Raw genomic sequence first — 733,305 nt, forward strand, 5'->3', positions numbered from 1 at the left:
CCATCGCGGGCAGGAACATCTCCGGAGTGACCTCGCGGTGTGCGAGGAACGTCTGCAGCGTCTCGACCCACGGGTACAGGTATGCGTCGTACTCGATGCCCGACGCGCGCAGCACGTCCAGCGGTACCGCGGCCAGCTGCTGGATCAGCACGTCATCGCGCTGAATCACGGCGAGCCAAGCCGCGGTGAGCCAAGCCGCCGGGCCGGTGTGCGACGTGGGGCCGGTGGCGGCGAAGCGCCGCGGCCTGCCGATTACTGCCTCGACCTCTTGCCCCTCTGGCGCGCACGCCGCGGTGAACGCAGCGGCTGCGCCCTGAGCGGCGAGCTCGAGATCGCCCCAGGTGTCCGGGTCCTCGGCGTCCGGGTCGACGACGCTGCGGTACTGCCCGAGCATCAGTTCCCGGCGCACGATGTTCGCCAGCACGCCGGTGTCCTGCGCGAGGTAGTCGAAGTAGAAGGCCACCTGCGGCGACAGCTTCTCGACCTGCTTCCACGCGACGTCGACGCCGACGGAATGCCGGGCAACGGCAGTCCCGCCCTGGTCCGCGAGCGGCACGGTCATCCGCCGACGACGATGTCCTGCGCCCACGGCGGCAGGAAATCGGACCCGGTCTCGCGCATGACCTCCAGGCGCTCGCGATACCGCTCGACGTCCGGAGTGATGGCCTTGAACCACGCGCTGACTGAAGTCCAAGCGACGCGCGCGGGCTCGTCTTCGGTGAGCAGCCAGACCCGCGGGTCGTCCTGATCGGCGTCGGCGCCGTCGACCACGTGGTAGGTGTACCCGCCGTGCGCGGCCAGCACCAGTGCGCCGTCCACATCGGACAGTTCGGCGTTCTGCGCGTTCGCGGTGGCGACGGCGTGGTTCTTGGCCTCGCCGCGCACCGCGGCCACGCCCAGCGAACTGCCCGGCAGCCACAATCCGTGCGTCGTGCCGATGAGGCGCAGCACTTCCCTGGCCGCGCCGGGCACGGCCCGGGCGCGCTGGTCTTGCGCCATCGCGTCGATCTCGGCATCGGATGCTCCGCGCACCGATTCCGCGCGCAAACCGGCTTCGACCGCACCGGCGAAGATCGCGCGAACCAGTTCCGCGCCGTCGCCCGGAGACGCCGTCATCACATCAACCTTTCACCGGCGAGGTTGACGACCTCGACCCGGACATTCGGGAAAAGCTGCTTGTACTGCAGGATAACATCGGTGCAGGAGTCGCAGATCTGGTACTCGTTCGGAATCATGTCCCGCTTGGTCGACGGCAGGTCCACCACCATCCGCAGGTCGCCGCTCATGTCTTCGCGCGTGACCGGCGTGTAGGTCTGCCCGTTCTGGTGCGCGCGTTCCGCACCGCGGCGGTTGATTTCCTCGAGTGCGCCGTCCATTCGGTCCCGAGCCCGCGCGGTGTCGCCGCGAAGGCCGTCGCGGTACATGTTTTCGTTGTTGGCTTTGAGGTACGCCGCTTCCTCGCGCCGGGATTTCTCGATTTGCTTCTTGACGATGTCGTCGATTTCGTCGCGGTCGAGTCCGGAACGGGCGGCGAAATTGTGCCGCACCATTTCTTCGAGCAGCTTCGGTTCCGAGTCGTGGGTGCGGCCGAACTTGCCGTCGGGGTCGGGCATGCCGAGTTCGGGCCGGTACGGACCGGCGTCCTTGGTGCCGAACAGCCGCTCGGACTTCGGCCACTCGGGACCGTCCTTCGCCGGCGCCCAGTCGTGGGACTTCCCGCTGAAGCTGTAGAGATCGACCGTTTCGCCGTTCGCGTCGCGGTACCTCGCCGTGGTGAGGGCCCGTTCGTGCGGGCGGCGCACGTCGTCGGTGAGCGGGTTGCGGTTCCCGTTCAGGTCTCGCACGTCGTCGAGACCCTCGGCGCGGCGGTCGCGGTTCTCCTGGCGGAGATCGCGCACGTCCTGGTCCCGCTGTTCCTGGTTGAACGGCGGCTGTCCGCGGTCGACGGCGCTGTCGGCGTCGATGTCGTGCGGGTCGTGGTGCTTGCCGTCCGGGGCGAAACCGTCGTCGCCGACGTGGTGCGACGTGCCGTCCGGACGGTGCACCGACCATTCGCCGTCCGGCGGGATCCGCGGCCGCATCCGTCCGTCCGGCCCGATTTCGTAGTTGGACGAGAAGACACGGCCGTTCGAATCGGTCCACGCCGGCTTGCTCGGGGCCATCACCTCGGTGTCGAGGTCGCGCGACAGCCGGTGCGCGAAGTCGTTCGACCCCGCGTCGCAGCCGATCAGCCGGATCGGCCTGCCGTCGTAGTTCCCGTTGCGCCGCAGGATGTCCGCGAACTCTTCCGGCGTGTACAGCCGGTCGCCGATGCGGGCGTGGCCGTCCGCCGTGACGTGCACGTCCACCGTGTAGCGCCCGTCCGGGTCCGGCTGGACGCGGTGCGGCAGGTCGCCGAGTTCCGGGTCGCCGCGGTGGTACGAGCTGCCCGCCGGGGTGTCTTCGGCGTGCCGGTGGTTGACCTCGTCCGGCGACAGCGGCTCGTCGTGGTGCGGCGGAGTGCCGTCGTGGTCGGGGTTGTCGTGGTGGTTCGACCCGTCCCCGTCGTGGTGCTTCGGGTCCTGGTGCTTGGGCTCCGGGTCGGCGTGGTCCGGCTTGCGCTCGGGCGCGTCGCGATCCGGTTTGTGGTCGGACTTGTCGTTGCCCGGCTTGCCTTTCGCATCGTCGTGCTTCTTGTCCGGGGCGGTGTTCTCGGGTTTGCCGCCGTCCTTCGGCTTTCCTGGCTCGTCGGCGTTCGGTTTCCCAGTCCGTTGTGGACTGTTGGCTTCGCCGGGCCTGGCGGGCGGCGCGTCAGTGCGAGCGCCGCCGCGTGCGACGGGTTCGGTGGAGCCGTCGGGACGCCGTGCGCCGCCTGCCTCCGTGCCGCGCTGGGCACCGCCGGGACCGGTCGCGACAGCCGCCGCGGCCGGGGGTGCGGAACCGTCGCCGGACCCGCGGTTCGCCGACGAGGGCGATCCGCCGCCGGACGTCGGAGCGGGCTCCGAACGGCCGAGACCCGGATCCGTACCAGGCCGTTTGGGCTGTCCGACGTCGCCGCCGTCGCCGGGACGCTGCGGACCGCTCGACGAATCCGCCGGACGCTGCGGCGAAGATCCGCCACCGCCGGAGGAATCGCCAGAGCGCGGCGTGGAGCCGCCGTCCGATGGCCGACTGGATCCGCCGTCGCCGGTGCGCGGCGTGGAGCCACCGTCCGACGGCCGACCGGACCCGCCGTCGCCGGTTCGCTGCTCCGGGGCCGGGGAACCGCCGTCACTGGGCCGCTGCGGCGCGGGCCCGGAACGATCCGGAGTGCGGCTCGGCCCGCCGCTGTCCGCCGGGCTCGGCCCGCCGCTCGGCCGCCGGCCGGAAGGACCGCTGTCCGGAACCCGGTTCGGCGCGACGTCAGGAGCCCGCGACCCCGGGGTCCCGGTCCAGCCGCTGCCGGTGGGCCGAGGCGACGGACTGCCGCCGCTGGCCGGGGCGCTGGTCGGGCTGCCGCCGCCACCCTGCTGCGGGATTCCGCCGCCCGCCGGGCTCTGGTTCGGTGCCGAACCGCCGCCGTCGTTCGAGCGAATGTGCTGCGGGGGAGCGGCTTGCGGGGAAGGAGCGTCCGCGCGAGGCGGGGCGTAGCCGCTCGCCGACGTCGAATCGTTGCTGCTCGAATGATGCGAGCTCGGCTCGCTGCCGCCGGAATGCGTGCCGCCGCCCGACGACGAGGACCCGCCGGAATGCGGTGCCCCGCTGGAATGGCTGGGCGGAGCGCTGACCGAGGATGGGCCGTCGCTGTGCGAAGAGCTTTGCGGCGAGTAAGAACTGTCCGGGGCACTGTTTCCGACCCCGGACGTCGGGCTCGAATCGCCGGCGAACGTCGACGGGCTGGAGTCGGCGTGGCTCCCGACCGGGCTGTCGGAACCGCGCCGGGGCGACGACGTCGCAGTGTCGATTGTGGACGGTCCAGTGCCATCCGGCGACGACGAAGGCGAACTGTCGGCCGACGGGCTGTCACTGCTGGGACTGTCGGATCCGTCGGAGCTGCCGGAATCCCCTGAGCGATCACCGGGCGCATCGGAGCCGTCAGCACCATCCGAACTGTTGTGGCCGCTGTTCGGACTGTCGCCGTCCGCACCGTCCGACCCGTTGGAGCGACGCGAACCGGACGGCGAACCGGGATCCGCGTCCCCGTCGCCGGATCCGGTGTGGGGCCCGCCGCCGGAACCGCCCGTACCGCCGCCGGAGCCGCCGCGGTGGAAGAAGCCGCCCGCCTTGATGTTCTTCGTGCTGATCACGTCGAGGCCGGTGACCTTGCCGGCCAGCTTGCCCAGCACCTTGATGATCTTCGTGAACACCTCGGCGAGCTTGCCGAGCAGCGGCGAGACCCGGCGCATCGTCTCGCACAGCTTCGTCAGCAGCTCGCTGATCTTCTCGCCCCACTTGGAGATCGCCGTGACAGCCTGCGCGACCACCAGCGGCGTCCCGAACCCGAGCGAGAACACCTCCTCCATGACCCAGGAGATCAGCTTGCCCACCAGGTCCGCGATGAGCTGGCGCACCAGGCCGCGCACGAAGGCCACGACCTGGCCCATGATCATCGTGACGGTGCCGATCGCGCTCGCGACCGTCGCCGCCCCGCCGATCGCCTCGGCCGCCTCCGCCGCGGACTTCCGGTACGCGTCCGCGCCGTCGCCCTTCCACTCCGCGGTGCCGGTCTTGACCGCGTTCTCGAGGTCTTTCTGCCGTTCCTGCAACGCCTTCGCGACGTTGCCCCAGGTGTCGGCATACGACTGGATCACCGGCGGGTTGCCCGCGACCGAGTCCAGCATGTCCTTCAGCGGCTGCACGTGCTCCATGAGGAACGACGCCACCGACGACATCAGGTAGCCGAACGGGTCGATCGCCGCGCCCGCGATCTCGCCGGCGAGGCTCGCGACGCCGAGACCGCCGGAAACCCAGTCGCCGTCCGCGATCCCCTTGAACGCGTCGGTGGCCGATTCGGCGATGTTGATGCCGGTGGCGTAGCCGTAGTCGCCGTTGCCCTCGGTGAACGGCCCCGGTCCGTCGCCGTCCTTTTTGGACTCTGCGACCAGCGGATTTCCTTCGGGCATCAGTCGCTCGCCTTCATCGAACCGGCGGCTTCGCTTTCGTAGCTGTCGTACGCCTTCGCCGCGTCGCGCACCTTCTGCGCCTGCGCGTCCATCGCCGTGACGGTGTTCTCCAGCGCGTTGATCCCGTAGTTCTCGACCGGGTCGAGCATCATCCGGAACGGCTGGCAGAGAATGCCGTACGCGTCGGTCGGCATGCTGACCTGGTTCGCGGCGTCGACAGCCTGCTTCAGCCCGTCGGCGATCCCGTCGAGCTGACGGGCGTGCGCCTCGAGATCGCCGCCGATCTCATAACCCCTGGGTGCCATGGTTTTTCTTCCCCCTGGAACGGCTTGAAGTCAGGACAGGATCGATCCGCCGAAGTCGTCGTCATCGTCCGACGAGCTCCGGCGGCGGCGTTGCTGCTGAGGCGGTGGCGGTGGCGTCGGCGGGCCAGCCGGACGCGCCGGCGGCGGTGCGGGGGCACCGGTTTCTTCGGCGTCCTCGGGCAGAAACCGGCGCACCCGGTCGGACGCGGACTCGGCCTGCTCCTCGACCGGCGGCGCGGGGAACGTCCGCTGCGCGTCGGCCACCAGGGTTTCCGCGGTCTCGTCGCCGCCGACGGTCTCGGCCGCGGCCTGCTGCAGCAGCTCGGGAATCCGGGCTTGCGCGCGCTGCACGAGCCGCATCACCTCGGCGGAAACCTCGGCCATCTTCTTGCCTGCCGCGGAGTCCGCGAGCACCAGGTTCTTCAGCAGCCCCTTGGCATCCACGGTGACCTCGACCGCACCGTCCTTCGACCGCTCGGTGACGGTTTGGCCCTGCATGCGCTCGGCCATCGCCTGGTAGCGGGCAGCAGTCTGCTGGAGTTGCTTGGTCCAGCCCTCGATCATCTGCTCGCTGGCGTCGACGCTGTCCGGCATCGGGCCCCTTTCTCCGCGGTGACTTCTCCAGAATGACGGTCGCGCGGCCCCGTCGGTTCCGCGCGGTTCCGAATTGTCCGCACGGCGCGGTTTGGTATGTGATGTCGACTACTGTACGCGAACTTACGGTTGCGCGCTGTGAAATAAAACGGCCCGCCCGCGAGGTTCGCGGACGGGCCGGGGAAAGGGAGGGAGCGGATCAGAGGTTGCCGCGGCGCTCCTGCTCCCGCTCGATGGCCTCGAACAGGGCCTTGAAGTTGCCCTTGCCGAAGCCGAGCGAACCGTGCCGCTCGATGAGCTCGTAGAACACGGTGGGCCGGTCGCCGATCGGCTTGGTGAAGACCTGCAGCAGGTAGCCGTCCTCGTCGCGGTCGACCAGGATCCGGTGCTCCTTCAGCGTTTCGATCGGCACGCGCACCTTGCCGATCCGGGCGCGCAGCTCGGGGTCGTCGTAGTACGAGTCCGGGGTGTCGAGGAATTCGACGCCCGCCTCGCGCATCGCGGTGATGGTGGCGATGATGTCGTTGGTGGCCAACGCGATGTGCTGGCAGCCCGCGCCCTCGTAGAACTCGAGGTACTCGTCGATCTGCGACTTCTTCTTCGCGATCGCGGGCTCGTTGAGCGGGAACTTGACCCGGTGGTTGCCGTTCGACACCACCTTGCTCATCAGCGCCGAGTAGTCGGTGGCGATGTCGTCGCCGACGAACTCCGCCATGTTCACGAAGCCCATGACGCGGTGGTACCAGTCGACCCAGTAGTCCATCTTGCCGAGTTCGACGTTGCCGACGCAGTGGTCGACCGCCTGGAACAGCCGCTTCGGCGCGCCCTCGGGCCGCTTGACGGTGCCCTCGCGCGGCTCGTAGCCGGGCAGGTAGACGCCGTTGTAGCGGGACCGGTCGATGAGCGTGTGCCGGGTCTCGCCGTAGGTCGCGATGGCCGCGCGGCGGATCGTGCCGTGCTCGTCGGAGACGTCGTGCGGCTCCTCGAGGATCGTCGCGCCCTCCTTGCGGGCGTGCTCGATGCACTTGTCGACGTCGGTGGTCTCCAGCGCGAGGTCGATCACGCCGTCGCCGTGGCGGCGGTGGTGGTCGAGCAGCGGGGAGTCCGGCTTCACGCCGCCGGTGATCACGAAGCGGCCGGAACCGGACTTGAGCACGAAGGCCTTGTGGTCGAGCTGTCCCGTTTCGGGGCCGGAGTACGCGACCAGCTGCATGCCGAACGCGACCTGGTAGAACCACGCGGTCTGGGTCGCGTTGCCCGCGATGAACACCACCGCGTCGAGGGCCTTGACCGGGAACGGGTCGGTCGAGGCGTCGTGGTCCACCAGTCCGACGAGCTGGCGGAGCTGGTCATAGCTGACGTCGTCGAGTGCGCCGTGCGGATCCATCGTGGAGGTCATGCACTGAGCATGAGTCGCGCCCGGCAAGCTGCGCAACGGTTTCCGTTTCAGCTGGACAATGTGCTCAGCTTATCCTGGAGCAGCTCGGTCATCTTGGACAACCTGCGCAGGGAGAAAACCGGTGCTTGACTCGCTCGACGCGCGACTGCTGCTGTTGCTCACCGACTCGCCGCGGCTCGGCGTGCTCGAATGCGCGCGCCGGCTCGGCGTCGCGCGCGGCACCGTGCAGGCCCGGCTGGACCGGCTCACCGAACGCGGCATCCTCGGCGGCTTCCCGCCCGAACTCGATCTGGCCGCGATGGGGTACAGCCTCACCGCGTTCGCCGTGCTGGAAATCGCGCAAGGCAAACGCGCCGGTGTCGCGGAGGCACTGGCTGCGATCGACGAAGTGTGCGAAGTGCACGCCACCACCGGACAAGGCGACCTCTTCGTACGCCTTGTCGCGCGCGACAACGACGATCTGCAACGCGTTATCGACGAAGTGGTTGGCGTGCCCGATGTTTTGCGTACGTCGACTTCGATCGCGTTGTCGACACCAGTGCCGCCGCGAGTGCGGCCGTTGCTCGAACGAACGGCTAGGACACGTACGTGAGGTAGCGCTTCGCGGAGCGCTGTACGACGTTATGGCCGTCTGTACGCACGATGGCGTCCCACCAAGCGCCGTAGATGGCGTCGAACGCGTACGGCTCCAACAGTTCCGCGGCGTGCCGTACGACGCTCGGCCGCTCCGGAATGAGGTTCGGGTAGCTGTACATGAAACCGACGTGCGTACGGTCCGGGATGACCTGCACGATGTCGCCGGTCAGCAGCGCGCCGCGGCCTTCCTCGCCGTCCGGCCAGTGCAGCACCGTGCCGCCGGCGAAGTGCACGCCGAGGTTGATCAGCTGGAGATCTGGAGAGACATCGAGCGTCGTGCCGGTCCACAGCTGGATCGACGGGTCCGGACGGCCGATCCACTGCTGGTCGTTCTCGTGCAGGTAGACCGGGACGTCGAAGGCGTGCGCCCATTCGACCATCGTCGTGTAGTAGTGCGGATGGCTGATCGCGATGCCGGTGATGCCGCCGAGTTCGGTGATCTTGCCGATCAGCTCATCGTCGAGGTAGGCGGAGCAATCCCAGAGGAAGTTGCCGCTCGCCGCGCGGACCAGCAGCGCGCGCTGGCCGATCGCGAACTTCGGATCCGAACCCACTCCGATGAGCCCTGGCCCCTGCTCCTCGACCCGCGGCTTGAGGTTGCCGTCTGCGCGGAGCGTGGCCAGGTCGGTCCACTTCTGCCCGCCCGGCGGCACGTATTGGCGCTCGTCCTCGCAGATCGGGCAGTCCGCGCGCGGGGCCGCGTACTGCATCCCGCAGGTCAGGCAGAGCGGTCGGGTGCTCATCGGTGTCCTCCAGTGGTTGTGCTGGAAGACACGCTAGACCGCCGAACGCGCGCCGGGCCACGGAAAACCGGGCGGGCGCGCGTTCGGCGGAAACGAGTCAGGACTCGCTGTAAGGCACCGCCTTGACCAGGGTGACCTTCATGGTCTTGCCGTTGGGCAGCTCGTACTCGCGGGACTCGCCCTCCTTGGCGCCGAGCAGCGCCTTGCCGAGCGGCGACTCGGGGGAGTACACGTCGAGCGCGCCCTCCGCGCCCTCTTCCCGGGTGGCGAGCAGGAACTTCTCCTCCTCGTCGTCCCCGTCGTACTTGACGGTGAGCACCTTGCCGGGGCCCGCCGTGCCGTCGTCGTCCGGAGCCTCGCCGACCTTCGCGTTGCGCAGCAGCTCCTGGAGGTGCCGGATCCGGGCTTCGGCCTGGCCCTGCTCTTCGCGGGCCGCGTGGTAGCCGCCGTTCTCCTTGAGGTCGCCCTCTTCGCGGCTGTCGTTGATGCGGGCGGCGATGACCGGACGATTCTCGATCATTTCGTCGAGCTCGTGCTTGAGCCTGTCGTAGGCATCCTGGGTCAGCCAGGTCACCTTGGTGTCGCTCACGGTCACCATCTCCTCGTAGGGCCTGCCAGGCTTGGGTGTACAAGCCGGCCACCGCGTACGCACGCGGCTGAGATAAAGGAAAAACACGGCCCGTCGGGGGCCGTGCTGGTGTACGAGCGTATCACGGCAGGACAGGTCGACGCCGGTCCATTTCACGCCGCGCGGACGCTCGCCGCGCATTTCACTCCGTTGGCCGCTACGGGGTTGACAGATAGCGTGGTATGGAATACGAGCAGCCGAACACGTCGGCGGTCACCGGGGTCCCGATGCTCTTCACCACTGTGTTCACCCTGCTGTGGCCGGCCCCGGCGGGAACCAGCACCTCCCGGCGGCCGCTTTCGGTGCCGGACTTGTCGCGCACCCGGACGACGCACACGCCGGGCTTGCTGTCGTCGTCCCGAGTGACGTTGATGGTGACCTGCATCGCGTCGCCCGGCCGCTCCTCGAAGCCGATGCGCTCCGCTTCGATGGGAGTCGTGCCGAGATTGAGGTAGTAGACGAAGCCGATCGCGCCGCTCACGACCAGCGCGATGGCCACGTAAAGCCACCTCCGCCAGCGTTTCGACGGCTTGCCCTTGCCCGCGGTGCCGTACCGGTCCGCGGGCCGCGCCGGCACGGCGCCACCCTCGGCGGTCACGGTCTCCCCGCTCTGCAAATCCGGGCCTCCGGTCAAACTTGTCGTACCCCTGGGGACAATAGGCAGTGCGGCCGGTCCGGGGCACCACCCTGGTCGAGTATCCGCGACCCGTTCCGGCGGCGCGGAGCCGGGGCGGTTTACCGCGGCGCAACCAGGTGTCACGGAATAACAGGACAGGAAAGGGCCGTTCGGACCATGGTGGGAGCCGACGAGCTGACAACAGAAGACCGCAAGCAGCGACTGCGCCTGATGGCGGTGCACGCCCATCCCGACGACGAGTCGAGCAAGGGCGCCGCCACGATGGCCAAATACGTCGCCGACGGGCACGAGGTCATGGTCGTGACCTGCACCGGAGGCGAGGCGGGCAGCATTCTCAACCCGGCCATGGACCGGCCGGACGTGCTCGCGAACATGACCGAGATCCGCCGCGAAGAGATGGCGCGCGCGGCGAAGATTCTCGGCGTGAGCCACCGCTGGCTGGGATTCATCGACTCCGGGCTGCCCGAGGGCGACCCGCTTCCGCCGGTGCCGGAGGGTTCGTTCGCGGTGATCCCGCTGGAGGAGTCCACCGAGGCCCTGGTGCGCGTGATCCGCGAGTTCCGCCCGCACGTCATCACGACCTACGACGAGAACGGCGGGTACCCGCACCCGGACCACATCCGCACGCACGAGGTGTCGATGGCGGCCTTCGACGCGGCGGGCGACCCGGAGCGGTTCCCGGAGGCGGGCGAGCCGTGGCAGCCGCTCAAGCTGTACTACATGCACGGGTTCTCCAAGGCCAGGATGGTGGCGTTCGACACCGCGCTCAAGGAGGCCGGGCTGGAGTCGCCGTACGAGGAGTGGCTCAAGTCCTGGGACCCGAACCGCGCCGACATCATGGAGCGGGTGACGACCCGGATCGAGTGCGGGGAATACTTCGAGGTGCGCGACGAGGCGCTGAAGGCGCACGCCACGCAGATCGACCCGACCAGCCGCTGGTTCGCCGTTCCGCTGGAGATCCAGCGCGAGGTGTGGCCCACTGAGGAGTACGAGCTGAATCGCTCCCTGGTGGACAGCACGCTGCCGGAGGACGATCTGTTCGCAGGCATCAAGGAGAAGGTGAGCCCATGAGTTTCGGTGTGCCGGCCGTCGCGGTCGTCCCGCTCACCGCGTCGGCGCTGGTGCTGGCCCAGCAGCCGGACAGCGGGGACAACGGCGGCCAGGGCGAGGACTTCGGCAAGTCCTCGCCGGTCGGCCTGCTGGTGCTGATCCTGTTCCTGGTCGCGGTCGTCTTCCTGGTCCGCTCGATGAGCAAGCACCTGAAGAAGGTGCCGCAGAGCTTCGACAAGGAAGAGACCGCTTCCGAGGATGGTTCGGCTGAGGCCGAGCCCGCCGCCGAGGCAGAGGCAGATGAGGCACCGGCCGCGGCTGCGGCTGCGGCTGCGGAGAAGAAGCCGGACGCGGCGGCGGCCAAGAAGAGCGACTGACCTCCCGCGACGGGGCTGAACTAGCTGGTCAGCCCGTCGCGGAGGGCCGCGATCTTGTCCGTGAGCAGGCTGTCCTCGCCGGGCAGCACCGTGATGTACCGGTTTCCCTCGGGCCCGGAAACCTCGAACGCGACGCGCCCGTCGGTGAGGTCGAGGTAGCTCAGCGGCCCGGCTTCCGCGCGCCCTGGTTCGCGCACCACCACGGTTATCTCGCCGACGCCGAACCAGGTCTGCTGGAACAGGGCGTCGACAGCGCGGGCGGCCGGGCTGCGATCGTCGGTGAGGTCCGCCTGGAACTCCTCCTGGGGCAGGGAGAACGCGCTCAGCCGGGCCGGCCGGTACCGCGGCAGGCTCGCGACCAGCGCACCAGCCGGAGTACGGGTTCCGTCCAGCACCTTCAGCCGCACCCGATCGCCGGAACAGAGCACCTTCACGCCGGTCCGTCCCCGCACGGCGACCAGCACGCCGTAGCGGATGTCCTGATTCTCGACGTGGGCGACGTACTCGGTGTCCGCGCGGCCCAGCGCGTACAGGACGTCCTCGAACTCGTCGACGAACCGTCCGTGCTCGAGCAGGCCCAGCCAAGCCAGCTCCTCGCGGGCCGCTTCGTCGAGCCGCTGGTCGCCGGGCGTGAACCGAAGCCGTCCCGAGAACACCGGATGCGGTTCGTCGAACCCGGCTTCCCGGAGCGCGCCGAGGAGGGCGTCCAGGGACAGCTCGGTCGCGCGCACCGCTGATTCCTCCCCGGCGGCCTAGCGGGCCGGCCGGTCCCCGATCACCGGAGGCGTCGGTGTGCCGTCGCTCCCGCCGAACACGTCCGGATCGGTCTCGCGGAGGTAGTGCGGCGCGGTTCTCTCTTTGTCCTCTTCCTTGCTTTTGCCGGGCATTCCGCCACCGAGCACACTGCCGGATTTCCCTTGCGCCCCAGGCGTTCCTGAGGTGCCGCTGCGTGGCGGAGTTAATGTGCCGGGCGCGCGGGTGCCGACCCGGTTTCCTGCGCCGAGACCTCCGTTTGTGCTGCCTCCAGGCCCGCGGGGGACGTAGCCGTTTTCCGGATCGAATCCGCTGGTGCCGAGAGGATTGACCGGCTGACCGGACGGACCGAACTGATATCCCGGCGGCGAGGCGGGCGGGCTGGGACTGGAGGAACTGGTGCGAGTCGACTCGGGTTGCTCAACTGGTTCGGCCGACGTCGCCGAAGGCCTGCTTCCCGTCGCATCGGGCCCGCGGCTGCCGGGGTGATTCTCTGGATGCTCGCTGCCTGTCACCGGCTTACGCGGGTTCGGAACCGGACCGGTCGGTCCCGCTGCTCCAGGAGGAGGTTCGACCGGGCCCGGATGGTGACGGTCGGGAGGCCCGCCGCCGACCGGTTTGCGCGGAGCCCTGGCGAGTTCAACGGACGCTCCGGTGTCGCTCAGTTCCGCGTAGCGCGCCGGAATGCGGTCGGAGTTGGCACCGGTCGCCGAGTGGTATCCGGTGTAGGCGTCGATGTTGTGCTGGGCGTCGGTCTGCCATTGGTTCAGTTTGGCGAAGTAGGCGAGTTTTCCTTGAAGCAGGTCGTATACGTGTTGTGCGCCGATTTCCGGGCGGTCGCCGATCGGTTTCACCGTGTTTTTGACAGTCTGAAAGGCCGAAATCTGCCCGTCCGCCGCAGTTCGCGCGAACACGAGATTTGTGCCGATCGACGCGGAAGCGGCCATCAGCGGAGCTGCCGAGTCAGCGGCTTCCTCGGCGGTGGCTCCGTGCCATCCGGCACGCACTTTCTCCGCGAGGACCGCGATTTCGTCGATCCGCCGCGTCAAGTCCTGGCTGAGATCCGCCGCGGACTTCGCGGTCTCGCCCAGCGATTCGGGCCCCTGCCCGCCGGTGATGCGCTGGTAGATTTCCGCCGGGGTCAATGATCGACCGGCCATCAGCGTCCTCCTCGCAGATTGCCGAGTACTTTCTCCGCGACCTCGCGCGCTGATTCGCACGGATCCTTCTCGCCTTTGTGTGCCGGCGATTGAGTGATTGACACATCAACGGTTTCACGATCGCTCGTTCCCAGCGCGACATTGCACTCGCCGAGCCGGGCCCGCACGTCTTCTGTCCCGTAGGCGACGACCGGATACCCGTCCACTGGGGCGAGGGGCACAAAGAACGGATAGGCGTTGCCTTTGGCGCGATAGACCGAGGTCAGGCCCAGTTTGTCGACGTTCGGGAACAGCACCACGATGTGCGCCTCGGAGAACCAGCCGCAGCCGGGCCCGCCCGCGCCTTTCGGGTCCGGCACGATGCGTGTGCCGTCGCCGAGCAGGCCCGAAGTCTGCTCGGCGGTCAGGGAGGCGCAGGGATTCTGCTTGAATCTGGTGATGTCGATCGGGTTCGGCACTTTCGGCACGCCAGGGCCGGGAACCTCGTCCGCCGGTGTGCTTCTTGACGTCGGTTGACCGGTGCTCTCGGCCGGGACGGCTTGTCCCGGGGTCGTACCCGAGCAGCCGGCGAGGGCGAACAGGGTCAAGGGGGCTAGTGCCAGGGCTCGTCTCACAGACTTCCCCCGGTCCGGTGCATTTCGGTCGAATGCGCGTCCTCGGCGTCCGCGTATTTTTTGAGTGCCGCGCGATGTTTGGCGGCTTGATCGCGACAGTATCGTTCGCATTGCTCCAGCGAGCCTCGCAGGACTTCGCCGGAGCTTCGGAAGACGACCGCGTTGTCCGTGCTGGAAAAATCCAGCCCGGGCGGCTGGGTTCGCGCGACGACCCCTGCGTGATCCTTGTCGAGGGCGAACTTGTCGGCGAGGTTTTCGTAAAGGTCCGCGATTTCTTTGAGTGTCGCTCTGTCGTACGAGTACCCGTCGCCCGGCAACGGCGCGGCCGCCGTCGTCCTGGTCGACGCGGCAGCGCGTGTCCGGTCCGGAGGCAGGTTGGACTGCCGATTGTCGGTCACGATGTACGCCTCCCCGTGCGTAGATCGTCCCGGGTCCGCTGGGCCCAGGTGCGTTTCATCACCCTGTGGAGCCGGGCAGTTACTCTAGTCGCCACGATTAAGCCTGTCTGCAATTGCTAACTGCAAATGGCAGGCGAGTTCGCGTTTTGCGGCCTGAGCAGGACGGCTGACCTGCCGCCAACAGCAGCTTCACCCGGATGACCTAGACCGTCGGCCTCGGGGAGGAACGGGATCAGCTCGTCAGTGCCGTTCGGCCAGTTGCTCGTCGTAAAGACTCTCCGGCAGCAGATGCTTTCCCGGCGACGCGATCTCGCCGCTCCGGTGCCCCGCCGGCGGCTTGTCCTGCGTTCCGGTGCACCCGAGCGCCCAGTTGTGCGCGGTCGGCGGGTTTTCCACGAGATACGAACCGGTGCCGCAGTTCCACAGCACCGAATTCGCGCCTGCCCAGCCCTGGCCGCTGCCCATCCACTGGCGGTCGGACAGCTGGAGGTGGCCCGACGGCGGACTCATGGTGACGTCGTCGTAAAGCGTGCCGCTGGCCCAGCGCTGGTGCGGGCCCGCGTCGAGAATGCGGGAGCCGGTGTTGGTCGCGGTGCAGCGGCTGACCACGTTCGGGCCGGGCACCCTGGCCTGCGTGATCCAGGCGTGCACGTTGCTGCCCGTGACGACGCAGTGCCGCACCAGGGTTTCCTGGCCGCTGATCGTGTAGGCGGCGGGCTGGGCATGGATGTCCTGGGGGACGGACTCGTCGAGCGACGAGGTGCGCAGCAGGCTGATCCGCAGCGCGTTCTGCCCGATCGTGAAGGCGGAACCGAAATGATCCGCGACCACGTCGTCGACCCAGCTGTCCTGTGCGGCGTCCACGGATACCAGCTGGGAATTGAAGTAACCGTTGTCATGCCAGGCGGGGTCTTGCTCGAACGCGGCGCCGTCCGCGGACAGGTGGGCGAGGCCGGAACCGCTGATCCGGCCGGGATACGCATAGCGGGTGACGGTGGCGTGGGTGTACTGGCTTTCCAGCGCATTGGTCAGCGGCACGTCGAACTGGACGGTTTTGCCGGTGACGGCGGTGATCGTCCGGTCGAATTGCAGACCCGAGTTCGGCGTCCACTGCTTGCTCGGCGTGCCGTCCGGCCGCGGCGGGATCTTGTCCATGCCGATCGCGTGAATCCACGACTGTTCCTGCGGACGCTGCACGATGACGTGGTCGCCGACGTGCAAGGACGACGCGTCGCTGACGTCGAGCCGATCCGCGCCGACCGGGACATAGCTGCTGGCAACCGGGATCGCTGAACCGACCGAGGTGCGCGAACCGGTGCCAGCGATCGTGACCAGCGTGTGCAGCTTGCCCGCGGCGACCAGCTTGGTTCCGTTCGAGCCGCTGCCCGCGCCGCGCAATTCGACGTTGCTGGCGCTGATCCGCAGCGTGCCTTCGAGCCGGTACGCACCGGCCGTCAGCTGTACCGCGCCAGGTTTGCCGCTGTTCGCGACATGGTCGATGGCCTGCTGAATACGCGCGGTGTCGTCACCTGACGGCTGCGGGCTGAGCGTGGCCGCGACTGGCAGATCAGGCAGCGGAGCGTCGCCATTCCGGTAGCCGACGCGGGAGAAATCCGGGATCCGGTTGCCTTGTGCGTCAGTGCCGTAGGCGAGGCGGCCGTTCGCGAAGCTGATCCAGTTCGGAGCCGCGGATGCCGCAGAGGTGCCGCAACCGGACAAGCCAAGACATCCGATGAAAACGATCGCGACAACGGACTTCCGGGAGCCAGCGCCAAGGGATCGCCTCATGAAGGCGGACTGTAGCGATCTTCTGGTCAGGAAACCAAGGCCAAAGGTCGGATTTCTCAGTGTTCGCTCAGCGGATCGACCGCGGGATCACCCGTTCCGCGCAAGCCAGTCCCGGAGCTGCTGTGCGTATTCCGGCGCGAATTGCGGGGTCCAGCGCCGGAAATAGACGTGCATGTTCAGTGCGTGCAGCGCATGCGCGAGTTCCACCCGTCGCTCCCAGTCGGCCGGCAGCGGGAACGTGGCGGCGTAGGCCTGGAGGAAGACGGCCCGGCCTTCCGGGAATCCGCCGAAGATGTGCTCGCCCAGCTTGCCGAAGTCGCGGAACCGGTCCGCGTACGCAGCGTGTTCGAGGTCGAGGACGCAGGCGATCCGCCCGTCGCGCACCAGGATGTTCGGGAGCCAGAGGTCGCCGTGCGTGAGCGCGGGGACGCTCGCGGACTCGTCGAGCTCTGCCACGGCGCGGGCGAACGCGGACCGGAGGGCGTCGGCTGGACCGGCCTGTCCGGCATCCGCTTCGGGTAGCAGGGCTTCGACCTCGGCCGCGATCGATTCCCGCAGCGACGCCGCCTGGCTTCCGCCCAGCACGTCGCCGAAATGCGGTCCGGTGATGGCGTGCAGCCGACCGGTGACCTCGCCGAGGTCTTCGAGCAGGACCCTGCGCTCCCTCTCGGACAGGGACTCCCACACGTCGCTGGCCGCGTCGCCCTCTTGGTACTCCTGGATGAGCACGGGGCCGCCCAGTGCGGGCTCGTGCGGCACCAGATTCCGGTAGCGCACCACGGGAATCCCGCCCTCGGCCGCCGTCCGTGCGCTGGCGACCAGCCGCCGGAGATGGGCGGGATCCCGATCGCGTTGCGGTGCCTTCACCAGCAGCCGGCCGTCTTCGGTGTCGGCCACCCACTGCTTGCTCGTGTAGCCCTTGTCGAGGAAGCGAACCGACCTGACGTGGCTCTTCGGGTACTCCCTCTCCAGGATCTGCTTGATCGCAGTCGTCTCTTCTGTCGGCATGAAGATCAACTTAGGTGCCGCGGCGACGTTTCTTCCACTCAATTCAAGCCCGCCCGCCGCGAGTGCTCCCGACCGGAATGAGGCACACTCGGCACCATGTCGAACCGCCTCGCCGAAGCGACTTCCCCGTACCTCCTGCAGCACGCCGACAACCCGGTCGATTGGTGGGAATGGGGGCCGGAAGCGCTGGCCGAGGCGCGCCGGCGCGGGGTGCCGATTCTGTTGTCCGTCGGGTACGCCGCGTGCCATTGGTGTCATGTCATGGCGCACGAGTCCTTCGAGCACGAGGGCACCGCGACCCTGATGAACGCGCATTTCGTGAACATCAAGGTCGACCGCGAGGAGCGGCCGGACATCGACGCCGTCTACATGGCCGCCACGCAGGCCATGACCGGGCAGGGCGGCTGGCCGATGACCTGCTTCCTCACGCCCGAGGGCGAGCCATTCCATTGCGGCACTTACTATCCGCCCGCGCCGCGCCCCGGGATTCCGTCGTTCACGCAGCTGCTGGTGGCGGTCGCGGAGGCGTGGGAGGAGCGGCCGGACGACTTGCGCGAGGGTGCGAAACAGATCGTCGGGCACCTTGCCGAGCAGAGCGGTCCGCTGAAGGAGGCCGCCGTCGACGCCGACGCTTTGGCGGAAGCGGTGACGAAACTCGCGCAGGAGGCAGACCCGGTGCACGGCGGTTTCGGTGGTGCGCCGAAGTTTCCGCCGTCCATGGTGCTGGAGTTCCTGGTTCGCCACCACGAACGTACGGGTTCGGCGCAGGCGCACGCGCTCGCCGAGTCCGCTGCGGACGCGATGGCTCGCGGCGGCATTCACGACCAGCTTGGCGGCGGGTTCGCGCGCTACTCCGTGGACGCGGAGTGGATCGTTCCCCACTTCGAGAAAATGTTGTATGACAACGCGTTGCTGCTCCGAGTGTACGCGCATCTCGCGCGTCGCGGGTCGGCGTCGGCGCGGCGGGTGACGGAAGGGATCGTCCGGTTCCTTGAGCACGATCTGCTTACGCCGCAAGGAGGTTTCGCGGCTTCGCTCGACGCGGACACCGAAGGCGTCGAGGGATTGACGTACGTGTGGACTCCCGCGCAGCTCAACGACGTCCTCGGCGAGGACGGCCCGTGGGCGGCCGAGCTGTTCAGCGTCACCGAAGAGGGCACCTTTGAAGAAGGCGCATCGACCCTTCAGCTGCGGACAGATCCGGATGATTTCGACCGCTTCGAGCGCGTCCGGCAGGCATTGCTCGAAGCGCGCGCGGAGCGTCCGCAACCGGGACGGGACGACAAGGTAGTCGCGGCCTGGAACGGTCTCGCGATTTCCGCGCTGGCCGAAGCGGGCGTCGCACTGGAGCGTCCACAGTGGATCGAACTCGCTCGTGGCGCGGCGTCTCTGCTGCTGGACCTGCACGTCGTGGACGGACGACTCCGCCGCAGCTCGCGGGACGGCGCGGTCGGGACGCCGGTCGGCGTGCTGGAGGACTACGCCTGCCTCGCTGACGGTCTTCTCGCCCTCCACCAGGCCACTGGCGAACCGCGCTGGCTCACCGAAGCGACCCGGCTGCTGGACGTCGCACTGGCGCACTTCGCGTCGGATTCCGCGCCCGGTGCGTATCACGACACCGCCGACGACGCCGAAATCCTGGTGCAGCGCCCGTCTGATCCGACGGACAACGCGAGCCCGTCCGGCGCTTCGGCGCTGGCTGGCGCACTGCTCACCGCGTCCGCGCTGGCCGGGGCCGACCAGGCTGCGCGCTACCGCGACGCTGCTGAACTCGCGTTGCGTCGCGTCGGTCTGCTCGCCGCGCGGGTGCCGCGGTTCGCTGGGCACTGGCTGTCCGTGGCGGAGGCGGCGCAGTCCGGGCCGGTGCAGGTCGCGGTCGTCGGCGCGGACCGCGCGGAGCTGGTGACCGCCGCCGCGCAGCACATCCACGGCGGCGGCATCGTGCTCGGCGGCGAGCCGGACGCGTCCGGTGTCCCCCTGCTGGCCGACCGGCCGCTGGTCGGCGGCGAGGCGGCGGCGTACGTCTGCCGCGGCTACGTCTGCGAGCGCCCGGTGACCGCGGCGGACCAGCTCATCGCCCAGCTCTGACGAATTCCGCCCCTGGTGAACGCGCTACCTGCCACGGTGGAATCAGCGTAGCTTCAGTAGTGACGTAATCATGTAATCAAGGATGGTGGACGTCATGGGGCGAGGTTGGAAAGGCCGGGGCTGGCAGCAGGCCGAGGCGCCGTCGGCGGACGACGCGGCCGCGTGGTTCGGCGGACGGCTCCCGGACGGCTGGTTCACCGGCGACCCGGAAATCACCGTGGACCGGGAAGAGATCCTGATCGTCGGCGAGCTGCCCGCGCTGACCGGCGAATACGCCGACGACGCGGCCCGCGCGGCCGCCGAGGACGGGCGGATCAGCCGGTTCCGCGAGGAAACCCGCGACGAGCGGATCGAGATCGCGCGGCAGGCTGAGCACCGCTACCAGCGCAAAGTGGCGTGGGGCGCGAAGCTGGGCGGCACGACGGTGCACTTCACGACGCTGTCGGTGCCGGTGATGACCCGGCTGCGGCAGCCCGAACGGCTGGTCCTCGACACGCTCGTGGACGCCGGCGTCGCGCGGTCGCGGTCCGAGGCGCTGGCCTGGGCGGTGCGGCTGGTCGGCGAGCACGCGGACACGTGGCTGACCGAACTGCGCGAGGCGATGACCAAGGTCGACGACCTGCGGTCGAAGGGGCCCGATTTGGGCTGAGCTGCGGAAGATCCTCCGCTGCGGCAGGCTGGTGGCACCCTGCTGCATCGGAGGAACCGTGGACGTCCCTGCTGTGCCCGAGAAAGTGGACCCGGACGCGCTGACCGCAGTCCTCGACGGACGCTGGGCCGGGTTGAAGCGCGACGTCCGCGCGCAGATGAGCACGGAGAAGTTCCGGGACACGATCGGTCTCGACGTCGAGGCGCACCGCGTCCAGGCGCTGGACCAGCTGCGGAAACTCGCCGAAACCGACCGTCCCGCGCTCGGCTTCGACGCCGCCTACGGCGGGCTGAGCGACGTCGGCGGGTCGGTGATGTCGTTCGAGATGCTCGGCTACGGCGACCTGTCGCTGATGGTCAAGGCCGGGGTCCAATGGGGCCTGTTCGGCGGCGCGGTGCAGTTGCTCGGCACCGCGAGGCACCACGAGAAGTACCTGCGCCGCATCATGAACCTGGACCTGCTCGGCTGCTTCGCGATGACTGAGCATGGGCACGGTTCGGACGTTCAGCACCTGCACACCACCGCGACCTACGACCCTTCGACGCGCGAATTCGTCGTGCACAGCCCAGATCCCGGCGCCACCAAGGAATACATCGGCAACGCCGCCCGCGACGGACAACTCGCGGTGGTCTTCGCGCAACTGATCACCGGCGGCGAATCCCGTGGCGTACATGCCTTCCTGGTCCCGATCCGCGATGATTCCGGTGCACCGGCTTCTGGCGTCACCATCGCGGACTGCGGCATAAAAGCCGGTCTGAACGGCGTCGACAACGGACGGTTGACCTTCGACCACGTCCGCGTGCCACGGGAAGCGCTGCTGAACCGCTTCGGCGACGTAGCCGAGGACGGCACCTACACGAGCCCGATCGAAAGCGACGGCCGCCGCTTCTTCACGATGCTGGGCACGCTCATCCGCGGCCGCGTGAGCGTCGGCGGCAGCGCAGGATGCGCCACTCAACGAGCCCTGACGCTGGCAGTGCGCTACGGCGACCAGCGGCGGCAGTTCCAGCGTCCGGAAGGTGACGAGGTGGTCATCCTCGATTACCTGGGGCACCAACGAAAACTGCTGCCAGCCTTGGCGAAGACTTACGCTCTGCACTTCGCGCAAGAGGAACTGGTCGCTGCCCTGCACGACATCGCGTCCGACGCGCCGGAAGAAGAACAACGCGAACTGGAATCCCGCGCCGCCGGCCTGAAGGCTCTCAACACCTGGCATGCAACCGCAGCGATCCAAACCGCCCGCGAAGCCTGCGGCGGCAGCGGATACCTGTCCGAGAACCTGCTTGCCGGTCTGAAAGCCGACACGGACGTCTTCACCACCTTCGAAGGCGACAACACTGTGTTGTTGCAGCTGGTCGCGAAGGGCTTGCTGACGCAGTACAAGGAACACTTCGAAGACCTCAGCCCGCTTGCGACTGCGCGATTTGTCGCTGAACAGCTGGTGGATACCGTGAAGGAACGCTCGGCGGCGTGGAAGTTCCTGGAACGCCTGACCGAGTCAGACGATGCCTCGGTCCTCTTCGACCGCGAGTGGCAACAGCGTCTCTTCGAGGACCGTGAAGAGCATGTGCTGAGCGGTGTGGCCAACCGTCTCCGCGGAGCTGCTTCGGATCCCTTCGGCGTCTTCAACTCCGTACAGGATCATGTGCTGCTCGCTGGCCGCGTACACGTGGACCGCTTGATCCTCGACGCCTTCGCGCGCGCAGTGCCCGCGTGCCCCGACCCGGACGCTGCGGCGCTGCTGGACCGGGTGTGCGACCTGTACGCCCTGTCGACGATCGAAGCGGACCGCGCTTGGTTCCTTGAGCACGGACGGATCTCCGCAACCCGGTCCAAGGCGGTGACCGCGGCGGTTAACGCATTGTGCGGGGCTTTGCGGCCACATGCGCGGACGTTGGTGGACGGGTTCGCGGTTCCGGAGCAGTTCTTGGCGGCCCCGATGCTGAACGGCTGAACTCGGTACGCTCGGCGAAGTGTCAAAAATCTTCGGAGACCACGCCGAGCGATACACGAGTTTTGCCGAGAACAGCGGGCCGAACGCGCACTACGAACGTCCGGCGATCCTGCGTCTCGCCGGTGACGTGGCCGGGAAGCAGATCCTGGAACTGGGCTCCGCAGGCGGCGGTCTGACCGAGCAGCTGTTCGCCGCCGGTGCCGAGGTCGTGGGGCTGGACCACGACCCTCGCCTGGTCGAGATCGCGAGGAAACGTCTGGGCGCTCGGGCCAGGTTCGAGACCGCGGACCTGAACGAGCCGCTGACCATGGTCCCGAGCGCCTCGGCGGACCTGGTGGTGGCGTCGCTGGTCCTGCATTACGTGGCGGACTGGGGACCGCTCCTGGCTGAACTGCGTCGCTGCCTGAAACCGGGCGGTGCGCTGGTGTTCTCCATCCATCACCCGATCACCGGCTGGCTCCGTTCCGACCGTGCGGACTACCACCGCGTCGAGCTGATCAGCGAGGACTGGGATTGGAACGGCGTGACGGTGACCGGGCAGATGTATCGACGCCCGGTGTCCGCGGTCTTCGCCGCGTTGCTGGAGGCCGGGTTCGCGATCGACGCGGTAGAGGAGCCCCAGCCGACATCAGGGATGGAGGACGCGAAACTGGCGGAGGTTTTGCGGACAAAGCCGGTGTTTTTGTTCGTGCGGGCGGTTCGCTAGGAGTACATCGCGGTTAAGCCGGATCAGGCTCACGCCGCGCGAACGGCAGGGGCAGGTCGTGCGCACGCAGCGCGGCGCAGTACTTGTCGAGCAGGGCGTCGAGGTCCGCGAGGAGCGATGCCCCCGATTCGTGTGCCTCGGCGAGATCTCCCTCGGCGCAGGACTCGACAAGGTCGGCAAGGTCGTCGCGAAGAATCGAGAGGCTGTCGCCCTGGATCAGGACGCCGGGGAACTTGCGCCCCGGCAACCTGACGACCGCGTTGTTGCCGGGATCGGTGAACAGTTCGGCCTCGATGCGTCGCATGTCCGGCATGCAACCACGAACCGGAGCTACGAGTACATCGCCAACCAGATCGCAATATAGTGAGACACCGCAGCCAACACCGTGCACGCGTGGAAGAACTCGTGGTACCCGAACGTCTCCGGCCAATGATTCGGCCACTTCACCGCGTAAAAAACCGCCCCCACGGTGTAAAACAGCCCACCCACGCAAAGCAGCACCAAAGCCGCAACTCCGGCATGGCTCAGCAGCTCCGGCAGCACGAACACCGCGACCCACCCGAGCGCGATGTAGATCGGCACCCCGAGCCAGCGCGGTGCGTGCGGCCACAGCATCTTCATCGCCACACCCAGGATCGCGCCGCCCCAGACGATGCCCAGGACGATGTATCCCGTTGGCTTCGACATGGCCAGCAGGGTGAACGGCGTGTACGTGCCGGCGATGAAGAGGAAGATCATCGAGTGGTCGGCGCGCTTCATCCACTTGTACGCGCGCGGGCTCCACAGCCTGCGGTGATACAGCGCGCTCACGCCGAAAACGCCCAGCACGGTGAGGCCGTACACGGACGTCGCCAGTGCGGCGACCGGCGAGACCGTCGACGCGGCGAGGCTGATCAGCGTGGCGGCCGCGGCGACGGCGCCGAAGAACGACCAGAAGTGGATGTGGCCGCGCAGCCGAGGCCGGGTGTCCTCGGGCACGGGCGGGGGCTCGATCGTCACGCTCACCTCGCCAAGGCTACGGGACCGTAGGTTTTTCGCCAGCCCCCGTGGCGCGTCACACCCTTGCTCCAGGGGTGCGTACGCTCGGGCGACGTGAGCCTCCGGTCCTTCATGTCCGACGTTGTCTACAGCATCTACAGCCGCCGTCTGATCCAGCAGTCGGCAGGCCGTCATCCGCGGCATATCGCGATCATGCTCGACGGCAATCGCCGCTGGGCTCGCGAGGCCGGGTTCACCGACGTGGCCGACGGGCACCGCGCCGGGGCCAAGAAGATCGCCGACTTCCTCAGCTGGTGCCAGGAGGCCGAGGTCGAGGTCGTGACGATGTGGCTGCTCTCCACCGACAACCTCAACCGCGATCCGGACGAGCTCACGCCGCTGCTGAAAATCATCACCGACGTCACCGACGAGCTCGCCGGGGCCGAGGCGCCGTGGCGGCTGCGCATCGTCGGCGCGCTCGATCTGCTGCCGCTCGAGGTGGCGCAGAAGCTCACCGCCGCCGTGGCGCGGACCGAGAACCACTCGGGCATGGAGGTGAACATCGCGGTCGGCTACGGAGGGCGGCAGGAGATCGCCGACGCGGTCCGCAAGCTTCTCCTGCAGCACGCCGACGAGGGTACTTCGATTCGCGAACTCGCGAAAATCCTCGACGTCGACCACATCTCGGAACATCTGTACACGTCAGGCCAACCGGATCCGGATCTGATTATCCGAACATCCGGTGAACAGCGGCTTTCCGGATTTCTGCTCTGGCAGTCCGCGCATTCGGAATTCTGGTTCACCGAGGCTTACTGGCCGGCATTCCGGCGGGTCGACTTTCTCCGCGCGATGCGCGACTACGCCTGGCGGCACCGCCGGTTCGGGGCCTGACGCGGCGAACCGGCCCGGCGGACCCACCCAGCCGGGCCGGTCGACCCGGCCGCTAACGCCGCGAAGGCCCCGGAGCCGGGCTCCGGGGCCTTCGCGCAAGACGGCTCAGCCGTGGTGGTGCTCCATCGAGTGGGCCACCAGCGCCGGGGTCAGCGCGATGCCGGTGTAGGCACCCGCGACCAGCGAAGCGGCACCGTAGCCCAGCGCGCCGCCGCCCTCGATGAAGGTGGCGTAGGCGTCGCCGAACGTCGGGTCCGGAGCGCCCTGGGTGGCGGCCGGGGAGGCGAACGCCGTCCCGCCGATCATCATCAGGCCCGCGGCCGCACCGGCGACAATTCCAGCCTTCTTCAGCACTTCGCACACTCCTAGGTAGAGATACTGGGATTCGGGGCACCGGAGTGTTCCGGTGGTGTGTCCCGCAGTAAGGAAATTACCCCCGAATGGCCTCTAGCGAATGGTGCGTACGCCCATTGTGTGAGCGCTGGAAGGTCCAGTTCACTCGGTACGGTTCAGTGTCCAGGACGCGAAATGCATTCCGGTCTTCCCCGTGGTACAAGGCCCTTTACCTGGGAATTGCCTGCACTCGGTGATTAATTTTCCATGATCATCCATCTGTGCGACCCCCTGATCGCCGGACCCCGTGACGCTGAGTGAGCACTGTGGACACTCTGTTTCGGGCGACCGACGGTGGGATGACGAATCGGCGAATCACCTGTGTGGCTGCCTGCACGACGGGGCGGACGTAGGTACCTTCCGGAATAGAGAGTTCGCGTTCCGTGCGGATTCTCGCGGGAGGCCCTGGTCGTGGCGTTGATCGAGGGGGCGGCTCAGCCGCCCACGAGATGCACGAGGGGGCCGGCACCCGGCCCTCGTGGCCGTGCCGCCTGACGCAGCCAGCGTCAGGGAGTGCGGACCCAGCCAGGGAGGTGCCCGGCCCAGCGAGTGCGGGCGTGGGGTGCACACGCCCTCGAGGGAGATGCCGTCGTGACTGCGCAGCGTTCACCCCGCAAGGCCTCAGGCCGTTCTTCGACCGGTGCTCAAGCGCCGGAGAAAGCCTCGATCTCGCCCGAATCCCCACGCATCACTTATGTGCTCGACACGTCGGTGCTGCTCTCCGACCCGTGGGCGGTCACCCGGTTCGCCGAACACGCGGTGGTGCTCCCGCTGGTCGTCATCAGCGAACTGGAGGCCAAGCGCCACCACTCCGAACTCGGCTGGTTCGCCAGGGAATCCCTCCGGCTGCTGGACGACCTCCGGCTCAAGCACGGCAGGCTCGACGCCCCGATCCCGATCGGCGACCAGGGCGGCACCCTGCAGGTGGAGCTGAACCACACCGATCCGTCCGTCCTCCCGGTGGGCTTCCGCACCGATTCGAACGACCACCGCATCCTCGCGTGCGCGCTCAACCTCGCGACGGAGCAGCTGGCGGTCGTCCTGGTGACGAAGGACATCCCGCTGCGGGTCAAAGCGGGCGCGGTCGGGCTCACCGCGGACGAGTACCGGGCGCAGGAGGTCACGCCGTCGGGCTGGACGGGCATGGCGGACGTGGACGCGCCGCAGGAGCTGATCGACGCGCTCTTCTCGGGCGGTTCGGCGGATCCGGCGGAGTTCGGTCTCGGCGAGGTGGGCGAACTGCCGTGCCACACCGGGTTGCGGCTGCTCGCGGGCAGTTCGAGCGCGCTCGGCCGGGTCACGGCGGACAAGCGGGTGCGGCTGGTGCGCGGCGACCGCGAGGCGTTCGGCCTGCACGGCCGCTCGGCTGAGCAGCGCGTGGCGCTCGACCTGCTGCTGGACTCCGACGTCGGCATCGTCTCGCTCGGCGGGCGCGCGGGCACCGGCAAGTCGGCGCTGGCGCTGTGCGCGGGCCTGGAAGCGGTGATGGAACGCCAGCAGCACCGCAAGGTCGTGGTGTTCCGCCCGGTCTACGCGGTCGGCGGCCAGGATCTCGGCTACCTGCCCGGGTCCGAGAGCGAGAAAATGCAGCCGTGGGCGCAGGCGGTGTTCGACACGCTCGGCGCGCTGGTCAGCCAGGACGTGCTGGACGAGGTCTTCGACCGCGGCATGCTCGAGGTGCTGCCGCTGACGCACATCCGGGGTCGCTCGCTGCACGACACGTTCGTGATCGTGGACGAGGCGCAGTCGCTGGAGCGCAACGTGCTGCTGACCGTGCTGTCCCGGCTCGGTTCGGCGTCGCGGGTGGTGCTCACGCACGACGTCGCCCAGCGGGACAACCTGCGTGTCGGCAGGCACGACGGCGTCTCGGCGGTGATCGAGAAGCTGAAGGGGCACCCGCTGTTCGCGCACGTGACCCTGACCCGCTCGGAGCGCTCGCCGATCGCGGCGCTGGTGACGGAGATGCTGGAGGACCACGGCTGACCTAGGACCGGAAAAGGCCCCTCGAGGAACTTCCTCGAGGGGCCTTTCCAGGACTGCTTACCAGCCGGAAGGCAGCGGGCGACCCTCGGCGAAACCGGCTGCCGACTGCACGCCCAGCACCGCGCGCTCGTGGAACTCTTCGATCGTGCGCGCGCCCGCGTACGTGCAGGACGAGCGGACGCCCGAGCAGATCGAGTCGATCAGGTCTTCGACGCCGGGCCGGTTCGGGTCCAGCGCCATCCGCGACGTGGAGATGCCCTCCTCGAACAGCGCCTTGCGCGCGCGGTCGAAGACGTTGTCCGTGCGCGTCCGGGCCCCGACGGCGCGCTTCGACGCCATCCCGAACGACTCCTTGTACGGACGGCCCTGCTCGTCGTAGCGCAGGTCGCCGGGGGATTCGTGGGTTCCGGCGAACCACGAGCCGACCATCGCCGCCGACGCGCCCGCGGCCAGTGCCAGCGCGACGTCGCGCGGGTGTCGCACGCCGCCGTCGGCCCAGACGTGTTTGCCCAGCTCACGCGCGGCAGCGGCACATTCCGCGACCGCCGAGAACTGCGGGCGGCCGACGCCGGTCATCATCCGCGTGGTGCACATCGCGCCGGGGCCGACGCCGACCTTGATGACGTCCGCGCCCGCGTGGATGAGGTCGCGGGTGCCTTCGGCGGTGACGACGTTGCCCGCCACGACCGGCACCTTCGGCGACACCGAACGAACCGCCTTGAGCGCGGCGATCATCTTTTCCTGATGCCCGTGCGCCGTGTCGACGACCAGCGTGTCGACGCCCGCCGCCAGCACCGCTTCGGCCTTCGCCGCGACGTCGCCGTTCACACCGACCGCGGCGGCGACGCGCAGCTTCCCGTCAGCGTCGGCGGCCGGGGTGTAGATCTCCGAGCGCAGCGCGCCCACTGCGGTCAGGACACCGGCGAGGCGACCCTCGGCGTCGAGACCGAGAGCGAGCCGTCCGCCGTGGCTGTGCAGGAGTTCGAAAACCTCGCGCGGCGGCGTGTCCAGCGGCACGGCGACGACAGCGGGCTCGGCGACGTCGGCCAGCCGCGCGAAGCGGTCGACACCGGCGCAGGCGGCCTCGTCCACGACCCCGACCGGCTTGCCGTCCCCGTCGACGATGACGACCGCGCCGTGTGCTCGCTTGTGCACGAGGTTGAGGGCGTCGGCCACCGCGTCGCCGCCGGTGAGGACCAGCGGCGTGTCCCAGACGGCGTGTCGGGACTTCACCCAGGAGACGATTTCGGCCACCGCGGCCGTGTCGACGTCCTGCGGAAGCACGACGAGCCCGCCGCGGCGAGCGACGGTCTCGGCCATCCGCCGCCCGGCGACGGCCGTCATGTTGGCCACCACCAAGGGGATCGTCGCGCCAGTGCCGTCCACAGTGGACAAGTCGACGCCGAAGCGGGATTCCACGTCCGAACGGTTCGGCAGCAGGAACACGTCGTCGTAGGTCAGGTCGTGAGCGGGCACGTGCCCATCCAGAAAGCGCACGAGTCACCAGGCTACGTGGCTTGCGCGCGGGACGCTAACCCGGCGTGGCCCGTGGGACAATGGCCAGGTGGACAGCCGTGATCGCGACGACCAGGGGCGCGCCCGCAACGCCCGCCCTCGTGATGGCCTTGGCCGCCCGTTGCCCTACGGCTCCGACGGCGTGCCGCGCCAGCCGGAAGGCGTGCAGCGAACCCCGGAGGAGACCCTGGCGGAGGCGCAGGACCTGCTGGACGCCGGCCGCCCGTTCCACGCCCACGAGGTCTTCGAGGACGCGTGGAAGACGACGGACGGCCCGGAACGCGAACTGTGGCGCGGCCTGGCCCAGCTGGCGGTGGGGCTGACACACGCGTTGCGGGGGAACGGGAACGGGGCGGTAGCGTTGCTGGAGCGGGGTGCGGAGAGCATCGCGCCGTTCGCCGAGGTACCGCCGCACGGGATCGATGTGGCCGGGCTGCGGCGGTGGGCGCAAGCGCTTGCGGCGGAGGCTCGGGAGCGGGCTCGGGTGGAGCCGGAGGTTCCTCGGCTGGCTCCGTAGGCGGGTTGCTTCGGGGGCTGATCGGGCTGGTTTGCCTGCGCTGAGGGTTTCGCTGCGGTATCTGGGCGCTCGGATTGTGCGGCGGGCTTTGGTGCGGTTCCGCGCGACGGCAGGCCGGGCGGTCGCGCGGGCTTTGTCCGACTCAGCGCGGCTGCGGTCGAGGTCGAGCGAGTATGTCGTGCAGCGCGAGCGGTAACGCGCGCTTTGGTGCGGCGGTGTGGTTCGGCGCGGCTGCCGGCCGAGGTCGGGCGGCTACGTGGCGCGGCTCAAGCGGCGACGCGGGCTGATCCGGTAGCAGGCAGCGGCCGGTCGTGAGCTGGACGGTTCGGCGGGCGCGGTTCTGTGAGGCGGCACCGCGCGCAGATCCAGGGTAGACAGGCTGGCTGGGCGCAAACGCTTCCGCCAGCCGATCTCGTAACTCGCCGGGCAGGGCGACAGCCATGCCGCCCCGCCCGGCGAGACAGGGTGGTCAGGCGGCGGGCCAGTCGGCCGATCCCGCTTTTTCCTTGCCGATGGTCGTCGCTTCGCCGTGGCCGGTGCGGACGATCGTCGCGTCGGGGAGGGGGAAGAGGCGGTCTCGGATGGACTTCACGATGGTCGGGTAGTCGGAGTACGAGCGGCCGGTCGCGCCGGGGCCGCCGTTGAACAGGGTGTCTCCGGTGAAGAGGACTTCCAGGTCGGGGCTGTGCAGGCAGATCGCGCCGGGGGCGTGGCCGGGCGTGTGCAGCACGGTGAGGTCGGTGCCCGCGACGGTGATGACCTGTCCGTCGGCCAGGTCGCCGTCCGGGGCGCGGTCCGGGTGGGTCAGGTCCCAGACGACGCGGTCGGCCGGGTGCAGCAGGATCGGGGCGCCGGTGCGGTCGGCCAGCGCGGGGGCGGCGTTGACGTGGTCGTTGTGCGCGTGGGTGCAGACAATCGCGCGGACTGTGCGTTCTCCGACTACGTCCGCGATGGAGTCCGCGTCGTGCGCGGCGTCGATCACGATCACCTCGGAGCCGTCGCCGACTATCCAGACGTTGTTGTCCACGTCCCAGCTGCCGCCGTCGAGCTCGAACACGCCCGACGTGACCAGGTTCTGCACTATGGCCGTCATGCCGCAGACCCTAGTGGCCCGCGAGGCATACCGCCGGTACCTACTTTCGAGTATCCTTACTCGCGGTAAGTTAGCCGCGACGACGGGACTGCTCATGACCGACCCCCGGGATCTGCTCGCCGAACCGCTCAAACTGCACTGCGGGGCCGTGCTGCCGCATCGGATCGCGAAGTCCGCGCTCAGCGAGCAGCTCGGCGACCGTCGCAACGCGCCTTCGGCCGAGCTCGCGCAGCTGTACCGGACCTGGGCGCGCGGGGGCGCGGGTCTGCTGGTGACCGGCAATGTGATGGTCGATCCCACCGCGCTCGGCGAACCGCGCAACGTCGCGGTGCCCGCCGAACCCGACCCGGCGGCGTACCGGTCGTGGGCGCGGGCCGTCGACGGCACGGACGCGCAATTGTGGGTGCAGCTCAACCATCCCGGACGGCAGAGCCCGCGGTATTTGTCTCGCCAGCCGGTCGCGCCGTCGGCGGTGCCGTTCGGTGGCCGAGGCGTGCGGACGGCGTTCGCCGCGCCGCGGGCGTTGACCGGGGACGAGATCGAAGCGGTGGTGGCGAGGTTCGCGGTGTCGGCGCGGACGTTCGTCGACGCCGGGTTCGCCGGGATCCAGATTCACGGCGCGCACGGGTACCTGATTTCGCAGTTCCTGTCGCCGTTGGTGAACCGTCGCGACGACGAATGGGGGCGCGACCGCAGCCGGTTCCTGCTTGAGGTGGTGCGTGCGGTCCGGGACGCGGTGGGGGATCGCGTGCCGGTTTCGGTGAAGCTCAACAGCGCCGACTTCCAGCGCGGCGGCTTCGACGAGGACGAGTCGTTGCAGGTGGTCCGGGCGCTGGGCGAGGCCGGGATCGATCTGTTGGAGATTTCCGGCGGCACCTACGAGCGGGCCGTGATGATGGGGTCCGGCCGGGCGAGCACGCAGCGGCGGGAAGCATATTTCCTGGACTACGCGGCGAAAGCCCGCCAGATCAGCGACGTCGCGCTGATGGTCACCGGCGGGTTCACCACGGCGGCGGGCATGGCGGAGGCGCTGGAATCCGGTGCGCTGGACGTGATCGGGATCGGTCGTCCGTTCACTGTGGACCCCGGCTTGCCGGGCCGGTTGCTCGCGGGCGAGGACGTGCGGGCCGAACGCCGTTGCCCGCGCACGGGAATCCGGCTCGCCGACAGCCTGCTCGAGATCCAGTGGCACACCCAGCAGATGCACCGCGTCGCCGCGGGCAAGCCGGTGGACCTGAAGCGCGGCGCGTTGCGAGCGTTCGCCCAGGCCGGGCTCAGCGATCCGCTGAACGCGTTTCGGCGGGTCCGCGCCTGAGCCGCGGGTCGGCGGCCCGGGCACCGCTGGCGAGTGCGATGAAGAAGACGCCGATGAGCAGGCAGTTCAGCGCGACCTGCCCGTAGCCGAGGTTGTCGGCGTTGACGAACGGGTACGGGTAGTAGCCGTCGATCGCACCGCGGACGAGCGTGAAAGCCAGCCACACCAAGGGATAGGCGAGCGACCACCAGACGGTGCGCCATGTCAGCACCCGCGGAGCGAAGAGCAGCCAGCCGAGCACGCACAGCACCGGGCTGACGCGGTGCAGCAGGATGTCCGCGGCGAGGCCGAGCCCGTGCAGCTGGTACAGCCCGGCGAGCGCGACCTGGTAGACGACCCCGGTCACCACGATCCCGACCAGCGCGTCGAGCCACAGCACGCGCATCAGCGGCGAGGTGCCGCGTCCGCGGGCGAAAGCCGCGCTGGTGACGAGGACGAGGACGTTCGAGATGATCGTGAAATAGGTGAACAGGTTCGCGACTCGTCCGCCGAAGCTGACGTACCGTCCCTGCGGCGGCACCAGCGCGACGATCTGGATCACGAGCGCGGCCACCACGACCACCGCGGTCACCCCGAACCACAGCCGGGCCAACGCTTTCGACGACATACCGCTGACACTACGGCTCCGGAGCGGGTCCGCCCGGCCCGACCCGACCATGTTCGGTCGAGCCGGGGCCGGGCGAACCTGCCCGGATGCCCGCCCGCGGCGCGGGGACTACCGCATCACCGCACCGCCTTCACCAAAGCGGGCACGAAGACCGACGCGTCGATCGTGCCCCAGCCGCTCGCGATGTCGTAGCCCGGACCGGCCTTGAAGCCTTCGACGTCCCACTGGCTGTTGTCGCCCTTGGTGACGTCGACGATCCCGGCCGCGGTGCCCTTCGGACCCAGCTTCGAGTACAGCGCCGGGTTGATCTGGCCCAGCCGCCCGTGGTTGGCCTGCACCGCCAACGCCAGCACGCCGGCGAACAGCGGCGCCGACTGCGACGTGCCCTGGACGCCTTCCATGCTGATGTCCGGGTACGACCGCATCGTGCTGCCGGTGATCTTCTTGACGCGGTTCTGCCAGGACGGCCGCGCGTACGCCTTCGACAGGCCCGCGCCCTCGCTGAACCCGTTGTCCGCGGCGTTGACCAGGTCGTCGGGCTGGGTGCGGACGCCGTTCGCGTCGAGGTGCAGCTGGGTGCCGCCGAGCGCGGTGACGTTCGGGTCGCTGGCGGGCCAGCTCGCCACGCGGTACGGATACCGGCCGGGGCCTTGCAGGTACGCCCCGGTCGGGCCGTCGTCGCCCGACGACGCCACCAGCGTGACGCCCGCCTTGCTCGCCCGCTCCAGCGCCGGGTCGAGGGTCTTGATCGACTCGAACGACGGGAAGTTCTCCTCGGTGGTGCCGAAGCTCATCGAAACCACGTCGGCGATGCGGTGCTCGGTCATGTAGTCGACCGCGTGCATCATTTCCGGCAGGCCGGCGAAGCCCTGCGTCTCGGCGACCGGGGTGGCGGCGACGACGATCTTCGCGCCCGGAGCCATCGCGTGCATCATCGTGACGTCCAGATCGGTTTCGCCGCCCCACGACTGGCAGGTGGCGGTGTCCACCCCGGGATCGGTGCACGCGGGCACCGCACCGGACGGCTGCAGCACCTCGACGTTCGCCGGCGGCAGACCGTGCTGCCGGGAGTACTCGTCCAGCACCTGCTTGACCTTGTCGTCGCCGAACGACACGAGCGTGGCCACGGTGGACCCGGCGCCGGTGATGCCCTGGTTCCACAGCTTCGTGGCGTTGTACGCGCCGCTTTCCTTCGGCAGCTTGGCCATCGCCGCGTTGAGCCGTGCCACCCGCTCGCGCACCGTGGTCGCGCCGACGAACGACTGCGCGGCAGCCGAGAAGTGGTGTCGCGGCGGCTGCTGCGGCGGCGCCGGCGCGGCACTGGCCGGTGCCGCCACCACGGTGGCGGCGAGCGCCACGCCCGCCAGCAGGGTCATCGGCCGCCCGAGTCCCCGGACGGCTGATTTCACCCGGAACGTCATGCTTTTCTCCTATCGACGCAGGCCAGTGCTCCCACTCTCGGGTACGCGGCCACGCGTGCGACATCGACTTTCGTCGGGCGTTTTCCTGAGCACAGCGGGGAAAACTGCCCGATGTCCGTAATGTGCCCACTCATCCGGAGGGCGGGCGCGGCGATCATCATCCGGATGCCTCCTCAGAGCCGGACTGCTCCGCCTGGCTGGCGTCCGTCGCCGGACGGCTACCGCGCAGCAGCCCGCGGACGGTGTCGATGGTGTCGGCCTCGCCGGGATCCTTGTCCGGCCGGTACCGCACCACCCGCGCGAACCGCAGCGCCAGCCCGCCCGGATACCGCGTGCTGACCTGCGCCCCGTCCAGTTCGATCTCGACCACCGTCTCCGGCCGCACGTGGACGGTCCACCGGTCGCGGTGCGTTTCGATCTCCTGGAACCGCTCGGTCTGCCAGGCCAGCAGCTCGTCGGTGAGGCCCTTGAACGTCTTGCCCACCATGATCGGCGGCCCGCCGTCCGGATCGCGCGCGCCGAGGTGCAGGTTCGACAGTTTCCCGGTGCGCCGCCCGTGGCCCCATTCCGCCGCCAGCACCACCAGGTCGATGGTGTGCACCGGTTTCACTTTCAGCCACGCGCGCCCGCGCCGTCCGGCCGCGTAGATCGAGTCGAGGTCCTTCACCATCACGCCCTCGTGCCCGGCGTCCATCGCCGCGTCGAGCACCGCCGCCGGCGATTCCGGCCGGACCGAGCCCGGGATCACGTGCTCGCCCGCCACCCGGCGCAGTGCCTCGTTTCGTTCGGACAACGGCGCGTCGAGCAGATCGACCCCGTCCAGATGCAGGCAGTCGAAGAAGTACGGCCGCAGCAGCAACGCCCGCACCTGTTCGTCGCGCGTGCTGCCGAACCGGCTCATCGTTTCCTGGAACGGCCGCGGCCGCCCGTCGTCGGTGAGCGCGAGGGTCTCGCCGTCCAGCACCACCGATTCGCACGGCAGCGCCCGCACCAGCTCGACCAACTCGGCGACGCTGCCGGTGATTTCCCGCAGCGTACGCGTGTACACGTGCACTTCCGCGCCGCGCCGGTGCACCTGGATCCGCGCACCGTCCATTTTGTACTCGACGATCGCGTTCCCGTGCTCCGTCACGGCTTCCTCCAGCGATTCCGCCGGCGACGCGAGCATCGGCCGCACCGGACGGCCCAGCTCCAGCCCGAATTCCGCGAGCGCCGCCGCGCCCCCGGTGAGCGCCGCCTGTCCGGTGACCGGCAGCCGCCCGGACAGCATGAACGCACGCCGCACCTGGTCGACTTCGACCTCGGCCGCCGCCGCGACCGCGTCGACCATCACGCCTTCCAGCGCGCCCTGTCGCAGTTCCCCGGTGACGAGCCGGAACACGAACTCCTGCTCGGCCCTGGTCAGCCGGGAGAACAGCGCGGCGAGCACCTCCGCCCGGCGCTTCACCGAACCCGCGCCCGCCGCGGCCGCGACCTCGGTGAGCGCGACGTCGACCTCCGCCACCGAGACGGCAGGCGCGGCCGCGGGTTCGACGGCGAGGTCGGCGAGCGTGCGCCAGCCTGCGCCGAGCCGGTCCTGTGCGGTCTGCCCGGTGAGATACGCGATCACCGCGGGCAGTTCGCCGGGTTCGGCCGCGCGCAGCACGGCGGCCAGCACGGCGATCTTCGTTTTCCGTGACCGCGTGGCCGCCAGTTCGGCGGAGGCGGTGACGAGGTCGGTGAACAACACCCGGCCATCATCGCCCCCGCCACCGACAAAAACTCCCGCTCCAGCCTCGACTGGGTGAAAAAGAGCTGGTCAGGCATCCGGACGAGTGCAGTACTGGTCCAGCAGCCCCTGTTTTGTCACGCACGGCGTGTACCCTGCGTCCTGCAGTTCCGCCCGCGCCGTGCTGCTGCGCAGGTAGTCGAGGAACTGCTTCAGCAGCGAATCGTTCTCCGGCACGCCCTTGGTGTAGAGGTACTCCACCGTCCAGAAGCGATAGCCGGCGTCGATGCTGGTCACGTCGGGGTAGCGGTCGTCGAGTTTCGCCATCGCGACGCGGCCGCCCGCCGCGGCGATCTTGGCCGCGGGCACGTCCGCGTAGCCGATGGCACCGGGGGTGTCGCCGACCGCGCGCAGCAGTTCGTCGGTCTTGCCGCGTTCGCAGCGCACCACGGTGGCGTGCGGGTCGCGGGTCGGGGTCCGGCAGTCGTCCGAGGACAGTCCCGGCTCTGCGGCACCCAGCACTTTCTGCTCGAAAGTCTTGCGCGTACCCGATTCCTGCCCGCGTCCGACAACCCGGATCGGGATCGACGGACCCTCGCGCAGTTGCGCCCAGTTGGTGTACTTCCCGCTGAAGATGCCGCGCACCTGCTCATTGCTCAGCCGGTCGACGCCGACGGCGCTGTTCACCACCAGGCTGTACACGAGCACTGCGACCGGTTGTGTAACCAGATCCGGCCCGGCGTCGGAAGCCTTGCCGTCGGAAAGCACTGCCATGCTGTCCTTTTGTTCCGCGGGCAACGGTCCCAGTTCGCGCACCGCGGACACGCTTCCGTCCGCTTGCGTCGTGATCGTCGCGCCAGGACACAGCTTCTGGTACTCGGTCGCGACGCTGTTCATGATGGGCGCGAACGCGCTGGATCCGTGCACCGCGAGGGATCCGTTGCCGCAGCCGGGTTCGGACCCACGCGACACGGCGACGAGGAGCATGCTCAGCAACGCCCCGGTCAGCAGCACCCCGATCGCTCCCGTGACCACCGGCCACGACAGCCAGCGCTGTTTGCGTTCGTCTTTGATCCGCCCGCCGCTGAGCCTTCCGGTGACGTCCAGTTCCTTGGACAACGGCCCGCCGCGCCAGTCGTCCGGCTCGCGCAGCACGACGACGAGTTTGAACTTTTCCCGCCGCTTCAAGGAAAGTTGTTCGAGACGGACACCGTGCCATTGCGGTGCCGCCGCTGCCGGTGCGTCGGCTTGCCGCAGCAGCGCGGTCAGCCGCTGCGGCAGCAACGCTCGCACGCCGGACAGTCGCGCGGTTCCGTTTTCCGGCGTAGGCTGATCATGAGTGAAGAATTCAAGCCCGTTCCGTACCACCTCACGCAACCCGTCTTTGGCATCGGATACGCGCGCGTCCCACACCACCCGCCTGCCGAAGGTGAACTGCAGTGGGTGTTCCCAGTCGTCCGGAGCGATGTCGAAGCTGCCGGTGTTGCGGATGCGGATCACGACCACGCTGAGCGGTTCCAGCAGCTGCACGGTGCGCACAAGTTCCGGATCCGCTTGCACCACACCGTTGTCCGAGTCGCTGAGCGTCACCGGGTTGAGGCCGATCTTGGAGTTGTAGAGCTCCCGGTAGATCACGCGCCTGCGGCGGATCACGTAGCGGTCGATGACCGGAGCGAGGATGGTCGCGCCCGCGACGACGGCGATGGGCACGATGCCGCGGCTGGACGTGAGCACGTCGGCGAGTGTTCGCACTATTTCCCCGAAGCCCACGGTCGCCTCCCCCTTGCCTGCTCCCGAGAAGGTCAACCCTAAGCGTCAGCAACGGGACCCCTCCCCGGTGCACCAGGTGTTCACCAGCGGTTCAACCGGCCGACGCGATCCGCTCGACGGCGGCGCGGAGCCGGTCCGGCGGGAGCGCGGCGTACCCGAGCACGAGGCCCGGATATCCGGCTGAGGTATGGGAATAAGTCGACAAAGCCGGGGCGTGCACGCCTGCCGCGGCGAGTTTTTCCTGCAGCCGCACGTCATCGGTACCGTCGGGCAGCCGGACGACGAGGTGCAGTCCGGCGGCGATTCCGACCGGCTGCCACTGCGGAAGGCGCTGGGTCAGGGCTTCGATCAGCGCGTCGCGACGAACGCGGTACAGCCGTCGAGTGCGGCGCAGATGCCGGTCGTAACCGCCGGTGGCGATCAGATGCGCGAGCGCGGCTTGCGGGAGCGGCGGGCAGCCGAGGTCGTGCATTTCCTTGACCCGCGCCACGGCGTCGCGCAGCCGTCGCGGCGGAATGAGCCAGCCGATCCGCAACGCTGGCGCAAGAACTTTGCTGACGCTGCCGATGTACGCGACGTGATCCGGTGCGAGCGCGCGCATCGCGCCCAGCGCGGGACGGTCGTAGCGATGTTCGGCGTCGTAGTCGTCCTCGAGGATGAGCCCGCCGGTTTCCGCTGCCCAGGCAAGCAGTTGCCGACGGCGTTCCGGATGCAACGCGACGCCGAGCGGGAACTGGTGTGCGGCGGTGAGCAACACGACGGAGCAGTCTGAAGTGGACAGTGCGTCGACGTCGATGCCCTTGTCGTCGACCGGGATTCCGACCGGGGCCAGCCCGTGGTCGCGCAGGAGATTCGCTTGGCCGTGGTGGCTCGGGTCTTCGACGGCGATGCGCTGGTCTGGCAAGGCGTCGGCCAGCAACGACAACGCTTCCGCGGCTCCGCTGGTGATCACGATGTCGTCCGGGTTCGTCGGCAGCGCCCGGACGCGGCCGAGGTAGGCGGCCAGTTCCGCGCGCAACGCGGGGTGTCCGGTTGGATCGGGGTAGCCGAGACCGAGATCTGGCGTCGCGTTCAGGGCTTCTCGTTCGGCGGCAAGCCATTCTGCCCGCGGGAACGCCGACAACGCGGGCAGTCCCGGACGCAGGTCGAACTCCCAGGTCTGCGTTTTCGCTGCGCTGACCCGAGGATTCGGCGCGGGATCGTCGATCGGCGCGACGCGAGTGCCTGACCCGTGCTTGCTCAGCAGGTAACCCTCGGCGGTGAGCTGCTCGTACAACGCGGTGACGGTGCCGCGCGCGACCCCGAGCTGGCGCGCGAGATCGCGGCTCGACGGCAGCCGGGTGCCGACCGCCAGCCGCCCGGTGCGGATCGCGTCGCGCAGCGCGGCCTCGACGGCGCGGCCCCGGCGTCCGCCGGTGGCGGCGGGCAGGAGCAACTCCCGGATGGTCTCCACGGCCACGACAGTACGGCCAAGTGGTCCAGTTAGGCCAGTGTTGAGTGGTCCTTCTGAATAGACCACTCTCCGCTGAAGACTGAGCGGCGTGAAACGGTCGATGGTGCTTTCAGGGGTGGCCGGCGCGGTGCTGGTCGGCGGATCGGTGCCGGTCACCGGCATGCTGGACGGGTATCCGGTGATCACCGGGCAGGCGTTGCGGTACGCGCTGGGCGGGCTTCTGCTGCTGGGCTGGGCGAAGGTCACGCGCAGTCCGCTGCCGCGGCCGAAACTGGGCGATCTGCCGACTCTGCTCGGCCTCGCCGCGACCGGGATGATCGGGTTCCAGGCCTGTCTGCTGCTGGCGCAGCGCTACGCGGAACCCAGTGCGGTGGCGGCGTTTCTCGGGGCCAGCCCGCTCGTGCTCGCGTTGATCGCGCCGATGCTGGACGGTCGCCGTCCGTCCGCCGCGCCGGTCGTCGGGTCGGTACTGGCCGGGCTCGGCATCGTGGTGCTGTCCGGCGGCGGATCCGCTTCCGCGCCAGGGCTGTTGCTGGCTGCGCTGGCGATGTTGTGCGAAGCGTCGTTCACCCTGCTCGCGGTGGGATTGCTGCGTCGGCTCGGGCCGTTGGCGACCTCGACGTGGGGCTGTTTCACCGCTGCGGCAAGCGGTTCCGTGGTGGGGACGGTGGTCGATCCGGCTGGAGCCTGGCGGTGGCCGAACGCGCGTGAACTCGTCGCGTTGCTGTTGCTGGCCGTCGTGGTGACGGCGGTGGCTTTCGTGCTCTGGTACAGCTGCGTCGTCGAGTTGGGGGCGGACCGGGCGGGCGTGCTGATCGGGCTGATGCCGGTGTCCGGGCTGGCCGTGGCGGTGTTGATCGGGGCGCAACAGTTCGAACTCAAGGACCTGGCCGGGGTCATCCTGGTCGCTGCGGGAGTCGCATGTGGACTGTGGAAACGCGAAGCGGCTCGCCCGGAATTGTCCGAGCGAGCCGCTACGATCGGCTAACCTCTACTTGCCGCCACGCGCCATCCGCAGCACATCGAGTGCCTCGTCCAGCTGTGCCTCGGTGAGCTTGCCGTCGCGGACGTACCCGCGCTCCAGCACGACCTCGCGGATCGTCTTGAGTTCCTTGAGCGCCTGCTTCGCCACCGCGGCCGCTTCCTCGTAGCCGATGTACTTGTTGAGCGGCGTGACGATCGACGGCGACCCCTCGGCGTACTGCCGCGCGCGCTCGACGTTCGCGGTGACCCCGGCGAACACCTTGTCCGCCAGCAGCCGCGAGACGGCCGCGAGCAGCCGCGCCGATTCGAGCACGTTGCGCGCGATGACCGGCAGGTTCACGTTGAGCTGGAAGTTGCCCGCCGCGCCAGCGAACGCGACCGCCGCGTCGTTGCCGACGACCTGCGCGACGACCTGCAGCGTCGCTTCCGGGATGACCGGGTTGACCTTGCCCGGCATGATCGACGAACCCGGCTGCAGGTCCGGCAACGCCAGCTCGGCCAAGCCGGTGCGCGGGCCGGAACCCAGCCAGCGCAGGTCGTTCGCGATCTTGTTCAGCGACACCGCGACCGTGCGCAGGTGCCCGGAAGTCTCGACCACGCTGTCCTGCGTCGCCTGCGCCTCGAAGTGGTTGCGTGCCTCGGTGAGCGGCAACCCGGTGATCTGCGCCAGTTCGGCCGACACCGCCGCGCCGAAACCATCGGGCGCGTTCAGGCCGGAGCCGACCGCGGTGCCGCCGATCGGCAGTTCGCCCAGCCGCGGCAGACCGGACTGCAGGCGCTCGATGCCGAACCGGATCTGCGCGGCCCACGCGCCCGCCTCCTGGCCGAGCGTGATCGGCACGGCGTCCATCAGGTGCGTGCGGCCGGACTTCACGACGTCCTGCCACTCCTCGGCGCGCGCCTCGATCGCGCCGGCGAGGTGCTCCAATGCCGGGACGACGTCGGTGAGGACGGCCTCGGTGGCGGCGACGTGGATCGTCGTCGGGAAGGTGTCATTGGACGACTGCGACGCGTTGACGTGGTCGTTCGGGTGCACGTCGCGGCCGAGCGCGCGAGTGGCCAGCGTCGCGATGACCTCGTTCGCGTTCATGTTGGACGACGTGCCCGAGCCGGTCTGGAAGACATCGATCGGGAAATGCTCGTCGTGGCGGCCCTCGGCGACCTCGTCGGCGGCCTTCGCGATCGCGTCGGCGACGTCGGCGTCCAGGACGCCGAGGCGCGCGTTCACGCGGGCGGCGGCGGCCTTCAACAGGCCCAGCGCGCGGATCTGGGCGCGCTCGAGACCGCGGCCGGAGATGGGGAAGTTCTCGACGGCACGCTGCGTCTGCGCGCGGTAGAGCGCGTCGACCGGGACGCGGACCTCACCCATCGTGTCGTGTTCGATCCGGTATTCCTGTTCAGCCATACCCCCGATTCTGGCCCCGTTTCGCGCAACCGGCCGGGTGTTGTCGCCCACCCCGGTACGCTCGGTTGTGTTCTCGATCACCGCCACCCACCACTGGCATGGAGCGAGCCTCATGGATTACGACCTCGTCGTCATCGGAGCCGGACCCACCGGCCTCTTCGCCGCCTACTACGCGGGATTCCGCGGCCTGTCGATGGCCGTCGTCGATTCGCTGCCCGAACCGGGCGGGCAGGTCACCGCGATGTATCCGGAGAAGATGATCTACGACGTCGGCGGGTTCCCCGCGATCCGCGGCCGTGATCTCGTGCAGGGCCTGGTGGACCAGGCCGCGCCGTGGAAGCCGGATTACCTGCTCGGCCGCAAGGCGGAGAAGCTGGAGAGCGTCGACGGCGGTCTCGAACTGACTCTCGACGGCGGCGACGTGCTGCGCGCGGGCGCGGTCCTGATCACGGCGGGCATCGGCGAGTTCACGCCCCGTCCGCTGCCCGCCGGAGACGGCTGGCTCGGCCGCGGAATGGTCCACTTCGTCCCATCGCTGGCAGCTCACGCGGGCCAGCACGTCGTCGTGGTCGGCGGCGGGGATTCGGCGTTCGACTGGTGCCTGGCGCTGCATCCGGTCGCGGCGAGCGTGACGCTCGTGCACCGTCGCGCGAAGTTCCGGGCCGCGGAGTCGATCGTGCGGCAGGTGCAGGAGCTGGGCGTGCGGCTGGTCACGGACGCCGAGGTGGCCCGATTTGTCGAAGCTCCGGACGGTTCGCTGACGGCGGTCGACGTGACGGTGAAGGGCGGCGCGGACGAGCAGCTGCGCGCGGACGCGGTGGTTGCGGCGTTGGGCTTTACCGCGGATTTGGGGCCGATCGAAAGCTGGGGCTTGGAAATCGATCACCGCGCGATTTCGGTGGGTTCGACGATGGCGACGGCCCGGCCGCGCGTTTACGCCGCTGGGGACGTGGCGGCGTATCCGGGGAAGGTGAAGTTGATCGCGACCGGGTTCGGCGAGGCGGCGACGGCGGTGAACAACATCGCGGTGGCGTTGAATCCCGAGGCGCATTTGTTCCCGGGGCATTCGAGCAACGTCGAGTGACTCAGCCGGTTTTCTCCGCGATCCACGGCTGATACGCCACCGCCGAGGTCGCGATCGACGGTGCCGATCCGCACGTCGACGAGCGGTTTCCCGGGCGGCTGACCATCCCGGCCAGCGTCCACCGGTCGCTGTCGCGGATCAGTTCCGGGCCGCCGGAATCGCCGTAGCACGAGCCGGATCCGCCGGGGCTTTCCGTGCACAGCTCGGAGGTTCCGTCGAACGCCGCCGTGCATTTCGCGCCCTCCACCAGGTGCGTGTCCAGCTGGCGCAGCGTCTTCGACACCGGGCCGCAATTCGGCGTCGCGCACGTCTGGCCCCAGCCGATCACCCGGACCGCCGTGCCTGGCGACGCCGAACCGCCGATCGCGATCGGCGCTGCCTTCACCGGGGCGGTCAGCCTGATCAAGCCGACGTCGCCGGTTTGCGTTTCGGCGTTGAAATGCGGGTGCAGCACGAATTCCGCCGCTTTCGGAGTTTCCCCGCCCTCGTCCGCGTCGTTGCTGCCGACGCGCAATCCGATCGTCGCCGGGTCTTTCGCGGACAGGCAGTGCGCCGCGGTGACCACCCAGGTCGGCGTGATCAGCGCGCCGCCGCAGAACAGCGCGCCGCCCGAGGTGTGCAGGGACACCGCGAACGGGTAAGGCTGGTCCGCGTCGGTCCCGCCGACGATCGAGGGCCCGGCGAAAGCGCTGCCCGCGCTGAGCACGACTCCGGTGAGGACAGTCAGCACCAGCGCGAACAGCCGTTTCGACACCGGGAAACTCCTTGGCAGATCAGGGAAGCGGAGGCACCGCGCCCTCGTCGAGTTCGAGGTTGCCGTCGAAGTTGACGGACGAGTACGCCCGCAGCTTCTCGAGCCGGTGGTAGCCGTCGATCATTCTGACCGTCCCGGACTTGGACCGCATGACGATCGACTGCGTCGTCGCGCCGCCCGCCCGGTAGTGGACGCCGCGCAGCAGGTCGCCGTCGGTGACGCCGGTCGCGCAGAAGAACACGTTGTCGCCGGTGACCAGGTCGTCGTTGAGCAGGATCCGGTCAAGGTCGTGACCGGCGGCGAGCGCCTTCTCGCGCTCCGCTTCGTCCTTCGGCCACAGCCGGCCCTGCAGTTCGCCGCCGAGGCACTTCATCGCGCACGCGGCGATGATGCCCTCGGGCGTGCCGCCGATGCCGAGCAGCATGTCGACGCCGGTGGTCGGCCGGGCCGCGGCGATCGCGCCCGCGACGTCGCCGTCCGAGATGAACCGGATCCGGGCACCCGCCTCGCGGACCTCTTTGACCAGCTGTTCGTGCCGCGGCCGGTCGAGGATGCAGACCGTCACGTCGCTGACGCTGGAGTTCTTCGCCTTCGCCACGCGCCGGATGTTCTCCGCGACCGGGGCGGAAATGTCCACCTTGCCCGCCGCGTCCGGGCCGACGGCCAGCTTCTCCATGTAGAACACCGCGGACGGGTCGAACATCGCACCGCGCTCGGCGACGGCGAGCACGGCCAGCGCGTTCGGCATGCCCTTCGCCATGAGCGTGGTGCCGTCGACCGGGTCGACCGCGACGTCGCAGTCCGGGCCGTCGCCGTTGCCGACCTCTTCGCCGTTGAACAGCATCGGCGCTTCGTCCTTCTCGCCCTCGCCGATGACGACGACGCCGCGCATCGAGACGGTGGAGACGAGCTGGCGCATCGCGTCGACGGCAGCCCCGTCGCCGCCGATCTTGTCGCCTCGGCCGACCCAGCGGCCGGCCGCCATCGCGGCTGCCTCGGTCACCCGCACCAGTTCCATGGCGAGGTTGCGATCAGGCGCTTCGCGTCGGCTGCGGTCACTGGCGGTGGTCATGGTGGCCTCCCGGAACACGGTTCGTCAGCGGGTGCCCAGTCTGTCAGATCCCTAGACCACCTGACCGATTCAGCAACGCATGGTGCACGTCACTCTGTGTCGTCGTCGGTCTCCACCGAGGCCAGCGCGGCCTCGATCCGCTCGCGGGCGCCTTCCAGATGCCGTTCGCACACCTTGGCGAGCCGCTCGCCCTTCTCCCACAGCTCGAGCGACTGCTCCAGTGACAGCCCGCCTGCCTCGAGTTCCTTCACCACTTCGACGAGCTGATCGCGGGCCTGCTCGTAACCGAGTCCGGCGGTGTCTGCTTCGCTCACGTTCTCCGACCTTGTGGTGCACGGGGCTGTCGGCGCAGACTACCGCGCTCGGCCGACATTCCCGGGGAACCGGGTCCGGCCCGATGCGGGCCCGCGACCACCGCGCTCGCCATCGCGTGGTCGTATCCGACGAAGGCCAGCGCGAACTCCTGCCCGTCACCGTCCGCGATGGCGTCCTCGAGGTTCTCCTGCGCACTCGCCACGCGTCGCCGATGGCCGGTCCCTTCGGCGAACCACCACCGGACGCCGACGTGCTCGGACGTCGCCTCGGACAGCCGCCTGAGCTGCGGGGCCAGCCCGCGCCGGGCCGCGGTGCCGCAGCCGGCGAGCAGGGCGGTCCAGCATTCGTCGGCGGCCCGGTCGGTGACCAGGGCCTGGCGCAGCAGGAGACCGGCGTCGAGCCGGGCGGCGGCGTCCACCGTGAGCGGGAGGAACGCCGGGGCCCGGTGCATCACGGCCGGTCTCCTTCCGGTGCGGGTGTCGTCGGCTCGACGGACTCGGCCACCGCGTGGACCGCCCCGTCGGCGACCCGTACGCGCAGCTGCGCTCCGTCCTCGATCTGGGAGACGGAGCGGAGCACGTGGAGGTTGCCTGCGGAATCCGTGAACTGGACGACGGCGTACCCGCGCTCCATCGTGGCCGCCGGGCCGAGCGCGGCCAGCTTGCCCCGCGCGTTCGCGACTTCCGCCTGGTCCTTGGCGAGCAGGCTGAGCATCGCGCGCCTGCCGCGTTCGCGGTGCATCTCGAGGTCGCTGAGGCGGCGTTCGATCGGGCCCAGCGGGTCGGCCAGCGACGGACGGCTGCGCAACTGGGTCAGCAGCCGCGTCTCCCGGTCGACCCAGCCGTGCAGCGCACGCCGGCCGCGGTCGCGCATCTGCCGGACCCGCGCGGTTTCCTCGCGGACGTCCGGCACGATGCGCTTGCTCGCGTCGGTCGGAGTGGAACAGCGCAGGTCGGCGACATAGTCGAGCAGGGGAGTGTCGGGCTCGTGCCCGATCGCGCTGACGATCGGCGTGCCCGCGGCCGCGACCGCCCGGCACAGCGCCTCGTCGGAGAACGGCAGCAGATCCTCGACGCTGCCGCCGCCGCGGGCGATGACGATCACGTCGACGTCCGGGTCTTTGTCCAATATGGACAGTGCGCGGAGGATCTGCGGCACCGCCTGCGAACCCTGCACGGCGGTGTTCAGCACCTTGAACAACACGTGCGGCCAGCGTGCCTGCGCGTTCGCCAGCACGTCCCGCTCAGCGGCCGACGCGCGTCCGGTGATCAGCCCGATTCCCTTGGGCAGAAAGGGAATCGGGCGCTTCCGTTCGCGGGCGAACATGCCCTCGGCGGCCAGCAGCTTGCGCAGCCGTTCGATCCGCGCGAGCAGTTCGCCGATGCCGACCGCGCGGATCTGGTCCGCGCGCAGGCTCAGCGTGCCGCGTCCGAAAAAGAACGACGGCTTGGCGTGGATGACCACGCGGTCGCCTTCGCGCAGCGGCGTCGGCAGCTCGCGCACCAGCCACATCGGACAGGTGACGGACATCGAGACGTCCGCGGACGGGTCGCGCAGGGTCAGGAACGCGGTCTGCGTGCCGGGCCGCGCGTTCATCTGCGTGACCTGGCCTTCGACCCAGACGTCGCCGAGCCGGTGGACCCAGTCGCCGATCTTGCGCGCGACAGTGCGGACCGGCCACGGATTCTCCGCGCTGGTGGCGGGGTCGTTGCTCACTGGCCTTCCGCGGGGTCGCCCGGCTGTTCCTCGGCCTTGCGTGCGTTGCCGATCCGCCGCGCGAGCATGCCGACGAACGACGCCCGGTCGGCGTGGGACTTCTCGTACTCCAGCAGTTCTTCCAGCTGGGGCACGGTCAACCGGCGCAGCCGAGCGCGCAGCTGCGGCAGGGTCAGCTCGTCGTAATTGCCCAGCCCGGCCGGGCCGGAGGAGCTGTCGTTCTCGCCCTCGGAGTGTTCCTCGGCGAGCGCGCGGGTCTCCTCGACCCACGGATCGTCGATGGTTTCCGCGGCGAGATCCGGCGGCTGCGCGCGATGGCCGTTGGTGCGCGGCTCGGGCAGGTCGTCGACCGGCACGAGCGTGGGCCGGGACGGGGCGAACTCAGGCTCGGCGTCCTCGTCGAACGTGGCCCAGCTGGGCGTGTCCTCGACCGGACGCAGCATCGACAGCGCGTCGTCGCCCTTGATGGCCAGCTCGGTGACCTGCTGCTGGACGCGCATGGACAGCTGCAGCACCTGGCTCACGACGGTGACCGGCAGGCCGGTGAGCTGCTTCGGGAGCTCACGAACCCGCTCGGCGGTGGTGACGGCGAGGCCCGCGGCGACCCGGAGGGGGAGCGGGAGTGGCTTCATGGGTCCAGCGTGCCGCATCAGGGCTGTTCTGCCCAACCGAACGGGTGGCCAGGGGCACCGGACGTGACGCCCGGCACAGCCTGAACGGCCGCCGCCATCATCCGAACGAGGACTTCAACCCCGGATCGGCACTGCCCGTACCCTGGAGGCATGACTTCTGCGAGTCCCGGAACCGAACCCGCCGGTACCCCGACGATCTCCCGGTCCGGCGCCGCCAAACGCGTGCTGCTCGCGAAGCCGCGCGGGTACTGCGCCGGCGTTGACCGCGCGGTCGTCGCCGTCGAGAAGGCGCTCGAGCTGTACGGGCCGCCGGTGTACGTGCGCAAGGAAATCGTGCACAACCGGCACGTCGTCGAAACCCTGCGCGAACGCGGCGTGATTTTCGTCGACGAGACGTCCGAGGTGCCCGAGGGCGCGCTCGTGGTGTTCTCCGCGCACGGCGTCTCGCCCGCGGTGCACGCCGAGGCCGAGGAACGGAACCTGCGCACCATCGACGCGACCTGCCCGCTGGTCACCAAGGTGCACAAAGAGGTCAACCGCTTCGCCAAGGACGACTACGACATCCTTCTCATCGGCCACGAGGGCCACGAGGAGGTCGAAGGCACGGCTGGCGAGGCACCGGACAAGGTGCAGTTGGTCGACAAGCCCGAGGACGTCGACAAGGTCGACGTGCGCGACCCGTCGAAGGTGATCTGGCTGTCGCAGACCACCCTGTCGGTGGACGAGACGATGGAACGCGTCGACCAGCTCCGCGACCGCTTCCCGACCTTGGCCGACCCGCCCAGCGACGACATCTGTTACGCCACGACCAACCGCCAGGTCGCGGTCAAGGCAATGGCCCCGGAATGCGACCTGGTGCTGGTCGTGGGCTCGAAGAACTCCTCCAACTCGAAGCGGCTGGTCGAGGTCGCTTTGAAGGCTGGCGCGTCGGCCTCGCACTTGATCGACTTCGCTTCGGAGGTCGACGAGGCGTGGCTCGAGGGCGTCTCGACGGTCGGGGTCACGTCTGGGGCTTCGGTGCCGGACGTGCTGGTGATGGACCTGCTGAAGTGGCTGGCCGAGCGCGGGTACGGGCAGGTGGACGAGGTGACTACGGCGAACGAGAAGATCGCTTTTGCGTTGCCTAAGGAGCTTCGGAAGGCTGTTAAGTCGGAGTCCTGAGGTTTTCGTTCGGTGCTGCGGCAGCCGGAGCGTTTGGCGCGCCGCTGAAGCTTTCGCCGCGGAGTCGTGCGAGCCGCTCCGGTCGATTTGGCCGCTGAGCCGTGCAGTAGTTCGTGCTGAGTCACGACCCGGACGAGAGAATTCCTTTAGTCGCAACGAAAAGGCCGCCGATCCCGGTGTGGGGATCGGCGGCCTTTCTCGTTTGCCTTGTGCTGCCAGCTTGCGACGTGAGTTGGGCGCCCAGCCTTCGGCGGATGGTCCGGTTCCTGCGTGGCTTGCGCGCCCGGTCGGCCGTCGTCGGGTGGTCCAGCTCCGGCCTGACTTGCGTGCTCGGTCAGGTTTGTCGAGTGGTCTGGTTTCGACCTGCCCTGCGCGCCCGGTCAATCCTCGTTGGGTGGCCCGGCTCCGGCGTGACTTGCGTGCCCGGTTTGCTCTCGTCGGGTGGTCCAGCTCCGGCGTGACTTGCGTGCTCAGCCAGCTTTCGTAGGGTCGCCCAGTTTCGGCGTGACTTGCATGCTCGGTCAGCCTTCGTCGGTTCGCCCGGTTCCAGCGTGGCCTGCGCGCTCGGTCAGCCCTCGTCTTCCCAAGGACGTTGACGGCGCGGCGGTTCCCGGCGAGGCGGACGCGGACGTCCGGGCGGTGGCTCGTCCCCGCGCGGCCGACGACGCGGCGGCGGAGCGTCACCCCGCGGATCACGACGGCGCGGATCGCCCTCCGGCGGCCGGGGCCGACGCCCTTCCGGCGGCGGCTTGCGACTACCGCGCGGAGCGTTCGGGTCCATCGGCTCACGACGCGGTCGGGCACCCGGCTCGCCAGGCGGACGCGGCCGTCGCGGCGGGGGAGCGTCGAGATCCCGCGGCGGACGGCGACGGTTGCCCGGAGGCGGCGTCTGACCGGACTGCCCCGCGCGACCGGCAGGCGGCCGCGAGCGCGGACGGTTGGCGGCTTTGTCGTCGTCCTCGTCCCGACCGCGCGGGACTTTGCCGTCCTTGATCTTGACCGGTGCGTCCGGGTCGCGTTCGCGGTAGATGCGGAAGAAGCCGAACAGCAGCGTGACACCGGTGGTGACCGCCATCGTCGGGAAGCCCTTGATCAGCGGCGTCCCGATGTTGAGCAGCTTCGACAGGGTGTCGCTGGCTTCCGGACCCCCGCCGGTCAGCAGCACCACACCCGGCACGGTGACGGCGAGCACCAGCGGTGGCTGCACCATCGGACCGAACAGTCCGCGTCTTTGCACCGCGCCGACCGCGATCACGGCCCCGAGGAAGTAGCCCGCCTTGAAAACAAAACCGAGGCTGCCGGTGGACTTCTCGTCGATGATGGCGCCGAGCACTGCCAAGCCGAAGCCCACGAGCACAGCCGCCCACCAGGGCAGGCCGCGCCTCGTGCCGACGACGAGACGCTCGTCCCACGGCACGGGGGCGTCATCGGCATCGGGATCGCTCTGGCGATCGCGTATCGCGGTCACGAGGCACACCGTAGCCCGTACTTGTCACGATCTTGTTGGCACTGCCGAGGACAGCACGAAGCAGCCACTCGACCGCATGACATTTCGTACGGTCGAGCGGTACCCGCGGTACGGCCTTCCCGCACCGCTCCGCCGAACGAGGAACCAGTGGACCAGACCTCTGACCAGCGGTGATACCGACGGTATGGTCCGGCTGCCCGTTTCCCGGCCCTGCGCTGACCCCAGGCTATGCCACCAGCCGACGACCGCGACGGCGGCGCCACCGGTCCTGTTCCGGAACATTCGCCGTTCTGGAACTTGACCGGGAATTGACGTTCCCGTGAGCCGCCTGAGCGTCCGGATCCTGCCCGCGCGACGTCGGAACCATGCCCTTTCGCTCGCCCCGGCGGCAGTGTCCAACCTGGACTTCGCCGTTCGTTCCGGGCAATCCGGACCTTGGTACCCGCTCGCCGCACTCAGCTGCAAGCCGCCGACCGTCGGCGCTGCGGACGATGACCACTTGGGCCGCGTCACCGTGTTGGCTGCCGACGCGTGACCTCCGGCCTACCGCTCACCGGGACGTCGCTGGGCGCTCCTCGGACGCCTGCCGCGTCACCGCCCGAGCGAGACCACGCTCCTCCGCGAAGAGCGCCAGGGGGCGAGCCGCACCACGCCAGGCCGCGCAGCTGCTCCCTCGACCGGGCTCACTCCCTCCGGACGACGTGGAGGCAAATCGCGCCGCCGAGGCCCGCTCTGCCGGATCGCGCCATCTGACCCGCGCCGCCAAAGCGCACTGCCGTGGCTGGCTCGGCCAGATCGCGCCGCCAGCGGCCATGCCGCCAGATCGCGCTGCAGGGGTTCGACTCGTCGGGACGTGCCACCGGATTCGTGTCCCGAAGGCATGCCGCCGAACCGTGTCACCACGCTCGCGCCAGCCAAGCCCGCGCAGATCGTCGCGCCAGACCAGGCAACCGCAACCTCGCCCTGCCCAACGTCAAGCACGCTCCATGTGCGAGAGCATCAGCCCACGGCCGTCATCTGACGTCAGGAAGCCCCGTTGCGGAGCCCGCCCGTGGGAGCACACCGTCGATTATCCGATCGCGACTGTCGAGCCCGCGGCCATCGCGCCGTGACCTCAACCAGCTGCCACCTCGTCTCCCTTCCGAAGCTGCGGCACCGGCGCCGGACTGCCCGACGCGTCGGTGAGCGGCGCGACGGTCGCGCGGAACGACTCCAGCGCCTCGAGTTCCCGGCGGCGGGCCGAGACGAAGCGCTGCAGGTGCGTGGAGGACAGATTCAGCGCCTCCACCGCATTGCCCGCGGCTCGGTGTGCGGCGGCGGCGCCCGCGCGCACTTGCTCGACGTCCTCGACAAGCGCCCGGTCGCTGGCGGCGAACAGCGCTGCCGACGCGAGCACCCCGAATCCCGTGGGGCCGCACAGGAAGACGCGGCGGTCGATCAGCCAGCGCAGCAGTTCGGGATCGGTGTCGAGCGCGGCGACGACGGCCGCGTCGGACGGGACGAACATGATGGTGCCGTAGATCGCGTCCGCCCAGCGCTGGTAGCCCTTGCCCGCCAGCTCCGCCGCGCGGGAGCGCAGCTGCCGGACGTGGACGCGCAGCGCGTCGAGCCGTTCTTCCGGGTCGTCGGTCTCGACTGCCTCCGCCCAGATGGCCATGCTCGCCTTCGCGTCGACCGGTACCGCTCGGCCGCCGCCGACATTCAGCACCAGGTCGGGCTTCGCGCTTCCGCCGCCGCCCAAATCGGTCTGCAGGGTGAAGTGCAGTCCCTCCCGCAGTCCGAGTGCGCGCGCGGTTTCCACGAGCACCTGTTCGCCGAGTTCGCCGCGGCCGTGGATCGACGCGAACGCCACCTCGTACCGGCGCAGCGCGAGCTGCTGCTGGTCGCCTTTCGCACGCTCCGCCGCCACGAGCCGCGCGGCCGCGTCGGCGCGGCGCATTCCGTCGTTGTACAGCCGCCACAGCGCGACTACCGCGACGCACAGGAGCAGCGCGAGCACGACGGCCGCGGTGGTGATCACCGTCTCCACCCGGTCCTCCTCTCCGTCGGGTCCGGCGGGTGTCCGGACGCGAGACATCATGGCGGACCCCACCGACAAAAACCGGCACCCGCGGTCGCGCTGCGTAGCTGACCTGCGACTTTCCAGATTCGAGGCTGGGCGTGTCCGCGACGGACCTGATCGGCTTCGTACACACGTTCGAGTGGGGTACCGGCGTGCCTCCCCGATTTCGTCGGGGTCTGCTCCTAACGTGGTCGCCGTGAGAGTCCTCCATACCTCTGATTGGCACGTCGGCCGCACGTTCCACGGCGCCGATCTGCTTACCGAACAGGAGGCCGCCCTCACGCACATCGCCGAACTCGTCGACCGCGAGTCGGTCGACGTCGTGGTGGTGGCCGGTGACATCTACGACCGAGCGGTGCCGTCCGCCGAAGCTGTCCGCGTCGCCACGGCCGCGATGACCCGCATTCGGCGGGCAGGCGCGGAACTCGTGGTCACGCCTGGCAACCACGATTCGGCCGCTCGGCTGGGCGCGTTCGCCGAATTCGCGGCGGCGGGCGGGCTGCACGTCCGCGCGACCGTCGAAGGCATCGCGGAACCCGTTGTGCTGCACGACGAACACGGCGCGGTCGCGTTCTACGGCATCCCGTATCTCGAACCCGAGCCGTCGCGGCACGCGCTGGGTGTGCCGGAGGCGCGCGGCCACACCGGCGTGCTCGGCGAGGCGATGCGGCGTGTGCGGGACGACCTGGCCAGTCGTCCGGAGACTCGGTCCGTAGTGCTGGCACACGCTTTCGTCACCGGCGGCGAGGCCAGTGAATCGGAACGAACCATCGCGGTGGGCGGAGTCGAGCAGGTTCCCGGCTCGGTGTTCGACGGCGTGGACTACGTCGCGCTAGGGCACCTGCACGGGCCGCAGACGCTCGCGGAACATCTCCGGTACTCCGGAAGTCCGCTGGCGTACTCGTTTTCCGAAGCGCGGCAACGGAAATCAGTGTGGTTCGTGGATCTCGACGCCACCGGCCTGGCCGAGGTCCGCAGGCACGAGCTGCCGGTGCCGCGCCCGCTCGCGACGCTCTCCGGCGAGCTCGCCGCTTTGCTCGAGGACCCGGAACACGAGCAATGGCGCGAGCATTTCCTCTCGATCACGGTCACGGACCGAGTGCGCCCGATCGATGCGATGCGGTTGCTGCAGGACCGTTTTCCCTATGCGGTGCACATGGATTGGCGACCCGACGGCGGGGTCGCCGGCACCGAACTGAAGTACGCCGAGGCGGTGCGCGGGCGCAGCGACATCGAGATCGCGCGCAGTTTCCTCGACGATTGCCGGGGTGCTCCGCCGACCGAACGCGAGGAGCGGCTCGTGCACCTGGCGCTCGAAGCAGCGAACCGGGCGGCGGTGGAGAAGCTGTGAGACTGCATCTGCTGGAGGTGGAAGCTTTCGGCCCCTACTCGGGACGGGAGGTGGTGGACTTCGACGCCCTTGGCGCCGACGGTCTCTTCCTTCTCCACGGCGACACCGGAGCGGGCAAAACCACGCTGCTCGACGCGATCGCGTTCGCGTTGTTCGGCGTGGTGCCGGGCGCGCGCGGCGACGTCAAGCGGTTGCGGTGCGACCTCGCCGAACTGGATCGGCAGACGGAGGTCGTGCTGGAGCTGACCGTGCAGGGTCAGCGGTTGCGGATCGTGCGCAGCCCGGAGTACCAGCGGCCGAAGAAGCGCGGCGACGGATTCACCACCCAGCAGGCCCGGGTTTCGCTGACCTGGGTCGGCGAACCGCCCGCCGGGCTGCCGCCGGACGGGAGCATCCGCATCGACGAGGTGGCGCGCACCGTCGAGCGGCTGCTGGGCATGACTGCAGCGCAGTTCTTCCAGGTTGTGCTGTTGCCGCAAGGAGAATTCGCGAAGTTCCTCCGCAGCGACACCACGGAGCGCGAGAAGCTGCTGGAGCGGCTTTTCGGCACCGAGCGGTTCTCCGACGTCGAACGCTGGTTCGCGGACCTTCGCGCGGAACGCGGCCGTGCGCTGGAAAAGCGGCAGCAGGAGGTCCGTGAGCTGCTCGCCCGCTACGCCCAGGAAGCGCAGCAGGAACCGCCGGAGGAAGGGCAGCCGGAGTGGGTAGAGGCGGTGCTGACCGAGATCGCCGCCCGGGCCGAGGCGGCGGAAACCGAGGCAGCACAAGCGCGTTCGGCAGCGAAGTCCGCTGAGGTCGCGCTGCGAGAGGCCGAAGAGGACGCGGAAAAGATCCGCCGGGTGCGCACCGCGCACACCCGGCTGACGCAGATCGCCGAGCAGGCGACCGAACGTGCTGAGTGGACGGAAGAAATCGCGGCGGCTCGGCGCGCTGCCGCGGTGGTTCCCGAGGCCGAGCTGATGGACCGGCGCACGGCCGAGCTCGGTGATGCACAGGTGCTCGTGGCCGATCGGATCCGAGATCTCGCCGACCTCGGTTTCGATGCGGTCGGGCTCGCCGTCGCGGACCTGCGCGAGCGCGCGGGCTCCGTTCGCGAGGAGGCGGGCGCTCTCGCCGAATTGGCTGCGGAAGCCAACCAGCAGAAGAGCGACGAGCAACGTCGTGCGGAGCGGCAGAAAGCCGCGGAGAAAGCCGCCGAGCAAGTTGCTGGGCTTGCGGAGCGGTTGGCCGAGCTGCCCGGTCGGATTGCCGCTGCGCGCACCGAAGCGACGGTAGCCGGGGAAGCGGCGGCGAAGCTGGACGGCGCGAAATCCCGCGTTGAAGAGCTGACGGTACTCACTCGCGCGGCCGAGGAGTTACCGCCAGCTGAAGCCAGAGTCGAGCGCGGCGAAGCGAAACTGCGCGAAGTGGTCGACGAGCACCAGGCGGCTCGGCAACGTCGGCTGGATCTCCGCGAACGGCGTCTCGACGGCATGGCGGCAGAGCTGGCTGCTGGCTTGGCTGAGGGAACGGCGTGCCCGGTGTGCGGGTCGGCCGAACATCCGGCACCGGCGAACCACGACGCGCCATTGGTGGACGCGGCGGAAGAACGTGCCGCGGAAGAAGCCGAGCAGAAGGCGTCGGCGTTGCGCCAGCGAGTGGTGTCCGCGTTGGAAGAGGCCAAGGCGCGGGTTGTCTTCCTGCGCGAACGGCTGGACGGACGCACTGCGGAGGAGATCGTGACCGCGCTGGCCGAAGCCAGGACGGTCGTCGCGGAACTCTCCGGAAAGGCGCAGCGCAAGGCTCAGTTGAACGCGAAGGTCGCTGAACTCGAGCGCGGTGCCGAGCAGTTGGCCGAACAGCGGCGCCTCGCCGAACAGACGGTCACCGAGGCGAACGGCGAGATCCGGGCGTTGGACGAACGGATGGCCGAACGCGAGCAGCGGCTGGTCGCGGGCCGGGGAGAGTTCCCGGACGTTCCTGCCCGGCGGCAGCACCTGCTCACGTTCGCCGGCGCGCTCGACTTGGCGGCGGAGGCGCACACCGCGGTGTCGGGAGCGGAGACTCGGCTCGCGGAGCAACGGGATCTGGTGGAGATCTCGTTGCATGCCAAGGGGTTCTCGACCCTGGAGGAAATGCGCGCCGCCGTCCGGACCGACGAGCAGATCACGAAGCTCGAACAGGGTCTCGCCGAGGCGGAAGCGACTGCCGCCGGTGCGCGGGAGATGCTCGCGCAGCCGGAACTGTTCGGGATCTCGCCGGACGACGCGGTAGAAGTTGCGCCGCTGGCGGAGCGGGCGAAGGAGACGCGGGCTCGGGCGGATACCGCTTTTGCCGCGCAGCAAGCGGTTTCGGCGCAGCGTCGCGAGCTGGTGAAGCTGGCCGGACGGTTGAGCAAGGCGCTGTCGGAGCTGGAGCCGTTGGAGGAGGAATACGCCGAACTCCGGGCACTGTCCGAAGTGGTCAATGGACGAGGGCAGAACGCGCGGAAAATGTCGCTGCGCTCGTATGTCCTGGCGGCTCGGCTGGAAGAGGTCGCGCTCGCGGCGACCGCGCGGTTGCGGACTATGAGCCAGGGGCGCTACTCGTTCGTGCACTCGGACGCGGCCGGCGCGCGCGGCACGAGGGGCGGCCTCGGCCTGGATGTGCTGGACGACTACTCCGGTGCCGTGCGCCCAGCGAAAACCCTGTCGGGCGGCGAGTCGTTCCTCGCGTCGTTGTCGCTCGCGCTGGGGTTGGCCGATGTGGTGGCAGGCGAAACCGGCGGTGCGCTGCTCGACACTCTCTTCGTGGACGAGGGTTTCGGCACCCTGGACGCCGAAACCCTGGACGTGGTGATGAACATCCTCGACGAACTCCGCGCCGGCGGCCGCGTGGTGGGCCTGGTGTCGCACGTCGAGGAACTCCGCCAGCGCATCCCCACGCGGCTGCGGGTGCGGAAGTCCCGCGCCGGGTCGAGAGTGGAGTTGCAGATGGCTTGACGAGAGCAGGGCGAGTCTGCGCCGGATGACGGGTGGCTCCTGCACCGAGGTGCCGCTGGGCGGGCCGCGTGGCCGGACAGCTGGGCGGCTGATCGGCCGGGTGGCTCGGGCGGCCGGGCGTCTCGCACGTGGGACGTGTGATGGCTGGGCGGCCGGACGGCTTGGCAGCCCGCTGACTGGGTCGGCGCGGCGGCCGAATGGTTGGTGCAACTCGGATGCTGGATGTCTGGGGCGGTGCCGGATAGTTGGCTGGCTGGGGAATGTCGACCGCGAGGCATGGTGCCCGGTCGCAGCCGCGGTGAGGCTGGTGCTGAGGGAGGCGCGACAGTCAACGTCGTGGTGCTCGCAGTTCGCCTAGCCGGGTGCCGTTCGCCGGTGAGCGCGGCTGGTCACCTCGGCGGGCGGCTGGTGCGGTCGCGGGCTGAGCGATGTAGCGGGATGCTGCTGAAGTGGCGGGCTCAGCCCGGGCACTTCAGCAACACTTGCCCCATCGGCCCGGCCACCTCAACCACGCTCGCCGCGTCGGTCAACCCGGCCCAGTGAACTCGCGCCGACCGACACCCCGCGCATACCCGTCAGGCGGCCTCTTCGTGGTGCAACAGCCACCGCTTAGCGGGCACGCCCCAGCGGAAGTTGCCGATCGCTCCGCCGGTCCGGACGACGCGGTGGCAAGGCACGAACAGGGCCGCCGCGTTGCGGGCGCAGGCGGTTGCTGCGGCGCGGACTGCGGAGGGGTTGCCGGATAGGGCGGCGTACTCCGCGTAGCTCACTGGGCTGCCTGCTGGGACCTTGCGCAGCATCTCCCAGGCGTGCTCGCGGAACGGGCCGGAGCGTTGGCGCACCTCGATGTCGGCGACGGCGTCGAGGTCGCCGCCGTGGTAGCTGCGGATTGCGGTCGTCACCGGGCCAAGGTCGCGGCGTTCGGTCAGGGTCGTCGGAGTCAGGGACGGCGAGATGAGGGGCGTCAGCTCGGCGACGTCGGCGGTCCAGCCGGAGGCCAGTACGGCGCCGTCGCCGGTCACTACTGCGGTGAATGGGCCGATGCGGGTGTCCAAAGTGGACCAGAAGGCGGTGGGCACGAGGAAAGTCTCCTTAAACGGTCACGGAACTGAGATACCGGCTGGCGTACGAGCTCCACGGCTGCCAGTCGCGCGCGGACGTCGCCAGGTCGATGCCCAGCTCGGCCGCGCCGTGGCGGACGGCTGGGTCGGCGGTCAACAGGACGTCGGGGGCGCCGAGCAGGCGCATCACGACGTAGTCGGCGATGGCGGGATCGACGCCGGTCGCGAGCATTTCGGCGCGGAGTTCGTCGGCGTCGCGGCCTACGTGCGGGTCCAGTTCACCGGCGACGATGGCCGCGGCGACCTTCTTGACCAGCGGTTTCACATCGGCTTCGGCGAGGGCGGACGGGGTCGGGAAAAGAGTCGTCAGGGTGTCCATGGGCGGGTCGGCGGGCGGGACGGGCTCGCCGAGGGCGACAACGTCGGCCATGTCCTCGCCGAGCAGGGTGCGGAGCAGGACTTCCGGGCCGTCGACGGCGCCTGGCACGCGGATGCCTGGCGTGGCGGCGACCAGCGGGGCCAAGGCCTCGTCGGCGGAGAGCACGCGCGAGACGGCTTCCGGGTCGGCGTCCAGGTCCAGCAGGCGTCGTACGCGGCTGACGGCGCTGCTCAGGTCGCGCAGGTCCGAGAGCGCTAGGTCGCACTGCACATAGCCAGCGCGCGGGCTGACCCACACTGACGCCGGGCCGTGCGGGAGGCGCAAGGTGCGGCCGTAACCGTCCTCGGAGACGGCTTCGATGCCTGGCAGCGCCCGCGAGGCGTGGTAGCCCAGCACGCCCGCGGCGTCGAACGGGGCACGGAACGGCAGGCGAAGGCTGAGCCGCGTCGCGCCGCTGGGTTCGTTGCGGTTTCCGCGGCGGAGCGAAGCCGCGCGCAGCTGCGACGGCGTCGTCGCGAACACCTCGCGGATCGTTTCGTTGAACTGCCGGATGCTGGAGAACCCGGCCGCGAACGCGACGTCGGTGAGCGGCAGCTGCGACATCTCGATCAGCAAGCGCGCCGAATGGGCTCGATGGGCTCGGGCGAGGCGGATCGGGCCCGCGCCCAGTTCGGCGGTCAGCACCCGTCCGAGCTGGCGTTCCGAGTAGCCGAGTTGACGGGCCAAGCCGGGCACGCCTTCGCGCTCGACCAGGCCGTCCGAGATCAGCCGCATCGCGCGGGCGGCCAGGTCGGCGCGCACGTTCCAGTCCGGCGAACCGGGGACCGCGTCCGGCAGGCAGCGGCGGCAAGCGCGGAAACCACCGGCTTGTGCGGCGGCCGAAGTCGGGTAGAAGCGGACGTTCTGCGCCTTCGGCGTGAGTGCCGGGCAGGACGGGCGGCAGTAGATGCCCGTGGTGCGCACCGCCATGATGAACTGGCCATCGAACCGCTGGTCGCGGGCGGTCACCGCGCGGTAGCAGCGCTCGGTGTCGCGCCAGATCGGAATGGTCGAGGTAGCCATGCGGTCGATGATGCCAGCAGGTGAGAGCCCTGACTGGCGGAAAACCGACACGACGTTACCGGGTCGGCGACGGTTCGCGCGCAGCACGTAGACTTACCGGCCGTGAGTCTCACCCTCGGTATCGTCGGCCTGCCCAACGTCGGCAAGTCCACCCTGTTCAACGCGCTGACGCGCAACGACGTGCTCGCCGCGAACTACCCGTTCGCCACGATCGAGCCCAACGTCGGCGTCGTGCCGCTGCCGGACCCGCGGCTGGACAAGCTGGCCGGGGTCTTCTCGTCGGAGAAGATCGTGCCCGCCGTGGTGTCCTTTGTGGACATCGCGGGCATCGTGAAGGGCGCGTCCGAGGGCGCGGGGCTCGGCAACAAGTTCCTCGCGAACATCCGCGAGGCCAACGCGATCTGCCAGGTCATCCGCGTGTTCGACGACCCGGACGTGGTGCACGTCGACGGCCGGATCGACCCGATGTCCGACATCGAGACGATCAACACCGAGCTGATCCTCGCCGACCTGCAGACGCTCGAGAAGGCGCTGCCGCGGCTGGAGAAGGAAGCGCGCACCAAGAAGGAAGCGCGGCCGGCGCTCGAAAACGCCCAGAAGGCCAAGGAGATCCTCGATTCCGGGCGCACGCTGTTCCAGGCGCAGAAGGACATCGACGGCGAGGCGCTGCGCGAGCTGAGCCTGCTCACCACGAAGCCATTCCTGTACGTCTTCAACGCCGACGAAGCCGTGCTCACCGACGAGGCGCGCCGCGAGGAGCTGGCGAAGCTCGTCGCCCCGGCGGACGCGGTGTTCCTCGACGCGAAGGTCGAGGCCGAGCTGCTGGAGCTGGACGACGAGGAGTCCGTGCGCGAGCTGCTGGAGTCCGTCGGCCAGCTGGAGCCGGGCCTGAACGCGCTCGCTCGCGCGGGCTTCCACACGCTCGGCCTGCAGACGTACCTCACGGCCGGTCCGAAGGAATCCCGCGCCTGGACGATCCCGCAGGGCGCGACCGCCCCGCAGGCGGCCGGCGTCATCCACACGGACTTCGAGCGCGGCTTCATCAAGGCGGAGGTCGTGTCGTTCGAGGACCTCGTCGAAGCGGGCTCGATGGCGGCTGCGCGTTCGGCGGGCAAGGTCCGCATGGAGGGCAAGGACTACGTGATGGCGGACGGCGACGTCGTGGAGTTCCGCTTCAACGTCTGACCGGTGTCGCGGCCGAGCACGGGCGCGAAATTGTCGGTCCTGGTTCGTAGGATCGGCCTATGCCCGTGCTCTTCACCCCGTCCTTGCCGGATCGCGCGGACGGAGGCCGTCTTGGTGGTGCGCCGCCCGTTGCGATCGAGGCGCATCCGCTCCTCGCGACCCACCGCTATCTGCTGACTGTTCCCGCAGCTCCCTGGGCGCAGGGTTACGAGGTTTCCGTGGTGCTGCGCAACGGATTCGACATCGGCGACAGCGACGTCCAGTACCCGGACATGGCGATGCGTGCGCTGGTGCACCTGCCCTCGCCACGCGGGGAGCGGGCTGACCTGGGGTGGCCTGGGCTTCGCTCGGCGGCGCTCTCCGAGATGCCTGACGAGGAAGACGCGATCGCGCTCGTCCAGTTCGGGGACGAGCCGGTGCTGATTCAAGACGAGCCGAGCTACGCCGACGCCGTACGTGCCGACGGGCATCAGTTTCTCTTTCAGGTCAACGAAGAGGGCTGGCCGACCGAGGGCGAGCTCGAGGATGTGATCGAGGAGTACCTCTGGGGCTACGGGTCGGTCTACTTCTACGGCACTCCGGGATCCGACGGAGTGGTGCGGGAGGTGGTCGCGGGGTTCATCGACTTCTGACGGACCGGTCTCGGCAGGAGAAGGCCCGCCGAGACCGAGAGCGAGGTTCAGTTCAGTTCGGCAACACTCGGCACGACAACGCCGTAAAGATCCCCGATGGTCGCCAAAGCGCTGTTGTGCAGCTGATCCGCGCTGACTTCCCCAGCAGGAGTCGGCAATGGACGAGTCGCGCAGGCGTCGGCGACGACGGTCGGGTGGTTGCCGCGCAGGAACGCGCCTTCGGTGGTGAACGTGACGCACATGTTGGTCATGAACCCGGCGATCACCACGTTCTTGTGCCCGGCTTCGTCAACCAGTGAGCCCAGGTCGGTGTTCACGAAGGAGTTCGGCGCGCCCTTGACGACGACCGGTTCGCCTTCGACCGGGGCGACGTCCGGGTGGATGCTGCCGATCTCGGCTCGGACGTCGTACGGCGTGCCCTCGCCGCTGTCGTGGACGACGTGGATCACCTTCGCGCCGGCGGCGCGGGCCTTGGCGAGCAGATGCCGAGCCGCGGTCAGCGCCGGACGCCAGCCTTCCAGCTCCATCACGCCGCGGGTGTAGGTGTTCTGGTAGTCGACCAGGATCAGCGTCGCGTCGGCCAGCGTTGCCGGGGTCTGGTCGAGACCGTTCAGCTCCCGCAGCGTTTTCCGTGCCATGGTGGGGTTTCCTCTCGTTTCCGTTCCGCACGACCGACGCTAGACTCGGCTCCGAATGTCGGCAATGACATGCAAAGCGCAGAAACCGACACAGGGGCGCGAATGAAGAGACTGGTGGTCGTCGTTCTGTTCGACCGGATCGACCTGCTCGACGTGACCGGTCCCGCTGAGGTGTTTTCCTTGCTGCAGCGGGAAATGGACCGTCCGACGGGCTACGAGGTGGTGCTCGCCGCCGAGACGCTGGACCCGGTGACCACCTCGGCGGGAGTGCGCGTCTTGCCCGACGTGACGTTCGCTGAGCTGGGGAGAAAGGCGATCGACACGTTGATCGTGCCCGGTGCCGTGACGACGGGCGGCAAAGGCGAGGTCGTCGCTCAATGCGACCCGGCCGTGGTCGAGCAGGTGCGCAGAATGGCTGGGCGGACACGCCGGGTGGCGTCCGTCTGCGTCGGCGCGCACATCCTGGCGGCGGCGGGGCTGCTCGACGGCAAACGCGCCACTACGCACTGGTCGACGGCCCGGCAGCTGGCCGCGGAGCATCCCGAGGTGACGGTCGACGCGGACCCGATCTTCATCCGCGACGGGTCCGTGTGGACGGGCGCCGGGCTGAGCGCCTGCCTCGATCTCGCGCTGGCGCTGGTAGCCGACGATTTCGGGCCGGAATCAGCCTCGCGGGTGGCTCGTCAGCTGGTGATGTTCCTGCGCCGGCCCGGCGGGCAGAGCCAGTTCAGCGTGTCGCTGGAGCCCGCGTCCGCGACCCGGCGGGTCGACGAGCTGCGGCAGTACATCGCGGCCCACCTCGCGGATCCGCTGACCGTGTCCGACCTCGCCGCGCACGCGCATGTGACGGACCGCCAGATCACGCGCGTGTTCAAGGCGGAGCTGGGGATGACCCCTGCCGCCTACGTCGAGCACGCCAGGGTCGAGGCCGCGCGGCATCGCCTGGAGACGACCGACGAGACGTTGTCGCGGATCGCCGGGACGTGCGGGTTCGGCACGGTGTCGACCTTGAACCGGTCTTTCCGGCGGACGCTGAACACGACGCCCAGCGAGTACCGGGAGCGCTTCCGGATCGTCTCGACCGCCTGACCCGCGCCGGGGCAATTTCGGCGAAACGTCCTACTCGCCCCGGTCACCCGGCAAAGATGCCCCGGTGCGGATCGTTCTCTACGCCGTCTGGGGCGCTTAGGTCGTGCTCAGGCTCATCGGAATCGCCAGGTTCTGGTTCATCCGGATGTTCCCGCTGCCGTGAACCGGCCGGGGCTCAGCCGAGCAGGCCGAGCACCACCATCGACAGGAGGACGACAGCGGTCGAGAACACCGCGACCCACGTGCGCTGTGCGGCGGTGAGCTGGGCGGATGTGCTGTTCATGGCGAGTCCTAGCGGGGCGAGTGCCGATGATTCCGCTGGGATAGCGCCTTGATCTAGCTCACTGTTACCGCTTGTGATCAAGGTCACGTCGGTTGCGCGCGGTGTGCCACAGCACGCCTCCCGCGGCGGCCACCATCAGGCCGAACGAACCCATTCCCACTACGAGTGCCTGGACCATGAGGCCTCCTTCCGTCGCGTCTGTTCGGAAGACGCGCGAAGGGGCCGTTCATGTTGCCAGGGTTGCCGACATCACACCTGGTCAGCGGGCCGCCAGTACCTCGTCGATCTGGCGGGCCAGCGCGAAATCGCGTTCGGTCAGGCCGCCGAGGTAGTGAGTGCTGAGGCGGAAGGTCAGGGTGCGCCAGCGGATGTCGATGTCCGGATGGTGGTCGGCTTCCTCGGCGAGTTCGGCCACCCGGTCCACCACCTCGATCGCCGCCGGGAAGGACGGGAGTTCGACCGTCCGCACGATGACGGCGTCCTCGCGTTGCCACTCCGGGACGGTGCCGAGGGCCTCTTCCACCGCTGAGTCGTTCAATAGCTGCGTCATCACTCCATGGTGTCGGCTACGCTGCGGCATTGCCACGGGAGTCCGGTACGCCGGGCTGAGAGGCGGGCCGTCAACCCGCGACCGTTCGCACCTGGATCCGGATCATGCCGGCGTAGGGAGGCCGTATCGCTCTCCCTCATCCGGCGCAGTGCAGGAGGGGAAGAATGATGTCGCGGACCGTCCGCACGGTGGCAGGCCTCGCCGGGGTCTCGATGCTCGCCAGCGCCTGCTCGCTGTCCAGCGGCGACTCGGGCGGGTCGTCCGCGAGCCAGGACCAGCAGACGCCGACCGTCACGCTGGTCACGCACGATTCGTTCGCCGCCCCGCAGGACGTGCTCGACGCCTTCCAGCGCCAGTCCGGGATCAAGCTCAAGATCCTCAAGTCCGGCGACGCCGGCGCGCTCACCAACAAGCTCGTGCTCACGAAGGGCAACCCGATCGGCGACGTCGCGTACGGCGTCGACAACACCTTCGCCTCCCGTGCGCTCAGCGAGGGCGTCTTCCAGCCCTACACCAGCCCGGAGGCCGACCGCGGCCCGCAGCGCTATTCCGTCGACCCGCAGCACCGGCTGGCGGCGGTCGACCTCGGCGACGTCTGCGTGAACATCGACCCGGCCTACTTCGCGAGCAAGGGCCTCCCGGAGCCGAAGAGCTACGACGACCTCGCCGACCCCAAGTACAAGGACCTGACCGTCGCGGAGAGCCCGGCCACCGCGTCGCCGGGGCTGGCCTTCCTGCTCGGCACGGTCGCGAAGTACGGCGAGAACGGCTGGCAGGGCTACTGGCAGAAGCTGAAGGACAACGGCCTCAAGACCGTCAGCGGTTGGGAGGAGGCCTACACCAAGGACTTCTCCGGCTCGTCGGGCAAGGGCCCGCGGCCGATCGTCGTGTCCTATGCCTCTTCGCCCGCCGCTGAGCTCGGCGAGGACGGCAAGCCGCGCACCAAGGCGCTGCTCGACACGTGCTTCCGCCAGGTCGAGTACGCGGGCGTGCTCACCAACGGCAAGCAGATCCCGCAGGCGCAGAAGGTCGTCGACTTCCTCTTGTCGCAGCAGTTCCAGACGACGGTCGCGGCGAACATGTACGTCTACCCGGCGCGCCAGGGCGTCGAACTGCCGGCGGGCTGGGCCACCGCGGCTCCGCTGCCGCAGGCGCCGGCCACGATGCCCGCGGACAAGGTGCAGGCTGGCCGGGAGAAGTGGATCGGGGAATGGCGCTCGCTCATGGGCGCGTGATCCCCGCGCGCACTGTCGGGCTCACGCTGCTCGGTCTGCTGCCGGTCGCGTTCCTGGTGGTGTTCTTCGCCTGGCCGGTCGTGGCGATCGTCGGCCGGGGGTTTTCCGCGGGCGGCGTCGACACCGTGCTCGGCGACCCGCAGACGTGGCGGCTCGCCGGGTTCACGCTGGCCAGCGCGGCCGCGTCGACCGTGGTCGCGGTGCTCGCCGGGCTGCCGGTGGCGTACCTCCTGGCGCGGGTGCGGCTGCCCGGGGTCGGGCTCGCGCGCACGATCGTGCTGGTCCCGTTCGTGCTGCCGACGGTCGTCGTCGGCTTGGCTTTCCGGGCGATCTGGCCGGACGGCGGCGTGCTGCCGCTCGTGCTGGCCAACGCCTTCTTCAACGTCGCCGTCGTCGCGCGGACGGTCGCCGGGCTGTGGGCGCACCTCGATCCGCGAGCGACCGAAGCCGCGCGGGCGCTTGGAGCTTCGCCGTGGCGGGCATTCCGGTCGGTGACGCTGCCGGCGCTCGGCCCGGCCGTCGCGTCCGCCGCCGCAGTGGTGTTTCTGTTCTGCGCCACCAGTTTCGGCGTGGTGCTGATCCTCGGCGGCGGGAGCTACCGGACGCTCGAGACCGAGATCTATCTCCGGACGGTCGACCTGCTCGACCTCTCCGGCGCGGCCGCGTTGTCGCTGATCCAGTTCGCCGCCGTGGTCGCCGCGCTGGTGCTCGGGGCGATGGCGCGCCGCAAGCGGGAGAACGCGGTGAAGCTGCGGTCCGCGCAGGTCACCGCACGTCGGCCGCGCGGCGGGGAGTGGTGGACGGTCGGTGCCGCGGTCGTGGTGCTCGGGCTGCTGCTGACGCCGATCGTCTCGCTGCTCGTCGAGTCAGTGTCCGGCTCGGACGGATGGAGCCTCGCCGGATACCGGGCGCTGAACACCGTCGGGCAGAACGACGCATTGCAGGTGTCCGGCTGGATCGCGGCGCAGAATTCGCTCGCCGCGGCCACGGACGCGACGCTGTTGGCGATGGCCGTCGGACTGGTCGCCAGCGTCGTGCTGGTGGCGCTTCGGCGTTCGCCCGGCGGGCTCGCGCGCGGGATGGGCGAGACCATGGACGTCGCGTTGATGCTCCCGTTGGGCGTGTCCGCGGTGACCGTCGGCTTCGGCTACCTCGTGACGCTCGACGCGCTGCCCGGCGACCTGCGTACGTCGCCGCTGCTCGTGCCGTTCGCGCAAGCCCTGGTGATCATGCCGCTGGTGGTGCGGATGATCCTGCCGGTGCTGCGCGCGGTCGACGTCCGGCTGCGCCAGGCCGCTGCGACGCTCGGTGCGAGTCCGGCGCGGGTGTGGCGGGAGATCGACTTTCCGCTGGTCGCGCGGTCGGTGGTGGCCGCGGCGGGCTTCGGGTACGTCGTCGCGCTCGGCGAGTTCGGCGCGACCAGCTTCCTCGCCCGGCCGGACGCGCCGACGCTGCCGGTGGCCGTCGCGACGCTGATCAGCAGGCCGGGGGAGCTGAACAACCAGATGGCGTACGCCTCGTGCGCCCTGCTCATGGTGGTGACTGTGGTGGCGGTGGCGTTGATCGACCGGTTCGGCTCGGTCCGCGGCCGCAGCACAGTCGGGGAGTTCTGATGGCGTTAACGGTACGGGATCTGACTGTCCACTATGGATCGTTCGCCGCGGTCCGCGACGCGAAGCTGGACATCGCCGACGGCGAGGTGCTCGCGTTGCTCGGACCGTCCGGTTCGGGCAAGTCGACGCTGCTGCGCGCGATCACCGGGTTGGAGCCGGTGTCGTCCGGTTCGGTTTCGTGGGACGGCACTGATCTCGCTGCTGTGCCGGTGCACAAGCGCGAATTCGGCCTGGTGTTCCAGGACGGACAGCTGTTTCCGCACCGCGACGTCGCCGCGAACATCGCGTTCGGCCTGCGGATGCACGGCGTGCCCCGTGAACGGCACGCGGCACGCGTCGAGGAACTGCTCAAGCTCGTCGGTCTGGAAGGTTACGAACGGCGACGGGTGACCGAGTTGTCCGGCGGGCAGGCGCAGCGGGTCGCGTTGGCTCGTGCGCTCGCGCCGGAACCGCGCTTGCTGCTGCTGGACGAGCCACTGTCCGGATTGGACGCCGGACTCCGCGAGCAGCTGGCGATCGACCTGGCGGATCTGTTGCGGCGCAGCAAAATCACCGCGCTGCTGGTGACGCACGATCAGGAGGAAGCGTTCACGCTCGCCGATCGTGTGGCGGTGCTCGATGCCGGGGAAATCCGGCAGGAGGGCGCGGTCCGGTCGGTGTGGAACAAGCCGGTGGACGACGACGTGGCGCGCTTCCTCGGCGTCACGACGTTTCTGGACGGCGAAGCGGCTGACGGCGTGGTGCGGACCGAACTGGGCTCCGTCGAACTCTCCGGAGTGGACGACGGTCCGGTGAGGCTCGGACTGCGCCCGCACGGCTTGAAAGTGTCCGCCGAAGGGGTTCCCGGCGAAGTGACCGCCGCGGTGCACCGACGCGAGCATCTGCGGCTGGTCGTCCGGTGCGGAGAGTCCACTGTGGACGCGATCGCGCCGGCCGGGGCGGACTTCCGGGCGGGCGATCCCGTCCGGCTCGAACCGGATCCGGACGGGATCGCCGTGGTGGGCTGAACCCCCAGGTCAGCCGTCTCGGGTGACGAGGCGTCCGTAGGCCAGCGACAGGCCGACCACGATGTAGCAGGCCGCGCGGACCGCGCCCTCGCCGAACGTCGTCAGCATCATCGGATCCTGGAGCACTGCCGCCGGGGCGATCGTCCAGTCCTTGGTGAGCAGGAACGGGTGCAGCCACTTCAACGAGCTGAGGAAGCCGAGGATGGTGAAGACGATGTTCATGGCCAGCACCGAGGCGACCACGAGCATCGGGTGCTCGGTCCAGCTCGACACCGCCAGCGCGACCGCGCCGACCGCCCACAGCTGCAGCACGATCCAGCCGCCGACGAGCAGGATCCGCAGCAGCGCCTCGCCGAGCGACAGCGTCGTGCCCGACAGCGTGAACAGCGAATCCGTGCCGTTGATGATCAACCCGGTGACCACACCGGTCACGCACATCGAGAGCACCGCGACCACGGACACCGTCGCCACGCCGAACGCCTTGACCGCCAGCAGCCGTCCCCGGCTCACCGGCGCGATGAGCCAGCCGCGCAGCGTGCCGTGCGCGGCCTCGCCGGCGATCGCGTCCGCACCGGCCATCGCGGAGGCGAGCGGCAGCAGCAGGGTGAGCGTCAGGACCATCGCGGCGATCGGCAGTACGAACGCGTTGTTCACCGCGGACGCCAGCAGCGCGCCGCCGCTGTCGTCCGGCGCGTCGCTCCCGGAGCTCTCGCCGACCAGCGTGAGGCCGATCCCGACCACGATCGGCACCAGCGCCAGCAGCCCCAGCACGGCGAGCGTGCGCGGCCTGCGGAAGATCCAGCGCAGTTCCGCGGCGAACAGCCGGAACAACGGCACCGTGTCGTGCCCGGTCCGGCTCACCGGAACGGCGACCGCAGCGGTAGTCATGCGTCCCCCTCGGATTCGTCGCCAGCCGCCGATTCCCCTTCGGTCAGCCGCGCGAACAGGTCTTCCAGCCCGGTCCGCGCCCGGGTCGCCTCGTGCACCTCGACCCCCGCTTGCACGAGCACCTGCAGCACTCGCGGCGCGGCCGTCGCGGTGAGGTCGACGCGGACGCCGTCCGGGGTCAGCCGGGCCCCGATCCGGTTCTCCCGCAACGTTTCCACCGCGTGCTCGGCGTCCGGGGTGCGCACCAGCAGCGCGGCGTTCCCGGATTCCAGCAGATCCGACAGTTCGCCCTGCGCGACCACCGTGCCGGACTGCAGCACCGCCACGTGCGTGCAGGTCGCTTCGACCTCGGCCAGCAGATGCGAGGACACCACCACGGTCACGCCGTCGGCGTGCAGATCGGCGATGATACGGCGGATCTCCCTGGTACCCGCCGGATCCAGCCCGTTGGTGGGTTCGTCGAGCACGACCATCCGGCGCGGCACCAGCAGCGCGCTGGCCAACCCGAGCCGCTGCTTCATGCCGAGCGAATAGCCCTTGTACCGGCGGCGCGCGGCGGCGGAGAGCCCGACCCGGTCCAGCGCGGCGTCGACCGCGCCGGGGATCGCGGACGACGCCAGCCGCGGTTCGGCCGCGGCGAACCGCAGCAGGTTGTCGCGTCCGGACAGGAACGGGTGGAAGCCCGGCCCCTCGACCAGCGCGCCGACGTCCGGCAGCGCGTGCGCGGATTCCTCCGGCATCTTCCGGCCGAGCAGTTCGACCTCGCCCGCGGTCGGGCGGACGAGCCCGAGCAGCATCCGGATCGTGGTCGTCTTGCCCGAACCGTTGGGCCCCAGCATGCCGAGCACGGCGCCCTCGGGAACGTCCAGGTCCACGTGGTCCACCGCGACTGTGCCGCGGTAGACCTTGCGCACCCCTCGGGTGCGCGCGGCCAGCGGGATCGCCGGGGCGGGCGCCTCCTCGGAGACGCCCGCCCCGGTTTCGACCGCGGTGCTGGTCACTTGGCGCCCAGCGCTTCGTAGAGGACCTGCTCCGGGACCGCGCCGGCGGCGAACCGGCCGTCGTCGGTCAGGACCGCGCCGCCCACCTTCGTGGTGAAGAGGTAGCCGCTGCCCCACGGGCCGTTGACCCGCTTGGCGAACCGGCTCAGCATCTTCTGCACGTCAGGGCCCTTTTCCTGGCCCTGCGCCTGCTGCTTCGCCTGCATCAGGTCCGCGGGCACCTTGCCGGTGACGACGGTGTCCCAGCCGTCGCCGACGAGCTTGGTGTCCTGCTTGGCCTCGTTCGCCAGCGCCTTGTCGCGCTCGTCGATCTTGGCCTGCTTCTCGGTCACCTTCGCGCCCTTGGGCGGGGTGAAGGCGAACAGGTCGGCCGACTGGCCGGCGAACTCGATCTTGCTGAACGCCAGCTCCAGCGCCGGGGCGGTGGTTCCGTTGCTCAGCACCGAAAGCCGCAGCGGCATCCGGGTCTGCGAGTCGACCGCGACGCGGATCTCGCGCAGCAGCGTGCGTTCGGTCGGCTTCGGCGTGAGGACCAGCTCGTACGCCGGCCGGTCGGCGACCGTGGCCGTGCCGTCGACCGCGACATTGCTGCTCTCGCGCACCTTGGCCAGCAGCTGCTTGGCCGCGGTGGCCGGGTCGGGGGACTGGCCCTCGACCGGCTGGTGCTTGGTCGCGACGTCCGCCGGGATGGTGGTCTTGGTCGCGCTGTTGGTCTTGGAGTCGTAGTCCCACACGGTGTTGCCGTTGTGGACGATCGTCTCCTGCGTCTGCCCCTTGGTCAGCGACACCTTCGTCTTGCCCGCGCCGTCGCTGAACACCTGCGCCGAGTCGATGCCGAGCGCGCTCGCCCCCGGGACCGCGCCGGTCGCCATTTTCGGCAGGCCGAGGTCGTTGCTCACCGTCACCGTGCCGTCGAACGGCACGGGCTTCGCGGCGACCACTGACTGGACCAGTTCCTCCGCGCTGACCTGAGGCAGCTTCGGCGCGTCCCCCGCCGAGGCAGGCATCGCCACCACGACCAGTCCGCCCACGCCGAGCGCGGTGCCGACGACGGCCGCGGTGATGGCCTTCTTCTTCGGATCCATCTCGTCTCTCCCTGTGTTCCCGGGCTTTGGCGGGCCCGGCTCCCGGTGCAGACGTTCCACTGCCGAGGCTGAGATACCCCTGAATGTTCGGCCCGTTCAGCTGAGATGGCACTGAGAGTACGCGCGTCAACTGCACAAACCGGCCATGATGAGGATCGTGAAACCTCGGGTGCTGGTGGTCGACGACGAACCTGGTGTGCGCAAGGCGCTGCAGCGCGGCTTGCGCGCGGAGGACATGGACGTGGTCACCGCCGCGGACGGACCGACCGGGCTGCAGCTCGCGCGCACCGGTTCGTTCGACGTCGTGCTGCTGGACATCATGCTGCCCGGCTTGTCCGGCTACCGCGTGCTGGAACGGCTGCGCGCGGAGAACGTGACCACGCCGGTGCTGCTCGTGTCCGCGAAAGACGGCGAGATCGACCAGGCCGACGGCCTCGACCTCGGCGCGGACGGTTACCTCGTGAAGCCGTTCTCGTTCGTCGTGCTGGTCGCGCAGGTGCGGGCGGTGCTGCGTCGTGCCGGGCCGGACGCGTCGCGCGGCGCGCTGAAACTCGGTGCGCTGGAGGTCGACCGGGCGCTGCGGCAGGTGCACTGGAACGGGCAGGACGTGCCGTTGAGCCCGCGCGAATTCGGCTTGCTGGAGGTGCTCGTCGGACGCGCGGGGACGGTCGTGACGAAGGACGAGCTGCTGCGCGCGGTGTGGGGCGAGGAGCAGGCCGTCACGCGGAATCTCGTTGAGGTGTATGTCGGTTACGTGCGGCGCAAGCTCGACGCGGTCGGCGCGGGTTCGATCCTGCGGACGGTGCGCGGGCACGGCTATCTCGCCTCCGACGACCAGCTTGACGAGGTCAGGTGACCGGCTCGCCGTCGTCGTGGTGGGGCCGCCGGTCGCTGCAGGTCCGGATCACCGTGCTGGCCGCGGCGATCACCCTCGGCTGCCTGCTGGGCCTCGCCGCGCTGGCGGCGAACAAGCTCGACCCGCTGCTCACGGATTCGGTCGACGAGGAGCTGTCGGCCGCGCTCGTCCCGGCGACCGGCGCGGTTTCCGCCGGGACGCCGCTCGCCGCGGCGGACCCGGTGACGGTGCGGGTGCTGGACATCGCCGGGAATCCGGTGGACGGCCAGGCGCGGCCGAAGCTGACCGGCCAGGAGGTCTCGCAGCTCAAGGCGGGGTTGCCGGTGCAGTCGGACGGATCGCGTTGGCGCGGCCAGGTGGTCAGCGCGCCGAACGGCAGCCAGCGGCTCGTCGTCGCCGGGGCCGGGCTGGTCGGGTTCGCCGCCGCGGTGCATTACGGCGGGCTGTGGCTGGTCGTGGTCGCGCTGGTCGGTGCGCTGGTGGCAGCACTGGCGACCTGGCTGGTCGTGCGGCTCGCGCTGCGGCCGGTGGCGCGGATGCGCGGTCTGGTGCGCGCGCTGCCGCCGGGTTCGCGGCTGCCGCTGCCGACGTCGCACGACGAAATGCGCGCGCTGGCCGAGGAATTCAACGCGCTGCTCGAACGCCAGGAGGAGGTCAGCCAGCGGCTGCGCCGGTTCACCGGCGACGCGGCGCACGAGCTGCGGTCACCGGTCGCGTCGATCCGGGTGCAGGCCGAGGTGGCGGTGACGAATCCTGATCCGGAACTGTCGCAGGAGACGCTCTCGGACATCCTCGAGGAGTCGGAACGGCTGTCCGGCCTGCTCGACGGCCTGCTCGCACTGGCTCGTTCCGACGCTGGCGAGGTGCCGCCCGCAGAACCGGTCGAGGTGGTGTCCGAGGTCCGCGCGGCGGTGCGCCGGTTGCCGTCCGGGGCACCGGACACGCGGGTGAGCAGCGCGGTGGCGCAGGCCTGGGCGTCGGCGGCGCACCAGGAGGTCGAGCTGGTGCTGGACAACCTGTTGCGCAACGCCTGCCGGTACGCGTCCGGGCAGATCGTGGTGTCCGTGCTGGCCTCGCGCTCGAAGGTGCGGGTCGTGGTGGACGACGACGGTCCCGGCATCGCGCCCGAGCACCGGAGCAAGGTGTTCGACCGGTTCTACCGGGTGTCGGACGACCGGGCGCGTTCGTCCGGCGGAACCGGCTTGGGCCTGGCGATGGTCGCCGAAACCGTGCGCCGCCGCGGCGGCAACGTACGGGTCGGCGAATCGCCGGACGGCGGCGCGCGGTTCGAGGTCACCTGGCGGGCGGGCGCGGACCGGTGAATCCGGTGGGGGAGACTGAGCGCATGGACGCGGTCATCGTCGGGGCGGCACTGGTGCGCGACGGCAAGCTTCTTGCCCAGCAACGGGCTTGGCCGCCGCATCACGCAGGCCAGTGGGAACTGCCGGGCGGACGCGTCGAGGAGGGCGAGACCGAGGCCTTCGCGCTGGCCAGGGAATGCCACGAGGAACTGGACGTGGTGGTCACCGTCGGCGACCGGGTCGGCCCGGAAATCCCGCTGCCAGGCGGAAAAGTGCTGCGCGTGTACTCCGCCGCGCTGCTGTCCCCTGGCGACGAGCCGCGCGCGGTCGAACACACCGCACTGCGCTGGGTCGGACACGACGAACTGAACGAACTGGACTGGCTCCCCGCGGACCGGGACCTGCTGCCCGCGCTGAGCGCTCTCGTGAGTGCTGGCTCTCAGTAGAACCAGCACTCACGAGGCCCTTCAAGCAGCCCCGACCATCCGCAGCGCCGCCGACACCCGGTGCGAACTGCGATCGATCGCCCGCTCCGCCCCCGCCTTGCGCACCCGCTCCAGCTCGGCGACGTCGTCCAGCAACGCGCGCGTGCCCTCCCGCACCGGACGCAATTCCTCGATCACCGCGTCCGCGACAGCGTCCTTGAGCACGCCGTACGACGGATACTTCTCGGCTAGCTCGGCCGGATCACCGCCCCCGCACGCAGCCAGGATCTCGAGCAGGTTCGAGATCCCCGGCCGATTCTCCGGGTCGTAAACCGGCACCGAATCACCGTCGGTGCGCGCCTTGCGAATCTTGCGCCGCACCTGATCCGGCTCGTCCAGCACGAACACCACCCCGGCGGAATCCTGCGCGGACTTCGACATCTTCCGCGTCGGCTCAGCGAGGTCCTTCACCCGAGCCCCGGCAGGCGGCAACGTCGCCTCCGGAATGACGAACACCTCGCCGTAGGTGGAGTTGAACCGCCGGGCAAGCGTGCGAGCCAACTCGACATGCTGCCGCTGATCCTCGCCGACCGGCACTTCATCCGCCCCCTGCAACAGGATGTCGGCCGCCATCAGCACCGGATAAGTCAGCAAACTGAGCCGCACTCCGGCCTGCCCCTTGGATTTCTCCTTGAACTGGATCATCCGCGCCGCCTCGCCGTACGAGCAAGTGCACTCCAGCACCCACGTCAGCGCCCCGAGCTCCCGGGCAAGATCGGACTGCACGAACACCCGCTCCGGCGCGATTCCCGCAGCCACCAGCACGGCAAGCTGCTCCGTCGCCAACGACCGCAACTTCGCCGGATTGTGCGCGGTAGTCATCGCATGCAGGTCAGACACGAAATACAGATCGTCCGGCCCGCCTTCCGCAGCCCACCGCCGCAACGCGCCGAGGTGGTTGCCGAGCTGAACGTGACCGGACGGAGTGATGCCGGACAACTGGACCATTGGATTTTCCCTCTCCCTTGGATGTTCGCCCCCGGGAGCAGGCACAAAAAAAGCCGCCCACCGGGGCGGCCTTCGCTGGTTTTTCAGCGCAGAGCTTCAGGGCCGCCAACGGGCGGCCACCACTGAGTGCTCTGGAAACGCATGCGACGAGCCTAGCACCGGACTACGGTTCGAACCATGTTCGTCGTCGTGCTCACGTACATCGTTCCGCTAGAGGAAATCGACCGCGCCCTGCCAGCGCACAACGAGTGGCTCACGAAGCAGTACGAAGACGGCCACTTCCTGGCCTCCGGAGGCCAACGCCCCCGCACCGGCGGCGTGCTGATCACCCGCCCCATGGAACGCGCACAGCTGGACGCGATCCTGGCCACCGACCCCTTCGCGATCGGCCAGCTGGCCACCTACGAAATCATCCACTTCCAGCCCACCAGGACGGCCCCCGAACTGAACCTGGTGAACGAACTCTTGGACAAGAACTAGCGAATTCCGTGAGGGCCACCCTCACAGCCGCTAATTCCCGTCGCGCCCCGCGGCTGGTCCGTGAGGGGCTCCTTGAGGGACTTAGATTCCCTGAAGGAGCCCTTCACGGCTTTTGGCGTACGTGAGGGTCGCCCTGAGGGAATCTGATTCCGTGAGGGTTCCCCTCACGACCCGCTCGCCGACCCCGCGCCCGTCCGCTGCCTGCTCGGGATGCGCCCAATGCGGCATTGGGTGCGTCAGATGCACCGAACGCCACATTGGGTGCGTCAGATGCACCCAACGCCACATTGGGGCGCAAGCCCCGCACCGCGAGAAACCGCCGCCGGTGCACCCAACGATCGGTGCACCCACACCACCCCCGCACCCCGATACGAAGCTCTCCTGCGGTCTGGGGTGGCTTGTCAAGGCATCTTTCCCGCCTTGACAAGCCACCCCAGACCGTCAGCACAATCAAGCTTCGGGGTGCCCCACCGCACTACCCAAGAGCAATGTCGCCGCCAGGCGACGAGCCGAAGACCAACGGCGATCAAGCAGCCTTAGCCACCTGCTTCTTAGCCTTCTTCAACGCCAAAACCGGACACTTCTTACACCGATCCTTAGACCGGCAGCACTTCTTCTTGACCTTCCCGGCCTTCATCAACTTCCGCACCACAGCCCGAGGATCGTCCGCGCCCTTTTTCCCCACCGCGCACTCCTCAAACCGGCCGTCAAGAACACCCACAAGGTTAGGTGAGCCTAACCGATCATAGGGCGTGGCGCTCCTCACACCAACCCAACAGGTATCCTGGTTGAAGTCCGCGTGTGGCCAAAGCCGGTCAGCGAGAGCCGGTCGCTGTGTCCGGTGCCCGTCATCCCGTCGCCGCGCGGTGCCACCGCCTTTATTCTTCGAAGTTCAGGAGTCTTCGCGTGCCCGCAGCCAGCGCCACCGCGGTCGAAACCGGCCGCGCGTCCGGCAAGACCCGGCCCGACCTGCGCAACGTCGCGATCGTCGCCCACGTCGACCACGGCAAGACGACCCTGGTCGACGCCATGCTCCGCCAGTCCGGCGCCTTCGCCGAACGCGCCGAGCTGGTCGACCGCGTGATGGACTCCGGTGAGCTCGAGCGGGAAAAGGGCATCACCATTCTCGCGAAGAACACCTCGATCCACCGCCAGACCCCCGAGGGCACGGTCACCATCAACGTGATCGACACCCCGGGCCACGCCGACTTCGGCGGCGAGGTCGAGCGCGGCCTCTCCATGGTCGACGGCGTCGTGCTGCTGGTCGACGCGAGCGAGGGCCCGCTACCGCAGACCCGCTTCGTGCTGCGCAAGACGCTCGAGGCGAAGCTGCCGGTGATCCTGCTGGTCAACAAGGTCGACCGGCCGGACGCGCGGATCTCCGAGGTCGTCGAGGAGACCCACGACCTGCTGCTCGACCTGGCCGGCGACATCGAGGACGCCGACCTCGACGCGATCCTCGACCTCCCGGTCGTCTACGCCTCCGCGCGCGCCGGCAAGGCGTCGCTCGAGCAGCCCGAGGACGGCGGCCTTCCCGACAGCGAGAACCTCGACCCGCTGTTCGAGACCCTGCTCCAGCACGTCCCGGCCCCGGCCGCGGACCTGGACGCCCCGCTGCAGGCGCTGGTCACCAACCTCGACGCGTCGAACTTCCTCGGCCGCATCGCGCTGATCCGCATCCACGCCGGCAAGCTGCGCAAGGGCCAGACCGTGGCCTGGATGCGCGAGGACGGCACCGTGCAGAACGTCCGGATCTCCGAGCTGCTCGTCACCGAGGCGCTCACCCGCGTCCCGGCGTCCGAGGCCAGCGCCGGCGAACTGGTCGCGATCGCGGGCATCCCGGACATCACCATCGGCGACACCCTCGCCGACGCGGAGAACCCGGTCGCGCTGCCCCGGATCACCGTCGACGAGCCCGCCATCTCGATGACCATCGGCGTCAACACCTCGCCGCTGGCCGGGCGCAACGGCGGCGACAAGGTCACCGCGCGGCTGGTCAAGGCCCGTCTCGACCAGGAACTGATCGGCAACGTCTCGATCCGCGTCCTGCCGACCGAGCGCCCGGACACCTGGGAGGTGCAGGGCCGCGGCGAGCTGGCGCTGGCCATCCTGGTCGAGCAGATGCGCCGCGAGGGCTTCGAGCTCACCGTCGGCAAGCCGCAGGTGGTCCTGCGCACGATCGACGGCAAGCTGCACGAGCCGTTCGAGCGCCTGTACATCGACTCGCCCGAGGAGCACCTCGGCGCGATCACGCAGCTGCTCGCGTCCCGCAAGGGCCGCATGGAGGACATGAGCGGCAACGGCACCGGCCGGATCAAGCTGGTCTACGTGCTCCCGTCGCGCGGCCTCATCGGCTTCCGCACCGACTTCCTCACCGAAACCCGCGGCACCGGCATCGCGAACCACGTGTTCGAGGGCTACTTCCCGTGGGCGGGCGAGATCCGCACCCGGCACAGCGGCTCCTTGGTCGCCGACCGGTCCGGCCCGATCACCGCGTACGCGATGATCCAGCTCGCCGACCGCGGCACGTTCTTCGTCGAGCCCGGCGCGGAGGTGTACGAGGGCATGGTCGTGGGCGAGAACCCGCGCTTCGAGGACCTCGACATCAACATCACCAAGGAAAAGAAGCTCACCAACATGCGGCAGTCCTCGGCCGACGTGATGGAGACGCTGGCTCGCCCGCGCAAGCTCAGCCTCGAAGAGGCGCTGGAGTTCTGCGCGAGCGACGAATGCGTCGAGGTCGCGCCGGAGGTCGTGCGGGTCCGCAAGGTCACGCTCGACATCAACACCCGCGCCAAGGAGCGCTCGCGGGCCAAGAGCCGCGACAACAACAGCTGAACCTCTCGCAGGTGAAAAAGGGCGCCTCCCGTTCCCGGGAGGCGCCCTTTCGCGTGAACCCCGGCAGCGGTTCGTGCGTCCACTCTTATGGCGGTATCCACTCCGGTGTCACGGAGAGGCGGCCGATGTGGGAATCTCGATGCCGGCCCCCGCCCTGGCGTGGCAGCATGTCCGCTCGGACCACGGAGCGCGGCGGGAACTTTCAGGAGGACGAGCGTGCGATTCGGACGCCGGCTTGCGCCGGTCCTGGCGCTGGCGGGAGTACTGCTCGCCGCGTGTTCGAACACCCCGCCGCCCCCGGTGGTCACGTCGGCCCCGCCGTCGAGCACGACCAGCGCGGCGTCGTTGTCGCAGATCGTGGTCGGCGTGGACGACGTGGTCGGCGGCTACAACCCGCACAGCATCGCGGACTCGTCGACGATCACCACGGCGCTGTCGCAGCTGCTGCTGCCCTCGGTGTTCCGCCAGTCTGACGACGGCACGCGCACGCTCGACAAGACGCTGATGGTCTCCGCCGAGGTCGTCTCGCAGGTGCCGTTCACGGTCAAGTACGTGATCCGCCCGGACGCCTCGTGGTCCGACGGCGCCCCGATCGCCACCGAGGACTTCATCTATCTCGCCAACGCGATGAAGACGAACCCCGGCGTGATCGACCCGGCCGGGTACCGGCTGATCTCGGACATCGAATCCCGTGACGGCGGCAAGGGTGTCGAGGTCACCTTCAGCAAGCCGTATCCGGCCTGGCAGACGCTGTTCGACAACCTGCTGCCGCAGCACCTGCTCAAGGATTCGCCCGGCGGCTGGACGAACGCCCTCGCGACGAGCTTCCCCGCGGTAGCCGGACCGTTCGCGATCAAAACGATCGACACCGCCCGCGGCGAAGCGACCCTCCAGCGCAACGACCGGTACTGGGAAAAGCCGGCCGCGGTCGACACGCTGATCCTGCGCCGCTCCGACGCGTCCGGCATCGCGACCGCACTGCGCAGCGGCAACGACCAGTTCTCCTTGACCCGCACCGATTCCACCGGCCTGCAGCTGCTGAACGACCTGGGCTCGGCGGTCAAACTGCACACGGTGCCGCGTCCGCTGACCGCGTCGGTGCTGCTGCGCCCGGTGAGCGCGACGCTGTCCGACCCCCAAGTCCGCGCGGGCATCGCCGCGCTGCTGGACCGCGGAAAGCTGATCACGACCGGCGCGAAGGGCGGCCCGTCCGCGACGCTCAAAGCGGACGCCCAGGTCCTCCCGCCTTCGGCGAAGGGATACGCCCCCACCATTCCGGCAGGCCCGCCCGCCGCGCCGGACGCGACCAAGGCCGAGCAGTACTTCACCGCCGCCGGGTACAAGAAGGAAGCCGGCGTGTGGCGCAAGGGAAACAAGACGCTGTCGATCGTCCTCGCGTCGCCCGGCGAACAGGAACCGTACGCGTCGATCGCGAAGGAACTGGCGTCGGAACTGGTCGCGGGCGGCATCGAGGTCAACCAGATCAAACCGCAGCCGCGTGACCTGTACTCGTCGCTGCTGGCAATGCCGGTGGTGAACGGGAAACAGCAGGCGAGCCCGGACTCGAACAGCACCGTCGGCGTCGACATCGCCGTCGTGGGCCAACCCGTCGGCGGCGACCCGGCGACGGTACTGGCCTCCAGCTACGGCTGCGCCCCCGAATCCGCGCCGGTGGACAAGACGAAGCCCGTGATCCCGGCGAATCCCGCGGGAATGTGCGACCAGAGCCTGCAGGCGACGATCGACTCCGCCCTTACCGGTTCGGCGACGATCGCCGACTCGCTCAAGACGCTGGAACCGCAGCTGTGGTCCCAAAATGTCGTGATCCCGCTGTTCCAGGAAGCCGAGACTTTGGCGGTGGGCAAGGGGATTTCCGGCCTGACGCCCGGTCCGCCGATGCAGGGGCCCTTCGGCTCGGCGGTGAACTGGACCCGCGGCGCGACCTGATCCGGTACGCGCTGCTTCTCCGCTCCTCCTGACGTCCGTGAAGGGCTCCTTGAGGGAATCAGATTCCCTCAAGGAGCCCTTCACGGACCTCGCCATCGCACGCCAGCCCGCAGCGGCGGGCGGGACCCTCGCGCGAAGTCGCTGGTTGAGGACCGCGCTCGGCTCGGTACGTCAGCGGAAGCGGGGGAGCCATGCCGCGCGGCCGACGCTGCGCATCGCCCTAACGAGGCCGCGCGCCACACCCCCCCGGGCTCGGCCGGTCATGCAAAAGGGGCCCCGCACCGTTAAGCGCGAGGCCCCCTTTTCGCATACTGCGTCAGATCAACTGCAGACTCTCCGCGAAGTGGCAAGCCACCGGGTGCGCGTGCCCCCGGTCCACCAAAGCGGGCTCCTCCGTCTTGCACTTCTCGCGTCCGGCGTCGTCCAGCTGGTTCGCGAACTTCGGGCACCGGGTGCGGAACCGGCAGCCCGACGGCGGGTTGGCCGGGCTGGGCACGTCGCCGGTGATCACGATCCGCTGCCGGGTCCGCTCCTTGCGCGGGTCCGGCACCGGGATCGCCGAGATCAGCGCCTGCGTGTACGGGTGCGCCGGGGTCTGGAACAGCTCCTCCGACGGCGCGGTCTCGACGATCTTGCCGAGATACATCACCGCGATCCGGTCCGCCACGTGCCGCACCACCGAGAGGTCATGGGACACGAACAGGTACGACAAGCCGAGTTCCGCCTGCAGGTCCTTCAGCAGGTTCAGCACGCCGGCCTGGATCGAGACGTCCAGTGCGGACACCGGCTCGTCCAGCACCAGCACCTTCGGCTTCAACGCGAGCGCGCGGGCGATGCCGATGCGCTGGCGCTGGCCGCCGGAGAACTCGTGCGGGAACCGGTTGCCGTGCTCCGGGCGCAGGCCGACGGTCTTCATCAGGTCACGGACCTGCTGCTTGCCGCCCTTTTCGTACAGCCCGTGGATGCGCAGCGGTTCGGCGATGATCTCGTTCACCGGCAGACGCGGGTCGACCGAGGCGTACGGGTCCTGGAACACGATCTGCATGCTGCGCCGCAGCCGCTGCAGTTCGCGCTTGCCCATCGTCGCGAGGTCTTTGCCCTCGTAGGTCACCTTGCCGCTGGTGAGCGGCTGCAGTGCCAGCGCGACCCGGGCGGTGGTCGACTTGCCGCAGCCGGATTCGCCGACCAGCGCGAGCGTCTCGTGCGGGTAGATGTCGAACGACACGTCCGACACCGCCTGCACGGCCCCCGAGACGCGGCGGATCAGGCCGCCGCCGCGGATGGGGAAGTGCTTGACCAGGTTCTGCGCGGAGAGGACGGGCGCCTGCCCCGTCGTGGCCTCGCTCATCGGTTCGTCTCCGTGTCGGTCGCGGCGGCCTCCACAGCGACCGGGACGGCTGCCGCGTCGGCCGAGGTGGCGCTGAACAGCTCGGCCGGGTCCTTCCCGACGACCTGCTCGGTGAAGTGACAGGCCGCGTGCTGGCCGTTGGGTCCCGCCACGAGCGCGGGCTCCTCCTCGTCGCAAATCGGCTGCGACAGCGGGCAGCGCGGGCTGAACGGGCAGCCCGGCGGCATGTTCTGCGTGGCGGGCGGCGAACCGGTGATCGGCGTGAGCCGGTCGGTCTTCACGTCCAGCCGCGGCAGGCTGCCGAGCAGGCCCAGCGTGTACGGCATCCGCGGGTTGTAGAAGATGTCGTCGACCGTGCCGGACTCGACGACCTTGCCCGCGTACATCACGTGCACCCGGTCCGCCTGTCCCGCGATCACGCCGAGGTCGTGCGTGATCAGCACCATCGCCGCGCCGGTTTCCTTCTGCGCGGCCTGCAGCGCCTCGAGGATCTGCGCCTGCACCGTCACGTCGAGCGCGGTGGTCGGCTCGTCCGCGATGATCACGTCCGGGTTGTTGGCCATCGCGATCGCGATCACCACGCGCTGGCGCATGCCGCCGGACAGCTGGTGCGGGTACTCGTCCGCACGCTGCGCCGGGTTCGGGATGCGGACCAGGTCGAGCAGTTCGATCGCCTGCTTCTTCGCGACGTCCTTGCGCACGTCGTGGTGCGCGGTGATCGCCTCGGCGATCTGGTCGCCCACGGTGTACACCGGGTTCAGCGAGGTCATCGGGTCCTGGAAGACCATCGCGATGCCCTTGCCGCGGACCCGGTTCAGTTCCTTCTCGTTCGACTTCAGCAGGTCCTGCCCGCCGAACCGGATCGAGCCGGACACCTTCGCGGTCTTCGGCAGCAGGCCCATCACCGCGAGCGAGGTCACCGACTTGCCGGAACCCGATTCGCCGACGATGCCGAGCACCTCGCCGCGGCGAAGCTGGTAGTTCACGCCGCGCACGGCGCTGACCACGCCCTCGCTGGTCGGGAACTGCACGGTCAGGTCCTCAACGACGAGGACGGGATCGCCGCCGCGTCCTTGCGAGCCGTTCTCGGTCATGCGCGCACCTTCGTCTGCTGGGGGTCGAACGCGTCCCGCAGGCCGTCCCCGATGAAGTTGATCGTCAGCGCGATCAGGATGATGAAAATGCCCGGGAAGTAGAACAGCCACGGCCGCGTGTCGATCGCGGTCTGCGCGCTGCTCACGAGGAGCCCGAGCGAGGTGTCCGGCGGCTGCACGCCGAAGCCGAGGAACGACAGCGCCGTCTCGAGCAGGATGGCGATCGACACGAGGATCGTCAGGTTGACGATGATCGCGCCGAGCGCGTTGGGCACCAGGTGCCGGAAGATGATCCGGCTGTCGCTCGCGCCGAGCGCCTTCGACGCCTCGACGAACTCCTTCTCGCGCAAGGAAAGCACGACACCGCGCGCCACCCGGGACACATACGCCCAGTAAAGCCCGCCGATGACGACCGCGATCAGCCACCACGTGCCGCCGGACTGGTGGCCGAGCACCGCGGCCACCGCGAGCAGCGGCAGCGTGAGCACGAGGTCGGCGATGCGCATCAGGACCGTGTCGAGCCAGCCGCGGTAATAACCGGCGACCGCGCCCCACACGGTGCCCACGACGGTCGCGAAGATCGCGACGAGGATCGAGATCTGCAGCGAGATCTGCGTCCCGCGCATGACCTGCGCGAGGGTGTCGTGGCCGACCGCGTCGGTGCCGAACGGGTGGTCGCCCGAGGGCGGCGCCGAGTTCTGGTCGGTGATGTCGGCCGCGTTGTACTTCCAGATCGCGGCTCCGACATAGGCGAACAGGATGATCAGCACGAACACGACGAGGCTGATCATCGCGAGCCGGTGCTGCAGGAACCGCCGGAAAACCAGCTGCGCCTGGCTGCGCTCCTTGACCGTGAACTCGCGTTCCGGCGCGCCCTGCGGGGTCTGCGGGTCGTCCGGAGCGAACCGAGCGCCGCCCAGGGTGGTGGGCGGGGTGTCGAATACGTCGTTAGGCATAGCGGATCCTCGGGTCGAGCAGGCCGTAGAGCAGATCGGCGACCAAGTTGAGCAGGATGATGAACGTGGCCGCGATGAGAAGCCAGGCTTCCACCGCGTACACGTCGCTTCGCTTGATCGCGTCCAGCAGGAAAGCGCCCGCGCCTTGCCATTGGAACACGGTCTCGGTCACCACGGCACCGCCGAGGATCGAGCCGATGTCGAGAGCGGTCACTGTCGTCAGCGGGATCAGCGCGTTGCGCAGCGCGTGCTTGCGCGTCACCGTCCAGCGCGGCAGGCCCTTGGCCCGGGCGAGACGGACGTAATCGCTGTTGAGCACCTCGAGCATGGACGCGCGCTGGTAGCGGCTCCAGGCCGCGTAACTGGTCAGCGCGAGCGAGATCGTCGGCAGGATCAGGTGGCCGAGCACGTCGCCGAACTGGGACCAGAACCCGCCCGCGGCGACCACCGACGAGGAACCGATGGTGTAGAAGACCTGGTCGCCGACCGTCGTGTTGATCGAGATGCCGATCTGCTTCAGCACGAGGGCGAACCAGAACGACGGCATCGACAGGAAGAGGAAGCCGAAGAAGGTCGCGGTGTAGTCGAACTTGGAGTACTGCCGCGACGCGCTGATCACGCCGATCAGCACGGCGAGGATCAGCGCCACCACCATGGCGAGCACGATCAGCCGCAGCGTCACGCCGAACCGGCCGAACACCTCGCTGCCGATGTTCATGGTGGACTGGACCGAGGGCCCGAAATCACCGTGCAGCACGCCGGTGATCCAGTGCCAGTATCGCTCGAGAATCGGCTGGTCGAGATGCAGCCGGATGCGTTCGAGCTCGATGGTGCGAGGGGGCGGCGGCGGGTTTCTCGCGATCAGCGGGGTCAACGGGTTGGCCGAAAGCGACACCATCACGAAGACGACGAACGTCGACACGATGAGGATCGGCACCGAGACGAAAAGCCGGCGCAGTGCGAAGGCAAGCATGGAGGTCTTCCTGCTCTGGACGGTGTTCTGCCGGCGCCCGCCGCTCGTGGTGGCAGGCCTTGGCGACGTAACGGGGCAATCGTGGTGTTCGGGAACTAAAAGGGCAATTGTTCGCGGATACGGTGAAGGGCCGGCTTTGCGGCCGGCCCTTCACCGGTTGTCCTGCGGGAATCTACCGGTCGTTGATCACTTCCGGATGCCCCACTCCGCCATGTTGTACACCGGCCCGTCGAGGGTCGAGTTGTTGCGGATGTTCGCGATCTTGTCCGACGAGGCGATGAAGGTCGGCTTCTGGTACAGCGGAAGCACGTAAGCGTCCTCGGACATGATCTGGTCGGCCTGGTTGAGCAGGTCCGCCGCCTTGGTCTGGTCGGTCTCGGCGTTGGCCTGCGCCATCAGGCTGTCGACCTGCGGGCTGCTGTACTTGCCGTAGTTGTTGCCCTGCCCGGTGCCCCAGTTCTGGATCGCGCCGCCGAACGGGAACGGCGAAGCGACCCACGCGAACACGATGACGTCGTAGTCGCCGCTGGTGGTGGTCTGGCCGAGGTCGTCGGTGGACTGGACCTTCACCTTGACGCCCAGCTGAGCCGCGGTCTGCGCGAACAGCTCGCACTCGTTCTGCCGGATCTGGTTGCCGACGGTGTAGCGGATGCGCAGCTCGGGGACCGGCTTGCCGCTCGGGTCGGACAGCTGGTTGTTGGCCAGCTTGTAGCCCGCGTCGGTCAGGATCTTCTTGGCCTTCTCGATGTCACCGGAGCCCTGGCCGGTCGCGCTCACCGTGTCCTTGTAGCCGGTCTGCTGCGGCACGAAGTTGTGGTTGTTGAGCGGCTCGACCTTGTTGGTGAACTGGCCGACGGTCTTGGCGATCATGTCCTTGCGGTTGACCGCGGTGAACAGCGCCTGGCGCAGCGGCTTCTGGGCCAGCGCCGGGTTCTTCAGGTTGAAGTCGAAGTGCTCCCAGGTCAGGCCGAGGCCGATGAACGAGGAGATGTTCGGCATGTTCTTGACCTGGTTGATCAGGTCGACCTGCGGCTGCGGGTAGATGACCTGCACCTCGTTGTTCTGCAGTGCGGTCGGCTCCTGCGTCGCGTCGGTGATGACGCGGAAGATGACGCTGTTCAGCTTCGGCTTCGCGCCCCAGTACTTGTCGTTCGGGACCTCGGTGACCGACTGGTTGTTGACGAACTTCGAGATCTTCCACGGGCCGCCCGACCAGGTCGGGACAGTCGTGCCGAACCACTTGAAGGACGACGCGAGGCCGGCCGGGGTGTTGGTGTCGCCGTGCTGCTTGGCCAGGTGCGCCGGGTACATCGCGCCGCCGGAGCTCCAGAGCAGCTTCCAGTCGGTGAACGGCTTGTCGAACACGACCGTCACGGTCTTGCCGTTGTCGGAACCGGTGACCGACTTGACCTGGTCGTAGCCCGCGGTGCTGGCCGCGGCGCAGTCGGGGCAGTCCTTGCCGTTCTGGACCTTGTAGTTGTAGATGAAGTCGTCGGCGGAGAACGGCGTGCCGTCCGACCAGACGGCCTTCGGGTTCAGCTTGTAGACGACCGTCTGCGGGCTGGTGCTGGTGACCTCGGCCGACTCGACGAAGTCCTTGTTCAGGACCGGCTTGAGGTCGGGGGTCGCGTAGAAGGTGTAGGGCAGCAGGCCCTTGGTGACCTCGCCGGTTTCGAAGACGTTGCCCTCGGCCGAGATGACGTTCCAGTTCGGGACGTTCTTCTCGATCGCGTAGGTGACGTCGCCGCCCTGCTGGAGCTGATCGGCCTGTGCCGCGTTGCAGGTGTTCGGGTTCTTGTCGCAGTCGGCGAATGCCTGCCCGGTCTGCACCGCGCTGTTGCCGCCTCCGCCACCACCGCATGCGGAGAGCAGAAGGGCCGCGCCCGCGACGAACGCGCCGAGTTTCGCGGCGCGCGACCTAGTCGTCACTAACATTCATTCTCCTTGCTCGACGCCGTCGCGGGTTTGCGAGGCGGCTCTTCCTGACGCGCAAGCACCGATCGGTATCGCGTTGCTCACCGTAGCCGTGAAACTTAGGCATTGGACAGACGGCAAACCTATCGATCCGGACACTCTCAGTGAGATCGTTGCGGAACAGATATCTCGTGCCCCCTGGTTGCACCGTGGTTTCCGCACTTGATCGACTACGGTCAGTAGTTGATCACGGAAATTCGGAACCGGTTCGAGTGGCAGTTCAGTCCAGCGGACCGATAGGCCCGGCGGACAATAACCGCCCCGTTCCGTACGCGGTACCCCAGCTAATGGAGTAGTCACGCGGCCGCGACGAACCCGAAGTGACAAGAAATTGGTCCGATCTCGTGAAGCGAAAGAACGCGCCCGTCGCCGAACGCGGACACGGCGGCCCGGACGGCGAGAGGTGCTCGGTGGGTGTTCCGAGCATCTTGCGTCCTTGCCCGCGTATTCCGAACCGCGGAACGTTCCGCGGAAGGGAACGCCCACGGTCCGGGACGCTGGTCCGACGTGGTGGGATGCGGATGCATTTTCCCGTGCACGCCGCCGATTTCCGGTCCCGAGCGCCGCGCCGGGGGTCGGCCTCCCGGGCGCGGACGCGACGGTCATTAACCTGAGGGCGTGAAGCGGAAGCTGCTGCTGGTCCACGCGCACCCGGACGACGAAAGCATCGCCACCGGCGGCGTCATCGCCCGCTACGGCGCGGAAGGCGCCGAGGTGTGCGTCGTGACCTGCACGCTCGGCGAAGAGGGCGAAATCGTCCCGCCGCGGCTGGCGCTGCTCGTCGCGGCGGAGGCCGACCAGCTCGGCGGGTACCGGTCCGGGGAAATGGCCGCCGCGGCCGCCGCGCTCGGCCTCGCCCGGCACGAGTACCTCGGCGGCATCGGCCGGTGGCGCGATTCGGGCATGGCGGGCACGCCCGCCGCCGAGCACCCGCGGGCGTTCACCGGCGGGCCGGAGGCGGAGCAGACCGCTCAGCTGCGGGAGCTCATCGACGATTTCGCCCCGCAGGTAGTCGTCACCTACGACTCCTTCGGCGGCTACGGCCATCCCGACCACATCCGCGCGCACGAGATCACCATGGCGGCGGCCCCGGACGCCCCGTCGGTCCAGCGGGTCTTCCACGTGGTCCAGTCCGAGGCCGCGCTCGCCGCCGGGCTCGCCGAACTGCGCGCCGACGGAACATCACCGTTCCGGGTGGCTGACGACGGCGAGCTTCCGTCCACTCCGGACGGCAAGATCACCACCGTGGTCGACATCTCCGCGCACCGGCAGACCAAGCTGGCGGCACTGCGCGCGCACGAAACCCAGCTGACCGTGGTCGACGGCGCGGTCAGCCACTTCGCGCTGACCAACAGCATCGCGCAGCCGATCCCGTCCGCCGAATACTTCGTGCTCGCCCACGGCGACGCGGCCGGCGCCGAGACCGATCTGTTCGGCGGGTGGTGACGGTGTCCGCCCCGCTCACTCGCGACCAGCGGCTGATGCTGGCGCTGCTCGCGTTCGACGCGGTCGTGCTGGCACTGCTCGAACTGTTCTTCCTCCCGCTGCGGGTCGGCCCGCTCGGCGAGGTGCCGTTGCCGGTCACCGCGGTGGTCGGCGCGGTCACCACGCCGTGGCTCGTGCTGACCGCGGCGAAGCTCGTCCGCCCGGGGTTGTCGTTCGTGCCGCTGCTGGTGTGGGTACTCGTCGTGTTCGGGGTCGGCCTGTTCGGTCCGGGCGGCGACGTCGTGCTCGTCCAGGACTGGCGCGCGCTGCTGCTGCTCGGCGCGAGCGCCCTGCCCGCCGCGTTGGTCCTCGGCGGCGGGCTCGGCCGGGCCGCGGCGAAGGGAGGCGTCCGTGTCTGAGGCCATTTCGGACCGTCAGGTCGTGGCGATCCTGCGTCCGTTCGTCCGGGCCTGCGCGCCGATGATCGACGCGCTGCGCGAGGCCGACCCGTTCGGCATGCAGGCACGCGCCCGGCGCGGCGAGGGCGAATTCGTCGACGCCGGGTTGAAGAAGAAAATGCTCCGCGCCCTGACCTCGGTGAAGGTGCCGGGCACCGCGGGATGGGCGGCGATGGACATCGACCAGCGCGCGAGCTGGTGGGTCAACCGCGTCGGCAGGCTCACCTCGTTGCTGACCTCGATCCCCGGGCTCGGCGGCGCGCTCGCCGACCGGCTGCCGGTGCAGGACACCCTCGGCGCGGCGTCGCAGGGACTGGTGCTGTGCGCGATCGCGGGGGAGTACGGCGTGACCGACGTCGGCAGCCGCGTCCGGCTGATCGCCTCGGTGCTGTTCGAACGCGACATCGACGCCGACCTCGCGTCGGGTGCCAAACACGACAAGTCCGCGAAGTCCGCTGAGGACAGTGAGACCGCGCGGCTCACCGAGGAACTCGACGAATCCCACCGCAAACACGGCAAGGTGACCGCGAAAGCCGTCGCCGGCACGCTCTGGCACCTGGGCAAGTCGCTGTGGGGGATCACCGGCGAACTCGAGAAGCGCCCGCGCGGCCGATGGTTCCACCGGGCACTCGGGATGCTGCCGGTGGTCGGCGCGGCGGGCGACTACCTCGGCGAGCGCTCCGGGCTCAAAAAGGTCTGGAAGCGCGCGCACGCCTGGCTCATGGCCCACCGGGAGTGGGCCTGAGCGGTCAGTGCCAGAAGAGGAACGCCCTCTGCCCGATGTAGGCCGCGGCCGCGTTCCCGCCGAGCGGTTCGTAGATGTGCCCGGCGATCGTCCAGAGCAGATCCGACACCGGCCGGAAAAGGAAGAACAGCGCGAAGAGCACCAGCGGCGCCCACGGCCGCACCCGCGCACCGAACGCCCGCGCCTGCGGCGAGAGGTACGGCTCCAACGCGCCCCAGCCGTCCAGCCCCGGCACCGGCAGGATGTTGATCAGGAAGGTCATCATCTGCAGCAGCGCGAGGTACGACATCGCGTAGAAGAGGCCGGTCGCCATCGGGATCAGCATCGTCGCCAGGCACAGCGCGGCGCCGACGGCGAGGTTGCTGAGCGGACCGGCCAGCGAGGTCCACGAGGCCGTCGCGCGATTGCGCAGCGCGCCGCGGTTGATCCACACCGCGCCGCCGGGCAGCGGGATGCCGCCGATCAGCAAGAAGATGAGCGGAAGCACGAAGGACAGGACGGGGTCGGCGTAGCGCCGGACGTCCAGCGAGAGGTACCCCTTGTGAGCGATCTCGTGATCACCGCCGCGGAAGGCGACGAAGGCATGCCCGAACTCGTGGAGCGTCAGCGACGCCATCCAGCCGCCCAAGACGAGCAGCACGACGCCCGCGATGAACATCGGGTCGCGGGAACCGAGAAGAGTCGTGGAATCACCGTATGCAGCCAGGAAACCACCGGCGACGGCGACGGCGAGGATGCCGAGGAAGATCGGGCTCGGACGCACTGCTGATCTCTGCACCCCACCAGTCTTCCGTATGCCCGGTGTGAAGTCTTCGGCGTGTCCCCTTGCGCACCCGGGCACAGAGATCCCCCGAACTCGCTACTCGGCTTGACCTGGCCGCACTACACAGGTGTAATCACAGTGATGTCATTCGCTGTCGGAGGGGGCAGCGGGTGTCGTTTCACCACCGCCAGCCTGGGGAGTGCGTAGGAGCGAGGAGGCGGACGTGCGGTTGGAAGCGGACAACAGGGAATGGGGGCACGTCGTGGGTTGGGGAGAGAACCCGGAGCAGCAGCTCGGGGATCTGACCGACCTTTTCGACGTCCCCGAGGAGCAGGACTGGCAGGAGCGCGCCCTGTGCGCGCAGACCGACCCGGAGGCGTTCTTCCCCGAGAAGGGCGGCTCGACCCGCGAGGCCAAGCGGATTTGCCTTGGCTGCGAGGTCAAGGACGACTGTCTCGAGTATGCGCTGGCGCACGACGAGCGCTTCGGCATCTGGGGCGGACTGTCCGAACGGGAACGTCGCAAGCTGAAGAAACGGGCTGTCTAAACGGGTTTCGGTTCCCCCGGTCCACGCGGACCGGGGGTGCGCCCCGCCGTCGGCACGGCGGTGAGCGAGTGCTGCGGCCGGCGCGGCACGGCGGGATGGGAGTCCTCGCCGAGGTGGCGTCGGGCACATTCGCCGGATTCGTGCGGCCGTCTCCAGTAGCGGCCATGAGGGCAGAAGTACCGTCACGGCGGCCGGAAAATCGGTGCTGTGCCGTGGTTCTCTTTGTGATCTTCGTCTTCCGCCGCTGAAACCCCGGTGTGCCGCGGATCTCGCGGCTGGATCGGGTGCCGGTTCCTCACGTGAGCGCGCCGGTTCGGCGTCCGCGGACTTTTTCTCGTGCTCGGTTCGTCCACGCGGTGGGATCCGCCGGACGCGCGGCGTGGGCCGGTGCCCGCGGGTTCGCGCAGGCCGTAGGGTGACCGCACCCATCGTCCCGTCCGAGCAGGAGCCGTTCTTGCCTCGCACCGTCGTTCCGCCCGCTGTGCGGACGTTGCCCGTTCTGGCCATTGTGGTCTGTCACGACGGCGAAGAATGGCTGCCGCTGGCGCTTTCCGCGTTGCGGCGCAGCACAGTCCGTCCGCGGCACGTGCTCGCCGTGGACACCGGATCCACCGACCGTACCCCGAAACTGCTCGCCGACGCAGCACAACCGGGCGCGGCCGCCGAGGAGCCGGTGCTGTCGGGAGTTGTCACTCTGACGAGTGAAACCGGGTTCGCGGAGGCGGTCGCCGCGGGCGTCGCGCACGCGGTGGAACGGTGGGGCGACCCGGGAACGTGGCTGTGGGTGCTGCACGACGACTGCGCCCCCGAACCCGACTGCCTCGACCAGCTCGTGCGCGCCGCGGAGGAAAACCCGTCCGCGAAAGTGCTCGGGCCGCTCGGCACCGACTGGACCGATCCGCGGCTGATCGTCGAGGCGGGGCTGTCCACCGACGCCTCCGGGCACCGCCAGCAGATGGCCGCGCCGGACGGCGAACCCAGCGAGGTCCTCGCCGTCCCGAGCGCCGGATCGTTGGTGCAGCGGGAACTCTGGGACGCGCTCGGCGGCTACGACGAGGACTTCCCGTTGCTGCGCGAGGATCTCGACTTCGGCTGGCGCGCCAACGCGGCGGGCTCGCTCGTGCTGTCGGTGCCCTCCGCGCGCGTCAGGCACGCTCGCGCCGTGTCCACCGGACAGCGCACCCCGGACGCCGCCGGCCGTCCGCTGGCCGCGCTGAACCGTTCGCACGGCGTACGCGTCTTTCTCGTGAACTGCTCGACTCCGTCGTTCTGGTTCGGGCTTGTCCGGCTGCCGGTCCTGTTGGTGCTGCGCGCGTTCGTGTTCTTCGTGCTGCGGCGCACCACCGAAGCGGGCGCGGAACTGGCCGCGCTCGGATACTTGTGCGGGGGCAAGGGAAATCTCCGCGCTGCCCGGGCGCGGCGGCGCGAGCAGCCGCGGCCCGGCACTGTCCGCGGGCTCTTCACGAGCCGGATCGCGAGGCTGCGCAACGCGATCAGCGCCGGCGTGGTTGGACTCGTCCGGCGCGGGGTACAGAGCGATGTAGCACTCGGGACGGTGCCGGAAAGCGTCGAGCAGGAGTCGGCGTGGATTCCGCCGGAGGCGCTCGCCGCGTCCGGCGCGCGTCCGGTCGGTCCGGACGCCTTGCCCGCCGGTGCGCTGCGCGGGCTGAGCACGCGCGGCCGGGGACTGCGTCGGCCGGGCACGGTCGTCGCGGTCACGCTGCCGGAAGCGCCGGTGTCCGAAGAGGACACTGAACCGGCCGAGGAGACCGCGGCCCAGCCGTCGCCGTCGCCCCGTCCGGAACCCGCCGCGCCCGAACCGGATCTGGTGTTCGTGGAGGTCAACCGGCGACGCGTGCTCGCCGCGACCGTCTTCGCTCCGCCGGTGGTGTTGGTCGTTCTGCTCACCGCGCTGGCTTTGGTGCTCAACCGCGGCCGGCTCGGTCTCGACCTGTGGGGCGGCCAGCTGCTGCCGGTCGGCGGGCTCGGCGAGATCTGGTCGACGTACCTGTCGCCGTGGCATTCGGTCGCCGGCGGCACCGGTGCGCCCGCTCCCGCGACGCTGCCGGTGCTCGGCACGATCGGCGCGATCTTCGCCCCGATCGGCGGTCCGGCTGCGCTCGTGGCGATCCTGCTCATCGGCGACATCCCGCTTGCCGCGCTGAGTGCGTACGTCGCCACTCGCAAGCTCGCCGTGCGCCGCTGGGTGCGCGCTGCCGTTGCCGCGACGTACGCGTTGCTGCCTGCCGCGACGGCGTCGGTCGCGCAGGGACGGCTCGATGTGGTTGTGGTGCATCTCGTGCTGCCGCTTGTGGTCGCGGGGATCGTTCGGTTGCTGACCCGGCCGGGCACGCGGTGGTTGCACGTCTCGGCGCTGTCGGCGTTCGGGGTCGCGTTGCTGGGCGCGTTCTCGCCGCTCGCGCACGGGCTGGCGCTGGTGGGTCTGCTGGTCGGGTTCGTGGTGCTGCCCGCGCCGTCCGGGCTGGCTCGGCGGGTGGCGTCGGTCGGGATCGTGGTGCTGTTGCCGCTGGTGCTGCTGCTGCCTTGGCCGACTGTGCTGCTGCGGCATCCGGAACTGCTGCTGCAAGGTCTTGGCGGTCCGGCCGCGCCCGCGTCCGCTACGGATCTTGCCGGGCTTACGCCGGGCGGACCGGGGGCGTGGCCGATCGGGGTGGTGGTGCTCGCGGCGACGCTGGTCGCGCTCGTGGTGCGGCCGCGGAAGCAGGTCGTTGGCGGGTTGGCGCTGGCGGTGCTGGGGCTGATCGGCGTCGTGCTGGTGCGGCAGGTGCAGTTGACGCCGATGCAGGGCGGCGCGCCCGCGTCCGGATACGCCGGGGTGCCGTTGCTGGTGGTCGGGGCCGGGTTGTTGTGGGCGGTACTGGCTACTTGGCAGCGGGGCGGTGCGGCGGTGCCTGCGGTTTGGTTGCCGAAGGTGCTCGCGGTCGCCGGGGTTGTGGTGGTGGCTGCGCTGGGTGTCGGGGCGGTCGCGACCGGGTCCGAGGGGCCGTTGACGGCGGCGGCGCGGCCGCAGCTTGCGCCTGAGGTGGCGGCGGATGTCGCGGCTACGGGGCGTTCGGTGCTGGATGTCAGCGCGGGGCAGGTGCGGCAGACCGGTGGTCGGCTGGCGCTCTTCGGGGACGATGAGCTTGCGCCGGTCAAGGGGACGCCCGAGCGGTTGGCTGACTGGCGGCGGGGGTTGGGGCAGGGAGATGTCGCGGCGCTGAAGCGGGTGTTCGCGGCTGCTGCGGCTTCTGGGGTGCAGTACGTGGTGTTGCCGGTGGGGACGGACGCTCGGGCGTTCGCCGCGGCGGCCAGTGATCTTGCCGCGGTGGCTGCGCCGATGTCGGATGGGCGGCCTACGTTGCGGTTGCTCCCGAAGTCTGGGGAGGTGGCGTTGATCTCGCCGGAGTTGGCCAAGCAGGCCGTGACCGGTGGAGGTGCGCCGGGGACTAATCCGGGGATCTCGCCGGTGGCTGCTCGGTTGCCGGACGTGCGGGTGCGGGCTTCTGAGGGGCCCACTGGGCGGTTGCTCGTGCTGGCGGCTGAGCAGGAGGCTGGGTGGCAGGCGAGTGTCGACGGGAAAGCGGTGCCGATCGTGCCTGCTTGGGGGCATCAGGTCGCCGTGTCGGTGCCTGCGAAGTCTTCGGAGGTGTCGGTGACGTTCCCTGGGACTGAGCGGGGGTTGTTGCTGCTGGTGCAACTGGCGGCGGTGTTGTTTACGGCGTTGACGGCTATTCCTTCTCGGGGGCGGGTCGAGTGAGTTTCGGCTCGTCGCCTGGCGGCGACATTGCGCTCGCTGCGGGGGCCCGCCACCCCGAAGTTTTATTGTGCTGACGGTTCGGGGGTGCTTGTCAAGGCGGGAAAGATGCCTTGACAAGCACCCCCGAACCGCAGGGAGGCTTCGGATCGGGGTTGGGGGCGGTGTGGGTGGCCTCGGGCGTGGTGGGTCAGTCAGTCGCCTTCGATGACGTCTGGTTCTACGCCTAGGTAGCCTGCGACCTGCTCTACCAGGACGTCGTGGACCAGGTCCGCCAGTTCTGACGGGTCTTTGGCGCGTGCTTCCAAAGGACGCCTGTACAGGACGATGCGGGCGCGGGTGGGCAGGCCTGCTCGGTCGACCCCGGCTGGGACCAGCCTTGACAGGGGCACTGCGCCGTCGTGCAGCACTCCGTCTGCGGGGGCTCGGCCGTCCATCCGGACTTCGGGGACGTCGTCTACCGCTACGTCCAGTTTCGTCAGCTCGTGTCGCCAGCGGGCCTCGATGGGTTCCAGGGCGTCCAGCACCAGCGCGTCGAAGCGTTCCGCGCGGCTCGCGGCCGCTGGCAGGGTCGCCGGATAGAGCGTTCCGCGCAGGCCCCGGCCGTGCCGGTCCCGTCGCAGCCGCTGCCGTTGTCGGTAGTCACGAGCCGTCGCCACCGGCCAAGTCTATGCGGTCGCCAGGGGAACGCGCGTGTCGCCGGTACTCGCTTGCGGCGACGCGCTATCGTTTCGGATCGTGCGGAGCGTACGGAAATGTTCGCGAACGGGTTGCCTCGAACCCGCTGTCGCCACGCTCACGTATGCCTACCAGGACTCGACCGCGGTCGTCGGACCGCTGGCCACCGCTTCCGAACCGCACTCCTACGACCTCTGCGAGGCCCACGCGCTGCGGCTGACCGTCCCGAAGGGCTGGGAAGTCGTCCGCCACGAGGGGGCCTTCGCCGCTCCGGAGCAGTCCGCCGACGAGCTGACCGCGCTGGCCGAGGCGGTGCGCGAGGCCGGTCGCTCCGACGTCCCGCCCGCGCAGCCCGAGCCCGAAGGGCCCTCCGGCAGGCGCGGCCATCTGCGCGTCCTCCCGGGGCGCGCCTGAGCCATCCTCCCGACCGGTAGGCTTTCGCCCGCGGCGCGAGTGGCGTCGCCACGGAACTAGCGGCGGGGAGAAGGCGTGCCAGACCTTTCGGGCATCGTGAAGGCCTACGACATTCGCGGCGTGGTCGGCGAACAGCTCGACGCCGCCCTCGTCCGGGACTTCGGGGCCGCGTTCGCGCTGCTCATCAAACCCGAGGCGCCGGCCGTGGTGATCGGCCACGACATGCGCGATTCGTCGCCGGAACTGTCCGCGGCGTTCGCCGACGGGGTGACCTCCCAGGGCCTCGACGTGGTGACGATCGGCCTGGCCAGCACCGACCAGCTCTACTTCGCCTCCGGTTCGCTCAACCTGCCGGGCGCGATGTTCACCGCCAGCCACAACCCCGCGAAGTACAACGGCATCAAGATGTGCCGCGCCGGAGCCTCGCCGGTCGGGCAGGACACCGGCCTCGCGGAGATCCGCGACACCGTCGAGCAGGGCGTTCCCGCCTTCGACGGCCAGCGCGGCACCGTCTCCGAGCGCGACGTCCTCAGCGACTACGCCGCCTACCTGCGCAACCTCGTCGACCTCTCCGGCTCGCGGCCGCTCAAGATCGTGGTCGACGCGGGCAACGGCATGGGCGGGCACACCGTCCCGACGGTCTTCGAGGGGCTGCCGATCGAGGTCGTGCCGATGTACTTCGAGCTCGACGGCACCTTCCCGAACCACGAGGCCAACCCGCTCGACCCGGCCAACATCGTCGACCTGCAGGCCAAGGTGCGCGAGGTCGGCGCGGACGCCGGGCTGGCGTTCGACGGCGACGCGGACCGCTGCTTCGTCGTGGACGAGCGCGGCGAGCCGGTGTCCCCGAGCGCGATCACCGCGCTGGTCGCGGTGCGCGAGCTGGCCAAGGAGCCGGGCGGAACGGTCATCCACAACCTGATCACGTCGAAGGGCGTGCCGGAGATCGTGTCCGAGCACGGCGGCAAGCCGGTGCGGACGCGGGTCGGGCACTCCTTCATCAAGGCCGAGATGGCGCGCACCGGTGCGATTTTCGGCGGCGAGCACTCCGCGCACTACTACTTCCGCGACTTCTGGCGCGCCGACACCGGCATGCTGGCCGCGCTGCACGTGCTGGCCGCGCTCGGCGAGCAGAACGGCCCGCTGTCCGCGCTCACCCAGGACTTCTCGCGCTACGCGGCGTCCGGCGAGATCAACTCGACGGTCAGCGACCAGGTCGCGCGGATGCTCGCGGTGAAGGACGCGTACGCGGGCAAGTCCGGCGTCCAGATCGACGAGCTGGACGGCCTCACCGTGCAGCTGCCCGGCGGCGCGTGGTTCAACCTGCGCCCCTCCAACACCGAACCGCTGCTGCGGCTCAACGTGGAGGCCGCCGACCGGGCCGCGGTCGAGGCGCTCACCGCCGAGGTGCTGGCCATTGTCCGGGCCTGACCGGCTGGCGCCGGATTGTGTCCGGAAGGCGCCCTCAACACCCCAACGACGCGTGGTATGGAGGAACTATGGCCATCACGCTTGACGCACAGCTGCTGGAGATCCTCGCGTGCCCGTCGCCGGATCACGCCCCGCTGCGTCCCGGTACGCCGGACGACGCCGAGGCCGACGCGCTGACCTGCACCGAATGCGGCCGGGTGTACCCGGTCCGCGACGGCATCCCGGTGCTGCTGCTCGACGAGGCGACGCTGCCCGGTTCGGCCGCTGACCACGGCGACAGTGCTTGACCATGCTTGACGATTCCCTGCTCGACGACTCCGCGCGGCTGGCCGATGCCGACCGCGCGGGGTTGCTGCGCGCCGCCGCGATGGCCGGTGCGCAGGTGCGGGCCACCGCCGAGGCGGCGGCCGAACTGGAGCTGAGCGAACGGCTGGACGTCGGGCGTCCGCGTTCGCTGGTGCTCATCGACCGGCCAGGGGTGAGCCGCACGCTCACCCGGCTGCTGGCCGCGTTGCTCACGCCGTCGTGCCCGGTGCCGGTCGTGGTGGCCGAATCGGTGCCGGCCTGGATCGGCGCGCTCGACGTGGTGTTCGCGCACACCGACGACGCGGGCGACCGCGAGCTGGCCGCGTCGCTGGAGCGCGCCGCCCGGTTCGGCGCGTCGGTGGTGCTGTCCGCGCCGGCGGAAGGGCCGGTCGCGGCATCGGTGGCGGGCAAGGGCGTGCTGCTCGCGCCGCGCGTGCCGGTGCCGCCGGAGCTGGCGTTCCCGCGCGGGCTGGCGGCCGGGCTGCTCACCGCGAACGCGCTCGGCCTGCTGGTCGCGGACGTGCAGGCGCTCGCCGACCAGCTCGACCTCGAAGCGGAGAAGGACTACCTGGCACGCGAATCGTTCGCCAATCCGGCGAAGGCGCTCGCGCTGCGGGTCGCGGACCGGGTGCCGCTGCTGTGGGGGCTCGACCCGGTCGCGGTGGCGGTCGGCGAGCACGCGGCGCACGCCTTCGCCGCGCACGCCGCGCTGGTGTGCGACGTGGAGGACTACCGGCAGGCGCTGGCCCGCCCGGCGTTGCGCCGGGTCGCGCAGTCCGGCGGGGCGGAGCGCGACATTTTCGCCGACCCGGACGACTCTCCCGGCGGAGTCGCGACCCGGGTGCTGCTGCTGTCGGTGCGGACCGGTCCGGCCACCGAGGCGGCCCGGTACCAGGCCGAGGAGTTCCTGCCGGGCGCGGACCTGATCGCGCCCGCCGAGGAGATCGAGGCGGACGAGATCGTCCGCGCCGCGGTGCTGGCGCTGCGGTTCGAGCTGGCCGCGGTGTACCTGGGGCTGGCGGCGGGCAGCATCGGCGGGGCCGGGAGATACGAACCGGCCTCCGCCTGAGGGAGCAGGGGGGAACGCGGGCAGGCGGTTCCGCCGCCGCGTGCGTCGGCCCAGTGCCGACGGGAAGGATTGGGAGTTGACAGTGGAGCTGTTGCGCAACGCCGTACGGCCCTACGCCTGGGGATCGCGAACGGCCATCCCGCAGCTGCAGGGACGTCCGGTGCCGGCGCCGCACCCCGAGGCCGAGCTGTGGATGGGAGCGCACCCAGGGGACCCGTCGCACGTGCTCGGCCCGGACGGCGCCGAGGTGAGCCTGCTCGAACTCGTCGACGCCGATCCGGTCGGCCAGCTCGGCGAGGACTGCGCGCGGCGCTGGGGCAACCGGCTGCCGTTCCTGCTGAAGATCCTCGCCGCGGAAGAACCGCTGTCGATGCAGGCGCACCCGTCGGCGGCGCAGGCCGCGGAGGGACACGCCCGCGAGGAGAAGCTGGGCATCCCGCGCGACGCCGCGAACCGGAACTACCCGGACCCCACGGCGAAGCCGGAGCTGGTCTGCGCGCTGACGGAGTTCCACGCGCTCGCCGGGTTCCGCGACCCGCACCGCACGGTCAAGCTCCTGAAGGCGATCGAGACGCCCGGGCTGGGCAAGTACACCGGCCTGCTGGAAGCCCAGCCGGACCCCGCCGGGCTGCGCGCGCTGTTCACCACCTGGATCACGCTGCCGCAGTCCGCGCTGGACGAATTGCTGCCCGAGGTGCTCGACGCGTGCGTCCGGCACGTCCAGGACCACGGCGAGTTCGCGACCGAATGCCGCACGATCCTGGAACTGGGCGAAACCCACCCGCGCGACGCAGGCGTGCTGGCCGCGCTGCTGCTCAACCGCCTGACCCTGCGTGCGGGCGAGGCGATCTACCTGCCTGCCGGCAACCTGCACCTGTACCTGCACGGCACCGCGGTGGAGATCCTGGCGAACTCGGACAACATCCTGCGCTGCGGCCTCACCCCGAAGCACGTGGACGTGCCGGAGCTGCTGCGCGTGGTCGACTTCGCGTGCGGGGAAATGCCGGTGCAGCACGGAGAATGCGCCGGCCAGCGGATGGCGGTGTACCACACGGACGCCCCGGAATTCGAACTGTCCCGAATGGAATGGGCGGCCGGGGAGGACACCGAGATCGAGGTCGATTCGGCCGGTCCGCAGATCCTGCTGTGCACCGAAGGGGACCTCCTGGTGCTCGCCTCGGACGGGGAACAGGCGGAATTGCGGAGGGGACAGTCGGTCTGGCTGCCCGCCGCGGATCCGGCGGTGCGGGTGCGCCCGTTGGGCGGGGAGCGGTCGCAGCTGTTCCGGGCTACCGCCGGGGCTTGCGAGCTGTGATCCGACCAGCTGATTGTCAGGCCCAGCGCTTCCCTTCGCCGAGGTTCCTCTAGGCTCCCACCGGGCAATTCGGGCGCGGAGCAGGGAGCGGGAAGTGTCAGCTGGCGGGGGAACCAAGGCGATCATCGCGGCGCTCGCCGCCAACGCCGGGATCGCGGTGGCCAAGTTCGTCGGCTTCCTGGTCACCGGGTCGTCGTCGATGCTGGCGGAGGCGGTGCACTCGCTGGCCGACACGTCGAACCAGGGGCTGCTGCTGCTCGGGCAGAAGACCTCGAAGCGGCGCGCCACCAAGGAACATCCGTTCGGGTTCGGCCGCGATCGGTATTTCTACTCGTTCATCGTCGCGCTCATGCTCTTCACCCTCGGCGCGGCGTTCGCGCTCTACGAGGGCATCCACAAGATCATCGAGCCGCAGCCGCTGGAGACGCCGGTCGTCGCGGTGATCATCCTGCTCGTCGCGATCTGCCTCGAGGGCTACAGCTTCTACACCGCGATGGGCGAGTCGCGCAAGATCAAGGGCAATGCGAGCTGGTGGCGGTTCATCCGCCAGGCCAAGGAGCCGGAACTGCCGGTCGTGCTGCTGGAGGACTCCGGCGCGCTGCTCGGTCTCGTGTTCGCGTTGCTCGGCGTCGGGCTTTCGGTGCTGACCGGCAATCCGGTGTTCGACGGCATCGGCACCGTGTTCATCGGGGTGCTGCTCGGCGTCATCGCGGTCATCCTGATCATCGAGATGAAGAGCCTGCTGATCGGCGAGGGCGCGACCGAAACCGATCTCGCGACCATTGTGGACGAACTGGCCGCGGGCAAGGTCGAGCGCGTCATCCACATCCGCACCCAGTACCTCGGCCCGGACGAACTGCTCGTCGCCGCGAAGCTCGCGCTCGTGCCCGGTCTCGACACCGCCGCGATCGCCGGTGCGATCGACGACGCCGAGGCCCGCGTGCGCGCGAAAGTCCCCGTCGCGACGCTGATTTACCTGGAGCCCGACCTCGACCGCGAGACGCGCTGACTGTCCGGGCAGCTGGCGCCCAACTGACAGGCTAGGGTGGCGCCCGGTCCCCACGAAGGTCACCGCAGGAGGTCAACGTTGCCCGGCACTGGGTTGTGGCGCACTAAGTCGATCGAGCAGTCCATTTCGGACACCGATGAACCGGAGACAAAACTCCGCAGGAACCTGAGCGCCTGGGACCTCACGGTCTTCGGCGTCGCGGTGGTCATCGGCGCCGGCATCTTCACGCTCACCGCGCGCACGGCAGGGGACTTCGCCGGTCCCTCGGTGTCCGTCGCGTTCGTGATCGCGGCGATCGCCTGTGCGCTCGCCGCGTTGTGCTACGCCGAATTCGCTTCCACCGTCCCGGTCGCGGGCAGCGCGTACACGTTCTCCTACGCCACCTTCGGCGAGTTCATGGCGTGGATCATCGGCTGGGACCTGATCCTGGAGCTGGCCGTCGGCGCCGCCGCGGTCGCCAAGGGCTGGTCGTCGTACCTGCAGACCGTGCTGGAGTACATCTTCGGCAAGGGCACCAAGACGTCGATCGATCTCGGCGGCGGTTTCGGCATCGACTGGGGCGCGTTCATCGTCGTGGCCGCGCTGGTGACGCTGCTGGTGCTCGGCACGAAGCTGTCGTCGCGGTTCTCGATGGTGATCACCGGCATCAAGGTCGCCGTCGTGCTGTTCGTGGTCATCCTCGGCTTCTTCTACATCAAGTCCAGCAACTACACGCCGTTCGTGCCCGAGGGCAAGCCCGCCGGATCCGGGTCGAGCGGCGTCGACCAGTCGCTGTTCTCGCTCCTCGCCGGCGGCGGCAGCAGCTCGTTCGGCATCTTCGGCCTGCTGGCCGGCGCGTCGATCGTGTTCTTCGCGTTCATCGGGTTCGACATCGTCGCGACCACCGCGGAGGAGACCCGCAACCCGCAGAAGGCCGTGCCGCGCGGCATTTTCGGCTCGCTGGCGATCGTGACCGTCCTGTACGTCGCGGTGTCGCTCGTGGTCGTCGGCATGGTGCCTTACACCGATCTGTCGACCTCGGCGGGCGACGGCAGCCACAAGACGCTCGCCACCGCGTTCTCCGCGAACGGCGTCGACTGGGCCGCGAACGTCATCTCCGTCGGCGCGCTGGCCGGTCTGACCACCGTCGTCATGGTCCTGATGCTCGGCCAGGTGCGGATCATCTTCGCGATGTCCCGCGACGGCCTCATGCCGCGTTCGCTGGCCAAGACGAGCGACCGCGGGACGCCGAAGCGCGCGACGCTCGTGGTCGGTGCGCTGGTCGCGGCTGGTGCGACGTTCTTCCCGGCGGACAAGCTCGAGGAAATGGTCAACGTCGGCACGCTGTTCGCGTTCATCCTCGTGTCGGCGGGCGTGCTGGTGCTGCGCAAGAGCCGCCCGGACCTGCCGCGCGCGTTCCGCGTGCCGGGCGTGTGGGTCATCGCGCCGCTGGCGATCCTGGCCTGCCTGTGGCTGATGCTGAACCTGACCGTGCTGACCTGGCTGCGGTTCGTCGCCTGGATGGTGATCGGCGTGGTGATCTACTTCGCCTACAGCCGCCGGCATTCGCTGCTGGGGAAGCGGCAGTCGGGCGTCGACCAGGGCGGGGCGGTTTCCGAACCAGCGCCGCCGGTCGCCGACTGACCTGTTTTCGCTGACGAGCGGCCCGTCGCCCCCTGTGGGCGGCGGGCCGTTTCGCATGGTCGGTCACGGATGCGCAACTCGCGGATCTCGGTTCGGGTGGCTACTCGGGCCCACCAGGGAAGGCGTGCTGAGCGTGCGATACCCTCCGCGTCGTCTTCCCTCTGACGGGTTAATCACTCTCGGGTAATTCGCACGAACAGTGGTCGGGGTTCCTACGGAGGGTCGCAGTTCTCCGCGTGTGTTATCCCCCGTTCGGATTTTTCCCTGAGGAGTAACTCCATGCCCATCAGCACCAGACTGCGTGCCGGTTTCACGGTCGCCGCGGTGGCCGGACTCGCCCTGCTCGGCACCGCGACCTCGGCGCTCGCCTGCACCACGGACGACGGCCGGGCGAAGCCGGTCGAGGGCAACGCGACCACCTGCGCCCAGGCGAAGGTGCCCGGCGACCTGCTCGACGCGGGCGACCTCACCGTCACCGGCGGCACGCAGAAGGACAAGTACCTGAACGTCACCGCGGTGGGCGAGGGCGTCACGGTCACCGCGATCGTGGTCAAGGGCGGCCCCGGGTTCAACGTGTACGTGCCGGGTGAGCGCGGCATGTCGGCCACGCCGCCGTGGGAGAAGCTGCGCTCGCCGTACAACCGCGGCGACCAGCTGCCGACGATCAGCCACTGGTTCGCCTGCGGGACCAAGACCACGCCGACCAAGCCGCCGGTCTCGGAGACTCCGACCACGGCTCCGTCGCAGCCTACTTCGGAGGCTCCTAGCACTACGCCTGCGCCGACTACGTCGTCGGTGCCGGGGGGTGTGACTTCTGCTCCTGCTACTACGACCAGTGCTCCGGCTGTGGTTCCGGCTGGGAACCAGAATGGGACTGGGGGCGGGTTGGCTAACACTGGGTTTGACAATGCCTGGCTGTTTTGGGTTGCCGGGGTGTTGATTGTTGGCGGTGGTGCGTTGCTGGTGCTGCTCAAGGTTCGGCGGCGCGGGACTAACTGATTCGGTTCGGGGTGGCGGCTCGTCGCCTGGCGGCGACATTGCGCACGGTTGGTGCGGCGGGCACCCCGAAGCTGATTGTGATGACGGGCGGCGGGTGTTTGTCAAGGCGGGAAAGATGCCTTGACAAACACCCGCCGCCCGCATTTTTGGCTTCGTATCGGGGTGCGGGGGTGGTGTGGGTGCCTCGATGGGTGGGTGCATCGGTTGCGGTTTGGGGCTGGGTGCCTCGATCGTTGGGTGCATCGGCGGCGGTTTCGTTCGGGGTGGGGCTTGCGCCCCAATGTGGCATTGGGTGCATCTGACGCACCCAATGTGGCGTTCGGTGCGTGGGACGCAACGAATGTGGCATTGGGGCCAGCACCCCGGCGGCCGCGGCTGGCGGGGGTGGGCCGTGAAGGGCTCCTTGAGGGAATCCAGGTCCGTGAAGGGGTCCCTCACGGAACTCGCTTGGGTCGTGAGCGGGTCGTGAGGGGAACCCTCAGGGAATCAGGTTCCCTCAGGGTGGCCCTCACGCACGCGAAAAGGTCGTGAGGGGAACCCTGGGGGAATCAGCGGCTGTGAGGGTGGCCCTCAGGACAACGGGGGGCTAGCGGGGGCGGGGCAGGTCGCCGAAGAGGGAGCCTTGTTCGCCTAGTGTGCGGGCGCGGCCGTTGGGGCGGCCTAGGCCTGCGGCCATCGCTACGGCGTTGTCCCACTCTGGGTCGGCCAGGTACTCGGTGTGTTTCAGGACTCCGGGGGCCCATCGGCTGCGGCCGTCGGGGGCTCGCAGGGGGTCGGGGACCCAATGGTCGCCGCCGAGGATGAGGACTCCTGCGTCGTCTGGGGTGGTTTCCAGGGCGCCCCATTTGCCGTCCGGGAGGTAGCCCTCGCCCAGCAGGTGGCCGTTGCTCGTTTGGTGGCGCCAGGTCGTTACGCCGCCGCCGAAGATGTCGGTGCCTCGGCACAGTGCGCGCCAGCGGCCGTCCAGTGACGAGAACAAGTCGGCGAGCGAATCCTGCGGCAGGACGGCGGGGAAGGCGCGCTGGTAGCCCCACTGCAAGGGGGAGCCCGCGGTGAGGAGGCCGACTCGGTCGCGTTCGTTCGGGGGGAGTTCGGCGCTGAGTTGAGCTGCCGTGAGCACGGTGAGGATGCTGCCCAGGTTCAGGCCGGACAGGACGACTCGCGTGCCTGGCTCGGCGAGGTGTTCCTTGACTCGTGCCGCCAGTTCGGGGACGACCTTCAGCGCGTAGCAAGGGGGTACGCCGGGGTGGGCGGCGCGCGGCCAGAACGAGACCAGGTCCGCCAGTGCGCCCAGGTGGCGGCTTCGTTGGGGGGAGCGAGCGGCGGAGTAGACCACTCGCAGCAGGCCGGCGGCCAGCGCGCCTAGGGCGAATACGCCGATCGCCGACACGGTGGTGAACCAGCCTGGCTGCAGGTTGAAACCGAACCGCACGACCAGCAGTGCGATCGCGCCGACGCAGAGGCCCAGCGCGACGATCACGGCCAGGTGGTGCAGGTGGCGGCGTTCCCAAGCCGAGCGGGCCCAGGCTCGGGCGGCGTCTTGTTCTTGTTGTTCGTCGTGTTCCATCAGTTCGACGATGGGCGGGATGCCGCGTCGGCGGCGGCGCAGCGGGACGGCGATGGCGTACCCGGCGATGGCGAGCAGGGCCATCAGGCCTAGACCGCCGCCCCACAGGACGGTGACCAGGTCGTACGTCGTGGGCAGGGCCAGTTTCTCCGCGCGGAGCAGTTTTCGGATGGCGATTGCCAGTCCGGCGCCGAAACCGCCACCGAGGAGGCCGGCGAGTGCGAGTACCGGGGCTGCTGCCCAGCCGCCGAGCCACGGACGGAGCCGGCGTGGGCGGTCGCGCCAGGCGGAGCGGGCCAGCAGCGCGGACGGGATCAGCGCGAGTGCGAACAGCAGGGTGACGACGAGCAGGGCGCCGCCGAGTCCTTCGACGGTGTTGTCGACGCCGGGCAACCGGTTGTCGACGGGGGCGGCCAGCACGGTGGCGAAGATGACCAGCAGCGTCGCGAAGGTGATCAAGCTCCGGCGCGCGATGGTGCCGGTGTCGCTGCCGATCGCGCCTCCGAGCAGAACCGCGAGGACCAGCGCGAGGGTGCAGATCCACGCGATCAACTGCGGGATTTTCGTGGGCACGTGGAAGGGTCCGCCCAGCAGAAGCAAGGAGATGCAGGCTAGTGCGGCGACCGCGTGTGTCGCGGACATTCCGGGCGCTTCCGGATCGGCGCGCAACCGCATCGGGACGCCCTGGCGGACGGGAGGACCGGGCGGGCGGACTCGCCAGTTCGTCGACGAGATCCGGTGCAGGGCGTAGACCAGTGCGAGGAGCACGGCGACCCCGACGCCGATCCGCAGCGGTCCCTTGCGCAGTTCGGGGGTCACCCAGGTGAGGCAGGCGCGTCCGGGTGCCAGGCATTGCGTCGCGACGAGGTCCAGCACCGCCGCCGCGACCTGGCTGACCAGCAGCATGGTGAGCAGCACCGCGGCGATCCGCAGCAGGCCGCGGCACACGCCGCCGAGCCAGCGGCCGCGGTGGACCGGCGGCAGCATCCAGAACGCGACGTTCGCCAGCGAGAACGGGAACAGCAGCGCCCAGGCGGCCTTCGCGACGCCGCCGGACGTCATGCCGCTCCACAGGTAGCCTTCGACGGTGCGCGGGATCGACCGGCCGAGCGCGGGCACCACCGGACCGGGAGCCGGGCGCCGCAGCCGGTCGGCCGGGCGCACCACGCGGCCGAGTTCGTCGCCGGCGACGTCGACGGTCTGGACCGTGTCGAGGAGCGTCTCGCCGCTCGTGCCCACGAGTCCGGACACCCTCATTTCGACGATGCGGGTGTCAGGGCCGGGGAGCGGGGCGGGCACGGTGGTTCTCTCCTCATCCGTTCGAGTCAGGGTCGAGCCGACAACGGTACTGTTCAGGTGCCATCAAACCTTGGAGGAACCGCACTATGACCCCCGAAAGCGTTGTCAAGCGGCACGACACCCGGGGCGGCCTCGAATTCGCCGTCGCCGATCTCGAGGCCGCGGAGTTCGGCCGGAAGGAGATCCGGCTCGCCGAGCACGAGATGCCCGGCCTGATGGCGCTGCGTCGCGAATACGCTGAGGTCTACCCGCTGCGCGGGGCGCGGATCGCCGGGTCGCTGCACATGACCGTGCAGACCGCGGTGCTGATCGAGACGCTGGTGGCGCTCGGCGCGGAGGTGCGCTGGGCCTCGTGCAACATTTTCTCCACCCAGGACCACGCCGCGGCCGCGGTCGTCGTCGGACCGCACGGCACGCCCGAGGAGCCCAAGGGCGTCCCGGTGTTCGCGTGGAAGGGCGAAACGCTCGAGGAATACTGGTGGTGCACTGAGCGGATGCTCACGTGGGAGGGCGAAGGCCCGAACATGATCCTCGACGACGGCGGCGACGCCACCATGCTGGTCCACAAGGGCACCGAGTACGAGAAGGCAGGCGTGGTCCCGCCCGCCGACGACGAGGACCCCGAGGAGTGGAAGGTCTTCCTGGAGCTGCTCCGCGCGTCGGTCGCGGCGGACAAGGGCAAGTGGACCGCCATCGGGCAGAGCGTCAAGGGCGTCACCGAGGAGACCACCACCGGCGTGCTGCGGCTGTACCAGCTGGCGGCCGCGGGCGAACTGCTGTTCCCGGCGATCAACGTCAACGACTCGGTGACGAAGTCGAAGTTCGACAACCGCTATGGCATCCGCCACTCGCTGATCGACGGCATCAACCGCGGCACCGACGTCCTGATCGGCGGCAAGGTCGCGGTGGTCTGCGGTTACGGCGACGTCGGCAAGGGCGCGGCGGAATCGCTGCGCGGCCAGGGCGCCCGCGTGATCATCACCGAGATCGACCCGATCTGCGCGCTGCAGGCGATGATGGACGGCTACGAGGTCAAGCGCCTGGAAACGGTGCTGGACGAGGGTGACATCTACGTCACCACCACGGGCAACAAGAACGTGGTGATGGTCGAGCACATGGCGCGGATGAAGCACCAGGCGATCGTCGGCAACATCGGCCACTTCGACAACGAACTCGACATGGCGGGTCTCGCTCGTTACCCCGGTGTGCGGCGCGTGAACATCAAGCCGCAGGTCGACGAGTGGGTCTTCCCGGACGGCAAGAGCATCCTCGTGCTGTCCGAGGGACGGCTGCTGAACCTGGGCAACGCGACCGGGCACCCGAGCTTCGTGATGTCGAACAGCTTCGCGAACCAGGTCATCGCGCAGGTCGAACTCTTCACCAAGACCGAGGAGTACGACAAGGAGGTCTACCGCCTCCCGAAGAAGCTGGACGAAAAGGTCGCCCGGATTCACCTCGAAGCGCTCGGCGGTGAGCTGACGAAGCTGTCGAAGGAACAGGCGGAATACATCGACGTGGATGTCGAGGGTCCGTTCAAGTCTGAGCACTATCGTTACTGATTGCTGACGCTAAAGCCGCCCTGGAATGCGTTTCGGGGCGGCTTTTGTCTGCATCTGAGAACACGTGATAACTCTAATGGGTTACGTGTTATCATGGTGCGGTGAAGCAATTGATCACTCGCGTCGACGACGAGCTGCACGCTCGGCTGAAGGCCAGGGCCGAGGCTGAGGGGCGCAGCATGAACGACCTGGTCACCGAAGTGCTCAGCAACGCGCTCAACAGGGAAGAGACGCCGGAGGCGTGGAAAGCCCGGCTGCTCGCGGAGGGCAAGCTGATCGCTTTCGAGTCTGAGCGGGAGCCGGTTGGCCTCGACGAACTGGAGCGGCGTTCGGCTGGATGGGGTGCGTCGGTCAGCGAGGCGCTCGACTGGTCGCGGGGTGAATGGTGACTGTCTATTACGCCGATACGAGCGCGGTCGTGCGGGTGTTCTTCGCTGATGAGCCCGAGCACGCCGAGTTGCGCGACCTGCTTGCGAGCGGCCGGAACCGGGTTCTCACCAGTGAGCTGACCCGGATCGAGTTCGCGAGCGCGATGGCGGCGGCCAAGCGGTCCGGGCGCATCCCGGATGCGCGGGAGTTTCTCGACCAGTTCGACGCGATGAGTCGTTCTTCGACGTTGGGTGTGATTCCGTTCCGGCCTGCGCGTGTTTTTCCCGCCGCGCAGCGATTGGTCGTCGAGAACTATTCTCTTCGCACGCTTGATGCGCTTCATCTCGCGGTCGTGATGCGGGAAACCGCCGACCTCACTGGCGGTGAACCCGTCACTGTGGTTACTTGTGACGCGCGGCAGGCTGATGCGGCAAAGGCCAATGGCCTCCTCGTCCGCTAACGCGGATACCGCATCGTCAGCACCGCAGTAGCCGGTCCGCCGATTCCTCGATAAACATGGTCCGTCTCCGCGATAAACGTATGCGTCCCCGCCGCGGAAACCGTCACCGGCGCGTCAACCGGCCCCACTTCAGCCGTCCCGGTCAATACCGTCAAAACCTCCCGCACCCCCGGGCTGTGCGGATGCGACACCTGAACCCGCGCATGGATCGTGAGCCGGTACACCTCGGTCACGCCGTCCGAATCCTCCCATCGGCCGAGCAGTGTCGCCGCCACGCTGTCGCCATGTGCCTCGGCCACCCCGTCGTCGCCGAAGAGCAAGTCGCTCAGCGGGATCGACAGTGCGGTGGCGATGGCGAACAGCGTGTCCAGCGTCGGGTTTCGGCGGCCGTTCTCCAACTCCGACAGCGTTCCCTTGCCGAGACCGCTGTCGGCGGCGAGCGTGGTCAGGCCGACGCCCGCGCGGGTGCGGAGCGTTCGGATGCGGGTACCGACCGCTGCGGCGAGGGCGCGGCCGTCCGGGGCGGGTGACGTCGACATTGGGCCTAGTCTAGTGTTCTGTTTACAGAACAGCTGGAGGTGTGCAGATGTCGGCAGTGCAAAACGTGCAGGACGCGCTCGACGAGGCGGGCGTCGAAGGCAGGGCGCGGACTCTCCCGCAGTCCACGCGGACGGCGGCCGAGGCGGCGGACGCGCTGGGCTGTCCGGTCGGCGCGATCGCGAACAGCCTGGTCTTCATGGCCGACGACGCCCCGCTGCTGGTCTTGACCAGTGGCGCGCACCGCGTGGACACCGAGGCGCTCGCCGCGCGGCTTGAGCGCGGCCGGATCCGTCGGGCCAAGCCGGACGAGGTGCGCGCGGCTACCGGGCAGGTGATCGGCGGGGTGTCGCCGGTCGGGCATCCGGGTCCGCTGGAGACAGTGGTCGACGAGGCGTTGCGCCAGTACACCGAGGTGTGGGCAGCGGCCGGTACGCCGAACGCCGTCTTCCCGACGACGTTCGACGAACTGGTGCGGATCACCAAGGGCACGCCGCAGCGGGTGGACGGATAAAGCTCAGTTCCATTCCACCGCGATGCCGGCCAGCCCTGGTCCGGTGTCGCGGAAATACCCGCTCGTCACGCCGCCGGTGTCGCACGGCAATTCCTCCGCCTCGACCGGCAGCGCGTCGTCGCGGGCGCGGACCTCCCGGGTGATCCGGGCGGGCATCGCGGTGGGCGCGAACTGCAGTTGCAGCAGATAGCTCGCGCATTGGTCGCGCAGCATCCGGTAGTACCCGGGGAACGTCACGGCGGAATTGTCGTGGATTTCGAAGCAGAAAACGTGGATCTCGCCCTCGGCGAGCTTCCGGTCGAAAAGCAGCTCCGTCGCCATCGTCTCGCGCGCCGGATGCCTGCGGATCCGCCCGACGCGGCAGCCTTCCGCGGTGATCAGCTCGACGTCGTCGATCCGGCAGCCGGGGTCGCCGTTGTAGACCGCCACGTACCGGTCCGGTCCGTGCCGCCGCGCGCGGGTGACCAGCCGGGTCCGGAATTTCACCTGATGTTTCTGTTCGTCGATGGTGATCTGGTCGTGCACCGACAGCATCTCCAGGTCGGAGTTCGACTGCCGGGACGCTGGCGCCGCGCCGAGGTCGCTCATCAGCTGCTCGACGATCGCGCCCATCTCGCCCGAGCGCAGGTCGTGGAACGACGCCGCGGCCTGGTGCCCGCGCGGGCGCGCCGTGCGCGGGCCGATCAGCACCACGAGCGAGTCCGCGGGCAACTGCAGCACCGACTCCAGCGCGCGGACCGCGGGCAGCGCCTTCGGCACCTCGGGCTGGCGCAGCCCGCGCTGCCAGTAGCTCAGCGTCGACTGTCCGATGTGGACGCCGCGGAGCGCGAGATGCGCCCGCAGCCGGGCGAGCGACAGGCCGCGATGCGCGATCGCGAGCCGCAGCGCCTGGTGGAATTCACCGGATCGCAGTGCTTCGCCGAGCTCGGGCGGCAGTTCACCCGCGCCGCGCCGGCCAGGTTCCATGATCAGTGGGCCATCCCCGTCTCGTGCCACCGCTGTCCCTTCAACGCCGCCCGTGCGCTGGGCGTGAATGCCGCGGAACGTTCACGTTAGCAGCGCGCGGTAACGGGTCCGGCCCCCGTTTGGTGTGCTTGGCCACGGAAGGGTAACCGTTCCGTGTTCCACCGCGGACCCGGAACACCCTCGTCGCCGGACAGGCATCTTGCTCGGAGTGATCGACCGGTTCACCGTTGTGACCACCACTGGCCACGTCTAGGCGGGAGGTGCGTCATGGGTCTGGGGAAACCGAATCACGTGGGGAGCACTGCCGGGCGGGTCCGGCGGTCCTCGACCACTTGCCGAAGGCACGTCGGACGCTTGCTGCTCCTCGTGGCGTTCACGGGCCTGGCGTTGCCGGTGTCGGCTCCGGGCGCGGGCGCGGCGCAGCCCGCTGACACCGGCAACGCCCACCTTACGGCCGCACCGCGCAGCGAGGTGGTGCAGCGGGACGGCGGCCAGAGCACGCCGGCGCAGCCGCACGGCGACGACTGGATCCCGCTGCTCTGCCTCGCCGGGCTGCTGGTCGCGGTGCCGGTCGGCTACCTCGGCTACGCCCGCGCCCGCCGAGAGACGGCCTGAGCACGCCACCAAGTATCTTCGACGGCGTGGGGCGACTGGTCGTGATCGAAGGTCTGGACGGCGCGGGCAAGCGGACGCTGTCCGAGGGGCTGACTGCTGCGCTGCAAGAGGCGGGCGCGAGCGTCGGCAGCCTCGCCTTCCCGCGTTACGGCCGCAGCGTGCACGCCGATCTGGTGCGGGAAGCGCTGCATCGCGGGCACGGCGACCTCGCCGACTCGGTGTACGGAATGGCGTTGCTCTACGCCCTCGATCGCAGCGGTGCGGCCGACGAGATCCGCGCGCTGCTCGCGGCCAACGACGTCGTCCTGCTGGATCGTTACGTCGCCTCAAACGCCGCGTACGCCGCCGCGCGCCTGCGCGAGCACGCGGATGGCGCTGTGGTGCAGTGGGTTTGGGACCTCGAGGTCACGCGGTTCGGGTTGCCCCGGCCGGACGCGCATCTGCTGCTGCGGGTGAGCCCGGAGGTCGCCGCCGAGCGGGCAGTCCGCCGGGCGGAGTCGGACGCGGCGCGGGCGCGGGACGCGTTCGAGTCGGACGATTCGCTGCAGCAGCGTTGCGCCGCGGTGTACGACGAACTGGCGGCGGCTTCGTGGCTCGCGCCGTGGCATGTGCTGGACGGCGTGGCGGGCGTTGATCTGCCGATGCTGGCGAAGTCTCTGCTCGCTTAACCCAGCGCCGCGGTCGCCTTGCGCAATTCGCTGAGCACTTCGTCGGCCAGCGCCCCGAACTCCCGCCGGTTCCCTGCCTCGACCCAGCGGTGGAACGCCGTCCCGAACGCGAGGCAGCCCAGTTCCGCCGCGACGCGTGCGGTCGGCTCGCTGATTCCGCGTGCCGCGAGTGCGTCGTGCATGGCCTGGACCATCTTGGTGCGCTTGAGCAATTCGCGTTCGAGCAGCTCGCTGTTCGCCGCCACGACCGGCTGCCTCGCCCGGGCCTGAGCCAGCCGCTCGCCGGTGAAAACCGCCGCTGCGGCATCCAATGCCCCGCCGACCGCTTCGAACGGCGTCGCGCCCGCTGGCGTCCCGGCAATGCCCTCGGAGAACAGCCGGGTCAGCTCCTCCTGTCCGCCGAACAGCACCTCTCGCTTGTCGGCGAAATGGCGGAAGAAGGTCCGTTTCGTGAGCCCGGCGCGTTCGGCGATTTCGGCGACCGTGGTCTGGTCGTAGCCGCGTTCGGTGAACAGGTCGAGCGCGGCCCGCTCCAGGCGTTGGCGTGCGTTCGGTTCCCAGCGGCCCATGCCGTCCAGTCTAGGTGATGACACCGGATGACATCAGGCGTACGGTGATGGCACTAGGTGTCATCAACGGGGAAAGGACAGCTCATGCGGGTTTTCGTCACCGGGGCCAGCGGCCACGTCGGCTCGGCCCTCGTTCCCGAACTGCTCTCGGCCGGACACGAGGTAGTCGGGCTCGCCCGGTCGGACGCCTCTGCCGCGGCGCTCGCCGAACGCGGCGCGCAGGTGCGACGCGGCGACCTCGACGATCTCGACGGCCTGCGCGAAGCGGTGGCCGAGGCGGACGGCGTCGTGCACTTGGCGTTCAAGCACGACCTGATGGCCAGCGGCGAGTTCGGCGCGGCGGTCGAGGCGGATCTGTCCGCGCTGAAAGCGCTCGGCGAGACTCTCGCCGGCACCGGCAAGCCACTGGTATCGACCTCCGGAACCCTGATGTTCGCCGGGCTCGGCCGCGCTGGCACCGAGGACGACCGGCTCCCCGGCGGCCCGCGCGTGGACGCGGAGAACTACGTGCTCGGGCTCGCTGACCGCGGTGTCCGGTCGTCAGTCGTGCGGCTGCCGCCGTCGGTGCACAGTTCGCTCGACAAGCACGGCTTCGTCCCGACCATGATCCGCTTCGCTCGCGCGGCCGGGGTTTCGCCGTACGTCGGCGAGGGCACCAACCGCTGGTCCGCCGGGCACACGCTCGACGCGGCCCGGCTCTACCGGCTGGCTCTGGAGGAGGCTCCGGCCGGGACGATGCTGCACGCCGTCGGCGACGAAGCCATCTCGCTCCGGCAGATCGCCGAGACGATCGGCGCGCGGCTCGGGGTTCCGGTGAAGTCCATCGCGCCGGAGGAAGCCGCGGCGCACTTCGCGTTCCTGGTGCCGATGGTGCAGTCGGACGCGCCGACGTCCGCCGCGCGCACGCGTGAACTCCTCGACTGGAAGCCGGAACACCCTGGCCTGCTTGAAGATCTCGCCGGAGAGCACTACTTCGCTACGGCGTGAACCTCGCCGGATCGAACAGCGAGATCGGGTGCCGCGTCTCGCCGTCCACCACCAGGTCGGCGAGGATTTCCCCGACCACCGGCACGAATTTGAAGCCGTGCCCGGAAAACCCGGACGCCACGACCACGCGCGGATGCCGCGGGTGCGGGGCGATCACGAAATGCTCGTCCGGGGTGTTCGTGTAGAGGCAGGTCGCCGCGCGGCGGAAGGTCGCCGGGAGCGTCGGGATCCGGGAGCCGACGACGTCCGCGACCGCGCGCACCTCGTCGTCGTGGATCCGCCGGTCGATCGTGTCGGCGGTGCACGGCGTGCCGCCAAGGTGCACGGCGACTTTGACGCCTTGCGTGGTGTGCGCGGGAAAACCGTAGAACTGGCCGCCTTCGGCGGTTTCCCAAAGATAGACGGGATGATCGGTGAACGGCCGCACGTCGGCCGGTTCGAACCAGTACTGGACCTGGCGGCGCACCTCGAAATCGACGCCTAGGTCCGCGAGCAGCACGGGTGCCCAAGCGCCAGGGCACAGCACGAGCCGCTCGGCGGTGTAGTAGCTCGAAGCGGCGCCGACGCGCACCCCGGTTTCCTTGGTGGTCCACGTGAACACCTGCTCCTCGTGGTGCAATTCGGCACCGTGGCGCGCGGCGAGTTGCAGGTGTGCGGCAACGCTTCCTTCGGGCGATACGAAACCGGCGCCTGGTTCCCACAGCGCCACCTCGTCGTCGGCCGGGGTGATGGTGGGGAACCGGCGCCGGATCTCGGCGGCGTCCAGGATTTCGTGCGGGATGTCGAACTTCTCCGCGGAAAGCGTGCTGCCCGCGATCGTGCGAGACTCCGGCGGTCCGCCCATCACCGCGCCGCAGCGGGTGAACAGCGACCGTCCGGAGTCGCGTTCGAGTTCGTCCCACATCTCATGCGCGCGCAGCAGCAGCGGTACGTAATCCGGACCTTCGAGGTACGCCTGCCGCGTGATCCGCGAGCCGCCGTGGCTCGAACCGAGGTTGTGCACTGGCGCGAACTGGTCGATCCCGAGCACCTTCTGGCCCCGCTGCGCCAGTCGGTAGGCGGCAGCGCTGCCCATTCCGCCGAGGCCGATCACGATCACGTCGTAGTGCGTCATTCACTGCTCCTCAACGGTTCCGCGGCCACCTTCGCCGCGAGCCGTTTCCCGAAGTACTCGATTTCCACCGGCGTCCGCGGCCTGGCGTCCTCGACGGGAAGCCAGGCGTAGGCGAGGTTTTTGTCGATGGTGTAGCCGTACGCGCCGCTCGTGACGTAGCCCGCCGGACGGCCGTCGACGTACACCGGCTCCCGGCCTTGCAGCACCGAGCGCGAGTCGTCGACGGTCAAACACGCCAGTTTCCGCCGTACCGTCGCGGGAGAACGGTGGAGAAGCGTGTCCCGGCCGAGGAAGTAGCCCTTGTCCATCCGCACCGCGAACCCGAGACCCGCCTCGTACGGATCGTGCTCGGTGGTCACGTCGACGCCGCAGTTCCGGTGGCCCTCCTCCATCCGGAGGCTGCGCAGCGCGTCCTCTCCGGCCGCGACGATCCCGTACGGCTGCCCGGCTGACCAGACCGCGTCCCACAGCGCCCGCCCGAGATCCGCGCCGGTGTGCAGCTCCCAGCCGGGTTCGCCCACGTCAGACCCGCGCAGCACGGTCACCGGCACGTCGCCGACGTACGTCCGCCACGCGCGCGAGTCCGATGTGGACAGTTCGGGCAGCACCTGTTCGGCGAGCGGTCCCCACAAGCCGAGGCAGCAGGTACCGCCGGTGGTTTCGCGCAGCTGAACCGAGCCGTCGCCGGGCAGATGACGGCGCAGCCAGGCGACGTCCCGATGATGGTGCGCGGCGACGTGGAACCGCTCGACGCCTAGCCGGGCGACCGTCAGATCGCTGCGGATCCCGCCGTCTTCGCCGAGCAGCAACGTGCTGGTGACCGAACCGGGCGGCCGGTCGAGCTGGTTCGTGGTCATCGTCTGCAGGAACGGCAGCGCGCCGCGGCCGGTGATCTCCAGCCGTCGCCGCGGGGTCAGGTCGAACAACGCCACCCGGCTCCGGGCCGCGACTGCTTCCGCGCGGCTGCCGGACGAGTACCGCTGCGGCCGCGCCCAGCCGTCCACCTCGCGGAACTCCGCGCCCAGCGCGACTTCGCGCTCGTAACAGGGCGTGGTCCGCGCCAGTTCCGTCGCCGGTCGCTGATGGCCCGCCGCCCTCAGGCTCCGCTCCCGCACCCGGCCGGGCGCGAGCTGCAGCCGATCGAACCGGGCGAGGTCGACGGAGTGCAGGTCAAGGTGCGCTTGCCCCTCGATCAGCCAGCGCGTCAGCTCCCGCGCGACCCCGGCGGACCACGCGCAGTCCACCGCTTCGGCGACCCAGAACCCGTCGAGCTCCGGATGTTCGCCCAACAGCGGCAACCCATCCGGCGTGCCCGGGACCAGCTGCCGGACGCCCTCCTCGACCTTCGCATCGGCGAGCGCGGGCACTAGTCCGAGCGCGGCCGTCCACGACTCCTCGAAGCCCGCCGGAGCGAACTCGGCGTCGGCCTCGACCGGACCCAGTGCGCTGATGCCCAGCCGGTCGACGTGCTCGCGCAGCGACAGCCCGGCTCCGCGCAGGATCGGTTTGTCAGCCTCGGTGAAGTGGTCGTTGTCCCCGGCGAGCTGCGCCAACGGCGTGGTCCGCGCGTGCTCGACGGCGATCGGCACCACCGGCACGGCGAGGTCGACCAGCCGGCCGAACTGTGGCGCGCGTACTCCGGCGCAGGAGATGACCACGTCGGCGCGGAACCGATCGGTCGCGGTCGCCACGGCGGTCACCCGGCCCGCCGTGCGCATGATCTCGACAATCTCTTGCCCAGTAAGGAATTTCGCGCCCCGCTCCTTCGCGCGGCGGGCCTGGGCGAGCGCCGCGCGGATCGGTTTGACCAGCCCGTCGCCGGGAATGTGCAGGCCGCCGAACACTTTCGCGGAGTCGAGCAGCGGGTGCAGCTGCGCGCATTCGCCCGGTTCGCGCAGGTAGCCGCGCACGCCGGACGACGTCGCCCAGCCAAGCCGTTGCCGCAGCCGGGAAAGCTGCTCGGGCGTGGTCGCGAGCTCCAGGCTCCCGACCGGCTGGAAACACCAGCCGCCGTCGACGGTCAGCCCGCTGTACTTCTCCGCGGTGTACTTGGCGAACTCGGACGCCGTGCGGTCGGCGTGCGTGCGGAAGAGCAGTCCCGGTCCGGCCGAGGCGAGCGCCGGTTCCGGTTCGAGGACGGTGACGTCGGTCCAGCCGCGTCCGGTCAGCTCGTCGGCGACCGCGCAGCCGAGGAGTCCGGCGCCGAGCACAACCACCCGCGGTCGCACTGCCATCGCGAGGTACCTCCTGCCTGCCGGCCGTCGCGGACGGCCCGGCTCGGGACGAGACAGGCATGCCGGAACGCCCCCGCCGGGGAACGGACGCGTTGCGGATGGAGATCGATGTTCCGTCTGCTGCAACTCACAAATTGCGGGATCGCGGGCGTGCTGTCAAGAGAGCCGCCGCGGCGGCCGCGCTCACGCGGAAAAGTAGCCGAGCTGAGCGGAAAGCTCCCGGGCCGCTTCCGCCATCGGCGCGACGATCTGCCGGATCCGCTGTTTGGACAGCCGGTAGGACGGACCGGACGCGCTCATCGCCGCGACGACCTCGCCGCCGGGGCCGCGCACCGGCACCGCGACCGCGTGCATGCCCAGTTCCAGCTCCTCGAACGAGGCCGCGTAGCCGTCCTCCGCGACGCGGTCCAGTTCGGCCGCCAGCTCGTCCCGGTCGACCGTGGTGCGCGGTGTGTACTGCTCTAATTCGTGCGCGAGCATCCGCTTGCGCTCGGCGTCGTCCATCGCGGCGAGCAGGACCTTGCCGCTGGACGTGGCGTGCAGCGGCGTGCGCTGCCCGGTCCAGTTCTGCGTGGTGATCGCCGCCGACCCGCGCGCCTGGCTGATGTTGATCGCGACGCCGTCGTCGGCGATCGCGATGTTGACCGTCTCGCCCAGTTCCTCGGCGAGCGACTGGCAGGTCTGCCTGCCGAGCTTCGCCAGGTCCATCCGGCCGGTCGCGGCGCCCGCCAGCCGGACGACGCCGAACCCGATCGCGTACTTGCCGCGTTCGCCCAGCTGCTCGACCAGCCCGTGCGCCTCCAGCACGCTCAGCAGCCGGGACGCGGTGGACTTGTGCACGCCCAGCTCGCCCGCGATCTCGGTGATGCCCGTTTCGCCGTTGCGAGCCAGCAGCTCCAGGACGGTGATCGCCCGGTCGACGGACTGCACCGCGCTTCCCGTTGCGTTTCCCGAGTCCTGGTTCCGCATAGCGCAACAGTAACCGCTCGGCTGCGATCTGTTCGGCTGAGCGGGCGAATCCGGCCGCGGCCGGGCGCCCGAGGCGTCCGGATGGCCCAACCGGGTCGGTGATCTTGATCTTTCCGGTGGTCAAACGCGCGGGTCGTGCGCACGGGTGCGGGAGGTAGTGCGAACATGTGGTCATGAAGGCACGTGTCTTGGTGGTCGACGACGACCCGGCGCTGGCGGAGATGCTCACCATCGTCCTGCGCGGCGAAGGGTTCGACACCGCGGTGGTCGCGGACGGTTCGCGCGCGCTTCCCGCGCTGCGGGAGCTGAAACCGGACCTGGTCCTGCTCGATCTCATGCTGCCCGGCATGAACGGCATCGACGTGTGCAAAGCGATCCGCGCCGAGTCCGGCGTGCCGATCGTCATGCTCACCGCGAAGAGCGACACCGTGGACATCGTGCTCGGGCTCGAGTCCGGCGCCGACGACTACGTGGTCAAGCCGTTCAAGCCGAAGGAGCTTGTCGCCCGCGTGCGCGCCCGGATGCGCCGCACCGAGGCCGAGCCCGCCGAATCGCTCACCATCGGCGATCTCGCGATCGACGTTCCCGGACACGAGGTCACCCGCGACGGCAAGGCGATCCCGCTGACGCCGCTCGAGTTCGATCTGCTCGTGGCGCTGGCCCGCAAGCCGCGCCAGGTGTTCACCCGCGAGGTGCTGCTCGAACAGGTGTGGGGCTACCGGCACGCGGCCGACACCCGGCTGGTGAACGTGCACGTCCAGCGCCTTCGCTCGAAGGTGGAGAAGGATCCGGAGCACCCTGAGGTGGTGCTGACGGTGCGCGGGGTCGGGTACAAGGCCGGCCCGCCGTGATTGTGCGATGACCGGTTTCGCGGGGCGGCTCCGCGCCGCCGCCCGCGCCACGGCTCGGCTTTCGGCCCGGGTCGTGGTTTTCGCACGCCGCCGCGCGGTGGCGTTCAACGAGCTGTGGAAGCACTCGCTGCAGTTCCGCGTCACGATCTCGACGCTGGCGCTGTCCTCGGCCGTGGTGTTCGTGCTGGGCATGGTCCTGCAGAACCAGATCACCGAACGGCTGCTGGACACCAAACGCCGCGCCGCGATCGAGCAGACCCAGGCGCTGGCCGACACCGCCACGCGCGAACTGGTCGGGATCGGCGGCGAGTCCCCGGAGGCGCTGCACACGCGCCTGCAGAACGCGCTCAAGAAGATCTCGACCACGTCCTCGTCGCGCGCGGGTTCCACCGCGGGCACCTTCGAGCCGGTGCTGGCCAGCGTCGGCCGCGGCCAGTCGGACGCCGACCCGGTGTACGTCGGGCCGTTCCCCGCGGTGCCGGAGCGGCTGCGCCAGTTCGTCGAGGCCGACCATCTCGCCCGGCTTGAGCACACTGTCGACGAGAACGGCGTCCGGACCACTTACCTGATCGTCGGCACTCCGCTGTCGACCGCGGCCAGTCCGCTGCAGCTGTACTTGCTGTTCCCGCTCACCAGCGAGCAGACCACCGTGTCGACGGTGCAGAACACGTTGTTCGTCGCCGGGATCGTGCTGCTGCTGTTGCTCGCCGGCATCACGAACCTGGTGGTCCGGCAGGTGGTGCGGCCGGTCAGGCAAGCCGTCGCGGCGGCCGAGCAGTTCGCCGGCGGCGACCTCGACCAGCGGCTCGCCGTCGTGGGCGAGGACGACCTCGCCAAACTCGCGGTGTCCTACAACAGCATGGCGGCCAGCATCCAGAACCAGATCCGCCAGCTCGAGGAATTCGGCGGGCTGCAGCGCCGGTTCACCTCCGACGTGTCGCACGAGCTGCGCACCCCGCTGACCACCGTGCGGATGGCCGCCGACGTGCTGCACGCATCCCGCGAGCAGTTCCCGCCGGGCCTCGCCCGCTCGACCGAACTGCTGGTCGACGAGCTCGACCGGTTCGAGGCGCTGCTCGGCGACCTGCTGGAGATCAGCAGGCTCGACGCGGGCGTCGAGGAGCTGTCGGCGGAGTACATCGACGTGCGGCCGATCGCGACGCGCGCGGTCGAGCAGGTGCGGGTGCTCGCCGGGACCGCGGGCAGCGCGGTCGAACTGGTGCTGCCGGACGAGGACACCTCCGCCGAGGTGGACGCGCGGCGCATCGAACGGATCCTGCGCAATCTGCTGGCCAACGCCGTCGACCACAGCGAGGGCAAACCGGTGGTGCTCACGGTCGCGGTGAACGACACCGCGGTCGCGATCACCGTCCGGGACTACGGTGTCGGCCTGCGGGCGGGGGAGGCCGACCTGGTGTTCAACCGGTTCTGGCGCGCCGACCCGTCGCGCAACCGGCGCACCGGCGGCACCGGGCTCGGCCTCGCGATCAGCCAGGAGGACGCGCGGCTGCACGGCGGCGTCCTCGACGCGTGGGGCGAGCCGGGACACGGCGCGTGCTTCCGGCTCGTGGTGCCGCGCAGGCAAGGCGTGCCGATCGCGGACAGCCCGCTGGTGCTGCCGCCGCCGGACGCCGTTTCGGAGATCACGCTGTCGCCGTCGTCGGTCGCCGAACTGCATCCCGCGCCGGAGGCGATCCTCGCCGATCCGGCGCCGGACCGGGAGGAGGTCGGTCAGTGAGGCGAGTGCTCGTCCTTCTCGCCTGCGCACTGGTGCTCGTGAGCTGCGCGAACGTTCCGCAGGAATCGCTGCCGGTCGTGGTGTCGGTCGAAAAGGCGCCCCAGCAGGCCAACAACGCGCCGGAACCGCCGGCCAACGCCGAACCGCTCGACATCGTGCGGCTGTTCATCAAGGCCAACGCCGATCCGCGGTCGGGCAACGCGGCCTCGCGGGCGTTCCTCGACGACAAACAGCGCGGCGCGTGGCGGCCGAACCGCTCGTTCACGATCATCGACAAGACCTTCAGCACGGTCTACGACCCGACGGCCAGCACCGGCGCCACCACGACGCCCACTCCGTCGTCGACCGCACCGGACCCGAACGTCCGCACGGTCACCGTGCGCGGTTCGGTGCTCGGCACGCTGAGCGCGGATTCCGCGTTCATCCCCGGCAGCGGTCCCGCCGAGCAGACCTTCCAGGTGCGCAAGCAGGCCGACGGGCAATGGCGGATCTCCAGCCCGCCCCCGCCGGTGCTGCTGGTGACCGACGACGAGTTCGACGGCAACTACAACCCGGTCGTGGTGAGCTTCTACTCGCCCGACTCCGGATCCTTCGCGCCTGATCTGCGCTACGTCCCGGCGAAACCGCAGTCGGGCATGCCGGGACGGGTGATGGACCTGATCCTCCAGGGCCCGTCCGCCGGGCTCACCGGCGCGGTGAAAAACCTGTTCGGCGACGGGGTGTCGCTCGAGAACAACGTGAAGAACAACGACGACGGCTCGCTGACCGTGCAGCTGAGCGGACTCACCGGCGTCGGCGCGGACACGCGGTCGCTGATCGCCGCGCAGATCGTGCTGTCGATGCAGACGGTCACGTCCACGCGGATCCGGCTGCTCGCCGACGGCGCGCCGCTCGTTGCCGGTCACGAATACTGGCGCAGCACCGATTTGCCCTCGTACAACGCTTCCTCATCGCCGAACGGGCTGATGACGGTCGGCGGCCGGGTCCGGTCGCTCAGCGACGGCGCGCCGATCCCGGGCGCGGTGGGCAACGGCGCGTACCCGGTGGTGAGCGCGGCCGAGTCGATCGACGGCAAACGCCTCGCGGTGGTCGAGCAGGACGGCGACCGCGTGCGGCTGCGCATCGGCGACCTCGGCCGCGACCTGCCGACGGTCGACCTCGGCGGCGGTTCGCTGAGCCGTCCGACCTGGCGTCCGGCGCAGGCCGGGGCCGGGCCGTCGAACGAGGTATGGACGGTCGTCGACCATTCGATCATCGCGCGGATGGTCCTCGACCCGAACGGCCACTGGCTGCGCCAGAGCGTCAACGCGAACGACCTGCTGGCGCTGGGGTCGATCGGCGTCCTGCGGCTTTCCCGGGACGGTGCCCGCGTGGCCGCGACGGTGAACGGCCAGCTGGTCGTGGCGTCGGTGGTGCGCAGTGGCGACACGGTCACCTTGCGCGAGCCGCGGGTGCTGCAGCCCGGCGTGCTGACCGACGTGCTGGACGTGGACTGGGGCTCGACGCCGGACACCCTGGTTGCCGCGACGTCCTCGCCCTCGCAGCCGGTCCAGCGGCTGTCGATCGACGGACGGCGGATGGACGCTTACAACAGTTCCAACCTGACCGCGCCGGTGCGGGCGGTCGCGTCCGCCCCGAGCCAGCCGATCGTGGTCGCGGACGCCGGGGGCCTGTGGACGGCGACCGAGCTCGGCGAGGTGTGGCGGCCGCAGGCGCACTCGATGCAGAACGCGGATCCGTTCTATCCGGGGTGATTTCCGGACTCCGGTGCTCGCGCGGCCGAAAACTGTCGGTGGTCGGGTGCACACTCGGAGTCATGTTGCTGAGACTGCTTTTGAACCTGCTCCTGCCGACCTACTGCGCAGGCTGTGAAACCCGCGGCGCGCCCGTGTGCGCCGGATGCTCCACGACGTGGGGGTCCCCCACTGCGGTATTCCGCGCGCCTTTGGCAGCGCTGGTCCCGGCTTACGCCTTGGCTCGCTACACGGGTGCCGCCAGGCGGATCTTGATCGCCTGCAAGGAACGCTGCCGTCGGGACGTTGCCCCGTTTTTGGGCCGGGTACTGGCGGCTGGGCTGACGGCGTTGCCTTCCGGCGGTCCTCGCGCCAGTCCGTGGTGCCTGGTTCCAGCGCCGAGCCGCCGGATCGCTTCGCGGGTGCGCGGCGGTCCGCACGTCCAGCGAATCGCCTCGGAAGCCGCTCGGCTGACGGGAGCGTATGTCGCGCCTGCCCTGGTGCTGAAGGGCGGCCGGGACGCGGTCGGGCTGAGCAGGGCGGAACGGACGGCCAATCTGGAGGGACGGCTGCGATTCGCCGCGGCAGGGCGTCCACCGCCGGGCACGCGGGTCGTGGTGGTGGACGACGTGATCACCACAGGCGTCACGTCCGCCGCATGCGTCACGGCGTTGAAAAACGCGGGCGTGCCGGTGGTGGCGGTGCTGGCCCTGCTGGCGACAGTCTGAAAGGGAGCTTGTCCCACGTTGAAAGGCGGTCTGCCCCACTTCCGGAACCCGGATGTGCCTTGGCCGTGGGCGAATCCGGCACCCGGATGCGCCTTGGCCGTGCGCGGATCGGGAACCTGAGCGTGCTCTGGCCGTGCGCGGATCGGGGACCCGGATGCGCCTTGGCCGTGCGCGGATCGGGAACCTGAGCGTGCTCTGGCCGTGCGCGGATCGGGGACCCGGATGCGCCTTGGCCGTGCGCGGATCCGGAACCCGGACGCGCGTTGACCGTGCGCGGATCGGGAACCCGGGCGTGCTCTAGCCGTGCGCGGATCCGGCACCCGGATGCGCCTTGGCCGTGCGCGAATCGGGAACCCGAGCACCCCTGGCCGCCCGCGAATCCGCCGCGCGCCCTAGTTCGGCGAGCTCGGAAACCGAAATCCGGTTACGCGGAAACCGATCCTCCACTCCGTGTCCGGCCAAAACGGAACGATTCCAAAAACCGTCCGCCCGAAAACGTCCGTCCGCTTTCTCGCCGGGGAGGCAACTCGCGTTCGCATGCCCACTACCGCCAGGTGTCACCTACACGAGTGATGTCAAGAGGGAACCTCCTGTCCTCGTCGCCCGTTGTCGGGGCATGAGGGTCGAGGCCGGAATCACCCCCGCGACGGGGCAGTCCACCGAGGTGGCGGCTGTGCTGCAGGGGCCGGTCACCCTCGGCGTCCGAGGTGCCGCTCTGTTGAGCCGTCCGCGTGAAACTTGGGCACGCGCGCTCGGCCTTCCGAGCGGCGGTTCCGGGCTGCGCACGCATGATTCACTGCGCCCCGTGACGAGTTCCCGGATCGTGACATCCCCCGGCTCGGGGGCTGTTGCGGACGGCGTGATGAAGCTAACGTGCTCCGCTATCAGCAATACCCGCAGGCAGGGAGGTGTGCAGCCCATGTCCCTGGCGCCGGCGGCCCGCTGAGTCCGCGTTCGCGCTACCGCCACGAGACGTCGTGATCCGGTCGCGAATTCTTTATCAGCCCGCCGAACCCGTGCAGTAGCCGTTCAGTACCGGTGCCGTGAGAACACAACAGCTCGCAGTTTCCTCAGCGAGGGAGGTCGTGTATGGACATCGTCGTTAAGGGCCGCAACGTGGAGGTGCCCGAGCATTACCGGGCGCTTGTCAGCGAAAAGCTGGCCCGCCTTGAGCGCTACGACAAGAAGGTCATCCGCTACGACGTGGAGCTCTTCCACGAGCCCAACCGCAGGCAGGCCAAGAGCTGCCAGCGCGTCGAGATCACCGGGAAGGGCCGCGGTCCGGCTGTTCGCGCCGAAGCGAGCGCAGCCGACTTCTACGCAGCGCTCGACTCCGCCGTCACCAAGCTGGAAAACCGGCTCCGGCGGACACACGACCGCAGGCGCGTGCATTACGGACGCAGCCGTCCGGAGTCGGTCGCCGAGGCGACCTCGATGGTCGGCGGATCCGATGCCGTCGCCGGGCCCGCCATGGGCACGGCCGTCCTGGACGCACCCGACGCGACCGAACCCATGGTGAACGGTTTCGCGGCGACGAGTGCGGGCGACATTCCCCGGCAGGGGCGCTGGGAAGACGAGGACCTGGGCCATCAGCCCGGCCGCGTCGTCCGCGAGAAGCAACACGACGCGGATCCCATGACGGTGGACCAGGCTCTCTACGAGATGGAGCTGGTCGGCCACGACTTCTACCTGTTCAACGACTCCGAGGCCGGCCGGCCGAGTGTCGTCTACCGGCGAAAGGGCTTCGACTACGGCGTGATCCGGCTGGGCTGATCCAGCCAGGGACAAACCGCACCGGCGGCCCGCACGCGAACGCGTGCGGGCCGTCCGCGTGCCCGGAGCACGACCCGCGGCACGACCTTCGTCGGGACCTGTGCAAACCTTCCGTGACCTTCTGCGACGACGTGCGTGCGCGGACCAGGCCGCGTTCCCTACGATGGGGGAGACGGCGGCGGCGCACACGGGCGCCAGCCGTGGCGATTTACTGCCCGGGAACGGCCTGGGCGCGATCATGATCAGCTAGTGAGGTCGACCGGATGGTGCTGAACCGCCTGCTCCGCGCGGGCGAGGGCAAGATGGTGAAGCGGCTGCGCAACATCGCCGATCACATCAACACCCTCGAAGACGACGTGAAGGACCTGTCGGACGCCGAACTGCGGGCCAAGACCGACGAGTTCCGCGAGCGGTACGGCAAGGGCGAATCCCTGGACGAACTGCTGCCGGAGGCCTTCGCCGTCGCGCGGGAAGCCGCGCACCGGGTGCTCGGCCAGCGGCCGTACGACGTCCAGCTCATGGGCGGGGCCGCGCTGCACCTCGGCCAGGTCGCCGAGATGAAGACCGGCGAGGGCAAGACGCTGACCTGTGTCCTCGCGGCCTACCTGAACGCCATCCCCGGGGACGGCGTGCACGTCGTCACCACCAACGACTACCTCGCCAAGCGCGACGCCGAGTGGATGGGCCGCATCCACCGCTTCCTCGGTCTCGAGGTCGGCGTCATCGTCGCCGAGCAGGACCCGCAGGAACGGCGCAAGCACTACAACGCCGACGTCACCTACGGCACGAACAACGAGTTCGGCTTCGACTACCTGCGCGACAACATGACCTGGTCGCTCGACGAATGCGTGCAGCGCGGGCACAACTTCGCGATCGTCGACGAGGTCGACTCGATCCTCATCGACGAGGCGCGCACCCCGCTGATCATCTCCGGCCCGGCGGACCAGTCGTCGCGGTGGTACGTCGAGTTCGCCCGGCTCGCGCCGCTGATGCAGGGCATCGACACCACCACGATGGGCACGCGGGAGCGGGTCGAGAAGGCCAACCTGATCAACTCGAAGTACCACTACGAGACCGACGTCCGGAAGCGCACCGTCGCGGTCACCGAGAAGGGCGTCCGGTTCGTCGAGGACCAGCTCGGCATCGAGAACCTGTACGAGGCGGCGAACACCCCGCTGGTCGGCTACTTGAACAACGCGTTGAAGGTCAAGGAGCTCTACCACAAGGACAAGGACTACATCGTCCGCGACGGCGAGGTCATGATCGTCGACGAGTTCACCGGGCGCATCCTGGTGGGCCGCCGCTACAACGAGGGCATGCACCAGGCGATCGAGGCCAAGGAAGGCGTCGAGATCAAGGCGGAGAACCAGACGCTCGCCACGATCACGCTGCAGAACTACTTCCGGCTCTACAAGAAGCTGTCCGGCATGACCGGTACCGCCGAGACCGAGGCGGCCGAGTTCCACCAGACCTACAAGCTCGGCGTGGTGCCGATCCCGACGAACCGGCCGATGGTCCGCGCGGACCGCGCCGACCTGATCTACAAGAACGAGCAGGCCAAGTTCGAGGCCGTCGCCGAGGACATCGCCGAACGGCACGAAAAGGGCCAGCCGGTGCTGGTCGGCACCACGAGCGTGGAGAAGTCCGAGCACCTGTCGAAGCTGCTGCTCAAGCTGGGCGTGCCGCACGAGGTGCTGAACGCGAAGTACCACAACAAGGAAGCGCTGATCGTCGCGCGCGCCGGCCGGAAGGGCGCGGTCACCGTCGCCACGAACATGGCGGGCCGCGGTACCGACATCGTGCTCGGCGGCAACCCGGACATCATGGCCGACGAGGTGCTGCGCGAGCGCGGCCTCGACCCGGTCGAGCACTCCGAGGAGTACGAGGCCGCGTGGCCGAAGGTGCTCGAGGAGATCAAGGAAGAGGCGCGCGCCGAAGCCGACGTCGTCCGCGAGGCGGGCGGGCTCTACGTGCTCGGCACCGAGCGGCACGAGTCCCGGCGCATCGACAACCAGCTGCGCGGTCGTTCCGGACGGCAGGGCGACCCCGGCGAATCGCGGTTCTACCTGTCGCTGGGCGACGACCTGATGCGCCGGTTCAACGCGGTGCTGGTCGAACGCATCATGACCACCATGCGGCTGCCGGACGACGTGCCGATCGAGCACAAGATGGTCTCCAAGGCGATCAAGAGCGCGCAGACCCAGGTCGAGCAGCTCAACATGGAGACCCGCAAGAACGTCCTCAAGTACGACGAGGTCATGAACGAGCAGCGCAAGGTGATCTACGCCGAGCGCCACCGCGTGCTCGAGGGCGAGGACCTGCGCGAGCAGATCGAGCACATGATCGTCGACGTGGTGAAGGCGTACGTCTCGGGCGCGACCTCCCAGGGCTACGCCGAGGACTGGGACCACGAGCAGCTGTGGACCGCGCTGAAGACGCTGTACCCGGTGAGCCTCGACTGGGACGACCTGATCGAGGACGGCGACCTCGACGCGGAATCGCTCAGCCAGGCGCTGGTCGACGACGCGCTCGACGCGTACGCCAAGCGCGAGGCCGAGATCGACGAACTGGTCGGCGAGGAAGGCTCGATGCGCCGCCTCGAGCGCCAGGTCATGCTCACCGTGCTGGACCGCAAGTGGCGCGAGCACCTCTACGAGATGGACTATCTCAAGGAGGGCATCGGCATGCGGGCGCTCGCGCAGCGCGACCCGCTGATCGAGTACCAGCGCGAGGGCTTCGACATGTTCCGCGCGATGCTCGACTCGCTGAAGGAGGAGGCCGTCGGCTTCCTGTTCAACCTTCAGGTCGAGCGCGCCGAGCCGGAAACCGTGCAGCAGCCGGAACCGTCGGCGCTCCCGGGCGGAGTCACGTCCGCGACCGCCGCGGCGGCGGGCGCCTTCGGCAACCAGGGCGAGGACGAGGGCAAGCACGCCCGCCCCGCCCCGCCGCAGCCGCCGGCCACCGACTCCGATTCGGTCCCGTCCGCCTTGCGCGGCAAGGGCCTCGGCGGCGGCGGTGTCCAATCCGGACTGACCATGTCCGGCCCCTCCGAGGGCGGCGGCGTCGAGTCCCATTCGGACAGCGCGAACGACGCGGACGCCGGAGCCGCGGGCGGCACCCGCCGCGAACGCCGGGCCGCCGAGCGGGCGCAGGCGAAGAAGGGCAAGAAGGGCCCGCGTCGCTGACGCGTGCCTAACTCCGTCCACTGTGGACGGTATCGACTGAGAACGGCAGCACGAGAACGCTCGTGCTGCCGTTCTTTTTGTCTCTACAGTGGACTTGCTGCAGGATCCCTGTCCTAATCTTCAGGACACGTGTCCCACTGGGAATCAGGCCACTGAGGACCGACCAGCCTGCGCGATCTCGGCGCGCGGTGCGAGCACGTGAAACCGCGTGCACACCCACCCCGTCCGCGTGCGCTCGAACCGGGCCGCCAACGCCAGCACCCGGGGTCCGGAGTGGATGATCGTGCTCGTCTCCAACGCGGTCTCGGCCGGACGGCAGACGCGCAACTCCCCGGCGACGTGATGGCGGATGCCCGGCATCAGCCCTTGACTGCTGAGCCGGGAAAACAACGCCTCGTCCACGAGCGGACGGATCTGCCCGGCCGCCCGCCGCCCGGCGAGGACTTCGAGGATGGCGTTGAGCCGCTGGCTCAGCCTCTGCCCGGTAGGCGGATCGGCAAGCCGCACCAGCCGATGCCCAGCAGGCGGCAGTTCGTGCGGCGACGGCCACCGACCGCGCCGATGCCTGCGCCGCCCCTTGACCTCCGGGACCGCAGCCAGCGGCCGGAGGCTGTGGTTCGTCATTGAGTTCCCTCCCCGAAACATGGACGTCCACCCGCGGATTAGTGCGTCCCAGGGGCGGGGGATGGGACGTTGAGTGCCTGATCCGGCGAAAAGGGCAGATTGGCGCAGACGGGATGAGCCTGATGCGCTAGGGGGCCGGACCGACCGGCACCGACCCGCGACCGGTCGAGCGAAACGCGGGCATGGTTCGCGGACTCGCTGCGCACCACGCTGCTGGGAAACCCGACCCCCCAAACAAAACAGTTAGGCTGGCGAAGTGCTGAAAGGCTTGCTCGTCGACTACGCCGGAGTCCTAACCGACCCGGACGCCGCGCTGCTCTACGAATACCTCCGTGACGCCCGTGCGAACGGAACCCGCACCGCGCTCGTCTCGAACGCACCCGGAGCCGCTCCTGGGGTGAAAACCGAGCTGGCGCAATACTTTGACGCGCTCGTCTTCTCCGGCGAGGTCGGCGTCGCCAAGCCGAACCGCGAGATTTATCTTGTCGCGGCTGAGCGGATCGGGCTGGCCGCGCCGCGGTGTGTGTTCGTGGACGACGCCGAGCGGAACGTGCGCGGAGCGGTCGCCGCGGGCATGGTCGGCGTGCATCACCGCAGCGTCGCCGAGACTCTCGACGAGCTGGCCGCGTTGTTCAGCTGACCCCGCGTCGCACCAGTTCGAACGACAGCACGGCAGCGGCGGCGGAGACGTTCAGTGATTCGACGTCGCCGGGCATCGGGATGGACAGCCACTCAGTCACCAACTCGGCAACTGCCTCGCCGACGCCTTCGGTTTCGCCGCCCAGTACGAAGGCCGAACGCTGCGGCAGCTCCGCGTCGAACACCGAGGTCGACGCAGAGGCACCGAGTGCGAACAGGCTGTATCCGGCTTCCACCAGCATTTCCGCCGCCTCGCGCGCCGATCCGCAGCGCAGTACCGGTGCCCGGAAGGCAACGCCCGCTGAGGATTTCACCACCATCGGATCCAATGCGGCGACGCCCCGGCGCGGCACGATTACGCCCGACAGTCCGGCGGCCGTCGCGGTGCGCAGGATCATTCCGACGTTGGCCGGTGTGGTGATGCCGTCCAGGAGCAGCAGCCGGGCCGGTGGGCGGCGGTCGTCGAGGGCCGCGGCGAGGGCTCGCATTCGCGGCGCGACGACGTCGGCCAGTACGCCCTGGTCTTGTTTTCCGTTGCCGGCCAGCACTTTCACCCGGTGTGCGCTCGCTCGCTGCACGGGCACCCCGGCGGCTTTCGCGGCGCGTTGGATTTCCGCGGCGGCGGGGCCGCGCGCGGTGTCGGCGAGGATCACCTTGTCCACGCGCAGATCCGGATCGCCCAGTGCCTCCAGCACGGGTTTGCGCCCGTAGACGGTCAGGAAGCGGTCTTTCGGCGAACCCGCCAGCTCATCACCCACACCGGCCAGTCTCGCATTGTGTAAGGATCGGCTCATGCCCGACCGCCTGTCCGCGCTGGACGCCTCGTTCCTGTACGTCGAGGACCAGACGACGCCGATGCACGTCGGGGGCGTGGCGATCTTCGAACGGCCGTCGTCCGGGTTCACCTACGAGCAGGTCCTCGACCTCGTCGCCGCGCGGCTGGCGTTCCTGCCCCGCTACCGCCAGCGCGTGCTCGGCGTGCCGGGGCACCTCGCGCGCCCGGTGTGGGTGGACGACGTCGACTTCGACCTGAACTACCACGTCCGCCGCTCCGCGCTGCCCCAGCCGGGCAGCGACGACCAGCTGTTCGACCTGGTCGCGCGGCTGATGTCGCGCCGGCTCGCGCCGGAACGCCCGCTGTGGGAGGCGTATTTCGTCGAGGGGCTGGCCGGCGACCGGGTCGCGATGGTGACGAAAACGCACCAGTCCGTTGTGGACGGTGTCGGCACGATCGACCTCGGCCAGCTCATCCTCGACGAGACTCCCGAACCGCCCGAGCCGTTCGAGGACATGTGGGCGCCGCGGCGCGAGCCCAGCCGTGCGCAGCTGGTGCTCGACGCGATGAGCGAGACCGTGCAACGGCCCGGCGAGCTGATCGAAAACGTGCGCTCGATCGCCGGTGACGCGGTGACCACGGTGAGCAAGGCCGTCGAGACGCTCGGTGGCGTCGCGGCGACGATCACGCGACCCGCGCCGCCCGGGCCGTTGAACGTCCGGGTCTCCGGCGGCCGGGTGTTCTCGGTCGTGCGCACGCGGCTGGAGGATTTCCGCAAGATCCGCGCGGACCACGGGGGCACGGTCAACGACGTCATCCTCGCCGCGATCACCGGTGCGCTGCGGGAATGGCTGCTGTCGCGCGGGGAGCACCTCACGCCGACCGAGACCGTGCGCGCGCTCGTGCCGATGGCGGTCACCGACGCCGAAACGGCCGAGTTCGCGACGCCCGCGCTGGTCGGCAACGAGGTCGCGGCCTACCTGATCGACCTGCCGGTCGGCGAGCCGAGCGCGGTGCTGCGGCTGCAGCACATCGGCCACGCGATGGCCGAGCACCTGAATTCGGGAAGATCGGTGGCCGCGCGCGGGTTGCTGAAGGTGAGCGGGTTCGCACCGGCGACGCTGCATTCGCTCGGCGCTCGGGCGGGCGGTTCGCTGTCCGGGCGGATTTTCAACCTGATGATCACGAATTCGCCGGGGCCGCAGGTGCCGATGTATGCCGGAGAGGCGAGACTGGTGGAGATGTTCCCGGTGATGCCGCTGATGCGCACGCAGGCGCTGGCGATCGGGGTCACCTCCTACCACGGCGGTGTCTACTTCGGACTCAACGGCGACCGCAAGGCCGCGTTCGACGTCGGGCTGCTCGGCGGGATGATCGAAGAAGCACTGGAAGAGCTGAAGGGTGCGCACTGGTGAGGGTTTATCTGCCTGCGACGATCGCGATGCTGCGCGACCTGGAGGCCAATGGCGAGTTCCGCGCTCGCAGCGGCACCGGTTTCGCGCTGACGCCCGCCCTGCGCGAGGCGTACGCGAGCGGTTCCGACGAGGAACTGGAATACGCGGCCTTGCTGGACGCGGCCCGTGCCTCGCTGCGCCTGATCGCCGCTGAGGAAAAGGCCGAACCGCGGCGGGCCGTGGTCTCGGTGGACGTCGACGACGCGACGCTGCGGCCGGACCTGGACGCGGCCGTCGTGCGCCTCGCCGGCCCGGTGCCGAAGTCCCAGATCGCGGCGATCCACGTGGACTCGGCCGAGGCCGAGGAAGCGGTGGCCGCCGCGGCGGCGGTGATCGACGCCGCTGACCTCGGCGACGAGGACGCCGAGTTCACCCTCGGCGACGCCGAAGACCACGAGCTGGCCTGGTACGCGCTGCAGGAACTGCCTTTCCTGCTCGAACTGCTTTAGCGGTCCGTGAAGGACTCCTTGCGGGAATCAGATTCCTGGAAGGAGCCCTTCACGGCACGTCAGCCGCCGGTGAGGACGCCGATCTCGGCCGGGGCGGGGGCGTTCACGGTGACCGGGGAGTTCCAGTCCGTGTAGTGCGCCTTGACCGTGGCGACGCCGGTCTGCCCGGTGGCCTGCATGACCGGCGTCAGGTCCAGGACCAGCTGCATCGGCCGGTGCTGCGGGTCCAGCCAGAGGTCGAACGGGACCGTCTTGCCGCGGTCGCCGAGCCGGGTCAGCGCTTCGGCGGGCAGGCCGCCGGGCAGTTCCGAGCCGAGTTTCCCCAGGTCGACGGTCAGGTGATAGTGCTCGGCCGAGGCTCCGTCGAGGGTGGTTTGCTCGCTGGACGCCACGGTTCCCGCCGCGCGGACCTGCGCCAGGGTGCGCGCCGGATCGTTCTGCTCGGCCAGTTGCGCCAGGCTGCCGCCCAGCACCTGCGAGAGCGGATCGGTGCCGTCCGGCGACACCTTCACCCACGCTTTGTGGTCACTGACCTGGTCTCGCGCGCTTTCCGGCACCTTCGCGTACAGCGTCTTGTCCACCAGGCGCAGTTCGATCGGCTCGCCGACGTAGTCCGTCGTCATCGAGAGCGACGTTCCTGCGGGGTCGAATTTCGCCTGGCCCTGGCCGTGGGACACGAGGGTGCCGGTGGTGACGTCAGCGGTGAACTTCGCGGTGTGCCCGGCCAAGGTCGCGGCCGAAGCGGCGTCCGCGAGCGCGCGGGCGTCGGTGAAGCGCTGCGGTTCCGGGGTGCTGGAACAACCCGCCGAGGCGATCGCCAGCAGCGCGGCGACACCCGCCACGGCCGTCCTGCGCATCCGAAAACCCTCTCTGACCGGCCGTAAGGTGCCTCAAGCCAAGCACAACGGGCGGGTCCGCCCCGTTCGGGGGAACGCGTGCTACCGGCAGTAGCGCACAAAAAACGGGCCCCGAGCCGGAGCGGCTCGGGGCCCGCGAAGAGCGGCGGGGTCAGCGCCCCATCTTCTTCATGAGCTCGCCGAAGTCGGTGACCTGGTCGGCGGGCGGCGCGGTCACGTCGACCGGCTTGCCCCAGTCGCTGTACTTGACGTCGATCTTGCCGCCGGCCGCGGCCGCGGCGGGCGAGCCGGTCGAGGCGCCGAGCTGCTTCATCATTTCCGTCTGGTCCATGGTGATCTGCACCGGAAGCTGGTCCTTGTCGATCCAGATTTCGGCCGGGATCTGGATGCTCTTGCCCTCGAGCATCTTCTTCATCTGGGTCTTCACTTCTTCGGGCATGCCCTTGGCGTAGGTCTCCATGGACTTGCTGACGTCCAGCTCCACCTTGTAGTGGTTGACCTTCTCGCCGTTCAGGTCGACCTGGTCGGCCGAGACGATCCGGCCCGCCTTCGAGACCTGGTCGAGGATCTGGGTCGGGTCGCTCTGCTGCGTCGACTGCGACATCATCTTGCTGAACGACTGCGACATCGGGTCGGTGGCGTCCGGCGAGATCTTCAGCCACGGCTTGTCGCTGCCGAACTGCTTGGACTGCGAGGCCGGGACCTTCATGTAGAGGGTCTTGTCGACGTAGCGCATTTCGGTGGGGCCCTGCGGGCTGTCCATCGTCATGGCCATGGCCGAGTTCTCGCCGTCGAAGCGCATCGAGCCTTCGGCCTTCTGGCCCATCATTTCCATCGTCATCTTCGCCGACTTGGCCTTCTCCGTGCCCTGCTTGGCCGCGTCGGCCAGCTTCAGCGCGTCGCTGAACGGCGACGCCAGGCCGGACCCGCCGTCCTTGGACTGCCCGGCCGGGGACGCGGTGCCGTTCTCGGCGCTCGAGCCGCAGCCCGTCAGCACCAGCGCCAGCGCCGCACCTGCGGCGACAGCGAACGTCGTGGTCTTGCGCATGGTTCTCCCCCTAGGAAGGAATCGGTCTTTCACCTGCGTTGCCGCCGGCTGCCTTCGCGGCCGCGTCCTTGCGGTCCGGCGCGCGGGGCGACTCCGCGAGGTTGCTTCTGAGACGCCGTCCGGCGGGAAAAGGTTCCCTCCGCCGGAGAGGTTTTTCCGGTTTACCTTATCCGCCCAGGTTGTCCACCAGATCCGCGGCCGGGGCCGCGACCTCGACCGGAGTGCCCCAGCGGCGGTACTGGACGGTCAGCACCGAGCCGGTCAGATCGGGGTCGAACCGGGCCATGGGCCGTTCGTCCAGGACGACCTTGACCGGTCGCTGATAGTCGTCGAGCCACAGGTCGAGCGGGATCCGCACCCCCTTCCCGGACAAGCGCGTCCGGATCCGGTACTGCGATTCGTCGGAGATGAATCCGATCAGATGGTCCGCGACACGCTCGAAATCGAGCCGCACGCGGTAGTGCGTGAGCTTGCGGCCGTCGAGTTCGACTGGCTCGGACCCGGTCAGTTCGCCGCCTCGGACGAGCTGGTCGACGGTGCGCAGCGGGTCGGTCTGCTCGGCGGTTTGCTCCGCGAGCTTCCAGAACGCCCTGGAGTACAGGTCGGCGGCGAGTGGGAAGACCCGGATCCACCGAGTGCCGGAGTCGGCCTGTGCGGTGGGCGGTTTGACGAAGACCGTCTCGCTGGCCATGCGCAGTTCGGCCCCGTTGGTCATGCGCAGGTCGACCGCGGTGTGCGGGCCGTTGTAGAGAAGGCCGACCTCGACGTCGGCCGTTCCTTTGCCGCTCTCTTCGGACATGGTCAGCCGCACCGTGCCGGTCTTCCCGAGGCTCTGGCGGACAGCCGCGGCGAGCGACCCGAGATCGGTGAACGGGCCCGCCGTCGATGGCGCGGGCGCGCCGCACCCAGCCAGCGCGAGCGCGGCGCAAACGGCCGCGGCGCCAACGCGGAGCCGCATGGATATCCCCCTGGACTTGGAAGCTGTCGCACTCCGTATCGGCGGCCGACGCCAGGGGTTACGCCGTTCAGGTCACGATTCGGTGCGGATGTCCCCGCCGCCCGAACGCGACACCAGGAGCCTGCGCAGCGACGCCAGCCGTTCCGCTCCGGCGTTTCCGTCGGCGACCACGTCGTCCAGCGCGCAGTCCGGGTCCTCGGGCGGGCCGAGGTGGCCGCAGTTCGGCGGGCATTCCTCGGCGGCCGCGGCGAATTCCTCGAAGGCGTTCACGATGTCGTCCGCGGTCACGTGCGCGAGCCCGAACGACCGGACGCCGGGGGTGTCGACCACCCAGCCGCCGCCCGCCAGCGGCAGCGCCACCGCGGCGACCGAGGTGTGCCGTCCCTTGCCGACCGAGCTGACGTCGCCGGTCGCCAGTTCGGCGGCGGGCACCAGGCGGTTGACCAATGTCGACTTGCCGACTCCGGAGTGTCCGACGAGGGCGGTGATCCGGCCGGCGAGGCGTTCGCGCAGGCCCTCGGGCTCCTCGTCGTGCCGGGTGACGATGGCCGGGACGTCGAGCCCCGCGTAGCCGGCGAGCAGCGAATCCGGGCTGGCGAGGTCGGCTTTCGTCAGGCACAGCACGGGTTCCAGGCCGCCCGCGTAGCACGCGACGAGGCAGCGGTCGATGAATCCGGGCCGGGGAAGGGGATCGGCCAGCGAGGTGACGATCAGCAGCTGCGCGGCGTTGGCGACGACCACCCGTTCGTACGGGTCGGTGTCGTCGGCGGTGCGGCGCAGCACGCTGGTGCGCTCGTCGACGCGGACGATCCGGGCGAGCGTGTCCGGCCGTCCGGACACATCGCCGACCAGCGCGACCATGTCCCCGACGACCACCGAGACCCGACCCATTTCGCGGGCTCGCATGGCCATCACGACGCGATCCGGATCGGCGTCGACCGCGCACGTCCAGCGGCCGCGGTCCTTGCCGATCACCATCGCGGTGACCGCGTCGGCGTGCTCGGGCCTGCGCTTGCTGCGTGGCCTGGTGCCCTTGCCGGGACGCACCCGCACGTCGGATTCGTCCAGCCGCCTCCAGTCGCCTCGCCCCAAGCCGCCCACGTCCTCCCGGTCGCCCTTTGCCTGGTCGAATGATCCCATGCCGGTCGCGCCGGGCCCGGTTTGCGTGCGACGATGGCGTTCGAGGCACCCCGAGGAGGTTGGCATGTGCGGCCGTTACGCCGCGACGAAAGACCCGGCGAAGCTGGTCGAGGAGTTCGCCGCGGTCGACCTGACCGAGGGCCGGGCGCGAGTGGACCACAACGTCGCGCCGACCAAGAACGTCGTGACCGTGGTGCAGCGGCACCCCCGCGACGCCGAGGGGCTCGTTCTCGAGGACGAACCGGCGGAGCGCTCGCTGCGGATCATGCGGTGGGGCCTGGTTCCGTTCTGGGCCAAGGATCCTTCGGCGGGTTCGCGGATGATCAACACGCGTGCGGAAACCGCGAAGGAGAAGCCCGCGTTCAAGCGCGCGCTGGCGTCGCGGCGCTGCCTGGTTCCCGCCGACGGCTGGTTCGAGTGGCGGCGCACGGGCAAGGAGAAGGAGCCGTTCTACATGACGGATCCCTCCGGGAAATCGCTCGCTTTCGGCGGAATCTGGGAAAGCTGGCGGCCGAAGGACGACGCGGACGCCGAACCGCTGATCACCTTCTCGATCCTGACGACGGACGCCGCGGGGCAGCTCACCGACGTCCACCACCGGATGCCGCTGATCGTGCCGCACGAGAACTGGGCGGGCTGGCTCGACCCGGACCGGTCCGAAGTGGACGAACTGATGGTGCCGACGTCGCCCTCGGTCGTCGAATCGCTGGAGCTGCGGCCGGTGTCGAGCCTGGTGAACAACGTCCGCAACAACGGCCCGGAACTCTTGCGGCGCACGGAAACCGAACAGTCCGTCGACTCGCTGTTCGACCTGTCATGACCACGCTCGAGATCGACACCGAGCACGGGGTCGCGCGAGCCGAGCTGCATTGCGCGCCCGACGGCGACGCGGTGCTCCTGCTCGGCCACGGCGCGGGCGGCGGCATCGGGGCGAAGGACCTCGTCGCGGTAGCTCGCGCGGCCACCAAGGTCGGAGTGCACGTGGCGCTGGTGGAACAGCCGTACCGCGTGGCAGGGCGGCGCGCGCCCGCTCCGGCGAAGCAACTGGACACGGCGTGGCTCACGGTGGCGGACGAGGTGTCCGCCCGTTTCGACGATTTGCCGCTGATCTTCGGCGGCCGCTCGTCGGGTGCGCGAGTGGCCTGCCGGACGGCTTCGGCCGGGCAGGCGGTCGCGGTGCTGTGCTTGGCGTTCCCGGAGCATCCGCCGGGGAAGCCGGAGAAGTCGCGGCAAGCGGAACTGGACGCGGTCGAGGTGCCCGCGCTGGTGATCCAGGGGGAGCGCGATCCGTTCGGCCGTCCGGAACCCGCGCCGCACCACGAGATCGTCGTAGTGGCGGGAGACCACGCCCTGTCGAGCGACCTGGACGCGCTCGCCCGCGCGGCGGCGGAGTGGCTGGTAAGGATCGTCCGGCCGCATTCGTGACGGCGGCGCTCCTTCAGACAGCGATCTGTCAGCGTTCCGAAAGCGGTGTGGTTTTCGCTGTCCGTACGGCCGCACGCGGGGGCGGCCGACGGACGAAGGGGGCAGGTCGTGCCGGACGGGTATTCGGTGGACCTCGAAGGGTTCAAACAATCGCTGACTGATCATCTGGACCCGGCGGTCGAGCATTTCGCCGCCGGCGCCGACGCGGTGCGCCCGCTCCGCGACCTCGACATGGCCGGCCTGCTCGGTGCCGACCAGGCTGGTCTCAACGTGGCCTTCGCGGTGCGGGCGACCGGCGTGCACAAGCTGATCTCGCAGTCCCAGGACCAGCTGCGGGATTCGCTGCGCGGACTGGACGACGCATTGTGGGAGGCGTACCGCGTCTATTCGAGCACCGAGCAGGCGCACACCGACCGGCTGCACGGAATCGGCAAGGGCTGAGGGGGAGCGATGGCCAACGTCGATCCGAGCGTCTTCGCCGGCCTGGCACCGGAATTCCTGGCAGACCGGAAGCTGCTGGCAGACGTCGCCAACTGGGCGGACCTGTGCACCGCGCCACGGGGAGCGCCGGTTCAGCATCCGGAATCCGGAATCAACAACCACGTCCTGGACGATTCGCGGCAGTGGCCAGACCGTTCCAAGATCATGCAGGACAACCGGCCGGCCAACCTGCCGATGCCGGACACGACGATCAACCATTTCTTCTACCACGCCCGGGTGCTGTCACAGCCCCAGCTGGACAAATTCGAGGATCCGCACCGGCTGCTCGGCGATCTGCTGGTGAACCTCACCGTGAACCTGACCAACCAGCCGGGCGACGTGCACGATCCGCAGAGTCCGGCCCGGCAGGCGAGCGGCGGGCAGATGGGCCTGCACGACGCGCTGGACCATCTCTTCGACAACTGGTCGGGGGCGGCAAAGGACAAGTGCCTTGACTACGCCGGGTCGATCTACGATTTCCTGCAGCACGAGCAGGTGATCGTCGCGGAGGCGGCCGATGCGCTGCTGGCGTACTGCAGCGTGCTCGTCGGAGCGCGGAAGAAGCTGGTCAACCTCATGCGCGGGTTCGTCTCGGCGATGCAGAAGCGGGAAGCAGAGGATGTTTCCGAGGACCAGGCCTTCCCGTGGGGGATCGTCGCGGCCGCGGTCGTCGCGGTGGCGAGCGGCGGCTTCGGGCTGGCCGCGCTGCCGGCGGCGGCCGCGACGGCGGAGATCGTCAACGCGGTCGCCCAGCCGGTTTTGGGGTTGGCCGGGAACGTCGCGGACAAGATGCTGAGCAGCGGGGGCACCAACAGCGTGACCTCGGCCGATTACGAGGCCGCCGCCCGGCAGTACTTCCACGACGCCGACGCGATCATCGAGGATGTCCGGAAGGGGATCACGCAGATCGCGCAGTCGTACGGAGACATGGAATCCCGATATCTCCCGCCGCCGGCTCCGCCGCTGACGAAAGCCGAGTTCGACGCGAATCACCGCGAATTGGAGCCGGAAGCGCGCTGATCACCGCGCCGCCGACCCGGCCCGCACGTCGGCCAGCTCCCGGAAATGGCGCCGGTAGTCGACTGCGATGGTCGGGTTGGCGGCGACCAGTCCGTCGAGTTCCCGTTGCAAGGCACGGGCTCGATCGTGCTGACCCAGCAGGTAGCAGGCGCGGGTCAGGTCGCAGAGCACGCCGCCTTCCAGCGCGGTCGAGCCGAGTTCCCTGGCGATCCGCAGGGCTGCCCCGAGGCTGTGTTCGGCCTCGGGGCACCGGCCCATCCCGAGCAGCGCACGGCCGTGTCCGTGCCGGGCTTCGCCGGTTTCCCAACCCGCCCCCACTTCCTCGCAGATCGCCAGCGCTTGTTCGGCGTGCGTCAGCGCTTCCGCCGGCCGGTCCAGGATGAGCAGGATGTCGCTGAGCACTCCGTTCGCGGCCGCGACGTTGATCGGATTGCCGGAGCGAGGCGCCAACTCCAGAGCGCGGTAGCCGGCATCGAGCGCTTCCTCGTTGCGGTCCAGCACGGTGTACGCCGAAGCGAGGTTGAACAAGCACATCATCTCGCCGTCCACTGAGGACAATGCGCGCCAGGCCGAAAGCGCCTGCTCGTATTCCGCGACGGCTCGGTCCGCTTCGCCCATGCCGAGCAGAGCCAGCCCCAGGCCGTTGCGCATCCACGCTTCGCCGACGCGATCGTCCGAGCGCAGGGCTGCGGCGAGGCCGGTTCGATGCGTTCGGACGAACAGGGTGCACTCTCCGCACATCAGGAACACGTGCGCCATCGTCCGGGCGATCTGCCAGGACTGGCGGTCCAGCCCCGTTTCGTACGCCTGCTGGACGGCCCAGATCAGGTTGGTTTGCTGGGACAGCACCCAGTCGGCGGACGCGTCGGCGCTCGAAAACCGTTCGACCGCCGGGCCGTCCGCGCCTTCCGCTTCGGTGTAGGGCCGGGACGCGTCGAAGGCGTTGACCGCGGACGCGGCGTACCAGTCCACCAGGCGGGCGGTCGCGGTTTCGTCTTTCTCGGCGGTCAGGCTGACCGCGTAGTCGCGCAGGAGGTCGTGCAGATCCCAGCGGTCTGGGTGGCGTTGCTCGGCGAGGTGCGCGGCGGTGAGCTGGTGGAGGAGGCGGCGGGCTTCGTGGACGTCCACCGCGGCGAGCGCGGCGGCCGAGCGCGCCGATACGCCGCCGACCGGATGCAGCCCGAGCAGCCGGAACAGCCGGGCGACCGGTGCAGGGAGCGCAGCGTAGGAATAGGCGAAGAGAGCGGCGAGGTTGCTGTCGTCGCCGTCGTCGAGATCGAAACCGCGCAGGACGGCGTCTTCGTCGAATTCCGCGACGACTGCTTCGAGGGAGCGGCCGGCCTGCCGGTTGACCCGCTCGCCGAGGATCCGGATGGCCAGCGGCAGCCCGGCGCACAGTTCGAGCGCGCGCACCCACGCCGCGGATTCGGGCTGGATGTCCGCGAGCGAGGTTCTGAGCAGTTCGCCGCCGTCGCTCGGGGCGAAGCGCTGGACGGTGATCGGGCGCGCTCCGTGCCGGGTGATCAGGCCGCCGAGCCGGCGTCGGCTGGTGACCAGCGTCAGGCAGCTGGCACCGGGCAGCAACGGCTGTACCTGCGCGGTGTCCCACGCGTCGTCGAGCACGAGCAGATACCGGCGGTCGGCGGTGCGGGACCGCCACAGGGCGGCACGTTCCGCCGGGCCTGCCGGGACTTCCTCGCCGGAGACTCCGATCGCCCAGAGCAACCGGGCCAGCAGCGCGTCCGGGCTCGCCGGCCCGCCCGGCGAGAACCCGGCCAGTTCCAGGAAGAGCTGGCCGTCCGGGAAATCGGCGGCGACCTGGTGGGCGAAGCGGACCGCGAGCGCGGACTTGCCGACGCCCGCGGTGCCTTCGAGCAGCACCACGCCGGACGGCACCCCGTGCAGCTCGGCCAATTCGCTGGTACGCGCGGTGAACCCGGCGACGTCAGCGGGCAGCTGCCGAGGCACCGGCGACGGCGTGGCATGCGGCCGGTGGTCGAGCGCCGGGTCGGCGGTGATGATCGCCTGGCGCACCTCGCGCAGGCCGGGGCCGGGCCGCAGCCCCAGTTCCTCGTCGAGGACAGCGCGGATGCGGTCGAACGCTGCCAGCGCGTCCGCCTGGCGTCCGGCGCGGTACAAGGCGATCATCAGCTGCTCGTGCACGCGTTCGCGCAAGGGGTGTTCGGCGGCTGATTCAGTCAGGACCGGGATCAGCTGCCGGTGCTGGCCCAGTGCCAACATTGCGTCCGCGCGGGCTTCCCGCACTGCTTGCGCTTCTTCGCGCAATGCGGGCACCACGTCCCGGCGCAGTACTTCGGATTCCACATTGGACAGTGGCTCGCCGGACCATTCGGCGAGCGCGGTTTCAAACGCGGCGACGGCCTCGGCGTGCGCACCGCGCTCGGCAGCTGCCCAGCCGCGAGCGGCAGCCGAACGAAACCGGGTCAGGTCGACGGCGTTCTCGGGAACGTCCAGGCGGTAGCCGCCCAGCCCGGTCCGCAGCACATCTGCGGTGCTGAGCATGCGGCGCAGGCGGGAGACGTAGGTATGGACGGACGCGCGGGCGTTGCGCGGCCCGTCGCCGTCCCAGAGCCAGCGCGTCAGCTGTGCGACGCCGACTTCCTGCCCGGGATGAGTCAGCAGCCCGGCAAGCACTACCAGCGGACGCTCGCCCTCGGTGGGCAGCGTGATGCCGTCCTCGACCGCCCGCACCGGTCCCAGCACCTGAAACGTCAGTTCCATGCTCTGCAGTATCGCCGGGGAACAGAGCGAAAACAGCCCCTTGGCGATACTCGCGGCAATCCGGATTTCCTTCGTGAACACCCGGCAAGACTGTTGGCCGTGGATGGCTGCAATTCGGACGTTGTCCCAGCTCAGAGCGAGATCTTTCGGGTTGTCCACAGCTGGGCGGGTCGGTGGGCAACTGTGCGGGTTCTGTGTCGCCAGACCGCTTCACCGTCGAGGTCGCCGGTAATGTCGGTCGCGGGAGCACTGGAAGACGATAAGCAGATCAGCGCGGTCGTCGGCGTCGAACGTCCGGCAGGGTGCGCCGAACATACCGAGGTTCGCGACAGCGGCCACGGCCGCCGGAGCGCGAAGCCGTCCGCTCCGGCGGCCGGCGGCAGCTCGATGGCGCGACGGTCATCGCGTGGGCGGCGTCCATCCGGTCGTGCGTGCGTGGTGACGATGGCGGAGGTCGCTTCGCCTGGATTCGGGTGGCTCCGAACACGGCCGAGCTGATGGCCAGGACGTGCTCGGCGTCGAAGAATCAAGTCGCGCGGCCATGATCGACGGCACAGCCGGGCGGTCGCGCTTTCCCGCACCTCGTCGAAGCTGGTGCGGAGCTGCTCGCCCGGTTCCGTGAACAGGTGCGAGAGGCGATCGAGCACCTCGCTTCGCGACTGGCCGGCACTGGTGCGGCGCGCGGAAACCGAGCCGCCCGTCAGGCAGGCGGTCGCCGTGCTGTGCCTGGCTTTTCCGGAGCATCCGCCGGGGAAGCCGGAGAAGTCGCGGCAAGCCGAACTGGACGCGGTCGAGGTGCCCGCGCTGGTGATCCAGGGGAGCGGGACCCGTTCGGGAGGCCTTCGGCGGCTCCGCATCACGAGGTCGTCATGGTGGCGGAGGACCACACGCTGGCGAGCGATTTGGACGCGGTGGCGCGGGCTGCCGGAGGAGCGGCTGAGGCGGGTTGTCCGGCCGCATCTGTGACGACGCTGGCTGTGGATAGTTTGAGAGCTCGTTTCCGCTGTTCAGGGCTCTTTCTGTGGAGTTGTCCACAACCTGGCCAGCCTGTGGGCAACTGGTGCGGAGACCGGTTCCGGGGCGCTTGTGCCGGGTAGGGTGGGCAGCGACGTCAGGTTGTGAGGTGCCAATCTTCGGCGATGCGCATGATCGCGGGCGCGTCCGGGCAGTGGGGCGACCAGCCCGGGGCGCCGTTCGTGACGTAGGCGACCCACGCCGCGTGGGTGCGCGCAGCCAGCGCGGGATCCGGTCGTGCTGTGCCGAGCAGTCCGGATGGTCCGTAGAGGCTGGGCAGCGCGGCGTGGTCGAACACGAACGGCAGTTCGGCGCAATGGCACGCACCCAGCGGGTGGTCCGGGCTGGGCGGGGGCCAGGCGAACTCGTAGACGTGGGTGGGGTTTCCGGCCCTGCTGTGCGCGTCCGCGAGGAGTCGGTTGCTCGCTTGGTACGCCTCGGTCATCAGGCGCGCGGCCAGGTCGCCGGGGGACGCGCCGGGGTGCCGTGCCCGGGCGCGGGCGATCGCTGCGGCGGGGTCTGGGAACCGGCGGGCCGCCGCGGCCTGGAGTCCGGTGTCGTCGAGGTTCGCGGTGTAGAGGTTCGCCTCGTTGGCGTTGGTGCCGATCAGGAGGCTGACCGGGGCCGTGTTCCCGGACGCGGGTTGGGTCGGCAGGGTCTCCTCGTCCAGGACTGGTTTGTACGGGCTGTTGCCCAGTGACGTATCGCGGAATTCGGCGATCGCCGCCCCGGGCATCGCGGCGGGTGCGGCGACCAGTCGCTCGTCGGGAAGCTCGCTCAGCGCGGCTGCGGTGGGTGCCACGCCAAGCGCGTCGGCTGTGGCGCGCGTGATCAGGTCGGCTTTCTCGACCGGGAAAGCGCATTCGCCGCTGCCGCTCTGGCTGATCGCCCGGCGGAACAAGCCCGCAGCCCCGGGGGTGACGAGCAGGGCGGAGACCAGCATGGCCCCGGCAGACTGTCCGGCCACCGTGACGTTGCCCGGGTCGCCGCCGAACGTCGCGATGTTCTCGGCGACCCAGCGCAGTGCCGCGAGCGCGTCGAGCAGGCCGCGGTTGGCTGGGGCGTCCGGGAGCCGCAACCATCCGGCGACCCCCAGGCGGTACTGCACCGTGACCAGGACGACGCCGTCCCGGGCGAAGGTGTCGCCGTCGTAGAGCTCGGTCTGCCCGGTGCCCGCGGTGAATCCGCCGCCGTGGAAGAAGACCAGCACCGGCAGGCCCGCGTTGGCCGGGTCGGGGGTGCTGACCGTGACCGATAGGTAGTCGGCACCGGGAATCCAGCCGGAACCCAGTACTGGCGTCAGGTCGACCCCGCCGAAATCACGCCGGGCGGCCGGTGCGGTCGGGCCTGGTCGGGTGGCATCGCGTACGCCGTCCCAACGTGGTGCGGGGGCGGGTGCCTGGAACCGCGCGGCACCGGACATCGGTGCGGCGTAAGGAATCGCGCGAAACGTGTGCACCCCGTTCCGCACGGTGCCGCGGACTCGTCCGGCGGCAACGGAAACCACGGTCATGCGTCGGACCCCCATCGATTAACCGCGAACTTCGCACCGTCCCGGACGATTTCCACGGCCGGCCCGGCTCCGACGTGCGCGGGGAAAACCAGGGCGCGGTCGTCGGCGGCCTGGCCGAGCAACCGGTGCCGGGTGGCCGCGGCGCGGGCCGGGTCCTCGCAGAAGCAGCTGCTGAGGCCGGGTTCGGCGAATTGCAGCGGGTGGTGCAGCAGGTCGCCGACGAACAGCGCCCGGTCGGTGCCCGAGCGCACGGTCAGCACGCACGATCCAGGCGTGTGCCCGGGCGCCGGTTCGAGCCGGAGGGCGCCGTCGATGTCGCAGCCGTCCTCCCACAACCGCGCCTGTCCACTGTGGACCACCGGGGCGACGCTGTCGGCGAAGACGTTTTCGTTCGCCCGCGCCAGTTTCGGCCGGTGCGGCCCGGACGGGTCCCAGAAGTCGTGATCGGCGCGCGGCAGCAAGTAGGTCGCGTTCGGGAACGTCGGACGCCATTCGCCGTTGTCGAGCCGGGTGTTCCAGCCGACGTGGTCGGCGTGCAGATGCGTGTTCACGACGAAGTCGACCTCTTCGGGCACGACGCCCGCCGCGGCCAGCCGGTCGAGGAACCCGGTGTGCAACTGGTGAAACGCCGGGGTGCCGGGCCGCTCCTTGCCGTCGCCGGCCCCGGTGTCGACCAGGATCGTGGCGCCCCCGCTGCGCAGCACCCACGTCTGCACGCAGGTGCGCAGCAGCCCGGACTCGCGGTCCCAGGAGTCCGGCGGAAGCCCGGATTCGTGCGCTCGCCACGTGTCCTGCGCGAGGCCGGGGAACATCGCTTCGGGCGGCCGGGTGGTTCCTTCGTACTCGACGACGCGCGTCGCGGCCACCGAGCCCAAGGCGATCGTGTCGGTCATGCGGTCACTTCTCCGTCCGAGACAAGCTCGTTAGGCCGTTTTCCTACATAAAGATTCCATGGTGTGCCGTATTCCGGCAACCAGTAGTGACATTCGCCTGATTCAGTCATGATCTGGCTTGGGTAAGCTGCGCCTGCCCGAACCTGAAGGAGGCGCCCGGTGGCCGACGACGGCGTGCTGGACGACATCGATCTCGATCTGGTCGCCGCGCTGCAGCACGCGCCCCGTGCGCCCTTTGACGTGCTGGCTCGTGTCCTGGACAGCTCGGCGCGCACGGTCGGGCGGCGTTACGGCCGAATGCTGGACGACGGCCTGCTGCGCGTCATCTGCGAGGTCGACTGGTCGCTGCTCGCCGAGGGGCCGCCCGCGCACGTGTGGCTTGGTGCCGAGCCTGGCCGGGCTCGCGAGGTGGCGGAGGCGCTGGCGCGGCGCGACGACACCACACATGTCGCGCTCGCCTCGGGTCGCGGTGAGGTTTACGCCGTCGTCCACGGGATGACCCGCGGCGCCACGGCCCGCGCGCTGGTCGACGAGATCCCCGCCGTGCCCGGCATCCGCTCGGTGCGCGCGGAGTCGGTGTTGCGCAGGCTCACCAGTTCCGCGGCGTGGCGGTTGCGCAGGCTGACGAGCGAGCAAGAAGAGGCGCTCGCAACGCACGCCGGGGCGGCGGCGGAGGAATCCGGCACCGAACTCGGCGCGCTCGAACGCGAAGTCGCGGCAGTCCTGCGCGACGACGCGCGGACGCCGTATTCGGATGTCGCTCGCGTGCTCGACATCTCCGAGTCCCGGGCTCGCCGCGTCGCGACCGCGATGTTCGGCTCCGGGATGCTGCGGCCTCGCGTCGAGATCGAACCAGGCAAGCTCGGCTACCGGGTCGAGGCCGTCCTCGGCATCTCATGCCCGCCGGCCGTGACGACCCGGGTCGGCGCCGCGATCGCCGCGCACCCGGCGACCCGGTTCCTCGCGCTCACCGCGGCGTCGTCCACCTTCGTCTGCGACGGCGTCTTCCGCGGCGAAGACGAGCTGGCCGACTTCGTCAGCGGCGGTTTCCCCGGCAGCGACGACGTCACCGCCGTCGAGTGCACCCTCCAGCTGGAGGTGCTGAAACGCTATTGGCGAGCGCCAGCTGCGTGACCGGAGTCCGTGCCAGGGTGGAGTCCATGACTGCCAACGACTACGACACGTTCGGCGAGGCCTACGCGATCGAAACCGAGCACAGTCTCATCAACGCCTACTACACGCGCCCCGCGATTCTTGACCTCGCCGGCGACGTGGCAGGCCGGAAGATCCTCGACGCGGGCTGCGGGGCCGGACCGCTGGCAGCTTCGCTGCGGGAACGCGGCGCGCAGGTGAGCGGCTTCGATTTCAGCGCCACCATGGTCGAGCTCGCCCGGAAAAGACTCGGCGCGGACGCGGACCTCCGGGTCGCCGACATCAGCCAGCCGCTGCCGTACGCCGACCAGCAGTTCGACGACGTCATCGCGGCCTTGGTGCTGCACTATCTGGAGGACTGGACCGCCCCGCTGGCCGAGCTGCGCCGGATCATCCGGCCCGGCGGACGGCTGATCCTGGCCGTCAACCACCCGGTTCTCTACAAATTCGTCCACCCCGAGGGCAATTACTTCGCCGTCGAACGATGGTCCGAGGAGTACACCTTCAACGGGCAAAAGGGCATCCTCGAGTACTGGCACCGTCCGCTGCACGCGATGACCGACGACTTCGCCAAAGCCGGTTTCCGCATCTCAGTGGTCAGCGAGCCGTATCCGGCCGAGGGGGCGAAGGAGAAGTTCCCCGAGGAAATGCAGGGCAAGGAAGCTTTCCTCTGCTTCCTGTTCTTCGTCCTCGAAGTACCCGAAGCCGCTTAACCCGCCGCGATCCCGGCCACGACCGCGCCGGTCAGCCGGACCAGTTCGGCCGGGTCCAGTTCCACCTCGAGACCGCGCCGGCCGCCGGAGCAGAACATCGTCGGGTGGTCCAGTGCCGAGCCGTCCAGGACCACGGGCAGGCGGCTCCGGTGGCCGAGCGGCGAGATCCCGCCGAGCACGTATCCGGTGGCCCGCTGGGCCGCGGCCGGGTCGGCCATTTTCGCCTTTTTGCCCCCGGCCGCCGCGGCGAGCGCCTTCAGGTCCAGCTGGCCGGTGACCGGCACCACGCCGACGACCAGTTTCCCGTCCACGTCCGCGACCAGCGTTTTGAACACCCGGCCGGGCTCGAGGCCCAGCGCTTCCACCGCCTCCAGGCCGAACGACTCCGCCCGGGGATCGTGGTCGTAGGTGTGCACGGTGTGCGCCACCTTCTGCTTCTGCAGCAGCGCCGTCGCCGGAGTGCCCTTGCCCGCCATGGCGGCGAGTCTACGAAACAGCTCGGGAATGCCTGGTCGGCACACTCTGTTGAAGACAGCGTGACCACCACGCTCGCCACCCCCCGCCCCGCAAGGAGCCGTCCCGGGACCGGCTTTCCGAATCCCCGCGTAAACTCGGTGCTGCCGTATGCGCAGACGCGCATCGACGCCGAACGGGAAGGGAACGGTTTGCCGAGCACCCCCAACTCCGCGCCGGAGACGGCGGCCGACGAACTGGAGCTCGCCGAGCGCTTCGAGCGCGACGCGATGCCCCTGCTCGACCAGCTATACGCGGCCGCGATGCGGATGACCCGCAACCCGTCCGACGCCGAGGACCTGGTCCAGGAAACCTACCTGAAGGCGTACGCGGCGTTCGCGTCCTTCAAGGCGGGCACGAACCTCAAGGCGTGGATGTACCGCATCCTCACCAACACCTACATCAACGGCTACCGCAAGCGTCAGCGGCAGCCGGTGCAGCAGCCGACGGACGAGATCAGCGACTGGCAGATCGCCCGTGCGGAAAGCCACACCTCGAGCGGCCTTCGCTCGGCCGAGGTCGAGGCGATGGACAACCTGCCGGACACCGACGTCAAGGCCGCCTTGCAGAAGCTGCCCGAGGAGTTCCGGCTCGCGGTCTACCTCGCCGACGTCGAGGGCTTCGCGTACAAGGAGATCGCCGAGATCATGGACACTCCGATCGGCACCGTGATGTCCAGGCTGCACCGCGGCCGCGCCCAGCTGCGCGACCTGCTGGCCGACGTCGCGCGCGAGCGCGGCTTCATCCGGGGCAACCGCGAGGAGGTGGCGAAACGATGAGCTCGGAAGACGTGCCCGCGGAGAAGATGCCCTGCGAGGACGCGCTCGCGGAGATCTACCTGCTGCTGGACCGCGAATGCAGTCCGGAGCGGGACGCGGAACTGCGCAGGCACATCGAGGACTGCCCGCCGTGCCTCGAGGAGTACGGCATCGACGAGCAGATCAAGCACCTGCTGGCCCGCAAATGCGGCGGCGACCTCGCCCCGGCGGAGCTGAAGAGCAGGTTGCGCGCCTCCATCCGGCAGACCGTCGCCACGCAGGGCGGCGTCACCGTGGAGCGCACCGAGATCACCGTGGAGCAGCGCACCAGCCGCGACTGACCACACGACAACGGCCCCCGTACCGATCCGGTGCGGGGGCCGTGTCACGTCCGGGCGCGGACTCAGGCGTTGGGCTTCTTGCCGTGGTTGGCGCCGTTCTTCTTGCGGTCGCGACGCTTGCGGGCGCGCTTCGACATGTTCTCTCCTCGGGTGTCCGCTGCATGTCCCGGGGCGGGGTTCGACACACCGGCCGGAACGGGTCAACCGTTCCAGTGTGTCATGCGGCCGCTGAGCTCCTCGGCGGCACCCGCGCCTACGCTCTGGTTGGATGAACTCAGGAGGTGCGCAGGCATGAACGAACACACCGCATTCGAGGGCGGCCGGTAGCCGTGTCGACCCTTTCCGACCTGCTCGCCGAGAACACCGGCCTCCCCGGCGAAGCGGCCGACCACCTGCAGACCGTCGTCGCGGAGTGGCAGCTGCTCGCCGACCTTTCGTTCGCCGACTTCCTGCTCTGGGTCCCGGTTTCCGCCGAGCACCAGCCCGACGGCGGCGATTTCGTGTGCGTCGCGCACGCCCGGCCGACCACCGCGCCCACCGCGCATCCCGAGGACGTCGTCGGCACCCGGTTCACCGTGGACGAGCACCCGCAGCTGGCCAAGGCCATGCGCGAGGTCAAGATCTGCCGCGAGGAAGACCCGCACTGGTACCGCGACCTGCCGATGCGCCGCGAAGCGGTGCCGGTGAGCTTCGGCGGCGAGGTGATCGCCGTGCTGAGCCGCGAGACCAACCTCGCCGCGCCGCGCGTGCCGAGCCCGCTGGAGATCGCGTACCTCGGCAGCGCGGGCGATCTGTGCCAGATGATCGTGGACGGCACCTTCCCGCCCGCCGGCGGCAACCAGACCGACACGCACACCAGCCCGCGCGTCGGCGACGGTCTCGTCCGGCTCGACCAGGCGGGCACGGTCGTGTTCGCCAGCCCCAACGGCCTGTCCGCCTACCACCGGATGGGCCACGAATCCGACCTCGTCGGGCAGCGGCTGGCCCCGCTCACCCGGTCGCTGATCCGCGACCCGTTCGACGCCACCGAGGTGTCGCACCGGATCATCGAGGCCCTCGACGGCAAGCCGTCCACCCGCACCGAGGCCGACTCGAAGCGCGGCGCGGTAGTGCTGTTCCGTGCGCTGCCGTTGCGCCCGGCCGGGCAGCCCGCGGGTGCGTTGGTGCTGGTCCGCGACGTCACCGAGGTCAAGCGCCGCGACCGCGCGCTGATGTCGAAGGACGCCACGATCCGCGAGATCCACCACCGGGTGAAGAACAACCTGCAGACCGTCGCCGCGCTGCTGCGGCTCCAGTCGCGGCGCACCACGAGCGAGGAGGCCCGGCTGGCGCTGGGCGAATCGGTGCGGCGGGTGTCGTCGATCGCGATGGTGCACGAGGCGCTGTCGATTTCCGTCGACGAACGCGTGGACCTGGACAAACTGCTCGACAACGTGCTCCCGATGGTCGGCGAGGTCGCCACCGCGGAATCGAAGGTCGGGATGACCCGCAAGGGCTCGTTCGGCGTGGTCGTGGCCGAGATCGCGACGCCGCTGGTGATGGTGCTCGCCGAACTCGTGCAGAACGCGATCGAGCACGCGTTCCCGCAGGGCAGGCCGGGCAAGGTCGAGCTGATCGTGGAGCGGTCGGCACGCTGGCTGGACATCCTGATCCGCGACAACGGCCGCGGCCTGCCGTCCGGGTTCTCGCTGGAGCGCAGCGACGGGCTCGGACTGCAGATCGTGCGGACGCTGGTGGAATCGGAGCTGCGCGGGTCGCTTTCGCTGCGCCAGGTCCGCACGGACGAGGCGGGCAACCGGGTGCCGGGCACCGAGGCGGCGCTGCGGATTCCGTTGTCGCGGCGGCTCTAGAAAACCCGGCGACAGCCCGCACGCGCCGGATTATTGTCCGGCGCATGCCAGCCCTCGAGTGGCGTCCGCTCACGAAAGCGGACGCCCAGTCCTCGGCCGATCTGCTCAACGCCATCGAAACGGCCGACCGGATCGGCGAGAACTACACCGCCGACGACACTCTCCAAGAGCTGATCGACCCGTTCTCCGATCTCGAACGCGCGAGCCTCGCCGCGTTCGACGGCGACCGGATGGTCGGCTACGTGAAGACCCGGTACAAGCAGCATCCCGAGGAAATCCACCGGGTCTTCCTCGACGGCGGGGTCCATCCGGACTATCGCCGCCAGGGGATCGGCACCAGGCTGGTGGAAGCCGGGATCGCCGGGGCGAAGGCGGTGCACGAACTGCACCATCCGACGCTGAAGCTCGCCGTCGACATCCACAAGGCCGAGCACATCGCCGGGACGAAAGAACTCTTTGCCGCACAAGGTTTTTCGCCCGCCCGCTGGTTCCAGCGCATGGAACATCCACTCGGGACGGTCGGCGAAGGGCCGCTCCCGGACGGATTCCAAGCGGAACAGTGGACCCGGGACCTCGACGAGGAGTTCCGGCTCGTCCGCAACGAGTCCTTTTCAGACCACTGGGGCGCGACCCCGGTGAACACGGACGCGTGGCAGAACAAGTTCACCAACCACACTCTCCAGCCCGAGATCAGTTTTCTGCTGCGGGACAAGGCAACCGGCGCTCCGGTGAGTCTCGTGCTGACCCTGTCCTGGGCAGCCGACACCGAAGCGACCGGAATTCGCGACGCGCACTTCATGGTGATCGGCACCATTCCCGGCTACCGGAACCGAAGACTGGCCAGCGCGGCCATCGCGCACGCGTTACGGGCCGCCGCGGAGCACGGGTACGACCAAGCCAGCCTCACCGTGGACACGGCGAGCGCGGCCGGGGCACCCGGAGTTTTCGAGCGCGCCGGGTTCACGCCGAAGATGCGTTACGTGCGCTGGGCACGCGAAGCCTGAGTGTCCACATCGGACCCCAGACGCGGTGAAGGGCCGGTACCAGTGAAGCTCGGCGGTACCGGCCCGTTCAACGTTCCGCGGGAGGACTTGGATAGTCCTTGGCGAGGCGGCACCCGGATGCGGGGTGGCCGACCTCGGTTGTTACGCTCGAACCGGGTATATGTCGCCATGTGCGGCACGGGCACGCGAATGCCCGCCGGGCGAAAGTCCGGTCCGAGGTGGTGCTTGCGATTTTGGGTGCTGCAGCTGAGTCGAAAAGACTCAGGCGGTGGTACGCGTGCCGATGTGCGTACGGCGGCGCTTGAGCGCGCGTCGCTCGTCTTCGCTCATTCCGCCCCAGACGCCTGCGTCCTGGCCGCTGGCCAGAGCCCAGGCCAGGCAGTCGGAAGCCGCGGGGCAGCGGTGGCACACGGCCTTCGCCTCGGAGACCTGCAACAGAGCCGGACCGCTGGTTCCCACCGGGAAGAACAGCTCGGGGTCCTCGTCTCGGCAGGCCGCGTCGTGGCGCCAGTCCATGTTCGTGAGCTCCTTCACAGTGACGCGGGAGGGCCGCGCCACAGTAGTGGCGGTCGTGTTTTTGGGTGCTTGTGAATGCTTTCACGAAGCACCGCGTTCGACAAGGGTTTCGACAAGATCGGTGAGTCAGCTCACCCGGCCGAGCTATGCCTCTGACCTGCGGTTTCGTTCTGAAAAGCTCCGCTCGCCGGAAGGCCGGTGCGGTGAACGGAGGGTTTGCGTCGCCGAGCGGCAGAACGCACTTTGCCGCGGGCGATCAGTGGTCGCTCGGCTACCCGACTACGGTGAGTGCATCCGGAACGCTCTGAAACTCGACCCGGGTGCGTTGTCCGACGAGGTCCCCGTCGACCTGGAAGTTGACCGGTTCAGCTGCGTCGATGCGGATCAGAGGCACATCGTCGCGACGGAGCAGACGGCGGCCGTGCTGATCGCTCTCCGTGAGCAGAGCTTGCCGTACATGCGTGAACACGGTGGGCAATCGCAGACCGTTCAACGCGAACAGGCCCAATCCGGTCTCGAACGAGCAGCCGGAGTTGAGGTGGACCGGACGTTCCCCGAGGTAAGTCCACGGATCGGTGTTCGACACGAATGCGGTCACCGCCTCGGCCGGTTCCTCGCCCGGGATCCGGACGGTCAGCGCCGGCCGCCCGAGCGGAGGGCGGAAGTAGGAGCGCACCGCGGCCCGCAGATAGAGGCTCGCGCTGGTTTGCTTGCCGCGCCGTTTCGCGACGCGGCCGACGACGTCGGCGTCCCAGCCGAGGCCCGCGTTGAAGGTGAACCAGTGCCCGTCGGCCAGCCCGAGGCCGATCCGCCGGGTCCGTTCGGTCTCCAGCGCGTTGAGCAGCTGGTGGGTCGCCTCGACCGGATCGGCGGGAAGGCCGACCGCGCGGGCGAACACGTTGGCGGAGCCGCCCGGGACGACGCCGAGCATCGGGACGGACCCGGAGCGTCCGGGAGCGCCCGCGGTATCGGCGAGGAGACCGTTGACGACCTCATTGACCGTGCCGTCGCCGCCGTGGGCCACGACCAGGTCGAAACCGTCGCGGGCCGCCGAACGGGCCACCGCGAGCGCGTGCCCGCGGTAGTCGGTTTCGACGACGTCGAGCTTCACCTGGCTGGCCAGCGCGTGCGCCAGCACGTCCCGGCCACCCGCGGTGGTCGAGGTGGCCTGGGGGTTCACGACGAGGATGGCGCGCACTACCGCAGGGTAAGTGCTTTCCGCCCGGCGGACGTACCTCCAGCGCCACATGGTGACGCGAAGCTCAGCCGCTCGCGCGCGCCGTCCCGGCTCGGTGACCTGTGGCGACCCTGTGGCGGGCGGTCCTCCTCTGCAGACGGCGAAAACTCCGCGCGTCGTGACAAGTGCACCCGGGCCGACCGCCCGCTCATCGACGACTACCCCGATTTTCTCCGCGGCCGCCGCCCCGGAAAACGGCCGACCGGGTGGCATACGATCAGTAGTGCTCACGCACGGTGACCCGCGCTGGTCGGGTGGCTGTGCCCGGCGAAGCTTCCCGCAAAGTCCCGCCCCAGCAGCTGAAAGGGCCGCGCCCGTGTCGCATCCCGAGAACCCGCCGCCCACCCCGTTCGAGGTCCGCCTCGCGGGCGTCCTGACCGGAGTGCCCGGGATCGGCCTGCTGGTCTTCGGCGTGGTGCTGCTGGTGCACGGGCTGCAGAACCCGCCGATCCCGGGCAACAACGTGTGGGCCGAGTTCGGCACGTACGCGGTGCTGGCGGTGGTCTTCCTCGCCGCCTCGGTCGGACTGCTGCTGGGCCAGACGTGGGCGCGTTCGCCCGGCGTCGTCGTGGCGCTGCTGCTGATCGGGGTCGGCTGGTACCTGCTCGGACCGTCCGGGCAGCCGCTGTGGGGCGTCCCGATCGGCCTGTGCGGGCTGGCGGCGCTGGTGCTGCTGTTCCGCCGCCCGTCGCGGGCGTGGGCGCTCGGAATGCACGACGACGAGACCGAGGAAGAAGCCGCCGAGCGCGGCGGTCTCGCGGGGCGGCGGGCCGAGCGGGAGCGGCACGAACAGGACTGAACGACAGTGACGTCACGTCATGGCGGACAGGTGACGCGGCGGCACTGGTAGCGGCACCCCTCAGCCGATGGAATCGGGACTGCGCAACCGAATTCATCCGAATTCCGAAGAGGGGAACCCATGAGGAGACTGCGTCTCGTCGTGACCAGCACCGCGGTGGCGGGCGGGCTGCTTGCCGGGGCATTGCCCGCGGCCGCGGACGCCGCCGCGATCCCGGCCCGCTACGCCGGGCAGGCGCTGGACTGGCACGCCTGCGCGCCGGGCGAGCTGGCCGACCTGCCACCGGGCACCGACATCTCGGGCCTCGAATGCTCCGCCTACCGCACGCCCCGGGACTGGGACCGTCCGGCCGACGGGCAGTACCTGACCATCGCGATCAGCAGGCTCAAATCCACCGGGGCCACGACGGCGTCGGTGCTCACCAACCCGGGCGGTCCCGGCGGCGCCGGCCGCTGGTTCCCGGCGATGCTGCGCGGCCAGGGCAAACTGCGCGAGCACCAGGAGATCATCGGCATCGACACCCGCGGCACCGGCCGCAGCACCAACGTCACCTGCGGCGGCGCGGCCGACACCGGAGCCGATCTCGACCCGCGCGATCGCGATCCGCGCAATCTGAACCAGATCGTCGACGCGGTCCGGTATGTCGCGACCGCCTGCCATCGGGCCTCGGGCGAGCTGGGGTCGCTGATCAGCACCTTCCAGAACGTCCGGGACCTCGACCTGCTGCGCACCCTGCTCGGCCGCGACCGGATCAACTGGATCGGGTACTCGGCGGGCACCTGGCTCGGCGCGCACTACGCCCAGCAGTTCCCGCAGCACACCGGCCGGTTCGTGCTCGATTCCTCGACCCAGTTCACCGGCTCCTGGCAGCAGTCGTTCGACTTCCAGCCGGCCGGTTACGAACGCCGCTGGCGGCAGGACTTCCTGCCGTGGCTGGCCCGCTACGACGCCAAGTACCACTTCGGCACGACCGGCGAGGCGGCCCGGCAAACCTATGAAAGCGTCCGGTACGCGCTGACCCGCGAGCCGGTCGAGGTGAACGGCACGAAGCTCGGCGCGGTCGCGCTGGACTCCTTCATCGTCGGCGCGCTCAAGGCCAAGAGCCAGTTCCCGACGATCGCGACCGTGCTGGTCCGGGTCAAAACACTGACCGACGCGCGGTCTTCGGCGCAGGTCAAGGACGACGCTCGCGCGGCGCTCGGGAAGACGTTGTCGGAGGCGAAGAACACGAGTCCGATGGGCGGTGCGGTTCAGACCGGTGCGGACGACGCGATGGTGTCGACGTTGATCACGACGCTGTGCAACGACGGGCCGTGGAAGGGCAACCGGCAGTCGCTGATCCGCCGGTCGCAGGAGTACCTCGACCAGGGCGTGACTGTGCACAGTTCGTTGTGGATGGGGCTCCAGGTCTGTGCCTTCTGGCCCGGGCAGCCGCGGCCGATGCCGGTGCTGAACGGGAAAGGCGTGCCGCCGGTGGTGATCGTCCAGTCCGAACACGACCCGGCCACGCCGATCGAAGGTGCCCGGAAGGCGCACGCCGCGTTCCAGAACTCGCGGATGCTGACCGTCACCGGGGAAGGCGACCACGGGATCTACGGAATTGGCGGGAACAAGGCGGTGGACAAGGTGGTCGACGACTACCTGGTCGACGGGGTGGTGCCGCGGGACCAGAGCCTGCCGGGGCTGCCGTTGCCGACGCCGTAAAAGCTCGTGCGCGCCTAAGCCGGTTCTCACCGGCCTAGGCGCGCACGAGTCTCACGCCTCTTTGGCCAGCACCTGCAACGGTTCGTCAGTCAGCCGGTACACCGACCATTCGTCCTGCGGCAGCGCACCCAGCGCCCGGTAGAACCCGACCGCCGGGTTCCAGTTCAGCACCGACCACTCCAGCCGGTGGTAGCCCTTGTCCACGCATTCCGCGGCCAGCGTCGCCAGCAGCACCTTGCCGAGGCCCGAACCGCGTTGTTCCTCGCGTACGTACAGGTCTTCCAGATAGATCCCGTGCGTGCCGCGCCAGGTCGAGAAGTTCAAGAACCACAAGGTGAATCCGGCGATCTCGCCGTCCACTTCGGCCACGTGGCCGAACAGCGCCGGGGCCTCGCCGAACAGCGCGCCGTGCAGCTGCTCGGCGGTGAGACGACACTCCTGCGGGGCGCGTTCGTACTCGGCCAGTGCGTAGACGAGCTCCACGACGGCGTCGACGTCTTCCGGCCGGATCCGCCGTACGCGGGGGTCGGTCACTTCATCCCTCCAACGCGGGCAGCAGGTTCAGGTGTTCGATCTGCGGTTCGCCGCGCTCGTCGCCGAGCACCGCGAGACCGGCCGGGTCCAGTCCGAAGTGGACACCCGAGGTGCCGGGAAGGCCGAGCCAGCGCGCGACGAGCACGCGGCTGAAGTGCCCGTGCCCGACCAGGACGACGTCGCCGTTCTCGATTTCGCGCCGGGCGCGGTCGAGCACCTTGTCCGCGCGGGCCTGCACGTCGTCCGCGCTTTCGCCGCCGGGGACGGGATGGGTCCAGACGGTCCAGTCCGGAACCGTCTCGCGGATCGTCGGCGTGGTGACGCCTTCGTAGTCGCCGTAGTCCCATTCGGCCAGGTCTTCGGTGACCTCGTCCACGCGCAGGCCGGCGAGTTCCGCCGTGCGCAGCGCGCGGCCGCGCGGGCTGGAAAGCACCAGCCCGGGTCCGCCGAGCAGGGTCCGCAGGGTGCCGCCCGCCGCGCGCGCCTGGTCCTCGCCCGCCGGGGTCAGCGGGATGTCGGTGCGCCCGGTGTGCTTGCCGTTCGACGACCATTCGGTCTGGCCGTGCCGGAGAAGAAAGAGCCGATGTGCCACGCGGCCGAATATAGCCGGGGCGGGTTTGCCCGGCAGGTTCGTCGTGTGTAAGGCTACTGGTGAGTAACTTCACCTGGGAGGTGCCGATGGGTACGCCGTCGACGTACGGGCTGTGGCGCAAACTGGCCGCGAAACCGGGCGGCAAGCAGCTGTTTTCCGCCGCGATGTGCCTCCGGGTGCCCTACTTCGGCACCGTGCTGCCCAGCATCCGGGAGATCCGTCCCGGCCACTGTTCGGTGACCGCGCCGAAGTGGTGGGGTGTCCACAACCACATCCGGACCTTCCACGCGATCGCCGCCTGCAACCTCGCCGAGATCGCGATGGGCATGCTGGCCGAGGCCACCGTCCCGGCCACGCACCGGTGGCTGCCCAAGGGCATGGAAGTGAGGTACGTCGCGAAGGCCGAAACCGGGTTGCGGGCGATCGCCGAATTGCCGGAGATCCCCGAGTTCGGCGACAAGGGATTCGATCTTCCCGTTCCGGTGCGGATCGTGGACGCGCGCGGGACCGAGGTCGTCACCGCGACGATCACGGTGTGGGTCACGCCCCGGAAAGCCGCCTGACCGGCGAAAGCTGGACCTCCCGTTACCCCGGCCGAGTGAAACTTAACACCGTTTACTGGGCAAATGCGAATAGCGTTCGTTTTAGCCTTGCCAGGGTGCTCCGGGCCGCGTCAGCATGCCGGGCATGGCCTCCCTCAACCGTCGCCGATTTCTCGGCCTCGCCGCGCTGAACTCCGCCGCGGCCCTTGGACTGACCAGCATTTCGGCGACGACCGCGCGTGCCGCGACGCCTCCGCCGCTGCCGGACTACTCGCCCGCGGTGGTGATCGGCACCGGGTACGGCGCGGCGGTCACCGCGCTGCGGCTCGGCGAGGCGGGCGTGCCCACGGTGATGCTCGAAATGGGCCAGCTGTGGAACGAACCGGGCCCGGACGGCAAGGTCTTCTGCGACATGCTGAAGCCGGACCGGCGGTCGATGTGGTTCAAGAAGCGCACTGAAGCGCCGCTCGCGTCCTTCCTGTGGCTGGACATCGCGAACCACGACATCGATCCGTACGCCGGGGTGCTGGACCGGGTGAACTACGGCGGGATGTCGGTGTACGTCGGGCGCGGCGTCGGCGGCGGGTCGCTGGTGAACGGCGCGATGGCGGTGCAGCCGAAGCGTTCGTACTTCGAGGAAATCCTGCCGCGGGTGAACGCCGACGAGATGTACGGCAAGTACTATCCGCGCGCCAACGCGGGCCTCGGCGTGAACCACATCGACGAGGACTGGTTCGAGACCTGCAAGTCGTACCAGTTCGCGCGCGTTTCCCGGAAAGCCGCGCAGAAAACCGGGCTGAAGACGACGTTCGTGCCGAGCGTCTACGACTTCGAGTACATGAAGAAGGAAGAGGCGGGCACGGTCGAACGCTCGGCGCTCGCGTCCGAGGTCATCTACGGCAACAACCACGGCAAACGCTCGCTGGACAAGACGTATCTCGCCGCCGCGCTCGGCACCGGGCACGTGACCATCCAGACGCTGCACGAGGTCCGCGAGATCATCCAGCAGCAGGACGGCACGTACACGCTGGTGGTGCGCGAGTCCGACGCGCTCGGCAATGTGCTCGCCACCAAGCACCTGTCCACGAAGTACCTGTTCCTCGGCGCGGGCAGCCTCGGCTCGACCGAACTGCTGGTGCGCGCCCGCGACACCGGAAGGCTGCCGCGGCTGTCCGAAGCGGTCGGACAGGGCTGGGGCACCAACGGCAACGTGATGCTCGGCCGCGCCAACCACGTGTGGGACACGACCGGCAGCCTCGAAGCGGGAATGCCCGCGCTCGGCATCGACGACTGGGACAACCCGACGCATCCGGTGTTCGCCGAGATCGCGCCGGTGCCCGCCGGGCTAGAAACGTGGGCGAGCCTGTACCTGGCGATCACCAAGAACCCCGAACGCGGCCATTTCGCCTACGACGCGGCCAGCGATTCGGCGAAACTGCAGTGGTCGCCGGACCAGGGGCAGCCGTCGATCGACGCGGCGAAATCGTTGTTCGACCGGATCAACAAGGCGAACTCCACGATCTACCGCTACGACCTCTTCGGCGACACGCGGGCGTTCGAGAACCGCTTCACCTACCACCCGCTCGGCGGATTGGTGCTCGGCGAAGCGACCGACGACTACGGCCGGGTGAAGGGGTACCGGAACCTGTACGTGACGGACGGTTCGCTGATTCCGGGCAGCACCGGCGTGAACCCGTTCGTGACGATCACCGCGCTGGCCGAGCGCAATATCGAACGGGTCATCGCCGAGGACGGCGTGCGCGCTTAGCGGTGCGCTGACCGCAGCTTTTCGTAGTACGCCACGCAATCGGCGTACGACGGCAGCAGGCCCTGGTCGAGCGCTTCGGCCAGGGTTGGCGCTGCTTTGTCCTTTTCGGACACAATGGGGGCCAGTCCGGTCGGCCACGGCAGGTCCAGAGCCGGGTCGAGCGGGTTGATGCCGTGCTCGCCCGCCGGGTTGTACGGCTCAGAGCAGAGATAGGCCATCACGGTGTTGTCTTCCAGCGCGATGAAGGCGTGCCCGATGCCTTCCGCCACGTAGACCGCGCGGAACTCGGCCGCATCGAGCCGCACCGCGTCCCATTCGCCGAACGTCGGCGAGCCGACGCGCAGGTCCACCACCACGTCCAGCAGCGACCCGCCCGGGCAGTAGACGTACTTCGCCTGGCCCGGCGGAGTGTCGGCGAAATGCACGCCGCGGATCGAGCCCGCGCGCGAAACGCTGTGGTTCGTCTGCGCGACCCGAAGCGGATGCCCGGTCGCGCGGACCATCGCCTCTTCCTGGAACGGCGCGACGAACAGTCCGCGTTCGTCGGGGAACACGCGCGGGACGAACTCGAACGCGCCGGAGACCTTGAGCGGGCGGAAGTCCATGGCGGCCACCCTATCGAGTGTGTTTCCCGGACCCGGAACGGAACTGCTTCCAAAACCGGACGGACGTCTTGGGAATCGCGAATCTGTGACATGAGCCGCACCGAGGGGTCGGGGCCTGCCGGGGGCCTGTCATGATTGACGGACCGCAGCGTCGGCGGCCATCGCCACACCCCACGGATCGGATGGCCGCGCAGACGCCTCGCCGACAGGCCGGCGCTACCGCGCTGGGCTGCCGTCCGGAGGACGAGTTCCCACTCTCGACGGGCGCTTGCACGCCCGTCGACCAGGTGGTCCCCCGCTCGCAGTCCCAGGAGTACGTTCGATGACCCAGACCCATCCGCCCGCTTCCCTCGATCCCACGACAGGTTTTCCGATGACCGACCAGGCCAGCAGCGTCGCGGCCGTGACCGACGCCGAGATCTTCACCGGGCACGAGGGCGGCAAGCTCTCCGTGGCGGCGACCCGGCCGATCTCCGACCCGCGCGACCTCTCGATCGCCTACACGCCCGGCGTGGCGAAGGTGAGCCGCGCGATCGCCGAGGACGCGGCCAAGGCGAAGCGGTACACCTGGGCGGACCGGCTCGTGGCAGTGGTCAGCGACGGCACCGCGGTGCTCGGCCTCGGGGACATCGGCGCGAGCGCGTCGCTGCCGGTCATGGAGGGCAAGTCGGTCCTCTTCAAAACCTTCGGCGGGCTGGATTCGATCCCGCTGGTGCTCGACACCACCGACGTCGACGAGATCGTCGAGACCCTGGTGCGGCTGCGCCCGTCGTTCGGCGCGGTCAACCTCGAGGACATTTCCGCGCCGCGCTGCTTCGAGCTGGAGGACAAGCTCAAGGAGGCGCTGGACTGCCCGGTCATGCACGACGACCAGCACGGCACCGCGATCGTCACCCTCGCCGCCCTGCGCGGCGCGAACCTGGTGCTCGACCGCGACATCGCCGGCGAGCGGGTCGTGGTCTCCGGTGCGGGCGCGGCTGGGGTGGCCTGCGCGAAGATCCTGCTCGCGGCCGGCGTCGCGGACGTGACGGTGCTCGACTCGCGCGGCATTGTGCACGCCGGGCGCGACGACCTGAACCCGATCAAGCGGCAGCTGGTCGAGACCACGAACAAGGCCGGGCTCACCGGCGGCCTCGCCGAGGCGCTGCGCGGAGCGGACGTGTTCCTCGGCCTGTCCGGGGCGACGATCGACCCGTCTCTGCTGTCGACGATGGCGGACGACTCGATCGTGTTCGCGCTGTCCAATCCGGACCCGGAGGTGCACCCGGCGGTCGCCGCACAGCACGCGGCGATCGTCGCGACCGGGCGGAGCGACTTCCCGAACCAGATCAACAACGTGCTGGCGTTCCCTGGCGTGTTCCGCGGCGCCCTCGACGCAGGCGCGCGCTCGATCACGGAGAACATGAAGCTGGCGGCCGCGGAGGCGATCGTGGCAGTGGCTTCGGATGATCTGGGGCCGGATCGGATCGTGCCCAGTCCGCTGGACCCGCGGGTCGCGCCTGAGGTGGCGGCCGCGGTGGCCAAGGCGGCTGAGCAGGACGGCGTGACTGGCTGAGTTTTGCTTGGGGAAGGGCTCTCCGGCTTTCTGGTGCCGGGGAGCCCTTCTTTGTGGGCTTCTTTTGGACTTGCCAGTCCATTTTTTCGTCGCCACGGTGGTCTTCATGGAGATCGGATTGCGTGGGTACGGCGTGTGGCAGGTCGGGGCGTTGACTACTCCGGCGATGGCTGCGGAGATCGAGCAGTTGGGGTATTCGGCGTTGTGGCTTGGCGGGCCCGGGGTGGATCTGGCTGGGATTGACGAGCTGCTGGCGGCTACCGAGTCGTTGGTGGTGGGGTCGAGCGTCGTCAATGTGTGGTCGGGGGATCCGGCGGTGTTGGCTGAGTCGTATCAGCGGGTGGCTTCGCAGTTTCCCGGGCGGTTTGTGCTCGGGATCGGGGCTGGGCATCGGGAGCAGTCGGCGGGGTATGAGCGGCCGATGGATGCGGTTCGGCGATTTCTTGATGTGCTGGATGCGGGTGGGGTGCCGGTTTCCGGGCGGGTGCTGGCTGCGTTGGGGCCGAGGATGTTGGAGTTGGCTGCGGAGCGGGCTGGCGGGGCGGTGCCTTATTTGGTTCCGCCTCGGCATACTCGGGCGGCTCGGACGGTGTTGGGTGCTGGTGGGTTTTTGGCGCCGGAGCAGAAGGTTGTGGTGACTTCGGATCTGGTTCGGGCTCGGCGCGTGGCTCGGGGGCGGGTGGAGAATCCTTATTTGGGGTTGGGTAATTACACTCGCAATTTGCGGCGGTTGGGGTATTCGGATGAGGATTTGGCCGGGTCTGGGTCTGATCGGTTGATTGACGATTTGGTGGCGTTGGGGGATGTTTCCGCGGTCGCTGCTCGGTTGGGGGAGCATCGGGCGGCTGGGGCGGATCATGTTGTGGTGCAGGTGGTTACGGAGAAGTATCAGCTGCATCCTGGGTTGCCGGGGGTGCGATTGCAGGTTTATGACGATGAGGTGGTGGGGGTTTATCGGGGGTTGGCTGGGGAGTTGTTTTAGTCGGCTCGTCGCCTGGCGGCGACATTGCGTTCTGGCGTGCGTGGGGCACCCCGAAGCTTGATTGTGCTGACGGTCTGGGGTGGCTTGTCAAGGCGGGAAAGATGCCTTGACAAGCCACCCCAGACCGCAGGAGAGCTTCGTATCGGGGTGCGGGGGTGGTGTGGGTGCACTTCGAGTTGGGTGCATCGGTGGCGGTTTGCTTGAGGTGGGGGCTTGCGCCCCAATGTGGCATTGGGTGCATGTGGCGCACCCAATGTGGCGTTCGGTGCGTGGGACGCACCCAATGCCACATTGGGGCGCATCCCGGGGCGGCGGGCGGGGCGGTGTGGTGTGGCCCGTGAAGGGCTCCTCGAGGGAATCTGGGTCTCTGAAGGAGCCCCTCACGGCCCGCCGACGGTCGTGAGGGGAACCCTGAGGGAGTCATAGTCAATGAGGGTGGCCCTCACGACCTATTGCCGGAAGCAGTGATCGCGCGCGAGCCCGGGGCGGCGAGCGAGAAGCGATTGCGCTGGTCAGCGGGCGGATAGCGCAGTCTGGCCGCTGCATTGCCGTCAATCTGGCCGCTAGGTTGACGGCAATCTGGCCGCTACTGGGTCTTCAATCTGGCCGCTCCAGCTGCTTCAACCTGGCCGCCCAGTAGCGGCTGGTGGTCAGCCGGGGAGCAGTTCCGCTAGGCGGTGTCGGGGGACGTCCACCAGGCGTAGGTCCGCCAAATCCTCTGGGACGTTCAGTGCGGCATTAGCCAGCCTCGCGTGGGCGCGGGTCAGCAGTTCGGACGGGTGGTCGACCAGGTCTGCGGCGACGATCGCGTGGCGGTTGTCGGGGGTGCTGCGGAGCAGGCGGAGGCGGTACTTGTCCGCGACCAGTGCGGTCAGGGCTGCTTGCGCGGCTGCGTCCGCGAGGTCGGGGTGGTTGTTCGGCAGCAGCAGTGCCAGGCGTCGGGCGTTCGTGCCCAGCAGGGTGCGCAGTAGCCAGGGGCCTGGGTCGGCGGTGAGGTCCATGGCGACGGCATCGCCTTCGGGGCCGGACGTGGCCCAGCCGACGGGGCGCGTTTCCAGGGCCAGGCCGCCTTCGGAGGCGATTTCTCGGGCGGCCGCCAGAAGGCCCGGCTTGGTGCCGGCTGATTCGACTGATTGCGGGCCGTGCGTGTAGATGGCGGAGCTTCCCTTGCGGGCGAACGATTTCTTCGCCTTCGCGGTTGGTTGGCAGACGTACAAGTCTGCCGCGCTGCCGATTGCTTGGGCGCCGGTGTAGCGGTTGAAGTCCGGGAGGATCGCCTCGTAGGTCAGGCCCAGGGTGGCGAGGGAGCGCTGCACTTGCGCGCCTAGCGCGGGGTGGCGCGGGCTGTAGCCGTAGGCCAGGAGGATTCGGCCTTCGGTGGGTTCGCGCAAGGCTTGCACTGCGCGGGCGGCGAAGAGGCCCATGCCTTCCGGCGTGTAGGGCGGGTCGCTGAAGACCAGGTCTGCTTTGCCGGTCAGGGCCGGGGGCAGGCCGACGCGCAGGTCGGCGTGGGCGGTGAAGATGGTGCGTTCGCCGGTGGTGTCCAGGTAGGACAGGACGCGTTCGTCCAGGTCCACTACGGACAGTTCCGCTTCCGGGCACACCGCGCGCACGGCTAGCGACGTCAGATCGTGGTCGCCGAGGAAGAGCACCTTGCTGCGGCGGAGGTCGTAGCGGGAGTTCAGCCACAACGCGCGGCGCAGCACGGTCTCCGGGGTGGCTTGCACGTGGTCCAAGGCCGCGAGCGGGGGCGGGACGGCGGCGATTCGTTCGGCCAGCATGGTGAGCAGGGCCGGTTGGGCGGCGACCGCGGCGTCGAGGGGGTCGGGCAGGGGCGGCAGGGAGTACGACGCGTAGGTGGCGCGTGCGGGCGGGGCGATGCGGATGCCTGCGGGGGAGCGTTCCAGGTCCGGTTCCAGCGCTGCGAGAAGGTCTTCGACGCTTCGGCGCGGGGCGGCGGTGAGCCGCACTAGGTCGGCCAGTTCGTACGAGCCGCTGCGGAGCAGGGTGAGCACTTCGTAGAGCGGGCGGACGGCGGCGCCATGTGCGGCGAGGACGTCGTCTAGGGCGGTCACGGGGTCCGAGGGTAGTCGGCCACGCTGCGGGACAGGCTGCCAAGGCCGCGCGAGTGGGCTACCGTCGGACTCTGCACCAGGACGTGGGGAGAAGTCTGTGACCATCGAATTCCGAGACGTCGTCAAGCGCTATCCGGACGGCACGGTCGCGGTCGACGGCCTCTCGCTCACCGTGGAAGACGGCACGATCACGGTGTTCGTCGGTCCGTCCGGGTGCGGCAAGACGACCTCGCTGCGGATGATCAACCGGATGGTCGAACCCACCTCCGGCGCGGTGCTGCTGGACGGCAAGGACGTCAGCGAAGGCGACCCGGCGGTGCTGCGCCGCGGCATCGGCTACGTGATCCAGCACGCCGGGCTCTTTCCACACCGGACAGTGCTCGACAACATCGCGACCGTGCCGCTGCTGTCCGGATGGGACAAACGCAAGGCGCGCGCCAGGGCGGCCGAGTTGCTCGAGACGGTCGGCCTGCCGACGGAACTCGGGAAGCGGTATCCGGCGCAGCTGTCCGGCGGGCAGCAGCAGCGCGTCGGCGTGGCTCGTGCGCTTGCCGCCGATTCGCCGGTGTTGCTGATGGACGAGCCGTTTTCCGCGGTCGACCCGGTGGTCCGCGAAGGGCTGCAGGACGAGCTGCTGCGGCTGCAATCCCAGCTGGGCAAGACAATCGTGTTCGTCACGCACGACATCGACGAGGCGGTGCGGCTCGGGGACAAGGTCGCGGTGATGCGCGTCGGCGGGAAGCTCGCGCAGTACGGCACGCCGGCCGAGGTGCTGCGGCATCCGGTGGACGACTTCGTCGCGTCGTTCGTCGGCCGGGACCGCGGGTATCGCGGGCTTTCGTTCCTGCCGGCGAGCGGCGTCGAGGTTTCGCCGGCTCGGACGATCGAGCTCGGCAGCAAGATCGACGGCCCGTCGGAGGGCTGGCTGCTCGCGGTGAACGACGAGAAACAGCCGCGCGGCTGGCTTCCGCCAGGCTCCACAGTGGACGGCTCGTTGGCGGAAACCGACCTCGTGGCAGGCGGATCGCTGTACGTGCAGGGCACGCCGATCCGCGGGGCGCTCGACGCGGCGCTGTCGTCGCCGGCCAGTCTCGGCGTCGTGGTGGACGACGAGAACCGCGTGCTCGGGACGGTGGTCGCGCACCAGGTCTTGGATGTAATCGAGGCCTCCCCGCAGGCGTCCTGATGGGCGACTTCTTCGGCGAACTCGGCCGGTACCTGTCGAGCTCCAACAACCGCGGCGAAATCCTCGCCAATCTGCTCGAGAACATCTATCTCGCGCTGGTGCCGCTGGTCGCGGGCATCGTGCTGGCGATCCTGCTCGGCTGGCTGGGGCATCGCTGGCGGCCCGCGCGCAGTGTGCTGCTGGTGGTGGGGAATCTGCTGTACACGATTCCGTCGCTGGCGCTTTTTGTGGTGATTCCCGGCATTATCGGGACGAAGATTCTCGACAGCGTCAACGTGATCGTCGCGTTGACTATCTACACCACCGCGCTGCTGGTGCGTCCGGTGCTCGACGCGTTGGAAGCCGTGCCGCCGCACATCGTCGCGGCTGCCACGGCGATCGGATATCGCGGGCCGCGCCGGTTCTTCAGCGTCGAACTGCCGCTCGCGGTGCCGGTGCTCGCGGCGGGGGTGCGGGTGGCGTCGGTGAGCAATATCAGCCTGGTGAGCGTCGGTGCGCTGATCGGGACCGGGGCGCTCGGCGTGCTGTTCACCGACGGGTTCCAGCGGGAGTACTTCTCGCCGATCGTGGTCGGGATCGTGCTGACGATGCTGCTCGCGTTGATCGTCGACCTGCTGCTGGTGTTGCTGCGCAATCTGTTGACGCCTTGGGAGAGAGCGGGTCGCGCGCCGGCCGCGGAGGTGGCGGGATGATCGGCGACGTCTTCGCCTGGTTCACCACGGCCGCGAACTGGCAGGGCACGGGCGGCATTCTCGCCCGGCTCGCCCAGCACGTCGGCTACATCGCGCTGGCGCTGGTCATCGCACTGGTGATCGCGATCCCGATTGGACTGTTCGTCGGCCACACCGGCCGCGGCGGCGTCGTGCTGGTCGGGGTGGGCAACGCGATCCGCGCGCTGCCGACGCTCGGGCTCGTGACGTTCCTGTTCCTGCTCTTCACCGAAAGCACCACCGCGACCATCATCGGCCTGGTGGTGCTGGCGATCCCGCCGGTGCTGGCGGGCACGTACGCTGGCCTGCAGGCGGCCGAACACGATGTCGTCGACGCCGCGCAAGGCATCGGGATGACCGGCTGGCAACGACTGTGGAAAGTCGAGGTGCCGATCGCGCTTCCGTTGGTACTGGGCGGAATCCGCAACGCGGTCCTGCAGCTGATCGCGACGGCCGCGGTAGCCGCGTACGTCGGTCTCGGCGGCCTCGGCCGGTTCCTGCTCGACGGACTGGCCATTTTGGACTACACCGAGGTCGTCGCGGGCGCGATTCTCACCGCGTTGCTGGCGATCGTGGTCGACCTGCTGCTCGCCGCCGCACAGCGGGCCTTGGTGCCCAAGGGAGTCCGGCTGGCCGCGCAAGCAGCGTCCGGCCGGGCAGCGGCCGCGGGAGGAGCAGCGTGAAACGGTGGGGGATCCTGGTGGCCGGGCTGGCGCTGCTGGCGTCGGCGTGCGGAAACCCGCTGTCCGGCGGCGGTGAGGGCGGCAGTACCGGCGACATCATCATCGGCGCGTCGGATGTCGGGGAAAGTTCCTTGCTGGCCCAGATTTATGCCGGGGCCTTGCGGAATGTCGGCGCGCACAACGTGACGGTGCGACCGCCGGTCGGCAGCCGCGAGGTCGTGGTGAAAGCGTTGCAGGACAAGTCTTTGTCCGTGGTGCCGGATTACTCCGGGAACCTGCTGCGGTATTTCGACAAGAACACTCCGGCGACGACGTCGGAAGATGTTTACGCACAGCTGAAGCAGAAAATCCCGGGCGGGTTCGAGGTTCTCGACCAGTCGCCCGCGCAGGACAAGGATTTGCTCGTGGTGGGCAAGGAACTCGCGGCCACCGGGGTGAAGACCTTTTCTGATCTGGGACCGCGCTGCAAGGACCTGGTGATGGGCGGGCCGGGGCAGTGGAGCAGCCGGTGGAAGGACCGGATCAAGCAGCTGTACGGGTGCGAGTTCAAGGAAATCCGCACGACGGATACCGGCGGGCCGGTGACGGTGGCGGCGTTGAAGTCGGGTGAGGTGCAAGTGGCGGACTTGTTCAGCACGTCGGCGACTATCGCGTCCAATGGGTTCGTGCCGCTGGAGGACGACAAGCACATGTTCCCGGCGCAGAACATCGTGCCGCTGGTGTCGCGGGGGACGTTGAATGCCGCTGAAACGGCTGCGCTGAACCGGGTTTCGGCGGCGTTGACTACGGAGCAGTTGACTGAGCTGAACGTGCAGTACACGGATGAGAAGCGGAACGCTAAGGATATCGCTGAGGAGTTCTTGCGGCGGAACGGGTTGGCGGCCTCGTGAGTGGCGTTGCCGGTTCTAACCGGATTCGCCACTCACGAGCGCTACCGCCTCAGAGCCGGTCGAAAGCCGCCGCGTAGCGGAACGCGCCGCGGTTTTCCGGGGTGTACGCGGCCAGCGGCAGCGCCTGAAAATGCGGGGCCCATTCCGGTACCGGCGGGGTCACGCCGAGCTTTTCGGCCATGACGAAGCCGAAGCGGGAGTAATAGCCTGGGTCGCCCAACAGCACGATCAGGCGGTAGCCGAGTGCGTTGGCGGCGCCGATCGTTGCGTGGACCAAAGCGGAGCCTGCGCCGCCGCGGTGGCGGTCCGGGTGGACGCCTAGCGGGCCGAAGCCGATGGCGGAGTTTGGGTCGTCGCCTAGGCGACCTGGGCTGGAGCAGGCGTGGCCGATGACCTCTCCGTCGCGGACGGCGACGAGGGAGAGTGCGGGGAGCAGATCGCCGTCGGCGGTGAGTTCGGTGACTAGTTTCGCTTCCGGCATTTCGCCGGTGACATCGGGATTGTGGACGCGGAACGCGGCGGTGTGCACAGCATGGATCGCTGGTGCGTCGGCGGCGGTCGACTGGCGGATCTGCATGCGCCCAGTTTCCCTGAGCGGCGGCTGGAGAGGAAATTCATTTTGGCGGGCCGCATTAGAGTGGGGGGTGATGAGCGAGGTGGCGATAGGGGCGGCGCACGGCGATCGGCTGGTGATCGACGTGCTGGGGCGGATGCATGCGGGGGCGGTCGATTTCTGGGACGGCAACTGGCTTTTCAGCCCGGTTGACCTGGTGGTCGGCGGGTTTTCCGCGCGGGTGCCCGCTGGGTTGCGGGCCGAGGAGTTGCGGAGTTTCCGGGAGCAGCTGGCGAAGGCGTATGCCGACTTCGGCGGGGTCGCTCGGCTGACGTCGATGGAGGAGTGGCTCGATCTGACGGTCACCGTCGCCAAATCCGGGAGGGTTGAGGTCGAGGGAACCGCGACCGACGGGCGGGGGAACCGGCTGTCGTTTCGGATCGGCGAGCTTGATCAGTCTGATCTGCCGGCGATCATCGACGGGTTAGCGTCGATCGAGGCGGAGTTTCCGGTGCTAGGCCGTGACAGTTTGGGGAGCGACCCGGGCCGGGCGGTCGTCTCGCATGAAGAGGAGGACGGCGGCTCCCACGAGCGGTCCGGCGGCCAGGGTGAGGAACGCTGAATAGAACGAGCCGGTCGCGTGGAAGACCGGGCCCACGACGGCGGGCACGATGACGCTGCCCAGTTGCCAGAAGGCGTTCACCGCGCCAGCCGCGGAACCGGCTAGCCGGACACCGGTCAACGCGGGGATCATGGCGGCGGTCAGCGGGCTGTAGGCGTACGCGCCGATGCCGAGAATCGGGGCCACCACTAGGAAAGCGCTGTAACTGCTCAGGGAACCGAAGACCAGCAGAGCGCCGCCGAAGAGGATGAGGACGGCGATGATGGGGATTCGCCTGCCCAGGCCGATTTTGTCGGTGAGCCAGCCGATCAGCGGTTTGATCACTACCGCTGTGCCGGAGAAGATGACCAGGACTACACCGGCCCGTACGGGGTCGATGTGTTCGCCGCGGATCATCAGCGTGTTGGACCACGTGACGAAACCGTAGGTGCCCCACAAGCCGCCGAAACCGGCTAAGCCCAGCAGCAGCAGGTCGCGGTTGCGGAAGAGCGGGCGGGGGTCCGGCAAACCGCGGCGGGTGGACGTGGCGACGTTGCCGTTGCGGATGAAGACCAGGCACAGCAGGCCGAGTACGACGGTGACGCCGCCGAAGAGGTGGTACGACACTGGCCAGCCGCTGGTTTTCACGAGCGTGGGCACGACCGCGTTGGCTACGACTGTGCCCAGCGAGGTCGCGATCATGAAGATGCCGCTCGCGAGTCCGTGCTCCTCCGGGCGGAACCAGGTGGTGATCAGCTTCAGTCCGGCGGAGAAGTCGACTCCCGCGAACAGGCCCAGCAGAGCTTGCAGGACCAGGCCCCAGGCGATGGACGTGGTCGAGCCGAACCCCACCATGAGCGCGCCTGCGACGAAGGAGCTGATGCCCAGGATCGCGCGGCTGCCGAGCCAGTCGGAGAGGAAGCCGCCGGCGGTGTTGGAGATGACGTAGCCGATGTAGTAGCAGGTGGCGAAGATCCCGAGCGCGGCCAGCGGGACGCCGAGCGAATCGCTGACCGCCGAGGACACCGGGCCCCAGGTCGACCGGTCCACCGAGGTCATCGTGAACACAGCCCAGCAGAGCAGCAGGACGACCCAGCGATAGCGGCTCGGCATGGGGCCTCCTTCGACCTGACGGATGATCAGGGAAGGTTCCCGTTACCGGCGGTCGCGGGTCAAGCCAAGGCATCCTGACGGTGCAACTCGGCCCGGATCGCGCGGACGTCGTGGGCTCGGCCGTCGACGTACTGGGCGGCGGCGATCCCCGCGGCGTGGCCGGTCGCGAAGGCGGTGCCCATGACGCGGACGGAGGCGTACGCGTCGTCGTCGGAGCTGGTCAGGCGGCCGGCTGCCCAGAGGTTCGCGGTGTCGGCGGAGCAGATCGCGCCGTAGGGGAGGTCGTACCAGCCGCGGTCGGCGATCGGTTCGTAGCGGGTGACGCCGGGGCCCGCGTGGTCTTCGATCGGCCAGCCGCAGCGGCCGATGGACACGTCGGGGCGTTTGCGGGCGGTCAGGACGTCGCGGCCGGTGAGCTGTTCGCGGCCGACCAAGTGGCGGCCTTCGCGGATGCCTAGCTGGGGGCCGGTTTCCTCGAGGCGCGCTGACGACCAGCCGGCGAGGTGTTTGCGCAGAGCGTCCAGGTATTGCCATGCCTGGCGTCGCGCGTTGGCTTCGTCGCGGCTCAGCGAGGCGGCGTCCAGGACGTCGGTTTGTTCGTCCACCAGGAGGGCGATTACGTTGCGGGTCAACGGAAGATGCACGGCGATGCCGTAATCGCGGGGCAGCTGGACGCCGGTTTCCCGTTGGTACGCGGCGACGGCGGCGCGCAGGCCCTCGCGCGAGAGGTCCGCGTCTTCGGGGACACCGGAGAACCGGCAGACGAGCGTGCTGGTTTGCCGGTCGCGCAGCGGGGCGACGCGGACGGCGGCTCCGGCGGCGGCCAGGAGCGCGCCGTCGCCGCTGGCGTCGACGAACGCACCGGCGGTGACCCGTTCCCGGCCGCCGCGGTGGTGCAGTTCGACCTCGGTGACGATGCCGTGCGTCCGCCGCGCACCGATGAGCTTGGTGTGCAGGAGGACGTCCACGCCGGCGTCGGCGGCCAGCTCGTCGTACACCAGTTTGGTGGTTTCCAGGTCGAGCAAGACGATCTTGTTGCCGGTCCAGCCCATCGTCTTCTCTTCGTAGGCGCCCCGGTGCCGCAGCCGCTGCAGCACCTCCTCGCCGACGCCCGCGACGACCTGCTGGCCGGTCTGGTCGAAGAAACCGCAGAGGGTCAGCACGGAACTGATCGTCGCCGCGCCGCCAAGGTACGGGTACTGCTCGACCAGCAGCACCCGCGCCCCGGTGCGCGCCGCCCCGGCAGCGGAGGCGATACCCCCAGCACCGCCTCCGACTACGACGACGTCGTAGTGCACTCCAGCCCTCCTCGGGTGTTTGGCATCCAGTGAACTGGGTCCGGCCGGGACGTCGCCACTGCCTTTCCGGCACCCCGGGCATACCCGGAAGGTATATCTATGAAGACCAGAAAGTATGAAACTCATACAAGTTGGCGTACGCTCGGGGCATGGACACGAAGGCAGCCGGATACCGGCGCAAGGTCAACACGATCAACCGGGTCATCACCGCCCTGCAGCGCGCGGGGCTCGCGTTCGGGCCGATGGAACTGCTCACCGTCCCCGGGCGGCGCAGCGGCGAGCCGCGGACGTTTCCGTTGGCGGTATTGAAAGTTCAGGGCGGGGAGTACCTGATCCAGGCGTTCCCGAAGGCGGCGTGGGTGGCGAACGTCCGCGCGGCGGGGGAGGGCACGTTGTCGCGGGGACGGCGATCGCGACGGGTGCGGTTCGCGGAACTGCCGGTCGCGGAGCGGGGGCCGGTGCTGCGGGAGGTGGTCGCGGACGGGCCGCCGAGCGTGGGGCGACGTTACGTCACGACGGGGCTGGCGGAGTCCCCGACGCCGGACGGGGTGGCGGCGGCTGCGGGGAGGATCGCGGTTTTTCGGGTGGAAACGATCTGAGAACGGCGAAGGCCGGACGCACGATCGCCAAGGCCCAGGAAACGGCGAAGGCCGCCGCGGGAACGAAGATCAGCCGGACCAGCGGTCGCGGCATGTGCGCGGACGGGGTGGGCACGTTGCCCCCGGGGGCGTGAGTGGGCCGCCGAGCGGGAAGGCGTTAAGCGACGACGGAGCTGCTGACGCCGGGGCGGGGCGGAGGCAGCCGGGTCGCGGTCGTGCGTGGCGATGCCGGTTAGAACCGACACCAGACCAGGAAACGGCGAAGGCCGCCGCGGGAACGAGTCCCGCGGCGGCCTTCTGCGTAACTGAGGATCAGTCGAACGCCTTGGCGATCAGCGCCTTCTGCTCGACGTCGTGCACCTTCGACGAACCCGCCGACGGGGCGGCCATCGGGCGGCGCGCCACCACGTCGAGGCCGGTGAAGAACTCCGGGAACTTCCGGGGCAGGTTGAGGCCGAAGAACGGCCACGCGCCCTGGTTTTCCGGCTCCTCCTGGACCCACGCGATCTGGCTGGCGTTCGAGTAGCGCTCCACCGCCGCCAGCAGCTTCTTCTTCGGCAGCGGGTAGTACTGCTCGATCCGCACGATCGCGACGTCGTCCGCGCCGCGCTTCTCGCGCTCGGCCACCAGCTCCCAGTAGAGCTTGCCCGAGGTGAGCAGCACCTTGCGGACCTTCGCCGGGTCCTGCGTGGCGTCGTCGATCACCGACATGAAGCGGCTCTGGCCGGTGAAGTCCTCGACCGTCGACGTCGCCGCCTTGTTGCGCAGCATCGACTTCGGGGTGAAGACGATCAGCGGACGCTGGATGCCGTCGAGGGCGTGCCGGCGCAGCAGGTGGAAGTAGTTCGCCGGGGTGGACGGCACCGCGACGGTCATCGACGCTTCCGCGCACAGCGACAGGAACCGCTCGATCCGGCCGGACGTGTGGTCCGGGCCCTGGCCCTCGTGGCCGTGCGGCAGCAGCAGCACGACGTCCGAGCGCTGGCCCCACTTGGCCTCGCCGGAGGAGATGTACTCGTCGATCACGGTCTGCGCGCCGTTGACGAAGTCGCCGAACTGCGCTTCCCACATCACCAGCGCCTCGGAGTTCGCCACCGAGTAGCCGTACTCGAAGCCGACGGCCGCGTACTCCGACAGCGCCGAGTCGTAGATCATCACGCGGCCCTGGCCGTCGGCCAGGTGCTGCAGCGGCGAGTACTCCTGGCCGTTCTTGCGGTCGATGAACACCGAGTGCCGCTGGGTGAACGTGCCGCGCCGGGAGTCCTGGCCGGACAGCCGCACGAGACGGCCTTCCAGCGCCAGCGACCCGAACGCCAGCAGTTCGCCGAACGCCCAGTCGACGCCGCCCTCGCGCGACATCTTGTGCCTGCGCTCCATGACCGGCTTGACCCGCGGGTGCGGGGTGAAGCCCTCGGGCAGGTTGACGAACGCGTCGCCGATCTTCTCGACGACCTCGCGCGACACGGCGGTGGTGACCTTCGCCGGGATCTGCTGCTCGCCCTCGACCGACGGGCTCGCCTTCGCCGGGTGCTTCTCGAGTTCGCGCACCTCGTTGAAGACGTGCTCGAGCTGGCTGGAGAAGTCGCGCAGCGCGGCCTCGGCCTCTTCGACGGAGATGTCGCCCCGGCCGATCAGCGATTCGGTGTAGATCTTCCGGACCGAACGCTTCGTGTCGATGATGTCGTACATCGCCGGCTGCGTCATCGAGGGGTCGTCGCCCTCGTTGTGGCCGCGGCGGCGGTAGCAGATCAGGTCGATCACGACGTCCTTGTGGAACGCCTGGCGGTAGTCGACCGCCAGCTTCGCGACCCAGTGCGCGGCCTCGGGGTCGTCGCCGTTCACGTGGAAGACCGGCGCGCCGATCATCTTCGCGACGTCCGTGGCGTACTGGCTCGACCGCGAGTGCTCCGGCGCGGTGGTGAAGCCGACCTGGTTGTTGACGACCACGTGCACGGTGCCGCCGGTGCGGTAGCCGCGCAGCAGCGCCAGGTTCAGGGTCTCGGCCACGACGCCCTGGCCCGCGAAGGCCGCGTCGCCGTGCATCAGGACCGGCAGCACGGTGTAGCCCTCGCCGCCCTTGTCGAGGACGTCCTGCTTGGCGCGGACGATGCCCTCGAGGACCGGGTCGACGGTCTCCAGGTGCGACGGGTTGGACGCCAGCGAGACCCGGGTCTCCCCGTCGCCGAACATCCGGAAGTACTTGCCCTCGGCTCCGAGGTGGTACTTCACGTCGCCGGAGCCGTGCGCCTGGCCCGGGTCGAGGTTTCCCTCGAACTCCTGGAAGATCTGGCTGATCGGCTTGCCGACGATGTTCGCCAGCACGTTCAGCCGGCCGCGGTGCGGCATGCCGATGACGACCTCGTCGAGCTCGGCCTCGGCGGCCTTGTCGAGCACCGTGTCCAGCAGCGGGACCAGGGTCTCGCCGCCTTCCAGCGAGAACCGCCGCTGGCCGACGTACTTGGTCTGCAGGAAGGTCTCGAACGCCTCGGCGGCGTTGAGCTTCGACAGGATGTACTTCTGCGCGGACGGCTCCGGCTTGCTGTGCCGGACCTCGACGCGCTCCTGGATCCAGCGCCGCTCCTCGGGGTCGAGGATGTGCGTGTACTCCACGCCGACCGTGCGGCAGTAGGAGTCGCGCAGCACGCCGAGGATGTCGCGCAGCTTCATCCGCTCGCGGCTGGAGAAGTCGCCGACGGCGAACTCGCGGTCCAGGTCCCACAGGGTCAGGCCGTGGCTGAGCACGTCGAGGTCGTGGTGGCTGCGCTGGCGGTAGTTCAGCGGGTCGGTGTCGGCCATCAGGTGGCCGCGCATCCGGAACGCCTCGATCAGCTCCATGACGCGCGCGGTCTTGTCGACCGGGCCGTCCGGGATGTCGGCGACCCAGCGGATCGGCTCGTACGGCAGCCGCAGGCTGGTGAAGACGTCGTCGTAGAAGCCGTCCTCGCCGAGCAGCAGTTCGTGAATGCGCTTCAGGAACTCGCCGGACTCCGCGCCCTGGATGATGCGGTGGTCGTACGTCGAGGTCAGCGTCATGATCTTGCTGACCGCGAGGTCGACGAGGGTCTTCTCGCTGGTGCCCTCGAACGACGCCGGGTACTGCATCGCGCCGACGCCGATGATCGCGCCCTGGCCCGCCTGCAGCCGCGGCACCGAGTGGTTCGTGCCGATGCCGCCCGGGTTGGTGAGCGAGATGGTGGTGCCCGCGAAGTCGTCCGCGGTGAGCTTGTTCGTGCGGGCCTTCTTGACGATCTCCTCGTAGGCCTGCCAGAACTGCATGAAGGTCATGTTCTCGGTGGCCTTGATGGAGGCCACGACGAGAGTGCGGGAGTCGTCCTTGCCCTTCATGTCGATGGCAAGCCCGAAGTTGACGTGCTCCGGCGTGATCGCGAACGGCTTCCCGTCGATCAGCTTGTAGTGCCGGTTCATGTTCGGGAAGTCCTTCAGCGCCCGCACCATGGCGTAGCCGATGAGGTGCGTGAAGGAGATCTTGCCGCCGCGGGTGCGCTTGAGGTGGTTGTTGATGACGATGCGGTTGTCCGCCATCAGCTTCGCCGGGACCGCGCGCACGCTGGTCGCGGTGGGCACGGAAAGCGAGGCGTCCATGTTCTTGGCGATCGCCGCCGCGGCGCCGCGCAGCTGCTTGGACTCCGGCTCGGCGTCCTTCGCCGGAGCGGACTTGGCGGGCGCGGAAGCCGCGGGCTTCGCGGCCGGGGCGGGCTTGGCCGGGGCCTTGGCCGCCGGGGCGGGCGCTGCCTTGGCGGCCGGAGCCGCCGGGGCCTTCGCGGCGGGGGCGGCGGGCTTGGCGGCGGGGGCCGCCTTGGCTTCCCCGTTCCCTTCCGCCTGGGTGCCGTTGCCGCCCGGAGTGGGCTTGTAGTCGGCGAAGAAATCGTGCCAGGCGGCGTCTACCGACTGGGGGTCCGCGAGAAACCGCTCGTACATTTCTTCGACGAGCCACTCATTGGCACCGAACTGCGATGCGGGACTGCTGCTGGCCACGGCTGGCTCTCGCCTCTATCCATTCTCGATCCGATATCACAAGCATCTGCTGACCGCCAGGCTAGTCCCCTGCCGGTGGCCCGAAACACGCCACCTGGACGCTCGTGAGACAGGTCATTGTCTGGATCGGTTGAGAGGCCCAGCCTGACAGACAGCAGGGCCCACCGTACGCGTCGCAAGGGCCGAATACCGTCACCTCGGCCGGTTTGGGGTGATCCCGGACACAGCGCCGGCCCTCGCGTCAGCTCGCCGCGGCGGGCAGCGAACGCACCGGTGCTGGTCCGAACCACGCGCGCAGGGCTTCGCGCAGATCGGCGGGATCGGTGTCCGGGCTCTCGGCGAGCCAGGCGACGTGCCCGTCCGGGCGGAGCAGGAAGGCGGCGGGGACGTCGCTGGTGCACGGGGTGCCGGACACGAGGTCGAGCCGGTCGAGCCACGGCGCGGCGGTGCGGGCGACGGCGGGGCCGTCGGTGAGGTCGACGAGCACGCCGCGGCCGGAGTGCAGGAGCTTCATCGTGGTCGTCGCGGTGCCGTCCGCGACGATCGACCACTCCGGCACCCGTGTCCCGGCCAGCGGGTGGTCCGAGGCGGGGAAGGTCGGGTAGCGCACGTCGAGCGCGGTGATCATCTCCGCGAGGTAGCGGTTGACCTCGTCGAACTCCATCAGCGTCCCGAACAGCTCGCGCAGCGGGCCGATCTCCGGGCGCGGGTCCATCAGGGCGAGCTGGGCCTGGGTGTTGAAGCAGACGCGCGCGCCGACCGGGTGGCGTTCGTCGTGGTAGGTGTCGAGCAGCTCGTCCGGGCTGCCGTTGACGACCGCGGCGAGCTTCCAGCCGAGGTTCACCACGTCCTGGATGCCGGTGTTGAGGCCCTGTCCGCCCGCCGGGAAGTGCACGTGCGCCGCGTCGCCTGCGAGCATGACCCGGCCCTTGCGGTACTGCGCGGCCTGCCGGGTCGCGTCGCCGAAGCGCGAGAGCCACACCGGGTCGCGCATCGGGAGTTCCTGGTCGGTGACCCGCTTGACCGAGGCGGCGAGTTCCTCCAGTTCGACCGGGTCGTCGCGGTGCGCGGTCGGCGGACGGAACTCGACCGACACGACGCGGTAGAGGTCGCCGCCGAGCGGGACCGTGCCGAACACGCCGCCCTTGCAGCGGGCCAGGTGCGGGCCGTCGGGCACCTGGTCGAGGTGGACGTCGGCGAGCATTGCGTCGATGTTGGAGGCGGTGCCGGGGAAGTCGATGCCGGCCAGTTTGCGGACCAGGCTGCTGCCGCCGTCGCAGCCGACGAGGTAGCGGGAGCGGATCCGGTACTCGCCGTCCGGGCCGGTCACGGTGGCGACCACCGCGTCGGGCCCGTTCTCCAGCTCGGTGAGCCGGTGCCCGCGGCGGATCTCGACGTCCAGTTCCCGCGCGCGTTCTTCGAGGATCGCCTCGGTGCGCGACTGCGGCACCATCAGCGCGTACGTGTGGCGCCCGTTGAGCTTGCTGAGGTCGAGCAGCCGCATGCCGGCGAAGTGCCCCTTCGGCCACACCGGCGCGCCCTCGCTGAAGCGGGGCAGCAGGCCGCGCTGGTCGAGCACCTCGACGGTGCGCGAGTGCAGGCCGAGCGCACGCGACTGCCCGCTCGGCTCGGCGAGCCGCTCGAGCACGAGCACCCGGCCGGGCCGCAGCCCGAGTTCGCTCGCGAGCATCAGCCCGACCGGGCCGCCGCCCACGATCACCACGTCGTACTCGACATCCATCCCGGTGCTCCCCATGTGTCCGTGCCTGTGCTCACTCTGTTGTCAGCACGGACAAGCCTGGAGCACCGCGCGGGTCCGCGGCTATACGCGCTGTGCTGGGGATTCAGCGCTAGCCGAGCGGTCTTGGACGGTCTCCGGGACGGCCTGAGCGGGGCGTCGGCGGAGGTCGAGAGCGTGTTGAGGGGCCTTCGAGACCCGGCCGGAAGCATCGCCGCACACGAAGGTTTCCGCGGCTGTCGTGCGCGCGGACCACCAGATAAGGAAGGCAGGTACGACCCGGGATGACTGCCCACACCACCGTGGACGCGCAGGCGATCGGCCGCCTCAACATGCTGTTCACCCAGTCGAAGATCCTGCACAGCGCGGTCGAACTGGGAGTGTTCGAACTGCTGGCGGACGCGCCGAGGACGATCGACGAGATCCGCCGGGAACTCGGTCTGCACCAGCGGTTCACCGGCGATTTCGTCCAGGCGCTGGCCGCGCTCGGCCTGCTGGAACGCGACGGCGAGAAGTTCAGCAACGCGCCGGCGGCCGCGGAGGTGCTGGTGCCGGGCGCGTCCGGCGGCGGCTACCTCGGCGCGCGCGTCCGCACGACGTCGCAGCGGCACTACGCGATGTGGGGCAAGCTGTCCGAGGCGCTGCGCGACGGCGAGCCGAAGGCGGACATCGGCGGGCACGGCGCGTTCGCCAAGCTGTACGAGGATCCGGTGCGCGCCAAGGCTTTCCTGGTGCACATGGACGCGAACAACGCGTTGGTCGCGCCGCAGCTGGCCGAGCACGTGGACTGGTCGGAGTACAAGAGCTTCGTCGACGTCGGCGGCGCGCGCGGCAACGTCGCGGCGCAGTTGTGCCTCGTGCACCCGCATCTGCAGGGCGGCGTGTTCGAGCTGCCGCCGATCGAACCGCACTTCGACGAGCTGATGGCGGAGCTGGGCGTCGCGGACCGGGTCACGTTCCACCCCGGCGACTTCTTCGAGACGCCGCTGCCGGAGACCGACGTCGTCGTGTTCGGCCACGTGCTGCACGACTGGGACCCGCAGCGGCGCGTGGACCTGTTGGTGCGGGCCAAAAACGCGGTGCCGAGCGGGGGCGCGGTCGTGGTGTACGACCAGATCCTCGACGCCGAGAACCCGGATCTGCGCAGCCTGGTCGGCAGTATCAACGTCGGACTGATCACCGATGGCGGTTCCGAGTACACCGTGCCGCAGCTGCGCGAGTGGCTGGCCGAGGCCGGGTTGGAATTCCGCGCCGCCACCACCCTGCCGAAGGGCAACGACACCGTTGTGGTCGCGGTGAAACCGTGAGTGCGCAAGCGCTGGTGATCGGAGCCGGGCCGGTCGGGCTGACCGCGGCGCACGAACTGGCCCGGCGCGGCGTGCGGGTGCGGATCGTGGACCGGGCCGCCGGTCCGGCGGTGACCAGCCGGGCCCTGGCGACGCATCCGCGTTCGCTGGAGATTTACGACCAGATGGGCGTGCTCGACGACCTGCTGCCGCGCGGGCAGCAGGTGCGCGCGTTCACGATCCACATGCGCGGCAAGCGAATGGTCGGTCTCCGGGCGGACTACTCGCGGCTGCCGACGCGGCTGCCGTTCACGTTGATGGTCGACCAGGTCATCACCGAGGAGGTGCTGCGGACCGCGCTGGCCAAGCAGGGCGTTGAGGTCGAATGGGGCGTCGCGCTGGCCGACTTCACCGACACCGGAGACAGCGTCCAGGTGCGGCTCGAACGCGACGGGGAGATCGAGGAGACCTCGGCGGACTGGCTGGTCGGCTGCGACGGCGGGCACAGCGCGGTGCGCAAGAAGCTGGGGCTGAAGCTCGAAGGCGACTCGTCGGAGACCTGGCTGATCGCCGACGCGCAGGCGGACACCGCGTTGCCGCGCGACAGTATTCATCTCATCCGGACCCCGGGCGGTTCGGTGATGATGGTGCCGTTCCCGGACGAGGGCAAATGGCGGCTGCTCGACACCCGGGACGTCGAGTACTCCGGCTCGGGCGACGACGCGGCGGTCGCGCGGCGATTCTCGGAAAAGGTGTCCGCGGCGACCGGCGTGCCGACCGTGGTTTCCCCGCCGACGTGGGTTTCAGTGTTTTCCATCCAGCAGCGGATGGTTCCGTCGATGCGGTCCGGCCGTTGTCTGGTGGCTGGCGACGCGGCGCACGTGCACAGTCCGGCGTCCGGTCAGGGCATGAACACCGGCGTCCAGGACGCGTACAACCTCGCGTGGAAGCTGGCGATGGTGATCGACGGGCACGCCGACGAGCAACTGCTCGACAGCTACTCGCGCGAGCGCGTGCCGGTGGGCGCGGAGCTGCTGCGCACCACGAAGAAGGCGACTTTCCTGGTGCAGCTGAAAAATCCGTACGTCGCCGCGGTGCTGCCGGTGGCGTTCGGCGTGATGCGCAACGTTTCGGCGCTGCGCGGCAAGCTGGAACGCAAGATCATGGGCGGAATGTCCGCACTGGGCCTTTCGTATGGCGACGGCTCTGCGGCGGCCGGGCCTGGACCGCGACCGGGCGAGCGGCTGTCGGCCGTCGCCGGTGCGGACGCGGAAACCCCGGCGTGGCAGGCGTTGCTGGCGCAATTGCGCGAACCGGGCTGGACGCTGGTGCTCGGCCCGGACGCGGAGCGAGCCGAACTGCCGTCCGTGGGCGGCTGGCTGGTGCCGCAGGTGGCGGGCCCTGGCGGGGACCTGCCGGACGCCGACGGCGCGTTGCGGCGGTCGCTCGGCCTTTCGGCGACGGGCTGGATCCTGACGCGCCCGGACGGCTACGTGGCCGACCGCGGCGACCGGATGTCCGCCGCTGTCGTACGCGCCGTGCTGCGGCACGCGCACATTTCTGTCTGACGGCCCCGCGGGGCCGCGAATTCGAGGAGCGAAGGTGGATCTGGGGCTGACCGGCAAGGTCGTGCTGGTGACCGGCGGCAGCGGCGGGATCGGGGCCGAACTCGCGCGCACGTTCGCCGCCGAAGGGGCCAAGGTCGCGGTGACCTACCGGTCCAACCGCGAGGCGGCCGAGGAGGTCGCGCGCGAGTGCGGGCCGGACCGCGGGCTCGCCGTGCACTACGACCTGACCGAACTGGCCAGCGTGGACGCGGCGGTCGAGACCGTGGAGCGGCACTGGGGCCCGGTGGACGTGCTGGTCGCGAATGCGATCAGTCCCGGCGCGCTGCGCAAGCCGGGAAAATTGTTCGAAGAACTACCTACGGAGGATTGCGCTTCGTTCATCAATGTGAATATCGCGCCGGTGTTCCACACAGTGGCGAAGGTGCTGCCCGGTATGCGCGCGAAAAAATGGGGACGGATCGCATTTATCTCGTCGCGCGCGGCGACCGCGGGCAAGCCGGGCCGCGAGGCTTATGGGGCGGTGAAGTCCGCATTGCACGGTTTCGCCACGAGCCTCGCCTGGGACGTCGGCCGTGACGGAGTGCTGGTCAACACCATTCTTCCGGGCCTGACCGTCACTCCCCGTGTTGCGCAACAGGTTCCGGCCGAGATGCTGGAGCGCGAGCGAGCCATCACGCCCAGTGGCCGATTGAGCTGTCCGGGTGATGTCGCACAACTCGCAGTGTTCCTGTGTTCGGCCGCCAACGGCAATACGAACGGACAGTTCGCAGAAGTATCAGGCGGACGTTAAGTTTTTCCCGCCCGGGATCAGGAAGCCGTTTCTCTGCTAGCGTCGCTGGCGTCTCACTGGGGGAAAGCGAAGCACGCGGGCAGCTGCCTGGCGTGCTCTTTCGGCAGGTATCTGGGGGTCGGATGCAGATCGCAATATTGGGACCGCTGGCCGTACGCGCGGACGGAGTGGGCAAGACGCCGTCCGCGCCGAAGCTCCGCACGGTGCTGGCCATGCTCGCGCTGAACGCCAACCGGGCAGTGCACTTCGAGCAGTTCGTCGAGGAGCTGTGGGAGAACAACCCTCCGGCGAGCGCGGCCACGACGTTGCAGACCTACGTCTACCAGCTGCGCAAATCGCTGCGCCTGGCCGGTTCGGCCGAGGAGGGAGCGACAGTACTGCTAACGCGCCCGCACGGTTATGAACTGCAGGTGCCGCGGGCGGACGTGGTCGACGCGGTGCGCTTCTCGGCGCTGCTCGACCAGGCTCGGGACCGGCACGACGCCGGTGATCTCGAAGCCTGTGCCGAGCTGTCCAGACAGGCGCTCGCACTGTGGCGCGGGGCCGCGCTCTCCGATCTCCCGCTCGGCCCGACCCTCGCCGCGCGGGCGACTCAGCTGGAGGAGAGCCGCAAGGCGGCGCTTGACCTGCGGTTCGAGGCCGAACTGGCGCTGGGCAGGCACCGGCGCGTGGTCGACGAACTCGCCGGGGTGGTCAAGGCGAATCCGACGCACGAGGCGTACTCGGCGAAGCTGATGGTCGCGCTCTACCGCTGCGGCCGCCGGGTCGAGGCGCTCGACGTCTACCACCGGGTGCGCAGCGATTTCATCGCACAGCTGGGCATCGAGCCGTCGGCGACGCTGCGTTCGGTGCACCAGCAGATCCTGGTGGACGATCCCGCGCTCACCCTTCCGGCCCCGCGCGGCTCCAGTGTGAGTGAAGCCACAACTGGTCTAGACAATGGGCAAACCGGGCAGACCACGCAAAATGAGCGCACTGCGGAAGTAGCCGTCCGGAGTATCGACGACAACGACACCGTGACTGAGAGCAGTGTCGTCGAAGTGGTTTCCGTCGTGCGTGCCGATGCGGAGGGTGATCTGGTCCCGCTGCGGCCCGCGGCGCCGGAGGTGCTGGGGCCGAACCACCTCCCGTCCGACGTGCCCGACTTCGTCGGCCGGGACGAGGAGATCCGCGAGCTGGTGCGGCGGTGTTCCGCCGCGCGCACCAAGCTCACCGGCGGCAGCACGGTCGTGGAGATCACCGGCGGACCGGGGGCGGGCAAGACCGCGCTGCTCGTGCACGTCGCGCACCGGGTCCGCGCGACGTTCCCGGACGGGCAGATCTTCGTGTCGCTGACGCCGGTGCACCGCGGCGAGGAGACGATGGCCGACGTGCTCGCCGGCTGCCTGCGCGCGTGCGGTGTTCCGCTGTCGCCGTCGCCCTCGATGTCGGAGCTGGTCAACGTCTACCGCGACTACACCGCCACCCGGCGGCTGCTGGTCGTCGTGGACGACGCCGCCCGGTCTTCCGAAGTGGATCTGTTGCGCCCCAGCGGTTCCGGCAGCTTGCTGCTGGTCGCGAGCAGGCGGCGGCTGTACTTGCGCGGCGTGGTCGCGCCCGTCAACCTGCCGCCGCTGACGGTCAACGAATCGCTGGAGCTGCTCGGCCAGTTCATCGGGCGCCGGCGGATGCTGGAGGACCTCGACTGCGCCAGCGCGCTCGTGCGGATGTGCGGCAGGCTGCCGCTGGCCGTCGCGGCGGTCGGCGGGTACCTGGCCTACCGCCCGGCCTGGTCGTTGCGCCGGATGCACGACCGGCTGTCCCGCGATCCCGGCGCGGTGCTTCGGTTGCCGTGTGGGGAAGGCACGGTCGACGCGAGCGTCCGGGCGAGTTACCGGACGCTGTGCGGACCGGCGCAGGAAGCGTTCCGGCAGCTGGCGAGCATCGACGAGTTCACCGTGCCGGACGCGGTCAAGCTCCTCGGCCGCCCTGGAGAACTGGTGCGCGAAGTGCTCGAGGACCTCGAATCCGCCGGGCTGGCCGAGGAAATCGGCGAACGCGGCGGTTCGGGACCGCACCGGTACCACGACGCGGAGTCCAATGTAGACGTTCTGCGGCCGTCCACGGCGGACGCGGTCTATTGCGTTCCCCGGCTCCCGTCGTTCGCGGGCCGTTGGCTCGCAAGGGAAGCCGAGCCCGCAGCACGCGAGGCGGCGGTCGCCACCGGCTGAGAACGAGGCGGGGTCGAATCCGGCTGGAGCGCGTTCGACCCCGCTTCGATCCGTCTTGGACACCCCGGGCCCAGACTCGACAACAGCGACGTCGGGCGCTCGGAGCGCGAAGGGCAGGTGCAGACGGAGTGAGTACGAGTGCGGGGCACCCCGGGGCAGCGGGAGTGCCGGCGCGGCACGGCAGCGGAGGTCCGCGGCGGGCGGTGATCACCGGGATAGGCGTTGTGGCGCCGGGGAAACCGGGACGCGAACCGTTCTGGGACATGGTGTCGGGCGGGCGGACCGCCACCCGGCCGGTGTCGTTCTTCGACGCCTCCCAGTTCCGCTCGCGGATCGCCGCCGAATGCGATTTCGATCCGGAGGCGGCGGGGCTCGGTCCGCAGCAGGTGCGGCGGATGGACCGGGTGGCCCAGTTCGCGGTGGCGTGCACGCGGGAGGCGCTGGCCGACGCGGGGCTCGCACCGTCCGATGTGGACCCGTACCGGACCGGGGTTTCGATCGGCAGCGCGGTCGGAGCCACGATGAGCCTCGAACGCGAGTACGTCGTGGTGAGCGACGGCGGCCGGAAGTGGGAGGTCGACGCGGACTACGCGGTGCCGCATCTGTTCGACCAGTTCGTGCCGAGTTCGATGGCCAAGGAAGTGGCCTGGGAAGCGGGCGCGGAAGGATCGGTGCAGGTCATCTCGACCGGGTGCACGTCCGGATTGGACTCGGTGGGCCACGCGCGGGACCTGATCGCCGAGGGCAGCGCGGACGTCGTCCTCGCGGGCGGTTCGGACGCGCCGATCTCGCCGATCACCGTGGCGTGCTTCGACGCGATCAAGGCAACCTCGCCGCGCAATGACGAGGCGGCGACGGCGTCGCGTCCGTTCGACAACACCCGCAACGGGTTCGTGCTCGGCGAGGGCGCGGCGGTGTTCGTGGTGGAGGAACTGGGCCGGGCGCTCGCCCGCGGGGCTCGGATCTACGGCGAGATCGCCGGGTTCGCGACGCGGTGCAACGCCTACCACATGACCGGTTTGCGGGCGGACGGCGTCGAAATGACCGAGGCGATCCGGCAGGCGATGGGCCAGGCGCGGGTGACGCCGGAAGCGATCGGCTACGTCAACGCGCACGGTTCGGGCACGAAGCAGAACGACCGGCACGAGACGCAGGCGTTCAAGAATTCGCTGGGAGAACACGCTTATCGCGTCCCGGTGAGCTCGATCAAGTCGATGGTCGGGCATTCGCTCGGCGCGATCGGCTCGATCGAAATCGCCGCCAGCCTGCTCGCCATGCGCGACGGGCTGCTGCCGCCGACGGCCAACCTCAACGAACCCGACCCGGAGCTCGACTTGGACTACATTCCTTTGGTGGCAAGAGAAGCCGCGGTGGACACGGTGCTGACGGTCGGCAGCGGGTTCGGCGGGTTCCAGAGCGCGATGGTGCTCACCAGCAACGTCGGCGGTCCGGCATGAACGCGGTGATCACCGGGCTCGGCGTGCTCGCGCCGACCGGAAGCGGGGTCAAGCAGTTCTGGGAAGCCACCCTCGAAGGGGCCAGCGGAATCGGCCCGGTGACCCGGTTCGACGCTTCGAGTTATCCCAGCTCGCTCGCCGGCGAGGTCGCCGGGTTCAGCGCGAAGGGCATCCTGCCCAGCCGGTTGCTGCCGCAGACCGACCATTCCACGCGGATGTCGCTCGTGGGCGCGGAATGGGCGCTGGCCGACGCCGGCGTCGACCCGGAGGCGCACGACGGGTTCGACCTCGCGGTGATCACCGCCAGTTCGGCGGGCGGCTACGAGTTCGGGCAGCGCGAACTGCAGAACATGTGGAGCAAGGGCGGCAAGTACGTCAGCGCGTACCAGTCGTTCGCGTGGTTCTACGCGGTCAACACCGGGCAGATCTCCATCCGGCACGGCATGCGCGGGCCGGGTGCGGTGGTGGTGTCCGAACAAGCCGGCGGGCTGGACGCGATCGGAAAGGCCCGGCGCGCGGTGCGTTCCGGGACCGCGGTCGCGCTGACCGGCGGCATCGACAGCGCACTGTGCCCGTGGGGCTGGGCGGCGATGCTCACCTCCGGACGGCTCAGCACGAGCAGCGAACCGGCGAAGGCTTATCTGCCGTTCGACCGGTCCGCCGCCGGGTACGTGCCCGGCGAAGGCGGCGCGGTGCTCGTGCTCGAACCGGCGGACTCGGCGCGGGACCGGCAGCCGCCGTACGCCGAGATTGCCGGATACGCGTCCACTTTCGACCCGAAACCGGGCAGCGGCCGTCCGCCGGGACTGCGGCGGGCGATCGAACTCGCCCTGACGGACGCGGGCATTTCCGCCGCCGAAGTTGACGTCGTTTTTGCCGACGCGGCCGGGGATCTCGTGCTCGACCGTGAGGAAGCCGAGGCGATCAGCGCGGTGTTCGGCGAACGCGGTGTCCCGGTCACCGCGCCAAAAGCCGGGGTCGGCCGGTTGGCCGCGGGCGGCGCCGGGCTGGACGTCGCGTGCGCGGCGCTGGCGATCCGCCACGGCGTGGTTCCGCCGACGCCGAACGTCTCGGATCCGGTGCCGGAGCACGGGATCGACCTGGTCACCGGTGCCGCGCGGGAAACGCCGGTGCGGGCCGCGGTCGTCCTCGCCCGCGGCATCGGCGGCCACAACGCCGCGCTCGTGTTGCGCGGAGTGTGAGGGAAGAGTTTTCAAGATCACCCGAACGGCCGAACCGCAAAGCCTTGTCCAGCAAGAAGAACCCACTGACAGCCGCATTCGCGCGGCAGGAGGAGCGATCATGCGCGAGCTGACCTACGAGGATCTGATGGAGATCATCCGCCGTTGCGCCGGAGAGAGCGACGAAATGGCACAAACCACCGACGCGCGCGACATTCCCTTCGCCGAATTGGGCTATGACTCGCTCGCGCTGATGGAGACCGCGAGTATGCTCCAGCGCGACTACGGAGTCGAGCTGCCGGACGAAACGGTGGTCGACATCGACACGCCGCGCGCTCTGGTCGAACTGGTGAACAGCAGGCTCGGTTCCGCGGTGTAAGGGGAATTCCGCCAAAGCCTTCCGAAGGAGGACAGGTGTCCGAGCCTGCCCTGAACCCGCGCCGCTGGGCGATCCTCGCGGTGCTGCTGACGTCCTTTCTGCTCACCGTGCTGGACGCGACGATCGTGACGATCGCCTTCCGCGCGCTCGCCGATCCGGTCGACGGGCTCGGCGCGTCCGCGGACCAGCTGCAGTGGGTGGTCAACGGGTTCACGCTCGTGTACGCCGGCTTGCTGCTGGCGTGGGGCGTGCTGGGGGACCGGCTCGGGCACCGGAAGGTGCTCCTGATCGGGCTCGTGGTGTTCGGCGTTTCCAGCGTGCTGGCGGCGTTCGCGCACTCGCCCGGCGAACTGGTGCTGTGGCGCGTCGTGATGGGCGCGGGCGGCGCGGCGATCCCGCCGACCACGCTCGCGACCATCTCGCACGTGTTCGGCGACAAGGAACGCCCGCGCGCCATCGGGTACTGGGTGTCCGCCGCGGGCATCGCGGCCGTGGTGGCCCCGGTGCTCGGCGGCTTCCTCATCCAGTTCGCTTGGTGGGGTTCGATTTTCCTGGTGAACGGCCCGATCGTGCTCGCCGCGATCGTGCTGACCGTGCTGATGGTCCCGGAGTCCACTTCGACCGCGCGCAAGCTCGACGTGCCCGGCGTGGTGCTGTCGGTCGCGTGGAGCACCGCGCTCGTCTACGGGATCATCCAGGCGGGCAACCTGGCCACGATCGCCGATCCGCGGGTGTACGTCCCGCTGGTGCTCGGCGTGGTGCTGCTGGTCGTGTTCGTCCTGGTGGAACTGCGGTCCGCGGCTCCGGCGCTGGATCTGCGGCTGGTGTCGGACCGCCGGGTCGCGGGTGCGACCAGCGCGGTGTCGCTCGCGTTCTTCGTGAACTTCGGCGTGCCGTTCTTCCTGATCTTCTACCTGCAGAGCGTGCTCGGCGTGAGCCCGCTGATGACCGGCTTGGCGATTCTGCCGCTGGCGCTGGCCCTGGCCGTGTTCTCGCCGCGCTCGGCGACGCTGTCGGCGAAGTTCGGCACCAAGAACGTGCTGGTCGGCGGCTTGCTGCTGCTGGCTGTCGGCGTGGCGATTTTCGCGCTGCTGGACCAGAACAGTCCGTTGTGGCCGGTGTTCGTCGCCGACTTCCTGGTCGGTCTCGCGATGGCCAACGTGATGCCGCCCGCGACCACCACGATCATGTCGGCGGTCCCGCGCGAGCGTGCCGGGGTCGGTTCGGCGCTGACGAACATGGGCCGCAGCATCGGCGGCGCGATCGGTATCGCGGTGCTGGGTTCGCTGCTGACTGTCGTGTACCGCAACGGGGTTGAGCCCGCGTTGTCGGTGCTGCCGGAGCAGTCTCGCGCCGCCGCCGGTGATTCGATCGAAGCGACGAAGGCCGCCGCGGCGGGCCTAGGCGGCAACCAGGGCACTGACTTGTTCGCCGCGGGCGCGGACGCGTTCTCGGTCGCGATGCGCACGACGGCCCTCGCCGCGGCCGGTGCCGCGGTGCTGGCGGCGATCGTGGTTCTCGTGGTGGTGCCGGCCCGGGAACGACGAGCGGCTGAGGTTTCCTGACGCGTTCCCGGGCCTGAGCTCTCAGCTTCGGCGGGTGGCGGAGATCAGCGAGAACTCCTGCGGCAGCGGAGTGATCGCGTCCAGCGCGAACCCGGCTTCCTCGAGCAGCCGGGTCACTTCCGCGGTGGAACGGATCCCGCCCCCGCCGAAGAGCACGTACATCAGGGTGTCGTGGGACAGCAGCAATGCGTTGTCCACGCCCGGTCCGGACACCCGTTCCACCAGCAGCAACCGAGCCCCCGGAGCCGCTGCCGCCGCGCAGTTCGCCAGGATCCGCGCACAGTCCTCGTCCGGCCAGTTCACCAGCACTCGAGCGAGCAGATAGAGGTCGCCGCCTTCGGGAACGGACTCCAGGAAATTCCCGGACGCCACCTCGCAGCGTTCCGTGAGGCCCGCGTCCGCGATGGCCTTTTTCGCGGCCTCCGCGGACTGTTCGGCGTCGTAGACCGTGCCGTGGAGTTGTTCGTGTGCGGCGAGCAGCCGGAGCGCCAGTTCGCCGCTGCCGCCGCCGACGTCGACGAATCGCTGGTGCGCACCGAAGTCGTAGGCGCCGGGCAGCGCGTCGAACAACGCCGTGTTGCCCGCCATCGCGCGGTCGAAAAGCTTTCCGCGTTCGGGGTTTGCGGAGAGGTACTCGAAGAAGCTAGACTGAAATGCGCCTTCAAACGCATTTTGTCCGGTTCGTACGGCGGAGGCGATGTCGGTCCAGGCACGATGGAATTCGGAGCCCGCGATGAGCGTGTACGGCCGCAGGGAGTCTTCCCGGTCGCTGCGCAGCAGCTCGCCGAGCTCGGTGAGGGAGAACGAGCCGTCGTCCTCGCGGAACACGCCCAGCGCGGTCAGGTACTGCAGGAACCGTTGGGTGGCAACAGGATCAGTGCCCGAGTCGGCCGCCACCTGAGCGGCCGTACGCGGCCCGTCGGCGAGCCGGTCGGGCCAGCCGAGCTCGGCTGCCGTGTAGACGGCGCGGGCTTTCCAGTCGCCGATGATGAGATTCATCAGCTCGAGCTGCGGCGTTTTCGCGCGCGCGGAATCGTCGGACATCCGGGTCGTCTCCTCAGCCGTTTCGGGTAGTCGACCGATGCTCGCTGCCGCCGTTCAAAAGGTTCTCGAAGATCTCTGAAGGCGGTGTCGCGGCAACGGTTTCAGCCGATACATTGGCAGAAACGGCTCGCGGAGAAGCCCGGGAGCCCGAAACCGAGGAGCAGCGGGTGGAAGACCAGGTACGCCGCGTCGCGGTGGTAACCGGCGCGGCACGCGGAATCGGCCGCGGCATCGCGGAACGGCTGGCCGCACGAGGCGACCGGGTGGTGATCAACTACCTGACGTCCAAAGAGGCCGCCGAAGAAGCGGTAGAAGCCATCACCGCGGCCGGCGGCGAAGCAATCGCAGTAGGAGCCGACGTCCGCAACGAGGAGGGCGCGCAAGCACTGGTGACCGCGACGGTCGAAGCCTACGGCCGCGTAGACGCACTGGTCTGCAACGCGAACGTCGGACTGGCCCAGGGCTCGGTCGCGGAAATCCCGTGGGAAACGTTCTCCGCCAAGGTGAACGACGAGCTGGCAGCAGCCTTCCACCCCACCCGCGCGGTGTGGCAACTGATGAAGGACCAGGGCTACGGCCGCATCGTCTACCTGGCCGCAGAAGCGAGCAAGGGCCCAGTAGGCGCGGACGTGGTAGCACACGCAGCAGCAAAGTCGGCCCTGATCTCGTACGCGAAGTTCGCCGCCCGAGAAGGCACCCCCAACGGCGTAGTGGCGAACGTAGTCTCCCCAGGCCTAACCCGTACCGACGCCGTAGGCGAGGCCCCGCCAGACTGGTTCTCCGCCTTCGAAAAGCGAATCCCAGCAGGCCGCGCAGCAGAACCAGAAGACGTAGCAGCCCTAGTAGCCTTCTTCACCAGCAAGGACGCAGGCTACATCGCAGGCACAGTAGTCTCCGTAAACGGCGGCTCAGACATGACCCGCTAGCTCCCACTGCCGAGAAGTCCGTGAGGGCCACCTTCATTGACTCTGATTCCCTCAGGGTTCCCCTCACGACCAGCCCGCTAGCCGCCTCCGGCGTGCCCCAATGTGGCATTGGTTGCGTCGGACGCACCGAACGCCACATTGGGTGCATCGCATGCACCCAATGCCACATTGGGGCGCTCGCCTGGCACCCGCGACAAGCACGATCAGCCGAGCCAAGGCAGCCACCCACCAAACCGCACCAACCCACACAGCAGCCGGGGCACCCACACCCCCCGCACCCCGATACGAAGCCAAAAACACGCGCGGAGAGGCTTGTCAAGGTACTCTTTCCAGCCTTGACAAGCCTCTCCGCGCGTAGTCACACTCGGGCTTCGGGGTGCCCCAACGCAACTCTCTTTTCGGCCGAAGGCCGCCCTCTAACGAATGTCATCCCGCGACACTGCACGATACTTAACCTGCCAGGTGTCGCCGACCCGCACCAACTGATCCTCACACAACGTACTGCAGTGAATCCGAGGCTCCCCACCCTTACGCGTAGCAATAATCAACGCATAACACCGAGTATGCAGCTCATCCTCGGACGCCCCAGGGGAAACCGTCAACATCCCCAACCAATGCCGCCTCAACTCATGCACCTCAGCCAGCTGCCGATGCGTAGCCGCCGAAGCCGCCGCAATAGCCGCCCGCCCCTTAACCGGCTCCGGCGCGGCATTAGCCGCGAAAACCCCGTCCTCGGTAAAAGTCTCCGCCCACTCATCAGTACGAGCCTGGTCAAGCAACTGCATCTGCCACGCGTAGTACTGCTGAATCTCCTGATACAACTCGCCCGACACAGTCACGCCTGCTCCTCCGCTCGAGAATCCTGAATATCGTCATGAGTCACCACACGCCGGGCGACCTGCCATCCGTCAGCCCCGCGAACCAACGTGTCCCGGCAAAACGTCGAACGCCACAACCGGGCCTCGCCCCCGGCGGGAATCTCGGCGACCATCGCGTACAACTGCGTCCGCACCTGATCCGCACTGTCTTCGGTCACCACCAGCATCCCAGTCCAATGCCGATGCTGAACCCCGCGCGAAACAACGTCGGCGGCTAGCTTCCGGGCCACCTTCAAAATCAACTCCCGCCCGGTAGCCGGTGCGGGATTCGCGTTGTTCGCGATCGTGGCGTCCGCGGTGAACGTTTCCGCCCACGGTTCCACGTCGCCGTCGTCCATCAGCTGCATCTGCTTGGCGTAAAAGGCCTGCACCTGGTGGTACAGCTCCATTCCCACCCGCGGGTGCGCGGTTGTCGCCACCGTTTCCTCCTCGTCGGCCGCGTGTCGTCCGACAGTCGCGCGGCCGGCTCAAAGTCCCCTCGTGGACCACTCGCGGGGGACGGCCGACTGTGCGTCGAGCCGTTTTGGACCGGCCCGCTGGAGGGTGGCCCGAGGCGGTGCGACAGCGGGAGGGATCGAGTGCGCGAGATCGAAGCGGACGTGTGCGTGTCCGGCGGCGGACCGGCGGGTCTGGTGCTGGCGCTGCTGCTCGCCCGGTCGGGAGTGGACGTCGTCGTCGCGGAGCGCAGCGCGTCGCTGGACCGCGAATACCGCGGCGAGATCATCCAGCCCGGTGCGCTGCGCACGCTTGACCAGCTCGGCGTCCTCGACGGCATCGGCGGTTACCCGATGCGCAGTTTCCAGCTGGTGCAAGGGGAACGCACGCTGCTGGACATCGACTACACGACGCTTCCCGCGCCGTACGACCATCTGCTCAGCCTGCCGCAGCGGCTCCTGCTGGAGCGGCTGCTCGACGAATGCAAGGCGACGCCGGGCTTCCGTCTGCTCAGCGGCTGCTCGACCCGGGCGTTGCTGGAGGAGAACGGCGCCGTGACCGGGATCCGCTGCGGTTCCGGCGACGGTGAGACGGAGGTACGCGCTCGCTGGGTGGTCGCCGCGGACGGCCGGTACTCGAAGACTCGTTCGCTCGCCGGGATCGGCTACGACAAGTTCGAGAAGTTCGAGCACGACGTCGTGTGGTTCAAACTGGTCGCCCCGGAACGGCGCACCAGCGCGGTCCGCATCCACCGCACGGCCGCCGATCCGGTGCTGGTGCACGATTCCTACCCGGACCGCGTCCAGATCGGCTGGACGCTGGCGAAGGGCAGCTACAAAACGGTGGCCGCCAAGGGTATCGAGCACATCCGGGAGCAGTTGGTCGCCGCGGTCCCGCAGCACGCGGACCTGATCCGCGAGCAAGTGACCGCGCTGTCCGAACTGTCGCCGCTGGACGTGTTTTCCGGCCGTGCGCAGGAATGGGTCCGGCCGGGACTCGTGCTCATCGGGGACGCGGCGCACACGCACAGCCCGATCGGCGCGCAGGGCATCAACCTGGCCATCGCGGACGCCGTCGCGCTGCACCCAGAACTCGTCGCCGCCGTAGCCGCGAAAGACAACCGGCCCGCCGCGCTCGCCGGCTTCGAGGCCGAGCGACGCGCGGCTGTGGACACCGTCTTCACGCTCCAGTCGAGGCAGAACAAAGGAATGCTGTCCTCCGGCCGGATCGTCGACGCCGTGCGGCCGGTGATCGCGAAGCTGCTGCCGCACACCCCGATCTTCCGCAAGATCCTCAATCTCGTCGCGTTCGGAGCTCGCCCGCGCGACGTGCGCGCGGACCTGTTCCGCGCGCCGAGCAACCCAGGAGGGACACGATGACCGAACAGAGCCGGGGCGTAGCGCTGGTCACCGGCGGCACCAGCGGGATCGGGCTCGCGGTGACCCGATCGCTGGCGCAGCAGGGCTACCAGGTGTACTTCTGCGCCCGCACCCAGGGATCCGTCGACGACACGGTGCGCGACCTGCGTGCCGAGGGACTGGACGTGGACGGCAGCACCTGCGACGTCCGGGAGAAGGACGACATCCAGGCGCTGGTCGCGGCCGCGGTCGACCGGTACGGCCCGATCGACGTCCTGGTCAACAACGCGGGCCGCAGCGGCGGCGGGCAGACCGCGGAGATCCCGGACGAGCTGTGGTTCGACGTGATCAACACGAACCTCAACAGCGTGTTCCTGATGACCCGCGAGGTGCTCACCAAGGGCGGCATGCTGGCCAAGGACAAGGGCCGGGTCATCAACATCGCGTCCACCGCCGGCAAGCAGGGCGTGGTGCTCGGCGCGCCGTATTCGGCGTCTAAGCACGGTGTCGTCGGCTTCACCAAGGCGCTCGGGTTCGAACTGGGCAAGACCGGCGTCACGGTCAACGCGGTGTGCCCCGGTTACGTGGAAACCCCGATGGCACAGGCGATCCGCGGCCGGTACGCGGCGGCGTGGAACACCACCGAGGAAGCCGTGCTGGAGAAGTTCACCGCGAAGATCCCGCTCGGCCGGTACTCCACTCCGGAGGAGGTGGCGGGCCTCGTCGGCTATCTCGTCACCGACACCGCGGCGTCCATGACCGGGCAGGCGATCAACGTCTGCGGCGGGCTTGGCAACTACTGAGAGGACCGAGCACGTGGCTGCACCACTCCGGATCTACGAGACCGAACACAAGATCGACGTCGCCGCGCCCGCCTCGGCCGTGTACGCGCTGCTCGCCGACGTGACCCGCTGGCCGGTCTACTTCGGGCCGACGGTCCACGCGCGCCAGCTCGAACGCGACGGCACCACCGAGCGAATCCGGTTGTGGGCCACCGCGAACGACGAGCCCAAAACCTGGACCTCGCGGCGCGACCTCGACGAGGACGGCCTGCGCATCGACTTCCGCCAGGAGGTTTCGCAGCATCCGGTCGCGTCGATGACCGGGGCGTGGAACATCCAGCCCGGCGGACCGGACTCGTGCACCGTCGTCCTGGAGCACGCGTTCAGCGCGGTGCGGGACCTGCCGGAGAACGTCGAGTGGGTGAGCAAGGCGGTCGACCGCAACAGCGAGCACGAGCTGGAGAACCTCCGCGGCATCGCGGAAGGCCTCGCCGAGACCGAAGAACTCACCACGGTGTTCGCGGACAGCGTCGACATCGACGCGGACGCGGCGGCGGTCTACGAGTTCCTCTACCGGTCGGACCTGTGGCCGGAGCGGCTGCCGCACGTCCAGCGGCTCGACCTGACCGAGGAAACCCCGGGTCTGCAGGTCATGGAGATGGACACCAAGACCGCGACCGGCGCCGTGCACACCACGAAGTCGGTGCGCGTGTGCTTTGACGACGAGCACGCCATTGCGTACAAGCAGCAGGTGCTGCCCGCGCTGATGACTGTCCACAACGGACTGTGGACGATTGTGCCGCAGCCTGGCGGCGGGGTGCGGGCGACGTCCGAGCACACCGTGGTGATCAAACGCGACGCGGTGGAGAAGATCCTCGGCGAAGGCAAGACGGTCGAGGACGCCAAGGCGTTCGTGCGCAACGCGCTGGGCACCAACAGCACCGCGACGCTGAACCTCGCGAAGGCCTGGGCGGAGGAACGCGCCGATGGCTGACGGTGTCCTCCCGGTCGCGTCGCTGCTCGACACGCCGCTGCTGCCGGACGCGCTGCGCATCCTTGCGGAGAACAGCCCGAACCAGGTCGCGGTCCGGCTCGGCGAGACGGTCCTGACGTTCGCTGAACTCGACCGGGCCGCGTCTGGGTTCGCTGCCGCGCTGGCGGAGCGGATCGGGTCGGCCGGTTCGGTCGTCGCGATGTCGTCGGTGCTGCACCCGGAGTTCGCGATCGCCTACTACGGCACGTTGCGCAGCGGAAACGTCGTGCTGCCGTTGAGCCCGTTGCTGCGGGAAGGCGACCTCGGCCGGGTGCTGACCGAGTCTTCCGCCGCGGCCGCGGTGCTGAACGATTCGATGACCGCGGCGGTCGCTCGTGCTTCCGCGACGCCGGAACACCTGCTGTGCTTCGGGAATGCGGACCGCGCTAATTCGATCGCCGCGCTGGCGGCTGGTCCGGTCGGCGCTTTAACGGAACTGGAGCCGGACGCAGTCGCCTGCATCCACTTCACGAGCGGCACCACCGGGCAGTCGAAGGGCGTGCGGCTCACCCACCGAAACATCGCGGTCAACGCGGTGCAGGTCGCCGAGGCGCACGGGGTGACCGGAACGTCGGTGACGTTCAACCACCTGCCCAGCTATCACCCGATGCACCTGAACTCCGCGCTGATCGCCGGAGCCACCCAGGTGCTCTGCCTGGCACCGGATCCGGTGGCCACGATCGGTCTCGCGGCGGGGGTGACGCACTACTACTCGATGCCGTTCCGCCTGGCCCGGCTCGCCACCGACCCGCGGCTGGCGGGCCTGAAGCTGCCCGGCTGCGAGGTCATCCTGTCCGGTGGTTCGGCGTTGTCCCCGGTGCACGCGGAAACCCTCCGGGTGCAGTTCGGCATCCCGGTCGTGCAGGGCTACGGCCTCGCCGAAACCGCGCCGCTGGTCCTTTCCGACGGCCCGGCGGCACCGCGTCCGGGTTCGGTCGGCCAGGTCGTGCGCGACACCGAGGTGCGCGTTGTCGACTTGACGACCCGGGAGCCGCTGCCGGTCGGCGAGCGCGGTGAAGTCGAGGTGCGCGGCCCGCAGGTGATGCGCGGCTACCTCGGCCGCCCGGACGGCGACGGCGTCGGCGCGGACGGCTGGCTGCCGACCGGCGACGTCGGCTGCCTCGACGAGGACGGATACCTGTTCCTGGTCGACCGCATCAAGGACGTCTTCAAACGCGACAACTGGCTGGTCTCGCCCACCGAAATCGAGGCCGAGCTGCTGCGCCACCCCGGCGTGGCGGACTGCGCGGTGGTCGACCAGCCCGACGAGTTCGCCGGAGCGGTGGCGGCCGCGCTGATCGTCCCGGCCGGCGACGAATGGGTGCCGCGCGCGGGCGAGATCGCCGCGGAGTTCAACGCCGCCCAGCCGTATTACAAGCACCTCGAGCACGTCGAGCTGACCAGGGCGATCCCGCGTTCGCCCAACGGCAAGCTCGTCCGCCGCGAGCTGCGCGAGGCGCTGTCCTCCGTGCGCGGCAGCCAGAATCCCGGAACCGCACTGCTAGGAGCCGATACCGTGGTCACGTTCATCAGCAAGTTCACCGTCAAGGGCGAGCCGGAAGAGTTCGAGAAGGTCTTCACCGAGCACGCGCAGTACATGGCCGAGCAGCCCGGGTTCGTCGCCTACCAGATGGTGCGGTCGCTGCGCGATCCCAAGGTGTATCTGAACATCGGCCAGTGGGTCGACGCGAACGCCCACAAGGCCGTCGTGACCAGCCCGGAATTCCAGGCGCACGTGAAGAAGTTCGTCGAGCTGGTCGACGTCGAGGCGGACCTGTACTCGACGGTCTCCGAGGCGTCGGCGTGAGCGATCTCGGTCTGGCCGGCCGCAGCGTCCTGGTGGTCGGCGCCACCAAGGGGCTGGGGCTGGCCATCGCCCGCAAGTTCTGCGCGAGCGGCGCGCATGTGCTGCTCGACTACGCACACGACGACGAAGCCGCCAAAGCCGCCCTCGCGAGCCTCGAAGGGCTGCCCGGTTCGGCTTCCCTGATCCGCGCCGATCCGTCCACTGAGGACGGTGCGGCACAGCTCGCCGCAGCTGTCTCGGCGGCTGGTCGCGGGCTGGATGTCCTGGTGCACAACGCCGCGTCGTGGCATCCGATGCCCGCTGCCGGAGCGTCGGTTGCCGACCTGCATACCGATGTCGCCACCGCACTGGATCCGTTGCTGCGCCTGGTTCCCGCGCTGCTCGAACACCTTGCGCCAGGCGGTCGAGTGCTCGCGGTCTCCAGCTCCGGTGCGCAGCGGGTCATCCCGCGTTACGTAGCGCTGGGCGTCGCGAAGGCCGCGCTCGAATCGCTGGTGCGCTACCTGGCGGTCGAGCTGGCTCCGCGCGGCATCACGGTCAACGCAGTGACGACCGCGAAGCTGGACAAGGGCGATGAGACCACCCAGCCCGAGATGGTGCAGGTGCTGGCGGCGCGTACGCCCGCCGGCCGGCTGAGCACGCCCGCCGACGTCGCCGATGTCGTCGCGCTGCTGAGCGCACCGGAAGCGAGCTGGATCCACGGCCAGGTGATCACCGCCGACGGCGGGCTCAGCCTGCGGTCTTGACGTAAGGAGAACTCCGTTGCAGCTGATTGACCTGTCCTCCCCGATCGATCCGGAAGGCTGGGAGCCCGAGCCGCTGTCGCTGGTCACCATGTCGGCCCAGGACGGGGCCAAGCACCTGGTGTCGGAAATGCGCGAGCACTTCGGCATGGACCTCGACCCGGAAGTGCTGCGGGACGCCGAATTCCTCACCAACGACACGGTGTCGCTGACCACGCACACCGGCACGCACATCGACGCACCGGCGCATTACGGCGACGCCACGTCGTACGGTTCGGCCCCGCGCACGATCGACCAGATGCCGGTCGACTGGTTCCACCGTCCCGCCGTGGTCCTGGACTTCACCGGCCGCGCGCCGGGCGTCATCACCGCGGACGACGTGCGCGGCGAACTGTCCCGAGTGGACTATCAGCCGAAGGAACTGGACATCGTCCTGCTTCACACCGGAGCCGACCAGCACGCGGGCACGCCGAAGTACTTCACCGAGTTCGTCGGCCTCGACCAGTCCGGGCTGGACCTGCTGCTGGACTTCGGGGTCCGCGTGATCGGCACGGACGCGTTCAGCCTCGACGCGCCGTTCACGCACATCATCGAGACCTACCAGCGGACCGGCGACAAGTCGGTGCTGTGGCCGGCGCACATGCGCGGCCGCGACCGGGAGTACTGCCAGATCGAACGCCTGGCGAACCTGGCCGAACTGCCGCGGGCGCACGGTTTCACGCTGTCGTGCTTCCCGGTGAAACTGGCCGGCGCCGGTGCCGGATGGGCTCGCGCGGTCGCTATCGTCGAGTAGCTTCCGCACGAGAAAAGGCCCCGCGACTCCTCCTCTCGCGGGGCCTTTCCTTGTGCCTTAGTCAGCCCATTCGGGTTTCTCCAGCAGCTCGATCACCGCGCTGCTCCAGGAGAATCCCGCGCCGACGCCCATCAACAGGCACGTCTGCCCCGGCCGCAAGCCACCGGTGCGCACGAGGTTTTCCAGGCTGACGATGTGGTCGCCCGCGCCGAGGTGGCCGATCTTGCTGTCGAAGTCCCACGTGGTTCGTTCGAGGGGAACGTCCATGTGCCGCAGGTAGTTCGACACCAGCCGCCGCCTTCCGAAGTGCGGCAGTACGAGCCGGTCCACATCGGACAGTTCCAGTTCGGCGTCGCTCAGCGCACGTTTCAACGCCTCGCGCTGCCCGTCGAGAATGGCCGCGAGGGTCTGTGACATTCCGGCCTCGGACACGTATGATCGTTTGTGCGCGTCCAGATCGACCAGCTGCCGATTGCTCATCTCGACCTCGCCGAACGCCGCCCCCGCACGGTGCATGCCTTCCAGTTCCGGCCCGCTCACCACCGCCAGGCTGCGCAACCGCGCGAATCCACCCACGCGGGACAGCACCATCGCCGTCCCGCCGTCGGCGTACGCCGTGCCCGGATCGCTGTGCCAGCGGTCGAAATCGGGTCCGTCAAAGCGATCCGCCGCGGTGATCAACGCAGCCTGTCGCGCCGGGTCCGCGAGAAGGTAACTGGCCGCGAGGTCGAGTGCGGCCATGCCGCCGTTGGAAACCTGCCGCACCTCGATCGCCGGACAGGTCCCGCCGACCGCTGCCCGCTGCACGTACGCGGCGGGCGACCACAAGTCGTAGCCCTGATGGAACAACGTCGCGTGCAGCAGCACTGCGATGTCGCCGCGCGCCACCCCCGATCGCGCCAAGGCGACCCGCGCGGCCCGGGCCGCCATCTCCGGCGGCGCGATCCCGTCAGGCGCGACGAGGACCGATTCCATCTCGCTTTTGCGCGCCGTCTCGGCCGAGCATTGCCCGCTCCGCACCGCTTCGGCGGTCGTCGTCGCCGGTGGCAGCCAGCTTCCGAGCCCGGCGAGGTACAGCCCGTCGAATCTCATGCCGCCACCCTTCCCGCGGGCTCTCGACAGCCTGTGGGAACGGACTCGACCTGGCGGTCCAGCAGGGGTCGAGCAGCCGTCGACCGCCGTGCCGCACGATCCGGTTTGTTTCCGGTGCCACCGGGGTTTCGAGCGGAAGGAGTTTCGGGTGATGACCGAGGTCGCACTGCTGTTCCCGGGCCAAGGCTCGCAGCACGTCCGGATGGCCGCCGGCCTGTACGGGCACGACGCCGTCTTCACCGACGCGGTGGACGAAGTCTTCGCCGCGCTGGGCCCCGACGGCACCGCCATCCGCGCCGACTGGCTGACCGACTCGCCCGCTGTTCCCCTCGACCACGTCACCCGCTCGCAAATGCTGCTGTTCACCGTCGGCCATGCCCTGGGCCGGATGATCCTTTCCTGGGGCGTGCAACCGGCCGCGCTGCTGGGCCACAGCGTCGGCGAGGTGGCCGCCGCGACCCTTGCCGGTGTCTTCGAAGTCCCCGCCGCCGCCGAGCTGATGTGGCAGCGGGTGCAGGAATTGGCGTCCGCGCCCGCGGGCGGAATGCTCGCCGTAGCCGCGACCGTCGAGGACGTCGCGCCGGTCCTGACCGATGACGTCGTGATCGGCGCGATCAACGCTCCCCGCCAGCTGATCCTCTCCGGCCCGGAGGCACCCTTGGCGGAGGCGGCGGAGAAGCTGCGCGCCGACGGGCGGATGTGCCTCCTGGTCCCCGCGACGTCCGCCTTCCACAGCCCCTCCTTGGCCGAAGCCGCCGCCCGATGCCTCCCGTCGGTCGCGGCCGCGCAGCCCTCGCCGCCGAAGATCCCGATGGTGTCGGGCTACACCGGCCGCGTGCTCACCGATGCGGAAGCGACGGACCCTGCTTACTGGGCCTCCCACCCGGTAGAACCGGTGCGGTTCTGGCCCGCCGTTGGCACGCTGCTGGGGCCGGACTCGCCGCTCCCGGTTGAGGGACGGCGGGTGCTGGTGGAGACGGGACCGTCGCAGTTGCTGGCCAAGGCTGCGCGCCTCCATCCGACGGTGCGGGCGAAGGAGGCTTCGGTGCTGGCGATGCTGCCCGCGCGAGCTGGCGGCCCGGACGCGGACCTTGCTGCGGTGGCGGCTTGCCGAGAGGCGCTGGAGGCGGCGGGGAGCTGCGGGTGATGGTGGCCGTCGAGCGAAGCGGAGGGCTGCGGATCGCGTGACGGTGCCGCTCCGCTCCCGCCCGTGATTGCCCTCGGCGGGGCCAGCCCCTTCGTCGGCTCCGGCCACAGTTCGCCGGATGAGCCGCGGCGGACTTGCGGGCGGCTGGGCAGTCGGTCTCGCACGGCTGCACCACTCACCTGGGCGATACGGTGCAAGGACGTCCGCCCGTGTTACGGCTGAGTTGAGATCTGCGTAGCGACTCGTTCACTGGCCGGTGTTGTGCTGTCGAAAGGCTGCGGCCTCACCCGGCCGCAGCGATTTCCGAGGCGCGAGGCGGTGGTGACGCGATGTGGCTGGTCGAATGTCCGTCGTTCTGGGACCAGGGTTTGATCCGCCCGCTTGTCACCGAACACGGCAAAGTCGTGCTGATGTGCGATTCCTGCACCGCGGTGTGGCGAACCCCGTCCGGCATTGAGGAGTTCGAGCACGTCGAACCGGAAGCGCCGGAGTGGTCCATCGGCTCGGACACGCACGTCCGCCCCGGGACGACCCGCTGGGCTGAGCTCGCCGACGTCACCTCCGCCGGTTGGGGCGACCTCCGCTGGCGCGAATTGCCCTGAACCTGGGCAGCTGCACGGATTTCCCCCGGCGCGCACGCTGCCGAGACCGCCACGCGTGCCGATCGCTCGCCGCTGAAAGCGCGACTCTGCCGGGCACGCCCGCCGTTCGCATGAGCAAATAGCTCCGTGTCGTTTCGGCGGATCCGGGCTTAGGTTCGGGCGGTGGCGAACGAATTGACCATTCCGCTCCTGCCCTGTCCGTCCATCGACGAGATCGCGTCGTTCTACGACATGCTCGGCTTCGAGATCACCTATCGGCAGACCCGGCCGAACCCGCACGTCGCGCTGCGGCGGGAAGACATCAATCTGCACTTCTTCGGCATGGACGGCTACGACCCGGCGCAGTCGTACAGCACGTGCCTGGTCATCGTCCCGGACATCGGCGAGCTGTTCGAGTCCTTCGCCGCGGGAATGCGTTCCGCGCACGGAAAACTGCTCGTCTCCGGCATCCCGCGGATGACCCGGCCGCGGCTGCGCAACGACCGGTACACCGGGTTTACCGTCGTCGATCCGGGCGGCAATTGGATCCGGATCCACAAGGCGGGCAAAGAACCCGAAGCGCGGACCAAGCTAGCGAAAGCGCTGGAAAACGCCGCGCGGCAGGCGGATGCGCGCGGCGACGCGCGCCAGGGTCTGAAGATCCTGGAAGGCGCGTTGAAGCGGGCGACCGGCGACGAACCGGAGTTCGAGGCGGTGCGGGAGTACCGCGACGAGCTGGTCGAACGGATCAAGGGGGCGGAGCCAAGCGGTTGAGCCCCTCCCTGCCGCCGCTAGTCAGTGTTACTATCTACTGGTACTCAGCAACACTGACTAGCTGAAGGGCGTTCGATGGGCAAGCAGGCGACGGAGATGCTCAAGGGGACCTTGGAGGGCATCGTCCTCGCGATTCTTGCCGGGCGGCCCGCTTACGGGTACGAGATCACCTCGTGGCTGCGCGAGCGGGGATTCACCGATATCGCCGAGGGCACCGTTTACGCGCTGCTCGTGCGGATCGAGCAGCGCGGGCTTGTCGACGTCGAGAAAGTGCCGTCCGAAAAGGGGCCGCCGCGCAAGGTTTACACGCTGAACGCTCCGGGGCGGGCGAGCCTCGACGAGTTCTGGCGGAACTGGCGGTTTCTCTCGGACCGGCTCGAACAGCTGCGCAAGGAGGGGATCGATCATGGGGAATGACGGAAAAAGCAGGTATCTGCATTATCTGGAAGTGGTCACCGGTCCGCTGGAGGACAAGAAGCGGTACCGGCGGTACAAGGCGCGCGTCGAGGAGCTGCCGCCGGACTACCGGGCGGCGATCAAGGCATTGCACCGGTATCTGCAGTACTTCGGGCCGGGGACGGCGGAAAGTCATCTGCGGATGCTGGACGATCTCATCGACCTGTTCGAGCAGAGCGTGGCGAACGGGACGACGGTCCGGGGCATTGTCGGTGACGAGCCGGTCGAGTTCGCGGAGGAGTTTCTCCGGAGTTATCCCGAGGGGAACTGGATTTCCCGCGAACGGACCCGGCTGACCGAATCCATCGACCGCGCGGTGGGCGGTGCGGTATGACGGCGCCGGCGATACGAGTGCGGGGGTTGCGGAAGGCGTACGGAAAGCTGGAAGTGTTGCGCGGCGTCGATTTCGAGGTGGCGCGCGGCAGTATTTTCGCGTTGCTCGGGTCGAACGGCGCGGGCAAGACGACGGTCGTGCGGATTCTGTCGACCTTGCTCAAGGCGGACGCGGGCGAGGCGGACGTCAACGGGTTCGCGGTGGCGAGCCAGGGTGAGGATGTCCGCGAGTCGATCAGTCTCACCGGGCAGTTCGCGGCCGTCGATGAAATCCTTACTGGGCGCGAGAATCTGGTCCTGGTGGCGAAGCTGCGGCACCTCAAGAACGCGGGCGAGATCGCGGACGTGTTGTTGCGGAGATTCGCGTTGACTGAGGCCGGTTCGCGCAAGGTGTCGACGTACTCCGGTGGCATGCGCCGTCGCCTTGACATCGCGATGAGCCTGATCGGGGACCCGCAGGTCATCTTTTTGGACGAGCCGACGACGGGCCTCGATCCGCAGGCGCGCAACGACGTCTGGCGCGCGGTCGAAGAACTCGCGGAGCAGGGCGCGACGGTGCTGCTCACCACGCAATACCTGGAAGAGGCCGAACACCTCGCCGACCGGATCGCGATCCTGCACGAGGGGCGGGTGCTCGTGAACGGCACGCTGGAAGAGCTCAAGCGGCTGCTTCCGCCGGCGAAGGTCGAGTACGTCGAGAAGCAGCCGACGCTGGAAGACGTCTTCTTTTCCCTGGTCGGCACCGGAAACAAGGGGGACGGGCAATGAGCGGCCACTTCATCGCGGACAGTTCGGTCCTGTTAGGACGGTCGCTGCGGCACATCACCCGCAGCCTGGACACGATCATCACGACGACGATCACGCCGATCGCGATGCTGCTGCTCTTCACCTACGTTCTCGGCGGCGCGATCAACGCCGGCTCGGAGTCGTACGTGACCTACCTGCTGCCCGGCATCCTCCTGATCACCATCGCCTCCGGGATCGCCTACACCGCGTTCCGGCTTTTCCTGGACCTGAAGGGCGGCATCTTCGAACGCTTCCAGTCCATGCCGATCGCGCGCTCGGCGGTGCTGTGGGCGCACGTGCTCACCTCGGTGATCGCGAACCTGATCTCGGTCGCCGTCGTGGTGCTCGTGGCGTTCGCGATGGGATTCCGCACCAGCGCGGGACCACTGGCGTGGCTTGCGGTGCTCGGAATCCTGGTGTTGTTCACCCTGGCCCTGACCTGGATCGCGGTGATCCCAGGCCTGACCGCCAAATCCGCGGACGGCGCGAGCGCGTTCTCGTACCCGCTCATCTTCCTGCCGTTCGTCAGCTCGGCCTTCGTGCCAACCGGCACCATGCCCGGCCCGGTACGCGCGTTCGCCGAACACCAGCCGGTGACGTCGATCGTCAACACGATCCGCGACCTGTTCGCGGAGCGCCCGGTCGGCGGCGGGATCTGGATCGCGCTGGCGTGGTGTGTGGGGATCTTGGTGGTGGCGTATTTCTTCGCCAACGTGATTTATCGGCGCAAGATTTCCTGACCGCGGATGCGCGTGGGGTCTCGACGGGCGCGGTGCCGCGGAGGTACGTGAGGGGACCCCTGAGGGAATCAGATTCCCTCAGGGGTCCCCTCACGGCCAGCTCGGTCGTTGCGGACGGGCGAGCTGCGGCGATGCGCGGCACCGGCCACCCGAGCGAGCCTCAGTGACCTATCGCCGCTGACTCATCCCAAAGCCCACAGTCGCGCGTAGTGGCCGTCGGCGGCGACCAGCTCGGGGTGGGTGCCCTGTTCGACGATGCGGCCGTGGTCGAGCACCACGATCCGGTCGGCCTTCGCGGCGGTTGCCAGGCGGTGCGCGACTACGAAGGTGGTGCGGCGACGGGCGAGGTGTTCGGTGGCGCGGAGGACCGTGGCTTCGGTGGCTGGGTCCAGGGCGGCGGTGGCTTCGTCCAGCAGGAGCACGTCCGGGTTGACCAGTTCGGCTCGGGCCAGTGCGACGAGCTGCCGCTGTCCGGCGGACAGGGAGCGGCCGCGTTCGCCTACTGGTTGCCGGAAACCGGCGGGGAGTGCGGCTACTCCGTCCAGCGCGCCGACTGCTCGTACGGCGGCTTCGACTTCCGCGTCGGTGGCTTCGGGGCGGCCGTATCGCACGTTGTCCGCGACGGTGCCGGAGAACAGGTGCGCTTCCTGCGGCACGACGCCCATCCGGGCGCGCAGTGCGGGCAGGTCGTACTCGCGGACGTCGACGCCGTCGATCAACACCGCGCCGCCGGTGGCGTCGTAGTAGCGCGCGACGAGCTTCACCGCCGTGGACTTCCCCGCGCCGGTCGCGCCGACCAGTGCGACGGTTTCGCCTGCTGCGACGTCCAGCGTCAGGTTCTCCAGTGCGGGCTTTTCCGCGCCGGTGTAGGAGAAATCGACGTCCTTGAACCGCACTTCGCCGGACAGGTGTGCGGGCAGTTCGACCGGGTTCTCGGCAGGCGGCACCGACGTCGGCGTGCGCAGCAGGTCGCCGATGCGGCTCAGGCCGACGCGGGCCTGCTGGTAGCCGTCGAACACCGACGACAGTTGCTGGATCGGCGAGAAGAATTGCTGCAGGTACAGCAAGAATCCGAGCAGCACACCGGCTTCGAGCGTGCCGCCAGCGACGCGGTGGGCGCCGACGACCAGCACCGTGGTGGTCGCCAGATCCGACATCAGCGAGACGAGCGGGAAGTACGTCGCGATGTACCGCTGCGCGCGCAGCCGCGACCGGCGGTAGTCGTCACTGCGCGATGCGAACACCTCCGCCGAACGCTCTTCGCGCGTGTACGCCTGGGCGACGCGCAGACCGCTGACGTTCTCCTGCATGTCCGCGTTGACGACGCTCACCTTCTCGCGCGCCTCGCTGTACGCACGCGAAGCGACCCGCCGGAAGATCAGCGTGGCTACGAGCAGGATCGGCAGCATGGCCAGCGCGTAGACGGCCAGCGCGGCATCGGTGACCAGCAGCGCGACTGTGATGCCCACCAAGGTGAGCGCGCTGACGACCGCGGTGGCGAGGCCGGTTTGCAGGAACGTGGACAACGCGTCGACGTCCGTGGTCATCCGGGTCATGATCTTCCCGGACAGCTCGCGCTCGTAGTAGTCCAGCCCGAGCCGTTGCAGGTGTGCGTAGCTCCGCACGCGCAGCGAGTAGAGCACCGTCTCGCCGACGCGGGCGGTGAGCCGGGTTTGCCAGCGCACCACGAACCAGTCGGCTGCCACCACGAGCGCGCCGATCCCGGCCAGCAGCCACACAACGCTCGCCACGCCGGGCAGGACGCCGTGGTCGACCCCGCGTTGATACAGCGCGGGCAGTGCGAGCGAGGCCAGCGCGTCGGCCGCGACCAGACCGATCACGCCGATGAGCGGCCACCGCACCGGACGCAGGATCCGGGACAGCTTGAAGCCGGGGTCCGGGGCCGTGACGTCCACATCGGACAGTCGCGGCCGGTCGGTGGCCGGAGGCAGCCTGCGGACGCCTTCCAGCAGTTCGGGGGTCGGCGGCACGTCGGCGCCGCCGCTGCCCGCGAATCCGGTGCCGCCGCCGGGCACGCCGCCGCGGGACTGCGCGGCCTGGGCGAGAGCATCGACCTCGTCGCGCTCGTCCTCCGGCCACAGCACTGCCGTGGTGCCGTCCGAGCCTGGCTCGAGGTTGTCGCAACGGTGCGGTTTTTCAACGTCGTCGCCCGGCCCGGCGACCAGTTCGCGGAACAGCGCGCACCGCGCCAGCAGCTCCTCCTCGGTGCCGACGTCGACCACCCGGCCCTGATCCATCACCGCGATCCGGTCCGCCAGCTGCAGCGTCGACCGGCGGTGCGCGATGAGCAATGTGGTGCGTTCGGCGGTGACCGCGCGCAGCGTGTCGTGGATCGCGGCTTCGGTGACGGTGTCGATCGCCGACGTCGCGTCGTCCAGGATCAGCACTCGCGGGTCAGTGAGCAGAGCGCGCGCCAGCCCGAGCCGTTGCCGCTGCCCGCCGGACAGCGTGAGCCCGCGCTCGCCCACCTCGGTGGCGTAGCCGTCCGGCAGCGCGCGGATGAACTCGTCCGCCTCCGCCGCGCGGGCGGCCGCGAAGACCTCCTCGTCGCTCGCGTCCGGGCGGCCGTACGCGATGTTGTCCCGCACCGAGGTGGAGAACAGGAACGCTTCCTCGAAGACCACGCCGATCGCCTGCCGCAGGTCCTTCAACGGCACGTCGCGCACGTCCAGCCCGCCGACCCGCACCGAACCCGAGTGCACGTCGTAAAACCGGGGCAGCAGCATGGAAATCGTGGACTTGCCGGACCCCGCCGTGCCCACCAGCGCGAGCGTTTCGCCAGGCCGCGCTTCGAGCGTGAGCCCGTCGAGCACCGGGTCGCTGCGGGTGTAGCCGAACTTCACGTCGTTCAGCTCGACGCCCAGCGTGCCAGGTGGCAACGGCCGCGCGTCGGGGCTGTCGGCGACCTCCGGCTGCGCGTCGATCAGCTCGTACACCCGCTCCGCGCCAGCCCGCGTGAGCTGCGCTTGCACGACCAGCCCGGACAGGAACCGCGCCGGGCCGATCAACGCCGCGAGATACGTGGCGAACGCGAGGAACGTGCCGAGACTGATCTGCCCGTTCAACGCCAGCACGCCGCCGATCGCCAGCACCGCGACCTGACCCGCGGCAGGCAGTGCCGACGTGGTCGCTGTCGGCAACGCGGACAGCTTCGCCGCGCGCAACCGCTCCGCGAACAGCTTCCGTGCCGTGCGCTCCAGCCGCGCGACTTCGCGTGCCTCCTGCCCGAACCCCTTCACCACGCGCACACCGGTGACGGTCTCCTCGACGTGCTGCGCGACATCCGCCGCGCGCTGCTGCGCCGACCAGGTCGCCGGGAACAACCGCCGCCTGCTCAACGCCACGACGATCCCGACCGCGGGCGCGACCACCAGCGCGATGAGCGTGAGCAGCGGCGACATCCACAACATCGCGCCCAGCGACAGCACCGCGAAAATCACCGACCCCGCCGACAGCGGAACCTGCATCAGCAACCCGGTGACCAGCTGCAGATCCGAAATCGCGCGCGACACCACTTGCCCGGTGCGCAACGCGTCCTGCTTCCCGCCGTCCAGCCGCGAGACCGCGCCGAACACCCGGTTCCGCAGATCGTGCTGCACGTCCAGCGCCAGCCGCCCGCCCACGTACCGGCGCAGGAACGCCGACCCGAACGCGACGACCTGCAACGCCACCAGCCCCACCGCGAGCCCGGCCAGCTGCGCCGTATGCCCGGCCACCGCGTCGTCCACCGCCGACCGCACCAGCAACGGACTCGCCGCCTGCACCCCGACGCTCAGCACCGCCGCCGTCATCGCGAGCACGACAACGCCGCGGTGCTCCCAGCAGGCAGCGGACAACCGGCGCACCCAGCCGACCGGTCGGGGCGCCGTCTCAACGATCGGACGGTCTTGACGCGCAGGCGTCGCAGTGGTGGTCACATCACAAGGTTAGGGAGCGGCACCGACAATTTATTCCCGAGCAAGCCGCCGGCCCGGACCAAACGGGCACAACCGGCGCTCCGCCGGACAGAGGTGACGAACGGCACGCCAGCGGGTTCCGCAGGACCCTGGAAGCCCTGCGGAGCAGGGAAACCCTGGTCCGGGCGGCACAGGTGAAAGGTTGAACGTTCACCTGGTCACGGGGAAGAACCCCGGCCAAATCCACCCCCGAACGAGCGCTCCCGCCCAATGTTCTTTAAGCTAGTACCCGGCGACCCGCTCCCAGTGACCCCCAGGCTGGTTGAGCGGGTCGCCCCTTCTTCCCCTTCCCTGCTCGCGCCTGGCGGCGCTTCGCCGGGAAGGGGCGTCGTATTACCCGGGGGGCCGAGCCCCCCGGACCCCCACGGTGCGTTCGGCGGCGGTTGGGTGGGGGGTTGGGTGGAACATAAAGGCGTTGGGGCATAACAAAGCGGCGAGGGCCTTTGGCCCTCGCCGCTTTTGTGGTGGCTGGTTACGCCAGGGCGGTTTCCACGGGGGTGTGGGGGAGGCCGTGGGCGGTGGCTACTGGGGCGTTCGTCAGGGTGCCTGCGTGGGTGTTCAGGCCAAGGGCCAGGGCCGGGTCGGCGGAGAGGGCGGCTTTCCAGCCCTTGTCTGCCAGTTGCACGGCGTACGGGAGGGTGACGTTGGTCAGGCCGTAGGTGCTCGTGCGCGGGACCGCGCCTGGCATGTTCGCCACGCAGTAGAAGACCGAGTTGTGGACCGTGTAGGTCGGGTCGTCGTGCGTGGTCGGGCGCGAGTCGGCGAAGCAGCCGCCCTGGTCGATGGCGATGTCCACCAGAACGCTGCCCGGCTTCATGCGGGAGACCAGGTCGTTGGAGACCAGCTTCGGGGCCTTCGCGCCCGGGACCAGGACCGCGCCGATGACCATGTCCGCTTCCAGGACCGACTCTTCCACCGACAGGCGGTTCGAGGTGACGGTGCGGATGCGGCCGCCGAAGTCGTTGTCGATCTGGCGGAGACGGTCGACGTTCGTGTCCAGGATCTCCACGTCGGAACCGAGGCCAAGGGCGACCCGAGCGGCGTTCAGACCCGCCACGCCGCCGCCGATGACGACCACGCGCGCCGGGTGCACGCCGGGGATGCCGCCGGGCAGGACGCCGCGGCCGCCGCTCGGCTTCATCAGGGCGTAGGCGCCGACCTGCGGGGCCAGCCGGCCCGCGACCTCGGACATCGGGGCCAGCAGCGGCAGCGCGCCGTTCGGCTTCTGCACCGTCTCGTAAGCGATCGCGGTGGTGCCCGCGGCCAGCAGCGCGTCGGTCAGCGGACGGTCCGCGGCGATGTGCAGGTAGGTGAACAGCACCAGATCCTTGCGCAGGCGCGGGTACTCCTCGGCGATCGGCTCCTTGACCTTCAGCACGAGCTCGCCCTCGGCCCACGTCTCGTCCGCGGTGGCGAGCACCTTCGCGCCCGCGGCGACGTACTCCTCGTCCGTGATGGACGACCCGGTCCCGGCACCCGTCTCGACGAAGACGTCGTGCCCGCGACCGACCAGTTCGTGCACGCCTGCCGGGGTCAACGCGACCCGGTACTCGTGCTTCTTGATCTCACGGGGAACGGCGATGCGCACTGTCCTGCCTCCTGGCGGCGGTTCTGTCGAAGGTGTTGCCACTCACGGTGATCTACCCGGACGGCGGTGTCATCATCCCGCCGCCACAGTCTTGCGCCGGGTCAATAGTGCTCCCAGGACAACGCACTTGACCTCGACCGCACTCGAGGTAGTTGGCTGGCACCCGGCGGAGACCTCGAGGAAGGGCTTACATGCGAGCGGTGTGGCTGCGGGAGTTCGGCGGGCCGGCGGTGCTGCAGGCGGGGGAGGCCCCCGATCCGGCTCCCGGGCCGGGACAGGTGCTGATCGAGGTGGCGTTCGCCAACGTCACCTTCGTGGAAACGCAGTTCCGGGCGACGGGGACGGGGCCGTTCGGCAGCACGCTCCCGATGGTGCCCGGCAACGGCGTCGGGGGTGTGATCAGCCGGGCCGGGGAGGGCGTCGACCCGGCTCTGGTCGGAAAACGCGTGGTGACGTCGACCGGCGGCAGCGGCGGTTACGCGCAGCGCGTGGTCGTGGACGCGGCGTTGGTGTTTCCGGTGCCGCACGCGCTGAGCCTCGACGCGGCCGTCGCGCTGCTGGCCGACGGCCGCACGGCGACTGGGCTAGTCCACACGACCGCGGTGGCGCCGGGGGAACGGGTGCTCGTCGAGGCTGCCGCCGGAGGGGTCGGCAGTCTCTTGGTGCAGCTGGCGAAAGCCGCGGGCGCGGAGGTCGTGGCAGCAGCGGGCGGGGCGGAAAAGCTTGCCCGCGCCCGGGAATTGGGTGCGGACCTGGCGGTCGACTACACCGATCCGCAGTGGACCGCGGAGGCTGGGGAGGTGGACGTGGTGTTCGACGGCGTGGGAGGCGCGGTCGGCACCGCGGCGTTCGGACTGGTGCGGCCCGGCGGACGGATGGCGATCTACGGTCTGGCAAGCGGTTCCTGGACCGAAGTGTCCGAAGAGGACGCTGCCGCGCGCGGCGTGAAGCTGATCCGGTCGATCGGCGACGCGGCGGAGATGCGCGGCTACACCGAATCGGCACTGGCGGCCGCCGCGTCCGGACAGCTCACGCCGGTGATCGGGCAGCGGTTCCCACTGGAGCGGGCGGCCGACGCGCACGCGGCGATCGAGTCGCGGGGCACGATCGGGAAGACGCTGCTGGTCGCGTGACCGGTTTCGACGTCGACAGTTTCCTCGCGCAGCCGCTGACCGCACGGGTCGCCACCGCTGGTCCGACCGTCCGGCCCACCTGGTATCTCTGGGAGGACAGGGCGTTCTGGATCCTCAGCGGCCCGTGGTCGCGGCTGCCCGCTCGGGTGCGCAAGGAGCCGCGGATCGCGGTGACGGTGGACGTCTGCGACCTCGCGACCGGTTTGGTGCGTCAGGTGATCGCGCGCGGGTCAGCCGCCCTCGAACCGTTCGACGTGCCGCGCGGACGACGGAAACTGGTGCGCTACCTGGGCCCGGATGAGTCCGCGTGGGATCCGCGGTTCCGCGCATACCTGCTGGACGATCCGGCTGAACGCGGCACGGTGTGGGTCCGGATGGAGCCGGAATCGTTGCGCGCCAACGACCTCAGCTACCAGGTCAGCTCCAGCGGAGTGCGATCAGCTGGGTAAGCAAAGCGAGCCGTACGTCAGGATCATCAAGATTCAACGGAACAAGTTCCAACAGCCGCTTCATCCGGTACCGCAACGTGTTCGGGTGAATGCGCAACCGTTCCGCAGCAGCGCGGGGGTCGCCAGGGTGTCGGAGCCATTCGTAAAGAGTGTCGACGTACCCAGCATTACTCGCGTCGTCGTGCGCGCGCAGCACGCCGAGCGGGCCGAGTTCCGACACCTGCGCCGCCGCTGCTCCGGCGGCGGCGCGGTGCAGGACCAGGGCGGTCCAGGCCTCGTCGTAAGCCACGACGCGGCCCTCGACCAGCCCGGCTCGCAGCAGGCCCAGTGCCTCGTCCGCCTGGGCGCGTGACGCGGCCAGCGCAGTCGGGTCGCCCGGCGCGCCCGCAGCCGCGCGCGGTAGGCCGCCCCGGCGAGACGCGGGTTGGGCGAGCAGCGCCTCCCGCAGTTCCGGCCAGCCGCCCTCGCCGGGGCGGTCCGGAACCACGACGTACAGCAATCCGCCGAGCTCAGCCGCGACCGGGCGGCGTCCGAAACCCTGTGAGATCCGTTCCAGCAACGCCAGCAACAGCCCTTCGGCGTCCCGGCTGTCGCCACCGCTGACGTCCACGACGACGACCCGGTGCGGCTCGTCGGACAGGTCCAGTTCGGCGACCACTCGACGCGGCGGGACCTGTCCTTCCAAGACCGCGCGCAGCAATTCGGCGGAAGCGCGGCGTTGGGCGTCCGTATGCGCGCGCCGTCGCAGCAGGTGCAGCGCGACCACCGGCGCCGCGTCCGCGAAAGCCGCCGCGCGCTCCTCGGAAACCGGGCCGGGGACGACCGCCCACATCGAGCCCAGCAGTTCGCCGCCCATCCGGATCGGCACAATCAGCCGCGGCAGGGTGCCGTCGCGCTGGGCCGGGACGAAGATCGTCTGCCTGCCGCGGGAAAGCTCGCGGAACACGCCGCGCGAGCGGAACCGGGCGAGTACGTCGTCCGGGATGCGGCGGCCCATGATCGTCGCGACGCGCGCCGGGTCGGTGAGGTCCTGGCGCGCGGAGTACGCGAGCACGCGCGAGTTGGTGTCCTCGATCGTCACCGACGCGTCGACCACCGCGGCCACCGCGTCGGCGAGCCGGAAGAGGTCGCCGGAACCGGGGTCGCCCCCTTCTTCGAGTGCTTCGGATTCGTCGGCGAGCGCGTCCAGCACCGTGCGCAACAGCCAGACCAGCTGAGCCCAGGACGTCGCCGCGTGCACCTGGATCAACGCGATCCCGGCCGACTTCGCCGCGCGCCGCACTGACTGTTTCGCCGCCAGCGGCGGTTTCAACAGCACCGCTGCCGCACCCCGTCCGGCGCTCACCCGGACGAGTGCCGCGGCGTCGGCTTGTTCGATCGTGGCGACGCCCAGCACCAGGTCGCCGGCGGCGATGGCGGACTCCGCGCCCGGTTCGGCGATCACCACGTCGCCGACCGCCGGACAGCCTTCGGGCACGAGAAGCGCGTGGAGCAGCGTGGGACCGACCCGGTCCACGACGCTGCGCACCGAAACCACAGCTACCTCCAGCGCTCCTGACGTTCTTGCTGGAACGGTAGAAGACTGCACCGGTTTCGCCACCCGCGGCACTAGTTAGCGCGAAACACCTTCGGCCACGGCTTGAAGTACGACACCAGCGTCGCGCCCAGCAGCAACGTCAGCCCGACGCTCATCGCCCCGGTGCCCGACACCGCACTCGCCCCGACGAGCTCCCCGCGCGAAGCCTGCTCGCCGTGCTCGACAAAAGACGGGACCACCAGCAGGTTGCCGCCGACGAAGAGGGCGAGCGTCGCCACCAGTTTCCACAGCACCCAGTGGTAGCGCACTAGCTTCCACTTCGTGCCGAGGCCGAGCACCACACCGGTGGCCAGTGCGAGCAGGCTGGCCGGGAAGTAGAGCGTGCCGGCGAGGATCCCGGCGATGACGTTCGCGCTGCGCGTGGTCACCGGATCGAAGCCGGCGATCGCGAGAACGCTGCAGATCAGCACCGCGAGCTCGGCTCCGATCCAGCCGACCGACGTGACGACGTGGCCGAACAGGAACCACTTCCGGGTCGACGGCCGCATTCTCCAGTCCATGCTCCTGAGCGTGCGCGTTACCGCATCGTCGCGTCGTCCGTCAGCGCTCGGCACTTGTTCCTACGTCCGGGTGCGTAGGACTCTCATCCCGTGAGAGCTGTTGGGCGTTTCGTCCGGCCTGGTTAGCGTCGCGCCAGCCGACCCGATCCCGACCGCTAGGAGCGAGCAGATGCCGGAAGACACCACGAGCTGGTCCTTCGAGACCAAGCAGATCCACGCGGGGGCGGCGCCCGATCCGGCCACCGGAGCCCGCGCGACGCCGATCTACCAGACCACGTCGTACGTCTTCCGCGACACGCAGCACGGGGCGGATCTGTTCAGCCTCGCCGAGCCCGGTCACATCTACACGCGCATCAACAACCCGACCCAGGACGTCCTGGAGCAGCGCGTCGCCACCCTCGAAGGCGGCGTCGCCGGTCTCGCGTTCGCTTCCGGTTCGGCGGCGGTCACCGCGGCGATCCTGACCCTGGCCAACGCGGGCGACCACTTCGTCACCAGCCCGTCGCTGTACGGCGGCACCTACAACCTGTTCCACTACACGCTGCCGAAGCTCGGCATCGAGGTCACCTTCATCGACGACCAGGACGACGCCGAGCAGTGGCGGGCGGCGGTCCGGCCGAACACCAAGCTGTTCTTCGCCGAGACGCTGGCGAACCCGAGCAGCGCTGTCCTCGACATCCGCAAGGTCGCCGACGTCGCGCACGAGGCCGGGGTCCCGCTGGTCGTGGACAACACCGTGCCGACGCCGTACCTGGTCCGCCCGATCGAACACGGCGCCGACATCGTCGTGCACTCGGCGACGAAGTACCTCGGCGGCCACGGCACGACCGTCGCCGGCGTCCTGGTCGACGGCGGCACGTTCGACTTCGGCAAGGACCCGTCCCGCTTCCCCGGCTTCAACGAGCCCGACCCGAGCTACCACGGCCTCAAGTACTGGGAGGCGCTCGGCCCGGGCGCGTTCGCGGCCAAGGCGCGCGTGCAGATCCTGCGCGACACCGGCGCGGCGATCGCTCCGCTGAACAGCTTCCTCATCCTGCAGGGCATCGAGACGCTGTCGCTGCGCGTCGAGCGGCATTCCACGAACGCGCAGGCGCTCGCGGAATGGCTGGAAGAGCGCGACGAGGTCGAGAAGGTCTACTACGCCGGCCTGCCGTCGAGCCCGTACCACGCGGCGGCGCAGAAGTACCTGCCGCGCGGCGTCGGCGCGGTGCTGTCGTTCGAGCTGCGCGGCGGGGTCGAGGCGGGCCGGAAGTTCGTCGACGGCACCGAACTGCACAGCCAGCTGGTGAACCTCGGTGACGTGCGCAGCCTGATCGTGCACCCGGCTTCGACCACGCACAGCCAGCTCGGCCCCGAGGAGCAGGTCGCCGCGGGCGTCACGCCGGGTCTCGTGCGGCTCGCCGTCGGACTGGAAGGAATCGAGGACCTGAAGGCCGACCTCGAGGCGGGCTTCCGGGCCGCCAAGGCGGCGCTGTGACGGATCCCGGCGCGAGTCTTCCGCCCGTCACCGGCGCGTGGCGGGCGGGCGACCCACCCGGCAGGCGGCAGTGGTTCACCGGTCCCGGCGCGCTCGCGCTGGAGGCCGGTGCGACCCTGCCCGGCTACACCCTCGCGTACGAAACGTGGGGAACGCTCAACTCCGACGCGTCCAACGCGGTCCTCGTCGAGCACGCTCTCACCGGCGACAGCCACGTCGCCGGGCCCGCCGGACCCGGACATCCGAGTCCCGGATGGTGGGACGGACTGATCGGTCCCGGCAAGGCTTTCGACACCGACGAGCTGTTCGTCGTCGCGCCCAACGTGCTCGGCGGCTGCCAGGGGTCGACAGGTCCGTCCTCGCCCGCTCCGGACGGCAAGGCGTGGGGCAGCCGATTCCCGGTCTTGACCGTCCGGGACCAGGTCAAGGCCGAAGCGGAACTCTCGGACGCGCTCGGCATCGACCGCTGGGCCGCCGTCGCGGGCGGTTCGATGGGCGGGATGCGCGCACTCGAATGGGCCGTAAGTCAACCCGATCGGGTCGCCTCCGCGCTCGTTCTCGCCTCGACCGCTCGCGCGTCCGCCGAGCAAATCGCCTGGGCCGCCCCTCAGCTGCACGCGATCCGAGGCGACCGCGCGTGGCACGGCGGCGACTACTACACCGCGGCCGAAGGCCCGTATCGCGGACTGGGCGTGGCCCGGCGGATCGCGCACGTCACCTACCGCTGCGAACCCGAACTGGAGACGCGTTTCGGAAACCGTCCGCAGCGGGACGAGGATCCGCTGGCCGGCGGCCGGTTCGCGGTCGAGTCCTATCTGGACCATCACGCGGACAAGCTCGCCCACCGGTTCGACGCGGGTTCCTACGTGGTGCTCACCGAATCAATGAACACCCACGACGTCGGCCGTGATCGAGGCGGGGTGGCCGCCGCTCTGGGCCGGGTCACCGCGCGCACCGTGGTCGCGGCGGTGGACAGCGACCGGCTCTACCCGCCGTACCAGTCGCACGAGATCGCGGCGGGAGTCGGCGGCGAGGCCACGGTGCTGACTTCGCCGTACGGCCACGATTCGTTCCTGATCGAGACCGAGCAGATCGCCGCACTGGTCAAGACTCTGCTGGGCTGAGACGCGGTGAAGGCCGCCTCGAGCGAACTCGAGGCGGCCTTCACCCAGTCTTGCGAACCGTCAGCCGATCGCCGAGGTCAGCGGCGAGTAGTAGCCGCCCCGCTGCCCAGCGGCAGTCGGGTGGTACGACTCGTCCACCGGCCACGTCAAGCTGTGCAAGTAGTCGCTGGCCGCCGAGCAAATGTTGTGCCCGACGAACGCCGACCGGACGTCCACGAACTTCCCGCCCGCGGCGGAAACCCGCGACGACAGCACCGAGGCCAGCGTGTCCGCCCCGGAGTTGATCGCCGACCGCTTCGTGTCGCTCAGCCCGACGTTGCACGAACCCGGCACGGTGTAGAAGCGCGGATACGAGAGCACGACCAGCTTCGCCCCAGGGGCCTTGCTCTTGGCCGCCGAGTACACCTTGTCCAGCAGCCCGGGCAGGGTGTTCTGGACGTAGGTCTTGGCGGTGTTGACCCGGTCCACGCAGGTCTGGTCGCTGCCGAGCGTGCACGTCTTGATCACGTCGGTGAACCCGGCGTCGTTGCCGCCCACGGTGAGCGTGATCAAGGTGGCGTTGGACGGCATCGAGCTGATCTGGTTCAGCACGTCGCCGGTCTTCGCGCCCGAGCAGGCGAGGAAGGTGAAATTGGTGCCGGAGTGGGCGTTGGCCCACAACTGGCCGTACGCGTTGGCACTGCGTTTGCAGCTGCCGGAATCTCCGTAGCTCCCGGCGCCCACTCCGGAGGAGTAGGAGTCGCCGAGCGCGACGTAGTTTTGCGACGCAGCGCTCGCACCGGTGGCGAAGCCGAGCGAGGCAGCGAGAGCGACCCCCAGGGCCGCGCACATCCGAAGGATGCGTCGTGATGGTTGACGGGTGTTTGCAGCCATAGGTCACTCCTGTCGTGACAGCTTGACGCGGTAAAGCTTTACCAGGTGCAATCCCCACGAGACACCCCTGAAATCCGGGTGCGTCCACTTGGCTCAAGCAGGAAGTAGGACCGGAAGTTAGCGCTCGCTAACCACGGGACCTACTATGTGCGGATGCCGGCGAATTCCCTCCCACTGGTGAACGGCGCGAAGCCGAACAGACGGGAACAGATCCTCTCCGCCGCCGCCGAGCTGTTCGCCCACCACGGTTTCCACGGCGTCGGCATCGACGACATCGGCGCGGCCGTCGGCATCTCCGGTCCCGCGCTGTACCGGCATTTCCGCAGCAAGGACGCGATCCTCGGGGAAATGCTGAACTCGATCAGCCACTTCCTGCTCGAAGGCGGCACCGCGCGCGCCGCGGCGGGCGGCACGCCGGACGAGCTGCTGGCCGCGCTCGTGCGGTTCCACGTCGACTTCGCGCTCGACCATCCGGCGCTCATCACCGTGCAGGAGCGCAATCTCGCGAATCTCACCGACGGTGACCGCAAACAGGTGCGCGCGCTCCAGCGGCAGTACGTCGAGGTGTGGGTGCGGGCGATTCGCGAAGCTGTGCCCGGCCTCGGCGAACGCCAGGCGCGCTCGGCGGCACACGCCGTGTTCGGCTTGATCAACTCGACGCCCTACAACCGCCATCTCGGTGACGGGGCACTCGCCGATCTGCTGTGCCGGCTCGCGCTGGGCGCCCTTTCCGCAGCGGGCTGAGCCCGCGATCCGGGGTATCCCGCCGACCGCCGGTCTGGTGTTTGATAGGCACGTGACCGCGGACCGGAGCGAAGGCGAGCAGCGGCTCGTCGAGAAGGCGCAGCGCGCGCTCGTCGCCATCAGCCTTGGCGAGGACACGGAGGCGCTGGAAGAGGTCACGCCCACGTCGCAGGAGCCGGGCGAACGCGACGAGGAAACCAAAGAGCTGATGCTGCTGCTCTTCGGCGAGTGCAGCGCCATGGTGTCGACCCTCGGCGACGGCGGCACCGCCCCGGTCAAGGTGCAGGTGTTCGACGAGGCGGGCGAAGAGGTTTCGATCGACCAGGCCGACCCGCCGGTCCGCACCGCCGTCCGCACGCTGCTGGCCGAGGTGCACGGCAACACCGCCGCCGCGCGCGAACAGGTCGAGATCGCGCTGGCGAGCGCCGCGCCGAACGAGGTGGACAGCCTCCTGCTGCAGGCACTGCGCTGGACGATCCGGCTGTCGGTCGAATGCCTCGAACGGGATCTGCCGGTGGCAGGCTGGATCTCGGACGCCGTCGCGGGCTGACTGTCTCGTCTCGCCCGTCCGTGTCCGCTGCAACGCCACAGTGGGTTTCCCGAGTGCGGCGTCGTTACGGCGCTGCGCAGGCTCAGGTCGACGGTGCCGCCTGGCCTGGGTCGCGGGTGTGCTGGCCGTGAGGGGAACCCTGAGGGAATCTGATTCCCTCAGGGTGGCCCTCACGGACCTCAAGACGCGGTCATGCCGGGACGAATCGGGCATTCCGGTGGCGGTGGTGTCTCTTGTGGACGGTCCGCGACTGAGGCCACGCGGCTTGTAATAAGTCCCTGGCAACTGAATCAAATGCCGTGAGGGTTCCCCTCGCGGCATCCACGCCAGCACAACCGCGCTCATCGACCGAGGGCGGCTTCGCGCACCGCGTTCGTGGAGGGTTTTGTTCCTTCGGCAGCGGGTGGGCGTGGTGGCGAGGTCCGTGAAGGGCTCCTTGAGGGAATCAGATTCCCTCAAGGAGCCCTTCACGGACCTCGGAGGGAGGAGTCGCCCAGCGCGCCGCAGCACCCTCGCAAGCACCGCTACCCCGAACCCGCCGCACACCGCGCTACCGAGAAAGCCTCACTGGGTATCCCACCCGCACCCAATGTCACACCGTGGTGCGGAGGGCTGGGCTGGACAGGGCGGTTAACGAGCACTAACATCTCCGGCGGAGTTAACGACCGCTAACGTCTCGACGGAGAGCCATGGACACGCCGGTACTGCGCAGTTCCGCGGATCCGAACAGCGACACCTTCACCCGCAGCGTCACTTCGCACGGAGAATTGGTCGAGGATCTGCACAAGCGGCTCGCCGCCGCTCGTCTCGGCGGGCCGGAGAAGTCGCGCGCCCGCCATGTGGAACGCGGCAAGCTGCTGCCCCGCGACCGGGTGGACGCGCTGCTGGACCCGGGATCCCCGTTCCTCGAGCTGTCCCCGCTCGCGGCCACCGGGCTGTACGACGACGAGGCCCCGTCGGCGGGCATCATCACCGGGATCGGGCGGGTGTCCGGCCGCGAATGCGTGATCGTCGCCAACGACGCCACGGTCAAGGGCGGCACGTACTACCCGATGACGGTGAAGAAGCACCTGCGGGCGCAGGAAGTCGCCCTGCACAACAACTTGCCGTGCATTTACCTGGTCGACTCGGGCGGCGCGTTCCTCCCGCGCCAGGACGAGGTCTTCCCGGACCGCGAGCACTTCGGCCGGATCTTCTACAACCAGGCCACCATGTCCGCTCGCGGCATCCCGCAGATCGCCGCCGTGCTCGGCTCGTGCACCGCCGGCGGCGCGTACGTCCCGGCGATGAGCGACGAAGCGGTCATCGTGCGCAATCAGGGCACCATTTTCCTCGGTGGCCCGCCGCTGGTGAAGGCCGCGACCGGCGAGGTCGTCACGGCCGAGGAACTGGGCGGCGGCGACGTGCACTCGCGGCAGTCCGGCGTCACCGACCACCTCGCGGACGACGACGCGCACGCGCTGCGCATCGTCCGCGACATCGTTTCCACGCTCGGCCCGCGCACGCCGCGGCCGTGGGATGTCAAGGCGATCGAGCCGCCCGCCGCGGACGAACGCGAACTGTACGGCGTGGTGCCGACCGATTCGCGCACCCCGTACGACGTGCGCGAGGTCATCGCCCGCGTCGTCGACGGCAGCCGGTTCGCGGAGTTCAAGAAGGAATACGGCTCGACGCTCGTCACCGGCTTCGCGCACATCCACGGCCACCCGGTCGGCATCATCGCGAACAACGGCGTGCTGTTCGCCGAGTCCGCGATGAAGGGCGCGCACTTCATCGAACTGTGCGACCGGCGCTCGATCCCGTTGGTGTTCCTGCAGAACATCACCGGCTTCATGGTCGGCCGCGCGTACGAGGCGGGCGGCATCGCCAAGCACGGCGCGAAAATGGTCACCGCGGTGGCGTGCGCGCGGGTGCCGAAGTTCACCGTGATCATCGGCGGCTCCTTCGGCGCGGGCAACTACTCCATGTGCGGCCGGGCGTATTCGCCGCGGTTCCTGTGGATGTGGCCGAACGCGCGGATTTCCGTGATGGGCGGCGAGCAGGCGGCCTCGGTGCTGTCGACGGTGCGGCGCGACGCGATCGAGGGCCGCGGCGGCGAATGGTCCACAGAGGACGAAGAAACCTTCAAGGACCCGATCCGCGAACAGTACGAGGAACAGGGCAGCCCGTACTACTCCACCGCGCGGCTGTGGGACGACGGCGTGATCGACCCGGCGGACACCCGCACGGTGCTCGGCCTCGCGCTTTCGGCCGCGGCCAACGCGCCCTTGCCCGAGGTCAACTACGGCGTTTTCCGGATGTGATAGGGCATGTTCGAGGGTTCTCTATTTAACACTGTTCTGGTCGCCAACCGCGGAGAGATCGCGGTTCGCGTAATCCGGTCGCTGCGTGCGCTCGGGATCCGTTCGGTCGCGGTGTACAGCGACGCGGACGCCGACGCCCGGCACGTCCGCGAGGCCGACACCGCGGTGCGCCTCGGCCCGGCCGAAGCGGCGAAGAGCTACCTGTCGATCCCGGCGATCGTCGCCGCGGCAAAGGAAACCGGCGCGCAGGCGGTGCACCCGGGGTATGGCTTCCTCGCCGAGAACACCGCGTTCGCGCGGGCTTGCGCGGAGGCCGGGCTGGTGTTCATCGGCCCGCCGCCGGAAGCGATCGACAAGATGGGCGACAAGATCCGGGCGAAGGCCACGGTCTCCGCGGCCGGGGTCCCGGTCGTGCCCGGGGCGTCCGATATGGACATTCCGGAGGGCGGGTTCGCCGAAGCCGCCGCGAAAGTCGGCTATCCGCTGCTGCTGAAGCCGTCCGCGGGCGGCGGCGGCAAGGGCATGCGCCTGGTGCACCAAGAGTCCGAATTGGCCGCTGCGGTCGAGTCCGCGCGCCGGGAAGCGAAGAGCTCCTTCGGCGACGACACACTGCTGATGGAGCGGTTCGTCACCACGCCGCGGCACATCGAGATCCAGGTGCTGGCCGACACCCACGGCACCGTGCTGCACCTCGGCGAACGCGAGTGCAGCCTGCAGCGGCGGCACCAGAAGATCATCGAGGAAGCGCCGTCGGTGCTGCTCGACGAGGCCACCCGGGCGAAAATGGGCGCGGCGGCCGCGGAAGCCGCGCGGTCGGTCGGCTACGTCGGCGCGGGCACGGTCGAGTTCATCATGTCCGCGCACAATCCGGACGAGTTCTTCTTCATGGAGATGAACACCCGGCTGCAGGTCGAGCACCCGGTCACGGAAATGGTGACCGGCCTCGACCTGGTGTCCTGGCAGGTGCGGGTGGCGGCAGGGGAGCCACTCGGGCTGACGCAGGACGACGTGCGCCTCGACGGGCACGCGGTCGAGGCCCGAGTCTACGCCGAAGATCCCGCGCGCGGGTTCATCCCGACCGGCGGCACGGTGCTCGCCGTGCACGAGCCCTCCGGCGACGGTGTGCGGGTGGACTCGTGGATGTCGGTCGGCGCGGTGGTCGGATCGAACTACGACCCGATGCTGGCGAAGATCATCGCGCACGGCCCGGACCGCGCGTCGGCGCTGCAGAAACTGGACCGCGCGCTGGCCGACACCGCGTTGCTCGGCCTCGGCACGAACATCGCGTTCCTGCGCGGCCTGCTCGCCGACGAGGACGTCCGCGCTGGACGGCTGGACACCGAACTGGTGGACCGGCGACTGTCCGATTTGGTCTCCTCGGAAGTCCCGGCAGGCTTTTTCGTCGCCGCGGCCATGGACCGGCTGATCTCGCTGCAGCCGAACGGTGCGGTCGTGGACCCGTGGGACATCCCGAGCGGATGGCGGCTCAGCGGTCCCGGCGGGATCACTTTCCGCTTGCGTACCGGGGAAAACCAGGCCGTGGTGCGGGTCGAGGGCACGCCGTCGGACGCTTCGGTGCGGGTGGACGACGCCGAGCCGGTCCGCGTTTCCGCCCGTCGCGAGGGCGATCTGCTCGAGGTGCGCCGGGCGAACGGCGTGGAGCGGTACCGCTGTGCTGACGGTCCACAACGGACAGTGTGGCTGGCGAGGGAAGGCCGGTCGTTCGCGTTCGCCGACCAGGAATTCACGTTGTCCTCGCGCGGCGAGGCGGCGGGAGCCGGTCCGGTGAAGAGCCCGATGCCGGGAACGGTGCTGGTGGTGAAGGCCGCCGAGGGCGACGCGGTGAGCGCCGGGACGCCGCTGCTGGTCGTCGAGGCGATGAAGATGGAGCACACCGTGACCGCGCCGATCGACGGTGTGGTGACTGAGCTTTCGGTGCGGGTCGGCCAGCAGGTCGCGCTCGACGAGACGCTGGCCGTGGTGAGCGCGGCGGAGGAGAAGCAGTGATCGACTTCCGGCTGGACGACGAGTACGAAGCGCTTCGCAAGACGGTCGAGGACTTCGCGCAGGCGGAGGTCGCGCCGGTGATCGGGCCGCTGTACGAGAAGGAAGAATTCCCGTACGAGCTGGTCGCCAAAATGGGCGAGATGGGCCTGTTCGGCCTGCCGTTCCCGGAGGAATTCGGCGGCATGGGCGGGGACTACTTCGCGCTGTGCCTCGCGCTGGAGGAACTGGCGCGGGTCGATTCCTCGGTCGCGATCACGCTGGAGGCGGGGGTTTCGCTCGGCGCGATGCCCATCTACCGCTTCGGCACCCAGGAACAGAAGGAAACCTGGCTGCCCATGCTGACCACGGCGGAGGCGCTCGGCGGGTTCGGCCTCACCGAACCCGGCGGCGGCTCGGACGCCGGGGCCACCCGCACGCGCGCCCGGCTCGACGGCGACGAGTGGGTCATCAACGGCAGCAAGGCGTTCATCACCAACTCCGGCACCGACATCACGAAACTGGTCACCGTCACCGCGGTCACCGACGTGATGGAGAACGGCCGCAAGGAGATCTCGGCGATCATCGTCCCGTCCGGCACGCCGGGCTTCTCGGTGGCCCCGAAGTACTCGAAGGTCGGCTGGAACTGCTCGGACACCCACGAACTGTCCTTTTCGGATGTCCGGGTGCCCGCGGAGAACCTGGTCGGCAAGCGCGGACGCGGCTACGCGCAGTTCCTGTCCATTTTGGACGAGGGGCGGGTGGCGATCGCCGCGCTGAGCGTCGGTCTCGCGCAGGGCTGCGTGGACGAATGCCTGAAGTACGCGAAGGACCGCGTCGCGTTCGGCCACCGGATCGGCGAGTACCAGGCGATCCAGTTCAAGATCGCGGACATGGAGGTCCGTGCGCACACCGCCCGGCTGGCGTACTACCAGGCGGCGTCGAAGATGCTGCGCGGCGAACCGTTCAAGAAGGAAGCGTCGATCGCGAAGCTGGTGGCGTCGAACGCGGCGATGGACAACGCCCGCGACGCGACGCAGATCTTCGGCGGATACGGCTTCATGAACGAATTCCCGGTCAGCCGCTTCTACCGCGACGCGAAGATCCTGGAGATCGGCGAGGGCACCAGCGAGGTCCAGAAGATGCTGATCGCGCGCCACCTCGGGGTCGGCGCCTGAGACCCAGCGCCGCCGGGGCGTCCGGGCGGAGTCCCGGCGGCGCTGCTTCACCTGTCCCTATGGTGGGGATATGGAGTTCACGATCCGGCCTGGGGCCGCCGGAGACGCAGACGTTTTGCTGGGGTTTTTCGACGACGCCGTCGCATGGCTGGTCGCGCGGGGCAGCGCGGGCCAATGGGGCACCAAGCCGTGGAGCACGAACCCGAAACGCGTCGAACGCGTGCACGAGTTCGCAGCCGAGCCCGGGTTCCGGATGGCGGAGATCGACGGAGAGCCCGCGGGCGCGCTGATCCTCGGACAGCCCATGCCGTACACCCCGCAGGTCGACGAGCCCGAACTGTACGTGCGGCTGCTCATCACCTCCCGCCGCTTCACCGGGCACAGGGTCGGCTCGCGGCTGCTGGAGCACGCGATGGACGAGGCGAAACGGCGCGGGATCGACCTCGTGCGCGTCGACTGCTGGGCGGGCGGCGACGGCGATCTGCCGCGCTACTACGAGAGCCAGGGCTTCAAGCCGACCGAGCAGTTCACTGTCGACGGCTGGCTCGGCCAGGTCCTTGAGCAACGAGTTGGGGGATAGCGGCCCGGACTGATCCGGAGGACGATATTGGCACAGTGTCAATAGACTGAGGAGTCCGCCATGGCGAGGCAGTCGCTCTCCGGAAAGGTCGTTGTCGTCACGGGCGGCGCGCAGGGCATCGGGGCGGCCACCGCCGCCGCGCTGCACCGGCGCGGCGCCCGGCTGGTGCTCGGCGACCTCGATCGGATCCGCGCCGAGAAAACCGCCGGCGAGCTGGGCCCGGACGTGGTCGCGTCGCCGCTGGACGTCACCGACACGGCCGCCTTCACCGCGTTCCTGGACGACGTCGAACGCACCATCGGGCCGATCGACGTGCTGATCAACAACGCCGGCATCATGCCGCTTTCGCCGCTGGACGAGGAGGACGACGCGGCCACGCGGCGGCTGCTGGAGATCAACGTGCACGCGGTCGTGCACGGCACGCGCGAGGCGGTCAAGCGGATGAAGCCGCGCGGTCGCGGGCACATCGTGAACGTGGCGTCGATGGCCGGAAAGTCCGGATTCTCCGGAGCGGCCACGTACTGCGCTACGAAACACGCCGTGGTCGGATTGTCCGAGTCGGTGCGGCTGGAGCTGCGCGGCACCGGTGTCGAGGTGTCGTGCGTGATGCCCGCGGTGGTGCGTACTGAACTCGCGTCCGGGCTTGGCGAGGCGCGGTTCATCAAGTCGGTGGGGCCCGAGGACGTCGCGGCGGCGATCGTCGACGCGCTGGAGCGGCCGAAGTTCGACGTCTTCGTCCCGAAATCGCTCGATCTGACCGGCCGGATCACCCGGCTGTTCCCGCGTGCGTTCGGCGAATGGCTGGTGCGCGCCCTGGGCGGCGACCAGCTGCTCGCGTCGGCCGCGCATTCGCCCGAGCGCGCCGAGTACGAGGGCAGGGCCGCCCGGAGCGCGCCGTCGGCCGTCCCGCCTGGTGGGAGCAGTTGAGGCGGACGTGCGCTTGCCGGGTGCTTGCGGGAGTGGCGTGTTGATGCCGTGCCCGCGCGCACGGCAAGATGCCCGGCAGACGACGAGTTCCAGGAGGCGCAGCATGGTTTCCCCACCGGCCCGGTTGGCTGCCGCGGCGGCCAATGTCGTGGGCAAGGTTTTCCAGGGTGGGGTCGCCGATCTGCGGCCGATGCCGAGGGTGCTGATCGACCAGGGGCCCAACCGGTCGGTGTACCGGATGACGCACGGCGCGGCCACGACCTCGGGCCCGCCGGTGCTGCTGGTGCCGCCGCTGGCCGCGCCCGCGCTGTGCTTCGACCTGCGCCGCGGCTGCAGCCTCGTCGAGCACCTGGTCGAGGGCGGACGGCCGACCTACCTGGTCGACTACGGCATGGTCGCGTTCTCCGACCGCAGGCTCGGCATCGAGCACTGGATCGACGAGGTGCTGCCGAGGGCGATCCGGAAGGTCAGCGAGGACGCCGGCGGACAGGGCGTGCACCTGGTGTCGTGGTCGCTCGGCGGGATCTTCTCGATGCTGGTCAGCGCGGACCAGCCGGGCCTGCCGATCGAATCGATCACCGCGGTCGGCTCGCCGGTCGATTTCACCGCGATCCCGATCGTCGCGCCGTTCCGCCCGCTCGTGGACCTCACCGGCGGGCACCTGCTCACCCCGGTGTACCGGGTGTTCGGCGGCGCACCGTCCTATTTGGTCACCCGGGTGTTCCGCGCCACCGGGATCTCCAAGGAGATCACGAAACCGCTGGCGATCCTGAAAAACCTCGACGACCGCGACTACCTCGCGCAGATCGAGGCCGTGGACCACTTCATGGACAACATGTACGCCTATCCCGGGCGCACGTTCGGCCAGCTGTACCACCGCCTGTTCCGCACCAACGACCTCGCCGAGGGCACCGTCGACCTGAACGGGCGCAAGATCAGCCTGTCCGACGTGAAGACGCCGATGCTGGTGGTGGCGGGCGAAAACGACACCATCGCGCCGCGGGCGTCAGTGGAACGCGTGGTGCAGCTGCTGGAGAACGCGCCGGAGGTCCGGTTCCGCACCGCGCCCGGCGGGCACCTCGGCGTGCTCACCGGACGTCGCGCCCGCGGCACGACCTGGCGGTACCTGGACGAGTTCCTGGACGACCGGGTCAGCTAGCCGAGGGCTGCGCCGGGAAGAACCACGTCCGCACGTCGCGGGTGAGCAGCGCTCGCAGCGCGAGCCCGGAGAAAATCAGCGGCAGCAGACCGGGCAGGCCCTTGCTGAGCAGCGTGACGACGCTGTTCAGCACCAGGAGGCTTTCGATGACCGCGGCGGTCACGTAGGCCCATTGCTGGCGCTTGGGCAATACGACCGCGCACACCGCGAGCGCGATGGCGGTCGCGTAGGTGATCGCGATGTAGAGCTGGGTGAGGCTGATCAGCTCGATCAGCGAAACCCCGGCCATCCCGGCCAGCAGCAGCGGGCCGATCGCGCTGAGCGCGACCTGGATCCACATGAAGATGCGGGCCTGTTTGAGGTCGGCCGGCGCCACCGGAGCGGTCATGCCGGGCAGATTAGGGCATTTCCGCGGCTTTCCGGGTGAATTGCGGACGGCGGAGATCAATCCGATATCCGCGCGAAGTCGGTGAAAAACCGGCGGTACCGTGAAGCGGTGATCGCTGCATACGTGACGTCGCTCGGCGACAGTTCCCAGATCAAGGTCGGGCAACTCCCGGACCCCGAGCCGGGGCCGCGCGAGGTGCTGGTGAAAGTCTCCGCGGTGACGGTGAACCACGTCGACACCTTCATCCGCTCCGGCGCTTATCCCACCGCTCTTTCGTATCCGTTCGTCATCGGCCGGGATCTGGTGGGCACTGTTGTCTCGTCGCCAGTAGACCGCTTCGCTCCCGGCGACCGAGTGTGGTGCAACAGCCTCGGCCACGACGGTCGGCAAGGCTCCTTCGCCGAGTACTGCGCGGTGCCCGAGGAACGGCTTTATCGCTTGCCGGACGGGGTTTCCGACGACGCCGTCGCGGTCCTGCACACCGCCGCCACCGCGTATTTGGGCCTCTTCGAACACGCCGGCGCCGGGTACGGCGAGACGATCGCGGTCCTCGGCGCGGCGGGCGGCGTCGGCAGCGCGGTCGTCCAACTTGCTTCGACCGCCGGCCTGCGCGTCGTCGCGACCGCCCGCGCCGAGGACGCGGAATGGTGCCGGGAATGCGGTGCCGAAGAGGTTTTCGACTATTCCGATCCTGACCTCTACCGCAAACTCCCCGTGGTGGATCTGCTGTGGGACAACGCCGGAAAGCACGACCTGGTCTCGGCGGTGCCACTCCTGTCCCGCGGCGGCCGCATCGTGGCGATGGCCGGAATGGAATCGAAACCGACGCTGCCGATCGGCGAGCTGTACACCCGCGACGCCAGCATCCGCGGTTTCGCCATCAGCAACGCCGGTGTCACCGCGCTGGGTTCCGCTGCCCGCGTCATCAACCGGGGCCTGTCCACCGGAATCCTCCGGCCCCGGATCGGCACTCGCCTGCCCCTGGCCTCGGCGGCGGAAGCACACCGGTTGCAGGAGTCAGGCGAGGCGCGAGGCCGGATCGTGCTGGAGGTCTAATCCCGCGACGTCACACGGTGAGGACGACCTTGCCCCGCAGATGACCGCCTTCGAGCAGCCGATGCGCGTCGGCGATGCGCTCGAACGGGAACGTCTCCTGCACGTGGACCCGCAGCTTGCCCTGCTCGACGAGCGCGACCAGTTCCCGCAGTGCGATCGGATCAGGCTCGACCGCGATGCCGCTGAACCGCATCCCGGCCGCCTCGAACTTCGCGATCAGCGCGGTGTCCTCCTCCGCGACCGCCGTCACCAGGTGCCCGCCTGGCCGGAGCACCCCCAGCGAACGCTCAGCCGCGTCGCCGCCAAGCGTGTCGAGCACAACGTCGATATCTTTGGCAGCTTCGGAGAAATCGACCTTCGTGTAGTCGATGACTTCGTCGGCCCCGAGCCCCTCGGCGAACTCCCGCTTGCTCTCGCTGGCAGTGGTAATCACATGCGCGCCAAGGGCTTTAGCGAGCTGGATCGCAACATGCCCGACCCCGCCGCCACCGCCGTGGACCAGAACCCGGTCGCCCGCCGCCACGCCGCCGAGGTCGACCAACCCTTGCCACGCCGTCAGCCCGACGACCGGCAATGCCGCGGCCTCGACGTGCGAAAGCTCCTTCGGCTTCTTGACGAGATGCAAGGCCGGAGCAGCCACCATCTCGGCGTACGCGTTGGCCGCGCGGGGAAACAACGGCATCCCGAACACTTCGTCGCCAGGCCGGAACCGCCAGCTCAACGCCTCTTCGACCACGCCGCTGACGTCCCACCCGAGCACGAACGGCGGTTCGCCGAGCAACGGAAACTCGCCCTCGCGCAACCGCGCCTCCAACGGATTGAGCCCGATCGCCTTGACGCGCACGAGGACTTCGGTAGGCAATGCCCGGGGCTCCGGCGCGTCCACGATCGTGAGCACTTCGGGACCGCCGAGCTTCTGCTGGGTGATGATTCGCATGACTCTCCTGGTTTCTGGAGGGGTACGAAAACCAGGCTAGGAATCCGATAGGTACCTGCGGGTACCTTGGACTCCATGAGCGGTACCCGCGGCATCTTCCTCGCCGATTGCCCAGCGCGCTTGGCCGTCGACTTGATCACCGACAAGTGGACCGTGGTCGTGCTCGCGGGCCTCAGCGAGGGCCCGGTCCGGCATGGTGACCTGGTCGAGCTGATCGGTGGCATCTCGAGGAAGGTGCTCACCCAGACGCTGCGCCGGCTGGAAGCACACGGGCTCGTTCGCCGCCAGGCGTATGCGGAGGCACCGCCGCGGGTCGAGTACGAGTTGACGTCGCTGGGAGCTACGTTGATCGAGCCCATCCATACGCTGACGGAGTGGGCTCGGGCTAATGGGGACGCGGTTTTGGATGCGCTGGATTCGGCTCAACAGAACAGTTGAGTGACGGCGTCGAATATCCCGATTCCTGCCACGGTTGACCGTTCCGGAGGATCGCGAAACTGTACTTCTTCGGGCAATCGATCGGGAAGAAGCAACTGGACTGATAAGACCGCTCGGCCCACTTCCGGCGAGCGGGCCAGCGGTCTCGATCATTTCAGCTCGGCCGAGGTCTTCCCCAGCACCCGCCGAGCCACGATCAGCTGCTGAATCTGTTGCGTCCCCTCGAAGATATCCAGGATTACTCAGCCGAATTTCGCGGGCCTCTCTCGATTCGCCGCATACGGCCTCCGAGCTGTGCTGATGCGTCTCGTTAGTTCTCGTCATCTGTCGCCTCTGCCCGACCTCTGACGGCTTGGAGACGGCCGGCGGGCCCAGCCGCACCTACCCCTGCATTCCGATACGAAGCCAGCACCCGGCACCACCGGCCGTTGTCACGATCAGGTGCCGGGATGGAGGTCTCCCACAACGGTGTGTAACAGAGATTGAGTCACGAACGACTGCGTATGGCACAGCCGCTCGCAGAGGGAGGCCGACGTTGGCTCTGGGGACCCGTGTGCCGCCGCCGTGCGGCACTGCGCCAGGTGACCCGCTGGCGGCCGCACCGCCCGGCCAGTGGGCGAAGCGGAGCGGCGGCCCGCCGTGTCGGAAGCGGATGCGGCCGCCCAGGCGAGGTGCTACGTAGGCGACAGGCGCGCCACCACCGGCGGCGCGCCGTGATCCTATAGAGTCGAATTCGGCAACTTTGTTCGTAGCTAAGCAGTTGACGGCTGGAGTGTTGAATGACTAAATCGTTCGATCGCTTGTACTTCGGCAAGTCCGCTGCAGAGAACGAAGCCGAGATTGATCCAGTTAAATTCTATAACTCATTCACGGATCTCTGGAACTTGCCGGCCCGAATACTTTCCGGTGAAGTATTTTTGCTCACTGGGCCGAAGGGGGCGGGCAAATCAGCGGTTGCGAAGTATCTTGAGCTGGATACTAAAAAGAAGTTCGGCGAGTCTGGCTCATTTGTTAGACTGACTAACCTAGATGAACTGCAGAAGTCTAGCTTCACCACTGATGAAAAGAAGAACACATCGTCAGAGATCGGCGTCGGCAGTTATCACCTTTCCGATTCGGCCTGGAAGCTATTTATCTGTATTAGGATAATTGAATCACTATTTTCTGATCAGTCGTGCAGGCTCTCGGATGTTGGCAAGCTGCGAGAACTTTTCAAGGCTATGCAGAAGGTTGGTCTTACTGAGGACGATTTCCCGCAGATTTTACGAAAAGTGAGGAAGCGAAGCACTTCGTTTCACGTTCCAAAAATTGCGGACACGACAATTGAGTCTGCGGAAACTGAGTCTCTAAATATTCAACAGCTCGGTGACGCGCTACTTCGTCACATTGAGGCTGCACTAACTGACAACGTGCATATTCTGGTTATAGACGGTCTGGACCGCGCGATAGTTGCATCTAATGCGTACTGGGAGTCAATTTCCAGTCTCGTTAGAACTTGCGAGTCGATTCATTTGAGGCTCAGGGCGAGTAGATCTACTATTCGAATTGCTCTTTTGTGTCGGAGCGATCTGTTTGGTCGTGTTAGGTTTCCGGACGCGCCAAAGATTCGAGAGGACTGGGGTCAGTCCATCGAGTGGCACTATGGAACTGACGAGGCGGAAGATTCGTTCCTGTGGGACGTTGTTGACAATAAAGCGAAGATTGGCCTGCCAGCTAAGATGGACGTCGTCGCCTCGTACTTTCCTGTGACCGTCCCAAAGGGCAAGAGTGGTGCCCCGATCGCAATTCATGAGCATTTGCTACGAATGACTAGGCAGACGCCTCGAGATATTCTCCAGCTAATGCGTGAAATAGCACGCATGTCGCCACAAAGCGTTGAGCTTAGCGGTCGTCAAGTTCGGGCGGGGGTAAACAACTACTGTAGAACCTACTTTGTGGAGGAAATTCGAGCAGAGATGCGAGGGCTTCTGAGCGACGAGGTTCCAGACCGAATTGAATCACTTTTACAGAGAATTGGCACTAGGGTCTTCAATCGCGAGCAATTTATGCGGAGCTTTGATCAGTGCGGGTTGGCTGAGTTTGCTGACGGCGACCGCGTTCTTGAATACCTCTTCTTGGCGGGGGCGATTGGCAACTTGGTTCCAACTCAAAATGAGGATCGTATTCAGTTTTATCACCGTAGAAACACATCTCAGTTGAATGCGCGTGGACCTTTGATTATGCACGGCGCGTTGGTCTACGGGCTAAATCTGTCATGGTCTGGTTGAGTTTGTGCTTGCGCGTTGGCTATGAATAGTGAGTAGGCGTGCCTGGGTTTAGTGCGTGCTCTATGTGTAGCTTTATCGATGGGTGAATTTGGAGGCTCAAAACTTCCACGCGTTGACACCCATAGAACTTCGGAACTTTCAGAGCTTCGACGAGTTTGACTGCTATATGCTTTTGCGCGGAAACGGCGAATGCTGCTCGGCGCGTGTCGCGGGCGTGGCACGAGCTGGCGCAGTCGCGTGGGTTGCCGTGGTGGTGTGTGGCGGCGCTGGAGTCGGCGGCCGAGGGGGTCGCCGACCTGGCCCGGGAATGGGAAGCACATGACGGCAAGGTTGGACGGGCTGGGCCTGCGCTGGACGGTGGGGCGCGGGTACCGAGGTGACGTTGGAGGAGACCGGGACGGGCGCGTCACATCCGCCGGTCCCGGTGCTGGCCGGTGGGCAGGGGCGTGATGATGTTCGCGCTGCGTAAGCGGGGCAAGGAGCGAACCATCCCGCTGTCGGCGGCCATGCTGGCGGAGATCGACGACCACGAAGATCGGTTCCCGTCCGTGGCCGTCACGCTGCCCTGGCAGAGCGCAGACGGTGATCCGGTGACGGCACGGCTGCTGATGACCGGGGAAGGTGGCCGGCTGTACTCCGGAGATCTGTTCACGAAGGTTGTCTGGCACGGAGCGTTCCGGGCGGCCGGGATCAAGTACCGAGGTCGCGGGGACGGGATGCACGCGCTCCGTCACTTCTACGCCTCAACGCTCCTGGCTCGTGCCGTGTCGATTACAGAGCTGGCCGACTACCTTGGCCACGCGGACCCGGGCTTCACGCTCCGGACGTACACCCACCTCGTGCCGTCGAGCCACCAGCGGGCACGGGAGGCCGTAGACGCGGTCTTCGGACGGCCTGCGCTCGATGACGGCCTGGAGGCGGCCTGATCATGAAACCCCGTCCTCGCCGACGCGAAAGCCGCCCGATCGCAGACCCCCGAGAAGGGCAAGCGACCGGGCGGCTTTCCGTTGCGTCACAACTACTTCAACTCAGCCGAGGACTTCCCCAGCACTCGCCGAGCCACGATCAGCTGCTGAATCTGCTGCGTCCCCTCGAAGATGTCCAGGATCTTCGCATCCCGGGACCACTTCTCCAGCAGCGATTCCTCCGTGTACCCATACGACCCAGCCAGCTCGACGCACTTCAGCGTCACATCGACCACCGTCCGCCCAGCCTTCGCCTTTGCCATCGAAGCCTGCAGCGAGTTCGGCTGACGGTTGTCCGCCATCCACGCCGATTCCAGCGTCAGCAGGTACGCCGCCTCGTAATCCGCCTCCAACTGCAGGAAAGTCGCGGCCGCGGCGTGCTGGGTCAGGGCCGGGCGGTCGTAGTCGATGACCACGCCTGCTTCGGTGAGGATGCGGCGGGTTTCGTCCAGCGCGGCACGGGCGACGCCGATTGCCATCGCGGCTACCAGCGGGCGGGTGTTGTCGAAGGTCTGCATGACCCCGGCGAAACCCTTGGCCGTGTCGATTTCCGGCGTGCCCAGGAGGTTTTCCTTCGGCACGCGGCAGTTCTCGAAGCGCAGCACGGCGGTGTCGGACGCGCGGATGCCCAGTTTGTGTTCCACGCGCACGACCTCGAACCCGGGCGTGCCCTTCTCCACCACGAACGACTTGATCGCGGCGCGGCCCTTCGTGCGGTCGAGCGTCGCCCAAACCACGACGGCGTCGGCGCGCTGGCCGGACGTCACGAAGATCTTTTCGCCGTTCAGGATGTAGTCGTCGCCGTCCTCGGTGGCCGTCGTGGTGATGGCGGCCGAGTCCGAACCGCAGCCGGGTTCGGTGATCGCCATCGCGGCCCACAGGCCCTTGAACCGCTCGAGCTGCTCGTCGGTCGCCACCGAGCCGATCGCGGCGTTGCCGAGGCCCTGGCGCGGCATGGACAGCAGCAGGCCGACGTCACCCCAGCACATTTCGATCGTGCCGAGCACCACGTTCAGGTTGGCGCCGTTGCGGTTTCCCTTGGGGCCGTCGTCCTTTTCGGACCGGCGGACGCCCGCCGCGCCCGCACCGCCTTCGCCGGAGGAATTGAGTCCGTCCAGCAGCGCGGCGAACATGTCCAATTCGGACGGATAGGTGTGCTCGGCGCGGTCGTACTTGCGCGAGATCGGCCGGAACACCTCGGCCGCGGCCTGGTACGCCTGGTTGATCAGCGCGCCGGCCTTCTTCGGAGCTTCCAGGTTGATCATGAGTTGCCTTTCGGAGCAAGAAAAAGGATCAGAGGAGGACGGCGCCTTCCATCACGCCGATCGCCCGCAGGTCGCGGTACCAGCGCTCCACCGGATGCTCCTTCACGAACCCGTGCCCGCCGAGCAGCTGCACGCCGGCGTTGCCGATCTGCATGCCCTTGTCCGTCGCGAGCTTGCGGGCGAGCGCCGCTTCCCGCGCGTATTCCTTGCCCTGTTCGGCCCGGGCCGCCGCGCGCAGCGTGACCAGGCGCAGGCCTTCCAGCTCGATCGCGATGTCCGCCACCGAGAACGCGACCGCCTGCCGGTGGCTGATCGGTTCGCCGAACGCGGTGCGCTCGTTCACGTAAGGCACCACGTAGTCCAGCACGGCCTTGCCGACACCGGCGGCGAGCGCCGCCCAGCCGAGCCGGGAAAGCCGGATCACCTCGGTGAACACGTCCGCCTTGCCGCCGCCGAGCAGTGCGCCCGCGGGCAGCGAAACCTTCTCCAGGTGCAGCTTCCCGGTGGCCGCGCCGCGCAGGCCCATCGCGGGTTCGGACTCGATCGTCACGCCCGCGTTGGACGATTCGACCAGGAACAGCGCCGGTCCGCGGCCTTCCAGGTCGGCAGAGACGATGAACAGCTCGGCCTCCGCCGCACGCGGGACGAGCGACTTCACGCCGTCGAGCTGGTAGCCCTTCGGGGTGCGCTTCGCCTTGGTGGCGGGCTTGAACGGGTCGAACAACGGCGTCCGCTCCAGCAGCGCGAGCGCCGCGGCGGGCACCTGCTCGCCGGTGAACGCGGGCACGTAATCGGCCTGCTGCTGCTCGTCGCCCCACGCGACCAGCGCGGTGCTCACCGCGGACGGAGCCAGCACGGCCACCGCCAGTCCGAGGTCGCCGTGCGCGAGCGCCTCCGCGACCAAGGCGTTCGTCACGACCGAACGCTCAGTGCCCGCGCCGCCCAGCTCTTCCGGAATCCCGACGAGGCTGACGCCCAGCTCGGCAGCGCGGCTCAGCAGACCCTCCGGCGCGGCGAGCTTCTCGTCGGCGTCGGCGGCGGCCGGACGCAGCTGTTCGGCGGCGAACTCGCTGACCGTCTCGACGATGAGCTTCTGGTCCTCGTCCGGCGTCAGGTCGAACAGCCCGCGGTCGTCCGGCTTCGCCAGCCGCGCCGGTTTGCCCAGCCGCTGGACCGAGGTGAACGACCTGGTCGCCGCCCCCGCCGCTCGGAACCCGCTGCGGGTCCCCGTCTTGACCAGGTTCTGCACCGGCCCGCGCAGCCCGACCCGGTCGATCGCCTTGCTCCCGGCCAACCGGGTGAGCGCGGCCAGGCCGAGGCCCATCGCGTCTCGTTTCCTTGGCGCAGCCATGCAGCATCTCCCTCGCGTTACCTACTCACGAGTAGGTTAGCGCGGCGATGCGGAATCCGCCAGTGCGGCCCGGCTCACCCGACGACCGGCCGCCGGGCCAGCGACGTGCGTTCGAACGCGATGAGCAGCAGGACCGAGGCCGTGACGATCAGCAGCAGCAAGGTCGCGGGCACGTGTCCCAGCAGCGGGGTGAGGGCGAGCAGCAGCGCCGCGAGCACGAGCCGCTGCCGGTTCCAGCTGCCGAGGTTGCGCCGCCGCAGCGAGCTGAGCGCGACCAGGTACAGCGCGAGCCCGCCGGTCAGCGCCCACAGCGCGACGCCGTGCAGTGCGTCTGCCGGACTGTGGTCCAGGGTCAGGAACGTCTTCTTCAACCCGAGCGCGACGAGCACGATGCCGGCGATGAGCGGCAGGTGCAGATAGGTGTAGGAGTCGGTGGCGATCTTGGTCCGCGCGAGGCCTTCGGCTTGGGCGAGCCTGCGTTCGGCGACGTTCGCGACCAGATCGAAGTACGTCCACCACATCCCGGCGGCGAGCGCGATCCCGCAGATCGCCGACCCGGCGACGAGCCCGGTGATCGGCACGTGCCCGATCCCGATGCCGATCGCCACGACCGATTCGCCCAGCGCGATGATCACGATCAGCCCGAACCGCTCGGCGAAGTGCGCGGGCGAGTGCAGCCGCCAGCCCGCGGGACCGGTCAGATAGACGTTGAGATAGTCCACCGCGAGCGCGACCACCCACAGCGCGGGCTGCCACGGCCCGCCCACGACATCGGCGACGGCCAGCAAAGCCAGGCTCGGGAGCAGTCCGCGCAGCATCTTCAGCAGCACCAGGCGCAGTTCGGCGTCGTGCCGCGCGGCCCCGACGTAGGCGACGATGTGCAGCAGCCGCACGACGCCGTAACAAGCGACGAACAGCAACGGCCCGTCGAGTCCGCCCGGTTGGCTGGTGAGCGCCTGCGGGACGGTGAGCGCGACGAGGAACATCACCGCCATCGCGCCGAACATCGCCAGCCGGGCGATGCCGTGGTCGACGTGGATGGTCGTGCCGAGCCACGCGTAGCTGCACCAGCACCACCACAGCACCATCAGCACCAGCAGTCCCTCGCCGACGCCGAGGAGGCTCAGGTGGCCGGCCATCAGTTCGGTCGTCTGCGTGATGGCGTAGACGAAGACCAGATCGAAGAAAAGCTCAAGGGTCGTGACGCGGTGGTCTTCGTCCGCGCGAACCAGATGCAGCAGTCTCGTGGGCACGGCCGATGCTGACACGGATGGGCGACCGATCGGGGCGGTTTCGCTGACAGCGTGCGACCGACCTCGCGAGGTTCTCTTCTCTCAGAAGTTGTGACTTCACCCCTGAAGTACTTCACTAGTGAAGTTGCAACAACTTTTGAGAGAGAACCACTTGCGAAGTGGTCTGCCCGCCCGTCAGCCGAGCCCGAGAACCGCGTGCAGCACCGCCGTCAGCTCCGTCTGCAGATGCGGCCTGTTCTTGATCCGCCCGGTCCGGCTGAGGTCGTTCGCGATGGTCAGCGCGGCGTGCACCCGGATCTTCGCCTCGCGCGCCGGAAGCTCCGGAAACACCGCGCACAGCAAGGAAACCCACTGGTCGACGTAGTCCCGCTGGACGCGGCGCAGATCGGCCTTGTCCCGCTGCGGCATGGTCGCGCGGTCCGCGGTGAAGGACACCAGCAGTTCCGGCGTGCGCAGCAGAATGTGCACGTACGACGCGGCGAGCCGGCCCAGCGCGGATCGTTCGTCCGGGGCCTGCAGTGCCTGTTCGGCGGCCAGCGCGAGCCGGTCGGCGGCGCGGTGTCCGATCGCGACCATCAGCGCGGCCTTGCTGGGGAAGTGCCGGTACACGCTGGGCCCGGCGATGCCCGCCGCCGCGCCGATGTCCTCCATGCTCACCGTGTGGAAGCCGCGTTCGGCGAAGAGCCCGGTCGCGGCGGTCAGCACCTGCTCGCGGCGGGACGGCGTGCCGAGGCTGCTCGCGACCGGCGGCGCGGGTTCGTCCGGGACCGGGAGTGAGGCGTTGAGCACAGTCTGCGCCAGTTCGACCAGCAGCGGCACGAAGCGTTTGCGCGCCACCGACGTGTGGTGCACCGCGACGCTCCCGAACACCGACAGCGCGGCCCAGCACAGCAGTTCGGCCTCGTCCGCGGACAGCTCGGGACGCAGGGTGAGCAGGGCTTTCGTCCACGCGTCGAGCACGGCGCCGGACCGGCGGCGGATCTCCCGGCGCTGCTCGCGCGGCAGATGCGGACCCTCCCAGCGCCACAGCGCGGCGATCTCTCGGCGCTCGACCGCCTGCGTCGCGAGGCCGGTGAGAAGGGCGTCCAGCTGGGCGAGCGGCGGTGCGGAATCGGCGAGCGCGGCGGCGGTGGCCGACTCCATGTCGTCGATCCCGGCGAGCACGACGTAGGCGAGGATCGCCTGCTTGTCGGCGAAATGCCGGTACAGCGCGGGGCCGGTGACCCCCGCCGCCGCGGCGATGTCATTGATCCCGACGCCGTGGAACCCCCGCGCGCGGAACAGCTCGGCCGCGACGGCAGCGAGCTGGGCCTTGCGGTCGCGAGGGCGCGTGCCGCGGGCGGGATACGTACTCATGGTGAACTGACCATAGCGCTAATCGAAACTACGGCAACCCATTGACACCATGGGGTTCATCGGGCTTATGTTAATGGCCATTAGCACCTACTGGCCGGTATAGTCGGCCGCGAGATACACCGCAGTGTCCATCCATGCCGCTTCGCGGAGGAGTTGTTCAGTGAGTAGCGAGGCCTACATCTACGAGGCGTTGCGCACGCCCCGGGGCAAGAACAAGGGCGGTGCCCTGCACGGCACCAAGCCGGTCGACCTGGTGGTCGGCCTCATCCAGGAGCTGAAGGTCCGCCACCCGAACCTCGATCCGCAGGCGATCGACGACATCGTGCTCGGCGTCGTGTCCCCGGTGGGCGAGCAGGGCGCGGACATCGCGCGCACCGCCGCGCTCGTCGCGGGCCTGCCGCAGACCGTCGCGGGCGTGCAGCTCAACCGGTTCTGCGCGTCCGGGCTCGAGGCCACGAACGTCGCGGCGCAGAAGGTCCGCTCCGGCTGGGACCAGCTGGTCATCGCGGGCGGCGTGGAGTCGATGTCGCGCGTGCCGATGGGTTCCGACGGCGGCGCGCTGTTCATGGACCCGGCCACCGCGTACGACCACTACATCGCCCCGCAGGGCATCGGCGCGGACCTGATCGCGACGATGGAGGGCTTCTCCCGCGAGGACGTCGACGCCTTCGCGGTCCGCTCGCAGGAGAAGGCCGAGGCGGCCTGGTCCGGCGGCTACTTCGCGAAGTCCGTGGTGCCGGTCAAGGACATGAACGGCGTCACGATCCTCGACCACGACGAGCACCGCCGTCCGGGGTCCACTGTGGAGGGTCTGGCGAAGCTCAAGCCCGCCTTCACCACGATCGGCGAGATGGGCGGCTTCGACGCCGTCGCGCTCCAGAAGTACCACCAGGTCGAGAAGATCGACCACGTGCACACCGGCGGCAACTCGTCCGGCATCGTCGACGGGTCGGCCATCGTGCTGGTCGGTTCCGAGCAGGCGGGCAAGACCTTCGGCCTCACGCCGCGGGCGCGCATCGTCGCCACCGCCTCGATCGGGTCCGAGCCCACGATCATGCTGACCGGTCCGACGCCGGCCACCGAGAAGGTGCTGAAGACTGCGGGTCTGACCCCGGACGACATCGACCTGTGGGAGCTCAACGAGGCGTTCGCGTCCGTCGTGCTCAAGTGGCAGAAGGACCTGAACCTTCCGGACGAGAAGATCAACGTCAACGGCGGCGCGATCGCCATGGGCCACCCGCTCGGCGCCACCGGCGCGATGCTGGTCGGCACCGTGGTCGACGAGCTGGAGCGCCGCGAGGCGCGCCGGGCGCTGGTGACGCTGTGCATCGGCGGCGGCATGGGTGTCGCGACCATCATCGAGCGGGTGTGAGGACCGAGATGACCGAGAGCAAGACCATCCGCTGGGACAAGGATTCCGACGGCATCGTCACGCTGACCCTGGACGACCCGGACCAGTCGGCCAACACGATGAACCAGGCCTTCCGCGAGTCGCTCGCCGCGACCGTGGACCGGCTCGAGGCGGAGAAGGACGACATCACCGGTGTCGTGCTCACCTCGGCGAAGAAGACCTTCTTCGCCGGCGGCGACCTGCGCGACCTGATCCAGGCGAAGCCGGAGCACGCGGCGGAGATCACCGCGTCCAGCGGCGCGATGAAGAGCCAGATGCGCCGGCTCGAGCAGCTCGGCAAGCCGGTCGTCGCGGCCATCAACGGCGCGGCGCTCGGCGGCGGCCTCGAGATCGCGCTCGCGACGCACCACCGCATCGCGGCCGACGTCAAGGGCAGCCAGATCGGCCTGCCCGAGGTCACCCTCGGCCTGCTGCCCGGCGGCGGCGGCGTGGTCCGCACCGTGCGGCTGCTCGGCATCCAGAGCGCGCTGCTGAACGTCCTGCTGCAGGGCCAGCGGATGAAGCCGCGCAAGGCGCTGGAGATCGGCCTGGTGCACGAGGTCGTGGACACCGTCGACGAGCTGGTGCCCGCCGCGAAGGCGTGGATCAAGGCCAATCCCGAGGGCGGCGTGCAGCCGTGGGACGTCAAGGGCTACAAGATCCCGGGCGGCACCCCGTCGAACCCGAGCTTCGCGGCGAACCTGCCCGCGTTCCCGGCGAACCTGCGCAAGCAGCTCAAGGGCGCGCCGATGCCCGCGCCGCGCGCGATCCTCGCCGCCGCGATCGAGGGTTCGCAGGTCGACTTCGACACCGCGATCCAGGTCGAGACGCGCTACTTCGTGAGCCTGGCCATCGGGCAGGTCTCGAAGAACATGACCAAGGCGTTCTTCTTCGACCTGCAGACGATCAACTCCGGCGGTTCGCGTCCGGACGGGTTCGAGAAGTTCACCGCCAAGAAGGTCGGCGTGCTCGGCGCCGGAATGATGGGCGCCGCGATCGCCTACGTCTCCGCGAAGGCGGGCATCGACGTGGTCCTCAAGGACGTCTCGCAGGAGGCGGCTGACAAGGGCAAGGGCTACGCGGTCAAGCTCGAGGAGAAGGCGCTCTCGCGCGGCAAGACCACGCAGGAGAAGTCGGACGCGCTGCTGGCGCGGATCAAGCCGACCGCCGACCCGGCCGACTTCGCCGGCGTCGACTTCGTCATCGAGGCCGTGTTCGAGAGCGTCGAGCTGAAGCACAAGGTGTTCGGCGAGATCGAGAGCATCGTCAACGCGGACGCGGTGCTGGGTTCCAACACCTCGACGCTGCCGATCACCACCCTCGCCGAGGGCGTGCAGCGCACCGAGGACTTCATCGGGATCCACTTCTTCTCGCCGGTGGACAAGATGCCGCTGGTCGAGATCATCTGCGGCGAGAAGACGTCGCCCGCCACGCTGGCGAAGGTCTTCGACTACACGCTGCAGATCCGCAAGACCCCGATCGTCGTCAACGACAGCCGCGGCTTCTTCACCTCGCGGGTCATCGGCACCTTCATCAACGAGGCCGTGGCCGCGCTGGGCGAGGGCGTCGAGCCGGCGTCGATCGAGCAGGCGGGTTCGCAGGCCGGTTACCCGGCTCCGCCGCTGCAGCTGATGGACGAGCTGACCCTGACGCTGCCGCGCAAGATCCGCGCGGAAACCCGCGCCGCGATCGAGGCCGCGGGCGGCACCTGGAACGCGCACGCGTCCGAGGCCGTCATCGACACGATGCTCGACAAGTACGACCGCAAGGGCCGTTCCACCGGGGCGGGCTTCTACGAGTACGACGAGAACGGCAAGCGCACCGGTCTGTGGCCGGGCCTGCGCGAGGCGTTCAACTCGGGTTCGGCGGACGTGCCGTTCGAGGACCTCAAGGAGCGCATGCTCTTCGCCGAGGCGCTGGAAACGGTGAAGTGCTTCGACGAGGGCGTCCTGACCTCGATCGCGGACGCGAACATCGGGTCCATCTTCGGCATCGGTTTCCCGCCCTGGACCGGTGGCGTGATCCAGTACATCAACCAGTACGAGGGCGGCCTGCAGGGCTTCGTGGACCGGGCCCGCGAGCTGGCGGCGCGGTACGGCAGCCACTTCGAGCCGCCGCAGTCGCTGGTGGAGAAGGCCGCCAAGGGCGAGATTTACGAGTAAAAAAGAATATTCTCCGCGGGGCCGCTCCGGTTTTTCCGGGGCGGCCCCGTTTTTCATGTCTATTCAGGACGATTTCTGCTGTTTTCGTAAGGTGATCAAGGAATGGTGGTCCGCGGTCGCTCAGCGTGAACTCGGGTCGTCCGGACGGCTGAACCCGGACTACTCGAATGGCCGCTGTCCGAGGGCAGAAACCCTTGGCATGGCGGCATAATTCCGGGACCCCTCCCCTGAGCCGCGTGGTTTACTTCGGCATGGACCAGACGGTGGCAGTCGCGGGGGAGCAGCTCGCGTTCGCTGGTGCGGATCGGCTCGTCAAGCTCATCGGGGCGCTTTACCAACGACCTCGAAGCGGCGACCGGCCGCGGGAATTGCTGGACGACGGGGAATGGCGTCCCGGTTATCACCGGGAGCGCGCCGGGCGGCGCGGGCTGCCCATGGTGTGCCTCGTCGGCGACGCGCGTGCGGGCGTGCTCAAGGAGCTGGCGTCCCGGCTGCAGAACGCGGAACCGGCGGGCACCGTGCGTTCGGTCTATCTGCCCCTCGCCGATCGGCCGGACACCGATTCCGCCGCCGAGGCGACCAAGGAGAGCGTCGACGCCGTGCGCGACCTGCTGTGGCACGTCCGCAACAGCCTCGTCCGCAGTGGCCGCACCCGGGAAAGCAGGTTGCGGTTCCGGCTGTTCACGCTGGTCGATCAGCTCATGGCGAAGCAGTTTCCGGACGGCGACACCGATCCCGAACGCACCCTGTTGCGCGAGCTGCAGGAGAACGGCCTGCTGGTCCGCTTCCGCTCGGCCATCGACAGCGTCAGCCGCGAGCTGGTGCCGCAGCATCCGGCGTGGCGGTTTCCGTTGCTGCTGCTGCGGTTGCTGACGTTCGGCACCTTCCGGCTCGCGGTCACCGGGCGCGTGCCCGGGCTGTCCGGGCGGTACCGGTGGTTCCTGCGCCAGCCGCATCTCGCACCGGAGATGTCCGGCAGTTTCGTGCGCTTCGCGCTGCGGCTCACCGACGGCGAATGGCAGAAGGAATCGCCCGAGTACGTCGCGCGGCTGCTGGTCAACGCGTTCCTGGAAGACCTGCGCCGCGAGTACCGGCTGCGGCCGTGGCAGTTCTGGCGGCGGCGCCGGATGACCTATCCGGTGCTGCTGCTCGACGAGGTCGGTCCCGCCAACGGCGGTTACCGGCTGCTCCGGCTGATGAACGACGTCCGCAACCAGGTCGGCCTCTTCGACCCGCTGCTCGTGGTGAGCGCGAGCCAGGCCCCGCCGCCGGACGCCGCGCCGAGCGAGGACCGGCCGAAGTACCACGCGACCGACGCCGCCGGTGCGTACCGGGTGTGGCAGAACCGGCTCAGCGCGGACCGGCGCGCTCGCCGCCCCACCGCTTGGTACCTGCCGATCGGGCTCGACGTGCCGCAGACGGAGGCCGAGGAAACCGAGGTACGCAAGCGAATGCTGGCGCTCGGCGAGCACTACGACCTGTCCGGCGGACGCGGGCGGGCGGCGTGGTGGACGACGCGCTGGATCCGCGCCGGGGTGCCCGCGGTGGTGCTCGCGCTGGTCGCCGCGTTCGCCGTGGTGCGTTATCAGTCCTTTCTGGACAGTCACTGCGGCACGTCGAGCGAGTGGCTGAGCCGGGTGGACGACCAGTGCGTCGGAGTGTCCGACGGCACCTTCACGCTGTTCTCCCCGGTCGACAAGGAGGGGACGATCCAGCAGGTCGAAGCCGTGGTCGCGGACCAGAACCGGCGGGCCGAGGAACTGCACCAGCAGCATCCGGAACGGCCGTACATCACGCTGGTCGACCTGGAGGCGCTGACGTCGTCGAACGGCACCGCCGAGGGACTCACCGCGGAACGCGAATCGCTGGAGGGCTTCGCGGTCGCGCAGTCGCGGCAGCTCGACGCGACCGCGGCGGCCGAACCGATCGTGCGCATGCTGATCGCCAACGGCGGCAAGGGAATGCTCCAGGGCGCGCAGGTCGCGCGCACCCTGCTGGAGATGGCGAAACAGGATCCCAGCATCGTCGGCGTGGTCGGACTCGACATGAGCAGCGAGCCGACCGCCACCACGATCCGCGCACTCGGCGACGCGGGCATCCCGGTGGTCGCCGCGACCCTCACCGCCGATCAGCTCGCGGACCAGAACCCGATCTACTTCCAGGTCGCACCGCAAAACCGCCGGGAAGCCGCGGTGACCGCGGCCTTTGCCGCCCAGCGCCCCGGCCCGCGCTCGCTTCGCATCTATTACTCCGACGACGACACTGACTTCTACAGTCCCAATCTTCGCGACAATCTGCTGAAAGAGTTCAAGGACAAGGGTTTCGCGGTCGAAGCACGCGCCTTCGTCCCGGACGAAGGGCAAAAAGCGAGGTCCGCGCATCTCCGCTACGGCGACCGGCTCGTAGGCAACGCGGGTGCCGCCGGGCGCGACAGCTGCTCCTACGACGGGTACGCGTTCTTCGCCGGCCGAGGCGTCCCCGATTTCGGAGCGTTCCTGGCTGGGGCCGCACAATGCGGCAGCACCGCGACGATCATCGGCGACGACGACGTCGCGCGTTTCGTCGCCGACTCCGTTGCGCGAGAAGATCATCGCGCGCTGCCGTACTACTATTTCGCGCTCGCGAACGCGCCGGCCACACCCGCGAAAGGTCTCGCGCGTGACTTCTACTCCACGCTCAATGCCAAGTTCTCCTTTGAACACACCGAAAAAGGCCGCTCGTTCGACGGTCACGCCGCGCTGTCCTACGACGCCGCACTGGTGATGATCACCGCGACCGCGTACCTGCGGGAGACGTCGTCGAAAATCCCGGTCACCCCAGGTGCGGTGTGGCGGGAGATCGCCGCGATCCACACCTCGCGGCCGGACGCGAACCAGATCAACAAATACATCGAGGGGGTGAGCGGAACCATCGACTACGGCGGTGACATCGGCAGGCACGTCCCACAGGACAAACCGCTCGCGGTACTGCAGGTCCAAGGCGGAGAAGTCGACCCGGCGCTACAGGGCTTCTGCGGCAAGTCGGTCCTGCGAGCCCCGGACCCGTGGTGTCCCGCGGACGGCTGAGCCCGCGGGCGCGTGAGACGATGCCCACGGAGGAGCCGATGACTGCCGAAGAGCAATTGCCCGTCCTGGACGAACATCGCGTCACCGTGCCCGCCGACGCCGAGACCACCTGGCGCGCGGTCAATCAGGTCGCCGAACGCTTCTCCGGCAGGTTGGCCACCGCGTACGCCTGGGCGGTCCGCTGCGCCGATTGGAAGGCAACCGGTCCGCGTCCGCTCGCGGAAGGATCCACCGTGCCCGGCTTCCGAGTCGTGGTCGCCGAACCGCCGTACCAGCTCGCGCTGGCTGGACGACACCGGTTTTCCGAGTACCGCCTCACGTTCCGGCTCGAATCCGTCTCCGCCGCAGAGACCGTGGTCCGCGCCGAAAGCCGGGCCCGGTTCCCCGGGGTGGCCGGAGCGGGCTACCGCTTGCTCGTCGTCGGAAGCGGCGGACATGTTTTCGGCGTGCGGCGAATGCTGGCGACGATTTCCCGGCTCGCGGAGGACTGACTCGACGGTTGCGTTTCGCGTTCTCCTCGCTGTCGGGCGGCGCGACCGCCCAGTGCAACGACGGCACCTACAGCTACAGCCAGCACCGTTCCAGCACCTGCTCCGATCACGGCGGCGTCGAACAATGGCTGTGAACCCCACAACCCAAGCGAGCATTGGGCCAAACGGACCAGTCCGCTAAGTCGGATCGATCACGAACCGCCCGTTCTGCGCGCCGCGCCCGGTAGCGTGCGAATCCGGTACGGCATACGGAACGGGGGACGTGGTGGCGCGGGCGGGTTCGGGGCCGATCATCGTGGTGCTCGCCTCGTGCGGGCTGGTCGCTTCGTTCATGCAGACGCTGGTCATCCCGTTGATCCCGGCGTTCCCGAGACTGCTCGACACCACGCCGACGGACGCGTCGTGGGTCGTCACCGTCACGCTGCTCGCGGCGGCGGTGTGCACGCCGGTCGCGGGGCGGCTCGGCGATCTCTACGGCAAACGCCGCGTGCTGCTCGTGAGCCTCGCTGTGCTGATCGCCGGATCCGTGGTCTCGGCGCTCACCAGTTCGCTCGCGTTGATGATCGTCGGCCGCGGGTTGCAGGGCTGCGCGATGGGCGTCATTCCGCTCGGCATCAGCATCATGCGCGACGAACTGCCGCCGGACCGCGTGAGCGGCGCGATTTCGCTGATGAGCGCGACGCTCGGAGTCGGCGGTGCGATCGGGTTGCCGGTCGCGGCGATCGTGGCCGAGCACGCCGACTGGCACGTCCTGTTCTGGGGCGCGGCCGGGCTCGGGCTGGGGTGTGCGCTGCTGATCCTGCGGTTCGTTCCGGAATCGCCGGTCCGCACGCCCGCGCCGTTCGATTTCCTCGGCACACTCGGGTTGATCGTCGGTCTCACCAGCCTGTTGCTGCCGATCGTGAAGGGCAGCGAATGGGGCTGGGGGAGTCCGGCGACGCTCGGGTTCGCCGCGACCGCCGTGGTCGTTCTCGCGGCCTGGGGCTGGTACCAGCTGCGTCGGCGTGACCCGCTGGTCGATCTGCGCGTTTCGGCGCGGCGGCCGGTGTTGTTCACGAACCTCGCGTCGGTGCTCGTCGGCTTCGCGATGTACGCGATGTCGTTGTCGTTCCCGCAGTTGCTGCAGGCACCGTCGGCGACCGGCTACGGACTCGGGCTCAGCATGGTCGAAGCCGGTCTGTGCCTCGCGCCGAACGGCCTGGTCATGATGGCGCTGTCCCCGGTCTCCGCGCGGCTGACCAACCGCTACGGCGCGCGCGTCACGCTCATGACCGGCGCGACCGTGATCGCGGTCGGCTACGTCTTCGCGATTTTCCTGATGGCCAACGCGGTCGAGCTGATCATCGCGTCGGTGATCATCGGGGCAGGTGTCGGCATTGCTTACGCCGCGATGCCCGCGCTGATCATGAGCGCGGTGCCGGTCACCGAAACCGCGTCCGCGAACGGGCTCAACTCGCTCATGCGGTCTGTCGGCACGTCGACGTCCAGCGCCGTGATGGCCACGATGCTCGCCCACCTGACGATCACCGTCGGCTCGTTCACCGTGCCCTCGCTCGCGGGTTTCCGCGCCACGTTCGCGGTCGCCGCGGTGGCGGCGGTGGCCGGGCTGGCGTTGACCGCGGTGGTGCCGCGGTTCCGTGCCGCCAGCCCGGAACTCGCCGGGGTCTAGAGCAGCGGCGGAACGGCCGCGTCGATCAGGTGCGGCCCCGGTTCGGCGACTGCGCGCCGGAACTGTTCGGCCAGCTCCTCCGCGGTCGTCGCCCGGGTCGCCGGAACGCCCATGCCTTCGGCGATCTTCACGAAATCCAGGTCCGGCCGGCCGATGTCCAGCAGGTCCTTCGCGCGCGGCCCGTCGCCGGACGCGCCGACGCGCTGCAGTTCCATCCGCAGAATCGCGTACGCGTTGTTGTTGAGCACCACCGTGGTGACGTCGAGGTTCTCGCGCGCCTGCGTCCAGAGCGCGGAGATCGTGTACATCGCGCTGCCGTCGGATTCGAGGTTGATCACCGGCCGTCGCGGAGCCGCGATCGCCGCGCCGACAGCCACCGGCATCCCGTAGCCGATCGCGCCGCCGGTCAGGGTCAGCACGTCGTGCCGAGGCGCGCCCGCGGTCGCGGCGGGCAGCATGAGACCGGACGTGTTCGCCTCGTCCACGATGATCGCGTTCTCCGGCAGCAGCGCGCCGATCACGTCGACCCAGTTCTGCACGGTGAGCGGACCGCTCGGCAGCTCCGGCCGTCCGGCCTCCTGCAAAACCGGCTCGGTGTCCGCGGCGACCAAGGCGGCGACCGCCTCCAGCGCGGCCGGGACGTCCTGCCCGACGTTCGCGAGGACGTGGACGTCCGCGCCTTCCGGAGTCAGCTCGCTCGGCATGCCGGGGTAGGCGAAGAACGACACCGGCGCCTTCGTGCCGGCGATGATCAGGTGCTTGATCCCGTCCAGCTGGTACTTCGCCTGCTCGGCGAGATAGCCCAGCCGTTCGATGTTCGGCAGGCCGGCACCGCGTTCCAGCCGCGCCGGGAACGTCTCGGCGAGCACCTTCACCCCGGTCGCGGCCGCGATCCGGCTGGCCGCGCGCAAACCGGCTTCGCGGCAGGCGGACCCGCCGATCAGCAATGCCACCGGCTCACCGCTGCCGAGCACGTCCGCGATCTTCTGCACGGTCGTCGAGTCGACCGTCTGCGGGACGCGCGGCGGGATCGGCTCGCACGTTTCGCCGCCCTCGCCCCACGACGCGTCGGCGGGAAGGATCAGCGTCGCGACCCGGCCCGGGGCGTCCTGTGCCGCCGCGACCGCCGCCGCGGCGTCCGCGCCGACGTCCTTCGTGTGCCCGGACCGGCGCACCCAGCCCTCGAGCGAGCCCGCGATGGCGTCGATGTCCGACTCCAGCGGGGCGTCGTACTGCTTGTGATAGGTGGCGTGGTCGCCGATCACGTTGACCACCGGCGTGTGCGCGCGCCGCGCGTTGTGCAGGTTCGCCAGGCCGTTCCCGAGCCCGGGACCGAGGTGCAGCAGCGTCGCGGCGGGCTTGCCGGCGACCCGCGCGTACCCGTCCGCGGCACCGGTCACGACGCCCTCGAACAACGCGAGCACCCCGCGCATCTCCGGTACCGAATCGAGCGCGGCGACGAAATGCATTTCCGACGTGCCGGGGTTGGAAAAGCACACGTCGACCCCGCTGTCGACGAGCGTGCGGATAAGGGACTGGGCGCCGTTGAGCGTGCTCACTGTGCTCACTTTCCGGTTTGCGCGAACAGAACGCCGGGGTTCAGGATCCCGGCCGGGTCGAAGCTTTCCTTGACCCGGCGCAGCAGATCGAGCTTCGCCGGGTCTTCGAGTTTGGCGTAGTACTTGGTCTTGGTGCGGCCGAGGCCGTGCTCGCCGGAGATCGCGCCGCCGAGTTCGTACGCGTAACCGAAGATGTCGGTCAGCAGCTGCGAGCGGGTGTCCGGGTCCTTGCAGAAGATCGCCAGGTGGACGTTGCCGTCGCCGGCGTGCCCGCAGCCGATCGCGCCGCCGCCGGCCGCCATCGCCAGCTCGCGGGCTTTGGCCAGGAACTGCGGCATCGCGGTCCGCGGCACCACCACGTCGATCACGTCGTCCGCGCCCGCGGCTTTGGCGTTCCAGAAGGCTTTTTCGCGGGCTTCGATGAGCTTGCGGGCGGCTCCGCCTTCGAGCACGTACGCGTCGATCGCGCCGAGTTCGGTGAGCAGTTCGCCGAGCGCTTCGACGTCCTCGCCGAGCCGGTCGGCCACCCGGTTCTCCAGCGCCACGGCCAGATACGCCTGGGTCCGGTCGCGGATTTCCGCCGGGACGCCCAGTTCGAGCTTGTCGTTGTAGACCATCGCGGCCATCGTCATGTTGTCGATGTACTCGAGGATCTGCGGGGCGAGACCGCTCGCGGCGATCTTCGGCACGGCCGCCATCACCTGCTCGAAATCGTCGAACGGGGCCAGCACCGTCGCGCCGTGCGGCAGCCGGGGCTGCAGCTTCACGATCACCTCGGTCACCAGCGCGAGCGTGCCCTCCGAGCCGATGATCAGCTGGGTGAGGTCGTAGCCGCTGGAGATCTTCGACATCCGGCCGCCGACGCGGATGATCTCGCCCGTCGCGAGCACCGCCTGCAAACCGGAGACGTTGCCGCGGGTGATGCCGTAGCGGATCGCGCGCATCCCGCCGGCGTTGGTGCCGACGGTGCCGCCGACGCTCGCGCTCAGCTCGCCGGGATAAACGGGGTAGGTGAGGCCGTGTTCGGCGGTCTTCGCGTCGAGTTCGGCCAGCGTGACGCCCGGCTGGACGACGGCGACGTGGTTGCCGGTGTCGATCTCGAGCACCGAGTTCATCCGCTCGAACGAGACGAGCAGCCCGCCTTCGACCGGCCGCGCCGCGGCGGACAGCCCGCTGCCGGACCCGCGCGCGGTCACCGGGACGCCCTCGGCGGCGGCGATCTTCACCAGCGCGGAGACCTCTTCGGCGGTGGCGGGTTTCGCGACGTACGCCGGTTTCTGCCCCGGCGTGCTGAGCGCCTCGTCGTGCGCGTAGTCGTCGGAAATCGCGTCACCGGTCAGCAGGTTCCCCGCTCCGACGGCCCCCGCCAGCTGTGCAGCGATCTCGCTCATGCCACTCCCTCGTGCGCGCGTGCTTCGTGGCCGCAGCCTAGCCGTTCTGGTCCGAGGCTGGCCATGAATAGTTTTCACGTTAGCCGACGCGGGCACGAAAAAGGCCACGCCGCGCGCGTGGCCAGGAAGGGGGGAGAACCCAAGCAGGGACCGGCCCGCGCCAACAGGCCGGCCCCTGGGTTAATCCTCGGTGCCGGTCAGACGAGCCAGCCGAGCACGTGCGCCAGGTGCGCGAGCAGACCCGAGATCAGGTCGTGGCCGTGGTGCACGTGCTGGGTGAACATCTGCATTGAGGGGCTCCTTGTTCGGATTGTTCTTCCTTGGTGCTCTCGCGAGGAGCCATCGCAGATTTCCACCGGCCCGCTCGCGGTGTCAAAACGCGGATTTCCCTGTGCTGGCAAGGGATCGGCGGCCGGGGAATCTTCCCATGTTAAACATGTAAGGCTTTCGGGTTTGCCGCCGGGGGTGCACTGTGGACTCTTCGCCACGGTTCGTAGCGAACCTCGGCGTCGATCACCCTGGGTAGCAGACGCGCACTGCGGCAACCGGGCGGCGCGGCCCCTCGAAACGGTGAATGCGAAGCCACGATTGGTGAGTTGCCGAGGTTCACACCGCCGGGTGATCATCAGGGCTGAATCCCTTGTCCGGCCGCGAATCTTGGGCCGCGCTCATGATCGCGGAGGGTTAACCCGGCTTCACTCCGGAGGGACAATCCGGCCCGATCCGGGCAAGCGAAAGGCCGGTCCCTCCGCAGCGGAGGAACCGGCCCTGGAGCGACTGTCAGTCAGCGCGGGCGAACGACAGAGTCTCGCCTTCCACGCCGCGCAGCCACAGATCCTGCGCGGCCTCGGCCATCTCGGACAGGCCCTCCTCGATCGTCGCGAACACGTTGCCGGGCACCCAGCCCGCGTCGCCGTTGATCAGCAGGTTGTTGCGGCCGTAGAAAATCGCGAGATCCGTGGCACCCTGGTCGCTGTGCGCCTCGCTGCCCTCGTCGTAGCCGTACGCCGGATTGCCGATTTCCCATGCCTCGAATCCGAAGTAGACGACGTCGCCCGGAATCGGGGTGATGGTCGGGTTCTCGCGGCCCGGCTTGGGTTCAGCGAAGGGCGGCACGAGCGTGTAGACCTCGTTGCGCGCGTACTTCGCGTGGTAGGCCGAACCGCTCTGCGGCAGCGCGTCCCACACCGCCTTGCAGGTGCGCGGTGCTTCGTCGTCGAGCAGCCGGGCGCGGCAGGTGACGCCGCGCTTGTCGAGGCTGATGGTGATGTAGCGCGCCATGCTTCAGCTCCCCGTGACCGACGTGACGACCTCGCCCCAGATGCGCAGCGCGTCGTCGACTTGTTCCGCGTTGACGACGAGCGGCGGCACCATGCGCACGACGTTCGAGTACGCGCCACAGGTGAGCAACAGCAGTCCGCTCTTGGCAGCTGCCTGCTGCGCGGCCTGCGCGGTGGCCGTGTCCGGTTCGCCGTCCGCTGTCGTGAACTCAGTGCCCACGAGGAGCCCGAGACCGCGTACGTCGCCGATAGCCGGCGTCTTGTCCGCGATGACGCGCGCGCCCTCGAGAAGCTGACGGCCACGCTCCGCGGCGTTCTCGACCAAGCCTTCGTCCTGAATGACGTCGAGCGTCGCGATCGCCGCCGCGCACGACACCGCGTTGCCGCCGTACGTGCCGCCCTGCGACCCCGGGTACGCCTTCGCCATCAACTCTTCCGAAGCGGCAATGCCCGAAAGCGGGAAGCCGCTCGCGAGGCCCTTCGCGATCAGCACGACGTCCGGGTGGACGTCGAAGTGGTCGTGGCCCCAGAACTTGCCGGTGCGGCCGAATCCGGCCTGCACCTCGTCGAGCACCAGCAGGATCCCGTGCCGGTCGGCGCGTTCGCGCAGCCCGGCCATGAACTCGGTGTTGGCCGGGACGTAGCCGCCCTCGCCGAGCACCGGCTCGATGAAGAACGCGGCCGTCTCGTTCGGCGCGGAGACGGTCTGGAAGAGGTAGTCCAGCTCGCGCAAGGCGAACTTCGTCGCGGTCTCCTCGTCCCAGCCGTAGTGGTAGGCGTACGGGAACGGCGCGACGTGCACGCCGGACATCAGCGGCGAGATGCCCGCGCTGAACCGCGTGCCGGAGGTGGTCATGGTCGCGGCGGCGACCGTGCGGCCGTGGAAACCGCCCTGGAACACGATGACGTTCGGCCGCTTCGTCGCCTGCCGGGCCAGCCGCAGCGCGGCCTCCACGGCCTCGCTGCCGGAGTTCGCGTAGAAGAGCGAATCGAGCCCGGACGGCAGCACGTCGCCGAGCTTGCGGGTCAGTTCGAGCAGCGGTTTGTGCATGACTGTCGTGTACTGGCCGTGCACGAGCTTGCCGATCTGCTCGCGCGCGGCTTCGACCACGCGCGGGTGGCAGTGGCCGGTGCTGGTCACCCCGATGCCCGCGGTGAAGTCGAGATGACGTTTCCCGTCCACGTCGTAGAGGTAAACCCCTTCACCGTGGTCGACGACGACGGGCGTTGCCTGCTTGAGCAGCGGGGAAAGCTGGGCCATGCGGCGCCCTCCTGGGTGCGGGTGGAGACGGTTGTCGATTGTTGACAATATCCATAGCATGAGTTCGGGACAACAGGAACAGGAGCGAGCTGGATGAGCGGGATCACCGAGAACGGCGTCGTGAGCGCGGTCGGCAAGGAACTCTTCATCGGCGGCAAGTGGGTCTCCGCGCGCAGCGGCAAGACCTTCGACGTGCAGGACCCCTCCACCGGCGAGGTGCTGTGCCAGGTCGCGGACGCCGGGCCGGAGGACGGCCTCGCGGCGCTCGACGCGGCCGTCGCGGCACAGGCCGACTGGGCCGCGGTCGCCCCTCGGGAGCGCGGCGAGATCCTGCGCCGCGCGTACGACAAGCTCATCGAGCGCCGCGACGAGCTGGCGCTGCTGATGACGCTGGAAATGGGCAAGCCGCTGGCCGAGGCCGCCGGGGAGATCACTTACGCCGCCGAGTTCTTCCGCTGGTTCGCCGAGGAGGCGGTGCGGATCGACGGCGGCTACGCGGTGGCCCCGAACGGCAACGGACGATTCCTGATCACGCGCCAGCCGGTCGGACCGACGCTGCTCATCACGCCGTGGAACTTCCCGATGGCGATGGGCACGCGCAAGATCGGCCCGGCCGTCGCCGCGGGTTGCACGATGGTCATCAAGCCCGCCGCGCAGACGCCGCTGTCGATGCTCGCGCTTACCCAGATCCTCGCCGACGCCGGACTGCCCGAAGGCGTGCTGAACGTCGTCACCACCAAGGACGCGGGCGGCGTGATGGAGCCGCTGATCCGCGACGGACGCGCGCGCAAGCTGTCGTTCACCGGCTCGACCGGGGTCGGGCGCAAGCTGCTGGAACAGTGCGCGGAGAAGGTGCTGCGCACGTCGATGGAACTGGGCGGCAACGCGCCGTTCGTCGTGTTCGACGACGCGGACCTGGACGCCGCGGTCGAGGGCGCGATGCAGGCGAAGATGCGCAACATCGGCGAGGCGTGCACCGCGGCCAACCGGTTCTACGTGCAGCGCGGCGTGGCCGAGGAATTCTCCCGCCGGCTCACCGAGCGGATGCAGGCGCTGCCGATGGGCCGCGGCACCGACGAAGGCGTCGTGGTCGGCCCGCTCATCGACGAGGCCGCGGTGAAGAAGGTGACCGAACTGGTCAAGGACGCCACGGACAAGGGCGCGCGGGTGCTCACCGGTGGCTCGCGGGTCGACGGTCCCGGGCACTTCTACCCGGCCACCGTGCTCACGGACGTTCCGGTGGACGCTCGGCTGGCCAGCGAGGAAATCTTCGGCCCGGTCGCGCCGATCACCCCGTTCGACACCGAGGACGAGGCGGTCGAGAAGGCCAACGACACCGAATTCGGCCTGGTGTCCTACCTGTTCACCAGCGACCTGAAGCGCGCGCTGCGGGTGTCGGAACGCCTCGAGGCCGGGATGATCGGCCTCAACCAGGGCATCGTGTCCAATCCGGCGGCCCCGTTCGGCGGCGTCAAGCAGTCCGGTCTCGGCCGCGAGGGCGGCACGGTCGGCATCGAGGAATTCCTGGAGACCAAGTACATCGCGGTGAACCTGTGACCCATCGGATTGCGAGCATCCCCGGCGACGGGATCGGGGTCGACGTCACGATCGAGGCGCGCCGGGTTCTCGACGCCGCCGCGGACAAGTACGGATTCTCCTTGGAATGGACCGAATTCGACTGGAGCTGCGAGCGGTACGCGAAGACCGGCGCGATGATGCCCGAGGACGGGGTCGAGCAGCTGTCGGGGTTCGACGGCATCCTGCTCGGCGCGGTCGGCTTCCCCGGCGTCGCGGACCACGTTTCGTTGTGGGGCCTGCTGATCCCGTTGCGGCGGGCGTTCCAGCAGTACGTCAACCTGCGCCCGGTGCGGCTGCTGCCGGGGACGTCCTCGGTGCTGGCCGGGAGGAAGGCCGACGAGCTGGAAATGGTGATCGTCCGCGAGAATTCCGAGGGCGAGTACTCGGAAATCGGCGGGCGGCACAACGCCGGGCGGCCGGACGAGTTCGTGCTGCAGGAGTCGGTGTTCACGCGGGTCGGGGTGGAACGGATCATCCGGTACGCCTTCGGACTCGCGCGCACGCGTTCTCAGCACGTCACGTCGGCGACGAAGTCCAACGGGCTGATCCACTCGATGCCGTACTGGGACGAGATTTTCGCGGAAGTCGCGGGCCAGTACCCGGACGTCCGCGCGGAACAGTGCCATGTGGACGCTCTCGCCGCGCGGATGGTGCAGGCTCCGGACCGGCTCGACGTGGTGGTGGCGTCGAACCTGTTCGGCGACATCCTGAGCGACCTCGCGGCCGCGATCACCGGCGGACTGGGCATGGCCCCGTCCGGAAACATCAACCCATCAGGTGAGTTTCCGTCGATGTTCGAGGCGGTCCACGGCAGTGCTCCGGACATCGCCGGGCAGGGCATCGCGAACCCGGTCGCACAGATCCTCGCCGCGGCGATGCTGCTGGAGCACCTCGGGGAAACCGTTGCCGCACAAGCGATCCGCGCCTCGGTCGACGAGGTGCTGACCGCGGGCGAAACGCTCACCCCCGACCTCGGCGGAACCGCTACCACAACCGCGCTCGGCACCGCGGTGGCCGCTTCGCTCCGCTGATTTTTCGTCGGTGCCGCGCGGTTGACTCTTCCCTGACCCGCCGACGGGTCCCCGAGGGGAGGAGGAGCCGATGTGCCAGAGGTGCGAGGAACCGGAAAGACCGGAGGAGCAGTACCTGATCGAGGTGCTCGACGAGATCAGGGAGCACGGCTGGTGCGTCCAGGGCGTGCTGGGAACAGGTTCCCGGCCGCCCTGGGCGTACACCGCGGGCCTGACCGTACAGGGCCTGCCCGAGCTGGTTGTCACGGGATTGCTGCCACACCAGGCAGTGCGGCTGCTGAACGCCGCGGCCGAACACTCGCTGCACGCTGGCCCGCCGGTGCCCGGGCAGCAGTGGCTGCTGCCTCGGTTGCCGCGGGTGGAAATCGTCCAGCTCAGTGCTCCGGCGGCGCACCTGGACATCGCAGTGTGCTGCTATGGCACGGGAATCGAAGCCAGACAGCTCGTGTACGCCGACTCGGCGGGCTGGTTCCCGTGGTCTCCGCAGTACAACTCCGGCCGCGGCGGACAGCCCGTGCTGGGGGTGCGTCGTGCGTGAGTTTTTCTTGCTGTTTCAGGGTTTTCCGTGCCGGCGGCCGGTAGTGTCGAAGCATGCCCGAACTGCTGGCCCCCACCGTCCGCCTGCACTGCTCGTGGCTGGAAGCGCATCGCGAATGGGGCCCGGGCTTGCACGAGGACGGCTTCGGCCTGTCCGCGTCGGATCAGGTCGATTCTCCTGCTGGCTTCGCCGCCTGGGTCGGTTCCTTGGCCGCGGACCGCGCTGTGTACCGCTGGCTGGTCGAGGACGGAGAGGTGCTCGGCGGAATCGCCCTGCGCGCTGGACCGGCCTCGTACGTTCGGTGGGCTGGGCACCTCGGCTTCGGCCTCCGTCCGTCCGCACGCGGCCGCGGTCTCGCTTCTTGGGCATTACGCCAGATGCTGCCCGAGGCCCGGCGGCTGGGTTTGCCTCGCGTGCTCTTGGTGTGCGAGGGGGAGAACCTGGCGTCCGCCAAGACGATCGAACGCGCGGGCGGTGTGCTGGAGGAAACCCGTCAGACCGACCACGGGCCGGTGCGGCGGTACTGGATCACGCTGGAGTCGTCGGCGAGCTGAGCCGCATCTCCTGGTCGCCACGGCGGAGCGGTGCCGACTTAGCCATTCCGTTGCTGCTGCTCGCATTGCCCGGCGGCGCTTCCGGCTTCGTGCTGCACCGGTTCGCCCGCGAGGAACGGACCGCCGTGCGGTTCGCCACCACGGGGGCAAGCGGTCCGGTCAGGTGCGGAGACGACCGCGTCGCCATCCGCCGAGCGCGGATTGCGTGTGCTCATGCGGTAATGGCGCAACGCGGGGTGCGTGCAGGCGTGCTTCCTGCGGTGCGGGGGAGGAGAAGCGGCCGTCCGGAAAACCCGCCCGCCTCACTCCGAAACCGCGACCCCGCCCTTCAGGCTCCGTCCCGGAAGCAACCGGCTGATCGCGTCCTCCATGTGCGCGTCCAGCAGGTGCAGCGCCGTCTCCTCGTCGTCCGACCGAAGGGCTTCGATGATCCTCGTGTGCTCCTCCAGCCGGTCCTCCACGCCCTGATACGTGCTCTGCAGCAGGGTCAGGCACATTCGCGTCTCGATCAGCAGCGTCCGGGCCATCCGCACCAGTCGTTTGCTGCCGGAGGCGTTGATCAGCGCCTCGTGGAAGCGCAGGTCAGCCTCCGACAGCGCGGCCGGATCGTCCGCGGCCGCCGCCATATCGGCCACGTTCTGTTCCAGCATCGCCGCCACTGCCTCGCGGTCGCCGCGGAACGCGCACAGCAGGGCGGCCCGTTCGACCGCCGAGCGGGCGAGGTAGATGTCGAAGACATCCTCCGGTTCGAGGTCGATCACGAACAGGCCCCGGTGGCGTTCGCTGCGCAGCAAACCCTCCGACACGAGATGCTGCATCGCCTCGCGCAGCGGGCCGCGCGAGACCTGGAAGCGGGCGGCCAGGTCGGTTTCGCCGAGCTGGGTGCCCGGCGGCAGCGCGCCGGTCATGATCGCGTCGCGCAGCTGGCGCGCGATCACGGCGGCGGTCGATTCCCGGCTGACCGGCTCTATGTCCGGCAGTGCAACCACGGGTCAGCCCCTCGTCCGGAACAACGCGCCCAGCGAACGCACCAGCCGGGTCGTGCCGGTCAGGCGCAGGCCTTCCCACACGGTCACCTGGTTGGCGGTGAGTACCGGCTTGCCGAGCTTCGCCTCGATGTCGGTGATCTCGCCGAGCGTGCGCATCGCGGTGTCGGGCACCAGGACCGCGTCGGCGTCCGGGTGGTCGTGGCTCACCGCGAGGTCCACCACGGCCTCGGGGGCGAGCTGGCCCACCTCGGCGGCGGTGTCGATGTCGGCGCTCGACATCGAAAGCACCTCGACGCCTCCCGCGGCGAGGAAGTCCACGAACAGCCGCGCGACGTCGTCGGGGTAGCTCGCGGCCACCGCGACTCGTTGCACGCCAAGGGCTTTCGCCGCGTGCACGAAGGCGAACGACGTGCTCGAGGCCGGCACTCCGGCGGCCTTGGCGAGCTGGTCGGCCTGGTTGCGCGCGCCGTCCCAGCCGTACACGAAGCTGCCGGACGTGCACGCCCACACCACCGCTTCCGGCTGGTGTTTCGCGAGCAGCCGCGCGCCTTCGGCGAGCCGGGCTTCGCTGCCGAGGTCGAGCAGTTCCGGCACGGCGTGCAGGTCGGTGCCGTAGATGTGCGCGACCGGCAGGCTGATGTCGCCGTCGGAGCCGCCGAGAAGCTGTTCCGCGAGCGGGTAGTCGTCCTCGGCCGCGTGGTCGGGGTAGATGAAGCCGATCGTGGTCACGAAACCTCCGGGATGCGCAAATTGTCGACAATATTAGCGGGACTGGTCAAGACACCTCCCGCAGCCACTGGCCGGGTCCCACGATGGGCAGCTGCATCCGGCGCAGGCACGCCCACATCGTCAGCTGGTTGGCGGTCAGCACGGGTTTGCCGAGCGCCTTTTCCAGCGGTTCGATCAGGTCGAACGTCGGGAGGTTGGTGCAGCTGACGAAGATCGCCTCGGCGTCGCGGTGGTCCGCGGCCAGGATCCGCTCGGCGATGGTGCGGTAGCTGACCTTCCAGATGCCGCCGCCGAGTCCGAGGTGGTCGCTGGACACCGTGGTCACGCCGACCTCGCCGAGAAAATCGTGGAGTTTGCCGGTGAGGTCGGCGTCGTAGGGCGTGAGCACCGAGACCCGGTGCAGGTCGAGCTGGTGCAGCACCTCGACCAGCGCCCCGGACGTGGTGACCGCGTCGGGCGCGCCCGCGTCGCAGATCGCCTTGGTGAGGGAGCGTTCGTAGTCGATGCCGTTCACGAAGCTGCCCGAGGTGCACAGGTACGCGACCACCTCCGGCTCCACGTGCAGCACGTCGCGCGTGGCCGCGGCGAGGTGCCTGCTGTCGCTCACCAGCTGCGCCATCTCCATGCTCACCGGAACCGGTTCGTAGGGGGTGCGGGCGAGATGCAGCGACACCTCCATCGGCACCCAGCGCCACAGCTCGCGCTCGAGCGCGAGGTCGAACGGCGCGATCACGCCGATGCCGCGCTGGGCGAGCGGGCCCTCGAACGCGAGGAAGTCCAGATCCAAGGTTCAGCCTCCGGAATACGCCTGTGCCGATGCCCGTCCGGTGCTCCGGGGGTGGTCCTCGGATTGTTGACAATCATACGAGCCACTTTTACCGTGTCAATCGTGACCGCTCCGGAAAACCCCGTACTGGCAGTGCTCTGCGGGGCAGACCATCCACCGGACATGGCCGCTATCGAAGACGCGGCGGTAGTTCGTTACACCGACGAGCGCGGCCTCGCCGGTGCGCTGGCCGGGGCGGACGCGCTTTTCGTCTACGACTTCCTTTCCGGGGCCGTCCCCGGCGCCTGGCCCGCCGCGGACCGGTTGCAGTGGCTGCACATCGCGAGCGCCGGCGTCGACCCGGTGCTGTTCCCGGGGCTGCGCGAGAGCGACGTCGTGCTCACGAACTCGCGCGGGGTGTTCGACGACGCCATCGCCGAGTACGTGCTCGGCGTCGTGCTGTCGTTCGCCAAGGACTTCGCGCGTTCGCTCGACCTGCAGCGCGCCGGGACGTGGAAGCACCGCGAGACCGAGCGGATCGCCGGGCGGGAGGTGCTGGTGGTCGGCACCGGACCGATCGGAAGGGCCATCGCGCGGATGCTGCGCGCGGCCGGGATGCGGGTGTCCGGGGCGGGGCGGCGGGCCCGGGTCGGGGATCCGGATTTCGGCGTCGTGCGCGAATCCGCCGGGCTGACGGGGTATCTGCCCGAGTTCGACTACGTCGTCGCGGTCGCGCCGCTCACCGACCAGACCAAGGGCATGTTCGACGCCGCCGCGTTCGCCGCGATGAAACCGTCCGCGCGCTTCGTCAACGTGGGCCGCGGCGAACTGGTGGTCACGTCCGACCTGATCGCGGCGCTGCAGGCGGGGGAGATCGCCGGCGCCGCGCTCGACGTCTTCGAAACCGAGCCGCTGCCCGCCGAAAGTCCACTGTGGACCATGCCGGACGTTCTGCTGTCGCCGCACATGTCGGGGGACTTCCTCGGCTGGCGGCGGACGCTGGTAGAGGTGTTCGCCGGGAACTTCCGGCGCTGGCTCGCCGGGGAACCGCTCTGGAACGTCGTGGACAAACGGCTCGGCTACGTGCCGTCCGAATCGCAGGGAGGCGCCGGATGGGCGACCGGGAATTGACCGCCAGCGAACTCGTCGCCGCCTACGCCACCGGCGAACTGTCGCCGGTCGAGGCGACCAAGAGCGCCCTGCAGAACATCGAGGACCGCGACGGCGAGGTCAACGCCTACTGCCTCGTCGACGCCGAGCGCGCGCTGGAGCAGGCGAAAGCGGCCGAGGCGCGCTGGCGCGACGGGAATCCGATCGGCGCGCTCGACGGCGTCCCGGCGTCGATCAAGGACATCTTCCTCACCCAGGGCTGGCCGACGCTGCGCGGTTCCACGAGCATCCCGGCCGACCAGCCGTGGGAGGTCGACAGCCCGGTGATGGCGCGGATGCGCGAGGCGGGCCTGGTCGTGCTGGGCAAGACCACCACGCCGGAGATCGCCTGGAAGGGCGTCACCGACAGCGCGCTCGCGGGCATCACGCGCAATCCGGTGAACCCGCGGATGACGGCGGGCGGGTCCAGCGGCGGCAGCGCGGCCGCGGTCGCGGCGGCGATGGGCGAATTGTCCGTCGGCACCGACGGCGGCGGTTCGATCCGGATTCCCGCGTCGTTCTGCGGAATCGTCGGCATGAAGCCGACGCACGGCCGGGTCCCGCTGTTCCCGGCGAGCCCGTTCGGCCCGCTCGCGCACGCCGGGCCGATGGCGCGTTGCGTGGACGACACGGCGTTGCTGCTGGACGTCCTCGCGCTGCCGGACCACCGCGATCCGACCGGGCTCGCGCCGCCGATCAGCGCGTACCGCGAGGCAGTGCGGCGCGACGTGCGCGGGCTCATCGCCGCGTACTCGCCGACGCTCGGTTTCGCCGACGTGGACCCGGAAGTCGCGGCGATCGTCCAGTCGGCGGTGCAGTCCCTCGCCGACGCCGGACTGCAGGTGGAGCAGGCCGACCCCGGATTCGCCGACCCGAAGGACGCCTTCGACGTGCTGTGGTCCGCGGGCGCGGCGAAGTCCCTCGAAGCGTTCCCGCCGGGCAGCGAGTCGCGGATCGACCCGGGTCTGCTCCGCGTGTGGGAACAGGGCCGCACCTACTCGGCGGGCGACTACCTCGACGCCACCGCGGAACGCGCCGCGCTCGGCATCCTGATGGGCGAGTTCCACACCCGCTACGACGTGCTGCTCACGCCGACCGTCCCGATCCCGCCGTTCGAGGCCGGCCACGACGTGCCGCCGGGCAGCGGGATGACCGAATGGCCGGAGTGGACGCCGTTCACGTATCCGTTCAACATGACGCAGCAGCCCGCGATCAGCGTCCCGGCCGGGCGCACCGAATCGGGTCTTCCGGTGGGTCTGCAGATCGTCGGTCCCCGGCATTCGGACGACCTGGTGCTGGCGGTGGCGAAGCTGCTCGAGGAGGTCCGGCCCTGGGCCGCGCCGTGACGCCCACTGGGGAGACTCTCGGCACGTTTCGCCGGTGACAAGCTGTGGCAGGCTGTCCCGCATGACCGAGTTCACCGCGCCCATCGACGACCGCTGGTTCGAGGACTACCCCGAGGGATCGGTGTACGAGTTCGGCGACACGACCGTCACCGAGGCGGAGATCATCGAGTTCGCCGAAAAGTACGACCCGCAGAGCTTCCACGTCGACCCGGTGGCGGCGAAGGAGGGCCCGTTCGGCGGGCTGATCGCGAGCGGCTGGCACACGTCGAGCCTGATGATGCGGATGTTCGCCGACCACTACCTGTCGTCGGTCGCGAGCCTCGGCAGCCCCGGCGTCGACGAACTGCGCTGGCCGCGTCCGGTGCGGCCGGGGGACCGGCTGCGGATGCGGGCGACCGTCACCGAGGCGCGGCTGTCGAAGTCGAAGCCCGACCGCGGCCTCGTGCGCACCAAGATGGAACTGTTCAACGGCGACGACGAACTGGTGTTCAGCGCGAGCGCGGTCAACTTCCTGTCGGTGCGACCGGTGCCGCCTGCCGGTTCGTGAGCTGCCGGATCTCCCGGCTGCACAGCGCGAGCCCGGTGGCGACGACGACCAGCACCCCGCACGTGACGAGCACCGTTTCGCGGCCGAAGTGCTGCACGAGGGGACCCGCCGCGATCTGCCCGAGCGGCATCGCGGCGATCGACCCCAGCATGTCGTAGGAATACACGCGGGCGAGCCGGTCCGGCGGGACGTGTTCCTGCAGCGAAACGTCCCAGGCGACGCTGAACTGCTCCATCGCCAGCCCGGCCACCAGCATCGCGATCAGCGCCGGGACGAGCGACGGCCACCAGCCGAGCGTGAGTGCCGGCAGCGCGTCCATCGTCACCAGAGCCACCCCGATGAACAAGGCGTGCCGCGGTTGCCAATGCGCGGCGACGAGCCCGCCGAGCAGCGCGCCCGCGGTCTGCATCGCCAGTGCCAGTCCCCACCCGGACCGCCCGAACGTCTCGTCCGCCACCACCGGCCCGATGACCGTGAGCGCGCCGAAACCGGCGGCGTTGACGACGGCGAACTGCGCCACCACCGCCCACACCCAGGTGCGGGACCGGAATTCGTGCCATCCGGCGATCAGATCGGCGATCGGCCTGCTGCCCGGCGCTCGTTCGGCGCGCGGCAGCCGGACCGCGTGGTAGGCGAGCGCGGCGGCGAAGAACAGCAGCGCGTTGACCGCCAGCGCCCAGCCGGATCCGACCGCCGCCACCGCGACCCCGGCGACTCCGGCCCCGGCGATGCGACCGCCGTTGACCAGCAGCCGCAGCAGCGCGTTCGACGGGGCCAGCAGGTCGCGCGGCACGGTCTGCGGGGTGATCGCCGCCGACGCGGGCAAGGACATCGCCGAGACCGCGCCGTTGACCACGCTCAGCGAGATCAGGAACGGGACCGAGGAGAATCCACAAAGGACACTCGCGGCGATCAGCGCCTGGCTGAGCCCGGCCGCGATCTCGGTGCCCTGGAGGATCACCGCGCGCGGCAGCCGGTCCGCGAGCACGCCGCCGAAAAGCAGGAGCAGCACGTTCGCGAGCGACCGCGCCCCGACGACCAGCCCGAGATCGACCGCCGACCCGGTGCGGTCGAGCACCGCGAACGCGAGCGCGACCGGAGCGACCGAATTGCCGAAGGTGCCGAGCGTCCGCCCGGCGGCGAGGGCACGGAAACTGCGGTGCCGCAACGGCTCCAGGAGGCTCACCGGCCGAGCCTCCCGCGGCTGTCAATCGAATAACCACGCCGTCTCCGGCGCCATCCAGTGCCCGGGCTACCCCCGCGTCGCGAACTCCAGTTCGGCGAGCGCGGTGTCCAGATGCGTCAGGATCCGCTGCAGATGCGGGACACTGCGCCGGCACCCGGTGACGCCGAAGTCGAGATTGTCCCCGTTGCTGGTCAGCGTGATGTTCAGGGCTTGCCCGTCGAGCAGCACCGAAGCGGGGTAGATGCCGTCGAGCGCCGCGCCGTTCCAGTACATCTGCTTGCGCGGGCCGGGCACGTTCGAGATGACCAGGTTGAACGGCGGCCGCGTGTTGCCGACGACTCCGGGGATCGGCGACGCGCCCAGCTGGGCCACGTTGATCCCGGACAGCAGCAGCGTCTGCAACGGCGACAGCTGCGAAAACAGCTTCTTGCCGTTCGACATCGACTCCGAGATCGCGGCCAGCCGCTGCGCCGGATCGGTCAGGTCGGTGGCGAGGTTGCACAGCAGTGCGCCGATGTTGTTGCCGGTCGCGTCGCCGGAGTCGCGGCGGCGCAGCGACACCGGGACCATCGCGACCAGCGGCGCGTCCGGCAGCGCGCTCTGTTCGATCAGGTAGTCGCGCAGCGCGCCGGCACACATCGCGAGCACCACGTCGTTGCGGGACACGCCCGCGGCCGTCGCGACCTCGCGCACCCGGTCGAGCGGCCAGGACTGCGCGGCGAACCGGCGCGCACCGCCGATCGGCACGTTCAGCATCGTCTTCGGCGCCTGCATCGGCAGCGTGAGCCGGTGCTCGCGGAACGCCTCGCGCGCCACCTTCGCCGCGGCCGGCGCGATGCCCGCGACCTGCTCGAACGTCTTGCCCACGAGGGCGAACGGCGACGCGGAGGCACGGCCGTTGCGGTTCGCGGCCGGCTTGTCGCGCGAACCCCACGGAGGCGGGCAGTCCAGGTCAGCGGGGTCGTCCGACAGCGTGCCCTGCAGATGCCGCAGCGCCGAAACGCCGTCCATCAGCGCGTGGTGGATCTTGGAGTACACCGCGAACCGGCCGTCGCGCAGTCCTTCGATGAGGTGCGTTTCCCACAGCGGCCGGTGTCGGTCGAGCAGCGTGCTGTGCCAGCGCGAGGTGAGTTCGAGCAGTTCGCGGATCCGGCCCGGCTGCGGCAGCGCGGAGTGCCGGAAGTGGTAGTCGAGTTCCAGATCGGTGTCGCGCGACCAGCGCACGTGCCCGACGGTGTTCACCGGACGGCTCGGCCGCATCCGGAACACGCCGCGCATGTTGTCCGATTCGAGCAGGGAGCGGCGGAGGTCGCGCAGATAGTCGTCGCCCGCGCCGTCGGGTTTGCGGAACAGCTGGAGCCCGCCTACGTGCATCGGGTGCTCGCGGGTCTCGACCATCAGGAACATCGAGTCGGTCACCGGCATCAACGGCATTCGGCCACCCCTTTCCGCTGCCGCGGGGACCTCGGCGTCCCCGGCACCCGGAGTGTACGCACGAAAAAGGCGGCGCCTCAGATCTCGCGGCCGGACGGGGGACAGCGGGGCCGCGCGGCGATGACAACCCCTGTCCGGTGACGTTGTCTGCAGCTGCTTACGCGAGGCGGATACCATCGCTGGCGTGGCAGGACGGACTGGAGCTCAGCAGCTGGGGGACGCGCTCACGGCTCTCGGGACCGAGGTGGTGTTCGGCCTGCCGGGAGTCCACAACCTGCCGCTGTGGGAGGCGTTGGCGGACACCGGGATCCGGCTCGTCAACGTCCGGCACGAACAGACCGCGGGGTACGCCGCCGACGGTTATGCGCGCAGGACGGGAAAACTCGGCGTCGCGCTCGTGACCACCGGACCCGGCGCGGCGAACACGCTCGGCGCGGTCGGCGAAGCGATGGCGTCCGCGGCTCCGGTGCTGGTGATCGCCACGGACATTCCGTCGACGCTGCGCCGTCCGGGTGTCGTGCGCGGAGTGCTGCACGAAACCTCCGATCAGCAGGCGATGTTCGCCCCGGTGACGAAAGCCGGTTTCACGGTGCACCGCGCGGACCAGATCGCCGCGACGTTGCACCGCGCCGCCCGGCTCGCGCTGATGCCGCAAAGCGGTCCGGTGTATTTGGGCATTCCGACCGATTTCCTCCGCGAGACCACGCCGCCGCGCGAACCGCCCGCGCCGCCCGCCGAGCGCGTGCTCGACCTGCCGGATCTGCCGCGCGCGGCGGAGCTGCTGGCGTCCGCGCGCCGTCCGCTGATCTGGGCGGGCGGCGGCGCGTTGCGCTCCGAAGCGGGCGAAGCGATCGGGCATCTCGCTGAACGGCTGGCCGCGCCGGTGGTCACCACCTTCGGCGCGCGCGGCCTGCTTCCGCCCGAACATCCTTGCCTGGCCCCGAATCCGGTGCACGCGCCGGAGGTCGGCCAGCTGTGGGACGAGGCCGACGTGGTGCTCGCGATCGGCACCGATTTCGACGGCCTGATGACGCAGAACTGGCAGATGCCCGCGCCGCCGAAGCTGATCGCGATCAACGTCGACGCGGGCGACGCGGCGAAGAACTACCGTCCGGACGTCACCCTGGTCGGCGACGCCCGCCGCGTCGTCGAATCCCTGCATCCGGATACGCGGCCCGGCCTGGACGAACTGACCGCGCGGCTGGCCGGGATCGGTCGCCGGGTGCGCAGGCGCATCCGCGACGAGGAACCGCAGGCCGCCGATTTTCTGTCCACTTTGGAGGAAGTGCTCCCGGCGGACGGGACGATCGTCACGGACATGTGCGTCGCCGGATACTGGATCGGCGGCTTCCACCGGGTCCGCGCGCCGCGGCGGCTGGCGTACCCGATGGGCTGGGGCACGCTCGGCTACGGCTTCCCGGCGTCGCTCGGCGCGGGCGCGGCGGCCGAGGCGGCGGGCGGCGGGCGCGTCCTGTGCGTCACCGGCGACGGCGGTTTCCTTTACGCGGTAGGGGATTTGGCGACGCTCGCCGAGGAACAGCTGCCGGTGACGGTCGTGGTCGTCGACGACGGGGGTTACGGCATGCTGCGCTTCGACCAGGACCAGGAAGGACTGCCGCACCGCGGGGTCGACTGGGACAGCCCGGATTTCGTCGGACTGGCCCGTTCGTTCGGCGTGCACGCGGACCGGGTGTCCGGCTTCGGCCGCGCGTTCCGCCGTCTGCTGAGCGAATTCGTCGAATCGGACGAGCCGAACGTGCTGGTGGTGCGCGCGAAACTGAAGCCGCCGCTGAACACTTCGCCGCGCTGGTACCGCAAACCGCGCGGCTGAGCTATCCGCCGTCCCGCAGGGAACTGGCCATGCTCCGCAGGATCCGGAACGCGTCCGCCTGCTCGGCCTCGGTCAGCCCGGACAGCATCCTGACCTCGACAGCCCGGACCGCGGCGCTCGCCTTCTCCAGGCTCCGCCGTCCGCGCGGCGTGAGCCGGGCGGGAAGGGCCTTCCCGACGGGCGCTTCCGCGGGCCTGGTCACGTAACCGTCCCGCTCCAGGGCCTGGAGCAGCACGTTCATCGACTGCCGGGTCACGAACGTGCCGCGCGCGAGTTCGGAATTCGACAGGCCCGGCCGCTGCGCCAGCAGTTCGAGACAGGAGTAGTGCGTCACCGTCATCCCGAGCGGACGCAGCACCTCCTCCATGGCCGCCCGCAACGCGCTCGACGTCTCTTTCAGCAGGTAGCCCAGCGACTTGTCCAGGTCGACCCCAGCGCCGTCTTGACTCATGTCAGGATTCTGACATACAGTGGCTCGTGTCAGGAACCTGACACGAAGAAAAGGAGCAGCACCGTGCCCGCCATCGGCCCCGATTTCCTCTCCCTCCAGGCGCGTGACCTGGACGCTTCCCAGGCGTTCTACGAGCGCTACCTCGGCCTCGTCCGCTCGCCGGCCGGACCGCCGCACGCCGTCGTCTTCGAGACGAAGCCGATCGCGTTCGCTCTCCGCGAGGTCGTTCCCGGCACTGACCTCGCCTCCGTCGCGCAGCCCGGCATCGGCGCCGCGATCTGGCTGCTCGCCACCGACGTCCAGGCCATTCACGACGCGCTCGTCGCCGACGGGCACCCCATCGTCTCCGCGCCGATCGACGGTCCCTTCGGCCGCACGTTCACCTTCGCCGACCCCGACGGCTACCACGTCACCCTCCACGACCGTGGCTGAGGCGAGCACCCTCGTTTTCGGGGCTACCGGAGCACTCGGCCAGCACGTCTTGGACGCGCTGGTCGAGCGGGGCAAGAGTCCCGAGACGATCACCGCGGCCGGACGCAACCCGGCTCGTCTCGCGGAACTCGCGTCCGCCGGGTTCCGTGCCGCGTCCGTCGACCTGTCGGATGAGGCTGGCGTCGCGGACCTGGTCGCGCGGCATTCGGACCTCGTGCTGATCTCGGGCCGCGACGAGAATCGCCTCGCGCAGCACGAGTCGGTCATCGAAGCCGCGAAGAACGTCCGGCATCTCTACTACACCAGCGGAGTCCGAGCCGACGACGACCGGTTCGGAATCAACGCGGACCACCGAGCGACCGAGAAGACCCTTGTCGAGTCCGGCGTGCCGTACACGATCCTGCGGAACACTTGGTACATCGAGAACTACGTCCAGTCGCTGGCCGGCCCCCGCTTCACCGGCGTTCTCGCCGCGGCGACCGGTGACGCTGTTGTCGCGGCGGCCAGCCGGAAGGATCTGGCCGAGGCGTTGGCCGTCGTGGTCACCACCGAAGGGCACGACAACGTCACGTACAACCTTTCCGGCGACACGGATTTCACCTACGCCGACATTGCCGAAGCGATGTCGGTGGTGCTGGAGCGGGACGTCGCTTATCAGCCGGTCACTCCCGGGGAATTGCGGGCGCTGCTCCGCAAAACGGGGATGGCCGACGAGATGGCCGATTTCCTGGTCAGTCTGGACGAAACCATTGCTGCCGGGGTTTTCGCGCGGGTCGGCGACGATCTTTCCCGGCTTCTCGGCAGGCCGACGACCGGTCTGGTCGAAGGGCTGACCGCGAAGTGAACGCCTTTGCCCAGCGCTTCTGGATCAACACCGTCAGCCTTGACCACGTGGAAGCCGCCATCGAGGGCGGCTTCACCCAGGCGGATCACGGTGCGGGCAAACGCCTTCGCCAGCCGCGTCCCGGCGACGAGATGATTTTCTACTCGCCGCGCACGAGCTTGCAGGGCGGCTCGCCGGTCCGGCAGTTCACCGCGTGGGCCACCATCACCGGCGAAAAGCCCTACCAGGCCTACGTCAGCGACGACTTCCGGCCGTGGCGGCTCGCGGCTTCCTTCCACGCTTGCGCGCGGGTGGACGCGAAGCCGCTGGTCGGCCAGTTGTCGTTTGTCACCGACCCCGCGCATTGGGGCCTGCCGTTTCGCCGCGGTCTGTTTCCCGTGCCGCAGCAGGATTTCGCGACGATCCTCGCGCGGATGACCGCGTGAAGTCAGCTATGGTGCGCGTCCGCGTCCCAGCTGAGGAACGCGTCCAGCGTCGCTGACCGGTGCGCCCGCGCGCAGTGCTCGATCCATTCGGCCCCGGAACCGGAGCGGATCAGGTCCAGCAGCTGGTCGTGTTCGGCGACGGAGGCGAGCGCGCGGGCGGGCACGAACGAGAAGGTCGAATCGCGGATCGTGGCGAGCTGGGCCCAGCCCTTCTTGACCAGGTCGACCAGGCTCGGATTGGGGCAGCGGGTGTAGAGCACCTCGTGGAACTCGTGGTTGAGCCGGGTGAACTCGACCGGTTCGAGCTGGCCGAGGCCGGCGCGCATCCGGTCGTTGAGCTCGCGCGCCTCGGCGAGGTCGTCAGCCGTCAGATGGGGCGCGGCGAGCGCGGTCGCCGCGCTTTCCACGATCGCGAGCATCTGCATCGTGTGCTCGTAGCCGACCGGATCGATCGCCGCGACGGTCGCGCCGACGTTGCGTTCGAAGTGCACGAGACCCTCGGCCTGCAGCAGCCGGACCGCTTCCCGCACCGGGACCGTGCTCACGTCGAATTCCTTGGCCAGCGAACCCAGGACGAGCCGGTGCCCGGCCGGGTATTCGCCCGCGGTGATCCGGGACTTCAGCACTTGATACGTGTGCTGGCTCTTGCTCAGCCCCGCCTGCTCGTGCGTGGTGGACATCCCTGTCGCCTCCCCTTCGCCACCCGCCGCGGCGGGGTGTCCAGGCAACCGTAACCGGTCCGTTCGCTCTGCTAAATAATATACCATCTGCCCGCTGTGGCCACTGGCTGGAATCGGCGGGCACGCTGCCAGTTTCGACCACTGTAGACAAAAGGCCTGCTCAGTTACCTGATTGAAGCTTGTCGGGGTGGCGGCTGATTATATACGATCTGGCACGGCCTGAAGCACTGTCAGCAGGGGAGGCGCGATGCCGCGCACGTCCGGGATCAGCAGAGAGCACCGCCGCGTCGTCCTGGCGGCGATGGTCGGCACGACTATCGAATGGTTCGACTTCTTCATCTACGCGATCTGCGCCGGATTGGTGTTCGCGACGCAGTATTTCGCGGTCCTCGGCAAGGACGCGCTGATCGTGTCGTTCGCGACGGTCGGCATCAGCTTCTTCTTCCGCCCGATCGGGGCGGTGATCGCCGGACACCTCGGTGACCGGCTCGGCAGGCGCGCGATGCTGATCCTCACCCTGCTGCTGATGGGGATCTCGACGGTGCTGATCGGCCTGGTGCCGAACACCGCGTCGATCGGGGTGTGGGCGCCGATCATCCTGGTGCTGCTGCGCATCGTGCAGGGGCTCTCGGCCGGCGGCGAATGGGGCGGGGCGGCTTTGCTCGCGGTCGAGCACGCGCCTGCCGAGCGGCGCGGGCTGTACGGCGCGTTCCCGCAGATCGGCGTGCCGATCGGGCTGCTGCTGGCCAACGGCGTCCTCGCGCTGGTCACCGCGCTGACCTCGCCGGAGCAGTTCCTGGCGTGGGGCTGGCGGATCCCGTTCCTGCTGAGCGTGGTGCTGATCGTCGCCGGACTGATGATCCGGTCGCGGGTCGCGGAAAGCCCGGTGTTCGAGGAGGTCCGCGAGAAGAAGGCGCGCTCGAGCATGCCGCTGGTGCAGTTGTTCCGGCACCACTGGAAGCTGGTCGTCGCGGGCGCGCTGCTGTTCGCGGCCAACAACGCCGTCGGGTACATGACCACCGGCGGATACGTGCAGTCGTACGCGACGAAGACCCTGCACCTCGGCCGGTCGACCGTGCTGATCGCGGTGATGCTGTCCGCGGTCGCCTGGCTGGTGAGCACGCTCGTCGGCGGCTGGCTCGCGGACCGGATCGGCCGCGTCCGCACTTACCGGATCGGGTTCGTCATCCAGCTGGCGTGGATGTTCCCGTTCTTCGCGCTGATCAACACGGCCAACGTCGGACTGCTCCTGGTGGCGCTGTTCCTGTTCTCGGTCGGGCTCGGGTTCACCTACGGCCCGCAGTCGGCGCTGTACGCGGAGATGTACCCGACGACAGTCCGCTACAGCGGCGCGGCGATCTCGTACGCGATCGGCGCGGTGCTCGGCGGGGCGTTCGCGCCGACCATCGCCGAAAGCCTGCAGACCAGCACCGGCACGGTCTACGCGGTCGGCGGCTACCTCGCCGTGATGACTCTGATCGGCCTGGTCACCAGCTTCTTCGTCAAGGACCGGAAGGGCGCGTCGCTGAGTTCCGCGCCTTCGAGCGCACAGGCAACCACCGTCGAAAACGTCTGAGCGGGGGCGCGCGATGCGGACCCAGACCCGAAGCGACTACTGCGCGTGGCTCGACGCGGCCGCCCGGGAAGCGCACGACGCGATCAACCGGATCCACGTCGAGGCTTACGCCGATCTGGTCCGCGCCGCCGAGTTGTACAAGGGCGAGCTGGCCTGCCGCCGTCCGGCGCGGCGGCAGGCGCCTGGTCTGCCCGGCCGGGGTCAGCGCCATCGGAGCCATCGGGCCCACGGGCTGCGGGGTTCCGCGATGGCGCGCGTCGAGGGGTCGCGGTTCGCCGATCCCCGGCCGGGCGGGTAGAAAGGGCGGCGGCGGCCGGTCGCCGCTCCCCGCGGCGCCGGCCGGTTGAGCCGACCCCGAGGAGGAGCAATGCCGGACCAGCAGCCGAACCCGCTGTGGCACCCGTTCGCGGACATGGGCGCGGTCGACGGAAACCGGTTCGTGGTGACCCGCGGCGAGGGGTCCTATGTCTGGGACGACGCGGGCCGCCGTTACTTCGACGCCTCCGCGTCGCTGTGGTACTCGAACCTCGGGCACGGCCGCCCCGAGATCACCCGCGCGGTGACCGAGCAGCTGGAGAAGCTCGACGCGTACAACCTGTTCGGCGGCGTCGCGAACGAACCGGCACTGAAGCTGGCTTCGCGGCTGTCCGAGCTGGCTCCGGTGCCGGGGTCGAAGGTGTTCCTCGGCTCGGGCGGCGGCGACATGGTGGACACCGCGGTGAAGATCGCGCGGTCCTACTTCGTCCACACCGGACGCCCGGAGAAAACCCACATCATCAGCCGGACCCAGGGCTACCACGGCACGCACGGATTCGGCACCGCCGCGGCCGGGATTCCGGCGAACGCGGAGGGCTGGGGTCCGCCCGCCGCGGATTTCTCGCAGGTGCCGTATGACAACGCGGCGGCGCTGGAGCAGGAGATCCTCCGTGTGGGGCCGGAACGGGTGGCCGCGTTCTTCTGCGAACCGGTCATCGGCGCGGGCGGCGTGCTGCTTCCGCCGGACGGCTACATCGAGGAAGTGGCGGCGATCTGCCGCAAGCACGAGGTGCTGTTCGTCGCGGACTGCGTGATCTGCGCGTGGGGCAGGCTCGGCACCTGGTACGGCATCGACCGCTGGTCGGTGCAGCCGGACCTGGTGACCACGGCGAAGGGCGTGACGAGCGGGACGATCCCGCTCGGCGTGCTGCTGGTCGCGCCGCACGTGGCGGAGCCGTTCTTCACCGGCCGTCCGGGCGCGCCGATCCTGCGCCACGGCGCGACGTACGCCGGGCACCCCGTCGCCTGCGCCGCGGCGAACGCGACGCTGGACATCTACGAGCGCGACGACATCATCCCGCGCGGCAAGGCACTGGAGAAGCCGCTCGCGGACGCGCTGTCCGGCGCGGTCGGGCACCCGGCGGTGGCGGAGGTCCGGGCCGGGCTGGGATTCCTGGCCGCGGTGGAACTCGCGCCGGACCTGCTGGCCGCGGACCCGGGCGCGCCCGGCAGGCTGCACAAGTTCCTGCTCGAGGAGGGCGTGATCGTGCGCTCGCTCGGCAAGGGGATGGCGGTGTCGCCGCCGCTGGTCGCCGAAGAGGCGGAACTGGACCTGCTGGCCACGGCCGTCCCGCGGGCCTTGGACCGGTTGCTGAAGAACTGACACTCTTACGACACTGCGGCGGCACCGGGTTTTCCGGTGCCGCCGCAGTTGTCTGTCCACAAAGGACTACTTACAGGAGAGCGTTCCGGTGCGCAGGGCGTGGTTGTCGTCGTTGCCGTCGTCGGACCACACGACCTGCTTGCTTCCGTTCGCGCAGGTCGGCGAGATGGCGAAGCCCTCGTTGTTGTAGTTCGACATCCCGGACGGGCGGTCGTACTGCGCGGTGGCCGCGAACGCGCCCTTGGAGTTGACGTCGAGCGTGCTGGTGCGGCCCTTGCAGGTGTTGTCGCATTCGGCCCACAGGTGGCCGGTCGACGGTTCGTACTCGAGATCCATGATCGCCGGGAACCCGCTGTCGATGGTGGCGACGCGCGTGTACTTGCCCCCGGACTGGTCGAGCGCGTACGCGTAGACCTTCCCGTTGTCCTCGAGCCCGACGAAGTACAGGCCGGTCCCGTGGTTCGGATAGCTCGCCGGGTTATAGGCGGCTTTCGTGTGCTCGTCCCGGAATTTGTGCGCGGTGAGCGCCGAGTCCGGGACCCAGGAGATGGCCTCGAGCCCCTTGTTGGGCTCGACCGACGGCAGGTCGGAGGTGAGGTCCCACTCCCCGGTCGCGTTGAGCGACTTGCCCGATCCCGAGGTCGCGTACCGAAGCACGGCGGGCTTGCTCGTGTCGCCGTCGTCGTTGTCGCGCTCGGTGGCGGTGAAGACGCCGTCCGGGGTGAAGACGACCCCTTCGGCGTCCGGGTCGCCGCTGCCGTCGGAGTAGTGCATGGACTTGCCCTCGGACCAGCCGTTGGCGGTGTCGGGCCGCCACTTGGCGCCGTCCTGGACGAGCCGGTACAGGGTGCTGGGGCCGTTCTTCACCGCCCACAACACGGTGGGCGATTCGTACGACACGCCGCTGAGGTTGCTGCCGAAAACCCCGGAGTCGTCGGCGATGGCCACCTTCGACCCGCCAGGCCACGCCGTAGCCTTCGGGGCAGCCGCCGGCGCCGCGTGAGCCGCGCCGGCCCCGACCGCGAGCGCGAGGACCGCCAACGCGACGGTGCCCCGGATTTTTCCACGCCGACTGTTTCCACGCAGATGTGTTCCACGCTGGTGCGCAAGCAAGGAGCCGCTCCTTCTGTCCGTCGGGCACGGATCGCAGGACCGTGCCGAGGTGGTCGCTGCTGACAAGCGGCGGTCCCGCAGACGCGGGACTTACAGCAGTGGGTGATCGACAGTGGAGCACACAGCGTGGCCGGTAAGCAACAAACAGCAGGTGACGTTGTCCCGCTGACCGGCACGACGGTGGTGTGTCGGCGGATTGCCTTGCTGTCGACGGGCAACGGTCTCTCGGGGAGGCTCCGGGCGGCGGTTGAGTGGTGACCGGGTGACGGCCGCTTGGCGACGGTCACCGGACAGCTCGGTGACCTTTGTGCGGGGTGGCCGGGACAGTTGCTCGGGGACCGTCGCCGAGTGGGGCCGTGTCAGACGGATGGCCGCTGTGCCGCTCGCTGCGCGGCGGTCTCCGGACGGCAACTGCCGGGCGTCACCGGGAAGTGCCGCCGGTCGCCGGACGGGAATCGCCGGGCACCGCCGGGACCGCTGCTTGGCGACTGGCACCGAGCGGAAATCGCATCAGGCGGATGGCCGCTGCGACGCCCACTGAGCGGCGGTTGCCGGACGGCAATTGCCGGGCGTCACCGGAAGCCCCACCGGTCGCGGGGCGGGAATCGCCGAGAGCCGCCGGTGCCAGCCGCTCATCGCCGGGCTGCGATCGCGCGGAGCCGTCGGGCGGTGCTGCCGGTCGCTGGACGGCGATCACGGGATGCCATCGGAGAGGATCGCCGATAGCCGGGCGACGATCGCCGGGGAGCCGTCGGGGGAGTGGCACCGGTCGCGGGGCGGCAATCACCGGGGGCCGTCGAGCCGTCGGTGACAGCCGCCCGTTGCCGGACCGCACTCACCGGGAGCCGTCGAGCCACCGGCGACAGCCGCCCGTTGCCGGGCCGCGATCACCGGAAGCCACCGAGCCTTCGGCGACAGCCGCGCGCTGCCGGGTCGCACTCACCGGGGGTCGTCGAGCCTTCGGCGACAGCCGTCCACTGCCGGGCCGCACTCACCGGGGGCCGTCGAGCTGCCGGTGACAGCCGCCCGCTGCCAGGCCGCAATCCCCGGAAGCCACCGAGCCCTCTGCGAAAGCCGCCCGCTGCCGGGCCGCAACCACCGGGAGCCCACCGAGCCACCGCAGAAAGCCGCCCATCGCCGGTGCCGCACTCACCGAGCCACAGTCCGCCACACCGGTACGTTGACGACCGCCGCGGGCATCCCCGGAGCACCGCTGTCCCCGGGGACGATCGTGAACCGCCACTTGTCCACTCCGCCGCCCATGATTTCGGCATAGCGGCGGGCGCCGTCCGCGTTCGCGAAGCGGACCTGCTGACCACTGGCGAGGTGGGTGATCTTGACCGCCACACTGCCTCCTGGGGATCGATCGACGGACACGTTCTGCCTGGGTGCCGGCCCGCGGAGCTTCCCCCTCCGGGGCCGGCCCATCCAGTAGAACACGTGTTCGATTCCCGCGGCAATCCAGGTCCCCCTCCCGAGCGACCCACGCGCGGCTGACGCGGAAAGACCGCCAGCCCGGCAAGGAAAACCCGCGAGACATCGTCGGGTTGGCCGACCAGGCGAGCGGCGGCGAGTGAAGTTCCGGGCAGCGGCCGGAGCGAGTCGGAAGTGTCGTGAGCTCGCTTGCCCCAACGCGGGACTGTCGGACTGATCCGGGGCGCGGGCGACCCCAACGGAATCAGTCCGAACAGCGCCGAAACCGCCTATCCCACACCAGAAACGCGGGAAGACCGCATCATCGCCACCCGAGGCCACCGGTCCAGCCCCCGTGCGATCTCCGCCCGCCGGATCTCCCGCAGTGCCGGACCCTGCTCCTCGTCGGCCAGCACGCGGAATCCGAGCCGCTCGTAGTAGGGCGCGTTCCACGGCACCTCGGCGAACGTCGTCAGCGTCAGCCCGGACAGCCCGCGTTCCGCGGCCCACGCCCCGACCGTCTCGATCAGCGCCCGCCCCAAACCGCGGCGTACGTGGCTCGGCAGCAGCGAAACCTGTTCCACATGCCCGAAACCGTCGACCTCATCGGCGAGCACGTACGCCGCGATCGTCCCGCCGTCGTCCCAAACCCAGCAGCGGCCCGCGGACTGGAACACGGAGAGCTCGTCGACCGAAGGCGGAGCGTCATCGGCGATCTCGGCCATGCCGAGGGTCCGGAACGGTTCTCCGGCAGCACGTTCGAGGTCAGGCAGCGCAGGAAGATCGGCGGGGACAGCGAGACGGATCACTGGCCCGACTTTACGGCTACACGGAGTACTCGGAAATCGCTTTTGCGATCTGCCCGGCGTAGCCGCGCAACGCCATGATCGCTCGTTCGCGCTCCGCGTCGCCGATGCGGGTGGCCGGCCCGACGAAGGTCAGCACGCTCGGCCGGTGCCGGTCGACGTCGACGGGCACCGAGCAGCACCACACGCCGTCCTCGATCTCGCCCCAGCTCTGCACGTAGCGGTTGGCCAGCGCGTCCTTGAGGTCGTCGCGCACCTCGGCGCCGCGTTCCGCGGAGATCCGGGCGACCTGGCGTTCGCGTTCGCCGTCGGGAAGGAGGGCGAGCAGCATCTTCCCGGTCGCGCCGACGCCGAGCGGGGTCGAATGCCCCGGCTGAAATGTGAACCGCATCGGGCGGTCGCATTCCACCCGGTCGCTGCACACCGCGACGTCGCCGAAGTGCTGGAAAAGCAGCACAGTCTCGCCGAGTTCGCGCACCGCCTCCTCCATGAGCGGCCGCGCCACCCTGGCCAGGTCGTTCGCGAGCCGGGCAGCGCGCGCGAGCGGCATGACGCGGCTGGTGAGGTGGTACCGCCCGGACCGCGACTCCTCGAGCAGCTGCAGCTCTTTCAGCAACTGCACGTAGCGGTAGGTGGTGGCGACCGGGCTGCCGACCACCTCGGCGAGTTCCGCCACGCTGGCCTCCCAGCGCTGTTCGGTGAACGACAACAGCAACTGGAGCACTTTCCGGGAACTGTTGGCGCCGGCCGTGCGACGGAGTCCGGGTTCAGACATCCTGAAACCTCTCCGTAGGAGCACCGAATTCAGTCACGAACGCGTCGGTAAATTACCACAGGTCACGGTTTTTCTGACACAGCAAGAAACGGCGTGAGCAATCCGGGAACGGCGGCGTCGGCGAGCGCGAGCCCGGCGCCCTGCTCCACGTCGAGCACGCGGTAGTGCCCGCGACCGGCGGCGACCGGGGCGATGACGGTGACCAGCCCGGCCCGTCGCTGGAACAGCGACTGCTGCACGACGATCCCGGTGAGCCGGTCACGCCGGACCGCGACCGTAGCCCTGGCCAGCGACCCGGAACGGGTCACCAGATACCGGCCGGTGATCGCGTGGCCGAGCGAGCGGTACCGGTCGAAGCCGGCCAGCACCGCGAACGGCAGCAGCACAAGCGCGGCCTGCCACGGCCATTCCGGCAGGATATCGAGCCGGGCCAGCGCGAACAGCGCGGCCGAAAGCGCCAGCACAGCGAACACAGCGCGGGTGATGCGGCGGGTCAGTGCGCGTCGCGAATGCCGCACGAGGGGGACATTGGCGAAGTCCTCGCCGAGCACCTCGCTCGCGATCTCCCGGGCTTTCCCGGCAGGAGCCGGCGGCAGCAACAGGCCGCCGCCGCGGTCCGCGCCCTTGCCCTCGCGCAGTCCGGCCGCGACCGCGACGCACTTCGCGCCGCCGACCATCCGCAGCGGCAACGGTTCCTTGATCTCGACGCCGCGCAACCGGTCCTCCTCGATCGACACCGACCGCGTCGTGATCAGCCCGCGCCGGATGTGCAGCGTGCCGCCGGGTTCGCGGGTGAGCCGGAAGTTCCAGAACGACAACACGTATCCGCCGACCGACAGCACCGACACCAGCACGAGCAGCCCGGCCGCGGCCAGCACCACGGTGAGCCACACCGGTTGCTCGAGCGCGCGTGCGGTGAGGTCGCGGAGCGGCCCGAAACTCGTCGGATCGAAGTGCAGTTCGTGCGCGAAGTGATAGACCGTGCCGAGGATCGCGGCGACCACCGCGAGTCCGGACAACGTGAACGGTGCGTAGCGCACCCAGCGTTTGTCGACCTCGGCGACGAGCGACTCGGGCGGTTGCGCCGCTTCGGTTTCCGCCGGTTTCCGGTGCAGCAACAGGGTCCGCAGCCGCTGCGCTTCGGCGCGGGTGACCGCGTCGAGGACCAACTGGTCCTTGCCCGGACCTTTTCCGTGATCATGGCGTCCGGTACCGATTCGTACCGCAGACAGCGAGAAAAGCCGATGTTTCGGTTCCGAAAGCACGTCTACGGTACGGATTCGATCGAGCGGAATCGCGCGTTGCTTGCGCAGCAGCAATCCGGTGTGCCATTCGATCTGGGTCGCGGTGACGCGATAGCGCGAGGTGAGGCAGTGCGAAATGCCGACGCCGATCGTCACCGCGGTGGCGACGAGACCGATCCACTGCCAGTAGTTCCCGTGGCCGAGCACGAGCGCGCCGACGAGCACCGGCAGCGACTTCACCAGGTCGAGAACCGGGCGGATCAACAACATCCGGCGGTCGAGACGATGCCAGGGCGCGTCGCCGGCGCCTTCGGCCGAGATAGGCGCGGAGGGTGCGGTCGCGTTCACGTCGCGTCCCCGCGCACGGCCTGGGTGGTGCGGGTCAGCTCGTCGGCGAGCGCGACCGCGACGTCGCGGTCGAGTCCGGAGATGCGCAGCGGCCCGGCGGCGGACGCGGTCGTGACGGTGAGCCGGGCCAGCCCGAACAGCTGCTCCAGCGGGCCGCGTTCGACGTCGACCGTCTGGATCCGCGAGATCGGCGCGATCCGCCACTCCTGCTTCAGCCAGCCGGACTGGGTGTAGACGGCCTCGCCGGTGACTTCCCAGCGGTGCACGCGGTAGCGCCACTGCGGCATGACGAGCAGATGCAGCGGGGCCAGCACGCAGGAGAGCAGCAGCGTCACCGTGAGCCACGACGGCGGGTCGTCCGCGGTCGCGACCACCACCGCCTGCACCGCGAGCACGAGCAGCCAGCCCGCCCCCGCGGACGCCGCCCAGTGGCCGATCGCCCGGCGGCTCACCCGGTGTTCGGGCGGGCGCAGCCGCAGTTCAAGCGTGGTGGATTCCTCGATGTTCACGTGCTCAGAGTGCCTGAGCGCGGGGGTCGATGCCCACGACAAGTGTCACGATGCCCCGATCCGGGGTGGCTGGTGAGTGCGGGGCGTTACTATTTCCGCCGCGCGCGGGATGGATTCGCAGCCGGGCCGCGTTGTATCGCGTACGTCCGTGCAAGCGAGCAGCAGGAGGATCCGGTGGGACTCGATCCCGAGGAACTGTACGAGGTGGACTCGGACGTCCCCGACCTGGACGGAGCGGTGCTTCTGCACTTCTTCGAGGGCTTCATGGACGCGGGGTCGGCCGGGCAGCTGGTCACTGACCACCTTGCCGGCGAGGTGGAGAACCGGGTCATCGCGCGGTTCGACGTCGACCGGCTCATCGACTACCGGTCGCGCCGCCCGTCGATGATCTACGCGGTCGACCACTGGGAGGAATACGAGGCCCCCGAGCTGGTCGTGCGCCTGCTGCACGACGACGACGGCATCCCGTTCCTGCTGCTGTCCGGCCCTGAGCCGGACCGCGAATGGGAGCTGTTCGCGGCCGCCGTGCGGCAGCTGGTGGAGCGCTGGGGCGTGCGGCTCACCGTCGGGTACCACGGGATCCCGATGGGCGCCCCGCACACGCGCCCGCTCGGCGTCACCGCGCACGCGACCCGCGAACACCTGGTCGGCGAGCACCAGCCGCTGCCGAACCGCATGCAGGTCCCGGGCAGCGCCGCCGCGATGCTGGAGTACCGCTTCGGCGAATGGGGCCACGACGCGATGGGCTTCGCCGCGCACGTGCCGCACTACCTGGCGCAGTCGACCTACCCGGCCGCCGCGCTGACGATCCTCGACTCGATCGGCAAGGCCACCGGCCTGCGCCTGCCCGACGGCGAACTCCGCACCGCGGCCGAGGTGGCCAAGGCGGAAATCGACCGTCAGGTGGCCGAATCCGAGGAATCCGCCGACGTGGTGCGCGCGCTGGAACGTCAGTACGACACGTTCACCGAAGCGTCCGGGCACAGCCTGCTCGCCGAATCGCAGGAACACATGCCGACCGCGGACGAACTGGGCTCGCAGTTCGAACGATTCCTCGCCGAACAGGGCGGGGACGGCTCCGAACGCTGAGCCGCGAGGTAAGCAACGCCTGCGGACCGGACCGTCTGCCAAGCCCACCAGAGCCGGGCCGCCATGATCGCCACACCGGACATGGTGCGGCCCGCACGTTGCCGCGAGGCTGCGGGGGCGCGTGTGGCGGGTGACATCTGGTGAAGCTAGCCGGTGCGTTGGGCGGCCTGGCACCCGGACCGGCCCCTAACGCTGCCCGGCGCGCTTCCGCGACTGTGCGTGAGGGGGCCCCTCAGGGAATCTGATTCCGTCAGGGTTCCCCTCACGCACAGTCGCGTCGCGAGGAGGCGCACCGGCCAGCGGGTTCACCCAGCGTGCGCCGTATGAGCGTGGCTTGGGGCCGAGTCAGCCCGGCCAGCCAGCGAGATACCGCAACGCCTCGCTGGTCGGCCCGAACGCGTCCCCGAGCAGCGCGTGCAACTCGCGGTTGAACGACTCGATCACCGGCCGCAACCGGGCGATCGTCGCGTTCCCCTCCGCCGTCAGGTCCAGGACCAGCGCCCGGTGCTGTTCCGGATGCTGCTGCCGGACGATCAGCCCCGCGTCGACCAGCCGTCCGGTCATCGCGGTGATCGCCGATTCGCGCTGGCCCAGCTCAGTGGCCAATTCCCGCTGGGTGAGCCCGGGCTGGTCGTGCACCGCGAGCAGAGCGCCGAGCTGCGCGGTCGTCACGCCGCCCGCGGCGAGGCAGCGGCGGTCGCCCTCGACGCGCAGCCGGTGCGCCGCGCTCTGCAGCAGGAAGAAAAGACGTTCGTCGGCGGCCATGCGGGGATCTTGACAGTGTTCTCTCCGCGCCGCCATCCTCACTTCACTACTGAAGTACTTCACTACTGAAGTGAGGACTGAAAATGGACATAGACTTCGCGCGCGCCGGGCTGGCCGCGCAACCGTTCAGCGTTCTGCTCGGCGCGCGGATCGAGGAATTCGGCGACGGACGGGCGGTGCTGGAACTGGACGTCCGCGACGACCTGCGGCAGCAGAACGGCTATCTGCACGGCGGCGTCCTCGCCTACGCCGCCGACAACGCGCTCACCTTCGCCGCCGGAACCGTGCTCGGTCCGCAATTGCTGACGAGCGGCTTTTCCATCGACTACCTCGTGCCCGCGGACGGCGTGCTGCTGCGGGCGGAAGCGACGGTCGTCCAAGCAAGCCGTTCGCGGGCAACGTGCCGCTGTGATCTGTACACAGTGGACGGAGAAGGAAACGCGACGTTATGCGCGGCGGCACAAGGATCCGCGGTGGTCAGGCGGTCGGCGGCTTCCGGGTAGACCGGGCAGTTCGGACGGGTTTCCGGTTGTCCGCTATCGTCCCGGGATGAACCAGGAAAGCCAAGATCGGCTGACGACAAGGACTTTGGGCCCTGCGCTGCGCCGGAAGGCCGGCCTGGTGCTGCGCCGGGCCGCGGCCCGCCTGCACGATCCCCACGCCGAGCAGATCACCGAACTGCGCGCGGAATTGCGCGCGGAACTGGAACGGACGCGCGAGGACCTGCGGTCGGAGGTCGTTAGGCAGGGCGACCGCCTGCTGGACCGCGTGGTCGAGTTCGAGATCCGCAGCCGTCGCGACATCGTGTACGCCGGCGATCAGGACGCGGCGTTGGAGAGCAACGTCTTCGCGCGCGAAAGCCTGATCGGGGCACAGCATTTCGGCAGCCCTAAGGAAACACTGGAATATGCGCTTTCCCTCGCGCCCACCGGCGGGATGGCGCTGGAGTTCGGCGTCGCGTCCGGAAACACGTTGCGCACCATCGCCGCCGCGCGCGAGGCGACCGAGGTGTACGGCTTCGATTCGTTCGACGGCCTGCCCGAAGCGTGGCTCAACGGCATGCCCGCCGGCGCCTTCGCCCGCGACGATCTGCCCGACGTGCCGGGAGCCGAACTCGTCGTCGGACTGTTCTCCGACAGCCTGCCCGGATTCCTCGAGAAGCACTCCGGTCCGGTCGATTTCGTGCACGTCGACGGCGATCTCTACAGCTCGGCGAAGACGGTGCTGGACAACGTCGGCCCGCGGCTGCGCGTCGGCAGCATCGTGCACTTCGACGAGTTCTTCAACTTCCCCGGCTGGAAACGGCACGAGTACCGGGCGTGGACCGAGCACGTCGAGAAGACCGGCGTCGAGTTCTCTTACGAGGCCTACACGTACAACGACAACCAGGTCACCGTGCGGATCACCGGCGGGCCGGGGCTCATGGACTGAAGCAGCCGTGCTCGTTGACCGGTCCGATCGCGGGAAGGATCAGGCCGCACAGGTAACCGTCGATCCATCGGCCGTTGCCGGTGAGATTCGCGGCGAAGCGGACGAGCGGGGCCAGTTCGCGGATTCCGTCCGCGAGCGAGACGCGGTTTCGTTCGAGCAACGCGGTGAGCTGGTCGAGCTGGGCGAGCACCGGGCCCAGTTCGCGGTCGTTGTCGGCGACGAGTCCGGACACCTCGCTGCTCAACCGGCGGGCTCCGTCGAGCAGTGACTGAATAACCGATTCGCGTTTCTGTACCTCGTCCAGCAGCTGGTTGCCGTCGGTGAGAAGCCGGGTCAGCTGGGTGTCGCGGTCGGCGAGAGTGGCGGAAACCGTGCGTGCCTGAGCCAAAAGGTGAGCCAGTTTCGTATCGCGGGCGGAGAGGGAATCGGACAGCCGCGACAGTCCGGTCAGCGTGGCGCGGACGTCGGCCGGGGTGTGCGCGAACGTGTCGGAAATGGCGCGGAAGCTCTGTGAGAGCTGAGTGGTGTCGATGGCGTCGACGGTCGTGGCCAGCTGCCGGAACGCGGGCAGGACGTCATACGGAACCGTGGTCCGGTCGCGCGGAATCGGAGTGTCCGGATCCAGCGACCCGACGCCGACCGGATCGAGCGCGAGATACTTCTGCCCGAGCAACGTTTTGATCCGGATCGACGCGGATGTCCGGTCCCCGAGCCACGCCCCCGACACCCGGAACGACACCCGGACGGACGCGCCGTCGAGCGAAACCTCCGACACCCGGCCGACTTTCACCCCCGCGACCCGCACGTCGTTGCCGGTCTGGAGCCCCGCGGCCTCGCTGAACTCGGCGGCATACGCGGTGCCGTCGCCGATGATCGGCAGATTCGGCGCCTGGAGCGCGGCGAGGACGCCGAGGGCGAGCACAGTCAGCCCGACGAGAGCGGTGCGCACGGGGCGCCGGTCGGGATGCACAGCGTGGATAGTGGCTCGCCCGGCCGGGTGAGGCCACTCACGCCACCCGAATGGGCGCTTTCCTGTTGTGTCCACTTAGGACGCTTGGACTTCCCGCCCTGCGCACGGCCCGTTTCCGGCGGTCGCACCCGGCGGCTCCCGTCGTGTGCCATTCTGGCCTGACTGGCTGACGTGACCGGAGTCATCGGAACATCCGGTGCGGGTCGGCCGTTGAAGGGGTGTGCAGGGAGCGCGGAAAACCCGCGCCCACGCCGATCGGGGAGGAGCCACCATGCGAGACCTGACCACCGGATTGCACCCGGCGCCAGACCTCGTGGACGACACGGACGCGGCCCGGCAGGAGGAACGCCGCCGCAAGGCAGCGCTGGCCGTCGCGTCGCGGGCCAAGGACGCGCAGGAATGCGCCCTGCTGCTGGACATGCTGGGGCTGCACGCCCCCGGCGGCAGCCGCACCGAGGTCGCCTGAGGCGCTCCGGTTCCGCCGGGTTGTCCCGAGGTTCCGGGGGAAGACGCCGCTGCCGGTGCGGGCCGGTTGCGGGATGGTTTGATGCGCCAGCCTGGCCCTGGGGAGGGCCGGGCTGGCTGCGGCCGGGTTGTGACGGGCTGAACGGCTCGGCGTTCGATGCGGGGTTTTGACACTGGCGGGTGGGGTAACCCCGCCGGGAGTTCGGTCAGCGACGGGCTGACCGGGCGGTTGAGCGCGCCTGGCGACCTTGCGGGGCTGCAGCTTGGCTGAACGAACCTCGGTGCCCGGTGCCCGGTGCCCGGTGCCCGGTGCCCGGTGCCCGGTGGGGGTCGCGTCCTTGCCCGAGCAACTCAGTTCTCCGCGGGATCTGGCGGGGGTTGGATCGTGCCTGAGCAAACTCAGGCTTGGCACCGCAAACTTCTTCACGTTGCCAAGCCGCCAATTGCCCCGCCCTAGATTCCCCCGCTCCGCGTGCCGTCCGGCCGCCGTGTGCCGAGCTCCTTCCGCGCGCAAGCCTTCCCTCCCAACGCTTCATCGCTCGCCTGAGAGCAGCCCACCCCGATCCTGCGCCCCCGACTGCGCCAAACGGGTGAAATCGAGCCCGTAAATCAAACCCGAAAACCACGCCGCCCAAGGCAGCCAAGACGCGAACCGCCCGGAGGCCCGCTCCGCTTGCAGGCAACAAGCCCTTGCCATGAAAGCGTTTCGCAATCACCACCCCGCCCACGCACGGGTGTCCACTAAGGCCAGTCACCCAAAGAATGCGGATTCCGCAGCAACCCACCCCATCCGCACCGGCAACCCAACCCAAGCGGCAAGTCCGTTGCGGAAACCGGCCCACGCCCTGAACTCCCGCCAACCACCCGAAGCTGGCCGATTCCTGAGGCACAACAAGGATTCCCGGACTTGCGCGGTCGGGTACTGTCGATGCCCCTGGGTGATATTTTGCTCCGAACGGCTGAGTGTCGCCGACGTATCTGTCACCCTGGTGGAGCATCCTGTACCGGGAAGCGGCCTGGGTCGGGACCGGGCGCAGGGGAGGAAACGCTGTGCAGAACCTGTGGGAAGACGAATATCTCATTCGGCAGCAGCGAGCTCTGGCGGAAATGGCGCGCCTGGGGCGGCGGAAGCGCAGTTTTCAGCTGGCGGAACATCTGGCGGCGGAGGGTGGGGTGCACCGGTCGGACGTCCTGGCCGTGACGGCGCTTTTCCTTGCCTGCCAGGCGGTTCGGCGGGGTGACGCGGCGGCCGTGCAAAGGTTTTCGAGCGCGTTTCGCCGTTGTGAGCGAAGCAGCATGGATCTTGCTCGGCAGCTCATGCGTTTGGAAGCGGGCCGGGAACAGGGATGGCTTCCCCGGGTGCATTATGACGAGCTTTTTTCCTACGCTTGGCGAGAAAACCGGCCCGACATTCTGGTCAAAGCCTCGATGATTCAGCCGCGGGATGTTCCGGCGGCCGGATGGTGGGCTGAGATGGAGCGGAATCTCAGCCTGTTATCGGTCTGAACCGGCGCGTTCACGACCAGTCGATCCGGTCGAACAGGCCGCGCAATTTCGTGCCGCGGGTCGCGTTCGTGGCGCTGACCCACGCGATCCGGCCCAGCAGGTGCGCGCGGAAGTCCGGGTGCTCCGCGCGGTTCTGCGGCGCCGGGCCGGTGCGGGCGCAGTTGTGCAGCACGGCCCGCAGCTCGTCGTACTCGGCGCGGGCGACGGCCGGAGTGGCGTTCACCACCAATCCGGCGACGCGCTGCTGCCGGTAAGCCGGTTTCACTGACGTCTTGTCGTCGCGCAGGCGGAAGCCCTCGTCGGTCACGATCCGCCGGACGCCCGGCAGCAGCCGGTGCAGTGGCAGGCTCGCGTCGCCGGAGAAGGCCAGATCGTCGGCGTAGCGGGTGTAGTTCGCGCCCAGCACGGCGGCGAGGCCGGAAAGCCTGCGATCCAGGTGATGGGTGACCGCGTTGGCGACCGAGGGCGACGACGGCGCGCCTTGCGGGAGGTGCGTGCCGGCGAGATGGCCCAGCATGGCCGATCGGGCGGGCGCGGAGCGCAGGACGTCGACCGGCGTGCGCGTCGTAAGGATCCCGGCGATCGCGGCTGCGACGGCGGGCGGGTAACCGGCCAGGTCGAGCAGCGACCGCACCCGCGTCGCGGTCACGGTCGGGAAGAAGCCGGCCAGATCCAGCCGCACCACCATGTCCTGCCCGGCATGCGGACGGGCGCAGGTGTGGATCGAGCGGCCGCGGCGGAAACCGTGCGCGGCCTCGTGGACCGGCAGCGCGTCGAGGACGTGCCTGCGGACCCGGCGCTGCACCTCGGCCAGCCGGGGTTTCGGCTGCTCGATGAGCCGCGCGCCGCCGGTGGACGTGGGGATCCAGCGGTAGCGGTAATGCCGCAGCACCGGCCGGGACCGCCGGTGCCAGCCGCGTTCGTCGGCGAACCAGGACAGTTCGCCCGGCGTGAGGTCGAGGGCGGCGGCGCATTCGTCGAACGTGGTCCACCGGGCGACCGGCCATCGCCACACCGGCATCGGTTCGAGCAGCGACGCGGAGGCGACTCGTTCTCCGTTCATCCGCGCTGTCTCGCACGCGGAGCGTGCCGCCGCTGCGCGGGGCGCTGTGGGTACGTGTCGTGCTGCTCCCCGGGGTTGCCCCGGAGTGGGTGGTGCTCCACCGGCTCACCTCCGCGTCGCCGAACCCCACCCTAGCCAAGATCACCGACAAAACCGGCGCCCGGGGCGGAACCCCTGGTGACCGAACACACCCTTGACCTGAAGCCTTGTCTATAGCAACTTTTGCACTATGCAAGGTTTGTCGGATGACGTGGCCGATCTCGAGCGGCTGACTCGCGTGCTCGTGGCCGTGGCCTGGGACAGCGCGCACGCCGCCCCGCGCGGCGTGACCTTCCCGCAGGTGCGATTGCTGGTGGTGCTCGACAGCTTGGGACGCGTGCCGTGTTCCCGGCTCGCCGAGGCGATGGGCGTGAACGCGTCGTCGGTCACCCGGCTGGCCGACAAGCTCGAGGCGCACGGGTACGTCGTGCGCGGCGAGGACGAGCACCGTCGCACGGTGGTGACCATGGAGGTCACCGCTGCCGGGCGTGAGGTCGTCGCCGGAGTCGTCGGCCGACGCCAGCGCGCGCTGTCCGAACTGCTGACGGAAATCCCGGCCGCGCGGAACGAGGCGGTCTCGACTGCGGTCCGCGACCTGGTCCTGGCGGCGGAATCGGCACCGGGCGTGCCCACGGCGGGGCCGGGCCGGCTGTGAAGGTTCCAGCGCGGGCCGCGCACCTCGGCGACTTCGCAGTCAATCCTCGAATGCTGTTGATCACCGCGATCGCGCTGCCGGTGGGCGGCGCGGCGGCGGTGGCGGCGTTCGCCCTGCTCAAGCTCATCGGCTTGATCACCAACCTGGTCTTCTACCAACGCGTCGCCACGGATCTCGTCGCGCCGGGCGCGCAGCACCACCCGTGGTGGCTCGTGCTGCTCGCCCCGGTCGTCGGCGGGCTCGTGATCGGCCTGATGGCGCGCTACGGCTCGGAGAAGATCCGCGGGCACGGCATGCCGGAGGCGATCGAAGCGATCCTCACCGGAGGCAGCCGGGTGGCCCCGCGCGTCGCGGTGCTGAAACCGGTGTCGGCGGCGGTCAGCATCGGCACCGGTGGTCCGTTCGGGGCCGAGGGGCCGATCATCATGACCGGCGGCGCGGTCGGTTCGATCCTCGCGCAGCTGCTGAAGCTGTCCGCGGACGAACGCAAGACGCTGCTGGTCGCCGGTGCCGCGGGCGGGATGGCGGCGACGTTCAACGCGCCGCTCGCGTCCGTGCTGCTCGCCGTGGAGTTGCTGCTCTTCGAGTGGCGACCGCGCAGCCTGGTTCCGGTGGCTGCCGCGGTGTGCGTCGCGACGGTGTGCCGAGGGTTCCTGCTCGGCACCGGACCGGTCTTCGGGGTCCCGTTCACCGGGGCCAACCCCGGCCCGGCCGCCGACGGTCTCGCGCTCGTCCCCGGCCTGACCGGCGGGTTGCTGGCGATCGGCGCGACCGCGCTCGTCTACTTCGCCGAGGATCTTTTCGGGCGGCTGCCCGTGCACTGGATGTGGTGGCCCGCGATCGGCGGCCTGGTGATCGGCATCGGCGGCCTGATCGAACCGCACGCGCTCGGCGTCGGCTACGACGTGATCGACACGCTGCTCACCGGGCACGCGACCGCGTCGCTGATCGTCGGGATCCTGGTCGTGAAAACGCTGATCTGGGCGCTTTCGCTGGGATCAGGGACTTCCGGCGGCGTGCTGGCGCCGGTGTTCATGATCGGCGCCGCGCTGGGTGCCGCGGAAGGCGGCTTGCTGCCGCATGTCGCGCCCGGGTTCTGGGCGACCTGCGGGCTGGCCGCGGTGGTCGGCGGCGTGATGCGGTCGCCGTTCACCGGCATTGTGTTCACTTTGGAGCTGACTCACGCATGGAGCTATCTGCTGCCGCTCGTCGTCGCGTCGTTCTCGGCGTACGCGCTTTCGGTGTTGCTGCTCAAGCGTTCTGTGCTCACGGAGAAGATCGCGCGGCGTCGGCTGCACCTCACTCGCGAGTACACGACTGATCCACTTGAGACGTTCTTCGTGCATGAAGTGATGACGCACCAACCGGACGTGCAGATGTCGGCTGATGTCGTCGTGTTCGGGGACGACACTCTGCGCGACGTCGCGAACGAACTGGCGCTCGGGCACACGACGCAGGCGTTGGTGGTCGACCGGCACGATCCGTCGCGGGTGCTCGGCAAGGTGACGTTGGCGCAGCTGCTGCATGCCCGGCGACGGGACCTGCACGAGGAACATCACCGGGAACGGTTGCTGGGCCGGTCGGTCAGCGCTTGAGCCGCTGTTTGTCCACTTTGCCCACGGGGGTCAGCGGCAACTCGTCGCTGAACTCCACAGTGGACGGTACAAAGTGCTCGCCGCCGAGTTCGGCGCGGACCTGGTCGCGCAGTTCGTCAGCGGTGGTGTTTTCGGCGACCACCACGGCGTGCAGCAGGGTTCCGTCCGGTCCCGGCGCAGGGACGACTGCGGCGGCTTTCACCTTGGGGTGGCTGAGAAGTGCGTGCTCCACTGTGGTCGAGGAGACCTTCGTGCCGTGCTCGCCGGTGACGATGACGTCGTCGATCCGGTCCTCGAGGTAGAGGTAGCCGTCCTCGTCGAAGCGGCCGAGGTCGCCGGTGCGCAGCCAGCCGTCGCCGATCGGCGGCTGTCCGTGGTAGCCGTCCATCATGGACAGTCCGCGGACGAGCACTTCACCGTCCTCGATCCGGGCCTCCATCCCGGGCACGATGCGGCCGACAGAACCGAGGAGTTCCGGCCGGGCAAGGACTTCGTCCGCGGAGATGCTGGCGATCATCGGCGCTTCGGTGAGCCCGTAACCCTGTCCGACGACCGGGCCGAACACCTTGAGCGCCTCGGCCAACCGGCTCGGCGGCAGCGGTGCAGCACCGAGGGAAAGCTGCTGCACGCTGGATACGTCCGTAGTGGACAGCTGTGGATGGTCGAGCACGGCGGCGAGGCGGGGCGGGGTAAGGGAAAGCGTCGTGATGCGATGACGCTCCACATCGGAGAGAAGCTTCTCGGCGTTGAACTCCCGGTGCAGTACCACGGTGTTGCCGCAGCAGAGCGCACCCAGAACGGCCGCGTTGCCGGTCATGTGCGTGAGCGGCGCGGTGACGAGCGCGGTTTTGGAGCCGTCGGGTTGGAAGATGTGCGCCACGCCATCGTAGATGCCGCTGTGCCGGATCAGTTTCGGTGTGCCGGTGGTGCCGCCGCTGGGGAAAATCGCCGTGACGCTATTGGGTAAAGTGTCCGGAATAGACGGTTGTGCCGCGGCGAGTGTGTCGAGTTCGACATCGGTGAGCAAGGTCGCCCCGGTTGCCGCGAGCGCCGCCGCCCGCGCCGGACGGCTCGCGGACGCCGCGATCAGCACGACTTCCAGCCCGCGTAGCTGCGCGGCAAGCTGAGTGAGCACCACTTCCGGCCGATTGGCGGCGTCGATCGCCACCATGCCGCGTACCTCGGCAAGTCCGCTGTGCAGCCGCGACAGCAGGTCTGCCGCCGCCCGGTACGTCATGGTGGTGTCGTCGTGGTGGAACAGCACAGTGTCGCCGCCGTCACGAAGTGCGGAAAGGACGCGGGACAGGAAAAAGCTCACCCGGCACACCGTAGTCGCGTGTTGGCCGAGAACGGCGATCGCGGCTAGGTTCGTCGTCATGACCGCTCCGCCCGCGATCGACGCGGACCCGAGAAGCTGGCGTCGAGCCTTCGCTGATCTGCAGGCCGGGTTGCGTGCCCGGGAACTGTGGGCGTTGCTCGCGTGGCAGGACATCAAGCAGCGCTACCGGCGTTCGTCGCTTGGACCGTTGTGGATCACCGTCGGGATGGCGGTCACCGCGCTCGCGCTGGGGGTGGTGAACTCCGCGTTGTTCGGCACCTCCATCTCGACGCTGCTGCCGAGCATCACCACCGGGCTCATCCTGTGGAACTTCATGAACGGTTGCATCGTTGAAGGCTCGGAAACGTTCATCGCGAACGAAGGGATGATCAAGCAGCTGCCGGCTCCAGTGTCGGTGTACGCGCTGCGCACGGTGTGGCGGCAGGCGTTGTATCTGGCGCACAACCTCGTCGTGTACGTAATAGTGCTGGCGATCTTCTTCGGCAAGCTTTCGCACCCGTATCGTTTGGTGGACAAGGGATACGCGTTGCTCCACCCCGGACTCGGCTGGGGAATGCTGCTCGCCGTGCCCGCACTGGTCCTGGTCGTGCTGAACGGTGCGTGGGTGGTGCTGCTGTTCGGCGTGGTGTCGACGAGGTTCCGCGACATCCCGCCGGTGATCCAGAGCTTCATCACGATGCTCTTCTACGCGACGCCGATCATGTGGTCGATGGACCAGGTCCGGGCGATGAACCAGACCTCGCACGAGGGATTTGGGTCGCTCGCGGTGAATTTGCTGCAGCTTAATCCGGTTTATCACTTCGTCGAGATCGTGCGCGCGCCGCTGGTCGGGCAGCAGCAAAGCTGGACGCACTGGCTGGTCGCCGGTGTGGTGACCGTGGTCGGTTGGTCGCTGGCGATGCTGGTGCTGCGCAATTACCGGGCTCGGGTGGCTTACTGGGTTTGATTGTCCATTGAGGACTGTCGGTGTGGTTCGTTGCGAGGAACGGCCAGATGCCGGTACTGCTGGCGTCCGCGGGTGCGTGCAGCAGCGAGCGGTTGCACTGTCGCCGGGAGCCGGGAGCCGGGAGCCGGGAGCCGGGAGCCGGGAGCCGGGAGCCGGGAGCCGGGAGCCGGGAGCCGGGAGCCGGGAGCCGGGATGCCCAGCTCCGCTCGGTCCTTGCCCGGCGCGGGCATGCGGACAACCCACCGCACACCCAAGCCCGCCGACTGACGCGTTGCCCGAGCCCGCCTCCTATCGTATTGCCCGCCATCCTTCCGCCTCACCGCGAACTCGTTCGCCGCGCTAACCCCCATCGGCAGCTGAGCACGCCCGCCCGCCGGGGGTTAGCGTTGTCCTAGGGCTCGCGAACGGAGGTCGCATGAAGCGTCGGAAGGCATTGCTGGCTATGGCCGTGACGGTGCTCGCGATGAGCACGGTCGCCGCCACTCCCGCTGGACTTATGCCGCGGCAACTGGCCGGGCAGCGGGTGATCTACTCCTATCCTGGTCTGACGCCGCCAGCCTCGTTGCTGCAACGAATCCGCGCCGGCGAGGCAGCGGGCGTAATCTTCTTCGGCGAAAACATCTCAAGCTCCCAGCAGATTACCAACGTGGTACGACAATTCCGGGACGCGAACGCGCAAAGCCCGGTGCACCGTCCGTTGCTGCTGATGACCGACCAGGAAGGCGGCAAGGTCCGTCGGCTGCCCGGCGAACCCGTTCTGTCGGAGAAGCAGGTAGCCCAATCCGCGGATCCGTCTGCCGCAGCCAAAGCCGCGGGTACTGGTGCGGGCCAGAACCTCGCCGGGGTAGGTATGAACGTCAACCTCGCGCCGGTTCTGGATGTCTACCGCCAACCGGGGAATTTCATCGACAAATACGGCCGCTCTTACAGCCAAGACCCCCAGGTGGCCGGCGCACTGGGCCGGGATTTCGTCACGGCCCAGCAGTCAACGGGCGTCGCCGCGACAGCCAAGCACTTCCCCGGTCTGGGTGCAGTGCCCGCCGGAAGCAACACGGACGTCGGCCCGGTGACGCTGAACGTGCCCCTGTCCGAACTGCGTGCCAAGGACGAGGCTCCCTACCATCCAGTGGTCGACGCTGGCGTGAAGCTCGTGATGCTCTCGTGGGCTGTATACCCAGCCCTGGACGCCTCCCGCCCCGCCGGACTCTCGCCGACGGCCGTGCAGGAGCTCCGAACCAAGACAAACTTCGCCGGGGTGACCGTGACGGATGCCTTGGAAGCTGGCGCGCTGAAGTCCTATGGCGGACCGGGAAACCGCGCCGCGCTGGCCGCGAAGGCGGGGATGGACCTGATCCTGGCCTCGGCCCGAGACGTGAGCCAGGGGGATGATGCCGCTTCCGCGCTGGCTGCTGGGTTGTCAGACGGATCCCTGCCGAGCGCAGATTTCACTGCGGCGGTGGATCGGGTTTCGGCGCTTCGGGATGGGGTGAAGTGAGTCGTCCGCGGGTGGATGCCGCGGGGCGCGGTGAAGCCGTGTGCCAGATCTTCGGCACCACCCAGTAGCGGACCGACGCAGTCTGCACGACCGTGCCGAGGACGTAGAACCCGGGCGCGCCGTTGCTGAACACGCCCTCTGATCAGATTTTTGGGTGGAGGCCTCGGCGTCGCTGCGAGTTCAGGCGCTCAGCGTCACGAGTCGCGTGTTTCCGCCCCAGCCATTCCAGCCGACATCCTTGTTGTGTGGCGGGTGGCTCTCGATACCAAGATCCGCGAGAGTTGCTGCCCGACGAGGTTCTTCGCACCCGGAGCGTTGCCTCCTCACGGCCCGTCCGTGTGCGAAGCCCGCCGTTATGCGGCCGCTGTGAGCGGAAGCCTCGTTGTTATGCGGCGCTGTTAGCGTCGGTAACGCAGGACCCGTCCGGCACTCCGCGATTATCCAGCAAACAACCCCCCCGTTCCGGTGACACCCGGCGGTGTGGACATCGCGCTGTCCTCAGGCTGAACGGGCACCCTTGCGTGCGACCCACCCACGACGGGAGGACGAATGCAAGCTTGGTGGCTCCTGGTGGCCGTCGCCGCGGTGTTCGTGGTGCTGGCCGTAGTTTTCCTGCGCCGCGCCGCCCGGCGTCGCTCTGCCGTTCCGCCGCCGAATGCTCCGCGAACCTCCTCGCCTGACGACTCGACGCGACGCTGGGTCTCCCCGTCGGATGACGTACCCCGCCGCGCCCGCCACCGATTGGACGAGGCGCACCCCCTGGCGCGCTACCCAGTCGCCCGGCAACGCCCGATGCGGCATCCGCGACCGTCGCCCCAGCAGGAATCCGCCCGGGAACGGCGAGACTCGTAAAGCGCACGATCCGGGGCCAGCTTGACGATGCCGAAGAGTCGCCCTCCAGATACCTGTGCCGTCAGACCACTGCGAAAGTCTCGTCCTGTGTTCATCCTTGTGGGCGAACGCCGAGGCCCCGTTTTTGTCGGTGCCCGCTGAGATGCTTCCGGCATGGTTCCCGCGCTGCTTCTCATCGACGTCCAGAACAACATGCTGCTCCCTCCCACCCCCGTACCAGATGCCGACCGCGTCGCCGCCGCGATCACGCAGGTCCTGGAACGGGCGCGAGCCGCGAGCGCGCAGGTGGTGCACATCCGGAACAACGGCACCGGCGACGACCCCGACGTGCCCGGAACCTCCGGCTGGGAACTAGTGCACGAAGTCCGCCCCGGCGAGCACGTAGTCGACAAACAGACACCCGACTCCTTCGCTGACACCCAGTTGGGCTCCCTGCTGCCGGAGTCGACCCCGCTGGTCGTGGCCGGAATGCAGAGCGACTTCTGCGTCCGAGCGACCGCCTTGGCCGCCCTCGACCGAGGTCATGAAGTCACGCTGGTCCGAGACGCCCACGCCACGTACGACGACAAACTCTCCGCCGCCGAGGAGAGCGCCCGCGTGAACGAGGAACTGTCCACGGCAGGCGTGAAGCTGGTCGGAAGCGAGGAGGTGGTCTTTGCCTGACCCGAGTACCGTCGAGCCGACGGCGACTGTCACGTCGATCAGCCTCCGCGTGGGCGATCGATTTCATCGCTGAATCGCAGCGAAAACAGGTGTTGGACTGGGAGGTCTACGCAAGCCAATACTCAGCGCATGACGTCTGCGCCTGGCGATCCCGCCGAGAACTCCGGCCGAAACGACGACCGGCACCTCGACGGCGACGTGTCGGCGGACCGGTCCGCCGACACCGAAACCGGCCTAACCGGTGGGGGAGACGTGGACGCCCGCGGGATCGCACCGTGCGGCGCTGCCCTCGGCGCGAGAGACGAGCGTGGGAGCGCACCTGAGGACACCACCCTCGCGGCGGCGGGTGATTGCGTGGCGGCCAGCGTCAATGAGGCGACGCGTGACGTGTCGGCCGTCGGCCCGGTGGCGAGCCCCGAGTCCGCGGCGCAGGTCGAGTCGGCAGTCGGCGTCGGGCCGGTGGCGAGCCCTGAGCCCGCGGCGCACGTCGAGTCGGTGGCTGGCACCGGGCTTGCGTACCAGATCGGGTCGGTGGCTGGAGCTGGGTTTGTGGCCGAGATCGAATCGGCGGCTGGCCCCGAATCTGCGGCCGGTGCCGAATCGGTACCTAGCGGCGGGCTTGCGGCCGACGTCGGATTGGTGGCTAGTGCCGAGCCTGCGTCCGACGGCGACTCGGTGGCCAACGTCGACCCGTCGGCTTGCGGCGAGCCGGTGGCGAGCGACCGCCGGGTGCCCAGCGCCAATCCGATGGTCGGCGTCGACTCGGTGGCTGGTGCAGGGTCTGCGACTGACGTCGGCTCGGCGGCCAGCATCAACCTGGCAGCCGAGGTCGAGCAGGTCGACGGAGCTACTCGGGATGTTGTCCGGTTGCTGCGGCGGTTCGGCGGGAGGGCGTTCGCGTTGGCGTTCGTTGCCGGGATTACTGGGTTGACGACCGTTGCGTTGGTGTTGGGATTGGTGGGGTTCGCGTTGGTGCTCGCGCCGGTGCGCGGGGTCAGGCGAGGAGGTGGGCCAGCAGCGCCCGTGCCGCCGGGTTGGTGAGGTTTGCCGAGCGGCCGGTCAGGTAGATCGTGCGGGACAGCGTTGGCTGGGTGAGGTGGGCGAACGGCAATCCCGACCGGGCGGCGACCTGCTCCGGGACCACGGTGACGCCTAGGCCTGCCGCGACCAGGTCGATCAGCAGGGAGACGTTTGTCGCCTCGCAGACCTGATCGCGGTGGACGCCGGCCTCGGTGAAGGCTCGGTCGACCAGGGCTTGCAGGCCGCTGCCGGTGAAATCTACGAAAGGTTCGCCGTCCAGTTCCGCGAGCCGGACTCGGCGCCGCGGCGACAGGCGGTGTCCGGGGTGGGTGAGCAGGACCACGTTCTGCTGCCAGCTGGCGAATTCGGCCAGCTCCTCCGGCAGCGGACCGCCCACATAGGACAGATCTAGTTCGCCGTCGGACACCGCTGCGGTCAGCCCAGGGATAGTGCCTTCCCGGACGCGCAGCCGGATTCCCGGGTAGCGGGCGCGGAATTCGCCCAGCTTCGCGGGCAGATCGATGACGGTCAGGGTCTGGATGGTCCCGATCGACACCCGGCCGCGCGCGAGGCCGGTCACGGCGGCTACCTCGCCTCGGGCGGAGTCGACGTCCGCGGCGATTTGGCGCGCCAGCGGCAGCAGGGCCTCGCCCGCGGGGGTGAGGGTGACCCGGCGCGTGGTGCGGTCGAATAGTTCCGCGCCAAGGTCGGCTTCCAGCTTCCGGATGGACGCGCTGAGAGCGGACTGCACGACGTGCACGTCCTGGGCGGCGCGGGTGAAGTTGCCGTGCCGGACTACCGCCAGGAAGTGTTCGACCTGCCTCAGTTCCACCGGCTTCGCCTCCGTCTCGCCACCCCGGGGGTGGTCCGGTGAACGTACCGCGCGGGCCGGTCGGTGACGGCCGGTTGAGGCAGATGCGGGGATCACGGCAGCGGAGTTCGATGGTGGGCAGGGGTGGGTGCGAAGGGCTCGGCTGGAGGACTGGAGGAACTGGTGCGAGGCGGAGGAAGGCAGGAGGCGTTGCGGGAGGCGGATGAGTGGCGTGAGGCGGAGGAGCAGCGGGAGAAGGTGATGCGAGGCGGTGGGACGAGGTGGCGTGAGGCGGAGGGGCTGCGGGAGGAGGCGGGTGTCGGAGGGCGAGGCCAGCGATGACCTGTGGGCGAATCGGGGCCGTTTCGGAGCGGGCGTGATCGGCCGCTGGGATCGGCGCGAGGCGGAGGGGTCGGAAGGTCCTGAGCGCCGGTTGGGCGAGGGACAAGCGGTGGTCAGAGGGCGGGTCGGGGAAGCCCAGGCCGAAACAGGAGTCGGTGCGAGACAGCGGCTAGGCGGCGGCACGATGTCACCTTCACGGCGCTGGGACTCCCGCCGCCTCCCTCAGGAGCCCCAGCGTCCAAAACAGCCGCCTACTGGGCCGTATAACCCCCGTCAGCCAGGATTTCCACTCCGGTTACATACGAGGACTCTGCCGAGGCCAGGAACAGGATCACGTCAGCGACCTCCTGCACCTCCCCAGTCCGTCCCATCGGCACGCCCTCGACCTGCTTCGCCCGCCACACCGGATCCGTCGAGCCGCGGGACGTTCGCATCGGGGGCAGCAAACCGGGGGCTACCGCGTTGACCCGGATGCCCTCGGCCGCATAGTGGACGGACGCGGTGGTGGTCATCGACTTGATCGCGCCCTTAGAGGCCGCATACCCGAGGTGCACGCCGACTTGTCCGATGGACGCAGAGATCGAGGTCAGGTTCACGATTGAACCTCCGCCTCGGCCGGACATCGCCGCGGTGCCGTGTTTGATGCCCAGGAACACTCCGCGGGCGTTGACTTGCAGCAGGCGGTCGTAGAAAGCCGTGCTGGTCAGGTCGGGGTCGAAGGTGCCGCTGATGCCGGCGTTGTTGACCAGTACGTCGAGGCGTCCGTGCTGGGCCAGGACGGCGGCGATGGCGGTGGTCCAGGAAGTTTCGTCGGTGACGTCCAGGCGGCGGTATTCGGCCTGGCCGCCGTTGGCGCGGATCTCTTCGGCCACGGCAGCGCCGTCAGCGTCTTCGACGTCGGTGACGACGACCGTCGCGCCTTCGCGGGCGAAGGTCAGGGCTGCTGCCTTGCCCATGCCGCTCGAAGCGCCGGTGATCAGGGCGATCTTGTCCGCCAATCGCATGTGGGGTGCCTTTCGCTGGTGGGTACCCCAGTCTGCCGTCGCGCCGAGGGGCGGGCCGGATCAGGCCAGTTCGGCGGAGACGACCGACGAGAGGGCCCGCAGCGCGTCCAGCAGGGCGTCGAGTGCGTCGGGGCTGACCAGGACGGTGCTGACCATGCTGCTTTCCCGGACTCCCTCGCGGACGTCGACGGACAGCTCGTGGATCAGCTTCCCGTGCTGGGTCAGCGTCGCGACCAAGGCGGGGATCTGGTCGATGCCGCCGACGAAGTACGTCGCGATCCGGCGGCGGACCAGCATCGCCGGGGCGGAGGTGTACGGGGCGGAGGAAAAGGTGCTCAAGGACATGGCGTACTCCGGGAGGAAGTTCTGGCGAGGGAAAGAAGGGCCAGGTCCCGAAGCAAAAACCGCATACCGGCATCGCGCGCCGGCAGCCTGGTTCAGCCGGCGCGCCGGGTTACGAGTCGCTCGGACGTCATGAGGCGCAGCACGGCGACAGGCTAACACGGCGCCGCGCGAAGGCAAAAGAATCCACAATGGACTGACGGCTCAGCCGGGCTCGTTCCACGGCAGCCGCTTGCGCAGCGAAGTGGCCGCACGCAGGGCGACTTCCACTTCCAGCCGATGCTCGGCGAGCGGTCGGCCGCACAGTTCCTCGGCCTTGCGGACGCGATAGTGAACGGTGTTCTTGTGCAGGTGCAGCCGGGCGGCGGCGTGCGTGTAGCTGCCGTCGGTGTCGAGGAAGACTCGCAGCGTCTCGCGCAGTTGCTCGGTGCCGGGATCGTCGGCGACGAGGTCTCCCAGGACGCGCGCGATCCAGCGGTAGACGTCGTCGGACTGTTCGGTGAGCAGGGCGGCGATCGCGACGTCGTCGAACAGCACCACGTTCTGGCTCTGGTCCTCGTCGGTCTCCGCGACCGCCCGTGCCCGGACCGCCTCGCGCAGGGAGCCGCGGAATCCGGCCAGCCCGTAGCCGGGCGCGCCGAGGGCCAGTCGCAGGCCGCCGCCGATGGTTGTCACGCCCGAGTGGAGGCGTTCGACCTCGATGTCGTCACGTTCCGTGCTGACTGTCCAGCTCCACAGTGTGCGGTCGTCGGCCAGCATGGTCAGGGCTGGACCTCGCCCGCACACCTCCTGGAGCAATCGCGCCGCGGCCTGCAGTTCGCCCGCGCCCTCGGCGGGCAGCCACGCGACGGCCGCGCAGTGCCACTGCCGCATCGGGAAGGCGAGCAACTGCTGCGCGGCGTCCTCGGTCAGCGTGTCCGAATCGAGCACCAGACGGATCTGCGCCGCCCGTGCGGCTCCGGTGCGGCTGCTCCAGCGCCGGCGTTCGGTTTCGAAGATGTCGATCAGGCCCTCGATGACCTGGTCGATGTAGCGGTTGGTGCGCCGCGACAGTTCGGCGAGCACCGCGAGCGCCAGCTGGGTGTCGATGTTCGGCTGCCGTTCCAGCGCCTCGATCGCCCACTGCTCGAACCGGTGCTCGCCGAGCCGGTACGCGCGCAGCAGCGCCTCCAGCGACAGCTCGTGCTGGGCGAACCGGCGCGCGTACTCGGCCGCGGCGGGCGGGACGGTGATCCGGTCGAGCGGGATGGAATGCGACAGCATGTCGAGGATCGCGACCAGATTCGCCGAGGTGCTGGCGATCATGAGCTTGCGGACCGTCTCGTCGTGCCGGAATTCCGGGATCATCTCGACGAACCAGTCGGTGAGTTCGGTGGTGCGGGCGGCGAGGTCGGCGTCGATGGCGTGCGCGATCTCGGCCACGACGGCGTCGACGGCGTCGGACATGGCGGTCAGGGTAACCACCGGACCGCCTCAGCGACAGGCGAGCGGCGTCGTTCACCCCCTCGGTGCAGGCGGTTGTGACCCCGGCACAACGACCGGCGGACCCTTCGGTTCTGCGGCCTATGGCCTGGGTCACGGCCCGTCCTTACCGTCATTTCCCACCTGAGCCGCACTGGGAAAGGACTTCGACGATGCACCTCGCGGCGCTGCCTGAGGAACGGGCCCGGCGAAACCCGAACCGGCCGTGTCTCGCTGACGAACACGGCGAACTCGGCAACGCCGGTTTCGCGGTGCGGGTGCGCAGCGCGGCGGCCGCGTTGCGGGCCCGCGGGGTCGGCGCTGGCGACGTTGTCGCGGTGCTGCTGCCGAATCGCGTCGAGTTCGCGGTGGTGTTGTTCGCTGCCTGGCGGCTCGGTGCCGCGGTCACGCCGGTGAACCCGGAGCTGACCGACGGCGAAGCCTCGTTCCAGATCGCCGACGCGCGGGCGAAAGTCGTGGTGGGACACGGTGATTCGGACCTGGTGACGATGCGGGTCGAGGAACTGGCGACCGCCGCTCCCGACGACGGTCCGGTGGCCGACGACGACCACGCGGTCGCGCTGCTCATCTACACCAGCGGCACCACGGGACAGCCGAAAGGCGTGGTGCTCGACCACCGCAACGTGCGAGTGATGACCGAAATGATCGTCGACGCGCTCGAACTCGGCCCAGCAGACCACAGTTTGCTGATTCTGCCGCTGTTCCATGTCAACGGAATCGTGGTCAGCGTGCTCGCGCCGCTGCTCGCTGGTGGCCGCTCGACGATCACTGCGAGATTCCGCGCCGACGACTTCTTCGACACAATCGAACGCGTCCGTCCGACGTATTTCTCTGCCGTGCCAGCGATTTACGCCCGACTGGCAGGTCTGCCGGACACCGTGCGCCCGGACACTGCGTCGCTGCGGCTGGCGGTTTGCGGTGCCGCGCCGATGCCCGCCGAGCTGATCCAGCGCGTCGAGGAACGGTTCGACGTGGTGGTCGTCGAGGGCTACGGACTGTCCGAGGGAAGTTGTGCTTCCACGCTGAATCCGCTGGCTGGGCCGCGTAAACCGGGCACCGTCGGGCTTCCGCTGCCCGGGCAGGAAGTCGCGCTGATGGACCCACGAGGACAGCTGGTGACCGATGGTCCCGGCGAGGTCGTGGTCCGCGGTCCGAACGTGATGCGCGGCTACCTCAACCGGCCCGATGCGACCGCCGCCACGATCGTCGACGGCTGGCTGCACACCGGCGACGTCGGGCGGTTCGACGAGGACGGCTACCTCGTCCTCGTCGACCGCATCAAGGACATGATCATCCGGGGCGGGGAGAACCTCTACCCCAAGGAGATCGAGAACGCATTGCACGCACACCCGGCGGTGCTGGAAGCCGCGGTGGTCGGCGCGCCGCATCCGGTGCTCGGCGAACTGCCGGTGGCGACCGTGACGCTGTACCCGTCCAGGACAGCGAGCGAGGCCGAACTGCTTGCACACTGCCGGGAACGGCTGACCAGGGTCAAGGTGCCGGTGCGGATCGACATCGTGCCCGCGCTGCCGCGGAACCCAGTCGGCAAAATCGACAAACCCGCGCTGCGCCGGGTACTCGCCGCGGCCAGCTGATCCGAATCTGAAAGAAAAATCCGTGCCCGCAGTGACGGGCCCGGTCGATGCTGCCCGGAGAAAGGCGGAGAACAATGGGGTTCAAGACAGGGGACTTTCCCCCGGTCGATCCGGAAACCTTCCTGCGGAAGCCACTGTTCGAACGAACCAAGGCACTCGCACTGCACTGGGTCCAGTTCGGATTCGGCTCGCCCAAGATGATTCCGGCCACGTACGTGGTGAAGCTGGTTTTCCTCTACGTGCTGGCCGGGGTCGCGTTGGCGACCGCGACGTCCGGTGTCGGCCCGTTCTGGGACGTCGCCGCGTGGTGGCACGAACCAGTGGTTTACCAAAAGCTCGTGCTGTGGACGGTATTCCTGGAAACGGTCGGCGTCGCCGGCTCCTGGGGTCCGATCGCGGGCAAGTTCAAGCCGATGACCGGCGGGATCCTGTTCTGGGCGCGGCCCGGAACGATCCGGTTGCGGCCGTGGAAGCGTGTGCCGTTCACCGCGGGCGACCGGCGGAACGGCTTCGATGTGCTGCTGTACCTGGCTTTCCTCGCCACACTGCTGACCGCGGTCGTGCTTCCCGGTGTCCCGGACGCCGCGTTGTCGGCCGCATTGCCCGGCAACACCTCCGGACTCGTGCGTCCGGCATTGCTGATCGCGCCGATCGTGCTGTACGTGCTGAATGGATTGCGGGACAAGACAATTTTCCTCGCCGCTCGCGGTGAACAGTATCTGCCCGCGTTGGTGTTCTTCGCCTTCCTGCCGTTCGTGAACATGATCATCGCCGCGAAACTGCTGATCTGCACTGTCTGGATCGGCGCGGGCGTCTCGAAGTTCGGCAAGCACTTCACGAATGTGGTGCCGCCGATGGTGTCCAACAGTCCGTGTGTTCCGTTCAAGTGGTTGAAGCGCGCGCATTACCGGAATTTCCCGAACGATATCCGTCCGTCGAAGCTCGCGTCGTTCATGGCGCACGTCGGCGGGACGACGGTGGAAATCATCACGCCGCTGGTTTTGCTGTTCTCCACCAATCACTGGGTCACGCTCGCCGGGGTCGCGCTGATGGTGGTGTTCCACCTCTTCATCACGTCCACGTTCCCGCTGGCGGTGCCGCTGGAGTGGAACATTCTCTTCGGCTACCTCGCGATCTTCCTGTTCCTCGGCTTCCCGGCGAGCGCTGGGTACGGCGTCGGCGACATGACGCCGGGCTGGCTCGCCGTCGTGATCGCGGCCGCGCTGCTGTTCTTCCCGATCTTGGGCAATCTGCGGCCGGACCTGGTGTCGTTCCTGCCGTCTATGCGGCAGTACGCGGGCAACTGGGCGTCGGCGCTGTGGGCGTTCGCGCCGGGGGCCGAGGCGAAGCTGAACACGCTGCCGCACCGGCCGACGAAGAACCAGGTCGACCAGTTGCAGGCGATGGGTTATCCGGCGGAGGTCGCCGAGATCACCATGCAGCAGACGATCGCCTGGCGGTCGATGCACAGCCAGGGCCGCGGGCTGTTCTCGGTGCTGGCGAAGAACCTGCCGGACCTCGAGACGCGGACCGTGCGCGAGGCCGAGTTCGGCTGCAACTCGATCATCGGGTTCAACTTCGGCGACGGGCACCTGCACGACCTCAGCTTCGTCAACGCGGTGCAGAAGCGGGTCGGCTTCGCGCCTGGCGAATGGATCGTGGTGTGGGTCGAGTCGCAGGCCATCCACTCGAAGGTGCAGCATTACCAGGTGATTGACGCGGCGCTGGGCGTGATCGAACGCGGCCACTGGACGGTGGCCGACGCGGTCAACGAACAGCCGTGGCTGCCGAACGGCCCGATCCCGCTCACCGTCACCTGGACCGCGAGCCCGGCGACGACGAGCAGCGTGCCGGCATGACTACGGCGGTGGTGGTCGGCAGCGGACCCAACGGGCTCGCCGCGGCGGCGGTGCTGGCTCGCGCCGGGGTCGACGTGACGGTGCTGGAGGCCGCCGACGAGATCGGCGGCGGCACCCGCACCTACGAGGCGATCGTCCCCGGCCTGTGCCACGACCACTGCTCCGCGACGCATCCGATGGCGGTCGGCTCGCCGGTGCTGACCGACCTCGGGCTCGACCGGTACGGCCTGCGCTGGCGGCTGCCGGAAATCGACTGCGTGCATCCGCTCGACGACGGCACCGCCGGTGTCCTGCGACGCTCGGTCTCCGGCACCGCCGCCGGGCTCGGCCCGGACGAACGTCGCTGGTCAGCGCTGTTCTCCTCGCCCGCGCAGAACTACGACGCGCTGAGCGAGGACATCCTCGGGCCACTGTTGCGAGTGCCGAAACATCCGTTGCTGCTGGGCCGGTTCGGTCTGCCGACGGTCGCGCCGGCGACCGTGCTGGCCCGGTACTTTCGCACTCCTCAGGCTCGCGCGCTGTGGCTCGGGGTGGCGGCGCACGCGTTCCGGCCGCTCGACCGTCCGCTGTCGTCGGCGATCGGGCTCGGCATCCTCACCGCTGGTCACCGGCACGGCTGGGCGGTCGCCGAGGGCGGGTCGCGCGCGATCAGCGACGCCTTGGCCGCACTGATCGCCGACTTCGGCGGGAAGATCGAAACTGGTGTGCGGGTGGAGTCGGTTTCGCAGCTGCCGCGGGCGGACGTGGTGGTGTGGGACGTCGGACCGAGCACTCTCGCGCAGGTGCTCGGCGACCGGTTGCCGCCGCGGATCCGGCGGGCGTGCGAGAAGTTTCGCTACGGTCCCGGCGCGTTCAAAGTGGACTTCGCGGTGCAGGGCGGGATTCCGTGGCGTTCGCCGGAAGCGCGGGCGGCCGGGACTGTCCACTTGGGAGGACCGGCGGCGGAGGTCGTTGCTGGCGAACGTGAAGTGCACAGTGGACGGATGCCGGAGCGACCGTTCGTGTTGCTGGGACAGCAGTATCTGGCTGATCCGACGCGTTCGGTCGGAGATGTGCATCCGGTGTGGGCGTACGCGCATGTGCCGCATGGATACACCGGTGACGCTACTGAGGCGATCACTGCGCAGATCGAACGGTTCGCGCCGGGTTTCCGGGAGCGGGTCATTGGTTCGGTGACGACGTCGTCGGCGGAATTCGCTGCGGAGAACCCGAATTTCGTCGGCGGCAACATCCTCACCGGCGCGAAAGACCTGCGGCAGCTGGTTTTCGGCCCGCGGACGACGTTGCAGCCGTATGACGTGGGTGTTCCCGGGCATTTCGTTTGTTCCGCGGCCACGCCGCCGGGGCCGGGTGCGCACGGGATGTGCGGCAGCCACGCGGCGGCGCGGGCGTTGCGGTATCTGCGGCGGTGACGGGTCAGCGGAGAAGGACGCCCGGGTTCAGGATCCCGGCTGGGTCCAGGGCGTCCTTCGCCGCGGAGAGGGCTGCGGCGAACGGGTCCGGGCGCTGCCGGTCGTACCACGGGCGGTGGTCGCGGCCGACCGAATGGTGGTGGGTAATCGTGCCGCCGTTGGCCAGGATCGCTTCGGACACCGCGGTTTTCAGCTCGTCCCACTGTGCGACGGTGCTGCCCCAGCGGCCGGTCGCGTAGATGCCGTAGTACGGCGCGGGGCCGTCCGGGTACACGTGGGTGAACCGGCAGGTCACCACGCCCGCGCCGCAGATCTCGGCGATCGCCGCGTTCGCGGCCGTCGTGACCGCTTCGTGCAGGGAGTCGAACGCGTCCCAGGTGCAGGCGGTCTCGAAGGTCTCCACCACCATCGACCGGCGGGCGAGGGCGTCGCGCTGGTACGGCATGCGCAGGAACGCCGAACGCCACGTCGAACCCGACTCGCCGCGGCGGGCGGTGACGGTGCCGCCGTGGTCGGCGGTGAGTTCGAGGGCACGGTCCAGCCAGGCGTCCACCGGATGGTCGGCGGACTCGAACGCGAGCAGAAGCAAACCGTCCGTCTGGACGCCGGTGTTGAGGAACGCTTCGGCGGCGTCGAGGAGACGGCAGTTCGCCGGGTACAGGCCGGACTGGGCGATCGCCCGGGTCGCTTGCACCGCGTCGGAGTACCGGGCGAAGCTGACTGACGATTTCGCTTGCCAGCGAGGGCGTTCTTGCAGGCGCATCCAGGCTTCGGTGATCACGCCGAGGGTGCCTTCCGAGCCGAGGAACAACCGATCCGGCGACGGTCCGGCCCCCGATCCGGGCAGCCGCCGCGACTCGCTGACCCCAGCCGGGGTCACGACGCGCAGCGACTCGGCGAGGTCGTCGATGTGCGTGGCCAGCGTGGCGAAGTGGCCGCCGGCGCGGGTCGCGAGCCAGCCGCCGAGCGTGGAGTGCGTGAACGACTGGGGGTAGTGCCGCAGCGTCAGCCCGTGCGGGCGGAGCTGGTCCTCGAGCGCCGGTCCGTACACCCCGGCCTGGATCCGCGCGGCGCGGCTCGTCCGGTCGATCTCCACGACCTGGTCGAGGCGGCCGAGGTCCAGCGACACCGCGGGCGCGGGGAACCGCGGTTCGATGCCGCCGACGACGGAACTGCCGCCGCCGTAAGGGATTACCGGCGTGCCGTCGGTGGAGCACCAGTCCAGGAGATCGAGTACGTCCTGCTCGGATTCCGGACGCGCGACGACGTCCGGCACCGCTTCGACCCGCCCTTCCAGGTTCCGGACGACGTCGCGGAACGCCTTGCCGCGCGCGTGCGACAGCCGGCCGGTCTGGTCGGTCGAGCACAGCCGCGCCAGTGCGGCGGGCGGGCGGAGCCGGGACGGCGGCACTGGCAGGTCGTCTGGCGGGGGAGGGGCGTGGTCGGTGAAGTCGTGGGCGGGCAGGAAGGCGGCAGTGCGCGCGACCAGCGCCTCCGCTTCTTCGGCGGTCAGCGCTTCCTCGACGTCGCCCCAACCCCACCAGGACCGTGTCATCCGTCTGCTCCCTTCCGAATTGACCCTTGAGTAACTTACTTTAGGGTAATAGGCATTGAGGAGGAAAGATGAGCGTGCTGACCGCTGCCGCGCCGTTCGTGGTGAACAAGCTGCTACCTCGCTTCGACCAGCGGATCGAGGAGTCCGCGAAGCCGTTCGACCGACCCGGTCTGCTGCGGCCGCATCCAGGTTCGCGGACCTGGGCGTGGACGCATTACGGCATTTTCGCGCCGGAGCTGCCGCGGCCGCACCGCTACCTCAACGCCATGATCCTGATCGGCAGCACCGGCGCGGTCTGTTTCGACAACGACTACCTCGCGACCTCCGACGCCCGCCGCACCACGACCGTTCTCTCGTCCACTGCCGCGCCTGGGCACCACCACTACCAGGCTTACGACTCGCGCACCGAATGCCGGTTCGCCGAGGACGGTTCGCGGCTGGAGTGGGATTCGGATCTGGCTATCGAAGCGGCGCATCCGTCGTATCAGGTGCACGCGCGGTACGACGGGTTCTCGGCGGATCTGGCGATCACCGCGACGCCGCAGGTCTCGTGGTTCGTGCGCAATCCGGCTTACGATCACTTGAGTCTGCTCGCCACCTTCACCGGGATGATCACTGACGACACCGGTGAGACGGAAATCGGCGGACTTTGCACTGTGGAGTACGCGCGATCTCTTTCGCCGCAAGCACTTCGGCGTTCGCCGTTGCCGCAGCGGTTCAAGCTGCCGATTGACTTCTTCACCTATCAGATCATCAATCTCGATGACCGGACGCAGTTGTTGCTCACCGATGTCCGCGCGGCTGGGGCGACGGCTTGCCGGCTGGCGCACCTGCGCACGCTCGACGGTGATGCGGCGGTGTTTCGGGATGTGCGGGTCGAGGTGGAGCATCGGGTTGAACCGGAGGTTGATCCGCGGGGGCGGGAGATGCGGGTTCCGGAGCGGTTCCGCTGGACGGTGCGGGACGGCGCGGAGGAGGTCGTGGCGGTGGAGGCGGTTGTGGACAGTCCGCTGCGGTACGGCCATGGGCGCGGTTATGTCGGTGCGTACACGTATTCCGGTGCGTTTCGGGGGCGGCCGGTTTCGGGGAGCGGGTACTTCGAGTGGGTGGATTGCGAGGTCAGCCGCGCAGGGAGGTGAGGATGCGGGCGCAGCGCTGAGTGGTGGTTTCGGCGGGTTCCTCGGGGTGCTCGAGCCACCAGTTGACGGTGGCGGCGACCGCGCCGTACCAGATGCGGGCGAACAGCGAGGCGTCGGCGGGGTCAGCGAAACCGGCTGAGGCCAAGGCTTCCTGGGTGCCTTCCGCGCCGAGCGTGGAGAGTTTGCGGCGGTAAGAGCGGGCTGCTTCGTCCACTGCGGAGCCTGGGGGCAGCGTCGGGTCCCAGAGGACGGCCCAGTCCAGGCGGCGGGGTTCCAGGGTGCGGAAGATCGCTTCCAAGGTGCCTAGGGCGCGGGTGAGGCCGGTGCCGGTTTGGGCTTCGGTGACGGCGTCGACCAGCGGGGCTGCGCCTCGGTGGAGGCAGGCCAGGTAGAGGCCGTCTTTGGATTCGAAGTAGCCGTATACCAGGGGTTTGGAGATTTCCGCTCGGCGTGCGATGGCGGCTACTGAGGCGTGGGCGTAGCCCTGGGTGCCGAACTCGTGGACGGCGGCGTCGAGGATCAGCCGCTCCCGTTCGGGGCGCGGCATTCCTTTGCTGCCTGCTGGGTTTGGCACGTTGTTGAGCATAGCTGATGGGGGCTTGGTCTATTGTGGACGGTTGGTTCGCCGGGGGGTTCGGCTCGTCGCCTGGCGGCGACATTGCGCTCGTTAGGGGGCCCGCCACCCCGAAGTTTTATTGTGCTGACGGTCGGTGGGTGCTTGTCAAGGCGGGAAAGATGCCTTGACAAGCACCCATCGACCGCAGTGGGGCTTCGGATCGGGGTTGGGGGCGGTGTGGGTGCCTCGACGTTGGGTGCATCGGTGCGGTTTCGTTGGTGGCGGGGCTTGCGCCCCAATGTGGCATTGGGTGCATGTGACGCACCCAATGTGGCGTTCGGTGCGTTGAGCGCACCCAATGCCGCATTGGGGCGCATCCCGGTGGGTGCGGGGCGGGCGAGTGGGTCGTGAAGGGGTCCTTGAGGGAATCTGGGTCCGTGAAGGGGTCCCTCACGTACCGGCCGCTGGTCGTGAGGGGGGCCCTGAGGGAATCAGCGGCTGTGAGGGTGGCCCCACGAACCTCCCCGGAGTGGGGGGTGCGCGGATTGGCAAGACCTCTGCCTGCGATGACAAGGCCCTCAGCCTCTAGCAAGCGACACTGGGTCGCTGCGGGGCAAATGGGCGCCTTGTAGCGGATCGGGAGGCCTGGATGGCACAGCAGTCGACACCGGAGGCTGTCGGAGGGCAGCTGCGCGCTAATGCGCTCGGCACTGGCGGGATTGCGTTTCTCGTGCTCGCTGCGGTCGCGCCGTTGACCGGGATGGTGGTGATCGCGGGGCTCGGGATCGCGCTCGGCAATGGCGGCGGGATGCCTGCATCATTCCTGATCGCGGGGATTGTGTTGCTGTTGTTCGGTGTTGGCTACGCGCGGATGAGCCGGTACGTGTCCAACGCTGGTGGGTTCTACGCGTATCTTACTGCGGCCTTAGGGCGTCCGGCGGGGTTGTCCGGGGCGTTTGTGGCGTTGGCTGGATACAACTGTTTCGTCGCGGGGGCGGTGGGGACCTCTGGTGCGTTGACGGGCGGGGTCGTCAACCGGGTCTTTCATTTGGACTTGCCGTGGGAGTTTTGGGCTGCGTTGTCCGTCGTCGCGGTGTTTTTGCTGAGTCGTCGTGGGGTGGACGTTTCGGCGAAGGTGCTTGCGGTGTCGCTGATTCTTGAGGTCAGCATTCTGGTTGTCTTCGACGTTGCGGTGCTCGTGAAGTCTGGGTATTCGCTCAGTGCGTTGTCGCCTGCGGTCGTCACGTCTGGGTCTATCGGGCTTGGGTTGTTGTTTGCTGCCACGTGTTTCATCGGGTTCGAGGCGACTGCGTTGTTCAGCGAGGAAGCGCGCGACCCGAACAAGTCAGTGCCGCGTGCTACTTATATCGCGGTGATCGCTATTGGGGTTTTCGCTGCGATTACCTCGCTTGCGCTGGTCAGCGCGATCGGCGTGGGGAACGCGAAAGCCGTGGCGCAGGATCATCTCGCGGCGGGGGACCTGCTCTTGGCTACCTCGCAGGATGTGCTCGGGACCGTGCTTACCGATGTCATGCAGTTGTTGCTTGTGGTGAGTCTGTTCGCCGCGTTGCTGGCGTTGCACAACTCCGCTAGTCGGTACATTTACGCGCTTGCCCGGGACGGCGTGTTGCCGAAGGTGTTGGGGCGTACGGTTTCTGGTACGCCGCGTAACGCCAGTGCGGCGCAGATCGGGTTCGCGACGGTTGTAGCGGCGATCTTCGCGGTGCTGGGGCTTGATCCGGTCGCGTTCTTGACGTCGTCGATGACTGGGTTCGGGACGTTGGCGATCCTCGTGTTGCAGGCGATGGCGTCGATCGCGGTGGTGGTGTTCTTCCGGCAACGGCGGGATCCGCATTGGTGGAGCACGTTTGTCGCGCCGGGGCTTGGCGGGGCTGGGCTGATCGGCGTGATCGTGCTGGCGGTGCTGAATTTTCCGACGATGGCCGGGTCCGACGCGGCGTGGATCGGGTTGTTGCCGTGGCTGCTGCCGATCCTGATCGTCGCAGGGCTGGCGATGGCGGAGTATCTGCGACGCAAGCGTCCGGAGACGTATGCGGCGCTCGGGCCGGAGGTGCATTGAGTCCGCAGTGGACTCAGCTTTTCTCCTTGGTGCGGTCGTGCGCCCAGCCGGCGAGGACTACCCCGGCGAGGGTAAGCACTACCAGTGCGGCTAATTGTCCGCCCCAGCCGCCGGGGACCCAATCAAGTGCGCCCCACAATTGGCGTGCGTCGTGGTCGAAGAAACTGCGGATCGCGGCCTGTGCGGATACGACGGTGAGCACCATGCCGACGATCTGCACTGCTGAGTAGCCGCCCTTGCTCATGTGTTCTCCCTGAGTCGTGGTGCTCCCAGTGTGTCGGCCGCGGCTACGGTGCGCATCGGACCTGCGGAGCGAACCGGGGCCGACCAAAGTCGAGGGTTACTACTTTGGTCTAGGGCGCGGGGTGTGCCGAGGGCGGCTGCACGGCGGGGGCGGATCGGCGAAGATGGGCTGGTGATCGTTTCGCAGGTCAAGCTCAAGCCGTGGCAGCAGGGGTGGCGGCTGGCCGTGGCCGCGCTGCTCGGCGTGGTTGCCTGGGTGGCGGTCGCCTCTCATCTGCCCGCGGGGTCCGACGACCCGCGGATCGGGTGGCTGATCTTCGGCGACCCGATCATCGGGCTCGGCTGTCTGGTCGCGTCGCTGTGGCGGCGGAAGTATCCGCTCTCGATCGCGACCGGGGTGATCATCGTCTCGGCGGTGTCGACCTCCGCCGGGGGAGCCGCGCTCCTGGTGCTCGGGTCGCTCGCCACTCGGCGCCGGCTGTTCGAGACCACCTTCATCGGGCTGGCGTGCGTCGCTACCGCGGCGGTCACCGAAGGGCTCTACCCTCGCGGTTCCGACCCGGATCCGTGGTGGTGGTCCATTTCGTTCATCGTGCTGGTCACCGGCATCGTCGTGGCGGTCGGAGCGGCGATCGGGGCGCGGCGCGAGGAGTTGCAGTCGCTGCGGGAACGCGCGGAGAGCGCCGAACGCGAGCAGGTCGCGCGGGCGGCCGAGGCGCGCATTGTCGAGCGGCACCGGATCGCGCGCGAGATGCACGACGTCCTCGCGCACCGGGTGTCGCTGGTCGCGATGCAGGCCGGCGTGCTGGGGCATCGCGCCGATCTGCCGCCTGACCAGGTGTCGCTGCTGGCCAGGGGGATCGCCGACGGTGCGCATCAGGCGCTGGAGGAGCTGCGGGAGGTGCTCGGGGTCCTGCGGGCCAGTCCGGGCGGGCTTGAGCCGCCGCAGCCCTCGCTCGCGAATCTGCCCGCGCTGGTCGCTGACGCGCGGGCGCTCGGGGTGCAGGTCAGCTATACCCCGGAGACGGTCGGGAATCCGCCGGATCTGCTGGCGCGCACGGTGTACCGGATCGTCCAAGAAGGACTGACCAATGCCGGGAAACACGCGCCTGGCGCCGACGTGTGTGTCACCGTGGAGGGCGGGGAGGGCGAGGGGCTGCGCGTGACGGTGCGGGATTCCGGAGCGACCGAGAACGTGGCGCCGCCGCCGTCCGCCGGGTTCGGGTTGCTGGGGCTTGCCGAGCGGGTCGAGCTCGCCGGTGGCGACCTTGACCATCACGCGGACCCGGACGGCGGGTTCGTGCTGACCGCGTGGCTGCCGTGGCCTGCCCGCGGCGAAGGGAGCGAGTGAGTGGACCGGGTGCGGGTCGTGATCGTCGACGACGATCAGCTGGTGCGGATGTCGTTGCGGCTCATGCTCGACGGCGAGGCCGACCTGGAGGTCGCCGGCGAGGCCGCGGACGGCGACGCCGCGATCGCCGAGGTCCGCCGGCTCCGGCCGGACGTCGTGCTGATGGACGTGCGGATGCCCGGCCGCGACGGGCTGAGCGCGACCGAAGCCATCCTCAGCTGGCCGGACCCGCCGCGGATCCTCGTGCTGACCACCTTCGACTCCGACGAGATGGTGCTCGGCGCGCTGCGCGCCGGGGCGCTCGGGTTCGTGCTCAAGGACACCCCGCCGCCGGACATCCTGGCCGCGGTGCGCGCGGTCGCCGACGGGAACCCCGCGCTGTCCCCGGCCGCCACCAGCCGGTTGATCACCGCGGCGATGGGGCCGCAGTCGTCGGGGAGCCGGCGTGCCGCGCGCGAGGCGGCGCGGGCGCGGCTGGCCGCGTTGACCGAACGCGAACGGGACACCGCGCGGGCGATCGCGGAAGGGCTGTCGAATGCCGAGGTGGGCGCGCGGCTGCACATCAGCGTGGCGACGGTGAAGGCGCACACGAGCAGCCTGTTCGCGAAGCTCGGCGTGGTGAACCGGGTGCAGATCGCGCTCGTCGTGCGCGACAGCGAGGAATAACCGGAAATCCGCAGTGCCTGGCACGTATTCCGGAATGAATGCGCAGGATGCGAATCTATTCTCGTAATGAGGAATATTCCTGCGGCAATTTACGCTATTTGTCGGAGTGAATCACCTTCGCGTTTCGGTACCATCTTGGCGGCAAAGTCCTTTTTCGCGGACGAATGCAACGAAAGAGGAGCGATGACTTTCGCTGACAACACCGACCCGTTGACCACCGCGGCGGGCGCGCCGGTCGCCGACAACCAGAACAGCCTCACCGCGGGCGCACGCGGTCCGGTTCTGCTCCAGGACCTCTGGCTGGTGGAAAAGCTCGCGCACTTCGACCGCGAGGTGATCCCGGAGCGGCGGATGCACGCCAAGGGGTCCGGTGCGTTCGGCAAGTTCACCGTCACCCACGACATCAGCCGCTACACCAGGGCCGCGCTGTTCAGCAAGGTCGGCAACGAGGTCGAGACGTTCGTGCGGTTCTCCACCGTCGCCGGGGAACGCGGCGCCGCCGACGCGGAACGCGACATCCGCGGGTTCGCCGTCCGGTTTTACACCTCGCAAGGAAACTGGGACCTGGTCGGCAACAACACGCCGGTCTTCTTCCACCGCGACCCGCTGAAGTTCCCCGACCTGAACCACGCGGTGAAGCGCGATCCGCGGACAAACCTGCGCAACGCGGAGAACAAGTGGGGCTTCTGGACCAATCTTCCCGAGGCGCTGCACCAGATCACCATCGTGATGAGCGACCGCGGCATCCCGAAGACCTACCGGCACATGCACGGGTTCGGCTCGCACACGTTCAGCCTGATCAACGACGCGGGCGAGCGGCACTGGGTGAAGTTCCACTTGCGCACCCAGCAGGGCATCGAAAACCTGACCGACGCCGAGGCGGACGCGCTCATCGGCGAGGACCGCGAATCGCACCAGCGCGATCTGTACGACGCGATCGAACGCGGTGACTATCCTAAGTGGACGCTCTATGTGCAGCTCATGCCGGAGGCGGACGCGGCGACCTATCGGTTCCACCCGTTCGACCTCACGAAGGTCTGGAGCAAAAAGGACTATCCGCTCGTCGAGGTCGGCGAGCTGGAGCTGAACCGCAATCCGGAGAACTACTTCGCCGACGTCGAACAGGCCGCGTTCACCCCGGCCAACCTGGTGCCGGGGATCTCGGTCAGCCCGGACAAGATGTTGCAGGGCAGGCTGTTCTCCTACGGCGACGCCACTCGCTACCGGCTCGGCGTGAACCACCACCAGATCCCGGTCAACTGCCCGCGCGCGGCGGCGCTGGTCAACACCTACCACCGCGACGGCGCGATGCGCGTAGACGGCAACCAGGGCGGAGTGCCGGGCGTGCAGCCGAACTCCTTCGGACGGTGGGCGGAGCAGCCGCAGTACGCCGAGCCCGCGGGACCGGGCGGCGAGGTCGCGGACCGGTTCGACTATCGCGAGGACGACGACAACTACTACGAGCAGCCCGGAAACCTGTTCCGGCTGCTGGACGAGGGCGCGCGGCAGCGATTGTTCGAGAACACGGCGCGGGGAATCAAGGGCGCGCGCAGGGAGACGGTCGAGCGGCATATCGACAATTGCGCCAAGGCGGATCCGGCTTACGGCGCTGGGGTGCGGAAGGCGTGCGAGGAGATCGGGGCGTTGTGACCGGTTGGCACGGCTGAGGCGGCGCAGTTGTCAGGCCGTTGCCTGCTCGCGCCGGTCGAGGCCGGGTTCATGCGCGCCTCCTCGCGGTGCGGACTCTGTCGCCAGGATAAGCGACAGCACGGAAGAAGGCCGGGACCAGACGGTCCCGGCCTCCTCCCTCGCCAGTTGGCTCAGACGAGTTTCTGCGCTTCGAGCAGCGTGTCTCGCAGGATCTGTTCGATCTCGTCGAACTCCGCCTGCCCGGCGATCAGCGGCGGAGCGAACTGGACGACGACGTCGCCCCGGTCGTCCGGGCGGCAGTAGAGGCCGCGGTCGAACAGCGCGCCCGGCAGGAAACCGCGGACGAGGCGTTCCCGTTCGTCGGCGTTGAACGTCTCGCGGGTCGCCTTGTCCTTGACCAGTTCGACGGCCCAGAAGTACCCGTCGCCGCGGACGTCGCCGACGATCGGCAGGTCCAGGAGCTTGTCGAGCGTCGAACGGAACGCGTCCTGGTTGTCCAGTACGCGCTGGTTGAGGCCCTCGCGTTCCATCAGGTCGAGGTTCGCGAGCGCGACCGCGGCCGACACCGGGTGCCCGCCGAAGGTGTACCCGTGCGGGAAGGCGACCTTCGAGGCGAGGAACGGCTCCATCACCCGGTCCGACGCGATCAGCGCGGCGATCGGGCTGTACCCGGAGCTGAGGCCCTTGGCGCAGGTCAGCAGGTCCGGCTGGAGGCCGAACTTCTCGCTGGCGAACGTCGCGCCGTGCCTGCCGAACGCGCAGATCACCTCGTCTGCGACCAGCAGGACGTCGTGCCGGTCGCAGATTTCCCGCACGCGCTCGAAGTACCCGGGCGGCGGCGTGAGGCAGCCGCCGGAGTTCTGCACCGGTTCGAGCACGACCGCGGCGACCGTGTCCGCGCCCTCGAACAGGATCGCTTCCTCGATCCGGTCCGCGGCCCAGCGGCCGAACGCTTCGAGGTCGTCGGCGAACTCCGGATGCCGGTACAGGTTGGTGTTCGGCACGCGGAAACCGCCCGGCGCGAGCGGTTCGAAGTCCTTCTTCATCGCGGGCAGCCCGGTGATCGCGAGCGCGCCGTGCGGGGTGCCGTGGTAGGCCACCGCGCGGCTGATCACCTTGTGCTTGCCGGGTTTTCCGGTCAGCTTGAAGTACTGCTTCGCGACCTTCCACGCGGACTCGACCGCTTCGCCGCCGCCGGTGGTGAAGAAGACGCGGTTGAGGTCGCCCGGCGCGAGGTGCGCGAGCCGTTCGGCCAGTTCCGCCGCGGGTTTCGTGGCATAGCCCCAAATCGGGAAGTACGCCAGCTCGTTCGCCTGCTGCGCGGCGACCTCGACGAGTTCGCGACGGCCGTGTCCGGCCTGCACGACGAAGAGTCCGGCCAGGCCGTCGAGGATCTTGCGGCCGCGGTCGTCCCACACGTGCACGCCCTCGCCGCGGGTGATCACCGGGACCGGCGAGTCCGGGTAATTTCCCATGCGGGAGAAGTGCATCCACAGGTGCCGGGCTGCTGCCGACTGAGTGTCCATTGCAGATCCCTCTCAGACGTTCTGCGGGAAACCGAGGTTGAGCCCGCCCTGCTCCGGGCCGGGCCAGCGGGTGGTGACGACCTTGGCGCGGGTGAAGAAGTGCACGCCCTCGCCGCCGTGCGCGTGGGTGTCGCCGAACAGCGAGTTTTTGCGGCCGCCGAACGAGTGGTAGGCCACTGGGACCGGCACCGGCACGTTCACGCCGACCATGCCCGCCTCGACGTCGGCGGAGAACCGGCGGGCCGCGCCGCCGTCGTTGGTGAAGATCGCCGCGCCGTTGCCGTACGGGCCGGCGTTGATGAGCTCGATCGCGTCGGCGAACGTTTCCACCCGGACGACCGAAAGCACCGGGCCGAAGATTTCGTCGGTGTAGATCGGCATGTCCGGGCGGACGTGGTCGAACACCGTGGGGCCGACGAAGAATCCCTCGCCGTCCGCGTCGAATTCACCTTCGCGGCCGTCCAGGACCAGCGTCGCGCCGGCTTCCGCACCGGCGGCGATGTAGCCGGAGACCCGGTCCTTCGCGGCGGCGGTGACCAGCGGGCCCATGTCGCAGGAGCGGGTGCCGTCGCCGGTCACCAGCGTCTTCGCGCGGTCGGCGATCCGCGGCACCAGCGCGTCGGCGACGTCGCCCACCGCGACCACGACCGAGACCGCCATGCAGCGCTCGCCCGCGGACCCGAAACCGGCGCTGACCGCCTGGTCGGCGACCAGATCGAGGTCGGCGTCGGGCAGCACCACCATGTGGTTCTTCGCGCCGCCGAGCGCCTGGACACGCTTGCCGTTCGCAGTGCCGGTCTCGTAGACGTACTGCGCGATCGGCGTCGATCCGACGAACGAAACCGCTTCGATGTCCGGGCTGTGCAGCAGCGCGTCGACCGCGGTTTTGTTGCCGTGCAACACGTTGAACACGCCTTCGGGCAGACCGGCTTCGCGCCACAGTTCGGCGATCCAGTTCGCGGCGGTCGGCACCTTCTCCGACGGCTTCAGCACCACGGTGTTCCCGGCCGCGATCGCGATCGGGAAGAACCACATCGGGACCATGGCGGGGAAGTTGAACGGCGAGATGATCGCGACCGGACCGAGCGGTTCGCGCAGCGACGTGACGTCGATGTCGGTGGACGCGTTGGCCGTCGCCGCGCCCTTGAGCAACTGCGGGATGCCGCAGGCGAACTCGACGACCTCCAGGCCGCGCGCGACCTCGCCCGCTGCGTCGGACAGCACTTTGCCGTGCTCGGAGGTGATGATTTCGGCGAGTTCTCCTGACCGCGCGTCGAGCAGTTCGCGGAACCGGAACAGCACACGGCTGCGCTTGGCCAGCGACGTCTTGCGCCAGGCGGGGAACGCGGCCTTCGCGGCGGCGATCGCGGCCTCGGCGTCCGCGGCCGAGCCGAGCGGCACGCGCGCGGTGACCTTCCCGGTCGCCGGGTTCGTGACGTCCCCGTAGCCGTCCGGCGAGCCTGCTGCCTCGCCGCCGGCGATCCACTGGGACAGCGTCGGCACGGAATCGCTCATCGAGCCACCTTTCTTCCTGGTATTCGCCCTCTGAGGGTCCCTCCCGGACGGGTCTGGGGTAACCGACGGATCGTCACGTTGTTGACGCCTGGCTTTACATTTCGTCGGGTTATGCTGCGCGGGTGGACCTGACCCTGCGAGACGTTCTCGAGCTGCCCGTGATGGCCGCCGGGGCGCCGGTCGTGCGCTCGGCCGCGGACGCGGTCGACGTGCCGGTGCGGTCGGTGCACGTGAGCGAGCTGAGCGACGTAGCCGGGACGCTGACCAGCGACGTTCTGGTGCTCTCGATCGGGCGCGCGTTCGCCGAGCCGGGCTTCGACCCGGTGGCGTACGTGCGTTCGCTGCGCGACGCCGGCGCGATCGGGCTGGTCGTGGACCCGTGGGAGCGGCCGAAGGCGCTGCCGAGCGGATTGGTGCAGGCCGCGCGGGCGGCCCGGTTCCCGCTGGTGGAACTGCGGAGCACGATCCGCTTCATCGAGGTGACCGAGATCGTGCACGCGAGGATCGTCAACGCGCACTATGAGAGGTTGCGGCTGGCCGAGCGTGCGCACGAGGCGTTCAGCACGGTCGGTTCGGCGTCGCAGGCGCCGGACGCGGTCCTCGCGCACGCGGCGGACCTGATCGGGCTGCCAGTGGTGCTGGAGGACCGGACGCATCGGGCGCTCGCGTTCGCCGGGGCCGGTTCGGCGGAATCGCTGCTGCGCGACTGGCCCGCCCGGTCGCGCCGGGTGCCGTTTTCCGCGGCGACCGCGGTCGGCGGTCCGGAGGGCTGGATGTGCACGCCAGTGGGGCCGCCGCGGGAACGCTGGGGCCGGCTGGTCGTGCCCGCGCACTCGGCGGAGCAGCCGTCGGCGTGGATGGTGCTCGAACGCGCGGCGGAGGCGTTGACCGTCGGGAAGCTGCTGGAACGCTCGCCGTTGTCAGTGGAAATCGAGGCGCAGGGCGACTTGCTGCGGGACCTGCTGCATGGCGCGGACGAGGGTTCGGTCCGCGCGCGGGCCAGGGCGTTGGGGCTGGCTGCGGCGGCGTACTACACGGTGCTGGTGTGCCGTCCGGCTCGGGCCGGTCAGGAGCGGGCGCTGCTGGACGCGGTGCTGACCAGCGACGGGATCGGCGGCGTACTGGCGGAAGGCCGGGTGGCGGCGGTGTTCCCGTGCTCCTCGGTGGCTGCGGAGAAAGCGTTGCTGGAGCGCGTGGTCGCCGGGGTTCCGGCTGGCTTGGCGGCGGCGTTCGGGGCGGCCGGACCGGTGCGCCGGCTCGGTGAGCTACCGGCGGCGCTGCAGGAGGCGGTGCACGTCGCGGATGTCGAATCGCCTGGTACGCCTGGACTTCGGCGGGCTGGCGACCTGGGTGTGCGCGGGTTGTTGTGGTGGTTGCGGGAGCATCCGCGGTTGCACGAGTTCACCGAGGCGCAGCTGCGGCCGTTGCTGACGTTGCCGGAACCGCGGGCCAGCCGGGCGTTCGCGACGTTGCGGGCGTTTGTCGAGTCGGGGTACTCGATGACGGAGTTCGCGAAGGCGTTGAACCTGAGCCGTCCGGCGGCGTATTCGCGGTTGGCGACGATCGAGCGGTTGCTGGGTGTGGATCTGTCTGATTCGGACACTCGGCTTTCGTTGCATCTGGCGGTTTTGGCGCATGGGCATCGGGGTTCAGCTTCCGGCTCCCCAGCGCAGTGAGAGGCGGTCGGCGGCGCGTTCGGTGCTGATGTGCATCATGCTGCCGAGGATGGTCGCGCGGTCGATGACGACGATTGTGCCGTCCGGGGTGCTTGTGGTGCGCTCGCTGACCAGGACCGGGGTGGTGACCGGTTCGTCGAGAAGGCGGGCGAGCTTGTCGTCGAGCGCGTCCGGGCGGATGGTTTCGGCGGCGCGGTCCACCACGACGTCCAGTTCGGACAGTGCGGTGTAGAGCGACACCGCGGTGAAATCGGTGTCCCGCAAGCGTTCCCCGTGCGGGGGAGCGATCCACGACACCTGATGGATCGCTCTCCGGCCGCCGAACTCGCGTACTCGTTCCAGCCGCAGGCCGGAATCGGTCGCCCGGGCCTGCAGTCGCGCGGCGATGCGAGTGGGCAACCGGCGTACTGCCTGGCTGACGACCTCGGTGCGCACGACGTAACCCTGATCGCGCAAGTCCTCGGTGAAGCTGCGCAAGGAGCCCAGCTGGTACGAGGCCGGCGTCGGCGCCACGAAGGTGCCTCGGCCGGGTTGTTGCACGATCAGGGCTTCGTCGCTGAGTTCGCGCAGCGCTTGTCGCAGCGTCATGAGCGTGACGCCGTAGGACGCGCTGAGCTCCCGCTGCGGCGGCAGGGCCTCGCCGGGCGCGTACTCCCCGGCGCGGATCTTCGCGGCGAGATCCGCGGCGATCGCTCGGTATCGGGCCATGCGCGTCCGTTCTGGTCCGGTTCTGCGGGGACCAGCGGATTCTAGTCCAGCGCGGCCCGCATGGTCGCGACGTACTCGCCGACCTCCGCTGGACCGGCGCCGTCGAGCACCCGCCGCATGATCGCGGCGCCCACGATCACGCCGTCGGCCACGCGGGCGGCCTCGGTGGCGTGTTCCGGTCGCGAGATGCCGAAGCCGACCAGGACCGGCAGGTGGGTGGAGTTCTTCAGCCGGGTCGCCAGGTCGATCGCGGAGGCGGGCAGGTGGTCGCGTTCGCCGGTGGTGCTCATCGACGAGACGGCGTAGACGAAACCTCGGCTGCGCGCGGCGATCTCGTGCGCGCGGTCGGTCGGCGTCGCGGGGGAGACCAGGAGTGCCAGGTCGATTTCATTCTCGATCGCGGGTACTTCCTCCAGCGGAAGGTCGGGCACGATCAGACCGTCGACTCCGGCTTCTTTCAAGTCAGCGCAGAAACCTTTGCGGACGGCCAAGTTGGCGTAGGTGCTCGCGATGACCGGAACGTCCACTGTGGTCTCCGACAGTACATTGAGGACGCTGCGCGGAGTCGTTCCGTTGGAGAGAGCGACGTTGGACGCCTCCTGAATGGTCACGCCGTCCAGGGTCGGATCGGAGAAGGGGATACCGACTTCGATCGCGTCCGCACCGGCTTCGACCAGCGCCGGAAGATATTCTGTCCACTGTGGAGTAACGCCGCCGGTGATATACGGCATCAGGATTTTGCGGTCGGTTTTCATGCGCGGGACTCCTCGGCGCGGGCAATGAGCGTGGCGATGTCCTTGTCGCCACGACCGGACAGGGTGAGCAGCACCGTGGAACCCGCCGGAAGATCCGGCGTGCCAGCGGCTTCGGCCACCCAGGCAAGCGCGTGCGCGGATTCCAGCGCCGGGATGATTCCCTCGGTCCGAGCCAATTGCGCGGCCGCGGCGACCGCTGCTTCGTCGTTGACCGCGAAGTACTGCGCCCGGCCGAGGTCGCGCAGGTGCGCGTGTTCCGGCCCGACACCGGGATAGTCCAGCCCGGCCGCGATCGAATGGGCTTCGAGGATCTGCCCGTGCTCGTCCTGGAGGAACAGCGACCGCGAACCGTGCAGCACCCCGGCCTGGCCGGACGTCGCGCCCGATCCGCCGATCGCTTCCACTCCGACCAGCCGGGCGCTGGTGTCGGCGAATCCGGCGAACGTGCCCGCCGCGTTGGATCCGCCGCCGACGCACGCGACGACGAAATCCGGCACGGTCCCGTGCTGTTCGCGGGCTTCGTCGCCGATCACGCGCTGGAATTCCCGCACCATCCACGGATACGGATGCGGTCCGACGACCGAGCCGAGGCAGTAGTGCGCCTCCTCGGTCGAGCTGACCCAGTGCCGCATCGCCTCGCTGGTCGCGTCCTTGAGCGTGCGGCTGCCGGAGCTGACCGGGACGACCTCCGCGCCGAGGTAACGCATGCGGAACACGTTGTGCGACTGGCGTTCGACGTCCTGTTCGCCCATGAACACCGTGACCGGCAGGTCGAGCAGCGCGCCCGCGGTGGCCGTCGCGACGCCGTGCATCCCGGCCCCGGTCTCGGCGATCAGCCGCTGTTTGCCCATCCGCTTGGCGAGCAGCGCCTGGCCGACCGCGTTGTTGATCTTGTGCGACCCGGTGTGCGTGAGGTCTTCCCGCTTGAGCGCGACGGTCACGCCGAGTTCCGCGGACAGCCGTTCGGCGGGCGTCACCGGCGTGGGCCTGCCGACGTGCCGGGCGAGCATCGTCTGGAGCTGCTCGCGGAAACCGGGGTCGACCCAGGCCTTCTCGAACGCCTCGGCGACTTCGAGGCAGGCGGGCACCAGGGATTCCGGCACCCAGCGCCCGCCGTACTCCCCGAAGCGTCCTTCCTGGGGTGGGGTGCGCATGAGCGGCTCCTTAGAGTTCTATAACTGTCTCCACTGTTATAGAACTCTTGGCGACGGAGCGCAAGCCCGTCAGCGCTGCCGCAGCACCTCGACGCCGTCCCCGTCCAGGTCGTCGAGGAACCGGGAGCGGCCGGTCATGGCCATGATCAGGGCGAGTGTCGGGCCCGACACGAGGGGTCCCGAGCCGCCGGAAAAGTCACTGTCGGTTGCTTCGAGGCGGAGGCCGCGGACGCGTCCCTTAGCGAGCACGACGAGGTCGGAGCCGAGGTAGTAGCGGGCCACCGCGGTGAGCGTGTCGATCGGATACTCATGGTGGATGCCGAGCGGACGGCGGATGTCTTCGCCGTGCACGACCGTCTCGCCGAGCATCGCCACGACCGGCAGCGGCGGTTTCGTCGTGCTGGTGACGACCCGGCGGAAGCGGGCCAACGTGTCGGCCGGGCTGTCGCCGAGGTGCTCGGCCAATCGCATCGCGACCTGCCGATCGAAGTCGAACCGGCAGCGGAGCACGCCCGCCATCCAGCGCAGCGGCGTGAGCGACGCGCCGGCGGTGAGGTGGGCCAGCACCTCGCGGACGGAGAGCCCCTCGCACAGCGAAGGCGTGCTCCATGCGGCGTCGGACAGATCGTCGGCCAGTGCGGCGCGTTCGGCGTGGATCTGCTGCCAGGTCGCGGTCATTCCAGGTCTCCTCGGTAGTCGTTGCCAGGTGAGACCGGCCGGATGCGGCAGAATCGTCGGTCGTGGGGGAATTTTCTTCGGAAGCCGCGTTCACCCGTGCGGTGGCCCCGTTGCGGGTGGAATTGCGTGCGCACTGTTACCGCATGCTCGGCTCGATCCACGACGCCGACGACGCCGTGCAGGAGGCGCTGCTGCGAGCGTGGCGCGGGCTGCCCGGGTTCGAGGGCCGCAGTGCGCTGCGCACCTGGCTGTTTACAATCGCCACGCGCACCTGCCTGGACCTCATCGAGCAGCGCGGCCGCCGCGCACTGCCGGTCGACCTCGGCCCGGCGAGCGAGCAGGTCGTCCTCGACTCCGCCCCGCGTACCGACGTGGCTTGGCTGGGCCCCTGCCCCGATTTCCCCGCGGCCAGCTACGAACAACGCGAGGCGGTCGAGCTGGCTTTCGTCGCCGCGTGCCGCCATCTGCCGGGTAACCAGCGGGCGGCGCTGCTGCTGTTCGACGTCCTCGGCTTCTCCGCCGCCGAGATCGCCGCGATGATGGAAACGTCCGTGACCTCGGTGAACTCCGCCCTGGCCCGCGCCCGCCGGACCATCGCGGCGCACGTTCCCGCCCGGACTCAGCAGCAGATGCTCGGCGACTCTCGCCTTCACGAGCTGGCGACCGGGTTCGCGACCGCCCTTGCCGAAGGCGACGTCGACGGTCTGGTGAGCCTGCTGACCGAGGACGTCACCTGGTCGATGCCGCCGCTGCCGCACTGGTACCGCGGCCGCGCCGCCGTCACGGAGTTCGCCTTCCAAGTCCCGATGACGCGCTGCCCGAGCTGGCGCTTCCGGCTGACCAGCGCGAACGCCCAACCGGCCGTGGCGTTCTACCTCGGCGGTTCGGCGACTGTCCCGCACGAGGCGTGGTCCATCACGGTGCTGACCCTGCGGGACGACCGGATCTGCGACCTCACGTCCTTCCTCGGCGCGGAGCATTTCCCGGCCTTCGGACTGCCCGCCACGGTCACGCCTTAGGCGCTGCCCGCACGTGCGCGCGCTGCCCCTGCCGTCCGATCAGGCACAGGTACTCCACCGGTTCCGCCGACGCCGCGCCGAACCAATGCGGTACCCGGGTGTCGAATTCCGCAGCCTCGCCCGGAGAAAGCGTCATGTCGTGCTCGCCGAGCACCAGTCGTAACTGTCCATTGAGGACATAGGTCCACTCGTAGCCCTCGTGCGTCCTGGGATCGGGTTCCTGCTTTTTCCGTTGTCCGGGCAGGATGAATTTGTACGCCGGATCCCGCCCGGACGGCGCGTGAGCGGCAGGATCGTCACGCCGTCGGCACAGCTGATCGGGCGGAGGTGGATGCGCGGGTCGCCGGTTTGCGGGGCGTCGACCAGTTCGTCGAGGGTCACGCCGTGCGCGCGGGCCAGCGGCAGCAGTTGTTCCAGGGTGGGCCGCCGGTTGCCGGATTCCAGTCGCGACAGCGTGCTGGCCGCGATGCCGGTCTGCGCGGCCAGTTCGGCCAGCGTGACGTCCCGCTTCCGGCGCAGCTCGCGCAACCGGGGGCCGACTGCGTCCAGGGCTCGGTCGTCGTCCATTTCCCGAGTTTGACAGATTGGCAAGCTTCCTTGCCAGACGTGCCGGAGGGTTTGCAAGGTGGAACCGGGAACCTCAGGAAAGGAACCGTTGTGCCGCACGCATTCGATCAGTCCTATTGGGACGAGCACTGGCATGGTGCCGCCGGACACGCGCAGCTCGAACCGCATCCGCAGCTGGTCGAGGAAGCGGGGAAGCTGCCGCCGGGACGCGCGCTGGACGCTGGCTGTGGCGAAGGAAACGAGGCGCTCTGGCTCGCCGGGCACGGATGGCAGGTGACGGCGGTCGACCTGTCCGAGGAGGTGCTGCGGCACGCGCGCGAACGGTCGAGCGAGGTCGAGTGGGTGTGCGCTGACCTGCTGAAATGGACTCCGGACGGGCAGTTCGACCTGGTCGCCACGCACTACGTGCACGCGGCGGGCCCGCTGTTCGAGCGGCTCGCGGAGTGGGTCGCGCCGGGCGGGACGTTGCTGGTGGTCGGGCATCACCACGGGGAGATGCATCCGCCGGAGTCGACGATCACCGTCCAGGACGTCGGTCTGGATCCTGGGCAGTGGCAGATCACGGTCGCGGAGAACCGGACGCGGAAGGTGCATGGCGGTGAATTGCACGACACGATTCTCTGTGCTCGCAAGGTTTCTTCGCCGAACGCGTAATCGGTGGCGGACGGTGGCGATTCGGTAGTGCACTGGAGTAGTGGCGGGCTATGACGAGATCGCGGACTGGTATGAGGAGGAGTTTCTCCGCGCCCAGCCGGTGAACCCCGGGGCGAGCGCGCTGCGGGATCTTCTCGGCGAAGGCAGCGGGGTGTGCCTGGAGATCGGCTGCGGCACCGGCGTGCACGCGGACCTGGTGCGGGAGCTGGGCTGGATGCCGCTCGGAGTCGACCTGTCCAGCGGGATGCTGCGGCACGCTCGGGCTCGGCTGCCGACCGTCCGGGCCGATGCCGCGCGGTTGCCGATCGGGGACCGCAGCGTCGATGCGGTCGTTTCGGTGCTGGCGCTCCGTGCGTTCGTCGGCGCTGCAGGAACCGAGAACGAGTACGGCGCCAACGGTGTGCTCCAGAACCCCAGCACGACGCACTGGCCGAGCTGTTGAACGGGTTTCTGGCCGCCGGTTTGTCGTTCGACCGGTTCGCCGAGACCGGGTCGCCGGTGCCGATCGTGCTGGCGGTGCGTGCGTTCATCGGCGCGGCAGCATCCGGAGAACAACCATCGCGCCGACAGTGAGCACCAGAATCCCTCCGCACGCCAGCGCGAGTGCGTGCAGCGGTGAGCCGGGCAGGGCGGAGTAGTAAACAGCGCCAATCACCGCGACTCCCAGCGCTCCGCCGATCTGTTGCCCAGTCGCCAGCACGCCGGAGGCCATCCCGGCGTCGGCGCGGGGGACGGCGGCCAGCACGTGGTTCAACAGCGGCGGGACGAGCAAACCCTGACCTGCGCCGATCAAGGCGAGCGCGGGAGCGGAGGACCAGGGGGTGGTCGAAAGCGTGATCAGCACGACGTAGCCGAGCCCGGCAGTCGCAGCCCCGAGGAGCGGCGCGAAGGGCACCCGGCTGCCGAGCAGGCTCAGCGCGAGGAAGGCGGCGGCGAACGGCAGGTACGTGAGCGCGGCGTCGAGCGGGCTGAGGCCCAGACCGTCTTGCAGGGCAAGGGAAAGCACGAGAAAGAAGGAATTGATCCCGGCGTAGGTCAGCAGGACGAGGCCCATGCCGAGACTGAATTCGCGCTGTCGCAGCAGTCCCGGGCGAACCAGCGGAGCGGGGACCCGGCGTTCGACGGCCGTGAAGACTCCGAGTGCGACGGCGCCGCCGGCGAGGCTGCACCAGGACCACAGCGGCCAGCCCGCTTCTCGGCCGGTGATGAGTGGCAGGACGAGCAGGGTGAGTGCGACGGTCAGCACGGCGGTGCCGCGGAGGTCCAGTCGTGCGGTGCCGTTCGGCGGGGTTCGCGGCAGGAAGCGGGCGGCGAGGGCGAGGGTGAGCAGTCCGATCGGGACGTTGACCCAGAAGATCGCCCGCCACGGGCTGCCGAAGAGGTTCGCGGTCACGAGGATCCCGCCCAGCAGCTGGCCGGTGACGCCGGACAGTCCGATGACCGCGCCGAGCACGGCGAACGCTTTCGAGCGCTGTGGGCCGGGCACCACGACGTGGATCATCGCGAGGACCTGCGGGAACATCGCTGCGGCGCCGAGTCCTTGGACGAACCGCGCGGCGACCAGCCACCCGGCGCCGGGAGCGGCGGCGCACGCGGCTGACGCGCCGGTGAACAGCAGCAGTCCGGCCAGGAACACCGGTTTGCGGCCGCGGAGGTCGCCGAGCCGGGCGAACGTGATGAGTGCCACGGCGTACGCGAGCTGGTAACCGGCGAGCAGCAGTTGGAGTTCGGCGGGCGAGGCCCCGAGGTCGGACCGGATGGCGGGGGCGGCGACGAACACGATGAAGGTGTCCAGCACCGCCATGAAAACGCCGGCCAGCAGGATCGCGAGCGCGCGCCAGTGCGGGGAAACGGAGTGCATGGCTTGATCGTCGGCAGCGGGCCGGACGCGGGGGTAGCGGGCGAATATGCTGGTATCGCCACTACCAGGACCGGAAAGGAACGCATGTCGTCTGCATCGCGCCGGCGCGCCCTCGCGGACTTCCTGCGTTCGCGGCGCGATCGGCTCACTCCGGCGGAGGTCGGTCTTCCGGCGGGGCCGCGGCGGCGCGCGCCGGGGTTGCGCCGGGAGGAACTCGCGCAGCTGGCCGGGGTCAGCGTCACCTGGTACACGTGGCTTGAGCAGGCTCGGGACATCACTGTCAGCAGGCAGGTGCTGGCAAGTCTCGCCAGGGAACTGCGGCTTTCGGACACGGAACGGCAGCATCTGTTCGCTCTCGCCGAGGAGCCGCCAGACCATCCCGCGGAGTCTTCGCCGCGGCTGCTGCAGGGCATGGTCGACGCACTGGATCCGAACCCGGCGTACGTGCTCGACCCGCATTGGGACTTCGTCGCGTGGAACCGCGCCGAGGCCGCGCTGATCGGCGATCCGGCGCTGTTGCCCGACGGCGAGCGGAACCTGCTGTGGCTGGTGTTCACCGTGCCGCGGATCCGCACGCTGCTGGTCGACTGGCCGGGGCAGGCCCGAAATCTCCTCGCGCAGTACCGCGCCGACGCCGCGACCCGGGCCGAGGACGCGCGTTCGGCCGAGCTGGTGCGGGCGCTGCGCGAGGCGAGCCCGGAGTTCGCCGAATGGTGGGCCGCCCACGACGTCGCGCCGTTCACCGGCAACCGGCGCGTTTTCGACCATCCGCGGGCCGGGGTGCTCGCCTTCGATTACGTGAAACTGTCCACTATGGACGAAACCGGCCGGAAGCTGTTCACCTGCTTGCCCGCGGATCCGGAGACCGCCGCGAAGCTCCCGTCGCTCGTGGCGTGAAATTCGGATGCGCGCCTTCTCTCGGACGCCTACCCTGGTGATCGTGATACAGCACCAGCTCTACCTCTGAGGGATCACCGCCTCCACCGGTACCGCGCGCGTTCGCGGCACCGGCCCTCGTCCTTGTTGCTGATCACGTTTCATCGGAGGCATTTCCCTCATGACATCTCCGCTTTCGCCTGCGCTCGTGCGCACGGCGCATGTCCGGCTGTCCGACGTCCACGTCTCCTTCGGCGGCCGCCCGGTGCTCGCCGGGGTCGATCTGGTCGCGGCGGCCGGCGACCGGGTCGCCATTGTCGGCGAGAACGGGCGTGGCAAGACCACCTTGTTGCGCGTGCTCGCCGGGACGCAGCCGGTCGACCGCGGCGAGGTTCGCCGCGCGGGCCCGATCGGTGTTGCCGACCAGCAGATTCCCTTGGGAGACCGGGAAACCGTCGGCGATCTGATCGATCTCGAACTGGCGGCCGTGCGCAATGCGCTGGCCTGTTTGGAAGCCGCGACGACCGCGCTCGCCGAAGGGCAACCCGGCGCGGACGACGCGTTCGCCGCCGCGCTCTCGACCGCCGAAACGCTCGACGCGTGGGACGCGGACCGGCGGGTCGAGGTCTCGCTGGCCGCGCTGAACGCGGTCGACGACCGGAGCCGCCCGCTCGGCACGTTGTCGGTCGGGCAGCGGCATCGGGTCCGGCTGGCGTGCCTGCTCGGCGCGGGACATTCCGTGCTGTTGCTGGACGAGCCGACCAACCACCTCGACGCGTCCGGTCTCGCGCACCTCACCGAACGGCTGCGCGCGTACCCGGGCGTGGTCGTGCTGGTGAGCCACGATCGCGCGTTGCTCGCCGACGTCGCCACGTCCGTGCTGGACCTCGACCCGTCGAGCGACGGCCGTCCGCGCGGCTACGGCGGCGGCTATTCGGCGTACGTCGAGGCCCGGCAAGCCGAACGGGCTCGCTGGGAAGCGCTGCACGCCGAGCAACTCGCGGAACGACAGCGGCTCGCGGACGATCTTTCCGCAGCACAGAACCGATTGCGCGACAACTGGCGTCCGGAAAAGGGCCACGGCAAGCACACCCGCGCGACCCGGGCACCCGGTCTGGTTCGCGCCGTGCACCGACGGCAGGAGGAGTTGAACGCGCACGTGGTGGCTGTCCCGCCGCCGCCCGCGCGGTTCGCCATGCCGGAACTGCCGCAGCACCAAGGAACTGTCGCGCTGCGAGCGGCCGGGGTGACCGTCGCCGGACGGCTGGACCATCCGGTCGACCTGACCCTCGGCGGCGCGGACCGGCTCGTCGTCACCGGCCGGAACGGGGCCGGAAAGTCGACGCTGCTGGCGGTGCTCGCCGGAACGCTGGTGCCGACGTCGGGCACGGTCACCCGCGCCCGGTCGGTGCGGATCGGCTGGCTGGGCCAGGAATCCGCCCTGCCAGCCCGGCGGACCGCTGCTGAGCTCCTGGGCTCGGCCGACCTTGGCTTGCTCAGCGGATACGACCGCCACCGCCCGATCGCCGAACTGTCGACCGGAGCCCGGCGGCGGCTGGATCTGGCGCTGGTGCTGGCCGCGCGCCCGCAGGTATTGCTGCTGGACGAGCCGACGAACCACCTGTCGGCAACGCTGGTCGACGAACTGACCGACGCCCTGCACTCGACGTCGGCGGCAGCGGTGGTGGCTACGCACGACCGGCAGTTGTTGCGTGACACGGCTTCCTGGCCGCGGTTGGCGCTCTGACGCGGTGGGCGCGAGGTAACAGCGGCGAAACATCCACAGGGCAGTCTGGGGCAATGCCTCTGCTGATCGAGCGTGCTGACTTCGCGGACCCGCAGCTTCGGCGGTTCCTGCAGGCACACTTGGACGACCTCGCGCCCACCTCCCCGGCCGAGAGCAGGCATGCCCTCGACCTGGCCGCGCTCCAGCGTCCCCACGTCCGGCTCTGGACGGTCCGGGACGACCGGCACCTCGTCGGCACCGCCGCACTGGCGACGCTGGAGCCGCGGCACGAGGAACTGAAAAGCATGCGCACCGACCCCGCACGACGCGGGCAAGGCATCGCCCGCACGCTCCTGGACTACCTGCTCCAGGACGCCAAAGACCGTGGCATCGAGCGCGTCTCCCTGGAAACCGGCAGCATGGACTTCTTCGCCCCGGCCCGTGCCTTGTACACGCGAGCGGGCTTCACCCCGTGCGCGCCGTTCGGGAACTACCGAGACGACCCGAACAGCACCTACCTGTCTCGCCGTCTCTGAAGCTGTCACAGATTTTCCGCGACCGGTGTCCATCCGCTGAAACCCCGAAAGCGGAGGAGGACAGCATGACGACGACAGTGCTCGGCGCGGGATACGCCGGGGTCATGGCCGCGAACCGGCTCGCTGGGCGTGGCGAGGAAGTGGTGCTGGTCACGCCGAACGCGTGGTTCGTCGAGCGAATCCGGCTTCATCGCGTGGCCACCGGTCTCCGGGAGAACGCCCGGCTCGACCTGGAGACCGTGCTGAACCCGGCCGTCGAGGTCGTCCAGGACACCGTGACGAAGATCGGTGAAGACAAGATCCAGCTCGCCTCCGCCGAGAACCTGCCCTACGACACCCTCGTCTACGCGGTCGGATCCGGGACCAGCGTCCACAACGGCACTTACCGGATCGTCTCCGAGGAGGAGACCGAACGGCTCCGCACCGCCCTCGCCGAGGCACCGGACGCGCCGGTCACCATCGTCGGCGCGGGCCTGACCGGCGTCGAGCTGGCCGGGGCGCTGCGCGAAGCCGGACGCGCGGTGAAGCTGGTCTCCACCGCCCCGGACCGCCGCGCGATCCGGGCGCACCTGCGGTTTCTCGCCAAACAAGGCGTCGAGATCGAACTCGGCCGACGCGTCGATCCGGCCGAGCTCGAGGGGCTCGTCGTGGACACCACCGGGTTCACCGTGCCGAGTCTCGCCGCCGATTCGGGACTGCCGGTCGACGAGTTCGGCCGGTTGCTGGTGGACGAGCAGCTCACCGTCCCCGGGCACCCGAACATCCTCGGCGCGGGCGACGCCGTGCACACCTCCTTCCGCGCCGCGTGCGCGACGGCGCTGCCGATGGGCGCGCACGTCGCCGACGTCATCACCGCGCGCCGCGAAGGGCAGGCCGGGAAGCCGTTCCGGATGGGCTACGTGCTCCAGTGCACCGACCTCGGCAGCGGACGCGGACGTGTCCAGTTCCTGCACCCGGACGACACCGAGCGCGCGATCGCGATCGACGGGCGCGCGGGCGGGCTCGTCAAGGAGACGATCTGCCGGATGACCGTGCGGTGGCTGAGCCAGGAACGGGATCGCGCGGGCCGGTACTCGTGGCCGGCCGGCGCCTAGACTTGGCCGGCATGGACCACGGCGACGTCTTCACCGCGCATCGGCCGACGATGCTCGCCGCCGCCTTCCACATCACCGGATCGCGGTACGACGCGGAGGACGTCGTGCAGGACGCGTGGGAAACCTGGTCCCGGGTGGACCTCGAGACGGTCCGCGTCCCGCACGCGTTTCTGTCGGTGATGGTCTCGCGCCTGGCGCTCAACGCGGTCCGCGCGCAGCGGCGCCGGCGCGAGAACTATCCCGGTCCTTGGCTGCCGGATCCGGTGGTCGAGGGGGATTCGCCGGAGTGGGAGGTGCTGCATCGCGACGGTCTGGGCCAGGCGCTCGACTTCGTGCTCAGCACGCTGACCCCGGAGCAGGCGGCGGCATATGTCCTGCGGAAGGTGCTCGACGTCGACTATCCGTCGGTCGCCGAAGTGCTGGAGACAACGCCTGCGGCGGCCCGTCAGCTCGTCTCGCGCGCGCAACGGGCGGTGACGTCGGCGATCGGGGATTCCTTGCCAGACCAGGGGAATCGTGACGCCGAGGCGCTGGCGACGCTCGCCGAGGCGGTGTTGTCCGGCGAGATCGACAAGGTGGCGGCGTTGATCGCGCCGGACGCGGTGCTGTACTCGGACGGTGGTGGGAAGGTGCTCGCCGCGCGCAAGCCGTTGTTCGGCCGGGACCGGATCGCGCAGTTCCTCATCGGAATCTCCACGATGGAGGAGGTGACGATCGTGCCCGCGATCATCAACGGCGGCCCCGGTGCGGTCTTCCTCCAGGACGGCAAGGCGACGACCACAGTCACCGTCCGCGCGGGCGATGCCGGTGTGTCGACGCTGTGTTTCGTGCGCAACCCCGACAAGCTGACCGAGATCACTCTCGCCTAGCCGCGATCCCGTCGTACATCATCCGCCGCACGGCCTCGCTCACCCGGCGCTGCTCCTCGGGGTCCGGGTTGCGCAGCGAAGCGATCGCTGACGCCAGGATCATGCCGTTGATCGCCCGCGCGCTGTTCTCGATGTCGAGATCCGCGCGCAGGTAGCCCAGCTCCACGCCGTGCGACAGATACGCCGCGGTCAGTTCCGTGGCCAGCTCGAAGAAGTCGAGTACGCGCGCCGCCATCGCTTTGTCGATACCGGCGGCCTCGAACAGCAGCAGCCGCGGCACGCGCGGGTCCTCGCCGAAGATCTGCGCGAGCGCGTCGCCGATCCGGGCGGTCTGCTCGCGGTAGGCGTCCAAAGTAGACACCGCGTCCGGCGCGTTTTCCGCGGTGAGCGCGGTGACGATGCGGGCGACCAGGTCGTCGATGACGTGGTCGACGATGTCGCGCTTGTTCTGGAAGTAGCGGTAGAAGGTGCCGTGCCCGATGCCGAGCTTCGTGGCGATGTCGGAGATCCCGGTGGCGTGGTAGCCGAGGTCGGCGAAGCAATCGAACGCCGCGTCGATGATCTCGCGGCGCAGTTCCTGCTTCTTGCGCTCGGCTCGGGTGGTGCGGGGGCTCTCCTGGGCTGTCACGCACTGCAGTGTATTGCCAAGTCCGGCGAAGTGACATACCGTTCCGTTACTGACAAGTAGTTCCGGACGAGAGGTCGGACATGGACGCGCAGTACGACGCAGTCATCGTCGGCGCGGGCTTCGGCGGCATGGGGGCGGCCATCCAGCTCCGCCGCCTCGGCTACCGCGACCTGCTGATTCTCGATCGCGAGGACGACCTCGGCGGGACCTGGCACGTGAACCGGTACCCGGGGCTGGCCGTCGACATCCCGTCGTCCACCTACTCCTACTCGTTCGAACCCAATCCGTACTGGTCACGGCTGTTCGCGCCGGGTGCGGAGTTGAAGAAATACGCCGAGCACGTCGCCGACAAGTACGGTCTGCGCGCCTCGATGCGCTTCGGCGCCGTCGTGACCGGCGCGACCTGGGACGGCTCCAACTGGCGGGTCAGCATCAAGGGCGGCGAGACGGTCACCGCGAAGTACCTGCTCACCGCCACCGGCTTCCTGTCGCAGCCGAAGATGCCCGACATCGAGGGCATCGACCGGTTCGCGGGCAAGGTCATCCACACCACCAAGTGGGACGACAGCTACGACCTGGCGGGCAAACGCGCCGCGGTGATCGGCACCGGCGCGACGGCCGTCCAGCTCATCCCGGAGATCGCCAAGGTCGCCGCGGAACTGACGGTGTACCAGCGCACGCCGATCTGGGTCAGCCCGAAGCCGGACTACGCCGTGCCGAAGCCGCTGCAGCAGGCGTTCGCGAAGCTGCCGCTGGTGCAGCGCGCGGTGCGGCTGGCGGGCAGTTCGGTGCTGGAACTGATGATGATCTCCGGCGTGGTGCAGTACCGGCAGTTCCGCGGCGCCAACCGGATCGCCGAACGCTGGTGCCGCGCGCATCTGTACCGCCAGGTCCGCGACCCCGAACTGCGCCGCAAGCTGACGCCGGACTACTCCTTCGGCTGCAAACGGCCGACGTTCTCCAACGACTACTTCCCGGCCTTCACCCGCCCGCACGTGCACCTCGAAACGACGAGCATCGAACGGATCGACGAAACCGGGATCGTCACCGCGGACGGCAAGCGCACCGAGATCGACACGCTCGTGCTGGCCACCGGCTTCAACCTGTGGGACGTGAACTTCCCGGCGATCGAGATCATCGGCCGCGACGGCAAGAACCTCGGGAAGTGGTGGCGTGACAACCGCTTCCAGGCGTACGAGGGCGTGACCGTGCCCGGGTTCCCGAACCTGGTTTCGCTCAACAGCCCGTATTCCTACAGCGGGCTCTCGTACTTCACGACCATCGAATGCCAGATGAAGCACATCGACCGGCTGTTCAAGGGGATGCGCGCCCGGGGCTCGGACGTGTTCGAGGTGACCCAGCGGGCGAACGACGAGTTCCTCGGCCGGATGAAGCACAAGGTCGGGCACTCAGTGTTCGCGCTCGGCCAGTGCGCGACGGCCAACAGCTACTACTTCAACCAGCACGGCGAGGCGACCCTGCTCCGGCCGACCTCAACAATCAGCGCCCACCGCGAGGCGGCGCGGTTCCCGTTGGAGGACTACAGCTTCGCCTGAGCCGAGGGTGATTTGCGTTCGCCAGGGGAACCCGCGGCTCGCGCGCGGCGTCAGTGTGGCGTGAAGACTGAGCAAGACGTCATGGCCCGCCTCCGCGCGCAGGCCGAACCCGTCCTCGGCAAGGGCGCGGCGGCGCGGATTCGTGCGTTCGAGAACGGCGACCTGTACGTCGAGGCGCGCACCGCTTCCACGCTCTGGGCATGGCTGGTCGACTTCCTCCTGGTCACCGGCCTGTCGGCGGCCGCGGCGGTGGCGTACTACTTCAAGTCGAACGCCTTCGACGCCGCCGTCGGGGCGAGCGTGATCGGGGTGGCGGGGCTGATCGTCGTGCCGCTGCTGTACGGCTGGTTTTACGGCAACGGACGCGGCCTCGGCGCGCTCTTCAACGGGATCCGCCTGGTCCGGCTCCGCGACGGCGGCCGGATCGGGCTCGGCAAGGCGGGCTGGGCGATGCTGATCCGCACGCTCGGGTTCGTGGTCATCGCGCTCGGGGTGCTGAACGGGGACACCACGGTGGGGAGCGGGGTGCGCACGCACCTCGACATCCGCGAGACCGAGCGGCTCCGCGCGGCCGGTTTCGTCCGGAAGCCGTGAGCGGATATCAGGTTCGCGCGGTCGCGGACACTCCCGAGCAACGGCTGCGCGACTACACGACGCGGCTGCAGGCGATCGTCACCACCCGGCGGGTCTACCGGGTGATGACGGCCAGCCTCGCCGGGCTTTTCGGTTTCAGCGGGATTCTGGTCGGGGTGCTGGCTCATTCCGCGGCCGGAGGATTCAGCCTGGCGGGCGGCGGTGTTTTCTTCGCGGTGCTGTGGCTCGGCGGAGTTCTGATCTGGCGGGGCAGGCCCGCGACCGAACGTGCGTTGAACCCGGGTTCGCGCCCACCTGCTGGTCGTACGCCGGGGAATGTGCGGGGCGCTTTCTTTGCCGCAGCGGGGATGGGCTGTTTAGCCGCTGTCGTATGTGGACTGTCCTTTATGTCCAGAAACCCGCCGGACGCCTTGCTGAAACTGGTGATTATCGGGCTCGGCACCTTCGTGGTCTTCGCCGTTTTGTTCGTGCCGCCGGGATATGTCTACGCGCAGTCCGACCACTACTTCGAGAAATGGCTCAACCGCAACCGCGCGGCTTACGAGGCGGCGGCGAGGCGGCTCTAAGGCGTACGACGGCGTAGCGTCGCCGCTCCAAGACCCAGCGCCAGTACCGCGCACCCGAGCACGACGAGGATGTTGCGGGTCAACGTCGTCGTCCAGTCCGCGGAGTGCGTCACCTGCGTGAGCGCTTCGACGGCGTAGGACAGCGGCATCACGTCGGACAGCCAGTGCAGCACCCAGCCCATCTGGTCGCGCGGCTGGAAAAGCCCGCACAGCAACGTTTGCGGCAGCACGAACAGCGGCATGAACTGCACGGCCTGGAACTCGCTCGTCGCGAACGCGCTCACGAACAGGCCGAGCGCCATGCCGAGCAACGCGTCGAGCACGGTGATCAGCAGCAGCGACCACACCGAACCGGCCACCGACAGTCCCAGCCACCACAGGCTGACCGCAGTCGCGACCGCCACCTGCAGCACCGCGACCAGCCCGAACGCCAGCGCGTACCCGGCGAGCAGGTCGAATTTCCCCAGCGGCAGCGTCATCAGCCGCTCCAGGGTGCCCGCGGTGCGTTCGCGCAGGGTGGTGATCGACGCGATCAGGAACATGATCACGAACGGGAACACGCCGAGCAGCGCGGGCGCGATCCGGCTGAACGTCTCGGCCGAGTTGAAGACGAAGCGCAGCAACACCATCAGCAGCGTCGGCACGAGAACGAGCATCACGACGGTGCGCGGATCGTGCCGCAGCTGGGCGAGGATGCGGCGAGTGGTGGCGAGAGTGATCGAGACAGTCATCGCTGGGCCTTCACCAGGTGCAGGAACGCGCGTTCGAGGTCTTGTTCGCCGGTGGCCGCGCGCAGGGCGTCCGGCGAATCGTCGGCGAGCAGCGCGCCGTCGCGCATCAGCAGCAACCGGGTGCAGCGGGCGGCTTCGTCCATGACGTGGCTGGACACCAGAAGCGTGGTGCCCTCGGCGGCGAGCCGATGGAAAACGTTCCACAAATGCTCGCGCAGCAACGGATCCAGCCCGACGGTCGGTTCGTCGAGCACGAGCAGTTCAGGCGTGCCGAGCAACGCGACGGCAAGGCTGGCCCGGCTGCGCTGGCCGCCGGAAAGTCGCCCGACCAGTGCGTCGGCGTGCGAACCGAGGCCGACCTGATCGATCGCCTCGGGCACCGACCGGGACGGCGCGCCCAGTACGGAGGCGAAGTAACGCAGGGATTCGGTGACCGTGAGGTCGGCGTAGACCGCTGGCGCCTGCGTGGCGTACCCGATCCGCTTGCGCAACCGTCGGCTGCCGGCCGGTTCGCCGAGCACCGTGACGGTGCCGCCGTGGGTCACCTGCACGCCGACGACCGCGCGCATCAACGTGGTCTTCCCGCAGCCGCTCGGCCCGAGCAACCCGGTCACCGAACCGGGCTCGACGCGGAAGCTCACGTCGCGCAGCACCTCCCGGCCACCGCGGACGACCCGCAGGACGTCGATGACCACCGCGGAATTAATCATGCGATGAATTCTGCGCGCGCGGAATTTCGGTGTCAAGCCCAGGCGAGTGCGGGGACGCGCGATGCTGAAGTCCGTGAGGGCCACCCTGAGGGAGTTAGGGTTCCATGCCAGGGACTTAAGCCGGTCAGCCTCAGCCTGCGGACTGTCCACACAGGACGCCGCCTCCGCCGCAATGCCCGATTGATACCCGTCTGACCGTGTCCGTGGGTCTGTGAGGGACCCCTTGAGGGAATCAGATTCCCTCAAGGGGTCCCTCACAGACCACACACCGCCCGACCGGCCCGTCTGCCGGCAGGCAGCCCGGTTTTCTCGGCCGGGCCGACGCGCTCCCCATGCATCCGCAGGGCCGCCTTAAGTCCCTGGCATGGGAATCAGATTCCCTCAGGGTGGCCCTCACGGACTTCCCCGGAAACGAAAGCCGCGCTCCGAGGTCAGCCCCGGTCGACGTACTGCTGCACGGCAGGAGCGATCAACCCGACCACGTCCTCGTGCGCGGCCCGCGCGAGCGGCTCGACCTGCACGACGTACCGGACCATCGCGAGCCCGACGAGCTGCGCGGCGATGCCGGTGACCCGCAGCGGCGGGATGTCGAGCGCGTCCGCGATCTTGTCCAGCAGCGCGCCCTGGATGAAGCCGCGCAGCATGTCCGCGGCCTGTTCGGTGGTGGAGACCGAGCGCAGCACGCCGAAGAAGGCGTCGCGCGAAGCGGGGGTTTCCCAGAGCGTCAGGAACAGCCGGACGAGCCGTTCGCCCACCTCGGAGCGAGGGCCGTCGAGGATCGCGGCGACGACGACGCCGGGGTCGGCCGGGAGGTGCAGCGCGGTCGCGAAAACCTGGTCCTTGCTGCCGAAGAAATGGTGCACGAGCGCGGGATTGACGCCCGCCTCCGCGGCGATCGCGCGGATCGTCGCGCCCTCGTACCCGTTCCGGCCGAACAGGTCCCGCGCGGCGGCCAGAATGGCCTCCCGCGTTTCGGTCTGCCCGGGGCGGCGTCCCGTCCGTGCCATCGGCGTCCTTTCGTCCGCTCCAGTATCGCGGGACCATGGGCGGTACAGCTGGCTGTACCTGATCTGTACCCCGCGCGGGATCGCCGGTCGTCCCGCCGGGGCCTTAGGTTCGGGCGACCGGGAGGGCAGGGGGAGCGGGGATGAACGGGACGGCGGTGCACGAGACAGCGGTCCGGGTGCTCATTCGAGCCTCGGATCCCCTGACCGACAACGGGATCCGGAGCTGGCTGCAGGCTCGGCCGGAGTTTTCCGTCGTGACTGACGAGGTGGACGTGATCATCGTCGCGGCCGAGCTGCTGTCGGTGGAGGTGACGTCGGCGTTGCGCGGGCTGAAGGCCACTGTGGACGCTCCGGTGGTGCTGCTCGTCGACGAGCCGGCGGCTGGTTCGGCGGTGCTGACCGCGGTGGAGTGCAACGTGGTCGCCCTGCTGAATCGCGAGCGCACGTCGAGCGAGCAGCTGGCCGCCGCGGTGCTGACCGCTTCGCGCGGCGGCGGGATCTTGCCCCCGGCGGCGCTGGGCACGCTGCTCAGCCATTTCCGCCGGCCGATCGAACCGCGGCCGAAGCACAGTTCCGGCCTGACGCAACGGGAAATCGACGTGCTGCGGCTGCTGGCCGACGGCCTTGACACGGCGGAAACCGCGGAGAAAATCAACTTCTCCGAGCGCGCGGTGAAGAAGGTGATCCACGATCTGTCGCAGCGTCTCGAATTGCGCAACCGGACGCACGCGGTCGCCTACGCGCTCCGGAACGGTGCGATCTGAGGGGTGTTCAGATGATGCCCGTCCGCAGGGCGTACGCGACCGCGTGCGAGCGGTTCCGCAGATCGAACCGCACCAGCAGCGTGCTGATGATGTTCTTGATCGTCCGCTCCGAATACGCCATCCGGTCGGCGATTTCGACCGTGCCGAAACCGTCCGCGAGCAGGCCGAGGATTTCTACCTCGCGGCTCTGCAGCCGGTGCCGGTCGAGGAAGCCGCGCGGGTACCTGGCCTCGCCCTCGCTGGTGTGGAACTCGTTCGTCAGCCGGGTCGCGCGGACGTCTTCCGGCTCGGCCGCCGGCACGCGGGCGGCCAGCGCTTCGAGGATCTTCTCGCGCGTCGCGGAACCGCGGTACAGCACCGCGGACAGGCCGAATCCGCCGAGCCTGCCCAGTTCGGCCTTCTCGATCCGGTCCGCGACCAGCACCGCGCGCACGTCCGCGACGAGCGCGGTCCGCCGGATCCGCGCCAGGTCGGCCAGGGTTTTCTCGCGGACCTCCGGCACGATCACGAGCAGGACGTCCGCGCGCGGGACTTCGCTGGGAGCCATCACGGCGTACCGGGGCGTGCCGCGCAGGTAGGCGGCGGCTCCTTCGCCGCTGATCGGGTCGTTGGCGATGATCGCCACTCGTTCGGGCAATGCGCTCATGTCAGCTCACAGACCAGTCGTTCCGCGCCGCATCCTCCGCTGAGCCGAGGATCCGCGATCCGGTGCGCGAGGTCGATCCCCCGCGCTGCCCGGGCGCGGTAGTGCCTGCGGTACCTCAGCAGCAGTTAAGGACTTAATCGAACGTTAGTGCTTGTAACCTTAGTTGCACGATAGCACTAGACGGGAGTCCAGCGGTGGTAATTGCCCGCACGACCGGGTGGCGTTCACGCGATCCGGTCCCGCGGGCCGACCCCTGCTCAGGCGAGCGCCTGAGCAGGGGGAAGCCGCGCGGCCCGCATCGCCGGATACGCCCCGGCGATCGCCCCGACCGCGGCCGAAACCGCCACCCCGCCGGCGAACGCGACCGGCGGCAGCACCGCGGGCCAGCCCTGGCTGAGCGCATACCCGGCGGTCGCGCCGACCCCAAGCACCACCCCGACGAGCCCGCCCAACCCGGACAGCAGCACCGATTCGGCGAGGAACTGCCCGCGGACCTGGCCCCTGGTCGCCCCGAGCGCGCGGCGCAACCCGATCTCGCGCCGGCGTTCCAGCACTGAGATCACCATTGTGTTCGCCACGCCGACTCCGCCGACCAGCAGCGCCACCCCACCGAGGCCGAGGAACAGCGCGCCGTAGGTGTTCTTGGTCAGCTGCTGCGCGGCGAGCGCGTCAGACGGCCGCTCGACCGCCACCTCGTTCGGCGCGGCCGGGTTGATCGTCGCGGCGAGCACCGAGCGGACCGCGTTGACCTGCGATTCCCGCGCCCGCAGATACACCGTGCTCGGATGGCCGTCGAAGCCGAAGACCTGCTTGGCGACGTCCCAGCCGATCAGCACCGACCGTTCGACCTCCGGCGCGAGCGGCATCGGCGCGAGAATCCCGACGACGCTGAACCACGCCGAACCGATCAGGACCTGCGGCGGCAGCGTCGGATCGAGGTGGTCGATGCCGAGCCTCGACGCCGCCTCCGACCCGAGCACGACCGCCGGGAAGCGCTGGTTCGCCGGGCCGAGGAACGTCCCGGTCCGGACCTTCCCGCCGAGCACCGGCAGCAGATCCGGCCGCGCGGCGAACACCGAAACGCCCGCCGAATCGTCCTTGCCGACCCGGTCGTTGCGGTACACCTTGGCGTTGACCTTGCCGACCTCCACCGCCCCCTCGACCGGCGCGATCCGCCGCACCATCGGGACCGCCGAGTCCGGCAGCTTCGCCGAACCGCCCATGAGCGTCTGCCCGGCCTCGGCGCGGAGCAGATTGGTGCCCATCGCGGCGAGCTTGTCCTGCAGTGCTTGGTCCGCCGACGCCGGGATGGCCAGCACGGCGACCATCGCCGCGACCCCGATGGCGATGCCGAGCGCGGACAGCATCGCGCGCAGCGGGCGGGTGCGCAATCCGTGCGCGCCAAGGGAAAGCAGATCGGCGGGACCGAGCCGGGTCGGGCTGGGTGGGGCTGGTGCGGTCATTGGGGTGCTCCTGCCGGGTGGGTTGTGCTGTTGGCAGGGGGGTGCGGGGCTTTGGTGCGGGGTGGGGCGGGCTGTTTCGGGTTGGGTGCGGTCATTGCGGCGTTCCGGCCGGGGCGGTGGTGGTGTCGGCGGGTGTGCGGCGGGTCGGCGGGACCGGGCTGTTTCGGGCTGGGTGCGGTCATTGGGATGCCTTTGCCGGGTGCGGTGGTGGGGTGGAGTTTGCGGTCGGCAGCAGCGTGCAGCAGGTCGGCGGCACCGAGCCGATCCGGCCCGGGCGCGCTCACTGCGGCACCGCCAGGTCGGCCGCACCAGTGTCGAGGCGTAATTCCCCGTCGAGGATCTCGATTCGCCGCGGCATTCCGGCCGCGATTTCCCGGTCGTGCGTGATCAGCACGACCGTGGTGCCGCCAGCATTGAGTTCCGCGAGCAAGGACAGCACTGCCGCACCGTTGCCGGTGTCGAGGTTTCCGGTTGGTTCGTCGGCGAGCAGGATCGGCGGCGTGTTCACGACCGCCCGGGCGATCGCGACTCGCTGCCGTTCGCCGCCGGACAGTTCGCCTGGCAGGTGTCCGGCGCGATGTCCGAGCCCGACCCGGTCGAGGGCCTCCAGCGCCCGCGTCCGGCGTTTTCGTTTCGGGACTCCGCTGTACAGCAGGCCGCTGCACACGTTGTTCACCGCGGTTTCGCCGTCGTCCAGGAAGAACTGCTGGAACACGAACCCGATCCACCGCGAGCGCAGTGCGGCGAGTTTGCGGTCGGACAGCTGTGCGACGTCGTGTCCGCGGATCTCGATCCGGCCTTCCGTCGGACGGTCGAGCGTGCCCATCAGTTGCAGCAGCGTGGATTTGCCCGAACCGGACGGTCCGACGATCGCCGCCATCTCGCCGTCCGAAAAGGACAGTGAGAAATTCCGCAATGCAGGCACGTTTCCGCCGTAGGTGCGCGACACCCGATACGCGGCCAACACGGGGATCATGACGTCGTCACCACCCGCTGGCCCGCGTGCAGACCGGCGGCCTTGACCTCGACCTGCCCGCCCGAAAACAACCCAGTCTCGACGCCGACCAGCCGCCGCTTGCCCTGCTCGTCGACCTCGACCGCGTATCCGCCCTCGGCGAGCGCGACCAGCGCGCCGACCGGCACCACCAGGACGTCCTGGTGGACCTCCTTGGTGAACCGCACCGATACCGGGACATCGACGACGTCTCCGGCAGCAGCCGGGTCGTCCACCTGGATCTGGACAGTGACCTTCGCCTTGCCGGTTTCCTTGTCCTCCGCGGCGGTGTCGCCGAGATCGGTAATCGTGCCGGTCAGCGTGCGGCCGTTGAGCGAGACGGACACCTTCGCGCCCTTGACCGCGACGCTCTGCTTGGTCGCGTCCAATTCGGCCTCCACGACGCGGGCCGTGCCGGTGTACTTGAAAACCTCGCCCGCGCCGGGGCCGCCGAGCTGGCCGGTCGCCGACGACACCCGGATCTCGCCGGGGGCCAGCACGACGTCGGCCGGATCGAACGTCCCGGTCTGTGCCAAGCCGAGTGATTTCTGCCAGCGTTTGAGCGCGGTCGCGGTCGCGGAGGTGAACTTCTCGTCCGGGGTGCCGAAACCGCCGTATCCCAGTGCTTTCAGGTTCTCTTCAAGCTCTTTGACGTCCGGTCCTTTGTCCACGCCGTCGTTCAGCACGCGATAGAACGGCAGGGTTCCGTAGAACAGCGGCACCGGCTTGGCGTCCACTGTGTACGCCGTCTTGCCGCGGCCGAGCACGTCGCCTCGACCGGGCAGCCAGGTCACGGTGCCGTTCTTCTTGCCGCTCAGCGCGGATTCCTTGCCGTAGCCGAGTTTCCCGGTCGCGTTCTCCTCTTCCTTCAAGTCCGATTTGGTCACTTCGGCGGTCGCCACCGGCTTCGCCGCCGCGGCTGGTTCGCCGCCGGAGGCGACGTGGGTCAGCACGACCGCCGAGGTCGTGCCGAGCACGACGACCGTCGCTCCCGCGGCGATGAACCAGCGTCCTCGTTTCCCGGTCACTTTCCGGCCATTCCCATTCCGCACGCCTTGAGCGCTTCCTCGAATTTGGTCCCGTCGTCCTTCATCGGCAGCGCCTGTGCGCCGCCGTTCGCGTCCGGATCCGGCATGTCGACGCCATGCTCGCGCATGCATTTGGCGTCCTTCCGGGCCTTGTCCAGTTCCTCCGGCGTGAGCTTCTTCGGCATTCCGCCGCCCGGCAGCAGCTTCTTGCAGGCGTCGAGGGCCGCCATGGTCTTGGGATCGTTGGAGAAATTGATGGTCGGGGCTTCGTTCTCGCCCGGATCCGGTGTGTCGACGCCGTGTTCGCGCATGCATTTCGCGTAGGCGCGCATCGCGTCCCGGTCCGCTGCGGGATCGGCTTTTCCGGCGGCGGCGTCCTGCTGCGGGCTTGCCTTCGGGCTGGAGATCGACGGCACCTGCGGCGCGGTTTCCCCGGACGAACACCCGGTGAGCAGCGCCAGCGCGAGTCCGGCTCCGACAGCCGCCAGACGTGCTTTCCGCATCGGGATTCTCCTTCGCTCGGGCGGGTCGTTCCCGCCGGTGGCCCAGTAGTACCGACGCGGCGATACAGGCTCGTTAAGCGATCTTGTTTATCCTCTCCTTATGCCCGGATAGGACAGACTGTCGGCAGCCACGACCTGGGAGGACCCTTGGCCGAGAAGAGCGCAGGCCCGCGCCGGGGGCCGCTGCGGCTGTCCGTGCGGACCCGGCTCACCGCGCTGTACGGCGGGTTCTTCCTGCTGGCCGGGCTCGTGCTGGTGGTGGTGACCTACACCGTCGTCAGCAACGAACTGCCCGCGCCCGCGCAGTATCTCGGCGACGGAGCCTCGCTGAAGCTGAGCCAGGTCGCCGCCGACGTCGAATCGGTCCCGATGGAGGCGACGACGATCCCGATGCAGACCGTCCCCGCTTCCGCGGAGAAAGTGGCGACTGCGGTGCTCACCGATTACCGCAGTTCGACAATGTCCACTTTGGTCCTCGCGTCGGCGATCGCGCTGGTGGTCACCGCCGCGCTGGCGTTGCTGTTCGGCTGGTTCATGGCCGGACGCGCGCTGCGGCCGTTGCACACGATCACCTCGACCGCGCGGCGGCTCGAAGCCGGGAAGCTCGATCAGCGCATCAACCTCGACGGCCCGCGTGACGAATTGAAGGAACTCGCCGACACTTTCGACAGCATGCTGGACCGTCTCGCCGGTTCGTTCGACAGCCAGAAACGGTTTGTAGCCAACGCTTCCCACGAGTTGCGCACTCCACTCGCGGTGCAGCGGACGCTGATCGAAGTCGCCTTGGAAAACCCCGACGCCGGGCCGGTGCTGACCAAACTGGGCGCGCATTTGCTGCAGACCAACGAACGCAGCGAACGGCTGATCGAAGGATTGCTGGTGCTCGCGCGCAGTGATCGCGGCCTGAGTGCACGGGCTCCGGTGCGACTGGACAAAGTGGTCCGTTCCGTAGTGAAACTCACTGCCGCGCAAGCCAAAGAGGCTGGCGTGACCGTGGAGACCCGACTGCGCGCGCGTACGATGGTCGGCGATGCCGTGCTGCTCGAACGCCTGGTGCTGAACCTGGTGAGCAACGCGATCAGCTACAACATCCCGGACGGCTGGGTCTCGATCACCATCGGCGCGACACCCGCCCTGAGCGTCCGCAATTCCGGGTCCAATGTGGACGACAACCAGGTCGCGGGCCTGTTCGAACCCTTCCGGCGGGGAAAACCGGATCGGACCGGCGCGGCGGACCATTCCGGACTGGGGCTGTCGATTGTGCGTTCGGTCGCCCGCGCGCACGACGGGGACGTGTCGGCGCGGGCGAATCCGAACGGCGGTTTGACGGTCGAGGTGCGGCTGCCCGCTTGATCCTTATCTCGGCTTTATCGCCGTTCAGGGCATGATGATCGAATGCGGGTACTGATTGTCGAGGACGAGCCGCTCCTCGCGGATTCGATCGCCGAAGGACTGCGCCGCTATTCCATCGCGGTGGACGTCTGCTACGACGGCAGCGAGGCCCTCGAACGCGTCGCCGTGCACGCGTACGACGTCGTCGTCCTGGACCGGGACCTGCCGACCGTCCACGGTGACGAGGTCTGCGCGGCGATCGTCGACGCGGGCGGCGAGACCCGGGTCCTCATGCTCACCTCGGCTGCCGACGTCACCGACCGCATCGAAGGACTCAACCTCGGCGCGGACGATTACCTGACCAAACCGTTCGTCTTCGCGGAGCTGGTCGCCAGGGTGCACGCGCTGGCCCGCCGGGCGCGTCCGGCGCTGCCGCCGGTGCTGGAGGCGGCCGGTCTGGTCCTGGATCTGCCCCGGCACCAGGCCTCCCGCGACGGCCGCTTCCTGCCGTTGTCGCCGAAGGAGTTCGCGGTGCTGGAGGTCCTGATGCGGGCCGACGGGACGGTGGTGAGCGCGGAGCAGCTGCTGGAAAAGGCGTGGGACGAGCACGCCGACCCGTTCACCAACACGGTGCGGGTCACGGTGATGACGTTGCGGCGGAAACTGGGCTCGCCGCCGGTGATCGAGACGGTCGCCGGAGCCGGATACCGGCTGGCCGCCACGCCCGCTTAGCCCGCCGCCGGTCCGTGAAGGGCTCCTTGCCGGAATCAGATTCCCTCAATGAGCCCTTCACGGACGGTCCGGGACCGGTCCCCTCCGCACCGGGCTAGGTTTGCCGCCTCGGTGGCGAAGGAGGGGCCTGGTGACGGAGCGAACGGTCGAGCGGACGAGGCGGTTACCGGCGGGCGCGGCACTCGCGATCGGGTTCGCGGTACTGGTCGCCGTCCGCGAAACGGTGTTCCTGATCTGGCCGTCCGCCACAGTGGACTCCGTCCAGCCGAGCGGCCGCTGGAACCCGGTCGACGCGCTGTCGTTGATCGCGATGTACGTGCCCGCCGACGACGGCACCCTTTCGGCCAGCATGCTCGGCGGACTCGTCAGCCAGGTCCTCTGCGGAGTGTGCTGCCTGGCTGGCGCGATGCTGCTGGCGCTGCGCAACCCGCTCGGCCGGACGCTCGTGCTGCTCGGCGCGGGCAGCAGACTGCTGGTGGTCGCGGTCGCCATGGTCGTCGCGTTCGTGCCGATCGACGGCAGCCGGGTGCTCGACCCGGGCGGCGCGTCTCTGGTCTCGTTCTTCCTGATCGACGCGGACTGGGTGCTGCCACTGCTGGTGTGCGCGTTCGCGACCGGCCGACGCGTCAAAACTTGGCTGCGTCCGGGCTAAACGGTCTTGAACGTGGCCATCATCCCCATGTCCTCGTGCTCGGCGTTGTGGCAATGGAACATGTACCGCCCGCGGTACCCGTCGAATCGCGCGATCACCTCGACCTCTTCGCCGGGCCGAAGGTCCACAGTGTCCTTCCGGCCCGCGTCGTGCGGCGCGGGATCCTTGCCGCCGCGGGAAAGCACCTGGAAGTGCACCAGATGCAGGTGGATCGGATGGTGCAGATCCGCGACGAACCGCCAGATCTCGACGTCGCCGAGTTTCGGCTGAGCCGCGATCTTCGTCGGAGTGAACGCCTCGCCGCCGATCGTCCAGCCGTGCCTGCCGTTGAACTGTCCACTTCGGAACGCGAACTCGCGGGTCACCGCCGCGTGTGCCCGGTCGAGTCGCTCCATTTCGGACAGTTTCGCCGGAATGTGGCTGTCGTCTTTCGCCCGGCGCGCGACGCGGAAGCGCATTACCTGTGCCGTGGACCCGGTTCCGAGACGGTTGACCAGCGTGACCTCGGTACCCACCGGATAAGCGCCGAAGTCGACCACCATGTCGTACCGTTCGGCAGGTGCGATCGGCAGATGCTCGTGGCCGCGCGGTGCGTCGAGCAAGCCTTGATCCGACCCGATCTGCGTGAACGCGGGTCCGCTCGGCGGTGGCGGGCTGAGGGCGAGATCGTACCGGCGAGCGTTGGAACCGTTGAGGAATCGCAGGCGATACCGGGTCGCCGACACTTCCGCGACCGGCCACGGCGCGCCGTTCACCAGCAGTACGTCGCCGAGAACGCCTGCTGCGTAAGCGTCTTCCACTCCCGGTACGGTTCGCAACGAAGGGTCCAACGACGGGTATCGCATCGATCCGTCTTCGGCGAACGCGCGGTCGGTGATCATGAGCGGGATCTCTCGCTCGCCGCGCGGCAATGGCAGCGCGTCTTCCTCGGCGTCGCGGACGATGTGCAGTCCGGCGAGTCCGCGATAGACGGCCGGTCCGGTGAAATCCATCCGGTGGTCGTGATACCAGAGCATCGCGGCCTTTTGCTGCAACGGATACGTGTACTCGCGGGTGCCGGTGGTGACAACGGCGTCCGGGTCGGCCATCCCCGAATGCCCGTGCCCGGCACCGGCGAGATACCGGCCGTCAGCGGGCAACACGAGGTCAGTGGCGTAACCGTCGGACTCCGGTGGCGTGCGTCCGCCGTGGAGATGCACGACGGTCGGGACCGGAAGTTCGTTGCGGTGCCGGACAATCGTGGTCCGGCCGCTGCGGGACTCGATCGTCGGCCCGGGGAAAGTGCCTTGGTAACCCCAGATCGGCGTGCGCAGTCCAGGAAGAATCTCCGCGGTGCTGGCCCGTTGCACGATCTCGTACCGGTCGACGCCGCCGTCGCGGGAGACCGGATTCAGCACCGGCGGCAGCGGCAACGGCACCTGAAACGGTTGCGGCAGCGGCACTTCGCTGGTCAGCAGCTCGCCGGTGGCTGCGGCCGGCCGCAACAACCGCGGCGTGACGAACCCGGCTGTGAGCACTACTCCGGCACCGCCCGCCAGTCCGAGAAACCGGCGGCGCGACATCCCGCTCATCGCCGTGCCCCGGTCCGCCAGATGCCGAACAGCGTCCCGAGCGCGATCGCGACCAGTGCGACGCCGAGCGGAATGTGCAGGTCAAGAGCACCGGCCTGGCCGGCGAAGTACTGCGCGGTCTCGCCGCCGGCCAGCAGCAAACTCGCCCAGAACGGCCACTGGACGCCGCCGCGCCACCAGTACAGCGCGGCGGGCACGAGCTGCACGAGCGCGACCGTCGACACGATGTTCGCGCCGAGTTCGTGCATCGCCAGCATGCTGTAGTCGCCGATCAAATACGTCCGGCGAACACCGGCTGACCCAGGATCGCGACGGCGTGCACCGTCACGACGACCCGCATCACCACCAGCAACGTCCGCCCGCGTGTCCGGGCCGCTTCGGCCACCGTTCCCCCTAGTGCGCGTAAGAATTCCCCCGTTCAGACGCTAAGCTGAACTTCTCATGCCGTCCAAGACCAAAATCGCCATGTACTCATGACCTCGGAGCTATGAGATGGACCTGCTGCAGCTGCGCTACTTCCAGGCGGTCGCCTACCGCGGCCACCTCAGCCAGGCAGCGGCCGAGCTGCACATCGCCCAGCCGTCGTTGAGCCGGGCGATCGCACGGCTGGAGGCGGATCTCGGCGTGCCGCTGTTCGAGCGCGCCGGACGGGGGCTGCGGCTCAACCAGTTCGGCACCACGTTCCTGCGCCGCGTCGACCGGGCGCTGCGCGAACTCGACGACGCCCGCCAGGAACTCGTCGATCTGGCCGGTCTGGACCACGGCCGGGTCGCCGTCGCGTCGGAAACCCTGCTCACGCTCACCGGCCTGATGAGCGCCTTCCGCGCGGAGTACCCCGGCGTCGAACTGCGGCTGTACCAATCGTCGGCGGAAACCATGGCGCAGCAGTTGTGCGCGGGCGAGGTCGATCTGTGCTTCGCCTCGCAGCCGCTGCGGCAGCCCGGCCTCCAATCGCGGGAACTGTTGCGCGAGGAGGTGATTCTCGCCGTGCCGAGCACGCACCGGCTCGCGCGGCGCAAACGCGTGCGGATGGCGGACCTCGCGAACGAGCCCATGGTGACCACGCGTCCCGGCTACTGGCCGCGCACCCTCTCCGACCGCCTCTTCGCCGAAGCCGGGCTGGAACCGAACTACTCCTGCGAGAGCGACGAACCCGGCGCGACCGGTCAGCTGATCGCGAGCGGGCTGGGGATCGGGCTGGTGCCGGAGGTCGCCCGACAGGCCGCCAAGGACGAGGCAGCCGTCGGGCTGGAGCTGGACGCTCCGGATTGCTATCGGACCTTGACCGTGGTGCAGCGTGCGGACGCGTACCTTTCCGCTGCGGCACAACGGTTGACGGAGTTCGCGATGGACTACTTCGGCACGGGAAGGTACCGGCCCGCGGACTCGAGCGCGATCTGAATCCTCCCGTGCACGCGCGGATTCAACAGCACCGTTCCGTCGAAATCCCCGCTGGACGCGAAGATCGCGACCGGCAGTGTGAGGGCCTGGAAGAACCCGAACAACGGCCGCAGCGCGTGCTCCAGCACGAGTGCGTGATGGTCGCCGCCGCCGGTCGCGGCAAGCAGGACGGGTTTGTCGACGAGCGCGTATTGGTCGACCAGATCGAAGAACTGCTTGAACATCCCGGGATACGAACCGCGGAACACCGGCGTCGCCGCGATCAGCAAGTCGGCTTCTTCGGCGCTCCGCAACGCGGCCTCGACCTCGGGCGGCGCGTCCGAGCGTTCGACGGTTTCGCCGAGCCCCAGCCGGTACACGTCGATCCGGGACGCCTCGACGGGGACCAGCTTGCCGAGCGTTTCCAGGATGACGTCCACCAACCCCATCGTCTTGGACGGCCGGCTCGGGCTCCCGTTGACGACCACCACCCGCAGCCCGCTCACGACGCGATCTCCCACCGCACCACCGGGGCGACCTCGGTGCCGAGCCGTTCGATCGCGGCGAGGTGCTCCTTCTGCGGCATCCCGCCGAACCCGAGCTGGATCAACGCCCGGTTCAGCCCGTAGACCTCGTGGTAGGCAAGCAGTTTCTCGATCAGTTCCGCCGGACTGCCGACCAGCAGCGCTGACCCGGGCGACGCCTGCGCTTCGAAGGCGGACCGGGAGATCCGCATCCCGACCCCGCGCTGATGATTGTTCTCCAGCATGCCCTGCGCGAAGTAGGGATACATGGTTTCGCGCGCCTCCTGACTGGTGCGCCCGACATACCCGTGCACGTTGATGCTGATCGACGCTGGCTCGTGCCCGGCTTCTCGCGCCGCCTGCCGGTAGAGCGCCGCGGTCTCCTCGTGCTGGGTCAACGGTCCCAGCAGAGCCGCCATCGCCATTGGCAGCCCGCGCCGTCCGGTGCTGACCGCCGATGCCGCGGACCCGCCGACACCCACCCAGATCGGCAGGCCGTCCGCGCGCGGCGCGATGTCGGCGTCATCGAGCGGTGCCCGGAACTTTCCCTTCCAGGTCAACGGGTTCTGCTCGCGGATGGCCAGCAGGAGGTCGAGCTTTTCGCGGAAGAGATCGGCGTAATCGGCGAGGTCGTAGCCGAAGAGCGGGAAGGATTCGGTGTAGGACCCGCGGCCCGCGATGATCTCGGCCCGGCCCGCGGACAGCAGGTCGATCGTCGCGAACTGCTCCCACACCCGCACCGGGTCCTCGGAACTCAGCACGGTCACCGCGCTGGTCAGCCGGATCCGCTCGGTTTTCTCGGCCGCCGCGGCGAGCAGGACCGAGGGCGCGGACCCGACGAAGTCGGTGCGGTGATGCTCGCCGGCGCCGAAGACGTCCAGCCCGACCTGGTCGGCGAGTTGTGCCTGCTCGATCGTCTCGCGTGCCCGCTGTCGCGGCGAGGGAAGCGACCCGGTGACCGGGTCTTTGGTGAGTTCGGCGAACGTCAGGATGCCGATTTCGAACGGTCGCGGTCCGGCGGCCGGGAGATTCTGCGGTTCAGCCATCGTCGGTGCTCCTTTCCGGCGCCCGGTCGCACGCCGCGGCCGGGCCTGTCCGGATTAACCTGTCTGCGCAGACAACTATTTCCGGCGAAGGCCGTGCTCACCCGTTTGCCGGGCCCGGTTACCGTGTCGGCATGGCGAGCGACGGGCTGCGAGACCTGGAACAGGAGGCGTGGAGCGGGTTCCTCTTCACGCACGAGCGGCTGTGGCGCGCGCTGGCGGACGGGCTCGCGCCGCTGAACGTGAGCATGGCGGAGTACAGCGTGCTGGCCCTGCTGGCGGAGGCGGGCGACGCGGGCATGCGGATGACCGACCTCGCTCAGCGCCGCCTGATGTCCACCGGCGGCTTCACCCGGCTGGCCGACCGTCTCGTCGGCCGCGGGCTGATCGAGCGCCGCCAATCGGCGGTGGACGCCCGCAGCTTCGACGCGGTGCTGACCGCGCAGGGCCGCGCGCTGATGCGCAAGGCCCGCCGTCGCCACCACGAGGACCTGCGGACGCTGTTCTTCGACCGGCTGGACGACGAGCAGTTGCGCCTTCTGGCGGCTGTCTGGCGCGATCTCGGGGACGGCTGAGCTCGCGCAAGCGGGGTGATTTGTCCGATTCTCGACCATGGACGGTTGTTGCTCGCTCACGAACTGCTCATGCTGAACAGCTATTCGGCACGAGCAGGGGAAGCCAGATGCAGCAGCAGAGCTTGGCGGTCCGGTGGTCGGCGCGAACAGTCCGGTCCGGCCCGTTTCACCGTGCGTTGTCCGAGGCTGTCGACCGGCGCGGGTTGTCCCTGTCGCGGCTCCGCGCGCATCTCGCCGCGCACGGGGTGTCGGTCGCCGAGTCCACGCTGAGTTACTGGCAGCGCGGTTTGCGCAGCCCGTCCGCGCCCCGGTCGCTCGATGTCGTGCGCGCTCTGGAGTCGGTGCTGAACCTGCCGCCGGACAGCCTCGTGGTGCTGATCGGACCGCACCGGAGCGCGGACGCCGACCGCAGGCCGTCGCTGCCGGAACTCCAGCAGAGCTGGGCGGAGACGTTCGCGCTGCGCGACGAGTTGAGCGGAACGCCCGGCGTCGAGGAGAACGCGGACCTGGACGTCGCGACGGTGGTCGACGTGCTGACGCTCGGTGCGCAAGGCCGGACCGCGGAGATCTCGTCGACCATGGTGGTGCGCGCGCGAAGATCCGGCCCGGACAGCTTCCTGGTGACGCACCAGGACGAGGACGGCAGCGACGTCACGGCGACCGAGATCATCGCGGTCGACGGCTGCCGGGTCGGGCGGGTGCGGCGCAGCGCGCGGTCGGCCGGAATGGTGTTCGAATTGCTCTTCGACCGCGGCCTCGCCGAGGGGGAGACGCACACGTTCGGGTTCACCCTGCGTCCCGCCGCCTCGGTCCGGCCGGGGAATTTCCACCGGGTCGTGCGCTCCCGCATGTCGGCATACCTGCTGCGGCTGCGCTTCGACCCGGCCGCGCTGCCGGCGCGCTGCCTGCGGACCGTCCGGCCGAGGGAGGACCTGGAACTGCTGGTCCGCGAGCCGCTGTTCTGCGGGCCGGGGAACACGGTCAGCGCCTACTTCGAGGAACTCGGCGTGGGCATCGCCGGGGTCGACCTCATTTGGGACTGATCCGCCGCTTCCTCCAGCGCCACCCCAGGAACGCGCCGCCGAGCACCACCGCGGAGCCGAGCACGATCAGCCCGACGACCAGCGAACCGGCCGGTCCGGTGTCGCGCTGGAGGGTCTGCTTGAACCCGAGCCCGCCGCCGCGCTGGTAATCCGAGCCGGGCTGCTTGTCGGCGTACCGGGAATGCACCTGCTGCTGGTATTCGGCGATCGGCATGAACTGGCCGACCGGCGACTGCGGAAGGCTGGCCTGGAGCAGCACGACGCCGTCGCGGCCGAGGTCGTACCACCCGTTGATCTGCGGTTCGTTCAGCAGCACCGAACCCGGGCGCAGCCGGGCGCTGAGCGCCTCCTCGTCATTGCCGGACAACACGTTCCCGACCGACCAGCCGGTCGGCGCGGCGTGGTCGGGCGCGGCGCGGAGAGTGGCTTTCGCGCCGGTGGCCGCGGTGGCCGTCACCGCGATCGCCCGCAGCACCCCGGCCGGCGCTCCCGGCTTGTCGGCGACGAAGTCCGGGTTGAGCGTGTAGACCGGGAAACCCTTGTGCTCCAGGGTGATCCGGCCCGGATCGGCGTGCCCGACCTGCCGGAAGTTCGACTTGGCGAAACTGATCGCGCGTGCCGTTTCCGCGGCTTTGACCGCGGCCGCGACGTCCTGCTCCGACGGCGGCGCGACCCACGAGGCCCCGGCGGCCTCGGCGGGACCGGCGGACAGGAGCGCCGCGACCGCGATCGCCGCGCCGGCGGCGAACTTCCGGCAGATCTCACCCATGGCGGCTCGTCAGCCCTTCTTGATGTTGACGATGGTGTCGTTCCAGGTGAACTGGGCGTTGCTGCGGTACTGGTTGTAGTCCCAGGTCTGGTACCGCTCGTAGCTCGGCCACGGGTCGCCGACCATCAGCGACTGGTTCGAGCTGTCGTAGCCGTAGATCACCTCGGCGTGCCCGCCGCCGGAGGTCCAGTAGATGCCGGTCAGGTTCAGGATCCCGGAGTTGACCTGGTTCTGGATCGACGAGTAGCTGATCGGCCCGTTCGCGTCCTGCGCGGAGAACCCGGTGCCCTGGAAGCCCTGCACGATCTCGTAGATCTGGCCGCCCTCGTTCGGGCAGTACCCGGCCTGGGTGCCCTTGCCCGCCGCGCAGAACTCGGCCTGCGAGGCGGTGCCGCCCTGCGACTGCTCGATGCTGGAGCCGTCCGCCGCCCAGCACCACTGGTCGTTTTCCTGCACCTGCTGGTTGTATTCGAGCTGCTTCGACACGGGCAGCGCCGCGGCGCGCAGGCCGCCGCCGACCGGCTGGACCTCGCGCACCTGGGTGTGCGTGGCGGTCTTGATGAGGCCGTTCGGCTGGTGCGCGTCGTTGGTCGGCTGGGCCAGCGCGGTGCCCGGCAGCAACGCCACGGCAAGCGCGGCTGCCCCGGTCGCCGCCGTGATCCGGACTGTCCTCCGGGTGGGTCGGTAATCCATCGAATCTCCTTGTGCCAGACGGGGAAGGGAGCTCGCCGGGATGCCCCGGCCGAGCATCACTGTGTGCTCGCCCACTCCCGCAGAGCAACGGCTCCGGCACGCGGTGTGAGTGTTCACAGCCGGTTCTGCGGGGAAATGACTGGCACCGCCGCGGTTTCGCTCACCGCGGCGACAGGGAATTCGCAATATTCACAGCGCGTTCACAAGCGATGAATCGCGCTCGCGGGGGTTTGTCCACAAGGGACCCGGGGTTACGGCAGGCTTCGCCGCAGCGCGGTGACGAGCAGTTCCGGCGGCGTCGATTCGGGGTGCAGCACCGCCTGCATGGTCAGTCCGTCGAGCAGCGCGGACAGGCGGACCGCTTCGACGGTCAGGTCCAGTTCCTCGGGAAGCCGGCCGAGCGCGACGGCCTCGCGCAGGATTCGCGTGATCAGGTCGCGCAGGTTCTGGTGCTGCGCGTCGGCGCTCGCGCGAAACGCCGGACGGGTGCGCGCGGCGACGGTGAACGCCAGCCAGGCCATCGCCTCGTCCCGGCGTTCGTCGTCGAGCGGGAGGAACTCGGCGAGCAGGTCTTCGACCAGCGTCCGGCGGCCGGTTTCAGCGGCGAGCAGCCGGTCCGCGCGAACCGCGACGCGCTCGCCGATCCGGCGGCCGAGCTGGTCCATGGTGAAGATCATCATCGCCTCGTGGTCGGCGAAGTAATGCCGGATCGACCCGATCGCGAGGCCCGCTTCCTTGGCCACGTTGCTGAGCGTCGCGCCTTCGACCCCGGAGCGGCGCACTACCCGGACCACGGCTTCGCTGACAGCTTTGCGGCGGTCTTCCGGCACCACGACCTTCGGCATGGTTGCGTTTATAGCACGGTGGTGCCACGATGGATTTAGCATGCAAGTGCTAAAACGCATCCTGGGGGAGGGTCCGTGATGAGCGGATGGGTACTCGTGAGCTTGGTAGTCGGTGTCGTAGTGATGCTGGTGTTCCGGATGCTCGGGGAGCCGTTGAACTGGCGTGACACCGTCGCGCCGCCGATCGTGCTGATCGCGATCGGCGTCGCGGGTGTCGTCGGGTTCAAGGGGCTGACCAGCGCTGACGTGTGGTGGATCGTCGGCAGCTGCGCGGTCGGTCTCGCCTTCGGAGCGGCGCGCGGCGCGACGATCCGGCTGTATGCGAAGAAGGGCGAACTGTGGCAGCGCTACCGGAAATCGAGCCTCGCGCTGTTCGTGCTCGGCGTTGCCGTCTCGATCGGATTCACTGTGCTGGCAGTGAAATGCGGCATGCACGAACAGGCGAGGCCCTACCAGTTGGCGATCGGGGTCAGCTTCGCCGGAGAAGCGCTGGTGCTCATCCCGCGCGGGCTGGCCTCGGAGGTGCCATTCGCGAGGGACAAAGAACGGCGATGGCTTCCGTCCCGATGAATCCGCTTAGGACAGTTCGGCCTGGCGTCCCTTCAACTCGGCAATGACCTGATCAAACACGGCGCGATGGGCTTCCAATCGCGAGAGCGTCAGGCTGATCGATTCCTGCACTTCTGGCACGTCCTTGGCGGCGATCTCCACGTGGTCCGCTCGCTCAGCAGTAGTTGTCCCGACGGTCAACGGACGATCGGCGCGCGGAAGAAGCCGCCCTTGCGGTTCCCGATCGAGCCAGGACGCCATGTCCCGCATCTCGTCCTCCAGCCGCACCGTCCACGACTGCCGTTGTCGTTCGGTCCGGCCCGGATCGCGGCGTTCCCAGCCCGCGACGACCATGTCCTCGATGGCCGCGGCGGCGGTGCGGCACGCGACTTCCAGGCGGGGCAACGGATCCAGTCCGACTGCCGAGATCTCCTCCAGGATCGGTTCGCCCGCGGTCCACACCCCGTCGACCGTGTGGGTTTCGGCGACGTCGTGCGCGGTGGCGAGCAACGCGCTGATCGCCTCGCGCACCTTCGCGACATCGGCCGGGTCCAGATCCTCGTCGGTCAGCCGATGCGGTGATTCGGTGCGCGGCGGGCGTTCCTTGGCCGGCCAGGAACGCGTCCCGCCGCGCCGCCGGTAGTGCTGCTGCATCGCCTGTTTGGACCGGTTGCCGTACTCCGCCCCCAGCTGTTCCCAGGTCCAGCCGCGGTCGAGGACCGATTCGATCAGCGTGACCTCAGCGCGGTCCAGGTCTTGCCGGACGTCGGGGACCAGGTGCAACGCGCCCGCCGCGTCCTCGGCGCTCAGGTCCTCGCCGGGCGGGCGGCCGGATCTCGCCGCGCGGACCAGTTCGGCGAGGAAGGGGTTCTCGCGTTGCCGGAAGTACCGGGTGGCCATTGCCTGCACGGAGTCCGTCATGGTCGTCAACGTATCGGTTGACGCAGGCGTGCGTCAACCGATACGTTGACGACAGGTGTCACCAGGTCACGGGCAGTTCGTGAACGCCGTAGATGTTCATGCCGGTCCGCAGCGGCACCTCCTCCGGCGGGACGGCGAGGGCGAGCGTCGGGAAGCGGTGCAGCAGCCCGGCGAATCCCGCGCGCATTTCGATCCGGGCGAGCTGCTGTCCGAGGCATTGGTGCACGCCGTGGCCGAACGACACATGCGTGCGCGCATTCCGTTTGACGTCGAGCTCGTCGCCTTCGGGAAAACGCGAAGGATCGCGGTTGGCGGCCAGCATCGAAATGAGGACGGTCGATCCCTTGCTGATCTTTTCGCCGCCGAGTTCGAGGTCTTCGGACGCGTAACGGAACAGAACGTCGACCACCGCCAGATAGCGCAGCAGTTCCTCGACCGCGCCCGGAATCAGATCCGGGTCGGCGCGCAGTGCGGCCATTTGCCCGGGATTTTCCAGCAGCGCGAAAGTGCCGAGCGCCAGCATGTTCGCCGTGGTTTCGTGCCCGGCGAGCAGCAGCAGGAAGCCGATGCCGACCAGTTCCTCGATGCTCAGGTCGTCGTCGCGGGCCAGGTCGGACAGGATGTCGGCCCCGGGGTCCGCGCGCTTGTCGGCCGCCAGCTTTCCGAGGTATGAAGTGAGCGCCGTCCAGGCAGCCATTTTGTCCTCGATGCTCTGGTCCCGGAGCATCATCTGAGTGGAGTTCTTCTGGAACGTCTCCCGGTCGGAATACGGGACGCCCAGCATTTCGCAAATCACCAGCGAAGGAACCGGAAGCGCGAACTCCTGCACCAGATCGGCAGGCCGCGGACACTCGGCGAGATGATCGAGCTGCCGCTGCGCGATTTCGGCGATGTGCTCCTCGAGCTGTTTCATCCGGTTGACGGTGAACGCGCCGGTGAGCTTCCGGCGCAGCCGGGTGTGGTCCGGCGGGTCCATCGTGATGAACAGGCCGGGCACCTGCGGCGACGGATCGAACTCCTGCTGCGCCTCGGGCATGCTCGGGGTTTCGTAGGGCACGTGCACCGCGCCGAGGTCCTGGCGCGAGCTGAACCGCGGGTCGGCGAGCGCCTGGCGGACCGCGTCGTAGCCGGTGACCAGCCAGCCGTCGTGCCCGTCCGGGAACTTCAGCGGGCTCACCGGCCGGGTCTCCCGCAGCCGGGTGATGGCGGACGGCGGGGCGAACGGGCCTGCGTCGCGTTCGAGCGGCAGGCCGGGCGGGCGGGTCATCTTCGGGTCCCCTCTCGGTGGTGGTGCGACCAGCGTCACCGCGGCGGCTGATATCCCGCTGACACGGCGCTGGCTCGACTACCATCCGCAGACATGCCGGACACGCAGTACGAAGACCTGCTTCAGCACGTGCTCGACACCGGAGCCGCGAAGGGCGACCGCACCGGTACGGGCACGCGGTCGATTTTCGGGCACCAGCTGCGCTACCGGCTGGCCGACGGATTCCCGCTGATCACCACCAAAAAGGTGCACTTCCGGTCCATCGCGTACGAACTGCTGTGGTTCCTGCGCGGCGAGTCGAACGTCACTTGGCTGCGTGACCACGGCGTCACGATCTGGGACGAGTGGGCGGCCCCGGACGGCGACCTCGGCCCGGTGTACGGCGTGCAGTGGCGGTCCTGGCCGACCCCCGACGGCGGACACGTCGACCAGATCAGCGACGTGCTGCGGACGCTGCGCGAGAACCCGGACTCCCGGCGGATCATCGTGTCGGCCTGGAACGTCGGCGACATCCCGCAGATGGCGCTGCCGCCGTGCCACGCGTTCTTCCAGTTCTACGTCGCCAACGGCGAACTGTCCTGCCAGCTGTACCAGCGCAGCGCGGACCTGTTCCTCGGCGTGCCGTTCAACATCGCGAGCTACGCCCTGCTGACGCACATGATCGCCGACCAGGTCGGCCTGCGCGTCGGCGATTTCATCTGGACCGGGGGCGACTGCCACATCTACGACAACCACGTGGACCAGGTGCGCAAGCAGCTTTCCCGGGACGCGCGGCCGTTCCCGACGCTGAGCCTGAAGCCGGCGGAGAGCCTGTTCGACTACCGCTACGAGGACATCTCGCTCGAGGGCTACGACCCGCACCCCGGCATCAAGGCTCCGGTGGCCGTCTGATGATCGGACTCATCTGGGCGCAGGCGGCGAACCGCGTCATCGGGCGCGACAACGCGTTGCCGTGGCACATCCCGGAGGACATGAAGCACTTCCGCACGGTGACCGCGGGCGCGACGGTGCTCATGGGACGCCGCACGTGGGAGTCGCTGCCCGACCGCGTCCGGCCGTTGCCCGGGCGACGGAACCTCGTGGTCTCCCGCACGCCGCAGGAGGGTGCGGAGACGTTCCCCGACCTGGAGCAAGCGTTTGCGGCCGCTGAAGGCGACGTCTGGGTGATGGGCGGCGCGCGGATCTACCAGGAGTCGCTGCCGTTCGCCGACCGGATCGAGGTGACCGAACTCCGGGAGTCCTTCGAGGGCGACGTCTACGCGCCGGAGATCGGCCGGGAACCGGACACGGTCGGCGAGTGGCAGGAGTCGAAGAACGGGCTGCACTACCGGCACCTCAGCTGGGGCGCCTAGCCGACTGCGGGCCTGACGGTAAGCGTGTCTCCGTCGATCTTCGCGACCGGTCCGAGCGGGACCGACAACGGGTCGTCGCCGTGGCCGACGTCGATGCCGCCGAGCACCGGGACGTCCAGCGCGCCGAGCCGGTCGCGCAGCACGTCCAGCACGGTCCAGCCGCGGTCGGTGTAGTCCTCGAACCCGGGGAACCGGCCGAGCGCGACCCCGCGCAGACCGCGCAGCGAACCGGACCGCATGAGGTGCGTCAGCTGCCGGTCGACCTGGCCGAGCCCGATCGCGCGCGGGGCTTCGAGGAACAGGATCGCGCCGTCGAGACTGGGCAGTCCGGCTCCGATGAACCCGATGACGGTGCCGAGATGCCCGCCGACCAGGTTGCCGGTTGCGGTGCCGGGGAACGAGACCGCGGCGGTGAGCGCGTCCGGATCCCGGTGCAGCGTCGTGGGTTCGGTCTCGAACAGCAGCCGCCGGGTCGATTCGGCGGAGCGCGCACCGGCGAGGAAACCGTGGATCCCGGCGATCCGGCAGTGCCGCCAGAGCGCGAGGTGCAGGTTGGTGATGTCGCTGAACCCCATGAGCGGCTTGGGATCCGCGCGCACGGCGGCGAAATCGATCCCGTCGGCGATCCGGTACGCCCCGGCCCCGCCGCGGGTCGCGATGACCGCGCGCACGCCGGGATCGCGGTAGGCGGCGTTGAGATCGGCGAGCCGGTCCTCGTCGAGCCCGGCGAGGTAACCGTGCCGGTCGAGGGCGTGCTCGCCGACCTCGACGGTGAGGCCCCAGCTTTCCAGCGTCCGCACGGATTCCGCGAGCTGTTCTTCGGTGGGCCAGCTGGCGGGGGAGACGAGCCGGACCCGGTCTCCGCGTCGGAGCCGGGGCGGCCGCACGGCGTCGGTCACCCGAGCACTTTCCCAGACTTGCCGCAGTAGCGGACACCGCCTGGCCGCTTCCCCTGCCACCGTGACCTTGCTCAGGAAAGGAAACCGGCACATGCAAATGCGGCTTTTGGCGCGGACCGGGATCAAGGTCAGCGCCTACTGCCTCGGCACGATGAAGTTCGGGCAGATCGGCAACCCCGATCACGGCGAGTGCGTCCGGATGGTGCACCGGGCGCTCGACGCGGGGATCAATTTCGTGGACACCGCTGACGTTTACGGGCCCGGTGGGGAGTCCGAGGAAATCCTCGGCGCGGCGTTGAAGGGCCGCCGCGACGACGTGGTCGTGGCCACGAAAGTCAACGGCTCGATGGGCCCGGGTCGCGGCGGGAGTTCGCGGCGCTGGATCGTCGCGGAGGTGGAACAGTCGTTGCGGCGCTTGCGAACCGACCACCTCGACCTGTACCAGCTTCATCACCCGACCCGGACACCGATCTGGAAGAAACCCTCTCCGCGCTCACCGATCTGGTGCGCAGCGGCAAGGTGCGCGCAGTCGGGTCCTCGAACTTCCCGGCGTCCGAGATCGTCGAAGCCCAGTGGGTGGCGCAACGCGCGGGGCTGGCCCGGCTGCGGACCGAGCAGCCGACGTATTCGCTGCTCAACCGCGGGATCGAGAGCGAAATCCTGCCGGTGTGCGACCGGTACGGCATGGGGGTCCTGGTGTGGAGCCCGCTCGCGATGGGACTGCTGACCGGCCGCTATCGGCCCGGCGGCGAGCGGCTCCGGGAAGCGCAGCTGCGGTTCGTGCCGCGGCACATGAGCGACGAGCGCAAGCACGCGGCGGTCGAGCAGTTCGCTCAGGTGGCCGACGAAGCCGGGCTTTCGCTGACGCATCTGGCGCTGGCGTTCGCGGTCAACCATCCCGCCGTGACGTCCGCGATCCTCGGCCCCCGGACGTTGCCGCAGCTCGACGACCTGCTGGCGGGTGCCGAGACCCGGCTGGACGACGATGTCCTGGACCGGATCGACGAGATCGTCGCGCCGGGCGCCGACGTGGGTCCGATCGACGTGTCGTACGTTCCGCCGGCGCTTACCGACCCGAAGCTCCGCCGCCGCGGCTAATCCGTCCCTGAACCATCGGCGGCACGTAACCGGTCGCGACCACCTCACCGTCGAACCAGGCGGTGAGTTTCGCGGCTTCCTCTTCCAACGCCGCCGCGGCAGCGAGGGACAACGGTTCGATCGGGACGACCGTCACCGTCCCGTCCGGCTGCTGCGTCCAGGTCCCGACGATCCGCCCGTTCCACCACGCGGTCGGACCGGCGTTGCCCGCGCCGTCGAAAAGGTGCGGGCCGTGGTCGCCGAGGTAGAAGTCGCGGCGGCGCCAGCCCATCGTCGTCGGGTCGAGGGTCGGGAGAAGGGCCGCCCAGTCCTGGTCGAGGCGGACCTCCTCGGCATCGTCGGGGTGCAGCCACGCCGGGGTGTCGTCCTCCAGCAGGGCGGGCGTCGCGCCGACGTCGTCCAGCGCCCGGCGGACCGCGGTTTTCGTCGCGCCGAGCCACCACACCAGGTCGTCCTCGGTCCCCGGCCCGAACGACCACAGCCAGCGCCGCACCAGTTCCTGGTAGCCCTCGCGTTCGTCCAGGACGCCTGGATCCTCGCCGAGCCACTGTTCGACCACCGTCCACACTGGACGGGAGACCTGCCAGCGTCCGGCGTTGTCCCCGCGGACTACCGAACCGCTCGACGCCAGCACGGAAAGCACCCGGGAGCCGACCGGGGCGAGCACCGCAGGCCGTCCCTCGGCGGCGATCCGCGTGTTCAGCGAGGGAATGCGATCACGCAACTGTGCGGTAGTGCCGGGTTCTTCGCGGATCGCCTGCAACGCCTCGGCGCACCGCTCGGCGACCCACGCCGGGCCGTCGTCGATTCCGGCGAGTTCGGCGTCTTTGGCCAGCCGTGCGGTCATCTGCTTCGCAACTCGGGCCGACGCACTTCCCCTTGCCGCGGCGAGCAAATCGACCGGAAACGCGAAGACGGTCCGGCGCATCGCCAACTGCCGCACCACCGTCCGCTTGCCGAACAGAGCGTCCGAAATGGACTCTCGATCGGCGCGGGACCGGGCGTACGCGGATAAGTAAATGCTGCTGGCCTCAGTCGCGTGCAAGCACGTGACCGCGCGGACGGCGGCCTCCACTCCGGACGCGGCGGTCGCCAACGCGTGCCGCAGCCCGATCCGGTCACGCCGCTCGGCGTCGGTCACCTTTCGCATGGTTTCGATCATGCCGGAAGTAGCGGTCACTGCCTGACCGCTACTGCTGCGAGTCTCGGTTCCAGCGCGGGAACGAGTCCGGCGCGGGAATCGAGGAGTCGAAATCATGGCAGTGCACGCCGTCGCCCACTTGAACTTCCGGGGCGAGGCCAGGGAGGCGCTCGAGTTTTACCGGTCGGTGTTCGGCGGGGAACTCCGGATCGCCACGTACGGCGACTTCGGCATGCCCCAGGAGGCACCCGACGCGGACCGCGTGGTGTTCGGACAGGTGACGGGCGAGAACGGCTTCCAGGTGATGGCTTACGACGTGCCGGGCGTCGCGACCGCCGCCCCGGTCGGCGAGACCACCCGAGAGAACGGGATGACCATCACCACGGAGAAATTCTTCCTGTCCGTCAGCGGCGATTCCGTCGAGGTCGGCGAGTTCTGGAAGAAGCTGTCCGAGGACGCGACGGTCGTCGAGGCGTTCGGCCCGTCGCAGTGGGCCCCGGCGTTCGGGATGCTCCGGGACCGCTTCGGCGTCACCTGGATTCTGCAGGTCGCCGCGTAGCCCGCCGGTCTGCGGCCGGAGTCCTGCGCCGGCCGCAGACCGGCTTTCACACCGGGCGCGGCGAGAGACCCTGCTCGAACGCGAGCACCCCGCTCGGGTCGTACTTCGCCGCTGCCGCCCGGAGCGCCGGAAGGTTCACCCCGTAGTACGCGGTGGCCCAGTCTTGCTGGTCGTCGTTGATGTAGTTGACGTACGCGCCGCCGGTGGCGATCTCCGCCAGCCGTGCCTGAACGTCGTTCACCTCGTGCTTCGCGGTCTCCCGGTCGACGTCCGGGGCGGCGCTGAGGTAGACCTGCACGTCGCCGAAAACCCCGCGGTGGGCGAACGCGGTGTCGGTGGGCCGCACGTCGGAGACCGCCGCGTCGAGCGGGTTGATCTCCAGCGCGACCTTGGTCTCGCCGGTGACGAGCGCGCTCAGCCGCGCCGGATCGGCCTTCTTCGCCAGCACCCGGGAAGCGGCCATGAACCGGCGACGCTCCAGGCTTCCGGACCAGAAATCCATCGCACCCAGGTAGTCCGTCTCCTGGAAACCGCTGACCGTGCCCTTGACCCCGGCCCGGCGTTCCAGATCGGCGATGAGTTCGCGGGCCTGCTGTTCGCCGCCGAGGAGGCAGCCCGGGACGCCCGCCGCCGGGTTCGGGCCGCCGAGCACCGAGATGTTCGACCAGAATTCCCTTGGCGCGGCGGTGATCCAGTCCTGCCAGGCCCCGTAGACGTCGGTGCCGGAGCCCTCGGGGAAGTTCACCACGAACACGGTGACCCGCGGCGGCGCGGGAACCGTGCGGAAGGTGAACTCCGTGGTGACCCCGAAATTCCCGCCGCCACCGCCGGTGAGCGCCCAGCCGAGGTCCGAGCCCGGGTCGACCGAATGCACCCGGAAGTCGCGCGGCGTCACGACTTTCGCGCCTTCCAGGTGGTCGCAGGTGAGTCCGTATTTCCGCATCAGGACGCCGATCCCGCCGCCGAGCGCGAGCCCGGCGATGCCGACCGAACCGCACGTGCCGCCCGGCAACGCGCGTCCTTCGGCGGCGAGTGCGTGATAGACGTCGAGCAACCGCGTGCCCGCACCCACGACGGCGGTGCCGTTCCGGCGGACCTCGACGCGGTTCATCAACTTGAGGTCCGCGACCAATCCGTTGCCCGGAGTGGAATACGCGACGTAACTGTGCCCGCCGCTGCGCGCCGCGAACTTGACGGTGTTTTCCGCGGCGAACTCGAGGCACTTCCGGACGTCGTCGGCGTCGGCGCACCGGGCGATCGCCGGCGGATAACGGTCGTCGTAGAGAAGGTTGAACGACGGGCGGATTTCCGCGTAGCCGGCGTCGTTCCGCTGCAGCAGCGCGCCGCGCAGCCGCCTGCGCAACCTGGCCCAGTCCGGCTCCTTTTCCGCGGCGTGGGCAACGGTTCCGGTCCCGGCGACGGCCGCGCCCGCCGCGACCGCGGACAACTGCAAAAGACGACGACGGCTTAACGTCATGGACGACCCCTCCACGGCTCGGCGGCCCGCGCGCACGAGAAGAAACCCGCCGGCCCGCCCCGAGATTCCCCTTGTCCGACGCCGCCAGCATAGACTAATCTTTCCGAAATAGAAGACGCATCTACGGTATTTCGAAAATGCGGGATTCGGGGGCGCTGGGGTCGAGGTCGACCGGCCTTGATCCACCATCGGATCAGGAGGTGCGGGCGACATGGGCGCAGACCGCTCCGGCTCGGCAGGCTCGGCCCCGGCACGCTCGGCGCGCCGGTCCGCGGTGCTGGCTTCCAGCATCGGCACGCTGCTCGAGTACTACGACTATTACCTGTTCGGCCTGGCCGCCGCCGTCGTGTTCCCGGCCGTGTTCTTCCCGTCCGAGGACCCGCTCACCGGGCAGCTGTCGTCGTTCGCCACCTTCGCCGTCGGGTTCGTGCTGCGCCCGGTCGGCGGCATCGTGATCGGGCACATCGCGGACCGGTTCGGCCGCAAGAAGGCCTTGATCCTCACCATCGTGCTGATGGGGGTCGCCACGATTCTCATCGGGGCGCTTCCCGGATATCGCCAGATCGGCGTCGCGGCCCCGATTCTGCTGGTGATCCTGCGGCTGCTGCAGGGCTTTTCGACCGGCGGCGAAATGGGCGGCGCGATCTCGCTGGCCGTCGAGCACGCCCCGCCGCGCAAACGCGGTCTCTACGGGGCCCTGCTCCTTTCCGGGGCAGGAGTCGCGCTGCTCATTTCCTCCGGGCTGATGGCGTTGTTCGCCACGCTTCCCGACCGGGATTTCCTGGCCTGGGGCTGGCGGATCCCGTTCCTGCTCAGTTTCGTGCTGCTGGTCGCGGGCTTGATCATCCGGATGCGCGTAGGCGAAACGCCGGACTTCGAACGCGCGCGCAAGAAGGACGCCGGCGCGCGCATTCCGCTGGTCGCTGTGCTGCGCCGACCGCGCAATTTGATCTACGGCGTTCTGTTCGGTTTCGCCAACAGCATCGGCGGCTACGTCATCACCACCTACGGCGCGTCGTATATCAAAAAGGATCTCGGAATGCCCGCGTCCGTGGCGCTCACCGCGACCATGGTCGCCGCCGGCGCGCAGATCGTTCTCGCGCCGACGTGGGGTGCGTTGTCCGACCGGATCGGCCGGAAACCGGTGTTCCTCGGCGGCTGCATCGGGCTCGCCGTGGTGATCTTCCCGGTGTTCTGGTTGTTCGAGACGAAGAATCCGGTCCTCGTGGCGGTCGCGATGGTGCTGGGCTTCTCGGTGTTCGTGATGGCGATGTCCGCGCTGTCCCAGACGATTCTGTCCGAATTGTTCGACACTCGCTCGCGTGTCACCGGCGTCAACCTGGGATATCAGCTGACCGCGGTGCTCGGCGGCGGATTCGCGCCGTACCTCAGCGCGTTGCTGGTCGGCGCGACCGGCGCGGTGTGGGGCGTCGGCATCTACGTCATCGCCGGCTGCGTGCTCAGCGCGATCGCGATGCTGCTGTTGCCCGAACGCGCCGGGCAACCGTTGCCGGAACCGGCCGTTGAACCGAAAGCCGCGACAGTATGACCTTGCTGGGATACGTCAGCGACGAACGCTATCTCGCGCTGCCCGATGTCGCGGTCGAGATCAGCGCCCGCGATGCGCACTGGACCGCGCGCTCCACCGCGACCGGCGCGATCCACGCCGACGTTCCGCCCGGCAACTACCGCGTCACCCTCGCCAAGGACGGCTACGGCGCCAAACACGTCGACCTCGTGCTCGGAGCTGAACCGCACCAGTTCCGGTTGCTGTCCGATCAGATTTTCGGTTACCTGTGGCCGAAATGGGCCCGCAGCGGCGACGAAGGCGAATTCCGGATCCACAGCCCCGAGCCGTACCGCCTGAGCCTGTGGCGATACGGCGCGGTGGCCGAGGAAACCGCGCTGATCGGCTGGTTCGACGAACACGCGCCGCGCGCCACCGTGCAGGTCACTCCCGATGGCGACTACACGCAAACCGGCGTGCGGTTCAACGAAAAAGGATACGTCGATCCGTCCCACCGCCAGTACGTCACGGCTCCGGACCGCAGCGGCCTGTACTACTTCCACGTCGAAGGCGAATCCGGGGCCCGGTTTTCGTTTCCGTGGGTAGTCGCGCCGCGCCAGCCGACCGCGCCGATCGCCGTCGTCGCGTCCACGAACACCTGGAACGCCTACAACAATTTCGGCGGCCGCAGCAATTACATCAACGCCTCCGGTCTGCCTTCCGAGCCAGTTTTGGTGCCCCGCTTGGAAATGCCCCGCTACCTGGAGTCAAGCTTCAGCGAACACGCCCTGCCCGACGACGCGTACCCGCCGCTCTCCTTCGAACGCCCAGAACCGCTGAACCAGCTCAGCGCCGACGCCCAGCCGGAGGACCCGATCCGCGGCAGGCAACCGTGCCACCTGGCCGCCGCGGAATGGCGGCTGCTCAGCTGGCTGGAACGCAACGGCTACGAGTACGACCTCTACTCCGACGCGCACCTGCACGACGGCACTCTGCCGTTGGACAGCTACCGCACGTTGGTCCTGAGTACGCATCCGGAGTATTGGTCCCGCGAGATGTACTCCGCGGTCTATTCCTGGGTGCATGACCGCGGCGGGAAACTGGCCAACTTCGGCGGCAATGTCGCGGACTGCGAAGTGGTGTTCTCTTCGGACGCACTGCGCTTCCGCACCCAGGCAGTCGAGTCCAGTGCGTATGAGAGCCGGATGCACCGCACGTTCCGGCCGACGTCGGAGCTGTTCGGCGTGGTGTTCACCAGCGCAGGCGCGATGACCGGAGCGCCATACGAGGTCGTCGACCCCAGCCACTGGGCTTTCCGCGGCACCGGATTGGACAAGGGAGACCGGTTCGGCGTCCGAAGCCTGCACGAACGGTGTCCAGGCGGCGCTTCCGGACACGAAACCGACAAGACCGGCCCGCACAGTCCACAAGGGACTCACGTACTCGCCCGCGGCTTGAACCCCGGCGACGGCGGCGGCGAAATCGCTTGCTACGCCACGGCCAGCGGCGGCGAGGTGTTCTCCGTCGGATCGATCGCCTGGACGTCCGCCGTACTGGTAGACGACGGCGTCTCCGCGGTCACGGCGAACGTCCTCGACCGGTTCACCGGACGCTCCTGAACCCGGCGGCGATATCGTCAGCCACCTCGACGCCAAGTCCGGGCGCGTCGCCGAGCCGCACGGTCTGGCCGTCGCTGTTCAACGGCGTCTTGAGGATGTCGCGCTCGTAGTAATGCGCGCCGATGATGTCAGACGGAATCCGGGCCGACAGCCCAGGCGCAGCACACGCCGCGTGCAACTGGGCCGCCGCGCCAATGCCAAGCTCCCCATTGGAACCGAGCACAACGTCGAGCCCGAACGCGTTCGCGAGCTGTGCCATCGCCACCACGCGGCCCGGCCCGCCCGCCTTGCCGATGTACAGGCTGACCGCGTCCGCCGCTTCGGCCCGGATCACCGACACGAGGTCTTCCGTGCCGAACACACTTTCGTCGGCCACAATGGACAACCCACGCCCGCGCAACTCCTGCATCCCGGCCAGATCGCCAGGCGCCACCGGCTGTTCGAGAAACGCCGGATCCTGGTCGCGCATCAATTCAATCGTCCGGGCGGCGTCTCCGAGCCGGTAGCCGCCGTTCGCGTCCAGCCCGAGGAACGTGTCTGCTCCGACAAGCTTCCGTGCCTCCGCGAGCCGACGCGCGTCGTCTTCAGGATCGAAACCAATCTTGAGCTTATAACTGCGAAATCCGGCCGCGAAGGCTGACTGGTAGACGTCATGGAGCCGTTGCCCGCTGCCGCTGAGCGAACACTTCACCGGCACTGTAGTCCTCAATGGACCCCCGAGCGCCACCGCGAGCGGGACTCCAAGCATGCGCGCGTACGCGTCCCACAACGCCGTCGAAATCCCGGCTTTGGTGAACGGCGCACCGGCCACCGCCTCGTCCATGCGCCGCTCAAGATCAGCGACCGGAATGAGCGGCCGGCCGAGGATCGCCGGGGCAAGTGCCTTCTTGATGAGATACTCCGCCGTACCAGCGTCCTCGCCGCTCCACTGGAGCGTCGCACTGACCTCGCCTAGCCCGGTCGAACCGTCCGAAGTGGTCACCCGGACCAGGAGGAAGTCGGAATGGTCATGCGTCCCGCGAGCCCCGGCCACGACCAGTTCCGGCCGGACGACCGGGCTGATCGCGGTGACCTCGAGGTCGTCGACGGTGTTCACAGAAACTCGCGGAACTCGGCGAGAAACCGGTCGATCATCCGGATGTCCTCAGCGTCGAGCCGATGCGCGGGCGCGCGGCAGTACGGACTGCCGAAGAACCCACGGCGTACGGAGATCAGTTTCTCCGCCGCGATAATCCGCTCAGTGTCCAGCATCCAATAGGAAATGTAGGGCAGCAGCCGCCGATGCAACTCGTCGCCGCCCGCTTCGTCGCCGTCCTCGAACCGCCGCCAGATCTCGACGTAGATCTCGGTGAACGAACACCCCGGCTGCGTCCCGACCGCCCCGCGCCGGATCGCGTCCGGCAACTGCACGCCCGCATATCCCTCGACCGCAGGTATCGGCGGATCCCCAGCGGCCAGCTCGGCGATCAACGGCCCGGGCGGGCTGGATTCGACCTTGACCAGCTGCAGATTGGCATGCTTGGCGGCGATCTTGCGCAGCACATCCGCGTCAAGACTGGTCCCCGTTTCCTCGGGCGCGTACTGCAACACCACCGGAGTCGGCGCGACCGCGTCAAGCACCTCCCGGATGTGCTTGACCAGCGCTTTCCGGGACGGTTGCAGATAATGCGGCGGCAGAAGATTGATCAAGTCCGCCCCCGCGGCCACGACTTCCTTGGCCCGCTGCACCGCCAGCCGCGTCGCATGGTCCTGAACCGCGATAATGGCCAGGACATCCGACCGCGGGTTCGTCTCCGCCAGCAACACCTCGGTCAGCGTGTGCCGCTCGTCCTCGGCCAACTTGTAGAACTCCGAGGCGAAGCCAGGAAACATCACACTGCCGACCCCGGTCCCGAGCACCTGCCGGATGACCCGCCGGAAGCCGGAAACATCGATGTCGCCGTCGTCGGTGAAAGGCACCTCGAGAACGGGAGACACTCCGCGAATAGGCGTCATCGAATCCCCTTCTGAAGGCCGAGCGCGGCGACCGCGTCCGCGTGAATGATTCCCTCGATCAGTTCGGGCGAGATCTTCGGCAACGCAGTGCCCGCGACGATGTCGTTGACCCGCCGGATCCCGGCGATCGCCTCCGCGGTGGTGGCGATCGGAAAATCCGAACCAAGCAACAGCTTGTGCGGCACGCCCCACTCCTGCGCCGCGAGCAGTGATTCGTAACAGACCCAAGGCCGGAGGTAAATCGAAGACACGTCCGCATACACGTGCGGATGCTTGCGGATGGTCACCACAGTCTCGCGTCCCCAGGGATGGCCCATGTGCGCCATGACGATCCGAAGCTCCGGGAACTGCAGCGCGACCTCGTCGGTGACCAGCGGATACGTGTACCGCAACGGCGCCTGCCGGATCGGCGACGCACCCTGATGAAACAAGATCGGCAACCCATGCCGCTCGCAATAGCCGTAGAACTCCAACGCTTTCGGCCCCAGCGGATCGAAATTCTGATAATTCGGCCCGAGCTTCACCCCGACCAGCCCGAGCTCCCGGCACCGATCAGCCTCGTCGAACACGTCGGCCGCAGTGGGATTGACCGACATAAACCCAATCCGCCGCCCAGGGTCAGCCGTCACAAACGCCGCCGTAGCAGTATTAGTATCCTCCGCCCGATACGGCAGCCCAGTCGCCTCTTCCGGCTCCTCAACAGCAATGTTGAACACAATCGACAGATCGGCGACCTCGGTAGCTTTGTCGTAATCCGCCCAAGAATTCGTAGTGACCACAGCCCGGTCGGTCCGCCACCCTTCGTAAACGCGCCGCTCGTCCTCCGGCACCGCGGCCTGGTGGGTGGGAGTATGAGTGTGCACGTCCACGATCATGGCTTCACAACACCTCCGCCAGCTCGACGAACCGATCCGCGAGCCCGCTGGCGATCCTCTCGAACCACCGCCTGCCCCGATCCAAGGCAGCCAATTCAGGCCGGTCGGTATACCCGTCGATGCTCAGCCAAACCCGCTCGGAATGAATGTCCACATCAGACACGCTGATTGTTGCGGGGAACTCCCTCGCCGCCGGTTCTTGCACCAGCTCCCCGCGAACCGCCATCATCATCGAAGTCTCGAACGCGCCAGCATGCCCAGGCACGATGTCCTCCGGCTCGAGGACCCGCCAGTAGTCAGTGTGCGCCACCGCAAGCCCGTGCCGAGTCGACGCCGCACCAGCGAACGCATGACAGACGCCGACGTTGCCCCCGTGCCCGTTGACGATGACCAGCCGCCGCCCGCCCTGCACCGCGATCGACCGGGCGAGGTCGTCGAGCACCTGCAACAAGGTCTGCGCCGAAAGCGAAAGCGTCCCATTGAACGGCAAATGATGATCGGAAGCCCCGTACGGAATGGTCGGCGCGAGCAACAACGCCCGCCCAGCCCGCGGCGCCGCCAACTCGGCCGCCCGCTCGCACACCGCAGCCGCGAGAAAGCCATCGGTCCCAGTAGGCAGGTGCGGCCCATGCTGCTCAGTCGCGCCGATGGACACCAGAACGAGCGCCTCGGAAAGCACCCCGCGCACCACGGCGCGATCGGCCTGCGCCCAGCGCAACAGTGCGCCCACGACGTCTCCCCGATACTGCGGTTGGCCTATCTTCCGGTATTTCGTAGAAGTCTTCCTGATTCAGGAAGATAGTCGATCGGGGAGGGAGACGCAATGCCGTTGGCGTGACGACAAGAAGCGGCCCGGCCGCAGATGCGGCCGGGCCGTGGTGGCGCGGACTTACCGGTCAGCCGGATCCCGCAGCACGCGCAACGCAGGCTCTGTTCCGTTGGCGGGGCGGGTGATGGCGAACAGCCGCTCGCTGTCCGAGGTCCAGGCGAGTCCTCGTAGGGCGAGGACGCCGTCGCTTGTCGCGTCCAGGGTTCCCAGCGGCGCGCTGCCGCCCACCTTGTAGACGTAAACGTCGTCACGCGGGTTGCGGACACCGCCCGCGAGATACTTGCCGTCCGGCGACGCCGCGACGGAATTCGGGTACTGCCCGGTGTGATAGGCGCCGGCGCGGGTGAGGTCCTTGCTGTTGAAGGCTTCGACCGCGTCGCGCGAGCCGGAGGCGGTGTAGATGGTCTTGCCGTCAGGGGAGAGCGTGAGGTCGGCCAGATCGCTGCCGACGACCGCGCCTGACGCGCGGGATTCGAGTTTGCCCGCGGCTACGGCATAAACGTAGACCGACGATTGGCTGAGTTCCGCTTGCCCCGCGACGAGCGGACCGCCATCGCCGACCCTCGCACCCATAGTCAGCTTGGGCGGAATTGGCAAGCTTGGAAAAGCAGTGGCTGAGTTGCCAGGCGCACTGGAATCGGCGGGCCGCTGCGTCGGAGCTAGTGGGATTAGAGCTCTCCAGGAGTGCGACGGCCCGGGTGACAACGGCGGCAGTGGATCGGACGACTGGTCAGGTATGGATTGGTACAAGTGGAAACCCCAAGGTGTTCGTTCCTCGTGAACTCGCTGAACGGCTGCCGGGAGAGAGTCGCGAACCGTGGCAGGTGCGGAACTGTGGCGAGGTGGCGGCATGCTCGGCTGCAATTTCGCATGGTGCTAAGCTTGAGAATCTGGAAGTTGTATCCGTCCAGACGAACAATGGGATACTGAGACCGCCTTGTGAAAATTGCGCGCGTTGGCTGTATGGAGACAAATGAACGAGCGACCGTCGATCACATTATTGCGACAAGCTGGCTGGGCCCCCGGTCGCGATGTGGACAACTCGGAGGATTTGCGTTCCTTGGCCGAGGCTGGGCTGGAAGCGTTCCCTGCTGCCGCTAGTTTTCTTCGGGAGTATTCGGGTATTAGCATGCAATGGAAGAGGAGCGGCGGATTTCCAGATGAGATGCGGTTCTCCGCGGTCCGCGTGCTCGAGAGCTTCGACCCAAGGTGGGTTGCGAGCTACGCTGATCGCGCGAAAACAGCCCTGGTCCCGGTCGGGGAGGCCAGTAATGGATATCTAGTGCTTTTGCTCGGAAGGAATGGCCACTGGTTTGGCGGGTTCGATGATGCGTTCGGCGAGCTCGGCGGGGACGTTTTGACGTGCATCGATCGCTTGGTCACCGAGAATAAGTTCATGCGAGAGTTGTAATGATAGCTAGCTCGGCGCAGGCGACTGGCCTGTGCGGTCAACGCTAACGGGTGCCGTCACACCGCAAACCCCAACCGCCGTGAGACCTCCTGCCCAACCTGCACCACCCCACGCACCGCGGCCTTCCTCTTCTCTCCAACCAGTTGCCGCGCAAACCCAGTCACCCCAACGGCCCCTGCCACAGCCCCCTCGGCGTCGAAGAACGGCGCAGCAAGGCAGGCGATCTCAGCCTGCTCCTCCTCGCTCTCAATCGCATACCCATCCGCCCGCACCTTCGCCAGCAACGCCAGAAACTGACCCGCATCCGGAGCCGCAGCCTTAGGCCCAACCCCGCGCGAAAGGCGAGACAGCAACGGCTTCAGCTCAGCCTCCGGAAGATGCGCCGCGATAGCCCGACCCAGGGCGGTCAGATCGAACGGCGCGACCTTCCCCCGATAAGTGTCGAACTGGACGAACCCAGGCGTGGATGCCTTGGCGACATAAACCACCGAAGCGTCCTCCAAGATCCCCACATGCGCGGGCATCCCTAGGCTCTCCGCAAGACGTCGCAGGTCGGCTTGGACGAGCGAAGGCAGGTCGACCTTCCGCACCAACTCGATGGCCAAACCGTAAAGCCGCAGGGTGGGACGCCAGAAGTGGCTGCGCCCGACGACCCGCCGCACGGCATACCCCCGCTGCTCCAGCGTGTACGCGATCGACGCGCAGGTGGCGAGCGGCACCCCGGCGGCCTTCGCGAGGGCGGTCAGCGTCAGCGGCTCCTCAGCCCGCACGAGGGCTTCCAACACGGTCAGCGTCCGGTCCGCGGCCGGCGACGCTGCTTTGCCCGATGCGTCGCTCATCCGGCATCAACCTTTCGGATACCTGTAGTCATCTTCGGAACACGGTAGCGTCCGGTCAGCCGGCTGGCTCGATTCGCGCGATGGTCTCTTCGGCCCATGATCGGATGGTGTCGGCCTGGTCGGGGGTCAATTCGTCGAGGAAATGGCGGCGAATGTTGCTGCCGTGCACCACCAACGCCTCCTGGATGACCGAGCGGCCATGTGCGGTGAGGGCGATTCCGGTGCGCCGTCCGCTGGGGCCGCTGCGGGTCGGGGCGACCAGGTCGCGCGACTCCATCCGCGTCAGCTGGTGCGAGACCCGGCTCTTCTCCCAGCCGAGCGCCTCGACCAGGTCGGCGACGCGCGTTTCGTGGCCGGGCGTGCGCCAGAGGGTCACCAAGACACTGAACTCGGCCTTCGAGATGCCGCAGTCACGCTGCAGTCCGCGATCCAGTTCGCGGGTGAGCAGGCGTTGTGCGTGCACCCAGGCGTTCCACAGCTCCCAGTCGTCGGGGGTCATGAACCGGAAGCGTACCCGGGGAGTTGACTCATCAACTCCAGCGGCTCTAGAGTTGATGTATCAACTTTGGGGAGGGTTCATGCGGACATTGCTCCAGAACGGGACCGTGGTCAGTCTTGACCCGGCGATCGGGGATCTCCCGCGCGGGGACGTGCTCATCGAGGACGGGCGGATCGCGGCGGTCGGGCCCTCGATCCAGGCCGACGCCCAGGTCGTGGACGCCTCGGGCAAGATCGTCCTGCCGGGATTCGTGGACACCCATCGGCACACCTGGCAGACGGCGTTCCGCGGGCTCGGCGCGGACTGGACGTTCGCCGAATACCGCGAGGTCATGCACGAACGGCTCCGGCCCCACTACCTGCCGGAGGACGTGTATCTCGGCAACCTGCTGGGGCGGCTCGAAGCGCTGAACTCGGGCGTGACGACGATGCTCGACTGGTTCCACTGCTCCGACCGGCCGGAGCACGCCGACGCGGCGATCGACGCGCTCCAGGAGGCTCCTGGGAGATCCATCTTTTGCTACAGCGCGATGGACCCAGCCGACACCGTCCGCGTGCGGAAGCGGCTAACCGGCGACGAAATGGCCTTCGGGTTGCGTGGGCCGATGCTGACCACAATGGACACGACGGCCGCCGACGTCGCGTTGGCGCGGGAACTCGGCCTCAGGGTGAGCGTGCACATCCACCGCGCGGCCGGTGACTCGATTCCCGAAATGCGCGAACGAAAACTGCTTGACGACCGGACGACGATAGTTCACGGCAACGGTCTCACCGACGCACAGCTGGCGATCCTCGCGGACGCGGGCTGTTCGGTGACGGTCAGCCCGGACGTCGAGCTGAAGATGGGGATGGGATGGCCGGATACCGGACGGTTGCTGGCGGCTGGGATCCGGCCGTCGCTGTCCATTGACGACTGTCCGTCTGCTGGGGGCGACATGTTTTCGGCTATGCGTACGGCGTTTGCCGCGCAGCGCGGTCTCGACGGCGGTCTTGTCGCGCGCGACCTGCTCGAGTTCGCCACTGTGGACGGTGCCCGTACCTGCGGGCGTGGTGACCGGGCGGGCAGTATCAGTGTCGGGAAAAACGCGGATCTGGTGCTCATCGACGCGGAGGATCTGTCGGTGTTCCCGGTCAACGACGCGGTGTCCACAGTGGTCACAGCTGCGCATCCAGGCGTGGTCGACAGCGTCTTCGTCGGGGGCAAGGCGGTCAAGCGGGACGGCCGGTTGCTGGGAGTGGATGTGCCGAAGCTCAGGACCAGGCTGCTGGAATCTCGCGACCGGATCGCGGCGGCGGCCGGATTGGTGGTCGGGTGATAGTTCTGGAGACGGATCGGTTGCTGCTGCGGCGGTTCACCGAATCCGACTTAGACAATCTGGTGCAGCTCGACAGCGACCCGCAAGTGATGCGGTTTCTCACCGGCGAGCCGACGCATCGCGCCGAGATCGAACAAAAGGTGCTGCCCGGAATTCTCGCCGATTACGAACGCGGACCAGCCGGGCGATGGGCGGCGATCGAAAAGGCGACCGGCGAGTTCATCGGCTGGATTTCCTTGCAGCCGCCGGAAGACGGCAGTACGACGGAGCTGGAACTCGGCTACCGGCTGCGGGCGAAGGCCTGGGGTCGCGGGTATGCGACGGAAGGCTCCCGGGCGGCGATCCACAAAGGATTCACCGAGCTCGGCACGCGGCGGGTGTGGGCGCAGACGATGGCGGTGAACACTCCGTCGCGGCGGGTGATGGAGCGGTCCGGGCTGAAGTACGTCCGCACCTTCCACCTGCACTTCGACGATCCATTGCCAGGCACGGAACACGGTGAGGTCGAGTACGCGTTGACCCGCGAAGAATGGGTGGCCAACGGCCGGGGCTGAGCGCGGTGCAGGGGCAACACTCGTGCCCTGCCGTCCATACCGCCGGGTGAGCACGTACGACATCCTTTTCGTCCGGAATACACTCGCCGGGTGAGCACGTACGACATCCTTTTCGTCCGGAATACACTCGCCGGGTGATCAACCTCCTGCGGGTCTCGCGGGCTCGGCACGCGGTGTGGTTCCCCCTGCTCGGGCTGGTGTTGTTCGCCGGATCGCTGCTGCCGTCCCTGCAGACGTTCGGCACGCAGTTCGGCGGGCTGCCGTCGCGGCCGTTCGACGCGCTGGCCGTCGGAGCGGTCGCGTTGCAGTCGTTGTCGCTCGCCGGGTGCCGCCGATGGCCGATCGCGGTGCTCGCGCTGGTGTCGGCCGGGTTCGCGATCGACCAGTTGTGCGGTTACCACTCGTTCGCGGGCTCGGCGTTGCCGGTCGCGGTGCTCAACGCCGGCTGGCGGGCGGATCGGGGACGGCGCGCGGCGGCGATCGGGTTCACCGTGGCATATCTGCTGTTCGTGGCCGCGTTTCCGCTGCGTGGCGGCGGGGAATCGGCGGCGGGAGTGGCCGCGTTCTACCTGTCGCTGGTCGTCGTGTGGGGGATCGGGGCGTGGCTGCGCTCCACCCGCGCCGCGGAGGCCGAACGGCGCCGCCGGGTCGCCGAGGAAACGCGCGCGGCGGAGCGGGCGCGGATCGCTCGCGAGCTGCACGACGTCGTGACCCATCACGTGACCGCGATGGTCGTGCAGACCGAATCCGCGCGGTATCTCACCGGCGAGCGGCTCGACCAGACCCTCGCCACGGTCAGCGGCACCGGCCGCCAAGCCATCGCTGAGCTGCGGAATCTGCTCGACGTGCTCAACCCCGGCGCCCAGCCCGCCCTCGGGCTCGACACGCTGGTCGAGCAGACGCGGCGAGCCGGGCAGCCGGTGGAGTTCACCGAGGTAGGCGCGCCCGCGAACTCGGAGGTGGCGTACCGGGTCGTGCAGGAAGCGCTGACCAACGCCCTCAAACACGCGCCCGGCAGCCCGACTTCGGTTGAGGTCCGGCACGGCGAGGAGGACATCACCGTGGAAGTCCGCACCGAGAGCGAGGTCGACCTGGCGGTCGGCGGCAGCGGGCGCGGGCTGGCGGGGCTCCGCGATCGGGTCGGCGACGTCGGGGGAGACTTCGCCGCGGGGCGCGGCGAAAGCGGCGGGTTCTGCGTCCGGGCCCGGATTCCGGCGTGAGCGCGCCGTTGCGGGTCCTCGTCGCCGACGACCAGGTGCTGGTCCGCACTGGGCTGGTGACGATCATCGACGCGCAGCCGGACCTGGAGGTCGCGGGCGAATGCGGCGACGGGCAGGCCGCGGTCGAGCTGGCTCGCGAGCTGAGCCCGGACGTCGTCGTGATGGACGTGCGGATGCCGGTGCTCGACGGCATCACCGCGACCCGTCTGCTGGCCGGCTCCGACGTCGCGGCACCGGTGAAAGTGCTGGTGGTGACCAACTTCAACCTCGACGAGAACGTCTACCAGGCGTTGCGCGCCGGGGCTTCCGGGTTCCTGCTCAAGGACGCTCCGCCGGACCAGCTGCTGCACGGGATCCGGACCGTCGCGTCCGGCGCGGCGCTGCTCGACCCCGAGGTGACGCGCCAGCTCGTCGGCCGGTACGCCACCCGGATCCGCCCCGCTGCCGCGGATCCGGGCGACGTCCCGCTGGCCCCGCGCGAGCTGGAAGTCCTCCGTCTGGTCGCGGAAGGCCTTTCCAACAGCGAAATCGCCGCGGCGCTCGTGCTCAGCCAGGAGACCGTGAAGACTTACGTTTCGCGCATGCTCGCCAAACTCGGCGTCCGCGACCGGGTGCAGGCCGTCGTTTACGCTTATCGGCACGGACTGGTCGATTAACCCGCGACTCGCGCGGCGACGTCCTCGATTTCCCGCACGGCGACGTCCGGCTGATCCTGGTAAATGTAATGCCCGCTGGTTTTCGCGACGGTCAGTTCGCTGCGGCTGGAAAGCGCGAGCCACTTCACCTGGCCCTCGGTCCACGCCCGCTCCAATCCCGGACCGTACTGCGGCAGTTGCGCGAGATATTCCTTCCCGTGCTTGATCACCTCGACCGGAATGTCCCCGGCGGATTTCACGTCCGCGTCGGCGACGACCAGTTTTTCCGGGCTTTCGCCGTTGAAGACCGCCAGGGTCTGCGCGCGGAGAGCGGCCGCGTCCCCGGTGGCGTCGGCGGGGATTTCCCTGGTCAGGTCCGCGCCCTGGGTCGGCGAGGTGGCGTCCATCAGCACCAGGCCCTTGACCTTGTCCTGGTGGTCCGGGGCGTAGCGGGCGGCGATCAGCCCGCCGAGCGAATGCCCGGCCAGCACGACCGGCGAATCCGCGGCGAGCTGGCCGAGGACGCCGGTCAGCACCTTTCCGGTGGTCTCGAACGTCTGCCGGTCGGCGGGCTGGTCGCTGCCGCCCGCGCCGAGCCGGTCGTAGGAGCACACCCGGTTCTTCTTGCCGAGCGTTTCCTGCAGACTGGCGAATTTGTCCAGCGCGTCGCCGCCTCCGTGCAGCAGAACGACGACCGGTTTGCCTTTCTCGAGCGTTCCCGAACACGATACGTTCACCGATTTGCCGTCCACGGTGATTTTCTTCGCGCCGGTGAACGCGGCCTGGCTGACCGGTGCGCTGCTCGGTGCCGAATCCGCTTCTGTTTCCTCGTCGCATCCCGCCAGAAGCAGACAGGCCGCGATCACCGCCGCGGTTCCCCCGGCCTTGTGCATCGAATACCCCTTCATGCCGGAAAACGCTACTGATCCGGTCGGGCTAAAACGTCCCCGCGCGGTGGACACCTGCGGGTAGCTCTCCTGGGGGACACCGGAGAGCTGCTTTAAACTCCCGGTATGTCGTCGGGCGCCGTGCGAACCGGCCGGGGAGGGGCGGAGCGCGAGCCCGGGTCCCGGCTGGAGTTCGCGGTGCTCGGGCCGGTCCGCGGCTGGTACGGCGGGCAGCCGCTGGAACTCGGGCCGGTGCTGCGGACGACGATGCTGGTCGCGCTGCTGCTGCGGCCGGACGTCACGGTCAGCCGGGCCGAGCTGGTCGACCGGGTGTGGGGCGAGCATCCGCCGGAGAGCGACGGCGTGCCCGGCTACATCTACCAGCTGCGGAAATCCCTGGCCGCGGCCGGCGCGGACGCGAAATCCGTGCTCCGGACCGATCCAGGCGGGTACCGGTTCGCCGGGGCCGGCGTCGGGGTGGACGCGGTGCGGGTCGACGAGATCGCCGCCCAAGCCAAGAAAGCCGCCGCAGCTGGCTCGCTCGCCGCGGCCGCCGACGGGTACGGGCAGGCGCTGGCGTTCTACGAGGGCGTTCCGCTGGCCGGACTGCCCGGCCCTTTCGCCGAACGGGAGCGAAGGCGGTTCGTCGAACGCCGCGTCGGGCTGGTCGAGGGCCGGACGGACGCGTTGATCCGGCTGGGCGACTACGCGTCGGCGATCGGCGAGGTGACGGCGCTGCTCGCCGAGCATCCGGACCGTGAACCGCTGACCGGCCTGCTCATGCGGGCCCTTTACGGGGCCGGCCGGCAGAGCGACGCGCTCGACACCTGGCGCGAGTTCCGTGTCCGGATGCGCGATGAGCTGGGGCTGGAACCCAGCGAAGATCTGCGTCGCGTGCACGAGGCGGTGCTGCGCGGCGATGACGGAGCGCTCGGCGTCGCGGCGCGGCCAGCCACGGCGCCCAGGATCCGGGACGAACTGCCGCACGACGTCGGGGAACTATCCGGCCGCGACGACGAACTCGCCCGGCTCGTCGCGCCCGGAAGCGCAGTGTCCGCAGTGGACGGAGTGCCCGGGTCTGGGAAAACGGCGCTGGCGGTGCGCGCGGCCCAACTGCTGCGCGAGGAACATCCTGACGGCTGCCTGTTCGTCGCACTGCACGGGCACAGCACCAGCCGCGCTCCGCTCACGCCGGTGCGGGTGGTGCGCCGATTGCTGCGCTCGGCGGGCGTCAACGAGCAGAACATTCCGGATGACCTGGACGAATTGTCCGCGAACTGGCGCGCCGCCACCGCTCCGCTGCGCCTGGTTCTGGTGCTGGACGACGCGATCAGCGCCGAGCAGGTCCGCCCGCTGCTGCCCGGCGGAACCGGAAACCGGGTGCTGATCACCAGCCGTCGCCGACTGCCCGGTTTGGACGTTGAACGCCGGATTTCCCTGGGCCCCTTGACTTCCGACGCCGCCGCGGGCTTGCTGGGCCGGATCGTCGGCCCGGCGCGGGCGAGCCAGGAACGCGCGGCCGTGCGCGAACTGGCCAGCCTGTGCGGACGTCTTCCGCTCGCCCTGCGCATCGCGGGCGCCCGGCTGCAAAACCGTCCGATGTGGACCTTCCGCGACCTGGCGGACCGGCTCGCCGACGACACTGACCGGCTCGGCGAACTGACCGCGGAGGAACGCAGCGTCGAGGCCGCGTTCCGGCTTTCCTATGACCAGCTTCCGCCTAAAACTCAACGTGCCTTCCGCACCCTGGGCCGCGCGCCCGCGCCTGAATTCGACGAACTCGTCCTCGCCGCGATGCTCGGCTGTCCCCGGCGCGAGGCGGAAAGCGTGCTCGAAGACTTGGTCGACGCGAACCTGGTGCAAGCGCCCGCCGCGGGCCGGTACCGGATGCACGACCTGGTCGCCGTCTACGCGCGCCGCCTCGCCGCGGACGAACCCGACGTCGCGAGCGGACTAGGTGTCTACCTGCACGCCTGCCGCGCCGCGAGCGAATGGGGCGAACCTGGTTTCCCCAGCGGCCCGGCACCCACCGACTCGCCTTTCACGGGACTCGTCGACGCGTCGGCGTGGCTGGACCAGGCGGGCGACCTGGTGGAAGTCGTCTCGTCCGCAGTCGCCGCGGGCCATCCGGACTACGCGTGCTGGATCGCCGAAGGAGCCGTCGACTACCTCGTGCGCCGCATCCGGTACCGGGAATGCGTTGCCCTGCTGGAAGTTGCTCTGTCCGAAGTAGACAACGTGGCGGACCAGCGGATGAGCACGGCACTGCGGTTCGGACTCGGCTGGGCATACCTCGGGCTGGGCGATCCCGTCCAGGCGAGGGAATGGTGCGAGGAAGGCCTGCGGATCAGCCGGGAAAACGGCGACCGGCGAGAAACCGCACGGGGCTTGTGCGGACTGGGAATGGTCACGATGTTCGCCGGACCGCTGGACGAAGCGGAACAAGTGCTGACCGAGGCCCGGACACTGGCCGAGGAAGTGGCGGACAGCTGGTTAGTCGAACGTGCGGTTTCGGGCCTAGGGTATGTGCACTTCAAGCACGGCGAATACGAACGCTCGCTCGTCCGTTTCGCCGAATCGCGAGAAGTCGCGGTCGCAACGGGAAATCCGGCGATGCTGGGCCGGGCATCCAGCCACATCGGCAGCGTCCGCCTGCATCTGGGCCGCCCAGACGCGGCGGAACCCTTGCGCGAGGCAGTCGAATTGGCTGAGCGACTCGACGACCGGTTGTTACTGGTGAGTTCGCTTTCGCGGCTCGGTTCTGCGGAACAGGAATTGGGGAATCTGGATCTCGCACTCTCGTATCATCTGCGGGCACTGAGCGCGTTGACCGATCAGATGTCGCCGTGGGCAGAGATCGAAGTCCGAAACCGGCTTGGGGCTTGCCGCCAGGCGAGAGGCGAGGAGGCAGCGGCGCGGGAACAGTTCGCTCTCGCTGCGGTCCTCACTGAGGCGAACTGAGCGGCCGGGTTGGCGCGGCGGCCAACCCGGCCGGTCCACTGTCCACTCAGGAAGCGCGAATCGCCTCGATCTCAAGGACGAGTTCGATTTCCTTCGAGACCAGCAAGCCTCCCGATTCCAGCACCATGTTCCAGACCAGCCCCCAATCCTCGCGGTTGATTTTGCCGCGAGCGGAGAACACCGCGCGATCGTTCCCCCACGGATCGCGCGCGTGGCCGAGATACTCGACGGCGAGGGTGACCGGACGCGAGACGCCCTTGATGGTCAGGTCCCCGACCATGGTCGCCTCGGCGCCGGTCACGGTGACCGAGGTCGATTCGAAAGTGGCCCGCGGATGCTGTTCCACGTCAAAGAAATCGCCGGAACGCAGATGGTCGTCCCGGGTCTGATCTCCACTGTCCACAGTGGCCATTTCGATGACCGCGCGCACCGTGGTGTCCTCGATCTTCTCGCCGATTTCCACCGTGGCGTCCACCCCGGTGAACCGGCCGCGGACCTTGGTCAGCAGGAAATGTCTGCCCACGAAACCGACCTCGGCGTGCCCGGGGTCGACGTTCCAGGTCCCCGCGGCGGGAAGTTCCGTTCCGGCGACCACGCGGGTTGCGTCTGTCATGGCGTTTCCGTCCTTTGCTCTCAACGGCCGGATTCGGTCGGCAGTCCGGCCGCGATCCAGTCGGCTTTGCCCTCGTCGTAGTCGAAGACCTGGGTGTATCCGAGTTCCGCCAAATGCTTCGCGACGGTGGCGGAGTTCTGGCAAGGGGAGTCGGCGCAGTAGACGATCACCGCGGAGTCCTTGTGCGGCAACAAGGTCGGCGCGAGTTGCTCGACGTCGTCGACCGGCAGGTTGAGCGCGCCGGGCAGATGCGCCTTCGCGTAGTAGTCGGCGGGCAGCGCCTCGACGACGATCGCCGATCCCGCGTCGATGTGTTTCTTGACCTCGTCGCGCGTGATGGGTTCGACCATCGGTGCCTCCTCAGGATTTAAGTGCGTACGCACGCACTTTACTCATTAAGTGCGCCCGCACGCAATGACCTACACTGGGAGGCGTGAGCGACCCGAAGATCGGCCTGGACGCGTGGCGGGCGATGCTGCTCGCGCACAGCGCCGCGGTGCGAGCCATCGAAACCGACGTGCAGCGGGGCGGGACCGTGCCCCTGGCCTGGTACGACGTCCTGCTGGAACTGAACGCGGCCGGAAAGAAGGGGCTGCGGATGGCGGAGGTCGCCGAACGCGTGGTGCTCAGCCGGACGCGGGTGAGCAGGCTGGTCGACGAGATGGTCCGTGCCGAGCTGGTGACGAAGCGCCCGGAGCCGGACGACCGCCGGGTCAGCTGGGCGGTGATCACCGACGAGGGGGTCCGCGCGCTGCGCAAGACCGCGCCGGTCTACCTGGAGAGCATCGAGCGGCATTTCTCGGCGCACCTCAGCGATGAGGAAGCCGCGGTGATCGGGAAGGCGTTGCTGCGGGTCGCCGAAAGCGGGAAGCCTGGGCTAGCGAAATAGCGGCCGGGCACCGTGGTGAGGGAGTCCCTGCGGTTCAGGAGCCACCTGACATCGGCCGAGAGAGGCCTGTCGTCAGAAACCGGAAAAAGAAGTGAAGAAGATGTGCCCTCGGCAGGATTCGAACCTGCGACACCTGCCTCCGGAGGGCAGTGCTCTATCCCCTGAGCTACGAGGGCTCGCTTGCGCGACTGGACAGAGCCTAGCGCATGCCCCTTTCCGGCTGTGCACAGGAGGGGGCTTAACGCGGTAGCGTCGGATCGTCGACGCGGAGGGAGGCGGCGGTGGGCGCCGAGCCGTTCCAGGTCAGGGTGGCTGAGCAGGACATCGAGGACGTGCGGGCGCGGTTGCGGCGCACGAGGTGGCCGGAGGCGGAGACCGTCGGCGACTGGGCGCAGGGAGTGCCGCTCGGCTATGCCAAGGAGCTCTGTCGCAGCTGGGCCGAGGACTACGACTTCGGGTTCGCCGACCGGCTCAACGTCTTCCCGCAGTTCCGTCAGGAGGTCGACGGTCTCGGGATTCACTTCGTGCACCTCCGTTCGCCGGAGCCGGACGCGTTTCCGCTGGTGATCACGCACGGCTGGCCGGGGTCGGTGCTCGAATTCCTCGACATTCTCGGGCCGCTGACCGACCCGCGGGCGCACGGTGGCGATCCGGCGGACGCGTTTCATGTCGTCGCGCCTTCGTTGCCGGGGTACGGCTGGAGTGACAAGCCGAGCGAAACCGGTTGGGGCGTGCGGAAAATCGCGACCGCTTGGGATCAGCTGATGGTCTCGCTCGGCTACGACCGCTATGGCGCGCAGGGCGGCGACTGGGGTTCGGCGGTCTCGGGGGCGCTCGGCGAGGTGGCGCGGGAGCGGGTCGCGGGGGTGCACGTCAACATGGCGGCCGCGCCGCGAGGCGAGTTCGCGGACGAGACCGACGAGGAGCGCGAAGGGGCGCAGGCGGCGGCCGAGTTCCGGCGCACCGGCCAGGGGTATTCGGGGCAGCAGGGCACGCGACCGCAGACGCTGGGCTACGGACTGACCGACTCGCCGGCCGGGCAGGCGGCCTGGATCGCCGAGAAGTTCTGGGCCTGGACCGACAACAACGGTCACCCGGAGGACGCGGTCACCCGGCAGCAGCTTCTCGACGCGATCTCGGCGTACTGGTTCACCGCGTCGGCGACGTCGTCCGCGCGGCTCTACTGGGAGAGCTACCGCAGCTTCGGCGATCTCGTCACGGCGCCGTCTGGCATCTCCGTCTACCCGCGCGACATCATCCGCCCGTCGCGGCGGCAGGCGGAGCTCAAGTACACCGATTTGCGCTGGTTCGAGCGGCTGCCGCGTGGCGGGCATTTCGCCGCGATGGAACAACCGGCGTCGCTCGTCGAGCAGATCCGCGGGTTCTTCCGGCTCGTGCGCTGATCTTTCCCACCTCGCGGAACAGGGCTGGGGGAAACGCGTCACCAGGCGTTAGGGTGAAGTTAGGCTACCCTGTATTGCACATATGCGCATGTCACTATATATTCCTCTCGACACCGAAACTTGGGAGGCGAGCGATGGGACACGGGCACGGCCACGGGCACACCGCCGCTCCGGCGAGCGCGTCCGGCCGCTACGTCCGCGCGCTGCTGATCGCTCTCGCGGTCGGTGCCGGGTTCATGGTGCTGGAGTTCGCGGTCGGCTTCGCCACCGGTTCCCTCGCGCTGATCTCCGACGCCGCGCACATGTTCACCGACGTTCTCGGCGTCGGAATGGCGCTCGCCGCGATCGTGCTCGCCCGGCGCAGCGGGCCGACGCCCAGCCGCACGTTCGGCATGTACCGGGCGGAAGTCCTTGCCGCGCTGGCGAATGCCGTCCTGTTGTTCGGTGTCGCCGGGTATGTGGCCGTGGAGGCGATTGGCCGGATCACCGACCCGCCGGAGGTGCCTGGCCTGCCGGTGCTGCTCGCCGCGGCCGCGGGTCTGGTCGCCAACATCGTGTCGTTCCTGGTGCTGCGCTCGGGCGCGAAGGAGAGCCTGAACGTCCGCGGCGCGTACCTCGAGGTGCTGGCTGACCTCATCGGCTCGGTCGGCGTGCTGCTCAGCGGCGCGATCACGCTCACCACCGGCTGGCGTTACGCCGACCCGATCATCGGTGTCGCGATCGGCCTGTTCGTGCTGCCGCGCACCTGGACGCTTGCCCGCCGCGCGCTGCGGATCCTGTTCCAGCACGCGCCGGCCGGCGTGGACGTCGGCGAGATCAGCACCGAACTCGCCGCGCTGCCGGGTGTCGCGGACGTGCACGACCTGCACGTGTGGACGCTGACCTCGGGCATGGAGGTCGCGTCGGCGCACCTGACGGTGAAGGCCGACGCCGAACAGTCCACTGTGCTCACCAAGGCGCAGGACCTGCTCTCGGTCCGCTACGAGATCAAACACGCGACGCTGCAAGTCGAGGGACCGCAATGCGCCCGCCGGTGCACGGAGCTGTCCTGGTAGACCGGGGGCTATGCGCAAGGACTTCGACCCCGCACAGCTGGCCCCGAACGCCTTCTACCACCTGATGACCGCGACCGTCGTGCCGCGGCCGATCGCCTGGGTGTCGAGCGTTTCCCGCGACGGAGTGGACAACCTCGCGCCGCATTCGTTCTTCACCGTCGCCTCGGCCGCGCCCGCGGTCCTGCAGTTCACCTCGGTCGGCCGGAAAGACACCCTGCGCAACGTCGAGGCGACCCGCCAGTTCGTGGTCAACCTCGCGCCCGAGCCGCTGTTCGAGCAGATCAACGCCACCGGCGCGGATTTCCCGCCGGAGCTGAGCGAATTCGACGAGGCCGGGCTGACCCGCGAGCCGAGCCTCAAGGTCCGCCCGCCGCGAGTGGCGGAATCACCGGTGGCGTTCGAATGCGAACTGCACAGCACGGTCGGTTTCGGCCGCTCGACGGTGGTGTTCGGCCGCGTCGTGCACCTCGCGGTCAACGAGGACGTCCTCGACGGCGACCACCCGCTGATCGAGCGCCTGCGGCCGCTGTCCCGGCTGGGGCGCGACGAATGGGGAACGCTGGGCGACATCAAGGAGCTGGCGAGGCCCACCTACAAAAACTTGTGAGCGCCCGTCCCGGCCAGAACCGCGACAGGCGCTCACGAGCGGAGGTCAGGAAAAGGGCAGCGGCTGCGCGCCCCGCCCCTTCAGCATGAGCTTCATCTGGTCCATTTCCGCGCCCTGCGACACCAGCATGCTGCGGCACAACGCCTTCACCGCGTCGTTGGACGTGTGGTCCTGCGCGTACTCGGCCATCGCGACGCCGCCCTGGTGATGCCGCAGCATCAGCTGCAGGAACTCGACGTCCAGCGCGCGGCCGGACAGCGACCGCAGTTTCGCGAGGTCCGCGTCGGTGGCCATGCCCGGCATCGGCGCGCCGCCCGCCGGGCTGCTGGTGGGCATCTGCATGCCCGCGTGGCCCATCGGCTCGGTCATCCACGTCATGTACGCGCCGGTCGCCTGCTCGGGCTGGTCCCACAGCATGAGCCAGCCCTTCATCCGCCCGACCTGCTCCGTCTGCGTGCGCTCGATGTCGAACGCGAGCTGGCGGATCTCCGGGTCGGTCGAGTGGTCGCGCGCCCAGCCGGCCATGGTGACCGCCTGCAGGTGGTGCACCGACATGTCCTGGGCGAACCCGACCTCGACCGAACCCGCGCCCGGCGTCGCGGGCACCGCGTCGCTGCCGTCGGTGAGCCGCGTCGCGAAGACCCCTATCGCGGCCCCGACCAGCAGCACCGCGATCAGCGTCCCGCCGATGACCACCCACCGCGACCAGCCGGTCCGTTCCGCCGGAGCGGACTCCTCGGCGAAGTCGGCGGAGGGGGAGGCGGAACGGGCGGTTTCGACGCCGCCCGTCTCGGCCTGGTCAGCGTGGTTTTCGGAGCCCACGGTCACTGCCCGGCCGGCGGCGTCCCCGGCATGCCCGGCTGCTGCTCGGTCTGGGCTCCGGTGCTGCCCTTGTAGTCCATCGGCTTCGCGTCCTTGCCCGGCTTGCTCGGGTCGAACTTCGGCGGGTTGCTCGGGTCGAACATGCCCTTGCCGAGCGCGTCGCACGAGGCGCCGATCTCCGGGTACACGCCGTTCGGGTTGGTCCGCAGCGCGGCGATGAACTGGTCGATGCGCGGGTCGTCGGCGCTGTCCAGCTTCAGCTGGTGGCCCCACGACTGCAGCGAGATCGGCTTGTCCAGGCCCGGGTACGGCGACATCATCATGTACGGCTTGCCCTTGACCCGCGCCTCGAGCAGCGGGATCTGGTCGCCCTTCACCTTGTCCGGGTTGTAGGCGATCCACACCGTGCCGTGCTCGAGCGAGTGCACCATGTTCTCGTTGCGCACCGCTTCCGGGTACACGACGCCGGTGCAGGTGGCCCAGTAGCCGTCGTGCGGGCCGCCGAACGGCGGGCTCTGGTCGTAGGCCACCCGTTCGGTGGGCAGGATGTGCACCGATCCGGTGTATTGCTTGATGACGACGCCGGGGATCTTCTTCGACGGGTCCGGGTTGCTCGCGGTCGGCGCGAAGGAGGCGGCCGCCTCGTCCCGGGCGGCCTGGTCGCGCTTGGGCGCGGAGGCCTGCAGGTAGTAGACGATGACGCCGGCCAGCAGGGCGACCACCACGACGACGCCGATGATGGTGCCCCAGGGCGTGCGCTTGCCCGCGACGACCGAGCGGTTCTTCGCCGCCTTCACCGCGGACGCGCCGGAGCCCTTCTTCTTGGTGGTCCCGTTGGCCATGATTGCCGAGATCTCCTCGTGAGAGCGGGGGAGGGAGCCGGACGGAACCCTGCCGGTAGCCCAGTGTAGAGACCGGGCGTTCGATCACCGTGAACGCCCGCGAGGCGCCCCGGCGAGCGGAACATCCGCCTCCGGTGTGCCCGCCGTCTCGCCAGCCTGTACCGCCGGAGGCGCGCGGCGCGAGCGCACCTAGAATTCGGCGAGTGACTCCCGCCGCTCTCGCCGATCTGGTCCGCAGCTCCGCCGAGCAGGTCCTCGCCGCACGCGGCGTCGACGCCGCCGTGCTGCCGGAGACCGTGACCATCGAACGCCCGCGCAACCCGGACCACGGAGACTACGCGACCAACCTCGCGCTGCAGGTGGCCAAGAAGGCGGGACTGAAGCCGCGCGAGTTCGCCGACGCGCTCGCGGAGGTCGTCGCGGGGGCGGACGGCGTGGCCGCGGCCGAGGTCGCCGGACCGGGCTTCCTGAACTTCCGGCTCGCCGCGGACGCACAGGGCGAGGTCGTGCGCCAGGTGCTGGCCGCGGGCGCGGAGTACGGCCGCGGCGACGCGCTGGCCGGGTGCCGGATCAACCTGGAGTTCGTCTCCGCGAACCCGACCGGCCCGATCCACCTCGGCGGGACGCGCTGGGCCGCGGTCGGCGACGCGCTGGGCCGGGTGCTGGACGCGCAGGGCGCGGACGTGATCCGCGAGTACTACTTCAACGACGCCGGCGCGCAGATCGACCGTTTCGTGCGTTCGCTGATCGCCGCCGCCAAGGGCGAGCCCGCGCCGGAGGACGGCTACGCGGGCGGTTACATCAGCGACATCGCGGCCGAGGTGCTCAAGGCCGAGCCGAGCGCCCTGAGCCTGCCCGAGGACGAGCGGAACGAGACGTTCCGGCGCATCGGCATCGACCTGATGTTCAGCCAGATCAAGCAGAGCCTGCACGAGTTCGGCACCGATTTCGACGTCTACTTCCACGAGAACTCGCTGCACGAGTCCGGCGCGGTCGGCGCGGCCGTGCAGGAGCTCAAGGACTCCGGCAACCTCTACCTCGCCGACGGCGCCTGGTGGCTCCGCTCCAGCGAGTACGGCGACGACAAGGACCGAGTCGTCCTCAAGAAGGACGGCAACCCGGCCTACATCGCGGGCGACCTCGCCTACTTCAAGGACAAGCGCAACCGCGGCGCCGACCTGTGCATCTACATGCTCGGCGCGGACCACCACGGCTACATCGCCCGGCTCAAGGCCGCCGCGGCGGCGTTCGGCGACGACCCGGCGACGGTCGAGGTGCTGATCGGCCAGATGGTGAACCTGGTCAGCGACGGCAAGCCGGTGCGGATGTCCAAGCGCGCGGGCACCGTGATCACGCTCGAGGACCTCGTGGAGGCGGTCGGCGTCGACCCGGCCCGCTACGAGCTGATCCGCTACTCCGTCGATTCCTCTTTGGACATCGATTTGGACTTGCTGCGCAAGCACTCCAACGACAACCCGGTCTACTACGTGCAGTACGCGCACGCCCGGCTGTCGTCGCTGCGGCGCGGCGCGGCGGACCTCGGCCTGAAGGTCGGCGAGTCCGGCGAGGACGTCGATTTCGGACTGCTCACCCTGCCTGCTGAAGGCGACCTGATCCGCACCATCGGCGAATTCCCCGCCGTGGTGCGCCGGGCGGCGGAGATGCGCGAACCGCATCGCGTGGCCCGCTACCTCGAGGAACTGGCCGGCGCGTACCACAAGTTCTACACCGTGGGCCGGGTCCTCCCGCAGGGCGACGAGGAGGCCACTCCCCTCACGTACGCCCGGCTCGCTCTGTGCGAAGCCGCGCGCCAGGTCCTGGCGAACGGCTTGTCGCTGCTCGGTGTCTCCGCTCCGGAACGGATGTAAACCATGGCGCACCCCGCGGGCCCCCGCCACGCCGACGTCTACCCCCATGCTGACGCCTCCGGGTTCCCGCCCGCGAGCGCGGGCGAACTCGACCAGCTGCCCGCGAAAGTGTGGCCGCGCAACGTTTACCGCGCCGCGGACGGCGTCGTCCGGATCGCCGGCGTCGACGTGCGCGACCTCGCGCAGACCTACGGCACGCCGCTGTTCGTGGTCGACGAGGCGGACTTCAAGTCCCGCTGCGCCGACTACGCCGAGGCGTTCGACGACCCGGCGCTCGTGCACTACGCGTCGAAGGCGTTCCTGTCCGTCGAGGTCGCCCGGTGGGTGGCCGAACAGGGACTGAGCCTCGACGTCTGCAGCGGCGGCGAACTGGCCGTCGCGCAGCGCGCGAACTTCCCGGTGGAGCGGATCACGTTCCACGGCAACAACAAATCGGTCGCCGAATTGGACGCGGCGGTCGAGGCAGGCGTCGGCACCGTGGTGGTCGACTCGTACTACGAGATCGCCCGGCTCGCCGAAATCGCCGCCGCGCACGGGATCGAGCAGAAGGTGCTCGTCCGGGTGACGGTCGGCGTCGAGGCGCACACGCACGAATTCATCGCGACCGCGCACGAGGACCAGAAGTTCGGCTTCTCGCTGGCTTCCGGCGATGCCGCCGAGGCGGTCCGCCGGGTGCTGAACGCGCCGTCGCTCAAGCTGGTCGGCCTGCACAGCCACATCGGTTCGCAGATCTTCGACGCCGACGGTTTCGAGGTCGCCGCGCGCCGCGTCGTCGGGCTGCTCGCGGACCTGGCCAAGGAACACGGCCGGGACCTGCTGGAGCAGATGAACGTCGTCGACCTCGGCGGCGGTTTCGGCATCGCCTACACCGAAAAGGACAACCCGCCGCCGCCCTCGCAGATGATCACGCAGATCCGCGAGATCGTCCGCAAGGAATGCGCGTACGCGGAGCTTCCGGTGCCGCGCATCGCGGGCGAACCCGGCCGCGCGATCGCCGGTCCGGGCACGTTCACCCTGTACGAGGTGGGCACGATCAAGGACGTCGCGCTCGGCGACGAGACCGCCCGCCGGTACGTCAGCGTCGACGGCGGGATGAGCGACAACATCCGCACGGCGCTCTACGACGCGGTGTACGACTGCCGGGTGGTTTCGCGCTCCGCCTCCGACGGAAACGAGCCGGTGACCCCGGCGTTGTCTCGCGTGGTGGGAAAACACTGTGAGTCCGGCGACATCGTCGTCCGAGACTGCTGGCTGCCAGACACGCTGGCTCCCGGCGACCTGCTGGCCGTCGCGGCGACCGGCGCCTACTGCTACGCGATGGCCAGTGGTTACAACCGGCTGCCGCGGCCCGCGGTGGTCGCCGTGCGCAACGGCGCCGCCCGGCTGCTGCTGCGCAGGGAGACGACGGACGACATGCTGCGCCTGGAGGTTTGAGAAGTGTCCACTGTGTCTCCGAAAGGCCTGTCTCCCACGGAGCGGTCACCCATCCGGGTAGCGATGCTCGGCTGCGGCACGGTCGGCAGCGAGGTCGCCCGGCTGCTCACCGAACAGGCCGGCGAGCTGGCGGCCCGCGCGGGCGCGCCGGTGGAACTGGTCGGCATCGCGGTGCGGCGTCCGGACAAGCACCCGGAACTGCCCGCCGAACTGCTCACTGACGACGCCGCGGCGCTCGTGGCCCGCGACGACGTCGACGTCGTGGTCGAGCTGGTCGGCGGCATCGACCCGGTGCGCAGCTGGCTGCTCACCGCGCTGAACGCGGGCAAATCCGTGGTCACCGCCAACAAGGCGCTGCTCGCCGAGTGTTCGGCCGAGCTGTTCGAGGCGGCCGACGCCAGCGGTGCGGACCTCTACTTCGAGGCCGCCGTCGCCGGTGCGATCCCGCTGCTGCGCCCGCTGCGCGAATCGCTGGCAGGCGACCGGATCACCCGCGTGATGGGGATCGTCAACGGCACCACCAACTACATCCTCTCCGCGATGGACGCCACCGGCGCGGGCTACGCCGAAACGCTTGACGAGGCGAGCCGGCTCGGCTACGCGGAAGCGGACCCGACGGCGGACGTCGACGGCTACGACGCCGCGTCGAAGGCCGCGATCCTCGCCTCGCTGGCGTTCCACTCGCGGGTCACCGCGAAAGACGTGCACCGCGAAGGCATCGCGGACGTCACGGCCTCCGATCTGGCCGCCGCGCGCACGCTCGGCCGCACGGTGAAGCTGCTGGCGATCTGCGAACGCGTGACCGCGGACGACGGCACGGAATCGGTGTCCGCTCGCGTGCATCCGGTGATGATTCCGCGCAGCCACCAGCTGGCCGGCGTCGGCGGCGCGTTCAACGCGGTCTACGTCGAGGCGGACGCGGCCGGCGAGCTGATGTTCTACGGCCAGGGCGCCGGCGGCGCGCCGACCGCCAGCGCGGTGCTCGGCGACCTCGTCGCGGTGGCGCGCAACCAGGTGCACGGCGGCCGCGGCCCGCGCGAATCGGCGCACGCCGCGCTGCCGGTGCGGCCGATGGGCCAGACGCCGACGCGCTACCACGTGAGCCTCGACGTCGCGGACCGCGCGGGCGTGCTCGCCCAGGTGGCGCAAGCGTTCGCCGCGCACGGCGTGAGCATCGCCGCGGTGCGCCAGCGCGACGCGAACGACACGGCGAGCCTCGTCGTGGTCACTCATCTCGCACCCGACGCGGCTTTGCAGTCCACTGTGGACGAAATCGCGAAACTCGATGTGGTGCACGAGGTTGTCAGCGTGATGCGGGTGGAAGGCGAAGACGCATGAGCGCAGCTTGCAAGCGAATCATGGATATTCATGCTTCCGCCTCGCCGATGAGCATGGTGAAACTCCGAATCGAGGCGGCAGCGTGAGTGGTTGGCCGGGAATCATTGAGGCGTATCGCGACCGGATTCCGGTCCCCGACGGAGCGCGCGTGGTCACGCTCGGCGAAGGAAACACGCCGCTGCTGCCCGCCGCGCACCTGTCGGAGCTGACCGGCTCCGAGGTGTACCTGAAGGTCGAGGGCGCGAACCCGACCGGCTCGTTCAAGGACCGCGGGATGACCGTGGCGATCACGCACGCGCTGGCGAGCGGCCTCAAAGCGGTGATCTGCGCGTCCACCGGCAACACCTCCGCGTCGGCCGCCGCGTACGCCGCGCGGGCCGGGCTCACCTGTGCGGTGCTGGTGCCGCAGGGCAAGATCGCGATGGGCAAGCTCGCCCAGGCGGTGCTGCACGGCGCGCGGATCCTCCAGGTCGACGGCAACTTCGACGACTGCCTCGAACTCGCTCGCAAGACCGCGGCCGACTACCCGGTGACGCTGGTCAACTCGGTCAACCCGGTGCGCATCGCGGGGCAGAAGACCGCCGCGTTCGAGATCTGCGACGTGCTCGGCGAGGCCCCGGACGTGCACTGCCTCCCGGTCGGCAACGCGGGCAACATCACCGCGTACTGGAAGGGCTATTCGGAGTACGCGGCGGACGGTGTGGTCAAGAACACCCCGCGGATGTTCGGTTTCCAGGCCGCAGGCGCCGCGCCGCTGGTACACGGCGAACCGGTTTCCGACCCGGACACCATCGCGACCGCGATCCGCATCGGCAGCCCGGCTTCGTGGGACGGCGCGGTGCATGCGCGCGCCGAATCGAACGGGCTCTTCGACGCGATCACCGACGAGAAGATCCTTGAGGCGTACCGGCTGCTGGCCCGTCGCGAGGGCGTTTTCGTGGAGCCGGCGTCCGCGACGAGCGTGGCGGGCCTGCTGGCCACCGCGGCGGACGGACGGCTGCCGAAGGGTTCGAAGGTCGTCTGCACGGTCACCGGGCACGGCCTGAAGGACCCGGCGACGGCGTTGGAGGGCAACGTCGAGGTGGAACCGCTCGCGGTCGACCCGACGGCCGTCGCGGCGGCGCTGGACCTGCGATGACGGCGCTGCCCGCGTTCCGCGCGACGGTCCCGGCGTCGACGGCGAACCTCGGCCCGGGATTCGACGCGCTCGGCCTCGCGCTCGCCCGCTACGACGTGGTCGACCTGCAGGTCACCGAGGGCGGCTTGAAGATCGAGGTGCTCGACGCGGGAGCGGGCGGCGTCGAGGACGTGCCGACCGACGAATCCCATCTGGTGGTCCGCGCGCTGCGGCGAGCCTGCGAACACCTCGACGTGCGGCCGCCCGGCCTGCATCTCCGTTGCCACAACAGCATTCCGCACGCGCGCGGCCTCGGGTCGTCGGCCGCCGCGGTGGTGACCGGCGTGGCGCTGGGCTACGCGCTGGCGGAGCGTCCGCTCGACGCCGACGCGCTCCAGCTCGCGGCCGAGTTCGAGGGCCACGCGGACAACGCGGCGGCGAGCCTGTTCGGCGGGCTCGTGGTGGCGTGGGCGGAGGACGGCCGGTTCCGTGCCGAACGCGTGGAGCCGAACGCGGCGATCCGGCCGGTAGTCGCGGTGCCGGGGGAGAAGTCGTCCACCAACACGACGCGCGGGCTGCTGCCGGCGCAGGTGCCGCACGCCGACGCGGCGCACGGCGCGGGACGGGCGGCGCTCGCGGTGCTGGCCGTCACCGAACGGCCCGAACTGCTGCTGGCCGCCACCGAGGACCGGCTGCACCAGGATTACCGCGCCGAGGCGTACCCGGCGAGCACGGAATTGGTGCGCACGCTGCGTGCGCAAGGCGTTCCCGCGACCATTTCCGGCGCCGGTCCCACTGTGCTCGCTCTCACGCTGACGGGAATACTCCCGGCGGGCGTGGACGTTACGGGGTTCGACGTCGCCGAATTGCCCGTGGACCGCGATGGCGTGCAGGTTGTGGCCAGGTGACGACCTGGTCACAGGCTGGACGGCAGCGTGCGCCACGCGGGGGGTGGTTGTTGCACCCGGACAGGGCGCGGTCTACCCTCGGGGGCGTTCGATCACCGTGCGTTTCCGCACCCGATGCCGGGCCTGTTCGCCCCTAGCGGCGGCTCCGGTCCGCATCCTTCGTCGATCCGCCGATTCCGCACCGCCCGGCACGCGGGGAGGCGGAGGACGCAGGCGGGTTTCCGGTTCCGGCGGTGCCGAATTCCGCTTTCTCCGTCCGGAGGGGGCAAACACCCTGTGCTGGCGGCGCTTCGCTGTGTCTCGCACGGCTGGGCGCGAGCCGTCCGCATCGGAGGCAGAAGCCGTCTCGCTACCGGCGGCAGTCCGCTGATCCACCTGGAACGTGGATCGGTCAGGAAGGACATGTGTGAGCAACACCGATCTGTTGAGCGGCGACGTGGAGACCCCCGCCGCGGCCGCTGAGACCAATGGGGCCGCGGCCGCTCCGAAGCGCCGCACCGGGGGCCTGTCCGGAATGGTCATCGCCGAGCTCCGCCAGCTGGCGGGCGAACTGGGTGTGGGCGAGACCACCGGCATGCGCAAGGGGGACCTGATCGCCGCGATCCGCGAGCGCCAGGGCAAGAGCAAGAAGCGCACCGCCGCGGCCGACACGCTGCCGCTCGAAGGCGTCGGCGAGCCTGCCAAGGCGGAGAAGGCCGAGAAGCCCGCCCGCCGGGCCAAGGCCGACGCGCCGAAGGCGGAGGCGGCTGCCAAGACCGAGGCGCCGAAGGCGGAGCCGGTCCAGGCGGAGGCTCCCAAGGCCGAGGCCCCGAAGGCGGAGACCGCGCAGGACGGCAAGCCCGCCGCGCAGGAGCGCCCGGAGCGCCACGACCGTTCCGAGGGCCAGTCCGACGGCCAGTCCGAGGAAGGCGGCCGCAACCGCCGCCGCCGCGGCGGCGCGAACCGGGGCGACGGCCAGCGCGACCAGCGCGGCGACCGCCAGGGCGGCAACCGCGACAACAACCGCGACAACCGCGATAACCGGGACAACGGCCGCGACAACCGCGACAACAACCGCGACGGCAACCGGGACAACCGCGGCGGCCAGGACAACCGTCAGGACCGCCAGGACAACCGGCAGCGGAACCAGCAGGACAACCGCGACAACCGGAACAACGGCCCGCAGGACGACGACGAGGAAGGCGGCCGCCGCGGGCGCCGCTTCCGCGACCGTCGCCGCCGGGGCAGCGGGGGCGGCCAGCGCGAGGGCGGCGCTCCCGACACCGAGATCCGCGAGGACGACGTCCTGCTGCCGGTCGCCGGCATCCTGGACGTGCTCGACAACTACGCGTTCGTGCGCACCTCGGGCTACCTGGCCGGGCCGAACGACGTGTACGTGTCGCTGTCGCTGGTCCGCAAGTTCGGCCTGCGCCGCGGCGACGCGATCACCGGTGTCGTGCGCCAGCCGCGCGAGGGCGAGCAGCAGCGGCAGAAGTTCAACCCGCTGGTGCGCGTCGACTCGATCAACGGCCTGGAGCCGGACGAGGCCAAGCGCCGTCCCGACTTCACGAAGCTGACCCCGCTGTACCCGAACGAGCGGCTGCGCCTCGAGACCGAGCCGCACAAGCTCACGACCCGCGTGATCGACCTGATCATGCCGGTCGGCAAGGGCCAGCGTGCGCTGATCGTGTCCCCGCCGAAGGCCGGCAAGACCACGATCATGCAGGACATCGCGAACGCGATCACGACCAACAACCCTGAGGCCCACCTCATGGTCGTGCTGGTCGACGAGCGTCCGGAAGAGGTCACCGACATGCAGCGGTCGGTGAAGGGCGAGGTCATCGCCTCCACCTTCGACCGCCCGCCGTCCGACCACACCTCGGTCGCCGAGCTGTCCATCGAACGGGCCAAGCGCCTGGTCGAAATGGGCCACGACGTGGTCGTCCTGCTCGACTCGATCACCCGTCTCGGCCGCGCCTACAACCTGGCCGCGCCCGCGTCCGGCCGGATCCTGTCCGGTGGTGTCGACTCGACCGCGCTGTACCCGCCGAAGCGTTTCCTCGGCGCCGCGCGCAACATCGAGAACGGCGGCTCGCTCACCATCTTCGCGACCGCGATGGTGGAGACCGGGTCCACGATGGACACGGTGATCTTCGAGGAGTTCAAGGGCACCGGCAACGCGGAGCTCAAGCTCGACCGCAAGATCTCCGAGCGCCGCGTGTTCCCGGCGGTGGACGTCAACCCGTCCGGCACCCGCAAGGAAGAGCTGCTGCTCTCGCCGGACGAGCTGGCCGTCACGCACAAGCTGCACCGCGTGCTGCACGCGCTGGACTCGCAGCAGGCCATCGACCTGCTGATCTCGCGGCTGCGCAAGACGAAGACCAACATCGAATTCCTGATGCAGGTCTCGAAGACCGCCCTCGGCGGCGGAGACGACGACTGAGTTCCCGCTTCACGCACCACGGCCCGCCCCCATCACTTCCGGGGGGCGGGCCGTGGTGCGTGTGGAGGTCCGTGAAGGACTCCTTGGGGGAATCAGATTCCCCCAAGGAGTCCTTCACGGACGTTTCTGCCGCACCGGGGAGGTGGCGCGGCAGAAAACTCAGTGGCGGGGGACGGCGGCCGGGGTCCAGCCGCGGTAGTTGTTGAAGTAGCTCGTGGAGCTGCCGTGGCCGATCTTGCCGCCGACGCTGGTGGCGTAGAAACCGCCGTTGCCGTCCGCGATGCCGACGTGGCCGTAGGCGCTGATGTTCCAGTACACGAACGAACCGGCGGGCGGTTTGCCGCTGGTGTGCTTCGGGCTGGCGCCGTTCCAATGTGCGTTGGCCGACGCCCACACCCCGGTGACGCCGTAGGAATTCTCCGCGGCCTTCTCGCAGTAGTGCTCCCACCCGGTGCTTCCGGCGTGCGCCTTGTACCAGGCGACCGCACCGGCCGGGGTGCCGTCGCCCGCCCCGGTCAGGTTCGCCTCGGACAGCTCCGAGAACGTTCCGGCGGCGGGGTTCACGTCCGCCGCGGTGATGCCGCCGGATGCATTCGCGGCAGGCGCGAAGACCGCGGCGGAAGCGGCGAGGGCGAGCGCCGCGGCCGGCTTCGCGAGCCGGGTGAGCAGGTCGGTCGTGCGCATGTCCGGACCTCCAGAAAGTGAGCGATTCACGAACTCGGCCAGCTTCACGCCAGCGGGTACAAAATCCGTACAATGCGAATGTCCTTCACTACCCACGGTCGCGACCGGCGGCGGAATACCTGGTCACCGGGGTGTGTTGAAGCCCTTGCCGGCACGTCTGGCAGAATGACCCGCTGAAGTCCGGCACCGGTTCACCCCGTACTGGGGACCCGGGGCCAACGAGAGAGGACACCATGAAGAGCGGTATTCACCCCGAATACGTGACCACGACCGTCACGTGCAACTGCGGGAACACCTTCGTCACCCGCAGCACGAAGGAGTCGGGTCAGATCCACGTCGAGATCTGCTCGAACTGCCACCCCTTCTACACCGGCAAGCAGAAGATCATGGACACCGGTGGCCGGGTTGCCCGGTTCGAGAAGCGCTACGGCAAGCGTCAGCAGAAGACCGACGCCAAGTAGCTTGTCCAACGGCGCCCACCCGCACGCCCGGGTGGGCGCCGTTGTTCTGTCCGGGCCTGTTCGCGAGAGGGAGACGGCGAAGTGGATTCGAGTTCGCTCAAGGGGCTGCTCGACGAGCACGCACAGCTGGAACAGCAGCTCGCCGACCCCGCGGTGCATGCCGACCAGGCCAGGGCCCGCAAACTGGGCCGCCGCTACGCCGAGCTGAGCCCGGTCGTGCGCGCGGTGCGCGAGCTGGATCAGACCCGCGACGACCTGTCCGCGGCGAAGGAACTGGCGGCCGAGGACGCGGCGTTCGCCGCCGAGGCCGAGGAGCTGTCGGCGAAAATCCCGCAGCTCGAAGCGAAACTCACCGAACTGCTGCTGCCGCGCGACCCGTACGACGGCTCCGACGTGGTCATGGAGATCAAGTCCGGCGAGGGCGGCGAGGAATCCGCGCTGTTCGCCGGCGACCTGCTGCGGATGTACCTGCGCTACGCCGAACGGCACAACTGGAAGGCCGAGGTGCTCGACTCGACGGAGTCGGACCTCGGCGGCTACAAGGACGTCACGCTGTCGCTCAAGAGCAAGACCGCGGACGTCGAAGGCGTCTGGGCGAGGCTGAAGTTCGAGGGCGGCGTGCACCGGGTGCAGCGCGTGCCCGCGACGGAATCGCAGGGCCGCATCCACACGTCCGCGTCCGGCGTGCTGATTTATCCGGAACCGGAAGAGGTCGAGGTCGAAATCGACCCGAACGACCTGCGCATCGACGTGTTCCGCTCGTCGGGTCCCGGCGGGCAGAGCGTCAACACCACCGACTCGGCGGTGCGGATCACCCACCTGCCGACCGGGATCGTCGTGTCGTGCCAGAACGAGAAGTCGCAGATCCAGAACCGCGCGCGGGCGCTGCAGGTGCTGCAGGCCCGGCTGCAGCAGGTCGCCGAGGAAGAGGCCGCGGCGAAGGCGTCGGACGCGCGCCGTTCGCAGGTCCGGACGGTGGACCGCTCGGAGCGGGTGCGGACGTACAACTTCCCGGAGAACCGGATTTCGGACCACCGGGTGAACTACAAGGCGTACAACCTGGACCAGGTCCTCGACGGGGAACTGGACGGGGTGCTGGACGCGCTGGCGTCGGCCGACCGGGAGGAACGGCTCGCCGCTCAGTCGGGCTGACGAGCACCGAAATCGGTGCCAGCCCAAGCAATCCGAGCGGCGCGCTGTCCGTCCACAATGGAATCGGCGGCCGCGGTTCTCCTCGGGTCAGGCACTCACGAGGTCGCCGCGGCGAACGCCGTCATCCGTTCCTCGTATCCCTTGTCATCCCCGAAATGCACGGCCACCGCGTCCGCCCCGGCGTCCCGGTACGCGCGGTAGGTCTCGACGGCTGTTTCTTCGTCGTACTGCTGCCGGGCGATCCGCCGCACGCGCCGCTCCGGGTCGAGCTGGGACAGCTTCGCGACCCGTTCCGCGAAAGCCTCCGGTGAGAGGCCCGCGCTGAGCCACTGGTCTCCAGCCCGGACCGCCCGGCGCAGCGCGACTGTCGAATTCCCGCCGACCAGAATCGGGATCCGGCCCTCCGGCCGCGGTTCGAAATACCCGCCGGACCGGCCTCGTCCGGTGGTGAACAGCTGATCCAGCAACGAAAGCGTCTCGTCCAGCGTCGCGCCGCGGCGGGGGAAATCCGCGCCGATCTCCGCGAACTCCGGCTCGTTCCACCCCGCGCCGACGCCCAGCACCAGCCGGTGCCCGGACAGCCGGTCGATCGTCGCGGCCTGTTTGGCCAGCAGGTGCGGTTCGCGCAGCGGCACGATCACCACGGACGTGCCCAGCTGCACGCGTTCGGTCGCCGCGGCCAGGTAGGCGAGTGTCGCCAGCGGCTCGTACACGCCGCCGAAGACCTCGCCGAACGGCTCCGGCGGCAGCACGTGGTCCGGCAGCCACACGGATTCGTACCCCAGCTCCTCAGCCAGCCGGGCGAGGTCGGCGAGGCGGTGCGGGGTCAGGTCGGGGGACTCGTTCGGCAGGACCACCTGGCGGCTCATCACTGCACCTTCCGGATCGCGGTGAGCCAGGCTTCCGGCGCTTCCTCGCCGATGCCGTGCCCGGATGCGATTTCGACCAGCTCCGCGCCGGGAATCCCGTCGGCCAGCTCCTGCGAGTGCTTTGGCGGCACGAGGGAGTCCAGCGTCGTGGCGATCACCAGCGTCGGGACCGCGATCGACGCCAGTTCCGCCCGGGTGTCGACCTTCCGGACCAGTTCGACCTGCTTCGCCGTCCCCGCGGGTACCGACGCGGCCAACCCGGCGACCGCCTCGGCGACCTGCTCCGGCGTCAGCGCGGCGAGGAACGGCTCGCTGACCGCGGTCAGCATCAAGTACTTGGCGAGCAGAGTGCGGTCGCCTTTCAGCAACTCTGCCCACACATCCAGCGCCAGTTCCATCCGCGCGTCCGGCCGGGCGAAGCCCGCGGTGAGGATGAGGCCGGTCACGCGCTCGGGATGCCTGGTGGCCACGCGGACCGCGACGGCCGTGCCGAGCGAGTAGCCGAGCACGGCGAACTTCTCGACCCCGGCGTCGACGGCGGTCGCGACCAGTCCGTCGGCGAGTTCGTCGAGTGTGCCGCCCGCGACCGGGTAATCGGCCCCGACCACGGTGTGCGTGCGGGCGAGATCGTCCAGCAGCGGACCGAAATTGGCGGTCACGCCGCCGCCCGCGCCGTGGGCGAGCAGCAGGCCGGGGCCCTGTCCGGCGACGAGGGGCGCGAAATGTTCTGTCATGTTCGCGACGTTAAGGATTGACACCAGTGTGAAGGCCAGAAGCAGGAGAAAATCGGATGCTGATCGGCGAACTCGCGCAGCGCACCGGCGTCGCGCCGCGGCTGCTGCGGTACTACGGCGAACAGGGCCTGCTGGCCTCGGAGCGCAACACGAGCGGGTACCGGGTGTACGACGAGGAGGCCGTCGTCCGGGTGTGCCAGATCCGGAAACTGCTGGCCGCGGGCCTGACCACGGAGATGATCGCCGGGATGCTCGACTGCGCGAGCGGACCCGCCGCGCACCTCGACCTGTGCCCCGAACTGGTGCGCAGGCTGCGCGGGGAACTGGCCGAGGTGGACCGGCGGATCGGGGATCTCGCCCAGCGACGCGAAGTCCTGTCCGGATATCTCGGCCAGGCGTGACCCCCGCGCGGCCGGGGGTCGATACGCTGGGCAGCACCCCCTCCGGGGGCAGTTTCGACGAGTGAAGGACGACCAGTGAATCGGCAGCCGCTGCGCCTGGCCATCATGGAGGCCACCCGGATCCTCACCGAGGCGGGCGTGGAATCGCCGCGGTCGGACGCGGATCTCATCGCCGCGCACGTGCTCGGCGTCGAACGGGGCAGGCTGCCGATGGTGCCGCTGGTCGACCCGCCGGTGATCGACGCGATCGGCCAGCTCGTCGCGCAGCGCGCCAAGCGGATCCCGCTGCAGTACCTCACCGGCTGGGCCGCGCTCGGCAACATCACGGTCAACGTCGGCGCGGGCGTGTTCGTCCCGCGCCCGGAGACCGAACTGCTCCTCGAATGGGGCGTGAAGTTCCTCCAGGGCCGCGAATACCCGGTGGTGGTCGACCTGTGCACCGGGTCCGGCGCGCTGGCGCTGGCGCTCGCGCACGAACGCCCGGACGCGGTGGTCTACGCGGTCGACGTCGACCCGCAGGCGCTCGCCTGGGCCCGGCACAACGCCGACGTGCACACCGCGGCGGGCAACACCCCGATCCGGCTCTACTCCGGCGACATCGCGGATCCGACGATGTTCGCCGAACTCGACGGTCTCGTCGACCTGGTGCTCTGCAACCCGCCGTACGTCCCGGAGGGCACCCCGGTCCCGCCGGAGGTAGGCGAACACGACCCGGCCCGCGCGGTCTTCGCGGAGGAAAGCGGTCTGGCAGTGATCCGGCACGCGATCGCGGCCGGCGCGCGGTTGCTGCGCCCGGGCGGCGGCCTGGCGATCGAACACGACGACACGCATGGTTCGGCGGTGCCCGCACTGGTCCGGGCGCGCCGGGTGCTGACCGGGGTGGAGGACCATCCCGACTACAGCGGGCGCGCACGGTTCGTCACCGCTCGCCGACTGGGCTGAGCCCCGCTTCGCGCAACGCTCGTGAAGGGCTCTTTCACGGACGGTTGTGGGTCGTGAGGGGAACCCTGGGGGAATCTGCGTTCGTGAGGGTGGCCCTCACGGACCTTGCCGTGTCTGGATGTCCGTGAAGGGCTCCTTGAGGGAATCTACGTCCGTGAGGGAGCCCTTCACGGCCCGCAGGCGTTCGTGAGGGGAACCCTGCAGGAATCAGCGTCAGTGAGGGTGGCCCTCACGAACCTTGCCCTGCCCGGACGTCCGTGAAGGGACCCCTCACAGACTCCCCCGCGTTGCTGCCCACCCCCCGCACTGGGCCATTCGCACCTTTGCCTTCGTCTTGCCCGACTTTCGTCGTGCGGCAGCGGGGTGGATTTCGTTCGCTCGCCTAACGATCACCGTTAGCGTCGGGCCTCGGGACCGCCGGGCGGACCGGCGGAGAAGTGAGGAGCGACGATGAGATCCCCCTTACCCCGCCGGATTCACCGCACTCGCACGAGGCGCGGCCGGGTCGCTGTCGTCGTGGCGGTCGCGGCGCTGGCTCCCGCGTTGCTCGCCGGGACCGCCGCGGCTGATCCGATCGGGCGGGGCTGGCCCGCGCCGCTGGACTCCGCGCACTGGGCCGACCAGGCGAGCATGACCTGGCAGGACTACCGCCACGTCCCGGGCACCAACTGGGCCGACCCGTCGCTCAAGCCGACCGTGCGCAAGTTCAAGGGCGCCGTCGTGCTCGCCGACTACCCGGACGCGGATTTCGTCGTCACGAAGCCGCCGCATTCGACCGTCTTCGGCAATCCGTCTCCGTCGGCCAGCAATCTGCCGCGCGAGAAAGTCGCGCAGCATTACCAGGACTTCCTCAACAAACCCGAAACCCTCAACCACGGCCACACCATCAACGAGTACTGGATGGAGGACTCCGGCGGCCGGTTCGGCGTCGACCTCACCGCGTTCGGCCCCTACCGGATGCCGGGCAAATCCTTCGAGTACGGCATGGAAATGCAGCCGCAGGACTGTCCGGCGGACGCCGACTGCACCCGGGACCTGCGCAAGGACGCGGGCGACGCGTGGCGCGCCGACGTCGGTCCGGTCGCCGACCAGTTCGATTTCGTCTTCTTCCTTTCCGCGGGCCAGGACGAAAGCTCGACGTGGCAGGAATTCGGCGAGATGAAATTCGGCTCGAAGGAGAACGTGCCCGCCGAATTCGGCCCGCCGGGCAGCAAACCGGGCGACCAGAACTGGGCGCACACGCGGTACGTGCCCTGGACGTCGTGGGCGTCGGCGTCGACCATCTGGCCCAACGCGGCCAACGGATCCTCGACGCAGGCGGAAAGCTCCGGCCAGGGCGTGTTCGCGCACGAGTTCAGCCACATCCTCGGCATCGGCGACAACTACAACAACCCGTTCGGCGATCCGCCCCGGCGGTCCTACACCGGACCGTGGGAAATGTTGTCGCGCGGCAGTTTCAACGGTCCCGGCGGCCCGCACACGCGCTGGCAGATCCCGGCGACCGAGGGCGGTTCGATGGGCGCGCACCACATGCTGCGCAACAAACTCAAGCTCGGCATCGTCGATCCGAAGTCCGTCCTGAACCTCGACCGGAACCAGCTCGCCACGACCGGTCCGGTCACCGCCCGCGTGACCGCCCGGGAGGCGGTGCCGGAGCAAGGCGCGTACGCGGGCATCACGATCGCGCTCACCGGCGGGGACCGTTCGCCCAAGTGCGATCCCGCGAAGGACCCGAAGTGCGACGGCGGCGGGTATGACCACTACAGCGTGGAGGTCGTCGACCGGATGGGCTCGGACTCGTTCGCCCCGGACTCCGGTGTCCTGCTGGCCAAGACCAAGAGCCGCGACGCCGCGCCGTTTGAATGGATCGTCGACGCCAACCCGCAGGACATCGGCCTGACCGACTACGTCCGCCCGGACGGCACCCCGGTCAAGATCACCGTCGGCGACTACCGGCAGCTCAACGACGCCACGTTCAAGGCGGGCACCGGCGCGTCCAGCGGTTACGAGTACACCGACGAGGCCAACCGGTTGCGGTTCCTCGTCACCGACCTCGACCGCGACAGCCGCGGCGTGCTGTCGTACACGGTCACCGTCGCGTCGCTCGACGGCGCCGGACCGCAAACGCGCGGCGCGTGGTTGTGGCCGGCACTGCCCGCGTTCGCCCGCGGTGGCCTCGCTACCTGCGACTTCCGCCTGTCGAACCAGGGTTCGGCACGCGGCGCGGCAGCCCCGTACGACCAGGACACCTACCGGCTGACCGCGTCCACCGACACCCGCGGCTGGGAAGTCCGGCTCCCGAGCGCGTTGGCCACCGCCAAGTTCGGCGGCTCGACGCAAATCCAGGCGTACGCGAAACGCTCGGCGGGCGCACCGCACACCGCTCGCGTGCGGCTGACCGCGACGTCGATCGCCGACCCGGCGAAGACCACGACGACCGCCTGTACCGCGATCGGGTTCTGAGCCACGAAAGGCGTCATCCGTCCGAACGGCGGATGGCGCCTTTCGACCGGGTTGCCCTGAATCGAGCGACCCCCTACCTTGAGGCGGCCGAACAATCAGACTTCTGGGGGAGTCCATGTTCTTGCGTCATCGCATCACCGCCGGCTGCGGAGCCGCTCTCATCGCCGCCAGCGCGCTCACCGCGAGCGCCACCAGCGCGTCCGCCGCCGCCGGACCGACCACCCTCCCGGCCAGCGAATACACGCTGACCTCGGACTACCACAAGTACGACGCGGTCTACTCCGGCCTCGCGGGGAAGCTGCACACCGTGCCGGTGCACACCGTCATGGACAACGCGAACCACGACCGCCAAGCGCTGCCGTCCACCTTCAAACCGGCCGGGCTCACCGGCGGCTTCCGGTTCGACGACGGCGACAACAGCGACTGCACCAACTACCCGCAGGGCATCACCACCAGCCGCGACGCGGTCGGCGGCGACAACGGCGGCAATTACGACGGGCACCAGCTCGTCGCGGTCAGCTGGTACACGCGCGACAAATGCGGCGGCAAACAGGTCCGCAGCCGGATCACGCTCGCCGACTGGGACGCGACGTACCCGAACAAGTACCGCAAGATCCTGCTCGTCGAACCGACCGGCACGAACGCGTCGCCGAACTACAAGGACATCCCGATCCACGCGGGCGGCGTCTCCTGGTACGGCGACTACCTGTACGTCGCGGACACCGGCGGCGGCATGCGGGTCTTCGACATGCGCAAGATCCTCGAGGTCAACTCGGGCGGCACGGCGGACCAGATCGGCCTGTCCGGCGGCCAGTACTACGCGCACAACTACCGCTACGTGCTGCCGCAGGTGGGCACGGTCGCCGCGCACACGACGTCCGGCACGAACCTGGTCTGGTCGAGCATCTCGCTGGACCGGGTCAGCAAGTCGATCGTGATGACCGAGTACACCTGCAAGGCCGACTGCACCGACTACCCGAACCGCGCCCCGCGCGCGGTGCGCTTCCCGTTCGCCTCGGGAGCGACGACGTTCGCCGCCTCCACGACGGCGAGCCAGGCGCTGAAGCTGCCCTGGTACAACCTCAACGGCGTCGCCTCGCACAACGGCCGCTGGTGGTTCAACTCGTCCGCCGCGAAGCAGCTCTACTACTGGACCCCGACCGCCGGCCCGGCCACGCACTCCTGGGTGAGCAGCGGGGAGAGCATTTCGTACTGGGAGGACCCGAAGGACGCGGATCTGCTGTGGTCGCTGCAGGAGGGCGCGGGAAACCGCAACGTGTTCGCGGTGAAGCAGGCCAGTTACGGCGCCTGACCGCTGACTGTCCGTGAGGGGAACCCGCATTGACTCTGATTCCTTCAGGGTTCCCCTCACGTACCTCGGCAGCGCCCGCCCGGGGCGGCGGGGGATAGGCTTCGCGGCATGAGTGCGGTCTACGACTGCGGCAAGCGCGAATCCCGAGCCGAAGGCCTGTCCGCGGCGGCCGCCGCGGTGCGGTCGAGCCGGCTGGTCGTCCTGCCGACGGACACGGTGTACGGCATCGGTGCGGACGCGTTCGACTCCGGCGCCGTCCAGGCGTTGCTGCGGGCGAAGAACCGCGGCCCGGACATGCCGGTCGGCGTCCTCGTCGGCTCCTGGTCCACTGTGGACGGTCTGGTGCTCGGCGTTCCGCCGCAGGCGCGGGCGCTCATCGAGGCGTTCTGGCCGGGCGACCTGTCGATCGTGCTGCCGCACGCGCCGAGTCTGCAGTGGAATCTCGGCAACTCGCGCGGCACGGTGATGCTGCGGATGCCGCTGCACCCGGTCGCGCTCGAGCTGCTGCGCGACGTCGGCCCGATGGCGGTGTCGAGCGCGAACGTCTCCGGGCGTTCGCCCGCTTCGACCGTCGAAGACGCGCAGGAGCAGCTCGGTGATTCGGTGTCGGTGTACCTCGACGGCGGGTCGAGCGGGGAAACGGTGGCTTCGTCCATCGTGGACCTGACCGGCGACAAGCCGCTGGTGCTGCGCGAGGGCGCGGTCACGAAGGCGGCCATCGCCGAGGTGATCGGCGTCGCCGAGGAGACGCTGGACTGAGCCGCGGAAGTGACTGCCGTTCACCGTGGCCGCACGCGGGCGCGGTAGCGTGGCGCGGTGACTCCGACCTCCCGGCGGGCGTGACGCGGTCATGCCTGTAGTCCAAGGACTTCTCCCGATCCGGGAGTACTTGCTCGTCGCGCTGACCGCGACCGCGGTGACCTATCTGCTGACCGGCGTCGTGCGGCGCGTGGCCATCCGGATCGGCGCGATCGCCAACCCCCGCGCGCGCGACGTGCACGTCAAGCCGATCCCGCGGATGGGCGGCGTCGGCATCTACCTCGGGATCGCCGCCGCGATGGGCCTCGCGCACCAGCTTCCCGCGCTCAGCCACGGTTTCGACGTCTCCTACGACGCGGTCGGCGTGCTGCTCGCGGCGGGCGTCATCTCGCTCATCGGCATCCTGGACGACCGGTTCGAACTCGACGCGTGGACGAAGCTCGCCGGACAGGTCATGTGCGCCGGGATCCTCGTCATCTTCGGCGTGCAGTGGGTGTCGTTCTGGGTGCCGTGGGGCGGCAACGGCGATTCCATCGGCTCGGTGCTGGTGCTGGACAAGAACCAGGGCGCGCTGCTGACCGTCGTGATGGTCGTGGTGATGGTCAACGCGATGAACTTCGTCGACGGCCTCGACGGGCTGGCCGGCGGGCTCGGCTTCATCGCCGCGGCGGCCACCTGCGCGTTCTCGATCGGCCTGCTCGACAACGCGGGCGGCGACTTCGGCGCGTACCCGCCCGCGCTCATCGCCGCCGCGCTCGCCGGGGCCTGTCTCGGTTTCCTTCCGTACAACTTCCAGCCGGCCAAAATTTTCATGGGCGACTCCGGATCGATGATGATCGGGCTGATGCTCGCCGGGGCCACCACGTCGGCGAGCGGACGGGTCAACTACACCCGGTTCTCCGCCTCGGACGCGCTCGCCCTGCTGTCCCCGCTGGTGGTCGTCGTGGCCGTGCTTTTCGTGCCGGTGCTCGACCTCGTGATGGCCGTCGTCCGGCGCACGCGGCGCGGGCAGAGCCCGTTCGCCGCCGACAAAATGCATCTGCACCACCGGCTGCTGGAAATCGGCCATTCGCAACGGCGCGCGGTGCTGCTGATCTATTTGTGGGCCGGAATTCTCTCTTTCGGAGCGGTCTCCATCACGATTTTCGACAGCCCGGTCGTGTTCTGGGCGATTGCCGCCGCACTGGTGGTCGCGGTGCTCGTTTCTCTCGTGCCGCGACTGCGTTCCCGGCACCGCCACGGCGTCTGAGCCCGCGGGCGGTCTATACTGGCGGGTCGAACCGAACGAGGAGCGATTGCAGTGAGCGACACCGAGACGCCGGAGACGACGCCCGAGACGTCCCAGGCCACGGCTCAGGCCAAAGCTGCGTCCTCCGCGGAGAACCCGCACGCCGCTCCGGTGCGCCAGCTCGCGCGCTCGATGACGCGCGCCTCGCTGCTGTTCACGCCGCCGTTCATCCTGGTCTGCATTGTGCTTTTCACCGTCCTCAACGGACTGCACGGCTTCCTCGGCGCCCTGGTCGGCGGCGTGCTGGCGATGGTCGCCTCGCTGTCGACGCTGGGCATGATGAAGGTATCCGCCGGACAGGACCCCTCGCTGGTGATGCTCATCGCTCTCGGCGGCTACGCGGCGAAGGTCATCCTCCTGTTCCTCGCGCTCACTCTGCTCAAGGGCGTCACCGTGCTGCACCCGCTTTCCCTCGGGATCACGATGATCGTCGCCATTCTCGTAGCGGCCGCTGTGGAGTTCGCGACATTCCGCAAAGCGCGTATCCCGACCATCATTCCCGCCTCGAATTGACGGATTCGGGACAAGGGTCCCAGCCGGATCCGGGACTTAGGTCCTGGACCGTTCGGCTGGTAAGGAGTACGCCTGTACGGCAGTGATTGACCTGCTGGTATGGTCCGCGTCATGGGTGGCGGCCTCGGCCGCGCACTCCCGACGACGAACCGCGATCAGCAGTGTGGCGACCGGATGGTTCCGCCTCTCTCACCGGCTGGTCCGAAGTAGACCGCAGGGCAGTGTTCACGCGAGACATCCCTCGAGCGCAGACCGGTGTTTGGCTCCGCGCACGGTGGGTACCGCCGCCTCCGGCGTCCCGATGCGTATCGGGTACGTTAAGTCCAGATCGTGACGATTCCCCCGGCGGAGTGAACGCCGGCCGGGAGAACCGGGAGGAGCCCAGTGGCCGCGCTGGTACTGACCGAGGGTGCGACCTTCGCGCCCCCTGGCGCCGAAAGCTTTGAGCTGCCGCCGTTGTTCGGCTTCGTCACGAAGCCGATGCTCCTGGTGGTGCTCTCGGTGATCATCATCGCGGGGTACTTCCTGCTGGCGACGCGCAAGCTGAAGGTCGTTCCGACCAAAGGCCAGTTCGTGGCCGAAGGCATCTACGACTTCGCGCGCAACAACATCGCCCGCGAGCAGATCGGCTCGAAAGACTTCCAGCGCTTCGTGCCGGTCATCTTCGCGTTGTTCACCTTCATCCTGCTGAACAACCTCTACGGGGTCATCCCGTTGCTGCAGTTCCCCACCATGGCGCGGTTCGGGTTCCCGATCGCGTTGTCGGTGCTCGTGGTCTACCCGATGTACCACTACGCCGGGATCAAGAAGCACGGCGTCCGCGCGTACTTCAAGAAGGAGCTCGCGCCCGCCGGGGTCCCCGGTCCGGTGCTTCCGCTGTTCGCGGTGATCGAGTTCGCGGAAAAGTTCTTCCTCAACCCGCTCACGCTCGCCATCCGTGTTTTCGCCGCCATGTTCGCGGGTCACCTGATCCTGGCGGTCTTCACCCTCGGCGGCACCTTCCTGCTGACCGAGACCTCGAGCATCGCGCTGAAGCCGGTGTCGCTGGTGGCGTGGATCTTCGCCATCGGCCTGACGTTCCTGGAGGCGTTCATCCAGTGCCTCCAGGCGTACATCTTCGCCCTGCTGTCCGCGGGGTACATCGGCGCCGCGCTGGCGTCGGAGCACTGAGAACACCTAAAGACCCCGATCCGCGTGAGTGCGCGGACCGAAGTGAAGGGAAACGCACGTGAGCAACATCGTTCTGGCCCAGCAGGCCGCCGAAGCCGTCAGCATCAACAAGGGCCTCGCCGCGATCGGCTACGGCCTGGGCGCGATCGGCCCCGGCATCGGTGTGGGCCTGATCTTCGCCGCGGTGATCAACGGCACCGCGCGCCAGCCGGAGGCCCAGAGCAAGCTGCAGGGCATCGGTTACGCCACCTTCGTGCTCACCGAGGTGCTGGCCCTGATCGGTATCGTCATCTACTTCATCGCCTCCGCCTGAGTCGTCCGCTCTCGCGTAAGGAGACGTTGTGCTGAAGACCGAAGTGGTGCTAGCGGCAGAAGCCCACAACCCGATCGTTCCGGAGCCCTCGGAACTGATCCTCGGCATCGTCGCCTTCCTGATCCTGCTGTTCATCCTCAAGAAGTACGTCGTCCCTCGTTTCGAGAAGACGTACGAGGAGCGGGCGCAGAAGATCGAAGGCGGGATCGAGAAGGCCGAGAAGGCTCAGGCAGAGGCCGAGAAGGCGCTGTCGGAGTACAAGGCGCAGCTGGCGGACGCCCGTTCCGAGGCCGCGAAGATCCGCGACGACGCCCGGCTCGAAGCCGAGCAGATCAAGGCGGAGCTGCGGGAGCAGGCCGAGGCCGAATCCCAGCGGATCGTGGCGCAGGGCCACGCCCAGCTGCAGGCGCAGAAGGCGCAGATCGTCGCCGAGCTGCGGGCCGAAATGGGCCGCAACGCGGTCGAGCTGGCCGGCCGGATCGTCGGCGAGTCGCTCGAGGACGAGGCGCGCCGTCGCGGCACCGTCGACCGGTTCCTCGCGGAGCTGGACACCGCCGGTGCCACTAACGGAGCGGGGAAGTAACCAGAGATGACGCTGCATGCTGCGAGCCGTGAAGCGCTCGACCTCGCCGAGCGCTCGCTCGGCGAGGTGCTGGCCGGAGCGGGCGCTGACCCCGCGAAGGTCGGGGACGAGCTGCTCTCGGTCGTCGACCTCCTTGACCGCGAAATCGGCCTGCGCCGCGCGGTCGGCGATTCTTCGGTCGCTCCGGAGAGCCGCCAGGGCCTGGTCCGCCGCCTGTTCGACGGAAAGCTGAGCGAGCAGGCCCTGAAGGTGCTCGACACCGTGGCGGGCAGCCGCTGGTCCAGTCCCCGCGAGCTGGTGGACGGGCTCGAGTCGGTCGGCCGTTCGGCGCTGCTCACCGCCGCCGAAAAGGCCGGGAACATCGAAACCGTCGAGTCTCAGCTGTTCCAGGTCGCGCGGATCGTCGCGGGCGCCCCGGAACTCGAGGCGGCGCTGTCCGACCTGAGCGCTCCCGCCGACGCGAAGCGGACCCTGGTCCGCGGGCTGTTCGCGGGCAAGGTCGACGCGGTCGTCGAGACCCTGGTCGAGCAGGCCGTGCAACGCGCCAAGGGGCGCGGCATCGGCAACGGGCTCGACAAGCTGGTCGCGCTGGCCGCGGAGCGGCGCGAACGCTCGGTCGCGTACGTGACCTCGGCGAACGCGCTCACCGACGAGCAGCGGGCCCTCCTCGGGACCAAGCTCGACGGCATCTACGGGCGGCCGATCGCGCTGCACGTCGAGATCGATCCGGCACTCGGCGGCGGCCTCGTCGTCCGCGTCGGGGACGAGGTCATCGACGGCAGCACCTCCGGGCAGCTGGCGGCGGTGCGCCGCACGCTGAGCCGGGCCTGAGCGGCACAACAGACTTTGCACACTGGACAGAACAGAAGCGAGAGCGGGAACGAAATGGCGGAGCTGACGATCTCCTCGGACGAGATCGCCCACGCGATCGAGAATTACGTCTCGAGTTACGCCCCTTCGGTGGAGCGGGAAGAGGTCGGCGTCGTCGCCGACGCCGGTGACGGCATCGCCCACGTCGAAGGGCTGCCCTCGGCCATGGCCAACGAGCTGCTCGAGTTCCCGGGCGGCGTCCTTGGCGTGGCGCTGAACCTGGACGCGCGCTCCATCGGCGCGGCGATCCTCGGCGACTTCGAGAGCATCGAAGAAGGCCAGCAGGTCAAGCGGACCGGCCAGGTCCTCTCGGTGCCGGTCGGCGACGGCTACCTCGGCCGGGTCGTCAACCCGCTCGGCCAGGCCATCGACGGCCTCGGCGAGATCGAGACCACCGGCCGCCGCGCGCTGGAGCTCAAGGCCGCCTCGGTGGTCGAGCGCCAGCCGGTGTCCGAGCCGCTGCAGACGGGCATCACCGCGATCGACGCGATGACCCCGATCGGCCGCGGCCAGCGCCAGCTGATCATCGGCGACCGCAAGACCGGCAAGACCGCGGTCGCGGTGGACACGATCATCAACCAGAAGGCCAACTGGGAGACCGGCGACCCGAAGAAGCAGGTTCGCTGCATCTACGTCGCGGTCGGCCAGAAGGGCTCCACGATCGCCTCGGTGAAGTCGGCGCTCGAGGACGCGGGCGCGATGGAGTACACCACCATCGTCGCGGCCCCGGCCTCGGACTCGGCGGGCTTCAAGTGGATCGCCCCCTACACCGGCTCGGCCATCGGCCAGCACTGGATGTACGAGGGCAAGCACGTCCTGATCGTGTTCGACGACCTGACCAAGCAGGCCGACGCCTACCGCGCGATCTCGCTGCTGCTGCGCCGCCCGCCGGGCCGCGAGGCGTTCCCCGGCGACGTCTTCTACTTGCACTCCCGTCTCCTCGAGCGCTGCGCGAAGCTCTCGGACGAGCTGGGCGCGGGCTCGCTGACCGGTCTGCCGATCATCGAGACCAAGGCCAACGACGTGTCGGCCTACATCCCGACGAACGTCATCTCGATCACCGACGGCCAGTGCTTCTTCCAGTCGGACCTCTTCAACGCCGGTCAGCGCCCGGCCATCGACGTGGGCATCTCGGTGTCCCGCGTGGGTGGCGCCGCGCAGGTCAAGGCGATGAAGAACGTCGCGGGCTCGCTGCGCATCGACCTGTCCCAGTACCGCGAACTGGAGGCGTTCGCCGCCTTCGCCTCGGACCTGGACGACGCGTCGAAGGCGCAGCTGGAGCGCGGCGCCCGGCTGTACGAGGTGCTCAAGCAGCCGCAGTACTCGCCGGTCCCGGTCGAGGAGCAGGTCGCCACGGTGTACCTGGGCACGAACGGCTACTTCGACTCGGTCCCGACCGAGGACGTGCGCCGCTTCAACCTCGAGTTCCTCGACTCGGCGAAGCGCAAGCACGCCGAGGTGCTGGGCGCGATCCGCGACACCGGCAAGTTCGAGGACGACACCCGCGACGCGCTGATCGCGGCGGTGAACGAGTTCAAGAAGGAGTTCACCACCTCCGAGGGCAAGCCGCTCGAGTCGAACGCCGACGCGATGGCCGCCGAGAAGGTCGGGCAGGAGACCGTCAAGGTCAACAAGCCCGCCCCGAAGAAGTGAGCTGGTAGCCCATGGCCGCACAACTCCGGGAGCTTCGCTCGCGCATCAAGGCGACGAAGTCGATCGGCAAGATCACCAAGGCGATGGAACTCATCGCCACCGCGCGCATCACCAAGGCGCGCGCGAAGGTCGCCGCTTCCCGGCCGTACGCGGACGAGATCACCAAGGTGCTCTCGGCGCTGGCCGGCGCGGCGGCCAACCTCGACCACCCGCTCCTGGTCGAGCGCCCGAACCCGAAGCGCGCCGCCGTCCTGGTCGTCACCAGTGACAAGGGCCAGTGCGGCGGTTACAACTCGAACGTGCTGAAGGCGACCGAAGAGCTGCTTGCCCTCCTGAAGAAGGAAGGCAAGGAGGTCGACGTCTACACCACCGGCAGCAAGGGCCTGAACTACTACCGGTTCCGCAACCGCGCGGTGGCGGGCAGCTGGACGGGCTTCTCCGACCAGCCTGCCTACCCGGACGCGGTCGCCGCGGCCGAGACGCTGGTGCAGTCCTTCAACGCGGGTGTCGACGACGCCTCGGGCAACGCGGACGGCATCACGGGCGTGGACGAGATCCACGTCGTCTACACCGAGTTCGTCTCGATGCTGACGCAGCGCCCGGTCGCCAAGCGCGTCGCGCCGCTGGAAGTCGAGTACTCCGACGGCGAGGACGAGAAGCCTGCCGGTCTGCTGCCGAGCTACGAGTTCGAGCCCAGCGCCGACAAGCTGCTCTCCGCGCTGCTGCCGAAGTACATCAACACCCGGCTGTACTCCGCGCTGCTCGAGTCCGCGGCGTCCGAACTGGCCGCCCGCCGCACGGCGATGAAGGCCGCGTCGGACAACGCGAACGAACTGGTGAACACGCTGACGCGGGAGGCGAACCAGGCCCGGCAGGCGCAGATCACCCAGGAGATCTCCGAAATCGTCGGTGGCGCGAACGCGCTCACCGCAGCAGGAAGTGATGACTGATGACCAGTACTGAAGCCCCGCGCGCCAAGGGGCGCATCGTCTCGGTGACCGGGCCGGTCGTCGACGTCGAGTTCCCGCGCGGTTCCGTTCCCGACCAGTTCAACGCGCTCAAGGTCGACATCGAGTTCGAGCAGCTGCGCAAGACGGTGACCCTCGAGGTCGCCGCTCACCTCGGCGACAACCTGGTGCGCACGATTTCGCTGCAGCCGCAGGACGGCCTCGTCCGCGGTGCGGAGGTCACCGACACCGGCGGCCCGATCACCGTCCCGGTGGGCGACAAGGTCAAGGGCCACGTCTACAACGCGCTCGGCGAGTGCCTCGACGAGCCCGGCTACGGCGAGGACCTCGAGCGCTGGGGCATCCACCGCAACCCGCCGCCCTTCGACCAGCTCGAGGGCAAGACGGAGATGCTGGAGACCGGCCTGAAGGTCGTCGACCTGCTGACCCCGTACGTGCAGGGCGGCAAGATCGGCCTGTTCGGCGGCGCGGGCGTGGGCAAGACGGTGCTGATCAAGGAAATGATCACCCGTGTCGCCCGGAACTTCGGCGGTACGTCGGTGTTCGCCGGCGTCGGCGAGCGCACCCGTGAGGGCAACGACCTCTTCCTGGAGATGTCCGAGGACGGCGTCATCAACGACACCGCCCTCGTGTTCGGCCAGATGGACGAGCCGCCGGGCACGCGTATGCGCGTCGCGCTGTCCGCGCTGACCATGGCGGAGTACTTCCGCGACGTCCAGAACCAGGACGTGCTGCTGTTCATCGACAACATCTTCCGGTTCACCCAGGCCGGTTCCGAGGTGTCGACCCTGCTGGGCCGCATGCCTTCGGCCGTGGGCTACCAGCCGACGCTGGCGGACGAGATGGGCCAGCTGCAGGAGCGGATCACCTCGACCCGAGGCCGTTCGATCACCTCGATGCAGGCGATCTACGTGCCCGCGGACGACTACACCGACCCGGCCCCGGCGACGACCTTCGCCCACCTGGACGCCACCACCGAGCTTTCCCGGTCGGTGTTCCAGAAGGGCATCTTCCCGGCGGTGGACCCGCTGGCGTCGACGTCGACGATCCTCGACCCGGCGATCGTCGGCGAGGACCACTACCGCGTCGCCTCCGAGGTCATCCGGATCCTGCAGAAGTACAAGGAGCTGCAGGACATCATCGCGATCCTCGGCATGGACGAGCTTTCCGAAGAGGACAAGCTGACCGTGCAGCGGGCGCGCCGGATCGAGCGGTTCCTGTCCCAGAACATGCTGGTGGCCGAGGCCTTCACGCAGATCCCGGGCTCCACGGTGCCGCTGGCCGAGACGATCGAGTCGTTCGACCGCATCACCAAGGGCGACTTCGACCACTACCCGGAGCAGGCGTTCCTGGGCATCGGCGGGCTCGAGGACCTCGAGAAGAAGTACCACGAGATCACCGGCAAGTGAGTGCGTGAGACCGGCGGGGGCACTGTCCATTGTGGACATCGGCCCCCGCCGTTCTCGTAACCGAAGCAAGACCTATTACACTCGGTGGTGACACCCCGAGCGAAGGAGTGCTACGTGGCTGAGATGTCCGTGGAGCTGGTTGCCGTCGAGCGCCGGCTCTGGTCGGGTACCGCCGCCTTCGTGGTGGCGCAGACCACCGAGGGCGAGATCGGCATCATGCCCGGACACGAGCCGGTGCTGGGCCAGCTCGTCGAGGGCGGCGTGGTGAAGGTGACCACGACGGACGGCGACGTGCTGACCGCGGCGGTGCACGGCGGGTTCCTGTCCGTAACCGCGACCGGGGTGAGCGTGCTCGCGGAGAGCGCGGAACTGTCCGACGAAATCGACGTGGCCGCCGCGAAGGCAGCCCTCAGCACCGGCGACGAGGCCGAGCGGACGAGGGCTTCGGCCCAGCTCCGCGCGGCTGGACAATCGGTCTGAGCGGACTAGACGGGCAGGAGCCGGGCCGTGCAGATCGCTGTGGTGGTGCTAGTGCTCCTGATCGTGCTCGTCGTCGTGGTCGGCTGGTACGGCCAGCGGTGGATCCGGATGCGCCGCGGCGGCGGCGTCAGCGTGGCGCTGCGGTGGCGTCCGGACAGCCCGCGGTCGAGCTGGCATCTCGGCCTCGGCCGGTACGAGGGCGAGAAGTTCGTCTGGTACCGGGTGTGGAGCCTGCGCACCGGCCCGGACCGCGTGTTCCAGCGGGAAAGCATGCAGATCGCCGACCGGCGGGACCCGTCGGGTTCGGAGGCGTACGCGGTGCCTGAGGGCTCGACGGTGCTGCGGTGCGAATCCTCGGACCAGGAAGCGATCGAGATCGCGATGGGACCGGGCGCGCTGACCGGGTTCCTGTCGTGGCTCGAATCGGCCCCGCCGGGCCGAAGGCTGCCGCGGGCTTCTTGAGTTTTCCGGCCCGCCATCGTGTCTCCACGATGGCGGGCCGTTTGCTTCTCGTGCGCCGGGTTGACCGGCGCTACGCTGGGAACATGGACGCCCGAGAACGGGAAGACCGCGCGCGCCGGTGGCAGACCTTGCCTAAGCCGGTGCGGCTCGAGGAGCTGACGGTGGCCCAGGCTGTCGAGCCGGGCCGCGATTCGACCTGGGACGTCGATTACGAGCGCTACTGGGCTGCTCAGGAAGCTAACTGGGCCCGGTAGTCAGAGCACGGAGCGGACGATTCCCGCGAACTGTGCTGGCTTCTCGCCGTGCACGTTGTGTCCGCTGTCCACCCGCACGACCTCGACGTCGACGATCAATGAGGCGATCCGCTGCGCGGTTTTCGGGTCGATCGTGTCTTGGGCCGCGTCCGAGGCCAGCTGGGGCTGCGCAGGTTTGTCGTTCTGTTCATCCGGACGACTGCGGCATTGTTGATCAGTGAGACAGCCGCAGGCCCGGTAGTCAGAGCACGGAGCGGACGATTCCCGCGAACCGTGCCGGTTTCTCGCCGTGCACGTTGTGTCCGCTGTTCACCCGCACGACCTTGACGTCGCCGATCAGCGAGGCGATCCGCTGCGCGTCCTCCGCGTCGATCGCCCCCTGAAGGACGCCGTCCTCGCCGTACTTCCAGTTCGCGTGGATCAGGACCGTCGGCGCTTCGATCTTGCGCAGCGTCGCCTCGTGGTCGAAGCCCTCGTCCCAGGCGCCGGTATAGAACGCGTCCCCGAAGCGCGGGTCGTAGTGCTCGATCGCGCGCTGCATGTCGTTCCAGCTCGGCGGCATGAAGAACACCGTGATAGGCCGCTCCGGATGCTTCTTCCGCCGCTTGAGCCCGGAGCGGATGATGCGTTCCGCGCCGTCGCCGAAGAAGTCCCACAGTTTCTGGTGCGCGAAGAGGTAGGCACCCCAGTCGGATTCGCCGGACTGCAGGTACGTGTGGCAGGCCGTGGCGAGGTCGACCCAGTTCCAGGTCTTCTCCGCCCGCGGCAGCAGGGTGGTGAACAGCGGCGGGTCCTCCAGCACGACCGCCCTCACCAGGTTCGGCCGGTTCCCGGCTAGCCAGGCCGCCAATTGGCCGCCCGACGAATGCCCGGACACGACGACCCGCGTGCCGATGACCTCCTCGACGAACCGCCCCAGATCGGTGCCGACCGCGGTCGCCGTGTACTTCTCCGGCGTCCGCGCGGACTGGCCGTGCCCGTGGACGTCGACCGCGTAGACCGTGAAGTCCCGCGCCAGGTCCGGCAGCACGCGCGCGTAGCTCTGCCAGTCGACGGCCTGGCCGTGGATCAGCAGCAGCGGCGGCTTGTCGCCCGCCGGGCCCTGGGCGTAGTGCAGTTTCGAGCCGTTGACCACCACGTCGTGTTCGGTGAATCCGGCTCGCCGGGTGCGCGCCAGCGCCCAGTCGTACGTCTTGCGGTTGCGTACGGCCCAGCCGCCGGCCGCGAGGCCTGCCGTCGCCAGGACGGAGGCGCCTGCCGCGATCAGCCGCCCGGCTGCCACAGCACGTCGCCTTCGGGGTTGGCCAGGCGGGCGAGGATGAACAGCAGGTCCGAGAGCCGGTTGAGGTACTTGGCCGCGATCGGGTTGGACGTGTCCGGCTCGGCCTCCATCAGCGCCCACGCGGACCGTTCCGCGCGGCGAGAGACCGTGCGCGCCTGGTGCAGGAACGCCGCGCCCGGGGTGCCGCCCGGGAGGATGAACGACGTGAGCTTCGGCAGCCGCTCGTTGAACTCGTCGCACCAGCCTTCGAGCCGTTCCAGGTACGCCTCGGTGATGCGCAGCGGCTCGTACGGCGGGTCTTCCTGGATCGGCAGGCACAGGTCCGCGCCGACGTCGAAGAGGTCGTTCTGGATCCGGCGCAGCACGGCGGCGATCTCGTCGGTGAGCCCGCCGAGCGCGATCGCCAGGCCGAGCACGGAATTGGCCTCGTCGGTGTCGGCGTAGGCGGACAGCCGGGCCGAAGTCTTGGGCACCCGGGAACCGTCGCCGAGCGCGGTCGTGCCGCTGTCGCCGACCTTCGTGTAGACCCGGTTGATACGAACCACCATACGTTCGACTCTACCGGCCCGGGTTCGGGCAAAACTGGGCGAGAGGGCATGATTGGCGGCCATGAGCGAGCACTTCGACGTGCATGGCGGAGCCCGGCTGGTCGGCGAGGTCGACGTGGTCGGCGCGAAGAACAGCGTGCTGAAACTGATGGCCGCGGCACTGCTGGCCGAAGGCACCACGACCATCACGAACTGCCCGCAGATCCTGGACGTCCCGCTGATGGGCGACGTCCTGCGCAGCGTCGGCTGCGAGGTGGAGATCGAGGGCGACACGGCGCGCATCACGACGCCCGCGGAGCTGTCGCACCGCGCCGATTCGGCGGCGATGGGCAAGCTGCGCGCCTCGGTGTGCGTGCTGGGCCCGCTGGTCGGCAGGCTGAAGCAGGCGGTCGTCGCGCTGCCCGGCGGCGACGCGATCGGCCAGCGTCCCCTCGACATGCACCAGAACGGCCTCCGCAAGCTCGGCGCGACGAGCACCATCGAGCACGGCTGCGTCGTCGCGAAGGCCGAGACGCTGGTGGGCACTCAGATCTGGCTGGACTTCCCGAGCGTCGGCGCGACCGAGAACATCCTGATGGCGGCCGTGCTGGCCGAGGGCACGACGGTGATCGACAACGCCGCCCGCGAGCCGGAAATCGCCGACATCTGCACGATGCTGACCGAGATGGGCGCGAAGATCGAGGGCGCGGGCACCTCGACGCTCACCGTCCACGGCGTCGAGTCGCTGCACCCGACGGAACACCGCGTGATCGGCGACCGCATCGTCGGCGCGACCTGGGCGTTCGCCGCCGCGATGACCCGCGGCGACCTGACCGTGCGCGGCGTGAATCCGCACCACCTCGACCTGGTCCTGGACAAACTGCGCCTGGCCGGCGCGGAGGTGACCACCTACGACGACAAGGGCTTCCGCGTCGTCCAGCCGGAACGCCCGAAGGCGGTCGACTGGGTGACGCTGCCGTACCCCGGTTTCGCCACCGACCTGCAGCCGTTCGCGGTCGCGCTGTCGGCGGTGTCCGAGGGCACGTCGATGATCACCGAGAACGTCTACGAGGCCCGGTTCCGGTTCATCGAAGAGATGATCCGGCTGTCCGGCGACGCCCGCACGGACGGCCACCACGCGGTGGTCCGGGGCGTGGAGAAGCTGTCGAGCGCGCCGGTGTGGGCGTCGGACATCCGCGCCGGGGCAGGGCTGGTGCTGGCCGGACTGTGCGCGGACGGCGTGACCGAGGTGTGGGACGTGTTCCACATCGACCGCGGGTACCCGCATTTCGTGGAAAACCTGAACCGGCTGGGCGCCCGGATCGAGCGGGTGACGGGGGAGCCGGAGCGGGCTTGAGCGACGGGTGCTCCGCAGGCGACTACGCGGAGCGGGACGAAGAAAGCTGCCGCGACGTCGAGGTCGTCGACGGGGTAATCCGTGCTCGGCCGATGCGGTCGCGAAGGCATCAGAGAATCACTCGGAGGCTGTCTTACGAACTCGAATCGGCCTGCGGCAGCGATCTCGCCGTCGAGTTCGACGTCGACCTCCGGCTGCGCGATGTCCCGTTGCTGAACCGGCGTCCGGACTTGGTCGTCTACGACGCAGATCTGCCCACCGACGCAGTGCTGCGCCCGGAGCACTGCCGCCTCGTTGTCGAGGTGATGTCGCCAGGATCGATCACTGTCGATCAGATCGACAAACCCGCTGAGTACGCGGCCGCCGGGATTCCGCAGTTCTGGCGGGTCGAGAACACCACCGACGAGGTCGGCGGGCTTACCGTCTTCTGCTACCGACTCGACGCGACCACCCGCTCGTACGTCCCGACCGGCGCGCACCAGGGCACTTTCCAGGTCGTCACTCCGGTCGAAGTGTCGCTGGAACTGAAAACCCTGCTGTAAAGCCGGTTACGCGCTCAACGCCCGCACCACCAAATCCGTCACCTGATCCAAATACCCCTCCTCCGCCGGAACCCCGCGCACGATCAGCCGCCAGTAAACGATTCCCGCGCCCATATCCAGCGCCAGTTCGATATCCGTGTCCGCCGGGATCTCCCCGCGCTCGATCGCTCTCGTGAACACCGCCCGGTTGACCGCCCGCCGGGGGCCGCCGATCGTCAGGCGGGCGAATTCGGCCATGGCCGGGTTCCGGCGGGCTTCCGCGATCAGCCCGGGGAAGATCCGTGAAAACCGCGGATGCGTGATCCATTCGCAGAGTGCTTCCAGCGAGGCCCGGATATCGCCGCGCAGGCTGCCGGTGTCCGGGTCCACCGCGCGCGCCACGCTGAATTCCGCGATGACCGCGCCGATCATTTCGTCTTTCGACGGCCAGCGCCGGTAAAGCGCGCTCTTCCCGACGCCCGCGCGTTTCGCGACCGCTTCCATCGACAGCCTGCCGAAACCGTGGTCGGCCAGTTCGTCGATCACGGCTTCGGTGATGGCGTAAGTGACGTCGGGCTGCAGAACGGCAGCTCCGGTCGGTGTCCGGCGGGTCGTCATGGCGATCAGCATAGCGTGTGGACGGGACGGTACCGTCCCGTGTACGTTGTGGATGAGACGGTACCGTCTCGTCCATTCCTGAGGAGGGGGTTCGATGCAGCTCATCGATCACGCGCTCGACCTGCTGGTCCAGCACGACATGGCCGGATTCGTGCAGTTGTTCGCCGAGGACGCCGTGCTCGAGTTCCCGTTCGCCGCGCCCGGCGAGCCCGGGCGGGTCGAAGGCCGCGCCGCACTGGCCGAGTACCTGCGCAACTACCCGAACCTGTTCGACATCCGCGAGGTCGCCGCCAAGACCGTGCACCAGACGACCGATCCGGAGGTCTCGATCGCGGAGTTCGAACTGGCCGGCATCGCGGTCGCCACGCAGAAGCCGTACCGCCTCGGCTACGTCGTGGTGCTGACCGTCCGGGACGGCCAGATCCACCGGTATCGCGACTACTTCAGCCCGCTCGCGGTGATCGACGTTCTCGGGGTGCCGGGTGTCTGACGTTCTCGTGCTCGGCTCCACCGGCACCACCGGCAGCCGCGTCGTGCGCGGGCTCGAAGCCGCCGGGGTGCGGCCGCGCGCGGCGACCCGGAATCCCGTCGAACCCGGCCAGATCCGGTTCGATTGGGACGAGCCCGCGACGTACGGTCCGGCGCTGGACGGGGTCTCGGCGGTCTACCTGATCGCCCCCGTCGGAGCCGATCCGCAGTCGCTCGTCGAAGAGTTCCTCAAGCACGCGCCGGACGCGCGGGTGGTGTTGCTCAGTTCGTCCGCGGTGGACGAGCACACCCCGGTAGTGGGCGGGCTGCCCGGCCTCGTCCGCCGTCAGCCGGGCTGGGCGGTGCTGCGGCCGTCGTGGTTCATGCAGAACTTCACCGCCGGGCATCTGGTCGGCGACAGCGCCCGCGCGGGCCGGATCGTCACCGCGACCGGGGACGCCCGGGTGGCGTTCGTCGACGCCGTCGACATCGCCGCGGTCGCCGTCCGCGCGCTGCTCGACCCGGAACCGCACAACACCGATCACCTCATCACCGGTCCGCGCGCGCTCAGCTACGCCGAGGCCGCCGAGATCGTCGGGAAACGGCTCGGCCATCCGGTCGTACACGAGCCGGTTTCCACCTCGCAGTACCAGCAATTCCTGGTCCGCGACGGGCTCCCCGAGTCGTACGCCGAAATGCTCGCCTTGCTGGACGAGGCGATTCGCGGCGGCGCCGAGGACCGCGTCACCGACACCGTCGAGCGGGTCGCCGGACGACCCGCCCGTGATTTCCGCACTTTCGCGAAGGAAGAGATCCGATGAAGCCGCTGCTGTTCGAAGACGACCCGCAATTCTGGTTCGAGACCTTGCTCGCGTTCGGCGAGATCGCATACGGGGGCGCGGATTTCGGCGAGATCGTCGCGATCGCGTCGAACATCAAATCCGGTGACTACGACAGCTGGCACGACGCGTGGCTCGCCACCGCTGAGCGGCTTTACGCCGAGGCCGCGACCATGCACCCGGTCAGCGCACGCGACGCGTACCTGCGGGCCTCGACGTACTACCGCCGTGCCGAGTTTTTCTTGCACAGCAACCCGGAAGACCCGCGGATCAACTACGCCTACGAGCGCAACGTCGAGTGCTTCCAGAACGCGATAGCAACGCTCGATCACGTCGAACGGATCGAAATCCCCTACGACGGCCACGTCTTGCGCGGCTACTTCTACCGAGCTCCCGGCGACGGTCCGAAGCCGCTTCTGGTGGCGCACAACGGTTTCGACGGCAGTGCCGAGGATCTGCACTTCATGGGCGCGACAGCGGGCCAGGAACGCGGCTACCACGTGCTGACCTTCGACGGCCCCGGCCAGCCCAGCGCCGTCCACCGCGACGGGATGCTGTTCCGCCCCGACTGGGAGCACGTCGTCGGCCAGGTGCTCGACTACGCCCTCGCTCTCCCCGGCGTGCTCCCGGAGAAGGTCGCGCTGATCGGCTGGAGCCTCGGCGGGATGCTCGCGCCGCGCGCCGCCGCGTTCGAACCGCGGCTGTCGGCCGTCGTCGCCGTGGACGGGCTCTTCGACGCCGGTGCGGCTTTCGTGCAGCAACTCCCGTGGGACCGCGACGAGATCGTCCGCCGCGCGAACGCACCGGAGGACCCTGAACTGGACGCCTTTCTAGCCGGCGCGAAGGAGCAGAACCCGACCGTCCGCTGGGCACTGGGCCACGGCCGCTACGTGATGGGCGGCGCGACCGATCGCGAGTTCCTGGCGAAGTACCTCGAGTACAACCTCTACGACGGCGTGGCCGAGCGCATCACATGCCCGGCGCTGATCTGCGACGCCCCGGAGGACCTGTTCTTCACCGGACAGCCGCAGCAGCTGTACGACCGGATCAGCGGCCCGAAGAAGCTGCTGAACTTCACCGCGGAGGAGGGCGCGGACGCACACTGCCACGTCGGCGCGATGCGGCTCGCGAGCGGTCGGATCTACGACTGGCTGGACGACGTGCTGTGAGTTCTCGTGAGTGTTGAAGCCGGTTCTCACCGGCTGCTGAGTCTCAGGACATCGCCGACAGTTGATGTCTCAGGACATCGCGGACACTCCGTCGTCCGCCAACGCTCACGAGGATTCGAGGGCCAGCGCCGCGCCGAACCCGACCAGCGCGGTGCCGGTCACCCCGTCCAGCGCGCGGCGGACCTTGCGGCGGCTGAGCCACGCGCGGACGCGGTGCACGAAGAACAGCAGCACCAGCAGCCAGATCGTGCCCAGCACGGCGACCGTGTACGCGAGCACCAGTGCGTCCCAGGTCGTCGTGCGCACCGGGTCGAGGAACTGCGGCAGCACCGAAAGGTACAGCACCAGCACCTTGGGGTTCGTGATGTTGGACAGGAACCCCTCGCGCCACCGCCGGAAGCCGCTGGTGCGCTTGCGCTGGGTGTCGGCGACCGCGTCGTAGTTGCCGCGCCAGGCACCGCGCAGCGCTTGGAAGCCGAGGTACAGGAGGTAGGCGGCACCGAGCCACTTGAGCGTGAGGAACACCGGCTGCGAACGGGCGATCACGACGCCGAGCCCGAGCGCCGCGGCCGTGCCCTGCGCCGCGTTGCCGGCGAAGATGCCCGCTGTGGCCAGCAAGCCGCCGCGCGCGCCGCCGGACAGGGCGTTCTTCAGCATCACCATCGTGTCCGGCCCCGGCGCGAGCACGATGAGAACCACGATCACCAGATAACTGCCGTACCCGCTCCACGTCACGTCTGACCACGGTAGATCCCGGACCGGCCGACGTCTCGCGGATTTCCGTCACACCGGTTCGGCAACCTGGGCGAACCGGACGGCGTGCTCTCTTCGGGAGCGAGGAGGGCGACATGTTTCCACTGGCAGAAGGCGAGCACCTGCTCTGGTCCGGGCGGCCGCAGCGGTACCCGCGTCGGTACGCGGACTTTCACGGGTACGTCGCAGCGACGGTGGGCTTCGCCACGCTTGGCGCGCTAGGCGTTTTCGCCACCGTGAAGCTCGGCATGGAGCTCGCCGTCCTTGCGCTGTTGCCGGGCTTCTTCGGCGCGGCGGTCGCGCAGACCGCCGAACGGAACCGGCAGCGAAAGCTGCTGCTCGGCGTGCTGACTTACCTGGTGACCGATCGCAGGCTCGTCTTCGTCGCCGACCGTCCGGGCGGCATCGAGTTCCGCTGGGTGTGGCTTCCCGACCTGGACGAGCCGCGGCTGCGCGACCACGGCGACGGGACCGGCACCGTCAGCTTCAAGGGGCCCTCGCGCGTCCGGCTGCGCGACCAGAAGTTCCAGGCGCAGTCGTCGCTCACGACAATGACGCCCGAACTGATCGCGATCGAGGAGCCGGAGCACGTCGCCGAACTGATCGCTCGAACACTCCGCGCTCTCCAACCGTCGGGTGGAACATCCAGCTGACTCCGGCCAGCCGGGCAACCCGGTCGAACCAGGCGGCGTGCTCTCTTCGGGGAGCGAGGAGGGCGTCATGTACCCACTGGCCGAAGGCGAACAACTGCTCTGGTCCGGGCGACCGCAGCGGTTCGTGCGGCGTTACCGCGATTATCACGGCTACGTCGTTTCGGTGGTGGCCTTCCAGGCGCTCATCGCGATCGGAGTCTTGGGTGTCGCGAAGTTCGAGGTGGATCTCGCCATTTTCGCACTGGTACCGGGCTTCTTCGGCATGCTGATCGGACTGTCCGCCGAACGGAACCGGCAGCGGAAGCTGCTGCTTGGGGTGCTGACTTACCTGGTGACCGATCGCAGGCTCATTTTCGTCGCCGACCGTCCGGGCGGCATCGAGTTCCGCTGGATCTGGCATCCGGACCTGCGCGAACCGAGAGTGCGAGACCACGGCGACGGCACCGGCACCGTCGACTTCCGGCCCACCCTGCGCGAGTGGCTGCGCGATCAGCAGTACCGGGCGCAGTCGTCGCTCTCCATGATGCTGCCCGAACTGCTCGCGATCGAGGATGCGGAGCACGTCGCGGAGCTGATCGTCCGAAACGCTCCGCGCTCGCCGGTCGTCGGGTGAAACGTGCTGGAGGGCGTCATGTACCCACTGGTCGAAGGCGAACAACTGCTCTGGTCCGGGCGGCCGCAGCGCTACGTGCGGCGCTACCGCGATTACCACTACTACCTCGCCGTGGGGGTCCTGCTCCTCGCCACCGCGGTAGTGGCCGCGGCCCTGGACCTGAGTTACGGCGTCCTGATCGGCTGGATCGTCGTGCTCAGCATGTTTCTCAACGCCGGCTTCGAGCGCAACCGCGAGCGTCGCGGTTTCATCGCCGTGACGACCTACCTGGTCACCGACCGCAGGCTGATCTTCGCGTCGGAGTCGCCGCCCGGGATCGAGTTCCGCTGGGTCCAGCTCGCCGATCTCCGCGCGCCGCGCGTGCACGACCACGGCGACGGCACCGGGACGGTCGACTTCCATCCCACGGCCCTCGAATGGCTGCGGGACCAGGGCTTCCGCCCCCGGCCCGCCTGGTTTCCGATCCTGCCGGAGCTGATGGCCGTGCCGGATGCCGCTCGGGTAGCCGAGCTGATCGCCCGGAACGCTCCGCGCGCCCCGGTCGTTGGGTGAAACATGCTGCTGACCTTGCTGGGTCTCGCGCTGCCGGTCGCCACCATCGTGCTGCTGATCGTCGGCGGATGGGAGCTGCGCCGGAGGAACAAGCCGTCGAGGCTCAAGGCGCGGCTGTCCTCGACGTACCTCGACGAGGTCACCGCGTTCCTCTACGGCACCAAGCGCAATGAGCTCGAGCACCGGGATTCGGTGGAGATGACCCTCGAGGAGGACGCGCAGGGAGCGCCTCCGCTGGGTACCGTCGACCTCGACCGCGGGGTAGTGGTCGTCCGGCCCGGGGCTTCACCCGGGAGTGGCCGAATCCACTCCGCCGATTAAGTTACCGGCGGGTACACTCGGGCGGTCGTCTCGGCGAAGAGAGGTGCACCGTGCCGTACCCCACCGACCACGAGCGCGACCGGCCCTGGGTGATGCGCACCTACGCGGGTCATTCGTCCGCCGCCGCGTCCAACGAGCTGTACCGCCGGAACCTCGCCAAGGGTCAGACCGGGCTGTCGGTCGCCTTCGACCTGCCGACGCAGACCGGCTACGACCCGGACCACGTGCTCGCGCGCGGCGAGGTCGGCAAGGTCGGCGTGCCGGTTTCGCACATCGGCGACATGCGGCAGCTGTTCGACGGCATCCCGCTCGCCGAGGCGAACACCTCGATGACCATCAACGCGCCCGCGATGTGGCTGCTCGCGCTGTACGTCTCGGTGGCGCGCGAGCAGGCCGAAGCCGAGGGCCGCGACGTCGACGAGGTGCTGGTCAAGCTCACCGGCACCACGCAGAACGACATCATCAAGGAGTACCTCTCCCGCGGCACCTACATTTTCCCGCCCGGGCCGAGCCTCCGGCTGATCACCGACATGATCGCGTGGACCGTGCACCACGTGCCGAAGTGGAACCCGATCAACATCTGCAGCTACCACCTGCAGGAAGCGGGCGCGACGCCGACGCAGGAGGTCGCGTACGCGCTGTGCACCGCGATCGCCGTGCTGGACGCGGTGCGCGACTCCGGTCAGGTCGACCAGGCCGACATGGAGAAGGTCGTCGCGCGGATCTCGTTCTTCGTCAACGCGGGCGTCCGGTTTGTCGAAGAGATGTGCAAGATGCGCGCGTTCACGCAGCTGTGGGACGAGCTGACGCGCGAGCGCTACGGCGTCGAGAACCCGAAGGCGCGGCGGCTGCGGTACGGCGTGCAGGTGAACTCGCTCGGGCTCACCGAGGCGCAGCCGGAGAACAACGTCCAGCGGATCGTGCTGGAGATGCTCGCCGTGTCGCTGTCGCGGGGTTCGCGGGCGCGGGCGATTCAGCTGCCGGCGTGGAATGAGGCGCTGGGGCTGCCTCGGCCGTGGGATCAGCAGTGGGCGCTGCGGATGCAGCAGGTGCTCGCGTTCGAGACGGATCTGCTGGAGTACGAGGACATTTTCGACGGTTCGCACGTAGTGCAGGCGAAGGTCGACGAGATCGTTTCCGGCGCGCGCGAGGAGATCGCGCGGGTGCAGGACCTTGGCGGGGCGGTGGCCGCCGTCGAGAGCGGTTACATGAAGTCGCAGCTGGTTTCGTCGCTCGCGGAGTACCGGCGGGGGATGGAGAACGGCGAGCGCATTCTGGTGGGGGTCAACAAGTTCGAGACCACTGAGCCGTCGCCGTTGCAGGCGGAGGGGGCCAAAGCGATCGAGACGATCGACCCGGCGGTGGAGAAGGCCGCGGTCGCCGCGGTGGAAAAGTGGCGCGAGGAACGGGACAACGCCGCGGTGGCGAAGGCACTCGCCGCGCTGAAGGCGAAAGCGTCCACTTCGGACAATCTGTTCGAGGCCACTGTGGACTGTGCGCGGGCGGGCGTGACGACCGGGGAATGGTCGGGCGCGCTGCGCGAGGTGTTCGGGGAATACCGGGCGCCGACGGGCGTTTCCGCGGCTTCGGCGGCCGGGCAGGGCAATCCGGAACTGGAGCGCGTCCGGGAACTGGTGCGCCGCACCGAAACCGAACTCGGCGAGCGGCTGCGGATTCTCGTCGGGAAACCCGGGCTGGACGGACACTCCAACGGTGCCGAGCAGGTCGCGGTGCGGGCTCGCGACGTCGGGTTCGAGGTGATCTACCAGGGCATCCGGCTGACTCCGGACCAGATCGTCGCGGCCGCGGTGCAGGAGGGCGTGCACGTCGTCGGGCTGTCGGTGCTGTCCGGGTCGCATCTGGAGGTCGTGCCGCTGGTGGTCGACGGCCTGCGCGCGGCCGGGGCCGGGGACATCCCGGTGATCGTCGGGGGCATCATCCCGCCGGACGACGCCGCGCTGCTGACCGAACGCGGGATCGCGCGGGTGTTCACGCCCAAGGACTACGAATTGACCGACATCATGGCCGGTATCGTGGAATTGATTCGCGAACGGCACGGATTGAGCGGTGCGTAGCCGTTCGGTTCTCCAGTGTGAAACCCCGCGGTGATCGATTACCGTTACAGTGGCGCAATCTTGGCCTGCGGCCGATTTTTGTCCACTGTGGATGATCGAATTCCCGGGGAGCCGCTGCGTCCGGGCGGAATCCTCGATGATCAATTTCCGTCCGCCCGGAAAAATGTGCCGGGAAGCGCGTTTCTAATCGGTAACAGAACCGACCGGGCGCAAAAGAATCTTTGACCGCGCCCCGGCGGGTGCCTACGTTCGATCCTTGTCGGCGTCACTGCCGCCAGCTTCGCGGGGTGGGGTCCCTGGCCGGCCGTGACCGGAAATCGCAGGTCACGGGTTCGTGACCCGATCAGGGCGAAGGGGCCGCGACATGGTTCACGACGAATGGAAGCGACGGGACTTCTTCCGGCTGGCGGCGTCCGGAGCGGTGGTGCTGGGCGGAACCGCGTTCGCCGCCGCGTGCACCCAAGCCCCGCAGGCGGGCGGGCAGGGCGGCGGAGCGCTCGACCGGGCGAAGAAGGCGGGCTCCATCAAGGTCGGCATCGCGGGCGAGATCCCCTACGGCTACACCGACGGCGGCAACGTGACCGGCGAATCGCCCGAGGTCGCCAAGGCGGTCTTCAAGAACATCGGCATCGCGAAGGTCGAAGCGACGCAGGTCGAATTCAAACAGCTCATCCCGGCGCTCGCCGCGGGCCAGTACGACATGGTCGCCGCGGGCATGGCGATCCTGCCGGACCGGTGCAAACAGGCGGCGTTCTCCGCGGTCGACTACGTGACCCCCACGGCTTTCCTGGTGCCGAAAGGGAATCCGAAGCAAGTCCTGAATTTTGAGGACATCAAGGCGAAGGGCGTGAACCTCGCGGTGCTGTCCGGCACGGTCGAGCAGCAGGTGGCGAAGGCGACCGGGATCCCGGACAGCCAGCTGCAGACCTACGACGGCCAACCGCAAATGCTGCAGGCATTGCAGGCGAATCGCGCGTACGCGGGCGCGCTCACCGACATCTCGCTGAAGGCGCTGCTCAAGCAGAATCCGGGTGCCGCGCTGGAGGTCACGAGCGGATTCGTGCCGCAGGTGCAGGGCAAGAAACAGATCCAGGCAGGCGGTTTCGTGTTCCGCAAGACCGACAGCGATCTGGTGAACGCGTTCAACGCCGAACTGGCGAAGCTGCACCAGAACGGCCAATGGCTGGAGATCGTCAAGCCGTTCGGCTTCACCAAGGACAACCTGCCGCCCGCCGACGTCACGACCGAGCAGCTCTGCTCGGGTTCCTGACGGCGGTGGACGGCTGATGTTCGACCACTTCGGACTGTTCGTCTCCACCGTCGCGAACGGACTGCTGCTGACGGTCGAGGCGACGGTCGGCGGCATCCTGGTCGCCACTGTTCTGTCGTTCCTCGCCGGGCTGGCGATGCTGTCGCGGTTCGCCGTTTTGCGTGCTGTCACGCGGATCTACGTCGAGGTGTGGCGCGGGACCTCGGAGGTCGTCCAGCTGTTCTGGATCTACTTCGCGCTGCCCGTGCTCACCGGTTTCCAGATCCTGCCGTTGTGGTCCGGCATCGCGGTGCTCGGCCTGAACTTCGGCGCGTACGGCGCGGAGATCGTGCGCGGCGCTGTGCAAGCGGTCCCGCGTGAGCAGCGGGAAGGCTGCGTCGCGCTCAACTTCACGCCGGCGCAGCGGATGCGGCGGGTGATCCTGCCGCAGGCGCTGGTCGACATGGTGCCGCCGTTCACGAACCTGTTCATCCAACTGCTCAAGGGCACCGCGCTGCTCACCTTCATCACCGTGCCCGAGATGACCTATCAGGCGAGCCAGGTCCTGGTGACGCGCTACACCGGGCAGGCCGCGTTGATCTGGACGATCGTGCTGGTGTTCTACCTGGTCCTGTCGATCCTGATCAGCAGCGGCATGAAACTGCTGGAACGGCGGACAGCGGCGCGGGTAGGCCGCGCACCCGCCCGGCGGCGGGCAGTGCTGAGCGGGGCGGGCACATGAGCTGGGACTGGGCTTATCTGTGGAAGGTGCTTCCTTCGGTGCTGGAGGGGCTCCTGGTGACGTTCGAGGCGACCGTTCTCGGCGCACTGCTCGCCTACGTGCTGGGTTTGGTTTTCGCGATTCTCCGGCGGTCGCGGATTCGCGCGGTCAGCTGGGCGACCTGGCTGGTGGTGGAGTTCGTGCGCAGCACTCCGTTGCTGGTCCAGTTGTTCTTCCTGTTCTTCGTGCTGCCGCAGTTCGGGGTGACGCTCTCGCCGCTGACCGCGGGCGTGCTCGGACTCGGGCTGCATTACGCGACTTACACGTCCGAGGTGTACCGCGCCGGGATCGACGCTGTCCCGAAAGGACAGTGGGAGGCCGCGGTCGCGCTCAGCCTGCCGAAGGCGCGCACCTGGCTGCGGGTGATCCTGCCGCAGGCGATCCCGCGGGTGCTGCCCGCGCTCGGCAACTACACGATCTCGATGTTCAAGGAAACCCCGCTGCTGCTGGCGATCGGCGTGCTCGACCTCGCCGGCGCCGCGTTCGAGGTCGGCTCGCTGAATTTCCGCTACGTCGAACCTCTCACCTTGGCGGGCGTGCTCTTCCTCGTGCTGAGCTACCCGGCGTCCCTGCTCGTGCGATTCCTGGAGCGTCGTTTTGGACTCAGCAGATGAACCGATGATCCGCTTCGACCAGGTGGTGAAGAAGTTCGGCGGCACCACCGTGCTGCGCGACCTCGATTTCACCGTCGCGCCAGGGGAATTCGTCTCGCTGATCGGGCCGAGCGGTTCCGGCAAGACGACCATCCTGCGGTTGCTGATGACCCTGGAGAAGGTCGACGGCGGCCGGATCGAGGTCGGCGGCAAGCCGCTGAGCCACATGCCCCGGCGGGGAAAACTCGTTCCGGCGGACGAGAAATACCTCCGCGGGATGCGCCGGTCGATCGGGATGGTTTTCCAGCAGTTCAACCTCTTCCCGAACATGCGGGTCCTGCAGAACATCACCGAGGCCCCGATCCGCGCCCTCGGCCTGTCCGCGCGGGACGCGACGGCGCGCGCGACCGAACTGCTCGAATTGGTCGGCCTCGCGGACAAGGCGGACGCGCATCCGACGCAGCTTTCCGGCGGCCAGCAGCAGCGCGTCGCGATCGCTCGCGCGTTGGCGATGCGGCCGGAAGTGCTGCTGCTGGACGAGGTCACGTCGGCATTGGACCCGGAACTGGTTGCGGAGGTGTTGCGGGTGCTCCGGGAAATCGCCTCGACCACGGACATCACGATCCTGTGCGTGACGCACGAGATGCAGTTCGCTCGCGATGTGTCGGATCGGGTGATGATGTTCGACCGCGGTCAGGTGTTGGAGGACGCGCCGCCGGATCGGTTGTTCACTGCGCCGGAACACGAACGCACGAAGGAATTCCTGCGCGCTGTCATCGATCGAGAGTGAGAATTTCCTTGGTGGACTTGACCGTCGCGAAACGGTCGCCGTGCAGGTTCGTCGCGGTCGCGCGGTACAGCTCGTCGGCGGTGAGGACGGTGCCGTCCGGGCCTTCCAGGTCGAAGGTGAAGGTCGCGTCGAGGGCGAAAGTGATGTCGTAGCCCAGGTTTCCGCCCATCCGCGCGGTGGTTTCGCAGCAGAAGTTGGTCTGGATCCCGGCCAGCACGAAGCTCGTGATGCCGCGGGTCTTGAACCAGGCGTCCAGGTCGACGTCGCCCAGGAACGCCGAGTTGACCTTCTTGCCGAAGAGCAGGTCCGGGCGGGCGCCGTCGAGTTCGGGTTTGAAATCGTTGCCGGGCTGACCCGGGCGCAGCGGCGAACCGGGCGTGGTCGAATCGTGGTGCACGAGCACGACCGGGTCGCGCCGGTCCTGCCAGGCATGCAGCAGCGCCTTCATGTTCGCTTCCGCGCCGGGGTTGTTGCGCGGTCCCCAGAACTCGGCGTCGTCGAATCCTCGCTGGACGTCGATCAGCAGCAATGCGGTGGTCATGGCTTCGATTCTGTCCGGGGGAGCACGCGGCGGGGAGTGGCACAAGACGCGCGATGCGATACTTTTCTGCCATGCGCACGATCGGGGTGCTGCTCCTGCCGGGCAGCCGGATGTTCGACCTCGCGGTGATCGCGGAGGTGTGGGCGCAGGACCGCACCGACAGCGGGATCGGCCCGTTCGCGGTGCGCGTCTGCGCGCCGGGGCGAGGAAGGACGCGGGTGTCGCCGTTCGGCGAAGTCGTCGCGACGCACGGGCTTTCCGGCTTGGCCGACTGCGACCTGGTTCTCGCCCCAGGACGGGACGATCCGCTGGCCGAAGTACCCGCCGCCGCTCGCGCCGCGCTTCGCCGGGCCCATCGCGCCGGTTCGACGGTGGCTGGGCTTTGCTCCGGAGCTTTCACCCTCGCTGCTGCCGGATTGCTCGACGGCCGCCCCGCGACCACGCATTGGCGGGACCTGGACACACTCGCGACGGCCGCGCCCGCTGCCGAACTCCGCCGCGGCGTGCTCTACACCGAACAGGACGGCGTGCTTACCTCAGCGGGCGTCGTCGGCGGTCTTGATCTTTGCCTGCATCTGGTTCGCCGTGATCATGGAGCCGAGGTCGCCGCGCGGCTTGCCCGGCGGCTGGTGATGCCGCCGGTGCGGGAAGGCGGCCAGCGCCAGTACGCGGAAGCTCCGTTGCCCGCCAACGCTTCCCGGCCGGGTATCGCGTCCACAATGGACTGGGCGCTGACCCGGCTCGCGGACGAGATCGGGGTGCCGGATCTGGTCGAGCACGCCGGGATGAGCCCGCGGACCTTCCATCGCGAGTTCGCTGCCGCGACGGGGAGCACGCCCGGCCGGTGGCTGCTCGTCCAGCGGGTGCAGCACGCGCAGCGGCTGCTGGAGACCACGGATCTGCCGGTCGCCCGGGTGGCCGAGCGGGCGGGGCTCGGCAGCGCCGCGAACCTGCGCCGACGGCTGCGGGCGGAGGTCGGGGTCGGGCCGGATTCGTATCGGCGCACTTTCCGCATCCCGCCGGTCGGGGTTACGGTCGGGGCATGGGCGAGTACGAGCACCTCCTCGTGAAGCGGGACGGGGACACGGTCACCATCACGATGAACCGCGCGGCACGGCGCAATTCGCTGTCCGCCGACCATCTCGGCGAATTGCTCGCCGCGTTCCGCGAGGCGGGCGAGTCCGACGCGACCGGCATCGTGCTGGCCGGCGCGGGGCCGGTGTTCTCCGCCGGGCACGACTTCGGCGACGTCGCCGCCCGCGACCTCATGGGGGTGCGCGAACTGCTCACCCTGTGCACGACGCTGATGCGGACGATGGAATCGGTCCCGCAGGTGGTGATCGCCCGGGTGCACGGCCTGGCGACGGCCGCCGGATGCCAGCTGGTGGCGTCGTGCGACCTGGCGGTCGCGGCGGAGTCCTCGGGATTCGCGCTGCCCGGCGGCAAGGGCGGCTGGTTCTGCCACACGCCCGCGGTGCCGGTGGCGCGCGCGATCGGCCGGAAACGCCTGATGGAACTGGCCTTGACCGGCGACGTGATCGATGCGGCGACGGCGCTGGACTGGGGCCTGGTCAACCGCGTGGTCCCGGACGATTCCCTGGACGAGGCGGTCGCCGACCTGCTCGGCCGCGCGACCCGCGGCAGCCGGGCGAGCAAGGCGATGGGGAAGCAGACCCTGTACGCGCAGCTGGACCGCCCGGAAGCGGACGCGTACGCGATCGCCGTCGAGGTGATGGCTTCGGCTTCGCAACTGCCCGGGGCGCGGGAAGGAATGGCGGCGTTCCTGGAGAAGCGCAAACCCGACTGGACGGACTGACGTCCGGCTCTTCTGCTCCGGAGAAGTCCGTGAAGGGCTCCTTGCGGGAACCAGATTCCCTCAAGGAGCCCTTCACGGACCGGTCGGTCGTGCGGTGAGCGGGAGGGGCGGGCTGCCGTGAGTCAGCGACGTTCGTGCAGCAGCAGCAACGTATAAGCCGCCACCGTCTGCGCGTCCGAGATCTCCCCGGTGGAGATCATCTTCTCGACCTCGGCCCGGCTGAACCACGCCGTCCGCATGTCCTGTTCTTCCAGTTCCCGCTCCGGCTCGCCCTCGGTGAGGCCGGTCGCGAGGTACACGTGCCCGCGCTGGCTGGTCAGCCCGGGCGCGACGTCCAGCATCCCCAGTTCGGTGAACGCCGACGCCCGCAATCCCGTCTCCTCCCGCAATTCCCGTTGCGCCAGTTCGGCGGGCGGGGTCTCGGCGAGGTCGGGCGCGGTGCCCTGCGGGAATTCCCAGCGCCGCATTCCGAGCGGGTACCGGAATTGCTCGACCAGGTGCAGCCGGTCGCCGTCGAGGGGGATGACCAGCGCGTAGGTCGGTTTGTCGACGACGCCGTAGATGCCGTCGCTGCCGTCGGCGCGGCGGATGGCGTCCTCGCGCACCGTCATCCAGTTGTTCCGATACACCTCGCGGGTCGCGACACGCTGAATGGGGTCCACCTCGCCAGTATCGCCGAGCCTGTCCTACCCTCGGCGGGTGCGTCTCGTGCTCCCTTCCCAGCAAGCCGGCCCGCTCCGTGCGGGGCGGGTCCGATGAGGCTCGTCGTCGCCCGGTGCCAGGTCGACTACGTCGGCAGGCTGACCGCGCATCTCCCGATGGCCAACCGCGTCCTGATGGTGAAGGCCGACGGCTCGGTGCTCGTGCACTCCGACGGCGGCTCCTACAAGCCGCTGAACTGGATGTCGCCGCCGTGCTGGCTGATCGAGGACCCGGACGTCTGGACGGTCCAGAACAAGGCGGGCGAGAAACTCGTCATCACCATCGACGAGGTCATGCACGACCTGAAGCACGACCTCGGCGTCGACCCGGGCCTGCAGAAGGACGGCGTCGAAGCGCATTTGCAGGAACTGCTCGCCGAGCACATCAAAACCCTCGGCGACGGCTACACGCTGGTCCGCCGCGAGTACCCGACCGCGATCGGCCCGGTCGACATCATGGCCCGCGACGCCAACGGCGGTTCGGTCGCGGTGGAGATCAAACGCCGCGGCGAGATCGACGGGGTCGAGCAGTTGACCCGGTACCTCGAACTCCTCAACCGCGACCCGCTGCTCGCCCCGGTGCAGGGCGTGTTCGCGGCGCAGGTGATCAAGCCGCAGGCGCGCGTCCTCGCCGAGGACCGAGGGATCCGCTGCGTCGTCTTGGACTACGACGCGTTGCGCGGCACGGATTCGGACGAGTTCCGGCTGTTCTGAGCACCGCCCGGGATCAGGCGGCGAGCGGCTGCCGGTACCGCCGGGCCTGCGTCGCGACCCGGGCGCCGAGGTGGCGTGCGGTGGCGAGGTCGGCGGCGTGGACGGCTTCCGGGCCCTGGTCGTTCCAGGTCTGCGCGCCCGCGCCGAGGTAGAACCCGAGCCGGTTGTCGTCGTGTTCGGTGCTGGTGGTGGTGTTCCAGCCGGGCATGAGGCCGAGGCTGACCCAGTGCATGCCGTGCTGCGCGGCGAGCAGCGCCAGGTACTGCAGCGTGTGCAGTTTGTCGCCGCTCATCGAGCCGGAGTTGGTGAACCCGGACGCGAGTTTGTCCAGCCAGCGCTGGGACATCCAGCGCTTCGAGGTCGCTTCGGCGAACACGTGGAACGCGCCGGACGCCGAACCCATGTAGGTCGGCGTGCCGAAGATGATCGCGTCGCCGGCGTCGAGGGTTTCCCATTTCGCGTCGGTCATTTCGGCTACGTCGACCAGGTCGGCGCGGGTGCCGGGCACTGACTCGGCGCCCGCCGCGACGGCCTTCGCGATCTCGAGGGTGTGCCCGTAGCCGGAGAAGTAAGCGATGGCGACGTGAACAGAGGACATCAGAGGTTCCTTTCGCTGTTGACGTTGATAACGCTATTCCGATGACAGCGTCAGTGTCAACGTCAACAGGAATCTGTTATCGTCGGCACATGGCATCGGACGACCAGCGCGAGCGCATCCTGAGCGAAGCGGTGAAACTGCTGGCGACGGCCGGCCCGTCGGGGCTGTCCACCCGGGCGGTCGCGGCGGCGGCCGGAGTGCAAACTCCGACGCTGTACCGGCTTTTCGCGGACAAGGACGGGCTGCTCGACGCCGTGGTCACCTTCGGTTTCGAGAGCTACCTCGCGGAGAAGCACGCGCTCGAGCCCAGCGAGGATCCGGTCGAGGACCTGCGTCACGGCTGGGAGATGCACGTCGCGTTCGGGCTGGCCAATCCCGCGATCTACACGCTGATGTACGGAACCGTCCGGCCGGGCAAGCAGCCCGCGGCGGCGGCGGAAAACCGGGCCATCCTGTGCGGCATGCTCGAACGCGCCAACGCGCAGGGCAGGCTCCGAGTGCCGGTCGAGGCGGCCGCGGTGGCGATCGAGGCGTCCACGACCGGCGCGGTTCTGCTCCTGCTGGCCCAGCCGGAAGAATCGCGGGACATCGAGGTGATCCGGCCGTTGGGCGACCTGGTGCTCGACGCGCTGATCGACCAACCGGCCCCCGAAAGTTCCCCGGTCGCCGACCGGGCGCAGGCCCTGCTCGGAATCGTCACCCCCACCAAGGACGCCGACCCGGTCACCGAAGCGGGCTTTAGCGTCTTCGAGGCCGGTCTGCTGCGCGAATGGCTCGCCCGGCTCAACGAAGCCAGCCGATGACGCCGGAGGGAATGCGTCAGACCGCCGACCCGGCGCGACGCTGAGCAGCTTTCGCAGCGAACCACGCCTTCACTTCCGCGTGGAACAACGTCGTCACCACCACTCCAGCCAGCACCAGGCCCGCCGCCGCTGCTGCGCCACCGCCCGCCAGGTTGAGCAGTCCGCCGAGCGCGGACGGTACCTCGACCGCGAGCAGGACCCATCGGCCCCAGCCGTAGCCGAGCAGAACCACGATCCCGGCCGTCAGCAGTCCGGCGGCGAAGGCGTACGACAGGTACTCCAGCGAGTACAGAATCGAAAACGGTTCCTCGCCGCCAGCGCGCTGCTTGTCGATTTGCCGATGGGCGAAGACGCCGAACGCGCCGTTCAGCAGCGCTTGCAGGACCACGAGCCCGAAAGCGGCGCGAAGCCGTCCGGGGAGGGGCAGCGCGGGGCCGGTCATCGCCGGGATCTTATGGGCCCGACGCCGAGCAGCACCCCGGAACGAGTGAATCTGTCCCGTTGGTGAGGGGTTGGCGAGCGAAGCGACAGGACTCAACACGGGTGCTTCCGGGCACGCGGAATGCACAGGTCAGCGGCAGGTTGGTGAAAAACCGCGGTGTCGGGGTGCCTCTTCGGAATCCATGCAGTACTGTGCCGGTCTGACAGGAACGATGGTGTTTTCTGTGTGAGAATGTTTGATTCGGAGGTGGCAGGGTGCCGTTCCTCGCCGACGCGAACTTGCGGCTCGACGCGAGTCCGATCGACTACATCGAGTTGGCGTTCTATTTCGTCCTGGTGCTCGGCATCGGCTATCTCGCGCGAAGGCAGGTGTCGAGCAGTCTCGACTTCCTGCTGTCGGGCCGGTCGCTGCCGGCGTGGGTCACCGGTCTGGCGTTCATTTCCGCGAACCTCGGCGCGGTCGAGGTCATGGGCATGTCCGCGAACGGCGTCCTCTACGGCCTGCCGACCGTCCATTACTTCTGGATCGGCGCCATCCCGGCGATGCTGTTCCTCGGCCTGGTGATGATGCCGTTCTACTACGGCTCCAAGGTCCGCAGCGTCCCCGAGTTCATGCGGCGGCGGTTCGGTCCGACGGCACACCTCGTCAACGGCATCAGCTTCGCCGCGGCGCAGATCCTCATCGCGGGCGCGAACCTGTTCCTGCTGGCCAGCGTCGTGAAGCTGCTGCTGGGCTGGCCGCTGTGGGTGTCGATCGTCGTCGCGGCCGCCATCGTGCTCACGTACACCGCGCTGGGCGGGCTGTCCGCCGCGATCTACAACGAGGTGCTGCAGTTCTTCGTGATCGTCGTGGCGCTGCTGCCGCTCACCATCGTCGGCCTGGTCAAGGTCGGCGGCTGGCAGGGCCTGGTGCAGAAGATCACCGACGGCCCCGGCGGCACCGCGCAGCTGCACTCCTGGCCCGGCGACAACCTGACCGGCTTCGGCAACAACTTCCTGTCCGTTCTCGGCATCGTGTTCGGTCTCGGCTTCGTGCTGTCCTTCGGGTACTGGACGACGAACTTCGTCGAGGTCCAGCGCGCGATGGCGTCGAAGAGCATGTCGGCCGCGCGGCGGACGCCGATCATCGGCGCGTTCCCGAAGATGCTGGTGCCCTTCATCGTGATCATCCCCGGCATGATCGCCGGCGTCGTGGTGCCGGAGTACATGCAGGACAAGGGACTTCTGCTGCAGGACAAGACCGCGCCGAGCGGGGTCACCGCGAACAACGCGCTCCTGCTGCTGATGCGCGACCTGCTGCCCAACGGCATCCTCGGCATCGCGATCGCCGGTCTGCTCGCGTCGTTCATGGCGGGCATGGCGGCGAACCTCAGCTCGTTCAACACCGTCTTCACGTACGACATCTGGCAGACGTACGTGAAGAAGGACAAGCCGGACGGCTACTACCTGAGCCTCGGCCGGAAGACCACGGTCGTCGCGACCGTGCTGGCCATCGGCACCGCGTTCGTCGCGTCGCAGTCGGCGAACATCCTGACCTACCTGCAGGACCTGTTCTCCTTCTTCAACGCGCCGCTGTTCGCCACGTTCATTCTCGGCATGTTCTGGAAGCGGATGACCGCGGCGGCCGGGTGGATCGGCCTGGTGGCCGGTACCGCGTCGGCGATCGCGATCTGGGCGCTGTCGCAGCTGGACGTGCTGTCGCTCGCCGGGCAGGGCACCAGCTTCGTGGCCGCGGGCACCGCGTTCGTCGTCGACATCGTGGTGAGCGTCGGGGTTTCCCTGGCCACTCAGCCGAAGCCGGACGCGCAGCTGGTCGGCCTGGTCTACTCGCTGACCCCGCGCGACGCGCTCAAGCACGACAACACGGGCGAGAACGCGGGCTGGTACCGCAAGCCGGGCCTGCTGGCCGGCATCGTCCTCGTGCTCACGATCGCTCTCAACATCATCTTCTGAGGAGGCCCGCATGACCGAGAAAACCTCGCGGCCGCACAAGGCGGGCGCCTTCGACATCCGGCTGATCATCGCGCTGCTGCTCGGCGTCTACGGCGTGATCCTCACGATCATGGGCGCCGGGTTCACCAGCGACGACGACCTCAAGAAGGCCGCCGACGTGAACATCAACCTCTGGTCGGGCATCGGCCTGCTGGTGGTGACCGCGATGTTCGTGCTGTGGGCGGTGCTGCGGCCGCTCGTCGTGCCGCCGAGCACGGAAACGACGGAAACCTCACCCGCCGAATAACCGGGTTGAGCCCACGTCCGGCAGCCTCGCCCGCTAGGTTGCCGGACGTGGTGCACGATCGCCGGTTCGGCCGGTTCCTCAAGTTGTCCGCCCTGGTCGCGACGGGCGTGATCGCGATGTCCGCGTGCGGCGGTCCGAACCTGGGCAAGGAGAACTTCGCGCGCACGACTGTCCCCGCCGGCGGGGACAGCGCCGCGACGTCCGGCCCGATCACCGATCCCGCGGTCGCTCCCGCCGTGCTGCGCGACGTGCTGCCGTGCCAGTTCGTGGACAAGACCGCGATGAGCCCGCTCGGCACGATGCAGGGCGAGGCGACCGCGTCGAGCACGCAGTTCGACTCCTGCGTCGCGAAGGCGACCGACCCGGGCGGCAAGGAAATCCGGGCGAGCGTCGACGTCGGCGGGCTCGTGACGTTCGCCTCCGACAAGACCACCGGCGTGGTCGGCGGGCTGCCGCAGGTCGAGGTGCCCGACCTCGGCGGCGGATCCGGCTGCGTCGTCAGCGCGCTCACCGCGCGGAACCCGGCCATCGGCGTCTCCTTCCGGATCGACTACACCGGCGGCGACGCCTGCGCCGCGGGCCGCAAACTCGTCGCGACGGCGGTCGAGAAGCTGCACAACAACCCGCAGAAGTACACGCCCGGCCCGGGCACGCTGCTCGCCGTCGACCCGTGCACGGTGCTCGACCCGGCCGCGGTGGACGGGGTCGTGAAGGGCGGGAAGCCGCGGCCGTCCGGACTGCACTCGTGCGAATGGGGCCTCATCCCGAGCGTCCGGGTGACGATGTTCCCCGGCGTCGCGCCGAGCGAGGGCGACGGCTGGCTGAAGGCCGACGTCGGCACGCCCAGCCAGGCGTACTCGAAGCAAGGCACCTCCGGGTCGAGCTGCCAGGTCAAATGGCAGCACCGGCAGTGGAAGGAAGAGCGCGTCGAGGTGGTCCAGCTGGAGTACACGAACTCCGACGCGCAGCCGGACAAGGACGACCCGTGCGGCAAGACCGTCGGGCTCGCCAAGCAGCTGGCCGGGAAACTGCCCGCGGCGTGACCAGGGGGCGCTTTGCGGCGCGCCCGGCGACCTCATAGGTTGGGGTCGTCCACGACGCCGAGGTGCCGGAGGTCCGCCATGAAAAAGATCATCAACGATCCGGCGGCCGTCGTCGCCGAATCGCTGAGAGGGCTCGCGGTCGCGCACGCGGACCTGCTGCGCGTGCGCGACGATCCGGCGCTGGTCGTGCGCGCGGACGCGCCGGTGGCGGGCAAGGTCGCGGTGGTGTCCGGCGGCGGGTCGGGGCACGAACCGCTGCACGGCGGGTTCGTCGGCCCCGGGATGCTCGACGCCGCGGTGCCCGGGCCGGTGTTCACCTCGCCGACCCCGGACGCGGTGCAGGGCGCGATCGCGGCGACCACCGGACCGGCCGGGGCGCTGCTGATCGTGAAGAACTACACCGGCGACGTGCTGAACTTCGAGACCGCCGCCGAACTGGCCGCGGCCGAGGACCTGGACGTGCGCAGCGTGGTCATCGACGACGACGTGGCGGTCAAGGACTCCACGTTCACCGCCGGGCGGCGCGGCGTCGGCGGGACCGTGCTGCTGGAGAAGATCGTCGGCGCGGCGGCCGAGCGCGGCGATGTGCTGGATGACGTGGAAGCGTTGGCGCGCAAGGTGATCGGGCAGGTCCGGTCGATCGGGGTGGCGCTGTCCGCGCCGACCGTTCCGCACGCGGGCGAGCCGAGTTTCGACCTCGGACCGGACGAGATCGAGTTCGGCATCGGCATCCACGGCGAACCCGGCCGCGAGCGAATCCCGGCCGAACCGGCGGACGCGCTGGTCGCCCGGATGGTCGAGGCGGTGGTGTCCGACCTGCCGTTCGAATCCGGCGACAAGGTGCTGCTGTTCACGAACTCGATGGGCGGCACGCCGCAGCTGGAGCTGTACCTCGCGCACGGCATCGCCGAGCGGCTGCTGGCCGAGCGCGGGATCCTGGTCGAACGCAGGCTGGTCGGCCCGTACATCACCAGCCTGGAAATGCAGGGCATCAGCCTGACCCTGCTGAAACTGGACGACGAGCTTACGCAGTTGTGGGACGCGCCGGTGCGCACGCCCGCGCTGCGGTGGGGGATCTGATGGCCTGCACTGCCGAAGGGGTCGCGGCCGCGTTGCGCGCCGCCGCCGAAGTGATCGCCGAACACCGCACCGAACTGGTGGACCTGGACCGCGCGATCGGCGACGCCGACCACGGCGAGAACCTCAGCCGGGGGTTCACCGCCATCGTCTCCGCGCTGGAGACCGCGGTGCCGGAAACCCCGGCCGGAGTCGTGAAACTCGCTGCCACCACGTTGATTTCCAAGGTCGGCGGCGCGGCCGGACCGCTTTACGGGACGGCTTTCCTGCGTGCGTCGGCGAAGCTTGGCGACGCGGCGGAGATCGATGTGCCGTTGCTGCTGGACGCGTTGCGGGCAGCATTGGAAGGCGTGCAGGCGCGCGGCAAGGCAGTGGGCGGCGACGCGACGATGGTCGATGCGCTGATCCCGGCGCTCTCCGCGGCTGAAGGCGCTGCGGACGGAACGATCGCGGACGTCCTCACCGCGGCGGCGGACGGAGCGGACCGCGGTGCGGAGTCCACTGTGGACTTGATCCCGCGCAAGGGACGTGCCTCGTACCTCGGGGAACGCGCGGTCGGGCACATGGATCCGGGCGCTCGTTCGACGGCGCTGCTGCTGCGCGCGTTCGCGGAGGCGGCCCGGTGACCGTCGGAATCGTTCTTGTGTCGCACAGCGCGAAACTGGCCGAGGGCCTGGCCGACCTGGCGGCCCAGATGGCCCCGGACGTCCGGATCGTCCCGGCGGGCGGGCTGCCCGACGGCGGCGGCATCGGTACCGACTACGACGAGGTCGTCGCGGCCACTCAGCGGGCGGATTCCGGCGACGGCGTGGTGCTGCTGTACGACCTCGGCAGCGCGCAGATGACCGCTGAGCTGGCGGTCGAATCGCTCGCTGACCCGTCCGCCGCGGTCGTGGTCGACGCGCCGCTGGTGGAAGGTGCGGTGGCGGCGGCCGTCGCAGCGCAGGGCGGCGCGAACGCCAAGGCGGTGGGCGAGGCCGCGGCGAGCGCCGGTGTCGCACCTGACCTGGCCGCGGTGGAGCTGTCGGCGGCCGGCGAGGAAGGCGTGGTGGAGAAGGAATTCACGCTGACCAACGACGTCGGCCTGCACGCGCGCCCGGCCGCGGTCGTGGTGCGCAGCCTGGCGGAATTCGAGGCCGAGGTGTCGATCCGGCTGGGCGAGCAGGAGGCGGACGCGCACAGCGTGCTGGCGCTGATGTCGCTCGGTGCGCGCCAGGGCGACCGGATCGTGGTGCGGGCTCGCGGGCTGCAGGCGGCGGAGGCGGTCGCGAAGGTGGCCGAGCTGGTGGAGTCGAACTTCGGGGAGTAACGCCGGTTTCCGACCGGGTGACTTCGCCCGGACTGACTCGATTCCGATGTGCTTTCGAGGGTCTCGCGTGGCACAGTGAGCGGCAATTACCAGCGGGTAACCTCTGGAGGCCCTGTGGCACGGGAAATCTCGACGGTCGGTGTGGTCGGTCTTGGCACGATGGGCGCGGGCATCGCCGAGGTGCTCGCCCGCAGCGGGCTCGACGTGGTCGCGGTGGAACTCGACGAGGCCGGGGTCGAACGCGGCCTCGGTCACCTGCGGCATTCGACCGAACGGGCGCTCGCGGGCGGCAAGCTCGACGAGGCGGGCCGCGAGGCGCTGCTCGGCCGGATCCGCACCACGACCTCGCTGACCGAACTGTCCGAAGTGGACTTGGTGATCGAGGCGATCCCGGAGAACCTCGCGGCGAAGGCTGAGGTGTTCACCCAGTTGGACCAGGTGACCCGGCCGGACGTGGTGTTCGCGTCCAATACGTCCTCGCTGTCGATCACCGAGATCGGCGTGCACACCGCACGGCCGGGCAAGGTCATCGGGATGCACTTTTTCAACCCGGCTCCGGTGCTGAAGCTGGTCGAGGTCGTGCGCACGGTGGTCACCGAGCCGGACGTGGTGTCCGACGTCGTGGAATTCGCGCAGCGGCTGGGCAAATCGCCGGTGGTGATGGGAGACCGGGCCGGGTTCATCGCGAACGCGCTGCTGTTCGGCTATCTCAACCACGCGGTGCGGATGTACGAACAGCGCTATGCCACCCGCGAAGATCTTGACGCGGCAATGCGTTTCGGCTGCGGTTACCCGATGGGCCCGCTCGCGCTGCTCGACCTGATCGGGCTGGACACCGCGTACGAAATCCTCGACACGATGTACCACCAATCCCGGAACCGGCTGCACGCGCCCGCGCCGTTGCTGAAGCAGATGATCACCGCGGGGCAGCTGGGCCGCAAGAGCGGACGCGGTTTCTACACCTACGACGCACCTGATTCGCCGGTGGTGGTGGATTCGGTCACTTCGTCCGAAGTGGACTCTTCGGTGGCTCGCGAAGTGCGGTCTGTCGGCGTGATCGGCACCGGGACAATGGCGACCGGCATCGCGGAAGTGTTTGCCAAGCGCGGTTTTGACGTCGTGCTCCGGGCGCGAAGCATGGAGAAGGCCGAAGCGTCGGTGGCGAAAGTGAAGAAGTCGCTCGACAAGGCCGTGGTGAAGGGCAAACTGTCCGAAGAGGACGCTGCGGCCGCGCTTGGCCGGATCCGGCCGGTGACGGAATTCGAGGAATTGGCCGACGTCGACCTGGTGGTCGAAGCGGTGGCCGAGGAGCTTTCTGTTAAGCAGGCGGTGTTTTCGGCGCTGGACGAGGTCGTCAAGCCGGGTGCGGTGCTCGCCACCACGACGTCCTCACTGCCGGTCATCGAATGCGCGGCGGCGACTTCGCGCCCCGGTGACGTGATCGGCCTGCACTTCTTCAACCCCGCACCGGTGATGAAACTGGTGGAAGTGGTGTCGACGATCGCCACCGCTCCCGATGTCACCGCGACCGCGACGGCAGTGTGCGCGGCGGTCGGCAAACACCCGGTGCATTGCGGTGACCGGGCCGGATTCATCGTGAACGCGTTGCTGTTCCCGTATCTCAACGACGCGGTGAAAATGCTGGAAGCGCATTACGCGTCGGCGGATGACATCGACACCGCCATGAAGGTCGGCTGCAGTTTGCCGATGGGGCCGTTCGAATTGCTGGACGTGGTCGGGCTGGACGTGTCGCTGGCGATCGAGCGGACGCTGTTCAACGAGTTCCGCGAAGAAGGCTTCGCGCCGGCACCGTTGTTGGAACACCTCGTGACGGCGGGACGATTGGGCCGCAAGACCGGCAAGGGCTTCAAGGACTACTGACGCTTCTATGGGTAGAGAACGGTCCGATCACCGGTCGCGCCGCCGGATGCGCGCGCCCTGCGCGGGTTCGCCGTCCGGCGGCAGCAGCGGGCCGCCTTGCCACTGCTGGAACACGAGGTTGGTGTGCACGCGGGCGACCTCGTCGCGGGAGGTGAGCTCGTCCAGCACCAGCCGCTGCAACTCGGCGGCCGAAGTGGTGGCGACGTGCGCGAGGAAGTCGTCCGGCCCGGTCAGGTGGTAAACCGCGCGGATCTCCGGCAGTGCCAGGAGATGTTCCACGAACTGCTCGACCAGCGGCCGTCGATGCGGCCGGACCTGCACGAACAGGAACGCCTCCAGCGGACGCCCGACCTTCGCCGCGTCGACCTTGGCGTGCTGTCCGGTGATCACGCCGGTCTCGCGCAGCCGCGCCACCCGGTCCAGACAGGTCGACGGCGCGAGCCCGACCGCGGCCGCGAGCTCCTTGTTCGACGTCCGGGCATCGTTCTGCAACACCCGCAGAATCTCAAGATCAACCGGACTCAGTTCGACGGTCTCGCTCATCGCTGAATCTTATCCGAGATCGTTGCGTTGCCGCCGTGTCGTGTCCGAACGTGACTGCCATGACTTCCGCCTTGCGCACCCGAGCCGTCCACGCCGGTCGCGACGATCTCGCCGACCTCGGCCTGCACGCCGCCCCGCTCGACTTCTCCACGACCTACCCCGCGCGCGACAGTGCCGAGGAGGCCCGCCGGATCGACGAGTTCGCCGCGGGCGGGAACGTCACCGGCATCTACGGCCGGATCGGCAACCCGACCGTCGAACGGTTCGAGCAGGCGCTGGCGGAACTCGAAGGCTTCGACCACGCCGTGGCCTTCGCGAGCGGCATGGCGGCGGTCTCCGCGTGCCTGCTTTCCGCGGTATCGCAAGGAAAACGGCACATCGTCGGCGTCCGGCCGCTGTACGGCTGCACGGACCACCTGCTGACCACCGGCCTCCTGGGCACCGAGGTCACCTGGACCGCGCCCGAGGATGTCGCGGAGGCTCTGCGCCCCGACACCGGCCTGGTTTTCGTGGAGACGCCCGCGAACCCGACCTTGAGCGAACTGGACATCGCCACCCTGACCGAGGCCTGCGGCGACGTCCCGGTCCTGGTCGACAACACCTTCGCGACGCCAGTCCTGCAGCGCCCCGGCCGGCTGGGCGCCCGAATGGTGCTGCACAGCGCGACCAAGTTCCTGGGCGGCCACGGCGACGTCATGGGCGGCATCGTGGCCTGCGACGCCGAGGAAGCCGCGCGCCTGCGCTCCCTGCGCTTCGCGACCGGCGGCGTGCTGCACCCCCTCGCCGGATACCTGCTGCTGCGCGGCCTCTCGACACTCCCGCTGCGAGTGAAGGCCGCTTCGGAGACTGCCGCCGTATTGGCTTCGCGCCTGGCTTCGCACCCGTCGGTGAGCGCCGTGCACTACCCCAAACTGGGCGGCCCGCTGGTGGCCTTCGAGGTAACCGGCGACCCCCACGCGGTCATCGGCGCGGTCCGGCTGATCACGCCCGCGGTGAGCCTGGGCAGCGTCGACACGCTGATCCAGCACCCGGCTTCGCTGACGCACCGCATCGTCGCCGAGGACGACCGTACGGGCTCGGGCATCACCCACGGCCTGCTGCGGCTTTCGGCGGGGCTGGAGGATGTCGAGGACCTGTGGCTTGACCTGGATCAGGCGCTGAAGTCCTGCTGATCGGGTGTGCTCGCGGCATCCACCGCCGGGGTTGGCGGTGGATGCCGGGGTTCAGGAGTTCGCCGGACCGGTGAGCACGGGGCTGGGCTGGAAGTTCCGCCGACCAGCTTCGGTGCCGAGCCCCTCGCCAACCGGTCGGCCCGGTCGCGACGTGCGCTGATTGGCTGCGGCAACCGTGCCGGGCTAGGCGGGAAGCTTTGCCGACCAGTTTCGGCGCCGAGCCCTTCGCCAGCCGGTTGGCCCGGTCGCGAGGTGCGCTGATCGGCTGCGGTAACAGTGCCGAGCTGGGCGGGAAGCTCCGCCAGCCAGCCCCTAGCCAGCCGGGCGCCCCAGCCGCGATGCGAGCCGGTCAGCTGCAGCAACCGCCTCCGCAACACCCTCCGCCAGCCGGTGCGGGCGCGGAGGCCGAACCGGTGAGCGCGACCGTCGTGAGGAGCTTGACCGTGTCCGTATGCCCCTCCGGGCACGGGGCGGGCGCGCTGGACTCGGCCATCGGGCGCTGGAGTTCGAACGTCTCGGTGCAGTCGCGGCAACGGTAGGCGTAGGTGGGCATGCGTTGATTATCGCTGGCGGGCCGCGTTGGTGGGAAGCTGTCCGGGTGGATGTGCCTCAGTACGCGGATGTTCCGCACCTCGGCCAGGTCGCTCCCGCCCTGCTCGGCGCGCTGGGCGTGCCCGGCGAGGACGGCGGCCTGGCGCTGCCCGAAGCCCGCAGCGCGTGCGTGCTCCTCATCGACGGCCTCGGCTGGGAACTGCTCGCCCAGCACGCCGCCGACGCCCCCGTCCTCACCGAACTCGCCAGCAGCCCCCTGCGAGTCGGCTTCCCGTCGACCACCGCCGCCGGCGTCGCCGCGATCGGCACCGGTCTGGCGTCGGGCGAGCACGGCATGGTCGGCTACACCTTCGAGATTCCGGGAACCGGCGTCCTGAACGCCTTGCGCTGGCGCTCCCACGATGACGGTAGCGACCTCCGAGGCGCCCTGCCGCCCCGCGAAGTCCAACCCCTCCCGACGACCTTCGAACGCGCCGCCGCCGCGGGGATCGAGGCCGCGGTGGTGTCCTCGGCGCATTTCGCCAACACTGCCCTGACCCAGGCGACGCAAAGCGGTGCCCGATACGCCGGGGTGCACGCGCTGGGCGACCTGGCCGCGCGAACACTGGACATCCTCTCATCTCGCGCGTTTTGCTATGCCTACCACAGCGAATTGGACCTGCTAGGCCACCTTTACGGCCCCGGCTCGACCGCGTGGCGGATGCAGCTCCGGCACGTCGACCGGCTGGTAGAGTCCATTGTGGACGGACTGCCCGCCGGTGCCGTGCTGGCGGTGGTGGCGGACCACGGAATGGTGACCGTCGAGGAGAAACTGAACCTGGAGGACGCTCCGGAGCTGCTGGCAGGCGTCCGCGCGTTCGGCGGCGAGGTCCGCGCGCGGCACGTCTACACCGAACCCGGCGCGACGGCGGATGTGGTGGCCGCGTGGCGTGAGGTCCTCGGTCAGCGGGCCTGGGTTTTGCCGCGCGAGGAGGCGATCGCGGCAGGCTGGTTCGGCGCGGCGGTGAGCGATCGGGTGCGCCCGCGGATCGGCGACGTCGTTGCCGCGGCGACGGGAACCTTCGGCATGGTTCGCGAACTCGCCGAGGCCGTGGAATCGAACCTGGTCGGCCAGCACGGCTCGCTGACGTCGGCGGAGCAACTCGTCCCACTGGCGATCGCCCGAGGCTGACCCCCCTGCCGGAGTTCACGCACCTTCCGCGGCGTCGGCGGGTGCGGCTCGGGGTGTGTGGCCGAACCGTCCCGACGTCCGGTTACCGTGGCTGCGTGCCCAGACGCAATCGACCCGGCCGAGGCCGTCCCGGTCCCGTCGAGCGGCCGGACGCCGGCGCGGTCAGCGGCTGGGCCCGCAGCGAATCCGCCCCCGACGGCGACTGGCTGGTGCGCACGGTCCCCGGCTCGCAGGCCGCGAAGACCTACCGCTGTCCCGGTTGCGACCACGAGATCCGCCCGGGCGTCCCGCACCTGGTCGTGTGGCCCGCGGACGAGACCGGCGGCGTCGCGGATCGCAGGCATTGGCATCGGCCCTGCTGGGAGGCCCGGGCACGGTGGCGGCCGAACCGGCGTTGGTGAACGAGGAAACGACACGAGCCAGCGAGTAAGGCTACCCTTGCTTGTCGTGATCCAGTCTCACCAGATCTGCGGTCCGACCGGCTCCGCCGCGGCCGAGGACAGCCACGCGGCCTACCTGTCGTCGATCGCGTGCGCCGAACCAGGGCCCGACGGGACGGTCCGGCACCGGCTGCGGCCGGAGTTCGGCGACGGCGCGATCGAGGTCACGACGCTGCGCCGCGGGCTGTCGCTCGTCCGCTACGACGTCGAGTTCTCCGGGACGCACCGGGTCGAATACCGGTTCCCCGGCGACCATTTCGAGCTGGAGCACTGCCTCGGCGGGCGGATGCGCATTCGCGAGTCCGGAGCCGGCATTGGCGAGATGCGCGCCAGCGCGGTGTCGCTGAGTTCCCGCAGCGCTCTCGAAGGAATGGTCGAATACGAGGCGGGGGAGCGTTATCGCGCGGTCTCGGTGACCGGGACCTGGACCGGGCTGGAGTCCTACCTCCAGGACCTCGGCGCGTACTCGCTGCCCGCGATCGGGCCGGAACACCTGGCCCGCGAGCGGTATCTGGGCCGCTCGACGGCGTTGCTGCCCGCCGCCGATCCGCTGCGGGAGATCTTCGCGCATCGCCGGGGTTCCGCGGGCCGCCTGCTGTTCCTGGAATCCCGGCTGATGGCCGCGCTCGCCGCACTGGCCGACGGGCTGGGGGCCGCGCCCGCCGAAACCGGCGAACCCGAGCTGGAAGACCACGAGGCGGCCGCTTTGCGCCGCGTCCCCGACCTGTTGTGGCAGCAGCGCCACGACCCGCCGACGCTGGCTCAGCTGGCCAGGGCGTCCGCGATGTCGGTGCGCCGGCTCACCACCGGATTCCGGTCCCTGTACGGGATTCCGGTGATGGAGCACCACCGGCGCCGCTGCCTCGACCGGGCGGCGGTCCTGCTGGTCGAGACGGACTGGCCGGTCGCGCGGATCGCGTCCGAGGTCGGATACGCGTCGGCGAGCAATTTCGGGTACGCCTTCCGCCGGGACCGCGGGAGTTCGCCCGCCCGGTTCCGCCGCGACCGGACCTGACGCCGCAACGGTCTCCACAGCACTGAGCCTCGCGCTCCACACCACAACCGCGCCGAGCCGCCGACGATGACGGCAGCGGTCGCTCGCCGGCCGCGTCGTGGCTCGGACGGAGTGGAGGCTCATGAACGGCGGCATCGACACCGCGACCCCGCGTACCGGAACCGGACGGCTGGTCCTCGTCCTCGGCGGTCTTTCCGCGGTGTCGCCGTTCGCGGTCGACATGTACGCACCGGGATTCCCGCAGATCGTCTCCTCGTTCGGGACCACCACCGCGGCGGTGCAGTTCTCGCTCACCTCGTGTCTCGTCGGATTCGCGGCGGGGCAGCTCGTGCTCGGCCCGGTCAGCGACACGCTCGGCCGCCGTCGGCTGCTGCTCGCCGGCGCCGCGTTGTTCGCGGTCTTTTCCACGGTGTGCGCGCTCGCCCCGAACCTCGCGGTGTTCGACCTCGCCCGGCTGTGCCAGGGGGTGGCGGGCGGCGCTGGGATCGTGCTCGGACGGGCGGTGATCAGCGATCTGTTCACCGGCGCGGGCGCGGCTCGCAGACTGACCGCGCTGAGCGTGATCGGGTCGACCGCGCCGGTGCTGGCCCCGGTGCTCGGCGGGGCGGTCGTCGGGCTGGGCTCCTGGCGGCTGGTGTTCGCGGTGCTCGCCGTGACCGGGATGCTGCTCCTGGCCGGGGTCGGCTACTGGGTGCCGGAATCGCTGCCCGCGCACCGGCGGCTTCCCGGCGGCTCCCGGCGGGCGGCCTCCGCGATGGGCCGGCTGCTCCGGCGGCGCGCGCTGGTCGGGCATCTCCTCGTCGCCGGCTGCGGGATCGGCGCGTTGTTCGCTTACATCAGCGGCTCGCCGTTCGTCTTCCAGGACGGCTACGGTTTGTCGCCCGCCGTCTACAGCCTCGTTTTCGCGACGAACGCGGCCGGCACCGTCCTGGCCGGCGCGTTGTTCGCCCGGCTCGCCGGACGCGTGCGGCTGAACACCCTGCTCACGATCGGCGTGCTCGTGATGGCGTTCGCGACGGGCACGCTCGTGCTGCTGCTTCTCGCCGGTGTCAGCACGGTGCCCACGACCTGGATCTGCCTGTTCGGCGCGACCTTCGGATTCGGCATCGTGCTGCCCGCTTCGACGACGATCATCCTCGCGATCGGCGGGGACGCACCCGGCGCGGCCTCCGGCCTGATCGGCGGCGCGCAGTTCCTGATCGGCGCGGCGGCGGCCCCGCTGCCCGGCGCGGCCGGAGCCACCACCGCGCTGTCCACCGCCGTCGCGGTGCTGGGTTTCGCGCTCGTGGCGGCGGTTGCCCTGTTCGTGCTCGCGCGCCCGGGGGAAGGGAACGGCGAGCCCGAAACCGCATGAGCGAAAGGAGATTCCCGTGCCCGTTCCGGAAGACGAACTGACCGCGGCTCCCGAACTGGAGCTCGCCCGGGCCTGCCCGTATCGGCCCAACGCGCAGCACGTGCGGGTGCGGGACGCGGCCCGCCCGGTGCGGATGCGGCTGCCGTCCGGGATGCCGGTGTGGGCAGTGGCCGGGCACCGCGGCATCCGCGCCGTGCTCGCCGACGACCGGTTCAGCGCCGACCGGCAACGGCAGGGTTTCCCCTTTCCCGTGGACGGCCAGCCGGGCGCCTTCCGCCGCACGATGATCTCCATGGACGGCGCCGAGCACCGCGCCGCCAGATCCGCGGTGGCGGGCGAGTTCACCGTCCGCCGGGTCCGGCGGATGCGGCCGCGGATCGAACGCGTCGTGCACGAATGCCTCGACGCCCTGCTGGCCGGCCCGAAACCCGCGGACCTGGTCCGCGCGCTCGCGTTGCCGGTGCCCTCCCGGGTGATCTGCGAACAGCTCGGGGTGCCCTACTCCGACCACGACTTCTTCCAGTCCCGCTCCACCACGATGCTGCTGCGCACCGCCACCGCGCCGCAGCGGCTGCGGGCGATCGACGAACTGCTGGCCGCGCTGGAGACGCTGATCGTCGAAAAAGAAGCGGCCCCGCCCGACGATCTGCTCGGCCGCCAGATCCGGAAGGGCCGCGAGGACGGCGAATACCGGCGGACGGCCTTGGTGCGGATGGCTTTCCTGCTGCTCGTCGCCGGACACGAGACGACGGCGAACATGATTTCGCTCGGCGCGCTGAAGCTGGCCGAACGGCCGATGTTGGCGGCGGCGCTGCGTGCGGACCCGGCACGCGCTCCGCTGCTCGTGGAGGAGTTGCTGCGCCGCTTCACGATCGCGGAGTTCATCCCGACCCGGGTGGCCACGGAGGACGTGCGTCTCGACGGCGTACGGATCGCCGCGGGGGAGGTGGTCGTACTGCTGTGCAACGCGGCTGATCACGATCCGGCGGTGTTCCCCGGCTCCCGCCGCGGCGCTCGCGACCACCTGGCGTTCGGGCACGGCCCGCACCAGTGCCTCGGCCAGCATCTGGCGAGGGCTGAGCTGGACATCGTCTACACCGCGCTGGCGACCCGGTTGCCCGGCCTGCGCGCCGCGGCGCCCGTGCGGCGGCTGCGGTTCAAGACCGATGCCGAGATCTACGGCATCCACGAATTCCCGGTGACCTGGTGAATCCAGGCGTAGAGGAGGCGAAGATCCGATGTGCGGCATCGCGGGGTGGGCGGATTTCGAACGGTTTCCCGGCCGGGAACCACAGGTGCTCCAGGACATGACCGAGGCGATGGCGTGCCGGGGCCCGGACGCGCACGGCTGCTGGTTCGACGAGCACGTGGCCTTCGGCCACCGCAGGCTTTCGGTGATCGACCCGGCGGGCGGCAGCCAGCCGATGACGCTGGAGCACCTCGGCGCCACGGTGCTGACGATCGCCTACAGCGGCGAGGTCTACAACTACCGCGAGCTGCGCGCGGAACTCACCGCGCTCGGCCACCGGTTCCGGACCTCCAGCGACACTGAAGTGGTGCTGCACGCGTACCTGCAGTGGGGCACCGGGATGGCGCGGCGGCTGAACGGGATGTTCGCGTTCGCGATCTGGGACGCCCGCAGCGAGCGACTGGTGCTCGTGCGCGACCGGCTCGGGATCAAACCGCTCTACTACTGCCCGGCAGGCCGCGGGCTGCTGTTCGGTTCGGAGGCGAAGGCGATCCTCGCGCATCCCGACGTGGCGCCGGTGGTGGACCGGGACGGGCTGCGCGAGCTGCTGGCCGGGGTCAAAACCCCGGAGCACGCGATCTTCCGCGGCATGCGGGAACTGCGGCCGGGACACCTGCTGGTCTTCGGCCGCGAGGGCAGGCGAATCGAGCGGTACTGGGCGTTGGAGGCACGCGAGCATCAGGACGATCTGCACACCACCGTGCGGACTGTCCGCGCGTTGCTCGAGGACATCGTGGAACGCCAGCTGGTCGCCGACGTCCCGCTGTGCACCCTGCTTTCCGGCGGCCTCGACTCCAGCGTGGTGACGGCGCTGGCGGCGCGCTCGCTCGCCGCTCAAGGCACCGGTCCGGTCCGGTCGTTCTCGGTCGATTTCGCGGGCAACGAACGGGATTTCGCCGCCAGCCTGGTGCACGAATCGCCGGACGCGCCGTTCGCCGCGGAAATGGCGCGGCACGTCGCGGCCGAGCACACGAACCTGGTGCTCGGGCTCGGCGAACTCGCCGCTTCTTCGACCCGGGCCGTGGTCCCGAGGGCGCACGACGTGCCCGCGGCCCTGCTCGGCGACGCGTTCGCCTCGTTGTACCTGCTGTTTCGCGCGGTCCGGGAACGGTCGACGGTGGCGCTGTCCGGGGAAGCCGCGGACGAACTGTTCGGCGGCTACCCGTGGTTCCACGTGCCGGAGCTGCGCGACGCGGACACTTTCCCGTGGGTGGCCGCCGGGTACGACCTGCTCCCGGCGCTGTCCGGGCTGCTGGATCCCGGGCTGCTCGCGGACCTGGACGTCGAGGGTTACCGTGCCCAGCGGTACGCCGAGGCGCTGGCGGAGGTGCCGGTGCTGCCCGGCGAGGACGCCGAGGCGCGGCGGATCCGCGAGGTCGGCTACCTCGCGGTGACCAGGTTCGTGCCGATGCTGCTGGATCGCAAGGACCGGATGAGCATGGCGGTCGGCCTCGAGGTGCGGGTGCCGTTCTGCGACCACCGGCTGGTCGACTACCTGTTCAACGTGCCGTGGCGGATGAAGTTCTTCGACGGCAAGGAAAAGAGCCTGCTGCGGGCGGCGGCGGGCGACCTGCTCCCCGAACCGGTGGCGAACCGGAAGAAGAGCGCGTACCCGATCACGCACGACCCGGGATACGACGCGGCACTGCGCGCCGAGTTCGCGCGGCTCGCGGGTTCTCCCGGCACCCCCGTGCACGCGCTGATCGACGGCGGCGCGACGGCCCGGCTCGGGTCCGCGAACGGCTGGCCGGCCCGGTCCGGGCTGGAGTTCATGGTGCAACTGGACTCCTGGCTCGCCGACCACGATCTGGCGCTGTGAACCCGGAAATCGCTGCCGCCGGACTGCCGCGCGGCCGCGCTGCGCACCGACATCCGGTTGCCTCGGCCGAGGCCGCTCCGGTCGCGGCGAGTCCGCGGCGCGCGGACCTCGACCCCGGTGGCCGGACGGGCGTTGGCAACGGAAACCCCTTACGGCGAAAGCATTTCCTTCCGGCGCGCCCGGTGCCTCCGGACCGCGTCGCGGTTGACGCAGGCGTGGGTGCAGTACCGCTGCGTCCCGCTGCGGGTGAAGTCGACGAACGCTCGGCGGCATTCCGCCGCGGCGCAGCGGCCGAGACGGTGCAGGCTGGTCGAGGTCAGGTACTGGGCCGCCGCCACGGAAGTCACCCCGCGCAACACCGCGGGCAGGCGCATCCCGTCGTCCTGGTAGTGCAGATGCCAGCTGTACCCGTCGTGCTCGGTGATCCTCGGGTAGGCGGCGGCCTCGGCCAGCAGGGCGTTCAGCAACCGGACCCGGTCCGCTTCGCCGGTCGAGTCGATGACCTCGACCCACCGGTCCAGGAAGGCGCTCACCTCCGGGAAGTCCTCGTCGGCGACGGGCGGGACCGGGCCCATCTCCGGCTCGTCCCAGCGTCCGACCAGGTCAGCGACGTCCGCCGGGCGATCGTTGGTGAGGCCGGTCACAAACTTGAGGAAACTCCGGTAGTAAGAGTTATGCGTCATAAGCCTATTACACCACGATCTTAGGTATGCCTCACTTGACGAGTCGCGCCGAACCCGCGGTGGCCGCGCCGTCCTGGGTTCCGCTGATCGCCGCGTGCGTCGGCACGTTCCTGCTGCTGGTCTACACCAGCATCGTCACCGTCGCGCTGCCCGCGATCGGAGCCGAGCTCGGTGCGGGATACGGGCAGCTGCAATGGATCGTGGACGTCTTCACGGTCGCGCTCGCCGGTCTGCTGCTGGGTTTCGGCTCGTTGAGCGATCTCCTCGGCCGCAAGCGCGTCTACCTCGCCGGACTGGTCCTGTTCTCCGTCGCGACGCTCGCCTGCGGCCTGTCCGGAACGCCCGGCGAGCTGATCGCCGCGCGGGTCGTGCAGGGCGTCGCGGGCGCGGCGATGTTCGCGACGATCCTGCCGCTGGTCGGGCTGACCTACGAGGGCCGGGACCGGGCCCGTGCGTTCGCGGTCTGGGGAACGGTCGCCGGAGTGGCCAGCGCGGTGGGCACCTTCTCCGGCGGTGTGCTCGCGCAGGTGCTCGGCTGGCGCTGGATTTTCTTCGTCTCCCTGCCCATCTGCGCGGTCGCGATCGTCATGGCGGCGACGTCGTTGAAGGAGGGGCCGCGAGCGCGCGGCCGCACCGTCGACTACCCGGGCATCGCCACGTTCTCGCTCGCCGCGACGGGCCTCACCTATTCCGTCATCACCGGCGGCGATCGCGGCTGGTCGTCTGCTGGTGCGGTGATCGGGTACCTGGTCACAGCGGTCGCCATCGGAGCGTTTGTGGTCGTCGAACGGCGCAGCAGCGCACCCATGGTGCCGACCGCCTTGTTCGCGACGCGCCGGTTCCTCGGAGTTTTGCTCGTCGCGTTCAGCTACTACTTCGCCGGATTCGGTGCGCTGCCGGTGATTTCGTTGTGGCTGCAGAACGGGACCGGCCTCAGTTCGGCGGCGACGTCGGCGGTGCTGGCGCTGCAGGTGGTGGTGTTCGTCGCGGTGTCGGCGCTGATCAGCGGACGGTTGCACGCCAGATCGCCGGGCCGGGTGCTGGGCGGCGCGACGGTGCTGATCGGCTTCGGCTGCTTGACCGCGGTCGCGGTGCTGCTCAGCCCGACCTGGATCGCCTTGCTGCCGGCGTTGGTCCTCACCGGAATCGGTGCGGGCATCGTGTCCCCGGTTTTTCCCGCGGTGGCGATCGCCTCGGTCCCCGCGGAGTACGGCGGCACGGCGGGCGCGGCCGCGAACAGCTCCCGGCAGCTCGGGCTGGCGCTCGGGATCGCGGTGTCCGGTGCGGTCTACGCGACCCGCGGCGAGGGGAGTGCCGGGGCGACGCACGGGGTGTTGCTGGTGTTGCTGGTGTGCGGTGTGCTCGCGGCAGTGAGCGGACTCACGGGCGGCTGGCTGCTGCGGGACGGCTCCGGAGGCAACGCTCAGGGATGAATTGACCGCTGTTTCGTCACCTGAAAGGAGGAAGCTGGAAACGGGGGACGATTGCTATTGTTCGGCCTTGCCAAAAACGTCTGTCCACAATGTACATTCAGCGCACGGGCGAGGTGACAAGTTCACCAGTCGATAGCAGTCCGCGCCGTGCCGCGCAAGGAACTTGGGTCGGTAAAACAGCTTTACCCGGTTGACATTCCCCGTCGGGACAAAACACTTCCAGCGGGTTCGTCCGCGATGCTTGAATGAGGCGGATGGCATTCGACCTGAACTGGGGAGATGTGTTCGGCCGTGTCCAGAAAATTCATCGTTCCCTGTCCTTTGCGCGGCAGCGTGCTGGCCTCGCCCGAGGCTGACGCGCTGGTCGAGCTGGTCACCAGCGAGTCCACTTTGTCCATGGGCGAGCACCGCGGGCGGTTCGAGCGGCAGTTCGCCGCGATGGCCGGGGCCCGGCACGCGGTCTCGGTCACCAGCGGCACGGTCGCGGTGCAGCTCGCGGTCGAGATGCTCGATCTCGAGCCGGGCGACGAGGTCATCGCGACCCCGCAGACCTACCAGGCCACCGTCCAGCCGCTGCTCGACCACCGCGTGCGGGTCCGGTTCTGCGACGTCGATCCGGGTTCGCTCACCGTCGACCCGGCGTCGTTCGAGGCGCTGATCACCCCGCGCACCAAGGCTTTGCTGCTGGTGCACTACGGCGGCTGTCCCGCGGACATGGACGCGATCATGCGGATCGCCCGTGCGCACGGGGTGCTCGTCGTCGAGGACTGCGCGCACGCGCTCGGCGCCGGCTACCGCGGGCGGGCGCCGGGCGGGCTGGCCGACCTCGGCTGCTTCAGCTTCCAGAACTCCAAGAACATCACCACCCTCGGCGAGGGCGGCATGATCACCTGCGACAACGAGGTCTGGGCGCACCGGCTGCGGCGGTTGCGCGGCAACGACTACGACGGCCACCTCAGCACCTCGGCGCTGCCCGGCGAGGACGAACCGCTGCTGCTGCCGTGGATGAAGTACTCCGAAGGCGTATACCGCGACACGGTGCACCGGATCCGCCGCAGCGGCACGAACGCGACCATGTCCGAGGCCGCCGCCGCGGTCGGGGTGGTGCAGCTCGCGCGGTTGCCGGAATTGGCCGCGCTGCGCCGGGCGATCGCCTCGCGGCTGGACGAGGTGATCGACGGATATTCGTTCGTCACCCCGCAATCCGCCCCGGCGGGCAGCACGCACGCCTACCACCTCTACACCTGCTTCGCGGAAACCGCCGAACTGCGCGAGGAAATGGTGCTCGCGCTCGACCGCGGCGGAGTGGAGATCCAGCTCCGCTATTTCCCGCAGCATTTGCTCCCGGAATGGCGCCACCGCGGGCACGGGCCGGGCGAATGCCCGGTGGCGGAACGATTGTGGTTCAGCTCGCTGATCAACCTGCCGTGCCATCCGGGGCTGCGCCTGGCGCAGGTCGACTATCTGGTCGACACGCTGGACCGGGTGCTCGCCGACCTCAACGGGCCTGCCCCGGCGATGCTGGTGGCGGCCGGGGCGCGGGCGAGCGGCTCGTGATCGGCTTCGCGACGCCCGGCGCGGTGCTGTCCGGCGCTCCGGTTTCGCTGCCGGTGCGGAACCTCGTGCTCGGCGGTTCGCCGCGGGTGGACGGCCCGGTCGCCGAACACGTCCGGATGCTGACCGGCCGCGATCCCGCGGTGCTGCCGCCGATCGTCGTGCAGCGCGACACGTTGCGCGTGATCGACGGCGAACACCGCGTGCGGGCGGCGGTGCTGCGCGAGGACGAGCGGATCCGCGCGGTGCTGTGCGAAGGCACCGAATCCGAGTGTTTCCTCTACGCGGTGCGGTCGAACGTCGCGCACGGCCTTCCGCTGTCACTGGAGAGCAGGCGGGCCGCGGCGGTGCGGATCGTGCGGGAATTCCCGGGCTGGTCGGACCACGTGGTAGCGGATCTGGCCGGGCTCTCGGACAAAACGGTGGGCGCGCTGCGGCGTTCGACCGCGGAAATTCCGGGGTCGAACACCGCGCGGGTCGGCCGCGACGGACGGGCGCGCCCGTCCGTCGCGGCCGAGGGACGCCGCCAGGCCGGCGCGCTGCTGGCCGAGGAGCCCGGCCTGTCCCTGCGCGAGGTCGCCCGCCGCGCCGGGATCTCGCTCGGCACCGCGCACGACGTGCGGCGGCGGCTGGATTCCGGCCAGGATCCGGTGCCGGACCAGCGGCGTCCGCGCGCCGAGACCGTGCCGGAAGCGCCGCCGCGGGTGGATGCGGCGCTGTTGTTGCGCCAGCTCCGCACGGACCCGGCGCTGCGTTCGAGCGAACCCGGGCGAGTGCTGCTGCACCTGCTCAACCTGACCGGACAGGCGCTCGGGCGCCGGTCGGACATCCTCGGCGCGGTGCCGCCGCACTGCCTGCCCGCCGTGGCCGCGATGGCCGAGGCCTACGCGCGGGACCTGTCCGGGCTCGCCGAGCAGATCCGCGCGGCGCTGCCGGATCCGCACTGAATGCCTTGCTGTGCCCCGCCGTCCGGAAAACCCCGGACGGCCGCTTCCGAACTCCCGCGCGCCCGGACGCGGGACAAGACCGTGAAAGGTATGGAGAGCTGTGCCATCCTCGCACCCGGCCCCGGCCGCGGAAGAGATCTTCGACCTGCTGACCGAAATCGGCATCGACGCCGAAACCCTGGCCGAGGCGGACTCCTCGACCCGGCTCCGCGCGGACCTCGCGCTCAGCTCGGTCGAGACGACCGACCTGCAACTGGAGCTCACCGCCCGGTTCGGGCTCGCGGTGAACCTGTGGGACACCGAGGACTACACCCTCGGCCGGCTCGCCGAACTGGCCGGTGCGGCGGTGCCCCGATGACCGGGGTGACCGGAGAACGCGCGCGGCGGTACCGGGAATCCGGGCTGTGGAACGACGAACTCGTGGTGACGCCGATCCGCCGGCAGTTCGCCGAAGCGGCAGGCCGGTGCGCTGTGGTCGACGGTGCGCGCCGCCTCGGCTACGCGGAACTCGGCGACGCGGTGGGCGTGGCGCGAGACCGGCTCGCCGGGTTGGGCGTGCGTCCTGGCGATCGGATCGCGGTCGCGCTGACCAACTGCGCCGAGTACGTCGTGCTCGTGCTGGCGGCGCTGGAACTCGGCGCCGCGCCGGTGCTGATCCTGCCTGCCTTCCGGGAACACGAGCTGGACCACGTCGTCGCGGTGACCGGGCCGGTGCTGCTGGCGGTGGACGCGACCGGACGGCGCAAGGAAGCGCTGACCGTCGCCCGGCGGCTGCGAGAACGCCATGCGGGGCTGAAAAATCTGCTCGTGCGCGGCGGGGAGACCGCCGGCGACGAGGTCGATCTCGCGCTGTTGTGCGAACCCGGCGGCGAAACGCCGAGCGCGTGGAAGCCCGCGGCGGCCCCGTCCGACCCGGCGGTGTTCCTGCTTTCCGGCGGCACCACCGGCCTGCCCAAGGCGATCGCGCGGACGCACGAGGGCTACGGCTGCATGATCCGGCACGCGATCACCGTGAACGCGATGACCCGGGACGCGGTGAACCTGGTCGTGATGCCCGCCGAACACGGCTTCGTCATGAACTGCCCCGGCATTCTCGGCGCGTTGTCCGTCGGGGCGACCGTGGTCATGAGTTCGCCCGAATCTCCTTCGGGTGCTTTCGAAATCATCGAACGAGAGCGGGTCACGCACAGCACGCTGGTGCCCTCGGTCGCGCTGCGCTGGAGTGCCGAAGCGAAGCGGACCAGCCGCGATCTGTCGTCTCTGCGCGTGCTGCTGGTCGGCGGATCGCGGCTCGCGCCAGGGACTGCCGACGAACTCCGCACCACGCTCGGCGGCACCGTTCAGCAGTGCTACGGGATGAGCGAGGGGTTGCTCTGCTACACCCGCCTGGACGACCCGGACGACGTCATCCGCGACACCCAGGGAAGGCCGTTGCTGCCCGAGGACGAGATCCGGGTGGTCGCCGCCGACGGTTCGGACGTCGAGCCCGGCGAGGAAGGGGAACTGCTCACCCGCGGGCCCTACACCGTCGCCGGGTACTACGCCAATCCCGAAGCGACCGCCGAAGCGTTCACGCCGGACGGCTTCTACCGCACCGGCGACCTCGTCCGCGTCGATCCCGGCGGAAACCTGGAGATTCTCGGGCGGCTCCGGGACGTGATCAACCGCGGCGGCGAGAAAATCTCCGCCGAGGAACTGGAAGCGATGGCGCTGCGGCATCCCTCGATCGCCCAGGCGGCCGGGGTCGCCGTGCCGCACGAGATCCACGGCGAAACGGTCTGCCTGTGCGTGGTGCCCGCCGCCGGCGCCGAGCGGCCGGGACTGCGCGAGGTCCGGAAGTTCCTGGACGGCCAAGGACTTGCCCGGTACAAGTTCCCCGAGCACCTCGTCGTCCTCGACGCGCTTCCGCTGACCGGCACCGGCAAAGTCGACAAAGCCGCCCTGCGCCGGGACGCGGCCGGGTCGTGGGACGCCGCGATGCTGAGCGGGGCGCGAGGATGACCGGTTCCGCGTGGATCAAACGGATTCCCGGGGAAAGCCCGGTCCGGCAGCAATTGCTCTGCCTTCCGCACGCCGGGGGCGGCGCGTCGGCGTTCCGGCCGTGGCGGCAGTTGCTTCCGCCGGAGGTCGAGCTGCTGGCCGTGCAGTATCCGGGCCGGGAGGACCGGATCGGCGAGCCCGCGCTGACCGATCTGGCGGAGCTGGCCGAAGGTGTGGCCGGCGCACTGCCCGACGCGCTGGACGCGCCGTACACAGTGTTCGGCCACAGCATGGGTGCGCTGGTCGGCTATGAACTGGTGAATGTGGTGCGGCAGAACGGTTTTCCGGCGCCGCGGCGGCTGATAGTGTCCAGCCAGTTCCCGCCCGGGCTGCTGCCCGACCGGGGAGTCCGCGACTTCGGCGACGAAGCGGTGCTGGACCTCGTGGACTGGCTCGCCGGCGGATCCTCCGGCGTCCGGGCCGATTCGCGGCTCAGCGCGTTCGTGGCCGCACTGGTCCGCGCCGACTACGAGGCGGTCGAAACCTACCGGCCGGGCACCGCGGGCATCACCGTGCCGGTCAGCGCTTTCTGCGGGGCCGGCGACCCGGCGGTGAGCCCGGACGAGGTCGACGGCTGGGCCGCGTGGTGCCGGGCGGGTTTCGACCGGACGGTCTTTCCCGGCGGCCATTTCTACTTGCGCGAATCGGCGGCGGAGACGGTCGCCGCGATCACCGGGATTCTTCGACGAGAGGACGTACTGGCATGAGTGCCGAGAAGCATTTCGACGTGATCGTGGCGGGCGGCGGCCCGATCGGGCTGTCCGCCGCGTGGCGGTCCGCGGCCGGCGGCGCGCGCGTGCTCGTCACCGACCGGTTCGGCTTCCTGAACGAGAGCTGCGGATCCAGCGGCGGCGAACGGCATTGGCGGGTGCAGTACACCCAGCCGGACATCTTCCGGCTCACGCTGGCGACCGCGCCGCTGTGGAAGGAACTGGAAGCCGACACGGGACGCACTCTCGTGCACGAACTGGGCAGCCTGTGGTTCGGCGACACCCACGTGCCCACCAACGAGGGCCACATCGCCGACACCGCGGCCGCGATGGACGAGCTGTCCGTGCCCTACGAATGGTTGTCCGGCAAGGAAATCGAGCGCCGCTACGGATTCCGTAACCTGCCCGCGCACTTCGAAGGGTTCCTGCAGCCGAGCGGGGGAGCCATCGACGTGCGCGGCACGCTGGCCGCGCTGGTGCAGCAATGCCACCTGAACGGCGTGCGGATGCAGTCGCCGGAACGGATTCTCGCGGTGGAACCGGGACCGGACGGCGTCGTGGTGCGCAGCGACCGGGCGACCTACCGCGCGGACAAGGTGGTGCTGGCGGCCAACGCGCACGTCAACGAGCTGATCCGGCCGTGGGGCGCGGGCGAACTGGACCTGCACACCTACGAGATGGCGCTGGTGACCTTGCGCGACAACGGCGACGGCGTGCGCAGGCCGTTCTGGTTCGCCTTCCAGGAGCCGACCGCCGAGGACACCAACCTGTTCTACGGTTTCCCGCCCAATCCGTGGGCGAACGACGGGCTCGCCCGGCTCGGCCCGGACTTCGAGGTGGACGCGCTGGCCGACGCCGATCTCGCCACCGGCCGTCCGCGTCCCGCGCACGTCGCACGGGTGTCGGACTGGGTCCGGGCGCACCTGCCGTGGCTTGACCCGGACCCGGTCTCCACCGGCACCTGCCTCGCGGTGCTGCCCGGGGACCCGCGGCGGCAGTTCTACCTCGGCACCGCCGAGGGGCTGGTCGACGGCGGCGAGAACGTCGTGGTCGCCGCGGGCGGCTGGGCGTTCAAGCTGGTCCCGCTGTTCGGCCGGATCTGCGCCGACCTGCTTTCCCAAGGCAAGACCGAGCACGACATCGCCCGGCACGCGTTGACCGGCCTCCGGGCCGCCGTCCAGTGAGTGCGGACCGGCGGATCGCCGTCGTCGGCATGGCGGGCCGGTTCCCCGGCGCGCCCGACACGGCGGCGTTCTGGCGCAACCTTCGCGACGGGGTCGAATCCATCGCTGTGCTCAGCGAAGCCGAACTGCTCGCGGAAGGCGTGCCTGCCGAGGAAATCTCGCACCCGGATTACGTGCCGGTGGCGGCGACCCTGCCGGAGCACGATCTGTTCGATGCCCGCTTCTTCGGCTTCGGCGCGCGCGAGGCGGCGCTGCTGGACCCGCAGCACCGGGTGTTTCTGGAATGCGCCTGGCACGCGATGGAGGACGCGGGGATCCGGCCCGGCGACGCGCGCGGCGGCGGAGTGTTCGCTTCGGCGGGAATGCCCGCGTACCTGATGTCGAACCTGCTGGGCGGGCGTCCGGTGGTGCTCGGCTCGGAGATCTTCGAACTGCAGATCCACAACGACAAGGACTATCTCGCCACCCGGGTCGCGCACCGGCTCGGCCTGACCGGACCGGCGGTCAGCGTGCAGACCGCGTGCTCCGGTTCGCTCGTCGCGGTGCACGAGGCGGTGCGGGCGCTGCGCGCGGGCGAGTGCGAGATCGCGCTCGCCGGCGGGGTGTGCGTGCGGGTTCCGCACCGGGTCGGCTACCGCTGGGAACGCGGCATGGTGTTCTCGCGGGACGGGCACTGCCGTCCGTTCGACGCGGCGGCCTCCGGGACGGTGTTCGGCAACGGGGTCGGCGTCGTGGTGCTCAAACGGCTCGACGACGCGGTCGCGGCCGGGGACCGGGTGCTCGCGGTGCTCGCCGGGTCGGCGGTGAACAACGACGGCGCGGGCAAGGTCGGCTTCACCGCGCCGAGTGCCGCCGGCCAGGAGGCAGTGGTGCGCGCCGCGCTGCGGGACGCGGACTTCGACCCGGAGACGATCACCGCCGTCGAGGCGCACGGCACCGCGACCCCGATCGGCGACCCGATCGAAATCACCGCGCTGAGCCGGGCGTTCGGCGCCTCGCGCACCGGGTTCTGCACGGTCGGCTCGGTGAAGGGCAACGTCGGGCACCTGGAGTCCGCGGCCGGGATCGCCGGGCTGATCAAGGCGATTCTCCAGCTGCGGCACGGGGTGCTGGCCCCGACGGCGCATTTCGCCGAGCCGAATCCGGCGATCGACTTCGCGAGCACGCCGTTCGTGGTGCGGACCGAGGCCAGAGAATGGGAGACCGGCGGGCTGCCGAGGCGGATCGGGGTCAGCGCGTTCGGCATCGGCGGGACCAACGCCCACGTCCTGCTCGAAGAAGCGGCCCGGCCGGAGCGGACGCCGCCGGCGCGCCGTCCGCAAGTGCTGGTGCTGTCGGCGAAAACGAAGGAAGCGCTGGAAACGATGGCCGGTGAGCTGGCCGCGGTGCTTCGGGGGCCGGACGCGCCTGCCATCGCGGATGCCGCCGCGACGTTGCGCCGCGGCCGGGAAACCTGGCGGTACCGGCGCGCGGTGGTGGTGTCCGAGGCGTCCGCCGAGTTCGCGCCTTCAGCGTCCGCGGCGCCGGCGAACAAGCCCCGGGTGGTGTGGATGTTTCCGGGGCAGGGCACGCAGTACCCCGGGATGGGCGCGGAGTTCTACCGGGAACTGCCCGGCTTCGCCGAAGCCGTCGACGAATGCGTCCGGGAGCTGACGCCGCGCCTCGGCGTCGATCTGCGGGAGCTGATGTTCTCGCCGGAGACCGATCCCGCTCGGCTGCGGGCGACCGAACTCGCGCAACCGGCGTTGTTCGTGACCTCCTACGCGCTCGCTCGCCAACTGCTCCGCTGGGATTGCCGCGCCGACGCCATGGTCGGCCACAGCCTCGGCGAACTGGTGGCCGCCTGCTTGGCCGGAGTGCTGTCGCTGCCGGACGCGGCGCGGTTCGTCGCGGAGCGGGGGCGGCTGATGGCGGAGCAGCCGCCCGGAGCGATGCTCGCCGTTTCCGCGGCTGAGGAGCGCGTCGCCGGGCTGCTGTCCGGTGAGGTCACGGTCGCCGCGGTCAACGCACCGGAGCTGTGCGTGCTGAGCGGGCCCGCGGAGGCGATCGCGAAATGCGCTGACGTCCTTGCCGGGCAAGGGATTCCGCACAAACCGCTGCACACCTCGCACGCCTTCCACTCGGCGATGATGGACGGGGTCGTGCCGCGGCTGGCCGATTTCCTCGGCACCGCGCGGCTCAGCAAGCCCGAGGTGCCGGTGTTCTCCGCGGTGACCGGAGCGTTGCTCACCGACGAGCAGGCCGTCGATCCCGGGTATTGGGCGGCGCATGCGAGGAAACCGGTTCGCTTCGCCGCGGCGCTGGCCGGCGCGGGCGGCGGGCTGGTGCTGGAAGTCGGCCCCGGCGCCACGCTCGGCACACTCGCCCGGGCGACGCTCGGCGAGCGGGTCGCGGTGGCGCGCACTATGCCGCGCCCGAACGAAAACCGGCCCGAACTGGAGGTGCTGCTGGGCGCGATGGGCGCGCTTTGGCAGCGGGGTTGCCCGGTCGATCTGGAAGCAGTGCACGACGGAGCCGGGCAGACGGTCTCGTTGCCGGGGTATGCGTTCGCCCGGCAGCGTTACTGGATCGGGAGGCAGCCGGGCGCGCCGGAACCCGCCGCGGTCCCGGCGGACGAAGCCGTCTCCCGGCCGGCCGAGTTGAGCCGGAGTTTCGCCGCGCCGGACACCGAACTGCTCCGCCGGATCGTCGCGGTGTGGGAGGACGTCCTGCAGTACCGGCCGATCGGCGTGCACGACGATTTCTTCGAACTGGGCGGCCATTCGCTGCTCGCCGCGAAGCTGAGCGCCGGTCTCGCCGCCGCGCTGGGCCGCGAGGTCTCGTTGCCGGACGTGCTGGGGCGGCCTACCCCGGCCGCGTTCGCCGAGGCGCTGGAAAAGACCGTGCCCGCTGAACCGAAGGAGTGAAGAGCGTGGTGTCCACGCGACGGTTCCCGAACTGGACCGCACTGTCCGAGCCGCACGGTTCGCTGTTCCGGGAGAGCGTCCCGCTTTCCCGGTTTCCCCGGCTGCGCGCCTTCCGGGCCGGGCTCGGCCTGACCCGGCTCGCCGAGGCGCCCGGACCGGCGGGCGGGGCTCGGGTGCTGGCCAAACACGAGTACGAGAACCCGACCGGATCCGACGCGGACCGGGTGGCTTACGCGCTGGTCTGCCAGGCGATCGGGGCTTCCCCCGGCGAACCGCGATTCGTCGCCGCGGCCGGGCCGGAGCTGGCCCGTGCGCTGAGCCACCTGTGCTCGCTGATCGGCGTGCCGCTGCGGCTGGTGCTCGCCGAGGAAGTGCCGCTCGGTCCGGACGGGGCGGGCGTGCGGGTCGAGCGGACCGATCCGGAAGGCGGGCCGCTCGCCGCGATCGCGCTGGCCGGGGAGATCGCGGAAGCCGAACCGGAGTGGATTCTCCTGGACGCGCATCGTGATCCGGTGTGCGTGGCGATGCACGAGTTCGTGACCGGACGCGAGATCATCGGCCAGCTCGACGGTCTCGTCCCGGCCGCGTGGGTGTGCGGCGCCGGCGCCGGCGGCTGCCTCGCCGGGGTGACCAGGGCGTTGCGCGCGGCGGGTGCGGACCCGGTCGTCACCGGGGTGACCGCCGCGGAGCTGCCGTACGGGTCGGCGGCCGCGCCGAGGTCCGGGCTGCCGGGATGGGCCGGGCTCGGCCACGGCTACCGGCAGCCGCTCGTGGAGGGCGAATTGCCGGACTTGGCAACGGAAAGCGTGAGTGCGGGCGAGGCCCGCGCCGGGGTCCGGGAATTCCGTGCCGCGACGGGTCGCGAGATCGGCCCGGCCTCGGCGGCGAACTGGCTCGTCGCCCGCGCGGTCGCCGCGAAGCTGCCGCCGGAGGACGTCGTCGTCACGATTTTTCCGGACGGCCCGCACGAGGTCACCGCAGTAGTCGACATCTGGGAAAAGACGAAGGGGAAGGGCTGAACGATGGTCACTGTCCGGTCCGTCCGCCCGGCGCCGCCGCGTCGTGCCGAGTCCGGCGCCACCGCGGATTCCGGTCGCCTCGGGGCATTCGCACGGATGCGCGAAGACCTCCGCACGATCGTCGAACGGGATCCGTCGATCGACACGCTCGCCGAGGCGCTGGCCCATTCCACGCTGCCCGCGGTCTGGATCCATCGCGTCGCGCACGCGCTTTACCGGCGCGGGCACCGGATCGCCGCACGGCTGCTGACCAATCTCGCGCGGGTGCTCACCGGCGTCGAGATCCATCCCGGCGCGGTGATCGGCCGCCGGTTGTTCATCGACCACGGCACCGGGGTGATCATCGGGGAGACCGCGGTAGTCGGCCAAGACGTGACGCTGTACCAGCACGTGACACTCGGCGCGGTCGGCTGGTGGCGCGACAACAGAAGGGACGCGGGCGAGCGACGGCATCCGGCGGTCGGCGACCGGGTCACCTTCGGGGCCGGTGCCACGGTGCTCGGCCCGGTCGAGGTCGGAGACGATTCGTTCGTGGGCGCGACCGCGCTCGTGGTCTCCGACGTGCCGGCGGGAAGCAAAGTGCTCGCTGTTCCGCGGACCGCGTAATCGAACGGCGAAAAAAACCGTCGCGACGGAATTTTCCCGGTATTCGTGAGACAGCTCACCGGCACCGGTCAATTGTCGCGGCGCGGCCAGTCCGTTAGGATCGAGGCAAGACGTCGCGATCCGGCGGATGTGGGGGATTTCGTGCAGGCACGGTATCCGATACGAGTAAGTCATGTGCCCGGCCCGGAAGGCAACGCGCTCAGTCGCGGACGTGCGAGCCGGACCGCCCCGTCCGGTTCGCCGCGCCCGGGTTCCCGGCCGTCGGTTTCGCCCGCGGCCAAAGGCGTTCTCGGCGCGTGCCTGCGGCGGCTTTCCTGGTCGCCGGACCGGCTCGCCCGCGAGATCAACCGCAGGCTCGGATCGGGCACGATCAGCGCCAAGGCCCCTTACCACTGGCTGCGCGGGGTCACGCCGCGCGATCCGCTGCCCGCGGTGGTCGCCTCGATCCTTTCCGCTGAGCTGGGCGAGGAAATCCGGCTGGCGAACCTGTGGCCCGCGCTGGCGGCCCGCGACGTCCGCCCGCCCGCACCGGCCCCGGTCCCGGTCGAGCCCCTGATGGTCCGCGCGCTGCGGTCCAGGGTGGATCAGCTGCTGGCACTGGACGGCAGGCTGGACGACCGCGCGCTGCTTTCCTGGGCGGCGCAGGACTTGAGCTGGATCCGGCAGCTCAGCGCGGGCCCCGGCGTAGCCTCGGCAGAGCGGGAACTGCGCCGGATGGCCGCGGACCTTTCCCGGGTGATCGGAAACGTTTCCCTGCGAATCGACGATTGTGCCGGCGGGTGCGATTTCCTGCTGGCGTCGATTGAAGAGTGCGAAACCATCGTGTGAACAGTTCGGCCGTATTCCTTCACCGCATTCCCCGGCCGACGAGCAAGAACAGCAGATACGCCCCGCCGACGATCCCGGTCACCACTCCGACCGGGATTTCGGCGGGCGAACTCAGCGAACGCGCGAGCAGGTCGGCCAGCATCAGCAACGTGCACCCCAGCAACGCCGACGCCGCCAGCGACGGCTCCCGGCGGCCGGTCAGCAGCCGGGCCAATGCCGGGGCAGTGAGTGCCACGAAGGCAACCGGCCCCACCGCCGCCGTGGCGGCCGAAGCGAGCACTGTGGCCGCGATCGTCAGGAAAACGCGGGTCCGGCCCACCTCGACTCCGAGCGAGCGGGCGAGGTCGTCGCCGTGCCCGAGAAGCGTCAGCGGCCGCGCGAACGGCACCACGGCCAATGCCGCCGGGATCGTGAACCACAACAGCGGCACCAGTTCCGGCCAAGACCGGCCGTCGAGGGTGCCGGTGAGCCACACCAGCGCGGCCTGCGCTTCGGTCACCTCGCCGACGGTGAGCAGCCAAGACACCCCGCCGGCCAGCAAGGCCGCGACCGCCACGCCGATGAGGACAAGATTCCGCCCTCGCGCGGTGGCCAGCAGATGCACTGCGCCGGTGGTGACCAGCCCGCCGGCCAGCGCCGCCCCCGACACGGCGGGCCCGGTCCAGCCGAAGAGCAGCAGGGCGGACACCGCGGCCGCCGCGGCGCCGGAGGTCGTGCCGAGCACGTCCGGGCTGGCGAGCGGATTGCGGACCAGGGATTGCACGATCGCGCCCGCCAGCCCGAAGGCCGCCCCGGTCGTCACGGCGAGCAGCGATCGGGGGAGCCGGACGTCCAGGACGAAGAAACTCGCCCGCGGGTCGGCGGTTCCGGCGAGTGCGCGGAGGACGGACGACGGCGAGAGGGGGAAGTCGCCGTAGAGGAGTCCGGCGATGAGAAGACCGGCGACGAGGACGGCGAGGATCGGCAGGACGAGGCGGGCGGTTCGGTTCATGGTGGACTGCCGTGGGGTCGTTGTGCCTGGATTGCGCACGGTGGGCGGGGATGAATGGCGGGAAGCCGCCGGCGGGCGAGGGCGCGAGTCAGGTCGGCCCGCGGGGCGTCGCACCTCAGGTCGCCGAGAGCTTCTTGCGGCGCGCCAGCACGATCAGCACCGGCGTCCCGAGCACCGCGGTCACCACTCCCGCGGGCAGTTCCGCCGGTCCGGCCGCGAACCGGCCGAGGAGGTCGGCGAGCAACAGCAGCAGCGGGCCCAGCACGACCGAATAGCGCAGCACCCAGCGCTGATCGGGTCCGGTGATGAGCCGCGCCAGATGCGGTGCCAGCAGGCCGAGGAAGCCGATCGGTCCGGCGATCGCGGTGGAGACCCCGGACAGCACCACGACCACCGCGCTGGACAGCAGTTTCGCCGGCGCGGTTCGGTGCCCCAGCGAGATCGCGAGGTCCTCGCCCAGCGCCTGCACGTTGAGCGCCCTGCCGAGCAGCAGCCCGCAGCCGAGCGCGGGCACGAGCAGGGCCATGCCGAAAAGGAGGACCGAGACCGGCCGTCCGGTCAGGGAACCGACCTGCCAGAACCGGAACTGGGCGAATGTGCCGCCGTCGGTCAGCAGGACGGCGCCGGTCGCCGAGGTGAGGATCGCGGTCAGTGCGGTCCCGGCGAGCAGGAGCGTCACCGGACCGCGCGACCGGAGAGCGAGCAGGTGCACCACGGCCGCGGCGGCCGCGGCACCGGCCAGGGCGAGCCAAGCGGTCGACGACCCGGTCAGCGAACCCATGGTGGTCAGGCCGAGGACGATCGCCAGTGCCGCTCCGGCGTTGATGCCCAGGATTCCGGGATCTGCCAGCGGGTTTCGCACCGATGACTGCAGGATCGCACCGGCAAGGCCGAGCCCGGCTCCGGCTGCGAGCCCGGTCAGGGTGCGGGGCAGCCGCAGCGTCCGCACGGCGAGCTCATCCAGCCGGGCGGGGTCGTAGTGCAGCAGCGCGTCTAGGACCGTGCCAGGGGAAACGAACGTCGCTCCCGCACACACGCTGGCCAGCGCGACGAGCGCAAGCACCGCGAGCACGGCGGCCCATCCCGTGCCGGGCCGCACGACGGTTCGGTGCGTTCGCTGAGCTTGCGCCATGTTCATCTCCGGAGAAGGCGAGCGGCTTCTCCGTTCGCAGGAGCCGGATTATGGTTAGGCAACCCTAATCCGAGCAAGTGTCCGACGGGGCCGGACGAACACTTTCTCCCTGCGGCACAGGAGGTTTGATGGCGAGGGGCGCGGGCAAGCCCGCCCGGCGGACCGTGCTCTTCGGCGGGATCGCCGCGACCGCCGCGGTGGTCGCACCGCGACTGTCGGCGGGTTCTGCGGAGGCCGGCCCGGTCCGGGAAGTGCCGCCGGGTTCGTGGACGGTCTCCGACGACACCGGTCTGCGGCTGGAATTTCCTTCGGTGCCAAGGAGAATCATCGCTTACGCCACCGTGGCCAGCACTCTGCACGACTACGGCGTCGACGTGGCCGGGGTGTACGGCGGTGTTCTGGCGCAGGGTCGTAAGCTTGATCGCGCGACCCTGGGAAGTCTTGACCGCGCCGTTGTTCTGGGCTCCGCGTGGGGTCAGCTGAACGTGGAACGAGCGGGCGCGCTGAAGCCGGACCTGGTGCTGGACTCCTTGCAGTACGGGCTTTCCCAGCTCGATCCTGGGGTAGGGGCGCAGATGCGGAAATTCTGTCCGGTGGCGTCCTTCGAGAGTTACGCGGCCGAGTTGCCGGATTCGCTGCGCCGGTTCGGCGACCTAGCCGCTTCTCTCGGCGCGTCCGGAGTTGCGGCGCAGCGGGCCGAGTACCTGCGGGCACGTGCGGCACTGCGTGCGGCGGCGCGGCAGGCGCCCCGGGTGCTGTTCGTTTCGATCGATCCGGACGGGATCCGGATCGCACGCACGGGATGGCCGTTGCTGCGGGAGTACCTCGCGCTGGGAGTGCCCGTCGTGCTGCCGCCCGGGGGCGAGTACGCGCTGAAACTATCGTGGGAAAACTCGTTGCGGTACCCGGCGGACGTGCTGATGGTGGACGCCCGTTCCACGAGCCTGCAGCCCGAAGACGTCGCCGGGCATCCGTTCTGGCAACGGCAGAAAGCCGTCCAGGCCGGGCGGGTTTACTCGTGGCAGCCCGAACCGCCGCTGAGCTACCGCGCGGCGGCGAATCAGCTGACTGGCCTGACCCGCGCCCTCACGGGCTGAAGCGTTCAGCCACGGGTGCGGGAAAACGTTGATACGCAAGAAAAAACGGTTACAGTTCGACGCGGTTTCCGAGGCGAGAAAGAGGAGTCATGACGAACGCCTACCAGGACGTGATCGACCTGACGATCGGCGATCCGCTGGACGAGATGTTCGACGAGCGGCTGACCCTGGAACAATTCCCGGCGCTGAAGGAATTCCGGGACCGGCTCGGGCACTCCCGGCTCGTCGAGGTCCCTGGGCCGGACGGTGGTGCGAAGATCTTCGCCAAGTACGAGTTCGAAAATCCGTTCGGCTCAGTGAAGGACCGCACCGCGTACTCGCTGCTATGCGGCGCGGTGAACGCCAACGCCGACCGCCTTGACGACCTGCGCATCGTCGCGGGCTCGGGCGGCAACATGGCGCGCGCCTTGGCTCAGCTGGGCAAACTGGCCGGAATCCCGATCAAGGTCGTGCTGCCGAGTTCGATGGCCGAGAGCGTCGTCGAGGAGATCCGCGGCACCGGAGCGTCGGTAGAATTCTCCCGCGGTTCGGAGTTCGTGCTTGGATTTCTTAAGCTGTCCAAGGAAATCGCCGACGCCGACCCCCGGTGGACGATGGTCGCGCAGCACCGCGACCTGCACAACTTCGCGGTGAACCAGTTTCTCACCGGCCAGGAAATCATCACCCAGCTGGCCGGACGGCGCCCGTCCGCGTGGGTAGCCGCGGTCGGCAGCGGCGCGACCCTCGGCGGAGTCGCCCGCGCACTGCGCACCGAGTACGGCGCCCTCGACGTCGTTGCGGTGACCCCGGCGGAACTTCCTTTCGGCACCACGAGCCCGCCCAACGAAACCTCGAAGTTCCCCGGAGCAGGCGGCCTCGGATACGGGATGCGGCAGCGCTTCGTCAGCGACCTGATCCCCGGAGTCCAGCACCAGACCGTGTCCTACCCCGAAGTCCTGCGCGGCATGCGCGACTTCCGCGCCGCCACCGGCACTGCCATCGGCGGCTCCGCGGCGGCCAACTGGATCACCGCCCGCCGCCTGGCCGCGACCCGCACCCCGGACGACACCGTGGTTACCTTGTTCGCCGACTCGGGTACCGCGGAGGACTGGAAGAACGCCAGCCGCCTCTGAGCCTGCTGCCCCTGGGCCCGCGTTTCCGCGCATCGTCACCGGACGCGGGCTTCCGGGGGCACCGGACGACGCCACTGGCGCGACTCGCGTTGGCCGACCACCGGATGCACCAAGCCCGGCGGCGACGGGTCGCACGCGGCCGGTTCAGGGCGGCTGGGGTCGGGACCTCGGAGTCGCCTTGCGGAGTGTGCGCGACGGGGCGAAGCCTCGCGACGTCGCGCTTGCCCGCCCGCTCCAGAACCGCGGTTACGGGGCAGGCGTTGTCTCGCGATGCCCGCGCGGGGTCGGTTCTGGAAGGCCTGGCGATGTCGCGTTTGTCCGGCCGGTTGGGAACGGCGGGTGCATGCGTTGTCTCGCCAAGCCTATGCCGAGCTAGGACGGAAGACCTCGCGTTCGCCGGGCCCCTTTGGGACGGCGCAGCTGCTGTCTCGCGATGCCCGCGCCGGGTCGGGTTCCGGAAGACGTCGCGATGTCGCGTTCGCCCGGTCGCTTGAGGAACGGCGGTTAGGGGTGCAGGTGTTGTCTCGCGAAGCCTGTACCGAGCTAGGACGGAAGACCTTGCCTTCGCCGGGCCCTTCGGGACGGTGCAGCTGTTGTCTCGCGATGCCCGCGCGGTGTCGGTCCTGGAAGACCCCGCGTTCGCCCGCCCGCTCCGGGAACGGCGATTACGAGTGCATGCGTCGTCCCGCGCAGCCTGTGCTGGCGCGCGGAGCAAAAGACGTAGCGATCGCACGCCCGGCCACTCCGCGACCGCGGCCAGCAGCCGTCAGCGCCCTCCCACGAACCCCGCGCCCGATCGAGAAACACCTCCCAAGCCCCCTCACCGCCGGAAATGCCGCGAAACCGCCCCGTCGTACTCCTCCTCCACGTAATCCGTAAAACCCAGCTTCTCCACCACCCGCAACGACGGCGTGTTCGTCACCGCGACGCTGATCAGCACCGGAATCGCCGGTATCTCCCGCTCCGCCCACTCCACCGACGCCCGCGCGGCCTCCACCGCATAGCCCTTCCCCCACGCCGACGGGCGGAAGCGGTACGCCAGGTTCAGCACCTTCTCGCCCCGGAACTCCCGGTTGCGCACTCCGGCCATGCCGATCACGTCCGACCCGTCGGCGGCTTCCGGCCTGCCTCGCTCCCGGACCGCCAGATACCCATAGCCGAACGTCGCCCAGTGCTCGAGCCAGCTGTCGAACATCACCAGCGTGGTCGCGGTGTCCGGCGGACGCGGGTTGTACCGGTTCGTCTCCGGGTCGCTCTGGATCTCCACCACCGCTTGCCGATCCGCCTCCACGAAGTGCCGCAGCACCAGCCTTTCCGTCACGATCTCTGTCACGCCCCCGACCATAACGACGGGGTCCGACAAAAATCGCGCCCCAAAACAGCGACAATCTCCGCCATGACCGAACTGCCGTTGGTGCTCCTGCACGCCTTCCCGCTCGACGCCCGCATGTGGGACCCGGTCCGCGCGCCGCTCGCGGAACGCTTCCGGGTCATCACGCCTGATCAGCGCGGCCTCGGCCGGAGTCCGCTGCCGGAGAGCGAAGCCGAGCCGGAGCTGGCGGACGCGGCGAGGGACGTCGTCGCGCTCCTGGACAAGCTCGAACTCGACCAGGTGGTTCTCGGCGGCTGTTCGATGGGCGGCTACCTCGCGATGGCCGTCCTGCGGCAGGCTCCCGAGCGCGTCGGCGGGCTGGTCCTCATCGACACCAAAGCCGCCGCGGACACGCCCGAAGCCGCGCAAACCCGGCTCGACGTCGCGAATCGCGCCGAGGCCGAAGGCGTCAAAGGCTGGCTGGCCGACGCGAATCTGCCGAACCTGCTGGCCGACACCGCGTCCGCCGACGTTCGCGCGCGCGTGCGCGAATTGATCGACGCGCAGCCGCCGTCCGGGATCGCCTGGGCCGCGCGGGCGATGCGCAACCGGCCCGATTCCGTTGACCTGCTGCGCGAAACGGACGTCCCGGCGCTCGTCATCGTGGGGGAGCGCGACGCGATCACGCCGCTCGACGCCGCCAACACCATGGTCGAGGCGCTGCCCGACGCGACCCTCGCCGTTCTCCCGGACGTCGGGCACCTGACGCCGCTGGAAGACCCGGCTGGGGTGGTCGAAGCGATCCTCGGCTGGGTCAGCTGAAGTAGTCGACGGCCGCGGCGCGCGCTTCGTCGAGGCGGTGCGGGAAGCGCTGTGCGATCAGAAACCGCCACGTGACCGCGAAGAGCGAGCGAAGCTGCGTACACGTCGCGAGGACGGCTTCGTCCGCTTCGCCCGGGTACGCGGCGAGGAACTCCGAGCCGCCCTGTCGCGCGAGGATCGCCAGGTCCCATTCGAGCGGTCCGCGCCAGGTGTCCTCGAAGTCGAGCCAGCACGGGCCGTCGGCAGTCTCGATGAGGTTGCCGGGGTGCGCGTCGCCGTGCAGGGCCTGGACCGGGCCGGACGGCAGCAGCGCGGCGAGCCGTTCGGTTTCCGCGCCGATCCGGTCGGCGAAGCCGTCCAGCAGCGAGCCGCTGCGGGCGACGGTGTACAGCAGTTCGCCGACCGGGCCGCGGGACGGCAGTTCGCCGGGATAGCCGCGCAACGCGGCGTGGACCCGGGCGAGCGACGCGGCGGTCTCGTCCGGCCTGTGCCGAAGGTCCGGATCGTGCGGGGTCCAGTGCCAGAGCGTGACCGGCAACCCCTCCGCGAAATGCGGTCCGGCCGGGGGATCCGCGGTCGGTGAGACGACGCGCACACCACGTTCGGTGAGGTAGGCCGAAAGGGCGACATCCCGTTCGAGCCACGCCGTCGCGTCCGGCCGCAGCAACCGCGTGGTGGCCGGGACCCTCGCCACCACCGGACCCATCCTCACCAGCACGTTCGAGCGCTCGTGCAGCACCTCGGCCGACCCCGTCGCCAGGCCGAACCGGCGGCCGGCGGCGAGCGCGGAGGAGACCGCCGCGGCGCGGAACGGGTCGGTCATGCGGTGATCTAAGCAGCCGGTGCGAGCGACTGTCGGTACCGAGGGCTACGATCCCCTTGACCGCCCGGATCAGGCCCGCCTGAGCCCGAGCGCCCCGAAGTTGACCACCACAAGGTTGCAGTGTTGGAGGCAGGAGTGACGGCCGTAGCCCCCAAGCCGATCGCGACGCGCCCGTATCCCGCGCGCGAGACGGCAAAGGGTTCGTACCTGCTGCGGTTGTTCCGCACGACGGACCACAAGCAGATCGGGATCATGTATCTGGTCTCGTCGTTCGCCTTCTTCATGATCGGCGGCGCGATGGCCATGCTCATCCGGACGGAGCTCGCCCAGCCCGGGCAGCAGTTCCTGTCCCAGGAGCAGTACAACCAGCTGTTCACCATGCACGGCACGGTGATGCTGCTGCTGTACGCGACGCCGAGCCTCTTCGGGTTCGCGAACTTCGTCCTGCCGCTGCAGATCGGCTCGCCCGACGTGGCGTTCCCGCGGCTGAACGCGTTCTCCTACTGGCTGTTCCTGTTCGGCAGCCTGATCGTGCTGTCCGGCTTCCTGACGCCCGGCGGCGCCGCCGACTTCGGCTGGTTCGCCTACACGCCGCTCTCGGACGCCATCCACTCGCCCGGCGTCGGTGCCGACCTGTGGATCGCGGGCCTGGCGGTGTCCGGTCTGGGCACGATTCTCGGCGCGGTCAACATGATCACCACGGTGGTCTGCCTGCGCGCACCGGGCATGACGATGTACCGGATGCCGATCTTCACCTGGAACATCCTGATCACGAGCATCCTGATCCTGCTCGCGTTCCCGATCCTCACCGCGGCCCTGTTCGGCCTGATGGCGGACCGGCACCTCGGCGCCCACGTGTTCGACCCGGCCAACGGCGGGGTGATCCTGTGGCAGCACCTGTTCTGGTTCTTCGGCCATCCCGAGGTCTATATCGTCGCGTTGCCGTTCTTCGGGATCGTGTCGGAGATCTTCCCGGTCTTCAGCCGCAAGCCGGTGTTCGGCTACAAGGGCCTGGTCTTCGCGACGCTGTCGATCGCGGCGCTGTCGGTGGCGGTGTGGGCGCACCACATGTACGCGACCGGCGCGGTCCTGCTGCCGTTCTTCTCCTTCATGACGTTCCTCATCGCGGTCCCGACCGGTGTGAAGTTCTTCAACTGGATCGGCACGATGTGGAAGGGCCAGCTGTCCTTCGAGACGCCGATGATCTTCTCGATGGGCTTCATCGTCACGTTCCTCTTCGGCGGTCTGACCGGCATCATGCTGGCCGCCCCGGCGATCGACTTCCACGTGTCGGACAGCTACTTCGTGGTGGCGCACTTCCACTACGTCCTCTACGGCACGATCGTGTTCGCGACCTTCGCCGGGATCTACTTCTGGTTCCCGAAGATCACCGGCCGGATGATGGACGAGAAGCTCGGGAAGTGGCACTTCTGGACCACGTTCATCGGCTTCCACACCACGTTCCTGGTCCAGCACTGGCTCGGCGCGGAGGGCATGCCGCGGCGTTACGCGGACTACCTGGCCAGCGACGGGTTCACCACGCTGAACACGATCTCCACGATCGGCGCGTACATCCTCGGTGCGTCCACGCTGCCGTTCATCTGGAACGTGTTCAAGAGCTACCGGTACGGCGAGATCGTCACGGTCGACGACCCGTGGGGCTACGGCAACTCGCTCGAGTGGGCCACGTCCTGCCCGCCGCCGCGGCACAACTTCACCGAACTGCCCCGGATCCGCTCCGAGCGGCCGGCGTTCGAACTGCACTACCCGCACATGGTCGAACGCCTCCACGCGGAAGGCGAGATCGGCTTCTTCGGCAAGGCCAAGCACGTCGGGGCCCCGTCGCAGAAGCTCGTGGACGCCACCATGCCGGGCGACCACAGCAAGGACAACGCGAGCGAGCAGTAACCAGCGCTCGCAGGATGTGCCCGGCGCGTGCCCGGTCGAGGTTTCTCTCGGCCGGGCACGCGCCGTTTTTGTTCCCGGGGTGCCGTGGCTGGAATCGGCGTGAAAGGCCCGCGAGGACCGACTGGGCCGCCAGACCTAGCCCGAGCACCGTTCGCGCGGCCGATCCGTTGCCGCTCGGCCTGCTCTCGTCAGAGACCTCTCGGCGGCCTGAGTCGCCCGCCTGCTGCCGCTGAGGACCGCTCGTGGACCCTTAGCCGTCCGCCGCGCGCACCTGACCCAGCCGCTCAACCCGGCCTCATCCGATCGGCCCCCAGCGCCGTTCATCGCCCGTTCGTGGCACCGGCGGTGTGAAGCACGGCACGGGGGCGTTCTGCCCGCCGCCGCTGGAGGCCAGACTGGGCGTGCCGACTCGCCGTGGCCTAAGCGTCGGTGCCGAGACGAACGAGGGATACCGAACCAGTGAGCCAGACTCCCGTCCTCATCACCACGACCGGTCCGGACAAGCCCGGGGTCTCGTCCGTGCTGTTCGCCGTGCTCACCCGGCACGACGTGGACGTGCTCGACATCGAGCAGGTGGTCATCCGCGGGCAGCTCGTGCTCGGCGTGCTCGCCGGCGTCTACCGCGACCCGGAGGGGCTCCAGGAGTCCGTCGAGCAGGCGATGGCGACCGTCGGCATGGAGGTCGAGGTCCGGATCGGCGACGCGATCGGCGCGGACCCGTTCGCGCTCGGCCGGCGCGATTCGTCGCACGTGCTCGTCCTGCTCGGGCGTCCGGTGACCGCGCGGGCGTTCTCCGAGATCGCGCGGCGGCTGGCGGGCGTCGGGGCGAACATCGACTCGATCCGCAGCGTCGCCGACTACCCGGTGACCGGGCTCGAGCTGTACGTCTCGGTGCGCGAAGACACCGAGGAAACGGACGCCGAACTGCGGTCCATGCTGGCCGACGCGGCGTCCGAGGCCAACATTGACGTCGCCGTCGAGCGCGCGGGCATCACGCGCCGGGCGAAGCGGCTGGTGGTCTTCGACGTCGACTCCACGCTCGTGCAGGGCGAGGTCATCGAGATGCTCGGTGCGTACGCCGGGGTCGAGGAGCAGGTCCGCGAGATCACCGAGGCGGCGATGCGCGGCGAGCTGAACTTCGCCGAGTCGCTGGAGCGGCGCGTTTCGCTGCTCGCCGGGCTGCCCGCCAGCGTGATGGACGAGGTCGCGGCGAAACTCGAGCTGACCCCGGGGGCCCGCACGACCGTCCGCACGCTCAAGCGCATGGGCTTCCGCTGCGGCGTCGTCTCCGGCGGGTTTACCCAGGTCATCGACCATCTCGTGGACGACCTCGGCCTCGACTTCGCGGCGGCCAACGAACTGGAGGTCGTCGACGGCAAGCTCACCGGCCGCGTGGTCGGCGACATCGTGGACCGGGCGGGCAAGGCGACCGCGCTGCGCCGGTTCGCCGGCGAGTACGGGATCCCGCTGGGCGCGTGCGTCGCGGTCGGAGACGGAGCCAACGACATCGACATGCTGGCCGCGGCCGGCATGGGCGTCGCGTTCAACGCCAAGCCCGCGCTGCGCGAGGTCGCCGACACCGCGCTCTCGCACCCGTACCTCGACGCGGTGCTGTTCGTCCTCGGCGTCACGCGCGCCGAGGTCGAGGCGGCGGACGCGGCCGACGGACTCGAACTGGCCCGCCCGTGAACCCGCTGCTCGAACCGCTGCGCGCCCGGTACGCCTCGTGGCTCGGGCTGCCCGCCGAGGACACCTCGGACACGTCCGACGAGAACCCGGACGAGGTCCGCGCGATGCCGATCATCCTGCGGATCGAACGCGCCGAACCGCCCGGCCGCACCGCGCTGCTCGAAGCGGCGGCCGCGGCGGCGCTGGCGGTGTGCCTGGACGACCGCGTCCAGCCCGGCGGCGAATGGGCCGAGCCGGTGCACGCGTGGCTGGACAACCGCATCCGGAAGGTCGCGCGCCGGGCTCGTGGCGCGCACTGGCAGGCGGTGCTCGACCAGCCGGGAATCACCATCGAGGTCGACGGCGCGCAGGCGCGTGCGCTCGTGCCCGGGCTGGTCAGGGAGGCCCCGAAAGAGGTCTCGCGACTGCAGATCTCCGGCAGCGAACTGCCCGCCGACACGCCCGGCCCGGCCCCGGCGGACGTCCCGTTGGTGATGCTGAACCCGGACGTCCCGATGACCGTCGGCAAGGCGTCCGCGCAGGTCGGGCACGCCACGATGATCCTCGCGGCACTGCTGCCGGACGACGAACTGGCGGCCTGGGCGGCGAAGGACTACCGGGTCGCGGTCCGCACGCCCAGCCCGGCCCGGTGGAAGGAGCTGTGCCCGGTCGAGGACCCGGAGGCGGGCTGGCGGGACAACCGCGTCATCGCCGTCCGCGACGCGGGATTCACCGAGGTCGATCCCGGCACGATCACCGTGCTGGCGCAGCAGCCCGGAACATCGGCGTGACCCGCGCGGTTGCGCCAATGCAGTGACCCGACGGGTGGAAAGGCGTCTCGGATGACCTTGGAAGTACAGCGCGAAGGCACGCACAGTTTCGTAGGCCGCAACGAGCGCGGCGCGGAAGTACGGCTGGGCCGGGCCGGCGCGGAGGGCGCGTTCTCCCCGGCAGAACTGCTGCAGATCGCGGCGGCGGGCTGCTCCGCGGTGACGGCGGAACAGCTGATCACGCGGCGAGTGGGCGAGGACTCGAAGTTCAGGGTCTCCGTGACCGCAGACCGGCGCGAGGGAGCCTCGGAACTGGACGCGGTGCACGTCGCGTTCGACGTCGACGTGTCGGCACTGGACGAAACCCAGCGGGAGGCGCTGGCGGGCGCGGTGGACCGGGCGATCGAGCGGCTGTGCACGGTGAGCCGGACGCTGAAGAAGGCGATTCCGGTGACGGAGACTTTCCCGACTGCCTGAGTCTCAGCGGTGGGCCGTCGAATCGCGCTAGTGGGCGCTTCGTGGCAAGGATGTCAGGCCGCGACGGGCGGTTCGTGAGTCGCGCAGTCAAGCGGCCGACGAAGGTCTGCGGTGGAGCGGCGCGGAAGGTCATGCCTGCCGAGCCGCTCCCGCCGACCACAGCAGAGCCGCTGAAACCGAAACCCGCGGACCGCCAACCCTTGCCCAGCAAGGCTTCCCGGCCGGGTCGCTACCAGTAAAGGCAACCCGGCGTCGAGCTGATCCGGCTCAGCTTTGCCACACCACGTACGCCTGGTCGGCGTCCGTGGTCATCGCCTCGATGAACTTCTCGTTGTCGAAGCCGGGCAAGGTCTGCAGGCGTTCGATGAGGGCGTCCGCGGCCGGGTCGCCGCTCGGGACCGCGGTGCCTTTGCCGTCGTTGCCGACCAGCATGAAGAAGACGTCTTCGTTCCAGGGGCCGTCCGGGATGACTCTCACCATGACGGATTGCAGGTCCGACCACGTCACAGCTTCTTCGCTGCCATCGGCGAGCCGGCGCCGGACCCCGGTGTCGTCAACACTGACGGTCCGGGATTGGGCGCTGGACGAATCCTGGGTCAACGGTGCTCCCTGTCGTGTTCGTTCCATTCACCGTACCCGCCTGTCCGGTTCGCTCGGTCAGGCGGGCGCGGCCGCGTCGAGGCGCTTCAGTGCGTCGCGTGCGACCTGCGGATCTGTTGTCGGCCAGAACGGCGGCAGCGACGCGCGCAGGAAACCGCCGTAGCGGGCGGTGGCCAGCCGGGAATCCAGTACGGCCACTACGCCGCGGTCGGTGACCGAGCGGTGCAGCCGTCCGGTGCCCTGTGCCAGCAGCAACGCGGCGTGCGTCGCGGCGACGGTGAGGAATCCGTTGCCGCCTCGGGCTTCCACCGCGCGCTGGCGTGCGGAGGACACCGGATCGTCCGGACGGGGGAACGGGATCCGGTCCACCACCACGAGCTGCAGCGACGGCCCGGGCACGTCCACGCCCTGCCACAGCGTGAGCGTGCCGAACAGGCAGGTGCGCGCGTCTTCGGCGAATTGCCGCACCAGCAACGGCGTGGCGTCGTCGCCCTGGCAGAGGATCGGGTGGTCGAGCCGTTCCCGCATGGCCTCCGCGGCCTGTTTCGCCGCGCGCATCGAGGAGAACAGACCCAGCGTACGGCCGCCCGCGGCTTCGACCAGTCCGGCCAGTTCGTCCATTGTGGACTCCGCGAGTCCGTCGCGGCCGGGCGGCGGCAGGTGCTTGGCGAGGTAGAGGATGCCGTTGCGGCGGTGGTCGAACGGCGAGCCGACGTCCAGTCCGGTCCACTTCGGGCCGCTGTCCTCGTCCGACGGGGCTTCCTTGTCGGTGGCCGTGCCTGGCGACTTCACCACGCGCGGGCCGCTCGGCGGGAGGCCCCATTGCCGTGCCATCGTGTCGAATTCGCCGCCGAGGGTGAGCGTCGCCGAGGTCAGCACGGTGGTGTGCTGGTTGAACACGCGCTCCCGCAACAGCCCCGCGACGCCCAGCGGCGCGACCTTCAACGCGGGCGGACGCGGGTTCGCCGAATACTTGTCGCCGGTCAGCCACACGACGTCGCGTTGGTGCGCCAGATCCTCGTCGTACGCGTCGAGCAGCCGGACCGCGGTGTCGTGCACTTCTTCGAGCAGCGACCGCGCCAGTTTGCGCGCGGTGGCCTCGCCGACGTCTTCCTTGCGATCCGAGCCCAGCGCGGTGAGGCATTCCTTCGCCGCGTCGCGCACCGCCGGGATCGCGCCCTGCAACGGGCGGGGCAGCGCGTCGAGCCTTCCGGCCGGGATGTCGTCGAGGATCAGCGCGAGGCCGTCGGACGACTCCAGCAGCCGGTCCGCGATGCCCGCGTCCATCAGCTTTCCGCAGCGCCGCGCGGCGGCCGACACCATGGCGCTGGTGAGTTCGCCGGTCGCGACCGAGGTGACCCGGTCGACCAGGTCGTGCGCCTCGTCGATGATCACCAGGTCGTGGTCCGGCAGCACCTGGTAGCCCTGCAACGCGTCGATGGCCAGCAGCGCGTGGTTGGTGACCACGACATCGGCGCGACCCGCTTCGGCTCGCGCGCGTTCGGCGAAGCAATCGGTGCCGACCGGGCACTTCGCGGCGCCGAGACATTCCCTTGCGGTGACGGAAACCTGCCGCCATGCCTGGTCGGAGACGCCGGGCACCAGTTCGTCGCGGTCGCCGGTTTCGGTGTCCGACGTCCACTCGTGCAGCCGCGTGACTTCCTTGCCCAGCCGGGACACCGCGAACGGGTCGAACAGCTGCGCGTCCTCGGGCTCGTCGGCCGGGCCGGTGTCGAGCCGGTGCAGGCACAGGTAGTTGCGGCGGCCCTTGAGGATCGCGAAAGTCGGTTCGCGCCCGAGCGGCTTCTTGAGCGCCTTCGCCAGGCGCGGGAGATCGCGGTCGACCAGCTGGCGCTGCAACGCGATGGTGGCCGTGGAGACGACGACGGTGGTGTCTTTCTCCACCGCGTGCCGGATCGCGGGCACGAGGTACGCCAGCGATTTGCCGGTGCCCGTTCCCGCTTGCACGGCGAGGTGTTCGCCGGTGCGGATGGCGTGGCCGACGGCATCGGCCATCTTCACCTGGCCGGGGCGTTCAGCGCCGCCGACGGACTCCACCGCGTGGGTGAGGAGTTCGAGGACGCCGGGGAAATCGGTTCGGGCGGGCACAGCGAGACACGATAGCCGCCAGGTCCGACAGGATCTTCGATCCGGCGCGAACGGACCCCTCGCGCCGGATCGAAGCTCCCGGAAATCCGGCTCAGTCTTCCTTGCGGAAGCGCGAAACCGCGGTCCACGCGAGCGGCAGCACGCCGGCCGCGACCACGGTCTTCAGCACGTCGCCGATGAGAAACGGCGTGACGCCCTTGTCGAAAGCGGTGGCGAGATCGAAGCCGGTGGCGGCCATCAGCCACGGCACGCCGAAGGCGTAGATCGCGACATTGCCGAGCACCATGGTCCCCGCCATGCGCAGCGGGGTGCGGTCGCCGCCGCGGCGGGCGAGCGCGCCCACGAGCGCACCGGCGAACACGAAGCCGACGATGTAACCCGCCGAGGCCCCGGACAGCCCGGACGTGCCGCCCTGGAACCACGGGACGCCGGCCGCGCCGACGAGCAAGTACAGCAGCATCGAAGCCGCACCGCGGCGCATGCCGAGCGTCGCGCCGACGAGCAGCGCGGCGAAGGTCTGGCCGGTCATCGGCACCGGCGTGCCCGGAAGCGGGATGACCAGCTGCGCGGCCGCGCCGGTGAGCACGGCGCCGCCGGCGACCAGCGCCAGGTCGCGCACCAGGGTGCCGGGCACGAGGTCGGCCAGCACCTGACGGCGGGCCGGGAGAGACAGTGACGACACGGGACCTCCAACCACGGAAAACGGACGTCCGGGCAGGTTATCGTCGAGCGAGGCGGCGGAACGAGACAAGTTGCGTTCCTCACCACCCCTGTCTTCCGCCACACGTCCGGGTGAGCTGCGACCGTCGACGTTTGGGACCCCTGCCGCGCTGCCGATGTCGAAGCACGGGCGAAGGGAGACAGGGCGAATGCGCGGACGGATCCTGCTGGTCACCGGGGTTTTCCTAGCGACGGCTCCGGCGGTGGCGCACGCCGATCCGCCGACCTCCACCGGCTGGGGTTCGGCGGGCAGCCTCGACGTGCTGGTGGACCACGAACACGTCGTCACCGGCGAACTGGCCCGGTGCGACGCCGACGGACCGGCCTCCGCGCGCACCCCCGGCGGCGCGGCCGGCGACGTCGCGGTGTTCGGATTCGGCGGCACCACCTGCGAACGGAAGGGCCCGGTCGCGGACGTGAAGACCGGCGGGCAGCGGTTCGAATCCGACCTGCTCACCCGGTACGGCGGGCCGGAGCTGAAGGTCCGCACGTACTCGGTCGGCTGCGCCACCACGACCGATTCGGGCAGCACCGGTTCGATGTCGATCGGCGAGGTCTCCGGCTTCACCGTGCCGTCGTCGATCCCGGCGAACTACCGCGTCACGATCCCCGGCGGCGCGGCGGGCACGGCGCTGGCCACGATCACGCTGAACGAGACCGTGACGCCGCAGCCCGCCGACGGCAGCCTGGTCACGCACGCGGTGCACGTGAAGCTGTTCCCGCAAGGCGGTCCGGCGAGCGGGGACATCTACCTCGGCACCGCGGCGTGCAACCCGTACGGCAAGGGCGGCGCGCCCCAGCAATAACCGATCAGGCGGGCGGCAGGGCGGGCGTGCCGGTGTAGCGCACCCCCGCCTCGTCGAAGTCCTTCAGCGTCGCGTCCACCGTCGGCTGCGAACCGCCGACGGTCAGGTCCAGCAGCACCTGCACGTTGAACCCGGCGCCCGCGGCGTCGAGGGCGGTGGCGCGCACGCAGAAGTCCGTCGCGATGCCGACGACGTCGACGTCGGTCACCTCGTGCGCGCGCAGCCATTCCTCGAGCGTCTTGCCGTCGCCGGACTTGCCCTCGAAACCGGAGTACGCGGCGGTGTACTCGCCCTTCGAGAACACCGCCTCGACCGGCACGACATCCAGCGCCGAGTGGAACGACGCGCCCGCCGTGCCCGCGACGCAGTGCGGCGGCCAGCTGGTGTTGAAGTCGGGCGTGTCGCTGAAGTGGTCGCCCGGGTCGATGTGGTGGTCGCGGGTGGCGACGATGTGCGTGTAGCCGCCCTCGGCCATCTTCTGCGAGATGGCCGCCGCGGCAGCCGCCCCGCCCGGCAGGCCGAGCGAGCCTCCCTCGCAGAAGTCGTTCTGCACATCCACCACGATCAGCGCGGTTCCCATGGTCGGCTCCCTACAGAAAAGTCGTCGGTATCGCGGGCTCGCCGTGCGAGAGCTTGAGGCCCTCCCACGGCAGGCTCACCTGCGCGCGCCGCAACCGGGCCCGCGCGTCGTCCAGTGTGGGCAGATCCTCCACCGGCGCGCCATCTCGCACCAGAGGAATCTGCAGGTCGAGATCGTTCTCGCCGGGTTCAGGGCGGCCGCTCGCGGCGGTCCAGACCACTTCCTCGACCGCGGTCCCGGTGCTGCGGTGGCGGCGCAGCGCGTGCTTGCGCCCGCCGCGGGATTCCTTGTGCGCACTGCGTTTCGCGACCGGGCGGCCGTCGACCTCGACCAGCTTGTACACCATCCCGGCGGTCGGCGCGCCGGATCCGGTGACCACCGAGGTGCCGACGCCGTACGCGTCCACCGGCTCCGCGCGCAGCGCCGCGATCGCGTGTTCGTCGAGGTCGCCGGACACCACGATCCGGGTGTCCTTCGCGCCGAGCGAGTCGAGCTGGTCGCGGGCCTTGCGGGCGAGCGGGCCGACGTCGCCGGAGTCGATCCGGATCGCGCCCAGCTCCGGGCCGGCGACGCGCACGGCCGCCTCGATGCCCGCGGTGATGTCGTAGGTGTCCACCAGAAGCGTGGTGTCCGGACCCATTTTGCTGACCTGGGCGCGGAACGCGGCTTCCTCGCTGTCGTGCAGCAGCATGAAGGCGTGCGCGACGGTGCCGCGGGTCGGGATCCCGTAGCGGCGGCCCGCCTCGAGGTTCGACGTGGTGGCGAATCCGGCCAGGTAGGAGGCGCGCGCGGCGGCGACCGCGGCGTACTCGTGCGTGCGCCGTCCGCCCATCTCGATGATCGGCCTGCCGTGCGCCGCGCCGGACATCCGCGCCGCCGCCGAGGCGATCGCGCTGTCGTGGTTGAGGATCGACAGCACCACCGTCTCCAGCACCACCGCTTCGGCGAAACTGCCGGTCACGGTGAGGATCGGCGAACCGGGGAAGTACAGGTCGCCTTCGCGGTAGCCGTCGATGTCGCCGCGGAACTCGTAGTCGGCCAGCCACGCCAGCGTTTCCGGGTCGACGACCGCGGTCTGCTCCAGCATGGCCAGTTCGGCGTCGGTGAAGCGGAAGTCGGCGATCGCGTCGAGCACGCGCGCGGTGCCCGCGACGACGCCGTAGCGGCGGCCGTCGGGAAGCCTTCGCGCGAAGACCTCGAACACGCACGGCCGGTCGGCCGTCCCGTCCGCGAGCGCGCTCGCCAGCATGGTCAGCTCGTAATGGTCGGTGAGCAGCGCCGTGCTGGCGCTGGTGACCGGCTCGGGGGAACCCATGGGAGCAGCCTATTCACTCACATGGACGGACCTGGCGCGGCGTACCGGGATGGCCCCGTGACACCATGGTGTGCATGTCCACGCCTGTCGCATCCGAACAGACGCAGGTCGATCCACTCGGGGCCGAGCTGGCCGAATCCGACCAGCCCTGGCGGACGATCGTCTGGAACGATCCGGTCAACCTGATGTCGTACGTGACGTACGTCTTCCAGAAGCTGTTCGGCTACAGCCGGGACCACGCCACGAAGCTGATGCTCGACGTGCACAACAAGGGCAGGGCGATCGTGTCGTCCGGTTCGAAGGAGAAGGTGGAGACCGACGTGGCGAAGCTGCACGCGGCGGGCCTGTGGGCGACCATGGAACAGCCCTCGTGAAGGCCTGGCGGCGCAAGGGGGACGCCATCCTCGCCGGGTTCGAACAGCAGGAGGCCGCGGTGCTGCGCGGCCTGGTCGGGCAGCTCGAGGACATGCTCACCGCGCGGGCCGAGGAGGCCCCGCAGGACGAACTGGCCGAGCTGACCGGGATCCGCACCGGGCCCGCCGAATCGCCGGACGACCCGGTGCTGTCGCGGCTGCTGCCGGACTTCCACCGGCTCGACCCGGACAACCCGAGCCGCGAGGACCTCGATTCGGCGGCGGCGATGCGGTCGCTGCACGAACCGGAGCTGCTGGAGAAGAAGGTCGGCGTCGCGAAGATCGTGCTGGACACGCTCCCGCGCGACGGCGGTTCGGTCAAGCTGTCGTTCGAGCAGGCCGACGCCTGGCTCGGCGCGTTGAACGACGTCCGGCTGGCGCTGGGCACGGCGCTCGACGTCACCGAGGACATGCCGGACGAACTGCCGGAAGACGACCCCCGCGCACCCCATCTCGGCGTCTACCATTGGCTGACATGGGTGCAGGAGACGCTGATCCAAGCGCTGACCGCCTGACCGGCGGGAAAATCACCGACGTTCCCGGCGTTCTCGTAGGCCATCACCAACGGCTCGGCGACGGCTGGGCGAGCGGAACCACTGTCGTGCTCGTGCCGGACGGGGCGACCGGCGCGGTCGACCAGCGCGGCGGCGCGCCCGGCACTCGCGAAACCAACCTGCTGGAGCCGGAAAACCTGGTACAGCAGGTGAATGCGGTCTGCCTGTCCGGCGGAAGCGCCTACGGGCTCGCTGCGGCGGACGGCGTGATGCGGTGGCTGTCCGAGCGGAACTACGGGTTTCCCGTTGGCGCGCAGCCGTATGAGGTGGTGCCGATCGTGCCCGCGGCGGTGCTGTTCGACCTGCCGCGCAGCGCGTGGGGCAATCGGCCGGACGCCGATTTCGGTTACGCCGCTTGCGAAGCCGCCGGGGAGACCTTCGCGATGGGCACTGTCGGCGCGGGCTCCGGTGCCGTTGTCGGTTCGCTCAAGGGCGGCATCGGGACGGCGAGCGAGGTCGTCGGCGACGTGACGGTCGGCGCGATCGCCGCGGTGAACGCGGCGGGCCAGGCCGTGGATTTCGCGACGGGGCGGGCTTTTGCCGCTGATCACGAGGTGGACGGCGAGTTCGGCGTCCGCTGGCCGGATCGGCCCGGTGAGGTGCCGGGGCAGCGGACCGATCTGAACACCACGATCGGTGTGGTGGCTTGCGATGCGGCGTTGACGAAGGCAGAGGCACGCCGGTTGACGGTCGCCGCGCAGGACGGATTGGCGCGCGCGGTGCGTCCGGCGCACTCGATGTTCGACGGCGACACTGTGTTCGCGCTGGCGACGGGCGCGCAGCAGTTGCCGGGGGAGCCCGGGTCGTTCGCCGTGGCGGCGCGAGCGGGCGCACTGGACGCCTTGTGCTCGGCGGCGGCGCGGGTGTTCGCGCGGGCGATGGTGCACGGACTGCTGGCGGCGACCTCAGCGGCCGGTATCCCGGCTTATCGGGATGTGTGGCCGGAGGCGCTGACGGTCAGAACGGGTCCTTAGGGAGCGCGTCCTCGCTCCGCTCGAGGTCGGCGGCGCGCACGGTGGCCACGTACTCGTCGTCGATCTCCAGCACCAAGCCGCCGAACGACACCGTCGGCCCGAGCGAGGGATGCAGGTCCACCGGGCCCAGTTCGGTCGAGCGCGGCAAGTGCGCCCACACCGAAACCGGCCTCCACCGGCGGAAAGTGCTGCAGGCGAGCACCGTGACGTGCCGGTCGGTGACCACGACGACGAAGTTCCGGTGCGCGGCCATCATCGAAACCATCAGCGATGTGGCGGGGAACACGTACTGGACGACGTCCCCTTCGGCCAGCAGGCCACGGCAGCGTTCGCGGATCTTCGACGACACCGGCATCCCGTTATTGTGCCCTGACCTGCGGATGAGCGGTAGCTCTCACAGTGTGGACTCGTTCGGTCCACGAACTAAGATGTCCGTGTGCTCCGGATCCGCCGTGAACTCGTCGACGAGATCGTCGCCCACGCCCGCCGTGACCACCCCGACGAAGCGTGCGGGGTGGTGGCCGGTCCTGCCGGCTCGGACCGCCCCGAGCGGTTCATCCCGATGCTGAACGCGGCCCGCTCGCCGACGTTCTACGAGTTCGACTCGGGCGACCTGCTCAAGCTGTACCGCGAGATGGACGCGAACGACGAGGTCCCGGTGGTCATCTACCACTCGCACACCGCGACCGAGGCCTATCCGTCGCGCACCGACGCGAACATCGCCGCCGAACCCGACGCGCACTACGTGCTCGTCTCGACAAGAGAGCCCGATTCGCACGAGTTCCGCTCGTACCGGATCGTGGACGCCGAGATCACCGAGGAGCCGGTCGAGATCGTCGACTGAACTCTCGCGGAATAAAGCGCGGCGTCCGATACGTCAGCGTGTAGGAACCCACCCGGAGGTAGAAAACCATGGCCGTGACCGTGTCCATCCCGACCATCCTGCGCACCCACACCGGCGGCGAGAAGTCCGTCGAGGCGTCGGGCAAGACTGTCCTCGAGATCATCGACGACGTCGAGTCGCGGCACGCCGGGCTGAAGGCGCGCCTGGTCAAGGAGGAGAAGCTGCACCGCTTCATCAACGTCTACGTCAACGACGAGGACGTGCGCTTCTCCGGCGGGCTCGACGCCGAGGTCAAGGACGGCGACACCCTGACCATCCTGCCCGCCGTCGCGGGCGGCGCGCGCTGAGCCGATGACCCGCTACGAGTCCCTCCTCGACGCGCTCGGCGGCACGCCGCTCGTCGGCCTGCCCCGCCTGTCGCCCACCGACGAGGTGCGGCTGTGGGCGAAGCTCGAGGACCGCAACCCGACCGGCTCGATCAAGGACCGGCCCGCGCTGGCCATGATCGAGGCGGCGGAGCGGGACGGCATCCTGCGGCGCGGGTCCACGATCCTCGAGCCGACCTCGGGCAACACCGGGATTTCGCTGGCCATGGCCGCGAAGCTCAAGGGCTACGGCCTGGTGTGCGTGATGCCGGAGAACACCTCGGCCGAACGCAAGCAGCTGCTGCAGGCGTACGGCGCGCGGATCGTGTTCTCGCCCGCCGCGGGCGGCTCGAACGAGGCCGTGCGGCGGGCCAAGGAGCTGGCGAAGCAGAACCCCGACTGGGTGATGCTCTACCAGTACGGCAACCCGGCCAACGCGGACGCGCACTACCGCGGGACCGGGCCGGAGCTGCTGAAGGACCTGCCGACGCTGACGCATTTCGTCGGCGGCCTCGGGACGACCGGGACGCTGGTCGGGGTCGGCCGGTACCTGCACGAGCACAAGCCGGACGTCCAGGTCATCGCGGCCGAGCCCCGGTACGGAGAGCTGGTGTACGGCCTGCGCAACCTCGACGAGGGGTTCGTGCCGGAGCTGTACGACGAAAGTGTGCTCAACGGACGCTATTCGGTGGGGGCGTACGACGCTCTCCGGCGGACGCGGGAGCTGCTGGAGCACGAGGGCATTTTCGCCGGGATCTCCACCGGAGCGGTGCTGCACGCCGCGCTCGGGGTCGCGGAGAAGGCCGCAGCCCGCGGCGAGACGGCGGACGTGGCTTTCGTGGTCGCGGACGCCGGCTGGAAGTACCTGTCGACCGGCGCGTATTCCGGGTCGCTGGACGAAGCGGCGGAACGGCTTGACGGTCAGCTCTGGGCCTGACCTAGCGCTCGTGAGGGGAGCCCGGGCGGGTTCCCCTCACGGCAGCAATCCCTTGACGAGCGCGTGCACGCCTCGTTCGTAATTGTCTTGTGCGGTAAGGGTTTCCCAGCGCGGGCCGATCTGGGCGAGCGCTGGGAATTCCGTCGCGTCCAGTTCCGCGAAGACTCGCTGGCGATAGGTGTCGCCGCCCTGATCGCGCCGTCGCGCGGCGGCCGCGCGTGAGCTGATCTCGCCGAGCGTGTAGTGCCACACCGCTCGGTAGACCTCCACCGCCGCCTCGATCGGCAGCCCGGCTTTTCCCGCCGCCGCAACGATTTTCTCCGGGTACCACAGCCCGCCGACTGACAGCAGGTCGTCGGAGCGCAGCACTTCCACGATCCACGGGCAGTTCGCCAGCCCGTCCCGCATCGCCGTCGCGACCGCCACGATCCGGTCGCACGGTTCCTCGGGGAGGTTCTCCGGCCGAGGCATTTCGCGGTGCGCGTAGTCGTCGAGCAGCAGAAGAAGCAGCCCCTCTTTGTCGCGCACGTGGTGATACAGCGCCATCGCCGTGCTGCCGACCTCCCGGGCGAGGCGGCGCATGGTCAGCGCGTCGACGCCTTCGGAGTCGATGACCCGGTGTGCGGCGGCCACGATGTCGGCCTTGGAGATCTTCGGCGGTCGGCCGGTGCGCGCTGGCATGCCGCCATGCTACTTTTTATACATGTACAAAAACTACTGGGGGACGGTCGCCGCGCTGGCGTTCGCGGTGGCGGTCGGGACTTTGCAGATGACCGTGGTGGTGCCGTTGCTGCCGCAGCTGCAGCTCAAGCTGGGGGTGCCGCTGAGCTCGGTGTCGTGGGCGCTGACCGCGGGGCTGCTGGCGGGCGCGGTCGCGATTCCGCTGGTCGCGCAGCTGGGCGACCTCTACGGCAGGCGCACGATGTCGCTGGTCGTGCTCGCGTTGCTGGTCGGGGGATCGGTGCTGGGGGCGGTCGCGGAATCGTTGCCGCTGCTGGTCGTCGGCCGGATCCTGCAAGGGACCGCCGCGCCGTTGCTGCCGCTGGCGATCGGCCAGGTCAGGAACGTGCTGCCGCCTCGGTCGCTGCCGACCGCGATCGGCGTGCTGAGCGCGACGATCGGCGCGGGCAGCGGCGGCGGGATGATCCTCGCCGGGCTCGCCGGCGGCGATCACCAGCTGGTGTTCTGGGTGCTGGCGGCGCTCGGCGTGGTGGCGTTCGCGCTGGTCGCCGCGGTCCGGGAGGACCGGACGGCCGAGGCCCGGAGCGGTTCGCCGGATCTGCTGGGCGCGGTGCTGGTGTCGGGATGGCTGATCTGCCTGCTGCTGGCGATCAGCAAGGGTTCCGAATGGGGCTGGGCGACCGTCGGGCTCCTGGTCACGGCCGTGGTGCTGGCGGCGGTGTGGGTGGCGACGGCGCGGCGCACGAAGACGCCATTGATTGAGATTCCCATGCTGCTGCACCGAAAAACGGTCGGCGCGACAGTGGCGTCTTTCCTGCTCGGTTTCGCTTTGTTCGCCACGATCATGACGCTTTCCGCGTACGCGCAGGGGATGCTCGGGGCGTCGGTGTTGCAGGTGGGGCTTTATCTCTTGCCGACGACGATCTTGATGCTCGTGGTTTCCGTGCTGGCCGGTGCGTTGATGCGCCGGTTCAGCGCGCCCGCCCTGGTCGCAGGCGGTTCGGCGGTGGTGCTGGTGGCCGCGTTGTGGCTGACGTTGCTGCCTGGCGACGGACTGGGTCTCTATGCCGTCGCAGCGGTGCTGGGGCTGGGCATCGGGCTCGGTTACGCCGCGCTGGGCACGATGGCGGTCGAGCACGTCGAGCCCGCGAAGACGGCCGCGGCGGGCGGGATCAACGCGCTGGTCCGGGTGGTGGGCAGCAGCCTCGCCGGAGCGGTGGGCGCGGTGGTGCTGTCGGCGGGCGGTCCGGGATGGAGCTTCGGGGTGGCGGCGGTGGCCGCGCTGCTTTCCGCCTTGTTCGCCGCCGCCTACGGAAACTTGCTGCGGAAGCCCGCAATGGTCTGACTGGCGGTCCGTGAAGGGGCCCTTCACGACCGAGCCGCCGCCGGGAGGTCCGTGAAGGGCTCCTTGAGGGAATCAGATTCCCTCAAGGAGTCCTTCACGGACGTTCCGGAAGCGGCAAGTCCGTGAAGGGGCCCCTCACGGACTTAGATTCCCTCAGGGAGTCCTTCACGGCCGCGTCACCCGGAGCCCAAGTTCAGGGATTTCTCCCGAGGCCGTCAGCTCGCCCCCGACGTAGCCTGAGGTCGTGAGCACACTGCCTCCCCTCCCGCCGACGTCGCCGCCGCCCGCTGCTGGCAGCGGCAAGCCGGTCGACGCCGCGAAGCGCATCCTGCCGCCCCATCCCAAGGCCGCGGCGTTCGTCGCGCTGGGGTTCGTGGCGGTGCTGTACCTCGTGGAACTGCTCGACGTGATCCTCCCCGGCGAGTTCACTCACGGCGGGATCCTGTCGCGGGAGGCGTCCAGTCTCGACGGGATCCTCTGGGCGCCGCTGCTGCACGCGGGCTGGTCGCACCTGTTCTCCAACACGGTGCCGGTGCTGGTCTTCTCGTTCCTCGCGATGGCGGCGGGCATCGGCCGGTTCGCCGTGGTCACCGCGATCATCTGGCTGGTTTCCGGGCTCGGCGTGTGGCTGGTCGGACCGTCGGGCGCCTACACCGTGGGCGCGTCCGGGCTCGCCTTCGGCTGGCTCGCGTACCTGCTGGTGCGCGGCCTGTTCCACCGGTCGCTCGCGCAGATCGCGGTCGCCGTCGTGCTGCTCGGCATCTGGAGCGGGATGCTCTGGGGCCTGCTGCCCGGCAACCCCGGCATCTCCTGGCAGGGCCACCTCTTCGGCGCGCTCGCCGGCATCCTCGCCGCGTGGCTGACCTCACGCGGGGAACGCGTCAAATCCCCGAAGAGCGAGCCGACGGCCCCGGGTAACCTCGGGATGTGAGTTCTCCAGGCGCGCCCATCGGTGTTTTCGATTCCGGCGTCGGCGGGCTCACTGTCGCACGCTCGATTCTCGAACTGCTGCCTGCCGAACAGCTGCGCTACGTCGGCGACACCGCGCGCAACCCGTACGGCCCGCTGCCCATCGCCACCGCTCGCGAGTACGCGTTGGCTGCTCTCGACGACATGGTCGAGAGCGGTGTGAAGGCGTTGGTGATCGCGTGCAACACAGCGTCTGCAGCTTGCCTTCGCGACGCGCGCGAACGTTACAACGTGCCTGTCATCGAAGTGGTCCTCCCGGCCGCGCGCCGAGCCGCCGTCGCCACGCACAGCGGACGCGTCGGTCTGATCGGCACCGAGGGCACTGTGCGTTCGAGGGCGTACGACGACGCCTTCGCCGCCGCGCCCGATGTACGCCTCACTAGCGTCGCCTGCCCGCGCTTCGTGGACTTCGTGGAGCGCGGCATCACCACCGGCCGACAGATCCTCGGTCTGGCACAGGGTTATCTGCAGCCGTTGCTCGAAGCCGAAGTCGACACGCTCATCCTCGGCTGCACGCACTATCCGCTGCTGTCCGGCGTGCTGCAGATCGTGATGGGGCAGGACGTCACGCTCGTCTCGAGCGCCGACGAAACCGCCAAGGACCTCTACCGCGTGCTGACCGAACTCGACCTGCTCGCCGAACGCGACGAGCCGCCGAAGCACGAGTTCCTCGCCACCGGTTCGCCGGAGCCGTTCGCCCGGTTGGCGCAGCGGTTCATGGGCTTCGCGCCGGGTGCGCTGGACCCGGTCAGCGCGTGACGCTGCGGCGCTGCTGAGCGGAGTTAGGGTGACGGGGTGCGACTGACGATCCTCGGGTGTTCGGGCAGCATCCCCGGGCCGAACGCCGCCGCGTCCGGGTACCTCCTGGAGGCGGAGGGCTACCGGCTCGGTCTCGAGCTGGGCTCGGGCGCGTTCGCCCAATTGCAGACCGTGCTGGACCCGTTCGACCTGGACGCGCTCGTCCTATCGCACCTGCACGCCGACCACTGCGCCGACGTCAACTCCCTCACCGTGCTTCGCCGCTACCACCCCGCGCCGCCGTACCCCGCGCGGCCGCGACGGTTGCCGCTGTACGCACCAGCAGACGCGCCTTCGCGCCTCGCGCACGCGTACGCAGCCGACGCGGCTGAACGAGCCGCCGTGGATCTGTCGGACGTGTACGAGTTCCACGAGCTGCGCGAAGAGCGGATCGAGATCGGTCCCTTCGACGTGACCGCGGTCGCCGTGTATCACCCGACGCCTGCATTCGGCCTACGCATCGCGTACGGCGGCACTATTCTCGCGTACACCGGCGACACCGGACTGTGCCGTGGCCTCGGCGAACTGGCTGACGGTGTCGATGTCCTGCTTTCGGAAGCGTCCTGGACCGATGCCGCCGACCGTCCGAAAGGCGTGCACCTCTCCGGGAAAGAGGCAGGTGAACTGGCCAAGGACGCCGGTGTCGGCCGTCTGCTGCTGACCCACGTCGCGCCGTGGACGGACCGCAACGCCGTCCTGGCCGAGGCCAGAGCGGTGTTCCCGGACGCCGAGCTGGTGACGCAGGGCGCGATCTACGACCTCTGATCGGAAAGTGTCAGAGGTACGTCCTAGAGTGCTCCCCGTGGTGAGAAAAGATGGCAGGAACGACGACCAGCTCCGCGAAGTGAAGCTCACCCGCGGGTTCCAGAAGTGGCCTGCCGGGTCGGTGCTCGTCGAGTTCGGCAACACCAGGGTGCTGTGCGCGGCAAGCGTGACCGAGGGCGTGCCGCGCTGGCGGGCCGGGTCCGGTCTCGGCTGGGTGACCGCGGAGTACGCGATGCTCCCGTCCGCGACCAACACCCGCAGCGACCGCGAAGCGGTCAAGGGCCGGATCGGCGGGCGGACGCACGAGATCTCCCGGCTGATCGGCCGCTCCCTGCGCGCGTGCATCGACCTGGCCGCGCTCGGCGAGAACACGATCGTCATCGACTGCGACGTGATCCAGGCGGACGGCGGCACCCGCACCGCCGCGGTCACCGGCGGGTACGTGGCCCTCGCGGACGCGATCACCTGGCTGGGCGCGGCGAACCGGCTCAACGACCCGCAGCCGCTGTCGTCCTCGGTGGCGGCGGTCAGCGTCGGCGTCGTGGACGGCCGGGTGCGCCTCGACCTGCCGTACGAGGAGGACTCGCGCGCCGAGGTCGACATGAACGTGGTCGCCACCGACGCCGGAACCCTCATCGAGGTCCAGGGCACCGGCGAGGGAGCCACTTTCGCGCGGTCCACTTTGGACACCATGCTCGACCTGGCGCTGGGCGGCTGCGCGGAACTGACCCGGCTGCAGAACGAAGCGCTGGCGCTGCCGTACCCGGGCGAGCTGCCGGAACCGCGGCCGGACAAGAAGAAGGGCCAGAAGTGACCAAGCTGCTGCTGGCCACCCGGAACGCGAAGAAGCTGGGCGAGCTGCGGCGGATCCTGGAGGCGGAAGGCATCCAGGGCATCGAGGTGCTCGGCCTGAACGACGTCGAGGAGTTCCCGGAAGCCCCGGAAACGGCTCCCGACTTCGAAGGCAACGCCGCGGCCAAAGCACGCGACGCCGTGGCCGCCACCGGCTTGCCCGCCATCGCGGACGACTCGGGCCTCACCGTCGACGCGCTGAACGGCATGCCGGGCGTCCTGTCGGCCCGCTGGTCCGGCAAGCACGGCGACGACGAAGCGAACCTGAACCTGGTGCTGGCGCAGCTGACCGACACCCCGGACGAGCGCCGGGGCGCGGCCTTCGTCTGCGCCGCTGTACTGGCCCTTCCGTCCGGCGAAACCACCGTCGTCCGCGGCGACTGGCGCGGCACGCTGACGAGGGAAAAGCGCGGAACCAACGGTTTCGGCTACGACCCGATCTTCGTGCCGGAAAACGAAACGAAAACCAGCGCGGAACTGGCCCCGGCGGAAAAAGACGCCGTTTCGCACCGCGGGAAGGCGTTGCGCGCACTTCTGCCGGCCTTGCGGAAACTGGCCGACGCATAACCGCCGGGTCCGTCCCGGAGCCGCGCTGGTGGCTCCGGGACGGGACTCGGGCTAGTCTCGGCAAGCATGTGCGCCCATATCGTCCTTGCCGAAGACGATCCGAAACAAGCGGAACTGGTCCGCCGCTACCTCGAACACGAGCAGCACACCGTGATCGTCGCGCCCACCGGCGAGGCCGCACTGGCGGAAATCCGCGCGGCGGAACCCGATCTCCTGATCCTGGACGTGATGCTCCCCGGCATGAACGGGCTGACCGTCTGCCGGACCATCCGGGCCTCCTCCGACCTGCCGATTCTCATGCTCACGGCCCGTTCGACCGAGGACGACCTGCTCCAGGGCCTCGACCTGGGCGCGGACGATTACGTCACCAAGCCCTACAGCCCGCGCGAACTCATGGCGCGGGTCCGGACCCTGCTCCGCAGAACGAACTCGGCGAAAGACGGTCCGCTCAAAGTCGGCACGCTGACCGTCGACAAGGAAAGGCACGAGGTCGCGGTAAGCGGAAACCCGATCGAAACGACTCCGGGGGAATTCCGGATCCTGGAGATCATGGCCGCTCGGCCGGACCAGGTTTTCACCAGGGCGCAACTCCTGGAACATCTGCACGGCTTCGACCGCTACATCACGCAGCGCGCCATTGACGTGCACGTCATGAACCTCCGGAAGAAAATCGAAGCCAATCCGAGAAAACCCGCGAAACTCCTGACGGTTTACGGCGTCGGCTACAAACTGACCGCGAAGTCCGATGCCCCGTAGCCTCCTCTTCCGCCTCTTCGCGGTAACCGCCGCCATCGCGGTGTGCGCCATCGCCGCCACCGCCTGGCTGGCCTCCCGGACCACTTCCGGTGCCATCGAACGGGAACAAGGCCAGCTCTTCGCCGACGACGGCACGATCTACCAGGCCCTCCTCTCGTACGCGGCCACCCATCCCACGTGGTCCGGCGCGGCCAAGACCATCAACGACTACGCGGAGAAAACCGGCCGCAAAATCGTCCTGACCACCCTGCAGGGCAAGCTGATCGCGAGTTCGGAACAAAACCCGGGCAAGCTCCCGCCGCAGCCGTCCGCGGTCATCGACCCCTTGGCGGTCGACACCCGGCTGGGCATCAAATCCACCCCCGACCGCATCGACCCCGACGCGGTCGGCCCCTACCGGCTCCCCGCCGACGAACGCGAAGAACTGCAGGAAATCGCCGACAAGGTCCTGTCCTGCACTCAGCGCAGAACCGGCCTGGGCAGCCTGGAAATCTCCCCGAGCGGCCACCCCCGGGTGATCGCGCCCGCGGGCACCGCCCAATGCGGCACCGCTCTCCTGGAACGCCCCACCGAGACCGAGCGAGCCGCCCTGGACAAGCTGTCCGGCCTGATCGACGCCTGCCTCGGCCGGAACGACAGCACGATCCCGGTCGCCAAACTGGGTCTCTTGTGGACCTTCGACGGCCCCGTCGTCCAAGCCACCGACCAGACCATCACCAACTGCGTAACCTCGGCCCGCAAAGAGCAGCTGACCCCCTACGTCGCCCCCGCGGCCTGGCTCTACATCACCGAAAAGGGCACCGACCAGCCCCCGACCGGTTTCACCCTCTCCTCGGGAAACCGCACGAAGCTGATCGCCGTCACCGCCGCGATCCTGCTGCTGACGGTCATCGTCACCGCACTGGCGTCGATCCGCCTGATCCGCCCCCTCCGCGCGTTGACCGGTGCGGCACAACGCCTCAAAGCAGGCGAGACGGGCGCCCGGGTCCGCGTCAAAGGCAAGGACGAGATCGCCCGCCTGGCCACCGCGTTCAACGAGATGGCGCGGGCGAGGGAAGAGCTGGAGAACGCCCGCAAGGCGATGGTCAGCGACGTCGCGCACGAACTGCGCACTCCGCTGTCCACGATCCGAGGCTGGCTGGAAGCCGCGCAGGACGGCATCAGCCAGCTCGACGACGACCTGGTCGCCTCCCTGCTGGAAGAAGCCGTCCACTTGCAACACATCGTGGACGACCTGCAAGACCTGGCCCTGGCCGACGCCGGTGCGCTGCGCGTCCACCCCGAACCCATTGACGCCAACACCCTGTTGACCCACTTGGCCGCCGCGCACGCCCCGCGCGCCGAATCCGCCGACGTCCGTCTTTCCGTCCCGCCTATGGAAAACCCCGCCATCACAGCGGATCCAGTGCGCTTGCGCCAAGCCCTGGACAACCTGGTCTCGAACGCCATCCGCCACACCCCGCCCGGCGGCTCGGTAACCGTCACCGCGAGGCAAGCCGAAAACGACGCGATTTTCGAAGTAACCGATACCGGAACCGGTATCGCCGCCGAAGATCTGCCCCGGGTTTTCGATCGTTTCTGGCGCGCGGATCCCTCCAGAAGCCGAGCGTCCGGCGGCAGCGGGCTAGGCCTGGCGATCGTCCGGAAATTAGCCGAAGCCCACGGCGGCGAAGTCACCGCCGCGAGCACGCCCGGCCGCGGCACCACCTTCACCCTGCGATTCCCTCGGGAGTAGCGCTGGCTGGCGGCTCTCGGCAATGCTTGCTGCGTGGAGTACGTGTCCCAGGTGCCGCGACCGCCGCTGGACGGCCTGATCGACGACCTCTACTACCTGGCGGGCACGCCGCCGTACGCCCGGCTGACGCTGCCGCCGGCACCGTCGGCATTGCTCATCGTCAACCTCGGGGCACCGTTCCGGATCCGCACCGGTCTCGAGACAGCCGAGTACGCCGACGGCTGCGTGATCACCATGCCCACCCGCGCCTACGAATTCGGCTATCCGCCCGGGACCCGCTCCGTCGGCGTGCACTTCAAACCGTGGGGGCTGGCGCCCTTCCTGCCGATGCCCGCCGCCGAACTGTGCGACCGGCCGGTGACGATTGAACAGGTCTGGGGCCGACCCGCCATCGCCGAACTGCGAGACCGGCTAGCCACGGCAACCGGACCGCACGAAATGCTGGCACTCCTTGAAGCCGAACTGATGCGACGGCTGACCGAAACCACGGGGTTGGGCCTGGTCCGCCAGATGAGCAGCATCATCGCGGCCACTCGCGGCGCGGTGGCGATCGGCGGCTTGAGCGAGGCAGCCGGGGTCAGCAGCACCCACCTGGCACAACGGTTCAAGGCACTCGTCGGCGTCACCCCGAAGCGGCTGGCCCGCACGCACCGCTTCACCGCCGCCGTGTTCGCGATCGACCCGGCCGGACCGGTCGACTGGGGCGACCTGGCCGATCGCGCGGGCTACTTCGACCAGGCCCACTTCAGCCACGAGTTCCGGGAGTTCACCGGGTTCACGCCGACCCGGTACCTCGAAGTCCGGCGGCGGTTCCTGCGCGAACATCCCGGCCACACGCTGGACGGCTGGCCGCTGCCCGCCGATTGATTTCTTACAAGAACGACCGCGCGCGACCCGCTAATTTGGGGCCACCTGAAGCAGAGGAGAACCCCCGTGGGCAAGGTCGTCATGTACAGCTCGGTGTCGGCGGACGGCTTCATCGCCGGCGAAAACGACCAGCCCGGTCCGCTGTTCGACTGGTTGACCAGCGGCGACGTCCCGCTGGACGAGAGCGGCGTGCTGAAGGTGTCGCAGGCCTCGTACGACTACACCCGTGCGTACTGGGACCAGATCGGGGTGACCGTCGCGGGCCGCCACGTCTTCGACCTGACTGAGGGATGGGACGGAAAACCGCCGAGCGGAATCGACCACGTGGTCGTCGTGACCCACCGCCCAGCACCCGAAGGCTGGGACGCAGAAGCGCCGTTCCACTTCGTCGACGGCGTCAAGGCAGCCGTGGCCAAAGCACAAGAGCTGGCCGGCGATCGCATCGTCGAGATCGCCGCAGGCGACGTCGGCGGCCAAGCATTAGCCGCGGGCCTGGTTGACGAGGTGCGCATGGACGTGGTGCCGGTGGTTTTCGGATCCGGCAAACGCTACTTCGGCTCAGTCAACGCACAGCACCTGCTGGAGAACCCCGAGGTGGTCCAGGGCGATCGGGTGCTGCACCTGCGCTATCCGGTGCGTCGCTGACCGATCGCGCGGAGAGGCCAGCCCGGCCTCTCCGCGCTTCGGGAACTCATTCAGGCGGAGATCCCCAGATCCCGGATCAACTTCGCCACGTGCCCGGTCGCCCGCACGTTGTAGGCGGCCTTGGCGATCTTCCCCTCCGCGTCCACGATGAACGTGGACCGGATCACGCCCTGCACGATCCTCCCGTAATTCTTCTTCTCCCCGAACGCTCCCCACGCGGACAGCACTTCCTTGTCCACATCGGACAGCAGCGGGAACGTCAGCTTCTCCGCCTCGGCGAACTTCGCCAGCTTCTCCGGCTTGTCCGGCGAAATCCCCAGCACCTGGTACCCCGCGTCGTTCAGTTCCGCGAGGTTGTCCCGGAAATCGCAAGCCTGCTTGGTGCATCCCGGCGTGCTCGCGGCCGGGTAGAAGTACACCACCACGGCCTGGCCGCGGAAGTCGCTGAGCGAGACGTTCTTGCCGGTGCTGTCCGGCAGGGTGAATCCGGGCGCTTCGTCGCCCACGGCAAGTCGCTGGTCGGTCATGGGGACGAGAGTAATTCAGGCGTCTCCGCAATACGTGACGACGGCGGGCTCGCCCGTGCTCGGCCGCACCTGCACGGCCATCCGAGCACTCTCCGCCGGCACCGCGAAAGCCAGCGTGACCTGCGTAGACCGGCCCGGCATCAGGTCCTTGCCCGCGTCGGAAACGCCGCCGAGCCCCTGGGTGGCGTCCACGACCTGCTTCGCCGGCTTCCCGGCGACCGTCGCGGTGACCGAGAGCGCGGAAACGCGGTACGGGTCGGTGCCGTTGTTCGTGACCTGGATGTAGAACGCCGCCGCGCGAGCGCTGCGCGGATACGCCGCCGGGCTCGGCTGGAAGGACTGCGGGGCCGACAGCGAGACCGTGATCCCGCTGGCGAAGCGGTGGTTGGCGCCGAACTGCAGGTCGCCGGAGGCTTGCGCGGCCGCGGGCTGCGCCGCCGGGTTGCCGACGCCCATCGCGGCGGAGCCTTCCCGAGCGTTGACGCCGCCGCAGGCTGCCACGGAGAACAGCAGGCAGGCGGTCAACAACAGCTTCGGGGTGCGCGGGGGCGCCATCGCGGGGGTACTCCAGTCGGGGTGGGGCGGTGTGCCGTTCGGCGTAGTTGCCGGGCGGACCCGCTCCACTCTGGCGGCACTAATGCCGCCACGGTGCGGAAGACGCGGACCTGGTGTACACCCGTGGCCGATCCGTGATCGAAAGAGCACACCGGGTGACAGTCGTCACCCCGATGTCAACGGCCGGAGGTCGGGATTCAGACCGCGAACGCGAACAACAGGATGAACACCGCGACTCCCGCGCCCCAGGCGACCATGAGCCAGCCGAAGTCGCGCACCGGGTCGACCGCGCGGCTTTCCTCGCCGGGGATGTACACGCCGCGGTTTTCGAACCAGTCCGCGCATTTGCGCAGGATCCGCAGCGGATTGCGTTCCGGCACCGCCTGCACCTCCCCGATGTCCGGGCCCAGCCTACGGGTTCGCGGGGGTTTCGCGGCCGTCGAGCCCGGCGATGCGCACGGCGAGTTCGACGAACGAGCGGACCAGCGGCGGCGCGGAGTCCTCGCGCCAGGCGACCACGAGCCGGCTCGGCGGGCAGCCGGCCAGCGGGACCGTCGTGACGCCCTCGGGAAACGAGTGCGCGAGCGGGGCCAACCCGACGGTTCCGTTCCACAGCACGGCTTGCAGGCATTCGTGCACCGTCCGCACGACCGGGCCGCCGGTGCCGCCGCCGCTCCAGAACGCCTGCCACTGCGGGTCGGTGCCGTCGGGAAACCGGAACCACGCCCGGTCGGCGAGCTCCTCCCGGCGCACCTCGGCGCGTCCGGCCAGCGGATCGTCCGCGCGCAGCACGACGCCCATCGGGTCGGAACGCAGCACGCGCGTGCGGATTCCGGTGGTGTCGAACGGAATCCGGGTGAGCGCGACGTCCACGAGCCCGGCGCGCAGGCCGGTGGTCGGGTCGGTGAGATCGGCCTCGCGGACGCTGATCCGCACGCCCGGATGCCGTTCGCGGAACTCGCCGGCGAGCCGGATCCCGACCGGTTCCGAGCTGTCGGCGAGGGTGCCGAGCCTGAGCGTTCCCGGCCCGGCCGCGGCGGCGACCCGCGCGCGGACCTGGTCGGCTCCCGCGAGCAGGGTGCGGGCCTCGTCGTAGAGCGCCGTCCCAGCGGCGGTGAGCGCGACCCCGGACGGCGAACGCTCCAGCAGGATCGCGCCGAGGTCGGTTTCGAGCTGTTTGATCGCGCGGCTCAGCGGCGGCTGGGTCATGTGCAGCCGCGCCGCCGCCCGGCCGAAGTGGCGTTCCTCGGCGACCGCGACGAAGTACCGGAGCGAACGGAGATCCACAACCAGCGACAATACCCTTGCGGTATCGGAAAAAGCGGATCGGTCTTGGACACCGCGCGGGCGCGGCGCTGGACTGGAACGGTCACTGATCCCCGCGCTTTCCGAGGAGCCCCAGGCGATGGCCGACTACCCGTATCCCGATCCCGTCGTGCAGACCTCCCAGGTGCGCGAACTCGCCCGCGACCTCGTCGTGGTCCCGAACCAGGGCGTGCAGCTGGTGCCGAACGTCGGCGTCATCGGCGGGACTCATTCCGTGCTCGTCGTCGAAACCGGCATGGGGCCGCGCAACGCGGAAACCGTGCTGAAGTTCGCGACCGAGTACGCGCGCGGCCGCCGGATTTACTTGACCACCACGCATTTCCACCCCGAGCACGCGTTCGGCGCGCAAACCTTCGCCGGAGCCGCGACCTACCTGGTCAACCGCGCGCAGGCGACCGACCTCGCCGCGAAAGGCCCGGGCTACCTGCGGATGTTCAGCGGACTGGGGGAGCCGGTCGCGCGGCAGCTGGAGGGGGTCGAACTGCCGGCCCCGGACGTCGTCTACGACTCGTCGCACGACCTCGACCTCGGCGGCCGCGTCGTGCACCTGCGCGCCACCGGTCGCGCGCACAGCAAGGGCGACCAGGTCGTCACGGTCCCGGACGCGGGCGTCCTGTTCACCGGCGACCTCGCCGAGACCGGCCAGTTCGCGATCTTCCCGTGGTTCCCGCCGCACGACACCGACGTGTCCGGGATCCGCTGGATCGAGGTCATGCGGAAGCTTTCGCAGCAGCGTCCGGACATCGTCGTGCCCGGCCACGGGGACATCAGCGGTCCGGAACTGCTCGACGACCTACGGGTCTACCTCGAACTGCTGCGCGACGAGACCTGGCGCCGCCGCGATTCCGGGATGGACGAGGCGACCGTGGTCGCGGAAGTGCGGGAGGAGCTGATCAAGCGGCATCCGGAGTGGGAAGGCCGCGAGTGGATCGACACCGCGGTGGCGTGCCTGTGCGCGGAGCACGTCAGTCACGCTTGAGCAGCGGCCCGAGCGTCTTCACGATGGCCTGCCGGGTCGCCTCGGCGCGCTGTTCGGGGGTCAGTTCGTCGGCGCGGTCCAGCATCGCCTGCGACGCTCCGCGCACCGCACCGGCGAACGCGCCGGTCAACGTGCGGGCGGTGAGGTCGTCGAGTTCGTCGGGGAAGGCTTCGGCGAGGATTTCGGCGATCCGGCGCTCGGCGTTGAACTGGATTTGCAGCGCCCGGCCCTGCACGGCGGGCACGGTTTGGAGCAGCCGCATCCGCAACGGGGTCAGCTTGCCGATGATGTCGTCGCTGACCTCGCCGCCGTCGGCGAGGACGCGGACCAGCAGGTCGATCGGCCGGTCGTCCGGGGCGCGGTTCGAGAGGGCCTCGAGCAACGCCTGCACCCGGCTCTCGGCGTCCGGGAACAGCAGTTCTTCCTTGCTGGCGAAGTAGCTGAAGAACGTGCGCGTGCCGATCTCGGCGGCGGCGGCGATGTCGGCGATGGTCGTCTCGTCGTAGCCGTTGCGCTCGAAAAGATCCGTGGCCGCGTCGATCAGGGCCTGGCGGGTGCGGGCGCGCTTGCGTTCACGGAGCGACATGGCGCGAGCATACGGCACCGAGTGCAAACCAGCACTCATTGCAAATATGCACTGAGTGCGGTTACCTTGGGGTGCATGACTCGTGACGTGCTCGTGTGCGGTGCCGGGATTGCCGGTTCAACGCTCGCCTTTTGGTTGGCGCGCAACGGTTTCCGGCCGACGGTGGTGGAACGGGCGGCTGGTCAGCGCAGCAGTGGCAACCCGGTGGACGTCCGCGCGGGCGCGATGGAGGTAGCCGACGCGATGGGTGTCGTGCCGCGGTTGCGAGAGGTCGCGACGCACGCGAAGCGGCTGCGAGTGCTCAACGCGCGCGGGCGTTCGGTGACCACGGTGCGGATGGCGGTGCGCAAGGAGATCGAGGTCCCGCGAGCCGACCTCGCCTCCGCGCTGTACGAATCGGCGCGCGCCGACGCGGAGATTCTCTTCGGGGACACCATCACCGCGTTGCAGCAGGACGACGGCGGGGTCGACGTCACCTTCGAGCACGCTGCTCCGCGCCGGTTCGACCTGGTGATCGGCGCGGACGGTGTGCACTCGGCGGTGCGGCGGCTGGTGTTCGGCGCTGAGGAGAAGTTCGTCCGGCACGCGGGGCTGTACGTCGGGACGGTGTCGCTCGGCGAGGCGTCGGACTATCCGGAGGACGTGGTCATGCTGAACAGCCCGGGCAGGCTCGTGGCGATCCATCCGGTGCGGGGGAATTCCGGGGTCGCGTTCATCTTCCGCGCGCCGGATCCCGGGCAGGGCAAGGAAATCGTGTCCACGGCTTATCGCGGGCTCGGCTGGCGAGTCCCGGAGCTGGTGGCCCGCTTCGAAGCCGCCGACGACGTGTTCTTCGACGCGGTCGCCGTCGTCGACCCGCCGACGTGGCACCGCGGCCGGGTCGCGCTGGTCGGCGATGCCGCCTCGTGCGTCTCGCTGCTCGGCGACGGTTCCAGTCTCGCGATCGTCGGGGCGCACACCCTCGCCGCGGCGCTCGCTGACGGCACCCCCGCCGAGGCGTTCGCGCGCTACGAGGCGACCCATCGAGCGCGCGTGAAGCCCAAGCAGCGCGGGGTCGGGACGGCGGCATCGGTGCTGGTCCCGCGCACGAAACGGGGGCTTGCGGTCCGCAACCTCGCCGCCCGGCTGCTGCCCGGCTGAGACTGGCCAAAAGAATTCCTTGACACGAATATTCGACGTAGTGAATACTTCAGTGCATGGACGGGATCGCCTCAGCACTCGCAGACACCACCAGGTGGCAGCTGGTCGCACTGCTCGCGGAACGGCCGCGGTCGGTCGGCGAGCTGGCTGAGCTGACCGGGCTGCGGCAGCCGCAGACGACCAAGCACCTGCAGACCCTCGCTCGCGCCGGCCTGGTCACCATGGCCCCGCTCGGGCAACGGCGGGTCTACGCGGCCGAAGCGGCTCCGCTGCGGGAGTTCGCGGACCAGCTCCAGAAGCTGGCCGTGACGATCGAGGCGCATGCGGGGGAGCGCGACGTGCTGGACCGCTACCGCGCCGCGATCGAGGCCGACACCGCGGCCGCGAACCGGGATCGCTGGGCCGACGGCCGCGCGTTCTCCTTCGAACGCGTGCTGCCGGTGCCGCCGGAAACGGTCTGGCGGTACTGGACGGACGCCGGGCTGCTGGCGTCGTGGTGGGTCCCGCCGTCCCTGACTGTCACCGAGTGTGTCCTCGAACCGGAGCCGGGCGGGCGCGTCGTTCTCGCCTACCGCGACGCCGAAGGCACTTACCGCTCGGAAGGGCAGGTCCGGACCGCTCGCGAAACCGAGCGGCTCGAGTTCGACCTGTCGGTGCTGGACGCGGCCGGAGCCGTCGCGTTCAGCGGCCACTACGACCTCGCCCTCGCCCCCGCGGCGAACGGCGGCACCCGGCTGCGGCTGGGTCTGGAGATCAGCGCAACGACGGTCGAAGCCGTGTCCGCCATCGCCGGAATCGAAACCGGCTGGGGACAGGTCCTCGACCACCTCACCGAGGTCATCACCCGAAAGGACATCCAGCCATGACCGAGCGTCGCGTCACCGCCAACCTCGCCCTGACCCTCGACGGCCGCTACCACGGTCCGGAAGGCCCCGGCGACATGAGTGCGATCATCCCGTACGTCACCACCGAAACCGCCCGCAACCAGATGTCCCGCATCTGGGAGAACGCGACGACCGCGCTGCTCGGCCGCCGCAACGCGGAAGGCTTCCTCGGCTTCTGGCCGACCGTCGCCGCCGACGAGAACGCCGACCCGCGCGACCGCGGTTACGCGAAATGGTTGGTGGACACGGAAAAGGTGGTCCTGTCGAGCACGCTCACCGAGCCGCCGTGGGAGCGCACGCGCATCGTGAACGCGCCCGCCGCCGAGGTCGTCGCCTCGCTCAAGGCCGACGGCGAGGGCGACATCCTGGTCAACAGCAGCGTCAGCGTGATCAAGGCGCTGCTGGCCGAGGACCTGGTCGACCGCCTGTACCTGACCATCTGCCCGCAGATCGCCGGCGGCGGCCCGCGCCTGTTCGACGACGGCCTGCCGGGTACCAAGTGGACAGTCGCGCACCAGGAGACCGGCGACCTCGGCGAAGTGGCCCTGGTTTACGACCGCGTGCGCTGAGCGGCTTGACCTTCACGCATACGGCAATGTTTAGCGTCGATTCCATGAGTGAAGGACAGTTTGCCGGCAAGGCCGTGATCGTCACCGGCGGCGGAACGGGCATCGGACAGGTCACCGCACGCGAGTTCGCCCGGCGAGGCGCGGACGTCCTCGTCGTGGGCCGCACCGCGGAACGGCTCGCCGAAACCGCGGAGGGCTTCCCGCGGATCCGCCCGTTCGCCGCCGACATCACCTCTCCCGGTGCGGCGGAGGAGATTGTCGCTGCGGCACTTGCCGAATTCGGCCGGCTCGACGTGCTGGTGAACAACGCCGGCATCGTCGAACCGGCCGCGCTGGGCGAAATCAAGCCCGGAGCGTTCGACGGAGTAGTCGCGACGAACCTGCTCGCGCCGGTTTACCTCGTGCAAGCCGCGATGCCGCACCTGAGCGCGGTGGTCAACGTGACGACCGCGATCGGCCAACGCGGTTGGCCGATGGCAGGCCGGGAGTTCTACGCGGCGACGAAAGCCGCACTGGAGTCGCTGACCCGAAGCTGGGCAGTGCAACTCGCCCCGCGAGGCATCCGCGTCACCGCGGTCGCCCCCGGCCCGGTCGCCACGGAGATCTACGCCCGCGAGGGCCTGACCGCCGAAGAAGCCCAAGCACAGCACGAAACCCTGCGCGAAATGGTGCCGCTGGGCCGCCTCGCCCGGCCGGAAGAAGTCGCGCACTGGATCGTCGAGCTCGCGAGCCCCGGCGCCGACTACATCACCGGCGCGGTAATCCCCGTCGACGGCGGCGCAGTGATCGCTTAGCGGCGTACGCTCGGGTCGTGCGGATCGGAGAGCTGGCGAAAGCCACCGGCGTGACGACCAGGGCGCTGAGGTTCTACGAGGAGCAGGGCTTGCTGACCGCGGCCCGCTCCCACAACGGTTACCGGCACTACGACGAGTCCGCGATCGAGCGGGTGGCGAACATCCGCTACCTGCTCGATTCCGGCCTGACGATGGAAGACATCCGGCCGTTGGGCTCATGCCTGCAGGGAGACTTGCCCTCGCGAAGGTTGTCCTCGAGCGCGGTGGCGCTGGTGGATCGGCGGTTGGCTGTTCTGGATGAGCGGATCGCCGCGCTGAGCCGGGCACGGGAGAGACTGTCGTCGCGAGCGAGTGCTGCGCGGGGCGAGGTTGGTTGCGATTGATGCGCTTTGGGTAGGCGCCGCCGGTGCCCTGGTCCGTGCCTGGCTCAGCCTTCCGGCGCCGTCGCGGTCTCCATCCACGCGAAGTAAGCCGCGGACCCGCGCGCCAGTTCGATCCCGGTGACCTCCGGCTTGTCCCACGGGTGCTCGGCGATGATGTGTGCCTCGAGTTCGGCGTAGCGGACGCGTCGCCGAGATGCCAGAAGTGCGACGACACCGCCCCGCGGACCTGTGCCGTCGAGCGCGACCGCGCTCGACGCGATCCGCGCTGCCGATTCACGATCCGGACTGGTCGTCATGACGAGCAGGTGGTCGGCCATGCCGGTCACCGTAGCCGCGGCGCAGCGTCTGACTTGCGGCATTTCTGCGGTACGCGATCGATGCGGACCATCGACCGGTCTCGCCGCGATGCTGGTCAGCGCGTGCGGGTGGGGCCGGAGAGACTCGAACTCTCACTGGCACGGACCTAAACCGTGTGCCTCTGCCAATTGGGCTACGGCCCCCAGGAACCAGGTGTGATCGTAGCGCGCGCCACGTTCGGGTTCGCTCGGCGTGGCCAGTCGTCGTCTCGCGTGGGTTGTCCTCTACCGTGGACCGCCTACAGTCCGACTGCGGCGAGGAGGGCACGTGGCTCGCGACCCCGAGACCATCGAGCGTGAGATCGAGCAGGCGAGGACCGCTTTGGCGGCGACCCTCGACCAGCTGGGCACGAAGGCCAATCCGCAGAAACTCGCCGAGCAGGCGAAGGACGGCGTGCGCGCGAAGCTCGACAACCCGAAGGTCAAGTACCCGCTGATCGGGGCTGGCGTGCTGGTGGCCGCGCTGCTGGTGCGGAAGCTGTTCCGCTGACGGATTCGCGTCGCTGACAGGCACGCCTCCGGTTACGCCGGGTGCTGCTTCGGTCGCGCGCGGACGGGTCGCCGAATACTGGCTGTTTCCGCCCTGGATGGCGGATGGACAGCGGTGATCGCTACGCCCGGTGAACTTCGTGAGAAGTGCCACTGAACCAGGGGTCACCTGTTTGGTGGTCCCTCACCTGGGTCGGTTGGGGGCATCACGTTCGCCGAATCGGGCTACCCCGCTGGGGTGACGCGGTGGTTTTTCGCCGCTGTGCTGGGCGTGGCCAACTGTTTGCGGGTGTGAACGGGTGATACCGCTCGGCGGGCAGGTATCGGCGCTCAAGGGACCCTAAGGCGAGGGCGAAGCAGGGGTGCGTGCAGGCAAAACCAGGCCGCGCAAACGTGGCCTGAACGCGCTGGCAAACCCGGCCGCGACGCGGGAGCTGAACGAGCAGGCGAACCAGCCTGCGAAAGAGTTGGAGGAGCAGGCAGATCAGCCTGTGAAAGAGCTGCGCGAGCGGGCAAACAGCCCCGCGCGAGAGCTGCGCGAGCTGGCGAACCGGCCCGCGAGAGCCTAGCTGTACGCGCAGGCAAGCCGGCCCCGTGGAACGCCCAGGTGAGCCGACCTGCGGAAACCCGAGCTGAACAACCAGACAAACCGGCCGCGGAAACCCGAGCGGAACGTAGACAAGCCAGCCCGCGAGAGCGCGAGCTGAACGAAGAGCTACTGCGGGATCAGGCGCGTGCGACCGGAGGCGTGGCCGACGCGCCCGCTGTCACACCGGGGCGGCTCGCTTCGTCCGGCTTGCGGTCTTCGACCTCTTTCGGGAGTTGCTTGCTCGGCGGCAGCGCTGGCTTGGCGGCCTTGTCCTTCTCCGCGGACGCAGACGCGGACGCAGACGCGGACGCCGCCGCAGGAGCAGCGGGAGCCTCGGGCTCGGAAGCCGCAGTCGCGTCCTTGGCCGCCTTGGCACCGCCCGACGGCGGGATTTCCAGCGGTTCGATGTCCGGCAGCGTCAGGCGGGCGGCCATGTACGCGCTGGTGAACTCCAGTGCGTTGCCGTTCAGCAGGTGCACGACCGTGGGTCGCTCGTTCGGGGCGAGCTTCTCCACGAGCTGGTCGGCCCGGTCGCGGGCGGCGATGATGCCCGGCGCCTTGCCGGTCAGCTCCTTGCCGCGGCCGCTGACGGTGATCGTCCAGTCGTCGTTGTCGTGCTTGTACGTCGCCGTGATCGTTTCCACCACTGCCTCACCCCTCTCGTCATCAGCATGCGTCACAGGTCGAGACCCGGCCACCGCAAACTCATGACGCGATTCCTGCTTGCCGGCCGCTGGCGCGACACTCAGTGTGTCTTTCTACCGTGTCATCGATACCGTAAGAAAACTCTGTGTCACAAGTAACGGGACGAGATGTGCGCTGAGTGACGACCGAATGGCCTAATGCACGGTCATCTTCACGTGCACGCTAGATCGCACGCTGTGACAACCCGGCCCACAGCAAATCCATGGCGTACTCGGTGGCCTTCTCGGGAGTCACCTCCGGGAAGCGCTCGCACCAGATGGCGAGCCGCTCGCAGGCTCCGACGACGAACTCGGCCGAGGCTTCGGCGCGCAGGGTGTCCTCGCTGTCGAAATAGCCGCTCATCAACGCGGTGATCAGGTCGGTCTGCTGCCGGCGGGTTTCTTCGATCTCGTCCGCGGCGGGGGTGCCGATGAGGGCCATCTCGTGCCGCAGCAGCGACCAGGCCTGGCGGCGTTCGCGGATGAAGACGAAGAACGCCAGCAAGCCGCGCCGCAGTGCCTCCTGTGCCGAGTCCGCGCCGACGATCGACTGCTCGGTGGCCTCTTGCAACGCCGACCGCGACTGCCGGATGCACGCCAGCAGCAGGCCCTCTTTCGAGTTGAAGTACTCGTACAGCATCGGCTTGGACACGCCGACCAGCTCGGCGATCTCGTCCATCGACGCCATCGCGTAGCCGCGCTCGCCGAAGACCTGCTCGGCGACCTCGATCATCTGCCGTTCCCGCTCGGCTCGGGGCATGCGCTTGCGCTTGGCGGTGGTCATGGAGCACACTCTACCGCCAGTAACCTACTCCGAGTAAGCTGGACTTCGGGTAACAGTTAACGGGAGGACGCATGGGCAACCGCACCGAGACCGGCGTGATCGTGGTCGGCACCGGGTTCTCCGGGCTCGGCATGGCGATTCAGCTGCGCAAGGACGGCCGCGACGACTTCGTGGTGCTCGAGAAGGCCCAGGACGTCGGCGGAACCTGGCGCGACAACAGCTACCCCGGTTGCGCGTGCGACATCCCGTCGCACATGTACTCCTTCTCCTTCGAGCAGAACCCCGGCTGGTCGCGCGCCTACTCGCCGCAGCCGGAGATCTACGAGTACATGCGCGGCGTCGCGGACAAGTACGACCTGCGCCGCTTCATCCGCTTCGGGCAGGAGATGACCGGCGCGCGCTGGGATGCCGAGGAGAACCGCTGGCACGTCAGCACCCGCGGCGGCGACGAGTTCGTGGCTCCGGCGCTGGTCGCGGGCGTCGGTGCGCTGCACCGGCCGATGATCCCGGACCTGCCGGGCATCGAGCGGTTCCAGGGGCGCGCGTTCCACTCCGCCGAGTGGGAGCACGACTTCGACTTCGCAGGCAAACGCGTCGCCGTCGTCGGCACCGGGGCCAGCGCGGTCCAGTTCGTGCCGAAGATCGCGCCGGAGGTCGCCGAGCTGACGCTGTTCCAGCGCACGCCGCCGTGGGTGATGCCGAAGGCCGACCGCGACATGCCGGGCTGGCTGCGCGGGCTGTTCCGCGCGGTGCCGCCGGTGCAGCGGCTGTACCGGAATTTCCTTTACTGGACCCTGGAAGCGCGCGCGATCGGCTTCAACGGCCAGCCGTGGATCATGAAGGTCGGGCAGCGGCTCGCGAAGAGCAACATCGACCGCGCGGTGTCGGATCCGGAGCTGCGCGCCAAGCTGACCCCGGACTACACCATGGGCTGCAAGCGCGTGCTCATCTCGAACGACTACTACCCGGCGCTGGCCCGCGACAACGTCGACGTGGTCACCGACGGCGTCGCCGAGGTGCGCGAGCACAGCATCGTCGACCAGGCGGGCGTCGAGCACGAGGTGGACGCGATCGTCTACGGCACCGGATTCCACGTGACCGACGCGTTCGACAGCCTGGAGATCGTCGGCCGCGACGGGCGCAATCTCGCGAAGGAGTGGGCGAGCGAAGGGATGCGGACGCATCTCGGGATCACCGTCAACGGCTTCCCGAACCTGTTCTTCCTCCTCGGGCCGAACACCGGGCTCGGCCACAACTCGGTCGTCTTCATGATCGAGGCGCAGATTTCCTATATCGCACAGGCGTTGCGGCTCGCCGGCGACCGGGCGCTGGACCCGCGCGAGGACGTGCAGGAGCGGTTCAACGCGCAGGTGCAGAACAAGCTCGAAAAGGGCATCTGGACCCAGGGCGGCTGCAAGAGCTGGTATCTCGACGCGAAGGGCGTGAACCGGACGCTGTGGCCGGGCTTCACCTGGCGGTACTGGCTCGACACCCGGACCGTCCGGCGGGACGACTACGAACTGCTCGGCTGAGGGTGGCACGAAGGGGACGTTCGCGGCGGGGGATGGAGCCGCGAAGGTCCCCCTCGTGGTCTCTGCGGTAGTCCACAGTGGACTACGGGTACGAGGGGAAGCTTTCGCGGCAGGGGAGGAGTCGCGAAAGCTCCCCTCGTGGTTTCAGGGCAGCGTTCAGCGCGGAGCGGCGCTCCACAGTGGACGCTGGCCGTGCGCGGGCAGCGTTGTCGTCGAGCGGAGAAGGAAAAGGAAGAGTACGAGGGGGACGTTCGCGGCAGGGGAGGAGTCGCGAAGGTCCCCCTCGTGGCCTGTGGTCAGGCGGGAGCGAGCTTGCGCAGGTGCGAAACCAGCTCGGCCGTCGGAAGACCGCACAGTTCGGCCATCCGCTCCAGCGCGGCGAAGTCGAACGACACCTCGTCGGCCGAGGCGCTCGCCGGCGCGGGCGGGCCGGACGCCGCGGGAGCGGAAGGGCTTGGCGCGGCAGGAGATCCGGGTCCGGGAACGGAAGCGCCGGCGGCGGCTCCCGCGCGGGCGGGCATCGCGACTCCGCTCTGCCGCAACCGTCCTTCGGCCCAGCGCCGCAACGGAGCCAGCTCCGGACCCGCCTCCGCGACGACCCGGCGCAGGTCCACGCGGACCCGGCCCGGTTCCTCGGTGAAGACCCGGCTGTGCACCTTCGCCAGCAAATCCTGCGGAAGCTCGTCCATCGCCACGCACAGTTCGACCAGGCGCACCACGGAACACTGCCGGGTGCCCAGTTCATACGTCGCCAGTGTCTGCAGCGAGATTTCGCTCTGCAGATGCGCGTTCAGCTCTTTGCGCGTCCATCCCCGGCCACGCCTGAGCTTGCGCAGCTCGTCTCCCAGCACTCGCTGGTAGTGCTCAGCGTCGATCACGGCCCCTGCCCCTCAACCAACTTCGCGGACGCGGGCTTGCGTCCCGATGGTGAAAGTGCCGAAGCGGCCGCTCATTACGCGGGTTTCGGGAGAAATTTCTACTTGCCCCGAATGGAGCAACGCGTCAGTTGACGCAGGGCACGCCGTCGGCGGTGATCGGCTGGTCGTCGCTCCCCGGACCGGTGGGCGTCGACGGCGGTGCGGCCTGCTGCTGCGCCGGAGGCGCTTGCGCCGCACCGGTTCCGCTCGAAGCGCCGTCGGCGGGCTGGTAGTCCGAACCGAGGTACACCTTCACGTGGCCCTTGGGCACGCTCTTGTCTTCCTGCACCGTCGCCTTGGTGCCGAGCGCGTCCGCGACCGCCTGCCCGGCCGCCTCGCCGCCGCTGGGGACCCAGATCACAGTCGTCTTGCGCGAGGACGCGTTGTCCGTGTCGCCCGCGGTGAAGCCCTTGTCCACCAGCTGCTTGGACACGCTCGCTGCGAGACCAGTGCGGTCCGACGCGTTGCGCACGTCGACTGTCGTGTCCTTGTGCGACTGGTCCGGCTTCTGCTGTTGCTGCGCCGGCGCGCCGTCGGCTCCGGCCTGCGGACCGGTGAGGCCCTGCACGAACGCCTTCACCTTCTCCGGGTCGACCTTCACCGCGACACCGTCGTTCGGGGTGCGGTACTCGACGTTGTCGACCGGGATGGTGCGGAACTCCAGCTGCCCGCCGGTGAGGCCCTTCATCTGCTGGGCGAAGTTGAAGATGTCCCAGTTCTGGTTCAGCACCACGGACTTCTTGATGGCGTCGACCAGAGCGTTGAGCTTGCCCGGATCGGTCAGCGTTCCCGCGGAGAGGATCTTGCGCGCCATGCCGGCCATGAACACCTGCTGGCGCACCACGCGGTCGAGGTCGCCGCGCGGCAGCCCGTGCCGCTGCCGGACGAACTCCAGCGCCTCCACCCCGGAGATGGTGTGCTGGCCCTTGGTGAACTTCGCGCCGGAGAAGTCGTCGTCGACGTTGTCCTTCAGGCAGACGTCCACGCCGCCGATCGCCTTCGTGATGTCGCTGAAGCCGAGCAGGTTGATCGCCGCGTAGTTGTCGATCGTGGACCCGGTCAGCTCCTGGATCGTCGAGATCAGCAGCCGCGCCCCGGCCTGGTTGGCCTTGACGTCGAGTTCCTTCGGATCGGTGACGCCCTGGGCCTGCAGGTCCTTGCGCGCCTGCAGCATCGCCCTTGCGTACGCCGAGTTGATCTTGTGCTTGCCGTAGCCGGGGATGTCGACGTACGAGTCGCGCGGCAGCGAGAGCGCGACAGCCTTGCTGCCGTCGTTCGGGATGTGGACCAGGATCAGCGTGTCGGTGTTCAGCTCGCCGTCCGATTCGCCCGCGCGCAGTTGGGCGAGCAGCTCCGGGGAGAGCGGGTTGCCTTGCGCGTCGGTGCGGCTGTCGAGGCCGACCAGGAGGATGTCGCGGGCACCGTCGGCGGGCTTGTCGCCGCCCGCGCCGTCGCCGATCACGTCGGAGTAGTTCAGCCCGTTGACCAGCCCCTGCAGCGACGCCCACGCGTATCCGGTGAGCCCCATGACCAGCAGCGACACCACGGTCAGAGCGATTTTCGCCCCGCGCAGCCCGCCGCGGCGGGCGCCCCGGTACGGACGGCGCGGGGGCGGTCCGGGACGCCGGGGCGGTCCGCCGGCCTGCGGTTCGCGTCGCGAGCGGGGCGGTGGCCCGGGCCGCCGCGCCGGTCCCCGGCCGGGCTGGTCCTGCCACGAGCGGGCGGGGCGGCGATCGCCTTGCCCGTTCCGAGGCGGGTAGTCCACGGGGCCGGCTCCTTCTCGTCGTTCTGGTCGTCCGCTTCTGGAGACGCATGGTGCCGGGCGGGGGTTGCGACGGATTCGCACCTCCCCCGTGCGGTGTGGTGCGCACCACCTATGGTCCGGTATCCGAAGCAGTTTCGCCCGGTCGGCGGTACGCGTGTCGCGCGTCAGGGTGTCGCGGGAGCCGCCCGTCTCGTCGGCACCATGCACGAACCCGCTCCGACCAGCGCCAACGCCGCGGTGAGAAGGTGCAGGACGACGACCGCCGAGCCGTGCGTTTCGCCCCCGGCGGCGGCCACGAGCGACGGCACACAGGTCAGCGCGGCGGCGAACCAGGTCGCGGCCGAGGTCGCCGCTCCGCCGGTCCGGACGGCGTGCAGCAGCAGGACGCCCAGGAGTAGGTGCACGAGGCTCTGGACCGGGTCCAGGCGCAAGCCGAGCACGTCGGCGTCCGCGGCTTCAGCGCCGAAGCGGGCCAGTGCGAGACCGAACACGCCGAGCGTCGCGTAGCCGATGCCCAGTGCGGCGGCGGCGCGGGTGAGCAGCACCTGACGACGGCCGGTCGGGGTGTACGGAAGTGGTGCGGCGGGCGCCTCGGTGCCGGGTTTGCCCGGATGGCGTTCGAACCACCAGAAGACCAGGGCCGCGGGCACGAGCAGCAGCGCCACGGCGGCGAGCATGCGCGGCTGCAGGAGCCAGGTCAGGCCGTTCGCGATCGGTCCGGGCAGGTAGACGACGGCGACGAGCAGCAGCATCGCGGCGAGGAACGCCAGGTACAGGCTCATCGGCGCGCGCAGCATCAGTCCGGCGGTGCGGGTGACGCGGTCGCGGGCGGCCCAGCGACGCAGCGGTGTCGCGAGGAGCCCGACGAGGCCGAGCTGCGACACACCCAGCAGCAGGACGGTCCACGGCCGCGCGGACAACGCAGCAGGCGCGCCCGGGTTGCCGAGCAGTACCGGCGAAGCGTCGAAGGCGAACACTGCGACCGCGAGGGCCGCGACGCCGCTTACAGCCGCGACGGCGAGCACTGGGCGGCGAAGCCGGACGCCATCCGCGTACGCGAACGCCACCTGCTGCGCGAGGAGCGCTAGGGCGAGCGTGGCGGCGTAGCGCGGCCAGGACACGTCTATCCAGCTCGCGGCGAGTTCTCCGGCTACGACGACAGCGGTCAGCGCCGCGACCGACCACAGCCGCGTACGGCGGTAGAGCGCGAGCAGCATCGGCGCGCCGACGACGGTCAGCAGGTAGACGCCCAGCAGCCACAGCGGATGCAGCGCGATCCGCATGACGGTGGCGTTGGTCCCGGCCGGGATGCCGAGCAGTTCCAGCGCCAGCGGCACGATCAGGGCGACCACGGCGAAGATCAACGCCGGGCGCAGCAGCGGGCTGGACCGTTCGGCGAGGTAATGCCGGTAGCCGCGGTCGCGTTCGGCCCGCCAGCCCGCCGCGTTGGCGAGGCCGCCCGCGAAGAAGAGCAACGGCGTGAGCTGCGCGAGCCAGGTCAGCGGCCACCAGGTGGCCTGCGGCGCGCCGGCCCAGTCGGCCAGCGCGGTCGCCGACTCGCCGACCAGCAGCGCCGCCGCCCCGGCGATGCCGAGCACCGCCCACGGCCGGGGGACGCCGCGAGGCAGGCGCGGCCGCGGGGTCGTGCGGCGGGCGGTGTGCCAGCCGCGCAGGCGCATCACGAGCAGGCAGCCGATCACCAGCACGCCGGCGACCATCGGGCCGATCGGGTCGCCGACCGGCGGGCCCCAGCGCTGATGCCACGAGTTGACCACCAGCCCGCCGGTGAACACCGACGCGACCAGCTGGCAGGTGCGCTCGGAGTTCACCGGGTTCAGCTCGCAGGTGCGGTGCATGTCCTGCTCGAGCCGGTCGTCGAGCGCGGCGCGGGCGGACTGGCCGAGCGGATGGCCCTTGTCGTTGGCGTAGCGGAGCAGGTCGTAGCCGAGGTCGTGCGCCTTGCAGGGGACGGAGAAGTCCCACTTCGTGTTGTCGTCGCCCCACGGGGCCGAGCAGCCGCCGTCGAGGTGCGCCGCGCGGACGGTGCCGTCGCGGGCGGGCAGCGGGCCGGGCTTGACGCCGGTGACCGCGGTGAAGTCCTTGGGCAGGAGCGCCAGCGCGGTGGCCTGCCCGTCCGGGTGGGCGAGCGCCTCGACCGCGTTCTGCGCCGCGAGCACGCCGCCGGTCGGCGGCCCCTGGTCGGGCGGGGACGCGGGCCGCGAGGCGATCAGGCCGAACCCGAACACCACGAGCAGGACGAGCAGCAGCCAGCCGGACGTCGACCAAGGTCGGCGAACGCGAACGGCGGCCGGGGCACGGTCGTCGGTGGCTGGCATGCGCACCAGGGTGCCAGCCCGACGCGCGCTACGGGAGGCGGCTGTCCCCCTCACCCGGGTGGGGGGTAACCCCCGGGGTGGGGTGAGGGGGCTTGTCTTGCTGGAGGGGGGCGGGTTCGTCGGCGGTGCGCCCTGGGGGTGAGGGGGCCCGTCGCGTTGGAGGGGCAGCTTTGTCGGGCGGTGAGCCCTGGGGCGGGGCGGAGTCGTCCCGTTGGAGGGGGCAACCTCGGCCGCGGGCCCCGGGGCGGGCGAGGGCGTTGATTGCGCTGAGCGCTTCGGAAGCTACGTGGGGTGCTCGATTCCTGTCTTCGCCCCCGCTCTCGGCGCAGGTGCGGTGCGCGGCTGGCCCTGCTCGACGCGCCCCAATGCCACATTGGGTGCGTCAGATGCACCCAATGTGGCGTTCGGTGCGTCCAGCGCACCCAATGTGGCATTGGGGGTTTCTCCACGGCGGGTGCGGGGCCGGTGGGTGCGGGGCGCTGTGGGCGTACGTGAGGGCCACCTTCAGAGAATCTGATTCCGTGAGGGTTCCCCTCACGTACCTCCGCTGGAGCGGGGAGCCCGCAGCCCGGGCGGGAGCATCGCCGCGGCGTGGCTCGGGAGGGTTCGATCCACGAGGGACGGAACGCGCCCCGACCGAGCCAGAGCCGAGTCTGAGGGAGCCGCGGCGGATTTCCGGGCCTCGGCCGTCCGGGTTCGGCAATCCCGGCCGTTCCGATCCGGCCGAAAAACCGGCCGCCCCGGTTAGCGGTCCGGCCGACAATTAACCCCTCGGCTCAATCCGGCGGAGGAACGGGGCGCGGCCCGTCGCGGACAGTTGCTGAATCGGTTTCGCGATTAATCGCAAAGAGTGCCGGTGATCGGAATTGTGGATCACTCGGACGGCAGATCCGCATCCGCGAAGCGCACCTGGTTCCGGCCGCCTTCCTTCGCGGTGTAGACGGCCGCGTCGGCGGCTTGCAGCAACTGTTCCAGTGTCGTTCCGTTCACCCCGAGCAATGCGACGCCGATCGACCCGGTGCGGCCGGTGATCAATGCCGAACCGCCGCGTTTGTCGGTCGTCACGATGCGCTGATCGGCGATTGCGGTACGGATCCGTTCCGCGGTCACCTTCGCCGCCGTGGTGTCCGCGTCGGGCAGCAGGATCAGGAACTCCTCGCCGCCGAAGCGGCCGATGATGTCCTTGGGGCGGGTTATCTCGTCGAGAGTTTGCGCGACCGTGCGGAGCACGTCGTCGCCCGCCGGATGGCCGTACGTGTCGTTGATCCACTTGAAGTGATCGAGGTCGATCATCAGCAGCGCCAGGGTTTCCCCGCCGCGCGCGGCCCTTGCCAGCGCGCGTTCCGCGGACTCCGACCACCCGCGCACGTTGAAGATCCCGGTTTTCGGATCGGTGCGCGCTTCGGACTGCAGTTGGTTGATTTCCGCCAGCCGGTTGCCCAGCACCGTGATGAGCACGAGGATCACGATCGCGGGCGGGATGTTCACGAGCAGGATCGTCGCGATGGTGCCGAGGCTGATCGTCGACAGCTCCAGCAGGTTGTCGTCCTTGGTGCCCAAGACGTTGCGCAGCGTGGGCGCGGACGTGCCGCCAAGGGCGAGCAGCCCGCCGATCACGATCGCCTGCAAAGCCGCGTAGCTGAAGCCGACGAGCATCAGGATCCCGAAGACCTGCAACGAGTTCGCGGGCGAAAGCCGGGCCAGTTCGGCGGACGCGAAGGTCTGGTACAGGTGGTGTGCCAGCAATGCCGACACCGCATGCGTGAACGAGGTGAACACGAACTTGTGCGGCGGCCGCCGGGAGTTGAACCACCGCTGGATCCGCAGCAGCGCGATCAGCAGCAGGGTCAGCGGGATCGGCAGCAGCAGCGCGGCCGGGAACACCCAGATGCCGGTCAGGTCGATGTGGACGGCGGTGACCCGGTTGCGCCGCCGTTCCTCCTGCCGCCGGGTGAGCTGGATGTGCACCGTCGCGCAGCCGGCGAGGATCGCGAACCGGCCCCAGTCCACGAGATCCGGGCTCGGCGACGCGATCACGCCGAAGGTCAGCAGCGCCACCGCGATCGCGTCCCAGGCGAGCAGGAACGCCACCATCCGGCGCGGTTTCGTCCAGAGATCCCATGAGGAAACGGGGTTCGCGGCGATCAGCGCGCGCAGCCGTCCCGCGAAGCCCGTCGCGGCGGGCGGTTCCTCCCCGGGGCCGCGGCGGTCACCGCGCGCCGGTTCGGTTCCGGGCATCGGGCCGTGCCTCCTCCGGTGTCGGATGCGGTTCCCGGAAGCTTCCCGGTTCTGCGTCGTTATCAGTTGCCGGTATCATCTCACTCACCGACTTCGAACGCTGTATTCGGCCGTAGTCTCCGAACCCGGAGACGCCTTCCGCGACAACTGCTGCATCCATGAAGTAAATTGCGGAGGAGCGTCCCCGCCGTCCCCCCGAGTGAGGTGTTTTCCCGTGCGCGACCGCGAAGCGTGAATCGAGCTGTTGTCATTTTCCGATGAATTGTCAGCGAGCGGAGGTGGACAGCTGTGCGTGACCGTGAAGCGTGAGTTCCGTGACCGATCCACGACGGATTCGTGACAATGCGAACGGAGGTGTGTTCCGTGCGTGACCGTGAAGCGTGAACCGACTTCCCGTCCGGCGTATCCGGACCCATTCGGCCGGTGCCTCGACCCCGGCCAGAGTTCCATCCCGCAACCCACGATCAGGCCCCGGCCGCGACCGCGTGCCGCACCCGGGTCCACGAGAACGCGGTGGGGATCGCCAGAGCCACGCCGGCCAGCCCGGCCAGCGCGATGGCGGTGACCGCAGACCCGGTCGCCTGGGCGACTACCCCGCCGAGAGCCACCCCGACGCCCTGCGCCACGCGCAGCCCCGTGCGGTAGAGCCCGCCGGCGCCGCCGCGCAGTTCGTTCGGCACCCAGGTGGAGAACGTCGCGGTCACGGTGATGATGTAGGCGCCCATCGCACCGGCGAGCGCGAGCAGCACCAGCGCGACCACCAGGTTCGGCTGCAGCAGGAACAGCGCGAGCAAGGCAAGCGACGTCGTCGCCAGCACGCCGAGCAGGCGCTGCCGGACCTCGGCGGACGCGAATTTCGACAGCAGATAGGCCCCGGCGACGAAGCCGAGCGGGTCGGCGGCGAGCAGCCAGCCGACCGCCGCGGACGGCGCGTTCAGCTGCTGGGCCAGCGGCGCGGCCAGTCCTTCGGGCACCACGGCCAGCCCCACGAGCCACGACAACGCGATCAGCACGCGCAGTTTGCGCTGCCCGAACACCCAGCGGGTCGCGGAGAACCAGGTGCTGTGGTCGCCTCCGGCGGCGGGCCGGTCGTGCACCCACACCCGCACGATCACCGCGGCGATCGCGAAACTCACCGCGTCGATCGCCAGCGCCCACGACGTGCCCACTGCCGTCACCAGCACGCCGCCGCCGGCTAGGCCGAGCAATTGCACCGTGTTGGTGGTGATCCCGCGCAGGTCCTGGCTGCGCAGGTACAGATGGTCGTCGGTGAAGACTTCCCGGGTGATCGCGTTCTGCGCCGCGTTCGCCGGTGACGCGGCCAGTTGCACCGCGACGAGCAGCAAACACAGCGCGACCAGCGGCATCCCGGGCAGGCTCATCAGCCCGACCAGCACCGCCTGCGCCGCGGCGCTCACGCTCAGCACGGCGCGCCGCGGATAGCGGTCGGCGAGGAAGGACAGCCCGAGCCCGCCGGCGAGCGCGGGCAGGAAGGTCAGCGCGTAGACGACGGCAGCCCAGAGCGCGGAACCGGTGCGGTGGTAGACGAGGATGGACAACGCCACCTTCGCCAGCTGGTCGCCCGCGCTCGAGATGGCCTCCGCCGCCCAGAGCACGCGGTATTCGACATTCCGCAGCGGCGCCGTAAGCCGAGAGGTCGCTTCGGTCGTCACGAGATGACCACTGCCCCCTCCCCGATCGAGTGAATGCGGGTGTACCGCATTGTGCCTTCGCCTGGTTCGCTCCTGGCCAGGAGTGTCGCCGCTCCGGCCAGGGCATGCACCCTCAGTATGCCGCCGATCACACCAGGGTGAACAGTCGGGAAGAATCCGGTGGCCGGAACGCGGAGCCGTTCGGACTGACCTGCCGCGGGGTATCCGTGGCACTGATCAGCTTTCCTCGTTCGGCGCAGCGCGACCACCGTTCGTCGCCATCGTCCGGTGCGATTGGGCCGAACGGTCCAACACTGGGAGAGACCCGGCGGAGCGGCCGTCCTCGCGCCGGGCGCACCAGCGGGGAGTGAGCGTGGACAGACTGTTGAAGGACAAGGCCGTGGTCGTGACCGGGGCCGGACGCGGGCTCGGGGAGGCGTTCGCCGTGCACGTCGCCAGGGCGGGCGGCGCGGTGGTGGTCAACGACGTGGACGCCGACCTGGCCGAGCGCACCGCCGAGACCATCCGCGGCCACGGCGGGCGCGCGGTCGCGAACGGGCACAGCGTGGCCGACCCGGCGCAGGCGCAGGCGATCGTCGACCAGTGCGTCGCCGAGTTCGGCCGGATCGACGGCCTGGTCAACAACGCGGGGCTCAATTACGAGGCGCTGCCCTGGGAGGACGACGCGGAGCAGGCCCGCCAGCTGGTCGAGGTGAACGTGCTCGGCGTGATGTACACCGGGCTGGCCGCGATCCGGGCGATGGTCGGCGCGGGCGGCGGCGGGTCGATCGTGAACATCTCGTCCGGCGCGTCGCTCGGGCAGCGCAAGCTCGGGGTGTACTCGGCGAGCAAGGGCGCGGTCGCGTCGCTGACCTATTCGTGGGCGCTCGACCTCGACGATTCCGGGATCCGGGTGAACGCGGTGTGCCCGGTGGCGCACACCCGGATGGTGTGGAAATCCGAACGCGCGCTGCGGGCCTGCCCGCCGGAGCGCACGCCGGCGAAAATCGCGCCGCTCGTGCTGTTCCTGCTCGGCGACGGGTCGCACGGCATCACCGGGCAGATGATCCGGTGCAACGGGCCGCAGCTGCACGTGATGGGGCAGCCGTACCTGAAGCAGCCGATCCTGGAGCGGCCCGACTGGGATACCGAGACCGTGCAGCAGGCGTTCGACGAGGTGTTCTCCGCCCACCTGGAGAACTACGGACTGGAGAAGCGCGTGCCGCCGCGGCTGCGCAAGTGGACGGAGAACTCGATCCGGGCGTCGTGATCAGCGGGCTTTCGCGGCGGCTTCGCGGCAGCCGGGCAGGTCGATCGCGCGCAGCGTCGCGCCGACCGAGGCGAGGGCGGCGGAGTTCATCGACAGGCTGGTCACCCCGAGCCCGGCCAGCACCGGGGCCAGGCCCGGGTCGGCGGCGGCCTCCCCGCACACGCCGACCGGTTTCCCGGCGGCGGCCCCGGCCTCGGCGACCATGCCGACGAGGCGCAGCAACGCGGTCTGGCTGGGGTCGTTGAGCGCGGCGACCGCGCCGAGCTGCCGGTCGGCGGCGAAGACGTACTGCGCCAGATCGTTGGTGCCCAGCGAAACGAAGTCGACCTCGGCGAGGATTTCCTTGGCGCACAAGGCCGCTGCCGGGATCTCGATCATCACACCGACCCGGGCGATCCCCGCGGCCCGCGCGCGGTCGGCGAACCAGCGCGCCTCGGCGGCGGTCGCGATCATCGGTGCCATCACGGAAAGCTCGGCCCCGGTGTCGGCGGCGGCGCCCGCGATCGCGGTCAACTGCCGGTCCAGCAACTCCGGCCGGTCGAACGCGACGCGCACGCCGCGCACGCCCAGCGCCGGGTTCGGTTCGTCGCCCATGTCCAAGAACGCCAACGGTTTGTCGGAACCGGCGTCGAGCGTCCGGACGATCACCGGCTTCCCGGCGAACGGCGCCAGCACCGCGGCATAGGCCTCGCGCTGCGCTTCCGCGGAGGGCTCGTCCGTCGCCGCGAGGTAGCAGAATTCCGTGCGGAACAAGCCGATTCCCTCCGCGCCCGCCTCGGCCGCGGCGCGGGCGTCCGCCGCCGAGCCGACGTTCGCGAGCAGCTTCACCGGATGTCCGTCGGCGAGTGCGCCGACGCCGTCCCATTCCGCGCGCGGCTTCCGGCTCGCGGCGCGCACGGTGGCGTCGGACGGCGAAACCGTTCCGGCGGAGCCGTCCACCGCGAGGCCTGGACTGTCCGCGGCGAGCACTCCGGAGCACGCGACCACGGCCGGAATTCCCAATGCCCGCGCGAGAATCGCGGTGTGACTGGTCGGCCCGCCCTCTTCGGTGACCAGCGCGAGGACCAGTTCCGGGTCGAGACCGGCGGTGTCGGCCGGGGCGAGATCGCGGGCCACGAGCACACTCGGCGCCGTCAGCTCGGGCACGCCCGGCGGCGTCACCCCGAGCAGGTCCGCGACGATCCGGTCCCGTACGTCGGCGACGTCGCGGGCGCGCTCGGCCAGATATCCGCCCGCGGCTTCGAGTGCCGTCATGAACTTCGCGGCCGCCTCCCAGACCGCGCGCGGAGCGGGCAGCGACTGCTCCCGGACGAGCTGTTCGGCGGACGCGAGCAGCGCCGGATCCGCCGCCATCGCCGCGGTCGTCTCCACGACTGACCGGGCAGCACCGGACACGGAACGGGCACGATCGGACAACCGGGCAGCGACCCGGGCGGCGGCGGGCGCGATCCGGTCCGCCTCCCGCGCCAGGTCGGCGGGCACCGGCCGGTGCTCGGGTTTTCCCAGGTCAGTGGCTACGACGACGCGTGGGCCCTGTGCTTGGCCGGGGCTGACTCCGACTCCGGACAACGACATGGCGAGACCTCCGGGAGCAAAGGATCTTGTAACTGGGGATTGACAGTACGGTAACAACGGGCACAATCAAATGACAACGGGCAAACAGCGGAGAGGAACGGGCATGTACGCCGCCGAACGGCATCAGCTCCTCGCACAGCGGGCACGCCGAGACGGACGGGTCGACGTGGGCGACCTCGCCGCCGAACTGGGCGTCGCGCCCGAGACCATCCGCCGCGACCTCGGCGTCCTCGAACGCCAGGGCGTCGTCCGCCGGGTCTACGGCGGCGCGGTCGCGGTGGACCGGCTCGACTTCGAGCCCGAGGTCGCCCAGCGCGACCAGACCAACGCCGCGGAGAAGGACGCGATCGCCCGCGCCGCGCTCGACCAGGTCCCCGACCGCGGTTCGGTGCTGCTCGACGCGGGCACCACGACCAGCCGCCTGGCGACGCTGCTCCCGGCCGACCGCGACCTGACGGTCATCACGAACTCCCTTTCGATCGCGTCGATCCTGGCCACTCGCCCGGGAATCACGCTGCACATCCTCGGCGGCCGGATCCGCGGGACGACGCTCGCGACGGTCGGTTCCGCGTCGCTGCACGCGCTCGACGGACTGCTCGCCGACGTCGCTTTCCTCGGCGCGAACGGGTTTTCCGCCGAACACGGCTGCACGACGCCGGACGTCGAGGAGGCCGCGGTGAAATCCGCTCTCGTCGCCGCTGCCCGCCGTCGCGTCCTGCTCGCCGACCACAGCAAGTACGGCGCGGACCAGCTCAGCCGATTCGCCCGCTTGTCGGAGATCGACGTGCTGGTGACCGACGGCGGGATCGACGCGGGCGCGGTCGCGGAGCTGGAAGAGGCCGGTCCTGAGGTGGTGCTCGCATGAGTGCCGCTGTCACGCCCGACCGGAGTCTGGACCGCGACCGCGGGCTGCCGGGAATTGTCCTGCTGGCCGCCGAGGCGGTGGTCGCATGATCGTCACCGTCACGCCCAACCCGAGTCTGGACCGCACCGCTCAGCTCGGCGAGCTTCGGCGCGGCGAGGTGCTGCGTGCCTCCCGGGTCCGGCTTGATCCCGGAGGCAAGGGCGTCAACGTTTCCCGCGCGCTCGCCGCCGCCGGGTCGCCGACCGTCGCGTTGCTTCCGGCCGGCGGTCCGGTCGGCGAGCGGCTGGCCGACCTGCTCGCGCCGGAGGGCGTGCCCGTCGTCGCGGTGCCGATCTCCGGTACCACCCGCAGCAACATCACCCTGGTCGAAGCGGACGGCACGACCACCAAGATCAACGAGCCCGGCCCGGAGCTTTCCCCGGCGGAGCTGGCCGTTCTGCGGCAGCGCACCGTCGAACTCGCCGCGCGCGCCGAATGGGTCGTGTGCTGCGGGAGCGTGCCGGCCGGGGTGCCCGACGATTTCTACGCCCAGCTCGGCGAACTCGCCCGCGACGCCGGGGCGAAGGTCGCCGTCGACTCCTCCGGGGCGCCGCTGGCCGCCGCGCTCGCCGCCCGCCCCGACCTGATCAAGCCGAACCTCGACGAGCTGGCCGAGCTGGCCGGGCGGTCGCTGCCCCAGCTCGGCGACGTGGTGCAGGTGTGCCGCGGTCTGGTCGCCGAGGGCGTCGGCGCGGTGCTGGTCAGCCTCGGCGCGCGCGGCGCCGTGCTGGTCGACGGCGCCGAGACCTGGCACGCGCTCGGCCCGCTGGTCGCCGTGCGCAGCACCGTCGGCGCCGGAGACGCCGCACTCGCCGGATTCCTCCACGCGGGAGGAACCGGCCCCCAAGCCCTGCGCGCCGCGGTCGCCTACGGCACCGCCGCGGTCGCGCAGGAGGGCAGCCGCATGCCCGCCCCGCAGGACGTGCACCCCGACCAGGTGCGCCTGCTCGCCGCCGATCCCACCCTCACCCTCAGCGGAGCCGCAGCATGACCACCTCAGACCTGATCACCGCCGACCTGGTCGACCTCGAGCTCGCCGCCGCGGACAAGAACGCCGCGGTCCGCGCGCTCGCCGGACGGCTCGTGTCCGCCGGGCGGGTGACCGACCTCGAGCTGTTCCTCAAGGACGTCGCCGCTCGCGAGGAGCAGATGGCCACCGGGCTGGAGGGCGGCATCGGCATCCCGCACTGCCGCTCGGCCGCCGTCACCGCGCCGACGCTCGCCTTCGGCCGCAGCACTGACGGCATCGATTTCGGTGCCCCGGACGGCCCGGCGAAGCTGATCTTCCTCATCGCCGCGCCTGACGGCGCGGATTCCGCGCACCTGAAGGTGCTCGCCGCGCTGGCCCGCCGGCTCGTCCGCGCGGAGTTCAAGCAGACCCTGCTGGACGCCGCCGATCCCGCGGCGGTCGCGGCCTACATCGGCGAGGAGGTGTCCTGACATGAAGTTCGTCGCCATCACCGCGTGCCCCACCGGCATCGCGCACACGTACATGGCCGCCGAATCGCTGGAGCAGACCGCGAAGGCGAACGGCGACACGATCGTGGTCGAGACGCAGGGCTCCGCCGGTTCCGAACCGTTGTCCGCGGCGGACATCGCGGACGCCGACGCCGTCATCTTCGCCGCCGACCTCGCCGTGGCCGGCCGGGAACGGTTCGCGGGCAAGCCGATCGTCGAGGCCCCGGTGAAGGCCGCGATCAACGACGCGGCCGGGCTGTTCGAACGGGCGAAGGCCGCTGCTGCGGAGCCGCCCGCCGACCAGCCCGCCGATCAGCCCGCCGCCGCGGAACCGGAACTGACCACCAAGGTCGGCGAGCACGACCGGCTCGGCTCCCGGATCCGGCAGTGGCTGATGACCGGCGTCAGCTACCTCATCCCGTTCGTCGCCGCGGGCGGGCTGCTGATCGCGGTGAGCTTCGCGCTCGGCGGGTACCAGATCGCCAACGCGCCCAAGGTCACCGAGCATTTCGACGCCGGTTCGCTCGCCGGCTGGGCCGCGCTGATGTACCAGATCGGCAGCGTGGCGTTCCAGTTCCTGGTGCCGGTGCTCGCCGGGTTCATCGCGTTCGCGATGGCCGACCGGCCCGCGATCGCACCTGGTTTCGTCGGCGGGGCGGTCTCGGTCGCCATCGGAGCGGGATTCCTCGGCGGCCTGGTGGCCGGTCTGTTCGCCGGCGGCGTGGTGCTGGGGCTCAAGAAGATCCGGGTGCCGAAGGCGATGCGCGGGATCATGCCGGTGGTCGTCTATCCGCTGCTCGGGACCGTCGTGGTCGGCGTGCTGATGTACGTCGTGGTCGGCAAGCCGATCGCGATCGCCACCACCGGTCTCACCCACTGGCTGAACAGCCTGAGCGGCACCAGCGCGGTGCTGCTGGGCGCGCTGCTCGGGCTGATGATGGCGTTCGACATGGGCGGTCCGGTCAACAAGGCCGCGTACGCGTTCGCCGTCGGCGGCCTGACCACCGGCAGTGCCGGTTCGCTGCAGATCATGGCCGCGGTGATGGCGGCCGGGATGGTGCCGCCGCTCGCCCTCGCGCTCGCCTCGACCGTGCGGAAGAAGCTGTTCACCGCCGCGGAGCGCGAGAACGGCCGGGCCGCGTGGCTGCTCGGCGCCTCGTTCATCACCGAGGGTGCGATCCCGTTCGCCGCGGCGGATCCGTTCCGGGTGATCCCGTCGATCATGGCCGGTTCGGCTGTCACCGGAGCGCTGTCGATGGCTTTCGGCGCGACGCTGCGCGCGCCGCACGGCGGGATCTTCGTGGTGCCGCTGATCGGCAACCCGCTGCTGTTCCTGGTCGCGCTCGTGGCCGGGACGCTGGTCGCCGCCACGTCGGTGGTCCTGCTCAAGCAGTTACGGTTCCGTTCCGCCGAGCCGGCCGCCGCTGTTTCCGCTCATCCGGTCAATGCCTGAGGAGGCTGTCGTGTACCAACGTCGCATCGTCGTCGCCAGCAGGGTCGGACTGCACGCCCGTCCGGCCGGGCTGGTCGCGCAGACCGCTGCCGCGCAGCCCGCGAAGGTTCGGATCGCCAAGGTTTCCGGTGGCGCGGCCGGCGACCCGGTGGACGCGGGGAGCGTGCTCAGCCTGATGACTCTCGGGGCCGCGCATGGCGACGAGGTCGAGCTCAGTGCGGACGGCGCGCAGGCTCGGGAGTCGGTGGACGTGCTGGTCGAGTTGATCGCCAAGGATCTCGACGCCTGATCCGCCGGGAAGCGGTGCGGCCGGGACTGTCCCCGGCCGCACCGTTTTCACGCGTAGAGCGAAGCGATATCCGGCTGGTAGCGCTCGTTGATCACCCGGCGCTTGAGCTTGAGCGTCGGGGTCAGCTCGCCCGTCTCCGGCGTCCACGCGGTGGTGATGACGTGGTAGCGCTTGATCTGCTCGGCCCGCGCGAGCCTGCTGTTGGCCGACTCGACGGCCCGCGCGATTTCCGCCTGGACCGCCTCGTGCTGGGCCAGTGTTTCGATGTCCGCCGCTTCGACGCCGTTGGCCGCTGCCCAACCGGGCGCGATCTCGTCGTCGAGCACGATCAGCGCGGTCACGTACGGCCGCGCGTCGCCGATCGCGACCGCCTGTCCGATCAGCGGGTGTTCCTTCAGCAAGCCCTCGATCCGGGTCGGCGCGATGTTCTTGCCGCTCGAGGTGATGATCAGTTCCTTCTTGCGGTCGGTGATCGTGACGTAGCCGTCGTCGTCGATCGTGCCGATGTCGCCGGTGGCGAACCAGCCGTCGGCGTCGGTGGCCGGTTCGATCGTGCCGTCCGGCTGCAGGTAGCCGAGGAAGACGATCGGACCGCGGACCAGCAGTTCGCCGTCCTCGCCGGTCTTCACCTCGACGCCGTCGATCGGACGCCCGACGGTGCCCGCGCGGAACGCGTCGGCGCTGTTCGCGGTCGCCGCGCCGGTGGTCTCGGACAGGCCCCAGACCTCGCGGATCTCGACGCCGAGCCCGGCGAGGAAGTACAGCACTTCCAGCGGCAACGCGGCCGCGCCGCTGGACGCGATGTGCAATTGGTCGAGCCCGAGCAGCCCGCGCACCGGGGCGAGCACCGTCTCGTCGGTCTTCGCGATGCGCTCGGCGAGATCGGCGGGCAGTTCCTCGCCCGCGCTGCGGAGTTTGTAGCCCTCTTGCAGGAGTTCGTTGGCGGAGATGAGCGCCTCGCGCCGGTCCTCGGGCACGCCGGCGAGCATGTTCTTCAGGCCCGCCACCATCTTCTCCCACACCCGCGGCACGCCGAAGAAACTCTGCGGACGCACCTGGCCGAGCGCCGCGACGACGCCGGACGGATCGCCGATCGTGTGCACGTGGCCCGCCGCGACGATCGGCAGGTAGATCGACAGCTCGCGTTCGGCGATGTGCGCCAGCGGCAGGTACGCGATGTTCGTGGCGTGCATCGGCGCCTTGTGCAGCGTGTGCACGGCGATGCCCTCGTGGATCGCGTTGCGGTGGGAGAGCACGACGCCCTTGGGGTCGCCGGTGGTGCCGGAGGTGTAGATCATCGCGAGCGGGTCGTCCGGGCGGATGCCCTGCCACGCCCGGTCGAACGCCTCGGGGTCGGCGGCAAGTGCGGCGCGGCCGGTTTCGCGCACCGCGGAGTACGCGACGAACCGGTCGTCGCCGTCCGGGATCGCGGATTCGTCCATGACCACCACGCGGCGCAGCGCGGGCAGGTCGTCGAGCACCGGCAGCCAGCGCGACAGCTCGTCGGCGCCGGCGAGGACGACGATCGGGGCGGCGCTGTGCCGCGCGACGTAGCGGATCTGCTCCGGGCTGAGCGTCGCGTACGCCGTGCACGGGATGGCCGCCAGATGGACCGCCGCGAGGTCGGCGACGAGGTGGTCCGGCGAACTCGGGGCCATGATCAGCATCCGGTCGCCCGCGGCGAGGCCGAGCCCGGCGAGCCCGCGCGACACCTCGGCGATCGCGGTCCGGAACTCGCTCCAGGTGAGCGTCGGACGGCCCTCGAGATCGAGCGACGTGAGCGCGGGCCGGTCCCCGTACTCGACGGCGTTGCGCCGCAGCAGCAGCGGGATGGTCTGGCCCTCGGCTTGTTCGGCGATCGACTGGGTCAACGCTGACCTCCTCCGGTGGTGCCTGGTCAGGTCACTCTAGGTCGTCGAAGCGGCGGCCGATAGAGAATCCCGGCCAGCCTCGGCGCTCGAGGGACCGGCCCGCCTCCTGTTAGAAAGGGGGCGAACCGGAGCCCCGAGGAGCGTCGATGACCGAATCCGCCGTGCGCAGCGAGAGCCTTGCCGACGAGGCCGCCGCACTCGACGCCGCCGACCCGCTCGCCGCGAAGCGCGCGGAGTTCGACCTTGACCCGGAAGTCGCGTACTTCGACGGGAATTCCCTTGGCGCGCCGCCGAAACACGTCGCGGAGCGGGTGAGCCAGGTGGTGCGGCAGCAGTGGGGGCGGCGGCTGATCCGGTCGTGGACCGAGGGCTGGTGGGGAGCCCCGCAGCGCGTCGGGGAGCGGATCGCGCCGCTGGTCGGGGCCGCGGCCGGGCAGGTCGTGGTGGCGGATTCGACGAGTGTGGACCTGTTCAAGGTGCTCGTCGCGGCGGTGCGGGCGAACCCCGGTCGCGACGAGATCCTGGTCGACGCGGCGACGTTCCCGACCGACGGCTACGTGGCCGACCAGGCGGCCCGGCTCACCGGGCACGCCGTGCGGCGCGTGCCGGTGGCGGAGCTGCCCGGCGCCGTGAGCGAGCGGACCGCCGCGGTGCTCGTGAACCACGTCGATTACGTCAGCGGGCGGCTGCACGACATGCCGTCGGTCACCGAGGCGGTGCACGCGGCGGGCGCGCTCGCGGTCTGGGATCTCTGCCACAGCGTCGGCGCGATTCCGGTTGAGCTGGACGCGTGCGACGTCGACTTCGCGGTGGGTTGTACGTACAAATTCCTCAACGGCGGACCGGGTTCGCCCGCGTTCGTCTACGTGGCACAGCGGCATCAGGCGGAATTCGATCAGCCGCTCGCCGGATGGGCCGGGCACGCGGATCCGTTCGGCATGGAATCCGGGTACCGCGGCAGCGCCGGGATCGCGCGCGCCCGGGCGGGCACACCGGACATCCTGTCGATGCTCGCGCTCGACGCCGCGCTGGACGTCTGGGACGGCGTCGACCTTTCCGTGCTGCGCGCGAAAGGCTTGGCGCTGGGCGACTTCTTTTTCCGGTGTGCGGACGAACTGCTTCCCGGAGCCGACATTCCGACGCCGCGCGAACACACGCGCGGGCACCAGGTTTCGGTGCGGGACGCGGGCGGGCAGCAGACGATGAACGCGCTGCACGAACGCGGGGTGCTCGGGGATTTCCGGCCGCCGGACGTGCTGCGGTTCGGGCTGGCCCCGCTGTACACGACTTACGCCGAGGTGCTGCGGGCGGTGACCGTGCTGCGCGAGGTGCGCTGAAAAGAATTCGCGCAATATCCTCGCGGATTCGCGGGGATCCGGCCGGATTCGCGGGTCCCGGGTGAACAATCGGTGTCGTGCTCGCCCCTTCGGGTGATCGACGGGCGCGCCGCGCGCTGCTCGACGGGTATGCTCGGTGCCTGTTTTTTCGCGGGCCGAAGCTGATCGGGCAGCGGTGTCCGCCGCGCGGATCCGGGGCGAAAGGGGCCGAAATGATCGAGAACCGCGGCCGGGAAGTGCCGCTCTCGTACCTCGTGACCCTGCTCGTCGGCGTGGTCATCGGCTTCGTGCTCGCGCGTTTCGGCGGGCTGGTCGCGCGCTATCCGGTCGAATCGACGCTGGTGGCGGTGCTGGTCGCGTCCGTGGCGGTGCTGGTGTGGGCGTGCCGGGAGATGCTGCACGATCTGCTGCGGCGCGACCGGCGCGAGGCGGCGGAGGAAACCGAAACCGCGCCGGTGCCGCGGCTTTCCGCGCATCGGCCGCCGAATGGCGTCCGGCGCTGAATTCCGGAAATCGATCTCGGTTTTCCGTTCGATTCCGCCGCCGATGCGGAAATGCGCATGAGTTTCCGGTGAGTTTTCGCGGACTCGTCGTCGTGACGGACCTCACGCGCGGGCTCCCTGCCGACGGCGGCGGAGCCGGTGCGACCAAGGTCACGTCCGGTGGTGATCAGTTTTCCAAGCACCACAGTGGGTTACTAGCAGGTAACAAGAGGATGACGGCAACGCGGGTCCGGACTTGACTCACCCGTGAAGGTTGCTTACCGTCGTCGCGGGCAACGCAGACCACGGTGAACTGTGATCCGGCTGGTCGGACCGGTGCAACGAAAACACCGAGGACCCGAATACCACAGCAGTGCCGGAAGGAAAACGGATCACGGTGAAGCAGAATTCCGGGCGAAAGGGCCGCGGCTCCTCGATTCGCTCTCGCGTGCTCGCGATCGCGTTGATTCCTAGCGTGGCGTTGCTCGTCGTCGGTATCGCGCTCGCCGGATACCTGATTTTCGACGCGACGCAGGCGCGAAGTTACGCGCAGAAGATTCGCGGTTCGGAGGGCCCCGGCATTCCGTTCCTGCTCGCCGCGGAACAGGAGCGGCAGCTGTCGATGAGCGTGCTCGCCGGACAGGACGCCGCGCGCGCCGCGCTGCTGGCGACCCGGCCGAAGACGGACGCGTCCGCCGCGCAGATCACCTCGGTGCTGCAGGGCAACTTCGCGAGCGACTCGAACGTGCCCGCGAGCGTCAAGCAGAACATCGCCACGTTCGCCGCGCTGGAGGCGAAACTGCCGCAGCTGCGCCAGCGGGTCGACGCCGGCCAGGTGCCGCGGCTCGAGGTTTTTTCCTTCTACAACCAGATCATCGACCAGTTCACCCAGGGCGTCGCCGGTCTCGCGCAGGCCGCGCGCGGCGCGGACAACGCCTACGCCCGGCTGTCCGCGATCCCGATTTTCAACGCCGCCGAGGAAATGCAGCGCAGCGACGCACTTGCCTCGGCCGGCCTCGCCGCGGGCGGGCTGTCCGGCGACGAGCAGCGCGCGTACCTCGGCCAGATCGGCGCGTACCACGCGCAGCTCGAACAATCGGTGCCGCAGATGGTGCCCGAGGTGCGGGCGAACTACGACAAGCTCGTCTCCAGTCCCGCGTGGACGACCGTGACGCAGGTCGAGAACGCCTTGCTGTCCGGCGCGAAACAGCTTCCGGTGCCGCTGGAGCAGTGGCGGACCGACGCCAAGCAGGTCGCCACCACGCTGATGACGATGTTCGCCGCGCAGAGCGCGCACGCGACCAACGCGGCGATCACCGACGCGGACGACACGCTGCGGAACTCGATCATCGCGGGCGCGGCGGCGGTGCTCTTCGCGCTCGCCGTGGTGCTGGTCGCGCTGCGGCTGTCGAACCGCTTCATCTCCCGGCTCGCCCGGCTGCGCGAGGACACTCTCGACGCGGCCGAGGTGCGGCTGCCGGAACTCGTCGGCCGGATCCGGGCGGGCGAACCGGTCGACCTCGACGAGGGCGGGCACCTGCTCGACCACGGCACGGACGAGATCGGCGAGGTGGCCGAGGCGTTCAACCTCGCGCAGCAGTCCGCGCTCGCCGCCGCGGTCGAAGAGGCCAAGACCCGGCAGGGCACGAAGGCGGTGTTCCTCAACATCGCGCACCGCAGCCAGGTGATCGTGCACCGGCAGCTGAAGGTGCTCGACGCCGCCGAGCGCAAGCAGGAGGACCCGGACCAGCTCGACACGCTGTTCCGCCTCGACCACCTCTCCACCCGCGCGCGGCGCAACGCGGAGAACCTGATCATCCTCGGCGGCGGCCAGCCCGGACGCCAGTGGCGCAATCCGGTGTCGCTGGTCGAACTCGTCCGCGGCGCGGCGGCGGAAACCGAGCACTTCGCGCGGGTGAAGACGGCGAAGCTGCCGGAGGTCGCGGTGCGCGGCCCGGTCGTCGGCGACCTCGTGCACCTGCTCGCCGAGCTGATCGACAACGCGACGTCGTTCTCGCCGCCGGAATCGCGCGTCGAACTGCGCGGCAACGTGGTCGGCAAGGGCGTCGTGATCGAGGTCGAGGACCAGGGCCTCGGCATCGAGCCGGAGCAGGCCGACGAGTTCAACGCGATGCTCGCCGACCCGCCGGACTTCGGGATCATGGCGCTGTCCGACGAACCGCGGCTGGGCCTGTTCGTGGTCGCGCGGCTGGCGTCGCGGCACGGGATCTCGGTGCACCTGCGCGAATCCGCCTACGGCGGGACGCGGGCGATCGTGTTGGTGCGCAAGGATTTGCTCGCGCCGATCAGTGAGACGGAACCTTCGGAGACCGAGGCTGACGCGGGTTCGGACGGGACGCCGGAGATGTCCCGGCTCGCGGTGGAGCCGTCGCGGCCCGCGCCGGAACCGCAGCGGGCTGAACCGCAGCGACCGGAACTGCCGCAACGGAAGCGTCCGGAACCGCAGCGGGCGGAACTGCCGCAGCCGTCGCGGGTCGCACCGGAACCGCGGGTCGCGCCCGAGCAGCAGCGGCCGGAACTGCCGACCCGCCGGGCGATGCGTCCGGTGGCCGAGGCTCCGCCGGCTCGTCCGTCGCAAAACCGCGAGCAGCGCCCGCCCGCGGACAACAGCCGCGCGCCGCGTCCGGCGGTCGAAAACGGCCGCGCCGCGCCGCCGCGTCCGCCCGGACGTCCCCCGCTGCCGCAGCGGCGCCGGCAGCAGAACCTCGTCCCGCAACTGCGCGGCGACCGGCCGGCGCCGGAATCCGACGACGTCCGCGAGGATTCGCCGGAGCAGGCCCGCTCCCGGCTCAGCGCGTTCCAGCAGGGCACCCGGCGGGCCCGCGAGGCCGATCCCGGGCACGACAACAGGTACGGAGATCGCGACTGATGGCGAACAACGGCGTCAACGAGCTCGACTGGCTGCTCGACGACCTCGTGCAGCGGGTCGCCGGCGCGGACCGCGCGGTGGTGCTGTCCGCGGACGGGTTGCTGATCGGCCGGTCGGGCAATCTGTCCGAAGCGGACGCGGAACACCTGTCCGCGGTCGCGTCGGCGTTCCAGAGCCTCGCCCGCGGCACCGGACGGCACTTCGGCGGCGGCAACGTGCGGCAGACGATGGTCGAGATGGACCACGCGTTCCTGTTCGTCACCGCGGCAGGCCGGGGCGCCTGCCTCGCGCTGCTGGCCGGGGTCGACGCGGACATGGGGCTCGTCGCCTACGAGATGAACCTGATGGTCAAGCGGGTCGGTGCGGTGCTCACCGCGGCGCCGCGGGCCGGAGCGGTCCAGCGGACCTCGCCATGACGGCCCAGGGCCGCGAATCCTGGTACGAGGACGAGGCCGGTCCGCTGGTGCGGTCCTACGCCGTCACCGGCGGGCGGACCCGGTCCGACACCCGCGGGCTCGACCTCATCACGCTCGTCGTCGCGTTGCGCGCCGCGAGCGAGACGCCCGGGCTCGAACCGGAGTACTCGCGCATTCTTTCCCTGTGCCAGCGCCCGGTTTCGGTCGCCGAGGTGGCCGCGCGGGTCGATCTCCCGCTGCCGGTGGTGAAGGTGCTGCTGAGCGATTTGATAGAACGCAACCTCGTGCTGTTCCGCACCGCGACGCCGGTGACCGACGCCCCCAGCCCCCACGTACTCCAGGCGGTTCTCGATGGCATCCGGAAACTCTGAGCCCCGCCGGTCGCTCACCGCGCAAGCGGTGAAGGTGCTCGTCGCGGGCGGGTTCGGGGTCGGCAAGACGACCATGGTCGGCTCGGTCAGCGAGGTGCCGCCGCTGCGCACCGAAGAGGTGATCACCGCCGCGTCCGAGGGCGTGGACGACCTGTCCGGCGTCGAGGGCAAAACCACCACGACGGTCGCGCTCGACTTCGGCCGGATCACCATCAACCCCGAGCTGATCCTGTACCTCTTCGGCACACCGGGGCAGGACCGGTTCTGGTTCATGTGGGACGAACTGGCCGAGGGCGCGCTCGGCGCGGTGGTGCTGGCGGACACGCGGCGGCTTGAATCTTGTTTCCCCGCCGTGGATTTCTTCGAGCAGCGCGGGTTGCCGTTCGTGGTCGGGGTGAACTGCTTCGACGACGCTTACCGGTACGGGACCGAGGAAGTCCGCGGGGCGCTGGATCTGGATCCGCAGGTGCCGTTGCTGCTGTGCGACGCGCGGGAGCGGGATTCCACCAAGCAGGTGCTGACGGTGCTGATGGAGCATGCGCTCGGGCGGGCGATGCTCGTGAGCGGCAACCCCGGGTAGATTCCCCGGGACTGCCGCTCACGGCGCGGTTTTCAGCGGCGGCGCAGCTGGTCCAGCGAGGCCGCGCCCGGGCCGACCACCGCGATGACGAGGAAGATCCAGGCGAAGAGCGCGGCGGGCTCGCCCATGTTGTGCAGGGGCAGCAGGCCTTCCGGGGCGTGCACGGTGAAGTAGGCGTAGGCCATGACGCCGGAGAGCACGGTCGCGGAGACGCGGGTGAAGAGCCCAGCGAAGACGAAGACCGCGCCGACGACCTCGATCAGGCTGGCCCAGTAACCGGGCCACTGGCCGAAGGGGACCGCGCCGCCCGCGTTGTCGATGCCGCCGAAGAGCCCGAAGCCCATCAGGCCGTGGCAGAGGAAGAGGAACGACACCACGGCGCGGAAGAGGGCCAGTACGGTCGGGCGGACTCGGTCTGCCAGGGACTTCGTGGCCTCGGTCGTGGTGGCGGCTGCGGTCTTGGGGGCGGTGGTGGTGGTCATCTTGGGTCCCTCCCGGGTGGCTGTTGGCTGCCTTCTGCCTATGCGTCGAACGTGGCCGGCCGGGATCGACACATCGCCGGGAAGTTTTTTCGAGGCGGTGTTTGGGCTGGTCAGGGGGGCTGGCAGGGTGGGGGGATGGTGGTCAAGCGGAGTGCTGGGGTGTTGGTCTATCGGCGGGGCGCGGACGGGGTCGAGGTGTTGCTCGCGCATATGGGCGGGCCGTTTTGGGCCAAGAAGGATCTGGCGGCTTGGTCGTTGCCCAAGGGGGAGATCGAGGAGGGGGAGGAACCTGAGGCCGCGGCTCGGCGGGAGTTCGCTGAGGAGCTGGGGGTGGCGGTTCCGGACGGGGAATGGGTTTCGTTGGGGGAGGTTCGGCAGTCCGGGAAGGTCGTGACTGCTTGGGCGGTGGAGGGGGAGCTTGATCCTGGTGTCGTGGTGCCGGGGGTTTTCGAGATGGAGTGGCCGCCTCGGTCTGGGGTGATGCGGGAGTTTCCTGAGGTGGATCGGGTGGAGTGGTTTTCGCTTGAGGCGGCTCGGGAGAAGTTGGTCAAGGGGCAGCGGGGGTTTTTGGATCGGCTTGCTGTGCCGGAGTGATCGGCTCGTCGCCTGGCGGCGACATTGCTCTCTGTGGCGTGCGTGGGGCACCCCGAAGCTTGATTGTGCTGACGGTTCGGGGGTGCTTGTCAAGGCGGGAAAGATGCCTTGACAAGCACCCCCGAACCGCAGGGAGGCTTCGTATCGGGGTGCGGGGGAGGGGCTGGGTGCCTCGCTCGTTGGGTGCACCGGCTGCGGAGTGGGGCTGGGTGCCTCGATGGTTGGGTGCACCGGTGCGGTTTGGTGCCTTGGTCGGTGGGTGCACCGGTGTGGGTTGGGTGGGGGTGGGGCTTGCGCCCCAATGTGGCATTGGGTGCATCTGACGCACCCAATGTGGCGTTCGGTGCGTTGAGCGCACCCAATGCCACATTGGGGTCGTTCACGGTCCGGTGGCTGGTCGTGAGGGGAACCCTCAGGGAATCAGCGTCTGTGAGGGTGGCCCTCACGAACCGAACTGTTGCAGCAATGTGCTGAGCGGCGTGGTGGTGAAGGACGGGAGGACTTGGTCTGCTTTGGCGAAGTCCAGGGTTGCGGTGATGGGGTTTGGTACTGCGATGGTGGTGATTCCGGCTGCTTTCGCTGCGCTCACGCCATGCGGGGAGTCTTCGAAGGCCAGGGCTTCTTCTGCGGTTACGCCTAGGGTTCGCAGGGCTGCCAGGTAGGTGTCTGGGTCTGGCTTTGGTTTGTGGCGGTCGCCGGTTTCTACTGCGGTGAAGCGGGCGGCCAGGCCTAGGCGTTCCAGTTGCCCGTGTACCCAGGTGCTGGATGAGCTTGAGGCGACGCCTAAAGCCAAGCCGCGGCGGGCAGCTTCGTCTAGGTAGTCGAGTACGCCTTCTCGTGGGCCGTCTTCGGCTAGGAGTTCGTGTACTCGGGCGCGCATGGATGGGCGCAGGGTTTCCGGGTCCACGTTTTCTACTTGTTCGGCTAGCAGCTTGAACATCGTCGCGGCGGTGTTCTGGGTGCCGATGACTGTGTGCCAGACGTCCAGGGGCAGTTCGACTCCGTGTCCGGCGAACATTTCCTGCCAGGACCGCAGTACCGCTGCTTCGGTGTCGGCGAGGGTGCCGTCGAAGTCGAAGATCAATGCTCGCGTGGCCACGTCTCGCAGCTTGCCTCACGAGAGCCGGTGGCGGGTTAGTTCGTGGCGAAAAACTCCGCCAGTACCGGTGCCAGCGCGGCGGTTTTCACCAGGTGCGTCTGGCCGGGCAGGGTGCGGTAGGTGGCGTGGGGCAACTGGGCAGCCGCTGCTGCGACGCCGTTGCGCATCCACTCGGGGCTCTTGCCGCCGTCGAGGATCAGGGTGGGGGCGGTGATTCCGGACCAGCGTTCGGCGGGGAGCGGGCGGCCGGACTGGTTGTCGTCCATGACCTGGGCGTCGTAGGCGAGGGTGTGGGCCACGCGCTTCATCCGCGGCCAGGCGGGCATCAGGCGCATCATCGTGACCATCAGGGCGGGCAGTCCGACGCCTTCGACCATGAACGTCTTGATCGCGTCGCCTCGTTTTCCGGCGGCGACGGCTGCTTCGAGCTTCGCCTGGTAGTCGGCCGGGACGCGCTTGCGGGTGCTGTCGACGACGAACGGCGGTTCGTACACCGCGACCTTCTTGACCGGCACGCCGCGATGGGCGGCTTCCAGTACGAGAGCGGCGCCGGACGAGATGCCGTACAGGCTGATCTCTCCGCCTGCTTCCTTGGCCAGTGCGGAGATGTCTTCGATCTCGCGCTCGACGTCGTACGGAGCGGTGTCGCCGCTTTCGCCTCTGCCTCGGCGGTCGAACGTGTAGACGGTGAAGCGGTCCGCGAGGGCTTTGGCGAGATCGTCGTTGGGCGTCGAGGTGCGGTAGCAGAGCGCGCCGTCGACGAGGACGAGTGCGGGGCCGGAGCCGGTGCGGGAGTAGGCGATCTGGGTGCCGTCGGCGGACGTGACGGTGGGCATGGGGTTCCTCCTCGGGGTGGTGCTGGTGAGGAGAACTTTCGCATCCGATGGTTTGAGTTGTCAAGACAAAAAAATTAGTCGGTGGGATCTGCTGGGGTGCAAGGGGGCTGGCGGGTTTAGGCGCTGCGGAGGGTCAGCAGGGCGATTTCGTTCGGGGCGAAGACCCGGAACGGCGGGCCCCAGAAGCCGGAGCCGCGGCTGTTGTACAGCTGGGTCGGGCCGTGCCGGGTGAGGCCGGACAGTGTCGGCTGGTCGAGGCGGACGAGGAGGTGGAACGGCCAGATCTGGCCGCCGTGGGTGTGGCCGGAGATCTGCAGGTCGACGTTTTCCTCGCGGGCCTGGGCGACCTGTTTCGGCTGGTGGGCGAGCAGGACGACGGGGACGTCGTGGTCGGCGCCGTCGAGGGCGGCGGCCAGGTCGGGGCCGTGCCCGGGCAGGCCGGAGGCGGCTCCGGTGGGGTCGTCGATGCCGGCGAAGAGGAGGCGGGCGCCGTCGCGTTCGATGAGGGTCGAGCTGTTGTGCAGGGTGTCCCAGCCGAGGCTCGCCATGTGGTCCAGCCAGGCCTGTGCCTCGCCGAAGTACTCGTGGTTGCCGGTGATGTAGAACCGGCCGAGCGGGGCTTGCACGCCGCCGAGCGGGTCGACCTGCTTGCGCCGTTTGGCGACCGATCCGTCGGCGAGGTCCCCGGCGTGGCAGACGACGTCGGGCTGCAGCCGGTTCAGTTCCGCGACCAGGCGCTCGGACCAGCGGGTGCGGTCGAGCGGGCCGTAGTGGGTGTCGGTGATGACCGCTACGCGCAGCCCGTCGAGCCCGGGACCGAGCTTCGGCAGCACGACGTCGACCGCCTTCACCGGCGGCACCCGCATGGCGATCCGGTTCCCGCTGACGAGCAGCACCGCCGCGACGGCCAGCGTGACCGCGGCTACGATCCGTGGCCGCGCGGGATCGTCTACTCCGGACACCAGCAGGACCAGCCGCAGCAAGTGCGTGAGGACGCTCCAGGTGAACAACACCCACACCGCGCCGAGCGTGACGTCCCCGACCCGCGCGGCGGCGTCGCTCTGCTTCGGACCGTGCCCGAGCACCATGAGCACCGGAAAACTCACCGCGGCGACGGCGAAAACGACCGTGCCCACGACGGTGCCGGCGACCGGCCACTCCGGCAACAGCACGAGCACCGACCACGGCTCGCCGAACAACAAGAGCACCGCGGCGACCACGAAGGCAACCCGACGAACTCCGACCACGGTTTTCTTCCCTTCGCCCGCGTGCTACCCAGCGTAGCCGCATTCGGAGGGTGGGGGCCGGGGTGTGAAGGGGAGTGGGTGGCGGGGCTGGACGGAGGGGCCGGGAATGTGCGGTGTGGTGGCGCGGACGGCGCGTCTGGGGTGGGTGGGGTTCCCGGGCGCGCGGGTCTCGTGCCGCTGCGGTGCGACGGGAACCGGGCTGCGGGCCCTTCGTCCGGTCACGGTGGAGTTGCCGCGAGCAGTCGGAATTGTGCTGCTGCGGTGCGACGGGCGGAGGGGAACGAGCTGCGCATCAGGTGGCGCGGGATTTCAGGTGCGGCCGGATCATGCCGCCGCGGGCTCGGCGAGACGGACACAGCCTCCGGGCCCACAGCCCGCATTCACCCCGCGTGGCTCAGGACTCTCCCCGTCCCGCGCGCCAGTTCGCCACCGTTTCCTCCACGTCCAGTGGGCGGGCTCGCAGCACCGGGCCGTCCTGGGGCATCGCGTGTGCCTTGCGGATGCGGGCGTTCAGGTCTTCGACGATCTGCCGCACCTTGGCTTCGGAGTGGACTTTCGCCAGTTTCCCCGGCAGGTCTTGGATTTCGCGCGGCAAGGCGAGCGACGGCGGCAGGAACGCGGCTACGTCGAGGTCGCCTTCGCGGGCGCGGCGGATCGCCCAGTCGGTGGCGGCGTCGCGGCCGCTCGGGGGCGGCAGCGGTTTTCCTGTTCCGGGAAGGTCTTCGAAGTCGCCGCGGGCTTCGGCGGCGGCGATTTGCCGGTCGACCCACGAACCGTACGACACGCCCGGTGGTTTGCGTTCCGTCACTGGAACCACCTCCCTCGCTCCCCAGCGTAGCGGCCATGGCGGCGTCGCGGAGGGGACGAAGGTCCTGAAACGGCAGGTAAGATCCCACGCTGACGGTACGAGGCCGGGAGGGGACACGATGATCGTCGAGCACGAGGGCGACGGTCCCGAGGCCGCGCGCGAGGAGGTCGCGCGCACGCTCGCGCTGCTGTGGCGCGATTGTGCGGGCGCTCCGGAACCCTCGGCTCGCGGCAGGCGGCCGACGCTCACCATCGAACGGATCATCGTGGCGGCCATCGCGGTCGCCGACGCCGAGGGGCTCGTCGCGACGTCCATGCATCGCGTCGCGAAAGAGCTCGGGGCGGGCACGATGACGCTCTATACCTACGTTCCCGGCAAAACCGAGCTGATCGATCTCATGGTCGACACCGTTCTCCTGGAACGGAATCTCCCCGGGCCCGGCGAACCGCGGCCGGAGGACTGGCGTGCGCAGGTGCGTGTTTACGCCGACCGCACGCGCGACATTTATCGTCGGCATCCGTGGCTGCGCGAGCGTTCGCGTGTGCGGCCTGCCCTTGGTCCGGGGCAGCTGGCCGGTCAGGAATACCTGCTGTCCATTATGGAGAGTCTGGGACTGCCTGCCCGGGAAATCGTCGCGGCGGCCAATTCGGTCGCGGGCTATGTGGACGCGAACGCGGCGGCCGAGGCGGAGAGTGTCCACTTGGAACGGACCACCGGACAGTCCAATGAGGCGTGGTGGGGACAGCATTCTTCGTTCTGGCACACGTATTTCGACGTCGAGTCTCATCCGGCGATGAACCGGACGTGGCTTGCCGGTGGGTTCGAGAAGCCGTCGGCGGAGCAGGCTTCGGACGCGTCGGAGTTCGGATTGGACCGGCTTCTGGACGGTATCGCAGCGCGGATCGGCGGATAAGCTCAACCGCGGGCGTCGAAGCGGATCCCGGTCGCCTCCTCGGAAAGTGTCCACAATCGACGGCCCCGCGCTGGATCCCGGGACGCGCCCATCGCCGTGCCCAGCCGGGGGCGGCCCACTCCGCCGAAAGCCGGACCGTAATAGGCGCCGCCGGTCGCGGTGGGGTCGACGGCGGCCCGGACCGCTGGCCAGGCGCCGTGGTCCTTTCCGTGTGTATAGGGCGCGAGCAGGCGCATCACCGGCACTGGCTGGGTGATTCCCGGACGCGCGGGGCTGGTCCGCTCCAGGCTGAACCCGGGGTGCGCGAGGATCGCCCGCACCGGTGAATCGGCCGCACGCAGGCGTCGGTCGAGTTCCATCGCGAATGACTGCACGGCGTGCTTCGACAACGCATAAGCGCGGAAGTCCGAGTACTTGCGCGAACTCTGCAGATCATCGATGTCGTACGGATACATCCGGGTGATCAGGCTGCCCGCCAGCACCACGCGCGCGGACGACGCGGTCAGCACCGGCATCGCCAGCGCGGTGAGGGCGAAGTGGCCGAAATGGTTGGTGCCGACCGCCAGTTCCAAGCTCTGTTTCGTGGTCCGGCGCACCGGTCCGGGGGCGGTGATGCCGGCGTTCTCGATCAGCGCGTCCAAGCGGTCCAGCCGGCCGAGCGCTGCGACGGCGGACGGGACGGAGTCGAGATCCGCGAGGTCCAGCGGGATTGTGCTCAGCGAAGCCGAACCGACTCGGGTGCGCACCATCTCGACCGCCGCGCGCAGCCGCGACGGGTCGCGGCCCAAGAGAGCGACGTGCGCTCCGGCGGCGGCCAGCTGCTCGGTGATGAAGTAGCCGATCCCGGCGTTGCCGCCGGTCACCGCATAGCACCGGCCGGCCAGGTCAGGCAGGTGCCGAGGATTCCACGCCACGATCGCTCCCCCGTAGTCCGGTTTGGTCCGGACTATACGAACGCCGCGGTCAGTGCGTCGGCGCGGCCTCCGTGGTGGTGCTGGAGGTCGTGGTGCTGGACGTCGCCGGGTTCGCCGGGGCCGAACTGGACGTTGTCGTGCTCGTCGTCGGCGTGGTGCTGGTGGGGCTCGTCGACGAGGTAGGCGTAGAAGACGTGGTGGGCGCTGAGCTGGTCGGCTTCGCCGGGGAGGAGCTGCTGCTCGGCGCGGTGCTGCTGCCGGGAAGCTGGGTCGGGGTGCCGGGCTGCTGGCTCGGCGGGGCCGGGGTGACCGGCGGCGGCGCGGGCGGGGCGACGTCGCCTGCCGGGCTGCCCGCGGCGGCTTCGACCGCTCCGGGGCCGGGCGGGGCTCCGATCGGGACCTGGCTGTCCGGCAGCTTCGAGACGCCGTTGCGGTAGCCGTACGCGTACGCCATCACAGTGTCCACATAGGACTGCGAGTTGTTGTACCGGCGCACCGCGAGGCGCTGGGCGGCGTCGCTGGAGAGGTCCAGACCTCCGGAGCACAGGTAGCGCGCGGTGGCGAGCGTTTCGTCGTAGATGTTGTTCGGGTCGGAAACGCCGTCGCCGTTGCCGTCGGAGGCGTAGGACGCCCAGGTCGACGGGATGAACTGGGTCGCGCCGACCGCGCGGTCCCACACCGGGTCGCCGTCGAAGCGGCCGTGGTCGGTGTCGCGGATCGCGGCGAATCCGCCGGAACCGTCGAGTACCGGGCCGAGAATCCGCTCGAGGGTGTTGCCGCGCGCGTCGACGTAGCCGCCGCGGGCGTGGTTCGACTCGACCCGTCCGATGGCCGCGATCAGCGCCCAGTCGACGTGGCAGCCGGGTTGTTCGCGGGCCATGATGTCGGCCGCGTTGCGGTAGGCGCGCAGCATGCTGTCCGGGATGCCCAGCGGGCCGGCGGTGGTCGCCGAGCCGGGGCCGTTCGGGTAGCCCGGCACGCCGAGCGCCTGCGGGACCGGCGGCTGCGGGAGGCTGCCGTCGACCCCGATCGGCGGGAGCGTGATGCCCGGCGGCAGTCCGGGAACGCTGGGCGCGGCCTGGGCGGCCGACGGCGGCTCAGCGGCGCGCAACGCCACCGGGATGCCGGACGACGTCACCGTCGGCAGCACCACGAGCGCGCCTCCGGCGAGGGCGGCGAAAGCCCGGCTGCGGGCGTTCCGTCCCTGCGGGCGGCGTCTGGCCATGCTCGTCTCCCCGTTCGTTCTGCCGTCTGCGGCCAAGCTAGCGGATCTGTCCGCGATCCGGTGAGGGCTCGGCGGAATTCTGTCCGTTCCGGCCAACTTTCGTTCGTCTGGCATAAAACCTTTGGCGGGTTCCGGTCATCGGGGCTTAACCGGAACTTCGCCGATTAGGCCGAATGGAGCAATCCCTTCGTATGGTCCACAGTGGACCCTGAGGCGAATTAGGCCGCCGGGCCGAATCGTTTGCGGTATTCGGACGGCGACAAGCCGGTGTGCCTGCGCAGTTGCAGCCGGAGATTCGCGCCGGTGCCGAGCCCGGTGCGGGCGGCGATGCGGTCCAGACCATGTTCGCCGCGTTCGATGAGCCTGCGGGCCAGCGTCACGCGCTCGGCGGTGAGCCAGGCGAGCGGCGTCGTGCCGAGTTCCGCGCGGAACCGGCGGTGCAGGGTGGCGGCGCTGGTCGACGCGCGGGCGGCGAGGTCGGTGACCGCGAGCGGCTGGTCGAGCCGCTGACGCGCCCATTCCAGCACCGGCGCGAGCGAGGCGTCGGGAATCTCCGGCATCGGGCGTTCCACGAACTGCTGCTGGCCGCCTTCGCGATGTCCGGTGAAAACGAGGCGGCGGCTGACCGCGTTGGCGATTTCCGCGCCGTGATCGCGTTGGATCACGTGCAGCGACAAGTCGAGCGCGGCCGCGCTTCCGGCGGCGGTAAAAACTGTGCCGTCCTCGACGAAGAGGACGTCCGGCTCCAGCCGGACCCGCGGGTAGCGCGCGGTGAACTCGTCGGCCCATTGCCAGTGCGTGGTGGCCCGGCGATCGTCGAGCACGCCTGCCTCGGCCAGGGTGAACGCGCCGGTGCAGAAGCTCATCAACCGCGCGCCGCGGGCGTCCGCACGCTGGATCGCGGCGAGGATTTCCGGGTCGGCGGGCGTGGCCGGATCCGGCCGGTTCGGGACGATCACCGTGTCCGCGCTGTCCACCGCGTCGAGGTCGGCGACGTCGGCGAGGGTGAAGAAGCCGAGGTGCATCCGGGCTTGGCCGCCGGGGGCCGCGAGCGCGAAGTCGTACCAGGGCCGGCGCAGTTCCGGCCGGCGCAGGCCGAACAGTTCCGTCGCGACGCCCATCTCGAACGGATTCGAGCCGTCGCCGACGATCATCACGACGCGGTGCGAGGATCCTTTCGGCATATGCGATTCCTAGCACTCCCGGCGACGCGAGACCAGGCCCAAGATCGGACTATGACTACTCAGCCCCTCGATCTGCAGGCCGTGCTGGCCGGATTCGACGCCCCGTGGAGCCCCCGGATCGTCGCCAACGTCAACGACTACGACATCCGCCTCGCCCGGTTCGCCGGCGAACACGTGTGGCACAAGCACGACAACACCGACGAGTTCTTCCTCGTTCTCGACGGCAGCATCGAGATCGGCCTGCGCGAAGCGGACGGCGAACGCACCGTGACGTTGACCCGCGAACAGGCGTTCGTGGTTCCGCGCGGCACCTTCCACAAGCCGTCGTCGAAGGAGGGCGCGGTGGTGCTGCTCGTGGAGCCGTCCGGGACGCTTTCGGTCAGCGACGAGCACGAAGAAGTGCCCGACATTGTCGACGTGACCGTCGGGCATCGCGTCTGACCTGCTGGGTTGCACTGTGGGACGGCGTATCCTCGCCGTCATGAAACGCACTTCCTTCGCGCAGTGGCCGTGCTCGATCGCCCGGACCATGGACCTGCTCGGGGACTGGTGGACGCCGCTGGTGCTGCGCGACGCCTTCTACGGCGTCCGCCGCTTCGACGAGTTCCAGCAGGCGCTCGGCATCGCGCGCAACACCCTCGCCGACCGGCTGCGCAGGCTGGTCGACGAGGGCTTGCTCGAAAAACGCGCCTACCAGGCCGAACCGGTGCGCTACGACTACGTGCTCACCGAGAAGGGCCGCGATTTCTGGAGCGTGCTGGCGGCGATGACGGCCTGGGGCGACCGGTGGCTGGCCACCGAAGCGGGCCCGCCGATCGTGCTGCACCACGACGCCTGCGGGCACGACACGACCGCGACCGTCGTCTGCGCGGACTGCGGCGAGCCGTTGTCCGCCGAGGACACCCGGATGCGGCGCGGGCCCGGCTTTCCGGAACGCCTCTCGCAGCGGCCGGACGTCCAGGCGAGGTTCGCGCCGCAGGAATAGCGGTCCGTGGCGTTGACATGGTCAGTCTAGTTACGCAACTATGCTGGTCGAGACGCCAACGGAGGAGGACTCGCCATGGAGTGGACCGGCGCGCGGTACGCGGACGCCCCGACGGTGCAGGTGGACGCGTGGATCGACGGCTCGCCCGAGCAGGTGTGGCGGTTCGCCTCGGACGTCGCGCTGATGCCGGAGCTGAGCGGCGAACTGCAGTCGGTCCGGTGGTGCGACGAGGGTTCCGCGCCGGCGCTCGGGCGGTCCTTCGTCGGGCGCAACCACCACCAGGCGCGCGGCGACTGGGAAACGACGTCCTACATCGTCGAATGCGAGGAGCCGCGCGTCTTCGCCTGGGCGGTCAGCGATCCGGCCAATCCGACCGCGGTCTGGCGGTTCACCCTAGCCCCGGAGAACGGCGGCACGCGGCTCACGCAGTGGGCGCAGATGGGGCCGGGGCCGTCCGGGGTGACCGAGGTGATCGCGCGGATGCCGGAGAAGGAGCAGAAGATCGTGCACGTCCGGCTGAGCGAGTTCGAAGCCTCGATGACCGCCACGCTCGGCGCGATCAAGGACCGTGTGGAAGCCGCCGGATGATGCGCACGGCCACCACCGTCGAGGCGTCGTCCGGCTGGCCGGAGACCCGGGATTTCGTGCTGGAGGCGGAAAAACTGGGGCTCGGCGAATGCTGGGTGGCCGAGGCGTGGGGTTCGGACGGGCCGTCGGTGCTCGGCTACTTGGCCGCGCGCACGAACCGGATCCGGCTCGGTTCCGGGATCATGCAGCTCGGCGTGCGCACGCCGGTCGCGCTCGCGCAGGCCGCGCTCACCCTGGCCGAGATGTCCGGCGGGCGGTTCGCGCTGGGGCTCGGGCCGTCCGGTCCACAGGTGATCGAGGGGCTGCACGGGGTGCCGTTCGCGCGGCCGCTGACGCGGATGCGCGAGACGGTGCAGATCATCCGCAGTGCTTTCGCCGGGGAGAAAATCTCCTTCGCGGGCAAGGCTTTCCAGATCCCGTTGCCGGGGGAGTCCCGCCCGATGCGGCTGTCGACGACGCCGAACGAGGACATCCCGATCTACCTGGCCACGCTGTCGCCGCGAATGCTGGAGCTCACCGGCGAACTCGCCGACGGCTGGCTCGGCACGAGCTTCGTCCCCGAGGGCGCCGACGCGTACTTCCGCCACCTTGACGCCGGGCTCGCGAAAGCCGGTCGGAGCCGTGGCGATCTCGTGGTGTGCCAAGGCGCGGAGGTCGCGTTCGCGTCCGATGAGGACGAACTGCGCCCGATGGTCGCCGGGCGCAAGAAGGAGCTGGCGTTTTCGCTGGGCGGCATGGGTTCGGCGAGCACGAACTTCTACCACGACGCCTACAGCAGGCAAGGCTGGGCGGAGGTCGCCGCGGAGGTGCGGGAACGCTGGCAGTCCGGCGATCGCGACGGCGCGGCCGGGCTGGTGACCGACGAGATGGTGCTCGCGACGACGCTGATCGGCACCGAGGACATGGTCCGCGCGCGGCTGAAGGTGTGGCGCGCCGCCGGTGTCGACACGGTCCGGCTGTATCCGGCCGGTGACACGCTGGAAAAACGGCTGGCGACGCTCGGCAGGGCACTCGAGTTGGTAACGGAAGTGCCCTGACAGACCAAGTATTGGGCCAACCGGCTGCGTCGGCGGGTCCGGCTGCGCCATAGTGTCGGCGATCCCGAACCTCAAGGAGTCGCTCGATGCGCAAGATCGTGTCCACGTTGTTCGTCTCGCTCGACGGCGTGGTCGAGGCGCCGGACCAGTGGTCGCTCTCGTACTGGAACGACGAGCTCGAACACGCGGTGGGCGACGGCATGGCGGACGCCGACGCGATGTTGCTGGGCCGCGTGACCTACGAGGGCTTCGCCGAGGCGTGGCCCGGCCGCACGGACGACCCGGGCGCGGAGTTCATGAACAGCGTGCCGAAGTACGTCGCGTCCACCACCCTGACCGCGGCGGACTGGCACAACACGACCCTCCTGCGCGGCGACCTCGGCGAGGCGATCGCGGACCTGAAGTCCAGCGCGGGCGGCGACATCATGACCAGCGGCAGCACGACGCTCGTGCGGTGGCTCCTGTCGCACGGGCTGGTCGACGAGCTGACCCTGCTGCAGTACCCGGTGGTGGTCGGCAAGGGACGCCGGTTGTTCCCCGCGGAGGGGCCGCAGCTGGACTTCGAGCTGGCGGATTCGACGGCGTTCCGCAACGGGGTGCTGCGGCTGGTTTACCGGCCGTCCGACGACTGACACTGTCCTAAAAGGACTTCGCCCTGCCCGAAAACCGGCCCGCCGCGCAGGATTCGGGTCATTCCGCCAGACGGGCGCCGCGACGCCAGATGGCGCGGATGTTGAGCGTGTCGCTGATGTCGCGGGTCGGGTCGCCGTCGACGAGCAGAAGGTCGGCGCGGAGTCCTTCGGCGACGCGGCCCCGGTCGCTGAGGCGGAAGCGGCGGGCGGTGGTCGCGGTGGCTGCGCGCAAGGCTCGTTCGGGCGTGAGGCCGGCGTCCACGAGGTACTGCAGTTCGTGGTGCAGGCTCGCTCCGTGCGCGAGGCCTCCGAAGAACGTCTCGGGCATGGAGACATCGGTGCCGGCCAGCACGTCGACGCCCGCCGCGTCCAAGGCCCGCACGGTGTCGTACACGTCTTCGAGCTTGCCTTGCGGGTAGCGGTTGTAGCTGGAGCGCAGGGTTTCCTCCCACTCGCGGTCGAGGCGGGAGGCGACCCGCGGGTCGTCGGCGAGCGCGCTGCCGGTGATCCCCATCAGCGAGGCGTTGAGGCTGATGCAGGGGATGACGAACATGTCCGCGTCCTTGACGAGGCTGACGATCTCGGCGGTGTGCGGCTGGTCCATGAACACGTGGGCAAGCCCGTCGATGCCCGCTTCGACGGCCATTCTGGTCGCGTCGACGGTCAGCGCGTGGGCGACGGTGAGAGCGCCGTACTTCTTGGCTTCCGCGACCCCGGCGTTCACGGTGGCCTGGTCGAGACACGGCAGTCCGGGATGTCCCTCCACGCTGCCGTCGTCGATCATGAACTTGATGAAGTCGGAGCCCCGGGCGAGGAGCTGGGGGACGAAGGCGGCCGCTTCCTCGGGCGTGGTGGAGAACGGCATCAGCGGCATCACCGGCGGCAGGTCCCACTTCGGGCGGAACCCTTCGGGCATCAGCTCGCTGGGGTGACCGCCGGGCGGGGTGATGCCGAAACCGGCGGACCGTACGTCGGCCACGGTGTCGTCGCCGGTGATGTGCGTTCGGTTTTCCCGGGTGTTCATCCCCTGCATCTCCAGTTCGGTCGTCACGCCGAACCGCAGTGCCAGCGTCAGCGAGCCGGGTGCGGAGTGCACGTGCGCGTCGACGAGCCCCGGCAGCAGGGTGGCCCCGGTGCCGTCGACGGTTTCGCTGCCCGCGGGGATCTCGCCGCCGACCTGGACGATCCTCGTGCCGTCGAGGACCACGGTCTGCACGCCGAGGGACTTCTCCCCGTCGAAGACCCGGGCGTTGGCGATCGCGGTGAGTGTCATGGGAGGTCGTCTCGATTCATTGCTCAGGGTATTTACATACCTAATGCTATGTACTTGTCGCTGGGTATGCAACTGTGCTGGTGCGGGCCTAGGATCAAGCGCATGAGCAGCTCTCCCGAGCGGACCCCGGAGGATCCGGTGCTGGACCAGATCGGCCCGGCGCTGTCCCGGCTGCGCCGGCGAACCCCGGCGTCGAACAAGGATTTGTCCCGCAATCTCGTGCTCAACGTGATCGCCGATGCGTCCGACGAGACGACAGTCGGCGGGCTCGCGGTCGAGATGGGCGTCGCGCAACCGGTGGCGAGCCGGACTGTTGCCGCGTGCATCGCCGATGGGTTGCTGCGCCGGGCGGCCTCGCAGGCCGATGGGCGCCGGACCGTGCTTGAGCTGACCGAGCAGGGCGAGGCGGAACGCAACCGGTTCGCTGCCGAACAGCGGAAAGCGTTCGAGGAGATCACTGCCGCTTGGTCGGCGGAGGAGCGGGTTCAGTTCGCGCGACTGCTGGCCCGGTATGGTGCCGACGCCGCCGCTTGGTCGAGGAAGCAGGCCGCGAGGCGCGACTGAGGGGGTTGGATGGCGAAAATTCGGTGCGTGTGCGGGAACATCGTCCGCGACGACGACCCGCAGGACAGCATGTACTTCCTGACCAATGCCGAATTCGACGTCGACGCTCCTGGCATCGAGTTGTTCGGCAAAGCCACGCTGGTCGTGCGCTGTCCGGAATGCGAGCGCCTGTGGTTCTGGGGAGAAAACGGCGTATATCGCGAATACACGAAGGCCTGGGAGCGAGAGTCCTGAGCCGCCGCGGTGCTCCTTCGGGTCCGGCCCGAAGGAGCACCCCGGCTCAGTTCACCTGCCGTCCCTGCCCTTCCCAAAACGGCTGGCGCAGTTTGAACTTCTGGATCTTCCCGGTAGCCGTCCGCGGCAGTTCGGCGAGGAATTCCACGCGCTTCGGGCATTTGTATCCGGCCAGGTGCTGGCGGCAGTGCGTGATCAGCTCGTCCGCTGTCACCTCGGTTCCGTCGGTCACCACCAGCGCGGTGACCAGCTCGCCCCATTTCTCGTCCGGGATGCCGATCACCGCGGCTTCCCGGACGGCCGGGTGCGAGTTCAGCGCGTCTTCCACCTCGATGGACGACACGTTCTCGCCGCCGGTGATGATGACGTCCTTCTTGCGGTCGGCGATGGTGAGGTAGCCGTCGGTGAAGGTGCCGCCGTCGCCGGTGTGGAACCAGTTGCCTTCTTGCACCCGCGCGGTTTCGTCCGGGTTTTCCCAGTAGCCGTCGAGGTTGTGGTTGCTTTGGGTGAGGACCTCGCCGTCGGCGTCGATCGCGACGCGGACGCCCAGTGCCGGAGCGCCTGCGCGGCCCAGGAGTTTCGCCTGCTCGTGCGGGTCGAGGTCGGCCCATTCGCTGCGGAAGCGGTTGACGGTGACCAGCGGCGACGTCTCGGTCAGGCCGTAGATCTGGATGAATTCCCAGCCGAGTTCCGCGCGCACCCGTTCGATGGTGCGGGTCGGCGGCGGCGCGCCGGCCACGACGATGCGGACTCGGTCGCGGCCGGGGATTTCGCCGTCCCAAGTGGCGGCGCCGTCCAGGGCCGCGGTGACGACGGCGGGGGCGGCGCACATGATCGTCACGCCGTGGTCCTGCACGCGGCGCAGGATTTCGGCGCCGTCCACTTTGCGCAGCACGATGTGCCGTCCGCCGAGACCGGTGACCGCGTACGGCATGCCCCAGCCGTTCGCGTGGAACATCGGCAGCGTGTGCAGCAGGACGTCGTTGTCGCTGAGCGTGGTGTGCAGGCCGAAAGTCGTTGCGTTGAGCCACAAATTGCGGTGCGTGAGCTGGACGCCCTTCGGCCGCGCGGTGGTGCCCGAAGTGTAGTTGATCGTCGCGGTCGCGGATTCGTCGGCCGACCACGGCCGCGGTTCGCCGTCGCCGCCCCAGATCTTGTCGTCGTCCTCGCCGAGGACGAACACGTGTTTCGCGGTTACGCTGTCCAGCAACGGTTTCAGCTCGGGGTCGATCATCAGGACCTCGGCGCCGGAATGCTCGACGATGTAGCGCACCTCGGCGGCCGCGAGGCGGAAGTTCACCGGCACCAGGACGCGGCCCCAGCCGGAGACGCCGAAGAACGACGTCAGCAGTCGCGCGGAGTTGTGCGAGACGATCGCGACCCGGCCGCCGGTCGGAACGCCGAGCGCGTCGAGGTTCGCCGCCTGCGCGCGGGCGCGGCGGGCGAGTTCGCGGTAGGTCACCTCGCCCCAGGACTGCGCGGGCTGGGCAGGTTCGTCCACCACCGCGATCCGGTCCGGGTACACCGTTTCGGCGCGGTCGAGGAAATCGCGGACACTCAGGTCATAAAACACGTGCCGATCCCTTCGCGTCAGCGGGCCGCACTGCCCGCGCGGGTGATTTTCGCTCGCCGGACCGGATCCAGCCACCCCACATGGAGGGTGTCCGGCCGTCGGGACTTCAGAGGTAGCGGACGATGCAGAATTCGTGTCCCTCGGGGTCGGTCATCACCAGGACGACGCCTTCCCCGGGGTAGTCGTGGCGGATGCCGGTCCACTGGCCGCCGAGCTGTTCGATCTGCGCTCGCGCCTCGTCGACGTCGTCCACCTCGACGTCCAGATGCAGCCGCACCTTGCCGCGCTTGGGTTCGGGGACGCGCTGGAACGTCAGGCGGGGAGCGGCATCGAGCCGCGAGCCGACCGTGGCCCAGTCAGGTCCGTCATGCTCTCCAGAAACCGGCCGGTCGAGAATCGCGCTCCAGAAGCCGGCCAGCACCTGCGGTTCGGCGCAATCGATCGTGACGCCGCTTAGCCGTCTCACGGGGCCCGCAGCAACCCAGCGGCGCGAGCCCGGTTCACCGCCTGTACCCGATTGGACACAGCCAGCTTCCGCATCGCGTGTTTCAGGTACGACTTGACCGTGTTGGGCAGCAACCCGAGCCGGTCGGAGATCTCGTCGTTCGTGCAGCCCTCGCTCACCAGCCGCAGCACGTCGACCTCGCGCGGGGTCAGCGCGACGCCCGGCAGGTCCAGTTCCGGGCGCAGCCGCTCGCACACCGCCAGCAGCCGTTGCCGGGCGCTCTCGTCCTGGATCGACCCGGCGATCGCGGTGAGTTCGGCGTGCAGGTCGCCGCGTTCGGCAGCGGGGACAGCCGTCGGCGCGGCCAGCCGGCGCTGCACTTCCTCTTCGACCTCGATGTCGCGTCCCAGCCGCGTCGCCACCGCGGTCGCCGCGTGCAACAGCCGATCGCCGAACGTGATCGAATCCCGGGACGCCGCGTACAGCACGGCGCGCGTGGACTCGCCGACGCGCACCGGCAGCGCCACCATCGCGCGCAGCCGTTCGGGTTCCACCGCGTGGTCGTATTTGTGCGTGATGCCCTGTGCGCTGAGGTAGTCGACCACCGTCGACGGCCGGGCCAGTGCCACCGCTTTGCCGCCGAGCCCGGCCCCGGTGTCCACCTGGACGTGCTGCAACGACCGGGTGGTGGTGCCGCGCAACTGGTCGATGACATGCGAACGGGAAGCCGCCGACACCGGTCCGCCCATCGCGACCGGCAGTTCGGTGGCGATCTGCAGTGCTTTGAGCGCGCCGGCGACCAGGGGGCTGGCCGTCAGCGCGAGCCGGCCCGGAGGCGTCATGGGCACCGTCCCGCTTCACTCGACCTTGCTGGGTGGACGTCCACGTTACGCGTTGCGTCGCGTTCGGACTACTCGTGTGGTTCGGTGGCACACGTGGCAACCACGGATTTCGATACCGTCGCCGACCGGCTCTACGCAGGTGAACCGGCCGACTTCGTCGCGGAGCGCACCGCGGCCGCCCGCGCGGCGAAGGAAGCGGGCGACGTCGAGCTGGCGCGCCGGATCCGCGCGCTGCGCAAGCCGACCGCGGCCGCGGCGTACGTCAACCGCCTGGCGCGCGACGGTTCCGCTCCGCTGACCGAGCTGGCGTCGCTCGGCGACAAGCTGCGCGACGCGCACGAGCAGCTCGACGGCTCCCGGCTGCGCGAACTGGCGCACCAGCGCGCGGAGCTGGTGCAGCGGATCGTGCGGGACGCGACCGGCTTGAGCGATTCCGTCGAACGCGAGGTGGAGGAAACGCTGGAGGCGATCGTCGCGGACGCCGACGTCGCCCGGCTGGCACTGGCCGGACGGCTGACGTCGAAGGCCCGCCAGGACGCCGACCGCTGGCTGTCCCTGCCGACGAATCCCGCGCCTGCCAAGAAGACCCGACAGTCCGAAAAGGACCGGAAAGCCGAGGAGGAAGCTCGGGTCCGCGCCCTGGAACGGCGGCAAGCGGTCCGCGCGCGGGCGGAGGCCGAGCGGAACCTGCAGCGCGCGGAGCGGACAGCCGAGCAGGCCGACGAGCGGGTGACCGAATTGCGGGAACGGCTCGCCGAGGCGGAGCAACGCGCTGCCCGGGCGGCCGACGACCTGGCCAAGGCGCAAAAGACTTTCGAGGAAGCCGACGATGCTGTCCAGCGGTCTTGACGGCGAGCTCGCGTTGTCGCCGCTGCGCCCGGACGACGCCGAGGCGCACTTCGCGGGCGAGGACCCGGAGCTGATCCGCTGGCTCAACGGCGGGCCGGGGACGCTCGCCGGGACCCGGGAGTATTTCCAGCACTGCCAGGAGGAATGGGCTTCCGGCGGGCCGTTGCGGGCGTTCGGCATCCGAGTGAACGACGTGCTCGCGGGGACGGTCGACCTGCGCTTCTCCGGCGAACATCTCGCGCCGGGCGAGGTGAACGTGGCGTACGGCTTGTATCCGGCCTGGCGGGGCCGCGGGTTCGCCACGAGAGCGGTGCTGCTGGCGGTCCGGTACGCGGCCGGCGAGGGCGCTGAGCGGGCGGTGATCAAGGTGGAGCCGGATAACGTCAGCTCGGGCGCGGTGGCTCGGCGGGTCGGGTTCGAGCTGAGTGGTCGGGTGGTCGAGGACGGCACGGTGCTGGACCGGTACGTCCGTGACCTTGGTTAGCGGCTGATTTCCGTTCCGGCGCACCAGACTGTGCGGATGGCGCGGGTAGCGGACAGGTCGGCCACCGGATCGCCGTCGATGAGGACCAGGTCGGCGCGCAGTCCGGCTCGGATCTCGCCGCGGTCGGTCAGGCCGAATGCCTGCGCCGGAGCGACGGTCGCGGCCCGCAGGATTTCCACCGTGCTCAACCCGGCTTCGGCCAGCAGTTCGAATTCGTGGTGCAGGCTCGCCCCGTGCGCGACCGCGACAGGGGCTCCGGAACCTCCGTTGGCGTCGGTTCCGGCGAGGATTTCGACCCCGGCCGCGCGCAACGCGGCCACGTTCGCGAGGTGATCGCCCTCGGCTCCGGCGAAGAACGCGAGCGCGCCTTCCATCATGGTGAGCGTCGGGATCGCCGTCTGCCCGGCGGCTTTCATCGCGGCGACGTCCTCGGCGGCGATTCGGCCGACCACCGGCACATGCGTCACGAATCGCGCGCCGGTCGCCACCGCCAGGTGGTACGCGCCGGGGGTCGCTGCGTGCACGACAGCGGCCAAGCCTCGCTTCCGTGCCGTGTCGACCAGCGCCTGCAACGCCTCCGCGGGCGGGCCGCCGTCACCGGGAGCCTCGGCGACGCCTTTCACGTAGTCGACGCCCTCCGCGACCCGCGCTTCCACGAACTGGACGGCGGCTTCCGCGGTGGTGACGATCGCGGATCCGGGCATTTCCGGGATCGTCGCGTGCAGGCCGTCCGGGCCGATCAGGGGCAGCCCGGCGCTGCGGAAATCCGCCGGGCCCGCGGTGCGCAGCGCGGCCACGCGCTCGGCTGGCCAGCACGCCATGTCCAGCCCGGTGGTGACGCCCCACGCGGCGAGATCGGTCAGCTGCTCCGGCCGCTCCAGGTGGACGTGCGCGTCGATGAACCCGGGCAGCAGCGCCGCTCCGGCAACGTCGATTTCCCGTGCCCCCGCGGGATCCGTGCCCAGTACCGCCCCGTCGATCACGACGGTGCGCGGTTCGGTGAGCCCCAGCCCGTCGAAGACGCGCGCGTTGCGCAGAGCGGTTTTCGCCACGATCCCTCCCCGGGTCAGTGGACGCGATACCGCAAGAGTACTGAGTTGTCGTCCACCAGAGCAGAGAGAAGTTCGAGCTGCTGCGGGTCGATGGCCGCGCCCATCGCGACGCGCGGGGCGTCCCCGGCGATCAGCATCGGCGCGACGGTCAGGCGCAGTTCGTCCACGACGCCCGCGGCCAGCAGCGACGCGAACAGGTGCGGTCCGCCCTCGCAGTCGATGCGGCGGAGGCCTCGCCGGGCCAGTTCGTCCACTGCGGCCCGCAGGTCGACGTCGCCGTGCCGGGGGCGCGGGCGCTGGTCGTCCGGATCCGCGTGCAGAGCCGGGTCGCCGGTGGCCTCGTGCAGGGTTGGGTCGCCTGTCCCAGCGACCAGGACGTCCGCCCCGGCCGACGCCCACGCCGCGCGCAGTTCCGGATCGGTCGCCGCGCTCGTGACGACGATCGTCGGCACCAGCGCCTTGGTGATCACCGGGGCGTCCGGCGGCAGCGAACGGCCGGTGCTGACCACGGCGATCGGCGCGATCGGGGCCAGCCCGTGCCTGCGCCGCCGCTCCGCGGTCTTCTCGTCCGGGCGCAGGCCCTCGAACCCCTCGGCCAGTGCGGTGCCCGCACCGACCAGCACGACGTCGGCGAGGTCGTTGCCCAGCCGGTAGACGATCCGGTCCGCGGGCGTCGACAGCCCGCCCGAGCGGCCGTCGACGGTGATCCCGCCGTCGGCGCTCGACACGAAGTTCACCGCGAGCCATTTCGGCACGTCCGGATAGACGTAGAGCTGCTCGACGTCGGCCTCGGTGCGGTCTTGGTTGCCGGGGAAGATCTCGCGCATCAGACCGACCGTACAACGTTCGCCGGCGGCCGGGTGCCGACGATGCTCGCCACCATCTCCGCGACCTGCCGCGTTTCGCGGACCTGGTGCGCGCGGAACATCGCCGCGCCGTGCAGCGCGGACACCGCGGTGGCGGCGAGCGTGCCGATGACGCGTTCGCCGACCGGGAGGTCCAGCGTTTCGCCGATGACGTCCTTGTTCGACAGCGCCATCAGCACCGGCCAGCCGGTGGCGACCAGCGCGTCGACGTGCCGGAGCAGTTCGAGCGACTGGTAGGAGTTCTTCCCGAAGTCGATGCAGGGGTCGATCATGATGCCCTCGCGCGGCACGCCCGCCGCGAGCGCGCGCTCGGCCAGTTCGGTGGTGCCTTCGACCACCGCGGCGACCACGTCGTCGTACACCGGCCGGAGCGCTTCGGTGCGCGGCACGAGACCGTTGGTGTGCGAGCAGATGTAGCCCGCGCCGTGCTCGGCGGCGACGTCGAGGATCTCCGGTTCGATCGCGGCCCAGTTGTCGTTGACCAGGTCCGCGCCCGCGCGGCAGACGGCGTCGGCGACCTCGGCGCGGTAGGTGTCCACGCTGATGACCAGCTCGGGGAAGTGCTCGCGGGCCCACTCGACGGTCGGCACGACGCGGCGGATCTCCTCGGCCGCGGTGACCTCGGGGCCCTTTCCGGCGGGCACGCCGCCGATGTCGATCAGGTCGGCGCCCTCGGCGTGCGCGCGGCGGATGGCCGCTTGCGCGGGGGCTTCTTCGAAGGTCGCACCGTTGTCGTAGAACGAGTCGGGGGTGCGATTGATGATGGCCATCACCAGGGCGCGGTCACTGGTGAGGCGACGGCCTCGGAACACGAGGTCGGGCGTATGCATGCGGTCTCCCGGGCCGGAACGAAAGATCTCGCGTGATCATAGGCGAGTTCGCGGCGGGAGTACGTCCGGCAGGTGGCGGGCGGAGCGGTCCGGAGGCCACCTGCGTCCGGGCGTTCGGTCGATCGGCTTGGCGGGTGCGATCAGGAGGCGAGCGCCTCGTTGACGGTCAGGAACTCGCCCGCGGTGCGCGTGGCGGAGAATTCGATCACGCGGTAATGCGCGAGCCGTTGCAGCACGAGCGGGTCGGTGGCGAGCACGGCGTCCAGCTTGCCGCGCAGGCACGGGCGGGAGATGATGACCTGGTCGGCGTCCTCGTTTCCTTTTCCGGAAACGAGGAACAATCCATGCGCGAACTGGCTTCGCAGCCACTCGGCGTGTTCGGCCAGTGCGTAGTCGACTTCGTTTCGAGGGGCTGTGTAGGACAGCAATGCGATGTACATGACCTCAGAGTAGGACGCTCGGTCGGATGGTGCATCCTCCTCCCGAGTGCCGTCCTGGTTCATCGAATGGTCAAGTATTCCCAATAACTCTTTACGGATAAGCGTACTGCTTGGATTTCCGTTACGGGGTACGGAAAATCCTGCGGCCCGGCGTTTCCGCAGGACATTTCGGACGGATGGTCAAGACCACCCCCAGTTCTGCGTGAAGCAGCCCGCCAGATAAAGATCCACGCGGTCGGCGAAGCGGCTCGGATCGCGTCCGGTGAGTTCGCCGATCCGGGTGATCCGGTATCGCAGGGTGTTCACGTGCAAGTGCAGAGTGGCCGACGTCTGTGTCCAAGATCCCGAATGTTCCAGGAACGCCTTGAGCGTCGTTATCAATTCGGAACCGTGTGCCGCGTCGTACGCGAGTACCGGTCCCAGTACTTTTTCGCCGAATGTCCGCCGCAGGTCCTCCGGCACGGCGGCGAGCAGCAACAGATGCGACGCCACTTCGTCGCCGGACAGCACCGTCGCGCGGCCCGGCGTCAGCGCGGCCAGCGTGCGCGCGTGCCGGGCTTCCTGCACCCCGGCGCGGAGCCCGCCGGCGTCCGCGGCCCGGCTCAGGCCGAGCGTCAGCCGCGCGGACCCGAGCGCGGGTTCGATCGTGTGCACCGCCTCCCGCAACGTTTCGGTGTCGCGCGAGGAGCAGAGACCGAAGGTCTCCCCGTCGACGGTCGCCACCAGCACCGGCTGTCCGGTGGTCGAAAGCAGCTCCTCCACCAGCACCTGCGCGAGGCCCGGCCCGCCGCCGCGGACCTCGGCGGACAGCGTCGTCACCGGTTCCTGCGGCGCGAACCCGGCCGCGGACAGCCGGGAGGTCAGCTCGCCCGGCGCGGCGTCGTCGGAGAGCACCAGCCGGAGCAGCGGTTCGGCCGTGCGGTTCTCGATCCGCCTGGCCTCGTCCACCCGGGACCGTTCGAGCCCGACCAGCGCCGCCAGTTCCAGCGCCAGCTCGCGGCGCGCGGACGGCCACTGCGCCGGATCGCCGTCCACCACGAGGAACCAGCTCGCGATCCGGTGGCCCGAGCGTCCGGCCGCGCCGAGCAGGGTGACCGGACCGTCCTGGCACGGCAGCCGTTCGGCGCGCAGGAAGCGGCGGGCCAGCGCGGTGCGGCGCGCGGCGGGCAGTTCGGGGCCGCCCGCCAGCTGCTGCCCGGTCGCGCTCAGCACGAGACAGCCGGTGCCCAGCTCCTCCGCGCCGGCCTTGACCAGCGCGGACAGTCCGTGGCCGGAGGTCACCGCGGCCACCAGCCGCCGGTGCGAATCGCGAGCAGGCGCCGAGCGCTCCGCCGCGAGGCCCAGGATCACCCGCTCGGCCACGGTCGCGAACGAAACCGACACCGGCACCTCGAACAACGGCAGCCCGACGCGCTCGCAGGCGGCCACGAGATAGTCCGGCACCGGGCCGCCGACCTCGGCGGTGCCCGCCCCGAGCGCGGTCACCCCCGCGGCGGCGAGTTTGCCGACGAACACGTCCGCGTCCGCGGGACCGGGCAGCCAGCGCATTCCGCACAGCACGATCTCGCCGCCGTCGAGGTACCGCGTCGGATCCTGCAGGGTCGCCTGGAAGACGCGGCCGAACTCGCGGTCGCGCGCCTTCTCGCCCGCCAGCAGCCGCAACCCCAGCTCCGGGGTGTCGAGCAGTGCACCCAGCCGCATGCGCGCCTCCTTCCGCCCATCAGTACCGCACACCAGAGGGGTTTGGCGGAAGCTACGAAAAACCGGCCGTTCGCCGTCGCCGCTTTCGGTGGATCTGCCGTGGCCCGGGCCACGCCGCGGCAGGTGTACTCACTCGGCGAGCGAACGAGAAGGGATGACCAATGGCGATCGTTCTTGGCGACAACCGCTACGGGAAGGCTGAAAACCGGCTGGTCCGCGTCGACCGCGAAGGCGACGAGCACCGGATCACCGACCTCACCGTGAGCGTGTCGCTGTCGGGCGACATGAGCGACACCCACCTGACCGGGGCCAACGACAAGGTGCTGGCCACCGACACGCAGAAGAACACCGTCTTCGCCTTCGCCCGCGACGGCATCGGCGAGATCGAGGACTTCGCGCTGCGGCTGGCCCGGCATTTCGTGTCCACGCAGGAGAGCATCCACGCCGCCCGGGTCGGGATCGTGGCTCATCCGTGGGAGCGGCTGCAGGTCGGCGGACGGCCGGCGCATCACTCGTTCGCCCGGTCCGGGGCGGGCACCCGCACCACGCGCGTCACCTACGACGGCGAGCGGGCCTGGGTGCTCGGCGGGGTCGAGGACCTGACCGTGCTCAACTCCACCGGATCCGAATTCTGGGGCTTCCCGCGCGACGAATACACCACGCTGGTCGAGGTCAAGGACCGGATCCTGGCCACCGCGGTGTCCGCGACCTGGCGGTACTCGGTCGAGGAGACCGACTGGACGCACGCGCACGAGACCGCGCTCGCCACCCTGCTCGACGCGTTCGGCGGCACGCACAGCCAGTCCCTGCAGCAGACGCTGTACGCGATGGGGCAGGCGGTGCTGGAGGCCGTCCCGGAGATCGCGGAGATCCGGTTCTCGCTGCCGAACAAGCACCACTTCCTCGTCGACCTCGAGCCGTTCGGCCTCGACAACCCCGGCGAGGTGTTCTACGCCGCCGACCGGCCCTACGGCCTGATCGAGGGCACCGTCCTGCGCGACGACGCCCCGCCCGCCGGTCCGGCCTGGTCCTGAGCAAACCCGAAACCCGAGCTGTTGGGAGCAGTACTGTCATGACCGTGTCCATCGATGCCGACGTCGAACGCGCCTGGCTCGCCGAATGCGTGCGGATCGCCGAGAAGAACGTCGCCGACGGCGGCGGCCCGTTCGGCGCGCTCGTGGTGAGGGACGGCGAAATCGTCGCGACCGGCGTCAACCGCGTCACCCCGTCGCTCGACCCGACCGCGCACGCCGAGGTGGTCGCGATCCGCGCGGCCTGCCAGGCGCTCGGCACGTTCAGCCTCGCCGGCTGCGTGCTCGTCTCCTCGTGCGAGCCGTGCCCGATGTGCCTCGCCTCGTCGCTGTGGGCGCGCGTGGACCGCGTGCTGTACACGGCCGACCGCGACGACGCCGCCCGCGCCGGGTTCGACGACCGGGCCTTCTACGAGCTGTTCGAGAACCCGCGCGAAACGTGGCAGACCCCGGTTTCGCGAGTGTCCACACCGGAGGCTTTCGCCCCGTTCTCCGCCTGGCTCAACCGGTCCGACCGGATCGAGTACTGAGCCTCGGCGAGTGCTGATGCCGGTCAGAATCGGCTTCAGCGTTCCCCGCCCCACCCCACCGGGCCACCCTCCCGGTGCTGACCGGAGCACCAGAAAAACGCAAACGTCCCGCCGTCCCGTCCCGTGCGTATGCCAGGGATGCGGTGCGGCACACCCACCGGCAAGGGGAGGACGCATGACCCAGGTACGCCTCGACGAAGCGGTGACCTCGGCTCCCGGACCACAGCGCAAGTCCATTGTGGAGCGACTATTCGAACTACGCGCTCGCGACACCAGCGTAGGCCGGGAAGTACGCGGCGGCGTGACCACGTTCGTCGCGATGGCCTACATCGTTTTGCTCAACCCGCTCATCCTCGGCGCCTCCGCCGACATCACCGGCGCGAAACTCAGCGCCGCGCAAGTGACGACGGCGACCGCGCTGGCCGCCGCCGTGATGACTGTCCTCATGGGACTCGTCGGCAACGCGCCGCTCGCGCTCGCCGCCGGTCTCGGCATCAACGGCATCGTCGCGTTCCAGATGGCGCCTGCGATGACGTGGGCGCAGGCGTTCGGGCTGGTAGTGCTCGAAGGCGTCTGCATTGTGCTGATGGCGGTCAGCGGGGTCCGGGAACGCATCATGAACGCGATTCCCGGACCGCTGAAAACCGCGATCACCGTCGGCATCGGCTTGTACATCGCGCTGGTCGGCCTGGTGAGCGCCGGGTTCGTCACGCGGACCCCGGACGCGGCGCATTCGACCGTCCCAGTGCGGCTCGGGCTCGACGGGCATCTCGACGGCTGGCCGATCGCGGTGTTCTGCTTCGGCCTGCTGCTGATGACCGTGCTGATGTCGCGGAAGGTGCCCGGCGCGGTGCTGATCAGCATCGCCGCCGCCACCGTGCTCGCGGTGGTGCTGCACGACGGATTCGGGGTCGGCGAATGGGGTTTGACGACTCCGACGCTGCCGCATTCCGTGGTCGCCGCTCCCGATTTCGGGCTGCTAGGGCACGTCGATTTGTTCGGCGGATTCGCCAAGGCGGGTGCGCTGACCGCGACGATCTTCCTGTTCACGCTGGTGCTGTCCGGGTTCTTCGACGCGATGGGCACGATTACCAGCGTGTCGGCCGAGGCCGGGCTGTCGAAGAACGGCCGGGTGCCGCGGATGGGCCGGATCCTGTTCGTGGACGGGGCCGGGGCGATCGCGGGCGGGATGTCCGGCTCGTCGCCGAACACCGTGTTCCTGGAGTCCGCGGCCGGCGTCGGGGAGGGCGCGCGGACCGGGCTGGCGAGTGTCGTGACCGGACTGCTGTTCGGGGCGACGCTGCTGTTCACGCCGATCGCGGGCATCGTGCCGGCGCAGGCCGCCGCGCCCGCGCTCGTGGTGATCGGCGGGATGATGGTGGCGCAGTGCCGCAATATCCCTTGGCACGATCCGGATTACACGATCCCGGTGTTCCTCACCGTCGCGCTCATTCCGTTCACCTACTCCATCACCAACGGCGTCGGCGCGGGCCTCATCGCGTTCGTGCTGATCAAGACCTTCCGCGGGAAGTGGCGTGAAGCAGGGTGGATCCTCACCGTGCTCGCGCTCGTGTTCACCGTCTATTTCGGAATCGACGTGGTGAAGGCGATCCTCTAAAAAGAAAGGGACCACCATGCCTCTGATGTTCCTCAACGGCGGCGCGATGCGCGGCGAACCTCTGCACCATCTGCTCGACGGCGCTCCGCTGGTGGCCGAAACGACCACGGCCGCGAAGTACCGGTTCTATTCGGTAGGCGGGCAGTGCCCGGCGCTGGTCCCGGTAGCGCACGGCGGCGCGGCGATCTCCGGCGAGGTGTACGACCTCACGCTGGACCAGCTGCGCGACCGGGTGCTCCCGTCCGAACCGCCGGAACTGGAGCTGGGCGTGATCGAGCTGGCCGACGGCAGTTCGGCGTTCGCGATGCTGCTGCGGCGGCCGCAGACCTCGCACGTGCAGCTGCGGGACATCACGGAAATCGGCGACTGGCGAGCGTTCAAGGCCGCGGCGTGACGGTTCTGGTCGCTCCGGACAAGTTCAAGGGCTCGCTCACCGCGGCGGAGGTCGCGGAGGTGGTGGCCGCGGCGTTCGCCGAGGTCGCGCCGGGCGAGCCGGTGCGGCAGCTGCCGGTGGCGGACGGCGGCGACGGGACAGTCGCCGCCGCTGTCGCGGCCGGGTTCCAGCGGATTCCGGTGCGGGTTTCCGGGCCGACCGGCCGCCGGATCACCGCGTACTACGCGCTGCGCGGGACGGTCGCCGTGGTCGAGCTGGCGGAGGCGTCCGGCCTCCACCGGCTGCCCGGCGGCCGGCTGGAACCGCTGACCGCGTCGAGCTACGGCACGGGCGAGCTGATCGCGGCCGCCCGTGCCGCCGGGGCGACGCAGATCGTGCTCGGGGTCGGCGGCAGTGCCTGCACCGACGGCGGAGCCGGATTGCTGACCGCGTTGGGCGCGCGATTGCTCGACGCTTCCGGCGCGCCGCTTCCGCCGGGCGGCGCCGCGTTGACCGAGTTGTCCACAGTGGATCTGTCCGGACTGCCCGAAGTGGACATTGTCCTGGCGTCCGATGTGGATAACCCGTTGCTGGGTGTGGATGGCGCCGCCGCGGTGTACGGGCCGCAGAAGGGCGCCGGTCCGTCCGAGATCGCGTTGCTGGAACGCGGGCTCGCTCGGTGGGCCGAAGTTGTGGGCTCCGCGCACGCCACCACCCCGGGCGCTGGCGCGGCAGGCGGCGTCGGGTTCGGTGTGCTCACCGGACTCGGCGCTCGCATTCGGCCGGGGATCGAGTTGTTGTTGGAGCTGCTGGGTTTCCCGGCCGCGGCTCGCGACGCCCGGCTCGTCATCACCGGCGAAGGATCGCTGGATACCCAGTCGCTGCACGGAAAAGCGCCAGTGGGCGTTCTCCGTGCAGCGGGCGGTACGCCGGTTGTCGCGTTGGCCGGGCGGTGTCTGCTGTCCGCGCCGGAATGGCGGGAAGCGGGCTTCGCCGGGGTGTACGCGCTGACCGACGTGGAGCCGGACGAGTACCGGTGCGTCGCCGAGGCTCGGTCGCTGCTGCGGGACCGGGCCGCGCAGCTGGCTCGGGATTTCAGCCGAGCAATACCTGCCTGACGTGGTCGGACAGGGGGAGTCCGGCCGCGTCCGCGGGGGTCAGCCAGCGGTGGTCGTCGTGTTCGGCCGGGTTGAGCTGAAGGTCGCCGAGGAATTCCGGATGCGCGTCGTAGTAGGCGGCGTGCACGGTGAACGGTTTGCCGGTGCGGTCCGGCCAGGATTGGCGGGCCCGTTCGCGCGCGAGCCGTACTCGCAGTCCGGTTTCCTCGGCGACTTCCCGTACCGCGGTGGTCTCCGGGGCTTCGCCGGGTTCGACGGTGCCGCCGGGGAATTCCCAATGCCCGCCGAGGAAAGTGCCTGGAGCGCGGCGGATCAGCAGCACGGTGTCGCCGCGGGGGAGCAGGACGTAGGCGAGATGTTTGTCGTTCACGGCGCACCTCCGTTGGATACGAGGACCTGACCGTTTACCCAGCCGCCTTCCGGACCGCAGAGGAACGCGACGAGACTCGCGCAGTCGCGTGGGGTGCCGATCCGGCCAAGGGGATTGTGTTGTGCGAACGCTTCGCGGTGGGCTTCGGGGATCCAGCCGGTGTCGGTCGGGCCGGGGTTCACCGCGTTCGCTGTGATGCCGAGATGGCCGAGTTCCCCAGCCGCGGCGAGAGTGATCCGGTCGAGCGCGCCTTTGCTTGCCCCGTACGGCAGGTTGTGCACCACATGGTCGCTGGTCAGCGTGACGATCCGGCCCGCGCCGTGCGGTCCGCGGTAGCGTTGGGCGAACTCCCGGATCAGCAGCCAGCTCGCGCGGGCGTTCACCGCGAAGTGCCGGTCGAAACTGTCCACTGTGGTGTCGAGCAGGCTGGAATCCACGGACTCGCAGTGGGCTAGCACCAGTGCTTGCACGTCGTCGTCGATCTGGTCGAACAGCCTCGCCGGGGTTTCCGGGTCGGCTAGGTCGGCTTCGATGCCCTGGACGGTTTCGTCGGCGCCCCACGGCATTCGGCGGTCGTAGTCGGACCAGTAGGTGGTGACGACATGCCAGCCGTCTTCCTGCAGCCGGGTCGCGATGGCGGCGCCTATTCCTGCTTTCCTGCCGACTCCGGTGACCAGGGCGGTTTTCTTATTCTTCAATGGCGCCGTCTTTCGCGCGGAGGTGCTGGCGGAAGGTGTAGGACGGGTCGGTTTCCCGGCGGGACAGGAATTCGCTGAACCGGACCTGTTCGCGGAGGGGGACGCCGTCGCGGATCTTCGCGGCTTGCCGGTGTTCGGCTTCGCGGATGGATTCGGCCAGCCGGAAGACCTCTTCGGCTTGGGCGGCTGGAACGAAGAGAACACCGTCGTCGTCGCCGAAGACCAGGTCGTCGGTGGTCACGGTCCATTCGCCGACGGTGGCGGATTCGAGGGCGTTCGCGGCGCGGTCGTTGAGGTGCAAGGGTCCGGTGGAGAGGGAGCCGAGACTGAATACCGGGAGGCCGATTGCGCGGAGTTCGGCGGTGTCGCGGTGCAGCCCCCAGATGACGATCCCGCTGAGTCCGGCCGCCGCGACTTCGGCCGTGATGAGATCGCCGACACAACTCTCGTCCAGCCGGCCCCGGTTGTCGGCCACCAGGACGTCGCCGGGGCTGGCGGCGGTGATCGCTTCCAGGAAGACGTCGACGCTGCCCGCGTGCCTGGCTGGCAGGACCCGCCCGGAGAGCTTCTGGCCTGGGATGACGGACCTGGTCCCGGCTGGGGCGCACCGCACGGTCAGGCGGGCGCGCAGGCAGCCGTCGGCCAGGTGGGCGGTGGTCAGGGTGGCGAAACGTTCGGTGAGTTCGGTGTGGTTCATGCTCCCGCCCTTCGTGCGAATTGCTGTCACGCTAGCGGGAATCCGCGCTGCGGGGTGCCGGGTTTTCGACGCTGGCTTGGCGGAGCGGGGAGCCGGGCAGATCAGCTGAGCGCCGGAGTTTCGGTCGCCAGTTCCTCCTGGTCGGCCGCCCACGATGCCAACAGGGCCAGGCCGTCCGCGGCGGCCGTGCCGGCGGGAGCGGTGTAGATGTTGAGGAGCAGGCCGGGGTCGGTGGGCAGGTCCATCGATTCGACGTCGAGGTCGAGACGACCCACGACCGGATGGTGCAGGCGTTTGCGTCCGGACCGGTGGAGCCGGACGTCCTGGGAGGCCCACCGCTGCCGGAACAGTTCGCTGCGGGTGGACAACTCGCCGACCAGGGCGATCAGCTCGTCGTCGTGCGGATTGCGGCCTGCTTCCATGCGCAGTTTCGCGGCCACGTCGCGGGCGACGCGGTCGTAGTCGACGAAGAACGTTCTCGCCGCGTCGGGATCCAGGTACACGAACCGCGCGGTGTTCGCCGGTCGCCGCGGGTCGGCCAGCACCGGCGCATACAGCGCACGGGCAAGGCGATTCGTGGCCAGCACGTCGTACCGGCCGTTGCAGATCCACGCCGGGGCGTCGGTGACGGCGGCGAGCACTTGCTGAAGCGCCGGACGCACCGTCACGGCTGGACGCCGACGGCGGGCACCACCCGGTGTCTTGGACTGCCGCGCGAGGTGGAACAGGTGGTCGCGCTCGGCCTCGTCGAGCTGCAGGGCCGAGGACACCGCGTCGAGCACGCTGTCGGAGGCCCCGGCGAGGCTGCCGCGTTCCATGCGCACGTAGTAGTCGACCGAGACCCCGGCCAGCAGCGCGACCTCTTCGCGGCGCAGGCCTTTGACCCGGCGGTTGCCGCCGTAGGCAGGCAGCCCGGCCCGCTCAGGGGTGATGCGCGCACGACGCGAGCTCAGAAACTCCTTGATCTCGCTGCGCAGATCGATCATGGCCACCCTTTCACGGTAAGCCCTGCCCCGCGGCCGGAGGGAGGCCCTGCCAGTACCCCGTTAGGTGCCCGAGGCGGTGGTGGCGGTGCCGCCGTCGACCGGGACGATGGCACCGGTCAGGTAGGACCCGGCTCGGCTGGCGAGGAATACGGCGACGCCTGCCATGTCGTCGTCGCGGCCGAGCCGGCGCAGCGGTGCTTTCGCTGCGATCGTGTCGCCGATGGCGTCGATGGTGGCCGCCATCATCTGTGACGGGAACACGCCGGGGGCTACCGCGTTCACGGTGATGTGTTGTGGGCCCAGTTCCCTGGCGAGCACCCTGGTGAGTTGGTGGAGTGCGGCTTTGCTGCTGGCGTAGGAGTAGTTGGGCGCCTCGGCGACGTGGATGGCGGCGATGCTGCCGATGTTGATGATCCGGGCGGGGTCGTCGGCGGTGCCTGCCTTGCGCAGTGCCGGGAGCAGGGCTTGCACCAGCCAGAACGGCGATTTGAGGTTGAGGTCGAGGACGGCGTCCCAGGCTTCGGTCGGGAACGTCTCCAGCGGCTCGCGTCGCATCGCTCCCGCGTTGTTGACGAGGATGTCCAGGCGGTCCGAGCTGGCGGTGACCAGGTTGGCGAGGCGCTGGCACTCGTCGTGCTTGGACAGATCGGCGGGAATGGCTTGGACGTCGCCGAATTCGGACAGTTGACGCTCTGCCTCGGCGCATGCGTCTGCTGTGCGTGAGCTGACAATGACGCGGGCGCCTGCTTGCAGGAGGCCGCGCGCGATCATCATCCCGATGCCTCTGGTGCCGCCAGTGACGAGTGCGCATTTCCCGCTCAGGTCGAACAGGTCTGAGTGAGTGTCCGCCATGGGTCTTCGTTCCTTTGCTGTGGAAGCAGGTACGGACACAGGCTGACGGGATTTCTGGACGTCCGGGAGACCCTGGCGAGACCGGCACTGCGAGACCTCCCCTTGCCTGGCACCGGACATTCCGAATGATCCGGACATGGCTTGAGAGTGTTCATTTCCGGCGAATCGGGCAGTCATTACCACGCGCTTTGGCGGCTATGTCCGGCTTCTTCCGTTCTTTGGTTGAAGTCCTGGTGAATTCCCGGGTAGGCGACGTTCTCGACCAGGGTTTCTTCACTTTCCGCACGCATAATTCCGTCCCGGTAGCCCGAACGTGTGAGTGGAGGAAAGAGTGCCGGGGTCTGTGCGTGCCCGCTGGATCGGCGGTGGGGTCGCGATCGCGGTCGCCGCGGCGGGGATCGCGTTCGCGGTCTGGCCCGACGGGGCTTCGGCGCAGGATCCGGAGATCCAGATCTCCCGGTCGGCGTGCGGGCAGGGCTGGGCGGATCCGCGAGCAGGGGTGCAGACCTTTCGCCTGCACAACACCGGAACCGTGACCGCCGAGGTGGATTTGATCGACCCGGCGACCGGGGTGGTCTACGGCGAGGTCGAGGGACTGGGCAGCGGGACGACCCGGCCGATGCAGGTCACGCTCGGCAATGGAGGTTACGCATTCCGTTGTCTCCCTGAGGATTCGTCGGCGATTGTCGGACCGACCGTCACGGTGAGCGGCGGTGCCGAACGTGGTCCGGGCGTCGCGCCGGTGACGCAGAACGATCTGCTCGGGCCGTTGAAGTCCTATCAAGCCCATGTGACGCAAGGGCTTGGCCAATTGGCCGCCGACGTCGGCAAGGTGAAGGACGCCATTCGCGCCAATGATCGCGGCGCGAGTCAGAGCGCTTGGCTCGTCGCGCATCTCGACTACGAACGACTCGGCGCGGCCTATAACGCCTTCGGCGACTCGGACAAAGCCATCAACGGCACCGCCGCCGGCCTGCCCGACGGAATCAAGAGCCCGGACTTCACCGGGTTCCATCGGCTCGAATCCGGCTTGTGGCACAACGAAGACCTCGCCGCCCTCGCACCGGTGGCCGAGCAGTTGGACAGCGACGTGCAGAAACTCCGCAAGTCCTTTGCGGACAGTCAGGTCGATCCGAACGACCTCGGTCTGCGCGCGCACGAGATCGTGGAGAACACCCTGCAATTCGAACTGACCGCCCGCACCGATTACGGAAGCGGCACCAACCTCGCCACCGCTCGCGCGAACCTCGACGGGACCCAGGCGGTCCTCGATGTGCTGCGTCCGGTTCTCGCTCCGCGCTATCGGGGACTGTCCAAGGTGGACAGCTGGATGAAGCGCACCAAGGCCACGCTCGACAGTGTCAAGAAGCCGGACAGTTCGTGGACGCCGGTCGGCCAGTTGTCCGCGTCGCAGCGGCAGAAGCTCAATGCCGACGTCAGCGAGTTGACCGAGTTGCTGGCGCCGATCGCCGCGATCGCGGAGCCGAGGAGGGTCTCGTGACGACGGAGTCCTCTCGCCGGTCCTTCCTAGCCACCGCTCGGGCGAACCTCGACGGGGCGCAGGCGGTTCTCGCTCCGCGTTATCCGGGACTGTCCAAGGTGGACAGCTGGATAAAACGCACCAAGGCCACGCTCGACAGTGCCAAGAAGCCGGACGACTCGTGGACGCCGGTCAGCCAGCTGTCCGCGTCGCAGCGGCAGAAGCTCAATGCCGACGTCAGCGAGTTGACCGAGTTGCTCGCGCCGATCGCCGCGATCGCGGAGCCGAGGAGGGTCTCGTGACGGCGGAGTCCTCTCGCCGGTCCTTCCTGCGTCGTACGGTCGTCGGCGCGGGGATTACCGCGGCTGCCGGAATGGGGGTGGCGGCCAGCGCGAGCGAAGAACCCAAAACCGTTCCCTTCCACGGTCCCAGGCAGGCGGCGATTCTCCGGCAGCCGCCGGCGCAGAGCGTGATCGCGTCCTTCGACGTGGTCGCCGAGAATCGTGCCGAGTTGACGCAGTTGTTCCAGGAAATCACCGACCGCGCGCGGTTTCTCACGAACGGCGGTGCTCCGGCCGCGCTCGGGATTACCGCCCCGCCCGCCGATTCCGGGGTGCTCGGCCCGGTCGTGCCGCAGAGCGATCTTGGCGTGATCGTAGGCGTCGGATCGTCCCTTTTCGACGGACGGTACGGGTTGGCCGAACGCAAGCCCAAGAAGCTCAAGCCGATGACCATGTTCCCCAACGACGCGCTCGACGCCCCGCAATGCCATGGCGACCTGTCGCTCACGTTGTCCGCGAGCGACACCGACACCGTGCTGCACGCGCTGCGCGACCTGACCCGTGCGACGCGCGGCGGCATGCAGCTGCGCTGGAAGATCAACGGCTTCAGTTCACCGTCCAGGCCGTCCGGCACGCCGCGCAATCTGATGGGGTTCAAGGACGGCACCGCGAATCCGGGCGGGTCCGAAATGGACCGGCTGGTGTGGGTGTCCGGGGCGGGCGAGCCCGCGTGGACGGCTGGCGGCAGTTACCAGGTGATCCGGCTGATCCGGATGCTGGTCGAGTTCTGGGACCGGGTCTCGATCACCGAGCAGGAGAACATGTTCGGCCGCCGCCGGGACACCGGCGCGCCGCTGGACGGCGCGTCCGAACAGGACGAACCCCGGTACACCGACGATCCGATCGGCACCGTCATCCCGCTCACCAGCCACATCCGCAAGGCGAATCCGCGCACCCCGCAGACCGACGGGCAGCGGATCCTGCGCCGCGCGGTCAACTACGACCGCGGGGTCGACGCCAACGGCAACCTCGACATGGGTCTCGTCTTCACCTGCTACCAGCAGGACCTCGAGCGCCAGTTCGAGGCGGTGCAGAAACGGCTGATCGACGAACCGCTCGTCGACTACATCTCCCCGTTCGGCGGCGGCTACTTCTTCGCGCTGCCCGGCGTCACCGGTCCCGGCGACCACTTCGGCCGGGCGCTCCTCGCCTGAGGCGCGCCCCGATCCCCACCCCGCGAAACCAGGAGGAATCCTCAGTGGACACAGCATTCGGCAGGCGGCGCCGTCGCCTGCTCGGTGCGGGCGCGCTCGTCTCGGCGGCCGTGCTCGCGATCGTCACCGGGTCCGCGGCCTCGTCCGCGCAGGCCCAGCCGCTGCACCCGCTGCCGGCGTCGTGGCTGCCGACGCTCACCCCGATCAAGCACGTCGTGGTGATCTTTGGCGAGAACATCTCGTTCGACCACTACTTCGGCACCTACCCGAAGGCCACCAACGAGAACGGCACCCCGTTCCAGGCCGCGAAGAACACGCCGAAGGTCAACGGCCTCGACGAGAAGCTGCTGACGCGGAACCCGAACGCCTACAACCCGAAGCGGCTCGGTCCGGACCAGGCGCTCACCTGCGACCAGAACCACAGCTACGGCGCCGAGCAGGCCGCGTTCAACGGCGGCAAGATGGACAAGTTCGTCGAGAAGACCGAGACCGACAAGTGCACCGGCCAGCCGGTCCTGTTCGGCGAGCCGGGTCTGGTCATGGACTACTACGACGGCAACACCGTCACCGGCATGTGGAACTACGCGCAGCACTACTCGATGAGCGACAACTCGTTCAACACCGTCTTCGGCCCGTCCACCCCGGGCGCGATCAACCTGATCTCCGGGCAGACGCACGGGATCCAGGCGGTCGACCCGGTCACGCACGAGCCGAAGAGCGACCCGTATGTCGTCGCGTCGCCGGACCAGGACGGCGTCGGCACCGTGATCAACGACCCGGACCCGGCGTGGGACGACTGTTCGGACAAGAACCACACCGCGAAGGACAACCTGGGTGCGATGCAGGGCCGCAACGTCGGCGACCTGCTGAACGACCGGCACGTCACGTGGGGCTGGTTCCAGGGCGGCTTCAAGCCGACCGGCACCCAGAACGGCTACGCGGTCTGCGGGCAGAAGCACGCGAACGTCGGCAATCAGTCCTCCGTGGACTACAGCCCGCACCACCAGCCGTTCCAGTACTACAAGTCCACTTCGAACCCGCACCACCTGCCGCCGTCCTCGGTGCAGGCGATCGGGCAGACCGACCAGGCCAACCACCAGTACGACACGAGCGATTTCGACGCCGCGCTCAAGGCCGGTTCGATGCCCGCGGTGAGCTTCCTGAAGGCGCCGGAGTACCAGGACGGGCACGCGGGCTATTCCGACCCGCTCGACGAACAGCATTTCGTCGTGGACGAGATCAACAAGATCCAGCAGTCGCCGGAGTGGCGTTCGACCGCGATCGTGCTCGCCTACGACGACTCCGACGGCTGGTACGACCACGAGAACCCGAAGATCGTCAACGGTTCGCAGGACGCGTCGCAGGACCAGGCCGTGTGCACCGGAAAGCCGGCCGGGCTCGGCGGGCACGCCGACCGCTGCGGCTACGGCCCGCGGCTGCCGCTGCTGGTCGTCTCGCCCTACAGCAAGGTGAACTACGTCGACCACACCCGGACCGACCAGACCTCGGTGCTGAAGTTCATCGAGGACAACTGGTTCTCCGGCCGGGTCGGGAACGGCTCGTTCGACACTCGCGCGGGCGGACTCTGGAACATGTTCAACTTCTGGTGGCCGCAGGCGGGCAAGCTTCCGCTCGACCCGCGCACGGGTGCGCCCGCCGGGCGGAACTAGCTCGCGTTTTCTCCTCGCACCGCCGAAGGCCATCGGGTTTCGACCCGGTGGCCTTCGGTCGTTTCGGAGCCGCTCTTCCGTCCGCTCAGCGGGAAACCGCGTGCGAATACCGCGATACTGGAAATTTTCCAGTGCACCGGAACTGTGCGCGGCGTCGCGGATTGGGCGCCGAAGGTGTTCGGGAACCGGCCGGGAAAGCACGGGCGGCGGAACCGGAATGGAGTCGCGCTGCGCGTACCGTCACTCGACACGATAGGGTAATCGCAGGCACATCCTGTAGAAGGTGAAGGAACGCGAATCATGGCGCAAAAAGTCCATGTCGAGATGGTGGACGACATCGACGGCAGCATCGCCGAACAGACCGTCCCGTTCAGTCTTGACGGCGTGAGCTACGAGATCGACCTGTCCGAAGACAACGCTGCCGCACTTCGGGAAGAGCTGGCCCGCTACGTCGCCGCCTCGCGCCGGGTCGGCGGCCGCAAGGTCCGGATGGCCGCCGGGCAGTCCCCGCGGCCGGCTTCGACCGCCGCGGACCGCGAGCGCAACAAGGCGATGCGCGAGTGGGCCGAGAACAACGGTTTCACCGTGTCCGACCGGGGCCGGCTCCCGGCGGAGATCGTGAAGGCGTACGAGGAGCGCGACACCGAGGCTCCGGCCAAGCCGGCTCGCAAGCGCGCGACGCGCAAGAAGGCCAGCGCCTGAGCGTTCTTTTCGGCAGCTGTGCCGCGGGGGCCGCGGCAGTTGATCAGCGGTGCGGGCGCCGCCGGGAATCCCGGCGGCGCCCTTCTGGCTTGCCAGGGGAAATAGCGCGTTCCCCCGGCCTCGACGCGATACCGAGGTCCGTGAAGGGCTCCTTGAAGGAATCAGATTCCCGCAAGGAGCCCTTCACGGACCACTTCGGGAACGGAGCCGGTGCTGGGAAAGAGCCGCGTCGACCGCTTCGGGGAATCGATTTCCCGGCGTTAAGACTTGCCGAGTCCGAGCAGCGTGTCCAGATCGATCTTGCCGCCCGCGGCGTCGCGGATCGCGCGCATCGCTTCGGCCGACGCGAGTTGTTCCCCGTGCTGGTCGGCGTGCGCGCGCAGCAGATTCCCGATGTGCCGTTCCGGGACTGTCCACGTGGGCCAGCGGCGGCGGGCGATCGTGGCGAGTTCGGCGAAGTCCGGCGTGCCCGCGCTGGCGGTCGCGTCGAGCAGCCAGTGCAGATACGTGCGCAGCACCGCGACCGGGAAACTGCCCGGATGGCTGAGCCCGCCGTGCCCGGGCACGAACGTGCGGACGTCCGGGAACATTTTGTCGAGCCAGTCCAATGCGGTCAGCCAGCCCGGGATCGAACCGTGCACGGCGAACGGCGTCGACCCGACCGACAGCAGATCGCCGGTGAAGAGCGTGCCGGTGCGCGGTTCGAACAGCACGAGGTCGCCGTCGGTGTGCGCGGTCCCAGGGAATGGGACGACTTCCACGACGACGCCGCCGAGGTCCACCTCGACCGGTTCGATCACCGCGTGCACCGCCTCGGGCCGCGGCGCCTCGAGCTTGCCCCAGTTCGCGCAGGCGAAGATCTCCTCGTCGCACTGCGGTCCGGACCGGATGATCGGCACCGCGGTGGGCGCGGCGAGGATCCGGCCGCCGTTGCGCAGCGCGACCCCGGCCCCGTTGTGGTGGGTGCCGTGCGCGTGGGTCAGCACGAGCGTGAGCGGCATTTCGACGGTCGAGTACTTGCGGACGTCGCTGACCAGGTCGAGCGTGTCGCGTTCGGTGCCGCAGGTGTCGACGAGCAGAACGCCTTCCCGGCCCCGGATCCAGCCGCAATTGGACACCATCCAGTCGCTCGGGCTGCGCACGTAAGCGACGACGCTCGGGTCGGAATACCGGAGCGGGACGATATTGCGCCTGATGACGGGCATGGGATCCCCTCGTTGGCCACCGGACGGGAAATGATCACCGGAATGGTATAGACCAAGTCACCTGCTGTCAGCGGGGTGGAGACCACGCTCACGCGCGGGGTCTCTCGCCTGTCCCGTTCCGTCCAGCTTCGCGCGCATCGTTGCCCCCGGCTCCGTCGGTGCCCGACAGCGTATACCCCGAGGCCACGGTTTTCTCGATGGTCCACAGAGGACTGGTTTAGGGGTTGCTCACGTCCGGTAGCCGGTGAATACCGGCAGTGAGGCCGGCCGCGCCCAGCGCCACGGATTTCGCCCCGTGCCGGGAGAGCCGGATCGCCACCGGTTCCCCGGACAGCAGCGGCTGTTCCGCCAGCGCTTCCCGCAGCGGTTTCTCCAGGAGTGCCCAGGACCGGACCACCGAGCCGCCGAGCACGCAGGTCGCGAGGCCGAGCAGCCCGGCCGCGTGCGCGATCGCCTGGCCGAGGAACCGGCCCGCGTCGGTGAACACCGCTTGAGCGGCTCGATCCCCGGCGAGCGCTTCCCCGGCGATCGCTTCCGCGGTGCGGGTCCGGCCGGTCGCTTCGGCATAACGGCGGGCCAAGGCGCGTCCGGACGCGTACGCCTCGAGATGTCCGATCTGCCCGCAGGTGCAGAGTTCCTCCCCGTAGCGGCCGACGTGCCCGATCTCGCCGGCCCCGGTCGCGCCGCCGTACAGCAGCCGCCCGTCGACGAACAGCGCGCCGCCGACCCCGGTGCCGACCGCGACGCCGAGCACGTTCCGCTCGCCCGGCAGCAATTCGCCGAGCAGGAAGCCGTCCACGTCGTTGACGGTGCGCACCGGCACCCCGCCGAGCCGGGCGGACAGCTCGGCGTTGACCGGCGTGCCCGCCCATCCGGTGAACGAATCCCCGGTGACCAGCACTGTTCCGGTCACTGGGTCGACAACGCCCGCCGCTCCGACGCCGACCCCGGCGAGCGCCGCGTGGTCCGGCACCAGCGAGCTGATCAGCTCCGCCGCGCGGTCGAGGATCGCCGCGCCGCCCCGGTGCGACTGCGACGGGGCGGACGCCGAACCCAGTTCCCTGCCTTCCTCGTCGCACACCACCACCAGGGTTTTCGTCCCGCCGATGTCGACTCCGGCCCGCAATCCGGTCACGCCGCGGGGTCCGCGCCGGCCAGCGCCTCGCGCCGGCTCCGCTGCAACTGCGGATCCGGCACCGGCGAGGACAGCAGCAACGCCTGCGTGTACGGGTGTTCCGGGGTGCGCAGCACCGTTTCCGCCGGGCCTTCCTCCACCAGTTCGCCCGCGCGCAGCACCGCAACCCGGTCGCACAGGCTGTCCACCACCGCGAGGTCGTGGCTCACGAACAGGCAGCCGAAGCCGAACTCGCGATGCAGCCGCCGGAACACCTCCAGCACCGCTGCCTGCACGGATACGTCCAGCGCGCTCGTCGGTTCGTCGGCGATCAGCAGCTTCGGGCCCAGCACGAGGGCGCGGGCGAGGCTCACGCGCTGCCGTTGCCCGCCGGACAGCTCGTGCCCGTACCTGCCCAGCAAGCTTTCCGGCAGCTCCACCGCGTCGAGGAGCTCGCGCACCCGTCGCTGCCGCTCGCCGCGACCGGCAGAGGTGTGGACCACCAGCGGTTCGGCGACGGTCTGCGCGACCGTCATCCGTGGGTCGAGCGACGACGCCGGGTCCTGGAACACCGCGCCGATCTGCCGCCGGACCGCCCGCGCCGAGCGGCCGGTGCCTTTCGGCAGCGGTCCGCCGAGCACTTCGACGGTGCCGGATTTCGGCGTGACCAGCCCCAGCGCACAGTTCCCGAGTGTCGTTTTCCCGGAACCGGATTCGCCGACCAGTCCGACAATCTCACCGGCTGAGACGGACAGGGAAACGTCGTTCACCACCTGGCGTCCGCCGTACTCGACCACCACGTTCGACAGCGCGAGCACCGGCTTCCGGGTTTCCCCGGCCGCCGGTTCGTGCGCGAACGAACCCAGTTGCGGAACCGCGGCCAGCAGTTCCCGGGTGTAATCCGCCTTCGGCGACGAGAACAGTTCCGTCGCCGGGGCTTCTTCGACGAGCTTGCCGTTCCGCAGGACCGCGACGCGATCCGCGACATCGGCGACGACGCCCATGTTGTGCGTGATCAGCAGCGTCGCAGTGCCCTCGTGTTCGCGGATGTCGCGCAGCAGGTCGAGAATCTGCTGCTGCACCGTGACGTCGAGCGCCGTGGTCGGCTCGTCCGCGATGATCAATTGAGGCCCGGCGGCGAGTGCGATCGCGATCATCACGCGCTGCCGCAGACCGCCGGACAGTTCATGCGGGTACTGCTTCAGCCGCGCGGCCGGTTCCGGGACGCCGACGCGGTCGAGCAGTTCGGCGCACCGGTCGTAGTAGCGGCGGTGGCGCAGTTTCTCCGGGTCGTGGTTGCGGATCGCCTCGGCCAGCTGGAAACCGATGGTCCGCAACGGGTTCAGCGCGGTCATCGGTTCCTGGAACACCATCCCGGCGGCCGGGCCGCGCAGTTTCCGCAGGTCCTCGCCGCGCAGATCGAGGACGTTCTGCCCGGCCAGCTCGATCGACCCGGTGATCCGCGCCGAACCCGGCAGCAGTCCGAGCACCGCGAGCGCGGCCGTGCTCTTGCCGGAACCGGACTCGCCGACCACCGCCACGATCTCGCCGGGCGCGACCGAAAGGCTCAGCCCGTCGACCGCCGCCGCACCGCCGGAATAGGATACCCGCAGGTCGCGGATGTCCAGCACTGCTTCGCTCATCGTCGCCCCTTCACCGCGAACGCGTCGCGCAGCCCGTCGCCGAGGAAGTTGATCGCGCACACCACCACGACGATCGCGATGCCCGGCGGCAGGATCAGCCACCACGCGCCGTCGAAGGTGTAGGTAATTCCTTTGGAGAGCATGGCTCCCCAGTCGGTGTCCGGCGCCGGAACGCCGAGGCCGAGGAAGCTGACGTACGCCACGAGCAGGATCGCGTCGGCGATCTGGAACGTCGCGTTCACCACCACGGTGCCGATCGCGTTCGGGATGATGTGCCGGAACACCACGCGCGTGCGGCTCGCGCCCAGCACGGTGATCGCCCGGATGTAGTCGCGTTCGCGCAGGCTCACCGTTTCCGCGCGCATCAGCCGCGCGGGCACCAGCCACGACACCGCGCCGATCAGCAGCGCCAGCACGCCGACGCTCGGCGTCACCAGCGTCGCGGCCACCAGCAGCAGGAACAGCGCCGGGATCGCGACGCCCGTGTCGACGATCCGCATCAGCACGGTGTCCAGCCAGCCGCCGGTGTACCCGGCGACCGCGCCCCACACCGCGCCGATCGCGGTCGCGATGAGCCCGGCGAGCACGCCGATGATCAGCGACGTCCGTCCGGCGACCATGAGCCTGCCGAGCACGTCGTACCCGAGGTCGTCGGTGCCGAGCAGATGTCCGCCGCCCGGTCCGAGGCGCGCCGAAGCGAGGTCGGTGTGCGACTGGTCGGTGCCGTAGAACACCGGTCCGAGGAAACAGAACGCCACGACAAGCAGCAGCAGGACCGCGCCCACGACCGCGGATTTGCGGGCAAACAGCCGCGAAAGGACAGTCACGACCGCGCTCCCTTCACCCGCACCCGCGGGTCGATCGCCAGCTGGACCAGGTCCGCGAGCAGGGAGCCGAGCACGGTCGCCACGGCGATCACGAGCACGACGCCCAGCAGCACCGGGAAATCGGCGGTGCGGGTCGCGGTCCAGAACAGCAGGCCGATGCCGGGGTAGTTGAACATCGATTCGACGACCAGCGAACCGCCGAACACCACCGGCACGTAATAACCGAGCATGGAGACCACCGAGGTCAGCGAGTTCGGCCAGACGTGCCGCCAGATGATCGTGCGCTCCGGCGTTCCCTTGGCCCGCGCGGTGCGCACGAAGTCCTCGGACAGGCTGTCCAGAGTGGACGCTCGCATGTACCGGCTGAACGCGGCGAGCGCGGCTCCGGTCCCGGCGAGCACCGGCAGCACCAGCGCACCTGGCTGGGACAGCAGTTCGCCGATCGTCTCGCCCTGTGCGGCCTGCGCCGGGAACCACGGCAGGACCTGCGCGAACAGGATGATCAGCACCAGCGACAGGAAGAACACCGGCGTCGCGTAGAGCACGAAGGTGATCGCCGTGGTGAGCACGTCCGCGGTACGGCCGCGGCGGACCGCTTGCCACACGCCGAGCGGCAGCGCGACGAGGATCGCGAGCGCGGTGGACAACACGGTGAGCAGCAGGGTTTTCGGCATCCGCTCGGCGAGCAGGGTGCTCACCGGCGAGTTCTGCGTGTACGACTCGCCGAGGTCGCCCTGCAGGAGCCGCAGCAGGTAATCCCAGTACTGCACCGGAAGCGGCTGGTCGAAGCCCTGTGCGTGGTTGAACGCGGCGATCTGCGCCTCGGTGGCCTTCACGCCGAGTACGCCGCGGGCCGGGCCACCGGGCAGCAAATGCAGCAGCACGAACGTCACCACGGTGACCAGCAGCACGACCACGACGGCCAGTACGAGCCGGCGGAGGATGTAGCGCGTCATGTCCTCACCTCGTCCAGAACCAGCGTTGCGGGAGCAGCCCGGCCATCGGGTCCTGGGTCACGCCGTGCAGCGCGGTGTCGATCGCCGACACCTGGTACGGCGGATTCGGCAGCCACAGCACCGGAAGCTGCTCGGCCAGATAAGCGCTGTACTCGAGCATCGCCCGGTTGTCCGACGCCAGGTTGGTGGCCGCGATCAGCTTGTCCGCCTTCGGATCGGTGTAGCCGCCGAAGTTCGTGCCCGCGCCGGTCGCGAACAGCTCCTCGCCGCTCGGGTTCGCCGGGAAGTACCAGCTGCCCTGCGTGCCGAAGTAGGACAGCTGCCAGCTGCACGACGGGTCCTCCGGTTTGCACGTGGTTCCGTTGGCCAGCACGGTGTTCAGCGGCTGCGCGTTGATCTTCATCTCGATGCCGGCCTTCGACAGCTGCGAGCGCAGTTCCTGCATGGTGCCGTCGGTTTCGTCGGAACCGGACTCGGTCAGCATGGTCAGCGACAGCCGGGTGCCTTCGGCGATGCCCTCGCCGCATTTCGCCGGGTCCGCGCAGAGGAGGACGCCGTCGGAACCGGGTTTCCAGCCGTGGTCGGCGAGCAGCTGCCTCGACTTGTTCAGGTCGAACGGGTACGGATTGGTCTTTTGCTTGGGCGACAGGTACTTCGTGTCGTTGTCCTGCGGCACCGGGCCGTAGCCGACGCGCGCGGCGCCACGCCAGATCACCGAGGTGATGGCGTCCTGGTCCACCGCGTGCTGGATCGCCTGCCGCACGTACAGCTGGGAGAACACCTTGCCCAGCTTCGGATTATTGAAGTTGTACGGCGAATACGTGATGGACCAGCCGTTCCACGGTTCGACCCGGTAGCCCTGCTCCTCCAGCTTCGAGCGCTGGCCGAGGTTCGACGTCGGCAGGTACCCGTAGTCGAGGCCACCGGCGCGGAGCACGTTGTACTCCGCCGACGGACTGGTGAAGGTCAGGAACCGGACAGTGTCGAGCTTCGCCGGATCCGGTCCAGTGTACTTCGGGTTCTTGCGCAGCGTCACCTCGCCGGACGTGCTGAACCCGGCCAGCGTGAACTGTCCGTTCACGACCTTCCACAGTGGATTCGTCGCGTACGTGCCGAGTTGTTTCGCTTGGCTGACCAGGAAATCGAAGACCTGTTTCGCGCCGTCCGGGGTGCGGTCGTGGTCGCCGACCGGACCCGCGGCGCTCGTGCGGTCCCACGCGTGCGGCATCGGGACGATCAGGCTGAGCTGATTGGCGGTGAACCAGTCCGGGTTGTATGCCTTGTCCAGAGTGAACGTGAAGGTGCGGTCGTCCACGGCGTGGAAGCCGACAATGCTGTCCGGGATCGAGCCCTTCGAGTACTTGCCCCACTTGTCCTTGCCCGCGCGGGCGAGGTTGAGCCAGAACTCGACGTCGCGGCTGGTCAGCGGCTCGCCGGTGGACCAGGTCAGCGGCTTGAGCGTGATGGTCACGGTCTTGCCGTCGGGGGAGTAGCTCGGCACGTTCGCGGCGCTCGCGGCGTCGTCGAGGGTGACCGAGCCGGAACTGCCGTCGTAGCTGTACAGCGGCACGTACATGGTCGACCGGATCATGCCGTTGTACGACCCGCCGTAGCCGGGGAGCGAAAGCGGCATGATCCAGTTCGGCGTCGCCGACGGGGGCAGCGCGAACCGCACGGTCCCGCCGGTTTTCGGGGTGCCGGAACCGCCGCCGTGCGGTTCCCGGCTCGCCGCGCAGCCGGACAGCGCCAGCGCGGCGGCGAGCGTGACCCCGAGCGCGGCGCGCCACGGGCGTCGAGCCATTCGCATCACTTCCAACAACTCTGATGAAAGACCAGTGCCAGGTGCTATGCCGCGTCCTGGCTGTCGGGTAATCTTGCACGCGAGACGGGAATTGCCAAGAGTCCTTTCGCACAGTTTAGTTACATCAATGGTGATGAAAGAGGTGACGCGGTGGATCCGGCCGGACCGCTGCGGGTGTTGTGGCTGGTCGCGCACGGCCACGCGAGGTCGCGCATGGACCTGGCGCGTGCGCTGGGCTTGCCGCAATCGACGGTGTCGGTGCGCACGCAGGCGCTGATGTCCGCCGGCGTGCTGAGCGAATCCGGCGAGGGCCGGTCCGCGGGCGGGCGGCGGCCGAAGCTGCTGTCGGTCAACACGGAGTTCGGCCATGTCTGGGGCGCCGACGTCGGCTCCCGGCACGTGCGGATCGGCGCGCTCGACATCGCGGGCAACCTCCTGGAAGTGCACGAGCGTCCGCTGGACATCAGCCAGGAGCCGCGAGAGCTGGTCGCCGGGCTCGCCGCCGCGGTGCGCGATGTGATGGCGGGCGCGGATTGCCCGGGCCGTGCGCTCGGTCTCGGCGTCGCGTTCCCGGGTCCGGTGGATGTCGACGCGGGCACCATCACGCTGCCGTCACGGATGCCCGGCTGGCGCGGGTTCGCGGTACGGGACGCGCTGGCGGAGCACTTCGAGCTGCCGGTGTTCGTGGACAACGACGCGAACCTGCTGGCGTTGGGCGAATCCGTGGCCGGCGCGCCCGGCCGGACGTTGCTGGTGGTGAAGGCCGGTACCGGCATCGGGTCCGGAATAGTGCTGGGCGGCGAGCTTTACCGCGGCCGGGCCGGAGTCGCGGGCGACATCAGCCACGTGCGCGTGCCCGCCGCCGAGGACCGGCCGTGCACCTGTGGGAACCGCGGCTGTCTGGAAGTGGTGGCCAGCGGCGCCGCGCTCGTCGCGCAGTTGCGGGCGCAGGGTTTGAAGCTGGAGACCACCGCGCAGGTGATGGCCACCGCGGAAGACGGACATCCCGAAGCGACCACGGCCGTGCGGCGCGCCGGGCTGCGGCTCGGCGAGGTGCTGGCCACGGTGGTCAACTTCAGCAACCCGGACGAGGTGCTGCTCGGCGGCGCGCTGTCCGGTTCGGAAGCGTTCGTCGCGGCCGTGCGCGGTGCGTTGTACGAACGGTGCCTTCCCTTGGCTACCAGGGAACTGCGGATCGACCGGGTGCGGTTCGGTGCGGACGCGGGACTCTGCGGCGCGGGCGCGCTCGCGCTGGACGCGGTGTTCGAGCAAGCGATCAAACGGAGTGGACGATGAAGAAGCTGCGGGTCGGGATCACCGGAATCGCCATCGAATCGAGCACCTTCTCGCCGCATCGGTCCACAGTGGACGATTTCCGGGTGCTGCGCGGGGACGATCTGCTTGGCCGCTACGACTTTCTCGACGCGGACTGGGCGGCCGAGGTGGAATGGGTCCCGCTGATGGACGCGCGGTCGCTCCCGGGCGGTGCGGTCACCGAGGAGGCTTATGCCGAACTGTCCGGGGAAATCCTGGACCGGCTGCGTTCGGCGGGTGAGCTGGACGGGCTGTTCTTCGACATCCACGGCGCGATGAGTGTCGTCGGACGGTCCGACGTGGAGGCTTCGCTCGCACAGGAGATCCGTTCGATCCTCGGTCCGGACGTGCTGGTGTCGGCGTCGATGGACTTGCACGGCAACGTTTCTCGGGAACTCGTCACCGCGCTGGACCTGATCACCTGCTACCGGATGGCTCCGCACGAGGACGCGTGGGAGACCCGCGAACGTGCCGCGCGGAACCTGGTGTCGCGGTTGCGGTCCGGCGGTCGGCCGAAGAAGGCATGGGTGCAGGTTCCGGTTCTGCTGCCGGGGGAGAAGACCAGCACCCGGCTCGAACCGGCGAAGAGCGTTTACGCGGCAGTGGATTCCGTCGAAGCGCTGGACGGAGTTCTGGACGCGGCGATTTGGGTCGGCTACGCGTGGGCGGACGAACCGCGCTGCCAGGCCGCGGTGGTAGTGATGGGCGACGACGTTCCGTTGATCACGAAGGAAGCCGAGCGACTGGCTCAGTCCTATTGGGACGCTCGCCACGACTTCGCTTTCGTCGCCCCGACCGGCACCCTGCCGGAATGCCTCACGCAGGCGGTCGCTTCGACCTCGAGGCCGTTCTTCATCAGTGATTCCGGGGACAACCCGACCGCCGGCGGTGCCGGGGACACTTCGTGGAGCCTCGACGTCCTGCTGAATACATCGGCCATTGTGGACTCTTCGCTGAGCACTTTGTACGCGGCCATTGTGGACCCCGAAGCCGTCGCTACGGCGGTCGAAGCCGGCGTCGGTGCGACGATTTCGGTTGAACTGGGCGGAAAAGTCGACTCCGGACCGCACGGCCCGGTCTCGCTCACCGCACAGGTGGCCGCGATCGACGCCGACGACCCGGTCGCCGGAACCGCGGTGGCGCTGGCCGTCGGCGGCCTTCGGGTGATCGTGACCGCCCGCCGCAAGCCGTACCACCTCGAATCCGACTTCCACGCGCTCGGCCTGCGCCCGCGCGAGGCGGACGTGGTGATCGTGAAGATCGGCTACCTCGAACCGGAGCTGTACGACATGGCCGCGGACTGGCTGCTGGCCCTCACCCCCGGCGGCGTCGACCAGAACCTGCTCCGGCTCGGCCACTCCGGCATCGTCCGCCCGATGTTCCCCTTTGACGCCGACATGGCGGCCCCCTCGCTCACCCCAGAGGTCTTCTAAACACTCTCGGTAGCCAGCGCCGAGGCGGTCAGTAACTCGCCTCGGCGCTGACCTGTGTTTCCCTCTGCTGGCTTGACAGGCAGGCATTTGCCTGCCTTACTGTAAGTGTGCAACCTGACCTGGACAAAGTGTTCAAGGCGCTGGCGGATCCGACCCGCCGGTACCTGCTCGACCAGCTGCGCGAGGACAACGGGCAGACGCTGGGCGAGCTGTGCCGCCGGCTGGAGATGGCGCGGCAGTCCGCGACCCAGCACCTCGCCGTGCTGGAGGCGGCGAATCTGGTGAGCAGCGTGCGCCGCGGCCGGGAAAAGCTGCACTACCTGAATCCGGTGCCGCTGCACGAGATGCAGGAGCGGTGGGTGGACCGGTTCGAGCAGCCGCGGCTGCGGATGCTCAGTGCCGTCAAACGTCGAGCAGAGGAAGCCATGAAGCCGAGTTTTGTGTACGTGACCTACATTCAGAGCACGCCGGAGCAGGTGTGGCACGCGCTCACCGACCCCGACCTGACCGGGCAGTACTGGGGCCACCGCAACGAATCCGATTTCAAGCAGGGTTCGCGCTGGGCGCACGTGCGGACCGACGGGTCCGGGATCGCCGACGTCGAGGGCGAGGTGATCGAGTCGGTCCCGCCGAAGCGCCTGGTCACCACCTGGTACGACCCGAACGGCCCGAAGGACCAGGAGCCGTCCCGCGCGACGTTCGACATCGAACAGCACGAGGGCATCGTCCGGCTGACCGTGACGCACGAGGACCTGCCCGACGAGAAGGCGCACCAGGACGTGTCCGGCGGATGGGCGGCCGTGCTGTCGAACCTGAAGTCGCTGCTGGAGACCGGGCACGTGCTGCCGCAGGCGCCATGGGAGATGCCGTGACCGGCGCGCGGGAATAGACCCGCCGGCAGGTTTGTTGGGGCCTTGTGAGCGCCGGTTTTTTCGACGGCAGTCGCTCACGAGGCCCCTCTTCGCGTGCAGTGCCAGTTGTGCGGCCGGAACCGATGCGCTACTCTCGGCGCATACCCCAGGAAGTCGGCCCCGCCGCCCCGGGGTTCCGCCCTCTTCGTCAGCGTGAGTCAACGCGACGTGAATCGGCGTCTTTCCCGAAGCCCGTCGCCTGACCCGCTTCGTCTCATCCGGCGGTCCGCATTTCCGCGTCGACTGTCACTGCTCAAGGAGCCACAAACCATGACACAGCAAGGAATTCTCGATATCCACGGCAAGACCGCCACCCTGGGCTACGCCCCCGGAGGCCCGTCCGTGCCGCTGTCCCTGATCCGCACGCACAGCCTGCGCCGCGGCGACGAACTCGTCCTCGACGACGGCGAACTCGTCTCGGTCAACGGCCGTCCGCCCGGAGAACGCCGTCCCGATTTCGACCAGCTCACCCCCGTTCACCCGGATCAGCGACTGGTCCTCGAAACCAGCAGGCACCAGCTCACCACGCGCGTCCTGGACCTGGTCGCCCCGCTGGGCAAAGGCCAGCGTGCGTTGATCGTCGCCCCGCCGCGCACCGGAAAAACCACTGTGCTGCAAGCGATCGCGCAAGCGGTCGCGGTCAACCACCCCGAGGCGCACCTCATGGTGCTGCTCGCCGACGAACGCCCCGAAGAAGTCACGGACATGACCCGCTCGGTGCAAGGCGAGGTCGTAGCGTCCACTTTCGACCGCAAGCCCGCCGAACACACCGCCGTCGCCGAACTGGCTCTGGAACGCGCGAAACGCCTGGTCGAAACCGGCCGAGACGTCGTGCTGCTGCTGGATTCCCTGACCCGCCTGGGCCGCGCGTACAACTTGGCAGCCCGCACCTCAGGCCGAATCCTGTCCGGCGGCGTCGACGCCAGCGCACTGCACCCGATGAAGAAAATCCTAGGCGCGGCAAGGAACATCGAAGGCGGCGGCTCGCTCACGATCATCGCCACCGCACTGGTCGGCACGGGTTCTTTGGCGGACACGGTGTTCTTCGAGGAACTGAAAAGCACCGGCAACTCGGAACTCCGCCTGGACCGCATGCTCGCCGACCACCGCGTTTTCCCCGCGGTAGATTTCTTCGGCTCCGGCACTCGCCGCGACGAGCTGATCGTCCCGCCGCAGGAACTGGCCGTGATGAACGAGGTGCGCCGCGCACTGTCCACACAGGACCCTAAGCGGGCCGCGGAACAGTTTCTGGAACAGGTCCGCACGACGAAGTCCAACGCGGAATTCATCGCCCGGGTGAACGCTTCCCTGGCTGTTCCGACTACTGCGGCCGCCTGAGTTGGAGACCGAACGCCTCCGGCTCACCCCGATCGGCCCGGCTCTCGCCGACGAGCTGTACCGGCTTCACTTGGATCCTGGCATCGCCCGCTGGTACGGCCAATGGACCCGCGCCGACGCGGAAGCCCGTGCCGCGGAGATCGGCCGAAGCTGGCAACGCGACGGCGTGGGCAAATGGCTGGCATACCACCGAGAATCGGGAGAACTCCTCGGCCGAGGCGGACTGTCCTATCAGGACGTCGACGGCGCGCGACGGCTGGAAATCGGCTGGGCGGTGCGCGAGGAGCGCTGGGGAAACGGCTATGCGACCGAGATCGGCCTCGCTGGCCTGGCCCGCGCACGAGACCTCGGCGCAGCGGAAGTCGTCGCCTTCACCGAGGTGTACAACGCCCGTTCCCGCGCGGTGATGGAACGGCTCGGCTTCGCTTACCGCCACGATTTCCCGCACCGAGGCGAGCCCTTCGCGCTCTACGCAATCTCCTTCGGCAGCCCCGCCTAGAAAACGGCGAACCATCCTCAGTCGTGAGCAGATGGCCGCCCCTCCCGCACGACCATCTCCTCGAGCCGACCGAAGCACTGCGCCCGACCAACCTGTCCGTCCTCACCGGAGCCAGGGTCAGGGAATCGTCACCAGCCACCGATCCGACCGCCGGCGCAGGTAGCCCCACCAATACGCAGCCGAAACCACCAGCACCCCGGCCGTGATCGCCAGGTCCAGCAGGCTCTGCGACACCAGTACGTAGCCGAGCGCCAGCACCGCGACCACGGGCACCACCGGCCACCCCGGCATTCGCCATACCTGCGGGCGCCGGTGTGCCGGTCGCCGCGCCCACAGCACGCTCACCGAAATCGCCAGGTACAGCGCGACCACAGCCACCCCGGTCACGCCGCTCAGCGTTTCCACCGGCACGAAACACAGCACCGCTTCCGAGACGCCGACCACGAGCGTCGCCACCCAAGGCGCGCCGAACCGCGGGCTCACCACGCTCAACGCGCGATTCACCGGCTCCGGCCAAGCGCGATCCCGGCCTGATGCGTACAGCACGCGCGAGTTCTGGATCACCATCACGATCACCGCGTTCACGATGGCCGCCGCGATGCACAAGCTGATGATCGTGCCGAACGTCGAACTGCTCCAGCTCACCACGAGCGCGGTCAGGTCGAGGTTCTGCAGCGTCGCGAGATCCGGTACGCCCAGCGTGATCGCGATGACCGGCACCAGGATCACGACCGCGCTGACGCCGAGCGTCCAGAACACGGTCCGCGACACCGTCTTGTGCGGCTCCCGCATCTCCTCCGCCAGATACACCGCGGTCGAGAAGCCCTGCACCACGAACAACGCGACCGCCAGCCCGGCGATCACCGAGACCAGCGCGATCGGATGCACGCCGTCCATGCTGGGCCGCACGAGCGCCGCGGCCGGCCGGTCGGTGTGCGCGAAGCCGAGTACGGACACCACGACGATCGCGACGATTTCGATCACCAGGAAGATCCCGGTCAGCCAGGCGTTCGACCGCAGGTTCACCAGGCCCATCCCGGTGGACGCCAGCATCACCAGCGCACCCGCCACGGACGGATCGACGTGCACGATCACCGACAGGTAGTCGGCCACCCCGATCGCGATGATCGGCGGCACCACCAGGATCACGATGAACGACAGCATGAAGGTGATCCACCCGGCGAACCGGCTGACCACTGTGGACACCATGGCGTACTCGCCGCCCGAACTGGGCACCAGCGTGCCGAGTTCGGAATAGCAGAACGCGATGCCCACGCACAGCAGCACGGCGAGCCCGATGGCCAGCGCGGTGCCGGTGCCGAGCGAGCCGAACAACGGCGGGACGAGAACGAACAAGGACGACGCGGGAGTCACGCAACTCAGCGTCAGCAAGGTACCGCCGCCGACGCCGATCGATCTGGTGAGCGAGCGGGGCGCGGGCGAACCGGCGGCAGTGTCGGTCTGGACGGGGACCGGATGAGGCGGCATGGGGATCCCTCCGTCGGCGGCGCTGGAATTCGACGGATGGAACAGGACGGGTTTGCCGTTGTCAACGTCGGAAAGACGACGAAATCCGTTGTCGGGCACGCCGGGCGACAGGCCATCTGGACACTCAGGGCGACGATGTGCCACGCCCCCGGTTGCCCGCGGGAGGGTCGACCCGAGATGATCCCGGGATGCAGAGCCAGGACCCGAACCGGCCGGTGCCGCCGGTGGTCGACGACATTTCGAAGCAGATCATCGCCCAGTTGCAAGAGGACGGACGGCGGCCGTACGCCACGATCGGCAAGGCGGTCGGGCTGTCCGAGGCGGCGGTCCGCCAGCGGGTGCAGCGGCTGTCCGATTCGGGCGTCATCCAGATCGTCGCGGTGTCGGATCCCTTGCAGGTCGGGCTTTTCCGGCAAGCGATGGTCGCGATCACGGTCGACGGACCGCTCGATCCGGTCGCCGACGCACTGGCCGAAATGGACGAGATCGACTACGTCGTGCTGTGCGCCGGCCGCTTCGACGTGCTGTGCGAGGTGCTCTGCGCCGACGACGAGGCGCTGCTCGACGTGATCTCCAACCGCATCCGGACGCTGCCCGGCGTGCGCACCGCGGAGACGCTCGTGTACCTCAAGCTGCGGAAACAGTCGTACCAGTGGGGCACGCACCGCCGGTGACGACGAAATCCGAAGGTCTGTCCCGATGAGACAGCTGAAATTAGTCGTTGTGGGTGGCCACGGCGACTGATCCGCTTGCCAAGCGGCCTCGGCTCATGCGATAACCGAGAAGTCCGGCCGGTGCGCCACGGTGCGTGCCGGCAGCTTCGAGGCCCGTTTCGAGGAGCCATGACCACGACCGCCGAACCCGCCGGGATCGCCACCGTCCAGGGCGCCGCCGCACACGACAACCTCTGGCTGCATTTCACGCGGCACAGCCAGGCCGAGCACTTCCCGGTGATCGTGCGCGGCGAGGGTGCCTACATCTGGGACGACACCGGCAAGCGTTACCTTGACGGCCTCGCCGGACTGTTCGCGGTGCAGGTCGGCCACGGTCGCGAGGAACTGGCCGAAGCCGCCGCGCGGCAAACGAAACAGCTCGCGTACTTCCCGCTGTGGGGCCACGCGCATCCGCCGGCGCTCGAACTGGCCGAACGCCTTGCCGCCGCGTCGCCGGGCGACCTCAACCGCGTGTTCTTCACCGTCAGCGGCGGCGAATCCGTGGAAACGGCGTGGAAACTCGCCAAGCAGTACTTCAAGCTGACCGGAAAACCGACCAAGCACAAGGTGATCAGCCGCGCGCTCGCGTATCACGGCACGTCGCAGGGCGCGCTGTCCATCACCGGAATCCCTGGTGCGAAGGCCGATTTCGAGCCGCTCGTGCCGAGTACGCTGCGGGTGCCGAACACGAACTTCTACCGCGCGCCCGAGCACGCCGACGATTACGAGGCCTACGGCCGCTGGGCCGCTGACCAAATCGAGCAGGCGATCGAATTCGAGGGCGCGGACACCGTCGCCGCGGTATTCCTCGAACCCGTGCAAAACACCGGCGGCTGCTTTGTCCCGCCGCCCGGCTATTTCGAGCGGGTCCGCGAGATTTGCGACAAACACGACGTGCTGCTGGTGTCCGACGAGGTGATCTGCGCGTTCGGCCGGGTCGGCTACGACTTCGCGGCCAAGCGATACGGATACCAGCCGGACATCATCACCACCGCCAAGGGCCTGACCTCCGGGTACGCCCCGCTCGGCGCGGTGCTCGCGAGCGACCGCCTGATGGAGCCGTTCGCCGGCGGCGAGGCGACCTTCATGCACGGCTCGACCTACGGCGGACACCCGGTTTCGTGCGCGGTCGCGCTGGCCAACCTCGACCTCATCGAGCGCGAGAACCTTTACGGCCACGTGCTGGACAAGGAAACCGCCTTCCGGGCGACCCTCGACCGGCTGACCGATCTGCCGATCGTCGGCGACGTGCGCGGCACCGGTTTCTTCTACGGCATCGAACTCGTCAAGGACAAAGCGACCAAGGAGACGTTCACCGCCGAGGAATCGGAACGCATTCTGCGCGGCTATCTCTCGAACGCGCTGTTCGAGGGCGGTCTCTATTGCCGCGCCGACGACCGCGCCGAGCCGGTGGTCCAGTTGTCGCCGCCGCTGATCTGCGACCAGCCGCAGTTCGACGAGATGGAGCAGATCCTGCGCGAGGCGCTCACCGGAGCGTGGAAATTGCTCTGACGCCCGCTGCCGCCCGGGTTGTCCCGCTACGCTGATCTTCGTTGCCTACCAACGGGAGGAAGCGCGTGGCGCAGTGGAATGACCTGGTCGCCTACATCAGGCAGACCTACCGGGTGATCCGGGACGACCCGGGCGAAATCCGGATCCGGGTCCTGTTCGGCGACGACGCGGAGACGACGGGGCGCGCGCAGGTCGTGGTGATCGCCAGGGAGATTTTCGACCAGCGCGAGGACTGGGTGCAGATCGCGACCCCGTTCGCCCGCGTGGACGAGGTCGATCTGCACACCGTGCTCACGGAGGTAGGCCAGACGCTGGTGGTCGGCGGGCTCGTGGTGATGGGCGAGCACCTCGTGCTGCGGCATTCGCTGCCGCTGCTGAACCTCGACCTCAACGAGTTCACCGATCCGCTCGAACTCGTCGCCGGTTCGGCCGAGCTGCTGGAACAGCAGTTCACCGGGCGTGACGACTACTGAGCGGCGGCAGCCACGAAAAAGCGGGGCCCTGATCCGATCGGGGCCCCGCTTTTCGTTGGCTCAGTACGGTTGCGTGGCCGGCGGCCGCACACCGTCCATCCTGGACTGAACGCTCGGCTCGACCGCCGGGCAGTGCTTGCCGCGGCCCGGGCTCGTGCCGTCGATCAGGAAGGCGTCCGCGGCGTCGATGACGCACTGGCTCTTCTTGAAGTACGCGCCGTGGCCCCAGCCCTCGTAGGTGAGCAGCGGCGCACCCGACTGCTGCGACGCGCGCACCGCCCAGCTGTACGGCGTGGCCGGGTCGTAACGGCTGTTCAGCATCAACAGCGGCACGCCTGCCCGGACCGACAGCGGATGCTGCGGGTTGCGCACCGGGCTCGGCCAGCCGGCGCAGCCCGTCGCCGCGCTCCAGCCCAGCGGCGAGAAGTGCAGGTCAGGCGACACCCTGGCGAGCGCGCGCCGGTAGCTGTCGAGCTGCGGGTAACTGGTGACCGGCAGCCGCCAGTCAGAGCAGAAGATGCTGTTGAACGGGTTCGGAATGGGAATGTCGTCCTTGCCGAACGACGCCTCGGCCGGTTTCCCGTCGCGCAGGTCGACCAGGCTCTTCGCGAGCTTGTCCCAGGTGGGGCCGTAGAAGTTCTGCGAGATCAGCCCGACGAACGCCATCGGGTCGAGCCGGTCGTCCGGGGTGCCGAGCTCGCCGCGTTCGGCGCGGGCGTACAGGTCCGCCACCACCGCGCTGACGTCCTGGCCGTGCAGCGCGCACGACGTCGTCCGGTCGCACCAGTCGGTGAACTGCTCGAACAACTCTTGCGTGGCCTCGGTTTCCGTCCTCAGGAATTCCCAGGTGCTGCGGACCGAGTGGTCCATGTTGCTGTCGAGCACGAGCGCGCGCACCCGGTCCGGATAAGCCTCGGCGTACTGCTGGCCCATCAGCGTGCCGTACGAAACGCCGTAGTAGGTGAGCTTTTCGTCGCCGAGCGCGGCACGGATCGCGTCCATGTCGCGCACGACGCTGAGGGTGTCCGAACGGCTGGCGAGCGGCCCGGTGATCCGGTCGCAGCTGCGCCCGAGCGCGCGGTTGTACGCGAGCAGCTGCTGGAATTCGCCGGAATCCTTCGGCAGCACCGGGTTTTTCGCGGTGAGCTCGTCGAGCCCGCACTGGATCGCGGTGCTTTCCCCGACCCCGCGCGGATCGAACCCGACCGTGTCGAACTGCGCGGTGACCTTCGGCGACAGCGTCCAGCCGCTCTGCACCTCGCCCGCGCCGGCACCGCCCGGCCCGCCGGGATCCATGAGCACCGAACCGATCCGGTGCGCGGGATCGGTGGCCTTGCGCCGCGCGAGCGCGAGCTGGATCGTGCCGTCGCCGGGACGGTCCCAGTCGAGCGGCACGGTGAGCTTGCCGCATTCGGCCCCTTGCCCGGTAGGACACGGTTTCCAGTCGATGGCCGCGGGAGCGGCGGTCGCCGGTGCCGCGGTGAACAACGCCGTCGCCGCGGTGACCGCGGTGGTGGCGGCGGCCAGTTTCCTGCCCAGACCCAATGCCCTGCCCCTTCGGCGTGAACTGGAGACGTCGGAGCCCTCGATCTTGCCAGAAGGTGACAGGAGCCACTAGTGCGGGTTACCGTCCTTTGTGGACAGTCCGGGTGCTGGCCAGGTGCACGGCGAAGTCGAGCGGGATCAGCCCGTCGGGCCGCGCCAGTGCCGGAGCCTGGGAGAGAAAGGCGGTTTTCAGCGCCTGGCAAGCGGGTTCGCCGAGCGGGAAGAGGTTGTAGACGGTCGAGACGAACTCCCAGACCTGATCGAGCGGACCGCTGAAGTCGATCTCCTCGGTGCGCCACTGAACGGGAGCGAACCCGGCCGGGACGAGGATGTCGTCCAGCCCGGCCTGAGTGCGGGTGCGCTTGTCGCCGAGCGGAGGCAATCGCTGCTCGGCCGGGACGTCGGCGAGGATTTCCCGCAGCAGCTTGCCGAACAGGGCGCGGGCCCCGCCTTCGGCCGCCCCGCCGCTGAGGACGAGCGAGAGCTGTCCGCCCGGCCGGAGCACGCGGGCCAGTTCCGCGGCCACCTCGTCGATGTCAGTCATCAGCATGAACGCCATGTGCGACACGCAGGAATCGAAAGAGTGGTCCGCGAACGGAAGTTGCTGTGCCAGGCCTTCCGCGACCGTTGCCGAACGCTGCCGGGCGAGGGCCAGGTCCACCCTCGACAGGTCGACTCCGATCGCCTGATGTCCCGCCGCGGCAAGGAGTTCGAGCAGGAATCCGTCGCCGCAGGCCAGATCGAGTACGCGTCCCGGAGAAGCGATCTCGTCCCGGAGAAGCTCGTAACTCGACCGTCCGTCGGCGCTTCGGCCGTCGCCGAACGCGCGCGACGTAACCGCCGGATGGCTTGCGTGGAAGGCACGAAAGAAGGTTTCTTGAGCGGACCTGGTCACTCTCCCAACTTACGCACCGGCGCGAAATCCCGCCCTCTGTTTGTAGAATCAGCGGATGGCGGACGTGGTGCCCGATCGGCGCGAGGCTGAGGTCTGGTGTTCCTACCAGCGCGTGCAGCGGGCGCTCGGCAGCGCGCTCGACCGGCAGCTGGAGCGCGACGCCGGGATCTCCGGAGCCGACTACGCCCTCCTCGTCCCGCTCGCCAACGAACCGGACGGCGTGCTGCGGATGCGCGAACTCGGCGCGACCGTCGAATGGGACCGCAGCCGGCTGTCGCATCACGTGAGCCGGATGTGCAAGCGCGGGCTGGTCACGCGGGAGAACTGCACCGAGGACGCGCGCGGGGCGAACGTCCGGCTCACCGAGGCCGGTCGCGCGGCGGTCGCGGCGGCCAGGGAGCAGCACGGCGAACTCGTGCGCCGGTATTTCTTCGACCAGGTCAGCGGCCCCGAGCTGGAGCTGCTCGGCCGCGTTTTCTCCCGGATGCTCACCCGGCTGGCGCAGGACTGACGGAGATCGTCAGCGCTCCGTGCGGGCGCGGTAAGCGGTGCGCCGCAGTCTTGCCGCATCGCCTACCGACCCAGGGGAGCAGAGATGACCAGCAAGACAGTTCTCGTGTCCGGCGCCAGCGTCGCGGGTCCGTCCGCCGCCTACTGGCTGCACCGTTACGGCTATTCGGTGACCGTCGTCGAGGCCGCGCCGCAGCTGCGGCCGGGCGGACAGGCCGTCGACTTCCGCGGCGAGCAGATGAAGCTCGTCGAAGCGATGGGCCTGCTCGACGACCTGCGGAAGCACGAGACCGCGCTGCGCGAGCAGGTGCAGCTCGACCCGTCCGGACAGCCCGCCTTCACCCTGCCGAGCGGGTTCACCAACGGCGAGCTGGAGGTCCTGCGCGGCGACCTCGCCCGCGTCCTCTACGACCACACCAAGGACTACACCGAGTACGTCTTCGGCGACCGCGTCACCTCGCTGACCGAGACTTCCGACGGCGTCGACGTCACCTTCCGCCACGGTGCCCCGCGCCGGTTCGACCTGGTCGTCGGCGCGGACGGGATCCACTCCGGCGTGCGGACGGCCGCGTTCGGCCCGGAGGCGAAATTCCGCACCGACCTCGGTTACCACGTCGCCGGGTTCACCGCGCCCAACCACCTGCGCCTCGACCACGCGGGCCTGCTCTACAACGAACCCGGTCTCGGCGCGATCGTCACCAGCCACCGCGACCCGGAGACCGTCACCGTCGGCCTCACCTTCCGCGGCGACCCGGACGGGTACGGCCGTCCCGACCTTGCCCGGCAGAAGGACATCGTCACCGAGGTCTTCGCCGACGCCGGATGGGAACTCCCGCAGCTGCTCACCGCGGTCGCCGACGCGCCTGACCTGTACTTCGACACCGTCGGCCAGATCAAGCTCGACAGCTGGTCGCGCGGCCGGGTCGTACTGCTCGGCGACGCCGCCTGGTGCGCCGGGCCGGGCGGATCCGGCACCGGTCTCGCGATGATGGGCGCGCAGGTGCTGGCCGGAGAACTGGCCGCGGCGGGCGGCGACCACGTGACCGCGTTCGCCCGCTACGAGCAGCGGCTGCGCAAGCCCGCCCGCGTCGGGCAGCGCAACGGAGCCGGTTCGGGCGACTTCCTGGTCCCGGCCACCGAGGAGAAGCTGCGCAAGCGCAACCGGATGTACCGCAAGCTGACCGGCCCGATCGGCCGCCGCCTCTTCGAATACATGGGCAACCGCGCGGCGAACGCGGTCAAATACCGCGAATACCCCCAGCCCCGCGCGCACGCCTTGCCTTGACGCTGACGACAACGTTTAGCGTCGCAGACATGCGCATCGGCGAACTGGCTCAGCGGACCGGGACCACCACGCGGGCCCTGCGCTTCTACGAGGCACAGGGCCTGCTCCCGGCGGCGCGCGCGGCCAACGGCTATCGCGAGTACGACGAGGACCACCTGCGGCTCGTCAAGGAAATCCAGACCCTGCGCACGGTCGGATTCAGCCTCGACGACACCCGCCCGTTCGTCGACTGCCTCCGCACCGGCCACGACGCGGGCGACGCGTGCCCGGCGTCGGTCGAGGTGTACCGGCGGAAGCTGGACGAGGTCGAGGCCTGCATGCGCGACCTCGCCGCGGTCCGGGCCGCCCTGCTCGACAAGCTCGCCGCCGCCACCACGCATCCGGCCGACCCGTGCACCGCCGAACCCGAGGAGTCCCGATGACCACCGACGCCACCTTCGCCGCCGACGTCCTGGACCACGACCAGCCCGTCCTGGTCGATTTCACCGCCGACTGGTGCCCGCCGTGCCGGATGATCGCGCCGGTGCTCGCCGAGATCTCCGCGGAACGGCCCGGTCTCACCGTGCGCGAGCTCAACACCGACGAAAACCCCGAAACGATGCGCGCGTACCAGGTGATGGCGTTGCCGACGCTGATGCTGTTCCGCGACGGTGCCCCGGTCGCGTCGTTCGTCGGCGCCCGGCCGAAGGCGAAACTGCTCGCCGAACTGGACAAGCTGCTGGGCTGAACCGGTGGCCTTCCCGGTTTGCCCGGTGGGCGGGTGACGGAGCAGGTACAAAGAGTGCACGACTTTCGGGGAGGCCGTGCCATGACCGCTTTCGTGCGCTCTTACCTGTTCCTTCGCCGCGCCATCGGGGTGCTCGGGATCCTGCTGCCGATCGTCGTGATCGTCGGGAAGGAACTGCTCGAGGGCGGCGGCCTGCTCGGTTCGCTGAGCGGCTATTACTACAGCGATCTCCGGAACGTCTTCGTCGGCACGTTGTGCGCGATCGGCGTCTTTCTGATCGCCTATCGCGGTTACGGCCGCGTCGACGACATCGCGGCCAACGTCGCCGCGATCGCCGGCATCGGCGTCGCGCTGTTCCCGACCCAGCCGGTCTCGCCGACGCCCACCGAGCACGCGATCGGCATCGCGCACCTGGTATTCGCCGCGATCTTCTTCCTCACCCTCGCGTTCTTCTGTCTCTTCCTGTTCACCAAGGACGACGGCGCGCCGACCAAGCGCAAACGTTCGCGCAACGCGATCTACCGGACGTGCGGCATCGTGATGCTCGCGTGCCTGGTGCTGATCGTGGTCAACGGCCTGTTCTTCAGCGCCGCCACCGCGGCCCTGCACCCGACCCTCTGGCTGGAGTCGCTAGCGGTGTTCGCGTTCGGGTTCGCGTGGCTGACGAAGGGCCAGACGCTGCTGGGCGACCAGCCGCAGCCGCGGCCAGCGGCTCAGGCCAGCTTGCCGTAAGCCTCCGACACCTGGGTCAGCCAGGCGACCTCGGCGGCGAACGTCTTCGCGTCGTGGGCGTCGAACGCGCCGTTGTCCTGGCTCTCCGCCGGGGCCAGGCCGGAGGTCTTCGCCTCCAGCGCCTGGCGGATCTTGCGGGCCTCGGCCATCGCCTGGTCGCTGTCCGGGGTGTCGGCGCGGTCCATGTACGGGCGCAGCGCGCGCCAGCCGTCGCGGATCTCGATCACCCGGCGATGCAGCCGGTAGTGCAGGTCCGACCAGCGCCGGTCGGTGTCTCCCTCGGCCGGCGGTTCCAGCGCGATTCCCGGCGACGATTCGTACAGCGAATGCCACAGCGGGTAGAGCGCGCGATAAGAACGGTAATTGCGCTGCCACCGGGCGACCGACGAGACGTGCTCGCCCCACGACGGCATGGTCAGCCCGAACGACACGATCACGATGCCCAGCGCGCTGAACACCGACGGGGCGATCGCCCACGCGCCGAGATGCCAGCCGAGCGCCGGGCTCACGATGTTCACCGCGCGCGTGGCGCAGTAGCAGAACAGCACGACCGCGCCGACCGCGAGCGTCCGCAGCGTCCGGCGCAGCCACACCCGCGACGTGCTCCGCGCGTACGGCAGGCACTGCAGGTAGATCGTCACGCACGGCACGGCCTGCGAAATGATGAACAACAGCAGGTAAGTGAGGATCACCGGGTCGCTGCTGCCCACCGCGAAAGCGGTGCCGGGGGTGCCCGGTTTGTTGCCGATGAAGAACAGCACGGTCAGCACGACGAACAGCACCGCGCCGGAAACGATCCACGCCCGGATCCGCGTGCGGATTTCCGCCAGGGGATTCGCCCACAGCATCAGCAGGAGCTGCGCGCTGATGCAGTACGCGACCGCGGCCAGGTGCAAGATCAAGATCGCCAGATTGGGGATCCCGAACAGCGAGCCGATGCTGAGCGAGAGGGCGCCGAGGGTGAAGGTGACGCACTGCAGGATCAGCGTTGTCATCAGCACGATGTAGGCCGGGTCGCGCCACGAACGGCGCATCGAGAAAAGCTTGTACAGCAAAGCCGCGTACGAGGAGACCGCCGACAGCGAGAATAAGATGATCTTCAGAGTGTTCACTCGCGCCCCCGGAACGGCCTCAGCGCCCGGTGGGCGGAACGGTGTGCGCGGCACTCTTGGCGGAATTGTTCACGATCGGCGACCATACACCACCGCAAGTGCCGGAACTAGGGCCGGAAAACTGGTTCTGGCCTGGGCGAATTCCGGATGGATCCCGGGTGTCGGCCGCCTGCTCGAGCGCTGCCGCGGGTGATCTTCCGGTGAACGGCGGGCAACCGGGTCGTGAGCGGCCGCAACGGGATGCGCCCGTCGCTAGGGTGTCGCCATGAGTCTCCAGGTGGTGATCGGGTACGGACCGGCGGGGGCGGCCACCGCCGCGCTGCTGGCTGAACAAGGGGAACGGGTCCGGGTGATCGGGCGGTCGCCCCGGGAGCCCGAACCGGGGCTGGAGCACGTCTCCCTCGACGCCGCTGACCAGGCCGCGCTCACCGAAGCGACCAAGGGCGCGACGGCGATCTACAGCTGTGCGAGCCCGCCGTATCACCGGTGGGCGGCCGATTGGCCGCCGCTGCAGGCCTCGATCTGCGCCGCGGCCGAGGCGAACGACGCGCTGCTGGTGTCGCTGGGGAATTTGTACGGTTACGGTCCGGTCGATGGTCCGCTCACCGAGAATCTGCCGCTCGCGGCCACCGGAACCAAGGGCCGGATCCGGGCATTGCTGTCCGAACAACTGTGCGCATTGCACGACGAGGGCCGCATCCGCGCGGTCGAGGTGCGGGCTTCCGATTTCTTCGGCCCCGGCGTCACCGACGGCGGCCATCTTGCCGCTCGCGTGGTGCCGAACGTGCTGCGCGGGCAGAAGGTGCAGGTACTCGGCGATCCGGACGCCTCGCACAGTTGGACGTACATTTCCGATGTCGCGCGCACGCTGGTCGCGGCCGCGCGGAAAGAAAACGCGTGGGGCAAGGCGTGGCACGTGCCGACTGGTCCGCCGCGGTCCGCCCGGGTGATGGTCGCGGTGTTGTGCGAGGCGGCGGGAGTGCCTCCGGTGCCTGTGCAACGGCTTTCCCCGATGTTACTGAACGCGGCCGCGCTCGTTTCGCCGATGCTGCGCGAGCTGCGGGAGGTCCGTTACCAGTTCGACCGCCCGTTTGTCCTCGATTCCGGTGCGGCACAGGAATTTTTCGAGATTACGCCGACGCCCGAGAAAGATCAATTCCCGGCCACCGTGCGCTGGTGGCGTGATCGCTTGGCTACCGTGAGTTGAGGTGCCTGTGCATTCCTCCGCACCTTGCCCAATGCCCTTGAAAAACTGGGTAAGAACGGGCAATCTCGGTGTCGACTGGGTGGGAATCGGCACGAGGAAGTCATGCCATGGGGTCCGTAAGATCTGGGTGGGAAGAATCCGAAAATAGCCAGGACATCGCCGTTGTCGGAATGGGATGCCGTTTTCCGGGGGCGCGCAACGTCAACGAGTACTGGGATCTGCTGAGCGAGCCCAAACCGCAGTTTCGGCGGGTGCCGGATTCGCGGTGGCGGCGGGAAGCGTTCTACAACGACGATTTCCGGGACAGCGGCGCGGTCTACTCCGACCGCATGGCGCTGCTGGAGGACGTCGGCGACTTCGACGCCGGGCACTACAAGATCCCGCCGCGGCGGGCCAAATCGCTCGATCCGCAGCACCGGCTGCTGGTCGACCTGACCCGCGAGGCGCTGCAGGACGCGGGATGGGAAGCCGAGGGCTTCGACCGCGAAGACACGTCGGTGATCATGTCGCTCAGCGACAGCGGCTACCGCGACATGAGCACGCTGCACCTGCGGATGAAACAGCTGATCGGCGGCGAGTTCGGCCGGGCGGGCGATCCGGCGATGGCCGAGGCGGCGTCCGCGGTCAGCGGCCTGCACGCCACCGCGATGGCCGGGCTGCTGCTCAACATGGGTCCGAGTTCGATCAGCAACGTCTTCGACCTGCACGGAGAGAGCTACGCGCTCGATTCGGCCTGCTCCGGCGGGCTGACCGCGGTGGCGAACGCGGTGTTCGCCCTGCGCGCGGGCCGCTGCCGGATCGCCGTCGCCGGCGGCGCGCAGCTGGTACTGGCCCCGGACCTGTTCGTGGGCCTGTGCCGGATCGGCGCGATCTCGCGCGCAGGCGAATGCCGTCCGTTCGACCGCCGGGCGGACGGATTCGTGCTCGGCGAGGGGGCCGGCGTCCTGGTGCTGCGCCCGCTCGCGGACGCACGGGCGGCGGGCGACCGGGTGTACGCGGTGATCCGCGGCGTCGGGCTGTCCAACGACGGCACGGTCAAGGGCGGCATGATGCCGCAGGAGTCCGGGCAGCTGCGGGCGCTGCGGCGGGCGTACCAGGACGCGGGGGTCGACCCGGCGTCGGTCGGGTACCTGGAGGCGCACGGCACCGCGACCGCGGTCGGTGACGACGTGGAGATCAGCGCGCTGAGCGAGCTGCGCCGCGGCGCGGAGAACCCGGCGTACCTCGGGGCGGCGAAGTCGGTCGTCGGGCATTCCCTTGGCACCGCGGGAATCGCCGGTCTGATCAAGTCCATTTTATCCGTCCACAAGGGACAGATCCTGCCGCAGCCGGATTTCGAACCGGCCGATCATCTGCCGCTGCGGGACGCCGGGCTGCAGGTGGCGGGCCAGGCCACGCCGTGGGACAGCGACGGACCGCGCCGGGCCGGGGTGAGCGCGTTCGGCTTCGGCGGCTCGAACGTGCACGTGGTCGTTGAGGAAGCGGCGCAGGAACCGCCGCCCGCCGAGACGCCGCGGCTGCTGCTGCTCACCGCGCGGGACCGGGCCGGGCTCGCCAGGCACGCCCGCGAGGTGGCCGAGGCGCTCGGCAGCGAGAACCCGCCGCTGGCCGCCGTCGCGGGCACGCTCGCCCGCCGGACGCTCTTCCCGGAGCGGCTCGCGGTGGCCGCGGACGACGTCGCGGACGCGGTGTCCAAGCTCGTCGCCGCGTCGGTCGCGCTCGAATCCGGCCAAAGCGGCGAGCTGGTGCCGGGCGTGTTCGCTGGTATGGTGTCACCGGGAGCGGAGCCGGTCGAGGACGGGGTGCCGGCCGAGCTGGCTCCCCGCGCGGTCGCCGGGGCGGGGCTGCGCCCGGTGGCGGACGGCCTGCCGCGCTGCACGCTGCCGCCGAGCCCGCTCAGCCCGCGCCGGCACTGGGTGGTCGACGACGCGAAGCTCGCCAAGGCGCAGACGCTGGAGCCGCTCGGAGCTGCCGCCGCACCGGTCGAGGAGACGGAGGAGACGACGTCCGCGCGGGATGTCCTGGCGATCGTGCTCGAGGAAGTCGCGCGGACGACCGCGTTTCCGGTCAGCGAGTTGTATGCCGGGCAGTTGCTGGTGGACGATCTCGGCTTCGATTCGTTGATGCTCACCGAGTTGGAAGCGCGGCTGCGGAAGCGGTTCCCGGGAGCTCCGGTGGAGGTCGAGCAGTCGGGGTCGCTGACGGTGGGGGCGGTCGCCGGGATGCTCGCTCCGGCAACGGATTTGGTGCCTGCCGCTCCGGTTCCGGCTGCTCCGGCTCCGTCGTGGGATCCGGCCAGTGCGGCGATCGAGGAGTTCCCGGAAGCCGCGGCTATCGAGGCGCGGTTGACTGAGTTCGACGATCTCGGGGTGCCTAATCCGTACTTCCGCAAGCATCAGGGGCGGATGGACGCTACGACGTCGGTGTCCGGGCGCGAGTACCTGTCCTTTTCCAGCTACAACTACCTTGGGCTGGCCGGGCACCCTGCGGTGACCGCGGCGGTGCACGACGCGGTCGAGCGGTACGGGACTTCCGTGTCCGGCAGCCGATTGCTTGCCGGGGACCGGGATTTGTCGCGGGACCTGGAGACGGAGCTGGCCGCGTTCCTCGGGGTCGAGGACAGTCTCGTCCTGGTGAGCGGGCACGCGACGAATGTCGGGGCGATCGGTCATCTGGTCGGGCCTGGGGATTTGATCGTGCACGATTCGCTGGCGCACGACAGCATTCTGCAAGGGTGTGCGCTGTCCGGGGCCACGCGGCAGCCGTTTCCGCACAACGACACAGCACGGCTGGAGGACGTGCTGCGTCGGACGCGGTCCCGGTTCCGGCGGGTGCTGATTGTGGTTGAAGGCGTTTACAGCATGGACGGGGATCTTGCGGATCTGCCTGCGTTGATTGAGCTTAAGCAGCGCTATGGGGCGTTGCTGATGGTTGACGAGGCGCACAGTATCGGGACCATGGGTCCGCGCGGGGCTGGGGTTGGGGACCACTTCGCGGTGGATCGGTCCGGGGTTGATCTCTGGATGGGGACGCTTTCGAAGTCGCTTGCCGGGTGCGGGGGGTATCTGGCTGGGTCGGCTCGGACTGTGCGGTGGTTGCGGTATTCGTTGCCGGGGTTTGTCTATAGTGTGGGGATTACTCCGGCTAATGCGGCGGCTTCGCTTGCGGCGCTTCGTGTGTTGAAGGAAGAGCCGGAGAGATTGGTGCGGTTGCGGGAGAATTCCCGGTTGTTCTTGGAACTGGCTGCTGCGGCGGGGGTGCCGACTGGGGTGGCTGGGGGGACGCCGATCGTGCCTTGCGTGGTGGGGAGTTCCCGGATCGCGTTGAGGCTGGCTACGGCGTTGTTTGAAAGGGGGGTGGTGGTGGATCCGATTTTGTATCCGGCGGTGGATGAGGAGTTGGCTCGGTTGAGGTTCTTCATCACCAGTGAGCATCGGGAGGATCAGTTGCGGTATGCGGTGGGGGTTTTGGCCGGTGAGTTGGGGGCTGTCTGAGTCTTTGGCTCGTCGCCTGGCGGCGACATTGGCCCGTGCGTGCGTGGGGCACCCCGAAGCTGGATTGTGCTGACGGGCGGTGGGTGCTTGTCAAGGCGGGAAAGATGCCTTGACAAGCACCCACCGCCCGCAGGGAGGCTTCGTATCGGGGTGCGGGGGAGGGGCTGGGTGCCTCGATAGCGGGTGCATCGGCTGCGGCTGGGTGTCTTGATGGTTGGGTGCATCGGCTGCGAGTGGTTCGTGGTGGGGGCTAGCGCCCCAATGTGGCATTGGGTGCGTCAGATGCACCCAATGTGGCGTTCGGTGCGTCCCATGCACCCAATGCCACATTGGGGCGGCATCCCGGCCGACGGCTGCGAGCCCCGGCGGGGTGGTCCGTGAAGGGCTCCTCGAGGGAATCTAAGTCCGTGAAGGGGCCCCTCATGTACTTCGGCTGGTCGTGAGGGGAACCCTGAGGGAATCAGAGTCCGTGAAGGTGGCCCTCACGTACCGGCGCGCTAGAGGAGCGAGCGTTCGATGCGGTCCATCGGCTTCTCCCCTGCTTTGGGGGTTTCGGCGATGGGTTTCGACGGCGTGCCCATGCGTTCCGACAGCAGGAAGGCGATGATCTCCGCTTCCTGTTCCTGTGCGTCGTCGTAGGTGGCGCGCATCAGCATGTCCCGGACGATGTCCGGGTCCAGGTTGGGGAACAGCGAGCGGGCGCTCTCGTCGTCAAGGAGACCCGAGCCGCGATGACAGCAGATGATGTGACCCAGCTCGTGCAAGATGATGTGCTCCTGGTGCGCCCCGGTGGTGTTGGCGTCGAAGAAGATCAGGTCCTCGCCCCGTGCGGCTACCCACATGCCGCACGGGTGCGACGCTGGCATCGGCAGCGGCACGAGGGTGATCGGCCGTTCGCGGATTTCGCCCAGGCGGGCGCAGAGGGTGGCCAGGTCGTACTTCGGCGGGAGGTCGAGTTCGGCGATTCGCTGGGCGCCTTCGTCGCGCATCCGCCGCAGCTGCTCGCGCCGCTGCGGGGCTTCGGACGGGGTGCCGGTCACCGCGCCGCTTCGTCCGTGACCGGGGGCAGCCCCTGCATTTTGCGGTATTGGTCCATGATCGTGGTGATCGCCTGGAGGTTTTCTTCGCGCATGCCCGCCGCGCGCATGGCGACCGCGCGGACGCCTGCCTGGCGCATCGCCTCCACCGCGGCCAGCTCCGACAGCACCGATCCGGCCACCTCGTCGTCGAAGAAGTACGCGACGGAGACTCCGAAGAATTTCGCCAGTGCGGCCAGCAGTTCCTGAGACGGATTGGTCCGTTTGCCCGTGCGTAGCTGAGACAGGTACACCGCGCCGACCTTCAGCTCCGGCGTGGCCCGCTTCAGTTCGGCTGCCACCTCGGCGTTCGTCCAGTGCCTCCCCTGCGGGCGCACCGTGCGGAACAGGTCGTCGAGTCTGGAGGCCAGGGTGGGCCGGGCATCCGCCGGCTGAGTGTCATCGGACATGCTGCTACGCCCCTCCAGTTGCAGCTGATTGCTCTCAGCTAAGGCGACTATCTCAGATTAGCTCACAGTTGACAATCGCCGGAGGGCTCCACAAGACTGTGCCTCAACGAGATAGCTGGTGGCTAACTCGCCACACAAACCGGGCAAGAGCGGCAGGCGTAGTACCGGCCCGGGGCGACGCTGGGGGTGTCGCCCCGCTCGGTCCGCCGAGGCCGGGTCCGGAGGCAGCAGACGTGTCAGCGAACTGCCTCCGGGCCCGGCGCACTACGCCGCTGGCCGGGCTGCGGAACTTCGGGAGCCGGTGCGTAGCTGATGGCAGCGGCCGGTGCCGGACTGGCGGATCGCGTCTGTCCAGCAGTCGACCGCGCTGAGGCCGGAGGTGTTCCGGTGCGGAACCTCCGGCAAGCACCGTGGCTGGCAGAGCTGTCAGCGAACTGCTTCCGGACCGGCGAACTGCGCCCATTCGTCAGCCCACCGCGCCGCGCGCCGGTGGTCGAGCACTCGCCGCGCGATCCAGAACGCGCCGCCCAGCACGCCGACCGCGCACAGCCAGCAGAAGGCCGCGACGAGCACGCCGTTGGTGACCGCGTCCGCGTGCGTCAGCGGGGCGGTGGTCTGCTTGCCGCTGTCGTCCAGCCAGATGTCGGTGGTCGAGCCCTCGGTCGCGGAGGCGGCGGGCACCGTGATGACACCGGTCCGCTGCACGCCGTGCGGGGGCTTCCAGACCGCGTTCACGCGCGCGGTGTTCGCGATCGGCGCGCTGTCGCCGACTGAGGCGGCCGGCTGCGCGGCCGTCGTCAGCACCGTGGCGGTGACCTGGTGCCGCGACTGCAGCTGCGCGTCCGACGCGGCGGTCTCCGCGGCGATGTCCTCGCTGCCGATCATCATCGCGAAGGGAATCGCGATGAGCGCCAGCAGCGTGACGATCCCGGCGAGTACGCCTTCGATCCGGTCCGACCGTCGCACGAGCGGGTTGCGCACGGCGCCGAGCCGTCGGAGCAATCGTTTACCAGGGTGTGGTGGTCTGCCTGCCCGAGTCCTGTTCCGCATGCCTCTCATGGTCCTCTTTCGCGCGCGCGAGCGCTGTGTCCCGCACAACGTTTTTCATGTTTTTCCTGGGGATCCGGTGTGTTTTCGCTTACCTCCGGGCCCGGGGACTACCCGTGTGGGTGACGACGAGCGGAGGTTGCGCCTTGCGGGGGCAGGGTTTCGCGGGGCGCGACGAGTGGTCCAGGCCAATGTCTGGCGGGTCCGGTACGCGTTGTCCGGGTTGATCTTTCGCCGGGTTCGGCGGCGGATGGGTTGCGGTATCGATGGTTCGGCGCCGCGGTCGCTCGGTGGATCGTCTGATTCGCACGGTTCGCGTTGGCGGGCAAGCGATCTTGCCGCCTCGGCGGCCGGTGCGACTGTGTGCCGGGAGTTCGCCTGCGGGCAACCGGACGTTTCCGCCGGGGACAGCCCGGGCAGACAGGTCCGCCCGGGCCGCTCGGGAAAACGCTCATTGCCGTCCGGTCCGGAATCGGGGTATCGCCAAGCACAAACCGGGGGAACGCTCCCGATATCCGGGAACCATTCAGTCGACCAGTCGAATCGTCGCCGTCGGACTGTGCGAACGACGCCGGGTGATCCCGTGTTCGGCGACGATTCCGAGTTGGATGCTGCGATCGGCGGGCGCCCAGTAGCCCGTGCGCACGAAATAGCCGTCCATTGTGCAGAGCCGGTTCGCGCTCTTGCGGGAACTGATCGCTTCCCAGCCCCATTGCCGTCCGGTCTCCTCGACGCCGTTGCGCCGCACGTGCAGCCGCGGGTTCCCGATCTCCCGGCAGTACGCGCTGCCGTCCGCGATGTACAGCACGCCGTCGACCTTGTAGAACCGCTTGCCGTCCAACAGGCTCACCTGGCCGGACAGGGTGAAGTGCACCCTGCCGCCATGGGCCCCGTCCATCGTCCAGTCGAGACAGAATTCCTTCGTCGGAACCTCGAGCGACTGGGTCATGGCCGTGTCTCCTTTGCTCGCCTTCCGGAGCGTCCAGGAAAATATAAGGAAGAAACGCGTTCCCGACAGGTATCGGGAACCGTTTTCACCCGAAGAGGCCCGGCGGACACGCATCGTGGTCAAGCCCCGATTAATCGGTGGAATTACCGCCGATGGGGTATCGCGGATACGATCAGTGAATTCTCCTTGCCCGAAACCGGTGGCGGCGCACCGGTGCCGGGACCGGCGCGCCCTGCGGGTCGTGTCGGCAGCGTGACATCTTCCATGACGCTTGTCATAGTTCCGGCCCTGTGCGACCCTCGGGTTATGACGACTGTCATGATCGCCGTGCGACCGGCCACCGCCGGTTCCGTGGCCGACCTCGTCCGCGCCTGTTCGCCGGAATCGCTGAGCCGCCGGTTCACCCTCGGCGGCCCGATCGAGCCGGACGCGGTCCTGTCCAGGTACCAGCGATTCCTCCTGGTCGACACGGCCCTCGTCGCCGAGGTTTCGGGTGTGCCCGCCGGGCTGCTGAACGCGGTCCCGGAGGACGACCGCCGCGTCGAACTGGGGCTGCTCGTCGCCGACCGGTGGCAGCGGAGGGGCATCGGCCGCGGCCTCGTCCGGCTGGCCGCGGAGCAGTGGCTCGGCTGGAAGCTGCACGCCACCGTGCAGGAGGGCAACGTCGCTGCGGAAGGATTGCTGCGGGCGTGCGGGTTCCGCTTCGTCCCGGGGTACGGCGGCGAGAACGAGTACGAGCTGACGGTCACGGAGGAGACGCTCGATGACGGAACGGCCGGCGCGCGACCGGATGGTCTTCAGCGCTGCGCAGTTGCTGCGTACGCAGGGCTTGAGCGGCACTGGCATGCGCGAGGTGGTAGCGCATGCCGAAGCGCCGCGGGGGTCGCTTCAGCACTACTTCCCGGGCGGTAAGGAACAGCTGTTCGGCGAAGCCATCGATTGGGCAGGGCGCTACGCCGCACGACGCGTGACGCGCGCGATGGACTCTCTGTCGGACCCGACGCCGTCCGCGCTCTTCGCCGCAGTTGTCGAGAACTGGCGCGCGGAGTTCCTTGAGATCGGCTACGACTACGGCTGTCCGTTAGTGGCCACAGTCACCGACACGGCGGCGTCGAGCGAGCCGTTGCGTGAGCGTGCGAACGACGCCTTCGCGCAGTGGCGGAAGCCCATCGTGTCCGCGCTGCAGCAGATGGGCGTACCGGCGGCGCGCGCTGCTTCGCTGGCAGTGTTGATGATCAGCGCGCTTGAAGGAGCCTTAGTGCTGGCCCGGGTCGAGCACTCGGTGACGGCGCTTGACACGGTTGTCGAGGAGCTAGGTCCAGTTCTCGACGCCGCAGTGGACAAGCGCCGCCGCCGCTAACGCCTGCCGAGCTTCGCGCGCAACGTGGCGACAGTGTCCGGGTCGTGCAGCAGTTCGGCGAAGTGCTTGGACTCCGACTCCATGCGCGCTTCGACGCTCTCGTCGGTGCGGTCGTGCAACAGCGCGCGCGTCGCCGTCACCGCGCGTACCGACCGTTCCGCGAGGGTTGCGACGCGTTCTGAGACGCGCTTGCTGAGCGCTGTCTCGTCAGGGAGCACTTCGTTGACCAACCCGAGTTGCGCCGCTTCGACCGCAGGCAGGCGTTCTCCGAACAGCAGCAGCTCCGTCGCACGCTGCGGGCCGACTCGACGCGGCAGCGCGTAACTACTGCCGAACTCCGGCACCAGCCCCAGCGGTACGAAGGGGAACTGCAGGTAGCTGCGTTCGGTGGCGTAGACGAGGTCGCAGTGCAACAGCAGGGTCGCGCCGATGCCGACAGCGGGACCGTCGACCGAGGCGACGACTACTGCCTGCGTCGCGAGCAACGCCTCTTGGAAGACCCGCGCAGGTGTCTTCGTACGGTCACCGGCTTCGTGCGCAAGGAAGTCGCCGAGGTCGTTGCCTGCGGTGAACGCGCCGCCGGCTCCGCTCAGTACGACGATCGGCGTACGGACAGCGTCGAAGGCGTCCGCGAGGGCGACGTACATCGCCTTCGTGAGCGCGTTCCGCTTCTCCGGACGGTTGATGGTGATGGTGGTGATCTGTCCGTCGACAGTCGTCTCGATGCTCATTCACAGCTCCGCAACAGCAGCGAGCAGCAGATCAACTTCCGCTGCAGTCGTGTACGGCGCGATGCCAGCGCGTACGGCACCAGTGTCGCCAAGACCGAGATGCCGCGCGCACTCGATGGCGTAGAACGTCGAAGCAGGCGCGTTGATCCCGCGCGCGCCGAGACGCTCGTACACCGCCTGCGGCGTCAGCCCGGTGACCGAGAACAACACTGTCGGCGTACGGCGACGCGTCGGCGAGCCGTATCGCACGACGCGCGGCAGTGCGGCGAGCCCGTCTTCCAGACGCTGCAACAGTGCGTCTTCGTGCTCTTCGAGCGCCGTAAGCGACGTACGCAAACGTTCGCGACGACTGCCTTCACTCGGCACGAGCCCTGCGAGGAAGTCGATAGCGGCGGTAGTGCCCGCGAGGAGCTCGTACGGCAACGTACCCAGCTCGAAACGTTCCGGGACCGCGTTGCTCGACGGCAGCAGCTTGTCCGGCTGCAACGTCTCCAGAAGATCCGGTGCGGCGGCGAGAAGGCCGAGGTGCGGTCCGAGGAACTTGTACGGCGAGCAGGCGTAGAAGTCCGCGCCCAGCGCGGCGATGTCGACCACCGCGTGCGGCGTCAGGTGCACGCCGTCCACGTAGCTCAGCGCGCCTGCTTCGCGGACCGCGCCGGTAATCGCCGGGATGTCCGGACGAGTGCCCAGCAGGTTGGAGGCAGCAGTGACCGCTACCAGGCGCGTCCGATCAGTGAGCAGTTCCGTGATCGATGACGTCGGCAACTCGCCGGTCTCGGGATCGAAGTCCGCCCAGCGAACAGTCGCACCGCGCGCTTCGGCCGCCTGGACCCACGGCCGGACGTTGGCGTCGTGGTCGAGCCGGGTGACCACGACCTCGTCGCCCGGCCCCCAGTTCTTCGCGAGCGTACGGGAGAAGTCGTAGGTCACCTGCGTCATGCTGCGCCCGAACACGACGCCCTCCGGTTGCGCGCCGAGCAGGTCAGCGACGGCTTGCCGGGCTTCGCGCACGACGCCGTCCGCGCGGCGCTCCGCCGCCGTGACGGTGCCGCGGTTCGCGATGGCGGCGCAGAGGGTCGAGGAGACTGCTTCGCCGACCACGTCCGGGACCTGGGAGCCACCGGGTCCGTCGAAGTGGGCAGCGCCGTTCTCGAGCGCGGGGAAGTGCTTGCGGATCGCGTTCACGTCGTAGGCCACGGCTGCCAGCTTGCCTGATCCCCGGGCGAGTGTCGTGCTCCGCGCGGGTGCGATCATGCCGCTGTCCCGTTGCCCTTGGAGAGGGGTTCGCCGGTGCTTGCCGAACAGGTCGAAAAACTGCTCGCCCAGCCGTTGCCGTGGCCGATCGTGCAGGCAGGCGACCCCGTGCTGCGCGCCGCCGCCCGTCCGTACGAGGGCGAACTGAGCGACGAACTGCTGTCTGGACTGATCGCGGGCATGAAGGAGACCATGCACGCGGCACCCGGCGTCGGTCTCGCGGCTCCGCAGATCGGCCTGTCGGTCCGGATCGCGGTGGTCGAGGACGGCGCCCGCGACCGCCCCGGCGTCGCTGAGTCCACGCTCGCCACCCGCGGGATCGTCCCGTTGCCGTTCCGCGTGCTGGTGAACCCCGAGTACACCCGAGTGGGCGACGAAACCGCCGCGTTCTTCGAAGGCTGCCTGAGCGTGCGCGGATGGCAGGCCGTCGTCGCGCGCCCCCTGCGGATCCGGCTCCGCGGCACCGACGAAACCGGTGCGGCCCTGGACGAGGAATTGTCCGGCTGGCCAGCACGAATCGTCCAACACGAGACCGACCATCTGCACGGCATCCTGTACCTGGACCGAGCCGAACTGCGCTCGCTGTCCACCCACGAAGCCGTCGCCCGCCGCTGGACCCAGCCGACCCCCGCCGACGCCGCCCGCGAACTGGGCTTCGACCTCCCCTGATTTCTCGCCGGCCCGTTTTTGTCGGTGCCCGCTGATACGTTCCTCCGCAGTTGCCCCGCCCGGGGCTCGCCACTGGGGAGGACCCTGATGAACTCGTTGCAAGACAAGGCAAATCTCTTCCGCGAACTGCACGCGGCTGATGTTCTCGTGCTGCCCAACGCCTGGGACGCAGGCAGCGCAGTCGCCATCGAACGCGCCGGTGCCCCCGCGATCGCCACCACGAGCGGAGGCGTCTCCTGGGCCTTAGCCAGTGGCGACGGCCAGCACCTGTCGCGGGCGGAAATGCTGACCGTGATCGCCCAAATCGCCTCCGCCGTAAAAGTCCCAGTAACCGCCGACGTTGAGGGCGGCTACGGCCTAGCCCCGTCAGCGGTCGCCGAAACCGTGCGAGGCGTAGTGGAGGCGGGCGCAGTCGGCGTGAACCTGGAAGACTCCCGCGCCGGAACCGCCACCCTCTTCACCCCCGATGAACAGGCAGAACGCTTCACCGCAGCCCGCGCCGCCGCCGCGACGGCCGGTCTGTCGGAGCTGTGGATCAACGCCAGGACGGACGTGTACCTCTTCGGAATCGGCGAACCCACCGGCCGCTTCGACGACGTCCTGACCCGAGCCCGCGTCTACGCCGACGCCGGAGCGGACAGCATCTTCGTGCCCGGCTTGACGGACGTCGAAGTCCTGGCAGAACTGGCAAAGTCCTCGCCGATCCCGGTAAGCGCCATGGCAGGCCCCGGTGCGCCCCCAGTGTCCGACCTGGCAGCCGCTGGCGTGCGCCGGGTGAGCGTAGGAACGTCCATCGCCCAGGCGGCCTACTCCCTGGCCCACCACGCCGCGGCAGAGGTGCTGAAGCAGGGGACTTACGGGGAGGTGACGGGTGCATTGGACTTCGGGACGGTGAACGGCTGGTTCAACTGACCCTCGGCGGAGGGCGGGAGCCGCTGGAGTGGGGTGCCGCGGGCAGGCGATCTGAACGGGCGGGCGAGGCGAACTGGAGAGACCGGCGAGGCGAACTGGGGCAGACGGGGGAGGTGAGCTGGGGCAGACGGGCGAGGCGGGACGCTGGCTTGCCCTCAATCCGAGCCGCAACTCACCCCACCCAAACCGCGACCCGGCCGCCCGGCTCGACTGCAACTCATCCCGCAACCAACCACTCCAGCCGCGGCCAACTCACCCCGCGACTCACCAAGCAACCAACCACCCAAGCCGCAGCCAACTCGCCCCGACTCACCCCGCGACTCACCAAGCAACCAACCACCCAAGCCGCAGCCAACTCGCCCCGACTCACCCCGCGACCAACCGCCTGCCCCGCTCCAGCTCCAGCAACCTCCGCTTGCACTCCACCCCAGCCGCGTAGCCGGTCAGCGATCCGTTGCTGCCCAGCACCCGGTGGCACGGCACCACGATGCCGATGGGGTTCCGGCCGTTCGCCAGGCCGACCGCGCGGGACGCCGTCGGGCGGCCGATCGACTCGGCCAGTTCTCGGTAGGTCGTCGTCTCGCCGTACGGGATCCGCAGGAGCGCCCGCCACACCGTCTCTTGGAAAGGAGTGCCGCTGAAAGCTAACGGAAGGTCGAACTCGACCCGATCCCCGGCGAAGTACTCGTTCAGCTGACGGGTCGCCGCGGCGAACGGGCGGTCGTCCCGGTCGCCGAAGGCGGCTCGGGGCGGGCGGTACTGCTCGTCGCCGATGTACAGGCCGGCCAGGCCGCCGTCTTGGGCCATGAGGGTCAGCGGGCCCTCGGGGCTGTCGATGACGGTGTGCACCACGGTCATGCCGATTCCTCAGCGGGGATCCGGTTGATCGGGTGGTCGCCGGTCGCCCACAGGTGCTGGACCGCGTACGCGCGCCAAGGCTGCCACCGGGCGGCGTGCGCGATCAAGGCGGCTGGACTTGTTGGCAGGCCTAGGTTTTCGGCCGCGATCTTGACGCCCAGGTCGGTCGCGACGAAGGCGTCCGGGTCGCCGAGGGCGCGCATGGCGATGCTCTCGACGGTCCACGGGCCGAAGCCGGGCAGGGCGGCCAGTTGTGCGCGGGCGTGGACCCAATCGCCGCCGGCGGTCAGGTCGACGTCGCCGGAAACCAGGGCCGACACGAGGCCCAGCAGGGTCGCGCGGCGGGATTTCGGCATGGCTAGCGTTTCCGGGTCCAGTTCCGCCAGCGACTCGGGCGACGGGAACAGGTGCGTCAGGCCGCCTTCCCGGTCCTCGATCGGGGTGCCGTGCGCCAGGACCAGGCGCGCTGCGTGGGTGCGGGCGGCCGCGGTCGAGACCTGCTGGCCGAGGACTGCTCGCACGGCGAACTCGGCCGAGTCGGTCGTGCGCGGGACGCGCCTGCCGGGTGCGGCGGCGACCAGGGGAGCGAGGGTCGGGTCCGTGGCGAGCTGTTCGTCGACGGCTACCGGGTCCGCGTCCAGGTCCAGCAGCCAGCGGCAACGGCTGATCGCGGCGGCCAGGTCGCGCAGGTCGGTCAGGCTCAGGCGGCACGCGACGTGGTCCGGCTCCGGGCGGAGCGCCACCACGCCGTGGCCGTGCGGCAGTCGCAGGGTGCGGCGGTACGCGCCGTCGCGCCATTCCTCGACGCCCGGGACCGCAGTGGCGATCAGGTGTCCGAACAGGTTGTCCGGACACAGCGGCCGACGGAACGGGAGCCGCACCGATAGCACTCCCTGCGACTTGGTCCGCTTGCCGCCGCGGACGCGGGAACGCAGTTCGCTCGGCGTCAGGGCGAAGACTGCCCGCACGGTTTCGTTGAACGTCCGGATGCTCGAAAACCCGGCCGCGTGTGCGATGTCGCTCATCGGCATCGTCGTGGTTTCGATCAGCAACTGGGCGGTCTCGGCGCGCTGGGCCCGGGCGAGTGCGAGCGGACCCGCGCCCAGTTCGGCCTGCACCTGGCGTTCCACCTGCCGGACGCTGTACCCGAGTCGCGCGGCCAGCCCCTGCACGCCTTCGCGGTCGACGATCCCGTCGCCGATCAGGCGCATCGCGCGCGCCACCATGTCGGCGCGTTCGTTCCACAGCGGCGAACCGGGCGACGCGTCGGGCCGGCAGCGTTTGCAGGCGCGGAATCCAGCGGCCTGCGCTGCGGCGGCGCTCGGGTAGAAGCGCATGTTCTCGACCTTGGGCGGCACCACCGGGCAACTCGGCCGACAGTAAATCCCCGTGGTCAGCACCGCGGTGAAAAACCATCCGTCGAACCGGTCGTCTTTCGACTGCACCGCGCGGATACAGCGTTCGGTGTCCTCGTACACGCCGACCAGTCTGCCTCGCCTCGCGCCCGAAACCTCGCGAAAAAACGACATCACCCTGGCGGGGCAACCGGCTCCCGGTCCACCGCCCGCGTGTCGACGACCGACAACCCGCACGCCAGCCCGGTCAGTCCCCGATGTCCACGAGTGAAGACCATGAACACCAGATGCGCCAGCAGCCACAGCGACGTCCACCCGGAATCCAAGCCGACCAGGATGAAATAGCCGCCCGAACCGATCAGGAACCGGACGATCGACTGCGGCATCGACGGCGGCCGCCCGTCCGCGCGGACCACCGTCAGCAGAACCGCGCGCTGACCAGGCGTCGCGCCGTTGCCCGCCAGCGGCACGAGCAGCAGCAGGACCGCCGTGGGCACCCAGCGGCCGAGGACGTCGTCGATCAGCGTGTTGTTCTGCAGCGTGCCCTTCGTGACGTACTGGACCGCGAGCGCGATCATGCTCAGCACGACGCCCACCAGCGTGACCGAAATCAGGTCGAGCACCATGCCGAGAAGCCGCCGCCGGGCGAGGACCGGGCGTGGTTCGTCGGCCGGACGCAGCCGTCCAGAGCGCCGCAGCACGGGCGCGAGCAGTGCGCCGACCCCCGCGCCGACTGTGTTGGACAGCAGGTCGCCGGTGTCGAACAGCCGGTACGGGCACTCCATCAGGAACCACACGCCGGTCAGCTGGGTCGTCTCGATGGCAAGGGACACGAAAAACCCAGTGACGATGGCGAAGCCGATGCTCCGCCCGAACAATCGCCGCACGAACACGCCCCACGGCACGAAAAACGCGACGTTGAACAACACCTGGCGCAGCGCGGGATTGTCCAGTAGCCCGGTGTTGAACTGCCGCATGTCTTCCAGGAACTGGAGCGGATTCCACACCGGGTGCCGCAGCGCTTCGTGTGTCGCGCAGTACGCCGCGTCCACGTCCGGCAGCGGCAGCAGCGTGTAGGTGACCAGCGCGAAGCAGTACACGAGGAACGCCGGCGCGGCGATCGCGCGCAGCAGGCCGAGTTCGCCGCGTTTGCGATAGCTGATCGCGACGTACGGGACCACCAGAACGAACGCCAGCCCGAACCCGGCGAACACGGCGATCAGCGTGGGACCGCTCCACTGAGTCATCGTTCCTCCACCCGGCGTGAGCGCACAGGCTAGCGGGCGGCAGTAACCTGGGCACGCGGAAAGGAGGAGCAGTGGACGACGACATCGAAGACAACGCCGACACCGGCGTGCTGGATCCTGAAGACACCCTGGAGGACGGAGACCCCTACGACGAGGGTTATTCGCCGCCGGAACGTCCACTCGCGACTCGCGACTGGGGCACCACCGCCGCGGAAGAAGCCGCCGGGGAAAGCTGGGCGGGCAGGCTGGCCCGCGAACTCCCGGACATCCGCGCGACCGACGGCGACGGTCTCGGCGACACTGACGACACCGACGGCGAGCTCGTCGACGACGAGGTCGGCGACTTCCGCGCGGGCCGCCTGGTGGCCGCCAACGCGGGCTTCGGCCCGGACACCGAAGACGAGCTGTACGCGTCGGACATCGGCATCGACGGAGGCGCGGCCTCGGCGGAGGAAGCCGCGGTGCACGTTGTCAACCCGCGGGATTTGTGACCGGCCGGCAGCACCGGGATTAGTCCGCCGGATCCCCGATCCAGACCGACGCCGGAAGCACATACGGCCGCAGCAGCTTGACCAGTTCCGGGTCCCCGCCGCCGTGCAGGGTTTCCTCGGTGAGCCGCCGGGCGACTCCGGCCAGGAAATCGGCCAGCTGGACCCGCGGTTCGCACCGAGAGTCGACGAATCGCCACCGCGGCACCGGATCGAGCAGCTGGGCGAGCCGGGCCGGAGTGAGGGACGGCTGCTCGTCGTGGATGACCAGTTCCGGACGCCAGAACGCGATCGTGTCGGCGAGCGCGGGCATCAACGGGTCGATCGGCGAGACGAGTCCGGGGTCGGCGAGAAGTTCGTCGCGCAGTGCGGTCACCTGCGGGCGAGCCGCGACTAGTTCGCCGAGGACGTCCGTCTGGGCGAAGAATTCGGCGGGGGTGGTCGCGGGGAGGCGGCGGTTCGAGGTGCGCAGCAGGCCGGTGAACGAGCGCAGGAATTCGGTCCAGCGCCGGGCGCCGTGAATGCGCGGGCCGTCTCGGTGCAAGGCGCGGGCGCGGTCGTCCGGACGGTGGCGCAGGCATTCCGGGTAGGGGGTCCGGTCGACGAGCAGGTCGACGATTTTGCCCGCGAGGAACAGGGTTTTGTCGACGAGCAGGACGCTGGCGGCGTCGGCGAGGGGTTCGGTGAGCAGCCACTCCAGGGCAGCGCGGTTCTTGGCGCGCAGGAGATGGTTGGCTTTGTATTCGAGCGCGGGCGAACCGATGAATTCCCGCAGCCGCGCAACACATTCCGCGGCAGCCGCGGGCTCCAGCCGGACGGCGGCGTGCGCGAATACCGCGGTGTTCGCGCCGATCAGGTTCACGCCCTCGGAGCCGGACTCGTCGCACGCGATCGTCGGCGGCCGCACATGCCCGATCCTGCCAGGTCCGCGGGGCGGGGGCGACCCCATTTCTCCAGGGAACCCCTGAGGTGGATTCCCGGATGTGCGGGCGGCCCCGGACGTTTCACCATGAAGGGGACGGAGGGAGCCGGTCATGGTGCTCGTCGAGGAGGACGTACACGCACTGGACGACGTCCGGCGCGGGCTGGTGGTGGTCCACAACGGATTAGCCGGAGAGTGCTACCTGTGGTCGGTCGGCGGGCGGGTCCCGCTGTGGGAGACGCAGGCGATGGACCGCTTGCGCCGCCGGGGCCTGGTGAGAATCGCCCGCCGCCGAGGGGCGCCGGCGAGCCCGGTCGTGCTGACGGATCTCGGTGTTGCTGCCGCTTGAGTCCTTTGTGGACTGACTGGCTCGCGGGGGCGGGCCGGTGGGCTGGGGGTTTGAACGGCGGCTGGGGTGAAGGTGCTGGGCGGTGTGTGACCGCCGTCGTGCTCTGCCGAGACCTGGCCTGATGCGATGGCCGCCGGTACGACTCGCCACCGTTCGGAGCTGGAATACCCGCGAAGGCCGTGGCGTGCGAACTGCAGCGCAAGTCGCCGTGGTCGAGCAATCCGAACTGCTCCGGAACGAACTGCAGTACAGCCCACCTGGACGTTGCAACCCATCCCCGTCGGAGCCGCGAGGGCCGGGAACGAAACAGGCCCAGGGTGCCCCGGAGCCGCCGGGAGGGCGGTGTGCGCAGCGCTCCCGGCGGCTCCAGGGCGGTCGGGCGGCCGGGGCGGTGATCCCAGTGCACGACACCGGCGTGCGCCGACCTGGTGAGCAAGCCTTCCGGCTGGATCAGTTGCGAACTTAGCCCAGGTCCGGGGCTCGCAGGCGGCGTGTTCCCCGATCGTGTCGGCGGAACCACGCTGGTGGGCGGGTATCGATCGGGGAGTCGCCGCGAGGGCGGACGCGGTGCCGGGAGAGGCGGGGGACTGCACCGGTCGGGGAGCGGCTGTCCAGTGCGGAAGCGTCACCAGGAAAACGGGCCCGCACCGATCGGTGAGCCACCGGGAGCGCGGATGCCGTGCCGGAAGGGGCGGGGGACTGCCGCGATCGGGGAGCGGCTGTCCAGTGCGGAAGCGTCCCCAGGAAAACCGGCCCGCGCCGATCGCGGAGCCGCCGTCCACTGCGGAAGCGGCACCAGGAAAGCCGGGGCCCGCGCCGATCAGCTAAGCGGCACCAGAGCCGTTCGGAGCATCAGGAACGAGCAGTCATCGGCACCGGGCAACAAGCAACACACCTCGGCTACGCGACAATCGGGCCCGACCGGGGGGATGATCGGGGCATGGCCGGGTTCAGGGCCCGTCACCGGCGGGCGGTTGCGGACGAGGCGCTGGTCCGCGCGCTTTTCGAGGAGCACGGGCGGGCGATGCTCGCCTACGCCACCCGGCTGCTCGGCGACCGCGCGGCGGCGGAGGACGTGGTGCAGGAGGCGCTCGTCCGCGCGTGGCGGAGTCCGGACAGCCTGGTCAACGGGCGCGGGTCGGTGCGCGGGTGGTTGCTCACCGTCGTGCGGAACCTGGTGATCGACCGGTTCCGGGCGAAGGAGGCGCGGCCGCAGGAGGTGGCCGAGTCGCCGTCGGGCGGGCCGGTCGAGCGGGATCATGCCGATCAGGTCGTGGACTCGATGGTGGTGCTCGCCGCGCTCGACGGGCTTTCTCCGGAGCATCGCGAGGTCCTCGAGCAGATGTATCTGCAGGGGCGCAGCGTCGCGGAGGCGGCGGAGCGGCTCGGGATTCCGCCGGGCACGGTCAAGTCCCGCTCGTATTACGGGTTGCGGGCGTTGCGGGAAGAGTTCCGGCGAGCGGAAGGGGTGGCCGGATGAACACAGCCGACGAGCACGTCGACCTGGCGGGGTACCTGACCGGTCAGCTCGCCTCGGGCGAGCAACGCGACGTCGAGGCGCATCTGGACGGCTGCGAGCGCTGCCGGGCGGAGGCCGCGTCTCTGCGGGAGGTGCAGAGTTTCCTCGGCGAATTGCCGCCGGAGGCGTTGCTGGACGGGCCGCCGGTGGGGGCGGACTTGGTGTTGCAGCGGACCGTCGGCCAGGTCCGGGCGGAGTCGAGCGCGCGGGCGGGGCGGGGGCGGTCGATGGCGATCGTCGCCGCGGTTGTGGTGGCTGCGGTCGCGTTGGGCGTCGGGGTGATGGTGGGGCGGAGTTCGTCCGGGCCCGCGGTGGCCGTGCCGACTACGCCGCCGCCGACCAGCGCGGTTCCTGGCACGCGGGTCGTTTCCGGTGCGGATGCCAGCGGCAAGACCCGGCTGACCGCGAACATCGTCCCGCAAACCGGCTGGGTGCGCGTGGACGGCTCGGTGACGGGCATTCCGGCTGGACAGAAATGCCTGCTCGTCGTGCTCAGCAAGAACGGCGAGCGGCAGGTCGCGGGCGGCTGGATGGTCTCGGAGCGGGCGGCGCGGGACGGCGCGTACCTCTACGGAACGGCGGTGATCGATCCGGCGCAGGTGGCGGCGGTGGTCATCGAGAACACCGCCGGGCACCGGTTCGTCGAGGCGGACGTCAGCTGAACCGCCGGTCGAGCCATTCGCGGGCGGACTGCCACGGCTCGTCGGCCGGGTCGATCAGCCGGAAGTGGTCGACGCCGGGAAGTTCGACGTAGTCTACGTCGTCGCCGGCCGCTGTCGCCGCGGCTATGTAGTCGCGGTTGTGCGCAGCGGGGACCCGGACGTCGGCGTCGCCCTGCACGACCAGTTGTGGGCAGCCGAGCGGGAGCTGCTGGATCGGCGACGCCGCGGGGTCGTCGCCGGTCAAGAACAATCCGGCGGCGCCTTCGCCCAGTTCCTCGGCCCGGGCGCGCGGGACGTCGGTGATCGGGGCCAGCGCGACGACCCCGGAAAGTCCGCCGGCCAGCAGCGCCAGGTGTCCGCCCGCGGAGTGTCCGATCGCGACCGTCGGCAGCTCGGCCGGTCGGTCGACGGCGGCGATCGCGGCGCGCACGTCGTCCAGGGTTCGCGGCCAGCCGCCGGTGTCGCCGTCGATGCGGCGGTACTCGACGTTCGCCACGTACCAGCCCGCGGCGACCAGGTCGGCGGCCATCGGGTCGAGCTGGTGCAGGTCGTGCCGGGCGCGCCACCATCCGCCGTGCAGCAGGATCGCGGTGCCTCGCCCGCCCGGGGTGCCGTGGAGTTCGACGAACTGGCTGGGCTCGCTGCCGTAGCGGAGGGTCTCCATGCTGGCCATTAGATCACCATCGCGCCAGCCGTTCGTGCACTCGTGCCAGCCCTTCGTGCGCCGCGCGATACGCCTCGTACAGGCCGGTCAGGTCCGTGTCCGGGGTGAAGGTGCGCTCGACGGCGACGGTCGCGGCCGCAGCGGTTTCGACGTCTGGGTACCGGCCCGCGCCGACTGCGCCGAGCAGGGCGGCGCCGAGCGCGGCGCTGTCGTGCACGCGGAGGCGTTCGACGGGGCGGGACAGCGCGTCGGCGTGGAGCTGGGTCCAGAGGTCACTGCGTGCGCCGCCGCCGGAGAACGTGACCGACGGAAGGGTTTCGCCGCAGGCTTCTTCGACGGTTTCCAGCACGTGCCGTGCGGAGAACGCGACTCCGGTGAGGACGGCTCGCGACAGGTCCGCGGTGGTGGTGGACGACGTCAGCCCGAGGAAGCTGCCGCGCAGATCCGGATCCCACAGCGGGGCGCGTTCGCCTTGCAGGTGCGGCAGGAAAACCACCCCCGGCCTGCCGTCCGCGGCGGAAGCGAACACGTCCGGCACGGACAGTCCGGACGCTCGGCTCCACCAGCGCACCGCGTCGCCCGCTGCTTGCGTTGGTCCGGCGTGCACGACGAGGTCGCCGCGGGGCGGGAAGGTGACCAGGCCGCGGACCGATTCGTGCCGGTGCGAGGCGGCCGCGACGACCAGCGACGTTCCGCAGGTGACCATGGCGCGGCCGGGTTCTGTTGTGCGGGTACCGAAAACGGCGCCGAACGCGTCCATGGTCCCGACGACAACCGGGGCGTCGCCCAGTACGGCAGCGTGGCCGAGAGGTTCCTCGGGAGCGAGCAGTTCCGGCAGCCGGTCGCCGAGTCCGTCCACGAGCGCGACCGCTTCGGGCAGATAACCGGACGCGCCCGCGATGCGCACGCCGGACAGCAGGTCGGTCGCGACGCGTCCGGTGAGCCGCGCGCCGATGAAGTCCTTGGGGCTCAGCATCCATCGCGCACGGGACCACAGCTCCGGCAGCTCGCGCGCGAACCACGCGGCGCGGGCCCCGGCGAACGACGCATCGAGCACGATCGGCCCGCCCCAGATGCGTTTTTTGTCGTCGTCGGTGAAGCGTGCGTCGAGTTCCGCGGCGAGGTCGGCGCAGCGCTGGTCCTGCCAGATCACCGCCGGGGTGAGCGGCCGCAGATCTCGGTCGACGAGCAGGTGGGTGTTGACCTGGCTGACGATCCCGGCCGCGCGCACCGCACCGGCGGGGAGTCCGGAAAGGACGGTGCCGAGCGCGGTTTCCGTTGCGTGCCACCAGTCTTCCGGGTCCTGTTCGGCCCAGCCGGGACGCGGCCGCGCGATCGGGTAGGGCACCGAGTGCGCCGCGAGTTTCCGGCCGTCCGGCGCGAACGCCGCGACTTTCACCGCGGTCGTGCCGACGTCGATGCCGAGCAGAGCTACTTCGTTCATGCCACAGGGGTACCAGGAATTCGCTACCGTCGGAGCATGACCTCTGCCGCGGAGAATTACCTGCGCGAGTACCACGATCGCAAACCGGAGGCGATGTCCGTGCTGATCGAGTCCGGCCGGGTGACCGGGGACGGCCGGACGAGTTACGAGGTGCTGGCCGACCGGGTCGCGCCCACGCGCCGGGTGCTCGATCTCGGCTGCGGCGACGGTGCGCTGCTGGCCGTTTTGGCCCGCCGTGGCGCGGAAAAGCTCGCTGGTGTCGACCTGTCCGCGGGGCAGCTGGGCCTTGCCCGGCAACGGCCCGAGCTGGTCGACGCGAAGCTGCACCACGGCCGTGCGCAGGAGCTGCCGTTCGAGGACGACAGCTACGACGCGGCTGTGTCGCACATGGCCTTCATGCTCATGGACGACCCCGAGGCGGTCGCCGCCGAGCTCGCGCGGGTGCTGGTTTCGCGCGGGACCTTCGCGGTGGTCGTCGGCGGTCCTGAATCGACGGGTGCGACGCCGGTGTTTCTCGAATTGGCCCGGCCGTTGTTCCGCGAGGTGCCGGAGGAACGGCGGGCCACCTACACCGCCGAGCGGCGCACATCGAACCGCGAGGGGATCGACGAGGTGCTCGCTCCGGCAGGGTTCGCGCCGGTTTCCTGGGAGCCGTACGAGATCGACCTGACCGCCGCGCCGGACGAGGTGTGGACGTTGTGCTGTGAATCGTATTACTCGACCGACACCCTCGATGCCGCCCAACTGGCCCGGCTCCGCGCGGCCTTCTTCGCCGAAACTGAGCACCTGCGCACCGAGGACGGCCTCCTTCCGGCGGGGCTGTGCGTCAACCTGGCGAAAACGGAACTGCTGAAGTGACCGTTCGCGCTACCGTCTCGGACATGATGACGCCTGCCGAAGAGTTCCTCCGCGATTTTCACGACCGGAACCCGGCAGCCGCGTCCGAACTGGCCGAGCGGGGCCGGGTCGACGGACGCTCGGTGTACGAGGCGTTCGCCGACCACGTCGGCACGCCGGACAGCGTGCTCGACCTCGGCTGCGGGGACGGCGCGCTGCTGGCGGTGCTCGCCGGTCGCGGTACCGGAAAGCTCGCCGGCATCGACCTTTCCGCCAAGCAGCTGGAGGTCGCGCGCGGCCGGACTGGGCTCGCCCACGCGGACCTGCGACCCGGCCGCGCGCAGGAGCTGCCGTTCGAGGACGACAGCTACGACGCGGTCGTGTCGCACATGGCGCTGATGCTCATGTCCGATGTCGAGAAGGTGATCGCCGAGACCGCCCGCGTGCTGCGGCCCGGCGGCGCCTTCGTGATCGGCGTTGGCGGCGGCGGGACCGACGCCCTCGAGGTGTTCCTGAAGGTCGCCCGGCCGCTCTTCGCCGTGGTGGCCGAAGACCGGCAGGTGCCGACCTCCGGCGACCCGCGCAGCCGCACCCGCGAAGGCCTCGACGCGCTGCTCGGCCCGGCCGGATTCGCGCCGGTCGAATGGCACCAGCTGCGGGTGGACCTCTCCGGCACGCCGGATTCGGTCTGGCAGACCTGCCACGACACCTACTACCAGGTCGAAGCCCTGGACGAGACGCAGTTGCTGGGGCTGCGGACCGCGTTCAAGGTGGCGTCCCGCCCGCTGGTGACCCCCGACGGCACGCTCCCGGCCGGGGCGCTCGTCAACGTGGCGACGACACGGCTGACCTGACCGGTGCGCCGAACCACTGCGTGAGCGCGGTTCGCAGCGCTTCGATGTCCGGCTCGGCGTCCGTGGAGGACCAGGCGACATAACCGTCCGGACGGATGAGCAGCGCGGTGGGTGCATCGCCGGTCGCCGTGGTGGACACGGTGGTGACGCGGTCTTCCCATGGGGCGGCGACGTCGGCGAGCACCGCGCCGGGCGTCAGGTCCAGCAGTACCGGGCGCGCGGCTTGGTACGCGGCGGTCAGCGGACCCGGGTCGGCGAGCGGCAAGTCAGGAGCCCAGCGGCCGCTGTCCGGGTCGGTGCCGTAGTGGATGTCCGCGCCGGACATCAGGTCGGCGATGTGCTGCCGCGTATCCGGAGAGTCGAGCAGTTCGACGAAGAATTCGCGCAGCGCGGTGACTTCCGGGCCGGGCGCGACGAGCGCGCTCTGCGCCTGGGTGTGCATCACGACGCGCTCGCTCACCGGGCGGCGTTCGGCCTCGTAGCTGTCGAGCAACCCCGGCGGAGCCCAGCCCCGCACCTCCGCGGCGAGCTTCCACGCGAGGTTCGCCGCGTCCTGCAGACCGAGGTTGAGCCCCGGGCCGCCGAGCGCGGAATGCACGTGGGCCGCGTCGCCGACCAGCAGCACCCGGCCCCGCCGGTAGGTCTCGGCGATCCGGGTGTTGCCGCCGGACAGCCTGCGCGACAGGAACGGACCGGGCCCGGACGGCGGCTCGAGCGGCAGATCGACCCCGAGCACCCGCCGCACGCTCGCGCGCAGTTCTTCCATGGTCAGCGGATCGTCCTCGGCGAAATCGGCGGCACCGCTGTGTTCGGTGACTGACAGCGCCGGGTTCGCCGGATCGAACGGCGCGAACACGAACAACCCGGTTTCCGTCCGGTGGTGCTGGAACGGCGGGATGACGCCCGTTTCCAGCTTCAGCCCGCCGGTCACCGGATCGACGAAGGACTGCGGAATCCGCACATTCGCGCTGCGGGACACCGTTTCGTCCCAGCTGACGCCGGGGAAGTCGATCCCGGCGAGCTTGCGCACCGTGCTGCGTCCGCCGTCCGCGCCGACCAGGTACTCAGCGGCGAGTTCGTAGGGCCCGTCCGGTCCCTGCACCTGCACGGTCACCGAGTTCTCGTCCTGGGTGAAGCCGGTGATTTCGTGGCCGCGGCGGAGATCGGCGCCTAGCGCGCGGACGTGCTCGATCAGCATCTCCTCCAGTTCGTGCTGCGGCTTCGGCAGGATGTACATCGGATTTCTGGGCAGATCGGCGAATTCGACCGGGAACGCGCCGAAGACGAACCTCGGGACCGGCGTGGGTTCGGGGACCTCGGCGAGCTTCTCGAACAGCCCGCGCCGGTGCAGCAGCGGCACCACTTGGCCGACGAGACCGTTGGCACGGCGCAGCCCGTCAGGTTCGGCGAGCCGTTCCAGGACAATGGGGCGGACCCCGGCGAGGCAGAGTTCGGCGGCGAGCATCAGGCCGTTCGGCCCGGCGCCCGCGATGACGATGTCGGACATGGGGATCTCCTTGCGGGATCAGGGAAGCACCTCGGCGAGCGTGTCGAACGCCCGGTGCACGATGGCGGTCAGGTCCGCGGACGGGGCGGTGCGCAGCCACTCCTGGATGACTGCCCGCAGCACGCCGCCCGCGGTGGTGGCGATGAGCTGGACGCGGAGATCGTGGACGTCCGCGCCGAGGCGTTCCGCGATCGCCTCGGCCAGTGCTTCTTCGGCCGCGACATTGGCTTTGAGGAATTCGCCCGCCAGCGCGGGTTCGGCGATCATGACCTGGACGCCGGCCGTCCATTGCGGATCGTTGCCGCCGCCGGGGGAGGTGCCGCGGTCGGTGTCGAGCTGCATGAGCGACGCCTCCCGCAACGCGGTCCACAGCGGTTCCGACGCCGGGCGCGCGCGGAGGTGATCAGCGATCCCGCGAGCCCGGTCCTGGTGCCGGGCGACGATCGCTTCGGCCTTGCTGGAGAAGTAGTTGTTGACGGTGCGCGGCGAAACTCCCGCTTCGCGGGCGATGTCCTCGATTGTCACGTTCGACAGACCGCGCTCGACTGTGAGCCGGACTGCCGCCCAGGAGATGTCGACCCGGGTCTCTTGGCGGCGGCGGTCTCGCAGGTTCGGTCGCTCGGTCATGAGACCACCATAGCGCGCTACTTGCGCTACGCGCAAAGTTTGCGTGATACGCAAGTTTGAGGGCACGAAGAAGCCCGAGGCACGGATGCCCCGGGCTTCGCCGACGCGTCAGTCCTTCGTGCTCTTGAACGCGTCCTTGACCTTCTCGGCAGCCTGCTTGAGGTTGCCCTTGCCCTGCTCCGCCTTGCCTTCGGCCTGCCACTGCTCGTTGTCCGTGGCGTTGCCTACGGCTTCCTTGGCGCGGCCCTTGAGCTCTTCGGCCTTGTTCTCGGCTTTGTCGTTCACGATGGGTCCTCCCTTTCGTGCCTCGCGCTTCGGCTACCCGCTCTGCCGGGCGCCAAACTCGCGAATCGGTGCCCGGCGCGAACCGCCTCGAAACCTCGCAACCGACGTCGGCGAAGCGGCGGGTTTCCCTTTGCGGTGAACGTGTTCTGTCCAGTTGCGAAGGAGTTCCCGGTCGCCGCACTGGTGAAATCGACCGAGGTCAGGCTCGGCGTCGAGTGACCTAGGGCAGCACCCGGCACAGCGCCGCCAGCGCGCCCGACCACGCGCTGGCCGACGGGGTGCTGTAGCCGATCACCAGGGCGTCGCGGTCCGCGGGCGCGTCGGGATGGCGGAACGCGCCGAGCCCGTGCATGGCCAGCCCCTGCCACGCGGACCCTTGCACCACCGCGTCTTCCTCGCCGGACGGGACGTCCACCAGCACCTGCAAACCGGCGGAAAGCCCGGTCACCCGCGTGTTCGGTGCGTGCTCGGCCAGTGCCGCGACGAGCTGGTCGCGCCGGCGGCGGTAGTGCAGCCGCATCGCGCGGATGTGCCGGTCGTAGCTGCCCGAAGTGATGAATTCGGCCATGGCGAGCTGGTCGAGCACGCCGGAGAACGGGTCGCGGTCGCCCTTGACCTCGGCGGCGGCCCTGGCGATCCGCGGCGGCAGCACCATCCAGCCCAGCCGGAGGCCCGGGGCGAGCGCTTTGCTTGTGGTGCCAAGGTAAATCACGTGCTCCGGGTCGAGTCCCTGCATCGCGCCGACCGGGCTGCGGTCGTAGCGGAACTCGCCGTCGTAGTCGTCCTCCAGCACCAGGCCGCCGGTCCGGCGTGCCCAGTCCACCACTGCGGCGCGGCGGTCCGGATGCAGCGCGACGCCGGTGGGGAACTGGTGCGACGGCGTCAGCAACACCGCGCCGACGTCGGGCAGGTCGTCGAGGCGTTCGACCTTCGCGCCGTCGCCGTCCACCGGCAACTGCGGAGTGTCGAGGCCAACCTTCGCGAGATGCGCGCGATGTACCTGCAGGCCGTACGACTCGACGGCGACTGCTCGCGTTTCACGTTGCTTCAGTACTTCGGCGAGAACGATGAGACTGTGCGACGTACCGGTGCAGAGCATGATCTGGTCCGGATGTGCGCGTACGCCGCGTGTACGGGCGAGGTACGCGGCTACGGCTTCGCGTAGCTCTGGACGGCCGTACGGACCGCCGTAGCCGAACGCGTCGTCTGGCGCGTCGGTCAGGGCGCGTCGCGCGGCTTTAAGCCAGTCTGCGCGGGGGAACGCGGACAGATCGGGCTGGCCGGGGCGTAGGTCGTGCACGATCCGGTGTCGCGAAGCAGGCTTCGGCACGGCCGGTGCGGGCGCGATCTCGGCGCGCGGGGCAACCCGGGTTGCGGCGCCTTGCCGCGCGGTGAGCCAGCCTTCGGCGACGAGTTCCGCATACGCTTGCGCCACGGTGTTCCGGGCGATTCCGAGATCCGCGCCGAGCGTGCGGCTGGACGGCAGTTTCGCGCCCGGGGTGAGCCGTCCGGTGCGGATGGCGTCCCGCAGGGCCTCCATCAGACCGTCGCGCAGGCGAGGCCCGCGCAGGTCGAGGTGGAGGTCTTCACTCAGCGAACTGGCCCACTCCGCGCGCACGGAAATGGACCATAACAGAGTGCCAATCGCTCGTAGGGTCGAAGTTATGACAACGACAGAACGACTTCCGGTGCAACCGCCCCGCCTCAAGATGGCGGAACTGGCGCCCGAGGCCTACAAGACGATGATCCGCCTCGACGCCGCGACCCGGCACGGCCTCGACCCGGCGCTGCGGCAGCTGGTGCTGATCCGGGCGTCGCAGATCAACCACTGCGCCTTCTGCATCGACATGCACTCGAAGGACGCGTTGGCCGCGGGCGAAACGAGCGAGCGCGTCATCCAGCTTTCCGCGTGGGAGGAGTCGAAGCACTTCTACACGGCGAAGGAGGTTGCCGCGCTGGAGCTGACCGAAGCGGTCACCGTGCTCACCGACGGCTTCGTGCCCGACGACGTCTTCGCCCGCGCCGCCGAGCATTTCGAGGACGCCGAACTGGCTCAGCTGATCGCGACGATCACCGTGATCAACGCGTGGAACCGGTTCGCGGTCACGACGCGGATGGTGCCCGGCGAATATGTTCCGGGGAAGCACTGACCTGGTGGTCTGGACCACTATGTGAGCAGGATCGCGGGACGGCATACCGCCGGTTTGCCCGGCGAAGGGAAAAAGGGCGCCCGGGGTTTCGGGTGCCCTTTTCCAGGATTGGTGACTTAACCGATCCAGCGTGATTACTGAGTGTGGTTGGCTGACCTGGTGCATTCACGGGTGGCCAAGTAAGCAGCTGCTTAACTACAAGGTGGGCAATGGTTTGGTGTCTTCTTGACCGCTTGTGACGGCGACTACTGACGGTGAGATTTACCCGCGAGGGTGAGGTTGATTCCGGATGCCGTAGTTAGCGTGGTCGGCGCGATCCAGGGACGGTTTCCCGGATCGCGTCCGCTCTCGCTGAAATGGGGTTCCGTGATGACCCGGGGTGACGCACCGGTGGTCTGGCTGATTGCCGGCACCCGGCCGGAGGCGATCAAAATGGCGCCGGTCGTGCAGGAGATGCGCCGGTCCGGACGGCTGGACCCGGTGCTCGTCGCGACCGGGCAGCATCCGGAGCTGGTCGACCAGGTGCTCGCCGCGTTCTCGCTGACCCCGGACCTGCGGCTCACCCTGAACCGGGTCGACGGCGGTCAGCCCGAGCTGTTCTCGCAGCTGGTCACCGGCCTCGACGCGCTCGCCGCGCAGCGTCCGCCCGCGGCGGTGCTCGTGCAGGGCGACACGACGTCCACTGTGGCCGGTGCGATGGTCGCGTTCTGGCGCAAGATTCCCGTGGTGCACCTGGAAGCCGGGCTGCGCTCGTTCGATCTGCAGTCGCCGTTCCCGGAGGAGCTGAACCGGCGGCTGGTCACGCAGACCGCGAGCCTGCACCTGGCCCCGACTCCGGCGGCCGCGCAGAACCTGCGTGCCGAGAGCATCGACGACAGTGTCCTCTTGGTTACCGGAAACACTGTGGTGGACGCGATTTCGCGGGTGACGGACCGGGGAGTGTCCTTTGCCGACAGTGCGGTCGCCGACGTGGTCGAGTCGGCGACGCGGGGCGAGTGCCGGTTGGTTCTGGTGACCGCGCATCGCCGGGAGTCCTGGGGCGAGCCGTTGACGCGCATTCTGTCCGCTGTGGACACACTGCTGGCGCGGCATCCGGACGTTCGCGTGCTGCTGCCGATGCATCCGAATCCGGCTGTGCAAGAGGCGGTGCGCAAAGCGCTGGCTGGCCATCCGCGCGTGGTGCTGACCCCGGCGTTGCCGTATGAGCAGACCGCGGCGGCGATCGCGGCGAGTTCGCTCGTGCTGTCGGATTCCGGTGGCATTCAAGAAGAAGCGCCGACGTTCAAGGTTCCGGTGCTGGTGCTGCGGGACACGACGGAACGGATGGAAGCCGTCAACGCCGGGTGTGCGATGCTCGTCGGAACGGACGCCGACCTCATTGTGGACACCGCGTCGAAGCTGTTGACCGATCCGGCGCAGCGGGCGGCGATGAGCACGCGCGCCAACCCGTTCGGCGACGGCCGAGCCGCGGAACGCACCGAACAGGCGGTGGCCTGGCTGCTCGGCCTGACCGATGAAGCGCCGGAGCCGTTCGTCCCGGAGCGGGCTGAGGTCGTGCAGTGAAGCAACGATTCCCGGCGTGGTTGCGGCTCGGGATGATTGTTGTCGCGGTGGTCAGCCTGGTGGGCGGAATCGTCGTGGTGGTCTCGGACGACGGCTCCGGTTCGGAAGCGGCGTCTCCGATCGAACCGGTGCTGCGGCAGCCGAAAATCGGTCTGGCCGGCCCGGGCGGGCGGGACGACCGGCGCACGTTGGTGCTCTTCGACGACGGGCGGCGGTTGCGGCCGAGTCCGCCCGCGACCCAGGTCGCCGAGGAGGCGCAGGCCAACGCGATCCAGACGGCGAACCTCATTTCCCGTTCTACTGCTTGGCGGATGCTGCCCGCCGCTGACTACCGGAGCGGCCAGCTGAACGAGTACCAGGCAGTCGTCTACGTCGGCACGGTCTACGGCGCGCAGCTCCCGCCCGCGTTGCTGGACGACCTGAGCCGGACCCGGCTGCCGGTGGTGTGGATGGGCAGCAACATCTGGCAGCTGTTCGACCACACGCCGGCGCTCGCCGGAAAGTGGGGTTGGACGTGGGCTCCGTTCCGGGAGGACAAAGTCACGACGGTGTCCTATCGGGACACTGACCTGCGGCGAGATCCCAATGCCGGCGTCGATGTCGTGGGCGTGCGGGTGACGTCGCCGAAGGCGAAGGTGCTGGCGCAGGCGGAGTCCGCTGAGGGAGTGTCGTCGCCGTGGGCGGTCCACAGCGGATCGTTCACCTATCTCGCCGAAGTGCCGTATTCGTACGTCGGTGCGGGTGATCGCTATCTGGCGGCTGCGGACATTCTCCTTGGCGTGCTCGCGCCGGACGCTCCGGCGCGTCGACGTGCTCTCGTGCGGATCGAGGACATCGGTCCGCGCACGCCGCCTGTTGAAGTCCGGGCGATCACCGACTACCTCAGCGGGCACGGCGTGCCGTTCTCGCTAGCGGTGTATCCGTATTACGCGGACCCGCATGGTGCGGCGAACGGCGGTAAGCCGACGTTCGCGCGACTGGTGGACAGTCCGGAACTTGTTGCGGCACTGCGCGATGCGGTCGCGCGGGGCGGAACCTTGGTGATGCACGGCTACAGTCACCAGTACAACGAGACCGACAATCCGTATTCGGGAACCAGCGCCGCGGACTACGAGTTCTATCGCGCGACCGTCGACCACCAGGACAACGTGCGGCTCAGCGGACCGGTGCCGGAGGATTCGCCGGAGTGGTTCCGCGGCCGCGTCGCGACTGGCCTCGCCGAGTTCGACCGGGTCGGGCTGCCTCGGCCGGACGCGTTCGAGTTCCCGCATTACGGCGGGTCCGCTGTGGACTATCAGGAGGCCGGCCGGGTCTTCCCGATGCGGTACGACCGGGGAAGCTACTACGCCGGTCAGTGCGACGGCGGCCACTGTGGACGGACCGATGTGTCTTATCGCGAGGTATACGGCCAGTTCTTCCCGTATGCGGTCCGCGACGTCTACGGGACTGTCGTGGTGCCGGAGAACGTCGGGAACGTGGCTCCGGCCAAGTTCAACCAGCACGACGCTCGCACCGCCGACGACATCCTGGCCGACGCGAAAACCCATCGCGTGGTGACCGACAGCGTCGTCAGTTTCTACTATCACTCGTTTCTCGGCATCGGCGACCTCCGGAAGGTGGTCGAAGGGATCGAGGGGCTCGGCTATCGCTTCGTGTCCCCGGCCGCCGTCGCTGCTTGAGTTTGTTCTGGAAGGAAAAGAAATGTCTGTCACCCGGGTCGCTCCTGCCGTCGTGTCTGCCGCCGCGGTCGGTGTCGCGCCGTTCCACGGGGTGCTGTGGTTTGTCCTGTCGGTGGTCGGATTCGTCGCGATGGCGTTCACCGTCCGTTCGTTCCGGCTGCGTGCCAGCGGTTCCCGGGGCCGGCACGCGGCATGACGCAGCCGTGGTGGTTCGTGCTGCTGCTGTGCTGGTGGCCGGTCCACAACCTGGTACTGGCGGCCTTCGCCTGGCGCGCGCCGCGGCCCGCGACTGAACGCGCGTCGTGTCCGTTGCTGTTCTGGATCGTTATTCCGGCGTTGAACGAAGAACGCGTTATCGCCAACACGGTGCGACACGCGTTACGGCTGGGAACGCCTGAAACGCCGGTGCGGGTGCTGGTCATCGATGACGGATCCGATGACGCTACGCCAGAGATCGTCGCGGGTATCGCTGATGATCGGTTGCATGTGTTGCGGCGTGACTTGCCTCAGGCGCGACGCGGAAAGGGCGAAGCGCTCAACGCGGGTTATCGCTACATCGACGCCATTGCCGAGCGGGAGGGCACGGTTTCCCAGACTGTCGTGGGCATCATCGACGGTGACGGGCGCGGCAGCACGGGGCTGCTCACTGAGGTGGCGGCGATGCTGCGCAGCCGCGGCGTCGGTGCGGTGCAGTGCCGGGTGCGAATCCACAATAGACACCGGTTGCTGGCGTTGTTGCAGGACTTGGAGTTCGGCGCGATCGCGGATGCTTCGCAGTCGTTGCGGGACGTGCTCGGCAGTGTCGGGATGGGCGGCAATGGGCAGTTCACGCGACTGTCGGTATTGCGCAAGTTCGGGCCGTCTCCGTGGAGCGATTGTCTGGTCGAGGATCTTGAATTGGGCCTGCGGCTGCACCTGGCCGGAGTGCGGATCCGGTACACGCAACGGGCTTGGGTGACCCAGCAGGGGCTGGAAGACGCGCGCCGCCTGCTTCGGCAGCGGACCCGGTGGGCGCAAGGGAATCTTCAGTGCTCACGGCATTTGCGCAGTCTCGCGACCTCTCGATTCATTGCCGGGACCGGATTGTTCGACTTCCTGGTCTATCTGGTCGTGCCGTGGCTGACTGTTCCGCTGTCGTTGATCGCCGCGGCGCTGCTGGTGATCGTGCCCGCGGCGTTGCTGACCGGGAACACGTTCGGCGGTTTGGTCACGGAGACCGGGAACCTGGCGCAGGCGGTGGCGTGGTGGCTGGCTGCCTTGCTGCTGCCCGGGATCATGTGGGCGATCGTCTACTTTGTCCGGTTGCGCGACGAACCCCTGCACCGCGCGTTGCTGGCCGGATTGTGCTATCCGGCGTTCCTGTTGCTCGGCGTGCTGGCGACGTGGCGGGCGGTGTTCCGGATCGTCCTGAAACGGAACGTGTGGGCGAAAACGGAAAGGCTGGCAGAGTTGCCAGCCTGACCGTCCTCAGAGAGTGCGCAGCAGTCGCACGGGGTTTTCGATGCAGTCGGCGACGAACCGGAGGAAGCCGCCCGCGGTGCCGCCGTCGCAGACGCGGTGATCGAACGCCAGTGTCAGCTCGGTGATCTTGCGCGCGGTGACCTGACCGTCCACAATCCACGGCCGGTCGATGATGCGGCCGACGCCGAGGATCGCCACCTCCGGGTAGTTGATGATGGCGGCCGAACCGTCCACTCCGAACACACCGTAGTTGTTCACGGTGAACGTGCCGCCGGTGAGGTCGGCCGGGGCGAGGCGTCCGGCGCGGGCCTGTTCGGTGCGGTCGGCGAGCGCGGCGGAGAGGTCTTCCAGGGTGTGCTGGTGCGCGTTCTGGACGACCGGGACGACCAGACCGCGGTCGGTCTGCGCGGCGAAGCCGAGGTGCACGGCGGACGGGATGACGATCTCGTCGCCTTCCAGATGCGCGTTCAGTTCGGGGAACCGGCGCAGTCCCGCGACGGCGAACCTGCCGATGAGCGCGAGCAGGCTGATCTTCGGGGCGTGCGGATCGCTGTTGAGCGCGGTGCGCAACTGAAGCAGTTCGGTCGCGTCGACATCCACCCAGACGGTCGCCTCGGGGATCTCGCGGCGGGAGCGGGCGAGTTTGTCGGCGACGGTTTTGCGCAGGCCGCGCAAGGGGATTCGCTGCTCGTCCGAGGTGGGGACTGCTGGGGTTTCGGTGGCGGCGATCGCGCGTTCGACGTCGGCGCGGCTCACGATGCCGTCGGTGCCGGTTCCGGTGAGCACGTGAAGGTCTACTCCGGACTCGCGGGCGAGGCGGCGGACCAGCGGCGACACGACACGAATACGGTCCGAAGTGGACTTCGACGCAGGAACCGGTGCGGTCGCTGGGGCCTTGCTGCCGCGCGGCCGCCGCGTGCGCCGAGTGCGGGTTTGGCTGGTGCCGTATCCGATCAGGACGTTCCCGCTGCCCTCCGGCGTCACGACGCCGGGTTCGGTGAAGTCCGCGGCACTGTCCACTGTGATCAACGGGCTGCCGACGGTCAGTACTTCGCCCGCTGCTCCGTGCAGCGTCGCGACTCGGCCCGCGAACGGCACCGGCACCTCGACGCTCGCCTTCGCGGTCTCGACCTCGACGACGGTCTGGTCCACGGTGACGGTGTCGCCGACCGCGACGTGCCACGTGACGATCTCCGCCTCGGTCAGGCCTTCGCCGAGGTCCGGCAGTTTGAAGACGGCCATCACTTCTCCCCGTCGAGCGGTGCCGCGTCGTCCCACTGGAGGCGTTCGATCGCGTCCAGGATCCGGTCGACGCCCGGCAGGTGGTGCTGTTCCAGATTCGGTGCGGGATAAGGAATGTCGAATCCGGCGACGCGCAGGACCGGCGCTTCCAGGTAATGGAAACAGTGCTCGGAAAGCTGCGCTGCGACTTCGGCGCCGTAACCGCAGAATCGACTCGCCTCGTGCACCACGACGGCGCGACCGGTGCGCCGCACGGACGCGGCGACTGTTTCCAGATCGAATGGCGCGAGGCTGCGCAGATCGATTACCTCGGCGTCGTAGCCTTCTTCGGCGGCCGCTTCGGCAGCTTCGAGCGTGGTGCCGAGTGCGCCGCCGTAGGAAATGAGGGTGACGTCGCTGCCCGCGCGGCGAATCACCGCTTTGTCGAGACCGGGCGAACGGCGTTGCGGGTCAACGGTTCCCTTTTCCCAATACCGGCGCTTGGGTTCCAGGAAAATGACCGGGTCCGGGCTGTCGATCGCCTCGCGGAGCAGGGTGTAGGCGTCGTCCGGCGTGGCCGGGGTGACGACGCGCAGGCCGGCCGTGTGCGTGTAGTAGACCTCGGACGAGTCGCAGTGGTGCTCGACGCCGCCGATGCCGCCGCCGTAGGGCACGCGGATCACCACGGGCAGTTCGACCTGGCCCTTGGTGCGGTTGCGGAGTTTGGCGAGGTGGCTGGTGATCTGCTCGAACGCGGGGTAGGCAAACGCGTCGAACTGCATCTCGATCACCGGGCGCAGGCCGTTCATCGCCATCCCGATCGCGGTGCCGACGATGCCCGATTCGGCGAGCGGCGAGTCGAAGACGCGAGCGTCGCCGAAGCGCGCGGCGAGTCCGTCGGTGACGCGGAAGACGCCGCCGAGAGTGCCGACGTCCTCGCCGAAGACGAGCACGCGTTCGTCCTCGGCCAGTGCGTCGGCGAGCGCGCGGTTGAGCGCCCCGGCGAGCGACAGCGTCGTGTCCAGAGTGGCGGTCATGCCTGGTCCTCGGTGTTCTCGTGCGCCAGTTCGGCGGCCTGCTGGCGCAACGCGGCGGTCGGTTCGGCGTAGACGTGCCGGAAGAGGTCAGCCGGGTCGAGCTCGGTGTCGACGTTCATCCGCTCGCGCAGCGCCGCTGCTTCCTCTTCGGCGCGCGCGTCGATCTCCTGCTGCACCTTGTCGTCGAGGAGGCCGCGGTCGGTCAGGTACTGCTTGAGGCGGCTGATCGGGTCGCGTGTGAGCCACTGCTCCACTTCGGCCTTCTCGCGGTAGCGCGTCGCGTCGTCGGCGTTGGTGTGCGACTCCATGCGATAGGTGACAGCTTCGATGAGCGTCGGTCCTTCGCCAGCCGCGGCGCGTGCGACAGCCTGCTCGACGACAGCGTGTACGGCGGCAGCGTCGTTGCCGTCAACGAGCACGGAGGGCATGCCGTAGCCGACGCCCTTGTACGCGAGCGAAGGCGCGGCGGTCTGCTTCTCGAGCGGGACGCTGATGGCGTAGCCGTTGTTCTGTACGAGGAAGACCACCGGCGCCTTCCAGACAGCGGCGAAGTTCAGCGCTTCGTGCGTGTCGCCTTCACTGGTGGCACCGTCGCCGACGAGAACGAGCGAGACCGTGTCCTCGCCCTTCACACGCGCCGCGTGCGCGAAGCCGACCGCGTGCAGCGTGTTGGTGGCGAGAGGCGTGCACTGCGGGGCGACGTTGGCGCGGTACGGGTCGTAGCCGCAGTGCCAGTCGCCGCGCAGCAGCGTGAGCACCTCGACCGGGTCGACGCCGCGCGCGACGACGGCCATCGAGTCGCGGTAGGTGGGGAAAAGCCAGTCCTGCGGGCGAAGCGCGAGGATCGAGCCGATCTCGGCGGCCTCCTGCCCGCGCGCCGACGGGTACACCGCGAGCCGGCCCTGTTTGGTGAGCGCGGTGGCCTGGGTGTCGAAGCGGCGTCCGGAAACCATGCCGCGGTAGAGGCGGAGGAGGACGTCGTCCGCGGGCATCGCGAGCGCCGGGTCGGGCGCGGGCGTGCCGTCGGCGGTCACGAGGCCGAGCGGCTCGTCGCTGGGCAGGAAACAGGACGCGGCAGTGCGTTCCGTAGTGGTCACCGACAGCTCCCATCGACAAAGACGAGTAGGCCCTGATACTCGCTGTCGGGCGATCAGGGATCCAGACTTGACGGAGAACTGTGGAATGATGGCCTGGATGGCGGGTTGTAGTTGGACGATTGGCTTGCGAGGTAGCGCGGATGTCCCAGCCGAGTGGACAAATGGCAGCGGCGCTGGACGAGGTCGACCTGAAACTCATCGCTGAGCTGAAGAAAGACGGCCGTGCCTCGATGCGCGCCCTCGCCGAGCGCGCGCACATTTCGCGGGCCGGTTGCTACACGCGAGTGGAGCGGCTGCACCGCGAGGGCGTGATCACGGGGTACGCGGCGGTCACCGATCCGCGCCGGATGGGGCAGGGCCTGGCGGCGTACGTGTACTTGAAGGTCACGCAGAACTCGTGGCGCACGGTGAGCGCGGAGCTCAAGCACATCCCGGAAATCGAACACGGCGGCCTGGTGTCCGGGGACAACGACCTGATCCTGTTCGTGCGGACCCGCGACGCGGACAGCCTGCGGGACTTGGTGTTCGAACGGTTGCAGAACATGCCGGACGTGCTCTCGACGCACACCGTGCTGGTCTTCGACGAGCTGTGAGCCGCCGTCAGGCCGGTTTCACCAGGTAGACGGCGAGCTGGTAGACCCCGGTGGCTTCGAACGGCATCGGCGTGCGGCGGTACCCAGCGCGTTCGTAGAGGGCGATGTTGCGCTCGCTGGACGCGCCGGTGAAGAGGACGAACTGCTTCGTCTCCGGCGGAGCGTGCCGCTCGGCGTGTTCGAGGAGCAACCGCCCGAGGCCGCGCCCGGCGAGATCCGGCGCGACCATCAAGCGGCCGATTTCCCAGCCGCCGTCCTCGACGGTGCGGGCCCGGACCGCCCCGACGAGCCGGTGTCCCTGCCGGACGATCCAGCTGCGCCAGGTCTTGATCGCCTCGCGCACCTCGGCGAGGTCCTCCCTCAGCGCGGGATGCTCCAGGGTGTTGTTGAGCAGGGCTTCCTGCACCCAGCAACACCGCTGGAGCACCATCAGCTCGGCGGCGTCGTCGGGGGTCGCGGGGAGCAGGGCCGCGCCGGGGAGGGTTTCGAGGTCCACCTGTTCTGTTCTAGCACCGGTTCCGGGGAGTCGGGGTTCACGAGCCAAGAACGAACTCCGTGCCGAACGGATCCTTGATGGTCACCATGCGTCCGTAGGGGCTGTCCTGTGCCTCGACGACCTCGCCGCCGTGCTCGACCGCCCGTGCGCCTGCCGCGTCGGCGTCGGTGGCGAGGAACAGGGTGCCCCATGCCGGTGCCGCGGCGGACGGATCGCCGAAGACGCCGCCGATTTCGTGGCCGTCCGGGCGGCGGAGGAAGGTGAAGTCGACGCCGGGCAGGTCGTCGTTGCCGTCGAGGGTGAAGGCGAAGACCTCGCAGTAGAAGTCACGTGCTGGTTTGGGGGCTGGCGTGACGAGGTCGTTGCGCAGCAGAGTGCTGGGTTCGTTGACGAGCCGGGCACCGGGGAGCTCTCGGCCTTGCCAGAGCCCGAACCGCGCACCGGTCGGATCTTCCGCGACGGCGATACGGGCGTGCTCTCCGTCGTCGTGGGGTTGGTCGAGGAGCTTGCCTCCGGCGGCGGTGACGGCTTTGGCGGTGCTGTCGCAGTCGTCGGTCGCGAAGTAGACGGTCCAGGCTGGTCGCGGGTCGGTTCCTTGGCGCAGGCCAGCGACGGGTAGGTCGCGGAGCTGGCACTGATCGCCGTCGAAGGTCCAGCCGAGGACAGCGCCGTAGAAGCGCTGCGCGCGGTCCAGATCCGGTACGGCGAGGTCGATCCAGGTCGGGGTGCCGAGCGGCTGGTTGCGGTCGACGGTGCTCATCGGGGTCCCTTCGTCGGTGATGGCGGCGACGCTAGGGCCGATCGCGGACAGCTGCGGTCCTCGGCTGCTCACCATGTGGGAGGCAGTGGCCGCGTCCGGCCCGGGGCACGCATTCTGGACGGGCACCCCGGATCTGGAATGGCAGGCGAGAATGAGCACGTCCCCGCTCGAAAACCCCGCTTGGGCCGCGCTGAGCGGCCCGCACGCTTCGTTCGCGGAGCAGAAGGGGCAGGTGCTGCGGTATCCGGTGGATGTCTCTCCGTTCCTCGCCGTGCCCGACCAGCCGGACGAACACGTGTGGCACGACATCGCCGACCTCGTCGGACCGGGCGCGTCGACCGTCGTGGTCGGGAAGGTCGGGACGCCGCCGCCCGCGGGCTGGACGGTGGAGTCCGAGATCGCCGGTGTGCAGATGGACGGTTCGGCCGCGCCCGCTGCCGCCGACCCGGAAGCGGTGCGCCTGACCGAGGCGGACGTGCCGGAAATGCTCGACCTGGTGTCGCGCACGAAGCCCGGCCCGTTCCTGCCCCGGACGATCGCCCTGGGCGCCTACCTGGGCATCCGCCGCGACGGTGCACTGGTGGCGATGGCGGGCGAGCGGCTGCACGTGCCGGGATGGACCGAGATCAGCGCGGTGTGCACCGATCCGGCGTTCCAAGGGCAGGGTTTGGCGGCCCGGCTGGTCCTCGCGGTGGCCGCGGGGATCCGGGAACGCGGCGAGCGGCCGTTCCTCCACGCGGCCGGGACGAACACCGGCGCGATCCGGTTGTACGAGAAGCTGGGGTTCCGGCTTGCTCGCGGGATGCAGTTCGGCGTTTATCGGGCTCCTTCGCTGTAGTCGGCGGTTCCGGCGGGTGGTGCAGTTGGTCGCGGTGGCCGACCTGCACCAGGTTGGCGTGCGTGATGCCAGCCATCGCTGACGGTTCTTCGGCGGAGACTCCTTTCGGCCTAGGGGCGGACCTGACTGTCCATTGTGGATCTAGGGGGGAGTTAGGGGTCGTTGCGCGCGGAGGGCGCGGTTACCGTGGGTCGGCGAAGAAGGATCCGTGGCCGGGTCGTCCCGGCGCAGACGTCGGAAAGGCGGTGGGACGACATGACGGGTAGCGCGAATTCCGACGAGGACAGCTGGTTTCGCCGCTTCCACACGTCGCCCGAGGCGAAGGCAAGGCTGGTGTGCTTGCCGCACGCCGGAGGTTCGGCTCCGTTCTACTTCCCGGTTTCGCGGGCGCTGACGCCGGACATCGAGGTGCTGGCGGTGCAGTACCCGGGCCGCCAGGACCGGCGGCACGAACCGTTCCTGACCACCGTCGACGCGCTGGCCGACCGGATCGCCGAGCTGCTGCGCGGCCGCGACGACCTGCCGCTCGCGCTGTTCGGGCACAGCATGGGCGCGATGATCGCCTTCGAGGTGACCCGGCGGCTGGAGGCTGCGGGCACCGAGGTGCACACGCTTTTCGTCTCCGGACGCCGGGCCCCGACGCGGCTTCGCAACGAGAACGTGCACACCCGCACCGACGACGGCGTGATCGACGAACTGCGCCGGCTGAGCGGCACCGAAATGGACCTGCTCGGCGACGACGATGTCGTGCGGATGATCCTTCCCGTGGTGCGCAACGACTATCGCGCCGTGGAGACCTACCAGTACCGGCCGGGCGCACCGCTGGCCGCCCCGGTGGTCGCGTTCACCGGCACTGCCGACCCGGTCGCCTCGGTGGACGAGGTCCGGTCGTGGAGCGAGCACACTTCGGCGGGCTTCGAACTGGTCCCGCTCGCCGGCGGGCATTTCTTCCTGACCCGGCACCAGGACGTGATTCTCCAGCACTTGACCGATCGGCTTGTCGACAAGGGGCGTGCACATGTCTGAGGCACTGGCGGTCGGATTCGACAGCAAGCTCGAGGAACTGCGGGAGATCAAGGAGGCCGCGCGCCGCGGTCCGGACGACGCCGCGACCGCTCGGCAGCACGACCGCGGCAAGCTGACCGCGCACGAACGCATCGAACTGCTTCTCGACCCAGGTTCGTTCACCGAGATCGAGTCCTTGCGCCGGCACCGCGCGACGGCTTTCGGTCTCGAACACCGCAAACCGTACTCGGACGGCGTGGTGTGCGGCTGGGGAACGGTGTACGGACGCACGGTTTTCGTGTACGCCCACGACTTCCGCATTTTCGGCGGCGCGCTCGGCGAGGCGCACGCGCAGAAGATCCACAAGGTGATGGACCTCGCCGCGACTGCCGGTGCTCCGCTGGTGTCGCTGAACGACGGGGCCGGTGCGCGGATTCAGGAGGGCGTGACGGCGCTCGCCGGGTACGGCGGGATTTTCCAGCGCAACACCCGGTCTTCGGGAGTCATCCCGCAGATCTCGGTGATGCTCGGCCCGTGCGCGGGCGGTGCCGCTTATTCGCCCGCGTTGACGGATTTCGTCTTTATGGTGCGCGAAACCTCGCAGATGTTCATCACCGGCCCGGACGTGGTGCACGCGGTGACCGGCGAGGAGATCACCCAGAACGGTCTCGGCGGCGCGGATGTGCACGCCTCGACATCGGGGGTCGCCGCGTTCGTTTACGACGACGAACCCAGCTGTCTCGAGGATGTGCGGTACCTGATTTCGTTGCTGCCGTCCAACAACAACGAGGTGCCGCCGGTGGAGCCGACGGCCGACCCGGTGGATCGCCGCACGGACAAGCTGCTCGAGGTGGTGCCGACGGACGCGGCCCGCGCGTACGACATGTGTGCGGTGATCGAGGAAATCGTCGACGACGGCGAGTTTCTTCAGGTGCACGCCGGTTGGGCGACGAACGTGGTGTGCGCCTTGGCACGGCTCGACGGGCACGTGGTCGGGATCGTGGCGAACCAGCCGGCGACGCTCGCCGGGGTGCTCGACATCGAGGCGAGCGAGAAGGCCGCGCGGTTCGTGCAAACCTGCGACGCGTTCAACATCCCGCTGGTGACGCTGGTCGACGTGCCGGGTTTCCTGCCCGGGGTGGACCAGGAACACGGCGGCATCATCCGGCACGGTGCGAAGCTGCTGTACTCCTACTGCAACGCGACGGTGCCGCGAGTGCAGGTGATCCTGCGGAAGGCTTACGGCGGCGCGTACATCGTGATGGACTCGCGGTCGATCGGCGCGGACGTTTCGCTCGCGTGGCCGACGAACGAGATCGCGGTGATGGGTGCCGAGGGCGCGGCGAACGTGATCTTCCGGCGCGAGATCAACGCTGCCGACGACCCGGAGGCGGTGCGGCGGCAGAAGATCAAGGAGTACAAGACCGAGCTGATGCACCCGTACTACGCGGCTGAACGCGGACTGGTCGACGACGTGATCGAGCCCGGCCGGACGCGGGAGATGCTGATCCGGTCGCTGTCGATGTTGCGGGCCAAGCACGCCGACGTTCCGGCGCGCAAGCACGGGAACCCGCCGATGTGATGGCGGCCCGGGTCGCGCGGTTAGGGACGGGGGATGTGATGGGGGCGGCGGAGTTGGAGGTTCTTGCCTCGGTTGGCGAGTTGGACGGCGCGCGGAGTGGGTCCGGCGGGCCGGGTGCTGCTGGGTCGGCTGCTGGAACGCACGGTGAATGGTGCGAGGGGACGGCAGGGGACGCAGGTGTGGCCAGGACGAGGCTTCCTGCGGTGTCGCGGGGAGCTGCTGGTTTGGGGGTTGCTTCTGTGCGTGATGAGCGGCGTGCTGCGGTGGCGGCGTCTCCGGATGTGGCTGCCGGGGGGCGCGATGGACGGCGTGCGGCAGCGGCTGACCGGGAAGCTGTTGGGGTGCGCGATGGACGGCGTGCTGCGGTGGCAGCGTCTGCGGGCGTGGGTGACCGGGAAGCTGCTGGAGAGCACGGTGAACAGCGCGCTGCGGCGGCAGTGCCCGCAGTACGTGTGGTGCGTGGGAATCCGGATGACGTGGAAGTGGCTGCGTTGATGGTGGCGTTGGCCGCTGTCGGTCAGGCTGCGGGGGCTGGGTGCGCGGAAATTGCTGTGCCGTCACCTCGGCGACCGTTGGCAAGGTTTGTTCCGGCGACGAGCTGGCGGGCGCGGTAGCTCGGCTCGTCCAGGGCGTGAGGGAGCGAGGCCCGTATCGGCGCAGGGCGATGCGGGCTTTTCGCAGTGCCGCGGTTCCGGCTTGGGTGGCCGCGCGGAATGCGGGTCTTCGAAACAGTCGGGCCGGGCGAAAAGCCAGTCTCGAAGGCATGAGTGATCGGCGGCGGGTGACAGAAGTGTGAGCGGCGGCAGCGCCCGCACCGGCAGTGCGAGTGCCAGAAGTCTTGCGCCACAACAGAATTACTACTTCGTCCACAACGGACGACAGGGGAACAGGTCCAAGATCCATATCCCCAAGTTACCGCCGCCGGTCGAACATCTGCACGGTATCGATCCGGTGAATCAGGCGTGCACCGCGGTGCTGTCCAGGTAGGTCAGGACGGCGCGGATGCGGCGGTTCTGGTCCCGGCTGGCTTCCAGGCCGAGCTTCGCGAAGATGTTGCTGATGTGGTTTTCCACTGCTCCCTGAGTCACCACCAAAGCCTTGGCGATGGCCGTGTTCGACAGGCCTTGTGCCATCTGGGCGAGCACCTCGGTTTCCCGCGCGGTCAATGCCTCCAACGGATCCCTGCTGCGGGAAAGCATCTGGGCGACCACGTCCGGGTCGATGGCTGAGCCGCCGTCGGCGACGCGGCGGACTGCTTCCAGGAAGTCCGCTACGTCGGCGACTCGTTCCTTCAGCAGGTAGCCGACGCCGGACGTGCCTTCCGCGATCAGGTCTACCGCATAGCTTCCTTCGACGTACTGCGACACCACCAGCACTGGCAGGCCGGGGATTTCCTTGCGGGCGGCCAAAGCCGCGCGCAGGCCCTCGTCGGTGAAGGTCGGGGGCATGCGGACGTCGGCGATCACCAGGTCGGGGCGGTGGTCTCGGATGGCCACCAGCAGATCGTCGCCGTTGTCGACCGCGGCGGCGGTTTCGATGCCTACGTCCGCGAGCAGGCTTTGCACCCCGGCGCGCAACAGTACCGAGTCTTCCGCGATCACGACGCGCATTTTCCTTGCCTCCACAACAGGATTCACCAGCGGACGGGCAGATCGGCCCGCACGACGGTGGGGCCGCCGGCGGGGCTGACGACGGTGAGCACGCCGTCGATCGTGGCGGCGCGGTCGGCCAATCCGGCCAAGCCGCCGCCGGGGCGCATCGACGCGCCGCCGTGGCCGTTGTCGGTGATCTCGACGACCACGGTGTCGTCGTCGCGGGTCACTCGCACGGACGCGCGGTCGGCGCCGGAATGTTTGGTCACGTTGGTGAGCGTTTCGCTCACGATGAAATAAGTGGTCGTCTCGACAGGTGCGGGCGGACGGGGTTGTACGGTAACCTCGACCTCAATAGGGATAGGCATTCTTGCGGTAAGAGAAGACAATGCTGCGTCCAGGCCGCGATCCTGGAGCACCGGCGGGTAGATGCCGCGCGCGAGGTCACGCAACTCCGAGACAGCGAGTTTGGCGTCGGCGTGCGCGGCTCCGATGAGTTCGCGGACCGCGGTCGGGTCGTCGAGGTCGAGTTTGAGCTGGGCGCGGCCCAGGCTCATCGCGACGGACACCAGCCGCTGCTGTGCGCCGTCGTGCAGGTCTCGTTCGATCCGGCGTCGTTCGGCCTCCACCGCGTCGACTCCGCGCGCTCGCGAGTTCTGCAGCTGCTGCGTGCGCGCTTCCAGTTGCGCGGTGCGGTTCGGGCCGAGGAACGACGTCGCCAGTTCGCCGTGCACGGCCCCGATGCGCGGTGCCACGAAAATACCGAAAGGAGGTACTGCGATGGATACGACGCCCGCCACGAATTCCACGATGCCCAACGGAAAAGCGATGAGCACGAAGGCGAACTCGTGCCAGGTGGCGGCGTCGAGCAATCGCGCCTGCCACACCGCGAGCATGCCCGGTCCGGCCGGCTGCCGGCGGACCGGTTCGGCGACGGTGACGCCGAGCATCCGGCGTGCCCAGCGTCGTTCGAAGGCGCAATACGAACGCATCAGCGAGGTCGCGACCAGCAGGACGGGGATGCCGATCCACAGCATCGTCGTCGCGACGCCGACCAGCATGGTCACCAGGATCAGCACGAACGCGACGAGCCGGATCGGGAGGCTCAGCACGAGAAACCCGATCGCCCGCATGGTCGGCGGCCGCGTCACGGGCATAGCGCCATCCGTTCCAGTTCCGGTACGAGGTCGTCGAGAGTGGGTGTCGCGAGCATCTCGTCGCGCACCTCGAGCGCACATTCGCGAAAGGACGGTTCTTCCAGCAATCGGCACACTCCCGCCCGGACCCTCGAAGGGGTTGCGTTCTCGAGGTCCACCAGCAAACCGTTGCCGCGCTTCGCCTGCGCAACCGCTGAGCAGCGTTCGCTCCACGTGGTGCCTGGGATGACCAGCTGCGGGACGCCGTTGACCGCCGCGTTGCTGATCGTCGCGCCGTCGCCTTGGTGCACAACAGCGGAGCACGAGGCGAGGAGTTCGTTCATCGGCGCGGAATCGACTGCGCGGACGTTGTCCGGGATCGCGCGCACGGGCGCGAGCTGGCTTGCGTCCGCCGTGGCGATTACCTCGATGTCGAGGTCGGCGAGGCCGTCCAGCAGGTCTCCGATGGAGGGCTGCTCGATGCCGGGGGTCTGGCAGTCCGAGCTGCCGAGAGTGAGCAGCACCCGCGGCCGCGTCGGGTGCTCCAGCATCCACGACGGGAGGGGCATCGGCTTGTCCTGCGGCACGAACCGGGCCGGGAGGTAGTCGACGTCCACGCCGTCGTACCGCAGATACGACGGATGGCAGTCGATGGTCCGCACGCCGTAGCGCAGGGTTTCGTCGTAGTCCGCGCCGAAGCGGCCGACCGCGGCGGACATCCACGTCACGAATGGGTCCGGCGACGTGCCGGAGGTGTTTTCGGGGCGGCTGGCTCCGCGGTCGCGGTACTGCGCGCCGAGGCGGGCGGTCTGGTCGGCGGCGTCGATCATCCGCAGGTGCGGCACCCCGAGCGCGTGCGCGACGATCGGCGCGGCGTAGACCACCGGGTCCCACACCACGAGGTCCGGCTGCCAGTGGCGGGCGAAGAGCACGAGTTCGTCGAGCAGCGAGTCCGGCGTGGTCCAGCGGAACACGTCGACCCAGTGCTCGTACACGTTGCGCACGTACTCGTCGGTGTAGCACTCGGGACGGCTTTCGGAGATCCGGAAGTCGCCCTGCCTCGCGGTGTTGCCGTCGACCTGGAGCCTGCGGTGCCGGGCGAGGTCGAGTTCGTCGCCGAACCACATGGCGTCCAGCCCGGTCTCGGCGAACGGCGCGACCTCGCGCGGGTTGCGCTGCCCGACGAAGCGCACCTCGTGCCCGGCAGCGGCCAGCGCCCAGCCCACCGGAGCCATGCTGTACACGCGCGCCCTCGTCGGGAGGACCATCAGCATCACGCGCATCGCGGCGGCTCCCGGGATTCGTAGGTGCGGCGGGACAACGGAAACGGTAGGGCCGGCGCACGGCCCCGCCCACCCGGTAGGGGACCCCTGAATCCGGCGCGGGGAACGCGGATTTGGCTCGGCTTTAGATGCCCCTTAGGGGCTGGTGGCGCGCGGGCTCCGGCGGATAGACAGGTAACCGGATCCGGCCGCGCTGCGCCGGAGAAGGACGAGGGAGGCGAACGAGGTGATGAGCATGGCCGTGGCGCCCACCGCGAAAGGCTGGGTCCCGTTCGGCGAGCACCGCACCTGGTACCGGGTCACCGGGCAACCGGGAGGGGCGGCTCCCGCTGTGGTCGTGGTGCACGGCGGGCCGGGCAGCACCCACGACTACCTGCTGAGCCTGACCGAGCTCGCCGAGCACGGATTCCCGGTCGTGCACTACGACCAGCTCGGCAGCGGCGGATCGAGCAGGCTGCCGGACGCCGACCCCGGGTTCTGGAACCCGGAGCTGTTCGGCGACGAGCTGGACAACCTGGTGCACCGGCTCGGCATCGAGGACAACTACGTCCTCTATGGACAGTCCTGGGGCGGGCTGGTCGTCGCGCGGCACGCCGCGGAGCGCCCGGACGGCCTGCGCGGGCTGGTGATCGCCAACTCGCCGGCGTCGTACGAGCTGTGGCGCAGCGAGATGGACCGGCTCCGCGCGCTGCTCCCGCCCGGCGTCGACGAGGGCCTGCGGGCGCACGAAGCAGCCGGCACGACGGACACGCAGGAGTACTTCGACCTCATGCGCGTCTTCTACGACCGGCACGTCTGCCGCGTGCTGCCGTGGCCCGCCGACTATCTCGCGTCCTTCATGGAGATGGCCGACAACAACACCGTCTACTCGGTGATGAACGGCCCGAGCGAGTTCACCGTCACCGGCACGCTCGCGGACTACTCGGTGATCGACCGCCTCGACGACATCGAGGTGCCGACCCTGCTCATCTCCGGCGCGCACGACGAGGCCACCCCGGCCACCGTGCAGCCGTACTACGACCGGATCCACGACGTGCGCTGGGAGATCCTCCCGGAATCGAGCCACGTCCCCCATCTCGAGGAACCGCAGCGGTTCCGCGAAATCCTGCTGGGATTCCTGCAGGAAGTCCATTCCCCCGCCGAAAGAGAGGTCGCCAGTCATGGATGACGCCAGCCAGGCCGGATCGGCGGTCGTGTTCCCCGGGATGAGCCCGTGCCGGTTCGTCGACTTCGGCAAGTTCCTGCTCATCAACCCGTTCGCGCGCAGGCTCATCAAGGACGCCGACGACCGGCTGGGCTACTCGCTGGTCGACCGCTTCCGCGAGGCCGAGGGCGACTACTCTGAGTACGCCCAGGTCGGGTTCATGCTCACCTGCGTCGCGCTCGCCGAATGGGCCGAACAGGAGTACGGGATGAGCCCGGACTACTGCACCGGCCCGAGTTTCGGGGAGAAGCCGGCCAGCGTGTACGCCGGTTCGCTGACTTTCCCGGACGCGGTGTGGATGACCGCGAAGCTCGCGCAGTGCCTCGACGAGTTCTTCGCGACCGAGCACACCGACGTCGTCACGCACTCGTTCGTCCGCACGCCGGAAGAGAAACTGCGCGACGCGCTGACCGAACTGGACGGGCGCGGCGAATGGTCGGACATCTCCTGCTACATCGACCACGACTTCTACATGGTTTCGGTGCGGGAGCGGAACCTCGACTGGCTCAAGCAGACCGTGCGGGGCATGGGCGGGCTGTCGCTGTACACGATGCGTCCTCCGCTGCATTCGCGCGCGTTCGGCGCGTTGCGGCGCAAGGCCGAGGACGAGGTGCTCGGCGGCCTCGACTTCGATGATCCCCTCCTTCCGATCATCGCCGACCAGGACGGTTCGGTGCTGCGGACCGGCGAGCAGGTCCGCACGATGCTGCTGGACAGCATCGTCGAGCCGCTGCGCTGGCCGGACGTCGTCTCGTCGCTCGAACAGCTCGGCGTGCGCAAGCTGTGGGTGGCCGGGCCGGACACGCTCTTCGGCCGCGTCCGCGCCACCACCAGCCGGTTCGAGGTGACCACGGTGAACCCGCGGCTCGCGCTGCAGCCGCGGCGGCGCGGCGCGGGTCCCTCGCGGGTCAGCTAGCCGGCTGCAGCTTCGACAGCGTCGTCCAGAGGCGTCCGGGGTTCTCGAACGTCTCCAGGTTCAGCGCGTCGTCGGAGAACCGGACGTTGTACTTCTCCTCCAGCACCGCCAGCAGTTCCACCGTGGCGAGCGAGTCGAGGCCGTACTCCTTGAGCGGGGTCTCGGCGGTCAGCGCCTCGTCGGCGGGCAGGAACGGAAGGTACGGGCGGAGGGCTTCGTCGAAAGAGCTGTCCCACATGGCTACTCCGGTGGCTGGGTCGGGCACTTCACCGGGCAGGGAAACCGACCGCCCGGTTCGGTTTTGAACCTTACCCCGCGCCGCCGCTTCCGGGCGACGCACCGGCACCCCTATTACCGATCCGGCCGAAAGCCGCCCGACCCCCGACCCGGCACGGAACCGTTGCCGCGAAGCCACGAGGCCGTGACTGTGGGTCGGGTCAGCAGCGATCGGCACAGCAACGCGGAGGACCACGATGGACACGACGACCACCTCGGGACTGCATGCGCGGTTTCTGCGCGGGCTGGCCCGTTCCGAGTCCCGGCCGGCGGTCAGCGTCGGCGGGCAGACGCTGACCTACGGCGAACTGCACGAGCGGGCGTTGCTGTGGGGCGGCGCGCTGGCGGAGTCCGGCGCCCGCACGGTAGGGGTGCTGGCCGGCAAGGGCGTCACCGCCTACGCCGGGATTCTGGCCGGGTTGTACGCGGGGGCGACGGTCGTCCCGCTGCGGCCGGACTTCCCGGCGGCCCGGACCGCGCAGATGGTCGAGGCGGCGGAGGTGGACGCGCTCATCGCCGACGAACGCGGCCTGACCGTGGCTCCGCCGGTGAAGACGCTGCTGGCTCCGGAGGCCGGTCAGAAGGGATTGCTTCAGCCGAAAACCGCGCTCAGTGAGCCGATGGCCGTGCGGCCGGAGGACTCCGCGTACATCCTGTTCACCTCGGGCTCCACGGGGCGGCCGAAGGGCGTCCGGATCGGCCACGGCTCCACCGAGCATTACTTCGGCCTGCTCGACGCGCGATACGACTTCACCCCGGACGACGTCTTCTCCCAGACGTTCGACCTGAACTTCGACTGCGCCATGTTCGACCTCTTCTGCGCGTGGGGCGCGGGCGCGGAAGCGGTGGTCCTGCCGGGAGCGGCGTACCGCAACGTGCCGGCGTTCGTGGAGGAGCGCGGCCTTACCGTGTGGTTCTCCACGCCGAGCGCGATCGATCTGGTGCGTCGCACCGGACGGCTCACCCCAGCTGCGATGCCCGGTCTGAGGTGGAGCTTCTTCGCCGGGGAAGCACTGACCGTTCGCGACACCGCGGACTGGCGGGCGGCGGCGGGCAACTCCGTGACCGAGAACCTCTACGGGCCCACGGAGCTCACCATCACCATTGCCGGGTACCGATGGGACGACGAGGAAACCCCGCGGATCGCGGTGAACGGCGTGGTGCCGATCGGCGCGGTGCACGAGGGGCACGAGTACGTGCTCATCGACGAGAACGAGGCGGGAGAGGGCGAGCTCGCCATCGCCGGACCGCAGCTGACACCGGGCTACCTCGACCCGGCAGACGAGAAGGGCCGGTTCCTCGACCGCGACGGGCAGCGGTTCTACCGCACCGGCGACCGGGTGCGGCGGCTCGGCGGGGACGACCTGGCGTACCTGGGGCGGCTCGATTCGCAGGTGCAGGTGCTCGGCTGGCGCGTGGAGCTCACCGAGGTGGAGCACGCGCTGGAGACGTGTGGGGTGCAGGCGGTGGCGCTCGGCGTCCAAGGGGACAGCGGGACGGAGCTGTTCGTCTTCTACACCGGTCCGCGGCGGCCGGTGATCGAACTGGTGCGGGCGCTGCGGGCGGTGCTGCCCGAGGGCGTGATCCCGCGGCGGTACGAGCACGTCGAGGAGTTCCCGTTGAATTCCAATCGGAAGATCGACCGGAAGACGCTCGCCGCGCGGGCCGCGGAGCTGCTGAGTCCGGTGCCCGCGGGCTGACGGAGTTTGTAACGGAATCCTGGCGACCCGGGACTGGTGTGGTACGCCCCACTCGCAGATCCGGCCAAGGGATGGTTCCTATGCTCCGCTACCGGTTGTTCGTCGAGGTCAACGACGCGCGCAGAGACGTGGAGAAGAAAGCCTCGGAGCAGCTGCACTCATGGTTGCGGGAAAAGAATCTGGACGCTGACGCGCTGCGAGAAGGCACCGAGGTGGCGCTGGCCGATCATGCGACGGGGAGTTTGGACCATTCGGTGCGTGCCGACGGATCGCGTTCCTTGCGGTCGGTGATCAAAGAACACAACTCAGGAGGACACTGGAGGACTCAGCTGACGATCGATGTGCCTGGTCATGCCCGGTCGAAGCCATGGCTGTGGCTCGATCTGGACGGTCCCGGCCACATCGAGGCGGGCATTCCACGGCTCGCACGTTCGTTGCTGGAGGTATTCGATGCGAACGCGGGTGGCGTCCGGCATGGTGAGGCACAGCCGATCTGGGATGCGGACGAGATTGCCGACCTGGTTGACGCAGTACGCGACCCAAGTCGCAGAACGCTGGTGTTCGTCGCAGGATCAGATCCGAGGCTGCCATTCGGCCAATGGCTCGATCACGTCCGTAACCTTCTCCGTGACTGCGTTGGACTTGCAGGCGGATACGTTCTTTCGCCGGACGCCACCGCCGCGTTCAACAAGGCCGTAGGCGAGGGACACCGGGTCGACCCCTGGTGTGTTCGCACCTTCCGACCGGGTGTGCTGCTGGACGACAGCGAGGATGGTCGGCGGCATCGCGTGCTCGGCATGGACCGGATCGTTGCCGACCCGGTTCACCGACTTGCTCGTATGCTGGGACGGAGAGCCCGGGAGGCGGCGTTGGAAACGCCGCTGCCGACCGCGGCGGTCAGGGTCGATCGGATCTTTGCGCAGATCATCAACGCAAGCCTGATTGCTCCGCTCGACAAGTTGCCTGATGAGGTACCTGCGGCGCGAGTCGACGAGACCGTGCAGAGGCATATCGATCCGGTGGCGGGAGTACTGAGCCAAATCCTCGGAGGCGACGTCACCGTCGAGCGTGTCCTGGAACTGGGGAATCTAGCCGAGGCGGCCCGTGCCGCTCACGCGTCCCGGTCAGCTATCGAGGCGAGGCTCTCGGGATATGAGGCGGAACTCGAGTCCGTTCGGCAAGCTCATCAGGAGCTGCGGAAACAACTTGAAGATACGCAGTTCGACTTCGCCGATGTGGAGGAGGAGCGTGCTGCGGCGCAAACCGAAGCACGTCGGCTCCAAAAGCTGTTGTCGCGTGTGGCGAAGCCGGACGACATCTGGACTACCCCTGCGGTGGTTACTGAGCGCCGACCGCAGGATTACGAGGAGCTTGTCGATCTCATCATGGGATCAGAGTTGGTCCAGTTCACCGGGAACTACGAGACCGTACGTGACCTTGATCGGTACGACACTGGGGCGTGGGCGGGCAAGATCTGGGATGTCTTCGGCACGCTAGACGACTACGTCCAAGCCATCACAGACGGTAGCTTCTCCGGCAGCGTCCAACACTATCTCGCGCACACTCCGCCTGGCTGCCGGACCTTTTCGATAGCACGTCACGCCGCGGACGAGAGCGACGCAGTCAAGTCGACGGACAAGCTGCGAAGGGAACGCATCTTTCCTGTGCCGTGTGCTGTCGACGCCAGCGAGAGGATCTTCATGGGCGCTCACTTCAAGATCGCTCAGTTCGGCCAGATCAGCCCCAGACTTCACTATTACAACGATGTCCACCGGACGGGCAAGGTGTACGTCGGCTACATCGGACCCCATTTGCGAAATTTGCAGACCAACTGACGCACTCGCGCACGAGGCGCACCCGGGAGCGGGAACGACTCTCATCGCTCTGCATTGAGGCCCGGCAGAGTGCCAGCTAGGGGCCGTTAGGGGTGTGGATCACCGCCTGCGCGCGGATAACTTTCCGGACGTCGGGGAGCGATCCCGCGCAGGCACGGTGATTCTACGAATCCTTTCGGGAGTGGCAGTCGTGAACGAATCCGGTTCTCTCGTCCATGCCCTGCTCGACGCGGCGGCGGCCAGTGCGCCGGACGCCGCCGCGGTGCGCGACCGGGCGGGGGTGTGGACGTATGCCGAGCTGGCCGCTTGGAGTCACGCGGTGGAGGCGGTTCTCGCGCGGCGCGGGGTCGGGCGCGGCGATCGCGTCGTGGTGCAGTTGCCGACGGACCGGGCGCTGGTCGCGCTCTTCCACGGGACCTCGCGGCGGGGCGCGGTGTTCGTGCCGATCAACCCGGCGATGAAGCAGTTCCACTTCGATTCCGTCGTCGAGAACGCCGAGCCGGTGCTGATTCTCCAGCCGGACGAGTTCGCTCCACTGTGGACGGAAGTCGAAGAAGCTCACCGCGAGCAGACCCGTGTCGAGCCGACTGAGGTCGAGTTGGACGACGTCGCGGTGCTCGTGTACACCTCCGGCAGCACGGCCGCGCCCAAGGGCGTCATCGGGCCGCACCGGCAGGTCACCTTCGCGGCGGGCGCGATCCAGGCGGTGCTCGGCTACCGCCAGGACGACGTCGTCTTCTGCCGGTTTCCGATGTCCTGGGACTACGGCCTGTACAAAGTTCTCCTCTCGACGCTCGGCCGCAGCGAGATCGTGCTCGCCGACGCCGAATCCGATCTTCGCCTGCTGCAACGGATGCGCGAGGTCGGCGCGACGGTTGTCCCGATCGTGCCTTCGCTCGCCACGATGATCGCCACGCTCGCCGAGCGAGAGCAGGGCGAATCGGCTCCGGTGCGGCTGTTCACCAACACGGGTGCGGCGCTGCCGGATTCGACCATCGCGAAGCTCCGCGCCGCTTTCCCCGGCGTCCGCGTCGTCCGCCAGTTCGGGCAGACCGAGTGCAAGCGGATCACCGTCATGCCGCCCGAGGAGGACACCGAGCGTCCGGGTTCGTCGGGTCTTCCGCTGCCGGGGACGACCGTGCACATCCTCGCTGCCGACGGAACTCCGTTGCCCGCCGGGGAAATCGGCGAGATCGTGGCCGCCGGACCGCACGTGATGCCCGGCTACTGGCGCGCCCCGGAGCTGTCCGCGCGAGCGTTCCGCCGCGACGAGGCGACCGGCGAGCTCCGCCTGCACACCGGCGACTACGGCCGGCTCGACGAGGACGGCTACCTCTACTTCGAGGGCCGCCGCGACGACATGTTCAAGCGCAAGGGAATCCGGATGTCCACGTTGGAGATCGAGGCGGCCGCGATGGACATCCCCGGCGTGCGCGCGGCGGGCGCGATCCCGCCGAGCGAGACCCGGGACCTGGCGATCTGCGTGGAGAGCGACCTGCCGCCGACCACGGTGCTCAAGGAACTGGCGCAGCGGCTCGAGCCGCAGAAGGTGCCCGCGCTGTGCCACGTCGTGGACGAGTTCCCGCTCACCGCGCACGGCAAGAACGCGACGAAGGAACTCGCCCTGCTGGTGGAAGGTGCCCGCAAATGAGCAAGTACGACGAGCTGGCCGCACGGTTCGGCACGCCGGCTTACGTGTACGACCTTGACGTGACCGCGCAGTCGCGCGATCAGCTGTTCGGCCTGCTGCCAGAGGGGTTCGCGGTCTATTACGCGCTGAAAGCCAACCCGCATCCGGAGATCGCCCGCGAACTCCGCGAGGGCGGCTGCCGCGCGGAGATCAGCTCGACCGGCGAGCTGGCCAACGCGCTGACCGCCGGGTTCGCGCCGGAGGACATCCTCTACACCGGCCCGGGCAAGACTGACGGCGAGCTGGACGCGGCGATCACCGCGGGTGTCCGGCTGTTCTCCGTGGAATCGCTGACTGACCTGCAGCATGTCGGTGCGGCGGCGGAGCGCCAGGACACCGTCGCGCGGTGCCTGCTGCGGATCAACACCACGCAGGGCAGTGCGTCGACCGGGATCCGGATGATGGGCCGCCCTTCGCAATTCGGCGTCGACGCGGAGACCTTGCCCGAGCTGATGCCGCTGTTCAAGGCGGTCGCCGGGGCGAAGATCGTCGGCGCGCACTTCTTCACCATGAGCAACGCCCAGGACGAGGACGCGCTGCTCGGCGAGTACGAGTTCGTGCTGCAGTCGGCCGCGCAGCTGCGTCAGGAGACGGGGCTGCCGCTGGAACTGCTCGACATCGGCGGCGGGTTCTCGTCGCCGTACGCGGTTCCCGGCGAGCGCACCGACTATCCGAAGCTGCGCAACGGTTTGGAACAGCTTCTCGACCTCTACCTGCCGGAATGGCGCGGCGGCGAGGTCGAGCTGGCCTGCGAATCCGGCCGTTATCTGTCCGGCACGTGCGGGACGCTGCTGGCCGGGGTCGTGAACGTGAAGGAGAGCCGGGGCCACCGGTTCGTCATTCTCGACGCCGGGATCAACGTGGTCGGCGGGCTTTCCGGGATCGGCCGTCTGCTGCCCGCCGCGGTCGGTGTCGACCAGGTCGGGGACAACCCGGGGCAGCTCGTCGGTCCACTGTGTACTCCCGGTGACTCGCTTTCGAAGGCCGCGAGGCTGCCCGAGCTGTCCGCTGGAGATCTGCTGACCGTGCCGAATGTCGGTGCGTACGGCGTCACCGCGAGCCTGATCAGCTTCCTCGGCCGCCCCGCGCCTACCGAAGTCGTGGTCCGCGGCGACGAGGTCATCTCGGTGTCGCGATTGGATTATCAGCGAGCTTACGAGGTGTCGCCATGAGCGAGGAAGTCCACGCGTACAGCGGCAGCGTCATCGAAGAACCCGCCGGGCGCACGGTGATCGTGAGCAGCATGGCGTCGGACTCGCACACCTGGAACCTGGTCTACCTCGAACTTCTCGTGGCGGAACTCGGCTTCGACGTGGTGAACCTCGGTGCGTGCGTGCCGGACGAGCTGCTGGAGTCCGAATGCGTCAGCCGCCGTCCGGCGATGCTGGTGCTGAGCAGCGTCAATGGGCACGGCTACCAGGACGGGCTGCGGGTCGTGCAGCGGCTTCGCGCACAGCCGGAGCTGCGCCGGCTGCCGATCGTCATCGGCGGGAAGCTCGGCACCGGCGGTCCGCTTTCGGACGAGCAGACCGCGGAACTGCTGTTCGCCGGGTTCGACGGAGTCTTCGACGAGCAGAACGCCGCCGCCTTCCGGCATTTCGCGGCCACGCTTCCCGGCGGCGTCAGCCAGTTGGAGGAGGCGTGAGCTTCGAGCGGTTCGTCGCGCAGCGGCACGCGGCCGGGGAACTGGTCGTGCAGCCGCGCATGGGCTTCGACAGCCCGGCCGCGATGCGCGCCGGTCTGGTCGCGACGAAACAGGCGAACGCCGCGACCGTCGGCACGCTCACGCTCGACAGCTACACCCGCGTCCGCGACACCGATTCCGCGGCACACGCGTTGCGCAACGGAATTCCGCTCAATGGCTACCCGATTGTCAACCATCCGCCCGAGGTGACCCGGGCGATGCTCGACGGTCTCGAGGGCCCGGACTTCCCGGTGCAGGTCCGGCACGGTTCGGCGCGACCGGTGGACATCTTCCGCGCGATGATCGCCGCCGGCCTGCACGCCACCGAGGGCGGACCGATTTCCTACTGCCTGCCCTACAGTCGTACGCCGCTCGACGAGTCCGTGCGGAATTGGGCGTATTGCTGCGATCTGCTGGTCGATGCCGAACATCCGGGCGGCCGTCCGCATCTGGAGACGTTCGGCGGCTGCATGCTGGGACAGCTGTGTCCGCCGAGCGAGCTGGTGGCGATCAGCGTCCTGGAGGCGTTGTTCTTCTACCGCAAGGGCCTGCGCAGCATCTCGGTGAGCTACGCGCAGCAAACGAATCTGCATCAGGACCGCGAAGCCGTCGCCGCGCTGCGCCGGTTGTGCGCCGAGCTGTTGCCGGAAGCGACCTGGCACGTGGTGATCTACGCGTACATGGGTCTCTTCCCGCGCACGCCCGACGGCGCGATGCTGTTGCTGGGCAAGGCCGCTGAGCTGGCGATGAGCACCGATTCGGAGCGGTTGATCGTGAAGACCGCCGCCGAAGCGCACCGCATCCCGACCGTCGCGGAGAACGTCACCGCGCTCGAACACGCGGCTGCGTCGGCGAGGGGGATCAAAGCCATTGTGGACGAGGACAACCAGGTCTACCGCGAGGCCTACGCCCTGGTCGACGCGGTGCTGAACAGTCATGCCGATCTCGACCGCGCGCTCGTGGTCGCCTTCAAACGCGGTCTGCTCGACGTGCCGTACTGCCTGCATCCGGACAACGCGGGACAGGCGCGCAGCACGCTCGACGCGGACGGCAGGCTCGGCTGGTCCGAGCTCGGTTCGCTGCCGTTGCGCGGGATCGCCGAACGCGCGCCGAGCGGCCGGATCACCTCGTCGACGCTCATGTCGGCGCTTTCCTACGTCCAGCACACCCATGACACCCAGGCATTGGAGCAGCCGATGACCGCGATCGGAGGGGAACCGCGATGAGCACTCGCCGGACTGTCCGGGCGTATCCGTTCGACATGCACGAGACGTCCGTTTCCGAGACCTACCACCAGTTGCAGCGCGACGAGCCGATGAGCCGGGTCCAGATGCCGTTCGGCGAACAGGCTTGGCTGGCGACGAAGTACGCCGACGTCAAGCTGGTGACCGCCGACCCGCGGTTCAGCCGCGAACTGGCACAGGGTCTCGACCAGCCGCGGATGCGTCGCCAGCAGATGGGCGACGGCATCATGGGGATGGACCCGCCGGACCACACCCGCCTGCGCCGCCTCGTGATGAAGGCGTTCACCGCGCGCCGGCTGGAGGCGATGCGCGAGAGCGTCCGCACCCTGGTGCACCAGCTGATCGACGAGATGATCGAGAAGGGCGCGCCCGGCGACCTCGTCGAGGATCTCGCGCGGCCGCTGCCGGTGACGGTGATCTGCAAGCTGCTCGGCGTGCCGAAGGAAGACCATTCGATCTTCAGCGAGTGGACCCAGGCGCTGGTCGGCGACGCCACGGCGAAGGGCGACGTGCTCGACGTTTACGGCGACAAGCTGGACAACTATGTGGCCCAGTTGGTCGCGCAGCGCCGTGAGGAGCCGACCGACGATCTCCTCGGCGCGCTCGTGTATGCCCGGGACGCCGGTGACAAGCTCACTGAGAACGAGCTGATCGCGATCGCGGGCGCGGGGTTGCTTACCGGTGGCGTGGAGACGGTTTCCACGGCGCTGCCGAGCTTCATCTTCACCCTGCTGACCCAACCGGAACTGCTCGCGCAACTGCGGGCGCAGCCGGAGATCATGCCGACCGCGGTGGAAGAACTGCTGCGGTGGGTGCCGATCAACACCGCCGCGATGTTCGCGCGTTACGCCACCGAAGACATCCGGATCGGCGACGTCGTGGTGCGGACGGGCGACCCGGTGCTGCCCGCGCTGCACGCGGCGAACCGCGACCCGGAGGTCTTCGCGAATCCGGACGTCATCGACCTGACCCGCAGCCCGAACCCGCACGTCGCGTTCGGGCACGGCCCGCACCACTGCATCGGCGCGCAGCTGGCGCGGCTCGAACTGCAGGAGGGGCTGAAAGCGATTCTGGAGCGGTTCCCGGAATTGCGGCTCGCGGACGGGCGCGAGGGCGTGAAATGGGAGTACGGGGTGATCGTGCGCGGCCCGTCGCTGCTGCGCGTCGCCTGGTGATTTCCCGCCCCTAACAACGTTTTCTGGGGATCCGGCGCGGCCCGAGTCCGGCCTACGATCCGATCGACGACCCATGAATGCTGCCTGGCTACCGCGGTGGAGTGCGCAATGCGTGAGAGTGACAAGAATCGGGAATCCGGCTTCGCGGAGCGGCTGACGCTTCTGCCGCCGGCGGACCGCGCGGGGTTCCTCGCCGACGTGGTCCACGACGCGACGCGGGCGGCGCTGCAGGCCGCGCTGCCTGAGGTTCCGGCCGTCCTCGACCCGGAGAAAGCGTTCTCCGACCACGGTTTCGACTCGCTCGCGGCGGTGGAGCTGCACGCGCAGCTCACCGACGCGACCGGGCTGGAACTGCCGGTGACGCTGGCCTTCGACTATCCGACCCCGGCCGCGGTCGCCCGGTTCCTGCACGCCGAGGTGTTCGGCGCGGAGGAGTCCGTCGCGGCGCTGGCCGGCGGTGCGGCGGACGACGAACCGGTCGCCATCGTCGGCATCGGCTGCCGCTACCCGGGCGGCGCGGTGTCGCCGGAAGCGTTGTGGCAGCTGGTCGCCGACGAGGTGCACACGATCTCCGGCTTCCCGACCGACCGCGGCTGGGACCTCGACAGCCTGTATGACCCGGACCCCGACAAGCCGGGCAGCAGCTACGTCACCTCCGGCGGATTCCTGCCCGGCGCCGGGGAATTCGACGCCGGGTTCTTCGGCATCGCACCGCGCGAAGCGTCCGCGATGGACCCGCAGCAGCGGCTCGTGCTGGAGACCGCGTGGGAAGCGTTGGAGCGGGCCAAGATCGACCCGGCCGCGCTGCGCGGCACCCCGGCGGGCGTGTACATCGGCGCGGAGGCGCAGGAGTACGGACCGCGGCTGCACGAAGCTCCCGACGGTCTCGACGGCTACATGCTCACCGGCAACGCGCCTAGCGTCGTCTCCGGTCGCGTCGCTTACGCGCTCGGTCTGGAAGGGCCGACGCTGACCGTCGACACCGCTTGCTCCGGTTCGCTGGTCGCGCTGCACTTGGCGGTGCAGGCGTTGCGGCGCGGGGAAACTCAGCTCGCGCTCGCCGGTGGTGTCGCGGTGATGGGCGCGCCGGGCACGTTCACTGCCTTCAGCCGTCAGCGCGGTCTCGCGGAAGACGGCCGGTGCAAGGCTTTCGCGGCCGCCGCGGACGGCACCGGGTTCGCCGAGGGTGTCGGTGTCCTGGTACTGGAACGGCTTTCCGACGCTGTCGCGAATGGACACACGGTGCTCGCCGTGGTCCGCGGGTCGGCGATCAACTCCGATGGCGCGTCGAACGGCCTTACCGCGCCGAACGGTCCGTCGCAGCAGCGCGTGATCAAGCGCGCCCTGGCCGACGCTGGTCTGGAAGCGTCCGATGTGGACGCTGTTGAGGCGCACGGAACCGGCACCCGGCTCGGCGACCCGATCGAGGCGCAGGCGCTGCTGTCCGCCTACGGTCAGGACCGCGAGACGCCGCTGCTGCTCGGGTCGATCAAGTCGAACATCGGCCACACGCAGGCCGCGGCGGGTGTCGCGGGCGTGATCAAGATGGTCGAGGCGATGCGGCACGGCGTGCTGCCGAAGACGCTGCACGTGGACGAGCCGACGCCGCACGTCGACTGGACCGCGGGTTCCGTCGAGCTGCTGACCGAGCAGCGGGAATGGCCCGCGAGCGAACGTCCGCGCCGTGCTGGCGTTTCGTCGTTCGGCGTCAGCGGGACCAATGCGCACGTCATCATCGAGCAGGCTCCGGCCGTCGAGACCGTGGAAACCACCAGCGATGAGCTGCCGGTCGTGCCGCTCGTTGTCTCGGCGCGCAGCGAGGAAGCGCTGAAGGCGCAGGCTGCCGCACTGGTGTCCACTGTGGAATCCAGCAATCTGACTGACCTCGGCTTCTCGCTCGCCACCACTCGCGCCGCGCACGACCAGCGCGCCGTGGTTGTTGCGGAGAACGTCGCCGACGCCGTGCGCGAGCTGCAGGCGCTGGCGGCGGGGGAGCAGGACCCGAACGTCGTCCTCGGCGAACGCACGCCGGGCAAGCTCGCGATGCTGTTCACCGGTCAGGGTTCGCAGCGCCTCGCGATGGGGCGTGAGCTGTACCTGGCGTACCCGAAGTTCGCCGAGGTCTTCGACGAGGCCGTCGACCACCTCGACGTGCAGATGGAAACCCCGCTGCGCGACGTCCTCTTCGGCGACAACGCCGAGGAACTGAACGAGACGCAGTACACGCAGTGCGCGCTGTTCGCGGTCGAGGTCGCGCTGGCGCGGCTGCTCGAATCGTGGGGCGTGCGGCCGGACATCCTGCTCGGCCACTCGATCGGCGAACTGGCCGCCGCGCACATCGCGGGCGTGTGGTCGCTCGCCGACGCATGCCTGGTCGTGGCTGCCCGCGGACGGCTCATGCAGGCCTTGCCGGAAGGCGGCGCGATGGTCGCCATCGCGGCGACCGAGGACGAGGTCCAGCCGCTGCTGGGCGACCAGGTCAGCCTGGCCGCGGTGAACGGTCCGACGTCGGTCGTCGTCTCCGGCGAGCGCGAAGCGGTGGAAGCCGTCGTGTCGGTGTTCCGCATGCAGGGCCGCAAGATCAGCGAGCTGCGCGTTTCGCACGCGTTCCACTCGCCGCTGATGGAGCCGATGCTGGCCGAGTTCCGCGAGATCCTCGAGGTGGTCGAGTACGCGGCCCCGGCGATCCCGGTCGTCTCGAACGTGACCGGCCGCGTCGCGACCGCCGAGGAACTCTGCTCGCCGGGGTACTGGCTGTGGCACGTCCGCCGCGCGGTGCGGTTCGCCGACGGCGTTCAGGCGCTGGTCGACGCAGGCGTGACGACCGCGATCGAGGTCGGTCCGGACGCCGTGCTGTCCGCGATGGCCGCGGGCACCAGCGACGCCATCGCGTTCACCCCCGCGCAGCGCCGCGACCGGCCCGAGGCCGCCACCCTCGCGACCGCGCTCGGCCGCCTGCACACCCGTGGCGTGGCGATCGACTGGACCGCGTTCTTCGGCGAGGCGCAGATTGTCGACTTGCCGACGTATGCCTTCCAGCACAAGCACTACTGGCTGACCGCGCCGACCGGCCACGGCGACGCGGCCGACCTCGGTCAGCTGGCTTCCGGGCACCCGCTGCTCGCCGCCGAGATCGGCTTGGCCGGCGACGACGGCCTGGTCCTCACCGGTCGCGTCGCACTCCGGACGCACCCGTGGCTGGCCGACCACGCGATCGCCGGTACCCCGGTCCTGCCGGGTACCGCGTTCGTCGAGATGGCGTTGCACGCCGCCGCGCAGGTCGGCTACGGCGTGGTTGACGAGCTGACGCTGCAGGCCCCGCTCGCGCTGCCGGAGACGGGTGGCGTCGCGCTGCAGACGCTGGTCGGCCCGGACGTCGACGGCCGCCGCACGATCGAGTTCCACTCCCGTCCCGACCACGACGCCGACGCGGCCTGGACCCGGCACGCCGTCGGTGTTCTCGCTGCCGGCCCGGTGGTCGAGCCCGCGCCGCGCAGCGAATGGCCGCCCGCCGGTGCGGAGGTCGTGGCCACCTCGGAGCTGTACACCGAACTGGCCGAGCAGGGTTACGGCTATGGCCCGCTGTTCCAGGGCCTGCGCACCGCGTGGAAGCGCGATGACGTGGTGTTCGCCGAGGTAGCGCTGCCCGCGACCGGGCGCGACGCGGCGTTCGGCGTCCACCCGGCGCTGCTCGACGCGGTTCTGCACGCCACCGACTTCGCCCCGGGCGAGGCGCGCGAGCCGGACGAGATCCGGCTGCCGTTCGCGTGGACCGGTGTGCGGCTGCACGCTTCGGGCGCGACCGAGGTCCGGGTGCGGATCACGTCCCCGGCCACCGGCGGCGTCTCGATCGACGTGACGGACGTGGCCGGTACGCCGGTGCTGTCCGTCGAGTCGTTCCGCTCGCGGCCGGTCCGCGAGGCCGACCTCGGCACCCAGGCGCGCGACCTGCTGTACACCGTCGAATGGACCCCGGTCACCGGTGCGGCCGAGCTGCCGTCGCTGGCTTCGCTGGGTTCGATCAGCGGTTTCGACGTTCCGGTGGTCGACTCGCTGGTGTCGCTGGTCGAGGTGCCCGAGGTCGTGCTGCTGCCGGTTTCCGTGCCGGGCAACAACATCGCTGCCGCTGCCAAGCAGACTGCGCATCGCGTCCGGACTGTGCTGCAGCAGTGGCTGGAAGGCGACCGCTACGCCGGTGCGCGCTTGGTCGTGCTGACGCGCGGCTCGCTGGCCGACTCCGCCGTCCGCGGGCTGGTGCGTTCGGCGCAGGCTGAGCACCCCGGTCGCGTGGTCCTGGTCGAGGGCACGGCCACGGCGGCGACCCTGGCCACCGCGCTCGGCTCGGGCGAGCCTGAACTGCGCATCGACGGCGACACGGTCTCGGCCGGCCGGATGGTCCGGCTCGTGGCGGAGGCCGGGGAGCCGACGTGGCGTTCTGACGGCACCGTGCTGATCACCGGCGGTACCGGCGGTCTCGGCGCCCAGGTCGCGAAGCACCTCGTCACGAAGCACGGCGTCCGCAGCCTGTTGCTGCTCAGCCGTCGCGGGCTTGACGCGCCGGGCGCGGCTGAGCTGGTCGAAGAGCTGGCCGAGCTGGGTGCGACCGCGAAGGTGGTCGCCTCGGACGTCAGCAAGAAGCGCTCCCTGTCGGCGGCGATCAAGAAGGCCGAGCACCCGCTGTCGGCCGTCGTGCACACCGCTGGCGTGCTCGACAACGCGATGATCGGTTCGCTGACCGCCGAGCAGCTCGACGCAGTGCTGGCCCCGAAGCTCGACGCGGCGTGGGCGCTGCACGAGCTGACCGCGGAGCTGGACCTGTCGGCGTTCGTCCTGTTCTCCTCCTCGGCGGGGCTCGCCGACGGTGCCGGACAAGCGAACTACGCCGCTGGCAACACCTTCCTCGACGCACTGGCCGAGCATCGGCACGCCGCTGGCCTGCCCGCGACGTCGCTGGCCTGGGGGCTGTGGGCCCCCGACGCCGGTCAGGCGATCGGCATGGGCGCGACACTGTCCGAAGTGGACCGAAACCGCATCGCGCGGCTGGGGCTGGCTCCGCTGACCGTGTCGGAAAGCCTTGCCGCGCTGGACGCCGCGCTCGGCACCGGGGTTCCGACGGTGGTCCCGACCCGCGTTGACCGCGCTGCCCTGCGGTCGCGTGGCGAGGACGTTCCGGCCGTGCTGCGCGGGCTCGTACCCGCCGGCCGCCGCCGGATCGCCGTCGTCAGCGGGGAAGTCACGCCCGAGCAGCAGTTCGCCGAGCGGTTCGCGCACCTCGCCGAGGCCGACCGCGACCGCGCGCTGCTCGACCTGGTCCGCACGCACGTCGCGGCCGTGCTCGGCCACGACAGCGCGGACGCGATCAGCCCGGCCCGCCCGTTCGGCGAGATCGGCTTCGACTCGCTGGCCGCGGTGGAACTGCGCAACATCCTCGACTCGGTCACCGGCATGCGGCTGCCCGCGACGCTGGTGTTCGACTACCCGACGCCGCGCGCGCTCGCCGAGTACCTGGCGTCGCGGCTCGCCGGGCTGGCTCCGACTCGCACGATCACTCCGGTGACCACGGTGGACCCGGAGGAGCCGATCGCCATCGTCGGCATCGCCTGCCGCTACCCGGGCGGCGTCGAGACGCCGGAAGACCTGTGGCGGCTCGTGTCCGAGGGCGAGGAAGCGCTGTCCGGCTTCCCGGTCGACCGCGGCTGGAACGTCGACTCGCTGTACGACCCGGAGCCCGGCAAGCCCGGCCACTCCTACGTCAAGCACGGCGCCTTCTTGCACGACGCGGCCGAGTTCGACGCGGACTTCTTCGAGATCAGCCCGCGCGAGGCGGCCGCGATGGACCCGCAGCAGCGGCTGCTGCTCGAGGTGTCCTGGGAAGCCTTCGAGCGCGCCGGGATCGACCCGGTCGGCCTGCGCGGCAGCGCGACCGGTGTGTTCGCCGGCGTGATGTACCACGACTGGGGCACCCGCCTCGGCACGGTTTCCGACGACATCGCGGGCTACCTCGGCAATGGCAGCCTCGCCAGCGTCGTGTCCGGTCGCGTGTCGTACGCACTGGGGCTGGAAGGTCCGACGGTCACCGTCGACACCGCGTGTTCGTCGTCGCTGGTCGCGCTGCACTGGGCGGTGCAGGCGCTGCGTCGCGGCGAGTGCACGCTGGCGCTGGCCGGCGGTGTCACCGTGATGTCCACTCCGGACACTTTCATCGACTTCAGCCGTCAGCGCGGGCTTTCCGCCGACGGCCGGTGCAAGGCGTTCGCCGAAGCGGCGGACGGCACCGGCTGGGGCGAGGGCGCGGGTATGCTGCTCGTCGAGCGATTGTCTGACGCACGTCGCAACGGGCACCCGGTGCTCGCGGTTCTGCGCGGCTCTGCGGTGAACCACGACGGCGCGTCGAACGGCCTTACCGCGCCGAACGGTCCTTCGCAGCAGCGGGTGATCGCCAAGGCGCTGGCTGACGCTGGTCTGCGGCCGTCCGAAGTGGACGCTGTCGAGGGCCACGGCACCGGAACCACGCTGGGCGACCCGATCGAGGCCCAGGCGCTGCTGGCCACCTACGGGCAGGACCGTTCCGAGGACCAGCCGCTGTGGCTCGGGTCGATCAAGTCCAACATCGGCCACACGCAGGCCGCGGCGGGTGTCGCGGGCATCATCAAGATGGTCATGGCCATGCAGCACGGCCAGTTGCCGCAGACGCTGCACGTCGACCGTCCGTCCACTGTGGTCGATTGGGAGACCGGCGCGGTCCGGCTGCTGACCGAATCGCGGGAGTGGCAGGTCGACCGGCCGCGCCGCGCCGCGGTGTCGTCGTTCGGCATCAGCGGTACGAACGCGCACGTCATTATGGAGCAGGCGCCGGCGATTCCGGTCGAGCGGGCTTCGGAGACGCAGACGATCGTTCCGGTCGCGCTGTCCGGCCGGTCCGCTGCCGCGGTGCGCGGACAGGCGGCGCGGCTGCGTTCTTGGCTGGCTGAAGGCGTTTCCGTCGCGGAGATCGCGCGTTCGCTGGCGGCGACGCGTGCCTCGCTCGAACACCGCGCGGTGGTGGTCGCCGAGACCGCCGGAGAACTCGCCGACGGGCTCGACGCGCTGGCCGGCGGAGACGCGCCGACCGGTCAGGTCGTGGACGGAAAGCTCGCCTTCCTGTTCTCCGGACAGGGCGCGCAGCGAGTCGGCATGGGACGAGAGCTTTACGACGCGTACCCGGCCTTCGCGACCGCCTTCGACGCGGTGTGCGCGGCAATCGACCCGTTGGTCGACGTGCCGCTGCGGGACGTCGTGTTCGGCACCACCGAGCTCGCTGACCGCGGCCTGCTGGACCAGACGCAGTACACCCAGACCGGGCTGTTCGCGGTCGAGGTCGCGCTGTTCCGGCTCGCCGAGTCGTGGGGCTTCCGGCCCGACGCGCTCGCCGGGCACTCGATCGGCGAGCTGGCCGCGGCCCACGTCTCGGGCGTGCTTTCCCTTGCGGACGCGGCAAAACTGGTCGCCGCGCGCGGCCGGTTGATGGGTGCGCTAAACGACCGTCGCGGTGCGATGGTCTCGCTCGCCGCGACCGAAGAGACGGTCCGAGAACTGCTGCGCGGCCACGAGGACGAGGTCAGCATCGCAGCGGTGAATGGTCCGGCCGCCGTGGTCGTCTCGGGCGACGCGGACGTGGTCGCCGAGATCGAGCGAGCCGCTGGCGATGTCCAAACGCGACGGTTGCGCGTGAGCCACGCGTTCCACTCGCCGTTGATGACGCCGATGCTCGACCAGTTCCGCGAGATCGCCGCCGGGCTGACCTACGAGGCGCCGAAGATCCCGATTGTCTCGACGGTCACCGGGAAACTCGCCACCGACGACGAGCTGCGTTCGCCGGAGTACTGGGTCAACCATGTCCGCGAGACCGTCCGATTCGGTGCCGCGGTGTCGACGCTGGCGGAGAGCGGCGTCCAGACGTTCCTGGAGATCGGGCCGGACAGCGTGCTGTCCGCGCTCGGCCAGCAGAGCGTCGACGCGGAGTTTGTCCCGTTTGGACGGCGCGACCAGGACGAGGTGCGCACCGCGCTCACCGCGGCCGGTCGCCTGCACATCCGCGGCGCGGTGAAGCTCGGCCCGCTGCTGGGTGACGGTCCGGTCCGGCTCGACCTGCCGACGTATGCCTTCCAGCACAAGCGTTACTGGCTCGACGCGACACCGTCCGGCGATGTCACTTCGGTCGGTCAGCAGCCGCTGGCGCACCCGATGCTGGGTGCCGTCGTGGCACTGTCCGGTTCGGACACCACTGTCCTCACTGGACGGTTGTCCGCCTCGTCGGTGCCATGGGTAGCTGACCACGTGGTGAAGGGCGCGATCCTGGTGCCTGGCACCGGATTCGTCGAGCTCGCGGTCGCCGCCGGCGACCAGGTGGGCCACCCGACGGTGGAGGAGCTGACGCTGCAAGCGCCGCTCATCCTGTCGCCAGACGGCGCGGTCGCGCTGCAGGTCATGGTCGGCCCCGCGAACGGCGACCGCCGCCCGGTCACCGTGTTCTCCCGCCCGGTCGAATCGGACGGCGACTGGACCCAGCACGCGCTGGGCACCCTGTCCGCGACTGCCCGGCCGGAACCCGCTGGCCTCACCGAATGGCCGCCGGCGGGCGCGACCCCGATCCCGGTCGAGGGCGCGTACGAGCGGTTGAACGAGCGCGGCTACGGCTACGGCCCGGCGTTCCAGGGGCTCACCGCCGCGTGGCGACGGGGCAACGAGGTGTTCGCCGAGGTCGCGCTGCCGGAACCGGCCGCGTCCACGGCGGGTTCCTACGGCCTGCACCCGGCGCTGCTCGACACCGCGATGCACGCCGACCTGCTCGGCGACCCGAGCGGTTCGACGCTGCTTCCGTTCGTGTGGAACGGCGTCACGCTGCACGCGGTCGGCGCTTCGGTGCTGCGGGTGCGGATCGTGCGGCTGGACGGTGACGAACTGTCCTCGATCGAGGTCGCGGACGGCGAAGGCAACCCGGTAGCTTCGGTGGAATCGCTGGTCTCGCGGCCGGTGCGGACCGAACTGGCCGCGCAGGCGGAGACCACGGACGGTTCGCTGCTCAAGATCGGCTGGCAGTCCGTGCCGGTCCCGGCCGCGGAGCCGGGCGACGTCGTCGCGATCGGCCGTGGCCGAGTCGGCGTGGCTGCCACTTACAGCGGGTTCGCGGACCTGCTCGGAGCGGTGGACCGCGGCGAGCCGGTGCCCGGTCTCGTGACGCTCTCGGTGCCTGCCGCGGAGGGCGCGGTGCCGGAAGCGGCACGGGCCAACGCGACCTGGCTGCTCGCCGAGATCCAGGCGTGGCTGGCCGAAGCACGGCTGACCGACACGAAGCTCGCCGTCATCACGCAGTCGGCGGTCTCGGCGGGTGAGTCCACTGTGGACGTCACCCAGGGCCTGCTGTGGGGCCTCGCCCGGGCGGCGCAAGCCGAGCACCCCGGACGCGTGTTCCTGATCGACGCGGATGCGGACACGAAGGTCGAGACGATCGCCGCGGTGGTCGCCTCGGGCGAGCCGGAGTCGGCGATTCGCGCTGGCTCGGTGCTCGCTCCGCGCTACACCCGCACCGAATCGACCGGCACCACGGCGTGGGACGGCACCGTCCTGATCACCGGTGGCACCGGCGGTCTCGGCAGCCTGCTGGCGCGCTACCTGGTGGCCGAGCACGGGGTGCAGAGCCTGGTGCTCACCAGCCGTCGCGGGCTTGACGCACCGGGTGCCGCGCAGCTGGCCGAAGAGCTGACCGACCTGGGCGCGACCGTCCAGGTGGCGGCCTGCGACGTTGCCGACCGCGAGGCGGTCGAGCAGCTGATCAACGGCCTGCCGGACCTCGGCGCGGTGGTGCACGCCGCCGGTACCGCCGACAGCGGCGTCTTCGACTCGCTCACCGCGGAGCAGCTTGCCGCGGTCCTGCGGCCGAAGGTCGACGCGGCCTGGCACCTGCACGAGCTGACTGCCGACCGGCAGCTGTCCGCGTTCGTCATGTTCTCCTCGGCGGGCGGCCAGGTGCTGCCGGCCGGGCAGGCGAACTACGCGGCGGCGAACGCGTTCCTCGACGGGCTCGCCGAACACCGGCGCGCGGCCGGGCTGCCGGCGACCGCGCTGGCGTGGGGTCTGTGGGCAGAGAACACCGGTCTCGGCGGCGACCTCGCCGAAGCCGACCTCGCCCGGATGGCCCGCCTCGGCCTGCCCGCGGTGACCGCGGAGCAGGGGCTCGCCCTGTTCGACGCCGCCGTGGCCACCGAAGACGCGGTCATCGCGCCGCTTCGCGTGGACGTTCCGGCACTGCGGGCGCGCACCGACGAACTGCCCGCGCTGCTGCGTGGTTTCGTGCCGCCGAAGGCCCGTCGCGTGGCGAAGGCGGCCAAAGCGGCGGACAACGCGCTCGCCGACGAACTGGCCGCGCTGGTCGAAAGCGAACGGGACCGGGTGCTGCTCGACCTCGTCCGCACGCAGGTGGCCACCGTGCTCGGCTACGCGGACAAGTCCGAAGTGGACGGAACACGGGCGTTCAAGGAGCTGGGCTTCGACTCGCTCGCCGCGGTCGAACTCCGTAACTTGCTCGGCACCGCGACCGGCCTCACGCTGCCCGCGACGCTGATCTTCGACCACCCGACCGCCAAGGCCGTCGCGGACTTCGTCAAGGGCAAGCTGCTCGGCGCGGTCGCGAAGACCCCGGCGACGACGGCCCGGACGAACGCGTCGATGCAGGAACCGATCGCGATCGTCGGCATGGCCTGCCGCTACCCCGGCGGCGTCCGGTCGCCGGAGGACCTGTGGCAGCTGCTGGTCGACGAGGTCGACGCGGTCTCCGGCTTCCCGACCAACCGCGGCTGGGACATCGAAGGCATCTACGACCCGGAACGCGGCAAACGCGGCAAGACCTATGCCAACCAGGGCGGCTTCCTGCACGACGCGGCGGAGTTCGACCCGGCGTTCTTCGGCATCGGCCCGCGCGAGGCGATGGCGATGGACCCGCAGCAGCGGCTCCTGCTGGAAACCGCGTGGGAGGCCATCGAGCGCGCCGGGATCGACCCGACCGTGCTCCGCGGCAGCCTGACCGGCGTCTTCACCGGCGCGATGTACGACGACTACGGCAGCCGCGCCCCGGGCGCTCCGGCCGACGTCGCCGCCTACATCCCGAACGGCAGCTCCGGCGCGGTCGTCTCCGGCCGCATCTCCTACCTGCTCGGCCTCGAGGGCCCGAGCATGACGGTCGACACCGCGTGCTCGTCCTCGCTGGTCACGCTGCACCTCGCGGTGCAGGCGCTGCGGGCGGGGGAGTGCGGACTGGCGCTCGCCGGCGGTGTCACGGTGCTGTCGCAGTCGGATCTGTTTGTCGACTCGAGCCGCCAGGGCGTGCTTTCGCCCAACGGACGGTCGAAGTCGTTCTCGGCGGCTTCCGACGGTGTCGGCTGGGCTGAGGGCGCGGGTCTGCTCCTGCTGGAGCGGCTGTCCGACGCGCAGCGCAACGGGCACGAGGTGCTCGCGGTGGTCCGCTCCAGCGCGGTCAACCAGGACGGTGCGTCCAACGGCCTGACCGCCCCGAACGGCCCGTCGCAGGAACGCGTGATCCACGCGGCCCTCGCCGCCGGTGGCCTGCAGCCGTCCGATGTGGACGCTGTGGAGGCGCACGGTTCGGGTACGAAGCTGGGCGACCCGATCGAGGCGCAGGCGCTGCTGGCCACTTACGGTCAGGACCGCGACCGGCCGCTGTACCTGGGTTCGGTGAAGTCGAACATCGGACACGCGCAAGCGTCCGGTGGCGCGGCTGGCGTGATGAAGGTCGTGCAGGCGTTGCGGCACAACATGTTGCCTAAGACGATGCACGTCGACGCGCCGTCGCCGGTCGTCGACTGGACCACGGGCAACATCGAGCTGCTCACCGAACCGCGGCCGTGGGTGCGCAACGGTCACCCGCGTCGCGCCGGCGTCTCGTCCTTCGGCATCAGCGGCACCAACGCGCACATCATCATCGAGGAGGCACCGCCCGCTCCGGCCACCGAAACCCGGCGCACCGCACCGGAACTCCCGGCGATCCCGTTGCCGCTGGCCGGTTCGGTCGCATCGGCGCTCGCCGACCAGGCCGCCCGGCTGGCTGCGCACCTGCGGGCCAACCCGGACGTCAGCCTGACCGACATCGGCTACTCGCTGGCCACCGGTCGCGCCGCGCTCGACCACCGCGCGGTGGTCCTGGCGGCCGACCGCGAAGCGGCGCTCAAGGCGCTCGACGGACTGGCCGACGGCCGGACCCCGGCGGGCACCGTGGCCGGGACGGTCAGCGCGGCCGACCTGACGGCGTTCCTGTTCACCGGACAGGGCGCGCAGCAGCCGGGCATGGGACGCGGGCTGTACGAGGCGTTCCCGGCCTTCGCCGGAGCGTTCGACGAGATCTGCGGGCTCTTCGACGCCGAGCTGGAAACCCCGCTCAAGCAGGTGATCTGGGAAGACTCGCCGCTGCTCAACCAGACCGCGTACACGCAATGCGCGCTGTTCGCGATCGAGGTCGCGCTGTACCGGCTGGTCGAGTCCTGGGGTGTGACGCCGGATTACGTCGCCGGGCACTCGATCGGCGAACTCGCCGCGGCACACGTCTCCGGAGTGTTCTCGCTGGCCGATGCCTGCTCGCTGGTCGCCGCTCGCGGCCGGCTCATGCAGGCGCTGCCGGCCGGAGGCACGATGGCGGCGATCGCCGCCACTGAGGACGAGGTGCGCGCTTCGCTGCCTGACGGGGTCGACATCGCGGCGGTGAACGGGCCGCGTTCGGTGGTCATCTCGGGTCCGGAAGCGGCGGTGCTCGCTGCCATGGCGACCTTCTCCGACGCTGGTCGCCGGACGAAGCAGCTGGTCGTGTCGCACGCGTTCCACTCGTCGCTGATGGAGCCGATGCTGACCGAGTTCTCGGTGGTGGCGGAGAAGCTCACCTACTCCGCGCCGTCGATCCCGGTGGTGTCGAACGTGACCGGCAAGATCGCGACCGCCGCCGAGCTGTGCTCGCCGCAGTACTGGGTGGGCCACGTGCGGGAGGCCGTCCGGTTCGCCGACGGGGTCGGCACGTTGCTCGCCTCGGGCGTGACCCGGTTCGTGGAGCTGGGGCCGGACGCGGTGCTCACCGGGATGGCCCGCGAATGCGACACCGCGGTCGCCGACCGGCCGGACCGGGTCGTCCAGGTGCCCGCGATGCGCCGCGGGCGGGCCGAGGTGCCGACCGTGTTCACCGCGCTGGCCACGCTGTTCTCCCGGGGCGCGAAGATCGACTGGAAGGCGCTGTTCGCCGGCCAGGGTGCGTCCGCTGTGGACCTGCCGACCTACGCGTTCCAGAACAAGTCGTACTGGCTCGACGCGACTAAGCCGACTGGTGACGTCACCACTTTGGGCGCCCAGACCGCCGGACACCCGCTGCTGGGCGCGCTGGTGGAACTGCCCGACGGCGGCGCGGTGCTGACCGGACGGCCGTCGGTCGCGACGCAGCCGTGGCTTGCCGACCACGTGGTGATGGGGCGGACGATGCTGCCCGGCACCGCGTATGTCGAGCTGGCGATGCACGCCGGCGACCAGGTCGGCTGCGACCTGCTGGAGGAGCTGACGCAGCAGGCACCGTTGCTGCTGCCGGAGGACGGGGTCGACCTGCGCGTGGTCATCAGCGCGCCGGACGGCAGCGGTCGCCGGGAGCTGTCGGTGCACTCGCGGACCGAGGCGGGCTGGGTTCAGCACGCGGCGGGCACGCTGGCCAATGGCGCGGCTGTGGACTTCTCGCTGAGCGAGTGGCCGCCGTCCGGCACCGAATCGGTTGACCTGACCGGGTTGTACGACGACCTGGCCGACCTCGGTTTCGGTTACGGGCCGACGTTCCGCAACCTGCGGGCGATCTGGCTGCGCGAAGGCGAGGTGTACGCCGAGGTCGCACTGCCGGAAGGCACCGCGGCGAACGACTTCGGCCTCCACCCGGGCCTGCTCGACTCGGCGCTCGGCGCGACGGACTTCCTGATCCCTGGCGGTCCGAAGGCGTTGACCGAGACGACGATCCCGTTCGCGTGGAACTCGGTGTCGCTCCAGGCCAGCGGCGCGACCGCGCTGCGGGTGCGGGTGCGGAAGACCGAGAGCGGTTCGTCGCTCGACCTGGCTGACGCCGCTGGTGCTCCGGTCGCGCAGATCGCTTCGCTGGTCACGCGGCCGGTGTCGGAAGGCCAGCTCGGCACGAAGGTGCCGGACTCGCTGTACCGGATCGAATGGCAGCCCGCTTCGGGCGTGCGGCTCGTGCCCTCGCTGGACGGCTGGGCTGTGCTCGGCACCGACGATCTCGGCCTGGGCGTGCCGCTGAAAGCCGAGCCGGTCGATGCGGAGGTGCTGGTGTTGCCGGTCGGCTCCGGTACCGGTTCTGTTCCGGCGCAGGTGCACCAGATCGTGCAGGACACGTTGCGGCACTTGCAGAACTGGCTTTCGGTCGGGGACGGCAAGCTGGTCGTGGTCACTCGCGACGAGCTGGTGCAAGCTCCGGTGTGGGGTCTGGTGCGGGCCGCGCAGGCGGAGAACCCGGGCCGGATCCAGATCGTGGACCTCGACGCTTCGCCCGCGTCGGCTCGGGCACTGCCCGCGGTCGTCGCCTCCGGCGAACCCGAAGCCCGGTTGCGGAACGGCGAGGTGCGCGTGCCGCGGCTGACCCGGGTCACCGAGGTTGGCGAGCCGGTCGAATGGGACCCGAACGGCACGGTGCTGATCACCGGCGGCGCAGGCCTGCTCGGCGGACTGCTGGCCCGGCACCTGGTCGCACGCGGTGCCCGTGACTTGGTCCTGACCAGCCGCCGCGGTCTCGACGCGGCGGGGGCGCGGGAACTGGTCGACGAACTGGCCGGCGAGGGCGCGAAGGTGACTGTCGCCGCGTGCGACGTCACCGATCGGGACGCGCTGGCGAAGCTGCTCGACACGCTGCCGCGGCTGACCGCCGTGGTGCACGCGGCCGGGCAGATGGACAGCGCGGTGCTGAGTGCCTTGACGCCGGAGCAGGTCGAGAACGTGTTGCGGCCCAAGGTCGACGCGGCCTGGAACCTGCACGAGCTGACGGCAACTCGGGACCTGGCGGCGTTCGTCCTGTACTCCTCAGCGGGTGGTCTGCTGCTCGCTGCCGGACAGGCAAACTACGCGGCGGGCAACGTGTTCCTGGACGCGCTGGCCGAGCACCGGTCTTCCCTCGGCCTCCCGGCGACGTCGCTCGCGTGGGGCCCGTGGGAAGGCACCGACGGCGAAGTGGACCTGGCACACATCGCCCGGTCCGGGGTCGCGGAACTGTCGGCGGCTGAGGGTCTGGAACTGTTCGATGCCGCGTTGGCTGCTTCGTCGGCGGCGTTGGTGCCGGTGAAGCTCGACCTCAAGGACGCGGACCGCGCGTCGGCCCTGCTGAAGGGCCTCGCCACTGCCGCCCCGCGGCGGGCAGCGGTTGCGTCGTCGGCGTCGGCAGCGCCGGAGGCCGGGTTCGCTGACAAGCTCGCCACGCTCCCGACGGACGAGCGAGACTCGGCGGCGCTGGAGTTGGTGCGCGAACACACGGCGGCGGTTCTCGGGTATGACGACGCTTCAGCGGTCGGGGTGGAGAAGGGCTTCACCGACTTGGGCATCGATTCGCTAGCCGCGCTGGAGCTCCGCAACCGGCTCGGTGCTGCGACTGGCCTGCGGCTGCCTGCGACGTTGATCTTCGACTACCCGAGTCCGTTGCCGCTGGCTCGGCACCTGTTGGAGGAGCTGGCACCTGCTGTTGCGGAGGAGGTCGTCGAAGAACTGAACGGCACTGATGAGGCGGCGGCTGCGGTGGCTTCGATGGATCTGGCCGACTTGGTCCGGTCTGCGATGGGTGGTGCCGAGGAGTCGGGTGAGTCTCAGTGATCGGTAGGTGCGCTTCTTTGGTTGGGCCGGTTGTCGCCGCGTTGCGGCAGGCTGGGACGGATAACTAACGGCTCTGTAGGCAGTTAGCGCTGGTTGTTTGGCAGCCCGTGTCGATCGCGAGGATCGGCACGGGCTGCTGGCGTTCCTGGCGGGTGCGACCCGCCTGGCTTGGCGCGACCTGCCTGGTCTGGCCCGTCCCGGCTCGCCCTGCATGGTCCGCTCGAACGAAGTCGGTTTCCTTTGCGCGGCGCTCGATTCCGAGCCGGAGTTCATCGACATTAGCCAGCGTGCGCCAGATGCAGCCATTCTCCGAGGGGTGACACGTGCGCGCGTCGTCCTGCGTGCGTGCGGAACTCGTTCTCCGGGTCGGAAATCTCGACGTAGCCCGCGACTTTGGACGGCTGCTCCGCCTCGTAATGCATCGAGACCGCGTACTGGGCGACGAGGAGTTCCGCGGCCGCGGCGGCCTGCATCGGGTCCATCGCAGCGGGCGGCGGACTCGGCGGCTGGAGGTGCGGCGCGTCGACCACCGCGCCGTTGGCGGGCAGGAATGCCGAGTCGAACGGGCTGAAGCGGCGTGCGATGAGCCACCAGGAACCGTGGAAGATTGTGTCGCCGTCGTGGAAAACGCGTGGTCCGTCGGCCTCGACTGCCCAGTTCAGCTGCGGGTCGCCCAACCCGTCGTCTGCGGGACGGCGGTGACGCGGGAGGTCTGTGTGCGGTCTGCGCCAACTCGGTGGCCTATCGGGAAGAACCGCTGCTTCCCGGTGGCTGCCTGATGACTGCGGCGCTCACCGAGTACGGCGGCCGTCCCAACCGGGTCCGTGAGGCGGTGGCCGAGGTGTGGTCGCGCTGGCGGGAACAGCTGCGCGCCGACTTGACCACGGCGGTGGCGAGCGGTGAGCTGCCGGGCGGGTTCGATGTCGATGAGGCGCTGTTCGAGATCGTCGCTGCCGGGCTGGCGTTGAACGCTGCCACGTAGCTCCAGCACCACCGGGCGGCTGCGGGCCGGGCGCGCCGTGCGGTTGAACGGGCTCTCGACCAGTCCTGACTGGCTGGCTGTTCGCTTCGCTTCGGGGATGTGACCGCGTTCCAGCTGCCGGGCTAGTCCGGGGTTTCCCGGTGCCGGGGCGTGCTGGGGCGCTTCGGCCGAGTGCGTCGCGTGGTGCGTTGTGCAGTGCGGCCGAGGGTTTGGTTCGGTCGGAGGGCTGGGGTGCGGATGTCGGCCCAGGCAGGGGAGTGCTGCTGTGGGATCGGTCCGCGGGTGTCACGGGCCTGCTCAGGCCTCGCCGGTTACGACTCGGTGGCCATGCCCAGGGAGCACAGGGAGCCGGCCAGGGCGATCAGGTCGTAGCGGGTGTCGTCTTCGTTTGTGTGCCACAGGGTGGAGAGGGTGCTTGCTGCCCGGTCGACGTCGCCGTTGTGTTGTTTGAGGGCGATCCACATCGCGGCGGCTACCGGCTCGCACTCGATGTGGCGGTGGGAGGTGCGGCAGGTGAGCTCCAGGTGGCCGTTGGAGAGCATGCGCTGGGTGACGCCGGGGGCGGTGGTGATTGCCATCATGATGGCCTCCTGGTTGAGAGGGGGTGTTTCCTTGATGTACCTAGTTTCTCGGAGGGGGGCCGCCGGGACCATGGGGTGTGCTCCTGAAGCTTCCCTGGGGTTTACCCACCCTTATCCCCGGTAGATCCCTGGTTGTCAGCGGGTCAGGGTTGTGGTGTGCGGGCGCGTCAGGGGCACCCGGGCCTTGGTGGGCGGGTGGGAATGGTGGCTTCATAGCCCCGCGCGCGGGCTCATGCCGTGGCTCGCAAGGGGGTGGGCGGCGGGTTGTGGGCGGTGTTGCGGAGCGGTTTCTGCTCCGGATCGAGGAGGGACGGCGGGATCCAGTGCACGGTGCCGTCGTGGAGGGCGATTTTCCAGCCGCTGTGGTGGAGGAGGCGGTGGTGGCGTTCGCAGCACGAGGCCAGGTTGTCCAGGTCGGTGGGGCCGCCGTGGGCCCAGTGGACGATGTGGTGCGGGGTGGTCCACTTTGGACCGCGGTCGCAGCCGGGGAAGGTGCAGCCGCGGTCGCGGATTGCCAGGGCCCGGCGCTGGGCGTTCGTGGCGGTGCGGGCGGCGCGGCCCAGGTCCAGGACCTGGCCTTCGGTGCCCAGGACCGCGGGGTAGACCTTGGCGTCGCACAGTATTCGGCGCAGGTCGGCGGCGGACAGGACGGATTCGTCTCCTGTCACGACCGTTTTCGCCGTGCCCTGCAGGGTTTCCAAGTCGACCGTCACCGTTGCGACCGCTCGTTCGCCGGCTTTGGCGGGCAGGTCGGGGGTGCGGGCGGCCAGGTCGACGATCGCGGCGAGGGCGTCGCCGTGGCGTTCGGCTGGGGTGCGGGGGTCGGGGGTGTCGGGTGCGGACGCGGGGTCCGGTGCGGCCAGGGGGACCAGCAGTTGTTCGATCAGGGTGCCGGTTTCGTGGTCTACGTTGCCGCTGAAGCGGAAACGGCCGCTCTGGGTCCACTGCCAGCGGAATTCCCGCCAGGGGCGGGCGGCTTCCTCGGGCCGCGAGTCCGAGTCGGGAACCGAGTCCGGGTCCAGGTCGTGGTCCACGTCAGGGTAGGCGGGATCGCTGTCCCAGTAGATCTTCAGCCGGGTCGCGGCGCGGCGGACGATGCTGGGGTTGGCCTGCGTCGCGAGGGTCACCAGGGTGTCTTCGGCGACGGTGTAGTCCTCGGGGGTCAGCCACCTCGGGGCGGCGGCGAGGAATTCGGCGATGACCGCGGCGTGCTGGGCGGTGATTTCGCCCGAGGACAGGGCTTTCCAGGTCAGCGGGAGGGTGCCGGTGGCTTGGGCGAGCCGGGAGCGGGCCTCGCGCGGGGTGACGTGCAGGATCGTCGCCAGGTACGACGACGTCGAGGTGTAGCCCTCGGGCAGGGCGCCGCGCGAGTGCAGTTCCCGGATCGTCTCCAGTTGCGCGGCGTAGGCGATGTTCTGCTGTCGTTGGGTGGTCAAGAGTCTGGTGGTCAGGTCCCGGTCTGACAATTGCCAGGCGGGGAGCGTCGTCGTCGTGCTCACTCCACAATTCAATCGAACGCGCGTTCGATTACGCTATCGCTCGAAGTGGTCAACCCGTACTGCCGACGCAGCACGCACAAGATCACTTTCCGGAGCCAAAGCCCAGTCGCAGCAGCGGAAATCTGCCACTCGCCTCCAGGTGAAGGCCAGTGGGAGCCAGAGCAAAAGCGACGCTTGGTAATCGTGATCACCTGATTGAGTGACTTTAGATCGCGGTTGGCTGGGCTTAGGGGGCGGCTGCGACCGTGGTACCCGCAGGAAGATGACCGTTAGGTCGAGGAGCTTGCGATGGGCGTGAACTGGGGGCAGAACCGCCGCACCGAGCCGAATGAAGCAGTGTCCCTCCTTGAGGGCCTGCTGATCGAATGCGATGCGGGGGCAGGAGACACGGTATTGGTCGGCGGAGGACCGGCCAGCGGGAAAACGCAAGTGCAGAACCAAGTGGTGGCGCGGGCCCGTGAACTGGGCGTTCTCACGCTCACCGCGGCGGGTGCGGCCGACGAGCGCGACGTCGACGGAGGTGTGCTCGACCAACTGCTGGCCAGCCCGGCATTGCCGCGCGAAACGCTGGCCGCCGCGGACGGCGAGGACCGGATCGCCGCGTTGTGCAGTGCCTTGCACCGGTTGGCGCGAGAGCGGTCGCTGCTGATCGCGGTCGACGATCTGCAGCACGTGGACGAGACGTCGGCGCGGTTGTTGCTGCGGTTGCAGCGGCGGGCGCGGTCGGCGGGGATGTTGCTGGTGCTGACGCAGCCGGACGGCTGGTATTCCGGCGAGGGCATGACCTTCGCCGCGCAGCCGCACCGGTACGTGCATCTCACGCCGTTCACCGTGGAGGCGATCGCACAGCTGGTCCCGGACCACGGCGAAGCTGAGCGGATCCACGGGCTGAGCGCGGGAAATCCGTTGCTGGTCAGCGCTTTGGTCGACGCCCGCCGTAGCTCGGTGGACGACGGACCGGCATATTCCGATGCGGTACAACGGCTTCTGCATCGCTACGGTTCTCCGCTGCGGGAGGTGGCGACAGCGATCGCTGTGCTGGACACCGACGTCACGACGGACGCGGTCGCGACAGTCGCGGGCGTGGACCCGGTCGAGGCGGAGACGTCCGCGGGGTTGCTCGTGGAGACCGGGCTGGTCGACGGCGTGCGGTTCCGGCAGCAGCCGGCCGCGGCGGCGGTGGTCGGCGGGTTGCGCGGGTCCGAGAAGGTGCAGCTGCACATCCGGGCCGCTGAGGTGAAGCACGCACGCGGGTTGCCCGCACCGGAGGTCGCGCGGCATCTCGTGGCGGCGGGCGAAGCTCAGGCGGAGTGGGCGTTGCCGGTACTGGTCGCGGCGGCGGAGCAGGTGATGCTCGGCGACGATGTCGACTTCGCGACCCGTTGCCTGCAACTGGCGGCATCGACGACCACCGCGTCGTGGGAACAGCAGATGATCTCCCAGATGCTGGCCAAGATCACCTGGCGGGTCAACCCGGCGGCGGCCGCTCCGCATCTCGCGGCGTTGTGCGAAGGGGCTTCGCTCGACCAGTCCGACCGGATCGCGGTGGTGCGCCAGTCGTTGTGGTTCGGCGACCGGGAAACCTTCGAATCCGCGCTGGTCCGGCTGGGCGACGACCTCGAGCCGCTGCACCCGCGCACGGCGGCTGAGCTGACCCTCGCCGCGCATTGGCATTACGGCACGGCGCCGGAGTTGTCGGTCGACGCCTCGGATCCCTGGATGCGCACCGCGAAAACGCTCGCATCGGTCTGGCAGGTCGGTGGCAGCGAAGAGACTTCGGTGTGCGCGGAACGGATTCTCCAGAACTGCAGGCTCTCTGACACGTCGCTGGAAGCGCTCTCCACCGCGATTCTCGCCCTGGCGTACGACGGCAAGGCGGACCGAGCGGAAGGCTGGTGCACGTCGCTCGCCGAGGAGGCGGAGTACCGCGGCGCGGTGACGTGGAAGGCGATGCTCGACGCGATCGGCGCGAGTCTTCTGCTGCGTCGCGGCGAGCCCGCCAGCGCGGCGGAGGCGGCGAGCCGAGCGCTTGCGCTGCTTGACGAACCGAACTGGGGCGTCGCGATCACGTATCCGCTCGCCACGATGCTGACCGCGCATACCGCGGCAGGCGCGTTCAAGGCCGCGGCTGGGGTTTTGCGCCACGCGCTGCCGGAATCGGTGTTCACGACGCTCGGCGGGGTGCGGTTCCTCCGGGCGCGCGGGCAGTTCCATCTGGCCACGAACCGGGGGCTCTCCGCGGTGAGCGATTTCCAGCAATGCCAGCGGATTCTCCGCGAAAACGACCTTGACCTGCCCGCCGTCGCACCGTGGCGGACCGACCTCGCCGAGGCGAACCTCCGGCTGCGCAACCCGACCCTGGCGGTCGAGCTGGCGAAACAGCAGCTGGCGGACACGACGGACTCGTTCTCGCAGGCGGTGGCGCTGCGGGTGCTGGCGTTCGCCGGGGACGCCGGCGCACGGTCCGGGTTGCTGAACCGGGCGGCGGAGGCGTTCAAGGAATCCGGTGACCGGCTCGAACTGGCCCGCACCGTCCGCGCGATCAACCAGCTCGGCCAGCGCGCGGAACGCTCGGCAGGCCTGGTGAAGCCGGTGCAGGTGCCGCGGCAGCCGTTGCGCCCGCTCGCGCCTCGTCCGGTGGCGTCGAGACCGGAGCCGCCGCGTGCGGATCCGGAGGGACCGGCGGCGACCGCGTTGAGCGACGCGGAATTGCGGGTCGCGGAACTTGCGGCACACGGGCGGACCAACCGCCAGATCGCGGAAACGCTGTACATCACAGTGTCCACAGTGGAACAGCACCTGACCAGGGTGTACCGGAAACTCGGCGTCGCCGGACGGCGGGGGCTGGCGGGCGAACTGGCCGGTGCCGGACAGTGACCGAAAAGCTGACGGAAAGCGTGCCGGAGAGCCTGACCGAATGCGGGGCGAGAGTGCTGACCGAGGTCGAGCTGCGGGTCGCGGAACTGGCCGCGCAGGGCACGCCGGTCGGGGTGATCGCGGAGGTACTGGGAGTGTCCGCGAACACCGCCGCCGGCCACCTTGCCGCCGTCTACGTCAAGCTCCGGAACGCGTGAAGGGCCTCTCGCGCGAGATCCGCGAGAGGCCCTTCACCGGGGGCGGGAACGGGTCAGGATCGGCGGTCGGCGACCACCGCGGAGATGATGTCGTCCAGCGAGCGCGTCGGCACGAAGCCGATCTGGTTGTACGCGCGGGTGCAGTCGGGAATGCGGCGCTGCATGTCCTCGTACCCGTCGCCGTACGCCTCCTCGTACGGCACCTTCGTGATGGTGCTGCTCGAACCGGTCGCGCCGATCACGCGCTCGGCCAGCTGGGAGATGGTGGTCTGCTCGTTGCTGCCGAGGTTGAACACCTTGCCGTACGCGGAATCGTCGGCGAGCAGGTCCGCCAGCGCGGGCACGACGTCGTGCACGTGGCAGAAGCAGCGGGTCTGCTGTCCGTCGCCGAAGACGGTGATCGGTTCGCCCGCCAGGGCCTGGGTGACGAAGCGGGGGATCACCATGCCGTAGCGGCCGGTCTGGCGCGGGCCGACGGTGTTGAACGGCCGCACGATCACGGTGCGCAGGCCGTGCTCGACGGCGTACAGGTGGGCGAACGTCTCGTCCAGCGCCTTCGCCTCGGCGTAGGACCAGCGGTTCTTCAGCGGCGACCCGATGATCCGGTCGTCGTCCTCGCGCAGGCCGTCCGCGGTGTTCTTGCCGTAGATCTCGCTCGTCGACGCGACCAGGATCGGCACGTCGTGCCGCAGCGCCGCGTCGAGCATGTTCTCGGTGCCGTGCAGGTTGGTGCGGAGGCTGTCCATCGTCTTGTCGAGGATGGTGAACACGCCGACCGCGGCCGCGAGGTGGAAGATCGCGTCGATGCCCGCCATGCACGATTCGACCGCGTTCGGGTCGGTGATCGAGCCGCGCACGAACTGGAAACCGGGGTGCCCGGCGACGCCGGCGAGGTTGTCCAGGGTGCCGGTGCTGAGGTTGTCGAGCGCGACGACCTCGTCGCCGCGGGCCAGGAGGTGTTCGGTGAGGTGGGAGCCGATGAACCCGGCGCCTCCGGTGATGAGGTAACGCACGTTAGTGTCCCTTTCTCAGTTCGTGAAGAGCGCGGGGTCGAGGCGGTAGGTGGCGTCGATGACGGTCGGGCAGTCGGCGAGCCATTCGTAGTCGTGGCCCGGTTGGATGGTGTGGATGAGCGCGACGTCCCAGTCCTCGCCGTCGGGCTCGGGGACGGTGTCGAGCGAACCGCCGGTCACACGGACGTTCGGGACCAGCGGGTCGTAGTAGCCGACCTTCGCGCCCTTCGCGGCGAGCAGGTCGATGATGTCGAGCGCGGACGACGAGCGCACGTCCTGCACGCCGGGCTTGTAGGTCACGCCGACCACCAGCACGCGCGTACCCGCCATGCCCTTGCCTTCGCGCGACAGTGTGTTCAGTACGCGGTCGACAACCTGCTTCGGCCGCTCCGCGATGGCGTGCATCGCCTGGGTCACCAACGGCGCGTTGCTCTGCGTCGCGCGCAGTTGCCACAGCAGGTAGTGCGGGTCGCAGGGGATGCAGTGGCCGCCGACGCCTGGTCCGGGGTGGAACGCCATGAAGCCGTACGGCTTGCTGGCCGCCGCGTCGATGACCTCGATCGGGTCGATCGCGAAGCCGTCGCTGATCTCGGCGAACTCGTTGGCCAGCGCGATGTTCACCGCGCGGAAGGTGTTTTCGTACAGCTTGGTCATCTCGGCCGCCTCCGGCGAGCTGACGCAATGCACGCTCGGGGTCAGCACGTTGATCACGCGCTGCGCCATCGCCGTGCACACCGGGGTCACGCCGCCGAGCACGCGCGGCGTTTCGGCCTGGGTGTGCGTGACGTTGCCCGGGTCGATGCGCTCGGGGCTGGACGCCACGAACAGGTCGCGGCCGATGGTGAATCCCTTGGCCACCAGCGGTTTCACCAGAAGCCGGTTCGAGGTGCCGACGTAGCTGGTCGAGGTGAGGATGAACGTCTGGCCGCGGCGGGCGTTCGCGACCAGTGCCGCGCACGCCGCCTCCAGCGGGCCGAGGTCGGGCATCAGGTACTCGTCGAGCCCGGTCGGGACGCAGACCAGCACCGCGTCCGCGTCGGCCATCCGCGCGGAATCCGTGGTGAGCTGGAAGTCCTCCTGATGCACGGCTTTCTCGAGCCTGCGGTGGTCGGCTTCGATGAGGTCGACCTCGCCCGAGCGGATCGAGTCGAGCCGGTTCTGCGACAGGTCGATGCCGATCACGCCGACGCCGCCGGCGTGCAGGCCGAGCGCGGTCGGCAGGCCGACGTAGCCCATCCCGATCACGGCGACCGACGTCAGCTCGTTCCGTTCGGCGATGGTCTCGAATTCAGCGACAGTACTGGTCATTCCTGGTCACCCGTTTCTGGATGGGCAGTGGAAAAGCGAGCGGGAAAAGCGGAGGGAAAACCGGTCATCGGACGGAACGGACGATTTCGAAGGCTTCGGCGAGCCCGGCGCTGACCTGTGAGCCGCGGTATTCGGCCAGTGCGCGGACGCCGCGTTCGCTGCGCGGGTTCGGCCACGGCTCGAGTTCTTTGCCGTAGGCGCGCAGGGCTTCGATTTTGCGCTCGAGGTGGCTTTCGTCGAGAAGCTGCCAGCAGTTCGGCCGGAAGGCGACCGGCAGCCCGGAGGCCTCTCCGACGTCGGTGGCGGAGCGGATCTCGAAGGTGCGGACTTCGCGCACCGGGCCCTTGCCCGGCCGCCCGGCGACTCGCGCGGCGCGGCTGACGAGGGCGTGGTCGGTGCTCAGGTCGCACATGCTGGTCGCGAAGATGGTGTCCGGCTCGAATTCGCGGACCTCGCGTTCGACGACCTGGTTGAGCGCGAGGTGGCTGACGGTGTCGAGCCGGTTGTCGCCGAATTCGTGGACTCGCACGCGTTCGATGCCCAGTGTTTTGGCGGCGAGTTCGATCGCGTCGGTGCGGTTGGTGACTTCGGCGCCGGCGGCCGAACGCGAACCGTCGTCGTTGGTGAGAATGCAAAGCGAAATGGAGACGCCTTCGTCGGCGAGCCGGGCGATGGTCCCGCCCGCGCCGAGCGTTTCGTCGTCGCCGTGGGCTCCCACCACCAGCAGCCTGCGTGTCAACGTGTGCATACGATTCCCCAGTCCTTGTCCGGGCGGTGAAACCCCCAGCGGAAACGAGCCGTGCGAAATGGCTTGGAACGCAAGAAAAATTTGACATCCGGCGGTGCTTGCGACAACCCCTAAAGACCGTCTAAAGCGGACCTTGGCCGCGCGGGAGGACAGGCGCGGCAAGCGCGTTAGGGGTGGGCCGTCGCGAGGTCGGAAGCTGGTCGCGCGTTACCAGCGCACGGGAAGGTCGGCGCGCACGACGGTAGGCCCGCCCGCCGGGCTGACCACGGTGAGCACGCCGTCGATGGTGCCTGCCCGGTCGGCGAGGCCGGCCAATCCGCCGCCGGGGCGCACGGACGCGCCACCGTGCCCGTTGTCGATGATCTCGACAACCACCGTGTCGTCGTCGCGGGTAACGCGCACCGACGCGCGGTCCGCGCCCGCGTGTTTGGCGATATTGGCGAGGGTTTCGCTGACGATGAAGTACGTCGTGGTCTCCACGGGCGCGGGCGGCCGGGGTTCCACCGTCACCTCGACGTCCACGTGGATCGGCATCCGCGCGGTCAAGGCGGACAACGCGGCGTCCAGGCCGCGGTCCTGCAGCACCGGGGAGTAGATCCCCCGGGCGAGGTCGCGCAGTTCGGACACGGCGAGTTTCGCGTCGGCGTGGGCCGCACCGACCAGTTCGCGCACCGCGGCGGGATCGTCGAGCTTCAGCTGCGCCCGGCCCAGGCTCATCGCCACCGCGACCAGCCGCTGCTGCGCCCCGTCGTGCAGGTCGCGTTCGATGCGCTTGCGCTCGGCCTCTACGGCATCGACGCCGCGGGCCCGCGAGTCCTTCAACTGCCGGGAGCGGGCCTCCAGCTGCGCCGTCCGGTCCGGCCCGAGCATCGACAGCGCCAACACGCCGTGCATCGCCCCGATCCGCGGCGCCACGAAGATGCCGAACGGCGGCACGGCGACGGACACGATCCCGGCCACGAATTCCACGATGCCCAGCGGGAACGCGAGCAAGGCGTAGAGCAGTTCGCGCCACGTGGCCGGGTCCACGAGCCGGGTCTGCCAGGTCAGGAGCAGCCCGGCGCCGTGCGGATGCCGGCGGGGCGGCGGGACGTCGACGCCGAGCATGACGCGCACCCAGCGGCGTTCCGCGCGGGCCAGGCCGCGGGCCGTCGAGGTCGCGGTGATCAGGATCGGGATGCCGATCCACAGCATGGTGGTGGCGATGCCGAGCAGGGTCGTGGCGAGCACGAGCACGAACGCGACGACGCGGAGGGGGAAGCTCGCGATGAGGAAGCCGATGGTGCGGACGACGCGGGGCCGCTGCGTCACCGGCATCGAGCGATCCGCTCCAGTTCCGGCACGAGGTCGTTGAGGGTCGGCGTGGCCAGCATCTCGTCCCGGACCTCGAGCGAGCACTCGCGGAAGGACGGTTCCTCCAGCAACCGCTGGAGTCCATTCCGGACGGAGCCCGGCGTGACCTCCTCCAGATCGATCATCAGGCCGTTGCCGCGCTTCACCTGTGCGAGCGCGGAAATCCGCTCGCTCCACGTGGTGCCGGGGATCACCAGCTGGGGGACGCCGTTGACCACCGCGTTGCCGATCGTCGCGCCGCCGCCCTGGTGCACGATGGCCGAGCAGCTCGCGAGGAGTTCGTACATCGGCACGAAGTCCACCGCACGCACGTTGTCCGGAACCTTGTCGACCGACGCGAGCTGCTCCGCGTTGAGCGTCGCGATCACTTCGACGTCGAGGTCGGCGAGGCCGTCGAGCAGTGCGGAGACCGAGGTTTCCTCTTCGCCGAGCGTCTGCCGGTTGGAGATGCCGAGGGTCAGCATGACGCGCGGGCGCGACGGGGGTTCGACGACCCAGCGCGGCAGCGCCATCGGCTTGTTCAACGGCACGAACCGCGCCGGGAGGTAGTCGACGTCGACGCCGTCGTACCGGAGATAGGACGGATGGCAGTCGATGGTTTTGACGCCGTAGCGCAGGTTCTCGTCGTAGTCCGCGCCGTAGCGGCCCACCGCGTCCGACATCCATTCCACGAACGGGTCCGGGCTGGTGTCCTCGGGCTTGCTAGCGCGCAGGTCCCGGTACTGCGCGCCGATCCGCGCCGTCTGGTCGGCCGCGTACATCATCCGCAGGTGCGGGACGCCGACCGCCTGCGCGACGATCGGCGCGGTGTAGACGAGCGGGTCCCACACGACGAGGTCCGGCTGCCAGTGCCGGGCGAACCGGACGAGGTCGTTCAGCAGCGGTTCCGGCGAGTTCCAGCGGAAAACGTCGACCCAGCCGTCGTAGACGGTGCGCACGTACTCCTCGGTGTAGCGCTCCGGGCGGCTCTCGGAAAGCTGGTGCTTGCTGTGCGCGGTGTCGTCGCCGCCGGCGCTGAGCCGCCGGTGCTCCGCGATGTCGAGGTCTTCGCCGAACCACATCGCGTCGAGGCCGGTTTCGGCGAACGGCAGGACCTCGCGGGGATTGCGCTGGCCGACGAACCGCACCTCGTGCCCGGCGGCCGCCAGCGCCCACCCGACCGGGGCCATGCTGTAGACGTGCGTCCTAGTCGGGAAGACCATCAACATGACTCGCACAACGCACTCTCCGATGCCGGGGTCCGGGAAACACTGCTGGGGAAACGGTAATCGCGGCGGGCCGCTCGGCAGACCCGGCATTACGGCGTTAGGGGCCGTTAGGGGTGGGGATTCGCGGGCAGGCGCGAATAGCTTCGGCGAGGTCGTGGTGCGCGCGGGCGACCCGGCCCGCGACGGCAGGTGCCGAGACCGACGAACGAGGGGACTTCCCAGTGACCGGCCACGAGCAGAACACCGCACCGTCCACCGAGCAGATCGTCGCCGCGCTGCGGCAGTCCATGGTGGACAACGAACGGCTCAAGGCGGACAACCAGAAGCTCGCCGCGGCGATGAACGAGCCGATCGCGATCATCGGGATGGGCTGCCGGTACCCCGGCGGGGTCGCCACGCCCGCGCAGCTCTGGGACCTGGTCGCGGGCGGTGTCGACGCGGTCGGCGAGTTCCCCGAGGACCGCGGCTGGGACACCGAGTCGATCTTCGACCCCGCGGGCGGCCCGGGTACGACGTACTCGAAGGAGGGCGGTTTCCTTTACGACGCCGCCGACTTCGAGCCGGAGTTCTTCGGCATCTCCCCGCGCGAGGCCCGCACGCTCGACCCGCAGCAGCGGGTGGTGCTGGAGACCGCATGGGAAGCCGTGGAACGCGCCGGGATCGTGCCGTCGACGTTGCGGGGCAGCAAAACCGGCGTCTTCGCCGGCGTGATGTACCACGACTACGGCGCGGGCAGCAGCGACGGCAGCCTGATCTCCGGCCGCATCTCCTACACCCTCGGGCTCGAAGGTCCGTCGGTGTCGGTCGACACGGCGTGCTCGTCGTCGCTGGTCGCCCTGCACTGGGCGGCCCAGGCGCTGCGCCGCGGCGAGTGCTCGCTGGCGCTGGCCGGCGGCGTCACCGTGATGGTGACCCCGGACATGTTCGTCTACTTCAGCGAGCAGCAGGGCCTCTCCCCAGACGGCCGCTGCAAGGCGTTCGGCAGCGGCGCGGACGGCGTCGGCTGCTCCGAAGGTGCCGGAATGCTTCTGCTGGAACGGCTTTCCGACGCGCGCCGCAACGGTCACCACGTCCTCGCGGTGCTGCGCGGCAGCGCGGTCAACTCCGACGGCGCGTCCAGCGGCATCACGGTCCCGAACGGGCCCGCGCAGCAGCGAGTGATCCGTGCGGCCTTGGCGGACGCCGGGCTGAAACTGTCCGATGTGGACGCTGTCGAAGCACACGGCACCGGCACGAAGCTCGGCGACCCGATCGAGGCGCAGGCGCTGATCGCGACCTACGGCAAGGTGGCCACTGCTGATCGGCCGCTGCACGTCGGGTCGTTCAAATCGAACGTCGGCCACACGCAAGCCGCGGCGGGCGTCGGCGGCGTGATCAAGATGGTGGAGGCGCTGCGGCGCGGCGTGCTCCCGCGCACGCTGCACGCCGACGAGCCGTCGCCGCACGTCGAATGGACCGACACCGTCTCGCTTCTCCGTGAGCCGACGCCGTGGCCGGAAACCGGGCGGCCGCGTCGCGCGGGCGTGTCGTCGTTCGGCATCAGCGGGACCAACGCGCACGTGATCGTCGAGCAGGGCGACCCGGTGACGCATTCTTCGGACGATGGGCCGGTGACCTGGCTGCTGTCCGCCAACGACACGGAGGCCCTGCGGGCCCAGGCGGGCAACCTCGCGTCCTGCGCTGCCGATGCGTCCACTGTGGACATCGGATTCTCGCTGGCGACCACCCGGACCCAGCACGAGCACCGCGCCGGGATCGTCGTGGCCGACCGGGCCGCCGCGATCCGCGCGCTGACCGAGTACGCGGCGGGCCGCGCACCGGCGGGTGTCGTCGAAGGCGTGGCGAGCACCGGGCGCACGGCGTTCCTGTTCACCGGGCAAGGCGCCCAGCGCGCCGGGATGGGCCTGGAGCTGGCCGCGGCCTACCCGGCGTTCGCTGAGGCCTTCGACGCGGTGGCGGCCGAACTGGACAAGCACCTCGACGTGCCGGTGCGGACCGTGCTGGGTTCCGACGAGACCGGGTACACACAGCCGGCGTTGTTCGCCGTCGAAGTCGCGGTGTTCCGTCTGCTCGAATCGTGGGGCGTCACCCCGGATTACCTGCTGGGGCATTCGATCGGCGAGCTGGCCGCGGCGCACGTCGCCGGAGTGCTCTCGGTTGAAGACGCGTGCACGCTCGTGACGGCGCGGGCCCGGCTGATGCAGGCCCTTCCCTCCGGCGGGGCAATGGTCGCTGTCGCGGCGGCTGAGGCCGATGTCGTGCCGCTGCTGACCGAGGGCGTGTCGATCGCCGCCGTCAACGGACCGGCGTCGGTCGTGCTGTCCGGCGACGAGGACGCGGTCCTCGCGGTGGCATCGAACTTCGAGAAGACTTCGCGGCTCAAGGTGTCGCACGCGTTCCACTCGGCGTTGATGGAGCCGATGCTGGCCGATTTCGCTCTCGTCGCCCGGAAGCTGACCTATTCCGAGCCCGCGATCCCGATCGTCTCGACGGTTTCGCCGGACGCCGATCTGACTTCGCCGGAGTACTGGGTGAACCAGGTGCGCGACGCGGTCCGGTTCGCCGACGGTGTCCGCACGCTGCTCGACGCTGGCGTCACGACGTTCGTGGAGGTCGGCCCGTCGGCCGTGCTCACCGCGATGGGCCAGCTGTGCCTTGGCGCGGACGACCGGGCGACGTTCGTGCCGGTGCTGCGCAAGGACCGGCCCGAAAGCGAGTCGGCAGCCGCCGCCGTGGCCACGTTGTTCACCACTGGGTCCACTGTGAACTTTTCGGCGTTCTACGCTGGCGGGGCATCGGTCGAGCTGCCGACGTATGCCTTCCAGCGCAAGCGTTACTGGCTGGAGAACCCGACCGGGGCCCGCGTCCGCGGGGTCGCCGAGGTCGGGCAGGTCGACGCCGGGCACCCGCTGCTGGGCGCGGTCGTGGCGACCGCCGACACCGGCGGCGTCGTGCTCACCGGGGAGCTTTCGCTGCGCGCGCAGCCGTGGCTCGGCGACCACGTCGTGCAGGGGGTTCCGCTGTTCCCCGGCACGGCTTTCGTCGAACTGGCCGTGCGGGCGGGCGACGAGGTGAATTGCGCGCGGCTCGACGAGCTGACGCTCGCGGTCCCGCTGATCCTGCCCGAACACGGATCCGTCCCGGTCCAGGTGACGGTGGGCGCGGAGGACGAGTCGGGCACCCGCGCGGTGGGCATTTACTCGCGGGCCGCGGACACCGGGGAGTGGACGCACCACGCCAGCGGGAGGGTGTCGCCGACGGCGGACACGCCCGTTGCCGCCGCGGAGTGGCCCCCGGCCGGTGCGGTCGAGATCGACGTGACCAGCCGCTATGACGAACTCGCCGCCCAGGGCTTCGACTACGGGCCGGTCTTCGCCGGGCTCCGCCGGGTCTGGCGCGACGGGAACACTCTCGCCGCCGAAGTCGCGTTGCCGGAGCACACCGACGGTTCGGCCTTCGCGTTGCATCCCGCCCTGCTGGACGCCGCGCTGCACACCATCGGTCTGGCCGGGCTGACGGAGGACAAGCCAGCGTTGCCGTTCGCGTGGAGCGGGGTTTCGCTGCACGCCGCCGGGGCGTCGAGCCTGCGCGTGGTGCTCTCCGCAGACGTCGAGAACACCATTTCGCTCACCGCCACCGATCCCGCTGGCGCGCCGATCGTGACCGTGGGGGCGCTGGCGCTGCGGCCGATCGCCGACGACGCGTTCGCCCGTCCGGCAGCAGGCGACTCGCTGTTCCGGGTGGAATGGCAGCCTTACTCCGGCGATGCCGCTTCCGGCGTTTCGCACGCCGTGCTCGGCGCGGATCCCTTCGGCCTCGGCGGAGAGTCCTATGTGGACCTTGCTACGCTGATCGACGCGGTGGGGACAGGGAAGGCCGCCCCGGACGTGGTGTCCGTGTCGTTCAAGGCACCCGAGGAGGCGTCGCCCGAACTGGCGCGCGAGGCCGCCCACCGGCTGCTGGACCTGGTCCGGACATGGGTCAGTGAACCGGCGCTGGCCGCTTCCCGGCTCGTTGTGGTCGCTTCCCACGCCATCGCGACGCGTCCCGACGAAGACGTCGCCGACCTGGTACACGCCGCGCTGTGGGGCGTCGTCCGGTCGGCCGAGCTGGAGTACCCGGACCGGTTCGCGGCGGTCGACCTCGACGGCAGCGAACCACCGCTGGCCACCGTGCTCGGCGCGATCCAAGCCGGTGAGCCCGGTGTCGCCGTCCGCGACGGGGCGGTGCTGGTGCACCGGCTGGCGAAGTTCGCCCCCGAGACTTCGGCACCGTCGCTGAGCCCGGACGGAACTGTGCTCGTCACCGGCGGCACCGGGGCGCTGGGCGCGTTGATCGCGCGGCACCTGGTGACCGACCACGACGTGCGTCACCTGCTGCTCACCAGCCGTCGCGGCGAGGCGGCACCGGGAGCGACGGAGCTCAAGGCGGAACTGGAGGAGCTGGGCGCTTCGGTTTCGCTGGCGGCCTGCGATCTCGCCGACCGGACCGCGGCGGCCGCGCTGGTGGCGGGCGTGCCTGCCGAGCACCCGCTGACCGCGGTCGTGCACACGGCAGGCGTCCTGGACGACGGGGTGCTGCTCGCGCTGACCCCGGAGCGGATGGACGCGGTGCTGCGGCCGAAGCTGGACGCGGCCTGGCACCTGCACGAGCTGACCGCGGAGCTCGACCTGGCCGCGTTCGTGCTGTTCTCCTCCGTCGCGGGCACGTTCGGTTCGGCCGGGCAGGCGAACTACTCGGCCGGGAACGTGTTCCTCGACGCGCTGGCCCACCGCCGGACGGCGCGCGGGTTGCCCGCGGTGTCGCTGTCGTGGGGCCTGTGGTCCGGCGGCATGGCGGGCGCGCTCGGCGACACCGACCTGGTCCGGATGGCGCGGTCCGGCGTGGCCGGGCTGTCGTTCGCCGACGGGCTCGAGCTGTTCGACGTGACGTTCGGCACCTCGCAGCCGGCGCTGGTGCCGGTCCGGCTCGACCTGGCCGGGCTGCGGTCCGCCGCGGACCGAGTGCCGCCGATGCTGCGCGGCCTGGTGCGCGCGGGCACGCGGCGGCGTGCCGCGGCCGCCGACGACTCGTGGGCCCGGATCGAGGCCCTGCCCGCCGGGGAACGGGAGCGGGCGCTGCTCGACCTCGTGTGCGGCACGGCCGCGGTGGTGCTCGGGCACGACCGCTCGGACGCGATCGACCCGCGCAAGGGATTCATCGAGCTCGGCTTCGATTCCCTGACCGCGATCGAGCTGCGGAACCGGCTGGACGAGCTGTCCGGTCAGCGCCTGCCCGCGACGCTGATCTTCGACTACCCGTCCCCGAGCGCCGTGGCAGGACTCCTCGGAACGGGCCTGGCGGACCAGCCGTCCATTGTGGACTCCCGGTTGGCCGCTCTCGAATCCGCGTTGCGGGACAACGCCTTGGCCGAGGACGACCGGGAGAAGCTGGTCAGCCGCTTGACCGCGTTGCTGGCGGCATACTCGGCTCCCGAGAAGTCGGCGGACATCGAGAACGCCAGCGCTGAGGACCTCTTCGCGCTCCTGGACGAGGAACTGGACACCAAACCGGTATGACCCCGCGAGTCCCCGCTGACGCCAAGCCAATGGCGCAGCGGGGACTCGTGTCATACGGCGGGCAGAGAAGCGCTTCACGACCGCGAGCGGCCGGGGGTGCTCACACCTCGGTGAGAAGTCCGAGGGAGCAGAGGGAACCGGCCAGCGCGATCATGTCGTAGCGGAGGTCCTCGACGTCCGTCTCCCACAGTTCGGCGAGGACGGCACTGGCGCTGTCGATGTCGCCGTTGTGCTGCTTGAGAGCGATCCACATGGCCGCGGCGACCGGTTCGCAGTCCACCTGGCGGCTGCTGCTGACCAGCTCGAGATGCCCGTCGGGGAGCATCCGCTGGGCGACGCCGTGAGCGGGTCTGATGGCCATCATGGCTGCCTCCGAGGGGCGGTGGTCCGGTCTGTTTCCTTGCTGCACCAAGTTTCGCGGACCCGGGCCCTTCCGGCCATGGGGGCGGCACCTGAAAGCGGCCTGGGGTTTACTCCCCCGTCAGCCGCCCGAGATCAGGGGTTGCGGACGCGAGTGCCTCCCCGCGCCATTCGCGCAAGCGCGCGGCTACAGTCGTGAGCACCCCTTCGAGCTGGGCGTTCAGGTAGAAATGCCCGCCCGGCAACACTTTCACCGCGAAGCTGCCGCGGGTGTGGCCACGCCACGCTTCGGCCTCGGCGAGGTCGACCACGGGGTCGTCCGCGCCCAGCAGCACCTGGACCGGGCAGTCCAGCGCGAGCCCGGGCTCGTGCCGGTAAGTCTCGACGGCGGTGTAGTCCCCGCGGACGGCGGGCAGCACCAGGCGCAGCAGTTCGTCGTCGCCGAAAACGGCGCTGCCGGTGCCGCTCATCTCCTTGAGGGCGGCGATCAAGCCGTCGTCGCCGAGCTCGTGGACGTCCTCGGGCCGCGGCACCGACGGCGCTGGGCACGCGGACGCGAACAGGCCGAGCGGCCGGGCGCCCCGCGCCTCGAGCCGGCACGCGACCTCGTACCCGAGCGTCGCGCCCATGCTGTGGCCGAACAGCGCCACCGGCCGGTCGATCCACGGGCCGAGGTCGTCGGCGATGACGTCGGCCATCGCCTCGAGGTCGTCGAAACACTGCTCGTCGCGGCGGTCCTGCCTGCCCGGGTACTGCACGGCGATGACGTCGGCGTCCAGTCCGCCTTCAGCGGCCGCCCGCGAGAACGGGAAGTAAGCGGTGGCCGACCCGCCCGCGTGCGGCAGGCACACCAGTCGCACCGCGGCGTCGTCGGACGCGTGGAATCGCCGGAGCCATCGGCTCGATTTCTCGTTCAGGGCAGTCACAGTTCAGGAAGTCTCCGGCCCCTTCGCGCGCCCGGCAACCCCTAGCCCGGCGTCGCCGTGCCCGTCCGCCGTGCGGCGATCCAGGCTCGCTCCAGGGGGCCGGGCGGCCGGTTAGGGGTGGGTATGCCCTGTTCACCGCTCGTAACGTACGGCGTCAGGTGGGTGCATTGGGCGATCACGGAAAACCCCGCCGAAGCCGTTCCCGGGGACCTCCCGGCAGCCGTGCCCTGGCGAACCGGCCCGCACCGCGCCGACGACCACGCGACTCAGGAGAAGGTCTGAATGAACAAGTCCGACGACAAGCTGGTTCACGCCCTCCGTGCGTCCCTGAAGGAGACCGAGCGTCTTCGCGCGCAGAACAAGAAGCTCAGCGGGGCCGGCCACGAGCCGATCGCGATCGTCGGCATGGCCTGCCGGTTTCCCGGCGGTGTGCGCACGCCGGAGGACCTGTGGCGGCTGCTGGCCGATGGCTCCGATGTCGTCGGGGAATTCCCCACCGACCGAGGCTGGGACACCGACCGCCTCTACGACCCGACCGGCGAGCGGCCCGGAGCCAGCCGCACCCGGCACGGCGGATTCCTTTACGACGCGCCTGAGTTCGATGCCGGGTTCTTCGGATTCGGCGAGCGGGAAGCGCTCACGATGGACCCGCAGCAGCGCCTGCTGCTGGAGACCACCTGGGAGTCGTTCGAGCGGGCCGGGATCCAGCCCGCGTCGGTGAAAGGCAGCCCGGTCGGGGTGTTCACCGGGGTGATGTACCACAACTACCCGGGCCACTACGGTTCCTCCGCGGTGGTGTCCGGACGGCTCGCCTACGCGTTCGGTCTCGAAGGGCCCACGGTGACCGTGGACACTGCGTGCTCATCCTCGCTGGTGACTCTCCACATGGCGGTGCAGGCCCTGCGCCAGGGCGAGTGCTCGCTCGCGCTGTCCGGCGGGGTCACGGTGATGGCCTCCCCGCAGACTTTCGCCGAGTTCAGCGTCGACGACACGCTGTCGGTCGACGGCCGGTGCCGTTCGTTCTCTGAGTCCGCGGACGGCATCGGCTGGTCCGAGGGCGCCGGAATGCTGTTGCTGGAACGGCTTTCGGACGCACGCCGCAACGGCCACCCGGTGCTCGCGGTCGTCCGCGGCAGCGCGGTCAACCAGAACGGCGCCTCGAACGGGATGATGTCGCCGCGCGGTCCGGCCCAGCAGCGGGTGATCCGCCAGGCGCTGGCCAACGCCCAGGTGTCCGGCGACCAGGTCGACCTCGTGGAGGCGCACGGCACGGCGACCCCGCTCGGCGATTCGGTGGAGGCGCAGGCACTGCTGGCCACCTACGGGAAGGAACGACCGGACGGCCGGCCGCTGCGGCTCGGCTCGATCAAGTCGAACCTCGGGCACACCCAGGCGGCGGCCGGGGTCGCTTCGCTGCTCAAGGTCGTGCTCGCGCTGCGCAACGACCGGCTGCCCAAGACGCTGCACGTGGACGAGCCGAACCACCGGGTGGACTGGGCCTCCGGTGGCGTCGAACTGCTCACCGAACCGGCGGACTGGCCGCGCGCCGACCGGCCCCGCCTCGCCGCGGTGTCCGGCTTCGGCATGAGCGGCACCAACGCGCACATCATCCTGGAGGAGGCTCCCGAAGACACCGCGGTCGAGCAGCCGGAAACCCCGGCGGGCGGCGCTATCCCGTGGGTGCTGTCCGGCCGGAACCCGGAGTCGCTGCAGGCGCAGGCCGCGCGGCTGCTGGAGCACGTTCGCGGCAATCCGGGTCTCGACCCGCTCGACATCGGCTACTCCCTCGCCACCGGCCGGTCGGCGTTCCCGCACCGGGCCGTGGTCACCGGGACTGGCCGCGAGGAACTGGTTAGCGGCCTGACCGCGGTCGCCGAGGGCGAGACCTCCGACGAGGTCGTGCACGGGGTAGCTCGCGGCGAGACGTCGACGGCGTTCCTGTTCTCCGGTACCGCCTCCGACGGTCTCGGCCAAGAGCTGAGCGCCGCGTTCCCCGCGTTCGCCACGGCGTACGAAGAAGCCCGCGCGACGCTCTCTGAGAACGGCACTGCGTTCGCGGTCGAGGTGGCGTTGTTCCGGCTGCTGGAGTCGTGGGGGATCACCCCGGACTTCGTTACCGGGCAAGGGATCGGCGAGCTGACCGCCGCACACGTTTCCGGCGTACTGTCGTTGGCGGACGCGGCCGCGCTGGTGGCGGCCGCCGACGCCGGACCCGATGCGGTCCGGAAGGCGGCCGAGCCGCTGACCTACGCGGAGCCGGAGATTCCGGTGCTGCCGGGCGGCGGCACCGAGCTGGCGACCGAGGAAGAGCTGCGCTCACCGGAGTACTGGGTCCGGCGGCTCGGTGCGAAGGCCCGTTTCGCGGACGGGATCCGGCACCTCGAAGCCCAGGGCGTGAACCGGTTCGTCGAGTTCGGACCCGCGGGCGCGCGGGAAAGCCTGACCGGGAACGCCCTCGTCGTATCCGCGCCGAGCGGCGACCGGCCCGCGGAAGCCGTGACCGCGATGATCGGAGAGCTGCACGCGCATGGGGTCTCGCCGGATTGGCAGGCCTGCTTCGCCGGCCGCGGCGCGCGCCTCGCCGAACTGCCCACATACGCCTTCCAACGGCAGCGGTACTGGATGCAGTCGGCCAAGATCTACGGCGACCCGGTCTCTCTCGGCCTAGAACCGGTGGACCACCCGCTGCTGGGTGCGGCCACCGTGCTCGCGGACTCCGAGGGTGTCGTGCTGTCCGGGCGCGTCTCCGTCAGCACCCATCCCTGGCTGGCTGATCACGCCGTGGGCGGCTCGATCCTCTTCCCCGGCACGGGTTTCGTGGAACTCGCCATCCGCGCGGGGGACCGGGTGGACTGCTCCCGGCTGCGGGAGCTGACCCTGCAGGAGCCGCTGGCGCTGCCCGCGGAAGGCGGCGTCCGGATCCAGGTCAACGTCGCGGCCCCGGACGCGTCCGGCGCGCGTTCGTTCGTGATCAGCTCGCGCACCGACGACCTGACCGGCGAAGGAACGTGGACCAGGCACGCCAGCGGGGTGCTGGCCGCCGCGAACGGTGCGGCGTCCTTCGCGCCCGCTTCCTGGCCGCCCGCCGAAGCCGAGCAGCTGGAACTCGCGGACCTGTATGAGGAAATGGCGGACCGCGGCCTGGATTACGGACCGGTGTTCCGCGGCTTGCGGGCCGCGTGGCGCGGCGCGGACGAGATCTTCGCCGAGGTGAGCCTGCCCGAACGAGCCAAGCGGGACGCGGCGGGCTTCGGGCTGCACCCCGCCGTGCTCGACGCGGCGCTGCACGCGATCGGCCTGGCGAGCGACGCAGAAGGCATCTCGTTCCCGTACACCTGGTCCGGCGTTGAGCTGTTCGCCTCCGGTGCCGCCGCGGCGCGGGTGCGGTTGCGGCGCACGGAGCCGGACACCGTGACACTGGAACTCGCCGACGTGGCGGGGAATCCGGTCGCCTCGGTCGAAGCATTGACGCTGCGGCAGATCTCCGAGGAACAGCTTGCCGCCGTTCGCGCCGCCGCACCCCGCCGGGAGCCCAGCCGCACGCCGGAACCCGTCGCGCGGCGCACCGCCAGCGCCCCGGAAACCGCTACGCAGGCCAGCGCTGAAGCCGACCCGGATTCCTTGCGGGGCAAGCTGCTTGCGCTTCCCGCCACCGAACGGCTCAAGGCCGTGCGCGGGGTCGTCCTCGCCAACATCGCCGCGGTGCTCGACCAGGACTCGGCGGACCTCATCGACGTCGACCGCGCGTTCAACGACCTCGGCTTCACCTCGCTGCTCGCCGTCGAACTGCGCAACCAGCTCGGTGCGGCCACCGGGCTGTCCCTGCCGCCCACCCTCGTGTTCGACTTCCCGACCGCGGCGGAGCTGGCCGAGCACCTGTACCAGTCGCTGCTCGGCGAGCTGGACGGCAAGCAGGAGACGGTCACGCTGACCGCCATTGCCGGGGACGAGCCGATCGCGATCATCGGCATGGCCTGCCGGTACCCCGGCGAGGTCGCCTCCCCGGAAGAGCTGTGGCAGCTCGCGTCGTCGGGCGGGGACGGGATCTCCGCCTTCCCCGCCAACCGGTCCTGGGACATGGACTACTGGCTCGGCCTGGTCGAGGCGAGCGGGCGGGTGCCCCAAGGCGGGTTCGTGCACGACATCACCGACTTCGACGCGGCCTTCTTCGGGATCGGCCCCAACGAGGCCCCGATGATCGAGCCGCAGCAGCGGATGCTGATGGAGACCTGCTGGGAGGCACTGGAGCGGGCCGGGATCGACCCGGTTTCGCTCAAGGGCAGCGACACCGGCGTGTTCGCCGGCGTCATGAAGTCCGACTACGACCCCGGGCCCGCCGGCGACATGGAGACCAACGGCCTGTTCCGCAGCACCGGCGTGCTCGGCAGCGTGGTCTCCGGCCGGGTGTCCTACGCGCTCGGCCTGGAGGGGCCGTCGGTCTCGATCGACACGGCCTGCTCGTCGTCCCTGGTGGCGCTGCACTCCGCGAGCCAGGCGCTCAACCAGGGCGACTGCTCGCTCGCGCTGATCGGCGGCGTTTCGGCGCTCACCTCGCCGAGCCCGTTCGCCCACTTCGATTCCGGCGGCACCGCGGCCGACGGCCGGTCCAAGTCGTTCTCCGCGGACGCGGACGGCATCGGCTGGTCCGAAGGCGTCGGCGTCCTCGTGGTCGCGCGGCTTTCGGACGCCGTGCGCGACGGCCGCGAGATCCTCGCGGTGATCCGGTCGAGCGCGGTGGGCCAGGACGGCGCGTCCAACGGGCTGACCGCGCCGAGCGGATCCTCGCAGGAACGCGTGATCCGCAAGGCACTCGCGCTCGGCGGGCTGAAACCGTCCGATGTGGACATTGTCGAGGCATCGGCGACCGGCTCCACCCTCGGCGACCCGATCGAGGCGCGCGCACTGCTGTCGGTCTACGGCCAGGACCGGCCCGGCGACAGTCCGCTGTGGCTGGGCTCGGTCAAGTCGAACATCGGCCACAGCCAAGCCGCTTCCGGGGTCGCCGGCGTCATCAAGATGGTGATGGCGCTGCGGAACGAGCAACTGCCGATGACCCGGTACGCGGACAACCCGACCACGCAGGTCGACTGGTCGGCGGGCCAGGTCCGGCTGCTGGCGGAAACCATCCCGTGGCCGGACGCCGGACGTCCGCGTCGCGCCGGGGTCTCCTCGTTCGGATACAGCGGCACCAACGCGCACGTGATCATCGAGCAAGCGCCCGCGCAGGAGAAGGACGAGCCCGCGGCACCCGAGTCGCACGGGCCGTTGCCGCTGCTGCTTTCCGCGCGCAGCAAGGAAGCCCTGCCGTTGCAGGCAGAGCGACTGCTGTCCCGGCTGACCGCTGACGAACCCGGACTGCCGGACCTCGCGTACTCGCTGGCCACTTTCCGCGCCCCAGCCCCGCATCGCGCCGTTGTGGTCGGTACGGACCGGCAGGAACTGCTCGCGGGGCTCGCCGCGCTGGCGAACGACGAACCCGCCGCCACGGTGCTGCGCGGCAGCGTCCGGGCGGGCGCGAAGACGGCGTTCCTGTTCGCGGGCCACGCCGTCGTCCGGCCCGGCAGCGGCAAGGACCTCTGCGCGGCCTTCCCCGCGTTCGCCCGGGAATTCACCGACGTGAGCGAGAAGTTCGCGGCGTACCTGGACCGGCCGCTGCTGGACGTCCTATTCGCCGAGGAGGGTTCGGTAGACGCGCAACAACTCGCGCGGACGTCGTTCACGCAGGCGGCGCTGTTCACCGTCCAGGTCGCCCTGTTCCGACTGCTCGAATTCTGGGGCCAGCGACCCGACTACGTGCTGGGCCGATCCGGCGGCGAGGTGGCCGCCGCACACGTCGCGGGCGTGCTTTCGCTGCCCGACGCGGTCAAACTGGTCGCCAGCCGCGCGCAGCTGCTCGAGGAAACGCCCGGCGGCGCGATGGTCGAGGTCGAAGCGAGCGAGGAGGAAATGCGTCCGCTGCTGACCGCCCGGCCGCAGGCCGCGCACTCGCCGCGGATGGACGAGGTCCTGGCGGAGCTGGCCGAGATCGCTGGCGAGCTGTCGTACGGCACCCCGCGCGTCCCGGTGGTCTCCACAGTCACCGGAGCGCTGGCCGGGGACGAACTGTCCGAGCCCGCGCACTGGGTCGCCACTTTGCGGGAGCCGGTCCGTTTCCTCGACGCGGTCCGCAGCCTCGAAGCGGCGGGAGTGAACCGGTTCGTGGACCTCGGTCCCGGCGGCGCGCTCGCGCACGATGTGCGGCCGTGCCTGACCGGGCCGGGCGAGGACGTCACCGAACTGCCTGTGCTGCCGGTCGAGCTCGCCGAGACCGCCGCGGTGCTGCGCGCGGCCGGACAGTTGCATGTGGACGGTCTCGCCCTCGACGGCACGCGCCTGTTCGCGGGCCAGCAGGTGCGGCGGGTGCCGGTGCCGCCGTACGCGTTCCACCGCAAGCGGTACTGGCCGGATGTCGACATGGAGGCGATCAGGTCGAGCGGCGACCTGGGCGCCACCGGGCTCGAGTCGACCGGGCACCCGCTCGTCGGCGCGGCGATGTGGCTGGCGGACTCGGACGGCATCGTGCTCAGCGGCCGGCTCTCCGCTGGCACTCACCCGTGGCTGGCCGAACACACCGTGGGCGGCGAGATCATGGTGCCGGGCGCGGCTTTCGTCGAGATCGCCGTCCGCGCCGGTGACGAGGCGGGCTGCTCGCGGGTCGAGGAGTTGGTCGTGCATACGCCGCTCGTGCTGCCGGAGCGCGGGAAGGTGCAGGTGCAGGCCGTGGTCGGCGCTCGGGACGAGGACGGCGCGCGGTCGCTGACGGTGTATTCGCGTCCGGACGACCCGATCGCCGGGTGGATCCGGCACGCGACCGGATCGCTGACCGGCGGGAAGGCCCGGCCGGAAGGGCTCGAGGAGTGGCCGCCCACAGACGCCGAACCGGTGCCGGTGCGATACGAGGCTCCGGCAGACGGAGGGCTCAGCCACGGCCCTGCGTTCCAGGGTCTGCGCGCGGGCTGGCGTCGGGGCGACGAGGTGTTCGCCGAGGTGAGCCTCGGTCAGGAGACGAGCCAGCAGGCCGGCCGGTTCGGTCTGCACCCGGCCGCGCTGGACGCCGCGATCCAGGCGTTCGGTCTGCTGCCCGGCGGCGAGCCGGGACTCGCGGTGGCGTGGGCGGGCGTCGAACTGCACGCCACCTCGGCGGCGAAGCTGCGCGTGCGGATGACCCCGGTCGGCGAGGACGCGGTCGCGGTGACGCTGGCCGACCAGGCGGGCAAGCCGGTCGCCTCGATCGAGGCCGTGACGGTGCGTCCGGTCGCCGAGATGCGGGAAACCGTTGCGGCACCGGCCGAAACCGTCAAAGCCGGGCCGGTCCGGGTGCGCCGCGAGGCGAGTACCGGCGTCGCGGCCGACCCAGACGTGCTCCGCAAGCGGCTGGCCGGGCAGACCCAGGCACAGCGCGAGAAAATCCTCCTGGAGGTCGTGCTCGAGCACACCGCGGCCGTGCTCGGTTACACCGACTCCGCCGAGGTCGACCCGAACCGGCACTTCCTCGAATCGGGCTTCGACTCGGTGACCGCGGTGGGCCTGCGCAACGGCCTCAACGAGGCCACCGGGCTGAGCGTGTCCCCGACGGTCATCTTCGACCACCAGAACCCGATGGCGCTGACCGTCCACTTGCTGTCCGAATTGGACGGTGCGGGCGGTGCTTCGCCGGAGGACCCGGCTTCCGACGGGCTCAAGCAGATGTTCACCGAAGCGGTCCGTTCCGGACAGACGGAGAACGGGATCGGCTTGCTGAGCGCGGCGGCCCGGCTGCGGAAGTCGTTCCGGTCGTCGGCCGACATCGACCAGCTCCCGGCACCGGTCCGAATGGCCGAAGGACCGCAGCAACCGCACCTGCTGTGCCTGTCCACCCCGGCGGCGATGGGCGGCGCGTACCAGTACGCACGGTTCGCCTCGCACTTCCGCGGCGTGCGCACGCTGTCGGCGTTGCCGATGCCGGGATTCCTGGCGGGCGAGCTGCTGCCCGAGTCGGCCGAGGCCATCGTGGACGTGCTCACCGAGAGCGTCCGCAAGGCCGTGGGCGACGAGCCGTTCGCGTTGCTGGGCTACTCGTCGGCGGGAATCTTCGCGCACGCCATCGCGGGCAGGCTGGAGGAATCGGGCACCGGCCCGGCCGCGGTCGTCCTGCTGGACACCTACGCGGCCGGCGGCGAGGACATGCAACGCAGCGACCAGGCGGAACGGGACGAGGCCACCCTCGGCCTGGTCTCGGGGCTGCTCGCGAACGAGGACCGGTACGGGCCGTACGACCGGACCAAGCTGACCGCGCTCGCCAAGTACCTGGAGGTGCTTCCCGAGGTCACCCTGCCCAAGATCGCGGCGCCGAGTCTGCTGGTGCGCCCGGAGGACCGGTTCGACGCGGGCGAGGCCGTGACCGGGGATTCGGAGGCGTGGCGGACGGCCTGGAGCCTGTCCGACGACACTGCGGTGGTCCCGGGCGACCACTTCAGCCTGGTCGAGAGCAGTTCGGCGACGACCGCGCAGGCCGTCGAGGAGTGGCTCGGCTCGCGGTAGCCGCGTAACTCAGGCGGCGGAGGTGCCCCGTTCGGCGGGGTGCCTCCGCCGTTTCCGCGCGCGGAAACGGCGCTGCACGCCGAGCGTCACCGGACGCCGACCCGATCGTGCCCAGCTGCCGCCTTCCGCTCCGCAGCGCCCGTCGAGTAAACTGTGCAAGCCCTACACTAATCAAGCTGAGAGGCTACGGGAATGGTCGTGGCGGCATCCAAGCCCGCGCCGGAACGCGTTCTGGCCGAAGGTCCGCTGTCGTGAACGCGACCCGCCGGTTCGCGGGCCGGGTCACCGAGCTGGACCGGAAACTGGCGGCCACCGAGATCGAGCACGCCCGCTCGCAAGGCGAGTACGACGTCGCCGAGGCGGCCCGGCGGCTGGCGCGCGTCCAAACCGCGACCACGCAAGCCGCGCTGCGGGTCGCGGTCGCCGGACAGACCGGGGACGTCATCCCGCCCGCGCTCGAGGCGGCGCCGCGGGTCGCGATCGCGCTGTGGCTGCTCGTCAGCGTCGTCCACATCGTGATCTGGCTGTTGGACGGCGTCCTCAACGGGGACTGGGATCCGTCGTGGCTGCTCTGGGTGCTGTTCGGCGGCGGCGTGCTGGCGGGCGGCGTATGGGCCGCGCGCGAGTGGGACCGCCGCCTGCGCGCGGTGTCCGGGGCGGGCGGATAAGGCTGGGCTGTCGACGGCGAAGCACGACCGGGGTGTCCCTGATCGGCTGCGCAATAGGGGTACTGGGGCATCTCCGGCGCGGTTAATCTCGGATCAACCATTCGCGCCGGGCGTGCCCCGGTTTCCTTTTCCTGGAGTGGATTCCATGCGTGTGCTCATGGCCGCCCCGTCTTCGCCCGCCCGGCTGCACAATCTCGCGCCACTCGCGTGGGCATTGCGGACGGCGGGCCATGACGTGAAAATCGCCGGACGCCCTTCGTTCACCGAGGAGATCCTCCGCACCAGTTGCGTGGCCGTCGAGCTGGAAAGCGGTGCCGAAGAGGCGCTCGCCGAGTCCGCGGCCTTGGCCGAGTTCGCCGAGTTGTGGCGCCCCCAGGTCGTGGTCTCCGACGCCCTCGCCCCGGCGGGAACGGCCGCCGCGCGAGCGGTCGGAGCTGTCGCCGTCCGCGTCCTCGGCGCGCTGGACGAGCCGGACGCGGACGACACCGCAGACGTCACTTTGGACACCGTGCCGCCGTCGCTGCGGGCCGGTGACAGTGCCGTCCGAGCCGTGCGGCACGTGCCCTACTTCGGTCCCGTGGTGGTGCCGAACTGGTTGCGGCGCAAGGCACGACGCAGTCGCGTGCTGCTTTCCCTCACCGATGAAGCGTTGTTCGGCCCGCTGTTCGACGCGGTCGCGGGAGCCGACTTCGAACTCGTGTGCTCGGCCCGCGTACCGGAGGGGGTCACGCTGCCGGCCAACGCTCGGCTGGTCGACTCCGTGCCGCCGGCCGCGCTGCTGCCGACGTGCGCCGCTGTCATCCACGACGGCGACGCGGCCCTCGCGCTCGCGGCGGCCGCGCACGGCCTGCCCCAGCTTTCCCTTGCCGAATCAGCGATCACCGCGCGCATCGCGGCCGCCGGTGCCGGGAAGACCGGCTCCAGCGAAGCGGCCCGCACGCTGACGGCCGACGAGGAGCTCGGCCGTGCCGCGAAGGCGTTGCGGGAAGAAATCGCGGCACTGCCCGCCCCGCGCACCGTGGTGGACGAACTGATTCGCTGACCGCACCGCAGAAGTCCGTGAGGGCCGCCTTGAGGGAATGAATTTCCCGCAGGGCGGCCCTCCCGCATGTCCGCCGGTCGCCGACCCCGGACTCCGTCGGTTAGGGGTGGGACGGGGCACCACATCTGGATAGCGTTTTTCCCGGAATCACCTGGAAATCGCGGCAACTTCCCGAGGCGGTCGATTACGTGAGTGCCAATTTCTGCTTCGCCCGCGCCGGACTGGGGGCAATGACGTGAGCACGGAAAACGAGGGCAAGCTGCTCGGTTACCTCAAGCGCGCCACCGCGGAACTGCGCGAGGCGAAGCAGGCGCTGCGGGACGCGCGGGAGGCCGAGACCGAGCCGATCGCGATCGTCGGCATGGACTGCCGCTACCCTGGCGGCGTCGCTTCCCCGGAAGACCTGTGGGAGCTGGTGGCGACCGGCACCGACGCCATCGGCCCGTTCCCGGCCGACCGCGGCTGGGCTCTGGACGCGCTCTACGACCCTTCGGGCGAGCGGCCCGGCACCACGAACACCCGCGAGGCAGGCTTCCTCTACGACGCCGCCGAGTTCGACCCCGAGTTCTTCGGCATCTCGCCGCGCGAGGCCCGGGCGATGGACGCCCAGCAGCGGCTGCTGCTGCAGACGTCCTGGACCGCGCTGGAGCGGGCCGGCATCGTGCCGGAGACGTTGCGCGGCAGCAACACCGGTGTGTTCGCCGGGGTGATGTACCACGACTACCTCGGCCACGAAGCCGCTGGCAGCGTCGTCTCCGGCCGGGTCGCGTACGCGCTCGGGCTGGAGGGCCCGGCGGTGACGGTGGACACCGCGTGCTCGTCCTCGCTCGTCGCGCTGCACTGGGCCGCCCAGGCGCTGCGCCGCGGCGACTGCGCGCTGGCTCTCGTCGGCGGGGTCACGGTGATGGCCACGCCCGGGACGTTCGTGGACTTCGCCGAGCAGCGCGGCCTGTCGGACGATGGCCGCTGCAAGGCGTTCGCCGCGAGCGCCGACGGAACCGGCTGGGGCGAGGGTGTCGGCGTGCTCGTTGTCGAGCGGCTGTCCGACGCCCGCAGGCTCGGTCACGACGTGCTCGCCGTGGTGCGCGGCAGCGCGGTGAACTCGGACGGTGCCTCCAGCGGGCTCACCGTCCCCAATGGACCGGCGCAGCAGCGGGTCATTCAGCAGGCGCTCGAATCGGCCGGACTGTCCACTTCGGACGTCGACCTCGTCGAAGGACACGGCACCGGGACGAAGCTGGGCGACCCGATCGAGGCGCAGGCCCTGCTGGCGACCTACGGTCAGCGCTCCGAAGCAGCGGGCGAGCCGCTCTGGCTCGGCTCGCTCAAATCGAACATCGGGCACGCGCAGGCCGCGGCCGGTGTCGGCGGCGTGATCAAGGTCGTGCAGGCTATCCGCCACGGCGTGCTGCCGAAGACCCTGCACGTGGACGCGCCCTCGCCGCACGTCGACTGGTCGGCGGGCAAGGTCGAGCTGCTCACCGAGTCCCGTGCGTGGCCCGAAGTGTCCCGGCCGCGGCGTGGCGCGGTGTCGTCGTTCGGCATCAGCGGCACGAACGCCCACGTGATCGTTGAGCAGGCGGAGGCGGCCTCGAAGGAGCCGACGACCCCGCCCGCGCTGCCGGTCGTCGCGTGGCCGGTGTCGGCCGACTCGGCGGACACCCTGGCCGCGCAGGCACCGCGGCTCGCCGCTGCCGAAGGTTCGCTTGCCGACATCGGTTTCTCCCTCGCCACAACGCGTTCGGCGCTGGACCACCGGGCCGTCGTCGTCGGTGCCGACCACGCGGAGCTGCTTGCCGGGCTGAACGCGCTCGCCGAGGGTGCCGACGCGCCCGGCGTAGTGCGCGATCGGCGGGGCAACGGCCGCATGGCGTTCCTGTTCACCGGTCAGGGTGCCCAGCGCGCCGCGATGGGCCTGGCGCTCGCCGAGCAGTACCCGGCCTTCGCCGAAGCGCTCGACGCCGTGGCCGCCGAACTGGACCAGCACCTGGACAGTCCACTGAGGACGGTTCTCGAAGACGAGGAAGCACTGCAGCAGACCGGCTTCACACAACCGGCGCTGTTCGCTGTCGAGGTCGCGCTGTTCCGGCTGCTGGAAACCTGGGGCGTGCGGCCGGACTTCCTCCTCGGGCACTCGATCGGCGAGCTGGCCGCGGCGCACGTCGCCGGAATCCTCTCGCTGCGCGACGCCTGCACGCTGGTCGTCGCGCGCGCGAAGCTCATGCAGGCCCTGCCCGCGGGCGGCGCGATGGTCGCGATCCAGGCCACCGAATCCGAGGTGACGCCGCTGCTCACGGACGAGGTGAGCATCGCCGCGATCAACGGCCCGGACGCGCTCGTGGTTTCCGGTACCGAAAAAGGAACCGCCGCCGTCGCCGCTCAGTTCGAGGGTCGCAAGACCTCGAAGCTGCGCGTCTCGCACGCTTTCCACTCGCCGCTGATGGACCCGATGCTCGCCGAGTTCGCCTCCGTCGCGAAGAAGCTTTCCTATGCCGCGCCTGCGATCCCGATTGTCTCGACGGTCTCGGCCGACGCCGACCTCACGACCCCGGAGTACTGGGTGCACCAGGTCCGCGCGGCCGTCCGGTTCCACGACGGCGTGCGCACGCTGGCCAGCGAAGGCGTCCGGACGTTCGTTGAGATCGGGCCGGGCGCGGTGCTCACCGCCGCCGCGCGAACCGCGCTGGACGACGACGCACTCGCCTTCGTCCCGGCTCAGCGCAAGGACCGCGCCGAAGCCCACACCGTCGTCACCGCGCTCGCGACCCTGCACGCCCGGGGGGTTCCCGTGGACTGGGCCGCGTTCTACACCGGTGCCCGACGAGTCGCACTGCCCACCTACTCGTTCCGCCGCACCCGCTACTGGGCACCCGCCACCATCGCCGCCGGGGACGTCGCGGACCACGGCCAGGAGCCCGCCGGACACCCCGTGCTGAGCGCCGTCGTGCGAGTCCCGGACTCCGACACGCTCGTGCTGACCGGCCGGCTGTCGACCACCACCGCACCGTGGCTCGCCGACCACGTCGTCCTCGGCACGATCCTGTTGCCCGGCACGGCTTTCCTCGAACTGGCGCAGCGCGCCGCCGACGAAGCGGGCTGCGCCCGGATCGAGGAGCTGACGCTGCACGCTCCGCTGACCCTCGCCGAGGGCGCGGGCGCGGCGATCCAGGTTTCGGTGGACGCCGAGGACGACGGCCGCCGCCGGATCGCCGTCCACTCGCGACCCGACGGCCAGGACGCCTGGATCCGGCACGCCGAGGGGTTCGCCGGAACCGAGGCGGAGCCGCCGTCGTTCGACTTGGCCGAGTGGCCGCCGGCCGGTGCCGTCGAGGTCGAGCTGGCCGACCCGTATGCGCGGCTCGCGGAGCTGGGCTACGACTACGGCACTGCTTTCCAGGGCCTGCGGGCGATGTGGCGCGACGGCGACGACGTGTACGCCGACGTCGTCCTGCCCGACGCCGCCGATGCCATCGGTTACGGCCTGCACCCGGCGCTGCTCGACGCCGCGATGCACGCCCAGCTGCTCGGCCCGGCGCCCGAGGACGGCGAAGCGAAGCCGATGCTGCCGTTCGCGTTCAGCGGCACCACCCTGCACCGCGCGGGAGCTGCGGCGTTGCGGGTGCACGTCTCGCCGACCAGTCCCGACACCATCACGCTGCGGATCGCCGACGACGCGGGCTCGCCCGTGCTGTCCGTCGAATCCCTTGCCGCGCGGCCGATCTCGCTGGACAAGCTGGCGTCGACCCGGGATTCGCTGTTCCGGGTGGAGTGGGAACCCGCCGGGAACAACGGGAACGCCGCGGGCGCGAAGGTGCTGGAAGTGTCCACTCCGGACGGTCCGCCGCCCGAAGCGGCCCGCACGGTCACGCGACAGGTGCTCACCGCAGTACGGGAACTGCTCGCCGAGGACGGAGAGACCCGCTTGGCCGTGGTCACGCGCGGCGCGGTGTCGGTCGACGGCGAGGACGTCGACCCGGTCCTCGCTCCGGTGTGGGGCCTGGTGCGGGCGGCCGAAGCCGAAAACCCGGGCCGCTTCGCGCTCGTCGACCTCGACGGGAACGGCACCGCCGAAGCCGCCTTGGCCACCGGCGAACCGGAAACCGCCGTCCGCGGCGGCAAGGTTCTCGTGCCGCGCCTGACCCCCGCGACTCCGCCAGCCGGGGAGCTGAACTGGAACCCGGACGGGACCGTCCTCATCACCGGCGGCACCGGCGGGCTCGGCGCGGTCGTCGCGAAGCACCTGGTGACGCGGCACGGCGTGCGCCGCCTGCTGCTCACCAGCCGCCGGGGTGCCGACGCGCCCGGCGCGGCCGAACTGCGCGAAGAACTCCGGCGGCTGGGCGGTGAGGTGACGATCGCGAGCTGCGACGTCACCGACGCGGCGTCCGTGCGGTCGCTGCTCGATGCGATCCCGGCCGAAGCGCCGCTGACCGCCGTGCTGCACGCCGCGGGCGTCCCCGCCGCCGGCCGGGTCGAGGCCCTCGCCGCCGACGAACTGGACCGCGTCTTCGCCCCCAAGGTCGACGGCGCGTGGAACCTGCACGAGCTGACCGGCGACCTGGCCGCGTTCGTCCTGTTCTCCTCGGCCGCGAGCACCGTCCTCGCCGCAGGTCAGGCCGGGTACGCCGCCGCCAACGCCTACCTGGACGAGCTGGCTCGCCACCGCCAGGCCCAAGGGCTCGCGGCGACGGCACTGGCCTGGGGTGCGTGGGCCGAGGACGGCGGCATGGCAGGCGAACTGGACGAGGCCGACTTCCGCAGGCTGCGCCGCCTCGGCACGCCGCCGATGGCCACCGAGGAAGCCCTCGCGCTGCTCGACGCGTGCCTCACTGCCGAGGACGCCGTGCTCGCGCCGGTGAAGCTCGACCTCGCGGCCCTGCGCGCCCGCAGCGACGCTCTTCCGCCGGTCCTGCGCGGGCTCGTGCGGCCCGCGCCGAGCCGCCGCCCGGCCGCCCGCTCCGGAGCCGCGGTCGCCGCCCGGTTGGGCACGCTGCCCGAGTCCGAGCGCGAGGCCTACCTCCTGAACGTGGTGGCCGAGCAGGTCGCGGCGGTGCTGGGCTTCGCTTCGGCCGCGTCCGTCGAGCCCGAGCGGGCCTTCCAGGAAATGGGGTTCGATTCGCTCACCTCGGTCGAGCTGCGCAACCAGCTCGGCGCGCTGACCGGCCTCAAGCTGACCGCGACCATCGTGTTCGACCATCCGACACCCGCCGCGCTCGCCCGGCGCCTGCACGAGCTGCTCGGCCCGGCCCGCGGCGCCGCGGAGCCGCTGCTGACCGAGATCGACCGCCTGGAAACCCTCCTCGGCGGCGCGGCCGGCACGCTGAACGGCTCGACCGCGAAGGTCGCCGCGCGACTGGACGCCCTGGTGCGCAAGTGGACCGACGCGCACGCGGGAGCCGAAACCGAAGCCGGTCTGGACGAAGCCACCGACGACGAGCTGTTTGCCGTGCTGGACGACGAATTGGGCATCTCATGAACGGGCAGACCATGAGCAACGAGGACAAGCTCCGCGACTACCTGAAGCGTGCGACGGCCGATCTCAAGCAGGCCCGCCGCCGGCTGCACGAGCTGGAGGCGCGCGACACCGAGCCGATCGCGATCATCGGCATGAGCTGCCGCTACCCCGGGGGCATCGCGACGCCGGACGACCTGTGGGACGTCGTCGACGAGGGCCGCGACGTGATCGGCGAGTTCCCGGCCGACCGCGGCTGGGACATCGAGGGCGTCTACGACCCGACGCCCGAGCGGCCCGGCAAGACCTACACGCGCCACGGCGGTTTCCTTTACGACGCGGCGAATTTCGACGCCGAGTTCTTCGGCATCAGCCCACGCGACGCCCGTCGTGCCGACCCGCAGCAGCGGATCCTGCTCGAAGCGTCCTGGGAGGCCATCGAGCGCGCCGGGCTCGACCCGCACGCGCTGAAGGGCAGCCCCACCGGTGTCTTCGCCGGTGTGATGTACCACGACTACAGCGGCGGAAGCCCCGAAGGCAGCCTCGTGTCCGGTCAGGTTTCCTACACGCTCGGTCTCGAAGGACCGTCGGTGTCGGTGGACACCGCGTGCTCGTCTTCGCTGGTGGCACTGCACATGGCCGCCCAGGGACTGCGTCGCGGCGACTGCACGCTCGCGCTGGTCAGCGGCGTCGCCGTGATGGGCACGCCGGAGATGTTCGTGGACTTCTCCAGCCGCCGCGGTCTGGCCGCGGACGGCCGCAGCAAGTCGTTCTCCGACGACGCGAACGGCACGTCGTGGGCCGAGGGCGTCGGCGTGCTCGTGCTGGAACGCGTTTCGGAGGCGCGCCGCAACGGGCACCAGATCCTTGCGCTGCTGCGCGGTTCCGCGGTGAACCAGGACGGCGCGAGCAACGGCTTCTCCGCTCCGAACGGCCCCTCGCAGGTCCGGGTGATCGAGGCGGCGCTCGCCGACGCCGGACTCTCAGTGTCCGATGTGGACGCTGTCGAGGCACACGGCACCGGAACCGCGTTGGGTGACCCGATCGAAGCGCAGTCGCTGATGGAAACCTACGGGCAGCGCACGACGGGGGAGCCGCTGCTGCTCGGCTCGATCAAGTCGAACATGGGTCACCCGCAGGCCGCCGCCGGCGTCGCCGGGGTGATCAAGATGGTGCAGGCGCTGCGGCACGCCAAGCTGCCGAAGACGCTGCACGTCGGCACCCCGTCGACGCACGTCGACTGGACCGCGGGCGCGGTGGAACTGCTGACGGAGCCGCGCGAGTGGCCCGAGATGAACCGGCCGCGCCGCGGGGCCGTGTCCTCGTTCGGCGTGAGCGGCACCAACGCGCACGTGATCCTGGAGCAGGCACCGAGCCAGGAGCGGGAAGAACCGCCCGCGCCGGTGGTCCACCCGCTCGTGCTGTCGGCGAAGACCCCCGCCGCGCTCGCCGCGGCAGCGGGCCGGATCGCGTCCCATGTGGACAGTCACGCCGACGTGCTCGCCGACATCGCGCACACCCTCGCCACCGGACGAGCCCGGCTCGACCACCGCGCGGTAGTTGTCGCGCAGGATTCCACACAGGCTGCGGAAGCGCTGCGGGCGTTGGCTTCCGGCGGATCGCGCCCAGACGTCGTCACCGGTACCGCCGACGCACGCGGCAAGACCGTGTTCGTGTTCCCCGGCCAAGGCTCGCAGTGGACCGGAATGGCGACCGCGTTGCTGGAGCAGTCGCCGGTGTTCGCCGAGCGGATGGCCGAGTGCGACGCGGAACTGCGGAAGTTCGCGGACTGGTCAGTGCTCGCAGTGCTGCGCGGCGAACCCGGCACCCCGCCCGCCGACCGCGTGGACGTGGTGCAGCCGATGCTGTGGGCGGTGATGGTCTCGCTGGCCGCGCTGTGGCGGGCGCACGGCGTGGAGCCGGACATGGTGATCGGCCACTCGCAGGGCGAAATCGCCGCCGCGAGCGTCTCGGGTGCACTGTCCCTTGAGGACGGTGCCCGGGTGGTCGCGTTGCGCAGCAAGGCGATCGGCGACGTCCTCGGCAGCCGGGGCGGCGGGATGCTCGCCGTCGGCCTGCCCGCCTCCGGCCTCGGCTCCCGGCTCGACGCCTGGGACGGCCGGATCTCGGTGGCCGCGGACAACGGCGCCACGTCGGCCGTGCTGTCCGGCGACGGCACCGCCCTTGACGAGCTGCGCGACCAGCTGGTCGAGGAGGGATTCCGCGCCAAGCGGGTGCCGGTGGACTACGCGTCGCACTCCGCACATGTCGAGCACCTCGCCGACCGGCTGCTGGCCGACCTTGCCCCGATCACCCCCGGCGCGGGGATGGTCGCGATGACCTCCACGGTGACCGAGGAGCCGGTGACCGAGTCCACTATGGACGCCCGGTACTGGTTCACCAACCTGCGCACGACGGTCCGCTTCGCGCCGGTGGTCGCGAAGCTCGCCGAGGCGGGTTACACGCGGTTCATCGAGATCAGCCCGCATCCGGTGCTGGCCATGAGCATCCAGGAGACCCTGGACGAAGGCGGCCACAACGGTTCCGTCACCGGGACCCTGCGCCGCGACGAAGGCGGTCTGACCCGGTTCGCGACCTCGCTGGCCGAGCACTCGGTCCGCGGCGGCGCGGCGGATTGGGCCTCGCTGGTTCCTGGCGCACAGCTCGTGGAACTGCCGACGTATCCGTTCCAGCACAAGCGCTTCTGGCACGAAGAAGAGGCCGCGGCGGTTCCGGTGACCGGAGCGCAGGTCGCCGACCAGGACTTCTGGCAGGACATCGCCGCGGGCGACGTCGACGCGCTCGCCACCCGGCTCGGCGTCGAAACCGCCCCGTTGGCCGAGGTCGTCCCGGCATTGGCCGCCTGGCACGGCCGCCGCACCGATCTGTCCACAATAGAATCCTGGCGCTACCGCGTCTCCTGGGCACCGGTGAGCGTCGCGGGCGAGCTGGCCGGAACCTGGCTGGTCGTCGTCCCCGCCGACGTTCCCGAAGCGACCGAGCTGGCTGACGCACTCGCCGCGCAGGGCGACGTCGTCCGGGTGATCGCGACGGCGGACCGAGCGGAACTGGCCGGGCAGCTCACCGAGGCGACCGCGGTGCGGCCGTTCGACGGCGTGCTGTCGCTGCTCGCGCTCGACACCCGCGAACACGCGGAGCACCCCGCGCTCAGCACCCCGGTCGCCGCCACCGTCGCGCTGCTGCAAGCCTTGCGCGACACCGGGGTTGACGCCCCGGCGTGGGTGGTCACTCGTGATGCGGTCGCGGTGGACGCCTTCTCCGACGCCGACCCGGCCGCCGCGGCGGTGTGGGGACTCGGCACGGTCGTCGCGCTCGACCAGCCCGCCGCTTGGGGCGGCCTGGTCGACATCGAGGGCCCCGCGGACGCCGCGCGGCTGGCCGCCGTGGTGTCCGGGACCGACAACGAGGACCAGGTCGCGATCCGGCCGTCCGGGGTGTTCGCCCGGCGCATGGTCCGCGCTCCGCTGCCCGCGACCGACGCGGAGTGGAAGCCGCGGGGAACGGTGCTGGTCACCGGCGGCACGGGCGCGGTCGGCGCGCACGTCGCCCGCTGGCTGGCCGGACGGGGCGCCGAGCACCTCGTGCTCACCAGCCGCCGCGGTCTCGACGCTGAAGGCGCGCGTGAGCTGGTCGAAGAGCTGGCTGGCACCCGCGTCACGGTCGCGGCCTGCGACGTCACCGACAAGCAGGCGCTCGCGGCGTTGCTGACCGAGCACCCGCCGACGGCCGTGGTGCACGCCGCGGGTGTGCTGACCGACGAGCCGGCCCTCGCCGACGTCACGCCCGCGGAGTTCGCCGCCGCGACCCGCGCCAAGATCACCGGCGCGGCCCTGCTCGACGAACTGCTGGGCGACACCGAGCTGGACGCGTTCGTGCTGATGTCCTCCGGTGCCGCCGTGTGGGGCACCTCCGGTCAGCCCGCTTACGCCGCGGGCAACGCCTACCTCGACGCGCTCGCCCGCCGTCGCCGCGCCGCGGGACGCACCGCGACCGCGGTCGCGTGGGGCTCGTGGGGCGGCGGGGGCATGGTCGACGCCGAAGCGAGCGACCTGCTGCGCCGCATCGGCCTGGCCGAGATGGCCCCGGAACTCGCGGCCGAGGCACTGGGCCAGGCGCTGGACCGCGACGAGACCCACCTGGTGGTCGCCGACATCGACTGGACCGCGTTCGCCCCGGTGTACCAGCTCGCCCGGCCGCGGCCGCTGCTGCGCGCGCTGGCCGAGGTCGCCGAGGAGGAGACCGGCCCGGTCGAGGACACCGGCGACCTGAAGGGGAAGCTCGCGTCGCTGACGCCCGCCGAACAGCAGCGGACGCTGCTGGAGCTGGTCCGCGGCCAGGTCGCCGTGGTCGCCGGATACGACAACGGCTCGGCGGTCGAACCGGCCCGCGCGTTCAAGGAACTCGGGTTCGACTCGGTCACCGCGGTCGACCTGCGCAACCGGCTCGGGGCCGCCACCGGCCTCAAGCTCCCGGCCACCGTCGCGTTCGACCACGTCAACCCGCAGGCGCTCGCCGAGCATCTGTGGACCCAGCTGGGCGGCGGCGAGGCGGCGGTCCCGCTGGAGGCGGAACTGGACCGGCTCGAGGCGGTCGCGTCCGCTCTGGACGCCGCGGAGATCGACCGGTCCCGGATCGTCGTCCGCCTGCAGGCGATGGTGACCGCCCTGCACCAGACCCTGGCCGGCACCAAGGCCGCCGACGTCCTGCAAACCGCGACCACGGACGAGCTGTTCGCCCTCATCGACAACGAGCTCGGCGCCTGAGCGCACCCACCCAGCGACAAGAGGATTCTGGCGATGACTGACGAAAGCAAGCTGGTCGACTACCTGAAGCGGGTGACCGCCAACCTGCAGGAGACGCGTGAGCGGCTTCGCGCGGTCGAGGCGGCGGAGGCCGAGCCGATCGCGATCGTGGCGATGGGCTGCCGGTACCCGGGCGACGTGCGCTCGCCGGAGGACCTCTGGGAGCTGGTGGCCGGCGGCCGGGACGCGATCGGCGCGTTCCCGTCCGACCGCGGCTGGAACCTCGACACACTGTTCGACGCCGACCCCGACAGCCCGGGCACGAGCTACGTCTCCGAGGGCGGCTTCGTGCACGACGTCGGCGAGTTCGACGCGCCGTTCTTCGGCGTCTCCCCGCGCGAGGCGCTGGCTATGGACCCGCAGCAGCGGATCGTGCTGGAGCTGGCGTGGGAGACGTTCGAGCGGGCCGGCATCGCGCCGCACTCGCTCGCCAAACAGCAGGTTGGGGTGTTCGTCGGCAGCGGCGACCAGGACTACTACGACGAGCTGCCGCCGTCCGTGCTCGCGGGCGAGGTCGCGGACTACCTGAGCACCGGCAACGCCGCGTCGGTCATTTCCGGCCGGGTCGCCTACGCGCTCGGGCTGGAAGGACCGGCGCTCACGGTCGACACGGCGTGCTCGTCGTCGCTGGTCGCCCTGCACCTCGCCGTGCAGGCGCTGCGGCAGCGCGACTGCTCGCTGGCGCTGGCCGGCGGCGTGATGGTGATGTCGCGGCCGGGTCCGTTCCTGGCGTTCAGCCGTCAGCGCGGGCTCGCCGCGGACGGCCGGTGCAAGGCGTTCTCCGACAGCGCGGACGGCACCGGTTGGGCTGAGGGCGCGGGAACCCTGTTGCTGGAACGGCTTTCCGACGCGCGCCGCAACGGTCACCCGGTCCTCGCTGTCGTGCGTGGTTCCGCGGTGAACTCCGACGGCGCGTCGAATGGGCTCACCGCACCGAACGGCCCTTCGCAGCAGCGGGTCATCCGGCAGGCGCTGGCGAACGCGCGACTCTCGGCGTCCGATGTGGACGCTGTCGAAGGCCACGGAACCGGCACCACCCTCGGCGATCCCATTGAGGCGCAAGCCTTGCTGGCCACCTACGGCCAGGACCGGGACCGTCCGCTGTGGCTCGGTTCGATCAAGTCGAACATCGGTCACGCGCAGGGGGCGGCCGGTGTCGGCGGGGTGATCAAGATGGTGCAGGCAATGCGCAACGGCCTGCTGCCTCGCACCCTCCATGTCACCGAACCGTCCACAGAGGTCGATTGGACCTCCGGCGCGGTCGAGCTGCTGACGGAGGAGCGCCCGTGGGCGGCTGGGGAACGCCCACGGCGCGCGGGCGTGTCGTCGTTCGGCGTCAGCGGCACCAACGCACACGTGATCGTTGAAGAAGCCCCTGCTGTTGAAGCAGAAGAAGTGACGCCGAGCTGGCCGGAAGGCGTTCCGGTCCCGTGGCCGCTCGCCGGGCACGGGACCGCGGCGCTTAAGGCGCAGGCGGCCCAGCTACTGTCCGTTGTGGACGGTGCGACGCCGCTCGACCTCGGTTTCTCACTCGCGACGTCCCGCTCGCCGCTCAGCCACCGCGCCGTCGTGCTCGACGGGAAGGCCGGGGTCGCCGCCCTCGCCGACGGCTCGACGTCGCCCGCGCTGGTCACCGGCACCGCCGTCGAGGGGCTCACCGCGTTCCTCTTCTCCGGACAGGGCGCTCAGCGCGCGGGCATGGGCGCCGAGCTGGCCGCCGCGTTCCCGGTGTTCGCCGAAGCACTGGACGAGGTCTTCGCCGCGATCGACCCGCACCTCGACCGTCCACTGAAGACAGTCGTCTTCGAGAACCCGCGGCTGATCAACCAGACCGGCTACACCCAGCCCGCGTTGTTCGCGATTGAGGTGGCGCTGTACCGGCTGCTGTCGTCGTGGGGCATCAAGCCCGACTTCCTGCTCGGCCACTCGGTCGGCGAGCTGGCCGCCGCGCACGTCGCAGGTGTGCTGTCGCTGACCGACGCCTGCGCTCTCGTCGCGGCACGGGCGAAGCTCATGCAGGCCTTGCCGACCGGTGGCTCGATGGTCGCCCTGCAGGCGACCGAGGACGAGGTCACCCCGCAGCTGACTGACGACGTCAGCATCGCCGCGATCAACGGCCCGGACTCGGTGGTCCTTTCCGGTACCGAAGACGCGGTCGCCGCGGTGGTGGCGAAGTTCGCGGGCCGCAAGTCCTCGAAGCTGAAGGTGTCGCACGCGTTCCACTCGCCGTTGATGGAGCCGATGCTGGCGGAGTTCGCCGCGGTCGCTCGCACGCTCACCTACTCCCGCCCCGAAATCCCGTTGATCTCCAACGTTTCCGGCGCACTCGCCGGGGCCGAGATCGCCACGCCGGAGTACTGGGTCTCGCACGTCCGTGCCGCGGTCCGGTTCCACGACGGGCTGACCGCGCTGAGCGCACAGGGCGTTTCCCGCTTCGTCGAGGTCGGGCCGGACGGCGTGCTTTCCGCGCTCGCCCGGCAGAGCTTCGACGCGGTGATCGTGCCGGTCCTGCGCAAGGACCGGCCGGAGCCGCAGGCAGCGCTCACGGCGCTCGCCGAACTGTTCGTCAGCGGGCTCGTCCCGGACTGGTCCGCGGTCTTCGCCGGCCGCGGCGCCCAGCGCGTCGACCTGCCGCCGTACGCCTTCCAGCGCAAGCGCTACTGGATCGACGCCCGCGCCAACCGCGACGAGGTGACCGCGGCCGGACTCGCCTCGGCCGGGCACCCGCTGCTCGGTGCCGCCGTCTCCCTCGCCGACACCGACGGCGTGGTGCTCACCGGGCGGCTTTCGGCGGAGACGCACGCGTGGCTGGCCGAGCACCGGCTCGGCGAGGTCATCACCGTGCCCGGCACGGCGTTCCTGGAGTTGGTGGTCCGCGCCGGCGACCAGGTCGGCAGCGGCCGCATCGAGGAACTCACGCTCAGCAGCCCGCTGGTGGTGCCGGAGCGCGGTGGCGTGCAGGTCCAGGTGACCGTCGGCGAAGCGGGGGAGCACGGCGTCCGCGCCGTGACGGTCCACTCGCGCGCGGAAGGTGCTGACGGCGAACCGTGGACGCTGCACGCGAGCGGCACGGTCACGCCACCGTCGTACCGTGGCGGAGTGGAGCTGGCCGAGTGGCCGCCCGCCGGTGCCGAGCCGGTCGGGATCGACGGTGTGTACGACGACTTCGCCGACACCGGACTGACCTACGGCCCGCTTTTCCGTTCCCTGCAAGCGGTCTGGCAACGCGACGGCGAGATCTTCGCTGAAGTCGCGCTGCCGGAGGACAGCGACGCTGACCGTTTCGGCCTGCACCCGGCCGCGCTCGACGCGTGCACCCACGCCCTGCGCGTCGCGGGTGGCGGGGACGGCGGCGTCGGCCTGGTTCCGTTCTGCTGGACCGGCGTCGAGCTGCACGCCACCGGTGCGTCCGCGCTGCGCGTGCGGTTCAAGCCGACCACCGAGGACGGCTACGAGATCGTCCTCGCCGACCCGACTGGCGCGCCAGTCGCGACCGTCGCCGAGACGGTGTTCCGCGCCTTCGCCGCGCCGGTCGCCGAGCAGGTCGCTCCGCTGTACCGGATCGAATGGCAGCGGTCCGCGGAAACCGAATCCACTGTGGACACTGGCGACGTCCAGGTTCTGGAGTGCGTCGGCGAATCCGGCACCGCGGCCGAGACGCACGAACTCACGCACCGCGTCCTGGCCGCTCTCCAGACCTGGCTGGCCGAGGAACACCCCGAGCAAGCCAGGCTCGTGGTGGTCACGCGCGGCGCGGTCCCGGCCGCCGGAGACGTCACCGACCTTGCCGCCTCGGCGGTCTGGGGCCTGGTCCGCTCCGCGCAGGAGGAGAACCCGGACGCCTTCGTCCTGCTCGACCTCGACGCCGAAACCACGCCGGAAGCGGTGTTGCCGCAGGTGCTGGCTTCGGGCGAAACGCAGGCAGCGGTCCGGCTCGGCACGGTCCTCGTGCCCCGGCTGGTCCGCACGACTCCGGAACTGGACCGGCCGTACTTCTGCCCGCACGGCACGGTGCTGGTCACCGGCGCGTCCGGCGCGCTCGGCGGAAAGCTCGCCCGGCACCTGGTCGCCGAGCACGGGGTGCGCAGGCTGCTGCTGCTCAGCCGCCGGATCACGCCCGCGCTCGACCAGTTGGCCGCTGAACTGCGGGAAAGCGAGGTCGACGTCCGGCTGGAGCGCTGCGACGTCGCCGACCGCGAGGCGCTGGCCGCCGTGCTGGCGTCGCTGCCGGAGGAGAACCCGCTCACCGCGGTCGTGCACGCCGCCGGCGTTCTCGATGACGGTGTGGTCACCGCACTCACCCCGGAGCGGGTCGACGCGGTGCTCGCCCCGAAGGTCGACGGCGCGCTGAACCTGCACGAACTCACCCGCGAGACCGCGCTGTCCGCGTTCGTGCTGTTCTCGTCGGTCTCCGGCGTGCTCGGTGCGCCCGGCCAGGGCAGCTACGCCGCGGCCAACGCGTACCTGGACGCCCTTGCTTCGCACCGCGTCGCGCACGGTCTGCCGGGCTTATCGCTCGACTGGGGCCTGTGGGGCGAGGTCGGCGGCATGGGCGGCACGCTCACCGAAGAGGAGGTGCAGCGGCTCGCGGCCAGCGGCATCGTGCCACTGTCCACTGCGGACGGTCTGACGCTGTTCGACCGCGCGCTCGCGGTCCGCAAACCGACCGCCGTCCCGGCCAAGCTCGACCTTCCGGTGCTGCGAAAACTCGACCGGCTCCCGCGCACGCTGGAACAGCTCGTCGGCCGCACCGCGCGCCGGGTCGCCGCCACGGCCGGGTCCTCAGTGGACTCCTTCGCCGGACGGCTGCTGAGCTTGCCGGAAGAAGACCGCCGCGACGCCGTGCTGGAACTGGTGCGCGGACACGCCGCGACCGTGCTCGGCTACAGCGGCGCGCACGAAATCGAGTCGTCGGCGCAGTTCTCGTCGCTCGGCTTCGACTCGCTGACCGCGATCGAGCTGCGCAACGGCCTCACCGCGGCCACTGGGCAGCGGCTGCCCGCGACCCTGATCTTCGACTACCCGACACCGACCTCGCTGGCCGCGCACCTGCTGGCCGAGCTGGCCGGCACGGCGGTCGAGATCAGCACAGTGTCCACTAAGGACAACTCGGAGGAGCCGATCGCGATCGTCGGCATGGCCTGCCGCCTGCCCGGCGGTGTCACCTCGCCGGAACAGCTGTGGGAACTGGTCGCCGAGGGCCGCGAAGCGATCGGCGACTTCCCGGCCGACCGCGGCTGGGACGTCGACGGCCTGCTCGACCCGACCGGCCGCCGCCCCGGCACGACGTATGTCGCACGCGGCGGGTTCGTCTACGACGCGGGCGATTTCGACCCGACGTTCTTCGGTGTCTCGCCGAAGGAAGCGCCGATGATCGACCCGCAGCAGCGGCTGCTGCTCGAAGCGTCATGGGAGGCACTGGAGCGATCCGGGATCGACCCGGTTTCGCTCAAGGGCAGCCCGACCGGGGTGTACGCGGGCGTCCAGTACCACGACTACGCGGGCGCGAGCAGCGCTGGTTCGATCGTCACTGGCCGGGTGTCCTACTCCCTTGGTCTCGAGGGCCCGGCTGTCTCGGTGGACACGGCGTGCTCGTCGTCGCTGGTCGCGATGCACATGGCGGCGCAGGCGCTGCGCGGCGGGGACTGCTCGCTCGCGCTGGCCGGCGGCGTCACGGTGATGGCGACCCCGGAGACGTTCGTCGAGTTCAGCCGCCAAAAGGGACTGGCCCCGGACGGCCGGTGCAAGGTGTTCTCCGACGACGCCGACGGCACGACCTGGTCCGAAGGCGTCGGCGTCCTGGTGCTGGAGCGCCTCTCCGACGCCCGCGCCAACGGGCACCCGGTGCTCGCGGTCCTCAAGGGAAGCGCGGTGAACCAGGACGGCACCTCGAACGGCCTGACCGCGCCGAACGGTCCCGCGCAGCAGCGGGTGATCCGCGCGGCGCTGGCCGATGCCGGACTGGAACCGTCCGATGTGGACGCCGTCGAAGCGCACGGCACAGGCACGAAGCTGGGCGACCCGATCGAAGTCCAGGCGCTGCTGGCCACTTACGGCACGCAGACCTCGGCGGACCGTCCCTTGTGGATCGGATCGGTGAAGTCGAACATCGGGCACACCCAGGCCGCCGCCGGCGCCGCTGGCGTGATCAAGATGATCGAAGCGATGCGGCACGGCGAACTCCCCGCGACGCTGAACGTGGGCAAGCCGTCGAGCGAGATCGACTGGTCCTCGGGCGCGGTGCGAGTGCTGGCCGAGCCGGTGAAGTGGCTGCCCAACGGCCACACCCGCCGGGCGGGCGTCTCCTCCTTCGGCGTGAGCGGCACCAACGCGCACGTGATCCTGGAGGAAGGTGACCGGCGCGAGGTCACCGCCTCGACTGGTCCGGAGTACGACGGCCCGGTCGCGTGGCCGGTCTCCGGCCGCGGTGCCGCGGCGTTGCGGGCACAGGCCGAGCAACTGATGTCCTATGTGGACGAAGAGCCGGAAGGCAGCCTCGCCGACATCGGCGTCTCGCTGGCCACCACGCGCGGCGCGTTCGACCGCCGGGCGGTGCTGATCGGCAGCCGGTCGCCGCAGTTCGTGCGCGGTCTCGCGGCGCTGGTCGACGAGGAAGAGGCGCGCGGGGTCGTCAGCGGGACCGCCAGCGCGGGCGGGCGCACCGCGTTCCTGTTCGCGGGCCAGGGTTCGCAGCGCGCGAAGATGGGGGCGCGGCTCGCCGAGCAGTACCCGGCATTCGCCGCCGCGTACGACGAGGCCTGCGCCGCGGTCGACCGGCACCTGGACCGCCCCATCCGGCCGATCATCGACAGCGGGGAGGGCCTCGACGAGACCCGCTACACCCAGCCCGCGCTGTTCGCTCTGGAAGTCGCGCTGTTCCGCCTGGTCCGCGCGTGGGGCATCAAACCGGACGTGCTCGCGGGGCATTCGATCGGCGAGATCGCGGCGGCCCACTGCGCTGGCGTGCTTTCCCTTGAGGACGCGGCGAAGCTGGTAGTCGCTCGCGGTGCGCTGATGCAGGCACTGCCGACCGGTGGCGCGATGGTGGCGATCGACGGGACTCCCGAGGCGGTTCGCGAAGCCGCTGGGGACACTGTGGACATTGCCGCGGTGAACGGTCCGACCTCGGTGGTGATCTCCGGCGCTGAAGAAGCGGTTGCCGAGGTGGCGGCGAAGTTCGAGCGCACCAAGAAACTCCGTGTCTCGCACGCATTCCACTCGCGACTGATGGACCCGATGCTGGCCGAGTTCCGCACTGTTGCGGAAGGACTGTCCTATGCGGACCCACGGATCCCGGTCATCTCGACGGTCACCGGCGGTCCGGCGGACCTGACCTCGCCGGAGTACTGGGTGAACCAGGTCCGCGCAGGCGTGCAGTTCCGTGACGCGGTCACTCGGGCCGCCGCGGACGGCGTGACCCGGTTCCTGGAGCTGGGCCCGGACACCACGCTCGCCGCGATGGCCGCGGGTTGCTTCGACGAGCAGCCTGAGGCGCTGGCTTCGTTGCTGCACAAGGAGAACGACGAGGCGGTGGCCGCGCTGACCGGTGTCGCGCAGCTGCACGTCAGCGGCGTCGAGGTCGACTGGTCCGCGATCTACGAGCCGACCGGCGCCCGTCCGGTGCCGGTGCCGACGTATCCGTTCCAGCGGCAGCGCTTCTGGCTGGAGAGCACCTCCGGCGCGGTCGGCGAGGAGGACCACCCGCTGCTCGGGACGGCACTGGAACTCGCCGACGCCGAGGGGCTGCTGTTCAGCGGACGGCTTTCGGTGGGCACGCACCCGTGGCTGGCCGACCACGTCGTCGGCGGCTCGATCCTGTTCCCCGGCACCGGTTTCGTCGAGATGGCGATCCGGGCGGGCGACGAGGCGGGCTGCCCGCGCTTGGAGGAACTGACCCTGGAGTACCCGCTGGTCGTCCCCGAACGCTCCGGCGTCCGCGTGCAGTTCGCCCTCGGCGCGCCCGACGGCAGCGGCAGCCGGACGTTCAGCGTGCACTCCCGGCCGGAAGGCGACAGCGCCGCCTGGACGCGGCACGCGATCGGCAAGCTCGCCAAGGCGGGCAAGGCCGGGAAGTTCGAGCTGGCCGAGTGGCCGCCCGCCGGCGCCGAGGAGGTCCGCCTGGAGGGCACCTACGAAGAGCTGGCCGCCGACGGGCTCGCCTACGGTCCGGCGTTCCGCGGGCTCGTCGCGGCCTGGAAGCGCGACGGCGAAGCGTTCGCCGAGATCCAGCTCCCGGCCTCGGTGTCCGATGTGGACCGTTACGGCATCCACCCGGCCGTGCTCGACGCCGCGCTGCACACCATCGGTGTCTCCGGCGCGGCCGGGGACGAACCGGCGCTGCCGTTCGCCTGGGAAGGCGTCCGGTTGCACGCCGTCGGTGCGACGACGCTGCGGGTCCACGTCCGCCCGGTCGGCTCGGGCGCGGTCTCGCTCGACGTCGCCGACGGTGCCGGGGCTCCGGTCGCATCGGTGGAATCCCTGCTGCTGCGCCCGATGTCGGCCGTACCGCAGGCGGCACCGACTGGCGGTGGCGACTCGCTGTTCCGCGTTGCCTGGGAACAGGCCGACCTCGACGCGGTCGCCGAGGTCACCGACTGGACCGTGTTGGGCCCGGACGCCTTCGGCCTCACCGAAGCGCTGGGCGCCAAGGCAGCCGGGACGGTCGCCGAGGCGAGCGGACTGGTCGTGCTTCCCGCGGGCGGCACCGACGACGTCCACGCCGAACTGCACCGCGTGCTCGGCCTGCTGCAGGACTGGCTCGCCGGGTCCACCGGTTCGCTGATCGTGGCGACCCGGGGCGCGGTGGCCGCCGAGGAGGGGGAGAACCCCGACCCGGCCGGCGCCGCGGTCGCGGGCCTGGTGCGCTCGGCACAGGCCGAACACCCCGGCCGGATCACGCTGGCCGACCTCGGCGCGGGCACCCCGGCCGGCCGGACGCTGGCCGCGGTGTCGGCCTCGGACGAGCCGCAGGTGGCGTTGCGAGCGGGCGCGGTGCTGGTGCCGCGCCTGGTCCGGGCGGCCGACGCGGCGGCGGCCCCGGTATGGGACGCCGAGGGCACGGTGCTCGTCACCGGAGCCACCGGCGCGCTCGGCACGGCCGTCGCACGGCACCTGGCGACCGAACACGGCGTGCGGAACCTGCTGCTGGTGAGCCGTCGCGGTGCGGACGCACCGGGCGCGGCCGAACTGCGGGACGAACTGTCCGGTCTCGGCGCCGAGGCCACGTTCGCCGCCTGCGACGTGGCCGACCGGGACGCGCTGGCGGTGCTGCTGGCCGGAATCCCGGCCGACGCGCCGCTGCGGGCAGTGGTGCACGCGGCCGGCGTCCTGGACGACGGGGTGCTGACTTCCCTTACCCCGGAACGACTCGACAAGGTCCTGCGCCCGAAGGTCGACGCGGCGGAGGCGTTGCACGAGCTGACCCGCGAGCTGGACCTCACCGCGTTCGTGCTGTTCTCGTCGGCCGCCGGGGTCCTCGGCGCACCGGGGCAGGGCAGCTACGCGGCGGCCAACGCGTTCCTGGACGCACTGGCCGCCCGGCGCCGCACCGAGGGCCTCACCGGCACCTCGCTGGCGTGGGGCCTGTGGAGCGACGGCATGGGCACGACGCTGGAAGACGCGGACGCGCACCGGATCGGCGAGACCGGCATCACCGCACTGTCCACTGAGGACGGTCTGCGGCTGCTGGACGCGACGGTCGGCGCGGCGGAGGCGCAACTGGTGCCGATCGCACTGGACACGCGCGTGCTGGCGTCGTCCGGCGGCGACGACCTCCCGGCCGTGCTGCGCGGTCTGGCAGGCACGCCCGGCCGCCGCGCGGCGCAGGACACGGCCGAGGACACCGAATCCCTGGCGAAGAAACTGGCCGGGCTGGCGGCGAACAAGCGCGTCCCGCTGGTGCTGAACCTGGTGCGCACGCACGCCGCCGCGTTGCTGGGCCACGCCGGTCCGGAGGCGGTGGAAGCGGACCGTTCGTTCAACGAGGTCGGCTTCGATTCGTTGTCCGCCACCGGGTTCCGCAACAAGCTCAGCCTCGTCACCGGGCTGAAGCTGCCGGTCAGCCTGATCTTCGACTACCCGACGCCGCGGATCCTTTCCGAGTTCCTCGTCGGCGAACTGGCTCCTGCCGAAGAAGCACCTGCCGAAGAAACCGTTACGGAGCAAGGAGTCCGGGAGGCGCTGGCGGGAATCCCGCTGGAGAAGCTGCGCGCGGCCGGGCTGCTGGACGGGCTGCTGGAGCTGGCCGGCGTGCGCCTTGCCGAAGACCGCGCCGAGGAGCCGGAAGCCGTGGAGGAGGCGTCGATCGACGACCTCGACACGGACGCCCTGATCAGCATGGCGATCGGCGCCGGCGACGACTGAGCGCACCGGGCGCGAGGGGCGGGAACCCCTAACCCGGCAGGCCCCGGCCACTGTTGTCCGGCCCTGCCGGGGTGTGGCCCACTGACAAGACCCGAACGAGGAGAGGTAACCCCATGGTCACCGGCTACGCAATCGAAGCACGGGGGCTGCGCAAGTCCTACGGCGACGTGAAAGTGCTGGAAAGCGTCGACCTGAGCGTGCGGCGCGGCACGATGTTCGCGCTGCTCGGCCCCAACGGCGCCGGGAAGACCACGACGGTGCGGATCCTCAGCACCCTCCTGGACGCCGACGGCGGCACCGTGACCGTCAACGGGCACGACCTCGCCGGGTCCAAGCGGACGGTGCGCGAGCAGATCGGCCTGACCGGACAGGACACCGCGGTCGACGAACTGCTCACCGGCCGCGAGAACCTGGAGATGATGGCCCGGCTGTTCCACCTGCCCGCCGCGCGGGCGAAGGCGCGGGCCACCGAACTGCTCGCGCAGTTCGACCTCGTGGAGGCCGCGGGCCGCCAGGTCAAGACCTACTCCGGCGGCATGCGGCGCAGGCTCGACCTGGCGATCAGCCTGATCACCTCGCCGCCGGTGCTGTTCCTCGACGAGCCGACCACCGGTCTCGACCCGCGCAGCCGCTCGGCGATGTGGGACGCGATCCGCGAGTTGCTCAACGGCGGCACCACGATCCTGCTCACCACGCAGTACCTCGAGGAGGCCGACCAGCTCGCCGACCGGATCGCGGTGATCGACAAGGGCCGCGTGGTCGCCGAGGGCACCGCCGCCGAGCTCAAGCGCAAGGTGGGCACCGAGCGGCTGAAGCTCACCTTTGCCACCGCCGCCGACGCGGCGCGCGCGCACGACGTCGCCGGCGGGGTGCTGACCGGCGAGACGGTCAGCGTCGCGATCGACCAGCCCGCCCAGGTCCGGCAGGTGCTCAACCGGATCGACGACGCGGGCCTCGAAACCACCGGGCTGGAGCTCTCCGAGCCGACCCTCGACGACGTTTTCCACACCCTCACCGGAACCGCGGGAGCGAACTGATGACCCAGACCCTGTCCAGGGAGATCGAGGGGACGCACATCCCCGGCTCCCCGAGCCGCTCGTCGTTCGCGCTCGCCCTGTCCGATTGCCGGGTGCTGGTCGCGCGCAACGTCAAGCACATCGTCCGCAACCCGGAGATGCTGATCCAGGCGTTCTCGCTGCCGATCGTGCTGCTGCTGCTGTTCCGCTTCATGTTCGGCGGCGCGATCAACCTGCCCGGCATGGCCTACGTCGACTACCTCGTGCCCGGACTGGTGGTTGTCAGCATCGGCTTCAACTCGACGACCACCGTGGTCGGCGTGGCCGCGGACCTGACCCAAGGCCTGGTCGAACGGTTCCGCTCGATGCCGATGGCGGGCTCGGCCGTGCTTGTCGGCCACGTCGTCTCCGGCGTGCTGCGCAGCATGCTTTCGCTCGTGGTGATGGTCGTGGTCGGCCTGGCCATCGGGTTCCGCCCGGCGGGCGGCGTGCTCGGCTGGCTCGCCGCGACCGGACTGCTGGTGCTGTTCGCCGCCGGCGTGTTCTGGCTCGCCACGCTGGTGGGGTCGATCGCCAAGACCGTCGAGGGAGCGGGCGGCCTCGGCATGATCTTCGTGTTCGTCCCGTACGCCACCAGCGCGCTCGTCCCCACCGGGTCGATGCCGTCGGTGCTGCGGGCCGTCGTCGACAACCAGCCGGTGACAGTGGTGATCGACGCCGTCCGCGGCCTGATGAACGGCACCGCGGTGGCTTCGACGGTGTGGCTGGCGTTCGCCTGGTCGGTCGTCCTCACCGCGATCGGCGCGTACCTCGCGATCCGGAAGTTCCACCAGCGCGCCCGCGGCTGACCCCCTCGCCGCGGTGGCGAAGGCGGCCCGTGCCCCCGAGCACGGGCCGCCTTTTTCTTGAACCCGAGACGCGGTCTGCGTCAGACCGCCCAGGTTGCTGTGGGGCAGCTTCCGCACGGCGGCACAACCCGGGACCGGCCTAGCTCGTAAAGGCGGGTGAAGCGGTCGGCGTCGAGTTCGCCGTCGGAGATGTGCAGCGAGCAGCCGCCCGGCCTGGCGCCCTGGGCAGCGTACTAAACCGACTCCCCGGTTTTCCCAGTAAAACAGGCCGGTCGGTTTGGTTGCTGATCACAGTGCGCCGCACGAAAAGGGCGACCCCGCACCGCCGGGCCGCCCTTTTTCCGAAGCTTCACACCGCGGCCGTCTCCTGCTCCGCGCCGCGCGGATCGAACCGGTGCAGCCGCCGCGGCGGGACCACCGAGTTGAGGATCAACGTCCACATGTACGCCGTGCGCTCGAGCAGGTCGTTGCGGCCGGTCAGCACCTGGGAGCTCAGCTGGATCCCGGTGAACGACGCCTGCACGTACACCGCGAGGTCGTACGCGTTGATCTCCTTGCGCACATCGCCCGCCGCCTTCGCCGCGAGCAGGCAGCCGTGGATCGTGTCGATCCACCGCTTGTACGCCGCACCCGCCGGCGCGATGAACGAACCCTGCTCGATGACCAGCCGGACGCTCGCCCGGACCCGCACGTCGGACTGCAGGCTGGCCGCCATCCCCTGCGTCAGGTCGATGACCGTCTGCAGCCCCGGGCGCTCGATCGCCGCGAGCGGCTCCCACACCGTGAACTGCTCCTCGATCAGCGCGTCGGCCAGGTCTTCCTTCGACTTGAAGTGGAAGTACAGCGCACCCTTCGTGACCCCGGCTTCGGCCAGGATCTCCGACAGGCTCGCGCCGAGGAAGCCGACGGCGTCGAACCGCGAGGCTGCCGCCTCGAGGATCGCGTTCCGTGTCTGCTCCGCACGCTCTTGGCGAGCCACGGCGGCCCCTCTCGCTTTGGCGGCTCGGTCCACAGCAGACCCCCGCCCAGAAGGACAGTCTACGTCCCGGCGGCCCGGAAAGCCACTAAAAACCGCTCGGTTGGTATGGTTTCAGCGGGGGAGCAGGGGTGCCGGTCAGGGGAGCAGGGCGGCGATTCCGTCCAGGACTCGTTCCAGCGCGAAGTCTTCGGGCGCGGCGACCGGCCAGCCGTGGGATTCGGCCAGTTCGGCCAGGTGCGGATAGCCGCCTTCGGACAGTCGCGGTTGCAGGAAAGCTCGTACTTCGGCGGAGTATTCGGCGGATTCGGGGGAATCCGGGTCGGCCGCCGTCCGGCGGCGGTCCGCGGTGGCCCGGACGACCGCCGAAACCAGCTCCGCGCACCCCAATGCGTCCACAGTGGACAAACCGGCCCCGGTGAAAATGTCCAGGAGCTGTTCGGTCCAGCGGAGGCGGTGCGGGGTCAGGCTCTCGCGGACGTCCAGCAGCCAGGGGCGGGCGGCGTACCGTTTGGCGGCGGCGTCCGCCCAGGCCCGGACCGCGGAGCGCCACTCCAGGCCCTCGGCGGGTTTCGGGGGCGGGCCGAATCCGGTCTCGGCCAGCAGGATCAGCAGTTCGTCTTTCGAGCTCACGTAGCGGTAAAGCGCGTTGGTCGTCAGCCCGAGCGCGGACGCGATGTTCGGCAGCGACGCCGCGGCCAGGCCCTCGGTGTCGGCCAGTTCGACGGCGGCCGCCACCACCGCCTCGACGGTGTGCGACGGCTTCGGCCCGCGACGGGGACGCGGGCCGCCTTGCCATGCCGGGGACAGACCTGGGGGCAGGGCGCGGGGGTCGGGCTCGATCGGCATCTTTCGCTCCGGGACGTCTTTCAGTAAACTGTGCAAGTCTTACACCGATCTGGCCTGGGGGCGAGCCAACGTGAGCGAGACCAATCGATCCGGGGCCGGGAGCGCCGCCGAGGCTGAACGGCGCACCTCGGTTTCGCGGCGGCCAGCGCGCTGACCTGGTTCGGCATCGGCGGGAATCCGGACCCGCCGCGGCTGTTTCGCACCCTGTCCGGCGGTGCCGTCCGAGCTGCTCCGAGGCCCTGTTGCCGGGGCCTGGGGTTTCCCGATCATCCGGGGTCCGCTAAACTGTGCAAGCCTTACACAATTAATCCCGACTCCGCCGAAGCCGTATTGGGGGGCCTCTCATGTCGGAGAGCACCGAGAAGACCCGTTCGGGGAGCGGATCCGCTCGCCTGATCGTCACGATCGCCTGGGCGGCCGTCCTCGGCGTCCAGTTCGTCATCTGGCTGCTGATGTGCCTCATCAGCATGTCCTTCAAATGGCCGTTCTGGCTGTGGACGCTGGGCGGCGGCGTGATCGTGCTCGGGGTCTGGTGGTCGCTCGACCGCCGCGGTTCCGGGAACGGATCGGAGTGAACGACGTGTCCACCACCACCACTTCCGTGGCAACGCCGGTCCAGTTGGACGCGGTGCACAAGACCTACGGCCGCGGCGAAAGCGCGGTCGAAGCGCTCGCCGGCGTGTCCGTCGCCTTCCCGGCAGGCACCTTCACCGCGGTGATGGGCCCGTCCGGTTCCGGCAAGAGCACGCTGCTGCACTGCGCGGCCGGGCTGGACACGCCGACCTCGGGCACGGTCACCCTCGTCGGGACCGACCTCAAGGGCAAGAACGAAACGAAGCTCACCGAACTGCGCCGCGAGCACGTCGCGTTCATCTTCCAGTCGTTCAACCTGATGCCCGCGCTGAACGTGGAGCAGAACGTCACGCTGCCCACGCTGCTGGCCGGCCGCACGCCGGACAAGGCGTGGGTGGACCAGGTGATCGCGCGCGTCGGGCTGTCCCAGCGCGTGAAGCACCGGCCCGGCGAGCTGTCCGGCGGGCAGCAGCAGCGCGTCGCGATCGCCCGCGCGCTCGCCGCCCGCCCGGCGGTGGTGTTCGCCGACGAGCCCACCGGCGCGCTCGACACCACCACCGCGCTCGAGGTCCTCGGCCTGATGCGCGAATTGGTCAGCGCGGGCCAGACGATCGTGATGGTCACGCACGACCCGGTCGCCGCGTCCCACGCGGACAACGTGCTGTTCCTGGTCGACGGCCGGATCGTCACGCAGATGGCGAGCCCGAGCGTCGACGCGGTGGCGAGCACCCTGGCGCACCTCGGCGAGCAAGCGAGGAGGCAGCGGTGAGTTCGCGGCGAGTCGTGCTCGCGCTCGCGCTGTCGAGCCTCCGGTACCGCGCGGCGGCGTCGCTCGCGTCGTTCATCGCCATCTTCGTCGGCTGCGGTCTGCTGATCGCGTGCGCCGGGCTGTTCGAGACGGCGATCGTGCTGAAAGCGGCCCCGGAACGGCTGTCCGCCGCGCCGCTGGTCGTCGGCGGGTCCGCCGGGTTCAAGCTGCCGGACGAGGAATCGCAGGTCGTCCCGTACGCCGAGCGTGCGGTGCTGCCGGAGGACCAGGTCGCCAAGATCTCCGCGGTGCAGGGCGTCGGACAGGCGGTGCCGGACGTTTCGTTCGCGACCGTGCTGCTGCACGACGGTGCGCCCGAGCCGGGTGCGTCTGTCCTTTCCGGACACGGCTGGGATTCCGCTTCGCTGGGCGGATACAAACTGACCGAGGGCGCGGCTCCGAACACGCCGGGCCAGGTCGTGCTCGACGCGGCCACCGCGTCCGCGGCCGGCCTGCACGCGGGTTCGGCCGTCGACCTGGCGGTGAACGGACAGCGGCAGTCGTTCCAGATTTCCGGCGTCGCACAGCCTTCGCAGGCCGTGCGCGCGCCCGCGTTCTTCTTCTCCGTCGCGGACACCCAGCGGTTCAACCCGCATCCCGGCACCGTCGGGCTCGTGGGCGTGTTCCCGGCCGACGGGGTCGACGCGACCGAGCTGGCGGGCAAGATCTCCGAGCAGGTTCCGGCGCTGACGGTGCTGACCGGCGACGACCGCGGTTCGGCCGAATTCGTCGGCGTGAGCGGAAGCCAGCTGCCGCTGATCCTGCTCGCGGCGATCTTCGGCGGCATGGTGCTGGTCGTGATGGCGCTCGTCGTTTCCGCGACGATCAGCCTCACCGTCCGGCAGCGGCAGCAGGAACTCGCGCTGCTGCGGGCGACCGGGGCGACGCCGAAACAGGTGCACCGCATGGTCGTCATGGAGACGATGGCGGTCGGTGCGCTCGCCGCGGTGTGCGGGGCGTTCCTGGGCAGCCTGCTCGGAAACTGGATCTTCAGCACCAGCGGCTCGCTCGGCATCGTGCCGGACGAACTCGCCTTCACCCAGGACATCATCGCGTTCGCGGCGGGCATCGTCGTCACGCTCGCGATCACCTTCGGGGCCGCGTGGTTCGCCGCGCTGGCCGCCGCACGGGCCCGGCCGATCCAGGCGCTGGCCGAGGCGGCGATCCCGGGGGCCAAGGTGAACGCGGTGCGCCGCATGGGCGCGCTGATCTGCGGTGCGGCCACCGTGCTGCTGGCTTCGACCACGATCTTCATGCCCGCCGACAGCGCGGCGGCGATCGGCGGTCCGGCGCTGCTCACCGGTGCGATCGGCGTCGCGCTGCTCGGTCCGGAGATCATCGCGTGGGTGGTGGACCGGTTCGGTCCGTTCGTGCGCCGGGTCGCCGGCCGCGACGCCACGCTCGCGGTCATCAACACCCGGGCGCGGGCCGTCGCGTTCGCCGCGGTGCTCACGCCGATCACGCTCGCCAGCGCGGTCGCGCTCGGCAACGTGTATTCCGAGACCACCGCGCAGAAAGCGCAGGTCAACGCGTACGCCGGGCAATTGCAGGCGGACGCCGTGCTCACCTCGACCGCGGGCGGGTTCTCGCCGGACCAGCTCGCGCAGATCCGCAGCACGCAAGGGGTTTCGACCTCGTCGCCGCTCGTCACCAGCTCCGGCTGGATCGAAGATCCGTACGACGGCAACGGAAGCGACCCGTTGCGGCTGCTGGGCGTCGCCCCGCAGGACCAGGGCGGCACGGTGCTCTCCACCGAGGTCACCGAAGGTTCGCTGACGGCATTGCGCGGGGATTCGGTGGCGCTGCCCGCGTCGGTCGCCGACAGTCTCGAGATCAAGGTCGGCGCCAAGATCAAAATGCGGCTCGGCGACGGGGCGCAGGTCCCGGTGACCGTGGTCGCGCTGCTGGACAGCCCGTCCAGTTACGCAAGCATGGTGTTGCCCGCGGATCTACTGGCCGCGCACACCACCAGCGGCCTGGCGTCGCAGGTGCTCGTGCGGGGCGGCGACGCCAGCGCGATCGTGTCGGCACTGTCCGACCGGACGAAGGACTGGCCCGGGGTCACGGTCGGCGACGACAGCACGCTCGCCGCGAGTTTCCAGGCGAGTGCCGACGTCGAGGCGCTGATCAACTACCTGCTGGCCGTGCTCGCCATCGCGTACGCCGCGATCGCCGCGGTGAACACGCTCTCGGTGGCGGTGCTGGCCCGCCGGCGGGAGTTCGGCGCGCAACGGCTCGCCGGCGCCGACCGCGGGCAGGTGAAGCGGATGCTGTTCGTGGAAGGCGGGATCGTGGCGGTGACCGGGCTCGTGCTCGGCATCGTGATCTCGCTCTTCACCGCGGTGCCGATGGCCCTGACCACCGGCGAGATCATCCCGTCCGGACCGGTCTGGGTGTTCCTCGCCGTGGTGCTCGCGATCTTCCTGATCGTGTGGCCGGCGACCGCGCTCTCGGCGAGGCTGGCGATGCGCCGCAACGCCGTCGAAGCGGTGAAAATGCCCGGCCAGTAACGATTTCTAGGGGTACGCCGGGCCGGTCCGGGGTGGATAGTCTCGAAAGGACTGTCCACCCCGGCCCGGCTTTTTGCCGTCTCTGGAGCTATCCCATGCGTGTACTCCTGGCCGCGCCGTCCTCGACCGCCCGGCTGCACACCCTGGTGCCGCTGGCCTGGGCGCTGCGGACCGCCGGACACGACGTGAAAATCGCCGGACGCCCCGCGTTCGTCGAGAACATCCTCCGCACCGGCTGCGTCGCGGCCGAACTCGAAGACGGCGACGCGGAACTGACTGAATCCGCCGCACTGGTCAAGTTCGCGCGACTGTGGCGGCCCGCTGTAGTCGTGTCGAACGCACCCGCCGGAATCACCGCCGCCCGCGAGGTCAACGCCAAGGCAGTTCGCGTGCTCGGACCGTCGGACTTCGACGGCACCGCGGACCACGCACTCGACGTCGTCCCTCCTTCATTGCGAGACAAGGACTCTCCGGGAACTCCGATACGGCACATGCCGTATTTCGGTCCGGCCGAGATCCCCAACTGGCTGCGTCGCAAGGCATGCCGCACTCGTATTCTGCTGTCGCTGGCTGATCCTTCCTGGTATGAGCCAGTCTTCAGTGCACTGTCCGATGTAGACGCCGAGTTCGTCTGCAAGGCGGAACTGCCAGCCGGGCTCACCCTGCCGCCGAGCGTGAAACTAGTCGACTCCGCGCCTCCTTCCGCCGTGCTGCCGACCTGCGCGGCGGTGGTGCACGACGGCGACGAGACCTTGGCCCTTGCCGCAGTGGCGTACGGGCTGCCGCAGCTGTCGTTAACCGAGTCCGCCTTCGGTACCCGCGTCACCGCTGCGGGCGCGGGGCTTACCGGTTCGGCGGAAAAGATCTCCCGACTCACCGACGACACACTTCGCGCCGGTGCGGCCGCATTGCGTGCTGAGGTAGCCGCGTTACCGGCCCCTCGCGCGGTCGTCGCCCCCCTGCTCCCGCTAGGTCGGCTTTAGATCGCTCCGGCACTCTCTGTGGAGTAGAGAGGACCACTGCGTGAAGTGAGGTGGCGGCAATGCCGACCCGGGTGATGGAAAAGCCGGTCGATCCAGTGGCAGCGTGGCTGGCCCCGCTGGCGGACGACCCGGCGGGCGCGGTCGCGTTCCTCTCCGAAGTGACCGACCGCGTGTCGCGGCGCCACGGCTCGGGCAGAGTCCTGGTCCCCGGCGGCGGCCCGGTAGCGGACGCACTGGCCGGCGAAGGCTACGAGGTCCATCTGGAGCCCGGCTCGCGCTTCGACACCGGCTACCTGGGCGCGGACGTGCTGTCCCGCCTGCCCGACCAGCGAGACCAGTTGCGCGCGATCGGCCGCTACAGCCGCCTCCTGCGCCCAGGCGGCGCCCTGGTAGTCCAGGGCCGCCATCCGGACCCGGCCTGCTGGACCGCGGACGCCCGCGTGCGCGCGGTCGACGACGTCCGGCAAATCGTGCACCTGACTGACGCGTCGCTGCCCTTGCGCTACGTGTGGCCCGCCGAACTGGACCTGATGGCCGAACTGGCGGGCCTGGCCTTGGACAGCCGCTGGGGCGGTTGGTACGGAGAACCAGTCACGGGCGGCGGTTTCGTAGTGTCGGTTTACCGCAGCTGAGGCTTTTGCCCCAGCCCCGCAGCACAAATAGAACGGCCCGGTCTCCCGCTTGTGGCGGAAGACCGGGCCGAATCCGGCGCGGTCAGGATCAGACCGCGTCCGACATCTCGCCGACAAGAATGCTGTGGTGCAGCTTCCGCAACGAGCTCCCGGGCTCGATCCCCAGCTGCTGCACCAAATTCTGCCGAGCCGAAGCGAACGTCTCCAACGCCTCGGCCCGCCGGTTGGACCGGGCCAGCGCGGTCATCAAGTACTCGGTGAACGTCTCCCGCAGCGTGTGCTCCTTAGCCAGCGCGGACAGCTGCCCGACGACCTCGCGATGCCGCCCGATCAACAGTTCGGTCTCCATCAGCAGCTCAAGGCAGCCGAGCCGGCTCTCCTCGAGCAGCGTCGCGTAAGCCTGCACGTCCGGCGAGTCGGCGAATCCGCCAAACGCTGCACCGCGCCAAAGGTTGGTGGCCTCCCGCAGCACCTTCGCCGCCTGCCCGTAGCTGCGGTCCCAGTGCAACGTCCGCCCCTGCTCGTAAAGCCGGGTGAACCGGTCCGCATCGAGCTCGCCGATGCCGACGTGCAGCGAATACCCCCGCGGACTGGTGACCACCGGGCTCTCTTCCGCATCCTTGCTCGTGCCGCGCAACAGTTTCCGCAGCTGCGACACGTACACGTACAACGCCGCGCTCGCCCTTGCCGGCGGATGTTCGCCCCAGATCTCGCTGATCAGGTGCTCGGCGGTCACGACCTGGTTGTTCTTGGCCAGCAGCACGGACAGCAGGGTCTCGATCTTGCGGGCCCGCGGGGCGCAGACGCCGGGCCGGCCGCTCACTCTGATCTGTCCGAGAATTTCGTAGTTGAGCATAACTGCCCTCCGATGTCTCTCGCGCCGGACCCGTCCGGCGGCGCCCCCAGCGCCGCTGCCTGCCGGTCCGAGCCGGGTCCGTGACAGGACCATAGCAAACCGGGAGGTCGGTTTTCAAGGTAAAACCGGGTGGTTGGTCTGTTCCGGTCGCGACCTGCCGGATACGGCCAGGCAATCGGCCCTGCCGACTAGTAAACCGGGCGGTCGGTATGTCATGATGAGCAGGCCGGGAACCCACGCCGTGCCGTTCCCGGCGCGAGACGATGGGGAAGACGGTGACTAAACAGGCCCGTGCGGAGCTGACCAGGCTCCTGCTGCTGGACGCCGCGGCGACACTGTTTTACCGCGACGGCTACGCGGCCACGAGCATGGTGGACATCGCCCGCGAGGCCGGCGTGACCAAGGGCGGCCTGTACTTCCACTTCTCGTCGAAGGACGAGGTCTGCGACGAGGTGCAGTCGGCGGCCGTCGCGGTGCTGCACGGGCACGTCGCGCGAGCGCGCGGGAGCCGTCCGCATCTGCGCAGGCTGGCCGGCCTGAGCCGGGCGTTGATGGGCTGGCTCGCCGAGGACGCCAAGGTGGGCGCGAGCTTCCGGCTGGCCCGCGAAATGGGCTCGAACGACCCGCGGTTCGTCGCCTTCGTCCGCGCGTGGATGGGCCAGGTGCGCGCGCACATCGCCGCGGCGCACGGGGCGGGGGAGCTGAGCCCGCGCGTCCGCCCGGACCTCGCGGCGCTGCTGGTCGTGGTGACCTGCGTCGGCCTCGAAACGGCTTCGGCGAGCGGCACGATCCCGGCGGGCACGGATCTGGCGAACACGCTTTCCGAGCTCTGGCGGGTGATCGAGGTGGCGCAGCCCGCGGATTCGTCCGCCGCCGAGGCAACAGGCACCTGAGTGGCCGCGACGTCTGCGGGTCGAGAATTCCCTGCACTGCGCCAGTCAAGCGAACCGCGCGGATCCGCCAAAACCCGTTGCGCGGCAACGGGTTCACCGAGAAGACCGACCGCCCGGTTTCCCCAGCCTCACACCGTGTCGGCGGGAGGAGTCCCGGCCGGATCGAACTTGTGCAGCCGCCGCGGCGGGACCACGGCGTTCAGGATCGTCTGCCACATGAACGTGATCCGCTCGTGCAGGTCGGTCCGCCCGGTCAGCACCTGCGAACTGAGCTGGGTCCCGGTGAACGACGCGACGACGTACTGCGCGAGATCGTGCGCGTTGACCTCTTTCCGCACGTCGCCCGCGGCTTTCGCGGCGAGCAGCAGGCCGTGCACGGTGTCGTTCCACTGCTTGTAGGCGTTCGCGGCCGGGGCGACGAACGACCCCTGTTCGATGACCAGCCGGATGCCCGCGCGCACGCGCACGTCGGTGCGCAGGCTGTGGCCCATGTTCTGGGTGAGGTCGATGGCGGTCTGCAGACCCGGGTTTTCGACGTCGGCCAGCGGGTCCCACACGATGAACTGCTCGCGGATCAACGCGTCCGCCAGTTCTTCCTTGGACTTGAAGTGGAAATACAGCGCGCCCTTCGTCACCCCCGCCTCGGCGAGGATGTCCGACAGGCTCGCACCGAGAAAGCCGACCGCGTCGAACCTGGACGCGGCCGCGTCGAGGATGGCCTTGCGGGTCTGCTCCGCGCGTTCCTGGCGAGCCACTGCGCACACTCCTTTCGGGAAGCCGCGGGCCCGGAACGGCCGCGCAGGCACGCCAGTCTACCTCCGTCCCGGCCATCGGATCCAGAAGAAAAAAACCGGTAGGTAGGTATGGTTTTGTCCGGCCGTATCCGCTAAACATGGTGTGGGGGTACTGGGGAAGTTCTTTTTTCTGGGAGGACCGACATGGTCGGTATGTTGTTAGAGGAGTCTGTCCGAGGAACCTTCATCACCGATGGCGAAAGTTCGCCGGGCGGACGCCCGGTCGACTTCCAGCAGACGATCCCGCGCAATCTCGTGCACCGCGCGGCCGTCTCGGAAGTTTTCGTCACTGATCTGAACATCGTGGGCGAGGGGCAGTTCGAGGTCGGCGCGCAGTGGCCGCGCCGGCACGGCTTCTTCGGCCCGCGCACCGCGGGGTCGCACGACCCCATGCTGTACGCGGAAACCACCCGCCAGGCGTCGCTGCTGATCGCGCACCGCGCCTACGGCGTTTCGCTCGGCAACGCGTTCATCTCCGACTGGAAGACCAGCTCTATCGCCCCCGAAGGGCTGGTCACCGAAGGTCGGCCGATCGACGTGGTGCTGCGGGCGAGCGCGCACGACCCGGTGTTCCGGGGCAAGAATCTCATCGGGATGCGGACCGAGTTCGGCTGCTTCCGCGACGACGAACTGGTCGGCACCGCTTCGGAAACCTGGCGTTGCGTGTCCCCGGCGGTCTACCGCCGGCTGCGCGGCGACCATTTCGCGGCGACGCCGTTCCAGGCCCGTGCGCTGCCCACGGTGGCCCCGGCGCTCGTCGGCCGGGACCGGGGGGAGGACGTGCTGGTCGCGGAAACCGCGGTGCCGGGCACGTGGTCGCTGCAGTTCGACCCGGACCATCCGGTGCTGTTCGACCACTCGGTGGACCATGTCCCGGGCATGGTGCTGATCGAGGGCGCGCGGCAGGCGGCGCTGCTGACGCTCGGCGATCCGTACGCGCTTCCGTTGCGTTCGGATTTCGAGTTCTCCGCCTACGTCGAGTTCGATTCCGAATGCCTGCTGGTGGCGGAGGAACTCGAACCGGACGCGGACGGCTGCCGCGTGGTGCGGGTGGTGCTGGAGCAGAAGGGCCGCGCGGCCGCCACCGGCATCCTGGCGATGCGCAGGTCATGACTGCCGGCCTGGGGGCGGACAGTACGACCGGGGACATCCTCGTCACCGGAGCGACCGGGTTCATCGGTTCGGCGGTGCTGCGGGCGTTGCTCGCCCGCGGCGCCGCGGTGCGGGTGCTGGCGCGCGGTGCGGTGCCGGAGTGGATCACGCGATCCGGCGCGCGGATCCACCGAGGCGATCTCACCGACGCCGCCGGGCTGGCCGGGGCGTGCACGGGCGTCGCGACGCTCGTGCACGCCGCGTCCCGGATCGGCGGCACCGAAGAGGAATGCGCCGAGGTCAACGACCGCGGCACGGCCCGGCTGCTCGCGGAAGCACACCGCGCGGGCACGCGGCGCGTCGTGTACCTCAGCACCTGCGCGGTCTACCGCGACGGCGAGCATCGAGGCGCGCCCGAGGACACGCTCGACCTCGGGCCCGCCTCGGCCACCAGCCGCACCAGGCTGGCCGGAGAACAGCGGGTCCGCGCCGCGGGCGGGATCGTTCTGCGGCCGCACCTGGTGTACGGCGACGGAGACCGGCACGTGGTCCCCGCGCTGGCGAAGTGGCTGCGAGCGGTGCCGGCGTGGGCCGCGGGCGGCATGGCTCGGACATCAGTGGTGTCGTCGTGGGATCTCGCTGCCGTGCTCAGTGCGTTCGCGCTGGACCCGGCACTGGGCAGCCCCGGCGAGGTGTTCCACGTGGCCGACCCCGAACCGGTGCGGATGCGCGAGCTGCTCGAAGCCGTCTGCGGCACGCTCGACCTGCCGGTTCCCGATGCGGACCTGCCGCTTGCCGAGCACCGGGCGCGCACGCCGTGGCTCAGCGAGCACCAATGGTCGCTGCTCACCCGGGATCATTGGTACGACAGCGAAAAGGTCTGGAAACTCACCGGAGTGCCGCCGGGACCGGGGCTGCGCGTCCGGTTGGCCCAAGCCCGGAACTGGTATCGGGAAACGCTGGCAATTCCCGCGCCGGTCTGATCGGGGCGAATTCATTCGGCGATAAACGACGGCGGCCCTCCGGAAATTCGTCCCGGACGGCCGCCGCCGTTTCCGCGGAGTTCATTTCGGTGGCGGCGGACCCGGGCGCGGCGCGAAGATGATCGTCATGTCCCGACGCGAGCTCGTCGTGCTGGGTTCGGCGAGCCAGACACCGACCCGGCACCGCAACCACAACGGCTATCTGCTGCGCTTCGACACCGACGGCGTCCTCTTCGATCCGGGCGAGGGCACCCAGCGGCAGATGATGTACGCCGGCGCGACGGCGAACGAACTCACGCACCTGTGCGTGACCCACTTCCACGGCGACCACAGCCTCGGCCTCGCCGGCATCATCCAGCGGCTGTCCCTGGACGCCGTCGCGCACCCGGTGCGCTGTCACTACCCGGCGTCCGGCCAGGAGTACTTCGACCGCCTGCGGCACTCGACGTCGTTCCACGAACGCGCCGAACTGGTCCCGCTGCCGATCTCCGCCCCCGGCCCGCTCGGCGGCGCGCTGTCGGCGTACCCGCTGGAACACCGCATCGACTGCTTCGGCTACCGCTATGCCGAACCGGACGGCCTCCGGATGCTGCCCGACGCTCTCGCCGCAGCCGGCGTCCAGGGCCCCGCGGTCCGAAAACTCCAGGCCGACGGCGTACTCGAGACCGCGAACGGCCTGGTCCGGCTGGAAGACGTGAGCGTGCCGCGCCGGGGCCAGGTGGTCGCGTTCGTGATGGACACCCGCCTGTGCGCGGGCGCGTTCGCCTGCGCACAAGAGGCGGACCTGCTGATCGCCGAATCGACCTTCCGCGCCGCCGACGCCGAGCTGGCCTACCGCTACGGCCACCTGACCAGCACCGACGCCGGACGGCTCGCCGCGGAGTCGGGTGCCCGGGAACTGCTGCTGACGCACTTCTCGCAGCGCTACCCCTACGAGGAGGCGGACCGGTTCCGCGACGAGGCCGCGAAGGTGTTCGACGGAGAGATCCACGTGGCACGGGATCTGGACGTGGTGCCGCTGCCGCCGCGCCGGTGAGGAGTGGAATGGTGCCACCGGTCCCCGCTGACCTGCTGGAAATCGCCGAAGCGCTCGTCCCTGGTGCCCCGGTCGGCTCCGCTCGCCTTGCCACGCAAGGGAATATGCACCACGTGGTGCTGCTGCCCGGCGTCGCCGCGGTACGGATCAGCAAGCGTCCCGATTCCGCCGCCGAGCTGCCACGCCGAACCGAGATCCTCCACGCGATCACGGCGGCTGGCCTGCCGTTCGCCATACCGGAGCCGCTGACCCCGGTCACCAGCTTCGGCGATCGCGCGGCCGTCGCGGTTTCGTGGATCGACGGCGAGGGGTTGCCGGAAGGCGTCGGCGATCCAGCAGCGTTCGGTCCGCTGTTGACGGCACTGCGCGAGGTCGAGATCTCCCCGGCGCTGGAAGCCGTTCTCCACCGCCCGCGCAGCTCGGACTGGGCGGAGGTCCTGCACGACGTCATTCCCCGGCTGCCGGCGAAGTGGCAGGACGACGTCCGGCAGCGGCTCGACACGCTGCTCGCGCTCGAAGACGTCCCGGCAAGACTCGTCCACGGCGACCTCGGCGGCGCCAACGTCCACTTCACCGCGGACGGCAAGCTGACCGGCGTCCTCGACTGGGACCTGGCGGTCCTGGCCGACCCGGCAATCGACGCCGCGCTCGTCGCGACCTGGCACGGCTGGGACGTCCTCCGCGCGGCCACCGACGAGGAGACCTGCCGCCGCGCCCGGGCCTGGAACGACCCGATCGGCGTCGAACACCTCCACCCACTCTTCGCTCAAAAGCCGCTGACCAGCATCGATGGCTTCGTCCGCGCCGTCGTGACCTGGCTGGAGACCCACCGCTAAAAATCTTCTCAAGAATTTTCGGCCGCGCTGTCGGATCGGGTCGCCGGTGTTCGTAGCAGTAGTGAAGCCGCCCGCAAGGGGCAGCACCGAAGCGAAGGAACCGACCATGAAGCTCACGACCGTGACCCAGCTGACCGTCGACGGAGTCGTGCAGGGCAACGGCGGCGCGTCCGAGGAGGACCGCCGAAACGGATTCGACCGCGGCGGATGGGCGCTGGGCAAGGGCGACCAGGACACGCTCGCGTTCATCAACGACACCTACCACCGCGCCGACGCCTTCCTGTTCGGCCGCCGGACGTACGACCTGTTCGCGGCCTCGTGGGGCATGATGAGCGCCAACGCCGCCCCCGGCCGCGAACGCATCCGGCTCGCCCTGAACGAGCGGCCGAAGTACGTGGCCTCGAAGACGCTCACCGCCCCGGCGTGGTCCGGCACCAGCGTCCTGTCCGGCGACCTGGCGACCGCCGTCGCGGACCTCAAGGCCCGGCCCGGCGGCGAACTGCAGGTGCACGGCAGCGGCACCCTGGTCCGGCGGCTGCTGGAAATGGACCTGGTCGACGAGATGATTTTCCTGGTGATCCCGGTGATCGTCGGACAGGGCCAGCGGCTTTTCCCGCAGAACGGCCCGGATCTGGCCCTGGATCTGGTTGAGTCACGAGTGGACACGAAGGGCGTGACGACGCAGGTCTGGCGCCCGGCCGGGCGTCCGCAGTACGCGGGCCGCTGACCTCAGAAAGGATCCTGCGATGCAGTACCTGATTTCCGTGATCCACGACCAGCCCCCTTCCGTCACGCCGGAGGAGGACGCGGCGATCGACGTTTTCAACGAGCGTCTCCAGACCGAAAACCACTGGGTGTTCGCGGGCGGTCTGGCCGCGCCGGAAACCGCGACCGTCATCGACAACCGGGACGCGGCGGGAATGGTCACCGACGGCCCGTTCCTGGAATCGAAGGAATACCTGGCCGGCTTCTGGATCATCGAGGCGCCGGACCTCGACGTCGCGCTCAAGCTCGCCGCCGAAGGTTCGAAGGCGTGCAACCGCAAGGTCGAGGTGCGACCGTTCCAGTGAGCGACGTCCGGGAGGCGATCACCCGCGCCCACCGCGAGGAGTGGGCCCGGGTGGTCGCCGGTCTGACCAAACGTTTCGGCGACCTGGACATCGCCGAAGAAGCCGCCGCCGAGTCGTTCGCGACCGCGGTGGAGCGATGGCCGTCCGACGGCGTGCCGCCCAACCCCGGAGCCTGGCTGACCACCACCGCCACCCGCAAAGCCATCGACCGCATCCGCCGCGAAAACAAACGCGACGACAAGCAACGGGAGGCCCAGCCGGTGTACGACGCGACGCCTCCCCACCTCATCGACGACGACCGCCTCCGCCTGATCTTCACCTGCTGCCACCCGGCGTTGGCCGCCGAATCCCGGGTGGCCCTGACCCTGCGCATGGTCGGCGGCTTGACCGTGCCCGAGATCGCCCGTGCCTTCCTGGTGTCGGAAAGCACTATGGGACAACGGATCACGCGGGCGAAAGCCAAAATCAAGGCCGCCCGCATCCCGTACCGAGTGCCCGCCGCCGAAGACCTCCTGACGCGCGTCTCCGGTGTCCTGACCGTGCTGTTCCTGGCCTTCAACGAGGGCTACCTTGCCACCGGCCCCGACACCGACCCCGTGCGCCAGGACCTGACCGCCGAAACGATCCGGCTGACCCGCCTGATCCGCACCCTGCTCCCCGACCACGGCGAGGTGACCGGCCTGCTGGCGCTGATGCTCCTCACCGAAGCCCGCCGCCCCGCCCGAGTGTCCGCCGACGGTGAGCTAGTAGCCCTGGACGAACAAGACCGTGCGCTCTGGGATGTGTCGCTGATCGCCGAAGGCCACCGCCTGGTCCGCGAACGCCTCGCCACCGGCGTCGCTCCCGGCCGGTACCAGCTCCTGGCGGCGATCAACGCCGTGCACACGTCCGCGCGGGACATGCGCGAGACCGACTGGTCGCAGGTTCTCGCCCTCTACGACCAACTCGTCCGCGTCGATCCGTCGCCGATCGTCGCCCTGAACCGCGCCATCGCCGTCGCCGAACTCGACGGCCCTTCGGTGGCGCTGGGTTTGGTCGACGGTCTCGGGGACCGGTTGGCCGGATATCACCCGTACCACGCCACCCGCGCTGACCTGCTCCGCCGGTTAGGCCGCGACGAGGATGCGCGCGCGGCTTATGACCGGGCGATCGAGCTGGCGGGCAACACCGCGGAGACTGCTGCGCTGTCTCGTCGACGGGATGAGTTGCGGTAGGGGCGTCGACGCACGAAACGCCGGTCAGTCAGCAGCCCGACGTGCGCACATGCCGGTGCCCCCTGGCCGGGAAGTCCGGAGGCGCGGGCGGCAGCAATTCAGCGAGCATGTAGCGGCATTTTTCCGCGACCCGGCAGGACGCCGGATTGTCTTCGGCATGCAGCAAGTCCAAGCGGTTCACCCGGACGATCTGCTGTGTGTCGAGCGCCCACCGCGACGTGACTTCCAGCGCCTGGGCAGCGATGCCCCGCCCGCGAGCTTGGGCAGCCGTCCAGTAGCCGACCTCGGCGGCACCAGCGTCCCGGACCTTCACTACGACGTGACCGACCGGCGTGTCGTCGACGGCCGCCACCGCGAAGCTGAATTGCGTCGCGGAGTCCCAGCCGGATGCCTGTGCGTCCAGCCACCGCTGAGCCTCGGCGTCGTTGGCAAGGGAAGTCGTCAACCGGCGGCGCAACAGCGGATCGCGATGTGCGTCAACCAACACCTGCCGATCTTCCGACCGCCACGGGCGCAGTCGCAATGTGGTCCGGGGGATGGGGAGAAGGACGGTCACGACTTTCCATTCTGCACCGCCCAGACGTGTCGCGCCCGAATACGGACCGAGCAATATCCTTGCCCGACAGCGAATTCAGTTGTGCTGCCCGGGAATGTCGCCGCAGTAGGGTAATCTCACCGCATGCTCATCGAGGTGGACAGAGGCTAGCCGCCGGGTTCTCGGCGGCGTACCGGCCGACGAGTGCCCTGGCCCGACTCTTTCCCACCAATTCCCCCTTCGCGCCCTTGGCGTGCGCTCCGCTGTGCGCTGGTCGCGGGGACGATGACCTTCAGGAGCACTCATGACGCACGATTCGCCGCGTCCGCCATTCGACCCAGAACTCGCCGCGATGCTGCCCGCACTAGCCGACCACGTGCCGGTCGGCATGACCGCGGACCGCTTGCCGCATTACCGGAACCTCCCTTTCCCCAGCATCGAAGAACAAATCGGCGACCGCCCGGTCCGCTGCGCCCACCACACCATCACCGGCTACGACGGTGCGGAGATTGCGGTCTCCGTCCTGTCCCGCGCGGACCACGAGACCTCCGGCCCCGGCATCTACTACCTCCACGGCGGCGGAATGGTGATGGGAGACCGCTTCGCCGGAGCGAGCCCGCTGATCGAATGGGTGCTGAAGTACGACGCGGTCGCCGTCACCGTCGAGTACCGGTTGGCCCCGGAACATCCCGACCCGGTCCCCGTCGAGGACTGCTACGCGGGCCTGCGCTGGACGGCCGCCAACGCGAACGCCCTGCGCTTCGACCCGCAACGCCTAGTGATGTTCGGCGGCAGCGGCGGCGGAGGA

669 protein-coding genes, 2 tRNA genes, 6 pseudogenes and 1 riboswitch (1 of these 678 cut by a window edge) are annotated in these 733,305 nt (G+C 69.5%); of the genes and pseudogenes, 400 read left to right on the plus strand and 277 right to left on the minus strand.

The annotated features are described in order from the left end of the window. The 6 genes from WA670_RS08125 to hppD form a co-directional block, all read right to left on the minus strand. Positions 1 to 562: the 5' portion of an immunity 49 family protein gene (locus WA670_RS08125; RefSeq protein WP_336157276.1), read on the minus strand. It extends 317 nt beyond the left edge of the window; 562 of the gene's 879 nt are visible here — the first part of the coding sequence; it begins with the start codon at positions 560 to 562; its stop codon lies off the left edge, out of view. After that, positions 559 to 1,116 carry a hypothetical protein gene (locus WA670_RS08130; RefSeq protein WP_336157277.1) on the minus strand — a complete coding sequence of 186 codons (558 nt, stop codon included), beginning with the start codon at positions 1,114 to 1,116 and terminating at the stop codon, positions 559 to 561. Before WA670_RS08130 ends, WA670_RS08125 begins: the two co-directional genes overlap by 4 nt. Next, positions 1,116 to 5,081 (minus strand): hypothetical protein, encoded by a 3,966-nt coding sequence (locus WA670_RS08135; protein WP_336157279.1) that lies wholly within the window; start codon positions 5,079 to 5,081, stop codon positions 1,116 to 1,118. Before WA670_RS08135 ends, WA670_RS08130 begins: the two co-directional genes overlap by 1 nt. Beyond that, positions 5,081 to 5,386, minus strand: coding sequence for a type VII secretion target (locus WA670_RS08140; protein WP_037816726.1), 306 nt, complete (start codon positions 5,384 to 5,386; stop codon positions 5,081 to 5,083). The genes WA670_RS08135 and WA670_RS08140 overlap by 1 nt, the downstream gene beginning before the upstream one ends. Positions 5,387 to 5,416: 30 nt before the next feature. After that, complete coding sequence (locus WA670_RS08145; protein ID WP_238604288.1) at positions 5,417 to 5,980, minus strand: YbaB/EbfC family nucleoid-associated protein; 564 nt, start codon at positions 5,978 to 5,980, stop codon at positions 5,417 to 5,419. Between the two features lie 199 nt (positions 5,981 to 6,179). After that, the gene (hppD, locus tag WA670_RS08150; protein ID WP_037816724.1) at positions 6,180 to 7,379 is read right to left on the minus strand and encodes a 4-hydroxyphenylpyruvate dioxygenase; all 1,200 of its coding nucleotides are present in this window, start codon (positions 7,377 to 7,379) and stop codon (positions 6,180 to 6,182) included. Between the two features lie 121 nt (positions 7,380 to 7,500). On the opposite strand from hppD, the gene WA670_RS08155 reads away from it, so the two are divergent. Further along, entirely contained in the window at positions 7,501 to 7,971 is a 471-nt protein-coding gene (locus WA670_RS08155) for an Lrp/AsnC family transcriptional regulator (protein ID WP_009083170.1), read from the plus strand. Here WA670_RS08155 and WA670_RS08160 read toward each other — a convergent pair. The 3 genes from WA670_RS08160 to WA670_RS08170 all read right to left on the minus strand — a co-directional run bounded on the left by WA670_RS08160 (position 7,955) and on the right by WA670_RS08170 (position 9,984). Next, entirely contained in the window at positions 7,955 to 8,758 is an 804-nt protein-coding gene (locus WA670_RS08160; RefSeq protein WP_037816723.1) for an MBL fold metallo-hydrolase, read from the minus strand. The genes WA670_RS08155 and WA670_RS08160 overlap by 17 nt on opposite strands. A gap of 97 nt (positions 8,759 to 8,855) precedes the next feature. Then, positions 8,856 to 9,356 (minus strand): transcription elongation factor GreA, encoded by a 501-nt coding sequence (greA, locus tag WA670_RS08165; protein WP_037816721.1) that lies wholly within the window; start codon positions 9,354 to 9,356, stop codon positions 8,856 to 8,858. Positions 9,357 to 9,543: 187 nt separating this feature from the next. Beyond that, positions 9,544 to 9,984, minus strand: a complete 441-nt coding sequence (locus WA670_RS08170; protein WP_037816877.1) for a DUF4307 domain-containing protein — start codon at positions 9,982 to 9,984, stop codon at positions 9,544 to 9,546. Positions 9,985 to 10,179: 195 nt separating this feature from the next. Here WA670_RS08170 and mca point away from each other — a divergent pair, with 195 nt between their 5' ends. Further along, on the plus strand, positions 10,180 to 11,094 hold the full coding sequence (gene mca, locus WA670_RS08175; RefSeq protein WP_037816719.1) for a mycothiol conjugate amidase Mca: 915 nt from the start codon (positions 10,180 to 10,182) through the stop codon (positions 11,092 to 11,094). Beyond that, positions 11,091 to 11,450, plus strand: a complete 360-nt coding sequence (locus WA670_RS08180) for a hypothetical protein (protein ID WP_037816717.1) — start codon at positions 11,091 to 11,093, stop codon at positions 11,448 to 11,450. The genes mca and WA670_RS08180 overlap by 4 nt, the downstream gene beginning before the upstream one ends. Before the next feature lie 20 nt (positions 11,451 to 11,470). Here WA670_RS08180 and WA670_RS08185 read toward each other — a convergent pair whose 3' ends face one another. From WA670_RS08185 to WA670_RS08210, 6 genes are all read right to left on the minus strand, one after another. Continuing rightward, the gene (locus tag WA670_RS08185; RefSeq protein ID WP_336157281.1) at positions 11,471 to 12,181 is read right to left on the minus strand and encodes an ESX secretion-associated protein EspG; all 711 of its coding nucleotides are present in this window, start codon (positions 12,179 to 12,181) and stop codon (positions 11,471 to 11,473) included. A 21-nt stretch (positions 12,182 to 12,202) separates the two neighbouring features. Beyond that, positions 12,203 to 13,363, minus strand: coding sequence for a hypothetical protein (locus tag WA670_RS08190; RefSeq protein ID WP_336157283.1), 1,161 nt, complete (start codon positions 13,361 to 13,363; stop codon positions 12,203 to 12,205). After that, complete coding sequence (locus tag WA670_RS08195) at positions 13,363 to 14,088, minus strand: DUF3558 domain-containing protein (protein WP_336157284.1); 726 nt, start codon at positions 14,086 to 14,088, stop codon at positions 13,363 to 13,365. The genes WA670_RS08190 and WA670_RS08195 overlap by 1 nt, the downstream gene beginning before the upstream one ends. Continuing rightward, positions 13,974 to 14,375 carry a hypothetical protein gene (locus WA670_RS08200; RefSeq protein WP_336157687.1) on the minus strand — a complete coding sequence of 134 codons (402 nt, stop codon included), beginning with the start codon at positions 14,373 to 14,375 and terminating at the stop codon, positions 13,974 to 13,976. The genes WA670_RS08195 and WA670_RS08200 overlap by 115 nt, the downstream gene beginning before the upstream one ends. A gap of 240 nt (positions 14,376 to 14,615) precedes the next feature. After that, on the minus strand, positions 14,616 to 16,163 hold the full coding sequence (locus tag WA670_RS08205; protein ID WP_336157285.1) for a hypothetical protein: 1,548 nt from the start codon (positions 16,161 to 16,163) through the stop codon (positions 14,616 to 14,618). Between the two features lie 87 nt (positions 16,164 to 16,250). Beyond that, complete coding sequence (locus tag WA670_RS08210; protein ID WP_238604297.1) at positions 16,251 to 17,171, minus strand: phosphotransferase family protein; 921 nt, start codon at positions 17,169 to 17,171, stop codon at positions 16,251 to 16,253. A gap of 96 nt (positions 17,172 to 17,267) precedes the next feature. On the opposite strand from WA670_RS08210, the gene WA670_RS08215 reads away from it, so the two are divergent. The 4 genes from WA670_RS08215 (at position 17,268) to WA670_RS08230 (ending at position 22,568) form a co-directional block, all read left to right on the plus strand. After that, the gene (locus WA670_RS08215) at positions 17,268 to 19,259 is read left to right on the plus strand and encodes a thioredoxin domain-containing protein (protein ID WP_336157287.1); all 1,992 of its coding nucleotides are present in this window, start codon (positions 17,268 to 17,270) and stop codon (positions 19,257 to 19,259) included. 94 nt (positions 19,260 to 19,353) lie between these two features. Beyond that, complete coding sequence (locus tag WA670_RS08220; RefSeq protein ID WP_037816711.1) at positions 19,354 to 19,908, plus strand: hypothetical protein; 555 nt, start codon at positions 19,354 to 19,356, stop codon at positions 19,906 to 19,908. Positions 19,909 to 19,966: 58 nt separating this feature from the next. Beyond that, the gene (locus WA670_RS08225) at positions 19,967 to 21,862 is read left to right on the plus strand and encodes an acyl-CoA dehydrogenase family protein (RefSeq protein WP_238604299.1); all 1,896 of its coding nucleotides are present in this window, start codon (positions 19,967 to 19,969) and stop codon (positions 21,860 to 21,862) included. A 19-nt stretch (positions 21,863 to 21,881) separates the two neighbouring features. Continuing rightward, a complete protein-coding gene (locus WA670_RS08230; RefSeq protein WP_336157288.1) occupies positions 21,882 to 22,568 on the plus strand; it encodes a class I SAM-dependent methyltransferase in 687 nt (228 codons plus the stop codon). A gap of 13 nt (positions 22,569 to 22,581) precedes the next feature. Here WA670_RS08230 and WA670_RS08235 read toward each other — a convergent pair whose 3' ends face one another. Together WA670_RS08235 and trhA are read right to left on the minus strand one after the other, a co-directional pair. After that, positions 22,582 to 22,872: a DUF6959 family protein gene (locus WA670_RS08235; RefSeq protein WP_037816872.1), complete on the minus strand. Its 291-nt coding sequence runs from the start codon at positions 22,870 to 22,872 to the stop codon at positions 22,582 to 22,584. A 26-nt stretch (positions 22,873 to 22,898) separates the two neighbouring features. Further along, positions 22,899 to 23,573 carry a PAQR family membrane homeostasis protein TrhA gene (trhA, locus tag WA670_RS08240; protein WP_199817900.1) on the minus strand — a complete coding sequence of 225 codons (675 nt, stop codon included), beginning with the start codon at positions 23,571 to 23,573 and terminating at the stop codon, positions 22,899 to 22,901. Between the two features lie 105 nt (positions 23,574 to 23,678). On the opposite strand from trhA, the gene WA670_RS08245 reads away from it, so the two are divergent. Beyond that, complete coding sequence (locus WA670_RS08245) at positions 23,679 to 24,437, plus strand: isoprenyl transferase (RefSeq protein WP_037816707.1); 759 nt, start codon at positions 23,679 to 23,681, stop codon at positions 24,435 to 24,437. Positions 24,438 to 24,542: 105 nt separating this feature from the next. On the opposite strand, the gene WA670_RS08250 is transcribed toward WA670_RS08245, so the two are convergent. Next, positions 24,543 to 24,791 carry a hypothetical protein gene (locus WA670_RS08250; protein WP_037367894.1) on the minus strand — a complete coding sequence of 83 codons (249 nt, stop codon included), beginning with the start codon at positions 24,789 to 24,791 and terminating at the stop codon, positions 24,543 to 24,545. Between the two features lie 735 nt (positions 24,792 to 25,526). On the opposite strand from WA670_RS08250, the gene WA670_RS08255 reads away from it, so the two are divergent. Continuing rightward, the gene (locus WA670_RS08255; protein ID WP_336157677.1) at positions 25,527 to 26,813 is read left to right on the plus strand and encodes a PhoH family protein; all 1,287 of its coding nucleotides are present in this window, start codon (positions 25,527 to 25,529) and stop codon (positions 26,811 to 26,813) included. A gap of 57 nt (positions 26,814 to 26,870) precedes the next feature. Here the strand turns inward: WA670_RS08255 and WA670_RS08260 are convergent, their stop codons facing one another. Next, positions 26,871 to 28,310 carry a GuaB1 family IMP dehydrogenase-related protein gene (locus tag WA670_RS08260; protein WP_037816703.1) on the minus strand — a complete coding sequence of 480 codons (1,440 nt, stop codon included), beginning with the start codon at positions 28,308 to 28,310 and terminating at the stop codon, positions 26,871 to 26,873. Between the two features lie 67 nt (positions 28,311 to 28,377). On the opposite strand from WA670_RS08260, the gene WA670_RS08265 reads away from it, so the two are divergent. Continuing rightward, complete coding sequence (locus WA670_RS08265; protein ID WP_037816701.1) at positions 28,378 to 28,845, plus strand: DUF309 domain-containing protein; 468 nt, start codon at positions 28,378 to 28,380, stop codon at positions 28,843 to 28,845. Between the two features lie 469 nt (positions 28,846 to 29,314). Here the strand turns inward: WA670_RS08265 and WA670_RS08270 are convergent, their stop codons facing one another. Further along, positions 29,315 to 29,938, minus strand: a complete 624-nt coding sequence (locus tag WA670_RS08270) for an MBL fold metallo-hydrolase (protein ID WP_037816697.1) — start codon at positions 29,936 to 29,938, stop codon at positions 29,315 to 29,317. Positions 29,939 to 30,032: 94 nt separating this feature from the next. On the opposite strand from WA670_RS08270, the gene WA670_RS08275 reads away from it, so the two are divergent. Continuing rightward, a complete protein-coding gene (locus WA670_RS08275; protein WP_037816694.1) occupies positions 30,033 to 31,253 on the plus strand; it encodes an NADH:flavin oxidoreductase/NADH oxidase family protein in 1,221 nt (406 codons plus the stop codon). On the opposite strand, the gene WA670_RS08280 is transcribed toward WA670_RS08275, so the two are convergent. From WA670_RS08280 to pdxR (WA670_RS08300), 5 genes are all read right to left on the minus strand, one after another. Further along, on the minus strand, positions 31,213 to 31,860 hold the full coding sequence (locus WA670_RS08280; protein WP_037816692.1) for a Pr6Pr family membrane protein: 648 nt from the start codon (positions 31,858 to 31,860) through the stop codon (positions 31,213 to 31,215). The two genes, WA670_RS08275 and WA670_RS08280, sit on opposite strands and share 41 nt — an antisense overlap. Positions 31,861 to 31,976: 116 nt before the next feature. Continuing rightward, a complete protein-coding gene (locus WA670_RS08285) occupies positions 31,977 to 33,281 on the minus strand; it encodes a S53 family peptidase (RefSeq protein WP_238604301.1) in 1,305 nt (434 codons plus the stop codon). A 157-nt stretch (positions 33,282 to 33,438) separates the two neighbouring features. Then, entirely contained in the window at positions 33,439 to 35,010 is a 1,572-nt protein-coding gene (locus WA670_RS08290; protein WP_051729222.1) for an ATP-dependent DNA ligase, read from the minus strand. A gap of 69 nt (positions 35,011 to 35,079) precedes the next feature. Then, a complete protein-coding gene (locus tag WA670_RS08295) occupies positions 35,080 to 36,723 on the minus strand; it encodes a PstS family phosphate ABC transporter substrate-binding protein (protein ID WP_336157294.1) in 1,644 nt (547 codons plus the stop codon). Positions 36,724 to 36,850: 127 nt separating this feature from the next. Beyond that, positions 36,851 to 38,212 carry a MocR-like pyridoxine biosynthesis transcription factor PdxR gene (gene pdxR / locus WA670_RS08300; protein WP_078870613.1) on the minus strand — a complete coding sequence of 454 codons (1,362 nt, stop codon included), beginning with the start codon at positions 38,210 to 38,212 and terminating at the stop codon, positions 36,851 to 36,853. 88 nt (positions 38,213 to 38,300) lie between these two features. Here pdxR (WA670_RS08300) and WA670_RS08305 point away from each other — a divergent pair, with 88 nt between their 5' ends. Further along, on the plus strand, positions 38,301 to 39,200 hold the full coding sequence (locus WA670_RS08305) for a DMT family transporter (RefSeq protein WP_199817898.1): 900 nt from the start codon (positions 38,301 to 38,303) through the stop codon (positions 39,198 to 39,200). A 3-nt stretch (positions 39,201 to 39,203) separates the two neighbouring features. On the opposite strand, the gene WA670_RS08310 is transcribed toward WA670_RS08305, so the two are convergent. Next, complete coding sequence (locus WA670_RS08310; RefSeq protein ID WP_037816685.1) at positions 39,204 to 40,601, minus strand: class II fumarate hydratase; 1,398 nt, start codon at positions 40,599 to 40,601, stop codon at positions 39,204 to 39,206. Positions 40,602 to 40,713: 112 nt separating this feature from the next. On the opposite strand from WA670_RS08310, the gene WA670_RS08315 reads away from it, so the two are divergent. Next, on the plus strand, positions 40,714 to 41,685 hold the full coding sequence (locus WA670_RS08315; protein ID WP_336157297.1) for an NAD(P)/FAD-dependent oxidoreductase: 972 nt from the start codon (positions 40,714 to 40,716) through the stop codon (positions 41,683 to 41,685). Position 41,686: 1 nt separating this feature from the next. Here WA670_RS08315 and WA670_RS08320 read toward each other — a convergent pair whose 3' ends face one another. The 6 genes from WA670_RS08320 to WA670_RS08345 all read right to left on the minus strand — a co-directional run bounded on the left by WA670_RS08320 (position 41,687) and on the right by WA670_RS08345 (position 46,174). After that, entirely contained in the window at positions 41,687 to 42,439 is a 753-nt protein-coding gene (locus WA670_RS08320) for a S1 family peptidase (protein ID WP_336157298.1), read from the minus strand. Positions 42,440 to 42,458: 19 nt separating this feature from the next. Next, the gene (glpX, locus tag WA670_RS08325; RefSeq protein ID WP_238604307.1) at positions 42,459 to 43,511 is read right to left on the minus strand and encodes a class II fructose-bisphosphatase; all 1,053 of its coding nucleotides are present in this window, start codon (positions 43,509 to 43,511) and stop codon (positions 42,459 to 42,461) included. Positions 43,512 to 43,600: 89 nt separating this feature from the next. Beyond that, complete coding sequence (locus WA670_RS08330; RefSeq protein ID WP_037367840.1) at positions 43,601 to 43,825, minus strand: exodeoxyribonuclease VII small subunit; 225 nt, start codon at positions 43,823 to 43,825, stop codon at positions 43,601 to 43,603. After that, positions 43,822 to 44,277, minus strand: a complete 456-nt coding sequence (locus tag WA670_RS08335) for a hypothetical protein (protein ID WP_037816682.1) — start codon at positions 44,275 to 44,277, stop codon at positions 43,822 to 43,824. Before WA670_RS08335 ends, WA670_RS08330 begins: the two co-directional genes overlap by 4 nt. Further along, entirely contained in the window at positions 44,277 to 45,542 is a 1,266-nt protein-coding gene (gene xseA / locus WA670_RS08340) for an exodeoxyribonuclease VII large subunit (protein WP_134667033.1), read from the minus strand. The genes WA670_RS08335 and xseA overlap by 1 nt, the downstream gene beginning before the upstream one ends. Then, the gene (locus WA670_RS08345; RefSeq protein ID WP_037816679.1) at positions 45,539 to 46,174 is read right to left on the minus strand and encodes a lipid droplet-associated protein; all 636 of its coding nucleotides are present in this window, start codon (positions 46,172 to 46,174) and stop codon (positions 45,539 to 45,541) included. The genes xseA and WA670_RS08345 overlap by 4 nt, the downstream gene beginning before the upstream one ends. Positions 46,175 to 46,324: 150 nt before the next feature. Between WA670_RS08345 and WA670_RS08350 the strand changes: the two genes are divergently transcribed. Next, a complete protein-coding gene (locus WA670_RS08350; protein ID WP_043828136.1) occupies positions 46,325 to 47,335 on the plus strand; it encodes a 4-hydroxy-3-methylbut-2-enyl diphosphate reductase in 1,011 nt (336 codons plus the stop codon). 568 nt (positions 47,336 to 47,903) lie between these two features. On the opposite strand, the gene WA670_RS08355 is transcribed toward WA670_RS08350, so the two are convergent. Next, positions 47,904 to 48,803, minus strand: a complete 900-nt coding sequence (locus tag WA670_RS08355; protein ID WP_275292795.1) for a DUF6542 domain-containing protein — start codon at positions 48,801 to 48,803, stop codon at positions 47,904 to 47,906. 319 nt (positions 48,804 to 49,122) lie between these two features. Between WA670_RS08355 and WA670_RS08360 the strand changes: the two genes are divergently transcribed. Next, positions 49,123 to 49,338, plus strand: a complete 216-nt coding sequence (locus tag WA670_RS08360) for a hypothetical protein (RefSeq protein ID WP_336157304.1) — start codon at positions 49,123 to 49,125, stop codon at positions 49,336 to 49,338. 579 nt (positions 49,339 to 49,917) lie between these two features. Here WA670_RS08360 and rmuC read toward each other — a convergent pair. Further along, positions 49,918 to 50,832: a DNA recombination protein RmuC gene (gene rmuC / locus WA670_RS08365; RefSeq protein WP_037816668.1), complete on the minus strand. Its 915-nt coding sequence runs from the start codon at positions 50,830 to 50,832 to the stop codon at positions 49,918 to 49,920. Positions 50,833 to 51,061: 229 nt separating this feature from the next. Here rmuC and WA670_RS08370 point away from each other — a divergent pair, with 229 nt between their 5' ends. Both WA670_RS08370 and WA670_RS08375 read left to right on the plus strand, forming a co-directional pair. Next, positions 51,062 to 52,216: an exonuclease SbcCD subunit D gene (locus WA670_RS08370; protein ID WP_336157306.1), complete on the plus strand. Its 1,155-nt coding sequence runs from the start codon at positions 51,062 to 51,064 to the stop codon at positions 52,214 to 52,216. Beyond that, positions 52,213 to 55,176, plus strand: coding sequence for an SMC family ATPase (locus tag WA670_RS08375; RefSeq protein WP_336157308.1), 2,964 nt, complete (start codon positions 52,213 to 52,215; stop codon positions 55,174 to 55,176). Before WA670_RS08370 ends, WA670_RS08375 begins: the two co-directional genes overlap by 4 nt. 575 nt (positions 55,177 to 55,751) lie before the next feature. Here WA670_RS08375 and WA670_RS08380 read toward each other — a convergent pair. Both WA670_RS08380 and WA670_RS08385 read right to left on the minus strand, forming a co-directional pair. Continuing rightward, positions 55,752 to 56,255, minus strand: coding sequence for a methylated-DNA--[protein]-cysteine S-methyltransferase (locus WA670_RS08380; protein ID WP_043828143.1), 504 nt, complete (start codon positions 56,253 to 56,255; stop codon positions 55,752 to 55,754). 13 nt (positions 56,256 to 56,268) lie between these two features. Beyond that, complete coding sequence (locus tag WA670_RS08385; RefSeq protein ID WP_336157310.1) at positions 56,269 to 57,678, minus strand: DNA-3-methyladenine glycosylase 2 family protein; 1,410 nt, start codon at positions 57,676 to 57,678, stop codon at positions 56,269 to 56,271. Between the two features lie 102 nt (positions 57,679 to 57,780). Between WA670_RS08385 and ychF the strand changes: the two genes are divergently transcribed. Both ychF and WA670_RS08395 read left to right on the plus strand, forming a co-directional pair. Next, entirely contained in the window at positions 57,781 to 58,863 is a 1,083-nt protein-coding gene (ychF, locus tag WA670_RS08390; protein ID WP_037816661.1) for a redox-regulated ATPase YchF, read from the plus strand. Positions 58,864 to 58,922: 59 nt separating this feature from the next. Beyond that, positions 58,923 to 59,495 carry a hypothetical protein gene (locus WA670_RS08395; RefSeq protein ID WP_336157313.1) on the plus strand — a complete coding sequence of 191 codons (573 nt, stop codon included), beginning with the start codon at positions 58,923 to 58,925 and terminating at the stop codon, positions 59,493 to 59,495. A 47-nt stretch (positions 59,496 to 59,542) separates the two neighbouring features. Here the strand turns inward: WA670_RS08395 and WA670_RS08400 are convergent, their stop codons facing one another. Further along, complete coding sequence (locus WA670_RS08400; RefSeq protein WP_336157315.1) at positions 59,543 to 60,133, minus strand: cysteine hydrolase family protein; 591 nt, start codon at positions 60,131 to 60,133, stop codon at positions 59,543 to 59,545. A gap of 102 nt (positions 60,134 to 60,235) precedes the next feature. On the opposite strand from WA670_RS08400, the gene WA670_RS08405 reads away from it, so the two are divergent. Then, on the plus strand, positions 60,236 to 61,222 hold the full coding sequence (locus WA670_RS08405; protein WP_200864196.1) for a DJ-1/PfpI family protein: 987 nt from the start codon (positions 60,236 to 60,238) through the stop codon (positions 61,220 to 61,222). A gap of 542 nt (positions 61,223 to 61,764) precedes the next feature. Here the strand turns inward: WA670_RS08405 and WA670_RS08410 are convergent. Further along, the gene (locus WA670_RS08410) at positions 61,765 to 62,055 is read right to left on the minus strand and encodes a 4a-hydroxytetrahydrobiopterin dehydratase (RefSeq protein ID WP_037816653.1); all 291 of its coding nucleotides are present in this window, start codon (positions 62,053 to 62,055) and stop codon (positions 61,765 to 61,767) included. 24 nt (positions 62,056 to 62,079) lie between these two features. Next, a riboswitch (TPP riboswitch) is annotated at positions 62,080 to 62,191 on the plus strand. A 31-nt stretch (positions 62,192 to 62,222) separates the two neighbouring features. On the opposite strand from WA670_RS08410, the gene WA670_RS08415 reads away from it, so the two are divergent. The 3 genes from WA670_RS08415 to WA670_RS08425 are packed head-to-tail and all read left to right on the plus strand — an operon-like array spanning position 62,223 to position 65,910. Then, the gene (locus tag WA670_RS08415; RefSeq protein ID WP_078870612.1) at positions 62,223 to 63,290 is read left to right on the plus strand and encodes a thiamine ABC transporter substrate-binding protein; all 1,068 of its coding nucleotides are present in this window, start codon (positions 62,223 to 62,225) and stop codon (positions 63,288 to 63,290) included. After that, on the plus strand, positions 63,266 to 64,903 hold the full coding sequence (locus WA670_RS08420) for an ABC transporter permease (protein WP_336157317.1): 1,638 nt from the start codon (positions 63,266 to 63,268) through the stop codon (positions 64,901 to 64,903). The genes WA670_RS08415 and WA670_RS08420 overlap by 25 nt, the downstream gene beginning before the upstream one ends. Next, positions 64,903 to 65,910: an ABC transporter ATP-binding protein gene (locus WA670_RS08425; RefSeq protein ID WP_037816650.1), complete on the plus strand. Its 1,008-nt coding sequence runs from the start codon at positions 64,903 to 64,905 to the stop codon at positions 65,908 to 65,910. Before WA670_RS08420 ends, WA670_RS08425 begins: the two co-directional genes overlap by 1 nt. A 9-nt stretch (positions 65,911 to 65,919) precedes the next feature. Here the strand turns inward: WA670_RS08425 and WA670_RS08430 are convergent, their stop codons facing one another. Genes WA670_RS08430 through WA670_RS08440 form a run of 3 tightly spaced genes read right to left on the minus strand, consistent with a single transcriptional unit; the run spans position 65,920 to position 68,884 of the window. Beyond that, a complete protein-coding gene (locus tag WA670_RS08430) occupies positions 65,920 to 66,798 on the minus strand; it encodes an ABC transporter permease (protein WP_037816649.1) in 879 nt (292 codons plus the stop codon). Next, positions 66,795 to 67,799, minus strand: coding sequence for an ABC transporter ATP-binding protein (locus WA670_RS08435; RefSeq protein WP_336157319.1), 1,005 nt, complete (start codon positions 67,797 to 67,799; stop codon positions 66,795 to 66,797). Before WA670_RS08435 ends, WA670_RS08430 begins: the two co-directional genes overlap by 4 nt. After that, on the minus strand, positions 67,796 to 68,884 hold the full coding sequence (locus WA670_RS08440) for a LolA family protein (RefSeq protein WP_336157320.1): 1,089 nt from the start codon (positions 68,882 to 68,884) through the stop codon (positions 67,796 to 67,798). Before WA670_RS08440 ends, WA670_RS08435 begins: the two co-directional genes overlap by 4 nt. A 145-nt stretch (positions 68,885 to 69,029) precedes the next feature. Between WA670_RS08440 and WA670_RS08445 the strand changes: the two genes are divergently transcribed. Genes WA670_RS08445 through WA670_RS08455 form a run of 3 tightly spaced genes read left to right on the plus strand, consistent with a single transcriptional unit; the run spans position 69,030 to position 71,487 of the window. Next, positions 69,030 to 69,740, plus strand: coding sequence for a response regulator transcription factor (locus WA670_RS08445; RefSeq protein WP_037816645.1), 711 nt, complete (start codon positions 69,030 to 69,032; stop codon positions 69,738 to 69,740). Then, positions 69,737 to 71,062, plus strand: coding sequence for a sensor histidine kinase (locus WA670_RS08450; RefSeq protein ID WP_275292810.1), 1,326 nt, complete (start codon positions 69,737 to 69,739; stop codon positions 71,060 to 71,062). The genes WA670_RS08445 and WA670_RS08450 overlap by 4 nt, the downstream gene beginning before the upstream one ends. Positions 71,063 to 71,085: 23 nt before the next feature. Continuing rightward, positions 71,086 to 71,487, plus strand: coding sequence for a (deoxy)nucleoside triphosphate pyrophosphohydrolase (locus tag WA670_RS08455; RefSeq protein WP_037816638.1), 402 nt, complete (start codon positions 71,086 to 71,088; stop codon positions 71,485 to 71,487). Between the two features lie 21 nt (positions 71,488 to 71,508). Here WA670_RS08455 and trpS read toward each other — a convergent pair whose 3' ends face one another. Beyond that, positions 71,509 to 72,474 (minus strand): tryptophan--tRNA ligase, encoded by a 966-nt coding sequence (trpS, locus tag WA670_RS08460; protein WP_037816636.1) that lies wholly within the window; start codon positions 72,472 to 72,474, stop codon positions 71,509 to 71,511. A 177-nt stretch (positions 72,475 to 72,651) separates the two neighbouring features. Here trpS and WA670_RS08465 point away from each other — a divergent pair, with 177 nt between their 5' ends. Next, a complete protein-coding gene (locus WA670_RS08465) occupies positions 72,652 to 72,954 on the plus strand; it encodes a YciI family protein (protein WP_043828161.1) in 303 nt (100 codons plus the stop codon). Positions 72,955 to 73,480: 526 nt separating this feature from the next. Here WA670_RS08465 and WA670_RS08470 read toward each other — a convergent pair. Beyond that, positions 73,481 to 73,675: a hypothetical protein gene (locus WA670_RS08470; RefSeq protein WP_134667001.1), complete on the minus strand. Its 195-nt coding sequence runs from the start codon at positions 73,673 to 73,675 to the stop codon at positions 73,481 to 73,483. A gap of 185 nt (positions 73,676 to 73,860) precedes the next feature. Here WA670_RS08470 and typA point away from each other — a divergent pair, with 185 nt between their 5' ends. Next, complete coding sequence (gene typA, locus WA670_RS08475; RefSeq protein ID WP_037816632.1) at positions 73,861 to 75,792, plus strand: translational GTPase TypA; 1,932 nt, start codon at positions 73,861 to 73,863, stop codon at positions 75,790 to 75,792. Between the two features lie 216 nt (positions 75,793 to 76,008). After that, positions 76,009 to 77,739 carry an ABC transporter family substrate-binding protein gene (locus WA670_RS08480; protein ID WP_336157326.1) on the plus strand — a complete coding sequence of 577 codons (1,731 nt, stop codon included), beginning with the start codon at positions 76,009 to 76,011 and terminating at the stop codon, positions 77,737 to 77,739. A 316-nt stretch (positions 77,740 to 78,055) separates the two neighbouring features. Here WA670_RS08480 and WA670_RS08485 read toward each other — a convergent pair whose 3' ends face one another. The 5 genes from WA670_RS08485 to WA670_RS08505 all read right to left on the minus strand — a co-directional run bounded on the left by WA670_RS08485 (position 78,056) and on the right by WA670_RS08505 (position 84,045). Continuing rightward, complete coding sequence (locus WA670_RS08485) at positions 78,056 to 79,087, minus strand: ABC transporter ATP-binding protein (protein WP_037816630.1); 1,032 nt, start codon at positions 79,085 to 79,087, stop codon at positions 78,056 to 78,058. Then, the gene (locus WA670_RS08490; RefSeq protein WP_037816629.1) at positions 79,084 to 80,181 is read right to left on the minus strand and encodes an ABC transporter ATP-binding protein; all 1,098 of its coding nucleotides are present in this window, start codon (positions 80,179 to 80,181) and stop codon (positions 79,084 to 79,086) included. Before WA670_RS08490 ends, WA670_RS08485 begins: the two co-directional genes overlap by 4 nt. Next, entirely contained in the window at positions 80,178 to 81,137 is a 960-nt protein-coding gene (locus WA670_RS08495) for an ABC transporter permease (protein WP_037816628.1), read from the minus strand. The genes WA670_RS08490 and WA670_RS08495 overlap by 4 nt, the downstream gene beginning before the upstream one ends. After that, positions 81,130 to 82,110: an ABC transporter permease gene (locus tag WA670_RS08500; RefSeq protein WP_037816627.1), complete on the minus strand. Its 981-nt coding sequence runs from the start codon at positions 82,108 to 82,110 to the stop codon at positions 81,130 to 81,132. The genes WA670_RS08495 and WA670_RS08500 overlap by 8 nt, the downstream gene beginning before the upstream one ends. Positions 82,111 to 82,296: 186 nt before the next feature. After that, positions 82,297 to 84,045: an ABC transporter family substrate-binding protein gene (locus WA670_RS08505; protein ID WP_037816626.1), complete on the minus strand. Its 1,749-nt coding sequence runs from the start codon at positions 84,043 to 84,045 to the stop codon at positions 82,297 to 82,299. Positions 84,046 to 84,702: 657 nt separating this feature from the next. Between WA670_RS08505 and mshB the strand changes: the two genes are divergently transcribed. The 3 genes from mshB to WA670_RS08520 are packed head-to-tail and all read left to right on the plus strand — an operon-like array spanning position 84,703 to position 86,712. Then, a complete protein-coding gene (gene mshB, locus WA670_RS08510) occupies positions 84,703 to 85,530 on the plus strand; it encodes an N-acetyl-1-D-myo-inositol-2-amino-2-deoxy-alpha-D-glucopyranoside deacetylase (protein WP_336157330.1) in 828 nt (275 codons plus the stop codon). Further along, positions 85,527 to 85,928, plus strand: a complete 402-nt coding sequence (locus WA670_RS08515) for a hypothetical protein (protein WP_037816862.1) — start codon at positions 85,527 to 85,529, stop codon at positions 85,926 to 85,928. Before mshB ends, WA670_RS08515 begins: the two co-directional genes overlap by 4 nt. Beyond that, a complete protein-coding gene (locus WA670_RS08520) occupies positions 85,921 to 86,712 on the plus strand; it encodes a hypothetical protein (protein ID WP_037816624.1) in 792 nt (263 codons plus the stop codon). Before WA670_RS08515 ends, WA670_RS08520 begins: the two co-directional genes overlap by 8 nt. A 4-nt stretch (positions 86,713 to 86,716) precedes the next feature. Here WA670_RS08520 and WA670_RS08525 read toward each other — a convergent pair whose 3' ends face one another. Continuing rightward, the gene (locus WA670_RS08525) at positions 86,717 to 87,475 is read right to left on the minus strand and encodes a site-2 protease family protein (RefSeq protein WP_037816623.1); all 759 of its coding nucleotides are present in this window, start codon (positions 87,473 to 87,475) and stop codon (positions 86,717 to 86,719) included. Between the two features lie 223 nt (positions 87,476 to 87,698). Here WA670_RS08525 and WA670_RS08530 point away from each other — a divergent pair, with 223 nt between their 5' ends. Then, a complete protein-coding gene (locus WA670_RS08530) occupies positions 87,699 to 88,022 on the plus strand; it encodes a WhiB family transcriptional regulator (RefSeq protein WP_037355639.1) in 324 nt (107 codons plus the stop codon). A 454-nt stretch (positions 88,023 to 88,476) separates the two neighbouring features. Continuing rightward, positions 88,477 to 91,782: a glycosyltransferase family 2 protein gene (locus WA670_RS08535; RefSeq protein ID WP_336157336.1), complete on the plus strand. Its 3,306-nt coding sequence runs from the start codon at positions 88,477 to 88,479 to the stop codon at positions 91,780 to 91,782. A gap of 191 nt (positions 91,783 to 91,973) precedes the next feature. On the opposite strand, the gene WA670_RS08540 is transcribed toward WA670_RS08535, so the two are convergent. After that, the gene (locus WA670_RS08540) at positions 91,974 to 92,438 is read right to left on the minus strand and encodes a metallopeptidase family protein (RefSeq protein ID WP_037816621.1); all 465 of its coding nucleotides are present in this window, start codon (positions 92,436 to 92,438) and stop codon (positions 91,974 to 91,976) included. Positions 92,439 to 92,517: 79 nt separating this feature from the next. Between WA670_RS08540 and WA670_RS08545 the strand changes: the two genes are divergently transcribed. The 8 genes from WA670_RS08545 to WA670_RS08580 all read left to right on the plus strand — a co-directional run bounded on the left by WA670_RS08545 (position 92,518) and on the right by WA670_RS08580 (position 100,623). Further along, complete coding sequence (locus WA670_RS08545; RefSeq protein ID WP_037718335.1) at positions 92,518 to 92,871, plus strand: DUF3499 domain-containing protein; 354 nt, start codon at positions 92,518 to 92,520, stop codon at positions 92,869 to 92,871. 75 nt (positions 92,872 to 92,946) lie between these two features. Beyond that, entirely contained in the window at positions 92,947 to 94,302 is a 1,356-nt protein-coding gene (locus WA670_RS08550) for a phosphomannomutase/phosphoglucomutase (protein WP_037816618.1), read from the plus strand. Between the two features lie 68 nt (positions 94,303 to 94,370). Beyond that, positions 94,371 to 94,589, plus strand: coding sequence for a Trm112 family protein (locus WA670_RS08555; RefSeq protein WP_037816616.1), 219 nt, complete (start codon positions 94,371 to 94,373; stop codon positions 94,587 to 94,589). 2 nt (positions 94,590 to 94,591) lie between these two features. Continuing rightward, the gene (locus tag WA670_RS08560) at positions 94,592 to 95,677 is read left to right on the plus strand and encodes a hypothetical protein (protein WP_037816614.1); all 1,086 of its coding nucleotides are present in this window, start codon (positions 94,592 to 94,594) and stop codon (positions 95,675 to 95,677) included. Positions 95,678 to 95,759: 82 nt separating this feature from the next. Then, complete coding sequence (gene manA / locus WA670_RS08565) at positions 95,760 to 96,992, plus strand: mannose-6-phosphate isomerase, class I (protein ID WP_037816612.1); 1,233 nt, start codon at positions 95,760 to 95,762, stop codon at positions 96,990 to 96,992. A 94-nt stretch (positions 96,993 to 97,086) separates the two neighbouring features. Beyond that, positions 97,087 to 98,001, plus strand: a complete 915-nt coding sequence (locus tag WA670_RS08570) for a cation diffusion facilitator family transporter (protein ID WP_037816609.1) — start codon at positions 97,087 to 97,089, stop codon at positions 97,999 to 98,001. 78 nt (positions 98,002 to 98,079) lie between these two features. Continuing rightward, positions 98,080 to 99,624, plus strand: a complete 1,545-nt coding sequence (locus WA670_RS08575) for an amino acid permease (RefSeq protein WP_037816607.1) — start codon at positions 98,080 to 98,082, stop codon at positions 99,622 to 99,624. A 279-nt stretch (positions 99,625 to 99,903) separates the two neighbouring features. Beyond that, the gene (locus WA670_RS08580) at positions 99,904 to 100,623 is read left to right on the plus strand and encodes an LPXTG cell wall anchor domain-containing protein (protein WP_336157340.1); all 720 of its coding nucleotides are present in this window, start codon (positions 99,904 to 99,906) and stop codon (positions 100,621 to 100,623) included. Positions 100,624 to 101,209: 586 nt separating this feature from the next. On the opposite strand, the gene WA670_RS08585 is transcribed toward WA670_RS08580, so the two are convergent. After that, a complete protein-coding gene (locus WA670_RS08585) occupies positions 101,210 to 103,447 on the minus strand; it encodes a hypothetical protein (protein WP_336157678.1) in 2,238 nt (745 codons plus the stop codon). 128 nt (positions 103,448 to 103,575) lie between these two features. Here WA670_RS08585 and ahcY point away from each other — a divergent pair, with 128 nt between their 5' ends. From ahcY to WA670_RS08600, 3 genes are all read left to right on the plus strand, one after another. Further along, on the plus strand, positions 103,576 to 105,048 hold the full coding sequence (gene ahcY / locus WA670_RS08590) for an adenosylhomocysteinase (protein WP_037816606.1): 1,473 nt from the start codon (positions 103,576 to 103,578) through the stop codon (positions 105,046 to 105,048). 101 nt (positions 105,049 to 105,149) lie between these two features. Beyond that, entirely contained in the window at positions 105,150 to 105,437 is a 288-nt protein-coding gene (locus tag WA670_RS08595) for a FitA-like ribbon-helix-helix domain-containing protein (protein WP_037816605.1), read from the plus strand. Further along, positions 105,431 to 105,877, plus strand: a complete 447-nt coding sequence (locus tag WA670_RS08600; RefSeq protein WP_037816602.1) for a type II toxin-antitoxin system VapC family toxin — start codon at positions 105,431 to 105,433, stop codon at positions 105,875 to 105,877. The genes WA670_RS08595 and WA670_RS08600 overlap by 7 nt, the downstream gene beginning before the upstream one ends. Here WA670_RS08600 and WA670_RS08605 read toward each other — a convergent pair. Beyond that, positions 105,874 to 106,416, minus strand: a complete 543-nt coding sequence (locus WA670_RS08605) for a helix-turn-helix domain-containing protein (RefSeq protein WP_336157342.1) — start codon at positions 106,414 to 106,416, stop codon at positions 105,874 to 105,876. The two genes, WA670_RS08600 and WA670_RS08605, sit on opposite strands and share 4 nt — an antisense overlap. A gap of 47 nt (positions 106,417 to 106,463) precedes the next feature. Here WA670_RS08605 and WA670_RS08610 point away from each other — a divergent pair, with 47 nt between their 5' ends. After that, complete coding sequence (locus WA670_RS08610) at positions 106,464 to 106,928, plus strand: YbaK/EbsC family protein (protein ID WP_336157343.1); 465 nt, start codon at positions 106,464 to 106,466, stop codon at positions 106,926 to 106,928. Positions 106,929 to 106,931: 3 nt separating this feature from the next. On the opposite strand, the gene WA670_RS08615 is transcribed toward WA670_RS08610, so the two are convergent. After that, on the minus strand, positions 106,932 to 107,894 hold the full coding sequence (locus tag WA670_RS08615) for a hypothetical protein (protein ID WP_240014178.1): 963 nt from the start codon (positions 107,892 to 107,894) through the stop codon (positions 106,932 to 106,934). Between the two features lie 366 nt (positions 107,895 to 108,260). Between WA670_RS08615 and WA670_RS08620 the strand changes: the two genes are divergently transcribed. Next, positions 108,261 to 108,509 (plus strand): hypothetical protein, encoded by a 249-nt coding sequence (locus tag WA670_RS08620; protein WP_205670142.1) that lies wholly within the window; start codon positions 108,261 to 108,263, stop codon positions 108,507 to 108,509. Positions 108,510 to 108,535: 26 nt separating this feature from the next. After that, complete coding sequence (locus WA670_RS08625) at positions 108,536 to 109,177, plus strand: dTMP kinase (RefSeq protein WP_037816588.1); 642 nt, start codon at positions 108,536 to 108,538, stop codon at positions 109,175 to 109,177. Here WA670_RS08625 and WA670_RS08630 read toward each other — a convergent pair. Further along, positions 109,174 to 109,746 carry a TetR/AcrR family transcriptional regulator gene (locus tag WA670_RS08630; RefSeq protein ID WP_336157347.1) on the minus strand — a complete coding sequence of 191 codons (573 nt, stop codon included), beginning with the start codon at positions 109,744 to 109,746 and terminating at the stop codon, positions 109,174 to 109,176. The genes WA670_RS08625 and WA670_RS08630 overlap by 4 nt on opposite strands. 84 nt (positions 109,747 to 109,830) lie before the next feature. Here WA670_RS08630 and WA670_RS08635 point away from each other — a divergent pair, with 84 nt between their 5' ends. Next, positions 109,831 to 110,733 carry an SDR family oxidoreductase gene (locus tag WA670_RS08635; protein WP_336157348.1) on the plus strand — a complete coding sequence of 301 codons (903 nt, stop codon included), beginning with the start codon at positions 109,831 to 109,833 and terminating at the stop codon, positions 110,731 to 110,733. Here WA670_RS08635 and solA read toward each other — a convergent pair. The 3 genes from solA to WA670_RS08650 all read right to left on the minus strand — a co-directional run bounded on the left by solA (position 110,723) and on the right by WA670_RS08650 (position 115,050). Continuing rightward, complete coding sequence (gene solA, locus WA670_RS08640) at positions 110,723 to 111,847, minus strand: N-methyl-L-tryptophan oxidase (RefSeq protein ID WP_336157349.1); 1,125 nt, start codon at positions 111,845 to 111,847, stop codon at positions 110,723 to 110,725. The genes WA670_RS08635 and solA overlap by 11 nt on opposite strands. Next, a complete protein-coding gene (locus WA670_RS08645) occupies positions 111,844 to 114,081 on the minus strand; it encodes an FAD-dependent oxidoreductase (RefSeq protein WP_336157350.1) in 2,238 nt (745 codons plus the stop codon). The genes solA and WA670_RS08645 overlap by 4 nt, the downstream gene beginning before the upstream one ends. Positions 114,082 to 114,264: 183 nt before the next feature. After that, entirely contained in the window at positions 114,265 to 115,050 is a 786-nt protein-coding gene (locus WA670_RS08650) for an IclR family transcriptional regulator (protein ID WP_037816581.1), read from the minus strand. Between the two features lie 173 nt (positions 115,051 to 115,223). On the opposite strand from WA670_RS08650, the gene mtrA reads away from it, so the two are divergent. From mtrA to secA, 6 genes and pseudogenes are all read left to right on the plus strand, one after another. After that, a complete protein-coding gene (gene mtrA, locus WA670_RS08655; protein ID WP_037355684.1) occupies positions 115,224 to 115,901 on the plus strand; it encodes an MtrAB system response regulator MtrA in 678 nt (225 codons plus the stop codon). Positions 115,902 to 115,908: 7 nt separating this feature from the next. Continuing rightward, complete coding sequence (gene mtrB, locus WA670_RS08660) at positions 115,909 to 117,639, plus strand: MtrAB system histidine kinase MtrB (protein WP_336157354.1); 1,731 nt, start codon at positions 115,909 to 115,911, stop codon at positions 117,637 to 117,639. Next, positions 117,636 to 119,393 carry an LpqB family beta-propeller domain-containing protein gene (locus tag WA670_RS08665; protein ID WP_037816578.1) on the plus strand — a complete coding sequence of 586 codons (1,758 nt, stop codon included), beginning with the start codon at positions 117,636 to 117,638 and terminating at the stop codon, positions 119,391 to 119,393. Before mtrB ends, WA670_RS08665 begins: the two co-directional genes overlap by 4 nt. 191 nt (positions 119,394 to 119,584) lie before the next feature. Beyond that, entirely contained in the window at positions 119,585 to 120,100 is a 516-nt protein-coding gene (locus WA670_RS08670) for a ComF family protein (protein WP_336157357.1), read from the plus strand. 1,089 nt (positions 120,101 to 121,189) lie between these two features. Further along, positions 121,190 to 121,873, plus strand: coding sequence for a ribosome hibernation-promoting factor, HPF/YfiA family (gene hpf / locus WA670_RS08675; RefSeq protein WP_037816576.1), 684 nt, complete (start codon positions 121,190 to 121,192; stop codon positions 121,871 to 121,873). A 263-nt stretch (positions 121,874 to 122,136) separates the two neighbouring features. Next, positions 122,137 to 124,692, plus strand: a pseudogene (gene secA, locus WA670_RS08680) (preprotein translocase subunit SecA); the annotation flags it as partial. Positions 124,693 to 125,202: 510 nt separating this feature from the next. Here secA and WA670_RS08685 read toward each other — a convergent pair. Next, positions 125,203 to 125,682 carry an Rv3235 family protein gene (locus WA670_RS08685; protein ID WP_205670141.1) on the minus strand — a complete coding sequence of 160 codons (480 nt, stop codon included), beginning with the start codon at positions 125,680 to 125,682 and terminating at the stop codon, positions 125,203 to 125,205. Positions 125,683 to 125,938: 256 nt separating this feature from the next. On the opposite strand from WA670_RS08685, the gene WA670_RS08690 reads away from it, so the two are divergent. Beyond that, positions 125,939 to 126,322, plus strand: a complete 384-nt coding sequence (locus tag WA670_RS08690; RefSeq protein ID WP_275294837.1) for an HAD-IA family hydrolase — start codon at positions 125,939 to 125,941, stop codon at positions 126,320 to 126,322. Here the strand turns inward: WA670_RS08690 and WA670_RS08695 are convergent. After that, a complete protein-coding gene (locus WA670_RS08695; protein ID WP_037816568.1) occupies positions 126,315 to 127,079 on the minus strand; it encodes a TrmH family RNA methyltransferase in 765 nt (254 codons plus the stop codon). The two genes, WA670_RS08690 and WA670_RS08695, sit on opposite strands and share 8 nt — an antisense overlap. Positions 127,080 to 127,113: 34 nt before the next feature. On the opposite strand from WA670_RS08695, the gene WA670_RS08700 reads away from it, so the two are divergent. Next, on the plus strand, positions 127,114 to 128,511 hold the full coding sequence (locus tag WA670_RS08700; protein WP_037816566.1) for a WS/DGAT/MGAT family O-acyltransferase: 1,398 nt from the start codon (positions 127,114 to 127,116) through the stop codon (positions 128,509 to 128,511). Beyond that, positions 128,508 to 128,999, plus strand: a complete 492-nt coding sequence (locus WA670_RS08705; protein WP_106961329.1) for a DUF6912 family protein — start codon at positions 128,508 to 128,510, stop codon at positions 128,997 to 128,999. Before WA670_RS08700 ends, WA670_RS08705 begins: the two co-directional genes overlap by 4 nt. A gap of 59 nt (positions 129,000 to 129,058) precedes the next feature. Here WA670_RS08705 and WA670_RS08710 read toward each other — a convergent pair whose 3' ends face one another. The 4 genes from WA670_RS08710 to rsgA all read right to left on the minus strand — a co-directional run bounded on the left by WA670_RS08710 (position 129,059) and on the right by rsgA (position 132,954). Next, a complete protein-coding gene (locus WA670_RS08710; RefSeq protein WP_336157364.1) occupies positions 129,059 to 129,856 on the minus strand; it encodes a hypothetical protein in 798 nt (265 codons plus the stop codon). Between the two features lie 151 nt (positions 129,857 to 130,007). Further along, on the minus strand, positions 130,008 to 130,904 hold the full coding sequence (locus WA670_RS08715) for a hypothetical protein (protein WP_037816559.1): 897 nt from the start codon (positions 130,902 to 130,904) through the stop codon (positions 130,008 to 130,010). A gap of 166 nt (positions 130,905 to 131,070) precedes the next feature. Continuing rightward, positions 131,071 to 131,862 carry a hypothetical protein gene (locus tag WA670_RS08720; RefSeq protein ID WP_134728089.1) on the minus strand — a complete coding sequence of 264 codons (792 nt, stop codon included), beginning with the start codon at positions 131,860 to 131,862 and terminating at the stop codon, positions 131,071 to 131,073. Between the two features lie 72 nt (positions 131,863 to 131,934). Next, positions 131,935 to 132,954, minus strand: a complete 1,020-nt coding sequence (gene rsgA / locus WA670_RS08725) for a ribosome small subunit-dependent GTPase A (RefSeq protein ID WP_037816845.1) — start codon at positions 132,952 to 132,954, stop codon at positions 131,935 to 131,937. A gap of 112 nt (positions 132,955 to 133,066) precedes the next feature. On the opposite strand from rsgA, the gene WA670_RS08730 reads away from it, so the two are divergent. From WA670_RS08730 to WA670_RS08745, 4 genes are all read left to right on the plus strand, one after another. Further along, entirely contained in the window at positions 133,067 to 133,822 is a 756-nt protein-coding gene (locus tag WA670_RS08730; protein ID WP_043832896.1) for an SOS response-associated peptidase, read from the plus strand. Next, entirely contained in the window at positions 133,819 to 134,427 is a 609-nt protein-coding gene (locus WA670_RS08735; protein ID WP_134728090.1) for an alpha/beta hydrolase family protein, read from the plus strand. The genes WA670_RS08730 and WA670_RS08735 overlap by 4 nt, the downstream gene beginning before the upstream one ends. A gap of 108 nt (positions 134,428 to 134,535) precedes the next feature. Then, a complete protein-coding gene (locus WA670_RS08740) occupies positions 134,536 to 134,868 on the plus strand; it encodes a hypothetical protein (protein WP_037816550.1) in 333 nt (110 codons plus the stop codon). A 9-nt stretch (positions 134,869 to 134,877) separates the two neighbouring features. Next, positions 134,878 to 135,927, plus strand: a complete 1,050-nt coding sequence (locus tag WA670_RS08745) for a hypothetical protein (protein ID WP_037816548.1) — start codon at positions 134,878 to 134,880, stop codon at positions 135,925 to 135,927. Here the strand turns inward: WA670_RS08745 and WA670_RS08750 are convergent, their stop codons facing one another. Beyond that, a complete protein-coding gene (locus WA670_RS08750) occupies positions 135,928 to 138,669 on the minus strand; it encodes an AfsR/SARP family transcriptional regulator (RefSeq protein ID WP_134728091.1) in 2,742 nt (913 codons plus the stop codon). It lies immediately after the preceding gene. Between the two features lie 705 nt (positions 138,670 to 139,374). Between WA670_RS08750 and WA670_RS08755 the strand changes: the two are divergent. Continuing rightward, positions 139,375 to 139,635: pseudogene (locus WA670_RS08755) on the plus strand (alpha/beta family hydrolase); the annotation flags it as partial. Between the two features lie 145 nt (positions 139,636 to 139,780). Here the strand turns inward: WA670_RS08755 and WA670_RS08760 are convergent. Together WA670_RS08760 and WA670_RS08765 are read right to left on the minus strand one after the other, a co-directional pair. Continuing rightward, on the minus strand, positions 139,781 to 141,196 hold the full coding sequence (locus WA670_RS08760) for a carboxylesterase/lipase family protein (protein WP_205673067.1): 1,416 nt from the start codon (positions 141,194 to 141,196) through the stop codon (positions 139,781 to 139,783). Continuing rightward, positions 141,193 to 142,089 (minus strand): MBL fold metallo-hydrolase, encoded by an 897-nt coding sequence (locus WA670_RS08765; RefSeq protein ID WP_336157370.1) that lies wholly within the window; start codon positions 142,087 to 142,089, stop codon positions 141,193 to 141,195. The genes WA670_RS08760 and WA670_RS08765 overlap by 4 nt, the downstream gene beginning before the upstream one ends. Positions 142,090 to 142,248: 159 nt before the next feature. Here WA670_RS08765 and WA670_RS08770 point away from each other — a divergent pair, with 159 nt between their 5' ends. Both WA670_RS08770 and WA670_RS08775 read left to right on the plus strand, forming a co-directional pair. Then, complete coding sequence (locus tag WA670_RS08770; RefSeq protein WP_336157372.1) at positions 142,249 to 143,223, plus strand: Lrp/AsnC family transcriptional regulator; 975 nt, start codon at positions 142,249 to 142,251, stop codon at positions 143,221 to 143,223. A 26-nt stretch (positions 143,224 to 143,249) separates the two neighbouring features. Next, positions 143,250 to 143,954 carry a class I SAM-dependent methyltransferase gene (locus WA670_RS08775; protein ID WP_336157375.1) on the plus strand — a complete coding sequence of 235 codons (705 nt, stop codon included), beginning with the start codon at positions 143,250 to 143,252 and terminating at the stop codon, positions 143,952 to 143,954. Here WA670_RS08775 and ybaK read toward each other — a convergent pair. Further along, a complete protein-coding gene (gene ybaK / locus WA670_RS08780) occupies positions 143,951 to 144,430 on the minus strand; it encodes a Cys-tRNA(Pro) deacylase (protein ID WP_037816530.1) in 480 nt (159 codons plus the stop codon). The genes WA670_RS08775 and ybaK overlap by 4 nt on opposite strands. Before the next feature lie 189 nt (positions 144,431 to 144,619). On the opposite strand from ybaK, the gene WA670_RS08785 reads away from it, so the two are divergent. Further along, positions 144,620 to 145,246 carry a sigma-70 family RNA polymerase sigma factor gene (locus WA670_RS08785; RefSeq protein ID WP_037355674.1) on the plus strand — a complete coding sequence of 209 codons (627 nt, stop codon included), beginning with the start codon at positions 144,620 to 144,622 and terminating at the stop codon, positions 145,244 to 145,246. Next, positions 145,243 to 145,566 carry a mycothiol system anti-sigma-R factor gene (gene rsrA, locus WA670_RS08790; RefSeq protein ID WP_037816528.1) on the plus strand — a complete coding sequence of 108 codons (324 nt, stop codon included), beginning with the start codon at positions 145,243 to 145,245 and terminating at the stop codon, positions 145,564 to 145,566. The genes WA670_RS08785 and rsrA overlap by 4 nt, the downstream gene beginning before the upstream one ends. 62 nt (positions 145,567 to 145,628) lie before the next feature. On the opposite strand, the gene WA670_RS45175 is transcribed toward rsrA, so the two are convergent. After that, entirely contained in the window at positions 145,629 to 145,703 is a 75-nt protein-coding gene (locus WA670_RS45175; protein ID WP_098515123.1) for a 50S ribosomal protein bL37, read from the minus strand. A gap of 192 nt (positions 145,704 to 145,895) precedes the next feature. Here WA670_RS45175 and WA670_RS08795 point away from each other — a divergent pair, with 192 nt between their 5' ends. Both WA670_RS08795 and WA670_RS08800 read left to right on the plus strand, forming a co-directional pair. Then, the gene (locus WA670_RS08795; RefSeq protein WP_009082952.1) at positions 145,896 to 147,416 is read left to right on the plus strand and encodes a sensor histidine kinase; all 1,521 of its coding nucleotides are present in this window, start codon (positions 145,896 to 145,898) and stop codon (positions 147,414 to 147,416) included. Between the two features lie 44 nt (positions 147,417 to 147,460). Then, positions 147,461 to 148,420, plus strand: coding sequence for a GNAT family N-acetyltransferase (locus tag WA670_RS08800; protein WP_336157380.1), 960 nt, complete (start codon positions 147,461 to 147,463; stop codon positions 148,418 to 148,420). 261 nt (positions 148,421 to 148,681) lie between these two features. On the opposite strand, the gene WA670_RS08805 is transcribed toward WA670_RS08800, so the two are convergent. Together WA670_RS08805 and WA670_RS08810 are read right to left on the minus strand one after the other, a co-directional pair. After that, on the minus strand, positions 148,682 to 148,936 hold the full coding sequence (locus WA670_RS08805; RefSeq protein WP_009082948.1) for a WhiB family transcriptional regulator: 255 nt from the start codon (positions 148,934 to 148,936) through the stop codon (positions 148,682 to 148,684). A gap of 271 nt (positions 148,937 to 149,207) precedes the next feature. Then, the gene (locus WA670_RS08810; protein WP_037816524.1) at positions 149,208 to 150,134 is read right to left on the minus strand and encodes a diacylglycerol/lipid kinase family protein; all 927 of its coding nucleotides are present in this window, start codon (positions 150,132 to 150,134) and stop codon (positions 149,208 to 149,210) included. A gap of 355 nt (positions 150,135 to 150,489) precedes the next feature. Between WA670_RS08810 and WA670_RS08815 the strand changes: the two genes are divergently transcribed. Continuing rightward, positions 150,490 to 150,972, plus strand: coding sequence for a hypothetical protein (locus WA670_RS08815; protein WP_037816520.1), 483 nt, complete (start codon positions 150,490 to 150,492; stop codon positions 150,970 to 150,972). Between the two features lie 120 nt (positions 150,973 to 151,092). Beyond that, the gene (locus tag WA670_RS08820; protein WP_336157384.1) at positions 151,093 to 152,676 is read left to right on the plus strand and encodes an alpha/beta hydrolase; all 1,584 of its coding nucleotides are present in this window, start codon (positions 151,093 to 151,095) and stop codon (positions 152,674 to 152,676) included. Positions 152,677 to 152,727: 51 nt separating this feature from the next. On the opposite strand, the gene WA670_RS08825 is transcribed toward WA670_RS08820, so the two are convergent. Both WA670_RS08825 and WA670_RS08830 read right to left on the minus strand, forming a co-directional pair. Further along, the gene (locus WA670_RS08825; protein WP_336157386.1) at positions 152,728 to 153,210 is read right to left on the minus strand and encodes a GNAT family N-acetyltransferase; all 483 of its coding nucleotides are present in this window, start codon (positions 153,208 to 153,210) and stop codon (positions 152,728 to 152,730) included. Between the two features lies 1 nt (position 153,211). Next, positions 153,212 to 153,802, minus strand: a complete 591-nt coding sequence (locus WA670_RS08830) for an acid phosphatase (RefSeq protein WP_037816510.1) — start codon at positions 153,800 to 153,802, stop codon at positions 153,212 to 153,214. 86 nt (positions 153,803 to 153,888) lie between these two features. On the opposite strand from WA670_RS08830, the gene WA670_RS08835 reads away from it, so the two are divergent. Both WA670_RS08835 and WA670_RS08840 read left to right on the plus strand, forming a co-directional pair. After that, entirely contained in the window at positions 153,889 to 154,365 is a 477-nt protein-coding gene (locus WA670_RS08835) for a hotdog fold domain-containing protein (protein ID WP_037816508.1), read from the plus strand. Positions 154,366 to 154,489: 124 nt separating this feature from the next. Next, the gene (locus tag WA670_RS08840) at positions 154,490 to 156,112 is read left to right on the plus strand and encodes a GMC oxidoreductase (protein WP_238604344.1); all 1,623 of its coding nucleotides are present in this window, start codon (positions 154,490 to 154,492) and stop codon (positions 156,110 to 156,112) included. On the opposite strand, the gene WA670_RS08845 is transcribed toward WA670_RS08840, so the two are convergent. Beyond that, a complete protein-coding gene (locus WA670_RS08845; protein ID WP_238604345.1) occupies positions 156,109 to 156,717 on the minus strand; it encodes a dTDP-4-dehydrorhamnose 3,5-epimerase family protein in 609 nt (202 codons plus the stop codon). The two genes, WA670_RS08840 and WA670_RS08845, sit on opposite strands and share 4 nt — an antisense overlap. A gap of 373 nt (positions 156,718 to 157,090) precedes the next feature. Between WA670_RS08845 and WA670_RS08850 the strand changes: the two genes are divergently transcribed. Next, the gene (locus WA670_RS08850) at positions 157,091 to 158,272 is read left to right on the plus strand and encodes an NAD(P)-dependent malic enzyme (protein ID WP_037816832.1); all 1,182 of its coding nucleotides are present in this window, start codon (positions 157,091 to 157,093) and stop codon (positions 158,270 to 158,272) included. A gap of 106 nt (positions 158,273 to 158,378) precedes the next feature. Continuing rightward, entirely contained in the window at positions 158,379 to 159,254 is an 876-nt protein-coding gene (locus tag WA670_RS08855; RefSeq protein WP_336157390.1) for a TIGR03620 family F420-dependent LLM class oxidoreductase, read from the plus strand. A gap of 650 nt (positions 159,255 to 159,904) precedes the next feature. On the opposite strand, the gene WA670_RS08860 is transcribed toward WA670_RS08855, so the two are convergent. Further along, positions 159,905 to 161,329 (minus strand): bis-aminopropyl spermidine synthase family protein, encoded by a 1,425-nt coding sequence (locus tag WA670_RS08860; RefSeq protein WP_336157391.1) that lies wholly within the window; start codon positions 161,327 to 161,329, stop codon positions 159,905 to 159,907. A gap of 97 nt (positions 161,330 to 161,426) precedes the next feature. Here WA670_RS08860 and WA670_RS08865 point away from each other — a divergent pair, with 97 nt between their 5' ends. Genes WA670_RS08865 through WA670_RS08880 form a run of 4 tightly spaced genes read left to right on the plus strand, consistent with a single transcriptional unit; the run spans position 161,427 to position 164,798 of the window. Beyond that, positions 161,427 to 162,515, plus strand: coding sequence for an ABC transporter ATP-binding protein (locus WA670_RS08865; protein ID WP_275295889.1), 1,089 nt, complete (start codon positions 161,427 to 161,429; stop codon positions 162,513 to 162,515). Further along, positions 162,515 to 163,207 carry an ABC transporter permease gene (locus WA670_RS08870; protein WP_134728109.1) on the plus strand — a complete coding sequence of 231 codons (693 nt, stop codon included), beginning with the start codon at positions 162,515 to 162,517 and terminating at the stop codon, positions 163,205 to 163,207. Before WA670_RS08865 ends, WA670_RS08870 begins: the two co-directional genes overlap by 1 nt. Next, positions 163,204 to 163,908 (plus strand): ABC transporter permease, encoded by a 705-nt coding sequence (locus WA670_RS08875; RefSeq protein WP_336157396.1) that lies wholly within the window; start codon positions 163,204 to 163,206, stop codon positions 163,906 to 163,908. Before WA670_RS08870 ends, WA670_RS08875 begins: the two co-directional genes overlap by 4 nt. Further along, positions 163,905 to 164,798: an ABC transporter substrate-binding protein gene (locus WA670_RS08880; RefSeq protein ID WP_037817221.1), complete on the plus strand. Its 894-nt coding sequence runs from the start codon at positions 163,905 to 163,907 to the stop codon at positions 164,796 to 164,798. Before WA670_RS08875 ends, WA670_RS08880 begins: the two co-directional genes overlap by 4 nt. A 49-nt stretch (positions 164,799 to 164,847) precedes the next feature. Here WA670_RS08880 and WA670_RS08885 read toward each other — a convergent pair whose 3' ends face one another. Then, complete coding sequence (locus WA670_RS08885; RefSeq protein ID WP_037817220.1) at positions 164,848 to 165,375, minus strand: GNAT family N-acetyltransferase; 528 nt, start codon at positions 165,373 to 165,375, stop codon at positions 164,848 to 164,850. Between the two features lie 70 nt (positions 165,376 to 165,445). On the opposite strand from WA670_RS08885, the gene WA670_RS08890 reads away from it, so the two are divergent. After that, complete coding sequence (locus tag WA670_RS08890; RefSeq protein WP_442893081.1) at positions 165,446 to 165,973, plus strand: WapI family immunity protein; 528 nt, start codon at positions 165,446 to 165,448, stop codon at positions 165,971 to 165,973. On the opposite strand, the gene WA670_RS08895 is transcribed toward WA670_RS08890, so the two are convergent. After that, a complete protein-coding gene (locus WA670_RS08895) occupies positions 165,866 to 167,065 on the minus strand; it encodes an MFS transporter (protein ID WP_336157402.1) in 1,200 nt (399 codons plus the stop codon). The two genes, WA670_RS08890 and WA670_RS08895, sit on opposite strands and share 108 nt — an antisense overlap. A 59-nt stretch (positions 167,066 to 167,124) precedes the next feature. After that, a complete protein-coding gene (locus tag WA670_RS08900; protein ID WP_336157404.1) occupies positions 167,125 to 168,363 on the minus strand; it encodes an FAD-dependent oxidoreductase in 1,239 nt (412 codons plus the stop codon). Positions 168,364 to 168,512: 149 nt separating this feature from the next. Between WA670_RS08900 and WA670_RS08905 the strand changes: the two genes are divergently transcribed. Continuing rightward, positions 168,513 to 168,962, plus strand: a complete 450-nt coding sequence (locus WA670_RS08905; RefSeq protein WP_134728112.1) for a nitroreductase family deazaflavin-dependent oxidoreductase — start codon at positions 168,513 to 168,515, stop codon at positions 168,960 to 168,962. Positions 168,963 to 169,274: 312 nt separating this feature from the next. Here WA670_RS08905 and WA670_RS08910 read toward each other — a convergent pair whose 3' ends face one another. Further along, positions 169,275 to 172,958, minus strand: a complete 3,684-nt coding sequence (locus tag WA670_RS08910; protein WP_078870629.1) for a multifunctional oxoglutarate decarboxylase/oxoglutarate dehydrogenase thiamine pyrophosphate-binding subunit/dihydrolipoyllysine-residue succinyltransferase subunit — start codon at positions 172,956 to 172,958, stop codon at positions 169,275 to 169,277. A gap of 241 nt (positions 172,959 to 173,199) precedes the next feature. Next, positions 173,200 to 174,699: an FAD-dependent monooxygenase gene (locus WA670_RS08915; protein WP_336157407.1), complete on the minus strand. Its 1,500-nt coding sequence runs from the start codon at positions 174,697 to 174,699 to the stop codon at positions 173,200 to 173,202. A gap of 281 nt (positions 174,700 to 174,980) precedes the next feature. On the opposite strand from WA670_RS08915, the gene WA670_RS08920 reads away from it, so the two are divergent. From WA670_RS08920 to WA670_RS08955, 8 genes are all read left to right on the plus strand, one after another. Beyond that, entirely contained in the window at positions 174,981 to 176,003 is a 1,023-nt protein-coding gene (locus tag WA670_RS08920) for a methyltransferase (protein WP_336157409.1), read from the plus strand. Then, positions 176,000 to 177,550: an FAD-dependent oxidoreductase gene (locus WA670_RS08925; RefSeq protein ID WP_336157411.1), complete on the plus strand. Its 1,551-nt coding sequence runs from the start codon at positions 176,000 to 176,002 to the stop codon at positions 177,548 to 177,550. Before WA670_RS08920 ends, WA670_RS08925 begins: the two co-directional genes overlap by 4 nt. 34 nt (positions 177,551 to 177,584) lie before the next feature. Continuing rightward, positions 177,585 to 178,340, plus strand: a complete 756-nt coding sequence (locus WA670_RS08930; protein WP_336157412.1) for an SDR family NAD(P)-dependent oxidoreductase — start codon at positions 177,585 to 177,587, stop codon at positions 178,338 to 178,340. Positions 178,341 to 178,462: 122 nt separating this feature from the next. After that, entirely contained in the window at positions 178,463 to 180,550 is a 2,088-nt protein-coding gene (locus WA670_RS08935; RefSeq protein WP_134728116.1) for an AfsR/SARP family transcriptional regulator, read from the plus strand. A gap of 203 nt (positions 180,551 to 180,753) precedes the next feature. Beyond that, on the plus strand, positions 180,754 to 182,007 hold the full coding sequence (locus WA670_RS08940; protein WP_037817211.1) for a beta-ketoacyl-[acyl-carrier-protein] synthase family protein: 1,254 nt from the start codon (positions 180,754 to 180,756) through the stop codon (positions 182,005 to 182,007). Beyond that, a complete protein-coding gene (locus WA670_RS08945; RefSeq protein ID WP_134728117.1) occupies positions 182,004 to 183,209 on the plus strand; it encodes a ketosynthase chain-length factor in 1,206 nt (401 codons plus the stop codon). Before WA670_RS08940 ends, WA670_RS08945 begins: the two co-directional genes overlap by 4 nt. 100 nt (positions 183,210 to 183,309) lie before the next feature. Beyond that, positions 183,310 to 183,567, plus strand: coding sequence for an acyl carrier protein (locus WA670_RS08950; protein WP_037817205.1), 258 nt, complete (start codon positions 183,310 to 183,312; stop codon positions 183,565 to 183,567). Positions 183,568 to 183,602: 35 nt separating this feature from the next. Beyond that, positions 183,603 to 185,132 (plus strand): MFS transporter, encoded by a 1,530-nt coding sequence (locus WA670_RS08955; protein ID WP_167754032.1) that lies wholly within the window; start codon positions 183,603 to 183,605, stop codon positions 185,130 to 185,132. Positions 185,133 to 185,153: 21 nt separating this feature from the next. On the opposite strand, the gene WA670_RS08960 is transcribed toward WA670_RS08955, so the two are convergent. Then, positions 185,154 to 186,176: a methyltransferase gene (locus WA670_RS08960; protein WP_051729290.1), complete on the minus strand. Its 1,023-nt coding sequence runs from the start codon at positions 186,174 to 186,176 to the stop codon at positions 185,154 to 185,156. A 167-nt stretch (positions 186,177 to 186,343) separates the two neighbouring features. Here WA670_RS08960 and WA670_RS08965 point away from each other — a divergent pair, with 167 nt between their 5' ends. Further along, a complete protein-coding gene (locus tag WA670_RS08965) occupies positions 186,344 to 187,102 on the plus strand; it encodes an SDR family NAD(P)-dependent oxidoreductase (RefSeq protein ID WP_336157419.1) in 759 nt (252 codons plus the stop codon). A gap of 416 nt (positions 187,103 to 187,518) precedes the next feature. Here WA670_RS08965 and WA670_RS08970 read toward each other — a convergent pair whose 3' ends face one another. Further along, the gene (locus WA670_RS08970; RefSeq protein ID WP_336157422.1) at positions 187,519 to 187,941 is read right to left on the minus strand and encodes a nuclear transport factor 2 family protein; all 423 of its coding nucleotides are present in this window, start codon (positions 187,939 to 187,941) and stop codon (positions 187,519 to 187,521) included. After that, the gene (locus WA670_RS08975; protein ID WP_037817196.1) at positions 187,938 to 188,399 is read right to left on the minus strand and encodes a nuclear transport factor 2 family protein; all 462 of its coding nucleotides are present in this window, start codon (positions 188,397 to 188,399) and stop codon (positions 187,938 to 187,940) included. Before WA670_RS08975 ends, WA670_RS08970 begins: the two co-directional genes overlap by 4 nt. A 159-nt stretch (positions 188,400 to 188,558) precedes the next feature. On the opposite strand from WA670_RS08975, the gene WA670_RS08980 reads away from it, so the two are divergent. Genes WA670_RS08980 through WA670_RS09005 form a run of 6 tightly spaced genes read left to right on the plus strand, consistent with a single transcriptional unit; the run spans position 188,559 to position 194,931 of the window. Beyond that, a complete protein-coding gene (locus WA670_RS08980) occupies positions 188,559 to 189,794 on the plus strand; it encodes an FAD-dependent monooxygenase (RefSeq protein ID WP_336157426.1) in 1,236 nt (411 codons plus the stop codon). After that, positions 189,791 to 190,576, plus strand: coding sequence for a 3-oxoacyl-ACP reductase FabG (gene fabG, locus WA670_RS08985; RefSeq protein ID WP_043832838.1), 786 nt, complete (start codon positions 189,791 to 189,793; stop codon positions 190,574 to 190,576). The genes WA670_RS08980 and fabG overlap by 4 nt, the downstream gene beginning before the upstream one ends. Before the next feature lie 13 nt (positions 190,577 to 190,589). Continuing rightward, entirely contained in the window at positions 190,590 to 191,549 is a 960-nt protein-coding gene (locus WA670_RS08990) for an aromatase/cyclase (protein ID WP_037817187.1), read from the plus strand. Then, positions 191,542 to 193,395, plus strand: a complete 1,854-nt coding sequence (locus WA670_RS08995; RefSeq protein ID WP_336157430.1) for an AMP-binding protein — start codon at positions 191,542 to 191,544, stop codon at positions 193,393 to 193,395. The genes WA670_RS08990 and WA670_RS08995 overlap by 8 nt, the downstream gene beginning before the upstream one ends. Beyond that, complete coding sequence (locus tag WA670_RS09000; RefSeq protein WP_037817185.1) at positions 193,392 to 194,141, plus strand: SDR family oxidoreductase; 750 nt, start codon at positions 193,392 to 193,394, stop codon at positions 194,139 to 194,141. The genes WA670_RS08995 and WA670_RS09000 overlap by 4 nt, the downstream gene beginning before the upstream one ends. 16 nt (positions 194,142 to 194,157) lie before the next feature. Continuing rightward, positions 194,158 to 194,931, plus strand: coding sequence for a cyclase family protein (locus WA670_RS09005; RefSeq protein WP_336157434.1), 774 nt, complete (start codon positions 194,158 to 194,160; stop codon positions 194,929 to 194,931). A gap of 57 nt (positions 194,932 to 194,988) precedes the next feature. On the opposite strand, the gene WA670_RS09010 is transcribed toward WA670_RS09005, so the two are convergent. After that, positions 194,989 to 196,023 (minus strand): ketoacyl-ACP synthase III family protein, encoded by a 1,035-nt coding sequence (locus WA670_RS09010; protein ID WP_336157436.1) that lies wholly within the window; start codon positions 196,021 to 196,023, stop codon positions 194,989 to 194,991. Positions 196,024 to 196,174: 151 nt separating this feature from the next. Here WA670_RS09010 and WA670_RS09015 point away from each other — a divergent pair, with 151 nt between their 5' ends. The 7 genes from WA670_RS09015 (at position 196,175) to WA670_RS09045 (ending at position 200,840) form a co-directional block, all read left to right on the plus strand. Continuing rightward, on the plus strand, positions 196,175 to 197,170 hold the full coding sequence (locus tag WA670_RS09015; protein ID WP_336157438.1) for an acyltransferase domain-containing protein: 996 nt from the start codon (positions 196,175 to 196,177) through the stop codon (positions 197,168 to 197,170). A 329-nt stretch (positions 197,171 to 197,499) separates the two neighbouring features. Then, positions 197,500 to 197,772 (plus strand): hypothetical protein, encoded by a 273-nt coding sequence (locus WA670_RS09020; protein ID WP_037817176.1) that lies wholly within the window; start codon positions 197,500 to 197,502, stop codon positions 197,770 to 197,772. A gap of 162 nt (positions 197,773 to 197,934) precedes the next feature. After that, positions 197,935 to 198,525 (plus strand): hypothetical protein, encoded by a 591-nt coding sequence (locus tag WA670_RS09025; RefSeq protein ID WP_336157441.1) that lies wholly within the window; start codon positions 197,935 to 197,937, stop codon positions 198,523 to 198,525. A gap of 75 nt (positions 198,526 to 198,600) precedes the next feature. Next, entirely contained in the window at positions 198,601 to 198,942 is a 342-nt protein-coding gene (locus WA670_RS09030) for a PadR family transcriptional regulator (protein ID WP_037817171.1), read from the plus strand. Next, on the plus strand, positions 198,932 to 199,315 hold the full coding sequence (locus WA670_RS09035) for a DUF1048 domain-containing protein (RefSeq protein ID WP_043832829.1): 384 nt from the start codon (positions 198,932 to 198,934) through the stop codon (positions 199,313 to 199,315). The genes WA670_RS09030 and WA670_RS09035 overlap by 11 nt, the downstream gene beginning before the upstream one ends. Continuing rightward, a complete protein-coding gene (locus tag WA670_RS09040) occupies positions 199,312 to 200,082 on the plus strand; it encodes an ABC transporter ATP-binding protein (protein WP_336157445.1) in 771 nt (256 codons plus the stop codon). Before WA670_RS09035 ends, WA670_RS09040 begins: the two co-directional genes overlap by 4 nt. Further along, positions 200,079 to 200,840: an ABC transporter permease gene (locus tag WA670_RS09045; RefSeq protein WP_336157448.1), complete on the plus strand. Its 762-nt coding sequence runs from the start codon at positions 200,079 to 200,081 to the stop codon at positions 200,838 to 200,840. Before WA670_RS09040 ends, WA670_RS09045 begins: the two co-directional genes overlap by 4 nt. 182 nt (positions 200,841 to 201,022) lie before the next feature. Here WA670_RS09045 and WA670_RS09050 read toward each other — a convergent pair whose 3' ends face one another. Together WA670_RS09050 and ald are read right to left on the minus strand one after the other, a co-directional pair. Beyond that, positions 201,023 to 204,739 (minus strand): ABC transporter ATP-binding protein, encoded by a 3,717-nt coding sequence (locus tag WA670_RS09050; protein WP_336157679.1) that lies wholly within the window; start codon positions 204,737 to 204,739, stop codon positions 201,023 to 201,025. Between the two features lie 550 nt (positions 204,740 to 205,289). Next, positions 205,290 to 206,405, minus strand: a complete 1,116-nt coding sequence (gene ald / locus WA670_RS09055) for an alanine dehydrogenase (protein WP_336157450.1) — start codon at positions 206,403 to 206,405, stop codon at positions 205,290 to 205,292. Between the two features lie 191 nt (positions 206,406 to 206,596). On the opposite strand from ald, the gene WA670_RS09060 reads away from it, so the two are divergent. Beyond that, positions 206,597 to 207,538, plus strand: coding sequence for a zinc-binding dehydrogenase (locus WA670_RS09060; RefSeq protein WP_336157452.1), 942 nt, complete (start codon positions 206,597 to 206,599; stop codon positions 207,536 to 207,538). After that, positions 207,535 to 207,987, plus strand: coding sequence for a pyridoxamine 5'-phosphate oxidase family protein (locus tag WA670_RS09065; protein ID WP_336157454.1), 453 nt, complete (start codon positions 207,535 to 207,537; stop codon positions 207,985 to 207,987). The genes WA670_RS09060 and WA670_RS09065 overlap by 4 nt, the downstream gene beginning before the upstream one ends. Here WA670_RS09065 and WA670_RS09070 read toward each other — a convergent pair. Continuing rightward, complete coding sequence (locus tag WA670_RS09070; protein ID WP_134668685.1) at positions 207,956 to 209,524, minus strand: PucR family transcriptional regulator; 1,569 nt, start codon at positions 209,522 to 209,524, stop codon at positions 207,956 to 207,958. The two genes, WA670_RS09065 and WA670_RS09070, sit on opposite strands and share 32 nt — an antisense overlap. 71 nt (positions 209,525 to 209,595) lie before the next feature. Next, positions 209,596 to 210,084: a hypothetical protein gene (locus WA670_RS09075; RefSeq protein ID WP_336157458.1), complete on the minus strand. Its 489-nt coding sequence runs from the start codon at positions 210,082 to 210,084 to the stop codon at positions 209,596 to 209,598. A gap of 169 nt (positions 210,085 to 210,253) precedes the next feature. Between WA670_RS09075 and WA670_RS09080 the strand changes: the two genes are divergently transcribed. Next, on the plus strand, positions 210,254 to 211,561 hold the full coding sequence (locus tag WA670_RS09080) for a bifunctional o-acetylhomoserine/o-acetylserine sulfhydrylase (RefSeq protein WP_037817159.1): 1,308 nt from the start codon (positions 210,254 to 210,256) through the stop codon (positions 211,559 to 211,561). Beyond that, entirely contained in the window at positions 211,558 to 212,685 is a 1,128-nt protein-coding gene (gene metX / locus WA670_RS09085; protein ID WP_336157461.1) for a homoserine O-acetyltransferase MetX, read from the plus strand. The genes WA670_RS09080 and metX overlap by 4 nt, the downstream gene beginning before the upstream one ends. Positions 212,686 to 212,745: 60 nt before the next feature. Here metX and WA670_RS09090 read toward each other — a convergent pair whose 3' ends face one another. Beyond that, the gene (locus WA670_RS09090; protein WP_037817157.1) at positions 212,746 to 213,516 is read right to left on the minus strand and encodes an SGNH/GDSL hydrolase family protein; all 771 of its coding nucleotides are present in this window, start codon (positions 213,514 to 213,516) and stop codon (positions 212,746 to 212,748) included. 195 nt (positions 213,517 to 213,711) lie between these two features. Between WA670_RS09090 and WA670_RS09095 the strand changes: the two genes are divergently transcribed. From WA670_RS09095 to WA670_RS09130, 8 genes are all read left to right on the plus strand, one after another. After that, the gene (locus WA670_RS09095) at positions 213,712 to 214,302 is read left to right on the plus strand and encodes an SACE_7040 family transcriptional regulator (protein ID WP_037817267.1); all 591 of its coding nucleotides are present in this window, start codon (positions 213,712 to 213,714) and stop codon (positions 214,300 to 214,302) included. A gap of 52 nt (positions 214,303 to 214,354) precedes the next feature. Continuing rightward, positions 214,355 to 214,852: a hypothetical protein gene (locus WA670_RS09100; protein WP_106961326.1), complete on the plus strand. Its 498-nt coding sequence runs from the start codon at positions 214,355 to 214,357 to the stop codon at positions 214,850 to 214,852. Positions 214,853 to 215,541: 689 nt separating this feature from the next. Further along, the gene (locus WA670_RS09105; protein ID WP_037817151.1) at positions 215,542 to 217,155 is read left to right on the plus strand and encodes a carboxyl transferase domain-containing protein; all 1,614 of its coding nucleotides are present in this window, start codon (positions 215,542 to 215,544) and stop codon (positions 217,153 to 217,155) included. Between the two features lie 6 nt (positions 217,156 to 217,161). After that, a complete protein-coding gene (locus WA670_RS09110; RefSeq protein WP_336157468.1) occupies positions 217,162 to 219,162 on the plus strand; it encodes an acetyl/propionyl/methylcrotonyl-CoA carboxylase subunit alpha in 2,001 nt (666 codons plus the stop codon). Further along, positions 219,159 to 220,316: an acyl-CoA dehydrogenase family protein gene (locus tag WA670_RS09115; RefSeq protein ID WP_043832814.1), complete on the plus strand. Its 1,158-nt coding sequence runs from the start codon at positions 219,159 to 219,161 to the stop codon at positions 220,314 to 220,316. Before WA670_RS09110 ends, WA670_RS09115 begins: the two co-directional genes overlap by 4 nt. Before the next feature lie 70 nt (positions 220,317 to 220,386). Beyond that, positions 220,387 to 220,896: a GNAT family N-acetyltransferase gene (locus tag WA670_RS09120; protein ID WP_336157471.1), complete on the plus strand. Its 510-nt coding sequence runs from the start codon at positions 220,387 to 220,389 to the stop codon at positions 220,894 to 220,896. A 60-nt stretch (positions 220,897 to 220,956) separates the two neighbouring features. Then, entirely contained in the window at positions 220,957 to 221,823 is an 867-nt protein-coding gene (locus WA670_RS09125; protein ID WP_037817142.1) for an SDR family oxidoreductase, read from the plus strand. Between the two features lie 103 nt (positions 221,824 to 221,926). After that, on the plus strand, positions 221,927 to 222,982 hold the full coding sequence (locus WA670_RS09130) for an alpha/beta fold hydrolase (protein WP_336157474.1): 1,056 nt from the start codon (positions 221,927 to 221,929) through the stop codon (positions 222,980 to 222,982). Here the strand turns inward: WA670_RS09130 and WA670_RS09135 are convergent. Continuing rightward, the gene (locus WA670_RS09135) at positions 222,975 to 223,370 is read right to left on the minus strand and encodes a hypothetical protein (RefSeq protein WP_037817136.1); all 396 of its coding nucleotides are present in this window, start codon (positions 223,368 to 223,370) and stop codon (positions 222,975 to 222,977) included. The two genes, WA670_RS09130 and WA670_RS09135, sit on opposite strands and share 8 nt — an antisense overlap. A gap of 108 nt (positions 223,371 to 223,478) precedes the next feature. Between WA670_RS09135 and WA670_RS09140 the strand changes: the two genes are divergently transcribed. Further along, complete coding sequence (locus WA670_RS09140) at positions 223,479 to 224,426, plus strand: NADPH:quinone reductase (RefSeq protein ID WP_037817265.1); 948 nt, start codon at positions 223,479 to 223,481, stop codon at positions 224,424 to 224,426. Positions 224,427 to 224,436: 10 nt separating this feature from the next. Here WA670_RS09140 and WA670_RS09145 read toward each other — a convergent pair whose 3' ends face one another. After that, entirely contained in the window at positions 224,437 to 225,363 is a 927-nt protein-coding gene (locus WA670_RS09145; RefSeq protein ID WP_336157478.1) for an NADP-dependent oxidoreductase, read from the minus strand. 75 nt (positions 225,364 to 225,438) lie between these two features. On the opposite strand from WA670_RS09145, the gene WA670_RS09150 reads away from it, so the two are divergent. The 3 genes from WA670_RS09150 (at position 225,439) to WA670_RS09160 (ending at position 228,994) form a co-directional block, all read left to right on the plus strand. Continuing rightward, on the plus strand, positions 225,439 to 225,801 hold the full coding sequence (locus tag WA670_RS09150; protein ID WP_336157480.1) for a winged helix-turn-helix transcriptional regulator: 363 nt from the start codon (positions 225,439 to 225,441) through the stop codon (positions 225,799 to 225,801). Between the two features lie 779 nt (positions 225,802 to 226,580). Beyond that, on the plus strand, positions 226,581 to 228,068 hold the full coding sequence (locus tag WA670_RS09155; RefSeq protein WP_336157482.1) for a P-loop ATPase, Sll1717 family: 1,488 nt from the start codon (positions 226,581 to 226,583) through the stop codon (positions 228,066 to 228,068). Between the two features lie 449 nt (positions 228,069 to 228,517). Continuing rightward, positions 228,518 to 228,994: a site-specific integrase gene (locus tag WA670_RS09160; protein WP_336157484.1), complete on the plus strand. Its 477-nt coding sequence runs from the start codon at positions 228,518 to 228,520 to the stop codon at positions 228,992 to 228,994. A gap of 92 nt (positions 228,995 to 229,086) precedes the next feature. Here WA670_RS09160 and WA670_RS09165 read toward each other — a convergent pair whose 3' ends face one another. From WA670_RS09165 to WA670_RS09180, 4 genes are all read right to left on the minus strand, one after another. Beyond that, on the minus strand, positions 229,087 to 230,298 hold the full coding sequence (locus WA670_RS09165; RefSeq protein WP_037817130.1) for an acyl-CoA dehydrogenase family protein: 1,212 nt from the start codon (positions 230,296 to 230,298) through the stop codon (positions 229,087 to 229,089). Between the two features lie 28 nt (positions 230,299 to 230,326). Beyond that, entirely contained in the window at positions 230,327 to 231,622 is a 1,296-nt protein-coding gene (locus WA670_RS09170; protein WP_336157680.1) for an acyl-CoA dehydrogenase family protein, read from the minus strand. 101 nt (positions 231,623 to 231,723) lie between these two features. Continuing rightward, a complete protein-coding gene (locus WA670_RS09175; protein WP_134728135.1) occupies positions 231,724 to 232,902 on the minus strand; it encodes a low temperature requirement protein A in 1,179 nt (392 codons plus the stop codon). A gap of 174 nt (positions 232,903 to 233,076) precedes the next feature. Next, positions 233,077 to 234,258 carry a TetR/AcrR family transcriptional regulator gene (locus WA670_RS09180; protein ID WP_275293383.1) on the minus strand — a complete coding sequence of 394 codons (1,182 nt, stop codon included), beginning with the start codon at positions 234,256 to 234,258 and terminating at the stop codon, positions 233,077 to 233,079. Positions 234,259 to 234,418: 160 nt separating this feature from the next. On the opposite strand from WA670_RS09180, the gene WA670_RS09185 reads away from it, so the two are divergent. The 6 genes from WA670_RS09185 to WA670_RS09210 all read left to right on the plus strand — a co-directional run bounded on the left by WA670_RS09185 (position 234,419) and on the right by WA670_RS09210 (position 243,035). Beyond that, positions 234,419 to 235,630 carry an acetyl-CoA C-acetyltransferase gene (locus tag WA670_RS09185; RefSeq protein WP_037817122.1) on the plus strand — a complete coding sequence of 404 codons (1,212 nt, stop codon included), beginning with the start codon at positions 234,419 to 234,421 and terminating at the stop codon, positions 235,628 to 235,630. An 8-nt stretch (positions 235,631 to 235,638) separates the two neighbouring features. Beyond that, positions 235,639 to 237,810, plus strand: coding sequence for a 3-hydroxyacyl-CoA dehydrogenase NAD-binding domain-containing protein (locus WA670_RS09190; protein ID WP_037817120.1), 2,172 nt, complete (start codon positions 235,639 to 235,641; stop codon positions 237,808 to 237,810). Between the two features lie 236 nt (positions 237,811 to 238,046). After that, positions 238,047 to 240,875, plus strand: coding sequence for a hypothetical protein (locus WA670_RS09195; RefSeq protein ID WP_336157506.1), 2,829 nt, complete (start codon positions 238,047 to 238,049; stop codon positions 240,873 to 240,875). Between the two features lie 38 nt (positions 240,876 to 240,913). Beyond that, entirely contained in the window at positions 240,914 to 241,366 is a 453-nt protein-coding gene (locus tag WA670_RS09200) for a hypothetical protein (RefSeq protein ID WP_336157509.1), read from the plus strand. 8 nt (positions 241,367 to 241,374) lie between these two features. Beyond that, entirely contained in the window at positions 241,375 to 241,500 is a 126-nt protein-coding gene (locus tag WA670_RS09205) for a DUF3761 domain-containing protein (protein ID WP_442893084.1), read from the plus strand. 56 nt (positions 241,501 to 241,556) lie between these two features. Further along, positions 241,557 to 243,035, plus strand: a complete 1,479-nt coding sequence (locus WA670_RS09210) for an MFS transporter (protein WP_336157681.1) — start codon at positions 241,557 to 241,559, stop codon at positions 243,033 to 243,035. On the opposite strand, the gene WA670_RS09215 is transcribed toward WA670_RS09210, so the two are convergent. The 4 genes from WA670_RS09215 to WA670_RS09230 form a co-directional block, all read right to left on the minus strand. Beyond that, entirely contained in the window at positions 243,032 to 244,594 is a 1,563-nt protein-coding gene (locus tag WA670_RS09215) for an acetolactate synthase large subunit (protein WP_037817115.1), read from the minus strand. The genes WA670_RS09210 and WA670_RS09215 overlap by 4 nt on opposite strands. Before the next feature lie 5 nt (positions 244,595 to 244,599). After that, positions 244,600 to 245,985 carry an FAD-binding oxidoreductase gene (locus WA670_RS09220; RefSeq protein WP_134669775.1) on the minus strand — a complete coding sequence of 462 codons (1,386 nt, stop codon included), beginning with the start codon at positions 245,983 to 245,985 and terminating at the stop codon, positions 244,600 to 244,602. A 780-nt stretch (positions 245,986 to 246,765) separates the two neighbouring features. Then, positions 246,766 to 247,266, minus strand: a complete 501-nt coding sequence (locus WA670_RS09225) for a DUF3830 family protein (RefSeq protein ID WP_037817111.1) — start codon at positions 247,264 to 247,266, stop codon at positions 246,766 to 246,768. A gap of 3 nt (positions 247,267 to 247,269) precedes the next feature. After that, a complete protein-coding gene (locus WA670_RS09230; RefSeq protein WP_037817109.1) occupies positions 247,270 to 248,526 on the minus strand; it encodes an aspartate aminotransferase family protein in 1,257 nt (418 codons plus the stop codon). 93 nt (positions 248,527 to 248,619) lie between these two features. Here WA670_RS09230 and WA670_RS09235 point away from each other — a divergent pair, with 93 nt between their 5' ends. From WA670_RS09235 to WA670_RS09250, 4 genes are all read left to right on the plus strand, one after another. Beyond that, entirely contained in the window at positions 248,620 to 250,083 is a 1,464-nt protein-coding gene (locus WA670_RS09235) for an NAD-dependent succinate-semialdehyde dehydrogenase (protein ID WP_037817107.1), read from the plus strand. Next, complete coding sequence (locus tag WA670_RS09240; protein ID WP_336157510.1) at positions 250,080 to 251,135, plus strand: tartrate dehydrogenase; 1,056 nt, start codon at positions 250,080 to 250,082, stop codon at positions 251,133 to 251,135. The genes WA670_RS09235 and WA670_RS09240 overlap by 4 nt, the downstream gene beginning before the upstream one ends. Before the next feature lie 70 nt (positions 251,136 to 251,205). Next, positions 251,206 to 251,673: a DUF4262 domain-containing protein gene (locus tag WA670_RS09245; RefSeq protein ID WP_336157511.1), complete on the plus strand. Its 468-nt coding sequence runs from the start codon at positions 251,206 to 251,208 to the stop codon at positions 251,671 to 251,673. Positions 251,674 to 251,726: 53 nt separating this feature from the next. Beyond that, complete coding sequence (locus tag WA670_RS09250; RefSeq protein ID WP_336157512.1) at positions 251,727 to 252,227, plus strand: GNAT family N-acetyltransferase; 501 nt, start codon at positions 251,727 to 251,729, stop codon at positions 252,225 to 252,227. A gap of 302 nt (positions 252,228 to 252,529) precedes the next feature. Here the strand turns inward: WA670_RS09250 and WA670_RS09255 are convergent, their stop codons facing one another. Genes WA670_RS09255 through WA670_RS09265 form a run of 3 tightly spaced genes read right to left on the minus strand, consistent with a single transcriptional unit; the run spans position 252,530 to position 254,732 of the window. Next, positions 252,530 to 253,216, minus strand: a complete 687-nt coding sequence (locus WA670_RS09255; protein ID WP_043832787.1) for a GntR family transcriptional regulator — start codon at positions 253,214 to 253,216, stop codon at positions 252,530 to 252,532. A 3-nt stretch (positions 253,217 to 253,219) separates the two neighbouring features. Continuing rightward, positions 253,220 to 253,945, minus strand: a complete 726-nt coding sequence (locus WA670_RS09260; RefSeq protein WP_043832785.1) for a maleate cis-trans isomerase family protein — start codon at positions 253,943 to 253,945, stop codon at positions 253,220 to 253,222. A gap of 46 nt (positions 253,946 to 253,991) precedes the next feature. Further along, on the minus strand, positions 253,992 to 254,732 hold the full coding sequence (locus WA670_RS09265; protein WP_037817095.1) for a maleate cis-trans isomerase family protein: 741 nt from the start codon (positions 254,730 to 254,732) through the stop codon (positions 253,992 to 253,994). Positions 254,733 to 254,894: 162 nt separating this feature from the next. On the opposite strand from WA670_RS09265, the gene WA670_RS09270 reads away from it, so the two are divergent. The 3 genes from WA670_RS09270 to WA670_RS09280 all read left to right on the plus strand — a co-directional run bounded on the left by WA670_RS09270 (position 254,895) and on the right by WA670_RS09280 (position 257,753). After that, the gene (locus WA670_RS09270; RefSeq protein ID WP_439098588.1) at positions 254,895 to 255,842 is read left to right on the plus strand and encodes a D-2-hydroxyacid dehydrogenase; all 948 of its coding nucleotides are present in this window, start codon (positions 254,895 to 254,897) and stop codon (positions 255,840 to 255,842) included. Further along, on the plus strand, positions 255,824 to 257,206 hold the full coding sequence (locus tag WA670_RS09275; RefSeq protein WP_037817092.1) for an amidase: 1,383 nt from the start codon (positions 255,824 to 255,826) through the stop codon (positions 257,204 to 257,206). The genes WA670_RS09270 and WA670_RS09275 overlap by 19 nt, the downstream gene beginning before the upstream one ends. 61 nt (positions 257,207 to 257,267) lie before the next feature. Next, entirely contained in the window at positions 257,268 to 257,753 is a 486-nt protein-coding gene (locus WA670_RS09280) for a MaoC family dehydratase (protein ID WP_037817090.1), read from the plus strand. Here WA670_RS09280 and WA670_RS09285 read toward each other — a convergent pair. Further along, positions 257,710 to 258,939, minus strand: a complete 1,230-nt coding sequence (locus WA670_RS09285) for an MFS transporter (protein ID WP_037817088.1) — start codon at positions 258,937 to 258,939, stop codon at positions 257,710 to 257,712. The genes WA670_RS09280 and WA670_RS09285 overlap by 44 nt on opposite strands. Positions 258,940 to 259,005: 66 nt before the next feature. Beyond that, positions 259,006 to 260,373 (minus strand): WS/DGAT/MGAT family O-acyltransferase, encoded by a 1,368-nt coding sequence (locus WA670_RS09290; RefSeq protein ID WP_037817087.1) that lies wholly within the window; start codon positions 260,371 to 260,373, stop codon positions 259,006 to 259,008. Positions 260,374 to 260,557: 184 nt separating this feature from the next. Between WA670_RS09290 and WA670_RS09295 the strand changes: the two genes are divergently transcribed. Then, entirely contained in the window at positions 260,558 to 262,204 is a 1,647-nt protein-coding gene (locus tag WA670_RS09295; protein ID WP_275293377.1) for a thiamine pyrophosphate-binding protein, read from the plus strand. A 1-nt stretch (position 262,205) separates the two neighbouring features. Here the strand turns inward: WA670_RS09295 and WA670_RS09300 are convergent, their stop codons facing one another. Next, positions 262,206 to 262,655, minus strand: a complete 450-nt coding sequence (locus WA670_RS09300; RefSeq protein WP_037817085.1) for a MarR family winged helix-turn-helix transcriptional regulator — start codon at positions 262,653 to 262,655, stop codon at positions 262,206 to 262,208. Positions 262,656 to 262,718: 63 nt separating this feature from the next. Here WA670_RS09300 and WA670_RS09305 point away from each other — a divergent pair, with 63 nt between their 5' ends. Genes WA670_RS09305 through WA670_RS09315 form a run of 3 tightly spaced genes read left to right on the plus strand, consistent with a single transcriptional unit; the run spans position 262,719 to position 264,356 of the window. Continuing rightward, positions 262,719 to 263,087: a VOC family protein gene (locus WA670_RS09305; protein ID WP_275293376.1), complete on the plus strand. Its 369-nt coding sequence runs from the start codon at positions 262,719 to 262,721 to the stop codon at positions 263,085 to 263,087. Beyond that, positions 263,080 to 263,931: an NAD(P)H-binding protein gene (locus WA670_RS09310; RefSeq protein WP_336157513.1), complete on the plus strand. Its 852-nt coding sequence runs from the start codon at positions 263,080 to 263,082 to the stop codon at positions 263,929 to 263,931. The genes WA670_RS09305 and WA670_RS09310 overlap by 8 nt, the downstream gene beginning before the upstream one ends. Continuing rightward, positions 263,928 to 264,356 (plus strand): EVE domain-containing protein, encoded by a 429-nt coding sequence (locus WA670_RS09315; RefSeq protein WP_336157514.1) that lies wholly within the window; start codon positions 263,928 to 263,930, stop codon positions 264,354 to 264,356. Before WA670_RS09310 ends, WA670_RS09315 begins: the two co-directional genes overlap by 4 nt. A 2-nt stretch (positions 264,357 to 264,358) precedes the next feature. On the opposite strand, the gene WA670_RS09320 is transcribed toward WA670_RS09315, so the two are convergent. Beyond that, positions 264,359 to 265,036, minus strand: coding sequence for a GntR family transcriptional regulator (locus tag WA670_RS09320; RefSeq protein WP_336157515.1), 678 nt, complete (start codon positions 265,034 to 265,036; stop codon positions 264,359 to 264,361). 247 nt (positions 265,037 to 265,283) lie between these two features. On the opposite strand from WA670_RS09320, the gene WA670_RS09325 reads away from it, so the two are divergent. The 3 genes from WA670_RS09325 (at position 265,284) to WA670_RS09335 (ending at position 268,251) form a co-directional block, all read left to right on the plus strand. Continuing rightward, the gene (locus WA670_RS09325) at positions 265,284 to 266,612 is read left to right on the plus strand and encodes an MFS transporter (protein WP_275293372.1); all 1,329 of its coding nucleotides are present in this window, start codon (positions 265,284 to 265,286) and stop codon (positions 266,610 to 266,612) included. 13 nt (positions 266,613 to 266,625) lie between these two features. Further along, positions 266,626 to 266,910 (plus strand): hypothetical protein, encoded by a 285-nt coding sequence (locus WA670_RS09330; protein WP_037817077.1) that lies wholly within the window; start codon positions 266,626 to 266,628, stop codon positions 266,908 to 266,910. Between the two features lie 69 nt (positions 266,911 to 266,979). Further along, complete coding sequence (locus WA670_RS09335) at positions 266,980 to 268,251, plus strand: aminotransferase family protein (RefSeq protein ID WP_336157516.1); 1,272 nt, start codon at positions 266,980 to 266,982, stop codon at positions 268,249 to 268,251. A 66-nt stretch (positions 268,252 to 268,317) separates the two neighbouring features. Here the strand turns inward: WA670_RS09335 and WA670_RS09340 are convergent, their stop codons facing one another. The 6 genes from WA670_RS09340 to WA670_RS09365 all read right to left on the minus strand — a co-directional run bounded on the left by WA670_RS09340 (position 268,318) and on the right by WA670_RS09365 (position 274,459). Then, on the minus strand, positions 268,318 to 269,199 hold the full coding sequence (locus tag WA670_RS09340) for a hypothetical protein (protein ID WP_336157517.1): 882 nt from the start codon (positions 269,197 to 269,199) through the stop codon (positions 268,318 to 268,320). Between the two features lie 1,314 nt (positions 269,200 to 270,513). Beyond that, positions 270,514 to 270,711 (minus strand): hypothetical protein, encoded by a 198-nt coding sequence (locus WA670_RS09345; RefSeq protein ID WP_037715481.1) that lies wholly within the window; start codon positions 270,709 to 270,711, stop codon positions 270,514 to 270,516. 356 nt (positions 270,712 to 271,067) lie between these two features. After that, positions 271,068 to 271,586 carry a GNAT family N-acetyltransferase gene (locus WA670_RS09350; RefSeq protein WP_336157518.1) on the minus strand — a complete coding sequence of 173 codons (519 nt, stop codon included), beginning with the start codon at positions 271,584 to 271,586 and terminating at the stop codon, positions 271,068 to 271,070. A gap of 16 nt (positions 271,587 to 271,602) precedes the next feature. After that, positions 271,603 to 272,358 (minus strand): IclR family transcriptional regulator, encoded by a 756-nt coding sequence (locus WA670_RS09355; RefSeq protein ID WP_051729280.1) that lies wholly within the window; start codon positions 272,356 to 272,358, stop codon positions 271,603 to 271,605. 62 nt (positions 272,359 to 272,420) lie between these two features. Further along, on the minus strand, positions 272,421 to 273,872 hold the full coding sequence (locus tag WA670_RS09360) for a PH domain-containing protein (RefSeq protein ID WP_336157682.1): 1,452 nt from the start codon (positions 273,870 to 273,872) through the stop codon (positions 272,421 to 272,423). Positions 273,873 to 273,946: 74 nt separating this feature from the next. After that, positions 273,947 to 274,459, minus strand: a complete 513-nt coding sequence (locus WA670_RS09365; protein WP_238604391.1) for a PH domain-containing protein — start codon at positions 274,457 to 274,459, stop codon at positions 273,947 to 273,949. A gap of 174 nt (positions 274,460 to 274,633) precedes the next feature. On the opposite strand from WA670_RS09365, the gene WA670_RS09370 reads away from it, so the two are divergent. After that, positions 274,634 to 275,548, plus strand: a complete 915-nt coding sequence (locus WA670_RS09370; RefSeq protein WP_134728155.1) for a proteasome assembly chaperone family protein — start codon at positions 274,634 to 274,636, stop codon at positions 275,546 to 275,548. A 345-nt stretch (positions 275,549 to 275,893) separates the two neighbouring features. Here WA670_RS09370 and WA670_RS09375 read toward each other — a convergent pair whose 3' ends face one another. Then, the gene (locus tag WA670_RS09375) at positions 275,894 to 276,313 is read right to left on the minus strand and encodes a MarR family winged helix-turn-helix transcriptional regulator (protein ID WP_037817063.1); all 420 of its coding nucleotides are present in this window, start codon (positions 276,311 to 276,313) and stop codon (positions 275,894 to 275,896) included. A gap of 83 nt (positions 276,314 to 276,396) precedes the next feature. Between WA670_RS09375 and WA670_RS09380 the strand changes: the two genes are divergently transcribed. Next, a complete protein-coding gene (locus tag WA670_RS09380) occupies positions 276,397 to 276,816 on the plus strand; it encodes a PaaI family thioesterase (protein ID WP_134669808.1) in 420 nt (139 codons plus the stop codon). Between the two features lie 46 nt (positions 276,817 to 276,862). After that, the gene (locus WA670_RS09385; RefSeq protein ID WP_240691242.1) at positions 276,863 to 277,744 is read left to right on the plus strand and encodes a class I SAM-dependent methyltransferase; all 882 of its coding nucleotides are present in this window, start codon (positions 276,863 to 276,865) and stop codon (positions 277,742 to 277,744) included. On the opposite strand, the gene WA670_RS09390 is transcribed toward WA670_RS09385, so the two are convergent. Then, on the minus strand, positions 277,734 to 278,714 hold the full coding sequence (locus tag WA670_RS09390) for an MCE family protein (protein WP_336157519.1): 981 nt from the start codon (positions 278,712 to 278,714) through the stop codon (positions 277,734 to 277,736). The two genes, WA670_RS09385 and WA670_RS09390, sit on opposite strands and share 11 nt — an antisense overlap. 271 nt (positions 278,715 to 278,985) lie before the next feature. Between WA670_RS09390 and WA670_RS09395 the strand changes: the two genes are divergently transcribed. Then, positions 278,986 to 279,180, plus strand: a complete 195-nt coding sequence (locus tag WA670_RS09395; RefSeq protein ID WP_037715467.1) for a hypothetical protein — start codon at positions 278,986 to 278,988, stop codon at positions 279,178 to 279,180. Between the two features lie 1,049 nt (positions 279,181 to 280,229). Continuing rightward, positions 280,230 to 280,685: a hypothetical protein gene (locus tag WA670_RS09400; protein WP_336157520.1), complete on the plus strand. Its 456-nt coding sequence runs from the start codon at positions 280,230 to 280,232 to the stop codon at positions 280,683 to 280,685. Between the two features lie 10 nt (positions 280,686 to 280,695). Here WA670_RS09400 and WA670_RS09405 read toward each other — a convergent pair whose 3' ends face one another. Continuing rightward, positions 280,696 to 281,748, minus strand: a complete 1,053-nt coding sequence (locus WA670_RS09405) for a reverse transcriptase family protein (protein WP_336157521.1) — start codon at positions 281,746 to 281,748, stop codon at positions 280,696 to 280,698. Positions 281,749 to 281,998: 250 nt separating this feature from the next. On the opposite strand from WA670_RS09405, the gene WA670_RS09410 reads away from it, so the two are divergent. Beyond that, entirely contained in the window at positions 281,999 to 282,442 is a 444-nt protein-coding gene (locus WA670_RS09410) for a MarR family winged helix-turn-helix transcriptional regulator (RefSeq protein WP_235146747.1), read from the plus strand. Between the two features lie 50 nt (positions 282,443 to 282,492). Beyond that, positions 282,493 to 284,037, plus strand: coding sequence for a chloride channel protein (locus WA670_RS09415; RefSeq protein WP_134669820.1), 1,545 nt, complete (start codon positions 282,493 to 282,495; stop codon positions 284,035 to 284,037). Here the strand turns inward: WA670_RS09415 and WA670_RS09420 are convergent. Beyond that, positions 284,027 to 285,355 carry a class I adenylate-forming enzyme family protein gene (locus tag WA670_RS09420; RefSeq protein ID WP_336157683.1) on the minus strand — a complete coding sequence of 443 codons (1,329 nt, stop codon included), beginning with the start codon at positions 285,353 to 285,355 and terminating at the stop codon, positions 284,027 to 284,029. The two genes, WA670_RS09415 and WA670_RS09420, sit on opposite strands and share 11 nt — an antisense overlap. Positions 285,356 to 285,413: 58 nt before the next feature. Between WA670_RS09420 and wzm the strand changes: the two genes are divergently transcribed. The 4 genes from wzm to WA670_RS09440 all read left to right on the plus strand — a co-directional run bounded on the left by wzm (position 285,414) and on the right by WA670_RS09440 (position 290,373). Then, on the plus strand, positions 285,414 to 286,322 hold the full coding sequence (wzm, locus tag WA670_RS09425; RefSeq protein WP_336157522.1) for a galactan export ABC transporter permease subunit Wzm/RfbD: 909 nt from the start codon (positions 285,414 to 285,416) through the stop codon (positions 286,320 to 286,322). A 415-nt stretch (positions 286,323 to 286,737) separates the two neighbouring features. Then, positions 286,738 to 287,817 carry a glycoside hydrolase family 3 N-terminal domain-containing protein gene (locus WA670_RS09430; protein ID WP_037817047.1) on the plus strand — a complete coding sequence of 360 codons (1,080 nt, stop codon included), beginning with the start codon at positions 286,738 to 286,740 and terminating at the stop codon, positions 287,815 to 287,817. A 1,005-nt stretch (positions 287,818 to 288,822) separates the two neighbouring features. Next, positions 288,823 to 289,332: an isochorismatase family protein gene (locus WA670_RS09435; RefSeq protein ID WP_037817045.1), complete on the plus strand. Its 510-nt coding sequence runs from the start codon at positions 288,823 to 288,825 to the stop codon at positions 289,330 to 289,332. A gap of 129 nt (positions 289,333 to 289,461) precedes the next feature. Continuing rightward, positions 289,462 to 290,373 (plus strand): hypothetical protein, encoded by a 912-nt coding sequence (locus WA670_RS09440; protein ID WP_037817044.1) that lies wholly within the window; start codon positions 289,462 to 289,464, stop codon positions 290,371 to 290,373. On the opposite strand, the gene WA670_RS09445 is transcribed toward WA670_RS09440, so the two are convergent. The 4 genes from WA670_RS09445 to WA670_RS09460 all read right to left on the minus strand — a co-directional run bounded on the left by WA670_RS09445 (position 290,327) and on the right by WA670_RS09460 (position 294,297). Beyond that, positions 290,327 to 291,184 carry a LysR family transcriptional regulator gene (locus WA670_RS09445; RefSeq protein WP_336157523.1) on the minus strand — a complete coding sequence of 286 codons (858 nt, stop codon included), beginning with the start codon at positions 291,182 to 291,184 and terminating at the stop codon, positions 290,327 to 290,329. The two genes, WA670_RS09440 and WA670_RS09445, sit on opposite strands and share 47 nt — an antisense overlap. Positions 291,185 to 291,756: 572 nt before the next feature. Further along, positions 291,757 to 292,509, minus strand: a complete 753-nt coding sequence (locus tag WA670_RS09450; protein ID WP_037817041.1) for an SDR family NAD(P)-dependent oxidoreductase — start codon at positions 292,507 to 292,509, stop codon at positions 291,757 to 291,759. Between the two features lie 60 nt (positions 292,510 to 292,569). Next, positions 292,570 to 292,854 carry a hypothetical protein gene (locus WA670_RS09455; RefSeq protein ID WP_037817040.1) on the minus strand — a complete coding sequence of 95 codons (285 nt, stop codon included), beginning with the start codon at positions 292,852 to 292,854 and terminating at the stop codon, positions 292,570 to 292,572. A 201-nt stretch (positions 292,855 to 293,055) separates the two neighbouring features. Continuing rightward, entirely contained in the window at positions 293,056 to 294,297 is a 1,242-nt protein-coding gene (locus WA670_RS09460; RefSeq protein ID WP_134728165.1) for a PucR family transcriptional regulator, read from the minus strand. A 188-nt stretch (positions 294,298 to 294,485) separates the two neighbouring features. On the opposite strand from WA670_RS09460, the gene WA670_RS09465 reads away from it, so the two are divergent. The 3 genes from WA670_RS09465 to WA670_RS09475 all read left to right on the plus strand — a co-directional run bounded on the left by WA670_RS09465 (position 294,486) and on the right by WA670_RS09475 (position 299,199). After that, positions 294,486 to 295,928 (plus strand): class I adenylate-forming enzyme family protein, encoded by a 1,443-nt coding sequence (locus tag WA670_RS09465; RefSeq protein ID WP_336157524.1) that lies wholly within the window; start codon positions 294,486 to 294,488, stop codon positions 295,926 to 295,928. Between the two features lie 74 nt (positions 295,929 to 296,002). Beyond that, complete coding sequence (locus WA670_RS09470) at positions 296,003 to 297,787, plus strand: DUF3556 domain-containing protein (RefSeq protein ID WP_336157525.1); 1,785 nt, start codon at positions 296,003 to 296,005, stop codon at positions 297,785 to 297,787. Then, a complete protein-coding gene (locus WA670_RS09475) occupies positions 297,784 to 299,199 on the plus strand; it encodes a phytoene desaturase family protein (protein WP_336157526.1) in 1,416 nt (471 codons plus the stop codon). The genes WA670_RS09470 and WA670_RS09475 overlap by 4 nt, the downstream gene beginning before the upstream one ends. Positions 299,200 to 299,203: 4 nt before the next feature. Here WA670_RS09475 and WA670_RS09480 read toward each other — a convergent pair whose 3' ends face one another. Next, a complete protein-coding gene (locus tag WA670_RS09480; RefSeq protein ID WP_336157527.1) occupies positions 299,204 to 300,754 on the minus strand; it encodes an FAD-binding oxidoreductase in 1,551 nt (516 codons plus the stop codon). 68 nt (positions 300,755 to 300,822) lie between these two features. Here WA670_RS09480 and WA670_RS09485 point away from each other — a divergent pair, with 68 nt between their 5' ends. Then, the gene (locus WA670_RS09485) at positions 300,823 to 301,893 is read left to right on the plus strand and encodes a DUF6670 family protein (RefSeq protein ID WP_336157528.1); all 1,071 of its coding nucleotides are present in this window, start codon (positions 300,823 to 300,825) and stop codon (positions 301,891 to 301,893) included. Here WA670_RS09485 and WA670_RS09490 read toward each other — a convergent pair. After that, positions 301,874 to 302,467, minus strand: coding sequence for a TetR/AcrR family transcriptional regulator (locus WA670_RS09490; protein ID WP_336157529.1), 594 nt, complete (start codon positions 302,465 to 302,467; stop codon positions 301,874 to 301,876). The two genes, WA670_RS09485 and WA670_RS09490, sit on opposite strands and share 20 nt — an antisense overlap. Before the next feature lie 631 nt (positions 302,468 to 303,098). Between WA670_RS09490 and WA670_RS09495 the strand changes: the two genes are divergently transcribed. Then, positions 303,099 to 304,529: an APC family permease gene (locus WA670_RS09495; protein WP_037817032.1), complete on the plus strand. Its 1,431-nt coding sequence runs from the start codon at positions 303,099 to 303,101 to the stop codon at positions 304,527 to 304,529. Positions 304,530 to 304,542: 13 nt separating this feature from the next. Here WA670_RS09495 and WA670_RS09500 read toward each other — a convergent pair whose 3' ends face one another. Beyond that, complete coding sequence (locus tag WA670_RS09500) at positions 304,543 to 304,773, minus strand: hypothetical protein (RefSeq protein ID WP_238604403.1); 231 nt, start codon at positions 304,771 to 304,773, stop codon at positions 304,543 to 304,545. Between the two features lie 171 nt (positions 304,774 to 304,944). On the opposite strand from WA670_RS09500, the gene WA670_RS09505 reads away from it, so the two are divergent. The 3 genes from WA670_RS09505 to WA670_RS09515 all read left to right on the plus strand — a co-directional run bounded on the left by WA670_RS09505 (position 304,945) and on the right by WA670_RS09515 (position 308,439). Beyond that, entirely contained in the window at positions 304,945 to 306,123 is a 1,179-nt protein-coding gene (locus tag WA670_RS09505; protein WP_240691243.1) for a sensor histidine kinase, read from the plus strand. Next, positions 306,124 to 306,789: a response regulator transcription factor gene (locus WA670_RS09510; protein ID WP_037817028.1), complete on the plus strand. Its 666-nt coding sequence runs from the start codon at positions 306,124 to 306,126 to the stop codon at positions 306,787 to 306,789. Between the two features lie 183 nt (positions 306,790 to 306,972). After that, positions 306,973 to 308,439, plus strand: a complete 1,467-nt coding sequence (locus tag WA670_RS09515) for a catalase (RefSeq protein ID WP_037817026.1) — start codon at positions 306,973 to 306,975, stop codon at positions 308,437 to 308,439. A 170-nt stretch (positions 308,440 to 308,609) separates the two neighbouring features. Here the strand turns inward: WA670_RS09515 and WA670_RS09520 are convergent, their stop codons facing one another. Further along, positions 308,610 to 309,965, minus strand: a complete 1,356-nt coding sequence (locus WA670_RS09520; protein WP_037817024.1) for an aspartate aminotransferase family protein — start codon at positions 309,963 to 309,965, stop codon at positions 308,610 to 308,612. A gap of 12 nt (positions 309,966 to 309,977) precedes the next feature. Then, entirely contained in the window at positions 309,978 to 311,480 is a 1,503-nt protein-coding gene (locus WA670_RS09525; protein ID WP_051729274.1) for a CoA-acylating methylmalonate-semialdehyde dehydrogenase, read from the minus strand. A gap of 122 nt (positions 311,481 to 311,602) precedes the next feature. On the opposite strand from WA670_RS09525, the gene WA670_RS09530 reads away from it, so the two are divergent. Beyond that, positions 311,603 to 313,156: a PucR family transcriptional regulator gene (locus WA670_RS09530; protein WP_037817019.1), complete on the plus strand. Its 1,554-nt coding sequence runs from the start codon at positions 311,603 to 311,605 to the stop codon at positions 313,154 to 313,156. Here WA670_RS09530 and WA670_RS09535 read toward each other — a convergent pair. The 4 genes from WA670_RS09535 to WA670_RS09550 form a co-directional block, all read right to left on the minus strand. Beyond that, positions 313,130 to 313,864 carry a GntR family transcriptional regulator gene (locus WA670_RS09535; protein ID WP_037817016.1) on the minus strand — a complete coding sequence of 245 codons (735 nt, stop codon included), beginning with the start codon at positions 313,862 to 313,864 and terminating at the stop codon, positions 313,130 to 313,132. The genes WA670_RS09530 and WA670_RS09535 overlap by 27 nt on opposite strands. Positions 313,865 to 313,905: 41 nt before the next feature. Further along, positions 313,906 to 314,619: a tryptophan synthase subunit alpha gene (gene trpA / locus WA670_RS09540; protein ID WP_336157530.1), complete on the minus strand. Its 714-nt coding sequence runs from the start codon at positions 314,617 to 314,619 to the stop codon at positions 313,906 to 313,908. Beyond that, positions 314,616 to 315,773 (minus strand): tryptophan synthase subunit beta, encoded by a 1,158-nt coding sequence (gene trpB, locus WA670_RS09545; RefSeq protein WP_037817014.1) that lies wholly within the window; start codon positions 315,771 to 315,773, stop codon positions 314,616 to 314,618. Before trpB ends, trpA begins: the two co-directional genes overlap by 4 nt. Before the next feature lie 69 nt (positions 315,774 to 315,842). Beyond that, the gene (locus WA670_RS09550) at positions 315,843 to 316,451 is read right to left on the minus strand and encodes a maleylpyruvate isomerase family mycothiol-dependent enzyme (protein WP_037817013.1); all 609 of its coding nucleotides are present in this window, start codon (positions 316,449 to 316,451) and stop codon (positions 315,843 to 315,845) included. Between the two features lie 62 nt (positions 316,452 to 316,513). On the opposite strand from WA670_RS09550, the gene WA670_RS09555 reads away from it, so the two are divergent. Then, complete coding sequence (locus tag WA670_RS09555; protein ID WP_037817011.1) at positions 316,514 to 317,470, plus strand: sigma-70 family RNA polymerase sigma factor; 957 nt, start codon at positions 316,514 to 316,516, stop codon at positions 317,468 to 317,470. On the opposite strand, the pseudogene WA670_RS09560 reads toward WA670_RS09555, so the two are convergent. After that, positions 317,460 to 318,037: pseudogene (locus WA670_RS09560) on the minus strand (helix-turn-helix domain-containing protein). The gene WA670_RS09555 and the pseudogene WA670_RS09560 overlap by 11 nt on opposite strands. A gap of 90 nt (positions 318,038 to 318,127) precedes the next feature. Here WA670_RS09560 and WA670_RS09565 point away from each other — a divergent pair. Then, positions 318,128 to 318,691 carry a class I SAM-dependent methyltransferase gene (locus WA670_RS09565; RefSeq protein ID WP_336157531.1) on the plus strand — a complete coding sequence of 188 codons (564 nt, stop codon included), beginning with the start codon at positions 318,128 to 318,130 and terminating at the stop codon, positions 318,689 to 318,691. A gap of 40 nt (positions 318,692 to 318,731) precedes the next feature. Beyond that, positions 318,732 to 319,133, plus strand: coding sequence for a class I SAM-dependent methyltransferase (locus WA670_RS09570; RefSeq protein ID WP_336157532.1), 402 nt, complete (start codon positions 318,732 to 318,734; stop codon positions 319,131 to 319,133). An 84-nt stretch (positions 319,134 to 319,217) separates the two neighbouring features. Here WA670_RS09570 and WA670_RS09575 read toward each other — a convergent pair whose 3' ends face one another. Continuing rightward, positions 319,218 to 320,552, minus strand: coding sequence for an MFS transporter (locus WA670_RS09575; protein WP_037817007.1), 1,335 nt, complete (start codon positions 320,550 to 320,552; stop codon positions 319,218 to 319,220). 84 nt (positions 320,553 to 320,636) lie between these two features. On the opposite strand from WA670_RS09575, the gene WA670_RS09580 reads away from it, so the two are divergent. From WA670_RS09580 to WA670_RS09600, 5 genes are all read left to right on the plus strand, one after another. After that, positions 320,637 to 321,449: a helix-turn-helix transcriptional regulator gene (locus tag WA670_RS09580; protein WP_037817006.1), complete on the plus strand. Its 813-nt coding sequence runs from the start codon at positions 320,637 to 320,639 to the stop codon at positions 321,447 to 321,449. A 160-nt stretch (positions 321,450 to 321,609) separates the two neighbouring features. Beyond that, on the plus strand, positions 321,610 to 323,175 hold the full coding sequence (locus tag WA670_RS09585; RefSeq protein ID WP_037817005.1) for an ABC-F family ATP-binding cassette domain-containing protein: 1,566 nt from the start codon (positions 321,610 to 321,612) through the stop codon (positions 323,173 to 323,175). Between the two features lie 53 nt (positions 323,176 to 323,228). Continuing rightward, entirely contained in the window at positions 323,229 to 323,690 is a 462-nt protein-coding gene (locus WA670_RS09590) for a GNAT family N-acetyltransferase (RefSeq protein ID WP_037817004.1), read from the plus strand. Positions 323,691 to 323,755: 65 nt separating this feature from the next. After that, positions 323,756 to 324,784, plus strand: a complete 1,029-nt coding sequence (locus WA670_RS09595) for an NAD(P)/FAD-dependent oxidoreductase (protein ID WP_051729270.1) — start codon at positions 323,756 to 323,758, stop codon at positions 324,782 to 324,784. Between the two features lie 11 nt (positions 324,785 to 324,795). After that, a complete protein-coding gene (locus tag WA670_RS09600) occupies positions 324,796 to 325,653 on the plus strand; it encodes a sigma factor (RefSeq protein WP_037817243.1) in 858 nt (285 codons plus the stop codon). On the opposite strand, the gene WA670_RS09605 is transcribed toward WA670_RS09600, so the two are convergent. Continuing rightward, positions 325,640 to 326,281: a TetR/AcrR family transcriptional regulator gene (locus WA670_RS09605; RefSeq protein ID WP_037817003.1), complete on the minus strand. Its 642-nt coding sequence runs from the start codon at positions 326,279 to 326,281 to the stop codon at positions 325,640 to 325,642. The genes WA670_RS09600 and WA670_RS09605 overlap by 14 nt on opposite strands. 80 nt (positions 326,282 to 326,361) lie before the next feature. Here WA670_RS09605 and WA670_RS09610 point away from each other — a divergent pair, with 80 nt between their 5' ends. Genes WA670_RS09610 through WA670_RS09620 form a run of 3 tightly spaced genes read left to right on the plus strand, consistent with a single transcriptional unit; the run spans position 326,362 to position 328,997 of the window. After that, on the plus strand, positions 326,362 to 327,837 hold the full coding sequence (locus WA670_RS09610) for a flavin-containing monooxygenase (protein ID WP_134728177.1): 1,476 nt from the start codon (positions 326,362 to 326,364) through the stop codon (positions 327,835 to 327,837). Between the two features lie 60 nt (positions 327,838 to 327,897). Next, positions 327,898 to 328,431, plus strand: a complete 534-nt coding sequence (locus WA670_RS09615; RefSeq protein ID WP_336157533.1) for a hypothetical protein — start codon at positions 327,898 to 327,900, stop codon at positions 328,429 to 328,431. Continuing rightward, positions 328,428 to 328,997, plus strand: a complete 570-nt coding sequence (locus tag WA670_RS09620) for a hypothetical protein (protein ID WP_336157534.1) — start codon at positions 328,428 to 328,430, stop codon at positions 328,995 to 328,997. Before WA670_RS09615 ends, WA670_RS09620 begins: the two co-directional genes overlap by 4 nt. Here WA670_RS09620 and WA670_RS09625 read toward each other — a convergent pair. The 3 genes from WA670_RS09625 to WA670_RS09635 form a co-directional block, all read right to left on the minus strand. Beyond that, a complete protein-coding gene (locus WA670_RS09625; protein ID WP_238604421.1) occupies positions 328,994 to 329,728 on the minus strand; it encodes an ABC transporter permease in 735 nt (244 codons plus the stop codon). The genes WA670_RS09620 and WA670_RS09625 overlap by 4 nt on opposite strands. Continuing rightward, positions 329,725 to 330,438, minus strand: coding sequence for an ABC transporter ATP-binding protein (locus WA670_RS09630; protein ID WP_336157535.1), 714 nt, complete (start codon positions 330,436 to 330,438; stop codon positions 329,725 to 329,727). The genes WA670_RS09625 and WA670_RS09630 overlap by 4 nt, the downstream gene beginning before the upstream one ends. A 431-nt stretch (positions 330,439 to 330,869) precedes the next feature. Then, entirely contained in the window at positions 330,870 to 331,445 is a 576-nt protein-coding gene (locus tag WA670_RS09635; RefSeq protein WP_336157536.1) for a TetR/AcrR family transcriptional regulator, read from the minus strand. Positions 331,446 to 331,585: 140 nt separating this feature from the next. Between WA670_RS09635 and WA670_RS09640 the strand changes: the two genes are divergently transcribed. Continuing rightward, complete coding sequence (locus WA670_RS09640) at positions 331,586 to 332,209, plus strand: response regulator transcription factor (RefSeq protein WP_037816984.1); 624 nt, start codon at positions 331,586 to 331,588, stop codon at positions 332,207 to 332,209. Positions 332,210 to 332,216: 7 nt separating this feature from the next. Here the strand turns inward: WA670_RS09640 and WA670_RS09645 are convergent, their stop codons facing one another. From WA670_RS09645 to WA670_RS09665, 5 genes are all read right to left on the minus strand, one after another. After that, positions 332,217 to 332,855, minus strand: a complete 639-nt coding sequence (locus tag WA670_RS09645) for a helix-turn-helix transcriptional regulator (RefSeq protein WP_037816981.1) — start codon at positions 332,853 to 332,855, stop codon at positions 332,217 to 332,219. Positions 332,856 to 333,112: 257 nt separating this feature from the next. Beyond that, positions 333,113 to 334,318 (minus strand): ABC transporter permease, encoded by a 1,206-nt coding sequence (locus tag WA670_RS09650; RefSeq protein ID WP_037816980.1) that lies wholly within the window; start codon positions 334,316 to 334,318, stop codon positions 333,113 to 333,115. 280 nt (positions 334,319 to 334,598) lie between these two features. After that, on the minus strand, positions 334,599 to 335,294 hold the full coding sequence (locus WA670_RS09655) for an ABC transporter ATP-binding protein (RefSeq protein WP_336157537.1): 696 nt from the start codon (positions 335,292 to 335,294) through the stop codon (positions 334,599 to 334,601). Beyond that, entirely contained in the window at positions 335,291 to 336,340 is a 1,050-nt protein-coding gene (locus WA670_RS09660) for a peptidoglycan-binding protein (protein WP_336157538.1), read from the minus strand. Before WA670_RS09660 ends, WA670_RS09655 begins: the two co-directional genes overlap by 4 nt. After that, the gene (locus tag WA670_RS09665; RefSeq protein WP_037816974.1) at positions 336,337 to 336,843 is read right to left on the minus strand and encodes a hypothetical protein; all 507 of its coding nucleotides are present in this window, start codon (positions 336,841 to 336,843) and stop codon (positions 336,337 to 336,339) included. The genes WA670_RS09660 and WA670_RS09665 overlap by 4 nt, the downstream gene beginning before the upstream one ends. Before the next feature lie 147 nt (positions 336,844 to 336,990). On the opposite strand from WA670_RS09665, the gene WA670_RS09670 reads away from it, so the two are divergent. The 3 genes from WA670_RS09670 (at position 336,991) to WA670_RS09680 (ending at position 339,559) form a co-directional block, all read left to right on the plus strand. Then, complete coding sequence (locus tag WA670_RS09670) at positions 336,991 to 338,196, plus strand: sensor histidine kinase (RefSeq protein WP_336157539.1); 1,206 nt, start codon at positions 336,991 to 336,993, stop codon at positions 338,194 to 338,196. 42 nt (positions 338,197 to 338,238) lie between these two features. Beyond that, positions 338,239 to 338,907 (plus strand): response regulator transcription factor, encoded by a 669-nt coding sequence (locus WA670_RS09675; protein WP_336157540.1) that lies wholly within the window; start codon positions 338,239 to 338,241, stop codon positions 338,905 to 338,907. Between the two features lie 130 nt (positions 338,908 to 339,037). Beyond that, entirely contained in the window at positions 339,038 to 339,559 is a 522-nt protein-coding gene (locus WA670_RS09680; protein ID WP_336157541.1) for a hypothetical protein, read from the plus strand. On the opposite strand, the gene WA670_RS09685 is transcribed toward WA670_RS09680, so the two are convergent. Both WA670_RS09685 and WA670_RS09690 read right to left on the minus strand, forming a co-directional pair. Then, the gene (locus tag WA670_RS09685; RefSeq protein WP_336157542.1) at positions 339,556 to 341,130 is read right to left on the minus strand and encodes a multicopper oxidase family protein; all 1,575 of its coding nucleotides are present in this window, start codon (positions 341,128 to 341,130) and stop codon (positions 339,556 to 339,558) included. The genes WA670_RS09680 and WA670_RS09685 overlap by 4 nt on opposite strands. After that, positions 341,127 to 341,378 (minus strand): hypothetical protein, encoded by a 252-nt coding sequence (locus WA670_RS09690; RefSeq protein ID WP_336157543.1) that lies wholly within the window; start codon positions 341,376 to 341,378, stop codon positions 341,127 to 341,129. The genes WA670_RS09685 and WA670_RS09690 overlap by 4 nt, the downstream gene beginning before the upstream one ends. 244 nt (positions 341,379 to 341,622) lie before the next feature. Here WA670_RS09690 and WA670_RS09695 point away from each other — a divergent pair, with 244 nt between their 5' ends. After that, positions 341,623 to 342,531, plus strand: coding sequence for a LysR family transcriptional regulator (locus WA670_RS09695; RefSeq protein ID WP_336157544.1), 909 nt, complete (start codon positions 341,623 to 341,625; stop codon positions 342,529 to 342,531). On the opposite strand, the gene WA670_RS09700 is transcribed toward WA670_RS09695, so the two are convergent. Further along, positions 342,483 to 343,016 carry an NAD(P)H-dependent oxidoreductase gene (locus tag WA670_RS09700; protein WP_205673075.1) on the minus strand — a complete coding sequence of 178 codons (534 nt, stop codon included), beginning with the start codon at positions 343,014 to 343,016 and terminating at the stop codon, positions 342,483 to 342,485. The genes WA670_RS09695 and WA670_RS09700 overlap by 49 nt on opposite strands. Continuing rightward, the gene (locus WA670_RS09705) at positions 343,013 to 344,080 is read right to left on the minus strand and encodes an LLM class flavin-dependent oxidoreductase (RefSeq protein ID WP_336157545.1); all 1,068 of its coding nucleotides are present in this window, start codon (positions 344,078 to 344,080) and stop codon (positions 343,013 to 343,015) included. The genes WA670_RS09700 and WA670_RS09705 overlap by 4 nt, the downstream gene beginning before the upstream one ends. A gap of 131 nt (positions 344,081 to 344,211) precedes the next feature. On the opposite strand from WA670_RS09705, the gene WA670_RS09710 reads away from it, so the two are divergent. Continuing rightward, on the plus strand, positions 344,212 to 344,652 hold the full coding sequence (locus tag WA670_RS09710; RefSeq protein WP_037816960.1) for a MarR family winged helix-turn-helix transcriptional regulator: 441 nt from the start codon (positions 344,212 to 344,214) through the stop codon (positions 344,650 to 344,652). Between the two features lie 107 nt (positions 344,653 to 344,759). Further along, on the plus strand, positions 344,760 to 345,695 hold the full coding sequence (locus WA670_RS09715; protein ID WP_051729262.1) for a helix-turn-helix domain-containing protein: 936 nt from the start codon (positions 344,760 to 344,762) through the stop codon (positions 345,693 to 345,695). Here WA670_RS09715 and WA670_RS09720 read toward each other — a convergent pair. The 3 genes from WA670_RS09720 to WA670_RS09730 form a co-directional block, all read right to left on the minus strand. After that, on the minus strand, positions 345,682 to 346,464 hold the full coding sequence (locus tag WA670_RS09720) for a hypothetical protein (RefSeq protein ID WP_037816959.1): 783 nt from the start codon (positions 346,462 to 346,464) through the stop codon (positions 345,682 to 345,684). The genes WA670_RS09715 and WA670_RS09720 overlap by 14 nt on opposite strands. Before the next feature lie 9 nt (positions 346,465 to 346,473). Beyond that, positions 346,474 to 347,157 carry a papain-like cysteine protease family protein gene (locus WA670_RS09725; protein ID WP_051729261.1) on the minus strand — a complete coding sequence of 228 codons (684 nt, stop codon included), beginning with the start codon at positions 347,155 to 347,157 and terminating at the stop codon, positions 346,474 to 346,476. A gap of 251 nt (positions 347,158 to 347,408) precedes the next feature. Beyond that, positions 347,409 to 348,002 carry a TetR/AcrR family transcriptional regulator gene (locus WA670_RS09730; protein ID WP_037816958.1) on the minus strand — a complete coding sequence of 198 codons (594 nt, stop codon included), beginning with the start codon at positions 348,000 to 348,002 and terminating at the stop codon, positions 347,409 to 347,411. 78 nt (positions 348,003 to 348,080) lie between these two features. On the opposite strand from WA670_RS09730, the gene WA670_RS09735 reads away from it, so the two are divergent. Then, positions 348,081 to 348,572, plus strand: coding sequence for a DUF1453 domain-containing protein (locus WA670_RS09735; RefSeq protein WP_336157546.1), 492 nt, complete (start codon positions 348,081 to 348,083; stop codon positions 348,570 to 348,572). 6 nt (positions 348,573 to 348,578) lie between these two features. Here the strand turns inward: WA670_RS09735 and WA670_RS09740 are convergent, their stop codons facing one another. Continuing rightward, positions 348,579 to 349,472 carry a hypothetical protein gene (locus WA670_RS09740; protein ID WP_238604436.1) on the minus strand — a complete coding sequence of 298 codons (894 nt, stop codon included), beginning with the start codon at positions 349,470 to 349,472 and terminating at the stop codon, positions 348,579 to 348,581. Between the two features lie 58 nt (positions 349,473 to 349,530). After that, positions 349,531 to 350,739, minus strand: a complete 1,209-nt coding sequence (locus tag WA670_RS09745; RefSeq protein WP_238604437.1) for a cytochrome P450 — start codon at positions 350,737 to 350,739, stop codon at positions 349,531 to 349,533. Between the two features lie 93 nt (positions 350,740 to 350,832). Between WA670_RS09745 and WA670_RS09750 the strand changes: the two genes are divergently transcribed. Together WA670_RS09750 and WA670_RS09755 are read left to right on the plus strand one after the other, a co-directional pair. Continuing rightward, positions 350,833 to 351,630 carry a thymidylate synthase gene (locus WA670_RS09750; RefSeq protein ID WP_336157547.1) on the plus strand — a complete coding sequence of 266 codons (798 nt, stop codon included), beginning with the start codon at positions 350,833 to 350,835 and terminating at the stop codon, positions 351,628 to 351,630. Next, positions 351,630 to 352,091, plus strand: a complete 462-nt coding sequence (locus WA670_RS09755) for a dihydrofolate reductase (RefSeq protein ID WP_238604439.1) — start codon at positions 351,630 to 351,632, stop codon at positions 352,089 to 352,091. Before WA670_RS09750 ends, WA670_RS09755 begins: the two co-directional genes overlap by 1 nt. Here WA670_RS09755 and WA670_RS09760 read toward each other — a convergent pair. Then, positions 352,088 to 352,990 carry a S66 peptidase family protein gene (locus WA670_RS09760; RefSeq protein ID WP_336157548.1) on the minus strand — a complete coding sequence of 301 codons (903 nt, stop codon included), beginning with the start codon at positions 352,988 to 352,990 and terminating at the stop codon, positions 352,088 to 352,090. The genes WA670_RS09755 and WA670_RS09760 overlap by 4 nt on opposite strands. 91 nt (positions 352,991 to 353,081) lie before the next feature. Between WA670_RS09760 and WA670_RS09765 the strand changes: the two are divergent. Beyond that, positions 353,082 to 354,088: pseudogene (locus tag WA670_RS09765) on the plus strand (aldo/keto reductase). Here WA670_RS09765 and WA670_RS09770 read toward each other — a convergent pair. Beyond that, the gene (locus WA670_RS09770) at positions 354,057 to 355,238 is read right to left on the minus strand and encodes a winged helix DNA-binding domain-containing protein (protein WP_336157549.1); all 1,182 of its coding nucleotides are present in this window, start codon (positions 355,236 to 355,238) and stop codon (positions 354,057 to 354,059) included. The pseudogene WA670_RS09765 and the gene WA670_RS09770 sit on opposite strands and share 32 nt — an antisense overlap. 106 nt (positions 355,239 to 355,344) lie before the next feature. On the opposite strand from WA670_RS09770, the gene WA670_RS09775 reads away from it, so the two are divergent. Continuing rightward, positions 355,345 to 355,788 carry a VOC family protein gene (locus WA670_RS09775; RefSeq protein ID WP_336157551.1) on the plus strand — a complete coding sequence of 148 codons (444 nt, stop codon included), beginning with the start codon at positions 355,345 to 355,347 and terminating at the stop codon, positions 355,786 to 355,788. 46 nt (positions 355,789 to 355,834) lie between these two features. On the opposite strand, the gene WA670_RS09780 is transcribed toward WA670_RS09775, so the two are convergent. Next, the gene (locus WA670_RS09780) at positions 355,835 to 357,265 is read right to left on the minus strand and encodes an FAD-binding oxidoreductase (RefSeq protein WP_336157552.1); all 1,431 of its coding nucleotides are present in this window, start codon (positions 357,263 to 357,265) and stop codon (positions 355,835 to 355,837) included. 211 nt (positions 357,266 to 357,476) lie between these two features. Here WA670_RS09780 and WA670_RS09785 point away from each other — a divergent pair, with 211 nt between their 5' ends. Both WA670_RS09785 and WA670_RS09790 read left to right on the plus strand, forming a co-directional pair. Then, a complete protein-coding gene (locus WA670_RS09785; RefSeq protein WP_336157553.1) occupies positions 357,477 to 358,814 on the plus strand; it encodes an MFS transporter in 1,338 nt (445 codons plus the stop codon). Then, entirely contained in the window at positions 358,811 to 360,391 is a 1,581-nt protein-coding gene (locus WA670_RS09790) for a carboxypeptidase-like regulatory domain-containing protein (RefSeq protein ID WP_336157554.1), read from the plus strand. The genes WA670_RS09785 and WA670_RS09790 overlap by 4 nt, the downstream gene beginning before the upstream one ends. Here WA670_RS09790 and WA670_RS09795 read toward each other — a convergent pair. From WA670_RS09795 to WA670_RS09815, 5 genes are all read right to left on the minus strand, one after another. Further along, on the minus strand, positions 360,375 to 361,487 hold the full coding sequence (locus WA670_RS09795; RefSeq protein WP_336157555.1) for a mandelate racemase/muconate lactonizing enzyme family protein: 1,113 nt from the start codon (positions 361,485 to 361,487) through the stop codon (positions 360,375 to 360,377). The two genes, WA670_RS09790 and WA670_RS09795, sit on opposite strands and share 17 nt — an antisense overlap. Further along, positions 361,484 to 362,386, minus strand: coding sequence for a dihydrodipicolinate synthase family protein (locus WA670_RS09800; protein WP_134728196.1), 903 nt, complete (start codon positions 362,384 to 362,386; stop codon positions 361,484 to 361,486). Before WA670_RS09800 ends, WA670_RS09795 begins: the two co-directional genes overlap by 4 nt. Then, positions 362,383 to 363,261 carry an amidohydrolase family protein gene (locus WA670_RS09805; protein WP_037816935.1) on the minus strand — a complete coding sequence of 293 codons (879 nt, stop codon included), beginning with the start codon at positions 363,259 to 363,261 and terminating at the stop codon, positions 362,383 to 362,385. Before WA670_RS09805 ends, WA670_RS09800 begins: the two co-directional genes overlap by 4 nt. 4 nt (positions 363,262 to 363,265) lie before the next feature. Further along, positions 363,266 to 363,979 (minus strand): creatininase family protein, encoded by a 714-nt coding sequence (locus WA670_RS09810; RefSeq protein ID WP_336157556.1) that lies wholly within the window; start codon positions 363,977 to 363,979, stop codon positions 363,266 to 363,268. A 171-nt stretch (positions 363,980 to 364,150) separates the two neighbouring features. Further along, complete coding sequence (locus tag WA670_RS09815; RefSeq protein WP_336157557.1) at positions 364,151 to 364,663, minus strand: WD40 repeat domain-containing protein; 513 nt, start codon at positions 364,661 to 364,663, stop codon at positions 364,151 to 364,153. A gap of 400 nt (positions 364,664 to 365,063) precedes the next feature. Here WA670_RS09815 and WA670_RS09820 point away from each other — a divergent pair, with 400 nt between their 5' ends. Further along, on the plus strand, positions 365,064 to 365,501 hold the full coding sequence (locus WA670_RS09820) for an SUKH-3 domain-containing protein (RefSeq protein WP_336157558.1): 438 nt from the start codon (positions 365,064 to 365,066) through the stop codon (positions 365,499 to 365,501). Between the two features lie 56 nt (positions 365,502 to 365,557). Here WA670_RS09820 and WA670_RS09825 read toward each other — a convergent pair whose 3' ends face one another. Then, positions 365,558 to 366,340 (minus strand): IclR family transcriptional regulator, encoded by a 783-nt coding sequence (locus tag WA670_RS09825; protein ID WP_037816931.1) that lies wholly within the window; start codon positions 366,338 to 366,340, stop codon positions 365,558 to 365,560. A gap of 55 nt (positions 366,341 to 366,395) precedes the next feature. Then, positions 366,396 to 366,839: a MarR family winged helix-turn-helix transcriptional regulator gene (locus tag WA670_RS09830; protein WP_238604452.1), complete on the minus strand. Its 444-nt coding sequence runs from the start codon at positions 366,837 to 366,839 to the stop codon at positions 366,396 to 366,398. A gap of 79 nt (positions 366,840 to 366,918) precedes the next feature. Here WA670_RS09830 and WA670_RS09835 point away from each other — a divergent pair, with 79 nt between their 5' ends. From WA670_RS09835 to WA670_RS09850, 4 genes are all read left to right on the plus strand, one after another. Next, complete coding sequence (locus tag WA670_RS09835; protein WP_336157559.1) at positions 366,919 to 368,154, plus strand: amidohydrolase family protein; 1,236 nt, start codon at positions 366,919 to 366,921, stop codon at positions 368,152 to 368,154. Continuing rightward, complete coding sequence (locus WA670_RS09840) at positions 368,151 to 368,708, plus strand: GNAT family N-acetyltransferase (RefSeq protein WP_336157560.1); 558 nt, start codon at positions 368,151 to 368,153, stop codon at positions 368,706 to 368,708. The genes WA670_RS09835 and WA670_RS09840 overlap by 4 nt, the downstream gene beginning before the upstream one ends. Before the next feature lie 134 nt (positions 368,709 to 368,842). Further along, on the plus strand, positions 368,843 to 369,928 hold the full coding sequence (locus tag WA670_RS09845) for a sensor histidine kinase (RefSeq protein WP_134667309.1): 1,086 nt from the start codon (positions 368,843 to 368,845) through the stop codon (positions 369,926 to 369,928). After that, entirely contained in the window at positions 369,925 to 370,584 is a 660-nt protein-coding gene (locus tag WA670_RS09850) for a response regulator (RefSeq protein WP_134667310.1), read from the plus strand. Before WA670_RS09845 ends, WA670_RS09850 begins: the two co-directional genes overlap by 4 nt. On the opposite strand, the gene WA670_RS09855 is transcribed toward WA670_RS09850, so the two are convergent. Continuing rightward, positions 370,581 to 371,471, minus strand: a complete 891-nt coding sequence (locus WA670_RS09855; protein WP_240690828.1) for an alpha/beta fold hydrolase — start codon at positions 371,469 to 371,471, stop codon at positions 370,581 to 370,583. The two genes, WA670_RS09850 and WA670_RS09855, sit on opposite strands and share 4 nt — an antisense overlap. Positions 371,472 to 371,576: 105 nt before the next feature. On the opposite strand from WA670_RS09855, the gene WA670_RS09860 reads away from it, so the two are divergent. Next, positions 371,577 to 374,411 carry an AfsR/SARP family transcriptional regulator gene (locus tag WA670_RS09860; RefSeq protein ID WP_336157561.1) on the plus strand — a complete coding sequence of 945 codons (2,835 nt, stop codon included), beginning with the start codon at positions 371,577 to 371,579 and terminating at the stop codon, positions 374,409 to 374,411. Positions 374,412 to 374,457: 46 nt separating this feature from the next. On the opposite strand, the gene WA670_RS09865 is transcribed toward WA670_RS09860, so the two are convergent. Both WA670_RS09865 and WA670_RS09870 read right to left on the minus strand, forming a co-directional pair. Further along, positions 374,458 to 375,024, minus strand: coding sequence for a YceI family protein (locus WA670_RS09865; protein ID WP_336157562.1), 567 nt, complete (start codon positions 375,022 to 375,024; stop codon positions 374,458 to 374,460). Between the two features lie 20 nt (positions 375,025 to 375,044). Continuing rightward, complete coding sequence (locus tag WA670_RS09870) at positions 375,045 to 375,374, minus strand: rhodanese-like domain-containing protein (RefSeq protein ID WP_037816916.1); 330 nt, start codon at positions 375,372 to 375,374, stop codon at positions 375,045 to 375,047. Between the two features lie 83 nt (positions 375,375 to 375,457). Between WA670_RS09870 and WA670_RS09875 the strand changes: the two genes are divergently transcribed. After that, positions 375,458 to 375,913 carry a MarR family winged helix-turn-helix transcriptional regulator gene (locus tag WA670_RS09875; protein WP_238604459.1) on the plus strand — a complete coding sequence of 152 codons (456 nt, stop codon included), beginning with the start codon at positions 375,458 to 375,460 and terminating at the stop codon, positions 375,911 to 375,913. A gap of 103 nt (positions 375,914 to 376,016) precedes the next feature. On the opposite strand, the gene WA670_RS09880 is transcribed toward WA670_RS09875, so the two are convergent. After that, positions 376,017 to 376,089 (minus strand) — tRNA-Arg (locus WA670_RS09880). A 105-nt stretch (positions 376,090 to 376,194) separates the two neighbouring features. Between WA670_RS09880 and WA670_RS09885 the strand changes: the two genes are divergently transcribed. From WA670_RS09885 to WA670_RS09895, 3 genes are all read left to right on the plus strand, one after another. Then, positions 376,195 to 377,316, plus strand: coding sequence for an epoxide hydrolase family protein (locus WA670_RS09885; RefSeq protein WP_336157563.1), 1,122 nt, complete (start codon positions 376,195 to 376,197; stop codon positions 377,314 to 377,316). A 134-nt stretch (positions 377,317 to 377,450) separates the two neighbouring features. Next, positions 377,451 to 378,371 carry a cation diffusion facilitator family transporter gene (locus WA670_RS09890; RefSeq protein ID WP_037817392.1) on the plus strand — a complete coding sequence of 307 codons (921 nt, stop codon included), beginning with the start codon at positions 377,451 to 377,453 and terminating at the stop codon, positions 378,369 to 378,371. A gap of 10 nt (positions 378,372 to 378,381) precedes the next feature. Then, positions 378,382 to 378,978, plus strand: coding sequence for a flavin reductase family protein (locus tag WA670_RS09895; RefSeq protein ID WP_336157564.1), 597 nt, complete (start codon positions 378,382 to 378,384; stop codon positions 378,976 to 378,978). A gap of 45 nt (positions 378,979 to 379,023) precedes the next feature. Here the strand turns inward: WA670_RS09895 and WA670_RS09900 are convergent, their stop codons facing one another. Together WA670_RS09900 and WA670_RS09905 are read right to left on the minus strand one after the other, a co-directional pair. Continuing rightward, entirely contained in the window at positions 379,024 to 379,674 is a 651-nt protein-coding gene (locus WA670_RS09900; RefSeq protein WP_238608256.1) for a DUF305 domain-containing protein, read from the minus strand. A gap of 128 nt (positions 379,675 to 379,802) precedes the next feature. Beyond that, complete coding sequence (locus WA670_RS09905) at positions 379,803 to 380,642, minus strand: DUF3105 domain-containing protein (protein ID WP_037817394.1); 840 nt, start codon at positions 380,640 to 380,642, stop codon at positions 379,803 to 379,805. A 203-nt stretch (positions 380,643 to 380,845) separates the two neighbouring features. Here WA670_RS09905 and argS point away from each other — a divergent pair, with 203 nt between their 5' ends. The 6 genes from argS (at position 380,846) to rho (WA670_RS09935) (ending at position 389,729) form a co-directional block, all read left to right on the plus strand. Beyond that, on the plus strand, positions 380,846 to 382,510 hold the full coding sequence (argS, locus tag WA670_RS09910) for an arginine--tRNA ligase (protein WP_037817395.1): 1,665 nt from the start codon (positions 380,846 to 380,848) through the stop codon (positions 382,508 to 382,510). Between the two features lie 3 nt (positions 382,511 to 382,513). Next, entirely contained in the window at positions 382,514 to 383,944 is a 1,431-nt protein-coding gene (lysA, locus tag WA670_RS09915; protein WP_134667318.1) for a diaminopimelate decarboxylase, read from the plus strand. 12 nt (positions 383,945 to 383,956) lie between these two features. Then, positions 383,957 to 385,282 carry a homoserine dehydrogenase gene (locus WA670_RS09920; RefSeq protein WP_336157684.1) on the plus strand — a complete coding sequence of 442 codons (1,326 nt, stop codon included), beginning with the start codon at positions 383,957 to 383,959 and terminating at the stop codon, positions 385,280 to 385,282. A gap of 82 nt (positions 385,283 to 385,364) precedes the next feature. Continuing rightward, on the plus strand, positions 385,365 to 386,420 hold the full coding sequence (gene thrC, locus WA670_RS09925; protein WP_134728210.1) for a threonine synthase: 1,056 nt from the start codon (positions 385,365 to 385,367) through the stop codon (positions 386,418 to 386,420). Further along, the gene (gene thrB / locus WA670_RS09930; protein ID WP_037817400.1) at positions 386,417 to 387,307 is read left to right on the plus strand and encodes a homoserine kinase; all 891 of its coding nucleotides are present in this window, start codon (positions 386,417 to 386,419) and stop codon (positions 387,305 to 387,307) included. Before thrC ends, thrB begins: the two co-directional genes overlap by 4 nt. A gap of 406 nt (positions 387,308 to 387,713) precedes the next feature. Further along, complete coding sequence (gene rho / locus WA670_RS09935) at positions 387,714 to 389,729, plus strand: transcription termination factor Rho (RefSeq protein ID WP_134728211.1); 2,016 nt, start codon at positions 387,714 to 387,716, stop codon at positions 389,727 to 389,729. Positions 389,730 to 389,888: 159 nt separating this feature from the next. Here the strand turns inward: rho (WA670_RS09935) and WA670_RS09940 are convergent, their stop codons facing one another. Next, positions 389,889 to 390,413 (minus strand): hypothetical protein, encoded by a 525-nt coding sequence (locus WA670_RS09940; protein ID WP_037817404.1) that lies wholly within the window; start codon positions 390,411 to 390,413, stop codon positions 389,889 to 389,891. A 233-nt stretch (positions 390,414 to 390,646) separates the two neighbouring features. Here WA670_RS09940 and rpmE point away from each other — a divergent pair, with 233 nt between their 5' ends. Then, complete coding sequence (gene rpmE / locus WA670_RS09945; protein ID WP_037817406.1) at positions 390,647 to 390,874, plus strand: 50S ribosomal protein L31; 228 nt, start codon at positions 390,647 to 390,649, stop codon at positions 390,872 to 390,874. 81 nt (positions 390,875 to 390,955) lie between these two features. Further along, entirely contained in the window at positions 390,956 to 392,026 is a 1,071-nt protein-coding gene (gene prfA, locus WA670_RS09950; protein ID WP_043832088.1) for a peptide chain release factor 1, read from the plus strand. A 95-nt stretch (positions 392,027 to 392,121) separates the two neighbouring features. On the opposite strand, the gene WA670_RS09955 is transcribed toward prfA, so the two are convergent. Together WA670_RS09955 and WA670_RS09960 are read right to left on the minus strand one after the other, a co-directional pair. Further along, complete coding sequence (locus WA670_RS09955; RefSeq protein ID WP_336157565.1) at positions 392,122 to 392,895, minus strand: TIGR03619 family F420-dependent LLM class oxidoreductase; 774 nt, start codon at positions 392,893 to 392,895, stop codon at positions 392,122 to 392,124. Continuing rightward, positions 392,895 to 393,629, minus strand: coding sequence for an alpha/beta fold hydrolase (locus WA670_RS09960; RefSeq protein WP_336157566.1), 735 nt, complete (start codon positions 393,627 to 393,629; stop codon positions 392,895 to 392,897). Before WA670_RS09960 ends, WA670_RS09955 begins: the two co-directional genes overlap by 1 nt. Before the next feature lie 56 nt (positions 393,630 to 393,685). On the opposite strand from WA670_RS09960, the gene WA670_RS09965 reads away from it, so the two are divergent. The 17 genes from WA670_RS09965 (at position 393,686) to WA670_RS10045 (ending at position 409,469) form a co-directional block, all read left to right on the plus strand. Next, entirely contained in the window at positions 393,686 to 394,030 is a 345-nt protein-coding gene (locus tag WA670_RS09965; protein ID WP_037815386.1) for a MerR family transcriptional regulator, read from the plus strand. Positions 394,031 to 394,105: 75 nt separating this feature from the next. Beyond that, entirely contained in the window at positions 394,106 to 394,972 is an 867-nt protein-coding gene (gene prmC / locus WA670_RS09970; RefSeq protein WP_037815384.1) for a peptide chain release factor N(5)-glutamine methyltransferase, read from the plus strand. A gap of 450 nt (positions 394,973 to 395,422) precedes the next feature. Beyond that, the gene (locus WA670_RS09975) at positions 395,423 to 397,435 is read left to right on the plus strand and encodes a M6 family metalloprotease domain-containing protein (RefSeq protein ID WP_336157567.1); all 2,013 of its coding nucleotides are present in this window, start codon (positions 395,423 to 395,425) and stop codon (positions 397,433 to 397,435) included. Positions 397,436 to 397,550: 115 nt separating this feature from the next. Further along, positions 397,551 to 398,747 carry a hypothetical protein gene (locus WA670_RS09980; RefSeq protein ID WP_037815381.1) on the plus strand — a complete coding sequence of 399 codons (1,197 nt, stop codon included), beginning with the start codon at positions 397,551 to 397,553 and terminating at the stop codon, positions 398,745 to 398,747. 108 nt (positions 398,748 to 398,855) lie between these two features. Then, entirely contained in the window at positions 398,856 to 399,506 is a 651-nt protein-coding gene (locus tag WA670_RS09985; protein WP_037815380.1) for an L-threonylcarbamoyladenylate synthase, read from the plus strand. Positions 399,507 to 399,597: 91 nt separating this feature from the next. Further along, the gene (locus WA670_RS09990; RefSeq protein ID WP_037815379.1) at positions 399,598 to 400,755 is read left to right on the plus strand and encodes a glycosyltransferase family 4 protein; all 1,158 of its coding nucleotides are present in this window, start codon (positions 399,598 to 399,600) and stop codon (positions 400,753 to 400,755) included. Between the two features lie 51 nt (positions 400,756 to 400,806). After that, positions 400,807 to 401,307, plus strand: a complete 501-nt coding sequence (locus tag WA670_RS09995) for a hypothetical protein (RefSeq protein ID WP_037815377.1) — start codon at positions 400,807 to 400,809, stop codon at positions 401,305 to 401,307. 384 nt (positions 401,308 to 401,691) lie between these two features. Next, positions 401,692 to 402,477 carry a F0F1 ATP synthase subunit A gene (gene atpB, locus WA670_RS10000; protein ID WP_037815375.1) on the plus strand — a complete coding sequence of 262 codons (786 nt, stop codon included), beginning with the start codon at positions 401,692 to 401,694 and terminating at the stop codon, positions 402,475 to 402,477. Positions 402,478 to 402,535: 58 nt separating this feature from the next. Further along, positions 402,536 to 402,790 carry an ATP F0F1 synthase subunit C gene (locus WA670_RS10005; RefSeq protein ID WP_037815373.1) on the plus strand — a complete coding sequence of 85 codons (255 nt, stop codon included), beginning with the start codon at positions 402,536 to 402,538 and terminating at the stop codon, positions 402,788 to 402,790. A gap of 28 nt (positions 402,791 to 402,818) precedes the next feature. Then, entirely contained in the window at positions 402,819 to 403,373 is a 555-nt protein-coding gene (locus WA670_RS10010; protein ID WP_037815370.1) for a F0F1 ATP synthase subunit B, read from the plus strand. Between the two features lie 6 nt (positions 403,374 to 403,379). Beyond that, complete coding sequence (locus tag WA670_RS10015) at positions 403,380 to 404,204, plus strand: F0F1 ATP synthase subunit delta (protein ID WP_037815368.1); 825 nt, start codon at positions 403,380 to 403,382, stop codon at positions 404,202 to 404,204. A gap of 54 nt (positions 404,205 to 404,258) precedes the next feature. Further along, complete coding sequence (gene atpA / locus WA670_RS10020) at positions 404,259 to 405,896, plus strand: F0F1 ATP synthase subunit alpha (RefSeq protein WP_043832102.1); 1,638 nt, start codon at positions 404,259 to 404,261, stop codon at positions 405,894 to 405,896. Between the two features lie 11 nt (positions 405,897 to 405,907). After that, entirely contained in the window at positions 405,908 to 406,846 is a 939-nt protein-coding gene (locus WA670_RS10025) for a F0F1 ATP synthase subunit gamma (protein WP_043832104.1), read from the plus strand. Then, positions 406,846 to 408,273: a F0F1 ATP synthase subunit beta gene (atpD, locus tag WA670_RS10030; protein WP_037715400.1), complete on the plus strand. Its 1,428-nt coding sequence runs from the start codon at positions 406,846 to 406,848 to the stop codon at positions 408,271 to 408,273. Before WA670_RS10025 ends, atpD begins: the two co-directional genes overlap by 1 nt. A gap of 114 nt (positions 408,274 to 408,387) precedes the next feature. Beyond that, positions 408,388 to 408,753, plus strand: a complete 366-nt coding sequence (locus tag WA670_RS10035) for a F0F1 ATP synthase subunit epsilon (protein WP_037815362.1) — start codon at positions 408,388 to 408,390, stop codon at positions 408,751 to 408,753. Between the two features lie 27 nt (positions 408,754 to 408,780). Further along, positions 408,781 to 409,215, plus strand: coding sequence for a DUF2550 domain-containing protein (locus WA670_RS10040; protein ID WP_037815359.1), 435 nt, complete (start codon positions 408,781 to 408,783; stop codon positions 409,213 to 409,215). A gap of 83 nt (positions 409,216 to 409,298) precedes the next feature. After that, positions 409,299 to 409,469, plus strand: a complete 171-nt coding sequence (locus WA670_RS10045; protein WP_167756599.1) for a hypothetical protein — start codon at positions 409,299 to 409,301, stop codon at positions 409,467 to 409,469. Positions 409,470 to 409,710: 241 nt separating this feature from the next. Here WA670_RS10045 and WA670_RS10050 read toward each other — a convergent pair whose 3' ends face one another. Together WA670_RS10050 and WA670_RS10055 are read right to left on the minus strand one after the other, a co-directional pair. Beyond that, positions 409,711 to 410,751, minus strand: coding sequence for an alpha/beta fold hydrolase (locus tag WA670_RS10050; protein WP_037815357.1), 1,041 nt, complete (start codon positions 410,749 to 410,751; stop codon positions 409,711 to 409,713). Continuing rightward, on the minus strand, positions 410,733 to 411,299 hold the full coding sequence (locus WA670_RS10055) for a cob(I)yrinic acid a,c-diamide adenosyltransferase (protein WP_037815354.1): 567 nt from the start codon (positions 411,297 to 411,299) through the stop codon (positions 410,733 to 410,735). Before WA670_RS10055 ends, WA670_RS10050 begins: the two co-directional genes overlap by 19 nt. A gap of 61 nt (positions 411,300 to 411,360) precedes the next feature. On the opposite strand from WA670_RS10055, the gene murA reads away from it, so the two are divergent. Beyond that, on the plus strand, positions 411,361 to 412,635 hold the full coding sequence (gene murA, locus WA670_RS10060) for a UDP-N-acetylglucosamine 1-carboxyvinyltransferase (RefSeq protein WP_037815353.1): 1,275 nt from the start codon (positions 411,361 to 411,363) through the stop codon (positions 412,633 to 412,635). Then, a complete protein-coding gene (locus WA670_RS10065) occupies positions 412,632 to 413,177 on the plus strand; it encodes a Uma2 family endonuclease (RefSeq protein WP_238604476.1) in 546 nt (181 codons plus the stop codon). Before murA ends, WA670_RS10065 begins: the two co-directional genes overlap by 4 nt. 6 nt (positions 413,178 to 413,183) lie before the next feature. On the opposite strand, the gene WA670_RS10070 is transcribed toward WA670_RS10065, so the two are convergent. After that, entirely contained in the window at positions 413,184 to 413,774 is a 591-nt protein-coding gene (locus WA670_RS10070) for a TetR/AcrR family transcriptional regulator (RefSeq protein ID WP_037815429.1), read from the minus strand. A 94-nt stretch (positions 413,775 to 413,868) separates the two neighbouring features. Here WA670_RS10070 and WA670_RS10075 point away from each other — a divergent pair, with 94 nt between their 5' ends. The 3 genes from WA670_RS10075 to WA670_RS10085 are packed head-to-tail and all read left to right on the plus strand — an operon-like array spanning position 413,869 to position 416,250. Next, complete coding sequence (locus tag WA670_RS10075; RefSeq protein ID WP_037815350.1) at positions 413,869 to 414,264, plus strand: nuclear transport factor 2 family protein; 396 nt, start codon at positions 413,869 to 413,871, stop codon at positions 414,262 to 414,264. Continuing rightward, positions 414,257 to 415,063 (plus strand): NmrA family NAD(P)-binding protein, encoded by an 807-nt coding sequence (locus tag WA670_RS10080; RefSeq protein WP_238604477.1) that lies wholly within the window; start codon positions 414,257 to 414,259, stop codon positions 415,061 to 415,063. The genes WA670_RS10075 and WA670_RS10080 overlap by 8 nt, the downstream gene beginning before the upstream one ends. After that, entirely contained in the window at positions 415,060 to 416,250 is a 1,191-nt protein-coding gene (locus WA670_RS10085; protein ID WP_336157569.1) for an alpha/beta hydrolase family protein, read from the plus strand. Before WA670_RS10080 ends, WA670_RS10085 begins: the two co-directional genes overlap by 4 nt. 105 nt (positions 416,251 to 416,355) lie before the next feature. Here WA670_RS10085 and WA670_RS10090 read toward each other — a convergent pair whose 3' ends face one another. Further along, positions 416,356 to 416,985, minus strand: a complete 630-nt coding sequence (locus WA670_RS10090; RefSeq protein ID WP_037815345.1) for a LysE family translocator — start codon at positions 416,983 to 416,985, stop codon at positions 416,356 to 416,358. A gap of 113 nt (positions 416,986 to 417,098) precedes the next feature. Between WA670_RS10090 and WA670_RS10095 the strand changes: the two genes are divergently transcribed. The 9 genes from WA670_RS10095 (at position 417,099) to ehuA (ending at position 424,630) form a co-directional block, all read left to right on the plus strand. Further along, positions 417,099 to 417,656 carry a hypothetical protein gene (locus tag WA670_RS10095; protein ID WP_037815344.1) on the plus strand — a complete coding sequence of 186 codons (558 nt, stop codon included), beginning with the start codon at positions 417,099 to 417,101 and terminating at the stop codon, positions 417,654 to 417,656. A gap of 67 nt (positions 417,657 to 417,723) precedes the next feature. Then, positions 417,724 to 418,269, plus strand: a complete 546-nt coding sequence (locus tag WA670_RS10100) for a hypothetical protein (protein ID WP_037815342.1) — start codon at positions 417,724 to 417,726, stop codon at positions 418,267 to 418,269. 18 nt (positions 418,270 to 418,287) lie between these two features. Next, positions 418,288 to 418,821, plus strand: a complete 534-nt coding sequence (locus WA670_RS10105; RefSeq protein WP_037815340.1) for a hypothetical protein — start codon at positions 418,288 to 418,290, stop codon at positions 418,819 to 418,821. Between the two features lie 3 nt (positions 418,822 to 418,824). After that, entirely contained in the window at positions 418,825 to 419,142 is a 318-nt protein-coding gene (locus WA670_RS10110) for a DUF6191 domain-containing protein (RefSeq protein WP_199817775.1), read from the plus strand. A 50-nt stretch (positions 419,143 to 419,192) separates the two neighbouring features. Further along, entirely contained in the window at positions 419,193 to 421,217 is a 2,025-nt protein-coding gene (locus WA670_RS10115; RefSeq protein ID WP_078870552.1) for a protein meaA, read from the plus strand. Between the two features lie 364 nt (positions 421,218 to 421,581). Further along, positions 421,582 to 422,487, plus strand: coding sequence for an ectoine/hydroxyectoine ABC transporter substrate-binding protein EhuB (gene ehuB, locus WA670_RS10120; protein WP_051172122.1), 906 nt, complete (start codon positions 421,582 to 421,584; stop codon positions 422,485 to 422,487). Positions 422,488 to 422,503: 16 nt separating this feature from the next. Further along, complete coding sequence (gene ehuC / locus WA670_RS10125; protein WP_037815339.1) at positions 422,504 to 423,208, plus strand: ectoine/hydroxyectoine ABC transporter permease subunit EhuC; 705 nt, start codon at positions 422,504 to 422,506, stop codon at positions 423,206 to 423,208. After that, positions 423,205 to 423,861: an ectoine/hydroxyectoine ABC transporter permease subunit EhuD gene (gene ehuD / locus WA670_RS10130; protein ID WP_037815337.1), complete on the plus strand. Its 657-nt coding sequence runs from the start codon at positions 423,205 to 423,207 to the stop codon at positions 423,859 to 423,861. Before ehuC ends, ehuD begins: the two co-directional genes overlap by 4 nt. A gap of 4 nt (positions 423,862 to 423,865) precedes the next feature. Further along, positions 423,866 to 424,630: an ectoine/hydroxyectoine ABC transporter ATP-binding protein EhuA gene (ehuA, locus tag WA670_RS10135; protein ID WP_037815335.1), complete on the plus strand. Its 765-nt coding sequence runs from the start codon at positions 423,866 to 423,868 to the stop codon at positions 424,628 to 424,630. On the opposite strand, the gene WA670_RS10140 is transcribed toward ehuA, so the two are convergent. Next, entirely contained in the window at positions 424,614 to 425,171 is a 558-nt protein-coding gene (locus WA670_RS10140) for a cysteine hydrolase family protein (protein WP_275292990.1), read from the minus strand. The two genes, ehuA and WA670_RS10140, sit on opposite strands and share 17 nt — an antisense overlap. Before the next feature lie 71 nt (positions 425,172 to 425,242). Between WA670_RS10140 and WA670_RS10145 the strand changes: the two genes are divergently transcribed. Together WA670_RS10145 and WA670_RS10150 are read left to right on the plus strand one after the other, a co-directional pair. After that, positions 425,243 to 426,241 carry a GlxA family transcriptional regulator gene (locus tag WA670_RS10145; RefSeq protein ID WP_336157570.1) on the plus strand — a complete coding sequence of 333 codons (999 nt, stop codon included), beginning with the start codon at positions 425,243 to 425,245 and terminating at the stop codon, positions 426,239 to 426,241. Beyond that, positions 426,214 to 426,987 (plus strand): enoyl-CoA hydratase-related protein, encoded by a 774-nt coding sequence (locus tag WA670_RS10150; protein WP_134667337.1) that lies wholly within the window; start codon positions 426,214 to 426,216, stop codon positions 426,985 to 426,987. The genes WA670_RS10145 and WA670_RS10150 overlap by 28 nt, the downstream gene beginning before the upstream one ends. A gap of 122 nt (positions 426,988 to 427,109) precedes the next feature. Here WA670_RS10150 and WA670_RS10155 read toward each other — a convergent pair whose 3' ends face one another. Next, the gene (locus WA670_RS10155; RefSeq protein WP_238604486.1) at positions 427,110 to 427,649 is read right to left on the minus strand and encodes an NUDIX domain-containing protein; all 540 of its coding nucleotides are present in this window, start codon (positions 427,647 to 427,649) and stop codon (positions 427,110 to 427,112) included. A 93-nt stretch (positions 427,650 to 427,742) separates the two neighbouring features. On the opposite strand from WA670_RS10155, the gene nucS reads away from it, so the two are divergent. Continuing rightward, the gene (nucS, locus tag WA670_RS10160; protein ID WP_037815327.1) at positions 427,743 to 428,402 is read left to right on the plus strand and encodes an endonuclease NucS; all 660 of its coding nucleotides are present in this window, start codon (positions 427,743 to 427,745) and stop codon (positions 428,400 to 428,402) included. A gap of 13 nt (positions 428,403 to 428,415) precedes the next feature. Here the strand turns inward: nucS and WA670_RS10165 are convergent, their stop codons facing one another. Further along, a complete protein-coding gene (locus WA670_RS10165) occupies positions 428,416 to 429,000 on the minus strand; it encodes a flavodoxin family protein (RefSeq protein ID WP_336157571.1) in 585 nt (194 codons plus the stop codon). 89 nt (positions 429,001 to 429,089) lie between these two features. On the opposite strand from WA670_RS10165, the gene WA670_RS10170 reads away from it, so the two are divergent. Next, complete coding sequence (locus WA670_RS10170; protein ID WP_336157572.1) at positions 429,090 to 429,803, plus strand: TetR/AcrR family transcriptional regulator; 714 nt, start codon at positions 429,090 to 429,092, stop codon at positions 429,801 to 429,803. Between the two features lie 16 nt (positions 429,804 to 429,819). On the opposite strand, the gene WA670_RS10175 is transcribed toward WA670_RS10170, so the two are convergent. After that, a complete protein-coding gene (locus tag WA670_RS10175) occupies positions 429,820 to 430,245 on the minus strand; it encodes a hypothetical protein (RefSeq protein WP_238604488.1) in 426 nt (141 codons plus the stop codon). Between the two features lie 254 nt (positions 430,246 to 430,499). On the opposite strand from WA670_RS10175, the gene WA670_RS10180 reads away from it, so the two are divergent. The 7 genes from WA670_RS10180 (at position 430,500) to WA670_RS10210 (ending at position 437,793) form a co-directional block, all read left to right on the plus strand. Then, positions 430,500 to 432,197 (plus strand): sodium:solute symporter family protein, encoded by a 1,698-nt coding sequence (locus WA670_RS10180; RefSeq protein WP_336157573.1) that lies wholly within the window; start codon positions 430,500 to 430,502, stop codon positions 432,195 to 432,197. Positions 432,198 to 432,207: 10 nt separating this feature from the next. Continuing rightward, positions 432,208 to 432,483 (plus strand): hypothetical protein, encoded by a 276-nt coding sequence (locus WA670_RS10185; RefSeq protein ID WP_037815322.1) that lies wholly within the window; start codon positions 432,208 to 432,210, stop codon positions 432,481 to 432,483. 47 nt (positions 432,484 to 432,530) lie between these two features. Continuing rightward, positions 432,531 to 433,526 (plus strand): hypothetical protein, encoded by a 996-nt coding sequence (locus WA670_RS10190; protein ID WP_037815321.1) that lies wholly within the window; start codon positions 432,531 to 432,533, stop codon positions 433,524 to 433,526. A gap of 78 nt (positions 433,527 to 433,604) precedes the next feature. After that, a complete protein-coding gene (gene dhaK, locus WA670_RS10195; RefSeq protein ID WP_037815320.1) occupies positions 433,605 to 434,606 on the plus strand; it encodes a dihydroxyacetone kinase subunit DhaK in 1,002 nt (333 codons plus the stop codon). Beyond that, on the plus strand, positions 434,606 to 435,229 hold the full coding sequence (gene dhaL / locus WA670_RS10200) for a dihydroxyacetone kinase subunit DhaL (RefSeq protein ID WP_037815424.1): 624 nt from the start codon (positions 434,606 to 434,608) through the stop codon (positions 435,227 to 435,229). The genes dhaK and dhaL overlap by 1 nt, the downstream gene beginning before the upstream one ends. Continuing rightward, on the plus strand, positions 435,226 to 435,912 hold the full coding sequence (gene dhaM / locus WA670_RS10205; protein WP_037815318.1) for a dihydroxyacetone kinase phosphoryl donor subunit DhaM: 687 nt from the start codon (positions 435,226 to 435,228) through the stop codon (positions 435,910 to 435,912). The genes dhaL and dhaM overlap by 4 nt, the downstream gene beginning before the upstream one ends. Positions 435,913 to 436,026: 114 nt before the next feature. Then, positions 436,027 to 437,793, plus strand: coding sequence for a 3-hydroxyacyl-CoA dehydrogenase family protein (locus tag WA670_RS10210; protein ID WP_336157574.1), 1,767 nt, complete (start codon positions 436,027 to 436,029; stop codon positions 437,791 to 437,793). A gap of 27 nt (positions 437,794 to 437,820) precedes the next feature. On the opposite strand, the gene WA670_RS10215 is transcribed toward WA670_RS10210, so the two are convergent. Further along, a complete protein-coding gene (locus WA670_RS10215; protein ID WP_037815315.1) occupies positions 437,821 to 438,336 on the minus strand; it encodes an Lrp/AsnC family transcriptional regulator in 516 nt (171 codons plus the stop codon). Positions 438,337 to 438,395: 59 nt separating this feature from the next. On the opposite strand from WA670_RS10215, the gene WA670_RS10220 reads away from it, so the two are divergent. Beyond that, the gene (locus tag WA670_RS10220; RefSeq protein WP_037815313.1) at positions 438,396 to 439,508 is read left to right on the plus strand and encodes a trans-sulfuration enzyme family protein; all 1,113 of its coding nucleotides are present in this window, start codon (positions 438,396 to 438,398) and stop codon (positions 439,506 to 439,508) included. A 349-nt stretch (positions 439,509 to 439,857) separates the two neighbouring features. Here the strand turns inward: WA670_RS10220 and WA670_RS10225 are convergent, their stop codons facing one another. Continuing rightward, on the minus strand, positions 439,858 to 440,061 hold the full coding sequence (locus tag WA670_RS10225; protein WP_078870550.1) for an FmdB family zinc ribbon protein: 204 nt from the start codon (positions 440,059 to 440,061) through the stop codon (positions 439,858 to 439,860). A gap of 45 nt (positions 440,062 to 440,106) precedes the next feature. Between WA670_RS10225 and WA670_RS10230 the strand changes: the two genes are divergently transcribed. The 6 genes from WA670_RS10230 (at position 440,107) to asnB (ending at position 447,108) form a co-directional block, all read left to right on the plus strand. Further along, entirely contained in the window at positions 440,107 to 441,231 is a 1,125-nt protein-coding gene (locus WA670_RS10230; protein WP_336157575.1) for an alkaline phosphatase family protein, read from the plus strand. 95 nt (positions 441,232 to 441,326) lie between these two features. After that, positions 441,327 to 441,632, plus strand: a complete 306-nt coding sequence (locus tag WA670_RS10235) for a hypothetical protein (protein WP_336157576.1) — start codon at positions 441,327 to 441,329, stop codon at positions 441,630 to 441,632. Positions 441,633 to 441,678: 46 nt separating this feature from the next. Continuing rightward, positions 441,679 to 442,686 (plus strand): helix-turn-helix transcriptional regulator, encoded by a 1,008-nt coding sequence (locus tag WA670_RS10240; protein ID WP_037815423.1) that lies wholly within the window; start codon positions 441,679 to 441,681, stop codon positions 442,684 to 442,686. Positions 442,687 to 442,807: 121 nt separating this feature from the next. Further along, positions 442,808 to 444,040, plus strand: a complete 1,233-nt coding sequence (locus WA670_RS10245) for a multidrug effflux MFS transporter (RefSeq protein ID WP_037815307.1) — start codon at positions 442,808 to 442,810, stop codon at positions 444,038 to 444,040. A gap of 16 nt (positions 444,041 to 444,056) precedes the next feature. Beyond that, positions 444,057 to 445,250 (plus strand): cytochrome P450, encoded by a 1,194-nt coding sequence (locus WA670_RS10250; protein ID WP_336157577.1) that lies wholly within the window; start codon positions 444,057 to 444,059, stop codon positions 445,248 to 445,250. A gap of 28 nt (positions 445,251 to 445,278) precedes the next feature. Then, the gene (gene asnB, locus WA670_RS10255) at positions 445,279 to 447,108 is read left to right on the plus strand and encodes an asparagine synthase (glutamine-hydrolyzing) (RefSeq protein WP_037815305.1); all 1,830 of its coding nucleotides are present in this window, start codon (positions 445,279 to 445,281) and stop codon (positions 447,106 to 447,108) included. A gap of 149 nt (positions 447,109 to 447,257) precedes the next feature. Here asnB and WA670_RS10260 read toward each other — a convergent pair whose 3' ends face one another. Continuing rightward, positions 447,258 to 447,791 carry a CGNR zinc finger domain-containing protein gene (locus WA670_RS10260; RefSeq protein WP_037815304.1) on the minus strand — a complete coding sequence of 178 codons (534 nt, stop codon included), beginning with the start codon at positions 447,789 to 447,791 and terminating at the stop codon, positions 447,258 to 447,260. A gap of 26 nt (positions 447,792 to 447,817) precedes the next feature. On the opposite strand from WA670_RS10260, the gene WA670_RS10265 reads away from it, so the two are divergent. The 11 genes from WA670_RS10265 to WA670_RS10315 all read left to right on the plus strand — a co-directional run bounded on the left by WA670_RS10265 (position 447,818) and on the right by WA670_RS10315 (position 461,018). Then, positions 447,818 to 449,224 (plus strand): MFS transporter, encoded by a 1,407-nt coding sequence (locus WA670_RS10265; RefSeq protein ID WP_336157578.1) that lies wholly within the window; start codon positions 447,818 to 447,820, stop codon positions 449,222 to 449,224. A 291-nt stretch (positions 449,225 to 449,515) separates the two neighbouring features. Next, a complete protein-coding gene (locus tag WA670_RS10270; RefSeq protein WP_336157580.1) occupies positions 449,516 to 450,781 on the plus strand; it encodes a DegT/DnrJ/EryC1/StrS family aminotransferase in 1,266 nt (421 codons plus the stop codon). Next, positions 450,778 to 451,725, plus strand: a complete 948-nt coding sequence (locus WA670_RS10275; protein ID WP_205673429.1) for a ParB N-terminal domain-containing protein — start codon at positions 450,778 to 450,780, stop codon at positions 451,723 to 451,725. Before WA670_RS10270 ends, WA670_RS10275 begins: the two co-directional genes overlap by 4 nt. 100 nt (positions 451,726 to 451,825) lie before the next feature. Then, on the plus strand, positions 451,826 to 452,083 hold the full coding sequence (locus WA670_RS10280) for a hypothetical protein (RefSeq protein ID WP_051729097.1): 258 nt from the start codon (positions 451,826 to 451,828) through the stop codon (positions 452,081 to 452,083). Then, on the plus strand, positions 452,080 to 453,726 hold the full coding sequence (locus WA670_RS10285) for a (2,3-dihydroxybenzoyl)adenylate synthase (protein WP_336157581.1): 1,647 nt from the start codon (positions 452,080 to 452,082) through the stop codon (positions 453,724 to 453,726). Before WA670_RS10280 ends, WA670_RS10285 begins: the two co-directional genes overlap by 4 nt. Then, positions 453,723 to 454,472 (plus strand): thioesterase II family protein, encoded by a 750-nt coding sequence (locus tag WA670_RS10290; protein ID WP_336157582.1) that lies wholly within the window; start codon positions 453,723 to 453,725, stop codon positions 454,470 to 454,472. The genes WA670_RS10285 and WA670_RS10290 overlap by 4 nt, the downstream gene beginning before the upstream one ends. Continuing rightward, entirely contained in the window at positions 454,469 to 455,659 is a 1,191-nt protein-coding gene (locus tag WA670_RS10295) for an NAD(P)/FAD-dependent oxidoreductase (RefSeq protein ID WP_336157583.1), read from the plus strand. Before WA670_RS10290 ends, WA670_RS10295 begins: the two co-directional genes overlap by 4 nt. Continuing rightward, positions 455,656 to 458,565, plus strand: a complete 2,910-nt coding sequence (locus WA670_RS10300; protein WP_051729096.1) for a type I polyketide synthase — start codon at positions 455,656 to 455,658, stop codon at positions 458,563 to 458,565. Before WA670_RS10295 ends, WA670_RS10300 begins: the two co-directional genes overlap by 4 nt. An 8-nt stretch (positions 458,566 to 458,573) precedes the next feature. Continuing rightward, entirely contained in the window at positions 458,574 to 459,584 is a 1,011-nt protein-coding gene (locus WA670_RS10305) for a pyridoxal-phosphate dependent enzyme (RefSeq protein ID WP_158714520.1), read from the plus strand. 96 nt (positions 459,585 to 459,680) lie between these two features. Further along, the gene (gene epsC / locus WA670_RS10310; protein WP_106961303.1) at positions 459,681 to 460,190 is read left to right on the plus strand and encodes a serine O-acetyltransferase EpsC; all 510 of its coding nucleotides are present in this window, start codon (positions 459,681 to 459,683) and stop codon (positions 460,188 to 460,190) included. Between the two features lie 174 nt (positions 460,191 to 460,364). Further along, a complete protein-coding gene (locus tag WA670_RS10315; protein ID WP_336157584.1) occupies positions 460,365 to 461,018 on the plus strand; it encodes a hypothetical protein in 654 nt (217 codons plus the stop codon). A 19-nt stretch (positions 461,019 to 461,037) separates the two neighbouring features. On the opposite strand, the gene WA670_RS10320 is transcribed toward WA670_RS10315, so the two are convergent. Beyond that, positions 461,038 to 462,009 carry a FecCD family ABC transporter permease gene (locus WA670_RS10320; RefSeq protein ID WP_336157585.1) on the minus strand — a complete coding sequence of 324 codons (972 nt, stop codon included), beginning with the start codon at positions 462,007 to 462,009 and terminating at the stop codon, positions 461,038 to 461,040. 115 nt (positions 462,010 to 462,124) lie between these two features. Continuing rightward, entirely contained in the window at positions 462,125 to 463,141 is a 1,017-nt protein-coding gene (locus WA670_RS10325; protein ID WP_051729103.1) for a FecCD family ABC transporter permease, read from the minus strand. A 128-nt stretch (positions 463,142 to 463,269) separates the two neighbouring features. On the opposite strand from WA670_RS10325, the gene WA670_RS10330 reads away from it, so the two are divergent. Together WA670_RS10330 and WA670_RS10335 are read left to right on the plus strand one after the other, a co-directional pair. Then, complete coding sequence (locus WA670_RS10330; protein WP_336157586.1) at positions 463,270 to 464,238, plus strand: ABC transporter substrate-binding protein; 969 nt, start codon at positions 463,270 to 463,272, stop codon at positions 464,236 to 464,238. 89 nt (positions 464,239 to 464,327) lie between these two features. Further along, on the plus strand, positions 464,328 to 465,350 hold the full coding sequence (locus WA670_RS10335; protein WP_107051084.1) for a pyridoxal-phosphate dependent enzyme: 1,023 nt from the start codon (positions 464,328 to 464,330) through the stop codon (positions 465,348 to 465,350). Between the two features lie 820 nt (positions 465,351 to 466,170). On the opposite strand, the gene WA670_RS10340 is transcribed toward WA670_RS10335, so the two are convergent. Next, positions 466,171 to 466,695: a GNAT family N-acetyltransferase gene (locus WA670_RS10340; RefSeq protein ID WP_167754401.1), complete on the minus strand. Its 525-nt coding sequence runs from the start codon at positions 466,693 to 466,695 to the stop codon at positions 466,171 to 466,173. Positions 466,696 to 466,746: 51 nt separating this feature from the next. Between WA670_RS10340 and WA670_RS10345 the strand changes: the two genes are divergently transcribed. Continuing rightward, on the plus strand, positions 466,747 to 467,484 hold the full coding sequence (locus WA670_RS10345) for an alpha/beta fold hydrolase (protein WP_134733871.1): 738 nt from the start codon (positions 466,747 to 466,749) through the stop codon (positions 467,482 to 467,484). Here the strand turns inward: WA670_RS10345 and WA670_RS10350 are convergent. Then, positions 467,477 to 468,307 carry an aminoglycoside phosphotransferase family protein gene (locus WA670_RS10350; protein ID WP_336157587.1) on the minus strand — a complete coding sequence of 277 codons (831 nt, stop codon included), beginning with the start codon at positions 468,305 to 468,307 and terminating at the stop codon, positions 467,477 to 467,479. The two genes, WA670_RS10345 and WA670_RS10350, sit on opposite strands and share 8 nt — an antisense overlap. A 135-nt stretch (positions 468,308 to 468,442) precedes the next feature. Between WA670_RS10350 and ctaD the strand changes: the two genes are divergently transcribed. The 4 genes from ctaD to WA670_RS10370 all read left to right on the plus strand — a co-directional run bounded on the left by ctaD (position 468,443) and on the right by WA670_RS10370 (position 473,130). Then, entirely contained in the window at positions 468,443 to 470,215 is a 1,773-nt protein-coding gene (gene ctaD / locus WA670_RS10355) for an aa3-type cytochrome oxidase subunit I (RefSeq protein WP_037815289.1), read from the plus strand. A 459-nt stretch (positions 470,216 to 470,674) separates the two neighbouring features. Further along, positions 470,675 to 471,904 (plus strand): phosphoserine phosphatase SerB, encoded by a 1,230-nt coding sequence (gene serB / locus WA670_RS10360; protein WP_037815286.1) that lies wholly within the window; start codon positions 470,675 to 470,677, stop codon positions 471,902 to 471,904. Continuing rightward, entirely contained in the window at positions 471,901 to 472,674 is a 774-nt protein-coding gene (locus WA670_RS10365; protein ID WP_238604501.1) for a peptidyl-tRNA hydrolase, read from the plus strand. Before serB ends, WA670_RS10365 begins: the two co-directional genes overlap by 4 nt. 51 nt (positions 472,675 to 472,725) lie before the next feature. Next, positions 472,726 to 473,130 (plus strand): OsmC family protein, encoded by a 405-nt coding sequence (locus WA670_RS10370; RefSeq protein ID WP_134667353.1) that lies wholly within the window; start codon positions 472,726 to 472,728, stop codon positions 473,128 to 473,130. Positions 473,131 to 473,397: 267 nt separating this feature from the next. Here WA670_RS10370 and WA670_RS10375 read toward each other — a convergent pair whose 3' ends face one another. The 3 genes from WA670_RS10375 to WA670_RS10385 form a co-directional block, all read right to left on the minus strand. After that, the gene (locus tag WA670_RS10375) at positions 473,398 to 473,730 is read right to left on the minus strand and encodes a hypothetical protein (RefSeq protein ID WP_037815281.1); all 333 of its coding nucleotides are present in this window, start codon (positions 473,728 to 473,730) and stop codon (positions 473,398 to 473,400) included. Between the two features lie 57 nt (positions 473,731 to 473,787). Further along, complete coding sequence (locus tag WA670_RS10380) at positions 473,788 to 475,839, minus strand: ATP-dependent DNA helicase (protein WP_037815279.1); 2,052 nt, start codon at positions 475,837 to 475,839, stop codon at positions 473,788 to 473,790. Positions 475,840 to 475,930: 91 nt separating this feature from the next. Beyond that, positions 475,931 to 476,521, minus strand: coding sequence for a biotin transporter BioY (locus WA670_RS10385; RefSeq protein ID WP_037815277.1), 591 nt, complete (start codon positions 476,519 to 476,521; stop codon positions 475,931 to 475,933). A gap of 187 nt (positions 476,522 to 476,708) precedes the next feature. Here WA670_RS10385 and WA670_RS10390 point away from each other — a divergent pair, with 187 nt between their 5' ends. Then, positions 476,709 to 477,365, plus strand: a complete 657-nt coding sequence (locus WA670_RS10390; protein WP_051729094.1) for a choice-of-anchor P family protein — start codon at positions 476,709 to 476,711, stop codon at positions 477,363 to 477,365. Between the two features lie 4 nt (positions 477,366 to 477,369). Here WA670_RS10390 and WA670_RS10395 read toward each other — a convergent pair whose 3' ends face one another. Both WA670_RS10395 and WA670_RS10400 read right to left on the minus strand, forming a co-directional pair. Further along, complete coding sequence (locus WA670_RS10395) at positions 477,370 to 477,945, minus strand: isochorismatase family protein (protein ID WP_037815275.1); 576 nt, start codon at positions 477,943 to 477,945, stop codon at positions 477,370 to 477,372. Positions 477,946 to 477,955: 10 nt separating this feature from the next. Continuing rightward, positions 477,956 to 479,260, minus strand: a complete 1,305-nt coding sequence (locus WA670_RS10400; protein ID WP_037815273.1) for a nicotinate phosphoribosyltransferase — start codon at positions 479,258 to 479,260, stop codon at positions 477,956 to 477,958. Positions 479,261 to 479,334: 74 nt separating this feature from the next. Between WA670_RS10400 and clpS the strand changes: the two genes are divergently transcribed. Genes clpS through WA670_RS10415 form a run of 3 tightly spaced genes read left to right on the plus strand, consistent with a single transcriptional unit; the run spans position 479,335 to position 481,201 of the window. Next, positions 479,335 to 479,634: an ATP-dependent Clp protease adapter ClpS gene (gene clpS / locus WA670_RS10405; RefSeq protein WP_037718267.1), complete on the plus strand. Its 300-nt coding sequence runs from the start codon at positions 479,335 to 479,337 to the stop codon at positions 479,632 to 479,634. Beyond that, on the plus strand, positions 479,631 to 480,188 hold the full coding sequence (locus WA670_RS10410) for a DUF2017 domain-containing protein (protein ID WP_037815272.1): 558 nt from the start codon (positions 479,631 to 479,633) through the stop codon (positions 480,186 to 480,188). The genes clpS and WA670_RS10410 overlap by 4 nt, the downstream gene beginning before the upstream one ends. Then, positions 480,149 to 481,201 carry a P1 family peptidase gene (locus WA670_RS10415; RefSeq protein ID WP_051729093.1) on the plus strand — a complete coding sequence of 351 codons (1,053 nt, stop codon included), beginning with the start codon at positions 480,149 to 480,151 and terminating at the stop codon, positions 481,199 to 481,201. The genes WA670_RS10410 and WA670_RS10415 overlap by 40 nt, the downstream gene beginning before the upstream one ends. Here WA670_RS10415 and WA670_RS10420 read toward each other — a convergent pair. After that, on the minus strand, positions 481,185 to 481,556 hold the full coding sequence (locus WA670_RS10420; protein ID WP_134667356.1) for a hypothetical protein: 372 nt from the start codon (positions 481,554 to 481,556) through the stop codon (positions 481,185 to 481,187). The genes WA670_RS10415 and WA670_RS10420 overlap by 17 nt on opposite strands. A gap of 81 nt (positions 481,557 to 481,637) precedes the next feature. Between WA670_RS10420 and WA670_RS10425 the strand changes: the two genes are divergently transcribed. The 3 genes from WA670_RS10425 (at position 481,638) to WA670_RS10435 (ending at position 483,347) form a co-directional block, all read left to right on the plus strand. Continuing rightward, complete coding sequence (locus WA670_RS10425; RefSeq protein WP_037815268.1) at positions 481,638 to 482,045, plus strand: Mov34/MPN/PAD-1 family protein; 408 nt, start codon at positions 481,638 to 481,640, stop codon at positions 482,043 to 482,045. A 68-nt stretch (positions 482,046 to 482,113) separates the two neighbouring features. After that, a complete protein-coding gene (locus WA670_RS10430) occupies positions 482,114 to 482,392 on the plus strand; it encodes a MoaD/ThiS family protein (RefSeq protein WP_009082495.1) in 279 nt (92 codons plus the stop codon). A gap of 4 nt (positions 482,393 to 482,396) precedes the next feature. Then, positions 482,397 to 483,347: a PLP-dependent cysteine synthase family protein gene (locus WA670_RS10435; protein WP_134733867.1), complete on the plus strand. Its 951-nt coding sequence runs from the start codon at positions 482,397 to 482,399 to the stop codon at positions 483,345 to 483,347. Between the two features lie 36 nt (positions 483,348 to 483,383). Here WA670_RS10435 and WA670_RS10440 read toward each other — a convergent pair whose 3' ends face one another. Continuing rightward, entirely contained in the window at positions 483,384 to 484,028 is a 645-nt protein-coding gene (locus tag WA670_RS10440; protein WP_134733866.1) for a TetR/AcrR family transcriptional regulator, read from the minus strand. Between the two features lie 22 nt (positions 484,029 to 484,050). Here WA670_RS10440 and WA670_RS10445 point away from each other — a divergent pair, with 22 nt between their 5' ends. The 10 genes from WA670_RS10445 (at position 484,051) to WA670_RS10490 (ending at position 493,327) form a co-directional block, all read left to right on the plus strand. Then, a complete protein-coding gene (locus WA670_RS10445; RefSeq protein WP_336157588.1) occupies positions 484,051 to 485,373 on the plus strand; it encodes an MFS transporter in 1,323 nt (440 codons plus the stop codon). Between the two features lie 244 nt (positions 485,374 to 485,617). After that, positions 485,618 to 486,304, plus strand: coding sequence for a rhomboid family intramembrane serine protease (locus WA670_RS10450; RefSeq protein WP_037815262.1), 687 nt, complete (start codon positions 485,618 to 485,620; stop codon positions 486,302 to 486,304). Further along, positions 486,301 to 487,101, plus strand: a complete 801-nt coding sequence (gene murI, locus WA670_RS10455; protein WP_336157589.1) for a glutamate racemase — start codon at positions 486,301 to 486,303, stop codon at positions 487,099 to 487,101. Before WA670_RS10450 ends, murI begins: the two co-directional genes overlap by 4 nt. Positions 487,102 to 487,137: 36 nt before the next feature. Then, entirely contained in the window at positions 487,138 to 487,905 is a 768-nt protein-coding gene (locus tag WA670_RS10460; RefSeq protein ID WP_037815259.1) for an MBL fold metallo-hydrolase, read from the plus strand. A 37-nt stretch (positions 487,906 to 487,942) separates the two neighbouring features. Beyond that, entirely contained in the window at positions 487,943 to 488,719 is a 777-nt protein-coding gene (gene rph, locus WA670_RS10465) for a ribonuclease PH (protein WP_037815257.1), read from the plus strand. After that, positions 488,716 to 489,324: an RdgB/HAM1 family non-canonical purine NTP pyrophosphatase gene (gene rdgB / locus WA670_RS10470; protein WP_043827854.1), complete on the plus strand. Its 609-nt coding sequence runs from the start codon at positions 488,716 to 488,718 to the stop codon at positions 489,322 to 489,324. Before rph ends, rdgB begins: the two co-directional genes overlap by 4 nt. Before the next feature lie 66 nt (positions 489,325 to 489,390). Beyond that, positions 489,391 to 490,080, plus strand: coding sequence for a response regulator transcription factor (locus WA670_RS10475; RefSeq protein ID WP_043827855.1), 690 nt, complete (start codon positions 489,391 to 489,393; stop codon positions 490,078 to 490,080). Further along, positions 490,070 to 491,815 carry a sensor histidine kinase gene (locus WA670_RS10480; RefSeq protein WP_336157590.1) on the plus strand — a complete coding sequence of 582 codons (1,746 nt, stop codon included), beginning with the start codon at positions 490,070 to 490,072 and terminating at the stop codon, positions 491,813 to 491,815. Before WA670_RS10475 ends, WA670_RS10480 begins: the two co-directional genes overlap by 11 nt. A 51-nt stretch (positions 491,816 to 491,866) precedes the next feature. Continuing rightward, positions 491,867 to 492,682, plus strand: a complete 816-nt coding sequence (locus WA670_RS10485) for a helix-turn-helix transcriptional regulator (RefSeq protein WP_336157685.1) — start codon at positions 491,867 to 491,869, stop codon at positions 492,680 to 492,682. A 66-nt stretch (positions 492,683 to 492,748) separates the two neighbouring features. Continuing rightward, positions 492,749 to 493,327 carry a dihydrofolate reductase family protein gene (locus WA670_RS10490; RefSeq protein ID WP_336157591.1) on the plus strand — a complete coding sequence of 193 codons (579 nt, stop codon included), beginning with the start codon at positions 492,749 to 492,751 and terminating at the stop codon, positions 493,325 to 493,327. A gap of 50 nt (positions 493,328 to 493,377) precedes the next feature. Here WA670_RS10490 and bcp read toward each other — a convergent pair whose 3' ends face one another. From bcp to WA670_RS10510, 4 genes are all read right to left on the minus strand, one after another. Continuing rightward, positions 493,378 to 493,854 carry a thioredoxin-dependent thiol peroxidase gene (bcp, locus tag WA670_RS10495; RefSeq protein WP_037815250.1) on the minus strand — a complete coding sequence of 159 codons (477 nt, stop codon included), beginning with the start codon at positions 493,852 to 493,854 and terminating at the stop codon, positions 493,378 to 493,380. Between the two features lie 15 nt (positions 493,855 to 493,869). Continuing rightward, positions 493,870 to 494,409, minus strand: coding sequence for a hypothetical protein (locus WA670_RS10500; RefSeq protein ID WP_037815248.1), 540 nt, complete (start codon positions 494,407 to 494,409; stop codon positions 493,870 to 493,872). 197 nt (positions 494,410 to 494,606) lie between these two features. Next, positions 494,607 to 494,789, minus strand: a complete 183-nt coding sequence (locus tag WA670_RS10505) for a hypothetical protein (protein WP_037358542.1) — start codon at positions 494,787 to 494,789, stop codon at positions 494,607 to 494,609. Positions 494,790 to 494,820: 31 nt separating this feature from the next. After that, positions 494,821 to 495,696 (minus strand): LysR family transcriptional regulator, encoded by an 876-nt coding sequence (locus WA670_RS10510; RefSeq protein ID WP_134670094.1) that lies wholly within the window; start codon positions 495,694 to 495,696, stop codon positions 494,821 to 494,823. Between the two features lie 118 nt (positions 495,697 to 495,814). On the opposite strand from WA670_RS10510, the gene WA670_RS10515 reads away from it, so the two are divergent. Further along, positions 495,815 to 496,714, plus strand: a complete 900-nt coding sequence (locus WA670_RS10515) for an MBL fold metallo-hydrolase (protein WP_336157592.1) — start codon at positions 495,815 to 495,817, stop codon at positions 496,712 to 496,714. Here WA670_RS10515 and WA670_RS10520 read toward each other — a convergent pair. Beyond that, entirely contained in the window at positions 496,701 to 497,300 is a 600-nt protein-coding gene (locus tag WA670_RS10520; RefSeq protein WP_275292970.1) for a TetR/AcrR family transcriptional regulator, read from the minus strand. The two genes, WA670_RS10515 and WA670_RS10520, sit on opposite strands and share 14 nt — an antisense overlap. A 75-nt stretch (positions 497,301 to 497,375) precedes the next feature. Here WA670_RS10520 and WA670_RS10525 point away from each other — a divergent pair, with 75 nt between their 5' ends. Genes WA670_RS10525 through WA670_RS10545 form a run of 5 tightly spaced genes read left to right on the plus strand, consistent with a single transcriptional unit; the run spans position 497,376 to position 501,070 of the window. Further along, positions 497,376 to 498,440, plus strand: a complete 1,065-nt coding sequence (locus WA670_RS10525) for an FAD-dependent oxidoreductase (protein WP_037815242.1) — start codon at positions 497,376 to 497,378, stop codon at positions 498,438 to 498,440. 56 nt (positions 498,441 to 498,496) lie between these two features. Then, a complete protein-coding gene (locus WA670_RS10530) occupies positions 498,497 to 499,306 on the plus strand; it encodes a metalloregulator ArsR/SmtB family transcription factor (protein WP_037815240.1) in 810 nt (269 codons plus the stop codon). Continuing rightward, a complete protein-coding gene (locus WA670_RS10535) occupies positions 499,303 to 499,893 on the plus strand; it encodes a dihydrofolate reductase family protein (RefSeq protein WP_037815239.1) in 591 nt (196 codons plus the stop codon). The genes WA670_RS10530 and WA670_RS10535 overlap by 4 nt, the downstream gene beginning before the upstream one ends. Positions 499,894 to 499,937: 44 nt before the next feature. Further along, complete coding sequence (locus WA670_RS10540) at positions 499,938 to 500,687, plus strand: SDR family NAD(P)-dependent oxidoreductase (protein ID WP_078870548.1); 750 nt, start codon at positions 499,938 to 499,940, stop codon at positions 500,685 to 500,687. A 17-nt stretch (positions 500,688 to 500,704) separates the two neighbouring features. After that, complete coding sequence (locus WA670_RS10545) at positions 500,705 to 501,070, plus strand: MerR family transcriptional regulator (RefSeq protein WP_037815234.1); 366 nt, start codon at positions 500,705 to 500,707, stop codon at positions 501,068 to 501,070. A gap of 44 nt (positions 501,071 to 501,114) precedes the next feature. Here WA670_RS10545 and cutA read toward each other — a convergent pair whose 3' ends face one another. Together cutA and WA670_RS10555 are read right to left on the minus strand one after the other, a co-directional pair. Further along, complete coding sequence (gene cutA, locus WA670_RS10550) at positions 501,115 to 501,387, minus strand: divalent cation tolerance protein CutA (protein WP_336157593.1); 273 nt, start codon at positions 501,385 to 501,387, stop codon at positions 501,115 to 501,117. Between the two features lie 109 nt (positions 501,388 to 501,496). Further along, positions 501,497 to 501,570 (minus strand) — tRNA-Leu (locus WA670_RS10555). Positions 501,571 to 501,694: 124 nt separating this feature from the next. Here WA670_RS10555 and WA670_RS10560 point away from each other — a divergent pair. Together WA670_RS10560 and WA670_RS10565 are read left to right on the plus strand one after the other, a co-directional pair. After that, positions 501,695 to 501,916: a DUF3618 domain-containing protein gene (locus tag WA670_RS10560; RefSeq protein ID WP_336157594.1), complete on the plus strand. Its 222-nt coding sequence runs from the start codon at positions 501,695 to 501,697 to the stop codon at positions 501,914 to 501,916. A gap of 361 nt (positions 501,917 to 502,277) precedes the next feature. Then, positions 502,278 to 502,484 (plus strand): hypothetical protein, encoded by a 207-nt coding sequence (locus WA670_RS10565; RefSeq protein WP_158714519.1) that lies wholly within the window; start codon positions 502,278 to 502,280, stop codon positions 502,482 to 502,484. A gap of 157 nt (positions 502,485 to 502,641) precedes the next feature. Here the strand turns inward: WA670_RS10565 and WA670_RS10570 are convergent, their stop codons facing one another. Together WA670_RS10570 and WA670_RS10575 are read right to left on the minus strand one after the other, a co-directional pair. Further along, complete coding sequence (locus WA670_RS10570; protein ID WP_134734337.1) at positions 502,642 to 503,151, minus strand: hypothetical protein; 510 nt, start codon at positions 503,149 to 503,151, stop codon at positions 502,642 to 502,644. Positions 503,152 to 503,371: 220 nt separating this feature from the next. Beyond that, positions 503,372 to 503,971: a TetR/AcrR family transcriptional regulator gene (locus WA670_RS10575; RefSeq protein ID WP_037815230.1), complete on the minus strand. Its 600-nt coding sequence runs from the start codon at positions 503,969 to 503,971 to the stop codon at positions 503,372 to 503,374. A 71-nt stretch (positions 503,972 to 504,042) separates the two neighbouring features. On the opposite strand from WA670_RS10575, the gene WA670_RS10580 reads away from it, so the two are divergent. Further along, a complete protein-coding gene (locus tag WA670_RS10580) occupies positions 504,043 to 505,503 on the plus strand; it encodes a flavin-containing monooxygenase (protein WP_134734338.1) in 1,461 nt (486 codons plus the stop codon). Positions 505,504 to 505,799: 296 nt separating this feature from the next. Here the strand turns inward: WA670_RS10580 and WA670_RS10585 are convergent, their stop codons facing one another. From WA670_RS10585 to WA670_RS10605, 5 genes are all read right to left on the minus strand, one after another. After that, on the minus strand, positions 505,800 to 506,381 hold the full coding sequence (locus tag WA670_RS10585) for a helix-turn-helix domain-containing protein (protein ID WP_134734339.1): 582 nt from the start codon (positions 506,379 to 506,381) through the stop codon (positions 505,800 to 505,802). Between the two features lie 124 nt (positions 506,382 to 506,505). Beyond that, on the minus strand, positions 506,506 to 508,185 hold the full coding sequence (locus tag WA670_RS10590; protein ID WP_037815225.1) for an LCP family protein: 1,680 nt from the start codon (positions 508,183 to 508,185) through the stop codon (positions 506,506 to 506,508). 164 nt (positions 508,186 to 508,349) lie between these two features. Next, the gene (locus tag WA670_RS10595; protein ID WP_336157595.1) at positions 508,350 to 510,521 is read right to left on the minus strand and encodes a phospholipase A2; all 2,172 of its coding nucleotides are present in this window, start codon (positions 510,519 to 510,521) and stop codon (positions 508,350 to 508,352) included. A gap of 873 nt (positions 510,522 to 511,394) precedes the next feature. After that, positions 511,395 to 512,759, minus strand: coding sequence for a GGDEF domain-containing protein (locus WA670_RS10600; protein WP_078870546.1), 1,365 nt, complete (start codon positions 512,757 to 512,759; stop codon positions 511,395 to 511,397). A gap of 464 nt (positions 512,760 to 513,223) precedes the next feature. Then, entirely contained in the window at positions 513,224 to 514,432 is a 1,209-nt protein-coding gene (locus WA670_RS10605) for an MFS transporter (protein WP_134734342.1), read from the minus strand. Positions 514,433 to 514,784: 352 nt separating this feature from the next. Between WA670_RS10605 and WA670_RS10610 the strand changes: the two genes are divergently transcribed. After that, complete coding sequence (locus WA670_RS10610; RefSeq protein ID WP_134734343.1) at positions 514,785 to 515,681, plus strand: SDR family NAD(P)-dependent oxidoreductase; 897 nt, start codon at positions 514,785 to 514,787, stop codon at positions 515,679 to 515,681. Here the strand turns inward: WA670_RS10610 and ptsP are convergent, their stop codons facing one another. Continuing rightward, positions 515,682 to 517,256, minus strand: a complete 1,575-nt coding sequence (gene ptsP / locus WA670_RS10615; protein WP_134734344.1) for a phosphoenolpyruvate--protein phosphotransferase — start codon at positions 517,254 to 517,256, stop codon at positions 515,682 to 515,684. Positions 517,257 to 517,359: 103 nt separating this feature from the next. Here ptsP and WA670_RS10620 point away from each other — a divergent pair, with 103 nt between their 5' ends. The 5 genes from WA670_RS10620 (at position 517,360) to WA670_RS10640 (ending at position 521,360) form a co-directional block, all read left to right on the plus strand. Next, on the plus strand, positions 517,360 to 518,121 hold the full coding sequence (locus WA670_RS10620) for a DeoR/GlpR family DNA-binding transcription regulator (RefSeq protein ID WP_037815217.1): 762 nt from the start codon (positions 517,360 to 517,362) through the stop codon (positions 518,119 to 518,121). 85 nt (positions 518,122 to 518,206) lie between these two features. Next, positions 518,207 to 519,151: a 1-phosphofructokinase gene (pfkB, locus tag WA670_RS10625; RefSeq protein ID WP_134734345.1), complete on the plus strand. Its 945-nt coding sequence runs from the start codon at positions 518,207 to 518,209 to the stop codon at positions 519,149 to 519,151. Continuing rightward, positions 519,148 to 519,600 (plus strand): PTS sugar transporter subunit IIA, encoded by a 453-nt coding sequence (locus WA670_RS10630; RefSeq protein ID WP_037815214.1) that lies wholly within the window; start codon positions 519,148 to 519,150, stop codon positions 519,598 to 519,600. Before pfkB ends, WA670_RS10630 begins: the two co-directional genes overlap by 4 nt. A 1-nt stretch (position 519,601) precedes the next feature. Continuing rightward, positions 519,602 to 521,071, plus strand: coding sequence for a PTS fructose transporter subunit IIC (locus WA670_RS10635; protein WP_037815213.1), 1,470 nt, complete (start codon positions 519,602 to 519,604; stop codon positions 521,069 to 521,071). 10 nt (positions 521,072 to 521,081) lie between these two features. Next, positions 521,082 to 521,360 carry an HPr family phosphocarrier protein gene (locus WA670_RS10640; RefSeq protein ID WP_134734346.1) on the plus strand — a complete coding sequence of 93 codons (279 nt, stop codon included), beginning with the start codon at positions 521,082 to 521,084 and terminating at the stop codon, positions 521,358 to 521,360. A gap of 47 nt (positions 521,361 to 521,407) precedes the next feature. Here the strand turns inward: WA670_RS10640 and WA670_RS10645 are convergent, their stop codons facing one another. Next, a complete protein-coding gene (locus WA670_RS10645; RefSeq protein ID WP_134734347.1) occupies positions 521,408 to 523,231 on the minus strand; it encodes an AMP-dependent synthetase/ligase in 1,824 nt (607 codons plus the stop codon). A 146-nt stretch (positions 523,232 to 523,377) separates the two neighbouring features. Here WA670_RS10645 and kynU point away from each other — a divergent pair, with 146 nt between their 5' ends. The 6 genes from kynU to WA670_RS10675 all read left to right on the plus strand — a co-directional run bounded on the left by kynU (position 523,378) and on the right by WA670_RS10675 (position 529,307). After that, entirely contained in the window at positions 523,378 to 524,568 is a 1,191-nt protein-coding gene (kynU, locus tag WA670_RS10650) for a kynureninase (protein WP_336157596.1), read from the plus strand. A 212-nt stretch (positions 524,569 to 524,780) separates the two neighbouring features. Then, complete coding sequence (locus WA670_RS10655; protein WP_336157597.1) at positions 524,781 to 525,071, plus strand: hypothetical protein; 291 nt, start codon at positions 524,781 to 524,783, stop codon at positions 525,069 to 525,071. Positions 525,072 to 525,447: 376 nt separating this feature from the next. Next, the gene (locus WA670_RS10660; protein ID WP_336157598.1) at positions 525,448 to 527,940 is read left to right on the plus strand and encodes a sensor histidine kinase; all 2,493 of its coding nucleotides are present in this window, start codon (positions 525,448 to 525,450) and stop codon (positions 527,938 to 527,940) included. Beyond that, a complete protein-coding gene (locus WA670_RS10665) occupies positions 527,940 to 528,356 on the plus strand; it encodes a roadblock/LC7 domain-containing protein (protein WP_009082431.1) in 417 nt (138 codons plus the stop codon). Before WA670_RS10660 ends, WA670_RS10665 begins: the two co-directional genes overlap by 1 nt. Beyond that, positions 528,353 to 528,727 carry a DUF742 domain-containing protein gene (locus WA670_RS10670; RefSeq protein WP_037815208.1) on the plus strand — a complete coding sequence of 125 codons (375 nt, stop codon included), beginning with the start codon at positions 528,353 to 528,355 and terminating at the stop codon, positions 528,725 to 528,727. The genes WA670_RS10665 and WA670_RS10670 overlap by 4 nt, the downstream gene beginning before the upstream one ends. Further along, entirely contained in the window at positions 528,708 to 529,307 is a 600-nt protein-coding gene (locus tag WA670_RS10675; RefSeq protein WP_037815207.1) for a GTP-binding protein, read from the plus strand. The genes WA670_RS10670 and WA670_RS10675 overlap by 20 nt, the downstream gene beginning before the upstream one ends. A 32-nt stretch (positions 529,308 to 529,339) precedes the next feature. Here the strand turns inward: WA670_RS10675 and WA670_RS10680 are convergent, their stop codons facing one another. Next, complete coding sequence (locus tag WA670_RS10680; RefSeq protein ID WP_037815206.1) at positions 529,340 to 529,789, minus strand: DoxX family protein; 450 nt, start codon at positions 529,787 to 529,789, stop codon at positions 529,340 to 529,342. A gap of 135 nt (positions 529,790 to 529,924) precedes the next feature. Here WA670_RS10680 and WA670_RS10685 point away from each other — a divergent pair, with 135 nt between their 5' ends. Further along, the gene (locus tag WA670_RS10685; RefSeq protein ID WP_336157599.1) at positions 529,925 to 530,383 is read left to right on the plus strand and encodes an NUDIX domain-containing protein; all 459 of its coding nucleotides are present in this window, start codon (positions 529,925 to 529,927) and stop codon (positions 530,381 to 530,383) included. Between the two features lie 442 nt (positions 530,384 to 530,825). On the opposite strand, the gene WA670_RS10690 is transcribed toward WA670_RS10685, so the two are convergent. From WA670_RS10690 to WA670_RS10705, 4 genes are all read right to left on the minus strand, one after another. Continuing rightward, entirely contained in the window at positions 530,826 to 531,482 is a 657-nt protein-coding gene (locus WA670_RS10690; RefSeq protein WP_238604528.1) for an HAD family hydrolase, read from the minus strand. 35 nt (positions 531,483 to 531,517) lie between these two features. Then, on the minus strand, positions 531,518 to 532,318 hold the full coding sequence (locus tag WA670_RS10695; RefSeq protein ID WP_134729895.1) for an alpha/beta fold hydrolase: 801 nt from the start codon (positions 532,316 to 532,318) through the stop codon (positions 531,518 to 531,520). 116 nt (positions 532,319 to 532,434) lie between these two features. Further along, the gene (locus WA670_RS10700) at positions 532,435 to 533,565 is read right to left on the minus strand and encodes a metallophosphoesterase (RefSeq protein WP_167754179.1); all 1,131 of its coding nucleotides are present in this window, start codon (positions 533,563 to 533,565) and stop codon (positions 532,435 to 532,437) included. 394 nt (positions 533,566 to 533,959) lie between these two features. Next, positions 533,960 to 534,373, minus strand: coding sequence for a J-domain-containing protein (locus WA670_RS10705; protein ID WP_037815197.1), 414 nt, complete (start codon positions 534,371 to 534,373; stop codon positions 533,960 to 533,962). A 118-nt stretch (positions 534,374 to 534,491) separates the two neighbouring features. Between WA670_RS10705 and WA670_RS10710 the strand changes: the two genes are divergently transcribed. Next, the gene (locus WA670_RS10710; protein ID WP_167754178.1) at positions 534,492 to 535,286 is read left to right on the plus strand and encodes a TetR/AcrR family transcriptional regulator; all 795 of its coding nucleotides are present in this window, start codon (positions 534,492 to 534,494) and stop codon (positions 535,284 to 535,286) included. A gap of 2 nt (positions 535,287 to 535,288) precedes the next feature. Here WA670_RS10710 and WA670_RS10715 read toward each other — a convergent pair whose 3' ends face one another. From WA670_RS10715 to WA670_RS10725, 3 genes are all read right to left on the minus strand, one after another. Next, complete coding sequence (locus WA670_RS10715) at positions 535,289 to 536,200, minus strand: SDR family NAD(P)-dependent oxidoreductase (protein WP_134729891.1); 912 nt, start codon at positions 536,198 to 536,200, stop codon at positions 535,289 to 535,291. Between the two features lie 49 nt (positions 536,201 to 536,249). Further along, a complete protein-coding gene (locus WA670_RS10720; RefSeq protein WP_037815188.1) occupies positions 536,250 to 537,425 on the minus strand; it encodes a lytic transglycosylase domain-containing protein in 1,176 nt (391 codons plus the stop codon). A 218-nt stretch (positions 537,426 to 537,643) separates the two neighbouring features. Next, positions 537,644 to 538,609: a helix-turn-helix domain-containing protein gene (locus WA670_RS10725; protein ID WP_238604530.1), complete on the minus strand. Its 966-nt coding sequence runs from the start codon at positions 538,607 to 538,609 to the stop codon at positions 537,644 to 537,646. 51 nt (positions 538,610 to 538,660) lie between these two features. On the opposite strand from WA670_RS10725, the gene WA670_RS10730 reads away from it, so the two are divergent. The 5 genes from WA670_RS10730 (at position 538,661) to WA670_RS10750 (ending at position 541,851) form a co-directional block, all read left to right on the plus strand. Then, a complete protein-coding gene (locus tag WA670_RS10730) occupies positions 538,661 to 539,050 on the plus strand; it encodes a cupin domain-containing protein (protein ID WP_336157601.1) in 390 nt (129 codons plus the stop codon). 40 nt (positions 539,051 to 539,090) lie between these two features. After that, complete coding sequence (locus tag WA670_RS10735; protein WP_037815182.1) at positions 539,091 to 539,594, plus strand: winged helix-turn-helix transcriptional regulator; 504 nt, start codon at positions 539,091 to 539,093, stop codon at positions 539,592 to 539,594. 75 nt (positions 539,595 to 539,669) lie between these two features. Further along, positions 539,670 to 540,182 (plus strand): SRPBCC family protein, encoded by a 513-nt coding sequence (locus WA670_RS10740; protein WP_037815180.1) that lies wholly within the window; start codon positions 539,670 to 539,672, stop codon positions 540,180 to 540,182. Next, complete coding sequence (locus WA670_RS10745; RefSeq protein ID WP_238608261.1) at positions 540,182 to 541,219, plus strand: LLM class flavin-dependent oxidoreductase; 1,038 nt, start codon at positions 540,182 to 540,184, stop codon at positions 541,217 to 541,219. The genes WA670_RS10740 and WA670_RS10745 overlap by 1 nt, the downstream gene beginning before the upstream one ends. An 86-nt stretch (positions 541,220 to 541,305) precedes the next feature. After that, positions 541,306 to 541,851, plus strand: coding sequence for a dihydrofolate reductase family protein (locus WA670_RS10750; RefSeq protein WP_037815178.1), 546 nt, complete (start codon positions 541,306 to 541,308; stop codon positions 541,849 to 541,851). Between the two features lie 58 nt (positions 541,852 to 541,909). Here WA670_RS10750 and WA670_RS10755 read toward each other — a convergent pair whose 3' ends face one another. Next, positions 541,910 to 543,124, minus strand: a complete 1,215-nt coding sequence (locus tag WA670_RS10755) for an amidohydrolase family protein (protein WP_336157602.1) — start codon at positions 543,122 to 543,124, stop codon at positions 541,910 to 541,912. 102 nt (positions 543,125 to 543,226) lie between these two features. Between WA670_RS10755 and WA670_RS10760 the strand changes: the two genes are divergently transcribed. Continuing rightward, positions 543,227 to 543,688 carry a MarR family winged helix-turn-helix transcriptional regulator gene (locus tag WA670_RS10760; RefSeq protein WP_134729886.1) on the plus strand — a complete coding sequence of 154 codons (462 nt, stop codon included), beginning with the start codon at positions 543,227 to 543,229 and terminating at the stop codon, positions 543,686 to 543,688. Between the two features lie 9 nt (positions 543,689 to 543,697). Then, complete coding sequence (locus WA670_RS10765; RefSeq protein ID WP_037815175.1) at positions 543,698 to 543,922, plus strand: hypothetical protein; 225 nt, start codon at positions 543,698 to 543,700, stop codon at positions 543,920 to 543,922. Positions 543,923 to 543,968: 46 nt separating this feature from the next. Here WA670_RS10765 and WA670_RS10770 read toward each other — a convergent pair whose 3' ends face one another. From WA670_RS10770 to WA670_RS10780, 3 genes are all read right to left on the minus strand, one after another. Then, positions 543,969 to 545,495, minus strand: a complete 1,527-nt coding sequence (locus WA670_RS10770) for an AMP-binding protein (RefSeq protein WP_336157603.1) — start codon at positions 545,493 to 545,495, stop codon at positions 543,969 to 543,971. A 106-nt stretch (positions 545,496 to 545,601) separates the two neighbouring features. Next, complete coding sequence (locus WA670_RS10775) at positions 545,602 to 545,961, minus strand: VOC family protein (protein WP_134729879.1); 360 nt, start codon at positions 545,959 to 545,961, stop codon at positions 545,602 to 545,604. Further along, the gene (locus WA670_RS10780; RefSeq protein WP_134729877.1) at positions 545,958 to 546,782 is read right to left on the minus strand and encodes a response regulator transcription factor; all 825 of its coding nucleotides are present in this window, start codon (positions 546,780 to 546,782) and stop codon (positions 545,958 to 545,960) included. Before WA670_RS10780 ends, WA670_RS10775 begins: the two co-directional genes overlap by 4 nt. A 93-nt stretch (positions 546,783 to 546,875) precedes the next feature. Between WA670_RS10780 and WA670_RS10785 the strand changes: the two genes are divergently transcribed. Then, positions 546,876 to 547,631, plus strand: a complete 756-nt coding sequence (locus tag WA670_RS10785) for a hypothetical protein (RefSeq protein WP_037815170.1) — start codon at positions 546,876 to 546,878, stop codon at positions 547,629 to 547,631. Next, positions 547,612 to 548,115 (plus strand): GNAT family N-acetyltransferase, encoded by a 504-nt coding sequence (locus tag WA670_RS10790; protein ID WP_336157604.1) that lies wholly within the window; start codon positions 547,612 to 547,614, stop codon positions 548,113 to 548,115. The genes WA670_RS10785 and WA670_RS10790 overlap by 20 nt, the downstream gene beginning before the upstream one ends. Here the strand turns inward: WA670_RS10790 and WA670_RS10795 are convergent. The 5 genes from WA670_RS10795 to WA670_RS10815 form a co-directional block, all read right to left on the minus strand. Next, a complete protein-coding gene (locus WA670_RS10795) occupies positions 548,112 to 549,167 on the minus strand; it encodes an amidohydrolase family protein (RefSeq protein ID WP_336157605.1) in 1,056 nt (351 codons plus the stop codon). The two genes, WA670_RS10790 and WA670_RS10795, sit on opposite strands and share 4 nt — an antisense overlap. Positions 549,168 to 549,181: 14 nt before the next feature. Continuing rightward, positions 549,182 to 549,994, minus strand: a complete 813-nt coding sequence (locus WA670_RS10800; protein WP_134670052.1) for a pyrimidine reductase family protein — start codon at positions 549,992 to 549,994, stop codon at positions 549,182 to 549,184. Continuing rightward, entirely contained in the window at positions 549,994 to 550,863 is an 870-nt protein-coding gene (gene folP, locus WA670_RS10805) for a dihydropteroate synthase (protein WP_134729873.1), read from the minus strand. Before folP ends, WA670_RS10800 begins: the two co-directional genes overlap by 1 nt. A gap of 140 nt (positions 550,864 to 551,003) precedes the next feature. After that, complete coding sequence (locus tag WA670_RS10810) at positions 551,004 to 551,303, minus strand: YciI family protein (RefSeq protein WP_037815164.1); 300 nt, start codon at positions 551,301 to 551,303, stop codon at positions 551,004 to 551,006. A 180-nt stretch (positions 551,304 to 551,483) separates the two neighbouring features. Then, positions 551,484 to 553,004, minus strand: a complete 1,521-nt coding sequence (locus tag WA670_RS10815) for a PucR family transcriptional regulator (RefSeq protein ID WP_336157606.1) — start codon at positions 553,002 to 553,004, stop codon at positions 551,484 to 551,486. A gap of 161 nt (positions 553,005 to 553,165) precedes the next feature. Here WA670_RS10815 and pucL point away from each other — a divergent pair, with 161 nt between their 5' ends. The 5 genes from pucL (at position 553,166) to WA670_RS10840 (ending at position 557,674) form a co-directional block, all read left to right on the plus strand. Then, on the plus strand, positions 553,166 to 554,038 hold the full coding sequence (gene pucL, locus WA670_RS10820; protein ID WP_037815161.1) for a factor-independent urate hydroxylase: 873 nt from the start codon (positions 553,166 to 553,168) through the stop codon (positions 554,036 to 554,038). 38 nt (positions 554,039 to 554,076) lie between these two features. Next, entirely contained in the window at positions 554,077 to 554,565 is a 489-nt protein-coding gene (locus WA670_RS10825; protein ID WP_336157607.1) for a nucleoside deaminase, read from the plus strand. 175 nt (positions 554,566 to 554,740) lie between these two features. Continuing rightward, a complete protein-coding gene (locus WA670_RS10830) occupies positions 554,741 to 556,183 on the plus strand; it encodes an NCS2 family permease (RefSeq protein ID WP_037815158.1) in 1,443 nt (480 codons plus the stop codon). 16 nt (positions 556,184 to 556,199) lie between these two features. Beyond that, positions 556,200 to 556,577, plus strand: a complete 378-nt coding sequence (locus WA670_RS10835) for an allophanate hydrolase-related protein (RefSeq protein WP_009082380.1) — start codon at positions 556,200 to 556,202, stop codon at positions 556,575 to 556,577. Then, positions 556,574 to 557,674 (plus strand): glycerate kinase, encoded by a 1,101-nt coding sequence (locus WA670_RS10840; RefSeq protein ID WP_134729869.1) that lies wholly within the window; start codon positions 556,574 to 556,576, stop codon positions 557,672 to 557,674. The genes WA670_RS10835 and WA670_RS10840 overlap by 4 nt, the downstream gene beginning before the upstream one ends. On the opposite strand, the gene WA670_RS10845 is transcribed toward WA670_RS10840, so the two are convergent. From WA670_RS10845 to WA670_RS10865, 5 genes are all read right to left on the minus strand, one after another. Beyond that, the gene (locus tag WA670_RS10845) at positions 557,652 to 558,044 is read right to left on the minus strand and encodes an NUDIX hydrolase (protein WP_134729867.1); all 393 of its coding nucleotides are present in this window, start codon (positions 558,042 to 558,044) and stop codon (positions 557,652 to 557,654) included. The genes WA670_RS10840 and WA670_RS10845 overlap by 23 nt on opposite strands. Then, positions 558,041 to 558,742: an SDR family oxidoreductase gene (locus tag WA670_RS10850; protein ID WP_134729865.1), complete on the minus strand. Its 702-nt coding sequence runs from the start codon at positions 558,740 to 558,742 to the stop codon at positions 558,041 to 558,043. Before WA670_RS10850 ends, WA670_RS10845 begins: the two co-directional genes overlap by 4 nt. After that, positions 558,732 to 559,439, minus strand: coding sequence for an RraA family protein (locus tag WA670_RS10855; RefSeq protein ID WP_134729863.1), 708 nt, complete (start codon positions 559,437 to 559,439; stop codon positions 558,732 to 558,734). Before WA670_RS10855 ends, WA670_RS10850 begins: the two co-directional genes overlap by 11 nt. Positions 559,440 to 559,540: 101 nt before the next feature. Then, positions 559,541 to 560,431, minus strand: a complete 891-nt coding sequence (locus WA670_RS10860; RefSeq protein WP_134729861.1) for a helix-turn-helix transcriptional regulator — start codon at positions 560,429 to 560,431, stop codon at positions 559,541 to 559,543. 54 nt (positions 560,432 to 560,485) lie between these two features. Next, a complete protein-coding gene (locus WA670_RS10865) occupies positions 560,486 to 561,277 on the minus strand; it encodes an SDR family oxidoreductase (RefSeq protein ID WP_336157609.1) in 792 nt (263 codons plus the stop codon). A gap of 331 nt (positions 561,278 to 561,608) precedes the next feature. Between WA670_RS10865 and WA670_RS10870 the strand changes: the two genes are divergently transcribed. From WA670_RS10870 to WA670_RS10890, 5 genes are all read left to right on the plus strand, one after another. Next, positions 561,609 to 562,778, plus strand: coding sequence for an EfeM/EfeO family lipoprotein (locus WA670_RS10870; RefSeq protein WP_336157610.1), 1,170 nt, complete (start codon positions 561,609 to 561,611; stop codon positions 562,776 to 562,778). Further along, the gene (locus tag WA670_RS10875) at positions 562,775 to 563,059 is read left to right on the plus strand and encodes a hypothetical protein (RefSeq protein ID WP_336157611.1); all 285 of its coding nucleotides are present in this window, start codon (positions 562,775 to 562,777) and stop codon (positions 563,057 to 563,059) included. The genes WA670_RS10870 and WA670_RS10875 overlap by 4 nt, the downstream gene beginning before the upstream one ends. Then, the gene (locus WA670_RS10880) at positions 563,056 to 564,252 is read left to right on the plus strand and encodes a Dyp-type peroxidase (protein WP_336157612.1); all 1,197 of its coding nucleotides are present in this window, start codon (positions 563,056 to 563,058) and stop codon (positions 564,250 to 564,252) included. Before WA670_RS10875 ends, WA670_RS10880 begins: the two co-directional genes overlap by 4 nt. 44 nt (positions 564,253 to 564,296) lie before the next feature. After that, a complete protein-coding gene (locus WA670_RS10885) occupies positions 564,297 to 565,922 on the plus strand; it encodes a phospholipase C (RefSeq protein ID WP_336157613.1) in 1,626 nt (541 codons plus the stop codon). A 300-nt stretch (positions 565,923 to 566,222) separates the two neighbouring features. Continuing rightward, a complete protein-coding gene (locus WA670_RS10890; protein WP_037815144.1) occupies positions 566,223 to 566,624 on the plus strand; it encodes a histone-like nucleoid-structuring protein Lsr2 in 402 nt (133 codons plus the stop codon). Positions 566,625 to 566,884: 260 nt separating this feature from the next. On the opposite strand, the gene WA670_RS10895 is transcribed toward WA670_RS10890, so the two are convergent. The 6 genes from WA670_RS10895 to WA670_RS10920 all read right to left on the minus strand — a co-directional run bounded on the left by WA670_RS10895 (position 566,885) and on the right by WA670_RS10920 (position 574,170). Beyond that, positions 566,885 to 567,829 (minus strand): MBL fold metallo-hydrolase, encoded by a 945-nt coding sequence (locus WA670_RS10895; protein WP_336157614.1) that lies wholly within the window; start codon positions 567,827 to 567,829, stop codon positions 566,885 to 566,887. Between the two features lie 217 nt (positions 567,830 to 568,046). Further along, complete coding sequence (locus WA670_RS10900; RefSeq protein WP_134729854.1) at positions 568,047 to 568,964, minus strand: ROK family protein; 918 nt, start codon at positions 568,962 to 568,964, stop codon at positions 568,047 to 568,049. Then, positions 568,961 to 570,586 carry an ABC transporter ATP-binding protein gene (locus WA670_RS10905; RefSeq protein WP_336157615.1) on the minus strand — a complete coding sequence of 542 codons (1,626 nt, stop codon included), beginning with the start codon at positions 570,584 to 570,586 and terminating at the stop codon, positions 568,961 to 568,963. Before WA670_RS10905 ends, WA670_RS10900 begins: the two co-directional genes overlap by 4 nt. Further along, entirely contained in the window at positions 570,583 to 571,413 is an 831-nt protein-coding gene (locus tag WA670_RS10910; protein ID WP_037815136.1) for an ABC transporter permease, read from the minus strand. Before WA670_RS10910 ends, WA670_RS10905 begins: the two co-directional genes overlap by 4 nt. Then, a complete protein-coding gene (locus WA670_RS10915; RefSeq protein WP_037815134.1) occupies positions 571,410 to 572,369 on the minus strand; it encodes an ABC transporter permease in 960 nt (319 codons plus the stop codon). The genes WA670_RS10910 and WA670_RS10915 overlap by 4 nt, the downstream gene beginning before the upstream one ends. A gap of 4 nt (positions 572,370 to 572,373) precedes the next feature. Next, entirely contained in the window at positions 572,374 to 574,170 is a 1,797-nt protein-coding gene (locus tag WA670_RS10920; protein ID WP_336157616.1) for a peptide ABC transporter substrate-binding protein, read from the minus strand. Between the two features lie 150 nt (positions 574,171 to 574,320). Between WA670_RS10920 and WA670_RS10925 the strand changes: the two genes are divergently transcribed. The 5 genes from WA670_RS10925 (at position 574,321) to WA670_RS10945 (ending at position 579,665) form a co-directional block, all read left to right on the plus strand. Further along, entirely contained in the window at positions 574,321 to 575,466 is a 1,146-nt protein-coding gene (locus WA670_RS10925) for an ROK family transcriptional regulator (protein WP_037815131.1), read from the plus strand. Further along, positions 575,463 to 576,917, plus strand: a complete 1,455-nt coding sequence (locus tag WA670_RS10930) for a M81 family metallopeptidase (RefSeq protein ID WP_336157617.1) — start codon at positions 575,463 to 575,465, stop codon at positions 576,915 to 576,917. The genes WA670_RS10925 and WA670_RS10930 overlap by 4 nt, the downstream gene beginning before the upstream one ends. A gap of 107 nt (positions 576,918 to 577,024) precedes the next feature. Beyond that, positions 577,025 to 577,789: an ArsR/SmtB family transcription factor gene (locus WA670_RS10935; protein WP_336157618.1), complete on the plus strand. Its 765-nt coding sequence runs from the start codon at positions 577,025 to 577,027 to the stop codon at positions 577,787 to 577,789. Positions 577,790 to 578,098: 309 nt separating this feature from the next. After that, the gene (gene rho, locus WA670_RS10940; RefSeq protein WP_037815127.1) at positions 578,099 to 579,166 is read left to right on the plus strand and encodes a transcription termination factor Rho; all 1,068 of its coding nucleotides are present in this window, start codon (positions 578,099 to 578,101) and stop codon (positions 579,164 to 579,166) included. Position 579,167: 1 nt separating this feature from the next. After that, entirely contained in the window at positions 579,168 to 579,665 is a 498-nt protein-coding gene (locus WA670_RS10945; RefSeq protein WP_037815125.1) for a GNAT family N-acetyltransferase, read from the plus strand. Between the two features lie 117 nt (positions 579,666 to 579,782). Here WA670_RS10945 and WA670_RS10950 read toward each other — a convergent pair whose 3' ends face one another. Further along, complete coding sequence (locus WA670_RS10950; RefSeq protein WP_107051080.1) at positions 579,783 to 581,153, minus strand: APC family permease; 1,371 nt, start codon at positions 581,151 to 581,153, stop codon at positions 579,783 to 579,785. A 188-nt stretch (positions 581,154 to 581,341) separates the two neighbouring features. Between WA670_RS10950 and WA670_RS10955 the strand changes: the two genes are divergently transcribed. From WA670_RS10955 to WA670_RS10965, 3 genes are all read left to right on the plus strand, one after another. Beyond that, entirely contained in the window at positions 581,342 to 581,827 is a 486-nt protein-coding gene (locus WA670_RS10955) for an Lrp/AsnC family transcriptional regulator (RefSeq protein WP_009082329.1), read from the plus strand. 168 nt (positions 581,828 to 581,995) lie between these two features. Further along, a complete protein-coding gene (locus WA670_RS10960; RefSeq protein ID WP_134729840.1) occupies positions 581,996 to 583,378 on the plus strand; it encodes an aspartate aminotransferase family protein in 1,383 nt (460 codons plus the stop codon). Positions 583,379 to 583,443: 65 nt separating this feature from the next. Then, the gene (locus WA670_RS10965; protein ID WP_037815122.1) at positions 583,444 to 583,851 is read left to right on the plus strand and encodes a hypothetical protein; all 408 of its coding nucleotides are present in this window, start codon (positions 583,444 to 583,446) and stop codon (positions 583,849 to 583,851) included. 60 nt (positions 583,852 to 583,911) lie between these two features. Here the strand turns inward: WA670_RS10965 and WA670_RS10970 are convergent, their stop codons facing one another. Then, complete coding sequence (locus WA670_RS10970) at positions 583,912 to 585,396, minus strand: alpha/beta hydrolase (RefSeq protein WP_275291291.1); 1,485 nt, start codon at positions 585,394 to 585,396, stop codon at positions 583,912 to 583,914. A 79-nt stretch (positions 585,397 to 585,475) separates the two neighbouring features. Beyond that, positions 585,476 to 586,291, minus strand: coding sequence for a class I SAM-dependent methyltransferase (locus WA670_RS10975; protein ID WP_336157619.1), 816 nt, complete (start codon positions 586,289 to 586,291; stop codon positions 585,476 to 585,478). Positions 586,292 to 586,346: 55 nt separating this feature from the next. On the opposite strand from WA670_RS10975, the gene WA670_RS10980 reads away from it, so the two are divergent. From WA670_RS10980 to WA670_RS11000, 5 genes are all read left to right on the plus strand, one after another. Beyond that, entirely contained in the window at positions 586,347 to 586,802 is a 456-nt protein-coding gene (locus WA670_RS10980; protein ID WP_037815113.1) for a MarR family winged helix-turn-helix transcriptional regulator, read from the plus strand. Positions 586,803 to 586,886: 84 nt separating this feature from the next. Further along, positions 586,887 to 588,086: an FAD-dependent monooxygenase gene (locus WA670_RS10985; protein ID WP_336157620.1), complete on the plus strand. Its 1,200-nt coding sequence runs from the start codon at positions 586,887 to 586,889 to the stop codon at positions 588,084 to 588,086. 29 nt (positions 588,087 to 588,115) lie between these two features. Then, positions 588,116 to 588,508, plus strand: a complete 393-nt coding sequence (locus tag WA670_RS10990) for a MerR family transcriptional regulator (protein ID WP_238604555.1) — start codon at positions 588,116 to 588,118, stop codon at positions 588,506 to 588,508. Continuing rightward, positions 588,505 to 588,813 carry a thioredoxin gene (gene trxA / locus WA670_RS10995; RefSeq protein ID WP_134667424.1) on the plus strand — a complete coding sequence of 103 codons (309 nt, stop codon included), beginning with the start codon at positions 588,505 to 588,507 and terminating at the stop codon, positions 588,811 to 588,813. Before WA670_RS10990 ends, trxA begins: the two co-directional genes overlap by 4 nt. 81 nt (positions 588,814 to 588,894) lie before the next feature. Next, positions 588,895 to 589,545, plus strand: coding sequence for a hypothetical protein (locus WA670_RS11000; protein WP_037815101.1), 651 nt, complete (start codon positions 588,895 to 588,897; stop codon positions 589,543 to 589,545). On the opposite strand, the gene WA670_RS11005 is transcribed toward WA670_RS11000, so the two are convergent. After that, positions 589,527 to 590,657, minus strand: coding sequence for an MAB_1171c family putative transporter (locus tag WA670_RS11005; RefSeq protein WP_134667423.1), 1,131 nt, complete (start codon positions 590,655 to 590,657; stop codon positions 589,527 to 589,529). The two genes, WA670_RS11000 and WA670_RS11005, sit on opposite strands and share 19 nt — an antisense overlap. A 265-nt stretch (positions 590,658 to 590,922) precedes the next feature. On the opposite strand from WA670_RS11005, the gene WA670_RS11010 reads away from it, so the two are divergent. Both WA670_RS11010 and WA670_RS11015 read left to right on the plus strand, forming a co-directional pair. Further along, positions 590,923 to 591,864: an NAD-dependent epimerase/dehydratase family protein gene (locus tag WA670_RS11010; RefSeq protein WP_336157621.1), complete on the plus strand. Its 942-nt coding sequence runs from the start codon at positions 590,923 to 590,925 to the stop codon at positions 591,862 to 591,864. A gap of 107 nt (positions 591,865 to 591,971) precedes the next feature. Further along, a complete protein-coding gene (locus WA670_RS11015) occupies positions 591,972 to 595,358 on the plus strand; it encodes an aminotransferase class I/II-fold pyridoxal phosphate-dependent enzyme (RefSeq protein ID WP_336157622.1) in 3,387 nt (1,128 codons plus the stop codon). A 497-nt stretch (positions 595,359 to 595,855) separates the two neighbouring features. Here WA670_RS11015 and WA670_RS11020 read toward each other — a convergent pair whose 3' ends face one another. The 4 genes from WA670_RS11020 to WA670_RS11035 form a co-directional block, all read right to left on the minus strand. Next, positions 595,856 to 596,398 carry a toxin gene (locus tag WA670_RS11020; protein WP_037810612.1) on the minus strand — a complete coding sequence of 181 codons (543 nt, stop codon included), beginning with the start codon at positions 596,396 to 596,398 and terminating at the stop codon, positions 595,856 to 595,858. Further along, on the minus strand, positions 596,395 to 596,844 hold the full coding sequence (locus WA670_RS11025) for a helix-turn-helix domain-containing protein (RefSeq protein WP_037810611.1): 450 nt from the start codon (positions 596,842 to 596,844) through the stop codon (positions 596,395 to 596,397). Before WA670_RS11025 ends, WA670_RS11020 begins: the two co-directional genes overlap by 4 nt. 426 nt (positions 596,845 to 597,270) lie before the next feature. Further along, the gene (locus tag WA670_RS11030; protein ID WP_235146610.1) at positions 597,271 to 597,825 is read right to left on the minus strand and encodes an Rv1733c family protein; all 555 of its coding nucleotides are present in this window, start codon (positions 597,823 to 597,825) and stop codon (positions 597,271 to 597,273) included. 592 nt (positions 597,826 to 598,417) lie between these two features. Further along, positions 598,418 to 598,840, minus strand: coding sequence for a hypothetical protein (locus WA670_RS11035; RefSeq protein ID WP_037810609.1), 423 nt, complete (start codon positions 598,838 to 598,840; stop codon positions 598,418 to 598,420). Positions 598,841 to 599,146: 306 nt separating this feature from the next. Between WA670_RS11035 and WA670_RS11040 the strand changes: the two genes are divergently transcribed. Both WA670_RS11040 and WA670_RS11045 read left to right on the plus strand, forming a co-directional pair. Next, positions 599,147 to 599,752: a GNAT family N-acetyltransferase gene (locus tag WA670_RS11040; protein WP_336157623.1), complete on the plus strand. Its 606-nt coding sequence runs from the start codon at positions 599,147 to 599,149 to the stop codon at positions 599,750 to 599,752. Continuing rightward, on the plus strand, positions 599,685 to 600,200 hold the full coding sequence (locus tag WA670_RS11045; protein ID WP_336157624.1) for a TetR/AcrR family transcriptional regulator: 516 nt from the start codon (positions 599,685 to 599,687) through the stop codon (positions 600,198 to 600,200). The genes WA670_RS11040 and WA670_RS11045 overlap by 68 nt, the downstream gene beginning before the upstream one ends. Here the strand turns inward: WA670_RS11045 and WA670_RS11050 are convergent. Both WA670_RS11050 and WA670_RS11055 read right to left on the minus strand, forming a co-directional pair. Next, positions 600,197 to 600,931, minus strand: a complete 735-nt coding sequence (locus tag WA670_RS11050; protein WP_336157625.1) for an enoyl-CoA hydratase-related protein — start codon at positions 600,929 to 600,931, stop codon at positions 600,197 to 600,199. The genes WA670_RS11045 and WA670_RS11050 overlap by 4 nt on opposite strands. Beyond that, the gene (locus WA670_RS11055) at positions 600,932 to 602,128 is read right to left on the minus strand and encodes a cysteine desulfurase-like protein (RefSeq protein ID WP_037810605.1); all 1,197 of its coding nucleotides are present in this window, start codon (positions 602,126 to 602,128) and stop codon (positions 600,932 to 600,934) included. It lies immediately after the preceding gene. A gap of 93 nt (positions 602,129 to 602,221) precedes the next feature. Between WA670_RS11055 and WA670_RS11060 the strand changes: the two genes are divergently transcribed. Further along, positions 602,222 to 602,854 (plus strand): peptide deformylase, encoded by a 633-nt coding sequence (locus WA670_RS11060; RefSeq protein WP_238604560.1) that lies wholly within the window; start codon positions 602,222 to 602,224, stop codon positions 602,852 to 602,854. An 87-nt stretch (positions 602,855 to 602,941) separates the two neighbouring features. Beyond that, complete coding sequence (locus WA670_RS11065) at positions 602,942 to 603,766, plus strand: isocitrate lyase/PEP mutase family protein (protein WP_037810603.1); 825 nt, start codon at positions 602,942 to 602,944, stop codon at positions 603,764 to 603,766. Between the two features lie 366 nt (positions 603,767 to 604,132). Here WA670_RS11065 and WA670_RS11070 read toward each other — a convergent pair whose 3' ends face one another. Genes WA670_RS11070 through WA670_RS11080 form a run of 3 tightly spaced genes read right to left on the minus strand, consistent with a single transcriptional unit; the run spans position 604,133 to position 607,226 of the window. Beyond that, a complete protein-coding gene (locus WA670_RS11070) occupies positions 604,133 to 604,624 on the minus strand; it encodes a methylated-DNA--[protein]-cysteine S-methyltransferase (RefSeq protein ID WP_238604562.1) in 492 nt (163 codons plus the stop codon). After that, positions 604,621 to 606,102, minus strand: coding sequence for an AlkA N-terminal domain-containing protein (locus tag WA670_RS11075; RefSeq protein ID WP_336157626.1), 1,482 nt, complete (start codon positions 606,100 to 606,102; stop codon positions 604,621 to 604,623). The genes WA670_RS11070 and WA670_RS11075 overlap by 4 nt, the downstream gene beginning before the upstream one ends. A gap of 50 nt (positions 606,103 to 606,152) precedes the next feature. Then, positions 606,153 to 607,226 carry a VanZ family protein gene (locus WA670_RS11080; RefSeq protein ID WP_336157627.1) on the minus strand — a complete coding sequence of 358 codons (1,074 nt, stop codon included), beginning with the start codon at positions 607,224 to 607,226 and terminating at the stop codon, positions 606,153 to 606,155. Positions 607,227 to 607,297: 71 nt separating this feature from the next. Here WA670_RS11080 and WA670_RS11085 point away from each other — a divergent pair, with 71 nt between their 5' ends. Continuing rightward, positions 607,298 to 607,717 (plus strand): DUF5709 domain-containing protein, encoded by a 420-nt coding sequence (locus tag WA670_RS11085; protein ID WP_037810600.1) that lies wholly within the window; start codon positions 607,298 to 607,300, stop codon positions 607,715 to 607,717. A gap of 19 nt (positions 607,718 to 607,736) precedes the next feature. Here the strand turns inward: WA670_RS11085 and WA670_RS11090 are convergent, their stop codons facing one another. Continuing rightward, positions 607,737 to 608,621, minus strand: a complete 885-nt coding sequence (locus WA670_RS11090; protein WP_051728764.1) for a hypothetical protein — start codon at positions 608,619 to 608,621, stop codon at positions 607,737 to 607,739. Between the two features lie 127 nt (positions 608,622 to 608,748). Between WA670_RS11090 and WA670_RS11095 the strand changes: the two genes are divergently transcribed. The 3 genes from WA670_RS11095 to WA670_RS11105 all read left to right on the plus strand — a co-directional run bounded on the left by WA670_RS11095 (position 608,749) and on the right by WA670_RS11105 (position 611,166). Continuing rightward, positions 608,749 to 608,985, plus strand: coding sequence for a hypothetical protein (locus WA670_RS11095; RefSeq protein WP_043836823.1), 237 nt, complete (start codon positions 608,749 to 608,751; stop codon positions 608,983 to 608,985). 940 nt (positions 608,986 to 609,925) lie between these two features. Further along, positions 609,926 to 610,465, plus strand: a complete 540-nt coding sequence (locus tag WA670_RS11100; RefSeq protein ID WP_037810598.1) for a sigma-70 family RNA polymerase sigma factor — start codon at positions 609,926 to 609,928, stop codon at positions 610,463 to 610,465. Next, positions 610,462 to 611,166 (plus strand): zf-HC2 domain-containing protein, encoded by a 705-nt coding sequence (locus tag WA670_RS11105; protein WP_043836821.1) that lies wholly within the window; start codon positions 610,462 to 610,464, stop codon positions 611,164 to 611,166. The genes WA670_RS11100 and WA670_RS11105 overlap by 4 nt, the downstream gene beginning before the upstream one ends. Here WA670_RS11105 and WA670_RS11110 read toward each other — a convergent pair. Continuing rightward, positions 611,159 to 611,830: an alpha/beta hydrolase family protein gene (locus tag WA670_RS11110; RefSeq protein WP_240690840.1), complete on the minus strand. Its 672-nt coding sequence runs from the start codon at positions 611,828 to 611,830 to the stop codon at positions 611,159 to 611,161. The genes WA670_RS11105 and WA670_RS11110 overlap by 8 nt on opposite strands. Positions 611,831 to 611,843: 13 nt before the next feature. Next, on the minus strand, positions 611,844 to 613,274 hold the full coding sequence (locus tag WA670_RS11115) for a xylulokinase (RefSeq protein ID WP_336157628.1): 1,431 nt from the start codon (positions 613,272 to 613,274) through the stop codon (positions 611,844 to 611,846). A 36-nt stretch (positions 613,275 to 613,310) separates the two neighbouring features. On the opposite strand from WA670_RS11115, the gene WA670_RS11120 reads away from it, so the two are divergent. After that, positions 613,311 to 614,132, plus strand: coding sequence for a class I SAM-dependent methyltransferase (locus WA670_RS11120; protein WP_336157629.1), 822 nt, complete (start codon positions 613,311 to 613,313; stop codon positions 614,130 to 614,132). A gap of 23 nt (positions 614,133 to 614,155) precedes the next feature. Next, on the plus strand, positions 614,156 to 614,965 hold the full coding sequence (locus WA670_RS11125; RefSeq protein ID WP_037810647.1) for a class I SAM-dependent methyltransferase: 810 nt from the start codon (positions 614,156 to 614,158) through the stop codon (positions 614,963 to 614,965). Here WA670_RS11125 and WA670_RS11130 read toward each other — a convergent pair. The 4 genes from WA670_RS11130 to pdxR (WA670_RS11145) all read right to left on the minus strand — a co-directional run bounded on the left by WA670_RS11130 (position 614,937) and on the right by pdxR (WA670_RS11145) (position 619,002). Then, positions 614,937 to 616,472 carry an FAD-dependent monooxygenase gene (locus WA670_RS11130; RefSeq protein WP_336157630.1) on the minus strand — a complete coding sequence of 512 codons (1,536 nt, stop codon included), beginning with the start codon at positions 616,470 to 616,472 and terminating at the stop codon, positions 614,937 to 614,939. The two genes, WA670_RS11125 and WA670_RS11130, sit on opposite strands and share 29 nt — an antisense overlap. A gap of 18 nt (positions 616,473 to 616,490) precedes the next feature. Further along, entirely contained in the window at positions 616,491 to 617,099 is a 609-nt protein-coding gene (locus tag WA670_RS11135) for an acyl-CoA-like ligand-binding transcription factor (RefSeq protein WP_336157631.1), read from the minus strand. A gap of 108 nt (positions 617,100 to 617,207) precedes the next feature. Further along, complete coding sequence (locus WA670_RS11140) at positions 617,208 to 617,384, minus strand: CsbD family protein (RefSeq protein ID WP_009082264.1); 177 nt, start codon at positions 617,382 to 617,384, stop codon at positions 617,208 to 617,210. 220 nt (positions 617,385 to 617,604) lie between these two features. Further along, positions 617,605 to 619,002 (minus strand): MocR-like pyridoxine biosynthesis transcription factor PdxR, encoded by a 1,398-nt coding sequence (pdxR, locus tag WA670_RS11145; protein WP_336157632.1) that lies wholly within the window; start codon positions 619,000 to 619,002, stop codon positions 617,605 to 617,607. A 46-nt stretch (positions 619,003 to 619,048) separates the two neighbouring features. Here pdxR (WA670_RS11145) and WA670_RS11150 point away from each other — a divergent pair, with 46 nt between their 5' ends. The 5 genes from WA670_RS11150 (at position 619,049) to WA670_RS11170 (ending at position 624,237) form a co-directional block, all read left to right on the plus strand. Beyond that, positions 619,049 to 619,534: a carboxymuconolactone decarboxylase family protein gene (locus tag WA670_RS11150; protein ID WP_037810590.1), complete on the plus strand. Its 486-nt coding sequence runs from the start codon at positions 619,049 to 619,051 to the stop codon at positions 619,532 to 619,534. A gap of 369 nt (positions 619,535 to 619,903) precedes the next feature. Next, a complete protein-coding gene (gene wecB / locus WA670_RS11155) occupies positions 619,904 to 621,097 on the plus strand; it encodes a non-hydrolyzing UDP-N-acetylglucosamine 2-epimerase (protein ID WP_336157633.1) in 1,194 nt (397 codons plus the stop codon). Next, positions 621,094 to 622,776: a DUF2334 domain-containing protein gene (locus tag WA670_RS11160; protein WP_336157634.1), complete on the plus strand. Its 1,683-nt coding sequence runs from the start codon at positions 621,094 to 621,096 to the stop codon at positions 622,774 to 622,776. Before wecB ends, WA670_RS11160 begins: the two co-directional genes overlap by 4 nt. 22 nt (positions 622,777 to 622,798) lie before the next feature. Further along, positions 622,799 to 622,972 carry a hypothetical protein gene (locus tag WA670_RS11165; protein WP_336157635.1) on the plus strand — a complete coding sequence of 58 codons (174 nt, stop codon included), beginning with the start codon at positions 622,799 to 622,801 and terminating at the stop codon, positions 622,970 to 622,972. Beyond that, positions 622,969 to 624,237, plus strand: coding sequence for a glycosyltransferase family 2 protein (locus WA670_RS11170; RefSeq protein WP_336157636.1), 1,269 nt, complete (start codon positions 622,969 to 622,971; stop codon positions 624,235 to 624,237). Before WA670_RS11165 ends, WA670_RS11170 begins: the two co-directional genes overlap by 4 nt. 6 nt (positions 624,238 to 624,243) lie before the next feature. Here WA670_RS11170 and WA670_RS11175 read toward each other — a convergent pair whose 3' ends face one another. From WA670_RS11175 to pdhA, 3 genes are read right to left on the minus strand one after another with little or no spacing between them, the layout of a single operon-like run. Then, entirely contained in the window at positions 624,244 to 625,479 is a 1,236-nt protein-coding gene (locus WA670_RS11175; protein ID WP_336157637.1) for a dihydrolipoamide acetyltransferase family protein, read from the minus strand. After that, positions 625,479 to 626,495 (minus strand): alpha-ketoacid dehydrogenase subunit beta, encoded by a 1,017-nt coding sequence (locus tag WA670_RS11180; protein ID WP_336157638.1) that lies wholly within the window; start codon positions 626,493 to 626,495, stop codon positions 625,479 to 625,481. Before WA670_RS11180 ends, WA670_RS11175 begins: the two co-directional genes overlap by 1 nt. After that, complete coding sequence (pdhA, locus tag WA670_RS11185; protein ID WP_134667403.1) at positions 626,492 to 627,592, minus strand: pyruvate dehydrogenase (acetyl-transferring) E1 component subunit alpha; 1,101 nt, start codon at positions 627,590 to 627,592, stop codon at positions 626,492 to 626,494. The genes WA670_RS11180 and pdhA overlap by 4 nt, the downstream gene beginning before the upstream one ends. A gap of 140 nt (positions 627,593 to 627,732) precedes the next feature. On the opposite strand from pdhA, the gene WA670_RS11190 reads away from it, so the two are divergent. Next, positions 627,733 to 628,185, plus strand: coding sequence for an Lrp/AsnC family transcriptional regulator (locus tag WA670_RS11190; protein ID WP_240690838.1), 453 nt, complete (start codon positions 627,733 to 627,735; stop codon positions 628,183 to 628,185). 7 nt (positions 628,186 to 628,192) lie between these two features. Here the strand turns inward: WA670_RS11190 and WA670_RS11195 are convergent, their stop codons facing one another. Both WA670_RS11195 and WA670_RS11200 read right to left on the minus strand, forming a co-directional pair. Then, positions 628,193 to 628,681, minus strand: a complete 489-nt coding sequence (locus WA670_RS11195; protein WP_238604578.1) for a GNAT family N-acetyltransferase — start codon at positions 628,679 to 628,681, stop codon at positions 628,193 to 628,195. 37 nt (positions 628,682 to 628,718) lie between these two features. After that, on the minus strand, positions 628,719 to 629,441 hold the full coding sequence (locus WA670_RS11200; protein ID WP_336157639.1) for a VOC family protein: 723 nt from the start codon (positions 629,439 to 629,441) through the stop codon (positions 628,719 to 628,721). A gap of 151 nt (positions 629,442 to 629,592) precedes the next feature. On the opposite strand from WA670_RS11200, the gene WA670_RS11205 reads away from it, so the two are divergent. From WA670_RS11205 to WA670_RS11225, 5 genes are all read left to right on the plus strand, one after another. Next, on the plus strand, positions 629,593 to 630,279 hold the full coding sequence (locus tag WA670_RS11205; protein ID WP_336157640.1) for a GNAT family N-acetyltransferase: 687 nt from the start codon (positions 629,593 to 629,595) through the stop codon (positions 630,277 to 630,279). A gap of 255 nt (positions 630,280 to 630,534) precedes the next feature. Further along, the gene (locus tag WA670_RS11210; protein WP_037810581.1) at positions 630,535 to 631,305 is read left to right on the plus strand and encodes a thioesterase II family protein; all 771 of its coding nucleotides are present in this window, start codon (positions 630,535 to 630,537) and stop codon (positions 631,303 to 631,305) included. Further along, the gene (locus WA670_RS11215; protein WP_037810580.1) at positions 631,298 to 632,866 is read left to right on the plus strand and encodes an acyl-CoA carboxylase subunit beta; all 1,569 of its coding nucleotides are present in this window, start codon (positions 631,298 to 631,300) and stop codon (positions 632,864 to 632,866) included. Before WA670_RS11210 ends, WA670_RS11215 begins: the two co-directional genes overlap by 8 nt. 246 nt (positions 632,867 to 633,112) lie before the next feature. Next, positions 633,113 to 633,361, plus strand: coding sequence for a hypothetical protein (locus tag WA670_RS11220; protein ID WP_336157641.1), 249 nt, complete (start codon positions 633,113 to 633,115; stop codon positions 633,359 to 633,361). After that, positions 633,349 to 633,480, plus strand: coding sequence for a hypothetical protein (locus tag WA670_RS11225; protein WP_442893087.1), 132 nt, complete (start codon positions 633,349 to 633,351; stop codon positions 633,478 to 633,480). The genes WA670_RS11220 and WA670_RS11225 overlap by 13 nt, the downstream gene beginning before the upstream one ends. 342 nt (positions 633,481 to 633,822) lie before the next feature. Here WA670_RS11225 and WA670_RS11230 read toward each other — a convergent pair whose 3' ends face one another. The 3 genes from WA670_RS11230 to WA670_RS11240 are packed head-to-tail and all read right to left on the minus strand — an operon-like array spanning position 633,823 to position 636,877. Beyond that, positions 633,823 to 634,476, minus strand: a complete 654-nt coding sequence (locus tag WA670_RS11230; RefSeq protein WP_037810579.1) for a response regulator transcription factor — start codon at positions 634,474 to 634,476, stop codon at positions 633,823 to 633,825. 23 nt (positions 634,477 to 634,499) lie between these two features. After that, the gene (locus tag WA670_RS11235) at positions 634,500 to 635,615 is read right to left on the minus strand and encodes a sensor histidine kinase (RefSeq protein ID WP_238604580.1); all 1,116 of its coding nucleotides are present in this window, start codon (positions 635,613 to 635,615) and stop codon (positions 634,500 to 634,502) included. After that, positions 635,606 to 636,877 carry a nucleotide disphospho-sugar-binding domain-containing protein gene (locus WA670_RS11240; RefSeq protein WP_238604581.1) on the minus strand — a complete coding sequence of 424 codons (1,272 nt, stop codon included), beginning with the start codon at positions 636,875 to 636,877 and terminating at the stop codon, positions 635,606 to 635,608. The genes WA670_RS11235 and WA670_RS11240 overlap by 10 nt, the downstream gene beginning before the upstream one ends. Before the next feature lie 235 nt (positions 636,878 to 637,112). Here WA670_RS11240 and WA670_RS11245 point away from each other — a divergent pair, with 235 nt between their 5' ends. After that, complete coding sequence (locus tag WA670_RS11245) at positions 637,113 to 638,045, plus strand: proline iminopeptidase-family hydrolase (RefSeq protein ID WP_037810576.1); 933 nt, start codon at positions 637,113 to 637,115, stop codon at positions 638,043 to 638,045. Continuing rightward, the gene (locus WA670_RS11250) at positions 638,038 to 638,997 is read left to right on the plus strand and encodes an ACP S-malonyltransferase (protein WP_336157642.1); all 960 of its coding nucleotides are present in this window, start codon (positions 638,038 to 638,040) and stop codon (positions 638,995 to 638,997) included. The genes WA670_RS11245 and WA670_RS11250 overlap by 8 nt, the downstream gene beginning before the upstream one ends. Here WA670_RS11250 and WA670_RS11255 read toward each other — a convergent pair. Then, positions 638,990 to 639,235: a phosphopantetheine-binding protein gene (locus WA670_RS11255; protein WP_037810574.1), complete on the minus strand. Its 246-nt coding sequence runs from the start codon at positions 639,233 to 639,235 to the stop codon at positions 638,990 to 638,992. The two genes, WA670_RS11250 and WA670_RS11255, sit on opposite strands and share 8 nt — an antisense overlap. Before the next feature lie 235 nt (positions 639,236 to 639,470). Here WA670_RS11255 and WA670_RS11260 point away from each other — a divergent pair, with 235 nt between their 5' ends. The 8 genes from WA670_RS11260 (at position 639,471) to WA670_RS11295 (ending at position 664,477) form a co-directional block, all read left to right on the plus strand. Beyond that, on the plus strand, positions 639,471 to 640,973 hold the full coding sequence (locus WA670_RS11260; RefSeq protein WP_336157643.1) for an AMP-binding protein: 1,503 nt from the start codon (positions 639,471 to 639,473) through the stop codon (positions 640,971 to 640,973). A gap of 80 nt (positions 640,974 to 641,053) precedes the next feature. Beyond that, positions 641,054 to 642,808, plus strand: coding sequence for a hypothetical protein (locus WA670_RS11265; RefSeq protein WP_336157644.1), 1,755 nt, complete (start codon positions 641,054 to 641,056; stop codon positions 642,806 to 642,808). A 181-nt stretch (positions 642,809 to 642,989) separates the two neighbouring features. Beyond that, positions 642,990 to 644,459 carry an AMP-binding protein gene (locus WA670_RS11270; protein ID WP_336157645.1) on the plus strand — a complete coding sequence of 490 codons (1,470 nt, stop codon included), beginning with the start codon at positions 642,990 to 642,992 and terminating at the stop codon, positions 644,457 to 644,459. Then, positions 644,456 to 645,670 carry a type III PLP-dependent enzyme gene (locus tag WA670_RS11275; protein ID WP_275291325.1) on the plus strand — a complete coding sequence of 405 codons (1,215 nt, stop codon included), beginning with the start codon at positions 644,456 to 644,458 and terminating at the stop codon, positions 645,668 to 645,670. The genes WA670_RS11270 and WA670_RS11275 overlap by 4 nt, the downstream gene beginning before the upstream one ends. Further along, a complete protein-coding gene (locus WA670_RS11280) occupies positions 645,667 to 646,143 on the plus strand; it encodes a cobalamin B12-binding domain-containing protein (protein ID WP_037810569.1) in 477 nt (158 codons plus the stop codon). The genes WA670_RS11275 and WA670_RS11280 overlap by 4 nt, the downstream gene beginning before the upstream one ends. Next, positions 646,140 to 647,408 (plus strand): methylaspartate mutase, encoded by a 1,269-nt coding sequence (locus tag WA670_RS11285; RefSeq protein WP_134667394.1) that lies wholly within the window; start codon positions 646,140 to 646,142, stop codon positions 647,406 to 647,408. Before WA670_RS11280 ends, WA670_RS11285 begins: the two co-directional genes overlap by 4 nt. Next, a complete protein-coding gene (locus WA670_RS11290; protein WP_037810567.1) occupies positions 647,405 to 648,601 on the plus strand; it encodes a cytochrome P450 in 1,197 nt (398 codons plus the stop codon). The genes WA670_RS11285 and WA670_RS11290 overlap by 4 nt, the downstream gene beginning before the upstream one ends. A gap of 108 nt (positions 648,602 to 648,709) precedes the next feature. Next, on the plus strand, positions 648,710 to 664,477 hold the full coding sequence (locus tag WA670_RS11295; protein ID WP_336157646.1) for a type I polyketide synthase: 15,768 nt from the start codon (positions 648,710 to 648,712) through the stop codon (positions 664,475 to 664,477). Positions 664,478 to 664,755: 278 nt separating this feature from the next. On the opposite strand, the gene WA670_RS11300 is transcribed toward WA670_RS11295, so the two are convergent. Then, positions 664,756 to 665,154: an MBL fold metallo-hydrolase gene (locus tag WA670_RS11300; protein WP_238604587.1), complete on the minus strand. Its 399-nt coding sequence runs from the start codon at positions 665,152 to 665,154 to the stop codon at positions 664,756 to 664,758. Between WA670_RS11300 and WA670_RS45180 the strand changes: the two genes are divergently transcribed. Then, positions 665,109 to 665,459 carry a TetR family transcriptional regulator C-terminal domain-containing protein gene (locus tag WA670_RS45180; protein ID WP_374204296.1) on the plus strand — a complete coding sequence of 117 codons (351 nt, stop codon included), beginning with the start codon at positions 665,109 to 665,111 and terminating at the stop codon, positions 665,457 to 665,459. The genes WA670_RS11300 and WA670_RS45180 overlap by 46 nt on opposite strands. Before the next feature lie 311 nt (positions 665,460 to 665,770). Here WA670_RS45180 and WA670_RS11310 read toward each other — a convergent pair whose 3' ends face one another. Further along, a complete protein-coding gene (locus WA670_RS11310; RefSeq protein ID WP_336157647.1) occupies positions 665,771 to 666,040 on the minus strand; it encodes a hypothetical protein in 270 nt (89 codons plus the stop codon). A 230-nt stretch (positions 666,041 to 666,270) separates the two neighbouring features. Continuing rightward, on the minus strand, positions 666,271 to 667,539 hold the full coding sequence (locus tag WA670_RS11315; RefSeq protein ID WP_336157648.1) for an HNH endonuclease signature motif containing protein: 1,269 nt from the start codon (positions 667,537 to 667,539) through the stop codon (positions 666,271 to 666,273). A 288-nt stretch (positions 667,540 to 667,827) separates the two neighbouring features. On the opposite strand from WA670_RS11315, the gene WA670_RS11320 reads away from it, so the two are divergent. Both WA670_RS11320 and WA670_RS11325 read left to right on the plus strand, forming a co-directional pair. Continuing rightward, the gene (locus WA670_RS11320) at positions 667,828 to 670,416 is read left to right on the plus strand and encodes a helix-turn-helix transcriptional regulator (RefSeq protein WP_238604590.1); all 2,589 of its coding nucleotides are present in this window, start codon (positions 667,828 to 667,830) and stop codon (positions 670,414 to 670,416) included. Further along, entirely contained in the window at positions 670,413 to 670,613 is a 201-nt protein-coding gene (locus WA670_RS11325; protein WP_037810564.1) for a LuxR C-terminal-related transcriptional regulator, read from the plus strand. The genes WA670_RS11320 and WA670_RS11325 overlap by 4 nt, the downstream gene beginning before the upstream one ends. A 53-nt stretch (positions 670,614 to 670,666) precedes the next feature. Here the strand turns inward: WA670_RS11325 and WA670_RS11330 are convergent, their stop codons facing one another. From WA670_RS11330 to WA670_RS11350, 5 genes are all read right to left on the minus strand, one after another. Further along, the gene (locus WA670_RS11330; RefSeq protein ID WP_336157649.1) at positions 670,667 to 671,626 is read right to left on the minus strand and encodes an NAD-dependent epimerase/dehydratase family protein; all 960 of its coding nucleotides are present in this window, start codon (positions 671,624 to 671,626) and stop codon (positions 670,667 to 670,669) included. Positions 671,627 to 671,641: 15 nt separating this feature from the next. Further along, positions 671,642 to 672,934 carry a nucleotide sugar dehydrogenase gene (locus WA670_RS11335; protein ID WP_037810562.1) on the minus strand — a complete coding sequence of 431 codons (1,293 nt, stop codon included), beginning with the start codon at positions 672,932 to 672,934 and terminating at the stop codon, positions 671,642 to 671,644. Between the two features lie 64 nt (positions 672,935 to 672,998). Further along, positions 672,999 to 673,682: a PIG-L deacetylase family protein gene (locus tag WA670_RS11340; RefSeq protein WP_238604592.1), complete on the minus strand. Its 684-nt coding sequence runs from the start codon at positions 673,680 to 673,682 to the stop codon at positions 672,999 to 673,001. 207 nt (positions 673,683 to 673,889) lie between these two features. Further along, on the minus strand, positions 673,890 to 674,999 hold the full coding sequence (locus WA670_RS11345; protein ID WP_336157650.1) for a sensor histidine kinase: 1,110 nt from the start codon (positions 674,997 to 674,999) through the stop codon (positions 673,890 to 673,892). Further along, a complete protein-coding gene (locus tag WA670_RS11350; protein WP_238608264.1) occupies positions 674,990 to 676,243 on the minus strand; it encodes a nucleotide disphospho-sugar-binding domain-containing protein in 1,254 nt (417 codons plus the stop codon). Before WA670_RS11350 ends, WA670_RS11345 begins: the two co-directional genes overlap by 10 nt. A gap of 221 nt (positions 676,244 to 676,464) precedes the next feature. Between WA670_RS11350 and WA670_RS11355 the strand changes: the two genes are divergently transcribed. Continuing rightward, entirely contained in the window at positions 676,465 to 681,801 is a 5,337-nt protein-coding gene (locus tag WA670_RS11355) for a type I polyketide synthase (RefSeq protein WP_336157651.1), read from the plus strand. A gap of 100 nt (positions 681,802 to 681,901) precedes the next feature. On the opposite strand, the gene WA670_RS11360 is transcribed toward WA670_RS11355, so the two are convergent. Next, positions 681,902 to 682,165 carry a hypothetical protein gene (locus tag WA670_RS11360; RefSeq protein WP_051172840.1) on the minus strand — a complete coding sequence of 88 codons (264 nt, stop codon included), beginning with the start codon at positions 682,163 to 682,165 and terminating at the stop codon, positions 681,902 to 681,904. Positions 682,166 to 682,271: 106 nt separating this feature from the next. Further along, the gene (locus tag WA670_RS11365) at positions 682,272 to 683,087 is read right to left on the minus strand and encodes a thioesterase II family protein (RefSeq protein ID WP_336157652.1); all 816 of its coding nucleotides are present in this window, start codon (positions 683,085 to 683,087) and stop codon (positions 682,272 to 682,274) included. 297 nt (positions 683,088 to 683,384) lie between these two features. Here WA670_RS11365 and WA670_RS11370 point away from each other — a divergent pair. From WA670_RS11370 to WA670_RS11405, 8 genes and pseudogenes are all read left to right on the plus strand, one after another. After that, positions 683,385 to 691,646, plus strand: a pseudogene (locus tag WA670_RS11370) (beta-ketoacyl synthase N-terminal-like domain-containing protein); the annotation flags it as partial. Positions 691,647 to 691,897: 251 nt separating this feature from the next. Continuing rightward, positions 691,898 to 692,314, plus strand: coding sequence for a DUF1707 domain-containing protein (locus WA670_RS11375; RefSeq protein WP_043836763.1), 417 nt, complete (start codon positions 691,898 to 691,900; stop codon positions 692,312 to 692,314). A 145-nt stretch (positions 692,315 to 692,459) separates the two neighbouring features. Further along, positions 692,460 to 693,356 (plus strand): nucleotide disphospho-sugar-binding domain-containing protein, encoded by an 897-nt coding sequence (locus tag WA670_RS11380; RefSeq protein ID WP_336157654.1) that lies wholly within the window; start codon positions 692,460 to 692,462, stop codon positions 693,354 to 693,356. A gap of 247 nt (positions 693,357 to 693,603) precedes the next feature. Then, positions 693,604 to 698,832: pseudogene (locus WA670_RS11385) on the plus strand (SDR family NAD(P)-dependent oxidoreductase); the annotation flags it as partial. A 41-nt stretch (positions 698,833 to 698,873) separates the two neighbouring features. Further along, a complete protein-coding gene (locus WA670_RS11390) occupies positions 698,874 to 703,592 on the plus strand; it encodes a type I polyketide synthase (RefSeq protein WP_442893089.1) in 4,719 nt (1,572 codons plus the stop codon). 27 nt (positions 703,593 to 703,619) lie between these two features. After that, the gene (locus WA670_RS11395) at positions 703,620 to 713,993 is read left to right on the plus strand and encodes an SDR family NAD(P)-dependent oxidoreductase (RefSeq protein ID WP_442893090.1); all 10,374 of its coding nucleotides are present in this window, start codon (positions 703,620 to 703,622) and stop codon (positions 713,991 to 713,993) included. Between the two features lie 113 nt (positions 713,994 to 714,106). Then, the gene (locus WA670_RS11400; RefSeq protein WP_037810552.1) at positions 714,107 to 715,030 is read left to right on the plus strand and encodes a daunorubicin resistance protein DrrA family ABC transporter ATP-binding protein; all 924 of its coding nucleotides are present in this window, start codon (positions 714,107 to 714,109) and stop codon (positions 715,028 to 715,030) included. After that, positions 715,030 to 715,857 (plus strand): ABC transporter permease, encoded by an 828-nt coding sequence (locus WA670_RS11405; RefSeq protein WP_336157658.1) that lies wholly within the window; start codon positions 715,030 to 715,032, stop codon positions 715,855 to 715,857. Before WA670_RS11400 ends, WA670_RS11405 begins: the two co-directional genes overlap by 1 nt. Before the next feature lie 349 nt (positions 715,858 to 716,206). Here WA670_RS11405 and WA670_RS11410 read toward each other — a convergent pair whose 3' ends face one another. Next, positions 716,207 to 716,836: a ScbR family autoregulator-binding transcription factor gene (locus WA670_RS11410; protein ID WP_336157659.1), complete on the minus strand. Its 630-nt coding sequence runs from the start codon at positions 716,834 to 716,836 to the stop codon at positions 716,207 to 716,209. A gap of 135 nt (positions 716,837 to 716,971) precedes the next feature. Then, entirely contained in the window at positions 716,972 to 717,682 is a 711-nt protein-coding gene (locus WA670_RS11415; RefSeq protein ID WP_336157660.1) for a TetR/AcrR family transcriptional regulator, read from the minus strand. A gap of 344 nt (positions 717,683 to 718,026) precedes the next feature. On the opposite strand from WA670_RS11415, the gene WA670_RS11420 reads away from it, so the two are divergent. From WA670_RS11420 to WA670_RS11440, 5 genes are all read left to right on the plus strand, one after another. Beyond that, the gene (locus WA670_RS11420; protein WP_037810549.1) at positions 718,027 to 718,257 is read left to right on the plus strand and encodes a hypothetical protein; all 231 of its coding nucleotides are present in this window, start codon (positions 718,027 to 718,029) and stop codon (positions 718,255 to 718,257) included. Beyond that, positions 718,254 to 719,024, plus strand: a complete 771-nt coding sequence (locus WA670_RS11425) for an ABC transporter ATP-binding protein (RefSeq protein WP_134729745.1) — start codon at positions 718,254 to 718,256, stop codon at positions 719,022 to 719,024. Before WA670_RS11420 ends, WA670_RS11425 begins: the two co-directional genes overlap by 4 nt. Further along, positions 719,021 to 721,573 carry an ABC transporter permease gene (locus tag WA670_RS11430; protein ID WP_336157661.1) on the plus strand — a complete coding sequence of 851 codons (2,553 nt, stop codon included), beginning with the start codon at positions 719,021 to 719,023 and terminating at the stop codon, positions 721,571 to 721,573. The genes WA670_RS11425 and WA670_RS11430 overlap by 4 nt, the downstream gene beginning before the upstream one ends. 95 nt (positions 721,574 to 721,668) lie before the next feature. Further along, positions 721,669 to 722,556, plus strand: coding sequence for a nucleotide disphospho-sugar-binding domain-containing protein (locus WA670_RS11435; protein WP_336157662.1), 888 nt, complete (start codon positions 721,669 to 721,671; stop codon positions 722,554 to 722,556). A 59-nt stretch (positions 722,557 to 722,615) separates the two neighbouring features. Then, positions 722,616 to 723,188 (plus strand): hypothetical protein, encoded by a 573-nt coding sequence (locus WA670_RS11440; protein WP_205673189.1) that lies wholly within the window; start codon positions 722,616 to 722,618, stop codon positions 723,186 to 723,188. An 88-nt stretch (positions 723,189 to 723,276) separates the two neighbouring features. On the opposite strand, the gene WA670_RS11445 is transcribed toward WA670_RS11440, so the two are convergent. After that, positions 723,277 to 724,044, minus strand: coding sequence for an AfsR/SARP family transcriptional regulator (locus tag WA670_RS11445; RefSeq protein ID WP_336157663.1), 768 nt, complete (start codon positions 724,042 to 724,044; stop codon positions 723,277 to 723,279). A gap of 275 nt (positions 724,045 to 724,319) precedes the next feature. On the opposite strand from WA670_RS11445, the gene WA670_RS11450 reads away from it, so the two are divergent. After that, positions 724,320 to 724,937 carry a ScbR family autoregulator-binding transcription factor gene (locus tag WA670_RS11450; protein WP_240690832.1) on the plus strand — a complete coding sequence of 206 codons (618 nt, stop codon included), beginning with the start codon at positions 724,320 to 724,322 and terminating at the stop codon, positions 724,935 to 724,937. A gap of 128 nt (positions 724,938 to 725,065) precedes the next feature. Here the strand turns inward: WA670_RS11450 and WA670_RS11455 are convergent, their stop codons facing one another. Next, positions 725,066 to 725,692: a ScbR family autoregulator-binding transcription factor gene (locus tag WA670_RS11455; RefSeq protein ID WP_336157664.1), complete on the minus strand. Its 627-nt coding sequence runs from the start codon at positions 725,690 to 725,692 to the stop codon at positions 725,066 to 725,068. Between the two features lie 183 nt (positions 725,693 to 725,875). On the opposite strand from WA670_RS11455, the gene WA670_RS11460 reads away from it, so the two are divergent. The 7 genes from WA670_RS11460 to WA670_RS11490 all read left to right on the plus strand — a co-directional run bounded on the left by WA670_RS11460 (position 725,876) and on the right by WA670_RS11490 (position 731,962). After that, positions 725,876 to 726,844 (plus strand): ScbA/BarX family gamma-butyrolactone biosynthesis protein, encoded by a 969-nt coding sequence (locus tag WA670_RS11460; RefSeq protein ID WP_037810543.1) that lies wholly within the window; start codon positions 725,876 to 725,878, stop codon positions 726,842 to 726,844. Beyond that, complete coding sequence (locus tag WA670_RS11465; RefSeq protein WP_336157665.1) at positions 726,841 to 727,806, plus strand: NAD-dependent epimerase/dehydratase family protein; 966 nt, start codon at positions 726,841 to 726,843, stop codon at positions 727,804 to 727,806. Before WA670_RS11460 ends, WA670_RS11465 begins: the two co-directional genes overlap by 4 nt. 127 nt (positions 727,807 to 727,933) lie before the next feature. Further along, a complete protein-coding gene (locus WA670_RS11470; protein WP_336157666.1) occupies positions 727,934 to 728,842 on the plus strand; it encodes a ribonuclease Z in 909 nt (302 codons plus the stop codon). 8 nt (positions 728,843 to 728,850) lie between these two features. Then, positions 728,851 to 729,678, plus strand: a complete 828-nt coding sequence (locus tag WA670_RS11475) for a phosphotransferase (protein WP_336157667.1) — start codon at positions 728,851 to 728,853, stop codon at positions 729,676 to 729,678. A 106-nt stretch (positions 729,679 to 729,784) separates the two neighbouring features. Beyond that, positions 729,785 to 730,405 (plus strand): dihydrofolate reductase family protein, encoded by a 621-nt coding sequence (locus tag WA670_RS11480; RefSeq protein ID WP_037810540.1) that lies wholly within the window; start codon positions 729,785 to 729,787, stop codon positions 730,403 to 730,405. A gap of 19 nt (positions 730,406 to 730,424) precedes the next feature. Further along, entirely contained in the window at positions 730,425 to 730,748 is a 324-nt protein-coding gene (locus WA670_RS11485; RefSeq protein WP_336157668.1) for a YciI family protein, read from the plus strand. Then, positions 730,745 to 731,962 (plus strand): RNA polymerase sigma factor, encoded by a 1,218-nt coding sequence (locus WA670_RS11490; RefSeq protein ID WP_336157669.1) that lies wholly within the window; start codon positions 730,745 to 730,747, stop codon positions 731,960 to 731,962. The genes WA670_RS11485 and WA670_RS11490 overlap by 4 nt, the downstream gene beginning before the upstream one ends. Before the next feature lie 28 nt (positions 731,963 to 731,990). On the opposite strand, the gene WA670_RS11495 is transcribed toward WA670_RS11490, so the two are convergent. Next, the gene (locus WA670_RS11495; protein ID WP_336157670.1) at positions 731,991 to 732,518 is read right to left on the minus strand and encodes a GNAT family N-acetyltransferase; all 528 of its coding nucleotides are present in this window, start codon (positions 732,516 to 732,518) and stop codon (positions 731,991 to 731,993) included. A 283-nt stretch (positions 732,519 to 732,801) separates the two neighbouring features. Here WA670_RS11495 and WA670_RS11500 point away from each other — a divergent pair. Continuing rightward, a partial coding sequence (locus WA670_RS11500; RefSeq protein WP_336157671.1) for an alpha/beta hydrolase occupies positions 732,802 to 733,305 on the plus strand: 504 nt, incomplete at its 3' end.

This window comes from Amycolatopsis sp. VC5-11, assembly GCF_037034185.1.
Classification (GTDB): Bacteria; Actinomycetota; Actinomycetes; order Mycobacteriales; family Pseudonocardiaceae; genus Amycolatopsis; species Amycolatopsis nivea.

Excerpts from the sequence above, each read along its gene's own strand:
- WA670_RS08130 (WP_336157277.1), bottom strand. The coding sequence starts at position 1,116 with ATGACGGCGTCTCCGGGCGACGGCGCGGAACTGGTTCGCGCGATCTTC.
- WA670_RS08135 (WP_336157279.1), bottom strand. The coding sequence starts at position 5,081 with ATGCCCGAAGGAAATCCGCTGGTCGCAGAGTCCAAAAAGGACGGCGAC.
- WA670_RS08140 (WP_037816726.1), bottom strand. The coding sequence starts at position 5,386 with ATGGCACCCAGGGGTTATGAGATCGGCGGCGATCTCGAGGCGCACGCC.
- WA670_RS08145 (WP_238604288.1), bottom strand. The coding sequence starts at position 5,980 with ATGCCGGACAGCGTCGACGCCAGCGAGCAGATGATCGAGGGCTGGACC.
- hppD (WP_037816724.1), bottom strand. The coding sequence starts at position 7,379 with ATGACCTCCACGATGGATCCGCACGGCGCACTCGACGACGTCAGCTAT.
- WA670_RS08160 (WP_037816723.1), bottom strand. The coding sequence starts at position 8,758 with ATGAGCACCCGACCGCTCTGCCTGACCTGCGGGATGCAGTACGCGGCC.
- greA (WP_037816721.1), bottom strand. The coding sequence starts at position 9,356 with ATGGTGACCGTGAGCGACACCAAGGTGACCTGGCTGACCCAGGATGCC.
- mca (WP_037816719.1), top strand. The coding sequence starts at position 10,180 with ATGGTGGGAGCCGACGAGCTGACAACAGAAGACCGCAAGCAGCGACTG.
- WA670_RS08180 (WP_037816717.1), top strand. The coding sequence starts at position 11,091 with ATGAGTTTCGGTGTGCCGGCCGTCGCGGTCGTCCCGCTCACCGCGTCG.
- WA670_RS08190 (WP_336157283.1), bottom strand. The coding sequence starts at position 13,363 with ATGGCCGGTCGATCATTGACCCCGGCGGAAATCTACCAGCGCATCACC.
- WA670_RS08195 (WP_336157284.1), bottom strand. The coding sequence starts at position 14,088 with ATGCGAACGATACTGTCGCGATCAAGCCGCCAAACATCGCGCGGCACT.
- WA670_RS08205 (WP_336157285.1), bottom strand. The coding sequence starts at position 16,163 with ATGAGGCGATCCCTTGGCGCTGGCTCCCGGAAGTCCGTTGTCGCGATC.
- WA670_RS08210 (WP_238604297.1), bottom strand. The coding sequence starts at position 17,171 with ATGCCGACAGAAGAGACGACTGCGATCAAGCAGATCCTGGAGAGGGAG.
- WA670_RS08215 (WP_336157287.1), top strand. The coding sequence starts at position 17,268 with ATGTCGAACCGCCTCGCCGAAGCGACTTCCCCGTACCTCCTGCAGCAC.
- WA670_RS08220 (WP_037816711.1), top strand. The coding sequence starts at position 19,354 with ATGGGGCGAGGTTGGAAAGGCCGGGGCTGGCAGCAGGCCGAGGCGCCG.
- WA670_RS08235 (WP_037816872.1), bottom strand. The coding sequence starts at position 22,872 with ATGCGACGCATCGAGGCCGAACTGTTCACCGATCCCGGCAACAACGCG.
- WA670_RS08245 (WP_037816707.1), top strand. The coding sequence starts at position 23,679 with ATGTCCGACGTTGTCTACAGCATCTACAGCCGCCGTCTGATCCAGCAG.
- WA670_RS08270 (WP_037816697.1), bottom strand. The coding sequence starts at position 29,938 with ATGACGGCCATAGTGCAGAACCTGGTCACGTCGGGCGTGTTCGAGCTC.
- WA670_RS08275 (WP_037816694.1), top strand. The coding sequence starts at position 30,033 with ATGACCGACCCCCGGGATCTGCTCGCCGAACCGCTCAAACTGCACTGC.
- WA670_RS08280 (WP_037816692.1), bottom strand. The coding sequence starts at position 31,860 with ATGTCGTCGAAAGCGTTGGCCCGGCTGTGGTTCGGGGTGACCGCGGTG.
- WA670_RS08285 (WP_238604301.1), bottom strand. The coding sequence starts at position 33,281 with ATGACGTTCCGGGTGAAATCAGCCGTCCGGGGACTCGGGCGGCCGATG.
- WA670_RS08310 (WP_037816685.1), bottom strand. The coding sequence starts at position 40,601 with ATGGCTGAACAGGAATACCGGATCGAACACGACACGATGGGTGAGGTC.
- WA670_RS08315 (WP_336157297.1), top strand. The coding sequence starts at position 40,714 with ATGGATTACGACCTCGTCGTCATCGGAGCCGGACCCACCGGCCTCTTC.
- glpX (WP_238604307.1), bottom strand. The coding sequence starts at position 43,511 with ATGACCACCGCCAGTGACCGCAGCCGACGCGAAGCGCCTGATCGCAAC.
- WA670_RS08335 (WP_037816682.1), bottom strand. The coding sequence starts at position 44,277 with ATGCACCGGGCCCCGGCGTTCCTCCCGCTCACGGTGGACGCCGCCGCC.
- WA670_RS08345 (WP_037816679.1), bottom strand. The coding sequence starts at position 46,174 with ATGAAGCCACTCCCGCTCCCCCTCCGGGTCGCCGCGGGCCTCGCCGTC.
- WA670_RS08350 (WP_043828136.1), top strand. The coding sequence starts at position 46,325 with ATGACTTCTGCGAGTCCCGGAACCGAACCCGCCGGTACCCCGACGATC.
- WA670_RS08385 (WP_336157310.1), bottom strand. The coding sequence starts at position 57,678 with ATGGCTACCTCGACCATTCCGATCTGGCGCGACACCGAGCGCTGCTAC.
- WA670_RS08395 (WP_336157313.1), top strand. The coding sequence starts at position 58,923 with ATGCCCGTGCTCTTCACCCCGTCCTTGCCGGATCGCGCGGACGGAGGC.
- WA670_RS08400 (WP_336157315.1), bottom strand. The coding sequence starts at position 60,133 with ATGGCACGGAAAACGCTGCGGGAGCTGAACGGTCTCGACCAGACCCCG.
- WA670_RS08405 (WP_200864196.1), top strand. The coding sequence starts at position 60,236 with ATGAAGAGACTGGTGGTCGTCGTTCTGTTCGACCGGATCGACCTGCTC.
- WA670_RS08410 (WP_037816653.1), bottom strand. The coding sequence starts at position 62,055 with ATGACGCAGCTATTGAACGACTCAGCGGTGGAAGAGGCCCTCGGCACC.
- WA670_RS08415 (WP_078870612.1), top strand. The coding sequence starts at position 62,223 with ATGTCGCGGACCGTCCGCACGGTGGCAGGCCTCGCCGGGGTCTCGATG.
- WA670_RS08420 (WP_336157317.1), top strand. The coding sequence starts at position 63,266 with ATGGCGCTCGCTCATGGGCGCGTGATCCCCGCGCGCACTGTCGGGCTC.
- WA670_RS08425 (WP_037816650.1), top strand. The coding sequence starts at position 64,903 with ATGGCGTTAACGGTACGGGATCTGACTGTCCACTATGGATCGTTCGCC.
- WA670_RS08430 (WP_037816649.1), bottom strand. The coding sequence starts at position 66,798 with ATGACTACCGCTGCGGTCGCCGTTCCGGTGAGCCGGACCGGGCACGAC.
- WA670_RS08440 (WP_336157320.1), bottom strand. The coding sequence starts at position 68,884 with ATGGATCCGAAGAAGAAGGCCATCACCGCGGCCGTCGTCGGCACCGCG.
- WA670_RS08445 (WP_037816645.1), top strand. The coding sequence starts at position 69,030 with ATGATGAGGATCGTGAAACCTCGGGTGCTGGTGGTCGACGACGAACCT.
- WA670_RS08455 (WP_037816638.1), top strand. The coding sequence starts at position 71,086 with ATGGACGCGGTCATCGTCGGGGCGGCACTGGTGCGCGACGGCAAGCTT.
- trpS (WP_037816636.1), bottom strand. The coding sequence starts at position 72,474 with ATGGTCCAGTTGTCCGGCATCACTCCGTCCGGTCACGTTCAGCTCGGC.
- WA670_RS08465 (WP_043828161.1), top strand. The coding sequence starts at position 72,652 with ATGTTCGTCGTCGTGCTCACGTACATCGTTCCGCTAGAGGAAATCGAC.
- WA670_RS08485 (WP_037816630.1), bottom strand. The coding sequence starts at position 79,087 with ATGAGCGAGGCCACGACGGGGCAGGCGCCCGTCCTCTCCGCGCAGAAC.
- WA670_RS08490 (WP_037816629.1), bottom strand. The coding sequence starts at position 80,181 with ATGACCGAGAACGGCTCGCAAGGACGCGGCGGCGATCCCGTCCTCGTC.
- WA670_RS08495 (WP_037816628.1), bottom strand. The coding sequence starts at position 81,137 with ATGCCTAACGACGTATTCGACACCCCGCCCACCACCCTGGGCGGCGCT.
- WA670_RS08500 (WP_037816627.1), bottom strand. The coding sequence starts at position 82,110 with ATGCTTGCCTTCGCACTGCGCCGGCTTTTCGTCTCGGTGCCGATCCTC.
- WA670_RS08505 (WP_037816626.1), bottom strand. The coding sequence starts at position 84,045 with ATGTTAGTGACGACTAGGTCGCGCGCCGCGAAACTCGGCGCGTTCGTC.
- WA670_RS08555 (WP_037816616.1), top strand. The coding sequence starts at position 94,371 with ATGGCCATCACGCTTGACGCACAGCTGCTGGAGATCCTCGCGTGCCCG.
- WA670_RS08560 (WP_037816614.1), top strand. The coding sequence starts at position 94,592 with ATGCTTGACGATTCCCTGCTCGACGACTCCGCGCGGCTGGCCGATGCC.
- WA670_RS08580 (WP_336157340.1), top strand. The coding sequence starts at position 99,904 with ATGCCCATCAGCACCAGACTGCGTGCCGGTTTCACGGTCGCCGCGGTG.
- WA670_RS08585 (WP_336157678.1), bottom strand. The coding sequence starts at position 103,447 with ATGAGGGTGTCCGGACTCGTGGGCACGAGCGGCGAGACGCTCCTCGAC.
- ahcY (WP_037816606.1), top strand. The coding sequence starts at position 103,576 with ATGACCCCCGAAAGCGTTGTCAAGCGGCACGACACCCGGGGCGGCCTC.
- WA670_RS08600 (WP_037816602.1), top strand. The coding sequence starts at position 105,431 with ATGGTGACTGTCTATTACGCCGATACGAGCGCGGTCGTGCGGGTGTTC.
- WA670_RS08605 (WP_336157342.1), bottom strand. The coding sequence starts at position 106,416 with ATGTCGACGTCACCCGCCCCGGACGGCCGCGCCCTCGCCGCAGCGGTC.
- WA670_RS08610 (WP_336157343.1), top strand. The coding sequence starts at position 106,464 with ATGTCGGCAGTGCAAAACGTGCAGGACGCGCTCGACGAGGCGGGCGTC.
- WA670_RS08615 (WP_240014178.1), bottom strand. The coding sequence starts at position 107,894 with ATGGAACCTGGCCGGCGCGGCGCGGGTGAACTGCCGCCCGAGCTCGGC.
- WA670_RS08630 (WP_336157347.1), bottom strand. The coding sequence starts at position 109,746 with ATGGGCCGCTGGGAACCGAACGCACGCCAACGCCTGGAGCGGGCCGCG.
- WA670_RS08635 (WP_336157348.1), top strand. The coding sequence starts at position 109,831 with ATGCGGGTTTTCGTCACCGGGGCCAGCGGCCACGTCGGCTCGGCCCTC.
- solA (WP_336157349.1), bottom strand. The coding sequence starts at position 111,847 with ATGACGCACTACGACGTGATCGTGATCGGCCTCGGCGGAATGGGCAGC.
- WA670_RS08645 (WP_336157350.1), bottom strand. The coding sequence starts at position 114,081 with ATGGCAGTGCGACCGCGGGTGGTTGTGCTCGGCGCCGGACTCCTCGGC.
- WA670_RS08650 (WP_037816581.1), bottom strand. The coding sequence starts at position 115,050 with ATGCGGAACCAGGACTCGGGAAACGCAACGGGAAGCGCGGTGCAGTCC.
- mtrA (WP_037355684.1), top strand. The coding sequence starts at position 115,224 with ATGAAGGCACGTGTCTTGGTGGTCGACGACGACCCGGCGCTGGCGGAG.
- mtrB (WP_336157354.1), top strand. The coding sequence starts at position 115,909 with ATGACCGGTTTCGCGGGGCGGCTCCGCGCCGCCGCCCGCGCCACGGCT.
- hpf (WP_037816576.1), top strand. The coding sequence starts at position 121,190 with ATGGACATCGTCGTTAAGGGCCGCAACGTGGAGGTGCCCGAGCATTAC.
- WA670_RS08685 (WP_205670141.1), bottom strand. The coding sequence starts at position 125,682 with ATGACGAACCACAGCCTCCGGCCGCTGGCTGCGGTCCCGGAGGTCAAG.
- WA670_RS08700 (WP_037816566.1), top strand. The coding sequence starts at position 127,114 with ATGCCCGACCGCCTGTCCGCGCTGGACGCCTCGTTCCTGTACGTCGAG.
- WA670_RS08710 (WP_336157364.1), bottom strand. The coding sequence starts at position 129,856 with ATGCGCAGGACGGCCGTGGCGGGTGTCGCCGCGCTGCTGGCGATCGCC.
- WA670_RS08715 (WP_037816559.1), bottom strand. The coding sequence starts at position 130,904 with ATGCGCAAGACCACGACGTTCGCTGTCGCCGCAGGTGCGGCGCTGGCG.
- WA670_RS08720 (WP_134728089.1), bottom strand. The coding sequence starts at position 131,862 with ATGCGGCTCCGCGTTGGCGCCGCGGCCGTTTGCGCCGCGCTCGCGCTG.
- WA670_RS08730 (WP_043832896.1), top strand. The coding sequence starts at position 133,067 with ATGTGCGGCCGTTACGCCGCGACGAAAGACCCGGCGAAGCTGGTCGAG.
- WA670_RS08735 (WP_134728090.1), top strand. The coding sequence starts at position 133,819 with ATGACCACGCTCGAGATCGACACCGAGCACGGGGTCGCGCGAGCCGAG.
- WA670_RS08745 (WP_037816548.1), top strand. The coding sequence starts at position 134,878 with ATGGCCAACGTCGATCCGAGCGTCTTCGCCGGCCTGGCACCGGAATTC.
- WA670_RS08750 (WP_134728091.1), bottom strand. The coding sequence starts at position 138,669 with ATGGAACTGACGTTTCAGGTGCTGGGACCGGTGCGGGCGGTCGAGGAC.
- WA670_RS08760 (WP_205673067.1), bottom strand. The coding sequence starts at position 141,196 with ATGACCGTGGTTTCCGTTGCCGCCGGACGAGTCCGCGGCACCGTGCGG.
- WA670_RS08765 (WP_336157370.1), bottom strand. The coding sequence starts at position 142,089 with ATGACCGACACGATCGCCTTGGGCTCGGTGGCCGCGACGCGCGTCGTC.
- WA670_RS08775 (WP_336157375.1), top strand. The coding sequence starts at position 143,250 with ATGACTGCCAACGACTACGACACGTTCGGCGAGGCCTACGCGATCGAA.
- ybaK (WP_037816530.1), bottom strand. The coding sequence starts at position 144,430 with ATGGCGGGCAAGGGCACTCCGGCGACGGCGCTGCTGCAGAAGCAGAAG.
- rsrA (WP_037816528.1), top strand. The coding sequence starts at position 145,243 with ATGAGCTCGGAAGACGTGCCCGCGGAGAAGATGCCCTGCGAGGACGCG.
- WA670_RS08800 (WP_336157380.1), top strand. The coding sequence starts at position 147,461 with ATGCCAGCCCTCGAGTGGCGTCCGCTCACGAAAGCGGACGCCCAGTCC.
- WA670_RS08805 (WP_009082948.1), bottom strand. The coding sequence starts at position 148,936 with ATGGACTGGCGCCACGACGCGGCCTGCCGAGACGAGGACCCCGAGCTG.
- WA670_RS08820 (WP_336157384.1), top strand. The coding sequence starts at position 151,093 with ATGAGGAGACTGCGTCTCGTCGTGACCAGCACCGCGGTGGCGGGCGGG.
- WA670_RS08835 (WP_037816508.1), top strand. The coding sequence starts at position 153,889 with ATGGGTACGCCGTCGACGTACGGGCTGTGGCGCAAACTGGCCGCGAAA.
- WA670_RS08840 (WP_238604344.1), top strand. The coding sequence starts at position 154,490 with ATGGCCTCCCTCAACCGTCGCCGATTTCTCGGCCTCGCCGCGCTGAAC.
- WA670_RS08845 (WP_238604345.1), bottom strand. The coding sequence starts at position 156,717 with ATGGACTTCCGCCCGCTCAAGGTCTCCGGCGCGTTCGAGTTCGTCCCG.
- WA670_RS08850 (WP_037816832.1), top strand. The coding sequence starts at position 157,091 with ATGACCGACCAGGCCAGCAGCGTCGCGGCCGTGACCGACGCCGAGATC.
- WA670_RS08855 (WP_336157390.1), top strand. The coding sequence starts at position 158,379 with ATGGAGATCGGATTGCGTGGGTACGGCGTGTGGCAGGTCGGGGCGTTG.
- WA670_RS08870 (WP_134728109.1), top strand. The coding sequence starts at position 162,515 with ATGGGCGACTTCTTCGGCGAACTCGGCCGGTACCTGTCGAGCTCCAAC.
- WA670_RS08875 (WP_336157396.1), top strand. The coding sequence starts at position 163,204 with ATGATCGGCGACGTCTTCGCCTGGTTCACCACGGCCGCGAACTGGCAG.
- WA670_RS08885 (WP_037817220.1), bottom strand. The coding sequence starts at position 165,375 with ATGCAGATCCGCCAGTCGACCGCCGCCGACGCACCAGCGATCCATGCT.
- WA670_RS08890 (WP_442893081.1), top strand. The coding sequence starts at position 165,446 with ATGAGCGAGGTGGCGATAGGGGCGGCGCACGGCGATCGGCTGGTGATC.
- WA670_RS08895 (WP_336157402.1), bottom strand. The coding sequence starts at position 167,065 with ATGCCGAGCCGCTATCGCTGGGTCGTCCTGCTGCTCTGCTGGGCTGTG.
- WA670_RS08905 (WP_134728112.1), top strand. The coding sequence starts at position 168,513 with ATGGACACGAAGGCAGCCGGATACCGGCGCAAGGTCAACACGATCAAC.
- WA670_RS08915 (WP_336157407.1), bottom strand. The coding sequence starts at position 174,699 with ATGGATGTCGAGTACGACGTGGTGATCGTGGGCGGCGGCCCGGTCGGG.
- WA670_RS08920 (WP_336157409.1), top strand. The coding sequence starts at position 174,981 with ATGACTGCCCACACCACCGTGGACGCGCAGGCGATCGGCCGCCTCAAC.
- WA670_RS08935 (WP_134728116.1), top strand. The coding sequence starts at position 178,463 with ATGCAGATCGCAATATTGGGACCGCTGGCCGTACGCGCGGACGGAGTG.
- WA670_RS08945 (WP_134728117.1), top strand. The coding sequence starts at position 182,004 with ATGAACGCGGTGATCACCGGGCTCGGCGTGCTCGCGCCGACCGGAAGC.
- WA670_RS08950 (WP_037817205.1), top strand. The coding sequence starts at position 183,310 with ATGCGCGAGCTGACCTACGAGGATCTGATGGAGATCATCCGCCGTTGC.
- WA670_RS08960 (WP_051729290.1), bottom strand. The coding sequence starts at position 186,176 with ATGTCCGACGATTCCGCGCGCGCGAAAACGCCGCAGCTCGAGCTGATG.
- fabG (WP_043832838.1), top strand. The coding sequence starts at position 189,791 with ATGACCGAACAGAGCCGGGGCGTAGCGCTGGTCACCGGCGGCACCAGC.
- WA670_RS08995 (WP_336157430.1), top strand. The coding sequence starts at position 191,542 with ATGGCTGACGGTGTCCTCCCGGTCGCGTCGCTGCTCGACACGCCGCTG.
- WA670_RS09010 (WP_336157436.1), bottom strand. The coding sequence starts at position 196,023 with ATGAGATTCGACGGGCTGTACCTCGCCGGGCTCGGAAGCTGGCTGCCA.
- WA670_RS09015 (WP_336157438.1), top strand. The coding sequence starts at position 196,175 with ATGACCGAGGTCGCACTGCTGTTCCCGGGCCAAGGCTCGCAGCACGTC.
- WA670_RS09020 (WP_037817176.1), top strand. The coding sequence starts at position 197,500 with ATGTGGCTGGTCGAATGTCCGTCGTTCTGGGACCAGGGTTTGATCCGC.
- WA670_RS09030 (WP_037817171.1), top strand. The coding sequence starts at position 198,601 with ATGGGCAAGCAGGCGACGGAGATGCTCAAGGGGACCTTGGAGGGCATC.
- WA670_RS09035 (WP_043832829.1), top strand. The coding sequence starts at position 198,932 with ATGGGGAATGACGGAAAAAGCAGGTATCTGCATTATCTGGAAGTGGTC.
- WA670_RS09040 (WP_336157445.1), top strand. The coding sequence starts at position 199,312 with ATGACGGCGCCGGCGATACGAGTGCGGGGGTTGCGGAAGGCGTACGGA.
- WA670_RS09045 (WP_336157448.1), top strand. The coding sequence starts at position 200,079 with ATGAGCGGCCACTTCATCGCGGACAGTTCGGTCCTGTTAGGACGGTCG.
- WA670_RS09060 (WP_336157452.1), top strand. The coding sequence starts at position 206,597 with ATGCGAGCGGTGTGGCTGCGGGAGTTCGGCGGGCCGGCGGTGCTGCAG.
- WA670_RS09075 (WP_336157458.1), bottom strand. The coding sequence starts at position 210,084 with ATGGACTGGAGAATGCGGCCGTCGACCCGGAAGTGGTTCCTGTTCGGC.
- WA670_RS09080 (WP_037817159.1), top strand. The coding sequence starts at position 210,254 with ATGCCGGAAGACACCACGAGCTGGTCCTTCGAGACCAAGCAGATCCAC.
- WA670_RS09090 (WP_037817157.1), bottom strand. The coding sequence starts at position 213,516 with ATGTGCGCGGCCCTGGGGGTCGCTCTCGCTGCCTCGCTCGGCTTCGCC.
- WA670_RS09095 (WP_037817267.1), top strand. The coding sequence starts at position 213,712 with ATGCCGGCGAATTCCCTCCCACTGGTGAACGGCGCGAAGCCGAACAGA.
- WA670_RS09105 (WP_037817151.1), top strand. The coding sequence starts at position 215,542 with ATGGACACGCCGGTACTGCGCAGTTCCGCGGATCCGAACAGCGACACC.
- WA670_RS09110 (WP_336157468.1), top strand. The coding sequence starts at position 217,162 with ATGTTCGAGGGTTCTCTATTTAACACTGTTCTGGTCGCCAACCGCGGA.
- WA670_RS09120 (WP_336157471.1), top strand. The coding sequence starts at position 220,387 with ATGGAGTTCACGATCCGGCCTGGGGCCGCCGGAGACGCAGACGTTTTG.
- WA670_RS09125 (WP_037817142.1), top strand. The coding sequence starts at position 220,957 with ATGGCGAGGCAGTCGCTCTCCGGAAAGGTCGTTGTCGTCACGGGCGGC.
- WA670_RS09130 (WP_336157474.1), top strand. The coding sequence starts at position 221,927 with ATGGTTTCCCCACCGGCCCGGTTGGCTGCCGCGGCGGCCAATGTCGTG.
- WA670_RS09135 (WP_037817136.1), bottom strand. The coding sequence starts at position 223,370 with ATGACCGCTCCGGTGGCGCCGGCCGACCTCAAACAGGCCCGCATCTTC.
- WA670_RS09145 (WP_336157478.1), bottom strand. The coding sequence starts at position 225,363 with ATGCGAATCATCACCCAGCAGAAGCTCGGCGGTCCCGAAGTGCTCACG.
- WA670_RS09150 (WP_336157480.1), top strand. The coding sequence starts at position 225,439 with ATGAGCGGTACCCGCGGCATCTTCCTCGCCGATTGCCCAGCGCGCTTG.
- WA670_RS09155 (WP_336157482.1), top strand. The coding sequence starts at position 226,581 with ATGACTAAATCGTTCGATCGCTTGTACTTCGGCAAGTCCGCTGCAGAG.
- WA670_RS09160 (WP_336157484.1), top strand. The coding sequence starts at position 228,518 with ATGATGTTCGCGCTGCGTAAGCGGGGCAAGGAGCGAACCATCCCGCTG.
- WA670_RS09165 (WP_037817130.1), bottom strand. The coding sequence starts at position 230,298 with ATGATCAACCTGGAAGCTCCGAAGAAGGCCGGCGCGCTGATCAACCAG.
- WA670_RS09170 (WP_336157680.1), bottom strand. The coding sequence starts at position 231,622 with ATGGGCCTCGGCCTGGCCGCGCTCACCCGGTTGGCCGGGAGCAAGGCG.
- WA670_RS09180 (WP_275293383.1), bottom strand. The coding sequence starts at position 234,258 with ATGAGTACGTATCCCGCCCGCGGCACGCGCCCTCGCGACCGCAAGGCC.
- WA670_RS09190 (WP_037817120.1), top strand. The coding sequence starts at position 235,639 with ATGACCGAGAGCAAGACCATCCGCTGGGACAAGGATTCCGACGGCATC.
- WA670_RS09200 (WP_336157509.1), top strand. The coding sequence starts at position 240,914 with ATGACTGCCGAAGAGCAATTGCCCGTCCTGGACGAACATCGCGTCACC.
- WA670_RS09220 (WP_134669775.1), bottom strand. The coding sequence starts at position 245,985 with ATGAGCGAGATCGCTGCACAGCTGGCGGGGGCCGTCGGAGCGGGGAAC.
- WA670_RS09225 (WP_037817111.1), bottom strand. The coding sequence starts at position 247,266 with ATGGCGCGCTACATCACCATCAGCCTCGACAAGCGCGGCGTCACCTGC.
- WA670_RS09230 (WP_037817109.1), bottom strand. The coding sequence starts at position 248,526 with ATGGCCCAGCTTTCCCCGCTGCTCAAGCAGGCAACGCCCGTCGTCGTC.
- WA670_RS09235 (WP_037817107.1), top strand. The coding sequence starts at position 248,620 with ATGAGCGGGATCACCGAGAACGGCGTCGTGAGCGCGGTCGGCAAGGAA.
- WA670_RS09245 (WP_336157511.1), top strand. The coding sequence starts at position 251,206 with ATGTGCCAGAGGTGCGAGGAACCGGAAAGACCGGAGGAGCAGTACCTG.
- WA670_RS09250 (WP_336157512.1), top strand. The coding sequence starts at position 251,727 with ATGCCCGAACTGCTGGCCCCCACCGTCCGCCTGCACTGCTCGTGGCTG.
- WA670_RS09270 (WP_439098588.1), top strand. The coding sequence starts at position 254,895 with ATGGCCGCTATCGAAGACGCGGCGGTAGTTCGTTACACCGACGAGCGC.
- WA670_RS09275 (WP_037817092.1), top strand. The coding sequence starts at position 255,824 with ATGGGCGACCGGGAATTGACCGCCAGCGAACTCGTCGCCGCCTACGCC.
- WA670_RS09280 (WP_037817090.1), top strand. The coding sequence starts at position 257,268 with ATGACCGAGTTCACCGCGCCCATCGACGACCGCTGGTTCGAGGACTAC.
- WA670_RS09290 (WP_037817087.1), bottom strand. The coding sequence starts at position 260,373 with ATGCCGTTGATGCCGGTGACCGACTCGATGTTCCTGATGGTCGAGACC.
- WA670_RS09300 (WP_037817085.1), bottom strand. The coding sequence starts at position 262,655 with ATGAGTCAAGACGGCGCTGGGGTCGACCTGGACAAGTCGCTGGGCTAC.
- WA670_RS09320 (WP_336157515.1), bottom strand. The coding sequence starts at position 265,036 with ATGTCCACCACGCACGAGCAGGCGGGGCTGAGCAAGAGCCAGCACACG.
- WA670_RS09325 (WP_275293372.1), top strand. The coding sequence starts at position 265,284 with ATGCCGCGCACGTCCGGGATCAGCAGAGAGCACCGCCGCGTCGTCCTG.
- WA670_RS09330 (WP_037817077.1), top strand. The coding sequence starts at position 266,626 with ATGCGGACCCAGACCCGAAGCGACTACTGCGCGTGGCTCGACGCGGCC.
- WA670_RS09335 (WP_336157516.1), top strand. The coding sequence starts at position 266,980 with ATGCCGGACCAGCAGCCGAACCCGCTGTGGCACCCGTTCGCGGACATG.
- WA670_RS09355 (WP_051729280.1), bottom strand. The coding sequence starts at position 272,358 with ATGTCTGAACCCGGACTCCGTCGCACGGCCGGCGCCAACAGTTCCCGG.
- WA670_RS09360 (WP_336157682.1), bottom strand. The coding sequence starts at position 273,872 with ATGTTGTTGATCCGCCCGGTTCTCGACCTGGTGAAGTCGCTGCCGGTG.
- WA670_RS09375 (WP_037817063.1), bottom strand. The coding sequence starts at position 276,313 with ATGGCCGCCGACGAACGTCTTTTCTTCCTGCTGCAGAGCGCGGCGCAC.
- WA670_RS09380 (WP_134669808.1), top strand. The coding sequence starts at position 276,397 with ATGGACATAGACTTCGCGCGCGCCGGGCTGGCCGCGCAACCGTTCAGC.
- WA670_RS09385 (WP_240691242.1), top strand. The coding sequence starts at position 276,863 with ATGAACCAGGAAAGCCAAGATCGGCTGACGACAAGGACTTTGGGCCCT.
- WA670_RS09395 (WP_037715467.1), top strand. The coding sequence starts at position 278,986 with ATGCGAGACCTGACCACCGGATTGCACCCGGCGCCAGACCTCGTGGAC.
- WA670_RS09405 (WP_336157521.1), bottom strand. The coding sequence starts at position 281,748 with ATGAACGGAGAACGAGTCGCCTCCGCGTCGCTGCTCGAACCGATGCCG.
- WA670_RS09415 (WP_134669820.1), top strand. The coding sequence starts at position 282,493 with ATGCTGTTGATCACCGCGATCGCGCTGCCGGTGGGCGGCGCGGCGGCG.
- wzm (WP_336157522.1), top strand. The coding sequence starts at position 285,414 with ATGACCGCTCCGCCCGCGATCGACGCGGACCCGAGAAGCTGGCGTCGA.
- WA670_RS09430 (WP_037817047.1), top strand. The coding sequence starts at position 286,738 with ATGAAGCGTCGGAAGGCATTGCTGGCTATGGCCGTGACGGTGCTCGCG.
- WA670_RS09435 (WP_037817045.1), top strand. The coding sequence starts at position 288,823 with ATGGTTCCCGCGCTGCTTCTCATCGACGTCCAGAACAACATGCTGCTC.
- WA670_RS09440 (WP_037817044.1), top strand. The coding sequence starts at position 289,462 with ATGACGTCTGCGCCTGGCGATCCCGCCGAGAACTCCGGCCGAAACGAC.
- WA670_RS09450 (WP_037817041.1), bottom strand. The coding sequence starts at position 292,509 with ATGCGATTGGCGGACAAGATCGCCCTGATCACCGGCGCTTCGAGCGGC.
- WA670_RS09455 (WP_037817040.1), bottom strand. The coding sequence starts at position 292,854 with ATGTCCTTGAGCACCTTTTCCTCCGCCCCGTACACCTCCGCCCCGGCG.
- WA670_RS09460 (WP_134728165.1), bottom strand. The coding sequence starts at position 294,297 with ATGTCCGACGCCGTCGACGCCGTCGTGGCCGAGATCGCGCACGCCATC.
- WA670_RS09465 (WP_336157524.1), top strand. The coding sequence starts at position 294,486 with ATGCACCTCGCGGCGCTGCCTGAGGAACGGGCCCGGCGAAACCCGAAC.
- WA670_RS09470 (WP_336157525.1), top strand. The coding sequence starts at position 296,003 with ATGGGGTTCAAGACAGGGGACTTTCCCCCGGTCGATCCGGAAACCTTC.
- WA670_RS09475 (WP_336157526.1), top strand. The coding sequence starts at position 297,784 with ATGACTACGGCGGTGGTGGTCGGCAGCGGACCCAACGGGCTCGCCGCG.
- WA670_RS09480 (WP_336157527.1), bottom strand. The coding sequence starts at position 300,754 with ATGACACGGTCCTGGTGGGGTTGGGGCGACGTCGAGGAAGCGCTGACC.
- WA670_RS09485 (WP_336157528.1), top strand. The coding sequence starts at position 300,823 with ATGAGCGTGCTGACCGCTGCCGCGCCGTTCGTGGTGAACAAGCTGCTA.
- WA670_RS09495 (WP_037817032.1), top strand. The coding sequence starts at position 303,099 with ATGGCACAGCAGTCGACACCGGAGGCTGTCGGAGGGCAGCTGCGCGCT.
- WA670_RS09500 (WP_238604403.1), bottom strand. The coding sequence starts at position 304,773 with ATGAGCAAGGGCGGCTACTCAGCAGTGCAGATCGTCGGCATGGTGCTC.
- WA670_RS09515 (WP_037817026.1), top strand. The coding sequence starts at position 306,973 with ATGACTTTCGCTGACAACACCGACCCGTTGACCACCGCGGCGGGCGCG.
- WA670_RS09520 (WP_037817024.1), bottom strand. The coding sequence starts at position 309,965 with ATGGACACTCAGTCGGCAGCAGCCCGGCACCTGTGGATGCACTTCTCC.
- WA670_RS09525 (WP_051729274.1), bottom strand. The coding sequence starts at position 311,480 with ATGAGCGATTCCGTGCCGACGCTGTCCCAGTGGATCGCCGGCGGCGAG.
- WA670_RS09535 (WP_037817016.1), bottom strand. The coding sequence starts at position 313,864 with ATGGCCCGATACCGAGCGATCGCCGCGGATCTCGCCGCGAAGATCCGC.
- trpA (WP_336157530.1), bottom strand. The coding sequence starts at position 314,619 with ATGAAAACCGACCGCAAAATCCTGATGCCGTATATCACCGGCGGCGTT.
- trpB (WP_037817014.1), bottom strand. The coding sequence starts at position 315,773 with ATGCGCACCCCACCCCAGGAAGGACGCTTCGGGGAGTACGGCGGGCGC.
- WA670_RS09550 (WP_037817013.1), bottom strand. The coding sequence starts at position 316,451 with ATGACCGCGACCTGGCAGCAGATCCACGCCGAACGCGCCGCACTGGCC.
- WA670_RS09575 (WP_037817007.1), bottom strand. The coding sequence starts at position 320,552 with ATGCACTCCGTTTCCCCGCACTGGCGCGCGCTCGCGATCCTGCTGGCC.
- WA670_RS09580 (WP_037817006.1), top strand. The coding sequence starts at position 320,637 with ATGTCGTCTGCATCGCGCCGGCGCGCCCTCGCGGACTTCCTGCGTTCG.
- WA670_RS09585 (WP_037817005.1), top strand. The coding sequence starts at position 321,610 with ATGACATCTCCGCTTTCGCCTGCGCTCGTGCGCACGGCGCATGTCCGG.
- WA670_RS09590 (WP_037817004.1), top strand. The coding sequence starts at position 323,229 with ATGCCTCTGCTGATCGAGCGTGCTGACTTCGCGGACCCGCAGCTTCGG.
- WA670_RS09595 (WP_051729270.1), top strand. The coding sequence starts at position 323,756 with ATGACGACGACAGTGCTCGGCGCGGGATACGCCGGGGTCATGGCCGCG.
- WA670_RS09600 (WP_037817243.1), top strand. The coding sequence starts at position 324,796 with ATGGACCACGGCGACGTCTTCACCGCGCATCGGCCGACGATGCTCGCC.
- WA670_RS09610 (WP_134728177.1), top strand. The coding sequence starts at position 326,362 with ATGGACGCGCAGTACGACGCAGTCATCGTCGGCGCGGGCTTCGGCGGC.
- WA670_RS09625 (WP_238604421.1), bottom strand. The coding sequence starts at position 329,728 with ATGACTGTCTCGATCACTCTCGCCACCACTCGCCGCATCCTCGCCCAG.
- WA670_RS09630 (WP_336157535.1), bottom strand. The coding sequence starts at position 330,438 with ATGATTAATTCCGCGGTGGTCATCGACGTCCTGCGGGTCGTCCGCGGT.
- WA670_RS09635 (WP_336157536.1), bottom strand. The coding sequence starts at position 331,445 with ATGGCACGGACGGGACGCCGCCCCGGGCAGACCGAAACGCGGGAGGCC.
- WA670_RS09640 (WP_037816984.1), top strand. The coding sequence starts at position 331,586 with ATGAACGGGACGGCGGTGCACGAGACAGCGGTCCGGGTGCTCATTCGA.
- WA670_RS09645 (WP_037816981.1), bottom strand. The coding sequence starts at position 332,855 with ATGAGCGCATTGCCCGAACGAGTGGCGATCATCGCCAACGACCCGATC.
- WA670_RS09650 (WP_037816980.1), bottom strand. The coding sequence starts at position 334,318 with ATGACCGCACCAGCCCCACCCAGCCCGACCCGGCTCGGTCCCGCCGAT.
- WA670_RS09655 (WP_336157537.1), bottom strand. The coding sequence starts at position 335,294 with ATGATCCCCGTGTTGGCCGCGTATCGGGTGTCGCGCACCTACGGCGGA.
- WA670_RS09665 (WP_037816974.1), bottom strand. The coding sequence starts at position 336,843 with ATGCGGAAAGCACGTCTGGCGGCTGTCGGAGCCGGACTCGCGCTGGCG.
- WA670_RS09675 (WP_336157540.1), top strand. The coding sequence starts at position 338,239 with ATGCGGGTACTGATTGTCGAGGACGAGCCGCTCCTCGCGGATTCGATC.
- WA670_RS09685 (WP_336157542.1), bottom strand. The coding sequence starts at position 341,130 with ATGAGCGGGATGTCGCGCCGCCGGTTTCTCGGACTGGCGGGCGGTGCC.
- WA670_RS09690 (WP_336157543.1), bottom strand. The coding sequence starts at position 341,378 with ATGCACGAACTCGGCGCGAACATCGTGTCGACGGTCGCGCTCGTGCAG.
- WA670_RS09695 (WP_336157544.1), top strand. The coding sequence starts at position 341,623 with ATGGACCTGCTGCAGCTGCGCTACTTCCAGGCGGTCGCCTACCGCGGC.
- WA670_RS09705 (WP_336157545.1), bottom strand. The coding sequence starts at position 344,080 with ATGGCTGAACCGCAGAATCTCCCGGCCGCCGGACCGCGACCGTTCGAA.
- WA670_RS09710 (WP_037816960.1), top strand. The coding sequence starts at position 344,212 with ATGGCGAGCGACGGGCTGCGAGACCTGGAACAGGAGGCGTGGAGCGGG.
- WA670_RS09715 (WP_051729262.1), top strand. The coding sequence starts at position 344,760 with ATGCAGCAGCAGAGCTTGGCGGTCCGGTGGTCGGCGCGAACAGTCCGG.
- WA670_RS09720 (WP_037816959.1), bottom strand. The coding sequence starts at position 346,464 with ATGGGTGAGATCTGCCGGAAGTTCGCCGCCGGCGCGGCGATCGCGGTC.
- WA670_RS09725 (WP_051729261.1), bottom strand. The coding sequence starts at position 347,157 with ATGGATTACCGACCCACCCGGAGGACAGTCCGGATCACGGCGGCGACC.
- WA670_RS09730 (WP_037816958.1), bottom strand. The coding sequence starts at position 348,002 with ATGCCGAAGGTCGTGGTGCCGGAAGACCGCCGCAAAGCTGTCAGCGAA.
- WA670_RS09735 (WP_336157546.1), top strand. The coding sequence starts at position 348,081 with ATGAGCGGATGGGTACTCGTGAGCTTGGTAGTCGGTGTCGTAGTGATG.
- WA670_RS09740 (WP_238604436.1), bottom strand. The coding sequence starts at position 349,472 with ATGACGGACTCCGTGCAGGCAATGGCCACCCGGTACTTCCGGCAACGC.
- WA670_RS09745 (WP_238604437.1), bottom strand. The coding sequence starts at position 350,739 with ATGACCCGCCCGCCCGGCCTGCCGCTCGAACGCGACGCAGGCCCGTTC.
- WA670_RS09750 (WP_336157547.1), top strand. The coding sequence starts at position 350,833 with ATGCCGGACACGCAGTACGAAGACCTGCTTCAGCACGTGCTCGACACC.
- WA670_RS09755 (WP_238604439.1), top strand. The coding sequence starts at position 351,630 with ATGATCGGACTCATCTGGGCGCAGGCGGCGAACCGCGTCATCGGGCGC.
- WA670_RS09770 (WP_336157549.1), bottom strand. The coding sequence starts at position 355,238 with ATGCGAAAGGTGACCGACGCCGAGCGGCGTGACCGGATCGGGCTGCGG.
- WA670_RS09775 (WP_336157551.1), top strand. The coding sequence starts at position 355,345 with ATGGCAGTGCACGCCGTCGCCCACTTGAACTTCCGGGGCGAGGCCAGG.
- WA670_RS09780 (WP_336157552.1), bottom strand. The coding sequence starts at position 357,265 with ATGACGTTAAGCCGTCGTCGTCTTTTGCAGTTGTCCGCGGTCGCGGCG.
- WA670_RS09785 (WP_336157553.1), top strand. The coding sequence starts at position 357,477 with ATGGGCGCAGACCGCTCCGGCTCGGCAGGCTCGGCCCCGGCACGCTCG.
- WA670_RS09790 (WP_336157554.1), top strand. The coding sequence starts at position 358,811 with ATGACCTTGCTGGGATACGTCAGCGACGAACGCTATCTCGCGCTGCCC.
- WA670_RS09800 (WP_134728196.1), bottom strand. The coding sequence starts at position 362,386 with ATGACGCCTATTCGCGGAGTGTCTCCCGTTCTCGAGGTGCCTTTCACC.
- WA670_RS09805 (WP_037816935.1), bottom strand. The coding sequence starts at position 363,261 with ATGATCGTGGACGTGCACACTCATACTCCCACCCACCAGGCCGCGGTG.
- WA670_RS09815 (WP_336157557.1), bottom strand. The coding sequence starts at position 364,663 with ATGGGTGCGAGGGTCGGCGATGGCGGTCCGCTCGTCGCGGGGCAAGCG.
- WA670_RS09820 (WP_336157558.1), top strand. The coding sequence starts at position 365,064 with ATGAACGAGCGACCGTCGATCACATTATTGCGACAAGCTGGCTGGGCC.
- WA670_RS09825 (WP_037816931.1), bottom strand. The coding sequence starts at position 366,340 with ATGAGCGACGCATCGGGCAAAGCAGCGTCGCCGGCCGCGGACCGGACG.
- WA670_RS09830 (WP_238604452.1), bottom strand. The coding sequence starts at position 366,839 with ATGACCCCCGACGACTGGGAGCTGTGGAACGCCTGGGTGCACGCACAA.
- WA670_RS09835 (WP_336157559.1), top strand. The coding sequence starts at position 366,919 with ATGCGGACATTGCTCCAGAACGGGACCGTGGTCAGTCTTGACCCGGCG.
- WA670_RS09855 (WP_240690828.1), bottom strand. The coding sequence starts at position 371,471 with ATGAAGGGGTATTCGATGCACAAGGCCGGGGGAACCGCGGCGGTGATC.
- WA670_RS09860 (WP_336157561.1), top strand. The coding sequence starts at position 371,577 with ATGTCGTCGGGCGCCGTGCGAACCGGCCGGGGAGGGGCGGAGCGCGAG.
- WA670_RS09865 (WP_336157562.1), bottom strand. The coding sequence starts at position 375,024 with ATGACAGACGCAACCCGCGTGGTCGCCGGAACGGAACTTCCCGCCGCG.
- WA670_RS09870 (WP_037816916.1), bottom strand. The coding sequence starts at position 375,374 with ATGGTCGAACCCATCACGCGCGACGAGGTCAAGAAACACATCGACGCG.
- WA670_RS09890 (WP_037817392.1), top strand. The coding sequence starts at position 377,451 with ATGGGACACGGGCACGGCCACGGGCACACCGCCGCTCCGGCGAGCGCG.
- WA670_RS09895 (WP_336157564.1), top strand. The coding sequence starts at position 378,382 with ATGCGCAAGGACTTCGACCCCGCACAGCTGGCCCCGAACGCCTTCTAC.
- WA670_RS09905 (WP_037817394.1), bottom strand. The coding sequence starts at position 380,642 with ATGGCCAACGGGACCACCAAGAAGAAGGGCTCCGGCGCGTCCGCGGTG.
- lysA (WP_134667318.1), top strand. The coding sequence starts at position 382,514 with ATGGCGCACCCCGCGGGCCCCCGCCACGCCGACGTCTACCCCCATGCT.
- thrB (WP_037817400.1), top strand. The coding sequence starts at position 386,417 with ATGACGGCGCTGCCCGCGTTCCGCGCGACGGTCCCGGCGTCGACGGCG.
- WA670_RS09940 (WP_037817404.1), bottom strand. The coding sequence starts at position 390,413 with ATGCGCACGACCGACCTGCTCACCCGGCTCGCGAAGCCGGCCGCGGCG.
- rpmE (WP_037817406.1), top strand. The coding sequence starts at position 390,647 with ATGAAGAGCGGTATTCACCCCGAATACGTGACCACGACCGTCACGTGC.
- WA670_RS09955 (WP_336157565.1), bottom strand. The coding sequence starts at position 392,895 with ATGAGCCGCCAGGTGGTCCTGCCGAACGAGTCCCCCGACCTGACCCCG.
- WA670_RS09960 (WP_336157566.1), bottom strand. The coding sequence starts at position 393,629 with ATGACAGAACATTTCGCGCCCCTCGTCGCCGGACAGGGCCCCGGCCTG.
- WA670_RS09965 (WP_037815386.1), top strand. The coding sequence starts at position 393,686 with ATGCTGATCGGCGAACTCGCGCAGCGCACCGGCGTCGCGCCGCGGCTG.
- WA670_RS09975 (WP_336157567.1), top strand. The coding sequence starts at position 395,423 with ATGAGATCCCCCTTACCCCGCCGGATTCACCGCACTCGCACGAGGCGC.
- WA670_RS09980 (WP_037815381.1), top strand. The coding sequence starts at position 397,551 with ATGTTCTTGCGTCATCGCATCACCGCCGGCTGCGGAGCCGCTCTCATC.
- WA670_RS09985 (WP_037815380.1), top strand. The coding sequence starts at position 398,856 with ATGAGTGCGGTCTACGACTGCGGCAAGCGCGAATCCCGAGCCGAAGGC.
- WA670_RS09990 (WP_037815379.1), top strand. The coding sequence starts at position 399,598 with ATGCCTGTAGTCCAAGGACTTCTCCCGATCCGGGAGTACTTGCTCGTC.
- WA670_RS10015 (WP_037815368.1), top strand. The coding sequence starts at position 403,380 with ATGACGCTGCATGCTGCGAGCCGTGAAGCGCTCGACCTCGCCGAGCGC.
- atpA (WP_043832102.1), top strand. The coding sequence starts at position 404,259 with ATGGCGGAGCTGACGATCTCCTCGGACGAGATCGCCCACGCGATCGAG.
- WA670_RS10025 (WP_043832104.1), top strand. The coding sequence starts at position 405,908 with ATGGCCGCACAACTCCGGGAGCTTCGCTCGCGCATCAAGGCGACGAAG.
- atpD (WP_037715400.1), top strand. The coding sequence starts at position 406,846 with ATGACCAGTACTGAAGCCCCGCGCGCCAAGGGGCGCATCGTCTCGGTG.
- WA670_RS10045 (WP_167756599.1), top strand. The coding sequence starts at position 409,299 with ATGGACGCCCGAGAACGGGAAGACCGCGCGCGCCGGTGGCAGACCTTG.
- WA670_RS10055 (WP_037815354.1), bottom strand. The coding sequence starts at position 411,299 with ATGGTGGTTCGTATCAACCGGGTCTACACGAAGGTCGGCGACAGCGGC.
- murA (WP_037815353.1), top strand. The coding sequence starts at position 411,361 with ATGAGCGAGCACTTCGACGTGCATGGCGGAGCCCGGCTGGTCGGCGAG.
- WA670_RS10070 (WP_037815429.1), bottom strand. The coding sequence starts at position 413,774 with ATGACGACCCGCCGGACACCGACCGGAGCTGCCGTTCTGCAGCCCGAC.
- WA670_RS10075 (WP_037815350.1), top strand. The coding sequence starts at position 413,869 with ATGCAGCTCATCGATCACGCGCTCGACCTGCTGGTCCAGCACGACATG.
- WA670_RS10085 (WP_336157569.1), top strand. The coding sequence starts at position 415,060 with ATGAAGCCGCTGCTGTTCGAAGACGACCCGCAATTCTGGTTCGAGACC.
- WA670_RS10095 (WP_037815344.1), top strand. The coding sequence starts at position 417,099 with ATGTTTCCACTGGCAGAAGGCGAGCACCTGCTCTGGTCCGGGCGGCCG.
- WA670_RS10100 (WP_037815342.1), top strand. The coding sequence starts at position 417,724 with ATGTACCCACTGGCCGAAGGCGAACAACTGCTCTGGTCCGGGCGACCG.
- WA670_RS10105 (WP_037815340.1), top strand. The coding sequence starts at position 418,288 with ATGTACCCACTGGTCGAAGGCGAACAACTGCTCTGGTCCGGGCGGCCG.
- WA670_RS10110 (WP_199817775.1), top strand. The coding sequence starts at position 418,825 with ATGCTGCTGACCTTGCTGGGTCTCGCGCTGCCGGTCGCCACCATCGTG.
- ehuB (WP_051172122.1), top strand. The coding sequence starts at position 421,582 with ATGGTTCACGACGAATGGAAGCGACGGGACTTCTTCCGGCTGGCGGCG.
- ehuC (WP_037815339.1), top strand. The coding sequence starts at position 422,504 with ATGTTCGACCACTTCGGACTGTTCGTCTCCACCGTCGCGAACGGACTG.
- ehuD (WP_037815337.1), top strand. The coding sequence starts at position 423,205 with ATGAGCTGGGACTGGGCTTATCTGTGGAAGGTGCTTCCTTCGGTGCTG.
- ehuA (WP_037815335.1), top strand. The coding sequence starts at position 423,866 with ATGATCCGCTTCGACCAGGTGGTGAAGAAGTTCGGCGGCACCACCGTG.
- WA670_RS10140 (WP_275292990.1), bottom strand. The coding sequence starts at position 425,171 with ATGACCACCGCATTGCTGCTGATCGACGTCCAGCGAGGATTCGACGAC.
- WA670_RS10145 (WP_336157570.1), top strand. The coding sequence starts at position 425,243 with ATGCGCACGATCGGGGTGCTGCTCCTGCCGGGCAGCCGGATGTTCGAC.
- WA670_RS10150 (WP_134667337.1), top strand. The coding sequence starts at position 426,214 with ATGGGCGAGTACGAGCACCTCCTCGTGAAGCGGGACGGGGACACGGTC.
- nucS (WP_037815327.1), top strand. The coding sequence starts at position 427,743 with ATGAGGCTCGTCGTCGCCCGGTGCCAGGTCGACTACGTCGGCAGGCTG.
- WA670_RS10165 (WP_336157571.1), bottom strand. The coding sequence starts at position 429,000 with ATGTCCTCTGTTCACGTCGCCATCGCTTACTTCTCCGGCTACGGGCAC.
- WA670_RS10170 (WP_336157572.1), top strand. The coding sequence starts at position 429,090 with ATGGCATCGGACGACCAGCGCGAGCGCATCCTGAGCGAAGCGGTGAAA.
- WA670_RS10175 (WP_238604488.1), bottom strand. The coding sequence starts at position 430,245 with ATGACCGGCCCCGCGCTGCCCCTCCCCGGACGGCTTCGCGCCGCTTTC.
- WA670_RS10185 (WP_037815322.1), top strand. The coding sequence starts at position 432,208 with ATGACCGAGAAAACCTCGCGGCCGCACAAGGCGGGCGCCTTCGACATC.
- dhaK (WP_037815320.1), top strand. The coding sequence starts at position 433,605 with ATGAAAAAGATCATCAACGATCCGGCGGCCGTCGTCGCCGAATCGCTG.
- dhaL (WP_037815424.1), top strand. The coding sequence starts at position 434,606 with ATGGCCTGCACTGCCGAAGGGGTCGCGGCCGCGTTGCGCGCCGCCGCC.
- WA670_RS10215 (WP_037815315.1), bottom strand. The coding sequence starts at position 438,336 with ATGAGCGAGACCGTCGAACTGAGTCCGGTTGATCTTGAGATTCTGCGG.
- WA670_RS10220 (WP_037815313.1), top strand. The coding sequence starts at position 438,396 with ATGACTTCCGCCTTGCGCACCCGAGCCGTCCACGCCGGTCGCGACGAT.
- WA670_RS10225 (WP_078870550.1), bottom strand. The coding sequence starts at position 440,061 with ATGCCCACCTACGCCTACCGTTGCCGCGACTGCACCGAGACGTTCGAA.
- WA670_RS10245 (WP_037815307.1), top strand. The coding sequence starts at position 442,808 with ATGAACGGCGGCATCGACACCGCGACCCCGCGTACCGGAACCGGACGG.
- asnB (WP_037815305.1), top strand. The coding sequence starts at position 445,279 with ATGTGCGGCATCGCGGGGTGGGCGGATTTCGAACGGTTTCCCGGCCGG.
- WA670_RS10260 (WP_037815304.1), bottom strand. The coding sequence starts at position 447,791 with ATGACGCATAACTCTTACTACCGGAGTTTCCTCAAGTTTGTGACCGGC.
- WA670_RS10265 (WP_336157578.1), top strand. The coding sequence starts at position 447,818 with ATGCCTCACTTGACGAGTCGCGCCGAACCCGCGGTGGCCGCGCCGTCC.
- WA670_RS10285 (WP_336157581.1), top strand. The coding sequence starts at position 452,080 with ATGACCGGGGTGACCGGAGAACGCGCGCGGCGGTACCGGGAATCCGGG.
- WA670_RS10290 (WP_336157582.1), top strand. The coding sequence starts at position 453,723 with ATGACCGGTTCCGCGTGGATCAAACGGATTCCCGGGGAAAGCCCGGTC.
- WA670_RS10295 (WP_336157583.1), top strand. The coding sequence starts at position 454,469 with ATGAGTGCCGAGAAGCATTTCGACGTGATCGTGGCGGGCGGCGGCCCG.
- epsC (WP_106961303.1), top strand. The coding sequence starts at position 459,681 with ATGCGCGAAGACCTCCGCACGATCGTCGAACGGGATCCGTCGATCGAC.
- WA670_RS10320 (WP_336157585.1), bottom strand. The coding sequence starts at position 462,009 with ATGAACCGAACCGCCCGCCTCGTCCTGCCGATCCTCGCCGTCCTCGTC.
- WA670_RS10325 (WP_051729103.1), bottom strand. The coding sequence starts at position 463,141 with ATGGCGCAAGCTCAGCGAACGCACCGAACCGTCGTGCGGCCCGGCACG.
- WA670_RS10330 (WP_336157586.1), top strand. The coding sequence starts at position 463,270 with ATGGCGAGGGGCGCGGGCAAGCCCGCCCGGCGGACCGTGCTCTTCGGC.
- WA670_RS10335 (WP_107051084.1), top strand. The coding sequence starts at position 464,328 with ATGACGAACGCCTACCAGGACGTGATCGACCTGACGATCGGCGATCCG.
- WA670_RS10340 (WP_167754401.1), bottom strand. The coding sequence starts at position 466,695 with ATGGTCGGGGGCGTGACAGAGATCGTGACGGAAAGGCTGGTGCTGCGG.
- WA670_RS10345 (WP_134733871.1), top strand. The coding sequence starts at position 466,747 with ATGACCGAACTGCCGTTGGTGCTCCTGCACGCCTTCCCGCTCGACGCC.
- WA670_RS10350 (WP_336157587.1), bottom strand. The coding sequence starts at position 468,307 with ATGACCGACCCGTTCCGCGCCGCGGCGGTCTCCTCCGCGCTCGCCGCC.
- WA670_RS10370 (WP_134667353.1), top strand. The coding sequence starts at position 472,726 with ATGACCTTGGAAGTACAGCGCGAAGGCACGCACAGTTTCGTAGGCCGC.
- WA670_RS10390 (WP_051729094.1), top strand. The coding sequence starts at position 476,709 with ATGCGCGGACGGATCCTGCTGGTCACCGGGGTTTTCCTAGCGACGGCT.
- WA670_RS10395 (WP_037815275.1), bottom strand. The coding sequence starts at position 477,945 with ATGGGAACCGCGCTGATCGTGGTGGATGTGCAGAACGACTTCTGCGAG.
- WA670_RS10400 (WP_037815273.1), bottom strand. The coding sequence starts at position 479,260 with ATGGGTTCCCCCGAGCCGGTCACCAGCGCCAGCACGGCGCTGCTCACC.
- clpS (WP_037718267.1), top strand. The coding sequence starts at position 479,335 with ATGTCCACGCCTGTCGCATCCGAACAGACGCAGGTCGATCCACTCGGG.
- WA670_RS10415 (WP_051729093.1), top strand. The coding sequence starts at position 480,149 with ATGGGTGCAGGAGACGCTGATCCAAGCGCTGACCGCCTGACCGGCGGG.
- WA670_RS10420 (WP_134667356.1), bottom strand. The coding sequence starts at position 481,556 with ATGCCGGTGTCGTCGAAGATCCGCGAACGCTGCCGTGGCCTGCTGGCC.
- WA670_RS10430 (WP_009082495.1), top strand. The coding sequence starts at position 482,114 with ATGGCCGTGACCGTGTCCATCCCGACCATCCTGCGCACCCACACCGGC.
- WA670_RS10435 (WP_134733867.1), top strand. The coding sequence starts at position 482,397 with ATGACCCGCTACGAGTCCCTCCTCGACGCGCTCGGCGGCACGCCGCTC.
- WA670_RS10440 (WP_134733866.1), bottom strand. The coding sequence starts at position 484,028 with ATGCCAGCGCGCACCGGCCGACCGCCGAAGATCTCCAAGGCCGACATC.
- WA670_RS10445 (WP_336157588.1), top strand. The coding sequence starts at position 484,051 with ATGTACAAAAACTACTGGGGGACGGTCGCCGCGCTGGCGTTCGCGGTG.
- WA670_RS10475 (WP_043827855.1), top strand. The coding sequence starts at position 489,391 with ATGTGCGCCCATATCGTCCTTGCCGAAGACGATCCGAAACAAGCGGAA.
- WA670_RS10480 (WP_336157590.1), top strand. The coding sequence starts at position 490,070 with ATGCCCCGTAGCCTCCTCTTCCGCCTCTTCGCGGTAACCGCCGCCATC.
- bcp (WP_037815250.1), bottom strand. The coding sequence starts at position 493,854 with ATGACCGACCAGCGACTTGCCGTGGGCGACGAAGCGCCCGGATTCACC.
- WA670_RS10500 (WP_037815248.1), bottom strand. The coding sequence starts at position 494,409 with ATGGCGCCCCCGCGCACCCCGAAGCTGTTGTTGACCGCCTGCCTGCTG.
- WA670_RS10515 (WP_336157592.1), top strand. The coding sequence starts at position 495,815 with ATGGCCGACTACCCGTATCCCGATCCCGTCGTGCAGACCTCCCAGGTG.
- WA670_RS10520 (WP_275292970.1), bottom strand. The coding sequence starts at position 497,300 with ATGTCGCTCCGTGAACGCAAGCGCGCCCGCACCCGCCAGGCCCTGATC.
- WA670_RS10525 (WP_037815242.1), top strand. The coding sequence starts at position 497,376 with ATGACTCGTGACGTGCTCGTGTGCGGTGCCGGGATTGCCGGTTCAACG.
- WA670_RS10530 (WP_037815240.1), top strand. The coding sequence starts at position 498,497 with ATGGACGGGATCGCCTCAGCACTCGCAGACACCACCAGGTGGCAGCTG.
- WA670_RS10535 (WP_037815239.1), top strand. The coding sequence starts at position 499,303 with ATGACCGAGCGTCGCGTCACCGCCAACCTCGCCCTGACCCTCGACGGC.
- WA670_RS10540 (WP_078870548.1), top strand. The coding sequence starts at position 499,938 with ATGAGTGAAGGACAGTTTGCCGGCAAGGCCGTGATCGTCACCGGCGGC.
- cutA (WP_336157593.1), bottom strand. The coding sequence starts at position 501,387 with ATGGCCGACCACCTGCTCGTCATGACGACCAGTCCGGATCGTGAATCG.
- WA670_RS10575 (WP_037815230.1), bottom strand. The coding sequence starts at position 503,971 with ATGACCACCGCCAAGCGCAAGCGCATGCCCCGAGCCGAGCGGGAACGG.
- WA670_RS10580 (WP_134734338.1), top strand. The coding sequence starts at position 504,043 with ATGGGCAACCGCACCGAGACCGGCGTGATCGTGGTCGGCACCGGGTTC.
- WA670_RS10595 (WP_336157595.1), bottom strand. The coding sequence starts at position 510,521 with ATGCCAGCCACCGACGACCGTGCCCCGGCCGCCGTTCGCGTTCGCCGA.
- WA670_RS10600 (WP_078870546.1), bottom strand. The coding sequence starts at position 512,759 with ATGCCCGGAACCGAACCGGCGCGCGGTGACCGCCGCGGCCCCGGGGAG.
- ptsP (WP_134734344.1), bottom strand. The coding sequence starts at position 517,256 with ATGTCGTTGTCCGGAGTCGGAGTCAGCCCCGGCCAAGCACAGGGCCCA.
- WA670_RS10620 (WP_037815217.1), top strand. The coding sequence starts at position 517,360 with ATGTACGCCGCCGAACGGCATCAGCTCCTCGCACAGCGGGCACGCCGA.
- pfkB (WP_134734345.1), top strand. The coding sequence starts at position 518,207 with ATGATCGTCACCGTCACGCCCAACCCGAGTCTGGACCGCACCGCTCAG.
- WA670_RS10630 (WP_037815214.1), top strand. The coding sequence starts at position 519,148 with ATGACCACCTCAGACCTGATCACCGCCGACCTGGTCGACCTCGAGCTC.
- WA670_RS10635 (WP_037815213.1), top strand. The coding sequence starts at position 519,602 with ATGAAGTTCGTCGCCATCACCGCGTGCCCCACCGGCATCGCGCACACG.
- kynU (WP_336157596.1), top strand. The coding sequence starts at position 523,378 with ATGACCGAATCCGCCGTGCGCAGCGAGAGCCTTGCCGACGAGGCCGCC.
- WA670_RS10655 (WP_336157597.1), top strand. The coding sequence starts at position 524,781 with ATGATCGAGAACCGCGGCCGGGAAGTGCCGCTCTCGTACCTCGTGACC.
- WA670_RS10665 (WP_009082431.1), top strand. The coding sequence starts at position 527,940 with ATGGCGAACAACGGCGTCAACGAGCTCGACTGGCTGCTCGACGACCTC.
- WA670_RS10670 (WP_037815208.1), top strand. The coding sequence starts at position 528,353 with ATGACGGCCCAGGGCCGCGAATCCTGGTACGAGGACGAGGCCGGTCCG.
- WA670_RS10675 (WP_037815207.1), top strand. The coding sequence starts at position 528,708 with ATGGCATCCGGAAACTCTGAGCCCCGCCGGTCGCTCACCGCGCAAGCG.
- WA670_RS10680 (WP_037815206.1), bottom strand. The coding sequence starts at position 529,789 with ATGACCACCACCACCGCCCCCAAGACCGCAGCCGCCACCACGACCGAG.
- WA670_RS10685 (WP_336157599.1), top strand. The coding sequence starts at position 529,925 with ATGGTGGTCAAGCGGAGTGCTGGGGTGTTGGTCTATCGGCGGGGCGCG.
- WA670_RS10695 (WP_134729895.1), bottom strand. The coding sequence starts at position 532,318 with ATGCCCACCGTCACGTCCGCCGACGGCACCCAGATCGCCTACTCCCGC.
- WA670_RS10710 (WP_167754178.1), top strand. The coding sequence starts at position 534,492 with ATGATCGTCGAGCACGAGGGCGACGGTCCCGAGGCCGCGCGCGAGGAG.
- WA670_RS10720 (WP_037815188.1), bottom strand. The coding sequence starts at position 537,425 with ATGGCCAGACGCCGCCCGCAGGGACGGAACGCCCGCAGCCGGGCTTTC.
- WA670_RS10725 (WP_238604530.1), bottom strand. The coding sequence starts at position 538,609 with ATGCCGAAAGGATCCTCGCACCGCGTCGTGATGATCGTCGGCGACGGC.
- WA670_RS10730 (WP_336157601.1), top strand. The coding sequence starts at position 538,661 with ATGACTACTCAGCCCCTCGATCTGCAGGCCGTGCTGGCCGGATTCGAC.
- WA670_RS10735 (WP_037815182.1), top strand. The coding sequence starts at position 539,091 with ATGAAACGCACTTCCTTCGCGCAGTGGCCGTGCTCGATCGCCCGGACC.
- WA670_RS10740 (WP_037815180.1), top strand. The coding sequence starts at position 539,670 with ATGGAGTGGACCGGCGCGCGGTACGCGGACGCCCCGACGGTGCAGGTG.
- WA670_RS10745 (WP_238608261.1), top strand. The coding sequence starts at position 540,182 with ATGCGCACGGCCACCACCGTCGAGGCGTCGTCCGGCTGGCCGGAGACC.
- WA670_RS10750 (WP_037815178.1), top strand. The coding sequence starts at position 541,306 with ATGCGCAAGATCGTGTCCACGTTGTTCGTCTCGCTCGACGGCGTGGTC.
- WA670_RS10755 (WP_336157602.1), bottom strand. The coding sequence starts at position 543,124 with ATGACACTCACCGCGATCGCCAACGCCCGGGTCTTCGACGGGGAGAAG.
- WA670_RS10760 (WP_134729886.1), top strand. The coding sequence starts at position 543,227 with ATGAGCAGCTCTCCCGAGCGGACCCCGGAGGATCCGGTGCTGGACCAG.
- WA670_RS10765 (WP_037815175.1), top strand. The coding sequence starts at position 543,698 with ATGGCGAAAATTCGGTGCGTGTGCGGGAACATCGTCCGCGACGACGAC.
- WA670_RS10780 (WP_134729877.1), bottom strand. The coding sequence starts at position 546,782 with ATGACGCCTCCGGGCCGGCTCGCGCTGACGGCCAGCCCCCTGGTCGCC.
- WA670_RS10790 (WP_336157604.1), top strand. The coding sequence starts at position 547,612 with ATGCTGTCCAGCGGTCTTGACGGCGAGCTCGCGTTGTCGCCGCTGCGC.
- WA670_RS10800 (WP_134670052.1), bottom strand. The coding sequence starts at position 549,994 with ATGCGCGAGATCTTCCCCGGCAACCAAGACCGCACCGAGGCCGACGTC.
- folP (WP_134729873.1), bottom strand. The coding sequence starts at position 550,863 with ATGCATACGCCCGACCTCGTGTTCCGAGGCCGTCGCCTCACCAGTGAC.
- WA670_RS10810 (WP_037815164.1), bottom strand. The coding sequence starts at position 551,303 with ATGTACATCGCATTGCTGTCCTACACAGCCCCTCGAAACGAAGTCGAC.
- WA670_RS10815 (WP_336157606.1), bottom strand. The coding sequence starts at position 553,004 with ATGCGGCTGGGTGCACTGCTCGACACCCCGGAGCTGGGGTTGCGGCTG.
- pucL (WP_037815161.1), top strand. The coding sequence starts at position 553,166 with ATGGCGATCGTTCTTGGCGACAACCGCTACGGGAAGGCTGAAAACCGG.
- WA670_RS10825 (WP_336157607.1), top strand. The coding sequence starts at position 554,077 with ATGACCGTGTCCATCGATGCCGACGTCGAACGCGCCTGGCTCGCCGAA.
- WA670_RS10830 (WP_037815158.1), top strand. The coding sequence starts at position 554,741 with ATGACCCAGGTACGCCTCGACGAAGCGGTGACCTCGGCTCCCGGACCA.
- WA670_RS10835 (WP_009082380.1), top strand. The coding sequence starts at position 556,200 with ATGCCTCTGATGTTCCTCAACGGCGGCGCGATGCGCGGCGAACCTCTG.
- WA670_RS10855 (WP_134729863.1), bottom strand. The coding sequence starts at position 559,439 with ATGAACCACACCGAACTCACCGAACGTTTCGCCACCCTGACCACCGCC.
- WA670_RS10865 (WP_336157609.1), bottom strand. The coding sequence starts at position 561,277 with ATGGCGGACACTCACTCAGACCTGTTCGACCTGAGCGGGAAATGCGCA.
- WA670_RS10890 (WP_037815144.1), top strand. The coding sequence starts at position 566,223 with ATGGCGCAAAAAGTCCATGTCGAGATGGTGGACGACATCGACGGCAGC.
- WA670_RS10895 (WP_336157614.1), bottom strand. The coding sequence starts at position 567,829 with ATGCCCGTCATCAGGCGCAATATCGTCCCGCTCCGGTATTCCGACCCG.
- WA670_RS10905 (WP_336157615.1), bottom strand. The coding sequence starts at position 570,586 with ATGAGCGAAGCAGTGCTGGACATCCGCGACCTGCGGGTATCCTATTCC.
- WA670_RS10915 (WP_037815134.1), bottom strand. The coding sequence starts at position 572,369 with ATGACGCGCTACATCCTCCGCCGGCTCGTACTGGCCGTCGTGGTCGTG.
- WA670_RS10920 (WP_336157616.1), bottom strand. The coding sequence starts at position 574,170 with ATGGCTCGACGCCCGTGGCGCGCCGCGCTCGGGGTCACGCTCGCCGCC.
- WA670_RS10930 (WP_336157617.1), top strand. The coding sequence starts at position 575,463 with ATGAAGAAGCTGCGGGTCGGGATCACCGGAATCGCCATCGAATCGAGC.
- rho (WP_037815127.1), top strand. The coding sequence starts at position 578,099 with ATGACACAGCAAGGAATTCTCGATATCCACGGCAAGACCGCCACCCTG.
- WA670_RS10950 (WP_107051080.1), bottom strand. The coding sequence starts at position 581,153 with ATGCCGCCTCATCCGGTCCCCGTCCAGACCGACACTGCCGCCGGTTCG.
- WA670_RS10955 (WP_009082329.1), top strand. The coding sequence starts at position 581,342 with ATGCAGAGCCAGGACCCGAACCGGCCGGTGCCGCCGGTGGTCGACGAC.
- WA670_RS10960 (WP_134729840.1), top strand. The coding sequence starts at position 581,996 with ATGACCACGACCGCCGAACCCGCCGGGATCGCCACCGTCCAGGGCGCC.
- WA670_RS10980 (WP_037815113.1), top strand. The coding sequence starts at position 586,347 with ATGGCGGACGTGGTGCCCGATCGGCGCGAGGCTGAGGTCTGGTGTTCC.
- WA670_RS10985 (WP_336157620.1), top strand. The coding sequence starts at position 586,887 with ATGACCAGCAAGACAGTTCTCGTGTCCGGCGCCAGCGTCGCGGGTCCG.
- WA670_RS10990 (WP_238604555.1), top strand. The coding sequence starts at position 588,116 with ATGCGCATCGGCGAACTGGCTCAGCGGACCGGGACCACCACGCGGGCC.
- trxA (WP_134667424.1), top strand. The coding sequence starts at position 588,505 with ATGACCACCGACGCCACCTTCGCCGCCGACGTCCTGGACCACGACCAG.
- WA670_RS11000 (WP_037815101.1), top strand. The coding sequence starts at position 588,895 with ATGACCGCTTTCGTGCGCTCTTACCTGTTCCTTCGCCGCGCCATCGGG.
- WA670_RS11010 (WP_336157621.1), top strand. The coding sequence starts at position 590,923 with ATGAGTCTCCAGGTGGTGATCGGGTACGGACCGGCGGGGGCGGCCACC.
- WA670_RS11015 (WP_336157622.1), top strand. The coding sequence starts at position 591,972 with ATGGGGTCCGTAAGATCTGGGTGGGAAGAATCCGAAAATAGCCAGGAC.
- WA670_RS11025 (WP_037810611.1), bottom strand. The coding sequence starts at position 596,844 with ATGTCCGATGACACTCAGCCGGCGGATGCCCGGCCCACCCTGGCCTCC.
- WA670_RS11035 (WP_037810609.1), bottom strand. The coding sequence starts at position 598,840 with ATGACCCAGTCGCTCGAGGTTCCGACGAAGGAATTCTGTCTCGACTGG.
- WA670_RS11040 (WP_336157623.1), top strand. The coding sequence starts at position 599,147 with ATGACGACTGTCATGATCGCCGTGCGACCGGCCACCGCCGGTTCCGTG.
- WA670_RS11045 (WP_336157624.1), top strand. The coding sequence starts at position 599,685 with ATGCGCGAGGTGGTAGCGCATGCCGAAGCGCCGCGGGGGTCGCTTCAG.
- WA670_RS11050 (WP_336157625.1), bottom strand. The coding sequence starts at position 600,931 with ATGAGCATCGAGACGACTGTCGACGGACAGATCACCACCATCACCATC.
- WA670_RS11065 (WP_037810603.1), top strand. The coding sequence starts at position 602,942 with ATGAACTCGTTGCAAGACAAGGCAAATCTCTTCCGCGAACTGCACGCG.
- WA670_RS11070 (WP_238604562.1), bottom strand. The coding sequence starts at position 604,624 with ATGACCGTGGTGCACACCGTCATCGACAGCCCCGAGGGCCCGCTGACC.
- WA670_RS11080 (WP_336157627.1), bottom strand. The coding sequence starts at position 607,226 with ATGACTCAGTGGAGCGGTCCCACGCTGATCGCCGTGTTCGCCGGGTTC.
- WA670_RS11095 (WP_043836823.1), top strand. The coding sequence starts at position 608,749 with ATGGTGCTCGTCGAGGAGGACGTACACGCACTGGACGACGTCCGGCGC.
- WA670_RS11100 (WP_037810598.1), top strand. The coding sequence starts at position 609,926 with ATGGCCGGGTTCAGGGCCCGTCACCGGCGGGCGGTTGCGGACGAGGCG.
- WA670_RS11105 (WP_043836821.1), top strand. The coding sequence starts at position 610,462 with ATGAACACAGCCGACGAGCACGTCGACCTGGCGGGGTACCTGACCGGT.
- WA670_RS11110 (WP_240690840.1), bottom strand. The coding sequence starts at position 611,830 with ATGGAGACCCTCCGCTACGGCAGCGAGCCCAGCCAGTTCGTCGAACTC.
- WA670_RS11115 (WP_336157628.1), bottom strand. The coding sequence starts at position 613,274 with ATGAACGAAGTAGCTCTGCTCGGCATCGACGTCGGCACGACCGCGGTG.
- WA670_RS11120 (WP_336157629.1), top strand. The coding sequence starts at position 613,311 with ATGACCTCTGCCGCGGAGAATTACCTGCGCGAGTACCACGATCGCAAA.
- WA670_RS11125 (WP_037810647.1), top strand. The coding sequence starts at position 614,156 with ATGATGACGCCTGCCGAAGAGTTCCTCCGCGATTTTCACGACCGGAAC.
- WA670_RS11130 (WP_336157630.1), bottom strand. The coding sequence starts at position 616,472 with ATGTCCGACATCGTCATCGCGGGCGCCGGGCCGAACGGCCTGATGCTC.
- WA670_RS11135 (WP_336157631.1), bottom strand. The coding sequence starts at position 617,099 with ATGACCGAGCGACCGAACCTGCGAGACCGCCGCCGCCAAGAGACCCGG.
- WA670_RS11150 (WP_037810590.1), top strand. The coding sequence starts at position 619,049 with ATGACAACGACAGAACGACTTCCGGTGCAACCGCCCCGCCTCAAGATG.
- wecB (WP_336157633.1), top strand. The coding sequence starts at position 619,904 with ATGACCCGGGGTGACGCACCGGTGGTCTGGCTGATTGCCGGCACCCGG.
- WA670_RS11165 (WP_336157635.1), top strand. The coding sequence starts at position 622,799 with ATGTCTGTCACCCGGGTCGCTCCTGCCGTCGTGTCTGCCGCCGCGGTC.
- WA670_RS11170 (WP_336157636.1), top strand. The coding sequence starts at position 622,969 with ATGACGCAGCCGTGGTGGTTCGTGCTGCTGCTGTGCTGGTGGCCGGTC.
- WA670_RS11175 (WP_336157637.1), bottom strand. The coding sequence starts at position 625,479 with ATGGCCGTCTTCAAACTGCCGGACCTCGGCGAAGGCCTGACCGAGGCG.
- WA670_RS11180 (WP_336157638.1), bottom strand. The coding sequence starts at position 626,495 with ATGACCGCCACTCTGGACACGACGCTGTCGCTCGCCGGGGCGCTCAAC.
- WA670_RS11190 (WP_240690838.1), top strand. The coding sequence starts at position 627,733 with ATGTCCCAGCCGAGTGGACAAATGGCAGCGGCGCTGGACGAGGTCGAC.
- WA670_RS11200 (WP_336157639.1), bottom strand. The coding sequence starts at position 629,441 with ATGAGCACCGTCGACCGCAACCAGCCGCTCGGCACCCCGACCTGGATC.
- WA670_RS11205 (WP_336157640.1), top strand. The coding sequence starts at position 629,593 with ATGAGCACGTCCCCGCTCGAAAACCCCGCTTGGGCCGCGCTGAGCGGC.
- WA670_RS11210 (WP_037810581.1), top strand. The coding sequence starts at position 630,535 with ATGACGGGTAGCGCGAATTCCGACGAGGACAGCTGGTTTCGCCGCTTC.
- WA670_RS11215 (WP_037810580.1), top strand. The coding sequence starts at position 631,298 with ATGTCTGAGGCACTGGCGGTCGGATTCGACAGCAAGCTCGAGGAACTG.
- WA670_RS11220 (WP_336157641.1), top strand. The coding sequence starts at position 633,113 with ATGAGCGGCGTGCTGCGGTGGCGGCGTCTCCGGATGTGGCTGCCGGGG.
- WA670_RS11230 (WP_037810579.1), bottom strand. The coding sequence starts at position 634,476 with ATGCGCGTCGTGATCGCGGAAGACTCGGTACTGTTGCGCGCCGGGGTG.
- WA670_RS11235 (WP_238604580.1), bottom strand. The coding sequence starts at position 635,615 with ATGCCCGTGACGCGGCCGCCGACCATGCGGGCGATCGGGTTTCTCGTG.
- WA670_RS11240 (WP_238604581.1), bottom strand. The coding sequence starts at position 636,877 with ATGCGCGTGATGCTGATGGTCCTCCCGACGAGGGCGCGCGTGTACAGC.
- WA670_RS11245 (WP_037810576.1), top strand. The coding sequence starts at position 637,113 with ATGGCCGTGGCGCCCACCGCGAAAGGCTGGGTCCCGTTCGGCGAGCAC.
- WA670_RS11250 (WP_336157642.1), top strand. The coding sequence starts at position 638,038 with ATGGATGACGCCAGCCAGGCCGGATCGGCGGTCGTGTTCCCCGGGATG.
- WA670_RS11255 (WP_037810574.1), bottom strand. The coding sequence starts at position 639,235 with ATGTGGGACAGCTCTTTCGACGAAGCCCTCCGCCCGTACCTTCCGTTC.
- WA670_RS11260 (WP_336157643.1), top strand. The coding sequence starts at position 639,471 with ATGGACACGACGACCACCTCGGGACTGCATGCGCGGTTTCTGCGCGGG.
- WA670_RS11265 (WP_336157644.1), top strand. The coding sequence starts at position 641,054 with ATGCTCCGCTACCGGTTGTTCGTCGAGGTCAACGACGCGCGCAGAGAC.
- WA670_RS11275 (WP_275291325.1), top strand. The coding sequence starts at position 644,456 with ATGAGCAAGTACGACGAGCTGGCCGCACGGTTCGGCACGCCGGCTTAC.
- WA670_RS11280 (WP_037810569.1), top strand. The coding sequence starts at position 645,667 with ATGAGCGAGGAAGTCCACGCGTACAGCGGCAGCGTCATCGAAGAACCC.
- WA670_RS11290 (WP_037810567.1), top strand. The coding sequence starts at position 647,405 with ATGAGCACTCGCCGGACTGTCCGGGCGTATCCGTTCGACATGCACGAG.
- WA670_RS11295 (WP_336157646.1), top strand. The coding sequence starts at position 648,710 with ATGCGTGAGAGTGACAAGAATCGGGAATCCGGCTTCGCGGAGCGGCTG.
- WA670_RS11310 (WP_336157647.1), bottom strand. The coding sequence starts at position 666,040 with ATGATGGCAATCACCACCGCCCCCGGCGTCACCCAGCGCATGCTCTCC.
- WA670_RS11320 (WP_238604590.1), top strand. The coding sequence starts at position 667,828 with ATGGGCGTGAACTGGGGGCAGAACCGCCGCACCGAGCCGAATGAAGCA.
- WA670_RS11335 (WP_037810562.1), bottom strand. The coding sequence starts at position 672,934 with ATGACCAGTACTGTCGCTGAATTCGAGACCATCGCCGAACGGAACGAG.
- WA670_RS11340 (WP_238604592.1), bottom strand. The coding sequence starts at position 673,682 with ATGCACACGTTGACACGCAGGCTGCTGGTGGTGGGAGCCCACGGCGAC.
- WA670_RS11345 (WP_336157650.1), bottom strand. The coding sequence starts at position 674,999 with ATGCCGGTGACGCAGCGGCCCCGCGTCGTCCGCACCATCGGCTTCCTC.
- WA670_RS11350 (WP_238608264.1), bottom strand. The coding sequence starts at position 676,243 with ATGTTGATGGTCTTCCCGACTAGGACGCACGTCTACAGCATGGCCCCG.
- WA670_RS11360 (WP_051172840.1), bottom strand. The coding sequence starts at position 682,165 with ATGATGGCCATCAGACCCGCTCACGGCGTCGCCCAGCGGATGCTCCCC.
- WA670_RS11380 (WP_336157654.1), top strand. The coding sequence starts at position 692,460 with ATGCGTGTGCTCATGGCCGCCCCGTCTTCGCCCGCCCGGCTGCACAAT.
- WA670_RS11400 (WP_037810552.1), top strand. The coding sequence starts at position 714,107 with ATGGTCACCGGCTACGCAATCGAAGCACGGGGGCTGCGCAAGTCCTAC.
- WA670_RS11405 (WP_336157658.1), top strand. The coding sequence starts at position 715,030 with ATGACCCAGACCCTGTCCAGGGAGATCGAGGGGACGCACATCCCCGGC.
- WA670_RS11415 (WP_336157660.1), bottom strand. The coding sequence starts at position 717,682 with ATGCCGATCGAGCCCGACCCCCGCGCCCTGCCCCCAGGTCTGTCCCCG.
- WA670_RS11420 (WP_037810549.1), top strand. The coding sequence starts at position 718,027 with ATGTCGGAGAGCACCGAGAAGACCCGTTCGGGGAGCGGATCCGCTCGC.
- WA670_RS11435 (WP_336157662.1), top strand. The coding sequence starts at position 721,669 with ATGCGTGTACTCCTGGCCGCGCCGTCCTCGACCGCCCGGCTGCACACC.
- WA670_RS11440 (WP_205673189.1), top strand. The coding sequence starts at position 722,616 with ATGCCGACCCGGGTGATGGAAAAGCCGGTCGATCCAGTGGCAGCGTGG.
- WA670_RS11445 (WP_336157663.1), bottom strand. The coding sequence starts at position 724,044 with ATGCTCAACTACGAAATTCTCGGACAGATCAGAGTGAGCGGCCGGCCC.
- WA670_RS11460 (WP_037810543.1), top strand. The coding sequence starts at position 725,876 with ATGGTCGGTATGTTGTTAGAGGAGTCTGTCCGAGGAACCTTCATCACC.
- WA670_RS11465 (WP_336157665.1), top strand. The coding sequence starts at position 726,841 with ATGACTGCCGGCCTGGGGGCGGACAGTACGACCGGGGACATCCTCGTC.
- WA670_RS11470 (WP_336157666.1), top strand. The coding sequence starts at position 727,934 with ATGTCCCGACGCGAGCTCGTCGTGCTGGGTTCGGCGAGCCAGACACCG.
- WA670_RS11475 (WP_336157667.1), top strand. The coding sequence starts at position 728,851 with ATGGTGCCACCGGTCCCCGCTGACCTGCTGGAAATCGCCGAAGCGCTC.
- WA670_RS11480 (WP_037810540.1), top strand. The coding sequence starts at position 729,785 with ATGAAGCTCACGACCGTGACCCAGCTGACCGTCGACGGAGTCGTGCAG.
- WA670_RS11485 (WP_336157668.1), top strand. The coding sequence starts at position 730,425 with ATGCAGTACCTGATTTCCGTGATCCACGACCAGCCCCCTTCCGTCACG.